Origin of the sequence: Flavobacterium nackdongense, from assembly GCF_004355225.1 — a bacterium.
GTDB lineage: Bacteria > Bacteroidota > Bacteroidia > Flavobacteriales > Flavobacteriaceae > Flavobacterium > Flavobacterium nackdongense.
The window spans coordinates 2,535,273-3,458,018 of sequence record NZ_CP037933.1 but is presented as its reverse complement, the minus strand read 5'-3'; the positions used below and the strand labels follow the sequence as shown (position 1 = coordinate 3,458,018).

Sequence of the window (922,746 nt, the reverse complement as noted above, 5' to 3'; positions counted from 1 at the left end):
CACATTCATCTTCCGGACAGCATCGAGAGTTATTACCAAGAAGCAGGTCGTGCTGGCAGAAACGAAGAAAAGGCTTTTGCTATTCTACTGAGCAGCAAGACGGATAAAATTCAAGCGCAAAGTCAGTTCATCAATGTGCTGCCAGATAAAACCATTCTTACTCAGATTTACATCAAATTGTGTACGTATTTCCGAATTGCATATGGCGAGGGCATCAACGAACAATTTTCGTTTAATTTGAATCATTTTTGTCAAAAATATGGATTTCCAAGCCTGAAAACTTTCAATGCAATTCAGTTTTTAGACCGCCAAGGTATTTTGAGTTTGTCTCAGGAATATTCTGAAAAAATTACGATGCAATTTTGTATCGAATCCAAGGAAGTCATTCGCTATATGAGTTTGAATCCTACTGAAGAACCTGTTATTTTAGCGCTGCTTCGAACCTATCCCGGCATATACGAATCACAAACGGCTATCAATTTATCCTTAATGGCCAAAAAATCGATTTGCGACGAAACCCTCATCTTGTCCATTTTAGAAAAATTAAAAAATCTGGAAATCATTGAGTACCATAAAAAAAACAATGACGCTACGATTATTTTCAACGAAGTTCGTGAAGATGAGAGGACCATCAATCGAGTTTCAAAATACTTAGAAACCCAAAACAAACAAAAAATAGCACAGTTCGAATCGGTTTTGAATTACATCAATGAGAAGAAAATTTGCAAAAGCAAATTGATTCTGGATTATTTTGGGGAAAAAGCAGAGACAGATTGTGGTATTTGTTCGTATTGCATTTCAAAAAAGCGAAAACCCACCAGCAATCCCTCTGTTTCCGAAAAAATCCTTGCTTTATTGAATATTCAAAACTTAAATTCGAGAGAAATCCAAAAATTGACCAAAATTAATGAAGACGATATTATCTTTGCCTTGCAAAATTTATTAGAAAACAATACAATCGAGATAAAGCCAAACAATAAATATTCACTTAAATAATGAGGAGTTTGCTTTGCTTCATTCATCGCAACTCTACGAAAAGTAAATGGAAAAATTAAGAATCGTATTTATGGGAACACCTGAATTTGCCGTTGGCATTTTAGAAACCATAATCAAACACAATTATAATGTAGTAGGAGTAATTACAGCGGCCGACAAACCCGCAGGTCGAGGTCAGAAGCTGAAATTTTCGGCAGTAAAAGAATATGCTTTGACCAACAATCTCAATTTGTTGCAACCGACCAACCTGAAAGACCCAAACTTTTTATCCGAATTAGAAGCATTGCAAGCCAATTTACAAATCGTCGTTGCTTTCAGAATGCTTCCAGAAGTAGTTTGGAAAATGCCAAAATTAGGCACATTCAATCTTCATGCTTCCTTGCTTCCTAATTATCGGGGAGCCGCCCCAATCAATTGGGCTATTATAAACGGCGATACAAAAACGGGAGTAACTACCTTCTTTATTGATGATAAAATAGATACGGGAGCTATGATTCTTAGTGCCGAAACCGAAATTGATCCAGCGGAAAATGCCGGACAACTGCACGATCGTTTAATGCTTTTGGGTAGCGACACTGTTTTAGACACCTTGGTTATAATCGAAAAAGGAACCGTGAGCACCACAATCCAAGAAGAAAATCAAGAAATAAAAACCGCATACAAACTAAATAAAGACAATTGCAAAATCGATTGGTCGAAATCGACTACTGAAATCTACAATTTGATACGGGGATTGAGTCCCTATCCTTCAGCTTGGTGTTTTTTTCAGGATAAAAATGAGGAGTGGAATGTGAAAATTCACGAAGCAAAAATGATTTTGGAAAATCACAATTATGCAGCGGGAAGTTTAATTTGCAGCAAAAAAGAAATGAAAATTGCGGTTAATGATGGGTATATCCAGCCAATTAGCCTTCAATTTCCAGGCAAAAAGAAGATGAATGTAGCTGAATTGCTGAACGGAATGACATTTTCAGAAGGCGCAATGGTAGTTTAGACCAACAAAAACGGGTGTTTTCGGCCGGTTTTAGAGGAATTTACATTGGTTTATGAACAAAAAAAATAAGTTATCAACAAAATAAGCTAAAAATAATCAAAACACTTGTAAGGGAAGTAATTCCTACTAATTTTGTTACTATTAACAAAGTTTTTTTAACCAACATTTAATAACTTAAAATTATGAACAAATCAGAATTAATCGACGCTATCGCTGCTGATGCAGGAATTACAAAAGCTGCTGCTAAACTAGCTTTAGAATCTTTTTTAGGAAACGTAGGTAGTACTTTGAAAAAAGGTGGAAGAGTATCTTTAGTAGGTTTCGGATCTTGGTCAGTTTCTTCAAGAGCTGCAAGAGATGGTAGAAATCCTCAAACAGGAAAAACAATAAAAATTGCTGCTAAAAATGTAGTGAAATTTAAAGCTGGAGCTGAATTAGAAGGCGCTGTAAACTAATTTAAGTTTTCAAAAATAATATTAAAACCTTCCTCTGGAAGGTTTTTTTTTGCCTTTTATCGAAATTATTTGGTTTCTTAAGTCAATTTATCTTAAATTTAATTAAAAATAAGACCTATGATTTCAGAAAAATTAAAAAAAGGGAAATTACTTATTGCAGAACCTTCCATTATTGGAGATTTGTCATTCAATAGGTCAGTAATATTATTAGCAGATCACGATAAAAAAGGATCGGTGGGTTTTATTATCAACAAACCCTTAAAATATACCATAAACGATTTGATTCCTGACATCAAAGCCAATTTAAAAATATACAATGGCGGACCAGTGGAGCAAGACAACCTCTATTTTATTCACAATGTTCCTGATTTAATCCCCAACAGCATCGAAATTTCGAATGGAATTTACTGGGGTGGAGAATACGAAAAAACCAAAGAACTCATCAATGCGGGCAAAATAGACAAGAATAATATTCGTTTTTTTCTGGGATATACAGGCTGGGACGAAGACCAATTGGAAACCGAAATGGCTGAAAGTTCGTGGATTATTGCTCAAAACAATTACCAAAATAAAATCATTGGAAAATCCTCTAGTCAATTTTGGAAAAAACAAATCATGGAATTAGGAGGCGACTATTTGATTTGGATTAACGCTCCTGAAAATCCAAACTACAACTAATTATAGCTCATATTTTTCATTTATTTTTCGCAAAATCTTCTTCGAAAATTCTATCGAAAACTTCTTTTTACGGTATTTCGAAATGGGTTGGATACCCTTAACTACATTTGTAAGAAACAATTCGTCTGCTTTTTGTAGATCGAATGGTGATATGACGGCTTCGATTACTTCTAAATTTTCAATTGTTTTTGCCAAATTCAAAATCTGTTTGCGCATAACTCCATTCAAACAACCCTCCGAAATTGGCGGTGTTATCAGCCTATTTTCTTTCAACATAAATAAATTTCCTTGAAGGGCTTCGACAACATTTTTACTATCATTCAATAGCAAACAATTATCCAGATCATTTTCGCTGGCATAAATACTAGCGGTAACATTCAGTATTTTATTTGTCGTTTTCAAGGAAGAAAGCAACTGTTTTGGAACGTAAAAATCGGTAAATAAATCGACAACATATTCGGAATCATCTATAAAATATGCTTTATTTTCTAATTTTTCGGCTTGGACCAAAAATGAAACGGTGTTATCTGAAGGCAAATAATATCCGCCATCATTACGGTAAACAGTAATTCTTGCACGAGAAGAATCCTGAATCTTATTGACTTTTACCAAGTCAACGACCTGTTCTTCGAAATATTCCATTGTAAAATTCATTGGAATCTCCATCCGAACAATTCGCATTGCAGACATCAATCTAAAATAATGATCTTCTAGAAAAAGAATCTTTGAATTAACTATTTTAACTGTTTCAAAAACAGCATCTCCATATAAAAATGCACGATTATTTTTCATTACTGTAGTGTCCTTCGACACAATTGCACCATTTAAATTTATCATATTGTTCCAAAAAAAAAGTCCCGCTTCAAACGGGACAAATATAAGGCATAAAAAAGAGAATTACTAAACCGAACCAATTACATGTTTCAAGTCAGAAATTTGATTTTCCCACAAAAGTTTAGCTTCCCCGATTTCATCTTTATCTGCAAAATCAATCACCATCAAAGAAACGTCCTTGGTGATTTCGTCTACCAAGATTCCTAATTCAAAATAAAATTCGGTGTCTTTATTGTTACCATCCACCCATTTGAACCGCACTTTCTCCCCTGATTTTTTCGAAGATAGTCTGGCTTTTTCTTCAGAATCATTCCAAATAAAAGTAAAAAACTCTCCCCTTGAATTGACATTATCCGCAAACCATTCGGACAAACCTGATGGCGTCGAAATATATTGATACAGTAATTGAGGAGATGAGTTTATAGGAAATTCTATTTCGTATCGTATTTTTGAATCCATTCTGTAGATTTAATTTTTTGGAAATTTATAGAATATAAAGCCAAAAAAAAAGCTTTTTTAAAAATATTTTTTTTTATTCAAGATATGCTTGTAACCTCTAATTAAATTTTTATATTTGCACCCGCAATCAGAGCTAAAATCTGTTTATCATTTGGCGAGGTAGCTCAGTCGGTTAGAGCGCAGGATTCATAACCCTGAGGTCGGGAGTTCAAATCTCCCTCTCGCTACAAAGTCCCAACAACGTTTAACGTATAGTTGGGACTTTTTTATTGGCAACAATAGTGTTGGATCTAGTCCAAAATCTGACAGAATATAAAAATGAAGTACAAAAAAGGTTCATTTAAACTAAAAATCCCTATAAATCTTTTGATTTATAGGGATTTTATCAAACCTTTTCGCTTCATTAAACTTGAATATTTTTGTTGTGTATCGCTCTGAACTTCATAAATACAAAGAACAAACCTACTAAGGCTAGCACCCAAACATAATCATCGATAGGTGCAGGAGGATCATTGCCTTCTAGTCCACCTCCAGCATCATTATCCCCTGGTTGGGCAAACAACACCATTGTAGAACAAAAGAAAACCGCTGCGATATAAAATTTTAATATGTTATTTTTCATTTTTTTGATTTTAAGAGTTATGATTTCGATACTTCCATTCGGCTAAGAATCTAGTTTTCTACTTTCTTGCTAATTTCTAGGTTATCTTCTGTGGTTACTTTTACGATTAGTATTTGATTGCTCGCTTTCAAATTCTGGATAGAACAGGTGTTTGATTTCATATTGTTGCGTTCTGCAACCAACCTTCCTTGTATGTCAAAAACTTTGATGTTGTTCATTGTTTTCGCTCCTGAGTTAACATAAATCCCGCCATTGTTTTTATACACTATCACGCTGTTATCTGCAATCGTTTGTGCGTTTACACTCAAAGTCTTTTGGAATTTCAAGGAGAATCTAGTATTATCCACTTCCGCTGCCGCAGTAAAATTGTATGCTCCGGCTTTCAAATTCGTTTCAGTTCCTGTTTTACTATCTACCAAATAAATGTCCTGATTACCTGAGAACAATCCGTCCACTTGATCAATGGCGATAGTATAGTCACCTGAAACATTTGTTTTAAAATTTAATGCTACAACATCTGATGCATCGAAATTAGGACGACCTTGAATGGTATATTCTTCGTTGTTGATGCTAGAAGTTAACGCAATTGGACTGTCATTAATGTATTTACCATCAATTCCATTATCGAATCCGTTTGTAGCTCCATCTAGATAACCTATCAAAGCTTGACTAAATGCTCCCGTGGCATTGGTCAAGTTCAACCAAATACGAGATTTGTCTTCTACTTTTTTGGTTTTAAAAAATAATGCGCTGTTACTTGAAGTTCGCATGGTATTTGTAAAATTCAATGCAGTTACTAATAAAGTATTTACAATAAATCCTTGACTAACTGCTATTGTCCCGTCAGGTGCTATATTATTTGGCGCAACGTTACTACCCGCAACACCTCCTACGGTGGTCCAAGTTGCATAAGAGGATGTTGTATTAGGTGTCCCATTTGTTTTTCTCCAGAAATACAAAGTACCATCTGCGTTTGGGTTTCCTGCCAAGAATGCAAGGGCACTGATGGTTGATGGATAAGGATTACCGACAGCATAGAACTCACCAGGAGTTAGAGGGTCTAAGGCGCCACCTATAGTAACTGATCCATTATTAGCAGTTCCTGTAAACACTCCAGGATAGACTAAAGTTTCGGTTCCAGCATTATAATTCGTTGAACCTTCATTTGGCATACGGATTAAATATCCTGTACCAGCAGTAAATGGCGTAGTTGATGGACTTGCCACTGCAGAATATAAGCCAGTACCAGTTCCGCTGGAAAGAGTATTGTCATAAGTATAAAACCTAGTCGCGAGTGTCGCAGGAGAGAAATTCAGCAGCGTTTGAGCTCCTGAAACCGGAGATGACCATAAAGTATAATCTTGACGGAATAAAGCATTGCTGTTGCGATTCACTATTGTGGTTCCTGAACCAGAGTTGGCGACATTGTTTACTTGAATCAAGTTGGCGTTGTTTTCAATAGTTAAGGTTCCGCTATTTACAATATCGTTTTGAACCGTCAGGTTGGTTCCAGAATTAATGGTAAACGATTTGTTAGCGTTTACTGTCAGTTTTTTGGCTGTGAATGTGCCGTTACCACCCTCAATGACCGGCTTTGTATTGTACGTTCCGTCGATGATGGCATCTACTGTAGCTATTGGAGCTCCATAAGACCAAGTAGTACCGTCCCAAGTTGTAGCGGTTGGAGCGTTTGCATATATACTAAAATCATCAACTGCTAAGCCATCATCTGCTCCTGTTGCATTAAAATCGTTGAATCTTAACCAAAAAGTTGCGCCAGAAGCAATTGACAAACCTGAGATTGTATTTGTAATGCTTGTTCTATTTGTTGCAGCATTTCCATCTTTTGCTCCTATCGATCCAGTTGTAACTGGAGCAGTAAAATCTAAATTATCTACATCTACCCAAGTACCTGTTGACAAACTTGTGGCATTTAAACTATATTGAAAATCTAATCTGTCAACTCTATTTGCTGTCCCAATTCTCCATTGTTCTCCTGTATAGGTAATAACCAATTCAGAAATAAAACTTCCAGAATTATTTGTGAATGAAACTCCTAGCGTTGGAACAACCGAACCAGACTGCAAGCCACCTAAGGCTCTATCTGTAGAACTTGTTGCGCCATAGCTATATGTGTTTCCACCATTATCCGAGCCAGTACTAGCAGCATAAGTCGCATTAGAACTAGTCCCTGTTTCTATAAAAGTCCAACCAACAGGTAGTGTAGTCACAGCATTTGCAATACCATTATTCACAAGTCCATCAAAATTTTGGTTATAGGTATTTCCACTCCCAAAACCTGTAATTGAAATCTGCCCCCAACTCAACTGACTATTCATTAATAATAAGGCAAACAAGACCAACCCTCCTTTGATTGTTGTTTTACTATTTGCCAGAAAAAAACCTAAAGTAAATTTGTTCATAATTATAGCTATTTAAAAATAATAATTGATTTGGAATGGTATTAAAAAAAATAAAAAAGATCTTTTTAAAAAAGCGCTTAAAAATAATAATTTCAAATTATTAACACAATTTTAGTAAATGAATTTTTGTGAAATTTTTCAGTTTTATTAAAACCATAATTTTTTCGTACAAAAAAAATAAAAATAAAATTTTACGCAGCGTTTTTAAGATTATGAAATGATTAAGAAAACCGAAATATGCCACAAAAAAAACTCCCGCCAAGGCGGGAGCGATTTCTCTCGATAAAATATTTTTAAACGGTGGCTATTTCAAAATTAACTGCTTTTTTCAAGAAAGCCTTGATTAACAATCTATTTGGCGCAGTACCCGAAGTCATAAATTCTTTTTTAGTGGTATCAGCAGAAGGAGAAACTTTCGCGTTTGGATCTTGTTTAGACCCCATAAACCACAATACAAAATTCATATTAGAGTTTGTTGCAGAATCCTCACGCTTTACTACACTATTTTCGCTACTAGTAGTAGCGATGGATAAATTAGAATCATTGTTATTTTCTGTTGCTGTCTGACCGAAAGCCGTTGACACTGCAAATAAAATAAAAGCAGCCACCACAACAGGAAGATTACTATTGTTTTTGTTCGCGCTTTGTTTTGAAAATAGATTCATAATTTTTGATTTAGGATAAATTGTTTCACTTATCTGAGGTCAAAACTAAATCAATACTATTCTACTAAAAAATATTTTCGATAAAGCGCCACAAAACTCGTTAAAAGCGCAAATTTAAGGTACGGAGTACAATAATTGTGGCACAGAGTGGCTTTAAACTGGCCCCGACCCACTTGCGAGTTCCGTGTTGCGAGTTCCGATTGTTTTGTTGGTATATTTGGTCAAGCAAGAAAAAAGTCTTCTAAACAGCTTGTATTTGAATTTAGCAAGCGGACTTTGATAGTTCTAGGAGGGGATTTTAACGAATTGCAAATTATTCAGCAACTGCTTAATAGAAAAGTAATATAAAAATAAAGGCTCCCGACGCGGCGGGAGCCTTTACTGTATTTATGCTTGTCCCGTAGGGCCAAAATTTAATGGAATGGGGAGTTGTTCCGTGTCTTTTATTTCGCCGTGTGCGACTTCAAAACGGTGAATGTTTTCTCCAATGGCATTCAACAACCTTTTGGCGTGTTGGGGTGTCAAGACTATTCTTGACTTGACTTTAGCTTTAGGAATACCAGGCATGATACTTACAAAGTCCAATACAAATTCCGATGATGAATGATTGATAATTGCCAAGTTGGAATAAATTCCTTCAGCTGTTTTTTCATCTAATTCAATATCTAACTGTCCTTGTTGCTGTTGATTGTTCATAAACCTATTATTAAATTTCTACTATTCCTATGCACCTCTCGAGTGAGTTAAGACTAATAAATATATTCTTCTTTACTCGCCATCATCTCGTGGTAATCTTCATTTGAACCCACAATCGTATTATCATATTCTCTCATACCCGTACCGGCTGGAATTCTATGACCCACAATTACGTTTTCCTTCAAACCTTCTAACAAATCGACTTTACCTGCTACAGCTGCTTCGTTCAATACTTTGGTTGTTTCTTGGAAAGAAGCCGCAGAGATGAATGATTTGGTTTGTAGCGATGCTCTGGTGATACCTTGTAAAACCGGAGTGGCAGTGGCAGTGATCACATCACGCGCCACAACAAGATTTTTATCAGTACGTTTCAATAGAGAGTTTTCGTCACGCAATTCACGAGGAGAAACAATCTGTCCTGGTTTCAATACTGCAGAATCTCCTGCGTCTTCCACTACTTTCATTCCATATAATTTATCATTTTCAACGATAAAATCTTTGGTATGAATTAATTGTTCTTCTAAGAATAAAGTATCACCTGGATCTTGAACTCTTACTTTACGCATCATTTGACGAATTACTACCTCAAAGTGTTTGTCGTTGATTTTTACCCCTTGCAAACGGTACACTTCTTGAATTTCGTTTACCAAATACTGTTGAACAGCAGCTGGACCTTGAATTCTCAAGATATCTTCCGGAGTGATAGCACCATCTGACAATGGCACTCCCGCTCTTACGAAGTCATTTTCTTGTACCAAGATTTGACTAGACAATTTTACCAAATATTTCTTAACCTCGCCAAATTTAGATTCGATGACAATCTCACGGTTTCCTCTTTTGATTTTTCCAAAAGTAACTACACCGTCGATTTCAGAAACTACTGCTGGGTTGGATGGGTTACGAGCTTCAAGCAACTCGGTAATTCTTGGTAAACCTCCTGTAATATCTCCAGATTTTGAAGAACGACGTGGGATTTTAACCAATACTTTACCTGCTTTAATTTTCTCACCATTGTCTACCATCAAGTGCGCACCCACCGGTAAGTTATACGAACGTATCAATTCACCATCTTTACCGTAAACCAATAAAGTTGGAATTAATTTTTTATTTCTAGATTCAGAAATTACTTTTTCTTGGAAACCAGTTTGTTCGTCAATTTCAACCATAAACGATTGACCTTGCTCTAAATCTTCGTAAGCAATTTTTCCAGTAAATTCAGAAACAATAACTCCATTATACGGATCCCATTTACAAATTGTGGTTCCTTTAGTAACAGATTCGCCGTCTGTAACAAAAATACTAGAACCGTAAGGAATGTTATTTGCACTTAATAAAATACCGGTTTTTTCATCGATTAACTTCAATTCAGTTGAACGAGATACTACAATATCAACAACATTGCCATCATTGTCTTCGCCTTTTACTGTTTTTAAATCTTCGATTTCGATTTTACCTGCGAATCTGGTAACAATTGCAGACTCTTCAGAAATACCTCCTGCAACCCCACCCACGTGGAATGTACGTAAGGTAAGCTGTGTTCCTGGCTCTCCAATAGATTGAGCAGCGATTACACCGACTGCCTCCCCTTTTTGAGTCATTTTTCCTGTTGCCAAGTTTCGACCGTAACATTTTGCACAAATACCTTTAGTAGCTTCACAAGTCAATGCAGAACGAACTTCCAACTTTTCAATTGGAGACGCTTCAATGGCTTTCATGTATACTTCGGTAATTTCCTCACCTGCTTCAACGATAAGTTCATTGGTCAAAGGATTGATAACATCTTGCAATGCCACACGTCCTAAGATTCTTTCTCCTAAAGTTTCTACGATTTCTTCGTTCTTTTTCAATGCTGAAACTTCAACACCTCTCAAAGTACCACAATCTACAGTATTCACGATAACATCTTGCGAAACGTCATGTAATCTTCTGGTCAAGTAACCCGCATCGGCCGTTTTCAAAGCCGTATCCGCAAGACCTTTACGAGCACCGTGAGTAGAGATAAAATACTCAAGAATCGAAAGTCCTTCTTTAAAGTTCGAAAGAATTGGGTTTTCGATAATTTCACCACCACCAGCAGTCGATTTTTTAGGCTTAGCCATCAAACCACGCATACCAGTTAACTGACGAATTTGTTCTTTGGAACCCCTCGCTCCCGAGTCAAGCATCATATACACCGAGTTGAAACCTTGTTGGTCTTCTCTAATGTTTTTCATCGCTGCTTCTGTAAGCTGAGCATTCGTAGAGGTCCATACGTCAATAACTTGGTTGTAACGTTCGTTATTGGTAATAAGACCCATATTATAATTAGCAGAAATACCTTCGACTTGCTCTCTAGCATCTGCAATTAATTTTGTTTTTTGTTCTGGGATTCTAATATCACCCAATGAGAAAGACAATCCACCTTTGAAGGCAAATTTGTATCCCATATCTTTCATACTATCCAAGAAAGCAGCCGTTGTAGGCACATTGGTCACGCTTAAAACGTGTCCGATGATATCTCTCAAGTTTTTCTTTGTCAACACCTCATTGATGTAACCTGCAGCTTCTGGCACTACCTCATTAAACAATACACGACCAGCGGTTGTTTGAATAATTTTGTAAACTAGATCTCCATTTTCATTATAATCTTTGGCACGAATTTTTACTCGCGCATTCAATTCTAATTTACCTTCATTCAAAGCAATATTTACTTCCTCTGCAGAATAAAAAGTCAAGCCTTCGCCTAAAATTTTAAGTTCTGGAGTAGACAAACGTTCTTTGGTCATATAATAAAGACCCAAAACCATGTCTTGAGAAGGTACAGTAATCGGAGCACCATTGGCAGGATTCAGAATATTGTGTGAAGCCAACAATAACAATTGTGCTTCCAAAATAGCTTCTGGTCCTAATGGCAAGTGAACCGCCATCTGATCCCCATCAAAATCCGCGTTGAACGCCGTACAAACTAAAGGGTGCAATTGGATTGCTTTTCCTTCAATTAATTTGGGTTGGAACGCTTGAATACCTAATCTGTGCAAAGTAGGAGCACGATTCAGCATTACTGGATGTCCTTTGATTACATTTTCAAGGATATCCCAAACTACTGGCTCTTTTTTGTCGATTATTTTCTTAGCCGATTTAACTGTTTTTACAATTCCTCTTTCTATCAATTTACGGATAACAAAAGGTTTGTACAGTTCAGCAGCCATATCTTTAGGGATACCGCATTCGAACAATTTCAATTCAGGTCCAACGATAATTACCGAACGAGCAGAATAATCCACACGTTTTCCAAGTAAATTTTGACGGAAACGACCTTGTTTTCCTTTAAGGGAATCCGAAAGTGATTTCAACGGACGGTTTGATTCTGTTTTTACAGCCGATGCTTTACGCGTATTATCGAAAAGTGAATCTACCGATTCTTGTAACATACGTTTTTCGTTTCTCAAGATGACTTCAGGAGCTTTAATCTCCATCAATCTTTTCAAACGATTATTACGTATAATTACACGACGGTATAAATCATTCAAATCAGAAGTAGCGAAACGACCACCGTCAAGTGGCACCAACGGACGCAATTCTGGTGGAATAACTGGAACCACTTTCATAATCATCCATTCTGGACGATTCTCGCGGTTCAAGTTAGACTCACGGAACGATTCTACAACTTGTAATCTTTTTAAAGCTTCGGTTTTACGTTGTTTAGACGTTTCGTTGTTCGCAGAGTGACGCAATTCATAAGACAATGCATCTAAGTCGATACGAGCCAATAAATCCATAATACACTCTGCTCCCATTTTGGCAACAAATTTATTAGGATCAAAATCGTCTAAATATTGATTTTCTGTAGGAAGGGTATCTAAAATATTCAAATATTCTTCTTCTGTTAAGAAATCTAATCTTTGAACTGACTCACCTTCTGGAGTTTTGGCAATACCGGGTTGGATAACAACGTATCTTTCATAATAGATGATCATATCCAATTTCTTAGATGGAAGACCTAAAATGTAGCCAATTTTATTTGGCAACGAACGGAAATACCAGATGTGAGCAATTGGCACAACTAGGTTGATGTGTCCTACTCTATCTCTACGTACTTTTTTCTCGGTAACTTCAACACCACAACGGTCACAAATGATTCCTTTGTAGCGAATTCTTTTGTATTTACCACAAGCACATTCGAAATCTTTTACAGGTCCAAAAATACGTTCGCAGAAAAGTCCGTCACGCTCTGGTTTGTGTGTTCTATAATTGATGGTTTCTGGTTTCAAAACTTCACCTCTTGATTCTTTCAAGATAGATTCAGGAGAAGCTAGTCCTATCGAAATTTTGTTGAATCTTTTTACAGGATTCTTATCTTTACTATTATTGTTTCTATTGTTCATCATAGTTTTTACTATTGATTTATTTGCAATTAAAAATTGATTTTGTACAGATGTTGCAGTGCAACGTCTCTATCCCACGGATTACTTCTCTAAACTTCAACAAATTTTGAAGTGCTAATTATACAGCTGTATAAAAAATCGGAACGGGTTACGGGTATAAATCCTGAAAACTAATTAAATATGCGTTTTTTGTAAAGACGTTGCAATGCAACGTCTCTACAAAAAAATTATTCTTCTAAACGAAGGTCAAGTCCAAGACCTTTCAATTCGTGCATCAACACATTGAAAGATTCCGGCAATCCTGGTTCAGGCATAGATTCTCCCTTAACGATAGCTTCGTAGGTTTTAGCTCTACCAATAACGTCATCGGATTTCACAGTCAAAATTTCACGAAGTGTACTTGATGCTCCATAAGCTTCAAGTGCCCAAACCTCCATCTCTCCAAAACGCTGACCACCAAATTGAGCTTTACCACCCAATGGTTGTTGTGTAATCAAAGAGTACGGTCCGATCGAACGTGCGTGCATTTTATCATCGACCATGTGACCTAATTTCAGCATATAAACAACTCCAACAGTTGCTTTCTGTGCAAAACGCTCACCAGTCCCACCATCGTATAGATAAGTGTGTCCGAATCTTGGCACTCCCGCTTCATCAGTCAACGCATTTATTTCGTCTAAAGAGGCACCATCAAAAATTGGAGTAGCAAATTTTCTACCCAAATTCTGTCCAGCCCAGCCTAAAACAGTTTCGTAAATCTGACCAATGTTCATACGCGAAGGTACCCCAAGTGGATTCAACACAATATCCACAGGTGTTCCATCTTCTAAGAAAGGCATATCCTCGTGACGAACAATACGAGCAACAATACCTTTGTTACCGTGACGTCCCGCCATTTTATCCCCAACTTTCAATTTACGTTTTTTGGCAACATATACTTTAGCCAATTTCAAAATCCCTGATGGCAATTCATCACCTACAGTAATCGTGAATTTCTCTCTACGCAATGAACCTTGTAAATCGTTCAACTTAATTTTATAGTTATGAATCAAATCATTCACCATTGTATTCGTTGTTTCATCGGCAACCCATTGACCTGTACTCAAGTGAGCAAAATCTTCGACAGCATAAAGCATTTTTTGAGTGTATTTTTTACCTTTTGGCAAAACTTCTTCACCCAAATCATTCATTACACCTTGAGAGGTTTTTCCGTTTACGATTAAGAACAATTTCTCAATTAATTTGTCTTTCAATTCAACAAATTTAGTTTCGAATTCCATTTCCAAAGCGCCTAAAGCATCTTTATCTTGGGTTCTCTTACGTTTATCTTTTACTGCTCTTGCAAACAATTTTTTGTCTAAAACCACACCGTGTAAAGATGGAGACGCTTTCAATGAAGCATCTTTCACATCACCAGCTTTATCCCCGAAGATGGCACGAAGCAATTTTTCTTCTGGAGTTGGATCAGATTCTCCTTTTGGTGTAATTTTTCCGATAAGAATATCGCCAGGTTTTACCTCAGCACCAATTCTAATCATACCGTTTTCATCTAAATCTTTGGTAGCTTCTTCAGAAACGTTTGGAATATCATTAGTTAATTCTTCGTTACCTAATTTAGTATCTCTCACTTCCAATGAATAATCATCGACGTGAATAGAGGTAAATATATCGTCACGAACTACTTTTTCAGAAATCACAATCGCATCCTCGAAGTTGTACCCTTTCCAAGGCATGAACGCTACTTTAAGGTTACGACCTAAAGCTAATTCACCATTTTGGGTGGCATATCCTTCTGATAATACTTGTCCTAGCACCACTCTGTCCCCTTTTCTTACGATAGGTTTCAAGTTGATACTTGTGCTTTGATTGGTTTTTCTAAATTTAATTAAATTGTATGTTTTTTCATCAGGCTCAAAACTTACCATTCTTTCTTCTTCAGAACGATCGTATTTGATGGTGATGATATTAGCATCGACATATTCCACAGTTCCAGGTCCTTCAGCATTGATTAAGACTCTAGAATCTGAAGCTACTTGACGCTCTAAACCAGTTCCAACAATAGGAGCTTCAGGACGCAATAATGGTACGGCCTGACGCATCATGTTCGATCCCATCAACGCTCTATTCGCATCATCGTGTTCCAAGAAAGGAATCAATGAAGCTGAAATCGAAGCAATTTGATTAGGAGCAACGTCAGCATAATCTACTTGTGATGGATCGATTACTGGGAAATCCCCTTCTTGACGGGCAATTACGTTGTCGGCAAGAATTTTTCCAACAGCATCCATTTCAATGTTTGCTTGTGAAATCATCATACCTTCTTCTTCCTCTGCGCTCAAGTAAACAGGAGTCGATTCTAAATCTACCACCCCTTTTGTTACTTTACGATACGGAGTTTCAATGAAACCCATTCCGTTAACTTTAGCATAAACACCAAGCGATGAAATCAAACCAATGTTTGGTCCCTCAGGAGTTTCAATTGGACATAAACGTCCGTAGTGCGTATAGTGAACGTCACGAACCTCAAATCCAGCTCTCTCTCTCGAAAGTCCACCTGGTCCAAGTGCAGATAACCTTCTTTTGTGTGTAATCTCGGCCAATGGATTCGTTTGATCCATAAACTGTGACAACTGGTTTGTTCCAAAGAAAGAGTTGATCACCGATGATAATGTTTTGGCATTAATCAAATCGATCGGTGTAAACACCTCGTTATCTCTAACGTTCATTCTCTCGCGAATGGTTCTTGCCATACGAGCCAAACCAACACCAAATTGTTGAGAAAGTTGTTCGCCAACTGTTCTAACACGACGGTTTGACAAGTGATCGATATCATCAATATCAGCTTTCGCATTTATTAATTCAATCAAATATTTCACTATGGTAATGATGTCTTCTTTGGTAAGCACTTGCTTTTCCATTGGAGTATCCAAACCAAGTTTTTTGTTAATTCTATAACGACCTACTTCACCTAAGTTATAACGTTGGTCAGAGAAGAATAATTTATCTATAATGCCACGAGCAGTTTCTTCATCAGGCGGTTCTGCGTTACGCAATTGTCTGTAGATGTGCTCAACGGCTTCTTTTTCAGAATTGGTTGGATCTTTTTGAAGCGTGTTGTGAATGATAGAATAATCAACTGCATTGCTATCTTCTTTGTGCAACAAAATAGATTTTACGTTAGAATCAATGATTTCTTCCACATTATCTTTGTCGATAATTGTGTCACGGTCAAGGATTATTTCGTTACGTTCGATAGAAACCACTTCGCCAGTGTCTTCATCCACGAAATCTTCGTGCCAAGTGTTCAAAACACGAGCAGCTAATCGTCTACCGATATATTTTTTAAGTCCCGTTTTAGATACTTTAATTTCTTCGGCTAGGTCGAAAATCTCAAGGATATCCTTATCTCTTTCGAAACCGATAGCCCGGAATAAAGTAGTTACAGGTAATTTTTTCTTTCTGTCGATATAAGCGTACATAACGCTATTGATATCGGTTGAAAATTCTATCCAAGATCCTTTGAAAGGAATTACTCTGGCAGAATATAGTTTTGTTCCATTGGCGTGGAATGATTGGCCAAAGAAAACCCCAGGCGAACGGTGCAATTGAGAAACAACAACACGCTCGGCACCATTGATTACAAAAGTACCTGAAGGAGTCATGTACGGTATTGTTCCTAGATAAACATCTTGAACAATAGTTTCAAAATCTTCGTGCTCTGGATCTGTACAATATAGTTTTAATCTTGCTTTTAAAGGCACACTATAGGTAAGCCCTCTTTCGATACATTCTTGAATTGTATAACGCGGTGGATCTACAAAGTAGTCAAGAAATTCTAATACAAAGTTATTCCTTGTATCTGTAATTGGGAAGTTTTCCATGAAGGTGTTGTATAACCCTTCGTCGCCTCTTTCGTCAGATTTGGTTTCCAATTGGAAGAAATCTTTAAACGATTTTACCTGAACATCCAGAAAATCTGGGTATTGAGGAATGTTTTTTGTGGAGGCAAAATTCAATCTTTCAGTCTGATTTGTTATCATCAATGGACAAAATTTTGATTAAAAAAAAGTAATTTTTTTGTGTAAATACACGGGGTAATCTCTACTTTCTTTTTACAATCAACACCTCTTAAAAATGAACCAAGTTCGCTCATTTCTGTCTTCGTATTGATAAAAAGTTTTTTTCGTATTATACTATTTAAGATAAATTTTAGAGTATAATTTTATTATACGAAAAATGGTTTAGGCCATTGGATTCGTATCCAAGACCTAAACCTAATTCTCTAAAGTGGAGTGAATTATTTTAATTCAACAACAGCTCCAGCTTCTTCTAAAGATTTTTTAAGACCTTCAGCTTCATCTTTAGAAACACCTTCTTTGATGTTTGATGGAGCAGAATCAACTAAATCTTTTGCTTCTTTAAGACCTAAACCTGTCAATTCTTTTACTGCTTTTACAACAGCTAATTTAGAAGCACCAGCTTCTTTCAATACTACTGTAAATTCAGTTTGAGCCTCTTCAGCAGCAGCTTCTCCGCCACCAGCGGCAACTACTACAGCTGCAGCAGCTGGTTCGATTCCGTACTCATCTTTTAATATTGTTGCTAATTCGTTAACTTCTTTTACTGTAAGATTAACTAATTGTTCTGCGAATTGTTTCAAATCTGCCATTTTTTCTATCGTTTTAAAATGATTTGTAAAATATTATTGTTTATTGTGCGCGTTTTAATGCACTTAATTTTTTTATTATTTAGAAATCTAAAATCAGAACTCTAAACTCTAAAATTGAATTAAGCAACCTCTTCTTCTTTTGCGAATTGGTTTTGAAGAGCAGAAATAACTCTTTGAGCTGGTGATTGAAGTAATCCAATGATTTCGCCGATAAGTTCTTCTTTCGATTTGATAGTTGCCAAGGCATCTAATTGATCGTCTCCAATGTAAACTTCTGCATTGATGTAAGCCCCTTTCAAAATTGGCTTAGCATTCTTTTTGCGGAAATCTTTGATTATTTTTCCAGGAGCGTTAGCTACATCAGCTATGAAAATAGCGCTATTACCTGTCAATACAGATGGTAAGTCACCATAATCATTATCCGAAGCTTCCATTGCTTTTGCAAGCAAAGTGTTTTTAACTACCTCGATTTTGATACCTGCTTTAAAGCAAGCTCTTCTTAAGTTTGAAGTTGTTTCTGCGTTTAGCCCGGAAATATCAGATACATAAATAATATTTGTACCAGCTAACTGTGCAGTTAAATCTTCAATCGCGATTGATTTTTCTTCTCTAGTCATACTAAAAATTTTTAACTACCAATTATACTGCTTTAGGGTCCAAAGCAATTGCTGGACTCATTGTGCTAGTAAGGTAAATACTTTTGATGTAAGTTCCTTTAGCCGCAGTTGGTTTAAGTTTGATTAATGTTTGAATAATTTCGTGAGCGTTATCTACAATTTTATCAGCTTCGAAAGAAATTCTTCCGATACCTGCATGTATGATACCTGTTTTGTCCACTTTAAAGTCGATTTTACCAGCTTTAACTTCAGCTACTGCTTTAGCAATTTCCATAGTTACAGTACCAGTTTTAGGGTTTGGCATTAAACCTCTAGGTCCTAAAATACGACCTAATGGACCTAATTTACCCATTACACTTGGCATGGTGATGATTACATCAACATCTGTCCAACCGTCTTTAATTTTTTGTAAATAATCATCAAGACCTACATAGTCTGCTCCAGCTTCTTTAGCTTCCGCTTCTTTATCTGGAGTAACCAATGCCAATACTTTTACATCTTTACCAGTTCCGTGAGGTAATGTTACAACACCTCTTACCATTTGATTCGCTTTTCTAGGATCAACACCTAAACGTACAGCGATATCAACAGACTCATCAAATTTTGCAGAAGCAACAACTTTAATTAATGCAGCAGCATCTTTCAAAGTGTATAATTTGTTCTTTTCAATTTTTGAAGCAGCCTCTTTTTGCTTTTTTGTCAATTTTGCCATGTCTTACGCTTGTTTTAGAGGAGAATCTCCAGTTACAGTTATACCCATAGATCTAGCCGTTCCTGCGATCATGCTCATAGCAGACTCGATTGTGAATGCATTTAAATCAACCATCTTGTCTTCCGCAATTGTTTTGATAACATCCCAAGTAACGCTAGCTACTTTCTTACGATTTGGTTCTCCTGAACCAGATTTAAGCTTTGCTGCATCCATTAACTGAACAGCAGCAGGTGGTGTTTTTACAACAAAATCGAAAGATTTGTCTTTATACACTGTAATTTGCACTGGGCAAACTTTACCTGGTTTATCTTGGGTTCTAGCATTAAATTGCTTACAGAACTCCATGATATTAACACCAGCAGCACCTAAAGCAGGTCCAACCGGTGGCGACGGGTTCGCAGCACCTCCCTTAACTTGTAGTTTAACTACTTTACTAATCTCTTTAGCCATTTTTTTTAAAATTTAACACATTAACAGTGGAAGCGAAAATGTGGTTTATTATAGATGTAACAAAAATTATACTTTTTCAACTTGCAAAAACCCTAATTCTAATGGTGTTTTTCTTCCGAAAATTTTCACCATCACTTCAAGTTTACGCTTTTCTTCATTGATTTTCTCAACCGTTCCATTGAAACCATTGAAAGGACCATCAATAACCTTTATTGTCTCACCCAAAGTGAATGGAACAGCACGAGTATCGGTATTTACAGCCAATTCATCTACTTTTCCTAACATTCTGTTGACCTCAGATAGTCGAAGAGGAACAGGTTCCCCTCCTTTAGTTTCCCCTAAAAATCCGATAACACTTGTTGTAGACTTAATAATATGAGGAATCTCTCCAACTAGGTTCGCTTCGATCATTACATAACCAGGAAAATACACTTTGTCTTTCACAAGTTTTTTTCCTTCTTTTACGGTCACTATTTTTTCAGTAGGAACTAGAACTTGCGAAACATAATCGGTCATCTCCAATCTTGCGATTTCGGTTTCGATATAGGCTTTCACTTTGTTCTCTTGTCCACTTACTGCTCGAACAACGTACCATTTTTTCAAATTATTATCTGCCATAACAAAAAAATTACGCTTTTAGCCAGGTGAAAAATTTATCCAAAATATTTGCAAACATTTCATCAACTCCCCAAGTTGCCAAAGCAAATAATACGGAGAAAAGAGCAACAACAATCGTTAGACGTTGTACTTCAGCCCAAACTGGCCAAGTCACATTTGATTTTAATTCTTCAAATGCTTCTGATATATAATTAACAACTTTTGTCATTATGATTTAATTTTTGCACGGGCGGAGGGATTCGAACCCCCATCAACGGTTTTGGAGACCGCTATTCTACCCTTGAACTACGCCCGTTCGTTAAAAGCCAGTTCCAATAAAAATCGGAACTGGCTTTATAAACATTATAAATATTACTATAGTATTTCAGTTACCTGACCAGCACCTACAGTTCTACCACCCTCACGGATAGCAAAACGTAAACCTACGTTCATAGCGATTGGGCTTAACAAAGAAACTTCAATAGTTAAGTTATCCCCTGGCATTACCATCTCTACTCCAGCTGGCAATGTAATAACTCCAGTTACGTCAGTTGTACGTACGTAGAACTGTGGACGGTAGTTATTATGGAATGGAGTGTGACGACCACCTTCTTCTTTTTTCAAGATATACACCTCAGCTTTGAAGTGGTTGTGTGGTTTTACAGATCCTGGTTTAATGATAACCATACCTCTTTTGATATCTGCTTTATCGATACCTCTTAAAAGTAATCCAACGTTATCTCCAGCTTCACCTCTATCAAGGATTTTACGGAACATTTCAACTCCTGTAATTGTAGAAGTCAATTTTTCAGCACCCATACCAATGATTTCAACTGGATCTCCTGTATTAGCAATACCTGTTTCGATACGACCTGTAGCAACAGTTCCACGACCAGTAATTGTAAATACGTCCTCAACCGGCATCAAGAATGGTTTTGCTGTATCACGAAGTGGCTCTTCAATCCAAGCATCAACAGCATCCATCAATTCGATAATTTTTGGTACCCAAGCTGGATCGTTATTCAATCCACCAAGTGCGGAACCTTGAATTACTGGACAGTTGTCTCCATCATATTCGTAGAAAGATAATAAATCTCTAATTTCCATTTCAACAAGCTCTAACAACTCCTCATCATCAACCATATCCACTTTGTTCATGAATACAACCATTCTAGGAATACCTACTTGACGACCTAATAGGATGTGCTCACGTGTTTGTGGCATTGGTCCGTCAGTTGCAGCAACCACAAGGATAGCACCGTCCATTTGAGCAGCACCAGTTACCATGTTTTTTACGTAATCCGCGTGACCTGGACAGTCAACGTGTGCGTAGTGACGGTTAGCAGTTTCATACTCAACGTGAGATGTATTAATTGTAATACCTCTTTCTTTTTCTTCTGGAGCATTATCAATTTGATCAAATGATTTTGCTTGACAGTAACCAGCATCAGATAACACTTTAGTTATTGCTGCAGTTAAAGTTGTTTTTCCGTGATCCACGTGCCCAATTGTTCCAATGTTTAAGTGGGGCTTACTACGGTTAAAGGTTTCTTTTGCCATTTTACTTAATTTTTAATCTTAGTTATTATTAGTGTTCAATTTTATACTACTTTGAGCCAACTACGGGAATTGAACCCGTGACCTCTTCCTTACCAAGGAAGCACTCTACCCCTGAGCTAAGTCGGCAGAATCCTTGATTTAAGAGTTTAGATTTTAAATTTTAGATTTTTTTAATCTACAATCTAAAATCCGAAATCTAAAATTCATTCTAGTGGGGAGAGCAGGATTCGAACCTGCGAAGTTCACACAGCAGATTTACAGTCTGCCCTCGTTGGCCGCTTGAGTATCTCCCCCTTTTTTTATGATTGCAGATTTATGATTGAGGATCAGTGATTTTTGATTTTCAAAGAATCTGAAATCTAAAATCGTTAATCTAAAATCTTACATCTATTGAGCCGGCGGAGGGACTCGAACCCACGACCTGCTGATTACAAATCAGCTGCTCTAGCCAACTGAGCTACGCTGGCAATTTCAATAAAAAAAGTCCGCTATTTCTAACGGACTGCAAATGTATATCTTTTTGTTTTTGAATCAAAACAATTTTATAAAAAATTTAGATTAAATATGTGTATTGATTTTTTCTTTTCTTTTTACAAGCAATCGTTCTACCGATTCTGCCGCAATATCTACTGCTTCTTCAAATGTTTTACACTGTTTTTTTACTAAAAAATCATCGCCTGGAACAATAATTTTCATCTCAACAATTTTATTTTCCTTGTCACTTGTCTTTTCTACTTTCAAATAAACGTCAGAAGATACTACTTTGTCGTAATATTTTTCTAATTTGACCATTCTTTCTTGAATAAAATCGACTAGCTTTCTGTCAACATTAAAGTTAACCGCGTGAACATCTACCTTCATAATCTAATTTTTTAGGTGGTTAAACATTTCTCGAATTATTTTTGATTTCTCGGATGTGCCTCTCCATACACTTTCTTGAGTTCTGATAAACTACTATGGGTATATATTTGTGTGGATGCCAAACTAGAATGTCCTAATAATTCTTTTACTGAATTTAAATCGGCTCCGTTATTTAAAAGATGGGTCGCAAATGAATGTCTTACAATATGAGGACTTCTTTTTACCTTGGCGGAGACTTGACTAAAGTAAGTATTTATTAATCGATAAACAAACGAATCACTCAACTTTAACCCTTTTTTTGTGAGAAAAAAAAAGTCCAGATCGCTAACTTTCTCTAAACCTGCTCTTTCATTTAAATATGAACTCAATTCTTCGCAAACAACTGGCAAAAGCGGAAGAATTCTTTCTTTGTTCCTTTTCCCCAATACCTTTATAGTGCGGTTTGCAGTATTTACATTTCCTATTTTTATATGAATTAATTCTGTTCTCCGAATCCCCGTGGTATAAAATAAGTCAATAATCAACTTATCTCGTATCGCTTCGAAGCCTACCGGATTAGCGAACTGCTTCAAAACTTCGACTACTTCATTTTCTGAAAATGGAATTTGAAGTATTTTGGGCGTTTTTAATGCCTTATGTTTAAGGAGTGGATTAACCTCTATTTGCTTGGTCTTTAATAGAAATTTATAATAGGATTTTAAGGATTGCATCTTCCTATTAATAGATACATTCGAAATGGCATCGTCAACCAGTGAAACAATCCAACTTCGTATTTGACTGTAGTTTGCCTGATCGATAGTATCTTGATCAAATTGATTCTTATTAAATGACTCAAAGAAGTTAATGTCATTCAAATACGCATTTACGGTATGAGGAGAATATTTTTTCTCCAATTGTAAGTAATCTCTAAATGCGTCCTTATTATTAACCATAAAAAAAACCGTTAGTATCAAAGGTATTAAACTTTAATGACTAACGGTACTTTATTACTGTAGAAAATAATTAACTATTACCCGTTGGGTGTAATTCAATTTAATTTTTTTAAACACATAGAATCATAGTTTTTTATTAATTTTATTAAGACGCTTCGCTTGATTTTAGTAAATCATAGCTATGTGAACCCAAGAACTGGGCTATCCAACTCTTTTTTCTATGATTCTATGCGTTTCAATTTTACTATTTCTAAAAATTTAATAATTTCACCCAACGAGTTAACTATTCTCTATTTGATCTCTCAAATTTTGGATGTAAGCCGCTTTTTGAATTTTGGCTCTGTTGGTAACTGATGGCTTAATAAAAGCAGTACGTGCTCTTAGTTGACGAACAGTTCCAGTTTTGTCAAATTTTCTTTTATAGCGCTTTAATGCTCTATCGATATTTTCTCCGTCTTTAATTGGTATAATTAACATAATTTTATCACCTCCTCTCGTTAAGGGCGCAAAAGTAATTATTTATTTTGAATTTCGAAATATAAATTATGAATTATTTTTAAGAAAGAAAAAAGGATGAAGAATAACGAGCATAGATTAAATCAAAAAAGCCAAGTTACAATCGCTTGCCTCTTGGCTCTTTTTTCTATATTCTATTTTCTTTTATCCTTTTAATATATTCCTCGAAATTAGCAGTTTCTGGATTATTCTAAAAACCAACACTATTTCTCTAAATTTTCCAAAATAGGCTTTGCCCAATCGTTTATTTCGGTATAAAATTTTTCTAATTTCCCGTCCTTTGTTCTGAATAATAATTTTGGAGAAACATAATCTTCCGAGTTATCATAAACATATAATCTATTGACAGATTTAGAAAGAAAACCACAATTTATAACTGATTTGTAATACCTGTTTACAATCTTTGTAATAGGAACGTCGTGACCGCCTTCTAAAACACGATGCGCAATTCTACCAGCATTTATTGAGGGATGATTTGTTCCAACAAAAAAGAGCCTTACAAAATAACCTAAATCCAGAGCTCGTTCTATAAAATCAATTTTATCAGTTGCAGAAAGTACTGTTTCAAAAATTAAACTTTTACCTTTCTCGAGACATTCTTCTCTAATTAATGCAGCTAATTTTGCTGCTTTTAGCACGGATTCTAAATTGTTCCAATCCCCAAACTCTTCCTGTGCAATATTATCTGGATTAATATAAACGCAATCCTCAATCCATTTGTGTTTTAAAATTTGAGAAGTCAAAGACGTTTTTCCAGAACCGTTTGGACCAGCAATTACAATAAGTTTGGGTTTCAAAATCATTGTTTTAGTTTTGCTAATTGATGCTTTTGCACATCTGCAAAATATTTTTTTTGAATTTCCTTAAATTTTAAATCAGCTTTTACTGCTCGTTTTTTAACATCTTTAATGACTTCTGTCATCAAATCTTCTAACTGTTTTTCAGTAGGTTCAAAATCAGAAGTGAATCTATAAGAAGTATCCATAATTTATTTTTTTACAATTCAAATGTACAAAAATTTAAAACAAGTTTAAAAAACAGCAACAAAAAAGCCAAGTCACAATCGCTTGCTTCTTGGCTCTATTTTCTATATTCTATTTTCTTTTATCCTTTTAATATATTCCTAGAAATCACTAACTTTTGAATTTCGGTTGTTCCTTCACCAATAGTACACAACTTAGAATCTCTAAAGAATTTTTCTACCGGATAATCTTTGGTATACCCATAACCACCGTGAATTTGAATAGCATCTGTTGATACTTTTACACAAACTTCGGATGAATACATTTTACTCATTGCGCCAAGTGTGGTCATATTTCGGCTTTTGTTTTTCAAGAAAGCTGCTTTGTGCAATAACAATTCCGAGGCTTCGATTTCAGTAGCCATATCAGCAAGTTTAAAAGCTATCGCTTGAAATTCACTAATCGCTTTACCAAACTGATGTCTTTCTTTCGAATATTGTAAGGAAGCTTCATAAGCACCTTTGGCAATTCCTAAGGACAATGCTCCAATTGAAATTCTTCCACCATCCAATATTTTCATCGATTGAATAAATCCTTCGCCTACATCACCGAGCCTATTGGCGTCAGGCACTCGGCAATTATCAAAAAATAATTCGGCAGTTTCGCTGGCGCGCATTCCTAATTTATTAGCTTTTTTTCCTGAAGTAAATCCCGGCATTCCTTTTTCGAAAACAAAAGCCGTCATTCCTCTTGAATCTCCTTTTTCTCCGGTACGAACTATAACTACCGCAATTTCACCAGAAATTCCGTGGGTAATAAAGTTTTTAGAACCGTTGACGATCCAATCATCCCCATCTTTTACGGCAGTTGTATTCATTCCGCCTGCATCAGAACCGGTACCGTGTTCGGTCAGTCCCCAAGCGCCAATATGTTCACCTGTAGCTAGTTTTGGAATCCATTTTTGCTTTTGTTCTTCGTTTCCAAAAGTCAAAATATGGTTCGTACACAAGGAATTATGCGCCGCAACCGACAACCCGATCGATGGATCTACTTTCGAAATCTCTTCGACAACCGCAATATATTCGTGATATCCTAAACCTGAACCTCCGTATTCTTCGGGAACTAAAACACCCATAAAACCCATTTTACCCATTTTTCTGAACAAAGGAGCCGGGAATTTCTGATGTTCATCCCACTCCATAATATGGGGTCTAATATATTTTTCTGCAAAATCTCTCGCGGATTCGGCTATCATTTTTTGCGTTTCGCTATAGTCAAAGTTCATTGTAGAAGGGTAAGAATTTTAAAAGTCCAAATATAAGGCTATAATTTTTGCCTTTTCAATAGACAAACCATTAATTTTTGTTAAATCTTCACTATTTTTTATATCGCCATTCATACTTCTGAAAGTCACTATATTTTTAGAAATAGGATATTTGAAATACGGAAATAAGGATAATTCTTTAATGGAAGCATTGTTGATATCTATTTTTTTAACTTTAGGATTGGCTGAAACCTTGAAGTGGGTATTCAAATTTTCGACAACCTCCGGCGACAATCCCCAAACATCGTTCATTTGCTCCATCGAAACAAAACCACCAAGGCTTTCTTTAAATTTCAAAATCCGGAGCGAAATAGCCTCCCCGATTCCATAAATCTTGATCAAATCTCCTTGCGTCGCTTGGTTGATGTCTATAATTACTAGTTTCTCTTTTTTGGCGAAAGCCGATTTGTCATATTTTTTATAGACTACAAATTCCTTTTTTTTATTGACCCAGTCCGGAAACTTGAAATAGGGCGCCATAACATTCAACAACGAATCCGAAACTTGGGTCACCGCCTGAAACTCTTGAGCCGAATTGACATATTTATTTTGCTTTCGAAAAGCGAACAGCCTGTCGATTTGCGCAACCGACATACCAAGTTTGTACCCTTTATAATCTGAAATAAAATTGGGATTGAACGGATAGACCTTCGGCACATAATCCAGCTTGGCTTGCTTCAAAGAATCGATTTGGGATTGCAGGGAAAGCCATTTTTCTTGCTCGCGAGAAGATTTAGAGATTGTAGTAAAATCGATAAAAAAATATAGCAGTTGTAGTCCGACAATCAGACTGAATAAAATAAAAAGTCCAGATCTTTGAGCTCTTGAAAACTTGAAAAGGGACGAAATGGATTCGAAAGCCATACAAACTAATTTGAAAAATTAAAAATATGAAATATTTTACATTCTTTCGGTTTCTGCTTCATTTAAAATCAAAAAAAAGCCTCTTTAAAAAAAATACATATTGTTATGTCCCCTTACCATAAAAAAAACAATATATTTGAAAACTAATAATATTAAACCAGAATATATGTCTATTTGGAAAAGAAAACCACTATCGCAGCTCTTAAACGAGGCTGCTGATTCTGAAAAAGGATTAAAGAAAACACTAACTGCACCCGGATTAGTTGCGCTCGGAATTGGAGCCATAATTGGTGCTGGATTATTTTCAATAACAGGTCTAGCGGCCTCTGCCAATGCTGGACCAGCCATTACGATTTCTTTCCTTGTAGCCGCTTTTGGATGTGTGTTCGCCGGTTTGTGCTATGCAGAATTTTCATCAATGATTCCTGTTGCAGGTAGCGCATACACGTATTCCTTTGCGACGATGGGAGAGTTTATTGCGTGGATTATTGGTTGGGACCTCGTTTTAGAATATGCGGTTGGGGCTGCAACAGTCTCTATAAGTTGGTCGCGGTATTTTGGCAAATTTTTAGCTGGCTACGGCATAAATATAAATGAAGCCTATATGCTTTCGCCTTTTGAGGGAGGAATCATAAATATTCCTGCCGTTTTGATTGTAATGATTATATCCTTAATCTTAATTCGTGGCACCAAAGAGTCTTCTTTTTTCAACGGAATAATTGTTCTGCTTAAAGTTTCGGTTGTTTTGGTCTTTATTGCAGTAGGATGGCAATACATTCGACCTGAAAATTTCACACCGTATATTCCCGAAAATACAGGGAAATTTGGCGAATTTGGTTTCTCTGGAATCATTAGAGCGGCTGCCATTGTATTCTTTGCCTATATTGGTTTTGATGCGGTTTCTACAGCAGCACAAGAAGCAAAAAACCCAAAAAGAGATATGCCAATTGGAATACTCTTGTCCTTAGGTATCTGTACAATTCTTTATATTCTTTTTGCTCACGTGATGACAGGGGTTGTAAATTACCAAGCTTTTGCGGGTAAAGACGGGATCGCTCCTGTAGCAGTGGCTGTTGAAGCAATGGGTACAGCGGGTCCTGACGGAATGATTACTCCAGCCTACCCTTGGCTAAACAATGCGATTCTATTAGCCATCTTAGGAGGCTACGCATCTGTTATACTAGTAATGCTGATGGGACAAAGCAGAGTGTTTTTCTCGATGAGTAAGGATGGTTTAATGCCAAAAATATTCTCTGAGGTGCATCCGAAATTTAGAACTCCAGCCAAAAATAATTTATTATTTATGGTCATTGTGAGTCTTTTTGCTGCCTTTATTCCAGCAAGAGTTGTCGGGGAAATGACAAGTATTGGAACCTTATTTGCCTTTATTTTAGTTTGTATTGGGGTATTAATTATGCGTAAAAAAATGCCTGAAGCACCAAGAGCTTTCAGAACTCCTCTCGTGCCATTTGTGCCAATTGCCGGAGTGGCTGTTTGCCTGTTTATGATGGTCTTTTTACCATTAGACACTTGGATTCGACTTATCGTTTGGATGATGATTGGTTTCGATTTGTATTTGTTCTACGGAATGAAACATAGTAAATTAAACAAAGGTCATTTTAGTCTTAGAAGTTACAAAACCGTGGCTAGTTCAGGTCTAGGAATGGTTCTGGCCCTAATTGTCATTGCATTTATTCATCATAGCGACGCAGCACTTGACGATCATTTCTTATTCTATTTTTCATTATTTTTTGCAGCGCTACATGCAGTAATATATGCCTTTAGCTATAAAAAAGTAAGAATACTTTAAAACCAAAAAGACTGTGCAGAGGGATTATAGAGTTTCAAAACTTTATAATCCCTTTTTTATTGCAAACTGATGCTTACAAATCAAAAACTGAAGAACGTTTACCACGAATTAAATCTTTCAACCGAATCCAGAACGCAAGCGTCAAATAGACCCCAAACCACAAACCAGCAGTCACGAAACTAATATAGATAAAAAACAATCTCACATCAGAAACACGCATTCCCAACTTATCAGCCAAACGTGATGACACATGAAAACCATGTTTTTCGAAAAAATATTTGAGTTGTAATACCGCTTTCACTTTGTTCAATTTCGTGTAAAATTAGGAATTATTCTTTAATAATTCCATTCCAATGGCGCATTCTAAACAACGGCTTTTATTGCAATATTCGTTTTTGAGTTGCAATAATGATTGCGATGCTAAGGCACTTTTTGATGGAATTCCAAAGGAACTAAACTTGTCTATAATCGCATTTTTCTCCGCATTAACTTCGTTTATCAATTGAATTATATCCTCTGAATTTTCCTTGCCTTGACTTTTGGCATACGCAAATTGAAGTGGAATTATTGTATTGATAATGATTAAATCAACAAAAGATTTGGAAATTTTCTTCTTCTTTTTCGGGCTTTCTTTGTCAAACTGATAATGATTTTGCCAATAATCGGAAGTCGAGACATCAAAAATTTCGTAAATTCTTTTAACCGAATTTGACGAATTGATTATAGAAAATAAATTTTGATGAATGTGGTATAAATTGGCCAATTGCGACAAGCGGATGGTTGGAAAATTATCAGGACGATGTTTGAAAAACTGAACGGGTTCGACGACCTTTTTCTCCATTTGGTATTTGTGCAACAAATAAAAATACCTGAATTTTAAATCCTTGAAATAATTATCTTCCTTTTCAGCATCTACTAAACCGGCATTTCCCAAGAGTAAAGCCTCTAAGTTTTCGACTTCGAAACTTTCTTTTCTTATAATGGAAAACGGAATGGATTGGGCAATTTTCAAAAAGATCTCACCATTGGTATTCAACCCAAAATTCTTGGCTAAAAGGCAAAATAAAACAGCTTCCCAGTCCGAATTGGTCTGTTGTAATAACTCAAAAATGGATTTTGATTTTCGTTCTAATCGTTCGAAAAACAAGCGTTCTTGCCAATTTTTCAACAAAAATTCGTCACAATTTTTAAGTTGCTTTTCGCAATAAATCCAAGATTTTGGCGCCATCAACGATTGATAATTTGAAAGTGCCGCTGCATCAACATATTTTTTGAGTTCCAAAACGGGAATTTCGGAATTGTTGCTTCTGAAAATTTCGGTATCGTGTTCCCAAACCACGTGAAGAATAACATTTTCATACGCTTCGTCTCTTTCGTGATGATGCACATACCAATCGGAGGATTTGAGATGAATTTCGACATTTCCTGCCCATTTCTGCTCGCCAATAATGAGTTGTGCATTGAAAAAATCAGGACCAGCCAATTCTAAATATTGTCCAACTTGGATTATGGTAATTTCTTCTCCATTGAACGTTTTCAAATTCAAAGTGTCGAACTTCTTAAATTTCCAGAGATAATGGAGAAAATCTTCTTTCATTTTTGGCCTGTAGATTAAATACTAAAGTAGTAAATTTATTTTTAAACCATTAACATTAATCTCACTGATTTTCATAACTTGCCTTCCAGTTTTCACTAAAATTAAATCTTATGAAATCAATTTTTCTTTCTTTATTATTATTTGGATTTTACCACATTGGAATCGCACAGGAAAACATCAATTTTCAAAAACCTTCGGCTGAAATTTTAGCCCTTGCAGATTTTCAAAGAGCTCCAGCAGTAAGTATGGACACCAAAAAGCAATACATGCTTTTGAGTTATCGAAATACCTACAAAACACTCGACGAATTAAATCAGGAAGAAATGCGTTTGGGAGGATTGCGAATCAATCCGATAACGAATATTTCTAGTTCTGTGAACTACGTCAATAATTTAAAAATCAGAAAAATCAGTGATAAAAATGAAATTCAAGTCAGTGGTTTGCCTGAAAACCCAAAAATCACCAATGTATCTTGGTCACCTGACGAGACAAAAATAGCCTTTACTAACACCACAAATTCTGGCGTTGAATTATGGGTTATTGATGTTGCTACTGCTTCAGCTAAAAAAATCACAAAAGACAATTTGAATGCTAATCTGGGAAGTCCATTCAATTGGATGAAAGACAACGAAACTTTATTGGTAAAAGTATTACCCGCCAACCGCCCTGCCTTGATTGACGCTAAAAAAGATTTGCCAAAAGGCCCAACAGTTTCTGTTTCTGATGGTTCAAAATCACAAAACAGAACCTATCCCGATTTATTAAAAAACAAACTTGACGAACAAAATTTTGAAACCATGGTCACTTCTGAATTGTATAAAATTTCGCTCTCAGGAAAATCAGAATTGTTCAAATCGGGTGCCATTTATACAGGAGAAAGTTTTTCGCCAGACGGCAATTATTTGATGCTAACCACAATTCAACGTCCCTATTCCTATATAGTTCCATTAAATCGTTTTCCACAAACTACGACAATTTATGATGCTTCAGGAAAAGAGGTAAAAGTGGTCAACGAAGTACCATTGACTGAAATTATGCCAAAGGGATTTTCCTCGGTTCGAAAAGGAAAACGAAATATGAGTTGGCGTGCAGACCAAGCTGCGACCCTAACCTTTGTTGTAGCACTCGATCAAGGAGACCAAGCTATTAAAGCGGAGTACAGGGACGAAGTTTTTCAATGGAATGCTCCATTTACGGCGGAACCAACTTCATTAGTCAAAACACAACAACGTTATGGAGGAATAATTTGGGGCAATGAAACCACCGCAATCATTACCGATAATTGGTATGACACGCGAAATACTAAAACGTATTTGATAAATCCATCCAATCCCAACCAAACTCCTAAAATTATCTTCGACAGAAATTCTCAAGATATCTATTCGGATCCCGGGAATTTCGAAATGAAAAAAAATAAATTCAACCGTTATGTTTTAGCGATCGAAAATGACAATGCTTATTTAATTGGCGAAGGAAATACCAAAGACGGACAGTTTCCTTTTATAGATGAATACAATCTAAAAACATTGCAATCCAAACGTCTTTACACTTCGAAAATAAAAGACAAAAAAGAAGATTTATTGTCGATTGAAGATTTCAAAAAAGGAGAAGTTTTAGTGCTCATTCAATCCAAAAACGATTATCCAAATTACTATTTCAGAAACATCAAATTAAAAGACAAGTTAACCCAAATTACTTCTTTTAAAAATCCTTTCGAAAGCATCAAAAATGTATATAAAGAGGTGATTAAATACAAACGTAAAGATGGCGTTGATTTATCGGGAACTTTGTATTTGCCTGTGGGTTATGACAGAGCCAAAAAAGAAAAACTACCCTTATTAATTTGGGCCTATCCAGCTGAATTTAAAGACAAAAGCTCAGCAGGGCAAAGCGATAAGAATCCAAATGAATTCACTTTTCCAAATTATGGTTCGTTTGTATATTGGGTTACCAAAGGCTATGCTGTATTAGACGATGCCTCTTTCCCAATTATCGGCGAAGGAACTACAGAACCTAATGATACCTTCATTACACAATTGATTGATGATGCTGCAGCTGCGATCAATGCAGTAGATAATTTAGGCTATATCAATCGCAAAAAAGTAGCTATTGGTGGTCATTCTTATGGCGCTTTTATGACTGCCAATTTATTGTCGCACTGCAATTTGTTTGCTTGCGGAATTGCAAGAAGTGGTGCCTATAACCGAACTTTAACTCCGTTTGGATTCCAAAGTGAGCAACGCAATTATTGGGACGTTCCTAATGTGTACAATGAAATGTCACCGTTTATGACTGCCGATAAAATGAAAACGCCGCTCTTATTGGTTCACGGAGATGCCGACAATAATCCAGGTACTTTTACTTTACAATCCGAACGCTATTACCAAGCTTTGAAAGGACTTGGAGCGCCAGTTCGATTGGTTTTATTACCAAAAGAAGCACACGGATATGCCGCAAAAGACAATATTTTGCATTTGCTTTGGGAACAAGATCAGTTTTTAGAAAAATACCTAAAAAACTAGATTTACTATTAGAAATCAATGTTGTCCGATTAAAATTGTAATGAAACTAAAATCTCCAACAAATATAGTCCCTACGGGACATTAGAGGGCGAATGACTTGTTTTTTGACTACCAACATTTTGCTCCTAACGGAGCATACCTTGTAGAGGTTAAATGTTGGTAGCGAAAGGATTACGAATAGTAAATTTGTCCCGTAGGGACTATACTTGCATTTCATCGGATAACAGTGATTAGAAATACTGGGTTGAACAAACCTGCTTTTTCTAAACAATCAGACCTATGAGGTTTTAAAAACCTCATAGGTCTTTTTTTTAAAAGAACTAATAGACAGTATTAGTAGTTTTCACCGCAACAAATACAATTTGGCGCAGGCTCGAGCATCGGATAAGGCTTCGTGATGATTGAGTTCTATCTGCATTGCACGGCAGCAATCGCTTAATTTTGTCGGCTTCAAACCTTTGGCTTTGTAGATTTTTACGGTGCATTGCCATCTCGAGCCAATATTCAAATCTTCATAATTCAAGCCATAAAGTGCCATCGATTTGGCCAAAACATTTCGGTCGAAACTTTCGTTATGCGCAACTACCACACGGTTTTGCAATCGCTTTTGAATCTCAGGAAAGACCTGCAAGAAGGTTTTAGCATTCGCAGTATCACGAGGATAAATTCCGTGAACCGCAATCGTAAAGGGATTGTATTCGTTTCGTGGCGGTTGTATTAAAGTCACAAATTCATCAACAATAATTCCGTTTTCGACCGTAACAATCCCCACCGAACAAGGATGATAGGCAGTTGCTGTTTCGAAATCTATAGCGGTGAAAGTCATTTTGATTGCAGATTGCAGATTTTAGATTTTAGATTTTTGAAGTGGTCACTTAAAAACTACTGGAAAAAATTCCAAACCAATCCAAAGCGAATGATGAAATCTCCAGTGGGATTATTAGGCGATGAATAATAATTGTATCCCGAAAGCGAAGAGTTGAAATGCTCCAAAGTAAAATAGATTCGAGTCCTTTGAATTCGCGCATTAAGGAAGAAATCTAAATTGGCATAATTTCCGATTTCTTTTTGGTTTTGAACAAAAAACTCGCCTATAACCGGATTGTATTCGTTGCCGAAATAATTTGTAAAATAGTTCAAGGTAATTCCGGTTTGAAAAAACAAGGCCTTGCGAAACAAATTTTGCGAGAAATAAAACGTGTTTCTGGTAACAAATTCCGGAACGTTCAGCACCAAATCCGATTGATCTACTTTTTGATAGAGCAGCGTATTTTCTAAGGCAAATTTTCCAAATCTGAACTCATTATTGGCTTTTACCGACAAATAATTAATCGTGTTGGCATATTGCGCAGGTGCAACAATTTGCTGTCGCTCCGCCATTTGAGCAGCAGTTGTTACATCTACAAAATACAAATGGTCATTTAGAGTCGAATATTGCACGGACACATTGACCCAAGGCGAATGAGCATTGGCAATGATAGAATTTATTTTTTCATTCTTGAAATCGTTCGACCAATTGTAATTCACATAACTACTTTGATACAAATTATAGTTGTCATTCGGCAACTTATTGATGTTTTGATATTGGAACGAAAGCAAAGTTTCATCATTCAATTCATATTGCATTTTCGCATCTAAATTGGAGAGCGATTGATTGGTCAGCGATCTTGATAACAGAAAATTTCCCGTCCATTTATTTTTTCTATATTCATACTGACCTCCATAACAATCAATTCTTCGGCTCAATGAGGCTGGCACTGTTTCCGAATCTAGTATCAATATTTGGTTGTAATAATAATTGCTGAAGAAATCATCCAGATAAAAATTGAACTTTCCTAAAGTGGTATTTTCATAAGTCAATCCCAGTTTATTATAAGTTTTATTATAATGCGTTTGGTCGTTGATATTGCTGGTTTTGTAAGATTCCCCAAAACGATACACCGCAGTTCCTCCCACACTCGATGCTACTGTTGGCTGATTGTATTCAAAAAATTTATTCTCGTAATTGAACTGATGGCTTACATACAAATTATTATTGCCTTCCGTTGGATTTATCCGAAAAACATGGTCTAAAAACACGCGTTTCCCTTTCAAAAACGACCTAGCATCGGTCAAAAATACCTCCAATCGATCTCTTTGTAAAAACGCAGTGTTACCACTTTCAAAATCTTCTGCCGTAGTGATTCCGCCGTTTTCCTCATTCATCAAATCTTGACCCGTGAAATGAGCATTGGCAAAATAGCGTTTGTTTTTGGTATTATAACTTGTGGTAAACCTAAAATTCCCCGTGCTAGTGAGCTGATTCACGTATTTCCCCTCGGAGCGTAATCCTTTGTATGCCAACGAAAAATTGAATCTTTTAGAGGTGTTTACAGCAAAAAAAGCGTCTACATTTTGCCCTTTTTTCATCACCGATTTAAAATACAATTCGGTCACCGGAGTCGCCACCGAATAATATCGAATTTGATTGGCTTCCAGAAAATTAAAATGCTTGGCTTTGAATCCAAACTCAGGAAGTGGCGAAAAAGAAGTCAAACTGTATTGCAAGGTATTGTAGGTTTGCCCCTCGTTAGGAAAAGGCAAAAGTCCAAAAAGATCTTTTCGCAAATAATTATGACTGTACTTTTTCTGAATCGTGAGCGAAGTATCGATATAAGTCGTGTCGCGCTCCAAAGTAATCGCTCGATACATATCAATAGTAGCCACGGGCGCTTTAGGATTGACGGAATCCTTACCAATTAAATTATCCAATAAGTTGGGTTTATTACTGTTTTTCTCTTGAGAAAAAAGCAAAGAAGAGCAACACAAAAAAACCAGCAGCAAAGAAATTCTCATCGAGAAAAGATATATTTATAAGGAACAGCTATTTTTTATCAGAGGCAAAGGTAAATGAAAAAACGCACAAACAAAAAAACACATCCAAATATAGAACTTTCCATAAAATCAATGCCCGCATTTACCAACAAAATCTTCTTTTGGGCGTGCCCCTTCGTGAAAAACTTCGGGTCGGGCTGTACGTTCCCGCTTTTTTATTTTTCAATTGCATAGCAATTGAAAAATAAAAAGAGCTCCACTGCCATCCCTCACGCGGTCTAACACCACAAGATTTGACAACTTTCAAAAAGTTGTTAAATCTAAACAACACCTTACCTATATTTAAATTTTTTAGGACAAAAAATTATAAACCAAACCAATGGCTCTTTGCATAATTTCTGTCGGAAAGACCTAGTTTGTAGCACCGAATTTCAATCCGTTGAAAAATAAAATCAGTTACGAAAGAGTTCCGCGGTAGCAGTGCATTGTTAAGATATATTTCATTGGAAGCGCAACGAATGCGGTAAAAAACATCCATCAAGTGAAAACGAAAACCGCATAGCAAGAATTACAGCACCCGATTCACCTGCACCAAATTCCTTTCGTAATACGATTCTTTGGTAGAAGATATCATCACACCTCCGTGAGTGGCAGAATGAATAAATTTAATTTCGCCATCGAGCACTTCGACAACCATTCCTACATGGTTTATTCGGCCACTTCCTCTGGTTTTAAAGAAAATCAAATCGCCTTTTTGCGCATTTTGAATGTCTATTTTTGAACCAAATTCAGCCATCTCCCCAGAAGACCTTGGCAATTTAACATCCGTATTGGCAAAAGTATAACACATTAATCCAGAGCAATCAAAACCTTCGGTAGTGGTGCCGCCAGAACGATATCGGGTGCCCATATTCTCTGAAGCTCGCGAAATCAACTGCTCGACAAAAACGGCGTCGTGCACCATACTCATTTCTTTATTTTCAAACTTTTCTTTGACAAATGCTCCCTCAAGCGCAATCGCCTTTTCAACCTCAAGGGTTTTCTCTACAACAACCGAGGTAAAAATTTTAAGCACCGAACCTACCAATAACTTTTTGACAACTGAAGGATTCTGTTTTTCCAATTCAGTAACTGAAAGACCATATTTTTTCGCAATTCCGTACTTGGTTTCCTTGGGCAAAACTTCATGTGTAATTACATTTTCAGTTGGAATAACGGTCTCTTCTTTGGGTTTTTCGACAACCACTGCAGTCGCTTTTATCTCTATATCCTCTTTCTTTTCGACCTCAGGCAAAACGACTTTATTTTTTGCTGGAATGGTAATTTTTTGTCCCGCTTTTAATGATTTAGTTCCTAATTCAGGATTCGCTTTTTGAATTTCTGCAACCGAAATCCCATATTTTCTGGATATGAAATACAAGGATTCCTTTGGCAAAACAATGTGAGTTGTTGTATTCGCCTCTTTGATATCTGCTGTCGCCTGAACAGGTTTTGGACTAACTACTTGAGGTTGCATAGACTCCTTTTTAGTAGAAACAGTTTCCTTATTTTGCTCCTTTTTCTCTTGAACAATCGCGCTAAGTTGTTTTGAATTGGTATTCAAATTGGCCGGAATATCAATCTTTTGCCCTAGCCTTAAAGATGATTTATCAATATTTGGATTGGCTTTTTGCAATGCAGCTACTGTGATTCCGTACTTTCTGGAAATAGAATACCAAGATTCTTTAGGCATAACTTCGTGTGTTGTTTCACTGTTTTGAACCTCGACTTTATCATCATCAATCGCATTGCTAGCCACTTTATCCTTTGAAATGTTCTTTTCTGACTCGTTCGACTGAATATTATCTGCGACTTTGGTGCTTGCTGAAGTAGCTGCTAATTTATCCTCAGCAGTTTGCGGAACTTTAATAGATTGACCTATCCTAAGTCCCTCCTTTTCTAAGTTAGGATTAATACTATACAATTGAGCAACACTGATATTTGCTTGCTTTGCTATTCCATAGACGGTTTCCTTTGGCAAAACTTCGTGGGTGGCAGTTGGCATTGCTGAAGACACCTCCGACCTATTATTTTTTGGTATTTTGACTTTAGAAATAGGAATCAACAAAACTGTTTTTGGCTTAATTCCATTAACAGCATCCGGGTTAAGTTCATAAATAACTGCAGTTGTAACCTTATATTTCTTTGCAATTTCGCTAACGGTTTCGCCTTTAGCAACTGCATGTTGAGTGTAGTTCTCTTGAGAAAAAACAGATACACTACTGATAAGAAATACGAATACAATCCATTTAAAACCCTTCATTTCAATCAATTAAATTACACCTAAAAGCTAACAATATCGCAAATTTTACAGCCGTTGAACCAATAATTACTAATTAATACCGCTATAAACTGCTCCTTTTTAAGGAATGCAAAGATATTACTTTTGTTAGCTTTGAGCGTTAAAGAGTATCTAAAAATGTATAAACCCCAGAATCAACATCCTAAACCAGTAGCTTTGCTATTTTTTCATCAAATAGGTATTGAACCAAGTCAAATAACGTTCAAAACGATCCTTTTGAAAACTCGGATTTGTAATGCCGTGAAACTGCCCCGGATAGATAATAAGTTCTGTTGGTATTCCGATAGATTTAAAGGCCTGATACATTTGCTCACTACCCACAGCAGGCACATTAAAATCACTTTCGCCGACCATGAACTGCGTAGGCGTTTTGATTTTGTTCGCTTTCAAAAAAGGATAGGAAAGCGCAATATATTTATCAAAATTCTTCCAAGGTTGTCCAATTTCATTATCATACTGCAGGATATACTGATCGACTCCATACATTGAGGAAACCATTGCCACTCCAGCTCCGCTTGCAGCCGCTTTAAAACGAGTATCCGTTGCTATGGTATAATCGGTCAAAATTCCGCCATAACTCCATCCTCCAATTCCTAATTTATCGGGATCTGCAATACCCTTTTGCACCAAATAATCTGCTGCACCCAAGATATCTAAGACTTCCTTGTTACCCCAATCACCAGAAATAACTTTACAAAAATCCAAACCGCGTCCGTTGGAACCTCTATAATTGACGCCTACGACAGCATAACCAGCCGCTGCCAACATTTGTCGAGTAAGATCAAAACTATATTCGTCTTGCCCCACAGGACCACCGTGAATATAGAAAATAGTGGGTAACTTTTTCCCAATTACAGCATTCGCAGGGCGATACAGCAGATTTGAAACCAACATCCCGTCTTTGCTTTTTGATGTAAAGCCTTCGACACTGGCCAGTTGTAATTTTTCTAAAAACGCGTCTTGATGTTTTGTCAAACGACGGACCGCACCTCCTTCGAGAGCATAAATTTCTGTCGGTGTTTGTGAATCGCTCATACTAACGAGAAAACTACCAGAAGGATGGCGTTCTAGGGTTGTAAAACTACGATTGCCACTTACGATTTTATTCATTTTAGCATCAGTAGCTGAAAATTCAGCAACATATCTCGTTCTATCGTCAGTCACCACAGCCATTACCGACGATCCGGTCTGTGTCCATCTTGGACTTCCGACTGGTCTGTCTAAAGTTTTTGACAATACTTTTGGTTCTCCGCCATTCGAAGAAACAACACACAAAACATTTTGATCGTACATTATATAATTATCCGGCGAAGTTGATCTTAAGTAGGCAATTTGCTTACCGTCAGGACTCCACTGCAGCGATGTATCCGATCCTGTCCAGGTTGTTATTTGTTTGATTGCGGCATCCTTCTTGGCATCAATCACCCAAATATCCGTATTTTCGTTTCTGTCTGGATCGGTGCTGCGATTACTTAAAAAAGCGATTTTTGACCCGTCAGGCGACCACTTCGGTTCCTTTTCGTCAAAATTCCCTTTGGTGAGCGTATCCATTTTTTTGGTTGCAATGTCATAAAGATATAGATGGGTTGGTTTTCGAGTAAGATAGCCTTCAATATCTTGTTTGAAATGATAACGATCGATCACAATTGGTTTTGGAGTTTTTACTTTTGCCGTATCCAATTGGGTTTTGATAGTCAAAGCTATTTTGGTTCCATCTGGAGACCATTCATAATCATCTAAGTCCCCTTTTTTGATATCAGTCAATTGTTTTGCCTCGCCTCCACGTCTATTCATAATCCATATTTGACTCCCTTTGAGCCCGTTTCTGGAAGATACAAATGACAAATATTTGCCGTCAGGGCTCCAATTGGGTTGAGATTCACTTTCTGGGCTATTGGTAAGTTGGATAGATTCTTTGCCATCCCAAGAAACCATCCAGATATCCGAATTTCTTTTGTTCTTTACAGAATCAACAGTCGAAAGTGTATAAGCCACCCAACTCCCATCTGGTGAAACACGAGGATCACTCAAGTTTTGCAAACGGTATACATCAGAAGGTTTCAGATTGCGTTTTACGTTGGTTTGCGCAAAAGTTTGTCCTGCAAAAAATAAAATTAAAAGTATCGCAATTGGTTTCATAATGGGTATAATTTTGAAAGGTGATAATTATATTGGTTTTGGTTCTAAATTTAAGTTTTATTTTAGCTAGTTGTACTTAGACTAACGTTAAAAATTATTTCTATAAAAAATGGGCTTATAATTCATTTTTAATGTTTTGAAAAACAATACCCTAGCCCAGATTGCTTCGCCAGTTCGCTACGCTCGTGTGCAGTGAAAATCCTTTATTGCCGGTGTTCGGCAATAAAGATTGTAACGGATAGCTGGATTAGCTCCTTCTAAAAATTGAAAAAAAATAAAAAAACTCCCAAGCTTCCTTGAGAGTTTTTAGTGTTTAAACTGATTATTTAGCTAAAAGTTTATGAGGTGGTGCAAACTTGGTTAGATTAATCCCTTTGACAGCAGCCACATATTCTTCGATAGACGGGGTTCTTCCGAGCACTGTGGATAAGACCACAACTGGTGTAGAGGAAAGTAAAGACTCACCTTTTTTACCCTCTTTATCTTCAACAACCCTTCCTTGAAAAAGGCGCGTAGACGTTGCCATCACCGTGTCACCTTTGGACGCTTTCTCCTGATTACCCATACAAAGATTACAACCTGGACGCTCTAAATAAAGCATTTTTTCGTATTCTGTACGTGCCACAGCTTTAGGATTATTGTCATCGAATTCGAAACCGGAGTATTTTTGTAAAACTGCCCAATCGCCTTCTGCCTTCAATTCATCAACAATGTTATACGTTGGTGGAGCAACAACAAGAGGTGCTTTGAATTCCACTTTACCATTTTGAGCTTCAATATTTTTAAGCATTTGGGCAAGAATTTTCATATCGCCTTTGTGCACCATACAAGAACCAATAAATCCAAGATCTACTGTTTTCGTACCGCCATAGAAAGATAGTGGTCTGATGGTATCGTGCGTATATCGCTTGGAAACATCCGCATTATTCACATCTGGATCTGCAATCATTGGCTCTGCAATTTGATCCAAATCGACTACAACTTCAGCGTAGTATTTTGCATTTGCGTCTGGCGTCAAAGCTGGTTTTTCACCCGATTTAATCTCTGCAATTCTTTTATTGGCAATAGCGACTAATCCTTTGAGAACGTGGATGTGATTGTCCATCCCTTTATCAATCATAATTTGAATTCTTGACTTAGAAATCTCCAATGATTCTATTAAAGTATCGTCTTCAGAAATACAAATAGAAGCTTTTGCTTTCATTTCGGCAGTCCAATCTGTAAAGGTAAACGCTTGGTCGGCAGTAAGCGTACCGAGATGTACCTCGATAATTTTCCCTTGAAATACGTTTTCGCCACCAAACTGTTTTAGCATTTGTGATTGAGTCGCGTGAACTACATCACGAAAATCCATATAGGTTTTCATTTCGCCTTTGAAAGTTACTTTTACTGATTCCGGAATAGGCATGGAAGCCTCACCCGTTGCTAATGCAAGAGCTACTGTTCCAGAGTCTGCACCAAAAGCAACCCCTTTTGACATTCTAGTATGCGAGTCACCACCAATAATGATAGACCACTCATCTACCGTAATATCATTCAAGACTTTATGAATCACATCGGTCATTGCGTGGTAAACTCCTTTCGGGTCACGAGCCGTGATTAATCCGAAATCGTTCATAAATTGCATCAATTTTGGAATATTGGCCTGCGCTTTTTTATCCCAAACCGAAGCGGTGTGACAACCGGATTGGTATGCACCGTCAACGATTGGCGAAATTATTGTCGCAGCCATTGACTCTAATTCTTGAGCTGTCATCAAACCTGTAGTATCTTGCGAACCTACGATATTTACAGTTACACGGACGTCGGAACCGGCGTGTAAAACTTTACCAGGCGTGGTACCAACTGCATTATTATTGAATATTTTCTCTACCGCTGTTAGGCCTTGTCCTTCATGAGAAATCTCTTTTGATGGAGCATACACAAGAGGTGCTTCGATGCCTAAAGTTTTAGCTGCAAATGTTTGTAATTTTTTACCAAATACAATCGCGTACGAACCACCAGCCTTGATGAATTCCATTTTCTGAGGCGTAAAAGCTTTCGAAATATCGATTAGTTCTTTGTCGCCATTATACAATTTCTTTTCTTTAATATTAATGGTCAACACAGTTCCAGTCGCCACAGAATAGGCTTCTTCAAGAATAGGATCGCCACTTTCGTTGCGAATTAGATTGCCATTTTCATCCAATTTTTTAACCCAGTTTTTAAGGTCAAGACCAATACCTCCTGTCACATCAACAGTGGTCAAGAAAATTGGAGAAATGCCATTGGTACCTGCTACAATTGGCGCAAAATTCACAAATGGTACGTAAGGACTTGCTTGCTTGCCTGTCCAAAGCGCCACGTTATTGACACCTGACATTCTGGATGAACCCACACCCATAGTTCCTTTTTCGGCGATTAACATCACACTTTTGTCGGGATGTTGTGCTTGCAATGCCTTAATTTCGTCTTGCGCTTTAGGCGAAATCATACATTTACCGTGAAGTTCACGATCTGATCTAGAGTGCGCTTGGTTTCCTGGGGACAACAAATCGGTTGAAATATCTCCTTCGCCTGCAATATAAGTCACTACTTTAATTTCATTTGGGACCGCTGGCAATTTTGTAAAAAATTCTGCTTTGGCATAACTTTCTAAAATTTCCTTAGCAACTTCGTTTCCACTTTCGAACGCTTGAACCAAACGCTCGGTATCTGCTTCGTAAAGATAAACTTGTGTTTTGAGTACTTTTGCAGCTTCATTTGCAATCGCAGCATCATTACCTAAAGCCAAGTCAAGCAGTACTTTGATCGAAGGACCGCCTTTCATGTGTGACAAAAGTTCAAATGCAAATGTTGGTGTAATTTCATTTACTACAGATTCACCAAGAATAATTTCCTTCAAAAACTTCGCTTTTTCTCCAGCAGCGCTTGTGGTTCCCGGAATGGTATTGTAAATAAAGAAATTCAGAGAATCCGCTCTATTTTCATTATGTACGTCTTTTATTTGCGCTATGATTTCGCTAAGCAATTCTGCTCCGTCAATTGGTTTTGGATGAAGACCTTGACTTTTTCTTTCTTCGATTTCCTGAATGTAATCGCTGTAAGTTTCCATGTGTGAACTATTTGTGGTGTTAAAGGCTAAATATCTTGATTACTTCAAAATCAAAAGCCTTGTAAAGTATTTATTTTATTGTAACAGGCAAATTTAATAATTAAAGATGAGAATTAAAAAGAATAGAATAAAAGACCTGTTTTCAAAAATTATTATTACTAAATATTCAAAATAGACTAATAAAATTAAAAAATAACCTAAAAAAAGACTAAAAATCAACAAATCTGCAAATTAATTCACTTGCAAATTTACCAAAACTACATCGATTGAATTTTAAGAAAAGAATCGAACAAATAAAACGAAAAATTTGCTCTAGTTGAGCTCTTTGCTACAACAGTTTATCAATAATCATTTCTTCGGTAATTCCCTCAGCATCGGCTTTGTAGTTCTTGATGATTCGGTGACGGAGAATTCCTGTGGCTACCGCTTTTACATCTTCGATATCGGGAGAAAACTTTCCGTTGAAAGCGGCATTGGCTTTGGCCGCCAAAATTAAATTTTGCGAAGCTCGTGGCCCTGCGCCCCAATCAAGATAATTTTTGACATATTCATTAGACAAAATATTATCCGGACGTGTTTTGCTCACTAAGGTTACCGCATATTCAATCACATTATCGGCAACCGGAATTCGGCGAATCAAATGTTGAAAATCGATAATTTCTTGAGCAGAAAACAATGAATTTACGGTCGAATTAGAATCAGATGTAGTACGTTTGACCACTTGAACTTCCTCTTCAAAGGATGGATAATCAAGTTTAATAGCAAACATAAAACGATCTAATTGCGCTTCGGGCAAAGGATAAGTTCCTTCCTGTTCAATTGGATTTTGGGTTGCCAACACAAAATAAGGCAAAGCTAATTTATAGTTTTGACCCGCAATAGTAACGGAACGCTCTTGCATCGCTTCAAGTAAAGCAGCTTGTGTTTTTGGTGGTGTTCTGTTGATTTCGTCAGCCAGAATAATATTCGAAAAAATAGGCCCTTTAATGAATTTGAATTGACGATTTTCATCCAATATTTCACTTCCTAAAATATCCGAAGGCATTAAATCAGGTGTGAATTGTATCCGTTTGAAATCCAAACCTAATGCTTGAGCCAAAGTATTAACCATTAATGTTTTTGCCAAACCTGGAACTCCAACTAAAAGTGCGTGACCGCCTGAAAATATACAAAGTAAAATTTGATCAACCACATCATCTTGACCCACAATAATCTTTGCGATTTCGGCCTTTAAATCGTTCCTTTTTTGAACCAGATTATGTATTGCTGCTACGTCGGACATTTTGATTTTAGATTTTAGATTGCAGATTACAGATTGCATATTTTAGAATGCTAAACTGCACTCACTGAACACTCAAAACTGAACACTGAACACTATTTCTTAAGCCAATTATTGGTAAAAGTACACTCTCTGTATTCGCCATTGATTTTGATATAAGTGTCTTTGATTTTATCATCAAACCATTTTCCTATAGCCTTGATTTGTTTTTCTTTCAAAGCCAACTCTTTGATTTTGATATAATCTTTAGCATAATCTGCCGTGTGCTCATTAATTCTATTGGTAACTGTGATCAACTTGTATTTTTTCTTACCCGACTGATCTTCATCCAACAAAGGCATTGAAATATCATTGTCTTTTAAATTGGATACCTGACTGTACAAGGTAGGATCCATTTTGGTCAATTCGAAACGAGTATCTTGCGTTTTCGGATTAATCAATGCTCCTCCATTAGTCCTAGTTTCTTTTTCGTCAGACATTGTTTTAGCCGCTTGGTCAAAAGTAATTTCTTTGTCTGTAATTCGTTTTCTGATTAAAGTGATTTTTTCTTTGGCTGCTTTTAAATCATCTGCAGTTACCGCTGGAATTAATAAAATATGGCGCAATTCTACATCTTGTCCTTTAATTTTTTCGACATAAATAATGTGATAGCCAAAATCTGTTTCAAAGGGCTCTGAAATTTCTCCTTGTTGAAGACTAAATGCTACTTCCTTGAATTCCTTGACAAATTGTGTTTTTCTATTCATTTTATAATACCCACCTGTTGCCCTTGAACCGGGATCCTGAGAATACAAAACCGCTTTGGTAGCGAAACTTGATTCTCCTGCTAACACTTCCTTTTTGAATTCTTTCAGTTTATCAATTACTTTCTGCTTTTCAACATCCGATACTTTTGGGGTTACAACAATTTGTGCCACTTCCATCTCGGCACCAAAAACAGGTAAATCCGCTGCAGGAATTCTTTTGAAAAAATTACGAACTTCTTCTGGGGTAATTTCAACTCCATCTATGATTTTCTTTTGCATTTCAGAAGTCAATTTTTGTTCTTTCAAAACATCAAAGAAATAGGTACGAAATTCTTCTTCAGAACTTTTTTTGTAGTACTTCACCACCTTGTCCATAGAACCAATTTGCTCTACCATATAGTTGAGTCTTTCGTCCATCATTTGTTTCACCTCGGAATCCGTAACCTTAACACTATCGATCACAGCTTGATGTGCATACAATTTGTCTTCCATTATTTTGCCTAAAATCTGGCAACGAGTGATATCCTTGATCGACCCGCCTTGACTAGAAATTTCCAAATAGGATTTGTCAATATCAGAATCCAAAATAATGTAATCGCCCACCTTTGCTATTACGCCATCGATTTTTTGTTTTTTAACAGCATTCTCTTTCTTGATGGTGTCAGCAGTATTTTCTTTGATAATCTCTTGAGCCATAGCCATTCCGCCAGAAAATAGAACAACAAAAAAAGTAAGGGCAATTGTATTATTAATGAATTTCATTGGTTTTTATTTGTAAGTATTATTCGAAATTATGTTGTAATTCATTTTTGAAACAGATGGAGAAAAGTGATCTATTACACTTAAAAATGTATCAAAAAAAAACGACTCAAATATACGCTTTAAGAATTAAGAAATGGATTTTTTTTAGCTTAAACAAAAATAAGAATTCCGTTATACAATACAAGTTAAGTCCGTACTATTAACAAAACTTTATAGAGATATTCTGATTTATTTCTGAATGATGTGAATACTTTTACAATCAACTAATTCCCAATAATGAAAGAAAAACTACTATTAACATTTTTCCTATTTTCTATCAGTGGTTGCTTTGCTCAAACCCAAAAACTAAAAAAAGGCAAAGTCCTAAATGAAAACTTCCCGCTTCAAGGCATTGAAGTCCTAAATTTAAATTCAAAAAAAACCACCAAAACCGATACAAATGGAGAGTTCAGCATTGCAATTGAAGCTAAAGACTCCCTGATGTTTATTTCAAAAAATTATCATTACAAAAAAATCTGCATAAACAAAGAAGATGTAAACAATAACAATCTAGTAATTAACCTGACACTGAAACCAGAAGAATTGGAGGAAGTAGTTGTGATTAAGAAAAAAGCTCTTCCGATGATCAAGTTTGATAAAAATATCGCAAACCAATTAACATTGGAAAAAGCAGCTCGAAACCCAAAACCATACGGCGTTTATGACGGAACAATAGAAAATGGCATAGGCGTAGCAATTCCCCTTGGAGGTAGCAGAAAAAAAATACATCAAATTGATTTTAAAGAACTGGTCAAAGAGAATACCGACGAAAAATATTATGCCGAAATACTGAAATTAAAACCCGAAGAAATTGGTCTTTTTATTGAATTTTGCGATGCCGACCCCAATTCAAAAGAAGTTTTAAAAAATACTAATCCATTGAAACTAATGAATTTTCTACTAGAAAAAAACCGCGAATTCAAAAAGTTACCATCACACTAAAACCAATAAAAAAAAGCTGCCCAAAAGGACAGCTTTCTACAATAATTCTATAAGTATAAATCTAGTTTTTTAAATTTTCCACAAATTGATCAAACAAATAAGAAGAATCGTGAGGACCTGGGCTGGCTTCTGGATGGTATTGAACTGAGAAACAATTTTTGTTTTTCATCCTCATTCCCGCAACAGTTCCATCATTGAGATGCAAATGTGTAATTTCCATATCTGGATGATTGTCTAATTCTTCTTTATTCACAGCAAAACCGTGGTTCTGCGAAGTGATTTCTCCTTTTCCGGTTAGGATGTTTTTTACAGGATGATTGATTCCTCGGTGGCCATTGAACATTTTATAGGTCGAAATTCCGTTGGCCAAAGCAATAACCTGATGCCCTAAACAAATTCCAAATAGCGGTTTGTCATTGGCTAAAATTTCTTTTGCGACCGCAATGGCGCTAAAAAGCGGATCTGGATCACCAGGTCCATTCGACAAGAAATAACCGTCTGGATTGAAAGAGGCCAAGTCTGAATATTTTGCATCATAAGGAAACACTTTGATGTAGCAATCTCTTTTGGCAAGGTTACGAAGAATATTGGTTTTGATACCTAAATCTAAGGCTGCAATTTTATAAGTTGCATTTTCCTCACCAAAAAAGTAAGGTTCTTTGGTTGAAACTTTAGAAGCCAATTCCAAACCTTTCATATCAGGAACATTTGCCAAAGCTGCTTTTAGTTCTTCGATGGGAGTGTCGTCAGTACAAATAACCGAGTTCATTGCTCCGTGGTCACGAATGTAACTTACCAAACCTCGGGTATCAACATCAGAAATGCAGATTAGGTTTTGTTTTTTGAAATACTCTTCCAAACTCCCTGTAGCATCATCACGAGAATAATTGAAACTGAAATTTTTGCAAACCAATCCGGCAATTTTAATGCTATCCGATTCAATTTCTTTATCGTTTACGCCATAGTTTCCGATGTGGGCATTGGTTGCCACCATTATTTGTCCAAAGTATGAAGGATCGGTGAAGATTTCTTGGTAGCCTGTCATTCCGGTATTAAAACAAACTTCGCCAAAAGTTGTCCCAGAAATTCCGATAGATTTTCCGTGAAAAATGGTTCCGTCACTTAATAATAGAATGGCGCTTTTTCGTGTTGTGTATTTCATTCGTCGTAGATATTGTTATTTGTTGGTCTCATGGAACTTCGCTTTGCTTCGTTTCATTCGTCGTAGTTATTGTTTTTCCTCACACCCAACCACTTTCCAAAGGAGGTGGCACGAGATTGAATATTTTTGTTTGCAAATTTAATTTTTTAAAACAGCCGATGCAACGTTTTTTGAAAATTAATGTTTTTTGACGTGGTTCTAATGAAAATAAAAAGTCATAATTAGCCCCGATTGCAGCGGAAATCCTTTTTCTTTTTCCTTTAAAAAGAAAAAGATTGCAACGAAAAGCGGGAAGAGTAGTTATTGAAAAACTCAAGATTTCTGCTCGAAAAAAACAAAAAAAAAGGACAAACTAATAAAAGTTTATCCTTGATTTTTATTGAATGATTATTTTCATAATTATTCGGCAGCCTCTTTTGGAGCTTCATCAGCAGCAGCCGGAGCTTCTGTTTCTGTAGCTGGAGCTTCTGCAACTGGAGCCACTGTCTCTGCAACAGCTTCATCTGCTTTCTTAGCTTTTCCACCACGACGGCTTTTTGCTTTTTTAACTTCTTTTTTACCTCCGTTGTAAAGTTCGTTGAAATCTACCAATTCGATCATTGCCATATCAGCATTATCTCCTAAACGATTTCCAACTTTAATGATACGAGTGTATCCACCTGGACGGTCACCTACTTTAGCAGCTACGTCTCTGAACAAGTCAGTTACGGCATATTTGCTACGCAAGTATCCGAAAACGATACGACGGTTATGAGTCGTGTCTGCTTTCGATTTTGTTATTAATGGCTCAACGAATTGTTTAAGCGCTTTGGCCTTAGCAACAGTAGTGTTAATACGTTTGTGCTCGATAAGAGAACAAGCCATATTAGCCAACATAGAACTTCTATGTGCAGTCTGTCTGCTTAAGTGATTGAATTTTTTTCCGTGTCTCATGACGTATTTTTTTTATCTTCATCTTGCTACAATCCGCCTTGGACAGCAAAATATGAAGTAATTTACTCTTTATCTAATTTGTATTTTGCTAAATCCATTCCGAAGTTTAAATTTTTAATTGCTACTAGTTCGTCTAGTTCAGTTAAAGATTTTTTACCGAAATTACGGAATTTCATTAGGTCATTTTTATTGAAAGATACTAAATCTCCAAGTGTATCAACTTCTGCCGCTTTTAAGCAATTTAATGCTCTTACAGAAAGGTCCATATCTACAAGCTTAGTTTTAAGCAATTGTCTCATATGTAATGACTCTTCGTCATAGGATTCTGTTTGTGCAATTTCGTCAGCCTCAAGTGTAATTCTTTCGTCAGAAAACAACATGAAATGGTGAATTAAAACTTTGGCAGCTTCAGTAAGGGCATCTTTTGGATTGATTGAACCATCAGTTTTGATTTCAAAAACTAATTTTTCGTAATCTGTTTTTTGCTCTACACGGAAGTTTTCGATAGCATACTTAACATTTTTTACCGGAGTAAAAATTGAGTCAGTAAAGATAGTTCCAATTGCAGCATTTTGTTTTTTGTTCTCTTCAGCAGGAACGTATCCTCTACCTTTTTCGATGGTTAAGTCGAAATGTAGTTTGATTTTTGGGTCTAAATTACAGATCACCAGTTCTGGGTTCAAAACTTGGAAACCTGAAATAAATTTCTGAAAATCACCAGCTGTTAATTGATCTTTTCCAGTTACAGAAATAGTCACTGACTCATTGTCAGTATCTTCAATCTGACGTTTGAAACGTACTTGTTTAAGATTTAGAATAATTTCGGTAACGTCTTCAACAACTCCTGAGATAGTAGAAAACTCATGATCTACACCTTCGATGCGAACCGAGGTGATTGCATAACCTTCTAATGCTGAAAGCAAAACTCTTCTAAGTGCGTTACCTACTGTCAATCCGTAACCAGGTTCTAAAGGTCTAAATTCGAATTTACCTTCAAAATCGGTTGAATCGATCATGATAACTTTATCGGGCTTCTGAAAATTAAATATTGCCATAAATTTCGACTAAGTCAATTATTATTTGTTGTACAACTCTACGATTAATTGTTCTTTAATGTTTTCTGGAATTTGAAGTCTAGCTGGTACAGAAACAAAAGTACCTTCTTTTAAATCGTTATTCCAAGTAATCCATTCATAAACGTGACTTGAATTTGATAATGAACGCTCGATAGCTTCTAATGATTTAGATTTTTCACGAACGGCAACTTTATCACCAGGTTTAAGGTGGTAAGAAGGAATATTAACTACTTCACCATTTACAGTAATGTGTCTGTGAGATACGATTTGACGTGCACCTCTTCTAGAAGGAGCGATCCCCATTCTGAAAACTACGTTGTCTAATCGTGCTTCACACAATTGTAATAAAACCTCACCAGTAACTCCTTTAGTAGCTGATGCTTTTTCGAATAAATTTCTGAATTGTTTTTCTAAAATTCCATAAGAATATTTAGCTTTTTGCTTTTCCATTAACTGAACAGCGTACTCAGATTTTTTTCCTCTTTTTTTTGCCATCCCGTGTTGTCCAGGAGGGTAATTTCTTTTTTCGAAAGCTTTATCGTCTCCGAAAATTGCTTCGCCGAATTTACGTGCGATTCTTGTACTTGGACCAGTATATCTTGCCATTTTAAATTGTTTAAGATAGAGATTATGAATTCAGGTCTTATCCTTCGATAATCGTTATTCTATCTAGTTATACTATAATTAAATTTTGAGTATTATACTCTACGTCTTTTAGGAGGACGACAACCGTTGTGCGGCATTGGAGTAACGTCGATGATCTCAGTAACTTCAATTCCACCGTTATGCAAAGAACGGATTGCAGACTCACGTCCGTTTCCTGGTCCTTTTACATACACTTTTACTTTTTTAAGTCCAGCTTCTAACGCTACTTTACTACAATCTTCTGCTGCCATTTGGGCTGCATACGGAGTGTTCTTTTTAGAACCTCTGAAACCCATTTTACCAGCTGACGACCAAGAAATAACTTCACCTTTTTTGTTTGTTAACGAAATGATGATGTTATTGAAGGTAGCAGAAATATGAGCTTCTCCCGTTGATTCAACGATAACTTTACGTTTTTTTGCAGTTGCTTTAGCCATATTACTTATTATTTAGTTGCTTTTTTCTTGTTGGCAACAGTTTTTCTTTTTCCTTTTCTTGTTCTAGAGTTGTTCTTAGTTCTTTGTCCTCTTAACGGAAGACCAGATCTATGACGAATTCCTCTATAACATCCAATATCCATTAAACGTTTGATGTTTAAGGAAACTTCTGAACGTAGTTCACCTTCAATTTTAAAGAATGACACCGCTTCACGAATTGCGTGAATCTCATCATCATTCCAATCTTGAACTTTTGTATCTTGGCTAACTTGAGCTTTTTCTAAAATCTCAGCTGCTCTACTTCTACCAATTCCGAAGATGTAGGTTAAAGCGATAACTCCTCTTTTGTTTTTTGGGATGTCTACCCCTGCTATTCTTGCCATAACTATCCTTGTCTTTGTTTAAATCTAGGATTCTTTTTGTTGATTACGTATAATCTGCCTTTTCTTCGTACAATTTTGCACTCGGCACTTCTCTTTTTAACTGATGCTCTTACTTTCATTTTGAATATCTTTAATATCTATAAGTAATTCTTGCTTTTGACAAATCGTAAGGACTCATTTCTAGTTTCACTTTATCACCAGGTAATAACTTGATGTAATGCATACGCATTTTTCCAGATATATGAGCAATTACTATATGTCCATTTTCTAACTCAACACGGAACATTGCATTTGACAACGCTTCGATGATTGATCCGTCTTGTTCTATTGCTGATTGTTTTGCCATAATATTAAGCTACTGCTTTTCTATTTTTGCCACTTTTCATTAAACCATCATAATGCTTATTCAACAAGTATGAATTAATTTGTTGAATTGTGTCGATGGCTACACCAACCATAATTATCAATGATGTTCCTCCAAAAAACATTGCCCAAGATTGTTGCACATCCATAAGACTTACAACAATTGCTGGGAACACAGCGATTAAGGCAAGAAATAATGAACCTGGGAAGGTAATTAAAGACATCACTTTGTCAAGAAAGTCAGACGTTTCTACTCCTGGTCTAACACCGGGAATAAAACCACCACTTCTTTTCAAATCGTCCGACATTTTATTGGTAGGAACAGTAATAGCAGTATAAAAGAATGTAAATACAACTATCAAAGTCACGAATACAAAATTATACCAAAAACCGAACATATTACTAAATGTACTGACAATAGATTGTGAAGCATCTGATTTTGACAAACCAGCAACTGCAGCAGGGATAAACATAATTGCCTGAGCAAAAATGATTGGCATCACACCGGCAGCATTCAATTTTAATGGAATCCATTGTCTGTTACCACCCATCATATCTTTTTCGAAATCACCTGATGTTGTACGACGAGCATACTGAACTGGGATTTTTCTGATTGCCATTACTAGCAAGATACAAGAAATGATTACTAATAACCAAACAATAATTTCAACCACCAATAGCATTGGACCACCGTTATTATTAGTAACTCTGGCAGCAAATTCTTGGATAAATGCTTGTGGCAATCTTGCCAAAATACCTACCATAATCAATAGCGATATTCCGTTTCCGATTCCTTTATCAGTGATTTTCTCACCTAACCACATTGCAAATATAGTTCCTGTTGTCAAAATAATTACTGAAGAAAACACAAATTCAATAGAATTAAATCCTAATAAAAATGCACTTTGAGGCAATTGTCTGTACAGATTGTAAATATAACTTGGACCTTGGATCAAAGATATACCGATTGTCAACCAACGCGTAATTTGATTAATTTTCTTTCTACCGCTTTCTCCATCACTTTGTAATTTTTGCAAATAAGGAATCGCAATTCCCATCAGCTGAACTACAATCGAAGCAGAAATATAAGGCATAATACCTAAGGCGAAAACAGAAGCTTTAGAAAAAGCACCACCAGAGAACATGTCAATGATAGATCCTAGACCACTTTTTGTTTGCCCAGCTAAACCTGTCAACTGCGTAGCATCAATACCTGGAAGTGTAACGTGAGCTCCAAAACGATAAACTAAAAGAATCCCTAATGTTAAAAGGATTCTGTTTTTTAGTTCCTCGATTTTCCAAATATTAACTAATGATTCAATAAATTTCTTCATTTTTATCGAAAAATTAAAGGGTTACAGCTTCTCCACCAGCAGCCTCGATAGCCGCTTTTGCAGTAGCAGTAAATTTGTGAGCAGTTACTGTCAGTTTTGCTTTCAATTCTCCTCTTCCTAAAATCTTCACACTTTCGTTTTTAGTTGCCAAACGGTTTGCTACAAAAACAGTCATATCAACTGTATCGGTTACAATACCATTATCTACTAATAATTGAAGTGTATCAAGATTCACACCTTCGTATTCTTTACGATTGATGTTTGTGAAACCAAACTTAGGTACACGTCTTTGAAGTGGCATCTGCCCACCTTCAAAACCAATCTTTTTAGAATAACCAGAACGAGATTTTGCTCCTTTGTGACCACGTGATGCAGTACCACCTTTTCCAGAACCTTCTCCTCTACCCAATCTTTTATTTTGATTGTGTGTTGACCCTTCAGCCGGTTGTAAGTTACTTAAATTCATAACGTATTTGTTATTAAGCTTCTGTTACAGAAACTAAGTGTTTAACTTTATTTATCATTCCAAGGATAGTTGGATTGGCATCGTGTTCTACAACTTGACCCATTTTACGAAGACCTAAAGCTTCTAATCCTCTTTTTTGAGTTAGAGGACAGTTGATTTTGCTTCTTACCTGTTTTACTAATAATTTAGCCATAATTTCCTTGAATTAACCTTTAAAAACTTTTTCTAAAGACACGCCTCTTTGTTTTGCAACAGTATACGCGCTTCTCATTTGTAATAAAGCATCAAAAGTTGCTTTTACCACGTTGTGAGGATTTGATGATCCTTGAGATTTAGATAATACATCGTGTATTCCAACTGACTCAAGTACTGAACGAACAGCACCACCAGCAATAACTCCGGTACCGTGAGAGGCAGGAATTAAAAATACACGTGCTCCACCAAATTTACCTTTTTGCTCGTGAGGAACAGATTGACCGTTCAAAGGAATTTTCACAAGATTTTTCTTTGCATCTTCTACTGCTTTCGCAATTGCTTCAGAAACGTCTTTTGATTTTCCTAATCCGTGACCTACTACTCCGTTTTCATCACCTACCACTACAATAGCAGAAAAACCGAAAGCTCTACCACCTTTTGTAACTTTAGTAACACGATTTACACTTACCAATCGGTCTTTCAATTCAAGACCACTTGGTTTTACTAGCTCTACATTCTTGTATTTACTATTAGACATACTATATTAGAATTTAAGTCCAGCCGCTCTCGCGCCTTCCGCTAATGATTTAATACGACCGTGATATAAATAACCTCCTCTGTCGAAAGTTACTGTTTCTATCCCAGCTTTTAACGCTTTCTCTGCAACTAGTTTTCCAACTGCTGTTGCCACTTCTACGTTAGTACCTTTTTCTATTTCTTTTTCTCTTGAAGAAGCAGCTAATAAAGTAACTCCGTTTACGTCATCAATAAGTTGAGCATAAATTTCTTTGTTACTTCTAAATACAGAAAGTCTTGGGTTAGTAGCTGTACCACTAACTGTTTTTCTAATTCTGAATCTGATTCTCTGTCTTCTTTCAGGTTTTGATAATGACATAATATTATTTTTTACGCTGATTTACCTGCTTTTCTTCTTAATACTTCACCTACGAATTTAACACCTTTTCCTTTGTATGGCTCTGGTTTGCGGAAACCTCTGATTTTCGCAGCAACCTGACCTAAAAGTTGTTTGTCAAATGATGTTAACTTCACAATTGGATTTTTACCTTTTTCAGATACAGTCTCCACTTTTACTTCTGGAGCTATTTCTAAAACAATATTGTGAGAAAATCCAAGAGCCAAATCTAATTTTTGTCCTTGGTTTGAAGCTCTATAACCTACTCCTACCAATTCCAACTCTTTAGTAAACCCATCTGTTACACCGATAATCATATTATTGATTAAAGATCTGTACAAACCGTGTTTTGCTCTTTGGTCTTTGTGATCAGATGATCTGTCCACTTGAACTTGATCTCCTTCAACTGTTACAGTCACATCTGAGTATTCCTGTGTAAGTTGACCATTTTTTCCTTTTACTGTAATAATACCATTAGCAACTTCAACAGTTACTCCGGCAGGGACTACAACGGGATTTTTACCTATTCTTGACATCTCTTATAAGTCTTTTAATTAGTATACGTAACAAATTACTTCACCACCTACATTCAATTGCTTGGCTTGTTTCCCAGTCATAAGACCTTTTGAAGTGGATACAATTGCAATTCCTAACCCGTTAAGGATTCTTGGGATGCTTGAAGAACCTGAATATTTACGTAAACCTGGTTTACTAATTCTTTGGATATCTTTGATTACTGACTCTTTAGTATCTTTATCATACTTCAAAGCGATTTTGATTGAACCCTGTACGGTGTTGTTCTCAAATTTGTAACTTAAGATATATCCTTGATCAAATAAGATCTTAGTTATTTCTTTTTTTAGATTAGATGCTGGAATTTCGACAACTTTGTGGTTTGCAGCCACAGCGTTTCTAACTCTCGTCAAATAATCTGCAATAGGATCTGTATACATATGTATTGATTTGCGGTAACGGTTTTCGAAAGAACTATTCTATCGAACCTGAAACCAGTTTATAAATGTTTGATTACCAAGAAGCCTTTTTAACTCCTGGAATTAATCCGTTGTTAGCCATTTCACGGAATGTTACACGTGAAATACCAAATTGACGAATATATCCTCTTGGTCTACCTGTCAATTTGCACCGATTGTGCAAACGTATTGGTGAAGCATTTTTTGGTAATTTTTGCAAACCTACTGAATCTCCAGCTTCTTTCAAAGCTTTTCTTTTCTCAGCATATTTTGCTACCGTTTTTTCTCTCTTCACCTCGCGGGCTTTCATTGATTCTTTAGCCATGTCTTAATTCTTTTTAAAAGGTAAACCTAATTCAGCCAATAACGATTTTGCTTCTTTGTCTGTAGCCGCAGAAGTTACAAAAGTAATGTCCATTCCAGATATTTTATTTACTTTGTCAATATCAATTTCAGGGAAAATGATTTGCTCTAAAACACCAAGATTGTAATTTCCTCTTCCGTCAAAACCAGTAGCTTTAATTCCACTGAAATCTCTAACACGTGGTAAAGCTGAAGTTACAAGTCTATCTAAAAACTCATACATTCTTTCTCCACGCAAAGTAACTTTTGCACCGATTGGCATCCCTTTTCTCAATTTGAATGACGCAACGTCTTTCTTTGAAATGGTAGATACTGCTTTCTGTCCAGTGATCTTTGTTAACTCATCGACTGCATAGTCAATTAGTTTTTTGTCAGATACAGCTGCACCAACTCCTTTACTCAAAACGATTTTTTCCAATTTTGGAACTTGCATTACGTTTGTGTATCCGAATTCCTCTTTAAGAGCAGAGATTACTCTGTTCTTATACTCTTCTTTTAGTCTAGGTATATATGCCATTACTATAGTACTTGATTAGATTTTTTTGAAAATCTCACTTTCTTATCTCCTTCTACTCTGATACCTACTCTTGTTGTTTCCTTAGTTTTAGGATCAATTAGAGCTATGTTAGATATTTGTATAGAAGCTTCTTTTTTTACAATACCACCTTGAGGGCTTTTTGCACTTGGTTTCGTATGTTTCGATACCATGTTTACACCTTCAACAATCGCTTTATTTTTCTCTTTGTACACACGTAATACTTTACCTTCTTCACCTTTATGGTCTCCAGCAATTACTCTTACGATGTCTCCTGATTTTATTTTTAGCTTTATCATCTTAAAATAATTAAAGCACTTCAGGTGCTAATGATACAATTTTCATGAATTGTTTTTCACGAAGTTCTCTTGCTACTGGACCAAAAACACGTGTTCCTCTCATTTCTCCTGCAGCGTTCAAAAGAACACAAGCATTGTCATCGAAACGGATATAAGAACCATCGGCTCTTCTCACTTCTTTTTTGGTACGTACTACAACTGCAGTCGAAACAGCTCCTTTTTTAACGTTTCCGTTTGGAGTCGCATCCTTAATAGATACTACAATCTTGTCACCAACAGAGGCATACCTTCTTTTGGTACCTCCTAAAACACGGATAGTTAAAACTTCTTTTGCTCCCGTATTATCTGCTACTTTTAGTCTTGATTCTTGTTGTACCATAATTATTTAGCTCTTTCAATGATTTCAACTAACCTCCAACATTTGGTTTTACTTAAAGGACGCGTTTCGCTAATTCTTACAGTATCTCCTATGTTACAGTCGTTATTTTCGTCGTGGGCATGAAACTTTTTAGTTTTCAACACGAACTTACCGTATAATGGGTGTTTTACTCTTGTTACTTGTGCAACAACAATGGATTTATCCATTTTATCTGAAGTAACAACCCCAATTCTCTCTTTTCTTAAATTTCTTTTTTCTTCCATCGTTAGAATTATTGTAATTCTCTTTTAGTAAGTTCTGTAGCTAATCTGGCCACTGTTCTTCTCACGCTACGAATTTGTAACGGATTTTCAATTGGAGAAATAGCGTGTGCCATTTTTAAGTCGGCATATACCTTCTTAGTTTGCTTCAATTTTTCTTGCAACTCTGCTGCAGAAAGATTTTTTATTTCTGATTGTTTCATAATAAATGATTAATTATGCTTCGAAATCTCTAGCAACGATGAATTTAGTTTTCACTGGAAGTTTTTGAGCTGCAAGACGCAAGGCCTCTTTTGCAACAGACAAAGGAACTCCACCAACTTCAAACATAATTCTTCCGGGTCTAACAACGGCCGCCCAATATTCGACTGCACCTTTACCTTTACCCATACGTACCTCAAGAGGTTTCTTTGTGATAGGTTTGTCTGGAAATATTTTAATCCATAATTGTCCTTCTCTTTTCATATATCGAGTAGCAGCGATACGTGCCGCTTCGATTTGACGTGAGGTTAAGAACATTCCATCTTCATGAACAGATTTAATACCAAACATTCCATTAGAAAGTTCGTGCCCTCTTTGAGAGTTTCCTTTCATTTTACCCTTTTGTACCTTACGGTATTTTGTTCTTTTAGGCTGTAACATTTTTCTTTAATTTAAAAATTTACTTTCTCTTACGAGCGTCTGGTTTTCCACCTTTATTAAAAGGTTTTCTGTCTCCTCTCGGAGAATCGCCACCTTTACCACCACCAGTTCCAGATTGTTTTTTATCCATTCCTGCAAGTGGAGAAAGATCTCTCTTTCCATAAACTTCACCTTTCATGATCCACACTTTGATCCCCATTCTACCATAAGTAGTATGAGCTTCAGCTAGAGCATAATCGATGTCGGCTCTGAAAGTTGATAGAGGAATTCTTCCTTCTTTGAAACCTTCTGAACGGGCCATCTCAGCACCATTCAAACGACCAGAAATCAAAACTTTGATACCTTCCGCGTTCATACGCATTGTAGCAGCAATAGCCATTTTGATTGCACGTCTGTAAGAAATACGGCTTTCGATTTGACGACAGATGCTTGTAGCAACTAGATACGCGTCAAGTTCAGGTCTTTTTATTTCAAAGATGTTGATTTGAACCTCTTTGTCAGTAACTTTCTTAAGTTCTTCTTTCAACTTGTCTACCTCTTGGCCACCTTTTCCGATAATAATACCAGGTCTAGCAGTAGTGATAGTAACGGTTACAAGTTTTAAAGTTCTCTCGATGATTACTTTTGATACACTAGCTTTTGATAAACGAGCATGGATATACTTTCTGATTTTATAATCTTCGGCCAATTTATCACCGTAGTCATTTCCACCATACCAGTTAGAGTCCCATCCTCTGATGATACCAAGTCTATTTCCAATTGGATTTGTCTTTTGTCCCATCTTTATTAAATTGCTTGTGTGTTATTATTAATTGCTCCCAACACGATTGTTACGTGGTTGGAACGTTTTCTTATTCTGTGTGCTCTTCCTTGTGGTGCTGGACGAAGTCTTTTTAACATCATTCCACCATCAACACGGATTTCTTTAACAAATAATCCAGCCTCTTCAAGATTAGCATCATTATTTTTTTGCTCCCAGTTATTGATTGCAGATAATAATAATTTTTCTAATTTTCTTGAAGCTTCTTTAGAACTGAATCTTAATATGTTAAGTGCTCTTTCTACCTTCTGACCTCTTACTAGATCTGCTACTAAGCGCATTTTTCTAGGTGAAGTAGGGCAGTTATTCAATTTTGCAAAAGCCAATGACTTGTTAGCCTCTTTTCTTGCATCTGCTGTTTCTCTTTTACGAACTCCCATTGCTTCTTATTTTTTACCTTTATTTTTTGCTCCAGCATGACCTCTAAAAGATCGAGTTGGTGAAAACTCTCCTAATTTGTGACCTACCATGTTTTCTGTTACGTAAACTGGTACAAATTGACGACCGTTATGAACTGCGATTGTTTGTCCAACAAAGTCAGGTGTAATCATAGAAGCTCTCGACCAAGTCTTTACCACTCCTTTATTTCCTTTTTCAATGTTTTCTTCAACCTTTTTCTCTAACTTATAATGAACGAAAGGTCCTTTTTTTAATGAACGTGCCATATCTTATTATTTCTTTCTACGTTCTACAATATACTTGTTACTCGGGTTTTTCTTAGAACGTGTTCTATAACCTTTAGCAGGCATACCGTTTCTAGATCTTGGATGTCCTCCAGAAGAACGTCCTTCACCACCACCCATTGGGTGATCGACAGGGTTCATTGCTACTGGTCTTGTTCTAGGTCTTCTTCCTAACCATCTTGTTCTACCTGCTTTACCAGATACAACTAATTGGTGGTCTGAATTAGAAACAGCACCAATGGTAGCCGAACAAGTCAACAAGATCAATCTTGTTTCTCCAGATGGCATTTTGATTGTTGCATATTTTCCGTCTCTCGCCATTAACTGTGCGAATGTACCGGCTGAACGAGCGATTACAGCTCCTTGCCCTGGTCTCAATTCGATACAAGAAATTACAGTTCCTAATGGAATTCTGCTTAATGGCAATGTATTACCTATTTCAGGTTGAGATTCTGGACCAGAAACTAATTTCTGACCTACTTTCAATCCGTTTTGAGCAATAATGTATGTTTTCTCACCATCAGCATAAGCTAATAATGCGATAAACGCAGTACGATTTGGATCATATTCGATTGATTTCACTGTCGCCGGAATTCCTTCTTTTGTACGTTTGAAATCAATAATACGATATCTCTGCTTGTGACCACCACCCGTATAACGCATGGTCATCTTTCCTTGACTATTTCTACCTCCAGAGTTTTTTATCGGCGCTATCAAAGAGCGTTCCGGCTTATCAGTTGTAATGGCGTCATAACCATTCACAACTCTAAATCGCTGACCTGGGGTAATAGGTTTTAATTTTCTTACTGACATTTTTCTATCTTAGATATTGTTGTAAAAATCAATTGTTTCTCCTTCTTGTACTTGTACAATTGCTTTTTTGATTGCATTTGTCTTTCCACTGATAAGACCACTTTTAGTGTATTTTGTAGTTCTATCCGGTCTTACGTTCATCGTGTTAACACTTACAATAGTTACTCCATAAGCAGCTTCAACAGCTTTCTTAATTTGAACTTTGTTTGCTTTTTTGTCAACAACGAATCCGAAGCGGTTTAAAACTTCACTTTCTTTGGTTACTTTTTCTGTTACTATAGGTTTAATTATGATGCTCATATCCTATTATTTACTTAAATTTTCTTCAATTCCCTCTAAAGAACCCTCTAAAAGAACTAAACTATTAGCGTTAAGAATATCGTAAGTACTTAATTCTGAACTAGTTATAACTTTAGACGCCTTTAAATTGCGTGACGACAAATATACATTTTTATTCGATTCGCCCAACACAAATAAAGATTTTTTATTATCCAACCCTAAAGCTTTCAAAACATTAGTGAAATTTTTAGTGTTTGGTGTTTCAAAATTGAAGTCTTCCAAAACAATTACGTTTGTTTCTTTCGCTTTAATTGAGAAAGCCGATTTTCTTGCCAAACGCTTCAAGTTTTTATTCAATTTGAATGAATAACTTCTTGGTCTAGGTCCGAAAACTGTTCCACCACCTTTAAACAATGGGTTCTTTGCACTACCCGCACGAGCAGTACCAGTTCCTTTTTGTTTTTTAATTTTACGAGTACTTCCTGCTACTTCAGCTCTTTCTTTAGCTTTGTGCGTTCCTTGACGTTGGTTAGCAAGATATTGCTTAACATCAAGATATACTGCGTGATTGTTTGGTTCTATACCGAATACTGAATCAGAAAGTTGCACTTTTCTCCCAGTATCTTTTCCGTTGAAATCTAATACTTTTGCTTCCATTACTTCTGAATGATTACATAAGAGTTGTTATGTCCAGGAATACATCCTTTTATAACAAGTAGGTTCTTATCAGCCACTACTTTTAAAACTCTAAGGTTTTGAACTTTTACATTGTCTCCTCCCATTCTTCCAGCCATACGCATTCCTTTGAATACTCTAGATGGATAAGAAGAAGCTCCTACAGAACCTGGCGCTCTTAAACGGTTGTGTTGACCGTGAGTTGCTTGTCCAACACCACCAAAACCGTGACGTTTCACAACCCCTTGAAAACCTTTACCTTTAGACACACCTTGTACATCTACAAATTCTCCTTCTTCAAAAATAGATACGTTGATCACGTCACCTAATTTTTGTTCTGTTGCAAAATCTTGGAATTCAACGACTTTTTTCTTAGCTACAGTTCCTGCTTTCGCAAAGTGACCAACGGCCGCTTTAGTGGAATGTTTCTCGTTTTTGTCATCGAAACCTAGTTGCAACGCTTCATACCCGTCAACACCTTTGGTTCTGACTTGGGTAACTACACATGGTCCAGCTTCAACAACAGTACAAGGAATGTTTTTCCCGTTCTCGTCAAAGATACTAGTCATGCCAATTTTTCTTCCGATTAACCCAGACATAAATACTAATTATTAATTATTAAATACAAATATAGAACGCAGCTTTTAAGCGAATCCTATTTTTTAAGTGGGTGCAAAAGTATAAAATATTTCTACACGAACCTAATACTATTTTTCGTTTAAAAACAGCGTTCTTTTTTTTACTAGAAAGCTATTAAACTTTGATCTCTACTTCAACACCGCTAGGCAATTCCAATTTCATCAAAGCATCGATAGTTTTTGATGACGAAGAATAAATGTCGATCAATCTCTTGTATGACATAACTTCAAATTGCTCTCTGGCTTTTTTGTTAACGTGTGGAGAACGTAGCACTGTAAAAAGTTTTTTGTGAGTTGGCAACGGGATTGGTCCTGTTACTACAGCTCCAGTGCTTTTTACTGTTTTTACAATTTTCTCGGCAGACTTGTCTACCAACATATAATCGTAAGATTTTAATTTTATTCTGATTTTTTGACTCATTTTCTTAAAGATTAAGCGTTTCCTTTTGCTTTTTTGATAACTGCCTCTGAAATATTAGAAGGCGTTTCTGCGTAGTGTGAAAATTCCATTGTAGATGTAGCTCTACCAGATGACAAGGTTCTCAATGTGGTAACATATCCGAACATTTCTGATAACGGCACATCTGCTTTGATGGTTTTAGCACCTGCTCTATCACCCATGTCATTTACTTGACCTCTACGACGGTTGATATCACCTACGATATCTCCCATGTTTTCTTCAGGTGTAATCACTTCCATTTTCATGATTGGCTCAAGAATAATTGCTCCAGCAGCTTTTGCCACTTCTTTGTACCCCATTCTTGCAGCAAGTTCAAATGAAAGTGCATCAGAATCGACAGGGTGGAAAGATCCATCTAACAAAGTAACTTTCAAACTATCGACTTGGTATCCTGCTAAAGGACCAGTTTTCATAGCTTCACGGAAACCTTTTTCAACGGATGGGATATATTCCTTAGGAACGTTACCTCCTTTTACTGAATTAATAAATTGCAATCCCACTGGAACTTTACCATCTACTTCATCAGCTGGCTCCAATAAAAATACAATATCCCCAAATTTACCACGTCCACCAGATTGTTTCTTGTATGTTTCTCTGTGTTGTGCTGATTTTGTGAAAGCTTCTTTGTATTCTACTTGAGGCTCACCTTGATTTACTTCAACTTTGAATTCACGACGCATTCTATCAACCAAGATATCTAAGTGAAGCTCACCCATACCTGAGATAATAGTTTGTCCTGAAGCTTCGTCAGTTCTAACAGTAAATGTAGGATCTTCTTCAGCTAATTTAGCCAAAGCCATACCCATTTTATCAACGTCAGCTTTAGTTTTAGGTTCAATGGCAATACCAATTACTGGCGCAGGGAATTTCATTGACTCCAAAATAATTGGGTGTTTTTCATCACACAATGTATCTCCTGTTTTGATATCCTTAAATCCAACAGCAGCTCCAATATCTCCAGCCTCAATATATTCGATTGGATTTTGTTTGTTAGCGTGCATTTGGTAGATACGAGAAATTCTTTCTTTGTTTCCTGAACGTGTATTCAAAACATAAGAACCAGCATCCAATCTTCCTGAATAAGCACGGAAGAAAGCCAAACGACCTACGAATGGGTCAGTAGCAATCTTAAATGCCAAAGCAGCGAAAGGCTCTTTTACATCTGGTTTACGTAAAATTTGAGTTTGATCTTCTTCAAGTAGTTCAGCATCATCTGGATGAATTCCTTTGATACCTTCTTTATCTAATGGTGAAGGCAAGTATTTACACACTGCATCCAACATAAATTGAACTCCTTTGTTTTTGAAAGAAGAACCAGCAATCATCGGAATGATAGCCATATCCATAACTGCAGCTCTTAAGGCATTGTTGATTTCTTCTTCTGTGATAGATTCTTCATCTTCCATGAATTTCTCCAACAGATTTTCATCATAATCAGCAACGGCTTCAATTAAAATTGAGCGGTATTCTTTTACTTCTGCAAGCATATCCTCTGGGATAGGCACAATATCATAAGTTGCTCCTAAACCAGCATCATGCCAAACAATAGCTTGATTTTTAACCAAATCAACCACTCCTTTGAAATCATTTTCCTCACCAATTGGCAAAGTAATCGCCACAGCGTTTGATTTCAACATATCTCTAACTTGTTGACAAACCATCAAAAAGTTAGAACCTTGACGGTCCATTTTGTTTACAAATCCAATTCTTGGCACTCTATATTGATCTGCAAGTCTCCAGTTCGTTTCTGATTGTGGCTCTACACCATCAACAGCACTAAACAAGAAAACCAAACCATCAAGTACACGCAAAGAACGGTTTACTTCAACAGTAAAGTCCACGTGACCTGGGGTATCGATAATATTAAAGTGATAAGGTTTAGATTCAGGTAAAATTTTACCTTGATCGGAAGGAAAATTCCATTCACAAGTTGTAGCAGCTGAAGTAATTGTAATACCTCTTTCTTGCTCTTGTGCCATCCAGTCCATCGTTGCAGCACCATCGTGCACTTCACCAATTTTATGTGATTTCCCTGTATAGAATAATATACGCTCTGTTGTTGTTGTTTTACCAGCATCAATGTGAGCAGCAATTCCTATGTTTCTTGTATATTTAAGATCTCTAGCCATTTCTTAAGAATTAAAATCTAAAGTGAGAGAAAGCTTTGTTAGCTTCTGCCATTTTGTGAGTATCCATTCTTTTCTTAACAGCTGCTCCTTCTTCTTTAGCCGCAGCTAAACATTCTGAAGCCAATCTTTGAGCCATAGATTTTTCGTTTCTTCTTCTTGAATAAAGAATTAACCATTTCATAGCCATAGAAATTTTTCTGTCTGGTCTAATTTGCATTGGGATTTGAAATGTAGCTCCACCCACTCTACGACTACGTACTTCTACGTGAGGCATAACGTTTGTCAAAGCATCTTTCCAAATTTCTAATGATGTTTTGTCATCATTTTGCTTTTTAGTTTCGATGATGTCAATTGCATCATAAAACACTTTAAAAGCTGTTGATTTCTTACCGTCCCACATTAAGTTGTTTACAAAACGCGTTACCAATTGGTCGTTAAACCTTGGATCTGGTAAAAGTGGTCTTTTTTTCGCCGCTCTTTTTCTCATTTCTTTTCTTTTTGAGTTTTAAAAATTACTTTTTCGCCTCTTTTGGACGTTTTGCACCATACTTAGATCTACGTTGCGTTCTTCCTGCTACACCTGAGGTATCAAGCGCACCACGAACGATGTGGTATCTAACTCCTGGTAAATCTTTTACTCTTCCGCCTCGCACTAATACTATCGAGTGCTCTTGTAGATTGTGTCCTTCACCTGGGATGTAGGCATTTACTTCATTTCCATTTGTCAAACGTACACGCGCTACTTTACGCATTGCAGAGTTTGGTTTTTTTGGAGTAGTAGTGTAAACACGCGTACAAACACCTCTTCTTTGAGGACAAGAATCTAAAGCAACCGATTTACTCTTCTTAGTGATTTGAGTTCTTCCTGTTCTTACTAATTGTTGAATAGTTGGCATAATTAAATACTAAAAATTACTTGTTTATAAAATTCCCGCTTTTTACGGGGTTGCAAATGTAGTAATAATTTTTTTCTAAACAAACCATAATTCATTAAATTTCCATATTAGTAATTATTTGTGAATTAATGAAATAGCGAATTGCCGATAAAATATCAATTCTACCGCATTTCCCTGCCTATTGAATCAAATCCAAGCTACCATTTAATTTCTCAATTTCTATTTATCCGAACCTATCCTCCTAACTTTAATGCGAAAAAGTCATTGAGACATACACTAAAAGCGCCAAAAAAGATAATTAAGTCTTTAAAAAATGTGCGAAAATCAACATTTCACCTGATATTGATGGTTTATTATCACAAACATTAGATATTTGCGTTACAATTATTAAACACTGATTGTTTTGAAAATTTTATCTTGTACAATCCTATTGTTATGTTTTTGGGCAAACAGCTTTGCGCAAAATTTCCAATTGAAAATAATTGGAAACTCCACAGCCGAAACGAAAGTAATTGATTCCATAAAATACAATTCGGCTCACGCCAATGCACAATCTATTGCCGACGAAACAAACAGCGTATCGGAAAGGCTCTCCAAAATAGGATATATTGAAAATCAAATCCTTGAAAACACAAAGAAAAACGACTCAACATACAGCGCAAAATTCAGTTTGGGACAGCAAATCAAATCGATACATATATATATAGGTAAAAAAATCTTCACAGCATCCCAATCCAAAGCAGATGGAATTGAAACCAAAACGGACAACAATATCATTATCAAAGATTGGATTGGCTTCGACAAAACAAAAGACACTTTAGTCCTTGCCTATACTGAAATAGAATCTTTTTTAAACAATTCTATACAAAAACTAGAACAAAATGGTTACGCCTTTGCCAAGTTAAAACTAATCAACATTCAAAAAAGAAAGAACATATTAATAGCAGAATTACAATTTGATTCTGGTCAAAAAAGGGAATTAGATGAAATTGTGGTGCAATTTGGCGAAAGCAGCAAAACAAATTGGTTTCCAGAAGGACATTTAAAACAAATCAACCGCAAATACCGAAATACAGTTTTGAATCAAGAAACGGTCCGCAAGGTTCAAAATGATTTCGAAAAATTTAGTTTCGTCAATCAGATTAAAAATCCTGAAATCCTATTTACTCAGGATACCACCAAAGTATATGTTTATCTCGAAAAAAGAAAATCCAATACTTTTGATGGGTTTATCGGTTTTGCCAATACTAACAATGGCAAACTAACCTTCAATGGGTACTTAGATTTAGCATTAGAAAACACCATTAAAGCGGGTGAACAATTCTCACTCTACTGGAAAAGTGACGGCAACAACCAAAGAACATTCAAAGCCAGCATCGATCTACCTTATATTTTCAGAACCCCAATCGGCCTGAAAGCCCAAATTAATATCTTCAAACAAGACAGTATCTTTCAGAACACCAAAACGGCCATCGACTTAGGTTACTTTATCGATTATAAAACCAGAATTTATTTAGGATACCAAGCTACAGAATCTAGCGATATACAAAACACCAACAACACAACAATCAGCGATTACACCAATTCTTTTCTTACTGGAAATTTAGACTATACCAAATTAGACAATAACCACAACACTTTCCCGAAAAAAACAACCCTCTCGATTATGATGGGACTCGGAAGCCGAGCCACTTCAGACTTAGACCAAACCGCAGGAACCAGCAAGCAGACCTACATTATCATCAATGCGATGCATAATTTCTACTTAAACCCTAAAAACTGCATAAACATAAATTATCAAAATTATTTTCTAAAAAGCGACACTTATATCATCAACGAATTGTATCGTTTTGGCGGAACAAAATCAATACGTGGGTTTGCCGAAAATAGTTTACAAGCCAATTTTATGACCGCCCTGATCAGCGAATATCGCTATATCATCTCCCCTGATCTGTACCTTCATTCTATTTTAGACTATGGCTATTATGAAGATCGATCTAGCAACTACACAGCCAATCTCCTAGGGTTCGGCGCAGGTGTGGGACTCCGAACAAAAAATGGAGTACTCAAATTGAATTTTTCTAATGGCAGCAACGATGGTCAGAAGATTTTATTCTCAAATACCATTGTCACTTTATGCTACAATATTGAATTCTAAAAAATCTAGCTAAAAGACATTTCTATCTAAAAAGCCGTCTCAAGACATATAATTTGAGGGGGCTTTTTTTATTATGCATAAAAAGTAATTATTTTATCCATAAACATTTTTTATGATAAACGTTAAATTTTGCATTAAAACATAAAAAAGGTTTATATATTTTTGGAATGTTAACAAATTATCAAGATGTTTGCCGAACTAATTCAAAAAAAATTAAAAATGAAACTAAAGTACAAATGGATTTTTACGCTGGTCATAGCGTTTTTTTTACAGTTTTCTTTTGCTCAAGAGAGAACAATCACCGGTGTAGTTTCGGATAACACTGGCCCTGTTCCGGGAGCGAATGTTATTGTAAAAGGGACAAAAAATGGTGTACAAACCGACATCGATGGCAAATATGCGATCAAAGCAAAAGTAGGTGATGTTTTAATTTTTTCCTTCGTAGGAATGGATGACAAAACAGCGAAAGTCAGTACGTCTAATTCCGTAAATATTCGGTTAGACTCGGAGTCAAAATCACTTGACGAAGTAGTTGTTGTAGCCTATGGAACCTCAAAAAAATCTTCTTACACAGGTTCAGCCACAAAAATTAAGGCAGAAGCTTTAGAAGACCGACCACTAACGAATGTTTTATCTGGTATCGAAGGAGCTGTTTCAGGAGTTCAAGTTGTGAGCAACACAGGTCAACCTGGTTCCGCTCCCGCTATTCGAATTAGAGGATTTAGCTCTATTAGCGGTTCTAACACTCCATTATACATTGTTGACGGCGTACCGTTTACGGGAGATATCAACACAATAAATACGGCTGACGTTGAAAGCCTTTCAGTGCTGAAGGATGCAGCCTCCACCTCATTATATGGTTCGAAAGCTGCCAATGGAGTAATTATTATTACCACAAAAAGAGGCAAGACTGAAAAAGATAAGTTTACATTGAATATCACGTCCGGACTTTCTACCCGCTCCATTCCAGAGTACGAAAGAGTTGACGCCTTTCAGTACTATCCATTAATTTGGGAAGCACTACGAAATAGTAGAGCTATGTCAACCCCTGCCGAATTAGCTGCTGCTAATGCCTATGCTTCTGCGCAGGTTCCTGTATTCTTAGTCAACAACCCGTTTAATGTACCCAACGGCACAATAGTAGGTTTAGATGGAAAATTAAATCCAAATGCACAGCTTTTATATGCAAATGACTTGGATTGGGAAAAACAAATAAGCAGAGCGGGAGTACTACGATCTGCTGATTTTTCTTATCAAGGTAGAACTGAAAAAACAGATTATTTCGCTTCATTAAGTCATCTTAATCAAGAAGGAAATATTATCGGATCTTCCTATACCAGGAGCACTGCAAGAGTAAATGTTAACACAAAACTTAATGACTGGTTCAAAACAGGTATTAATTTGACTGGAATTGTAACAGAGTCAAGCAATGCTGTCGATGGAGTTGATAATACCAATAGCTTCAACAATCCTTTTAGAACAATTCGATATATGGGGCCGATATATCCAGTTCTAAAACACGATGCCACTGGGGCCGTAATTTTAGACGGAGCTGGAAACCCAGTATACTCCGATATCCGAGCTGCATCAGCATCAAACGGAAGAAATGTCGTTTATGAAACTATAAACAATATAGATGACAATTCAGGAATGACTCTTGGAGCGAGAACCTATCTTGAATTTAAATTTTTAAAAGATTTTACTTTCAAAACCAACTTAGCAATAGATAGAGATCAAACCAACAATGTAACTTATTGGAATCCAGTTATTGGCGACGGCGCACCTGATGGATATTCTTCTAGAGATAATCTTATTCGAACTGGATTGACTTTCAATCAGATTTTAGAATATACAAAATCTATTAATAACCATAATTTTTCGGCATTATTGGGTCACGAAAGTTTTGATTATGAATTAAATTTTTTAAGTGGAGATAAAAGAAAACAGATAAGCGCTGGCAATACTGAGTTTATAAATTTTGTTACCACTAGTGATTTAACCTCGTACACAAGAAATTATGCTACGGAATCATACTTTTCTCGTTTAGGATACGATTATAAAGAGAAATACATCGTTTCTGGATCATACAGAAGAGATGGATCTTCAAAATTTGCAAAAGATTACCAGTGGGGAGATTTTTGGTCTGTAGGACTTGCTTGGAATGTCGCGAAAGAAAATTTCCTTGCTGACAGTTCGTGGCTTAATGATTTAAAAATCAGAGGATCAATGGGTGAAGTAGGAAATGATTCTCACACTAGTAATGCAGGGCTTAGTTTTTACGTAAGTAGCCCTACGTACACCTTAAACTCATCTAACGGCGGTGAAGGCGGCATACGTGCCAATGGACAAGGTGCACCTGAACTGCAATGGGAAAAAAACACTCAATCAGATATTGCTGTAGAATTTGGATTATTCAACAATAGACTTCGCGGAGTTGTTGAATATTACAAAAGAACCACTGACGGATTAATTTTTGATGTTCCAAACCCCCTTACTGCGGGACTAGATTCTAGAGTAGAAAATGTGGGCTCGATGTTTAATGACGGTATTGAAATTTCACTTGACGCAATGATATTAAAAAGTAAAGATTTTTCTTGGAATTTAAATATTAATGCGTCAACTATTCATAACGAGATAACTTCTTTGCCACAAAAAGAAATTATTACAGGCACTAAAAAATATACTGTGGGCAGCTCAATTTATGACTATTGGTTGAGAGATTGGTACGGTGTAGATCCAGCAGATGGATTTGCGCTCTATACACTTGACCCTAAATTCAAACCTGCTGCTGGAGTAGTTGATACTACAGTTAGAGTTGTTAATGGCACTGATGTTACAACAGATCAAAACAAAGCACTATTTCACTATGTGGATGATTCTTTACCAGATTTGTTTGGTAGTTTTACAAATACATTCAAATACAAAGGTTTTCAATTAGACGTCCTATTTACCTATCAGATCGGCGGTAAAATGTATGACAGTAATTATGCAGCCTTAATGCACACCGGGAATCAATATGGTTCCGCGTTAAGCACAGACATTTTAAATAGATGGCAAAAACCTGGGGACATTACTGATGTACCAAGGTTAGACGTAAACAGAAACGTACAGTCTTCTGCCGCTTCTGACAGATGGTTGTTAAATTCTGACTACTTATCATTTAGACAAGTAAATATGTCTTACAATTTACCAAGTGATTTCGTTTCAAAAATAGGCCTAGAAGCTGCGAGAGTTTTTGTGAATGGTGAAAATTTGGTCCTGTTCACTTCAAAAGTTGGAACCGATCCAACTCAAAATTTTAATGGAACAACCCAAAATAGATTTTCTCCAGCTAGAATTATTACAATGGGTGTTAATTTTAACTTTTAATATTTAATATCATGAAAATTATTAACAAAAAATACATAGTACTGATGATACTTTCGTTGGTATTAGGCGCTTGTTCTGAAGACTTTTTAGACAAAAAACCAACTGAGTTTGTTGGTCAATCAGACGCTACGGCAACTGCAGATAATTTATATACCCTATTGAACGGTATACACAGATCCTTATATATAAGATACGAACAGCAAAGTGAAACGGGTATTGCTGGTGTAATGCAAGCGGTGGATATAGCAGGAGAAGATATAGTATATCCTGTAACCAATGGTTGGTTTTTAGGGTTTTATAATTGGCAAAGTAATACCAATCAAAATGGTCAAGATGTAAGATTTCCTTATAGAACTTTCTACCAAATAAATAGAAATGCTAACACAATTATCAACTCAGTTGACGCAGCAACAGGTTCGCTTGCTACAAAAAAAATTGTTAAAGGACAGGCGCTTGTGTATCGTGCTTTTTGCCATTTTCAACTAGTGCAACTATACGGAAAACGATACGTAAACGGAACAACAAACTCTCAACTGGGCGTACCTATCGTTCTTACTGTAAACACAGAACTAATAAATAGATCAACTGTAGAAGAAGTTTATACTCAAATCAACAAAGATCTTGATGAGGCTATGGTATTGCTAACAGGTTATACCAAACCAAACAATTCACATTTAGATTTAAGAGTTGCCCAAGGTTTAAAAGCGCGTGTTGCATTAGTGCAAGGCAAATGGGCAGTTGCGGCAGATTTTGCTAGCAAAGCTAGAGCTGGTAAAAATCTAATGACTATTGCTGAATATGGATCGGGATTCAACAACTATGCAAACCAAGAATGGATGTGGGGAAGTTTTGTAAACGACTTACAAACTGAATCATTTGCAAATTTTGGAGCTTATATGTCTAGAAATTTTAGTTCTACGGTAATCCGAAGCTGTCCAAAAGCAATAAACAGCAAATTATATAATTTAATCCCTACCACAGACGTGCGCTCAACTATTTTTAGTAGAACAGGACAGCACCCTAATATCACACTTGTATCTACGGCGCAAAGATTCCCCTTTACCAGTCAAAAATTTCTCGCAGTGAGTACTGGTGATAGTAGATGTGATGTTCCCTACATGCGTGCAGCAGAAATGTTTTTAATCGAGGCAGAAGCAAAAGCAAATTTAGGCGCTGCAGATGCCGCCAAAGTTTTGTTTGATTTGGTTAGCAAAAGAGATCCTTCGTACGTCCTATCAACTAAAACCGGAGCTGCATTGCTAAGTGATATTTATATTCAAAGAAGAATTGAACTTTGGGGAGAAGGATTTAGATTTTTTGATTTAAAGAGAACCAACTCACCATTAGATAGAACAGGCGCTCAGCATAACACTACCATCACAGGAGGAGTTATGACAGTACCCGCCGATGATAAAAGATGGCAACTGTTACTGCCCATTTCGGAAATAAATTTGAATCCTGCGATTGAACAAAACCCGATTTAAAAATATACCAATAGGATAATAAAGCCGTCTCAAAAAATAATTTGAGGCGGCTTTTTAATTTAGCACTTGTCACCGCAAAATCCAAAAACAAAAAAATATAGATTCTAAAAATAAAACAAATGCTCCAATAAGAACTACAACTGCTTTTAATGCACAAAAATACTTTTGAAATTGTCCGATACTGATATGATATAAAAATAAATAAATAAAAACATAATTTATAACAATAGTCAAAATTATTGTTAAAACGTTAAAATTGATATGCAAGCATAAAAAAAGGTTAAATATGTTAGGAATGTTAACAAATTATTAAGAAGTTTGTCGCACTAATTCAAAATTTTAAAAAATGAAACTAAAGTTCAATGGAATCCTAGTGCTATTATTAGTACTTGTGGCGCAAATTACCTTTGCGCAAGAAAGAGTTGTTTCAGGTGTTGTTTCTGACAATACAGGAATGCCGTTACCAGGCGTGAGTGTATTAGTTAAAGGAACTAAGTCTGGAGCCCAAACCGATTTTGATGGAAAATACTCTATCAAAGCAACATCAAGTCAAACCTTGATATTTACTTTTGTTGGAATGAAAACCCAACAAGTAGCAGCTACTTCTGCTAAAATAAATATCAAAATGCAGGACGATTCACAAGTTCTTGAAGAAGTTGTGGTTTCGGGCGCTGTAGGTATTAAGAAAAAGAAAGCAGCAGTAACTTCTTCTTATGCCTCAATCAATAACCAAGAATTAACTGCAGCGTACAATCCAGATCCAGTTAGATCTTTACAAGGTAAAGTTTCTGGTTTAACGATAAACGCTACAACAAACGGCGTTAGTGGACAAAACTCTATTAGAGTTCGTTCTATGTTATCTTTTACCGGTAACACTGAGGCTCTTGTTGTTATTGACAACGTAATTTCGACAGCAGATGTACTTGCTACTCTACCAGCTGAAATCATCGAAAGTGTAACTGTATTGAAAGGTGCGCAAGGAGCCGCACTTTATGGTTCTCAAGGTAAACAAGGGGTTGTTTTGGTACAAACTAAAAAAGGTGCTAAAGCAGAACAAATGATTGTTACTTTCACTTCTGGTATCGACACCGAAAACATCAGTTTTATTCCTGAAAGACAAACAAAATACGGCCAAGGTTGGTACGGATCTCGTGATCCTCAAGAAAATGGTGGCTGGGGTGAATTATTAGATGGTGCACCATATACAGTTGGTATTCCAGGTAGCCCACAAGGAGATGTTGAGACTACATACTCTACAAAAGGAAGCGATAATATCAAAGATTTTTATCAACCAGGTACTATTTATCAAAATAACTTAAACATCAATGTTGGGGGTGCTGATTCATTTGTTAATTTTAATTTAGGCAATGTAACTCGCGAATTCGTTGTAGATGGAGATCACTTAAGCAGAAACAATTTCGTTTTAACTGCACAAAAAAAATTAAACAAATTGACTTTGGGTGGTAATATGACTTATACCAATCTAAACACCAAACAAGCGAACGTAAATGCACAATCTTCACGTGCTGACTACACCTTGTTAACCAACCTTTTACAAGCAGCATCAAGTATTCCAATTGGAGAATTTAAAAACAGAGGTCTATACGGATGGAACGGTTATTACCAAAATCCTTTCTGGGTAAAAGACAACAATAGACTTAATGAGACAAAAAATTTCATCAATTTTGGTATTAATGCCGCTTACGAAATCAATAAGCATATTAACTTATCCTACAATGGATCAGTTCAATTAAGAAACAATAATCAAATCGCTTATTCAAATGCAGGACAAGCTCCAGCAACAGCAGATTCCGATTTTTCGACTGGATCAGAATTTTACCAATCTGCCTTTTCAGGAACCTATTACTACGGTGATTTAATGGCCAATTTTAATTACGAATTATCAGAAAATATCGGATTGAAATTTAACATAGGACAAAATATGCAGTACAATGCATCTAAAAGAGTTTCGCAAGGTGGAACCAATTTAGATATCCCTGGATTGTATAACATTGCCAATGTGTTAAAACCAGCTAACCCTTCATCACTTCAAAACGGAACTTTTGACAGCAGGATAACAGCTACTTTTGGAAACGTCGATTTAAATTACAAAGATTATTTATTCTTAAACTTAACGGGTCGATATGAAGGAAATAGTGTGGCTGCAAAAGGCAATCAATACTACTTCTACCCATCAGCAGGTTTATCTTTCGTAGCTACAAAAGCATTTGATGGCCTTAGAGATCAAAAAACTTTAAGTAATCTAAAATTCTATGCCAATTACACTGTAGTCGGATCACTTGACCCTGTAAGTGCTTATGAAATTCTAAATACAGCAAACTACGCTACTGGGTTTCCAATGAATTCTGGTAACTCTTATAACAACCAAACTACGATTACTGATCCAAACATTAAACCTGAAACTTACACTACTTATGAAGGCGGTATTAATTTTGGTTTCTTTAACGATGCTTTAACTCTTGATGTTGCAGGTTATATGACCAAAACAACAGACTTGATTACCCAAGCTTCACTAAGTACAACTACTGGTTTAGTAGGTAAAAAAACCAACTCAGGAGAATTGGAAGGAAAAGGATATGAAATTGATTTAGGTTTCAGAGCCTTCAACACTCCTACTTTCAAATGGAACGGTCATATTGGTTTATCACATGCTGACACTAAAGTAATAGATGCCGGAGAATCTACAAAAGTAGTACTGACCGATGCAGGGAATTCTCAGATTGTAGCGGATATATCTGCAGTAGAAGGAAAATCATTCCCATACATTACAGGTACTGATTGGACTAGAGATGATAATGGCAATGTAATTGTTGACTCGCAAGGACGACCAACTCCATCAGCTACTTTTAAAAATTTAGGTAAAGTACAACCCGATTACGTATTAGGATTAACTAATAATTTTGAATACAAAGGATTTGGTTTATCATTCACTTTAGATTACAGAAGTGGAGGTTATTTTATATCTCAAACCAAATACAACCTTACTTGGAACGGGCATTTAGTGGAATCAGCTGATTTCGATAGAAATGTAGGTTTCCTTTATCCAGGTTCAGTAATAGACAATCCTGCAACTGCAACTGTAGGTGACTATATCCCTAACACAAGTGTACTTACAGGAGGTTTCAACACTTTAACAGGAGCAGCAAACAGAACTCAGGCTTATTTTGGACAAGCTTCAAATTTAGGTTCGTTCAACCTAATTGACGCAACCCAATTTAAAGTAAGAGAGATTTCCCTAAGTTATTCTTTGTCTAAAAAAGCGTTGGATAGAACCGGAATTGAATCATTGAAATTCAGTGTAAATGCAAGAAACCCATTTATTATTCTTGCTGATGGCAACCGAGGATATGCTGATTCAGAGGTTTCAAGTCAGTACAATAATTCAACATCATCTGCGGCTAAAAATCCCGCTGGAACTGTAGCCAATACTTCAAGAAATGGTATTGGATTTATCGGAGATGCACAATATCCATCAACGCGTACTTTTGGTTTTACCATCAACACTACTTTTTAATAATTAAAAATAAATTACATTATGAAAAAAATATTATACAGTAGCATTATGATGTTACTTTTATTTACATCTTGCGAAAAATACCTTGATGTAAATGAAAAACAGACAAATAGACCCGATTTTGATGCGCTTACACCAAATCAAATGCTATCAGGAGCACTTACTAATTACACTAGCTACCAAGTAACAACATTAGCAGCTTATGGAAACAGACTTGCTTATGTATGGGGTTTAAATAGTGGATTTACATCGACTGACCCAGCTTATACCTACAAATACGACAGTAGTAGTTATACAGCTTGTTTTGAAAGTGCTTATTTAATTGGGGATAATTTTCAAGATATTCTTGACAAAAAAGCTAGTTTCCCAACTTATACACTTCATTTTGGAGTTGCAAAAGTGATGAAAGTAATGTGTATGGATTATGTGACCGCTCTTTATGGAGACGCACCATATACAGAAGCATTTAACAATGAAATTATCGCTCCTAAATATGAGGATGACAAAAAAATCATTCCAGCCTTATTCAAAGAATTGGATGAAGCAAGAGCCTTTTTTGCTGCAAGTGGTGCTGCTCCGATGGGAGCTGAAGACTGCGTTTTTGGAGGTGATAAAGCAAAATGGCTTAAATTTGTAAACACAATTGAATTAAAACTACTGTTGCGTTTGTCTAAAACTACAGATGCTACACTAGTAGCTTTAAGAACTGCTCGTTTCACAAAATTAAATGCATCTCAAGATTTCGTAATTCAAGACGTTACAGTAAATCCAGGATACAACAATGGAACGCTCAACTCTAGAAACCCTGTATTTAGAGTAAACGGTCAAAACGAATCTTTTAGTGCTGCTACTTCGGCTAATGCAGCGAATGCCGCTGGCGATTTTGCTGGAAGACTAGTAAATGGCAGTATCAATGATGCAAATATTACCTCTGGAGTAGTTGACCCTAGAAGATCCAGAATGTTCACTCTTATAGGTGGAACGGTTGTTGGTAACGTACAAGGTGTTTTCCCGCTAACAGCAATTTCTAAATACGCGAGCTTTTATACCGGACGAACTGGAGCAAGTGTTGATATCGCAAACAAAAACGGGGGCGAGAGAAATGCATTTTTAATGCTAGCAGCAGAAAGTTATTTTCTACAAGCCGAAGCTATGCAAAGAGGATACTTGACCGGAACTGCTAAAACTGCATTTGAAAATGGTGTAAAAGCTTCTTTCAATTTCTACAGTACTGGATTTGGAACAATCGTGATTGCTACTCCACTTGATCCAGTAGCTTACTTAGCTGCCATCGATGCTAAAAACGGATTAGGATGGACTGGTTCTACTGATAAAATCAGCGCAATCATTACACAAAAATATCTTGCATTGGCACAATGGCACGGAATTGAACTTTACATTGACCATTTGAGAACAGGTTATCCAGTATTGCCATTACCATTTGGCGTAACTGAAACAAAAAGACCTAATAGATTGATATATCCAAGTTCTGAATATTCTTCTAATAGCAGTAACACTCCTGATGTTTCTAATGCTGATTTATTCAGTGTTAATACAAAAACTCCATATTATTTACAATAGATAATGTAAGGTTTTATATGCCACAAGAGGCTGTCTGATTTTAGACAGCCTCTTTTTTTTGCGGTAATGTGGTCAAAAATTATTGATGATTTTCCATTTCCAAAATAGATAAATCCTTTGGCCCCCCTACACATAAAATGATAAAAAGCTAAAAACTAATATGGCAAAGATCACGACAATTCATCTCTAGTAACATCGAAACTGCTAGCTTTGCTTTCTAACACATCTAAAAAAATGATTTCGCAACCTTACTGACCGAATGCCCAATACAGTAACAAAATCATTAAATTAGCAATAGAAATAATGTATAAAACACAATTAGCCAAAAAATTAAAACAAGTTTAGTATAAAGTAAAATATCCGAAACAACACCCGCATTAAATCAAGAACTTATTTCTTGAGTATAGCTAGAGTCTGGCTAAACCATTCAGAAGAAACATAAAAAAACCCGATAATTACTTATTATCGGGTTTTGAAAGAATTATCAAATACGTAAATATATCCTTATTTGATTAGAATTTTTTCTGCATAATCTACTGTTTCACCAGTTATTTTAAAAATATACATTCCTTTTTCCAAACTACTTAAGTTAATTAACCGGTCATCCGATTCAGAAGATTTACTTTCAAAATCACTTAATTTATATACAATTCTTCCATTCAAATCTACGACCTGAATATTATATTTGCCAACAACACCCTCGGTATGTAGATACACTTGCCCCTTTGGAGCTGGATTTGGATATAGACTAATTTTTGATTTATCAAAATTATCGACCGCTAATGGAGCGCAGAAAGCACCAGACGTAGGTAAATTAAAATCTGCTATTTGATCTTTAATATCTGCAACATTGGATTTATCACCACTATTCCCGCCTGAAGAAGCATTAATTCCCAGACCTCTTCTAGCGAAGACTCTCCAAATTAAACAAAAATCTTGACCAAAAGTAGTGGCTTGATCCGCCTGAATAATGGCGTCTCTTGCTTCAATAAAAGATGGATTGCAAGGTTGCAACTTCATCGCATCAATAACTAATTGCATTACTTTATTGTTTCCTCCTGTACCCGTATATATGTTAGAGTTAAACCCATATTTTCCTATATAAGCCCAGGTTAAATCCCAAAGAATTGCAGTCCAAACTTCACCAACATCGTGAGGTTCAACGATCTCAAATTGATAGGTAGCAGAATCTGGATTTGAATCTATAGTTGTTTTGCCATTGGTATCGGCAAAAGTCAAAGGATTTACAGCCATATTGGTAGAATAAGGATAATTTCTTAGTCCACGACCGGTGGTTAATTGGTTAAGAGCGTAAGTACCGACACCTTTAGGAGTCTCACCAACATCGCCTGCTTTTAGTTGCATCATCAAAGCCATCCAATCTGACCATCCCTCCCCCATTTGTTCTGGGGCTGTTAAACAATTTGAATTTAACCTTCCACCTGTTAATCTGTTCGAAATTCCGTGTCCGTACTCGTGCGCAATTATTCCGTTATCAAAATCCCCATCAGCATACAGGTATAAACCGGCTGGAATTTCTAATTTTACATTTACTGGACCGCTTGCCATCTGCTGCAAAAAAGAATCTCCAATTTCTTTGGTTACAAATACTGCGGGAATATTTATGCCAATTATACCTGTAGAACTCATCGACAAACGTGTTGGATTATTAGGAATACTATCCATAACAATTACCGCTTTTGCGCCAGCATCTTGAGCATTTTTTACTTTTAAATTAAAAAAACAACCTCCTCTTTTTATCAATGCTATTTTTCCATTCAATTCAGCTGCATTTAAAGGAATTTGACATCCCGAATTATATCCTGGAGGTGTTGGATTATTTTTATATAATACTAAATCTGAAGTGATTCCGTTAGGAGCACTAGGCACTGGAATACGATCCGTTCCTTCAAAAACATTACTTGTGGCTACTTTTGGACCAGCGATTCCGGATGGAGAATTAACTTTAATATATTCTGTCGGTGGAGCCCCAAGTGTCCATAAAAACATTTGTATTCTCGGACTAGTTCCGTCGACTGGTGTAGAAAAATTAGCGTTATTTAATGTTGCTGATGATTGAGAATAGCCATCTTGTGAATCGGCTAAAACAAAATCAGGGCTGGTACTTCCGCCCCTTCCATAGTTATTTTTTTGAAAATTACCAGCAGCTTCATTAAATCCGTACTGATACCACACATCATGCATTATATTAGTCATATAAAACAGATTGACAGTGGCTGCAGAAGTATAGTCTGTAGGTTGTGCAGTTTGCCCCGAATAGGGAAAATCAAAATTTAACAAAGCACCACCATCAGGACTAAATCCTGTACCGTTATCGCCAGTAGCATCTTCTTGTGCCCACACATTGTTCCCTTTTGTATAGGTATACTTCAGAGATGCTGTCGTTCCTGTTAAGGTATTAGCGTTATGCCAACCATTTGGGGAGGCTGTTGAATTGCTCGGCGAAGATATCAATTGAAAAGGACTATGATTCGGACTTTCATAATTATACGGAATTACTTTATAAGCACCCGCTGCGGCTTGAATAGCAAAGTCATTTGCCTTTGGATTAATGCTTTCTTTAAAATAAAAAGGATAGTTCGACGGATAATTACTCGCAGGTTTTGTTCCAAAATTACAGCTAACAACCAAGTCTTTTTTATCTAATAATTGTCCATTTGTCGCGTCTATGGCAATATTCCATAGATGTTTGCCATCTGGGGAATAAAACTGAAAGGACCAAGCTAAAATTAACTTAGCCTCTTTTATCTGTTGGAACCCTAACTTACCACTAATTAACTCTTCTTGAATTCCATCGTTTAATTTAAAAGTGTTTTCAGTTGGATTTTCCACAATTTTAAAGGACGTAAGCGCTTTTATACCTACATGCGAATACGCTTTAGAAACGGCCTCTAAAACTGAAAGACTAGGCCTACTTGTATTTACTTTTTTGTCAATATCCCTAACAAATTTATTGCCCACGTTAATTACCTTGCCTTCTTTCATCGAGATATTAGATTGAGCATCAAAAATCTCAATCCCATTATATCTTTGAACAATATAATAATTGGTGATTTTGGTGCTTTCAGAAGATGCTTCACTTTCAACAACCCAATCACTAATATCACTAGCAGATAGACCGAGTCTTGTCATTTCTGTACTTAGTCTTAACTGAATCTTTTGCCTATTTGTTGATTGAGAAAATACTAGCGACGAAATTAGCAAAGCGATGTAGAGTAGTTTTATTTTCATTTCTATTTAATTTTATTTGTTAGCAAGATCCTTCATTTAGTTACTTAATTTTGAACATTAGTATAAAACGAACTTCTAGTTTACTGCCAGGATATAGAAAGTTCTTGATTGACAATTTATAGCTTAGATGATATTCGAATAATATCATTTGCATTTTCAGCCCTTGATCGGCTATGCGCATTGCATAAATTGATATTTTTTAGTGATTGATGATCCTATTTAACGGTCAAATCGCTGACACCAAAATAAAGATCAATTCAATTGTCCGAGAATCAATTATCTATTGTGCAAACATAATTTAATATTAACAATAAATTTAAACCAAAACAACATATTTTAACAAAAAAAAACAATTACTGCTGCCAAAATTAAAAAAAAACGCAAAACAGCGCTTATTCATAGGCGTTTTATACCATAACTAAATCTAAAAACAATAGATTTTCACCCTAACTTGGGTTACCAAAAACAAAAAAACTATCTTTGCCAAATGGAAAAAGAACATTTAATATTCGGAATAAGGGCTATTATTGAAGCTATTCAATCCGGCAAGGAAGTCGATAAAGTATTTATACAAAAAGAAATATCCGGCGAATTGATGAAAGACCTAATGAAAGTGATGAAACGCGCCAACGTGAATTTCTCTTATGTGCCAGTCGAAAAACTGAATCGTTTAACTCCTAATAATCATCAAGGTGCCGTAGCTTCGATATCTCCGATTGGTTTTATTGACTTGGAACATTTAGTTGATGCTACTGTAGCGTCCGGAAAAGTGCCCTTATTTTTGATTTTAGATCAAATATCAGATGCTCGAAATTTTGGTGCCATTATCAGAACTGCTGAATGTACCGGTGTTAATGGAATAATTGTTCAAAAAGCAGGCTCAGCTCCCGTAAATGGAGATACTGTAAAAACCTCTGCGGGAGCAGTTTTTAATGTACCTATTTGCAAAGTAGAACATATCAAAGATGCCATTTTCTACCTTCAAGGGTCAGGCATAAAAACAGTAGCTGCCACTGAAAAAACAGACCAAAATATATATGACATTACGCTAAACGAACCTGTTGCGATCATTATGGGTTCTGAAGATCGCGGCATCAATCCTTCGGTCCTTAAAATTGTGGACGAAAAAGCAAAATTGCCAATGTTTGGAACTATAGGCTCGCTAAATGTATCTGTAGCTTGTGGTGCGTTCTTATACGAAGCCGTTAGACAAAGAACTTAGATTTTAGACCGCAGATTGCAGATTTTTAGAAATTTGATTGCAGAAATTTGGTTGCAAATTCAAAAAAAAAAAAAAATGAATTAAAGCTCAGGTTTTGATTCATTTTTTTTTGAGACTCATAAATGCCCAAGCGATAAGTATAAAAACAGTCTATTCTTTAAAAATATTTTTTACGCTAAATTTTAAACTTGGAAATGTGGGACTCTCCAATTTACCACTTTCAACAATTGGTTTCAAACCAATAAATTTATTTTCTTTGAGCACGTAAATCAGAATAGTTTTTTCAGATTGGTTTACAATCCAATATTCTTTCACTCCATTCTCTTCGTACAAATCAAACTTTATGGTCATTTCTCGATTTGAATTTCCTGGAGAAAGGATTTCAATAATCAAATCTGGAGCACCTACACACCCTTTTTCGTCTAGTTTATTTGTATCACAAACAACACATAAATCAGGTTGCACAACCGAAGTTATTTGATTATCATCTGTACTGTCTTTAAAATTTATCAACCGCACATCAAAAGGCGCTGAATACATTTTACATGATGTTTTATGGAATACTTTGTCTAATTGACGTGCCAAAACCCACGAAATTTCTTGATGCGATCTGCTTGGCGCCGGACTCATTTTAAAAATTTTTCCTTTAATTAATTCAACTCTATCCTTAAATTGCCATAACAAATAATCGGCGTAAGTATAACTCCCTTTTAAATCGAGTTGTTTGATATTCGTGATAATTGGCACCATTATTTAAATTTTTATACTACAAAACTACAAAATAATTCAATTCGATTCTTCGCAATCATTATTCCCATTTTCTTCTACAATTTCAAGATTTACAAAATTGCCGTCCTCATCAAAACGCTGCATAAACTTATCTTGCATTGGATCATAATCAGGATGTTCCCAATCGTACTTGATGATCTTCTTGTATTCAGGAGTTTTATAAATCAAAGAAAGAACGAAACCAGCTATCAATCCTGCCAAATGTCCTTCCCAAGAAATTTGCTCATCACCCATAGACTCAGGATGTGGGAAAACATACCAAACCAAACCACCATAAACCAGAACAACTGCTAATGATAAAGCCACTAATCGATAATATTTGGTTTGAATTCCTTTAAAAAAGATAAAACTAACCAATACATAAATCAAACTGCTGGCGCCAATATGGAAATTGGCCCTTCCGATTATCCAAGTAATCATACCGGAAAATAGTATTCCGTAAGCGATAACAGCAATAGTTTGCCTTGAATAAAAATACTGCAAAGCAGCCAACAAAATCAATAACGGAATGGAATTATTGTACAAATGCTCAAAATCGGAGTGAATGAATGGACTGAAAATAACACCTTGCAAACCTGAAATTGTTCTTGGATATATGCCGTTTTCGAAAAAATCGAAATCAAATTTGATCTGTAACCAATACACAAACCACAAAAACCACACAAAAAAAAGTGGAAGTCCAATAACTGAATTTGTATATTTGAAATGGTTGTCGTTCATAGGAAACGTTTGTGGTTCTGTGTTTATTGTTTATGGTTTTGTTCGCTGAATCTACTCAAAAATGTATCCAAAAGCAATTTAGTGCTATTTTGTCAGATTTTAATAAGAGAATAGAAAATGGAGCAAAGAAAAATGCACTGAATAACTTTGTAATAATATCTAAAGATTTCTAATTGCAAAATCATAAATTTGAATGTTCAAAATTCGATTAAACATTTAACCGATTAAACGAATAACCACAAATGGAAGCACCACTCGCAGAACGAATTCGCCCGCAGAAATTAGAAGAGTATATCAGTCAATTGCATTTGGTTGGACCAAACGGCTCGTTGACCCAGCAAATTGCGAAAGGAATCATTCCATCCTTGATTTTTTGGGGACCTCCCGGAACGGGGAAAACGACTTTAGCACAAATCATTGCCCAAGAATCGAAGAGACCTTTCTATATTTTGAGCGCCATCAATTCGGGAGTGAAGGATATTCGCGAGGTGATTGAAAAGGCCAAGCAAAGTGGTGGGCTTTTCACCGCAAAAAATCCCATCTTATTTATTGACGAAATTCATCGATTTAGCAAATCGCAACAGGATTCGTTATTGGCGGCTGTCGAAAAAGGCTGGATAACCCTAATTGGAGCCACAACCGAAAACCCAAGTTTCGAGGTAATTCCAGCTTTATTGTCGCGTTGTCAAGTGTATGTTTTGAATGCGTTTACCAAAGATGATTTGGAGACATTATTACATCGTGCCGTGAAAACAGACTCGTTTTTGGCAACCAAAAACATAAAATTAACGGAAACAGAAGCTCTATTGCGACTTTCTGGTGGCGATGGACGCAAACTATTGAATATTTTCGAATTGGTCGTAAACGCATCTGGTGAAGACGAAATTTCGATTACGAACGACCGAGTTTTTGAATTGGTGCAACAAAATACAGTGCTGTATGACAAAACTGGCGAACAACATTATGATATTGTTTCTGCTTTCATCAAATCAATTCGTGGGAGTGATCCCAACGGAGCCGTATATTGGCTCGCCAGAATGATCGAAGGAGGCGAAGATGTAAAATTCATTGCCAGACGAATGTTGATTTTATCCAGCGAAGATATTGGAAATGCTAACCCAACCGCTTTTATTATGGCCAATAACACATTCCAAGCCGTTACCACTATTGGTTATCCTGAAAGCAGAATAATATTGAGCCAATGTGCTATTTACTTGGCAACCTCGCCCAAAAGCAATGCTTCTTATTTGGCTATTGGAACTGCCCAACAATTGGTCAAACAAACGGGCGATTTGCCTGTGCCAATCCATTTGCGAAATGCTCCAACCAAGTTGATGAAAGAATTAGGTTATGGCGAAGAGTATAAATATGCACACGATTATGCCAATAATTTTGCCGAACAAGAATTTCTACCTGATGCAATTTCCGAAACACAATTGTACAATCCCGGAAACAATTCTAGAGAAAATTCGACTAGGGAATTTCTAAAAAATCGCTGGAAAGATAAATATGGATATTAGTGGAAAGTTAGAAGTTAAAAGGCGGCAGGTAGCAGATAGCAGATAGCAGATAGCAGATAGCAAAAAAACGAAAACGTCCATATAATCGGGCTGTTTACGTTTTTTTTTACAACGGCTGTTTAAAATTCTTATTCTGAAATCTGAAATCTGAAATCTGAAATCTGAAATCAGAACTAAAACTTAACGTCTATTTTTTCAGAAATCAATTGGTCATTTTGATAATATTCAAAAAACCACTGATTCTCTTTCGAAACCAAGGCACCTTGTACGTCTCCTTTTTTCGCCATATAACTATTGGCATTCGAGGTTTTATACACTTTCATCACTACTTTTGGCTCACTGTCGATGAGTTGATAACCGTAAGATGTAGGTTGGGCATAAAGCAAACCGCTTGATTGTTTTTCAACAGTTTTCGATTCCTTTGCGGTCACTGGAACAGCAGCTACAACAGGAACAGCGACTGCCGCTGCGGCTGGAGTCATCGTCACTACTGGAACGGCCGAAGTTGGAGCAGGAATTACAGGCGCAGCCATTACAGGAATTGTTTGCGCAGTCATCCCAGCTTTTGGACTAAAATCTGTATTCCCATTGTACGCATAATTCAAAGAATAAACACTGGCAAATGCTAAATTTAAAGCATCAACATAAGCCGCTTCAAACTCTTTTTCTCTGCTTTTTCCTATCGCTGATTTATAGATTTCGGTTCCATAACAATCTTTTAAGGTAATAAAAACTTTAGTCACTAAAAACGCATTGTCCTTTTGAACATCAAGATACAAAAGACTGCATCGATCTGTAATATCGCCTGGGATTGTTTCTGTGGCATAAAAAGCCTTAAATCCTGCTTTTTGCAAATTCATTTTTGTAATTGTTTGCAATCGGTATTGGTTATCGGTCTTTTGCAAATCATATTTCAGTGGAATAATCACCGCTTTATAATCATTAACCGATTGCGCAAAACTATAACTTACAACAAAAAGCAAAAGAATCAATATATTTTTTTTCATAATTAAAGGTGTTTTTTAAGTTCTAATAAATGGTTTACTTGTTTGATATTTATCGCAACTGGGACTTTATTTTCATTAAAAAAAACAGCATCTAAACCCGCATCTAAAGCTCCCTGAACATCGGCCTCAATGCAATCGCCAATCATAATACTATTTTCTTTTTTGGCCTCTGCCAAATTCAAAGCATATTCAAAAATCTTTTGATTGGGTTTCTTAACCCCTGCCATTTCTGAATTGGTAATGGTTTTAAAATAATGCGAAATATACGAATTATCTAATTTGTTTCCTTGAATTTCTGCAAATCCGTTGGTGATGATATGCAAATTGTATTTTGTTTTCAAATAATCCAAAATTTCAATAGTTCCATCAAACAAATGATTGAATTTTGGCAAATAATGGATGTACTCTGCAGACAATACTTCAATCATCTCGTCTGAAATAGGAAAGTTGATCAAATCAAACGCGTCTTTCAACCTGCCATATCGAAGTTGTTTTTGTGTAATTTCATCTTTTCGATATCTTTCCCAATATTCCCGGTTTATCGGCACGTAAAATTTCAGGAATTCGGTCACATTCACCTCCAAATCCTGCATTTTGAAAACCGTTTCAAAAGCCAATGCTGAATTCTTCTCGAAATCCCAAAGGGTGTGATCTAAATCAAAAAAGACATCGGTGATAGTTCTGTTCATTGTGTTCATTTCTTATAATATACTCTCATCTGCAAAACTAAAATAGCCATTCTCGGTAACAATAACGTGATCCAAAACCTGAATATCCAAGTTTTGTCCAGCCGATTTCAACTTTCGGGTAATTTGTTTATCGGCATCGCTGGCAATCAAAGTTCCCGAGGGATGATTGTGACATAAAATCAATGCCGTTGCGCCCAACTCGAGAGCCGTTTTAAAAACCAAACGCACATCGACCAGCGTTCCCGTGATTCCACCCTTGCCTTGTTGCGATTTCGAAAGCACTTTGTTTGAATTATTCAAATACAAAACCCAAAATTCTTCGTGTGGCAATTCGCCAATGATGGGTTGCATCAATTCGAAAATCATTTTGCTGGACGTTATTCTCTTCAATTCGACCGCCTCTTCTGCCCTTCTGCGTCTTCCCAATTCCATTGCGGCTACAATCGAAATGGCTTTGGCCTCACCTATTCCCTTGAAGTTCATCAATTGCTGAAGGGTCAACTTTCCCAGAGCGTTCAAATTGTTATCCACACTAGCCAAAATCCTTTTACTCAACCCCACCGCCGATTCGTTCCGGCTTCCGGAACCTATCAAAATGGCAATCAATTCGGCATCGCTCAAAGCACTTTTGCCTTTCAGCATCAGTTTTTCGCGTGGTTTGTCGTCTTCAGACCAATTCGTTATGGGAAAATTAGTTTGTTCCATTTTTAAGTTTGCAGTTTGCAGTTTGCAGTTTACAGATTTCAGGCAATTGTTAAACTGCCGTCTGAAATCTGCTACCTGATTACTAAATCTTTCACCTCATCAAAATTCAATCCTCCGTAATTTCCGGAACTCATCAACAACAAAGCGGAATTTTCAAGATTTCGATTGAATAAAAAGGTTTTAAATTCAGCTGGATTGGTATAAATAATCAAATCTTCTCTATTAAAAGCTTTGGCGATTTGCTCATAAGTCACTTCTTCGAGTTGTTTGATTTTTACTGCATCTGGCGAATAGAAAACCACGGCAACATCGGCATATTCTAATGCGCCTTCGTACTCTTTCAGGAATTCGGCATTCAGACTGCTGTAGGTGTGCAATTCCAAACAAGCTACTAAAGTACGATTTGGATATTGTTCTTTTACGGCTTTTGTAGTAGCGGCTACTTTGCTTGGCGAATGCGCGAAATCTTTGTAAGCCACTTTCCCTTTCCCTTCTGCAATTTTTTCCAAGCGTTTAGAAGCACCTTTGAAACTTGCAATCGCCTCATAAAAATCGGCTTCATCAACACCCATATTTTGGCAAATCCATTTGGCCCCTGCCAAGTTATTCAAGTTATGTGCTCCAAAAACCTCGATTGGCATTGCTCCTTCTGGCGTTTCCAAAAGTGTAATTCCGTCCTTTACTTCGTATTTTGGTGTTGTGTAAGGAATTTTACGAATTGGATTTAAAGCCGCTTCGGCAACACGTTTTACTTCTGGATCTTCTTCATTGTAAACCAAAATTCCGCCATTGGTAATTTTTGCAATGAAAGTTTCAAACTGTTCCACATAGAAATCATAAGTTGGAAATACATTAATATGATCCCAAGCGATTCCAGAAATCAGAGCAATATTCGGTTGATACAAATGGAATTTAGGTCTGCGGTCTATTGGCGAAGACAAATATTCGTCGCCTTCGAGAACGATAAAATCATTGGCTGAAGTAAGATGAACCATCGTGTCAAAACCCTCCAATTGTGCGCCCACCATATAATCCACCTCAATATTATGATAATGCATTACGTGCAAAATCATCGAAGTAATGGTTGTTTTTCCGTGTGAACCCCCAATAACCACTCGGGTTTTATTTTTGGATTGTTCATATAAAAACTCTGGATACGAATAAATTTTCAGTCCCAATTCTTGCGCTTTCAATAATTCTGGATTGTCGGCTTTGGCGTGCATTCCGAGAATTACGGCTTCGATAGCTGAAGTTATTTTTTCAGGAAACCAACCCAATTCTGCTGGCAAAATTCCCTTGTTAGCCAAACGCGTTTTCGAAGGTTCGAAAATGGCATCGTCACTTCCCGTAACTTGATATCCTTTGTTGTGTAATGCTAGCGCCAAATTGTGCATCGCGCTGCCACCGATGGCGATAAAATGAGTTCTCATACTAAATTCTAAATTTTAAATTGCTTCGCCAGTTCGCTGACGCTCGTGTTCAAATTCCTGTTCTTGGAATTTTAAAATTGTTTGTTTTTATCGAAATGCTGTTTCAATTCCTGAGCCTTTACAGGATCATTTAATTTATTCAAATATAGCCTATATAATGCTTGAAACGTGATTTTAGATTTTCCAATAGTATTGGCTTTTATGTAATTTTTTTCAGCAGCAGTATATCTTTTAAAATGTTCGTCGATTTGACCTTTGGACAAATAACCATCAACGGGGGACAATTTAAGCAATTCGTTCGAATATTTAATCGCTTTTGTTTCGCTTCCGCCCACAATTCCGGGCAATTGAATGTATAATATCACCAACGCCCAACGTGCTTCAATATGTTTTGGGTTCAACGAAATTGCTTTTTCGAAAGATTCTTTCACTTCGCCAATCATTCCGAGCGCCTTGAATTTATTGGATTCTTTGGCTTTCATCCCTAGAGCGCCGCCATATTTGAAATAATAATTGGCTTCGGACGGCCTTAATTGCTTCAGTTTTTTATAATAAACTATGGCTTTGTCCCAAGATTTTTGATGTCCCTCAAGGTCTCCCAAATATTCTATCGTTTTTAAATGGGAAGGATATTCTTTTAAATAGCTTTCGAAAACGGGTCTTGCCTGCTCGTATTTTCCGTCTTTGAATAATTTTTCAGCCTTGCTATAATCTGATTGGGACCAAAGCATCAGAGGGAATACTAAAAGGAACGATAAAATATTTTTCATTCTTCAAAAATAATAAAATTTATAAAAGAAAAGTGGCGTTTTTTCAAGGCATTCGCTTTTAAAAGTTTTTAGCCACGAATTGCCCTAATTTGCACTAATTCTAAAAGAATGAAAAAAAATAACACTAATTTCCTTTCTGTTTTTTACTAAATTTATGTAACTTATGTACGATAAAATTAGTGTTTATTCGTGAAATTTGTGTCTTCGTTTTTTGTTTTTTAAAAGCGAATGCCCTCGCGGATTTTTCACTATAAATCAACCAAATAATAACACTAAGGACACAATCACCTAACATTGCTCTTGTACTTTCGTAAAAACTCTTTATGAAGCAAAAAAGAAAAATATCCTTGGTGGTATTAAGCGATGTCCACCTTGGAACTTACGGCTGCCACGCCAAAGAATTACTTCAATATTTAAAATCAATTAATCCGCAAACCTTAGTTCTCAACGGCGATATCATCGATATGTGGAGCTTTAGCAAACGTTATTTCCCGGTTGCCCACATGGAAGTCTTACGCTACATCATAAAAATGTCGAATCAGGGAACTCGTGTGATTTACATTACTGGAAATCACGATGAAGCCTTGCGGAAATACTCCGATTTTATTTTAGGAAACTTAGAATTAGTCGACAAACTAATCTTGGACTTAGACGGCAAGAAAACTTGGATTTTTCACGGCGATGTATTCGATTCTTCTACCAAAGGATACGCCAAATTCTTGGCAAAATTGGGTGGGAAAGGTTATGATTTATTGATTTTGATTAATAGTATTGTCAACTGGATTCTAGTTTCATTGGGAAGAGAAAAGAGAAGTTTTTCAAAAACCATAAAAAATAGTGTCAAGAAAGCGGTTGCCTTTGTCTCTAATTTTGAAACTACTGCTGCCGAAATCGCCATCGAAAAAAAATACAGCTACGTGGTTTGTGGCCACATTCATATGCCGCAAAAAAAAATGGTTAAAACCAATCTGGGAAAAGTAATGTACTTGAACAGTGGCGATTGGGTAGAAAACCTCACAGCATTAGAATACAAAAAAGAAAAATGGAAGATCTATTATTATAAAAAATCAGATTTTTCGAGTGAGGAAAACAGGGAGGATAAAATCGTCAATGATATTGTTGCCAAAATACTTCAGGATTAAACTAAATGTTTACTGCAATTGCTATTAAAAATCAAAATCAATGAAAATATTTTACGCTATACAAGCCACAGGAAACGGACACATAAGCCGAGCGACTCAATTGTATCCTTATTTACAGAAATTTGGCGAAGTAGATTTCTTTTTGAGTGGTAACAACGCCAGTTTGAATTTTGACATTCCCGTAAAATTCAGAAGTGCGGGATGCAGCCTGCATTACAGCAAGTGTGGTGGTTTGAATTACTGGGATATTGCCAAAAATATTCAACCGCTTCAAATGTATAAAGATGCGAAATCCTTACCCTTAAAAAACTATGATGTTGTAATTAATGATTTTGATTCTATCACTTCATTGGCTTGCAAAATGCAAAAAGTACATTCGGTACAATTTGGTCATCAAGCCAGTTTTATTTCGGAAAACACACCAAGACCTGAAAAAAGAAGTGTTATGGGCGAAATGATTCTCAAACATTATGCGCCTTCTCCCAAACATATCGGATTGCATTTTGAAAACTACGATTCTTTTATTCGTCCTCCTATTATCAAAGATGAAATCGTAGAAGCGGCCCCTAAAGATTTAAAACATATCACGGTTTATTTGCCCTCTTTCCAAAAAGATTGTTTGGAAAAAGCGTTTCATTCTCTGCCAGACGTGCAATTTCATTGGTTTTTGAACGATGTTCAAACCAAACATAGGGTCGGAAACATTACTTATTTTCCGGTCAACCAAAAGCTTTTTAACGAAAGTTTGATTTATTGTCACGGCATCATAACCGGCGGCGGATTTGAAACTCCTGCAGAAGCATTATACCTTCGAAAAAAAGTATTAAGCATCCCTATTCGAGATCATTACGAGCAAGAGTGCAATGCCGCAGCCTTAAAAAAATTGGGAGTGCCTGTGGTTTATGAAGTAGGCGACAACTTTGATGAAATTATAAAAAATTGGCTTAACTCCATCGTAATTTATCCAAAAATGAAAGCCAATACTATTCCTGAGACTTTGCAATATTTATTTGATACCTATAACAAATAAAACAAAAAAGCGCTCTATTGCTAGAACGCCTCTGTAGTATAAAACAGCTATTTTTTAGTCATTCAACATTTTCCATAATTTGTCTTTCAACTCTTGCAAACCTTGTTGGGCAACAGAAGAAATAAATAGATATGGAATGCCTTTGAATTCTTTGTCCAATTGAATTTTCAATTCGGCTTTGAGTTCATCGTCTAGCATATCGCATTTAGAAATGACCAAAAGTCGTTCTTTATCCAACATTTCTGGATTGTATTTTGTCAATTCGTTGACTAAAATATCGTATTCCCCTTTGATGTTTGGCGTATCTACAGGAACTAAAAACAATAAAGTTGAATTTCTTTCGATATGTCTCAAGAAATAATGACCCAATCCTTTTCCTTCGGCTGCACCTTCAATAATTCCGGGAATATCGGCAATTACAAACGATTGAAAATCTCTGTAAGCCACGATTCCAAGATTTGGCTTTAAAGTTGTAAACGGATAATCGGCAATTTTGGGTTTTGCTGATGTTAAAACCGAAAGCAAAGTTGATTTTCCAGCATTAGGAAAACCTACTAAACCCACGTCGGCTAGAACTTTAAGCTCTAAAATTACATCCATTTCTAAACCGGGCAAGCCGGGTTGTGCATATCTTGGTGTTTGATTCGTTGAGGATCTAAAGTGCCAGTTTCCTAAACCACCTTTTCCACCCCGACAAAGAATTTGTTGTTCTCCATCTTCGGTAATTTCGAATAAGGTTTCACCAGTTTCTTTGTCTTTCACAACAGTTCCTAGTGGTACCTCAATGTATTTATCTTCCCCATCGGCGCCAGTACTTCTATCGCCTCCTCCATCGCCACCGTGACCCGCTTTGATATGACGAGCAAATTTCAAGTGAAACAAAGTCCAAAGTCCTTTGTTCCCGACCAAAACTACGTGTCCCCCACGACCACCATCACCACCATCTGGCCCACCGTATTGAATGAATTTTTCTCTATGCAAATGCGTAGAGCCCTTCCCTCCTTTTCCGGAAGAAACAAATATTTTTACGTAATCTACAAAATTTCCTTCTGTCATTTTTTTAGTTTAAAAGTTCAAAGTTTAAGGTTTAAGGTTAGTCGTACCGCAACCAACCTTAAACTTTAAACTCTAAACCAAATTTTAACCTTTCAAGGCTTTCACCAACACTTTATCAATCTTCACGCCATCCATATCAAGGACTTCTAACTGAAATCTTTGCCAAGTGAGGAGCTCACCTTCCTTAGGTATATGCGACAACTCAGTCATTATCAACCCGCTTACGGTCGTTACTTCATAATCATTGATTAATTCGTCTAATTCGAAATAGGTCAAGAAATCATGCAACGAATAATGTCCATCGACCAACCAGGTTCCGTCTTCTCTTTCGATCAATTTAAAATCATCTTTATAAAAATCGGAAGCATCGCCTACCAAGGCCTCTAAAATATCGTTCAAGGTGATAATCCCCTGAAAAACACCATATTCATCCGAAACCAAAGCATAATGAATTCCAGTATTTTTGAACTGTTCCAAGGCTTTGTATGCCGTAGTTTGCTCCATCATAAACGGCGCATCCGTCATAATCGCAGACAAATTGAAATTCTCATTTTCAAAATGCGCAAAAATATTTTTCAAATTGACAACGCCTAAAATGTCATCGTGATTTTCTCCATAAACCGGATAAATAGAATGTAATTCTTTGAGCATAAAATCCCTAACTTGCTCTTTATTAGAATGCAAAGGCAATATCACTACTGACTTTCGGTGGGTCATCAAAGAATTAATTTTTCGATCCCCAATATGAAAAACACGCTCCACAATGTCTTGCTCGATTTCTTGAACTTCACCGACTTCCGTCCCTTCTTTGATAATCGCTTTGATTTCTTCCTCAGTTACTTTACCGTCGGCTGTGGGTTTAATTTGCAAAACATTTAACAAAAACTCGGTAGAATGTGTCAGCAACCAAATAAATGGAGCTGTAATAATCGAAACAATTTTCATAGGTAAAGCTACTGCTTTCGCAATGGCTTCGGGATGATTCAATCCAATTCTTTTGGGCAACAATTCGCCTAAAACCAAGGAGAAAAAAGTCAGAATCACCACAACTATTCCAACGCCAATTGATTCTGCAAAAGGTTTTAAGAGCTCAAAACTCCCGACAAAGGCTTGTACATCGTGGGTAATTTTTTCACCTGAATAAATACCTGTTAGAATTCCAATGAGCGTAATCCCTATTTGGACTGTCGACAAGAACTTATTGGGAGAATTGGCTAAGTCTAATGCAATTTGCGCATTTTTACTTCCTTTTTTAGCGGCGGTTTCCAAACGATTTTTTCGAGCCGAAATCAATGCTATTTCAGACATAGAAAATATTCCGTTCAGAATGATTAAAAAAAGAATTATTAGAATTTCCATATTTTGTTTACCTGCCTGCCGCAGGCTGGTTGTTTACTCTTTATAGTTTGTTGTTGAATAGAAACCACCAACGATAAACCCTAAACCCTAAACTTGTTTTTATAAATTATCAATTACTTTGCTCAAACGCTCGGTAATTTCTGCTATTGATCCTATTCCATCTACAGGATAAAATTTATTTTGCTTTTTGTAAAACTCCATCAAAGGAGCTGTTTTTTCGTTGTATTCTTGGTAACGATGTCTAATTTTATCTTCATCCTGATCGTCTGATCTTCCGCTGGTTTTTCCTCTTTCGAGGATGCGTTGCACTAGGATATCATCATCCGCCTCAAGTCCTATTGTGGCGGTAATTTCCCAACTTTTAGAATCTAAAAAAGTGTCTAATTCAATGGCTTGAGCCAATGTTCTTGGAAAACCATCGAATAAAAATCCTGCAACATCAAGGTTCTTATCTACGGTATCTTCCAACATTTTTATAGTAACTTCATCAGGAACCAAATCGCCATTATCCATGTAGGTTTTGGCTAATTTTCCTAATTCTGTTTCGTTTTTGATATTAAATCTAAAAATATCCCCCGTGGAAAGATGCATCAAATTATATTTTTCTTTTAAAAACTCTGCCTGAGTTCCTTTTCCTGATCCTGGTTTCCCGAATAAAACTATGTTAATCATTTTTTAAATCTATCTAGTAAGTTATGTTCTTTTTTTCTTTTTCTACTATTACTCTTTTAGTTGGTATACTTCGGGTAAATTTCTTCCTAATCCATCGTAGTCTAGTCCGAATCCAACGATAAATTTATTTGGGATTCTAATTCCAACATAATCAATTTTGATGTCGTTTACTAAGGCTTCAGGCTTGAAAAAAAGCGTTGCAATCTTAAAGTGCTTCACATTTTGCTTTTTGAATAATTCTTTCAAAGCCACCAAAGTGTTACCTGTATCCACAATATCTTCGATTACAACCACCGTTTTTCCGGTCAAATCTCGATCTAAGCCTATCAATTGTTTCACTTCATTGGTCGAAGTCGTCCCTTCATAAGAAGCCATTTTGATAAAACTTACTTCACACGGAGCTTTGTAATGTTTCATAAAATCGGAAACCACCATAAAAGCGCCGTTCAAAACACCAATAAAAATAGGCGTTTCATCTGCAAAATCATCTTCAACCAAAGCGGCTATTTTTGCAATAGCAAAGTTTATTTCTTGAGCTGAAATAAACGGAACAAATTGTTTATCGTGTAGTTGTATCACTTTTTTCAATTTAAAAATAATTTGCAAAGATAGGGATTTCACAATTGACTATTGATAATTGATTTGTACTTTTAAATCAAATTTTAAAATGATGGAGGTTGAATTCGAAAAAAAATTAAATTCAGTAACCGGACATAGGGCAAACAGGCAACAGTTGGCCAATGAAGTGCTTGAAAATAAAGAAATTTTCCTTGTATTGACTCAATACTGTTTCCAATTTTCTAACAAAAGTGTTCCAAAAGCATTTTGGATTTTAGAACTGCTATGCTACCAAAAACTAGAATGGCTCGTTCCGCATTTGGATTTGTTTTGTTCCAAGATCAAAAATTTAACCCAGGATAGTGCTATTCGTCCTGCGGCAAAAATAGTTTTGTTGCTGACCATCTCCCATTTCAAGAAAAAAGAAATTTTACTAACCGAAAATCAGTTGCAACAAATCACCGAAACATGTTTTGATTGGCTGCTGACCGATACCAAAGTCGCTTCAAAATGCTATGCTATTCGTTCTTTATATTTAATAGGACATCATTTCGATTGGATTCATCCCGAACTAAAAATTATTTTAGAAAAAGAGTACACCTCCCATTCTGCGGCCTTCCAAGCAGTGGGCAGGGAAATTTTGAGGAAAATTAACAAACAGAAATAATAAATATCCGTACCTTTGTAAAAACTATACGTATATGAATACTAAACTCACTTTGTCTCTAGAAAAAACGGTTATTGAAGACGCAAAATCGTATGCAAAAAAAACAGGCAGAAGTTTATCTGAAATGGTTGAAAATTATTTTAAAAGCTTGGTCTCAAAATCCGCTGCGGATATTGATGAAAACGAAATTGATCAAAGTTTAAAAAAACTTGTGGGAATTATTGAATTACCGCCAGATTTTGACATTAAAAAAGCTAGAGACGAACACTATAAAGAGAAATATGGTTTATGAAAAATATTTTTATAGATATAAATATTTTAGTAGATATTTTTGCTAATAGAGAACCATTTGTGTTTAAATCACTTACAATATACAACCTAGCAATCAAAAATAAAATTCAACTTCATTGTTCTTCCAACACGATCACAACGTTACACTATATTCTGAAAAAATCAATATCAGAAGAAAAAACTAGATTAGCATTAGAACATGTTATAAAATATGTGACTGTTATTCCTGTTGATATTGCGATAATCAAAAAAAGCCTAAAATCCTCACATAAAGACTTTGAGGATGCTATTCAAATTATTTCAGCACAATCCATAAATACAATGGATTGCATCATAACCAGAGATTTAAAAGATTACAAAAATGCAGAAATCAACGTTTTCACTCCAGACGAATTTTTAAACACAATAACTAAATAACACGAGCGAAGCGACTGCATTTGACCAATAAAAAACAATAACTAAAACAAATGACACGAGCGAAGCGACTGTATTTGACCAATAAAAAACAATAACTAAAACAAATGAACTATTTCTCTTCCCATTTTAAATTAGGAATCCTCGGTGGCGGACAATTGGGCAAAATGCTGTTATTTGATACCAGAAAATTTGATATTCAGACTTATGTTTTGGACCCAAGTGACGAAGCCCCTTGCAAAATAGCTTGTAATAAATTCTTTCAAGGCAGTTTGACCGATTTCGATACTGTTTATAATTTTGGTAAGCAAGTCGATGTTTTAACCTTCGAAATTGAATTGGTCAATCTTGAAGCCTTAGAAAAATTAGAAAGTGAAGGATTAAAAGTATTTCCTTCGCCAAAAACCTTGAGACTCATACAAAACAAAGGAATTCAGAAAGAATTCTATGCCAAAAATAACATTCCAACAGCTCCTTTTGAAAAATTTTCCAATTTAGAAAATCTGCAATCTGCAATCTGTAATCTACAATCTGCAATCCAATTGCCTTTTGTATGGAAATGTACCGAATTTGGGTATGATGGTAATGGTGTAAAAATCATTAGAACAGTTGAAGATATTGATACATTGCCCAATGTGGAATGCATTGCAGAAGAAATGGTGCCTTTCAAAAATGAATTATCGGTGATTGTTTGCCGCAATCCGTCGGGCGAAATTAGAACCTATCCTGTCGTCGAAATGGAATTCCATCCCGAAGCCAACCAAGTCGAATATGTGATTTGCCCTGCCAGAATTGACGAAAAAGTAGCCGTAAAAGCCAGAGCAATTGCACTTGATGTTTCTGAAAAATTCAACCACGTGGGACTTTTGGCTGTAGAAATGTTCCAAACCCAAGACGATGAAATCTTGGTAAACGAAGTAGCCCCTAGACCACACAATTCCGGACATCATACGATCGAAGCGAGTTATACATCCCAATTTGAGAATCATTTGCGAGCCGTTTTAGATTTACCTTTAGGCAACACCGATAGCAAAGTGGCCGGCATTATGGTCAATTTAGTTGGAGCCGAAGGTTTCTCTGGAGATGTAGTTTACGAAAATATAGAAAAAATATTAGGATGGAATGGAGTTACTCCACATATTTACGGAAAGAAAGAAACAAGACCATTTCGAAAAATGGGACACGTAACTATCGTGAATGAAAATATGATTGAAGCTAGAAAAATTGCAGAGGATGTGAAGAATACGATTAGAGTGATAAGCCCCCCAACCCCCGAAGGGGGAGTTTAACTCATTGAAAATAAAAAATATTTAACTAAAAACCTACTGACCCCTAGTAGGAATTCCCCCTTTGGGGGTTAGGGGGCTAATATGAAAGTAGCCGTAATAATGGGCAGCATATCCGATATGCCCGTAATGCAAGAAGCGATCGACATCCTGAAAGGATTTGACATAGCAACCGAAGTCGATATTGTATCGGCACACCGAACACCCGAAAAATTGTTCGATTTCAGCAAAAACGCCCACACTCGTGGTATTTCGGTAATTATTGCCGGAGCTGGTGGAGCAGCACATTTACCCGGAATGGTCGCTTCGATGTCGCCACTTCCAGTAATTGGTGTTCCAGTAAAATCAAGCAATTCTATTGATGGTTGGGATTCTGTTTTGTCTATTTTGCAAATGCCAGGTGGAGTTCCTGTAGCAACTGTTGCATTAAATGGAGCAAAAAACGCTGGGATTTTGGCAGCACAAATCATAGGAACTTCTGATAAATGTGTTTTAGATAAAATAGTTCTTTACAAAGAAGGATTAAAAGACGCTGTACATAAATCATCAGAAGGTTTAAAAAAATAATAAATCCAAAAAAACCTGTTCTTTTTCAGGAGCTATTCCCGCTATTCGTTCTAATCTTTTCTTTTTTAAAGAAAAAAAGAAAAGGATTTCCACTGCTATCGGGGCTATGTCATCTGTAAAATCAGTCTCTTCCTGCAAGGTTTTTTTCGAACCTTGTAGGTCTCTTTTCAAAATCGCAAGTACACATAAACACCTACAAGGTTCGAAAAAAACCTTGCAGGTAAACAAACTAAAAATGAAAATACTTACCCAACATTTCAATACAAAACACAATACTGCACCCTTTTCGCAGATCAAACTTTCAGATTACCAACCGGCATTTATCGAAAACATCGCTGCTGCAAAAGCCGAAATTGATGCCATCATCAACAATTCTGATGCTCCAACTTTCGAAAATACGATTGAAACTTTGGATTTTTCTGGCAATGCATTGGACCGATTATCGTCTATTTTCTTTAATTTGAATTCGGCGGAAACTTGCGAAGAAATGCAAAAAATTGCCCAAGAAGTTTCGCCTTTATTGACTGAATTCAGCAACGATATTACTTTAAACGAAGATTTATTCAAAAGAATAAAAACGGTTTATGACCAAAAAGACACTCTTAACTTATCTCCAGAACAAGCCACATTATTAGATAAAAAATTCAAAGGTTTCTCCAGAAACGGAGCCTTACTTTCTGAAGATAAAAAATTAAAACTACGTGAAATTGATACGGAATTAGCCAAACTAAAACTAACTTATGGTGAAAACGTTTTGGCTGAAACCAACAACTACCAATTGCATATTACCAACGAAAGCGACCTGAAAGGACTTCCAGAAGGAACCATTGAGGCTGCGCGTTCATTGGCTAAATCAAAAGAATTAGAGGGTTGGATTTTCACTTTGGATTTCCCAAGTTATATTCCGTTTTTGACCTATGCCGACAATCGCGAATTGCGAAAAGAAATGGCAATTGCTGCTGGTAAAAAAGCATTTCAGAACAATGAATTCGACAATCAGGAAATCACGTTGAAGATTGCCAAATTGCGTTTCGAAAGAGCCAATGTATTGGGTTATGCAACTCATTCTCATTTTGTTTTGGAAGAAAGAATGGCACAAAATCCAGATAAAGTAAAATCCTTTTTGAATGATTTATTGGCCAAAGCCAAACCTGCTGCACAAAGAGAATTTGCAGAGTTAACCGCTTTCGCAAAAGAACTAGACGGAATCGATCATTTGGAGAAATGGGATGGCGCCTATTATTCCGAAAAATTAAAGCAAAAATTATTCAATTTAGATGATGAAAAACTGAAACCTTATTTTCAATTGGAGAAAGTTCTAGAAGGCGCATTTACCATTGCAAATAAATTATTCGGATTGACTTTTACCGAAATTTTCGATATTGATAAATACCACGAAGAAGTAACGACTTACGAAGTGAAAGATGAATTCGGCGAACTAGTTGCTATTTTCTACGCCGATTTCTTCCCTAGAAAAGGCAAACGAAATGGTGCGTGGATGACTTCTTTCAAATCGCAATCTATCAAAGATGGTGTAAACGAAAGACCTCATATTTCGAACGTATGCAACTTTACAAAACCTACAGAAACCAAACCTTCATTATTAACTTTCAATGAAGTAACGACCTTATTCCACGAATTCGGTCACGGATTGCACGGAATGTTGGCCAATACTACTTATCCAAGTTTGTCTGGAACATCCGTTTATTGGGATTTTGTTGAATTGCCAAGTCAAGTGATGGAAAACTGGTGTTACGAGCCCGAAGCTTTGGCTTTGTTTGCCAAACATTATGAAACAGGCGAAATTATTCCGCAAGAATATGTCGAAAAAATCAAAGAAAGTGCGAGCTTTCAGGAAGGAATGGCGACTTTGCGTCAATTGAGTTTTGGCATATTGGATATGGCGTTTCACAGCAACAATCCAACCGAAATTACGGATGTAAAAGCGTTTGAAAAAACTGCTTTTGAAGGCACTACTTTGTATCCTGACGTAGCTGAAAATTGCATGTCGGTTTCCTTTTCACATATTTTCCAAGGAGGTTATTCTTCGGGATATTACAGTTACAAATGGGCCGAAGTTCTCGATGCCGATGCGTTTGCTTACTTTCAAGAAAAAGGCATTTTCAATAAAGAAGTGGCAACAAAATTCAAAGAAAATGTCCTTTCTAAAGGCGGAACCGAGTTACCGATGGAATTGTACAAACGATTTAGAGGGCAAGAACCGAAGCCTGAAGCGCTTTTGAAAAGGGCTGGATTGATTTAAAAATATCCTAAAAACCGAAGTCTAATGCTTCGGTTTTTTTATTTCAAAAATTCCCTGAAATTCTCCTTGTTCACCACTAAAAAACTGGGTTGATAAGCTTCTTGAAATGACTTGGGTAATTTTACTTTTTTTGTCGAAGACCATTTGAATTCATAAGCGTTAACAGAATCCGCCTCAATTTCAATATAGTCTATTTCTTGCTGTTGCGTAGTGCGCCAAAAATAAGGCTTGGCTAAACTTTGAGTATAAGACAAGGCTTTCATTCGCTCGGAAATTATAAAATTTTCCCACAAAGCGCCTTTGTCTTGACGAAATTCCAAAGAATTAAAATTTCCAATAATCATATTTCGCACGCCATTGTCATAGAAGTAAATTTTCTTGTTGGCTTTAATCTCGTTGCGAAGGTTTTTACTAAAACTATTCAACTTGAAAATCACAAAACTTTTTTCGAGTAGATCAATGTAATTGTTAACCGTGTTTTTATCGACACCCACCAATTGCGCAATTTCGTTGTAACTCACTTCATTCCCAATTTGCATCGCCAATGCCTGAAGAATTTTTTCTAAAATATCCGATTTTCGAATGCCTGTCAAAGCCAAGATATCTTTATACAAATAACTAGAAACCAAATTTTTAAGAATTTCGTATTCATTGCCAAAATTATTGATAACATCGGGATACATACCGTACAACATACGCAATTCAAGTTGCTGCTGTGCTTTGATGTAGCCCACATTATTTTCGAATTCATTCCAAGAAATAGGAAACAATTGGTATTCAAATTTGCGACCAGTCAAAGGCTCCTGGGTAAGATTAATAATATCTAATGCAGAGGAACCGCTTACGATGACTTGAACATCCTTTATTTGATCTACAATAATTTTCAACTTTAATCCAATATTTGGAATCCGTTGCACTTCGTCAATAAAGACATATTTATAATTTCCTATAATACTTTTCAAGGTCTCAGTGTTTGCATTGGATAAAGTTTCGGACACGGTATTGTCGTCGCCATCAAGAAATAAAAAAGAAGTATTTGCTAATAGCGCATTTATCAAAGTCGTTTTGCCAACTTGACGCGGTCCGATAAGAACAATTACTTTTCCTTTGTGTAATTTATTCTTTAAATTGGATGTTAAATCTCTAGAAATCATCTTGTAAAATTTTCACAAATATAAAAAATTATTTTATATTCACCGATTTAATATAGTATTTGGTGAACATATTCACCAATTTAATATGTTATTTGGTGAACATATTCACCAATATTAGCTATTTTACAGTGAATATATTCTCCAATAGTCCTATTTTTTAAAGAAGTAAAAGCAAAATACACCACAAAATAGGAATACTTTCTACCCAAAAAGAAGTATAATATTTAGAGCGCGTTTCATTGGCGAAAGCCAAAAAAAGCAAAATCACAATTGCAATCACAATTGCAATGATCAATGACATAGAGAGAAAATTGCTGCTTTGAATGAAAATTTCCAAAGCACAAAAAATCAGCAATAAACCACAGCCCAGAATTTTTGTTCGCTTCAACCCTATTTGCTGGGGAACAGTTTGCAAATAAGGGTCGTCTTTGGCCAAATCGATGATTTCAAAAATCAGGATTAACACAAAAATCAGGATAAATCGCTGCGTACACTGCACGAAGAAATCAATTGCAACGGGGATTTTGGCATTCAAAGCAGGTAATACTAGCGTAACTCCAACCCAACACAACGAAACAATATAAATTTTCACACCCGCCCAGTTGCGAGCATTTTTTCTATTTGGAAAAAAAGGAAGTGTGTACAACAGAGTGAAAATCAAAAAAACAATAGCAATTATTTGAGTACTTTTTTGCAATTGAAAAAAACAAAATCCAACCCCTAAAAAAGATAAAATACTCAATGCCAGAATTCCTTTTAACTTCAATTGGATTTTAGTCTGTTTATCGCTAAACAAGGCAACAAATTTCACAAAATTATAGCCGACAATCGTGCCAAAAAAAGCAAAATACGCCATAACAAAATCTTTAGAAATGTTGAACTGGTACTGGCTTATTCTAACTAAACAAAAACAAGATAATGCCACGTGAATACTACCATCTAAATAAAAATCGAATATTTTTCTGAAAATCTTCATTCCACAAAAATAATAAAACTGTTAACAAGACCTGAATTTAGTTGAAAAATTCCTAAAAATCAATGGCTTGACAACCTGTTTTTTTGATAATTATCCATAAATTTGCGGCTCAAAAAAACAACACTATTTATTATTACATGAAAACAGATGCTTTTGCTTTAAGACACATTGGCCCTAGAGAAACCGACTTGCAACAGATGCTTAAAACCATTGGAGTTGACTCAATCGAACGACTTGTTTATGAAACACTTCCAGATGATATTCGCCTAAAAGCTCCTCTTGTTTTGAACCCCGCAATGACGGAATACGAATATGCCAATCATATTGCTGAATTGGGAAGCAAAAACAAAGTATTTCAATCCTACATCGGTTTAGGATACCATCAAGCGATTGTTCCTGCGGTAATTCAAAGAAATATTTTCGAAAATCCAGGTTGGTACACCGCTTACACACCCTACCAAGCAGAAATTGCTCAAGGTCGTTTAGAAGCTATTTTGAATTTCCAAACGATGGTAATCGAATTGACCGGAATGGAAATTGCCAACGCCTCTTTACTGGACGAAGGAACTGCAGCTGCCGAAGCCATGGCATTACTTTTTGACGTTCGTTCGCGTGACCAAAAGAAAAATAACGTCAATAAATTCTTTGTCTCAGAAGAACTATTCCCTCAAACCTTGTCCGTTTTAGAAACTCGTTCTGCACCAATTGGCGTTGAATTGGTTGTTGGAAATCACGAAACTTTTGATTTTTCTGCTGAGTTTTTCGGAGCTATTCTTCAATATCCCGGAAAATTTGGACAAGTTTACGATTACACCGCTTTTATTGCTAAAGCCAATGAGAGCGAAATAAAAGTAGCTGTAGCGGCTGATATTTTAAGCTTAGCAACACTAACTCCACCAGGCGAAATGGGTGCAGCAGTTGTTGTTGGAACTACGCAGCGATTTGGAATTCCTTTGGGTTATGGTGGGCCTCACGCGGCCTATTTTGCTACAAAAGAAGAATTCAAAAGAAGTATGCCCGGCAGAATTATTGGTGTTACTATAGATACTGATGGAAATCGTGCACTTCGAATGGCTTTGCAAACCAGAGAACAACACATCAAACGTGACAAAGCAACTTCTAATATATGTACTGCCCAAGTTTTATTGTCAGTTATGGCAGGAATGTACGCTGTATTTCACGGTCCAAAAGGGTTGAAATATATTGCCAATAAAGTTCATTCACTGGCAGCCACTTTATCAAATGAATTAGAAAAAATAGGCTACGATCAAATCAATACCGCTTTTTTCGACACTATCTCCGTAAAAGCCGATGCTAAAAAAGTAAAAGCAATTGCAGAGCAAAATCAAGTCAATTTTTATTACATCGACGAACACACAATTGCTATCTCTTTGAATGAGACCACAAGTATTGCCGACATCAATACTATTCTATCAATTTTTGCTTCGGCAAACGGAAAGCAAGCGTCCACTATTGAAATTTTATCAGAAGTCCATCATTTTCCAGAGGAATTAGCGAGAACGTCTACCTTTTTGCAGCACGATGTTTTCAACAAACATCATTCAGAAACGGATTTGATGCGTTATATCAAAAAATTGGAACGTAAGGATTTGTCCTTAAATCATTCGATGATTTCTTTGGGTTCTTGCACGATGAAATTGAATGCTGCAGCCGAAATGTTGCCTTTAAGTAATGCCAATTGGAATAACATTCACCCTTTTGCCCCTTTAGATCAAGCACAAGGATATCAGGAAATGTTGTCGAAATTAGAAGAACAATTGAACGTAATTACCGGTTTTGCGGGAACAACTTTGCAACCTAATTCTGGAGCGCAGGGCGAATACGCGGGACTTATGGTCATTCGTGCTTATCACCAATCACGTGGCGATCACCATAGAAATGTGGCTCTTATCCCTTCATCGGCTCACGGAACCAATCCCGCTTCGGCCGCTATGGCAGGTATGAAAGTTGTGGTTACCAAAACATTAGAAAATGGAAATATCGATGTGGATGATTTACGTGAAAAAGCCATCGAACACGCAGCCGATTTGTCTTGTTTGATGATTACTTACCCTTCTACCCACGGTGTTTTTGAAAGTGCCATCTGTGAAATTACACAAATTATTCACGACAACGGCGGACAGGTGTATATGGATGGTGCCAATATGAATGCACAAGTGGGATTGACCAATCCAGCAACTATTGGAGCTGATGTTTGTCATTTGAATTTACATAAAACCTTTGCCATTCCTCACGGTGGCGGTGGACCTGGTGTTGGGCCTATTTGTGTAGCGGAACATTTAGTACCATTCTTACCAACGAATCCAGTTATTCCAACAGGTGGCGAAAATGCGATCACTGCAATTTCTGCAGCTCCTTGGGGTTCTGCTTTGGTTTGTTTGATTTCCTACGGTTATATTTCAATGCTTGGCGCAGATGGTTTAAAAGAATCTACTGAGTACGCCATATTGAACGCCAATTATATCAAAGAAAAATTAAACGGCCATTACGAAACCTTGTATTCAGGAGAAATGGGCCGTGCAGCTCACGAAATGATTTTGGAATGTCGCCCTTTCAAACAAAAAGGAATCGAAGTGACCGATATTGCAAAACGTTTGATGGATTATGGTTTTCACGCACCAACGGTATCATTTCCGGTAGCTGGAACTTTGATGATCGAACCAACAGAAAGCGAAAATCTAGAAGAATTAGACCGTTTTTGCGATGCTATGATTGCTATTAGAAAAGAAATTGAAGCTTCAACTTTGGAAGACAAAAACAATGTTTTAAAAAATTCACCACATACTTTAGCGATGTTAACTGCTGATGTATGGAATTTCCCCTACACCAGAGAGCAAGCGGCTTTCCCACTGGAATATATTGCTGAAAATAAATTCTGGCCTACCGTTCGTAGAGCCGATGATGCTTATGGAGACCGAAACTTGGTTTGCAGTTGCGCACCAATTGAAGCCTATATGGAAAACTAAAATAACAAGTAAATGTCTCGAGAAATCGGGACATTTTTTTATATAAAATTATGAACGACATCCAATCCCGAGAAGATTTACACGTATTGATGACTGAATTCTACAAGAAATTACTTGCCGACAATAGAATAAATTATCTTTTTACCAACGTAGCCAAAATAGATTTGGAACCGCATTTATGGGAACTGGTCGATTTTTGGGAACAAATGCTTTTTGACAAGGGCAGCTATCGCAAAAATGTATTAAAACTACATACCGACCTCAACCAACAATCCAAACTTTCTGAAGAACATTTTACCATTTGGCTGAACTATTTCAATGCTAGCATAGATGAAAATTTTGCAGGTCAAACTGCCGAAAACATGAAAACGAGAGCCTTGTCCATCGCGACCGTAATGAAAATAAAAATGTGATTTTTTCACGCTTTTTAATGCTAAATAGTACGATATTTGTTAGAAACTCGCATTATTTCATAATTATATGCACGCATAGTATATTTTATCTGAATTTCTCATTTTTTATCTATAATTTAGCATCTTATTATTTATTTATTTCCAATGAAAATTAAAATATCAGGTGTTGGGAGTTATATTCCCGAACTTAAAGTTGCCAATGCTGATTTTGGCCAACACACATTTTTGAATGAAGACGGCAGTCCTTTTGGATATCCTAATGAAGTGGTGATCGGAAAATTTAAAGGTATTACAGGTATCGAACAACGGCGCTATGCCAATCCAGACCAATGCTCATCAGACTTAGCGGTTTTAGCTTCTGAAAAAGCTATTGCAAATGCTGGTATCGATCCCGAAACAATAGATTATATCATTTTTGCGCATAATTTCGGCGATGTAAAAGCAGGAACTATACAATCGGATATCATTCCAAGTTTGGCCACCCGAGTCAAACACAAATTGCAAATAAAGAATCCAAAATGCGTGGCTTACGACATTCTTTTTGGATGTCCGGGCTGGGTAGAAGGAGTTCTTCAAGCCAATGCTTTTATTCTTTCGGGTATGGCAAAACGTTGTTTGGTCATTGGTGCTGAAACCCTTTCGAGGGTGGTCGATGATCACGACAGAGATTCTATGATCTACTCAGACGGTGCCGGAGCGACAATTATAGAAGCCTCCGAAGACGAAGCAGGAATGTTGTCCTACGAAAGCGCCACCTTTGCAATTGACGAAGCAGGCTATTTATTTTTCGGAAAATCGTACAATCCCGATTTAGATCCTGATATTAAATACATCAAAATGTTTGGACGTAAAATATATGAATTCGCTTTGAGCAATGTCCCAGCCGCTATGAAAAGTTGTCTTGACAAAAGCGGTGTTTCGATTGATGAAGTGAAAAAAATCCTTATCCATCAAGCCAACGAAAAAATGGACGAAGCTATTATTCATCGTTTTTACAAATTATATGGCAAAACACCTCCAAAGGACATTATGCCAATGAGTATTCACGATTTAGGAAATAGTAGTGTTGCGACGGTTCCAACTCTTTATGATCTTATATTACAAGGCAAATTAGAAAATCACGAAATCAACAAAGGTGATATTGTTATTTTTGCATCGGTTGGCGCAGGAATGAATGTCAATGCCTTTGTTTATCGATATTAAAAAGTTAGCGGTTTGCCGTTTATAGTTTGTTGTTTAAATCGAACTATAAACCACAAACCACCAACAACAAACAAAAATTTATGTACGAAAAAACATTTCCTAATAAAAGATTCAAACACACTTTAGAATTTTTACAAAAACACATTTCCACTACTGAAACCATCTTCGATTTAGGGGTTCCAAATCCTTTTTCAAAAATAATGGTCGACAACGGATACTCTGTAAAAAACACTACAGGCGAAGACATTGATAACAATCAAACTGCATTACAAAACGAAAATTATACTGTTTTTACTGCTTTCGAGATCTTTGAACATTTATTGAATCCTTACACTGTCTTAGAAAACGTAAAATGCGATAAATTACTCATTTCAATTCCATTGCGTTTGTGGTTTTCCCCAGCCTATCGCAGCAAAACCGATATGTGGGACAGACATTATCACGAATTCGAAGATTGGCAATTGGATTGGCTTTTGGAAAAAACAGGCTGGAAAATCATCGACAGAGAGAAATTTACGCATCCTGTGAAAAAAATTGGTTTTCGTCCCCTATTGCGCTATTTCACGCCGAGATACTATATTGTTTACGCAATTAAAAATCCCAAAAAATAAATCCCAAATTCCAAAATTTCATTAGTATCAGTTGGAATTTGGACACGAGCGTCAGCGAACTGGCGTAGCAATTTTAAAAATTGGAATTTTAAAATGAAATACTATATCGTCATTCCATCTTATAACGAAGAAGCACTCATCCCGTTGACCTTGCAATCTTTGATTTCGCAAACAGTTTTGCCATCAAAAATTGTAGTAGTCAACGATAATTCTACAGATAAAACCGCCGAAGTAGTTTTGGAATTCGCCAAAGAAAATCCGTTTATTTCTTTAGTCAACAAAACATCTGAAAACATTCATCTACCGGGAAGTAAGGTTATTCAAGCGTTCCAAAAAGGATTTGAAACATTAGATGACAATTATGACATCATCGTAAAATTAGACGCCGATTTAATTTTTCCATCGAATTATTTCGAAACAGTCATCAAACATTTCCAATCGGATTCAAAAATTGGTATGGCAGGAGGCTTTTGTTACATCGAAAAAAATGGCGAGTGGATTCTAGAAAACCTAACCGACAAAGACCATATTCGAGGTGCTCTCAAAGCGTATCGAAAGGAATGTTTTGAACAAATTGGGGGATTAAAACCAGCTATGGGTTGGGACACTGTCGACGAATTACTTTGTAAATACTACAACTGGAAAGTGGTTACGGACGAAAGTTTGCACGTGAAACACCTGAAACCAACGGGTGCCAATTACAACAAAACGGCACGTTACAAACAAGGCGAAGCTTTTTACAGCCTTGGCTATGGATTTTGGATCACCTCAATTGCATCTGCAAAATTGGCGATGATGAAGAAAAAACCAGTGCTATTTTTGGACTACATTCAAGGTTTTTGGAAAGCGAAATGGGCCAAAAAACCAATGTTAGTCAACGCCGAACAAGCCAAATTTATTAGAAACTACCGTTTGAAAAAAATGAAGGCGAAACTGTTTTAATTAATTCGAGGATTGTAATTCTTTTCTAAATTTAAAAAAACCTTCTACCGATAAATCTTCTCCAAGAAATTCCCAATGTATCCAACTATTGTCAGACCATAATTCAAAACGTTCTAGCTGGTCTATAGTAGCATTTTTTAATCGCGGAAACCAATTTAGTGGCATTTTGCCTATTTTATTTTCAGTAGTTTCAACAAAAATAAATTCATCGTCAAACCATATTTTTTTCGCTTCCATTTATTTTCTTTTTATGAGTTATAAAAATCATTCCAATGGGTTATTATTAATTCTTTGTTCTCTTCAATTATACAGCCAATAACAAGTCTTTCTTTTTAACACCCTTATTTTCAATCAATTCAACCGGATCAATATTGAATTTTGCTGTACCATCCGCATTTTTTATATGTACGTGTATTGGTAAATGGTCATTGCTAAAATAGAAAAATCTTATTCCAAAAAAACGAAAAATCTCTGGCATCTTTTTTAGTTTATCGCACAAATATATAAAAATAAAAGTAATTGGAAATTTTAAAAAAGCAGACAACAGATAACTCATAACTCGTAACTTATAACTATTTTTGACAATATTTAAAAACTATGATGCTTCTTCGCTATTTATCACAAATTGGAAAATACTTCTTAATGTGGAAAGAAATTTTCAGCAAACAGACGAAATGGTCGGTTATGAAAGGACTTATCTTCAAAGAAATAGACGATTTAATCATTGGCTCCCTTGGCATCGTCGCATTCATTTCTTTCTTTGTTGGAGGTGTAGTCGCGATTCAAACGGCATTGAATTTGAATAACCCCCTGATTCCCAAAAACCTCATCGGTTATGCTACTAGAGAATCCGTAATTCTAGAATTTGCACCGACCTTTATTTCAGTTATTATGGCAGGTAAAATGGGTTCGTTCATTACATCGAGTATAGGTTCTATGCGAGTTACAGAACAAATTGACGCCTTAGAAGTGATGGGTGTAAACTCCTTAAATTACCTTGTCTTCCCGAAACTCATTGCCATTTTGTTGTATCCATTTGTCATAGGAATCAGCATGTTTTTAGGGGTTTTTGGAGGTTATGTGGCAGCAGTTTACGGCGGATTTGGCGATAGCACTGATTTTATTGATGGACTACAAATTAATTTCGAGCCCTTCCACGTAACCTATGCTTTTATCAAAACATTTATATTTGGCATATTGCTAGCCTCAATTCCTGCCTTTCACGGCTATTATATGAAAGGTGGCGCACTCGAAGTGGGTAAAGCGAGTACTGTGGCGTTTGTCTGGACATCGGTAATGATAATTTTGGTCAATTATATTCTAACACAATTACTTTTAGCCTAATGATAGCAATACAAAATATCGAAAAATCATTTGGTGATACCAAAATTCTGAAAGGAGTTTCAACGGTTTTCGAAGCTGGAAAAACAAATTTGATCATTGGCCAAAGTGGTTCCGGGAAAACCGTTTTATTAAAATCATTACTCGGAATTCACTCGCCTGAAGTGGGTACTATTTCTTTTGATGGCAGAATTTATTCTGACCTTGATTCTGATGAAAAACGTGAATTACGTACCGAAATTGGTATGCTTTTTCAAGGAAGTGCCCTATTTGATTCTATGACAGTGGCCGAAAATGTGGCTTTCCCATTGCGAATGTTTACCAATGACAATAAAAGTAAAATTCAAGATCGAGTAGATTTTGTTTTAAATAGGGTCGCACTAGTCAATGCGCATCATAAATTACCTTCTGAAATTTCGGGCGGAATGCAAAAGCGTGTTGCCATTGCGCGCGCCATTGTGAATAATCCGAAATATCTTTTTTGTGACGAGCCTAATTCGGGTTTAGATCCCAACACAGCAACTTTGATCGATAATCTTATCAAAGAAATCACCGAAGAATACAATATTACCACCGTAATCAACACCCACGATATGAACTCGGTGATGGAGATTGGCGAAAAAATTATCTTCCTCAAAAATGGTTTGAAAGAATGGGAAGGCACCAAAGAAGAAATTTTCAGAACGGACAATGAAGCTGTGGTCGATTTTGTTTATTCTTCCAATTTGTTCAAAAAAGTAAGAGAAGCCTACTTACAAAAGTAAAAAGGTTCTGCCTAAGGAATACATTCAGGCAAAACCTTTTTTGAAACATTTGTTTATGGATTATAAGAATAAACTAGATATCAATAGCACATTAGAGTTTATTGGCTAAAGCGGTTATTCTTTTTATATCTTGTTCTTTACTTTTCGGATAAATGAGCAAAACGCCTTCTTTGTCCACAATAATATAATCGTGCAAACCATCGACAACGATGAGCTTGTTGGCATCCGACCTGATGATGTTGCCGGAGGCATTTTCTAACACCACTTTCGCATTAATAACGCCATTTTCATTATCATCTTTATCTAGTTTTTCGTGAAGTTGTCCCCAGGTTCCCAGGTCATTCCAGTCGAAAGTAGCTGGAAGCACATAGACGTTTTTGGCATTTTCCATTACCGCATAATCAATCGAAACATTTTCTGCGAGAGCGTAATTTTCCTCAATAAATGATTTTTCGGCAGCGGTGTTGTAGCTTTCTACCCCTTTTAGAAACAAGTCATTCATTTGCGGTTGAAACTTTTCGAAAGCCTCGGTGATCGACTTGGCACTCCAAATAAAAATACCACCGTTCCACAAGAAATTACCGGCTTCTAAAAACGATTTAGCCGTTGCATAATCTGGTTTTTCACGAAATTGCGACACTTTTTTAACAGGATTTGAATCCGTTTTGTCGAATTCGATATAACCAAAACCTGTATTTGGATAAGTCGGTTGAATCCCAAGCGTCATCAAGGCATTTTCCTCGGTACAAAAATCAAAACATTGCTGCAAATTTTCTGCAAAAGTGGTTTCGTCTTCAATCCAATGGTCGCTCGGCGCCACTACCATAACGGCATCTGGATTTTGTTTCTGAATTTTTAACGAAGCATATAATATGCAAGGAGCTGTATTTCGCATCGCCGGTTCGAGCAAAACTTGCTCTTGTTTTACCATTGGCAATTGCTCTAAAACAATGTCATTGTAGCGCTCATTGGTTAGAATCAAAATATTTTCCACAGGAATTAATTTTGATAATCGGCTAAATGTTTTTTGGATTAAGGTATCTCCTGCACCCAACATATCGTGAAATTGCTTTGGAAATTCGGTAGTACTCACAGGCCAAAAGCGCGAACCCACTCCACCGGCCATCAATATTGCGTAATAATTTTTGTTCATTTTATGTTTTTATTTTATAATAAACTACTTGTATAGTTGCAAATGTATTTATTATAATCTAAAACAAAGCATCAAAATTACAAATGACTTCTATCTTTCGTTAAAACGACATTTTTTAACGTTCAACTAACATTAACCCGGAATTATTTCTACTTCAGCATTGGCATTGAACAAAAATAATCGACCCGTTTTCACTTCAAGGCATTCATATCGTTTGACACGAAGTCCTTGTTTTTTGAAAATTCTTCCGTTTTTAATGCGAAAAAAACTGCCATTAGGCACTTCGTGAATATAATGAATGTCTTGTTTTCGCTCGTCAAATTGCTTTAAAGCAAAAGCAAGTCTTGCATCCGAATCACTACTAGCGGTCGGGTTTCTAAAATGATTAGCAACTAATGGCAATACCGAATGTGGAAATATTTCGGGACGAATAAACGGAATCATCAATCGTTGAAAAGAATATTTCCACTCGTTTCCGTGAGGTTTTATCGCTCTTCCAAACTTTTCGAAAGCCACCAAATGCGAAATTTCATGAACCAGCGTTATCAAGAATCGGAATTTGTTCAGGTTGGCATTGACCGTAATTTCGTGTTTGCCACTCAAACCTTTTCTGTAATCGCCGTGTCGAGTTACGCGTTCGTTCACAATTTTGAGATGCACTTGATTGGCAACAATCAGTTCAAAAACTGGTTTTACAGCGTGTTCAGGGAGATATTTAGATAAGGTTTCGGACAATTGTACGCTTTAGGATTTGGAATTTGATTATTGGAATTTAAATTTAGGGATTCGTCGATGAAACTTGAAGCACTTTTCCGTTGTAATATTTATTTCCTGTAAGGGCAAAATCAAAAATATAATCGGACATTCCTTTTGCTGAAATTGGTGCTTCGTAACCCGGAAATGCTTCTTGCAACATTTCGGTTTGAACGGCTCCAAGGGCCAAAACATTGAACGAAATTCCTTTTTCTTTATACTCTTCTGCCAATAATTCGGATAAAGTAATTACCGCTCCTTTACTCGAACTGTAGGCTGCCAATCCAGCAAATTTAAGGCTTCCTTGAATTCCCCCCATCGAACTTATGGTCACCACGTGAGACCCTTTTTGCAAATAAGGAATACAGACACGAGTCAAATTGGCTACCCCAAAAACATTGACTTTATAAATATTCTCGAAATCTTCTTGAGAAGTTTCAGAAAAAGGTTTTAGCAATAAAGCGCCAGCATTATGGATTATGATATCTACACTTTTCCACGAATTAGAAAGAAAACTTTCAACCTTTTGCATTTCGTTTTCATCTGATAAATCAACGGAAAGGCAAGTGATTTTTGGATTTTCGATCAGTGCTTGAGGTGTTTTTCGGGAAATGGCTAATACATTATGACCAGCATTGGCAAACTGCAAAGCCAGTTCGTAGCCAATTCCTCGCGATGTTCCTGTGATGATGATGTTTTTCATAAGGCGAAAATAAGCAAAATCTTTAAAAAGAGTTTGTATTTATACCAATAAAAAAGACTATAGTCCGATAGTCTTTTTTAGTAAAGTTAGTGTTCAATTTTAATTGAAATTTTTAACTAATTATTTTTCCGTTTTAGCTTCATATTCAGCCATAAGGCCTTTGGCTTTCTTCTTATCACGTTTTACTCCATAACCACCTTCTTCATAAATTATTGCCATTTCTTTAATAGAATCAATATCGTTTTTTTCAGTTGCTTTTAAATACCATTCTAAAGCTTGTGAATAATCTTTTGTAACACCCTCTCCTTTTTGATACATTGAACCTATTTTACTTAAACAAAACGGATCTCCTTTTTCGCCTCCTTTTAAAAACCACTCCATAGCTTTGTTGTAATCTTTTATGACACCACCGTCTCCATAACAATAATTTATCCCAACACAATACATCCCAAAAGTATTTCCTTTGGCTGCTGATTTGAGGTACCATTCCATCGCTTTGGTAGAATCTTTTATAATTCCATTTCCTTTATCATATAATCGACCAATTTTACACATAGCATATCCATCATCCTTATCTACCAATTTTAAGTACCATTCCATTGCTTGAATATAATCTTTAGTAAATCCATTATTACCTAAATAATACGCATCTGCAATTTCTTTAATAGCTTCTTTATTTCCATTATTTGCAGATTTCAAATACCAATCCATTGCTTTGGTTAAATCTTTTGTAACGCCAATCCCGTTATAATATGCACTACCAACCTCATACATCGCACTACTATTCCCCTTAACTGCGGATTTTTGATACCACTCGGTTGATTTGACATAGTCTTTTGGAACACCATCTCCATAATAATATGCAGCTCCAATCTGATACATTGCTTTGCTATTACCTTTTGCTGCTGCTTGATTCCATAGTTTTATTGCTTCAGTATAATTTTTTTCTTTAAACGCATTATATCCTTCTGTATATTCGAGCATTTGTGTTTCTAATTTTTGTTTTTTAATTTGTTTAATATTTTCATCAATAGTATATACCACTTTGAATTTTTCCATTACAATACTTTCTTTATGCTTATTGCAAAAATCCATATATAGCTTTACTTCTTTCATTAATTTTTTAGAATTATCACTTTCTAGATTATCAAAATCAGCTATCTTATTTAGAGATTCGATTTTCATAAAACTAACTTTCGGAGTCCATTTTCCAATTAAACTTTCAGTATTTTCTAGATACCGTAAAGCTTCCGAGAAATTGTTTTCATTAAATTGTTTTTCAGCTTCTTCAAACTCGATACGAGCTTTTAAATCGTTTTGAGAAAATGCTAAACTTGATAATAGCAAAATCACTATTATGAGAATGTTTTGTATTGTTTTCATATTTTTAATTTTAAAGTAATTTACTTGCTTGTTTTATATTTTCTTTTACACCTTTTGTAATATTGTATGTTAGTGAAAGAAAAAATCCTGCTTGATATGATTTTGTACTTACATTCTCTAATGTAAAAGCATTAGGTACTATGTCACCTACCTTATAACTACTATTAAGTGTTGGTAAGCTTTTAAACGAGACTCCTGTAGTTACCGCCACTCTTTCATATTTTCCAATTATTATACTCGGACCAACAAAAAAATTATCAAAAGCTATGGTTCCTTCATCAGCACTAATTCCTAAGCCAACACTAAGCCCGTAAGTCCAATTTGATGCTGACCGCAAGCTAGTAGTAAATAAACCCACGAATGACGGGGTAAATCCTACAGTGTTTTTTTCTACGATTACATTTTCATTTTTTGAATTAACCTGCATATCATAAAAATTATCTTTGTTATGATAACTTCCAGCACATCCTAAACTCAAATCTAAACGCAAACCATATTTGGTAAATTCTTTATGAGAAAATTTACGTTCATTAAAAAATAAAGATTGGTCTTTGTCATTTTTTTTGATATCTACTTTAAATATAACAATATCCTGTGTTGGCTGAATAGGTTCAGAAACATATTCGAATAATTGTGTTTTATCTTGATTAAGAATCAAAAATCTATGTATTTGGATTATATCTTGTCTTACTTTTTCATACTTTAACAAATCTATTTGTTGTTTTAATGAATTCACCTCAATGTTTTGATTGTCAATTATACTGAAAAGTTTTATGCTCCCACCAAAATTAGTATTTCTTGCAATTTCAGGATTACTTTTTATTGAAGTATATAAATTTTGAAATCGTCTGTACAACATATCAAAATCACTAAAAATATTTTTATTTTTATTAAAATCAGTAAAAATAGAGTCTAAAAGTATTTGTTTATCATCAACCATTTGCTTGGTTAATAGGGGGTCATTAATCATTGCTCTGATTTTTAAATAATCGTTGCATAATGAAATCATTTTTTGATGTTTTTGTAAAATTTCCAGATAAATTTCTGTAAGATTTTTTTGTGCTTCAAAATGAAAGGGAAATTCTTCTTCTAGTTTTTTAGGTATTTTAATTTCATTCATTTTAGTATTTGAACTACTATTTGGGTCTTTGGCTATTTCTGATAATTTTTCATTTATCTCATTTGAGAGGTCTTTTTGAAAATTGTTCATTCCTTTAACAATATCCGAAGATTTACTTTTCTCAATAAAATCTTCTTTGTTTACAGGAACTACAGCTGCGGGAGAAGCCGTATTTTTCGCAATTATTGCAATTTCTTTTTTTGTGTTTTCAATATCTTGTTTTTTTAATAAGTCTTCTAAACCACTTAAGTCCGAATAACCAATAATTGAATCCGAAGCTTTTATATTGACACTATATGCTAATCTGTTTATGTTTGTGATTTTAAAAACAACTGGATTGCTCACTTTTATCTTTAAGTTGTTTTTCAGAAAAGTTCCAGTTTGAAAATCATACTCCACAACATAAGTATTTGTAAGTTTTGGGTCAACTTTACGATTTATATTATCTTGTGCGAAACTCTTTCCTACAAGAAAAAAGAGCATTAGTAGTATTTTTGTGTTTTTCATAATATTTAATTTTTTGTTAAGTATTTTTTCAAAATTCAGTAAGTTCTTTTGGGCTTATTTATAATAATTAAATGTTCTAATTTTCCTTTTAAAAAAGAGTCAATTAATTATTAGATCTATCGATTATTACTACATTTAATTCGCTTTATTCATATTTACATTGAACGATATTTGCATAAAACTCCATTTGTCAACTTGGGTTAATTGAATATGGATATAGTATGCAATTTCATTTGGATTAACTGCCGATTTGGGCACAGAAATGGTAAAATATGTATCTTTAAAAGTATAGTATTTACCATATTTCACAGCTTCACTTTTCATTTCTTCAAAATCTTTTTTCATTTCATCAGTCTTATTCTTCGCCGTTTTGAGGTTGTAAGTAATACTTGTAACAATACCAGATTCATTAATTACATAGTTGGCTGGACCATTAGGATAATAGCCACTAACCGATAGTGGTGTTCCAGTATGCCTAAGTACAACCATCATATTTTTATTTTCAATCCTATCCCATTTGTAGTTTTTTATTTCTGTATTATTAGAAAGAAATTCTTCTTCTGTTAAATTTGTTTTCCATTTATATTTTTCATATTTCGTTTGAATTTCTTCAATCATTGATTTAATTAAATTTTTATTATCTGTTTCGATCTGTTCTGCTTTACGTTGTTGTTCTTTCCAAATTTCAAAATCTTGGCTTGTTTGTGGATAATTTTTTAAAGCTTTATCAATTTTATAAACTTCTCTATACTTATCCTCGATGTTTGATAAATTTTGATATTGATTTAAATATTTTTTTGTTAAACTTCTAGTATTCACTATAACACTAAAGCTCTTTACAGTCTTTTTTTCAATCATATCAAATTGTGCAACAATTTTCAAGTATAATATTTTAGGATTTGTAGATTTTAATATCCTTTCAGCTTCATTTAACTTACTAATTGTAAGCTCGTAGTCCCCTACCGCGTAAGCTTCTTCTGCTTCACTAAACTTTAATTTAGCGATTGCATTTTGCCCCAATGTGAATTGTGATGTTACTATTAGTACGAATGTCAGTAATATTTTTTTCATTTTTTGTAGAATTTAATTGTTATTAATTATTCCAAAAATCATCAGTTTTTACTTTTACAGGTGTTGCCTTAACTTGTTTTGTTACTGATTTTTTATTAATTTTTTTTACTCCATGACTTGAATTTTCCCAAAAGTCATCCGTTTCATTTGTAGATTTTTTTGTTTTTTTACTGGTGTCATCATTCCAATTATCATCGGTAGATATAGATTCTTTGGCTTTCCCTTTATAAGTAAATGAAGTAATTGTGAATTCCAATTTTTCCAAAGCTTGTTTGAAGATTAAATAATCCGCATCGGCTTCACTTTTGCTTTTGTAATACCCATTTAAAACTACATCGGCAGATTTTAAAACTGTTGAAAGCTCTTTCTTTATATTTGCTGTGTAAGGCCAAGTGCCGTCATTGTATTTAGCAACCGGAAATACATCACATAAGCTTATTTTGGGCGTTGTTGTTTCCAAAGCTGATCTGTCTGCACTAAATGCAAAATAATAGATAATGTCCTCTTCAATATTGCTAGATGAAAGTGGTAGTTTTACATCTTTAATACTTGTAATATAATTGGTTTGCAGTTTAATTTTTTGCTCTTTTTGTTGACGAATTTGAGCTGCAATTTGATTCTGTTCTTCTCTTTTTTGTGCTTCATAGGCTTCTTTTCTTCTTCTTTCTTCTCCTAGTTCAGTCAATATTCCAGCAACTAAACCAACTCCTTGTGTAACCAACTGCGTTGTAAGTTCTGATTTAGAATAAGTAGGTGTGTTCGCAGGAATTCCTAGTTTAGCATATTGTGATTCTAAACTAGGAATACCAGAGGTAGTTTCAGTGCTTGAAGATTCATTTGTTGAAGAAGATCCTGAAGGTATTGTTAAGCCAAGTTCAGTTACTTTGTCATTTGAAGTTCTACCCTGAGATTTTCCAGCTGACATTCCTCCGCCAGTAATCTCTTTTTCAATTGTAGTCTGATAGTCACTATCCATCATATAACTGACATCAATTTCAACATTTTTAATGGATAAAGCTCCGTTGTTGAATAGTTTATACCCTTCGTCTCTTACAGCTTGTTTATATCCTTCGCCATTGGCTAAACCCTGTAGTTCTGCCCAGCCAATAGTAGTATTATCAGTCATTCTTTTAACAAAATTTCTATTAACATATAAATCAAAAGACACTCCGCTAAGCCTCATACTATTTTTTAATTTACCTAGAACATTTGCAGGAATTTGTGAAGCAGGTATTTCTCTTTGCCTAATTTTAATACTATTGACTTTTTTATCATAGGCTACAGATAAGAATGAAACTCCTCCTGCTGATGTAGATCCTTGTATTCCTAATTTGATATCGACATCAATGCCTTCCCAACTATTTTCAGGAGCAGTTCGATATGACAATGTACCTGAAAAACTCACTTGACCTAACATACTTATTTGTGCTAGCATTAAAAATAGGAGTAAAGTAATTTTTTTCATAATCTTATATTTTAAAAATTTTAACGAAATTAGAACAAACAAATCTCTAAAAAATACTTCTTTTGGAGTATTTTTTAATGAAAAAGCTTAAATAAGTCCCTGCAGAATGCAGTTTTTAATGAGTTGCGCGGTGTTTTTGGTATCGGATTTTGCAAGTATATTGCTTCGGTGTTTTTTTACAGTCAAGGCTCTAATGAAAAGTTTTTCGGCTATTTCGACATTACTCAATCCGTTGCTGAGGAGCTTTATGATGTCAATTTCTCTTTTAGAAAATTCGTGGTTTTCCTTATTTTGTTCATCACGGCTCAGATTCATAAAGGAAGGCACACCGTTTAGATCTATAAACGATATTTTGTAAGTGTTCAAATTACCCAAGTGATCAATGCGTGTGTGGATATTGAGCGATTTCCCCAATCCTCCGTTATCATCCAATGAAAGCATAAGTGACTGATTTTTGAATAAGGTATATTCTCCATTTTGCACTCGAAATCGAAAACTGTAGCTTGTCTTATCCCTTAACATTTTTTCATACTCCACTTTGTTATAAAAAAAATCAGTTGCAATCGCTTCTGCTTTTGCAACAAAATCAACATCATCGGGATGAATAGCCCCTAGTATATCATTAAAAGAAATCGTTTTAGAATCAAATCCATGAATTTCGGCTATTGATGGACTAATATGAGAAAGGGTCATATCAAAAAAATCCATAATATAAAAATAAAAGTAACCCGTGCTAATAATCGAATTAGTAAGTTCATCAGAAGAAATTTGATAAGAAATGCTATCCTTTGCTATTCTATTGGGATTCAAAACATTATATAAATTTTGCATTTATGGAAGCATAAGTTGCTGTTTGTTTAGCAAATTAACATAAAAAATGCGAAAACAACGTAAAAAAAACATCAATTCGCAAAAAAAATTGACAGGCAATCTAATCCAAACTTTAACACACTTAGTGCTCTACTGCCATGTTGTTTTGATGTATTTTATTGATATTCTATGCTAAATAGTAGCCAATTTTGTAGCACCATGCAAATGCAATCATCTTTATTGAGAACATTTTTCTAATCGTTCTAAAGCAGTTAAATGCGTGGCTCTTCTATATAAAATCCACTGCTTTTTGAAACTCTAAAAACACTTTCGATTTACCAAGGTCGCTTGTAATACACCATTGATTACTCTGGTTTGTTGAATGAAACTATAATAAAAAATTCCACTTTTCCATCTCTGTCAATTGTTTTACTTTCAGAGAAATAATATCGCTATTTATGTAGCTCTACTTTTCTCGAATGGTGCTAAAATTCACCAACTTTCAATTTATTAAACAACCAAGAGGTTTTTACTCCTGCTTGATTCTGGTAGGAACTAATTTTAAAATTATTTCTGATTCGGATTTAATATCGAATATTTTCATTGTTCAAAAACTCCAACCATTCGCTACCTATGAATCCCCTCGCGACTAATAAGCAATCAATATTTTATATTCCAAACCAATCAATATATTCCTTAATCAAATCAATTCGTTACTCTGTATCTGCTGTACCAAGTTTGTCTAACATTTGAACATCAACAGAAACTCTACATTTTTATAACTTACACCCAATAGTAATATACTGATGTCCTTATGCCAAATTTCCAATTTGTTCGGTTTAAAACCAGTACCAAATCCTCCTTGAATGGCAATAAGTTGAATTTCAGGACCAAAACTGTCTTCATCTGAAGATCAAAATTCTTTATAAAATCTCTGGACCCTCCTCTGAGAACTGTTTTCATCTGATTTTACGTCAGATCCAGAGGCAAGTCGATCATAATTAATTGCCGTTATTTGGCACAAAGCCGTTATGTATAAATAAATGTGTTTACCCTTGCTAAATTGAATCCTTCTTTAAAATGACTTTGTAATACTATTAATAACGATATATCATTACTTGCTGGACTATTATTCTTCATTAGAAAAATTATGTAGTAATAATTAATTAATACAATGAATTTCAACTTTTTATCCTAATTTAACACTGCTTATTTTACCGATTTCCAATCAAATATATTTTATTTCATCTACTATTAAAAAAAAGTCAAATCATAATTTTTTTGATTTATCGATTTTTTAGAATACAAACCTATATTTATCTAATTACCAATTTAGTACACAAATTGGCCTCTACTTTTACAGTATGCGATACTGTATATGTAGGTGGAGTTGGTCCCGACAAAGGCTTTAAAGGGTATACCTTACCCACCACTACATAAGTTCCTACTGCAACTTCCTTTGTGTAGCAATACGTAGCACCACAAGATGGTGCAGAGGTATAATGTCCTCCATATACAGTGCCAGTAGATCCATCGATATCAACATAAATGCCATTAAAATTATATTTAAAACCATATGCAGGTACATCGGACCATACCATAATGGTCCCTTTTCCGGATGTCGTCGATCCGCCGCCACCACAAGAATAATTTGATGCTGCGACATATTGGGTTGGATTATTTGTAGTGACAGCTTGATTTGGAACTCCTACAATCAAAAGTCCATTTGTAAATAATAACGGAAATTCAATTACATCGCTCCCAATAGTAAAAGTCATTGATGGTTTCGAAGAATTAAAAGTTCCAATTGTTTCTTTACCCCCAGAACACGCTTTAGCTGTAGCACCAGATAATGATAGATAGGCTTTTCCAATACCATCATTTCTACTCCAATAGTTGCCAGTTGGCTTACTACCATTATAAATACTAGTGCTTGTTCCAGTTCCAGTTGTTCCAGTTCCAGTTCCAGTTGTTCCAGTTCCAGTCGTTCCAGTTCCAGTCCCTGTAGTGCCAATTATATCTGTCTGGTCCCCCTCTAAGTCTTCTGCAAAATTGTCGCAAGAATGTATAGCGAATGCTAAAAACATAAAAAGTATTAATTTGATTTTTTTCATAATTTATAACATTAAAATTATTACCTACTCTATTACAGATTTTCGGTTATCTCTGTGGATTTTTTTATATTTTTTTTATTTGTTTCTTTTTACAACTTGCTAAAAAGAGTAAAAACCTTAAGCTAGAAAGAATTTATTTTTTCACAAACTTACTTGTAAATTTATCTTTTCCAGAAAACGCCTCAATTATATAAAGTCCTGCAGCAAGATTTTCCACATTTACTTGACTTACATTTTGATTTTGCTGCATCACCATTTTTCCATTACTATCGACAATAACAATTTTGTCAATTGTTAGGTCATTTGAAATTGCGAGATTTAGTTTTGAAGTAGTCGGATTTGGAAACACTAGAATAGTAGTTTTGGGTATTTCAAGCTGTTCATTAGATAAAACTATATTATTATTGTAATTATAGGTTGTTCTACTATTTGGTTTGAAACTACTTGATACAGTATCAAAATAATACTGAGTTGAAGACAGTAACTTATTTACATAAGGAAAACTTTCAAAAAGGTAATCTAATCCTGTTTTATCTTTAAAAGGATGTGCAAAACTTGCCATTAAACTTAAGTTATCATAATCATACTCCTCTTTGTAAGTAGTAGAACTATAGATACTAGTATTACGAATTCGGTTACCATTTGCATCAAATAAATAAGCAGTATTTACCCGTAAAGACCAAGCTCCGTCAATCCAATTTTCCCCCTGATAAGAAGTAATTTTGTTATTGTAATAGGAATAAGTACTTCTATAATCTTTTTGAAATGGAACACCAACACGTGTTTCGGTAATACTACTAGTTAGTTGATTACCGGAATAGAAAAAATATTCACGATCATCCAGTATCCATTGTGTACCATCCCACGAATGTCCTAAACCAGCATTTAATAAATTATTACTATCGTATCCAAATATAAATTTCCCATCATTAACCCATTGTGAATTTTCCCATTTTTGGAATAGTTTTTCAGTTATTTTCCCTCCTACATAATCGCTATAAGTATAAATTTCTTTTTGGGGTTTTTCAAATTGTTTTGTTACATTATTCCATTCCTGGTACAATACTTCTGTAACTTTATTATTAGCATCATAAGTATAGTTCGTTTTGTCTTCTATTACCCACTCAACATAGTTCCAAAATAAGAATGTTTCCGAAATTAAATTATTGTTACTGTCATATTCATAATTGTGACCTGCGTACTTTTGCCAACTACTTCCATTATAATTTTCGATAATGCTTGACAATAATTTGTTTTGTGCTTGTGATGTAATTGTAAAAACGATTAGTGATAATAAGGTAATTTTTTTCATATTGAATGTTTTAATTGGTTGTTATTTTTCTTTTCTACGATTGCGAATTGTTACTATAATTTTTTCCGTCTAAATAAGCTGCAACTACTACAATCCTTTTGCAAGGTTGGTATACTCATATAAAAACTACTTATTAAGTTAAGCTACATTTTTGAGATTAATTGGGTAATTAAATTTTTTAATAATTGCATAATTCATTTCTAATCCATCTTTTTTCTAAATTTCTTTTGTGACCAGAAAAGGCATTTTGTCTGAAATATATTCCAAACAATGTGGGTGTAATTTTTCATCAATAACATATCTTAAAAATTTTACAGATTCTGAATAAACGCTCTTGAGCTAATTATTATAACTGTTATAATTATGAATCTAGAAATAACTAAAGTAAAACTACATAAAATCCCCTCCCTCTTAAAAACAATTAAGGGAACGGTATAAAACAACTAGGGAGCGGTCGTATTTAGAAGTTTTTTAAGGTAAAATGGTTACTTTAATGGTAACTCTATGTCCTTTTCGATCTTGGTTTGGGAATACCGATTCTTGTATTATACAGAATACGTTTTCAGGATAGGATTGTTGCAGAATTTCAATTCTTTCTAAAATTATGTTTATCCCTTTAGAAATATGATTTTTTTTCCTAAGTATATAGTTATCAATCCCGAAACCATTATCTATTACTTCAATAGTCAGAAGTTGGTCTACAAGAAAAATATTGAGTGTAATTATTCCGTCCTGCTCCCTTAGATGAGAAATTCCGTGAAGTATGGCATTTTCTATAAATGGCTGTACTATCATATTAGGTATTTTTGTTGTGGAAATATCAATATTTTCATCTATATGAAATTGGAATTCAAAATTATTGAACCGAAGCTGTTCTAATTCTATATAAAGTTTTAATCTAATGATCTCTTCTTCCAAAGTTATAAACGAACTCGAAGCTTGCATCAGAAACAATCGAGCCAAACGAGCCAATTTGCCAAGATAATCACTACTTTTTTGAATTTGATTACTATTGATAAAATACTGAATCGAACTTAGGGAATTGAATAGGAAATGAGGATTCATTAATGCCGTCAAAGCATTTTGACGCAATTCGACTATCTTATTGTTTATTGCCATTTCTTGCTGTTGTTTCCTTTTAATTCTGGCAATTTGAAACTGATATATGCAATATAAAATTCCTAATAACACTACAATCATTATGCCTATAAACCACCATTTAAGATAAAAAGGAAATGCTCTGTTTATTGTAATGGTTTTTATGGTCCAATCGGAATTAACATCTTTTACCCGAATGGTAATACTATGATTTCCATAAGACTGTATAGGAAAACTAATACTGTTGCCATTAGCAATAGCCCACGAAGAATTATCTGTTTTGTACTGAACCAATTTGTTTTTTGCAGAATAAAAATTTTGAATTTCTAATAGTAAATCAACATTATCGTCATTGGTAGGAATCTTAATAGTACTAACTCTCCGTCCTTTAAAAACGACATTTAAAAAAGGAGACACAGCCTTTGCAGTTATAATTTCATTGTTTACTTTAGCTAAACCATCGTCTGTGGCTACAAATAAACTATTTTGAAACAAAGCCACATTATTGACATCATTACTTGGCAAAAAATTAAATTTGTTCAGAACTCGATTTCCGGCTTTGCTTATTTTGAATAAACCATTACTAGTACACAAATATTTGTCCTGACCAATTAGTTTGATTTTCTTAATATTTTGAAGTTCAACACCGTTAATTCGAGTAATACTATCTATTATTTTCTCATTGAAAGCCTTATAAATGACATTGTTGGCAGCAATCCACATCGTGTCACCTATGAAAGTAAAATCTTTAATAAATCCTTTAATTTTAAATTTTAATTCTCTTTTTGAATATATAAAATTATCGTCAAAAGTCCGTACATTTATTTTTTGCTTATTACTGAAATAGTATTCTTTTTTATAATAGATAACCTTATCTATCTTCTCTTTTACTCGAATTTTATTTTCTATATAGCGATCCTTATAAAGCAAATTCTTTTTTTGGCGAATTACAATTCCTGACATTCCAAATAACGAAAAATATTTTTCACCTTCTTTTTTAATAAATTGTTTACCTAATAGGCGTGGTAACGATTCCAAGTTTTTATCAGAAGTCAACATTTTATAATATGGAAAATAGTAAATAGGATTATTATCAATATTATCAATTTTAAAAGGAAGTTCAGTTTTCTCCAATAAACTAAGTTGTTGATTTTTGTATAAATACAAGCTAAAATTTGTTGCAACATATAACGCTTGTTTATCAAAAGCGGTTGCAAAACTGGTAAAATTATTTACCCTATTTTTAAAATAAATGGCTTCAATTAAACTGCTAGGAATACAAAACAATCCTTTTTGATTTGTCCCAATCCAAAGACGTCCCTTTGAATCACAGAACAAAAAGTTAATATTTTCATCCGTACTAAGCCCTAATGATTCTTGCTCACTTATCCATTGGTTATTTTTCAATACAAACAAACCTTTGCCTTGAATATTAAGCCAACAATTTTCCTGCTGATCCACTACAAAATCATATTTGTAAAATCGCTTTTCAGAAAGGGGCTGTGGCAATTTTACAGTATTTAAAATTGTTCCTTTAAAATCAACAATAAATAAATTAAATTCATCCAAAACACACACATTGTCTTTTCTGAAAATCACTTTATGCAGTAATTTCACTTTTTTTGAAAGCGGTATTTTGTGCTGTTTATAAAATATATAATTGTCTTTAAAGAGAATATCTTCGCCATTTTGAGCTAAGGCTGGAGCTGCCATTTTTTTTGTTTTTATAAGCGTATCGGCATTAATTTTCAGCCCTTTTTGCTTAAATAATTCAATATTAGTATATCCATTACTTTTATTTAATACTTGGGTTGTATATAGAAAAAGACTCCTTTTAGTGCTAAGGATTTGATTGTAGTAGTCACAAAAAATAGTAGTATTGACTATTTTGTTATTTTGCAGTTTCTGAAGCTTTCCTCCATAATTTATAAACCAAATTGTTCCATCAGCATCATTTGCAACAGCTACAATATATGAATTTATTAAACCGTCTTTTACATTCCAGGTTTTGAACTCATTTCCGTCAAAGAAAGTCAAACCATTGTCTGTTCCCAAAATAATATTTCCTGCTTTATCCTCTGTGATGCCATAAATGGTGTTGGACGGCAACCCATCATCTGTAGTAAAATGAAAGTTTTTGTAATGCTCCTGAGCGATTCCAAATGAAAACCAAAAAACAAAAATAGAAAGCAACAAGACCTTCTTCATAATGATTTGTTTTTTAGATAATCATTTAAATTTTTATAATTTCTTCTAGAAATAGGAAGCTGGGTTCTCTCTTTTAATGTGAGTACATAAGTCTCCTTTGACTCAATTTTATCTATAAATTTTAAATTCACAATATAGGATTTATGAATTCTGAAAAAACCTTCACCCAATAGTTCTTCAAAATATTTTAGTGTTTTTGAGACCGTAATTTTTTTATTTTTGGTCAGATATACCGTAGTAAGGTTGTCAAACCCTTTCAAATAAATAATTTGATCCAATTCAATAATTGATTTACCTCCTTCATAGTTTATAGTTAAGACCTTTTTTGCAGCATTCCTTTTTTGGGAAACAATGATATTTGAAACTTTATTGATGGCAATCTCTAATTCCTCCAAAATAATAGGCTTTAGAATATAATCAACAGCGCCTGCTTTTATAGCTTTTATAGCAAACTCTTCATGGGCTGTAATAAAAATTATTTGAAAATCTTGATTCGGAAAATATTTCAATAAATCAAAACCATCAGCAATAGGCATAGAAATGTCCAAAAAAAGTAAATCTATGTGGTTTTTTTCTAAAAAATATTTTGCATCGGCAACATTTTGAAATAAAGCTTTTATCTCAATTTTAGGAAAATTCTTTTTTAGGATTATTTCTAAATTTTTAAGATTTAAAATTTCATCATCCACAACTATTGCTTTTATTACCATAATTACTTTTTAAATAGTTAAAAGTCCTGCATAATAAAATTAATTTTAACCCCACGGGTATTAATATTAAAAATCATACCATGTTTATACCAAATATCCTAATGTGAGCCAGTGCAAAGAAAAATATATTAAAAATCGTTTATTTATAAATTTTTATTTGACCTTGTCATTTTCTATCCTATACGACAAAACCATATCGTATTTCAAATATGTTTCACAGAATATAACTTGCAAAAAAAATAAAATTTTTGAACTTTACTTACAAATCTAACATATTAAAATAAAAATAAAAATAATGGTGATAAATTATAAAGCCCTTGAACCAAATAGAATTCAATATATCACCAAAACATGAAGGACTAAATTATTACAAAAACAAACAAAAAACCCTTTCTAACAAAACATTAGAAAGGGTCATATAAATGGACGAGTTTGGACTAAGAAACCAATCCTCTGGAAATCACAATCCGTTGAATCTCTGAAGTTCCCTCATAAATTTGTGTGATTTTCGAATCGCGCATCATTCGTTCTACGTGGTATTCGGCCACATATCCGTTCCCACCGTGAATTTGAACGGCTTCATTTGCTACTTCTAAAGCAATTTCGGAAGCATATAATTTTGCCATCGCGCCCGAATGCGCAATGTCTTTGCCTTCGTCTTTTTCGCAAGCGGCTTTCATAATTAATAATTTGGCTGCAGTAATTTTGACAAACATATCGGCTAATTTGAAGGCTATGGCTTGATGTTTGAATATTTCTTTGCCAAAAGCTTTGCGCTCTTGAGAATATTTCAAAGCCAACTCATAAGCTCCAGTGGCAATGCCTAATGCTTGCGAGGCAATCCCTATTCGCCCCCCATTCAACACATTCATTGCAAAAGTAAAACCGAAACCGTCAGCGCCAATTCTATTTTCTTTGGGAACTTTCACATCATTAAATAATAAGGAATGAGTGTCCGAACCACGAATACCCATCTTTTTTTCTTTAGGACCAATATCAAAACCCGCCCAACCTTTTTCTACAATAAAAGCATTGATTCCTTTATGTCCTTTTTCAACATCGGTTTGAGCGATTACTAAATAAGTAGATGCAGTTCCTCCATTGGTTATCCAGTTTTTTGTTCCATTCAACAAATAATAATCTCCCATATCAATGGCAGTTGTTTTTTGAGAACTAGCATCACTTCCAGCTTCTGGCTCCGACAAACAAAAGGCGCCAATAACCTCTCCTTTGGCAAGTGGAACTAAATATTTCAGTTTTTGTTCTTCGTTGCAATATTTTTCCATTCCAGCACAAACCAGAGAATTATTAACCGACATAATTACTGCTGACGAAGCATCTATTTTAGCGATTTCAGTCATTGCCAAAACATAGGAAATACTATCCAATCCTGAACCGCCATATTTTGGGTCAACCATCATTCCCATAAACCCAAGTTCAGCCATCATTTTTACTTGCTCAGTAGGGAATTTTGAGTGTTCATCACGTTCGATTACACCCGGTAATAGTTCGTTTTGAGCAAAATCTTTGGCAGCTTGCTGAATCATTAAATGCTCTTCGGTAAGATTAAAATCCATAATAATAGTACATATAAAGTTATGATTTTTGTAAAAATTTCAACAAAGATAATTGATTAATTCTGTAAATTTGACCAATGAAAAAAAATAACTACAACGTTATCGGAATTATGTCCGGAACCTCGCTTGATGGGGTGGATTTGGCACATATTCAGTTCCAATTAGACAACACCAAATGGACTTTTGAAATCCTTGAAAGTGAAACCATTGGCTATAGCCAAAGTTGGATTAATCATCTAAAATCGGCGGTGGATTATACTGAAATAGAACTTAGGACATTAAACCGAGACTACACCAAACTGCTTGCTTCGATTATTTCAAATTTCATCGAAAAACATAAAATTGAAAATCTGGATGCAATTTGCTCCCACGGACACACTATTTTGCATCAGCCGCACAATGGTTTCACATTACAAATTGGCAATTTACCCGAGATTGCAACGCTCACGAATCAAACTGTGGTTTGTGATTTTAGAGTGCAGGATGTAAAGCTGGGTGGTCAAGGCGCTCCTTTGGTTCCTATTGGCGACCGCATATTGTTTTCGGATTATGATTATTGTATGAATTTAGGCGGTTTTTCGAATGTGTCTTTCGAACAAAACGGACAAAGAATTGCTTTCGATATTTCGCCAGTGAACACCGTTTTAAATTTTTATGCCAATCAATTGGGATTAAAATACGATGATAAAGGCGGGAATTCAAGAACTGGCATCGTCAATATCGATTTATTAAATGAATTAAACTCCTTGGAATATTACCAACTAAAATTCCCGAAATCATTGGGTTTTGAATTTGTTAAAGAAGTGGTATTGCCAATGATTGAACGCTTTACGATTGCAATTGAGGACAAAATGCGGACATTTACCGAACACCTGGCTTACCAAACTTCTTTGGCCTTACCCACCAAAAAAGGTAGCCTATTGATCACTGGAGGAGGCGCTTATAATGATTTTATTATTGAACGCATTCAATCCTATTTGCCTGAAATGGAAATTATAATTCCGTCAGCCAAAATATTGGAATTCAAAGAAGCCTTAATATTTGCATTACTTGGCGTTTTGAAATTACGAGGGGAAATCAATACTTTGAGCAGTGTTACGGGAGCAAAAATGGATCATAGTGCCGGAGAAATATACAATCCATAGATGCTATTGTTTTCTACTTCTAATAATTTTTAGTACTTTTCAACGTTTTACTTAAGCATCCAAAAATTAAATTTTAAATGAGTTCGACCTTATCTTCTGACCAAAAAAAATCAATAGCCATTTCTATCCTTTTGTACGGAACGCTGTTGCTAATTTTATTCTTCATTCGCTTTTGGCCACCCGCCAATTTAGAAGAATTGGTTGGTACTGGCGGAGGTGGCGGCGGCGTTACCGTGAATTTTGGCGATAGTGATTTTGGCTCAGGTGCCAATTATAACAGCGAGGTTTTGGATGTGAAAAACCAAGCCAAACAAACACCAACAGAAACCACTCCAGACGAATCTATTTTATCACAGGAAAATTCTACCGATGAAACTGTGGTAATTCCGCAGAAAGAAAAACCACTAAAACCAACTCCTGTTTTAAAAGAAGAACCGAAACCGATTGTAGTAAAGCCAAAAGTTTCTAGTACGACCAACGATGCTTTGTCTAGTATAATGAAAGGTTCGAATAAAGGTGGAGATGGCGATGACAAAACCGCGGGAAACAAAGGAAAAGCGAACGGAAGTTTAAGTTCTAATGGCTATTATGGAACCGGTGGCTCAGGAGGCGGAACGGGCGGTGGAAATGGAACTGGTAACGGAATTGGTACAGGAAGCGGTTATGGTGTTGGAAATGGCGGTGGTTATGGTGGCGGAACGGGTTATTCTTTAGGAAATAGAAAAGCGATTTCGAAACCTGCTCCAAAATACACCTGTAATGAAGAGGGGAAAGTTGTTGTTGAAGTTTCTGTCGACAGAAATGGAAGAACAATAAGCGCCATTGCCGGAATAAAAGGATCTACCAATACTGCAAAATGTTTACTAGATCAAGCTAGAATTGCTGCAATGAATACCCGATGGGATGCCAGCACCGATGCACCAGAAAAACAAGTGGGCAAGATTGTTTATAATTTCAATTTGAATTAAAAATTGGGCCACAGGTGGCACAGATTAAACAGATTGATACGGATTTAAAATAGAAAATGCCTCGATAATTTCGAGGCATTTTTGTTTTGTATTGTTTGTCATTTCGACCAATTGGAGACTCGAGCGATAGCGAACAGGCGAAGCAAATCACATTAGTCGCTCTCATTATGTGATTGCTTCGTTCCTCGCAATGACCTTACTTCGGACTCGTAGCAATCACAAACTTCAAATTATTTTTTACACCAATTTGCAACACATCAACTAAATCCTGAACTTGCAGATTAAATGGAATTCGAACAATAACTGTTTGGTCTTTTTCCTTGTTCATTTTTGACATCAAAGTCGTTTCTAATTCTTCAAAGGCGACTGCTTGCTTATCGATATAGAATTTCTTGTCTTCGGTAACAGACAAACTAATGTATTGTTTGTTGGTTTTCTCGTTAGATTTGGCCTTAGGCAAAGCCATTTTAATCACATTCGGATTGGCCAAAGTGGATATAATCAGGAAAAACAACAACAAGAAAAACATAATATCACTCAAAGATGATGTGGCGACTTCGGCGTGGAATCTTCGTTTTCGTTTTATGGACATCGCTATACTTTTTGAATAATATTTACAAATTCTAAAATTTGCTTTTGGATTTTTAGGGCAAAGTTATCCACCTTTCCGTTCAACAAATGGTAGCCACTGTACGCAATAATACCAACCAATAATCCCGCACCACTACTAATCATTTTTTCGTACAATCCTCCGGAGATATTACCAATACTGATATTCTCGGTAACCGAAATGCTGTAAAATATTTTGATAACTCCCGAAATAGTTCCAATGAATCCTAAAGTTGGCGCAATTCCCGCAATGAGGCCGAGTTGTCCCAAATGCTTTTCCATTTCACCAATTTCGATATCGGCAGCGCGATCCATATTCGATTCAATTTCAATAATTGGCCTCCCGATGATAAGAATCCCCTCTTTGATTACGTTTCCTGAGGCAGTATTACTACGTTCCGCAATGGTTCGCGCCATATCTAGCTTACCCGAACGAAGATTGTCTCGCACATCTCGCATCAAAAGTGCATCTATTTTTGATGCTTTTTGAATGTATAGATACCGCTCTATGATTAAATAAAAAGTATAAAGTAATAGTATTGAAATGGGAATCAAGAAGAACCCACCTTTAAAAATAAATTCTAAAACAGAGATTTCATTGGAGGTAGCCACTTTTTCTATGACCACATTGGATGCAGCATTTGCGATAGTATCGGCTTGTACTTGTATTAAACTAAACATATAATAGTATTTTATTCATTAATTCTAAAAAATATTTCAAATTTGCACTAAAGATACTTTTCGATCTAGTATTAAACTAAAAAAATCGAAAATTATTTCAAACAGCCCTTACTTTAATAGAAAAATGAACTATCAGGAAACCATAAACTGGATGTTTAATCAATTGCCAATGTATCAATTACAAGGGGCTTCTGCTTATAAAAAAGATTTGACTAATGCTTACTTATTATCGAATCATCTTGGTAATCCTGAGAACAAGATCAAATGCATTCACGTTGCCGGAACCAATGGCAAAGGTTCTACTTCTCATATGCTCACTTCGATTCTGCAAGAAGCAGGATATACGGTGGGACTTTATACCTCGCCTCATTTAAAAGATTTTCGAGAACGCATCAAGATTAATGGTCCCGAAGCCTCGGGAGAAATTTCCGAAGATTTTGTTTGCGATTTTATCAATGCAAACAAAGATTTTTTTGAAGCTAATGACTTGAGTTTCTTCGAAATGACGGTGGGTTTGGCTTTTGATTATTTTGCCAAAGAAAAAGTAGATATCGCCATTATTGAAGTCGGAATGGGAGGCCGATTGGACGCCACTAATATTATTACGCCCTTAGTGTCAGTTATTACAAATATAGGACTCGATCACACCCAATTTTTAGGCAATACGCTCGCAGCCATAGCTTTTGAAAAAGCTGGCATTATAAAACCCAACATTCCTGTCGTCATCGGGGAATACACTCCAGAAACGCAGCCTGTTTTTTTAGCAAAAGCAACCGAAAACAATGCCGAAATCTATTTCGCATCCGATCTAATTCAAGAAAATTATCCTTCAGATTTAATTGGAGACTACCAAATTCATAACAAAAAAACCGTCGTACAAACCATTGCCATCCTGAACAATCAAAAGGAATTTAAAATTTCTGAAAACCAAATCAAATCAGGACTTCTAAATGTGGTTCGAAATACAGGACTTTTGGGCAGATGGCAACAATTGGGCGAATCACCTAAAATTATCTGCGACACGGCACACAACAAAAATGGATTAGAAATCGTGATGAAACAAATCCAAAAAGAAAAATTCGACACTTTACATATCGTTTTAGGAGTGGTCAACGACAAAGATTTGGATGAAATCTTACCGCTTTTCCCAACGAATGCCATTTATTATTTCTGCAAACCAAATATTCCTCGCGGACTTGAGGTAAAAATGCTACAAGAAAAAGCACAAAAATTCAATCTAAACGGCGAAGTATATAATTCTGTTTCAGAATCTTATGCGCAAGCAGTGCGAAATGCCAAACCGTCTGACTTTATCTATATTGGAGGAAGTACCTTTGTAGTTGCAGAAATTTTATAGTTTTTTCTATATTTTAGTTGTGAATATTAAAAAGTGGTGTATATTTGCACTCGCAATAAGGGCGATTAGCTCAGCTGGTTCAGAGCACCTCGTTTACACCGAGGGGGTCGGGGGTTCGAACCCCTCATCGCCCACAAAACTCCCTAAGAAATTAGGGAGTTTTTTTATTCAAAAGGGTCATTAACTCAGTTGGTTCAGAGTGTCACGTCGACAACGTGGAAGTCGCTGGTTCGAATCCAGTATGACCCACTTCAATACTACCTCTGGCAGGTTTTTAAAATCAAATCCATAACCTGTCTAATTACATCATAGTATGCTAGCATCAAAAAAAATCATCCACTTTCGATGGATGATTTTTGCTTTTTATATACTGCTTACCGTTTTAATTTTCGCTAACACTGCCTCCTGAAGACTCCTCTTTTACCAGTGTTTTTGGGGCTTTATGGTAGTTTACTGAACTTCCGCTTGATGCTTTTGCATCGAGTTTTAAAATAGGACAAACTGAAGTGTTACTGCCGCTAGAAGTTTGTGAAATCACTTCATTAGCCATTAAATCTTTGGCGTTAATTTCGCTGCCGCTAGAGGCAGAAGTTTCCAGTTTCAGAGCTTTTCCACTGGCTTCTACACTGCTGCCACTACTGCTTTCTAAGGCAATTGCATCAGCTTCGACCTCAATGTAGATCTGGCTTCCGCTACTAGAGGACACGTCTAGTTTCTCCGTTTTTAGTATAGTAGCACTTCTAATATTGGAACCGCTACTGGCACTTAACCCATTGATAAAAGGCAATTTCACATGTACCACCGGCGATTTTGTTGCCTCGTAGTTTGTATCCGACTCAATTACTAAAACATTATTTTCGACTTTGGTAATAATGTGTTTCATCAGATTATCATCAGCTTCAACTGCTATTGATTTGTTGGGCGCTTGTTCAACAATTACTTTGATTCCATTACTCACCTTGATATTTTTGAAATCTTGGTTCACCGCTCTAGTTTCATTCGTTCTAGTGCCGCTGCCTTTGAGTCCGCTGCCAATATTATAGGAATTTCCGCAAGAAAAAAGCGACAATGCCATAAGAGCAGCAACAATAAATTTGGTTATTATGGTGATGATTTTTATCATGGCTAATTTGTTTTTATGATTACACCGTCTTTATCTACTGTCAACCCTTTTTTGCTAGCAGTTTCCTTAACTTTAACTACTTTACCATTTACCGTTACCGTTGTAGTAACAATGCTATCTGCAACTTCTTTTGTGTCGATAGTGATATTTTCATTTTCCTCATCGGGACAATTCTGGCATTTTATTTTATCACTTTCTACTTTAAAAAGCTCATTTTCATTAGGATGCCAATAAAAGTAATCGCTATTCGTTTCGTCATATCGTCTTACAGAGTCATCCATTTTCAATAAAGTCCCTAAAGGTAAGAATAATGTGATTTCAATTTCTTGATCACGGAACTTTTCTTTTAAATCGGATAATAAGTAATTGTCGAATACCAATTGGCTTCCAATAACTTTATAGCTATATTTTATTTTTTCGGCTCTTTGTTTGGCTTCGAATAGGGCTTTTCCTTTGGCTTCTTTTTCAATTTGAATATAAGCTGATTTGGTATCCGTTTGTGCAATTCTAAATCGTACATTATTCGAGTAGATGACATCATTTCCTGCAGAATCTATCGTGATTTTGAAATTGTCATTATCATCAATATTCTTGGCAAAATAATCATTATGTTTGAATTTAATCAAAAGCGTGTCTGTTGGATTCAAATTTAAATTTTCTTTCACCACTACTCTACCGTCAACTGCAAAGGCTGATGCTTGCTTTAATCCAATAGCGATGGCTAACGAAACAGCTATTAACCAGATGGCAAGTAGCGTGTATTTTGCAATGTTTCCGATAGATTTCAAGTTCGGAGACAATAATTTGAATCCCAACAATGCCAAGAAAAAGAACGGAATTCCAACAGCAAAAAACATAATCAATCCAAAGATCCAAACCGGATAATCAGTAAAATTGCCGGCTGCAATAAAACCTTGCCAAGGCACCTCGATTATCGATGAAGAACCTAGCGTGAAAACACCAATGAACAAAGCAGCAAGTATAAAAAGTCCAATCATAATCAATAGCACCCCTAAGAATTTGGAAAAAACTCTGAGGACAGCGATGATGAAATCGCCGAGTGAACTTCCCACTTTTTCGGCACCAGTTTTTACACGGTTACCCATTTCATCATAGTTGGCGTTTTTTAATTTTTCTGAAACATTTTCAAATTCTTCTCTTACCTTTTTTTCAATATTCGAAATGGTAACAGGCTCGCCGGTCATTTCTAATTTTTCAGCTGTTGTTTTTGCTTCTGGCATAACAATCCAAAGGATGATGTAAGCCAAAACTCCAGTTCCCCAAGCAAAAAATAGAATTAGGAAAAAGATACGCAACCATACTTTATCGATTCCAAAGTAATGTCCTAAGCCAGCCAGAACTCCGCCCAACATTCCATTGTCTTTATCACGATATAATTTGCGGTTTTGTGAATAGGCGTTTGAAGTGAAATTAGGAGTTGTTTTTCCTGTTTCTTCATCGTCTATTCTATAGTCTTCGGGCTGTCCCATTACGGCGATTACCTCGTCAACATCTTTGAGACCTACAACGTGCTTCTCGGTTTTTTGTTTTTCGGTCAATAATTCCGATACGCGCATTTCGATATCTTTGATGATCTCGTCTTGACCAGATGAGTACGATAAAGAACGTTTTATAGCATCAAAATATCGGGTCAGTTTTTGGTATGCATCTTCATCGATATGGAAGAACATTCCGCCTAAATTTATGTTTACAGTTTTGTTCATGGCTATAGTTTTTGTGTTGTGATTAGGTTTACGGCATCAGACAATTCCGTCCAAGTGCCATTCAATTCGTTTAAAAATGTTTGTCCAATTTCGGTCAAACCATAATACTTTCTCGGTGGACCTGATAGTGATTCTTCCCAACGATAGCTGAGTAATCCGTCGTTTTTCAATCGGGTAAGTAGCGGATAAACCGTTCCCTCCACAACCAATAATTTTGCGTTTTTCAAAGTGTCTAATATTTCCGAAGTATATGCTTCTTTGTCTTTTAGGACAGATAAGATGCAAAACTCAAGAACACCTTTGCGCATTTGGGCTTTTGTGTTTTCAATGTTCATAGCTCTCTTTTTTGTTTTTTTGATTTGATTGTACTGTTCATTTTTTGATTGATGATTTTAATTTTCTGCAATTGTTTTGGTAATCAATCTTATCGGGTCGACTCCACTAAATCGTACGATGTATTGTTCTCCCTCTTCGATAGTAAATGCAATTTTGTATTCGCCTTTTTTATATTTCTTTTTCAGAGGCACCTCGTTCATCCTTTTATCACATACAGAAACACTACAAACATCCTGGGATTCGAGATTAAATTTTAAATGGATATTCATGTCCGATTTTGCAGTAATTTCAAATTGATTATTTTCATTTTTTGTGATATCAATGATCGTATGATCTTGCGCTGATCCTTTGGTTGTGATTGCAACTAAAAGTACTGTGATTAAAAGTAGCTTTTTCATTTTCTGATTGATTAATTGATGATTGATTGATTGATTGATTTAATGTTTCATTTAAGAAATGGTATTGTTAGTGGGTAATTGTATTTTTCTCCGTTTGATGTTTTAACCGAAGCATAAATGATAAGAAAAAATTCGGCTACTTTCATGCCCACAAAAAGTAGAATGGCGATTATGGCTACAATAACAATTCCAGTGATGTTTTCAACACTTAAATGATTTTCCATAAAATCACCATCATTGATTACGGTTTCCAATGGAACATTATTAAAAATTGTAATTAGAATAATAGGAATAGCGATCATTGCCAATACTAATGAATATAGAAAAATACTCAACTGAAAATTCAGCGCCTGTTTTCCGTTATAATCTATAAATTCTGATTTGTCTCTATTGGTACTCCATATCAATAACGGAAAAATATAATTTCCAAAGGGGATGCAATACTGACTTAATGTACTCAAATGAGTAAAAGTGGCGAGGTTCTTATTGTTTGTTGTTTCCATAGTTTAAAAGTATATAGTAATTTCTTATGCAAATATATGTCTAAAAGACAGTATCTTGTATCGCATAGTACCATATATTAACAAAATATTAACATTTGTAATTCAGACCATAGCTTTTTGCAATTACGAAAAGTCAATAAAATCAATACTTACAGCTCGTTTGAGTAAATTAAAGGCGGAACCTGAGTTATGTGTTCGAATTTTGTTATTTTTACAAGAATAAAAAAAAATACATGAAAATAACGGTATCAAAACTCAATTCATTTTTGTTTTTCAAATTGCCATCGGCCTTTATTTGCGGTGTTCGAGTAAAGTTAATCGACGAATCAAAATGCATCGTCAGCGTGAAGCATCGTTGGATCAATCAAAATCCTTTCAACTCGATGTATTTTGCAGTGCAGGCAATGGCGGCTGAATTATCTACTGGAGCACTGGTTATGAAACATATTGAAAACAGTGGCAAAAAGATTTCGATGTTGGTCGCCAACAACAAATCGAATTTTTCTAAAAAAGCAACCGGAAGAATCAGTTTTGTATGTGCCGACGGAAATTTGGCCGCAAAATCAATTCAAGAAGCTGTCGAAACTGGTGAAGGGCGCACCTTTTGGATGAAAGCCATCGGAACTAACGAAAAAGGCGAACAAGTTTCAGAAATGGAATTTGAATGGAGCGTTAAAGCAAAACCAAATAATTAAAATAAAATGAGCCCGATAAAATATCGAGCTCATTAGTATCAAATATTCATTATAAAATTGTCAAAGCCTCCGAGTTCCTTTAAAAACGGGGCTTTTTTTGTCAAATGCAATTTATTATTCTAAAGCTGCCAAATATCTTTCGGCATCCAAAGCCGCCATACAGCCTGTTCCTGCAGCCGTAATCGCCTGACGATAGACGTGGTCCGCGGCATCACCTGCCACAAACACACCCGCCACATCCGTTTTTGAGGTTCCCGGAACATTCACAATATAACCAGTTTCATCGAGAGTCAGATAGTCTTTGAAAATATCGGTGTTTGGTTTGTGTCCAATAGCTGCAAAGAAACCAGTAGCCGGAATATCAAAAACATCGCCTGTGGTTTTATTTTTGGCTTTTACACCCGTAACCACTTGACCATCACCCAAAATCTCTACTGTATCGTGGTTCATCAAGATATTGATATTTTCGGTTTTGCGAACGCGAGCTTCCATAATTTTCGAAGCGCGGAACTTATCACTACGAACCAACATAGTCACTTTAGAACACATTTTAGACAAATAATGTGCTTCCTCGCAAGCAGAATCTCCCGCACCTACTATAACAACCTCTTGATTTCTGTAGAAAAACCCGTCACAAACGGCACAAGCCGAAACGCCACCTCCCATTTTAAGGTAATGTTGTTCAGACTCTAAACCTAAATATTTAGCCGATGCCCCTGTCGAAATAATGACTGTTTCGCAATGCAATTCGATCGTATCATTGATCCAAACTTTATGAACTCCACCACTAAAATCGACTTTTGTGGCCCAACCATCCCGAATATCGGCACCAAAACGTTGTGCCTGCGCTTGCAGCTGCACCATCATTTCAGGCCCTGTAACTCCATCTACATAACCTGGGAAATTTTCCACTTCATTGGTGGTAGTAAGTTGTCCACCAGGTTGCATTCCTTGGTACAAAACTGGATTCATACTAGCTCTAGCGGCATAAATAGCAGCGGTATAACCCGCTGGACCAGAACCTATAATAAGGCATTTTATTTTTTCGACTGTATCAGACATAATGAGTAAAATTAATAATTTCAATAGTTACAAATGTACGGTTTTTATTAAAAACAGAAACGATAAAGCAATTACTTTTAGCTATAGGAACATAATAATTTTTATTTTATTTCTATCCCTTGCAAAAGACCAAAATAAATTTTACATTTGCACTCGCTTTCGGGGTGTAGCGTAGCTCGGTTATCGCGCCTGCTTTGGGAGCAGGAGGCCGCAGGTTCGAATCCTGCCACCCCGACCAAAAGTCGAACAGCAATGTTCGGCTTTTTTTTGTACAAAAAATTTTGTGGTTATAGCGTCCCGCACTGGCGGGAAGGCCGCAGGTTCTCCCGATAGTTTTCGGGACTGCCACCCCGACCAAAAGTCGAACAGCAATGTTCGGCTTTTTTTGTACAAAAAATTTTGTGGTTATAGCGTCCCGCACTGGCGGGAAGGCCGCAGGTTCTCCCGATAGTTTTCGGGACTGCCACCCCGACCAAAAGTCGAACAGCAATGTTCGGCTTTTTTTGTACAAAAAATTTTGTGGTTATAGCGTCCCGCACTGGCGGGAAGGCCGCAGGTTCTCCCGATAGTTTTCGGGACTGCCACCCCGACCAAAAGTCGAACAGCAATGTTCGGCTTTTTTTTGTACAAAAAATTTTGTGGTTATAGCGTCCCGCACTGGCGGGAAGACCGCAGGTTCTCCCGATAGTTTTCGGGACTGCCACCCCGACCAAAAGTCGAACAGCAATGTTCGGCTTTTTTTGTTTAAATATTTCCCAAAAAAAATACAATACCCACGCCATTTTTTATAAAACGATTTGGACTAATCTCAAACTACTCGGGTCGCCTTTGCTAAATTTCTGATAATCGCTCAGTTTTATTCTCAAAAATTATGCTGCCTTGGAAAAAATATTTTGACTATCGCTAATGGATTAGCACTACAATCATTCCATTTTTATATAAAGAATTAATAAGGCAATTTTACTATCTTTATCTTTTCAAAAATAAAGTTGATTTTATATCCATTCACGATGACCTCTAAAGATAAGACTTTCCTAAAGCAATCAAAAACCAAACGCTATTTTAGTTCAATTCTCATTTTAATACTATTTTCTTCTGGTAATTTTCTTTGGAGCCAAAGCCCGATCGTCACAGTGCAAAACGTAACGACTACTCCAAAAGACACTATCATCAAACCCATTCCGATGAAAGTAGTGATCGAAAATCTTGTTGTTGACAGACTTAATAAAAGCCAACGCAATCTGGAAAACAACAATACGATTCGAAACCAAAACATTGTCTTTAATTTAATCAACAAAGAAATTCAAAAAGCAAACAATATTTTAGAACAAGGTATTGACTATAAAGGATTTACAAAAGAAATTAACTTCCTTTTTAAGTTGAAAGATTTTGCGGTAGATGGCATTACGAAAAATAAGAATAAAAGGCAGACCGTCAGAGACCTTACCACTACCTCCATACTATTGAATGAATTAGTAAGCAGAACCGACAATCAAATCGATAGGATCAAAAAAAATAATATTGCATTAAGCCTAATTCAAAAAAAATTAGATTCCCTATCAGCGGACAAAACCATCTATACCTTGCCGCAAGATTCGATTGCAAAAAATAACTACATTCAAAGTCTGCTCCTATTGTCGAAGGATATTGATGAAACCAATAAAAATTTAAAAAATGCTATCGACAGCATCCAAACACTAGAAATTAAAGCCAATGTTTTCAAAAACCGCTTGGATTCAGATATTGTCAAATTAGACCTTCTACGAAAAACGGAATCGGATAGTCTTTTTTCTCGTCGCGTCGATTTTTTTAGTGAAAAAGACATTTTTGAAAAATCATTTACCACAGAATTGTACCGGTCAATGAAGAAAGCATTTCTCGTTTTAACTTTTTATTTTGTAAATAATATTGCCATCATACAGATGCTCGCTTTGTGCCTTCTAGGCTTATATTTTTATTTAATTGTCGTAAAAAGGAAATATAAAAAAGCCCAAATCCATCAAAAATTCCAATATACAGTGGCTATATTCACCGCCCCTTTTGCAACCGCTGTTCTGATAACAATAACCATAGGACAAATTTTAATTCCACCACCGCCTATAGTTTTCTCGGCTATTTTATGGCTGATTGCGGCTATCACGTTAACCTATTTATTAGTTCGGATAAAGGGATTCTTACCCTTAAAAATCTGGTTGGTTTATATGGTATTAGTTTTCCTCATCCTCATTGACGATTTAATTTTGGCCCAAACCCTAGTTGAAACAGTCCTCCTAATCGCGATTGGCCTAGCCGCAACTACATTTGGATTTTACAGAATTTACAGCAAAAACAAAGTCGAAAGTTTACCCCACAAATGGATTGTAATTGCAATGATTGCATTCGAAATCTTTGGGGTTTTGGCAATGATTTTCGGGAATTATAATTTGAGTAAAATTTTAATTTCTATTGGACTTTTCACTGTATTTATTGGACTTCTATCCCTTTATACTTTCCAATTAACCTCGGATATTGTCCGTTTGTCAGACTATATCATCGAATCTGAAACCAAAACTCAAATAAATTTTAGCTTTCAAGAAAATCATAAATACACCAAATGGGGATATTTTTTATTTTTGATCAGTTGGGTTATCATCATAAACAGAAATTCGTATTCTTTTCAAAATCATATCCAACCGCTAGTCGATGCTTTTTCGAAAGAACAATCCCTTGGCTCCTTTACCTATTCCTACCAAAGTATTCTGATCTTCTTTTTTGTCATCATAGCCTCGGTGTACATTTCAAAAATAGTTTCCTTCTTAACATCGCAAACCAAAACGGATACCATTGACAACAACAAAAGTAAACCCCTAGGCAGTGCCATTTTATTAATCAGGATTGCCATAATTAGTATTGGAATTACCTTTGCCTTTGCTATTGCGGGCATTCCTACCGATCGATTAACGGTAATCATTGGAGCTTTAGGAGTAGGTATTGGTTTCGGATTGCAAACCTTGGTCAACAATCTGGTCAGCGGATTGATTATAGCCTTCGAAAAACCTGTAAATATTGATGACATTATTGAAATTAGCGGGCAAACAGGCACCATGAAATCCATTGGCATCCGAAGCAGCGTAGTCACTACTTGGGATGGCGCCGATATTATCATTCCAAATGGCGATATTCTAAGCCAACACATGACCAACTGGACGATGGGCAGTCCGAAAAGACGTTATGAAATCAAAGTGGGTGTAGCCTATGGTACCAATTTAAAACTAGCCCGAACTTTACTCCAAGAGATTTTAGACCAACATTCCTTAATTTTAAAAAAACCAGAACCCCTAATTTGGGTAACACAATTTGGTGACAGTTCTATCGATTTTGTCATTAAGTTTTGGGTGCCTCATTTCAATTATGGCAATGATGTAAAAAGCGATTTAATAATTGAAATCGATGAAATATTCAAACTCAATGATATCGTCATCCCTTTTCCACAGCAAGATGTTTACATTAAAACCAATACTTTAGCACTAAAAGAAGAACAGGAAGAGGCATAAAAAACATTTTTTAATTGATAGTATTATGCAATAATTTGCCATTTGAATATTCGTTTAAAAATTAAAAAATAGTAAGCCTATTCTTTAAAAAAGCAGTATATTTACAATTGGTAAATCACAAAAAAATGCTATGGAAGTTTTTATATTACTAGTAGTTGTTGCTTTTATTTTCTATTTCAAAATTGCTTTAGACTCCAAATTTGACCAAATTGAGAGCAATATTGAAGACAAAATCGATAGAAAATTCAAAGAGTTGTTTAAAAAAATTGACGATTTAAAGGAAACCGAAAAACTTCCGGATAAGGCAAAAATCGCTCCAGAACTAGCAAAACCTCAGGTTATTCCAGAAGAAGTCATACCGCCTGTAGTCTTTGAAAAAACAGATACTTTAGTCTTTCACCCGGTTGAAACAGACAATGAGACTAAAAAAAGGGTCGCTTCAATGGATCAGGAAAAGGTTTCAAAACACCAAGAACAGCCACCCGAGCCCAAAGTCTATGTGCCACAAGAACCAACTAAGACTTTTTGGGAAAACTTCAGGGACAACAATCCCGATTTAGAAAAATTTATTGGAGAAAATCTCATCAATAAAATTGGAATTTTGATTCTGGTTTTGGGAATTAGTTATTTCGTAAAATATGCCATAGACAAAGATTGGATCAACGAACCAGCTCGAGTAGGAATTGGAATGTTATCCGGCGCTTTGATTATGGGAATCGCCCACAAATTGCGTCAAAAATACGCAGCCTTCAGTTCGGTTTTTGTAGCGGGAGCCATTTCGGTTTTCTATTTTACTATTGGGATCGCTTTTCACAGTTATCATCTGTTCGGTCAGACCACTGCCTTTATCATTATGGTGTTGATTACCGTCTTTAGCTGTTTTATTTCACTTTCGTACAACCGAAAAGAACTCGCCGTTTTATCCCTGATTGGTGGTTTTGCGGTGCCGTTTATGGTCAGTACTGGGCAAGGAAATTATGTGGTGTTATTTACCTATATACTGATTCTCGATGTCGGAATTCTGGCATTGGCCTACTATAAAAAGTGGGGGATTATCAACATCTTATCTTACGTTTTTACAGTCATTTTGTATGGCGCTTGGTTGCTCAAAGACCTCGATGAAAAGTCACCACATCAACTTGGAGCACTAGTTTTCGGATTTGCTTTTTACTTGGTATTTATAGTCATTAATATCATCAATAATGTTCGAACCAAAGGTCTTTTCTCTCCAATAGAATTAAGTATTCTCGCCAGCAATACCTTCCTTTTTTATGGAGCCGGAATGCTCGTTTTAGAACAGTACCATCCCGAATTCAAAGGATTATTTACAGCTGCTTTAGGTTTGCTCAATTGTGGTTACGCTTGGTTTTTGTACAAAAAATTTGGTTTAGACAAAACTGCCGTTTATCTGTTGGTAGGATTAACACTGACCTTCATTACCCTAGCAATTCCAATACAATTTGAAGGGAATTTTATCACCTTATTCTGGGCAGCCGAAGCCGTTATGCTGATGTGGTTGGGCCAAAAATCAAAAATAACCTATTATCGATTTGCCTCAATTATTGTCCACGCGTTGATGATTGCGAGTTTATTTATGGATTGGGCAGCAATTTATCGCTCTGAATCCATTCTAAATATAGTATTTAACAAGATTTGCTTAACTGGGCTTTTTGCCGTGGCTTCGCTATTTGTCGTAAACTACTTATTGAAAAATGAAGAAGAAGCCTTAGAGCAATTTGGCTTTGTTTTCAATCCAGTAAAATATCGAAATGCCCTTAGATTGACAGGCATAGTGATCGGTTATTTTGTAGGGATTTACGAAGTTGGTTTCCAAGCCAATACGCATATCACTGGAGCCAATTCTGCCATAACATTGCCTATTGTTTACCATTTGATTTTTAGCGCAGCGGTCTTTTATGGCTTGTGCAAAAGCGAAAACAAAACCAATTCCCAATTGGCTTCACTTATTGCAGTGATTAATATTGTGCTCTTTGCCTTTTGGTTTTCGAATTATGCATTTTATGAGCAAGACCGCTATATCGCAACGGGGATTCAGCAACGAATTGGCTTCTATTTGCATTATATTTCGCTTTTGATAATCCTCTTCTTTGGTTATCAATTGTATCAAATCAATAAAGAAAATCCAGTTTTCGAATTCTTCCAAAAGAAAATCATCATCTGGATAGCTGCTTTTTTCATCATTTATATCGCAAGTACTGAATTGATGCTTCACGGATTGGTTTTTTCAGATTCGCCAACCTGGAAACAAGAAGTTTTTCCAAGCGATAACATTAAAGATACATCAACACAAATCATAAAAACAGGCTATCCCATTCTTTGGGGAATTCTCGCTTTTGTCTTCTTAATAATTGGCATCAAAAAACGCATCAAAAACCTGCGAATCATCGCTTTGTCTTTATTGGGAATTACCATTCTGAAATTATTTTTGTTCGACATCAGCAATGCTTCCGAAACCGGTAAAATCATCGCTTTTATCTTATTGGGAATTCTCATCCTGATTATTTCATTTGTGTACCAAAAAATTAAAATCTTGGTCCAAGACGACCACAAACCCGATGAAACTGAATAAACTCATAGTCATTCTTTTGGCAGCAAACGGTGTATTGGCCCAACACAAAACCACGGCTAAAATCGAAACCGTAAAAGAAAACGGTTTACATAAAATCGTATTGCCACCTGAAATTCGCTCTTTTTCCAAAGAAGAATTGGGCGATTTCCGGATAGTTGACGCCAAAGGAACCGAAATCCCCTATTATATCCTACAAGGAAATACCGAAGGCTATACTCGTAGTTTTTCAGAATGTAAGATCCTTTCGGAAACTAGGATTCCAAAAAGCAAAACAACCCTAATTTTCGAAAATCCAAAAGCTACTATCCACCAAATAGCGCTGTCTATTACCAATTCCGATCTAACAAAAACCTACAGCATCAGCGGCAGCGATGACCAAAAAGAATGGTTCGGACTAATCAATAATTCACTCTTAAAGGATCTCGAAAACAGCCAAGATACCCATGTTTTAAAACTAATCAACATACCGCTTAGCTCCTATCGTTACCTAAAAATAGATTTCAATGACAAGAAAATATTACCCATTAATGTCTTGAAAATTGGTTTTGTCTCCACCGATACCAATAGCGCGATTGTGGATGAAATAACGCCAAACAAAATCAAAATTCAACAAATTCCATCCGAAAAAAAGACCCGAATTAGCATTAATTTCAGGCCTGCCCAAATTGTGAATCAATTGCGTTTTGCAATAAAAAGCCCAAATTTATTCCAACGCCAGGCCAAGATTTATATTTATAAACAAAAGCAAACCAATCGGAAATCGGCTCCGTTTCCAGAGGAACTTTTTACTTTTGAATTAAATTCCAACGCCAAGACTATCGTTACCATTCCGCAACTTTTCGAAAAAGAATGGTTCATCGAAATAGAAAATCAAGACAATCCGCCTCTAACTATAGAAAAAATACAATTATTTCAAAATCAAATAGCCGTCGTCGCCGATTTGAAAGCCAACGAAAAATACAGCGTCACTACCCAAAACCCAAAATTACAAAGTCCAATATACGACCTAGAAAACTTCAAAAACAGCCTAGACCACAACCTACCCGCAGCCAAAATTTACGATATTAAACACCTCAATTCCCACAAAACCAGCCTCGACAATCCTTCAATTTGGCAAAAGCCGTGGTTTATGTGGCTCTGCATCTCTTTGGGCGGACTGACCATTTTGTATTTCACCAGCAGATTAGTAAAGGATATGAAGAATAATACACCAAACTAAATCAATAATTCCTTATTTTTGTTCTAACTAAAACATAACACCTTTATTTATGCTCATCATAGGAATTGCAGGAGGAACAGGCTCAGGAAAAACAACCGTAGTTCATCAAATAATGAATGAATTACCTCATACCGAAGTAGGAATAATCGCCCAAGATTCCTATTATAAAGCATCTACAGTAGAAAGCTACGAAGAGCGGTCCAAAACCAACTTCGATCACCCTCGTGCCATAGATTTCGATTTATTGGTTACCCATCTGAAAGAGCTCAAAGCCGGCAAAACCATCAATCAGCCTGTATATTCTTTTGCCATTCACAACCGAACCGACGACACCATCGTCACGCATCCCCGAAAAGTAATGATTGTCGAAGGCATTCTCATTCTTTCGAATCCTGAACTTCGCGATTTGTTCGACATCAAAATCTTTGTCCACGCCGATTCAGACGAGCGCTTAATTCGAAGACTAAAACGGGATATTGCGGAACGCGGTCGCGATATGGAAGAAGTCCTCAATCGGTACCAAACCACCTTAAAACCAATGCACCAACAATTTATCGAAAGCACGAAAGCTTTTGCCGACATCATCATCCCCAACGACAAATACAACACCGTCGCCATAGATGTAGTTCGAGCCGTAATAAATCAACGCATTCTATAATTTTTTTGTAACTTTATACAATGAATCATTTGGAGCTATTTCCTGCTGTCATTCCAAAACAAAGTTCACTGAACTCCGATGGAAATAAAAGCATAGTGAAGTAATCTCCCGAAGAAAAATCGGGAGGATTTTCCCTTCCATCAGGGCTAGGGAATTGGCAATCCAATAGAACTATCAGAAAAACAATTACAGCTGTTATGACAAACCCATACAAAGACAAACCTTGGTTCAAATTCTTAAGCAACAAATACGTTTGGGTATTGTTGTCGTTTGTGATTTGGATGGTATTTCTAGACAACTATTCGTATTACGGCCATCGTGTACTTGACAAGCAAATAGAAGAACTTGAAGACAACAAAGAGTATTACCAACAAGAAATAAACAAAGACAAGGAAAAAATCAAAAAATTGAACAATCCTGACGCAACCGAAAAATATGCCCGCGAAAAATATTATATGAAAAAAGACAGCGAAGACGTCTACATCATAGAATTTGAAGGCGACACCATCGAAAAAGACGTTAAAAAATAGATGGAAAGTAAATAGCAGCAAACGTCTCTTTGACTAATTCTGCTTTTCGCGGAATGGTATCGAGAAGTTGTCATTAATACATTTTTAGCGGAAACGACAGTAAAACCGAACCCAACAAATGAAAAATTTATTCGATGATTTCAATCCCGTTTCTTCCAAACAATGGAAACAACAAATCCAATTCGAACTCAAAGGCGCCGACTACAACGAAACTCTTGTTTGGAATTCACCCGAAGATATTCAAGTAAAACCTTTTTACCATAAAGACGAATTTGCTGGTGCTGCTGCTGTAAAAACGAAAGCAACCCATTTCAAAATTTGCCAAAACATCTTTGTCAAAGACGTCGAAAAATCAAATGGCAGAGCCATCGACAGCATCCATCGTGGTGCCGAAAGCCTCCGTTTTACCATCGAAGACGAAAAAATAGATCTCGCAAAACTATTGCAAAATCTACCTTTAGAACACATTACAATCTATTTCAATCTCTCCTTTCTTTCCATCGATTTTATAAAAAAAACAGCACTACTAGCCCAAGAAAAGAAAGCAAAAATATACTGCAACCTAGATCCAATAGGACAGTTAGCCAAAGATGGAAATTGGTTTTCAACCCCAGAAAAAACAAATTTTGATACCCTCAACGAAGTATTGCGAATGACCCCTTCGAACATCTGCGGGTTTATTAGCATTAATGCAAGCCTTTACCAAAATGCCGGGGCCAATATGGTGCAACAAATTGCCTATGCCTTGGCACACGCCAACGAATATTTCAACCGAGTATCAGAGCTGAATCAGCCACTCGTTTTTGAAGTTTCGGTAGGAACGAATTACTTTTTTGAAATGGCCAAACTACGTGCTTTGCGATTGCTATTCCATCGACTTGCCACAGAATACGACCACCATTTCGACTGCCACATTATGGTTTCGCCCACCAAACGCAACAAAACATTATACGATTACAATGTCAATATGTTGCGCACCACAACCGAATGTATGAGTGCCATTTTAGGCGGCGCCGATGTGATTTCCAATCTGCCTTATGATTCTCTATACCACAAAGACAACGAATTTGGCGACCGAATTGCCCGAAATCAATTATTGTTACTCAAACACGAAAGCCATTTTGACAAAGTCAATAATCCGGCCGATGGCAGTTACTATATCGACAGTCTCACCAACCAATTGGCCGAAAAAGCCTTGACGCTTTTCAAAGAGATTGAAGCCAATGGTGGTTTCCTCAAACAGCTCAACGACGGAATCGTCAAAAGAAAAATTCAGGAAAGCGCCGATAAAGAGCAAGAACTATTCGATGCTGGCAAGGAAATTCTACTAGGAACCAACAAATACCCCAACAAAAAAGACAGTATGAAAGACAATCTGGAATTGTATCCTTTCCTAAAAATAAAACCGAGAAAAACGCTAATTTCACCCATCATCGAAAAAAGATTGGCCGAAAAAGTAGAACAAGAACGACTCAAGGAAGAAAATTAACCCCAACCTACTCCATGAAAAATAGAATCTATTTAATATTATTATTCATTTCGTTCACAGTTTTCTCCCAACAGAGAACATTGGAACTAACCAACATCAAGACAGGAAAAGTAAAAGTTTTTGTAGAAAACCAACGCATCAAAATCAGAACTTTAGACCATAAAAAATGGATTGGAAATTTAAAAATAACGGATAGTGTAAGTTTTACAGTAAACAATCATAAGGTAGCGATGGAAAGTTTGCAAAGCATTAAAAACCAACCCAAAGTACTGGGAACAGTCAAAACCGTCGTTTTAATTTCAGGATTAGCCATTGTAGGCGCCTCCTTAATCGCAGCGAGTGGCGGTAGTGACTCCGCCTTTTTACTCTTTGTGGTTGGAGCGGGAACGACAATGAGCGCTGGAGTAATCGAAGGGCTTAATTCAAATTACACCAAAAGAAAATGGACGTATAAAATTGTGGAAAAATGACACGAAAAAACCTCCAACATATAAAATTAGAAAAGTCGGAAGCTCAAAGCTGGAAGCTGGAAGCTGGACGTGACCTATCAGATGACGCAAGCTTTCTTACCGCTGAGGGTATCTCAGTAAAATCAACCTATACCAAACAAGAACTCGAGAATCTAGAGCATCTCGATTTCGGAGCAGGCTTTGCGCCAAATTTACGCGGACCATACGCCACAATGTATGTGCGCCGACCTTGGACGATTCGTCAATATGCCGGATTTTCTACCGCCGAAGAAAGCAATGCGTTTTACCGCCGAAACTTGGCCGCTGGACAAAAAGGACTTTCGATAGCCTTCGATTTACCAACCCATCGCGGATATGATTCTGACCACGAACGTGTAGTAGGCGACGTAGGCAAAGCAGGTGTTGCCATCGATTCAGTCGAAGACATGAAAGTGTTGTTTGACCAAATTCCCTTGGGTGAAATGTCGGTTTCTATGACGATGAACGGAGCCGTTTTGCCCATTATGGCGTTCTATATTGTCGCAGCCGAAGAACAAGGGGTACCACCGATACAACTTTCAGGAACCATACAGAATGATATTCTGAAAGAATTTATGGTGCGCAATACCTACATTTATCCGCCAACGCCTTCGATGAAAATCATTGCCGATATATTTGAATTCACGAGCAAAAAAATGCCAAAATTCAACTCCATTTCCATCTCGGGCTATCATATGCAAGAAGCGGGCGCCACTGCCGATATCGAGTTGGCATACACGCTCGCCGATGGTTTGGAATACATCCGAACCGGACTGGCAACCGGAATGAGTATTGACGACTTCGCTCCTCGCCTCTCTTTTTTCTGGGCCATTGGAATGAATCACTTTATGGAGATTGCCAAAATGCGCGCGGGCCGAATGATATGGGCTAAACTAGTGAAACAATTCAACCCCAAAGACGATAAATCATTAGCTTTAAGAACCCATTGCCAAACCTCAGGCTGGAGTTTGACTATGCAGGATCCGTTCAACAATGTAGCTCGAACTACTATTGAGGCAGCCGCTGCCGCTTTCGGAGGAACCCAATCACTTCATACTAACGCCTTGGATGAAGCCATCGCTTTGCCTACAGATTTCTCCGCCAGAATTGCCAGAAACACCCAAATCTATTTGCAGGAAGAAACCAAAATCTGCAAAACAGTAGATCCTTGGGCAGGCAGTTTTTATGTCGAAAGCCTCACAAACGAAATAGCTCAAAACGCTTGGAAACTCATCGAAGAAGTCGAAGAACTCGGCGGAATGACCAAAGCCATCGAATCGGGAATACCAAAACTTAGAATCGAAGAAGCCGCCGCCCGAAAACAAGCCCGTATCGACAGCAGTCAGGACATCATTGTAGGCGTCAACAAATACCGATTGGAAAAAGAAGACCCCTTGCAAATTCTAGATGTCGATAACCAAATGGTGCGCCGACAACAAATCGAACAATTAGAACGAATAAAAGCAAGTCGAGAAACTGAAAAAGTACATCAATCCCTCAAAAAACTAACCCTTTGTGCCCAAACTGGCGAAGGCAATTTATTGGAAATTGCTGTAGATGCAGCGCGAAACCGAGCCACTTTAGGCGAAATTAGTGATGCCTTGGAAACCGTTTTCGGAAGATATAAAGCACAAATCAAATCCTTTAGTGGCGTGTATAGCAAAGAAATAAAAGACGACAAAAGCTTTGAAAAAGCCAAACAACTGGCCGACGAATTTGCCCTCAAAGAAGGCCGTCGCCCCAGAATTATGATTGCCAAAATGGGACAAGACGGACACGATCGAGGCGCGAAAGTGGTTGCTACCGGTTATGCCGATTTGGGTTTTGATGTCGATATAGGCCCCTTGTTTCAAACCCCAGCCGAAGCCGCCAAACAAGCGGTCGAAAACGACGTACACATACTAGGCGTTTCCTCACTTGCCGCTGGTCACAAAACATTGGTTCCACAAGTCATCGAAGAACTCAAAAAACACGGCCGAGAAGATATTATGGTGATTGTTGGCGGTGTAATTCCAGCACAAGATTACCAATTCTTATTTGATGCAGGAGCAGTAGCCGTCTTTGGCCCCGGAACCAAAATCAGCGAGGCAGCGACAAGCATCTTGGAGATCTTACTAACCTAAACCTGACAGGTTTTAAAAACCTGTCAGGTTTGTTAAGAACCGACAAATTATATGCAACCCATTCAACCCCTTGAAAACGAAAAGTACTACCACATATACAACCGAGGCATTAATAGTGATCTCCTTTTTAAAGAAAACAGCAACTACGAGTATTTTCTAAAATTATACGATTTGCATATCGAACCTATGGCTGAAACCTATGCTTGGTGCTTAATGAAAAACCACTTTCATTTCTTAATTAGAATCAAAGACAAGGAAGAAATAAAAACTGAAAATGTAATTCAACCTTCTCAATCTTTTTCTAATCTATTTAATGCTTATACAAAAGCCTTCAACAAAAAATACAATCGACACGGTGCTCTTTTTGAAAGACCATTCAAGAGAAAGGGCATTGAAAACGAAAATTATTTTCAAAACCTAATTGCCTACATCCATAATAATCCTGTTCATCATTCTATTTGTGAACATCCTTTACAATATCCTTGGAGTTCATATATCAGTTGTATTTCGAACAAACCAACGAAATTAAAACGCAAAGAAGTAATGAAACTATTTGGTGATATCGAAAACTTTAAATACGTCCATGAGCTAAAAAGTAATGACGTCTCAATAGACACCTTTTTTTAAACCATATATCTTAAACCTGACAGGTTTTAAAAACCTATCAGGTTTAATCCAAACAAAATATGTCCAAACTACCCCATATCGGCACGAGTATCTTTACCCTAATGTCTAAAATGGCAAGCGAATACAAGGCTATCAACCTTTCTCAGGGTTTTCCTAATTTCGCTATAGACCCGAGGCTCTCGGATAGTATCGCTCGTTTGGCTAAAGAAAATGTCCATCAATACCTCCCGATGTCGGGTTATCCTCCGTTACTGAATAAGATAGCGGCCTTGGTTTTGAAATCCTATCACAGAACCATTCAAGCGGAAACCGAAATTCTAGTCACAGCCGGAGCAACACAGGCCATATTCACTACAATCACAGCTTTGGTCAATTCAGGGGAGGAAGTCCTATTGCTCGACCCCAGTTATGACTGCTATGAATCCCCCATTTTGCTATGCAATGCCCAACCTGTTCGGGTAGCTTTGAATGAGGATTACACACCCAATTGGAACCGAATTGAAAAAGCCTTTTCGCCCAATACCAAAATGATCATCATCAACAATCCGCATAACCCCACCGGGAAAATCTGGACCCAAACCGATTTTGAGGCATTGGAAAACCTCTTAGAAAAATTTCCTAAAGCAATAGTGCTTTCCGACGAAGTCTATGAATACATCACCTTTGAACAAAACCATATTTCGGTTCATTCACGGGAGAAACTCAAAAATCGTGCGGTAGTAATTGCCTCTTTTGGCAAATCGTTTCACATCACAGGTTGGAAAATTGGTTATCTCGTAGCTCCTGACCACTTAATGACAGAGATCAAAAAAGTGCACCAGTTTTTGGTTTTTAGTGTGAACAGTATTTGCCAAGTCGCCATCAGCGAGTATTTGGATGTGGTTGATGTATCTGAACTGAGTAACTTCTATCAAGAAAAACGCGACTATTTTAGTACATTAATCCACAGCAGTCGCTTCCAACTACTTCCCTGCGAAGGAACCTATTTTCAGGTAGTTTCCTACGCTGCTATCAGTGATGAAAATGATGTAGATTTTTGCAAACGCTTGATTCTCGAACACGGTGTGGCGGCCATTCCTCTTTCTACTTTTTATGGGGATGCCGTGGACGAAAAACGAATTCGGTTTTGCTTTGCCAAAGACAACCCAACCTTGGAAGAAGCCGCGAAGAGATTGTGTAAGATTTAAAATCCTCACTTATGTCATTGCGAGCGTAACGGACTGAAGCGCGGCAATCTGTCGAACACACCTCAATCGTTCTCACGTCCCTTTGTGATTGCGAGCGTAACGGAGTGAAGCGCGGCAATCTGTTGTAGTTAAGGGCAAATTGGCATTACCATTGCTTATTTATCCGCCATCAGTTAACCAATTAACCATTTTAACCATTTTTCCCTATATTTACATCTCTAAAAAAAAACAACTATGGATTTCTCAGCAAAAATGCTTCGTGATGATGCCTTGCAAGGCAAAGTAATTGTGGTAACCGGTGGTGGAAGCGGCTTAGGCAAAGCTATGACCCGCTATTTTATGGAGCTTGGAGCTAAAGTGGCTATCAGTTCCCGAGATTTGGAGAAACTGCAAACCACTGCAGCAGCCCTAGAAACGGAAACGGGCGGCAGTTGTCTGGCGGTTCAATGCGATGTAAGGCAATACGACCAAGTCGAAAATATGCTGCAAGAAGTCCTAAAAGCCTATGGTAAAATTGATGTATTGCTCAACAATGCTGCGGGAAATTTTATCTCTCCCACCGAAAGATTATCAGCCAATGCGTTTGATACCGTCATAGATATTGTACTAAAAGGGTCAAAAAACTGCACACTAGCTTTTGGAAAACATTGGATAGACAGCAAGCAAACTTCAGCAACAATATTGAATATTGTGACTACTTATGCCTTTACCGGCTCGGCTTATGTCGTACCGAGTGCCGCTGCCAAAGCGGGAGTACTGGCTATGACCCGAAGCCTCGCAGTAGAATGGGCCAAATACGGCATCCGCTCTAACGCCATTGCTCCGGGACCTTTTCCTACCCAAGGCGCTTGGGATCGTTTATTGCCGGGCAACTTAGCCGAGAAATTTGATATGGCCAAAAAAGTCCCTTTAGGACGAGTTGGTAACCATCAGGAATTAGCCAATCTAGCGGCGTATTTGGTTTCTGATTTTTCTGCCTATATGAATGGTGAAGTGGTTGTACTAGATGGTGGCGAATGGCTAAAAGGTGCCGGAGAATTTAATATTCTCGAAGCGATTCCGGAGGAACTTTGGGATCAATTGGAAATGATGATTAAGGCGAAGAAAAGGGGGTAGCAGGTTGCAGATGATAGATGGCTGTTACTGAAACCTGCAACCTGCAATCTGTTTACTTCACATTCTTCTCAAAATAGACATTCAGCAGCGACAAGGAATACACAAAGGCTGGCGCGGCGGTTCGCATGGCAGCGTGATTGATGGTTAAAAACCAAAATACCAAAAAACAGAGCAAAAACATGTTGAATTTATTCTCGATATATAAAACTAAAGGGGTGAAAAACAGGATTAATAAACCTACAATCCCCAAGGAACCGTGCTCGGCCAACATGCGGGTGATTTCGTCATGAGATAAAGTCCCATCTCCAGTCTCGGCCAGACGTACCTCTACACCCTTGCCTACCCCCACGCCAAATATAGGGTTCTTTAAGAAAGCATTGATTTCGCCCAAGGCGACATCTTCTCTTCCGGTAAATTTAGACTCCTTCTCCCGTCCTGCCGCATCCTGATTCGCATAACGCTTATCGATGAGCCCACTTGTTTGATAAGAGGTGTAGGCCCAAGTAACTAGCATTGCCGCTCCAATAAAAACAATGACATAATTGAGTTTGACCCTGCCGGTAAAGTTGGATTTATAATAGAGGAACAACAACAACAATAGAATCATCAGAAAACCTGTAACCATGCCCCCTCGAGAGAAGGTTACCATTCCCCGATAACTCATATTGACCGCAACTAAGAGGTTAAGGCCAAGCATAAATTTTGTCCTCGACTCCAGAATAGTCCTCGAGAAAAATATAAACATACCTAGTCCTAAAATAGTAGCCACTTGGTTGGGGCCAAACCCCCCCGAAGTTGCGCTATTAGATTGAGTAGAGGTAATCACATCGCGAATGTCGGGGGTGAAAAAAGTCAAATACACCATACAACTCATAATAGGCAGTCCCATACTGAGCAAAATAGAATTCATCTCTTCCAAAGGAATCTTTCTTCTGTAGGTATAGATAGAAGCCACAGCCAAACAGACCGGACCTGAGATATTAAAGGCAATGGCATTTTTCATATTAGTTTCAAAATTGAGCACAAAGGTGGTCAGCACTAAACTTGGCACCAAAAGGAGCAGAAAAATCCAATAGGGAGTAGCACTTTTGGAGAACCCACTATAATACATGCCCATAAAAATAAAAACCATCACTCCGTATTTAGAAATTTCATACAGAGGGTTACCTCCGGTCATCCGCAAAAAAACTTCACTCCCCACGACATAAGCGGCTGCAATCAGGGCCTCGTTGTTCTTATTTTGCTTTTTCATGACATACAAAATACCTACAATAAAAATAGCATACCCATAAATTTTAGCCACAAAAGGAAGCAAATAGACCAAAAAACCCAAAACAGCATGGATAAGGATGATTTGGAAATAGGCAATATCTTCTTTTTTCATTTGCAAATATTTATTTAACTTCGGATTTTAGGCTTACTCCCGATTTTTATAAATTTAAAGTAAAATTCAATCCAATAACTAGATTTCAAAATGGTAAATTCCTATTTTCCGACACCTGAAAGTGGAAAAATAGGAACTGAAATTTTATCCATAATTTTTCTAATTAAAGGAATGCGATACAAGCCCGCTGCACTCATAATGTACAAGGCTACCTTAGCAGGGAAAATATAACGCGGCTCCATATAAACTATACTATGAAAAACCACTAATCCGATCCATATTCCCCAAAATATCCAATACTGAATCCATTTTCTTTCTTTTATAAAAAAAATGGAAACCCCAACGAGCACCAGTAAGTTGATCGAATTGATTAGCAAGATAAAGGACCAGAAAGCAACTGCACCCCGAAAAGGTCCCATTTTAAATTGTTGGGGTTGCACCTTGCTAATAATATTGATATGCCCATAAAAAGCTCGTACTACTATCTGTCTAGCCGTATATAAGGGATGTGCCACCATATCATTAAGGATAAAGTTTCTATAAACCTCGATAAAAGGAAGTGATGTAGTACTAATACTTTCATCCAATTCTCTTCCGCATCGAATCCAATTTTGATAATCTTTACTATCAGGGCGGTTATCACTTTCCCAAAAGCGTAAATCGGCGGGCTCTTCTCTAAACTGAAATCTACCTTGAAGGGCAACACTATAAAACAACGATTCTTGGCTATCATTAACCTTTGTTCCATTTATGGTATTCACTATTCGAAAAGTTCCAACACCTAGAATTAAAACACTAATAAAAGTGATTCCTAAATTTCTACCATATTTTTCATAAAATAATTTGTTTTTAAAAAACGAATAACCAATTACTAAAACTAGTACTCCAAGAATGAGAATAGTATTTGGACGGTTCAATATCAACAGCCATAGTCCAAATGTCAACAGGAACCACCCCACCTTTTTCTGAGGCTCGGTAAAGGCAATACACCAGCCATAAATACCTACAGTCAAGGAAAAAAATGCTGGTATCTCTGCCAAAATACCCAATGCATAATAACAATGTATGGGAAAACCAAAAAACAACAAAACAGTCAGAAGTCCCACTTCTTTAGAAAAAAAAATGGCCCCAATTCTAAAAATCAATAACAAACTAACAACTAAAATCATGACTGTACAAACCACTCCATATACCCATAACTGATCATCAGTAGCGTCTACCGGAGCCAATAAATAGGCTGGCGTATAAAACAATAATGGGCCGGGTGCCCTGGTGATTACAACCTTATCTGCAGCCACTTCACCTTTGATGAACAATGCTAAATTCCTTGATTCTTCGTGAAAAGTGATATCACCGAATCGATTGGCCTTGAAGGGTAGATTTACCACAAATACCATTAACATAGCAGAAATCAACACAATGGCCCAATCAATTCTTTTTGTAGAAAAATCTATTTTATTCATTTTCGTTTTGTTGTAATACCGTCAAAATTAAAATACCTTTTTAGCTAGGCTTATTCCACCACAAACTCCACCAGCCCATAGTCCTTCCCACTGCTTCTGTAAAAGCTTCTTTTCGTTTCTTGGTGGTAAATGTATTGGTAAATCGGATAACTGTCAAGAGAATCGTAATCGAATGCCATTTTATTTTAGCCTGGAGTGACGGATTGGGATTTTTGACTCTCCAAACATACCAACCATTGCGCACGACCATTTTACCGTATTGGTATTGGTTAGGTCTACCGGAATCAGCGTGATAATGGCATAATTTTGCGGCCGTGTTCACATACAACTTCCCAATTTTTGAAACTCTCAAAGTAAAATCAGCGTCTTCATATAAACCATAACCTTCAAAATATGTGGAAAATGTCAAGGTTTTAAACACTTCGCTTCTAAAAGAGGAAACCCCGCCCATCATCATTTCAACTTCGTATGTTTTTCCGCTCGGAGGAAGGAAACCTACACTTCTACCGTGTGAATACAAAGACGCATAACCTGGGGGACAATCGCTGTCCAAACCCAACTTTTTCCGAAGAATAAATCGGCTGCCCTCTTTTCGCGTCCAACCGTCAAAATAAAACTCATCGGTTTTGGGGTGATACGGTTCTCCAACAAATTCGCATTCGGATTCATTCATAATATAACCACCAACTCCAAGAGCCTCAGGATAACTTTGGTAGGTTTGGAGCAATTGCTGAAAATAATCTTTTTCTAAAACGATGTCATCATCCAGAAAACAAACGATTTCCATCGTTGTACCAATTCGTTCTATTCCATAATTTCGTTGCTTGGTCAAACCACGATGTTCGGGTGGTACAGCATAATAATGCAAATAGGGAAATTGATTTTCTTCAAGAATTTGAGCCGTCTCCTGATTCGTAGAACCATCAATAATCAAGATTTCGTCGGGATATAAAGTCTGCTCCTGAACCGATCGCAAGAGTTGCAAGACCGATTGAGGGCGCATATAGGTACAGATGATGAGGGAGAAGGATAGGGTCTTTAAAGGTTCTTGCATCATTTTAAATAAGTAAATCCCTAAAGTTTTTTTTATGAATTAGTTTTACATCTGTTTGATAAGCCTCCTTGAATTTTTCAAACTTTCTAATTTTTGCATTTTCATTAGTCTTTATTTCAAAAGCTGTAAGTTGCTCATTTTCAAGTTCTATATAATCAATTTCTTGCTGGCTGGTTGTTCGCCAAAAATAACTTTTTACAAATGGATTTTCATAGTTATTTTTCTTCAGTCGCTCTGAAATAATAAAATTTTCCCATAATTCCCCTTTGTCATTTCTCATTTCGATAGGATTAAAATTATTGATAATGGTGTTTCGAACTCCATTGTCCCAAAAATAGATTTTCTTGGCAAATTTCAGCTCATTTCTTAGGTTTTTACTATATCCAGAAAGTGTGAAAATGACATATCCTTTTTCTAAAATCTGAATATAATTGGCTACTGTATTTTTATCCACATTTAATAATTGCGCCAGCTCATTTAATGAAACTTCACTCCCCATCTGAAACGCCAATGCTTTTAACAATTTTTCTAATACATCGGGTTTTTTTATTGTAGAAAACGCTAACAAATCATTATACAAATAACTATCAACCAATTGTTTTAGTCGCTCTTTTTCTTCTGAAGGATGTGCAATAATTTCAGGGTACATGCCATATACCAATCGCAAATCAAGCTGTTGTAGACTTTTGACATAACCTACCGTGTCTTCCAATTCTTTCCAAGTAATCGGAAACATAGTAAATTCCCATTTTCGTCCTGTCAAGGATTCGCTAGTTTTATTTTTTATATCAAATGCAGAAGAGCCACTCAGTACTAACTGAACATCCTTGAATTGGTCCACAATTATTTTGGAAGTGATTCCTATGGTCTCTATTCTTTGCACTTCGTCAATAAAAACAATAGCATGATTTCCGATTATATTTCGTATTTCTTCGGTGGAAGGATTTTGCAACAACTCCCTGGTAATTCTATCGTCTCCATCCAGAAACAGCGTATTATCATAGACAGACAACAACTTATTTAGCAAGGTTGTTTTACCAATTTGTCTGGCACCAATTAGAATTATAGCTTTATTTTTGAAAAGCTTCTCTATAATCCTGTCTTTTAAAAATCGTTTAATTTCCATATAAAACTTTTCACAAAGATAACACTATTTAACATTCATTCACTATTTTCAATTCATTTTAGTGATTCACATTCACCAAAATACAACTAATTTAGTGAATTACATTCACCTAAATTGACTTATTTCGTTTTTTATAATAGTTATGGCACTTCGGAGTTTTGTGTGAGCATTATTTTTTTAAACCATTAAGGCTATTAAGAAAATTAAGAGCGATACAAATCTTAATTTTCTTACTATACAAGTACTTTAGAGGCTGAAATTACAATCTATTTTTTAAGATTTTACACGATTAAAAGAAAGATAAGGGCAGTACAAATCTTAATTTACTTAATGAACTCTTAATGGTTGCACTTTTTTGCTTTCACACAAAACCCAATACCACCATAGTTATAAATTAGTTATCTAAATTCAAAGGACTTCAATTTTATTATTGATTAAACGGATAAAAAATCAAGATTTCATCGGGATATAAAGTCTGCTCCTGAACCGATTGCAAGAGTTGCAAGACCGATTGAGGACGCATATAGGTACAGATAATCAAACTAAACTTCATTTTGCTGTTTTAATTGGTTAGCCCAAAACACAGAGCGATCCCATTGCTTTTTAAAATGACTATAATAGCGTATCGGATTTGTAATTGATTGAAGCCGATAATACTGCAAAAATAAAATCGTCTTATAGCTGTTGGTTTGTTCTGTTGTGCAATGCAACAATTGAAATAACATTATGGTTGGTGAAGGCTTCGGCTGAACTGCATCTTTTTGCCATTGCAAAACAGGCTTTGTTCTAAAACCGCCCATAGGAGCTTTCAAATGCAGTATTTCAGGTTCTGGCAAATACAAAACATCATTACCCTGATTTCGCAATTGCATGCCAAAATCGCTATCTTCACCATAACCAAATTCAAAGGCGTTGTTGAATCGCACCTTTTCTAAAAGTACTCTTTTAATAACACTATTGCCCGCGCCAAAAGTAGGCCATTGTATGAGGTTATTGTATTTTTTGATTTCATTTTTTTGAGGATAGGAAGTGGTTACCACCTGATTTCCAAATTGTTTTATCTTATCAAAAATAGCCGCTAGCAAAGTACTTTCAAACCGATTGTCGTCATCTGCCAAGAAAACCCATTCGCTTTTGGTTTCATTTAAAGCCAAATTACGCGCATTGCACGCACCCGCTTGATGGGTAAAAATATGTTGGATTTCAAACGGCCATTTTTCATTTTGGATATAATCTAATTCGGTTTTGCTGCCTGCTTCAGGATTTTGTTCTACAATAACTATCTTATTAGGTAACAAAGTTTGCTTCGAAAAATCTTTCAAGACATCATACAAATAAGTTTTTCGCCCAATCGTTGGAATAATAACATCAACTGTGGCTTTACCTATTACTTTTTTGGAGGATTGCACTATGATACCATCCAAATGAATAGCTATTTTGGTTCTATTTTTATAAAAAAGGGAAAAAAGAAAAGGCAAAATGGGCAACTTTCGTTCGTATAAAAACAAATTGAATACTAAAAGGAAAACCCAACGGGTTTTATAATGCTGTTTTACAAAACGAAAAAGCGTGTAAAGGCTTCCTTTGCTTGGAATACTTAGCGAATTCGGTTTTAAAAGCAAGGGTTCGGAATAACACAACAACCCTCTGGGCATAGCCAATTTAGCGAGCGAACACAAGAAATAATCAAAATTGTCCTTTAATGGAATGGCAGCATTCAAAGCCAACAAGACCTCTGCCGAAACACCTCCCACGACACTACTCATTTGCCAACTGGGAAAAGAAACCATTTTACTAATTGGTACGAAAAGCGAAGCATCGGCGTAGCCAATAGCCGAATCAATAAAAGGACTTTCTGATGGATTAAAGGATAGCAGCAATTTCTTATGATGAAACAAATCCTCTATTTCCGAAACGTTTAGGTGAGCTTGCAAACTTTGATGACACCAAAGTAATATTGAATCCGGAAATTGCTGCGCCAAGTTCACCAAAGCTGCAGCAATAGTCGCACTTTTATCAAAAGGCACTATTCCGTCTAGCTCTGAAACTACACTGACAACTCGATTGTTACTATGATAGAGAATAACCAAATCTAACCTATTATGGATTTATAAAACAAGACACTTTTTTGCGCCACGACTTGCATACTGAATTTTTCTACTACTTTTTTTCGGGCAGCGATTCCAAAACTTTCCTGCAATTGACTACTTCCGAGCAATTCCAAAATCCGTTCGGCATACTCTTGATGGGCTTTGGGATGTACCAAAAAACCTTCTACTCCATCCGCAATCACTTCTTTTGCCCAGCCAATATTAGTCGCCACAATGGGTTTTTGCAAGGCCATTGCCTCGAGCCAAGATACGGGTAAGGCTTCGGCAAATGTAGGAAAAACACAAACCGCTGCCTCTTTTATATGTTCTTTTATCTTTTGATACGGAACACTTCCCAAATAACTAACGTTTGACAAGGCCTCAGCGGTAAATAATTCTTGCATCATCGCCCAAGTCGAGGAATTGCCTGAAACGATATCAGGCACATCTTTACCCACCAAAACGAGATGGGCTTCTGGATTTTTTTGAATCACTTGATTGAAAATTAAGGGCAATTCTAACAATCCTTTTTTACGGATTAGACTTCCGAAATATAAAAGCCCCCTAACCCCCGAAGGGGGAACTCCAGCGTTGGTTTTGAAATTGCTATTGAAATTGAACAAATCCACATCAATCGAATTTGGAATGATGGTAAATTCCTTTTGCAATCCAAAAACTTCATTAGTCAAATCGGCAGTGAATTGACTAACCGAAATTAAGCCATCAGCTGTTTGCAGTGCTCTCTTCTCGTGAAATCGATTCTGCCATTTTACTGGACGGTGATCCAACTGACAAAAATAAGTGTCCGAGCCGTTCAGCCGGATAACAATCGGGCATTTTTTGGGCTGGATAAAAGAGGTTATGCCAGTCCAATCGGGGGCTTCGACTAAATCAATTGCCTTATCAGCATACAATTGATTGATGATGCGCTCTAATTTTTTACGAGTCAAAAACCAAGACAATCCTTTGAATTTGACATTTTGTATCTGTTGAATAGTAATACCATTGTCATCAAAAACACTTTCTGAATTTTGTCCATAAACTAACACTCGAACCGAGCAACCTTCGGCTAAAAGTCCGATAGCCAAATTCTTAATGCTCGTGCCAATTCCTCCGAAACTTCCAGTTTTGGAATGTGGATATTCGGGGGTTAGGAAGGCGATTTTAAGCCTCACCCACAACCCCTCTCCAAAGGAGAGGGGAGCCGAAGTCAGAACTGGATTTGTATTTGTTTTCAATGTAATAACTGTATGTGTTCGTTGACCATTTTCTCTAAATTAAACTCTTTTTCAATTGGCATGCTGACATCCTTTTCGATTTTTAAATTCCCCAAAACAATGTTTTTTAGGATTGCAGCAAGTTGATTGTAATTTCCTGCATTAAAAAGAAATCCATTATGGTCTTCCTTAATTACAGACAGCACATTTCCTGCTTCGACTGTTGTAATTACTGGAACATTGCAAGCTAAACTTTCAATAACAGAATAACAAAAAGTTTCGCCGTGTGAGGGTTGTATCAAATAGGCATAATCTGCATACAGTTCGTTTAGTTTAGAAGAACTTCCCTTGAAGTTTATAATGGTCGCGAGATCAAATTCTGCGGTCAACCTTCTCAGTTCGTCTTCATAAGGTCCTTCGCCATACATATCGATTTGAATTTGGCTTAAAATTGGTTTTTCTACAATAGATAACGCCCTCAATAAATCTTGAATCCCTTTTGATTCTCTCAAATGAGAAGTAAGTATAAATTTATTCCTATTTTCTTGTGTTCGTTTTACAAAAACCGAAGTATCAATTCCGTTATAAATCACGCTTATTTTTTTGTCCAGAAAAAAACCATAATCCTTGAGAATATGCTTTTTTGCATAATTAGAAACGCCTATAAACTGGTCGATATAGCTGGAATATAAAATTCCTTTGATTTTATTTTTGATGATTTTCGCAAGCGGAAACCCCTCTAGAGGTCTCGGATTGTGGTCTACTGCAATGATTTGTTGAATACCAGTCGCTTTTGCCTTTTTGAAAAAGGACGAACATAACCCCAAAAAATGAGTGACTAAAATATCGTATTTTAAGCTGTCTTGCTTTACTTTTTCTAAGAAAAAAGACTCCATATTGTCGCTATTGGCACTATATATCGTCAATTCAGAAAAGAATTCAAATGGGGTGTAGTCCGAAAAATACCAATCTATTTCATACCCTAATGCTTTGGCTTTCTGATCATAGGCCACCCAAAAGCGATCCATACCGCCAATGCGATTGGGGTTCAAGGCGTAATTGCAAACAACAGCTATTTTTTTTGGTTTAGTCATTAGTACTCTTCTTTCTTATTTTCCAAAACCCTCTTGTGCCCCCTATTCGTTCGATATACCCTTTTTCTTTTAAAATTTCAATATGTTTTAAAACAGCCGATTCATTAATATTTAATTTTTTGGCTAGAAGACGACGACTTATTTTACCATCTTGTTTTAAAATAGCTAATACTTCGTTTTGTCTTTGGGTTAACTCAAGAATTTGAACTCCAATTTCTATTGCACCACCTATTGCACCACCTATTGCACCACCCATTTGACCACCCATTTGACCACCTATTTGACCACCTATTTGACCACCTGCAGTAGTAATATCTTCTTGATCAATAGGTAAAGTCATCCGTAAGAAATGCTCCGAGAATTTGAAACAGTCTTTACTGTAATAGTCTAAAATTCTTGGCACTCCAGAACCCAATTGCTCCACCATATCCAAATCCTTGAAAATTCGCATCAACTCTTTATTTCGAGGAATAGAAACGCCCTCAAAAAACTCCTCTTGGTTTAAAGAATAAGGCAACCCTCCAGCCGAGGTAATTTCTATTCTATCGTCAAATAATTCAAATTTGGGCGGAACTTCATTGGTATAATCGTTGTGGATCATCGCATTGATTACGGCTTCTCTCAGAGCTATTGGATTCCATAATCGCTGATTTTCTCTTTCTTTATACGTTATTTTAGAACGCGTTTTGTTCTCTAATTCTAATTTATCCAATACTTGTTTAGTAGCTTTTACTAAAGAACAATACCCATATTCGTTATTTTCTACTAGATTCACTCTGTTGATTCCTTTGTATTTGGCCACTTTAATAGAGGTTGCGTTATGGTCTGCCAATAAATAAGCTACATAGTTCAAATACCCATCTTCGTTAAGCAATTCGAGGTTTTGTGCAAATTTATCATTGAGATTTCTATCTATGGCTTCATAATATATTTTGAGTTGCTCAAAACTCAAATCCTGACGATTCGATTTTATTTTGCTGATAGAATTTCGAATGCGTTTGGCAAAAAAATCGTCAATTATTTTTTGGGGCATCGGCTCAGATGCTGAACCAATTCGCATAAAACTACCTTTTTCGGTCATACCAAATTTTCGCAAAAAATAAGGCTTCTCTGAACCACTTGCTATTATTACTTTAATGACATCCAATCCGTCTTTTTCTTCGGTAACCACATCAAACAAACCCGTACAAGAGGGTGAAATATTGTGTTTCAAGCGATCCTTGATTTTAAGTTGGTCACCGTCAGAATCCGGAATTCCTACTGTTTTACCCTGCTTATCAATACCAATATAAATCAAGCCGCCCTCGCGGTAATTTAGAAAAGCGACTTCCTCTTTTTCTAAATTCTCCGTTAGCTCTTGTTTGAATTCTATTCGATTGGTCTCGGTCATTTATTAACTATTTTTTTTTAAAAATGCTATTTTTTTTGGTTTAGTCATTCAGTTGTGATAAAATTGACGCGATTCGCTTACTGGTGCCTTGCAGTGGTTTCCCTATTTCTAAAGCAACAAACTTTTTTTGTTCATTGATTTTAGCTAACGGATTTTTTAAAACTGCTTCAATCGCAATCAAATAGTCTGCTTGTTTTTTTACAATCGTTACCGCATTACTATCTTCGACTTGTTGTAAATGGGCGTAATCCAAAAACTTTAAAGCGTCGTCAAATCCTTTCTGCTGATTGCCAAAAACAGGACAGATAGAAGGTTTATCAAACAAGAATCCATCTAAAATTATAGTAGACAGCACATTGATTATCACATCAGAAAACTGCAATACTGATTTTAAATGGACCACATCATCAAATTCGGGTACACGCTGTGTCCAGGGCTCTGCGTGATTTTCTCGCGTTAATATCCAATCAGGAAAGTTCCACTTAATGAAAGGATATTTTTCCTGTAGATACAAAAACCGACTTGGTACATCGGCAGGTGACGTTCGCACTATTAAATTCGCTTGTATTTTATTGGAAGCTATATAATCGGCTAGTAATTCCAGGTAAAAAGGGTCATTCTTGCTGCTGGAATCATTGCAGGTAAATAAAATAACAGGTAATGCGGCATCTAGATTATACCTTTTGTAAAAATCGTCTTTGTTGGTTTTATAACGATCCAAAACATAGGGTTCAAACTGTGGAGTCCCAACAACATCAATTTGATGCGGTTTTACGGATTGATAAAAATGCAACAAATCGGATTGCATCAAATCACTCCATACCAAATAATGATCAAAATTACCCGCCATTCTTCCTTTAGAAGCGAGATTGTCCCAACTAAAAATAAAGGAAACCGTTTTAATTTTTAATTTTTCAGCCTGATAAATTAGCGGTGCGATAAAAGGTGGCCGTTGGTGCGTAAAAAAAAGAATGTCGATTTGATCTTCTTTCAACTGTTTGGAGAATATTTCGCCTATTGGATTATTTTGGAAAGTTAATTGTTGCAGCTTATTAAATCGCAATATCCAAGATTCCGAATGCAGCCAAGTGGTCAGGCTGTAAATAAATCGCGTAGCATACCCACGAGGATTTTTTGCTCTAGTCTTATTGGTATTAAAATTATCCTGTATGCCAAAATTGTTTTTTTTATGCAATTGCAAATGAGCGACTTCTTTGGCCTTCCTAAAAAACCAAGTGATGAATTTTTCATTAATCTGATCTAATTCAACTATTTTACAATTCAAATGATATTTTTGAAAAGCATTAGCTGGAATACAAGAATAGAGAACCACTGTATCAAAATTATTTTTGGCTTCGCTAATAAAATCACTCAAAATAAAATTTCGAAAACCTACACCATCCGTTATGACTACCCCTAAGTTTTTCATTTAAACCTTATTTATACTTCCTATTCTACCGTGGTCAGAATGTGATCTTTTAACTATCAATTCTTTATCTATAGGCTCTTCTGAAAGAAAACTAACGTCACAAAAACAATTTTCTTCGACTGGATTCAAACGCCAAGGAACTACACTTTTATAATCCAAAACCCATCCATTTTTTTCCAATTTTCTAGTTTTAGTATCGTTCCACGATGTTGTATAATCCATCCATAAAAAACCCAATCGCCAAGCTTCACTTTCTAATTCTCTGCTGTTTCCAATATCTAAAACACGGAGCCCGCCCACCTCTTCTTGACTGACAGCTCGGGAGCCGTCTTTGAAAAGAAGCCCTTTTATTGTAGGCTGTTGAAAATAATGAATGTCCTGTGCCAGATAATCCTGTACATTGACACTAGTGCTTTTGCAAACGTTTTCTATATTTACATCTGTAATAATCGGATTTATTTTTACGTACCTAACTAAGTTATGATAGCGAATCCATCGCATACTTTGGTACATATCTAATGCTGCCTTATTCGCAGCGGTCGTTACCAAAGGATAATATTGTCTCGCCAAATCATACAGTTTCGACGGAATACGTTTGCCTTCGTGTTCCTTGCTCACATAAAGATTCATAAGCCAAGCTAAATCATTTTCAAAACTCGCCCCAACGTGAGCCACTACTTGTTCAGTATCATCAAGACAAATAAACGAACGACCAAATTTTTCGTCCCCGTATTGCCATTTCCAAAACTCTTTGCAATGAAGCGGATGGTTAGGTCTATAAATGTTTTGAAAAAAAACTAGAAGTTTATCCCAATCCTTTATGGTTGCTTCTCTAATAATCATAATCTAATTTATTTATAATTTTTACCGCCAATCAAATCATTACAATCAAATCTATTGAGTAATAACGGATTATTAGACCCCTCATTTAATCCTGGATTTGTTGTAAACCCAATTTTATAACCTAGTTGTTTAGCAAGTCTTCCCACTTCTTCGGTTGCGGCTTCTTTGGTTCCATAAGGGTAAGCTACACAGTCTATTGCGACACCTCCTAAATTTTCTAAGTATTTTTTGGTAGTCTCCAGTTCGTAAAGTATAGTCTGTTCCTCATAAATTCCCAATGGCAAATGTGTATGAGTATGACTGCCTAGAAACCCTCTTTTGATTAGGTGCTGCATTTCATCTGTATTCATATACAGATTTTCCAGTATTTCCTTTTCGTTAAAATGTTTTGTAAAAATACCATTTATAAATTTTTCTTGGGTAGTAAAATCCAATAAAACATTCAAAAAATATTTTAATGCTGCACTTTGATGATCATCAAATCGATAAAACTGATGGGCCTGTTGAATTTCCTCTTGGTTTAATTTCCTATTCGTGTGATGAACCAAGTTTTCGTAAAGTGATGCTGTGGAAACCACCGACCGAACCAAATGAATTTGATGTACCAAACTCACTTTCTTCTCGATATGATTGATAGAATTTATAAAAAAAAGAGCCGGAATATGCAATTCATCCAGGATGGGCAAAGCGTTTTCAAACTGTTCTTTCAATCCGTCATCAAAAGTGATGAGAAAATGATGGTCCGCAGATTCCATTACATCTTTTAAATTTTCTACGAGATACTTGGGTTCTATAAAATCTCCTTCGTTTTTTAGCATCAATAATTGTTTTCTAAAGTCGCAAGGAGTTACACCAAATATACTGGGATAAGGTGTTGCAAAATTTTCGCGGATATAATGGTAATTAGAAACGGTTAACATAAAAATTTCATTAAATACTAAAACTGAAAACGACACATACTATCCCCAGCTTTTTCATTGATATCTATTGTTCACTTAAACTTATTGCTTAATTATACTAGAAAATTTTCGACTCAAATATTTTTTCCATTCCACATAAAAAGGATAATTTCGCTTACGAGTATGATACAAAAAGGGTTTATAATTCGAATCAGGATACAGCTCGCCAATTACGGTTCCGAATTGTGATGGATCACGATAGGCTTCAATTTCGTACTTTTTGGTCAAAAGGCTAAAAACAGACTGGTCGTATCTGTTTTGTGTAAAACCTTCGTAATTGTCTAAGCCACATTGATTGTCGATATCGGTCAAAATCCGTTCGTCTTGAGCATAATGCAACCACTCATCGACAAATTTACAGGAAAAATCAGATTTTCTAATCATTGTAAAACTGGCCAATCGCTGCTTCGTATTGTAATATCGTTCCTTATCGCAATCCATTAACACAAAAGCATCTCTTTTAGTCCAAACCCTTTCGTAATGGATCAATTCGAAGGGAAAAATATCTTGTTTCTTGGTGGTACAAAAGGACACAAATTCAGCTACCGAATCTATAAAATAAACACCTGAATCACAATAAAACAAATAATCACCATCCTCTAAAAGGTCTAAAGCTTTTTTAATAAAATAAGGTTTCCATAAAAAATAACCGTCCCCTTTTTCTTGTTTCAATATGGCGGCGTGTTTTCTGCGAAATGCCACATCTACATCTTTTGCAATATAGGAGATGACTTCCTTAAATCCTCCAATTGCGCGACCTGTTTTACTGTTTTTTATTTGACTTTTACGAAAAACAGCATTCGCATAATTGATCAAAAGTACTCTATGTTGCATTTAGTTTATAATTTAATATATCATCATTTTTCTCCTAGTTTAATGCTTTTCGTTATTTTTCATCAACACTTCCTCTGTAATAATCTCCGTAAATCGTTTTGCGCCATTATCATTCAAATGATTGCAATTTTGAAACATCCTATCATCAGCAATAACACCTGAAAAATCCCGAAAACCCGGAATTTTCTTTGCTAGTTCTGTTGTGAATTCCGTGTTCTGGTTATTCTTGCAAAATGGAGCACAATAAAAAAAGACTTCCATCTTGTTTTGTTTTATAAAAGACTGAATACTGTCTAGAATTGCATTTTTATTTAAAATTTCTTTTGGCAATGCCCCCTCTAATTTCAATGAATTTCCGTGCAAGGCGACATACCCTTTATGTGTTGCAACATTGTTTTTTTTGTGAATACTGTTTGCAAAAATCTCCCTGAATCCCAGTTTCAAATCATTGTTACAATACCTGTAAAAAGGGATATAATAATTGGCATCTGAATTTTCAACAAATCTATTCAAATATTCTCTAGTTATGTTATTTTCCCTTACAAATGGCATCATTTCATATTCAAAAATATTAGAATGTCCTTCTACCATATTATAAATATAATCCACTTGAATCAAGATTTTGTCATAATGGATGTTGTACTCTTTGATTAATTGCAGGACGGTATAAATATCCCCCAACTTGGCCGCTTGCCACCCAAGATTAGCAGCCGTTTTACCTGTTTTGTCTTGAATTATTGATGGCACAATCCCATTTTCAACCCTTGGAGAACCTATGAAAATATAATCGACTTTCTTGTTTTTTAAACTTCTAAAATACTGAAACTTACTTCTAGGATAAGATGTTTCGTAAATCTTGGTGTAAACAATATCCAACACTAACATAAGTAGTAGAATCGCTAAAAAACCACCAACGCAATATTTAATAAATTTTTTCATCTAAAACTGGAAATAAATAAAATCACTTGGACTAGAAAAAACACCTAAAATCAAAATTGCAGTCAGTATTACCAATGCTTTTAGTTTTGCCCATTTTCCATTGATGGGATGTTCCTGTTCTCTTGCATTCCATTCGACAATAATAAACAAGCCCAATAGCATCAGTAATTCAACTGAATAGCGTTCGAAATCTAAAAACTGAATGCCGCCTTCCAAATTAAATCGGAATATATTTTTGATATAGTCTATTGCCTCTGAAACTGTTTTAGCTCGAAAAAAGATCCAGGCAAAAGCCGTTAAACCAAAGGTAAGTAGCATTGCCATAAATTCTTGTATTGTTGGCCAAGATTTTCCTTTGGCTACAGATTCAATATTATTTCTATTATTTTGTGTAATCAAAAGCGGTAAGAAGAACATAGCGTGCAAAGCTCCCCAAACCAAAAATGTCCAATTTGCCCCGTGCCAAAAACCACTGACTAGGAAAATAATAAAGGTATTCCGAATTTTCATCATCATCCCGCCTTGACTTCCGCCAAGGGGAATATACAAATAATCCCGAAACCACGAGGACAATGAAATATGCCAACGGCGCCAAAACTCGGCAATATCTCGCGAAAAATAAGGGTAATTAAAATTACGCAATAAATCGATTCCGAACAATTTAGAGGTTCCTAAAGCGATATCTGAATAACCACTAAAATCACCATAAATCTGGAAAGCAAAATAAATAGCCCCTAAAATTAAGGACAAAGAATTCATCGACTGATAATGATCGAAAATGTCATTAGCATACAAGGCACAATTGTCGGCAATAACCACTTTCTTAAACAATCCCCACGTGATTTGATGCATCCCATCGACGGCTTTCGGATAATCAAAAAATCGTCTTTTCTTTATTTGCGGCAATAAGTGCGTCGCTCTTTCAATAGGCCCAGCCACCAACAAGGGAAAATATGCTACAAAAAGCGAATAGGTAATGATATTCCTTTCGGGCTGAATTCTTCCTTTGTATATATCAATAACATAGGACAGTCCGTGAAAGGTGTAAAAGGAAATCCCAACAGGCAATATCACTTGCAAGGTCCAAAAATTAGCTTGAAATCCCAATCCAAAAAGCGTTTCGGCAAAAGAATCGGCAAAGAAATTATAGTATTTAAAAACCCCTAGAAAACCAAGATTCACAATTATACTCAACCAAAACCAAACCTTTTTACGTCCTTGATTTTTGGCTTCCACCATTTGTATTCCAGTGAAATAATCCAAGGCTGTAGAAAAAAGCAATAGAAAAAGAAATCGCCAATCCCAACAAGCATAAAAGAAATAACTCGCCAATAACAATAAGAAATTTTGGAGCTGCAGACCTTTTTTATTCACCCACCAATAGAGTGCAAAAACAATGGGAAGAAACAGTAAAAAGGATAGGGAATTGAAAAGCATTATCGGTCTCTAAATTGTTTTTGGGGTTGGTTGGCCAAATCTGGTTTAATCAAGTATGGGGTCGTAACTTAGTATTTAAAATTTAATCTGCCTACGAAACTAATAATCACTTTAAATAACATAACCCTCTGCATTATAAATTGCTCGATTTTTTTGAATAAAATCGATAGTTTGTACTAACCCCTCTTTTAAACTGACTTTTGGTTCCCAATCGAGCAATGCTTTGGCTTTTTGATTGTCGCAAATTAGTTTAAAAACTTCGCTTTTTTCGGGTCGCACTCGTCCAACATCCTCTAGTACGGTTTTGTTAGTTCCAACGATTTCCTGCACCAAATCTACTATTTCACCAATAGTGGCGCCAGTTCCCGTTCCAACGCTAACGACTTCACCATTTGTATTGGCAGACAAACCTGCTTTGAGAAAGCCAGCGGCAGTATCTTTTACAAAAACCATATCCCGCACCGGAGATAAAGAACCCAATTTGATTTCAGTACCATCTTGCAGTGCTTGAACAATAATCGTAGGTATTACAGCTCGCATCGATTGTCTGGGACCAAAAGTATTGAAAGGTCTAAAAATACAAACAGGTAAACCGAACGACAACCAATAACTTTCGGCTAACTTATCGGCCCCGATTTTTGTGGCACTGTAAGGCGATTGCCCTTGTAAGGGATGTTTTTCGTCAATGGGAGCATATAGCGCCGTTCCGTATGTTTCTGAGGTAGAGGTAACTACTAGTTTACTAGTGTTGTTTTTTCGACAAGCTTCAAGTATATTCAAGGTTCCATTTATATTCGTTGCTACATAAGCCGCTGGTGCTATATACGAATAAGGAATGCCGATCAAGGCCGCCAGATGCAGGACGATATCTTGCCCACGGATTAAATACTCCATCTGAAAAGCATCGGTAACATCACCAAAAACGATGTTTACTTGCTGCAAAATTTCAATATCAAGATAGTTTAAATTGGCGATATTGGAATTCGAATTATAATGCACCAATGCGGTAACAATAGCACCATTATGTACTAATTCTTCGACTACATGACTCCCTATAAATCCAGCAGCGCCGGTAACGAATACTCTTTTCCCTTGGTAATGCTCTTTCATAAATTGAATAATTGATTATAATCTTCGTTAGCTTTTAAAAAATCATTGGGCAGTCCTATATCCAACCAATATTCTTCAATAGGAAAAGCCGATATCAGTTGCTGCTGCGCAATAATTATCTCCATCAAATCAGTAATGTCGAAGTAGCGATCACTGGGTATTAAATCCAAAAGTTGGTGATTCAGCACATAAATTCCGCCACTCACTCGATACGAATACGATGGTTTTTCCAAAATTCTCTTAACCCTTACACCATCGGTTTCTATAACTCCATAAGGCACATTCGAAGTGTAATTCGCACACCCTATGGTCATTACACTACCATTCGCTCTATGAAAATCCAAAATGTTTTTATAATTGAGTCCCGTAAGCAAATCTCCATTCATGACTAAAAAGGGCTCCTTCAGTTGTTGTTTTAGGTTTTTGACTGCCCCAATCGTGCCAAGCTTATTTTTTTCCTTGTAATAGGAAACATTCAAACCAAATTGAGTTCCGTCTCCACAAAAGTCTTCGATGGCTTCCGATAAATAGTTCGTACACAAGATGATGTTTCTAAACCCAAAATAGGCCAATCGTTCTAAAATGGTTTGCAAAATAGGTTTGCCGCCCACTTTTAACAATGTTTTTGGCATATCACGCGTTAGTTCGCCTAACCGCAGACCTTCACCGCCAACCATAAGCACGACATAATTAGAAACAGGTTCAAACCGATGTCCTTTGTCGGCGGTCTGAATCGCCATCAAAATATTGGCACCATTGACAATGGGCAATAGCGTAATTTTCTTTTCGATTAAAATTTCGAAGCTCAACGCATCTGCTTCGTGGTCTAATGATTTAATGGGGTTGGTATTATAACAACCGGTAATTGGGTCGTCTAGAGTTTTCCCGGCCAGTAATGCTCTTCGGATATCGCCATCACTCAAACTTCCGAGCAATAGCTGATTTTCATCAATAATAATCAAGCCCCCCTTTTTATTTTGTTCTATCCTTGCCATACAGCTTTTAATAGAATCGTTGGGACTCGCTACGAATAGTGAAAATTCTTCTTTATTTCTAATCATAACTGTTCATTGTATTGAAGTACGATTTTATATTCATTTTTGGCGAATAGTCGAAAAGACTCCTGATTTTAGTGTCGGACAGATTCAAAGCATTGTCATAAGGTGGTGCAATATCCAAATTAATTTTAAATTTCAGGTTTTTAATTTCTTCAAAAAGCTGAATTAATTCGAGTACCGAATACTTGTCTGGCCCAATGATGTTATAAACTCCCGACTCCTTTTGAAGGTGATTTTGTATGAACGCAACGAGTACCGCTGCACAATCGTTGACGTGAATAAAAAAACGAACTAAGGAACCATCATTATTAAAATCAAGCACTCGATCAGTGGAAGCGGCACGATTCAAATAAGCAAAAATACCTTTTAGTTGCGCTTCTCCATACAAATTGGAAAGTCTAAAAATAACTACATTAGCAGACGCTAATTGATTCTTAAGTAGCTTTTCGGCTTTACATTTTGCAACAGAGTATGGGGTTTCTGGATTGAGCTTGCTATTTTCATCGGCAAAACTACAAGTGCCATACACACCGACTGTGGAAATCTGCATTAGTTTACAATTCGGACTCTGCTGCACGATTTGAATCAGGTGTTCAATTCCCACTGAGTTGAGCAATAAACAATTTTCGATGGGTTTAGTAATTTGTCCGGTTAGATTAATAATCAAATCAAATTTAAAATCAATTAATTGCTGTACCAATGCTACATCCAACAAATCTCCTTGGATATGCTGTGCGCTTTCTAACGCTTCCCTCGAACACGTATATACATTTTTGAATGCACTGTTTTTGAACTCAGTTTGCAAACTCTGTCCAAGAAGTCCGGTACCGCCAAGTAATAAAATTTTGCTATCCTTCATAAAACACCTTTTGAATACTCACCTTTTCGAGGTCAATGGTCTTTAAAAGATGGACAATGGTTTCGGCCGAATTACCAGTACCATAAGGATTTTCAATACCTCTTACCAAACATCTAAAGTCCTCGTCAAAGAGCGCTTTTTCGATGGCTCGCTCAATCAGCAGTTGATCGTTCGGTACATCGATAACATTGGCGGCTCGCTCACGTCCCATTTGTCGGTTGCCAATATTGATAGCCGGAATTTTTAAACTGGGCGTTTCGTGAATCCCCGAAGATGAATTTCCGATTAACGCCCAAGCATTGCGGTACAAATTAACAAATTTAATGGTGGACAAAGAAGGAAGCCACTTCAATCCTGAATTTTTAATTTCATCGATTATTTTAGCGTGTCCGGCATCATTATTAGGAAGTAAAACAATCGCTTGTACCCCTTTGTTTTTGATGGCATTGATTGTTTCTTTAATCTGATCCAAAGAGGATTTGGCCTCCGTGGTAACGGGATGTTGAATCATCAGAAGTAAAGGTTTAGAAAAATCTACTTCAAACTCTTTTTCTAAATCTTCCTTTGCCATATAAGGTGTATTGACCAAAACATCGATCGAAGGACATCCTGTGACATAAATATCTTTCGGATTTTCCCCTAGCCGTATCAATCGGTTTTTGGCATCTTGAGTGGCAGGAAAATGAATGTGCGAAAATTTGCTCATCGCGTGTCGAATACTTTCATCGATGCTGCCAGTGACTTCGCCACCCTGTATGTGGGCTACTGGAATATTCATGTGCGCAGCGGCAATAGTCACAGCAAAATTGCCCCCAATATCAAATCCACTTAGTACCAAATCTGGCTTTGAAGCTTCTAATTCATTGGTTACCCCTACAAGCACTCGCGCCATAGAGCGAACCATTTCGGCACCATTATCGGGGTTTCCCTCTTCAAACATGGGTATTTTTGCGTTGATAACAAATCCATCACGCTCTATATAATTAATATCCTTACCGTGTACATCCAGCAAACAAATACCCGTAACAACTAAATGAATTTCGAAAAATGAATCTTCTTTCATTTTTGCTAAAATGGGCCGATATCTCGAATAGTCTGCTCTTCTTTCGATTAATACAAAAACTTTCATGCCGTACTCTTTTTTTTGTCAAAAATAGGTAAAACGAGGGAGTTTATAACATTGGTTTTGATGGTAAATATTGATCAATTGAAAACGTACTTGAGCTCTTGATCGCAAATAGGCTATTGCTGCTACTTTTTCATCCTTTTGGTGATGGTATCTGTTTGAAAATAGTCATTCCAATACATTCCAAATGACAGAACGAGCACAATTTTGTTGAAAATAATTTTTGTGCTTCATTTGTTCAGTTTCCTTTCTCAAATCTGTTTTCCATTACCATTTTTACACACCCCTACCCCCTCTCAAGAGGGGAATGCATCCCCCTAAACAGAAGTCTAGTAGGGCTTAGAAATATCTTTACTACATAATTCACAATGATTTCAACTCCTAGCACCCTTGTTGAGCGGGTTCCGATAGCTATCGGAAGGAGCTGTGTCAAGAAGTAACGTCGTCCCAGCGCAACTGTTCATCATTTTCAATATTTCTAGTCGCTTTTTTTCCTAATAAATCAGTAAAATGCTCCGCAAGTATCTCACCAGTACCCGGACGTTTGACCCAAATATTTTCTTTAGTAAACACGGCTCCTTTTTGGATTGGAGCAATCGTACAAACCGTGGCAAAAGCAAAATCTATAGTAGCTTGCTCTTCTTTGGCGGGTTCTTTTATACCACCCCGCATTTGCCAAATTTCATTGGAACCAACGATCAGTTCGCGACCAGTTTGTTCATCCATACTACACACAATATCGGGACCTGTGCGGTGTATCGTGTCAGTAAAATGCCGTTCCAAGATACTGGCTCCCAAGGCTACAGCCCCTAAACAAGCATTGTTATTCAAAGTATGATCTGACAAACCGAAAACTGTATCGGGAAAGGCCTGATGCATTTCTATCATCGCTCCCAAGCGCACCAAAGGAATCGGTGTTGGATATAAATTCGTAGTATGCAATAAAGCCAAGGGTACTTGATATTTATCAAATATTGCTACCGCTTTGCGGATACTTTCAATGGTATTCATTCCCGTACTCAATATGACCGGTTTTCCAAAAGTAGCGATATGTTCCAGCAAAGGATAATTATTACATTCACCAGAACCAATTTTATAGGCAGGGATATCAAATTTTTGCAACCGATCGGCAGCGGCCCTAGAAAATGGGGTAGAAATAAAAATCATCCCTTTGCTTTCGACATAGTTTTTTAGCGCTAATTCATCGGCTTCATCGAGGGAACAACGTTCCATAATTTCGTAAATCGACACATCAGTATGTCCGGGAATGACATTTTTGGCGGCACCACTCATTTCGTCTGCTACGATATGGGTTTGATGTTTGACTATTTCAACACCAGCACGATGCGCGGCATCGACCATTTCCTTTGCTGTTTTTAGAGAACCCTCGTGGTTAATACCGATTTCGGCTATGACTAAAGGTGGATAATCTAGTCCTATTTTTCGGCCGGCTATTTCTATATATGGGTTTTTCATTTTTTTCATTTTTTAAATTCAACTAACACACCCCTAACCCCTCTCGAGAGGGGAACTCGTAGCTTCAAACAGAAGACTCGCAGGATTTATTCAAGTTTTTTAATTATCATTCCTCAATTATTTGCATTCCTAAATCCCAGATTCAACAGTTCCACAATCAAATAACTCATCGAGTGAAAGGGGTTGGGATGCATTTCTCCTAGTGACATAATTTTTCAAATAAATACTCTGCATACTCAAAATCCGCTTGAGTATCGATATCGACATGGTCAAAAATAGAATTTACTTCGAATGGAAAAGCGTTTTCTGACATAATAATTTCTTGCAAAATCAATGACGCCTTAGCAATATACAATAACCCATTTTCAAAAAACAAGGGTTCCAAATCCTGACTGCGTTGTCCGAGTTCGTAATTAAAGGGAACAAATGTATTGTTGACTATTTTACCTAATTTTTGGTAGTTTTTAGATACCGTGAATAAACTATCATAGTTTCCTTTTTGATAGACTTCAAAAGCTGCTGCCAATACATTTTGAGGACGCAACGGGTTTGTGGCTTGCAACAAGACCACATTGTCCACATTTCCTTCTATCGATTCTAAAACGTGTTTCAAAGCCGAAACCGTGGGCTCTAAATCACCCGATAAATAATCGGGACGATCTATTACTATAGCGCCATACTCCAGCGCTATTTTTTTGATAGCATCATCATCTGTCGAAACGTAAATTTCGTCAATAAAGTTGCTATTTTTCTGAGCATACAAAATGCTGTGAGCGATTAAAGGAATTCCTCCTAATAGCAAAATATTCTTATTAGGTAATCTTTTTGAACCGCCTCGTGCAGGAATAATAGCTATGTTTTTCATATTAAAATTCGATATTTAAAAACTCCGATAATCCACAAACAGTTATATTGGGTCCAATTTCGTAAGAAACCGGAGCCGGAATTATCACAAAGGTCCTTTGTGGTTGTACCACTTCTAAAGCACGATAAAAACCTTTGGTCAGTTTGGGTGCTGTCGAAGCTTTGCATTCAATGGCAATGCGTTGATTTCCTTTTTCGAGAATTAAATCCATTTCGTCGCCTGTGGCGGTGCGATAAAAATAATAATTCCAATCGGGTTTGTTCACAATCACATTTTCGACTACTACGCCTTCCCAAGAAGAGCCAAATACCGGATGACTTAATAAGGAATTGAAATCTGAAATGGCCAACAGTTGGTGTAGTACTCCCGAATCCCGAACAAATACTTTAGGCGATTTGACCAATCGCTTCTTGACGTTTGCTTCAAACGGAAGTACCGTTCGCAATATAAAAGTTTGCTCCAACAAATCGATATACCTACGAATCGTGGGATGTGTTAAGCCTAAAGATTCTCCCAATTTAGAAAAATTAATGAGCTGCCCTTGATTGTGGGCGCACATCACCAGCAAACGTTTCAACTGCAAAGCAGGAATCTGAAAACCCAATTGCGGAATATCTCGCTCAATAAAAGTCTTGATGAAATTAGCGCGCCAAATTTCGCTAAAATCATTGCTGTCTGCCAAATAACTGTCCGGAAAACCTCCTCTTAACCAAAACGCATTCAAACTAAACCCTTCCAATTGATCCAATTCGTTCAGCGTAAAAGGCGACAAATACACCATTCCTATTCTACCTGCCAACGACTCGGAGGTTTGCTGAATCAAATCACGGGAAGCCGAACCCAAAAGAACAAATTTGCCATTGTGGCGATTTTTATCGACCACGCTTCTCAAAACCGAAAACAATTGAGGCACCAATTGAATTTCATCCAAACATATTATTTTGTTGGCATTGGATTCAAAGAAAAAACTAGGTTGATCTAATTTGGCCAAATCGCCATCAGACTGCAAATCAAGATACAATGAGTCGCCCCAGTGAGCAGCAAGGGTTTTCACCAAAGTAGATTTTCCGCACTGTCTCGGGCCTAAAACCGCTACAACCGGAAATATTTTAAGATACTGTTGGACAGTAGCTTCTATCTTTCTGTGAATAAAATCGTGCATATTGTAAATCAAGTTTTCAATTTGCAGTAAAATTACAAATAATAAATAGAAAAAGTATTATTATAGTCATTATTTATACCTAAAAATAAATTATACACAAAAAAATTAACTTAAAAAATAATTTTAACTAGTTCAACATAAGCTATTTAAACTATAAAAAATCGAAAACCGTGCAAATTGAAAATTTAATTCTCAATTTGCACGGTTTTTAAAATATAGGAACTAGTTTTCGGGCTGCCAATAAATTTTTGCCTCTGCTAGTTCATTGTATGTTTCATACTCCTTTTGCGTTAATCGGTTGCTGTTTTTTATGATTTTAGGTGCGTTCCAAACCAAATCCAACAAAGCTAAAACAATAGCCTGCAACGCTTTAAAATCGCCTTTGAACACTTTAAACTTGATCTGAATCCATAGCGAGTACGCCAATTTTTTAGGAATCGTTTGGATAGGGTAAAACAAGAAAAACAAATACCAACCCGAGCGCAAAGAGCGACGCAATCGAAGGGCATAATCGCCCTCATTTTTTCTGGCTTTCACATCGACACGATGATGCACCAAAACTTCCGGCAAATAATGGATTTCCCAATTTTTTTTATATAATTGAAAAGAAGCAAAATTCTCTTCGCCATAAAAAACAAACCATTCAGGATAATTCGGAAGGGTTCGCCAAGCTTCCATTCGCCATACGTGGGCACAGCCAACGAATCCTTGCACCTGTTCTGATTTTTCAGCCGTACTGCTCTTTTTCGGCTCTTCCAATCCCCAAAAAATACGCAAAGCAAGCAGGCCGCAATTGGGATTTTTTTTAAAATGATGGCAGATAATTTCCAAGGGATTCTCGGTCAGAAAATGAGCATCATCGTCTAAGGAAATCGCAAAGTCGGCCTTGGTTTCGTTCAACATTTTGTTCCGGCAAAAAATATAGCCTTTGGATACGGCATTTCGTTGGAGTTGAATAGCGGGGAAATTTTCTTTGACATACTCATAAGTCCCATCGGTAGATCCGTCATCAAAAACTACACAACTCACTTCATTCATCGCTAGGAGAGGCTTGATTTTACCCAAGGTAAAAGTCAAATCGTTAAGGCGATTTTTGGTGGTGATGAGAATCGAAAAATTGGGATCATTCATCGCTAATCAATTCTTGACTATAAAAAGTGAAAACATTTTTTTTAGAAGCAATTTCTTTAACACATACCACTTATTCTTTATTTTAGAATTAAATAGATCTGGAGATGGAGGCACTATTTTACCTAAATCCTCCTTCTTTTCAATAGTTTTACAATTAACTTCTTGGGTCTCCAACATCCAACTTTCCAATTTATTTCCCATATGAAAAGCATAATTATTGTAAGTGGACAATCTTAGTTTCCCTGATTTATCAATAGGAACATCGACATAATTATGCTCCGATAGATTACCAACCAATGTTAAGGATGGGTTTGAAGGTGTGGTCTTAAACAAGATGTCCCTATCGATTGTGAGCACTTGGTGTCCACTCCCAATTATAGCTCTAAGTCCACTTTTTTCAACAACAGGCCATTCATTATCATCTTTGTCTTCAGAACCCCAATTAATACTGTCTAAATACCTATTGTATCCTAAAAAGTTTTCTGGTATGGGAATAAACATACATTTGATTTTGCGTAATAATACATATTTCAACACAGAGCTTGTTCCTGCCAGCACTCCGCTACGAACAGGAATGGGAGAAACAGAACCCACATTCGGAAAAACTGTAAAAACTTCTTCCACTTTTTCCTGCCACCCTTTTACAAAAAGAATATCAGCATCTGTTAGCGTAATGTATTTTTCTCTAGCACCTCTTGCAGCACCAATCATCGCATCTATCTTTCCTATATTTAAATTATGAGAAATTAAGGTGTCTATTTTTTTTTTATCTAAATAAAAACGCAAAAGGTCGGACACTTTTTTATTCGACCCATTATTCACTATAGTTATGCCAGCTTTTAAATTTATAGTTGAAACCAAAGAATCTAAGCAAGCTTTAAACACTTCAAAGGAATCCTTGTAGAACCCTTCTTCATTGGGAATATAAACTACCATTACAATTCTGTGATGTGTGGTCAATGATAATTTTCTTTCCACCTTTTGGGGATTTGATCCTTGTCTCATTTTCTTTATACTAATTAATTTTATTATCCATCAAAAATAGATTTCCTAAGTTTCCATTAATTATAGACTTCGCTACCAATTTATAATCTACTGTTTCTAAATATTGTACAATTTCAGAATTAATGTCGTTTTGAATTGTTAAATCCGTCTCAACAAGAACCACTTTTGGTCTATATTTAACCCAATCATTTGATTTTAATACCTCTAAATCAAAACCTTCAACATCTATGTCAAAAAAATCTAATCTATCTCCTTCTAAAATATTCTTATCTAAAATATCTTTTAAATTATAAATGGGTACATTTACAATACACTTTATCTGATTCTCTAAATTATGCAATTTAATAAAATCATAATTTAAAGTATTCATGGTGCTGTAATTATCATTCAATTGATAATATGTCAAACTTTTTTCTTTGGGACCTATCGCACAATTAATAAAACTATCCTTTGGTCTGAATTTATCATATAATGTTTTCAATTCTGGATTTGGATCTATACAAATTCCTTTCCATCCTCTTAAATAAAAATAATACGTATTGGAGGCCTTAACGGGGTGCCAACATCCAATATCCACATAAACTCCTGGTCTTTCAGCTTTAATAAGTTTGGTGAGCTGAATATCATCCCCACCTCCCTGAGAAAAGCTGATGTTATATCTTTTATATATAAATTCTCGAATTTTATTTTTTGCTTTATTAATTATATTCTTCATTCTTTAATAGTAATAAATAATTTTAATCCAATAGTACTTTGTCTAATAATATTTTATAATTCTCATCTCCAAAATAATCCCCAAAAGGAGAAACAGGTTTAATAGAATTTAAACTATCTACAATTAGATTTTCTAGTTTGTTTTTAATCTCTTTTGGGTCGGAATAGCTAGCAATAAATTGATCTTCTTTGAGTATCGAACGAATTTCACTTCGCTCTGGCGCTAAAACAAATATGGATTTACCTGTAGAAGCCAAGAAAGGAGCTTTGCCCACCAAAGTATTACTGTAAATTGGACCATTCTCCAAGATAATATTAATGTCAGCTTCATGTGTTTGTTCAAAACAGGAATTAGAAAAACTGAGCATCCCAAAAACCTTTATATTGGGAATTGCACCATATTTTTCAGCCATTTTTATCAAATCAACCCCTTTTAATCGCAAGACAAACTCGGTGTTTTCTTTATAAAAAACATTGTTTTCAATTAAATCAATATAAACATCCAAAAGAATTTCTATGTTCCTGCCAAACATGATGGCACCGTGGTAGGAAATCAACACCTTTTTCTTTTTTTTCACGGCAGTACTCACATCCGATAAATCAAAAACGCTAGAGTCATATTGATGGGGCAAATGATGGATTTTTTTTCTCGAACCATACAAATACTGTAAATCTTCGGCCATTAATCGAGCCGAACTCATGCAGGTTTTAGCCTGGGAGACCACGGCATACATTTTTTTAAATTTGAAAAGTTCCAAATTGGTCAAGGCACTTTTTGTCCCTGCATACCAAAACAAGGGATAAGGATCGTGAAAATTGACGATGGCTTTTTCCAATAGAGGCAAATCTTTACATGCCAAAATTATTTCATGGTCAATACCCGCACTTCTTATAAAAATATGATCGTATTTCTGGTAATCTATCTTGGCAATAATAGCAGCATACACTTTATGGATGTGCTCAATTGCTAAAGATTGGTGAAACACTCTCCAATAGATTTTATTGAACCATTTCTTTAAAAATGGCGTTTTAAGATTCACGATATGGGTTTCGATTGTATTTACAGGCAATAAATCTAAGTCGTCATCACTCGGAGATTGTTTGATATAGACTACATCGATAACAGATTGAGAATAAGCCCCTCTTAATTTTGCCAAAAAAGAACGGGAAATAATGCCTTGACTTGTTCCCACAACTCTTAAATCCTGTTCTATTATTAAAAATTTCATGGTCTGATGGTTTGGATTGTTTCTTTAAGGACATATTTCAATGTGCCAAACTTTTTATTAAAGCTTTCTTCTTCCTATGGATGATTAACCTTAACGGTAAAACAGCATAAAAAAGTTGCCATTTTATTTTTTCAAATGTAGGTAAATCGAGCGTATTTAAAATCCTTTCGAATAAATTATATTCCTCAAAATCGATTGAAAAAGCAATCAAATACCTCTTTAAAGCATAGGTCAATAATTGCTTTTCTTTTAGGTTTTTTGCTACCAGCTCTATCGCATCGGCATAGGAAGCGCGTCGAATTGGATTCTTGCGATCGTATTCTCCTGTATTCGATTCAGGATGCTTTCGGCCATAAAACAAGGTCTTATTGATTGATATTCCCGAAAATCCACAGGAAACAATTCTCGAATATAATTCCCATTCCTCTGCAAAAAGTAAGGTTGCTACAAATCGATTTTTTTCAAAGCAGACCGCTCTCCACATCACAGCACAAGAATTAAACTGTAGCGAATGATTCAACATCTGGAGCAACTCTTTTTTGTCGATATAAAATGAACTATACACTTTGGAATAATCAAAATTATAATGAAAATCATTCACAAAAACCTCGCGGATGTAGCGGCAAAAGAAAATATTCGGGTCATTTAATTCCAACACACACAACTCCAAGTTTTGAGGATGTGCAATGTCGTCATCATCAAAAAAAATAATATACTCGCCTTTGGCCAAATCCAAGCCGTAATTACGACAACCCGGCAAACCTTTTAAATACTGGTTAGGCCGTATATGGTATTGAAATCGGCTGTCCTGCTCCAAAATCGGGGCAATGACTTCACTAGTAGTATCAGTCCCTCCGTCATCAACAATGATACATTCCCAATTGGTGAAGGTTTGGTTTCGTATAGCCGCAAGCGTCTCTGCTATAAAATGCGCCCGGTTGTAGGTCGCCATGATGATACTTACTTGTGGTTTCATTTCTATTTTTTTGCTTTTTGCGCTAGCATTAGACGTACTTTTTTAGGAATCCCGCAACAACCTCTATAGTAGCATTTTTCAAATAATGAGTCACTAAAAACAACCAGTCCTTGCTCTCTAATTTCTTAGTACATTGCAGGACATACTGGTATTGCCGAATAATTTTAACGTTGTCAAATTTAGTATAATGTTGGGACTTATGCTCAATTAAAAATTGATAAAACTGCACCAAAGACGCATTTTTTAAAACTGCATTATCTTTTTTCCCTGTGATGTTAATAGCGGATAGCCTCGAGCAAACCACCGCTTCATTGATACTGTAAATAGGCTGGTCCTCCGAAAAGTCCAACCAAGCCCTATCATCGCTATTCCAGGCCAAGGGATAATTATAAAAGCCGAATTTTTCATAGCTTTTTTTCGAAAAAACATACTCCGAAAGCGAGCTTCGGGTCAGGAATTTGAACTTTCTCAAATAGGCATCCGTGGCCGATTCCCATACCGGATGGTAGCAAATGGGGGCTTGGTGATTTTCTTCCTGAACTATGGTTCGCGAGGCAAAACGAACTACATTCGACTTCGATTGAAACTCCGGCCAATGGGCGTAAAACTCCTCGACGACCCGGTCGCCAATATAATCATCATCACCCAAAATCATAACCCATTCTTCGTCTCCCGAAAGCGCTATGCAGCGCTCCCATTGCTGCGGCAATGAAGTGCCTCCTAAATTGGACTCAAACCGATGGTACACAAAATCAAATTTCCCTTCATACTTTTCTAATAATTCAGTAGGTTTTTCTGGGCTCGCGTCATCACCAATATACACTTTGAAGCGTTTATCGGTTTGATGCGCTAGTGACGCCAAAGTCTCATCAAAGAAACTGAGTTTATAATATGGGATTACAATAGCCAGCATCTAAAGCAATTTAAATTTTACAAGCAATCGCTTCTTGTTTTTTCTATACAGTAATTTACAGTGATGCAAATACCGCCACCATTGTTGTGCAATAGGTTTTTTTGGATTTTCTATCATATTGCTGATGATGTCAAGCACCTGTTCCTTTTCCTGTTCGTGAGCTACTTTATCCACACTAAAAGTAGGCTGCATCAATATATCAATAGCCAATTCTTCATTTTGATCTATTTCCAGCAGTCTGGCGATTAATTCCTCTTCGTTTTGGAAGCTGTTATATTCCAAAAACCTCGCAGAATTAAAATCCTTGCTTACTAATGGGTTTCCCCAATAAATTGGAATACAATCCTCATAAATGGGTTCCATTATTTTCTCGGTGGTATAACCGTCATAGGAACTATTCTCAAAAGAAATCACAAACTTATAGTCCTTGATAAAAGCGGCCTTGTCGGGCACTTTTCCACCTACATTGTTCAGAACAGCGCCACCGGAAGCTACTCTTTTTACTTTAGACAAATTCCTAAAAAAATCGAGTCGTTTGGCACTATTCGGATTGGAGACCACCATACAACAAAACTCGGTTTTGCCGCGCCAAATGCTTCTGGCTTCGTCACGGGTGGGAATGCTTGTTAACTTAGGAAGCAAGCCCAGCAGTTCAACATAAAAGGAATACAATGGCAGCCTAAAATGATTTTGTCTGCTAGAATAATCAAAAGAAAAAGCGAAATCACAGGCTGTAAAATCAGGTCTGATATTTTCGGGGGTGTAGAAGATTCGAGTACAATTGTAGTTTAAATAGTCGTGATTGAAACAAGAATAAAACAAAATATCCGGCTGCTCATCGATAAGCACACGGTAGTTTTGAACCAACAAATTATAAAAATAATTATTGGTCTTATCAAACCCAGGCCAAAAATCGGTAAAATTGATCTTAATTTCCTTCATATTTCCTAATTTAGGCTTTGGTGCGACTTCAAAGAAACCTTTTGATTGCAAATGTTCCACTATTTAGCTTTAAATTGTAAAACGAGCGGAATAATACGTTTGAACAAACCCAAAACTCCCAAGGATTTTAAAACTTTCTTGACCATCAAACCGGTTTGGTAACTGTTCGAATTTTTGGTGGCGCTCAATCTGTATTTATAATCTTCATATAACTGGTAATATCTCGAAAATAATACGGTCGAAAAGTCAATGTATTCCTCAGTTGATAAATAATTTCGGAAATAGGCACACGCTTTAAGATGATCCTCACTCAAACCTTTGGTCGTCATTCTACTCGAAGGATTGATGCGATACAAAGCCAAAGCTTGGTCAATAAAAACAACTGTACACCCTTTCTTGAAAATTCTAACCCATACCACCCAATCCTCTTGTGCCGCTATATCTTCAGGAAATCTGATGCTTTCAAATAAGGAAGAGTGAAAAAAGCCACAATGAATAGGTATGGTAAAACCATTATTCCATTGATACAGCATGTTTTCAAAACTAAACATTTGGGCGTTCAAAGCGCAGTAGGGCTCCGAGCTCATTTCTGGATTATCCGTAAACATCCTAAAGTTAGTAATGACAAGATTGACATCACTATTCTTTTCTATCTGCTGCAAAGACAATGCTAATTTGTCCTTTACTAAAAAATCATCCGCATCCAAGAACTGAAGGTAAACGCCTTTCGCTTTTTCTATTCCCAAATTCCGAGCACTGCTTACACCTCCATTTTCTTTATAAATATAAACAAAGCGAGAGTCCTTTTCGACCCACTTTTGAGCCACTTCCGCTGTACGATCAGGACTACCATCATTGACGATAATACATTCCCAATCCGGATAGGTCTGGCCTAAAACCGATTGCAAAGCTTCATCCAAATAATGAGCTTGGTTGTAGCAGGGAACGATGATGGAGATCATAGGCATTATTAAAAAATTATTATTTCAAACCCGTTGGGTGTAATTATTTCAGTACGTCAGTTCGAGTGTTTTTTGTGTAGAGAAACGGAACAAAAAATGTATCGAGAACCGTTTTTAATGATAATTTTTCTGTTCTCGATACAATTTTCTTCCCGACGCTTCGGGAGAAAATCACTCGAAGTGACGAAAAATTATCACCAAAAACTAATTACACCCAACGGGCTATTTCAAAAATATAACGAGCAAATTTTACGCATTAAGCCGCTAATACAACATCCCAAACAGCCATAACGGAATGGTATTACCTACGCCAATAGCAATTTGATCTTGCACAAGATACGCATTATCTAAACCCACTAGTTGCGATTTCCCTTTGTTTTTTCCGCCTATTTCAAACCAATAGGTTTCGTTTACGGTGAAATCAACTTTTTCGCTATAACTCACTCGATGTTGCTGCTTGATTTGATTTAAGAAAAAGGTTTCTCGAATATTCCCTATATTCGGTTCAGTACTACTCAAAGCAAAGGCGAAATTAGTGTTTTCTAAGTATATTTTCTCTGGTTTTTGCAACAAGCTTACGCCAAAATTGTCCTTATAAATCATATTCAAAATGCCTGCCTCCTCCAAATACAACAAAGTATCAACCACTGTTTTTCGGGTCACTAGGATTTTGTTGGCCAAAGCTGAAATATTGGGTTTAAATGGCACCGACTGACTAATAATATAAAGCAACTGTTTGATTTTGAACAGCATACTTGCTTCGGTTTTGCGCAATAAGGGCAGTTCTATTTCCAAAATCATAGTGATCACTTCCTGTAATTGCTTGTAATAAAACAGCCTGTTACTATCGTAAAAAGGAAAATAACCTACTTTTAAATACTCCTCAAACAATGCCAATGGTTTATATTTCTCTTGAATATCTAGTGCTATTCGGGTATGATTTTCTAGTATTTCTTCTAGCGAGATGGGTGGTAAGTCGATTTGATGGCGAAACTTGAGAAACTCTCTAAAGGACAATCCTTGCATTTCAAAAACTAAGGCACGCCTGCTTAAATCGGCTCGAGCATTCACTATTTCGAGCAAGGACGAACCCGTGAAAGCCACTTTTAATTGGGGATAATTGTCATAAATATTTTTGAGTTCTACCGACCAATTGGGATATTTATGCACTTCGTCTACAAACAAATGCTCCCCTCCTTTGTTTACAAAATCTTCGACCAAATCGCTCAAAGTATGAGCCGAAAAATACAAATTATCTAAGGAAACATACAACGCTTGTGGCGAAATACCGTAGGTTTTCTTGATGTATTGCAAAAAAAGGGTGGTTTTGCCCACTCCTCTTGCCCCTTTTACACCCAATAATCGTTGCTCCCAAGGAAGTGAATGCAACAAATACCGCTCAAAACCCAAGTCGGTTTGACTGATGAGATTGACATGCCTTATTTGTATCATTTCCATATTTTGCATTATTTAAAATACAAATATATATAATTTTTGTATTTTACACAATACAAAATACACGTTTATTCACCCTGTATTGTTATTTCCAAAAATTAGTATCCATTCTTCGTCGCCCGAAATCGCTATGCGGCATACCCGATGGTATTCAATGAAGTACTTCCCAAATTAGATGCAAATGAAAGTATGCCAAAACAAATTCTCCTTGGTACTTTTGCTAGACTAGCTTGGCGTTTTCAGGACTACCATCATTGACAATGATACATTCCCAATCCGGATCGGTTTGATCTAAAACCGATTGCAAAGCTTCATCCAAATAATGAGCTTGGTTGTAGCAGGGAACGATGATGGAGACTTGCGGCACTCTCATATTAAAATTTGTGAATTAACCCCAGCTTGACTAGCCAGCCTATCTTTTTTGAATTTTTTAAATTGGATACTTTTGTTCTTAAAGCTAAGAGTTCATCAATATCCTCAACATAACCTTTGAAATTTGAATTCAAAACCTGCTGCCTTTCTTCGAACAGTACTTTCTGATTAGTGATTAGTGAACTAATTCCGTCTAAAAAATAGGTGCTGAGAATCGCATTTACTTTCAAGTACGTACAATTATGCTGGAATAATGCTTTTATAAAAAATTTCCAATCCGACGCAAACTTCAAGTGTTCATCATACAACCCTACTTTCTCAAAAAGTGTTCGTTTTATCAAAGTAGATTGATGGCACAAGGTATCCAAATAAAAAAATGAAAAATTCAAGGTCTCGGGATAAGCGATGGCATACGACCCTTTTGCATCGACATACACGATATCAAAATAAATTAAATCCTGATCCTTGATAGCACTATGATTCTCGGCAAGTACAGCAGCACTATACAAATGATCGCCACTATTCAAAAACAACAAATACTCACCTGTGGCTTTGGCAATACCTTTGTTCATAGCATTGTAAATCCCGTGATCAGGTTCGCTGACCCAATAATCGAGCTGCTCACGCTGACTGTGGATATACTCGGCACTACCATCGGTCGAACCACCATCAATTACGATATACTCAAACTCTTGCCAAGTCTGGCTCACTACGCTCTCCATAGTTCGCTTCAACCCTTCGAGGTTGTTGTAGTTGATGGTGATGATGGAGAGTTTTTTGGTCATTGTCAAAAATAATCCTAGTTATTATCTATTAGTGATTTCAAATTTAAAGCAAACTTCTCAATGTTCACAGAATAGTCCAGATCATATCTTAATCTGTTTGCCGGATTCTCAATAACTTCAACTATTTTAGATGCTAATTCAGCGTAATCGTCGGGAGCAAAAAAATACCCTTTATCTCCCAATTGTTCTTTATGAACTTCAATATTAGAAACAATCAATGTTTGATTCAATGCTTTTGCATCCTCTACAACCGTGCTCCATCCTTCAAATAACGAAGGCTGAATTACGGCTTGCGCATTGTTCATTAAAACAAGTTGGTCCACTCGATCAATAAAACCTAAAAACAGGATATTATTTTCTAATTGATAGTCAAGTACTTTTTGCTTCAAATTAGCAGTATAATCAGGATTTCTGTAATCGTGTTCTTTGCCAGTGAAAATAATTTTTACTACAATCCCTTGTTCTTTCAAAATTTTTGCTGCCTCAATTAGAGCAATTTGATTTTTATGTTGCCAAAATTGATTGGGAGAAAAAAAGTATTCCCCTGAAATACCGTACTTCAATTTTACCGCATCAATCTCATTGAATCTCAAATCTGGATGGACAACGGCAAATTGCAAAACCGACACGGGGTTTTTTGCGTCAGGAAAAAAAGTTTTAAAATCATTCAAAGCCGAGTTACTGCTAAAAACAATGGGATAGTTTAAAGCCACCATATTATGATAACTCGACTGCCGATTCTTGACCTCTTCCGGTGAAAAGAAAGCAGACAAATATTTTTCCTGAAAATCTGGTATCCAAAAAACCAATTCCTTGATATGCTGTAAGTCTTGCGGAATTGCGTAAAGTGGAAAAGCCCAGTCCAATTTAATCTTTTTTAAAATCAACTTCCTTCTAAAAAGCTTCAGGCTCACTTTATTGACAAAACGCTCTATCTTGTTGAATTGTGGTTGGTATTGAATAAATTTCAATTTTGGATAAGCGGTCGCTTTTTGCAATTCTTGAAAAAGTGCACGATCCTTGGCTAAAATATGCAATTGAATTTGCTCTGCTTTGGGAAGACAATTTAGAGAACGAATTAAATTTTGAATATAATAGGCGCCACCTATCCAATTTTCATTGTAGTTGTAAAAAATTCCTACTCGTTTTTGCGAAGCCATTCAGCATATTTTTTAAGACCCAAAGATAAATTATAATGCGGTTCAAAGCCATACTTTTTGAGTTTTTCCATATTGGCCAACCAATTATTAGGGTCGCCCACTTTAACTTCGCCTGTAAACACAATTTGCTTTTCGGGACCAAATTCATTTGTGAATAGTTGAGCTGCTTCGGCAATTGTAGTTTCCACCTGACTGGCAACGTTGTATATAGAACCCTGAAAAGGAGAATTCTCAATGACCAAAGCGATAATCTGCAATAAATCATCGATATAAATAAAATCTCGGGTTTCGTTTCCTGTTCCAAAAAGTGAAATAAAATGAGTTTTGAGCGCTTTTTGATACAAATCCCAAAATAATTGTTTTTTCAGTCGTGGTCCATAAGCCGAAAAAACACGCAAGCTACAAGTGTTCAAACCAAAAAATTTATGATATTCGGTGAGCAACAACTCGCTTTGCAATTTATGAAAACCATAAGGAGACAAGGGTTTACAAACACTATTTTCAGTAATGGGCAAAAATTGCGGATTGCCATAGACAGCGGCGCTCGAAAAATTGATAAACTTACAACTCGGATTAAAATCCCTGATGGCAACCAATATTTTTTGCACATTGACAACATTCAATTCAAAATCTTGGGAAGGCTTTTCGAAAGAGAAACCCACATGTGCTGAACCCGAAGCATTGATGCAAACATCAAATTGATGATCTTTGAAAGGAGCCGAAAAACTAGCGTTTTCAGCTTCAATTTTGTAATAGGATTTACTTGACGATGCTGTGACATCCGCTTGATAAACATCCCAACCCTTTGCCGTAAAATAAGCTACGCAATGACTACCGATGAATCCTTTGGAACCTATGATTAGAATTTTCATTTTTTTATACATAAATAAGAATACATTCTTCCAGGTACTTTTTTTTCGTCATATACGCTTTCCTTTGTCAAACCTATCTTTTTAAAATACATTTCTTGCAAAAATGGTATTTTAGACAAAACCCCTATTTTTTTATTTAAATGCAGAATTGCTTTGTATTTTGCCATCTGAAACATGTTCAAAACCTCATTTTTTGTAGAAGGAAAATAATTAATTACATTGTCAAAATACTTTATTTCCTTTTCAACTTTTAAACCTGCTTTTTGGATTGCGGCTTTATATTCTGTTGGGGTAAAGGCATTTTCTCCACCGTAATACTTTTGCAAAGGATGGTTTTCTAAAAACCACTCTCTGTCTTTTTTATCAAAAATAACGTGGTCACGAATAGTTATAAATAAGCCATTCTTCTTTATTACTCTGCTTGCTTCTGCAACAAACTTCTCCAAATCATAGGCATGATGCATACATTGTCGTGCATAAACAATATCAAAATTTTCGTCAGATAATTGAAGTTCTTCAGCAAAAGCTTCAAAAACTTCCAAATTAGGCAAATTATAATGTACTTTTAATTTTCTAATAGCTCCGGCACCGATAGTATCGCTCGAATCGGGTTCTATAGCTACAACATTATACCCTTCAAGAGCCAGCGCAACTGAACTTATCCCATTCCCACTACCAATGTCCAATATGTTTTTTGCATTGGGCTGATATTGTTTTAAAAATTGAAGCGTTTCTATAAACTCTTCACTGTGTTTAAATCGTTCAACATTTAATAGCAAATCTTCTTCGAAATAGGCTTTTTCAACCAAATCTTTAAATGCAGGTTGTGTCCGAATGTATTTTATGGTTTCTTCCCAAGTCATTTTATCTTTCATTCTCTGGGATTTCTCTAATAATTTTAGCAGGATTTCCTGCAACTATGGTCCAATCAGGAACGTCTTTTGTAACAACGCTTCCCGCTCCAACAATGGCTCCTTCTCCTATTGTAACACCTTTTAAGATAATGCTATTAAATCCAATCCAAGCTTTATCTTTGATTGTAATTTTTTTGGAATTTAAATCAAACGTTTTAGGCTCATAATTTTCTATTCCCAAAATTCTCTTGTAATCTTTAAAACGCATATCTGAATGCAATGGATGAGAAATATTATCGTGAATATTAACATTGTGCGAAATTAAAACTTGATTCCCTATTTCTATACTTAATGCAGACCAAATTTTAGTGTTTTCGCCAACGTAACAAAAATCACCAATATTTATTTTTCCATTTTGTTCAAAAACTTGAAGACCTCCTCTTATATGTGAATTTTTACCGATACAAATTTTTTCACAATTTTTTTGAAGATTTATTACCTCGGCTTGTTCATAAAATTTGGATTTTTCTCCAATTGTTACTTGTTCTATACATTTCTTGATTTTTAATTCATTGATTTTTGATTTAATAGCTCCAATATTCAAATAAGGATTATTTAAAACCAATTTTGAATTAAGAAGTTTGGCAATTGTTTTCTGTAAAAAAAGCATCATTTTAAAATTAGTTCTACTTAATTAAATTCCAACAACAATCTACAAAAACACAACCATAATCACTATTGCTATACATATGCAAATTGGAACCTGTTTCCACAATCTCAAAGAACAAACATTCCTCTTGATAATCAATCAATTCTACATTAGGTAAATGAAAACCAAAAGTAAGTTTGAATTTGTTGGGTACTAAAAACTGCTCTGGTAATTTTACTTTAAATTCATACAAACCAGCGTTGTCAATTTCTGTTACCAATTTCATTTCTGAGGTAAAAATAACTCTTTCATTTCTGTCGACCACTCTAAAACCCAAATGAGCATTCAAATGTTGTTCAGCCACTTTCGCTTTTATCTTAATAGCAATGGGTTCATCAAAACCAAATTCGGTTCTTACAGTGTCGTTTTTATCGACAAGAGCAAGACTTACAAATCCAGACTCTTCAACACCTTCATTTATATATTGCCCAATATAACCCTCGTATTGGTTAGTTTGCAAATAATACTCAATGCCCGCATTGGTATTTCCCTCAAAAACCACGGAACCATTTTCTAAAACAATAGCTTTCGTACACAACTGTTTTACTGCCGCCATATTATGACTAACAAACAACACCGTCCTGCCTCCTTGTCTGGAAATATCCTGCATCTTGCCAATGGCTTTTTTCTGGAATTCGGCATCGCCCACCGCGAGCACCTCATCGATAATCAAGATATCAGGTTCAAGGAAGGCCGCCACCGCAAAAGCCAACCGTACATACATTCCGCTGCTGTAGCGTTTTACAGGCGTATCGATATAGCGCTCACAACCCGAGAACTCTATAATTTCGTCGAGCTTCGAGGCGATTTCTTTTTTGGTCATTCCCAGAATCGCACCGTTTAAGAAAATGTTTTCGCGTCCGGTCATTTCGCCATTGAATCCCGTGCCTACTTCGAGCAAGGAAGCAATGCGCCCGTTGTACTTAATGCTGCCCGTAGTGGGTGCCGTGACCTTAGACAAAATCTTGAGCAAAGTCGATTTGCCCGCTCCATTCTTGCCAATAATGCCTAAGACTTCGCCGCGCTCTACTTCAAAATTGATGTCTTGCAGTGCCCAAACGTAATCACTTTCGGCTTTGGTAGAACGGTCGTTGGTATCACCAATCTTGAGATACGGATTCTCTTTGCCCCGTATTTCGTGCCACCAACGGTTCAGGTCATGACTGAGCGTGCCGGTGCCTACCAGCCCGAGGCGGTATTGTTTAGAGAGGTTTTCGGCTTTGAGGATGATGTCTTTCAAGGTTAGAAGTGGGAAGTTAGAGGTTGGAAGTTGTTTAAAGGTTTAAGGTTTGCAGGTTTGCCATTTAAATTGCTGTTTTTTTAACGCACACGAGTGACAACGAACTGACGAAGTAAAGGCGCTATGAGGCAAAGTTATTTTATTTTTTTTCTTAGGAAAACAAGTCTCGCCAATTTTTTTAAACCGATTAAAGGGTGAAAAAAAAGCCCATTTATAGGGCTTTAAATGAATTTTTCTTTCATCAGTTCAATTAAATAAATACTAGCTACTGGGCAATTATCCCTTTTGGTAATCCAACATTTTTAAGCATCTCATTTGCTTTTTCCAATTTGTCAGGAAATAACACTTTATCCTCGTATGGATTTAATGATTTATCAATACGAACTTTTGATTTATTAATTGTTTTTTCCACTTTTATATTTTTCATTTTTTGCCTATTATACGTTTAACTAAAAATGCATCGTAATTTGTGTCTTTTTCAAAAATATACCATTCTTGTTCTATTTGCCCGTAAATAATAAAATCAGCTTTTGCCTTTTCAATAAATTTTGTAATTCCAATTTGATACAATCGAGTTCTGGTTTTGGTACTTCCTGTGGCATAAATTAATGCATCAGGATTACTATCCGTGAATATATACAAACTCTCAACAACTGTGCCTAAAACTTTTTCACTATCTCCATTATTTGAAACTATTTTGTCGTCAATTTCACCAGTTATTACATCTTTGTCGCCAAAACCTAAATTGTAAACATTGTGATAGTTTGTAGTTGAAAACTGGATTATTTTATCAATTTTACCTTTAGTTCCATCACTTATGAACTCAAAAGTAGTTAAATTTTCACTCGAAATTAAATCATACTTTTCTATACTCACTTTCTGCCTTTTTCAACACAAATGTAATGTTTTTTGATTAATTGCATCTTGTTGCGCATAATTATTTCAATCCTTAAACAATAAACGCTTTTCTCTTTCCCGCTCCGTTCTTGCCTATGATGCTTTTCCAGATACGAGGGTAGAGGTTAGAGGTACGAGGTTAGAAGTTGTTTAAAAGTTTAAAGGTTTAAAGTTTCGGGTTGCGAGTTTAAGGTTTACAGTTTAAAGTTTACCATTGAAATTGCAATTTTCAGTTAACCGATTAAGCAGTTAACCGATTAAACCATTTTCACAATGAAATCGCCATTGCTATTTTCAATTAACCGATTAAACCATTTTCACAATGAAATCGCCATTGCTATTTTCAATTAACCGATTAAACTTTTTCACAATGAAATTGCTGTTTTCAGTTAACCGATTAAGCAGTTAACCGATTAAACCATTTTAAACTTTGCCAAATTGAAATTGCTATTGACAGTCTTAATCCATTATCGAGTAAACCAATTTTCAATTTTAATGTCGTCCAAATTTTGAAAATCCGATACATTATCAGTCACTAAAGTCAGTTTGTTTTCAATAGCCGTTACCCCAATAAGTAAATCAAATTCATCGTGCATCGGTTTTCCCAATCGACGAAGCCGTACTTTTTCTTTAGCATATTTTTTTATTGAACCAACAATTGGAATTATGGATAACCCATTTACAAATAAGTCAACAGCTTTATGAGATTTAGTTGGGTTCTCACTGTTTTCTGCACCATAACGAAGTTCAAAAAGGGTGATTTCGGAGATAAAACAGTTTTCTGTCCCTTTATCTCTAATTATTTTATCTAATTCAAGTCGGCCTCTCAAAAAGAAAACGCAAATGGAGGTATCCAATAAATATTGCATCAGAATTTAATTTCTTTACTTTTAAATTTTCTACTCAATTTTATAGCTGCAGTAATTTCCTCAGCGGTTTTTTCTGAAGCAAATGCCCCAAAAGATTTAAAAAAAGAACTTTCCTTTGCCACCTTATCTTTTTGAAGCGATTTACTTAACTTTTCAATCAATTCAATTTTACTCAACGAAGGTAATCCTTCCAATAATAAGGAATAGGCTTCCACTATATTTCTGTCAGTATAACTCATCTTGCTCTTATTTATACAAAGTTACAATTTTTTGCCACAAAGGCGAGAAGACAGGAAGTTTTTTTAAACCATTAAGACAATGAAGGTAAATTAAGGTGGGAAGTGGGAAGATGGAAGTTAGAAGTTGTTTACTAATTTCGGGTTTCGGGTTGCGAGTTTCAGGTTTTCTGTTAACATTGAAATTGCTGTTTTCGCCTAAGCGATTAAACCTTTTTCACATTAATATTGAAATTGCTATTGCTGTTTTCACTTCACCGATTAAGCAGTTAACCGATTAAACTTATTCACATTGAAATTCTGTTTTCAGTTAACCGATTAAGCAGTTAACCGATTAAACCTTTTTCACAATGAAATTGCTATTTCAATCAGTCAATAACTTTAACTTGAAATTATTGTAGGAGTTTCAAGAAAAACCATTTAATTTTTCGAAGTGGATTAAGAATGGCAGCGCCTAATTTATAATCTATGGTGTTTCTAAATTTGTTGATTTCGGCTTTTTCTAAATCAGATACTTTTAGGTTTACTGTAAAAAACAATGAATATGCAATATAAAATTTCAATGTACTTAGCAGCTATTGTGGTTTTATTACTTGAATTAAATCTTCATCTTCACTAACACCAAAATACCGTGAATCTATCTCGTTCAAAAATTCAGAATGTTTAATTCTATTAACAATAAATCCAACGTCTTTTAAACTCTTAAAAAAGGTGCTTTCGCCAAACACTCTCACATGATCTTCTTGCCCGTGAAAAATCAACCGTAGCTCGTTTGAATTAATTCCTCCATCTTCAAAATTATTGATTAAAAGTTTCGAATATGGAGTTTGGAGAATTGCTAATCCACCTGGTTTTAAAATCCTAAAAAACTCAATCAAAGCATTTTTATAATTTGGAATGTGTTCAAGTACGTGATTACAAATAACAATATCAAATGATGCCTCTTTAAAAGAAATCGCAGTTGCATCAATTTTTTGGATATCCAAATCATTGGAATACAAATCCGCTTTTACATAGCTAAATGGTCTATACTGTTCTATTTTTTTTCTCAAATTGGTCTCTGGCGCAAAATGGAGAATTTCACTTTGTCCCATCTTACTCCACAAATTTAATTTGTCAAAAAACATAAATAAATGTCTTTCTCGGTCCGTTGAATTGCAAAATGGACATCCAAAATTATCAAAATCACCACCAATAATTTCCAATTTGCGTAACCAAAGCGGTACAGCCCTCGTTCCACCTCGCCACTTACTAAAATGGTGGAATCTATTATTGCATATATAACATGCTCTTTTTTTACCCATTTTATTAAATCTTAATTCAATTTTCTCAATTGGCTTTTTAAGAAAAAAACGATAGAGCTTTTTTATAAATTTATTCATTTCTATATATTAAATTAATTCTGTTACTTTAGTATCACGTTTTTAAGATAATCCAATGCATTACCTAGCATTCATATTTTTAAATCTTGCCGGAAAATATTCAAGAAAAACCATTTTATCTTTCGCACTGGATGCAGGATAGCAGCGCCTAATTTATAATCAATGGTGTTTTTGAACTTGTTGATTTCTGCTTTTTCTAAATCAGATACTTTCAAGAATTGGTCAATCAAAGTTTCATACTGGGCACAATAAATATCCTTGTTTTTGAGGTAAAGGTATTTTTGGATCTCGTTATGTTTCTTGTTCATCTCTGCACTTCTTGAAGTATTGTTTTGCCTATAGCAAAACAATACTTCTTTTAGAATATGCACTTTCCATCCAAAAGCGCATACTCGTAGATAAAATTCCCAATCTTCATAACCGTTTTCTGGATTTTCGTCATATCCTCCTACTGCTTCCCAACATTCTTTCCTAAATAGTGAAGAACCCATGTTCAACCCATTAAAAAACAAAAAATCAGATACAGAATGCGCGGTAGATTTAAATATGTGCAACTGCTTCACATTGGTAAAATAACGTCCCCAACTGCTTACAATACCTATTTCAGGCTGACTTTCTAGCACTGCCAAGGCCTTTTCGAGAAAACTGGCCTCGTATTTGTCATCGGCATCAAGGGTGAGTATAAATTGCGATTTTGCTTGCCGTATCCCTACATTTCTGGCATGGCTTACACCACCATTTTCTTGAAACAGATAGATAAAACGCGGGTCCTTGGCTTCCCATTTTTTGGCTACTTCTTCGGTAGCATCTTGACTCCCATCGTTGATGATAAAACATTCCCAATCCGTATGGGTCTGATGTGCTACCGACTGTAAAGATTCATCTAAGTATTGGGCTTGGTTGTAGCAAGGAACAATAATGGAGACTTTAGGCGTTGTCATGGGCTTACTACTTATGAGATCTATTTTTAAAAGCATAAATCATCCCCGTAATCGCAGTCAAATGTCTGGAAAGGACACTGAAATTATGGGCAACTAATAAATCTTCTAGGATTGTCGCCCCTTTATCATGCCATTCAATCAATAGTATATCGACTTCGGCCAATAAAGTACCCTCGTTCATTTTTTGAAGAATCTCATATTCTGCTCCTTCACAATCAATTTTCAGGATTTTTTTCTCATTGGGATGTTGAGCAAACAAAGCAGGAAGTACCTCTTCGACATTTTTGATATTAATTTCAATTTCAGCAGCATTTTTGTCGTCTAATACTAAACTCAGATCTCGTCTTATGCCACAATTCCCTTTAGCCTGTGCATTGTACAGCACTTTTTCTACTCGGGTTGCTCCACCCAAACCACAATGGAAAGCTTCAATCTTAGCCGCATAACTTGGATTCAATGCCAAATTGTATTGGGCTTGATGGTAGGTGGTCGCGACAGGTTCGAAAGAATAAATTTTGTTGACATTTTTTTGGAGGGCAAAAAACAAGGAACTAATACCAATATTCATTCCGATATCAAAAACAACAAAGTTTTCCTGCGACAGTAAGTTATAATCCTTTTCGATAAAAACTTCTTTGAGAATGAAAAATTCCTCACTGCTTTCAAGGTATAATTTCAAAGTAGAAAAGCTAGCTAAGACACCCTCCTTGTGCGGTACAAGACTAAGTTCCGGAAAATGCTTTTTTATGACAAATAAATAGTCGGTTGAATTATAAACCAATTGATTTGCGTCTTTTCCAACTGCAAAACGCTGAACAAAACGCTGCTTTTCTGCTTCTTTTTTGGAAATATTCGAAATTTTGTAACCCAGTTGTTCTATTATTTTATGGATGGTCTTTTTCAAGAGAAGGGTATTTGATTAATCGGTTATTTGGTTACTAGTTTAAACTATTGTTGCCACTACTGTACAAAGTTAAATTTTTTTGTCACAAAGGCGCTAGGGCAGGAAGTTTTTTTAAACCATCGAGGCAATGAAGGTAAATTAAGGAGGGAAGTGGGAAGATGGAAGTTAGAAGTTGCCACTTCGACGAGCTCAGGGTGACAGTTTAAAGGTTTTAAAGTTTAAAGTTTAAGGTTTAAAGTTTAAGGTTTTCTGTTCATATTGAAATTGCTGTTTTCGGCTAAGCGATTAAACCTATAAACCTTTTCACATTGCTAATGAAATTAGTATTTTCAGTTAAATTTTTCCATCATATAAATCGGCTATTGGGAAAATCATATCATAATCATTCCAGTTGAGATTACCGTCTATAATTTTAAATGTACCAAAAAGAGTTTCGTTTAAATATTTTTTTATGGACTGGTGTTGTGATTTTGATAAAAAATCCGCGAAATCAACAAATTTTTCTACACCATTATTAAACTCAATTAAAATATGATAATTGCCAAGATTTTTAGCCTTAATTATTGATAAAGGTTTATCTAGATTATAATCTGTATTGCTAACCGTAATTTTCATCTGTATATAATATTTGTTTTTTATTGGAAGATGGAACGCCTATAACCATTTTTCTGTGTGTCAATGATGATTATCGTGGGCGTTTCATCTGATCATAGTTTTTTTGTTATTTTTTCAAATTCGATTTCCTTATGATATACAAAATAAGCAATCCATTTTTCGACTATTTTTTCTGAATAAACTGCTAAAAATGCTTCAAAATCCTTTAATTCTTTGTTTGCTAATGGCTTTCTTCCTTTAACGTTTATGATTTTGATTTCTGTTATTACTCCATTTTCTATGCAAAATGTTGCTTTACTTTCAAATTCCCCTTTTTTAGCATGTACATGAATTGGCACATGTTCGTTAGAATAAAAAAACAAAATTATTCCTAAATATTCGTACAGTTTCGGCATAGCTGAATCATTTATCTAGCAAAGATAATCACTATTATATTAAGTTGTTATTCAAAGCTTTGGGTTTTTCAGGTTACGAGATTGGAAGTTGTTTTAAAGGTTTAAGGTTTGCCATGGAAATTGCTGTTTTCAGTTAAGCGATTAACCGATTAAACTTTTAAGCCAATTTCAATGATTGTTATCCTCCATTTTTACGGCTACGGAATAGCTGATTGATTACAAACTCCGACTAAAGAGCACCTTCCCTTTTTAAATAATTAGTGAAATCGGAAACGGTTTTTTGAAAAAAAGGAGTCAATTGCACGGCTTCTTCATACAATTCCTGAAAGGCAACTGCCGAATATTCATGTACAGCTTGATTTCTAAAACTTTTTAACTCCATTAAGGCATCGGCGCTGTCGATCACACCTATTTTTTCTAACAAATTAAGTCTGTCAATAAAAAACAAATGATCCTCTCCTTTTAGCTTAAAATATCCTTTTACTATTTGTTGGAAGAAAACATCTGAATTTCTAGTTAATTTTATAATCAAGGCATCGTAGGCTTCGGTTTCTGCAAAATCATAATTTTCTTTGACACCTATGGCCTTACAATGTGCAAAAGACTTAGCCAACCCTTACATTGCAATGCTAAAAGATTCAAAAGATTCTCTAAAGGCTAATTGGAATAACTCCTTCATAACTTAATAATTTTGCGTAACTCAAAATATGTTTTTTAAACATGCTTTCATCCTTCTTGGTCATACTAACTACGTCCATTTTTTGTGGACCAAATTTAGAAAAAAATAACTGTTTCATTTTAAATAAGTCCTTATGAGGTATTTTTTTATCCGACAAAACCAATATATCAATATCTCCCCCTTTTTTTAAATCATCTGCTCTAGACCCAAATAAAAATACTTGACTAGAGGGCTCTTTTTCTTCCCAATACTCATAGATAAATTTTTTTTGTGCAGTCGCGATTCTCATGATTTTACTATTTTTCAAATTTATTTTTCACCTCAAAAAGAAAACACAAATAGAGGTATCCAAGATAATGCATCTTACTGCTATTCATACAAAGTTACAATTTTTTACAACAAAGCCGCGAACGCACCGTTTTTTTTAAACCATTAATTATGTTGCGAGTTTAGGGTTTCAGGTTTAAAGTTTCAGGTTTTCTGTAAACATTGAAATTCCGTTTTCAATTAACCGATTAAACAGTTAACCGATTAAACTTTTTCAAATTGAAATTGCCATTGGTATTGTCAATTAACCGATTAAGCAGTTAACCGATTAAACCATTTTCACATTGAAATTGCTGTTTTCGCCTAAGCGATTAAGCAATTAACCGATTAAACCATTTTCACATTGCCATTGTCATTGCTTTTTTCATTTAAGCGATTAAACTTTTAAACCCAGTCAATACAAAAAACCAAACAACCACAAGGGAATATTTAAATCGGTTCCTATCTCGATATCATCTTTTACCAGAAATGTGGCTTCCTTATTTAGTATTTGATGCGGTTTTTTATTCCTGCCGCCCAACTCAAACATGTAGCCTTCTTTCACTTTAAAATCAACTTGTTGTTCAGCATGTACGCTACTTACTTGCTGGAGCTGATTGAAAAAGAAGGTTTCCCTAATAGAGCCTATATCCGCTTCTTTTCCCAGATTATACATCAAATTAGAATTGTTTAAATAAATCTTTTCTGGTTTGCCCAAACTATTGATTCCTTTATCTTCGACATACAATAAATTGAGAAGTTGCGCCTCATTCAAAAGTTTTAAATAATTTTTCATGGTGTTAAGGCTAATACCCGTTCGCTCACTAATTGAATTCATATTAGGCTTAAAAGGAACAGCATTGCTTATCACAGCCAATAACTTCTTCAACATCACGATATTGGCCGTTTGAATAAGGGCATATTGTGGGATATCGATTTCCAAGACCGTAAGTATAACTTCGCTTAATTTTTGATGAAATGCTCTTTTGTTGTCCAGATAAAAAGGATAATATCCGTAATTCAAATAATTGGAAAAATGCTGCAAAGGCTTTACTTTTTGTGTGATTTCGATGCTTATGCCAACATGGTTTTCAACAATTTCGTGCAGCGAATAACAATTAAAATTGATGTTGGTTTCAAATTGCAAAAACTCCCTGAATGACAAGCCCGGCATATCATATACTACCACTCTCCTGCTTAAATCGGCTTTGGCTTGATGAATATGCAACAAGGAAGAACCCGTGAAAACAAGCTTTAAATTAGGCATGTTGTCATATATATTTTTAATTTCTAATGCCCAATTGGCATATTTATGCACTTCGTCAATAGCTATAAACTGTCCACCTTTTTTATAAAAATCATCTACCAAATCATAGAAATTGTTTTCAAGAAAATATAAATTATCCAAGCTGATGTACAAAACGCTTTTGTCAGGTTTAAAATTCAATCGGATGTATTGCAACAAAAGTGTCGTTTTTCCCACTCCTCTGCTGCCTTTAATACCAATAAATCGGTTGTCCCAATCAATGGTATTAATAAAATTCCTGACTTGGCTCGTCTGTACCAAGGCATACTTCTCATAAAATTGACTGTATAATCTTTGCATCTCCCGTTTTTTTTGGCAAAAATACTAAAAAACATCAATCGAATGACGTTTTTTTTAGTGTTTTTTATCAATACATTGACACTTTATTTAGTTTTATTTCATATGTGTAAAAGTTTATTTGTCATCGGTCATATATGTTATCGCTTTTTATTTATTAGTGTTTGCTTGCGCAAACTTTTTGTTAATGGCGATTTCATATGTGTAAATTTTGATTTTTCAGCGGTCACATATGGTATCGCCTTTTTTATTCATGGGTGTTTGCTTACGCAAACTTCTAGTTAATGGCGATTTCATAAAAACTATTAGGCACAGTATTTTTAACAAACTGGACGATAGCAAACTGAATATGTAAAGGGGGAAGTTAAAGGTTAGAAGTTGTTTAAAAGGTTTAAGGTTTAAGGTTTGCCATGGAAATTGCAATTTTCAATTAACCGATTAAACCATTAAGCGATTAAACCAATGAACAACTGATCACTCGAAACTGAACACTGATCACTAAAACTACACCGTATCAATAAAACTTTTCTCAGTCTTATTAAAAACCAATAAACCCGCAAAGAAAATAATAGCCGTAATACAAACGGTATAAACCAAACCCCAAACCGAAACGGTTCCAACTCCTAAGAGAATGTACCGAGTTGTTTCTATAATATAAGCCAAGGGGTTGTACTGCACCAACCAAGCGTAATCAGGCATTTTTTGTCCAATCAATGCCATAGGATACATCACCGCCGAAAGGTACATGAGCAATTGTACACCAAAACTAATCAAATAACTCAAATCCCTATATTTAGTAACCATAGAAGAAATCAGCATCCCTAAACCCAATCCGAGTATGCCCATCAAAACAACTAAAAATGGAAAAAACAAGACGAAAACATTCAAACTCAAAGCCGCTCCTTTGACATAAAAGTAAAGGTAAAAAGCAACGAAAATTAAAAATTGGATGCCCAATTTGATTAAATTGGAGATGACTACAGATAAAGGCGTGATGATTCTGGGAAAATACACTTTGCCAAAAATACTCGCATTTGCCTTGAATGTATCGGAAGTGCCACTTAAACAGGCCGTGAAATAATTCCAAACCATAATCCCGGCCAAATTGAATAAAAAAGGAGGAATAGTGCCTGTTTTTATTCCCGCCACGGTATTAAAAATAATCGTAAAAGTCACCGAGGTAAACAAAGGTTGAATTAAATACCAGAGCGGACCTAAAACCGTTTGCTTGTACACCGTCACTACATCTCTTTTGACGAATAGCATCAGCAAATCGCGGTATTGCCAAACTTCTTTGAGATTGAGCGAAAAGAATTTATTCTTGGGTGTAATTTCAAACAACCAATCATTGTCTGAGTTTTCTGTAGTGTTCATGGAAATAGTTAAATACGGTCTATCGAACGAACCTGAGAATCCTAGCCGGAACAAAACCTCCAAACCTTCTCAGCGTTCGAAAGCAAATATAATAATTTATTGACTAGAAGTTTGGAATTTCTATAGATTATGGCAGATGGCAGAAAACCGATTGTAAGCAACGGATAACCGATAAAAAACAAACCTCCACAATTAAACAGTTAACCGATTAACCAATTAACCGATCCAGATGGCGAACATCCCTTTTATTTAAAACTCAAAAGAAAGCTTCTCAAATCTATAGCCAAAATCCCTTCATTGGTATTGCCCTGAAAGGCATCAAGGGTTACAACCATTTTAGGAAAATTATCATTAATCTTTTTTAAATTACCAAATTCACGTTCCATCGTTTGGGATTCATTTGTAGATAATGCCACTTGCAGATATACTTTTTCGCCCGTACGCTGAGCAACAAAATCTATTTCTAAAGCACCTAAAGTGCCCACCTGAACCTGATAACCTCGGAATAACAAATGATTGTAAACTACATTTTCCATAATTTTACCCCGATCTTCCAGTCGATAACCCCACAAAGCATTTCGAATACCTAAATTCTCAAAATAATATTTTTCGCCCGTTTCAAAAATTCTTTTTCCTATTAAATCGTAACGACTGACCCTATGAACCAAAAAAGCATTGACCAAATAGTCACTGTAAGTTTGCACCTGATTGGAAGCCATATTGATACGCTGGGATTTCAAAAAATCACTGATTTTTTTAGCCGAAAAAAGGCTCCCAATGTTGCTTGCCAAAAACAAAACCAATTGTTCCAAAAACGAAACAGTCCGAATGGAAAACCGATTGATAATGTCCCGATACACAATGCTGTTGTATATGTTTTTTAAATATTCAAAAACAATAGCTTCCTCTAATACTAGATTTTTTAAATAGGGAAGCCCTCCGTATTTGATATACATTTCTAGTGTTTTGTCTCCATCTTGTAAAGAATGAAAAACCAAAAACTCGGGATATGATAAACTATAAACCACGATTTCGATTGCACGTCCGCTTAGATAGCCAGCAATATCTCCCGATAATAATTTAGCATTACTACCGGTAATATACAAATCTAAATCCTCTTGAAGCAACAAGGAACGCAATGCCGTTTCAAAATGCTCAATATCCTGAATTTCATCAATGAAAACATAAGTTTTGGTCGTATTAGATTTTTGCAACATAACATAATCGTGCAAATCCTGAGCCGTTTTTATTGCCGAGAAAGCAATATCTTCCTTGTTAATGTAAACTATTGCCACTTGACTATCTTGCTCCAATAAATAATTCATAATCTGAAACAACAAATAGCTTTTGCCCACACGGCGTTGACCCGTAAAAACCTTGATCAAATTCTTACCAATAAAAGGAAGTACCCTCTCGAGGTAGTCTTCTCTTTTTACAATAGAAAGAGGAATCGTATAGGACATTTGATATTATTACGTTTTAAAGTTATCACAAATATACACAAAATTTTAAACATAATTAAAATTTTAATACAATAAACAAAAAGTTTAAAGCATACTTTTAAACTTTTTGTTTCAAAGCACTATTCAAAAAGGGCGCTCTAAGAACAAATCTCAGAAAGCAGATTATAGAAACAGTACCGAAAGATTTCAGAAGTAAATTGCAAAAAACAAACTGAAGATTGCAGATTGCAAAAAACGGATTATAAAATGCAGAAGTCGGATTTAAATAACTGAAAACCGAAAACAGTCAACCGACAGGTCATTCGCTTTTAAAAAAAATTGACACAGATTTCACAAATTGACACAGATTTCGATCTGTTTTGATTACACGAATTCTTAAAATCAACTAAAATTCGTAGAATTTAATTTAAAATAGTAATACAATTTGTGCTAATTCGTGCAATTCGTGTGTGAAAATTTTAAACGCGAATGCCTTGGTCAACCGATAACCGTCAACATTTTTCGTATCTTTGCAGCATGTTATCACTATTCAAATCAAAACCGCTTTTAAAGGATTTAATTCCTCAGAATTACATTGACATTCATTCGCATCTTTTACCCGGAATCGACGATGGTGCCAAAACAATTCAGGACAGTATCAACTTAATCACAGCACTTCAGGGATTCGGAACTTCGCAATGCATCACTACGCCGCACGTAATGCACCATTTTTGGGAAAACACTTCGGAAATCATCCAAGAGACAGCAAGGAGCACCCGTATCGAATTGCAGCAAAACAGCATTTCGATTCCCTTTCGGGCCGCGGCAGAATATATGATGGACGATAATTTTGTCAAGCTCTTTCAATCGGAGCCCCTATTGACCCTCAAAGACAACTATGTCCTAGTAGAAATGTCCTACATCAACCCACCCATCCAATTGTATTCTATTCTATTTGATTTGCAGGTGGCAGGCTATATTCCCGTTTTAGCTCATCCGGAGCGATATGTGTTTTACCACAACAATATCGATGAGTACCAAAAATTGAGGAACGCGGGTTGTCTATTGCAACTGAACTTGCTATCGGTCGTGGGCTATTATGGTGAAGGCATCGCTAAAATTGCGGAAAAATTGCTACAAAACGGAATGTATACTTATGTGGGTTCAGATGTGCATCACCTAAAACATATTGCGGCTTTCAACCAAAAAATTAAATTAAAAGACCCTACGCCCCTACAAGAAACCATCGAAAACAATCAGTTTTTCAGACTATAAAAAAATTCCAAATCCCAAAGCACACTTTGAAATTTGGAATTTGGAATTTATTTTTGGAATTTGCTTTTTTTTGGAATTTCCTCCTCCATTCTTCTAGCTTCCAGCTCCCAACATCCTTCTATTTATCCAATACCTGAAAACTAGAATTCATACTGATAAACTCTGGCACTATCTTTTTCATTTTGGCGACGATATCATCATTGTCAAAGAAAGCAGCTATTCCGATAAGCTCTTGGATATTAGTATGCAAATCCAAGAATTCCTCTTGAATTTCCTGAGCTATCATGATTTTTTCGTGATACGTGGGCAAAGTTTTCGAAGTATCATTGAGCAATTCTTCGTATAATTTTTCGCCAGGTCGTAAACCGACAATCTTAATTTTGATATCGCGATCGGGAATATAACCAGCCAACTTAATCATCTTGCGAGCCAAATCAATAATTTTGACCGGCTTACCCATATCAAAAATATAAATCTCACCCCCATTGCCCATTGCACCCGCTTCCAAAACCAATTGACAAGCCTCAGGAATGGTCATAAAATAACGAATAATATCAGGATGGGTGATCGTTAAGGGGCCTCCTTCGGCAATTTGTTTCGAAAACAAAGGAACAACCGATCCGTTAGACCCTAATACATTCCCAAATCGGGTAGTTATAAATTTTGTGGAATAGATATCATGATCACTCTTATATTTCAGGTGAAGGGATTGCACATACTTTTCGGCTATGCGCTTACTCGCTCCCATTACGTTACTGGGGTTAACCGCTTTATCAGTCGAAATCATAACAAATTTATGCACCCCATATTCACAAGATAAATCCGCTAAATTTTTAGTACCATTGACGTTGGTCAAAATAGCTTGCGAGGGATTCTCTTCCATCAACGGCACATGTTTGTAAGCAGCAGCGTGATAAACCATGTTGGGTTTATATAATTTAAACACTCTTTCTAAAGCTGCTCTATCACGGATATCGGCAATAATAGAGTGAATATCCACACTCCCCTTGATGGTCTCCACCTCGAGCCCTACGTGATGCAGAGGGGTCTCAGCCTGATCCAAAATAATTACTTTTTTGGGCTCAAAGCCTAATATTTGCCGTACGATCTCGCTCCCAATAGATCCTGCAGCACCCGTAATCAGAACCGTTTTACCTTTCAATTGATCACAAATGGAAACAGTATCCAATACGATGGGTTCTCGTTCGAGTAAATCTTCAATTTGAATGTTTTTTACTTTTTGAGAAATCTCCTTCTGATCTTCCCAGTCTAAGATTGTTGGGACAGAAAACACCTTAAGATTGTATTCAATACATTGATCAATCAAAGCGACTTGTTCTTCTTTGGATAAACTTTTATCCGCAATTACAACCCCTTCGGCACCGACAGATCGCATCAATGAAGGAAGTTTTTTTCGTAAAACTAAAATAGGCAAATCCAACATACGCTTGGAAGCATTCTGATTATTTTTGTCTACGAAACCAATAATTTTAAACCGAGAGGGACTTTCAAATTTTAAGGCATTTGCAATGGATATTGCATTAGCATCCGTACCATAAATTATCGTCTTAATTAATTTAGTGTTATTTTTTTCAACAAAATAAAGTTCAAATGTTTGCTTAACTACTACCCTATACAAAAACAATCCACAAAACGAAAGAACGATATTGATAAAAAAGGCAGTATTTAAAAATGCTTTTTGCTGAAAGTACAACTCAAACAAAAAATTAAAAAACAAGAAAAAAACCAAGACTGCGGTCTGTGAAAATAAGAGTTTTACAGCGTCAATGTAGGATGAATGTCTGATAATCCCAGCATAGGTTCTGAATAACCAAAAGAAAAACAAATTGACTCCCATCAGAAAGCCGACAAACACACCATAACGCTTGGTCACAATATAATCGAGTCCCGTACCGTCAAAAATCAAATAAGTAAAAAAGAAGGAAAGAACCAAAACAGAAAAATCAATTAAGATGATAATCCATCTCGGCAAATAGCTTAAATTATGAATATTGAATCTTATATTGTCCCGCGAAAAATAACTCTTCGTACTATTTTTTCCCATCTTAAACAAAGTATTTAGTATTCATTTCTTGGTGTATTTTTAAAAATCTAGTGATAACCTTACAAAGTAAAATTAAAAACCAACGCTAAATAATTAATCCTTTAAATTATTATCAAACTTAACTTGCAAACAAAACAATATGTTAAAAAAAACAAAAATAGCAATAAAAAAGATAAGATATACGATAAAAAGATAAAAAGATAAAAACCCTGACAAACGACACGAACCAAGATCAATTGTGGTGCTTTTAGTACAAATAACAGCTCAAATTTCGCAGCAATAGTTTTTCACTTAATTTAGGCAGCAATAGAGACGCTTTAAAAAACAAAAAATCCCGCTGCTACGGGATTCAATTCTTATTTTTTATATTTTAAAAGCTGCAGCAAATAGTCGCCATAACCTGATTTAACTAAGGGTGCCGCCAATAATCGCAGCTGTTCGGAGCTAATAAAACCTTGCCGCCAAGCAATTTCTTCGATACATCCGATTTTTAAACCTTGACGCTCTTCTATAACCTGAACAAATTGCCCGGCCTGCATCAAACTATTGAAAGTTCCCGTATCCAACCAAGCGGTACCTCTATTCAGTATACCCACTTTCAAAGCGCCTTGCTCTAGATATACCTTGTTCACATCGGTGATTTCATATTCCCCTCTTGCACTAGGCTGAATGTTTTTGGCAATTTCCACTACCGAATTATCATAAAAATACAAGCCGGGAACGGCAAAATTCGATTTAGGTTCTAAAGGTTTTTCTTCAATAGACAGCGCCTTATTGTTTTCGTCAAATTCAACCACACCATAACGCTCAGGATCAGAAACATGGTAGGCAAAAACAACACCTCCGCTTGGATTGGTATTCGATTGCAACAATTCTCCCATATTGGCACCAAAGAAAATATTGTCTCCTAAAACCAAAGCGACACTATCGGAACCAATAAAATCGGCACCAATAACAAAAGCTTGCGCCAAACCATTGGGAATAGCCTGCTCAGCATAACTAAACTGACAACCGATAGCCGAACCATCGCCTAATAACTTTTCAAAATTAGGCAAATCGTGCGGGGTCGAAATAATTAATATTTCATGAATCCCCGCCATCATCAAAGTCGACAGGGGATAATAGATCATAGGTTTGTCATATACGGGCATCATCTGCTTGCTCATCGCCAAAGTCAAAGGATGCAAACGGGTACCGGATCCTCCGGCTAAAATAATTCCTTTCATAGTGTTATAGGTTTTCGGTTCTCAGTTTCGGTTTTCAGTTTTCAGTTTTCAGTTAACCAATTAACCGATTAAACATTTAAGCATTGTATCGTAATTGTTATTGCTATTGTAACTGCTATTGATTTTTCAACAACTTCCCCATCATAATCTGAAGACTAACTTTATAATCAATCGGTTCAATTCCGTAAACCGCTCTAATCTTCGATTTGTCCAATAACGAATAAGCGGGTCTTTCGGCTGGAGTCGGATAACTCGACGCGGGAATGCCTTTGATGTCACAAGTTTTACGTCCAATCTCCTTGATGTCTTGCGCAAATTGAAACCAACTGATTTCCCCTGCATTCGAATAATGGTAAATTCCGGTTTCCCACTTTGAGCTGTCCAAAATGGTCAAAATTACCTGAGCCAAATCGGCCGCATAAGTCGGTGAACCCACTTGGTCGTTGACTACTCCCAAACTATCTCGTTCGGTCATTAACCGCAACATCGTTTTGACAAAATTATTTCCAAATTCCGAATAAACCCAAGCAGTTCTGATTATTATACTCTCGGGACAATTTTTCAAACAAGCCATTTCTCCAGCTAATTTGGTAACCCCATAAACGCTTTTCGGGTTGGGTTGATCTTCTTCGGTATAAGCGATAGGAGAACTACCATCAAACACATAATCAGTTGAAATATGAACGAGTTTCGCTCCTGAATCTGCGCATAAACTGGCCAAAGTGGCAATAGCCAAATGATTAATGGTATCGGCAGTAATCGAATCGGTTTCCGCTTTATCTACGGCGGTATAAGCAGCACAATTGATTACAATATCAGGCTCAATTTGTTTGAAATTCGAAATGATTACCTCTTCTTGATCCAAAGGAAAATCTTCAATATCGGTAAAAACAAAATCGAAATTGGGATAAGCAATAGCCAAGACTTTGATTTCAGAACCCAATTGTCCATTGGCTCCCGTTACAAGTATTTTTTTCATCTGTTTATTTTATTGTTTTTTTAAAGGTCAGATGGAACACCCATAATCATATCCGATGGTGTCAAGAAGCATGGTCGGGGGTGTTTCATTAAAATTGGGAATTACAATTTTCAAAATGAGGCAAAATCAGGTCTTTCTCTGAAACAATAGCTGCCGCTAAATCCATTCCCCAATCGATATTTAATGTGGGATCGTCAAAACGAATACCGCCTTCGCTTTCCTTGTTGTAAAATTGGTCGCATTTATACAGCACCACAGCCGTTTCACTCAAAACCGAAAAGCCATGGGCAAAACCATGCGGAACCAAAAGCTGTTTTTTGTTCTCAGCCGACAGTACAATTCCGAATTGTTGTCCATAAGTCGGGGAATCCTTTCTCAAATCGACCGCTACATCCATAATTTCCCCTTGCAACACGCGAATCAATTTAGTCTGCGCATAAGGGGGATTTTGATAATGCAAGCCTCTCAAGGTGCCTCGTTTAGAAAAAGATTGATTGTCCTGCACAAAATCAATAGCAATACCTAAATCAAGAAATTTACTCTTGTTATACGCTTCAAAGAAATAGCCTCTTTCATCCTCAAAAACAGCTGGATTCAGGACAACTAAATCATTTATAAAGGTGGGTTCTAATTTCATTGTTTAAAAAACAAACTATTTTACTTAAAAATTTTCTTTACTACTTCACTGATTCGTGCTCTGTCTTCATCAGTCAGATTGGAACCCGAGGGCAAACACAAGCCGTTTTCAAACAAAGTAGCCGCCACAGTAGTACCATAAAAAGGGTATTTTTCAAAAATGGGTTGCAAATGCATAGGTTTCCAAATAGGACGACATTCTATATTTTCCACTTCAAAAACCAAGCGCACTGATTCTCGATCAATGCCTTTAGTCAATTGGGGATCGATCAAAACAGCACTCAACCAATAATTAGCAAAATAATCGTTATTGGGAGCTGTAAAAACAGTAACTCCTGCAACTTCTTTGAATAAATCAACATAGAAATCGTGCATCATCCTACGAGCCTGCACACGTGCATCCAGTACTTCCATCTGTCCTCTTCCTATTCCTGCACAAATATTACTCAAACGGTAATTATAGCCTATTTCACTGTGTTGATAATGCACTGCATTATCTCGGGATTGAGTGGCAAAAAATAAGGCTTTTTCTTTTACTTCTTTGGTCTTGGTAATAATAGCGCCTCCACCTGAGGTGGTTATCACCTTATTCCCATTAAAGGACAAAATACCAATTTCGCCAAAGGTCCCGCACTTTTGCCCCTTATAACTGCTACCAATCGCCTCTGCACTGTCTTCCAAAATTGGAATTTCATACCGATCCGCTACAGCTCTAATTTCTTCTATTTTATAAGGAACTCCATACAAATGAACCGCAACGATTACTTTTGGCTTTTTCCCTTTAGCAATCCTGTCCTGAATTGCTTTTTCTAAAGATTGTGGGCATATATTCCAAGTATCGTATTCACTATCCACAAATACGGGCGTGGCTCCAAGATAGAGAATTGGATTGGCCGAAGCCGAAAAAGTCAAACTTTGACAAATGACCTCATCACCTGCTTCAACTCCTAATAAAATAAGACCAAGATGAACCGCGGCGGTTCCCGAACTTAAGGCACCAACAAATTTATCTTCGCCTAGATAATTTTCCAAATCGTTTTCTAGCCCATTCACATTAGCGCCAAGTGGCGCAATCCAATTGGTATCAAATGCTTCTTGTATAAATTTTTGTTCACCTCCACCCATATGCGGCGAGGAAAGCCATATTTTTGGTTTATTCATTTTTGTTACTAAATTTTATAATTTTACCGGGCACACCCACCACTACGGCATAGTCTGGCACATTCTCTATAATTACCGCTCCAGCTCCAAGAACTGCCCATTTGCCAATTGTTATTCCCTGGATAACAGTTACTCCTATCCCCAAATGCGCCCCTTCCCCAATGGTTACATTTCCAGCCACTGAAACATTGGGCGAAACATGAACAAAATCTTCAATAATGCAATCGTGATCTATAATTGCTCCTGTATTGATAATACAGTGCTTCCCAACAATTGTATTCGCATTAATTATGGCTCCAGCCATTACTACTGTCCCTTCAGAAACCTTTGCAAATCTAGAAATAATTGCGGATGGATGTATCGCATTTACAAAAACAGCCTTTATAAGTTCAACTACTCTTTTACGTTTTTTGTTGTCACCAATCGAAACAATAAAATACTGACCATCATCATTCGTGAACTGATTAAAGTTCACGATAGGTATATCAAAAATACAATCGGATTTCGGATTATGATCTATAACACTTTCAATCTTATGAACTTTAGATGCTAGAATAATATCAATTACCACTTTGCAATGCCCACCAGCTCCAAATAAATACATATTAATTCCCTTTAAAAGCTTCTGTTGTCAATTTACTTAATTTTTTACTGTACAGAGTAACCTCCATCGACAACAAAATTTTGTCCTGTAATCCATTTTGAATCTGGAGAAAGTAGAAAAAGAATAATAGGAACAACATCTGTAACTTCTCCTAACCCCAATGGATGCATTTCTACAATTTGTTTTATTTTACTTTCCTCAATATTGGCAAACAATTTTTTAGTCATAGGTGTATTCACTACACCAGGTAAAACTGCATTAACTCTAATTTTTCTTTTTGCAAACTCCAATGCACTCGCCTTAACCATACCCAATACTGCAGCTTTTGTAGAACAATACCCTATTTTACCCGGCTGTCCTAAAACACCCATGACCGAAGATAAGAAAACGATACTGGCACCATCATTACTGTATTTCTTCTTGGTAAAAATACGCAGTAATTCAATACCGGCTAGAACATTTACATCATAAATTTGCTGCATTTTATCCGGAGTACATAAAGTCAATGGCATTGTTTCTTCGACTCCAGCACAATGAATTAAACCATCAAATTTTTCACTATTTAATTCAAAAGCCAAAAATAATCTTTCAATTTCCTTAACCTTATCAAAATCAAACACATATTCACGTATTTGATTTTTATTGTCCCGAATAAAGGAGCTTATTTTTGAGAAATCTCTCCCTATGGCAATGACATTATGCTTATTTTTAACTAACTGTTGTAAAGTTTCAAAACCAATTCCTGATGTGGCACCTGTTAAGATAAAATTCACTACCTATTTATTTTTAAAACCGTACTTAATCAAATTTTTCCAATCCAATTCTTTGCATCAAAGAGTCAACGGAAGTCATTTCTTTAAGATCATCTGGCTTAAGATTTACCTCAAATTCATTTGAAACAAATCCAATTAACACCATAGCACACATAGAATCCCAATCCTCCAAATCTTTCAAATTGGTACCTCCATCTAACGTTTCATCCAATTCTAACTCTTCTTGTAACCGCAACAAAAATTCTTGTTTTGTCATTTCTATTCAAATTTATAATTTACAATTTATTTTTATTAATCCTCCGGACCACGACAAACCTACTCCAAAACCAACGACTATTATTTTTTCAGATTCAGTTAAGGTTTGACTATATTTCTTTAAAGCAATGGGTATAGTACAAGAAACTGTATTCCCACCATCTTCAAGGTCAATGAAAAATTTTTCACTTGGGATATTTAACCTTTTACGGATAAAATTTAGCATAAACGCATTGGCTTGATGAAATACAAACTGATTGATGTCCTCAATCTGAACATTGTTTTTTAAAAGTATTTCTTTAGTAAAATCAGGGATAACTTCATTGGTAAAATTGAAAACATCAGGACCGTTCATATACAAATGATTATCGGTATAAATATTATCTGTACCATAACCAATTTCGGGAGCTTCCGAATCAAAAGGAAATCTGCTGCAACCGTTTTTAACAATCAGTTTATCATACCCTGACCCATCTGTGCCAAAATGAAATTGACCAACTCCATCAAATTCATCGCAAGAAATTAAGGAAGCTGTTGCAGCATCACCAAATATTGCACGATTTGACCGATCTTTGGGATGAAGGTATTTAGAATAGGTTTCGGCAGTAACTAACAAAACATTTTTAGCTTGTCCAGAATCAATCAATCCCTTTGCTAGACTAAGCCCATAGGTATATCCTGAACAACCCAAGTTAAAATCTAATGCTCCTATTTCTTTTTTTAGTCCGAGTGTGTTTTGCAAAATACAAGCGGTCGTTGGCAAGAAATATTCAGGACTTTGAGTACAATATAACACATAATCAATATCCGCTTTATCGCAAGACAAGAAAAGCCTTTTACAAGCTAGAATTGCTAGATCAAATGCTGTTTCTTTATGAACCCAATAGCGGCTTTTAACCCCTACTTTTTTCTCAAAACTTGAAAAATCATAATTCGCAAACAACTTTCCTAAGTCATTATTTGTGATTTTATTTTGAGGATAAACATATTCTATCGCCTTTATAACAACCCCCATAATTAATTCCCTTTAAAAGCTTTTGTTGTAATTTGTCCTATGCCATTAATTCCTTCACTCATAAATACTTTCTTAACGGTCAAAAGTACTATTTTTAAATCTAACAAAAAACTAATATTATCAACATACCAAACGTCATATTCAAATTTTTGTTGCCACGAAATGGCATTTCTTCCATTTACTTGTGCCCAACCCGTAATTCCGGGCTTTACCTCGTGCCGCCTTGCTTGCAATGAATCATATAAAGGCAAATATTCCGGCAATAATGGCCTTGGCCCTATGAGGCTCATATCTCCCTTGATTACATTCAATAGTTGAGGTACTTCATCTAAAGAGGTTTTGCGGACTAATTTACCAATTTTTGTCAATCGATGACCATCAGACAATAAATTCCCCATCGCATCCTTTTTATCATTCATAGTTTTGAATTTGATGATTTTAAATAATCTTCCGTTTTTACCCGGCCGAACCTGACAAAAAAAAGGAAGTCCATTATTGGCAAAATACAACAAAACCGTCACCAGAACTAACATTGGACTCAAAATGAATAGTCCTAATAGTGCCAAACAAAAATCAAATATTGGCTTAAATACAGATTTATACATACTGTTCTAGTTTTTGATATTCGGCTAATAAAGCCTTCCAAACCACTTCCTGCTCATATCGCTCCGTAATCATAGACCGGGCCTTTTTCTTTAATTCGACATACAAACCAGCATCCTCAAAGAGTATTCTCATCGCATTAGTGATAACTTCTGCATTTTTTGTTGGAATAATTAAACCGTTCTCTTTATCTTTTATGATTTCATTGCACCCATTAATATTCGAAACAATACAGGGTAATCCCATAGCTCCTGCTTGCATGACCACATTAGGGAATCCTTCTCGATAACTCGGAAATACCAACGCATCGGAGATAGCAAAATACGGACGCACATCATTTTGATGCCCGACCGCTATAATATTGGGATTCGAATTGATGTGTTGCATTGTTTCTGCCTGCAATGGATCTAAGTCAGATTCTTGGGAACCGACCAATAACAATTTAATACGTTCTAAATTAAGTTGTGTAAAAGACTTTACCAATTCATTAATCCCTTTATCTCCCACTAAGCGACCAACAAAAATAAACACAAAATCCTTGGGGCAAATGCCCAATTTTAATTTTAAATCTTCTTTGATTTCGGATGAAAAATGATCCGTGTCAAAATAATTCGTATTGATACCATTCGAACTTCCATTTCCGATAACGGTTAATTTTTGGGGTTTACAATAATTTTCTTGAATTATAATTTCTTTCAACCCACTTGAATTCGGATAAATATGTGTTGCTGCACCATAAGTGATTTTTTCAACCAAATCCAGTAACTTGCGCTTCATACCTGTCGCTTCCATGAGAGGAAGTCCCGCTATGGTGTGCAATCTATTAGGAACACCGGCTAATTTCGCAGCAATCATACCAACAGTACCTGCCTTTGGTGTATGGGTATGCACAATAAAAGGTTTTTCTTTTCTGAAATAGTTATACAACTTCCACACCGATTTAAGATCTTGGAGAGGTGTAATTTTCCTTGTCATTTCAACAGCATAAACAGACACTTTTTGTTGTTTTCCGATATATTCTAAACGTTCCTTATCAGAAGAAATGGCAGTGACATCATAATATTGACTCATAAAACGCAACTGATTTTCCAATAATTTTTCTAAAGAAATGGGAACTGTGGTAATTCTAACTAATTTTTTATTCAATTTGGAAGGCATTTTAATATTTGTCTACTTTAAAGATTACTCTTGTTGAGTTTCCTGTAAATAAAACAATTGATGGACGACGTAAAAAAATAAAGGCAAAAAAGACAATCGCATTCGGCTTGCTAATCCTAAGTTATAAATATAGCTAGCAATCATAAAAAAAAGCAGAGAACCTGTCAACAAAGCAAATTTAACATCCCCAGTAATCCTAATTTCTTTTCCTTTTAAAAATATATAAATTACTCCAAAAATAAAGAAAAGCAAAACAAAACTGTTTTCGATAGAAATCACATACTGATAGAATGTGACGGCATCATAGTATAGTGGTCTAAACATTAGTAACCATAGTCTATCGAGATAAGAGGATTCCATCAAATTGATGCCACTTGAGCTTTGAGTTGCATAGGCACTGAGCCCAATCCATTTTGCCTGTAGCGTGTTAGAACTAAAATTTGTAATATTTAAAAATTGCATTACTACTGCAACTAGAACACTAATAATTGCAAGTACTCCCAATAGGAGTTTAATTCTAATTTTTGAACCTATATTGTTTTCCGTAAAATAGTAAATAAAGCCCGCAATAAAAACTACAAAACAAAAATGTGGTCTAAGAAGTAGAAATACAAATAGCACTAAAATCTGCAAGAAATTTGGTTTAATTCTGTTCTTGATTTCAAATAGCAAATAAGTTAAAATAAAAAAAACTAAAGCATCTTTCCCCAGAAAACTTGACCAATAATGAAAAGAGGGCAATAAAAAAAAAAATTGCACTAAAGGAATTCCATAAATAGTGACTGTATTCGAGTAACAGGACGCCATTTGATTAAAATACCATAGGAAAGCTTGATAACTTATGCTTGCGAAAAGGAAAAACAAAACAAACAATGAAACTCCTGCCTTTATTAATGGATAAATCAAAAAAGCCATAAATGTGCTTCCCAATCCAAAAAGGGAAATCCATGATTCAGCAGTTAAGGCTGTTTTATAAAAAACAAGAGGGTCAACCAAAGGGCTATCGTAAGCCACATACATCGCACCAAAATGAACTAAAAAAAGCAAAGTAACTAAAATCTTTTGTGAGTTTTTATGTCTTTGATAGTAAGTTTTGGTAATTAAAAAATTATAAAGCGCTATTCCTGTAAACAGGAAAATATTAATTAGGTTGATTTTCATAAATAGAGTCCACTCATCGAAGAAGAAACAAATCCATATTTAGCGTTTAACTTTTGGTAATGGTTTAATATAATTTCTAAATAGAACATATTATCATCTAGAAAATATCCAAAATTATGAGGGTGCCACCACAAGTGATATGCTTTGTTGTGCTTTGCTGCAAAAGTCATTTCGTTTATAATTCTTTGAATTTTTAATCTTTGTATTAATTTTTCTTTTTCTCTATATGGCCGAAAAAACCTGCTTGCAGGCAATAATAAAAAATCATCATGGATTTGATGTGGAACACTAAAAACCAATTTTTTACTTATTTGTATAAGTGTATCTAATCCTCTAGCCAAACTCATTATATCTGCTGTGCTTTTCCAAAACCAAACATCTGGATTTGTACGAACAACTTTTATCCCATTCCTTTTGGCGACATCGATATAATCTGCGTTAAATTGATTTCGGGGAAATACTAATGATTTTAATTCTATATTAAAATTTTCCTTTGCTAAACATTGAGCCGCAATCAAATCAGCTTCGAACTGATGTTTATTTTGACCTTTTTCATTGCAATAATAATGAGAAAAAGTATGGGTTCCCACCTCCTGATTTGGTGTTTTTAAAATTAATGCAATCAATGATGGCGCGTAATGATAGGGGTCGTCTATTTCATTTTCACCTACTTCATCGTTTTCAATTAGGGAGTAATAGGATAATAATCCATTTTGATACGTAGGCCGAACTACTGGACAAAATTCTAGTAATTGTTTTTTGTTTTTTGCAAAAAGAAATCCAACCGTTGCCCAAGTTGCGTGAATATTGTACTTTTCAAATAACAATAATACTTTAGGAATACTTTCGCGAGTGGTGTCAAAATAACCCTTTTTGAGTTTTAAATCCCACTTTTCCGCTGCGCCCCAATGCAATTCAAAATCGAGTGAAATTATAAATTTTCCATTTTCCATTTTATACTGTATCAGAATCTGAATAACTTAAATACCAGTTTTCTCTGTTGCTAACAATTGACTTTATTTTGTCTGTAAAAGCTCTTACTCCAAAATGAAGTTCTATTGGTCTATATTTTTCTGGCAAATCAATAAAAAAAGACCTTTTGAAAACTGGATAATTAGGCGAATGCTCCAAGCACCAACTCAAAATGCAATCTGCCTTTTCTTTCTTTATGTTATAAATTGCATAGTCTAAAAGCGTCTTTCCTGCTGTAGGCTCTTCTAGATCATACATCAATTCCATTATGTACCCAATTCTCCCATTGTGCTTTTCTTTGACAGTGTAAACAATAAATCCTAAATATTTATTGTCTATACGATAGCAATGCGCAATTTTATAATTCTCGTTTGGCTTCTGAATATAACGCCAATCTAAATATTTTTTATCTCTTTCAACGGCAACTTTAATTTTATTTGAGAACTTTTTCCAAATAACATTCACCTCTTCTGAAAAAATATGTTTCTCGATAACACTAAATTTCTTATTCGATTTATAACTACTATATGATAAATTTACATTAGGAAAAAATTGTAATGCTTTAATTTTATTAGTGAAATATTTAGATTTTAAGGGCTTAATAAGAAATGGAACAGGATCCAAAATTTCCCAACCTAACCATTTTTTAAAACCTTTAATAGAATTCCCATTCGGGAAACCGTAAACTAAAGCAACCTTATCATTATCCGCTTTTTCATACACACTTTTTGCCATTGTAATAAATAAACCAAGCCCTCGATAATCAACATCAGTAATTGTATCCAAAGATTGGCTTCCCACCAAGGAATTTCCATCTATTTGCATCTTCACACTTGAAATAGCATAAATAGCAGCAACTTTGCTTTTATCTTCGTCAAAAGCGATTTCAACTAATGAATTTGATTTTGTGCTTTGCAAAAATTGCCATCTTATATTTTCTGTCTTTTTTGAGCTTCCATTTTCATCAAAACATTTTTTATACATCTCCAATGAACTTTCATTTATAGGATATATTTTAAAATTTTGCATACAATTTTGTTTTATGTTTATAAATGCACTAAAAGTTGTTTTTATACCATTTCTGAAAACAAAAATAAGTAAACACTCGTATTGTATTATCTATCTTTCCTTCAACGTGATTATTTACAAGCTTTGAAATTACTTCGTAATTAAAAATATTTTGTTCTTCAATAAAACTCTTTTCAGTATAAAATAACAATTCTAATTTAAGTACACCGCGCATCCAATCTCCTACTGGAGCACCAAATCCTTTTTTTGACTTATTCAAAAAATCTTTAGGGAAATATTGTTTAAATGATTCCTTAAGCATATGCTTTTTATCCCAATTATTTATCAAATAACTCTCCGGCAAACTACTTGTAAATTCCCATAAATCTCTATTGAGAAATGGCGCTCTACATTCTAAAGAAGCCAACATTGCAGCCCTATCTACTTTAACTAACAAATCTCCTTCAAGACTTAATAATCGATCGATGTTTCGAAAATCGGTCAGCGATTTATTATTGGCACCAATAATTTTTTTAAAATAAGAAAGCGGGTCTTCTAGGTAAGTATTTGAATTAAAAATTTCTTTTCTCTCACTTTCTAAAAATGCGAGTGAGACTATATCAAAATAAAAATCACCTTCATAATTTACAGCCTTCATAAAGCGTTTGGCTTTAAACAAAAGTCCCCTTTGATCTTCTTTTGAATGCCAAAGTGTATTTAAAATATGTTCAGAAAAGACATGAAAGGCCTGAGGTACATACTTGGTATAATTTCTATTCATTCTTCCCATATAGTATTTATTGTACCCTCCATAAACCTCATCTCCTCCATCACCTGTTAGGGCAACAGTAACAAATTGTTTGGTCTGGTTGGCTACTAAATAAGTTGGCAATGCTGATGAGTCTGCAAACGGTTCATCGAAATTTAGAAGAATAGCATCAATACTTTCGGCTAAGTCGTTTTCTGATAAAATAAACTCGTGGTGATTGCTGTTTATTATTTTTGCAACGGTACGGGATTTATCCGTTTCATCAAATGATTTCTTATCGAATCCAACCGAAAATGTTTCTATTTTTTTATCGGTTTGATGAGCTAAACATAACGAAACTATAGAAGAATCGACTCCTCCTGAAAGAAATGTTCCAATGGGAACATCCGAAACCGAGCGACTTTCTACGCTTTTATAAACTAATTCGCGATTTTTTTTGACAGCTTCTTCCTTATTTATATGAGAATAATTAGAAATACTATTTTCTTTAATTTCTTTAATTTCATAATTAGAACTTACGCAATCCAATTCTAAATAATGATTGGCTTCTAATTTGAAAATAGAATCATAAATTGTAAATGGAGCTGGAATATAATGCAACTGAAAATAAAGATTTATTCCTTGCTTAGAAATTTTGGGTTTAGTAGGAAAAATTTTTAATATCGATTTTAACTCCGAACACCAATAAAACCCGTCCAGATTAGAACAATAAAACAATGGCTTTTCACCAAAAAAATCGCGGGCAATAAATACTTTATTTAAAGTTTTATCATAAATACTAAAAGCAAACATCCCATCTAGTAAAGAAAATGAATCTACCCCATATTTTTCATATAAGGCAATAATCACTTCAGTGTCAGAATTGGTTTTAAAATTATATCCAACTAGATGCTCCTGCTTTAGTTTTTTGTAATTATAGATCTCGCCATTGAAAACAATTATCTTTTGATTATCCGAAGAAAATATTGGTTGCTTACCTGTGGTCAAATCTATTATAGACAATCGCCTCATGGCCATTCCTATCGAAAATTTTTGATTGTTTTCAGTAAAAAAACCGTCTTGATCAGGACCACGATGAATAATTTCATTATTCATTGTCTCCATAATACCATTAATGGTTTTAGTTTCTAAAGGACTTTGAGACACAAATCCGTTTATTCCGCACATATACTATTTATATTTTACTTCTTTAAAGATTTTGACATAGGTTTCACTATTGTTTTCGACTGTATAAAATTTTTCAAAATCATTAAAATTTTCTTTACCTATAGCTTTATAATAGTCTCTATTTTGATGTATTTCTTTAAAAGCATCAACCCAATCTTCCGTAGTTATAGCGTGAAGATTTTTACCGCTTCTATTAATTTTAACATTAGCCTCCAGCGGTGTGGCAATGGTAGGCAGAGAACATCCCATATATTGTATTAATTTAAACCCACACTTGCCTTGATTAAAAGGAGTATTTTCTAAGGGCATAATACCAACATCAAATTTTTTTATTTCTTGAATTTCTGTTTCAGCATTCCATTTTACAAAATTAACATTCAAATGACTCAACTGATGCGATAAACCTTCATCAAAACCTATCAAATTCAACTGAAACTTTATTTTTTTGCTCAACTCTTCAAATGCTGGAATAAGGTTCAGCAAATTGACACTTGTAGTTCTTGAACCTATCCAGCCTAAAGTAAAAATAGCATTCTTTTCCGAATCTGATATTGAAGTATATTTATTCCTACTTACAGATGTAGGAATTTCGACATAATTGGTATTCAACTTACTTACATATTCAGTTAAATAAGGACTACCTGTAATTACATAACTCGCATTTTTTATGACAGAATCAATTTTATTTGAAAGTAATACACGGATTAAATTATGTTTTGATTTGTTGTAATTATGAAAAATAGCATCATCATAATCAACAATGTATTTCCCATTTGTAACTCTTAACAACTTCTCAAAAACAGCTGGAAAATAGGGAAATAATTCATATTCTATATATACCAAGTCGTATTGAAAAACTCCTAATAATTTGAAAAATCTACGAAAATAATAATACAGGGTGTAGCAAATTTTTATTAGTTTATTATTGACAAAAAAGCGCGTCCCAAATAAAGGAGACACTGTTACTTCTAACCCTTCTCGTTTATAAAATTCTAAATATTGATAAATCCTATACCTACTACTCGGACCTTGCTGGTTGTACTTAGGCAAAAATAAAATTTTCATTTTGTGTCTATAAATAAGTGCCTTTCCAGATTCCCTTCAGTATCATCTTAATTTTTTTTGTTTTCAATTTTTCAAAACAGAGAATAATTAATATAGTTTTCATAAATGATAAAACATCTCTAAGTACATAAATGGGAAAAATAAAAAAATACTTTTTATAAATATAAATTTTATTTCTGGCATAATAAAATCTTCTTATAGGAGAATGATTTGTACCTACTATTTTGATTCCAAGAAAATTATAGATTTTACTCTTTCCTAGATGATGACACAATATGCTTTCGCTGCAGCGAAAAATTTTATACCCATTTTTCTGGAGCCGCAAACACAATTCAAAGTCTACATAGTCAATAAACATTTTGGAATCAAAACCACCGACCTCTATAAGCTTATCAACTTTACATAAACTACCTGATGTTATGGTGGTAAATATTTCTGTATATTCTTTAGTCAATGTCAAAAATTGATTACTGTTCATGTCTTTAATATTTGGACAAATTATGGCCGCATTTTTAATTTTGAAACCTAAAAGCAAATTGGAAAGCGTGGAGCTTTCAAAATAAGAATCTTGATCCATAGTCAACATATAATCAAAATGACTTTTTTGAGCATATAAAATAGCCTGATTTAAAGCAGCTGCAATACCAATATTTGATTTATTACTGATAACTCTTATTTTGCTGCTTTCTAAAAGAAGTAAACCTTCAATCTTCATTGAACCATTGTCAATAATGACAACTTCATTTACGGAATTAATAAAAGAATTGATGTTTTCCTTTAATAATTCTAAATTCGGGTTAAAGGTTATAACTACCCCTAATATACTTTTCATCTTATGGTTAAAAAATTTTTAAAAACCATAACAATAGAAATTAGATAAATCCAAGTTGGCAATAAGGACAAATATTGTTCTTGAAAGAAAGACATAAATAAGGGATACAGCATTATGGAATATAGAAACGTATTTATAAACTTGCGGTCGTTAATTGCTTTTAGATAAAAAAAGGTATGCAAAAGAGCCATACTAAAAATAACAATCATCATAAATAAAAGACCAAAATCTTGAAAATAGATTTTATAAATAGTATAAACATTAGTGTCAAAAGGGATTGAAGCATATTGATCTACAAGATCAATTGGTTTTTGTTCGACCACACCAATTTTATATAACATACTATAAATAAACCGAAAGGAATTTTGCCCATAAGTGTAGGTATAATTAGAATTAAGAAACGAGTCAAAAGCGCTTAAACTTCCAATAAAGTAGACCATAAAACTTTCTAATACACCTGATATGTTTTCTATTAAACTATTTTCAGTGGATCCACCTTTATTAAGTAAAATACCAATTGTTGCAAATAAGATGATGATGCTCAATATACCATAAATTAAATACTTCCTTTTTAATTTATTGAATACTATAAGTACCCCAAAAAATAAACAGATATAAAGAATAAAAAAAGTTCTACCTGTAGACAGAATACAATAAATCAACAATATAAAAGCAGAAAGAAAAACTTTAAATTTATTTTCTCTATTTCGAACATAACGATAGCTTTGCAAAAAAAAACTTACATAGGAAAAATTTATTCCATACTTTGAAAATCCGACATCCTGCTCTTGTACAGAAGAATTTCGCAGACCAGCAAATAAACTATCATAAATCATATACTCGATAGCTAGGCGGTAACTGCTCATTATAAAAAAAGGCAAAAATATTAACGAAATTAGAATTAAAACAACATCAATATTTTTTCTTACTAAAAATATCTCGCTTTCCGTAGAATCAACATATTCAAACTTACATTTCAATTTAATCGCCAAACCACCTAAAGTAAACAATACAACACCTAAAGTGTAAATGGCCAAGGCCTTAAAGGACAATTCAAATATGGTCACCAAATCAAAAGTGTGGCATAAGAAATGAAAAAAAATAACAATAAACCATACCAGACTAAACAAGAAAGGGGGATACCCAATAGTTTTGTTAATGGAATAATTAAACAATACATTGAGTCCAATAATAAATAAAAAAACTATGTACCACATAATTCCTTCTTATTTAAAAATCCAATAAAAAACACAGTGAGCAGCAAATAAACCAAAGCGCATAGTACAGTGGAATAGGATGCAAATACAATTCCATAAACAGGGATAAAAACAATATTCAAGACCAAATTAACCGCTAGAGCTACCGCACTAAATAAAAGCATTGTTTTCGTTTTCAATTCAAACTCGAGCGGTTTATGCACTAGCATGGCTAGTTGCCAAATGAATGCGCCACATACAATTGGTAATACCAAGTCAACTGACTGCTCCGTAGCCGCAATACCTACAATTTTTATAATAAAAAACGATTTCAAAAAATAAGCCGCTACGAGTAGGACAATGAAAATTATAGTTTCAAAAAAAATCAATTTTTTCAAAAACCGTAAAGCATCGCTTTTATTACCTGAATTATACTTTTGAGTCATAATAGGGAACCCAGCGACCAAAATTGGGGCATATAGAAGGGTTATGCCTTTATATAATAAATCATAAATCGCAGAATAAGTACCTAAATCCTTTTCTGTCAAATAATAACCTATAATATATCTATCCGAAACATTTAAAAGTGAGGAAATAGTAAACCATAAAGCTAAAGGCCAACCATACTGAAACAAATAATGATGCTGCTTAAAAAGTGAGGCAAAATAATCCCTATTGATTTTTTTTATAAATAAATCGATCGATATTTTAAAAAATCTAAAATCTATTCGAAGAAGAAAAAAAAAAGATAGTAAATAGCTAATAAAAAGGCTAAGAATTAGCCTTAACAAACTTGACAATTCACCTAATACAAAGTGAAAACTGAGTACCATTAGTACAAAAACCACTATTCTAACAAAATCAAAATAAAATGATTTTCGGGCATTAAATTTTGATTGGTAAAAAACAATTGATAACGCCACTAAACTGCCTAAAAACATTGTGACTGTGCCCATTGTCGCAATTAGAATTCCAACATCCATAAGAGTCAAAATCCCAAAACACAACAAACTTATTGGAAAAAAAGTAATAAAAAACAATTGAAAAATAGAAAACTTAAAATGTGTACTGTAATTATTAAACCTCAAAACACATTGATTAAGCCAACCTCCGCCAAATGAAATTAATACTAATATAACATTCTGAACTAATGAAAAACTCCCATAACCATCAACTCCGTAATATTTTACAATTAAAGGTATAGTAATAAAACTAATCAAACCACTCGAGAGTAATCCTAAAAAATAAATAGAAAAATTATTGATAAATAATTGATGTGATTTAAACATTATAAATGGGTATGTCTTCTTTAATAAAAGAAATTAAGCTAGAATAAGCTCATTTTTTAATGTCTGAACAACGATTCGTTTACTACTTATAGTGGCAAAGAGCAGACTTCAATTGTATATGTCGCTTTATAAAAACATTTTCTTGACCATCAATACAATGATCAATAGTAACTCAACTAAAAATCCTCCAACCATGATGCCTTTCGCCTTGCTTAGTCTCTCCTTTTGCAACGGATAAATGGGGCGGTCTAAAACCTGTATCAATGGCGTTTCCCTACGAACGGTAACTTTGGCCAACTCAGTTTGTTTTACTAATTCTGTAAGGATGGCGGCATTGGCCTGAACATCGACTTGCTTTTTTGACGATGGTACTCTTCTTATATTAAGTGCTGGATTTAAATTAAATGTATTGTCGTTCGCTGTTGCCACGCCAGTAATGGCATTATTCAACTCGCCACGTATAGAATCGGTTTGTCTGACCAAAATTTCCATATTAGCTCTTGCCTTTTTACTTTTAGTGGAAACATAGAACAAACCAACTTCTCGTGCTAAGGCTTCGCAAAAATCTTTTGCGAATTGTTCATTCCCAGAAGAAAACTCCATAGTAATAATATTTACCTTTTTATCTTTTTGAGCAACAGTCAAACAGTTTTTCGACAAATCACCATAAATTTGCCCCAAGATACTGTCATGTACTCTAGTAAAATATTTTCTCTTGGTATTTGGTGCAAATTCAATTTTGGCTAATTTCGGTTTCTTTATCCAGTTCTTTCTCCATTTTTTAATTTGAATATACATTTCTGCGTACGAAATGGTCTTTCCATTGTATACAACGGGCTTCATTAAGGTCTGTTCCACCATGGTACGCGACTTAAATAACTCATTCAAATTGGAACCTTCAAAAATACCTCCGCCACCGCCACCAATATCAAATCCAAAAGAACTAGCTAATCCCAATACTCCCCCTAGTCCTCCACTCGACTTTTCACTTTCTAATGCAAATGTCAATTTAGCCGTATACACAGGTTTTTTAATAAATGAATAGCCCAAACCGAGAACAGCTCCAATAAACCCAGCTATCACAATAATCTTCCATTGCGATAGAAAATAGTCATACCACTCCTTTCCCTTTTCTATAAGCTCTTTTAACGAAATTTCATCTTTGACTATCGGTTCTTTTGTTGTCATTCGATTATTCATTTTGTTTTTAGTTTTATTTTAACTCGAAATTTAGCTCCTGAAAGCTATTAGAACTGCCTGCTACAATCTCTTATTTAAAGGCAGTTACAATTAATAAAGCTAAACTCGTAATCACACTACCAATGCTAACCCATTCTCCTGTACTCATCTTTTTGGTCTCTGGTTTCTCAGGAACTACAATCTGTGAACCGGGTAAAACCTTTGGATACGAACGGATAAAAAAGAAAGAACTCGAAACGGCTGCCCTTCCATTTGGGTAAATAATATACGCTTTATTCTTCCAGCCTTTGGCATCAGTACCACCTACTGCTCCCAAATAATAACTAAATCCTTTTCCTCTGCTGTAAGGGATCTCAGAAGTCAAGAGCACACTACCCGATACTTTTACACTCTCATTGTAAATCGAAACTTCGATTTCATCACCGGGAAACAAGGTAACATTCGTTTTATCAGAAGGGTCTTTTACAATTTTTCGCCAATCAACAGGAATCGTAGCATACTTCAAATCCTCTTTCAACTTTTTAGTCAATTTGTTTTGAATGGAATCTTTCTTCCCTAAATTCAAATTCACGTTTTCCAATTCTTCTATTTGCTTAGCTTGAATGGGTCTCTTGATTTTTACTCCATCCACATTCGCTACCGAGGTCAAACCTCCAGCGCGCTGAATCACATCATATATTTTTTCCTTCTTATTGGCTAAAACATATTTCCCGGTATAATTTACTGCTCCGCTTACGGTTACCATTTCCGGCTTTTCATAGACGGCCATTCGGCGTATGTTCACAACATCAAAAGGTGCTAAAATAAAATTCTTGATTTGCTCATTATTTCCTGAGGCAATCTCCAAATTAAACAATTGCACTCGGCTCGGGTTGGCATCATTATTTTCGTCAGACTTGATCATGCGGGCAATCTCAACTCTTTTCGAAGCTGAACCGGTTAATCCGCCGGCTTGAACCAACAAATCGTTCAAGGTCAGATTGTCGTGAAACTCATAAACCCCCGGTTTTTTGATCTCGCCATCAATCGTTATTTTATAGTCTTCTTTGAAATCTAAAATTGAATAAACAGTCACCACATCCTCTTTACGCAAATAAATATCAGCCTCAACTTCGCCTGACAAGGCACGATCCAAATTGACATTGGTCACTTCGGTAGTCAAATCGGCTTTGGTGCGAACTATAGTCGCTCTACTTGTGTAAGCATCTTCCTTTAATCCATCCGCTTGATTGATCAAATCAGAAATACGCATTCCTTCATAAAAAGAATAGGTATTGGGCCTGAAAACAGCTCCATTGATGGAAATCCGATTCTCAAAACGATTTAAAATTTTCGAAACCCGAAAAACATCGCCCGAAAGTGGTTTGTAGCTGCCAAATTCTGAAGATTTGATGTCTTTTACTTTAAAATCTTTGGATGTTTTCTGCAATACATTCACAGAGGCGGTATAAGCAAACTCATTAAAACCAGAAGCAAACGCCAATAAATCTTTGAAAGTCTCACCCGATTTCATCTCGAAAATACCCGGACGTTTCACTTGCCCCTCTACAGTAACTCTTTGGGTATAAGCAGGAATCCGAATCACATCATTGTCTTTCAACCCCACATTATCCGCCTGATTGCCATTGACCAAAAAATTATAAATATCAATTTTCTTGTATAGCTTGTTATTTCTTAAAAGTTCAATATTCCTGTAACTCCCGTTTTTTCCAGGACCTCCACCCAAAAACAACGCATTATAAACGGTCGCCAATGACGAAATAGAATAATTTCCCGGCTGTTTACTACCTATAATCGTTACTTTGATGGTTCGAATGCGACTCAAACTAATACCCACCTGCGATTGACCCGAAGCCACAGTACTGTATACCCTGGATATAGCTCCTCTGATTTTTTGAGTCGCCGCCTCAATGGTCATTCCCGATACTGGAATTTGTCCCACATACTGAATGTTGACTTTCCCTTCAGTACTAACCGGAATAGTAGCACTGTATTCTTGAACACCATAAACACTGATTTGCAATTCATCACCTGGCCCTAAAACATAGTTAACTGGCGTAGCCAATTTCAAATTAGGTTCAAAATTCAAATCCGGAGTATCAAACAATTCCGAGCCAAAAACCAAGGAATTCATAGTGTCTTTCACCTTATTATTGACCACTCTTTCTTGTTGACGACCTTGTGCTCCCTTGATTTCATTTAAAACATTTCCATTCGACGCAGCCGTAGATGACACCATGCTCGTAGCACTCAATCGAACTTTTAATTTATCAAACTCTGCCGCCGACATCCCTTTGGCCAAGGCTAAAGGCTCTACTTGCTCAATAGTAGTATTATTGCTCTGCAATTGACTTTTTATTTTGGCAATATCACCATCGGACATATAATCGACTTTTAAAGTACTCAAATCGGTTCCCTTCAGCAAATCCTGAGCCCGCAAGGTACCCGTTTGAAAAAGAACAAAAACTAATATAAAGACAGTAACTATTTTTCTCATAATATTTATGGTAATAAATGGTAAATATAATATTTTATAAAAGGATTTTCATATCCTTACAATTTACACGATCAAATGACACCTTCGACTTAATTGTCATCTAGAAACTAACGAAGGTTAATTCCGAGCCTGCCGAAGGGAAGAACAACTTCCAACTTCTAACTTCGTACTTCAAACTTCGTACTTCCAACTTTCCATGGCTTCGCCGCTGCAACTCCCATAAAGAACTTGCCACAACTGAAACGCTTGCAAATTTATAGTAAATAAAAAAATAATGGGCGATTTAAGAAAGGAATTTGACCAATTGAAAATCCTAAAATAAAACGCTTTTTTCTACGCTATTTTATTATAAACAAACCAATTGCAAATAAACCTTGCTCCAAACACCCAATTTCTATTCATTAAATTTTAAAATAAAGAGATTAAATCTCTTTTTTATTCACTTTAAGCACGCAACCTAAAGATTCTAAAATCAAAACATAATGATTCTTTTTGACCTCTTGTATTACTGCCGACTGACTCGAAAAAGGACCTGATTCCAATACGATCTTATCCCCTTTTTTCCATTGTTCAGCAGCCACCTCATAAGTTTCAGGAACAGAAAGCCAAGACCTAATAGCCTCAATTTCTGAATCCTTTACAAGGGCAGGTTTTCCCAACCAAAACAGATAACGAACCGCACCGACCACTTCAAAAATGCGATTGCGCTCTTTCTCCTCAATCTGAACAAAAACATAAGAATTAAACAAAGGGACTTGAACCATTTTTTTCCGGTCCGACCATTGACTTTCTTTGGTAATCAGCGGACAATAAGCAACAACCCCAATGGCGTTCAACCGCTCCGCAACCTTCTTCTCCCATTTGGGTTTGGTGTACACTACATACCAATTCATAGTTGATTCTGTTCTATAGATAATCTTCCAGCTTCCCTCTTCTAACTTCTAACCTCTAACTTCTAACCTCAAATTCCCCCTTTGGGGGCTAGGGGGCTATACATCTTCTCATAATACTTCTCATAATCACCAGAAGTCACATTGTTCAGCCATTCCTGATGCGTCAAATACCAATCGATGGTAATCTCTAATCCTTGCTCAAAAGTAACCGAGGGTTCCCAACCCAATTCCTTATTAATTTTGTTAGCGTCAATAGCATAGCGCAAATCATGACCCGGTCTGTCTTTGACATAAGTAATCAATTTTTCCGATTCACCAGCAGTTCGTCCGAGTTTAGTATCCATAATTCGACACAAGACTTTGACCAAATCGATGTTCTTCCATTCGTTAAACCCACCAATATTGTAGGTTTCGTGATTTTTACCTTGGTGAAAAACCAAATCAATAGCCGCTGCGTGATCAATGACAAACAGCCAATCACGAGTATAATTACCATCGCCATACACCGGCAAAGGTTTATTATGAATGATATTATTAATAAATAACGGAATTAATTTTTCGGGAAAATGATTGGGGCCATAATTATTCGAACAATTGGTCAACACAAAAGGCAAGCAATAGGTTTCACCATAAGCTCGCACAAAATGATCCGAACTCGCTTTCGAAGCCGAATAAGGTGAATTTGGGTCATACGGAGTCGTTTCAGTAAACAAGCCCTCAGCACCCAACGAACCATAAACCTCATCGGTACTCACATGATAAAAACGCTTGCCCTCAGTGGCATTCGCCCATATTTTGCGTGCTGCATTAAGCAAATTGACGGTTCCAATTACATTAGTTTTTACAAAAGCCATAGGATCTTCAATCGAACGATCCACATGGGATTCGGCCGCCAAATGCACCACACCATCAAACTGATGCTCTTGAAACAATTGACCAATAAAAGCCTCGTCGGTGATATCCCCTTTTACAAAAGTGTAATTCGGCTCTTTTTCAATATCACTAATATTTTCTAAATTCCCTGCATACGTAAGCGCATCCAAATTAAAAATTTGGTAATCAGGATAGTTTTGCACAAAGCGACGCACCACATGCGACCCAATAAACCCTGCACCACCGGTAATCAATATTTTTTTCATTTTCTACTAAATTAATATTCAATTCAAATCTTCCCCAATTTTCTCAATAGTACAGCCGCGATTCATCGCATCTCTAGCCTCTTGACCTCACTCCTCCATCTTCCTGCTATCTGCTCTATTTTTCTTTTCTCTATTTTCTATTCTCTATTTTTAACAACTTCCCACCTCGTACCTCAAACCGCTACTTCCATCTTCTGGCTTCCCGCTTCCCTCCTTGTGCATCTAAGCTCGTACATCTAACTTCCCCCTTTGGGGGTTAGGGGGCTACAATTTCCCATCGGCCTGAGCTCCCAAAACGCCTTTCACATCGTAAACCACACTGTTTTTATTGCGTAAAGCAGCAAGGTTTAGCGTCAAAAACTCCTGATGTGCCACACCCAAAACCACAGCATCAAAAGTCGATTTTGGGGAATTAATAGCTGTAGTCAGTCCATATTCGTGCAAAACCTCGGCGGGATTAGCCCAAGGATCATAAATACTGACAGAGATACCGTAATCTTCCAATGCCTTGATCACATCTACAATTTTAGTGTTCCGAACATCAGGGCAATTCTCTTTAAAAGTAATTCCTAGCATCAACAAACTCGCGCCATTAATCGTAATCCCTTTCTTGATCATCAACTTCACTACCTGCGAAGCGACATAATCTCCCATACTGTCATTCAAACGGCGCCCTGCTAAAATTATTTCAGGATGATAGCCATTTTCCTGTGCTTTTTGTGCCAAATAATAGGGGTCAACACCGATGCAATGTCCGCCAACTAAGCCAGGTTTGAAAGGCAGAAAATTCCACTTAGTGCCTGCCGCTTCCAAAACAGCCTGAGTATCAATTTCTAGAATATTAAAGATTTTAGCCAACTCATTGACAAAAGCAATATTGATATCGCGTTGCGAATTTTCGATGACCTTAGCCGCTTCGGCCACTTTTATCGAGGGCGCCAAATGCGTTCCAGCCGTGATTACCGACTGGTACAATTGATTGACCTTCTGACCAATTTCTGGGGTAGAACCTGAAGTGACTTTCAGTATTTTATCCACTGTATGCTCTTTGTCTCCAGGATTGATGCGCTCCGGCGAATAGCCTGCAAAAAAATCAACATTAAAAGTTAAACCTGAAATTTTTTCTAAAACAGGCACACATTCCTCCTCAGTCACTCCCGGATAAACGGTCGATTCATAAATAACGATGTCACCTTTTTTCAGTACTTTACCAACCGTTTCGCTGGACTTGTACAAAGGGGTTAAATCAGGTCGGTTATTTTTGTCCACAGGGGTTGGAACCGTAACGATATAATAATTACAATCTGCAATTTCAGACAAAGTAGAAGTGCAATACAATCCATTATTGCTCGTAGCACTAGCTACAAGTACTTGCTTTAAACTATCGGAATCAATCTCGAGGGTATTGTCGACACCTTGCTGCAAGGCATCTATTCGCTCCTGATTAATATCAAATCCCACCACTGAATAGTGCGTAGCAAACAATCGTGCCAGTGGCAAACCTACATATCCCAAACCGATTACGGCTATTTTTATATCAGTATTCAATTTTTTATTGTTTTTGGGTTCCCAATTTCGAAAACCTTGTTTATTATTTCTTCTGAGGATAACTTCTATCTTCCTACTGTCTTAATACTTAATAACCAGTTGGGTGTAATTCAATTTAATTTTTTTTAAACACATAGAATCATAGTTTTTTATTAATTTTATTAAGACGCTTCGCTTGATTTTAGTAAATCATAGCTATGTGAACCCAAAAATTGGGCTATAACCTCTTTTTTCTATGATTCTATGCGTTTCAATTTTACTACATCTAAAAATTTTATAATTTCACCCAACGGGTTAATTTTATTAAGACGCTTCGCTTGATTTTAGTAAATCATAGCTATGTGAACCCAAGAACTGGGCTATCCAACTCTTTTTTCTATGATTCTATGCGTTTCAATTTTACTATTTCTAAAAATTTAATAATTTCACCCAACGAGTTACTTAATACTCAAATCTTAATACTAAAATCTTCAATTCCCCTTTGGTCGCTAGTGTGCTAAATTCTCCCAATACCAATCCACGGCCTCTTTCAATCCTGCTTGCAAAGAAAACTTCGGCTCATACCCTAATAAGGATTTCGCTTTGTCGATGCTCGCCAACGAATGAGGAATGTCTCCGGCACGATTAGGGCCATATTCAATAGCAACCTCCGCAATTTTCGGGTTGTAATGTGATAAATATTGTTTTAGATAATCAACCAAATTATTCAAGGTATTGCGGTCACCGTAAGCGGTATTGTAAACTGTATTCACCGCAGCAGGATTTTGGGTTTGCATCGCCAATTCATTCATCTGAATCACATTGTCGATATACGTAAAATCCCTTGAATAATTACCATCGCCATTAATTTTTGGACTTTCGAGTTGCATCAACTGCAGCACAAATTTGGGAATGACCGCAGCATAAGCCCCATTAGGGTCTTGCTTGCGCCCAAAAACATTAAAATACCGCAACCCGATGGTTTCCAAACCATAAGTCTTGCTGAATATTTCCGCATACAACTCGTTGACATATTTGGTTATAGCATAAGGCGACAGCGGTTTCCCGATGACTTCCTCTACTTTGGGCAAGCCAACTGAATCTCCGTAAGTGGAAGAACTAGCCGCATAAACAAAGCGCTTTACTTTCGCATCGCGAGCGGCCACGAGCATATTCAAAAAACCTGAAACATTGACCTCATTTGAGGTAATGGGATCGTTCAAGGAACGAGGAACCGAACCTAAAGCTGCCTGATGCAACACAAAATCAACGCCCTTTACCGCTTCTTGACAATCCTCTAAATTTCGGATATCGCCTTCTATCAATCGAAAGTTTTTATCATTGATAAAATCCTTCAAATTATGACGATGCCCCGTAGCAAAATTATCCAAACACACCACTTGATGCCCTTTGGATAAAAAATAATCACACAGATTGGAACCAATAAAGCCAGCTCCCCCTGTAATCAATAATTTACTTTTTGTTTCTAATTTCATTCAAATGGTTTAAAAGAATATTCAACTGAATTTTCTAAATTTCCGGATTGCTTTTTCTATAAAATTTCTAGGTTTATCATCCTCATTGTACCCATTAGAGTAGGTCGTATTGCCATAACCGTAGCCATAACCATAACCGTAACCAGCGCCATACTTAGCTTTATTTTGGAATCCGTTCAAGATAATGCTGGTATTTTTCAGCTCCCCACGTTTTACTCTGTTGTTGAGCAAGGTAATCATCTCTTTTTTGGTAAAATTTTGTCTCACAATATACAAGATAACATCACAATATTGAGCCAATTCCAGCGCATCCGAAACCAAACCTACCGGCGGGGTGTCTAGAATGATGTAATCGTATTTTTTCTTGAGTTCTTCAATCATATCGTGCATGCCATCACTCATAATCATCTCGGCGGGGTTGGGCGGAATGGGCCCCGAAAGAATAACATCCAGAAAGGGAATATGGGTAGGATTAATGATTTCGTCAACAGTCTTTTGCTTGATTAGGTAATTGACAACCCCGACTTCATTGGTCAAATTAAATTCTTCGAACAGCTTAGGTTTTCTCAAATCCAAACCAATAATGACCGTCCTTTTCTCGCTTAAAGCAAAAACAGTGGCAATATTCAAAGTGGTAAAAGTCTTGCCTTCGCCACTGACCGACGAGGTAATCATTAAAGTCTTCGCTCCGGTCAACGATTGCTGCTTGTACAAGTATTGCAGCGAGGAACGAATGGCTCTAAAAGACTCTGATAAGGCCGATTTGGGTTTCAAATAAACCGCCAAATCAGACGATTCCTTGCTCAAACCAATGACGCCAATCAACGGAATTTGAGTCAATCTGCTGATATCTTCTGTGTTTTGAATGGCATTGTTGATGAAGAAAATAGCAAAGACCATTAGCAACGGGAAAAGCAAACCTAGAAAAAAGGCCAAGACATAATTGACTCTGGTGTTGGGACCGACAAGCCCTCCTCCAATATCCTTAGCGGGATCAATAAAATGAATATCCGACAGATTCGCTGCTTTCACAATATCGGCCTCGCTTCTTTTTTGAAGGAAGGAACTATAAATATTATCGCTCAAATCGTATTTTCTCTTAATTTTGATCAGCTCCTGTTGATCTTCTGGCAATTGTTTAATGGTGCTTTCGGCTTCATTGATTTTGCTTTCGACCATGGCCAAATCATACTGCAGCGCCTCCTTGGCAGTAGCGATGTTCTCCATCAAAACCTTTTTTACGGCCTCCATCTGATTGTCAAAATCCCTGAAAATCTTTTCACTTTTGACGGCATAAGCCATTTCTGACCTTTGGGTCGAAAGCGAAATTAGTTTCGACACATTGACCACGATATTGGGATCTTCTATTCCAGCCACAGAGGGCGCCGGTAATTTTGCATAATCAACACTGCTTTTCAAATAGGCTTTTAACGAATTGTAATAGGTTATTTTGCGGTTGATCTCATCCTTTTTAACATCATATTCCAATACTTTATCCGAAAACTTCGAGCCATCGCCTTCGATATTGTAAATGTTTTTACCTTTCCGAAAGGATTTGAGCTCGTTAGTAGTTTCCTTGAGTTGCGACTCCATCGCAATGAGGGTGCTATCAATGAATCGAATCGTATTGGTAGCAAATTGATTTTTTCCATCCAATTGCCTTTTGATGAGCATCTGAACAGTAGCATTGAGATACTCTACCATTCGCGCCTTATTAGTGCCTTGCATACCCAGCGTTATGATCGATCCACCCTTATCATCCGACTTGATATTGATGCCTTTGTATGCAGAAACGGTACCGTCGAAGTCGTTAAATTGCACAAAATATTCGTTCCCCTTGTACAAACCAGGATTGTCTTTAATCTGCAATTTCCAGTTCAAAAAGGGCAATGAAACTTGCTCCCCAACCTTGTACTTTTTTACAAAATCACCCACGACGACCGAGGTAGTACTGTAGGTATTCGTTGCATAGGTGATCAAAGAAACCGAATTACTGCCAAAAGGGATACGTACTTCATATTCGTTTTCACTCAAAAATTTAATTCCGATAAGGCTTCCGCTCAGTTGCCCTTTTGTTTTATCGATGGCTACATAAAAGGGTGCTGCCCCGTAAGCGTCTACAAGATTGTATTTCCCTTGTGACAAATACCCGATGTAATATTGCAATTTTTCGACAACCAACTCATTATGAGAACGAGATTGCAAGGTCGTGGCGATAGTTTGCACTTGGTCAGACGTACCGCCCCAGTTGAAAACCAAACTGGTATTTGAAGTAAAAAGCGGATTCGTTTCCTCCTTGACCGAAATCAAGGTTTCCATTGCATAAATCTTTTCCTTTCGAATATTAACCTGATAGGCGATGGTAAAAGTGATGGCTAAGCTGAGTAAAAACCATTTCCAATAACTACCAATTTTGATTAAAAATCCTTTAAAATCAAATCCGTTTTGGGCTTCAAAAATCGAAAAATCCTTTATATCTAACATTTTTGAATAGTATTATAATTGTAAAAGCACTAAGGTAGTAGTCACTAATGAAATCAGTGTAATAATGGTAGACAACGATTCTATCCCAGTCTTCCCAGTTCCCCAAGTTTTTTGCTTGAGCGGCTTTACATAAACAAAATCATTGGGCTGCAAATTATAATAAGGAGATTTCATCACGTTGATATCGGTAAGATCAATATCGTGCATCTCGGTTCCGGTGGGAGTTTGCCGAATAATAGTCACGGCTTTTCGATCGCCAGTAATTGTAATATCGCCCGAATTGGCTATCGCTTCCATGATATTGACATGGTCTTGAAATAGAAATTTCGTCCCAGTGCTTCCTACCTCGCCATTAATGGTATATTTGAAACCCGCCAAGCGAACAATGACGAAAATATTAGCTTCTTTTTTGAAATAATCATCCAAAAGTTTTTGCTCAATTTTCAATCGTAACTCGTCGACCGTGTAACCAATAGCGGTAATCTCACCCAAAACCGGAATGCGAATCATGCCATGATCATCGACGGTGTATCCCGAAAAATACAAGGACGACCCCACGTTATCGGTCTCGCCTTTATTAGTAGGATTGAAAATAGAGACCAATTTCGGATCATCTGCCTTGATGGTAATACTCAGCACATCATTGACTTGCAGTCGATAAGGCTTCAACATGACCTCAGAAATAGTGGCCTCTGCCGCAGTTCCATTTTTATTCTGAAGGTATATAAGATCTTTGGTAGGAATACAAGAAGTAAAAAAAATACTAATTCCCAGCAATATATAGCATATGGATTTGTTCATTATCACATTTTAGGTAACAAATATAAGGTTTCATTTTTCAACAGCAAACTTCAAGCGCAATTTCAATAGCAAATTTATGAGCAAATTTCACAATCTTAGCCCTATACCCCCCTGAGCCTCATAAAGGGCCTCTTCCATCTCCCATCTCCCCACTTCCAACTCCCCGCTCCCCACTTTTAACTTCGTTCTTCGTGCTTCTAATTTCGTATATCATACTTCCTCCTGCAACCTGTCAGCCTGCAACCTGCAAACTTCGTACTTCTAATATCGTATATCGTACTTCCATCTCCCAACTCCCCACTTCCAACGCAAAAGATTCCTACTCACGTTTATCAACAACCTGAAACAACTTTAAACTCTAAACTTTAAACTCCTCCTGCAACCTGTCAGCCTGCAACCTGCAACCTGCAAACTTCGTACTTCTAATATCGTATATCGTACTTCCATCTCCCAACTCCCCACTTCCAACGCAAAAGATTCCTACTTACGTTTATCAACAACTTTAAACTTTAAACTCCTCCTGCAACCTGCAACCTGCAACCTGCAACCTGTAAACTTCGCACTTCTAATATCGTATATCGTACTTCCATCTCCCAACTCCCCACTTCCAACGCAAAAGATTCCTACTCACGTTTATCAACAACCTGAAACAACTTTAAACTCTAAACTCCTCCTGCAACCTGCAACCTGTAAACTGCAAACTTCGCACTTCTAATATCGTATATCGTACTTCCATCTCCCAACTCCCCACTTCCAACGCAAAGGACACCTACTCACGTTTATCGACAACCTGAAACAACTTTAAACTCTAAACTCCTCCTGCAACCTGTAAACTGCAACCTGCAAACTGCAAACTTCGTACTTCTAATATCGTATATCGTACTTCCCTCTTCTAACTTCCAACTTCCAACCTATCAATGGCAACCTAATTTCAAAAATAATGTTTCACTGCAAAATCAAATTGCTCGATAAAAATCTTTTTGAAAGGATATATATTGTTCTGTTCGTAAAAAACTAGCATTGCTTTTTTGTAAACTAAGGTATCTACTGTTCTAAAAGAAATAGGGCAATACTTTTTACTTAACAAAATAGCATTACTTACAATTCTCGCTGTACGCTTGTTCCCATCATTGAATGCTTGAATATACGATAACAAAACAAGTGTATACAAGGATTTTATAAAAACATTGGTTTCTGTATTTATAATGCCACACATCATTTCTAAAGCTTCTCGTATTTGAAATTCATTATCAATAGGCCGATAATTTGTTCCTGTAATACCCACTCTTCTTTTTCTGATGTTTTTATCTACATTCAAATCCTTGATCAACAAACTGTGAATATTTTCTAATTTCGAAACCGTTAGCGTTTCTAAATAATCAGGGTTTACTACAATAAAATCAATGGCTTCTTTGTGATTCAAAAGCATTATAGCTTCCTCTTTTGTTTTTCCAGAAGCGGTTTCTTTGTCTTTCAACAATCGCTCTGTTTCTAATAATGAATAGGTATTGCCTTCTATTTGTGAGGACTTCCAACTCAAGTCAATGGCCAGACGCTCTAACTCACTATGATATTCTAGGTCCGTTAAATGTTTCGTGTTTTTAGCAAATTGATCTTGAAGAACATTCAGTCTATCTAACTCTTCCTGTTCAAAAACAGTACAATTTTTGAAAAATTCAAACACCTGATAATTAAAAACAGTGTTGCTATTCCGTTCATCAATCTCTTTTTTGAAATAATCATCTATGTCAATTGGGTATAAAAACTGGAAATAGGAACCAATGCTGTAACGTGTATTTTTAGCTTTCCCTGCAACCTGCAAATAGCCTAACCCAACATTTTTTTGTAAAATTCGCTTGATAGTGGCAAGCCCCAAAGAAGTATTGGCTTTTTCAAAAATATCCATTGAAGAACAATTAGGATTATTTCTGATAAATTCTAAAACAGCACTATTGCTATCTACTTTCATCTTACAAAATATTTATTCGGCTCAAATATACAGATAATTCAGCTCAAAAATATGTTTTTTGAGCCAAATAACAAACAAAATCGAGCTGAATATCTTTTTAATCGCAAGCCTAATTGCCTCCAATCACATTCAAAATCGTATTCCGTTTTTGTCTTAACAACCCACTTCCATCTCCCAACTCCCCACTTCCAACGCAAAGGATACCTACTTACGTTTATCAACAACCTTAAACAACTTTAAACTTTAAACTCTAAACTCCTCCTGCAACCTGCAACCTGTAAACTGCAACCTGCAAACTTCGTACTTCTAATATCGTATATCGTACTTCCATCTCCCAACTCCCCACTTCCAACGCAAAGGATACCTACTTACGTTTATCAACAACCTTAAACAACTTTAAACTTTAAACTCTAAACTCCTCCTGCAACCTGCAACCTGTAAACTGCAAACTTCGTACTTCTAATATCGTATATCGTACTTCCATCTCCCAACTCCCCACTTCCAACGCAAAAGATTCCTACTCACGTTTATCAACAACCTGAAACAACTTTAAACTCTAAACTCCTCCTGCAACCTGCAACCTGCAACCTGCAAACTTCGTACTTCTAATATCGTATATCGTACTTCCATCTCCCAACTCCCCACTTCCAACGCAAAGGACACCTACTTACGTTTATCAACAACCTGAAACAACTTTAAACTCTAAACTCCTCCTGCAACCTGTAAACTGCAACCTGTAAACTGCAACCTGCAAACTTCGTACTTCTAATATCGTATATCGTACTTCCATCTCCCAACTCCCCACTTCCAACGCAAAAGATTCCTACTTACGTTTATCAACAACTTTAAACTTTAAACTCCTCCTGCAACCTGTCAACTGCAACCTGCAACCTGCAACCTGCAACCTGCAAACTTCGTACTTCTAATATCGTATATCGTACTCCCCACTTCCCACTTCTAACCTCGTAAACTCTTCTCAAAAGGCACCCTTTGCACAATACTTCTCCCCAAAGTGACCTCATCGGCATATTCCAATTCATCACCCACCGAGATGCCGCGTGCAATCGTTGAAGTAAGAATACCACTGTCGGCTATTTGCTTGTAGATGTAAAAATTGGTCGTATCACCTTCCATAGTGGAGCTTAGCGCAAAAATAATTTCTTCTACGCCACCCAATTTCACTTTTTCGACCAGCGAACTAATGTTCAACTGACTGGGACCTACCCCATCGATTGGCGATATCTTCCCTCCTAAAACGTGATATATCCCTCGAAATTGTCCTGTGTTTTCGATGGCCATCACGTCGCGAATGTCTTCGACAACACAAACAAGCTGATGCTCCCTTTTGGGATTCGCACAAATAGCACACAAGGCCGTATCGGATATATTATGACAACTACTACAATACTGCACCTCCTCACGCATCGTGGTCAAAGCTTGCGACAAAAAAGAAGTTCGTTCCTTGGGCTGTTTTAATAAATGCAGCACCAATCGCAAAGCGGTTCGCTTTCCGATTCCAGGCAATTGCGCCATTTCATTGACAGCTTTCTCTAAAAGTTTTGACGAAAATTCCATAGAGGCAAAGGTAGTAATTTGTTTAGAAAAGGGGAATCGGTGAATCGGTTAATTGGTTAGGAAAAAAGGGAATCGGGTTGAAAAAAAATTACTAAATAAAACCCATTGGGTGAAATGACCATAGCCGTCAGGAGTGCTTTTAAAAATTGGATACATTTTTAATTAATAGCAAAAGCCTAATGCTTTAAAAATTGTATCGAGAACCATACAAAGCACAATGCTTCTCGATACAATTTTAAATAGTCAAAACTGTGGCATTACTATAAAAAACAAAGAAGAGACGTGCTGGTTGAGGATATAGTCAATTGCACGTCTGTTCGAGTGTTTTTTGTGGAGAGTAACGGAACAAAAAATGTATCGAGAACCGCTTTTAATAAAATTTTCCTTGTTCTGTCATCCTGAACCTGTCGAAGGACACAACTTACAACCCAAAACACCTAACCAGTTAACCGATTAACCAATACCCCTACAACGCTGTCATCCTGAACCTGTCGAAGGACACAACTTACAACCCAAAACACCTAACCAGTTAACCGATTAACCAATACCCCTACAACGCTGTCATCCTGAGCCTGCCGAAGGACAAACTTCTAATCTCAAATCTCAAATATCGTATATCGTACCTCTAATATTGTAACTTGTACTTCTAATATCGTACTTCCACTTGTCATCCTGAGCCTGTCGAAGGACAACTTCTAATCTCCAATCTGAAATCTCAAATATCGTATATCGTACCTCTAATATTGTAACTTGTACTTCTAATATCGTACTTCCACTTGTCATCCTGAGCCTGTCGAAGGACAACTTCTAATCTCAAATCTCAAATATCGTATATCGTACCTCTAATATTGTAACTTGTACTTCTAATATCGTACTTCCACTTGTCATCCTGAGCCTGCCGAAGGACAACTTCTAATCTCCAATCTGAAATCTCAAATATCGTATATCGTACCTCTAATATTGTAACTTGTACTTCTAATATCGTACTTCCAATTGTCATCCTGAGCCTGCCGAAGGACAAACTTCTAATCTCAAATCTCAAATATCGTATATCGTACCTCTAATATTGTAACTTGTACTTCTAATATCGTACTTCCACTTGTCATCCTGAGCCTGCCGAAGGACACAACTCACAACCCACAACAGATAACTGCCAACCTCTCCATTCCAAGTTCCCCCTTTTGGGGGTTAGGGGGCACAAAAAAAGAGGCTTTCGCCTCTCTTTCCTATTTCTTAAAAATGGTCTTATACCAAGGTTTTTTCTTTTTTTCAACCCCGCCATAACCGTAACCGCCGTAACCGTAACCGCCGTAGCCATAGCCCTTACTAACAGCTGTGTCATTCAAAATAAAGGCCATATTGGGTAATTTATGCTCTCGATGCAAAATATCGGGCAGAGCCAACATGCGTTTATCCAAATAATTAGCTCGTACCACATACGCAAAGGTATCGGCATGTTTGGCAATAATCATAGTATCCGACACCAAACTTACTGGCGCAGTGTCAACAATGATATAATCGTATTCTTTCTTCAATTGGGCAAACAATTCATCCACTTTTCTACTCATCAGCAACTCCGTTGGATTGGGCGGAATAACCCCTCCCAACAGCACGTCAAAAGCTTCGTATCCTTGCATTTGATTGATATAATCTGCAATGACGACATTCTTGGCCGATAAATAATCGGTCAATCCTTTCGGATCAGTGATGCCAACATATTCATTTAGTTTAGGTTTTCGAATATCCATCCCTACTAACAGGACTTTTTTTCCTGCATGCGCAAAAATACTAGCCATATTAACCGATAAAAAGGTTTTTCCCTCGCCTGGAATGGTTGAAGTAACAAAAATACTTTTGGCTTGGCCGTCGGCTACCTGGGTCAACATATAGTCAAGGTTGGCTCGTACGATACGCAACGCTTCTGCCGTACTAGTTCGGCTGGTGGTATCGATAATTTCATTAGGAGTCGAGGATCTTGGAATATCACCCAAGAACGGAATACTAAACTTATCTGTAATATCAAAACGGCTTTTGACTTTGGTGTCCAACAGATCTTTTACATACAAAATACCAAAAGGAATTAGTATTCCCAACAAAAGAGCCGCCAAATAAATAATATTCTTCTTTGGTGAAACAGGACTAATAGCAGCTTTCGCCGCATCAATAACCCGAGCATTAGGCGCTGTAGCCGCCAATGAAATGGCCGTCTCCTCCCGTTTCTCCATCAAATACAGATACAATTCCTCTTTGACTTTCTGTTGGCGAGCAATGACCCGAAACTGACGTTCTTGAACAGGTATTTTACCTATTTTAGAATCCAATAGCCCTTCCTGATTTTTCAAATTCCTTTTCTGAATCGTCAAACTGGATTGCATTCGTCTCAAACTCTCCCCAACATTCGCTTTCAGCGACAAAATCTGTTGGTCTAAAGCCACCACCGTAGGATTGGCAACTGTAGCCGATTTCAGGATACGATTGCGTTCCAATACCAATTGATTGTAGGAACTGATTAATTCCGAAGCCTCCCCTTTCTCCGAAATAATATTGGCAGGCAACAAATCAGCAGTCGTACTTTTTTTCAAAAAGTCCAGCATCGAAGCCACCACATTCAGCTGAATTTCATTCTCTACACTTTTTTTATTGTACTCGTTCGAACCAGCAATAAACAATTCCGCTTCCGACTCGATATCGGTAAGACTGTTCGATTGTTTAAAGCTTTCGACATTTTGCTCAACGCCATCAAGCTCTTTGGTAATCAAAACCAATCGCTCCTTGATAAACTTTGAAGTGTTTTCAGAAATAAAATTCTTATCAGCCGCTGCCGCATCATTATAAATTTGAATCAATTTGTCTAAAAAAACCTCAGCACGCTTGACTATAGGGTCGGTAATCGAAATTTCAACCACACTACTCGTCTTACTGACCGGGTTCACTTTAAGCCGACTCAAATAACTCGCTACCACAGCATCAAGCGGGCTAACTCTGATATCTATAGATTGATAACGATCTTGCACAGCATTTTTGAGAAGAATTGGTTTGCTAACAACCAAATCCCCAATGGCAGTCGGAATAATTTCACCATACCCATATTCTTTTTTATCTTTTGGAAGTGTGGGAACCGCCTCCGAAGTTAATTTGCTTTCCAAACTAAAGCGATCCGAGCTGACCTCAATAAACTCCAAAAGCATTTTACTTTTGTAAAATTCGGGTTTAATAGTAATAAAATCGACATCAATAGGTCCATCCCTGAAGGTTTCTGCGCTGGCAATATTACCATGCTTAATCAGCACCACATTCAATTTCAAATTCTTAACCGTATTTTCAACCAAAGATCTCGATTTCAAAATTTCAATCTCATTATCCACATTGTTTTTCAAGGCATTGCCCAGTCCCATATCCGAGAAAGCAGACAATTCAGAAAGCATACCTCCCTTTTTCTCATCTTTAACCAAAATAGTGGTACTCGCTTGGTATTGCGGAGTGGAATAACGCAAATAAACATAGGATATAGCCAAACAAAGGAAAGCACCTAAGGCAAACCATTGCCAATGACTTAAATACTTTTCTAAAGTTTCTCGAATATTGAAATCTTCGTTTTGATCGTCTTCCGACATGAAATTGGTGTTCATAGAAAATGTTATTTTGCCGTAACAATTAAAGTAATTAAAGTAATGACTAGCGAAGTTACCGAAATAATAACCCCGGTATTCGAACCCACTGCGGCCCCATTGATTCGAACCTTATTGGGCTCCACATACACCACATCATTTTGAGCCAAATAATAAAAAGGAGAATTGATAAAATCAGCCTTGGTCAAATCGACCCGATTGTAGGATTTCACCCCATTGACTTCTCGTATAATCAAAATATTATCTCTTTTGCCGTAGATAGTCAAATCCTTTGCCATACTGATGGCTTCAATCAGCGTAACCCGATCCGAATTAATCGCAAAAGTACCGGGATTGGTCACCTCACCTTGGACCGAAACTTTAAAATTCGTCAAACGAATGTTAATAATAGGATTTTTGATGTATTTGGAAATTTTGGATTCTAACAATTGCATCAGTTCAGAGCGCGACAACCCTGCCACCTTCAATTGACCTAAAACTGGAAAATCGATAGTCCCCGCAGCATCGACCAAATAAGTCTGAAGAGATTCTTGACCTATCCTGGAATAAGCGTTTGAACCCATAGTCGTGGGAACACTAGCCGCAGTCAAGTTAAATGGCAAAGCCGATTCTGGATCCTCCGCCGAAACAATAATCATCAGCATATCATCGGGCTGAATTTTGATTTCATAGCTGTTCCTTTTATCTGAAGAAGCTAATCCATCAATGTTCTGGTAATAGACCAACTCCTCACGAGGCTTGCAGGAAAACACCAAAAGAACCAATAGAAATGGAATTAGTTTCTTGACCAACACAAAATTCTTCATAAAATTTAAACTTTAAAGTTTGCAAATATAGACATTAGCCTTTTGCTAACATCCATTTTTTATTATTTTTCAAATGCAATAAACCTGTACTTCCGGTCTTTCGTCGACTACTAACCCTACCAAGGGACAAATCCCAAATTTTAAACACCACCTTTTAAACCCCAAATTCCAAATTCCAATACCTCTTTCAATTCAACTCTTGTTTGGTTAATTGGTTAACTGATAACTTATAACTGAAAACCCAAATTCCAATCTGCCATCTGCTACCTGAAATTCGAAATCTGCTACCTCCAAGCTGCCATCTGCATATATTGTACTTCGTACCTCTACTATCGTACTTCCCACTTGTCATCCTGAGCCTGTCGAAGGACAACTTCGTACCTCCAACTTCTAACTTCCAACTTCTAACTTAATACAACAACCCAAACATCCATAAAGGTATCGTTTTCAGCATTGGAAATTCGATGTCATCTTTTACAACCCAAGCATTTTCTATACCACTAAGTTGCTTTTGCCCTTTTCCTTTACCTCCCACTTCAAAAGTATATTTGCTATTAACAAAAAAATCTCCTTGTTTGGGTAGCTGCACTTGATATAAAGGCTGCAACATCGAAAGAAAAAAAGTTTCGCGAACCGTTCCTGTATTGGATTGCTGTTCGGCAAGTGCGGCTAACAAAGTAGTGTTATTCAAGAATATTTTTTCAGGCTTTTGTAGCACTGCCGTACTATTGCCTACCGGAAACAACAAGGATATTATTTTAGCTTGCTCTAGATAATACAAATAATTATTCAAAGAATTTCTATGAATACCTATTTTAGCAGACAAACTGGATATATTGGGTTTAAATGGCACTTGCTGTGCAATCACGTAAACCAGTTGCAATAGTTTTTTGGCATTTCGGATATCAAAATCTTTTAGTTCGGCCATATCTACTTCTACGATGGTCCGTATCAATTGATTGATCCGCTGGTAAACCGAATAACTATCCGACAGGCCAAATGGGTAATACCCATAGTTCAAGTAATTTTTGAAATGTTCCAAAGGACGAAAACCTTGAGGAATATTCCTTTTAATCGCAATAGGATTAAAAAGCAAGTCGTCCAAGTCTATTACGGGAAGATGAATAATACCCCGCATGGACAAATACTCTCTGTAGGACAATCCCGGAAGCTCATACATCAAGGCTCTTCTGCTCAAATCACCTTCTTGCTTAGAAATATCAACAATGGAGGATCCTGTAAAAATAATTTTCAAATCCGGAAAGAAATCATACACATTTTTAATCTCCAGTGACCAATTTTTATACTTGTGTACCTCATCTAAGGCCAAAATGGAACCACCATTTTTATAAAACTGGGTAACGGTATCTTTGAGCGAATGCTCCGTAAAGTAGAGGTCATCCAATGAAAAATAAGCCGCTTTCTCCGTGGCAAGATTTTGTTCTTTTATCCATTGCAGCAAAAGCGTCGTTTTACCAGTTCCCCTAGCCCCTTTGATACCAATCAAGCGACTATCCCAATGAATAATATCATATAAATAACGCTTAAAATCAAGCGTGGTAAGTGCTATTAAGCGCTCTGATTGCTCTAATAATGTATTCATATTGCATAATATATTGTGCAAAAATACATAAAAAATTCACATCAAGATGTACAATTACATAGTTTATTTCAACTTATCAACTCACAATCAACTCAATAACCAAAATAACACTATACAGATAACCCACAACTAGCTAACCGATTAAACAACTTGAAACTTGAAACCCTAACCAATTAACCGATTAACCAATTAACCAATTTTACAACTTTAAACTCTTAAACCCTAAACAATTAACCGATTAACCGATAACCAATTAACCGATAACCGACAACCGATAACTGACAACCCACAACCCACAACCGATATGCCGACTCCCCCCTTTGGGGGCTGGGGAGCTAAAACGCATTCTTTTCTCCCCGAAAAACATTCAATACCGTCTTAACAATAATCCTGAGATCTAGCAGAAAACTCCAGTTTTCAATGTACCAAATATCGTGTTCGACACGCCCTTCCATATCAGCCAAAGCTTTAGTCTCTCCGCGATACCCATTGACCTGTGCCCAGCCGGTGATGCCCGGTTTAGCAAAATGACGCACCAGAAAATTATCAATTAAATTGGAATATTGCTCCGTATGCGACAACATATGCGGTCGTGGTCCTACTACCGACATATTCCCAACCAACACATTCAAAAATTGAGGCAACTCGTCTAAACTCGTTCGCCGCAAAAAAGCCCCAACCTTGGTAATCCGGGCATCATTCTTGGAAGCTTGTGCAACATTAGCCTCCGTATTGACATACATGGTTCTGAATTTATAACACGGAAACGACCGATTGTCTCTACCCGAGCGCATTTGAACAAAAAAAACAGGACCTTTCGAATTTAATTTGATACATAAGATGATGATGGGGAACAACCACGAAAAAATAAAAACAATGACGAATAGCGAAAAACAAAAATCAAAAATTTTCTTAATGATGCGATTGGCGGTGACTTCTAAAGGTTCTTTTCTTCGCATCAAAACCGGAATATTCCCATTGCCATAAAAGGCAACCTGAACCCTATTTGTTTTGGTATATTGCTGAAAATCAGGCACGTATCTAATCCGAACCAAATGCCGATCGCAGAGCATGGTCAACTTGTTGATGATTTCAATTTTATCAATATGCAAAGAAACGTACATCTCATCAATTTTCTGATGCTGCTCCCGATTTTCCAAATAGCCCGAAATAGCATCCAAATTTCCCAATAGCGGCGCCTTAAGCATTGTACCATCACTTTCATCATCAAAAAAACCCAAAACCTTATACCCGTAGGTCAGGTCTTTCGTCAAAATCCGATTCATCCGTTCTCCCATCGCGTTGGCACCGACAATGATGACCCTGCGAAAATTATACCCTTTGGCGCGAACAAATTTTAGCAATTTCATAAAGAAGATCCTAAAACACACCAGCAGCACAAAAAAACTAGCGTAGAAATACACCAATCTCAAACCAGAAACTTCAAAAATGTCTAGTACAAGAATTACCGTTGCAATAATAGCAATATGAAACAATAGGATTCTTGTCGTTCGATATAGAATCGACTCAATACGTTCGGTTCGCACCAATCGATAAGAGTCCTTGTAAAGCAACAGCATCACCCAAAAAACATTCGAAAGCAGCGAAATTTCCCTGTCCTCGCTAGAAAACGATAACGGAAAATAACCGTTTAGAAAAAAATAGGAGCAAAGTATTGCGGTATTCAATAAGATAATATCCCATACCAAAAACCCAATTTTGTAATAGCGTGAAAAACGATACGTAACAAGTAATTCAAAAATTGACATAACAATAAGTATTTGACGGATGAAAATTTGAAATAGAAATCGAATTATTATTTCTTTATGATACTACCTCCCAATCAGCTCTGAATTATAAACCCTAAACTATAAACTATAAACTATAAACGTAAAACTTTAAACCCCAAACCCCAAACCCCTCAATGCTTCACCCCTTTCGAATGCAACACCTTCAGAAAAGTAAGGGCAATGATTTTCAAATCAAACCAAAAGGATTGGCGTTCCAAATATTCTTTTTCGTACTGTACTTTCTCCTCCAAACCTATTTCGTCTCTACCATTAATTTGAGCCCAACCCGTAAGCCCTGGCACAAGCCGATCTACGCCAGCCGCCACTCGAAGTTGCATCAAATCATCTTGATTGTACAAAGCGGGTCTAGGTCCCACAAAAACCATTTCCCCTTTGATAATATTAATGAGATTAGGCAACTCGTCCAAACTGAGCTTTCGGATAATGCGACCTATCTTCAAAACATATTTTTCAGGATCTGCTAATAAATGCGTGGCCACATTGGGAGTGTCTTTTTTCATAGACCGAAACTTGTAGATATGAAAAAAAGAATAATCTACCCCCACCCTTTTCTGGGTAAAGAAAATCGGAAAACCATCCTCCAAGAATATGAAAAGGGCTACTACCAAAAAAAGAGGCGAAACAAGCAGCAGCACAAAAAAAGATACAACTCTATTAAACATATTAGTATATTAATTTATTACCCCATTAACCAATTAAACAATTAACCAATTAAACAATTAACCAATTAACCGATTAACCAATTAACCAATTAACCAATTAACCATTCTCACTGAAAATAACCCACCTCAAAACGATATTCATCATCCAATTCCCCCAGCGCGTAATTGGCCATAACGAGTAGTTTCGAACCCGCTTCTAGCGCCCGGATACTACTAACATAACCCGCTGGAATATGCAAAACATCTAGCGCAGTCGAATGGAGCTGAAACGACATCCGCTTTAAATTCGGAGAAGGCGCATCCCAATCATCAATGGCAATCAATTCGATAGCAAACGAACCAGCAATAGCCGAAAACCAGCGCGCTTCTATTTGATGCCCACGCCAAGCTCTAACAAATTCGGAACTAACATTCTCAATAACATAAATCCTTTTGATAGCCGTAGCATCAAAATCATTATTAAAACACAAAGACCCTCTAGCATCTTGGTGACAACCTCCGGATATAATTTTTGGAACCATATAATTGACAATCAACCTCGATTAATAAATAACAGATTGCAGATAACAGATTGCAGATAACTTCGTACCTCTAACCTCGTACCTCTAACCTCGTACTGCTAACTTCTAACCTTGTACTTCGTATATCGTACTTCGTACTTCCCCTTCACATACCTCAAAAAAACCGATCCATCAATAAAAAATCCGCAATATGAACATGTTTTATCCCTTCAACAGATTCCTTCCAAAATGTATCCATAGTGACCACGTACTTAGGATACTGATCTTTAACCGCCAAAAGGGAGGAAAACTCTCTTGCTACGGTGGCTTCACTTTCTAATTTGTAAGCCACTTGCACGTATAATTTCTCCCCTTGTTTTTCAGCAATGAAATCAATCTCTTTATCGTCCAATTTACCTACGTAGACTTGATGCCCTCTGCGTTTAAGTTCAAGAAACACTAGGTTTTCCAATAGTCCAGAAATCATCCGAGAACGGAAGCCCATAACAGCATAAAGAACAGACAAATCACTAACATAAAATTTTTCTTGGGTTTTCAGTATTTCTTTTCCCTTGACATCATATCGTGGCGTCCTAAAAAGAATGAAAGCACCCTCAAGCGCATGCAGGTAATTGTAAACGGTATTCACATCGATTTTGCGCTGCTGGCTTTTAAAATAATCCGCGACATTTTTTCCTGAAAAAGTGTTTCCAATATTGTCAAAAGCGTATTTTACTACGCGTTCTAACAACTCCACATCCCTTATTTTATAGCGCTGTACAGTATCGCGAAGAATAACGGAAGAATAAATATCATAAACCACCTTATAGGCATTTTCTTCGGAATAATTGGCGGTATGAATAACAGGAAAACCTCCAAAACTCAAATAAGTCTCAAAAGCCGCGCGAGTAGCTTGTTTTTTATCTGGAAAATAGTATTGCTGAAACTGCAAGTATTCGGCGAACGATAGCGTATAAATAGGAATTTCAACATAGCGTCCTGCCAAATAAGTAGCCAACTCAGAAGACAACAAATGCGAATTAGAACCCGTAAGATAAACATCGGCTTTGAAATCGACCAAAAAAGAATTCACAACTTTCTCCCAATCTGAGACCTCTTGTATTTCATCCAACAAAAAATAGTATCGAGTATCGGTCCTAACTTGCTGTTTAATGTAGGTGTACAAAGACTCGGCAGTGCGCAAGGCAATGTGCTCAAAACTTTCAAAATTAAGGTGAATAATCTGCGTTTCTTGCACCTGTCTCCTAAGCAATTCCTCTTTCAACAAAAGCAATACCGAAGATTTGCCACTCCTACGAATACCAGTAAGTATTTTAATTTGAGGCTTGTCTATAAACTGCCACAGTTGTTGCAAATAAATCGCTCTTGGTATCATTTAATATTTTTTATGGTTATAACCACAAACATAGCAATAAATAATTAGTTTTTATACTTATAAACTAAAAATACAAACAGACAACAGATAACAGATAACTTCCCACTTCTAACTTCCCACTTCAAACCTCGTACCTCGTATATTGTACTTCCCACTTCTAACTTCTAACTTCTCACTTCCAACTTCGTACTTCTCACTTCCAACTTTCCTGTCATCCTGAGCTCAGCCTGACCTGAGCCTGACGAAGGGTCGAAGGACCACTTCCCACTTCGTACTTCTAACTTCGTACTTCTAACTTCGTCTCTCTCACCTCTGAAACGACGTCAACGTCCCCAGCAGCCCATCCTTTGATGCTATGGGTAAAGGTTCGCCCAGCACTCCAACTAGTTTAGCATTATTCACTACATAACTCTCGCTGAGTTTTTGTAAGCTAATTCGTTTCCCTATTTATGGTTCACTTTCAAAATACCTCAAAACATTTTGTGGGTCCCAACCAAAAACATTTCTTGCTTTAGTATCATCAAAAGTCAAATCGGCAGTGACTTTTTTAATTTTCTTACTATTTATTGGAGCCTTATTACCCAATAAATCGCCTACATAGCCCATTGGTTTAGCAACAAAAAGCGATAAATTTTTAGGTTCAGTTTTTCCAAGTTTTATGGCTATTGCATAACTCAATTCCTTAAAAGAGGGATGTTGCCCATCCGTAAGATTATAAATACCGCCTATTGAAGCGACCTTTGGAATAAAGCGAGCGACATCCTCTGCTACTACCATGCTCTTTTTAGCGAGTCCTCCGCCAATATTAAAATAATAACCCTTTCCGATTGCTTTTATCATCGAACCCAAATTTCCAGGAGGATGCGCACCAACTAGTAAAGGCAACCGCAAAATTGTACAAACTACTTGTTTTTTTTGACACCAATCGGCTATCAATTTTTCAGCAGCAATTTTACTCAAACCATAAGCATCGGTAGCTCCCAAGATTGAATTTTCTGCTATTAACGTTCCTTCTTCCTTACCGTAAACAGACACCGAACTTATAAACACAAATTGCTTGGGAATTCCAGATTGTTCTAATCCTTTCAAAAGATTTGCGGTGCCAACTACATTTACATCATTGAATTGCTTTTTTTCGTGAGCTGTTTTTGGTACAACATGAGCTTTGCCCGCAGAATGGATAACTAAGTCAAATTTTTGATTAAAAAGAGGTATTTCTTTATCTAATGAAATTTTATAATCACCCCTTTTACGTGATAAACTAAAAATTTTAAAATTATCCTGCAAAGTTTTTGCAATTGTTCTGCCCAAAAAACCGTTTGCTCCAGTTAAAAGTATTTTATCCATCTTTCTTATTACAAATTGTAGCAATTTTATTATTTGAACTGCAATAGTTTAGGGATTGTCCGGTATAAGGGATAAAGTAATTTATTTACTTGGATCTGATTTACAGTAAACGCTTTTATACACTCGATATTTTGGTTATAAATATTTTTGAGGCTCTTATTAGTCTCTCCACCAAGACGCATTTTTACAAGCGGGTCTGCTAGATAGTATGCCGAAATATGATATCTTTCTAAAAAACGCAACATAATTTCGAAATCGGCAGCCAATTTGAAGTCAAGATTAAAGTATCCTCCACTATCGTAAACTTCCTTTTTAATATAAAACGTAGGGTGAGCTGGATGCCATCCATTTTTAAATGGCTTTTGCTTGCCCGTAACCCATCGCCGAACTATCTTATCTGTATCGGTTTGTGAGACATAATACAAATCTGCATATACAGAATCTAATGTAATGTCTGTACTAAAAATTTTCATAACCTTCTCGATTGCTAAAGTATCGCAAAACAAGTCATCAGAATTGATTAAACCAATCACTTCACCAGTCGCCATCTTTACCCCCTTATTCATTGCATCATACAGACCTGAATCTTTTTCACTTATCCATTTCAATCTGCCATTAAATTGTGGTTCAAATTCTTTAATAATATGTAAAGTAGTATCTGTCGAACATCCATCAACTATAATATATTCAATATCATTGTAAGTTTGAGATAAAACGGAGGCTATAGCAGAGGCTATATGTTGTTCACTATTATAGCAAACGGTGATGATTGAGATCTTCATATAATTAATAAAACTTTCTAAATTCTCGTGGCTGAATGCAAGCTAATAATAGCTATATCAAACAGTAAATATTTAAACAAAATGCTTTGTGCTAAACTAATATAGATTAATTTTAAGAATTTAATTATTTTTTGCAGTAAATTTAAGAAGCAAAGAATTAAATCGATACTGATCCAAATTTATCTCTAATAAGAATTCTTCTGTCCCTTGAATAAAAACATCTTCATCAAAGTTATCAATATATCTTAAAACTTGAGATTTAATGTTATCATTTTGTTCGACGATTACACCTAAATTAAATCTTTGTACATATTCAGCTTGGGTTGAATCAGCACTCACTATAACAGGTATTCTATTATTAATTGCTAAATAAAATCTATTCGACATCAGAGTTTTACTATTAATATCATTCGGCATAAAAATATTAATTAATGATACATTTTTCAAATATTTCACTTCATCTTTTTTATCGTACCATCCAGTAAAAAACACATTTTCAATATTATTAGTATTCACGTAGTTAACTAAAGGAACATAAGCAATGTCTTCACCAACAAATTTCATTGAAAAATAGCTATTATTTTTAAACGAATCTATTACTATGCGATTTGCCTCATAATCACGTAATGCACCTATTGTCAAAATTTCATTCTTTGCGTTTTTGCGCAAAGAGATTGACTTTACATTAGGCTCTTGATAAAAATTATTATTGTGACTAATTACATATTCATATTTAAACGGAAGCCACGTTGAAAAACCTGGTGAGGAAATTACTACACTAAAGGAATGTTTTATAATTAAATCAATAAAGAAATTAGGAATAAATCGCAAAACTATTGAATAATCTCTAATATCCAAAATGTACGCTTTTTTTAATACCATTTTTAAATATGGATATAACAGAATACCTATTGGAATCGTAAAAAGCACTATTCGATCATAATTGTTTTTTTTGAGTACATTCAATACAAAACAAATATATTCAAGATAAGATTTTATACGAACAATTCTGCTCTTTTTTCTGTCAGTATATTTATCAAAACTAAAAGCTACTTTCTCAGCGATATTATTTTTATTCCAACTAATAATATCAAATTCAATTCCTATTTGTTCAAATATCTTAATATAATTATAAATATATGGGGAATGACTAACATTTGTTGATAATACTAAAGCTATTTTCATAAACCAAAATTTTTATAAACGAGGTGCCCAATGAAGTTACTAATAATTGTCCCACCAAAATTTATATGGCAAAAAAGAAACTTTTTCTTGAATTCTATTTTCATAGGAATTTATATACATGTTTACATAAAAAAAAGATAATGCTATTAAAACAAAAACTAGCGATGACGACACTACGATTGAAATTTTTTTTGAAAATATTCTACCATAATATGGAAATAAAAAAATCCAAAATATTAGAAAAAACGCACTGATCCTTAAAGCACTTATTGGCTCAAAGATTAATAAATTAAAAACAACAACACCAAAATTAGAAATACTGATAAATAATTTATTCATTTCATTAAAAGAAACTAGTTTGTTATAAAACAATAAATTAAATACCGCAATTAAATAATATAAATACTGTAGTGACGAGGATCCCGAAGTTTGCGAAGCCTCTGAACCTACATAAACTTCTGTAAACCTTTCAAATATGGAAAACCCGTAAAAATAATCTTCTAAAAATTCCTTAGTGATAGAAGCAAATAAAAAAGATGATATTAATAATAGTATATTTATCTTCTTATCTATTTTGAGAATTACTAATGGAAGTATGAAAAGCCCAATAATTCCAGACGAATGAAAAGATGAAGCCAGAATTATGCAGATTATAAAATAAATAAACTTCTTTTCTTTAGCAAATGTAAAGGAATATAAAATCAATGCCGTTGCAGCAGATTGCCTTAAAGTTGATAGTGATGCAAAGAAAAATAAAGGTAATGAATAAAAAACCAACCAAGAAATTGTAGAATTATATGAATATTTGTCGATTGCATATTTAACAAATATTAATATTACAAATGAAAAAACAATAAAAGTAAATGGATAGAAGTTAGTAATTGCAGAAAAAATTAAAATAGCCTTACTAAGCGGTTCGAATCTACTAAGCTTTAATTCATTTATTCCCCCTTGAATTTCTTCCAAATACGACATATAATCCCAACCGATATCATATCTCAAAGCAGAAAATAAGAACAATGTAATAAATATTATTTTTGAATTATTTCCCTTCTTGTTATTAAAACAAAAAAGAAAAACCAAGCTAATTATAGCATACGGCCACAAGTCAAAAATAGAAAAATTATATCGCATTTATCGAAATATTAAATTGTTAAAAGCAGGAATTGTTTTATCAACTAAATATCGTGAATCAACTTTCATTTTAAAATTCTCAATATTATTAAAAAAATAATGCAAGCCCGAACTATCAATATCATCAAAAGTAAAACCCAACCTATTTCTTCGCACCAACTTTCCTAAAAGACCATTCTTTGGCGCTATGACTGGAATTTTAAATTGAGCCGCATAACCAATTACACCACTACTTTGTTCTGGATTTTTATATGGTATGAGTATAAAATCACTAGAATAACATAGAGAATTTATAAACTCATAATCGCAAAATTCATCAAAAACAATGATTTGAGATTTGCTTTGAGCTTCACCAACTAAGGAATAAAACGAGGTTTGTATATCGTCAAAAATCTTACCCGCAAAAACAAAACAACAGTTGCCAATTGACGATTTGTCAGCATTAATTATCGCTTTTAAAATATCTATTGTTCCCTTTCTTTTAGTTAAAGCTCCGAAATGCAAACAAACAACTATTTCATCTGAAACACCCCATTTAGTACGAAAATCCACATAATGATTTTTGGGGCTATGCATAAAAGGATCTGGCAAATAGCGAAAAACACTAGTTTTAAACTTTTTATTTAAATAAACAGGGGCAACAACATCATTCAATAAAAATATTTTTGAAAATATTTTTGATTTAGAAAAAATAAAATATTTAATTGAATCTAAAAATCGCGTTTTAATGTTTGAACTGCGCCATCGATACAAATAAATCAGATAAATAATACCAGAAACTTTAACTTTCTTATCAACAAAAAAAGGAAGAAATGGCATAAATCCCATTAAGGAGATTAAAAAGACATCTGAAACAATATTTTCTTCTATTGATTTTTTTAATAAATTGCACAAATTAAAAGATTTACGAATTCCATTTACATTTATCTTCTTAATATCATTAGCTGAAATATACTTAATTTCAACGTTACTGAATTTTGGCCACTGCAATTTGTCTGATAAAGTATTAAATGCTGGTGGCACCATAAACACAAAGTTTTCGTCTTTTATGTTGTCACAATTCATATACAAATGATGCATATATTCCAAATAATGACCATCAATACAATCAATATAAAAGAGCGTTTTTTTTTTCATAACAATCTAGTTAATAAAGCACTATTTCTTTAATAATTTTAAATACAAATTGGGGAAAAACATCTTTAAAGTTACCTTGGCATTGTACTTAAAAAACTCAACAAAAAAATTTGATTTTCTTATTAGAATGATAGTTGTCTTATAAGGAGAATTGAGCACTTTTGTTTCAATAATTGCCCCATTATTCCTGTACATTTCGGGAAAAATTCCAAATTGTGATGGGTCACGAAAAGGCTCAACTGAATACTTTTTACACAATAAGCTAAGAATAGATTGATCATACCTATGCTCTTTGAAATAAGAAGGATACTTATCATCAATAATTCCATTATCATTTAATAACTGAATATTTGAGCAAAGTTCTAACCATTCTTTAACAAAAGATTGAGTTTCTTTTGATTTCTTCACTATAAGAAAATTAGCAAGTATTTGATTGGAATTTAATATTTCTTCATTAGCATTAAAGTAACTTAACAACTTCGGGGACGTCCACTCCTTTTCAGTTAATGGTAGGGCGAAAGCCATTATATCTAAATTAGACTGCTCTAATAATTCAATTAAAGGTCGTACATTTCGAATAAAAAACGAAGATGAATCACAATGAAATAAGTAATCACCATATTCCAATTTTTCATTAAAAACTATATTAAAAAAATAAGGTTTCCAAAGCCATAAACCAGCACCTTTTTCAATTTTTAGTATGTTTCTATTTGAGAGCGCAAAATCCTTATCAATATCTTTCGGGTCAAAAGAAAATATTTTATCAAACTTGCCAAATATTTTTCCTGATACAGTATTTAATCTTTGCTTTACTTTATAGCCTTTTGTAGCATAGTTAACTAGGTATATTTTCATTTTATTTTCTAATCTTTTGTTTAATATAATTTACTGTAAACTTAAATTTATCATTGTTTAATAAAGGATAACCAATAATTAAAACTGGTATAAAAAAACTAATTAGAACAGTTGAAAATAGGCTAGTTGTATTAAGATTGTTGAAAATAAAATTAACAGTTAGATACAATATAACTAAAATCAGCAAGATAATGTCATATTTATTAATAACGCCTTTTAATGCAATTTTTTCGGATTTTAAGTAAGAGAAAAATAAGTACAGATTTGAAACAACTTGAGCCAACATCCAGCCAATTATTACGCCAATACCTGAATAATAATACCCAATAATAGATGAAAAAACAATATTTAACACTGCCATCACACCCGCAGAGTAATTATTAAATTTTAATTTACCAGTTCCTAAATTAAACATGAAAGGGGTTACCGCGAAAAGATTAAAAATCAAACCAAGATAAATAAAAGAAGAATAAACATTAACTTCAGAGTTCATATTAACTTTTACAAAACTCATAACTACTGGAAAAACAGCTAGCACAATAGTTAGAACAACTATTGAAGTTATAAACGTAATACTAAAGATGGTCTTAAACAAATTACCTAAGTTATCTTCCTTCTCTTCGTGTAGCGCAGCAACAGTTGGAACAAACGTACTAATAGCAACAACAATTATTTGCCTTGCGTGAAAAAGAAATTTGTAAATTAATTCAAAATACCCAACACTCGTTAGACCCCCGTGAGATTTTAATAGAAATTTAGTCAGCGGGTCGACTAACATTTGAAAAATCGAAATAATTTGAAATTGATAGCCGTAATGAAATATTTCAGTAAAAGTGTTTTTGTCAAATTTACAGAATAATACATTTACTCCTTTAACATTTGATTTTACAGCGATTGCACCTAGAGCTAGTACAATTAAATTTTGAACTAATAATGAAATTGCCAGTCCACGCAATCCATAACCATTAATAAAAAGATATACTAATAATAAAAAAAAAACTTTTGAAATAATACCTATTGCACTTCTAATATGAATTAAACGCAGCCCATCTAAAGAAGACAAAAATACACTTCCGGCAAAACCAAACACAAAACTAATTACCAGCGTTGGCAATATCTCAACGATTGCTAGTATTTCACTTGCTTCAAAAAAAGTAGATTTAAAAAAGTGAAATAATAACAAAATTAAACCTAACATTACAATAGTAAAAATCAAAACTGTAATTACTGTAGTTTCTATGATAGAAATAACCTTTCTCGGTTCATTTCGTGCAACATATTTCGAAACAAATTTCACGGCACTACTAGCAAATCCAGCCGTTCCTACTGACGTTAATGACATTATCGCAAGTAGAATAGACCATAACCCTAACTGCTCTAGTCCTAAATATTGAACTACAATTCTATAACTAATAAACATTGTTATTGCATTAACAAAATGCTCTAACACTGCCATAGTAATATTTATTTTATGAGAAATTTTAATCATTGGTAAATTATAGTAACTAAGCGGCGTATAAATTGAAATGTTTTAATTTTTATTTAAGAATATTTAACTTAAAAAGCCTTTAAGGCATTAATAAATTAGACCATTCACTCAAAGACTTATACTCATAATTTGAAATACATTCATTCAATTTTTTTGACGAAAAAATTGTATCCCCAGATTCCACCTTCAAAGCCATCTCAGGCCAATCAACAAAGTCAATCCCAACTTCATATTTATCAGCAATTTTTTTTGCAACATCCAACAAAGAAAATGTTTCCCCACCAATATTATAGATAGAATTTACAATTTCTGGGTTATTTGCAGCCTTAATCAAAATATCGCAGATGTCATATACATCCGTAAAGGTTCTCTTAAGGGAACCATCACCATAAAGAGTGATGTTTTTTCTATTCTTGGCTTTTTCAATAAAAAAACCAATCGTTCCATAGGAATAATCTAAATCGATTAAATTCCCATAAGGCACACATATTCTAAAAACACTATATTTTATATTAAACATCCTGTGATATAAATCAAGAGTATCTTCACATATTAATTTAGTCAAGGCATAAATAGTATTGGGAGACTTTACAGCATCTTCTTCAAGGGCTTTGTTTTCTAATCCTTTATAAACTAAACGAGTTGAAGGAAAAACAATTTTAGCCTTTAAATTATTCTCTTTCAAGTAATTCAAAAGATTGGTCAAACCGATTACGTTTACATTGTAGTAACTTTCATAAGATGCAAAACCGTCTACTGTCCCGGTAAGACCCGCCATAAAGTAGATAACATCGACATCGCTACCTATCCTACAAAAATCATCCTTAGAAGTCACATTTAACTTTGAATAGTTCATCCAAGGATAATCTGTACTTGCTTGAACATCATAATCAATGTTTTTTATTCCTCTTTGATATAAAAGAAATGAAAGATTACGACCAATATAGCCATTCGAACCAATGATAATGCTAGTAAATGTCTTTTGAGAATTCATAATTATAATTTGGAGGTAAAATTTCTAACTTGATCTAATAAAGAAGATTGCGAAATGATTTGATCGTATTGCATGCCAAAATTACTACAAACAATAGCGTCGTGAAAGAGATTTAAGATTTTAACAAAATGATTATCTGCAGGTAAAATATACTCGTGCTTTTCATTTTGGTTTTCTATAATTACTTTTGGTAAAAATCCTGGACCTGCGGTAAAAGCTCTATCGATAATTAGTTTCCCTTTAGTACCCCATAATTCTATATTGTTTTGATAAAAATTATCAAATCCAAATGCCAATTGCGAAACAATTTTGCTTTCACTTTCAAGAACAATTGTTCCGTGGAAATCAACTTCAAAACCGCTAAAATTAGTTGTCGCGCTGATAAGTTTTTGATTCGTTCCCAATAAAAATTGAGATGCCATTACCGTATAAGCGCCAGCATCCATAACCGCACCTCCGCCCAATGATTTTTTGTATCTTATATTATTTTCAATATCAAATTTTGGAAATCCAAAAGAACTACGCAACAACTGTATTTCCCCTATATTCCCCTCATTGATTTTTTTATTGACAAATTCAAACTGGGAGTGGTATGGAAACATGAAATTCTCAAAAACACACAAGTTGCTTCTCCTAGCTAGCTCAATTATTTCTTGCACTTCTTTAAATGTTGTAGCTATTGATTTTTCAGCAAAAACGTGCTTTCCTGCTTGTAATGATTTAGTAATCCATTCGTAATGCATACCTGTAGGCAATGGAATGTATACGGCATCAATATCGTTTCTATCTAATAAATTTTCATATCCTTCAATTGCTTCGCCACCAAAAAGACTAGAAAAATATAAAGCTTTTTTCTTATCTCTGCTGGCAAAGGCAATGATTTCGTACTTATTACTAGCAATGATATTAGGTACGACCAGCCTTCTTGCAATGTCTGCACAACCTAATATTCCAATTTTGATTTTTATCATATTTTAAATAAAAGATATTGTTGAAATAAGATTACGAGCCTGTATGTTGAGAAAGTTATTGAATTTTAAAAAAGTATACAGTTGATTCAATGTCATCCAAACATACTTTTCTGGCAACTCGACAGCAATCTCTTCACCGGCTATAACAATAATATTTCTATTTTGCTCTCTAAAAAAACGACCTCCTTCTTCAGACTGCATAGTATCAAAAACTATCTGCTCTGGTTTAGCATTTAAAACATAATCTAAAAATGGTAAATCGCCCTGTTTGGTCTTCCTATAATCTCCCGTTAAAGTTTGCACTGTAGGGGCGAATTCTATAATATCATGATTTCCACATTCAAGTTTTGTTTGTACAGCAAAATGAAGAATACCGTCAATTTCTTTACAAACAAAAGCACACAAGCCCTCCTGTGCGGGTTCAATCATTGGCTGACTCCATTGCACAACTTCACGGTTTCCAATTTCAACATCAACAGCTATAACCTTAAAAAATTTTCCTTCTTCATGAAAAATTTCTTTATCATCAATTATCCAATTTCTCATTTTACTTAATGGAGTTTGCTTAACATTAAGATCGAAAGTACTTTTTAAATGGGTAACTAAAGTAATAATATTTTCTATAGAATGAAGGCCTCCACCGTCAGTAAGCGCCGACTTCAAAAAACTGGAATGAATCGTGTTTGCATTGGTTTGAATAATATTAAAAAAATTAACTACTTCAGCTGGAAAACTCCCCAATGGTATGCCTGATATAACCGTTCGAGTGTCCATATTAACCAAATTATCTTTTTGCATCAATTTTTTTAATTGTCCCAAAGTCAACCAAACAAAATTATCGTGAATGGGAATATCTTCGTCAATTTTAATTATAATATTGCGATTCCGTTTACGAAGAAAACGTGCGCCTTGCTCCGACTGCAGTTGATCTAAAAGAATTTGATTTGGCGTAGCATTCTGGAAATACTCTAAATATAAAGGTTTTTTACCTTTGTGAACCTGTGAGTAATTGCTTCTGGTAGCTTGTAATGTGGGAGACAACTGAACATAATTTACATTTCCTGGTTCTATTTTAGCCTGAGTTAAAAAATGTAATATCCCATTAATTTCCTTCACAATAAAACCCAGATATCCAACCTCGGGTTGATTAATAATGGGTTGATCCCATTCGGGTATTAATCCCCAATTTGTTTTAACATTGATTCCTTCAATACTGAAAAACTTACCTGAATTGTGACTTAATTTATTTTCATCAAAACTCCAAGATTCCAAGCAATCAAAATTAATTTTATTAATTGTTACTTTTACTTTCTTATTTTGTTCTAAAAGCCAATGAATAACTTGTTCCGTTGACATATAGCACATGTCTGTGGCAAATGCACTTTTCAAGAAACGATTTGTAACATCACTATTTGCTTGTATATATCTCATATTTACTAATTAACTTTTTAATGATAGTAACCCCACTCGCTCTGTCTTTGTACTCGTTTAGCCAACAATTAATGCGCGCTCTAACACGACAATCTGGCTTAGGCTAGCCAACCACTTCACTTTTTTCGAAAAGGGTTAACTACTTAATCGCTTCACTGGTAACTGTTTATTGAGCGACTTCACTTCTTGTAACCTATAAAACCGTCACCCTGAGCTAGTTTATCCCGAGCTGAGCCTGTCCCGAGCTGAGCCTGTCCCGAGCCCGACGAAGGGTCAAAGGATTAAACTTATTAACCCTAACCACTTACCAATAACACAACGTTAAACTCCTAAACCTTAAACAATTAACCTTTTCTCTTATATCAAAAAATCCTCTAAATTATCTCGATGTATGACTTTAAATTCACTTTCAGGATAGGTTTCCAGAAAAAGTTTAGGTATTTTGTGTTTGGCATCAGGATTCCATTTGAACTCAAAAGCGGTCAATACGCCCGCTTGTTCTTCGATATAATCAATTTCTTTTTGTTCTTTGGTGCGCCAATACCACGAATTGCTCCAATTTTGAGCATACTGATTGTGTTTCATGCGCTCCGACACCATGAAGTTCTCCCATAAAGCGCCTACATCGGTCCGCAACTCTACTTGATTGAAATTGGCAATCAAAGCATTGCGTATTCCATTGTCGTAAAAATAGATTTTTCTGCTTTTTTTGAGTTCGGAACGAAGGTTTCTGCTAAAAGAGCCCAATCGAAATATAATAAAAGTCTGTTCTAAAACTGCAATATATTTTTCTACAGTTTTAGCATCAAGACCAGTGAGTTGGGACAATTCATTATACGAAACTTGGGAACCAACTTGATAGGCCAAGCCTTGCAGTAATTTGATAAGTCCTTCTGGTTTTTTGATTTGCTCTAACAGCAGCACGTCTTTATACAAATAACTAGTGGACAACTGCTTTAAAATTTCTTTTTCGATACCCACATTGCTAACCACATCCGGATAATACCCATAGACCATTCGGTGCGCCAAAAGTCGATTTTCTTCCAATAAACCGTGATGTGCTACCATTTCTGCAAAAGACAAGGGAAACATTTTGTATTCCCATTTACGTCCTGTTAAGGGCTCATTGAGTTTATTCGCCAGTTCAAAGGACGAACTTCCCGTAACAACCAATTGAACGTCTGGAATTTGATCGGTGATCAGTTTCATGCGCAAACCTATGTCTTGAATGCGCTGAGCCTCATCGATAATAATTATTTTCTTATTCCCAAAAATTGCTTTTAATCGCGTCGCGGAAATAGTTGCAAATAATGCTTGTACGTCCATTTCATCGCCATTCATCCACAACACCTCATCGGCAGTACCAAAAAGCATTTTCAACAAAGTGGTTTTTCCAACTTGGCGCGCACCCAACAAAACGATAGCTTTCCCCGTGTAGACTTTATTTTTAACTATCTTTTCTAGTATTCTTTCAATCATAACAGCAACAATAATGAACAAAAATACAACTTTTACGGATTCAAATCCTAAAAAGAGGCAACTTTTACGGATTCAAATCCATAAAATTTAAATTTTGTCCTCCCGAAGCAAAATTTTATTCTAAAAAAAGCAATGTTAATTTATATCTATTTTGTTACGCGGAGCACAGGCGAAGCCCTTAGATACTAAAACTTCATTAGTAGCGGTCATCCCGAAGCAAAATTGTATTCTAAAAAAATCAATATAAAATAACGTTTTCTGCATGATAGCACTATTAATTCTCCTGAAATAATGCCCCTCTTTTGGAGGAGTTGGGGCTAGGGCTGTATTCTATAAGCTCACGTTATCAACTACTTTAAACAACTTTAAACCTTAAACCTTAAACTTTTAAACCTTAACCGATAACCAGTTAAACAATTTTAAACAACCTTAAACTTTAAACTTTAAACTATTAACCGATTAAACAATTTTAAACCCTTAAAAAATTAAAAAATAACCCAATTAACACATAACAGATAACTGACAACCTCTTATCACCTAGCCGATAACCGATAACCATTAACTCAACCTCCAATTTTATACGAAACCATGACCCCTCCGCGATACAAATACCAGTCACCACTGACATTCCAATCGGTAGCACCATCTATTCGTTCGCCCGTTGCACCGTCGTAACCCTTATAAAAGCCCTCCTGCCAGCCACCTCCTATGAAAAAATCTAAATTCCATTTTTTAGCAATGGGAAGTTGGTAACCAACTGTAGCACCAATGAAGTAGCCAAAACCTTGTTGATAATAATCGGGAAGATAATCATAATTCCATTTCTGGCTATTATATTGAACATAGCCGACATGACCACCGGCATAAAATCCTTTGTACTGCTCTTTGAAATGGTACCGCACCTCAGGCACAAAAAAGATAAACTTCCTGGGTTTGCCGTTAATGTCCCAAGGCGAAGTTAGGATGTCAAACGAAAAGCTGGTCTTTTTCCCAATCGAGGTTTCTACCCCCAAATTGATAGCTCCAAAAATATTGGGCACCGGATTGTATTTTATATAAGTTTGCGCCTCCAATTGGACACAAAATAGAAGAGTAAAAAGGAGTATTATTTTTTTCATTTGAATTTTTAAGGGTGTAGTGTGCACTTGGTGAATTGTTTAGTTGGTGAATTGCTTAATTGTTTAATCGAATCTGACATTTTAAATAGGTTTAACTTTTTCCTCACCGCTTAACCTTTTAAACCTTCAAACAATTACTCCCAACTGGCTTGTTTGTCAAGTTCTCTGACTCGTCAGCGACGAGTACCTACTTATATCAATAACCACATCGAAGCGTTTGCAACACGGCTTATCTCAATCCGTAAAGACTCCCAACTTCATGCCTTTAAAGATTTGTAAACCTCTTACTTTTCGAAAACCACCAACGCTCAAGTCAAAAATTCAAAAAAAACCGTTTTCATCAGTGTTTCGCTTTAGCGAATCCGTTTAATCAGCGTCCCATTAAAAACAACCGACAACAGATAACAAATAACCGATAACCGCTTTACCTAGCCCTCTTCAATAGCTCCAAATCACTCGCCACCATTTCCTTAACCAAACCGGCCAAATCATATTGCGGTACCCAACCTAATTTTTTAGATTTAGTTGGATCACCAATCAACAAATCTACCTCGGTAGGGCGATAATATTGTGGATCCACGCGAACCACTACGGTTCCTATTGGCAATTGATATTCAGGATGCTTACAAGCTACAACGGTGGCAGTTTCATTTTCGTTTTCGCCTGCAAAAGCCAATTCGATACCGACTTCAGCAAAAGAATAACGCACAAAATCACGGATATAAGTAGTAACTCCGGTGGCAATCACATAGTCTTCGGCTACCTCTTGCTGCAAGATTCTCCACATCGCTTCGACGTAATCTTTGGCATGACCCCAGTCTCTTTGGGAGTTTAAGTTCCCCAAGTACAAACAATCTTGCTGTCCTAAAGCAATAGCAGCGGTGGCCATCGTAATTTTTCGAGTCACGAAGGTCTCCCCTCTTCTTGGCGATTCGTGATTAAACAATATCCCATTACAAGCATAAATATTATAGGCTTCACGGTAGTTTTTGGTAATCCAAAACCCGTAAATTTTCGCTACTCCATAAGGCGAACGAGGATAGAACGGAGAGTTTTCATCGTAAAAACCGGCTGCATTCTTATTTTCGGCCAAACCACCATACAACTCCGAAGTCGAGGCTTGATAGATTCTCGTTTTCTTTTCCATACCCAATATACGTACAGCTTCTAATATTCTTAGGGTACCAATTCCGTCCACATTGGCTACGTACTCCGGAGAGTCGAAGGACACTTTCACATGCGACATCGCTCCTAGATTATAAATTTCATCCGGTTGTACTTCTTGAATGATTCGGATGATATTAGTCGAATCGGTCAAATCCCCATAATGCAACTTAAAATCTACATGATTTTGGTGCTGATCCTGATAGATATGATCAATTCTTTGGGTGTTAAACGAAGAGGCTCTTCTTTTGACCCCATGGACCATATAGCCTTTTTCTAATAATAATTCGGCTAAATACGATCCATCTTGACCCGTAATACCAGTTATTAATGCAACTTTTTGTTTAGTAGTGCTCATGTTTTTATGTTGAAATTAATAATATGTTTATTTGATTAATTGCTTAATCGGTTAATTGTTTAATTGACTAATTGGTTAATTTTTATTTTTTTCCTAACCGATTAATCTTTTTCTAATCGATTAACCCTTTCCCCAACCGATTAACCTTTTTCTAACCGATTAACCCTTTTTCTTTAATGTTTCTTTATTATTGATTTGATATTTGTAAAGTGAATTTAGCTTATTTAAAATTGTATCTAATTTTATCCGAAGTGCTGTATATTTCATTTCATCAATATACCCCATATCTAATGCCGTATTCAAATGATCAATTGTTTCTAAACCGGTCGCATAGGACATATTTGTAAAATGAGCCTGATCAAAATTAGATGCCCTACCTGAACCCTCAGCTAAATTTGTTGAAATACTTCGTGAAGATCTATTAATTTGGCTAGTCAATTCAAATCTTTCCTCTTTAGGAAACGACCGACTCATTAATTTTATATCAATTTTATACTTTCTTGCCAATTGATAAACCTCTAATTTTTCAAAAGAATAAGTATGATAGTTCATTTTAAAAAAGGTTAACTGCTTAATCGGTTAACTGGTTAACTGTTTCTATGTGATTGAACTTTTGAGTAGTTTAACTGTTTAATTGGTTAACTGTTTCGTAAAAAATTAAATTTCTTCTAACCGATTAAACTTTTCCTAAACGACTAACCTTTTCCTAAACGATTAACCGATTAACCTTTTCCTAACCGATTAACCCTTTACCTACAAAGCCACCTTTTTCACCTGATCCACATGCTCCACAAACCAATCATAGGTCATTTGAATCCCTTGTTCCAAATCTACTTTGTGCTTCCAGCCTAATTCGTGCATTTTGGAGATATCCATTAATTTCCGGGGAGTCCCGTCAGGTTTCGAGGCATCCCAAATGATGTCTCCCTGATGCCCAGTAATTTTTTGGATAGTTTCGGCCAATTGTCTAATGGTCAAATCCACTCCGGTCCCCACATTATACAAATAATCTGGCAATTTATTTTCTAAGGCAAAAACCACTGCTTCGGCCATATCATCTACAAACAAAAATTCTCGTAGTGGCGTACCGCTGCCCCAAAGGGTCACTAGCGCATGATTATTTATTTTTGCTTCGTGAAATTTACGCATCATCGCAGGAAGCACATGCGAAGTGTTCAAGTCGAAATTGTCGTAGGTGCCATACAAATTGGTAGGCATCAGACTAACGTAGTCCTTGCCAAACTGTTTTCGGATCGCCTGACAGGCTTTGACCCCGGTAATCTTGGCAATGGCATACCATTCGTTGGTGGGTTCCAACTCACTAGTTAGCAAACAATCCTCTTTCAATGGCTGAGGAGCCAATCGCGGATAAATACAAGAACTACCCAAGAAAATAAACTTTTCAATCCCCGCTTGCAAAGCCGAATCAATCAAATTGTTTTGGATGAGCATATTTTCCATAATGAATTGGTAGGGATAATTATTGTTGGCCAAAATCCCTCCCACTCTGGCCGCAGCATCAATAACAACCTCGGGCTGCTCTTTAGCCATAAACTCTCGAACCGCCAATTGATTACGCAAATCCAATTCAGTGCTCGAAATACCAATCAGGTTGGTATAGCCTTTTGCGCTCAAGGTTCTCCAAATCGCAGAACCTACCATCCCACGATGCCCAGCGATATAAATTTTTGAGTTTAAATTCATAATCTTATTAATTTTATGTTAATTCAACTTGCTGAATAGTAATTTACTGACTGGTAAAATTAGCCAGCCCACCAACAAGCATTTATAGACCAAATCATCATCATAGCATCCGAAAAGCCTATGGCTTCGCCCTTCCAACTCACAGAATCGTTTGTTGTTGAGGCTGGTCAAATGAAATGCAAATATAAAAAACTAACCCACATTTATACTATCAAGAGGCTATTTAATAACAATAAAAATCCAAAAAGTTAAAAACAAATTATTACAAAAAAAATTGGCAAAAATTGATTAACCATTGCAATTTACTGACCATAAGTTTATTACAACAATTAATTATCGATTTCTCAAAAAAACCAGAAAAAAATAGCAAAATAGCAAACTTTTTTAAAATTATCATCACTAAGCCCGTAATTGTAGCATAATTAGGTATGAAAATAAAAATCACAATCAACTCCCTCATTCTAAAACCAACCACCTCCTAAAGAGCAAAGCAAATCCTTAGCCACCACATACAACACCCCCTTTTTATAATAAGCATAACAAAAAACAACTGCAACCCCTATCCCGAAACTCGTAACTCTCAACCTGAAACCTGAAACCCGCAACCTGAAACCTGCTATCTGCAATCTGTAATCTGCAACCTGCAATCTACAACCTGCAACCCGTAACTCGAAACCCGCAACCTGTAATCTGCAACCCGCAACCTGAAACCTGCAACCTGAAACCTGCAACCTACAATCTGCAACCTGAAACCTGAAACCTGAAACCCGCAACCTGAAACCTGCTATCTGCAATCTGTAATCTGCAACCTGCAATCTACAACCTGCAACCCGTAACTCGAAACCCGTAACTCGAAACCCGCAACCTGTAATCTGCAACCCGCAACCTGAAACCTGCAACCTACAATCTGCAACCTGCAACCTGAAACCTGAAACCTGCAATCTGCAACCTGCAATCTGCAACCCGCAACCTGCAATCTGCAACCCGCAACCTGCAATCTGCAACCTGCAATCTGCAACCCGCAATCTGCAACCTACAACCTGCAACCTCAACATTCACCAAAAATTTGTACATTGGCATACCAAAAAAACAACCCAAAAAAATGACACCAGCAACCATCCTACTCTTGATTACCGCCTATTTTGGCATTTTGTTTTACATTTCATTCCACACCAGTAAAAACAATAGCGGCAACGATGCTTTCTTCAAAGCCAATAAAAACTCAAAGTGGTACTTGGTGGCATTTGGAATGATCGGAACCGCCCTTTCAGGAGTGACTTTTATTTCGGTTCCGGGTGAAGTCGGCGCAGCAAGCGGCGAACAATTCAAATATTTTCAGTTTGTGATCGGAAACGCTCTCGGATTTATCATTGTTGCTACTGTTTTACTGCCTTTGTATTACCGAATGAACCTGACTTCAATCTATGGTTACATCGAAAAACGCCTCGGACATTATGCGTACAAAACTGCAGCAGCCATATTCTTGGCGAGTCGAACCATTGGCTCCTCCTTCCGATTGTATTTAGTGGTTATTGTGCTGCAACGATTTGTATTCGATTATTATGGAGTTCCGTTTGCCGTGACGGTTTTACTTTCGCTGGCACTCATCTTTTCTTATACCTACAAAAGCGGCCTAAAAACCATCATCATCACCGATGCGTTGCAGACTTTTTTCTTAGTCACTTCGGTATTTCTGACGATTTATTTCATTTGCGATAGCCTTAATTTAAGTGCAATAGGGGCATTTGAAGAAGTAAAAAACAGTAATTATTCCAAGATATTTTTCTTTGATGATTTCCTGACCAGTAAGTTCCACTTTGTCAAACAAATCCTTGGAGGGATGTTTGTCACCATCGCCATGGTCGGCCTAGACCAGGATTTAATGCAGAAGAATTTGAGTTGCGCTACCATTGGCGAAGCCCAGAAAAATATGTTCAGCTTTACGGGAATATTTGTTTTAATCAATATATTTTTCCTAAGTGTGGGAGCCCTGCTTTATATTTATGCGGAGAAAAATGGGATTAGTGTCCCAACAGATTTGGTCACCAGCAAACCACGAACCGATTTGCTTTTTCCGGAAATCGCTTTTCATCATTTAGCCATAGTACCCTCAGTAGTATTCCTTTTGGGATTAACAGCAGCAACTTTCGCCACGACCGATTCAGCCCTAACAGCGCTCACCACCTCTTTCTGTGTCGATTTTTTAGGTATGGACAAAGCGGAGAACCTTAACAAACCCAATATCGTCCGCACCCGACATATCGTGCACCTTAGCTTTTCCTTCTTAATGTTCTTAGTAATTATCTTTTTCAATGCCATCAACGACAGCTCAGTGGTGGGAATGATTTTCAAGGTAGCTTCGTACACTTACGGACCTTTGTTGGGCTTATATACGTTTGGCTTGTTGGTAAAATCGAAAAACGTCAGCGACAAATGGGTGCCCCTCATTTGCATTTTATCACCTATACTAACGCTAGTACTAAGTGAAAACTCCGCCAAAATATTCTTTGGATACGTCTTTGACAATGAGCTCATCATCATCAACACTCTAATCACTTTTATTGGTTTGTACCTCATCAGCAAACCGGCCGTTGAAGAAACAAGATTCTAATAAAAACAAACGGCAAAAGTTGCAACAACCTTTGCCGTTTCATTCCATACTGAGACGAAGTCTCGACTGATGTCCCACTGTGCAAAGCTACGTTTGAAATGAAACTATCTAAAACACTAGTCTATTTGTCAGTCCGTAGGAGTCTCAGCGCACTAGAGAAATCTGCTGCACAAGGACTCCCCGCCACCTAATCACTTTTATCGGTTAGTACCTGATCAGCAAACCGGCTGTTGAAGAAACCAGATTTTAATAAAAAACAAACGGCAAAAGTTTCAAAAACCTTTGCCGTTTCATTCCATACTGAGACGAAGTCTCGACTGATATCCCACTGTGCAATATCCAAGCTATCATAAAAAAATCCAAAACACAAGCCTCTTTGTCAGTCCGTAGGAGTCTCACGACACAATAGTAATCCGATGCACGAGCTCTCCCTACTTACAAAATCACTTTCATAGGCTTACACCACATCAGCATGCCGGCTGTAAAAGAAACGAGATTCTAATAAAAAACAAACGGCAAAAGTTTCAAAAACCTTTGCCGTTTCATTTATGAACCCCAATGCAAATTTGAAGATCAAAACCCAGTTCAATACTGATTAGTCGCCAACAAAACCAAGGTACAGGCTACCTCAACGTTGATGTTATTCAATTCTAATAACTGATAAAACTCGGGATTCTCCGTTCCAGGATTAAAAATCACGCGCTTGGGTTTCGACTCGACGATATAATTGTAATAATCCCGTTGACGAGCAGGATTCAAATACAAACTGATTGTATCGATATTTTTTAATGGAATCGCTTTAGTTTGAATTTTCACACCCGCAACTTCGCCTGCATTTTGACCGATAGCCAAAACAGCATGTCCTTTGGCTACCAGCATCGAAATGGCTTTATAAGCATATTTGTCTGGCTTAGCACTCGCCCCTAAAACCACAGTTTTTTTGTTTTTCATAGTCTATAATTGTATGCCACAAAGGTAGTCAAAAAAGAGGAAAGGGAAATCAATTTAAAATGATTGTCAGGGCATTCGCTTTTAAAATTTGCAAACACGAATTGCACGAATTAATAGTAATTCAACTAGAATAAAATTAAAATTACACCCTTGTTTAGGAGTTTGGATTCTTCTTCCGCCTTCCTCTTCCACCTTCCATCTTCCTACTTCCCACCTCGTATATCGTACCTCGTACTTCCTTATCACACCCAACGGGAGGATTGTACTATAAACTTATTAAATATAACTCGTTGGGTGAAATTATTAAATTTTTAGAAATAGTAAAATTGAAACGCATAGAATCATAGAAAAAAGAGTTGGATAGCCCAGTTCTTGGGTTCACATAGCTATGATTTACTAAAATCAAGCGAAGCGTCTTAATAAAATTAATAAAAAACTATGATTCTATGTGTTTAAAAAAATTAAATTGAATTACACCCAACGGGTTAAATATAATTACAAAAACACCACTGCAATCTGAAATCTGCCACCTGCAATCCCCCAACCCCGCTGCTCGAAGTCTCATTTGGCTTGAAACAATCCACAACACAAGTCCTATTTGTCAACCCATTAGAGTCTCACCAAACAAGAGCATTCCAAAACACAAGTCCTATTTGTCACCCTATAGGAGTCTCACCAAACAAGAGCATTCCAAAACACAAGTCTATTTGTCACTCCGTAGGAGTCTCATCACACAAGAGTAACCCAAAACACAAGGCTATTTGTCAGTCCGTAGGAGTCTCACCACACCTGAGTAATATACTGCTCGAGATCTGCCTACTCCCATCATCCATCACCCATCATCCATCATCCATCTACACAAAATAAAACAAAAATGAATAACAACCAAATCTCATAAAAGCCTACTTTTGTACCGACAAAACAACACCTATGGATTTATTCATCTATTTATTTGCTGCGCTATTTTCGGTCTTAAACCCTATCGGAACAGTGCCTATTTTCGTGGGTCTCACCCATTCCGACACCAAAAAAGAGCGCTCCCGTATTTCACTATGGACCGCGATAGATGTCTTTATCATTCTGATTGTTTCCTTTTTTATCGGACAATACGTGCTGAGCTTTTTTGGCATTAGCATTGAGGCACTGCGCATAGCGGGTGGAATCATCATTGTAAGCTCGGGTTTCTCCTTGCTTTCAGGCAAGTTCAACAAAAAACGAGGTATCAATAAAAAAGCCGAAACCGAAGCCCAACAGCGAAACGACATAGCATTAACCCCGCTTGCCATTCCCATGCTTGCTGGTCCGGGCTCCATATCCTTGCTCATTGCCTTTTATCAGGAACACCATGCTACAAACGAAATTATTATTTCCTGTTTGGCCATTTTTGCCATAGCCATTGCCATTTTCATCATCTTGAGAAGCGCCCATTATCTTGCGAAAATACTGGGAACATCGGGAATTGTAGCCATCTCGAGAATTGTCGGATTCATTGTCATTGCCATCGGAATTCAATACATTGTCAGCGCAATAATCACGATCATCAAAGGCAATTTGCTCTAACAATCTCGGCCTATTATTCTTTGGGTAAGAATATTTCGGCCATCATACAGCGGGCACTCCCTCCGCCGCAAGCCTCGATGGTATCCAAGCTCGAACTCAAGATAGTCACATGCTCTTCGATTTGGGCAATTTGCTTTTTGGTCAAACACTGATGCGCCGATTGGCTCATTACTAAATAGCGTCTGTCGTCAGCTCCTTTTACTTCGAGCATATTGCCTGCAAACGAATTGACTTGATCTTCTGTAATGAATATGATTTCTTTTTCGTCTCCTTTCAAACTATCCAAAACCATTTTTCGCTCTTTCTTGTCATCGATACAATCGGCACAAATCACCGCAAAGGTATCACCAATGCACATCATCACATTGGTATGATAAATCAATTTGCGTTCCCCATCAACCGTTTGAAAGGCTTCAAAAATTACGGGAGAATATTCGAAATCTTCGCAAAATTCGATGAATAATTCTTCGTCAGCTCGAGGCGATAAGGCGCAATAGGCTTTACCATTTTCTCGATCTAACAGAATACTTCCTGTTCCTTCGAGAAAAAAATGATCCTCTTCTGCCGAAGTATAATCCATAATTTCGTTGATCACAAAACCCTCCTCTTCCAGAACATCCAGAATATCTTCTCTGCGTTCTGCTCGTCGATTTTCGGCAAACATCGGATACAAAACCACATCGCCACTTTCGTGAAAGGAAATCCAATTATTGGGAAAAATACTGTCAGGCGTGTCAGGCTGAATAGTGTCATCGACGACGGTCACATCAACCCCAACCATTCGAAGTTTAGTGACAAAAGCATCAAATTCTTCCTGCGCCTTGGCATTTACCGTTTCTTTTGACAGTCCATCGAGGACTTTTTGGTAATAATTATTGACTGCCGTTTGTTCGTTCATTCGAAACGCCACGGGGCGAATCATTAAAATAGAATTGGTGGTTTGATTCATGTTTTTATATATTTAATTTGTAGAGACGTTGCATTGCAACGTCTCTACAACAACGTCTCTACAACAACGTCTCTACAACAACGTCTCTGTTACAACCTCTCTGCTACAACGTCTCTGCTACAACGTATCTGTTACAACCTCTCTGTTACAACGTCTCTGTTATAACCTCTCTGCTACAACGTCTCTGTTATAACCTCTCTGCTACAACGTCTCTACAAATAATTAATCTCTAATCAAAGGTAAGGTAGAACATCTTAACAACCCTTCTTGTTTGGCGATTTCAGCATAGGGAATTTCCTCAACCACAAAACCGTTTTTTCGCAACCATTTATTCAATCGTGTAAACTTGCGTTCTGAAACCACCACATTCGAATCGATAGAAAAAACATTCGAATTCATATGATACATTTCCTTTCTGCTAATGTGAAACAGATTCTCTTCACGAAATAAATCAAGCAAAAATAAATAATCGGCTTCTTCCCTGAAACCGCGTTTGTATATGATTGCTTTGTTATCGCCCACAGGCTGAAAACAACAATCCAAATGCAAGGCATTGTCCCTAGCCTCTATTTTTGATTTGATCAAATCGAATTCCTTGACTTTTTTATGGGGAAATAAATCTTTGATGTATTGCACCCCTTGCACATTGGTTCTGGCGGTTATATAATCCTTATAGTCACTGCCTTTGTAGGTACCGATGAAAATATAATCGTTCCACAACATCACATCTCCGCCTTCGATATGCACTTCTTCGGGTGGGCTAACTACTTTGGCAGGATTGATTTGGTCAATTACATACTGAATAGCTTCCACCTCCCGAGCTCTATCAGGTAAAATATTCGATTTTATAAAAACATCATCGATGACAAAGCCAATATCTCTGGTAAAAATCTGATTGTAATTTTCCCTAATCTCCGGGCGAAAAACGCGGACTCCATATTTTTCAAAAACCCGATGGAAAGCGTCCATTTCGCGAATCATATCGGCCTCTTTGGGATAAGTACCAGCTAAGATATGTTCCAATGATTTGGGGTCATAGGCTTCTTCGGCAGTTGGCGTTGGCCCATTGCTATTGGCAATGCCCAGAACAACAGCTCGCAATCTTGAAGTCTCATTTTTTATGTTTAATGCTAACATAGTAGGGATTTTGGTTTTGCCAAAGATAAAAAAGCCCCTCGAATAAGAGAAGCTTTGTTTATTCTATTTTTATAACCAACCGAAAATAGTTTTTCGTGCGATCAAATCCAGTTTTCTACACCAAAACTCAGGTATTTCAAAACAAATAAATTGCCCACAGCTTTCGCTTAACAAATGGATTACCTACAGCTTTAGCTTAAAATGAATTGCCTACGGTTTTAGCTGAATTGCCTACAGCTTTAGCTCAACTGATGAATTGCCTACAGCTTTAGCTGTAGGAAAACAAAACAATCCAAAATACAAGTCTATTTGTTACCCGCTATACGAATCGGAGCGATCTGGATAAAAAAGCGCCGTCACTTCGAGTGATTTTGAATAGTAATGCGACAGCTTTACTATTCAAAATTGTATCGAGAAGCCTTTTGAAAGCTAGGGTTCTCCATACAATTTTTAAAGCATTACGCTTTTGTTATAATCTTAATATTTATCTAGCTTTAAAAATCGAACTGACGTACTATTAACGTTATTCTTTACCCACACGTCACTTCGAGTGATTTTGAATAGTAATGCGACAGCTTTACTATTCAAAATTGTATCGAGAAGCCCGCTGAGCGAAGCCTCCCGACTTCGTACCCCGCTGCACAAATCCCTCCTTCTGCTACCTTATAAGCCACAATTAATACAAAAAAACCACTCCGAAGGAAGTGGCTCTAATGCTTATAAAATTGAAATTATCGTTTTTCCATAGCTACAAAAGATCGCAAAGGAGAGCCAGTGTAAATTTGTCTTGGTCTTCCTATGGGTTCTTTGTTCAATCTCATTTCTTTCCATTGCGCAATCCAACCTGGCAATCTACCAATAGCGAACATAACCGTAAACATATCAGTAGGAATGCCTAAGGCGCGGTAAATAATACCAGAATAGAAATCCACGTTAGGATATAATTTTCTGGAGATAAAATACTCGTCGGCCAAGGCCAATTGTTCTAATTTTTTGGCAATTTCCAAAATAGGATCATTCACACCCAAGGTACTCAAAACCTCATCGGCAGCTTTCTTGATAATTTTGGCTCTAGGATCAAAGTTTTTATAGACACGGTGTCCAAAGCCCATCAATCGGAAGGAGTCGTTTTTATCTTTGGCTTTGGCCATGTATTTTTCGGCATCACCGCCATTGGCATGAATTTCTTCCAACATTTCAAGCACGGCTTGGTTGGCTCCCCCGTGTAATGGTCCCCAAAGTGCAGAAATACCCGCAGAAACCGAAGCGAATAAACCAGCATGAGAAGAACCTACCATTCGCACTGTTGAGGTAGAACAGTTTTGCTCGTGATCGGCGTGCAGAATGAACAATTTATCTAGGGCTTCAACCACAACGGGATCGGCCTTGTAAGGTTCTGTTGGCAATTTAAACATCAATTGCATGAAATTTTCAACATAGCCAATAGTGTTATCGTAATAATTCAAAGGATAGCCTAAGCTTTTTCTATAGGTCCAAGAGGCAATTACTAGAAACTTGCCCAATAGCTTACAAACCGCTTCATACAATTCGTCTGGGTGTTCCGGATTGACAGCTTTCGGATTGAAAGCAATCAAAGCGCTGGTCAAAGCCGACAGTACTCCCATTGGGTGAGCGGTGGTCGGAAAACCATCGATGATGCTCTTCATCTCCTCATTGACCAAAGTATATCTTCTAATATGGGTCTCGAAATCTAGAACCTGAGCTGCAGTAGGCAATTCGCCGTAAATTAGCAAAAAGCAGACCTCAAGAAAATTGGACTTTTCAGCCAATTCTTCGATGGAATAGCCTCTGTAATGCAAAATACCTTCTTCTCCATCTAGGAAAGTAATTTCGCTGGTACACGCTCCCGAATTTTTATACCCTGGATCTAAGGTAATAGCTCCAGATATATCCCTTAATTTGCTAATATCGACAGAGAGTTCATTTTCCGTTCCAACATAAATTGGCAACTCGTAAACTTTTCCGTCAATTTCTAATTTCGCTGTTTTTGACATGGTCTTTGGTAATAAAACTTTAATAAATTATTTCTCCAAATTTAGGCAATTACAAACGAATTAAAAAATGAAATTCTCAAAGAAAATGTTAAAAACCAAAAAAAAAGCCATTCACTTGACGCAAATGGCTTTTTAATAAAAATAGTGCGATTATTTTATTTTAAACGCATTTTTACCAGGAAAATACGCGGTATTTCCTAATTCTTCTTCAATTCTTATCAACTGATTGTATTTTGCCATACGATCAGAACGCGAAGCCGAACCTGTTTTTATTTGTCCACAGTTCAAAGCCACCGCTAAGTCAGCAATCGTATTGTCTTCTGTTTCTCCCGAACGGTGCGACATTACTGAAGTATAACCCGCATTTTTAGCCATATTTACAGCTGCAATGGTTTCAGTTAAGGAACCAATTTGGTTTACTTTTACTAGGATAGAATTGGCAATGTTTTTCTCAATTCCAGTAGAAAGACGCTCTACATTAGTTACGAATAAATCGTCTCCAACCAATTGTACTTTGTCTCCAATTCTTTCAGTTAGCATTTTCCAACCGTCCCAGTCGTTTTCGTCCATACCATCTTCGATAGAGATAATTGGATATTTCGCAGCCAATTCAGCCATATAGTCTACTTGCTCTGCAGAAGTTCTGATTTTTCCTGTTGGCCCTTCGAATTTAGTATAATCGTATTTACCATCAGAATAAAATTCAGAAGAAGCACAGTCTAAAGCGATCATTACCTCGTCACCAAAAGTGTATCCAGCCAATTCAACTGCTTTTTTGATAGTATCCAAAGCATCTTCCGTTCCACCAGCCAAGTTGGGAGCAAATCCACCTTCGTCACCTACAGCAGTACTCAAACCTCTATCGTGCAACACTTTTTTAAGATTGTGGAAAATCTCAGTTCCCATTTGCAAAGCGTGAGTAAAAGAAGTTGCTTTTACCGGCATAATCATAAACTCTTGGAATGCGATAGGCGCATCAGAGTGAGAACCACCATTGATGATATTCATCATCGGAACTGGCAAGGTGTTAGCAGAAACGCCACCAACATATCTATACAAAGGCATACCCAACTCATTTGCTGCTGCTTTGGCAACGGCAAGTGAAACACCAAGAATGGCATTGGCACCCAATTTTGCTTTATTTGGAGTTCCGTCCAATTCGATCATCGTTTGGTCGATCAAGTTTTGTTCGAAAACAGAAGTTCCAACTAATTCCTCAGCAATTACTGTATTTACATTTTCAACCGCTTTAAGAACTCCTCTTCCTAGAAAGTTTTTCCCTCCGTCGCGTAATTCTACTGCTTCGAATTTACCTGTAGAAGCTCCAGATGGAACTGCTGCTCTTCCTAATACTCCGTTTTCTGTAACCACATCTACTTCTACTGTAGGATTTCCTCTTGAATCGAAAATTTGTCTCGCGTGAATTTTAACAATAATACTCATTTTTTTAAATTTAAATGTTGAAATATAATTTATTTAGTTACAAATATACAATATCCTTAATTAAGAGAAAATTAAAAAAGTGTAATCTTATTAACGAAAACGATATACTATTTTAAAAATAAAGCAGTTGGACAATTTTAAAACAACCCGTAGGATGAAATTCAATTTGTAAAGTTTTTTAACCACATAGATTTTGTGATTTTTAAAAGACGTTTCACTTTAGTAGAGAAAACATAGCTATGCGAACCCGGGGATTGGGCTATGCAACTCTTTTTTTCTATGTTCCAATAACTATCGGAACTATGTGGTTTCATTTTTTATTGAATCGATTAATTGAAAATTGATTAATTACACCCAATGGCTTAAACTATTTTGATCCCTAATGTGAATTTTTTACAAAACAATTCATTTTTACAAAAAAGGACAGCCAAAAAGAGTGGTGAAATCAACCCCATACCAAGGCCCCATCAAAGCCCTATCAAAGCCCTATATAGCGTATGGAATCGGTATTCTTATAGTAACTATATAGTAACTTTATAGTAACCTTATAGTAACCTTATAGTAACCTTATAGTAAGTATATAGTAACTATTATCCTACCTTCATTAACGATCCATTCATACTAAGTACATACCCTATTCATCTTCAACAGATATCCATTTTTACAGCATTCCACTTCGATGAGCTCCTCGCTGAACTTATTACTAACTTTTAACCATTAAAAAAAGTAGCCTTTCTATCCATAGAGAATACTTTTTTTTTCAATTCGCACATTTAAATAGTACTTTTGCAAACTATTGAAAAAAATATGAGCTTTTTAGAAGAAATACAACGTAGAAGAACTTTTGGAATTATTTCGCATCCCGATGCGGGTAAAACAACATTGACAGAAAAGCTACTCCTTTTTGGTGGCGCTATCCAAGAAGCGGGAGCCGTTAAAAGCAATAAAATCAAAAAAGGAGCCACGAGCGACTTTATGGAAATTGAACGCCAGAGAGGAATTTCGGTTTCGACTTCGGTTTTGGCATTCAATTACAAAGAGAAAAAAATAAACATTCTCGATACACCCGGACACAAGGATTTTGCTGAAGATACTTTTAGAACCCTAACCGCTGTCGATAGTGTGATTGTGGTGATTGACGTAGCCAAAGGGGTCGAAGAACAAACCGAGAAGCTAGTCGCTGTATGTCGTTTGCGAAACATCCCCATCATTGTGTTCATCAACAAATTGGACCGAGAAGGAAAAGATGCTTTCGACCTGATGGACGAAGTAGAACAAAAACTCGGATTGACGGTAACACCCTTGAGTTTCCCGATAGGTATGGGCTATGATTTTCAGGGAATTTATAATCTTTGGGAAGAAAACATCAACTTATTTAGCGGAGACAGTCGCAAGAATATTGAAGAAACCATTGCTTTTCAGGATGTAAAAAGTCCGGAATTGGAGAAAATTATTGGCGAAAAGCCCGCTTATAAACTTCGAGAAGAACTCGAACTGATCGATGAAGTCTATCCTAAATTTGACCGTCAGGACTATTTGGACGGAAAATTGCAACCCGTATTCTTTGGCTCAGCTTTGAATAATTTTGGTGTTCGCGAAATCTTGGATTGTTTTGTAGAAATTGCCCCATCACCAAGACCCAAAGATTCCGAAACGAGATTGGTAGACCCAAAAGAAGAAAAAATGAGCGGATTTGTCTTTAAAATCCACGCCAATATGGATCCCAAACACCGTGACCGTTTGGCCTTCATCAAAATTGTTTCGGGCACTTTCGAAAGAAACAAACCCTACTACCACGTTCGCCAGAAAAAGAATTTAAAATTCTCGAGTCCGAATGCCTTTTTCGCAGAGAAGAAAGAAATCGTTGACATCTCCTATCCCGGCGATATTGTAGGATTGCACGATACCGGGAATTTCAAAATTGGCGATACGCTGACCGAAGGCGAAGTGATGAGTTTCAAAGGAATTCCGAGTTTCTCACCGGAACATTTTAGATACATCAACAATGCCGACCCATTGAAAGCTAAACAATTGGACAAAGGGGTAGATCAATTGATGGACGAAGGTGTAGCACAGTTGTTTACACTCGAAATGAACAACAGAAAAATCATTGGAACCGTGGGAGCACTGCAATACGAGGTCATTCAATACCGATTGGAGCACGAATATGGAGCCAAATGTACTTACGAAACCTTTCCGGTGCACAAAGCATGTTGGGTAAAACCAAATGATCCTAAAAGCGAAGAATTCAAAGAATTCCGTAGAATTAAACAAAAATTCTTGGCACATGATAAATACGTTCAATTGGTTTTTCTGGCCGATTCCGATTTCACCATCCAAATGACACAAAGCAAATACCCCAATGTGAAGCTGTTCTTTACCTCGGAATTTGAATAGAAAAAGTTTTTTGACTCTTGTATTAGATTAAAAACAACAAGCCGACACCCTAATAAACACAAAACCCTGCTCCAAAACGGGAACAGGGTTTTTATATTTGGACAAGCTTCGTTCTTATCCTTGAATTTTCTTGCTGTGCATCGCTCTGAACTTCATAAAGACAAAGAACAAACCTACTAGAGCTAAAACCCATAGATAGTCATCGATAGGCGCTGGAGGATCTGAACTTTCTAAACCGCCGCCTGTATCATTATTACCTGGCTGAGCAAACGCAAAAAAGGTGGAACAGAAGAAAACGACAGCGATACAATATTTTAAAAGGATATTTTTCATCTTTGATTCTTTATAAAGGTTTTTAATTCGCTACTTTTTTGGTTACTTCAGAGTTGTCATCCCCGCGAATTTGAACGATCAAAACCTGATTTGACGCTTTCAAATTGCTTATTACCGCTGTATTAGACTTGACTTCTTTTTGTTCTGCCAGAAGTCTACCTTGAACATCATAGACTTTGATTGAGTAGATCGCTTTGGCGCCTGAGTTGACATACAAACTTCCTTTATTTTTGTATACCCATACAGAATTGTTATTTGTAGTTGACGCTGGGACTTTCAAAGTTTTCTGATATTTCAAAGTAAATCTAGTATTATCAACACCAGCAGTAGCAGCGAAAGCATAACTTGATGTTTTCAAATTAGTTTCAATGCCAGTTTTGTTGTCAAAAAGATAAATGTCTTGTGCTGTGGCAAACAAACCATCAACGTGGTCTATGGCAATAGTAAAATTACCATCACTAGCGGTTTTAAAGCCCAAAGGAACTACATCGGTTCCATCAAATGGTAGACTTCTTCCTTGTACAGCAAATTCTTCATTGCCTATTAAAGAGTTCAAAGCGGTTGGGCTATCATTGATGTAAGCACCATCAATTGCAGGATCTATTTCCATAGTTGCTCCAGTCATGTAGGCCAATAACATTTGGTTTATTGGAGTAGTATCAGCCAAAAGATTCAACCAGATTCTATTTTTTTCTATTTGTTTGGTTTTGAAAAACTGATTGGTAGTATTGGCAATACGCATGGCATTAGTAAACTTCAGCGTGGCCTTTGTGGCTTTAACAATAAACCCTTGTCCAACTGAAATAAAATCCGTATTCGCGTAGGGATGCCCGTTATTTAGGGTACATCCAGCGGTGGTACAAGTGGAGTACGACGTACTGTTGGTTGCGTCATTTCTTTTTCTCCAGAAATACAATGGCCCTGAAATATTACTGCTGTTCCCTAGAATAAAATTATCCATAATTAAAGCAGATGGGTAAGGATTTCCTACGGCATTATACTTATTTCCAGCGAGTGACATGGTATAAGTGATGTCCCCATTATTTGGAGTTCCAGAAAAAGTTCCTGTCCAAGATGCCGGAATAGAGGGCGGTGAGGCTACATAATCTACCCAACTGTTTGGCATACGAATTAAGTAGCCTTTGGCGAGACCAAAGCTAATTCCATTGGAAACTGAGTTGTATACATCTGAAGTTGTATTGTATTCATAAAATCGATTGCTTAAAGTCAAAGGCGAAAACCCAGCTAAAGTTTGAGTTCCGGCAACTGGTGACGACCAGAGTGTATAATCCAATCGAAATAAAGATGAACTAGTACGATTTACATTAATATTTCCTAAATTAATAGAACTTTTGTTGGTTTGAATCAGATTGGCATTGCTGCTTAAAGTAAAACTGCTTCCAGATGCTACAATTATTGGTGCGTTTAGTGTTACGTTATAACCTGATGGAATGGTAACAATCGCTCCACTAATTACGGCCAAAGTACAGGCATTAATATTGGCAGGTTGACTGTAATCACCTGAGATAATTGCCGCGTAAGTTCCGTTCGTAGGTGCTCCATTATCCCAAGAACTTCCGTTCCAAATAGTAATCAAACTACAATCACAATACGAATAAGTTGCAGCGGGGTCTTTAGTCCAGTATGTTGATGGACTTTGCAAGGGATCAATGGTTGAAGCTTTAAGAGTTGCAGCATCCACATTATCGACAAGAATACACGATAGTGAAGAATTTGCAGCACATTCGAAATTAACTAAATTAGTCAATCCTCTTACATCTAAACCTGTTAATACATTACCACTGCAGTAAAATTGATTCAAATTTGTTAATGCACTTACATCTAAGGAGGTAAAAGCATTATCGTCACAATCTAAATAGTCCATATTTGTATTGGTACTTAAATCCAAAGAGGTTAAGTTGTTTTTCCAAACGATCAAAGTTACTAAATCCGTCAAGCCCGTGATATTCAAACCTGTCAAATCATTGTCTTCTAAATCAATATATCTCAGATTAGGCAGCACACTAAGATTTAAGGAACCTGTAAGTAAATTACCAGAACAATATAGATCTTTTAAACTTGAAAAAGCTTCTATCCCAGTAAGATTTGAAATATTTTTGCCGCTAATATCTAAAGAGGTTAAACTGCTTATATTACCGGTAAAAACTTTATTATCAAGAGTACAATCTAAATTTAAATCAATCAATGCCTGTTCGAAATTTAGGTCAGGAATAGCAGTTGTTGGTCCACCAGAAATAACGGTATACGAATAATTAGGACCACTGTTGTTATTCAAATTGATGGTGTATAGATCAGCATTAGTCCCATTAGTTGCCACATTTGAATCGCCGGCTGTAAACAAATAATACGAAACATTTGCTCCTAAAGCATTTATAAAGGAAGGAATTGTTCCTGTAAATGTGGTTCCAGAACCCGTAAGTTTCACAACGGTTGAATTAATATAGCCATTAGTTGTATAGCGCAAATAAACCGCTTGCCCAACGGCTAAATCCCCATCTAAAGTGGCTGTAATTGTTGTAGAATGACATTCCGTTACACTACTAGCCAATGGTGATTGAGTTACAGCAGTTATACTTCGAACTGCGCCTTGAACTTCAAAAAAGACAAAAGTTCCAGTTGGATTTGTTCCCGCATTCAAGGTTTTGAAAACGTAATTGTAGGAAGCATTGGGTACATTGTATTTCATTGCGCCATTTGTTGTACAAGCAGTGTTTAAGGAGTAGGTTGCATTAGGAATTACATCTACATCACTACCGGGAGTAATGGTCAATTGAGATGTCGTTCCGCCCCATTCTACTCCAAATCTAAAATATTTCAATCCAGGGGAAACCGATTTTGTCAATCCATACGTTCCCGACGCACCTGAACCCGTAGTTAAACCCAAATAATTAAAACCAGCATTACTAGGATTGGGACAATTACCGCCCCAACCTGATGCAAAATCACTGCCAACAAGCGCATTTTGACCAAAAGTTGCAGCAAAAACAGAAAGAAATAAGTACAAGAAATAATTCCGATTTAGGATTTGATTACAATGTTTCATATAATTAATTAGATTTTGTAATAAAAAAAATTATTCGCTACTGTATTTTTTAAACTGAGAAACAAACAACTTTAGTTTGTTCAATAAAAATAATTATTTTATTTAAATTACCAAAATTCGAGTTGTTTTTTTTGTGCAAAAAAAACCCTGCTCCAAAACGGGAACAGGGTTTTTCTATATAAACCGATTACGCAAAGAGCAGTAGTCGAAATTCTCTAGCTATTTCCTTTTTTGAAATCCGCTAAGAAAGTAGCCAAACCAATATCGGTAAGTGGGTGTTTCAACAAGCCTTCGATGGCACTCAAAGGACCTGTAATTACATCCGCTCCAATTTTAGCACAATTGATAATGTGCATTACGTGACGAACTGAAGCGGCAAGAATTTCAGTTTCATAGCCATAATTGTCATAAATCAATCTGATTTCTTCAATCAAAGCCATTCCGTCTGTAGAAATATCATCCAATCGTCCGATGAACGGTGAAACATAAGTTGCTCCCGCTTTGGCAGCCAATAAAGCTTGACCAGCAGAGAAAACTAAAGTAACATTGGTTCTAATTCCTTTGCTTGCAAAATATTTACACGCTTTAACCCCGTCTTTAATCATCGGAAGTTTTACCACGATTTGTGGGTGCAAAGCGGCTAATTTTTCTCCTTCGGCAACCATACCTTCAAAATCTGTGGCAATTACTTCGGCAGAAACATCGCCATCCACCAATTCACAAATTTTTACGTAATGTGCTAGGATATTTTCAGCTCCAGTAATTCCTTCTTTCGCCATCAGCGAAGGGTTGGTTGTTACACCGTCTAAGATTCCTAAATCATTAGCTTCTTTGATGTCTTTTAAATTGGCAGTATCTATAAAAAATTTCATTGTCTTTATTTTTGATTAATTATTTACTTTCTTGAATGTAGCTCAGGATTTCTTTAGCAGCACTTTCTGGGTTGAAACCAAATTTTTGGTCCAAAACACCCGCTGGCGCAGAATACCCAAAATGACCTAATCCAACCACTTTTCCGCTATCGCCTATCAATCCTTCTAGATTTACAGGAAGTCCAGCAGTCAATCCGAAAACTAATTTTCCTTTAGGAATAACGCTTTCTTGGTAGTCTTTGGATTGTTGTTTGAACAAGCCTTCTGAAATGATGGAAGCCACATTTACTTTTAGATTATTCTCTTTTTCTAACAACTCAGCAGCACCTATAAGTGTTGCAACTTCAGAACCATTGGCAAACAAAGTAATATCAGGATTTGAAGTAGCTTTTACTAAATACCCTCCTTTTTTGGCTTCAGTCGCTTCTTGATATCTTGAAGTTCCAGTCGCTGGAATGTCTTTGATGTTTTGTCTTGAAAGTATCAAAGCCGTTGGGGTCGTGGTGTTGTTCAACGCCATATCCCAAGCTACCGAAGTTTCGATAGCATCGGCAGGCCGAAGGGCTAGCAAACTTTGGTGACCTGAATGATTTTTGATTTTTTCCATCAAACGCATTTGCGCTTCTTGCTCGATAGGCTGGTGCGTTGGTCCATCTTCCCCTACTCTAAAGGAATCGTGAGTCAAAACATATTTTACAGGCAATTCTTGAATAGCTGCCAATCTGATAGCAGGTTTCATATAATCAGAGAATACAAAGAAAGTAGCCACCACAGGAATTACACCACCGTGAAGAGCGATACCGTTGGCAATAGCTGTCATAGTTAATTCAGCAACACCCGCTTGCAAAAAGCCTCCTTTGAAATTATTTTTTTGTAAAACCGATGATTTTTTCAAGAAACCATCTGTTTTATCACTGTTGGATAAATCTGCCGATGAAACGATCATATTTTCCACATTTTCTGCTAAATATCCTAATACCGATGATGAAGCTTCTCTTGTGGCCACATTGGCTTTCTGAACCACTTGACTCAAATCTAAATCTGGCAATACTCCTGAAAGGAACATTTCCATTTTTTGAGCCAAAGCGGGATTCGCTGTTTTCCAGGCCGCAATAGTTGCTTTTTTAGCAGCAGCATTCGCCGTTTTGGTAGCGATTACTTGAGTGTAATAGTCTTGAACCTCTGGATAGGTATCAAATGAACTGTCTGGATTGGCTCCTAAATTGATTAAAGTTTGATTGAAATCGGCTTTGGTGTCTCCAATTGGTTTTCCGTGCAATTCACATTCGCCTTCATACATATCGCCATTGGCTAGAACGCAACCTTTACCCATAATCGTTTTACCGATAATCAAGGTAGGTTTTTCAGTTTCAGCATTGGCATCGTCTAAAGCTTTACGGATTTGTGCGTGATCGTGACCATCGATATTGATCACTTTCCATCCCCAAGCTTCGTATTTCATCGTAGTATCTTCAGAGGATACTTCGTCGGTCATAGAGGAAAGTTGTACATCATTGGAATCGTAAAACATAATAAAGTTACTCAAACCTAAATGTCCAGCAATTCGACCAACACCTTGAGAGATTTCTTCTTGAACTCCACCATCGGTGATAAATCCGTAGATTTTATGTGTAAATAAACTTTCGAATCTGGCATCAAGGAATTTGGCAGCAATTGCAGCTCCAACTCCCATTGCGTGTCCTTGTCCGAGTGGGCCGGAAGTATTTTCGATACCTCTGAGAACATCTACTTCAGGGTGTCCCGGCGTTACCGAACCCCATTGACGGAAGTTTTGCAAATCTTCTTTCGAATAATTTCCAAATAAACTATATTGAGCATACATCAAAGCGGATAAATGTCCCGCATCCATAAAGAAACGATCTCTAAATGGCCAATTCATTTCGGTTGGATCAAAATTCAAATATTCTGAATATAAAATGTGTAAGAAATCTGCGCCACCCATTGCGCCACCGGGATGACCCGAATTTGCCTTTTCTACCATTGATATCGCTAAAGCTCTAATGTTGTCAGCGGCTAAATTGTCGATTTTGTTGTTCATGTTGTATGTATAGTTAATTGTTTTATTCTAAATAATAGGCATTCTGAGGATTGTAAATAAAAAAAGTCAGTACATTATCTAGTCTTTTAACAATTCTAATTTATTAAAATTCAAAACGTTCTGAAAGAATTATATTTATTTTTTTTCGGTGCAAAAGTAAACAAATATAGGTTTCAAAAAAAGTTTAAAAACACAATTAATGATTATTTATGAGTTTTAACTCGGGCGAGGGCTGTACTAAAAAAAATGCCGAAAATAATTAATTAATCCGTAACTATCTTCGACATCCTCTTCAATCCGTACCCAATTTTAAATGTATTGGTTGATGATATTTTCAAACAATTCTTGTTTGCCACTTTGTAAAGTAAGCTCCCCATTTTCTTTGGCGATTTCATACAAAGCTTTCAAATCCAATTTTCCTTCTTCAAATTCTTTTCCTTTTCCAGCATCGAAAGAACTGTAACGCGCTGTTCTTAGTTTGTCATAAGCCGATGAAGTGATAATTTTATCCGCAGTCAATAAGGCTCTTGCAAAAGTATCCGCTCCGCCAATGTGTGCGTGGAAAACATCTTCCATATCGGTTGAATTTCTTCTGATTTTGGCATCAAAATTAACGCCGCCACCTTGTAATCCTCCTGCTTTTAAGAATACCAACATCGCTTCGGTAGTTTCTTGAATGTTGTTTGGGAATTGATCGGTATCCCATCCGTTTTGATAATCACCACGATTCGCATCCAAACTTCCTAACATTCCAGCTTTGGCAGCCACTTCCATTTCGTGTTGAAAAGTGTGTTGTGCCAAGGTGGCGTGATTGACTTCGATATTCATTTTGAAATCTTTCTCTAAACCATATTGGTGTAAAAATCCAATTGCGGTAGCACAATCAAAATCATATTGGTGTTTCATTGGCTCCATTGGTTTTGGTTCGATGAAGAAATTCCCTTTGAAACCTTGGGCTCTTGCATAATCTCTGGCTTTTGCCAAAAAAGTTCCCATATGATCCAATTCTCTTCCCATATCGGTGTTTAATAAAGACATATACCCTTCACGACCTCCCCAAAAAACATAATTTTCTCCGCCCAAAGCAATAGTGGCATCTAAAGCTAATTTTACTTGACCACCTGCTCTTGCCACTACATTAAAATCAGGATTGGTAGCAGCTCCATTCATATAACGAGGATTCGAAAATGCATTGGCAGTTCCCCAAAGCAATTTTACACCAGAAGCGGCTTGTTTTTCTTTTAAATAGTCAGTGATTGTAAGCAATCTTTGCTCCGATTCTCCAAAAGTAGCGCCTTCACGAACTAAATCGTAATCGTGGAAACAGTAGTAACCAAATCCCATTTTAGTAATGAATTCGAAAGCGGCATCTGCTTTGTCTTTCGCTGCTTGCAAAGCATCTGATGATTGATCCCAAGCAAAATTTTGTGTCCCTGGCCCAAACGGATCAGAACCCTGTCCGCAGAAGGTATGCCAATAGGCGATGGCAAATTTAAAATGCTCGCGCATCGTTTTGCCAGCCACAATTTGGTCTGGATTGTAATATTTGAATGCTAATGGATTATCTGATTCTTTGCCTTCAAATTTAATTTCGCTAATACCTTTAAAGTATTCTTTATTGCCTAAAGTTGCCATTTTTTATTTATTTAGTGATTATTAATTCTAATTCGTTTTTCCAAAGTTGATACGCTTCTAAATAGGGTTGTTTGTCTTTAAAAGGCATATAAGTCATCACGTGATCATTGTCGGTAATGTACTTTCCGAAAGTTTCAAAATCGCCTTCGTGAAGTCCTGAAGCTCTTGCTGCTCCAATGGCTCCAGTGGTATTGTAGATTTCTATTTCATGACCAATAAGTGTTGCTACAGTATTCGAAAATATCTCGGAACGGAATAAATTATCGTTTCCGGCTCGCATTACATTCACTTCGATACCGTCGGATTTCATAATTTCCATTCCATAGACAAATGAAAAAGCAATTCCTTCCAATGCAGCGCGACAAATATGAGCTTTGCCGTGATTGTTCAAATTGATGTTAACCAACCGGGTTCCAATATCTTTATTGTTCAACATTCTTTCCGCTCCGTTTCCAAAAGGAATCATACAAACCCCATCAGATCCAACGGGAATTTCAGAAGCTAGAGTATTCATTTCTTCATAAGAACTAACCGAAAGATTATTCAGCAACCATCGGTATTGAATTCCGGCACCATTGATGCAAAGCAATTTTCCAATTCTTGGTTCATTGCCTTTTTTATAATTAACGTGAGCAAAATTATTGACTCTTGAACTTTCTTTAACGGACAAACTATTGGTCATGGCATAAACCACACCCGATGTTCCGCCTGTTGCAGCCACTTCGCCCGGATTGAAAACATTCAACGAAAGGGCATTGTTGGGTTGATCACCTGCTCTGTAAAATATTGGCGTTCCCTCGGCAAGACCACTTTCTTCGGCTCCTTTTGCATCTACTTTAGATTGAACACCAAACGTATCCACAATATCGGGAACCAATTCAGTTGAAATGCCATAATGTTCGAACAAGAAATTGGCGAAGTTGTCCGTTTTGAAATCCCACATAATTCCTTCAGATAATCCTGAGATGGTGGTATTGATTACATTAGATAATCTATAAGCGATATAATCACCAGGCAACATAAATTTATATATTTTATTATAAATTTCCGGCTCGTTTTCTTTGACCCATTTCAATTTTGAAGCAGTAAAATTTCCCGGAGAATTCAGCAAGTGTTCATTGCATTTTTTTTCTCCAATAGTTGAAAAAGCCTCATTTCCGATTCCTACAGCTCTACTGTCGCACCAAATTATCGATTTCCGCAACGGCTGACCTGCTGCATCAACCAAAACCAATCCGTGCATTTGATACGAAATTCCTATGCCTTTGATTTGTGTTCTGGAAATGTTGTATTTCTTCTTCAATTTGGCCACAGCATTGCACGCATGTAGCCACCAGTCTTCTGGTTTCTGTTCTGCCCAACCATTTTTTAGGGCGAGCATACTCATTTCAGTCTCGGGTTCTTGGGCTACGCCAATACTTTTTCCGGTTGCTATTTCTACGATAGCCACTTTCACTGAGGAGCTACCTATATCAAATCCAATGTAATACATAAATTTTTTTGAGAATTGAATATTAATTTATAAGGTTAAAGTATTGAATGAATTCGCAGGCAAGCTGACCTCAAAATGCTTTGACCCCACTTTTACTTTTAAATTTTTTGTTCTGTAAGAGGAGTTCACCGTAACCAAAACCGTTTTACCTTCAGGAGTAACAAATGCAAGTGAGTCTTCAGTCAATCCTTTGATTTCTAATTTAGTGGAACCCGGTGTTACAAAATAACTCAGGTGCTTGAAAATATAAAACTCCGGTGTGTAGGTTACTTTTTTGGTCATTTTATTGATGACCACTTGTGCATTTTGTTTCCATCCCCAAGAGCTTTCGCCTGTTTGATCTAAAATCATATTCCAATACATATATGATTTTACGCCTTTATCTAAATACGATTTGATGGTTCCAAAGGTACTTTCGGCATCATTCCAACTAAAATTTCCATCGCCACAAGGCGTTTCGGTTTGCATCAAGTTAAGTTCTGGATATTTTGCGGCAATTTTATCAATTACATCAAGACCTTCATATTGTACACCAACACCAGAAATGTATTTTCTAACAGTAGGATTAGACAAAACCGTTTCGAAAACGTCTAAATCTCTACTATTGATAGTGCTAAACCAGATTTGTGCAGGGTTTTTATCCTTTGCAAACTTTGGTCCTAAATATCCAGAAACAAAATCGCGCATTGCGGGAGCTGTCCAACTGCAATTCGGCCATTGATTATAAGTATAAGGCTCGTTCTGAAAATGTACTGCAAAAATATTTACGCCTTCTTTTTGATAGGCTTGTACGAATTTAGAAAGGTAGAGCGCATAAGCACTTAAGTATTCCTTCTTTTGAATAAATTGATCGACTGATTTTACAGCTTTATCTTCGGTAAGGTCGTTGAATGTGTTCGGTTTATTAGCGTAATGCTTGTTGGTTTTCATCCAAGTTGGCGGACTCCAAGGCGAGGCCCAAATTTTCAAATCAGGTCGGTATTTCAAAGCCGCTTTGATGTAAGGAATCAAAATAGTTTTATCCCTTTCGATATTGAAGTTTTTCATGGCAAAATCGCCATCAGTTTCATTCAGAGAATACCAATTAAACGAGTAATCATTCGCCCCAATTGGCATGCGACAATAATTGTATTTTAGTCCTTCGTTGGGATCGAAAAATTCCTTGATAACTTTATCTCGTTCTTTAAACGGCAAAGTATTCAAAGCCTGCCAACCCAATTCGTTGAAACAGCCTCCCCAACCATCGATGGTTTGTTGTTTTTTGTCGGTTAGTATTTCAATATCTACTGGCGTTGATGCATAAAAGTCATTTAGTTTAATGGCTTCTTTGGTTTTCCACGGTTGCTTTTCGGTGCTGGAAATCCAATTCACGTTTTGAGAAAATCCATTTACGGTAGTTAAAACGATAACTATTAGATTTACTATTATTTTTTTGTTTTTCACTTTTCAGATTATTTAAAAACTCCTGTTATGATTCACTAACCTGAGTTGCATGTTATAAAATAATTTACAATGATTCTCTTAGTATTAATTTTGTCGACACATAATGCTGCATCGGTTCGTCTTTTGTAATAAATTCTGCGGCTTTCGTTCCTAATGCTTCAAAATCGGTTGAAACGACCGAAATTCCTTTGTAGATAAATTTCTTCATCGGCGTTTCGTTATAGGATAAAATCCCAACGTCTTTTCCGGGCTCCAAATCTTTTTCTCTGCATTGTTCTAGAAAAACGCCCAACATCCTGTCGCTTACACTGATGTAGGCCTTATTTTTCTTGACTTCGAAATTTTTATGATTTTTGATGATTTTATATTGAAAGTCAAAATCTTTACAAAATTTTTCAAAAAACAGCACTGATTCAACGGGATGATTGGTAAAACTTGGATAAATAAAATCTATTTCTTCATACTTTCGGAGCAAATTATCAGCCTCTTTTAACGCTTCATAAAAGGCATTTCCAAAATCTTGATACACATAATTATTCTTCGGTTTGCTGTGAATATTCCAATCAATCAGCAGGAGTTTTTCGTCAGCGATATTGACCGTGGCAGCAGCCACTTCTTTATGATCGAAATTCATAACCACATATTTATAGTACTTTCCGATACTATTATTGATTATGGTTTTGAAATTGTCAATGTTATAATGATGAAATTGCACATCGGTAATGATGTTTTCAGGCAGATTATTGATAAAGGAATGATACAAAACCTCTTTGTAGGCCTTGAAAGTATCCAAAACCAGAAGCACTTTCCGGGTTTCGCCCGCCACATAATAGCCTTTATTCGGTACTGAATCGATCATTCTTTGTTCTTTCAAAATCGAATAAGCTTTGAAAACAGTGTCTCTAGAAAGTTTGTGCTCTTTACAAATACTATTTACAGAGGGTAGCAAATCTCCCTTACTCAAAAGGTTTTTAGCAATCGCATGCTGAATAGAATCGACCAATTGCTGATACTTTGGAATATCACTTTCGTGATTCATATTAAAAGCAAAATTGGTTTCATTCATAACTTCTGTACTGTTCTGTTCCGGTAGGCTAAATTAGCAATTATTTTTAAATTAGAAAATGTTTAAGAAAAAAAATAAAATATATTTTTCTCTGCTTTTGATCTGTAGTTACAAATCCTAGTAGCAAAGGCTTCTCATACTAAATCCAACCAATTCTAGATGTAAAAAATTTCCATAAAAAAGCCCCAAACTCCATCAATATGGTTTTTGGGGCATGTAGGACTGAAAAATCAACGGAGGTTTCCGTATTGTTTTTTAATTTAAATAGCATTTAACTCAATAGCGAAACTCGTATTTTTTTTGAATAAAAATCTACATCACTTTAATTAGTAGTGGATTATTGATAATCTGCTCCTGCTTTTCTAATTTTGCATCCCATTCTTCCTTAGATTGAATTAGACCCGCTTTAGTCCAAGTTGAACCTACATAGTAAACCAATACATCATTTTTTGGCTCGGTAATTACCAATATCTGACTCTGATCAGGATGAGAAGAATGATGATTGACGGCTTCTACAATCTGTTTCGGCGCCATAATTATCCCCTCGCCTACGAAAGCATCATCAATAGGCTCCCAATAGCGGAAGATCCCTTTGGGAGCATTCAACTTTACTGAGCCTTTTTCAGTATGCAAGGTGATTCCCACTGTGTAATTTGGGATTTTACTATTGGCAGCAATTTTATTTTCAAATTTTGTAAAATTAGCACCTAAATCTAGTGAAATTCTTTTGGTTTCCTTCACCCCAAACTGACTCCAAGAATCATAATCCAATTCGAAAATTGCTCTTAAAGGACCTGTTGCAATTACTCTGTATTTGACAAAATTTTTAGAAACATGTAAAGAATCTTTTAGCCAAATTCCAGTTCCTCCTGCCCCTCTACTTTTTCCCACGTGATACGGATCATAACCTTCGCCGTGGTCAATGTGATAATAGCCTGGCGTCTTCAGATTATTGGAATACCATTTATCGATAATCGAATACTTCACTTTTTTTAACCATATATCGATTCCACTCGAAAGTGTTCCCCCTTTTTCTCCCGCTTCAATCAATCGCTGTGCTTCAGGGCCATAGGTTCGAAAAGCGACAATATCATTCTCCCATGTAAAATCATCTGTTCTTTCGGGAACAAATCGTGCAAAAGTCGAATAGGAACTTACTGGTTTCTTATTCTGAGCATCTTGGTCTACAAAAACCGTATAAGTCACGCTAGAATTGGCCGAAACAGTGGCTTGAAAAAGCAATTCATCTGCTTTGCCATCTAAATTTGTATCGACAATTTGAGTAACTAAGAGTTTGCCTTTTTCATCTTTAACTAGTAAATCTTGGTACGATTCCGTAAGTTTTTTTAATTGTTTCAATTGAATTGAAACAACTTCATCCACTCGATTCATTGCCAGAGCATTCTTGACAACTATTCCTAAGGAAGTTTGTTTTTTGGTTTCAAAACTAGAAAAGAGAACAAGAGTTCCTAGCAAAAACAGCGTGGGTTTAAGATTCAATTTCATCATTTGAATTATGTATTAAGTTATTTATATCTATTCTTTGGTTATAAAAAAAGAGGCTGATTAGCTCATTAGAAATCTAAAAAAAAAAAATCAAGACCTAAATTCTTGATTAGAAAATAGACCTTGATTTAATACTATTCCATTAATTAAAAGTAGATTACAAAAATCATTAACAACCGAAATTGAGAAAATATAATCCAAATTCATTAATCATACTCATCAAAACTAAAAATGTTACTATTTTCTAATCCTCATTCGAAGGTTTTCCGATTGTAGCTAAAATTCCACCATCAACATACAAAATATGACCGTTTACAAAATCACTCGCTTTTGATGATAAGAAAATAGCAGCTCCTTGCAAGTCTTCTGGATCTCCCCAACGCGCTGCAGGCGTTCTGCTGATGATAAATTCATTAAACGGATGTCCATCTACTCGAATTGGAGCTGTTTGGCTAGTTGCAAAATAACCGGGACCAATTCCGTTGGTTTGAATATTAAATTTAGCCCATTCGGTCGCCATATTTTTGGTAAGCATTTTCAAACCTCCTTTGGCAGCAGCATAAGCACTCACAGAATCTCTTCCCAGCTCACTCATCATCGAACAAATATTGATGATTTTTCCGCCGCCACGCTGAATCATTCCTTTTGCCACATTTTTCGATACGATAAAAGGACTTATTAAATCCACATTAATGACCGCAGCAAAATCTTCTACTTCCATTTCTATAATAGGGGTTCTTTTGATGATTCCAGCATTGTTGATCAAAATATCGATAGGTCCGACTTCAGCTTCTATTTGTTTTATACTAGCAATTACAGCCGCTTCATCGGTTACATCAAAAATATAGCCGTAAGCTTCAATCCCAACCGATTTGTATTCCGACACTGCTTTATCTACCGCTTCCCAAGAGGAACGATCATTGACAACAATTTTAGCCCCAGCTTGACCTAAGCCTTTTGCCATAGCCATTCCTAGACCGTGAACACCACCAGTAACAAGAGCCACTTTCCCGGTTAAATCAAATAAGTTTATTGACATAATTCTATTTTTTTAGGTTTGTTAATTAATTTATTTTAAGTCTGTTATTTTGGCAATATCCATATCGCCATAATCTAAATTCTCGCCTGCCATGCCCCAAATAAAGGTATAATTGGAAGTTCCAGCTCCTGAATGAATCGACCAAGGTGGTGAAATGACCGCCTGATGATTGTTCATCCAAATGTGACGAGTTTCTTGTGGCTGACCCATAAAGTGGCAAACGGCTTGATTTTCGGGAATATCTAAATAGTAGTACACTTCCATTCTGCGATCGTGAACGTGAGCTGGCATCGTGTTCCATACACTTCCTGTTTTCAATTCCGTCATTCCCATTTGAAGTTGACAAGTAGTAACCACACTTCCAATAATCATTTGATTGATAGTTCTATGATTGGCCGTTTCGACGGAACCCATTTCAATTTTATTGGCTTCGGCCAAACTCACTTTTTTTGTCGGATAATTGGTATGAGCGGGCGCTGAATTCAAATAAAATTTCGCTGGAGTATTGGCATCATCACTTTTGAAAATCACTTCCTTATTCCCCATTCCAATATATAAAGCATCTTTGTGTCCTAAAGCATATTCCACGCCTTCAACCGAAACACTTCCGCTTGCACCAACATTTATAATCCCCATTTCTCTTCGGTCCAAAAAGTTTGGCATCTTAAGCGTTTCCAAAGTTTCAAGCTTAATAGGAGTCACCGGAACAGCAGATCCTACAATATAACGGTCATAATGTGAATAGGTAAAGTTGATTTTTCCTGTTTGCATCAGGTCATCCACTAAAAATTCGGCTCTTAACTGAGCAGTATCGTACTGCTTTACCGCTTCTGGGCTCGAAGCATAACGCATGTTAAAATTATTTTCCATAACTATTTGTTTGTCTATAAATTAGCAAATACAGTTCTACTAAATTTTGAATTATTTTTTACAAAAGTACTACTATTTTTTAAAAATCCAATCGATTGTATTTTTAATTTTGTACTTTTGAAAAAATAAATTTCAACCTAAACGAGGTGATTCATGAAAAACGGTAAAGTAACAATTCACGATATTGCCAAAGAATTAAATATAGACAGTTCTACTGTATCAAGGGCCTTGAGTGATAATTCGAGAGTGACTCAGAAAACAAAAGATAGAATTCTGGAAAAGGCCAATGAGCTTGGCTACCAAAGAAATGTATTGGCCTCTAACTTACGCAAAAACGAAACTAAAACCATCGGCGTCATCGTCCCGAGAATTTCGCGGCATTTCTTTTCATCTGTCATTGCGGGGATAGAAGAAACAGCTTACGAGGCGGGATATAATGTTATCATTTGTCAAAGTTTAGAGCAACTAAGCCGCGAAAAAAAGATCATTGATACCCTATCTGCGAACCGAGTTGACGGCGTTTTGATTTCCATTTCCATGGAAACTAAAAACGATTCGAATTTGCAAGTATTTCATAAAACCAAAACACCAATCGTATTTTTTGACAGGCATTTCGATTCATCAAAAACCAGCAATGTTATTATAGATGATTTCAAATCGGGATTTGAAGCTACAGAACATCTGATTTTAAAGGGATGCAAAACGATAGCTCATTTTTCAGGCCCACAAGAATTATCGATTTACAAAAACCGACTCAATGGCTATAAAGCTGCTTTGGAGAAATACAAAATTAATTTTGAAGAAAACTTGGTTATCAACTCCAAATTAATGGAATCGGACGGAGTCGAAAGTGCCCAAAAAATTCTAGCATTCGACTCAGTCGATGGACTATTTTCTGCCAATGACAATGCCGCTATTGGCGCCATAAAACACTTCAAGTCGGCAGGAATCCAAATCCCTGAAGACATCGCTATTGTAGGTTTTAGTAACGAACCCATTTCGGCTGTCATTGAACCATCACTCACGACGATCGATCAACCAGGATTAGAAATGGGGAAAATTGCCACTTCCTTATTGCTGTCGCAAATCAATAAAAAAATGGAAGACCAGGCGCCACAAACCATAATCTTGGAATCTCGATTAATAGAACGCAGTTCTTCACAAAAAATCCAATATCAGTAGCAATAAAAAAACCTCTAAATTGCTTTAGAGGTTGTCTTAGTAGCGGGAACAGGACTCGAACCTGTGGATTTATTTGTTTGTAAATCAGAACGATACGTGATTTTATTTTTTTTATGTTACCGAATTGTATGCCTTTTTTATTAATTTATTTATGTCCTGTCCAATATATAGATTCAATACTTAGACAAATATTTGTTTCAAATTAATCTAAAAGTATTTAAAATAGTATTTCATTGTTTTCTATTTTAATCAGTAGAAAATAAAGTGATTAAAATATTAAAGTTGTAACTCTTATTTTTAGATAGTTTTTGTAAATATAGATATTAATCGATTTTAGAATCTGTATATTTGAATTTATAATTATTAAACTTTTTTCTGTTAATGGAGTTACAATTAGAAAGCCTTAAATATCAAGACCTCGCTATTCAATCGGTTGTGAAACTTTTTGAAGGTACTGAAAAAAACACATTTGATAATGCTTGTTTTGAAGGAATTCGTTCTAATTACAGCAAACTTACTATTGATGAAGTTGAAACCAATTTAAAAAACATCTTAGTTGAAAATGGAATCCTTGAAGATGTCGCAAGACTTTCACAGGATAAAGATATTTGTATTGAGATGGAAACAGGTACTGGTAAAACACTTGTTTACATAAAAACCATTTATGAATTATTCAAACATTATGGTTTTACTAAATTTATAATTTTAGTGCCATCAGTAGCTATTCGCCAAAATATTATCGGAACTTTTAAAGCATTCAATAAACAGTTGGAAGACATTTATGGGTTTATCCCAAATGCATTTGAGTATGATAGTAAGAAACTTCAAAAGGTAACGCAATTTATTGAAGACCAACATCCACAAGTGATGATAATGACTTTGGCTTCTTTTAATTCTGAGGACAAAATTCTTAATCAAGCACAGAGAGAGGATTTGTTCAATAATATTCCTTTTATAGAAGCAATTGGTAAATGCAATCCAATTATCATAATGGATGAGCCACAGGAAGGAATGGATACTGAAAATTCTATCAAACAAATTGCAAAGCTTAATCCATTGTTTAAAATCAGGTATTCTGCAACCCATAAAGTGGTAAAGAACTTGCTATATCGTTTAACACCATACGATAGCTATAAAGACGGTTTAGTAAAGAAAATAGAAGTATTGACCGTTACGGAAAAGAATGACGAAGCAACCCTGAAAATTGAGTTATCAGACATTCAATTTGGCAAAGGAGATCCTAAAGTAAAATTGAAAGCTTGGCATTTAAATAATTCCACCAATAAAATAGATTTTAAAGTTACGGGATGGCTTAGTCAAAATGATAATCTTGGGATAAAAACTAACAATCCCAGTTATTTGAATTATACTATTGCCAACATTAACAAGAGTTTAAAAACAGGTAAATGGACAGTGAAGTTTTCAAATGGAACTGAAATACTAGAAAAACAAATTGCTGGTAGTTTAGAAAACATTTGGGCATTACAAATAGAATGGTTGATTCACAGACATTTTACCAAATCTCAAAAATTAGAATCTAAAGGAATAAAATGCTTGTCTCTCGTTTTTATTGACAGAGTTTCCAATTATATGGGTGAAACTCCTATTATAAAAAATCTATTCGTTGACAAGTACAAAGCCATTTATCCAGAATACAATGGTGGTAAATTACCTCCTACTGAACATATTCAAAGTATTCAAGGATATTATTTTGCACAAAAAGCAAGTGGTGAATTTGCAGACAATGAAGGTGGTGTAAAAGAACAAAGCAAAATTTACGAATTGATTTTAAAAGGAAAAGAAGAACTGCTTACTTTATCCAATCCTGTACAATTTGTATTTTCTCATTCTGCTCTAGGTGTGGGTTGGGATAATCCAAATGTGTTTAATATCGCCACTTTGAACAATTCCTATTCAGAGATTAAAAAGCGTCAGGAAATAGGTCGTGGTTTGCGTATTTGTGTGAATCAAGACGGAAAGCGAGTTTATGATGCTTTAGACGTTTCAGATGATGACCGTATCAATCAGTTAACCGTTATTCCTAATGAAACCTATGAAACATTCGTAACACAATATCAGGAAGAAATAAAATCAATTTATGGAACAGAGAATGCAGGTGCAGGAATGACTCATACTCATAAAGGTGTTGCAGTTGACGAAGTTAAATTTAAAAGAAACCCTTCTGCTGAAATGGACAAAGCTTTCCGCAAATACTGGACAGCATTAGCAAGGAAAACAGAATACACCATTTCTTTTAAGGAAGAAGATTTAGTTACCCAAGCATCTGAATTAATTTCAAAAATTACAATTCCTGATTTTGTAATTGAAGCTTTTAGTTTCTTGATTAATGCGATAACAGAAGACGGAAAAGAAGATTCTTTTCAAGGCTCAGAAAATGTAAAACAAAAATCCTTTTTTACCCCTTTGGATTTAATTGAAGAGTTAAGCGAGAATACAGGAGTGAGTTACACCACTTTGTTTAAAATAATGCAACGGTTAACGAACTTGAATGAAATGGTGAAAAATCCACCTCGTTTTGTTCACGAAGCATCCGCTATAATTCGCAATGTGGAATTGGATGAAATGATTCGTGGTTTAGATTATCAAATTACTGGAGAAAGCTATCCTTTCAATTTTGATGATTTTGTAAAGAACATTTCCAGTAAAGGATATGTTGAAACCCCGAACAAGGGTGTTTTTGACAAAATGCTTGTTGACAGTGATGTGGAACGTAATTTTTCTTTAGATGCTGATACCGATGCTGAAGTAGTTTGCTTTTTAAAACTACCCAGCTTCTATAAAATAAGCACTCCAATAGGAAATTACGAACCCGATTTTGGATTAATTATGAAACGCAAGAATATTAGGAATGGTAATGAAAATGAATTCTATTTTGTGATAGAGACCAAAGGCACTAATGACATTAATGACAAAAAAGCATTGACAGAAAGCGAAGTTTACAAAATACGCTGTGCTATGAAACATTTTGAAAAACTAGGTTTAGAAGTACAATATAAAGCACCTGTTAAAGAATACAACTATTTCAAAACGGAAGCTAACAAAACGATTAATACAATTATATAATAGGTCATCGTCATCCTGACATAAGGAGAATGATAAAACATAAGAATTAATATGGAAACCATCAATGACTATATGCCATTAAGCAACGACTGGAACGATGAACGTTTGCAGACTTTAAAACAACTTTATCCTGATTGGTTTACCAGTGAGGGAAGCCTTAATATCGATGAAGTAAAGAAAGTAGTAAATCCAGAAAGTGTTGATGAAACAGAGCGTTATGAGTTCCGATGGTTTGGTAAAAGCCAAGCTAAACGAAATGCCTTTACACCAAGTAATGCTACACTGGTATATGACGAAGATAGAAGCGTAAATCCTGATTCCAGTGAGAACCTCATTATTGAAGGTGAAAACCTTGAAGTTTTAAAATTATTGAGTGGTAGTTATCGTGAAAAAGTAAAATGCATTTACATAGATCCACCATATAATACAGGCAAAGACTTTGTGTATAGCGATAATTTCACACAGGACAAAAAAGGTTATTGGGAAGATGCTGAAGTAATTGAAAACGGAGTAAAGATAGATACCAATACTGAAACAGATGGACGTTATCACAGCAATTGGCTAAATATGATGTATAGTCGATTGCTCATTGCTAGACAGCTACTAAAAGAAGATGGTGTAATATTTATTTCTATAGATGATAACGAGGTCCATCATTTAAGAAAGATATGTGATGAAGTTTTTGGAGAAGAGAATTTTTTAGTAAATATTATTTGGGAAAAAAGATTTACCAAAAGTAATAATTCAAAACTATTTGGTTCTATAACTGAACATCTTGTTTGCTATAGAAAAAGTGATAGTTTGAATTCGGTTAAAGAACCAAGAAATGAAAAATCTGACTCAATCTATACAAATCCTGATAAAGATGAAAGAGGAGTTTGGACAAGCGTGTCGTATGTAAATCCTGCAACAAAAGATGAAAGACCAAATTTAGTTTATAAAATACAAAATCCTATAACAAAAATTCAAACTGAACACCCAACAAATGCTTGGAAATATGAATATTCAACCTACCTTAAACACGTAGAAGACAATAAGTTATATTGGGGTGTTAATGGTGATAATTCATTTCCCAGATTAAAAAAGTTTCTTTTTGAAATGGATGGAGGAATGGTGCCTTCAAATTTATGGAATCATAAAGATACTGGGACTACAGACCAAGGAAGTAAAATATTAGAAGATCTTATGGGAAGAAGTTTATTTGATTTTCCGAAGCCACCATCATTGATTAAACGATTTCTCAAATTACATTTGAATAGTGAAGAAGATAAAGATTTTATAGCCCTCGATTTCTTCGGAGGTTCTGGAACAACTGGTCAAGCTGTAATGGAACTCAATAAAGAAGATGGAGGTAACAGAAAATTTATATTAGTTCAAATTCCAGAAGCCACAGATGAAAAGAGTGAAACATACAAAGCAGGTTACAAAAAAATCAGTGATGTTACTATTGAAAGAAACAAAAGAGTTATAGCTAAAATAGAAAAAGAGTTAGCCGAAAAAGAGAAGAAAAAAGAAGGAGAATTACCATTAGACAAGGCTAAAGAACCACAAATTAATCTTGGTTTTAAAGTTTTCAAACTGCAAAAATCAAATTTTCCTAGAGTTGATTTTGCACCAAACCCAGAGTTCAATGAAACTGAAAATTTGGATTTACTTAAAAAATACATTGCAGAAAAAGAAAGTCAGTTAGTAAATGTCTTCAACAAAGAAGAACTATTAACGGAGATATTATTGAAAAACAACTTTACTCTCAATTACACAACAATACAACAAGAGCAGTTTACAAAAAATGAAATTCTCTTTGTTACTGATGGAGAAAAGGAAACTTTAATTTGCCTTGATGTGAGCATTGCGCCCGAGACTGCGAGCCATTTTAAAGCCCATACAGACACAAAGTTTATCTGTTTGGAAAGAGCATTAGATACCACTACAAAATACAATTTGAAGCACTATTTAGGAGATAAATTTAATGCGTTTTAACTATGAATAGGACAGCAGATTATGCGATTCAAGGATTTAAAATCATTTCATTCATATTATAAAAAAATTTACAAAGTCATAGTAATGCTAAAACTACTATAATTGAAATTACTAAAGGATCATAATAATATCGAAACTTATGGATTTAAAAAATGACCAAAATACTATTGATTTTCTTGAAGAGAAAATCTTTCAAAATATGTATAATGAAAATACTATTCTTTTTTTAGGAGCAGGATTTTCTTATACAAACGAGAGAAATTATTTAGGCACAACATTAGTTAATTATTATCAAGAAACACTCGGAGTTGATTTAGAAACAAAAGATTTAGTTGAATTTACGGATAGAGCGTCAAGACTAGATACTTTCTCTAGACAAAAGTTTGACCAATATGTAAAAAGTCTTTTAGAAAAATTAAAACCCGAAGATGCCCATTTAAAAGTAGCTTCAATGGGTTGGCGTCAAATTGTAACTACAAATATGGATTTGCTTTTGGAGAATGCTTATTCCCAAATTCACGGAAAAACCGATGAATATAAAGAGATTCTGCCAATAAGAAGTGTAGCTGAATACCAAAAAATAATTTCTAATGACCAGATTAAGTATATCAAACTAAATGGGTGTTTATCTGACCTAGCTAAATATAAGTTTGTTTTCTCAACTCAAGATTTTACAGATAATAAAGCTTTTTACAATAAAGTATTATCTAATTTCTCTTCGCTAACTACTGATGTTAGTTTTCTGTCAATTGGGTACTCTTTTACTGACGGAATATCGAAAAGATTACTAACAGAATTAAACAAAAACAATCTTAAAAAGGAAATGAAAATTTTTAATGTTGACCCATTTCCAAACGAAGCTTTAATACCCTTTTTAGAAGAAAATAACGTTATTACTATTAGAATGACGGCATCAGAATTTTTTGGGCATTATGATAGTTGGGTAAAAGAGAAATATACCAGGCAAGAAAAAAAATTGCCAAAAGTTTATTTTAACCCTAATAACAATAATCCGATACAAATTAGTGCTAAATTAAATCTAAGATTAAGAAATGTTTTAAAACAACTACACATAAATAATAAGGAAAACTCAATACGTGCTGTCAACTATTACAGGGGAGAGGAGCCAAACTACTCAATAATTTTAGACAATCTTGATGTTCACAAAAAGAAGCTTAATAGAACCATTTTAGATGCAATTTTATCTAATAAAATTGAAAACAATTTAATCCCCGTCAATTTTATTGTTGGTGCTAGTGGGGTTGGTAAAACAACTTCTGCTTTACGTGCAATTAATCAATTACAATTGCAACATAATTATATAGCTTTTGAATTGACTGAAATTAATGGCATTAGAGCGCAAGACCTTGAAGAACTCTTTAATGCTAGTTCTATTGAAAATATTATTTTACTCGCAGATAATGTTGAAAGACATACATATTTTAAAGAGTTAATGGCTTTTAGGCTTGCATTAAGTGAACATCAATTTAATAAAAACATATCTATTCTAGCCCCTATAAGAGAAAACATATTAGAGAAACATTTAAGAAGTTATAATTATCAAAATACACACAAAATTGAGGCTAATCACAACTTAACAGATGAAGAAATAAATGATTTAATCTCAAAATTGAAAACTCACAGATTAATTATCGTAAGAGATAAGTATGAAGAAAGTAAAATCAGAGATAAAATTAGAGAAACTTACGATAGTGATCCTTATGTAACAATGTTGTCTTTAATTGAAAATAGCACCTTATTAAGGGCTATTACAGACAATTTAAATCAGTTAAGTCCTGAAGCTAGAACGGCTTTTGAATATACCTCATTATTATTTCAATACAAAATTCCAATGCCTGCGAGTATATTGAAAAAGATAATAAATATGGATTGGGATGAATTTAAAATCAATATATTGAGAATAGACTGTAAAGGGCTACTCTTACACGAAATAACACCTCCAAGAGACATAAAAGAAGATTTAGTATTTAGAACAAAACATAGAATAATATCAGCTAAATTCATTGAAAGTAAATATAAAAGTGAGGATAAATTGTTAAAAGGTTTTCTAAAAATAGTAAGAGCCTTAAATCCAAATGATGAGCACGCTAAAATTGTGATAGATTTATTTAAAGCAATCAAAAAAAACAGAACCTTTAGTCAAAAAGAAAAATTACATAAATTATATGATGAGGCTTCTATAATATTTACAACCCACCCACTATTTAATATTCATTACGCTAGGGATTTACAACTCAGGAGAGGCATAGTTGATTTAAAAAAGGCAGCTGAAAGACTTATGTTAATTGATTCAACAAGTGACAGGAAAAATTATTCCATTACACATACAAGAGGTGTAATAGAATTTGAAATTGCTAAACATTATCATAAAGAGGGAGATACTTACATAAGAGATGAATATATTGATAGTGCTGAGGAATTTTTTGAGATAAAAAGAATAATGGACCCGTTCTCATCTTATAGTTATTATGAATATTTAGCTCTAGAAATGTGGAAAGTTCAAAATTTAGATTTGACCGAAGAAGATGTACTAAGACAACACATTATTATTCAGGATTTATTTGTAAAAGCCTATGAATCAGTGGTGGAAAATACAGAATATATTGAAAGACTTAGAGCTAAGTACGTTAAAGAGATTACAATTAATCAGTTCTCAAAAGCTGAAATTTTAAAACACATAGATGAATTGTATGGTAATCCAGATACTAGGGTACTTGCTTTGATTTTTAAATTAAACTCGTTAGAATATGGCATTTTTGACTTTGGGAATAAATTCCTAGTCAACCACACGGCTGAAGATGTAATTGACGAGTTAAGTAATTATCATCACTTAGATACTGTTGAAAAAGCATTATTTGATTACCACAGTAAAAGGTTATATAATGTAGATTCTCGAATGGCTTTAAATAATTTTAATCCAGAAAAATTTGAAGAAAATAACTTCTTTAAATACCACTATTACTCATATATTAAAGAATGCTATAACAAACAATTCTCTTATGCAAATAAGCATCTGATTGCGTTAAAAAAAGAATTTAAGTATTTAAACCCATCATTACAGGAAATTTGGATTGATCAGGAAACTGAAAATGAAATGACTTTTGTAGGTTTAATTAAAGAAATCTCTAATTACAAAATTTATATAGCTTCACTAGGAAGTGATTTTTATAGATTTAAATCTGAAATTGAAATCATGAAAGGCCAATACTATTATTGTAAATTAGTCTTTACAGTAAGAGGAATACGTGTAGAAATTATTGGTAAGCAATAAAAAACATTGCTCTTTTTTGAATTGTTGACATTGAAATGATTATTTAATTTTAGAACATAGTAGCTATTATGCAATCCTACTTCGGACACATATTTCTACCCAATGATGATGACTTTCAAAAAATAGAAGGTGTTCGTCTATTTATGGACGGAGATGATTTCTGGATAGAAGCTTCAATAAACCTACTAGGTGTAGAAAAGTACAATTTAATAAAAGGAGCTTTTACAGGGTTAGGATATGTTTCGTTATTAGAGTGTAATGTTCGAGGGGCTTCAATTGGTATTGGCGGATCTGAGGGGAAATTGAATGTAAAATATATAATATGTGGCATTCAAATCGATAATGTAGAAGATTTATTTTTTTCAAGTTTATCTATAATAATGCCCACTCTAAGGACGTGGCTAAATAAAAGAATTTTCAACGAAGTAAATATTTTTGAAAATAATTTGTCCCTATTCAAGCACAACCCTATTGATTTAGGTAGTTTTGAAAAGTTTAATTTAGAAATTGGATTTTATCTTACTCAAAGTTTAGGAAGAGATACAGGATTAGCAGTAAATGATTTTGTTACTTTAAAAATAAAAGCCAACAGTAAATTATCACTTTGGGAATTTCTTGAAGTATATAAAAAATTCAAAAAGTTTTTAGCTTTCATAGGGGTTTATGATAAAAACCCTGATTTTTTTACTTTTTTTGACAAAGACATAAAGTATGAAAATTTAGATTCACTAATTTCGATGAAATTTTTTATGGAAACATATAATTTTAAAAACTCGGGAATAGATGCTGTTAAATTTCCAAAATTTGATGATTTAGCACTTGATATAAATATGATATTGCAGGCTTGGTTTAAAAATATTGATTTGTCTGATAGTATAGATTTATTATTAGACAGGTATTTTCAAACTAGAATAAGCAATCATATTGCTTTTTTAAACAGTTGTTTTTCAATAGAAATTTTTCACAGAAGATATAGACAAACTGGCAAGGAGCTTTATTTTCAACCTAGATTAAAAGAGTTAAAAGAGGAATTTCTATTAGTACTACCCGAAAGAATCGAATTTTACAAGTTTATTAAAAAAGTAGTTGATTCACGAAACTATATAGCGCATCGAACTCCAAAAGATGAAACCTTTTCTGGACTTGAATTGTATTACGCTTCCATTTATATTGAAACAGTAACCAAACTGTGTATTTTCAAAGAATTGGGTTTTAATCCATTGATTCTATCACAAATGTTTATAAATTCAGGACATACAATTGATAATATGTTTCAATTTAATAATCGTTTACAAACAGGTCTAAAAAAGTTGAATAAATAGAAATTATTTTCTGTCCTGTCCGTAATATATTCAATATATTTGGACAAAATTATAGTTTATGATTGATGCATTAAAATCAAACTTTAAAAGCGCATTAGAATTATACGATACAGAAACAGAAGCAATTCCAAAGCTGTTACATCCGTTTCTACAAAAAGTGGGTTTGGCATCCTTAGTTGGAACTTCAGATTCTGGCAAATCTACATTTCTCAGGCAATTCAGTTTAGCGATTGCATTAAAACAAGATACCTTTTTAGGTTTTAGAATTGAAGGCACAACAAATAAGGTGCTTTACATCAGTACTGAAGATGATCCTAGCTCAGTAAGTTATAACATAAGAAGACAAGTAAATCGTTTTCATTATGAAAATGATGCTCTAGATAAAAGTTTATTGAAGAATTTAGAATTTCTATTTGAAACAGAAAATTTACTAAATAATTTAAAATTAAAATTAGAAAAAGAACCTGTAGACCTAATAGTTATTGATGCCTTTACAGATGTGTTTACTAAAGAATTAAATTCTAATATTCAGGTGAGGCAATTTCTAAATGATTATGATAAATTAGCTAAAGCACATAATTGTTTGATTCTTTTTTTACATCATATCGGAAAAAGCACTATGAAGTATGCTCCTAGTAAAGATAGCATTATAGGTAGTCAAGCCTTTGAAGCAAAAATGAGAGCTGTACTTGAATTAAGACCTAATAAATACAATAATAAATTAAAAGATTTATGGGTATTAAAAGCCAACTTTCTGGAAAGTAAATTTAAAGAGAAGAGTATTGTATTGGAGATGGATGACGATAGGATTTTTAATAATACAGGTAAAAAATCAGATAAAAATCAAAATTCAAAAACAAATAATCCACCATTGGTCAGTGAGGTTTTAAGGTTGTCATCAGAAGGAAACACAGTTCGAAAAATAGCAGAACTCTTAAAGGAAACAGAATTTAACATTAGTAAATCTTCAATTTCCGAAATAATATTAAAAAATTCAAAAACTAAATAATTTTAAATTTATTTAATATTTTTAAACAAAAAAGACGGCTTTTAGACCGTCTTAATTTTTAGGAATATTTCCATAGAAATCCCCCTGCTTGTTTTCTTTCTCTACGACAACATTTAGCGATACTGGATTTTGAAATACCTGTTTCCCTTGATGCTTCTGCAACTGAAATGAATTGAGCAAACAAATTACCATTTAAGTTGTATTGAATAACCACTTTTTTTCTGTTATCGGACTCAGGAATAAATCTTTCCATTTGTTCATAAGACCATAAATAACCGCCCAAAGTATGATTTACGTTCCAACAGGCTTTGCTTATACCTTTTTTAGTTGTATTTATCGAAATTGCTGCTGAAGTTAAGTCTTCAAATGAATTAACTGGAGTACCATCTAAATTGTATTGATAAACAGTTTTCTTTATACCACCACCTTTATCAGAATTGTAACCGTTCTTAAGTGAATCATTTTCTAAAATATATTTAATTTCTTTTTGAGCGAGTTCATCTAAAGAAGTTGCTGAATCAATTTGAACCCAATTAAAGGAATCGTGTCCATATGTGCTAATGGCATTATAAAATTTACGATTAGTCCCTGTATTTGATTTTTGAATATGATCTTTTTTTCTATTCTCAATTGTTTGAGTTGTTGCGCCAATATAAACCTCGTTGGTTTCATTATTAATTACCTTATATATTATTCCTGCTTTATTTTCCATATTATAAAAATTTATTAAATAAGGGCAGGTAGGGTAAGCAATTTTACTGAAAAACATATTTTTAAAATTATAAAATATAATAGTGTATTATATGAAGTCTTGAAAAGTACCTACCCTCCTTACCTTCTTACCCTCCTATTATTGTTTTAATCTTACTATATACTTCCAGCTTCCTTTAATTTTTTTTCTTTCAAATCCTTTGGAAGTCATAATTTTACCAATATCGATTGGACTAATTTTTTGGTAAAAATTTTTCTTTTTTTTGATATATTCAATTATTTCACTAGCGCTATAGTATAAGATATTTGCATCGCTATTAGATACAATATCAAATAAATCCTCAATCCACTCTTCTTCTTCGCAAGATTGTTTGAACATTTTATTGTTTTCTTCTAATCTGGCAATGTCTTCTAAATCAAAAAAATATTTAAAATTTTCCTCCTTTAAAATGTGCATTACTTGACTATAAACTAAATCCATATTTAGTGTATGATCTAATTCGATTGTTTTTGCTTCAAAACAAAGGAATCTTCTATTTCCTGTAACATCCATTAATATTTCATTGTGATTAGAACTGCCAACAAAAGAAGCTCTTCTAATATAGTTTTCAGTATAATGGCCATAAGCTCTTCTTTCTGAGACTATGCCTTTTGTAATCATTTCTTTAAACAGTTCAATTTGTTTTTTATTAAAGGAAGCCAATTCATCAAGGTTAATTAGTAGGCGTTCAGAAAGCAATAAATTGTTATCTTTATTATTGGGTTGAATTGTGCCACTAAAGAAATAATCCTTTAATGTGTCAGGAACTAATTTGCCCATCCAAGTAGTTTTTCCAATACCTTGACCTCCAGTGAAAATTAAAATTGCTTGGTTTGTAATATCATCTTCGATAGCACAGGCAACCATTGCAACTAGCCATTTTTTAAATGCCCACGCAAAATCTTCTTGATTTGTTGTTTTAACGGTATCAATTAATTGTTGAATATAATCTGTTTTTCTATTCCATTTAGGAAGTTTTTCGAAGTAATCTACAAACGGATTGAATTTTGGTACGTAATCCGACTCTAAAAGGGATTTTATGTCCGATTGAGAACAAGGATATTTATTATTGTTTAATTCACGTTTTATAGAATTAATTTTATAACCATCTAGAAGTTTAAAATCCTTATCTTTTTTAGCTTTTATAAAAGTTCTATTGGTTAATACGTTATATTGAAACGTATATTTATTGTTGAGATATTTCTCTATTATTATCATTATTTTTAATATTATTCTTTTCTTAAAATCTCTCCTCTTTATCATAATCCGTCTTTCATTTGGTCGAGAGTTCTACCGTACTTTACTTATCAAACGTATTTGAAAAGCATTGAGCTTCAATTATTGATTTTTAGTCCAATTGAATGAAATTATTTGGTTAATTGCGCTATGTCATATGCATATGATTTTGAGTTAAACAAAAATTTAGATGCTGAATGATTCAACAAAAAGATAAAATTAGTTGGTGAAGTTTTAATAGAAACCCAGATCGGGTTACTGAAGAATTGAACATAAAGATAATATATATTTTTCTAAAAAGCAAATTTTTTCTTACGTATTTTCTAATATGTTTTGATTATATATTATAATATTTTTAGATGATAATAAAACAAAGTCCTATGGATACTATAAAATAAGAATTTAGCATCCACAGAAAATCGCTTTAATCTAGATTAACGTTTTCAGTAGTTTTTTTATGAAGGAGAAACGGTCTCAAAAGTAATTGCTACAAAATACAATATAAACTCCTGTTAGCTATTTTATATAAGAATATCAAAGTGATAGTAATAATAGGCGTTCATCTCTATTATGTATACTGTTTTAATCTCCCTTGTTACCCTAATTTCAGTAACTAAAACAATTTCTCCTTTCAGCAGTAAGCCAACATTAGTTATAACTTCAACTCTGAAAGGGCATTTTAACCGCAATAAACGGTTGTTCCAAGTGACAACATAGATTTCTTTTGGATTGCTATGTTTCAGCAATTCCGCCAATTCTTGGTCAGACATAATTAATAATTTAGGAATAACTAAGCGACTACATAAAGTACTTGTTAGCTATATTATTTAATGTAGAAACCAATTGTGAGATTGATTTTCGATGCTTTTGGCTAGGTGATTTACAAAAGCATACGCATTAACGTTCCGTTCTAAGTTGCTATCTATATAGGTGCTTTTATTGGCTTCTGTTAGCAAATTGTACAACTTCCAGAAATTGATTGTCTTATTTTCTGATTTGCTGAAATGTGGATCTACATTGTAATCTCTTAGCACTATGTTTAGTTGTGAATCATTTACTGCTAATGGGAATAAGTTTTGTTTTTCCTCTTTTTCCAGATGAGAATACAACTTCATCTTTCCAACTAAATGACAAAATTGAGCTTCTGTTAAGCACAATTCATTCATTTTTTCGAGATTATTTAGATGCTCCTTTTTCTTGTAGTTATTTATTAACTCGTACACTTTTGCCTTTAATTCTGAAACTGAACTAATCCTTACATCTTCTTTTAAGCCATCCGTTGAGATGCACAAATTTGTACAAACAGTATTCTGGAAACCTACAAACACTTTGAATTTCTCCATAGATTTTTTACTAAAAAGATTCTCTTGATTGTAACTCCTAACTCCGCCGATGGTTAAGTTTAGTTTGTTACCATTAATTATTTCACTGATTTCTGGAACTTCAATAACAAAGGCACAACGTTCATAATAGATAGTTTTTTCCTCATCTAGAAGTTCTTTTGCTGGCTTACCAATGGCTGTTGGAACTCTACCTTTGATAACGTGAGATACTCTAATATCGGGCTTTAAAACCCCTTTGTAATCCAAAATATCTTCTACAACTTCTTTGGTACTGTTGATAAATTCGTAGTGTGAAATAGTGCATTCATTATCCTTGGCAAACACTGGAATTGTACAATCATTTTTAAGGTGTTCCATATCCACGCAAATAGTATTGGCTTCAATGAAGTTTCGTTTTGGAAATACAATTACTTCCGTTTCATCAATAATTTGATGCTCTTGGTTATTTAATACTAAATTCATTTTCTTGCGGATTAGGTTGTTGAATAATTTGCTCGTTGGGGATTACTTGGCTTGATAAGTTGTCTAATTCTTCTTTTCGTGCCACAACTATTGGATAAAGTTCTTTACTCAAATGTGGGTATTGAGCATATATTAATTTTAAACTCTCCTCAGTTGTACAGGAATTGATTTCGTTTTTAATTTGCTCGATAGAAATTCCTTCATTACACCAATCTATTAACTTTTTACCTGTTGAAGAATTGATAATAAACTCAGGTTTTCCAGCAAATAGCCCTGTTCTGTCTTTGGAAGCTGATACGAGATGATTATCGTTCAAAAATTCAAAGTTTACTGTAAGTTCATACTCGAATCCTTCTCTAGTAATCTCTTTCATTCCGAGTTTACTCACTTTAGTTTTGCCATCGGAACCCTTGTCAATGCTATAATCTACCTTTCTTCTGCTTGTGGTAATGACGTGGCATTTTGAAAGAATGATAGCATCTAAAAAAGCATTGTGTCTTGGAGTTACTTTTGCCCAGTCCTGGAACCTGCCCCCCAATTGTTCGTGGATTTCAAGGCATCCGCCCTTGCTTTGCCATTCGTGGCTGATAGAATCTATAATAATTACAGACATATCAGCTTGTTCGCATAATTGAATAGCTTTAATGTAGCGTTCAGGAGTAAAAGGTTCATCTAATGATAACACATTGAAATTTCCTAAATGTGAGTATAGGCTTGCACTATTGTTTTCAGTGTCAATTAAGGCTATTTTCTTCCAGTCGTTGGTCATTCCATAGGCTAATAATAATGCGGAAAAACTTTTACCAAATCCACTCGGACCTGAAAGTCCAATTCGTAATTTTACTTGATGTCGTTTTGCTTGTTGTAGTTTCATAATTATGATGTATTTGATTTATATTTTTTTTAGATTAATTGGGATCATTTAAGTTCGTGGCATAAAAAAAGGGATTCCATTGATTTGGATTCCCTTTTTGTTTTTATGTGAATCTGCTTATGCCACCACTTCTTCTGGAATCAGATTTTTGTGGAGAATCTCTTCCTCATTAGTAATGTACTCGTAACGGTGTGAAAGCTGAATGATTTCACCAGTATCCTTAACTGTGTAATCGTAGGAGTCACACTCTACTTTCTTAACACTTCCATCAAGTGTAGTTCCGATTAAACTTTTGCAAGTTGTTTCGTTAAATGTTGTTGGTACTGTTGCAGTTTTTGCAGTAAAGTACATTTTTCCAGATTGAAGGCTTCTTGTTGCTTCAATACCACCTTGAACTACTAGTCCGTAGAAATTTTCACCATTGTCTTTAGTGAATGTTTTAAAATCGATAATTGTAACCATAGTTTTTAAAATTTAAAGATTATTATACATTTTTGAGAATTCCCACATTCAAACGATGCGGGGCTATTACCCAATTCTACAAAAGGGTGGGCTGTGTTTGTTAGCTTAAAGTACGTACACGATAATTTTTCAAAAAAATTTCAAAAAATTTCAAAAAATAAAAAAAGGCTCAACTTTAATTAAAAAGCTTAGCCTGTAAAGTGTAGTATTCTAATCTAAGATTTCGAAAACTAAGAATTGTTATATGAATTGGATTTTATATGTTTAGTTTTCATTTTTGCTAAATTTTTGAATTCACTTTTGAATTTCAATACCAATAAATCATCATCCCCTTTTACTTGGCTTATAAAATTAATATATCCATCAAGACGATTCAAAAAATAAGATACATCTACAACATTTGCATTTCTATCTAATTTTAAATGCTTTATTGCAGCAATTGTTATTCCATTATTTGAAGCATCATAAAGCATAGCTCTGACCATCTTAATTGTCTTGCGGTCAACATTTACTTTTTTGTTAACCACCAATCCCGTAACAGTTTGTTTTCTATTAGAAGATTTAAGACGGGTCTTTTTAGGGTTTATTGAAAATTGATTTTTTTTTATGATTTCTGATATGATATTGATGGTTTCATCAGTGATTTCATTATTGGATGAAAAGGTCAAATCATCAGCGTATCGACTAAAATTGATTTGATTTTTATTGCAGAAAGCAACTAAATCAGCGTCTAATTCCAAACAAATAAAATTAGAGAGTACTGGGGATGTTGGCGCTCCTATTGGCAATTTTCCTTCGTAGGTAGTCAGTAAAGCTAAAGCAGTTGCTACGCAGTCGCTAAATTTAAAATATTCCGATAAAAATAATTCTTTTACTCTGTATGCTTTTATGGAAGGAAAAAAATCTTTCAAATCAAGATTTAACACATATTTTTGATTGGTATGGACTTTTGCATTTTCTACAATGTTGCAAATTTTCTCTTTCTTATTGGGATTAATTACAAAGCCATATATTCCATCAGGTCGTATCCAATGGTAATACTGTTGCAAGTAAAAATTCAACTTCATCTGAATCTTCTTTAAATCGGATTCTGGCGATTGAATTAAACGATTACCACCGTTTTTTTTTGGAATTAAAAAACTGGTGTAGTTCGGTTCGTTAATCACTTTTTCAATATAACTTAAATGTACCTTAAATAGGATTTTTAAATCTGGAATGGTAACGATAGAAAGCAGTTTTGTAACAAAGAATTTCTGCTCAAAACGAAAGATAACATCGTTTTCAGAACTATAGAAGTATCTATTGTAATCTTCTATTCTGGAATGTATTTTATCTAATAATAATTTGTGTTTCATTTTTTTAAAGCCGTTGTATAATTATCTTTGACATAGCTGTTTACGCAGTAAACTGCTGTCTTTAGTACCTAGCAACAATTTTGATTGGATTGCGGAACACAATCTCTAAGTCATTCTTTTAATGCTTGACTTCATAACTTTTTCCAACGGCTTTTTTATATTTTAAAAAGGAGCATCATCATCTGAAAACTTCTCAAATGGTTTTTCTATTTCTCGTAGTCTTGAAGGAAGTAATTCAAAATCATTACTTGGTTCTTCAATGTTTTTAAATTCTGTAAAATTTATATTTCTTTTAAAATAACATTCCCCATTGATTCCATTCTTGTTTTTTGCAACAATAAGGGTCAATATACAATCAGAAGGAGTACCACAATCATCATCAAGTTCATCTATTAAATAATATTCGGGTCTGTAAAGCAACCAAACTTTATCTGCTAATTGCTCTATAGAGCCACTTTCTCTCAAATCAATAAGTTGTGGCTTTTTGCTACTGCCTCTCAGTTCAACGGATCTGCTTAACCCACTTAATAAGATTAAGGAGATATTGAGCTCTTTGGCACAGTTTTTCAAAACTTTACAAATATGCCCTATTTCAGCTTCCCTGCCAAAATTAATTTTAGATGAACCCATTAATTGCAGATAGTCTATAACAACTACTCTAACGCCATAGTTTGTTACATAACTATGTATTTCTGCCAAAATGTTTTCTATAACAATACTGCTTACGTCACTTATAAAAACAGAACTATTTTTAAAATCTTTCGTTACTGATTTAATTTTTTCAATTTCCTCGCCCATAAGCTGTCTGTTTATTATTTTATTGACCGGAATATTTGTTCTGCACGATACAAAACGAGCAGTCAAATCTTTAGGCAATAAGTCAAAAGAAAAATACAAAACGGGATTCTGCTGGCAGATATTTGAAACTAAATTTACCGCAAACTGGGTTTTTCCCATACTAGGTCTCCCACCAATTACGATTAATTCCCCTAATGATATTCCGCCAAATTTTTGATCCAAAAGCGAGAATAACGTTGGTATTATATTTTTATTTTCCTCTTTGGATTCAATATTTTGTATAAGATTTTCAAATAGTGAATTAATGGATGTTGATGGATTGTTTATTTTCATTTGAGGGATGCTATTATAGGTTATATTTAAGAAGTTATTCTAGATGGAAATTATATTTGTTTTTTGAAGAAATTTTGAAAATGAATTTGTTTTTCAATAGGCGTCATAAATTTATCAAATAATTGCTTTAGAATAAAAGATATCTTTTTAATATTTTGCAGTTTTTGTAGTTCATAATGCTTTGGCTATTATTGAAAGATGATTTATAAAATAGTTTTATTTTCTGGTTTATATTCAATACCATTAAAAACAACGAGGTAAACTATTATATAAATCTGTGAATTTATAAACTAAATAGAGTTCTTTCGATTCGTATATAATATTTCCTTCTTTAAATCTGTATGTTTCATCACAAAGATATTCTGCGCAGGTATTACCAGGGATTAATTCACAGTAAAATATGTATGCATATCTTTTAATCCATTCCAATTCATCTGTTGTACGGTATTCGTTTAAAGCCTCTTCTGCTAAAGTATATTTTTGAATTAATTCTTCCTCATAACAGGTAGCTTCCCAAAACTCAACAAACTCTTCAAAATATCTAATATTTTTAATAATTGATTCCTCATTAATTTCTTTATATAAACAACGGAAAACGCTAACCCAATTATGAATAAATTCTGTGGTTAGAATTCTCCCACTAAATAAATTAATAGCATTCTTACAATTATTTTGAAGTATAATAAAATCAGCACTTTTTACAAAACCAATTTTCTCATCTTTGTATATTCTAAAGTGGGATTTAGAATGTAAATTGTTTTTTCTCTTACTAACAAAGGAAATGATTGAACCTTTACTTTCTGTAACTAGCAATCTGTTTTCCCAATATGTATTATTCCAACAAACAAATTTTATACAATTTTGATTCTTTTTTGATTTTTTAACTGCAAGAGTTTTATTATTTAAAGAGGTATTATATTTAAAAATACCTGCTAATTTTTCCAAGAATATCTTTTTTGTAGTGCCACAATAGGAAATGTCTTCGGTTAGAATTTCATCTAACATTTCCAAATCCATTCGTTCTAAAAAATAGATAAAAGCATCAAGTTGGGTCATTGTCTTATTATAATTTTAGTTTTAAAAGCTTTCTGTCATTTAAATTTGGGGTGAGAGTGTTGTTTTTTGCTCTGAGTTCATAAACCTATTTTTTTTAAAACGGCATAGTTTCTAAGTAAATTTGATTTTCAGTTTCTTTAATTCTTAGGCTCAGACGTGAATATTTATGTACACTATCGTATAAATTATAATATTTTACATCTTCATCTTTCTCCCAATGCACCTTTTCAATTTTAAAACTCATTGGCTCTATAGAATTGTCTTTTTCCGATAAAAGCATTTTCTGGAAAAACCAATAAAATCTTTTTTTATCTGGTGTATCCGTAGTAACTATTTCAGATTGTAAATAGGGTTTAAAAATCTTGGCATCGAAATTTAAGCAAGATTCAATGAGTTTGTTTATGATGATTTCTTTGGTGTATTTTTCTGGAGGTGGTTTCAATTTTGAGTAAATAAAATTATTTTTTATTTTAAATTTAAAAAAGCAAACTCAATGTCATTAAAGGCAGTTCCCACGACTACTGAGTTTTTATCATAACTAAAAAAAGATTCGTTCCGTGATAAAATTAATTTTTCATTCAATATTTTACCATACCAACTAAAAAATTTGTCTTCATCTATTTCATTATTTCTATGATTCTGTTCAAAAAACTTCATTTTGATTGTGTCATTTTGGAAGGATTCATACTTAGCTATACCTTCGAAAGGTTCATAAATTTCAACTTTAGAAAGCTCTTTTTTTAATTCTCTCAACATATTCAAATTAATTTTTATGTTAATATTTTCTTCTGTATAATCGGTAAAAATAACAAGCCCATTTTCATTGAATTTAAAAATAGCTATATATGTATTTAGTTCTTGTGTAAATCTGTTAGTAAATCTTTGGCTTCCGATATATAATCCATCAAACCTTAATTTCTTGTTAGTTAATATTCGTTCAGTAATAACATTTTTACCAGAATCTAAGTCAATCGCATATTTCAACATTAGTTCACGTCTTTCTATATCTGTAAATTCGAGAAATTGTTTTTCACGTAAACTATTATTAATACTTGCATTTTGTGATTTTACTTTATTAGTTTTTTTATTTACTCTAACACCTTTGTTATTAAATCGAAACATTACAAAAAATATTAAACCAAAAAGCAGCATTAATCCAAATAGTTTATAGTTTTTATATTTATCTATGGCTTTGTCACTTCTATTATGAATTATAGAACCTTCTATGTCATCAGCAATGATCTCGGTTTCTAAATTTATATTTTTATCCTTTTCAGATTCACCAATAGAAGTGTTTTTTAAATATTGACCGCTTGAAATTTTTAATTTATTATAATTTGAGTCTTGTGTAATCTTTAATTTACCAGTATTTTGCAAAAAAGCTTTATGTCTTAACTCTTCTTTTTTAGCTTGTTTTAATGAGTCTAATCCTTTCGTTTGTGTTTTCAAAACACGTATGTTGCTTAATATTGAAAACTCTTTTATTAATACATCTCTATTTTCGGTTAGATTCAATGCAATAATTTCATCATTTAGATTAAAAGAAATCAATTTTGTCGGATTTGATTTAAGTTCGTTTATATCTCTTTCTGTTAAATAATACATAGATGCTGCAACTTCTCTTCCATTCATAGTAACTAATCTATTATAAATTGGTTCTAAAGAAATCCCATTTTTGCCAGTTGTTTGGATCAATAAATTTCCGTTCAATTCTTTAGCAACTGCATTTTTAAACACCACTGAAATTGCAACAAAGTAGGTGTTATTGTCTGGGTTTTTATACAAGGATAGTCCAGCATCCCAGTTATTAGCTCTGGCTACCGGAATAGGATTAAAATAGTTGAGGGTAATTCCGTCAGGTCTTTTTACGGTTTTAACTTTATATTGTGCTAAGACAGTAAAGCTTGAAATAATCAAGCATATTAATATTGATAGTTTTTTCATTATGTAGTTTTAGATGGTTTTAATAACGCATATACAGCCCAAGAAATTAAAGCTATTGCTATTAAATGACCGAATAAATCGGATGCTTCATAAGTATTGACTTCTTTGAAAAAACTTATAATTGATCCCAAAAGACCTATTAGTAATAATACTCCAAAAATAATTTTTAATGTTTTCATATTTATTTTTTAAAAAGTTCGTCTATTTCATTATTTACAGATTTTCCATTTATTAGGTTTTGAAAATTAATTAACATTTCCAAATCATTAATTCTTATAAAATCTATAAAATCATCATTGTTTTTTATTTCAAATTCAAATTCCCCTGACTCTAATCCTTTAAATGTCATTATTAATTCATCTGAAAATTCATTTATATATTTTTGATAAAATTTATAAATTTCTTTTTCCATAACACTGAAACGAGAAATTTCTTTATTAAATTCTCTATTATACTTTTGGTTAAGTTCCGCCCATTTAACCGCTGTTTTGATTCCGTCTTTTAAAACTTTAGCACTTGACGGACCTAATCTATAAGCTTTTTGTAGAGAATAACTATCGTCAAACTCATAGTGTTTATACGTTTCAATATAAATCTCATTATTCCCAACTGAAGCTGAAATTCGATCTTGTGATATAGATATTATTGGAAATAATATTATAAAAAGTTGTAGTTTTTTCATTTATGTATTTTTTAATATAAATCTTTCATTACAATTAATTTATGATTTTCAATTTTATCACTAACTTCTTGAATTAGAATATTTGCAACTTTAATTTCCTCAAATGAACTTAAATTTCTAATGTTTAGAAATGATCTATTATAAATCATTTCTTTTTGGTAGTATTTATATTTCCAAGTAATTTGTAAATTGCCATAGCTATACATAATTTCTACAAAGTGTTGACTACCGTTTGGATTGAAAATATTCAAACATCCATTTATAGAACCTTTGGTTACGATTGCTTCGCCGTTAAATGCCTCATCATTAATTTTGCTGATTAGGATACTAAATTTTTCTTCTAAGCTTGTTCCTGCCAGAGATACTTTATCTTTAAAATTATTAGAAACAATATTAAAGATAAAAACTACTGCTATTCCGAATATAATTGCCCAAATCATATTATTTATTTTTAAAATGGTAAATCGTTATAATTTTCATCAGCTGTTTTGTTAGCTTCATATTTTGAGTCGAATATTTCAGCTTTTTCCTTGTCTTGCATTGCTCCAATTATATCATTAAGTTTATCTTTAATTTCACTTCTAGTTTTATAAAAACAACATATTTGATAAAAATTATCAGGAAGGTTCTTTTGTATTGACTCTATTGCTTTGTTCATATTTTCTAGCGCAAGAGTATAATTTGAAAGCTTCTCAAAGCAATCAACTTTTAATGAGTAAAGAAAAGGTTCCGTGTAAGGGTCGTTAAATTCTAATCCTAAATCAATTATTCTAAAAGCTTCTTTAAAATCATCATCATTCCACCTAACCTTAATCGCTTTTAAACGGCATCTTTCAGCTGGCTCATCCGAATATGCAAGTTCATCCATTATTAAATCTAACACAAAAGGATTGTCATCTAAATACTTTTCTTCTAATTCTTTATTACCCAAAATAATGATTTTTCCATATTCGGGATATAATGCCACTATATCTTCTATAACTTCAAGCTTTGTTCTTTTTCGATATTGGTATTCTTTATTTTCAATATATTCATTAATCCATTCCTCCATAAATGCAGCTGGTGTATCTTCTGGTTTAATAGTTAAATTCCGTGATTGTAGGTGTTTATGCATTTCATAAACTCTTTCGTCTCTTTTTTTTATAACAAACTCCAGTTTAAAAGTTCTTAATTTCTTAAAAAAAACCTCTTTTGCGTCGGATGAGTGGCAATTAAAACTATTCGCAATTTGTTGTAAACTAATTTGTTTTACTTGATCTTTTGAAATATAATGGTAAATCATAAGATGAAATTTATACTTTGAAGGATCATTACATATATAATCACATCGATCTAATTTTATGTCTATAGGAATTGCACCATCATAACTGGATCGTTTTAAATCCCCTTGTTTATTATTGTTTTTATTATTAGTTTTAGCATTGGATATAAGGAAAATAAACAAAGTAATAATTATTATAAATATTAAAATTGTTGTCATTTTTTTATTTTCTGTTACAGTGTTCTTTTATTTTTTGATATGCAGTATCTTCGCCCAATTCTCCTGCTTTTGATAAATCTTGACAACCTTTAGTTTTTTCTCCTTTTTTAATATATGCCAATCCTCTAACCAAAAAAGAGTTTCCATTTGCTTTGATGCTTATTGCTTTTGTACAATCAGAAATACATTTGTCGAATTCCCCTAGATTCAAGAAAATTTCTGCTCTTGTATCCCAGATATACCATTCTGTCTGGTCTAATTGCAATGCTTTTTGAATAAAGGGCATCGCTGTATTATATTCTCCAAGACATACTAAACAATAGGCTTTATTGTTATAAACAGTAGAGAATTTATAACTTATAGGCGTAATTCTTCCCTCCATTGATATTATCTTATCGTAGTCATTTATTGCTCCGTATCTATCGTTCATTTCGCTTTTTGACAATGCTCTTAAAAAAAGTATGTCGGTGTTTTCTGGCTCTATTTCTAGGGCTTTTGAACAATAGAGTATAGCATTAGTAAAGTTTTTATTTTTATAAGATTCAAAACCCTTATTTCCATAATTTTCATCTTCACTTGTTTGTGGATTTTTACTTTCAGTTAAACCTTGAGTTGTTTGGATTTGAGAGCTTTGTTTAGAAATGAATAAATTATATTCTGTAATAATTTCTTGAATTCCAATTTCTCTCTGGTTTAATAATTTGGTAGCACGAGCTAAATCATCGTTTTCCATTGAAGTTAAAACACTATATTCCCCTTCTAATCTCCCCAAAAAGGGTTCTATCTTAATGGATGTTTTTAATTCAAGCACCCATTTTTTTAATTGATACAAATATTTTTGATTATTATCGTATTTGGCTTGTAATGCCAAAGGAACTGCCATTATTTCAGCTTGTGTTAATGGTTCCATTTTAGCTGTTGAATAATTCGAATATCTGTTTTGTGAGTACCCAGACATTGCTAATAATATCATAAAGAGTAGGATTATTCTTTTCATAATGTTTTGTTTTTATTGTTATTTATTAGGATAATAAACCCAATTACCTAAATAGTCTTTTTTATAGGTTCCAAGTACATTTCCGTACTTGTCTTTTTTGACAATATTTCCAAGATAATCTTCAGATAAAGTATAAATAATATTCCCGTATTGGTCTTTTACTACTTCATTTCCTAAATAATCTGTAGATTGTGTAGTTTGAACATTACCATAACTATCTTTTTTTACTGTATTTCCAGTGTAATCTTTTGATTCAGTATTTATTACATTTCCATATTTGTCTTTCCAAACAAAGTTTCCTAAGTAATCTGTTGATCCTGTAGCTAAAACATTTCCGTATTGATCTTTTGCGACAGTATTTCCTAAATAATCTTTAGAATAGGTAATATTTTGACCAAAATTTGCAATTGTCATCAGCAAAAATGCTAGTGTGAAAATTAATTTTTTCATTTTAAAATAGATTTTTTTTTGCTTACTCTATTCAGTTTTCAGCTTCTCTGCTTTTATGTTTTCTTAAATTTAAATTTTACATTATTCAAATTGGAGTACAAGTAACTCCCACAATCGTAATTCTATTTTGTGTTTGATTACTTCTATTATTGTAAATGCTCCTGACTGTTTTTTCAGGGAGTCCCATAGTTCCATTTCCTTTTGAAGTTCCGGTATTATTTTTCCAATTGTATTTTACCATATAATTTGTTGAAGTATTGTTTTTAGCCATATAAACGACATAATTTCCTATTGTGACCGATATAAAATCTACACAAAATTTTCCTTGATTAGCATAAGTAACGGATCCACGTACCATTTGATTTGCTATTTCAAATTCCTTAAAAGTTGGAAACATAGCACTTGCACAACCTCCAATACCTCCAATATAAGATTGTAAAGCATCAGCTTTAGTTTTTAGCTCTCTTAGTTGGCTAATTTCATAGGGGGTAAACTTATTTGTTTCCTTTAATTCTTCTTCAATTTCATCAAAAATAGAACCTGCATTGTTCATTAATTTTTTACACTTATATTCGTCCATTATATCTTCTCTGAAATCTTTAACAATGTAATTTAGCTCATTTTCAAAGTCCGATGGCGATTTTTTAATTTCGTTTAATGGTATAAATAGTAACAAAAGGAAGAATAATTTCATAATAATTTAGTTAAATGACTGATTAGATGTGTTTTTAATTTTGATATTCAATAGTATATTGTACCTTTTCAACATTAAAATATAAACCATTAATGTTTTTATCGTTTTTTTCTAACAAAACATACTCGTAAATTTTATCAATTGTCTCTGGATTTTTAGTGGCTTTTAGGTCCAATAAATTAATTAAGAACCACTCAAATTGTACATTATTAATGCAATATGCCGTTTCTTTTGTTAATCCATCACCAGAATTCCTGACCACATTATGCATTATATCTAATTGATTAAAACAAATATTAATCTCATTCTGTCTTTTTAGTAAATGCAGGCTGTTTATTTTCCCCCATATATGACTAACATCAAATGGACTTTTTTCTAATATTTGATTTCTAAAATCTAATTGTTTTAAAATATTTTTAGGGTCTAATTTATCTTCATTTTTTTCATACTTTGCAATGCTATCTGTCAAAGCCTTATACCTAAAATTTTTAAAATTATCTTGAAAAGCAAAACCATAATATAAGTGTTCACATTGTTTTAATGTCATTGATTTATCCCCTTTTCTATATCTTTCTAATAAGGAAGTGTAGTAATATTCAGGATTTTCATCTTTAATATTTTTTTCAATAAGTTCATAGTTGGGTTTCTGTTGAGAGAAAACAACTGTTGAAAAAAGAATAAAAAAAGCAAGTGCATATTTTTTTATCATATCGTTTTAAATATTTATTAAAAGCTCTTCAAATATAAGCAAATTTGCCTATATAGTAATTCCTTAATTAATCGAATTTTATCTTGTGGATAATCAAGATAAAAAAAGCATATTAATTACTTTTGGAGCTAATCTTCGTCAGCTTCGTTTAGCAAAAGGGTTCACTCAAGAACAATTGGCAAACGAACTCGGTGTAGAAATCTCTCAAATAAGTAGAATTGAAAGAGGTGTTATAAACACTTCTGTAACAACTCTATATGCTATTTCTAAAACTTTACAAATTGATGTTTCAGAGTTTTTTATTTTTGATAACTAACTTCAAAAATTTTACTTAACAAACCTAAATGGTTATTTTTTATTCTCTTTACGGTTTTCCGTAAAGCCAGCTTTTTTATTCTAATTTAGAATCATTATAGGTTTGTGTTTATAGTTTGTTAATTTTAATTTGGTATTTTTATCAACCATTGCAATACTATAAAACCTAAATGCAGTCTATCTGCAATTTTTTATTTATGCCAACAAATTTAAATGCCCTACTGCGCTACAAGATTATAGACGAGTGCCTGTCTAATCCTCAATTAATTTGCACCATTGAAGTTCTAATGGATAAGTGTGCTGAAAAACTCTCCGAGCATCAAGGAATAAACAGCATTTCCGAGAGAACAATCCGTAATGATATTCGAATTTTAAGGAGTGATGCTTTAGGTTTTAACTCCCCAATTGTAATTAATCAGGGAGTATATACCTATAGTGAATCGAGTTATTCACTTTTTGGAAGACCTATTAAAGAATTAGATTTGTTAAAGGATATTCAAAGTTTACAAGTAGCTGAATTTGATGCCATCCAGAATGAAAATTTGCCGTATTTATTGATCCAATTAGCACATCTTACAGCACAGAAAATCCCAAGACGCTGCGCTCCCGAGGGCTATGAAATTCTCGAATCTAAAAAATTAATGGCAAATGTAAAAGTAAATCACTACAAAAGCAATATGGAATCTTATGTTTACTCTTTATGGAAAACTAACAAGCCATACCGTTGGTTTGAAAAGCCATTCAAAAAGCCTAAAGAACATATTTATTTTAAATGGGAATATGTTTTTGAAGCTTTATAAATTTTAAATAACTTTCAGTTTTTGTGATAGTTTAGACATTTCTTGACTTACTTTCTTTTGAACTACTTTCGCATAATGTTCCTGAGTTGTAGAAATTTTGGAATGTCCCAATAATTCTGAAACAATTTCCATTGGCACATCATTGTAAAGTAAAACCGTAGTAGCAAAAGTTTTTCTTGCAATGTGGTGTGTGAGGTTTTTTTCAATACCAATGATTTCTGCAATCTCTTTGATATATGAATTGAATTTTTGATTGCTGATTAGCGGAAGTATATTTTTATTATTTTGGTACTTTTCCAGTATTGAAATTGCTTTTGGCAGTAACGGTATAGTAAGTTGCTTTTTCGTTTTCATCCTAAACATATCAATCCAAAGTTTATCGTCAAATTTTTTTATAATATTCTTTTTTGTTAGAGTCGCCATTTCTTGATATGGCAATCCAGTATAACAACAAAATATAAATAAGTCTCTAACTTGATCTAACCTAGGCTGTGAAAAATTGTAATTTTCCAAACCAAGTAACTCTTCCGTAGTTAAATAAATAACGTTGTTAAATACTTTTTTAGGTTTGTAAAGTAAAAATGGATCTGTAACAATAAATCCCTCTGCAATAGCTAATTTAATAATTTTTCTTACCCTCTGTATACTTTTATTAATAGTAATTTGTTTAAATCCTTTTTGAGTTTTAAGATAAAAATCAAAATCATCTAAGAATTTTAAATTTATATTTTCAAGTAAAACATTTTTCTTCTTATAGTGATAGAACAAAAAATCCTCAGTATGTTGTTTGGCTTCAATAAATTTGGAATAAGTGGATTTAGTGTATTCAATTCCAATAAGTAAATTCATTTTGGCATTATGAATTGTAAAAACTTCCATTAATGTTTTTGAAGGTTTAACATCTACTCCTTTGTATTTTAAGTAAATATCATCAACATCAAATTGCATTTTTTGAACTTTTAGAAATAAAAAAGCCTGATTAATTTCTTGCTTAATCAGGCTCAGTTGAGTATTTATGAGATTATTTTCATTACCAGGCGGTTTAGCAATTTGAAGACTACTATGCCAGTTACAAGGATTGATAAAAATTCCCGAAGCAAATGATCTTCTTTTACCTATATACGTAATTCTGCAAATTAAAGGAACTAATCCTTTTTTATTTATTCTTGTAGCAGAAATTAGAAACAATATTTTAATTGATTGATTTTTCATTTAATTTGAATTGGTAGTTAATGATTTGGTTTAAGACTATTAATTGTACAATTTGGTTTGTTTTTGCAACCCAATTTAAAAATGGATTGCAACCTATTTGTAAGCCTAATTTTTAATGATTTTGAAGTTATAGAAAATAAGGAAGAAGCAAACAACCCTTATTTTGTTGCATAAAAAAAGTCACTCCTTTCGGAATGACTTACATAGTAGCGGGAACAGGACTCGAACCTGTGACCTTCGGGTTATGAGCCCGACGAGCTGCCTACTGCTCTATCCCGCGTTGTTTCGGGTGCAAATATACGACGATTTTTAACAAATACAAGGCATTCTTGGAAAAAAGTTATTAATTTTTATATTCTGCTGAATGGAAAGCCTTTAACTACAGCACAATTTTGACAAAAAAAAGACATCCTGAGAAACAAAAAAAACCGTGATGCAATGCAACACGGTTTAAAAAATATCTAAATTGAAAAAAAATTAATCTTCAGATGCGATGGCAGTATTTTTATCAGAGGTCACTTTCAACGCCTGTGCTATTCCTCGATCATTAACCATCGTCATATTTAACATATCTAATTTAGCTAAGTCTTTAGTAACAAAACCACTAAATTGATTGTAAGAAATATTCATTTCTTTTAAATTACTTAATTTCGCAATATCAAAAGGAACGTTTCCAACCATTTTATTGTCGAACAAACTTAATTGTTCGAGGCTAGTCATGGTAGCAATAGCCGCGTCCAAAGTTCCTGAAAGTTTATTGCTGTTTAAATAAAGTGTTTTCAGCTTTTTCAATTCGTAAAGACTCACTGGAATCTGACCTTGGATGTCATTATTATACAAAGACAAAGTCTCTAAATTACTTAATTTTCCGATTTCGGTTGGGATGGTTCCTGAAAGAGTATTCATAAACATCGACAAACTTTTCAATGAACTCAACTCCCCAATTGAAGCGGGAATAGCACCTGACAGTTTATTAAATGATAAATTAAGCATTTCTAAGGATTTTAAATCACCAATCGAAGAAGGAATCGTTCCCACTAAATTGTTTTTTTGCAATTGAATAGCAATTACCTTATCCTCCTGCACTTTTACACCAAACCAAGAAGAAACGGGTGCTTTCAAATCCCATTTTGTTATCCAGTTAGCTCCATTTGTAGCTTTATACAATTGAATAAGGGCATTTTTTTCAGTAACTGAAACTTCAGCCTTCGTTACTAACGAAAATACACAAACTAATAAAAAGGTAAAAATACTTTTCATAAAGCACTATTTTATGGTGAATACTTAAGCTAAAGTAGTAGTCAAGTTGATAAAAAGCAAAAATAATCGACGAAATACACGGTTTAAGAAAAAATTACTAGTTATATCTTACAAAACAAAAAAATAAAAACACAGTTTTTGCACGACATCAAGAAAAAGCAACAACCAATTGTATAAAATAGTATATTTGAATTCATAACGCAAACTGTAAATATATGGAATTTAACTTTTTAGCTATTTTAATCGCTGCAATTTCTACTTTTTTAGTTGGTTTTGTATGGTACAATCCCAAGGTTTTTGGAACAATTTGGATGAAAGAAGCCGGTTTGACAGCCGAACAAATGAGGAAACCTAATATGCTTAAAATATTTGGCCTCACCTTCATCTACTCGTTGATGTTAGCTTTTATTATGCCTGTTTTAGTAATTCATCAAATGGGTCCCTTGGGAATGATTGGCGGTTTTGATTTTATTACTTCGGCTAAACCATCGTACACGGCTTTTATGACAGACTATGGCGACGCTTTCCGAACCTACAAACACGGCGCTCTTCACGGCTTTATTTCTGGTATTTTTATCGGCCTACCCATAATTTCGATCAATGGTTTGTTCGAACAAAAAAGTTGGAAATATATGGCAATACACGCAGGATACTGGCTCGTAATTATGACCATTATGGGTTCAATCATTTGCGGCTGGAAATAATTTTAACATTTAATTACCACTAAATCGCTCTACATTTGCGGGCGATTTTTTTTATTTGAAAACACCACTAGACATAACCATTTACCAATCTGTTGCCGAACTTCCTGCAAGCTGGAATGATTTGGCCCATGAAAATATTTTCCTCAGCAAAGAATACTTAGAAGTGCTGGAACTATCCGCTCCATCTAATATGCATTGCCATTTTATCGGATTGTTCAAAGCTGGAGCATTGGTAGGTATTGCTATTTCACAATTGTTAGATTTGAACCAATTGGCTTCTTTTGGAGAACGCGATCAATGTGTAAAAACCGCAGTTCGGAATGTTTTTTTCAATAAATTTTGTTCCCATATTCTAATCATTGGCAACAATATGCTTACAGGACAAAATGCGTTTGCTTTTTCGAATAAAATAGAGGCGTCTGAGCTCTTAGTAGGACTCAAATTGGCTGCCGAAAAATTAAAAAACCTATTCAAAACCAAAGGATTGAAGGTCCACATTACCACTTACAAAGACTTTCCCGAAAAAGATTTAACCGCATTTCAGCAGGCGGAATTCCAAGACAACTTTCAATATTCTACCCAACCCAATATGATTTTCGACATTCCCAATCACTGGCAATCGGAACAAGATTATATTGAGGCTTTGACCAAAAAATACCGTGATCAATACAAACGCGCTCGTAAAAAAGCGCAAGGTGTCGAAAAAAGGAAAATGCATTTAGACGATATCATTAAACACGAAGAAACCATCTATGATTTGTATTATCATGTAGCTGAAAATGCCCATTTCAATACCTTTTTCTTAGCGAAAAACCATTTCAGAACCTTCAAAGAACTACTCAAAGACAAGTTTCTTTTTTATGGCTATTTTCTGGATGGAAAATTAATTGGCTTTAATACGTTAATCAAAAACGGCGCGGTTATGGACACCTACTTTTTGGGATATGACGATAGCATTCAAAGAGATAAAATGCTCTATTTGAATATGCTATACGACATGGTCGCCTATTCTATCAACAAAGGCTTTGAAGAAATTATTTTTGCAAGAACTGCCCTAGAAATAAAGAGCTCCATCGGTGCAAAACCACAAAAAATGTATGGATTTGCCAAACACAGCAACGCTTTTGCAGACTTATTTTTCGAAAAAGTGTATGGCTATTTGGAGCCAGAAATAGTCTGGAAAGAGCGAAATCCCTTTAAATAAAAAAAGGCATTAGACCACTACAAAGCATCTATCTCTTCCTGAACGATTTCCCAATCGAGAAGTAATTGATCTAAATCTGCCTTTTTCTTATTATATGCGACAAAAAAAGCAGCATCTTCAATGTGTTTATCATAATTGGAAGCTAGCATTTTGTCGTCGTGCAAAAGGTCCTTTTCCAATTGTTGAATTTGACTTTCTATTTTACTCAGGCGGTTTTGCAAGGCTTTTCCTTTTTTCTGATCTTCGTATGAGGCTTTACTACTACCTTTTTGATCTTTCGATTGGCCTTGTGAAGACGATTTATCGGTATCTTTCTTTTCCACTTCACGCATATTTTCGAGGTTGCGTTGTTCTAAGAAATAATTGATATCCCCTAAATATTCCTTGATCTTTTGATCTTTGAATTCATACACAATATTCGACATTCCTTGTAGAAAATCCCTGTCGTGCGACACCAAAAGTAAAGTCCCTTCATATTTTTGCAAAGCCGCTTTCAAGACATTCTTAGATTTAATATCCAAGTGGTTTGTAGGCTCATCCATTACCAAAACATTGATGGGCTGCAAAAGCAATTTGCAAAGCGCCAAGCGATTTCGTTCGCCTCCCGAAAGTACTTTTACTTTCTTTTCGACATCATCACCACGAAACAAAAACGAACCTAACATATCTCGTACTTTCGAGCGATTAGTGTCGGTAGCCGCATCTTCCATTGTTCGCAATAAGGTAATCTCCCCATCTAAATATTCCGCTTGATTTTGTGCAAAATAACCCAATTGTACATTGTGCCCGAGTTTGATATTTCCTTGGAATTCGAACTCGTTGACAATCGCTTTCATAAAAGTCGATTTTCCTTGGCCATTTTGTCCCACAAAAGCAATCTTACTGCCGCGTTCTACCAAAAGTGAAATGTCTTTCAAGATGGTTTTGTCGCCATATTTTTTAGTTACATCTTCGGCTTCAATAACCACTTTTCCGGGTTCTTTCGAAACAGGGAAAGAAATATTCATCACCGAATTATCGTCTTCATCCACTTCGATGCGTTCGACTTTGTCTAATTTTTTGATTAGAGATTGTGCCATAGAAGCTTTCGAAGCTTTGGCGCGAAATTTTTCAATTAATTTTTCGGTTTCTTCAATTTTTTTAGCCTGATTTTTTTGTGTGGCCAATTGCTTTTCTCGAATTTCGTGTCGCAATTCCAAATATTCAGAATAGGGTTTGTTGAAATCATAGGCTTTCCCTAAAGATATCTCGATGGTTCTATTGGTTACATTATCCAAAAACATTTTATCGTGCGAAACAATCACAACAACTCCGGGGTAATTACGTAAAAATCCCTCTAACCAAATGATACTCTCGATGTCCAAGTGATTCGTCGGCTCATCCAGCAATAAAACATCATTGGCTTGCAATAATAATTTAGCCAATTCGATACGCATTCTCCAACCTCCCGAAAAGGTATCGGTTTGATCGTTGAAAACCTCTCTTTTGAAACCCAAACCCAACAGAATTTTCTCAGTATCGCCAACATAATTATATCCACCCAACAATTCGAATCGATGTGTATAATCGGATAAATCTTCAATGATTTGGCCGTATTCTTCACTTTCGTAGTCCGTTCGGGTTACAAGAAGGTGGTTGATTTCGGCTAATTTTTTTTCTACAATTTTAATATCGGTAAATGCTTCATAAGCCTCCTCGAGGACGGTTCTACCTTGTTCAAAATCAATATCTTGACGCAAGAAACCCATTCGAACCTCCTTTTCCTGAGAAATCACACCAGAATCTGGGGCAAAATCTTTGGCTAAGATTTTCAGCATAGTGGATTTTCCAGCTCCGTTTTTACCGACAAGACCAACTCGGTCGCCGGCACCCAATCGAAAGGTTACTTCTTCAAATAAATAAGTTCCTCCAAAAGAAACGGACAAATTGTGTATGTTAAGCATTATTATTTTTTTTTAAAGTATCAGGTTTAAAGTTGGCATCGCCCGTTCGAGCATCCTATACGGTAAAGTTCCTCAAAATAGAACCCTATTTTAACTTAAACCCAAAGCTATTAGTTGTAAATTTGTGTCATTAAAATTAATGAAATCAAATTTTTTGCAAATGTTAAAAAAAGGATCCAAACTAAATAGTATTTTAACAGGAAGTTGTCCAAGATGTCAGCATGAGAGTATGTATACGGACAAAAATCCATTGCATTTTTCGAAAATTCTGAAAATGAACGAAAATTGCAGCCATTGCGGTTTGAAATATCAAATCGAGCCTTCTTTCTTTTATGGAGCAATGTATGTGAGTTATGCGCTGAATGTCGCGTTAAGTGTGGCCGTTTTTTTTATCGCTTATTTATTTATTCATGCTAGTTTGAAAACCACTTTTATTGCAATAATTATTTCCAACATCGTCTTATTCCCATACGTATTGCGTTGGTCCAGGAATATTTACATCAATATGTTTGTGTCTTATGATAAGAAATTCAAAAAGTAAATTTCGTTCTAATTCCATAAAACCAATCGCCTTTTGTAATTTGTGAAATTTGCAGTATAAATAAAATTCTAATATGAAATAAAATTTGTAGCTTCGTATATTAAACTACTACTTTATGACTATAATAATTAAAAAGAAAGCCAGCAAGAAGGAAGTTGAAAAATTACTTTTGAAATTAGAAACTCCTGCGAAGAAAAAGAGTTTGAGAAATGTATTTGGAATATTTCCAATCGAAGGTGACGCAGTCGAAATTCAAAAAAAAATGCGCAATGAGTGGGATTGACTTTCTTGCAGATACCAATTTTTTGATTTTTACCTCTCAAAAAAATCCAATTGTCGAACCCTTTTTAGATTATAATATTGGTATCTCATTTATTTCAGAAATGGAATTATTAGGTGTATTTAGCATTTCAAAAAATCAAAAAAACAGCATGCAAAGCATTATAAACGAATGTTTTGTAATAGAAATGAGCGCAGAAATCAAGAAAAAAGCAATTCAAATCAAACAAAAACACAAATTAAAATTACCAGACTCCATTATTGCAGCAACGGCCATTCTATATAATTTACCTTTTATAACCTCCCATACAGATTTCAAAAACATCAAAGACCTTAACTTGATTTTCATCGAACAGTAAAACAAATTCTATTTGTCATCCTTTTTTGTCAAATCTTCGGATATCGATGGTTTTGTCTAAAGGCTTGTTGTACTCGATTTTTTCAAATAAAGCCTTTGCCATTGCGGGCCCAAGCATCACGCCACGAGTGCCTAATCCGTTAAGAATGTGTATTGAATTTTGCGCCGCGTGAGTCCCCACTAGTGGTTTTCTATCTTTCACTGTTGGACGAACGCCAGCAAAATGTGCGATTATTTCGAAATCGCATTGTAGTATTTCTTTGATTCTTTCGGTCAATTCGGCTTTCCCCTCTTCGGTGGGTCTATCCGTTTTATCAGCCCAATTATAAGTCGCACCCACTTTGAACAAACCTTTGCCCAAAGGCAAAATAAATACGCTTGTATTGACAATGACGTCTAAATCTAATGCTGTAGCTTTGATAATAAAAAGCTCGCCTTTAGTTCCATCTAAGGGCAAATTATTAAAGTAGGGATTGGCGTGCATCCCAAAACCTTCGGCAAAAATGAGGTGTTTTGCTTGAATATCTTTATATCGAATCGTATTGTTTTCTTCCTTTACCAGCGCATAATCGAACGATTCTTGACGCAATAATTTATTAACAATAAGATACTCTTTGTATTTATTCAACAACAAAGCCGTGTCTACATAACCTGTTTGCAACACTTCGCCATAGCCAAAAGGAGAATCAATAGCGGCATATTTTCTTGAAATCAACTGGGTAGACAAAAAAGGAGCGAGATTTACCTTATCTGAAGCAGCGAACCAATTGTTTTGTTCTTCGATTGAAAAAAACTTTCGCAAAATAGGCAATTTATAATCTACTTTACACTCGAGTTTTTGTTCTATATTGGCAAAGAATTCATTCATTATTTGCAAATGTTCTTTGGCTTGACCTACTTCTGTAAATCGCTTTAGAATTACAGGATTGTACAAACCACCGGCAATCTTGGATGAATTTTGGGAGTCATTATCCAATACAATAATAGATTTGTTGTTTTGCAAAGCCATTTCGGAGAACGAAATGCCCGCTAAGCCTGAACCTATTATTAAGTAGTCTATCATTTGAAGTGGGAAGTTAGAAGTGGGAAGTGCAATTTTACGTCAAAATGACTATAAACAAAAGAACTCTTACGTTTATAGCAAGAGTTCTGTATTGAATTTGAAATAAATTAATAGTTCCACATATCTTCTTCGAAGTCACGGATTTTAGTTTTTACGCGTTCGGCTTCTAACAACTGATTTTGGGCATTATCTTTCATATAACTCATTATTGCCCTATCACCGTACACATTTTCCTCTTGATAAATGACCGCATTGAACCGCCTAGAATTCAATATTTGGTCAAAAGAAATAGGCATTGCCGAATTTTTATCATTAAATGCTTTGGCCTCATGCAACACATCTCTGGCCGCTGGGAAAAAGACCCAAAACAACTCGATAAAATCTTTTTCCTCACTGTTCATTGTGTAAACATCGGGTGTTACAGGACAAATACCTAATAATCTGTATTTCAATTCGCTTTGACGTTTGTCAAAATACCAATACCCTTTGATTTTATATTGCGTAACATCTTGAGCTGTTAGATCTTGTTTGACAATGTATTCCGGTGAAATTTTTTGTCCGGCATTGATTTGTTCTCTACCGGCATCTGTGGTATCAATTCGCGTCAAAGAAGCTTTGATGTCCTTATACGATTTCTTAGTGTTGAAATAACTATCTGAATACACCTCAGTAATTTCGCCGTTCTTAATAGCCTTGGTCAAAACATCATACAATGAGCGTCGGTCAGAACCAATATTGGCCGTATCTATGGGAAAATACAAAGGAAAATTAATTCTTTCACTTAAATCAATAATTTCCCAAACGGTTTTCCCCATCAATACATCACGATCATCAACATAACCATATTCTAGTGGTTTGTCATTGTCTGAAATGAGTTGCGCTGCAGACTTAAGCCCGATTTCTTCTGGTATTTTTGCATTGAGCAAATTGGGTTGCGCATAAATTGCAACGCTTCCAAATAAAGAAATAACTGCTATTAAAAAATTTTTCATATTCATCATATTATCATTGTACGCTATTGAAAACTTCGGGAAATATATCCAAGTTTATTGTATTTCATAAATTACCGGCGCAGTTCTAGGCAACAAATAGCTTCCTGCTCCTACCAATTTAGTCTTGATTTCTGAGATGGTAACTTGATCTCCTCTTCCTACTTTGGAAAGTACTGATTTACATTGTGGGTTCAATTTATTACCAACAACCACAACGGTAGGCTGCCCGGTCACTTTAAAATTAAATCCAACAACATCTAAACCTACTTCGAAGTCAAAATCGACTAATTTGGCTCCCACAGTTGAAATCTCTAAACTTGATTTAGGCCCTTTTACCACGCCCATCTCACCTCTGATTGTTCCTGTTGGACCAGGAATTCCTTTAATTCTATAGGTTTTTTTGTCTGAAACAATAGAATTATCTGGTAGTGTACCAGTTACATTAATGACTACCTCAGTTCCTGCACCTGGACGCATACTGTATTGCCCCGGTGTTCCTGTCGGTGCTAATCCTGGCGCAGTAGCTTTTACTTTATCAGCAGAAATTCCAGCGAATGAAATGGTCATTGGGTTTACAACGCCACGATAAACTACGTTCATTTTATCGGCAGAAATAGTAGCAGATTTTGGTCTGGCTACAACCACGTATTTGTCTTTAATGGGTAAGCTAATCACTTTTCCGTTTTCGTCAAAGTTGAAAGAACCACTAATAGGATGTTCTCCAATATTTCCCGAGCCAAAAGAGAAATTTGCTTGACCTGCTTGGGCTTGAACGCTAGATCCATTTACCACAACAGATTTTGCAGTTAGTGAAGGATCAAATTTTCCTAAAATAATTTTGCCTTTGACGGCTTCACCTTGAAAGAAAACTGACTTTTCAAGTACCACAATCGGCTGATAGGCCGTTAGCGAGGCTGCCGCCACTAAATCTGATTGAAACATGCCAGTCATCACATCGCTTTCGGTCGTTTTGATATCAGCTTGCAATTGGGTCAACTTTGTAATTGTGGCAATTAGTGGAAAACCGTGATAGTTGTACTCCATCCAAGAAATTTTTGCTCCTGCTTTAGGTGAATAAATAGGACTCACGTCAAAACGTTTTTCTATTTTTTTCATTTCTATTTCGGCAATCGAACTCCCTCCAATTTTCTTAATTTCAGCGGGAAATTCTTGAATTTTTGTAAAAAATTCTTTTCCTTTCTTGGATAATTTTTCTTGGTCGAAAAACATTCTATCAATCAAATCACCTTTGTCCATTTCTTCAAATGGGTAATTTCCAGAAGCATCTTTGGGGTATTTTTTGGTTACTTCAACTTTGATACTCTCAATATAATCTGAAAATTCTTTAGAAATTTTTCTAATCTTTTCAACTTTTTCTTTTTTATCACCGTATTGCCCTGGTTGATCGGTTGCTTTTTGAGCCAATTGCAAAAAAGAAGATTCATTCCTACTGTCTGTAAGCGAATTCGACTCTACAATTTTATTATTTAAAATTCCAAACGCTGATAAAACTTCTTTGGACATATTTAATGCTAACATCGCGATAAAAACCAAGTACATTAGGTTAATCATCTTCTGTCTAGGACTTAACTTTCCTGCTGCCATATTTTCTAGTAATTAGTTATTGTTTTTATATCGTCAGAACTAATTATCCTCTATTATTCATTGCAGAAAGCATTCCTCCATACACAGTATTCAATGAAGACAAGTTGGATGTCAAAGATTGCATTTGCTCTTTTAATTTGATATTATTTTCAGCAACTTCTTGATTGATTTGTGCATTCCTTGAAGCGCTTTCTAATTGAATTTTGTACAAGCTATTTAAGGATTCCATTTGAGCAGCTGCTAAGCTTAATTCTTCGCTGTATTTTTTAGTGGAGGCCACTGAATCAACAGTTGGAGATATTGCTTTAGCTGCAGATTCGAAATTTTTGATACTATTTCCTAAACTTGACATCAATTCTCCGTCAATTTTAGCGTCTTTTAGCATTGCATCTAATTTTTTAGACAATAAGCCTTGTGCATCTTCTGTAGGCGCATCCACTTTAGCAACTTTTTTACGAGCTTCTCCGTTGGCCAATTCAGGGTAAACCAATGTCCAATCCAAGTCGTCATCTACAGGTTCAAATGCGGACAGGGCAAAAATCCCAGCTTCAACAACAAGACCAATGGTAAGCATCAAGTTCCCTGTGATCGGTCCCAATTCTAAGTGAGTAATTTTGAATAAAGCTCCAATAATTACTACTGCTGCTCCCATTCCGTATGCAAAATTCATCTTTTGTTTGCTTATTAATGCCATAATTTTTAGTTTTTAGGTTAATTTAATTTGATTTCGGTTCTTTTATTTTTTCTTTTTATTTTTTTCGGTTGATTGGGTTCCCATATAATCTTGAACAGTTCTGAATCCGATGAAACTTCTGGCTGAATCAGCATATTCAAAAGTTCTGGTACTTACTTGTAGGAAGTAAGCAACATCTTTCCACGAACCTCCACGAACTACTTTACGTTTGTTTGAAGTATCGGTATTGTTTGGATTCATTGAGGACAGATATTCATAGGCGTTCGGATCGTAGGACGACTCGGTCCATTCTGCTACATTTCCAGCCATGTTATACAAGTTGTACCCATTTGGCTCGTAGGATTTGGCCTCTACGGTATAGAGCGCCTCATCCGCAGCATAATCGCCGCGCATTGGTTTGAAATTGGCCATAAAACAGCCTCTATCATTTTTAGTGTAAGGCCCACCCCAAGGATAAGTAGCTGATTCTAGACCGCCTCTGGCCGCATATTCCCATTCGGCTTCGGTAGGCAATCTGAAATTATTGACAAGGTCTCGACCTTTCTTCTGCGATTTAACGTACGTATTTTTATTCAAAGTTCTCCAAGCACAAAATGCTTTTGCTTGCTTCCAATTCACACCGACTACAGGATAATCGCCGTAGGCTTTATGCCAAAAATAATCGTTGTGCATTGGCTCATTGTAAGAATAGGAGAAATCTTTGATCCAAGTGGTGGTATCTGGATATACTTTTACTTGTTCGGTTCTAATGAAATCTTTTCTTTTACCCACTTTTGCTTTGGCAGCGGCCTGAATATCCATCCAAGAATATCTGAATTTCAATTTATCTACATCAATCGTTCTCAAACCATTGTAAGAAGCTTCGAGAGGCAAGTACATTGAATCCATCACTTCAGTGTAATATTCGTCTGGATACAATTTAGTATCTTTAATCAATTTCACTTTTCGGTTCAATTTTCTACCGGCATAGGGATCATCATCAGTCCCGATGCTATAATAATTATCATACATATATTTATCATAAGCAGTCATTTTCGCTGGATCTTGATCATTAAAAGCAAAATCACCGATACTTCCTGAGCTTTTTCCTTTTCCTTTTCCGTTTGCTGCACCAGCACCTGGTTTAATACCCGATTCTTCAGCCAAAATAGCCAAACGCACTCTCATAGTAGAATCTTTAACCCATTCTACGAACTGACGGTATTCTCTATTGGTAATTTCCGTTTCGTCCATATAAAAGGAACGAACTGTAACCGTTTTTGTTGTTGCATCACCCACACTAGCCACATCCGCATCGGGTTTTCCCATGATAAAAGAACCACCTGGAACTAAAGTCATTCCATAAGGTTTTTCAGGATGCCATTTTGCACCTTTTACACCGACTAACTCTCCTTTGTCGGATATTTTACCACATCCAATTAGTAAGGTTAAAATTGCAGTAAAAGCAATAAACTTCTTCATATTAATAGGGTTAATTATTCATTATTATTCAGTCCGTAAACCTATTTATTATTATTTAATAAAACAATTATTTAGAGTACTATTTATTCTATAGCCCAAAACTAAATTAAATTCGTTAAGAAAAAAATAATTTATCGATAAAATGCTAAAAATTACGATAAAAAACACAAAATATAATTTTACATAAGAATTAACTCACTATCAAGTCTAAAACTTTTTTTTGTATTTAATCTCTTTTAACCAATTTTTAGGTGTGTAAGCGCCGTTTTACAAGATGTTTTTTCGCTGCGCTTTCCACCATCTTTCGGGAATTTCATGATTACAAGCTCCCAAATACTCTTCATAAGAGCAAGGTAATAACGTACTTTTCTTTAACTTATTATTAGCAGTGGAAAGAAATGGTATTTCGATCCACCACCTATCGGTTTTATTGCTTTTATAAAATACCAATTCTTCTTCGAGCGGAATAATGTATTTTATATAATTTTCTCTGCTGCCAAAAGGATATTCGTTCGAACGATAATGATAGCCTTCGATAAAATACCAAATGATTTGGGCTATTAAAACGGATTCTTGGGCTGTATTATTGTGATTAAAAATACCCAAAAGCGACACTTTATCACTGATACCAGCATATCGAGACAAGGCACAAATTTCTTTTCCGTTAAAACCATTGGGCTCAAAACTAGTGAAATTAGCCGAATCACTGGATTTGACTGCTGTCAAGTCGAGACTTACCATATCGGCATCTCTAAAAACAGGTTCCGCTAAGGCAATAGTATTCGAAATTTCTCCCAAACGATAGGCTTCAAAAAATAATTTGTCAATCAAATCGATTTCTTCTTGTGAGTTATAATAGGTTTGATACCCAACATTGGCAAAATTAAAAAGATTGTTAGGCTCGTCTATAATAATTTTGGTCAAATAAGAGGAGGCCGAAACCGCATCTGATTCTTTACCAAAATCGAATTTACTGTCTATAGAAACCAAATTGACCATCTGTTCCAAATCGTCATAGCCTCTGTACAGCGCATACGTTAAGTCCTGAGAGCCACCAATTACTATAGGAATAATCTTCTTTTTAATCAAACTTGAAACTACTTTTTTTAGCGCAAAATGGGTGTCAGAAAGCGAGTTTCCGGGCAGAATATTTCCTAAATCCGCTATCGAAGCATCCCAGTTTCCGGGAAACAAAGCATACAATTCCCTACGAATTGCGGCTAAATCGACTTCGGCCGTTGGATTAATTTCACCTCTATTGTCTAAAACACCAATAATGGCAATTTTGATTTTATCTAAATCTGGAAAATCTTGAGCAGTATGAAAAACCACTTTACTCCCCAACTGTTGCGAAGAACAATTCTTGATGAGCTGAAGGATTTCAGCCTCTAGTGGTTTGAGAAAATCGAATTCCATAGTTTATTTCTCTTTCCTCTCTCCAACCGTCTCAGAAAGAGAGGCCGGAGTAATGGGAATAGGTTAGTATTATTTCTTTTTGCTTAGCGCTTTCTTAGCCGCTGGTTTTTTAGTAGCTGTCGATTTTTTGGCAGGCGTTTTTTTAGCAGGCGTTTTCTTGGCAATCATTTCTTGCACCTGTTCCAAAGTCAATTTTGAAGCATCGATATCTTTGCTCAATTCAATTTTTATTTTCCCTTTGGTAATCACCGATCGTCCCCAACGGGCTTTTTCGACCAATATACCTTCGGCTGTCCAATGATGCAACACCTTATCGATGTTTTTTTGCAACTTATCTTCAATCAATTCTACGATATCCGTTTGCGATAAATTATCGAAATTGTATTTCTTACTTACATTGATAAAAATACCATTCCATTTAATAAAAGGACCAAAACGACCGCTACCTTTTTGAACTCCTTCGCCTTTATAAGTAGCGATAGGTGCGTCGGCTTGTGCTTTTTCGTCAATTAATTCTTTAGCCCTTTCGAAGTTAACATCCAAAGGATTTTCGCCTTTTGGCAAAGAAACAAAGGCGCTTCCGTGACGGACATAAGGACCAAATCGACCATTGCTCACCTCTACTTCTTCTCCTTTGTAGCTACCCAAATTTTTTGGCAATAAAAACAAATCTAAAACTTCTTCTAGCGTGATGTTTCCAATATTTTGGTCATTCATCAAACTTGCGAATTTTTTCTCGTCGTCCTCAGCATCACCGATTTGTGCCATTGGGCCAAATTTCCCTAATCGAACCGAAACCGGTTTTCCTGTTTTAGGATCTGTCCCCAAGATTCGCTCGCCGCTTTCACGATCGGCATTTGCTTCAACATCGGCCACAGTTGGATGGAATTTATCGTAGAATTCCTGCATCATTTTTGCCCATTCGATATTCCCTTCTGCAATTTCATCAAAATCCTGTTCGACTTTGGCGGTGAAATTATAATCCAGAATATTTTCGAAATTTTTGACCAAGAAATCCGTAACAATAGTTCCAATATCCGTAGGAACCAATTTTCCCTTATCGGAACCGGTATTTTCTTTCAGGATTTTTTCGTCCAGCTTTCCTGAAGCTAAAGTCAGTTGCGTATATTTTCGTTCCTGTCCTTCAAGCGTACCTTTTTCGACATAATTTCTATTGATAATGGTCGAAATTGTTGGCGCATAAGTCGATGGACGACCGATTCCCAATTCCTCCAATTTCTTAACCAAAGAGGCTTCAGTGTATCTGGAAGCGGGGCGCGAATATCTTTCGGTAGCTGTGATATAATTGTTTTGCAGTTTTTCGTTGACTTTCATTGCGGGAAGCATACCTTCTTGCTCATCGTCATCGTCATCATTGCCTTCTAAATATACTTTTAAGAATCCTTCAAAAAGCAATACTTCGCCAGAAGCTGTGAATAGTTCACTGTGATTATTAGCAGCAATTTTTAGGTTGGTTCGTTCTAATTCGGCATCACTCATTTGCGAAGCCAAGGTTCTTTTCCAAATTAAATCATACAATCTGGCTTGGTCTCTGTCAATCTTTACGGTATGTTGTGACATATCGGTTGGACGAATTGCCTCGTGCGCTTCTTGCGCTCCTTTACTTTTGTTGGTAAAGGTTCGTGGCTTCGAAAATTCCTTTCCGTAAGATTTAATAATTTCCGCCTGCGCAGCCTCCATTGCTTCTTTGGACAAGTTCACGCTATCCGTTCTCATATAAGTAATGAGTCCAGCTTCATACAAACGTTGCGCTAATTGCATCGTGATTCCAACAGGCAAATAGAGTTTTCTAGCGGCTTCTTGTTGCAAAGTCGACGTCGTAAACGGGGCTGTCGGTGATTTTTTGGTAGGTTTAGTTTCTAAATCCGAAACCTTGTAAGTAGAGCCGATATTCTTTTTCAAGAAATCTTCGGCTTCTTTTTTGGTGTTGAAATTCTTTGGCAGTTTCGCTTTGAATGATTTTCCGGCTTCGTTCGTAAATTCGGCAACGACCGAATAGGACGCTACTGGAGTGAAATTCTGAATTTCTCTTTCACGCTCGACAATCAAACGAACAGAAACCGATTGCACACGACCAGCCGAAAGTCCACCTTTGACTTTTCGCCAAAGAACAGGTGACAATTCATACCCTACCAAACGATCTAAAACTCGGCGCGCTTGCTGAGCATTGACCAAATTATAGTCGATTTCGCGCGGATTATCAATAGCTTTTAGGATGGCATTTTTAGTGATTTCGTGAAAAACAATACGTTTGGATTTACTCTTGTCTAATTTTAATTCTTCGGATAAGTGCCACGAAATAGCCTCTCCCTCGCGGTCCTCATCACTGGCTAACCAAACCATTTCGGCTTTTTTGGCAAGTCCTTTCAACTTAGTAACCAAAGCTTTTTTATCGGCAGATACTTCGTATTTGGGTTTGAATCCATTGGCTACGTCTACACCAATTTCCTTAGAAGGCAAGTCGGCAATGTGCCCAAAACTGGACTCGACTTGGTAATCGCTTCCTAAAAATTTCTCGATTGTTTTTGCCTTTGCTGGGGACTCTACGATAACTAAATTCTTTGCCATAGGTATGTTTTTCTCGGACAAAAGTAGAAGTTTTTTTTAAATATCGCACTTTTGAGAATTTTAAAAATGAATTTTGTTTATTCAGCTACTCCTTGAATTGTTTTGAATTCGGAAATTTTTATCAAAATAATTTGAAAAAAATAGGCAAATCAGTCCTAATTAATGTGGCACTAATAACAATTACGATTTCTTCACATTCAAGCATCCTATTCCAAAATCCTAGTCTTCACCTCTTTGCTGTAATTTCGTCCAATTGGGATGGTATAGGAAAGAATTTGAATTCTATTTCCTTCGATAAATTTAACTTTGTCGATGGCAATCGTGTAGGATTTATGGATTCTAAGAAATCGCTCTGACGGCAATTCTTCCGACAAAGAAGTCAACGATTTATGGGTGATGTAGGTTTTGTCTAAAGTGACTACTTTGATGTACTCTTTCATCCCTTCGATAAAAAGAATTTCGTCGATATGTATTTTCACCATTTTTTTATCGACTTTGATAAAAATATGAGAATCCATTCGGACCGGTTCGATTTTAAGATTGTTTTTAACACTAAACTCGGTGGTGATTTTATTGATGCATTTGATGAATCTTGGCAAAGGAATGGGTTTCACCAAATAATCTAAGACTTCCAGATCATAACTTTCGGCTGCAAATTCTCGGAAAGCAGTAGTAATGACCACTTTCGGCTTATTTTCCATCAAACTGATCAACTCAAAACCCGTCATCATTGGCATATTGATGTCTAAAAACAAGGTATCAACAGAGTTATTATTGACAAAATCCAACGCCTCAAGGGAGTTATTGAATGTCGCAACAACTTCAAATTCAGGAAAATTGGCAAAATAATTTTGCAAGACTTTTATCGCCAAGGGCTCATCGTCAACCAAAACACATTTAATCTTCATTATATATAGGTATTTGCAAGCGGATGATGTAATAATTGAATTTCACTTGATGTTCAAGCGTATAATTGTTTTTGAAAATCAATTTGAGTCTTTTTTTCGTATTAGTCAAACCAATGCCTTTTGAGTTCATAAAACTTGGTGAATGTACAAAATTATTTATGATTTCGAACCGCAAGTAGCTACCAATGACTTTGCAGTTTATTTTTATTTTCAATTTATTATTGTGCAAACCGCCATGTTTAAATGCATTTTCAATCAGCGAAATGAATAATAATGGCGGCACCTTGACCTCATCGATATTCGATTCTAGATTGACATGCACCTCAACATCTTCGAAACGAAGTTTTTCAATTTCGATATAATTTTGGATATAATCGATTTCTTTGATCAAGGGAACCGATTTACTGCCTTGAATATCATATAAGACGTATTCCATCAATTTGGACAGTTTGATAATTACATTGGGCACTTTATCAGAAGACTCCAGCGACAAGGCGTACAAATTATTCAGCGTGTTGAAGAAGAAATGAGGCTGAATTTGATTTTTTAGGTATTTCAATTTAATTTTAAATTGTTCTTCTCTCAAAGCACGGTTTCGATCACGTTCTTTTAGCCAAGTCAAGGTCAAATATATGGAGGACGCCATGGCTAGAACATACAACTCTCCGATGCAAACCGCTACAATATGATTGATTTCAAAAGGTTGGTAATCTCGATTGGCTTCGGGCCAAATATTTTCTGAAACAATATAATAGGTCATTGCGGTTTTCAGCAAATAAACTACCATCAAACTCATTACAAGTGACAAAGCATACTTAAAATACTTTGACTTCAATACAAATTGGGGAACTAAAACAAACAAATTGAAATAGACCAAAGGAATATGCAAAGCAAATTCTACTAGATTCGATTTGAAAGAATACTCATAATCATTGAAATAAGCTCCCCAACGCAGAAAGTTAAGTAAAAAGTACACTCCCCAAAACCAAAAATGATTTTGAAGTTTTATTTCGAATTTCATTTCTTTTATTTTACTCATTGGCTAGCATACTTGCACAGTTCGAACGAAGGTCTTTAAAACTTTTGCAACTTTAAACAATTTGACAGCAATAATTGCCATAATCCACTAATAATTTACAAAAATAAACGAAATCGCTTCAAAACAAAAGCAAGAAAACGTTTTCGCAAAACACATTATTGAATGATAAATGTCGTTGGTTGAAATTTTACGACAGTTGGGAGAATTTTTTTTTTTTAGAAAAACCATCCCGATACTTTTACGCCATAACTAACAAATATAAATAAAAATGAAAAAAATTATTTTAATCTTTATGATTCTTTTTACCACGCAAGTGACCCTTGCCCAGGTAAAAACTGTCAAAGGAACTGTAAACGATGCCAATGGTTTACCAATCCCTATGGCCAATGTAAATGTGCAAGGTGAAACCAAAGGAACCACCACAGATATGGATGGTAATTTTACCATTCCTGTCGAAAAAGGAAAAACCTTGATCATTTCCTTCGTTGGACTTGAGTCGCAAAAAGTAGTCGTAACTGACGAAAACACCATCAAGGTACAACTAAAAGAAGGTTCTACCAATGCACTTACAGAAGTTGTTGTCACTTCATTGGGTATTAAAAAATCAAAAAAATCGGTTACTTCGTCGGTTCAAGAATTGAAATCGGAAGAATTGGTTCGTGTAAAAGATGCCAACTTGATGAATACTGTAGCGGGTAAAATTGCCGGTGTAGCAGTAACCAAGAGTGCTTCGGGAGCAGGTGGATCTACAAAAGTTGTTATCCGTGGAAATTCTTCGCTTACCAACAATCAACCGCTTTATGTTATTGATGGTGTGCCGTTGATGAGTTCAAGTTCTTCTCAACCCAACGAAACATTTGGTAGTTTAGCCGGAGGAAATACCGATGGTGGTGATGTTATCTCACTTTTGAACCCGGAAGATTATGAAGGAATGACCGTGCTAAAAGGTGCTTCTGCATCTGCATTGTACGGAAGCTTAGGAGCCAATGGAGTTATCTTATTGACCTCTAAAAAAGCAAAAGCTCAAAAATCTAATGTGAAAATTTCGTCTGTATCTACTTTTGAACAAGCGGCTTATTTACCTCAATTTCAAAATCAATATGTAGCCTCTTCGGCAGCTGGAGCTTCCACAACTTGGGGTAAAAATCCAGATGGAACCTACACTAAAGGTTCTTTCGAAAATGAAGTGGATGACTTTTTCAAAACAGGTTCCACTCAAATTACCTCTGTTGGATACACTGCTGGAACAGACAGTTCTTTTACAACTGTTTCCTATGCCAATACTACGGCAGCAGGAATTATCGAAGGCAATAAATTAAGCAAAAATAATTTTGCTATCAACCAAGTGAACAACTTCCTTGATGATAAATTAGTGGTTACTGCCAATGCTAATTATGTAAGTCAAAATATCAATAACCGACCTGTAAACGGATTCTATTTCAACCCAATTACAGCGGTGTATTCTATGCCAAGAGGCGGTCAAACTTTAGACTATTACAAACAAAATTTTGAAGTTTTTGATCCATCTAGAAATTTAATGGCTCAAAATTGGATTACAACTCCAAATGAAGATTCTCAAAACCCATATTGGTTGATCAAAAGAAATGCTTCAGTAAACAATGATCATTTTTTCAAAGGAAAACTAAGCGTAGATTATAAAGTAAACGAATGGTTGGATTTATCTGCTCGTTATAGCTATGACCGTTTAGAATCAGGTTTCGAAAAAGAAATATATGCTACTTCGGCTACTTCACTTTCTCACATCAATGGAACTTATATTAATGTAAACACCATTGGTACTCAAAACTACGGAGATTTATTAGCCAAATTCAACACCAAATTCAATGAAGATCTAAGCTTCAATGCTATTCTTGGAACCAGCTTTACTAAAACAGCCAATAGTTCTACAATTTTGAACTCAGGACGAGGCAGCGGAGGTTTAGTTTACGCTAACTGGTTTACTTTAGGAAATTTTGTAAACAACTCCGAAAACCAACAAGTAGCCGGTGGAAACAAAGAAATTCAATCTGTTTTTGCTACGGCAACTTTAGGATACAAAAACTATTTGTATCTAGATGTAACGGGAAGAAATGACTGGTCATCGACCTTAGTAAATACGGACACTAACTCGTATTTCTATCCTTCTGTAGGGGTAACTGGAATCATTAGCGAAATGACTAAAATGCCAGAATGGGTTAGTTTTGGTAAAGTACGTGCAAACTTTGCTCAAGTTGGTAACGATGTTCCTTCTTATTTGACTACACCTTCGTCAACTATTGTTGGAGGAATCCTTGTTCCGCCAGCAGTGGGACCTAGACCAGGTTCATCTTTGAAACCTGAAATGCAATCGGCTTGGGAATTTGGTACTGAGTGGAGAATGTTCAACAACCGTCTTGGTTTTGAATTCACCTATTATGATGCTACAACTGACAACCAATTGATTACTGTAGCTGCTCCATCTACTGATCCAAACGGATATGTAAACTACGCTTATAATGGTGGAAGTGTTCAAAACAAAGGAATCGAGATTATCTTGAATGGTAAAATCATCCAAAAAGAAAAATTCTCTTGGGATGCTACATTAAACTACTCTCAAAATAAAAACAAAGTAACTGGAATTCCATCTGAATTAGGAGGACAAATCGTTTTGACTCCTTCAGGATCGAACAACTACCGTTATGTGTTGAATGAAGGAAGACCTTTTGGTATCATCGAAGGAAAGAACATTTTGAGAAATGCTCAAGGTAAAATTGTATTGGATGGAACCGGAAATGTACAGTTAACAGACTGGGAAGAAGTGGGTAACGCGAATCCTGATTTTATGTTAGGTTTCTCTAACACTTTCAAATACGGTGCTTTCAATTTGAATGTACTTCTTGACGGAAGATTTGGTGGAGAAGTAATGAGTTTGACCGAAGCCATCAACGACTATAATGGAGTTTCTAAAAGAACTGGTGATGCTAGAAACAATGGTGGTGTAGTAAAAATCGATGCAGTGGCTGCCGATGGAGTTACTCCTGTTACTTCAATGGATGCTTTCCAATACTACAACAATGTTGGAGGAAGAAACAAAGCTACCGGAGAATACGTGTACGATGCAACAAACATCAGCGTGAGAGAGATTTCATTAGGGTATAATTTCAATACCAAAAAATTACCATTCTTACAGTCTGCTAGTTTATCATTAATCGCAAGAAACTTATTCTTTATCTACAAAGATGCTCCTTTCGATCCTAATATTGCTTTGAGTTCAGGTGAAGGTTTGCAAGGTGTTGATGTATATGGAATGCCTTCTACAAAAAGTGTAGGTCTAAATTTAAATGTAACTTTCTAATAACAGAATCATGATATTAAATAAAATAAAAACAACCGCTATCTGTATGACGTTGCTTTCGGCAATAAGTTGTACAACCGATTTTGAGAGCATCAATACCAATCCAGAAGGAGCTACAAATGCCCAATTGGAACAAGATTATAACACGATTAAAGCTCCATTTTCGCCAATGTTTAGCAATGTAATTTTGCTTACTGCTTGGCCATACCAAATTTTTCAAAACTTGCAAGGTGATATCTGGTCAGGTTATATGGCCACTCCAACAGGTTTTGCTAACGGTAACAATCCGCAATACAAATTAAACAATGGTTGGAACAACCAAGCTTGGGAGTCTGTATACAGAGGAGTGATGTCGAATGTATTGAAAGTAAAACAACAAGCCGAAGGTAAATATGATGAGTTTTATTATATTTCTTTGATTATCAAAGTGCAGGCAATGCATAGAATTGCTGACATTCACGGTCCTTGTGTGTACTCCACTTATGGTACGCCAAACACAACCGTTTTCTTGTATGATTCTCAAGAAGATGTTTACAAACAAATGTTTGCTGAATTGGACAAAGCTATTGTAGGTTTGACCCCTATTGCAAAAGCAAATATCGCCGGAAACAAAACTTCATTGTTTGCTTCATCTGACGTTTCTTCGTACGGTGGAGATTATAAACAATGGGTTAAATATGCGAACTCTTTGCGTTTGAGATTGGCGATGCGTATTGTAAAAGTAAATCCAACAGAAGCCAAAAAACAAGCAGAATTGGCTGTTGCCCACGAGTTTGGTGTTTTGATGACTAAAGCAGATACTTTTACATTGCAACCCAAAAACTACAGCAATCCGATCTCTGACATCAGTCAAGGTTGGGGCGATATCAAAATGTCTGCCGATATGGAATCGATTATGGGCGGATATAATGACCCAAGGTTGTCAGCCTTTTTCTTGACATCGAAACAATTTCCTGGAGAATACAAAGGAATTCGTACTGGTATCCAAATTGCTAATAAATCAGACCGTCAGGATTTCTCCTCTGTAAATACTAAAACTACAGTATGGATGACTACTGCCGAAGTGTATTTCTTAAGAGCAGAAGGAAAATTAAGAGGTTGGAATATGGGTTCTGGTACTGCGCAAAGTCTTTACGAAGCGGGTGTAGTTTCTTCATTCGAACAACACGGTATTTCTGGAGCGGCTACTTATTTAGCTTCAACAAGTTTGCCTAAAAACTATGTAGATCCAGTGGCGGCAGGTAACAATGCCAATGCAGTCAATTTAGTTCCAGTAAAATACAATGCTGCTGCCACTAACAAAGTGCAGTTGCAACAAATTATTACCCAAAAATGGATTGCTAATTTCCCAGAAGGACAAGAAGCTTGGTCGGAATACAGAAGAACTGGTTTCCCTAAATTGTTCCCAGTTGTGGTCAATGCCAGCGCCGGAACCATTGATTCTAACCTAGGAATCCGTAGAGTGAATTTTGTGGATTCAGAAAAAGCTGGAAACCCTCAAGGTGTAGCATCAGGACTTGTTAAATTAGGAGGTGCAGACAATGGTGGAACCAGACTTTGGTGGGATAAAGATGTTGAAATTATTCAAAATTAAGAATAGAGGACTATCGCAATGAGAAATTCCGATACAAATATTGAATTAGTTAATTAGTTGAAATTAATGGTATAAGTAATTCATTTGCTTATACCATTTTTTTAAAAAAAACTCGCTTTAAAAAAGCACAAAAACAAACCCAATGAGAACTGCTTTAGAAAACACACCAGACATTAGCTACAAAAGTCCGGGAAAATTTGAAGAAACAAGATTCGAGAAAATTCACAACGAAATTTTCAAAAACTCCGCCGAAGCTTCGGTTATCGTAGCGCGAGAAATAGCCCAATTGATCCAAGCCAAACAAGCCAAAAACAAACCTTGTGTTTTGGGTTTAGCAACGGGCTCTTCGCCAATCAAAGTGTATGAGGAATTGGTTCGTATGCACAAAGAAGAAGGATTAAGCTTTAGCAATGTGGTTACTTTCAATTTGGATGAATACTATCCAATGTCGAAGGAAAACAACCAAAGCTATTTCTATTTTATGCATCAGCATCTTTTCAATCATATCGATATTGATCCTGAAAACGTGAACATTCCCGATGGAACCGTTCCTTTCGAAGATTTGAATCAATATTGCATTGATTATGAAATGAAAATAAAAAGTGCCGGTGGACTCGATTTTCAATTGCTTGGTATCGGTCGAACAGGACACGTAGGTTTCAACGAACCGGGTTCCCATATCAACTCAGGAACTAGAATTATCACCTTGGACCACATTACCAGAGTCGATGCTTCCTTCGATTTTAATGGAATAGATTTCGTACCCAAACGAGCCGTAACAATGGGAGTTTCGACCATACTTCGCTCTAAAAGAATCGTTTTGATGGCTTGGGGACAAAACAAAGCCGAGATCATCAAAAGAACTATTCAAGGCGAAATCAGTTCTGAAGTCCCTGCGACATTTTTGCAAAATCATACTAATGCTACTTTTGTTTTAGACCAATCTGCAGCTTCTGAATTGACCCGATACAAAACCCCTTGGCTTGTGGGAGAATGTCTATGGACACCGGAATTGAAAAGCAAAGCAATTGTTTGGCTGTGCCAAAAAACCAATCAGTCCATATTGAAACTCACCGACAGGGATTACAACAACAATGGTATGTCCGACCTTTTGGCCTCGGGTGGTTCGGCTTATGATTTGAACATCAATATGTTCAACGTATTGCAACACACCATCACCGGTTGGCCCGGAGGAAAACCCAATACTGACGACAGCAACCGTCCCGAAAGAGCGAATCCAGCCAAAAAAAGAGTCATTCTATTCAGCCCTCATCCCGATGATGATGTGATTTCGATGGGTGGAACTTTCTCCAAATTAATCAAACAAGGTCACGAGGTGCACGTGGTGTATCAAACTTCCGGAAACATAGCCGTTACAGACGATGAAGCTTTGAAATTCGCCGAAGTATGCAACGATTTTGTGGGCGAAGACGAGAGCAAAATCAATTTCCAAGCGGTTATCGATTTCTTGAAAAATAAATCGGAGGATCAAATAGATTCTGTCGAAGTGCGCAAACTAAAAGGACTCATCCGAAGAAGAGAATCGTATGCTGCCGTTCGTTACATTGGCTTGAAAGACGAAAACACCCATTTTCTAGATTTGCCTTTTTACGAAACAGGACAGGTTAAGAAAAACCCAATTGGCGAGGAAGACATTGCCATTGTAGCAGATATTATCGAAAAAATAAAACCACATCAAGTTTTTGCGGCAGGCGATCTTGCCGATCCACACGGAACCCACGAAGTATGTTTGAACGCTATTTTTGCTGCTTTGAAAAGGCTGAAATCAAAACCTTATATGCGTGATTGTTGGTTGTGGTTGTACCGTGGCGCTTGGCACGAATGGGATTTGCACGAAATCGATATGGCAGTGCCATTAAGCCCTGACGAAGTAATGCTCAAAAGACACGCTATTTTGTACCATCAGTCGCAAAAAGACCGAGTGATGTTTCAAGGCAACGATTCCAGAGAATTTTGGGTTAGAGCCGAAGATAGAAACAAACACACCGCAAAATTATATGATGAATTAGGTCTCGCGGAATATGAAGCCATCGAAGCTTTTAAACGTTTTGATTATTAAAAAACGACACAAAATGAAATACATTTTCATCTTATTGCTGTCAAGCATTTTAGTCAACGCCCAGATTAAAACTGAAGCGTTACACCTAATGCCTTGGCCTCAAAAAATCAATCTAACTGATGGTAATTTTGCTTTAACCAAAAACTTTAAAGTAAACATTACAGGCAATCCAAATCCTCGAATTTTTGCAAGAACAACACAGTTTTTGCGAAGATTAGACGGGAGAACAGGGCTATTTTTCGAACAAGGTTTTGTGACTAAAATCAATGAATTCCCAACAGCTCAATTGCAAATCAATTGTGTTCAAAACGGAAAGATTGGCATCAACCAGGATGAAAGCTATCAATTAGAAATTAAATCTGATAAAATAAACATCAACGCTAGTTCCGATTTAGGAGCGATTCATGCATTGGAAACCCTATTGCAGCTGCTTCAAAACAATAGTACTTCTTACTATTTCCCAACGGCTACGATTTCGGATTTTCCGAGATTTACTTGGCGTGGATTGATGATCGATGCGGCTCGCCATTTTCAACCTATTGATGTTATCAAAAGGAATTTGGATGCGATGGCTGCGATGAAAATGAATGTTTTTCATTGGCATTTGACCGATGATCAAGGCTGGAGAATCGAATTGAAAAACCATCCTAAGCTAACGCAATTGGCATCGGATGGACAATATTATACGCAAGAAGAAATCAAAAATATCGTGCACTATGCCGATGAAAGAGGGATTCTCGTGGTTCCTGAAATAGACGTTCCGGGTCACGCTTCGGCGATACTTTCAGTTTATCCAGAAGTGGGAAGCAGAATAAAATTTGATCAAAACACCTATGCTGTCGAAAGAAATTCGGGAATTTTTACGCCAACATTGGATCCTTCCAATCCCAAAACCTATCAATTATTGAGTGAAATATTCGACGAAGTTTGTCCCCTGTTTAGCGGAAACTATTTTCACATTGGCGGAGACGAAAACGAAGGAAAAGACTGGGATTCGAATCCAAAAATTCAGGAATTCAAGAAGAAAAACAAGTTGGAAACCAATCACGACTTGCAAACCTATTTTACGATGCAATTGATTCCGATGTTGAAAAAACACAACAAAACCTTGATGGGTTGGGAAGAAATTATGACCAAAAATATGTCTAAAGAAGCTATCATTCATTCTTGGAAAGGAATAAACGAAGGAGTTCCTGCAGGACAATCGCTGACCACTGCTGCCAAAAATGGCTACAAAACAGTTTTATCCAACGGCTTTTATATTGATTTGATGCTTGGAGTAGAAAGTCATTATTTGAATGATCCAATGCCTAAAAACAGTACCCTTTCCGCTGAAGAAAAAGCACAAATTTTGGGCGGAGAAGCCACAATGTGGAGCGAATTGGCAACGCCAACAACAATAGATTCTAGAATTTGGCCCCGAACTGCCGCCATAGCCGAACGATTATGGTCCGATGAAAATGTGAAGGATTTGAAAAGTTTGTTCCAAAGAATGAATACTATTTCATTTCAATTGGAAGGCCTTGGAATCACGCACATCAGTAATAAAGGCGTGCTTTTGAGAAACATTAGCAACTATCAAAATACAGCTGCTTTAGAGGATTTTTCAAAAATTTGTGAACCGCTAAAAGTGTATTCACGAAATGCTGGAGGTACGGAATACAAGACCTACTCCCCTTTCACCCTATTTGCAGACGTTTGTACACCTGATGCCGTTGATGCCTTAGGTTTTAATGAAGCAGTAAGTAATTATTTGAAAAACAAAAGCACCGAAAACCAGATTCTGGTTACTGATTATTTAAAAAAATGGATTGATATCCATAGCAAACTGATGGCATTAAGCGCCAATGCGCCGCTGATTCAACCGCTTTTGCCCCTATCTAAAAGCGTAAGCGATTTGTCGGAACAACTGCTGTTAAAAATTGAAAAAAAGCAAGCTGTGAATCCAAATATAATGAACGATTTAGTAGAAAAATGCAATGCTAAAAATCATGCCGACGTAGAATTGGCGGTTTACAACAGTCTAAAAAAATTAAATTCGGCTGAGTAAAAATGATAGTGAAAAAGTTTAGTTAATTGAGTATTGATTAGTTTTGTTTAGAGTGAAATATTGTTTTCCTGACTTAGAAAAAAGTTAGTATCCTAGAAAATAATATTATAAACCTGGTATTTTTTTGCCAGGTTTTTTTTTGACCAAAAATTTACTTGACCAAAAAAAACTGCCCTCTAAAAAACCTATTAAATTTTATTTTGCAAATCAGGATGTTGTTGTAATTATTATTATTTTTGATACCCACGAAATGATAACTTTTCCTTATGATCACAATTCTTCTTGAACCTCGCAAAGCACTCAACAAAGCTTTCCTAAAAATCAAACCGAGTCGTTCTCAAATCGAAACTTTTAAAACCCATTTAATTGGAGTTTTAGATGCTATCAACGAGAAAGAAACAGAAGAATTTCACAAAAATTTAGTTATAGATTTTTTGAAGAAAACCTATTACGACCCTAACTATTCTTTGAATACAAAAGGGAGAAACGACCTTGTAATTCACAATGGAAAAGACGCCAAATCCAACGTTGGTGTTATTATAGAAGCCAAAAGCCCTTCTAACAAAACCGAAATGATTACCGGTGACAACCTCAACGGAAAAGCCTTGCAAGAGTTGGTTTTGTATTATCTGCGGGAACGCATTACACACAAAAACACCGAATTAAAGCATCTTGTTGTTACTAATATTTATGAATGGTTTGTTTTTGACGCCCAACTTTTTAATAAGTTGTTTGCCGAAAAGAAATCCTTTGTAAAACAATTTACTGATTTTGAAGAAGGTCGATTGTCTGGAAAAACAACAGACTTTTTTTATAAAGAAATCGCAAAGCCCTTTATAGAAAATTTGCAAAACGAGATTGTGTTTGCCTATTTTGATATTCGAAAGTATGAAAAACCCTTGCGAAATATAAACAAAGAAGACGACAAACCTCTTATCGCCCTATACAAATTAATTTCGCCAGAACATCTATTGAAATTATCTTTTGCCAACGACAGCAATTCCCTGGACAAAAACTTTTATAACGAACTCTTGCACATTATTGGCTTAACCGAAGTGAAAGAAAACGGAAAAAAACTGATAGAACGTCATAAAAAAGACAACCGCCATTCGGGTTCCTTATTAGAAAATACAATTGAACAATTGGACAGTCTGGATAAAATTTCGCGTTTGCAAAGTGCCAAACAATACGGTGAAACGTACGAAGAACGCTTGTTTACAGTGGCATTGGAGCTTACAATTACGTGGGTCAATCGGATTTTGTTTTTGAAATTGTTGGAAGCCCAATTGATTGCATATCATAAAGGAGACAAAAGTTATTCCTTTTTGAATTCGGATTTGATAAAAGATTACGACAACCTGAATAGCTTGTTTTTTCAGGTTCTAGCGCGAAAACCCCAAGACCGCACCGACAGGGTACAAACTGATTTTGCCAAAGTGCCCTACTTGAATAGTTCCCTTTTTGAACCAACTGATTTAGAACACGAAACCCTTTTTGTGTCGGGTCTTGAAGACAATGCCCATTTGCCCCTATTGAGTTCCACCGTAATCAAGGACAACCAAGGCAAAAAAATTACCGGCTCTAAAAAGGCATTGGCCTATTTCTTTTCCTTCCTTGATGCTTATGATTTTGCTAGCGAAGGTAGCGAAGACATTCAGGAAGACAATAAAACCTTGATCAATGCCTCAGTTTTAGGACTGATTTTCGAAAAAATAAATGGTTATAAAGACGGCTCAATATTTACTCCAGGATTTATAACAATGTATATGTCTCGCAATACTATTCGCAGAGCTGTAGTCCAAAAATTCAATATAATAAAAGGTTGGAATTGTCAATCATTTGAAGAATTGAAAGAAGATATTCAACAAGAATTGAAGGCTGGCGACCGCAAAGAAGTAAGAAAAAAAGCCAATGAGATCATTAACAGCCTTAAAATATGTGACCCAGCAGTAGGTTCAGGTCATTTTTTAGTATCGGTTCTCAACGAATTAATTGCCATCAAAAGCGAGTTAAACATTCTTGTAGATAACAATTGGGAACCTTTGAATAAATATACCATCGAGGTAATCAATGATGAATTGATCGTGACCGATGAAGACGACATAGCATTTTCGTACAAACCAAAGAATAAGGAAAGTCAACGTGTACAAGAATCTTTATTTCACGAAAAGCAAACCCTAATTGAAAACTGTTTATTTGGGGTTGACATAAACCCCAATTCGGTAAAAATTTGCCGCTTACGTTTGTGGATTGAATTATTGAAAAACGCCTTCTATAAACCGAATACCAATGAACTCGAAACCTTGCCCAACATTGACATCAACATCAAATGTGGCAACTCGCTTATTTCGCGTTTTGGATTGGATGCCGATTTGAAAAAAGCCTTAAAGCAAAGTAAACTTTCTATTGATGTTTATAAAAATGCTGTTAAAACGTATCAAAATGCTGAAAGCAAAGAACAAAAAAAGGAAATGGAGGGACTTATTCTTTCAATTAAGCAAAGTTTTAGCACAGAAATAAGACTAAATGATCCTGTTAAAACTAGATTAGAAAAATTATCAAGTGAATTGTATCACCGATTTACAGGTACATTCCTTTTTGAATCCGAAACTCCTTATGGCAAAAGTGAAAAAGAATTAGAGAAAAAAAGAAAATTAGAGAAAGAAAAACTAGAAAAAGAAATAAAAAAACTAGAAGCCCATATTGAAGAAATAAAAAACAACAAGATTTATGAAAACGCATTTGAATGGCGTTTTGAATTTCCCGAAGTATTGAATGAGGATGGCGATTTTGTGGGATTTGACGTGGTGATTGGGAATCCGCCGTATATTGATGCCAAAAAACTCGCCGATATTAGTATTTTATTAAAAGAAAAATTCAAAGTATATTATAGTAGTTCTGATTTGAGTAGTTATTTTTTTGAATTAGGAATCAATGTTTTAAAGGACAATGGCTTTGTTTCCTTTATCAATACAAACAAATTTTTCAGAACTGAATATGGTAAACCATTACGGAAATTCATTTCTGATAATAAAATTCATTCGATTGTAAATTTTGAACAAGTTCCAATTTTTGATGAAGCTTTAGTTTCAAGTTTGATAATTATTTTTGAGAAAAATAAAATGAAATCAGAATTTTCATTTTGTGAATTTTCAAAAGAGCCGTCCCCTCTTTTAGATTTTAGTAATCAAATTTCTATAAGAAATTCAATTATTTTGCCCGATTCTGTCAGTGAATCATCTTGGGCTTTTAATGCTAATGTAACTTCTAGCCTAATTGAAAAATTATATTTAAATTCTAATAAACTTAAGAACATTAATACTATTGATATTAAACGTGGAGTCACTACAGGATTTGATCCAGCATTTATTATTTCGAATGAAGTTGCAAATCAAATTTCTAACAACACAGTCATTAAACCCCTTCTTAAAGGTGCCCATATTAAGAAATATAAAACGGTAAATTCGGAACTTAGCCTTATTTTCACAAGACGAGGTTACGATATTGAAGAAGATATGCTAATTAAAGAACACCTATTTGCTTTTTATGAAGATTTAAGACCAAGAAAAAAAGATGAAATTAGAGGACGAAAATCTGGCGAATATAAATGGTATGAAATTCAAGACAATATTGCGTATTATAAGAATTTTGATAAAGATAAAATCATTTGGCCATTAACCGCAGATAAATGGGGATTTGCCTTGGATACTGAAAAAAATTATCTGTCAAGCGGCGGTTTTATGTTAATTTCAGAAACTTTAGATTTGAAATATTTATTGAGTGTTTTAAACTCAAAATTAATGAATTTTTTATTCACACAAATTGGAGTTATGACAGCTGGCGGTGCATACACACTGAAAAAAGCAACAATTGAAGAATTTCCAATCAAAGAAATCTTAAAAGAAAACCAAAAACCCTTCATTGATAAAGTCAACGAAATTCTTTCCTTAAAATCCGACAACCCACAAGCCGATACGCAAACCTTAGAGCACGAAATAGATGCAATGATTTATGAATTGTATGGTTTGAACGAGGAAGATATAGCGATTGTAGAAGGTTCGTAAACTAAAGTAAATGACTAGATATCCATATAACATTCTTATAATTGAAAGGCTTTAATATGCTTTTGGGTTCTGATGAAATTAGTTCTAGTTTATCCAATCGCTAGCCCAGATTGCAGAGAAAAGCCCGGAGCAAAAAAAGTAAAAGTCTCCTGTTCTAAAAAAGCGACCTACGGAAGCTCTTTTTAGGACTTTGGAAACTTTACTTTTTTTGTGAGGACTTGTAACGTAAAGCTGGAAATAGCTTCTAATAAAATTCTGTTAATTCTTCATCTGACAACTTGTCAGATTCATTCAAATAATTGTAACTTTGCCTTCTTATTAAAAATACACTTTTGAAAGTGACTATGGAAAAGATTATTGATGAAACCAAACAAGGCGAAAGCTTAGTTTTAGAGTTCAAACCCGAAAATACCAAGAAACTATTTATAGAAAGTTACGGCTGCGCGATGAATTTTTCGGACAGCGAAATCGTGGCTTCCATCCTATCGTCTAATGGTTATAACACCACACAAATCCTTGAAGAAGCCGATTTGGTTTTGGTCAATACCTGTTCGATTCGGGACAAAGCGGAACAAACGATTCGCAAACGATTGGAAAAATACAATGCCGTAAAACGCGTCAATACAAAGATGAAAGTAGGTGTTTTGGGTTGTATGGCAGAACGTTTGAAAAGTCAATTTCTTGAAGAAGAAAAGATTGTTGACCTGGTCGTGGGGCCTGATGCTTACAAAGATTTACCCAATTTATTGGCCGAAGTCGAAGAAGGTCGAGATGCCATCAACGTGATTTTATCCAAAGAAGAAACCTATGGTGATATTTCGCCCGTTCGATTGAATTCGAATGGCGTTTCGGCTTTTGTTTCGATCACTCGAGGCTGCGATAATATGTGTACTTTCTGCGTGGTGCCTTTCACCCGAGGTCGCGAACGCAGCCGTGAACCACAAAGTATTATGAAAGAAATTCAGGATTTGTGGGACAAAGGTTTTAAGGAAATTACACTTTTGGGGCAAAATGTGGACAGCTATCTTTGGTATGGCGGCGGACTGAAAAAAGATTTCGTCAACTCTTCTGAAATGCAAAAAGCAACTGCAGTAGATTTTGATCAATTGTTGAAAATGGTAGCCCTTGGTTTTCCAAAAATGCGCATTCGCTTTTCAACTTCCAATCCGCAAGATATGCACGAAAGTGTGTTGCACGTGATTGCAAAACATTCGAACATTTGCAACCACATTCACTTACCAGTTCAATCGGGAAGCAACAGAATCCTTAAGGAAATGAACCGCTTACACAGTCGCGAACAGTATATGACTCTGATTGATAAAATCAATTCTATAATTCCAGATTGCTCGATAACCCAAGACTTGATTGCTGGTTTTCCAACCGAAACCGAAGAAGATCATCAAGATACTTTGAGTTTGATGGAATACGTGAAATACAGTTTTGGTTATATGTATGCCTACTCGGAACGTCCGGGAACTTTGGCGGAACGCAAAATGGAAGACGATGTCCCAGAACCAACAAAATTGAGAAGACTGCAAGAAATTGTTGATTTGCAACGTGAACACAGCGCGATGAGAACCCAAGAATTTGTTGGAAAAACGGTAGAAGTTCTGGTGGAAAAAGCATCCAAAAGATCAGAAAACGATTGGTCTGGAAGAAATTCGCAAAACATTGTGGTGGTTTTCCCAAAAGAAGATTATAAAATTGGTGATTTTGTCAATGTAAAAATTACCCGTTGCACCAGCGGAACCTTGATTGGCGAAGCGGTTGGTTTGAGTGAGATGAATTAAAAAAAGTTCGCCACGAATTACACGAATTAGCACTAATTTTTTAATTTTTTTTGAATTACACAAATTTTAAAAATATTGAATTATGGAATTATATAAGCAGGAGGAATATTATAAGATAATTGGTCTGTGTATGGAAGTTCACAGAATTCTTGGAGGTGGACTTTTGGAAGCTGTTTATAAAGAAGCTCTTGAAATTGAATTTGATTTTCATAATATCCCTTATGAAAGAGAAAAAGAATTTGTAATTGAATATAAAGGGCATCGATTAAAGAAAAAGTTTTATGCAGATTTTATAGTTTATGATGAAATCATTTTAGAAGTAAAAGCAGCAAAATTATTAGTAGATGAAAACATAACTCAAACTTTAAATTATATGTCTATCACAAAAAGTGGGCTAGGAATTCTTGCAAACTTTTCTCATAAATCCCTACAACATAAAAGAGTTGTAATTTAAAAATTCGTGACCCGAGCAACAGTGAACAGGCGAAGTAAATAATTATGTGAAATTAAAATTAGTGCCAATTTGTGAAATTCGTGGCTAAACATTATGGAAACAGTTCAATCAATAAAACAACGATTTGAGATTATCGGGAACGACCCGAAACTCAATCGCGCGATAGAAAAAGCCATTCAGGTCGCACCAACGGATATTTCGGTATTGGTAGTGGGTGAAAGTGGCGTTGGAAAAGAAAGTATTCCAAAAATCATACATTCGCTTTCGCACAGAAAACACGGTAAATATATTGCCGTAAACTGCGGTGCCATCCCCGAAGGAACCATCGACAGCGAGCTTTTTGGCCACGAAAAAGGCTCTTTTACAGGAGCAACTTCTACTCGTGAAGGCTATTTTGAGGTGGCTAGCGGCGGAACAATATTTCTGGATGAAGTAGGCGAATTGCCATTGACTACTCAAGTTCGTTTGCTTAGGATTTTAGAAAATGGTGAGTTTCTGAAAGTAGGTTCTTCACAAGTTCAAAAAACCGATGTGCGAATTGTGGCGGCTACCAATGTCAATTTATTCGACGCCATCGAAAAAGGGAAATTCCGTGAAGATTTGTACTACCGATTGAGTACCGTGGACATTACGTTGCCGCCATTGCGCGACCGAAAAGACGACATTCATTTATTATTCCGAAAATTTGCTGCCGATTTTGCTCATAAATATAAAATGCCTCCGATCAAACTCGATGATAATGCAGTACAATTATTGCAAAAATTCCGTTGGGGAGGAAATATACGTCAGTTGCGAAATGTAGCCGAGCAAATCTCCGTTTTAGAAACCAATCGCGACATTTCTGCAGCAACTTTGCAATCCTATTTGCCAGCCGAAGCCAGTAATTTGCCTTCTGTAATCAAAGACAAGAAAGCCGAAAATGATTTTTCGACCGAAAGAGATATTCTGTACAAAGTGCTTTTTGACATGAAAGCCGATTTGCACGATTTGAAAAAATTGACTTTGGAATTAATGAAAAATGGTTCTGCAAAAGTGCAAGACATCAATACCAATTTGATTCAAAAAATATACGGCTCCAAAGAATCTGAAAGTGAAATTTCGTTTGAAGAAGAACCAAACAATGCCGTATTTTCGCCCGAGTCCCGGAGTTTTGGAACAAATCCAACTGAAAAAATCAATTTTGTAGAAAACGAAGACGATTTTCAATTTGCCGAAACAGTCGAAGAAGAAGAAATTCTAAAATTGGAACAAAGAGAAATCGAAATGATTAAAAAATCATTAGAAAAAAACAAAGGTAAACGAAAAGCGGCCGCCGATGAATTGGGAATTTCCGAAAGAACTTTGTATCGAAAAATAAAACAATTTGACCTATAAAAACAATTGAAATTCCAAAAAATAAATTCCAAATTCCAAAAAAAATAGAAATTCCAAAACAGAAATTCCAAATTCCAAAATAGTATATTTGTAATCGAATTAAATCATCGTTTAAATGATTGGAATTTCAAAAGTTTGGAATTTTAAAAATGATTGGAATTTGGAATTTTATTTTTGGAATTTTAAAAATGATTGGAATTTGGAAATTTCTAAATTGGAATTTACTAAACATCTTATGAAAAAAACACATCCTCTTTTATTGCTAATCTTGTTGTTTACTATAAACAGTTGCAATGTTTACAACTTTACTGGAACGGGCAAAATTGACGCCAAAACTTTTCAGGTGAATTTTTTTCCAAATACGGCTGAATTGGTTCAACCCGGAATTGACCGAACGTTTACCTTGAATTTACAAGATCTTATCCAAAATCAAACCAATTTGAACTTGGTTAAAAACGGTGGAGATTTAACCTACGAAGGCGAAATTATAGACTATCGTGTGACGCCTATGATGGCAACTGCCGACATCCAAGCAGCGCAAAACCGATTGACCATCAGAGTTAAAGTCCAATTCACTAATAAAAATAAAGAAGCCGATAACTTCGACAAAACTTTTGAATTTTTCTACGATTATCCCGCAGCACAGCAGCTTAGTGGCCCTACTTTAGACAGCGCCATCAAAGTTATTTTCGAAAGAATTACTCAAGATGTTTTCAACGAATCCCTGGCAAAATGGTAGTGTAAGGTTAATCGGTTAATCGCTTATTTGCTTAATCGTTTAACCAATTAACCAAATAAACAATTAACCTTTCTATGAACGTAACCGATTATACTTATCTAATAAACAAACCCGACGCTATCAACGAGAAGCAAACGGACGCTTTGGGAAGAGTGCTGGATGAATTTCCGTATTTTCAAAGTGCAAGAGCGATGCGATTGAAGGGACTTTTCAATCAAAATAGTTTCCGATACAATTACGCTCTGAAAGTTACGGCTTCGCATACCACCGACAGAACCGTTTTGTTTGATTTCATCACTTCGGATACTTTTGTTGCTATTCAAAAAGGATTGTACGACAAGAAAATTCTCGAATTACTGGACATTAGCGTCACCGATTTTGAAGTTATTGCGCCTGAAATTCGACTAGAACCCAAAATAAACACCTTAGAACAATCCATCCTAACTACAATCAAAGGAGCGGCGACTGTAGAAGAGGATTCCGCTACAAAACTAGCTGAAGAGAATCTCGCCATTGGTACACCATTGGGCTTTTCTAAAAACGAGAAACATTCCTTCCAAGAATGGCTTCAACTGTCCCGGACGCAGCCAATTGTTAGAGAAAAAGAAACCACGGAACGAATAGAATCTTCTGCTGTAGAGGATGACAAAAAGAAAAAAGCAGCGCTAATTGATAAATTTATTGAAGCTAGCCCTAAAATTTCACCCATAAAACCCCAGTCGGAAGCTTCTGTTCAAATTGACATCAATAAAACAGATAATTCCTATTTAATGACAGAGACTTTAGCAAGAGTATATTTAGAACAAAAAAAATATCAACGTGCTATTCAAGCTTATGAGATATTAATTTTGAAATATCCAGAAAAAAGTAGTTTCTTTGCAGACCGAATTGCGGATATCAAGATTTTACAACAAAATAATAATTAAACAATGAGCACATTTTCAATTTTTTTAGTATTAATAACAATAGTTTGCTTCCTACTTGTAGTAGTAATAATGGTTCAAAATCCTAAAGGCGGCGGACTTTCTTCATCCTTAGGCGGATCAACTCAAATCGGTGGAGTACAAAAAACTACCGACTTTTTAGACAAAAGCACTTGGACATTAGGCGCCATTTTAATTGGACTTATTTTGCTTTCTAGCTTGAGTTTTGGTGGAGCTTTAGGAACACCAGATTCAAAAATTATCGACAAAACAGAAGCTCCTGCGCCAAAAGCAGCAACACCGGCTCCGGCAACTCCTGCTCCGGCGACTCCTGCGACAAAAAAATAGATTGTACATCAAAATATACTGAATGCCAGCCTGTCAAAGCTGGCATTTTTTTTAAGAAAAAATGTCAGTTTTTTGCCCTTGGCATAATTTCTGAAATTGGCATTGCATCAAATTAGTAACAACAAACAATATATCATTATGGCTTTAAACATTAAACCGCTTTCAGACCGCGTTCTTATTGAACCCGTAGCTGCTGAAACCAAGACCGCTTCCGGAATTTTCATTCCTGACACTGCAAAAGAAAAACCACAAAAAGGAACTGTAGTTGCTGTTGGTAATGGTACAAAAGACCACGAAATGACAGTAAAAATAGGCGATTCTGTCCTTTACGGAAAATACGCCGGAACAGAACTAAAATTAGAAGGAAAAGATTATTTGATTATGCGTGAGGACGATATTCTCGCAATTATCTAAATTTTGTTTCAGGTTTCAAGTTTCAAGTGCGAAACGCAACCTTAAACCTTACACTTTAAACAATTAAAAAACAAAAGAAATGGCAAAAGATATAAAATTTGATATTGAAGCACGTGACGGATTAAAACGTGGAGTTGATGCTTTGGCAAACGCTGTAAAAGTAACCCTTGGACCCAAAGGTCGTAATGTAATTATTGGAAAATCTTTTGGTGGACCAACCGTTACTAAAGATGGTGTTACTGTTGCAAAAGAAATCGAATTGAAAGACCCATTAGAAAATATGGGCGCTCAAATGGTCAAAGAAGTAGCTTCTAAAACCAATGATTTAGCAGGAGACGGAACTACAACCGCCACCGTATTGGCACAAGCCATCGTAAAAGAAGGTTTGAAAAACGTAGCCGCTGGTGCAAACCCAATGGATTTGAAAAGAGGAATCGACAAAGCGGTTGAGGCTATCGTTGCTGATTTATCTAAACAAGCCAAAGTAGTAGGCAGCGATTCGGAAAAAATCAAACAAATTGCAGCAATTTCGGCCAATAACGACGAAGTAATTGGCGAATTGATTGCTAACGCTTTCGCAAAAGTAGGAAAAGAAGGTGTAATCACTGTGGAAGAAGCCAAAGGAACTGACACTTATGTAGATGTTGTGGAAGGTATGCAATTTGACAGAGGTTATCTTTCGCCCTATTTTGTGACCAATGCCGAGAAAATGGAAGCGGAATTAGACAGCCCATACATTTTATTGTACGACAAAAAAGTATCTTCATTAAAAGAATTATTACCTGTTCTTGAACCGGTAGCACAATCAGGAAAACCCTTATTGATTATCGCTGAAGACGTTGATGGAGAAGCTTTATCAACCTTGGTTGTCAATAAATTGCGTGGTGCCTTGAAAATCGCCGCTGTAAAAGCGCCTGGTTTTGGCGACAGAAGAAAAGCAATGTTGGAAGATATCGCTATCTTAACTGGTGGAACTGTAATTTCTGAAGAAAGAGGTTATACTTTAGAAAATACTACCATCGAAATGTTGGGAACGGCTAAAAGAGTCACTATAGACAAAGACAACACTACAATCGTTAGTGGCGCTGGTGAGGCCGAAATGATTAAAAATCGTGTGAACCAAATCAAAGGTCAAATGGAAACTACTACCTCTGATTATGACAAAGAAAAATTGCAAGAACGTTTGGCTAAACTAGCTGGCGGTGTGGCTGTTCTTTATGTGGGTGCTGCTTCTGAAGTGGAAATGAAAGAGAAAAAAGATAGAGTTGATGATGCTCTTCACGCTACTCGTGCCGCAGTTGAAGAAGGCATCGTTGCTGGTGGTGGTGTTGCTTTATTGAGAGCTAAAAACGCCCTTGCTGAATTGAAAGCAGACAATGCCGATGAAGCTACAGGAATCAAAATTATTTCTCGCGCTGTTGAGGCTCCATTGAGAACTATTGTAGAAAACGCTGGATTAGAAGGTTCTGTTGTTGTTGCAAAAGTAGCTGAAGGTTCAGGAGATTTTGGTTACAATGCCAAAACAGACGAATATGTAGATATGCTAAAAGCTGGAATCATTGATCCTAAAAAAGTAACTCGTGTGGCTTTAGAAAACGCTGCTTCTGTAGCAGGAATGATCTTAACTACCGAATGTGCTTTGATTGATATTAAAGAAGAAAATCCTGCAGCACACGCCCACGGTGGCGGAATGCCCGGAATGATGTAATTCGCAATACGAAGTTTGAAATAGGAGCAACACTTTAGGAAGTTCCAAATTTATAAACCCACAAGAATCAAAGTAATTGAGTTTTTGTGGGTTTTGTTTTTAATGAGATTTTGCAACAATTACAAATGTTGTAATTATTTTAATCTTCTTCTTTTACGTACCAAGTATAGTATTTTTTATTTCCCCAAAAACCTAATATTCTTTCGGTTTGTAATTTTCCAACTTCATTTATGACAATAAGCTTCTTTTTTCTAATTAAAAAAACTGTGTTTGGTAAAATTTTATTTTGTCCGACAGAAGATAAAGTCTTAATTGCGTTTTCAACTTCTGTAACTCTTTTAGGAATCTCATCTTCAGCTAAAACCAAACTGTCTTTATAAACATTTTGATTTTTATTAAATACTTTTAAAGTGTCATAAACTTTAATTATTTTAAGCTTTAAGGTGTCATTATTAACTACCCATTTTCCAACTGTCCAAGATGCAGCTAAATCAAAATGCCAAGTATGTCTAAATTTATTGTTTTCAAGAAGTTCTATTTTATTTCCAAAAGCATCTTTATAAGTTCCTAAATTTTCATTTTGAGAAAAACATATTGAACAGATAAAAAGAGTAAAATATTTTAGTTTCATTTTGTTTTTTGTTTTTTTCGGCACAATTTTATCTGTTAAGTTTTGAATATCAATAAATATCCCCGTCAACAACAATTCCTAACTCGTAAACTTCAACGGCAAATGCACCACTTTCTTCGTCTCGAAAAACTCATCTTCAAAAAAACCTTCTAATTTTCTTAGAAATTAAGGTCTCTTTTTAGGATTTCTTTTATTGTGAAAACAAGAAAGAACACGGACGGTATTTTGATTTTCATCAATCGTGTAGTAAAGAGAATAAGGAAAATTTTTTAGGTTTAATGATCTTACATTTTTGTATTGAACTCTGAAAAAAGGATTTATGGCTAAAATTCTGTAGCCTTTTTGCAGTTGCAATATGAAATTATTTGGCGCATCAAAACTATGTAGCGCATAAAAATCTATTGCTTTAACAATTTCATTTTGGGCACGAGGAGAGACGATGATTTTATAAACCATATTTAGATTTTAGCATACTAATAGACTCTTCGGCAGAAATATAATCGCTTCCGTCTTCCTGTAGTCTTTCGTCTAAAATCGCTTTCATTTCTTCGGTAAGTTCAAAATCATCATCTTCCACAATTGTAATGGTAATAGGTTTCGATTTAAAAGCAATTTTAATTGCATCTAAAATATCAGGAGTAATGTCTTGGGCAGAATCTAAATGATAGGTTGTATACATAATCGATTGATATTAAATTATATTGCTTTTGTTTTTAATTGTGACTATATCTATTATAAAAACAAATTTACAAAAAAAATGTCAAAACTGGCTTTGTTTTAACTCGTAAACTTCAATGGCAAATGCACTACTTTTTTAGTCTCAAAAAACTCATCTTGAAAGAAATCTGCTAAATTATATTCGGTGGCTTTGGGGAAATACTTCAATTCTTCGGTTAAATCGCCGCCTTTTAGATAGAGAATTCCGTTTCTAAGTTCGTGTTTGTTTTTCTTTTTGATTTTGTCTTTTACCCAAGATACAAAATCAGGCATATTGGTCACGGCACGACTCACGATAAAATCAAAATCACCTTTGACCAATTCGGCTCTCTTTTGTTCGGCTTTTACATTTTTTAATTCCAAAGCATCGACAACTGCCTGCACCACTTTTATTTTTTTGGCAATCACATCAATCAAATAAAAACGGGTTTCCGGAAAAAGAATCGCTAATGGAATTCCCGGAAATCCTCCGCCAGTTCCCACATCGAGAACAAAAGTTCCGGGTTCGAATTGAATTATCTTAGCTATTCCTAACGAATGCAAAATATGTTTGGTGTACAATTCATCGATATCCTTGCGGGAAATAACGTTGATTTTGGCATTCCAATCGTGGTACAAAGCATCCAGTTTTGCGAATTGTTGTTTCTGAATATCAGTCAAATAAGGGAAATACTTTTGAATCTCGTCCATTGTTATAAATTTTAACAAAAGTACAGTTTTTAGTTTTGAATATTTAACTCAATTTTACAGATTGAAAATTATTAATAATTACCTTTGCACCATATTCAAAATTTATATGAACAACGTAGCCCCTACATTTGCAAAACAAGATAATCTAAAGTTTTTTAGAACACTTAATTCGCGGGTAAACAATTATTTTAAAGAAAACAACATCCAAAAAACAGGCAACTGGAAACTGTATCTAAAAACAATAATTATGTTTGCCGTTTTCCTCACTCCTTATTTTGTGATTTTGACCCTCGATATGCCTTTTTGGTTGCATTTGCTTTTGGCAATTGTCATAGGAATAGGAATGGCGGGGGTAGGAATGAATGTAATGCACGATGGCAATCACGGTTCGTATTCGAACATCAGTTGGGTCAACAAATTTATGGGTGGAACCATTTATATTCTGGCCGGAAATGTCTACAATTGGCAGGTGCAACACAATGTTTTACACCATACGTACACCAATATTGTTGGCCACGACGAAGATCTAGATGCCGGTCGAGTAATCCGATTTTCCAAAGATGCCAAATGGTATAGTTTTCATCGATTTCAACAATATTATTCGGTGTTTTTATACGGATTATTGACTTTCAACTGGGCAATTACTACTGATTTTAAGCAAATGAAAAGCTATCTCAAAAGAAAACTTTCTTATGGCGAGGCTAAAAACCCAAAAATTCTTTGGACCACTTTATTGATCACCAAAGCTATTTATTTCTCTATTTGGATCGTTTTGCCGATGATCATCGGAATCACTTGGTGGAAAGTGTTAGTCGCTTTTTTTGTAATGCACTATACCGCTGGCCTAATTTTGAGCATCGTTTTTCAATTGGCACACGTGGTCAAAGAAACCACCAATCCAGTTCCAAATGAAGATGGCGAAATTGAAAACACTTGGGCCATTCATCAATTATTTACAACGACCAATTTTGCTCCAAAAAATTGGATTATCAATTGGTACACCGGAGGACTGAACCATCAAATCGAGCATCATATTTTTCCGAATATTAGCCATATTCATTACGGCAAAATTGCAAAAATTGTCAAGGAAACCGCCCAAGAATGCAATCTCCCTTATTACGAATACAAAACCTTTAGAAGCGCGGTGATTGCCCATTTCCAACATTTGAAAGAACTAGGTGTAAAACCTGCTTTATAGTAATAAATCAACAACCAACTTTATAAATTAAAATTTACAATTAATGAACAATTTGCTTTCAGACAGAATCAACAATTTAGCTACCTCGCAAACATTGGCAATGGCAGCATTGGCCAGAGAATTAAAAGCACAAGGAAAAGATATTATCAGTTTGAGTTTAGGAGAACCTGATTTCAACACTCCGGAATTTATCAAAGAAGCCGCCAAAAAAGCCATAGATGACAACTACAGCACTTATTCGCCAGTAGATGGATACGGCGATTTGAAAGAAGCCATTTGCAGAAAATTCAAAAGAGACAACGGATTGGATTACAAACCATCTCAAATTGTAGTTTCAACTGGAGCAAAACAATCTTTATACAACATTGCACAAGTAATGTTAAACGACGGTGACGAAGTGATTTTACCAGCACCATATTGGGTTTCTTACTTCGAAATCGTGAAATTATCAGGCGGCGTTCCTGTAGAAGTTCCCACTTCGGTAGAAACAGATTTCAAAATCACACCAGAACAACTAGAAGCAGCCATCACACCAAAAACAAAAATGATGTGGTTCTCTTCTCCTTGTAATCCATCAGGATCGGTTTACAACAGAGAAGAATTGACGGCTATTGCTAAAGTATTAGAAAAATATCCAAACATCATCGTCGTTGCTGACGAAATCTACGAGCACATCAATTTCTCTGGAACTTTTTGCAGTATCGGGTCCATCCCAGGAATGTTAGAAAAAACAGTTACTGTAAATGGATTGGCTAAAGCTTTCGCGATGACTGGATATAGAATTGGTTACATCGGAGCGCCAGAATTTATTGCAAAAGCGTGTACAAAAATTCAAGGTCAAGTAACTTCTGGAGCCAATTCAGTAGCACAAATTGCTGCAATCACTGCTGTAGATGCAGATCCAAGCGTATTGAATCATATGGTTCAGGCGTTCCATTCTCGTAGAGATTTAGTGGTTGGATTATTGAAAGAAATTCCAGGAATCAAAATCAACATTCCGGAAGGCGCATTTTATGTATTTCCAGACGTATCTTCATTCTTTGGCAAGACCTTAAAAGGAACCGAAATCAAAGATGCCAACGACGTTTCAATGTACTTATTAGCTGAAGCTTGCGTAGCAACAGTGACAGGCGACGCTTTCGGAAACCCAAACTGTATTCGTTTTTCTTATGCCACCAGCGAAGAACAATTGATCGAAGCCTTAAAAAGAATCAAAAACGCTTTGGCCGGATAGTCAAAACCTGATTTATATCACAAGCCTCAAGGAAACTTGGGGCTTTTTTTTGGGCGTGTTCGCCGCGGCGAACGGGCTATTCGTTGCAAACGGAGTTCACTGAACACCACTGAAAATATAAAATTAGTGAAGTAATCTTTTCCTTTTTAAAGAAAAAAGGAAAAGGATTTCCACTGCTATCCCTCACGCGAAACAGTACACAAAACAACATTTTTCCAAAAAATCCATTCCCGAATTAGAAATCCCGAATTTTTTATAAGACCTTTGCAGACTTTTTGGGCGAAAACTTAAAAACCTAAAATTCTATCCATTATAAAAAATATCATCCTCACGATGAAGAAAAAAATAGAAATACTGGCTCCCGCCAAAGATCTTATTCACGGTATGGCCGCCATTAACGCTGGTGCCGATGCCGTTTATATTGGAGCCCCTTTATACGGCGCTCGTTCCAACGCCACCAACTCGATTGAAGATGTGGCGAAATTGGTAGAATACGCCCATTTATTCAATGCACAGGTTTTTGTGGTGGTCAACACCATTTTGTACGACAGCGAACTCGAAACCTGTCGCCAAATGATTTGGAAATTATACGACATTGGTGTCGATGCCCTGATTGTTCAAGATATGGCAATTATGGAAATGGACTTACCACCTATCGTTTTGCACGCCAGCACACAAGCCAACAACCGCGATGCCGATAAAATCAAATTCTTGAAAGATGCCGGTATGAAACGGGTGGTTTTAGCTCGGGAATTGAACTTGCACCAAATCAAAGAAATTAGTGAAGCGAGCGATGTGGAACTCGAATTTTTCGTGACCGGCGCTTTGTGCGTTTCGTTTAGCGGGAATTGTTATATGAGTGTTGCCAATGGCGAACGTTCTGCCAATCGTGGTTCGTGTGCCCAAAACTGCCGCTTGCCGTATAACTTAATCGACGGTCACGGCGAGACCTTAATCAAAAATAGTCACTTGCTTTCCATCAAAGATTTTGATGTTTCAGACCAACTTCCGAATTTGATTGAAGCTGGAATTTGCTCTTTCAAAATCGAAGGGCGATTGAAAGATATTGTTTATGTAAAAAATAATGTGTCGTATTTGCGTCAAAAATTAGATGCTTTTCTTGAAAATGAAGGAAGTGACAAATACACCAAAGCTTCTTCGGGAAAATGCAGCTATACTTTTGATTCGGCATTAGACAAAACCTTTAATCGCGGGTATACCGATTATTTTGTCAATGAAAGACACCAAGCCATCGGCTCTTGGAATAGCCCAAAATCAAAAGGCGAATATATTGGCAAACTCATCAAAATTGTGGGCAATGCTTACGAAATAGAAAACGGACATTTACTGAGCAATGGCGATGGTCTTTGCTACATCAACGAAAAAAATGAAGCCGATGGCATTTACATCAACAAAGTCGAAAACGGCTTGGCGTATCCTTTTGTACTAAAAGAGGTAAAAGCAGGTGCCTTTATTTACCGAAATAATGACACTGCTTTCATCAAAATTGTAGAAAGAGAAGACAGTGCCATTCGAAAAATCAGTACAAACTTACTATTGACCGAAAACGAAAACGGTTTTGAATTGACTGCCACCGACGAAGACGGAAATGTTAGCAGCGTCAATTTGGTTCATCCAAAAGAAAGAACCAAAAACAACGAATCTATTGAAGAAAATTTCAAAATCAATTTGGCAAAAACAGGTTTCACACCTTACACCGCCGATGAAATAACAATTATGTTCTCCGAAAATTGGTTCCTTCCTATTTCTAAAATCAACGAAATGCGAAGAACCGTTTTCGAACAATTGTCTGAAATTCGTTTGGCAAACTACAAACGTGAAGAACACCAATTGGTCAAAACATCGCATCCTTATCCAGAAACCAAACTGGATTTTATGTACAATGTTTCTAACAAATTAGCTCGGAAATTCTACGAGCGTCACGGCGTAACCGAAATCGAAAAAGCCTTCGAATTGCAATGGGATCCGGGAAAATCACGTGTGATGACTACCAAATACTGCATCAAATACGAATTGGAAAAATGCCCAAAATACCATCCTAATATGGATGGAAAACTCAAGGAACCTTTGATTTTGAAACAAGGCGAACTGGAATACAAACTCAAATTCAATTGCAAACCCTGCGAAATGGAAATTTGGGAAAAAGATGCCGAATTCGAAATCGAAGAAGACCATTTTCATTAAAATATTTAACCACAAAGCACACAAAGGTTTACACAAGGTTCGCAAAGATTTATTTCAAAATCTTTGCGAACTTTGAGGTTAAACAACTATTTTTGTTTTGTATTTCGAACCATCCTATTTCTTTACCACAAAATGAAAAAAGTCCTCACCTTTTGCATCGCATTAATAAGTTTTACAGTTTTCTCACAAGAAATAATAGAACAACCTAAAAAACAAATTGTAGAGGCTTCCTGCGGACAATGTCAATTTGGGATGGAAGGAAAATCCTGTGATTTGGCCGTTCGCATTGATGGAAAACCCTATTTTGTTGACGGAACGCATATTGACCAGCACGGCGATGCGCACGGCTCGGATGGATTTTGTGCAAAAGTTAGAAAAGCTGAAGTAGTAGGGGAAATAGTCGACAATCGTTTCAAAGCCACTTTTTTCAAATTGATTCCAGAGACAAAATAAATGGAGTTAATTCTTCAAAATATTGCTAAAATCGTTTCCTTAACACCCGAAGAAGAGCATTTATTTTTGTCTAAAACCGAAATACATCATTACAAAGCCAAAACCATTTTGCTCAACGCTGGCGAAATTTGCAAAACTTCCTATTTTGTAAATTCAGGAGTGCTTCGAAGTTTTAACATCAATGACAATATTATGGAGCACGTCTTGGGTTTCGCTTGTAGTGGTTGGTGGATTGGTGATATGTATAGTTTGCTATCGCAGCAACCAGGCAACTTGTTTATAGAAGTTCTCGAAGATGCAGAAGTACTGTTACTTTCCAAAGAAAACCAAGAAATTCTCTATCGTGAAATCCCCAAACTAGAACGGTTTTTCAGGATTCTAACCGAAAATTCATTGGTCGCTCATCAAGAACGTTTAATGGATAATTTGAGTTTATCTGCTGAACAACGTTTTGAAAAACTGTGCAAAAAATACCCTGATTTAATCCAGAAAGTACCTCAAAAACATTTGGCTTCCTACATTGGGGTAACTCCTGAGTTTTATAGTAAGATGAAAAGCAAGCTTTTGAGGAAATAGTCAACCATTATTAAATAAAAATTAATTATTACATTTGCATAAAAATGATTTCAAATGATACCAAACAAACTCTTAAAAATATCATTAGCGGAACTATCATTGAAGGCAAAAATGATACACTCACAACAACCCGAAATCAATTATGCTCAAGCTTTACAACAGATACAACAACTAAAAGAGATTTCGACAAACAATGCGAAATCAAAAAAGAGCAGGCAAAACATCTAGATGATTATATTACTAACCATAATCTGTGGATAACTGATATTGCTGCTCAAGAAAACTATCTTACCGAAGGAGGAGAAGCTAAAATTTACTTCGGCAAAGACAATAAAAGTGTAATTAAACTTAACGATGCTGTTTATTATTTCACTTGGCTGGATTTTTTCAATAGTATCCTTATCCATAATTTATTCTTTGAGGGAACAAAATATGAATTACTTGGCTTTAATCGATCCAACGAAATGCTTTATGCAGTTTTAAAACAAGCTTTCATCATTTCGGATAACCCCGTAAATTTAAAGGAAGTAAAACATCTATTGGAATATAATGGTTTTGAAAACATTCGAAGAAATGATTATTATAACGAAGAATTAGGATTAATTTTAGAAGACATCCACGATGAAAATGTAATCGTAAACTCCAATGTTCTATTCTTTATTGACACCGTTTTCTTCGTCAACGTAAAAGAATAATTTTGATGTTTTTCAAAAAACTAAAAAGCAACATTTTGAGGAAGTAATCAGTGCTTAGCACATAAGTACTTAATGGCAATAACAGTATATTTCAAAGTGAGCGGCTTTATATTTTCCTTAACGATTCGCTGAATACTAAAAATCGGAACAGCGAACACTTTTTTCTTAATCTACATTAAGTTCCTTTTGTTTTCATTGTCCATAAATTTGTAACAAATAATCCATAAACTTACATACAATGAAAAATACAGTTTTACATACAGCAGACACAAGAGGTCACGCCGATCACGGATGGTTAAATGCGCATCACAGTTTTAGTTTTGGCAGTTGGTATAATCCCGAAAGAGTTCAGTTTGGCGTTCTTCGGGTTTTAAATGACGACGCCATAGCCGCAGGAATGGGTTTTGGCGAACACGGACACGATAATATGGAAATCATTACCATTCCGCTAGAAGGCGATTTGGCACACAAAGACAGTATGGGAAATGCCGAAACTATCAAAACGGGCGATGTTCAAGTGATGAGTGCGGGCACCGGAATTAGACATAGCGAATTCAACCCGAATGCCGACCAACAAACTAAGTTATTCCAGATTTGGTTGTTTCCAAGAACAAAAAATGTGGAACCTCGCTACCAGCAAATTACACTGAATCCTGCGGAACAAAAAAACAATTTTGCCCAAATTCTTTCTCCAAATGCCGAGGATGCTGGTGTTTGGATTCATCAAGATGCTTGGTTTTATTTAGCTGATTTTGATAGTGAATTTTCGAAAAGTCTATCTTTAAAAAAAGAAGGAAACGGATTTTACATTATGAATATTGAGGGAGAAATTGAAGTAAATGGCGAAAAATTAGAAAAAAGAGATGCTATAGGCATTTGGGAAACGAACGACATTGAAATCAAAGCCACAACCGATGCTAAATTTTTAGTAATGGAAATTCCTATGAACTAATTTTAATTTAAAAAATGAAAAAAATACTCGCTTTTGGAGCTTCATCCAGCAAGACTTCCATCAACAAACAATTGGCTACTTATGCAGCCAATCAATTCGAAAATGCAACCGTTGAAATTTTAGATTTAAACGATTACGAAATGCCAATCTATTCTATGGACAAAGAATCAGCGACTGGAATTCCGCAATTAGCTCAGGATTTCTATGCTAAAATTGGAAATTCAGACCTCATCATTATTTCATTTGCCGAACATAATGGAGCCTATTCTACCGCTTTCAAAAACATTTTTGATTGGACTTCAAGAATAAATGGCAAAACATTTCAAGAAAAAGAAATGCTTTTATTGTCAACTTCCCCAGGTCCAAGAGGTGGCGCAACGGTTTTAGAAATTGCCAAAGGCCGTTTTCCTTTTCAAGGAGGAGTGGTGAAAGGGAGTTTTTCACTACCCAATTTTAGCGCTAATTTTGATTCCGAAAAAGGAATTACAAATCCAGAATTGCACCGTGAACTGATGAAAATCGTAATGCTATTTAAAAAAATGTCCCCTCTTAATTAGCAAGATGGGACGCTTTTTTACTTCGATTTCAAGCTAATATTCTCAAATGTAGACACATCAACAATTTCTTCACCGTCTAAATCGAATGAAATTTTCACCATATCCCCAACTGCGGTAATGGGTAATTGATTGGATATTTGGGACGAACCTACAAAAATATTCGCATAATCTTTTACTGTAAAATAATAAAAACTATTCCCGTTTTTGACATCATTCTGAATACGAACCACCACCGATTCAACTACTTTTCGTGCGGATTTTTCGCCTGCATTTATTTTATTTCCCGAAGAGTTAAAGGCTGTTTTATAAGCCGTTAAAGCCTCGCGCATCGTATTTCCCGTGCCAACAATGGTGTAATCTGCAATTGAAACCATAGCATACATTTTTACCAAGCCGCCTTTGTCTTTTAAGGTCATTACATAGGTGGGAATCGTATTGATGTTATACGGAATAGGCAATGAAGCGCTAAAACCTTTTTCTTGCACTTTTCCTTGTGCCGAGCTTTGCGCAGCAAATTCTGTAGCACCACTTTGCTTGTAAAAAGTAGTTTCTTTAGTTCTTGTATCTACTAAAACAAATCCTACCGCAGATTCATCTTTTCCTACAGAAGTAATTCCGGTGTACCAATAGGATTTATTATCTTTTCCGTAAACCAAGGTTAAATCCTCTGTAATTTGAAGTTTGTTTTCGTTAGAAAAATTCCAATAGCCTTTTACATATTCGCCCCAATCATTCAACTGATCTTTAATAAATGAAATGGGCTGAATTCTATCTACCCAAAGCGGCGTGTTTTTAATATTGTATTCTTTTATAGCCCCATTTTGCGCATTGACAACTACAACGCCAGTAGCATCGTTTCCAGAAAAGCCAACTTTTTTAGCATATTTAGTAACCACCCAATACGGCACGCCTTCGTCGTCAATTTCAAAACTAAAATCCGTCAAACCTACAGTGTTATAGCCATTAAAATATAAATATCGGTGCAAATTACTGCCAAAATAAGCTTCTCTTTGGTATTTTAAAAATAATGGTTTTCCGTTTACTTCTTGTACTAATTTTACATCACGTTCATTTGTTGCCGACACCATCACATAACCTGTTGTACCGCTTTTGTTATTCATCCATTTAAAAAAACCGGAATGTTCTAAAGGCGCAACCCAATATAATTTGCCCTTCACTTTCTGGATAAAAAATTCTTGTAATTGCGCTTGACTTCCTAATGCAGGTTGCGAACCTAATATTTTTTCGCCCAATAAATACGCTAAACTTTCATCGACAACACGAATTTCATTCATAGAAATTGGAGCGATATGATTGGTTAATTTTTCGCCGTTTTCCACCTTTCCAATTAAATTTCGAAAGTCTTGATTTCGAAAAACAGGATGCGATGTGAAAAAAGGAAGCACAAATGAATATATAATCGAAATACCTACTAATAATGCTGGAATTTTCCAGAATACTGTTATTGGTTTGTAGCTTTTTCCGTCCGAACTAATAGTAAATTTAGAAAACGAGAAAAACAATATTGCGGCGATAATTAAAAGTAAGACAGTAACGCCTACAAATCCATAATTTAAAACCGGTAGCGTACTATAAAAATAAAAAAACGTGATAATTAGGATGATTGCGATAGGGAAAATTTTTCTCATTTTACTTTCTATTTAGTTTTACACTTATTAGACATTTGTTTTTTTAGTTTGTTACAAAGTAAGTATTTTTGCTCGATAGAAATAAGTCAAATCGATGAAAATAATAATCTCAAAGTAGTTTTCTTTACTTTAGATAAAAAGTCGTAAGGTTTATTATTCAATTGAATGACAACTTTTACTAATAATCAGTACACAATGAAACTGCAATAAATTCAATAAAATTATGAAAGCATACGTATTTCCTGGTCAAGGCGCACAATTTATAGGAATGGGCAAAGACTTATATGAAAACTCCGAATTAGCCAAATCACTTTTCGAAAAAGCCAATGAAATTTTAGGTTTTCGTATTACAGACATTATGTTTGAAGGCACTGCCGAAGAATTGAAAGAAACCAAAGTTACCCAACCAGCCGTTTTCTTACATTCCGTGATTTTGGCTAAAACTTTAGAAGATTTCAAACCAGAAATGGTGGCAGGACATTCTTTGGGCGAATTTTCAGCCTTGGTTGCCAATGGCGTTTTGTCATTCGAAGACGGATTGAAATTAGTTTCACAACGCGCTTTGGCAATGCAAAAAGCTTGCGAAATAAAACCTTCGACAATGGCTGCCGTTCTTAATTTAGAGGACAAAATTGTGGAAGACATTTGCGCTTCTATCGATGGCGTAGTGGTGGCTGCCAATTACAACTGTCCCGGTCAATTGGTTATTTCAGGCGAATACAAAGCTGTAGAATTGGCTTGCGAAAAAATGAAAGAAGCTGGCGCAAAACGTGCCTTGATACTTCCTGTTGGCGGTGGTTTTCACTCCCCAATGATGGAACCTGCAAGAGAGGAATTGGCCGCAGCCATTGAAGCAACCACTTTCTCTACTCCTATTTGCCCAGTGTACCAAAACGTGACAGCAACGGCCGTTTCTGATGCCAACGAAATCAAGAAAAACCTAATCATCCAATTGACAGCTCCTGTAAAATGGACACAATCTGTAAAACAAATGATTGCCGATGGCGCCACATTGTTTACCGAAGTGGGTCCCGGAAAAGTCTTGGCTGGATTGATTGGAAAAATTGATAGAGAAGCTGCGACGGCAAACGCTTAAAATTTTAGATTGCAGATTTCAGAATTTAGATTTCAGTTTGTAAATAGAGAATCCTCATAAACTTATGTTTGTGGGGAATTTTTCTTTTAATGTCGTTAATGCATTGCAGGAAGTTGTATATATTTACAGAGTTAGCAACAAATGAAAGAAAACACGAATAATGAACTTTAATAGAAAAGATAAAATAGAAATAGCTGAAAATGCAATAAGTTGGATTGTAGTATTTGCTATGTTCGTTTACGGTGGAGCAAAAGTAATACAGTTTGATGGAGCCTCTGAAATTGACAAAACGGTTTCAGAAATGACAGGAATGGAATTGATGTGGGCTTTTTATGGTTATTCTAAATCATACGCAATGACCTTAGGGCTATTTGAAATAGTAGGCGGAACTTTGATTTTGATAAAAAGAAGCAGAATTATAGGATGCTTATTCACAGCAACTATACTAGTAAATGTGATTTTACAAGACATTTTTTTCAAAGTTCATGTTGGTGCTCTAAAAGCTGCAATCTTCTACCTATTACTAATTCTATGTATTTTATGGTTCAATAAAGATAAAGTTATTCAAAGCATCGAGGATTTGCTAATTTTCAGTATATCGGAAGAACCTAAATATAAATTTATAATCAAACTAGTTATAGCTTTTATTTGTTTTGTATTCTTGAGGATAATAGAATACTATTTAACAATGAAATGGTAAAGTTAGTTATTGACAGCTGCTACTATGCTTGTAGAGATTTTTTGTTACAACTCATTCGCTTGCTCACAGTGATTATTAATAATTCTTGTAATCAAATAATTACTATTCTTTTTTTCAAAGAAAATATACCAAGTTGTTCAATTATTGGATTTGTAAAAAATGTAGCTGGAACCGAAGTGTTTTAGGTTTTTAAGAGATACTTTATGAGTGCTTAATTTAATATTCTCTGGAACTGCATCATAAATTTTCAAGACATATTCTTCGGCGGTTTCTATAAAACCAAAATATTCTTTTTTGTATAAAAAACGAACTAAATCATCTAAAAATCTATTACGTGTGGTGTGAAAATAACTTTTATTTTCCCCACCATTCTCTAATTCTTCTAATTGATTCTGCTTTGGCTTCAGCGGGAGTTAATCCATTTTTAAATTCTTCATCAAAATCAAAAGTGGTTCTATCAATACTTTTGAAGTTAATTTTCGAAGTTTCATAAGCCGCAGAAGTTACTTCCGCTTTGCTGATTTTCAAATTTTCATTTTTAGGATTCATAACTTTTGTTTTACGTAACGAATTTACAACTAATCATTTAAAACTTAAATTTTCATTTACAACATTTGAAATTATTACAAAACAACTCAAAAACGAATTTTGCTCATTCTTTATTCTTTCTATTTGTCACGCTGGAAGCGTCTAAATTATGTGGCTCGTGCGCTGAGACGCTTCCAGCGTGACAATTGGAATAGTGTATTGGGCTTCATAAGTAAACAATCAGTATACATGCAAAAATCCTAAACTATCTACTGATAATTTAGGATTTTAATTTTCACTAAACACTAATCTCGAAGCCTCGGAACTGAACACTAATTACTAGCTCCTAACTTTCTGTTCCCATTTCCAGGCACTTGCCATCGCTTCGTCTAAAGTAGATTGTGCTTTCCAACCTAGAACATTGTTGGCTTTATCCGTATTGGCGTAAGCTGAAGTAATATCACCTTCTCTTCGAGCTACGATTTTATAAGGTAGTTTTTGTCCGCTTACTTTCTCGAAAGAATGAATCACTTCTAGAACCGAACTTCCTGTTCCCGTTCCTAGATTGAAGATTTCGACTTTGTCCAAATTCTTTTTATCCAATAAACGTTGCATCGCGATAACATGGGCTTTCGCCAAATCGACTACGTGAATATAATCGCGCACTGCTGTTCCATCCGGGGTGGGATAATCATCGCCGTAAACCGATAATTCTTTTCGTAATCCGAAACCCGTTTGGGTAATGAATGGTACTAAATTTTGAGGAACTCCAATTGGCAATTCACCAATTTCAGCCGACGGATGTGCTCCAATCGGGTTGAAATAACGCAACAAAATCGCATTGATATTGGTCACTTTGGCTGTGTCTGTAATGATCTCTTCTCCAATTTGCTTGGTGTTTCCGTAAGGCGACATTGCAAGTTGAATAGAAGCATCTTCGGTAATTGGCATTTTTTCGGCTTGACCGTAAACCGTGCAAGACGAACTAAAAATAAAGTTGGCTTCCGGCAGTTTTTGTAGTTCTTGAAGCAAATACACCAAAGTATTGATGTTGTTTTCGTAGTACAAAAGCGGATTTCCAACACTTTCGCCAACGGCTTTGGACGCTGCAAAATGGATTACGCCTGAAATATCTTGGTGCTTTTTGAAAAAATCCTGCACTTTGTTTTTCTCGCGCAAATCCAACTTTTCGAAAAGGGGCTTTTTATTGCTGATGGCCACAATTCCGTTTAAAACATTTTCGGATGAATTCGAAAGATCATCTACAATCACTACTTCAAAACCTTGATTTTGCAATTCAACTACAGTATGAGAACCAATAAATCCTAAACCGCCTGTTACTAGTATTTTCATCATTATATTTTTTCTGGTGCTGGCAATTTATAGGCCTGTCTGGCTATCATTAACCATTGTTTTTTTTGTTTTTGCCAAACTTGCATTACTCCTATTTTGGTTTCCTTCTCTACTCCACCATCTTTAGTATGGGATAAATAAATATGTCTCACAATAGCAGTGTTTCCCGCGAATGAAATGGTCTGATTTTGAAATTCTAAAGAAATAACATTGGATTTCTTTTTTACCACATTTTCGATAAACGCCGATTGATTTTCAATATTTCCCCCTGAATGCCCATAAGTTAGACCACTTGAAGTTACTGCAGCTAGTTTTGTTCCGTCGGCGGTCATTAATCCTTGTCGCAATAGTTCTACTTGCGAAGCTACAACTGCTTCTTCTTTATTAGTAGTCCTATCCTGAGCCCATCCCGAGCATTGAAACAAAAGTACAGCGACAATTATCTTACTATATTTCATGAATTACTTATTTTAGAAATTCTAAAACTGAATCAGTAATAAATTGGATTTGTTCATCGTCTAATTCGGTGTGCATTGGCAAGGAAATCACCTCTTTTACCAACTGATTGGTCACCGGAAAATCCTCTTCTTTGTAACGAGGATCAAGATATGCTTTTTGAGAATGCAACGGAATTGGATAATAAATGGCACATGGAATGCCTTTGTCTAGTAAATGTTGCATCAACCCATTTCTGTCGGCATCAATAATTCGTAGGGTGTATTGATGAAAAACGTGGCAATCACAAATATCGCAAATACTAGGTGCAATGATATTTTTATGCCCTTCAAAAGCAGCCGAGTATTTTCTAGCCGCATTTTGACGCGCAGCATTATAGGTATCCAATAAAGGCAATTTAGCATTTAAAACCGCTGCTTGAATACTGTCTAACCTCGAATTGACGCCCACAACATCGTGATGGTACCGTTCGTACATTCCGTGATTAACAATTCCGCGAATAGTATGTGCCAAAGCATCATCGTTGGTGAAAATAGCCCCACCATCGCCATAACAACCTAAATTTTTAGAAGGAAAAAACGAAGTCGCTCCAACGTGTCCAATCACTCCCGCTTTCTTTTTGGTTCCATCCGAAAACTTACAATTTGCACCAATCGCTTGGGCATTATCCTCGATAACATACAGATTGTGTTCGTTAGCAATCGCCATAATTGCTTCCATATTGGCGGCACGGCCAAATAAATGGACAGGAACAATCGCTTTGGTTTTTGGTGTGATCGCTTTTTTGATGGCTTCGATAGAAATATTCATATTCACCATATCAACATCAACCAAAACAGGTGTCAGCTGTAATAAAGCAATCACTTCGACTGTAGCAGCAAAAGTAAAATCGGCTGTTATCACCTCATCACCAGGTTTCAGACCTAATCCCATCATCGCAATTTGCAAAGCATCGGTACCGTTGGCACAAGGGATTACGTGTTTTACATCGAGATATTCTTCGAGATTTTTTTGAAATTGATGAACCTGTGGTCCGTTGATGTACGTATTGCTGTCAAGAACTTCTTGGATCGAAGTGTTTACGGTTTCTTTAATTTTATCATATTGACTTTTTAGGTCAACCATTTGCAATTTTTTCATTTAATCTTGTGTTTAGAGTTCATTCGAAACAAAATTTTACTTCGATTCCTTTCGCTGAGCCTGTTTTAAATTCACAACAAAAATAGGGATTTTAGAAGAATGATTTTATAGATAATTAAAAGAAAACGTATTTTTGCCCAAGAAAATTTTTGATATGCTTTTTATCTACAACTTAATAGTTCAAATTGCGAATTTTTTATTGAAAATCGTCGCTACTTTCAGCCCAAAAATGAAACTTTTTGTCGAAGGTCGCAAGCCTGTTTTTGAAATTTTAGCCTCAAAAATTAGAACCGAAGACAAAACCATTTGGTTCCACGCGGCTTCATTGGGCGAATACGAGCAAGGATTGCCTGTTATCGAAAAAATAAAAGGAAAATTTCCCCATCATAAAATCGTGATTTCATTTTTTTCGCCTTCAGGTTATGAAGTGAGGAAAAACAATACTGTTGCCGATGCCACGGTTTATTTGCCTTTGGATACTCAAAAAAATGCGAAACAATTTTTGAAATTGGTACATCCAGAAATGGTTTTCTTCATCAAATACGAATATTGGCCCAATTATTTGAATGAACTTCGAAAGCTGGAAACCCCAACCTATTTGATTTCGGGAATATTTAGAAAAAACCAAATGTTCTTTAAATGGTATGGCGGTTTTTACAGAAAAGCACTGGAGGCGTTTACTTACTTTTTTGTACAAAATGAAAGTTCCAAAAAATTATTATTGCAATTAGGTAAAACCAATGTGGCCGTTTCGGGCGATACTCGTTTTGACCGAGTGGCAACTATTTTGGAAAAAGACAACTCTTTAGATTTTATCGAAACCTTCAAAAATGATACTTTGACCGTTGTTATTGGAAGTTCTTGGCCAAAAGACGAAAGTTTATTGGTGGATTTCATCAATCAAACCGCTAAAAAAGTCAAGTTTATTATCGCTCCACACAACATCAACAGCGAGCAAATTCAAGAATTGAAAAATGCTATTTCTAAAAAAGCGGTGTTGTTTTCAGAAGTAAGGACCGGTCGCGACCTGTCCCTACAAGATTTCGATGTTTTTATCATCGATACCATCGGAATTCTCACCAAGATTTACAGCTATGCCGATATTGCCTATGTTGGTGGCGGCTTTGGAAATCCTGGTGTTCATAATATTTTGGAACCCGCTACTTTTGGAGTTCCCATAGTTATTGGCCCCAATTTCAGCCATTTTGCCGAAGCTACTGCTTTGGTAAATTTAGAAGGCTGCATTTCTATTGCTAATAAAAATGAACTTACTAAAGTCTTTTCTAATCTAATTTCCGACGAAACGCTCCGACACGAAAAAGGCCATATTTGCAGCACTTTTGTGCAAATGAACAAAGGAGCAACGAACATCATTTTGAATCAAATTTCTTAAAATCAGAATTCGTGCATACTTAAGGATGATTATGAATTTGATGTTCCTACTAAATTAATCGATTTATAACACTCCAAACACTGCGGCCCATTCTGCCGAAAAAGTAAAATGGCTGCTTGTTTAATTGCAAAAAATTACTCTATTGGATGCCAATCAGGAGGTTTTGTCATTGGTACCAAACATAATTTGATAGTCTTAAATTAGACCGAGGATGGGAAATCACCAGGAGTAACCTATGTAATAACTGAACTATCTGTAGAAATAATATGGCCGATGTGCGCTATGTTAGACATTATGGATGAATTTGCAGGAGTCCAAATTTAATCAATGCATTGAAATTGGTTCATCCCAAAAAGTAGAATTCAACAATAAGCAAAACTCACAATTTTTTGATTTTTAATTAAAGAAAACCAAGTATTGAATCCCTGATTTATTTTTATTTCAGACTTATCGCCAATCTGTTTGTAATTCTTCAATAGGCTTTGAAACAAAAATATTTTAAAAAAAATAATGAAAAAATATTTTAACTATTAAAAAATTTATATCTTTGCCCCGAATTAATAATTAACCTTTTATAATTAAGTAAGATGAAAAAAGTACTTTTAAGTTTAGCTGTTGTTGCTGTTTTGACTGTTGTATCATGTAAAAAAGCTGAAGAGGCTCCTGCTGCTGAAGCTGTAGATACTACTGCTGTTGCTGTTGATACTGCTGCTGTTGTAGCTGATACTGCTGCTGCTGCTGTTGATACTGCTGCTGCTGCTGCACCTGCTGCTGCACCTGCTGCTGCACCTGCTAAGTAATTCTAAATTACAGTAAAAAAATAAGCTATTCGCCTTGGCGAATGGCTTTTTTTTGGTCTTATTTGAATTAAATTTCTGCTGGATTCAGATGTGATAAAAACCTACTTATATAAAAAAAAGCCATTCACGACAAGTGTAATGGCTTTTTTGCGAATAGAGTCTATAGTTAAAAAACCTGACTCGCTATTTGATGAATATTATCTGATTTCCCCATCGAATAATAATGCACACAAGGCACACCAAATTCGATTAATTCTTTAGACTGTTGAACGGCAAACTCCACTCCTATTTGACGAACTGCAGCGTTATCTTTAGCTTGTTCGATATCATGAATCAAATCTTGAGGCATATCCAACCAAAAAACTTGTGGCAACAATTGCAAATGACGTTTTACCGCAACTGGCTTGATTCCAGGAATAATTGGAACGGTAATTCCTATAGCACGTGCCGCTTCGACAAATTTGAAATACTTTTGATTATCAAAAAACATTTGCGTTACAACGTAGTCTGCTCCTGCATCGACTTTATCTTTTAGTCTTTTCAAATCGGCTTCCAAACTTGGTGCTTCTATATGTTTTTCAGGATAGCCCGCCACACCAACACAAAAATCAGGCGCATTTTGCATTGGCAAAGTATCGTGCAAAAACTGACCTGCATTCATCGCTTTGATTTGTTTTACCAAATCCACCGCATACCCATTTCCACCTTTGGTAGGTTCGAAATATTTTTCGCCTTTCATTGGATCGCCACGAAGGGCGACCAAATTGTCAATTCCTAAATAATGACAATCGACCAATAAATACTCGGTTTCTTCTTTAGTAAAACCACCGCAAAGTACGTGTGGGATTGCGTCTACGCCATATTTATGTTGAATAGAAGCGCAAATCCCAACCGTTCCCGGCCGCATACGAGTGATTCGACGATCAAAAAGTCCGTCTTTTTCGATATATACATATTCCTCTCTGGAAGTGGTTACATCAATAAATGGCGGCTTAAACTCCATCAAGGGATCGATATTTTGATACAAATCTTTAATATTTGTTCCTTTTTGAGGCGGAACAATTTCGAAAGAAAACAATGGTTTCCCATTGGCGTTTCCAATATGTTGTGTTACTTTCATAGTCAAGCCCCCTAACCCCCGAAGGGGGAATTCCTGATAGAGGGGTCAGGTGTTAATTTCTGTTTTTTTAAGCAGCTCCCATTCCCCCTTCGGGGGTTAGGGGGCTCTAATCTGCTATATTAGGGCTCAACCATTTCATTGCTTTATCGGTCGAAATACTTCGACGTTTGGCGTAATCAACGACTTGGTCTTCTTTGATTTTTCCGAGTCCGAAATACTTGCTTTCTGGATTGCCAAAATAATATCCGGAGACCGATGAAGTGGGCCACATCGCCATACTATCGGTCAGAGTCACTCCGATTTCTTTTTCGACATTCAGCAATTTCCAAATGGTTGGTTTTTCTAAATGGTCGGGACAAGCCGGATAACCTGGCGCTGGACGAATACCACTATACCCTTCTTTGATTAAATCTTGGTTCGATAAATTTTCGTCAGCTGCGTATCCCCAAATTTCTTTTCTAATTTTTAAATGCAAATATTCGGCAAAAGCCTCTGCAAAACGATCGGCTAAAGCTTTGATTAAAATCGAATTATAATCGTCTAAATCTTTTTCGAATTCTGCTACTTTTTCATCCACTCCGAAACCAGTTGTAACGCAAAAACAACCCATAAAATCTTGAATTCCATCATTTTTTGGTGCAATAAAATCCGCCAAGGCAATATTTGGAGCTCCCGCCGTTTTTTGGGATTGTTGCCGCAGAGTTAGAAACTTTTCCAATTCATTTCCTTTATCATCATACACTTGTATATCGTCATCATTGACCTGATTCGCTGGAAAAATACCGTAGATCGCTTTGGCAGTCAACCATTTTTCGGACAAAAGTTGTTGAAGCATTTTCTTAGCGTCAGCAAAAACGATTGTTGCTTGTTCGCCAACAACCTCATCGGTTAAAATAGCTGGATATTTTCCGAACAGCTCCCAAGATTGAAAAAATGGTGTCCAATCGATAAACTCAATTAAATCATTCAAATCTACCTCAATAGATTGTATTCCAATAAAGTTGGGCTTAACGGGCTTGAAACTGTCCCAATCCAATTTTAATTTATTTTTTCGAGCCTCTTCGATAGACAAGAAATTTTTATCTCGACTTCTGCTTAAATAGCCTTCTCGAAGAGCATCATATTCCTCTTTAATACTTTTTTTGTACGCCTCGTTAGTGTCTGCTTGCATCAAATTACTGGCGCCGCCAACCGCTTTAGAAGCATCAGTCGTATGCAAAACAGTATAAGGATATTCGGGCGCAATCTTGACCGCAGTATGCGCTCTAGAAGTAGTCGCTCCACCAACCATCAACGGAATAGTCATTTTATGACGTTTCATTTCCTTGGCCATAAAAACCATTTCATCTAACGAAGGCGTTATCAAACCACTTAATGCGATAATATCGACATTGTGCTTTATGGCTTCCGCAATTATTTTTTCAGGTGGGACCATTACACCCAAATCTATCATTTCAAAATTGTTACAAGCCATTACTACCGAGACAATATTTTTACCAATATCGTGTACATCCCCTTTTACAGTGGCAATAAGTATTTTTCCAGCCGATGATGACCTTCCTACTTTTTCTGCCTCGATAAAAGGCAATAAATAAGCCACCGCTTTTTTCATTACTCGTGCCGATTTTACTACCTGTGGCAAAAACATTTTTCCAGAACCAAACAAATCGCCTACTTGCGACATTCCGGCCATCAAATGGATTTCGATCACATCAATAGCTTTTGCCGAATTAAGCCGCGCCTCTTCGACATCTTGGTCAATAAATTCGTCGGTTCCTTTTACAAGCGAGTAAATTAATCGTTCTTGAAATGTATTATTTCGCCACTCTTGTACTGCTTTATCATTAACTTTTGCATCTCCTTTGAAACTTTCAGCTAAATCTAACAAACGCTCAGTAGCATCATCACGTCGGTCCAAAATTACATCTTCTACGTGATCTAATAAATCTTTTGGAATTTCATCGTAAATAGACAACATCTCAGGATTTACGATGCCCATCGTCATTCCGTTCTTGATGGCGTGGTACAAGAAAACCGAGTGCATCGCTTCACGAACCGTATCATTTCCTCTAAACGAGAACGAAACATTGCTCACTCCACCACTGATGTGTGCGTGTGGCAAATTCTCGCGAACCCATTTGGTTCCCCTGAAGAAATCCAAAGCGTTCAAGCGATGTTCTTCCATTCCTGTTGCTACGGGGAATATGTTCAAATCGAAAATAATATCCTGAGGAGGAAAGTTTACTTTATTGACTAAAATATCATAAGAACGTTGGCAAATTTCAATTCGTCTTTCGTAATTATCGGCTTGACCCACTTCGTCAAAAGCCATAATAATAGCCGCAGCTCCGTAGCGTTTGATCAATTTGGCGTGATGGATAAAAGCTTCTTCGCCCTCTTTCAATGAAATCGAGTTGACCACACATTTTCCTTGCACAACTTTCAAACCGGCTTCAATGATGTCCCATTTCGAGCTGTCAATCATAATCGGCACACGAGAAATATCGGGTTCGGCAGCAATTAAATTCAGAAATTTAGTCATTGCATATTCGCCATCAAGCATTCCTTCATCCATATTGATATCGATGATTTGCGCTCCTCCCTCTACTTGCTCTTTGGCAATGCTCAATGCTTCGTCGTATTTCTCTTCCTTGATTAATCGAAGAAATTTTCTAGAACCGGTAACGTTCGTTCGTTCCCCAATGTTTACAAATACGCTGTCCGGCGTAATGATTAAGGGTTCTAATCCCGATAATACTAAATTTCTTCTTTTTTCTGCTACTGCCATTTTTTTTATTTTCTTTTATTTACAACAACGGATTAAAATCCGTTGCTACAAAATGTGTCGTTCCTACGGAACTTTTGCATTTATTTATAACAATCCTTTCAACGTTTCAGTATCTGGCAGAATATTTTTATAGGCTTCTGGCAAATCATTGTAGGTTTTATAGGTCACCACTCCCATTGGTTTTGAGGTGTCTCTAAATGCAAATTCCACTATTTTATTGTTTTTTTCTTTGCAAAGAATTATTCCAATAGATGGATTTTCATGCGGTTGTTTGACCATTTCGTCCAAAGCCGAAAGATACAAATTCATTTTTCCTACATATTCTGCTTTGAACTTTCCTTTCTTCAATTCGATAGCGACTAGACTTTGAATTTTCCGATTAAAAAACAACAAATCTATAAAATACTCTTCGTCTTCTATAATCAATCGGTGTTGATTTCCGATAAAACTAAATTCAGAACCCAAAGCCATTATGAATTTTTTGATGTTCTGCACAATCGCATTTTCCAAAATACGTTCGTTTGGCTCTTCATCGGCATCTTCAATATTGATGAAATCCAAAAGCATTTCGTCCTTAAATGCCATTAACGCTTTTTGTCTAAAACTATTTTCAGCTAAAGTCGTTTGAAAATTATGCGTTAATTTCCCTTGTCTTTGGTACAAATCTGACTTTAAATGGTGTTTTAAAGTCGTATTATTCCAAAATTCGGTTGCTGTTTTTTGTATATAAAAAACACGTTCTTCTATATTTTCAGTGTTGTTTATTATTGCAATATGATGCGTGAAACCGTTTTTTAAAAACATAGTAACAAACTCATTTTGTAATTCGTCAGTTGGCAACTGACGAATTACAAAACCATCATTCAAATCGTCAGTCAGCAACTGACGATTTGAGTTTTTCAATTCGGCAGACGGTATCTGCCGATTTAATTCCTCCTCCGAAAATTGAAAAAGAGGTTCTTTTTCGTCTATCAAAAAAGGTTGCAAAAATTCCCATCCTTCATAAAAAAGACGCATATTCTTTATATTCGTAGCCGAAAAACCTCTCAAACCGTGCAATTCTTGTTGCAACAAATTCGAAATACTGTCAATAGCTCCTTTTCCCCAATTTTTATTTCGGCTATGGAAGGATACATATTGACCAATTCCAAAATACAACTTGAGTAATTCTTTATTAGCACGCGCAGCAGCTTCGTAACGACTTCGTAAAATCGCTGTTTTTATTTGCTGTACCGCCTGTAAATAATTATTAGCTCCTTGTATTTCCATATTTTTTAATTTTCAACGGAATGAATTCCGTTGCAATTGAAACTCTCATTATTTACAACGGATTAAAATCCGTTACAATTGACATTTTTATTATTCACAACGGAATAAATTTCGTTGCAATTGACATCTTCATCCAACGGATTAAAATCCGTTGCTACAAAATGTGACGTTCCTACGGAACTCTTATGTTGCTTGCGCGAGCGTCACGCTCGTGCCTATTTTATTTTTCAACTATTTTTGTCTGCCTTTATTTGTTTGCACGAGCTAGAAGCTCGCGCTATCTGGGAGTGTCACGCTCGTTCGTATTTTATTTTTTTCAAAATATTTTCCCTGCCTCTGTTTGTGGTCACGAGCGGGACGCTCGCGCTAGCTGGGGAGCTAGGTTACAAATTTACCTTTACTTTCTTTTTATTATAAGCTTTTTTTGATTTCTCATAAAAATATTCCAGATAATCTTTATAAACTCTGTTAAAATCAGGATCTAAATCTTCTGTTTTCAATTTTTTCAAAAGATTTGATTTAAACTTTTTTATTTCTTTTAAAAAATCACCTTTGTTTAAACTTAACAAACTATGAAAATAAATCGGATTGGGATAATAAGGGTTCTGAGTTAAAAAATTATTTTCAGCCGCACCCTTTCCGGAAAAAACTAGCGAAGTATGTGAATCCGAATTCATTTTTAAAGCTAAATTAAAATCATTTTTAAAAAAAACATGAAAAAGAACCTTTCCATACCACATATTATAAATTCTTGGAGTAGTATTAATAGTATCTTTAAAAACGCCATCCTTCGAAATCATAATTTCTTTACCATTCTTGGTTTCAATAACTAGAATATCTTGCATATTATTTATTATTTCCCCCTCAAAGTTCATTACCCTTTTATTTTGAGCATAAAAAAATGCGCTTACGAAGAATGAGAATACAATTATTAATACTTTTTTCATAAAATTTCAATATTATATTATAGACAAAGTAAAGAAAGATTTACAACGTGTACGAATTTCATTATTATCTACATCACCGCCTCTGAAACTCTCGGCTTATAATCCGTCGCAATATCAGCAATCAATTTGATGTGCTCGGGGGTTGTTCCGCAACAACCGCCTATGATATTTACTAAATTATCTTCGAGATAGCTTCGTATTTGCGCTTGCATTTGCTCTGGTGTTTCATCGTATTCTCCAAAGGCGTTTGGCAATCCTGCATTAGGATGTGCAGACACATTGAATGAAGTGTTTTGTGACAAAGTTTGCAAATAAGGTTTCAACAAATCGGCACCCAAAGCGCAATTGAATCCTACGCTCAACAACGGAATATGTGACACGGAAATCAGGAACGCCTCTACCGTTTGTCCTGAAAGGGTTCTTCCTGAAGCATCGGTAATTGTTCCGGAAACCATAATTGGGATATCGATTTTGCGTTCTTCTTTCACTTGTTCGATAGCGAAAAGTGCGGCTTTAGCATTTAAAGTATCGAAAATAGTTTCTACCAAAAGTAAATCTACGCCACCATCAATTAAGGCTTCTACTTGTTGTTTATAGGCAATGCGCAAATCGTCAAAAGTTACGGCTCTGTAACCTGGATCGTTCACGTCTGGCGACATACTTGCCGTTCTATTTGTTGGTCCAATCGAACCGGCTACAAATCGTGGTTTTTCTGGATTTTTTGCCGTGAATTCGTCGGCTACTTCACGAGCTAATTTTGCTGATTCGTAGTTCAATTCATAAACATACTCTTCGAGATGATAATCTGCCATTCCGATAGTCGTTCCCGAGAACGTATTGGTTTCTACAATATCGGCTCCAGCTTCAAAATACAAAGCGTGCACTTCTTTTATCGCTTTGGGTTGGGTAATGGACAATAAATCGTTGTTCCCTTTGAGCGGATGTGGAAAATCCTTGAATTGTTCTCCTCGGAAATCTTCTTCCGAGAAATTATAGCGTTGCAACATCGTTCCCATTGCTCCATCGAGTACGAGAATTCGTTTTTTGATTTCTTCTTGAATGTTTGGCATAACTTATTTTTTATTTTTTCACCGCAAAGTCGCAAGGACGCAAAGGGTTATGTTTTTTTTTAACACATAGAAACATAGTTTTTAATTAAATAATTCCAAGCGTTTCACTTTATATAGCACACATAGCTTTGTGAACCCAAGAATTGGGCTATCCCATTCTTTTTTCTATGTGTCTATGCGTTTAATTTATTTATTTTTAAAAAACAAAACGCAAAGGTGCAAAAGCACATACGCTAATTTTTGATGTTAATCGTTATTGATTAGCCTAAAAATGAACCATTTCAGTGCCATTTAATGCTAAAAAATAATCGGTGCAAAGTAAAGACATAGCGCGATGAATCGCAAACATAAGGAGTGTTTATTGTTTGCCTTTCAAGGATTGGGTAATTTCATTCATTTTATCCACTTTTTCCTGAAAATCGCCTTTGAGGGTTTTGCGGTATTCGTTCAGGTTTTCGACCATTTTGTTGATATCGTCGGGAATAATTTCTTCGAAAAACTCGCGTAATCTTTTGGCAGTAGTTGGGGATTTTCCATTGGTGGAAATGGCGATTTTTACATTTCCTTTGGTCACTATTCCGCCCAAATAATAATCGCACAATGGCGGTGTATCGGCGATGTTGCAAATCAAATGTTTTTTTCGGCATAAATCGTACACTCGTTTGTTGACTTCTAAATTATCAGTGCAAGCAATAACCAAATGTCGTTTTTTGAGCATTTTTTTCTTGAACTTGGATTGGGTCAATTTCACCGAAGGATGTTTTTCGACTAAGGCTTCTAATTCGGGTAAAAATTGTATCGCCACCACCTCAACATTGGCATTGGGACTGGATTTGAGCATAAAGGACAATTTTTCTAAACCCACATTTCCTCCACCCACGATGAGTACATCGAGTTGGTGCAGTTTTAGAAAAATTGGGTATAGTTCGTTCCTCACCCCCAACCCCTCTCCAAAAGAGAGGGGAGACGAGTCTGGATTGTTGTGATGTGATTTTTTTTTGTCCATTATTTTTATAAAAAAGGTCTTTATTAGCTTGAAACCATTAAGATATTAAGGTTCATTAAGACTAAACTTAATTTTCTTACTATCTTAATGGTTTATAAAAATACTGCTTTTTGGGTTTGCTTAACAGAAAATCCAATTGTTCTATTCTCTGGCGCAAACTTTATTGGAAATAAATTCCTTGTAAAATCCTTTTAATTCATTGCGTTCATTCACCACTTCGCCAATAACAATGATGGCTGGTGAACTCAAATTGTTGTCTTTTACGACTTGTAAAATCGTATCGATGGTTCCAAAACCCACTTTTTCGTTTGGCATTGTTCCGTTTTGAATAATCGCAATGGGAGTTTCTCCTTTGGATTCGTTTTGAAAAAGTGCTACAATTTGTTCCAATTTGCTCATTCCCATCAAAATTACGACAGTTGCCGTAGATTGGGCTGCCAAAGATACATCTTTTGATAAATTTCTATCCGAAGTGGTGCCTGTGATTACCCAAAAACTTTCGGAAACACCTCTTTTAGTCAAAGAAATTCCTTGATTGGCAGGAACAGCAATCGATGAGGATATTCCGGGAACCACAAATGTAGGAATTCCGAAACTCTCCACATATTCGATCTCTTCGCTTCCACGACCAAAAATAAAAGGATCGCCACCTTTTAGTCGCACTAGATTTCCATAAGTGAGCGCATTATCCACAATCAATTGGTTGATTTGATCTTGCGAATAGGCGTGACAACCTTTTCTTTTTCCAACAAATATCTTGATGGATTTTTTGGGTGCATACGCCAATATTTCTTCGTTTGCCAAAGCATCATACAAAACCACATTAGCTTCAGCAAGAGCTTTCACGCCTTTGATAGTCAGCAAATCTGGATCACCAGGACCAGCGCCTACTAAGGTTACTTTAGCTCCACCCCGACCCTTCCCAAAAGGGAGGGAGTAAGAACTATTGAAAGTTGATTTCGAATTCATTTGTCAGTATTAGTCATTTTTTAAATCTTTGGCTCTATACGTTTCAATATTTTCAAAAAAAGCAATTCCTTCTAGAATGTATTTTTTGGCAAATTCCTCAGACGGTTCGTTTTTATTAATTTGATACACTAATTCTTTGAAAGACGAATTCAAGGCAATTTTCTTGGTTTCGACAAAAACGGTATCGAATAAATCGATGATTCCGGCGTGGTGATTTGTTTTTTGATTTTCGGCAAGCAATAAGGCTTTGGCACCATTAACAATTCCTGCATAGGCTAAATATATAGCATCTGACCATTTTCCATCTTCAAAAGCTTCGTTTGCGAACGTCAATTTATCTTTGGCTTCGAAAATTAAAGTAGCCACCAAATCGATTACAACTCCGGCACATTCGCCTACTCCAATTGCTTTTACATAATTATCTGCATTTCCCCAATCGACGAAATCAGCGTCGGTTAGGTTAGAAATATTAGCAAGCGGTGTCAATAAATCGAAAAAGTATTTTTCGCCCTTGGCATCGTAATAATCTAAAAAGGATAAACCATTAGCATTCGATTCAAAATCATTTAAAATAAAACGCAAAGCATCCGGGCCACGGCGACTCGGAATTTTGATTACTTTATCGGCAAATCTTCCATTTCCGTTTCCTAAATTTCCTCCTCCTAACAACACCTGAAGCGCCGGAGCGACCAATTTTCCTGAATTGATTGACATTCCTTGAAAACCGATCTGCGCCATATTATGTTGGCCACAAGCATTCATACAACCACTGATTTTTATGGTAATGTCAGCATTATTATTGTATTGCGGATATTCGGCAGCCAAAACTCTTTCCAGTTCGGTGGCAATTCCGGTACTACTTGCAATTCCAAGATTACAAGTATCAGTCCCCGGACAAGCGGTAATATCGGCAGTCGAATTGTATCCTAAAGTCACAAAACCAAGTTTTTCTAATTCTTGGTAAAAAAAGACCAAATTATCTTCTTTTATGTTACGAATAAGAATATTTTGGCGTAATGAAAAGCGCAACTCATTGGCACCATAATTTTTAACCAAATCGGCCAACAATCGGGCTTTGTCTGTATAAAAATCCCCTACTGGAACTTTGATTCCAATGGCAACATATCCGGCTTGTTTCTGTGCAAATACATTCGCTTTTTTCCAAGCTTCGAAAGCGGCAACATCTGCAATTTCAACTTTAGGAGCAACTAATAATGGTTCTGGAATTGCCCCTTCAAAAGCGGTAGTATCTATTTCGAAAGACTGGCAAGACAAGGCTTTTTTCTCTTCGTCGACCAATCGTAAAAATTCGTCTTTCCCCAAATCTTTCACTAAGAATTTCATACGGGCTTTCAAACGTTTGGCTCTTTCGCCGTGACGGTCAAATACTCTAAGAATTCCTTCGGTGGTTGGAATTATTTGGTTTGCGGGAACAAATTCCGATAACAATTCGGCGTGATGTGGCTGAGAACCTAATCCACCACCTAACATTACTTTGAAACCTCTTTCGCCATTTACAATTTTTGGAATAAATCCTAAATCGTGCAAATAGCTCAAAGCAGTATCCTTGTCCGATGATGAAAATGACATTTTAACTTTTCGTCCCATTTCCTGACAAACCGGATTTCTCAAAAGATATTGAAATAAAGCATAAGCATAAGGCGATACATCGAAAGGTTCTTCGGGGTCGATTCCTGCATTTTCGCTAGCGGTAATGTTTCGAACCGTGTTCCCACAAGCTTCACGAAGCGTGATATCGCTTTTTTCTAATTCTGCCCAAAGTTCCGGCGTTCTGTCTAAACTTACGTAGTGAATTTGGATATCTTGACGGGTTGTAATATGCAAACGACCTCTTGAATATTCATCTGAAACATCAGAAATTCGATGCAATTGCTCGCTCGTTACTTTTCCGAAAGGCAATTTGATACGAATCATTTGCACACCTTCCTGACGTTGACCATAAACACCACGCGCCAATCGAAGGCTACGAAAACGTTCCTCATCAATTTTCCCTTCACGGAATAAAGCAATTTTTCTTTCTAAATCGATGATGTCCTTTTGAACAATCGGATCTTCTATTTCGGTTCTAAAACTTTGCATATTTTCTGTTTGTGTTTGTTTTTTATAGTTAATGGTTTGTAGTTATGTCGAACTACAAACCATAAACTATTAACTTATTTTATAAATCCAACTCCTGCGGTAGTGTTCGTAGCTGTATCAATTAATATAAATGCGCCATTCGATTTGTTTTCGCTGTACGCATCGAAATATAATGGCTTGCTCAATTTTATCTGTACTTCTCCAATTTCGTTGATGGCTAATTGTGACGCTTCTTTTGTTCCTGAATAATCAGTGGAAATTGTGTTTTTTACTGCATCAATTTTTGCCAAAACGCGGTTCGTATTGTGCTGAACGATGTATTTTGTTCCTGCCACCAATTTTTTACTGTCCATCCAACAAACTGTGGTTTCAATATCTTTTTCGACTCTTGGCAATTCGCCTGATTTTACAATCATATCGCCGCGAGTCACGTTGATGTCATTTTCTAATTCTAAAACTATCGAAGAACCTGCAACGGCTTCGTCAAATTGTTGATCGAAAAAATGAATTTTCGAAACTTTAGATTCTGTCAAAGAAGGAAGCACCGTTACGGCATCGCCTACTTTGATAGTATTGCCGTATATTTTTCCAGCATATCCTCTAAAATCGTGGTAATCTTCAGTTTTTGGACGAATCACCGTTTGCACCGGGAAACGTACTTTACCTTTTTCATAAATATCTTTCGCTTCTAATCCTTCTAAATGTTGTAGGATAGTTTGCCCTTTGTACCAAGGCATTTTACCCAAGGTTTCGACTACATTATCTCCAGTCAATGCACTTAAAGGGATATAGTTTACATTTTGTTCTTTGTATGAACTTTTCGCATTCAAGGCTTGAAAATCAGCTTTGATTTTGTTGAAAACTTCTTCGGAATAGTCCACCAAGTCCATTTTGTTTACTGCCACAATCACATCTTTTACTCTCAATAAATTATTGATGAAAAAGTGACGATAGGTTTGCTCAATAACGCCTTTTCGGGCATCAATCAAAATAATAGAAACTTGCGAAGTCGAAGCTCCCGTAACCATATTTCGGGTATATTCAACGTGACCTGGTGTATCGGCAATGATGTAACTTTTCTTGGCTGTCGAAAAATAAATGTGTGCTACATCAATCGTAATTCCTTGTTCTCTTTCGGCAACCAAACCATCAGTAGCCAAAGAAAAATCGAGATAATCGTATCCTTTTTGTTTGCTGCTTCTTTCTATTGCTTCAATTTTATCCGTCGTCAACGATTGTGTGTCGTATAATAATCTTCCGATTAAGGTGCTCTTTCCGTCATCTACACTTCCTGCTGTTGCTATTTTTAAAACTTCCATTCTTGTTTTGTTTATTGTTTGTAGTTCATTGTTTGTGGTTTATAGCTCTAAACTATAAACGAAAAACCAAAAACGTTTAAAAGTATCCTTGTTGTTTTCTTTTTTCCATTGCGGCCTCAGAACGTTTGTCATCGATTCTGGCGCCTCTTTCGGATATGGTTGATGTTCTGATTTCCCCAACCACTTCGGCGATTGTAGCTGCATACGATTCGACTGCCGCGGTACAACTCATATCACCAACGGTTCTGAAGCGAACAATTCGTTCTTCGACTTGTTCGTCTTCTTCTTGATACACATAAGGAGAATGTGACCAAATTAAACCGTCCCTCAAAAAAACTTTACGTTTGTGTGAAAAGTAAATCGATGGAATTTCGATTTGCTCTTGTTCTATATAACTCCAAACATCTAATTCTGTCCAATTTGAAATTGGGAAAACACGAACGTTTTGCCCTATTTCTATTTTTCCGTTCAATAAATCGAATAATTCAGGGCGTTGATTTTTTTCGTCCCATTGACCAAAATCATCACGAACCGAGAATATACGTTCTTTTGCTCTTGCTTTTTCTTCGTCGCGTCGCGCTCCACCAATACAAGCATCGAATTTGAATTCTTCGATAGCATCTAAAAGAGTAGTTGTTTGCAACATATTACGACTCGAATAACGCCCCGTTTCTTCCACCACTTTTCCTTGGTCGATAGAATCCTGAACATTGCGAACGATTAATTCTAATCCTAATTCCGCTACTAATTTGTCTCTAAATTCGATAGTTTCAGGAAAATTATGACCTGTGTCAACGTGTAACAACGGAAAAGGAATCTTGGCTGGGAAGAACGCTTTTTGCGCTAATCGCACCAATGTAATGGAGTCTTTTCCTCCAGAAAAAAGCAAAACTGGCTTTTCGAATTGAGAAATTACTTCTCTAAATATGTAAATCGCTTCGCTTTCTAAAGCATTTGTTTTTAATATGGAACTCATTTTATTTTGATATTTTGCCACCCATTCACGAATTATTTTTATTAACTACTAATTCAACAAAGTTCATTCAATCCGTGAAATTCGTGGCCGTATTTATATTAACATTCTATTATTTTTGGTGCAAACCGCACTCTTTATGACTGGATTCCCACCACCATCTTCCGGCTCTTATGTCTTCGCCCTCAGAAATTGCTCTGGTACAAGGCGCGCAACCAATGCTTACAAAACCTTGTTTGTGAAGTGCATTTTGTGGTACATTATTATCGTCTATGTAGTTCTGAACGTCTTCTAGAGTCCATTTCAATAATGGATTGAATTTGATAATATCAAAATGTGCATCGTATTCAAACAAATCCAAACTATTTCTATTCTCCGATTGTTCGGCTCTTAAACCTGTAATCCAAATGGCATTTCCTTTCAAAGCTTTGGTCAATGGAGCTACTTTTCGAATAAAACAACATTCTTTTCGGTTCTCGACCGAATCGTAGAAACTGTTTGGACCTTTTTCTTCCAATAATTTTTCTACTGCAGCTGCTTCTGGAAAATACACTTTTATGTCTTTTTTGTACTTCTTCTGAGTTTTATGAAAAACATCGTAGGTTTCCTGAAACAAACGCCCTGTGTCTAATGTAAAAATGTTTATTGCCAAATCATTCTTGGCGATTAAAGCTGTAATCACTTGGTCTTCCTGTCCGAAAGAAGTCGAAAACACTACTTTTCCTTCATATTCACTAGCCAAAAAAGCCAAGGTTTCCTCCATAGAGAAACTAGCTGTTTTTTCTAATAAAGTATTTACTATCGATACACTCATTTCTTTTTTTTTAATTTTTAAATCTATTACCCTATCGGTTTAGTAGATTAGTTGGCAAAAATAATACTTTTTACTGAACTACAAAACTTTATTCAAAAAAAATGAGGATTAAAATGCAATATCGGCAAGAGAGTTGTTTTCCAATATCATCAAGGTATTGTCGCGAACTTCCATCATCAATTTGCGAACAGCACAAATGGATTCATCGGTACAATCGTCGCATTTTTCGTAGAAGTTGTGACTGGCACAAGGCAACAAAGCAATTGGTCCTTCGAGAATGCGATACACTTTGGCCATATTGATGTCTTTGGGCTCTTTGATGAGATAGTAACCTCCGCCTTTGCCTTTTTTGGCACCCAAAAAACCGGAATGACGCAGGAGCAACAAAATACTTTCTAAAAATTTTAGCGAAATGTGTTCCGCTTTGGCAATTTCAGCAATTTGCACTGGTGTATTGTCTTTCTGGCGAGCCAAGAAAGTAAGTGCTTTGATTCCGTATTTTGTTTTTTTGGAGAGCATTTATAAGGTTTATGAATAGTTGTTAAATTTACAACAATTTCTTTTTATCCTCTAAAAAAGTTTTTGCATTTAAGTTAGTAACTACTTTTTTACCTGTTTGTTGTTCTAATTCTTTACGCGCATTTCCTGCAATAGTTCCGCCTCGTTTTGCTACTGTTGCGCTTTCAGTAAAATTTTTCGGATTCACGGCTTGGGATATATCTTTAGTCGAAGCTTCCGCCAGCATATTCAAAATCAATTCGGTGTTGGTCATATTGTCCCGAAGATTTTCTTTTTTCAACCCTTTTAATGTTTTGTATTCTTTGGTTGTTTTTCCAGACCAAGTTTTGGTAATAATATCGGTCAAACTAGCAAATTGTTGCCCCTCTTTCAATCCTAATCTTTTCCACTCATCAGTCAACTCTTTGCGGATTTCAATACTTTTCAAGCGCTGATTGATCCAATTTTCGCTGTATCCAAGATTCAGATATTGTTCCAAAGCTCTATCAATAGTAAGCTCTGGATCTTGCATTTCGTTTAATCGCTCGTTGGCTACTTGTGCTAACCACAACTTAAAAGGCTCTGCTTTGGGCGAAGGAATAGATTGTATTAACCGGAAAACATCTTGAGTTTCAAGACAGTCTGTTGCATATCTTTTTCCATCAGAAGCCTTGAATTTCAGTTGTACGATTTTCTCGTACAACTGGCTACCTTCCTTAAGAAGTTTCTTTTTTAAATCTGACCAATATCTTTTGGGAATACTACTTTCCGTCAAGGATTCGATTATGTCTATTACCGAAAAATACCATTCTTCCTTATCTTCACTCCATAAAGTGCGGACTTTTTTTTCTTCAAATAATTTTATTTCATTTGGACTTTGCATTGTAATTTATTTTGTTTTTTAACAATCCTCACAATCTATTAATCTTCCTTTCTTGCCAAAAAAGTCAGTGCTTTGATTCCTTATTTTGTTTTTTTTGAGAGCATTTTTTGATGTTTGATTTACGATATTATATGTACGATATTTATTATGAAATCCAAGTTCCTTCAATTTTATCAATAATCCATTTGTTATTTACTTTCTTTATGTAAATTCTAGAACCTTGACCAAATTTGCTTCCACAACCAAATCCAGCGTCTAAAACTCCAAATTTTTTGTCTTTGTCAAATTGTATCCTTGAGAAATCCAAAACACCTGAAAAAACAAAATTGTATTTAGTATTCCAAATTTTCCCTCTTTCTTTCGGGAATTCTGAAAGATTTCTCAACTTAAATTTATTGTTTAATTTAATGTCTTTGAAGTCAAAATCATACTCCAAATCTTGATTTATTTTTGAATATGCAACTTTAATTCCGCTAAAATGTTTAACAAAATCATCTTTTAAACTATAGTGACTCCATTTCATTTTGGTTTCAAAAGCAATGATTATTTTTGAGGTATCATTTTTAATTTTGACTAATTCCTTTTCCCATTTTTCTCTCTCAGCCTTTATATTAGAAGTGTCTTGACCGATGTAATTATCATTTTTATCATAAATTGATTTTCCCAATGGCATCGGAAGAAATAAAATTCTACAATCAACACAAATTGAATCAACCAAACTTGGAAAAATTTCAGTCATAACACTTTTTTCAAATTCTAATTCTGTTTGTTTCTTTTCGCAACTTGAAACAAAAATGAGTAAAATTAAAAGCGATGTTATTTTTTGAAAATTCTTCATAAATATGTAAGATAAAAACCAAATTTACAAAATTCTACATTCAAAAACCTATTTATATTTTGATGAATTGATAATTTCTCAACTTTAAATAAACACAAAACCCACGATTAAAACCGTGGGCTATTTGTATGAATCAATAATTATAATTTTTTACGACAAAGCCTGCTCCAAATCTGCAATAACATCTTTTACAGTTTCCAAACCTACAGAAACTCGCACCAAACCATCGGTGATGCTTACTGCCAAACGTTCTTCGACAGATAATTTACTGTGGGTGGTTGAGGCTGGATGTGTCACAATCGTTCTGGTATCTCCTAAATTGGGTGACAATGAACACAATTTTATTTTATCTAAAAAAGCTCTTCCCGCTTCAAGACCTCCTTTGATTTCAAAAGCGACAATATTGCCTCCCAATTTCATTTGCTTTTTGGCAATTTCATATTGAGGGTGCGATTTCAGGAACGGATATTTCACCAAACTTACATTCGGATGTTGTTCTAAAAACTCGGCTACTTTTAAGGCATTTTCGCAATGTCTGTCTAAACGAATAGATAAAGTTTCTAAACTTTTAGACAATACCCAAGCATTAAAAGGCGATAAAGCAGGACCTGTTAAGCGTGAAAACAAATAGATTTTTTGAATCAATTCGGCATCACCAACGGTTATTCCACCCAAAACTCTACCTTGACCGTCCATTAATTTGGTCGCCGAATGGATAACCAAATCGGCTCCCCATTTTATAGGTTGTTGTAAATAAGGCGTAGCAAAACAGTTGTCGATGATCAAAATTAAATTGTGTTTTTTGGCAATTGTACCCAACAACTCCAAATCAATAATATCTACCGCTGGATTGGTAGGCGATTCGGCAAAAAGAATTTTGGTATTTGGCTGGATATAACTTTCAATAGTTTCGGGTTTATTGATATCAAAATAGGTAGTTTCGATTCCCCATTTTGGAAAATAATTGATAAACAAAGAGTGTGTTGCGCCAAATACACTGCCTGCCGAAACGATATGATCACCTGAATTCAATAAAGCCGCCAAGGTGGAATACACTGCCGCCATTCCCGATGCAAAAGCAAATCCAGCTGCTGCACCTTCCATTTGACACACTTTATCCACAAACTCATTGGTATTCGGATTGCTGTAACGGCTGTAAATATTTCTATCTTTTTCGTCGGCAAAGGAAGCACGCATATCTTCGGCATCTTCGAATACAAAACTGGAAGTTAAGTACAAAGGCACGGAATGTTCTAAATATTGAGTGCGCTCTAATTGATTGCGTATGGCATTGGTTTCAAAACCAAAATCTTGTTCGTTCATTGTAACGTTTATTGTTTGTTGTTTATAGTTTATGGTTGCTGAAATTAAATTTTTGCCAATTCCACCCCATTTAAAACTACTTTATAATGAATTGTTGCTGTTGGTTCTACAGTTTTGGCCACTGAGCAATATTTTTCAAAAGAAAGTTGCGCAGCGGTCAATGCTTTATTTTCTTTGATATTTCCTTCTAAATAAAATACCACAAAAATATCTTTGAATGGTTTTGCATCGCCAACTTCCTCTCTCACGCCTTCTACATCTGCTTTGAAAGATGAGATTTCCTGACGTTGTTTTTTCAAAATCGAAATCATATCGATTCCGCTGCAGCCTGCAACGCCCATTAAAACCAATTCCATTGGACTTGGCCCCATATCATTACCCCCAAAATCAGGACGCGCATCTACATTTACTATATGTCCACGTTCGTTTTTTAATTCGAAGTGGAAGTTTTCGTTTACTCTCTTTAATGTTACTTTCATTGTCTTATTTTTTGGACACGGATGAAACGGATTTTCAAACGCAGATTTTTTACTTTTTTTCTGAATACTCTTTATTATTTTATTTCAATTGGAGTTGTATACTTGTTTTCATCCAAAACAACTCCTTTTTCATCAAACAAATTAGTTATTCGTTTTACTTCAGAAACTATCATTTCATCAAATGAATTCCACTCAAATAATGAAGTAGCATCCCATCTATCACAATAATGAACTTTATTAGTTTGCTTGTCAATGTATAAATTTGAACCATCCCAATTGTAACCTCCAATAAAAAAATAATGATCTTTCGAGTTTTCTGGCCTTTCAAATGAGTTAGGCGTAAAAATAGAAAATGGTTGTCTACTTGCTTCTACTGAACGCCCTAAAACTTTTCTTAGACCATATAAACTGAATGTTGCAACAAAAATATTTAGACCATTACTAAAATTGATTAAAAAATTCTTATAATCTAGTGGCACTTCCGTCTTTAATTCATTTTCAATTAATAAAATATCATCTTCATTTAACACAGGATATATTTTATTAAGCCACGCCAATGGTGCTATATGCAAAGCTTTCCCTATTAGGATTGTACCGTTTTCAAATTTCTCTATTCCTAGATTTTCATACTTATATAACTCTTTCTTTACTTCTTCAAAACTATTCATAAATAAAAAATCTATTATTAATTTGCCAATATCCTTCCAAAAAACTAAATTCTAAAATCGCAAATCTGCAATCTAAAATCCCTAACCTTTTTCCGACAATCTCAATAAATCTCCGAAAACACCTCTCGCTGTCACAGCCGATCCTGCACCAGCGCCTTGAATTACGATTGGTCGGTCTCCGTAGGATTCGGTGTAAATTTCGAAGAACGAATCAGAACCTTTCAATCCGCCCAAAGCAGTATCCGAAGGTACGGAAACTAATTTTACTTCTAGATTTCCTTTGTCATTTTGTAAATCGCCCGACAATTCACCAATGTATCTCAACACATGATTCGGTTCTTGGTCTTCTTTTATTTTGGTATAAATTGGGTCGAATTCTTTCAATTTATTCAAGAAATCGGCAACACTTCCTTCACGCAAATGTTCTGGAATTAAGTTTTGAATGCTAATTTCTTCGAATTCGTTTTGCAAATCCAGTTCTCTCGCCAAAATTAGTAATTTTCTACCCACATCATTTCCGCATAAATCTTCTCTTGGATCGGGTTCGGTGTAACCGTTGTCGATGGCTTCCTTCAAAATTTCGCTAAACGGAACATCTTTGGCAGAGAAATTATTGAACAAATAACTCAATGTTCCAGAGAAAACACCTTTGATTTTGGTGATATTTTCACCCGAAAGATGCAATAATTTGATGGTGTCAATCAATGGTAAACCTGCACCAACATTGGTTTCGTACAAATAATTCTTCTGGTTTTCTGCCAATACTTTTCGCAAGTCTTTGTAAAATTTATAACTCAATGTATTTGCCACTTTATTCGAAGAAATTAAATCGAAACTATTTTCTGCCAATTTCACGTAATTCTCAACAAAAGTAGCGCTTGCCGTGTTGTCTATGGCAATCAAATTCTCCATATTATTTTCATTGGCGAAAGCAATAACATCATCGATCGTATACGAAAAACCGTTAGTTTGAATTTCGTTTTTCCAATTTGGAGAAACGCCGTTTTTGTTCAAAAGCAGATTTTTAGAATTGGCAATTGCAAAAACATTTAACTTAATATCCTTCCTTTTTTCGATGGATGGAGCTGATTCTAAAATTTGATTAATCAAAGTTCCACCTACCAATCCGTGACCGAAAATAGCAATATTAATTTTCTTAGAAACTCCAAAAATCTCCCCGTGAATCACGTTCAACGCCTTGTTCAACTCCGATTTCTTCACTACCAAACTCACGTTTTTACCCGTTACCGTATTGTTGAAAAGAATAGGTACAACCTTGTTTTTTATCAACGATGTGTACGGTTTATGGAAAGTACTCAAATCCTGACCAATAATCGAAATCACCGAAACATCATCAGTAATGGAGATTTTGTTTACGTCTTTCGAATAGAAATCATTCTCGAATTCTTTCTCCAATTCGATCATCGCTTTGGTCGCTTGATTGGAATTAACCACAAGCCCAATTCCTCTTTCTGACGAACCTTGCGAAATGATGCTTACGCTAATGTCATTGTCACCCATTACTTTAAAAATACGCGCATCGACACCTGTTTTTCCCAACAATCCTCTTCCTTCAAGGTTGACCAAAGCCACATTTTCTAGAACCGAAAGGGTTTTAATTCCTGCTGCATTCGATTTTGACGTGATTAAAGTCCCTTGATTTTCGTGATTGAAAGTATTCAGAATTCGCAACGGAATATTTTTTTCCAATAAAGGGATTATGGTTTTTGCGTGTAAAATGGTAGCTCCAAAATTGGCAATTTCGTTTGCTTCGTTAAACGACAAACGGTCAATTTTTTTGGCATCGGGAACTAATTCTGGGTTGGCGGTATAAATTCCGTCGACGTGGGTGTAGTTTTGCAATTCTTCGGCATCAAGATAATTAGCAATCAGTGAAGCCGAGTAATTACTGCCGTTTCGTCCTAAAGTCGTTGTGTCACCACTAGCGTTGGAACCAATAAAACCAGTAATTATATTGACTGTATCGTTATTTTCTTTGAAAAAATGGACGATATTTTTCTTTGAAATTTGCTCCAAGGGTTGCGCATCGCCAAAGTGAGAATCGGTTTTGATCAATTCTCTGGTATCTGCAAAACAGGATTTAATTCCTTTTTCGTTCAAAACAGCGGTAATCAATTTTGCCGAAAGCAATTCGCCTTGTGCCAATACTAAATCTTTGATTTTTTCGCTATAATCGCCAATCAAACTTACACCTTCGAAAAGTTTGTCTAAAACAGTAAATTCTTCAGACAAATCAACGGTATACCCGTCTTGCTGATAGCTTTTGAAACTTTCTAACAGAGGTTTGTAATTGCCGTTTTTGGCAGCAATGGTCAAAATATCTTCTAATTCATCTGTGGCTTTTCCTCTAGCCGAAACCACAACTGCAATGTTTTCGCCTTTGCTTTTTTTATCAATAATAATATCTAAAACTTTATTGATTCCTTCGCCGTTGGCCAATGATTTTCCGCCAAATTTTAATATTTTCATTTTATCCTTTTTGTTTTTAAAAACAACATCCAGTAAATTGTTTAATTGTTCGTATTCCATTAAAAAAGCGTCGTGTCCGTGTTGCGATTCGATTTCGCTATAAAAAACATTGTGCTTGAATTTTTTGATTTCGTGGTAAGTTTCGCGGTTTTCATTGGCTGTAAAAAACAAATCCGAATTGATTCCGATGATATAAATATTGGCATCGACTTCTGAAATTAGTTCTTCAAACGAGGTTCTTCCGCGAGTGATATCGATGGTTTTCAACAACTGATTCATCATTTTGTAAGCCGAAAGCTGAAAACGTTTTTGCAACTTTTCGCCGTGATGATTCAACCAACTTTCCACTTGAAAAGAATCGGTAGAATCCATAGAGGTTCTTTGAAATTTTTCCTTGAAAGATTCGGGTGTTCTGTAACACAACATCGCGTGAATACGCGCGTCTTCGATGGGTTTGGACGAATTACAAAGAATTTTTTCTTGCAAATAACAATTGGCAATCAACCAATCGGTCGATTTCCAATCGGAAGCAATCGGGAAAAAATTATGAGTTAATTTAGGCTCCAAAGCTATCATTTCCCAAGCAATTCCGCCCCCGACAGAGCCACCAATCAGGGCAAAGACATCTTTAACTTTCAGCAATCGAATGCCTTCCAGAAAAAGTCTGGCAATATCTCGAGCTGTAAAATCCAAATAATTTTCAATATAGGTTTTATCGAATCCATTTCCCGGAACGTTGAAAGCTAAAATGGTGTATTTATTGGTGTCGATGGTTTTATTGTCGCCAATAAGATTATTCCACCAGCCGTTTTCACCCACAACTTGCGAATTTCCGGTCAAGGCGTGATTGACCAAAACGATAGGAGCTGTATTCAAAACTTGTCCAAAAACCTGATAACTTAGGTTGATGGAAGAAATGAGTATGCCACTTTCGGTGGTGAAATTTTGTAATGTGATGGTTGTTGGTTTATTTTCCAATTTTCAAATCTTTTTAGATTTTTTTGATTTGTGTTTGGAAATATTAGAAAGAAAACTAGAAGTAGGCTAGTGAATTCTTGTTGTTATCTGTTCCCGATAAATCGGGATAGAATGTAGCACCTTCTTCGTTGGCAAAGGGTTGCTAAGCTTTCAATGGGTCTATTCCCTCGGGCTTTCTTTATAACATTTCAGTACGTTCGTGAACTTAATGGCACAAATTAACCACTATTTTTTCAAACAACCAAATTTTGTGTTGCTTGGTTTTCCCATCAGTAGATTTGACAACTTTCAAAAAGCTGTCAAATCGTGCTAATAGTAATTAAATTCTTATTATTAGATAAAAAGGATTTCATTTTCTTCGGAATACATTTGAGTCAACAAAGATTTTGCTGATTTTTTAGATTCTGGACCGTGGTTTAAATTGATTCCCAATTTTGGGTATGTAAATTCAAAGTGGTCTAGGTCTTCAGTTATTACTTTTGTTTTACTATTCAAACTTTTGAAAAACTGAACTGTTGCGTTTGTTATATATTTTAGAGTTTTCATACTGTCTTATTTTATATGTTATACTTTCTTTATTTTTAAACATATTGAATTCAGTTTTCCTTAGTTCAAATATGTTACTTTTTATACTTCTAAATTTTCGAATACGGCTTTTAAATCCGCCTTTAAATCTTCAATATCTTCGAGTCCAACCGAGAGTCTAATTAAATCCTTGGTAACTCCTGTGGCGACCTGCTCTGCATCTGTCAACTGCTGATGCGTGGTACTCGCTGGATGAATAATCAAAGATTTGGTGTCTCCAATGTTGGCCAAGAGCGAAAAAATCTTGGTTTCATCGGCTACTTTCTTGGCTGCTTCGAAGCCTCCTTTCAGGCCGAAAGTTAGCAATCCGTTTTGCCCTTTAGGTAAATACTGTGTTGCCAAATTGTGATATTTACTGGACTGTAAACCCGGATAATTGACCCAAGCGACTTGCTCTTGATTTTCTAACCATTTTGCTAATTCCAAGCCATTTTCACTGTGCTTCTTGACGCGAACTTCTAAGGTTTCTAATCCTTGAATAATCTGAAAAGCGTTGAATGGGCTCAAAGCTGCACCAAAATCCCGCAAACCTTCGATTCTGAATTTGGCAATAAAAGCGGCAGCTCCCAAAGCTTCGTGATAAATCAAACCGTGATAGCTTGGCGAGGATTCCGTAAATTCAGGAAATCTTCCGCTGCTCCAATCAAAGGTTCCCGCATCAATAACCACTCCTCCGAGTGAGGTTCCATTTCCTGAAATGTATTTGGTCAAGGAATGAATTACAATATTTGCACCGTGCTCGATTGGGTTTAACAAATAGGGTGTAGCCACTGTATTGTCCACAATAAATGGGACTTTAAATGCCTTGGCTTCGGCTGCAATCGCTTTCAAATCCAAAACATCTAATTTTGGATTTCCTAAACTTTCTGCGAAAAACACTTTAGTATTTTCATTGGCAGCTTTGGTAAAATTACTGGCATCGGATGGATCTACGAACGTTGTTGTGATTCCCAATCGCGGTAGCGTGGCACTCAATAAATTATACGTCCCGCCGTATAAACTATTGGACGCTACAATATGATCCCCTGTTTTCAACATTACCAATAACGAGGTGGCAATGGCAGCAGTTCCAGATGCGGTTACTACTGCAGCAATTCCGCCTTCGAGCGCGGCTAAACGTTGCTCCAAGATATCATTCGTCGGATTATTTAATCTGGTGTATATAAATCCCGCTTCGGCAAGTCCAAATAAATTGGCCGCGTGATCCGAATTATTAAATACATACGAACTAGTTTGATAAATAGGTACCGCTCTAGTTCCTGCTGTTTTAGTCGTGTCGTGCCCTGCGTGTAAAGCGTTTGTTGCGAATTTTTGTGTACTCATAATGTATTATTTTTGGTTTTAGATTTGTTTTGACTTTTATTGATACTTTTTGACTTAAAAAACAAAACCCTTTTAGAAAATATCCAAAAGGGTTTTAAGTTTTGTTATAACTTCTACTTTCGGATTCACCTGACACAAACAAACATCATCGATTTTGCACAAATCATCGATTTGACAGTGTATTTGTTCATTTGTTTTTGTTGTAATTTCTTCATTGTATTGATGCAATTGGCTGTAAATAAGTTTCAAAAAAAAACCTCCCGTTCTTGTGGGAGGCTTTTGTTATATCATTTTAATTTAAAATTTAGACAATAGGCGACCCACAGGATTTTTCCTGCATCGATTTATAAATATTGCAAACATTTAAATTCATTATTTTTGATTTTGTTTGACAAATGTCTTTATTTTTATTTAGAAATCCAAACAAATTTTAAAAAATTATGCTGAACTTAACAATTATTTAAACAATCAACAAATTTATCTTAAAACTAATTTTATTGTAAAACATCAAAAAATAAGTTAAGTTTAATTTGCAATTCAATTTGGTTTCATACATTTGCAGCCGAATATTAGAGGAAAAATTTGAACTGATTGCAACCTCGTTAAAAAAATGCTAAAGCAGCAACTCTCCTTTAGTATTTCCCTGCAATCGTTTTTTTCTTCCTCGCTTAATTTAAAAATATAGTATTATGGCTTATTTATTTACGTCAGAATCAGTGAGTGAAGGACATCCAGACAAAGTAGCTGATCAAATTTCGGACGCATTAATTGATAATTTCTTGGCATTTGACCCGGAGTCGAAAGTAGCTTGTGAAACTTTAGTTACCACTGGGCAAGTCATTCTTGCTGGTGAAGTAAAATCGAACACCTATTTAGACGTTCAAACTATTGCCAGAGATGTCATCAAAAAAATTGGATATACGAAAAGCGAATATATGTTTGAAGCCAATTCTTGTGGTGTTCTTTCAGCAATTCACGAACAATCTGCTGATATTAATCAAGGTGTAGACAGAGCCAATAAAGAAGACCAAGGCGCGGGTGACCAAGGAATGATGTTTGGTTACGCTACTAATGAAACTGAAAACTATATGCCATTGGCCTTAGATATTGCTCACGCTTTATTGATCGAATTGGCTAATGTACGAAGGGAAAATACGGAAATCACCTATTTGCGTCCTGATGCAAAATCACAAGTAACTTTGGAATACTCTGACGATAACAAACCGCAACGAATTGATGCGATTGTTATTTCGACTCAACACGATGATTTTGCGCCGGAAGCTGAAATGTTGGCCAAAATCAAAACGGATTTGGTTTCTGTTTTGATTCCAAGAATTAAACTAAAATACCCGCAGTACGCACACTTATTCAATGATAAAATCACCTACCATATTAACCCAACCGGGAAATTCGTAATTGGCGGACCTCACGGCGATACCGGATTGACAGGAAGAAAAATTATTGTGGATACCTATGGAGGAAAAGGCGCTCACGGTGGTGGTGCTTTCTCCGGAAAAGATCCAAGTAAAGTAGATAGAAGTGCTGCTTATGCTACGCGTCACATTGCTAAAAACCTTGTTGCAGCTGGTGTCGCCGACGAGATTTTGGTTCAAGTTTCATATGCTATTGGTGTGGCACAACCTATGGGTATTTTTGTTGAAACTTACGGAACATCGAAAGTGAATTTGACCAATGGTGAAATTGCTAAAAAAGTAGAAGCTATTTTTGATATGCGTCCTTATTTTATAGAGCAACGATTGAAATTGAGAAATCCTATTTACAGCGAAACCGCCGCTTACGGACATATGGGAAGAACACCAGAAACGGTAACCAAAACTTTTTCTGCTCCGGGTGGAGAAACAAAAACAGTTACTGTTGAATTGTTTACTTGGGAAAAATTAGATTTTGTTGATGAAGTGAAGGCTGCTTTTGGATTGTAAAACCAGCGCTAATTCTCCAAAAAAAAATTCGAATTAAATCAATTAAGCTTTCTTGTTGTAGTAACAAGAAGGCTTTTTTGTTGAATCACTTTAGTATTTTGACTTTATTTTTGTCTACTACTATTTTGTAATAAGCCTATAGCAAAAAAACTATCACGTACAACAATTGTTAATATAGCTGTAAAATAGTTAATTTTTAACTAATATAATCGTCACACTTGAAGATTTTTATAATTTTGTCATAATTCAACCATTTTGTACGACGCTGGGCGATAATTCGCTCTGCACTTTTTACAGGTATTAATAGAAAAATTTATGACGAAATATTTAAAATTACTAGCTGCTACTTTAGCACTTATTTTGTTAGCACCAACAATCGAAGCACAAGGCAACAAAAACAAAAAATATGGCTCTGCAAACACTGTTGGCAGATGGGTTAAAATCGGAACCCAAACGGTACAAAAATTGGGAGAAAAGGATGATTTTAGACCTTCGAACAGAAATAGTTTTACCGCTCTGAAGGTAACGGTTCGAAAAAACAGTGTAAACTTCCACAAAATGACTATTTATTTCGAAAATGGTCAGAGACAAGAAATTGAAATAAGAAATACCATCAAAGAAGGCGGAGAGTCAAGAGTAATCAATTTACTGCAGCGCAGAAGAATTGATAAAATTAGATTTGAGTACAGATCAAGAAATTTAATTGGAAGCCGCGCTGAAGTAGACGTTTGGGCCAAAACCTAATATTGCCGATTTGACACCATTACTGGTTGCCCATAATACACCTTATCTTCAAAAGATGCCTGTTTCTATACTATTGGAATAGGCATTTTTAGTACCCAATAATTACAAAATAATCGATACGATTGGGACAATCTCTCTTGGCAAAATATTTTTTGATTGTTACCGACAACTTCTACAGAATAAAATTGCACTTTATATAAAAAGTGAAAGATGCTTTTCATTGTAATCCTCACCCCCAACCCCTCTCCACGAGATAGGGGAGCGAAAATTTTTAAACACAAAACCCTGACAAAATAAAATTTGTCAGAGTTTTTTATTGTTGGTGTTTTTCAACGAAATTCAATTAAATACTAAATATTATACTTCAAAGAGAAAATCAAGTACCGTGGCTGCACCGTATACTGTGATGTTCTGGTAGAGAATTGCGAGAAACTATCGTCGTTGATGGACTTGGTGTTCAAGAGATTGGTTCCGCTAATTTTATATTCGAATTTGCTGTCTTTCTTCTGATAAATTAGACTTGCACTTAGGAAATCGTACTCGTTATTTACCGTTTTGTCGGTATTGTAATAGTGGTAAAACTCGTATTCGGTCACGAAAGAAAACGCGTTCAAAAAGTAATAATCCAATTTTGCAAAGGGTTTGTCAGTATAAAACACATTATCGGCGTAATTGTTGATGACAATATTGTACCCTAACTCTAAATTAGGCATATTTTTATAATTCGTCGACGCTCTCATCGTATAGCTCTGCGTAAAACTTTCATTGGCTATATTAATGCCGTTTTGTCTGTTATTAAACAAAGACCAATTGATATTTGCCGCTAATGAAGCCTTATAATTTTTTAAAAAAGAACGTCCATAGGTGCCGTTTCCGGAAATGGTTTCGTCTGCAAAATCAGAATTGAATGGTGCCGAAGTTTGATTGACGCCATCGAAAATGGCCGCTGTTTTTATCGCATCGATCCGTTTTGAATAATTCAAAAAAGCCGTTATGTTTTCTAAATTGAACATATTGTACTTGAAATAACGCAACGAATGTTGAATATTGGTTGCGTTTTCGAGAATTCTACTTCCTTTTCGTAAACTATTGTAATTGGAAAACACAAAACCTTCGGCCAACTGATTGATATCGGTAAAATTATTGGTGTACGAAAAATTATAGGTCAATGATTCGGCTTTCTTGATTTGATAAATGGCCAATAAATCAGGTAAAAACCTAGTAAAACTTTGATTATAATCACTGCCACGTTGCGTATCGGTCATATTAAAACTATGAAAGCTCACCCCTGGCGTAAAAGTAAACTTACCCGCTAAAATTTTATAATGCAAGCCTATAAAGGCATCGTTGAATTTGTAACTCACATCGTTGGTATTGGCTTGACTATCCAATTCATTGACGGTTTTATCATCGAGAATTTGATACATATTCGAGTTGAAATTCTGGTCAGAAAAAGTATTGCCTAGGGTAATATTGATATTGCTTTTGGCGGTAAGCATATAAAAATAGTCGATTTTCGCATCAATTTTACTGGTTTTTACAAAACGATTTTGACTAATGTCATTTCTGTTTTGATTTTCGTCATAGCCCACCAATTTAAATGGCTGGCTCTTAAGATTCGCATTGTAAAAAGGATCTTCTTCTTGATACAAATGCTGGGTTTCGACTGCGAAAATGTTTTTTTCATTCAAAGTATAGAACAAACTAAGGTTTTGATTGACCGAAACAGGATCCTGGTTTTTAGTCGTATTGATAAGTTCCGTTTCAGAAATACCTTTGACAATGGTTTCCCTTAGTAAAGGGGAGTCTTCCTCTTGTTTTGAAATTTTAGTCAAAATATCATAATCCAATTGAAAATTAGTAGAAGGCTTGTACAGCGAACTCAATTTGAACATTCCCAAATCGCTTTTTTGGTGCGCCGTTTCTTTACGGTTTTCTGTAGATTGAATTTCGGAGGAATTGGGTTTCAAAAAATTGGTTTGCGAAAGGGTTTCGACATCTGTAATAGAAGAGGACATTATTCCAAAACCGCTCAAATTCCAAGCTTTATTCACATTATACGAGAAGTTGGCTGCTCCAAATTTCGTTTCAATTTCTTTGGCTCGATTGTTTCTTAGCAATGAAATCCCCAAATCATTTGACGAAACATTAAAGACAGAACCTCCTTTGGCCATCATTCCTCTAAAACCACCGGTCAATTTGAAATAATCTTGAACTGTTAATGGTAACTCGCCAATATTATTGAAATTGGTAATGAGGTTAATACTGTATTTCGGACTGTAATAAAATAATTTTGGGTTGGCAACATAGCGAAAATCGGTATGACCGACGCCAATTCCGCCCGTAATATCTCCGAACCAGAAATTCTTTTTACCCGATTTCAGCTTAATGTTCATAGCAACATTTTCCTCGTTGTTTTCAACATTTTTTAATATGGAATTCTCGTTGAAATTCCGAAGGACTTGCACTTTATCTATGGCATCGGCAGGAATATTTTTGACTCCGAGTTTGGTATCACCATCAAAAAAGTCTTTGCCTTCGACCATCAATTTGGTCACTTTTTTCCCTTCCACTTCGATTTCGCCATCGGCGTTGACCTCGACTCCCGGTAATTTTTTCAGTACATCTTCTAGCTTTCGTTCGGTTCCTGTTTTGAATGAATCGGCATTGTAAACAATAGTATCGCCTTTGATAGAAACTGGCATTTCGCGAATAATTTCTACTCCATCGAGTTCGGTAGCACTTTCTTCTAAAGCAATATTTTTGCTGATGGCAATAGTTGTAGTCTGAATTTCGATCTCTTTGCTTTGCATTCCCAAAAAACTGATTTTAACCGTATAGGTCGTATTGGGCTTTAAGCTCAGGGAATATTTCCCTTTATCGTTGGTAATAGCGTAGGAATCCATCGCTTTTGTCGTTTGGTTTACAGCCATAACATTGACCATTTCCAACGCGATATTTTTAGTATCCGAAACGGTTCCTTCTAACTTAACGGTTTGGGCAAAAGAAAATAAACTTACAAAGACAAGAGCAAATAGGAGTAAATTTTTCATCAGATTGTTGGCGTGAATTTTTAGAATGGTTACAATACAATTAATTAGGTCCTCCCATTCGGATTTGCATCGTTCCATTGCCTCCGCGACCGCGATTCATTTCGCGCCATTCTTCCATTTTTTTGATCATAATTTCATCAAATTCTGCTTGAGTTACCACTTTGCCTTTGGTTGAAGCTTTGATATCGGCTTTTTCCTTGGGATTCAGCACGACTTTTGAACATAAAATAACCGTTTTACCATCGTTGATTTCAAGAATCAAACCGGGTAATCCCCAATAATTTTCAGGGCCTTGGTTTACCGGAACTTCGGGCGTGTACCAAGCTGTAACCACTTGTTCTTTAGGAAGATTCATTTCGTCCATAAAGTTGGTTTTCTTATTGGCGTCAGCCGGTTTCGCTAATGCATCGGCAGTTTTCTTGGCATCTTTATCTTCCGGTTTGGGTCTAAAATTTCTAAAATCGGTCTTACTAACGGGACGAATTGCCGTCGCTTTGAAACAATTATAGCCTCCAATAACGCGGGTTTCCCCTTCCATTTTCCATTTCAAATTGGGTAATGAATCTTTGATTAGAAACTCTTTGCCCATAAATTCTTTATCGACAGTATAGGCTTTTTCTTTGACGTTTTTGTAATACGTTCCGCCACCGCCTGCCATTGAGGCCATAAAACGCATTCCTCCACCTGAACCGCCTTGTGTTGGCGTATCTAGCTTTTCTTCTTCTTTATATATAGAGGCCGTTTTATTGAAATTAAGAATAAATGTTTTTTCGAACATTTTCTTCATACGCTCCTCGATTGTTTTTTGCATTTCGGGCGTGAGGTCTTTATTGCCGGACAAACGTGCTTTCATATCTTCGGTACTCGTTTTAGACTGGTATACCGCCATTCCTTGAAATTCTTGGGCTTGTAGTCCTAAATAAGTGGCTAGCCAAAGCACCACTGTGAAAATAATTTTGTTCATAAATTTTAGGTTTAAATTTTGAATATCAAATATGACAATTAAAAACTAATATTGTTACATTTAAAATGTTAAGAATATTATAATAAGACCGCTAGATTATAAATAGGTTTAACGTAAATTAGCTTAAAATTCAAAATCCTTTACTAGTTCCAATTTTTTGCAATAGAATTCAATGTATGTCGTATAAACTAGGCCTCTTTTTCGTACTGTTCCAACTCGCATCACTATTTGCACAGGAACAAAATATACCGGCAAAACAACTTGCATCGCAGCAAATGGATATCGATGTTTTCGTAGGTTTTGACACTACAGGTGACCTTTACTACATCAAGAACAATGTTTTTTACAGAAAAAATGATAAAGAATTATGGCAATATAAAAATGTTTCATTGGGAAAAATCACTAAAATTGATTTTCAAAATCAACTTAAAATTATGTTGTATTATGAAAATTTCAATACCATTATCCTTTTAGACAATCAATTGAATGAAACGCAGAAAATAAACTTTTCTGAAAATGAGTTTCCTATACTAGTCGCTGCTTCCGGCATTGCCTCTCAAAACAGGCTTTGGATCTACAACAGTTTAACACAACAAATAGGTTTATATGATTTTTTGAAAAACAGCTTTCAGTCGATAACACCATCTTTGGAAGGGAATGTAAAATATTATGAATCCGACTTTAATACCTTTCGATGGATTGACGATAAAATGAATGGGTACGCAGTAGACGTTTTTGGAAAAATTACTACAATAAACAAGGTCCGTGATTTTGACCAAATTCAACTGATTTCTAATCAGGATGTTGTTTTTTCTAAGGACGGCAACTTGTTTTTTCAAGATGCAAAAAAGAACCGTATTTACAGCATCGAGAATGTGGATAAATCATTCAAAAAATTCTATTACAAAGACCAAATTTTAGCTATTTTTACCGACCAAGGAATTACGAATTATAAAATCACAATACCATAATGCACATAGCAGTCGCAGGAAACATAGGAGCAGGAAAAACAACATTGACCCGTTTATTGGCGAAACATTTCAAATGGGAACCACATTTTGAAGACGTGGTAGACAATCCCTATTTGGACGATTTTTATCATCAAATGGAGCGTTGGTCTTTTAATTTGCAGATTTACTTTCTCAATAGCCGTTTTCGTCAAGTGATGCAAATTCGAGAAAGCGGTAAAAAAATCATTCAAGACCGCACCATTTATGAGGATGCGCATATATTTGCCCCTAATTTACATGCTATGGGCTTGATGACCCATCGTGATTTTCAAAACTATTCTTCCTTGTTTGAATTGATGGAATCTATGGTCGCAGCCCCCGATATGCTTATCTATTTGCGGAGCTCCATCCCAAATTTAGTCAACCAAATTCACAAGCGTGGTCGCGAATATGAGAACACCATTTCTATTGATTACCTGAACCGATTGAACGAACGCTACGAAGCTTGGATTCAAACCTACACCAAAGGAAAATTACTGATAATCGATGTAGACAACATCAATTTTGTCGATAACCCAGAAGATTTGGGGATGATTATTAATAAAATCGATGCGGAATTGAACGGGTTGTTTTAGAAAACAATTCATTTTATAAACTATTATAATAACGACAGAAGTAAGTCTAATTTAAACAAAATGAGCCCGATAAAATATCGAGCTCATTATTATCAAAATTAATTATAAATCTGTCCAAACTTTTGGGTTCAGTCCAATTTTTAAAGGCATTTTTATATTTTTGAAGGCTATTAGTGATGTAACACTTCTTCTCCTTCTTTCATTGGTACATTTTGTGGTACAAAATCCTCCTCGTGAGCAGGATTGCTGTAATCATAAGGCCAACGGTGTACTTCTGGAATTTCGCCTGGCCAGTTGCCGTGAATATGCTCTACAGGCGCTGTCCATTCTAAAGTATTCGACTTCCAAGGGTTTTGAACTGCTTTCTTACCGTAGAAAATACTAGAGAAGAAATTGTACAAGAAAACCAATTGGAACGCACCACCAATTAAAGCGAAAGTAGTAATCAACACATTTACGTTTTGTAAATCATCAAATAATGGAAAGTTAGTGTTCGTATAATAACGTCTTGGCAAACCTGCTAATCCGATGAAGTGCATCGGGAAAAATACTCCATAAGCACAAACTGCTGTTACCCAAAAGTGAACATATCCTAAATTCTTGTCCAACATTCGACCGAACATTTTTGGGAACCAGTGGTAAATTCCTGCGAACATTCCGTACAATGCCGATATACCCATTACCAAGTGAAAGTGAGCTACAACAAAATACGTATCGTGAACATTAATATCTAAGGTACTGTCACCAAGAATAATTCCTGTTAAACCACCAGTGATAAAGGTCGAAACCAAACCGATAGAAAACAACATAGCCGGATTTAATTGCAAGTTTCCTTTCCAAAGTGTCGTGATGTAGTTAAACGCTTTTACTGCCGATGGAATGGCAATCAACAAGGTTGTAAAGGTAAATACCGAACCTAAGAACGGATTCATCCCTGATATAAACATATGATGTCCCCAAACAATAGTCGATAAAAACGCAATGGCTAAAATAGACATAATCATCGCTCTGTAACCAAAGATTGGTTTACGAGAATTGGTTGCAATAATTTCAGAAGTAATACCCAAAGCAGGTAAGATGATAATATATACTTCAGGATGTCCTAGGAACCAAAATAAATGCTCAAACAATACAGGCGAACCTCCTTGATAATGCAATACTTCTCCAGCGATATAGATATCAGACAAGAAGAATGAAGTTCCAAAGCTTCTGTCAAAAATCAATAATAAGGCTGCCGACAATAAAACAGGAAACGAAATAACACCAATAATAGCTGTTACGAAGAAAGCCCAGATAGTAAGTGGCAATCTTGTCATCGACATTCCTTTGGTTCTTAAATTGATTACGGTCACGATATAGTTCAAAGAACCCATTAATGAAGCAGCGATAAACACTGCCATAGAAACCAACCACAGTGTCATACCAGCACCAGACCCTGAAATCGCTTGTGGAAGTGCACTCAATGGTGGATAGATCGTCCATCCCGCATTGGCCGGTCCCGACTCAACAAATAAGGAACAAACCATCAATACACTTGACAAGAAGAACAACCAATAGGAAATCATATTCAAAAATCCTGATGCCATATCTCTTGCTCCAATTTGCAATGGAATCAATAAATTACTAAACGTTCCACTTAACCCAGCTGTCAATACAAAGAACACCATTATGGTTCCGTGTATGGTCACCAAAGCCAAATAAATATCGTTGGCCATTACGCCATTTGGAGCCCATTTATCACCCAACAAAACATTGAAAATCTTGAAGGATTCTTCAGGATACGCCAATTGCAATCTGAAAAGCATAGACATTAATACTCCGATAACTCCCATAATAATACCGGTAATCAAGTATTGTTTGGCAATCATTTTATGATCTATACTAAAAATATATTTAGTAATAAAAGTGTCTTTATGGTGGTGTTCGTGTTCGTGTGAATGTTCGTGAACTTCTGCTGACATATCTGTATACTTTAAATTTTTTCTTTACTAATTATTTCATTGCTATTTTTACAATAGCTGCAGTATCCTTCGCTTTGGTAGTATCTGCACCGACACCAGGTTCTGCAGGTTTAGGAGCATTGGCAGTTTTTACCTCCTGCACTAAAGTAGGCTTATCGCTCAACCATTTTTTGAAATCTTCTGGGGTATCGACAATAACTTTCATCTGCATATTGTAATGAGAGGCTCCGCAAATTTTATTACAAAGCAAAAGGTAATCAAAAGTGTATGGATCCAAAGCAGTTTTACCTTCGGCTACTAATACCTTACTCTTGGCTTCACGCAATGCATTAATTTTTTTGACTTTTTCCACCATAAATGGTAAGGCTCTGTACTCATCTGACGTTAATGTTGGTACGAACGCAAACTCCGTTACCATCCCTGGAACACAGTTCATCTGCGCTCTGAAATGAGGAAAATATGCCGAGTGTAAAACGTCTTGGGAACGAATTTTGAAATGCACTTTCTTTCCTTTTGGTATATGCAATTCCGAAACTACGATATCATCTTGCGCATTCGGGTCTGATAAATCCACTCCAAGGGTATTCACCCCTTCGATTAATCTTACATTGGCTTTACCAAGAACATTATCAGTTCCTGCGTATCTAGCCGTCCATTTGAACTGTTGTGCATACAATTCAATTTCAATTGTATCCTCGTTTTCATCAACGAACATGATATTGGTCCAAGCATATAAACCATAAAGAATCAATCCTGCTAATACAATAGCTGGAATACCACTCCAAATTACTTCCAACTTGTTGTTATCCGCGAGATAAAGAGCTTTTTGTCCTTGTTTCCCTCTATATTTAAAAGAAAAATAATGCACTAATACTTGAGTTACCGCTTGTACAAAGAAAATAAGTACCCAAGTAATATTCATTAAATTATCAACAGTAGCACCGTGTGCTGAAGCTGGAGTATGCAGTACTAATGGTCCCCATTTTATCAAACCGTAGATTGTAAAAATATAAATGAATGCCAAGAAGCCAAACATCAAATAACCCTGAGTGTTATTGTCGCCGTCATTAGCTACCTGTGAATCATCTTTCTCGCCCACCTGAGTCAAATCGAATATCTTAGTCAACTGCCACAACGCTATAGATAACAGAACTAAAACTAAAATTACCAACAAAATCTCCATATATAAATTACTTTTTAATAATTAACACCCGAAAATAATAATGAAAAATCATCATTAAAAAAATGACAAAAGTCATATTTTCGCCAAAATTAGCAAAATTAAATACACTAGCAAAACAAATTGAAGTTATTGGTCAAAAATAAATTTGCTTTCCCTGCATTACCAAAAACACTAGTCAAACTATGGGCTCAGGCATTTTAACTAATTGGCATTTTATACCTTAAATTATACCCCTTAAATACAAATCATCAAAGGGAAACCAATTCTCTCTATTGATAAGAAAAAAGGCTGTTCCATACTATTTGAAACAGCCTTTTTTCTAATAATATGCTCGATTCTAGTAATGAAAATGTTTACTTTCTTCGATAAATGGATTTCTCTTTGGCAACAACGGTGCTTTGGTTAAAGCTGTGAATACAACATAAATAAATAAACCAAAGAAGAACAGCACTGAAGAAATTTCAGGAACACCAATAAACCACTGATCTCCTACTGTTCCAGGCATAATCATATTGAAGAAATCAATATAGTGTCCTAATAAAATCACTGTTCCAGCCATAATCAATACCCACGAAATTCTTTTGAAATCTGTATTGATCAATATGAGCAACGGGAAAACAAAATTCATAACTACCGCTCCGAAAAATGGCAAATTGTAGACTTGAATTCGAGTTACAAAATAAGTTACCTCCTCAGGAATATCAGCGTACCAAATTAACATAAACTGCGAAAACCATAAGTAAGTCCAGAATACACTAAAACCAAACATAAATTTAGCTAAATCGTGAATATGACTGGTGTTGACATGCTCTAAATACCCTCTCGATTTTAAATACAAGGACACTAAACAGATCGTTGTCACTGCACTTACAATAAAGCTAGCAAATACATACCATCCGAACAAGGTACTAAACCAGTGTGGATCGATAGACATAATCCAGTCCCAAGACATAATAGATTCGGTTACAATAAAGAAAACTAAAAACCCTGCCGACATTTTGAAATTCTTTTTGTAGTAACTATCGTCTGTAGCCTCATCTTGTGCCAAACAATTTTTGCGAGAGAAATAACGGTAAAGATTCCAACCTACTAAGAAAATAGCGGCTCTTATTATCCAAAAAGGAAAATTCAAGTAACCTGATTTATTGGCGATGATTTTATCATAATTCTCATGCCCAACAGTTGTAACTCCTTCACCCAACCAAACAAACAAATGATTGAAATGCAAGCCACTCAACACCAAAATGATAAAGAAAATCACCGAACCAACTGGCAAATAAGCCGTAATACCTTGCATCACTCTAAACAATACTGGAGACCAACCGGATTGCGCTACTTGCTGAATTGCATAAAACGCTAAGACACCAAGAGAAACCAACATAAAGAAAATACAAGCCACATACAAAGCAGACCAAGGTTTGTTTTGCAATTGATGTAAAACGTGATTTACATGCTCTTCGTGTTCGGCGTGAGCATCTACATTGTGCTCGCTAGTTGCAACTTGCGCTTCAGCAACAGCCTGAGCTGGTTCTACTGCAGCAGCGGCAACCGCTGTATCCTTAACAGCCGTTTCTTCAGCTGTTATTTCCTTTGCCACTTCAACTTTGGCAGTATCTTGGCTAACTGCTGTTGTAGCAGGGGCCTCCGCAGCTGGAGTCTCTACAGCTTGAGCATGTTCTTCGGTCGCTGCAGCAGCTCCGTGATGCTCTCCGTGAGAATCGGCAGCCAATAGTGCCTCTACATCTTGACTATTTTTGGGTGCAGATAAAAAACCATATCCTATTCCTAAAAGTCCTACAACCATTAAGACAAGAGAAAATGTTTTTAATTTACTTGAAAATGTATACATATCTATTACGATGAGTTTGTTCTACAATTATTATTTGCTTTTAAGTTCCATCACATAAGTTGCCACCATCCAACGCTCTTTTTTACTCAACTGATTGGCATGTGACCCCATGTTATTTAGACCATAAGTAACCACGTGAAAAATACTACCTTCGTTTATTTCTCTATCCTTATAACCTGGAACTCCCAAAAACTTACCTTGTGTTACTAATTTTCCTTGACCGTCACCTGCATTTCCGTGGCAAATAGCGCAATAAATTTCATACAAAGCTTTTGCTTTCTCTTTCTCTTTATCAGACAATGGACCAAGAGGAGACTTCAAATTGGCTGCTTTCACAGCAATCAAAGCGTCTGGAGTATCAGGGTATTCATATACTTCGAATCCTCTTTTGATACTTCCTTCAGCCGGAAGCTGACCTTCTTTCCCTCCTTTAAAAACAGCTGCTTGAGAGTAAGTACCATAACTTACCGGCTCGTACATATTTGGCATGTATTGATAATTTGGTTGTGCGTCATCTTTACAAGAGGAAACCAAAATAGTAATACCTACTAAAAATGCAATTTTATATATGCTTTTCATATCCACTTTTAATGCTTATCTATTACTTTAACTTCTACCGCTCCTGTGTTTTCGAAAAATGAAACCAACTCTTTTTCGTTATTGTGTACTGCAACTTCCATCAAAAAATGGTCATCGGTAGTACGAACATCAGGATTTTCTGCTTCTTTAAAAGGCCATAATCTACTTCTCATATAAAAAGTAATAACCATTAAGTGCGCTGCAAAAAACACTGTTTCTTCAAACATAATGGGCACAAAAGCCGGCATATTTTCAATATAACTGAAACTTGGTTTGCCTCCAATATCTTGCGGCCAATCTTGAATCATTATATAATTCATCATCCAAGTTCCAAATGAAATTCCGATGCATCCATAAATAAAAGCACAGATGGCTAATCTCGTTGGTGCTAATCCCATTGCTTTATCCAATCCGTGAACCGGAAATGGTGTAAAAACTTCCTCGATATGATGATGAGCTGCACGTGTTTTCTTTACGGCATCCATCAATATATCATCGTCATTATAAATGGCGTGTATTACTTTATTACTCATGGTGTGAATCTTTATTTACTGCTCTCGCTTTTATAAAATTATCTCCAGTTGCTTTCAAAATTGTTTTTACCTCTGCCTGAGCAATTACAGGGAATGTTCTGGCATACAATAAAAATAATACGAAAAAGAAACCTATTGTTCCGATGAAAATTCCAATATCAACAAATGTTGGCGAAAACATTGTCCAAGAAGATGGAAGGTAATCTCTGTGCAACGAAGTTACGATAATTACGAACCTTTCGAACCACATTCCAATATTTACTACAATTGAGATAATGAAAGAAAACATAATACTGGTCCTTAGTTTTTTGAACCACATAAATTGCGGCGAAAATACATTACAAGTCATCATCGACCAATACGCCCACCAGTAAGGTCCGGTAGCTCTGTTCAAGAAAGCATATTGCTCGTATTCAACACCTGAATACCAAGCTACAAATAATTCTGTGATATAAGCCACACCAACGATAGAACCTGTAATCATAATGATGATGTTCATCAATTCGATATGTTGGATGGTGATATACGCTTCAAGATTTGATACTTTTCTCATGATAATAAGCAAAGTATTTACCATTGCAAATCCCGAGAAAACCGCTCCAGCCACAAAGTAAGGAGGAAAAATGGTAGTATGCCATCCAGGAATTACCGAAGTAGCAAAGTCCATAGATACAATGGTGTGTACAGAAAGTACAAGTGGAGTTGCTAAACCTGCAAGAACCAAAGATACTTCTTCAAAACGTTGCCAGTCTTTTGCTCTTCCACTCCATCCAAAACTCAAAATAGAATAAATTCTTTTATTGAAAGGGGTAATTGCTCTGTCTCTAAGCATCGCAAAATCGGGTAATAATCCAGTCCACCAGAAAACTAGGGAAACCGAAAGATAAGTCGAGATTGCAAACACGTCCCAAAGTAAAGGGGAGTTAAAGTTTACCCAAAGTGAACCAAATTGATTCGGAATTGGAAGTACCCAATATGCCATCCAAGGACGACCCATGTGGATAATTGGAAATAAACCTGCTTGAATTACCGAGAAAATCGTCATTGCTTCTGCCGAACGGTTAATCGCCATTCTCCATCGCTGACGGAATAATAAAAGTACTGCCGAAATCAAGGTTCCCGCGTGACCAATACCAACCCACCAAACGAAGTTCGTAATATCCCAAGCCCAACCTACTGTTTTGTTTAATCCCCAGGTTCCGATACCTACAGAAATAGTGTAGACGATACAACCCAATCCCCAAAGGAAGGCTGTTAATGCGATTGAAAATACAATCCACCATTGCTTGTTGGCTTTCCCTTCAACAGGTGCAGCAACATCTACTGTTACATCGTGGTAAGTTTTATCACCTATGATTAAAGGTTTTCTAATGGGTGCGTCGTATATATGAGACATAATCCTTTAAATTGATTTTTAAATTATCTTAAGTATTTCTAACTTTTACGTGATAGAAAACGTTTGGTTTTGTACCTACGTGTTCCAACAAATGATACATTCTTTCGTCCTCTGCTAACTTGGCCACTTTACTTTCTTTGTCATTCACATCGCCAAAAATCATTGCACCAGTAGTACAAGCACTTGAACAAGCGGTTTGGAATTCGCCATCCACAATTGCTCTTCCCTCGTTTTTGGCAGCCAAAATAGTAGCTTGTGTTTTCTGAATACACATCGAACATTTTTCCATTACCCCACGAGAACGAACACTTACATCTGGATTCAATACCATACGACCTAAATCATCGTTCATATGGAAATCAAATTCGCTATTTTTACTGTATAAGAACCAGTTGAAACGACGTACTTTATACGGACAGTTGTTTGCACAATAACGAGTACCAACACATCTGTTGTATGCCATATGGTTTTGACCTTGACGGCTATGTGAGGTAGCTGCAACAGGACAAACTGTCTCACAAGGTGCGTGATTACAGTGCTGACACATTACAGGTTGGAAAGCTACTTGTGGATTATCAGAAGCATTCTCCATTTCATTGAATGTAGAAAGCGAACTCGATAAACCGGCTATATTTTCTTTTCTTTCGTTGTCTCCAGCGAAAGTTTCTTCCGATGAATAATATCTATCGATACGCAACCAGTGCATATCTCGACTTCTTCTTACCTCAGATTTTCCAACTACAGGAACGTTGTTTTCGGCGTGGCAAGCAATAACACAAGATCCGCAACCAGTACAGGCATTCAAATCTATAGACAAATTAAAATGATGTCCAACAGAACGATCAAATGAAGTCCATAAATCTACAGTAGTAGCTTTTACTTCTTTATGGTCTAAAGATACCATTGGTTGTTCGTTCCAATGTTCAGCATCTTTGGTATTGAATATTTCTAAAGTAGTTTCTTTGATAATATCACCACGTCCCATTAAGGTTTTTTGACCTTGAACACAAGCAAATTCGTGTTCTCCGTCAGCCTTCGTCAATGTCACAGCTTGTACATTATTAAACCCTTTATATAATGAGTAAGCATTTACACCTACTTGCATTTCTTCTTTTAGTCCTGCTTTTTTACCATAACCAAAAGCCAAACCTACTGTTCCAACAGCTTGTCCTGGCTGCACAATAACTGGCACCTTTTCTAAAGTAAGTCCGTCCACAGTTTTGATAGTAGCATAACTTCCGTTCAAACCACCATTCGCAACAATTTCGTTGGACAAACCTAATTGCTTCGCATCTGCCGCGGAAACAGTCACATAATTGTCCCAAGAAACTCTTGTGATTGGATCTGGAAATTCTTGCAACCAAGGATTGTTCGCTTGCTGACCATCACCTAAACCTGTTTTCGAATATAAAACCAATTCTAAGCCCACAGCCGCTTTAGATTGCGCTAAGGCCGATGCAGCTCCATTATAATCAGCGGTACCTCCAGCTGCTGCAGGAATTGCACCAACAAAGATTCCATCGTGAAGCACTTGATTCCAAGAAGAACCTGCAATGATAGACGCCGCACTAGCTTTTAAATAAGTATAATAAGTACCAGGAATACCATTCAATGACAATAACACATCTTGAAACTGTTTGGTATTGAATAAAGGACGAATCGTAGGTTGAGTCAAACTATAAGTTCCTTTTGTGATCACCACATCACCCCAAGACTCTAAATAATGAGGAGCAGCTGCTGCAATTGTAGTAACAGAAGCCGTTTCGTCTTCTTTCAACGAAAATGAAGCTGAAAGACTTACTTTTTTCAATCCGTCTGCAAATTCTTTAGCATTTGCTAAAGTGTACACTGGATTCACACCACTCATAATCAAGGTATGAACGCTTCCTGCATTCATATCCGAAATCAATTGAGCTACTTTTTGGTTAGATCCTTTTCTAATTTGTCGTGTCCCAACGGTTGTAAAAGCTTCACTTTTCAACACTTGATTGATGGCCAAAACCAACAATTGTGCATTTTTATCTTGAATACCAGAAACCAAAACACCTTTGCTTCCCGCCTTGCCCAATTCTTGAGCAATCTTGGTTACTTCAGCTTTTACTTTTGCATCCAATGTTACAGGAATTGAAGCTCCAGCAACTAAATTGTACAGTAAAACCAATGCTTGCTTTTGATTGGCAGTTGAGATAGCCAAACGCTTATCGGCAGCAGCACCAGACAACGTCATATTTGATTCCAATTGGAAATGACGCGATATTTTTTGGTTTCCTTTTGGCCCTTGAGGAATTCTTCCTTTGGCGTAACCTGAATCATAATTTCCACCTTGCCAATCCCCTAAGAAATCTGCACCAACAGAAACTATTACCGAAGCTTTTGAAAAATCATAATCCACCAAAGCTCTTTCACCATAAACCATTTCGAATGCATCTAAAGTTTCTGATTCAGAAACCGCATCGTAGATGACGTGTTTTGCATTTGGATTTTTACCAAGAAAATCAGCAATCAACTTCTCAGTCGATGGACTTGCCAAGGTATTGGTCAAAAGAACCACTTGTTTGCCTTTGGCTTTCGCCTCAGCTAAACTAGATTTTAATTTGGCATCCACATCCACCCAAGTTGCTGATTTTCCAGCAATTTTTGGTTCTTTCAAACGCATACTATCATACAATGACAATACTGAGGCGTGGATTCTGGCATTGGCAGCAAATTTTGCACCTGCCATAGTATTGTTATCCACTTTGATTGGACGCCCTTCTCGGGTTTTTACTAAAAGATTAGCAAAATCGTACCCATCAAAAACTGTAGTTGCATAATAATCTGCAATTCCAGGGATAATTTGTTCTGGCTGAACTACGTAAGGTATTGATAAGTGAACAGGACCTTCACAAGCTGCAAGTGTGGCGGCCGCTGTGGTAAATCCAACGTACTTTAAAAAGTCACGACGTGTTGTAGCTGTTGATGATAAAGCACCATCATTTCCTAAAAATTCATCAGTAGGAATTTCTTCAACAAATTCGTTATTTCTAAGCGCCTCAACAATAGAACTATTTCCGTCTAGTTCTTCAACACTTTTCCAGTATTTTTTGTTTGATGACATATTCTATAAATGTTGTTTATTGTTTGTTGTTTATTGTTTATTGTTTGATACTACCAACCATAAACCCTAAACTTGATTTATCTTATTAATAATGGCATTTTCCACATTCCAAACCACCCATTTGAGCGGCGGTCAGTTTATCGACACCATACTTTTTAGAAAGCTGTTCGTGAATTTTTTTGTAATAGTCGTTGCCTTCCATTTTAACTTCGGTTTTTCTATGGCATTCGATACACCATTTCATAGTTAATGGCGCAAATTGTTTTTGAATTTCATAGGTTTGAACTGGACCGTGGCAAGTTTGACATTCCACACCAGCAACGGTAACGTGTTGCGAGTGGTTGAAGTAGACAAAACTCTGTAAGTTGTGAATACGAACCCATTTTACAGGCTCCGTTACCCCAGTATATTTTTGGTTATCCTTATCCCAACCTACTGCTTTGTATAATTTGGCAATTTCTTTATCGTAGAAATCTTTAGAATAATCCGCAGTAGCGGTTGTGTCAGACACTTCAGAAATGTTTTTGTGACAGTTCATACACACATTCAAAGAAGGAATTCCAGAATGCTTACTAACCCGAGCTGACGAGTGGCAGTAGTTACAGTTTATACCGTTGCTACCCGCGTGAATTCTGTGTGAAAAATGAATAGGCTGTACTGGCGAATAATTTTGATCTACTCCCACTTGCATCAAATAGCCATAGACAAAATAAGCACCAGACAATAATAAAAAGATAGCTGAAACTAATACTAAGAATTGATTTCGAGCAAAGGCTTTCCACAATGACAGTCTTGGCTCTTTAGAAGCTACGTGAATTCCATTGGCTGCAGCCACTTTTCGCAACACATTGTTTACCAAGACAAGCATTACGATAAGGATGGCCATCACTAAAGACAAGGCACCAAGAATTACACTATTAGAAATTCCGCCTGCATTGGCATCTGCTGTTCCGGGAACTTTTTCTCCCGCTACTGGCGCTGGCGCCACAGCTTTAGGTTCCATAGTATAGGCTATCACATTGTCAATATCAGCTTCTGACAATTGCGGAAACGCAGTCATTGGTATTTTGTTGTTTTCTTCAAATACTTTCACAGCAGCAGCATCACCGGATTTTATCAAGTCAGAACTATTATGAATCCATTTGTAAAGCCACGCTTTTTCATATTTTGCACCAACACCTCTTAATGCTGGGCCGGTAGCTTTCGCATCAAGTTTATGACAAGCAGCACAATTGGCATTGAAAATATCTTTTCCTTTGGCGGCATCACCACCTGATGTTGCTGCAGGTGCAGCTGCTGGAGTCGCTGTTGCTGCGGGAGCTGCTGTTGCAGCCGGAGCTGCCATTGGAGTCGCAGCTTCTTGCGCATAAGAAGTTAACGATAAGCTCAACATTAAAGCTAAACCTAAATATAATTTCTTTGAAATCGAACTATGGTTACCCATTTTTTTCATATAGTATAGTAATTATCTACAATTTGAATAAGCTTTTTATCAAACAAAAAAAATGACAAAAATCAGTTTTTAAAAATATTAGGCAAAAATACACTTTATGTACTATTCTCAAAACCTTAAAATAGCCTTAAATATAATTTATATTGATTCTAAATAACAAGTTTTTCTGTGGTTTAGTGTATAAATACTATTTTTGTATAAAATTGAAAGCATGAAAACTTTAATCACAAGAAAAAGCATTAGTTATCTTATTTACTTAGGGCTTTTTACGTGTGGTCTACACGCACAACAGGAAAAAACTTCTGTAAGTCAAGACCCAAAATTTGAACAATTACTGAACGAAAAAAGAAAAATAAACGCTTCACTTACGGTAAATGACTCTTATAAAATTCAGATTTATACTGGCGGAAGTGAAATGGCAAAAAAAACTTTGACTGAATTCAGACAAGAATTCACATCGATTGACGCCACTATTGTTTTCAATACACCCAATTATAAAGTGTGGATTGGCAATTTTAAAACCCGCATCGAAGCCGAAAAAACTATGGCAGCAATTAATGGCCGCTACAAAAACATGCTTTTGATCAAGCCAAGTAGATAGATTGTTTTTTACATCTCACTAACGGCGGCCGTCTACTCTATTTTAGATATCTTTTATTTACTATTAGGCAACTATGATTTATTTAATAAATTTCTATAATTTCAGGGAATGAAAGTCCCAAAGCTCCATTTCCCGATTTTTCTGCTTTTAGCTGTAGTTCTCGTCTTGCAATCTTGCGAAAAAAAGCCTCAAAACACCAGTAGCCAACCGAGCAATTTGACCGAAATTGACCGCCTCATTGACCGTGGCGATCACTGTTTCGAGAAAGTACAGTATGATAGTGCTTACTACTATCACAACAAGGCCAAATCACTTTGCGATCCAAACAAAGACCAGACCCGAATTATTTATTCGGTGGAACGAATGGCTGCCATTCAACTGAGCCAAGGCGATTATGCGGGTAGTGAAACTACGGCTATTGAGGCACTTCCATTGTTACAGAAGACCATAGATCCCGCTTACGAATGCTCCATCTATAATGTACTGGGGATTATTTATATGAAACTTTATGATTATGAAAATGCTTTGCATTACTACCATAAGGGCTTGAATCTAAAAATAGATTCTAGCCGCAAATTGATGTTTACGCACAATATCGCTGTGGTTTATATGGCGAAAAACGATTTCCGCAGCGCCCTAAAAATTCTACTTCCGTTGCGAATGAAAAAGGAGGTGATTCAAGATACTTTAACCTATTCGAAGGTCGTTGACAATCTGGGTTTTTCGTACTTCAAACTAGGAAATCCGAAGGGTATTGCCTATTTGAATCAAGGATTAGCAATAAAAAAAAGAATCAAAGGCCAGTGGGGCATAGTGGCAAGTTACCTGAATCTGGCTCAATATTACAAAAAATCTAATCCCGTTTTAGCTCAAGATTATGCGCAATTGGGGTATGAAAAAGCGACCCAATTCAATAATATAGACGACCGTTTGGAAGCATTGTCTTTATTAATTCAAACCAGCGCTGGAAACGAGTCAAAAAAACATTCTGAACAATACATCTTCCTCAATGATAGCATTACCAAAGTACGGCAAAACGCCCGAAATCAATTTGCCAAAATAAAATACGACGCTAAGAAGGAAAAGGAAGAAAATCAATTTCTAAAAACACAAAAAGTCCTTACCGCACTTGAATTGGAACAACAAAAAAGCAGAAACTTGCTTTTGTATTTTCTGATGCTCATTGGCGCTTTGTCCACTGTTTTTTTATATTATTTCTTAAAAGCCATCAACAAAAAAGACAAAATCCAAACCTCCTACGATACAGAAACACGGATTGCCAAAAAGCTGCATGACGAATTGGCCAACGACGTCTATCACACAATGGCTTTCGCCGAAACGCAAGATTTATCTTTGAGTCAAAACAAAGAATTATTGTTGAGTAATCTTGATACCATATACTCCCGCACCAGGAACATCTCAAAAGAAAATAGCAACATCGACACTGGACTGGACTTTGTGTCAGGTCTTAAAGAAATGTTGTCGAGCTTCAATACCGATTCGGTCACTATATTGCTAACCGGTATGGATTCCATCAACTGGAAGGCTTTGGAAGCCCACAAAAAAATTATTGTCTATCGGGCGCTGCAGGAGTTGCTCGTGAACATGAAAAAACACGCCAATTGCAGTTTGGTGGTCATCGCTTGTAAAAAAAATGAAAAAACTTTACAACTAGATTACAGTGATAACGGGGGTGGAGCCGCTTTAGACAAAATAAATTCGAAAAATGGACTGCAAAATGTGGAAAACCGTATTCTAGCTGTAGACGGAACGATTACTTTTGATACCAAACCCGGAAAAGGGTTCAAATCAAGTTTCAACATTCCACTATAATACCACATTATGTTTAAAAAAGTTTTAGTAGCCGAAGATTTAGACAGTATTAGCATCGCCGTCGGACAAGCGTTGGCAGAACTTTCCGTTGTAGAAATTCACCACGCTAAATATTGTGACGACGCCCTTCTGAAAGTAAAAAAAGCACTATTAGATGAGGCACCCTTTGATTTATTAATTAGTGATTTGTCCTTCAAAGTGGATCATCGAGAGAATCATTTAACTTGTGGTGACGAATTGATTGCCGCAGTCAAAAAAATACAACCTACTCTAAAAACAGTAGTTTTTTCGATTGAAGACAAATCTTTCCGAATCAAATCCTTGTTTAATGATTTAGGTGTGAATGCTTTTGTTTCTAAAGGTCGAAACAGTATTCCGGAACTCCAAAAAGCCATTCAAAGCGTTTTTGACAACGAATCCAAAATTCTTTCTCAGGAATTGTCACACGCCTTAAAAGACAAATCCCTCATTGAAATTGAAATTTATGACATCACTCTGCTCAAGTCCCTGTCGAAAGGCTTCACTTTAGAAGAAATCGCCGTAGATTTCAAAACTACCGGAATAATCCCCAACGGGAGCAGCAGCATTGAAAAGCGCATCAACCGCCTCAAAATATTCTTCAAAGCCAATAATAACGTGCATCTGATTGCTATTGCTAAAGATTTGGGGTTAGTGTAAGTGGGAAGTCGGAAGTTGGAAGAGGGAAGTTGGAAGTTTGGCTTCAAATTTCCCTACTTAAGCCGATTCGATTTTCTTGAATTCTTTTCTGATTCTTTTGATTTTTTCCATTTTTTAGCTTCTTTCGATTTTTTTAGCTTCTTTCGATTTTTTATTTTTTTTTAATTTTTTTTCCCTCTTTACGGTTTTACGTAAGGATGCACTTTTTATTGCGATTACATTTGAAAAAAATATATAAAAAACAATGAATCGATACACGGTAAACGACTGCAATATTATCTCTGTGGGCTATGACGAGATAAGTAAAACCCTTGAAATAGAGTTCAAACTTCAAGTAATTCATCAGTATTTTGATGTTTCACTAGACGAATTTGTGGCGCTGATGAAAGCAACAGCGATCGAAACGCATTATTTTAACCACGTGTATTGTCGCTATTATTTTGATGTAGAATAATTTTTTTTACCTCTTTACGGTTTTACGTAAGGATACGATTTTAATTGAATTTATTTTTGGCTAATTTAAATTTCTTCCTATGGAAATGAACCCAAATACATCCGCACACCATACAATCCAACCGAAACGATGTCCAACAAAATTGCTTCGAAACAAATGGGACAAACGACTTGATGATTACGAAAACTATTTAAAAGAATACGTCAAGCACTACAAAAAATCCTTGAAAGGAAATCTTATTTCACTGGCGAAGTATGCTTATATGCAAGCCAAATCGGAAGACCTCTTCGAGCTACTAACTCAGGCTCAAAATAAAGGCTTGCTTACCGAAAATCAACTCAAACGAATCGAAAAAATTCAATTGAAAACACTCTATTCTAACTGCACCTAAATACAATTTTATCCCAAAATGAAAACACTTAACCTCACTACATTAATAATTCTTGGCTGCTTGTTCCTTTCTTGTTCTCCAAAAACAGAAAAAACACGTCCCATCCCAGAACCGCAGTATATCAATAATACTCAAAACTACAAACTCGATGATGATGAACTTCTTAGGAGAAAGAGAAAAAATAGCCTGATTAAAGCACAACCTCTGAAAACAAAACTTAAAAAATCAAGTGCTACAACAAATTAAGGATTGAATTTATACCTTATAGATTTTTAAAAACAGACCTGACCTATGAGGTTTTAAAAACCTTATGGGTCCCGAGTCACTGTAGTACCCCTCTTTAGTAATAACCCTTCATCCGCATTGGCATTAAAAAACCTGAAAGGCAGCTTATTGGAGAATTAGAATTGTAAAAAAATTGCAGATTGGCAACTAACTTTGCGACCTAAACTGTATCCTTTTTGGATTATGGATTTAGTATTGTAGTAACAAATTCCCTCACGTTGTCTTTGATTTTTTGTGCAAATATGTATTGGTAAAAATTGGGTAATAGAAATCATTTAGCAGAAACATAAACGACTTGATTTGCTGGCAATTTTCCGAGTACACTAATAATACTGAACAAAAAAAATCCCGATGGATAGGGATATCTGAGCATTATATCGAAATTTTATTTCAATTTCTTTTTAATCACTCGTTCGTGGAAGTACTTAAAAATACTTTTCAATTATTTTAAATATTTCTAATCATTGCGGTCCGATTAATTATTTAATACAGTGAAGAAAACTTCCAACAAATATAGTCCCCAAGGGACATTGTAACTAGGTTGCCTTATTTTTAGTCTACCAATATTTTACTCCTAACGGAGCTGACCTCCTAGAAGTTACATTTTGATAGTAAGGATGTTTTGCATCAAAAATTTATCCCGTAGGGACTATGTTTGTATTTTTTGGGACTAAAATGGATCAAAATATACAAAAATCAGTATTAATTTAAAAATAACAATTGATCAGGCCGATAGTACTGATGGTGTACACCAATATTAGCGTTAATACAAAATTCTTTGAGCAAACGTAACGCTTGGGCTAGCGCTAGCAACTTAGATTGGACTGCTTTTTTATTCAATTTAGGTTTTTAATCTTTGAATTTTGTGATTCTTTTTATTTGAATGGTATCAATTCTGGCGGTAACTTTTTTTAAATTGAATATTTTTCTAACTGTATCGGTAGTTATGAAAATTTCAGATTCAAACTGAAATCTAATTTTTTTACCTCGTTCTTCAGCAGGAGTCCACTTTTTTGATTGCTTCAAAACACGAATCAGCTCATCACCTGTTCCAAAACCAAGGTCTTTCATAATGACTACGTCATTTAAAGTGCCTTCCTTTTCAATTACAAAAGTAGCTTGGATTTTGCCATTTAATTTTCTAGCCTTTTCGGGAATTAAATAATTGTTTTTGATAAAAGCGTTGAATTTTAACATTCCTCCGACGTATTCTGGGTATACATCAATTCCCATTCCACCATAGATTGTATTATCTTCATAAATAATAGAAGTTTCACTATTTATTTTTGCTTCTTTATTAAGGACTACCTCACTACAAATTGTAGTTTTTGGCTTAGTAAATTTTATTTGATTGATTTTTGAGTTAGGCCTTTGATTTCTGCTATTTAACGAGTCTTTTGATGGCTGTATAATCCCAACTTTTGACTTCTTCTCTATTTTGTCTTGAACAACTTCTATTGTCTTAAATTTTTGTTTCTCTCCATTTTTATCGGCGCAACTGAACAGTGTTGTTCCCGTTGCGATAAACAAAGCCAATAAAAACATTTTATGGTATTGTGTTTGAGAATATAAAACTCGACTTGGAATTTGAATTGTAATAGAATCTAATTGTGATTTTTTTATTCTTCCGCAAACATTTTTATTCTGTTGGAAGTAGATTTGAATTTCCTCAGGAATCATATTGGTGAAATCAACTACGTTTTTGGAGCAACTCCCACAAAATCTACCAGTATCATTTGGTGTCATTTTATTCCAATCCTCCTGACAAGGTTCGGGAATCGTGATTCTATATTTTCTTTCCATACGATTTGTTTCTGATTATAAAACTAACTAAAATTATTTCAAAATCGTACTTTTGCTTTATGGAAAACCCTTTCACTGACGAGTATTTTATGAAGAAAGCCTTGCAAGAGGCTGAAATGGCTTTTGAGAAGGATGAAATTCCGGTTGGTGCCCTAATTGTAATCGACAATAAAGTCATAGCTCGAGGTCACAATCTTACCGAAATGCTCAATGATGTTACCGCTCACGCCGAAATGCAGGCTATTACTGCTGCGGCTAATTTTTTAGGCGGAAAATATTTAACCGGTTGTACACTTTACGTGACATTGGAACCTTGCCAAATGTGCGCAGGTGCTTTGTATTGGAGTCAAATTTCTAAAATTGTTTTTGGAGCCAGTGACGAACATCGGGGTTTCGAAAAAATGGGAACACAATTGCATCCTAAAACTACCGTGGTTCGTGGTGTTTTGGCGAATGAAGCGAGTGATTTGATGAAGCGGTTTTTTGCTAGGAAGAGAAAATAATTGGTGATAATATTAAGATATGAACTGGATAGAAAGTACATTCAAAAATAGATTAAAGGATAAATTAGCAAAATTGCCGATTGAAAGTCTTCTTGTTGAAATGACTAATAGCAATTATTTCTTTCCATATAATATTTGGAAAAAATATTTTGATAAAAATTCAATTGAAAGTGGAAAATGGATTTCTTGGGTTGCTACTAGACAAGCTGAAAAAATTGAAGATTTAAATTACTCGGACAGATTGAAAAAAATAATAGAGAATGAAAAAACTGAAAAAAATTTTAAAAGTAGAGCATATTTTTGTTTAGGTCATTTATCTAAAAATTTGAAAAATAAAGAAATTTTTGAATATCTAGTTAATCGACTTGAGATAGAAACTGAGGAAAATCAAGAAACTATATTAATTTCTATCACAAACGCTATTAAACCAATAGATTATAACTTAGAGCCAATTGTCAGTATTTTAAAAAACGGAAAGTTAGCAATGAAAACTAACGCTGCTATTTCATTAAAGCATTCTGAAAATCCAAAAATAGAAACAGAATTATTAAATTCTTTTGAGTATGAAAAAAATAAACATTTACAAGAAATGATTGCTGTAACTTTAAGAAATATAGGAACTGAAAAATCTTTGCCAATTCTGATTGAAAAATTAAAGGTTGCTAAAGGGACTGATTATAAATATTTCTTAAAAAGTGCAATAGAAGAAATAGAAAAGAGAGAAAAATGACCAACAAGCTTTTTTAGTAAAAATTCTGTTTAGTAAAAAAATCATCTGTAACCTAAAGAAATAGAACGTTTTCTTAACTCGAAATCCTCTAGCCCAGATAGCAGTGGAAATCCTTTTCTTTTTTTCTTTAAAAAAAGAAAAGATTGTAACGGATAGCTGGATTAGCTCCTAAAAAAGAAAAGAAAAGAAAGCGTTCCTAACAATGACAATTAGACACAAAAAAACCGCCAATCTCACGAAAGGCGGTTTTTGATTTACTCTATAATAACATTCTTCTTTTTGTCGTAGAAATGGTATTGCAAGTACGTGTAAGCGTCACGTGGTATGATTTTCACCCATTTTTTATGTTCAAAAAACCATTTTGAACGTATTGATGGAAAACCTTTGGTAAGGTATGCGGCCACAAAGGGATGTACGTTAAGCACAACTTCATTGTGTGTTTTTAATATACTTTCTAGATCAAGAGCGATTTTATCAATGATTTGAATTGGCGCTTCAATTTCGCCGTTTCCATTGTTAGGATCTTCTTCTCTAGTTTTGATGTTGACTTCCGGTCTTACTCTTTGTCGGGTGATTTGGACTAATCCAAATTTACTCGGCGGTAAGATTTTGTGTTTGGCTTTATCGTCGTCCATTTCTTCCCTGAGGAAGTCGAACAAGACTTTGCGATTTTCGGGATTGCCCATATCGATAAAATCGACTACTATGATTCCGCCCATATCACGAAGACGCAATTGTCTGGCGATTTCGGCGGCGGCTATCATATTGACTTCCATGGCAGTGTCTTCTTGATTGGATGCTTTATTAGAACGGTTTCCGCTATTGACGTCTATAACGTGCAAAGCTTCGGTATGTTCGATAATAAGATAGGCACCTTTACTCATGGAAACTGTTTTTCCAAAGGAGGTCTTGATTTGTCTCTCTATATTGTATTTCTCGAAAATTGGAGTGTCTTTGGATTGATAAAACTTAACAATCGATGTTTTCGAAGGGGCTATTTCTTGTAAATAATCCTTCGTTTGGTTGTACAACTCTTCATCATCTATTTGGATGCCACTAAAGGTATCGTTGAAGACGTCTCTCAGTATTGATGAAGCTCTATTGAGCTCTCCTAATACTTTGGACGGATGATGAGCGGTTGGTAATTTTTTACACATTGCAGTCCATCTCTCTATGAGGTTCTGCAAATCTTTTTCTAATTCGGCTGTATTTTTGCCTTCGGCTACTGTGCGAACAATAACACCAAATCCTTTTGGTTTGATGGATTGTACGAGTCGTTTTAAACGATCCTTTTCTTTTTTGTCTTCTATTTTTTGTGAAATAGAAACACGGTCAGAAAACGGAACCAAAACAATAAATCTTCCGGCAAGTGAAAGCTCTGCGCTTATTCTTGGACCTTTGGTAGATATTGGTTCTTTGACAACTTGTACTAAGATAGATTGATTCGAATTGATAATATCAGTGATCGAACCATCTTTGTCTATCTCTTTTTCAAACTGAAAGTTTTTTAGGGAGAAATCTTTTATTTTACCTGCGCTTACAAGTTTTATGAATTTCAGTTGGGAAGCAAGATTAGGACCCAAATCGTGATAATGTAAAAAGGCGTCTTTTTCGTAGCCTACATTTACAAAAGCGGCATTCAGTCCAGCAACGGGTTTCCTAATTTTGGCAATAAAAATATCGCCAACTTGGAAATTGCTTGTTTCTTGTTCTTTGTGTAATTCAATTAGTTTTCCATCTTTTAATAAGGCAAAATCTACGGCATCTGAACTAGAACGGATGATTAATTCTTTATTCACTCTGTAAATTTTTATCCTGACTTTAGGTTTGTTGTTTATTGTTTGTTGTTTATTGTTAGAAACCATAAACTATTAACTCTAAACCATAAACTTTTCGGTAAGGATGGATTAAACAATAATTTTAACAGGTATTGAACCCGGGGAGATTTTAGATTTCTGAATTTTGATTCTTGATTTCAGATTTCTTAAATCTGCAATCTTAAATCGGTAATCTACAATCTTAAATCTCAATTTCAATGAACGTTTAAAAAGAAAAAAGTAGTTATAAACTACTTTTTCTTTTTGTGACGGTTAGCTCTCGCTCTTTTCTTGCGTTTGTGCGTAGCTACCTTATGTCTCTTCCTTTTTTTACCACTTGGCATAATCTGGTGATTTTGTGATTAATAAATATTATTTTGCTTCGTTATTCGTTTTCACTCCTTCTACAAAAACTTTTGCGGGTTTGAAAGCTGGAATATTGTGAGCAGGGATTTTGATTGTAGTATTTTTAGAAATATTTCTTCCTGTTTTTTCAGCTCTTGTTTTTACAATGAAGCTACCAAAACCTCTTAAATAAACATTATCCCCAGTTTCTAATGAGGTTTTTACTTCTGTCATAAAGGTCTCAACTGTTGCCTGAACATCTCCCTTTTCTAGACCTAATCTCTCTGAGATTTTTGCTACGATATCTGCTTTTGTCATTTTAATTCGTAATTTATTATTGTGTACTAATTTTTTGAGGTTGCAAAGATAGGAATAAAAAAAACAATTATTCAAGCTAATTCATTAAAATTTAACAACATAAACTTTTACTTTTGCTAACTAAAATTTAACGATGATCTTTTCCAACGTATTGATAAGGTGGTATTTAGAAAATAAACGTGATTTACCCTGGCGAAAAACCGATAATCCGTACCTCATTTGGCTATCAGAAATTATGCTTCAACAGACGCGAGTAGCACAAGGAACACCCTATTTTTTATCTTTTACAAATGCTTTTCCAAGCGTTTTTGATTTGGCTGCAGCCCACGAAGAACAGGTCTTGAAACTGTGGCAAGGTTTGGGTTATTATTCCCGTGCTCGAAATTTACATAAAACAGCTCAGTTTATCGCTACAGAATTATCAGGGAAATTTCCAAACAACTACAATGACTTATTAAAATTAAAAGGCGTTGGCGAATATACCGCTGCTGCTATAGCCTCTTTTTCGTACAATGAAGCCGTTCCGGTTGTCGATGGAAATGTTTTTCGGGTTTTGTCGCGCTATTTTGATGTAGAAACCGATATTGCTTCGGCTACAGCCAAAAAAGAATTTGCCGCTTTGGCTTTCGAATTGATGCCAAAAGAAAACCCCGCTTTGTTCAACCAAGCCATAATGGAATTTGGCGCTTTGCAGTGCGTTCCTAAAAGTCCGAATTGCGAAATTTGCGTTTTCAACACGAGTTGTGCCGCTTTGCAAAAAAAGAAAGTCGATCAATTGCCTGTAAAATCAAAGAAGTTGAAAGTCAAAAATCGATACTTTAATTATATAGTAGTTTCTGATGATGATGAAAAGACCATCATTCAAAAAAGAACAGCCAAAGGAATTTGGCACAATCTCTATGAATTTCCATTGATTGAAACGGAGCAAGTAGAAGATTTTGCATTTATTTCCCAACAAATTAAGACCGACTTTTTCAAAGAAAATACTATCGAAAGCCTATCCGAAATGAACCCTGAGAGTATTATTCATAAATTATCGCATCAGCATTTGCATATCAAGTTTTGGAAAGTTAATTTAAAAGGAACTGTAGCAAACGGTATTGACGCCGCAACTTTAAAAACATTTCCATTCCCTATTGCCATTCATAATTTTATCGAAAAGGATTTTTAGAACTTATTCAAAAATCATTATATTTGAAAATAGAAAACAAATCAAATGAATTCGACTCTGAATAAAGTAATGCTGATTGGCCATTTAGGCGACGAGGTGAAGATGCACTATTTCAAAAGTGATTCTTGTATTGGGAAATTTCCTTTGGCAACAAACGAGACCTATATTAATAAAGAAACGGGTGAAAAAATCACTTCAACCGAGTGGCATAATATTGTGGTGCGCAACAAAGCAGCCGAATTGTGCGAAAAATATCTTTCGAAAGGAGATAAAATCTATGTCGAAGGCCGCATTAAATCGCGTCAATGGCAAGCCGAAGACGGAACTACAAAATACATTACCGAAATTCAAGCCATCGATTTTACTTTTTTAACCACCAAAAAAGGTTTTGAACAAAGCAAGGAAAATAAACCAACCGAACCCACAAAAAATACTAACTTTGGCGCAGAAAACAACGGTTTACCTATCAATGATTTGCCGTTTTGATTGTTTAACTAATTCCTTTTAATTTGGACCCAGAGCCCAGTTTTTTTCAACAATACACTTTAGACACCCCATTTTTATTGGGTCTTATCGCGATCTTTGCCCTACTGTTTTGTTCTGCACTAGTTTCAGGAGCCGAAGTTGCGCTGTTCTCTTTGTCACAAAAAGACATCGACGATACTTTGCAAGAACACCCATCAAAGGGAAAAATAATTTCAGAACTTTTAGAAAAACCCAAAAAATTACTTGCTACATTATTGGTGGCCAATAATTTTATCAATATTGGAGTCGTGATTTTGTTTTCATACGTTGGCCACGAAATTTTCTCTGGAATCGCATCTCCAATTCTAAAATTTATTGTTGAAGTGATTTTAGTCACTTTTTTAATCTTGTTATTCGGCGAGGTATTGCCAAAAGTGTATGCTAGTCGAAACAACATAAAATTTGCAAAATTAATTGCTTACCCTATTTCAGGACTTGACAAACTATTATCACCCATCAGTTTGCCAATGCGAAAAGCTACCATTTTCCTGCATAATAAATTAGGAAAACAAAAAACAAGCTTTTCTGTCGATCAATTATCGCAAGCGCTGGAACTCACCGATTCTGAAGAAACTTCTACCGAAGAGCAAAAAATATTGGAAGGCATTGTAACTTTTGGCAATACAGATACCAAACAAGTAATGAGTCCGAGAATGGATATTTTCGCATTGGAAATCGAAGAATCTTTTACTGCAATTTTTCCAAAAATTCTAGAAATGGGTTTCTCGCGAATTCCAGTATATCGAGACAATATAGATCATATCGTAGGCGTTCTGTTTGTAAAAGATCTTTTGCCCCACATCAACAAAAAAGATTTTGATTGGAAAACCTTGCTAAGAGAACCGTTTTTTGTTCCTGAAAACAAGAAAATAGACAATTTGCTCAAGGATTTCCAAAGTATGAAAAGCCATTTAGCGATTGTGGTTGACGAATATGGAGGCACTTCGGGCTTGGTATCGCTTGAAGATATTATCGAAGAAATTGTGGGCGATATCAGCGATGAATTTGATGATGACAACACAAATTATTCTAAAATTGATGATAAAAACTACCTTTTTGAAGGAAAAACAAATCTCAAGGATTTCTACAGAGTGATTGATGTAGAGGAAGAATCATTTGAATCGAAGAAAGGCGAAGCCGAAACCTTGGCGGGATTTATTCTCGAGATTTTGGGCAATTTTCCCAAAAAAGACCAGAAAATAACATTCGAAAACTGTACGTTTACCATCGAAACGGTCGATAAAAAACGTATTAAACAAATAAAAGTCACTATTGAATAATCCTCCCCTAACCCCTACATAGGAGGGGAATATTTCAAAGTTTTTAAATAAAAATGTCGTATATGCTGAACAAACAAATTGCAATTCCCTTACTTTTTATAATGCTAATTTCTGTCTTTAGCTGTAAAGACGAGGTTTTACCTAAACCTGCGGCTTATTTGCGATTGGATTATCCTGAGGCGGAATATGCTCAGTTTGAAAGCCAATGTCCGTTTGAATTCGAAATGAATTCGGATGCCACTATCAAAGGTGGAAAAGATTGCGGATTTACCATTACCTACCCAAAAATGAAAGCCACCATTTATTTGACCTACAAACCCGTGAATAATGACATTGATAAATTGTTGCGTGATGCTCAAAAGTTGACTTATGAACACGTAATCAAAGCCGATGATATTCTGGAACAACCCTATTTGAATCCTTCCAAAAAAGTATATGGAATGTTCTATCAAGTGGATGGCAATGCGGCTACCAATTCACAATTTTATGTGACGGACAGCATCAATCATTTTGTAAGCGGCTCCGTTTATTTCTACGCAAAACCCAATTTTGATTCTATTATGCCCGCTGCAAGTTATATCAAAAACGATATGCAACGTTTGATGGAGACTTTGAAGTGGAAATAAATCATTTTTTTCGCTGCTCCGCGAAGTCTCCGACTTTGAGGATGTGTTAGTCAGTCTGTGACTGTCATAAAAAATAAAGAAATCTAAAACAAAATCGGTTAAAAACCGAAAATCACTACCGCAAAGTCAGAGACTTTGCGGAGCTGGTTAGAAATTTTAAAACAAAAAAAATCCCAAATTGCTTTGGGATTTCCAATATAATAATCTTAAAAAAATTACACGTTTTTCAAATTGATAATTTCTTGTTCTGTAAGCAATCTCCAGTTTCCACGAGGCAAATTCTTTTTAGTCAACCCTGCAAAAGCAACTCTATCAATTCTTAAAACGTCATAGCTGAAATTTTCGAAAATAGAACGAACCACTTTAACATTGGCCGATCTTAATTTCAATCCAATTTCACTTTTAGCTTCACCTTCAATATAACTTACATCTTCAACAAAAATGCGGTGTCCGTCAATAACCAAACCTTTTTGTATTTTTTCTAAATCCTCGAATTTCAAGTTTTTATCCAAAGAAACTTGGTAGATTTTAGAAGATTTATTCGTTGGTAACGTAAACTTACGAATCATATCGGTATCGTTAGTGAACAACAACAAACCAGTAGTGTTTTTGTCCATTCTTCCAACAGGGGCAATTTTTGCTGTTGTCGAACCTTTTACCAATTCCAAAACGTTACGGTTTTCTTGACCTTCGTCAAGAGCTGTGGTAAAATTTTTGGGTTTGTTCAACAAGATATATACTTTTTTCTCAGGAGTTAAAACAGCTCCATCAAAATTGACAACATCACCTGGTTTTACCATATAACCCATTTCGGTTACCGGAATTCCGTTTACTTTTACATTTCCAGATTGAATGTAAATATCGGCATCCCGACGCGAACACACTCCAGAATTAGAAATGTATTTGTTCAAACGAATTTCGTCTTTTACTTTCGGTCGTTTCGGTGCTTGGTTCGGTTTTTTTGCGTTTTTAGCAGCCTCTTGCTCCGCTATTTTTACAGATGGCTTTACTTTTTTAGGCCCTTGAGCTCGCTTAGCCATTGCTGGCTTCGGCTTATTTGAATTGGGTCTTGAGCTATTGGCTCTACCTCCACTTTTATTATTATTGCCTTCCTTGTTATTCATATTTTTATTTTATTTATTTTTTATAGGTAATATGTAATTCGCCAAAGCTCATTTCATAACCTTTTAAAATTTTATGCAAAGATAGTTTTTTATTGCTTATTAGTTGATTGTTTTTGGATTAGGTCTGCCTAGCCCTGATGGAAACGGCATCCTTTGTTGCCGGGGTTCGGCAGCAAAGATACAGTGTACAGCAGGATTAAGCTCCTGATTACCTCTCCCGATAGCTATCAGGATCAGAATAACAATTAAATCGATTGCAATAATTTTTTGCCGTGCCACAACACGCTGGGATTGATGAGGATGATACTAAAAACGCCTGCTACGATTAGGAATTTCAGGACATTATGAAGCAAAACATATTGCTCTTTAGTGTTTGATTTCCATAAGGAAAGCTGGAAAAAAATCAGAATAATTAAGCAAGTATAAAAATAGATGTCCATATAACCCACATCGAAAACTTCGATTAAGATGTATACTGGAATGATGGTGGAAAGGGATAAAATGGTTATTATTTTCTTCGAAACTTCCTCGCCATACACAATGGGAATGGTTCTATAATCGTTAGCTAGATCACCTTTTATGTTTTCTAAATCTTTGACCAATTCCCGAATCAAAAGCAATAAAAACAAGAAAACAGCGTGCCCCAAAATGACTTCGTAGAGATTTTTGTAATATAAAAACACGGCGAAAAAAGGCAATACCGATAGAAATGCAGACATTAAATTCCCAAGAAATAGTTGCTTTTTTATTCGATGTGAATAATACCAAATCAAGAAAATATATACCGAAAAATATAAAAAAGCGCGCCAAGACACAAAAATAGCTAGAAAAACCACAATGAAATTAAGCGCAAAATATACGTTTAGTTTTGTTTTTTGGCTGACCAATCGATCGAGCATTGACTTGTTGGGACGATTGATTAAATCCTTTTTGGTATCATAGAAATTATTGATAATATATCCAGAAGCAATGGCCAATGAGGATGCCAAAACGATGATAAATAAATCGAAATCTAGAAGAATGAATAAGGCTCTTTTTTCGGGAGCGAGAATGAAAATGGCTGAAAGATATTGGGCTATTACGATTATCGGAATGTTGTAGCCTCTAACCACAGAAAACAAACTGATGAATTTCATCACGATAATTTTGTTCTTTCGGCTTAGCATGTATTAGAATTGATAAACTACTTCGAGCTTATAATCTTTAAGTGAAATTCTTGCTTTTTCTAGATCTTGCGTAAAACCGAGGATGTATCCACCGCCGCCCGAGCCGCACAATTTGAGATAATAATCGTTGGATTCAATTCCGTTTTGCCAAATGCCGTGAAATTGCTCTGGAATCATCGGTTTGAAGTTATTCAAAACCACTTTCGAAAGTTTTTTGGTGTTGGCAAACAAAGATTTCATATCGCCGCCCAAGAAATTTTCGACACAAGCGTCGGTATGTTTGATGAATTGGGATTTCAACATTTTTCTAAATCCTTGGTCTTTCAATTTTTCCATAAAAATATTGACCATCGGAGCGGTTTCGCCTACAATTCCTGAATCGATTAAAAATACGGCGCCATTGCCGTTCAAACTTTGAGTTGGAATGCCTGTTGCCTCGATATTGTCTTTGGAATTGATTAAAATCGGAATACTCAAATAACTGTTCAACGGATCTAAACCTGAACTTTTTCCGTGGAAAAAGGATTCCATTTGAGAAAAAATCGTTTTAAGTTCTAATAGTTTTTCACGAGTTAAATTTTCTAGAACGGTAATTTTATTTTGGGCATATTTGTCGTAAATAGCTGCTACCAAGGCGCCACTACTTCCCACTCCATACCCTTGTGGAATACTGGAATCAAAGAACATTCCGGTTTCGACATCATTTTTTAAAGTCGCTAAATCGAAAGTAACCAATTCCGGTTGTTCGCTTTGCAAAGTTTCTAAATAAGATACAAAACGTTTCAAATGTCCATTGGATTTTATGGCTTCTTCAGAAGGATTTTCCTCTCTTTTGAGCGCACCATTATAAAAATTGTAAGGAATAGACAATCCTTTCGAGTCACGAATAATTCCGTATTCTCCGAAGAGTAATATTTTTGAGTAAAATAAAGGTCCTTTCATATTTATTTAATATCCTTATCAATTTTGTTTCGCAAAGAAGACTTTCTCTTTTCAGATTTATTAAAAACATCTCGTATTTGCTTTAAAATTATTGGGTTATTGCAATCCGAAATTAATTTCATCAACTCTGATTTTTCTAATTCAATGTTCATTTTATTTGCTTTTTTCAATTCCTAACTGAAAACATAAGGATTCAATAACCTCATTTTGCTTCTCAATAACACTAATTGTTCCAAATCTATTGGACAAACGACTTTTATCTAGTGTTCTAATTTGATGGCATAAAATTATAGATTCATTTTCTAAACCAAATATATTTGCTTCAATAAGCGATTCATTTGGATAAATTTGTCTTCCCATTTTCCGGCTTGTTATTGGTAAAACATTGACAATATTCAAAAGCTCGTTGATATAATCTTCGCTAATAATCAAAACAGGTCTTGATTTTCCTTGTTCAGACCCAACAATGGGATCTAGATTTGCTCTGTAAATATCCCATTTTTTGAAACTCATACATTTTCTGCATCAATGTTTTTGAAATCAGCACTTAATTCTTGAATGTCAGATAAAAAAAGTGAATCGGTTGCTGCTTTTTTCATTAAAATAATCTTATCCAATTGGGCTTCTTCTATATCTTCAACTATAACCATAACTTGCTTTCTGCCACGAAAATTTTCCGGCAAACTAATTGTCAATTGATTGTTGTTTACTTTATAGACTTGTTTCAATGTCATTTTGAGCTCTATTACTATTGATTTTTTTCAGATCCAATCCCAATCTGGTCACAAATATAATGACCATTTTGACAATAGCCAACTAATTCAGTTTTAATTAATTGCAAAACACTTTCTTTCACCGATTCTGGATATAAAACGTGAACATTGGCACCGGCATCAAGAGTGAAACAAACCGGTATTTTCGTCTCGTTTCTGAACTTCCAAATTCGATTAATAATCTCCAATGTGTTCGGTTTCATCAAGATAAAATACGGAATCGAAGTCATCATCATCGAGTGTAAAGTCAATGCTTCGCTTTCGACGATGGTGATGAATTCCTCTAGATTTCCACTTTCGAAAACGCTAATTAATTGATCCAAATTTTCGTGAGCTTGCTCGAATCGCCTTTCGGCAAATGGATGATTGTGCATTAAATTATGACCAATAGAGCTCGAAACTTGCTTTTCGCCTTTGTCCACCAATAAAATGGTGTCTTGAAAATTCTTGAAATTCTCGTGAATGGCATTTGGAAATTCCACGCCAAACAAATCCGAGCTTCCTTTTATATTTTTATGTTCGCCCCAAACCACTACTTCTCCTTTTACACTTCGGCAAGCACTTCCGGAGCCCAAACGCGCTAAGAAAGAGGCTTTTTGATAAAAATAATCTTCGGTCATTTCGGGGTTTAATGCTTTTTCTAAGCTCATCAAGTTCATTGCTAAAGCCGCCATTCCTGAAGCCGATGAAGCAATTCCGGAACTATGCGGAAAGGTGTTTTGAGTATCAATCGTAAAATGATAGTCTTTCAAAAACGGTAAATACACCAAAACTCTTTCAAAAAATTGTTCGATTTTGGGTTTGAATTCTTCTTTGGGTTTTCCTTCAAAAAGCAAGTCAAAAGAGAAAGTGTCTTGACTTTGTTTTTTGGCGAAAGCCAATTTGGTAATCGTTTTACAATTATTCAAAGTAAAACTCACCGAAGGATTAGCCGGAATTTGCTGCCCTTTCCCTTCTTTTTTGCCCCAATATTTCACCAAAGCAATGTTGCTTGGCGAACTCCATTCGAATTTTCCAGTTTCGATAGATTGGGAATATTTATGCGGAATAAAATCGTTTTCTGAAAACATCAATGTGAAATTTGCGCAAAGATACTGATTTCTTTATTTGTTGATTCCTTCAAAGTTTTGATTAATTTTGGAAAAAAATTAAAGATGAATAAAATTTCCAAAATTTTAGTTGTGGTGGTCACCTGTTTGGTGGTAGGTTATTTTTCGGGAATGGTCACCCGTTCTGCAATAGCGACTTGGTATCCCACCTTGATAAAACCCAGTTTTAATCCGCCCAATTGGATTTTCGCACCCGTTTGGACAATGCTTTATACGATGATGGGCGTTGCGGCAGGGTTGGTTTGGAACCGAATAGAACAGGAAAAAGATGCCGTTACAAATGCCTTAGTTTTCTTTGCAATTCAACTGGGATTGAACGCCCTGTGGTCGTATTTGTTCTTTGGTTTGAAAAACCCAATGTTGGCTGGCATCGAAATCATTGTTTTATGGCTGATGATTTATGAAACGTATAACAAATTTGTAAAAATCAATAAGATAGCTGGTTATTTATTAATTCCATACCTGCTATGGGTGAGTTTTGCCACGGTTTTGAATGCCAGTATTTGGTGGTTGAATCGATAACTTTCAAATTTTTTTAAAACAATGAAGCTCACCAATTGGTGAGCTTCATTGTTTTTTAAAGCATTAGTATTTACTCAATTTGGCCAATCGCATAAATTCTTCCGCTTTTTCTACCATATTGTAACTTCCACAGAAGAAAGGGGCCCTTTCGTGTAATTCAGTAGGTTGAATTTCCATTATTCTATTAAAACCATCCGATGCTTTTCCGCCTGCTTGTTCCACAATAAATGCCATAGGATTGCATTCATAAAGCAACCGCAATTTACCTTTTGGTGATTTTGAACTCGTTGGATACAAATAAATCCCACCTTTGAGCATATTTCTATGAATGTCCGAAACCAAACTTCCGATATATCTTGAAGTATAAGGTCTTTCCTCCTCTTCGAGCTGACAATATTTGATATAATCTTTCACCCCTTGCGGAAAATGCACATAATTCCCTTCGTTGATAGAATAAATAATTCCGTCTTTTGGAAATTGAATATTAGGGTGCGAAAGGTAAAATGTTCCGATGGCTGGGTTGAGAGTAAATCCGTTTACACCGTGACCTGTGGTATAAACCAACATCGTCGAGGTGCTATAAATCACATAGCCCGCTGCCACTTGATTGATTCCAGGCTGCAAAAAATCCTCGATTGTAACCGGTGTCCCGATAGGCGAAATTCTACGATAAACCGAAAAAATGGTTCCAACAGAAACATTCACATCAATGTTCGATGACCCATCGAGCGGATCCATCAAGACTACGTATTTATTATTATGGCAATTGTCATTCCCCTCGACGGTGATGTATTCGTCGTTTTCTTCGGATGCAATACCGCAAACAATTTCGCGATTTACGAGCGTTTGAATAAAAACTTCGTTTGCATAAACATCTAATTTTTGTTGGTCTTCTCCTTGTATATTTTGAGCTCCAGCTGCCCCAATAATATCAACTAATCCCGCTTTGTTTACCTTATAATTGACTACCTTAGCAGCTAGCCGAATGGAATTGATAATTCGGGATAATTCACCCGACGAATATTGAAATGCTGATTGATTTTCGATAATAAATTCACCGAGAGTTTTGTTGCGTTCTTCCATAATGAAATCGTTGTAGTTGTTTTGAAGTCACAAATATCGGGTTTTTTGTGAAATCGGAAATATTTTATTCCTTTCCTTTAACAGAATTGTATATTTGCCATTTATTTTACTAAATTTTCTCTAATAACCATTTTTTAGGTAAAAAATTATGAATATCAGAAAAGGAAATCCCACAGATATGCAAGCCGTTTTGGGACTTATTCAAGAATTGGCCGTTTTCGAAAACGAACCTGATGCCGTGCTTATTACGGCGGAAGATTTAATTCGTGATGGTTTTTCTGAAACACCTTTATTTCACCTATTTGTTGCCGAAGTGGCATCAGAGGTTGTGGGCATTGCTTTGTATTATTACCGCTATTCTACTTGGAAAGGAAAAACAATTCACTTGGAAGATCTTGTGGTGAAAGAAAAAATGCGCGGTTCAGGAATAGGTTTTGCCTTGTATTCTGAAATTATCAAACAAGGCAAGAAAGATAAGGTACGAAGAATTGAATGGGCAGTATTAGACTGGAACACGCCTGCCATAGATTTTTATATAAAATCAGGTGCAAAAATACTCGACGATTGGAGAGTGGCTCAAATGGACGAAGCGGGAATTGACGCCTTTTTAGAAAATAATTAATTTAAAAAACTCCAAATTTGGAATTTGGAATTTAAAATATTGAAATTTTAAGAGTTTATGAGAGTATTCAAATTTGGTGGAGCATCAGTAAAAGATGCCGCAGGAATAAAAAACGTTTACGACGTTTTACAAAAAGTAGGTTACGAAGATGTGTTGTTGGTAGTCTCGGCAATGGGAAAAACAACAAACGCTCTGGAAGAAGTAATAAAAAACTATTTTGAAAAATCGGAAGAGTTAAACGCCTCCGTTCAAGAAGTAAAAAAATACCACAATCAAATTTTGTTGGATTTATTCGAGGATGAAAAAAATGAAGTTTTTGCTGGTGTAAATAAGCTGTTTTCTGAATTAGAATATTTTTTGGCTCACAACAAATCGCCGAATTACAATTTTGTTTATGACCAAATTGTAAGTTATGGTGAATTGATTTCGACCACAATTTTGAGTCATTTTATGAATTTTATGGGCATCAAAACCCAATGGCTTGATGTGCGCAATTTCATCAAAACCAATTCGAATTACAGAGATGCCGAAGTTGATTGGGAATTGACTCAGAAAAACATTGCCAAAAATGTAAAGAAAAAAATGCTCAACATTACGCAAGGATTTTTGGGTTCTGACGAAAACAATTTCACTACAACACTAGGTCGTGAAGGCTCCGATTATACTGCCGGAATATTTGCGTATTGCCTCAATGCCGAAAGTGTTACCATTTGGAAAGACGTTCCGGGAGTGATGAATGCCGACCCAAGATATTTTGAAAATGCGAGCTTACTAAACCATATCTCCTATCGTGAAGCAATTGAAATGGCATTCTACGGAGCGACGGTTATTCACCCAAAAACGTTGCAACCGCTACAGAAAAAGGAAATTCCTTTGTATGTAAAATCATTTATAAATCCTATGCTGGCGGGAACTTGTGTTTCAAAAGGCTCTGATTCGGAATGGCAAATCCCTAGTTTTATTGTCAAAAGAAACCAGCTTTTGATTTCGCTTTCATCGATCGATTTCTCTTTTATTATGGAAGAAAACATCAGCGAAATCTTTGCTTTGTTTCACCAATTCAAATTGAAAGTCAATTTAATTCAGAATTCCGCCATCAGTTTTTCGGTTTGTGTGGAAGATAAATTTGGCAATTTCAAAGATTTAAATCCAATTTTGGCCAAAAAATTCAAAGTAGATTTTGATGAAAATGTGACACTTTACACGATCAGACATTTTAATGAAAAAGCTGCTCAAACTGTAGAACAAAACAAAACGGTTTTGCTAAAACAAGTAAGCCGCGAAACGATGCAGATTGTGACAAAGGAAAATTAGAAATCCTCACCCCAGCCGTCTCCAAGGGAGAGGGAGCCTAAACTATTAAAACAATTTCAACCGCAAATTCTCAAATTTAAAATTTGTGAATTTGTGGTTTTTTTGTAGATTAAATATCCAATTTCCCGATTTGTTTTTTCCCAATTATAAATACTACTTTTGACACTTTGGAGTTAAAGTATTTATGTTGAAATATTTCTTGATTTTGATGGCAATTCTTTGTATTTCTGAGCTCCAAGCTCAGGAAGACAATTCGTTGTACAAAACCAAAAAAGTTCCGATTTCTCGAGACAGCATTCAGATCGAAAATGAAAGCCTCAATCCCAGTTTTTTCAAATTGCTTGACGCCAATGACAAAATCATCGACAGCACCGATTACAAAATAAATTTCGAAAAAGGAATCCTAGTTTTAAGCGAAAAAATCACTTCGAATACTGGATTTGTGACGGCTCAATATCTTAAATTACCCTCTTTTTTAACTAAAGAATATCAAATCTATGATTCCAGTAAAGTCATCAGCAATCAGGCAGCTGCCGGCGAATTATATGCGGTAGAAGGCAACGCTACAAAAAAAACCAAGCCGTTGGAGGGCTTGAATACTTCGGGTAGCATCTCGCGTGGCATTACCATTGGCAACAATCAAAATTCGGTCTTAAATTCGAATTTAGATTTGCAAATCACCGGAAAATTATCCGATAAAGTGAGTTTACGCGCTTCCTTACAAGACAATAATATTCCCTTGCAAGACGGTGGATATTCACAAAAACTAGATCAATTCGATAATGTTTTTATGGAACTTTTTAGCAATCAGTGGAACATTCGAGCAGGAGATCTCTTTCTAGAAAATCGCGCCACCCAATTTCTAAATTTCAACAAAAAAGCTCAAGGTCTTTCGAGTAGTTTCAATTTCGGAAATGAAGATAGTAAGACTAACATTTTTGCCTCAGCAGCTTTAGTGCGAGGTCAATATTCGAAAAGTAGTTTTGTAGGTCAAGAAGGCAATCAAGGACCCTACAAACTCATTGGACAAAATGGTGAACTGTATATTCTGGTTATTTCCGGTTCCGAGCGGGTTTTTGTCAATGGGATTCTTCTGACCCGAGGCGAAAACAAAGACTACACCATCGATTATAACGCAGGAGAAATCATATTTACCCCTTTATTTACCATTACTTCCGAAATGCGGATCACGGTTGAGTATCAATATTCTGAACAAAATTACACCCGATTAGTGACTTATGCAGGAGGAACTCACGAAAGTAAAAAATGGAGTTTTGGCGGCTATTTATATTCAGAAAATGACCTGAAAAATCAGCCATTGCAACAATCGCTTTCGGCAGAGCAAACCCAAATTTTGGCAGATGCTGGCGATAATACCAATTTGATGGTGGCACCATCGGCCTATTTGGATTCATATTCAGATAATAAAATTCTTTACAAAAAAACTGTCGAAAACGGAGTCGAATATTTCGAATATTCCAATAATCCTCAGGATGTTTTGTACAATGTTCGCTTCAGTCAAGTAGCTCAAAATAAAGGAAATTATGTGCTAAAAAGCAATGCGGCCATTGGTAAAATTTACGAATACGTTGCCCCCATAAATGCCATTCCGCAAGGAAATTATGCCGCCGTGGTACAGCTGGTGGCTCCACTAAAAATTCAGGTGGCCACCTTTTTGGGAAAATACAATCCGAACGAAAAAACGACCGTGGATTTTGAATTTGGATTAAGTAACAATGATAAAAACCTGTTTTCATCCTTAGACGACACGAATAATAAAGGTTTGGCGACGAAAATAAATGCGAAGCAACGGCTGTTTTCAAAAAAATGGAACGTCGATGCTTTTGCCAATTATCAGTTTGTGCAAAAGAATTTCAGTACGGTGGAGCGTCTTTATAATATCGAATTCAGTCGAGATTGGAACCTTGGCGCAACCACAACTGGCAATCAAAGCTATTTGATTTCGGGCTTATTGATGGCATTACCTCAAAAAGGAAATTTGACCTACCAATTTGAAAAACTCGATTTCTCGGAAAGTTTCGCCGGTAGTCGTCATATTCTCAACGCTTTTTTTAACTTAAAAGATTGGAACATCAAGAGTCGAGGCAGTTATTTGAATAGTGATGCGAGCACCTCCACCTCAAAATTCTTGAGAAACCAGACCCAAATCAAATATCATTTCAAGAAAAACTGGATGGGCACGAGTCTGAACTTAGAAGATAATCAAGAAAAAGATAAAACCACCAATCAGTTTTCGGCTTTGAGCCAACGATTTACAGAATATGGTTTTTTTGCCGGTCGTGGCGACAGCACCAAAGTTTTTGTCGAATTGGGTTATTTCAGAAGGATGAATGATAGTTTGCAAAACGGAATCATTCAACGTGTCAACAACTCTCAAACCATCGCTTTGAAATCAAAATTAATTCAAACCAGCAAAGCAGACTTAAGCCTTTTTGCCAATTATCGTGTTTTGGATTTTGTAGCTGCAGACAAAAAAAATGAGCCGTCGTTGAATTCGAGAATGGTGTATAACGACCGTTTTTTCAATCAACTCGTACAATGGACAACCGTATTTGAGACCAATTCGGGTTCCATTCCACAACAGGAATTTACCTACCTAGAAGTCCCAATCGGACAAGGAGTTTATACTTGGAACGATTATAACGGCAATGGAATACAGGAATTAGAGGAGTTCGAAGTGGCGCCTTTTGTGGATCAAGCGAAATACATTAGAATCTATTTACCCAACCGCATTTATATCAAAACACATCAAAATAAATTCTCCCAGTCGCTTACTTTAAATCCCAATCAGTGGCAAAATAAAGCCGGTTTCAAAAAAATACTTTCCTATTTTTACAATCAAACCTCCTATCTTATCGATCGTAAAATAGAAAATAAAGGCGATAATTTTGATTTAAATCCCTTCAGTAAATCTGATGAAAATGTCTTGGGATTGAATTCCAGCTTTAGAAATAGTTTATTTTACAATCGAGGCAAACAAAAGCATTCGGTGACCTATACTTATGTGCAGAACCAAAATAAAAATTTGCTTTCCATAGGGTCACAAAATGCCAAAAATAGTTCGAATCAACTGCAATACAATCATTTGTATCGAAAAAGCTGGTTGTTCGGGATGTTTGCCAAAACCATTGAAACTGCATTGAACTCTGAGAATTATCCAGAAAAGAATTTTGAAATCAAAGGGTATCAATTGGCTCCAAAAATCAGTTATTTGTTCACCAAAAGCACCAGTTGGGATTTGTTTTATGAATTGCAAAACAAGGAAAATCGAATTGGAAATCTGGAAACTTTATTACAAAACCGATTTGGCACCGCCTTTACCTACGCTGGAAAAAAGAATTTTACAATGAATGGAGAAGTCTCGTTTTACCAAAATAATTATGATGGCAATGAATTCTCATCGGTAGGATTTCAGATGCTCGAAGGATTGCAAACGGGGCAAAACCTGACTTGGCGATTGCTTTTTCAGAAAAACTTAACCAATTTTCTTGATATCAACTTGAATTACCAAGGCAGGAAAAGTGAAACCAGTCAAGCCATTCATACCGGAAGTGTGCAGTTAAGAGCGTATTTTTAATAAAAAAAATTAAAAATTTACCTTGTACTACATTTTTTATTAACTTTAGTGTTCAAACTTAAAAATCAAATCATTATGAAAAAATTATTTTTATTATGCTTACTTTTTCTTTTTTCAGGCACTTTTTATGCCCAAGATTCTAAGTCGAAAAAAGAGCCTGCCAAAAAAGAAACTACCAAAAAGAAATCAGGCTATGATTATGATAAAGATGTACCTGTAAAATCAACCAAAAAAGAGAGTACAAAAAAATCAAGTACTACAAAAGAAACGGCTAAAAAAGAGTCGGCTTCTAAAGCAAGTGCTACAAAAGAAACAGCAAAAAAAGAAACCAGCAAAAAGAAATCAGGCTATGATCATGACAAAGATATTCCGGCAAAATCGACAGCTAAAAAAGAAAGCAGTAAATCAAAATCTGGCTACGATTATGACAAAAAGTCGAACAAATCGGATGTCAATAAAATTGATGCTAAAATAAAAGACGAAAAGTACACCAAAGGAAATGCTACTAAAAAAGAACCTAAACTAAAAGAATCTAACGAAAAAGCACCAAAAACTCCAGACAAAGTAACTGGTGAATACAAAGGCAAAAAAGTATATACCGGCTCAAGAGGTGGTAAATATTATATCAACAAAAACGGCAATAAAACCTATATCCAAGACTAATTTTGAAGAAATATAGAAAACTGTCCAAATTTAATTTTTTTGGGCAGTTTTTTTATACCTTAAATTAACAGTATGGTAATACTTTGAAAATATGATTCACTATTGATTTCCTATCTTTCGGGTATCAAATTACTTTACAAAAATGAATTTCACTACTGCCAATAAAACTATTTTGATAGCTCCGTTAAACTGGGGATTAGGACATGCAACGCGTTGTATTCCAATTATAAAAGCATTACAAGAAAATAATTATATCCCAATTATCGCTTCGGATGGGGTTGCGCTCGAATTATTGAAAAAAGAATTTCCGTACGTACAAACGCTCAAATTACCTTCCTATCAAATTGAATATGCCAAGAACGGAAAAAATTTTAAATGGAAATTATTGAAAAACGTTCCGGAAATGGTCAAAGCCGTGTGGAAAGAGGAAAAAAAGGTTCGGAAATGGATTAAGAAATATGATATCGACGGCATTATCTCCGATAACAGATTGGGCGTATTCAGTAAAAAAATACCTTCGGTTTATCTTACACACCAATTGAATGTGATGACGGGGAATACGACTTGGTTTACTAGTATTTTGCATCAGCATATTATCAAAAAACATAATGAATGCTGGGTTCCGGATGTAGAAGGACCAAAAAATTTAACTGGCAAATTAGGCCACATCGAACATCCTAATTTCAATTTGAAATACATTGGCCCTTTGAGCCGAATGCACAAAAAAGAAGTACCAAAACTATACGATTTGATGATTATCCTTTCGGGGCCTGAACCTCAGCGCAGTCTATTGGAAGAAAAGCTGAAAGAGGAAATTGTAAAATACAAAGGAAACGCGATTTTCATTAAAGGCATAGTCGAAAAGGAGCAAAAAAAAGAGCAAATAGACAATGTAACCTATTATAACTTTATGAATAGCAGACAATTGGAACAAACTTTTAACGAAAGTGAAACCGTGCTCTGCAGATCGGGTTATACCACAATTATGGACTTGACACAGCTCGGCAAAAAAGCCTTTTTTATTCCAACTCCAGGACAATACGAGCAAGAATATTTGGCCAAAAAACTAAAAGAAGAAGGCCTTGTTCCTTATGCGAAACAAGACCTTTTCTGTATTGAAAATCTGAATGAAATAGACAATTATCAAGGATTGACTCAGTTTGAAAACAGGATCAATTGGACTGCATTATTTCAGGTTTTTGAAACCTAAAAAATGCTAAAAACCCTGTACTACAATTTCTTGGTTGATTCCCGCTCTCTGAGTTGCGTTTTGATTACAAAAGTTTCATAGGGCAAATTCTCGTCCTTCGATTCTAATCTTTTGATCATTCTTCGGGCGGCTTCTTCCCCTATTTCGACACCATATTGACTCAAGGTTGACAAACTTGGAGACAATCTTCGGGAAGCAAGAATGCCATCGGCAAAACCAATAATCGATAACTCTTCGGGAACTTTATACCCTTTTTTAAGTCCAATTCTCAAAGAGGCAACCGAATCGTTTTCGGCCAGAGCGAATATTCCATCGACAGTATTGTTATCGAGCACAGCTCCTATTTTACTTTTTAAATCATCTTCAGAATCGGTGCGAACAATCAAATTAGGATTTACCGGAATGTTGTTGTTTTTCAAAGCTTGCAGATACCCTTCGACTCTGAGTTTTCCAACACTTAAATTGTCGATTGAAGAAAACAACGCAATATTTTTACAACCTGTATTAATAAGGTGTTGGGTGGCATTCAAGGCCGAATCAAAATCATCAACAATCACTTTGTCACAAATAATATCTTCGGCAATACGGTCGAACATCAAAATTGGAGTTCCTTCGTTAATAATTTCCTGAAAATGACTGTACTCTTGTAATTTTTGAGCTTCTTCAGAAATCGACAAAATAAAACCATCTATGGTTCCATTGCTCAACATATTAAGGGTGTTTGCTTCTTTTTTAAGCGATTCGTTCGAGATGCACATAATAACATTATATCCCATTTGGTCTGCAATTTTTTCGATTCCGCTGAATACTTTTGCAAAAAATGAATCCAAAATATTAGGAATAATCACACCTATAGTTTTTGTCGATCTGTTTTTAAGATTCAGACCAATTACATTGGGTTTGTAATTTTTAAGCTTGGCGTATTCTTTGATGCGAGTTTTGGTTTGTTCACTAATTTCAGGACTATCATTTAATGCTTTGGAAACCGTTGAAACAGAAACATTAAGTTCTTTAGCGATTTGTTTTAAAGTGGCTTTAGCTTTCATAAGAAAATTAGTTTTAAAGTGCTAAGGTAATAAAAAAACCATTGAATTATTTTTCTGTCTGTTATTAAAATAAGATAAAAATAGATTTTTATAGAAAACTTGAGGCAAACGATATTTCCTACCCATTATCACCATTTATCTGCTGGCGAGAGCAATTGATTTTGATTGGAAAAGAGCAAGAGTTCATAAATTTTTGGAATTTGTTTCTCCAATCGAAGGCTAGTTTCCAGCGGAATATTGGCTTTAGAAAACGGAACCGTTTGGATAAATTCTTGATTAGAACCAGCGTTTCTTCCGTATTTATAATCATACGTAAATCGTTTACCATTATCCTCGGTCACCACCTGAATATTCCTCAAATTAGGAATGCTAATATAAAAATCTGCTTGCATTTTTTTATCCAATTCGCTTAGCAATTTTTCGCGACGCAGATAATTATAGACTTCTTGTGCGGTAAAAACGGACGGATCAATCAATTGTACATTTTTAGAAAGAAGTTTGCGATACCTATATTTACCATCAACTTTGACTTTCCGCAGTTCAACTAAAACTTTTTGAATTTCATTTGTCAAAAATGGATAATGTGTACAGCCTAAAATTAGTGTCTTCAGCGGAAGCGCATCGGGAGTGGCTTTCATTTTTTCGAGTAAAGAAACGAGGTGATATCGGACATAGTTTTCGGGCGAGTTAATTTGCATTATGGTACATTGGTCCGTATGCTTAGCGTCGCAGAGCATTTTAAAATCAGAAAAATCAAAACCGTAAATTTTCAAAAGTGTTTTATTGATACTCAAATTATTTTGTTCCAAACTTGGTCCTTTATATAGGTCTCTGGGCTGGGTTGCTTTTTTGTCGATATAATTCAGGTCTTCATCCACAGCTTCGGCAAGACCCACACCGCCTTGGGTGAAAAATTGAATTTTTCCCTGGTATTTTTCGGATTCGATTAATTTTTTCAATGCATTTGTATATCCATTCGAAGCTACAGTTCCGGCAGTTGCAAAAACGCCAATGCTTCCGCTTTCGGATTTTTTGAAGGTAGCCAATGCGCCTTTGACACCGGCATTTATTACACCAATAACTTTTACTTTGGTTTGCGTTTTGTCTAAAAATTGCTCCATATCGGTCAATCCGTAAGCGGTTGCCGTATTGCAAGCGACGACCAAAACCTTGATTTGTTTTTTATTGGTAAACAACTCATTATTGTTATAGTATTTGTTTCCCAATAAAAATTGAGCGTCCTTAATAATATGTTCCTTCAGCAAATCGGTTTTGTTCATTGCCGCATAATTACCGTAAGGCATATTGGCTTGGTCGGCCAGATAAATAAAATCTTCAGCAGCAAAATCAGGAATTCCATCGCCCCCTTTTTGATGCGATGTATTATTATAGCTGTCTAAAGTTACAATAGCATTCAAAACCGTCAGTCCACCAGTCCCCGAATCAAAAACTCCAATGGGCATATTAGGCTGCAAAGCCGGGTATTTTTTGAAATCAGTATAATAAAAGCTAGTCTCATCCGATAAAATAGTGGTAACGATGGGCGTATTTTGGGGAAAGCCAAAATGGATTCCTAAATAGGTAGCAAGCAAATGGCAAAAAAAGATTTTAGAAAATTTCATATCCGGCGGGGTTTGTACTGCTTCAAAAATAAAACAAAATAACAACTTTGTGTTAAATAAAGTGATTTTACTAGAAATGTTGTGAAGTTTTTTTTACCACGTAGTTTATATTATGGTTCGAATTTAGATTTTATTTTTAGAAAGCTTCGCTTTTGCATCATAAACATAGCACTATCTGCAAAAAGAATTTTCTATGTCAATCTTTTTTAACAATTTCGATTACTTTTCTATGTGATTTAAAATAATATCAAATTTATTCTCATACCCAACCAAGTAGAACCAATAAAGTAAATAGTTCAGGCCAGTAGAACAAAAATTGAAACAATAAAAAGGCTTGCGATTCTCGGAAAGTGACGAAAAAGGAAATGAAAACAAATCATTCCAAAAAACAAAGGCTTTAAGAACTGATAATCAATATTAAATAAAAATTACCGACTATTTGGTTTTCAAAAAAATAATTGTACTTTTGCACTCCCTTTATTGGGAATGGAATGTTTAATTAAAATAAATTATTGTGAACGCATTAAGCTACAAAACAGTATCGACAAGCAAAGCAACCGCATCTAAAGAATGGATCGTGGTAGACGCTGACGGTCATAACTTAGGTCGTCTTGCAACTAAGGTCGCTATGATTCTTAGAGGTAAGTACAAGCCAAGTTATACCCCACACGTGGACTGTGGAGATAACGTAATTGTTATCAACTCAGAAAAAATCAACCTTACAGGTAACAAACTAAGTGAAAAAACTTATGTTCGTCACACTGGTTACCCTGGAGGACAAAGAACTTTAACTGCTAAAGTATTACAGGCAAAAAATCCTGCATTGTTAGTAGAAAAAGCAGTAAAAGGAATGTTACCTAAAAACAAATTAGGAGCAGAACTTTTCAGAAATTTAAATGTTGTTGTAGGACCAGAGCACAAACAAGGCGCTCAAAAACCTAGAACTGTTAACCTAAACGATCTTAAGTAATGGGAGTAATTCATAAAATTGGTAGAAGAAAAACCGCTGTTGCACGTGTATACGTTACAGAGGGAACAGGTGTAATCACTGTAAACAAAAAACCATTCGAAACGTATTTCCCAACTGCAACTTTACAGTACAAAGTGTTACAACCAATGTCTATGACGGAAAACGTAAGCAACTTTGATGTAAAAGTGAACGTTTACGGAGGTGGTTCAACTGGTCAAGCAGAAGCTGTAAGAATGGCTTTGGCAAGAGTAATGTGTGAAGTTGGCGAAGGAAACAGAGCTATCTTGAAACCAGAAGGTTTATTAACAAGAGACCCGAGAATGGTGGAACGTAAAAAATTCGGTCAGAAGAAAGCTCGTAAGAGATTCCAATTCTCTAAACGTTAATATTGCCTGTCTTGTGCAATTTGCGCAAGATTTACTGATAATAAATTTAAAAACAATGTTGTTGTTGCTCGCTGAGGCGAGAATTAGTTTAGCATCTAAATGGGTTGCAGAAGTTAGAAGTGAGAAGTTAGAAGTTGGAAGTTTTAAAAAACTACCAACCACAAACTACAAACTAATAACCTTAAAAAACACATTGCTAATCAACAGAACGTAAACTAAACAAAAAATGTCAAACAAAGTAGAAGTAAAAGAATTACTAGAAGCAGGTGTTCATTTCGGACACATGACTAGAAAATGGGATCCAAATATGGCTCCATACATATATATGGAACGTAATGGAATTCACATTATCAATCTATATAAAACTGCTGCAAAAATCGAAGAAGCTAACGAAGCTTTGAAAAAAATTGCAGCATCTGGTAGAAAAATATTATTCGTAGCTACCAAAAAACAAGCTAAAGATATCGTTGCTGACAAAGCAGCAGCTTGTAACATGCCTTACATCACTGAAAGATGGCCAGGCGGAATGTTGACCAACTTCGTAACCATCCGTAAAGCTGTTAAAAAAATGGCTACTATTGATAAGATGAAGAAAGACGGAACATTTATGACGCTTTCTAAAAAAGAGCGTTTGCAAGTAGATCGTCTTCGTGCTAAATTAGAGAAAAACTTAGGCTCAATTGCTGATATGTCCAGACTTCCTGCTGCCTTGTTCGTAGTAGATATCAAAGCGGAACACATTGCTATAAAAGAAGCTCAAAAATTAAACATTCCAGTTTTTGCAATGGTGGATACTAATTCTGACCCAAGAGAGGTAGATTATGTTATCCCTGCCAATGATGATGCTTCTAAATCAATCGACAAAATTTTGTCTATTGTTACCGCTGCAGTTGTTGATGGACTATCGAATAGAGGTGCTGAAGCTGACGTTCAACCTGAAGCCAATGCTGAAGAAGTGGAAACTCCTGTAGCTGCAGTGGAAGAAACTGAGCCAACAGCTGAAGTTGAAGCTCCTGCAACTGAAGAATAAATCAATTTTTAAATTCCAAATTTTAAATTCCAAATTCCAAAAAAATTAGTAACGTTAAGTTGTTAATTTGCTAAAGTTGGAGTTTAGGATTTGAAAATTGGAATTTTTACTTTTATAACATTAAACACATTATATTATGGCAACAATTACTGCTGCAGACGTTAATAAATTAAGAACAATCACAGGTGCAGGTATGATGGACTGCAAAAAAGCACTTGTAGAATCAGACGGAGATTTCGATTTAGCTATCGAAAACTTACGTAAAAAAGGACAAAAAGTAGCCGCAAACCGCGCAGACAGAGAATCTACTGAAGGTGCTGTTATCGCTATTGTAAGTGCTGACAAAACTACTGGAGCTATCGTTTCTCTCAACTGCGAAACTGACTTCGTAGGTAAAAACGAATCATTCATTAAATTAGCTCAAGATTTTGCTGAATTAGCATTGAATTTTGACACTAAAGAAGCATTTTTAGCTGCTGATTTCAACGGAATTACTGTTGCTGAAAAATTAATCGAGCAAACTGGAGTTATTGGAGAAAAAATCGAAATCCGTTCATTCGAAAGATTAAATGGAACATTCATTGGTTCTTACATTCACGCTGGTAACAAAATCGCCACTTTGGTAGCCTTATCTGCAAACATTGCAGGTGCAGACGAAGCAGCAAGAAACGTAGCAATGCAAGCAGCAGCTATGTCTCCAATTGCTTTGAACGAAGCTGGTGTAGACGCTGACACAATTGCTAAAGAAATCGAAATTGCCAAAGACCTTTTGCGTCAAGAAGGAAAACCAGAAGCAATGTTAGACAATATTGCTAAAGGTAAATTGGCTCGTTTCTTTAAAGACAACACCTTAGTAAACCAAGATTATATCAAAGACAACAAAATGAGCGTTGCTGATTATGTAAAATCTTTAGACAAAGATCTTGTTGTTACAGGTTTCAAAAGAGCCGCATTGGGATAATTATAATTCATATTTCAATTCAAAAAGGGAGGTTTGTTCATTCAAACCTCCTTTTTTTTAACCAATTTGGCTTGCTTTGAAATTGGATTGGGTATAGCAATTTAAAGAACAATTTTTTTATCTTTGCTCATTATAATGCGAGCAATATTTGAATATAAAATTCATCAGCACATTCCAAAAATGAGAGACTACAAAAGAATACTTCTAGTGTTAATAATCACCCTCAGCATCATCAGCTGTGGCAGAAATAAAGAGGAAAACACCTCAAATCCTAGTCCAGAAAATGAGCAAAAAACAGAAAAAGAAACAACCGGAATTTCTAAAGATACGACGGTTGTAACCACTTCAACAGAGGAAAACGAGACAAAAGGCTCGGTTTTAAACAACGCTCGTTTTACTAAAAAACCAAAGCAAGCCACTGCCAACGAAAATACAAACACAAAACCTGGCGACGTACCCGAAGGCAATGAGGTAACTACTACCAGACCGAACAGCACGGTCGACACCAAAACAAAAAAAACTGCTACACCTTCAAAATATACTATCCAAAAAATATTAATTGGATGTAAAATAGGAGAAACACTCACACAGGATGAATTGTCTCAACATTTAGAAATACCAAAAGAAGCCATAAAATTAGTCAAAAGTATTACTAAAATTTCTGAAGATGAAATTGATATAAAATGGAATTCTACTTGGCTAGTGGAGAAAGTGTCCGATGCAAAATTCAAAGACGGAAGGCTTAAAGCTAGCATTATAAATAATACAGTATACATTTCTGGAGGAGCTATTGCCATTAAATATGACAGAAAAATTTACACGGACTTAGTTGTAAAAGGTAGAAAAGCTTACATTCCAACAGTAGAAGGATACTACTGGAAAATTGGCAACGGCAAAGACTAATGCAAGAACCTACACGATGCGGCTGGTGTTTATCCAGCGATTTGTACAAAGAATACCACGACAAAGAATGGGGTGTTCCAGTTTATGACGACCAAAAATTATTCGAATTCCTGATTCTCGAAACTTTTCAAGCGGGATTGAGTTGGATTACCATCTTAAATAAAAGAGAAAACTTTCAATCTGCTTTTGATGATTTCGATTATAAAAAAGTAGCTAATTATCCTGAAGAAAAAATTCAGGAATTAATACTTGATGCTGGAATTATCCGAAATCAATTGAAGATTCGAGCTGCCGTTTCGAATGCTCTTGCCTTTATGAAAGTGCAGGAAGAATTTGGCAGTTTCAGCAAATATATTTGGGGCTTTACAGACGGAAAACCAATCGACAACAAAAGACAATCCTTAAAAGAAGTTCCTGCTACTTCCCCACTCTCAGACGAAATTAGCAAAGATTTAAAAAAACGTGGATTCAAATTCGTAGGTTCAACCGTAGTATATGCTCATATGCAAGCCACAGGAATGGTCAACGATCACATCGAAGATTGCTGGAGAAAAAATTAAATCTCTTTAAAAAACCAAAGCATCGCCAACACTAATTTTACCTTCATTCAAACAGATAACATTCGTTCCAAAAAGAATTGAGTTGTCTCTTTTTCGATACGTACTCAAAGTATTTAAAGGTTCTTTTTTTACAATGGCATTCTTTGGATTCGTATTCACCATAATACATCGCCCGCAAGGTTTTGCATTTTTGAATTGCACAGTTCCAATTTGGAACTCGCCAAACGAGTCTTCTTCGTGAGCCACCGAACTACTAATGACAATATTGGGTCTAAATCTTGCCATCGTAATTTTTTCTTCCAGTTTTTCGTTTAAAAAATCTAAACTTTGGGTGCCAATTAGCATATACGGATAGCCATCGGCCAGGCTAACATTTATGGTGGTATTCAGCTTTGTGCACTCGTGTTTTCTGTCGCCGCTAGTGTTGATTTTAACCAATTTACAATCGAAACCAAGTGCTTCGCTAAACCATTTCGAAGTCGTTTTATTCACTTCGACGACTTGGGTTTCGTCATCCCAAACTTTTGAAAATAGAGGCTCATTTAAAGTTTCATTTATCAAAAATTCATGTTTTTTGTCGTGATGATTAATAGAAATTTTGCTTCCAATAACCATCGGATAAAACTGACTCAAAATCGGATGGTTTCTTTGCGTAATAAACTGATTGTGTTCGTCGATTAACATCCAACGTCGGTCATTTTCAAAACCCATTTCTTCAGCTTTCGCGCTTTCAACACGAATTCCAGCCAGACTTTTTATGGGGTAGATGTACAATTCTTTTACAGAGTACGTATTCATTTAGTATTCGTTTTATTGCAATTTAGGTTTTTAATATCTTTGTCAAAGTTTTGCATTTTGACGAGGATTAAATTTAATAATCATTTACTTTTTAGAAGTGCTATAAAATCATCTCTGGGTATTTCACGACAACCCAAACTTTCAAGATGTTCGTTGTACACTTGGCAATCCAAAAGGTTGTAGTTATCCTTTTTTAATTGATTTGCCAAAGCTATAAACGCAACTTTAGAAGCATTCGAAACTTTAGAAAACATACTTTCGCCACAAAAAACATGTCCCAAATCGATACCGTACAAACCACCGACCAACTCATCGTTTTGCCAAACCTCAACTGATTTGGCAATGCCCATTTCATTCAATTTGCAATAGGCTTCTACCATATCATTGGTAATCCAAGTCCCGTTTTGGCCTTCGCGTTTTATCTTTTGGCAATTGGAAATCACTTCTCTAAAACTCGTATTAAAAGTCAGCCTGAAAACATTTCGATTCAGAATGTTTCGCATACTTTTGGAAACGACCAATTCGTCAAAAAACAAAACCATTCTCGGATTAGGCGACCACCAATAAATGGGATCCCCTTCTTCAAACCAGGGAAAAATACCACTTTTGTAAGCCAAAAATAAACGTTCCGTTGATAAATCTCCACCAATGGCGAGAATTCCGTCCGGATAGGCCTGAGAAACGGGTGGGAAAAATAATTCTTCGGATAAAAAATACATAATAAAGGACAAAAGTATACATTTGGCAATGCAATTTACGTTTTAAAATTCAAACCTAAAATTTTTATAAATTCAATGAAAACCAAACTCACGACAGTTTTATTCTCTTTATCGGTTTTTATGGGAACTGCCCAATCCAAAGACACGATTAACACAATAAAAAATCGCGACAAACTCTCGTACAAGCAGTTTATAGTTCCTGCTGCACTGATCACAACTGGCGCTTTGATGGTGAACACGGCACTAAATGAGGATTTGCAAAAAAATGCCAACAACTTTTTCGGTAAAGATTTTAATACTAGTGCCGATGATTACCTTCAATTTGTACCTATTGCTCAAATCTATTTAGGAAAAACTTTTGGGTTTAAACCAAAGAACAATTTCAAACAGCAAACGATAAATATAATTGTAGCCAATACCATTACCGGAGCCGTCGTTTTTGCTACAAAAAACATTTGCAAAGAAGAAAGACCCGATCAATCGGACAATTTGAGTTTTCCATCAGGCCATACCGCATTAGCTTTTACAAATGCAGCTTTATTATATTATGAGTACAAAGATTCAAATGTATGGTATGCAAGTAGCGGGTTTTTATTTGCAACGGCCACAGGAATTCTACGAATAGCGAACAACAAACATTACACTTCCGATGTTCTTGCTGGTGCAGGAATCGGATTGGCATCGGGATTGATCGTTTCATATTGGAATCCATTTCAATCGATGACTTTTGGAAAAAAGAGCAAAACAACTGCTTTTGTATATCCACAAATTGGGAGTGAAATTGGCCTAGGAGCCTTAATTCAGCTGAATTGATTTCGGGAAAGCGCAAAAAAAATCCTTGAAAAATTTTCAAGGATTTTGACTCTTTATTTAGAAAGGCAAATCGTCTGGCTCTTCCTCGTTTAGACTATTGGCAGGCGGAAATGCAGCCGCTGCTGGCATCGGTGGAGTTTGAACTGGAGCCGCAGCCTCAGCCTGAACTTTTCCAATTCTCCATCCTTGAATAGTGTTGAAATAAACAGTTTCTCCTTGTGGATTTGTCCATTCACGACCTCTTAAATTGATATCTATTTTCACCGATTCACCTACTTGGAAATTGTTCAATAAATCGCATTTGTCTTGAACAAACTGAACCAAAATATGTTGTGGATATTGTTCGTCTGTTGTAACTACAACATCTCTTTTTTTGAAACCTGCTGATCCCACCTCTTTGGTTTGATCGATCATCTTAATTTTTCCTGTAACTTCCATCTTAAATTGTATTATTTGTGATACACAAATATAGTATTTTATCAATTAGTTTCAAATTAAAAACAGATTCAGAAAATAATTAATTCTTGTTTTTTTCAAAACTCATATAGTCAAGAATAAGTCTGTAAAAAATATAATCTTAAACCAATAATTTCGTTATATTTATGCCACAAAAATCAATTTATGCATTTTTCCAAAAGTCGAAACACCAGTCGTTGGATTATTATTTTTGCTTCTTTTGTCATTATTTCATTAATACTTTGGAATACCTATACCTTTTTTCAAATATTCAAACAGGAGGAACGTTTGAAAATGAATCTTTGGGCTAATGCACAAAAAACCCTTATCAATGCAGGCGAAAACACAGATTTAGAATTGCCTTTGCAAATATTTAAAAACAATACTTCTATTCCAATAATGCTTACTGAAAATGACAGTATTATCAATTACATAAATATTGATGAAGCCATTGCCAAAGACCCCAGAAGGTCCAGTCAGTTTTTGTCGGGTTTAAAGAGTGAAAATGACCCCATAGTTATTGAATATGTTCCGGGAAAATTTCAATACTTATACTATGGCGATTCGGCTTTGTTGAATAAACTTAAATACTATCCCGTGGCCTTATTGCTCATTATTTTTTTGTTTGCGGCCTTGGTTTATAATTTTTACAAGAGCACCAAGATGGCGACTCAAAACAAACTTTGGGCAGGAATGGCAAAGGAAACGGCACATCAAATTGGTACGCCGCTTACCTCATTAGTGGGATGGGTAGAAATCCTGAAATCTGAAAATGTCGATGAAGCCACCACCAAGGAAATCGAGAAAGACATTGAACGCTTGCAGACCATTACGGAACGATTTTCGAATATTGGGTCGGAACCCAAATTAGAAAACAAAGATATCATCGAAGAAACTCAGAAATCGTATGACTATTTACAATCCCGATTTTCGAAACAGATTGAATTTTCATTCAAAGGGCCGGAAGCAGCAGTTATCGTGTTATTCAATCCGACATTACACAGCTGGACGATTGAAAATTTAGTCAAAAATGCTATTGATGCGATGAAAGGACGAGGAAAACTAGCCCTTGAAGTATTGCATGAAGGTGGATTGGTCAAAATAAATATTTCGGATACCGGAAGCGGAATTCCTAAAAACCAATTCAAAAGTGTTTTTGAACCTGGATTTACTACCAAAAAACGCGGCTGGGGATTGGGATTGTCTCTAACCAAAAGAATTGTCGAAGAATACCATAAAGGAACCATAAAAGTTTTGCATTCCGAAATAGGCAAAGGCACCACGATGCAAGTAAGTTTTAAGGTAACCGAGTTAATTTAAGGGAACTCCCATCCAGGACACTTTCGAGAACATCGTTTTACGAACCAATTTAGACTTACTCAAATAGTTTTTCACAAACAAAGCGTGCTCTTCGGCCAATGCCAAGTTCGATTCTATCGATTTTTTTATCGCCGTTAAATTGGCTTTGTTGTCGGTACCTGTTGAACCAACGGTATAAATATCATTTTGACATTTGATTAGTTTTTCTCTAGGTTTTTGGATCATCCTATTGATTTCTTCGTCAGGAAAAGTGGGTTTGAACTTGTTGTTTCTATAAAAAATAAAATCATTTAATAACAAAACCGCTTCATTCATTTCGGCCACTACCTGATTTAGTTTTTCTATATTTAAGTTCTCTCGAAGTACCGTTGAATGCTTTTTTTGATTTTCATAAAATGCCACAATCATCGCGTTTTTCAAACCGTTTTTTTGCACACGTTCAGCCGATTCAAATAACTGATCGATTTCAGACAAAGCACTTTGTTTGGCTATTTCATTTTCGAAGTCGAAGTATTTCTTGGATGTATTGATTTGAGTTTTCCCTTGATAAAACTCGGTATTGGTAATGGGATAATTCAAAAACTGCCATAAATAATCAAAAGGCATATGAGAGGTAATCATCTTGCTAGGCTCCCCTTTGAAATAATAAGTGTTGATTTTCTTGACAAACTTACCATTCGTCAACGATCCTGAGCCCCATGTTGGGTCAAAAACATACCATTTATTATCAATTTTTGCCGCGCACCAAGCATGGGCTAAATCCGCTATTTTTCCGTTTTGCTTAGTATAACCTGAAATAACAACCGATTTTATGCCAACCAAATTGGCTATTTCATTAAAAATCGCTGCATAATCGCCACAAATCCCTTTTTTTGTTTTTAAGGTTTTTGTAATTCTATCTTGCGGGGTTTCTTCAAAATTAACGGCAAACATATTGGCCACATCATAACTTATGCTGGACGCGGTCCAATAAAAAACGGCTCGAATTTTTTCGTTATCGGTTTTGAAATTGGCAGCAATAAACTTAGCAATTTCCTGAGTTGAAGTAGTGGATTGCAGTGGAATCAAAGCCATTTTTTTATCTAGGAGTTCATACCCCAAATTGGCTTGAGCAAAACTAAATACAGAAAAAAATAAAGTGAAACTCACTACATATTTTTTCATTTTGGACTGCAAAAAATAGTTACAAATTGGCTTGAATTTCTTTGGCTAAGGATTCAAATTCTTCCTGGGTCAATGAAACTTTTTTCTGAAAACGCATTTCATCCATTTCGTTCAAAGGAATCAAATGAACGTGGGCGTGAGGCACTTCGAGACCTATGACAGCCATTCCGATTCTATTACAGGGAACTGTTTTTTCGAGTGCGGTGGCAATTTTTTTGGAAAACTGCATCAAACCTAGATATAGTTCATCTTGAATATCGAAAATTTTATCTATTTCTTGTTTTGGAACACATAAAGTATGGCCTTTGGCATTAGGATTTACATCCAAAAAAGCCAAAAAATTAGCGTCTTCTGCTATTTTGTAGCAGGGTATTTCTCCGTTGATGATTTTGGTAAAAATGCTCGACATTGTTGAAAAGGTTAATTGTTTATTTGGTTAATCGGTTAATCGAATAAACAATTAACTGATTAAATGTTTTAGTCTCTAGACACCTCGAGAATTTCAAATTTTAAAACACCGTTTGGTACTGAAATTTCAGCTACTTCTCCCACTTTTTTACCTAACAATCCTCTTCCAATTGGTGAGGTAACAGAAAGTTTTCCTGTTTTCAAATCGGCTTCGCTTTCAGCTACAAGGGTATATTTCATTTCCATCCCATTGGTTTGGTTTTTGATTTTTACATTCGACAAAACAAGCACTTTAGAAACATCCAATTGTGTTTCGTCGATAAGTCTCGCATTCGAATGAATTTCCTCTAGTTTGGCAATTCGCATTTCGAGCATCCCTTGTGCTTCTTTGGCGGCATCGTATTCGGCATTTTCGGATAAATCTCCTTTATCTCGGGCATCGGCAATGGCTTGTGACGCTTTGGGTCTTTCGATACTTTTTAATTGATCTAATTCGTCTCTCAATTTTTTTAATCCTTCGGCAGTGTAATAAGATACTTTAGTCATAACTTCGTCGTTTATATAAAATACAAAAAATCCCATCAGGACGGGATTTCTTTGCACAAAGATAGTATTATTTTTATTTAAACGATAAATATACGTTAAACATATCGATTCGATAGTTAAATAAATTAATTTTGTACGGCTAATTCTTATACTTTATTTGGATAATGAAAAAATATATTCTCCTTTTGATTGTCTTTCCTATTCTTTTTGGATGCAGTACCAACTCTCCTAACAACAATAATCCCTACCTACCCAGTTATCAGGTGAACACCGAAATCAATTTGAGTTTACCTCAATATTCGGATCTTAAATTTGTGAGTAATGGGGTTTACATTCCCAATGTAGGCGTTCGCGGTATTTTTGTTTTCAATACTTCTGGTACTTCTTACAACTCCTTTGACGCGGCTTGCCCAAATCAAGCTTTGAGTTCGTGCTCTACTATGACTTTTAAAAAACTAGATCCTTTAGACCCATTAAAGATTGATAAAACTCATGTAGTTTGTGCTTGTGACAATGCCGAATACAGTATGTTTTCAGGTCAAAGTGCGGGCAAACAATATCCTTTGAGACAATATCGAGTGGAAGTAAATGGAAATGTGTTACGGGTTTATAATTAAAAAGAATTTATAAATCACGGCATTTTTTGTGTTGTGCCTACAGTAATTTACAAAAATTTTATTTTTTTCGATCACCGGTTACTAATAATTGCGGATATGGATTTGAAGCTTCATCTATAAGCACCGTTGGAACCCCTGATTTTAAGTTGATTAACAATTTATTAAATGATGGATTTGCAGTAAAATAATTATTGACTAGCATTCCATTACTCATATTACTTGTGCTTCCGGCTATGTTTGAGTCGATTAGATATGCGGTATTTATTGATCCAAATACAGGAATTTCGTCTTGAAAATTACAACCCTCAATAGTTGCTACATCTCCATTAAGAATCGAATTTGTGCTATTGTTAGAGAAATCGCAAGAATAAATTCCTACGCCATACAATGCATTAATAACAATTTCTCCCGTACTATTTTTAAAATCGCAGTTGGCAATCAATGGAGCATTATGATTAAATAAATCTAAACTAGAATTCGTATTGCCATCAAAATTACAATTTATCCAAGCATTTAAATTATCAGGCCTTGCTGTCCTAAGTGAAAAACCTATTCCACAATTTACCGCTTGGCATTTGTAAAATACAGTTTTATCAATGTAGGTCATATGATTTGTTTCGAAGCCCCCATAGTTGGGGTCTGGGGTTTGCTTAAATCCAACCGGAATGTTAAAAAAATGTACTTGTTGGAACAAACAGTTATCCATTCCGTATAACTGTGCAACTTCTATTCCGTAGGTAGCCTGATTCCTAAAGACAACAAATTTAAAGTTTATAGCATTAGGCTGAAACCAAACGTCGAAACCGTCTGAGGTAATATGAACTCCTTTATCTCCACCCTGCAATGTTAAATAGTTAAGTGTAAAAGAACCTATTCCGGCTCCTCTTACATTAATTAAATTAAAATCATCTGTTAAACCAATAATTACGGTCTTCCCTGTTCCTGAGCCGATAATCCCTTCTTCTTTATTTACTAATAAGGGCGCATCAATATAGAAAATACCTTCAGGTAGATTTGCGATGCCGTTACTATCTATAAGTCCCTGAATATAGGCTCTACTACTTGGTTTTCCAACTCGTTCGGCTTGCCAATTTATTCCTGCGGGATTTGCAATTTCGGGAAAAACAGGTCGCAACCAAGGTTTTCTGCGCAGACCTAGTAAATGATTTTTAATATTTGATGCGACGAGAGGATCTGCAATTGTATTCGATTGCTCTATCCCATTGTAAGTTACGCGGTTATCATTAAAATACACCCTAGTATCGGGCTTATCTCCATTAACAGTATATGAACCATCTTGAGAACTAGCAGTTGAATTTACGGTAAGTGTATTGGCATTAGTGACACTCGCAGGTCCTATAGAAGTAAAAATTCTTTTGTCCAACATTGTTAGATATTCAGACTCAATATCAAAAACTGCGGGGGAATTAGAAGCATAACCGTTTCCAGACATCCCTACTAATCTAACATCGGTCATATTCCGCATATGTAACAATGCTTTTCCAGTACCTAAATTTTCATAATTCCAGGCCTCAGCATCTAATCCTACTATATGAATATTGCCAAAATTATCGATATCAGTTGCATCTCCATGTGCTGTTAAAAGATTCAACCAGACCCAAATGTTATTGTAACTTGGGGTAGCATCATTGCCTTTTAAAAATAATTGAGGATAAGAAGAAGTAACCCAGTGTTTTACAAAATAATTATTTCTAAAATAGCCACTAGCTGTATTATCAATATGGAGATTACTTCCAATAATATTAAAAAAAGTACAATTTTCGATAGAAGCATTCGTGGCTGAAATATCTCCTCCAGATATGTGGCTGATAACACATTTGGATATCGGACCACCACTTAAAAATTTAAGACCATACCAAACTTTGACACTGGAAAGAAGTACATTTTCAGAGCCCGCTGCAATGTTAATTTCTGGGACCACATTATAGGTATGGTGACCATATAGCTTCATGTTGCTTCTAAGCGTTATGCTCGGCACACCTCCTTCTCGGTAATCGCCCTCCTCGAGCCTTACCGAACCATAGGTGTCTAAAGCGGTTTGTAATTCAGCTTTTCTAGACAATGGAAGTAAATAAGAATTGAAATATAAAACTTCTTCAAACTGATTAAAGGAGGTCTTCTTATCTGAATTTGTGATGTTTTCTGACCCCGCAATATAGTAGTAATTTTGCGAAAAAACTACAGTTGAAAAGAGTAACGTATAAATTAGGTATTTCATTGTCCAGAAATTATATAGTCATTATCCCCCGATTTTCTCAAAATCCCAAACTTCACATTTTCAAGAACGCTAGTGAAAGTAGCAACACCGCTTCTTTTGTAATTAATTGTTGTGCCACCGTGCGTGAGGATAGTCAAAACTGCGCCATTATGTGCCTCCAAATTTATTATATCCCCTATTTTCATTGCTGCAAAATCAGCAGTTAATGTTAAACTAGCTGAATTTGTACATGCAATTGTATTGTTTATATCTGAAATTTGAATATCACGATCGGCAGTAAATGGAATTATTGTTGGTTGGTAGACAATGTTTCCATTTGATCCTGCTAATCTTTCAGCTGACTTAGCGTGCAATGCATAAGGTACGCTTAAGAGCTGGGTAGTTCCACTCATAGAATAAGTTGTCCCTCCAGCAACATCTGCCTGAACCTCAATAAAATAAGGTCCATTTTCCCAAGCAATAGTACTAAAATTTCCGGATTGGATCGTCCCTGTTCCAATTTCTAGACTAACTAGTCCATTAGCATTTGTTGTTGCAACATGGGATTCTTGGTATACACTTGTACCCGAAGCTGTTCCTTGGCGTATAATAATTTGCAGACCTATAGGAGAACTTTTTACCAATTTATTGTCTTGCGAGCGAATAACAGCTTGATAACTCATTTTTTCTGGAGCCTGCGCAAAAACTGTAATTGTAACAGTTAAAAGTAATAGAATAGTTTGTGTAATTTTCATCATTTTCTATTTTAAATATTTTTAAAACTTAATTGTTATTAATCATTCAAATAATTAATTCAGCTTTTAAAAACTCCAAATTAATTTAAATTTCCTCACTAATTTTATTTCAATCTCTATTTGTTCTCAGTTTATTACGAAAATACAATTTGGTATCCAAAATAAATTCAATAGCAACACCAAAACAATTTTTATATTTTGACTATAAAAGTTCAATTACCATACATTCCATAAATATATATAAACTTACAAATACGATAGGTCACACATTATGCGCCGGTGTGTATATTAATTTTTATTGACGCTTGATTGATTAATTACTTTTTTATTAATCAACTGATCATTGTCCAATCTAATTTTAACAATCAATACTTGCTCCGCAAATTTTAAGTCGTCGAAACTGATTTCTTTAGCATCTATTTTGTCTTTTTCGGCCAATAATCTACCTTTTAAATCATAAATTTTTACATTTGTAATGGTAGACAATTTGGATAAAACATTGATTTTTTCTTGGTTTAAGTAAACTAAAACATCTTTTTCATCCAGGTTCGGAATTTCAAGTCCCAAGGATTTTTGGTATTTCAGTGAGAACCTGGTATTGGTCATGCCAGCCGCGGCAATAAAATTGTATGAGCTCAATTTTAAATTAGTTTCTATGCCGTTGTCGTTGTCTTTAAGGATAATCTCTGGTAGGCTTGAAAAGAGGCCATCTAAGTGGTCAATTGCTATTGTGTATTGACCTGAGTTTGTTGTTTTAAAACTTAATGGAACGGCATCAGTGAAGTCAAATGGCATGGGCCTACCTTGAATTGCATAGTCCGTATCATTTAAAAATGAATTTAAAGCAATTGCTCCATCGTTAAAATATTTTCCATCTGACGCATCTACACCCAAAGTGGCGTTAGTGGTATAACTTACTGCCATTTGCGCAAAAGCACCCGCAGGGCTTGTTGCATTAAGCCAAATGGTACTTCGATTAGTAGATTTTGTTTTAAAGAATTGATTGGTGTTATTTGCTATTCTTTGTCCATTATTGAAAACAAGGGTGGTTGCCGATCCTAATGCTTCTACAAAAAATCCTTGACCAGTTTGAATAATTCCACCAGGATCTGTAGCTTCGGGTTCATTATTGCTAACAAATACTCCTCCAGCCCAGGTGCAATATGCTCCGCTACTTGAACCATTTGTTTTCCTCCAAAAATATAAAGTTGGAGTAATATTAGCACTATTATCAGCCATAAACTGGGCAATATTGATGGGAGATGGATAGGGATTTCCAACTAAATTAAAGCGTTCTCCATCGCCATTATTCACCAATGCAGTCGTAATAGTACCATTATTAGGGATTCCTGCAAAAACCCCTAGGTATTTAGATCTAACAGCCTGCGAAGCATCATTTGGCATTCGAACCAAATAACCTTGGGCTAATTCAAATGGCGTGAGCGCCGGATCGCTTATAACATTATAAAAATTTGTAAAGGTATTGTACTTATAAAATCTATTGGTGCTAGTTGCGGGGGAAAATGCCTGCAAAAAGAATGTTTCATTTTTTACTGGTGATGACCACAAGGTGTAATCAAGTCTCAATAAACTTGCGCTTTCGCGCTCCACATTAATACTTCCTAAGTTTATCCCTTCAGATGTTTGGATCAAATTGGAATTATTTTTAAGAGTAAAACTTCCTGAACTTATCTTTATAGTTTCATTTATATTTACATTGAATCCAGAGGGTATAACCGCCACGGCATCATTATCTACTGTAAGACTGCTAGCGATAATATTATCAGAAACATTATAACTACCACTAATAAAAGCATCAGTCGCTATTGTTGGTACTCCGTTATCCCAAGTAGAACCGTTCCAAACAGTTTGATCCGTATTATAATGTTGAGCTCCTTGGCTCACATTTTTTCCCGACTGTACAATATCAGTATAAAATACTTGACCAATTGAATACGAAATTGACCCAGAACTACCTGCTAAATTATTTCCAGTTGTATTAATAGTTTCCTGCAAACTGAAAGAGGGAGGTGAGCTAATTTGACTTGTAACTTTAACAGAAAAAATCAATGCGAGGACAATACTAATATTTTGACTATGTAAGATAAAATGTTTCACAATGACAGGGTTCTTTATATACATTTCTATTAAAATTTTTACTAAACTAGCAAAATCTCTGAATAAAACCAATTTTATTAACATAAATTTCAAATGCGACAATCAAACGCTTGGCTTTAACAAATATAAGTTTACGAACTTTATATGTTTTTTTAAATCAATCGATTAGCAACTTTTTTTACAAATCATAGTTATAGCGAAATCGAGGTCTTGACTACAATTACTTCTTGCATTATGAAGAAATTACCTTCGGAGAAATGAAGCGTTTATTGAGTTTTAAATCAAAATTAATGAGTAGAGAATTTTGAAGGATTTTTTAATAACAGAAAATGGTAAAATCAGATTTTAAAGCGTATCCCGACGCAAAAAAACTATGGGGCTTAAAGGCAAGTTCGTTCCAAATACCTCGATACTGAACAGGCATTTCAAAAAGAATAGTTAGACCTACCCAAAGTTTGATTTGATCATTATTACTTTGGTAAAAAATGATTTTTGAATTGCTCAATTCCAACCAATGATCTAATTAGTATCTAACCGATAAAAAGTTAAATAGAAAATTAACATTTTTTTATTAGTAAATACGCTTTTTTGTTGTAATTCAAGGCGTTAACTAAATAATATATTCTATTAAATTGGTGTCGATTATGTATTTTTTATCGTCATTGATTACGAAATAAAAATATAAATCTAAGGTATATTAAAGATTAAATAAAAAACGGAGTGGCACACAATTCTTGAGATAAAATATCGTTTATTTGCAAAAATAACGCATTTCATCGACAATATAAGATATTTCATCTATTTATTTTTAGTTTTAAAGTATTTTCTGATATATAATTATATTTTGTTTTTAAAACCTTATTCACAATATTTTTTTTAGTGTTTTTATAAGTTTAATTATGTTAAAAGTATTTGTTATATGTATTTCATCGGAATTATTGTAAATTTTGTCGATTTTATTTTGTTTTTGAATAATATTGCAATTGATATTATTGCATATTAATTAAAAGTTCAGAAATTGTGAAACATTTGTACCCCAAACTCATAAACCTATTCATTGTGATGATCTTGTTTTTTTCTTTGAAAGGGATTAGTCAAACTTCTCAGCCTATAACCAATGATACTATGGAAACCTTTATTTCATCGGGCGAAAATGCAGCAGGCACCGCAGGTTCAGTCACTTATTCAATAGGACAAGTATTCTACACCTACATTGGTGAGTCTGTATACAATGTAACGCAAGGTATTCAGCAAGAAGAAGCAATTACAACTTTATCTTCTGAAGAAAATAGCATTCAACCTAGAACTGAAATATTTATTTTTCCTAATCCAACAACAGATTATATCAACATAAATATGGATGGGTACGAACCACAAAGTACGCGGCAAGCTTATCAGCTGTACGATCTTCAAGGCAGGCTTATAAAACAAGAAACCATATCACAAAGTGAAACTCAAATTGATGTAACAAATCTGAGCTCCGCCATTTACCTCTTACAAGTATACAATGAGAATAAAATATTGAAAACATTTAAAATAGTTAAAAACTAAATTAGTAAAACATGAAACTACCTCTTACCCTACTTTTATTTATGACCGTTGCGCTTACGGTGTTTGCGCAGGCACCAGAAAAAATGAGTTACCAAGCTATTATTCGGACTAAAAACAATAACTTAGTGACTAATTCAAATATAAGTCTAAAAGTTGTAGTCCATCAAGGCACTCCAACTGGAACAATTACTTTTGAAGAAAATCATTTCGCTAAAACAAATAACAATGGCCTAGTTTCACTTGAAATTGGAACAGGAGCTATAACTACCGGAAATTTCAGCACTATTCCGTGGGAAAAAGGTCCTTATTTTATAGAAACACAAGTTGACCCGGCTGGGGGTACGAACTACAATATTATCGGTATTACGCAACTATTGAGCGTCCCATACGCTTTGCACGCTACTACAGCCGAAAGATTAGTCGGTACGAATGGATCCAATCCGTACAAATCACTCATCATCGCTTTTCCAGCATCGAGAAGTATCAGTAATGGAGATGTAAACAATACAATAGAATGTACAAAATCTGCTACGCTAACCCTAACAGCAGATTTTAGTTCGATGTTAGTAGGTGATATTATCAATTTAGAAGCTCACAATGGCGCCGTATTGACCATACAAGCGGTATCAGGCGTAACAATTAACTACAATATAAATGGCAATGCGCTATTTGAAAGTACCACAGGCAAGGTAAGCTTTGGACTAATGAGAAAAACTGGCGCAAATGCGTACATAATATCTGGACAATGAAACATTTAATTTACTTGTTATTTTTTTTCGCAGCTGGTGTTCACTCACAGAACTACAATTATGCTGTAAAAAAGAACCAAAAAAGCACGGTCGCAGTTTCCCTTGTCAGTAATAACCTGCCAGAAGAAATTGAATATTTCAATGCGTACTTATTGCCTTATTCGCAAAGAGCCAACCTTCAAGCTGCTTTAAACACCTATGGAGCTGTGCGGTTAGAAGCTGGGAATTATAGACTCGGTGGCCTTGCAAGAGTGACATTAAACAGCAATATGAAATTATTTGGACATCAGTCTTACAATGAAATGCCAGAAATTAATATTGCTGCTGGCGCAAAAAACGTTTTAGTCACTAGTGTAAAAGTATGGTATGGTCTTAATTTTATGAGTGGAGCTGCCATCACTAATTGCACTGTTTCGCACGTTTCAGGCGGTTATATTACTGCTACGAATGCACAAATCGAAAATTGTAAGTTTATTGATATTATAGGCAGTAAACTTAACATCAATAATGTGGTTAGTGGTTACTTTAGGAATAATAAAATAATAAAGCATTGGATAACGTCAGATTATCCACAATTGTCCTTAAAAGGCAATAATACAACACCAAGTTCAGGCAATACTTGGGCGTGGTTGAACTTGTTGACCTCTCACGGTGACGCTACAGATATTGATAATTTTGGGGATTTAAACTTGATTGGTTTAGATGCTGAAGCCTGGAATTTCAAAAGTTTGGGCACTGGAAAGGCTCTATTACATATGCGAAATATGAATGATGTTAAATTAGCAAGTATGGCGGGCTTGGGATATGCCGTGACCTCAACTCCAGTTTTTGATATTCAGGCAAACAATTTACTCCTACTAAACAAAGAGATTTCTACAAATGGTGGAGCAAGTACCACAACTGCCAAAACGCTGACCATAGACTCAAATGCTTCTCCATACGCCGTTAGTGGAGGAAATTACGATATTAGATCTTTTTTTGATGGTTCTAATGTAAGCTATAATGGAACAAATCAAACTTCGCCCATAGTAGGAACCAATGCCACTAATATTACCTCTTCCATTTTAGGCCCCCAAAAACAAAAATGGGATAGGCCCATATTTTCTGAATTAGCAGACCCTACTGGATCAAATTGGAGCGCAAACAGGACTGGGCAGGCCAGCAGCAGAGCATATATTCAAGGTTTAATAGATGCAAATGGTATTGCAAATTTACCAGAAGGTATATTTTATATTGACGGCCCCCTATTGATTAATAAAGACGAGGGTATTGTAGGTGCGGGTACTGGAAAAACAGTAATTGTAGGCTTGAAGGACGACTTTAATTTGATTAACGTTAGAGGAGCAGGTGTCGGCGCATTTACACTCAATTACATTACCTTGCAAGGAGGAAGCAAAGGACTGCATATAACGTCAGATGGATTAGATACCTGGTTTCAACCCAATGGAATTAATATGAAATATGTTGTATTTAGAGATCAATCGTTATACGGAATAGAAGTGGCGCAAATGTATGGAATGGACAATAATATGTTTGAGCAAGTTCATTTTTTTAACATTCCTACTGCTTTTAAGCAAACTCCTGACCCGGCATTCAGCGGAAATGAAACCAATCACATGACCTATATTGATAAAACGGTTTTTTACAACTGTCAAGTGATCAATTGTGGCACTGGATTTTCATTACGAACCACTAGAGTGGATAATTTGAACGCTTGGATAAATTGTAATTTTGAACGTAATGGAGTAGCAATAAACCTAAGTGCCCATAATGCACCTGTATTGATCAACTGCGATTTCAAAAACAATGCTGGAAAACATATTATTGAAGCTACCCCGTCATTGGGACTATATTCTTGTAATTTTTCTAACAATACAGCCTCGACGATAATCAAGGGAGAAACTGTGATTGTTGAAGGCTGTAATTTTCTAGATAATATTCCATTATTCGAAACCAGCATTAGCGGATATCTACTCAATTCGACAGTTACGGGCGGGCTTGGCAATATGCCTTCCGGAATGATTGTCAATAGCAAAATGATTTCAGAGGTTGGTTTGGATCATTTATTGGTCAAAAGAGTCAATAATATCAGTTCAGTATTATTGAATGCTATACCTACACCCTACCCCCAGCTTTTAGTAGGTCAATAAGAGAATTTTCGCCGTTTATAGCGATTTGCCATAATGCAAATTGGTTTTTTCAGTAAAATTCCTTTCAAAATTAAATAGGGTATTGTTTGTTTCAATGGTATATAATTGGAAATAAATTTTGCCCTATTTTTTACTTTAACCCAATTTAAGGCTATCGCACACTTTTCAATTCATCAAATCTGGGCTGAATTTAATAATCATAACCCGTTGGGTGTAATTAAATTGTTTGATTCTTAATATTATTTATTGGTCTATCAAAAATAAATTTATTGATGAATTGAACCAATGTTAATGCCGTTATTTTTGCTAAAATCCGTGTTTTAAATCCTTCAAAAGATTTAGCATAATTGTTTCTAATTTTGAACTGGTCACACAATTGTGAAAATAATGTTTCAATTCTTTTTCTTGATTTTCTAAAGACATAAGGTTGAGGCGTATAGTCTTTTTGATTTGTTCTTTTTGGCGTTTCCAATTTGATATTTACTGTTTGAAATAAATCTAACTGAATTGATTCAGATAAATATCCTCTATCGCCAAGAACCACACAATCAGACATTTGTTCTTTTATATTTTTTAAAAAATTGACATCGTGAACTTCAGCTTTTGTAATATCTAATGAATGAAAAACACCATTTATTGAACAAACACCGTGAAGTTTATAACCATAAAACCAATTGTTTTGTGAGGCACAAAATCCTTTAGACGGAGCAGTTTCAAAATCTTTTTTACAGATTTTAATTCTGTTATGACGAGCAAATTTGCATATCTCCAATGGCATACTATCAACAATAAAATAATTTTCAAATTCTAAAAAATGAGAAGCAAGTTTTACTCTAACTTCCTCTAAAAAGAAAAATAATTTTCTCCTTCTTTTATTGAACTGACTTCGGTCAATTAAGTTAGGAATTTGTTGTTTATTTATCTCTTTAAATAAAGAATTTTCACTGTCAATTGACATAAATTCCGCAGTTAAACTCAATGCAACTATCTCTAAATCAGACATTTTTTGTTTTCTTCCGACGCCAGACTTAAATTCTAATTCACAATTTAAAGAACTTATAACTTCTAAAACTCTTAAATATTTTTTTACTATATTTGACATAAATATTGGTTTGTTTGGCGACTTCAAGATACTGAATTTCAGTATCTTGACCAATATTTATTCAATTTATTTTACTTCAAATAATTACACCCAACGGGTTAAAATTAATAAAAAACTATGATTCTATGTGTTTAAAAAAAATTAAATTGAATTACACCCAACGGGTTAATCATAAATGATTATATCTTTGTTTATTAAAAATCGAAAATCTATTTCAACTTCAGCGTCAAAAGCGCTTTTATTCTTTTAGTTTATTAAACTTATATCATTCGCATTGTCGTGCTACTAAAAACTTTTGCTTTATGCAATTCTCTTCGCAAAAATGGCAAAAATTGATTTTTTTAAGTTTCCAAATGACTTTTTAGCTACCTTATTTATCCTACACAAGGAAACTTTTGGCGCATTTTACTAGCTTGTCTTGATTTTTAATCTCTACGGATATTGTGATTTCATAATTTAAATTTCAATAATTACATCCATTTTACATTAGTTCTAGAATCGAAATAGTTACAAAAAACACTTCTTATGTCCTTTATCGATTTTTAAAATCCTTTGAACAGATTTATTATTCTAGTTGTAAAATCATATCTATTTTTGAAATCGAAATTGTTGGAGAATTGTAATTCTAGTTGTTACTTTATTATCAAATGCAAGATTAGAGGAATAGACAAAACAATTAATATTTTTTTCTATTCTATTTTGAAGGCTATTTATGACCAAAAAAAACACTTGATAAACTTGACTACGATGCGATGTTTGTAGTTTTAGTCGAAGCTAATCGAAATTAATATCCAACCAATTTATAATTTTCTATACGCAATGAACTATAAATCAGCCCTTTTAAATTTTGTTGACTATAGGCACATTCCAAATAGGAATTTCAATTGCTTTTTTTTAAAAACAAAATTGTAGAATAGTAAGCACCAGATATACCTAAATAATTTAAAAACTAAAAAGATGAAAACAGGAATTACCTTCAGCGCCTTTGATCTATTGCATGCAGGGCACGTAAAAATGCTTGAAGAAGCAAAGCTACATTGTGATTATTTAATTGTTGGTTTGCAAACAGACCCAACTTTAGATCGTCCAACAAAAAATAAACCAACTCAAACTGTAGTCGAACGCTACATTCAGCTTAAGGCTTGTAAGTTTGTAGACGAAGTTGTTCCGTATGCTACTGAACAAGATTTGGAAGATATATTAAAATCATTTGCCATTGATGTTCGTATCGTCGGAGATGAATATAAAAACAGGGATTTTACCGGTAGAAGCTATTGTGAAGAAAAAGGAATTGAACTTTATTTCAACACTAGAGACCACCGTTTTTCAAGTTCAAGTCTAAGGCAGGAAGTTTATAAAAAAGAACTTTCAAATATTTACTAACCCCTTCTTGATAAAGCATTTGTAGTTTAAATCGATATAGAAATCTACTTCGATTCTTTTCTATGCGGGTCATAAAAATGACGAAAAATGCTTTATCTTTCCTCATTTTCGAGTATATTATTAAATATATAAATATATTTGAAGAAAAATTATTAGAATTAATGAAAATACAAAATATTTGTTGTCTCGGGGCCGGTTACGTTGGTGGCCCAACAATGTCAGTTATCGCTCTGAAATGCCCAGAAATTAAAGTTACGGTTGTGGATTTGAATCAAGCACGAATTGATGCTTGGAATGATGAAAACTTAGATAATTTACCTGTTTACGAACCTAGGCTAGCCGAGGTAGTTGCCGAAGCTAGGGGGCGAAATCTTTTTTTCTCTACAGACGTAGATGCCGCAATCGATGCCGCCGACATGATTTTTATAGCGGTAAATACCCCAACCAAAACTTATGGTGAAGGAAAAGGTATGGCTGCCGATTTAAAGTTTGTTGAATTATGTGCTAGGCAAATTGCCAGAATTGCTAAAAATGATAAAATTATCGTCGAAAAATCAACATTGCCAGTGCGTACTGCTGAAACCCTACAGACTATTTTAGAGAGCACTGGATGCGGTGTGCATTTTGAAGTATTATCCAATCCAGAATTTTTAGCAGAAGGTACAGCGATCGAAGATCTATTCAATGCAGATAGAGTACTTATAGGAGGAAAACAAACTCCAAAAGGTAAAGAAGCCATTCAAGCCTTGGTTGATGTTTATGCCCATTGGCTAACACCAAAACAAATTTTAACTACTAATGTTTGGTCTTCGGAATTATCTAAATTAACCGCAAATGCTTTCTTAGCGCAACGTATTTCGTCTATAAATGCCCTTTCGGCTTTGTGCGAAGCTACTGAGGCTAATGTCGATGAAGTTGCCAATGCCATTGGAACAGATAGCCGCATAGGCCCTAAATTTCTCAAAGCATCTGTAGGTTTTGGAGGTTCTTGTTTTCAAAAAGATATTTTAAATTTGGTTTATTTATGTCGTTATTTTAATTTACCAGAAGTAGCAGATTATTGGGAGCAAGTAATAATTCTAAACGATTATCAAAAATCCCGATTTGCGAAGAATATTATTAGTTCATTGTTTAACACCGTCAGTGACAAAAAAATCACTTTTTTAGGATGGGCTTTCAAAAAAGACACGAATGACACCCGTGAATCTGCAGCAATTTATGTTGCCGATTATTTGATAGAAGATGGGGCTCAAATACATGTATATGACCCTAAAGTTTCTGAGGCGAAAATTAAGGCGGATATGGCCTATTTATGGGAATTAAAAGGCCTAACTGAGCAAAAAATAACCTCAAAACTAAAACAAATTTTTGTTTACAACACCTCAATGGCAGCTCTACATCAAGCACATGCTGTCGCTGTGCTTACGGAATGGGAGGAATTTAAAACTTACGATTGGAAAACCATATATATCAATATGTTTAAACCTGCATTCGTCTTTGACGGTCGTAATATTTTAGATTCTGAACAACTAACAGCAATTGGTTTTCGGGTAAAAGGGATTGGAAAAGGCTAAGAAAAACGAGTATAAAAATCTATTTGTAACTAATTTATTTCCATTTCTTGAAAGATATTTTGATCAAACTCAAACAGCATCCTAAATACGATACCATCGTGAGTTGGGGCAGATTAATTTCGATCACTGGAAGTGCACAAATTATTGTGCAGGCGGTTGGCTTTGCTTCCGGAATTCTTATTATTCGTTTGTTGCCGGTTCAGGAATATGCTTTTTATACTTTAGCAAATACTATGCTGGGCACGATGACAGTACTTGCGGATGGTGGTATTACCACAGGTGTTATGGCACAAGGCGGAAAAGTTTGGCAGGATAAACAAAAACTGGGGATTATATTAGCGACAGGTTTAGATCTTCGAAAAAAATTTGCAATAGGAAGTTTGCTCGTATCTGTACCTATTTTATTTTATTTTTTATTGCACAATGGCGCTAGTTGGCTAACATCGCTATTGCTTGCTTTAGCGTTAATCCCAGCTTTTTATGCTGCTTTATCAGATTCCTTATTAGAAATTATACCCAAATTAAATCAAGCTATTTTGCCGCTGCAACGAAATCAAGTAGAAGTTGGAATCGGTAGATTAGTACTTTCTGGACTTGCAATGTTGGTGTTTCCTTGGGCATTTGTTGCTATTTTGGCAGCTGGAATACCTCGCATTTGGGGAAATTTTGGTTTGCGAAAAATTGTATATACATATGCCTCTAAGGAGGAACAACCTGATCCAAAAATTAAAAAAGAAATATTGGATTTAGTTAAACGTATTCTACCGACATCCATCTATTACTGCGTTTCGGGTCAAATTACAATTTGGTTAATCTCTATCTTTGGCAATACTACCTCCTTGGCTCAATTAGGAGCGTTGACTAGATTAAGTGTTATACTTAGTGTCTTTGTCACCATAATTACGACCCTAATTATACCGCGTTTTGCTAAATTGCAATTAGAAAAAAAAATATTATTGCAACGTTTTTTTCAAACTATGTTTTTTCTGATGCTAATTTTAAGTTTTATTGTTTTGATAGTTTATTTTTTTCCTGCACCAATACTTTGGATTCTTGGCAAAGATTATAACAATTTAGATTACGAATTATTGCTAAGCATAATTGGAAGTTGCGTTAGTTTATTGTCGGCAATATCATTTGCGTTATACAGTAGTAGAGGTTGGGCATTGTCACCTATTATTTTAATTTCAATAAATTTGTTGGCGATAATTATTTTTGCTAGTATATTAGACCTAAGTAATTTAGAGGGAGTTTTATTTTTTAATATTGGGCTTGGGTTAGTTGCTTTATTGCAAACAACTATCTTCAGTATATTTAAAATTCTACAAATTAAAAATGACAGCTATGAAACAACCCACTAAATTAGCCTTAGTCTTCAATAAAATTCAGAATTTTACAAATAAAATATCTGTTTTTTCTCTTAAAATAAGGGGATTACAATATGGAAAAGGTACTCGAATTGGCAAAGTTAGATGTGATTGGCCTAACAAAATAATTTTAGGAAGCAACTGCGAAATTCAAGACGACGTTGATTTTAGATTATGGCAACCATTCAACGATAATTCCTATATTAAATTAGGAGAAAAAGTATTTATCGGCCATGCTTGTGAGTTTGTTTGTAATTCAAAAATAATCATTGGCAATAATTGTTTAATTGCAAGTAAATGCACCATTAATGATACGGGACACGAGTTTAATCGCAATTCATATATTAATTCACAAGCAATTACAAGTAAGGAAATCAACATTGAAGATGACGTTTGGATTGGAACTTCTTGTGTTATTTTGCAAGGCGTAACTATTGGACAAGGATCTGTAATTGCAGCGGGATCACTAGTAAATAAATGTATTCCACCGTATGAAATTTGGGCTGGTGTACCCGCTCGTTTCATAAAAAAAAGAATGTAAATACATTTCACATTAAGTCTCGTATCGTTCACAATATCTGTTTAATTTATAAATATTAAAAATAAAAACTATGTTTCTTTCAGTAATAATACCCACTTACAATAGATATGATTTATTAAGAAAGTGTCTGGATAATTTAGAACCCGATTTTCAAACTATCGATGCTAAAAGCTATGAAATCATTGTAAGCGATGATAGTAAAATCAATGAAGAAACAGAAAAATTAAAAAAAGAATATCCCTTCGTTTCCTTTGTGGCAGGCCCTCAAAAAGGACCTGCATCTAACAGAAATAATGGTGCAAAATATGCCAAAGGGGATTGGCTTGTATTTATAGATGACGATTGTCTTCCAGACCAAGACCTACTATTATCCTATTTCAAAGAAATAAATAAAGGCATATACCAAGGCATCGAAGGATATATCAATGCCGATAGACTTCAAGAGAGATTTGATGAAATATCCCCTTTAAATTTGACAGGTGGCTGTTTTTGGTCTTGCAATATCGCTGTCGATAAAGAAGTATTTACTAAATTAAATGGATTTGACGAAGGTTTTCCGTTTGCAGCGCTAGAAGATACCGATTTTTATGAAAGACTGAAAACAGTAGCAAATACTACTTTTCTAGCTAGTGCAAAAGTGATACATCCGTGGAGAAAAGTCACTAATTGGGTTAGTTACAAAAAATGGGTAGGAAGTCATCAATATGCAATTAAAAAAGCAAATATCCCAAAGAATTTAAAATATCGCATTAAACGGTTAAATTTGTTCATAGGTTTAGTATTTAAACACGGGAAGGAATTGATAAAATATAGATTTAAAGGATTTTATTATTATCTCGAAGTTTTATACTATAACTTTTTAATGATTTTTTGTTAGACCTTTTCAAATAATATATGACAGATTTACTATAAATATAAGTAATGCTCAAATTGCATTTTTTCTTAAATTAAATTTTTTGAAAAAACTGTTTCGAAATTTAAATAATTTTCATCCACAAAGACTAAAACGTATTTTTTTATTTTGAATACAAAGAACAGTTCAATAAAGTGTAAATAGAGTAAAGGAAACTAATTATAGATCTTTAGCTTAAATTTGATTTTTAAAACAGTCCTCATCAGGTGCGGCAAATAACATTTTTACTAAATAAATTTAAATAGTTCTGGATTAATTTTTAACCAACATTTAAAAAAAATAAAATAAGTAGTATGCAATACAGTTATTTTCTTTTTGGATCAGGTAATTCACCAATCTTTATTAATCGCTTTAAGGAAAAACTTAAAGAGAAAGGTTTTGTTGAAAAGAAAAATCCTTTTTTTGCAAAATTAATTATTTGTAGAAACATTGAAATTGCGAAAAAAGCGGCTTTGCTCTTTCCTTTTAAAAAAATTATTGTTCATCAGTATGAGTTATTCATCGATACCACTAAAACAGAAATTTATAATTATTGTAAAATAAAGCCGATATACATAATTAATGGTTTTAATGGCGGAATATTTTTCAATAATTACCATTTTCTATCAAGTTATCTTTCAGATGATGATTGTGATTTGGGAATGAAAAAAGGTGAACTAATACCAGCATCAAGCATATTAAGCAAAAAAGAATTCGAGAATGCTAAACATATTATTTTTATTGGTCAAAAAAGAGATTTTAGTGAGATTAATAAAAGCAACGCAAAGAATGGCATTGATTTGAATGCAAAAAGGCAAGAAATTGCACAATGCGCCTATAATAAAGGAGTTGGAGTGGTAATAGGCAATGGATGGAATGAAATTTCAGGAATCAAAAATTCTGGTTTTGATTCAGGAAATACAAATTGGTGGGATTCAAAATTAGAATTACTAAAGGGGCATCGTTATAATATTGCACTTGAAAATACGCTTTGGAAGCACTATGTTTCAGAGAAAATTTGGCATTCTATTAAAGCGGGTTGTTTGCCTATTTATTGGGGCAAAGATTCATCTATTTACGAAACTTTTCCAAAAGATTCTTTTATAGACGCCTCCGAATTCGAAAATAGTGATGATTTGATCGACTTTACTATCAATCTAACTTATGAATTATGGCGTGATAGGTTGGAAAAATGTATAATTGTATATAATGAATCTATTATGAAAATGAATTATTCTAAGTTTGAAGAGGCTATTACTAAATTTTTAGAGCGAATTAATAAATGAAACTGCTTTTCATTTGTGGCTCAGTTGAAATTGGAAAAGATGGCGTAGGTGATTACACCCGCCGCTTGTCTGGTGAACTCCTGAGGATGGGTCATAATGTGCAAATTTTGTCATTATGCGATTTTCAAGTGGCCATATATGCGTTAGAGTTTCAGCAAACGGAAGGAACCGCAGTAAAGGTCTATCGAATTCCTAATGCAACCGCAAACAAACAGCGATTCATTTGGGCACAAAACATTATAAATGATTTCCGACCCGATTGGATTTCATTTCAGTTTGTACCGTACGGTTTCAACCTAAAAGGGTTGCCGTTTTGGTTGCCGGGATTCTTAAAGAAATTAACGGGCAATCATCGATGGCACATCATGTTTCACGAATTGTGGTTAGGAATTGACAAGGAGTCATCGCTGAGACACAAATGCATTGGTAAATTACAGCAATTAATAGTAAAAAAAATGATTCATAATTGGAAACCCTATTATAGCACTACACAAAATAAATTATACCAATTCTTCCTTCAATCACACGATATTAAGACCGATGTTTTGCCTATTTGCGGTAATATTCCAGTGGTAGCTATAAAAAGTAAAGTGAATGATTTTACACAGTTTGTTTTGTTTGGAACTATTCATCCCGGAGCTCCATTTAAGGACTTTGTTACTGATGTAATAGCCTGTAAAAATAGGTTTAAAAACCCAATAAAATTTGTTTTTATTGGCAAAAATGGTCCTGAAATAACTACTTATATATCAATACTTGAAAACCTGAATATGTATTATGAAGTTATGGGTATTCAATCGGAAGAGATTATATCGCAAGTGCTTATAAACAGTACTTTTGGGATATCGACTACACCATATTTTCAAACTGAAAAAAGCGGGGTCTATGCAGCTTACAGAGAGCATCAAATTAGCACAATTTGTGTTTCGCGCAATTGGACACCAACTCAAGGACAATATACTATTCCGCATATTACAAAATATGAAAAAAATAATTTGAATTTAAACCCTATGGGAGCTGAAGTGTTTGATTTACGCAGTATGGCAACACAATTTATTAATTCAATTTCCAAAATATGAAACTAATTGTATCTCATCCAACTTTAAATGCAAATTCAAAAAATTTGGTAATTGGATTGTTGAAAAACAAACAACTCTATAAATTATTTACTTCAATTGCGATATTTCAAGGTCAATTGTTATTTAAATTGGGTAACAATCCAAAATTGAAGGATTTAAAAAGAAGAAGTTTAGATACAACTTGGCAACCATTTACACGATCGAAATCTTTTTTTGAGTTTGGGCGTTTATTGGCTTCAAAATTTCATTTAGAGTATTTCATAAAACATGAAAACGGTTTTTTTTGTATTGATAAAGTGTATCAAAAAAACGATAGATGGGTAGCTAATAATTTAGCTAAAGCAAAAGAAGATGGAATTACGGGAGTATATGCTTATGAAGATGGTGCTTTAGCCACTTTTACGAAAGCAAAACAATTAGGTCTTCATTGTATTTATGATTTACCTATTGGTTATTGGAAAAGTGCTCGTTTATTAATGCAAAAAGAATTTGAAATCAATCCTGATTGGTCAATTACACTTACAGGTTTTAACGACTCGGTTAGCAAGCTGAATAATAAAGACAAAGAATTGGCCTTAGCCGATGTTATTTTTGTGGCTAGCAGTTTTACAAAAAAAACTTTAGAAGAGTATTCAGGAAATCTACCTGAAATAAAAGTAATCCCCTATGGTTTTCCCGAAGTGACGCAAAAAAAAGAATATAAAAAACTTGCCAATAGAAAACTAAAGGTTTTATTTATTGGAGGTCTGTCGCAAAGAAAAGGGCTTTCCTATTTGTTTGAAGCTGTTGAGGAACTGCACAATCAAGTAGAGTTAACCATTGTAGGGCATAAAGCAGTAGCGAATTGTGAAGCATTGAATCTAGCCTTAGAAAAACACGAATGGATTCCTTCCTTATCACACGATCAGGTATTGGCTTGCATGCGTGAACATGATATTTTCGTTTTTCCGTCGCTTTTTGAGGGTTTTGGCCTGGTAATTACGGAAGCAATGTCGCAAGGTTTACCAGTTATCACAACGGACCGTACAGCTGGACCAGACCTAATCAAGGATGGCGAGGACGGATGGATAGTACCAGCCGCTTCATCAATTGCTATTAAAAAAGTATTTACCAAAATACTTGAAGCTCCAGAATTATTGGAACATTATGGTCTTGCGGCGCAAAATAAAGCTCGAACTAGACCGTGGTCGGTTTATGGTCAAGAAATGGCTGATGCCCTTTCGACTTTGAAAATTTTATAATTAATTAGCCCTAATGAATACAATTACAGAACAAGAGGATAGTTCAAAATACAATTCAATAAAAATAGCCATTTGGTTGTATTTTTTACTTTGGGTTTTTGAAGGAGCTTTGCGCAAATGGGTTTTACCTAGTTTGGCTACGCCCCTATTGGTGGTGCGTGATCCAATTGCTATTTATATAATAATCAAAGCTTTTACGTCAAATGTAAAGTTTATGAATGGGTACATTGTTGCCAGTTTTATTATAACCCTATTAGCTTTTATCATCACTCTTACTTTTGGCCACGGAAATATATTTGTAGGCCTATATGGCGCTAGGATAATGTTGCTTCATTTCCCATTAATTTTTATTATTGGCGCTGTTTTTACAAAAGAAGACATCCTAAAAATAGGACGTGTGCTATTGGCAATCAATATTCTAGTTACATTAATTGTCTATTTACAATTTATTAGTCCACAGACAGCCTTTATCAATATCGGAATTGGTGGCGAGGGGAGTGCAGGTTTTAATGGATATAGGGGTTATTTTCGTCCCTCGGGTACTTTTTCATTCACGACCGGATTGTCAGCTTATTATATCTTAGTTTCTGTGTTTGTATTTTATTTCTGGCTATCAAAAGAGAAATGTTCTAAAATTTTACTTATATCAAGTAGCTTGGCATTGTTGATCGCATTGCCGATTACGGTTAGTAGAACTGCAGTAGGTGGAGTATTTCTTGTTGCTTTATTCGCTTTTGTTGGATCTACCACCAGTTTTAAATCAATATTTAAGATTTTATCAGTGGTAGTAGTAATAACCATTTTATTCATCGTTTTGCAGAAAACAACCTCAATTTTTAATCTCGGAACTGAGGTTTTTATGAGTAGAGTTGATGAAGCCGACCAGTTCGAGAAAAGTCAAAATAGTTCTTTCGTCGAAAGAGCATTAGAAGGTTTTACCCAACCGATCGTTAATTTATCTAAGTCGGATTTATTCATTGGAAATTTGGGCATGGGCACTAATGCAGGAGCGCAAATGTTAACTGGCAAGGTAGAATTCTTAATTTCAGAAGGTGAGTTAGGACGAGTGGCTGGTGAGCAAGGTCTAATTTTAGGCGGAGCTCTTATAGCATTAAGGTTGCTTTTAGCAATAAGTTATTTTTATAAATCAATAACCTTACCGGCAACATACAAATTACTGCCTTTAGCATTTTGTGGATCTGCTCTTTTTTTAATAACTCAAGGGCAATGGGCACAACCTAGTATGCTCGGTTGTTCCATTGTTGCCGCTGGTTTGCTAGATGCAAGTATAAATATAAGAAAGAAAGCTGAATAAATGAAAATTATACTTTTTGCCCATCCGTCTTTTTTAGCCCACCAAAGCATGCCACGTTTCGCCAAAATGATTGAGGAAGGAATGTTGCAGAAAGGCCACGAATTGACAGTATGGAGCCCTAAAGCTATCTTTTTTCAACTAGCTTTTAAAAAACCATTTCTCGAAAAGTGGCTGGGTTATATTGACCAGTATTTGGTTTTTCCAATTATTGTAAAATTGCGTTTATTCAGTTGTAGCAAAGATACTTTATTTGTTTTTGCAGACAATGCATTAGGACCTTGGGTACCTCTGGTTAGCGATAGAAATCACGTAGTGCATTGCCACGATTTTCTAGCACAACAATCAGCTTTTGGCTTATTACCTGAAAATAGGATTGGTACAACAGGGAAATATTATCAAAAATTTATCAGATGGGGCTATCGTAAAGCAGAAAATTTCATCAGTATTTCTATTAAAACTCAAACGGATTTACATTTTTTATTGACTAAACCACCAAAAATTTCAAAAGTGGTTTATAACGGTTTAAATCAAAATTTCGAACCTGTAAAAAATAAAACAGAGGTACGCGAGCTTCTTACAAATCAATTTAATATTAATTTATCCAAAGGCTATATTCTTCACGTTGGCGGTAATGCTTTTTACAAAAATAAGATAGGGGTCATTGAAATTTATGACCAATGGGCACAAGATTTTATAGCAAATATACCTTTAATTTTAATTGGGGAACCCCCGTCTGAAGCGCTGATTTCCTGCAGAGAAAACACTATAGTTTCACAATCTATTTATTTTATAACAAATATTAATGATTATCAATTAAAGCAATTTTATCAAGGAGCCTCTGTTCTTCTATTTCCCTCTTTGTATGAAGGTTTCGGCTGGCCAATAGTTGAAGCAATGGCCTCGGGAAGTTTGGTAATTACAACAAATGAAGATCCGATGAAAGAAGTAGCGGGAGATGCAGGATTTTATATCCCAAAAAAACCAAATGACATACAAAAAGTACTGGATTGGAAAATAATTGCTGCCAAGGAATTGGAAAAAGTAGTGCGTTTAGCACCACAGGAACTCGAGAATGCAACAGAAAAATCAATTTTACGCTCAAAAAAATTTTCGGATGAAGGTTTTGTCAATTCAATCGAAAAAGTATATCAACAAATTATACTAAACAAATGAAAGTAATCCATTTTATCGATACTATAGACAAAACTGCTGGTGGTACAACCGAATATATGCGTCTATTAGGTAACACCCTAAAATCAAAAGTTGACTTGGTCGTAGCAACCGGAAAGTCAGAATCACCAATAGCTTTAGAGGGAATTAAAATTCAGTTCTTTGATTGTAAAGTTTGGCGGTGGTTTAATCTTTTGAATGAATTTAGATTTTTTTTAAAAAAAGAAAATCCTGCCATTGTTCATATTAACGGTATCTGGACGCCGCAAAACTGGGGCTTTCAAAAAGTAGCGCAAGAATTAGGCATTAAAGTAGTTTTATCACCGCATGGTATGCTAGAACCTTGGATTTTGGCGCATAATCCTTGGAAAAAAAAATTAGGCCTTTTTTTATACCAAAACAAAGCAATAAAAAATGCCGAACACCTGCACGTTACGGCACCAATGGAAAAGGAAAGTGTTAGAAACTTAGGATACACAAACGAACTAACCATCATTCCTAACGGCATTGATTTAAGTGAAATTAAAAAGAAAAAAGAATTATACGGAACTAAAAAAGTGATATTTTTATCGCGCATTCATCCCAAAAAAGGAATTGAAATATTGTTAGAAGCTTGGCGCGCAACCAATACTCGAGGATGGACATTAGAAATTGCTGGAAATGGCGATGCCGATTATATACAAATTTTGACTCAAAGTGCCAAAGATATTCCCAATGCACATTTCGTAGGAGCAAAATATGGTGAAGAAAAATGGGATTTTTTGAAATCAGCTGACATAATGGTATTGCCCACTCACAGTGAGAATTTTGGTATTGTTGTGGCCGAAGCTTTAGCCGTTGGTGTACCAGTCATTACCACAAAAGGGACTCCTTGGGAGGATTTAAACATAAATCATTGCGGTTGGTGGATTGAATTGTCTGTCACAAGTTTAAGCAGCACTTTAAAGAATGTATTTTTAAAGAATACTCTTGAACTGAAGGAACTGGGAGAGAATGGGAGAAAATTGATTGAAGACAAATACGACATAAATAAAGTGGGAATAGATATTAAAAAATTATACGAAAAAATTTTAAATAATTAAAACTCTATGACGGTAGCACTTAAAACATTTAAAACAAATAATTACGACAAAGGCAGAGGTAAATTGATCCAATTGATTTGGGTTATTTTAAATGCGCTTTTTTTGAAAAATTCTTGGTTCATATTTATGAGCTTTAAGGTTTTTTTATTACGCTCTTTTGGCGCTACAATAGGACAAGGTATCGTAATAAAACCCAATGTAAATATTAAATTTCCCTGGAAGTTAGTTGTTGGTAATGATGTCTGGATTGGTGAAGGAGTTTGGATCGACAATTTAGATAAAGTAACCATTGGTAATGATGTGTGTTTATCACAAGGCGCATTGCTATTAACAGGGAATCACGATTATAAATCTACCTCTTTTGATTATAAAAACGAACCCATTTGTATTGGAAATGGGGTTTGGATCGGTGCTAAGTCTGTGGTTTGTCCTGGGGTAAATTGTGGAAATGAATCGATTTTGACTGTTGGATCAGTTGCAACTAAAAATTTAGAACCATTGGGTATCTACCAAGGTAATCCCGCCATATATATAAGACAAAGAAAATACTAAACTATCAAAAATGAAAAAAATATTAATAACCGGAGGAGCTGGATTTGTGGGTTCCCATTTGTGTAAAAGATTATTGAATGAGGGAAATGAAGTGATTTGTCTTGACAATTACTTTACAGGAGCCAAATCGAATATCATCGATATGTTGGATCATCCTTATTTTGAAATGGTTCGTCACGACATAACGGAACCTTATTATGCTGAGGTTGATGAAATCTACAATTTGGCTTGCCCGGCATCGCCAGTACATTACCAATACAATCCCATAAAAACAATTAAAACCTCCGTAATGGGAGCCATAAATGTTTTGGGACTGGCAAAAAGGGTTCAGGCTAAAGTGTTACAAGCCAGCACTAGTGAGGTTTATGGAGATCCGCTAGTGCACCCCCAACCAGAAAGTTATTGGGGACACGTAAATCCGATAGGAATTCGTTCTTGCTATGACGAAGGCAAACGTTGTGCCGAAACATTATTTATGGATTATCACAATCAGAATAATGTGGCCATCAAAATTATTAGGATTTTTAACACCTACGGCCCTAATATGAATCCGGCCGATGGGCGCGTGGTATCAAATTTTATAGTGCAAGCCCTACAAGGAAATGATATTACGATCTTTGGCGACGGTTTACAAACCCGCTCGTTTCAATATGTAGACGATTTGGTTGAAGGAATGATCAGGATGATGGCTTCTGGTCCCGATTTTTTGGGGCCCGTAAATTTGGGAAACCCTAATGAATTTACAATGCTAGAATTGGCACAAGCCATCATCGAATTGACAGGATCAAAATCGAAAATTATTCATCTTGATTTGCCTCAAGACGATCCAAAACAAAGACAACCCGATATCACTTTAGCGAAAGAGAAGCTGCAGGGTTGGGAACCGAAAATACAACTACGAGAAGGTTTGATTGCTACTATTAGTTATTTTGACAAACTTTTAATGAATATCTAATAGGTTAGATAAACCTTTTTACGAACTAACATGCTCGGCTCAATTTGAGCCGAGCATGTTAGTTTAAAGAGTAGCATTACTTGGCAGTTCATTAAAGATGTAGCTTTTTTTATTACAATAATAGGGCTCAAATTTTCAGGTTTTTGCCTTTCAGTGACACGGTTTTTGTGTTTTTAACGAGTATTGTGGTGTTTCATCGAGAACATTTTTTTGTAGCATCTCTTTCCTATAATTTTACCCTCAGTTAAGATGAATTATTCTTAGGGCTTTAAAAAATATTATTATGAGAGTTACTATAATCACGGTTTGTTACAATAGAAAAGCGACGATAGGGAAAGCCATTAAAAGTGTATTAGAACAAAATTATGATGATATTGAATACATCATTGTAGATGGTAATTCCACAGATGGAACAAAAGAAATTATTGAATCATATGGAAATCGTATTAGTCAATTCATTTCTGAGCCAGACAAAGGAATGTACGATGCTATCAACAAAGGTCTCAAATTGGCCACAGGCGACGTCATTGGTTTGATGCACTCTGACGACGAGTTTTATGATGTGAATGCAGTACGTAAAATTGTAGCTAGGTTCCAGTATGATTCTAGTTTAGAAGGCGTGTATGGTGATGGAGTTTATGTTTCAAACGATTCTAGTGAGCGCTTAATTCGAAATCGAATAGGAGGGATTTTTAGTCTTAAAAAAGTAAAAAAAGGCTGGTTGCCGTTGCACCCCACTGTATACCTAAAAAAATCGGTAATTGATAAATATGGTGTTTATAATCTTGATTTTAAAATAGCTTCGGACACTGAGTTTCTGCTACGCTATTTGTATAAATATAAAATTAAGATGAGCTACATCAATTCCTATATTGTCAAAATGAGAATGGGCGGAATGAGCACCAACTTAAAACAAGCCTTAGAAGTTTTATACGAAGACTATAAAATTTATAAATTTCACGGTTTGACTGCATTTCTAGTTGTTTTTCAGAAAAAAACTATGGCATTAAGACAATATATGGTTCAATTGTAAAAAGCAGCATCGAATACGTTACATTTCTAAACTCGGAATTATGCTATAAATAGTCTTGAAAATTTTTATTAATTGATTTTTTTAATTTTTATATAAACCCCAAATTTTATGAAAAAAAAATTCTTTACAATAGTTGCTTTACTTTTTTTATTATTACAGTCATGTACAACCAAGAAAAATATGTTGTATGTACAAGATTTAGATAAATTTTCTAATTCTACTTTAAATTACGCAGCTACAAAAATACAGCCCAACGATATCCTTAAGGTGGATATTAGCGACCTTAACCCATTAGTATCTGCACCGTTTAATCTGCCAACGGCAAGTAATACAAACAATTCGGTCGACATGATGAAATTATCCGGCTACTTAGTGACCCCGCAAGGAAATATCACTTTGCCCGTTTTAAACGAAGTCAATGTGGGCGGAATTACCCCTACAATGGCTGAGGCAAAAATAAAGGAACGCCTCATCAGCGAAGGATATTTGGTTAATCCTACTGTAATGGTAAGAGTTCTTAATAACAAGTTCACTATTTTAGGAGAGGTAAAATCTCCAGGAGTCATTCCTTTTACTGAAGAATCAATAAGCCTCTTAGATGCAATAGGCTTAGCTGGAGACCTTACTTATTCGGCAATTAGAAAAGATGTAAAACTGATTCGAGAGTCCAACGGAAAGCGGTTGATTTACCACATCGACTTAACTACAGCGTCCTGGATGTCTAATCCAGATTACCGTATCAGACAAAATGATGTAATATTAGTAACGCCCAATAAACTGAAAGTAAATAGTGGTGGACTAATTACCGATCCAATTCAAGTATTGGGTATTATTGCTTCCCTTACGGTCTTGATTTTACTTATTCAAAACAACTAACACGTTAAAATACCCTAATTATCAAGCCTTAGATCTGCTGTAAGTCTTGAATCACGGCTATTGTACACTTGACAATAGCATTCAATTAAATACTATATCATGGATTTTAAAAACGAATTTTTTAAATATTTCATACATTGGAAATGGTTTTTGCTTAGTTTGATTTTGTGTTTGGGAATAGCTTTTTATTTTATTAAAACAATTCCACCGACATACGAAACATCAGCATTACTTTTCATTGATAAAAAGCAAGATGAAAAAACAAAAATAATTTCGACCAGCGCCAATACTACCAACGAAAGTACTAAGGAAGAAAATTTAGAAGAGGAGGTACGACTAGTTAGCTCGAATGACTTTTTGATGAAAGTGGTCAGAAGTACCAATTTAAATATTAGTTATTTCGAAGAAGTATATAAAATACAAGGAAAATACGTAAATGAAGTTCCTTTTATTGTAATTCCAACAGTAGGCAACGATGTCTTGCCGCAAATTTCTTATAAGGTTAAAATAGACAAACAAGGATTTACCTTGACAGACATAGATTCTGAAAGAAAATTTGTTGTGAACGGATATTATGGAAGCCAAACAGCGGATGGTTTGCCCTTCAAAATTCAATTATCACCCAAAGCCTTGAAAAATCCCTCCTATTTTTTCGATACGGAGTACGAAGTAAGTTTAGAGCCAGATGAAGTTGCATTAAAAAAACTAAAGAAAGCGCTTGACGTAGTAACGGATGAAGACTCTAAGGGAACTTTAGAAATAAGTCACACCGGAACCAGTCCTTATCGTTCAAGAAAAATCTTAAGTGATATTATTGTTTTGTTAGATAAAAATATCATTATCAATAAGCAAAAATTATATGTTAATACAGTTTCTTATTTAAACCAAAGGATAAAAAGTTTTACTAAAGAAAAAGATTCTATTGAAAGTGTAAAAGAAAAGTTCTTGAAAAACAATGACATCCTAGTGATGGATAGTTATATTGTTGAAAAAACAGCAGATAGAAGTGTAAAGAATGAAAACTCTGCTATTAACGAAAGACAAATAGCTTTAACCAATTATGCCATTAATGACATTAGAGATTCCAATGGTTTAAGACCTTTGGGGACAGATTACAAATTAGAAGCACCCTCAGTAAACCAGATGCTTTTGAATTACAATACGAAGCTTATGGAAAGTGAGTTGATTTTGCAAAGAGCACAAAAAAACAATCCTGCCTATATAAGTTTAATGACACAGCTTAAATCTCAAAGACAAGAGATCTTGAATACATTAGAAAGTTATTTAAGCAGCTTAAAACAAACTAGCAGAGCCAATAGAGCAGAACAAAATATTGCTAATTCAAAAGCGAAAAACATACCGACAAATGATAAAATTTTAGGTAATATTAATAGTAATCTAAACACAAAAGAGGGCACTTACGTGGCATTATTACAAAAAAGAGAAGAGGCTATCTTGAATGGTGCTATTTTAGAGTCAAATTTAAAAACGCTTAATTCACCAGAAACAAATTATTCGCCTATTTTTCCGCAACCAAGATCATTTATGTTGGGCGCATTTTTGTTAGGGCTTCTCATCCCTTTTGGAATAATCTATGCCAATTTACAATTAGATTCTAAAATACATAATGAGGAAGATATTCATAAAATAAATCCTAATATGCCTTTTCTAGGTTATATTCCTAGAATAAGTTCTAAGGATAAGTTAGACAATACAGCAAATTCCCGTTCATTGATAGCCGAAGCTACTCGTACGTTAGTTTCTAATATAAATTATTTATTGCCAGGTAAAAACGACGATAAAGCTAAAATAATTTTGGTCACTTCGGCCATTCAAGGAGAAGGAAAGTCCTTTTGTGCTTTTCATAACGCGATAACCATTAGTAATCTGAATAAAAAAGTTTTGCTCATCGGTGTCGATTTGAGAAACCCTCAATTGCACGAATATTTTAATTTAAATAAAAATGAATTAGGCTTAGTAAACTATTTATTTGATAAAAAAGTTGACTGGAAAAGTTCATTACGAAAAGCGAATGATTTTTCTGCAAACCTGGACGTTTTAATAGCTGGAGAAATCCCCCCTAATCCAACACAATTACTAACTAATTCTAATTTTGAAACATTGATTGAAGAGGCAAAAGACCTTTACGACTATATCATTTTAGATACCGCACCTGTCCAAATGATATCCGACACACTCAATTTTAGCCATTTAGCCGATGTAACTGTTTACGTCACAAAATTTAATTATACCGATAAAAGTTCAGTGGCACAGTTCAATAAATTTAATAAAAAAAATCAACTCAAAAATGTTGGATTTATCATCAACGAAGTCAACATGAAAAGTGCTTACGGATATAAATATAATTATGGCTACCAATATGAAGAAGCGATTAAAAAGAAGCCATGGTACAAAAGGAGCCTTAGCTAATACTTGTTTGTTTTTTTTAATTGAAAATCTATTTCATGCTTTAAATGAAATATTTGTTAAGTCAAAACGAATTAAATGTTGAAAAAAATATTGTTAGGGCTTTTGCTATTAGTTATAATTGCTGTGTTTTATTTTTCGTGGTTGCCAGATCCAACTTTCAAGAACGAAACCTATTTACCAAAGTGGCTTGTGGACTGGGGTAATAATAACTACAATGTACGAACAGCTATCCCCTTTTTAGGTTTAGGCTTTCTATTAGAAGCGTATGCACAACCCAAAAGAATAAATAAAATCAATAGTAATAATTATTTGGGGTTACTAAAAAACATAGCTATAGCAGCCGTTATCGTTTGCATTGCAGAAGCAGGGCAATTTTTTATTCAAAAAAGAAATCAAGATTTAGCAGATGTGTTTTATGGAATAGTAGGAAGCTCGATAGGAGCCGCAGTTTACAATTTTTTAAGAAAAATAAGACATGAAAAATAGTTACAAATACACGTTTATAATTTTCTGTGCCATTGCAGATATGATTGCTATGGTATTGGGTACCATCCTGTTTTTCGAAATTGCCAACGCTGAGGGTATTGTTTGGAATACTTTGTATCTCAACAAAATGATTGTTATTACATTGGTAAGTTGGTTATTTGCCGTAATCCATTTTAAATTGTATGCTGTAGATGCCCTTTTTAGTTTAGAAGGATTTTACTCTAAGAGCTGGCGTGCCTTGGTAACACAACTATTATTATGGTATTGTTGCGTTTTTGTTTTGCAAGATAATTTGGTCTTCTTCCTAGGAAGTAATGCCAATTTGATTCAAATGAGTTTCTTAATGGGCTATTTTTTGTTTTCAAGAATTTTGTTTACCTTATTGCTCGAAAAAATCAAAAAACTAGTTGTCAATACTAATACGGTCGCTATTTGGGGATTTAATAAAACCAGTATCGAATTAGCTTCGCAATTAGAAACAAATTCCTATTTTACTGACTTTAGAGGAATCCTCAACGAAAATGCTTCAACTAATTATGCCACTAATGAAGACTTTGCGTTAGCACTTGCCGACGGCATTTACAATGCTTCTGAGCAGCATATCAACGAGTTATATATTGTAGCCAATCCTGATTTTATAACAGATTTGAATTATTTCTTTGGTCTTGGTGATAAGTATTGTATGTGCTTGAGATTTATCCCGGATTTCTCAATGATTTCAAAAAATCAGTTTAGTTCAAGCCATTTGAATAATTTTCATGTGATAAAACCTCGTTTTGAACCCTTGCAAAACTCCTATAACAGATTGATCAAAAGAGTATTTGACGTCATTTTTAGTAGCTTAGTAATTATTTTCGTTTTGTCTTGGCTTTATCCGATAGTAGCTATTATAATCAAGAAGCAAAGTAAAGGCCCTGTTTTATTTAAACAATTGCGGTCTGGCTTAAATAACGAACCTTTCTGGTGTTATAAATTCCGCAGTATGTATGTGAATATGGGCGACGAAAGTCAACAAGCTCAAAAAGGAGATGCCCGAATTACACCAATCGGGAAATTTCTTAGATGCTCTAGTTTGGATGAAATGCCGCAATTTTTTAATGTTCTAATCGGAAATATGAGTATCGTTGGTCCAAGACCTCATATGATTAAACATACCTTAGACTACAATGCACAGATTGATAATTTTATGGTGCGTCATTTTGTAAAACCAGGAATTACAGGTCTGGCTCAGGTTTCAGGACTCAGAGGCGAGACAAAAAGAATATCAGATATGATTCGTCGAGTGAATAAAGATATCGAATATGTGCAGCGTTGGAGTTTATTCACCGATATCAAAATTTGTTTTATGACTGTTATTGTTACTCTGAAAGGAGATGTAAATGCTTTTTAACTAAAAAAAATAGAACTTATGATTACTTATTACATTATTGGTTTGTTCACTGGAGTTTTCGTGACTGCTTTTTTTACAGGTAAAGAATTGTATAAATACTATACCAAATATAGTATTTTACAAAAAAAATTAGATCGAATTTTGAAATTAGATGACGATGTCAAAGAAATTAAAACCTTGAAATCGACGATAGTTCGAAGTATTAACGTAGGATAGCTTGATGCCTTATTAAGGATTGCTACTAGCAGTAACTTGTATTTTAATCACTTAACTTTTCATCAAAAAATAGATCTATCACACCATTTTGTGCCTAGGCAGTCCTATTTCGTGTTCCTGCGGATAAGGCGCACGTTGTGTTAAACTTTTGTCTTCGCGAAGTTGTTCTGTAGCTTTGAACTGTAATGTGCTTGCGTTTGAATAACGTGGATCGACAACAAAAGGCATCTTGGCCATTTTCAAAATGGTAATTGTTGGAAAATGATAATCGATAGCTACTGTACCCAATAATAAGTAACAACCACCGCCTTTGAACGGATATTGAACCACGCTTTTTGGAAAATGAGCCGTATCAAAATAATCGCCATCGCAATCGATCCAAGTACCGAAAAACATCATCCCAAGCTTGGTAGGCACTTGTTTTATAGAAACTAAATAAGCGATGAGTTTTACTTCTTTGTTTACAAAATGGTTTAAATTTTTGGCTACCACAGTACTGCGAAATTTGGTTTGCAATAAATCAAATGGTGAACAAGATACCGGAAAGCCTAGAATTTCTATTTCATCGAAAGCATCTTCAAAAAAAGAACGTTCCACAACAGGCAGTTTGAACTCTTTTATGGGTTCTTGAATTAGCATTGAATTTTTGTTTTCAATTTTGAAATTGACCAACAGCATTCGAGCTATAATGATCAATTGACTTTTTGTTTGGCCTGTAAACCGAAAAGCACCAATAAAAATTAAGGTTTGAATGCTTTCTAAACCTACTTGAATTCGGTTGATAAAATCTTCCAGTGATTGAAAATCTCCATTTGAACTGCGTTCTTTAATAATAGAATCAATCAAATCAGCATTCAAACTCTTAAGCTGCATTAAACCCAAATAGACATCGGTGCCATAAACCGTAGTTTGATAGCTGCTTTTATTAACGCACGGATTGTGAATGCTTGCTCCCGACATTTTGGCTTCGTGAATGTAAATTTCGGGTCTGTAAAATCCGCCTCCGTTATTGATAGCCGCCACCATAAACTCGATACCATAATAGGCTTTTAGGTATAAACTTTGGTAACTTTCTACCGCGTAAGAAGCCGAATGTGCTTTGCAAAACGAATAGCCTGCAAACGATTCGATTTGTCGGTACACTTCTTGGCTGAGTTTTACCTCATAGCCTTTGTTTTGACAAGATACAAAAAACTGGTCTTTTACTGATTGTAATTCTGCAAGCGATCTGCCTTTGCCGCTAATGGCTCGACGCAAAATATCGCCATAAGCAGCCGAAAGTCCGGCATAATGAAGCGCTATTTTGATCACATCTTCTTGATAGACCATTACCCCGTAAGTTTCGCCCAATTGTTCTTTGAAAACCTCGTGAAAGTATTCAAACTTATCGGGATGGTTGTGTCTGAAAATGTATTCGCGCATCATTCCACTTTGAGCAACTCCCGGACGAATAATGCTCGATGCCGCCACTAAGGTTTTGTAATTGTCACATTTGAGTCTTCGGAGTAAACCACGCATTGCAGGACTTTCGATGTAAAAACAGCCTAATGTTTTGCCAATACTTAGAAATTCGTTGCATTTGGGTTCATTTTTTGACAGCGAAATATCTGTAATGTCAATTTTAATACCTCGATTTTGCTCAATAATTTTCACGGCTTCGTCGATAGTACCTAAACCACGTTGGCTTAGAATATCGAATTTTTCAAAACCAATATCTTCGGCAACGTGCATATCAAATTGAACTATGGGAAAACCTTTTGGTGGTAGTTCCAAAGCAGTAAAATTGGTAATAGGCTCTTCAGAAATGATAATTCCGCAAGAATGCATACTGCGCTGATTGGGGTATTTTTCGAGCATCATACCATATTCTTCGACGTAATTTACGATAGAATTTTTATCGATTGTTTTTCCTTTTGATTTTGCCAAATGGTCTAATTCCTCTTTGGCTAAGCCAAAAACTTTGCCAACTTCTCTAAAAATAGAACGGTATTTGAACTGTACATTGGTACCGCAAAAAGCCACGTGATTGGGATCAAAACGTTTAAAAATATAATCGAGAATAAAATCACGTTCGCGCCAAGACCAATCAATGTCGAAATCGGGTGGACTTTTTCGGTTTTCATTCAGGAAGCGTTCAAAGTACAAATCCAATTCAATGGGGCAGATGTCTGTAATGCCAAGACAATAACTCACAATGCTATTGGCACCGCTACCCCGACCCACGTGCATAAATCCGCAACTTTTGCTGTATTGAATGATGTCCCAAGTGATGAGAAAATAACCGCTAAAGTTCAAATCGTTAATGACTTTGAGTTCTTTTAGGACTCGTGCATTGGCTTCGTTATTGTTGTTTCCATACCTTTTTGTGAGTCCGCTTTTGGCTAGATTTTCTAATAGTAAGCGGTCGCCTTCTTTGCTTTTGGTATAGAATTTTTTGTTTCTAGGCGTGTTGAATTCAAATTCGAAATGGCATTGCTCAATAATACATTCGGTGTTTTTGATGATTTCGGGATAGTCACTATATTTTGCGATTAAATCATCTATTGGTGTCATTATTTCTGATTTTGCACAAGTGTCGGCCTCGGTGAGTTTTGATAATAACGTATTGTTGTCGATGGCGCGGAGAATTCTATGCAAATTGTATTCTTTCTTGGTTCTGAAAGTAACGGATTGCAAGATGACAGCTTTCGAGATTTTATCTTTCCATTCTGTTTTGAATAATTTGATGATTTCCTCTGGGCGAATGCCTATGTATTCGAAATGCCGTAGTTGAGTTGGGATGTTTTCTGTGGGGTAAATAACGATTACATTTTCGAATTCTGGTGCGGCTTCAGGCAAGTTGGTTTTTTCGAGATTGTGTCGGGTCAAAAGTCGGCACATTTCGCCAATTCCTTTTTGATTTTTGGCTAAGCCAATGAAAAGGAGCTGGTTGTTTTGACGGAATTCTACTCCGACGATAGGTTTGATATTCGCTTCTTTGCATTGTTTTGTAAAGTCATAAATGCCCGTAACCGTATTGATATCGGTTAGTGCCAAAGATGGTAAACCACAAGATTTTGCTTGTTCGACGAGTTCGTTTAGCGGAATCGTGCCATAACGTAAACTATGATAGGAGTGGCAGTTGAGAGGCCCCACCCCAGCCCTCCCCGAAGGGGAGGGAGTTGAAATTGTTGTCGATTTTTGCTCACTCATTAATTGATTTGTTGATTGATAGTTGTCCACTATGCGACTAGTAACTTAATAATGGCACACGGATGGGGCGGATTTACACAGATTTTTTTTAAGTTTTATTCGTCAGAATGACAAAGCCGTCGATAAAATTCTTCCCTTTTTTGACATTAGTTTTTGCCCCGAGGCAGTTTTTTGAAATCTGTGATAATCTGTGCAATCTGTGGCTGAAAAGTCAGTATGCTAATTCGCCTATTTTTTTCTAAATGTTCCTTTTTGAATTTATAATTTTTTGTTGTTACCGCGATGCTCGCGTTAGGGATAGAGTGGAGCTCTTTTTAGGGTTGCTTTTTTTTGCCAATCCTAAAAAAGCGGGAACGGCAGCCCGACCCAAAGGGGAACGCCCCAATTATTTTTATTTTACTTTTTTTGTTTGATCCTAGCGCCTGAACAACGCGAAACGGCATCGGAGCCAAACCGATTTTTGATTCGATCAATGGCTTGATAGAGCGATACCATTTCGGTGGTGTCTTCGAACATATTGATTTGGTAGCTGCCGCGAACCAAGCCTGTAAAACGAATTCCTATCAGTCGCAAACGCATTCTTCGAGTGTATAATTTTTCGAAAAGTTCCATAGCTGTTTTGGTTAAAATATGGTCGAATGAGGTGTAGGGGATTTTGAGTTGTTTGGTTTCGGTGTCGAAATTATTGTATCGGATTTTGAAGACTACTGTGGAGGTCAAAAAACCTTCTGTTCGCAATTGATAGGATAGTTTTTCGACCATTCCTGTAATCAACGATTTGATGAGAAAAATATCGGTGGTGTCTGTTTCAAAAGTATGCTCGGTTGATATCGACTTTCGTTCGGTGTAGGGTTCTACGGGGTTGTTATCGATGCCATTGGCTTTTTTCCAAATTTCAACACCGTTTTTCCCGATCATTTGTTGTAAGACTTCGACAGGCATTTCGGATAATGTTTGGATGTTTCGAATGCCAATTCTTGATAATAACTGAAAAGTGACGTCGCCAAGCATCGGTATTTTTTGGATGGGTAATGGGTTTAGAAATGGTTTTACGTTTTTTTCTGTGATTTCAAATTTGCCTAGGGGTTTGGCTTCGCCAGTTCCTATTTTTGAAACGGTTTTGTTTACCGAAAGCGCAAAACTGATGGGCAAACCACTTTCTCGGATGATTTTTTCCGACAATTCCGAAGTCCATTTGTAGCAGCCAAAAAATTGATCCATTCCGGTTAGGTCTAAATAGAACTCGTCGATACTGGCTTTTTCTACTAGTGGCGCGGCCTCTTTTAGGATGGAGGTGACTTCGTGCGATTTGTTCGAATAGTATTCCATATCGCCTTTGATTATCGATGCTTGGGGACACAATCGGAGTGCATATTTTACGGGCATTGCGGAGCGTACGCCAAACTTTCTGGCTTCGTAGGAACAAGATGCCACCACGCCACGATCAGAACTACCGCCAATAATGAGCGGTAAGCCATTTAGCTTCGGGTTAATCAGTCGTTCGCAGGAAACGAAGAAAGTATCCAAGTCCATATGTACTATTGCTCGCCCCACCCCAGCCCTCCCCGAAGGGGAGGGAGCAGAAGTTGTTAAATTTATTTCCATAGATTTTTATTTTTTAGGTTTTTATTCCCCCTTTGGGGGTTAGGGGGCTGATCTTTTTTTTTACAAAATTAGAATCATATTACCAAAAAATAGTATATTTGTTGTGAATTAAATTCACATTAACATATGTCTATATTTTCAGATAATCTCAGATACCTTCGTGTTAAAAGCGGAATGACACAGCAAAAAATTGCTGATGAATTAAAAATACCTCGTGAACGTTATGCAAAATATGAAGGAACAACAGACCCGCCTCTTGATTGCTTACAGAGGATTTCTCGTTATTTTCACGTCAGTATTGATTTACTTTTATCTTTTGATATTCGACGTGTTCCTTATGAGAATTTATTGCAGCTAGAAGAAAACCGAATTTTACTCCCAATTACTGTTGATAGTGACGGCGAAAATAAAATTGAAATTGTTACAGCAAAAGCTAGAGCTGGATATTTGACAGGTTATGGGGATCCAGAATTTGTCGAAAATTTGCAACGCATTTCTTTACCATTTCTATCTAATGGAAAATATCGTGCTTTCCCAATCGAAGGCGATTCGATGCCGCCACACAACGATAAATCTTTTATAGTGGGCAAATACCTTGAAAAGTTAGCAGATATAAAAGACGGAAAAACCTATGTGGTTTTGAGCAGAAACGATGGCATCGTTTACAAAAGGCTTTTTCGGAAACCCAAAAGAGAAACTATTTTTTTATTTCATTCGGATAATAATATTTACAAGCCTTATGAAGTGAAAGCCAATGAAATTCTCGAGATTTGGGAGCACGTTTGCAGCTTTTGCACCCAAGAATTTCAACCCGACGATTTGGGTGTTATGAATGTAAAAGATATGTTTCAGCAATTGCGATTGGAAATTAGCGAATTGAAGAAAGGCTAAACGGATTTTAAAAAATTAGAGACACTGCAGATAAAGTCCTTTCACGAAATGATGTAAATTTAATTTACTTCAACAATTCTGACATTTTCGTTACTCACAACAACAAAATTATTTTCAAGTTTGTCTGAATAATTTTTCAAAAGTTTGGATAAAACTTCTATACGTTTAGCGAAATTATTTGGACTACAACGCAACAAAATTATACCGCTATGCACTTTTTGATTTCTAAAAACCATTTCACCAAAATCCTTATCCGAGCTAATAAGAATATAATTTTCTTGATGACACTTTTCTAAAATAGCATCATCAGAAGCACCGCGCCATTGTTCAAAGACCGAATAAACGTCGTGGTTTTCATTTTTAAGCCAATCGGCAACAGAAGTCCCTGTGCATTCATCAACTAAAAATCGCATTTAAGAAGCAATTTTATCTAAATCCAGCGTAGTTGTTTTTTCAAGAATTTTTTCAGCATATTGCAAACAAGCTAATACCTCTGGCTTGGTCAACCCTTTATATTCTTCCAATATTTCATCAATAGAAATTCCTTGAGCCAACATAGAAATAATTTGCTCAACAGTAATCCTGGTCCCTTTGATTACGGGTTTTCCAATCATTATTTTTGGATTAATTTCAATAAATTCCATATGAACTAACTTAAATTTATATCAAATATAGTAATTAAAAAAAATGAAATTATAACTTTTAAAAAAAATCCCAAATAGTTCTCTATTTTTACACCTCTAAATATATTTCAATGTCACAAAAACGCCTTTTCCTACTCGATGCTTACGCCTTAATCTTTCGTGGTTATTTTGCTTTTATCAAAAACCCAAGAATTAATTCTAAAGGAATGGACACTTCGGCCATTATGGGATTTATGAATGCCTTGATGGATGTTATCAAACGCGAAAAACCCGATCATTTGGCTGTAGCGTTCGACAAAGGTGGAAGTGATTATCGTTATGAAATGTACCAAGAATACAAAGCCCATCGTGATGAAACCCCAGAAGCCATAAAAATTGCTGTTCCTTATATTCAGGAATTATTAAAAGCAATGCACATTCCAATCATTGAAGTGGCCGGTTTTGAAGCCGATGACTTGATAGGAACTTTGGCCAAACAAGCTGAAAAAGAAAACTTCCAAGTATTTATGGTGACTCCCGATAAGGATTTTGCACAGCTAGTTTCTGAAAATATTTTTATGTACAAACCTGCTCGAATGGGGAACGACATCGAAATTTGGGGCATTCCTGAAGTTTTAGAAAAATTCGAAATCGAACGTCCAGAACAAGTAATTGATTTCCTTGGAATGATGGGCGACGCTGCCGATAATATTCCAGGATTACCGGGTGTTGGCGAAAAAACAGCCAAAAAATTCCTGAAAGAATACGGCTCAATGGAAAATCTTTTGGCCAACACGCATCAACTGAAAGGCGCTATAAAAGATAAAATCGAAGCCAATGCCGAATTGGGTTTATTGTCTAAAAAATTAGCCGCCATTCTGCTGGATTGTCCTGTGACTTTCAATGCCGAAGACTACGAACTATCAAAACCTGATGTTGAAAAAACAGACGAATTATTCCAGGAATTGGAATTCCGCCAGATGAAAGCGCAGTTTGATAAATATTTTGGAACCGGAAAAGAATACGACGAAATCGATACGAATGGAAGCCTCACCCCAACCCTCTCCAAAGGAGAGGGAGCAGAAATTGCGCAAGACAATGTTAAAAAAGTAATTGCCAAAAAATCGAATGAAGATCAATTTGATTTATTTGGGTTTTATGAAGATAGTGAAGCTTCTCCTTCCCCTTCGGGGAAGGTTGGGATGGGGCTTGCAACATTAGAAAACACGGAACATTTTTACCAAAGTATTCAAGGCGATTTTGCGGTAAAATTGCTCTTACAAAATTTAATGAATCAAACTTCGGTTTGTTTTGACACCGAAACCACAGGAATTGATGCCTTGAATGCCGAACTCGTTGGAATGTCGTTTTCTTTCGAAAAAGGGAAAGCTTTTTACGTTCCGTTTCCCGAAAATCAAGAAGAAGCGCAAGTTTTGGCAGATAAATTCAAACCTTTTTTCGAAAGTGAAAGCATCGAAAAAATTGGTCAAAACATCAAATACGACTTGAAAATTATGTCGCATTACGGCGTTCAAATCAAAGGAAAATTATTCGACACGATGATTGCGCATTATTTGATAAATCCCGATATGCGTCACAATATGGATGTTTTGAGTGAAACTTATTTGAAATATTCGCCGAAATCTATTGAAGATTTGATTGGCAAAAAAGGAAAGAATCAAAAATCGATGCGTGATGTAGCATTAGAAGAAATCAAAGAATACGCCGCCGAAGACGCTGATATTACCTATCAATTAAAACAAAATTTCAGCCCGATTCTCGACAAAGCCGAAACCAAAAAATTGTTTGACGAAATCGAAATTCCGTTGATTCCTGTTTTGGCAGCAATGGAATTGGAAGGAATTAATCTGGATGTTCCGTTCCTAAAAGAAATGTCGGTTGAAATGGCAAAAGAAAGTGCCGCTTTGGAGCAAAAAATCTATGAAACGGCGGGTGAGAAATTCAATTTAGCTTCGCCAAAACAACTCGGCGATATTTTATTCGACAAATTGAAAATTGGCGGAGCGAAACAAAAGAAAACCAAAACCGGTCAATATGCGACAGGTGAAGAAATTCTCTCGTATTTGGCAAACGACAACGAAATTGTACGCGACATTCTCGAATGGCGACAAATGGTGAAATTGCAAAGCACCTATATTGATGCTTTACCAAACCAAGTCGATAAAAAAACAGGTCGTGTTCATACCGATTATATGCAAACTGTTGCCGCAACGGGTCGATTGAGTTCCAATAATCCGAATTTGCAAAACATCCCCGTTCGAACCGACAGAGGCCGATTGATTCGAAAAGCCTTTATTCCTCGTGACGAAAACTACACCTTGGTTTCTGCGGATTATTCCCAAATAGAATTGCGAATTATTGCTGCACTATCAGGCGAAGAGAATATGATTAAAGCCTTCCAAAACAACGAAGACATTCACAGAAGTACAGCTGCCAAAGTATTCAACGTGCCATTGGAAGAAGTAACCAAGGAACAACGTAGCAATGCCAAAACGGTGAATTTCGGGATTATTTATGGCGTTTCTGCTTTTGGACTTTCCAATCAAACTTCACTTTCGCGAAAAGAAGCTGCTGAATTGATTGATGCTTACTACGCAACTTACCCAAAACTAAAATCATATATGTCCAATCAAGTCGATTTTGCAAGAGAACACGGTTATGTGCAAACCGTTTTAGGGCGAAGACGTTATTTGAAAGACATTAATTCTGCCAATATGATGGTCAAAAGTGGTGCCGAACGAAATGCGGTAAACGCCCCAATTCAAGGTTCCGCCGCCGATATTATCAAAATTGCGATGATCAATATCCACAAGAAATTAACTACGGAGAATTGGAAATCGAAAATGTTATTGCAAGTACACGATGAGTTGGTGTTTGACGTTCACAACTCGGAATTGGAAAAAATACAACCAATGATCAAACACGAAATGGAAAATGCCTTTAAAATGGATGTTCCGTTGGATGTTGAAATTGGAATGGGTAAAAATTGGCTGGAAGCACATTAAAAAATAGTGTTCAGTTGGCAGTTTTTAGTGTTCAGTTAGAGTTGGATTTTTAAATCTTTAATAAATGAAAAATAGAATAAAGCTACTTTTTGAAAACAAAATGTATTTGATTTCATTTTTACCTTTTTTATTTCTAATTCGATTTTCTTCTGACATTGAGAATTTCGGAATTAACAAAACAGTTGGTTGGGCTTATGATTTAACTAATTTTAGCTATTTCATTGTTTATATTTTATTAATGTTTTTTGTGTTATTTTCTTTTTTAGCAATAATAAAAGCAAAAACAAACTTCATTTTATCTCTAATTTTCTTTTTATTAATATCTTTTTGTTCCTTATTTCATAATGGCTACCAAAATGTTCTTTTGATAGATTATATTCTATTGTTTTCAATTTTTCTTTTTATTATAATTTTTTTTAATTCCATTTACATTAAAATTAAACAACGAGTTCAATGATTGACAATTTCAAACCTCCCATTAAATCTAGATCAACAGAAGAATTACTCGCAATTGCCGGTGCTCCAAAAAAATGGAATGAAAGAGCATTGAAGTTAGCTTTGGATGAACTTTACAACAGGAAAGTTGACACCAAACAAATTGACCACGCAAAATACCTTGAAAAAAGACAAGTTGAATTTGAATCTTTAAAAAATGCCAAACAACGATTTGATTTTTTTTGTATAAACCCTGCTCGATTATTTATTAATTGGTCAGAGGTTTTTATGTTTCTATTTTCTTGGGAATATAAAAAAGATGGATTTTTACATAAAGCTGAAATTCAAAGAAAGTATCGACCAATCATTTTAATGGTTATTCTAGTTCTACTAATTTACAGTTCTATTTGATATTGATATAAAAATGTGGGCAATAATCTTTCTATATTTGCCTAAACACAATTGGATGAACTCAATTTCACTCTCCGAAAAATCGATACTTACCATAAAATCAATAACCAATAGTACTTATTTGGATATTATTGGTTTAATCATTGTTGTTACGGCTTCCATTGTTTTAGAATATCATAAAACGGTTTTCAGTTTTACATTTCAACAGCAGAACTACGTTTTTTATTTAGGATATCTTTCTATTTTGAATACCAGCTTTTCGATGATGGGAAATCGATTGGTTACCAAGAAAAACAATATTGGAAATTTCATTACCACCTGCAATACTTTCTTAAGCGGTTCTATTGATTATTTACTGGGCAATGCCGGAGCAATTCTTACGTATCCCGTCTCATTTATCGGAAATTATCTCGTTTTCAAGGCTTGGAAGAAAAGCAAAATACTGCGTTCTATCGACTTTATCTTTTACAGAAATATCATTTTAGGTTTTTTCTTTTCTTTAGTTTTAAACTACATTGCCTTTCAATACTTATCTGAAAAACCAATAGATTGGAAATTATTTTTTGCTATCACAATACCGGCAGGATTGACTTTTGGTGGAACATTCAACACGGCAAGAATGTACCCTGACAATTGGTTTATGTGGCAATTTTACAATTTAACAAAAGCCATTCAGAACCTAATGCTAATGAACATTGCCAATGTTGCCAAATATACTTTCTATTTTTTCAATGCTATTTTGGGATACATCACGTGGAGAGACGACAAGAAAAAAGCAGCCTAAATAAATTGACTGCTTTTTCGAAGTTGAATCGGATTATCAACTTTATTCTATTGTATCAATATTCAAATCTTCGAATTTATCGTGCTTGATAATTTTGGCATTTACTACAAAATAAACATACTCCGCCACATTAGAACAGTGATCTGAAATTCGCTCGAGATGTTTCAATGCAATAACCAAATTAGTTCCTGAAACTACAACTTTCGAATGTGATTTCATCTCATCGATAATTTTATCGATAATTCTGTCTCCATTTGCTTTAATGTTTTTATTCAACAGCAAAATTTCCGCGATCATTTTTTCGTCACGCAATACAATACATTCATTGGTTTTCTGCGCAATCAATTCAATATCTTTGGCAAAACTTGCTATTTCAAACTTGGCAATCAAATCGTGTTTTTCCTTGATGTTCTTCGCTCTTTTTATGACACTCATGGCCAAATCACCTATTCTTTCAATCTCATTACTGATTTGAAGCGAAGACATAATAAAACGCAAATCCGAGGCTACGGGCTGTTGTAAAGCAAAGATGCTTTGACAAATTTCGTCGATTTTGACGTCTAATTTATCAATTTTCATTTCAATTTTCTTTACTTCTTTCCCTTCGATAGGCTCAAAAAGAAGCGCCTTAACCGATTCGCCTACTTGTCCCACGGCTAGGGTGCCAATTTTTATCAATACGCTTTGTAGTTTATCTAGCTCTATTTCAAAATGTGTCATTTTCTACTATTTAAAATTTTTAACAATGCAAATATACCGTCATTATCCGAAACGACCCGTGATATAATCTTCGGTTTGCTTTTTTTCTGGTTTGGTAAATATAGTATTTGTTTTGCCCATTTCTATCAATTCGCCCATATAAAAAAAGGCGGTATGATCACTGGTTCTAGCGGCTTGTTGCATATTATGAGTCACAATAATTATGGTGTATTGCTCTTTTAGTTGATGCACCAATTCTTCGATTTTCGAGGTTGAAATTGGATCTAATGCACTAGCTGGTTCGTCCATCAAAATAATATCTGGGCTTACCGCCAATGTACGAGCGATACACAAACGCTGCTGTTGTCCTCCTGATAATCCTAAAGCAGAATCGTCTAATCGGTCTTTGAATTCATCCCAAATGGCGGCTTGACGCAAAGAAGTTTCCACAATTTCATCCAATTGCGTTTTGTCGTTCAGACCATTAATTCTTGGTCCATACGCCACGTTTTCGTATATTGATTTTGGAAAAGGATTTGATTTTTGAAAAACCATTCCGATCTTCTTTCTAATATTGACAACATCCACATTTTTGTCGTAGATGTCGATTCCTTCTACAAGCATTTCTCCAGTGATTTTTACACTCGGAATCAAATCATTCATTCTGTTGATGCATCTCAGAAAAGTAGATTTTCCGCAACCAGAAGGGCCTATCAATGCCGTTACTTTATTGGCTGGAATTTGCATCGAAATTTCTTTCAACGCTTGTTTCTCGCCGTAGTATAATGACAAATCATTAACATGTATTTTTATATCTCTCATTTTATTATTATTTAGTCTAAAATATAACTTTTTGACTTAAATTATTTTGCTTTTCTTCTAATTCTTGATCTTATTACCACTGCAACTAAATTTAATGATAATGTTAGCATTAACAACACTAAGGTCGTTGCAAACTGAATAGGCATTGTTTTTTCAACATCCGAAGACTGCGTTGACATAATGTAAACGTGATACCCCAAATTCATAAATTGATCACTCAATGAACCCGGTAAAGTTGCCAAATAATAGGCAGCTCCAGTAAATAATATCGGTGCTACTTCGCCAGCGCCTCTACTCACGGCAAGTATTGTTCCTGTCATTATTCCCGAAATAGAACCCGGCAAAACTACTTTTCTTATGGTTTGCCATTTGGTTGCTCCCAATGCTAAACTAGCTTCTCTTAATTCCCTCGGGATGGTTTTCAAGGCTTCTTCAACCGAAACAATTATCACAGGAAGTGTCAATAAAGCCATGGTTAAGCTTGCCCAAAGAATATTGGGTTGCCCCCAACGCAATTCTCCACCATTGAAAGTGGAATCCATTCCCGTACCTATAAATTGAATAAAAAATCCGAGTCCGAAAAGCCCAAAAATAATCGAAGGCACCACCGCCAATGTTCGAATTGAAAACCGAACCGCAGCTGCAAATTTTGATTTTTCGTGCGCGTATTCAGTCAGATAAAGCGCTGTAATCGTTCCGAAAGGCACTGCTGCAATCGACATCACAATAACCAGTATAAAAGTACCTATCAAAGCTGGAAATATTCCACCTTTGGTCATCCCATCTGTGGGGAATGAACTGATAAATTCCCAAGAAAATTTCTCTCGCCCTTGATAAATGATAATTCCTAAAATAATAAATAGGATTGCAATAATTAAAATCACAGCCAATTGGGTCAAACCCACAACTGCTTTTTCTTTGATGCCATCTCCTTTTACTTTGGATTTAGAAAACGGATTTTCTGATAAAGTTTTTGATTTTTTCATATCTATTTACCTTGGAATTTTTTGATTAATTTTCCTTTGACATAAAATTCTGCTATTGCATTTAATATGAAAGAGAAAATGAAAAGTAAAGATCCTATAAAAAACAAAACACTATAATGAGTTTCTCCAAAAACAGTTTCAGCCATTTCAGATCCAATTGTTGCCGCAAAAGTTCTCACGCTTTCGAATGGATTCGCTGATAATAAAGCCGCATTTCCAGTTGCCATTAAAGCAATCATTGTTTCGCCAAAAACACGACCCACTCCCAAGAGCAAGGCGGCAAAAATACCTGGAGTAGCCGCTGGTAAAATAACTTTGAAAGCGGTTTGCGCTTTACTTGCTCCCAAGGCCAAACTGGCTTCGGTATACGTTTTAGGCACTGCCGACAGAGCATCTTCTGAAATAGTATAAATGATAGGGATTGCCGCCAATGCCATTGCTACGCCACCAATAAAAGCATTCAATCTGGAATCATAACCGAAAACATCTTGAAAAAAAGTAGCCAAAACCATCATTGCAAAAAATCCAATAACAACGGATGGAAAAGCGGCTAACATTTCGATAATGGGTTTTATGATTTCTTTTCGTCTATTGGATGCAAAACATGAAGTATAAACGGCTGCCAATATAGCTAATGGTCCTGCAATCAGGATTGCGATAATCGTAACTTTTAAAGTCCCTATTAAAAGAGCAATCAATCCAAAACGGGGATTATCAGAAACGGGGACCCATTCGGTTGAAAAAAAGGTACTCCAAGTATTGTCTGCTCCTTCTTTATTTTCGGAAACTGCGTCCATTGGTTCATCGGCTAAGGGAACGGATAAATCTTCTTTTTTGCTTTCTCCATAGGTTTCAGGTTTCAACTCTTCATTCGAGACGGGTTCTGAACCATAAATTTCAGGTTTTAATTCCTCGGTAGTAGTTGCTCCGTAGGTTTCAGGTTTTAATTCCTCGGTTGCTGCTCCGTAGGTTTCGGGTTTGTCAGTGTTCGATTGAATTTCAGTATTTGGTTTAGCTTTATTTCCAAAACTAAATAAGGGTAAGGATTCTTTGAAAACAAAAATAAAAATTAAAAAAATTATAGCAATCGATAAAAAGGCCACCGATGTTATAATTTTTTCAGAAAGAAACTCAGAAAGTCTGAATTGCTTTTTTAAACTTTCTTTAGTAAAAGTTTGTTTGATTGGTGATTGGGAATTCATCTACTGTTTTTAAGAATTCATATAGTTTAGATATAACTATCCCCCACTTTAAAAAAAGTAAGGGATAGTTTATATTTATTATTTCAACGGATAATACCCTACTTCTTCTATTAATTTTTGACCTTCAGCACTCAAAATCCAATCGATAAATGCCTTAGCTTCGCCTGTTGGTTTTGATTTTAAGTACATATACAAGTATCTTGAAATAGGATAAGTATGATTTTTGATAGTTGCTCCTGTTGGCAAAACTGCAGGACTTTTATCATCTTTCTTTACAGCACAATCTTTTACACCTTCAGCATATGCAGCTCCACCGTAACCAATTGAATATTTGTCTTTTTTAACGGCATTTACAATTGCAGCAGTTCCAGGCAAGGTTTGACAAGATGGAGAAAAATCGGTTCTAACTACATTATCTTTAAAGAAGGTAAAAGTACCTGAGCTACTTTCTCTACCGTACAATTTGATTGTAGCATCTGGACCGCCAACTTCTTTCCAATTGGTAATTTTTCCTGCGAAAATTAGTCCAATTTGTTTAATTGTTAGTGTTGTAACCGGATTAGCTTTATTTAAATATACAGATAAACCGTCTTTAGCACAAGGAATTTCAACACCCATAGAGTTGTATCTTGCCTTTAATTTTTCGATTTCAGCAGGTTTGATAGGACGACTTGAATTTGCAATATCTGTAGAGCCATTGATTAATGCTGCCAAGCCTACACCTGAGCCACCACCAGTAACTTGAATAGAAGCGCCTGGGTTTTTCTTCATATAAACTTCTGCCCATTTTTGAGACAGAATAACCATTGTGTCTGAACCTTTTACAGTTACTTTATTGCTAGTGGTAAAAGAGAAACCAATTCCCATAACCACCAATACAATTAATGCTACATTTAATTTAGTTGTTTTCATTTTATACTTTTTTTAGATTTTTTATTATTTATTAAAAACTAGCTTGGAACCTTATTGTCGCAACGTTGTTTTTCACATCATTTAGGAAAACGCCACCTATTTTTGCGCTTGTTTCGTTTATTGGCAATGTATAACCCAAACCGATTTTAGTATTATTGGTAAAGAAGTAATGCATAGCAAATCCCCAAGTATGCACTTTCAAATCGTGAGCATCTGTTACTTTATCAGTCGATAATTTAGTGTTGGGATCCCAAGAATCATATCGAATTCCTCCTTGAAATTTTGTTCCAAAGTTTTTCTCTAAAGTCACATAATACCCCACGAAATATCTTTCACCACTAAAATTGAATGACGGATTATTATTTAGTATGGCACTACCGGCAGTTCCCGAAATGATTCCTTTATTAAATTCAGACTTCAAGGCAAAACCTCCTAAAATATCGTAAAATATTTGCATTTCCGCGCCAAACCATTGTTTTCTTAGTTTATCTCCAACCGCTGCTTGAAATGGATTATTATTGACGTCGCTATAGGTTCCTGCAGCAAATACGGTGTTTTTACCATAGTAATAACTTCCTCCGAAATCTACTCCTAACCCAGCACTTGGAAACTGTAACGAATAAGTAGTTCTTACTACAAAATCTTTTTCGCTATCGACATCTGTAACTTGAGTAGCTATTGGACCTTCACCAAAATTACCATTAAATGCTGCTAAATCGATTTTCAATGGAATATTATACTGAGTACTGAAATTAGCACTAATCTTAGCTCCTAAATCTCTTTCTTGAGGATATAAAATACCGGACATTCTGCTTCTTTCCATCAGAATTCTGTCTCGCGAAGAGAATTCAACTTCATAATCGGGTCTGTTGAATTGTCCAATCCATAATTGAAAAGTATTGATCCAAGGATCGTTCAATTGAACATAGGCATCTTTGAGCGTTACAGCGCTAAAGGAAAAGTTAGGTTGTAATACAAATATAACTCCCTCAATAGGCTGATAAGTAAATTTTATCCTCGCTCTTCTTATTACAAAAGAATTGTCAACTGCAACAGCATTTGTATTCGCGGCTGTAAAAGGCGTATTAGTTTCTCCTGAGTTTGGTTTCAATTGATACCACGCAGTTCCGACTGGGACATCTTGATATTTATACATATCAAATTGAACTTGCATATACCCAGAAATTTTCAATTTTACCAATCTGTCTACATTTTCTTGTAAGGGAGATAACTGCTCCGTTAGGGCATCAAATTTTAATTGATGCTGATTTATAGCGCTTTGTAATGAATCAATATTTACTGGACTAATCGAATCTTTTTTAACATCTTGTGAGTGAACTACCCCGAAACTTAGTAGTAAAATTGAAACTATAATTTTTTTCATCTTTTTTTAACTTGTATTAATTTGCCGCAAAGGTGATGCTTCAATGTTAAGCTAACGTTAACTCAATGTTATTTAGATGATAATTTAATGTTAACAGGTTTTTCCTTCCACTAAATAATAGATGTACAATGAGACAAATTTAAATTATTTTGTAGATTATCAGATGGTTATATTCATTAAGAAACCATTAAGAAATGTTTCGTTTGACTTTTTGACAATAAAATCCAGCTTTTTTTACCAGTTCTGCTGTTAAAAAACCAGATGTTGTGTAATGAAGATTAGCTTTGCTTTCAATGCAAAACCATCCTTGAACCCATCGAATAGCTGCTTTTTTTAAGTTGAATAAAGGTGTTATTTAATTTTTTAAATACTGTAGTACTAAATCAATGCGAAAAATATCTAAAAATTAAACTGTACTTGTAATCGCAACAAATTTCCTTGTTGTCTATTATTCTTCAAAGCGCTGTCTTCAAATGTTCTGTCGGCTATAACCCACTCTGCCGTTAGCTCCAGAGCTTTAAATAGTTGCCATTCTACTCCCAATTCATAATCTCTTACAATATAACTTCTGGAGTCTTTTTCAAATTTTTTCCCACCATCGTAGTATTGAAACTTGGCAAAAGGATATAAAAAATGTTGCTTTGCTAAATTCAAATCCCATTTGTAGTTGAAAGTTAGGTAGCCTCCTTGTAAATCAGAAACCTCGACCGTATTGGTAAGCTTATCATAGCGGGGTCCTTTACCAAAATTATATTCTGTTTGGATTCCAAATGGTTTTGGATACCATACAAAAGTAGCTCCTACCCTTTGATCAAGTGTATTTATTTTATTTGGCGTTGTCACTCCCGTCGATAATTCATTGGTGAAAGCCCATTTTCCTGTATATGCTTGTAAACCTGGTTCTATTATTTGATTTCCAATTACAAAAGGATAGGTAACCCTTGTCACAATATGTAAATTTCTATTTCCTTCTGTTTTATTAGCCGTTTGCCCATTGTAGGCACCAAAAGCAAAAACGCCATAATCACCAGAACCTTTATAACCGTCTTTAACCAACATTGCAAACCGCTCTCTAATTTCAGCAGGTGCCCAATAAAAAAAAGCGCCTAAATCTCTTTCGTTGGCCACAGCACTATTTAAACCATCGTTACGATCTAGGGTTAATCGGTTCTGACTTGATTGCATATTCTCAAATCCATAAGGAACTTTACTTTGACCAATACGTACTCGAAATTCTCTTTTTTTGTCGAAAGAAACATCTGCATAGGCATCCCTGAGTTGAACAAAATGATTGACTCCTGAAGCTGGCGAACTGGCAAAATCGGGCTGAATATATACAAACACATTGGGATGAACTTGTCCAGAAAAAATAATACGAGCCCTCCGTATAAAAAAACCATTATTCGACTTGGCCTCTGGAGCAGTAGATGTTGTTCCCCAAGACCTGTCACATTGCTCACAAGATACTTTATCGTTTGTGGAGAGCAATCCATTATAACGAACTTGAACGTATCCCCTGATAGAAATTTTATTATACCACGCTTCTTTGTCGGCTTTCTCTTTTTCGGCTTTCTCTTTAAAAGCTATTTTATCTTTTTCTACTTGTTTTTCTTTGTTTACAGAATTGATAGAATCTAAAATACGCACTACTTCATTTTTGATTTCCTTTTTTTGGATATCTTGCGCACGGGTTACAATTGAGATCATCACTAGAATTGCAAATAAAATCTTTTTCATTAGTTGATTTTTTTTTGCAAATGTAGGTGGTAATCTTAAAATAACATTAGGTTGATGATAAATTAAAATATGTTTTAAGAAAAATAAATACAACCAAATTAATGTGATAGGCCGTTCCTGTTCCTATAAAAACACAATAAAAGCTTAACTAAACCGCTCCGCTTGTATTGAGATTTAGCTTAGCTTTATGTAAAGTAAAAGAAAATTCTGAACCAATACCGAATTCACTTTCAACATATATTTTTTCTTTGTGAGCCTCGATGATGTGTTTTACAATGGCAAGACCTAGTCCTGAACCCCCTTCTGATCGGGCACCACTTTTATCCACTCGGTAGAAACGTTCAAAAATTCTTGGAAGATTTTGTTGATCAATTCCTTCGCCGTTATCGGTGATTCTAACCAAGACTTTTCTTTTAGTTAAATTGATGATGCTCACTTCGGTAGTGCCTCCTTCTTTTCCGTATTTAATAGAGTTCACTATTAAATTCTCGACTAACTGCTGCAATTTGTCCTGATCGCCTTTGACAAAAATGGGCTGAATATGATAATTTTCAAAAGCCAATGTAATTTTCTTTTTATCGGCTTTCATTTCTAATAGGTCGAACACATTCTGAATTAGTTCAACGATATCAAATTCCGATATTTCAAGGTTCAAATCACCCGATTCCAATTTGGTAATCATATCTAAATCTTCGACTATATAAATCAATCGTTCGACTCCTTTTTCGGCTCGTTTCAAGTATTTTTTTCGAATGGTTTTATCTTCCATTGCGCCATCAAGTAGAGTCGAAAGATAGCCTTGGACGGTAAATAAAGGAGTTTTAAGCTCGTGCGAAACATTGCCCAAAAATTCTCTGCGGTATTTTTCTCGGACTTTAAGCATTTCGATTTCTACTTTTTTGTCTGTAGCAAACTTTCGCACCTCGCGAGTTAGCGCTTCCATATCAGTGGTGATGGGTTGATCTATAAAAGTACTCGATTCAAGTAAAGAGATATCATCATAAATCTTTTTGACTTTACGGTATATAAATTTTTCAACCCTGTATTGAAGTAGGAGAAAGGAAAAAATATAGCTAACTATAAAAACCAAAAAACCAAAAATAAGAAGGTTTTGAGATGGTTTGAATACAGCTTTTGTTAATAAAATCGTTGAAAAAGAAGCAAAAATACTAATGTAAAGTGCCGAAATTACAGCAAACTTATAGGTTTTCTGGAAACTGATTTTCATTTTTTTTGAAGTAGAAGTATTGCGCAAATTTAACACAAAAATTATACTTCAAATTTATATCCAACCCCTTTTATGGTTTTAAAGTAATCATCGCCAATCTTTTCGCGAAGTTTACGAATATGAACATCGATAGTACGCCCACCAACCACAACTTCATTGCCCCAAACTTTGTCCAGGATTTCGTCGCGTTTGAATACTTTTCCGGGTTTTGAAGCCAATAAATAAAACAATTCAAATTCTTTGCGAGGCAAGGCAATCACAAGTCCATCTTTTACAATTTGATATTCTTCGCGGTTGATTTCTATCCCACCAACATTAAGAGTTTCACTACTTTTTTCTTGCTCTTTCAATCTTCGTAACAAAGCTTTTACTTTACTGACAAGAACTTTTGGCTTAATAGGTTTAGTAATATAATCATCTGCTCCAGCATCGAAGCCGGCTACTTGGGAATAATCTTCGCTTCTTGCAGTCAAAAAAGTGATGATCACATTGTTCAATTCGGGTATTTTTCTAATCATTTCGCAAGCTTCCATCCCGTCCATTTCTGGCATCATCACATCCATAATAATAAGGTCTGGAATTTCTTTTTTGGCTTTGACAACAGCTTCTTTTCCATTCGAAGCTGTAAAAATCTGATAGCCTTCTTGACTCAGATTATACCCCACTATTTCGAGAATATCTGGTTCATCGTCGACCAATAAAATTTTAGTATTTCGTTTTTTCATAATAAAACTGTCCCTAATTAGGATTGTAAAGATAAAACAATTCTATCTTATGTATTAAATAGGTTTTATATGTTAACAATTTGGTAATATGCTACAAACAATTTAGTAACAATTATAGAATTACCCTATCTTTAGCACTACTCAATTTTTTAATTCGGGAAAAAAAACACGATCTCAAATTCGGTTTTCACTTAAAAAAAGGTGGATTAACGTATTTTTATACATTTTGGTATACAATTTGAAATGTTTTTTTATATCTTTACAATTCCAAATCGAGATGATGGCTAAAAATTACTTTTATATTACTCTTTTATTGGTTTTTTTCTTCAGTTTGAGTATTTCAGCTCAAGACAGTAAGCAACAATCCAAACTTCCAGAAACTACGGTTATCGAAGGATTGAACTTGTACCCTAATCCGGTGAGTAATGGCAAAGTATACATCAGTTCGAAAAACGACTTAGATAAAAACATTATTATCTTTGATGTTCTTGGAAAAAAAGTACTTCAAACTACTATATCTTCTAAAGAGTTGAACATTTCTAATTTGTCTCCTGGAGTTTACATTATCAAAATAGACGAGGAACAAGCTACTGCCACTAGAAAACTTATTGTTCGCTAACTATCTCTTCTTTTTTTTAAATTTTACGTTTTTTTTACATAGATTTTTCCTGTAAAAAAAAGATTTGTCGCTACATTTGTGAGACTAATTTTTAATTTTAAAAAAAATGAAAAAACTTTACACTTTATTATTTCTTTTATTGACTACTTTGTCTTTCGGACAGACAATTTATTCTGAAAATATGGGAACTCCTTCAGGAAATACATTGATACCCGCCTATTCAGCAGGTACTACTCCTGCAACATTTCAGAACTCTTCTCCCATAATATATAGCGGAAATGGAGACGTTAGGACATCTTCACCATCAAACTATCCTGGTGCGTCGGGCAGCGGTAACGTTTGGTTTTCAACATCGGCACCAATTCGTACGTTTCAAATTGAAGGAATTAACACCTCTTCCTATAACACTGCAGAATTACAATTGAAATTTGGCTATTTAACTAGTAATGTTAGTAATCACTTAATTGTGGAACAAAGTTCAGATGGAGCCACGTATACTCCTATATCTTATACTCAAAACACTACTACCAACTGGACATTAGTAACTGTAACTGGCGGTATTTTATCAACTCCTAATTTAAGACTTAGATTTACTCAATCTGCTCAAACAGTTTCGCATCGTTTAGATGATATTAGTTTAACGAAAATCTCCGCTTCTTGTACATTAGTAATCGGAACGGCAACAACCAATTGCAATGCTTCAACATTGGGGACCGATACATATACTGTTACTATTCCTTACACTGGAGGGGGCAACGCAACTTATACAATTACACCAAACTCGGGAGTGGTAAGTGGTGACAACCCAACTTCTGTAGCTGCCGGCAATATTACCATTACAGGAGTTTCAGAAGGAACTAATTTCTCAGCAACCATTACGGGTGGCACTTGTAGCTTGTTAAGTACGGCGCCATCCCCTGAATGCAAACCAATAAACGCATTGCCTTTTACCGAAAACTTTAATTATACTGTTGGAAATTCATTAGGCGCAGAACAAAAGTGGACTAATGTCAATACTGGCGATATTGTAGCTGTTACTTCAGGTAATTTAGCCTATACAGGTATAACTTCTTCTGGAAATTCAGTTTCATTTGTAGGCGCAGGAATGGATCCATTTACACCATTTACTGCAGCTACATCAGGCACAGTTTATTATTCATTCCTAATGAATATTACTGATTTGTCTAATGTTACTGTTGATTTAACAGAAACTTATTTTGTAGGCCTAACTGATGCGCAAAAAAATTATATGGGAAGATTATTTGTGAAAAAAAATGGGACACAATATAATTTAGGTTTTGATTCTGCTTCAACGACCACAAATTATGACGCAACTTTAAGAAATGCAGGTGAAGTTGTTTTAGTCATTATGGGTTATGATTTTGCTTCAAATAAACTTAGCGCTTGGTTCAATCCCGATTTGTCAACTTTTTCTGCTGCAACACCAGCTACACTAGTAAATACTCCTTCGACAGCAGTTGTAAATTTAGGAGGGCTTATTTTAAGGCAAGATTCAGACACTAAAACACCTGCAATTACTATAGACGAACTAAAGATTTCTACTAGCATCCCGCTATCAACAAAACAAAACACAATCTCGGGATTAAATGTATATCCAAACCCAGTAAAAGATGGCAATTTATACCTGACATCCAATAGCAATGAAGTCAAAACAGTAGCCTTTTATGATGTTTTAGGGAAAGAAGTTTTAAACACTAAAACTTCAAACAATGCGGTAAATGTTTCTAACCTTAAAAAGGGAGCATATATTCTAAAAATCACAGAAAACGGAAATACAGACACAAAAAAATTAATAATTGAATAGTCCTGGCAATGGATAAAAAAATTGTTTTGTACTATATAAAAGCTCCATCGCTAGCCTGATGGAGTTTTTTTTGATTTTCAATCAATACTTTATAGTTTTTTATTTACAATTAATCGACCAAAGGCAAATAAATCGGATGAAAAGCATTGTTTTTAATAAAAAAGTTTTGTTTTACGAAATTACTGACTATATTTGTTTGTATAATTATAAATGAAATTCCTATGAAAAAAATTTACACATTAACTTCTATTTTATTGGTTAGTCTGTCTTTTGGGCAAACCCCTATTTCACTTATTGGAGTAAACGTTCCTTATACCGAATCTTTTGATGGAATGGGATCAACTGAAACTTCTTATCTTCCCGGATGGACTGCCATTAACAGTGTCAACGGAACGACTTTAGCGATGCAATTATCCGACGGGAACACCAGCGCTGGAAATGTTTATAATATTGGCACAACGACTTCTAGTTCTGAAGATAGAGCTTTTGGCTCTTTGGCAGATGCAATGGTGATACCCGCTTTCGGAGCTGTTTTTCAAAATAACACCGGTAGTGTGGTTTCAAAAGTATCTATTCAAACTAGAATGGAACAGTGGAAACAATCAGGAAATGCAAGTGTTAATGAAACTGTCGCCTTTTATTACAGCACAGACGCCACAAGTTTGAGCACCGGAAACTGGACCGCAGTTAGCACTTTAAATCTTAATGAAAAATTAACTGCTGCAAACACAAATCTCGCAGTCAACGGAAATTTAGCCAGCAATTACACGAATATAACTACCATAATCTCAGGATTAAACTGGGCTGATGGAACAAATATGTGGATAAAATGGGTAGATACCAATGATGCAGGTGCCAATGGGATGTATGCTATAGAAAACTTCATCATAAGCGTCAATCAAGTCTTAGGGCTTAAAAAAAATGCTATTGAAGGTTTGAATATGTATCCAAATCCAGTTGCGAAAGGAACTTTGTACATCACTTCTAACAGCAGCGAAGCAAAATCCGTAACAATTTATGATGTTTTGGGCAAACAAGTTTTGAACGCCAAAACCGCCAATGGCGCAGTAAATGTTTCCAATCTGAAAGCAGGTTCTTACATTGCAAAAATTACCGAAGATGGAAAAACGGACACCAAAAAATTAATTATTCAATAATTGATCTCCATCCCTATTTTTAAAACTCCAATCGCAAGTTGGAGTTTTTTTATTTAATTATATTTGCAAAAAACACTACTTGAATACAATTCCAGACATATTCACGATTTCAAACCAAAAGCAATTTGAGAAAATAGCACTGAAAGTATTTCGCTTTCAGTACGAAAACAACATGGTGTATCGAGAATTTTGCGATTTTTTGAAAACTAATGTCCAAAAGGTAAAATCATTGGAGCAAATTCCGTTTTTGCCCATTCAATTTTTTAAAAGCCATAAAGTGGTTTCCAGTACCAATCTAACCGAAGAAACCTTTACCAGCAGTGGAACGACAGGAATCTCAACTAGCAAGCATTTCGTTACCGACATCTCATTATACGAAGAAAGTTATCGAAAAGGTTTCTCACAATTTTATGGCAACATCGAGGACTATGTAGTTTTGGCTTTGCTTCCATCCTATTTGGAGCGTGAAGGTTCATCCCTGATTTATATGGTCGAAGATTTGATTCAAATGACTCAAAATCCTGAAAGTGGTTTTTACCTTCACAATCACGGGGAACTGATCAAAAAATTGACAGGTATAGACCAATCGGGACAAAACGTAATTTTAATTGGTGTTACTTATGCTTTGCTCGATTTAATCGAAAACCACCCTTTTCAATTGCAAAACACCATTATTATGGAAACGGGTGGAATGAAAGGCCAACGCAAAGAAATGATTCGCGAAGAATTGCACGAACAATTGTGCCAAGGTTTTGGCGTCACGGCCATACATTCAGAATATGGCATGACCGAATTACTTTCGCAAGCCTATTCATTAGGAAACGGCGTGTTTGAATGCCCATCTTGGATGCAAATCCTCGTTCGTGACACCGAGGATGCTTTGGCTTATGTTACTGAAGAAAAAACCGGCGGAATCAACGTCATTGATTTGGCCAACATCAATTCCTGTTCGTTTATTGCTACTCAGGATTTAGGCAAAAGAAATCCTAATGGCACTTTCGAAGTTTTGGGACGCTTTGACAATAGTGATATTCGCGGTTGTAATTTGATGGTGATTTGACCGCAAAGAGCAAAGATACTAAGCACCCAAAAATGCCTTAAAAGAACTGATAGCGCGGAATTACTTCTACTCAATCCTTCACAAATCCGTTGATGTAATTTTGCCAAACAGTGTATCCAGCCTCCGTTAAATGCAATCCATCTGTAGTATAAGAAGGTATCATTAAATCATTTGCATCAGCAAAAACCGAATGTAAATCAATTATTTGAAGATACCTAGTTCGCGTTATCGCCTTCAAAATGGTATTTGTAGCTTCAATTCTTTCTTTCGAAGGATTATTATTGGCAGTGGGCAAAATCGTTTGAATATAAATTTTGGTTTCTGGCGAATATAAATGAACTTTTGCCACAATCGATTTGATATTGTTGGCGACATACTCCGGCGTTAATTCATTGTGAAACAAATCATTAATCCCAATTTTTAGGAATACTTTTTTCGGTTTATAATAATAAATTTCTGCCAATCGGTTTAAAACTCCTGCGGTAACATCGCCCGCAATACCTCTATTTTTAACTTTAGGATTATTAAATCGTTGCCCCCAATTCCCGCCTTTTTCAGTCAAACTATTGCCGATAAAAACAATATCCCCAAATTGGAGCGGCTGGGATTGAAATTCGGCAATTTTTTCGATATAATGTAACTTGGTCCACTCGGTATGGTAAGAAACTACTACACTAGGAGAAGGATATAGATTATGGCCGTCTAGTGCAGCATTATTACTGATTTGGTTTTGTGCGTATGAAGAAGATACACTCAAAAAAAATAAAAATAAGAAAAAAGATCTTCCCATCGGAAACTATTTTAGTGAAGGCTTGATTTCTACTGTTGCAGTTTGCAAATTCAAAGATGCAGCATTAATAGCAATCGCCTTTTTGAAATGAGGCGTTTTTAGTATAATTGTCGCGATTCCCGCCTCGGCTTTGACCGGATTTGCTCCAATTAATTCGGCTTTGCCATTCCATAATGAAAAAGTTACTTCATTGGTTGCCGTCGGAATTACCGTACCATTTTCGTCCGTGATTTTGGCATAAACAAAAATCATATCGGGAAAATCAGGATTTATTGGCTTAGAAGAAATATCATAAGCTAACTCAATTTTGGATGGTTTTTCGGGAGTTTTGACCAAATTAGAAACTACTTTTTTACCATTAATAAAACCTTCAGCTCGCAATGTTCCTGCAACAAATTTATCCATCTTGAAAACAAATGGAGGATGGTTCAATCTATCGCTGCTTTCATTAATCAAAGGCTTTTGTTTGCCAACCAAAACATCATTCAAATACAACTCGACCTCATCACAATTGCTGTAAACCGCAACGTTCAATGGGGAAGTTTCCGTCCAATTATTGGCAATGGTAAGCAATGGACCTGCAATTAAATTTGCATCCAAAACTACATTGGCATCCCGCTGGCTTTGATAAAAGGCATACGCAAACTTTGGAATTCTAAAAATGTCGCTAATTCCTGAACTTTCTAAATCAGGACTGTAACCTCGATTGTAATCAAACATTACCCAATTGGCTTCGCCTATCGTCTGCTGTCCTTTTCGATTTGAATTGGCAGCTTCCTGAAAATTATAGGCTTGTTGCAACAATCTTTTTTCGCCGTGAGCACGCAATTGTCGCGAAGTTCTTTCTTCTTCTTTTAAATTGGCAAATTCCGTTTGATTGAATCCGGCATTTTGAGCATAATATTCCCAATCACCATATTCTGCAATGAAAATTTTGCGATTTCCTTTGTTGTATTTTGTCCAATAATCGGGCGCCTTACCGTGTTGCCGGGCGGGAATAAACAAATCGTAATTGTCATTATCTATCCAACTGGCAGTACAATTATTACCTAAAGGCAATTCTTCTTTCAGTGCTTTCGAAGCCAATTTCATAAAATCGTCCGTCATTTGAGTTTCATTCAAAGAAGCTTCCCAAAAAATAACACTAGGATGATTGCGGTCTCTTCGCGCCATTTCGCGAATATCCTGAATGGCATTTTTTTGAAAGGTTTCGTTACCAAAAAATTGCCAGCCTGTTAAACTGTTCATCACCAAAATTCCCAATTCGTCACAAGCATCTAAAAAAGCTTCGGCGTGAGGATAATGAGACATCCGAACGAAATCGAAACCTGCATTTTTAATTTTAATCGCATCGCGATATTGGGCTTCGTCCGAAATAGCATAACCCAAGTAAGGGTATTCCTGATGTTGGTTCGTTCCTGTAATATATAATTTTTCATCATTAAGATAGTAGCCGTCTTCTTTTATTTCGGATTTACGAATCCCTATTTTTTCGGAATATACGTCTGCAACTTTATTATTTGAAATCAGTTGAACTTCTAGATTATACCTATTGGGATTATAAATCGACCATAATTTGGGGTTTTCAATCGCAATATTTTGTGTTATGGTTCTACCGGAATTGGCATTTACCCTGAATGCTTCCGACTTGAATTCGAGTTTTTTTCCTTGATTATCTGTTAAAATAAATGTCAAATTTGCGTTTTTTTCAACAGCAAATTCATTTTTCAAATGCACCTGAACTATTCCCGAAGCCTTACTTTTGTTGATGTCATTAAAATTGACATAGATTCCACCACTTGCTTTTGTATTGGCTTGAATCGGATTGGTAATGTATAATTTATCGGTGGTGATGAGATACACATTTCTATAAATACCACCGTAATAATTGAAATCTAAATCTTTCAATGGCTTTCCGGGAAGGAAGTCTGGATTGTCTTCGTTATTGACTTTAACCTTAATGGTATTGCCTTTCGATTTCAAAAAAGGAGTGACATCGACCATAAAAGGCAAATAACCGCCTTTGTGATTTGTCGCTTTTTGGTCGTTGATCCATACATCGGCTTCCTGCATCACACCTTCAAAATAAAGGAAGACTTTCTTATTTTTTGAATTGACAACATCAAACTTTTTTTGATACCAGCACGTCCCTTGAAATTGTTTTATGACCACTAAATTTTCAATTCTAGCTGTATGTGGAATGGTGATTTTCTCCCAATTGGAATTTGTTTCTTCACGTTTGAATTCCCAATCTAAACCAAAATTAACTTTGGTTCGGGATTGTGAATTTATGTCTTCAACAAAAAAAAGGAGTATTAAAAAAAGTACATTTCTTAAAATAAATTTCATTATTATCTTCAATTAATTTTTAAAAGCATCAAGTGCCGGTGATGGTTTACCGTTAGATTGCCAGGCATTCAATTGATACCCACTCCAACTTTTTTCGCCTTCGGGCTCCCAATAAATCACGCCAAGCCCTTTGTTATCAGGAACCGATTTTACTGCTTTGAGTACGGCAACCAACATGTCTTTGGTGTTTTGAACCAAGGTATAATCGCCTCCAACTTCTACCACCATTACTTCTTTCCCGTAGCTCGAAACCATATCTTTTAGATTATTTTCCAAATCAAGAATCGTTGCTGTGTAATCGCTCTTGATCCAATACGGGTAATACGAAAGTCCAATGACGTCATATTTAACACTATTGGCTTTGGCACTATCAAAAAACCATCTGAACTTTGCATTATTATTTCCTTCGTCAACGTGCACGATTACTTTTATATTTGAATTTACCGCTTTTGTTGCTTCATAGCCTTTATTTAATAGTTGTGCCAATTGACTAAAATTTGAGGATTTACCTTCTGGCCATAACATACCTCCCGGAATTTCATTACCCACCTGCACCCATTCCGGAGTTACTCCAGCAGTTTTCAATGCCGTCAAGACATCAAAAGTGTGTTTGTACACGTCGTTTTGCAACTCTGCAAAAGAGTGATTTGTCCAAGCAGCGGGTTTTGTTTGATGTGCCGGATCGGCCCAAGTATCGCTGTAATGAAAATCAATCATAATCCGCATTCCCATTTTTTGGGCGCGAACCGCCATCACGACTGTTTCGGCTGGACTGCAATGACCGCTAGCTTTATCGTTTGATGGATTTACAAATACCCTAAGACGAATGGTATTTATTCCTCTATCTTTCAGCAATTGCAAACAATCTTTTGCTGTGCCGTCGGTATCATAAAATTTATATCCGGTAGCTTCCATTTGGGGCAACCAACCCACATCTGCACCTTTAGAAAAAGCAAAACTTGCTGGCGGTGGTATTGGTTCGGGAGTTGGCTCCGTAGTTTGTGCTCCACTGCAAGCCATAAAGAGTAAAGTGACTATGGCCACCAAAACAAATCGGAATCGTACCGTAATTTTCATCATGTTTACAAAAGTATTTAAACCCAGACTCCCTTGCAGCATTGCAAAAAAGTCTGATTCTAAATTTATTACTTATTTTTTAAAAAGCGTTCCGAAATTTATTTTTTTTGAAATTTAAACTGCCTTGCCCCTTCTTCTGAACTTATTGACAAGACATAAAACCCTGAATTTAAGCCAGAAACATCAATGCCACTATTGCTTAAAGTCTTGGTTTGAACAACAGTCTTGCCTAAAATATCAATAATTCTAAATGAAGCGTTAGATAAATTATTGGCATTGGCAATTTTTAGAATATCGGGAGCTGGATTTGGATATACAGACAAAGCTTCAACTAAACTCTTTTTGCTAATACCCAATGGCGACGCAGTGAAATTTAACTGTGTTGCAGGATAATCACCGGCTATCCAAGCATAAGTTGGAAGAGATTTCAGCTCAATGGCTATTTTATAATTTTGTGGTGGCGTTAAATTAGCCGTTGGCGTCGTACCACTAGGTATAGTAATATTAAAAGAACCTGTAACATCGGTGCCTGCTACTGCTAGATCCAACCCTTGACCAGCAACGTAAGAAATATATGTCCAGTCATTTTGTAAATTGATGCCACAAAAAATATAACTATCCGCTGCAACGGTGTATTTGTAGTCTACTTTGAGTACAGTTCCAATAGCTATAGGAGTGGAAATGACTGATGTAATTGTAACAGATTGCGCCCATCCAGTCAACGAAATTGAAGCAAATAGTAGCCAGAAAAGTAAATGTTTTTTCATAATTGTTTGTTTTTAGTTGTTAGTAATTTTAATTGTTATTCTTAAATAAATCCGAAGGAATAAGGAGGTTCATTCCTGCCGAATTATTTTTTAGATTTTGCAACGAGCTTATTTCTGAATAATTTCATTCATCCAATTGACACCATCGTGGAGGTTGTAATTGAAATCCCAAAAGGCTTTGTTTTCCCAAGATGAACCCGCTCCGTATTGATCCGGAAAAATCAATGTTTTTGAACCAACCCATTCGCCACCCCAATAAATGATTCCGATACCACCTGCATTGTACAATTCTTGTCCAAAATCTTTCATATATTTTTTTTGAGTATTTGTCGTTGGTGGATTAACATAACCCGCAGGAATATTTTCGACACCCAAAATATCAACGTGTGCATCATTGCCACCCGTTCTAAATAATTGTGCGGTTTCCATAATTAGAAAATCCTTTTGGTAGGTCGTCTTCACAAATCCGATCACCTCTGTCCAACTCTTGAAATCTCCTAAAGAATGCCAAGCGTGATAATGAGAAATTGCCATAATATCGAAGTCCAATCCATTGCTTACGTGGGATTTTAACCAAAATTTTAAACTGGCGGCATCAAAAATATGGCAGGCAATCTTAATATTTAATCCATATTTTTTGTTTAAATCTCGAACTGCTTTCGTTCCAGCATTCAGCAATTTGACGGAGCGCACAACACTGTATGCCGGCAAATCACTTTCTTTCAGGTTCGGTTCCAAAAATCTTTCGTTGGTTTCGTTACCAATAGCCACAATTTCTGGAATTAGTCCCGCTTTGATATACTCTTCTAATACGGTGGTGGTGTGTACATAAACCGCTTCTTTTAACTTTTCAACATCAGTAGCGATACTTTGCCACGCTAATGGAGCGACATAACTGTTTAATCTTTGAGCATCTTCCAGAGCCATCGATTGATACCCAAAAGTTAATAAAGTTTTTAGACCTGCATTTTTAGCCCGTTGCATTTGTATTTTTACTTTTTCGGGCGATCCAAAATCCACATCTGCATACCCTTTGGTATAGCTACTTTTGTATGGTGGCATATCAATTCGAAGTCTGGCAATGTTTCCTCCGTGATCTGCTATACTTTTAAAAGCATCTTTTGGCACTCCATTTTCCTTGAAAACCACGCCACCATAGGTTTCCTGATGGGCTACATAAGCCATATACGTTCCCTTATAAAACACATTACTGGGTTTGGGTATATAGGTAGTTGGAGTTGGAATAGGGTTTTCCATTGAACAACCATATTGCGCCAGTAAAGTGAGCAGCACTATTACTTGTATTATGCGGGATTTTGCAAACATTTTATATCTGTGTTAAATTAATTATTTTTTAAGCCTAAACGGACTTCCTATCCTCTTTGAAATGAAAACCTTCTGTTGATCATTTCGTTTCTAGTAAATCTTCTATGGTTTTAAGGTTTTAGAACATAAGTTCCTGATTTAAAATTGACCGTGATGGTATAATTTCCGGGATTAGGAGCGGTTATACTAGTTCCTGCCCAGTTGGGAGCTTGATTCAAAGTTAAATTACCCCCCAACAGTGGTTCAGCATCTGTTTTGCCCAGATAAGCAGGAGTCGACCAGGTTGCATTCGCATTGAGAAAAGCATATTTACCCGCTTTGAGTGTTGTGGTAAGGGTAAAAGTGTGCGCATCTACTTTTGTAAATTTCTGGCCAGTTCCAGGAGCATTCCATCCATTGGTAGTAGCATCGCCTATAATGTATAGTTCGGCTGGTGAAGTCATTAAAACCGAAGGCGTTATGGAATAAGTTCCCGTGGTAAAGTCAAAAATAACTTGATAAACTCCAGTACTAGCAGGTGATTTTATAGGAGTACCACCCCAATTTGTTGATGAACCTCGAGGTTCAAAAGTACCACTAGTTTGCGGACTAGCATTGGCCTCCATTGTTACATACGCAGGGTCTGACCAAGTGGAAGCAGCAGAAATGGCAGCAAAACTTTTTCCGCCGGTTAATGCTACGATTAAGCCAAAACGATGGTCGTCTATTTGAGTCATTTTTTGTATATCGGTTACAGGAGTTCCCCAATTAGAAGGCACGGCATCACCTTGAAGATAAAGTTCCGTTGGCATTGGATATTTGAGAATAAGCGTACTGTAAGGTGTTATTGTTAATGTGCTTACGTTCGAATAAATGGGTACAGCACCATATCTCAAATTGGCTTTTAATCGCACTTTTATTTTTGACGCAACTTCTGGCTTCAATTCCAATGCAAATGCCTGAGCGTTCAAGTCGGCGTGTGTCAAGGATATATTATTGCCCGATGCAATAGCCATTTCCTGAGGGCTTACAAATACACCATCACTTTTGTCTATTTGCAGGGTATACGTCAATGGTGTATCGATGCCGTACCAAGATTTATTATCCCAGTTTAAAGTAACCGCAATGTTTTTGTCGGCATTCTTTTTGGCAAGTACAATTTCGCTGGTACTATTGGTCAATAAAAATTGACCTTCCGCGGGTGCTTCTGCCACTGATTGCAGGGTATCGTCGGCACAAGAATAACCCAATACCATAATCAGCACAATGGCGAATATTATTTTAAAAAACTTTTTCATAATTAAATATTTTATATTTTGGTTATCGACTTTTTTAGAAACCATCAATTTGTTTTAAATTAGGATTTACCAATAAATCGGATGTTGGAATGGGAAATAAATTGTATTTAGAATCCACCGCTGTTCCTGCTTTCACGCCCCCTTTCCAAGCCCATAAATACGTGCCTGTTGTTAGTTTATTATAGCGAACCAAATCGGTTCGACGATGGGTTTCCCAATACAACTCTCGAGCTCTTTCGTCTAATATAAAATCAAGTGTAAGTGCAGCAGCCGAAATATTGCCACTGGTACTTGATGGATTATTGGCGTAGGCACGACCTCTTATTTTATTTATGTAAGCAAGAGCCGTAGCATTACTGCCTCCAGCACCGCCTCGTAAAACCGCCTCGGCATAAGTCAAATAAATTTCGGCTAGACGAAATACGGGAAAATCAATATCGGATAAGTTACCAAAAGAATTATTTTGAGTAAGTGGTGTTCCGTCTCGTTTAACGTTTCTGTATTTGTAAGCAGAGTAACCATCTGTACTCGTGGTCACTTTATTGACTTCTAAAGTTTGTCCCGTGGTATAAAACAGGGCACGTTTGTCGATAGTTGGGCTTGCTGATGGGAATAATGCTGGGACTTGCTGTGTAAATCTAAAAGCACTCCAACTTCCCGACATTCCATTTATCGATGCTGGAACTCCTGCTGGTCCTAAAGCCAAAAAGTTTGTACTATACCAGGTTTTGTTGGTATTATCATAATTAATTGTGAAAATAAATTCGTTGGTATTCAAATGGTTATCCCCTAGCATTAACCAAGCATAATTTGATTCTAATGAGTATCCAGAATTTATAATTTTATTGCAATAGGTGATAGCATCGGTATTACGTTCCTCTCCGGTATATACTCGGGCATTCAAATACATTCTGGATAGTAATGCCCAAGCGGCTGCTTTATCGGGTCTTCCTAATTCGTTGGTTTTCGGTTCTACCAATAAAACATCTAGTTCTTTTAACTCGGATTCGATAAATTTAAACAAATCGGCACGCTTAATCTGCGGAGGATAGGATTTTGCCAATGTTTTTTCAGTAGGAAATGGAGGATTCCCGTAACAATCCATCAAAATCCAGAAGCAATAGGCTCTTAAATAACGTGCTTCGGCCTGGAATTTTTTTATCTCAGCAACATCAGCCCCAAAAAAGCCTCTTTTGGTTAGCAATTCGTCCGATGATTGATTGATAAAATCGTTGCACAATGTGATCATCGTAAGTGCAGAAGTATAAACATTTGCAATTGCTGGCGAATCAGCGCTCCAAGCCAGTTCGTGATAAATACCATCTCCGCCATCATTCCAAGTGCTTACTGCCATATCAGTAGAATATTCTTGCATACTCCAATAATACCTTAAGAATGTGCTGTACGCCATTCGAGAATAAGCACCCGCCAAACTTTGTTTGTAGGCAGTTACGCTGGTAAAGTGAACATCGGCAGTTGCCTCATTTAGAGGGACTTTCTCTAGATCGTCGGTGCAAGAATGTAAACTAAACGTAGCAATTGCAAGCACCATTACTAAAAGAATCCAATTTCTATTCAATTTTTTTAAAGTTGCCATATTATATTTTTTGATAATGAATTAAAAATTAAGGTTTAAGCCTATTGAAAAAATACGGGGAACAGGATACGCGTTTTCGGATCCGAAATTAGCTTCAGGATCAAGCCCTTGATAATTGGTAATGATGAACACATTTTGTACCGCAACATTAAGGTTCAATCCTACTCTAGAATTGGCCAATATTTTACCAAAATCATAACCAATACTGATATTATCCATTTTTAGAAAAGACGCATTTTGCAAATAGAAATCGCTGTATCCTTGTGCAGGATCATTATGACTAAAAAGAGTATCATAATACAAAGTACTGAGGTTTTGTGAAGTCTGCCATTCCGTAATAGAAATGGTGTTGTCATAGGGGTGAAAAAACAAATAATGGTCTAAATTGGCGTGAAAAGCAGTGCTTAGATTCCATTTTTTGTATTGAAAATTGGTGCTAAAACCCATAAGGTATTTGGGTGCAGCCGATTTATTTGTGATGTAGCGGTCACTGGCATTGAGCAAGCCATCATTATTTAGATCTAACATTTGACCCTCAATTGGCATACCGTTGGCGCCATAGACTTGGTGGTACAAATAAAAAGTGTTTCGTGGATAACCTACTGTATTGACCAAAATAGCATCGCTAAATAGTCCGATTCCTTCATCGGAAACATCATTCAGGTGTGTAATTTTATTTTCGTTGTAAGTGAAATTAAAATTGAGGTCCCAAGTCATATTGTCTGTTTGTATCGGAATTGCTTTCAAGGCAAACTCTACGCCTCTATTTTCCATTGTTCCGATGTTGAGCAGCAATTCACTGCCTTGATTAAAGCCTAGAGGAACTCGAGTATTATTCAACAAATCTTTCGTTTTTTTTAAGTATACATCAACACTTGCTGTCAGCCTATTTTTTAAAAATCCAAAATCTAGTCCAATATTCGACGATGCTGTCTCTTCCCATTTTAGGTTTAGGTTGTATGCTCCAGGATTAACGGTTAAATAGCTATTGTTTCCAAAAGTGTACTGCTGGTCTGTAAATCCCGAAAAATAACTTGGTCTATAATAATAATTCGCAATCCCATCTTGTTGCCCAGTAACACCATATCCCAATCGTAATTTCAAATCAGAGAAGGTGCTATTGTTTTTAAGAAAACTTTCCTCTTTAATTTTCCAGGCAAAAGCGGCAGAGGGGAACAAACCCCATCTGTTATCTTCTGAAAATCGAGAAGAACCATCTTGACGTAGCGTTGCTGTTACCAAATATTTTTCGTTAAACACATAATTAAGCCTACCATAAAAAGAAATGATGGAATGACTGGGCTTGTCAAAAGGAAAAACAGGATCACTATTGGGTTGTTTTACTCCATCAGGCCTAAAGGTCGGATAAGAATAGTTGGTGGTCAAGAAATCATTATAGGAATAACCCGCAGTAATATCAAACCTGCTTTTTATCGAAGCTATTTCTTTACTGTAAAACAAATACGATTCGAATAAGGTGTTTTGAACTTCACGAGAAGGATCTCCATAATAAATATAACCTTCTGAAAGATTTGCCGGAAAATAGCTCGCAGAAGCAGAGCTCAAGTATTTTCCTTTAGAAATATCGTAACCCGCATTGACATTAAGGTGTAAGTCCGGTAAAAAATGCATCGAATAATCCAATTGTAAATTCCCAACGCTTCTGATATTCTCATTTCGAGTATTAACTTGCTCTAACATACTTACTGGATTAATGATGGCCAATGCTGGATTGCTGGCGAACTGTGTATATTGAAAATAGCCTCCATAGGTTTGGTCTTCAACACGAACAGGTTGTGTAGGATCGAATGCTCGTGCATTCCACAGCGCACCTTCGTTGGCGATATGCTCATCCTCAAACGAACCCTTTAAATTTAAATTTACTTTCAAGTGGTTGTCAAAAAATTTTGGACTTAAATTAAGTAAGGCTGTGAATCTTTCATAATTACCCGTTCTTAAAACGCCATCCTGATTAAGATACCCAACGGAAACTCGGTACGGCAATGATTTTATGGAACCGCTCATACTCAAATTATTTTCAGTGGCCAATGCCACTTGATAAATTTCATCTTGCCAATTCGTGTTGGCTACACCTGGCGGGGTTTTGGGAGGAGTACCTTTAGTTTGAAGTGTATTCACAAGACTTCTGTACTCATCTGCAGACAATACGGGCGCTTGTTCCATAATGCTGGTCACTCTAGTTGTTGATGAAAAATCAACCTTGGTTTCTTTTAAATTTCCTTTTTTGGTAACGATAATAATAACCCCATTCGACGCTCTAGAGCCATAAATAGCCGCCGCCGAAGCATCTTTCAAGACGGTAAAACTTTCAATATCATTAGGATTCAACTGACTAAGAACACCAGGTCCACCATTGGATCCTTCAAGAGGAACTCCATCAATGACGTATAAAGGATCGTTACTCGCATTTAATGAAGAGCCGCCACGGATTATGATGGAACTACCTGCACCTGGTCTACCGCTTCTTGGTGTTATTTGTACTCCAGCCACTTTATTGGCAATGAGCCCTTCTACATTGGTAACAGGAGCTTTATGAAAATCCTTTGAATTTACTTGAGCCACTGAACCCGTAAGATCTTTTTTCTTACTGGATCCATATCCTATTACTACAACTTCATTTAGTGCTTTAGTAATTTCCTGAAGTGAAACATTCAAAATGTTTCCCGTAATCTTTTTCTCGACCGTTGCGTACCCAACAAATGAAAAAACGGCAATATCGCCATTAGCTGCTTTAATTTTGTAATTCCCATTGCTATCTGAAATAACGGCATTTGTACTGTTTTTTATTGTTACTGTAACGCCTGGGATAGTTGCCTTGGTAGCTTCATCAATAATGGTTCCTTTAACCTCCACTTTTTGTCCAAAAAACAGCAGCGGTATCAAGAAAATAATCAATGAACTAGATAACTTTTGTATTGTAAAAGTTCTTTTTCGTTTTAGTTTAGTATTCATATTTGGTTTTGATTGTAATAGTTTGATTTTTTGATTTCATTTAGGATTGGATACTTTTGATTGGTTTGTTCATAATTTAATTTTGGTTTAGTTGTTGGTCAGTATAGTTTATTTTTATTTTTTTTCAATTTAGACATTGGATAAAATCGCTTTAATTGAAATGTAAAATTATAATTGCTGTCACAAAAAAAAGGGGCACGAAATCGTTTTTTTAGGGGTACGAAATCGTTTTTTATTGCAGAATAACAGGCGTAAAACCTTGAAAAAAAAAGGAGGAAGAATAAGATTTAAAAGATTGGCTCTACTGAAAATGTTGTAAACATTCATTTTTTTTAACCATCAAGAAAAATAAGAAAGTTAAGAACACTGCAAATCTTAATTCTCTTATTTTTCTTAATGGTTTACATTGTTTTCAGTTTCACACCAATACTTTAGAAACTTTAAAATAAAAAGAAGGATTCTATTTTTCCTTCATATAAAAAGTGGGAGGATTACCAAAACGTTCTTTGAATAGCTTGCTAAAATATTTTCGGTCGGAGTAGCCTACTTGATAGCAAACTTCGTTTATGGAAAACTGTTTGGTTTTTAGCAATTGCTTGGCTTTCTTCAATCTATAATCTCGCATATATTCTACAAGCGATAAGCCAGTTATTATTTTCAATTTTTTGTAAAGCACAGAGTGACTCATCCCTAATTCTTTGGCCACAAGATTGGCACTTAGATTATCTGAATCAATATTTTTTTCGATAAACTGCCCTAAATTTTCAAGAAACTCTTGGTCTCTTTTGTTTTTCACCAATTCTCCAAAATTGGTACTGTCGTCTGAATGAAACTTTTCGTGTAATAAACTTCGGTTTTTAAGAATGTTTTTTATTCTAGCCCGAAGCAGCGACTCATTAAAAGGTTTGGTAACATAATCATCGGCACCGGTTTCAAAACCCTCCATTTTATTCATAAAAGAAGCTCTGGCCGTGAGGAGAATCACCGGAATGTGACTTGTAGCAACAGTTGTTTTCAAAGTATGGGTCAGCTCTATTCCATCCATAATTGGCATCATCACATCACTGATAATGAGCTCTGGCAGCTGTTTGATAGCTAATTCCAAACCTTGCTGACCATCATAAGCTTGCAAAATCGAAAACTCATCCGACAAAAGTTCTGCTATATAATTGCTTATATCTACATTATCTTCTACTATAAGTAGCGTTTGTTCCTTTACTATGGGCGTTTCCGTGCTTTGCGCAAGTACCTCAACCTTGTCTTGTTTAGTGGTGAAATAATTATCGATCAGTTCTTCATTGGCCTCGCTACTTCCAATTTCGGTTTCATCGAAAAATGAATTTCCTTTTTTCAGTATAATGGTAAACGTGCTGCCCGATCCTTTTTTACTTTTAACGGTAATTTCTCCTTGATGCAATTTTATAATTTCATTCGAAATAGTTAATCCTAATCCGAAACCTCTTCCATTTGCAGTATCAGAATTATTGGCTTGATAAAACCGATTGAAGATTTTGGAAAGATGTTTTTTTGAAATTCCAATTCCTTCGTCAGTCAATTCTAATTGCACTTCTGTTTCTGTTTCTGAAATAGAAATTTTTATGGAACCTCCTGTACTGGTGAATTTCAATGCATTGGAAAATAAGTTATACAGTACTTTTTCCATCTGGTTTTTGTCGAACCATAATTCCATCATTGGACTTGAAGTCTCAAATTCAAATTTGATGTCTTTTTGATAAGCAAATTCTTTAAAAGAAAGATATATTTCTTTGCAAAACATTACCCAATCTCCTTTGAAAAACTTAAGCTTGATTTGCTGATGCTCCAACTTCCTGAAATCAAGCAATTCATTGACTAAATTCAGTAAATATTCTCCATTTTTTTTGATGGTACCGAAAGGATTTTGTTGCCCAGTTTCAAAAAATTCACCATTTTTCAGGATTTTGTTTATCGAACTTAATATAAGAGTTACGGGAGTTCTTATTTCGTGTGAAATGTTGGTAAAGAAATCTTGTTTCAAATTATAAAGCTCTACATCTTTTTCGTGTGAAAATTTTTCAAAGCGCAAATCTGCTTTCATTTTCTCCCACGAAATGATGTACTTTATCAAAACATAGAAGGTTGCAATTGCCAAAAGGACATAAATCAAATACGCCCACCATTCTGCCCAAAAGGGTTTTTGTATTTTGATATTTATGAAACTGTATTCCTTAGCCCATTGGCTTCCTAACTGTCTGCTTCGGACCTTAAAGACATAGTTACCGGGCGAAAGATTGGTATAAGTCGCTGAGCCTTCTTTACCGATAGATCGCCAGTTTTTATCAAAATTATCCATTTGTATCTGGTACTCGCAATTGGCAGAAGACGGAAATAGCATTGCGGCAAATTCAAAAGTGATTACATCCTGATCGTGCTCTAAAGTAATTTTTTTTGAAAAAGAAATATCATTTTTTAATATTTCGTCTTCGCCAATAGCAACTTCTCTATTGAAAAGCTTAAAGCTGGTAAATCTTACTTGGGGTGTGACATTTTTTACTTTGATAGTTTCGGGATTAAACTTGACAACCCCTTTCGAACAGCCAAAATAGAGCATTCCGCTGTTGTCCTTGAAACAGGAATTTATATGATAATCTTCTTTTAGACTAGAAAAGCTTTTGAACGTTTTTGTGGTATAATCATAATTAAAAATCCCTTGCTTGGTGCTAAACCAAATCACTCCTTTATTGTCTTCTATAATCGCCGTTACAGTTTGATAACGGACATTTGCATCACCATCAAAACGATTTACTTTTTGCGTTTTGATATCCAGCCTATTGATTCCTTCACCTACGGTTCCCATCCAAATATTCCCCTTGGAGTCTCTGAGAATACTATACAAATAATCACTACTGATAGAATTTGGGTCACCGTCCGTACTTTTATAGACTTTAAATTGGTTGGTCTTGCAGTTCAAAAGATTCACGCCTCCGCCAAAAGTAGCCATCCAAATATGATGTCCGTCTTTTTGAAGTGATAACACATTGTCACTGCTGATGGTATTTTTAACTCCTTTTCTCTCCTTATAACTTGTGAATGCGTTTGTAATAGTATTATAATAATTTAGACCACCACCCCAAGTAGCAATCCAAATATTTTTTTTCTCGTCCTCGATTATGTAGCGAACATCATTAAAGCTTAGAGATTTTGAATCAGCTAAATTTTGTTTGAATTGCGTAAAACTTCCCGTTTTGTACTTAAAATTAACCAATCCGTTGACAAAAGTTCCTATCCAAAGCGTTCCATCTGCAGCTTCGTAGATATATTGAATATAATCGTCGCCAATTGTATTTTTATTTTTGCTATTATAATGCTTTGCCACTTTCGTTTTTTCGGGCAAAACAGTCAACCCTTTGCCATCCAAACCCATAAAAAAAGCTTCCTTGTTTTTGTAGATAGACAGTACCGAAATGGGAGATTCTCCCTTATTATTGCTCGGTATAAAGGAGTAATCTTTGTTGAGGCTTAGTACGTCAACTCCATTCCAAGCGGTCCCCAACCAAATATTGGAGTCCTCATCTTCCAGAAGATCATAAATGGCATTACTGGAAATCGTGTTGCCCAATTGGGAGTCATTGTTGTAATTTGTAACGGTTGGAATTGCAGTATTTATGTTTTCAATTTTAAATAGTCCCGTGCCATCGGTTCCAATCCAAATTACACCCTTTCGATCTCTTTTAATAAGGCGAACAATATTGATTGTTTTATCGATATTGTAGGACTTTTTCTGAAAACGCAAAGTATTCATATCAAATGTCAGTAATCCTTTTCCGCTGCTTCCTATCAAGATTTCGTTCTTGTTTATTCCGCATAAAGAATGAATATAATCGGGCGAAATAGCAGTTGACGACTTCATTCGGTAAAACTTGCCCGTCGTAGGATCGAGTTTATTCAATCCTCCTCCAAAAGTTCCTATCCACAACTTTTTATTGGCATCTTCATAAATGCTTCTTACATCATTATTACTGATTGAAAACCTATTTTTACTATCGAATTTAAAGCTCGTAAAAGTTTGCTCTTTTTCGTTAAAAAAACAAAGCCCATTTTTAGTTCCAAGCCAAATAACGCCTTTAGAATCCTCAAAAACGGCATTCAATTCATTGGAAGAAATAGATGAATTATCGGTTGGACGGTTCTTAAAAGCAACAAAAGTATCCTTCGAGGGATTGTACACGTTTAATCCACCTCCAAAAGTGCCAATCCAAATTTTACCTTTACGGTCTATTACTAAATCGGAAATATCGTTAGAGCTTAAGGCACTATTTTGTTTGTTATATATTTTAATTTTAGTGCCATCAAACCGATTTAATCCGTTGTCGGTACCGATCCAAATAAAACCATTTTTTTCTTTTACAATAGTTCGAACTCGATCAGTAGAAAGCCCATTTGCTTGATTTATTTTCGTAAACAACACTTGTGACTGTCCAAAACAAAGGGAGAAAGCACAAAATCGTAATAGAAAAAATACGGTTAAATAAGACTTTATTTGTTTAGTTTTCAAAGTTAAGTTCGAATTAAGAGGATTCCGATTCTAAATTGAGTCTTTCTTTTTAGTCCAGATAAGTCACTTTAAATTTTGCACTAAAAAGAACAAATATAAACAATAGAAATTTATTGGATTGTTTTTTTATCAATTGGTCATTTGGAATTTTTGTAAAAACTAAAAACGTCCCAACAACTCTTTCGAGGTATTGGGACGTTTTGATAAAAGTGATATTCGTGGGTGTAATTTGATGGTTATTTGACCCTAACTACAAAATAATTTTTCTTTCCGCTTTGCAATAATACAAATTGATTGTTGATTAAATCTTTGGTCGAAAGCACGAATTCTTCGGTTACTTTTTCGCGATTTACCGAAATTGAATTGGCGGTTAAGGCTCGTCTTGCTTCGCCATTCGATTTTAAAAATCCAGTTTTTTCGTTTAAAACGTCAACTATATTTATTCCATTTTCAATTTCAGATTGTGCGATTTCCGCTTGAGGAACTCCATCAAAAACTTCTAAGAAAGTAGCTTGGTCCAATTGTTTCAAATCTTCGGCTGTCGCATTTCCAAAAAGAATTCCCGACGCTTTAATCGCATTTTCTAAATCTTCTTTTGAATGCACCATAATTGTAATTTCTTCAGCCAAGCGTTTTTGCAACAAACGCAAATGTGGCGATTCACTATGTTTTTCAGTTAAATCTTCAATTTCTTCTTTGGATAAAAAAGTAAAAATCTTGATGTATTTTTCGGCATCCACATCGGAAGTGTTGAGCCAATATTGGTAAAATTTATAGGGTGAAGTTCGAGCAGCATCCAACCAAATATTTCCGCCTTCGGATTTACCAAACTTGGTCCCATCGGCTTTGGTGATTAATGGGCAAGTCAATGCGTAAGCTTTACCACTGGCAATTCGTCGCACTAATTCGGTTCCAGTAGTGATATTCCCCCATTGATCGCTTCCGCCCATTTGAAGTGTACATTTTTTATCTCTATACAAATGCAAAAAGTCGTAGCCTTGCACCAATTGATAGGTAAACTCGGTAAATGACATCCCCTCGGCAGCTTCGGACGACAAACGTTTCTTTACCGAATCTTTGGCCATCATATAATTAACCGTGATATGCTTTCCAACATCACGAATGAAGTCCAGAAAAGAAAAAGTCTTCATCCAGTCGTAATTGTTCACCAACTCGGCCGCGTTCGGCGCATCGGAAGTGAAATCTAAAAATCGGGCCAATTGCCCTTTTATGGCTTCTTGGTTGTGACGCAAAGTAGCTTCATCCAACAAATTTCTTTCGTTCGATTTTCCAGATGGATCTCCAATCATTCCTGTCGCCCCACCGACCAAAGCCAATGGTTTATGCCCTGATATTTGAAAATGTTTCAACAACATCACACCAACCAAATGTCCTATATGCAATGAATCGGCAGTTGGGTCAATCCCCACATACGCCACGCGTATTTCTTCCATCAAATGTTCTTCGGTGCCGGGCATTACATCGTGGAGCATTCCTCTCCAAGTCACTTCTTCAATAAAATTTTTCATCTTTTTTAATCAATTTACTTTCGTCATTTCAGCCATTGGGCTTCAGGTGCACAAAGATAAGAATTTCAATGGCAATGGCAATTTGAAAATTTCAATGACGATAGCAATTTCAATAAAATATCAAAAGTAATGGCAATTTCAATTTATAAAATAAAAATGATAGTTCATAGTTCCTTATTCGTAAATTCGCAAAATGGTTTTAGTCACAGGAGGAACAGGTTTAGTCGGCTCACATTTACTACTTCATTTAATTGAAAATGGAGAAAGTGTTTGTGCCATTTATCGAAAATTACCAACGATCCAAAAAACCAAAAAATTATTTTCATACTACAAAAAAGAAAATTTATTCGAAAAAATAAATTGGATTGAAGCTGACATCCTTGATGTTCCTTCTCTGGAAATTGCTTTCGAAAACGTAGATTACGTATACCACTGCGCTGCATTTATTTCATTCGACCCTAAAGATGAAGATGTAATACGAAAAACAAATATTGAAGGAACTGCCAATATCGTTAATTTTTGCCTTGCCAAAAACGTAAAAAAACTTTGTTTCATAAGTTCAATTGCCGCTCTTGGTGATTTGAAAGAAAACGAAAAAATCATCACCGAAGAAACCGAATGGAATCCCGAAAAATCGCATACTGACTACGCCATTTCGAAATTTGGTGCCGAAATGGAAATTTGGCGCGGGCAGCAGGAAGGCCTTAATAGCGTGATTGTAAATCCTGGAGTTATTCTTGGACCCCGGATTTGGGAAGAAGGAAGCGGCATTTTTTTTAAGAAAATACAAAATGGATTCCCGTTTTATTTCAAAGGAACTACCGGATTTGTTGCCGTAACCGATGTAGTGCAAATTATGACACAACTGATGAAAAGTGAAGTAAAAAACGAACGGTTTGCACTAGTAGCGAACACCATCAGCTTTCGAGAATTGTTTAATTCAATGGCCGATGCGCTAAAAGTAAAAAGACCTGCAGTGCATATTAGTTCATTCGCAACCAAAATTTTGTGGAGAATCGATTGGTTTTTTTCGACTTTTTTTAGAACAAAAAGAAAATTGGATAAAGAAACTGCTATCGCTTCGTATTCAAAAAGTTTATATTCGAACCAAAAAATCAAAGACACTTTGAAATTCGAATTTACCGATATCAATCGCTATATAAAGGAGAATTCAAAACCATCATAAAGCTGATTTATTTCGCAGTTTTCGTTTGCGAATCTTTTGCTTTTGAAGATTGGCTTGTTTTTGATTTTTTCAGAGAATCGACTTCTTTTTTTACTTTTAAGTCTTTTTTAGCCTTTTTAATGGAGTCGGCTTCTTTTTTTAATTGTAATTTTTTCTTGCGAACTGCTGCTAAACTATCTTTTTTGGCTTTTGCTTTTACAAGGGCTGTAATCTCCAATTTATTTTTATCAATTCTCGCCTTAACCTGATTATACATTTTTTCATACGCTTTATAATCGGCGGCATAATAGATATTACTCTGCGCAAATTGTACACTGTCGATTTTATATTTTTTGTAGAGGTATTGGTTCGTACTGATTTTTAAGGAGTCTACCAGAGTCGGATCCTGCACTTTCATTCCATCCAAAAGCGACAAATCATACATTATATCCACCATTTTCTCTTTCGGAATTAGGTTTTTTGGTTCTTTGACAAGCTCCTTTTCGCAGCCGATCAGAAGAATCAATAGGATAAAAAATGGTACGATTTTCTTCATTTGTATAAATTATCGATTAAATAATAATCGCTTTCCGGCACGAATATCTTTCACTTTGAAAGGAGAATAAACTAATTCTCCATTGACAAAAGTGTGGGTAATTCGAGATTTGAAAGTAAACCCTTCGAAAGGAGACCAACCACATTTTGCTAAAATATTCTCTTTCTTGACACTCCACGGCAAACCAGAATTTACAATAACCAAATCGGCATAATAGCCTTCTTTGATGAAACCACGTTTTTCGATTTTGAAAATCTTTGCCGGATTATGACACATTTTTTCTACAATTTTCTCAACGCTGATTTTTCCTTGATGATAGGCTTCAAACATGGCTACAACGGCATGTTGCACGAGCGGCCCGCCTGAAGGGGCTTTCAAATAAGATTGTTTTTTTTCCTCGAGGGTGTGTGGCGCGTGGTCTGTAGCGATTACATCAATCCTTCCATCATTCAAAGCTTCCCATAGCACTTTGCGGTCATTGGCGGTTTTTACAGCTGGATTCCATTTGATAAAATTGCCTTTGGTTGCGTAATCATCATTGGTGAACCACAAATGATGAATACAAACTTCGGCGGTAATTTTTTTCTCTTCCAAGGGGATTTTATTGGTAAAAAGCTCCATTTCTTTTGCCGTAGACAGGTGGAATACGTGCAATCTAGCACCTGTTTTTTTGGCCAAATCAATCGCTTTGGATGACGAAAGATAACAAGCTTCTTCGCTTCGAATGAGATGATGCGCTGTTACAGGAATATCGTCGCCAAACTCGGTTTTGAATTTTTCTAAATTGTTTTTTATCGTGGTTTCATCCTCACAATGCACCGCAATAAGCAAGGGGGTACTTGAAAAAATCTTTTCTAAAACCTCTTCATTATCAACCAACATATTTCCGGTTGACGAACCTAAAAATATCTTGATTCCGGCAACATTTCTTGGATTTGTTTTTAAAACTTCATCGAGATTATCATTGGTAGCACCCATCATAAACGAATAATTCGCATAGGATTTTGAGGCAGCAATTTGATATTTTTCCTCTAAAATTTCCTGGGTCACAGCATTCGGGACTGTGTTAGGCTGCTCGATAAAGGAGGTAATTCCGCCAGCGACAGCCGCTTTCGATTCGGATTCGATATCGCCTTTGTGTGTCAATCCGGGTTCTCTAAAATGTACTTGATCATCAATCGCGCCAGGAATGAGAAAATTTCCTTCGGCATCAATAATTTTGCAAGAGGAAGACTTTGCACTTATGGTCTCCGCAATTTCAACAATTAGATCATTTTCTATTAAAACATCTCCTTCAAAAATAGTTCCTTCGTTGACTATTTTTGCATTTTTGATTAAAACCTTATTCATCTTGATTCTCCTTTTATAAGGTGTTAAATAATTTTTTTATTCGCAAAGCAATTACTCCAAAAACAGCTTCTTTAAAAATTGCTGAGCTCATTTTGGATTGCCCCTTGGTCCTATCGGTAAAAATAATCGGAACTTCTGTAATATCAAATTTCTTGCAAAAAGTTCGGTATTTCATCTCGATTTGAAAAGCATAGCCCACAAATTTTATTTTATCTAAATTGATTCCCGCCAAAACTTCACTTTTATAACAAATGAATCCTGCCGTGGCATCGTGAATTTGCATCCCGGTTATAAACCGCACATAAACCGAAGCAAAATAGGACATCAAAACACGACTCAACGGCCAGTTTACCACATTGACTCCAGTGACATACCGCGAGCCTATGGCTAAATCTGCTCCGCCAAAATGACAAGCATCGTATAATTTTTCTAAATCATTAGGATTATGCGAAAAATCGGCGTCCATTTCGAAAATATAACTGTAATTGTGCTCTAAAGCCCATCTAAAACCGTGAACATAAGCTGTTCCTAAGCCCAATTTACCGACCCTTTTTTCTAAAAATAATCTACCTTCAAATTCAGATTGAAGCATACTAACTTTGTCGGCGGTGTGGTCTGGTGAGTTGTCATCGATTACAAGGATATGAAATGGTTTGTGTTGCGATAGCACAGCCCTAATTATACTTTCGATGTTTTCAATTTCGTTATAGGTAGGAATTATAACAATACAATCATTCATATTTCGAGAAATTTCACCGCAAAAGTAAACTTTTTATACCATTTGACTCCTATGTGCGGGTAATATTTCTAATTTTTCGCTGCGGCTGTGCACTATTGTTGGATCGCAATCTGTTTTTGTTTCCTTTCGAATTCAGAATAATTATTTAATAAAAAAATGAAATAAAAAATTAGTAATTTTGCAATGCTATGATTGATACTGTACTTCATTTTAGGGTTGTTGAAAACAAAGATTGGGCAACCATCTTGTTTGTCATTGCATTTGCCACCATTGCATTGACTAAATCAGCGTTTGAAAATCGATTTGCTGAATTTGCCAAATTGATTTATTCTGACAAATACACCAATGTGTACAAAGACGGAAGCCATCTTAATAGTGGATTTACCATCGCCTTATTTTTTGTCCAACTCATTTCTTTTTCCTTTTTTATTCAAATTTCTTTGGCCAACTTTGGTTACGGCTCTAAAACAGATTGGATTTTATTTATTCAAATAATTACGTTCCTCATCTATTTTGTTTTCTCAAAATTTTTAATCGAAAAAATCATCGCAACCGCCTTCAGCATTGAAGAAATTATAGAACAATTCAACCTTCAGAAAGTAACTTTCAGAACATACATAGGGATATTCTTATTGCCAATTAACATTATTCTGTTTTATTACGATGCGGTTTCAAGAGAATTTATGCTAGTATTAATATCTATACTCCTGATTTCAAGTGTTTTAACCTATTTGGTATCAATAAAAAATTATCAAAATATAATATTTAGTAAGTTGTTTTATTTTATTTTATATCTTTGCGCTCTCGAAATAGCACCGTATTATTTCATGTATTATTGGTTTACAAAAGGTATTGCTTAGAAAATGTCAAATATGAAAGTAAAAACAATTTTGGTGTCACAGCCTGAGCCCAAAGTAGAAAATTCCCCTTACTTTGAACTCCAAAATAAGCATAAAGTTAAAGTTGACTTCAGACCTTTTATCCACGTTGAAGGGGTCAGTGCCAAAGAAATTAGACTTCAAAAAATTGATCTTAATAATTTTACTGCGATCATCCTAACAAGCAAAAACTCTGTTGATCACTTTTTTAGAGTGGCTGACGAAATGCGTTACAAAGTGCCTGAAGGTCTGAAATATTTTTGTCAATCGGAAGCTATCGCATTTTACTTGCAAAAATATGTAGTGTATCGCAAGCGAAAAATTTACGTAGGTCCTAAAGATTTTGCCGATTTATCGCCGCTGATTAAAAAATATAAAGACGAAAAATTTTTATTGCCCGCTTCAGATCAACTCAACCCTGATGCGCCAATAACATTAAACAACCTTAAAGTAGATTGGACTCAAGCAACTTTTTACAAAACAGTTATTAGTGATTTGTCAGACTTGGCCGATGTTTATTACGATGTATTAGCCTTTTTTAGTCCAACCGGAATTAAATCATTGTTTACTAATTTTCCTGATTTCGAACAAAACAATACCCGAATAGCCGTTTTTGGAAGTACAACTCAGAAAGCAGCTTTAGAGAAAGGTCTACGAATTGACATTCTCGCTCCAACTCCCGACACTCCTTCGATGACGATGGCGTTAGAAAAATACATTTCAGAAGCTAATAAAGGGAAATAAATATTCTAGAATTTCCAATACTAAAAAATTCCAAATTCCAACTGATAAGCTTGGAATTTGGAATTTTTGTTTTAACTCCGCAAAAGAGATGGTAACTCCAAAATTAAAGGCATAAAAAAATCCAAACTCCAATGAACCGCAAAGTTTTTGGAATTTGGAATTTAAAATATTAGCATTTTCTTTTGAGTTGAAATTTGGAATTTTTCTATTCTCTTCTGCCTCCCATATAAATAGAAATGTAATACAACAAGGTTGCAATCGAGCCCAAAGCAGCCACGACATAGGTTCTAGCAGCCCATTTCAAAGCATCTTTTGCCCCAGCCTGTTCTTGTTGCGTCAACATTCTTTTGTTTTCCAACCAAGCCAACGCACGATTACTTGCATCATATTCTACCGGCAAAGTCACGATGGAAAACAAAGTCGTGGCAGCAAAAATCACGATTCCTATCAACAAAAGCGAAGGAAATGTTTTAATCATCAAGATTCCTGCTAGTAAAATCCATTGCATATAAGAGGAAGCCACATTCACAATGGGCACCAATTGCGAACGCATCGTTAGCCATTGATAACCCACAGCGTGCTGCACCGCATGTCCACATTCGTGAGCAGCAACAGCGGCGGCCGCAGCATTTCTTTGATTGTACACTGCCTCGCTTAAATTCACCGTTTTATCCACTGGATTGTAATGGTCGGTCAATTGCCCCGGAGTAGAAATTACTCTTACGTCTCGAATCCCATTATCGGCAAGCATTTTCTCGGCAATTTCGGCACCACTCATTCCGTTTTGCAAATGCAGTTTCGAATATTCCTCGAATTTGCTTTTTAATCTTGAGCTTACTAACCAACTGGCGAGCATTATCATACCCGCCAAAATCATATATCCCATTCCCATAATTTATTTTTTTAATGTTTAAATCTAATCCAACAAATTTTAAACCAAATTTATAAAATGCCAAATTGACATCTGTTAAAAAAATTCCAAATTTTGAAAATTTCAATATCCAATTACGAAAAACAGATTCCTACGGAATGGCAAACTACTGAACAAAAAAAATCCAAACTCCAATACGAATTGGAATTTGGATTTTTTAAAATTTGGAATTTCACTTTTTATCCCACCAAATTGATGATTTTCCCGGGAACGATTATTACTTTGTTTGGTGTTTTTCCGTCCAATTGTTTCAAAGTTCTTTCGTCTTTCATTACGATTTCCTCGATTTGTTCCTTGGTTAAATCCAAAGGCAAAGTCATTGTAAACCGCATTTTTCCGTTGAATGAAACTGGATATTCCTTCTCTGATTCTACCAAATGCTTTTCTTCAAAAACAGGGAATGCCACCGTTGAAATCGAACCTGTATTCCCTAATTGAGCCCATAATTCCTCGGCGATGTGTGGCGCATAAGGCGAAATCAAAATCGCTAAGGGTTCTAAAATGGCACGAGAATGACAATTTTGAGTTGACAATTCATTCACACAAATCATAAACTGTGAAACCGAAGTGTTGAAAGAGAACCCTTCGATATCTTCTGCCACTTTTTTGATGGTTTTGTGCAATGATTTTAAGTTGTCTTTTGTTGGCGTGTCGTTGGTTACAATTAAACCATTATCGTCAAAATACAAACGCCATAATTTTTTAAGAAAACCAAAAACTCCTGAAATTCCTGCTGTATTCCAAGGTTTCGCTTGTTCCAATGGCCCTAAAAACATTTCGTACAAACGCAAGGTATCGGCTCCGTACTCGTTACAAATATCATCAGGAGTTACCACATTGTATTTGGATTTCGACATTTTTTCGATTTCGCGACCTACAATATATTTGCCGTTTTCTTCACAAATGAATTTTGCATCTTTATATTCTTCTCGCCAATTTTTAAAAGCCTCAACATCTAGTTCATCTGAAGAATTTACAAATGAAACATCAGTATGTAATTTATCAAAAGAATTTTCATAAATTCTTATTGAATCTAAACTTGAGTTTGTTATTTTAAAAAACTCTTTACTTAAATTGTTAAGAACTTCATTATTAATCTTATATGGGTTATAATAAGCTCCATCAGGCTTAAAATCTATAAATACTTCATTTCCATAATCAACACTATCAAAAAACTTATTTAATTCTTTTATAGAAGAATGTGAAAAATAAATTCCTTTTAAATTATTAAATTCTGAGTTGTTTGAATGACCATCTGCTATTCCATATGAAAGCCTATAAACAAAAGCACTAGTTCCCAAAATCATTCCCTGATTAATCAGTTTTTTGAATGGTTCTTCGGTTGGTGCAAAACCTTTGTCTTTTAGGAATTTGTTCCAAAAACGGGAATACAATAAGTGACCGGTGGCGTGTTCGCTTCCGCCAATGTATAAATCCACGCTTTCCCAATATTTCAAGGCATCTTGACCGGCAAATTCTCCGTCGTTGTGCGCATCCATATAACGCATCCAATACCAAGAACTTCCTGCCCAACCTGGCATTGTGTTCAATTCTAAAGGAAATATTGTTTTATTGTCAATCAACTGCGTACTGACCACTGAACACTGAACACTATCCCAAGCCCAAACAGCAGCGTTCCCTAAAGGAGGCAATCCGTCTTCGGTTGGCAAATATTTCTCAACTTCCGGCAAAACGATTGGCAAATGTTTCGCCTCAATCATTTGTGGCAAACCATTCACATAATATACCGGAAACGGCTCTCCCCAATATCTTTGGCGAGAGAAAACGGCATCACGCAAACGGTAATTTATTTTTCCTTTTCCTTGACCTATTTTTTCTAATTCTTCGATTATTTTCTTAGTTCCTTCTTTGTATCCTAATCCATTTAAAAAATCAGAATCTATCAATTGAAAACCTTCTTTGGCTCCAAAAGCTGCTTCTGAAATGTCTTTATCAAAAATGTTTTTAATGGGTTGCATTCCTCCCGAAGCCTCGGGATTGCCTTTGAAGAAATTGGCAAAAGCATAATCTCTTTCGTCGCCGCAAGGAACCGCCATCACAGCGCCCGTTCCGTAACCTGCGAGAACGTAATCACCAATCCAAACCGGAATCGGTTCTTTGGTAAACGGATGCTCGGCATAGGCTCCCGTGAAAACACCCGAAATGGTTTTTACATCCGCCATACGCTCTCTTTCAGAACGTTTTGCGGTTTTTTCGACATAGGCTTCCACTTCCGCTTTTTGTTCAGGCGTGGTGATTTGAGCTACCAATTCGTGTTCCGGTGCTAGAGTCATAAACGTAACTCCAAAAATCGTGTCGGGTCTTGTAGTAAAAACTGAAATACTGCTTTCTGAATTCTGCAATCTGAAATCGACCATCGCTCCCACACTTTTTCCAATCCAGTTTCTCTGGCTTTCCTTGATGCTTTCGCTCCAATCTATTGTATCTAAACCTTGTAACAAACGTTCTGCATAAGCGGAAATTCGCATACTCCATTGGGTCATTTTCTTGCGAATAACCGGAAATCCACCACGTTCTGAAACGCCGTTTACAATTTCGTCATTCGCTAAAACCGTTCCTAGTCCGGGACACCAATTCACTTCGGTTTCGGCCAAATAGGTTAATCTATATTGTAATAGTATTTTTTGTTGGTCTTCAGGAGAAAATGCATTCCATTCGCTTGACGAAAAAACAGAAATATTGTCGTCGCAAACTGCATTTAATCCCGAAGTTTCGGGACTATTTCCTTCTGTTTCAAAAATGGAAATCAAAGTCGAAATATCCTCAGCTTTGTCGGTGTTTTTATTGTACCAAGAGTTGAATAATTGGATGAAAATCCACTGCGTGTGTTTGTAATAATCAGGATTTGAAGTACGCACTTCACGGCTCCAATCAAACGAAAATCCAATTTTATCCAATTGTTTGCGGTAACCGGCAATTTTGTTTCCTTCTTTGTCCACGCCACCATCAATATTTACTGAAGTGGTGTCTTCTGGGCGTTGACCCGTTTGAATTGCATATTGTTCGGCTGGCAATCCAAAACTGTCATAGCCCATTGGGTGCAAAACATTGAAACCACGATGTCTTTTGTATCTCGAATACACATCCGAAGCGATGTAACCCAGCGGATGCCCCACGTGCAATCCCGCTCCAGATGGATACGGAAACATATCCAAAACATAATATTTTGGCTTTTCGGAGTTGTTTTCAGCTGCAAAAGTTTGATTTTCTGCCCAATGTTTTTGCCATTTGGCTTCGATTTCGTTCGGATTGTATTTCATTTCAATGTTAGAAGTTAGAAGTTAGAAGTTAGAAGTTTTTGATGTTAAGTTGAAACAACCACCAGCAAAAAAAAGGCTATCTTTTAACTAATTTTTTGCGCAAATTTACATTTATTGTACGAAAGTTAAAAGTTTGAGCGTTATTAACTTTATATAAAGAAATTCTTTGCTATTTTTACCCCATAATTCCAATAAACTATGGCTTCTTCATTTGATAAATTTCAAAAACGCAGGTTAATTTCCTCTTATTTCTCAGTTGTACTAAGTGTATTCTTGGTTTTGTTTCTTTTAGGGATACTAGGTTTTTTTATTATTAATTCTCGAAAATTGGCTGACAATTTTAGAGAAGAAATTGCAATGACCGTTTTTTTTAAGAACGATGCCAATGACACGATCCTAAAAGCTTTTGCAAAAGAATTGAAAGTTGCTCCTTTTACCAAATCGTTTGTTTATGTTTCTAAAGAAGCAGCTGCAAAACAACATACTGATATAATTGGGGAAGATTTTATGACATTTTTGGGTACAAATCCTCTGCAAAATTCCTATGACATTCACCTAAAAGCCGATTATGTAGAAAAAGATAGTATTGCAAAAATTGAAGGTCAATTGCACAAAAATCCGATGGTTGCCGACATTGTTTATGACAAACAATTGGTGAATTTGGTAAATGACAACATCAAAAAAGTGAGCCTTTGGATTTTGATTATCAGCGGGTTTTTGACCGTAGTAGCGGTTTTATTGATCAATAGCTCCTTGCGACTATCTATATATTCTCATCGTTTTATTATCAAAACGATGCAGATGGTTGGTGCAACAAAAGCCTTTATCAGAAAACCTTTTGTGATGCGAAGTGTAAAATTAGGTATGATGGGGGCTGGATTAGCTATTCTTGCGTTAATTGGAGTTTTAATTTATCTCGAAACTAACTTTCCTAGTTTAGGCATATTCGATGACCCATTATTAGTTAGCATAGTTTTATTGTTAGTTTTTGGGCTTGGAATATTAATTACTTGGCTAAGCACCTATTTTGCTACGCAACGATTTTTAAATTTACGAACCGACGATTTATATTAGTGTTCCGTAAAAAACCAGATTTAAATGAAAAACGAAGAACAAAAACACGAATTTCTTTTTGAAAAAGTAAACTACAAAATTCTACTCATTGGCATTGCTGTAATCGCCCTAGGGTTCCTATTGATGTCTGGTGGCGCTAGTGATAATCCTAATGTCTTCAATGAAGAAATTTTCAATTTCAGAAGAATCCGATTGGCACCAACCACCGTTTTAATCGGTTTTGGAATCACCATTTATGCTATTCTTAAAAATCCTAAAAAAAAGTAAACAGTATTCAGTTCCGATAGCTATCGGAATTAGTGTTCGGATAGAAACACACTGAAAACTGAAAACCGAAAACTTTCCCCTAAATGAACACAATTCAAGCTATAATTATTGCCATAATTGAAGGCATAACAGAATTTTTGCCCGTTTCTTCTACTGGACATATGATTCTCGCTTCTTCCTATTTTGGCATAGAGCACGATGATTTTACAAAACTCTTCACCATTGTTATCCAATTGGGCGCCATACTTTCGGTGGTGGTTTTATATTTCAAACGCTTTTTTCAATCTTTCGATTTCTATTTTAAATTATTAGTAGCCTTTATTCCTGCGGTGGTTTTTGGATTGCTTTTCAGCAAAAAAATCGATGCTTTATTAGAAAGCCCTTTAACAGTAGCTGTTTCTCTTTTAATAGGCGGCCTAATTTTATTGAAAGTTGACGATTGGTTTGCAAATTCTGAAGAAGTACAATCCTCTAATGAAATCAGTTATCTTCAAGCTTTTAAAATCGGTTTATTTCAATGTTTGGCTATGGTTCCGGGAGTTTCCAGAAGTGGTGCCTCAATAGTTGGAGGAATGTCTCAAAAATTATCTCGCACCACAGCGGCAGAGTTTTCATTTTTTTTAGCAGTTCCTACGATGCTCGGTGCGACCGCTAAAAAATGTTATGATTATTACAAAGAGGGTTTAGTACTAACTGACGACCAAATCAATATATTGATCATCGGAAATATTGTTGCTTTTATTGTTGCCCTTATCGCTATTAAATCTTTTATCGGATTTTTGACCAAACACGGTTTCAAAGTATTTGGCTACTATAGAATTATTGCGGGAATTGTTTTACTAGCAATTCACTTTTTCATTCACCCTTTGACCGTAATTTAATGTCTACCGAAGAGTACTTAAATGGACAAATCATCCTTATTGACAAGCCCTTGCATTGGACTTCGTTTCAAGCGGTCAATAAAATGAAATATGCTTTAATTAACAAAAAAGGGCTTCCGAAAAAATTCAAAATTGGTCATGCAGGAACTTTAGATCCATTAGCAAGTGGTCTTTTACTAGTTTGCACAGGCAAGTTCACCAAAAGAATTTCAGAACTTCAGGGTCAAGCCAAAGAATATACTGGCACTTTCTACATTGGTGCGACAACTCCGTCTTATGATTTAGAAACCGAAATCAATGAAACTTTCGATACTTCACATATCGATGAAGCCTTGATTCAAAATACAGTGAAACACTTTTTGGGGGAAATCGACCAAAAACCACCTATTTTTTCGGCCATAAAAAAAGACGGAATCCGTCTTTATGAACACGCTCGTGCTGGAGATAGTGTGGAAATAGCCAGCCGAAAAACCAGCATTCACGAATTCGAAATCACTCGCATTGCACTTCCTGAAATCGATTTTAGAGTAGTGTGCAGCAAAGGCACCTACATTCGTTCTTTAGCTTATGATTTTGGCAAAAAAATGAACTCCGGCTCACACCTCACGGCGTTGCGGCGAACAAAAATCGGAGAATTTAATGTTGATAATGCAATTGACATCACTTTATTCGAACAAAGTTTGTCTATGTAAATAGCAAAACAAACAACGATACACAGTTGAGGTTCAAATGCGTTTTACGAAATCAAGGTAATTTTATACCATACTAATTGCTTTTTTATAACTATCAAAGTCGTTGATTAATAATGACTTGTGCGCTTTCCTCCGAACAAAACAGTGGAAACATAATTATAAAATTTTTCAAAAATAGTTTTCATTTGGCTGTTTTTTAATTGTGATACAATCAGTTAGCACCAATAAAAAGTAAATTGAAAACAGTAGATAAGGTTGGCGTTGCTAAATTACAATTTATTTTTAAATTAAAAAACTTTTGACTTATAAATAACATTGAAATTAATTCAGAAGTTATTTTTTTAAAAACGTTATTTAAAAAAAACAGAATATGCCTATATTTGCATAGCAAAAACACAACAAAAAGTATGGTACAATTTCCAACAACTATACTTGAAATTTTAAACAAACTAACAGAATGAAATATAAAAGAATTCTTTTGAAATTAAGTGGCGAAGCTTTAATGGGCGAAAGACAATACGGAATTGACCCAACTAGATTGGCAGAATATGCAGATGAGATAAAAAAAGTTCAGGAAAGAGGAGTTGAAATTGCCATCGTCATTGGTGGTGGAAATATTTTCAGAGGAGTTGCCGGAGCCAGTAACGGAATGGATCGCGTACAGGGTGATTACATGGGAATGCTAGCCACGGTCATAAACGGAATGGCTTTGCAAGGAGCATTAGAAGACAAAGGAATGAAAACCCGTTTGCAAACAGCTTTAAAAATGGAATCTATTGCTGAGCCCTACATCAAAAGAAGAGCCGATCGTCATCTTGAAAAAGGTAGAATCGTAATTTTTGGAGCAGGCACAGGAAACCCTTATTTCACAACAGATACTGCCGCAGTTTTGCGTGGAGTAGAAATCAATGCCGATGTGATTCTAAAAGGGACTCGTGTTGATGGCGTGTACACTGCCGACCCTGAAAAAGATCCTTCTGCAACAAAATTCAATTATATTTCATTTGAAGATGTTTTGAAAAAAGGATTGAATGTTATGGATACTACCGCTTTCACTTTGAGTCAAGAAAACAAATTGCCCATCGTTATTTTTGATATGAACAAGGAAGGTAATTTATTGAAAATTTGCGAAGGACAAAACGTAGGAACAGAGGTTAATATTTAAAGTTTACTGTTTAATGTTTGTTGTTTACAGTTAACAACAAACTATAAACAACAAACCATAAACAACAAAATTATGACTGAAGAAATTGAATTTATTTTAGACAGCACCCAAGAATCTATGGAGGGTTCGATTGCGCATTTAGAAAAAACATTCTTAAATATTCGTGCCGGAAAAGCTTCGCCCGCAATGTTAGGAAGCGTTTTTGTTGATTATTATGGTTCTGCTTCACCGCTTTCACAAGTATCCAAAATTAGCGTGCCTGATGCCAGAACTATTACGCTTCAACCTTTTGAAAAAAACATGTTGCACCCTATAGAAAAAGCGATTATGGTGGCCAACCTTGGTTTTAATCCAATGAATAATGGAGATGTAATTATCATCAGTGTTCCGCCATTGACGGAAGATCGCCGACGTGAATTGGCAAAACAAGCCAAATCTGAAGCTGAAGATGCCAAAATTGGAATTCGAAACGCTCGTAAAGAGGCTAATACCGAAATTAAAAAACTAGAAAAAGACGGTACTTCGGAAGATATTTGTAAAAACGCAGAAGAAGAAGTTCAAACGTTGACCAATAATTATATCAAAAAAATAGACGAGCATCTAGCGCTGAAAGAAGCCGAAATAATGAAAGTCTAATGGTAATAAAAGATTAAAAAATCCGCGTTTGCGGATTTTTTAATGCTTGAATATCAAAACCGAAGGCACTCGCCTCAGCCAAATGCTGTATTTATCCAAAAGGATTTTCCAACTGTCGACACTGATAATCATCAAATCTAACTTGGCTAAAAAATCCTTTCTAATAATTCTGTTATTGATTAAGGTAACGTTTTGAGGATATTTTTGCTCTAAAGAATTCAAGGCACTTTTGAGCACAAAATTGTTATTCAAATTTTCATTTACATCCAAAATCATGATTTGAGAACCGTTATTGTAAATCATTTTTTGAGCATAATCCAATAAGAAGGTGTCTTCAGCTCTAAAAATCGGAATAATAACTTGTTCCACTTTACGTAAGTCTTTATCAATCAAAATGCCTAATGGCTTTTTAGTTTTGGCAATAATCTGTCTGGTTCTTTCATCAAACGGGGAATTTTCAAAAAGTCCTTCTTTACCGGTAAATTTATCAATCAAACGGTCCGGATTCATAATTCGGGTTGTAAAACCCAATACCTTTCCGAGTAAAGAACCTTCAAAAATAGATTTCCCTAAACCAACCAAAAGCAGATCGTATTCGCCGTTATTAGCCACTTCGGCAATGTTAGATTCAATGTCGACAGTAGCTTGAAACAAAGTTGTTATTTCCTGTTTCAGACTTTTGGATTCTGCCAAAATAGGTAGAAATTTATCTTTTTCGTACTGTTCCAAATTATAAGCGTGCATCTCGTCACTCAGGGTGAGGTGCATTGCAGTAACCGATGTTTTATCTTTTTGTTTTTTTACTAAACTATTGGCCAATCTCAGCAGGGATTTCCCTTTTTCATTGTTACCAAATGATAGTAAGATTCTATATTTTCGATCGGTAGCCACTTCCTCAACTGGACTAACATCTTTAGTTTTGAAAATAAAATTGATGAAGTTTAAGGCCGGACCCGTCATCGAAGTGGTCACCAATGCCATAATTACCATCATCGTAAAAACTTCGGGCGAAAGCACTTTCAAATCCAAACCTATATTCAAAACTACCAATTCCATCAATCCTCGAGTATTCATCAAGGCCCCTATCGTCAGGCTATCTCTCCAATTTTGTCCCACAAACTTTGCCGCCAATGCGCTTCCTAAAAATTTACCTATGACCGCTACGAGAATAATCCATCCTGTGACTCTCCATAAAAAGGGATCATTTATCAATCCGATTTCGGTTCGCAAACCAGTGTAAACAAAAAACAAGGGAAGTAACAAAATCACCGATACATCTTCCACTTTTTCGATAAATAAATTTCTAAATTTGGTGATATCTGGCATGATAACTCCTGTCATAAAAGCACCAAAAAGAGCGTGAATACCAATAATTTCGGTGGTATAAGAAGAAATGATTAAGGTCAAAAAGAAAATTGCCACAATCGGTTTATTCAAAGCATCTTTTGTACCGTATAATTCACCGATTTTTTTCAAAAAGGGCTTTACCACAAAAATCATCGTAAGAACATAAAGGATTGCCAAGGCAATAACATAAAGCGAACTCACTACTGTACCCGCTTTTACAATAGCAATTACCGCTGCCAAAATGCACCAGGCTGTGATATCATCGGCTGCCGCACAAGTGATGACAATTGCTCCTAATTTCGTTTTGTGAATTCCGCGTTCTTGTACAATTCTAGCCAAAACCGGGAAGGCTGTAATACTCATTGAAATCCCCATAAAAAGTGCAAATGGCAGAAAGGCAACATCGACGGGAGCAAATCGGAAATAAACAAAATAAGCTAGACCAATTCCCAGTGCAAAGGGAAAAACAATACTAGCGTGACTTATGACAACAGCTTCTTTGGCACGGTTTTTCAGGACTTTCAAATCGAGTTCCATTCCAATCACAAACATAAAAAGAATCAGCCCTATTTGGCTTAAGAACTGTAGATTGCCTAGTGATTCAGCAGGAAACAAAACAAGGGAATACTCCGGAAAATAATACCCCAGCAAGGAAGGTCCCAAAACAATTCCAGCAATAATTTCGCCGATGACCGAAGGCTGCCCAATTTTCCTAAAAACCCAGCCACAAAAACGTGCCACCACAATTATGGTAATAATCTGAGCTAAAAGAATGGCCAAGGGATGATGCAAATTCAGGGATAAGGATTCGACAAAATCATTCCAATGCCCTTTTTCTATTACGGGTCGGATATAATTTTTGCCAATTTCTAAACTTTTTCCTTTTTGCAATATCCAATAAATCAAAGCTGTAAAACCGCCAGTAATAACAAAATAAAATATAGTATTTCTATTGTTTTTCATATTTAAAGCCTCGATAATTTCCTTACAAAGATGAGAATTCCAAATATATAAATAACATCTCATTAAATTATTTTATTGTAAAATAAAAATTTCAACAAATATCAGCTTAAAAACAAAAAGATTGTATCAAAATAAATGACTTAGGCCTGATTTAATTACCTTTGTCACATTTAAAAATTGATAATGATCAAGTGGTTTAGTTTAGGTTTTTGGGAATTAATAGCCCGAATCGTCCTTAGAAATAGAATTTTAATGTTGTCGATAGTCATAGCGATAACCGTTTTATTGGCAATGCAATGGAAAAACATTCATTTCACCCAAACCGAAGCCAATATGTTGCCCGACGACAATATCGTCAATATCGAATACAATGCCTTTTTGCACCAATTTGGCGAAGAAGGAAATTTAGTGGTAATTGGCGTCAAAGACCAAACTTTTTTTACTCCAAAAGCTTATGCTGCTTGGGGAAAATTGATGAACAGTCTCAAAGAAGACGAAGCGGTCGATTTAGTGCTCTCGATCAATGATTTAAAAAAACTACAAAAAAACGAAGCTCTCGAAAAATTTGAACTCGTTCCCTTTGTCGATCAAAATAAAACTACTGACAAGGTTTATTTAGAAAAAATAAAAAAAGAACTTTTCAACGATTTGCCTTTTTATGAAGGTTTACTTTTTAACAAAAAATCAGGCACCATACGTTCTGCTATTTATTTAGATAAGAAAATTGTAAACACTCCAGCCCGAAAAGATTTCATATTAAAAAAATTAGTTCCAGCTGTACAAGCATTCGAAGAGGAAACCAAAATTGATCTTCGCGTTTCGGGAATGCCCTACATTCGAACACTCAATGCCCAAACTATTATTGGAGAAATCGGTATTTTCATCGGTGCCTCCCTATTGGTAACTTCGCTACTTTTCTTTTTCTTTTTTCGAAGTTTTAGAGCTACCTTGATTTCGATCATCATTGTGATCATTGGAGTAATGTGGTCATTTGGCTTCCTAGGATTATTGAATTATGAAATCACGGTTTTAACCGCCTTGGTTCCTTCCTTAATCATCGTAATTGGAATTCCGAATTGTATTTTCCTCACCAACAAATACCATCAGGAATATAAAGTCCACCGGAACAAAGTCAAAGCCTTGCAAAGAGTAACAACCAAAGTAGGTATGGCGACTTTGCTCACCAACGTAACCACTGCCATCGGTTTTTTTACCTTTATTTCCTCCAACAACAAGTTACTAATTGAGTTTGGCAATGTGACATCCATCAATATATTGGCGCTTTTCTTTTTGTGCATCATCGTCATTCCTATTTTTCACTCCTACATTCCAGCGCCTAAAGATCGCCACATCGAGCATTTAGACCGTGGCTATGTAAAATCGTTTATGGATTGGATTTTACGCAATGTGAAATACAATCGTTTTTCGATTTACGTAGTGGCCATTTCGCTTCTTGTTATCAGTATTATTGGAATTTACAAAATGCGAATTTCAGGCAGTATCATTGAAGATATGCCCAAAAAAGAAGCTTTTTTTCAAGACATTATTTTCTTCGAAAAAGAATTTGATGGTGTTATGCCACTCGAAATTATGATTGACACCAAGCGCAAAAAAGGCGTGATGAAAATGTCAACACTCAAGCGAATGGAGGAACTAGAATCCGCCATCGATGAAATTCCAGAATTGTCAAAACCTATTTCGGTGGTCAATTTGGTCAAATATTCCAAGCAAGCCTATTATAACGGAAATCCCGATTATTACGCCTTACCCACTTCACAAGAGCAATCTTTTATTTTGTCGTATGCCAAAAATGCAACCAAAAATTCAAAAGCAAATCTGATGAAAAGCTATGTGGATTCGACAGGACAATTTGCCCGAATTACCACATTTATGCGTGACGAAAACGGCGATGCCATTCCAAGGATTGAAGCTGAAATTCGCAAAGAAGCCGATAAAATTTTTCCAAAAAATCAATACAAGGTTTCAATTACCGGCAAAGCTTTAGTTTTCCAGAAAGGAACGAGTTATTTGCTAGACAATTTACTTTCGTCTTTGATTTTTGCCTTTTTCCTAACCGCGCTATTAATCGGATTTATGTTTCGTTCGTTCAAAATGATTTTGGTTTCCATCATCCCAAACCTACTGCCCTTGTTGCTCACGGCGGGAATTATGGGCTTCTTTAACATCCCATTAAAGCCATCAACGATATTGGTTTTCGGAATTGCTTTTGGACTTTCGGTCGATGATACCGTTCGATTCCTAGCACAATACCGACAGGAATTAAAGAAAAACAACTGGAGAATACGCAAATCGGTTTATGCGACTTTCGATGATGCCGGATTGAGTATGTTTTATACTTCGATCGTTTTGTTCTTCGGTTTTTCGGTCTTTATGTTGTCTAGTTTTGGAGGAACCATAGCTCTTGGAGGATTGATTTCATTGACCTTATTATTTGGAATGTTATCCAATTTGATGCTACTACCCGCTTTGGTTTTGACCCTAAACAAAACTTTGGCCAACGAGCAAGAATTCATCGAACCTAAAATTGACATCATCGAACACAGCGATGAGGAAATAGATGCTTTGAAAAAAGGATAAGTTGTTGTATAATTTCTTCGAGAATCGGTTAGATTTGCCAACTTTTTGAAAGTTGTCAAATCTTAAAACCAACGCAAAATAGTTTCTTGAAAAAGCACCCAAAATCCAAATTAGTGGTTTTTGGGTGCTTTTTTTATCATTTTATGATTATATTTGCCTATGAAAAATAGCATTTAACTAGTTTTTTTGCCTATGAAAAATACTAAAAAATACTTCAATAGACTAATTGACAGTCATTTATTAAATTGGAAGAATGATGATTTCAAAAAACCACTAGTGTTGCGCGGCGCACGACAAGTTGGAAAGTCTTCATCGGTTCGGAATTTAGGGAAATCATTCTCCTATTTCATCGAAATAAACCTCGAAGAAAATAATGGGCTTCACACTTTATTCACCGAAACCAATGCTATAGAAAGCATTTGCGCTAAACTCGAAATTGCTTTCAATATTCCGATTATAGAAGGGAAAACCTTGTTGTTTCTGGATGAAATTCAATCGTGTCCAAGTGCTATTATGGTATTGCGTTATTTTTATGAGCAAAAACCCAATTTACACGTGATAGCGGCAGGTTCTTTATTAGAATTTGCATTAGAAACTTTGCCTTCTTTCGGAGTTGGACGCATTAGAACCTTGTTTATTTATCCCTTTTCGTTTGACGAATTTCTTATAGCAATGCAGGAAGAACGCTTATTAGAAATGAAAAAGAAAGCGACAACTGAGCATCCTTTAGATCTTATTTTTCATCAAAAACTAATCGAGTATTTCAAACAATTTCTCATTATCGGCGGAATGCCCGAAGTTATCGCGCGATTTGCCATTCATAAAAATTTCCTAGAAGCACAACAAGTTTTAGACGATTTGCTTATTTCATTAAAAAGTGATTTTGTAAAATACAAAAAGCGGGTTCCATCTAACAGAATCAATGAAGTATTTGAATCCGTTTCCAAACAAATGGGAGCAAAATTTATATACACAAAAATCGGCAACCACCTTTCCAATATTCAGATCAAAGAAGCTTTGCATTTGTTAATCCTTTCGGGATTGGTAATTCCGGTAACCCACACAGCAGCAAATGGAATTCCGCTGGGCGCTGAAATCGATATGAAAAAACGCAAAATGTTATTACTAGACACCGGTTTGTTTCAACGTATTTTAGGTTTGGATGTATCGAATATCGTAACGGAAAATAATTTTGAAATGATCAACAAGGGTGCCATAGCCGAATTATTTTTTGGACTGGAATGGTTAAAATACAGCAGTCCTTTTTCGCAAAATCAATTGTATTATTGGCATCGCGAAAACAAAACCGGAAATGCCGAAGTGGATTATATTGTTCAAAAAAACAGCACAATACTTCCAGTAGAAATTAAATCTTCAACCAGCGGAGCGATGCAAAGTTTACGGGTATTCTTGAGGGAAAAAAATAGTCAAAAAGGAGTTCGGTTTTCATTGGAGAATTTTTCAAGTATAGACGATATTGCTATTTATCCTTTGTATGCGGTAAGCTCGTTTTTTGAATCGAAGGATTTCTAATAATGCAATAGAACCATTGGAACAAAATCTGAGAAATAGCCCCAATTAGACCATTACTAACTTCCACTTTTCCGCAGAAATCAATTATATTTGTACTCTGATTGAAAAATCAGAAACCTACAATTTAATATCAATACTTATGAGAAGACATACCAGAGTTAAAGACCTGCTAAACAGCACCAATACGCTTCACGAAGTAAACGCAAAAGGCTGGGTTAGAACTTTTAGAAACAATCAATTTATTGCCCTGAATGACGGTTCGACCATTCATAACATACAATGTGTGGTCGATTTTGAGAACACTCCCGAAGAAACTTTAAAAAGAATTACCACGGGAGCTGCCGTTTCAGTCACCGGAGATTTGGTCGAAAGCAAAGGTGCTGGACAGAAATATGAAATTCAGGTTCGAAAGTTGGAAATTCTTGGCGACTCTGATGCGGAGAAATTCCCGATGCAACCAAAAAAACATTCCTTAGAATTCTTGCGTGAAAATGCGCATTTGCGAGTTCGTACCAATGCTTTTGGCGCGATTATGCGCGTGCGTTCGGTTTTGGCTTTTGCCGTTCACCACTACTTCCAACAAAAAGGTTTTGTATATGTCAACACGCCGATCATCACAGGTGCTGATGCCGAAGGTGCTGGCGAAATGTTTCAGGTAACCGCGTTGCCATTAGACAATTTACCTAAAAATGAAGAAGGCAATATCGATTACAAAAAAGATTTCTTCGGACAACATACCAACTTAACCGTTTCTGGGCAATTAGAAGGCGAAACATTCGCTATGGCTTTGGGTCAGATTTATACTTTTGGACCAACATTTAGAGCCGAAAATTCAAACACATCGCGTCACTTAGCCGAATTTTGGATGATTGAACCCGAAGTAGCTTTCAACAACTTGGATGACAATATGGATTTGGCCGAAGATTTTATCCAATACGTGATAAAATATGCGATGGATCACTGTGCTGATGATTTGAAATTCCTAGAAGGTCGATTATTAGAAGAAGAAAAATCCAAACCACAAGCCGAGAGAAGCGAAATGGCTTTATTGGAAAAATTAAACTTTGTGTTAGAAAATAATTTCAAACGCGTTTCATACACCGAAGCGATTGACATTTTACGAGATTGCACCCCAAATAAAAAGAAAAAATTCCAATACCTCATCAACGAATGGGGTGCTGATTTACAATCGGAGCACGAGCGTTATTTGGTCGAAAAACATTTTAAATCTCCCGTAATTTTATTTGATTATCCAGCCAATATCAAGGCATTTTATATGCGTTTGAACGAAGACGGAAAAACCGTTCGTGCGATGGACATCCTTTTCCCAGGCATTGGAGAAATCGTAGGAGGTTCACAAAGAGAAGAACGTTTTGATGTTTTGGTCGAAAAAATGAAAGCCCTAGGAATTGACGAAGAAGAACTATGGTGGTATTTAGACACACGTAAATTCGGAAGTGCAGTTCACTCCGGTTTCGGGCTTGGATTCGAAAGATTGGTACTTTTCGTAACGGGAATGACCAATATTCGCGACGTAATTGCTTTTCCGAGAACACCGCAAAATGCGGATTTCTAAGACACTAGGGATTTGCCACAAAGACGCTAAGGCACAAAGTTTTTTGTGTTTAAGAATACAGCATTTTTCATTAAATAAATGATTTATATTTTAATCTTTCATTGTAAAATAAGACAATAATAAATAATTGGATTTTAGTGTCTATGTATCTTGGTAATAAAAATTAATTAACCTTTGTGACTTAGTGCCTTTGCGGCAAGAAAAAAAATGATAAACGAAAGAACAGAAGAAATTGCCAAGATAATTGTAAATTCAGCTTTTAAAGTTCATAAAAATCTCGGACCAGGTTTACTGGAAAGAGTTTATGAAGTTTGTTTGGCTTATGAAATAGAAAAAGCAGGATTAAATGTTCAACGTCAAATTGATGTGCCAATTATTTATGATGGAGTAACTCTTAAAGAAAAATTAAGACTCGATATAATAGTTGAAAACACTGTGATTGTGGAGGTAAAAGCAGTCGAAACCGTAAATCCAGTTTGGCAAGCACAAATCATAAGTCATTTAAAACTAACAGATAACCAATTGGGATTTTTAATTAATTTTAATGTTCCATTAATAAAAAACGGAATAAAAAGATTCATAAACACTAGATGAAGTTGCGACAAAGACACAAAGATTAATTATTGAAAATTTAAACCTCAATATTAAAAACAAAAAAATTATTCCTTAGTGTCATTGTGGCAAAAAAGCATCGAAAATAAAAAAATATAAACATTTGCGCCTTAGCGTCTTTGTGGCAAATTACAGCGGCAATAAAATTAGTGTCTTATTATGTTAAAGCAATTTCTAAATCTTAAACTTTCTCAAAAATTATCTCCACAACAAATCCAGTTGATGAAGTTAATTCAATTGCCTACGCAAGCTTTCGAACAACGATTGTTGGAGGAAATGAATGAAAATCCGGCATTGGAAACAGGTACTGAAGAAGAAGAAATTTACCAAAAAGACGAATTCGACAATGATGACACCAATGACGAATTTGACGATTATGATGATCACGACAGCGAAGATACGAGCGACATCAACATTGACGAGTATTTAAGCAGCGACGAAACACCCGATTATAAAACCCAAGCCAACAATTACAGTGAGGACGACGAAGAACGCGAATCGCCACTGGTCGCTCCGATTAGCTTTCACCAGGACTTGATCAATCAGTTGAATACTTTTATATTGAATGATGACGAGCGAGAAATAGCCGAATTCTTGGTCGGAAGCATCGATGATATGGGTTATATCCGAAGAAGCATTCCCGATTTGGTTGACGATATGGCGTTTACGCAAGGTCTTTATACCGATGAAAAAACGGTGGAGAGAATGTTGCACATCATTCACGAACTCGAACCTTCGGGGGTTGGGGCTCGCGATTTGCAAGAATGTTTGTTATTGCAATTAAAACACAAAACACCCACGGAATACATAGCTTTGGCTAGCGATATTATCGAAAATCAGTTTGAGGCCTTTACCAAAAAACATTATGAGAAACTCCTACAAAAATATGCGGTTTCGAATGAACAACTCAAAACTGCCATTCACGAAATAGAAAAACTAAATCCAAAACCGGGTGGTTCTTTTACCGGCAGCAACAAAATTACGGAACACGTAGTGCCCGATTTTGCCATTAGAATTGTAGATGATGAATTGGTTTTGACTTTAAATGGGCGAAATGCGCCTTCCCTACACGTTTCCAAAGACTATCAGGAAATGATGCAGACCTACAAAAGTTCTCGCGATAAATCGAATGCGCAGAAAGATGCCGTGCAGTTCATCAAACAAAAATTGGATTCGGCCAAATGGTTTATCGATGCTATCAAACAGCGTCAGGAAACACTTTACGTAACGATGAATGCCATCATGCATTACCAAAATGAATACTTTTTGGAAGGCGATGAAACCAAACTGAAACCGATGATCTTGAAAGATATTGCCGATAAGGTTGGTTTGGATATTTCGACCATTTCGCGTGTGGCCAACAGCAAATATGTGGAAACGCCTTATGGAACCAAGTTGATCAAAGAATTTTTCTCCGAAGCGATGAAAAACGATCAAGGCGAAGATGTCTCGACCCTCGAAATCAAGAAAATTCTACAAAACACCATCGAAGAAGAAGACAAACACAAACCGCTACCCGACGATCAATTGGCCGAAATTTTAAAAGAAAAAGGCTATCCGATTGCGAGAAGAACCATTGCAAAGTATCGTGAACAGCTCGATATTCCTGTGGCGCGAATGAGAAAAAAGATTTAAATCCCCCTAACCCCTAAAAGGGGAATTTAAAAAATGAATTTAAAAAAACTACTTCCTTTTTTTTCTTATCTATTCCACCCGATATTCATACCGGTTTATGCCGCTTTGTTTTATTTTGTTTTTAACGATACCTATTATTCCCATCCGGAAAAATACTTCGCAATTTTTCAAATCGTCCTGCTCACTATTGTACTCCCATTGTGTATTTTTTTGATATTGCGTGTGACTGGACAATTGAACTCTATAATGATCGCCGATATTTCACAGCGCAAAATTCCATTAGTGCTTCAATGCTTTTTAACGATTTTCCTCATTCGGAAATGCATCACTTTAGAACATTTTCCTGAATTTCACTTTTTCTTTTTAGGAGGATTGTTCAGCACAATTATTGCCTTGATTTTATTGTTTTTTCGAACCAAAGCAAGTTTGCACATGATCGCGATTAGTGCGCTGACCATTTTTGTGATTGGCTTAAGCATTCACAATGAGAGTCGAAACATCAATTGGATTGTATTTTGGGTACTCATGAACGGATTTGTGGCTTCGTCAAGACTGGAAATGAACGCACATACTCCCAAAGAATTGGTCATTGGATTTTTATCCGGAATAATTCCGCAACTTATATTGTTGCCGATTTGGCTATAAAATATAAAACATAATGCCGACATTCAACGCATTCATATCGATAGTTTCCGTTGCAGTTTTAGCGTTTTGAAACAACGCATTCAGACCATAATACGCAAAAATATTGATCGAATTATAGCCCGCCGCAATATAGGTGCCGTACTGAAATTTGTTAAAATCTTCGTTATTATCTACTACAAATTTATCACTAGCATCCTTAAAAATCGATTTGTCATACAGCAAATAGCCCACTTTAAAACCCGCATAAACTCTCCAAAATTTATGACTTTCGTAGGTTGACGTCCTCCATCTAAACTCGATAGGCATTTCGACCAAGAGCTGCGAAAATCGGTTTCTGTCAAAATCCACCTCCGATTCGATGATCGAGTAAACGGAAATTTGATTCGATTCTGAAATTTTAAGATTTTGATTATAATTATTGTAAGCCAAACCTATTCCGGGTGCGATGGAAATTGTTCGATTTTTATTTATGGGAAAATCCCGAAGAAAGCCCGTTGAAAAACCCGCTGAAAATTTATCCTGACTAAGTCCTGCAGGTTTGTTTTGCAGTGTATTTAAGGCAAAACTAAAATAAAACTGATCTTCCCTATACAACGAATCGATTTTTATTTTCGGTGCATCCTCCAAATTGGTCTTCTCTTGCGAAAAAACGGGAAGAATTAGTATAAAAAGGAAAAAGCCAAGTGCTACTCTCATGGTTTGATTTTGTGGGCTAAAATTACAAAAAAAAGATTTGGGTGCACGACAAATTGCACTGTTTCAAAATTTGAGACACAGATTACACAAATTTTCACAGATTAATCTGTGAAAATCTTTGAAATTTACGTCAAACGAATTCAAAAAATCAATTCTTAAAATTAGTTGCACCTCATTTTTATAAAGAAATGCAATTTGTCGTGCACCTAAGAGATTTTCATTTTAAAATGGTTCTAATGAGTTTAGTGTGAGAATAAATTTAAAATTATTTTAAACCACATAGAAAAGTAGTCGAAATTGTAAAAAAAGATTGACATAGAAAATTCTTTTTTGCACATAGTGCTATGAATACTATGCAAAAGCAAAGCTTTCTAAAAATAAAATCTATAATCTGATAGCTATCGGAACTATAATAAAAACTATGTGGTAAAAAAAAACTTCACAACATTTCCAATAAAACCTTTAAAATTAATAAATCGAAGAGTTGGACTTTGCTAAAAACACCATTTATAAAGACTAAAGAAATCAATTAGTGAGTAAATAGTGTGTTTGCAAAATTCATTTTAGTAAAAAAACAATATAAAATAGACAAAATAGTATATAGAATTTTTTAATCCATTGGCTAATTTTGAAAATGTTAATTATATGTCATTTTTATTGATAAATTAACAAAAATCAGCAATTACAACTGCGAATTTATTACAAAGATTCTAAACAAACAACTGAATAACAGTGCTGTTAAAAATAATAAAATGAAATACGGACATTTTGATGATGATTCGAGAGAATATGTAATCACCAACCCAAAAACGCCTTACCCTTGGATTAATTACCTAGGAAATGAAGATTTTTTCTCACTAACCTCCAATACTGGCGGCGGATATACTTTTTATAAGGATGCCAAATTCCGACGATTAACTCGCTATCGCTACAACAATGTTCCGGTAGATGATGGAGGAAAGTATTTTTATATCAAGGACGGGGACACTCTTTGGTCTCCAGGCTGGAAACCAGTAAAAACCGAATTGGATAGCTACGAATGCCGTCACGGAATGAGTTACACTAAATTCAAAAGTTCTAAAAACGGAGTACAAGCCGAAGTTTTACAGTTTATCCCTTTAGGATTTTGGGGCGAAATTCAGAAATTGAGCCTTAGCAATTCCTCTACTGAAACTAAAACACTACAATTATTTTCTTTCATAGAATGGGCGCTTTGGAATGCAGAAGATGATATGACCAATTTTCAAAGGAATTTCAGCACCGGCGAAGTCGAAGTTGAAGATTCGGTCATTTACCACAAAACCGAATTCAAAGAACGCCGCAACCATTACGCCTTTTATTCGGTGAACGAGGCAATTAAAGGATTTGATACCGATAGAGAATCATTTATAGGTTTGTACAACGGATTCGATACTCCTGAGGTCGTTACCGGCGGTAAACCTAAAAATACCATTGCGCACGGTTGGTCGCCCATCGCTTCTCATTATATTGAAGTAGAATTGAAGCCTGGCGAAAGCAAAGATTATATTTTTATGCTGGGTTATGTTGAAGTGGATGCGGATAATAAATGGGAAAGCAAATCCGTCATCAACAAAAAACCGGCAAAATCGATGATTGACAAGTACAATACTGTCGAAAAAGTAGAAGCCGCTTTTGATGCATTAAAAGAATATTGGGACAACTTATTGGGCACAATAAATATAAAATCGGGTGATGACAGGCTAGATAGAATGGTCAACATCTGGAATCAATACCAATGTATGGTTACCTTTAATATGTCGCGTTCTGCTTCATTTTTCGAATCGGGAATTGGTCGCGGCATGGGCTTCAGAGATTCGAATCAAGATTTAATTGGTTTTGTGCATCAAATTCCCGAGAGAGCGAGAGAGCGAATCATTGACATTGCTTCGACACAATTTGAAGATGGTTCTTGCTATCACCAATACCAACCTTTAACCAAAAAAGGAAATGCCGCAATCGGGGGCGATTTCAATGATGATCCCCTTTGGTTAATCCTTTCCACAACTGAATACATAAAGGAAACAGGCGATTTTTCTTTGCTTGACGAATTAGTGCCTTTCGATAATGATGCTTCGAAAGCCAAAACTCATTTTGAACATTTGAAAATTTCGTTTTACCATGTTGTCAATAATTTAGGACCACATCAATTACCGTTGATAGGTCGAGCCGATTGGAACGATTGTTTGAACTTGAATTGTTTTTCGAATGATCCGAATGAATCTTTTCAAACCACAGGAAACAAAAAAGGCGAAACAGCCGAATCACTTATGATTGCTGGCTTGTTCGTAGTTTACGGAAAAGAGTTTGTGAAATTATGCCGTCAATTAGGAAAAGATAACGAAGCAGTAGAAGCCGAAAATCATGTGAATACTATGATTGAAGCCGTGAAAAATCACGGTTGGGATGGCGATTGGTATTTGAGAGCCTATGATTATTATGGCAAAAAAATTGGTTCCAACGAAAATGAAGAAGGAAAGATTTTTATTGAATCGCAAGGTTGGTGTTCGATGGCTGAAATTGGCAAAGAAGAAGGCTTGGTCGAAAAATCTTTAAATTCAGTTAAAGAACATTTGGATTGCGAATACGGAATCGTTTTGAATAGTCCTGCGTTTACAAAATACTATATCGAATATGGCGAAATATCAACTTATCCGGCGGGTTACAAAGAAAATGGCGGCATTTTTTGTCATAACAATCCTTGGATCATGATTGGCGAAACTATGATAGGACGTGGCGACGCAGCTTATGATTATTATACTAAAATAGCTCCAAGCTATTTGGAGGATATTTCAGAATTGCACAAAGTAGAACCTTATGTATATTGCCAGATGATTGCGGGAAAAGAAGCCTTTAAACCGGGAGAAGCCAAAAATTCGTGGCTTTCGGGAACTGCTTCTTGGAATTTTTATGCCATAACCCAATATATTTTAGGAGTAAAACCCGATTACAACGGTATTTCAATCAATCCTTGTATTCCAGCAAAATGGGACGGCTTCAAAATGACAAGAAAATTTAGAGGCGCCACGTATACAATTGAAGTACAAAACCCGAAACACATCAGCAAAGGGGTCGAAAAAATAGTAGTCAATGGCACTACTTTAAACGCTACGATAGTTCCTATTTTAGAGAAAAATAAGACCCATGAAATTGTAGTTATTATGGGATAAGACTTAGTTTTGTTTTGGTTAGTTACGAAAAACTCTCAATGTTATTACCTTGGGAGTTTTTTATAGGAGTTCTACATCACCCTTTTCAATCCAATATACTGTTTTTTGAATTCCTTTGGAGTGGTATTTTTAGCCTGCTTGAACAATCTATTGAAATTGGCGATATTATTAAACCCGCATTTAAAACTGATTTCACCTATACTCAACTCGGTTTCCAATAACCATCTTGCGGCAAAACTAATTCTGGTATCATTCAAATAATGAACAAACGTTTTTCCTGTTCGGTGTTTGATAAAACGGTTAAACGAAACGGGGCTCATATTGACCAATTTTGATATTTCGTCTAGGGTGATGGTTTTCGAAAAATTTTCTTGAATATAATCATACACTTTCTTAATCTTGTCGCTATTATGAAAATCTTCTTTTTCGTCTATCGAAACTGAAAGCTCTCTTTGCCCCTCTGAAATGGCCAATTCATTCAAGATCGAAATAAACTCTAAATAATATTGCAAACCCGTTATTCGTGCCAAAACCATAATTCGAGGCATTAGTGAATTAGTTGTTTCTCTCGAAAAAAGAATGCCGTGTTTGGCTCTTTTAAACATGTCACTAATGGGCTTGAATATTCTCCGAGACAACATTTTTTGATCTAACAAATCATTGTGAATATGAATCGTAATTTCGTAAATCTCTTTGCAGGTACAATTATGCAGTTCCCAACCGTGAACCACGTTAGGTCCAACTAACACCAATTCTATATCATCTATTTCTTCGGTATGATCTCCGATAATTCGTCGCACTCCTTTACCTCTATAAATAAAGTTGAGTTCGTATTCTGGATGAAAGTGTATAGGGAAATCGAAATCATCTTTTACTCGCTGCTCCACTAAGAAACTATCTTCGGGAATCAGTCGGGTAATTTCTCGGTAAGCATCACGAATCATATAAAAATTTGTTTATGATAATTATTTTAAAGAATAATTTCATGATTAGTAAAAAATCGATTAATAATTGACAAAATTTGATTACTATAAACTTAACAACTATTTTACATTTGTAAATATAAATACAATTGTGTGTATTTATTGCAAATTCTTGTTGTTTTTTTGACGTTCGTTGTTTACTATTTAACTTAACATTACCACAACATTTCTAGCATATCGATTTAATTTATTAAAATGAAAAATCACATCTTGTCTTGAATACAGTGATTTTTTCAATCGATTTCGCTAAATTGAAAATGTATAGTTTTTATGAATACAACTTTCAAAAAAAAATAATTAGATTTGATACACTTTAACACAAAATTAATAACTAACCAAAATTTTAGAAAAATGAAATTAACAAAATTACTTATTTTTTGTTTTTTATCCGTTCTATTTTCTGTTTATGGCCAAGCACAAGATGTTTCCATAAAAGGAAAAGTAGTAGACGAAAACGGATTACCCGTTCCTGGAGCTTCAATTTTAATTAAAGGAACAACAAAGGCCACATCTTCGGATATGGATGGAAACTATCAATTAAAAGCCGATGCTAACGGCACTTTAGTTTATAGTTTTGTAGGTTATGCGAACGTGCAGGAAGCCATTAAGGGTAGAAACACCATTAATGTAAAAATGAATCCTGAATCGCAATCGTTACAGGAAGTAGTAGTAGTGGGGTACGGAACTCAGAAAAAAGGTTTAATTACCGGGGCCTCTTCTAATTTTAAAGGAGAAGACCTTCAAAATTTAAACACCGTTTCTGCTATGGACGCCCTTCAAGGGATTGCTGCCGGGGTGAACATTACCAAAAATAATGGATCTCCAGGAGCAGGAACTAGAGTTACGATTCGTGGTATTGGTACTATTGGGAATTCAAACCCTTTGTACATAGTAGACGGCGTACCTGTTGGCAATATCGATTATTTGAACCCTTCTGATATTGAAGCCATCGACGTGTTGAAAGACGCCGCTTCTGCTGCGATCTACGGATCAAGAGCTGCTAATGGTGTTATCTTAGTAACAACCGTGCAAGGTCGAAAAGATCGTCCAGCTAAAATTAGTTATGATTTCTATTATGGAATCCAAAATATATACAAAAACTTGGATCCATTGAACGCCCAAGAATACATGTATATTATGGATGAAGGTAGAGTAAACGACGGTTTAGCACCGAACGATTGGAATGCCATTGTGCACAACAACGGCTGGTTGGAAGCCAATTATCCTGGTGCGGGAAAACAATTGGGTGACGAAGTTTGGGCAAATCTTCAAGCAGGCGGTCTAGGTACTAACTGGATTGACGCAATGACCAAAAAAGATGCTCCGATAGTCAACCACTCTTTAAATATTACTGGAGGAAGCCAAGACATCGTGTACTCAGCGGGTATTTCCTATTTTGACCAAGATGGTATATTAGGTGGTAACATCATCGATGCAGGATACAAAAGATTGACTGCTAGATTCAACACCAAAATGGTTTTGAAAAAAAATGACAAGCATAGCATCATTACTGTTGGCGAAAACTTTACCTATTCTAATACACAAAACAGAGCAGTAGCCACTGGAAATATCTACTATAATGATTTGCACAATGCTTTGGTTCAAAACCCATTGACTCCTGCGTACTGGCAAACTTCTATTGATAGAAACATCAGCGAATTTGGCTTTACCCCTACCTTAGACGGCTTGAATCCTAATCAAACCAATCCTTTAGCGGTAATGTATTATAGAAATAACTATAATTATGGTAAAGGCAATAACATCATTGGAAATGCCTTTGTAGAAATTGAACCTATGTTGAATTTAAAATTCAAATCAGTTTATGGTGTAGATTCTTGGTTCGGAAACGGAAGATCAATGAATCCAACTTATGGATTAGGCATTCTGTATAATGACGCTATTGATGGTGCTTCACAAAACTCTTATTTTGGTGCTAACACTACTTGGACCAACACCTTGGCCTACAATACCGCTTTTGGTGACCATAAAATTACTGCGGTTATTGGTACAGAATTACTTCGCAACCAAAGTAATATCAACGTATCTGGATATAGAAGTAATTTGTTATTCCCTGGGGATCCTAAATATGCTTATATCAATAACACCAAGAACCCTGCAACTATTAGCGACATCAACACTAGCGGTGCTGACTGGGCTGCCGGAGGCGGAGCTACTCAATCGTTTTTTGCCAGAGCCCAATACGATTATAAAGAAAAATATTTGCTTTCTGCTACAATGCGTGCCGATGGTTCATCCAATTTTGCTGAAAACAACCGATGGGGTTATTTCCCATCCGTGTCTGCGGGTTGGGTAATTAGCAAAGAAGACTTTATGTCCGAAACCTCTAGTATCCTTAACTATGCTAAATTAAGAGGAAGCTGGGGACAAAACGGAAATCAAGCTATTCCAAACTTCCAATATTCTTCACAAATTGCTTATGCTTTCCCTGGTTATTTCTTTGGGGATACCAAACCGGTTTCTGGCACAACTGCTTATCCTGCAACAGTTCCAAATCCTGATATTAAATGGGAAACTTCAGAGCAGTTAGACTTTGGACTTGACGCTAAACTATTCGATTCAAGATTAGGATTAACATTCGATTGGTATAAAAAAACAACCAAAGATTGGTTAGTACTTGCTCCTGTTTTAGGTACTGCCGGTGCTGGTGCTCCATTTATCAATGGTGGTACTGTAGAAAACTCCGGTATTGAATATTCTGTAAACTGGAACGACAAAGTAGGGGATTTCAAATACGGTATCACTGTAAGTGGTGCTCATAACAAAAATAATGTCACCGAAATTAACAACGGCGACGGTAGAATCCTTGGACCATCAAACATCTTATCTCAAGGAACTTCAGAGGTTTCTAGAGTGCAAGTAGGACAGCCAATAGGATATTTCTACGGTTATCAAACGGCTGGAATCCTTCAAAATCAACAAGAAGTAAATGCATATGTAACACCAACTGGCACTCCTTATTTTGCTGATCAACGTCCGGGAGATGTTCGTTTTGTAGATCAAAATCAAGACGGAGCTATAGATGAAAAAGACAAAGTATATTTAGGAAATCCAAATCCAGATTTCGAATTAGGTTTACAATTGAATTTCGAATACAAAGGAGTATATTTCAATACGACTTTGGCTGGAAAATTTGGTATGCAAGTAATGCAATCGTACCGTTCATTTGCTGATAATTTCAACCAAAATTACACTTCTGATATTTTCAATCGTTGGCATGGCGAAGGTACTTCTAATACAATGCCTAGGTTGACCGCAACATCAAACAGAAATACAAACTTTATTTCTGACATATTTATGCACGATGCTGATTATTTGAGAATCAACAATTTAACGGTTGGTTATAACTTCAATCAAGTGTTGTCAAACATTAAATTTATGTCAAATTTAAAAATGTATGTAGCGGTAAACAATTTATATACATTTACCGATTACAACGGAATGGACCCTGAGGTTCGTTTTGGAGACAGCGCAAGTTGGGCTTCAGGTGTAGATCTTGGGTTATACCCACAAGCGAGAACAGTAATGTTTGGATTAAGTGCAGATTTTTAATTTAAATACCAAAGACAATGAAAAAGATAATTTATTTTATAGCAACTGCAACCCTTTTCGTTGCTACTAGTTGCACAGACTATTTAGATTCTGAGAATCTTTATGGTAAAGGTTTAGAGACTTTCTACAAGACACCCACTGATATCGACGAAGCAATGTCAGGTATTTACAACGCAATTTACACGGGTGGTATTCACAGCGAGGAACAAATGGCGGCCAATCTCTTGGACAACGTAATGCTTGGCGGTGGTGGTCCTGATGATAAATCGGCCAAATGGGTAGATAATTTTGAAGACCCAAATGAAGATACCTATCGTGATATGTGGGTTCAATCGTATAATGGTATTTCAAGAGCCAATGCGGTTATTGAAAAAACAGCGAATACCGATTTTTCAGCTTATTTTAAAACTAAACTTGAAGCAGAAAATTTCAAAAAGCAAACCATTGGCGAAGCCTTGTTTATGAGAAGTTTCTTTTACTTCAGATTGGCTAAATTTTTTGGTGGGGTTCCACTAATTATCAAAACAGATGGTGACAGAAAAGTGGCAAGAGCCTCTTATTCTGATACATTTGCACAAATAGGTTCAGATTTGAAATTGGCTATTGAAACGATGCCCGCTGCTCCAATTGCAAGCATCCCAACTTCAAGATACGGCCATGCCAACAAATGGGTTGCTGAAGCTTATATGGCACGTGTATATTTGTTTTACACAGGCTACATGACCAATATAGAGCAAAAAGCAACTACTGATTTACCATTAGTAGGCGGTGGAAAATTAGGCGCTACTGAAGTAACTGCTTATTTAAATGATTTAATGACAAATAGTGGACATGGATTGGTTTCCGATTTCAGAAACTTATGGCCATACTCGTATGTGAACAAAAGTGCAGGCAAAACCGTGTTACCATGGGCAGCCACTAACAATCTGAATTGGGCTGGACAAGATGGATTAACACCTACTTTTGGAACAGGAAATAAAGAAACCATGTTTGTACAACGATTTTCTTTCGGAGATTGGGGTTGGAATGCAGGACAAAGTTATAATAACAGACTTGCTTTGTATACTTCAATCAGAGGAAATCAAATGGTTCCTTTTGCCGAAGGTTGGGGATGGTGTACCATTAATCCTAAAATGTGGAACGATTGGCCAGTCACTGACCCAAGAAGAGAAGGTTCAATTATTAAAGTAGGTGAATCTAGCCAAGGTACAGACGGGTATCAACCGAACAAAGGGGATCATGAAACGGGCTATTTCAATAAAAAATATACCCGATTGGAACATGATACTAAAGATGGTAAAAGAACGATGTTTATTCCAATGTACAACTGGACGGGTGACTCAAGCATGCAATTGACTAATGCACAAGACTTTATTTTTATGCGTTATGCCGATGTATTGTTGATGCACTCTGAAATCACTAAAACAGCAACAGGAATAAATGCAGTAAGAGCTAGAGCCGGAATGCCAGCAGTAGCCTATTCTTTAGATGCAGTTAAAGCCGAGCGTAACTACGAATTAGCATTCGAAGGCCTTCACTGGTTTGATTTAGTACGTTGGGGCGATGTGAAAACTGCCTTTAATGACTCATTCCCGGTAAAAAATTCAGGGTCAAATGCAACTTACAGTGTAAAATACAGACCTGAAACTAAAGGTTTAATGCCAATTCCAGAAACGGAAGTACGATTGTCAAATGGGGTTTATTCTCAAAACCCAGGTTGGTAAAATTTAATAACTATTAAAACATTAGAATTATGAAAAATACTAAAATTTTATATCTCCTACTAGCTTCGTTTATGCTGATTTTTTCGGCCTGCGATCCTATTGTAGATGAAGAGAACCTAAGCGATTCTACCAATGTAGACGGGGTTCAATTAGTGGCAACACAAACTCCGCCAGGCGGAAATAAAATTACACTTAAAATGACCACTCCTGGGATCACTGGGTATTGGAATTACAATTTAGGACAGGCACTTACTAATGAATATACTGTGGTATATCCTATTCCTGGAAAGTCTAAATTTACCTATGTAGGGACTTTGGGTTCTCAGTTTTTTACCAAAACTGTCGATGTTCAAATTGATAGATTAGACACTCCTTTAGATCCAATGTGGTATTCTTTAGTAAGTAAAAACACTGCCGCAGGTAAAACTTGGGTTTTTCAAGGCGCAGCCAATGATGACAAATTATGGTGGTATATGTCTCCCCCAGATAATCCTTCTGACGGGTACATGACTGCTTGGTGGAATGCTGGTGGTACTTGTTGTGCTCCTTCTGATACCGACGGAAAAATAACATTCGATTTGAATGGAGCTGCGAATTACAATTACTATGCAACCAAAACCGGAACTCCAAAAAAGGGTAGTTTTATATTGGATGTTGCCAATAAAAAACTAACAATTACTGGAGCTCCAATATTAGGACAAGACAGAGGAAACCCAGCTGGTGTTTATAATGTAGCTGTTTTAACAGATACAGAACTTATTTTGTACCTACCCAAAACTCCTCAAGGAGATAGCGGATGGTCATGGAGATTTAAACCCCTATAAGTTAGTTTGTTTGTTTGTGAAAAAAGGGAAGTATTTTGCTTCCCTTTTTTTGAATAACACCTTTTTTGTTTACTAAAAAGCGTGATAAAATTTTTCAAACTAGTAGAAACCAAATTAGTAGTATCTGTGTTTTTTGTTACCCATTGAAAGTTTCAACATTTCAAAAAAAATACTTCAGTGGATACCGCATAATTTGAATAATTGAAAAAAAACAAAGGCTTCAAAATAAAACTCAATCCAAAAATGAAAATTTTAAAGAAAATTCTAATACTACCCATTTTACTGTTAGGCTCCCTAATAGGCTGTAGCTCAGGTGACAGCAATGATGGAACTGCTCCCAATACCCCAACAATAAATGTGGTCATCAACACCGAAGTGGTGGGCACAACTACTGCAATGCCCAATGGTGACGGAAGCGGCTTAGTCAAATATACCGTTACACCTAGTAGCGGAGTATCCTATAAAGTAGATTTTGGTGATGGAGAAACAGCAGAGCCCGCTAGCGGCATCTTTTCGCATACTTATACCGAAAGTGGAACCAAATCATACGAAATAAAAGTTACCGTATTCAACGGACTAAAATACTATACTGCAACAAAACCCATAACTGTTTTTGTTGCTACAAAAGAAATATGGGGCGATGAATTCAACGTTGATGGCGCTCCCGATACTAACAAATGGGGATACGATCTTGGCGCAGGAGGTTGGGGAAATAACGAACCTCAGTATTATACCAATCGACCCGAAAATGTATACATACAAGGTGGTTATTTGAAAATTAAAACCATCAAAGAAAATTATTTGGGAAGCACCTACACTTCAGCAAGACTAAAAACGGCTGGCAAATATTCCTTCAAATACGGCAAAATAGAGTTTAGAGCTAAACTGCCTGCTGGTGCGGGAACCTGGCCAGCTTTATGGATGTTGGGCGACAATATTGGCACGGTGGGCTGGCCTGCTTGCGGCGAAATTGATGTCATGGAACATGTGGGAAATCAATTGAACAAAATTTTTGGAACACTCCATTATTCAGGTCGTTCTGGCGGAAACGGAGACTCATCAACAACAATAATTTCGAATGCTACCACGGAATTTCATACCTACACATTAGATTGGAGAGCAGACAGCATTAAATTTTATGTTGACAATCAGTTATTCAAAACCTTTACAAATTCGGCAAGTGTGCCGTTCAATCAGAATTTTTTCATCATTATGAATTGTGCTATTGGCGGTAATTTTGGTGGCGCAATCGATCCAAACTTTGTGTCCTCCATCTTCGAAATAGATTACGTACGAGTTTATAATTAGTAGTTTTTGGTTAGTTAGCTTTTCATTACTTGCTTCTGTTTTTTTCAGAAGCAAGGATGAAAACAATCCTTTTATTCCAAATCTCGATTTTGGCATTTCTACAATTTCAGAAGCGTCTTTTATATGAAATATGTTTTTACTTTCATCGCTAATTTGATTCTCGTTTTCGGGCAAGGGCAATCCTTGAAGTTAATGACCTATAACATTCGTTTGGATGTAGAAAGTGACGGATTGAATAATTGGTCCAACCGAAAAGCGTTTTTGACATCGCAACTGCATTTTTACGAACCGGATATTTTTGGCGTTCAAGAAGCAAAACCCAATCAAGTTGTAGATATCGCCTCTGCCCTACCTGCCTATAATTATGTCGGAATCGGAAGAGACGGCATAGGTCAAGGCGAATCTTCGAACATCTATTATAAAAAAGAGCGCTTCCAATTGGTAGAAAGCAATACTTTTTGGCTGTCCGACACCCCAGATCATATATCAAAAGGCTGGGATGCGGCTTTTAATCGAGTTTGTACGTATGCGGTTTTGAAAGATTCGAAAACCAAAACCACTTTCTGGGTGTTCAATACCCATTTAGACCATCAAGGTGAAGTGGCAAAAACCAAGGGTATCCAACTTATTCTTTCAAAAATAGAAGCACTAAACACCAAAAAATATCCCGTGTTTTTTATGGGTGATTTTAATTCGACACCAACTGAAAATAGAATTATTTCTCTAAAAAAAGAAATGTTAGACGCAAGAGAAATCTCTGAGGAAAAACCTTTTGGCCCCACCGGAACTTTCAATGATTTCAAACACAATGAACCCGTAACGACCTTGATTGATTATATTTTCATCTCCAAAAACAGCAGCTTCAGTGTCAGGAAGTACGCAGTTTTAAGTGATGCTAAGGATTTGCGGTATCCGTCGGACCACCTCCCGGTTTACATCGAATTAATTAAAAAATAAGGCAAACCAAACTTTAAAAATGAAATATATGTTGAAGCCCCTGTTTAAAAAAACACCATTTATCTTTATTTGTACCATGATGCTAGTTATAAGCGCTAAAGCCCAAGAAAAAAATAGTTCAGTCGCTATTGAAGCTAAAATAGAAAAAATTATGGCTACCTTGACTTTAGAGGAAAAAGTGGCTATGTGTCACGCCCAATCAAAATTTAGTTCGCCTGGACTCGAAAAACTAGGTATTCCTGAACTATGGATGTCTGATGGTCCTCACGGCGTTCGTGGCGAAATCAACTGGGACGATTGGGGTTATGCCAAATGGACCAACGATTCGATAACAGCATTTCCTGCCCTAACCTGCCTAGCATCGACCTTTAATCCAAAATTAGCCAAAGATTACGGTATAAGTATTGGAGAAGAAGCGCGTTACAGAAAAAAAGATGTTTTATTGGGTCCTGGAGTAAATATGTACCGAACACCATTAAACGGAAGAAATTTTGAATATATGGGCGAAGATCCCTTTTTGGCGTCCAAAATGGTGGTTCCCTATATTCAAGGAGTGCAACAAAATGGCGTCGCCGCTTGCGTAAAACATTATGCGCTGAACAATCAAGAATTATGGCGAGGACACATCAATGTTGAAGTAAGTGATAGGGCTTTGCACGAAATCTATTTACCCGCCTTCAAAGCCGCAGTCGAAGAGGGGAAAGTCTGGTCTTTGATGGGAGCCTACAATCAATTTAGAGGACAGCACACCACGCACAATCAAATCCTTATGAACAGCATCTTAAAAAAAGATTGGGCATTTGACGGGGTTGTGATTTCAGATTGGGGTTCCGCTCACGACACCAAACAAGCCGCCTTGAATGGATTGGATATCGAAATGGGAACAGGAACAGACGGTTTAACGACCTCAACCAAAAATGCTTATGATTCGTATTATTTGGCCAATCCTTTTCTAAAAATGCTCAAAAGTGGCGAAATCAAAGAAGAAGTTTTGAATGATAAAGTGAGACGGATTTTGCTTTTGATGTTTCGAACCAATATGAACCCGAATCGTCCGTTAGGCAGAATTAACAATCAAGAACACCTTGATGTAGCCCGAAAAATTGCTGGAGAAGGAATTGTGTTATTAAAAAATGAAGCCTCATTTTTCCCCATTAATCCAAATAAAAAAATGACCATCGCGGTGATTGGTGAAAATGCAACAAAATCAATGACCATTGGCGGCGGTTCCTCAGAGTTGAAAGCGCTTCACGAAATTTCTCCTCTTGAAGGTTTGAAAGAAAGATACCAAAACGCCACCCTAATCCACGCAATGGGATACGCCTCAGGACCATCGGCTTATGACAGAGTTATTCCATCAAAATTAGACGCTAATCAACTGAAAAAGGAAGCTATCGAAGCCGCATCAAAAGCAGATTTGGTTTTGTTTTTTGGTGGCTTAAATAAAAATCACCTGCAAGATTGCGAAGGAGTGGATCGAAAAGAATATCAATTACCTTTTGGACAAGATGAGCTTTTGACTGAACTTTTGAAAGTAAATTCCAACATTGGAGTGGTCCTTGTCAGTGGAAATGCGGTCGAAATGCCTTGGATAACCAATGTAAAAGCAGTCATGCAAACTTGGTATTTAGGCAGTGAAGCCGGCAACGCTATAGCCGATGTAATAAGTGGTGACGTCAATCCATCAGGAAAACTACCTTTTTCATTTCCTAAAAAATTAAGCGATAATGCAGCTCATTCTTTTGGAGAATTGAGTTATCCAGGTGATAAAGTCACCCAATATTACAAAGAAGATATTTTGGTAGGGTATCGCTGGCACGACACCAAAAAAATCAAACCGTTATTTGCTTTTGGCGAAGGGATGTCCTACACCACATTTGAACTTTCAAAATTAGATTCCGATAAGAAAGTGTATTCCAAAGACGAAGCGATAACAATCTCCGGAACGGTTTCAAACAAAGGAAATCTTGACGGTGCCGAAGTAGTTCAAGTGTACATCGGAAAACTGAATTCGAAAGTAAGTAGAGCCGAAAAAGAGTTGAAAAGTTTTCAGAAAGTGCCAGTTAAAAAAGGAGAAAACGGTACTTTCAAAATTTCGATTGACACGAATAGCTTGAGTTTTTATGATGAAACGATTTCCAATTGGAATCTAGAAAAAGGAGATTATATGATTTATATCGGAAATTCATCTTCCAATATTTCGAAAAAAATAAAAATAAGCATCCAATAAATTATGAAAGCAACAATTTCAGCACTGATTTTACTAGTTACATTTAGTGCGTTTTCACAGCAAAAAAGCAAAATGCAATCCAAACCTTTTACAGTAAATGGCAAAAGCGTTATGGTCTATACATCGGCAGACAGCACGAATCTCAGAATTACAAATACTGATAATTTGAAATTTTCAGTCTTAAAACAGCCTGTCGAAACTCAGACTTGTATATTCGTAGATCCCAACAAAACCTTTCAGACTTTTCTAGGAATTGGTGGCGCCATAACCGATGCAAGTGCTGAAGTTTTTGCGAAATTGTCCCAAGAAAATCAACAAGAATTTTTGAATGCCTATTTCAGCAAAGACAAAGGAATTGGGTATTCACTCATTCGAACCAACATTCACAGTTGCGATTTTAGCAGCGATATGTACACGTACGTCAATGAAGGAGATGCCGATTTAAAGACCTTTTCAATAAAACATGACCAAAAATTTAAAATCCCCTTAATCAAAAAAGCTACAGAAACGGCGGGAGGAAAACTAACTTTGTTTGCCAGTCCTTGGAGTCCGCCAGCCTTTATGAAAGACACTAAAAATATGCTGAAAGGCGGAAAATTATTGCCAGAATTCTATCAGTCTTGGGCCAATTATTATGTGAAATTCATCAACGCTTATCAAAAAGAAGGAATCCCTGTGTGGGGATTGACGGTTCAAAACGAGCCGATGGCAGTCCAAACTTGGGAATCCTGTATTTACACCGCCGAAGAAGAACGTGATTTTCTAAAAAATTACCTTGGACCCACCCTATCTAAAGCTGGACTTGGTGACAAAAAAATCACCGTTTGGGATCACAATCGGGACTTGATGACGCAAAGAGCGAGTACTATTCTCGACGATCCTCAAGCCAATAAATATGTTTGGGGAATAGGTTTTCACTGGTATGAATCCTGGAGTGGCGGCGAGCCAATGTTTGAAAATGTTGGTGCCGTTAATGAAATGTATCCCAACAAAAATTTACTTTTTACCGAAGGTTGCAACGAAAAATTCGATGCCAATAAATACCAACTTTGGAAAAACGGCGAGCGTTATGGCAAATCTATGATTCACGATTTCAATAATGGAACCGTAGGTTGGACCGATTGGAACATCCTTTTGGATGAAAAAGGTGGCCCCAATCATGTAGGCAATTTTTGCTTCGCTCCTATTCACGCTGACACCAAAACTGGCGAATTAATCTACACGCCATCCTATTATTTTATTGGCCATTTTTCTAAATTTATTGGTAAAGAAGCCCAAAGAATTAGTAGCGTATCTAGCCGCAGTCAACTCATAACGACTTCCTTCTTGAACCAAGATGGCAAGGTGATTACGGTGGTGATGAATCAAACCAACAAAAAAGTGACTTATAATTTGTGCATCGGAACAAATGCGACCGAGGTTACTATTTTGCCACACGCTATTCAGACATTAGTGTATTAATGATATAAAAATCCAGTTAGAAATAAAGTTGTACTACATAAAATTCGCTTTTTACAACTTCTATTTTACAAATAATTGAAATGAAAAAAATAATTCTGCCCTTTTTTATGTGCTTTGCTTTGGCTTCTTTTGGCCAAGGTTTTTTGCATAGAAACGGACAAAATATTGTGGATGGAAACGATAAAAATGTCGTTTTACGCGGTTTAGGATTAGGCGGTTGGATGATACAAGAAGGATATATGATTCAAAGCGGCGCTTTTGCAGGGCCACAATATAAAATCAAACAAAAAATAACCGATTTGATTGGTGCTGCCAATACGGAAGAATTTTATAAAGCCTATAAAGCAAACGGAATTACAAAAAGGGACATCGATTCTTTGGCGGCTTGGGGATTCAACTCCATTCGCTTGCCAATGCACTACAATTTATATACTCCTGCGATTGAAAACGAAAAAGACGGTCAAATAACTTGGTTAGAAGAAGGTTTTACCATGACCGATAATTTGTTAAACTGGTGTGCTGCCAATAAAATGTACTTGATTTTAGATTTACATGGAGCTCCGGGAGGACAAGGCCATGACGCCAATATTTCAGATTACGACCCTTCAAAACCCTCGCTTTGGGAAAGTGCTGCGAATCAGGATAAAATGATAGCGCTTTGGAAAAAATTAGCGCAACGCTATAAAAACAACCCTTGGATTGGTGGCTACGACATTATCAACGAACCCAATTGGAACTTTACGGGGGCAAATTTAAATGGTTGTGACGAAACTTCGAACGTGCCACTAAAAGCCTTGCTCACCAGCATTACGAAAGCCATTCGTGAAGTCGATTCCAATCATTTAATTTTTATAGAAGGAAATTGTTGGGGAAACAATTACAACGGCATGTTCCCTTTGTGGGATGAAAACATGGCTTTGAGTTTTCACAAATATTGGAACGGAAATAATCAAGCCTCAATTCAAACCATGCTAGATTATAGAACAAAGCATAATGTCCCCCTTTGGATGGGAGAAAGTGGCGAGAATTCAAACGTTTGGTTTAAAGAAGCGATTTCATTAGTCGAAAAAAATAATATTGGTTGGGCTTTTTGGCCAATGAAAAAAATTGAAAATATAGCCGGAGTTACTTCTGTTACAAAAACTCCAGAATACGAGGAAATTCTCACCTATTGGAAAAATGGAGGAACGAAACCTACAGAAGAATTTGCCAAAAAAGCATTGATGCAAATTGCCGATAATTATAAAATGGAGAACCTAACGGTCAAACCCGATGTCATTGATGCCATGTTCCGCCAAGTACAAACCAACGATACCAAACCCTATAAAAATCACAAAATACCGGGAACAATATTCGCAACAGAATATGATTTAGGCACAAATGGTTTTGCTTATTCAGACAAAGAGGTGGCCAATTATGAAGGAACAAAATTCACCCCTTGGAATAAAGGAAACCAAATGCGAAACGATGGCGTTGATATTGTAAAATGTTCCGATCAAATAACAAATGGTTACCAAGTTTCTTACATTGAAGATGGCGAATGGTTGCAGTTTACCGTTGAAGTAAAAAATGAAACTATTTTTGAAGTAGCTATACGATATTCAAATGAAAAAGCAGGTGGGAAATTATATTTAGAACAAGACGAAAAGAAAATTTCAGAAACAATAGCACTGCCAGTTTCGGGTGGAGAAACAATTTGGAAAACCGTTTTTTTGAAAAATGTCATTCTGAAAAAAGGCAGCAGTAAAATTCGAGTACATTTTGAACGAGGAAATTTCAATCTTAACTATCTAGAATTTAAAAAATCTAACTAATTGGCTCCTATTTTCCTTTTTTTTAGAACTTAGCCATAAATTAAATTACAACAAAAATGCGTATGCCAAAAAACAATAAAAACACAGTCTTCATCCTATTATTTTTTTTCCTATTTACTACTGGATTTACAGTTTTTGCTCAAAAATTTGAACGCATAGAAACTGCCGCCGGACTAGGGATAATGAAAGAAAATAATGGAACAGCTGTTGCCGATTATGACGGAGATGGTGATTTAGACCTTTTTATTGTTGCCAAAAATAAAGACGATTCCAAAGACGAAAAAACACACAGCCGATTGTTTCGAAATGACAATAACGGCGCTTTCACTGATGTAACCAATGCCGCTGGTCTCGCCAATTTATTTCCAAATGAAGATCCTACAGGGCCAAATCCCGCATTAGATGGGGTGAAATATGCGGTGTCGTGGGGTGATTATGACAATGACGGCTTTCCAGATTTGTTTTTTACGCATCTTTATAAAGTACAACTATTTCGCAACAATGGCAATGGTACTTTTACGGACAAAACCATTCAAGCCGGATTGGTAAAAACCAACAATTGCTGGAATACTGCTGCCACTTGGTTCGATTTCAATAAAGACGGATTTCTGGATATTTACATCGGAAATTGGGAACAATGCGATTACAACACTTTTTATATCAATAACGGAAATGGAACTTTTAGCAATGCCACCAACAAGGTCAACGGCACGGTTAAAAACAAAAGAACCTATATGGGTTTCCCATTTGATGTAAATGCAGATGGATGGATGGATTTGTATGTCACCAATGACAATAAGGTTCCGAACGATTTATACCTCAATATTGATGGCAACAGCAGTGTGGAAGACGCTAAAAAATACGGCCTTGATAATTCTGGTACCGATATGGGCATCGGAATTGGGGACTATAATAATGACGGTAATTTCGACTTTTTTATCAGCAATATCAATAATAATGTTTTCCTAAAAAACAATGGTAGCAACACCTTCAGCAATATTGCTATCGAAAAAAATATGTTCAATACCGGCTGGTCTTGGGATAATATATTTGCCGATTTCGACCTTGATGGAGATGAAGATTTATTTATTGTCAATGGTTTTAGTCTGACTGGGCCTCAAAAAAATAGGTATTTCAAAAACTTGTTCAACGAAGGAAAAGATAGTTTTATCGACGCTTCTGACGAAGTTGGTTTGGGAGATAGCACCATCGGAACCAGCGCCTGTGCCTTTGACTTTGACAACGATGGCGACCTCGATGTTTATGTCTCCAACAATGACAGAGCCTCTTATTTTTATACTAATCCCACCATTAAAACCAATCAAACCAATACAGCAAAATGGTTTAAAATTGCCTTGCAAGGAACAAAATCCAATCGAGATGCCATTGGAACAACCATCACGGTATCGACCGATGTTGGCAGTTTTCACAGGTATTATACAGGATTAGGCTTTTTGTCTCAAAGTCTAAAACCTGCTCATTTTGGTTTGGGAAAAGCTACGAAAATCAACGAGGTTACCATTAAATGGCCCTCCGGATTAGTAGAAAAATACCAAAATTTCGAAACCAATACTTTCATTAAGTTCACTGAAGCTTCAGGATTTAAAAAGGTCGATGTTCAACCTGTAAATTACATTTTTGGTTGCACGGATCCAAAATCTTGTACTTATAATCCAATGGCAACAAAAGACGATGGGAGTTGTGTTTATTTAACTGCTACTTCCATTGTCGGACCAACCACCTCCGGGTATAATAATGAAGACAATTATACTTATACGCTACCATTGAATCACCAAATTAGTTGGACAGTCGAAGGCGGTGAAATAATAGAAGGCAAAGGAACTTCATCGATAAAAATAAAATGGGGATTAGAATCGGCTGGAAAAATTACCGCCCTTGTATCGAATGGCAGTTGCAATAGCACGCTTTCCGAATTAAAGGTTCAACTTCAATTAAATAAGGTTTCTAAAAACATTTCTGTTGCCAGAATTTGGAATGAAGCCCTTTTAGAAGCCATCCGAAAAGATTTTGCAAGACCTACAGTTCATGCCCGGAATTTGTTCCATACAGCGGTGGCATTGTATGATAGTTGGGCAATTTATGATCCCAATGCCAAACCGTATTTAATAGGCAATACTCTCCATAATTTTGTAAGTGAATTAAAAGATTTCAAGCCTTTGGAAGACGCAAAACCTTCCAGCGAAAAGGCCATGAGTTATGCCGCCTATCGATTGTTGACGCATCGTTTTAAAAATTCGCCCGGAAGTGCAAAAAGTTTGGAAAGATTTAATTTGATCATGAGCCAATTGGGGTACGACATGAACTTTACAGCTACAAATTATGAATCAGGAGATGCTGCTGCTCTTGGCAATTACATTGGTCAAACCCTGATCGATTATGGCCTAGCTGATGGGTCAAATGAAGCAAATAAATACGTCAACACCTTTTATAAACCCATAAACCCTTCCTTAAATGTTAGAGTTACAGGAGGCAAAACAGGAATGGTGGACCCCAATCGTTGGCAACCTTTGTCCTTTGATACTTTTATCGATCAAAGTGGCAATATTATTCCCGGTTCGACACCTGAATTCTTAAGCCCGGAATGGGGTCGAGTGTTTCCTTTTGCATTAACGGATGACGTTAAATCTATTTTAGTAAGAGATAGCAATAAATTTGAAGTGTATCACAATCTACCGTCTCCGCCGCAATTAAGCCTATCTTCAAAAACAGCTTCAAGTGATCAATACAAATGGAACTTTTCATTAGTGTCTTATTGGAGTTCTCATTTAGACCCAAATGACGGCGTCATGTTGGATATTTCGCCCAAAAATCAAGGGAACACCGATTTGAAATTGATACCAAAAGATTTTTCAGATTATTCGAAATTTTATAAGGTTTTCGAGGGCGGCGATACTAGTAAAGGTCATACGCTAAACCCAGCGACAGGCAAACCTTACGAATCGCAAATAGTGCCAAGAGGGGATTATACCAGAGTTCTAGCCGAGTTTTGGGCAGATGGTCCAAACTCTGAAACACCGCCTGGACATTGGTTTACTATTTTGAATTATGTTCACGATCATCCGTTGTTTACCAAAAAATGGAACGGAAAAGGAAGTGAATTAACCCCCTTAGAATGGGATGTGAAATCCTATTTTGTTCTGGCTGGTGCTTTGCACGACGTGGCCATAACCGTTTGGTCAATCAAAGGATGGCATGATTACGTAAGACCCATTTCTGCCATTCGATATATGGCTGAACTTGGTCAAAGTACCGATGCAACATTACCCAATTATCATATTGGCGGAATCCCATTAGCGCCCGGATTTGTTGAAATTGTAAAAGCAGGTGATGCCTTGAGCGGCGCGAAAAATGAACATATTGGAAAGATAAAAGTATACGCTTGGCGTGGACACGATTACATTAAAAATGCCACCACCGATATGGCTGGTGTGGGCTGGATATTAGCCGAAAATTGGTGGCCTTATCAACGCCCTTCTTTCGTTACTCCGCCCTTTGCAGGATATATTTCAGGACATTCTACTTTTTCTCGTGCTGCGGCAGAAGTCCTGACATTATTGACTGGCGATGCCTTTTTCCCGGGCGGTATGGGAGAATTTAAAGCGCCAAAAAATGATTTCTTGGTTTTCGAAAAAGGACCTTCGGTCGATGTGACCTTGCAATGGGCTACGTATAGAGATGCCTCTGACCAGACCAGTTTATCCCGTATTTGGGGAGGAATCCATCCACCTGCCGATGATTTACCAGGCAGATTATTGGGCGAAAAAATAGGAATCGATGCGTATAATTTTGCGATGCCCTACTTTAGTTCAAATGCTGTTATAAATTCATCAAATGAAATTACAATTTATCCGAATCCAGCAATCCACAAAGAAGTGAATGTTTCAAATACAAAGGCTTCGGATGAATTCCTTCTGTTTGATTTAAGCGGAAAATCATTTTCACTAACCGAAAAAATATTTAATGAATCAACGGCTATTACTTTGCTAAAACTACCTCAAGCAATTACTTCAGGAATTTATGTTTTAAAGGTAAATGACCGTGCCAAACTCCTTTTTGTAAAATAGTAAAATCAAAGATGTACATAAAATAAAATCCTACTTAACAAACCAAAAAACCAAAATTGATTATGAATACCAAAATTGCATTAAAAGAAAAGATCGGGTACGCACTAGGAGATGGTGCGGCGAATATAGCTTGGAGAGGTGTGGCCACCTTTTTGTTTATTTATTATACCGATGTTTTAGGATTAAGTCCGGTAGTTGTGGGTGTTTTAATGCTGGTAGCTCGTTTTAGCGATGGAATTGCCGACGTTATTATGGGCATAATCGCGGACAGAACTTCCTCTAAATATGGCAAATTTCGCCCTTGGATTTTATGGTCCGCCATTCCTCTTGGAGTAATATTGGCATTGCTCTTTACAAATCCCGGTTTTGGGTCTACCGGCAAATTGGTGTATGCGTACATAACCTACATCTTTTTTACCTTGATTTATACTGTGAACAATATTCCTTATGGAGCCCTGATGGCAGTAATGACGGGCGACGACAAAGAAAGAACCAGTTTAGGTTCCTTTAGAATGGCGGGCGCATTTGGAGGCGGGATGATCGTACAAGGTGCTTTGCTTTTTTTGGTAGCCTATTTTGGTGATATCAATCCGTCGATTCGGGTCGAAAAACTAAGTAATGACAAATACATTGTCGAAGTTTCAACCTCTACGAGAGTGCAAAATGCGACCATCAAAACAACAAATGAAGTTGGGACTTTTGTCTATCAAGAACCCCCATTGTTTCCGGAAAAAAACACGCCAACGAATAGAAAAAGCTTCACAATGGAGGCTGATCAAAAATATGCTTTTGTTGTCAGTGGTGAACCTAATTTAACCGAAAACTCCATTTCTTTGGTGGACCAAAACCGAGGCTACAGTAACTCGATGTATTTGATGTCGATTTTTCTAAGCTTTTTTATGTTTATCACTTTTTACACCACCAAGGAGCGAATACAACCACCCAAAACGCAAGAAAACAACTTAAAACAAGATTTTAAAGAATTAATTTCAAATAAACCTTGGTTGATTTTGATGTTTGTGGGACTATTATTCAATGTTTATAATTCCATCAAACAAGGAATTGTGATTATTTACTTTACACATTTTTTAAACAATCAATTGTTATCCGCTTCTTTTTTAGTAGGACTGGCATTAATATCTGTTTTGGGTGCGCTATGTACGGCACCATTGGGGAAACGATTTGGAAAAAGAAACTTATTCATCTATTCCTTGCTGTTTTCAGGGGCGGTAAATGCACTACTTGTTTTTTGTGATGCAACGAATATTAAAGCCATTTTCGCCTTAGGAATAGCTTCTGAATTTGCCGCAGCTATGTTTCCTACCCTATTTTTTGTAATGCTGGGCGATGCAGCGGATTATTCTGAATTCAAAAACGGCCGAAGAGCCACTGGACTTATTTATTCGGCTGGATCTTTTGCTACTAAATTTGGAGGCGGAATTGCCGGAGCAGTAATCGGACTAATTTTAGGTGCCTTCCATTATGATGGACAAGATACCGCTGCTATAAGCGGTTCAATCCCAGGAATAATTATGTTAATGAGTTGGGTACCTGCAGTCATTACGATCATTGCAGCCGCATTTATGTTTTTATATCCCCTCAACCAAAAAAAGATGGATGAAATCACAATAGAATTAAACTCTAGAAGATTAAAAGAATAAACTAAGAAATCTTTTAAACGAAAAAATCGATGCATTAGCCGCGGTAGTTGGGACACGCTGCGATAAGCTGCTGCTATCTGTCCCGGTCGAATTAGTAAGTGGCACTGGACTAAATGTCGATACAGTGGCAACCCAATTCAATGCTGTCAAATGCGTTTTCACAAGGCCTAAAAACAAATTATTCTCTCATTGGGAGTATTATAAAGTGATAAAGAAAGTTTGAAGCAATAGGAGCACGTTTATTGCTTTACCATACAAGTTTTGTAAGTTTAGACCGGGTTGAAAACAATTTCTAAAAAACCCTGTCCAATTATGGAACAGGGTTTCTAAAAGCAATAAATACGAAATTTCTAGTTATTCAATCGTGTTTTTTGGTTTATGATTGGCTCTAACTTTGATAAGAACATAAGACAAACCTACCAAGGCCAAAATTCCAACATAATCATCGATTGGTGCTGCTGGCGCGTCTGGTGACTCTAACCCTCCTCCAGTATCATCAGTTCCAGGCTGTGCAAATAAGATAGAAGTGGAACAAAAGCAGAATGCAGCTATATAAAATTTTAATAATCTATTTTTCATTTTTGATGTTTTTTAAAGTTCTTAATTCAATACTTTTTTAGTCACTTCGCTGTTGTCCTCCCCAGTAACTTTAACAATCAACACTTGATTGTTTACTTTCAAATTACTGAAGGTTGCGGTATTGGCTTTCACATTTTTTTGCTCAGCAATAAGCCTTCCTTGCACATCATACACTCTTACGCTATTGATGGCTTTCGCACTAGAACTGACTTGGAGTCTTCCATTGTTTTTATAGACAGTAACATTGTTATCGTTGAATGCTGCTTCATTTACTTTCAATGTTTTTTGGTATTTCAAGGAGAATCTTGCATTATCTACTCCAGCTGCTGCTGTAAAAGTATAGGCTCCATCTTTCAATTTAGTTTCTGTTCCTGTTTTGCTGTCAACCAAATAAACCTCTTGTCCTGTGGCAAAAACACCTTCAGAATGATCAATTGCAATGGTATAATCACCCGCAAGATTGGTTTTGAAGTTTAGTGGCACCACATCACTTGCATCGAATACAGGGCGACCTTGGATTGTATACTCCCCATTGTTGATGCTAGAGGTCAAAGCAAAGGCGCTATCGTTAATGTATTTACTATCGTAATCATCTACTCCTGGAGTGGCACCATCTGCATAGTTCACAGCCATTTGAGAGAAAGCTCCCGCTGTAGTAGTTGCGTTCAACCATAGTCTGCTAGGTGCAGCCAATTGTTTAGTTTTAAAGAATTGATTGGCATTATTCGCAACTCTTTGACCGTTTTTAAAGGTTAGGGAAGTTGCTCCTGATTTGGCTTCTACAAAAAATCCTTGACCAATTTGAATCACTCCTGCAGGATCAACGGATTGTGCATTACCATTTGTGGTAAACATAGGGACTCCCGCCGTATTGTATGTACAATAAGCAGAACCTGCCCCATTTGTTTTTCTCCAGAAATACAAAGTGGTTTCAATATTGGCAGTATTATTTGTTACAAATGTTCCTATTGAAATAGGCGATGGATAAGGATTTCCTACTAAATTGTACCGCAATCCTGCTGCTGCTCCATCTACTAATGGTACAGGAACATCGCCATTATTGGGCAGACCGGTAAACTGCCCGTTGAATGTTTCAGCCGCGGGAGCCTCTACAGCCGTATTAGGCATACGGATTAAATAACCTGAACCAACTGAAAATGGAGTTAATGAAGGATCTGCAATAGCGCTAAATGCACCATTTACACTACCTACATTGTAAGTGGTGTTAAAATTATAAAATCGTGTGGTTGCTGTGGCAGGCGAAAAAGCCAATAAATTCTGATTGGCTACTGGCGAGGACCACAAGGTATAATCTAAACGAGATAGTGCGCTGCTGTTGCGTTTTACAACCACATTTCCTGAACCTGAGTTGGTATTCGTTGTAGCCGTTTGGATTAAGTTCGCATTATTTTCTAGCGTTAAAGTCCCACTATTTACAAGTGCATTAGTAATAGTTAAATTTTTGCCTGAAGGTACAGTTAAAGTTCCCGCTGTTATGGTTACAAAATTGGTCGTTAAATCTGCGCCCATAGTAACTCCCGATGGATTATTCACAGTAAAATTATTTACGGTTGCTGGAAGATCGCTTCCTGGAACCTGTGCAGCTGAACCCACATAGGAATAATTGGCGCCAGTATTAAAGTTACGTGTTGTTGTACGAATTGGCCCTGCAACTGGATCTAAACCTATAGCTGTACCAATGTTTATAACAGCTCCAGACAGAAGATTAAAAGCACCACTCCCTGTAACAGCTGCAGACAATGTTGCACTTGAGAAATCTGCAGTATTGCTTACGTTTATTACACCACTAGGACCAACAGTAATAGTCGGAGCAGATCCTCCAACTGAGCTTGTCGCATTTAATTTATCTACATTCAATGTGCCATTTACATTTAAAACACAGGTTTTACCTGAAGCAATTGGTAGCGATAAATTAGAACCGGTTGGCAATGTCAATGTACCATTTACATTTATGGTTGTACTAGCATTTCCATTTGTTGCAGAGCTACTGGCAGTATTTAAATTAGACAAACCAACAAACGATAATGTTTTACCAGAGTTTATAGTAATTGTAATATTATCATTACTGCTGCTATCTGTATAAATAGATGCACCACCTGTACCGGTAGAACCTTTATAAGTCATCTCCATATCAGCATCAATAGTTAATGTAGCATTTTGAGTGTTTGTATTTGGACGCAAGCGACCTGGGCGAATAATTCCGCTGCCAGAAATGGTCAGATTTCCATTAAAATACAAACCTAAAGCGCAGTCATAAGCTGCAGTATCGTCTTTATCTCCCAAAGTTCCATTAATAGTTGCTGAAGTTCCATTGACTGTAAGGTAATTCATACTTCCTCCTACAACATTGGCATTATTATAAAGTTTTCCAGTTGAATTTATAGTAAGATTGTAGCACGACGCTGCTGCCGCCAATTGTATTTTGTCTCCAGCAGCAATGGTCACATTATCAGTTGCGCCCGGGACAACACCGCCAACCCATGCAGATGCTGTTGCCCAAGTAACACCTGCTGAATTTAATCCAGTTGATACAATTTCACCTGGAGAAGTTATTTGATTTCCACTTGCAGGATTTGGTATTAAATAATTTTCTGAACCTGTTGTTCCATTGAAGGAATACACTTTGACATAATAGGTGGTTGCCTTTGAAAGTCCTGTTACACTAACTGAATTACCAGTACCACTATAAACAACATAATTCCCAGTACCCAATTGTGTACCACTACCAAAAACAGTATTTGCTGTGTACGTATTACCGTCACCTGGATCACTATTCACAGCACTTCCAGATTTAATAACTACTAAGTTATTTGTGCCATCTCCTGCAGTAAAATTAACAGTAAAACCTGTAGATGTAACTCCTGAAAAACTGGCACCTGATGCTTGAATAGTTGGTTCACTTGCATAATTTGGAGCAGTTGTAGTCGCATTTACAGTTATTGGTGCTGAATAATTAAATGCTTTATCTACTGAATATATTCTGTAATAATAAGTTGTTGATGGTGTAAGCCCAGTATCATTAAAAGAATTTGCGGCGCCTAAATAAACCACTTGTTCTCCTGCGGCAACGGTGTTTCCAACAGCGTAAATACCATTAACATTAGGTGGAGTAGTTGGGTCTACAATTCCACGAACTACCATATAGCCTCCACCATCAACTCCATTTCCTGCTCCAACAGCTGCAGCTGTCCATGTAACATTCATTTGAGTAGCAAGCGGTGTTGGTATGCTTGGTGCTGTGGGTGCATCTGGCACAGTTACATCTGTAGTCCCAGGATACATTACAAAGTCATCAATGTCAAGAGCTACTCCCATTGTTGGAGTATTACATCTAATAATTCCAATTCCTGCATTTCCATTTGGCGCAGTTGCAACAGTTACTTGTGCTGAATATTTAGTCCATCCTGGATTTGAAGATGCTAATATTGTATAAGGAGCCCCACTAGGAAAATATGTAGGAGAAGATGTGCCATTTGGCGAAGCTCCAATTTGCATACTTGCTGCGGTTGCAGTTGCAGTAGCAGTTCGATAATAATACTGCACTGTATATTGAACATTTGAAACTGCATTTGTAGCAGTTGTAGGAGACTGTAATCTCTTTGCTGTTGAAGTAGTATAAAAATTTACCGACTTTAATCCTGTTCTCACAAACGAACTTCCAACAATCCCATTTCCTGAGGTTGAAACACTCCAAGCTGTATTGCTCAAGGTAGTTCCTAATGTGCCTGTTTGCCCTTCAAAACCCCCATCCATTGACGGAAAAGAGCCAATAACTTGTTGCCCCCAACTCATTTGGGCGCCCATTAGCAATAAAACAAAAAGGGACAAGAATCCCATGATTGTTCTTTTACCTTTTGTTTGATAAAAATTCTGTGTAATTTTAGTCATAGAAATTAATTTTAATAATTAGTAAATAAGTTTAGGTACTTTTCAAAAAAGGTATAGACAGTTCGTTCCTTAGAACTATGAAAATGTGGAAGTTGTAAAATAGCTTCCAATAAATAATCAAAAAACAGCACTAAATGCAATCGATTACACAAATATAATAATTTTTTTTATATATCTAAATAAAAAATGTATATTGCAAAATAATGATGCTTTTTTTAATATTATTCCTATGGAAAGATAAAAAAACTTGCGTTAAAACGCTTAAAAATGCAATCAATAGCACTACGTTAGGAAAAGAGTAATCGGTTGTTTATAAGTAACTCCATTTTGGCAGGAATGAATTATTGACTTTATTTCACGGCAAAAAAGTTTTTCGCCACTAAATTCAGGTCCTCTGTTCAAGTTGTGATATCAAATCACAAAACTAGATTTTTAGCAACTTTTGAAACAATGATTCTTACAGAAGTAAATACTATTTTTTTATAAACTTCCAAGAAGTACTATTAGCACCAATGGAAAGGTGGCACAAATACAGTCCACTGGCGAGATTTGAAACATTCAGTGATAGTTTTTCGGCTGGTGTACTTGCTTTGGAATAACTCATCAGTTTTGCTCCCAAAGACGAAAAAATGGTTATCATAGCATGACCTGCCACATTATCGGACAGATTAATATGTAATGTACTGTCTACAACTGTTGGATACAATTTCCCTAATTGTACTTCTTGATATCCCAATCCTAAATTTGGACAGGCCGAGGAAATCTCACCCGTTGCATTAACATTTAATGTAGCACCGGCACCACAAGTGGCATTGGATACATAAGAAGCAACATTGTCCACAGGAAATACAGTATAGGTATAGGTTGGTTTTGTTGCCGTAAGTTTGTCCAATCCCGTTACAGGGGTTGGTGTTGTTCCTTTGGTACATCCATCAAATTTTACCGAAGTAGTGCCCGTACCTTCGGTAACAGGACTTGAAATAGTGGCAATTTGCTCAAAATTACAATTCTCGACATAGCAATTCGTACCGCTATTTCCCGCTCCCAATCCCACTGCCGAAGCTCCTGAAACATTGGTTTTGAAATAACAATTTAGCACATGCAATTCGGCATTTCTGGCTCTTGGCATCCTCGCTTTACAGCCTTCGGCCCAATAACAGTTTTTAAAGGTTACACTGTATCTGCCATCAGAAGATGGTAAATCATCTATGGCTGATCCAACTAAATTGGAAAAACGATGATCGGCAGAACCTCCGGAACCGCCTGCAATTGCGGGTTTCAAATAAGTGAATTTGCACCATGAAATAGTAGTATTGTCGCATTCGCCTTTATTATCAAAATTACCGTCCATTCCGTCTTGAAATTCGCAGTGATCCACCCAAATATTTCTACCTTCATTCGTTAGATTGTCCCGACCATCGACATCGTAAGCGCCAGGACCTTCAAAAATAAGATTTCGCACAATCACATTATTTGATCCCGCTTTTATGTACAGAATACCTGAATTCTGCGCCGAAGTAGTCGAGTTGCCAATGGTAATTTGATTGTTTCTAAGCCTTGCACCAGGCAATCCGACAATGGTTTTATTGGTTAATAATACGCTCGTATACACACAATCAATCGTTCCCGAAACCAAAATAACCGCTGTTGAGGCCGCTGTAGAAGTTAGCGCATTTTTGAATTGAGTATAAGTCGTCACGGTTACGGTATTCGAAACCGTAGGCGTTCCTCCACCCGTTGCAGCCTCGCCAAACCCCTCGGGAGTGGGCATATAATAATTTTGACCAAAAGCATGGCTAATTATAAACAAACTGATAAAAAGAAAAACTGATTTTTTCATTATGGAAAAGAGATTAATTTAATAAATTTAAAAGCCTACTGCAACTAGTACAAACGAACTGTCTAACACGTCAATACCCTAGTGTAATCGATTACAAAAATAGTTGTTTTTTATCATAAACAACAATCCTTCAATTAAAGGGATGATTTATGCGAAAAATGAGTTGATCTTGATGGGGTTAAAAAAGTCAATCCTTGATGTATTGTACCAAATCAAGTTTTGATTTCTTTAATTCTGCGATTGCAATTTTAGCAATTGCTGTAGCTCCTTCGACGCTGAGATGTGTGTTATCTTCCTTGCCTTCAGGAAAAAAAGGAATTTCGCCCGCTTTGCTATGCAAATGCAATTGCTTTGATTTTTCGGGTCCATACTTGATTTCTAATAACTCCGTGTAATACTCCATATCAACAAAAGGGACTTTATATTCCTGAGCAACCAATCGGGCTTCAAGCGTATAATCCGTGTGCGTGCTAATAAGAACGCCTTGTTCGTTGAAATTTCTACGCGTTATCGATGAAAAAATTATAGGCGTAGCACCCTTTTCTCTCGATTCAGTCACAAAGCGAATCAGATTGTGACGGTAGGCTGTATGAGGATTGGTGTAGCGTGTAGAGTCTGTAACTTTTCCGTCGTTATGCCCGAATTGTATAAAAACATAATCCCCTTTTTTTAGTGAATTGTATACAGCATCCCAAAGTTTCAAATCGATAAAACTCTTAGTACTTCGACCGTTTACGGCTCTGTTTTCGAAAACTACATTAGCTGTTAAAAATTGGGGTAGCATTTGTCCCCAACCGCGTTCAGGATTTTCATTTGCTAACGGCTTATTCGCCATTGTTGAATCGCCAATGCCGTAAATAGTTGGTTTTTGCGCCATAGCGCTTAATGAAATAAAGAGAAAAATCGCAACAATACATTTCATAATATTTTATTTAGGCTTGTTATTTAAAAAGGATTCTTTTATAGTTTTAGCAAAATTCAATCCCATACCATTTTCGACAGTATACTTTTTTGCTTCTGATTTTTTTAATTGATGCGACCACAAAACTCTCTTTTCGGGTTGAAAACCTTCGCCACTACATTTATATTCAGCATAAAAAGCTGTTTTTTCAGCTTCGGGTTTGGACCAATTGTGCCAACCTTCAGGTGTAATATGTTTGCCCATTTCACAATTTAAAAACACTGTTTTGGCATAGACACGCCAAGGTCTTCCGAGATACACTTCGGTTGCATTTTCACTGGCTGTGAGCTTACAGTTTTTAAAAACATATCCAAATTCCGTGTTTTGAGCTGTTGAAGCGGCTGTTATATAAGAATTGCTTTTACTGTGGATAGTACAATTTTCGAAAAATACGGTGGCATCCCCAAAGATAAAATCGGTTGTACCTTCGATATAACAATTATTAAAATAATTTTTTGTTCCTTCGCCAGAAGTGTATAATGTATCCTGATTCCCCAGCAACGAGCAGTTACTAATGATAACTCTGTTTGCATTTACATTCAGCGCAACGGCCTGTCCTACTGGTCCTGAGGTGTTTTGGATTGTCAGGTTTTTGGCCATAAAATCATTTCCTTCTACTAAAACTGTGTACGTATGGAAAGTGCTATTTCTGCCGATATTTATTTTGTTGAAATGGTCGTCATAGGAAATAATTGTATTTTCTCGGCTTTCGCCAATTAATGAAATGTAGGGATTCCAAGAATGTATTTTTACTTTTTCGTAGTACAATCCGTTTTTGATAAAAATGGTAATTCTTTCGGATGGATAGGCTTTTGCTGCGTTTATAGCTTCTTGAATTGTGGTGAAATCACCGCTTCCATTTTTGTCCACTACGATGTGGAACTCGTCTTTTGGAGCTAAATTAGTCTTAGAAACTGGCTTTTCACTTACAACTTCAGTTTTTTTTTCCAGGATGGGTATTTTTTTAATACCTCTTTCGGTTCGTTCGTGTACCAAGCGTATCCTGTTCTACGTTCTTGTCCAATCTCGGCTATCGAAGCTTTTTTGATGCCATCTCGATCGCAGAAAAAAGGTGTGTTGTCGGTAAGTTCCATAAACCGTGCCCACAATGGTTCTGCGTTTGGGTCATTGACCATCACTTTTTCGACAATATTGCTATTTGGAACTGGAACCCGTTCTTCTCTAAGATCTGTGATTTTTGTTTTTTCGAACCAAGTTACTGCGCTGTTTATAGCAGAAATAACTTCGGGTGAAGGATTTTCAATATTCATTAGAAGCAAAACGATTTTAGCCGATTCTTTTCCGCTTAATGAGGCTAATTCGTAAGCTCGAGCATTGGCTGGAAGCAAAGTTACTTCGTCGTGTTGCGCACACCAAGCAGTGAGAACTCCATTTTGTTTGTATTGTGATTTAAGTATGCAATCTATTCCTTTATCGAATGCTATTTTTGCTTTTTCAAGAGCAGCCTCAGAAGGTCTTATGGAATAATAATCGGTTTTATCGATGCACTGTTTTAATACATTTAGAATATGAACCATTGAATCGTCATTATACGTAATATGAGTGTAATATCCTTTTTTCAGCGGATAAAATTGTGGCCAACCGCCGTTCGCATATTGCGCTTTCAACAAATAATCAAAGCCAGCTAGGAAGGCATTTTTGTATCTTTCGTCTGGTGTTTGAGCGTACATTTTAGACAAAAACAACATTTCTTGGCAAGTTGCCCCATTGTCTGTGGTAACATCATTAGTATCTAGTTTTAGGGCAATAAGTTTTTGCTTTTCAACTTCGTTCAACGGGTTTTGCATTTGGATGTTTTTTGTCCAACCTCCTATATTACGTTGGTACAACAATACATTTTCGGCAACGGCTTTTGCTTCTGCAGTTGCAAACCAAGATGGCTCCGATTTGTTGATGATATCAGGCCATTTTTGTTTGCTGACTTGGGCATAAATGCTTGTATTTAATGCTAAAATTAGCGTAAAGATGATAGCTTTTTTAATCTTGTTCATTTTTTTAATGTGTTGATTTCGTTACTCTAAACCAGTCAATACGAACGCTTCCAGCATCGTTTATGTTTCCATTTCTCAGTGCCAAAAAGCCTACTTTTGCTCCAATCCATTTGCCTTCTCTTGCATTGAAATCAGTTCCGAGGGCAGTGAAATTTTTGCCGTCTTCACTGTAGAAAAAATTGCAAATTCCGCCTGCTTTTACTTTTACTTGAAGGTAAAAAGTAGTGTTTTTTAATGTAATGGATTCGGTTTCGGTTTCTTTTGCTTTTTTGTCCGCATTTTTACAGATTACTTGGGATATGGAGAGTTGTCCTGCCGTTTGTTTAATTTTCAAATAGCTGTAATCTAGTCCCATTATCACCAAACCGGTTTGCTCATCGTCGAAACGGGCTTTGAATGTCATTTTGGTGGTTGCGGTAAATTCGTCGGCTGGAAATTTTTGTAAAAGTAAATTTCCAACGTCGAATAAATTAGCAGCATCTTTTGGCATCGGGCGACAGTACATCGTGTAATACCCCATCGTGGATGGAAAACCCCAATACACTTGAGGATTGGCGTGCCATTGCCATTGCAAACCTAATTTGCGAGAATTAAATTCGTCCGAATCAGGAGGAGTAGAGATAGGATATGTTTTTCCAACATTAGGTTTTTTGAATGTTGATACCGGTTCGCCAGTTCCATCGCCATCTTTATCTGTTCCAATTACCGGCCAATCATTGATCCATTTTATTGGTTGCAAATGAACGACTCTACCATAAATTCCTTTGTCCTGAAAGTGGAAAAACCAATCTTCACCCGTTTGTGTTTGCACCCAAGCACCTTGGTGTGGGCCATTGACTTTTGTTTTTCCTTGATCCAGTACTTTTCTTTTTTCGTAAGGTCCCCAAATATTTTTGGAACGTAACACCGTTTGCCATCCCGTTGGAACACCACCTGCGGGAGCAAAAACATAATAATAAGCTTTACGTTTGTATAATTTTGGACCTTCTATAGTGGCTTCACCATCGTGACCGTCAATAATTATCACATCATCGTTATAGTCTGCCTTAGTTCCTTCAGGATTTAGGCTGCAAATGGCCAAAAGGCTTTTGATTCCTGCACGACTTCCAGCATAAGCGTAAGCCAAATAGGCTTTGCCATCTTCGTCCCAGAACGGACAAGGATCAATCAGCCCTTTTCCTTCTTTGACCATAACGGGTTCAGACCAATCGCCTTTTGGGTCTTTGGTTTTAATCCTATAAATTCCATAATCAGGGTCGGGATAATAAATATAAAATTCCTCATTGTGGTATCTTATGGACGGAGCCCAAACGCCGTTTCCGTGCCCTGGTTTGTCATAAACATCAAAAGGAGGTTGCTTTTTTAGCGCATAATTGACCAATTCCCAATTGACCATATCCTTGGAATGCAAAATAGGCAAACCCGGAATACAATTAAAAGAGGATGCCGTCATATAATAATCCTCACCAACTCGAATAGCATCCGGATCAGAATAATCAGCATTGATGATGGGATTTTTGTAGGTTCCATCACCATTGTCGGCCACCCAAACTTGGGATCGATTGGTTTCGTTTTTTTCTTGTGCAACCGCTGACAGAACAGCGATGCTGCATAAAAAAACGGAGATGATTTTTAAAAATTTCATCGGAAAAAATACTGTTATCGGTTTAATTCTAAAGCTGCCAAAATGAATGGGCCAGTTGCTTTAGGATCGTTATCTTGTTTTCTTTCATTTACGTAATATTCGTAGGATCCGTCTCTGTAAGGAGTTCCCCCAAGTCCAGCAACTGCGCAAACATCCGTAATGGTAATTGTTCCGTCGGGATCTACTTTCATCAATTGAGTGGTCAAACCATCAAATGCTTTGTTGGCCAATTTTTTGTATTTGGCTGGCAAATATCCTTTGTTGGCTCCTTTTGCAAAAGCATAAGCAAACATCGAGGAACCTGAACCTTCCAAATAATTTCCTTTTTCGCCCCCTTTATCCGTTACTTGGTACCATAAACCAGTTTTTGGGTCTTGAAATTTAGCTAAATTTGAGCAAACATTATTCAAATACCCCACTAATTCTTTTTGTTTTGGATGATCTTTAGGGAAATAATCCAAGGCATCTACAAGTGCCATTGCATACCAACCTAAAGCTCTTGACCAGAAATTGGGTGAATTACCCGTTTCTTTATTAGCCCAAGGCATCAGTTTTTTCTCGTCCCAACCGTGATACAACAAACCCGTTTTTGGATCCGTGGCGTGCAATTGAATTTCTTCAAATTGTTTGGCAACATCGTTCAAGTTTTTTCCGTTTTCGAACGTAACAGTGTATTGTGCATAGAATGGTTCTCCCATATACAAACCGTCCAACCACATTTGGTTGGTGTACATTTGTTTGTGCCAAAAACCACCAGAACTAGTTCTAGGTTGTCCTTCTAATTGTTTTTTTAGGGTTTGCATTGCCACTAAATAGCGATTGTCTTTTGTTTTTTCGTATTGGGTAAACAATAAACGCCCCGAAACAATCATATCAATATTGTATTTATCTAGCTCATAGGTTTTGATTGTACCATCTTTTTCAATCAAAATATCAGTATAGCCTTTGGCGTAAGCAGCATATCTAGGATCTGGATTTTTCTTGTATAATTCTTCGAATGCGAACAGAACCAAACCGTGTACATAGTCCCACTTTGGTGCTTTGGCATTGTCAATCATATAAGCTTCAGGATGACGTTTCATTAGCGTTAAAGCCATTTTATCAGACCATTTTGCCTCTTTTGAAATTTCAATTTTTTGAGATTCAACTGTTTTAGCAGGTTCTTGTGCCGTGGTTTTGCAGCTAAGAAAAGCCAACGAAACGAAAAGGGCTGCGGCTTTTAAAGTGTTTGTTTTTATGGATGACATAATTATTATTTTTATTCTTTGTGAGGTATGTTTTTTAAACAAATTAAAGTTTACTTTTTTTATTTAATATAGCTAATTTTTCATCTAAATATTTGATGAATTCTTCTTTGGTTTTGATGCCGTCTTTTTCTTGTTCCCAAGCGCCCAATAGGTAAAAAGAATTTGATTTAGTACTTGGTTTGAAAACCAATAAATGGTCAAACTCAGCCTCAACCGCAGCTTCTACAGTATTGATTTCATAAAAAATAGCCATTCCTAAATTGTCTGGAACCAAGGATTGCTTTCCATAAGTGGCAATGTATCCCCATTTTTTGTTGGCGCTTTCTTTTTTGAAGATTTCCGTGTTTTTTTGTTTTACAATTCCGGTACAAATTCCTTTGATTTCTTTCGAAGCTTGAATGGTATGTTTGGTGTAAATTTGATCCGGTTTGATGCTCAATTCAGAAGTAAAATCAATTTTATCATCGGCCGTTTTCCAACCGTAATAATTTATTTTTACTATTGATTCGTTTTTATTGTTTTGCACTTTGGCAATGGTGGAATCCACAACATAAAAGTGTAATCTTTCGTTGTTGAGGTAACGGTCAATTGAACCTATTCCTATTCCTTTTCCTGCTTTTAGAATATCAGATCCCCAATCTTGCATCAAGTGATAGGAATCGAAACCATCTTGTCCTACTTTAGGTAATATAATCGCTTCGGTTTTTTTTCCGAAAATATCAATGGCATTTCTCCAATCGAGATACAATCGGTAGGCTACTTTGTTGCTTTCCCAACCTGGTCCTTCGTAGCGAATATCGAACGAATGGTCAGTATGTTCTGGAGCTAATTTCACGCTTTGAACATTTTTGAAAGTTCCACCAATGTATTTACGACCTTCCCATTTGCCGCCTTCTTTGACCGAAATTTCGGCGTAAGTTTTTGAAGTTGGACTGCTAGTTACATTGTTTTGGGCTTGACAAGATGTTAAACTCAATACGATTAATGCTGCGGTAATTTTAAATATTTTCATTTTATACTTATTTGAATACTTTGTCTAGAAATTGACTGGTGTACTTGATAGTTTCATCAAACCAAGGATTGAAAAACCAAAAAGAATGCGGTGAATTTGGAATGGATTGAACTTCATAATATATTCCGTTTTGGTTTAAAATGGCAATCATATCGTCTCTTCCAGCGTGAAATCGGGGTATGCTACTGTTAATGAATAGAACAGGAGGCGTGTTTTTGTCGGTATTATTTAAGGGCGATGCTTGTTCCCAAATTCTTGGAATTTCTTCATAACTACCTCCCAACCAAAAACTCGCTGCTTTTCCTTCGGCAGATTCGGGATGTTTGAAAGCTAAAATACCGTCTATATTGATGATCGCATTTACTTTTGATGAATATTTATCATTGTTAGTGGTTTTTTCAAAAATGTTTTTGCCGTTTGTAGTTCCAACTAAAGATGCCATTTGCCCACCTGACGAACAGCCTAAAACAGCAATTTTGGTCGTATCAACATTAAATTCTTGTGCCTTTTCTTTGATGTATTGCACCGCCTTTTTTACATCAAAAATTGCAGCTGGATAAGGAGCTTCAGGAGATAATCGAAATTCAATATTGAAACAAGAAAATCCTTTAGAGGCCATTTCTATTGCGAAAGTTTCCATTTGCGATTTGTTTCCAGATTTCCAACCGCCACCGTGAAGGATAACTATTGCGGGATTTCGTTTTTTCTCTTTTAGAAAATAGGCATCAAGATGCAGCGCTCTATCCTCAATTTTTTTATAAACGATTTCTTTTTTTTCAATAACATTTTCATACTTCTGAGTGGGTACGTAACTAATGTATGGGTGGTCTTTTTTTATTTTATCATAAACGCTTTTTACTGTATATGAAGTATCAACGGGGAATTGGCTTTGTGCAAAAGCCAGAGTAGTCATTACAAAAAATACGAGTAAACCTTTCATCGTTTAGGATATAAAAATGGAGCTTGACAAACGATACAAGCTCCATTATAAACAAAATAAAACCAAATTATTCCTCTAAATTAAAACATTGAAGTTATTAATATCCCGGATTTTGCGGAAAATCTTTATTTTGATTTAAATCTAAAGCTTGTTGTGGAATGGGTCTTAAAATTTTCAATGCACCACCTACTCCAACAAAATTGCTTGCTTTGATTTTATAATGATAGGCTGAGGCTCTCGCCACTAAGGTACCGGTACGTTTCAAATCGAACCAACGGTGATATTCACCCAATAATTCTCTTCCTCTCTCATTTAGAATATAATCGATATTGAATTCGGCTAAAGTAGCATTGGCTACGCCAGCTCGTTTTCGAACCTCGTTCAAGCGATCGAGTCCTGTCGTGGGATTTCCAGCTTTCAAATAGGCTTCTGCAGCGACTAAATATGTTTCACTTAATCGAGAAACAATAATATCTCTTGTACTTACTGGGCCAGTACTGGAAGGAGTAGTCAACTCAGGATCATCAAATTTTTTGACCGGAATAGTGGTGTAATCAATATTTTTAGTTACTGTATATTCCGCTGAATACGTTCCCCAATTGTGATACCCATTCGCAACGGTAGAACCTGTTTGCCATCTGGTAGAAAGTTCAAGTTGCTTCGCCGTTCTATCGGCAGGGGTAAACCAACTTGGTTCATAAAAATGTTTGATTTTTAATGTTGCTAACTCCGTCGGTTTTCTAAAAAAGTCGTAATAGTTTTCATATACTGTAGTCATAAAAGTAGCGTCCCATCTTTTATCGCCAGCGGTATATAATCCTAAGGCAAATCCTGTTGGGCATAAATTATAACTTCTTAAAGGAGCTCCGCCTTTCGTTTCACTACCTCCCAAATAAGAACTAAAATAATAAAACTGATTATTTCCAAGTGTTGAAGGAGAAGTACTTGTTGAATTTTTGTCGTATTGAACAGAGAAAATGGTTTCTAAATTCAAATCATTTCCAGGTTTAAATATTTGATCAAAGGCAAGAGTCAGTTTTTGTCCTGCAATGGCAGCTTCGGCATAGGTGGCGGCTTTGGTAAAATCGGCTGCCGTACCAAATGTTTCATAGCCTCTTGTCAAATATACTTTGGCCAACAGATCGTTTACGGCTCTTTTATTTACTTTACCCGTTGAAGCATAAGTTGCAGTTCCTACACTAGCAAGCGCTGCATCTAAATCAGCAATAATTTGAGTATAGACTTCCTCAGCAGTATTTCTCGTAAAAGACAAGACTGGAGCGGTAACGTGTTCTTTAACAATAGGAACACCTCCATAGGTTTGAACCAATAAGAAGTATGCATTTGCGCGCAAAAATCTTGCTTCACCTATTTGACTACTCAAGCTTGTAGTTGGCTCTGTAACCGTTGCGTAATACAATGTTTTGTTGACAGACTGTATTTGTTGATAACACGAATTGTACTGTTGTTCTACCCCTGTTGCTGAAGGAATAAGTTGTGTATATTGGCTTAAACCAGCCGGTTCCGGAGTTCTTCCTTCTGCATACATATCGGTTCCAGCACAAAACAACCAAGGGTCTCCTCCGTAAATTGCTTTTAGCCTTGCGTAATCAGAATTGACTAATAACTGAAATCCTTTGGCCGTTTTATAAGTTTCATCCGCAGGAACAAATGAAAGACTTTCTTCTTCGATAAAACTGCTACAAGAACTAACTGTAGTAAGAATTATTCCTAAAATTATAAATATTTTTTTCATTTTATATCTTTATTAAAATTTAACACTTAATCCCAATTGGGTGGTAATGGAAGCTGGTCGATTGATTCCCAACGGCGAAGCGGCCCATTCTGGGTCATAACCATCGAAATCTGTAAATACAAATGGATCTAAAACATTGATGTATATTCTAAAATTACTCATTTTTAACTTGTTAAGTAAATCAGATTCTAGTGTATAACCAATAGAAATGTTTTTAATTTTCACATAAGACACCTCTTTGTAGAACGCGAAGTTAGATGCCCAAAAGGTTCCGGCTCCAGTAGCTACAGGTCCTGGGCGTGGATTAGCAGTCGAAGGATTCGCTTCAAGACCTGCACCATTGGTTGGAATGAAAAAATCCATAGCCACTTTTTGGCGACCTCTATCACTGACATCGGCAAAATTATCGTGGAAACTACTCAATACGGTTTGCCCTTGACTTGTTAAAATTGAAAAATTGAAATCGAATTGTTTGTACGTTAATCTAGAATACATACTTCCTTGCCATTCTGGGTTCGGATTTCCTATGGTTGTTCTGTCATTGGCGTCAAATTTTTTATCTCCGTTTAAATCTTTAGGTCGTGCCATCCCGGGTTTTTGTCCAAAAATAGCGGCATCTGTTGCTTCACTTTCTTGCCAAATGCCATCATAAATATAATTGTAGTTGGACTTAAGTGGCTCACCAATCAGCAAATTATTTCCAATATCACTTACTTGATCTTGACCATAAATAGAAACTAACTCATTGACGTTTTTGGTAAAAGTAAACGTAGTTTCCCAGCTTAGATTTTTACTATTAATGTTTTTGGTGGTTAATAATACTTCAATTCCTTTGTTACTTACCGAACCAACATTGGAAACCGTGTTTTTCCAACCCGTTTCTGGTGGTAGTTCTTGTCTGAATATCAAGTCGTCTGACAATCTATCATACACATCAACACTTCCTGAAATTATATTTTTAAAAAATCCAAAATCAAGACCGAAGTTTAATTCCCTTGTTTTTTCCCAAGTCAAATTTTGATTGGCTAATGTCGATGATTGCCATCCAGAAACTAAATTGGTACCATTGGCATAAAATGTTTGCTGATTCAACAAGGCTTGCGAGGTATAGGGTGAAACATTATCATTCCCTGTGTAACCAAGACTTGCTCTTAATTTCAAGTTAGAAATTGTTTGACTATCCGTTAAAAATGATTCTTTATTAATTCTCCAACCCAATGCAACGGATGGAAAACTAGCCCATTTGTTCCCTTCAGAAAGTACAGAAGAACCGTCCCATCTGCTGGATGCAGTCAATAAATATTTGTCTTTGTAGGTATAATTCAAACGAACGGCATAGGAACTCAAACTATTTTTTGAGTATCCTGAACTTACGTTATAACTTGTTTGAACACCTGAACCAATATTATAAATTCCGGTGTCAAAAGGTTGATTATTAGAATATAAATAAGATGTTTCTGTTTTGTTTGCATACAAACTTTGTAATAATAATGCACTGAAAGCGTGATCTTCATTAAAAGTATGTTTCAAATCAATTTGGTTATCCCAAGTATAATTAAAATTATCGCTATTACTAATAGAAGATGAATTCACATTATTCAATGCTACACCAGCATTAGACTGGGCTCCATAAGCAGTACCGAATTTGCTGTTTGTAACGCCAATAGCAAATGTAGTTTTGAAAGACAACCACTGTAGCGGTTGGTATTGAAAAAATGCATTTCCAATAGTTTGCCAAGTGTTTTCCGTTTGCGAAGAATTGGCAATTTCTACCAATGGATTAACGGAGCTCGTTTTATTTACTGCCCAGCTTCCATCAGGATATGTTAATTTCCCGGGTAAGAAAAAAAGCTGTCCAACCAATTCATTTCCTGACGCATCTACTGCCCAAGGAGACATCAGTGGACTTAATCTGAAGGCTTCCTGCATAGCCAAATCGCTGCCCAATTGAGCATCAGTATTGGTTATAGTTAGATTCACACCAGTTGAAAATTTGTCGTTGATTTTGTGATTTAAACCCAACTTGAAAGAATATTTATCGGTCGAATCATTTTCGATTAAACCTTCGTCACTTTGAATACCGAATGCTAAATTGTATCCCAAACCTGAATCCGAACGCCCTGAAATATTCAAATAATTATTTTGAGTCATCCCTGGCTGCAGCACCGCATCATACCAATCATAATTATAACCTGAATTGGCTCTTGAAACTAATAATGGGCTTTGATTACCGGCCAATGAAGCAAGATTTGCAGGTGTCTGAGTCAAAGGAGTCGCACTTAAATAAGCCGCTTGATGAAACAACCACCACTCTGATCCTGTCATCATTTTAGGCAATCTGGTAGCCGTTTTAGTACCATAAGAACTTTCAAATGAAACACTGATTGCTGATTTTGCAGTTGTACCGCTTTTTGTGGTCACAATAATAACACCACTAGAACCTCGAGATCCATAAATAGCTGCTGAAGATGCATCTTTCAAAACGTCCATTCGAGCTATATCCTGTGGATTCAAAAAGTCAATATTGTCTGTGGGCACTCCATCTACAACGTACAAAGGAGTAGTATCAGAAAGTAAGGAATTATTTCCTCTAATGACCACATTATAGCCATCGGCAGCACGCCCCGTACTCGAAGTGATCTGAACCCCGGGCATACTTCCCTGAATTGCTTCTAAAGGATTTATTACATTTCTTTCGGTTATTGCCGCGGAACTTATTGTGCTTACTGAGCCTGTTACGTCTGTCTTTTTTACACTTCCATAACCAATTACAACCACTTCTTTAAGGCTTTGTTCTTCAGGTTTCAAATTGATCGCCAATTGATTTTTCCCGGAAACCACAATAGATTGCGTCTGATAACTCACAAAACTTACGATCAAGATAGCGTTGGGAGTAGTTAACTTGATATTGAATTTACCGTCAAGATCAGTGCTGGCAGAATTTGATGTCCCTTTCTCGAGAATGTTTACTCCCGGCATGGGTAAGCCAACTTCGTCTTTGACGATTCCACTTACTGTGGTGCTTTTTTGGGCAGACATTTCATTGGCCAAGAAAAAGCTTAAAAAAAGGGTTATGACATAAAAATAGTTTATGCCATTTTGCAAAATGTTTTTCATTATAATTGGTTTTAGTTTGGTTGGTTAATACTTAGCTCGTTTTACATTCCAGTAGTATTGGCAAGTGCGCCATTGATATAGGTGTTTATAAATTTTAAATTTTCCACATTTTCTATCGAAAATGGAGTATTCACTTTTTCGATAAGCACATTATTCAATGTAATGTTTTTTATTTTGGAGTCTTTTCGTCCCAATGCGAGAATGCTGAATTTCCCGCCATATTTGACTTTTACATTTTCAAGAGAAATGTTTTCAATGCGGGGAATGAAACTACCCTCTTGGTTGCCGTGCACATTATAAAACATATCTACCTTGAGCACCGCTTCGTTTACTTCGCCTATTTCTATATTTCTAACATAAAAATTCTCGATCAATCCACCTCTTTTGGAGTTTGTTTTTAGCCGAATGGCTACGTCTAAATTGGGACTATTCATCACACAGTTTTCGACATAGACATTGCTAACTCCGGCAGACATTTCGCTACCAATCGTTACTCCACCGTGACCATCAAACATTTTGCAATTTTGAACAATGATATTCTCAGATTTGATCCCTACCCGCCTTCCATCGGCATCGCGACCTGCTTTTATGGCGATACAATCATCTCCCGTATTGAAGGTGCAATTTTTTATGTTGACATTTTTGGAATATTCAGGATCACAACCATCATTGTTGGGGCCGTGACTATTTATATTTACACCATCAACAATAACGTTGGTTGACTTCATAGGATGCAACACCCAAAATGGGGCGTTAATCACATTGATATCTTTGATGAGCACATTCGTACATTCAAAAAACTCCACAAAATTGGGCCTCAGATAGTGGTTATCACCAAAAATCCGATTCTTTACCTCAATCCCTTTTTCGGCCATCGACATCAAAATCTCGATGTCTTTTTGTTGTTTTGGCATTCCTTCCTTCCACCCATAGGTATCTTTTCCACACCACGACCACCAATTGTCATTGCTAGCCTGCCCGTTTATTGTCCCTTTTCCAGTAACCGCAACATTTGTTTTGTTATTGGCATAAATAAGTGGCGAATAGTTCATACACTCCGTTCCTTCAAAAGTGGTATGAACAAGTGGGAAATCTTTTGGATTGGCACTAAACAGAAGTTCTGCCCCATCCTCAAGATGCAGATTTACATTACTTTCCAAATGAATCGGGCGAGTGAAATAGGTTCCTTTTGGAATCAAAACGGTTCCTCCTCCATTCTTCGAACAGTCTTGAATCGCTTTTTTAATACTTAGGGTATTGTCGAAAGTACTGCTGGATTTTGCACCATAATTAATGATTGAATACGTTTTGTTGGGAAACACAGGGGTTTTCATTGATTTCAAAACGGCTTCCATTTTTTTCCATATTACACTAGTATCTTCATTTTGCTGCGCATTTGCAACCAATACATCCAATAGTATCAGGACGAGCGCCAAGGTTTTTAGCGCGTTTTTAGCTTGGAAAGAAAATAATTTATAAAGTTTCATGTATACAAAGTATGTAATTAATTTTAATTTAAAGCGCAATCGATTACGCAAACATACAAAATAGTTTTAAACAATTCATAATAATACTAAAAAAAATGAAATTTACACAACAATATCCCAATTTTTGATTGCTTATCAAGCATTAAAAGAAAATAATTTGGCATTATAAATTAAAAAATAAAATAAATGTAATCGATAACATCATAAATTGTTTTTTTTAACTTTTTTACTTTATATTTACAAAAAATTATTAGTTGTAGTACAATGACTCGAAGAACCACGATTTACGATATTGCTAAAGAGCTTGACATTACCGCTGCCTCTGTTTCGAGAGCATTGAATAACAATCCAAAAATTAGCGAAGCTACGCGAAAACTAGTGATGGAGACGGCTGCTAAAATGAATTACAAGCAAAATAAGTTGGCCTTAGCACTTCGAAGCGGTAAAAGTTTCAACGTTGGTGTCATTGTCCCCAGAATAGACAGTAATTTTTTCGCTTCGGTCATTCGCGGTATCGAGGAAGAATTGTATGCTCATCAATACCATGTTATCATTTGTCAAACCCACGAAGACGATAAACGAGAATACGAAAACATCAGCACCTTATTGAATGCTCAGGTGGATGGCATTTTGATGTCGGTTTCCAATATCAGCTCCGAAAATACGAGTTCAGAAAATGACAAAATCATAAAACGAGCTTTAGACAAAAATGTTCCGGTCATCTTCTTCGATAGAAAGAAAAATATTCCGGGAGTCAGCTCGGTGACCATCAATGATTTTGATGTTTCCTATTTGGCTACCAAGCATTTAATACAACAAGGCTGTAGCCGAATAGCCCATTTTAAAGGCAATCAAAATATAGAAATATTCAAACATCGTTTCAATGGTTACAAGCAAGCCCTAACGGACAACGGCATTGAATTTAACGAGAGTTATGTCATTCAAACCAAAAGTACTGTTGCCGAAGGAGCAGATGCCATTAAAACCCTGATGAAATTACCACAACCGCCTGATTCCCTTTTTTCCTCGGGTGATTTTGCAGCTTTGGGCGCTATCCAGCAACTTAAATCTATGGGGATGCGAATTCCAGAGGATTTCTGTGTAATTGGTTTTGGCAACGAACCCTTTACCGACTTTTTAGAACTTCCGATGTCAACTATCGATCAAGTTCCGCTTGAGATGGGCAAAATGACCGCCAAAGTATTTTTGGATCAAATCAATAATACAGGCATAAAAAACGCCAATCACGTGGTCCTCACCTCAGAACTGAATATTAGAAAATCCTCTTCTAGAAACATCAAATCAAAATAATTGTAGTATAGCACTTTAGGCGCGGTACACTTTTTACCACTCTATATTTTAGCGCTAGCACGATACGAGATGAAAATACTTTTTCGTTTCAATGAAGTATCGCTTCTAAATAAATGCTCTTATCTTCAATACGTTATAAGGTGCTGTATGAAAATCAAAATCGATTAGTCTTAGTATATTGCGTCTGGAAAATAAGTCTTGAAATAGCAGGATATTGACCCGATCGAAACAAACGCAATACCTTCTTGCTCGTAAATAAAAAGAATACAGGCACCATTTCCAGAAGTGCACTACAGAATTAGGGAAAATTTCTTTCTAAGTTTTGCATTTTATACTATTGAATCCATAATAAATTAAAGCCTTTTTTGAGATTTTCATTTTTTTTCGCAAATTAATTTTTATATACAGATTTAATTATATAATTTTGCGTAATCGATTACATCTATTGCATTATTTGTGTCTATTCTGAACGCTCCGTTTTAAAACGAATTTCCAGCGCGTTGCAGCCTCAATAATTACAACTGTATAAAATACTAAAATCAAACCACTAAAATTGCTAACCATGATTGTAAAAAAAGTATTAAACAAAGGCAAAAAATTAAGTTTTGTCTTTCTGCTTTTACTAGGACTATTTGCGCACAATACCATCACCGCCCAAAAAAAACCAACCACCATAAGCGGATGGGTTAAAGACGATGCAGGACTACCGATTCCGGGCGTAAACATTATAGAAAAAGGAACCAAAAATTCTAGCAGTTCCGATTTTGATGGTAAATTTACCCTACGTATTTCAGGCTCAAAAAGCGAATTGGTTTTTTCATTCATTGGATTTGAAACCTTAACCCAAAGCGTGGGCCAAAAGACCTCAATGAATGTGGTTTTGAAAAATGCAGCCTCTAAACTCGACGAAGTGGTGGTCATTGGATACGGAACTTCGCGTAAATCCGACTTAACGGGTTCTGTTGCTACTATTTCAGGTGCCGATTTGAAAAAAGTACCTATGTCTAATGTAGCCGAAACTTTAACAGGCCGCGTTGCCGGGGTGCAAGTGACTTCTTCCGAAGGTTCGCCGGATTCTGAAGTGAAAATTAGAGTTAGAGGTGGTGGATCACTGTCCCAAGACAGTTCACCATTAATCATCGTCGATGGATTTCCTGTAAACAGTATGAGCGATATTTCGCCCGCAGATGTTGAAAATATTACCATTTTGAAGGATGCTTCCTCGACAGCCATTTATGGTTCTAGAGGCGCTTATGGTGTAATCATTATTACTACTAAAAGCGGTAGTAAAACTGGTAAAATGTCGGTAAATTATAATGTGTTTTATGGTGCAAAAACAATTGCAAAAGATTTCGACGTGCTTAATCCGGAAGATTTTGCAAAATGGCAATACGAATACGCTATGCTATCAAGTTCGCCGAAAGGTTCTACGAAAGATTATGATAAATATTTTGCGCCGTGGCAATCTTATGCTGGCGTCGAAGGTACCGATTGGCAAGAAGAAATTTATGGTCGTACAGGAAAGGTTCAGAGTCACGATTTAGGAATTCGCGGTGGTTCCGATAAAATCAATTACAATTTTAACTATGCACTTTATGACGAATCCGCTATTATGGTTGGCTCGGATTTTAGAAGAAATAACTTGTCATTGAATTTAAAAAACAAAGCCAGTGACAAAGTAGATCTTTCGTTTACGATGCGTTACTCCAATACAGTTATTGGCGGTTCTGGTGCAAATGAACAAAAAGAGGTTTCTTCGGCAGATTCTAGATTAAAACACGTGGTGGGTTATTCTCCAATCGATTTGCCAGGCTTAACGACCGATGACACGGACGAAGCTGTCGCAAGTTATCTCGTGAATCCCTTTGTTGCCATAGCGGATAATGACCGCAAACAGATTCGAAATAATTTTAATATGCTGGGCAGTTTTTCTTGGAAAATCATCAATAATCTTCAGTTTAAATCGGACTTTGGATTGGATGTTTATGACAATTTAGATTATCGCTTCTATGGTCGTTCCACGTATTATGTAAACAATATTCCTGCCGCCACCAATCAAGGGAAACCATCGCTGATTATTAGCGACGAAAAAAACAAACGTTTCCGAAATGCCAATACCTTCAACTACGATTTTAAAGATATATTAGGTAAAAATCATAGTCTGAAACTACTTTTGGGAGAAGAGATTATCGATTATCAGAGTAATAAAATAACCAGCACCATTCAAGGCTATCCAAAATCTTTCACCTTTGAAGACGCCGTGAATCTTACCACTCAGGGGATTCCACAATCGGTGAATAACAATTACCTTCCGGACGATAAATTATTATCCTTTTTTGGACGGGTAAACTACGACATCAAAAATCGCTATCTGTTTACCGCCACTTATCGCGCCGACGGCTCCAGTAAGTTTTTAGGAGACAATCGTTGGGGCTATTTCCCATCGGCAGCAGCGGCTTGGAAAATAAATGAAGAAAGTTTTATGAAGGACGTTTCTTGGGTCAATTTACTTAAAATGAGATTGAGTTACGGTGAAGCTGGTAACAATAATATTCCCGTCGGACAAACGATTCGAACGTTTGAATCGACCGCTACGGCTTGGATCAATAATATTACCAATTTCTGGGCACCGTCCAAAACCATGCCAAATCCAGATTTGAAATGGGAAACCACCGTGACGCAGGATCTTGGAATTGATTTTGGATTTTTCAATAATCGCATCAGTGGGACTGTCGATGTGTATAAAAATATCACCAAAGATTTATTGATAAATTTCCCTGTTTCGGGAACTGGTTACGACACCCAATATAGAAATATGGGAGAAAATCAGAACGAAGGTCTTGAGGTTACTTTAAATTTAGTGGCGATACAAAAAGAAGATTATGATTTGAGTTTTAATTTCAATATTGGATTCAATAAAAACAATATCAATAGCCTCGGAATTATGGACGACTTTGGATATTCTAGTGGTTGGGCCTCTACTTCGATAGGAAATGATTATTTAGTAAATGTAAATCAACCGCTTGGCTTGATGAAAGGGTATCTCAATGATGGCCGATACGAAGTGTCTGACTTTGATTTTGCAGGAGGCGTTTACACTTTGAAAGCGGGTGTTGCTACTAATTCGACTATTGTTGGACCTGTCGTTCCGGGTTCGATGAAATTGAAAGACCTTACTGGTGATGGAAAAGTAGATGCAAATGATATTACCGTTATTGGCAATGCAAATCCAAAAAACACCGGAGGGCTAGTTATCAATGCGAACATCCATCAATTCGATTTTATGGCCGCTTTCAATTGGAGTTATGGCAATGATGCTTACAATGCAAATAAGATAGAATTTACCACTACTGCAGCATCACCAAACGGTCAGTATCGCAACCTTATTTCTGAAATGGAAGACGGAAAAAGATGGACCAACCTTGATCCTAACACGGGATTATTGGTTACCGACCCAGCCCAATTAACTGCATTGAATGCCACTACGACGATGTGGTCACCAAAAATGGATCGATTTGTTTTTTCGGATTGGGCAGTTGAAGATGCTTCCTTTTTCAGACTGAACACTTTTACAATAGGTTATACCGCTCCAGAAAAACTAGTTTCAAAACTGGGAATCACCAAACTACGATTCTATCAAACCATGAGTAATGTATTTACGGCTACCCACTATTCTGGGCCAGATCCTGAGGTTTCTACCCGAAGAAATACGCCCTACACCCCGGGAGTAGATTATTCAGCCTACCCTCGTAGCAGACAGGTTGTATTTGGTTTAAATCTTTCTTTTTAATTGAATAACTTATTTACTATGAAATGAGCATAACCGACAATTCGTCGCAAACACCAATGATGATATGCGAATTACATATGACCGTTAAAAAACAATAAATATCAACATATGAAAAAAATAATATTGATTTCAGGATTAATTCTATCAGGATTTTTGACATCTTGTCAAGATTCGATAGATGAATTTTTAGAAGCGCCAACAAAATCATCCTTAGATGAGTCCGTCATATTCTCTACCCCTGCACTGGCATCCGGTGCCGTAGATGGAATAAAAATTCCTTTCGCAGAAACTAATTCTTACAGAGGACGCTTTTTGCCATATTATGGTTTGAATACCGATATAGAATGGTTCAATGCCTCACAAACCGATGATAATAAATCACAACTCTGTACCTATAGTGCCACAGCAAACAATACAGAAATGAATACCGCCAATAATGCTTGGGCGATGATGTATTCTGGTATCGAACGAGCCAATATTTGTGTACAGGGACTGCGTAATTTTGGCAACCCAAAACCGGGAACAGAACTTGGACAGCTCTTAGGAGAAGCACTTACTTTAAGAGCGATTTATTATGCCGATTTAATAAAATCTTGGGGCGATGTGCCAATGCGTTTTGAACCCATAACTACCGAAACCATTTATTTGCCCAAAACAAGTCGCGACGAAATATACAAACAGCTTATCAAAGATCTTGGAGAAGCGTCCACTTTGGTAGCTTGGCCTAAAGGAAGTTCTGCTACTGCAACAGTTGAAAGAATAAATAAAGCTTTTGTCAAAGGCCTCCGTGCTCGTTTGGCCTTGGCTGCCAGCGGATACCAACAATATCCTGATGGAGTACGAAGAAGCAACGACCCAGAACTTGCTGTCGATAAAATGTACAAATTGGCGCTGACAGAATGCCGCGAAGTCATCACCAGCGGAACGGCTAGATTAGAACCTTCCTTTGAAACCTTATGGAAAAAATACAATCAGGAAGATATTAACGCCGGCGGCGAATCACTTTGGGAACTCCCATTTTCTGATGGTCGTGGTAGAATGCTTTTCTCCTTTGCAGTGCGACACACCACTAACGATCAATTTCACGCCAATGGAAGTAACAGAGGAGGAACTGCTGGCCCACTGCCATTCGTTTTTTATGATTATGATCAAGCCGACAGTCGAAGAGATGTAAGTTGTGTGCCTTATTTGTATGGAGCTGCTGTCTCTGGGATTGCAAAACAAGTGATCAATAAAGATAAATTAGATACTTGGTATTTTGGGAAATACCGCTACGAATGGATGAAACGATTTGTGACCTCAACCAATGACGATGGTGTAAATAAAATGTATATGCGTTATGCTGAAATAATCATGATGGCCGCTGAAACAGCCAACGAAATAGAAGGTCCAACTGCCGCAGCACCGTATTTGAAAGAAATTCGAAAAAGAGCTTTCCCTCTAGCACAACATGCTGTCAAAGTGGATGCTTATGTTAATGCTTTAACAACTAAACAGGCTATGTTCAATGCCATTGTAGAAGAACATAAGTTCGAATTTACAGGCGAAATGGAACGCAAACAAGCGCTTATTCGTTGGAATCTATTAAAAACAAATCTGGACCTTGCCAAAGATAAAATGGCTCGTTTGCAAGCTAGAACCGATGAATATGCCACCGTTCCGTCTACACTTTATTACAAATACAACACCGACAATGTTTCTCTTATAATTTATGGTTTAAATCGTGGCGAAACTACTGATCCTGGCACTGGATATACGGCAGTAAGCTGGACTTGGACTGGGGCGACCGCTGTAACCAAAGCGAATTCATTGTACAAAGCTGGCGTAAATCCTGATGCAAAACAGTTTTGGCCAATATGGCAAGTGTTTATTGAATCTAGTAACGGGAAATTAGTGAACGACTACGGTTACTAATACTGCAAATCGTTAGAAAAACATTTCAATTCCAACCAATAAATTTTACAAAAAGGGATGCTTTACCACTGGCTAACGTGTCCCTTTTTTACCTAAAAACGAATCAAATATGAAAACAAAATTACAATTGATTATTATCACGGTATTGCTTTCCATATCATTTGCACAAGCGCAAAAAACCGATGTTTGGGATTTTGGAGGCGCAACTTTAGACCCTAGTTTGTATAATAATTTACTAACGCCAACTATTATCAATAGTAACTTTTACGTTTACAGTGCTTTGGTTGTTCAAGGTACAGCAAGTACTAATAATGTATTAACAAATGCCAATACCAATCCTATCAATCTTACTGGTGGCTTAACTTTTAAACCCAACACAAACGACCGATTTTACACAAACGACCTTACTGTCACCCGATATGCCACTGGAAATTTGGGAGTCAGTGGTTTGCCTGAATATACTGCCCGTATTTTTTGTAATGGAAATGCGAGTGCCACTGTTCGATTCTTTTCTATGGATTTGAATGAAGATGATGAAGTCACTTTTGTTGCAAGAGTAGACAATGCGGCTGCAAATTTGAATATTGTCAATACGACCACCAATACTCAAACTGAAAACATACCGCTCACTACCAGTACATCAGCAGTTACCTTAGCCAAGTTTATGGCAAAAGCTGCAGGTTCGTTTAAAATTTCTTCTTTTGATAACTCAGCTGCCAGAGCAAGCTATTACAGAGTTTTAAGAAAACCGGCAACTTATTCGAACGTGACTGGCACAATGAATGAAACTGCTGCTCCAGGTTTACCTGCTGGTTATTCGGTTCGTTTTACGTATCCGAATGGCAAAACTAAAGACGCCGTTGTAACTGCCGGAACCTATTCCGTGTCATTGCCAATGGGGTATACCTACAAAATGAGTTTGGTGGGTGCGAATGGTTTTATCATCAGTAGCGGTGAAAATGCCGTTGTTTCGGCGCCTACTACAATCCAAAATATTGCTGTTTTAAAAGTTGATTTATTCACGGTTTCCGGTAACATTACCGGATTAAATGCATCCGATGTAACAAAAGTAGGTTTGAGCTACACTGCAACTGGCAAAATTTATATTCCAGTACCGGTAGTCAATACTACTACTGGCGCTTATACTGTAGATTTAGAAGCCAATACGCCTTACACAATAAGTGCAAGCGGCGTTAACGATTCGGAAATTTTGGCAAATAGCATTACAGTTACAGGCACTACTTCAGTAAATATAGCTTTCACAGCCAAACCTTTGTACACTGTTACAATCAACCCTACAGGATTAAACGCTATTCAAATTGGCTTATTAAGTCTTAAATTTACCAACATAAACGAGGCAGGCTATGTTTATAATTTTGCTCCAAACACTACTGTTTCATTACGTTCTGGAACATACAGCATCGATTATTCTGGATTAGACAACCAACAAGTAGAATTAGGTTTAACCTCAAATTTATTGATCGCTGGATTACCAACCTCAAAAACTTTGGCATTCAAACCTGCTACCGTTTGGTCTTTTGACGACAGGACAATTACCACTTCATCAACTGGATATAAAGGGATTTTGTTCAGCGGAACAGCAGCAGCATTTGCAGGCCGTTTGGCCAATGGAGATCTAACAGCCAAAACAGGTGGAATTATGCAAATACCAGTAAAAGTAGGTGATAAAATTACGGTTTCTCATTATTTTGCGGCCAATTTTTCGATAGACGGTGGAGCGGCCATTATCAATACTTCTGGAAGTACTGCTACAATCGTGAATACCGAATATACCTACCCTGGTGCTACTGATGGCTACGTAACCATTACCTTATTAGGAACTGCGTTGACCTCCTATTTTACGGAGATTAAAATTGGTGGCAGCATCGCTTACACCTCGCCAATCACAGTTGGTTTGGGTAAAAATTATGCGACCATAAATCAAGCCTTGGATGCCGCAGCAAAAATGGTTCGTACCGCAAGCGATAGGGTGGTTGTTCTAGTAGATCCAGGTAATTATCAAGAAATGATCGATATTACCATCCCAAATATTACCATCAAAAATAGTTCAGCTACCCCAAGTATAGCTTTGGCCAACAAAGGAGTTGATATCAGCCCTGAAGCGGTGCGAATTACTTCGTATTATGGTTTAGGATATAACTATTACAGTATGAAAAACAACCAGAAGTGGGATGCAGACATTTTAAGAGTCAATAAAGAGAATGGATCGCAACCCTATACCAACGTGAGCGGTACCACAAATAATTCCTACTGGAATGCGACGCTTATTGTAAGTGCCAATGGTTTTGAAGCACAAAATATTATTATTGAAAATTCTTTCAACCAATACATTTCGACAAAAGAAGCCGATGATGTACTTGTGGAATTAGTTGGTTTAACCAAAGGAACTCGACCAACTGCAGTTGGCAATACCAGCGTTCAAAACCGACCATTTGTAGAGAGAGCTGCAGCACTAGCAATCAAAAATGGTATCGATAAAACGGTTTTAAATAATTGTAGAGTTGTAGGTCGCCAGGATAGTTTTTTTGGTGGTACAACGGCTAGGGTGGCCGTATATAAAGGAGTGATGATGGGAGCCGTAGATTATATGTTTGGCGGAATGAATGCAACCTTTTACAAAACAGATTTGTCGATGAATGTAAGCGACACTTCTGGCGATGCTTCGTATCTGACAGCGCCGCAGCAAGCCATAGGCAGGGGCTATTTGTTTTATGAATGTAAAGTTACCTCTGCAATTCCTGGTATAGAAACCGCATCTGTGTACCGTGCCAAGCCGGGGTTTTTTGGTCGTCCTTGGGCTGCAAATACCTCTGAGGCGGTCTTTTATAATACAACTATAGAAACCTCCGATTACCCGGGGAATATAGGCGAATCATTGATAACACCAATTGCTTGGAACAGTTCATTATCTGGAACTTCTGCCAAAATGTATGAGTATGGTTCAATAGAAAATTCTGGTGTAAATAATTCAGCAAGTCGAGCATCTTGGGCAACTTTATTAACTGTGCCAACATTGACAGACGGAACATCAATTACAACATTTAATTTTACAAAAGGTTCAGACGGTTGGGATCCCTTTCCACAATTGATTGCCGAAGATCCTCTTGGAAACAAAAAATACGAGGCGGTAACTTCTGCAAATGCGTATGGGTACAAAAACACTATTGTAGTTTCTAATGTGAAATCCAACACCAAGGTTTTGGTATATAGTTTAAATGGTGCTTTGGTAAAATCATTCGAAACCGATACGGATACCAATTTCAAAGCCAACGCAGGCATTTGGATTGTAGTTTTAAAAGCTATTGATGGTCAAAAAACGATGAAGTTGATGACTTATTAAAATTTACATTTTTAGTACTATACCAATAACAGTTCACATAGGCTTTAGTACTAACAGTGTTTTACGGTGAAATTTGTACTATATACTTTATAAAGCATCAAAAATCAGTGGTTTAGCCATCATTTCGAAAAATAAGTGTTAATTTTTTTTGCTGGAATTGAATTAAATATTACATTTATGCAATCGATTACAATTTTTTATTAACCAAAAAAAAATATTATGAAAAAAACTTTACTTTATTTAATTCTTCCTATGTTGTTCGCCGCATCTTATGGCTATTCTCAAACCACAATTTGGGACTTTGGGAATAGTACATCAAGCATCAATGGTGCTGCTGCAGTGCCCTCTTGGCCGTTAACAGCTGGAATAGGATCTACTGAAATGGTTGTAGACAAATTAGGCTTATTTCCAATAACAACCAATACAAATTTTGGTGCTGTAACCGCCAGCGCGGCTTCATTCACTGATGGCTATACTGCTGTTAACCGCTTCCAACTGAATGGCGGAGGTGGTGGAACTGCCGGCAACTTATTGCCAACTCAACGATATGTTTATTTCACAGTCAACGGAGCTTGTACGGTTAAAGTTTGGTTTAAAACCGGATCCAATGGGTCAGCACGAACAGTGATGTGCACTAATGGCACAACCCTCCTAGGCTCTGGAACCTCAATTGGCGGAGCTACACCAGTAGATTTAGTAATATTTACAGCAAATATTTCTGCGGCTCAAGCTGCCGTAGGTAAAATATATATCTATGGCGATACGACCTCAAGCAACATCTACAAAATTGAAGTATCTGGTGCCACAGTAACAACTCCAACACTAGCAAACAAATCTTTTCAAAAAGAATTGGATATTACTGTTTATTCCAAACAGAACAAAATCTTCTTATCCAACATTAAATCAAAAACACAAGTCAATGTTTGCAATGTGCTAGGAGCTTTGGTTAAGTCTGCTCAACTGGATGCAGATTCTAGTTTAGACATCAATAGCGGTGTATATATCGTGAACGCAAAATCGGCTGAAGCTGAAAAATCTGTAAAGCTGATTGTGCAATAATAACAGTCTAATTTATACTGCCAAAAGAGGATATTCAGTTTTGAATATCCTCTTTTTTTGATAAAAATTAACTTGTCATTTGTCCAAAAAATAAATGGTTTTACTGGAAATGTTGTGAACTTTTTTTACCACATAGTTTTTATTATGGTTCCGATAGCTAAAGAATATAGCTTTTTTTTAGAAAGCTTTGCTTTTGCATAGTATTCATAGCACTATGTGCAAAAAGAATTTTCTATGTCAATCTTTTTAACAATTTCGACTTCTTTTCTATGTGGTTTAAATTAATTTTAAATTTATTCTCACACAAAACCCCGTAGAACCAAATAAATAGATTATTTTACAAACAAAAAGGCGAAGGAATTTCAATCCTCCGCCTTTTCAATAAAAACTAATCAAATAAAAACATTATGCTTACAATGACACGCCTCTTTTCCAAGGAATAAAATCATTTTGATTCAAAATGGCTGCTTTGGTTTTGATGGTTCCACTAGCCACATTGATAATAAATTCTAGCATTTCATCAGCCATTTCATCTATTGATTTTTCCCCAGTTATAATGCCTCCGGTGTCAATATCGATAATATCCGGCATTTTTTCAGCCAGTGGTGTATTCGAAGAAATTTTTACTACGGGAGCAATCGGATTTCCTGTTGGAGTTCCCAAACCAGTGGTAAACAAGACCATATTCGCTCCGGAACCGACCATCGCTGTGGTACATTCTACGTCATTTCCTGGAGTACACAACAAGGTGAAACCGGGTTTGTTGATGTATTCGCCATAATCGTAAACGCCGACAATTGGAGAGGTTCCGCCTTTTTTAGCGGCTCCAGCCGATTTCATCGCGTCCGTGATTAATCCGTCTTTTATATTTCCAGGAGATGGATTCATATCAAATCCTGAACCTGCATCTATAACGGTTTTTTCGTACCATTGCATTAATTCCAGAAACCGTTTTCCATCTTGATCCTCGACGCAACGGTTGACTAATTCTTGTTCGACTCCGCATAATTCTGGGAATTCCGAAAGAATTGTTGTTCCCCCTAAGGCTGCCAGCAAATCGGAAGTTACTCCCAAAGTTGGATTGGCCGAAATTCCCGAAAATCCATCAGAGCCGCCACATTCTAAACCAATTTTCAATTTAGATAATGGCGCAGGAGTTCTTTCGAGTTTATTGGCTTCTTTGATCGCAGCAAATGTATCTTTCACCACGCTGCTCAACATCGCCTCGATAGTTCCAATAGATTGTTGGTCGTAAATCAAAACGGGTTTTTTGCTATTGGGATTGATAGCATTTAAAGCATCTTTAAATATTTGAATTTGCAAGTTTTGGCAACCCAAACTCAAAACGGTAGCTCCAGCCACATTCGGATTGTTGACATATCCTGCCAACAATTTAGCTAAACTATGCGAATCTTGGCGAATCCCACCACAACCCCCTTGATGCGTGATGAATTTCACTTCTATATTTTTGAACAGATTATCTTCGGCTGATTTACCAGCAGTTTCAGCAGAGCCATTTTCAGAATTTACAAGCGAACGCAGCAATAACTGATAATCGTTTTCTTTGGGCTTCATCAATTCTTTTTCGAAAATATCCTTCAAGATTTCAATATTTCTATTTTCACAAAAAACCAAAGGAAAAAACAACCAAACATTCTCAGTCCCTACTTGTCCATCTTCGCGATGATAGCCTTGAAACGTTCTGTTCTTCCATTTATCCACATTAGGAACGGTCCAGCCGATAGATTCTGTTTTTGCGGTTACTTTGGCGCTTTCGTGTAGCACATTTGCGGTCGTAAGAACTCCTCCTTTGGCAATTGGAGCACTCGCCTTCCCTACCAAAACCCCATACATAATAATCTTGTCTCCTATTTCAAAAGGGGTCATTGCAATTTTATGCTTCATTTTCACATCCGACTCGATTGTGATTGCCGCACCTTCAAATTGGATTACTTCGCCAGCTACAAGATTGACTAAAGCTACAGCGACATTATCTGAAGGATTTATTTTTATTAATTTCTTTTGCATAATACTACGTACTGAGTGAAAATTCTTTAGCTGATTTTTCGAAATTTATGAAACCTTGTTCAATTCCGTTGGCATTAATTTCATTCAAAGCTAAAACTAATGCCGCTGATAAGCCTTTAACATTTGTTAAATCTTCACCCCAGAAGTCTGTATTAGCTAAAATTCTTATGGCAACCAAGTCTAAATTCCCCATTTGCCAAGCGCTTTTAAATGCTTCGACTATTTCCGGAGCATCTTTTACAGGAAGTACTTCATTATTCCAAATTCCTTTGTAGAATTGGATTAAACAAGCCAATGAAAAGGTTAAATTAATGGGTAATTTATGATTCGCAGTATAATAGCCTAACAAACTCGGCAACACTCGTACTTTGAATTTAGAGATGGAATTCAAGGCAATATCGGCCAATGCATGCTTGATATATGGATTTTTAAATCGGTCCATGACCTCTTCGGTATAGGCTAAAATTTCGGTTTTATCCATATCAAGAGTGCCACTAATTTCGCTGATCACACTATTGACAAACTGTCCTGTAAAACTTCCGTTTACGGTTTCCATCACCAATTTGTTGCCATATAAAAGCGAAAAAGGAACCATTGCGGTATGCGCACCGTTCAGGATTCGAACTTTTATCATTTTGAAAGGGCGAATATCATCAACAATCTTCACATTCAAATTCGTTTTATGAAATGGCAACTTTTGTTTTAATGCCTCGCCACCTTCGATAGCCCAGAGGAAAAAGGGTTCAGCGGCAACGATTAAATTGTCTTGATACTCCAATTTGTTGTTGTATTCTTCAATTTCAGCTCGTGGATAGCCGGGAACAATTCGGTCCACCAAAGTACTGTGATAGGTGCAAGCCTCTGATGCCCAAGTTTTGAATGCCTCTTCTAACTCCCATAAATCGCAGTATTGCAAAATATATTTTTTCAGCGTTTCTGAGTTATAATCAATCAATTCGCAAGGAATGATGGTCAAACCTTTAGAAGGATCTCCATTGAAATGTTGGAATCTTTCGTATAACAAAACCGTCAATTTTGCAGGAAACGAAACGGGTGGTTGCATATTTGGAGTATCGCTTTCGATAAATTCAATTCCTGCTTCGGTGGTATTTGAAACAATAAATTGAAGTTCCTCTTCTTGTGCTAAAGCTAGAAAATCTGCAAAATCAGAATATGGATTGATAGCTTTTACAATATTGGTAATCAATTCAATATCTTGAATTTTCTCTCCTTTTTTGATGCCATTCATAAACAGGGTGTAAAGCCCGTCTTGGTCGTTGATCCTATCCACCATGCCCTCTTTCAAGGGCTGAACTATGGCAATTCCCGCATTGAACTCCAGTTCTTTATTTAGTCTTTGAAAAGCGTAATCCACGAAAGCTCTCAGGAAATTGCCTTCCCCAAATTGAACCACTTTGATGGGGAATTTTTTTTCTAAGCCTAGACTTTTTCTGTTTAATTTTTCCATTATATTTTTTATATTTTAAAATAGTCTTTGGCATTAGTGTAGCTAATATCGGAAACCATTTTTCCAATCCATTCCATATCATTGGGTAATTCTCCTTTTTTGATTTCTTCACCCAGTAGATTGCAAAGAATTCGCCGGAAATATTCGTGTCGTGGAAAAGATAAAAAGCTTCTAGAATCAGTCAACATTCCAACAAAGCAGCTGATTAATCCCATATTGGAAAGAGCGTTCAGTTGTTTGGTCATTCCATCTTTTTGATCTAAAAACCACCATCCTGAACCCAATTGGACTTTACCTTTTACGCTACCGTCGTTGAAATTTCCGATCATCGTAGCCATCACTTCATTATCGGCAGGATTTAAATTGTAAATGATGGTTTTTGCCAATTTATCTTTACTGTCCAAGGCATTTAAGAAAGCCGAAAGTTTTTGTGCTTGAGGAAAATCACCAATAGAATCCCAACCCGTGTCTGGACCTAAAATTCTGTGCATGCGCGCATTATTGTTTCGTAAAGCGCCCAGATGCAGTTGTTGTACCCAACCAAATTCGTGATAGGTTTCGAATAAAAAGAACAATACCGCGCTTTGGAATTTCAACGCCTCCTCAGTAGTCAAGAGTCCATTTTCTCTTCTCTTTTTGAAGATGCGTTGTATTTCGTTTTCAGTATAATTTTCGAAATACACTTGATCCAAACCGTGATCGCATATTTTGCATCCGTTTTTATCAAAATAGTCGATTCTGTTGCGCAAAGCCGAGCACAAATCATCGTAAGAATTGATGTTGATATCTGCCGATTTCCCCAGCGCATCAACATATTCGTTGTAACCCTCGTTTGCAATCAGAATAGCTTTGTCAGGTCTAAAAGCAGTACCCACCTTGATTTCAAAATCACTTGTAGCCAGCTGCTGATGAAATTTTAATGCGTCTGTTGGATCCTCGGTCGTACAAACATAGGCTGTATTGACCTTGCGAAGCAAATTGCGAGTGCTGAATTCAGGAGAATTCATTTTATCCGAAGCTTCTTCGTAAATTCTTTCGGCCGATTTTTCGTTTAACAAATCATAAATATCAAAATAACGAGCCAACTCTAAATGCGTCCAATGGTACAAAGGGTTCCGCATTGTGTACGGAACCGTTTTGCCCCACTGCAAGAATTTCTCTTTATCCGAAGCATTTCCGGTAATAAATTGTTCATTGATTCCCAAGGTTCGCATCGCGCGCCATTTGTAATGATCTCCGTTGATCCAAACTTTGGTAACATTTTCAAAAATAACATCCTCGGCAATCGCTTGTGGAGATAAATGGTTGTGGTAATCAATAATGGGCTGCTGTTTAGAATAGTTATGATACAATTCTTCAGCATATTTATTTTCTAATAAAAAATTATCGTGTATGAATTTTGTACTCATTTTCTTTAATAATTAAAATAATTGTATCCTTTTGAGCCTTTCGAGATGGAAACCAGCAGCATTCTTAATTACAAATTGGCAGGTAGAAACCCAATCTATCATTGGAATTAGCATTTTCGTAAAACGAAATGCAATCGATTACGCAAATTTAGGTTTTATTTTAATATTTCCAACTATTTCAATAGATTTTTTTTGCAATTCTGGATACTCCTTTCGCAGGGAGCGCAACTACTGTTTTGAATTATTCACGAAATACTCATCAAAATAGACCGATTTCAGTCCTACATTTATGATTTTATTCTAAAATTTTATCGCTAAAAATCTGAGGCCAAATATCCCTTTGAAAAATAAAATTCTAAAATAAATTGCGCTATTCAAAAATAATAGTACTTTTACGTAATCGATTGCATTTATTTTGACTTTTACTACTTTCGATATTAACCGTTTCCTTAAAAATCGATTTTAGTATGTCAATTTCCAAACCTTTTTACCTTTCTGTCGCTATGAAAAAAATATTATTTTACCTTACCACCCTGCTATTTTCCGGAACTTTTTTTGCGCAAACCATTACTCAATCATCGGGCTGGCTAGAATCTGCTTATGTGGAATGGTCTCCGGTTATCGGCGCTGATAGTTATAATGTGTATTATACTGGCGGCGGACAAATCGATAAAAAAATTGACACCCAACTCATTCGAAGTTATGGAACCTATTTCAGAGCTGACGTGCTAGGCCTTGCTGCGGGCGACTACAGCATTTCTGTAAAACCTGTCACGGCTAGTATTGAAGGTTCGGGTACCACAACTGCGAGCTTAACCGTATTAGCTCACGACAGAACTGGATTTGCTTTTCAGGGAGACAGAGTGCCTGGAGGATATCAAGCGAATGGCGTTCCTAAAACCGGAGCGGTTATTTTTTATATTACTCAAAACACTAAAAACACCATTTCGGCTACCATAACTGGCGCTAGTACCAACCCTTGTGTCGGGTTCCAAAATATTTTATATGCCATTAAAAAAGGAAAAGATACTCGCCCTTTCATTTTTCGTTTAGTTGGAAACATTACCGACATGACAGTTATGGAAGGTGGCGACATTACCATTGAAAACGCCAATAACCCTGCAAGTTACTTGACCATTGAGGGAGTTGGCAACGACGCAGTGGTCAATGGCATGGGAATTCGTCTTAAATCAGCATCAAATATAGAGGTTCGAAATTTAGGTTTTATGAATTGCAACAGCACTGCAGGAGACAACGTTGGTATGCAACAAGACAACGACCACATTTGGGTACATCATTGCGATATGTTTTATGGTGATGCAGGCAGTGATGCGGATCAAATCAAAGGCGATGGAGCTTTAGATAATAAAACATCGACCTATTGTACCTTTTCTTATATTCATTTTTGGGATAACGGCAAAGCAAGTCTTTTAGGATTAAGCGAGGGCACTACTACTGGTTTGTATGTTACCTATCATCATAACTGGTTCGATCATTCCGATTCTAGACATCCTCGTGTTCGCTACTATTCAGCTCATATCTACAACAACTTTTTTGATGGTAATGCAAAATATGGCTCGGGTTCCACTTTAGGCTCTTCCTTATTTATAGAAGGCAACTATTTTCGGGATTGTAAAAATCCTATTTTAACATCAATGCAAGGTACCGATATATGGAATTCATCAACGCAAACTAATGATCCTGCTAATATGGGTACGTTCTCCGGGGAGGCTGGTGGTACAATCAAAGCATTTAATAATACTTTTGATGCATCTAATGGCGCCAATACGATGCGTTTTGTAGCCTATGCCGACCCAAAACCAGAATATAATATTGCAGGCAAAATCAATTCCACAACCGATTTTGATGCCTATGTACCATTAGCTAGAGACGAAATGGTTCCAAATACAGTAAAATCAAAATTAGGAGCCAACAGTTATAACAACTTTGATACCGACGCCGCATTATATGTAAAAAATTTAGCCATCGATGAACCCCTTGCTGCTAGAGATAAAACCATCCTATATTCAGGAAGAATAGCAGGTGGTGATTTAAAATTTACCTATAACAATGCTGTTGATGATGCCTCGTATTTGGTCAATACGGCTCAAAAAACTGCTTTGACAAATTATGCAACCAAAATGGTTTTTATACAAGGCGAAACCACCACTACTGTTAGTCCACAAACCTTAATAACCTCAACAGATAATAACCAAACCGTTTTGACCGGAGCAGCGATAACTGATATGATTTTCACTTGGGGAGGAACGGCAACAGATGCAACAGTGTCAGGATTACCAGCTTCTGGAATTACGTATATAAAAGATGCAATTTCTAAAACCATCACCATTTCGGGGACGCCTACTGCAAGTTTATCCTTCTCGATTACAACATCAGGAACTTCGGGAACTCCCGTTAATGGTACCGGTACAATCACTTTGACAACTCCAGGAAACCAAACACTTACGCTTACTTCGGCCTCAAACAACAACCAAACCGTAGCCACTGGATCTGCGATAAGTACTATAATTTATACTTGGGGAGGCGACGCAACCGGTGCGACCGTAACAGGACTACCAGCTTCTGGAATTTCTTTTGTAAAGGATGGTATTGCCAAAACTATCACAATCACAGGAACGCCAACAGCTGCTAGTACATACTTTTCTATCGCCACAACGGGAACTGGAGGTACGTCCGCCACTGGGGCCGGGACAATCACAGTCACAGGAATTGTAGCGAGTGACCAAATCCATAATTTTACCAGTTCTGGAAAAGTAAGCAGCTTTTATACCATTGCAGGCAATATGAATTCCACGGCTGGTTCCGCCAACTACGATGGTCAAAATTTGACGGCACGATTGAAAATTGAATCATTGCCCACAACGACTATTACATATACAACAACCGCTGTATCCACCCTTACTCTAGTTTTTGATCCCACATTTTCAGGAACGATTAAGCTTTCAGTGGGCACCACCTCCGGACCGACCACTTCCTACACTGCCGTTGGAGGCATCGTAACCGTGCCGGCACTAGCAGCGGCAACTTATGTCATCAATAAAGGAAGTGTGGCAAACTTGTACTATATTAAAACCTCCTACGCCACTTTAGGACTCCCTCAAGTTAAGGAAACTTCACAATTGAAATTGTATCCCAATCCGGTTTCAGAAAAATTATACCTTTCTTCCGATCAAAAAATAGAAAACGTACAGATTTACAACCTCAACGGTCTTTTGGTAAACAAAATATCGAATCCAACGGAAAGCATCGATATAAGCCATCTAACTTCGGGCAGTTATGTAGTTAAAGTAACCACAAATAAAGGTTCTAATTCACAAGTCATTATTAAAAAATAGTTGAGGGTATGAAAAACACTTATTTTTAAACGTATTTTTTTTGGTAAAAATCAAATTTTAAAATACTTGACACAAAAGGCCTCTTTAGAAGAGGTTTTTTTGTACTCTAATTTAAAGACAGAATACTATCTCCTAACAAATTGCTCGTTGAAAACCCCGTTTGCAATTCAAAAAAATTGCGAAAAATAAAAGAGCATTACTTTTATTGCCTGCAGAAATATCCTTGGCATCTACAGCAATAGAAAGCCTAATTTTTGTTTCGAATCTCGCGCTAGCCGGATTATAGGTCATTTCCCTCCTTTTTAAATTGACTTGGCGATTTACCGAAAAACTCTGAAAAACTACTTGAAAAATACGACTGCGAATTACTACCCACAGCATAAGCCACCTCCGAAATTTTAAGATCAGTCGTTGAAAGCAAATTGGCCGCATGATTCATTCGAATCGTTCGTATTAAATCGACAGGCGTTTGGTCTATAATTCCTTTCATTTTACGATGGAGTTGCGCACGACTTATTTTCAATTCATCGCTAAGCATTTCGACTCCTAGTGCTGGATTATCCATGTTTTTCTTGATAATTTCGAATGTTTTCTCCATCAAGCGATCATCGGCCGAGGTCAATACTCCGCTTTCTACTTCCCAGTGGATTGAATTGCTGAATTTTTCTTTTAGTTTTTGGCGTTGGTTCAGCAAATTTCTAATTTGTGTTTTTAGTAAATCCATGTTAAATGGCTTTGTGATATAGGCATCAGCGCCCAAATCGATACCCATAATTTGATCTTCCAATTCTGATTTTGCAGATAAAATAATAATTGGAATGTGACTCGATTCGATGTTGGATTTCAAGGCTTTACACAATTCGATTCCATTCATTTTTGGCATCATGATATCGGTTACTATTAAATCGGGGGATTTAGTATTTACCTTTTCAAAGGCTTTTACTCCATTTTCTGCCTCTATAATTTTGTAATTCGACATCAATTCGACTTTTAGAATTGTTCTCATGTCACTATTATCATCGACAATAAGCACAACAGGTTTGGATTTGTTGGAATCCGACTCCGTGCTGTTTTCTTCTTGTGGAGTTGTATTATTTTCGGTTTCAGCATACACATAAGAGTTTACTATGTGCTTATTTTCAGGAGCTAAAGTTTGAATCTCATTATTTTTATTTTCATCTCCTGCGGGAAGATAAATACTAAACGTGGAGCCTTCGTTTATTTCACTTTGAACGGTGATAGTTCCACTGTGCAGTTTCAAAATGGTTTTAACAAGATTTAAACCGATTCCGGTCCCGACATATTGTTTGTCCGTGGTATTGTATTGGTAATAGCGTTCGAAAATTTTATGAATTACCTCGGCAGACATACCAATTCCTGTGTCTGACACTCTGATGACCACATAGTCCCGCTCTTTGACCGTTTCAAAATCGGTTACGATGGCAATATATCCTTTTTCGGTAAATTTTACGGCATTGGAAATCACATTGTAAATGCATTTTTCGAGCATACTGGGGTCGAACCAAACAAAGGTGTTTGCAATCTTATTTTCGAAGGTTAAATCAATGTTTTTCTGGGTCGTGATATCCCGAAAACTCTCCAAAATATCTTTTACCACAGCCGCTACATTTACTGGCTTGGCATTAACTTTCATTTGACTCATATCTAATTTTCTTAAATCAAGAATCTGATTGATTAAATGAAGTAATCGTTCCGAATTTTTACGAATTATGGCAAGTAATTGTAATTTTTCTTCGTTGTTTTCATTTTGAATTAGTCGTTCTAAGGGCGAAGAAATTAGAGTCAGTGGGGTACGAAACTCGTGCGAGATATTTGTAAAAAACACGAGTTTAGACATGTACAATTCCTTTTCCTTCTTTATTTCAAGTTTCTTTATTTGTTTTTTATCCTTTCTATGATTTCTGATTTTGATGGATCGAAAGGCCATAAAGAAAGAAAAAGCGATGGCAATGGCATAGATCGAATACGCCCACCACGTCTTCCAGAATGGGGGATGAATAATAATCGTTAGTTTCTTTTCCTCTCCTTCGAGTTCATTGGTAGATTGACCCGTTTTGAGATGAAGTGTATATTTTCCGGGCGCCAAATTCGTGTAGGTTACAGACCTACTTCCAGCTGGAAGATTTTGCCATTTCGAATCAAATCCGTCCAAATAGGAGGAAACTATCAGTTTTTTTCCTGCAAAATATTCAGGAATAGAGAATTCAATGGTGATGCTTTTATCACTATGATTCAAGTTTATTTCATTTAAATACTGTAGGGATTCTGGTAAAATTACTCTGCCATTGGTTTCTCTATTGATAAGCACTTGTTCGTCATACAATCTCAATTGGGTAAATAGAATGGTATTTACAGGCCTTTTAGAGTTGATCATATTAGACTTGAAGGTGTTTATTCCTTTGGCGCCCCCAAAAAACACTTCGCCATCTGAACTCAAAAAATAGGATTTCGAGTTGAATTCATCGCTTTGCAATCCGTCTTGCATATTGTAGGACTTCACCAGAAAATTTTGTGTATTCAAACAGGAGATACCCTGATTGTCACTAATCCACAAGCTGTTTTCTCCCGTAAAGACAAGCCCTTTTATTCGGTTACTAATGAGGTTATTATCAGTGGTAAACACTTTAATTTTTGCAGTGGATGGGTTGAGGCAATTCAGGCCATTGTCCGTACCAAACCATATATTTCCTTCATTGTCTTCTGCGATAGAATGAATCATATTATCGCTCATATCGCTATTGGTCTGGGTACTATAATTGATGAATGTATTCTTTTTAATGATAAAGCAACTTAACCCATAGACCGTTCCTATCCACAACCGTCCTTTTTTGTCAAAATAGATTTTATTAACCCAATTGTTGATGACGCTATTTTTTTTGGCAGATTGACTGTAATTGGTGAATTTTTTTGTCTGTTTATCATAGCAGCTAATTCCACCTGAGTGGGTTCCTATCCAAATTTTCCCGTCTTTGGATTGGGTAATGGTTCGTATATTATTGCTTTTTAATCCACCATTTGTATTTTCGGTGTTATAATTGATAAAATGACCCGAAAGATGGTCCATGACACATAGTCCTCCGGTGTAAGTACCCACCCAAGTTTGCAATTCACTGTCTACAAAAACATCGAGAGCCGCATTATCGGTTAGTGAAAAGCGATCCGATTTGTTGTTGGTAAATTGCTTTTTGAAATTGGTATTTCTATTGAATACAATTAAGCCCCCACCATCTGAGGCCATGAGAATGTTTTTAAATTTATCGACAAAGATACTATTGATGCAATCATGGAATGGAATACCGTCAAAATTGCGATAGGTTTGAAATCCGGCATTGCTGTGCTTGATGAGGCAAATACCCAAGGTTGGAATACCAATCCAAATATTTTTTTTGCTGTCGGTGTAGAGACAATGCACTCGGCTTCGGCCCAATTCAAAGAAACGCTCTACAAATACAGGATGAGGGTAAACTGCACTGTTTTTGGGGTTGTACACGAGTAGTCCATCGCCGTCGGTTCCTAGTAGAATGTTGTTTTGTGCATCGATACCTAAACTAAAAATGATTTTCGATGGAATTTTGGAATTCACCTTGTCCAACACTTGAAAACTTGAATTTCTAGCATTAAACTCGACTAGCCCAATTTTAAGAATGCTCAGGTAAATCGTATGGTTCTTTGATTTTATTAATCGCAATACCTGATTTGAGGGCAATGCGCCATTTTCTTTATTGAAATGTCGGATGGTATTTTTCGAGACATTATATACAGAAATTCCTTTGTCTGAGGAGGTAAACCATATATTTCCCTCGGCGTCTTCGGCAATATCGGTGACAATATTACTACAAATAGAGAGCGGATTTTTGGGCTGATAATAAAAGTGTTTGCTTTTTTTTCCTTTACTATCTATCATAATTACCCCATTGATTGAAGTCGATAGCCAAATGTTGTTTTTACTATCTTCAAAGATTTTCTCAATTTTTATCGCTTTGTTTTTGATTTCTTTTAATTTAAAATCAATCGTACGAAACGCATTTAATTTGTCATTGTATACCTGACATCCATTGTAGGTTCCTACCCAAATTTGCCCTTTTTTATCACACAAAAGGCTCACGATGCTATTGTTTGTCAAGTTTGAAAAATCACTACCGTTGACTTTATAGGTATTAAAACTTAATCCATCGTATTTGCTCAATCCCTCCTCGGTTCCTATCCAAATAAATCCATTTTGATCTTGTGCAATTGCGGTAACCATGGAATTGCATAAGCCATCATTGGTTGTTTTTATAACCGAATTTGAAATTCGAATGACAGTATTGCTTTGTAACATTAGTGTCAAAAACAATAAAATAATAATTGATTTTTTCATCGGAATAATTATGGAATTATTAAAATAATACTCATTTACAAATGTAATCATAATCAAAAACCAATTTCTAAGAAAATTTTAAGATATGTATCATTCTTTTCGATTTTGTATCATCTTTAGAATATGAGACAAATTTTAAAAAAAGCCCTTCAAAAACGAACGAGTATTAGTATAGCCTTGCTCTAATTTTGTACCTCACTAAAATTTTTATGTACAACCAAAAAATACCTGCGTATGATCAAAAAAGAAAAATTACTCTTTAAATTATTTGAATAATAAACCATGAAATAAGGGCAGATAAAGTCACTTTTGAAGCCTTTGAAATTAAAACTTGAACAAATATTTAATTAACCAAAAAAAAAATTATGAGAAAAGCATTTTTATTGCTATTATTTATCGGATTTTATTCCTCGATTTACGCTCAAGTAAATGTGAAAGGAAAAGTCATCGATAAAATATCCAAAGAATCGCTGCCTGGCGCTACAATTCAGGTCGATGGCACCAGCCGTGGTGTGGTTACAAATGAAAAAGGTGAATTTGAAATTGTCGCTCCTAAAGGCAGTCAATCACTTGCCATTTCTTTTATGGGGTACAAATCTCAAAAAGTATCCGTTAAGCCAAATCTTACTATAGAACTCGAGTCTACCAACACCAGTCTGAACGAAGTGGTCGTTGTAGGATACGGAACAATGCGAAAAAGCGATGTTACGGGAAGCGTTGGCAAAGTAAATGTAAGCGATATTCAAAAGGTGACCTCGATCGATGCAGCAAGAGCACTTCAAGGTCGTGTAGCGGGTGTAAATGTAATTTCGAATTCAGGAAGTCCCGGTGCAGGAGTAAGAATTCGTATTCGTGGCATTGGTACTATCAATAATTCCGATCCTCTTTATGTAGTGGACGGTTTTCCAATGGGCGATATCAGCCACATCGCTCCGACCGACATTGAAAGTATGGAAGTGTTGAAAGATGCATCGGCAACAGCCATTTATGGTTCAAGAGGGGCAAATGGTGTGATCCTAGTGAAAACACGTACTGGTTCCAAAAGCAGCAAATTTGAAGTTTCTGGAACCGTATTGACAGGTGTTTCTGTTGCAAACAAAAAATTGGATCTTGCTGATGCTACCGAGTTTGCCAATGCAAGAAAATCGATAGGAATGACCGATGATATAATTAACTATGTGCTGGATCAACAAGCTGCAGGTAATTACTTGAAAGGTACCGACTGGCAAAAAGAAATTTACCGTCAGGCATTTAACACGCGATATAATGTGGCGATTTCTGGTAACACAGAGAAATACACCTACGATCACGGTATAACTGCCTCTACCGAAGAAGGAGTTGTTAAAGGAACAAAGCTTGATAAATTTATGTTTCATTCCAATAACAATTTAAAATTGACCGACAAAATCAAGTTTGGTATGATTTACAATTACATACACTATGAAAGACCGAGCGAAAGAAATGATTTTTATAGTGGAACTATTCCAGGTGCTTTACGCTCTGATCCTATTTCAGTCCCATTTGACAATTATACCAATTTTTTTGGTGAAATATACTACTCACAAGCCGCTACAAATCCCGCCTTGTCTATATATCTAGCCGAAAAACAAAAAAGCATTGGCAATCGATTTATGGGTAATTTTTACCTACAGTTTGATGATCTTTGGACCGAGGGTCTGTCCTTCCGTTCACAGTTTGGAACTATTATGGATTTTAACGAATACAAAGCTTATAGTCCAGAATATTTCATTACACCAACACAAAAAAATGATATTTCGTCACTGAATCAAAGTAGAGGTCAAGGATGGAATTGGGTATTTACCAACTATTTCTCCTATAATAAAAAATTTGACAAGCTAAACATCAACGCCACTTTAGGAACGGAAATGCAGGCAAACGAATATTCTGATATTTGGGCCACAGGTTATGATGTGCCAGAAAGTGCCTCTTTGCAATATTTAGGAGCACATAAAGACGCTGTTTTATTTGGTCTTGGTGGAGGAAAAAGTGAAAACCGTTTGCAATCAGCGTTTTTCCGTGGAAACTTCTCTTGGGAAAACAAATATGTATTGACCGCGACAGTTCGTTTAGACGGTAGTTCTAAGTTTTTGCCGGAACAACGTTGGGGCACGTTCCCCTCTTTTGCAGGTAGCTGGAACGTCAATAAAGAATCATTCATGTCGGGAATTGACAAGACCTTATCCACCTTAAAGCTTCGCGCTGGTTGGGGTTTAGTGGGTAACCAAGGTAGCGCTGGTAATTTTGATTATGTCTCAAGCGTGAATGGTGGTTATGTGTATTCGTTAAACGGCGTCCCTACGGAGGGTGCGGTTCAGCTACAGCTTGCGAATACCGAACTCACTTGGGAAAATTCAGAACAGTTTAATGTTGGTGTCGATTTTGGATTATTTGACAATTCACTTACAGGTACCGTAGATTATTTTATTCGAAACACCAACGATATGATTCTTTCAAAACCTATTCCTACCTATGCAGGTATGAAAAAACCAGCCGTCAATGCTGGTACCATGCAAAACAAAGGATGGGAGTTCACTTTGAATTATGCCAATAATAAAAATGCGTTCAAATACGACCTAGGTTTAAATTTTGCCTTAATCAAAAATGAAATAACTAGCTTGGCAGGCGGAGACCCTATCCGCAGTGGTGGTGCTGGTAGATTAGGCAATACAACTAAAACCGAAATAGGTAGAGAGATTTCTTATTTCTATGGTTACCAAACCGATGGACTTTTCAAAACACAAGAACAATTGGACGCCTATTCTTTGAACAATACTCCTATTCAGCCCAACGCAGGTCTTGGAGACGTAAAATTTGTGGATAGAAACGGCGATGGTAAAATTACCGAATTGGACATGACCTACTTGGGTAGTGCAAGTCCTGATATTACTGGTGGTTTCAATGTAAATCTTTCTTATAAAGGATTTGATATGGTGATGTTTTTCGTAGGCTCATACGGCAACGAAATTGTAAATTCTATGCGTCAGACGTTGTATAATTCAAAAATGTTTGAAACCAATATCAGTCGTGATATGGCCATAAACTCTTGGACGCCTAGTAATCCTAATTCAAATATACCACGTTTAAATGCGGCGGATTTGAATAAAAACACTGAAAACTTCTCGGATTTATATGTTGAAGACGGTTCGTATATCCGACTAAAAAACATTCAATTGGGATATACAATTCCATCAGCACAATCAAAAAAATTCGGGGTAAACAATTTTAGAGTCTATACCACAATCGATAACTTATTGACTTTTACAAAATACACGGGTCTTGATCCTGAATTGTTTGGTTTGTACGGAAATCCATTCTATTATGGAGTAGATATGGTCAATTATCCTCAACCTACAACTTATTCAGTGGGTATCAATATTAACTTTTAAAAAATAAAACAGATAGTTATGAAAAAAGCAAAATATATTATCCTGTTGGCCGTCTTGATACTCGGGTTTTCAAGCTGTTCAGATTTTCTGGACCTCGAACCTCAGGGTTCAGAAAATAGTGCCAACTTTTTTGACACTCAAGAAAATGGTGTTCGATCTATAATCGGTATTTATGATATGCTGCAACTCGATGAAGGTGCTGGACCAGACGGACAATGGATGGGACATCATCACGATTTTTTCTTGAGTGATATCCGCAGCGATGATTCAGAAAAAGGCAGTAACGACGGCGATTACGCTGCGATGTGGGAAATGTTAGATTTTACAATGACTCCTCAAATTGGTTTTGCAAGCGATTTCTGGATTCACGGATTTTGGGGTGTGTCACGCACAAATTATGCACTCGACAACCTACCAAATGTAACTTGGAGCCCTGCAGTTCGCGACCGATTAATCGGAGAAGCTTCATTTATGCGAGCCTATTTTTATTGGTATTTAGTTCGCGCTTATGGCGGGGTGCCGCTGTTTACAAGCTCTGTAAAACCTTCTGATTTTGGTAAAGTAAAAAGAGCCTCTTTGAACGAATGTTACAAATTAATTGCCTCCGATTTGACGAAAGCCATCGATTTGTTGCCAGAAAGGGGAACCATTCCAGTAGCCGAAACCGGTAGAGTGAGCAAAGGTGCCGCCAGAGCTTTATTAGCCCGTATTTATATGTATCAAATAGGTACCGATAAAGAAAGTAAAATTACTTGGCAGCAAGTTTACGATCAAACTAGTGCGGTAATCAATTCAAGTGAATATGCCTTGTTGCCTAATTATGCGAAACTTTGGGAAACTGAAAACAAAAACAACTCAGAGTCTGTATTTGAAATTCAGTTTGGCGTAGGAACCTCGGATTTAGCACCAGCTTCGATTGGAACCAATTTCTACAATTTCCAAGGCAACCGAAAAGACGACTCCGGTTGGGGATTCAATAATCCAACGCCCGATTTAGTCGAAGCCTACAACGTTACTGTTACGAATGATCCAAGATTGTCCTGTGTTGTTTATGGCGAAAGCTTCAATAACGGAATTTTATATGGTGCAAAAAAGAAATTTGACCGTAACGAACAAGGTTCTGATTGGTTGAATCGTAAGGCAGCACTTCCTGTAAAACCGACACAAGCCAAAGCTAGTGATCGCAACATAAAAATCATTCGTTATGCCGATGTACTATTGATGCACGCGGAAGCATGTTGGTATCTTAGTAAATTCGACGAAGCGAAATCAAAACTGAATATGGTTCGAAACAGAGCCCGTAACAGTACCTATTGTATGGGGTATGCCGAAGGAAAAATGGACTATAGTGCCGCACCTACATTTGTCAATCTTCCAGACATTACTTCGGTCGGAAATCAACTTTTACAGGATATCTGGAAAGAACGTCGCCTAGAATTGGCTATGGAACAAATTCGTTTCTATGATCTTGTAAGAACCGGTAGATATTTTGCAGTCATTGACAATGAAAAAAATATTCGTCGCGCACCAGGTCAAAACTACGGCTTAGGAGTGAAAGCCTACAAACAGTTTCCTAGTATAAAAGCAAATGGATTGGCAAAATCAATAGATGGACCAAATGGTAATAAAGTGCCTTTAATGCCAATTCCTCAAACAGAGGCAGAAGCTTGGGGATTAGAACAAAATCCAGGTTACTAATAATTAAATGAAAACAATGAAAATTAGCACGATAGCCACCCTTTGCGTGCCAAATGTCGGATTCCAAGTGGCTTCGTGCGGATTTCATTAAACAACTTAAAAAAAATTATTATATGAAAAAGTATTTAAGTAAAATAGTACTGATTGCCTTTATTTCAGCACTTTCCAATAGCTGTTCTGATACGGCTATTGATGAGGATTCCTATGTAAATCTGCCTGCATCTACCATTACAGAGATTTCGAACGAAACCCCTTTTGTAGGAACACAGATCGTCCTGAAAGGGACCAATATGCAATATGTTTCTTCGGTTACGGTTGGAACGAGTGCATTTAAAATTATCAAACAATCTAACGATAATATGACGGTTGAGGTGCCACGTCAGATTGAAACGGGCCCCATTACATTGACCAACAAGTACAAAAGAGTATTTGAATCTACTCAAGTGATCAAACCACAATATTACACTGCGAAAGTCACCACTTGGCCAGTAAATATTCAAAAAGGAAAGCCTTTCCTTCTAAAAGGGGAAAACTTAGATTTGATCAAAGAGGTTAAATTGAATGGGAAAGTAGTTTCTGTTTTTGGAGCTGCTGCTCAAGATAAAGTGTCGTATTCATCTGCTGGAGTTGAAATGGAAATTGGTGAATATGCCATCATCGAAATGACACCAAAAACGGGCGAAAAACAAACCTCGCCAAGTATTCTTGTTGTCAAACCAACAAATACCTATTTGCCAAAACAATCCTTAATGATTATTGATTTTGATGCTCCTTTTACCCCAGTAAATGGCGATGCTACAAGTCCGTTTACTTCCAATACCATGACCGGTCAATACGGAAAAGGATATGAAGTAAAAGCGGCTTCCGCCAATGGTTGGAATGGAATTTATGTAAAAATAGAGAACAATAACGGAGGCCAAGGATATGATTTGTCGTCCTACAACAAACCACACATTACCTTCTTAGTAAACACGGCCGGAGGCCAAGGATATGTACAACCTATTCTTACCGCCAACGGAAAAACCGAAGACCGTCACTTAACGGGTGCTTTCGGTTATGGCGATGATTATAAAATCAAAACTGCCAATTGGGAATGGCGTTCTTACGACCTCGAAAAAATGGGCTTCCCTGTTGTCAAAGGAAAACTGGATAAAATTGGTATTCAATTCCGTGGTGGGAACGTGAACGGAACTCCGTTCTACATCGCCGTAGATCAGGTAATGATCACCGACGGACCATTAACGCCAACAATAGGTTGGGATTGCGAAACTCCAGCGGGTTCTACTTGGAAAATTCTTCCTAATTCGGCAGGTTTATCAGGCTATAACCAAGGGGCAAATTATGCGAGTTTAACGGGAGTATCTCAAGGTTGGGATGCCAAATTAGGCCAAGCGTCTTGGAATGTAAAAGCGCTAGATCCTGTGGCTTACGCAAATGGTATTTGGATTAACTTCCTTTTGAATACTGGAAATAAAGAAGGGTACTTCCAATTTGATTTTGGTCAAGGTTGGATGCATTTTACCAAATCTCAAGGGTATGGCGATGATTATAAATTTGTCCCTACTCAGAATAAATGGGTGTGGAGATCCATCAAGATTGTCCCAGGAGAAGGTGATTTGAGCAAATTCGACCCTACAAAAGATTTTACAATGGGCATTCAACTCTATGGAGGAAATCTTGCAAAAGGAACTGCTATGGAAGTAAATGTGGACTCTTTTATATTCACGACGGTTCCATTAGATCCGAATTTAAAACCTGAGTAGTGCTTTGGTTAGTTAGTTTGTAGTGTCTTAGTTAGTTTCACACTACATTAGTTGCTTTGGTTTTTTAATAAGCCCTTCGGGTTCAACTCTGAAGGGCTTTAATTATCCCGTATGAAAAAAATTTTTATTTTATTTTTCTTCTTACTTTTATTTAAAGTATCCTTTTCTCAACTGCCCAGTAGTTACGCCGGAAAACCTTTTGCAGATGCAAAATATACGATTGGCGCACAAATCATCCCTGGCAGAGTCGAATTGGCCTATTACGATTTGGGTGGCGAGGGAGTGGCTTATCACGATTTGAGTGCAGAAAATGAAGGCTCTAAATTGAATCACGAAATCCATGACTATGGAAGTCATTGGCGACCAGGAATAGAAGGGTACACCGCATTTTTTAGAGAAAATGAAGGCGTAGACATCTCGTACACAAAAGATTGGGCTGATTTCAATCACCCGAACAAAGTCGACCCCAAAGTGAACCAACTTTATATAGGTTGGGAAGAGGACGGCGAATGGACCAATTATACCGTAAATGTAATAAAACCCGGAAAATATCGAATTATTACGGTTTATGGCAATAAAGACAATAAATCAGAATTATGGTTGAACGGAAACTTAGCCACTGTTTTAAAACTGCCTGAAGATACCGGTAGTTTTCACCATTGGACACAAGCCACTATCGGCGAAATTATTTTTCCGGTGGCGGGGACTAACCTACTTACTTTAAAATACAATAAAGGTGCAAACTTAGGATATCTCGATTTTTTATGGGTCGAGGAATGATGGTTTGCCCTCAATAAAGAGTTTTTTCTCTTTTAATGTTTACATATACAATGAATAAACCGAGTACAACCCTACTATTATTGCTGTGCCTTTTGGCACAATCGTTTTGCAACGCAACGACCTTAAAAATTTTTGCGCCTAAGAACGGAATGAGCATTACAAATAATACCCCGACACTAGCTTGGGAAAAAATAACATGCGATCGTTTCGAAATTAGCATAGACAACATAAAAATGGCTGAATTGCCATCGACAATCAATGCCTATGTAACTTTTCCGCTCTCGTTTGGTCAACACAATTGGGTTGTGACTGCATATATAGGAAAATCAAAAATTAGTTCTGAAACAAGCACTTTTACTGTACAAGATGCTCCACTAGCAGAGTTGCCAAAATCGGCTCAACTACTGCGCAATGGTTGGCAGGTAAAATCATCTGTTCAAACCAATTTGAATGGTGCAAATCTTTCGAAAATCGGTCAAAATACCCGTGGGTGGGCCAAAACTTCGCTGCCGGCTACAGTTCTCACCGCCCTAGTCCGCAATGGAATTTATCCCAATCCTTATGTGGGAATGAATAATATGAAAATCCCCGATAGCAACGATGAATACAATACAGACTATAATTTATTACAATTTAGTCATATAAAAGGTGTAAATCCTTGGAAAAACCCTTACTGGTTTCGGAATGAATTTCGATTAACCCAAAACAAACTAGGGAAAAGAATATGGCTCAACTTTAGCGAAATCAATTACAAAGCACAGATTTGGCTCAACGGCAAAATGATTGCTGATACTACCGAAATAAAAGGAATGGAGCGAAGTTTTAGACTTGACATTTCCAAAATAATTCAGAAAAACAATTTAAATTGTCTAGCCGTGGCAATTTTTCCTGTACATAATCCCGGAAAACCCGCTATAGAACCATTACTTCCCCTAGCTGATCCTGGCCAAAATATGGGCGACGGGAAAATAAGTACGAGTTACACCAAATGGGACACAATGGGTTGGGATTGGCAACCTGCGGTGCGTGACCGTGATATGGGGATCACAGAAGATGTTTATATAACCTCAACGGATGAAGTAGAATTTCAAAACCTTTATGTAACATCCAAAATTGATCTGCCCAAAACAACTACTGCTCAACTGACGGTTTCCGTAGATCTAAAAAATTATTCGGCTGTTTTACAAACTGGAATTGCCCATATTAAAATTTCTAACGGAAACGACACGATTCGTTTTGACAAAAATTACCAAATTCAACCCAATGCAGTAGAATCATTCGAATGGAATGCTGAAAATACATCTGAACTTAACTTGAAAAACCCCAAATTATGGTGGCCTGCTGGGTATGGCTCTCAGGATTTATACACAATTGAGATAGAGACAAAAACATCCGATGGTCAGGAGTCTGTAATAAACGATATGTTCGGAATTCGAAAGGTAGAAACTTATATCGGAAATAAGGAACGCGTGTACAAAATAAACGGAAAAGAAATATATCCCAAAGGCGGAAATTGGGTCATAGATATGATGCTCAATTGGACCTCTTCTCGGTATGAAAATGAAATTTTACTAACCAAGAATGCCAACCTAAATATTCTACGGGTTTGGGGACCTACAGGTGTTCCGCCAAAAGCTTTGTATCGTGCTGCCGATAAATACGGCATACTGATGTGGCAAGATTATTTGAATGACTTTTGGGGTACTTACAAAAATACCCCAGGCTATCAACCTGAAATCAGTCTTTTCGAAAAAGCCTCTATCAGCATTACTCAAAAATTAAGAAATCATCCTTCACTAATTATTTGGTGTGGAGGGAATGAGGGTGTAAATCCACGAGAAGATTTGTTAGTCAACTCGGTAATCAAGAAATACGATGGTCGCGACTCACGTCATTACCTAAAACAATCGGATGGCGACGGATTACACGGCGGTGGACCCTATCATACATTGGAACCAAAAGATTATTTTACGCACCCCAAATTACAAGGTTTCAGTAGCGAAATTGGACCAAGCGGTATTCCGGTACTGCAAAGTATGCAAAAATTTATGCCCGAAATGGGAAAAACCTGGATGCCAAATAAATTCCCATTGGATGGATATTGGGCGTACCACGATGCTAATGATTGGCCGGGTGATGATTCTCGCAAGTTTACATCCTACGACACTATGCTGCGCAATTATTACGGGGCTCCTAATTCTTTAAATAGCAACGGAATACAAGACTACATTTCAAAAGCGCAATTAGTAAATTATGATGTGTATCGTGCCTCAATAGAATCTATCAACCGTCAGCTTTGGAAAAATGCCAGTGGTATTTTATTGTGGAAATCCAACTCCAGTTGGCCCAGTATTACTTGGCAAGTCTACGATTGGTATATGCAGGCTCATGCTGGATATTATGGTGCAAAAAAAGCATCAGAATTAGTTCATGTGCAATTCAATAGAGATAATAATTCAGTTTCGTTCCTCAATCTTACAGGGGAAAATTTGGCAAACCACACTGTTTCAGCAACGCTTTACGATATCAATTCAAAAGCAGTATGGAACAAAAATGAAAAGCTAACTATAGAAGCCAATGCAGCCTTTCTAACGGATATTATTGTACCAGTTACTGACAAAACCCAATTTTTGAAACTCGAAGTAAAAAATGAGGCAGGGAGTAATGTTTCCGAAAATTTATACTGGGTAAATGCTTCCAATACATTCAATGACCTGAATCAACTACCCGAAACCAGCCTACAAGTGGAAGCTCATATTTCGGAAGGAGTTGAGGCAAATAAATACATTGTTAGTGTAAAAAATACAGGAGATGCGATTGCTTTTATGTTTAATGCACGCATTTCTGGCAAAGAATCCCATCAAGAGTTATTGCCTTCGCTTTGGACAGACAATTATTTCAGTTTATTGCCCGGCGAAAGCAAAACCATCAGTGCAGAGATAAAAAAAGAAAATTGTACTGAAACTCCAATTCTCGAATATTCTCTATTTGGAAAATCGGAACCTAACTATTTGACGCTGTCAAAATAAATAATAATTGAAATGTTATTTCTTAAACCATATCAATTCATAATGCTATTTATGGCTGTAGGGGCATTCGCGTCGAACGATATTAGCCTCAATGGGAATGACTGGCGCCTGCAGCAAGCTCAATTTGTTTATCAAAGTGGAGAGCAGCTATCACTTCCAACCTATAATGATTCGAATTGGTTACCAGCCAAAGTACCCGGCACAGTACTCGAACCTTATATCAATGCAGGCTTTTTTCCTGACCCGTTTTTTGCGGATAATATGAATGCGATTCCTGATGCTTTTTTTTCGGGCAATGACTTTTGGTATCGGAAAAACATAACAAGTATAACTTTTAAAAAAAACAAACGATATTTTATTGAATTTAAAGGAATCAATTGGAAGTCCGATATCTATTTCAACGGAAAATTAGTGGGTAGTATCGAAGGTGCTTTTCAACGTGCCAGTTTTGAAATTAGCGGACTTTTAAATCCCAATGGCCAGAACGCTTTGGCTGTGCTGGTGCATCATATTGAAAATTGGCAACCCGGAAAAGGAAAGCTAACCAAAAAATATTTAGGGGCACCAACAACCAATGGAGATGTTTCAGGACTTGACAGCCCCGCTTTTCTTGCCGCTTCAGGCTGGAATTGGCTTCCCATTGTGCGAGGCCGCAATACAGGAATTTGGAATGATGTCACTTTAACCGAATGCGAAAATGTGAGCGTAAAAGATCCTTGGATAAGCTCTGAACTGAATTTGCCGGACACAACAAAAGCGGCTTTGACAGTGAGAACATCTCTAAAAAATCATTCCGACAAAGTGGTAACAGGCACACTTAAAATCGAATTTGACAAAGTAAGTTTGGTTTATCCAATAACACTGAACCCCGGAGAATTAAAACCTATTGAACTGTTACCAACTAAGTTTAAAGAATTAACTATTCGAAATCCAAAGCTTTGGTGGCCCAACGGATATGGCGATCAAAACCTGTACAAAGCAAAAATTAGCTTTATTCAAAACAATACGGTATCCGACTTACAGGAGTTTAATTTCGGAATCCGTAAAATAACTTCCGAAGTAAAAAATAATATTCTGTTTTTGTATTGTAATGGGGTGCGAATTTTGGTCAGAGGAGGCAATTGGGGATTGCCCGAAGCCATGCTGCGCTGTGATTCTGAAGGGTACGATCTAAGAGTTCGTCTTCACAAGGAAGCCAATTTTAATATGATTCGAAATTGGGTGGGGCAAACAGGGCACGACCATTTTTACCAAGCTTGCGATAAATATGGAATACTGATCTGGGACGATTTCTGGCTTGCCAATCCTGTTGATGGCCCTACGCCGAAAGACACAACTATGTTTATGAATAATGTTCGTGATAAAATTAAATGGGTCCGAAAACATCCCTCTGTAGCACTCTACTGCGGCAGAAACGAAGGGCTTCCACCAGCCGAATTGGACGCTGCGATGAAAGAAGCAACTAAATTATTGGATGGCACAAGGTTATATCTTTCTGAATCGGCCGATGGTGTGGTTACTGGTTTAGGACCTTATGATCTGCGTCCTATTCCGTGGTATTTCGAAAATCGTGGGCAAACTTTTCATAGCGAATTGGGAATAATTGCCTTTCCAGAGGTAGAAAGTATGAAGAGAATGTTGCCGGAAAATAAACTCTGGCCTATCAACGATATGTGGGCGATACACGATTATCAGTGGGGACGTTCCGAAAAATTCACAAAAACCATCGAATCGCGTTTTGGTATTCCAACCGATGTCGCTGATTATTCCCGTAGAGCTCAGCTGCTCAATTACGAATCGGCAAAAGCGATGTTTGAATGTCTGCAAAGCAATCAAGGCAGTGGTGTTTTGTTATGGATGAGTCAGGCTGCTTGGCCATCAATGATTTGTCAGTTGTACGATCATTATTTTGAATATACAGCTTCCTATTTTGCGGTCAAAAAAGCATGTCGTCCAATTCACGTTCTATTCGACCCTCGAAACAATGAAATTCGGTTGGCTAACAATACCGCTGATGCATTAAAAAAGGTAAAAGTAAAAGCCATTTTATGTGATAAAAATGGAAACAAAATTTCTGAGCAAGAGGGAATTATCGCTTGTAACTCAGGCACAGCAAAAACTTGCTTTAAATTGATATCCTACGAGAACAAGGAAATTCATTTTCTGAAATTAGAAGCAAAAATAAACGATAAAGAAATCCTAGATAATTTCTATTGGCTCGAAAATAAAGAAAGTAATTGTTTGGATTTGAACACAATACCTGAAGCTGAAATAAGCATACAAAATGAAATTATAAGTGATGGGGAAACGGTGGTGGTCAATGTCAATTTGGAGAACAATACCCCTAATGTATCCTTATTGAATAAACTGAAAGTGAAAAACAATAAAGGGGAAAGTGTGTTGCCTGTTTTTTTTAGCGACAATTATATTTCGTTGTTACCGGGCGAAAAACGGAGTATTCGTTTGAATTTTGATAAGAAGAGTTCGGGCTCAGCCTATCTGCTTGTAGAGGGCTGGAATCATGATCCACGGCTACAAAAATTGTTTGACAATTAAATTTAAAAAAATGAATAAGATCATCTTTGCCTCCATAGCAGGTATTTTTTTAGGTATTGGAATTACTTACTTTACGCTAAATACGACCAAGAATACAAAAACTGAAGATCCATTAGAATCTAAGATTGTCTTTTCTACCCAACCCAACCAAACCGCTGGATACTACTTTCCAACTCACGACAATCTTTTGGTGATGGATCGATCCAATGCTGAGGTTTCAGAAGCATTTATTGTTCAAATTGCCCCAAATAAATATACACACCGGCATGTTCACGACGATACCGAACAACTTTTTTATATTATCTCAGGCAAAGGAAAATTAACCCTAGAACGCTTAGGCAAAAAAGAAGTTTTTGATTTGTTGCCTTCCAATTTTGTGCACATTCCGCGCAATTGCTACCACCAAACATTTAGCCAAGAAAATGATACTTTAAAATATTTAGCGATCGATTGTTTTCCAAAAGGGTGTAACCCAAATGAACCAAGTTGGGATTCGCATGCAAGGGCCGTCTGCAAAATGAACGATTGGAACTATGATGAAGCCCGAAAAAAGAAAATCTAAAAGAAGAATCAAAATGAAAGAAAATAGTATGAAACAATTATTGGAGACCATTGAATCCTTAATCCCACACTACTCCAGCAATCCACTTGATGCTTTTGCTAAGGGCAATGTAGCCCTTTGTGTCATTGACGAACAGGGCTGCGTACAAGGCAAAATTTGGGGCGATGATAAGTTAATGGGGCGCAATTTTTATAAAAATGCTTGGATCAAAGCCAGCCAAGTTTGGATTACAGGCATGAAAACTGGCGAATACGAGAAAAAACTCTATAACGATGAATTTGACGAAGAACGATTCGGAATAGGCAAACCCGATCTGATAGGTTGGGAAGGTGGACAGCCCATTACACTCAAAGACGGATCGAAACTATTCGTAGGTTTCAGTGGTTTTAGAGGCGAAAATGATTTAGATATCGTTACAAAAGCCATCAGTATAATAGAACATAATTGATATAAAATAAACAATATGGATACGCAAAAACACAAACTAAAATCAGTACTTGTAACGGCCCTATTGATACTTGGGACTTTAGCTGATTTTTCTCAGATCACTGCCCAAAATGCGGCTTGGCCCATTATTACCCGTAAGGGCGACAAACTATACGAAGGCACCAAAGTATTTCGATTTATGGGACTGGCAGCACCAAATATTCAGCAAAATGAATCACAAATACGCCTTGACCGCTCGAACCGATTTCCAGACGAATATGAAATTCGCGATTTACTCGATGGCATTCGTCGATTAGGAGGAAGAGCCACTCGAACATTTTCTCTTTCTATATATTCCCCCCTCGATAATGGAATGCCGGTTTACATCGAAGGACATCGCAAGTACAATGAAGAAGCTTTTCGTTGTTTAGACCGCATCATTGCACTAAGTCATGAATATGATGTCAGGTTGATTATACCGTTTATCGCTTCGCAAACCTTCGGTGGTATTCGTGGAGTAGATGAGTTTTCGGCCATTGCAGGCAAACCCAAAGGGGCATTCTGGACTGACGAAGAGCAAAAAGCCGATTTTCGACATTTTTTAGATTTTTTATTGAACCGTAAAAACACTGTCAACGGAATTATCTACAAAAATGACCCTGCTATCCTAGCTTGGCAATTAGGGAACGAATTTGGAAGTTATCCCGGAGATAGAGGTCTGAAATACGACGAATGGGCACCTAAAATCCTGGATTGGAGCCTTGAAATGGCAGCCTATATTAAAAAAGTAGATCCGAATCACTTAATAATGGAGGCTGGTGGTGCCGACCGCGAAAAACTTATTGCCGACGCCAATATTGATATTATTAGTGATCACTTGTATGAATATTGGAATCGTCTGGGCGGAAATCCATGGCAATTGGCACCAATTGCAAAAGAATCCTATGCAAAAACTAAAGGTCGAAAACCATTGATGATTGACGAATTTGGTTTAGGCTCAACCGAAAATATCCGAGAACTAATGGAAACGATTCGTCAAACCGAAATTGTAGGTGGATTGATGTGGAGCATTCGAAGTCATCGACGTGATGGAGGCTGGTATTATCACAACGAAGGCGGAACAACAGTCAATTCGTTCCACGTTCCAGGGTTTTCTGCTGGATTTGTTTACGATGAAGTTCGACTACTCGACTTACTTCGCAAAGAGTCGTACCTAATCAGAGGAATACCCACACCGGCGCTACAAAAACCAGCTCCAGCTCCAATATTATTTGTACAAAAGGACGGTTTTACTTGGCGTGGCGCTACGGGTGCAGGATATTATGTTATAGAACGAGCGGACACTACCAAAGGGCCCTGGAAATTGCTTGCTACGGGTTTAGAAGACTCGGTATTGGCCGATGTGGTCAAATTTGAACCTTCGCCCGGAGCTTCAGAACCATTGGTTTTGTATGTCGATGAAACTGCCGAAAAAGGCAAAACGTATTTTTATCGCATTAAAGGGGTTAATGTAACAGGGGAATCGGATTATTCACCCATTTTAAAAATAATAAAATAATATGTACCAAGCAAATTCAGATCGATACAACGAAATGCAATACCGCAGATGTGGAACGAGTGGGCTGAAATTATCGGCACTTTCCCTCGGATTGTGGCATAACTTTGGCGATGTAGATACTTTTGCCAACTATCAAAAAATAATTTGTAAAGCCTTCGATTTGGGAATAACTCATTTCGATTTAGCCAATAATTATGGCCCTCCACCTGGTTCAGCCGAATCTAATTTTGGAAAAATCCTGCAGCAAGATTTAAAATCCTACCGTGATGAATTGATTATTTCAACCAAAGCCGGATACGATATGTGGCCAGGTCCTTACGGAGATTGGGGCTCACGCAAATACGTATTGGCCAGTTTGGATCAAAGCTTGAAACGGATGCAATTGGATTATGTAGATATTTTTTATTCCCATCGTCCCGACCCTGAAACTCCGCTTGAAGAAACGATGGGCGCATTGGATTATGCCGTTCGTAGCGGAAAAGCATTGTACGCAGGCATTTCTAATTATCCAGCTGATCTAGCCGCTCGCGCTGCCGATATCCTAAAAAAAATGGGGACGCCATGCTTGATCCACCAGCCTAAATATTCGATGTTCGAACGTTGGGCAGAAAATGGATTACTGGACGTAGTGGAAGAAAAAGGAATGGGATGTATTGCCTTTTCGCCTTTGGCACAAGGTTTATTGACCAATAAATACCTCAAAGAAATACCAGAGAATTCCAGAGCGCATAAAGCTCATGGCGCATTGCAAACCGGACAAATAACACCCGAAATTATTAGTAAAATAAATGCCTTAAACGAAATGGCAAAAGAGCGAAATCAATCTTTGGCTCAAATGGCAATTGTTTGGTTGTTGAAAGACGAGCGCGTAACCTCCGTTTTGATTGGCGCTAGTAGTGCGGACCAATTGGTGGACAATGTTCGTTCACTTGGAAATATGAATTTTGATAGAATAGAGTTGGAACATATTGAAGCCATTTTGAATTAATACTTTTTAGATATTACTTATTTAAGAATTATTTCTAAACATCCTTATTAAATTATTTAATAAAACCATACCGATGAAAAACAAGCTTTTTATAATCACATTCTTAGTTTTTTCTGTGGTCGTGAAGGCGCAGATTCAGGAGGTAACTATACTCAATAAAGAAGTAATTCAATACCAAAAAACCGAATGGGACATTCGACTCCTCGCGACATTTGTGAATCCTTTCGATTTCAGTGAAATTAGTCTCGATATGATCTTGACTGCTCCAACGGGAGAAAAGTTGGTATTGCCTTGTTTTTTCGTTTCAGGAAAAAGTGGTAGTCCATCGCTTTGGAAAGCACGATTTACCCCACGCGAAAAAGGAAAGTACAGCTATCATTTCGAACTCAAGAAAGCTTCGGCTGAAGTATTCTCCTCGCAAATTAACACATTCAATGTAAAACCATCCAAAGCAAAGGGCTTCTTAAATACGAATAATTTATGGACATTTAAATATGACAATGGCACTTTGTTTCGCGGTATTGGCGAAAATATTTGCTGGGAGTCACGCGATGATGATGATTCAAAATACTTCAAGAAACTACACGAAGATAAGCGCTTCAATTACAACTTTATGTTGAAGAAATTGGCAGCAAACGGAGGTAATTTCTTTAGAACCTGGATGATTTACTGGAATTTACCCGTGGACTGGAAAAAAGTACAAAACAACAGTCGCTATCAGAATAGCGATTCCTATTTCAACGAGAGTGGTATGAAACGTATGGATGAGTTGGTGCAACTTTGCGATTCTCTAGGAATACATATGATGTTAGCTCTAGAAAGCCACGTTGGGCTTATGGGGTCAGGATGGGAAACAAGTAATTATAATATTGCCAACGGAGGATTTGCAAAAACACCTACAGAATTTTTTGCATTGCCTGCTGCTCGTGCGCAATACAAAAACAAACTGAGGTTAATGGTAGCGCGTTACGGTTACAGTCCATCTGTTGGTGCTTGGGAATTTTTCAACGAAGTCGACAATGCTATGTATAATGGTGGTCCCGACAATCAAATTCCGGCTGATGTGGTTACCAATTGGCATAACGAAATGAGTACGTTTTTAAAATCAATTGACCCTTATAAGCATATCGTAGCGACTAGCGTTTCCCATCGAGATATTCCGGGAATGAATGACTTGAAAAACATAGATATCAACCAACGCCATATGTATAAAAACACATCAGGAATTCCAGCTACAATTCTCGAATATACGGCTAAACACAACAAGCCCTACGTTATTGGCGAAGCAGGATTTGAGTGGGATTGGAGTAAGGATTTCAACGCCATAGCCCCCGAAATGGATGCTGATTTTCGTCGTGCGTTGTGGCTTGGTTTATTCAGCCCAACACCGGTATTACCTATGAGTTGGTGGTGGGAGTTTTTCGAAAACCGGGGTATGATGTCTTATTTTGAAATGGTCAAAAAAGTGAATGATCAGATGATTTCGGACGGAAAAGGAGAATTCGAAATCGTAAATATTAAATCATTAGAAAATGGTTTAGAAATATATGGAGTTCGTTGCGGAAAAACAACCTATGTTTATGTTTATAATTCCGCCTCAACCAAAAAACAGCTTCAATTCCAGAATATGAATTGGAACAAAATAAAAGGCAATTTGGAACTTCTAGATACGGATTTAAAGAAATACAGTAGCGAAAAATTTAGTGTTTCATCTGAAAAAGTATTTATGATAGACACTGTATTGATTGCTCCCAAACAAGAATTAGTAATACGAATCAAATGATAGCAAAAAAAAATATTTTTCTAATACTACTGATTTTTGGGACTTTATCAGCCTTTTCTCAAAAGCAAAAGTTGATGATTTCTAATTTCGAAAACAAACCTTCAACTACCAATTGGTGGCGCGATAACGAGAACGTAAAATTCATTTATGATGAAACTAAATCAAGTCAACATTCCAATAAATCTAAAGTATCGCTGCACGTACGTTGGGACGCTGTGCCTCAAAACAGACCTTTTGCTTGGTTTACAGATTTAAAAGCCGACACCTTAGCGGTAGAGGGAATGGAAAAAACGTGGATGAATTTCAAAGAGAAAACCTGGATGTCTTTTTGGTGTAAAGCGGGTGAAGGAGACACCATAATGCTGCACTATCTAGTATTGAGCAAAGGCCATAAATCCAAATGGGGAGCCACAAAAATGATTCCACTCACATCCAAAGAATGGCAGTTTGTAAAAATAAAGTTCAGTGACTTGACCTATGAGAATTGGGGCGTACTAAAAGCGGATTTCAATCTGACCGGCGATGAACCAAAGTGTTTTGAAGTAGGCCTAAGAATAGGTTCCACTTCTCCCAAGGGTTTTGTCGAAGCTTGGTTTGATGACATTCAGTTGACCAATTACGAGCCATTTGAAGAGTAGAATTGTTTAAACGTTCTCTGGAAAACATAAAATTTAACATGAAAAAATTACGATTAGGAATAGTAGGTACCGGATTTATAACGGATTATCATTATCAAGCCTTTCGAAAAAACAGAAATGCAGACATTAGGGGCATGTGCCATACCTATCAGAGAAATCATCCTCAATACAAGCAGAAACAGGAATCCCTCATTGAAAAATGCAAGGGTTTAGAAATGAGAGCTTATAGTGATTTTGATGAATTGGTTTCAGACCCCCATATCGATGCGCTCATTATCAGCAGTATCAATTCGCTGCATTTTGAACAGATTGTCGCTGCCATTAATAATAGAAAACATGTACTAGCGGATAAGCCTGTGGTTACCGATGTGAATCAACTTGAAGCCATTGAACAGCTCAGTGAGGAGAAAGGTATTACGATATTTCCAGCACATAATTTTGTGTATTCCAAAGCCATTCAAAAAGCGAAAGAGTGCATCGAGACTGGGAAAATAGGGCAAATTATACACGCCTCATTCATTTCTTCGCATACTATTTCTACTGAACATATTCAGGGATGGAGATCCGATAGCGAATTGAGCAAAGGCGGTGCCATGTTCGATAGTGGTCATCATTTACTGTATCAATGTTTGTATTTATTAGGCAAACCAACAAAGATCTCTAGTTTTAAATCGAGAACGGTTTTGAAAAATATGGATTGCGAAGACAGTATGCAACTCAGTGTGCAATTTGGCAATGGCGCTATGGCAGTACTGATGCAATCCTGGGCAACCGACCACGCAAAGATGATCAATGGCATCCGCATTTTAGGTACGTACGGGAGCATCGTTCTCACAGATGCCCTCTATTTTAATGATAAAAAAATATTGAAAAAAAATGACTATTTAGAATCTTTTATGAACCTATCAAAAGCGTTTACCGATACCATTTTGAAAAAAGCACCACCACTATCCGATTTAAATACTGTTCGAGAAATTTTAGAAATTACCAAAAAAGCATATCAAATTGCTGAGACTGAATCCGTAAGAATTATATAAATGATATCACTATGAAACCACTACACTATTTTAAAATTGCATTACTATTCGTTTTATTTGTAACCGTAACCATCGGATGCAGTAAATCCGAAGAAGTCGATAACTCCGACAAAACCGCGCCTAGTTTAGTTTCTAGTTCGCCTACAAATGCCGAAGCCAACGTTCCTATTGCTTCCAGTATTGTCATTGTTTTTTCAGAAAATATTATCTTGAAATCCAATGCAGTACTAACCTTAAATAATGTACCTGTTACCGCTTCGGTCAATCTGAGAAACCTCCAAATTTCAACCAAATTAGCCAATGCCACAGATTATACATTGTTAATACCGGCAAACGCCATAAGTGATGAAGCGGGTAATTTTACCAAAAGCATCACTTTAACCTTCAAAACTGCAGCCGCGGTGGTTCCGGTAGGTAAAATATTTGAAGCCGAGAATGCTCAACTGACCAATGGCGCTGCCATCGAAACAACAATTGCTAATTTTTCTGGAACGGGTTATGTAAATACCAACGCGGGCGATGTCACATTCAGTATTCAAATTGATGATGATGGATATTACGATGTGGATCTACGATTTGCAGCCACGTATAGCGACAAAGCCAACAGTATTTTTGTAGACAATCAAAAGTATGCCTCTATATTGTTTCCAATGCAATCCTTTTGGGGCTCGATTAGTGCCGGTAAATTTTATTTTAAAAAAGGATTGCACACCATTGCAATAATTAAAGATTGGGGCTATGTTCAAATCGATTATTTGAAAATTAATCGTGATGTAGTTGGTCCGGTTCCTTTTGCAATAGCTCCAGCCTTAGTAACACCAGCTCCCTCATCACAAGCGTCAAAAATGTATAATTTTCTAAAAGATAACTTTGGCACTAAAACTATTTCGGCAACAATGGCCAATCATAGTACCAATATAGACGAGGCCATTTGGGTCAATTCACAAACTGGAAAGTGGCCTGCCATGGTTGGATTCGATTTTATCGACCACACGGCGCCTACACAATCTTGGGTCAAATATGATGCTCCTTTTGAATTGAGTAAGGATTGGTGGAACAACAACGGTTTGGTTACTTTGATGTGGCATTGGCGCGATCCTCTCAATAAAACAGGCGGATTTTACACCAAAGATACCAACTTCGATGTTTCGAAAATTTCAGATAAAAGTTCGAATGAATACAAAGCTATGATTGCCGACATTGATGTAATAGCGGTGTATTTGAAACAATTTCAAGCTGCAAATATTCCTGTATTATGGCGCCCGTTGCACGAAGCTTCAGGAAGATGGTTTTGGTGGGGGGCCAAAGGGGCCAATCCCTGCAAAGAATTATGGATAACGATGTTCGATAGACTGGTAAACTACCATAAAATAAATAATTTGATTTGGGTTTGGACTTCCGATGCCGATGTCAGTGCGTCAAGTTGGTATCCTGGTGATAATTATGTCGATGTGATTGGTATGGATATTTACGCAGGAGAAAATCAACATTCATCACAATATGTTGCTTTCAATAAAGTGCGTGAGTTTTCAAACGGTAAAAAAATAATTGCGCTCAGTGAGTGCGGTTCTGTGCCTGATCCTGCATTAATGAAAGAGTACGGCGATATGTGGTCCTGGTTTATGCCTTGGAACGCCGATTTTACCAGAGCCGACAAATACAATGGCGCCACTTGGTGGAACAAATATTTCAGCTACGATTATGTGATAACACGCGACAAAATGCCATCACTCAAATAAAAATTCATAATCAAGTACGATGAACTATTTTAAAAAACAAATCCTTCAAATCACTTTTAGTTTTTTGTTAAGTATTAATTTCTTAGTTGCCCAAAAATCGGCAGAACAGCCATTAACTATGGTCGATCAAAAGGCTACAAAAGCTACAAAAGCAGTGTTCAGCAATATGTTTAGCGCATCCAAAAAAGGGATAATGCTGGGGCATCAAGACGATGCTGCCTATGGGCGGGAGTGGTACAACCTTCCCGGTCGTTCGGATGTGAAAGAAACAGCAGGCGACTATCCCGCTGTAGTAGGCTGGGAGTTAGCCGATGTCGAGTTGGGTGCACAACGCAATATTGATTCAGTGTATTTCAGCAACATGAAAAATTTAATTCGTCAGGTACACGAACGGGGTAGCATCAATACCATCAGTTGGCACGCCAACAATATTGTAACGGGAAAATCGGCTTGGGATTGCAAACAAGATTCAGTGGTCAGGAGCATACTCAAGGGCGGCTCAAATCACGAACGTTTTCTGAAATACCTCGATAAAGTAGCTGATTTTTTTCAAGATCTAAAGGACAAGAATGGCGAGCCTATCCCAGTTATTTTTCGAATGTTTCACGAACATACCGGAGCATGGTTTTGGTGGGGAGCCAAACAATGTACACCTGATGAATACATTGCTTTATATCAAATGACTGTTGGATATTTGCGTGATGTTAAGCAAGTACACAACCTGATTTATGCCTTTTCTCCAGCCGAAATTACTAGCGAAGCACAATTTTTAAGCCGTTTTCCGGGGAAAGAATGGGTAGATATCGTCGGTTTTGACACCTATTGTCCGGATTCAACGGCAAAAGTGGTCTGGTATAAAGAAACGGTGACAACGGGATTGAAGGTGATTACCAAATACGCTTCGGACAACCAAAAGATAGCCATTTTAGCCGAAACAGGACAAGAAGGAATTCAAGTAAAAAACTACTTCACCGAGATTTTGCTTCCCCTGATTAAAGATTACAATTTAAGTTATGTTTTGTTGTGGCGCAATGCTTTTAATATTAAAAAACATTATTACATACCCTATCCCAATCATCCTGAAGCTAGTGACTTTATCCGTTTTACCAAAGACAAACACATACTGTTGAGCCAAGAAGCGGCAAAATTAGAATTATATAAAAACCAATAAAACATACCCTATTACAATGAAAACATTTGATCAAAAAAAGAATTTACTTTCGGCAAAACACGAATCCTTAATCCAAAAAATAAATACTGCATCAACGGACGGAAATGGTGTATATGAGCGGTATTCGAATCCAATTATAACTCCAGAACATATTCCGCTGAATTGGCGATACGATTTTAATCCAGAAACCAATCCGTATTTACTCGAAAGAATAGGCGTTAATGCTACATTAAACGCTGGCGCGATGAAATGGCAAGATAAATACTTGGTCGTAGTACGCGTCGAAGGCAATGACAGGAAATCCTATTTTGCCATTGCGGAAAGCGAAACCGGTATTGATAATTTTCGTTTTTGGGACGAGCCAATAACTTTACCAGAAACCGAAGACCCCGACACCAATGTGTATGATATGCGTCTCACGGCACACGAAGATGGCTGGATTTACGGCATATTCTGTAGCGAACGCAAAGACCCTGCAGCTCCAGCTGGCGATTTATCTTCTGCAGTAGCAACAGCAGGTATCGTTCGTACCAAAGATTTGAAAAATTGGGAACGCTTACCCGACCTTAAAACAAAAAGTCAACAGCGCAATGTTGTCCTTCATCCTGAATTTGTCGATGGTAAATATGCGCTTTATACCCGCCCACAAGATGGATTTATCGATACAGGTAGCGGAGGTGGAATTGGTTGGGCTTTAACAAATGATATGACTTGTGCCGCAGTCGAAGAAGAAATAATTATCAACCATCGCTATTATCATACCATCAAAGAATTGAAAAATGGTGAAGGACCACATCCAATAAAAACCGCCAAGGGATGGTTACATTTAGCTCACGGAGTTCGAAACTGTGCAGCTGGACTTCGTTATGTTTTATACCTCTACCTGACTGATTTGAAAGATCCTTCAAAACTAATTGCTGAACCCGCTGGGTTTTTTATGGCTCCTCAAAATGAAGAGCGAGTTGGCGATGTGTCCAATGTGCTATTTAGTAATGGCTGGATTGCCGATGAAGATGGCAAAGTTTTTATTTATTATGCATCGTCGGATACACGCTTGCATGTCGCAACTTCTACTATTGATATTCTACTTGATTATGTACAAAATACACCAGCCGATGGATTTCGTAGTTATACCTCTGTTCAAGCCATCAAAAACCTCATTACAAGTAACAATGTCATTTGAATTTTAAAACCTTAAATCACAGAAAATGATACAATTAAAAGAGAAAATTGGGTATGGATTCGGAGATATGGCTTCGTCTATGTTTTGGAAACTATTTGGCATGTATTTACTTATTTTTTATACGGATGTTTACGGACTTCCGGCTGCTGTTGTGGGAACTATGTTTCTTATTACCAGAATATGGGATTCGCTTTTCGACCCGATTGTAGGGATAATAGCAGACCGAACACAAACCAAATGGGGGAAATTTAGACCCTACTTATTATTCACTGCTGTTCCTTTTGGACTTATTGGAGTACTTACATTTACCACTCCGGACCTAGATTATACGGGAAAAGTGGTTTATGCCTACATTATGTATTCATTGATGATGATGATTTATTCTATGATCAATGTTCCTTACGCCTCTCTATTGGGTGTAATGTCGGCAAAACCTTCGGAGCGAAATATACTGTCAACTTATCGGATGGCTTTTGCCTACATAGGCAGTTTTGTTGCCTTATTGCTGATTGAACCCTTAGTAGAAATTTTTAGCAAAATAGGAAATAAAGCAGAGCCCGATTTACAATTAGGCTGGCAATTGGCTGTTGCTGTTATTGCGGTGATTTGTGTTACACTTTTTCTGCTTAGTTTCTTATGGACAACAGAAAGGGTTCAGCCAATAAAAGAAGAAAAAACACCCCTTAAAACCGATTTGAAAGACTTATTAAAAAACAGACCTTGGTGGATTTTATTGGGGGCGGGTATTTCGGCGCTTATTTTCAACTCCATTCGAGATGGTGCGACGGTCTATTATTTCAAATACTTTATTCAGGATGTAGATGCCTTTAAAATTGGCGCTTTGGGAACCACCATTACACTTACTTCCTTGTATTTGGTTTTGGGTCAAGCTGCAAATATTGTGGGCGTTGTTTTGGCAGCTCCTGTATCCAATCGAATTGGGAAAAAAAACACCTATTTGGGCGCGATGGTTTTGGCGACTATTTTGAGTATCCTTTTTTTCTGGTTTGGAAGAACCAATTTGACAAGTATTTATGTTTTTCAATTCTTAATAAGTGTATGTGCAGGTAGTATCTTCCCTATTTTATGGTCGATGTATGCCGATTGTGCCGATTATTCAGAGCTTACAACTGGAAACCGCGCTACTGGATTGATTTTCTCTTCCTCCTCGATGTCTCAGAAATTTGGTTGGACAATAGGTGGAGCTTTAACAGGTTGGTTGTTGGGGTACTATGGATTTAAGGCCAATGTAGTCCAAACCGTCGAAGCACAAACGGGTATCCGTATGATGCTGAGTTTTTTACCAGCAATAGGTACAGTATTGTCGGTAGTATTTATTTCTTTTTACCCACTGAGTGAAAAGCGAATGAAAAGCATTACGGCCGAACTCGAACAAAAAAGAATCTCAAATAGTTCAAACGAATCAATTGCAAATAATGACAACTAATTTACAGCAACTTAAAGCCGAAGTTGAAAATGAATTAATTACCAATATTCTTCCCTTTTGGATGAATAGGATGCCTGATGATGTAAATGGAGGGTTTTATGGACAAGTAACTGCCGAAAATAAAGTGGTACGTAATGCTCCAAAAGGGGGTATTCTCAATAGTCGGATTCTATGGACATTTTCGGCTGCATATAGGCTTACAAGTAAGCCTGAATACAAAGAAATAGCAGACCGAGCCAAGGAGTATCTTATTACAAAATTTATTGACCAAACCTACGGTGGGGTTTACTGGCAATTAAATGCAGCCGGGATTCCCACCGATACCAAAAAACAGATGTATAATTTGGGCTTTGCTATTTATGGTTTGAGTGAATATTATAGAGCAACTCAAGATTCATCGGCATTGGAAGAAGCTATTAAATTATTTGAGCTGATTGAAAAATACAGTTTCGATACTTTAGATAATGGGTATTTTGAAGCATTTAAACGCGAATGGAATGAAATGGAAGACATGAGATTGAGCGAAAAAGATGCCAACGAAAAAAAAACGATGAACACGCATTTGCATATTTTGGAACCTTATACCAATTTATACCGCGTATGGAAATCGCCTGAATTGAAAGCAAAAATTGAGAATCTGATTCATATTTTTATCGAGAAAATACTGAATTCTGATAATCATCATCTTGGATTGTTTTTCGATGAAAAATGGAATCGCAAAGGCAATTCATTCAGTTACGGACACGATATTGAAGCGGCTTGGCTTATCCACGAGGCAGCTATTGAAATCGATAATAAACAATTACTTGAAAAAGTACGTGCTAAAGTACTGCCCATTGTAGATGCTGCTCTTGAGGGTTATCAATCTGACGGAAGTTTGGCTTATGAATTCGATGCCGAGATGCAGCATACCGATACCGAAAGCCATTGGTGGGTGCAAGCAGAAACTATGGTAGGCGCTTTCGATGCGTATCAATTAAGTGGCAATCAAAAATACCTGCAAGTTGTTTTTTCAACTTGGGAATATATAAAAGCCAATCTGGTTGATTGTGAAAATGGAGAATGGCATTGGAGCAGAATGCCAGATGGGAGTGTTCACCCAACACAAGACAAAGCGGGTTTCTGGAAATGCCCCTATCATAATGGGCGGATGTGTATGGAACTTATGATGCGGATTTAAATCAAATGCAGCGTTTACAATATGTCGATTGGTTCTTTCATCCGTAAAACCTTCTACTAAAAAATAAACTCCACGACGATTTCCTATGCATCCAAACTATTAATCAGGCAAAGATGATTTAGGCAAGACAAATTTAAATTTGTAGTAAAAAATATTTGTATTCGAACAAAAATCTGCTATCACTTATTTGTACTTAAATAATTTATCCAAACACAATGAATAGTGCGTTTTTATAAAGTATAATAACATATTCCAGTAGCCACTAAATCGGAAGTAAGTCTAATTTAAACAAAATGAGCCCGATTAAATATCGAGCTCATTATTATCAAAATTAATTATAAATTTGTCCAAACTTTTGGGTTCAGTCTAAAATTCTTTCAGGCATTTTTTATGGTTTTTTGCAGTTGTTATAATTTCACTGTCAATCCAATTCCCGGGGAAAACCCAGAAGCATTTCCTCCCGCGAGTTCTAAATAGACACCCCATTTGTCATTCCAAAAATAGCGTCCTCCAATCTGAAGCCCAAGATTAATATCGCTTTCATCTTTACCATTTTCGTCGCCGTTGTATATAGAATATCCCGCATTTAAACCTCCATATACATCCCAAGCATCGTCAGAAATGCCGAAAAGATTATCAAAATAATAATTTCCTTTCAATCCGAGATTAATCCAATCTAAATCCAAATTTGTCCCTGCGCCCAACGCAAGGGTGATATCCTTATGAACAGGAAATTCATAATTAGCTCCAATTAAACCGAAGTTTAACTCTTTTCGCGCTTGTCCAAAAACAGTTGCAAAATTCAGCAACAATGCAAAAACAAATAATAATGCAGTTTTTTTCATATGATTTTAAATTAAAAGGTTGTACACAAATATATTGATTTTTTTACAATTCAACTACTATAATTTATAAGGAAAACCAATTAAATTTCTTTTTAACTAATGCGGGTTAGAACTGAAGTTTTTCTTTTAAATATTAAAATTCAATCCCAAAACTACATTTCGTCCCATATTCGGAATACCATCCGTTTTGAATCGAGATAAATGGGCAATGTAAATTTTGTCAAGCAAATTATTGCCATTTACATTAATATCAAATGCGGTTTTTCCCAACCTGATTTTTCCGCCTAGACCAAGGTTTATAAGTGTATAACCATTCGATTTGGTCTCGAATCCGCTTACATTGTCTTGATTGAACGTGCTTGAAACATTCAAAGTCGCATAGCCATCTTCCAACCATTTTTTTATAGTAAACTCAGTTCTAATTGTGTTGTTCCAATTATTGGCAGGAATTAAAGGCAAATAATCACTCCCGAGACTTCGGGATTGTTTTTTGCCAGTAACGGTTTGAAAACTGGTTTCGTAATGCAACCAATCTAATGGATGCGGATGAAAATGCAATCCGATTTCGCCGCCAAATAGTTTCGCGTCATTTTGAATATATTCGAAAACGGCATTATTATCTATGATTTCTCCTGCCGGCGAAGTATAAATATAATTGTTAATGTGATTATAAAACCCATTTGCAAAAAATTCAAAATGACTGCTTTTGTATTCTAAATTCAGGTCGGTTTGCACATTTTGTTCCGTTTTCAAATCAGAATTTCCAACTTCATACCGATTGGTTCCTTCGTGAACACCGTTTGAAGTTAGTTCAGCCAAATTAGGTGCTCTAAATCCTGATGCTACGTTAAGCCGTAAAATAAAATCTTTAGTAATATTGGTTTTGTATCCCAAAGAGGCATTGAAACTATCAAATGACTTAGCGAGGGCTTCAAAAGACCCTTCCTCGCCCGAAATTCCGTGGGCTGTAGTTGAAATTTGTCTATTATCGAAACGCAATCCTGCTTGAATCACATTGGATTTCCATTCGTAATTTCCAGTTCCAAAAATTCCAAAATCATTGGTAGTTGCATCAGGAATCAAGTATTCTTCGCCAGAATTTTTATTGTTTTGACTCATTCCTTGTATTCCAATAATGGATTCAAACTTCCCAAATTTTGGTAAATAGTACTTTGCATCGTAATTGAAAGTTTTCAGATTCATTTGCAAAACTGCGACTTCACTGTCTTCGAATTCACTCCTATCATTGGCAATATAACCCAAATCAATATCTAGTTTTGATTTTTTGAAAAAGACAATAGTGTTCAAACTTAACAAATGATTGAAAACCCATTGTTTGGGATATTCCGTTGTTTTGCTCGTGGTTTGTTCAGCGATTCCTTCTTCAGGAATTCCTAAATCTAAATCATTATAATTGTACCGAAAAACACTTGAAAATTTAGAATTGCTGTAACCAATTCCAGTTTTGAAATCGGTTTCATTATAACGAGTATTGGTTACTCGATCTCCTTCTGCAATTTTATAATCGGAATGCGTGTTGTAGGTTCCACGTGCCAAAAATTTCCAGTTTTCGGTTGAAGTTTTCAGCCCTAAAGAGGAATTGCTTCCCAAAGTGTTGGTGAAAAATTTTTGACTAAAATCCGTTTTGAATGTGCCTGAATTTGCAAATTTTTCAGGGTTGAAATACAAAACACCACCCAAAGCATCTGATCCATAGAGCAAAGAGGCAGGGCCTTTGATGATCTCGACACTTTCGATTCCGGCATCGTTTAATCCCAATCCGTGCTCGTCACCAAATTGCTGATTTTCGATTCGAACTCCTTGCGAATAGACCAAAACACGGTTACCGCTCAAACCACGAATTACAGGTTTGCCGATTGAAGTTCCCGTAGAAACTTGCGAAACACCCGGAATTGTGGCTAAACTTTCAATTAAAGTAGCTGTTCCTTTTTTTTGTAATTCTTTAATTGTTGCATGTTCTACTTTAACTACATTTTGTGATTGAATTTTATTGAAAGCGGTCGAGACAATTATTTCATCTATCTGGAATTCAGTTTCTTCTAGTGAAATATCGAGTACCGTTTCTTTTTGTTGAACATTAATCGTTTTGTTTTGAGTTGCAAATCCAATGAATACAAAAGTTAGTTTTACAGTTCCAAGGGGTATGTTTGATAAGGTATATTTACCGTTCTCATTGGTCATTGTTCCTTTTTGCAGTTCGGGTGCATAAACAGAAACACCTATTATTGGTTGATTATTTGTGTCAGTTATTTTTCCTGAAACCGAATTTTGGCCGGAGACTATAGCCGTAAACCCCAGAATTAGGGCTATTATAATTTTTTTCATTTGAAATTATTTTATTGTTAAATACGAAATGCACAAAAACAAGTATGTCTTTGCACCAGAATAATTTATACAATAAAAGTTGGGGGAGCACGAAGCGCAAAAAGACTTCCTTTGAAGCGTTGGGTTATTTCTTTGGATTTGAAAAAAGAATATTCCGTGGCCAAAGTGGTTTTTTGGAATTGAAAATGCGGTGTTTCCGAAGCGACAAAGCTGCTTACAGAAAAATGGCATACAAAACAATAGTCAAATGCGTGGTGTTGATGCGTGATTTCTTGACTTGAGGTATATTTGTGGTGGCATTCTTTTTCGGAAAGTTGTTTCGCCAAATGTCCATAACTATGCACAAATTGAAACAGCATCGAGAACAATACCGCAACTGTTAAGAAAGCATTTGCTATGACAAATTGTTTTTTCATTTGCTGCAAATATAGAAATTGCAAATAAAAAATCCGATTCACTTTAACAATTTTAAAGTCAATCGGATTTTAAAAACAGTAAAAAGTATTACACCAAATTATGTGCTACCAAATATTGTGCAATTTGAATGGTGTTTGTTGCAGCTCCTTTTCTTAAGTTATCGGCTACAATCCACATATTTAATGTGTTGGCTTGACTTTCGTCACGACGAATTCTACCTACAAAAACATCATTTTTTCCTTCAGAATATCGTGGCATCGGATAGGTAAACGTATCTAAATTGTCCTGAACCACTATACCTTGGGTTTGACTCAAAATAGTTCTCACTTCATTCACATCAAAATCATTGCTGAACTGCACATTAACAGCTTCACTATGTCCGCCCACCACTGGTACACGAACAGCGGTTGCTGTTACTGCAACAGTAGTATCTCCCAATATTTTTTTGGTTTCATTCGAGAGTTTCATCTCTTCTTTGGTGTAACCATTGGCTTCAAAACTATCGCATTGTGGAATACAGTTGCGGTTGATTTTGTATTTGTACACCATATCACCTTCAATTCCTGCACATTCATTTTCGAATTGTTGTACCGCTTTTACACCCGTTCCAGTTATAGATTGGTAGGTTGAAACTACCACACGTTTGATGTTGTATTTTTTATGTAATGGAGCCAAAGCCAAAACCATTTGAATCGTAGAGCAATTCGGATTAGCAATGATTTTATCTTCCTTTGTTAGTTCGTTGGCATTGATTTCAGGCACGATTAGTTTTTTGGTTGGGTCCATTCTCCAAGCCGATGAATTGTCTATAACGGTTGTCCCGGCAGCAGCAAATTTTGGCGCCCAATCTAACGAAGTTTGACCTCCAGCCGAAAAAACGGCAATATCAGCTTTCATATCGACTGCAGTTTGTAAACCTACAACAGTGTGCTTTTGTCCTTTGAATTCGATTATTTTCCCAACTGATTTTTCTGAAGCAACAAGAATTAATTCGGTGTAAGGAAAATTTGTTTCTTCGATTACTTTTAACATTATTTCGCCAACCATTCCTGTGGCTCCTACAACTGCAAGTTTCATAGTATTGTGTTTAAATTTTATTTTATTTCGAGTGACAAAAGTAAGAAATAATAAAACACAAACAATCCCGCTCACAAAAAATAACAAATTGTTACATTTGTAACAAAAAAGAACCATTCGCCGCAGCGAATGGTTTAATTAGAATATATAATGTAGCGGAAATTTATTTTTTAAGCAAATCTCGAATTTGAGTCAATAATTCTTCTTGAGTAGGACCAGCAGGCGCTGCGGGAGCTTCTTCTTCTTTCTTTTTGGTTTTTTCATAAGCCTTTAAAACCATAAAAATACAAAAGCCAATAATCACAAAATCAAAAATGGTTTGAATAAAAGAACCATAATTTAGAGCTACTTCTGCCACAGCGGGCGCTTTTTCAACTCCATTTTCCATAACCGCCGGCACAGCATCTTGCAAAACGACTTTCAGATTTTTGAAATCGACTTTCCCCAAAAGCAGGCCAATAGGCGGCATCAACACATCATTCGTAAATGAGGTTACAATTTTCCCAAAAGCACCACCCACAATAACAGCTGTTGCCAAGTTTACTATTTCGCCTTTCATCAAGAAGGCTTTAAAATCGCTAACAAATCCCATAATTTTTTTTGTTTATTGGTTAATAACTAGTTACGAATATAAAACTTTTTTTTATTCTCTGAAAAAAATTCTTTTCACCCTTTGCGAAATACTAGTCAGAATTTCATACGGAATGGTTCGCAACTGTTCCGCGATCAGGGAAACACTAGGGCTTTCACCAAAAATAATGACAGAATCTCCTTCTTTGCAATTGATTTTTGTCACATCTACCATCAACATATCCATACAAATGCTGCCCACGATGGTTGCTTGTTGCTTATTAATCGTAACAAAACCAAGCCCATTGCCCCAATGTCTCGAAATTCCATCGGCATAACCAATAGGAATTGTGGCAATTTTTGTGGGTTTATCGGCAAGAAATCTTCTTCCGTAACCCACACTTTCACCCGCTTGAATCGTTCTGATTTGTGAAATAATCGATTTTAATGTTCCTACATTTTCCAAATATTTTTGTTCTTCAGCATCATTAGATATGCCATAAAGCCCAATCCCAAGGCGAACCATATCGTATTGCCCTTCTGGGAAATTACTAATCCCCGATGTGTTTAAGATATGGCGTATGGGTTTACTATTTAATGCGATCATCAATTTTGAGGATAACCTTTCGAATAAATCTATCTGCGAATGTGCAAATTCCTTATGTTCGATAGCATCACTTGTGGCCAAATGCGACAAAATACTTTTTACGCTCACGAAACTATTCCCTTTTAAAACGGTGATTAATTCCTCTAGATTTTCCTCTGAAAAACCCAATCGATGCATTCCCGTATCGAGTTTGATGTGAATGGGAAAATGTTTAAGTTTTCGTTTTTCGGCAATTTGCAAGAAAGCGTTCAAGCCTTTCAAGCTATAAATCTCAGGTTCTAAATTATATTGAATTATCGCTGAAAAGCTAGTGGTTTCAGGATTTAGCACCATTATCGGCAAAGTAATTCCAGCATTTTTCAAAGAAATTCCTTCATCGGCAAAAGCCACTCCTAAATAATCTACTTTGTGATGTTCCAGTAGTTTGGCTATTTCGAACCCACCGCTGCCATAACCAAAAGCTTTGACCATCGCCATCATTTTAGTCGTTGGTTTTAGTTTCGATTTGAAAAAACTCAAGTTGTGACTAATGGAATTTAGGTTGACTTCCAGCACCGTTTCGTGCGTTTTCTCCTCTAAGGCGGCAACGATTTCTTCAAATTGAAAATGTCTCGCTCCTTTGATTAGAATGGTTTCATTAGCAAAATTCAACTCCTTTAAATGCAGAAAGAAATCGGCGGTATTTCGATACGTGATGCAATTGGTAAATTGGCTTTTGAATTCCGAAATGGTTTCGCCTATACCAATTAGCCGGTGGATTTTGTTGGAGGTAATCAACTGCGAAACTTTGGCATACAATTCTTGATTGGACAACCCACTTTGAAAAATATCCGAAAGAATAACGGTTTTGGTTTGGTGTTGTTTTTGACTTTCCAAAAAGTCCAAGGCAATTTTGAGAGACTGAAAATCGCAACTATAACTATCGTCAATCAATGTAGTGTTGTTGATTCCGTTTTTGACTTTCAAACGCATTTCAACAGGATACAGCCATTCCATACGGTTTTGAATCGTTTTCTGGTCGTATTTAAAACTCAGCAAAACCATCAAACAAGTTACGGCATTTTCGATAGAAGCTTCGTCTTGAAATGGAATTTGGATTTCGAAATGATCTTTACCAGTACGAATTTGTAAAATAGTTTTGTCATCCATCGCTTTTTTGCTGACAAAAACATCGGCAGTTTCATCGGCAAAACTCCAAGAAAAAAGCACTCTGACCCCCAAAAGGGGAAATGACGATAGAATTAAATCAATATTTTTATTTTTTTGATAGATCAGCAGTTTGGAATGTTGGAAAAGTAGAAGTTTTTCCTTGATTTTTTTCTCCAAATCTTCAAATCCTTCATCGTGAGCCGAACCAATATTGGTCAGAATTCCAATGGTTGGCTGAATGATGGCCTCTAGTTTTTCCATTTCATTCATCTTCGAAATTCCAGCTTCAAAAAGGCCAAGATTGTGCATTTCGTTAATGGCTAGAACTGATAATGGAACGCCGACTTGCGAATTGTAACTTTTTGGGCTGCGGATAATGTTAAATTCCGGACTAAGAAGAAAATTCAACCATTCTTTGACGATGGTTTTTCCGTTGCTGCCCGTTAGTCCGATGACAGGAAATTTAAAAAGGCTTCGATGGTAGGCTGCATAGCGTTGCAAGGCATCCAAAGTATTTTCGACCACAAAAAAAGTGGCTTTATTGGCTAATTGTTCAGGAATATGGGAAACTACGAAGTTTTGAACGCCTTTGTCAATTAAGGCTTCAATATAAATGTGCGCGTCATTATTGGGACCAACAAGCGCAAAAAACAAGGTGTTTTTATTATTTTGCAACGAACGACTGTCGATGGAAATAGTTTCGATAGAGCCGTTATAGTCTCCAAACCTTTTGGCGTGAAGAATTTTTTCGATATTTGAGATAGATAAAGTCATTTTAAGAAAATTTAAAAATTGTCAAACACATTATTTTGTTCTTTTAACTTTTAAAGGTTCTTGGCGACAATCGAAAACATCCCAGATTTCTATTTGGTTTTTATCTAGATTTATCCAATATATAATTTTGTAATTACTGTAAATAAATGATCTGAATTCTCTTGAACTCCCTTTTAATTGTTGCTCAATATGTCCTAAATAGGGCTGATTAGTTAGCCGTTTTACTTCGTCGGTGATTTCTTGAGTGATTTTTTTTGCAACAGCTATTTTCGCGCTTCTTTTCAGAAAAACATAAATCGATTTAACCTCAATTTTAGCTATATCTGTCCAATAGATTTTTAATCCCATTTTTCAATTTCAGCTAAAAAATCATCCATTTCAGTAAGTCTTCCATTGATGGAATCTTGTTCAGATCGGTCAATCCTTCGATTTAAATCTTTAGTAGTCATCGTTTTGAAAGACTTTTCCTTAATTGAAATTTGTTCCTTTTTCAAATATTTTTCCAAGCGAGAAATAACCTCTTCGCTTTGAATAGAGAGAAATTCTTGAACAAATGCTGTTTTTCTGGTTTGTAAGTCCATAGTAATTTAGTTTACTTCAAAGTTATAAAAAATAGAATTGGAATGGAATTAATTTATAAAATTATATTGAAACATAGAATTTTATAAGAAAAAAATTGCTTTTTACTAACAATCCTCTTAAAAATATTCAAAATTGTAAAAGAAATTTTTTCAAACTATTTAGGAAATTGATTCTGCAAATCATTATATAATGTCCATAATTCAGAAATTGGGACAAGATTTTTGGTCACACTATTAATATCTTTACCTTCCTCTGTAAATAAGTATGGATAGAAACTATAGGATTTGTCAAAGTCGGTAATATTGAAGGATTTGTCAAATGTTTTCCATTTAAAACCCGAATAAAACTCATTTATGTCTTTTGAAAAACAGAAAACTAAAAAATCTGAATAATTTAAATCAAGATTTTCCCATTGTAGGGTGTCAGGCGCAAAATAAAATACTTTTCCTAAATATTCGGAAGAAAAAGAACCTCCGTTTATGGCAAAAAAACCGCCAAAAACGTCATCGGCAATTAATAGAAATTTAGGTTTTTCCTCTTGTGAAAAAGATTTATTTCTATTCCACTCCATTAAACCACGATTAAGTTTTACGTTTCCTGAACCTAATATTCGAATAATTCCGCTTTCTATAATAATGCCCCCAGTTTCAAATATTATAGCACCCATTGGAGATTGTGTTGTAACTTGAGCGGTTTCGATTTCAATATTCGCCCTGACAATGTCTTTCGGCAAAACAACAACTTTAACTTCAGCATTTTTTATCCAATTTTGAACAAGTTTCCAGGCTGATTCATTGGTGTTTGTTAATTCGAACAAAGTTTTTTTATTTTGTCCTAATGTGATTAAAGGGATAAAAATTAAAAAATATAGTAATTTAGTTTTCATAAATCTATTTCTCGTCGTCTTTCTTCATCGCATAAAAATAAGCAGCACGACTCAAAGGTTCGTATTCTTCAGTCTCGCCGAGCATTACGAGTTTGTCATTGTCGGTTTTTCTAAAACTGTAATTGGCCAAATTCCCTGTTCGAGTACAAACAGCGTGTACTTTGGTCACATATTCGGCGGTGGCCATTAAGGCAGGCATTGGCCCAAAAGGATTGCCCTTGAAATCCATATCCAATCCAGCCACAATAACACGAATACCTTGGTTGGCCAAATCATTACAAATTTTCACGATTTCGTCATCAAAAAACTGCGCTTCGTCAATGCCAACCACATCACAACCTTGCGCCAAAATAGCAATATTGGCGGCGGCCGGAACAGGCGTCGAGCGAATTTCATTGGCATCGTGCGACACCACCATCTCATCGTGATAACGCGTGTCTATTTCGGGTTTGAAAATTTCCACTTTTTGTTTGGCAAATTGCGCTCGCTTGAGTCTGCGAATGAGTTCTTCGGTCTTGCCCGAAAACATTGAACCGCAAATAACCTCGATCCAACCAAATTGTTCTTTATGATTTACTGTATTTTCGAGAAACATTTTGTATTTTTCTGCCTTTAAAAAGGATTTGTTTTTATTACTTTGTAACGAAACAAAAATATTAAAAAAGACAGACCGTATTCACTATAATTTCAAAAGTTATGAAGAAAAAATTGGAAGCCGACTTGATAAGCATTGCACACCGAGTTTTGCAAATGAAAAACAAATCTGACATCAATCAATTGTGCATTGAAACTAGAAAACTGTATGAAAAATTGACTGTTTTACAATTCGTCGAAGAGCATTTCGAAGGTGTAAAACCAACAATAGGTCAGGCAGAAGTCGTAGCAAAAATGAAACAATTTTTCGAAGAAAATCACCTAGCCGAGGTGAAGCCTGCGATGTCAAAACTAGAGGCTGTTGTCGAAAATGTCGTTGAAGTTGAAGCAGATCTAGAGGAAACCAACGACGATGAAATTCTGGAAGATGAAATAACACCATCTACTGAAGTTGAATTTAACGAACTTGAACCAGATGAAGAGGGTGAAGGTGAGGAACTAGCAGAGGAAGAAACAACTGCATCGAACGAAGTTAATTTTATTCCTGCTTTTGAATTAGATATAGAAGCCGAAGACGAAGTTCCTAGTCCTAAAAAAGAGGAAGCAGTGCAAATATCATTTGAAGATTTTTTAGGAGGCAATTTTGATGCTACGCATTTTGTCAAAGTAGATCCACTTGAGAACATTCCAACAGCCATTGTAATTGAAAGTCCATTGGAGTTGGAGCCAGAATTGAATTTTGAAAAACCCGCTATCAATAACGCCGATGCAACTGAGGCAAAAATAGTTTCATTGAATGAAAAACTATCCCAAGGAATTGCTATCGATTTAAATGACAGAATTGGTTTTGTGAAAAATTTATTTGGCAATAGCGAGGAAGATTACACCCGAGTTTTGAACCAATTGATCACCTATGATAACTTTTCTGAAGCTAAAGATTTTATCTTAGAAATGGTAAAACCTGATTATGAAGATTGGGTTGGGAAAGAAGAATACGAAGCGCGTTTTATGGAAATCATTGAGAAAAAATTCTCTAATGGGTAAATTATTTATTGTTCCAACGCCTATTGGCAACCTCGAAGATATGACTTTTCGAGCCATTCGGATTCTAAAAGAAGTCGATTTGATTCTGGCCGAAGACACTCGAACTAGTGGAAAATTGCTAAAACATTTCGAGATTGGCACGCATATGCACAGCCATCACATGCACAACGAGCACAAAACGGTCGAGCACTTAATCTCGCGTTTGAAAGCCGGAGAAACCATTGCGTTGATTTCTGATGCAGGTACACCAGCGATTTCCGATCCCGGATTTTTATTGACTCGTGCGTGCGTCGAAAACAAAATCGCGGTAGAATGTTTGCCTGGAGCAACGGCTTTTGTACCCGCTTTGGTCAATAGTGGTTTGCCGAATGATAAATTCGTTTTCGAAGGATTCTTACCAGAAAAGAAAGGAAGACAAACCCGATATTTAGCCCTTGCAGAAGAAACTCGCACGATGATTTTGTATGTTTCACCGCATAAATTGGTTAAAACTTTGGCGGAGTTCATCACTTATTTTGGCGAAGACCGTCAAATTTGTGTTTCGAGGGAATTATCAAAACTACACGAAGAAAATCTGCGAGGAACGGTTCGCGAAGTCTTAACCCATTTTGAAAATAAGCCACCAAAAGGAGAAATTGTGGTGGTGGTTGGAGGGAAAATTGTAACTAAAGATAATAAAAAAGAAAGAGAAGAATAGCAATGAGCATAGCATCCTTTTTAGAAAAATTAAAACAAACCCCAAACGCGATTACATTCCCCGAAACCATTGCTGTAATCGAAGAAAATTACGATTTTACCCCAACCACTTTCGCTAACGGAACACAACACAATGCAGCTGGAGAAAATTCAGGTTCTTGTAAATTATTTGCTTTTGCCAAATTGCAAAACTTGTCACAAACCGAAACCTTGGCTTGTTTTGGAGCCTTTTATTTTGAGGAAGTTCTAGAAAATCCAGAAGGAACCAACCATCAAAACATTCGCAATTTTATAAAAACAGGCTGGGACGGAATTCAATTTGAAGGAGAAGCTTTGAGTTTGAAAGCATAACAATCCATCGTTTCCACGCATCAGCAATAAGTCTCCTTAAACAGCTGAAGAGCAAATAAAATTGCTTTGTACCAAGGAATAACACTATCAAATAATTTAATAAAACTATAACGAAATAGAATTTCCTTTTCAAAGTTAATTGTTTAATTTTGAAGGAAAATTTTATAAACCAATAAACATCAATAATTATGGCTTTCGAATTACCACAATTACCTTATGCGTATGACGCACTAGAACCACATATCGATGCGCGCACGATGGAAATCCATCATACTAAACATCATAATGCTTATATTACCAATGTTAATGCTGCAATTGCAGGAACGGACTTGGAAGGTAAAAACATTGAAGATATCTTAAAAAACTTGGATATGAAAAATATGCCTGTTCGTAACAACGGCGGTGGACATTTCAATCACAGTTTGTTTTGGACCATTATGTCACCAAACGGTGGCGGTTTACCAACAGGAGATTTAGCTGCTGCCATTGATAGCGATTTGGGTTCTTTCGATGCTTTTAAAGCGGCTTTCGCCAAAGCGGGAGCAACTCAATTTGGTTCAGGATGGGCTTGGTTGTGCGTGAAAGACGGAAAACTAGAAGTTTGCGGAACGCCAAACCAAGACAATACTTTGATGCCAGGTGTAGGTTGTGGCGGAACTCCCATTTTAGGAATGGATGTTTGGGAACACGCTTACTACTTGAACTATCAAAACAGAAGACCAGATTATATTGAAGCTTTCTTTAATGTTATCAATTGGGATGAAGTAGCAAGAAGATACGCTGCTGCAAAATAAAGCCCTTAACCCCCGAAGGGGGAATTTAAAAAGGCAAGAAGAAAGAATGACTCTTTTCTCTTGCCTTTTATTATTTATTGTAGATTTTGTTTGAAAACCAAAAAATCCTAATGTTGCTGATGAAACGCTTTTTTGTTGAAAACAATTAAAATCCCTACGCCTATTGATATTGCCATATCGGCGACATTGAAAATAGCATTGAAGAATTTGAAATGGTTACCCCCAATAATCGGTAGCCAATCCGGCCAATTCCCTTCGAATAAAGGAAAGTAAAGCATATCTACCACTCGACCGTGAAACCAAGTCCCATAAGGTTTGTCTGTAAATAAAGTAGCTAAATGTCCGTAGCTATCATCAAAAATAACTCCGTAAAAAACTGAGTCAATGATATTGCCAAATGCACCAGCCAAAATCAACGAAATAGCAACTATCAAATAATTGGAACTGTGTTTTCTTTTGACCGAATCCCAGAGCCAATAGCCAATTCCTGTTACGGCCACTAAGCGAAAAACCGTAAGAAATAGTTTTCCGTATGCACCAGGGATTACGGTACCCCAAGCCATTCCTTCATTTTCTATAAGTAGGATTTTGAACCAATTGGTGACATCAATTTGCCCACTTTCGCCGTAAATGAAATTGGTTTTAATGTATATTTTAGACAACTGATCAACAAATAAGATGATAAAAACGATCAGATAAGCTTTTCGTAATGACATTTTGTAAATTTTAATGGCGCAAAAATAGGTAAATTCTAAAAATTAAATTACAAATCTTGAAGAAATCCCAAAAAAGAAATTCCAAATTCCAATGGGTTTGGTTTGGAATTTGGAATTTCTTTTTTGGAATTTGAAAAAATTATCGTTGCAAATTTTTTGCTTCGATACTCATTGTTGCGTGAGGAACAATCAGTAATCTTTCTTTGCTGATTAGTTTTCCTGTTACTTTACAGGTTCCATACGTTTTATTTTCTACACGGAAAAGCGCGTTTTTCAGGTCGCGAATAAATTTTTCTTGACGGATTGCCAATTGTGAATTTGCTTCTTTCGACATCGTTTCGCTTCCTTCTTCGAAAGCTTTGAAAGTAGGCGAAGTATCGTCGGTTCCGTTATTTAAATCGTTCATATAAGCACTTTTTATCAAATCCAAATCGGCTTGTGCTTTGTGTATTTTTTTTACGATAAGCTCTTTGAACTCTGCCAAATCGGCGTCTGAGTATCTTGCAATTTCATCTATCATTTTCTAATTATTTTGTAATGGTTATTTTAGTTTTTATATCGTCGAATTCTATTTCTGTTCCGTCTTCTACAATTTCTTCAAAAACCAAAGCTTGCGATAAGGTTTCTGATTTGATATAGGCTTCGTTTGTCTTAACCGCCCTTTCTAATTCTGCATTTTTTTGCAAATGAACTTTAATTTTATCTGTCACTTCAAAACCCGAATCTTTTCGGAGGTTTTGTATTCTGTTGACTAATTCCCGGGCAATACCTTCTTGTTTTAATTCGTCCGAAATGGTTATATCCAGCGCGACCGTAATTCCGTTGGAGTTAGCCACCAACCATCCTTCGATATCTTGTGACGAAATCTCCACTTCTTCTTGTGATAAAATTATACTATTTCCTGAAATAACAATACTTAAGCTCCCCTCCTTGTCTAATTGATTGATCTGAGCAGCTGATAAAGATTGTATCTCTTTGGCAATCAATCCCATATCTTTGCCAAATCGTGGGCCAAGTGCTTTGAAATTCGGTTTAATTTGTTTCACCAAAATCCCTGAAGCATCATCCAAAAGCACGATTTCTTTGACATTTACTTCGGCTTTTATGAGGTCGGAAACAGCTTCAACTTCGGCTCTAAAACCTTTGTCAAGTACCGGAATCATTACCTTTTGCAGTGGCTGACGTACCTTAATCATTTCCTTTTTTCGAAGTGATAAAACCAATGAGGAAATGGTCTGTGCCTTCTGCATTTTGCTCTCCAACGATTTATCAACAAAGTTTTCAACTGAAATAGGAAATGTAGACAAGTGTACCGAATCAAATTTTTCGTCCCGAAGCGTCGGGATCGTTGCCATAATCAAATCTCTATAGAGCTTGTCCATAAAGAACGGAGCTACAGGAGCGCCTAGTTTACTTACCGTCAATAAACAAGTATATAATGTTTGATATGCTGCAATTTTATCTTGTGCGTAATCGCCTTTCCAAAAACGACGACGACACAAACGCACGTACCAGTTGCTCAAATTTTCCTGTACAAATTCTGAAATGGCACGAGCCGCTTTGGTTGGTTCATAATCGGCATAAGCTTCGTCCACCACTTTTACCAATGTGTTTAACTCTGAAATAATCCAACGGTCGATTTCTGGTCTTTGGTTTAGTGGGACCTCTTCTTCTGCATAAGTGAAATTATCGATATTGGCATATAATGCAAAGAAAGAATAAGTGTTGTATAATGTTCCGAAGAATTTACGACGAACCTCAGCAATTCCTTCGATATCAAATTTCAAATTGTCCCAAGGATTTGCATTCGAAATCATATACCAGCGCGTGGCATCTGGACCGTATTCCTTTATTGTTTCGAATGGATCTGTCGCATTACCTAAACGTTTGGACATTTTTTGTCCGTTTTTGTCTAAAACTAAACCGTTTGAAACTACATTTTTATAGGATGGCTTGTCAAAAACCAAGGTTGCGATAGCGTGCAAGGTATAAAACCAACCTCGAGTTTGATCTACTCCTTCAGCTATGAAATCAGCTGGGAAGTCTTTATTTCCATCAATTTTGTCTTTATTTTCAAAAGGATAATGCCATTGTGCATAAGGCATTGAACCGGAATCGAACCAAACGTCAATCAAATCGGATTCGCGCTTCATTGGTTTTCCGGAAGCCGAAACCAAGGTGATTTCATCCACCACATTTTTGTGCAAATCAACTAAATCATAGTTCGCATCATCCATATTTCCAATTTCGAAACCTTTGAAAGGATTTTCCTTTTGGAAACCTGCAGCGATAGATTTTTCGATTTCATTGTATAATTCTTCAACAGAACCGATTAACATTTCTTCTGTACCTTCTTCGTTTCTCCATATTGGCAACGGAATTCCCCAAAAACGAGAACGCGACAAGTTCCAATCGTTGGCGTTTTTCAACCAATTCCCGAAACGTCCTTCTCCAGTTGCTTTGGGCTTCCAATTGATGGTTTCGTTCAATTCGAACATTCTGTCTCGAACTTCCGTGATTTTGATAAACCAAGAATCTAGTGGATAATATAAAATTGGCGTGTCGGTTCTCCAGCAATGTGGGTAACTGTGCACGTATTTCTCCACTTTGAACGCTTTATTTTCTTCTTTTAACTGAATGGCAATTTCCACATCGGCAGAACGTTCTGGAGCGTCGGCGTTTGAATAATATTCGTTTTTGACGTATTTGCCAGAATAATTTCCTAAACCATCGATGAATTTTCCTTGCAAATTTACTAATGGAACTGGGTTTCCGTTTTCATCTAAAACCAACATTGGTGGCACTTCGGGAATCGCTTCTTTGGCTACTTTGGCATCATCGGCACCAAATGTTGGCGCGGTGTGTACAATTCCTGTTCCATCTTCGGTAGTCACAAAATCTCCTGAAATTACTCGGAAAGCATTTTCTGCATTTTGGTATGGCAAAGCCAATTGCATCAATTGTTCGTAACGAATTCCAACTAAATCAGCGCCTTTACATTCGGCTAGGATTTGGTATGGAATTTTCTTGTCTCCTTCTTTGAAATTTTCAAAATCGGCAGCTTCATTACTAGGAAAAAATCCTTTTCCAAATTGCTTCCCAACCAAGTTTTTAGCCAAAATTACTTTAACAGGACGGAAAGTATATTGATTGAAAGTTTCAACTAAAGCATAATCGATTTTTGGACCAACGGTCAAAGCGGTGTTTGATGGCAAAGTCCAAGGAGTTGTCGTCCAAGCCAAAATATGAATATCACCAAATCCTTGAAGAAAACTCGGTAAAGTTTCGTTCAATGTTTTGAATTGGGCAACTATCGTAGTGTCCGTTACATCACGGTAACTTCCTGGTTGGTTCACTTCGTGAGATGACAAACCTGTTCCTGCTTTTGGCGAATACGGCTGAATCGTGTAGCCTTTGTACATCAAATCCTTGTTGTAGATTTGCTTCAAAATCCACCAAACGGTTTCCATATACTTGGATTTGTAAGTCACATACGGATCTTCCATATCCACCCAATAACCCATTTTTTCGGTCAAATCGTTCCACACATCGGTGTAACGCATCACGGTTTTTTTGCAAGCTTCGTTGTATTCAGCTACAGAAATAGTTTTTCCGATATCTTCTTTGGTAATGCCTAAAGTGGCTTCAGTACCCAATTCTACAGGTAATCCGTGTGTGTCCCAGCCTGCTTTACGCTTCACTTGGAAACCTTTTTGGGTTTTATAGCGACAAAAAATATCTTTGATGGCACGTGCCATCACGTGGTGAATTCCAGGCAATCCATTGGCCGAAGGAGGGCCTTCAAAAAATACAAATGGTAGGTTGCCTTCTCGAGTGGTGACACTCTTTTCAAATATGTTTTCTTTTTTCCAAAAATCAAGGACTTCTGAAGCCACAGTAGGCAAGTTAAGTCCTTTGTATTCAGTAAATTTTATGCTCATTTTATCCTTTTCTTTAATCGCGGTGCGAAAGTAAGGAATTTTGATTTATTGACCATAAATTTTAGGGTTTTTGTTTGCCACAAAAACAGGAAATCAATGAAATGAAATTAAAATTTTGATTGCAGATTTTTGATTAACGATTCTTGATTGCAGATTTCCGTGAACCTGATAAATAGAAGTTTTTTTACCAACAAAATCTACAATCAAGATTCGTTAATCTGCATTCAAGAATCATTTCAAGAAAAAATTTCTTTTAAAACCTCCAAAGATTTTGGTTTTCGGAAACCATCGAGATGGAAGGTGTAATAATCAATCAAGATTTTCAGAAGGATTTGTCTTTCGATCACGTGAAAGATTTTTTGGTCGTTGTCAAATTTTAAAACAATGAGTTTTTTGAAGAGATTGGTTTCGTGTTCTGTCAACGAACCAAGACCGTGAAATGGGGTGAAAACACCTTCATTGGCATCAAAAAAAGGGAATTCCATTTCGGAAATATCTGGATAAAAACCGAGATATTTGGTCGTTTCAAGCAGTAGAATCAGGTGAAAATTAGCCATTTCATCGTGATTGTCGAGCCAGATTAAAGCGGTTTCTAAAAAGGTAAAAAGAGGTTCATTTTTTTCTTCTTCGTGAATGGAATGGTGCAAAATTTCGGAAATAAACATCACAATCGTACTTTTGAAAATATTGGAATGTATGGATTGAAATGGTGTAGCAATTTTAATTTCCTTGAAGTTTTCTAATGTTCCTTTGTTTTTATGAACCGCTTCAATTTCGAGAATAGTCAACGGTTGGAAATAAGCTATTTTTTGGTTGGATTTTCTAGAGGAAAACGCGTCGCGAACAAAATATGTTTTCAAACCACTGGATTGCGTAAAACATTTTACAATCAAGCTTTTCTCTTGGTATTTAAGAGAAGAAAGGACGATGGCTTTGGTTTTGACTAGCAATTTGAGGTTTTTTGATTTGAAGTCTTCGATTTACATTGTATTCCTAAAATAGCAAAAACTATCAATATTCCCTGAAAAGGCATCATATATCTGGAACAATTTACAGGCCCAGAAACCAATATATAATAGCCAAATAATACTATGAAATAATAGATATTATAGATCAATTTATTGAAAAATACGTATTTTAAAAAATAAAACCATTTGATACAATTTGTCAAAAAAATTGGAATTAAAAACAAATAAACGAATACAAATTTATTTTTGAATGCAGCCCAAATAGGTTTGTCGTTGTTTAATATTTCCAAAAAGCCTTGACGTCCAGTTTCTCTTTCAAAAAAGGTCATTAAATCAAACCTTCCTGGATCAAAAACACCTCTGATTGCTGTATAAAAATGATAAAAAAAGTATTGAACAAAGTTTTTCTTTATTTCGTTAGTTGCGATTTGTTTGAGGTAACTATTTTGTTCTTTAAAACTTTTCCCCACATATTTTTTATCATTATAAACGGAGTTCAACCACAACTCGGCTTGTTCTTTGGATTGGGTTGAAGACTTAAAATAATACAAATTATAGTCTATTAAATTTGCGTTTTCAATTGAGGAGAAATGTCTATATCCTGTTGTGTTTTTATTAAAATTTAAATAGAATTGCAGACAAATTATTGGTAAAAACAGCCAAAAACTAAACACCTTATTTTTTATCATATAAACCAAAAAGAATATAAGGTTTATATAGATAAATGGATAAAAAATGGGCTTTGTAAAGGCTAATAAAACCGTGATTATTTGAATATAAGCAAAATTATTTTGGGTCCATTTTTGAGAAAGCAACCAAAAAAGCATTGTTAGAAATAACATTACTAACCATTCTGACATCAGCAGTTGGGCGTAGATAAAAATAGACGGAGTAAATAAAAAGAGAATCAACAGGTTATTAGTGAGTTGAATGTTAAACTGTTTTAATATTTTAAACAGTATAAAAGTATTGAAAAGACTCAAAATAGTTTGAAAAACAACTACAAACACAGGATTGAAATCAACGAAAAAAGACAAGAAAAAAGGGTACACAAAAGGTCTTCTTGTATATAATTCTGGATGATTTGAATGCTCAAAATAAGTAAAATTTCGAATTGCTTTTGCAACTTCAAAATATTCGTAAGAATCAGTCAAAAAATAAATATTAGAAACCATTCTTGCTATAAAAAAAACGAAATACAAAACACTAATTATTAGAAATAATTTTTTTTCGGATTTAGTAAAATCATTTTTTGAAAATAGCATTGTTTTTATTTTTGTTCGTGATATTCTTCTTCGGTATTTATTGACCAAATATTAGATTTATCCTTATGGTTATTTATTATGTTTTGAACGGCTTGCATCGCTGTGAGCATAGAATGATCTTGATTATTGTATTTATGCATTCCGTTTCTTCCTACCAAGTAAAGATTTTCAATAGAATCGGTAAAATTCCTTATTTCATTAAACTCAGAATAACTCCCAAAATAGGCAGGATAGGTTTTTGGAACTTTAATCACTTTGGCATCCAAAACATTTTCAACTGAATTAATAAAACCTAATTGTATCATTTCGTCGCTAGCAAATTGTATCATTTTGGATTCGGAAAAATGCCAAAGATCATCGATTTCATTGCAAAAATATTCTAAGCCCACCCAAATTTTAGTGCTGTCATTAACCATAAATGGACTCCAATTATTAAACACTTGAAGTCGTCCCACTTTCACATAAGATTCCTGAATATAAATCCAATTATCCTCTAGTTTAAAATTGATTTGGTTTAAAAGTAAGCCAACAGTAACAAAATCACGATATAGTAAGCCATTTGCTACTTCTTTTACTTTTAAGGGAACAGGGCAACTCAAACCTTTTATTAATTCTTGTATTGGCATAGTAGAGATGCAGTAATCACAGGCTATTGTTTCCTTTTCTTTGGTAAACCTGTTTTCTACAATCACACTAGTAACCTTATTTTTATCTATATTTATGGCTGTTATTTTGCTGTTTTGCTTTAAAATTGCACCTTCATTTTTTGCTTTTTCGGCGACAGTTTCCCACATTTGTCCTGGCCCATATTTAGGATACAAAAAATATTCTATTAAGGAAGTTTCGGTATGTTTTTGACTTAAATCACTTTTGCTGTTTCTAAAAATATTTTTGACCGCATTGGTTAGTGTTTTAGTAATAGACAATCCTTTTATCCGTTGTGCACCCCATTCAGAACTAATTTCAGAACAAGGAACTCCCCAAACTTTTTCGGTATAATCTTTAAAAAACGTTTTATATAATCTGTTACCAAACCGATTAATAAAAAAATGTTCAAGTGTAATTTGTTTTTTAATGGGAAAGAAAACCGCTTTAGCATAACTTAAACCTATTAAAAATGTATTAAAAAATCCAAGGTTTAAAATAGTTTGAAAGGACAAACTAATGGGGTAATCAAAAAATTTATTGTTGAAAAAAATTCTAGATTTTCTTTTTCTAACTAATAATATGTTGTCGTCTTTGTCAGAGATATTACTTTCTTCAATTTCAATTTGTTTTGATTTGTTTTGATACGAGATTTGAATTGAAGCGTTATCTGAATATATGGGCAGAATTTCTTGCCACCAATCCATAACAATCTCAGATTTTGAAAAAAAACGATGTCCCCCAATGTCTATTCGGTTTCCATTATGATTTTCGGTTCTAGAAATTCCTCCCCAAAACTCACTCATTTCTATAACGATAGGCAAAACATCTGAATGTTTTATGAGTTCATAAGCTGCTGTTAGTCCAGCGGGTCCACCGCCAATTATAACAGCTGTTTGTTTTACACTATTTGGCATTTATCTTATTATCATTATTTTTTTTACTTTAGTTTCAATACCATCTTGTGCCGAAATAAAAACCATATACACTCCAGAAGCCACTTTGTGTTTTCCAAAAGCAGTGGTATCCCATTCAATTGTTCCACCTTCGGAAGTGGTTTCATAAACTAAATTTCCTTCAATATCGGTTATTTTTACAGTAGCTTTATCTATTAATCCTGATATTTTTACTGTTCCCTCATATTCTGGTCGAACAGGATTGGGATATACAAATACACTATTTAAATCTTCATTGGCTCCTGTAGCTACTCCTTTGAAAGAAACCATTCCTTTTGATGTGGCAATAAAAACTTCGCCTGTTGTACTATTTATATCAATATCATTTATGGCATTACTTGGTAAAGGCGAATTGGTTTCTGTAAAATGATATTTGGTTTCCTGTCCGTTTGGCGAAACTAGAAATACCCCAGAATCAGCTGTGCCAATCCATTTATTATTGGCTCCATCTACAACTATATCAGTAATAAATTGTTCGTACATCAATTCTTGAGCTAAATTATCCTCAAGAATGATAATTGCTTTTGTTGTTAATTGATCCTCTGTCAAAAAACTATTTACATTAGACAAAACTCTTAATCCCTTTGTAGTTCCTATCCAAAGTTGATTGTTGTTATCTAGTGCAGCCACTCGAACATCAGTAGTTGGTAAATTTCCAGTGTCTGTGCCAATTGTAATTTTTTTAAAAACATTGTTTTTTTCGTTAAAACCAACTAGACCATCTTTATCTGTTGCTATCCATTTTGTGCCATTATTATCGATAGACAATCTATTATAATTAGTTCTTGAACTGTCCATTAAAATTTTATCTAAAGAAAAGCTTTGCCATTGACCTGAAGTAGTTAGTGTTTTAAGTCCATTTTTTATCAAACTATTGGTAATCCATAGATTACCAGATTTATCAAATGCTGTCCCATTTATTCTAATGTCAATATAACTTGGATTTGGCGGCACAAGTATAAGTGATTCCAACCCGCTATTGGTCTGATTGTATAAAATTTTTGGTTCATCATCAACAATTTTTAGTAAACCAGAGAAAAAAGAACTGACATATATTTCGTTCTCTTTTGCAGGATTCACAGCTACTCTTACCATTGATTTTGCTCCAAATACTTTTTCGTAAGGAATATTCAACCATCCATTTTCGCCGTATTTACTAATCCCGTAGCTGTCTAGTCTGTAAGGATTATAAAATAAATCATAATCACCATAAACTGCCCAAACTGAAGTTGTAGCCACTTGAAAAGCAAAAATATTATTCCTTGCAGGACCCGAAGGCTTTGTGTTTTTTAGTGCTGAGGACACTGAAATGGATGTGCTATAAATACCACTATCTGTAGTACCAACATAAATGATATCATCTATAGTTGTGGCACAGCTAAAACTCACTGTTGCATCAACGACTTGATTGCTATTAATCTGACGAACAAGAACCAATTGTTGGTTATAAACATAGACGCTAGTTGGGGTCGTAATAACTAAATATGAACCAGAATTTCGCATATCGACTGCCGCTTGTGGCAGTTGTAAATAGCTGATAAACGAATTGGATCCTGCATTGTATTTGTGAATATTTCCGGCACTATTTATCGCTATAAGTTCTGTAGTGAAAGCCTCTACACTCGACCAACTGCCAGTGGCAATCTGTGACCATTGATTAAAATCGATTAAATTTTTATTAGTAATATCGGCTCTTCTTATACCGTCTATCGTAGCTGCATACATAAAACCATTAAAAACTGTGGTTTGTGTAACTCGTATTTCGGACCCATTATTCCCAATAAAATAAGTATCTCCAAATAGCAATGTAGCTAAATTAAATTGCACGATTCCGAAATCGCAAGAAACATAGACAATCCCTTGGTATTCCATAAAATGATTGATACGTTTTAGGTTGGCTGGCAGTTGTTTGTTAATAATATCTACAATATTGAGCATACTCCCATCGGCTTGATTGATAACAATCAACAATCCATTTTCATAGCCGACTAGGGTTTTGTTGGACGTAGGACTGTAATACAAGGACGTAATGGTTTGTCCTGAAAGCCCGTCGATGGTGGTTGTGGTTTTAATTTGATTGGTGCTCAGCTGATTCGAAAACAAGGCATTTTCCGAGGCAGCCAATACAAAGGTTGACGATTGCGAAATATCTTTGATATCATTGTACGAGAAATAGCCTTGCCAAAGCAGCGTGTTTTGGGCGAAACCTATTTGCAAAAAGAGAAGCAGTATAAGATATCGAAATCTGTTTTTTGTCATTATGAATTCTATTTCGTTCACAAATATAATACAAACGAAAGTAATTGGATTTTGTTACATAAAAAAAGACCTTCATTTCTAATCTGAATTTTCAGAAAAAAATGAAGGCCTCCTATAATTTATAAGTTCAGTCTATACCACTCCTTGTGCCAGCATAGCGTCGGCTACTTTTACGAACCCTGCGATATTCGCTCCTTTTACATAATCAACATAACCCGCTGCATCTGTACCGTATTTTACGCAAGAGGCGTGAATAGCCAACATAATTCCTTTCAGTTTTTCGTCAACTTCTTCAGATGACCAGCTTAATCGTAGCGAATTTTGAGACATTTCAAGTCCTGAAGTTGCTACTCCGCCCGCATTTGATGCTTTTCCAGGTGCAAATAAAATTTTCGCTTTTTGAAAAACGTGCACGGCTTCTGGTGTTGTAGGCATATTGGCTCCTTCTGAAACGCAAATACAACCATTGGCCACTAGCATTTTTGCTTCTTCTTCATTCAATTCGTTTTGGGTAGCACAAGGTAATGCAATATCACATTTCACTTCCCAAGGTCGTTTTCCTGCAAAGTATTTTGCAGTAGGATATTTGCTTAGATAATCGCTGATTCGTCCTCTTAACTCATTTTTTATTTCCATGATGTAGGCTAATTTCGTAGCATCTATTCCATCGGCATCATAAATATACCCTGCAGAATCGGACATAGTAACCACTTTACCTCCAAGTTGAGTTGCTTTTTCTGCAGCATATTGAGCCACATTTCCCGAACCTGAAACAACCACTGTTTTTCCCTTAAAACTATCTCCTTTGGTTTGCAACATACTATTGGCAAAATACACATTGCCATATCCTGTTGCTTCAGGTCTAACCAAAGACCCTCCAAATGAAATTCCTTTTCCAGTTAAAACCCCTGTAAATTCATTTCTGAGTCTTTTGTATTGTCCAAACATAAAGCCCACCTCTCTACCTCCTACGCCAATATCTCCGGCAGGTACGTCTGTATTTGCACCAATATGTTTAGATAACTCCGTCATAAATGCTTGACAGAAACGCATCACTTCATTGTCTGATTTCCCTTTCGGGTCAAAATCTGCGCCACCTTTTCCGCCGCCCATTGGTAATGTTGTTAAACTGTTTTTGAATGTTTGCTCGAACGCAAGAAATTTCAAAATGCTTAAATTTACGGAAGGATGAAAACGAATTCCTCCTTTGTAGGGTCCGATGGCAGAGTTCATCTGGATTCGGTATCCTCTGTTTACCTGCGTTTCGCCTTTATCATCGGTCCAAACTATTCTAAACATGATTACACGCTCAGACTCGACCATTCGTTCCAAAAGCATTTTGTTTTGGTATTTTTTATTCTCTTCAATAAAAGGAATTACAGTTTCTGCAACTTCTTGTACTGCCTGCATGAATTCAGGTTCGTTAGCATTTCTTTTTGCAACCGATTCAATGAATGAAGTAATACTTTGTGACATATTTTTAAAATTATTAACGGTTAAGAAAACGTTTTCGTTAGTAGCGACAAATATACATTATATCGGAATATTTTAGCATTTATTTGTTATTTCTTAACACCTAGCAACGCTTTTTTATTGATGTTGGAACAAATTTATTTAATATCAAAACTATTGCTATCGAAAACCTTTAATCGGTATAATATCTTTATATAATTTTTATATTGGTTAACGTTTTATTATAATTCATCCCATAATCTAAAGATTGATTGATGTTTTTATATATTTGTAAAAAAGTAATTCATTAGAATGATCCCAAAATCTATTACATTTTTCTGCTTAATCCTTTTTTTTGGCCTTTCAAATACAGCTAAAGCTCAATTTGGATTTTCACACGAAATTGGTGTTATCGCTGGCCCTGTAGCCTTTCAGTCGGACTATGGCGAAAGGCATGATTTGTCAACCAATGCAGGAAATTCAGGATATGGAATTGGTATCATACATTATATGAACTTTTCCTATACTGCCGAATGTAATTGTTACACCCCAGAAACCTATTTTAACGACCACTTCAAGCTTAGAAGCGAATTGTCTTACAATAAAACAAAGTTAGATCATTTTGGCCAATGGGTTGAAGGCAAGCCCTCTCTAGGAAAAGAACAATTAAAAGCAATGGATGGCAGCACCGACGTAACCAATATTGGGATGCAGTTGGAGTTTTTCCCTTTAAGTATTCGTGAATTTACCGAAACTATTGGAAGTTGGGCCCCTTTTGTAAGTCTTGGAGCTCAATACAGTTTTTACAATGCCGAAGCCTATTCTACAATGGGACCGTTGGGAACACCTTTGACCACTTTTCCCAAATATTTAACCCCAACAGACGATCGTGCCTACGGATTTTCTACGGAATCGAGCTCTGTTTGGTCCGTAGTTTCCAGTTTAGGAACCCGATACAAACTATCCCCGCTATCGGATTTGATGGTCGACTTAAGATTGCAATATTATTTTTCAGATTGGGTAGACGGCTTAAACCCGAACCCTGAACTTTACAAGGAAAACAAAGCCAATGATTGGAATGTTTGGTTCAATGTGGGCTATATTTATTACATTCAATAACCCAACCTCATCTATTTAAAAACACGAAACCCAACTCAAAACATTTTTAAGTTGGGTTTTGCATTTAGTTTTGGTGTACTTAAACTAGCTTTCTTAAACTCATCATAATGCCAAGATGGAGCCCTTCGTGAAAGTTGTTGAACGCCATTGCTCCTTCAGCATTTTTTAAAACAAAGCCTGTCGAAGTTGGATATTCTTGGTATTCTTTGAAAACATTATTCTTCAAATCCTCATTTGTTTTTTCGATGGTTACAAATAACAACGATTTGATTTCCTCTACTTCAGTTTGCGTAATTTCTTGCTCAGGCTTGCTTCCTTTTTTGAATTTTTCGACCATGTCATCTGAAACCATCATTGGCAAACCGGACAATTTATAAACCAATAATTGTTGTGTAACTAGTATATGGCCAATATTCCAAATTAAATTATTACTAAAACCTTCGGGAATTTTGTTGAGCTGTTCTAAAGAATAATTTTCGAGAAATTTCAAAGCCATTTTCCTACTAGTTGTATTTACTTCGAGTGTGTGATGCATATCATACTAATTTATAGTTTTAAATTTTTGATAAAAATAATCATTTTCCGTTTCAAATGAATTTTCTTTGCACAAAGAAATTGCATTGACCAATATGAACAAAATATATTATCTCGCTTCCTGCGATACTTGTCGAAAAATAATCAAATCGTTACCGAAAGATCATAATTTAGTGTTTCACGACATTAAACAAGACCCTATTACAGAGAAAGAATTGGAGGAAATGTACCAACTATCGGGAAGTTACGAAGCGCTTTTTAGCAAAAAAGCACAACTCTATAAATCGATGGATTTTAAGAACAAATCATTGACCGAAGCGGATTTCAAAAAATACATTCTTGAGCATTACACTTTCTTGAGTCGCCCCGTTTTTATTATTGACAATAGCATATACATTGGCAACAGCCAACAGAACATACTCCAAGTGATGAAAGCTTTAGCCTAATGTCAAAACGAACTCTTGCCCTTATTACTGCTACTTTAGTTTCTATTTTTTATGGAATGACATTTACCATTGCCAAAGATGTGATGCCAAAACACATTGGCGCTTACGGTTTTTTAATTATTCGAGTGGGCGGCGCCACCCTTTTGTTTTGGTTGTCGTGGCTTTTTGCTCGAATTCCGGAGCAAGTACGTGCCGAAAAAATAGAACGAGCTGATTTTCCTCGAATAATTGCAGCAGCATTTTTCGGAATAACGCTGAATATGCTTTGTTTCTTCAAAGGGTTAAGCTTAACTTCTCCCATATCGGCATCTGTATTGATGGTTTCTACGCCTATGATTGTCTTGGTGCTTTCTGCGATAATAATGAAAGAACGCATTCAAAAACGAATGGTTTTTGGACTTGTTTTGGGCTTAATTGGAACCTCGGCGCTCATTCTTTACGGAAAAACCATCAAAAGCGAACCTCAAGCCAGTTTGGGAAATTTTCTGGTGTTTGCCAATGCAATCTCTTATGGTTTATACTTGGTTTTGGTTAAAAAACTGATGGCAAAATACAATGCTTTCAACTTTGTAAAATGGGTGTATCTCATCGGTTTTATAATGATTGTGCCCTTTGGCTGGAACGAGTTATCCATTGTAGATTGGTCGATAATGCCAACGGACATTTATTGGAAAATAGGTTTTGTTGTCGTTTTTTCGACCTTCTTGACCTACTTGCTCAATTTGCTTTCGATGAAAGAACTAAAACCAACTACAGTGGCGGTTTTCATCTACTTGCAGCCATTTTTTGCAACAATTTTTGCTATTGGTTTAGGCAAAGACGAACTCACATTAGTAAAAATCATTTCGGCAGTTTTGATATTTGCAGGAGTATATTTAGTAACGCAGAAAGCCCCCTAAACCCCAAAGCGGGAATGGATAAGTTGTTTAAATTCGCCCTTTGGAGGTTAAGGGGCTTTTTTTCTTATCTTTGAATTCTTTTAGAAAATAATATGATACAATCAATGACCGGATTTGGCAAAGCTACTTTGCAATTGCCAACCAAAAAAATTACCGTTGAAGTAAAATCCCTAAACAGTAAAGGTTTGGATTTAAGCGTGCGAATGCCTTCGTCCTACCGCGAAATGGAACTGGGTTTACGCAACCAAATTGCCTTGAAACTCGAAAGAGGGAAAGTAGATTTTTCGATTTTTATAGAAAGTACCGCCGAGCAAACCTCAACGAAAGTCAACGTGCCCATTGTAAAAGCCTACATCAGTCAATTGCGCGAAGTGTATCCGGCTGCCGATGAAACCGAATTGATGAAAATGGCTGTTCGAATGCCAGACACTCTCAAAACCGAACGAGAAGAAATCGACGAAAATGACTGGGTCGAAATTCAGAAAGTAATTGTCGAAGCCTTGGATTATATTGGAGATTTCCGCAAAGATGAAGGGGCTTCATTGGAGAAAGAATTCCAATTGCGCATAAGCAACATACGTCAATATATGAACGACGCTTTAGCTCTTGATCCAGAAAGGGTTCAAGCGATAAAATACCGTTTGCAAACCGCCATTGCAGAATTGAAAGTCAATGTCGATGAAAACCGTTTTGAACAGGAATTGATTTATTACCTAGAAAAATTGGACATTACCGAAGAAAAAGTGCGTTTGACCAATCACCTAGATTATTTCTTGGAAACCATCAACGGGACGGAAGCCAACGGTCGAAAACTAGGTTTCATCACCCAAGAAATGGGACGCGAAATCAACACAATGGGTTCGAAATCGAATCACGCCCAAATGCAAAAACTTGTTGTGATGATGAAGGATGAATTGGAAAAAATTAAGGAACAGGTTTTGAATGTGTTGTAAGCGATTTTAATCAATGATAAGATATTATTTCATCTCCTTGTTTTTAACTCTTTTCAATTGTTTTGGACAAGAAGTCTCTGAAATAAATAAAGTTTTAGAAATACCTGATACATTAGAATTTCAAAAAGAAATCCGAATTTATAAAGATTATTCTATTTCAAATACTGTAGAAATTTTCAGAATGTATGATGAAGGTAAAAACAATTGGAAAGTAACTATTTATTATTATTCAAAAAATTTAAAACAAGTAACAAAAATTAACCAAATTCAATTTCCAAAAGAAAATATTGGAAAACTAAAACCAAAAGACGCTAATTTAATATGGTTAAATTTATTGCTTTTGGATTTAGAATTTTTACCTGATTTAAAAGAAATCAATTACAAATTAAAATTGAGTTCAATCAAGTTCGAAGATGGTGAATATGTGACTATTAAGAATATAAAAACCGTAGTTGATGGAGATAGTTATGAAGTCTTTATAAAAAATGGGAGTATTGAGAATAGTTTTTCTTTTAACAATCCTGAAACCTATTTAAAATATTATCCAAATGTTGATGAACTGATTTCGTATAATCAACTATTATCAACAATTAAAAAAGAATTCAATCTTTGGAATGATTGATTACATATAAATTAAAGAATGAAAAAAGGAAAATTAATAGTGTTTTCGGCACCATCAGGTTCTGGGAAAACCACCATAGTTAGGCATTTATTAAAGCAAGAAGACTTGAATTTGGAGTTTTCTATTTCCGCAGCAACGCGGGAAGCTCGTGGCGAAGAAGTAAACGGTAAAGATTATTACTTTATGTCACTAAAAGATTTCAAAACCCACATCAAAAACGAAGATTTTGTAGAATGGGAAGAAGTGTATAGAGATAATTTTTATGGAACTTTGAAAAGCGAAGTCGAACGCATTTGGGCTCTAGGAAAAAACGTAATTTTCGACATTGATGTAGCTGGTGGATTGCGCATCAAACATAAATTTCCTGAGGAAACCTTAGCAGTTTTCGTAAAACCACCTAGTGTGGACGAACTCAAAAGGAGGCTCAAAGAACGCTCCACCGAAAGCGACGAAAAAATAAATATGCGAATTGCAAAAGCCCACGTCGAATTGGCGACAGCGCCACAATTTGATGTTGTTATTAAAAACTATGATTTGGCTATTGCTCTCGAAGAAGCGCATCATTTAGTGAAGGAATTTGTGAATGAAAAAATCTAAAAAAGAAAAAAATCCAAACAATCTAAAAAAATGATTGTGAACTTTTACTTTTTTTAGATTTTTCAATTTTTTGGATTTTTTAGATTAAAATAAAATGAAAATCGGACTCTATTTCGGAACATTCAATCCCATTCATATTGGACATTTGATAATTGCCAATCATATGGCCGAGAATTCTGATTTAGACCAAATCTGGATGGTCGTAACTCCTCACAATCCTTTAAAAAATAAAAAAACAATACTTGACGATTACCAACGTCTGCAACTCGTTTTTTTGGCCACCGAAGACTATCCAAAAATCAAACCTTCGGATATTGAATTCAAGTTAACCCAACCCAATTATACGGTAAATACCTTGGCTCATTTGCAGGATAAATATCCGCAGCACGAATTTGCGCTGATTATGGGTGAGGACAATCTAAAGTCGTTTCACAAGTGGAAAAATCACGAGGTTATTTTGCAAAATCACAGTATTTATGTGTATCCACGTATAGCAACTGAAACAGACGCAAAACAGGATTTAACTATAAAAAACAATCCCAACATTCACACTATCGATGCTCCGATTGTAGAAATTTCATCCACCTTTATTCGCGAGAACATCAAAAATAAGAAGAATGTTCGTCCGCTTATGCCTGAAAAAGTTTGGGAATATATAGACCACAATAATTTGTACAAGAAGTAATAAGGAACTTCAAAATTGGAAACAAAAAAAACATAAATTTCCTTGACTTTATTCCAATAAAAAAGGTGAAATTGCTTTCACCCTTTTTGCCCCAAATCTACCATAAACTTAACCTACTAATATTATGGTGAGTCAAAGATATGGTTACAATCGTTTTTCAACAAATTTATTAGATGAAATACTCAAATACTCGATGAAATGCTAAAATACTGTTTTATTAATATGCTCTGGCATTTTTACCTTCATAAAAATTCATAAATGCCTTATTTACAACACGATTTCCTCCGGGAGTTGGATAATCTCCAGTGAAATACCAATCCCCTAAATTTTTCGGACAAGCCTGATGTAAATTTTCAACGGTTTGGAAAATAATTTTAACCTCAGCTTCGATTTCAGGCGAACTCAAAAGTTCCGCTATTTTATTTGAAATTTCCTGAGGTGCAAAAGGTGCATAAATTTCATTGACAAAATTGACAACTTCAGTATCGTGATAATCCTCTTGTTTTTTGCATTTAGCATACACTTCATCAACAATATGGTATAAATTTCTCTCCTTTAGCAGCTCTAAGGCAGCCCGAAAAGCAACCAAGCCCTCTAATTTCGCCATATCGATACCGTAACAATCGGGATAACGAATTTGAGGTGCCGACGAAACTACAACTATACTTTTGGGTTTCAATCGATCCATCATTTTGATAATACTCATTTTGAGTGTCGTTCCTCTTACGATACTGTCATCAATAATTACTAAATTATCGGTTGGTTTTATGACGCCATAAGTTACATCATACACGTGAGCTACTAGATCATCACGACTGCTGTCTTCGGTAATGAAGGTGCGCAATTTGGCATCTTTTATGGCTACTTTTTCGGTTCTAATTTTTACCGAAAGGATTTCTTCTAGTTTCTCTTTGGTCAATTTTTTTCTGTTTTCCAGAATATAATTGTTTTTCCGTTGGTTCAGAAAATCCTGTGCCGCTTCGACCATTCCGTAAAAAGAAGTCTCCGCTGTATTGGGGATATAGGAGAAAACCGTGTTGTCGGTATCATTATCGATCGCTTCGAGAACAGCAGGCAGAATCAATTTTCCTAAATTTTTTCGTTCCTGATAAATTTCGGCATCACTACCGCGAGAAAAATAAATTCGTTCGAAAGAACACGCTTTTTTTACCGTTGGTGTCAGGATTTCTTCCTCGGTAACTTTTCCGTTTTTCTTGATGATTAAGGCATTTCCGGGTTGTAATTCCTGCACTTTTTCGAAAGGCACATTGAAAACTGTTTGAATAACCGGACGTTCGGATGCCACTACGACAATTTCGTCATCTTCATAAAAATAAGCGGGGCGAATTCCTGCGGGATCTCTAAATACAAAAGCGTCTCCGTGCCCCAAAAGTCCTGCCATCGCATAACCACCATCTAAATTTTTAGAAGCTCTTTTCAAAATTCGAGCAATATCTAATTTTTCGGCGATTACGGGTGAAGCCTCCCTTTTGTTCAAACCATTATTTTTGCACTCTTGATACAAATCAGTAACGGCATTGTCTAAGAAATGCCCAATTTTTTCCATTACTGTAACGGTATCCGCCATTTCTTTGGGATGTTGACCCAATTCTATCAAACTTTGAAAAAGCTCGGTCACATTGGTCATATTGAAATTTCCTGCCAAAATCAAATTTCGGTGCATCCAGTTGTTTTGACGTAAAAAGGGATGAACACTTTCGATACTATTTTTCCCAAAAGTACCATAACGCACGTGTCCTAGAAACAATTCGCCCAGATATGGAATTTTCCTTTTCTGTAAAGCAATATTATCGACATATTCTGGATTCGCAGCCAATTCGTCGTTGATGCGTTCATTTATTTGTGAAAAAACATCTTGAATGGGTTGCGCTGCATTCGATCGAACTCTACTGATGTATCGCTCTCCGGGTTCGACATCAAGCTTAATACTTGCAAAACCTGCACCATCCTGACCACGGTTGTGCTGCTTTTCCATCAAGAGATACATTTTTTTTATCCCGTAGAAAGCCGTTCCGTATTTTTCTTTGTAGAATTCTAACGGTTTTTTTAATCGTAAAAGGGCAATGCCACATTCGTGTTTAATTGCGTCGCTCATTATTGTTGCGGTTTAGTTGTGTTGGGTGTTTATTTTTTAGCCAATCTGTAATTTAATATTGGACTTGCTTTCAAATAAATTTGTGATTTGCATTTTTCTAAACAAAAAAAGCCCCGAAAATTCGAGGCAAACTCTGTTATATTTCTATATCAAATTGTGTCAAGGACTTAAACTGTTGTAATCGTGCGATGACTTCATCCTTTTCTAAATTGACCATACGCTCTGTGCCGAATTTTTCTACACAAAATGAAGCTAAATTGGAACCATATATAATGGCACTTTTCATGTTTTCGAATGATATGTTTTCACTTTGCGTGATAAACCCAGAAAATCCGCCGGCAAAAGTATCTCCAGCTCCAGTCGGATCAAAAACTTCTTCTAATGGTAAAGCGGGTGCAAAGAAAATTTTGTTGTCGTGAAACAATAGTGCGCCGTGCTCTCCTTTTTTGATGACCACATATTCTGGCCCCATAGTATGAATTTTTGCCGCAGCTTTAACCAAAGAATATTCCCCTGATAATTGCCTTGCTTCTTCGTCATTGATGGTAATTACATCAACTCGTTTGATCACATCTAACAATTCGGGTAGGGCACAATCCATCCAAAAATTCATAGTGTCAAGTACCACTAATTTGGGTTTTACATCCATTTGGTCTAAAACACTGCTTTGTACTAAGGGATGTAAGTTTCCTAACATCACCACATCGGCAGTTTTGAAATCTTGTGGTACTTTGGGTTGAAAATCTGCCAAAACGTTCAATTCCGTCGCAAGTGTGTCTCTGGAATTCAAATCATTATGATACAAACCACTCCAAAAGAAGGTTTTCCCCCCTTTGACTACTTCTATTCCTGAAATATCAATGTTTCTGGAGGTTAATAGATCTAGATATTCTTGTGGAAAATCGTCACCAACCACAGAAACGATAGCCGATTTCAAATTAAAATTAGAAGCCGAAAGTCCAATATAAGTGCCTGCTCCGCCTAAAATTTTGTCTGTTTTGCCAAAAGGCGTTTCGATAGCGTCGAACGCAACGGTTCCAACAATCAGTAATTTATTCATTCTGTGAGTTTCGAATTAAGCGGCAAAGATAGTTTATAAGTTTTAGAGTTGCAAAGGTTGCCTGTCTCAAAGTTTTCACAAAAGTTTCTCTATTAAATTTCTTTATCGTAAGTATTCACAACAAGTTTGCTCCAAAGGCAAAAACTGCCAAAATATTGCAAGGCCAGCAGTCAAAATCATTTTATGTTTTTTCCTATTTTAAAAATTGCCTTAATTTTTTTGATTTAAATTTAGAAATTTATGACTTAAAATAGTTTTATGTGCTAATTCAAAACATAAATATCAGGGATTACATTGATAAAAACCGTACTATTTTAGACTTAAATCGAAAAAAATATGGTATTTTTGCGATTATAATCCAATTTAATCTACTAAAAATGGTATCAATTCCAAGACAGCTAGCCCCAAAAATTCAAAAAGATTGTTTTAAAGGTAAAGTGATATTGCTTTTAGGAGCAAGACAAGTTGGCAAAAGCACACTCATAAAAATGCTTCCTTTCGATTCAGAAATTGAAGTATTATGGCTCGATGGCGAGAATGCCGATGTTCATTTACTACTTGAAAACGCAAATAGTGAACGTTTAAAACAAATAGCAGGAAACCATAAAGTTGTTGTAATTGACGAAGCACAAAAAATAAATACAATTGGCAGTGTCTTAAAACTTTTTTCGGATTATCACAAAGAAATTCAAGTAATTGCAAGTGGTTCAAGTGCTTTTGAACTTCGAAATTCTTTAAACGAACCTTTAACCGGAAGAAAATTCGAATTCAACTTATTTCCAATATCGTTTCAAGAAATGGTAAACCACTCGAATTTACTATTAGAAATCAGACAATTACCTAAACGCTTGTGCTATGGCTATTATCCCGAGATAGTAACCAACAGTGGAACTGAAGAGCGATTACTGAAATTTTTATCTGAAAGCTACCTTTATAAAGACATTTTTCTATTTAAAGGCATCAAAAAACCTGAAAAAATATTAGAATTACTGAAGTTACTTGCTTGGCAAATTGGCAGTGAAGTAAATTACAACGAACTCGCTAAAACATTAAAAATTGATAATCAAACTATCGAAAGTTACGTAAATATGTTAGAACAGGCTTTTGTAATTTACAAACTACCAGCATTCAACACTAACCAAAGAAAGGAACTGAAAAAGTCAAAAAAAATATATTTCAACGATTTGGGAATCAGAAATGCGCTCATCAATGATTTTCGACCTGTCGAAATTAGAAATGACAACGGCGCTCTCTTTGAAAATTTTATAATAAACGAATTTCGTAAACAAAATGAATACCAACAAGTCTTCGCAAACTTCTATTTTTGGAGAACAACAGATCAAAAAGAAATAGATTTAGTGATCAAAAAAAATGGACTTTTGCATCTCTTTGAAATCAAATGGAACCCGAACAAAAAAGCAGTCTTAACCAAAAGCTTCAGTAATATTTATACCAATTATACTTTTGATGTCATTAACACTACTAATTTTTTTGAATTTGTTTCGGCTGATTTCCTACATACACTTGTTACGAACAAGTAAGCGACAAGCAATCTAGCTTTAAAAAATAGGTCATAACAACTTCTCGTCTTCTTTCTCATAAAAGACATCCACAGCAAGTTGCTTTTGACTCGACGCAAAAACGGCCAATGCATCGCAACGCTCGTTTTGAGGATGATTGTTATGTCCTTTGATCCATTTAAAATCGACCTGATGTTTTCGATAAACTACTAGAAACCGTTTCCACAAATCGGGGTTTTTCTTGCCTATAAAACCTTTTTTCTCCCAGCCAAAAACCCATTTCTTTAGAACCGAATCTACAACATATTTAGAATCAGAAACAATTAAAACTGTCATATTGGGGTTTTTCAGTTTTTCGAGACCAACGATAACAGCCAATAATTCCATCCGATTATTGGTAGTATGACGAAAACCCTCGTAGAACTCTTTTTTGTGTGGTGTCCCGACTAGTTCCATCACAACACCATAACCTCCCGGGCCAGGATTGCCTTTGGCAGCGCCATCAGTGTAAATATGTACTTCGTGATTCAAAGTGGGAAGTTAGAGGTTAGAAGTAGGAAGTGGAATGGAAGTTAGAAGATCTTCTATTACTGATGGAAAATATTGTTGTTCTAATTCGTGGATTTTTTCAGCGACAACTTCGGGACTATCGCTCACCAAAACAGTTACTTTTTTCTGAAAAATAATATGACCTTCATCATAATTTTCGTTAACATAATGAATCGTAATACCAGTTTCTTTTTCTTTGTTTTCGACCACAGCTTGGTGTACATTCATTCCATACATGCCTTTGCCACCATATTTTGGCAACAATGCCGGATGAATATTTATAATTTTATCCGGAAATGCTTCGACGATGCTTTCAGGCATTTTGAGTAAAAATCCCGCAAGAACAATCAAATCCGGAGCTAAATCATTCATTTTTTGTAAGAATTCACCTTTATTCAATTGTTCTTTAGTAAAAATTACCGCTGGAATTTGAAAGTTTTTGGCTCTTTCAATCACTTTGGCATTTGAATTATTGGTAAAAACAGCCACGACATTCGCTATAGCCTTATTTTTAAAATATTTGATAATATTTTCGGCATTAGTCCCCGAACCAGAAGCAAAAATTACGATTTTCTTCATAACAAAAATGATTTCATTTGTGCAAAAAAAAGAATAAAAACTGATAATAAATAACTTTATGAGGCGTTTGTGAAATTTATTTTATAAATTAGCTGTCACATTTATTAACTAAATAGTGGTTTTAAAATAAAGTTTTTTATTTTTGCCAACAAATTAAATTTTAAAATTAAAGATTATGTCAGACATTGCATCAAGAGTAAAAGCGATTATCGTAGACAAATTAGGTGTTGACGAAAACGAAGTGGTAACAGAAGCAAGCTTCACTAATGATTTAGGAGCAGATTCATTGGACACAGTAGAACTTATCATGGAATTCGAAAAAGAATTTGATATCCAAATTCCAGACGACCAAGCCGAAAACATTGCTACTGTAGGTCAAGCGATTTCTTATATCGAAGAAGCTAAGAAATAATAAAAAACACCCAATTTTTAATAAATCCCAATTGATAAAAAACAAATTCCAATTATTGGGGTTTGTAATTTTAAAACGTGGAATTTCTAAAAGTTGGGTGTTATTATTTTAAAAAACTAAAATTCGATTGAATTTCAATCAAAAACATATTTAATATTTAAACACCCATGGCTCTTTTGTAATTTTAATGCAAAAAAAGAAGCGTGGGTTTTATTTGTTGAAAATAGATAAAAACCGTAGTTATGGTATTAAAGAGAGTTGTAGTAACAGGTTTAGGAGCGCTTACTCCTATTGGGAATAATATTCAAGAGTATTGGAACGGTCTGGTTAACGGTATCAGTGGAGCAGCAACGATAACTCATTATGATGCTTCTAAACATAAAACACAATTTGCTTGCGAAGTAAAAAACTTCACCGTTGAAGATTTCATTGATCGCAAAGAAGCCAGAAAAATGGACCGCTATGCACAATATGCTATTGTAACAGCAGAAGAAGCCGTAAATGATGCCGCTTTCAATTTGGACAAATTAGATAAAGACCGAGTAGGTGTTATTTGGGGATCTGGTATTGGTGGATTAGAAACTTTTCAAAATGAAGTTCTGGAGTATTCTAAAGGTGACGGAACGCCAAAATTCAATCCTTTCTTTATACCAAAAATGATTGCCGATATTGCTGGTGGTCATATTTCTATCAAATACGGATTTAGAGGCCCGAATTTCACAACCGTTTCGGCTTGTGCTTCCTCTACAAACGCAATTATCGATGCTTTCAATTACATTCGATTAGGGCATGCCGACGTTATTGTAACTGGTGGTTCTGAAGCCGCAGTTACTATCGCAGGAATGGGTGGTTTCAATGCCATGCACGCTCTTTCTACCAGAAATGACGACCCTAAAACTGCTTCAAGACCTATGGATGCAGACCGTGATGGTTTTGTGCTTGGCGAAGGTGCAGGAGCTTTGATTCTTGAAGAATACGAACATGCTGTAGCACGTGGCGCAAAAATTTATTGCGAAATAGGTGGTGGCGGAATGTCTGCCGATGCGCATCATATTACAGCACCTCATCCGGAAGGATTTGGAGCCAAAAATGTAATGCTAAACTGTTTGAGAGACGCTGGACTAAATCCGACTGACGTTGATGGTGTAAATATGCACGGAACATCGACCCCGCTAGGAGATATTGCAGAATCTAAAGCCATATTACACGTTTTCGGAGAACATGCCTATACCATGAATTTGAATTCTACTAAATCAATGACTGGTCATTTATTAGGTGCTGCTGGTGCGATTGAAACGATTTCATCAATACTTTCGATAAAACACGGTATCGTTCCTCCAACAATCAATCATTTTACTGATGATGAGAGCATTGACAATAAGCTAAACTTCACCTTCAATGTAGCGCAAAAAAGAGACGTAAAAGTTTTGATGAGCAACACTTTTGGATTTGGAGGTCATAATGCTTGTGTATTAGTTAAAAAACTAGACATCTAATTAGCAGAATGAGACTAATAAAAAAAATATTTTCTAAATCCCGTTCTCTTGAAGACGGGATTTTTTTTGATGCTATAAGCGAAATTTTAGGCTTTGTACCTATCGAACTCAACCATTTTAAGAAAGCTTTTACGCATCGTTCTTCCAATAAATTAGACGAAAAAGGAAATGCCATCAATTATGAACGATTAGAATTTCTTGGCGACGCGATGCTAAGTTCCGTTATTGCAGCTCATTTATTCAACAAAGTTCCCACTGGTGACGAAGGCTACTTGACAAAAATGCGTTCTAAAATTGTGAGCAGAGAACATCTAAACGAATTGGGTAAAGATTTGAATTTGGTTCGTTTTATAGAAAGCAAGGTTCCGGTGCAACATTTTGGCGAAAATATTCATGGTAACATTTTTGAATCCTTGGTTGGTGCCATTTATCTCGACAGAGGATATGAGTATTGCGAGAAGTTTATTCAAAAAAGAGTTATCATTCCGTATGTCGACATCGCTAGGCTCGAAGGCAAAGTGATTAGCTACAAAAGCCTTGTGATAGAATGGTGTCAAAAGGAAAAAAAACAGTTTCATTATGATATTTTTGATGACAACGGAATTGATGGCCAACGCTTTTTTGGGGTGAAACTTAGCATCGATGATAAGGTCATTGCCAAAGCAAGGGCAACTTCAAAGAAGAAAGCCGAAGAAAAAGCATCCCAAAGAGCTTATTTTGCATTTCAAAAAAAAATCGATATTAAATAGCGAAATTTCTTAAATCTATATCGTTTTCGCAGATAAAACCGTTAAAACTGATTTAATTTAAGCCCTACTCTACAATAGAAATGCTATCTTTACAACTTATTTTTTTCATAAAATGGCGCTTCATAAATTAGATTTTGAAGATTTTGATGAAATTGAGTATCATCTAGTTGCTATTCATACTTCATTAGAAGATTATAGATTAGCCTATTTTATAAATCAAAAATTGCCTATTAACTTGGGCAAAAACAAGGAGGAAATTCATATTAATATCAAAGAAGGAGAGACTAACTTTTCTAGATTTTCATATTATGATAAAGAAAATGAAATCACTTGGAATTTGATTCAAAATAAAAATGAAGTAATTCAACAAAAAAACGAAAACAGTCAAAATTTGTTTTCAAATCAAACGATAGAAGTTTCGACCAAGGTCTATTTGCTTCCAGAGTTTAAAAAAGTAGATTATTTTCTAAAAATAGAGAATACAACAGATGAAGTGATTCTTGCAAAAATTCAGCATCTGATCAATACCATCGAAAATGTTGCGACCGCCTATGCTGTCGATAAAAATAAAATAAAATCGAAAAATAATTTAATTTTTTAATATTAATGTCAACAAACAAAAAAACAAAAATTGTAGCCACTCTTGGACCTGCTTGTAGTACCAGAGAAATCATAAAAGACATGATTGATGCAGGTGTAAACGTGTTTAGAATCAATTTTTCGCATGCTGATTATAATGATGTAAAAGAGAGAGTACAAATAGTTAGAGATCTTAACGAAGAATTTGGTTATACCACTGCGCTTTTAGCCGATTTACAAGGGCCAAAACTTCGAGTAGGAGTAATGGAAGAAGGTGTAGTTGTCAATGACGGTGATCTGATCAACTTCACAACAGCCGAGGATATCATAGGAACTGCACAAAGAGTTTTTATGAAATACCAAAATTTCCCTAATGATGTAAATCCCGGAGAGCGCATATTGCTTGATGATGGTAAACTTATTTTTGAAATCGTATCAACAGACAAAAAGACCGAGGTTATCGCAAAAGTAATTCAAGGAGGAGAATTGAAATCTAAAAAAGGGGTTAATCTTCCGAATACTAAAATATCACTTCCCGCGCTTACTGAGAAAGATATTGCAGATGCTATTTTTGCCATCGAGCAAAAAGTAGATTGGATTGCGCTTTCCTTCGTAAAAACACCTCGTGACCTTCAAGACCTACAAGAATTAATTGCCAAACATTCAGATGAAAAAATTCCGATTGTTGCCAAAATTGAAATGCCAGAAGCTTTAGTCAATATTGACAAAATTGTGGCCTATTGTGATGCCCTGATGGTGGCTCGTGGGGACTTAGGGGTAGAACTTCCTGCTCACGAAGTGCCATTGGTACAAAAAGAATTGATTCTTAGAGCAAAAACCGCACGTATCCCTGTCATTGTTGCCACTCAAATGATGGAAACTATGATTAATAGCCTAACACCAACCCGTGCCGAAGTAAATGACGTGGCCAACTCGGTCATGGATGGCGCAGACGCCGTAATGCTTTCTGGAGAAACCGCAACGGGTTTATATCCTGTGCAGGTGATCGAAAAAATGACTCAAATATTAGAAGCCGTTGAAGATTCTCCGCTTATCAAAGTGCCTCAAAACACACCACAAGTCAGAACCAATCGTTTTATTACCAAAACAATTTGTCATCACGCCGCGCTTACCGCCAACATTATCGAAGCCAAAGCCATTTGTACTTTGACCAATAGTGGTTATACTGCTTTCCAAATCTCGGCTTGGAGACCATCGGCTCATATTCTGGTATTTACATCAAATAAAAGAATCCTGACCCAACTCAATTTATTATGGGGCGTAAAATCCTATTTTTATGATAAAATGAAAAGTACCGACGATACCATTTCAGATGTCAATGAAATCGCAAGAGAACACGGTTATGTAACCAAAGGAGATTTCCTTATCAACTTGGCGGCAATGCCTTTAAAAGATAAAGGAATGGTCAACACTTTGAGAGTTTCTGAAATTTCATAGAAAATCGACTATTTTTAAAACAATCCGCCTGTTTAGATCATAAACAAGGCGGATTTTTTTTGGATTGAATTTACAATTTAAGCTATCTTTGGTAAAAATAAAAATTATATACTATGGCATTCGAATCGAAAAATCCATTTTTTAACAATAAATCATTTACGGCTACTTCTGCTCCAAAAAATGATGAAGTGCATCAAGCTACGCTTATTGATTACAACCAAGACATGACTTTGTCCGGGACAATCAATAAAACAGTAATCCTCTTTTTATTACTTACCGCATCTGCCATAGTGGTTTGGTGGATGGCTTTCAACGGGATGAACCCTATGTTGCCTACTATTGGAGGAGCTATTGTGGGTTTGATTTTGGTATTAATTGCATCGTTTAAACCACAATATTCGCCTGTTTTGGCTCCCGGCTATGCTTTGTTCGAAGGTTTGTTTATAGGAGGTGTTTCTGCAATTTTTGAGGCACGACATCCCGGAATTGTCATCCAGGCAGTTGGAGCTACCTTTGTAACCTTTGCTGTTTGTTTGGGATTGTATAAATTCAAAATTGTAAAAGTAACCGAGCAATTCAAATCGGTGGTGGTTGCTGCAACACTTGCTATCGCAACCTATTATATCATTTCGTGGTTGTTTTCCATGTTTACAAGTTTTGAACCGGTACATTACGGAAATTCGATGATGAGCATAGGCATCAGCGTTTTTGTAATTGTTATCGCAGCTTTAAATTTATTTTTGGATTTTGACCGAATGGAAAAAGGGGTCGAACAAAAAATGCCCAAATTCATGGAATGGTTCGCCGCAATGGGCTTAATCATCACATTAGTATGGCTTTATATTGAGTTTTTAAGATTACTTTCTAAACTGAATCGAAAGTAAAAAAATATTTTTTCAAGTCACAAAACCATCTGCCCTAGCGGATGGTTTTTTTTGTTCAAAAAGCAAATTTCAATTGCACTACAACCGCCTTTTTTTCTTCGGTGTTGAGATTGCTCAAAGAAATACCAAGTAATCTAACGGAGTCTTTCATTCGCTCCTGAAACAATAATTCTTTTACCGTTTCGAGAATCAATCCTTTGTCAGAAATAAAATAAGGCAAGGTTTTGCTTCGAGTTTGTTGGGTGAAATCGCTGTACTTAATTTTTAAAGTAACCGTTTTACCAGCAATGTGATGTTTTTTGAGTCTTTTTTCTAATGATTGGGCAATGTTTTCCAATCGCTCCAGCATAAAAATTTCGGACGAAAGATTCACATGAAAAGTGTGTTCGGCTGCGACCGATTTTGTAATTCGATCTGATTTTACGGCACTATTGTGAATTCCTCGCACTACATTATAATAGAAACTTCCCGATTTTCCGAAATGTTTTTCCAGAAATTCTAAGGATTTGCTTTTGAGTTCCAATCCTGTAAAAATCCCCAATTGATACATTTTTTCGGTAGTGACCTTCCCTACACCGTAAAATTTTCGGATGGGCAGCACTTCCAAAAAAGGGATCACCTCATCAGGATTGACGGTTTTTTGACCATTGGGTTTGTTGTAATCGCTAGCAATTTTGGCCACAAATTTATTGATAGAAATCCCTGCCGATGCCGTCAATCCAACTTCATTAAGAATGCGAAACCGAATTTCCTGTGCCAACAAAGTCGCACTCGGATTTCCTTTTTTGTTTATGGTCACATCGAGGTAAGCTTCGTCCAGCGAAAGAGGTTCGACTAAATCGGTGTATTCGAAGAATATTTTTCGGATTTTGTTTGATATTTCTTTGTATCGGTCGAATCGCGGTCGAACAAAAATTAAATCTGGGCAATTTTTCTTGGCCAAAACACCACTGATGGCACTTCGAACACCAAATTTTCTCGCTTCATAACTCGCGGCGGCAACAACGCCTCGGTTTTCGGAACCGCCAACAGCGATAGGTTTTCCGCGCAAGGCAGGATTATCCATTTGCTCCACCGAAGCAAAAAAAGCATCCATGTCGATGTGTATGATTTTTCTATTTGGAACTATTTCGGACATAAAGCAAATTTATGTAAATTATTACACAGAGATACACAAAGACGCTTCAGAGATACACGAAGAATTTATATATTTGATGAAGAAAACATTAGAGAATTAAAAACTTGGAGCATCTCTCCAAAAGATTGCTTCGTGCCCCGAAATGACAAAATGATAGAAATAGAAAGAAAATTTTTGGTGACTTCCGAGGCTTTCAAAGAGGAAGCTTTTACCCAAAATCGAATTGCGCAGGGCTATTTGAGCTCTAATCCTGAAAGAACGGTTCGTGTGCGAATAAAAGGAGATAAGGGCTTCTTGACCATAAAAGGCGTCTCGAATGCGTCAGGGTTGTCGAGATTCGAATGGGAAAAAGAAATTGCTATGGATGAGGCTCTAGCTTTATTGCAATTATGCGAAGAGGGCAGCATTGACAAAACCCGATTTGAAGTCAAAGTGGGGAATCACATTTTTGAAATCGATGAGTTTTATGACGGAAATGAAGGATTGATTATGGCGGAAATTGAATTAAAATCAGAAACCGAAAACTTTGAAAAACCGGTCTGGCTCGGAGCTGAGGTGACCAATGACCATCGCTATTATAATTCCTATTTAAGTAAAAATCCTTATAAAAATTGGAAATAACTATTTTTGACGCACCTCCAATGTTACTTTCATATTTCCGGAGGATTTATTGCTCGCAATTTCCATAAATGCTTTTCTGGAAAGATCTATTTCTCTGGATCGAACAAATGGCCCTCTGTCGGTTACTTCGACAAGTACTGATTTTCCGTTGGCTTCATTGGTGACTTTTACGATGGTCCCGAAAGGCAATTTTTTATGTGCAGCAGAATATTTGTTTTTGTCGTATTTTTTTCCGCTAGCGGTCTTTTTACTATGAAATTTATCGTGATAATAGGACGCGTGGGCATTTTTTTTATACAATTTAAATTTTCCTGTTCCTAAAAACAAACTATCGATACCCACCTCCGGCTGATCGAATATAGGGTTGATTTTTTTCACTGTATCAACGGCGGTAATTGTTTTTTCACTTTTTGCAGCCACAACCTTTGTTTTGGCTACGGAATCTTTAGTTTTTGTTGTCTTACTTTTGACTTTATTTAGAGATTGACCATGGGCTACCACAAAAAAAGCAAGGGAAATAAAAACAAAAAAACTGCAGCTTACTAAACTGAAAAAAGGATTTTTTTGGTATTTCTGACGTTTTGAATTCATTTTGGTACTTGAAGTTAAACACGATTAAACAAAAACCATACCTAGCTAAAAAAAGCCCTTTAAAAAGGACTTTTGAGTTTATTTAAACCATAATCCCCAGGGGACTCTACTCAGTATAAGCAGTAATCCAATTCCATAAAAAATGGCAAGCGTCTTGAATTTAGATTCACTGCTAGTTAGTTTTTTATGTTTCACCCAACCGATAGTTATCAAAACAATCCCAATGATGTTTATCAACGGATGCTCCATAGAAGTTAGCCGTAAAGCGCTGTCCTTCATAGAAAAACCAGATAGTCCCAAAGGCGAAACAAAATATACGAGCAGACCTATAATAATTTGTGTATGTATAGCGCCTAAAGCATAAAGTCCTAGTTTTTTATCAGCGTTTTTGTATTCTTTTTTAGATACAAATCCAATGATTGAATTGATTACTGCGATACACAATAATACTATAGCGAGATAAGCCCACCAAGAGTGTAATTTTTGAATGATTTCGTACATAAAATAATTTTTGTTTTAACAAATATAAATAAAAAAAGGTTAAAAAATAGTAATCCTACTTGAAATGAACTAAAAACCTTAATCTATTGGCCACAAAAAAGTAATAAAAAAAGAACCTCCAAATATAATTGCATAAAAAAACCCAGAAAAAATTTCTGGGCTTTTTGAAAATCTATAATTTTATTAGTCAACCAAAATTACAATGATTGCAGCACCTTATCAACTATTTGGATAGATCCGTTTGCTCCTTGAATGTTTAATACTGTAGCATTTGCATTAACAGCAGGTGTTGATTTGTCAACAATTTTCAATGTTCCTCTTGTTATTACGAAAGTATAAGTAGGGAATAAAGTAGTAACTGTAATATCTGCTGTTGTAGAAAAAGCAGTCGCAGACGAAGTTACTCTATTGAATTTTTCTAAATGATAATTTAAAATTTTAGTGATATCAGCATCTGTTTTACCTACTAAATAACCTCCTGTTCCTAGCGCTTTTGTAAAAGCAGCGTTTGTTGGAGCATATACAGTAACCGGCGCAGCACCTGTTGCAGCAGTTAATGTAGCTAAAACTGAAGATTGAGCAGGACTTGTTACAACACCAACTAATGATGATAATGATGGATTCGCTACCGCGTGTTGCACAATCGTAGGTATAGCTAATACACCATCAATAACGTGAACTATACCATTACTAGCATCAATATCTGCTTTAGTTACTTTTGCACCACCATTAGAAACACCACCGTTTACCAAAACATCAGCTGCAGGTTTGCTAATATACATACTTATGTTTGCTCCTGAAGTTGATGTTGGAGTAGATCTGTAAAACCCAAAAGTTTTAAAATATCCGCCTGCTAATAAGTCAGAAGATCTTGTTCCAATTCCAAGAACGTGATTTAGCACTACTACTCTTAAATTAGCAATTGCTGTTGCGTCGGTCATTGCTGTAATATCGCCGCTTTTAATCCCAGCTTTGTTAAAAGCATCATTTGTAGGGGCAAAAACAGTATAAGAACCTGGATTACTCAAAGTTGTTGCTAAACCTGTTTTAACTACTGCCTCAACTAAAATACTAAAGTTCGGATCTGATTTTGCAATATCTACGATTGAAGGAAGTCTAGCTACGTCTTCTGAAGTTTCAGAACAAGAAAAAGTCAAGAATGTTACCGATAAAATGGCAACTAAATATAGAATTTGATTTTTAATTTTCATAATTTTTATTTTTAAGTTTAAATGTATTCGTTTTATTTTTTATTAATATTATTTACCAAAAGTATATCTTAACGTAAATTGAGCTTGCCAAACATCAAACACTGATGCGTTATTTACAAAAGTATCTCTAGTCAGGAATCTTTTCCCTTGATTGTCTGTTTGTAAAGACATTTGGTAACCAGGAATAAAATTATTTGCTGAGCTTGGAGCTTGAGAAACTGATAAAATATTAGGATTTGTAGCACGTTGCGATATTCCCCAATCTCTATTTAAAAAGTTAGTAAAGTTTAAGATATCGGCTCTAAATTGAAAACTGTTTTTCTTACCCGCAATTTTTACGTAGAAATCTTGTGTAACCGAAAGGTCTAGTCTGTGCAACATTGGCAAAACATTTGAGTTTCTTTCAACATACTGACCTCTTCTTTCTCTCAAATAGGAATCTTGCTCAATATATTTTTCAAAAGCTGCTTGTTGATCAGCTTCAGAATATAGCACTAACGTTGATCCTCCAAGGGTTTGTGTTATTGGTACGAACCTTAAATCTGTAGCCTTCATAGGCACAAAAAGTAAATCATTTCCATTTACTCTGTCTCCATTCAAATCTCCGTTGTAGGTATAACTGAAAGGATTTGCTTGCTCCCCGATGTATCCCAAGTTGATAGAAGTAGCTCCACCAAATTGTTTTCCGTATTCAATTTTATACCCTAATATACCCACTACTCTATTAGGAGTGTTATTATTAGAGATGCTCAAATCTAAATCATTATTTCCATTAACAGATCTTGCTCCAGTCCAAGAACCAGCGGCTATTGAACCTGCAGACATCAAATCATAAGCTCCAGAATGCGTATAGGCAATCGAACCCCATAATCCTTTTTTGTAAGGATATTCTAGTTTAACAGTAGTGGAATAAAAATACCCTTGATTAGAGTTTGAAAGCACTATTCCGTTAGAAACATTGTTGTTTACACGAACTCCATTGTCATTACCTGCATACAATGGTCTATTATCTGGACCTGCAATTGTTCCGACTGGATCAGCAAAATTAGCGTTGTAATAAAACACTTCGTTAATGTTTTTACTATAAATCCCTTCAAGGGTTCCAATAAACCCAAAAGGTAATTTTTGATCTACCCCAATAGTTGTTTTCCAAACTTGTGGAAATTTGTAGTTACTATCCGTAAAAGCCAAATCAAAAGTAGATGGTAATGTTGGGGTTGCAGGAGTAAAATATTGTGCTGGACTAGCAGTAAACCCATATCCTCCTGATGAAAGTGCTGAACCACTAGCATCAACAAATCCAGTGAGAACTCCATTGTTACCAATAGCGTTAGATAAGAATACAAAAGGAGGTCTTCCTGTAAATATTCCTGTACCACCTCGAACTTGTGTTTTTGCATCGCCACTTACATCTAAATTGAATCCTATTCTAGGTTCAAATAAATATTGAGTATCTGGAACGTCACCGGTGTTAAACTTTTCACCATCGGCGAAAGTCATTGCAGTTACTGCTGGATTTTCAAGCGCAGTATCTTTGAAAGAAACTGAGGTCGCGCGCAAACCAACCACAACTTTCAAATTGTCTGCTACTTTATATTCATCTTGAACATAAAGGTCAATTTTATCCGATTGCATAACTTGCAGCGGATCGCCACCACCTTCTAATGCAGAATATCTAAATTGTGTTCTAGTTGGTAAAGTAGCTATTGACGGAGTTCCATTTGCCGCTAAAGATTCATTTGCCGCGTTATAAAACTCATTTAAAGAGTTGAAAATAAACACTCCATTAGATCCTGGGAAAAATAAATTTTCTGATTTGAAACGTTCGTAATTAGCTCCAAATAACAAGGTGTGTTTTTCGTATGTTTTAGTTACGTTATCAGTAAAATGCAGTGTAGAATAGTTTAATTTATTACCCTGCGTAAATGGATCTAAACCAACAGAAATAAAGGTTGCATTCCCAGTAGTGAATCCACCAGTAGCAATTGGAGTTCCATTAAGTATGTCAATTGTAGGGAATAGTCCGCCTCCTTGAAGTCCTCTATCCTCTATTTGCTTATCGTAACCAGCAATAAAATTATTGGTCCAAGATTCTGATAATTTAGAGTCTAATTGTAATACAAAAGATCTTGTATTATCTTGTAGCGTATATCCACTGTTTTTAAATGCCATCGATTCTACACGTTGTGTTCTATTACCAAATCCTAATGAATTGGAATTGGAAACAGGAACGTCGGATGATGAATCGTGATGTACGTAGCGAATATTAAGTTTGTGATTGTCATTGATGTTCCAATCTATTCTACCAAGGAATTTTATAGATTCTCGTTTTGAATCAAAATTTTCCCAAGGTCCTGTACTATAATTGAATTTATCCTGCATAAAATTAGAAAGCGTTTGCATTTGATCGTATGTCGGATTAGATACCTGAGCACTTGGATTTGGCGAACCTGAAGAAGTCCAAGTAGTTGCAGGACTAGTGTTTTCAATTGTTTCAAAATTTCCAAAAAAGAACAATTTATTTTTAATGATCGGCAAACCAATTCTTGCTCCCCAAATCGCTTCATCGAATGGTGCTGGAACAATACGAACTTCTCCCGCCTTGGTACCAACAAAATTTTCCTTGTTACTTCTAGTTGAAGTATAGACAGATCCTTCAATCTCATTCGTTCCACTGCGGGTAACAGCGTTTATTCCTGAACCTGTAAATCCTGTTTGACGTACATCAAAAGGAGCAATGTTTACTTGTAATTGCTCAATAGCATCCAACGAGATGGCGGTAGAACCTGTTCTACCTCCTGCTTGAGAATCGCTACCAAGACCAAACCCATTGTTAAAAACAGAACCGTCAATAGTAAAGTTATTCAACCTTGAATCTTGACCCCCAAAACCACCACCACTTCCAGCATTTGGATTGTATTTGGTAATAGAGTTGATGGAACGAGCGCCAATAGTTGGTATCGCATTTACTTCTCTATTGGAGAATTGTTGCGAAGCTCCCGTTTTGTTTTTAGAAAAAACTCCGTTCGTGTTTGTTCTAGAAACAACCACTTCTTTCAGCTGATTTGTTTCGTCTGCTAGAACCGCATCTACAGTAGTAATACTACCCAAGGGCGCGACAACTTCTGTAGTTTCACTTGTAATTGAACCAACAAAAGAAACCTTAACCGTATATGGTCCCCCGGGTTTAATTGCTTGAACCGCATACCCTCCTGTGGCACTGGTTATTGTATTATACTTCGTTCCAGTAGGTACGTGAATAACCTGAACCGAAGCCCCCGGAATTCGTTCCCCAGATACAGATTTAACTGTTCCTGAAATCCCTGAAGTAGTTACTTGAGAGTACCCCATAAACGACAGGAATAAAATAAAAATAAAGACAATTTTTTTCATATTAATTTGTTTGTTTAGTTTGGCAAAATTCTAACATTTTATCGACTTAAATGTTAATGAAATGTTAATAAAATAATTTTTAATACTGTATTATTAACAAATATAACTTTCCACTGCGAATGTGTTAATTAAAAAAACATAAAAACCTGATTTATAAGGCTATAGATAATTTATGCCTCATGCCAATTGTTAATAAATAAATATCCTTTTTATCCTAAAAAATAATTCAAAACCTCTTGTATTATAACTACTTAACAAAAAAAACCTTGACTTTTAAAAAAGTCAAGGTTCCTGATAAATTTGCTTTCGCAAGAAAACTACAATTTTATTTATTCTTCAAAAAATGATGCAGTAAAAATTCCGTTGAGCTGTCGTGTGCTTTAACATTTTTTGAATTGATTTCATCCAAAATCGAGTTGGCTAATTGTTTTCCCAATTCAACTCCCCATTGATCATAGCTGAAGATATTCCAGATAATTCCCTGTACAAAAATCTTGTGCTCATACATAGCAACCAAAGAACCCAAGCTTTTTGGCGTTAGTTTTTGAATCAAAATAGTATTGGTGGGTTTATTGCCGCTAAAAACTTTAAATGGCAATAAAAATTTGGCTTTTTCTTCCGAAAGGCCTTGTTTATCAAATTCTGCCTGTACTTTTTCGGCTGATTTTCCGTGCAATAAAGCTTCGGTTTGTGCAAAAAAGTTAGACATCAATTTATCGTGGTGGTCTTCGTTGCCATACAATGGTTTTACAAATCCAATAAAATCAGTAGGAATCAACTTGGTTCCTTGATGTATCAACTGAAAGAAAGCGTGTTGCGAATTGGTTCCTGGTTCTCCCCAAATTATTGTTCCGGTTTGGTAATCTACAGGGTTTCCGTCGCGATCCACACTTTTTCCATTGCTTTCCATAAAACCTTGTTGCAAATAAGGCGCTAATTTTTGTAGGTATTGCGTATACGGAATCAATGCTTCACTTTCGGCACCAAAAAAGTTATTGTACCAAATGCTTAGCAAAGCTAAAATTACCGGAATGTTTTTATCGAAATCTTCACTTTTGAAATGCTCGTCCATTTCGTTAGCGCCCTCCAACAATGCATTATAATTATCAAAACCCACAGCCAAACTAATCGAAAGTCCTACGGCACTCCAAAGCGAAAATCGTCCGCCAACCCAATCCCACATCGGGAAAACATTGTCCGGATTGATACCAAATTCCGTTACGCGCTGCATATTGGTGGAAACAGCCACAAAATGTTTGGCCACATCTTCTTGCGAAGCCGATTTCAAAAACCAAGCTCTAATGGTTTCAGAATTGGTCAGTGTTTCTTGTGTGGTAAAGGTTTTCGAAACAATGACAAAAAGAGTAGTTTCAGGATTTAATTTCTTGATGATTTCATTTACGTGATCACCATCTACATTCGATACAAAATGAACATTTAGGTGATTTTTATAAAATCGCAATGCTTCGACCACCATTGCTGGTCCAAGGTCTGAGCCTCCAATTCCAATGTTTACCACATCAGTAAACGATTTGCCTGTATATCCTTTTCGATCACCGTTTACAATTTCATTAGTAAAATTCTTGATTTTGTTCTTTACTGCCACAACTTCGGGAATCACATTCTCGCAATCTACTTTAATGTTGGCAGTTGATGTCGCACGCAAAGCGGTATGCAAAACAGCACGGTTTTCGGTTTGATTGATAAGATCTCCGCCAAAATAGCTAGAAATTGCCGCCTTCAGTTGAGATTCTTTTGCCAATTCAAGCAAAATATTTACCGTTTCCTGATTGATGATATTCTTCGAATAATCAATCAAAAAATCATTCCACTGTATATTAAATTGAGACGTTCTAGTGTTGTCTTCGCTAAACATTGCCGACATAGAAGCATTTTGCATTTCTTGAAAATGATCCTGAAGTTTTTGCCAAGCGACTGTTTTTGTTGGATTTGTGTTATGTAATGCCATAATAGTTTAATTTTTTTGAAAGTGCAAATTTACAATTTTAGTTTTTAAAATAGGTGATACTGCCCACTTCTTTAAATTAAGAAATAGTCATTATTTCGATTTGAAGATTGTAAACACTCTATAACTCCAATTGTTGAAGAAAAAATATTGCGGTAAAATTATTCTGTAATTCGAAATTAAGTTTTATAATTCAAAATTATTTATACATTTGCCTTAAATTTCAAAGCAATGAGAATAGTTACTTTTACAAAAATTAAAGAATTTGCAGAAAAACATTCCAATTCGGACGTTGCTTTGAGGGATTGGTATTTTAAATCCAAAAGAAGTGAGTGGAACCATTTAACAGATATAAAACAAACATTCAGCACTGTTGATTATGTAGGAAATAACAGGTATGTGTTTAATATCAAAGGCAATGATTATAGACTTGTTGCCATTATCATTTTTGCTTCAAGCAAGGTTTACATTCGATTTATAGGCACCCACTCCGAATATAACAAAGTGGACTGTTCAAACATTTAGAAACTATGAGAACAATAAAAACAAAAAAAGAATACACCGCAATAACAAACCGTATTGAGGAATTGTTAACTCTTGTGGATAACAACACCCCAACCACTGATAAAAACTTTATCGAATTAGACTTGCTTTCGGATTTGGTGGCTGATTTTGAAGAAACTAACGAACCAATAAAAGCACCTACACTTGTAGAAGCTATGAAATTACGCATGTACGAACGAGGTTTAAATCAAAAACGCCTGTCTGAACTATTGGGTGTTAGTACCTCAAGAGTTAGTGAATACTTAAATGGCAAAAGCGAACCACCTCTAAAAACAGCTCGAGATATTAGCCAAAAGCTAGACATTGACCCAATGATTGTTTTAGGACTTTAACCATTAAAAAAAAGAGATTTAACGTATTGCGGTAGTCAAACTAGAGATTGGCAACACTATCCAATTCCCATTTCAAAGGTTCTATTTGCTGTTTAAATCTAGGGAGGTTTTTTTTCTCCATAGGTTGAGAATTAGGCAATTTCAGCCTAAGAGCATCGACTTGTACTCCATTTTTCCAAAAACGATAGCAAACGTGAGGCCCCGTTGCAAGACCGGTACTTCCTACCTTCCCGATAATACTTCCTTGGGTTACGCGCTGCCCTCTTCTAACCAAAATTCGCGACATATGAAGGTATTGGGTGGAATAGGTTCGGTCGTGCTTTACCTTTACAAAATTCCCATTTCCTGCGGTATATCCGGTTTGCTCTACAATCCCGGAGGCAGTGGTCATAATCGGGGTGCCGGTTGGCGCAGCGTAATCCGTTCCTTTATGTGCCTTCCATATCATTTGCACCGGATGAAATCGGCTTCGCGAGAAACGCGAGGTAATATTGGCATATTTCAGCGGAGATTTCAGGAAAAAATTCTTGAGTGCTTTTCCTTCTTCGTCATAATAGTCGAGTTTTCCCCCTTGATTTTGAGCAAAGGGAAAAGCATAAATCATTTTGCCCTTGTATTCAAAAAAAGCAGCCCGCAAACTATCGACTCCATCGTAAATGGTGTCATCAATATACCTCTCGGTAAAAATAACACCAAACTGGTCACCTTTTTTCAACTTGAAAAAATCGATGGACCAAGCATACACTTTGATTAATTTATTGGCCAAGGCCGGATCCACTTTTTGCCTGCGTAATTCTTCGGAAAAAGACCCCTTTAACTCTCCGGCAATGGTTCTTTTTTTAAAACTGACAGGCCTTGTAATTTTTGAAACACTAACCGAGTCTTTAAAATCTATGATGTAATAATTGCCTCTATCGGGTTGATAAATAGCGTATTGAAGGGCATGAAAACGGTCTTTCGAACGCAAAAAAGTATAGGCTTTGCCGATTCTCACCGTGCGAACATCAAAACTATCTTTTATTTTCTGAATGATATCATACACTTTCTTGTCGCCAAGATTTTGAGTTTCTAAAATACTTCCGAAAGTATCGCCCCTTTTGATGGTGTCTTGAAAAACATTGAAATCTTGGAAAATAAAACCAAATTGTTCCTTTTTTTGTGCTGAATCTACTTCCGGAAGTAGGTCCTCGGATTCTGCTTGTTTACAAGAAAAAATCGAAAACAAAACGAGGATATATAGAACTATTTTTTTCAAATTAAGGGTATTATATATTGTACAAAAATCGAATCGCAGACGACATTAATTCCTCAATTGGAATTTTTTTACTTGACTAAACTATCAATCACGTTTGTTTTTTTTGATTTTAAACGGATACTTTAATCCTTTGTAACTGTCTAAATCCGCTTTTATAGCGCCCACTAGGAGGCTAGCTTTTATCCGCAAAGGAATTCGGTTTTCATCGTCTGATATCCAAACGGTTAAACTTTCTTCTTCTTTGAAAACTCTTCCAGTTTGAACTGTTGGTCTAAAAATCATAGTCGAAACAACCCCAAATTTAGTTTTAATATCCTCACGCCCTATAAATTTTAACCTAAATTTTGTAGTTTTATCGTCGAAAAACATATCGATTGCTACAAATTCGCCCGGTTTCATTTTTTCGATATTGGGATAGTTTCGCAAATAATAAAAGGAAGATAAAATGTCTTGAGTGTTTTTTGGAACCGAAAAGCTTTTCTCGGTATTGCGTTTATAATCTTTGACTAGAATTTTATTTTCTGTTGGATTAAAAAACCCTTCCTGATTTTTGGTGTAGCCCCCTTCATAAATTTTTCTAACAAATTGATAGGGATTACCCGTAACCTTATCGATATAACTTTCGTAGGTATCGTCGACCTTAAAAAAAAGGCTAGAAACTCCGGTAGTAACACCCTTTCCTATGACGTGATATACAGTTTTGTTATTTATTGTGGCTTCTTTGATGTTTAGAGTTGCATATCCCGCATTGATTATCTGATAGTGAATTCGGAATACAAACTGTTCTCCAACTTCATAGGCAGATGGCTTTTGAGGACTAAATCCTACTGCAGTAATACAAATAAACAATAGCATTAATTTTTTCATCTTCTTACTAATCATCGATTTACTGCCTAACAAATTTTGTTCCAAATGTATTAAAACAAAAAAACTCAGTCAAATTAATGACTGAGAATTCATGCTATTAACTAACCAAAAAACTATAAATTATGAAATTTATATGAAATCCGGAAGGAAACCACCCCTTCCTTTTTTGCTTTTGCAAAGGTACATCCGTTTTTTAAAAAAAATAATGAAAAATAAAGTTTAACACATTGAATGCAAAGACAAAATCCAAAACAGCTTATTTTTTTACATCGTATAAAAAAAAGCAACTTTTTCTGTTTTCTTGATAATTTATTTGAAACAAATAATGCAATTAAAACCAGAATCCAATGCCAAACCAGGTAAATCCTTGACTTGTTTCGGGCGACCAAGAGTATTTTACTTCAATAGGGCCAATAATTGTTTCTAAACCATAGCCCAATGCATAGCCTGAATATTTTGGCAAGGATATCCAATCTAACGTATCAAAAAGATTGTTTTCGATATTGGCATAATTGGCAGAAAAATTCAAATGATTTTTTTTGAAAATTTCGTAGTCGACCGCAATTGAGGATTTCAAATAACTATCTCCTGCGAGACTCAAGAAATCATATCCGTAAAATGGCTTGAAATTATTGACAGGAATAAATCCGTATCCACCCAAAACAAAATCAAAATACGGAACGCTTTTATTACCGATAGAAAAACCGGCTTCTGTTTGAATTTTGAGGACCGTTTTAGAAATAATTTTAATGGCAATCCCAGCATCGGCTTTTGCGATAGAGTACGGATTAAACTTGTTCGTATAATCGGATGAAAGCAGATAATTATGGATTTCGCTACTGAGATACCATCCTTTTGTTGGGAAATATTGACTATTAAAAGAGTCGAATTTCATGTAGGCAAAAACACTTCCATAGTAGCTGCGATCGATTACAGGATTGGAAATCGTGAGTGTTTCGGAATTGATATTGAGGTATTTCAGTTCTAATCCTGCTCCGATAAGGAATTTTTGCGCAAAAATAGATTGAAAGTAGAGCTGATGCGTTAAATCCAGAAAATTAATGTTGATAAAATTCTGCGACGGATCAATAGACAATCTGCTTATTTCTCTAGTTACATTTTTATTAAACTGATTCAACTGCGAATTGAATCCTAAACTCAAATTGTAACCATTGTCTATATAATAATCTAAATTATACCGAACATTATCCCCGATAATCAAATCAAAGGAAGCGACATCGTTTTTGAAAAACGTGTTTTTGTTGGTGATATTGGCCAAAACGGCACTTTTATAGAGTCCATCGTAATGCAGGCCAAATTTCAAATAGGTCGAAATTGGGTTTTCGATCAAGTTCAAAATCAAATCATCTCCCGATCCGTTGGGCTCCAAAGAATAGGTTATCGTTCCGAAATTTCGGGTTGCGTCTAAATTGTTTATTCCTTTCTCTAAATCTTTATAACTAATTTTTGACCCCGGTTTGAACTTCAATTTTCCTTGAATATAGGGCTTTGAATAATGTTCCAGTAAAGTACAATCAATATTCACAATCTGCAGACTATCCGCTGGCAGGACTAATTTTGGCTTTTGATAAGGTGAGGTGGCATTGGCCAATTTATTAATATCTTCATAAACCGTAAAGGCTGCTTCCTCACCCCGTAGGATAATTTCTTTTGCCTTCTCGAACGATATTACACCAATATCCTTGATGTCAGGTTTGATATAAATGTCCGTTTCTTTGGCATTGACCTTCATTTTTTCGATCATTTCAAGATTCGTGATTTGGAATAAAATCTTAGTCGCATCCTGAAGTTGATCTTTATCCCTCAAACCGCTTTGCACATCGACACCTATGATAATATCCGCGCCTAATTTTTTGATTTCTTCGATCGGATAATTATTGGTCACACCTCCGTCTACTAATAGTTTTCCGTCGAGTATTACTGGCGAAAAAACCGACGGCAAAGCGGAACTGGCAAACAAAGCCTGAGCCAAAACACCGTGATCCAGAATCACTTCCTTGCCCAATTCAATATCCGTAGCTATGCACAAAAAAGGCGTTGGCAATTGATTGAAATCGCGAACGTGCCGGGCGTGCAAAGTAAGTCGGTTGAATAAATTGTAATTAAACATTCCTTTAGACAGTGACTGCGGCACTCCAATTCTGAATTTATTGAAAGGGAGCACAAAGGCGTAGAGCTCGTCGTTACGTTTTTCGTAAAAACTTTTGGAAGATCGCGGCACATAATCAATGAGCAAATTGTCGAAATTGGTTGCAGAAACAATCGAATCGAGTTGGGCTGCATTATAACCCGATGCATAAAGTCCGCCAATAACTGCGCCCATACTGGTTCCGCCGATATAATCTATTTTTACTCCCGCTTGCTCAAGCACTTTCAGGACACCAACGTGCGCCAAACCTTTGGCACCACCGCCGCTCAAAACCAAGCCAATTTTAGGTCTTTTGATAGTGTCTTGTGAAAAGGAGAAAAAAGAAAAAAGAAAAAAGATTATAGATAGGAGATGAGTTAAGCCCCCGATTGCAGTGGAAAGCCTCGAGGAAAAAAAAGCTATTTTTTCTTGAAAAAAAAGAGCGACCCAAGAAGCTCCTTTTTTTTTGATAGAAAAAAAGCTTTTTGACCGAGAGCTTGAAACGAAAAGCGGGATTAGGCTCATAAAAAAAGGCTAATTGGTTTTGTAAAAGTCGACAATTTTTTTGGCTTTTGAAACACCTATAACGTCCGAAATTTCTTTTTCTGTTGCTAATTTCAATCTTTTTACACTTTTGAAGTGCTGAATTAAGGCCAGCATCGTTTTTTCGCCAATTCCCGGAATGCTTTCTATTGAGGAATTCAAGGCCGATTTGCTTCGTTTGTCGCGGTGATGCGTAATCCCAAATCGGTGAGCTTCGTTTCGCAATTGTTGAATGACCTTGAGGGTTTCGGATTTTTTATCTAAATACAGGGGTATCGAATCGCCGGGATAAAATAGTTCTTCCAGCCTTTTGGCAATGCCGATGATGGTGATTTTTCCTCTCAACCCCAATTCGTCAATGCTTTTCAAAGCCGATGACAATTGTCCTTTTCCCCCATCGATGATGATGAGTTGCGGCAATGGTTCGTTTTCGTCCAATAATCGTTTGTATCTTCGGTAAACCACTTCGGTCATCGAAGCAAAATCATCGGGTCCCTCGACGGTTTTGATATTGAAATGTCGGTAGTCTTTTTTGCTGGGTTTCCCATCTTTAAAAACTACGCAAGCCGAAACAGGGTTGGTTCCTTGAATATTAGAATTGTCAAAACATTCGATGTGGCGCGGTTCTACTGGCAATCGCAAATCTTTTTGCATTTGCGCCATAATGCGGTTGGTGTGACGGTCTGGATCTACAATTTGCAGTTGTTTCAATTGTTCGATTCGGTAAAATTTAGCGTTGCGAATCGACAAATCTAAAATCTGTTTTTTGTCGCCCAATTGCGGAACCGTAACTTTTATTTTTTCGCCTAAATCAATCTCAAACGGAACTATAATCTCCTTAGATAACAACTGAAAACGCTCCCGAAGTTCGATAATCGCCAATTCTAATAATTCTTCGTCGGTTTCGTCCAATTTTTTTTTGATTTCCATCGTGTGCGAACGAATAATCGAACCGTGGGAAATTTGCAAAAAGTTGACAAAAGCAGCCGTTTCGTCAGAAACGATAGAAAACACATCGATATTAGTGATTTTTGGATTGATAATCGTAGAACGCGATTGGTAATTTTCGAGGATTTCGATTTTCTCCTTTATTTTTTGTGCTTCTTCAAAGTGCATATCCCGAGCCAAATCATTCATCACTTTCTTGAAATCTTTCATTGACTCTTTGAAATTTCCTTTCAGGATTTCGCGAATAGCATCGACTTGTTTTTGGTAATTTTCCAATGATTCATATCCCTCGCAAGGGCCTTTGCAATTGCCAATATGGTATTCTAAACAGACCTTGAACTTTCCGCTTTCAATATTCGATTTACTCAAATCATAATTGCAGGTTCGCAGCGGATAGAGTTCTTTTATTAATTCTAAAATGGTGCTCACTGTTTTGAAACTCGTATAAGGTCCAAAATATTCGGAGCCATCTTTAATCATTCTTCGGGTAGAAAATATTCGCGAAAACGGTTCTTTTTTGATGCAAATCCAAGGATAACTTTTGTCGTCCCGCAGCAAGACATTGTAGCGCGGTTGCAAGGTTTTTATGAGATTGTTTTCCAATAAAAGAGCATCGGTTTCAGTAGGAACAACGATGTGTTTTATGGTGACAATTTTCTTGACTAGCACATTGGTTTTTGCCGTGTCGTGAATTTTATTGAAATAGGATGAAACTCTTTTTTTTAAGTTTTTGGCTTTGCCTACATATAAAATCTTCCCTTCCTTATCATAATACTGATAGACTCCGGGACCGTCGGGCAAAGTTTGAATTTGAAGTTCGAGAGTTGACATTTTAGATTGCAGATTTTAGATTGCAGATTGCAATTGAGATTGAAAATTAGCCACAGATGAAACAGATTTAACGGGTTTTCACAGATTTTCACAGATTATTTGTTTTCTTTTTCGGCGATTTTTTGTTCTATGAATTCTTTGTGACGTTTTACTTCAGATTTTACTATTTTGTCGATTTCAGTTTTAGTTAAAATTGAATCATATAAAACTTCCCAAGTAGTTGTATCAGAAAAATTTTTTATTTTACATGAGTTGGCATCAAAAATAATAGAAATATAGTTCTCATATTTTACTTCTTCAAATCCCGTTTGCTTTAACATCGAAAAAATATAATAAATTTTTATTTTATTCAATACCAAATTGTCAATTTCGTCAGCTTTAAAGTTTTGTAAAAAATCTTCTTTAGTCAAATAATTAAAGTTGTCACCGAATATTTCAAATTCACAACTAGAATATAACTTTTCAAACTTTGACATCATTTCTGTGTAAGTCAGTATAAATGGCAATATTGAATTTTGAAATAATTCTGCTGAAGATTTATGAGATTTTAAAACTTTGGTGCTTTCAATAATTTTTAATTTCTGCTCCAACAACGCAATTTCCTTATCCAAATCATCGTCTTCCTCAATATTTTCCCCTTTTGCTCCTGCAATCATAATTTCAAGTGACCGCACCAAATTTTGCGCAATATAATTGATGAAAGTTTCTATATTTCCCGCATCTGCCATTTGCAAAGCGGCAAAATAATTAGCCTTGTCTTCCGTTTTAATAATTACTGGAGGAAACCCTAATTGCATTAATATAAAATTCATCAGGATTCGGGCTGTTCTGCCGTTTCCATCATCAAACGGATGAATTCGGATGAATTTGTAATGAAATTCAGCTGCCAGAAATATTGGATTTACATCCGTTTCTTTGATTTTTTGATTGAACCAATTCAGCAAATCATACATTTTTGCTGGAGTTTCTTCGGGTGTTGCAAAATAGAAGATTTCTCCCGTTTTGGTTTTTACATGATTGGCAGTGATTTTGTAACTTCCAACAGTAATTTTTTTTTTGGTTGGTTTTCCATCAGGAGTTATTGCATCAACTTCATACGATTCTTTTAATAAAAGAGTGTGCAATTCTCTAATGAAATTTTCCGTCAAAGGTCTTTCGCCTTTAATCATTACCAAAACCCAATTAATCGCTTCGTTATGTCCAGTGATTTCTAAAGTGTCTTTTAAAGGTTTACCTTGAGCCGTAATGCCAAACAAAATCAACGCTTTGGTTTCGCCATAAGTAAGAGTATTCCCTTCAAGATGGTTGGAGTGATAGTTCCAGTCTAAACGAAATTTTTGCATGATAATCGCTTCTTTTTCTTTGTCAATCGGACGCAAATTGTCCAATTCATTTTTAAGTTCCAATGCTTTTGCGATATCTTCCATAAGACAAGAATTTAATTCAAACAAATTTAACTTTAAAATTGGCATAAACCAAATTCATACAATTATCACCTCCATAAAAATTAATACATTTATCTTTGCAAAAATATTTTACCCATGATTTACTGGAAAAAACTTTCGCACGATGAAAGAAAGAACCGAATAGAAAAAGCATTAGAAGAAAACGTAAATTTCGCTACCGATGCTTCACTTGGCTATCCCGCCTCCAAACTCGATGGAAAAGTGTTTTATGATGATGCACCCTTTTTGCAAGATGCACCAACCCTGAAAACGTATGTTGCCAACCCAAATCATATTGGTTGTCACACTTTGGGAACCTCTGAAAATGCTTTCAAAGGAACTCAAGAAATGGAACGCGAAGTGTTGAATGTGATTGCGGTTGATATTTTTAAAGCACAACCCGAATCGATTGATGGTTATATTTCGCCGGGCGGAACGGAGGCCAATATCCAAGCAATGTGGATGTATCGCAATTTTTTTATGTATCAAAAAGGCGCCAAAATTGAAGAAATCGCTATCATAGCCTCAGAAGACACCCATTATTCGATCCCAAAAGGAGCCAATGTTTTGATGATCGATTTAATCAAAATTCCGGTGTCTTTCCAACAAAGAGAACTCGACAAACTAGCCTTAGAAAACGAAATTATCAAAGCGCAACAAAACGGGAAAAAATATTTTATCGCTATCGCCAATATGGGAACCACAATGTTTGGTTCTGTTGACAATCCTGATGATTATACTTCGCTTTTAGAAAAGCACGATGTCGAATACAAACTCCATATCGACGGAGCTTATGGTGGGTTTGTCTATCCGTTTAGCAATCAGAAATCGGTAATCAATTTTAGGAATCCAAAAATCAGCTCCATCACGATCGATGCGCATAAAATGCTACAATCTCCGTATGGAACGGGCGTTTTTGTGTGTAGAAAAGGACTCATCGAAAATGTTTTGACTAAAGAAGCCGAATATGTTGAAGGTATGGATTTGACCCTCTGCGGCAGTCGTTCCGGTTCGAATGCTGTGGCTGTTTGGATGATTTTGTTTACCTACGGCCCTTTTGGTTGGTTCGAAAAAGTGAGTATTTTACAAATGCGTACCCAGTTTTTGTGTCACGAATTGGACGAATTAAATGTCCACTATTTCCGGGAACCTTTTATGAATATTGTAACGATTGATGCGCAACATATTTCCGAGGATGTCGCAAAAAAATTCGATTTGGTCCCCCAACAGCATCATAAAGGAAACAAATGGTACAAAATTGTGCTTATGGACCATGTCGAAATTCAACATTTGACTACTTTTATCAACGAATTGAAAACGACGATTCATGCTTAAAAAGGAACTGAGGCAAAAATACAAAACGCTACGCAGCTCGCTTTCCGAAGATGATTTGGAAGAATTAAGTTTGGCTATAGCCAATAAAGTACTGTCCTTGCCCATTTGGGAGCAGACGTATTTTCATATTTTCCTGCCCATTTCGGAACAAAAAGAAGTCAATACAGAATTTATTTTGCATTTGTTATCCGGAAAAGACAAAGAAATAATTATTTCGAAAAGTGATTTCGAAACTAGGGAAATGACTCATTTCTTGTTGACAGACAATACCAAAATCAAGAAAAACCAATACAATATTCCCGAACCTGTTGATGGATTAGAAGTTCCAACAACTAAAATCGAAGTGGTTTTCGTGCCGCTTTTGGCTTTTGACAAAACAGGTCATCGAGCAGGTTATGGCAAAGGTATTTATGATAAATTTTTAAAGGAATGCAAACCTACAACCATCAAAATTGGTCTTTCTTTTTTTGAAGCCGAAGAAAAAATTGAGGATGTTTACGAAAACGATGTGAAATTGGATTATTGTGTGACACCGAACGAAGTGTATCGGTTCTAATGTGTCCCGAGTACAAATAAAAAGGCGCTCAAACTACCTCAATGAACGCCTTTTCAAATACTAAAACAAAACTAACTAATTCAATCCTTTTTTGATACAAAAAATAATTATCAATACACCATAACGTTCGGATAATAAGATTATTGTATTAAAATAAAAAATAATTTAAATTTTTATTTTTAGGTTTCAAAATTCCTTTCTCTAACTTACTTTTGCTTTACTACTGAATTTTTAAGTACTTTTGATTAAATTTAATAAAAAAATGGCCGAAAATTTAAAATTTGCCGTAATTGGTGGCGGAAGTTGGGCAACTGCTATTGCCAAAATGCTTTGCGTGAACCTCCCCGAAATCGCCTGGTATATGCGAAATGAAGATGCTATCGAGCATCTAAAAACGCATCATCACAACCCCAATTATCTAAGCTCTGTTGAATTCGATATAACAAAACTAAAATTAACCAGTGATCTCAACGAAGCAGTGGCCTATGCCGATTTTCTCATCTTTGCCATTCCATCGGCTTTCTTGAATGGTGAACTCGAAAAATTGACCGAAAGTTTGGAAGGAAAAGTCATTTTTTCAGCCATCAAAGGAATTGTTCCCGAAACCAGTTTGATTGTAGGCGAACATTTCAATAAAACCTACAACATCCCATTCGAAAATATCGGTGTAATTACGGGCCCTTGTCACGCCGAAGAAGTCGCTTTGGAACGTTTGTCCTATCTTACCATTGCCTGTGGCGATGCTAAAAAAGCCAAAATAGTAGCCAAAAATTTATCTGGCAATTACATCAAAACCAAAATCTCTGACGATATTATTGGAACCGAATATGCCGCAATGCTCAAAAACATTTACTCGATAGCCGCAGGAATCGCTCACGGATTGGGTTATGGCGATAATTTTCAATCGGTAATAATGAGCAACAGCATTCGAGAGATGAAAAAATTCATCAAGAAAGTCCACAAAATGAAGCGCAACATCAATGATTCAGCTTATTTGGGCGATTTATTGGTAACGGGGTATTCTATTTTTTCCAGAAACAGAATGTTCGGCAATATGATTGGAAAAGGCTATACCGTAAAATCCGCGATGATGGAAATGAGTATGGTTGCCGAAGGCTATTATGCTACCAAAAGTGCCTACAACCTCAACTTGGGTTACGGTGCTCAAACTCCAATTATCGATGCCGTTTACAGCATTTTATACGAAGGAAAATCAGCAAAAGCAGTGTTTAAAAAATTGACTGAGAAGTTGGATTGATAATTGTTTCTATTAACGAAGAATACTTGAGTGTTAGCAAATATTTTCCAACAATATTTTATGACCAATTTCTTAAAATATACCCTTTTTCTCTTCCCAATTATTACTTTTGGACAATATCCCTTTGAAAAATTTAAAAGTCCAAAAAGTACATCCTTGGAGTTTAAAATGATAGAAAAAGAAACCGATTTGAATTATTCTAAAGTTGTAAAATCATTTTTCAAAGATAATTCTGATTTAGAAGTTATCATAAAAGGTAATATCGATAACTTAAAAGAAAGCTATATAGAAGTAAAAACAAAAACGAATAGTAAAAAGTACTTTGAAGAAATTCCTGCTCAAGGAACAGATGGGTTTTACATTGCTGACTTCAATGGAGATGGGAAAAAAGATTTTAAAATTGTTTGTTATTATATGGGTTCAGGTCTTGCTTCATTGAATGTTAGAGTAATTTACTTTTTCCAAAAAGATGATAAAAAATTTACAAAAATATCTTTTGACGATAAAATTGGAAAAAATATAACGGAAAGAGATTTGAATGCCGACGGAAATTTTGAAATCATTACAATGACTCTTCAAAATCATAAAAATCATAATTATTGGCTTTTCAATCTTTATAATTTTGTAAATGAAAATTTGGTTTGTGTCAATAACTTAATGAATTATCCAATAATGGTTCAATACTTATTCGAAGAAAACTATAAAGTGACAAAAAAATTGACAATGAAAGAAATGAAAAAGTACGAACTCAAAAGACCTAAAGAATTTCTAATAGATAATTAATACTCCTTGTAACTGGCGTTTGGCCATATTGCAAATTTTCTATTAAATACCCGTTTACATTTCGCACGAAATTTTATCTTGAAAAGAAAATAATCGACCCCAAAGTCGCGACCTCACCAAGCACCAGAACGTTAAAGAAATTCATATTTGTTTCTCTATGTTCTTTTCTACCTCACAATCACCCCATCCACAAACAAAAGTGGCACTTCCTCGACATAATCGGGAGTGATCGAATTGGCTTTGAAAAAAAATTTTCGATCGTATAAGGTGTTGCCTATAAAGAAAGTAACCATAAACTCGTTGTTGAGCACCAAAACACTTTTTTCGACCATTTCTACTTTTACAAAAGTAACTGTTGGCACTTCCATAAAAGCGTGTCGCAAAAGTGATGTTTTCTTCATTTCGCCATCGATGGTTCCGAAAGCTTTGGAGACCACCATTACGCTATCGAGTTTGAAATCGCTGTCGTTTACTAGATAAATATACCAGACTTTTTCCATAAAGTCGTCGCTCCATTCCTGGACTGCGGCGAGGAAAACGTTTTCTACTTCGGGGATGATGATGTCTTTTTTCATAAAATTGAAACTTAACCACAAAGTTCACAATGAAGGCACAAAGCACACAAAGTTTTGAACTTAAATACTATCAAAGGTGATGGAAAATTATATTGATGCCTTAAATTGCTCTAAGAAACGAACGTCATTTTCGTAAAACATTCGAATATCGCCAATTTGGTATAATAACATCGCTATTCTTTCGATTCCCATTCCAAAGGCAAAACCTGTGTATTCGTCGGAGTTGATGTTGCAATTTTTCAAGACATTCGGATCCACCATTCCGCAACCGCCAATTTCTAACCAGCCGGTTCCTTTGGTAATTCTATAATCGGTTTCGGTTTTTAAACCCCAATAAATATCAATTTCGGCGCTGGGTTCTGTAAATGGAAAATAAGACGGACGAAGACGAATTTTCGATTTTCCAAACATTTCTTTGGTGAAATACAATAGCGTTTGTTTCAAATCGGCAAAGGAAACGTCTTTGTCAATATACAATCCTTCGACTTGGTGGAAAATACAGTGCGAACGTGACGAAACTGCTTCGTTGCGGAAAACTCTTCCCGGAGAAATCGTTCTGATAGGAGGTTTGTTGTTTTCCATATAACGCACTTGCACGGAGGAGGTGTGGGTACGCAACAAAATATCGGGATTGGTTTGGATGAAAAAAGTATCCTGCATATCTCGCGCCGGATGGTATTCTGGCAAGTTTAATGCAGTGAAATTATGCCAATCGTCCTCGATTTCTGGTCCTTCGGAAACATTGAAACCCACGTTAGAGAAAATATCGATAATTTGATTTTTGACTAACGAAATCGGGTGACGCGAACCAATGATAACCGGTTCGGCAGAGCGAGTCAAGTCGCCATAAAAGCCTTTAGTTTCTTCTTTACTTTCCAAAGATTCCTGAATAGCTTTTACTTTTTCTTCGGCAGAAGATTTTAGTAAATTAATCACTTGGCCGAACTCCTTTTTTTGCTCGTTTGGAACGTTTTTGAACTCAGCGAAAAAATCTTTCAAAAGTCCTTTGCTTCCTAAGAATTTGATTCGGAATGCTTCGAGTTCTTCTTTATTTTGTGTTGAAAAAGCTTGTGCTTCACCAATATATTCTTTTATCTTGTCTATCATTTTCATCCAATAATTGAGTGTGCAAAATTAAGAAATTTGTTTGAGGTTTAAAGTTTAAAGTTTAAAGTTTCCACGATAAATCTAAAATCTGCAATCGTTAGTCTGCAATCATTAATCGATTAGTTCTCTTTCGATAAAATAATTAACAATGGCTTCTTTCATCAAAACCGATTGCTCGCCTGCTTTTAGCGGTGGCAATTCTTCTTTTACTTTGTAATGTGGCCAACCATCTTCGTCATAAAATTCGAATTCATAGAAACCGTAAGGTTCCAATAACCGACAAATAGCGATGTGCATTAGGTTGAGTTTTTCGTCTTTTTCGTAGGTGCGATGCACTTTCCCGAGTTCTTGAACACCAATTAAATAAATGATGGCGTCCAAATCGAGGTCTTCGCCTTGCGAAAATTGATCGGAAAGTATATTGACTAGGTTTTCCCAGCGTTCTTTAAGTTGTATATCTCTAGACATTTGATTGTAGATTGCGGATTTTAGATTTTAGTCCCGACGCTTCGGGAGCCGATTTTTTTAATCTGAATTCTAAAATGGTAATTCTAAAATTAATTTGGGCAAAGATACCAACATAATTCGTTTATCTTTGTTCTTTATTCTATTCTCTTTTTTCAATTTTCTTTAATCTTTTGTATGAGTTTTTTAGATATTATTTTAGGTTGTTTGCTTGCGCTTGGCATTTTTAAAGGCATCCGCAACGGGCTTTTTGTCGAATTGGCTTCTTTGCTTTCGTTGATTTTAGGCATTTATTTGGCTATAAAATTTTCATTTTTAGCTAGAGTAATGCTGTCAGCAATTGTGCATTGGAATCCAAAAACGATTCAGATTTCGGCATTTATTATTACTTTTCTTGTGGTTGTAATTGGCATTTCCCTTTTAGCAAAATTCCTGACCAGCGTTGCCGATTTTGCACAATTGGGCGTAATCAATAAACTTGGTGGTGGTTTTTTTAGATTATTAAAAACAATCCTAATCCTGAGTATCTTTTTAAACCTTTTCGAAAAAATAAATTTCAACAATACCTTTTCCAAAAAAGAAACTTTAGACCAATCCCTGTTTTATCGTCCGATTCAAAAAAGTGCAGGATTTATTTATCCTTCGATTGAAAAATGGTATGAGGATTTGAAGAAGAAGTAATCAGGTGGCAGATTTCAGGTAGCAGTTTTTGTAATCTGAAATCTGCAACCTGCAATCTATTTCACTTCCTTAATAGCAGTTTTCTCAATCCAGCCTTCGGTCCCATCTGTCAATTGAATTTTTCTCCAATTGTCTAAGGTTTCTCGAACAAAAACTTTAGTGCCTTCGTGCAGGGTAAAAACGGTATTACTGGCTCTTTGAGGCTCGCTTTTTACCAAAACCATTTCGGCAAAAACAATAGCGGGTCTTTCATTTTCGTAATGATTTTTCTCAGAAATTGCAGCTGAAACACAAATCATCATCGTAAAAAGGAGGATAAACATTCCGATAAAGAAAATCCTTTTGGTAAAAGTAAATCTCGAAAAATAATAGCCCGCAAAACAAAATAAAAACAAGGTTGACAATCCTACAGCCAACCACGCCCAAGTATTGTAATGAAAAATAGCGGTGAAATCGTGAACCATTTTTGAAAAACCAACTTGTGGAATCACTTTTATCTCATCGATTTGCAGTTTTTGAGCAAATTTAAGATTGTTTAGAATTTCAGCATCTTCAGGATTCAGCACCAATGCTTTTTCATAATTATAAATCGCTGGAGCCACTTGGTTCAATTTATAATAGCAATTTCCAAGATTGAAATACAAGTCCGCTGAATGTTGTTTTGTCGCCAGAATCCGCTTATATTCTGTGATGGCTTGCTCGTATTTCCCTTTTTGGTACAAAGTATTCCCCTTTTCGAAGCCGGTTTGGGCAAAGAAAAATTGGGTTGTGAGTAGGAATATAAAAAGTATCTTTTTCATAAAAAAATTTAAACACAAAGGACGCAAAGAAGGCACAAAGTTCACTATTTAAAGTATTCCATTGACCACTCTTCTCACTCCTTCTTTTAGTAATTTGACATTAAAATTGATTAATAACCCTAATTTACAATCTGATAATCTTAAATAAGTTAGCAATTGTGCTAGATGAACATCGTTTAGAGCTTCAACAGATTTAATTTCTACAATAAATTTATCTTCAACAATAATATCGATTCTGTAACCAACATCCAACTTAACTTCCTCATAAACTAAAGGTAATGCTTTTTGTTTTTCAACTTTCAAATTAGATTTTTTAAGCTCATAAAACATACATTCCTCATAAGCACTTTCCAACAATCCTGGACCTAAAATCTTATGCACTTTCAAAGCACTTTCGAATACTAATTTTGATATTTCGTTTTCAGTCATTTTTTTTATAAAAATCTTTGTGCCCTTCGTGCCTTCTTTGTGTCCTTCGTGGTTAAGAGATTTGTTTTTCTAAATCTGATATTATTTCGACCGCTTTTTCAAAATCTTTTTGAATTTCTGCACTAGATGATGGGGCATAGCGCGCCAATTCACAATTTTCAGTCAAGGTAATAAAATCAATTATCGTTTGTGCATTTACAGTTCTTGATGCTAAAAGCTGCTGAATATTGGTTTTACTCATATCCGAAGTTTCAATATGCAATTTGGCTTTCAAGAAATTGTGCATTGCTTTTTCCAAAGCCACATAAAACGGCTCTTTGTTGTTGATTTGCTTTTTGGCTTCGGATAAATATTTCTTTGCCAAACGGTTGTTCATTTTTATTCTGTTTCCAAAAACATCGCTGTCGATAGCCTCTTTTTTCTTTTTGAATAGTACAATCAATGGCAGCATTAAAAAAGGGAAAAACAATAAGGTGTAAAACGTATTCGAACCAAAGAAATCATTTTCCTTCATTGCTATTAAATCGGTTTTCAATTTAATATATTTGAATTGTTCGCTACCCGAAATGATGTTTTTGGAATTTTGAGGCGTTGTGCTAGCCACTTGATCATTGGCCGAAGGACCGTCCATCACATTAATCATAATTTCTGGTGATGTTATGGTTTTATAGGTTCCTGAACCGAGATCAAAATACGTAAACTGCATCGGTTTGATGGGGTAATTCCCTTTAAACTGTGGAATTATCGTGTATTTGTCTGCAATTTTCCCTGACATTCCTGCCAAATTGGTATTTACTTTTTCCTCGTGAACAGGATCGTACATTTCGAGGGAATTGGGCACCACTGGTTTAGGCAAATTGAATAATTTCATATTCCCTTTTCCTGTGACACTTACCACTAAATCGAGACTTTCCCCGTTTTTCAGATTGGTTTTCGATGGAATTACTTTAAAATCAAACTTCCCAACCGCTCCAGAAAAATCGGCTGGTTTTCCCGCTTCAGGAAGTGCTTTTACCGCGATAGTTTTGGCTCCAGCCGAAACTCTTTTGTTGGCATTGGTTACCACAACGCGACCAAACATATCTCGACGATTCGTTGGCAATTGCACATCAATATCCAAGGATAAAGGTTCAATTACCAGTTTACCAGATTTTTGTGGATATAAAACTGTTTTCCGAAGTACTACAAAACGGTACTTTTCGCCCTTAAACATTCCTTCTTCCCCAACTAGTTCTTTGATGTCAATATTTTGACTCCAAAAATCATTGTATTTGGGTTTGTCTAATTCTCTCCAATTCGAAATTCCGATGTTGTAGCTAAAATACAATTTATAAACCACGGTAATGGGTTCGTTGATGTAGGGATTGGTTTTAGAAATATCCGCGACCAAATAAAGGTTGTTATCAGCTGATATTTGAGGCGCATCATTAGGGTCTCTAGCTTCTTGCACCGCATTGGTGACACTGATTTTAACTGGATTGGTCTTATAAATCTGGCCGTTGTATTCTATTGTGGCTTGCTTTATGATAATATTCCCTTTTTGCATTGGCAGCAGATAATAGGAATAGATTTTTTCGAAAGAACTCCTACCGTTTACCCACGATTGGCTCACTTGCTGGCTAGGTCCGGCAACCACTCTAAACCCATCGAATGAGGGCTGGCTAAAGTTGTCTCCATCCATATTCATTACAAAATCGATGCGCAGTCTTTCGTTGAGTCCAAGCGTAGTTTTACTCACTTTGGCTTCAAATTGAATTTGAGCAAGAAGTGATTGGGTAATTAAAAACAGTATTATTACAAATCTTTTCATTTTTTTCTCACCCCAGCCCTCTCCAAGGAGAGGGAGTCGAAACAGGGTATATTATTTTGTTATTTTTTCAAATTTATTATCTATTCCAAATTTCCCTTTCGGGAATTTGCTTCGCCAGTTCGCTACCGCTCGCGTGTGGGATTTACCAATCTTTCTCGGCCTGAACTGGTTTTCCTTTTACTTTTTGGGCATTTACTTTATCTTGAATCTTCTTTTCTTCGTTATTTACCGCGTCTAAAAGATTTTCGGTTCTTTGTTTATTAATTCCGCCCGGCATTGGCTTTGGTTGTCCTTGCTCACCGGGTTTGTCGTCTTTTTTATCCTGATCTCCTTTATTATCCTTTTTATCTTTATCGCCGTCCTTCTTATCGTCCTTTTTGTCTTTATCCTTATCTTTGTTTTTATCCTTGTTTTTATCGTCTTTTGGCGGCGGATTATCTTTCAACATTTTTTTGGCCAAAGCATAATTATATCGTGTTTCATCATCCGATGGTTTGTTTCTCAAAGCGTTTTTATAGGCTTCGACTGCATTCGTATAATCTTTTTCATTCATAAAAACATTTCCCAAGTTGTGAAATACTTTATGTCTTTGCACTCTTGATTTTGTGATATTCAATGCAGAAGCATAGGCATATTTGGCTTCGGCAGCTTGTTTTTGTTTGTAAATTGCATTCCCTAAATTGAAAGGAGCCACCGTTCTTCGTGGGAACTTTGAGCGTGAAATTCTATAATTGGCTTCCGCCTCAACAAAGTTCTTTTGGGTATATTCATCATTCGCCTTAGGCAATGTTTTGTCTTTCTCTTGAGCAAACAAGCCCCCTAGCCCCGCCAAGGCGGGGAATAAGAAAACCAATATGAAATATTTTTTAATCATTTGTAATTCTTTATTTTACAACTTTTAAATATAATGTTTAGCGCCACCTTCAGGGATCGGGGCTTACTCTTTTTCGTTAAATAAATTCAATTTTTGAACCCATTTTGTACGTCTTTCCAACAGAAAAACATCTAATGCTAAAAGCACAAATGCAAAACCTAAAAACCACTGAAATTGCGATTGAAAATTGGCCATTTGTGTCGATTCAAATTCAGTTTTTTGAATATTGTCGAGTGCGTTTTTGACATAATCCAATACTGCTTTTGTATTATTGCCGTCAACATAACCTCCCTTGGTAGCTTTGGCAATGGTGGTTAAGCCTTCTTTATTCAGTTTTGTGATAACCACTTCGTTATTGGCGTCTCTCTTAAAACTTTCAACAATTCCATTAACTCTGATTGGAATCGTGCTTCCTTTTTCGGTTCCTATACCGATGGTAATGATTTTCATTCCCAACTTATTGGCTTCCTCGGCGGCATCATCAGCTCCTTCAGAATGGTCTTCGCCGTCCGAAATCATAATCAATAATTTGCTGGTTTTGCTTTTCTCATCAAAATAAGTAGCCGATAATTTTATGGCTTCGTCGAGCGATGTTCCTTGCGAGGAAACAATATCGGTATTCATACTTTGCAGAAACATTTTGGCTACTCCATAATCGGTTGTGATAGGCAAAACGGGAAAAGCACTTGCAGCATAGGCCACAATTCCTATTCTGTCATTCCCTAATTGATTGATAATTTGAGAAACGATTTGTTTGCTTTTTTCCAATCGGTTGGGTGCAACATCTTCGGCGAGCATACTTTTGGAAACGTCCATTGCAAAAACGATGTCGATACCTTCTCGTTTTACAGTTTCCATTTTGGTTCCAATTTTTGGGTTTACCAAACCTAAAATAAGAGCAACAAGCGCCAAAAGCAACACTACCAATTTCAGAATTGGCTTGAAAACCGATTTTTCAGGACTTAGTTTTTTAATTAAATCCAGGTCACCAAATTCGCGCTGTTTTTTTCTCTTCCAATAGATATTGTATAGAAAAAGCAACACCAAAATGGGTACTATAAAAAGAAGGTATAAATATTTTGATTCGTCTAATTCCATTTTTGCTAAACCACAAAGGGCACTACGTTTTTTCTCTAAGTTCACAAAATTAATTGCAAACTGTATTTATAATGTTCCGTTAATTACTCTTTTAATACCGTTTTTTAATAAATCAACATTGAAATTAATTAACAATCCTAATTTACAATTTGATAATCTTAGGTAAGTTAACAATTGTGCCAGATGAACATCATTCAAGGATTCAACTGATTTAATCTCAACTATAAATTTATCTTCTACAATAATATCAATTCTAAATCCAGCATCTAGCTTCACTTCTTCATAAACCAGAGGCAACTGTTTTTGTTTTTCAACTTTTAAATTATACTTCTTCAACTCATAAAACATACACTCTTCATAAGCGCTTTCTAATAATCCTGGACCCAAAATTCTATGAATTTATAATGCACTTTCAAAAACAATCTTTGATATATCATTCTCACTCATTTTTACTTTAGCCTTTTATATCGTTTAATTTGTGCTCTTAGTGGAGTCCTTGTGTCCTTTGTGTTTAAGTTTAAATAAAACTCCTGTAAACCGTATTTCGTAATCCTAATTCCACTAGTATAAGACCGAGCGCAAACCAAACAAAAGGCCTGTATTTTTCATCATAATCATAGAATCGTAATTCTTTGATTTCGGTGGTTTCTAAGGCGTTGATTGATTCGTAAATTTCGGCCAATTTGCTATTACTGGTGGCTCTGAAATATTTTCCGCCAGTTTTTCTGGCAATACTTTTCATTAACTGTTCATCGATTTCTACTTTCATCATTTGAAATAAAATCTGCCCGTTGGGCGACAAAGCATAGGGAGATTCGGCCATTCCGTTTGTTCCAACACCTATGGTATACACTTTTATTCCGTATTGTTTGGCAATATCTGCCGCTGTTTCTGGCTCGATAAATCCCGCATTATTCACCCCGTCGGTCAATAGAATTATGACTTTGCTTTTGGCTTTACTTTCTTTCAATCGATTAACAGCCGTGGCCAATCCCATTCCTATTCCTGTTCCGTCTTGCAAAACTTGGTCGTATTTAATACCGCCGATAGCATCGAGGACCACTGCTTTATCGCTGGTTACCGGTGTTTTAGTATAGGCTTCTGAGGCATAAACCACCAGTCCAATTCTATCGTTTGGTCTTTCTTCGACAAAATCTGCCGCCACCTCTTTGATGGCTTCCATTCGGTTTGGCCTCAAATCTTTGGCGAGCATACTGCCCGAAACGTCCATTGCCAGCACAATATCAATCCCTCTTGTGGTTTTAGTTTGATTGCTAATATCCACTGTTCTGGGTCTTGCCATCGCAATAATCAATGAACTTAAAGCCAATAATCGCATCACATTCAACATCGGTTGGAATTTTACCAATAGCGAATTTGAATTTTTGAACCCTTGGGTTGAACTTATTTTCAAATTGGCGGTTTGTTGGTGTCTTTTCCAATACATCCATCCTCCAATTACTGGAATCAATAAGAATAGCCAAAAAAACTCTGGATTTAAAAAGCTTAATTTTCCCATTATTGTTTGCTGTTTTGAAGTTCAACCGAGCTCAAAATTCGTTCTGAAATTTGATTGGCATATGGATCGCCCTCTTCGTGAACGATAATAACTTGCTGCAATCCACCTTCCTGACTAAAAATCAGCACTTCATAATATAACTTGGTACTGCTTTGATTTTTACCATCAATTTGCGAAAAAGTACCGTATCCTTTGATGCCTTTGATGCCTTCTTTGGTTTCAAAATCTTCTTGTTTCACTATCATATTTTGGGCTCCTTGCGCTTCCAAAGTTTGCAAAGCGCCATCCAATGATTTGGCCAAATCGATTTGTGTCTCCTGCTTGAAATGCAAAGTCGAAACCATAATATAAAAATTATCGATTAGGCTTCCGTAAGCAAAAGACTGCATATCCTTTATCAAAGCCATTCCCTCTTTTGGCAAAGTTTTCTTCAAGTCAACCCTTTTGAGCACTTTAGGTGTTTCCACTCTCACAATTGGATTTCCGTATTCGCTTTTTATCCATTCGCCTTCCAATAATTCTTTCGATGGATGTCCAATGATATTGTCCTTTACATAAGTGAATCCTTTTGTAGCAATAAGGAAAGTCAAGGTTATAAAAAGGAGCAGAAATACCGAAACAGAGGCAATAATTATGCGTTTCTGTCTTTGTTTTTTCAATTCCCGCTTCAATTGTTCTTGACGTTGCATTTCGTTAAGCAACATTTCGTCATTGTTTTCGACAACTACAGGTATAGCTTTATCCAAAGTAACGATGGCTCTTTCAATTTTTTTGCGGTCTTCCGTAATTTCGAAATCCATCGGTTTTGATTTGGCAAATTTTACTAAATCGGCTTGTTTTAAAACCACGAATAAATTGTCGATCGTTTCTTTCGACAACTTCATTTTCTTCTTTTTGGAAGCCATTTGCAAACCTTCAATCAGTTCAGAAGTAGTGCTTTCCATTGCTGGAATTTCGATGGCTTCTTCGATATAATTACGAACAATATCTGTCAATTCACTATAATAAGCTTTGACTTCACCGTGTTGCCAAAGCTCTTTTTTCTCTAGTGAATTGAGTAAACTAGTCGCCTTTTCGATAGGCGTTTTATAAATTTCTTCTTCTATTACTTTCTTTTGGCGAAGTTTTACAAACCAATATATGAATGCGGCAATTCCCGCAATTAGTAGCACAAACAAAACATATTTCCACCAATCGCTCGATTCGTTTGCTGGGACAATATCCTTGATGTCATACATTTTTTGTTTTAATGTATCAACAACAACATTGGCAACTTCAACTTTGATTGAATCTGATAAAAACGGTTTGTTATTGATTAAAATTTTAATGCTAGGAATGGTGTATTTCCCTGAATCAAATTGGGTTAAACCATATCTTTTGACTAATTCATATCGGTCGTTTTTTAAGATGGTGTCAATGGGATACGAGTAAATGACTTCTAGTGCCCCGAAGTTTTTGGCGTTGGGAAAAACCACTTTCGACAAGGTATCTACATTGGTTTTCAACGTAAGTTTGAACTCCGCTCCGATTTTATTTTTGGTGGTATCAATACTGGTTGTCACTTGTTTTTGTTGGGCAAAAACAGCGGTGGTAAACAGAAAGTATAGTAGTATTTTTTTCATTCTTAATATTTAAACCTATAAGGTTTTTAAAACCTTATAGGTTTGTAGTTAATTTAACGGGATTTAAAATAGCCTAACAATTTGGTTACATAACTTTCGTCAACTCTTGTGTTTACCACTCCTGCACCCGATTTGCTAAAGGTTTCCTTGAAATATTTCAGCTTCTCTTGATAGTATTTTTCATAATTGATTCGCACTGATTTCGAACCTGTATTAATCAATTGTGTTTCGCCAGTTTCAGCATCCAACATAGAAACCATTCCTAAATTTGGCATTTTTTCTTCGCGAATATCATACACTCGAATGCCAGTAATATCGTGTTTTTTAGAAGCAATTTTCAAAGTATGCTCATAATCTTCGGAAATGAAATCGGAAATTACGAACACAATCGCTTTCTTTTTTTGAGTGCTAGACAAGAATTTCAAAGCTTGTGCAATATCCGTTTTGTGGCTTTTAGGTTCAAACTCTATCAATTCACGAATGATTCTCAAAACGTGTGAACGTCCTTTTTTGGGCGGAATGTACAATTCGATTTGATCCGAAAACAAAATCAAACCAATCTTGTCATTATTATTGGTAGCAGAAAACGCCATTGTCGCCGCTATTTCAGTAACAATATCTTTCTTAAATTGGTTTTTGGACCCAAAACTTTCAGAACCCGAAATATCGACCATCAACATCATCGTTAACTCACGCTCTTCCTCGAAAACTTTAACGTGAGCCTCATTGTAACGGGCCGTCACATTCCAGTCGATAGCACGAATATCATCGCCATATTGGTACGGACGCACTTCGCTAAAAGTCATCCCGCGACCCTTGAACGAGGTGTGGTATTCTCCCGAAAAGATATGATCGCTCAATCTTCGGGTTTTGATTTCTATTTTTCGTACTTTTTTTAAGAGGTCTTTTGTTTCCATTTGATTGGTGATTGTTGATTAACGATTGCTGATTTCAGATCTAAAATCTAAAATCAGCAATCTAAAATCTAAAATCTTTTTACGGTACTTCAATCTCGTTTACGATTTTGTTGATGATGTCAACCGAGGTGATGTTCTCGGCTTCGGCTTCGTAGGTAATTCCAATTCTGTGACGCAATACATCGTGAACCACGGCGCGAACATCTTCTGGAATCACATACCCACGACGTTTGATGAAAGCGTAACATTTTGCCGCATTTGCCAAATTGATACTTCCACGTGGCGAAGATCCAAAACTGATTAATGGTTTCAAATCGGCCAATTTGTATTTTTCAGGATAACGAGTAGCGAAAATAATATCAAGAATGTATTTTTCAATTTTTTCGTCCATATACACTTCGCGAACGGCTTCTTGTGCTCGTAAAATTTGTTCTACAGAAACAACCGCATTTACTTTTTCGTAGCTTCCTTTAAGGTTTTGACGCACCACCATTCTTTCGTCTTCCATTTTTGGATAATCGATCACGGTTTTCAACATAAAACGATCGACTTGTGCTTCTGGCAAAGGATAAGTTCCCTCTTGTTCGATTGGGTTTTGAGTGGCAAGAACCAAGAAAGGCTTATCTAATTTGAAAGTGGTGTCACCAATGGTCACTTGTTTTTCCTGCATCGCCTCTAATAATGCCGATTGTACTTTGGCAGGCGCACGATTGATCTCATCGGCAAGAACGAAATTGGCAAAAATCGGTCCTTTTTTGATTGAAAATTCATTCGATTTAATGTTGTAAATCATCGTTCCAATTACATCGGCAGGCAATAAATCGGGAGTAAACTGGATTCGACTAAAGGATCCTTGTACGGCTTGCGCCAAAGTGTTAATGGCTAATGTTTTTGCCAAACCGGGAACTCCTTCCAATAAAATATGCCCTTGTCCTAAAAGCCCGATTAATAATCGCTCGATCATGTGTTTTTGACCGACGATTACTTTATTCATTTCCATAGTTAGCAAATCGATGAAGGCACTTTCTCTTTCTATTTTTTCATTGATGGCTCTAATGTCCAAAGTCGTAGTATTATCTTCCATATTTGTATTTTAATTGTGCTAATTCGCGTTCGTTTTTTAAGACGGTGCAAATTGAATTTTTTTTTAGAAGTACGATGTTAAAAAATGGTTAAAACTTCTCACAAAACCCGAATTTTAAGGATGTTTTGTGATTGTATTTTCATAATTTTAAATTTTTAAAAGAAATTGACCAAAAATTGAGAAATCACTAGTATTTTTATGGCTTTTTATCATTGGCGAAATCCGCCTTTTCTAAAATTATTTTAGTACAAAATCTCAAAAAATAGTCCTTAAAATACACCCAAAAAACAATGAAAAAAACAGCTTTAGTCACGGGAGCAACGAGCGGAATTGGAAGAGCAACGGCTAGAATTTTGGCCCAAAATAATTATAAAATTATACTCTGCGGAAGAAGAAAAGACCGATTGAACGAACTCGAAAATGAACTTTCGGAATTCACAGAAATCCACACTTTGTGTTTTGATGTTCGCGATAAGAAAGCCGTTTTTGACAGCATCAATTCTTTACCAACTGATTTTTCTACCATTGATGTTTTGATCAATAATGCTGGAAATGCCCACGGTTTAGAACCCATTCAGGATGGAAATATAGACGATTGGGATGCGATGATTGACATCAATGTCAAAGGACTTTTGTATGTTTCGAAAGCTATAATTCCGAAAATGATCGAACAAAAATCGGGTCACATTATCAACATAGGTTCTACTGCAGGAAAAGAAGTGTATGCGAACGGGAATGTCTATTGTGCTTCAAAATTTGCCGTTGATGCGCTGAATAAAGCGATGCGAATTGATTTGAATCCATACGGAATTCGAGTGGGCGCCATTCATCCGGGAATGGTGGAAACGGAGTTTAGCGAAGTCCGTTTCAAAGGAGATTCAGATCGAGCTGCTAATACCTACAAGGGATTGACGCCTTTGAGCGCCGAAGATATTGCTGATATTATTCATTTTGTGGTGTCGAGACCCTATCACGTGAATATTGCTGATTTGATTGTTATGCCGACGGCGCAGGCATCGGCAACTATTGTTAAAAGGGAATCAATTAGTTAATTTTGTTTTAGATGGAAAAAATAAAATCAGTAACTTTGAATTAAATTCTATAAAAATGGAAATCGCAACACAAAAAAAAGAAATTATAGACTGGATTTTATCCATTGAAGATCAAGCGGTTTTAAATGAAATTGAAACCCTTAAAAAACAAATTAATTTTGATTTTGATGAAGAATTCAAGAAAGGAATTTCTGGAGAAGAATTAAAAAAACGAACCACGGAATTTTTAAAAACACTCCCTTGGAAGAAATAAATATTCTTTACAGACCCGAAGTAGAAGTGTATTTGAATGAATTAATTTTAGTTTTGTTTAAAGAAAAATATTTTAGTTATCTAGAAAATTCCATTTTATATAAAGATAAAATAATCGATTTTATAGAAAGTGATATTGCTGCTTTCCTACAAGAAAATAATTTTTTAACCACATAGTTTATTGAAAACATAGTAAATAAAGATTGTCATAGGCATTTTATTTATTCATAGCTATGACCCGAGCAAAGCGAACAGTCGAAGTAAATCTATGATAAGCAACGCGCATTTCTATTTTAATACATAATTTTTCTATGTGGTTTATATTTTTTAATGTTAATATTACCAAAATAATCAACAGCCATTGTGAAGAAATCAAATGGCTCTGATTGTAATTTCAAGAGCAAATTTAAACCTTGCTCTTTTTTTTATTTTTAAAAAATGATTAATAAACGACTGCTTATCAAAAACCTACTCGCTCACAATGATGAGAGCAGTTTTTATGACAAAAAACGGCAGTTGAATCTACATTCGCGTGAAGGAAAAGCTAAGTTTTTGAAACACATTTGCGCCTTATCCAATTCGAATCCCGCCAATAATTCCTATATCGTAGTGGGTGTCGAAGATCAGGAAAACGAAATTGTGGGTGATGATTTTTTTGACGACAGTCGAATTCAGAATTTGGTCAATGCCTATCTGGAAAATCCACCAAAAATTCAATATGAGAATGTACCTTTCCCTAATTTACCGAAAGACAAAGTGGTCGGATTGGTAACGATTAAAGCCAAAAGTAAAACTTCGCATTTCAAAAAAGGCATTCACACCATTCCCGTTAACAGCGTTTTTATTCGCCGCGGCAGCAACACCGTTCCCGTTGAAGAAGAAGTCGAAAAAAATTATCAAAACACAGAAACCGTCATTGGCATCGAAAATAATTCTAGAAACAGTATTGGTTACACGCTTGATGGCGTGATCGATTTTATGAATTTTCGACACAAAGATATGGCACCCAAATACAAGGTTTTCAAAGAATTATTTGTCATTTGTTGGGCTGGAGTTCCTAAAAAACACCGAGATACTACTTACCTTTCTCGAGTGGATATTGAACTCATCAACGAGCAAATCAAGCTGTTTTATTCTTCGCAAGATGTAGTTACGATTAGTTTCGATGAGGATTCTTTTACCATTTTGGAATATGTGCCTTTGGGTTTGAATGATAAAACCAGTTTTTATCCTTTAGAAAAACAAACCCTCTATTTTCACGATAATGGCTATTACAAAATTGATCGGGAATTCCTTTTTCAACCGCCGGAATTCAACCGCAAGATGTTGTATCACATTTACAATTCGAACATTTCATTGCTGGATAAAATCCAAAAGGGACGTTCTTTATCCGAACGAGAACAGAAAGATTTAGAAAATTTACCCTCGACATTTATGATATGTTACCTCAACGGATTTGAAGATGCCAAGCAAAAACTGATTGATGCCAAACTGCTTTTGAAACCGTTCACTTCAGTATATTTGTCGTTTAAAGAAGCGTTGCGGATTTTGAGAAAAATGAAGTATGATGTGCAGTAGAAATTCAACAGCAAATTACTTCGCCTATTCGCTATCGCTCGGGTCGCAAATTAAATAGTTGTGCAATAACAAGTTAATTAAAAATTTAAGCAATAAATCAAATGATAGACAAACTAAAATTAACAGAAAAAGAATTCAATATTTTTCCCGAAGATTTTGATATAAATATGAAAGTTTTAGAATATTATCAAAAAGTAGTTTTTGATAAAAAACAAGATAAGCTAAACAATGTTCAGAAGAATTTTTGTATGTTTTATTTTGTTGATGGAATGATAAATGGAAGTGGAATTTATTCCATTTTTATAGAAAGTTTTGGGGAATATAATGATGATTACCTTGAGATGTTAACAGCAACTGGAAATAATGCAGATTATAAAGACTTTAAAAAAGTGGTGAAAATATTTAATAAATTTAAATCTTCATTTTTAGAGCAAGAAATGCCTGAACAATTAGACGAAGATTCAGATCATTTTGATTTAAAACTAGCTGAATCTATAGATGATATAGAAAATAATTGGTACGATAATTCAGAAATAAGAGAAGAAAAGTTCATTAACTATATTAAAAAAAGTAAAGAAGAAATTATTACATTCTAAAAATTACTGTCTCTAATAACAAATTTTAATTAATGCTTTGTAATAAACAAACAAAATAGAATGAGAACACTCGTTATAGGCGACATTCACGGTGGTTTGCGGGCACTGCACCAAATTATGGAAAGAGCTAAGGTTACCCCAAAAGACACCTTGATTTTTCTGGGTGATTATGTGGATGGTTGGAGTCAATCGCCCCAAGTGATTGATTATTTGATTGAACTGAAAACGACGCACAATTGAATTTTCATCGCGGGCACCCAAATGCTCAGCGTTGGAAAGAATTTGTTATTGATAATTCAAATACATTTGTTGTTGCTTCGTGGAATTCTATTACAGTCAGTATCAACTATACAAATGGTAAAATTATACATAAAGAATTCACAAAATAAAAAAGAGTAAGAACACTATAGCCAAAAGGAAATCATATCACAAACTCTAAAAAATAATACAAACAACGATAGCCAATGGATAATTTTGATGAATATGTAAGACAGGGCGAACCAAACCAAGCCGAAAAAGCAAAGGTATGGAAAACGGCTATCGGTTTGCAACAAATTGACGGATTAAAGCCTTCTGATTATCTTATTGAAACTGCCAAGCAAAACATTGAGGGCGATATTACTATTGAAGAGGTAAAACAACGAATAGACAGTTACTACAAAATACACCCATCCCAAACAAACGACGACCGCACCGAAGAAGCTGATAAAGTTTCAGCACGTATTGCCGAGATGTTGGGCGAACAAACATTTACATTTTCACCAGTAGAATACTTAAATATTCATCGAAGATTGTTTCGGGGCATTTACAAATTTGCAGGTAAAATCCGTGATTATAATATTACTAAACAAGAATGGGTTTTAAATGGTGAAACCGTTTTGTACGGCAGTGCCGAGAGTTTAAAAGCTACTTTAGAATACGATTTCGAGCAAGAAAAACAGTTTGTCTACAAAGGGTTAAGCCAACAAGAAACGATAGAACACATAGCACAATTCATCACGTACTTATGGCAAATTCATGTTTTTGGAGAGGGTAATACACGAACTACTGCCTTATTTTTAATCAAATATTTGCGCACATTCGGCTTTACAGTAAATAATGAACTGTTCGAACAATATTCGTGGTATTTTCGCAATTCGTTGGTTAGAGCCAATTACAAAAATCACACAAAAGGTATTCATGCTACAAATGAATTTTTGCTTCTTTTTTTAGGGAACCTATTGCTTGCTGAAAAAAATACCTTACAAAATAGACAAATGCATGTTCAATACATTGAACCTAAAAACACACTAAATGACCCTGTAAACGAAATAAATGACCCTGTAAATAAAAAAAATGACCCTGTAAAAGTTAGTATTTTACAGCAATTACAGCAAAAATCAAATGCAAATTACGCTGAACTAGCAGCGAATGTAGGGTGTTCCGTAGCAACAATAAAACGACATATTCAAGAACTTAAAAAATTGGGTTTTATAGAACGCATAGGAAGCGATAAAACAGGATACTGGAAAATAGTATAAAAAGAATAAAACAACGCACAAGGATACTAAAACAATAGCAATAAATAGTTTAACTATTTTTGAGAATAAACGAAATAGAATGAGAACACTCGTTATAGGCGACATTCACGGTGGTTTGCGGGCGCTGCACCAAATTATGGAAAGAGCCAAGGTTTCCCCAAAAGACACCCTAATTTTTCTAGGCGATTATGTGGATGGCTGGAGTCAATCGCCGCAAGTCATTGATTATTTGATCGAACTGAAAACGACGCACAATTGCATTTTCATCCTTGGCAACCACGATGAATTATTGTTGGATTGGCTCACAAAGACCAAGGACAACCCGCTTTGGTACCAACACGGCGGCGAATCGACTGTTTTGGCTTATGCTACTGTAAGTGCCGAAACGAAAAAAAAACACATCCAATTCATTCAATCTTTAGCAAAATATTATCTCGATGAACACAATCGCCTTTTTATTCACGCTGGTTTTACCAATATGAATGGAGTGGATTATGAATATTTTCCGAGATTATTTTATTGGGATAGAACGCTGTGGGAAACGGCTCTAGCATTGGATAAAAAAATGAAAAAAGACGACTTATTCTATCCCAAACGACTGACTTTGTACCACGAAATCTACATTGGTCACACACCGGTTTCTAGAATTGGCAAAACCAGTCCGGCACAAATGGCCAATGTTTGGAATGTAGATACCGGCGCAGCATTCAAAGGTCCGTTGACAATTATGGATATTGACACTAAAGAATTCTGGCAAAGTGAACCTTTGCCTAGTTTATACCCGACTGAAAAAGGGAGAAATTAAAATCTTTATATTTGCAAAAAAAATAACTATTACCAAATGAAAAAAATTTTTACAATTGTATTATTCGGTGCATTCTGTATGGTAAATGCACAAGCTTTTAAAGGTAAAGGCGACACAAAACTCAACATCGGGATGACGGTTCAAAATGGAGGAACAGGAATTCTAGCTTCAACCGATTTTGGATTGGGCGAAAACTTTTCTCTTGGAGTTCAAGCTTCTTATTTATTGGGAGGTGCCCAAATTGACGAGGTGGATGCTGAATATCGTTTTGATGCCAAAGCGAGATTCAATGCCAATTTAGGAAGCGTTTTGAATATTTCTCCAAAATTGGATGTGTATCCAGGTTTGAATTTAGGTTTGAAAAACTTTGGCGGACATCTTGGTGTACGCTATTTCTTCTCGGATGGATTTGGAATCTTCACCGAATTTTCGGCTCCATTTGCCAAATACGATGCGGACGCTGCTTCTAAATACAATAACGGAACTTCGTTCAATTTTGGAGCTTCGTTCAATTTAGATTAAAATCAAACGCAAAACCTAGAACATATTTGCTTACCAACGAACATATATCTTTTGCGTTAGCGTAAAAAAACTACTTTTGCAAAAACGTACGATATCCTTCTGTCGCTCACAATAGAATACTATTTCGATACCCACCAATACCCATAAAAATGAATAGAATTTTACAATTGTTTTTTAGCAGCCTATTATTATTTTCGACTAGCCAGGTTTTTTCACAAGATGAAAAAGAAAAAATCAAACCAAAAAATGATAGCTTACAAACTCCGCTCAACAATTTAGATGAAATAGTTGTTGTAGGAAGTAGAACACCAAACAAAAGTAAACTTGAAACGGCTGTACCTATTGATGTGGTTAGTTTAGCTAAAATAAAAAATGTTAGTCCACAAACGAGTATCAATGACATTTTAACCTATTTGATACCGGCTTTCAATTCGAATCGGCAATCGGCTTCTGATGGAACGGAACATATAGATCCTGCTTCATTGAGAGGATTAGGTCCAGACCAAACTTTGGTTTTGATTAATGGAAAAAGAAGGCACACCACTTCCTTGGTAAACTACCAAAACACGGTTGGAAATGGTTCAGTTGGAACCGATTTAAGTGCAATTCCAGCATCAGCTATCAAACGAATTGAAGTTTTACGCGATGGAGCTGCTGCGCAATATGGTTCTGATGCTATTGCGGGTGTGATCAATTTAGTTTTAAAGGAAAACACGGGATTAGAAGTTAATGGCACTTATGGTCAAACCTCTAGAAATGATGGAGAAACTACTAATTTGAATATCAATTATGGTCATAAATTAGGAAACAAAGGAGGGTTTATCAATCTAACGGCTGAGTTTAACAACCGTGAAAAAACCAATCGTTCACAAAATCACAACCTGATTATTTTTGATCAATCGGCTTATGATAATTATTTCGCTTACGATTTTAGCAATCCAAATGCGCGTCAGATCGATGATGATATGCTTGCTGCTAAAGGTTTAACTCGTGATGATTTCAATTTTCAAGTAGGAGATGCCAAAATTCAAAACATTCAAGGTTTTGTAAATACGATGATTCCATTAGACGAAAATATAGAATTTTATGCTGCTGGTGGTTTCAACCTAAAAAATGGTACTGGTTTTGGATTTAGACGCTTGCCAAGCGAAACCGAAAATGTGGTTCCTGAATTATTCCCAAATGGTTTTCAACCGGAATTAAAGTCAAATATTTTGGATGCATCCTTAATTTCAGGTTTTAAATTCAAACTTTCCGATTGGAAATTAGATGTAAGCAATACTTTTGGCGCTAACAATTTCCAATATGATGTTGAGAATACCAATAATTTTTCATTAGGAGCAGCTAGCCCAACTAAATTTGATGCAGGAAGTCATTCCTTTACTCAAAACACAATAAACGCCGATGCTTCTCGCTCCTATGATTCTGTTTTTAGTGGGTTAAACTTAGCTTTTGGAACTGAATTTAGATATGAAAACTATCAAATCCTTGCCGGAGAAACCGCTTCTTATATAGACGGTGGAGCACAATCCTTTCCTGGTTTTTCTTATTTAAATGTAGTTAATAAATCCAGAACTAGTTTTGGTCTTTACGCCGATGCCGAATTAAACTTTACTGATAAATTTTTGGTTGATGCAGCGCTTCGTTTCGAAAACTATTCCGATTTTGGCAATACTACAAACGGAAAACTTTCGGCTAGATATAAAATTACCGATACATTTTTTGTGCGTGGTTCAGCCAGTACAGGATTTAGAGCGCCATCCTTGCAACAACAATATTTCAATAATATAGCCACCGATGTTGTAGATGGCAAATTATTGAATTCAGGTATTTTTAGAAACGATAGCGATGTTGCCCAACAACTTGGAATTCCAGAATTAACAGAAGAAACTTCTACAAATTACAGTTTTGGACTGGTGTATTCTCCATCAAAAAAATTACATTTTACCATTGATGCCTACCAAATCAACATCGACAATAGAATTATCCTTACCGGAAATTTAGGAAATGATGCTTATGGTGATCCTGTTCCAGAACTTCAAGCCATATTCGAAACGTATGGCGCACAAACAGGCCGTTTCTTTACCAATGCTATCAATACCACAACCAAAGGAATCGACTTTGTGGCCGATTATGATTTGAATTTAGGCGGTGGAAATTTAAATATTTCGTTGTTGTACAATTACAATAAAAATGTTGTTGATTCTGAATTAAATTCAATTCCAGCAGTATTTGTTGGTCAGGAAGACGTTTATTTTGGCCCACAAGAAAGAAGTTTGATAGAAACCAATACTCCATTACACAAAGGAACTTTAGCTTTAAATTACGGCGTTAATAAATTCAACTTTATGTTGAGAAACACGTATTTTGGCGAAGTTACTCGAAATGGTTACCCATTTGGAATCGAACAAAAACACAATGGAAAAGTAGTTACTGACTTGACTGTGGCTTTTAAAGTAACCCCTAAAATTCAATTTATAATTGGAGCAAATAACCTATTTGATGTTTTCCCAGACGAACAAGTGTATGAAAACAGTTATTTTGGAGTGTTCAAATATGCGCCAGTTCAAATGGGAACAACAGGCGCTTACTATTTTGGCAGAATAAGCTACCGTTTATAAATCATAATTTTAAAGTTAATTTTTATTACTTTGCCAAGGTTTTTGCCTTGGCAAATTTTTTTATAAATCATACATTTTTCAACTTTGAAAAAAATTACTTGGCTTACAGCCACAGCATTAGTAGTCTCGAATATGATTGGCACTGGGATATTTACTTCCTTGGGGTATCAGGTTGCCTATTTGACTAATACCTATTCCATAATATTACTATGGTTTATTGGAGGAATATTGGCAATGTTTGGTGCATTTTGCTATTCAGAATTAGGCAATTATTACAAAGAAACGGGTGGCGATTATATTTATTTGTCCCGAGGTTTTCATCCTTTTTTTGGATATCTAAGCAGTTGGATTTCACTAATTGTTGGCTTTTCAGCTCCTGTAGCCTTGGCAGCTTTGGCGATGAGTAAGTATTTACAAATTTTTGGCCTAGAATTAGGAAAAGAGTTTGCCATAGGAATTATTATTTTCACCGCTCTTTCGCAATCTTTTAGTTTAAGGGTAAGTAGTGATTTTCAAAACGGTTTTACTTTGTTAAAAGTTGTATTTGTTTTAGGGATAATAGGCCTCGGATTGTATTATGCTCCGCAAGTCCAAAACGGTTTAACTTTCGATAATGGCTGGGTAAAAGAAGTTCAAATGCCAGAATTTGCGAGTTCACTAGTGTTTGTTTCCTTTGCTTATACCGGTTGGAATTCTGCTTCTTATATTGTTGGAGAAATAAAAAATCCAACCAAAAACCTTCCAAAATCATTGATCCTTGGAACTCTATTTGTGACTTTGGTTTATGTTTTAATCAATTATGTTTTTCTAAAACACGCACCGATTGCGTCATTAGTCAACCAAGAAGATGTGGCTTCTATCGCAGCAGAGAAATTTTTGGGTTTGAATGGGGCGAAATGGGTTAGCTTTTTTATTGCAGCTCAATTAATTGCTACGATTAGCGGCTATTTATGGATTGGTTCCCGAGTAAGTTTTGCTACCGCAAAAGAGAATAAACTTTGGAGTTTTATGAACAAAACAAAAAACGGAATTCCTTATTTAGCTTTGTGGGTTCACGCTTTAATCTCCATTATTATCATTTTGACAGGAGAGTTTGAAGAAATTTTTATTTATGCCTCATTCTTGTTACAAATATTGGCAACACTTGCGGTGGCAACGGTTTTTACCATTCCATCCAACAAAAGATACATTTTCAAAGGCAAGTATTTCTGGATTTTTCCGGTCGTGTTTTTGGCTTTTGGGGTTTACATTTGCTATTTTACCTTTATTGCTCACCCAAAAGAAAGTCTAATAGGACTATCCACAATTTTAATAGGCTTGATTCTGTATTTATTTGATTCTAAACACAAAATCAAACCTTAATTATTCAAATTTGATTAAAGAGGATAAAAAAAGCCTCAACTACAAATCGAATTTTATTCCTTGTGCTAGGGGTAAACTCGTAGTATAATTAATCGTATTGGTTTGACGACGCATATAGATTTTCCAAGCATCGGAACCCGATTCGCGTCCGCCACCCGTTTCTTTTTCACCGCCAAAAGCACCGCCAATTTCGGCTCCCGAAGTTCCAATATTGACATTGGCAATCCCGCAATCGGAACCTGCAACCGATAAGAACAATTCGGCTTCACGCAGATTATTGGTCATAATGGCCGAGGAAAGTCCTTGAGCTACTCCGTTTTGAATTTCGATCGCATTTTCTACCGAACCCGAATATTTCAATAAATACAAAACAGGAGCAAAAGTTTCGTGTTGGACAATTTCGAAAGCATTATCAGCTTCGGCAATCGCTGGTTTTACATAGCAACCACTTTCGTAACCTTCGCCCGAAAGTACGCCGCCTTGAACGATAAGTGTTCCGCCTTCGGCGACAACTTTAGTCAAAGCATTAGTGTACATTGCGACAGCTTGCTTATCAATCAGTGGTCCTACGTGATTGTTTTCGTCCAATGGGTTTCCTATTTTCAATTGGCCGTAAGCCGAAACTATAGCTTCTTTTACTTTGTCATAAATACTTTCGTGAATGATTAAACGTCTGGTCGAAGTACAACGTTGTCCTGCAGTTCCAACAGCTCCAAAAACGGCACCGATGACCGTCATTTTGATATCGGCATCTGGGGTAACAATAATGGCGTTGTTTCCTCCTAATTCGAGTAGTGATTTTCCCAAACGACCCGCGACGGCTTGCGCCACGATTTTCCCCATTCGGGTGGAGCCTGTAGCTGAAATTAGTGGAATTCGTTTATCATTTGTCATTAATTCGCCTACTTTATAATCTCCGTTGATCAAACAAGAAATTCCTTCTGGCAAATTATTTTCCTTGATCACCTCGGCAATGATGTTCTGACAGGCGATGCCACACAGCGGTGTTTTTTCGGAGGGTTTCCAAACGCAAACATCGCCACAAATCCAAGCCAAAGCCGTGTTCCAAGCCCAAACCGCAACCGGGAAATTGAAAGCCGAAATGATTCCGACAATTCCCATTGGATGGTATTGTTCATACATACGGTGACCTGGACGTTCCGAGTGCATCGTTAATCCATGCAATTGACGCGAAAGTCCCACGGCAAAATCACAAATATCTATCATTTCCTGAACTTCGCCATAGCCTTCTTGCAATGATTTGCCCATTTCATAGGAAACGAGTTTGCCCAAAGCTTCTTTGTTTTTTCGCAATTTTTCTCCAAACTGTCTCACGATTTCACCACGTTGTGGTGCTGGCATTAATCGAAATGTTTTGAAGGCTTCGGAAGCTGTTTGCAATACCTTTTCGTAATCTGCCTCGGAGGTTGTTTTTACGGCTGCAATTAATTTTCCGTCAACGGGCGAGTAGCTTTCGAGGATTTCTCCGTTTGAAAAATGCTGAATTCCTGTTGAAGTTCCTTCATTTATAGCTTTTATACCCAATTGTACCAAGGCTTCTTTCATTCCGAATTGTTCTGCTGTTGTTATCATTGTAACTTTATGGGTTAGAATTGTTATATTATTTACAAATATATTGTATTAGTATGAGATTCTAAAGAAAAGGTAAATTTTATGAAAGAAAGGGCTTGTTGTTACTTTTTTAAGTACTGTTTTCGGAAGATGTATTTGAGTTTCTTAAGTCTATTGAAATTAAACATTCTAAAAAAATAATTTACAATATTCGTAATTCCGAAAATAAAAATGATCCTGAATTATTCAAAAAATTGGAAGATGATATTTGGGAATTCAGGACATTGTATCAAAAATTTCAATATAGATTATTGGCATTTTGGGACAAAACGAATTCAGAAAGTACTTTAGTAATTTCAACACACGGATTTGTGAAGAAACAAAGAAAAGTTCCCAAAAAAGAAATTGAAAGAGCGAAAAATTTGAGAACTAAATGTTTTGAAGAAAAAAACTTAAATAAATTATGAAAACATTCACTTTAGACCAAGTTACTGACGAGATTATTGGTAAAATGGGTACAAAAAACAGAGATAAATTTGAGTACGATTTACAAATGGATTTAATTGGAAATGCAATTAAAGAAACTAGAAAAGAACGTAAACTAACTCAAGAAGAGTTGGGAAAATTAATAGGAGTACAAAAAGCACAAATTTCGAGATTGGAAAATAATGCAAGCAATGCAAGTATTGATACTTTAATGCGTGTTTTTTCTGCATTAAAAGCAACGGTAAAATTGCAAATAGAATTACCTAATCTACAAATAAGCATCGGAAAATAAAAGACATCGCCTAAAGCCGCTATAAGAAATTGGGGTTTTAAAACTCTTAATATAAAGTTAGGCTTACATAATCCAAAAAACGTTACACAAAACAAACATCCCTTTTGAAATCAAATTTCAAAAGGGATGTTTGTTTAAAATGGGGATGTTTTAGAAACCGTAATTCACTCCTAAACCGAAGACTTGTCGGGTTTGAAATCCTCGATACGCATTGTCGTCGTATATGGTTTGAAAAGTAAAATTGGCCGACAAAGCCTTATTGATGGTCATCACCACATTGATTTGGTAATCGATATCAACGTTTTGAGGATCTTCTAAATAATTAGAATATAAATTCAAGAGGTTTTCTACCGATACGTTTTTCATCAAAGTGAATTTGTAATATCCTGAAGCATAAAAACCAAGTTCATAACGCATACTTTTATCAGCATCTACACCAAAATAGCTTCCGTCAACATAGCCAGGAATTGAAGTGTAATAATTATCTACAAAGGTGAATTTTGAGGTTAGCGGAGCAAAATTTAATTTGAAATTATCGCTTTTCTTATAATAAACACCCGGTCCAAAAGTAAGGTAGGCAGGAGAGAAAAATCCAGTGTTTTCAGTTCGTATTTCGGCACCATTACTATCTTTTCCATAAACATAACCCGTTGTAAATTGGGTTCTAAAGTTTAATATAAAGGAATAATACCAATTCCCTTTGGCCTTCTTTCCGTAGATGGAATTGAGTTCTAAACGGTCATCCGATTTCTTGCTAAATTCGGCATTATCGGTGCGGATTAGTCCATAATTCGCGAGAAGTCTGTTGTCCCAGGTGGTATTTTCAGACTTGTAATGCAATTCGTAGTTAAGGCCCAAAGTCCCTGAAAGGCTACTTTCGCCTCCAGCAATCCAGTTGTTGAAATTGGACTGATTGAACAAAAAGGTGATAGTTCCTTTTTTCGACCAACCATTTTTAGTAGTGTCGTTGATGACTTTAACGGCATCTTCCGATTTTTTGATTAAATCTTTTTCAGTTGATTGTGCCTGAATAGACACAGCCGAAGCTAAAAATGCTAGGCCTAGTAGTAGATGTTTCATTTTTTGAGTTTAGTGTTAGAAAAACAAATGTAATAAAACTCATGAAATCTTCAAAAAGCCAATCAATTAAAAACCAATACTTTATTTTTTTGGAGCTTTGTATAGAGGTACCGCCGAGCAAGCCTCGCCATACATAATGCTTCGCGCTTGCGATTGCAAATGATGCGCTGCCAAAATATAAGCACGCACAGGCACGGGTTTTTTCGAACAGCCTTTGATGATTACCGCTTTGTTTGCATAAGCCGAATAATCTATTGTAGAAAGGAGCTCTTCGTACAAAGCAGCGTCTAAATCTTCAATAGTTCCGTTAACAATTTTCTTGGCAAAGGGCGCCAATTGAACCGCAACCAAAATCGTTGCCCAAGCCGGGAAAATGGCATCGGTGCTGCAATAAATAGCCACATATTGATCTTGGTATTGCGACCAATCGTGTTCTTGCAACTGAGCTCGAAAGTCTTTTTCTTTCAACAAAAAACCTTCCAAAAACCATTGCGAAATATCAATTTGCACACGAATTCCCTTTGGATAATAATCTTCGAGATCGAAAACTTCCAGAGTGCTATTGGCTACTTTATTTACAATTTCTTCCATTTTTGAAAAGTTTGTGGTTTGAGGTTTATTGTTTATAGTTCAGAACAACAAACAATAAACCATAAACGATTTAACTGTTAGAGCATTCCCAGTTCTAATTTTGCTTCTTCGCTCATCAAATCTTTATTCCAAGGTGGATCGAAGGTGATTTCGACTTCAGCATCTTTGATATGCTCGATTGATTTTACCTTTTCTTCCACTTCACGAGGCAAACTTTCGGCCACAGGGCAGTTCGGTGAAGTGAGTGTCATCAAGATTTTTACTTCAAAATCAGTGCTGACCATTACGTCATAAATCAATCCTAATTCGTAGATGTCTACAGGGATTTCGGGATCGTAAATTGTTTTGAGTTTTGATACGATTTCTATTCCTAATTGTTCGGTGTCTATTTTTTGTTCCATAGTTTTTTATTTTTTAAACCATATAAGTCATATAAGGTTAAGTTTTATTTTTGTTTATAGTAAATGTGAGGCCTTTGAAGTTTTTCATTTATTTTACTTAAATGACTTATATTTTTAATAGTTAATCTTCTAACATTCGATAATATTTATTAACCATAGTTTTTTGACCTTCATAAAAAATGTTTTTCACATTAAAATTAATTAATAAACCCATTGGAGCTTTTAACAAATTCATATAAGTAAGCAATTGTGCTTCAAAAACAGGGTTTATTTCGGTTACTGATTTTAATTCTACCACAAGACAATTTTCTATCAATAAGTCACATCTCAATTTTGACTCTAATTCATATCCTTTATAATTTAAAGGAATTTGAAGTTCAGATGAAAAATTTATTTTTCTTAACTCTAATTCTTTTTTAAGACATTGATGATAAACGTTTTCTAAAAGTCCTGCTCCTATATTTTTATGAACTTCAATCGCTGCTCCGTTTACTTGGTAAACTAAATCTTTGAGAGAACTTCTGGTTATAATCATGTTTTAAAGAATTACTTATACCACTTCTTTTTTCTTAGCTTATTTTAAATAAAACTTATATGACTTATATGTTAAATCATTTTTTTGCATCGAATGCCAAGGCATACATTTTTATATTTTTGATCATCGAAACCAATCCGTTGGCTCGTGTAGGCGACAAATGTTCTTTCAGCCCAATCTCATCTATGAAATCCATATCGGCATTCAAAATATCCGAAGCTTTTTGGTTCGAAAACACCCGAATTAAAATCGCTATGATTCCTTTGGTTAAAATGGCATCGCTATCGGCAGTGAAAACGATTTTATCTTCGTTTTGCTCGCCTTTCAACCATACTTTCGATTGGCATCCTTTGATAATGTTGTCGTCAGTTTTGAATTCTTCTTCGATTAAGGGCAGGTTTTTCCCCAACTCGATAATGTATTCATAACGCTGCATCCAATCGTCAAACATCGAAAACTCGTCTATTATTTCGTCTTGTATTTTTTTAATGCTCATTATTCTTTTTTTGCAAAGGTATTTATTTTGTCCACTATTTTTTTGATGGATTCCGGTGGATTTCCGTGATCGAAAGCCTCTGTTTGAAAGCTTTTGTCCTGATAGGTTACTTTTAGATTGGCGATGGCGGCTCCGTCGTGGAATCGTTTTTCGGTTGGCGCTTTTAAAGTCGATAAACTTTCTAAATGTATCGCTTCAAAATAGCTTACCAATTCCTTCCAATCTTTGTCCGAAATTTTTGTTACAATGGGCTTTTCAGTCCCGCTTCTGTCTTTCGAAACAGAAACCATTTGATTTTCGATAGTAATCTTTTGATAAAAACCTCGAGTGCTCGCAGTATATTCCATCACGGCCAATTTCAAATCGTTTTTGGTTTGACCCGTGCAACTTTTGCTGACAAACAGACTTAAAAATAGCATCGTAAATAGTTTCATTTCTCTATAATTTTAAGACAACATCATTTGTGCTCTTTTCAAAGCGTCAATCATAACGTCAATTTCTTCTTTGGTATTGTAAAACGCAAAAGAGGCACGAATGGTCCCCGGAATTTTGAAAAAATCCATTATCGGTTGCGCACAATGATGACCGGTTCGAACCGCAATGCCTAATTTGTCCACGATGGTTCCAATATCGTATGGATGGATTTCGCCAATGTTAAACGAAACCACCGAAGTTTTTTCCTTGGCTGTGCCATATATTTTCAAACCTTCGATTTCTAATAATCGTGTGGTAGCATATTCTAATAATTCCAATTCCTGCTGTTGAATGTTGTCAAAACCAACAGAATTCATATAATCTACAGCGGTTCCTAAGACAATTCCTCCCGCAATATCAGGTGTTCCTGCTTCAAATTTGTGTGGTAAATCGGCATAAGTGGTTTTTTCGAAACTGACTTCTTTGATCATTTCGCCACCCCCTTGGTAAGGCGGTAATTTGTTGAGCCAAGCTTCTTTTCCGTATAAAATTCCAACACCAGTTGGTCCACAGATTTTATGTCCTGAAAAAACATAAAAATCACAGTCCAAAGCCTGAACATCGGGTTTCAAATGCGGAACAGCTTGCGCACCATCAATTAAAACTGCAGCGCCAAATTCGTGGGCTTTGTCGATCATATATTTTACGGGATTCACTGTTCCCAAAGCATTCGAGATGTGATTTACAGTTACAATTTTGGTTTTATCTGACAATAGTTTATCGTATTCCGCCATAATCAATTCGCCGTTTTCATTCATCGGAATGACTTTCAAAACCGCTCCTGTTTTCTCGCACAACATTTGCCAAGGCACAATATTGCTATGGTGTTCCAAGGCTGAAACCAAGACTTCGTCGCCCGGTTTTAGTATCGAAGCAAAACCATTGGCAACAGCATTAATTCCGTGCGTTGTTCCCGAAGTAAAAATCACTTCGTGAGCGAATTTGGCATTGATGTGATTTTGAATTTTACCACGCGAAATTTCGTAGGCATCCGTGGCCAATTGACTCAAAGTATGCACGCCACGATGAATGTTGGCATTGATTTCTTGATAGTATTTTGTAATCGCATCCATCACAATTTGTGGTTTTTGCGAAGTGGCGCCGTTGTCAAAATAGACTAATGGTTTTCCGTTGACCGTTCTGGAAAGTATCGGGAAATCGGCTCTAACTTTGTTGATATCTAACATTGTTTTATTTAGAAAAATTCTAAATACAAAAGTAATGAATCTAGATCTGTAAAGGGGTACGGATTGTACAAATTTTAACTGTTTAAATTTATTGTCAATATGTTTTATCTATACTGATTTTTGCTAAATTGCTACAAAAATTAGCTTATTATGAAAAAATTCTTCAAAATTCTTGGTATAGCGGCTGTATTGTTTTTACTTTATTTTGGTTATACAACCTATCCAAAACTTGATTTGATTTCAGGATTCTCAGCCAAAAGTATGGCATCAGGTCATTTTATAGACCATCGTACCCAAGAAATGATTGAAAACGGCGACAATGATATTCCTAAAATTGATTGGGCAAATAATAGTATAAATGAAGGCGAACAATTTGCCACAGCTTCGGTTTTTGGTTTGAAAAAGCGAAAAGCCATTTACCGTGAAGGCTTGGGCGCTACTTTAATCAATGACGATTTTGATGTTTCAAAGCCTTATGAAGTGCCAAAAAGAACAAAATTGGAGAATAATTTGCCTTTCCCTTACGGAAATGGGGAACCGAAAGACACTGTTTTTTCAACGATTAATTATGCCCAATTGGATGCGGCTGTTGCCAATGCTTTTGATAAAAAAGGAGTTAAAAATAAAAGAACACGTTCGATTTTGGTAATTTACAAAGACAAAATCATCGCAGAGAAATACGATACGGGCTTCAATAAGGATTCTAAAATTTTGGGTTGGTCGATGACCAAAAGCATCACAGCTACACTATTTGGTATTTTGCAAAAACAAGGGAAAATTGACATTTATAAACCTGCTCCAATTAGCGAATGGGCCAATGATGAACGAGCAAAAATCACCATCAACGACTTGCTTCATATGAACTCTGGCTTGGAATGGGAAGAGGATTATACTAAAATTTGTGATGCTACCCAAATGCTTTTTCAAGCAGAAGATATGACGCGTTCTCAACTACTAAAACCAGCACAATTCAAACCCAACACGCATTGGAATTATTCCTCAGGCACCTCCAATTTGCTCTCGGGGATTTTGCGAAAACAATTCAAGACTCATCAGGAATATCTCGATTTTTGGTATACGAATTTTATTGACAAAATCGGAATGAATTCGATGGTGGTCGAAACGGATATGGCTGGAAATTACGTAGGTTCCTCTTACAGTTGGGCTACGACTAGGGATTGGGCCAAATTTGGTTTGCTGTATCTGAACAAAGGCAATTGGAACGGAGAGCAATTATTCGACGAAACTTGGGCAAAATATGTAGCTACACCAACCAAGGGTTCAAACGAAAAATATGGGGCACACTTTTGGCTCAATGCGGGAGGACGTTATCCTGATGCACCGCGTGATTTGTATTCCGCCAACGGATATCAAGGCCAAAAAGTATTTATTATTCCTTCGAAGGATTTAGTTATCGTTCGAATGGGGCTGACCGAAGATGAAAAGTTTGATTTCAATGGGTTGCTGAAAGGAATTGTGGGAAGTTTGAAGCAGTAACTGAAAACAGCTTTCATTTCTCATTGTTTAAAAAACAGAAATGCTATCACTGATGAATTGAAGTTTCTAGCTCATCATTTAAAGCACTCGCTTACGGATTGCTTTCACCATTTCTGGTTTTACCACGGCTTTATTATTGCCCCAATTCGCATATAAATAAGTAAAAACATCGGCAATTTGTTGGTCGCTTAGCGCCAATTTAGGCATAGGAACTACGTATTTTTTTCCATTAATGGTTTTTGGGCCTTTTGAACCAACTAATACTTGTTTGATGGAATTGTTGAGATCGGTATTCAAATTTTCTGATTTTGCCAATGGAGGAAAAGCGCCCGGTATTCCTGCTCCATTTATCTGATGGCAAGCCACACAAGTCTTGTTGTACACCAATTTTCCGTTATTTATTTGTTGCATAACAGGATCTTCTGAAAGATTGGGTTTTGTAATAAAATAATCTTCAGTGTTTGGTTTTGAGGTAAAACTTTGCAAAACCAGTGCAAATAATGCTATGATGCCAACATACTTTTTCAAAATATATGATTTTGAATTCTAAGAAAGTGCAAATTTAAGGTTTAATACTGAAAAAAATGGGTTAAAAAAGCAGTAAAAAATCGACTAAACCGCTTATTTTGTTATAGATACAACATGAAAACGTTGTAGTAGTTTAAATATAGAAAAACCCACCAATTTTTTTATTTAAAGTATTTGTTCAAAAACAATCTCGGGATTACTCGAGCTGTAAATAGTGGAATAAAACCCAAAAAAACAGATTTAATATGTACTATGATTATTTATCCAATCGGACTAATCCGTTGGTCAGGCTGTAATTCGTGTCTGCTCTCGTGCGTCGCGACTCCTTCGAACTGACAAATAGCCTAGTGTTTTCCAGTATTTTATGTTTGTTTTTGGTATAAATTGCTATTATTTTGCAGAAATAAGAAAGTGGAAATTACGGGTTTTCGGGGCAATAGTGTAAATTTGAAAAAAAAATGTGCATATGAAACACGATAAAAACTTTTACTTATTGGCTTTACTTACTTTCGTTTCAATAGTGTCATTAATTGTTGGATTTGTTTCCAATTGGGTATTTAACGCTCAACTTTGGATAGGATTAAGTTTATTGATCAGTTGTTTTATAGCGTATTATAAATTTTTTCAAAGGTTCAAAACGTTACTGGGTATAATTTTAATCTTAGGAGTTTTGACTGGTATTCAATTTGTACCGTTTCAATTTTCTATTCAATTGGGATTTATCAAATTTGAAGTCGTTCCAACTATTTTTCTTGTACTTTTTCTTTTCTTAAATCGAGGTCGAGTTGTAGATATCTTGCAAGATTGGTTTAAAACACCAACGGAAGAAATCGAGAAAAGAAGTCTTTCGAAATACGAAAGTTTTAAAAAAGACTTTCAAAATCTTTCCGACCAAGAAATTGAGCATCGGTTAAATCAGCATTTAGTTCCCGAAGCCAGAAAAGCATTAATCGAAATCAAAGAAGTCCGAAATTCATAACGCTTATTTTTAGCCCCGACTGCAGTGGAAACCCTTGTGAACAGAAAGGCTAATTTTTCTTGCCCAAAAAGAGCGACCAGCGGAAGCTCCTTTTTGGGCTTAGAAAAATAGGCTTTATGAAACAAGGTTGTAACGGAAAGCGGGAATAGCTCCTGAAAAGCTAAAACATATTCTTTTTCTTGAATAAAAACACGCCTAAAACCGATATAGACACGGAAATGGATAGGACAATCCAAAATCCGAAGGGGTTTTCCTGAAAGTTATTGGGCACATTCATTCCGTATAAACTGGCGACTAAAGTCGGGATCATCAAGATGATGGATATGGAGGTCAGGCGCTTCATTATTACGTTCAAATTGTTCGAAATTACAGACGCATACGCATCCATCATTCCGGTTAAGATGTTGCTGTAAATGTTGGTGGTTTCTTCGGCTTGGCGCAATTCGATTTCGACATCTTCGAGTAATTCGGGGTCGTAGTTGTCTTTGTGCGCTTTCAAATTTTTGATTCGACGAAATAGAACATCGTTGCCTTTTAGAGAAGTCACGAAAAACACCAAACATTTTTCTATTTGCCACAGGGCTTGAAGTTCTTCGTTTTTGATGGATTCTTCGAGGTTGTCCTCGGCGAGTTTGATCCGCTGATTGATTTGTTTTAGGTATTTTAGAAACCAGATGCTAGAGGATAACAGTAATTTTAGCACTAAATCGAAGTGGTTTTCGATAGTGATTTTTTTGCGTTTGGTGTAGGAAACGAAGTCTTTTAGGATTTCGGTTTGGTGAAAGCTAAGGGAAAGAAATACATCGTCTTTGAACATTAATCCCAAGGGTGCTGTGTTGAACGGCAGTTTTGGATCATTGCTTTTGAAAGGGATTCTCAGGATAATAAGCGACCAGCCATTTTCAAATTCGATACGGGGACGTTCGTCGATATCCTCGATGTCATTATAAAAATCCTCGGGAATTTGGAGTTCTTTGAGTAGAAATTTGGTTTCTTCTTTGGTGGGACAAACTACATTAATCCAGCAGTTTTCTTCACGGTTTTCGGTTTGAGTTAAGCCGTTGTTGTTTTTGTAGTACGTAATCATAATGGCGTGCAATATTTTAGGAATATCGCGTACCAAAGGCAGAGGCTATTCCTGTTTGTAATGTGTGCTCTTCGAATAATAATCGTCCATAACGGAAGCTAAAATTTAATTTTTTGCAAAAGTAGTCTTTTAGTAAAGAATTTAGCCTTATTTTCTGCTAAATTTCAATGCATTTCGATCTTGAAATATTTTTGTAACAAAAAAGGCAGTAATTGGGTGTAAAAAGTCGAATAATCAATCTTTTTTTATCACAATGCTTGTTGGATTGTAAATTTGTGGAATTTGTTTGGGGTCGTTTTTATAGGTCGTAATTTTACCTTTGATGTAAATGTTTTTGTCTTGTAGCGCTTCGATTTTGAGGTTTAGTTTTTCGAGGTAAAAGTTAGAAATCACTACTGTAAAAATACTTTCGGGATAGGGTTTATCGATGTTGATGTAATTGGTATTTTTGCCTTCGGAAGCGAGTTTGTATGAAACTACTTTTCCGAGTACACAAACTTCTTTGTCCATATAATCTTTGACCTTGGTAGTGGTTATTGTGTCTTGCGAAAAGCAATGGATTGAAAACAGGACAAGAACTATTGTTACTATATTTTTCATGCTGTGAATTTTAAATTATTTTACTTCTTTGACCAAATAAATATAAACTGGGAAGTGGTCGCTATAGCCAATTTCGTTTTCGGAATGTCGCAAAGGGTAGCCTGCATATCTGCCGAATTTTTCGATCATAAAGGGCTTGTTGTAGATGCCAGCTTTCCAATATTGATAAGTTGAATGATCTTCTTGTATAAGGGTTTGAGAAACCATAATTTGGTCGAAAATATCGCCTGAATCCCTATAAAATAATGTGGCATTTCCGTCTTTATACATTTGTTCGAATGGATTGTACACTCCGAATTCTTGTACTTCGGATTTTTTTAATTTGGCTCCAAGTCCCACTTTTACACTTTTGTTATAAGATCCGTCGTTCAAATCACCCATCAGAATGATTTTGGCATTTGGCTTTACTTTATAAACGGAATCCATTACTTTTCTTGCCAATCGTCCTGCTGCTTCTCGAAATGGGCTACTTTTTTTCTCTCCTCCCGAACGCGAGGGCCAGTGATTGACTAGAACGTTGACCTCTTCGCCATCCAAAAAACCAGTGACTAAAAGGATGTCTCTGGTATACACTCGGTTGTCGGTTGCGATTTCTATTTTGTCTTTATCGGCTTTGTCCTCGTCGGTTTCTTTTTCCTTTTCATTACTGTTCCCTCGATAAATAATCAGTGGAATGTTGATGAAACTAGTAGGTTTGAAATATTTTTTTTGGTACAATAGCGCCACATCAATTCCTCGTTTGTCGGGCGAATCGAAATGGACGATTCCATAATCAAATGGAGCCATATTGGGATGTTTGACTAAATCTTCAAGAACGTGTCGGTTTTCTATTTCGGAACCTCCAATCAATGCTGGAGCGTCTTTTTGCATCTCATTGGTTCCGATTTGCATGATAACTTTGGAAAGGTTTTCTAGTTTTTGCTTGTATTTTTCTGAGGTCCATCGCTGCAGTCCCTTTGGCAGCCATTCTTCGTCAAAATTTGGATTATTGATGGTGTCAAATAAATTTTCGAAATTATAAAATGCTACGGTACGCAAAGCATACTTTTTTTGTTGCGCTTGGGTCTGATTCATAAAAAAGAATACAAACAAAACAATTATAAAATTTTTGATTTTCATGATTTTGGTATTATTATACTGTAAAATTTAACAAAAACTTGGGAACAAATGTATGTAATAAAAATTATAAATGTAGTTTTGTATTGGTTAAGAAATACTATTTCTTATCAATATGAATTAATTTAATATTTAACATGAAAAAAATTATTTTTAGTACATTATTTGTATTGCAAATAGTATTTGCTATTGCACAAACAACTAGTGGAGTTACAGGTAAAGTAGTCGATTCGAAAACACAAAAACCGATGCAAAGTGTAATCGTTTCGGTTCAAAACACCAATTTAATGCAGCTTTCAGACTCCAATGGAAAGTTTTCATTTGACAAATTAGACGTTGGAAGCCAAATCATTCGCATTAGAACCAACAGCTACAAAGAACAATTACTTCAAATTGAAATTAAACCAAACGAGCTTTTAGACATTGGCACCGTTAATTTAGAAGAAGACATTACAACGGAGCAACAATTAACGCTAATAACAATAACCGACAACGATTTGAGCGATGACAATAGCGGATCCGAAAGTACTGCAGGATTGTTGCAAGCCTCAAGAGATGTGTTTTTGCAGGCAGCGGCCTATAATTTTGGACAAGCTCGATTTAGCGTTCGCGGCATCGACAATGAATATTCGAATATTTTAATTAATGGAATTTCGATGAATCGGCTTTCAGATGGAAGACCGCAATACAGTAACTGGGGAGGCCTGAATGACGCCACCCGAAATCAAGAATTCACCAATGCTTCCGCGCCATCCGATTATACTTTTGGGGGAATTGCGGGAACCCAATATATTTCTACAAGAGCATCGGTGTACCGACCAGGAACTCGAATTTCGTTTTTGAGTACCAATACCAATTACAACTTTAGAGCGATGGCAACCCACGCCTCAGGTATGGATAAAAATGGCTGGGCTTATGTAATATCAGGAGGAAGACGTTGGGCTCAAGACGGTTATTTTGATGGTACGGATTATGCTGCCAACTCTTTGTTTGCCAGTATCGAAAAGAAAATAAACGACCATCATAGCCTTAACTTTACTTCTATTTATGCACAAAACCGTAGAGGTAAAAATTCGCCAAACACCCAAGAAGTTACCGATTTGAAAAACTTTAAATACAATTCCTATTGGGGGTATCAAGAAGGTGAAAAAAGAAATTCAAGAGTAAAAGATGTCGAAGAACCGATCTTTACCCTAAGCCATTATTGGAAATTTAATTCTAAAACAAGACTTCATACCAATCTTTCGTACCAATTTGGAGAAATAGGAAACAGCCGCATCGATTTTCAAAAAGCAGATAATCCTGATCCAAATTACTACAAAAAACTACCAAGTTATTACACCACATTGTATTCCTATGATCGTAATAATGTAGCAACTTACACGCCAGATTATGCTGCTGCAGAAGAAACTAAGGCCAATTTTCTAGCGCAACCCCAAATGGATTGGACCTCGATGTATCGCATCAATAATGACAACATAAGCAACGGTAGCCGTTATGTTTTGTACGAAGACAGAACCGACGATAAAACGATGGTTGCCAATACCATTCTTTCATCACAATTGGCCGATAACATCGTGATGAATGCCGGAGCCAGTTTTACCAAAACAACATCGTCCAATTTCAAAAACTTAATCGATCTTTTGGGAGGAACCTATTACAATGACATTAACACCTTTGGTACTTTGCCTGGCGAAGAACAATCGGATTTGAATAATCCCAACAGAACCGTTGGCGTAGGCGATAAATATGGCTATAATTATACTATCGATGCCACGAGATTAGAAGCCTTTACACAATTTAAATTCACCTATGATAAAATAGATTTCTACCTCGGACAATCATTTTCTAAAAGCAGTTACCAGAGAGAAGGTCTCTACAAAAACGGTTATTATCCAGACAACTCTTTTGGAAAAAGTACAAAAATGGACTTTGATAATTTTGGTTTCAAAGGAGGAGCAACCTATAAAATCACGGGGCAACATTATTTTGATGTCAACGCGGTTTATATGACCAAAGCCCCGAACCACAAAGATGTTTTTCCAAATGCTCGTTTGAATAATGATATAACAGACAACATCAAAAACGAAACCATCAATAGTGTTGACGCTAGTTATATTATTAGAATGCCCAAGCTAAAAGCGCGTTTCACAGCCTATTTCAATGAAACCGAAAATACTACCGATATTTCTTTTTATTATGCCGATAATATTAGCGTGGGAAATGGCGAATTTGTTTCGGAAGTGGTTTCTGGTCAAAATAAGAGAAACAAAGGAATCGAGGCTGGGATAGAATATCAATTTACCTCTACTTTGAAAGCCACTGCTATTGCCGCTTATGGCGATTACACCTACACCAACAACCCCAATTTAGTCATTCACGCCGATGGTGTAACCGAAGATATTTTCAATGGACCAACGAATATGCAGGGTTATAAACTCCCTGGTATGCCACAACAAGCGTATTCTGCAGGACTGGAATATCGGGATCCAAAATTCTGGTGGATTGGTGCCAATGTCAATTATTTGTCAAACAATTATCTCGATGTTGCGCCGCTGTTGAGAACCTCAAAATACATCACCGATTCTGATGAAGCCAATTTCCCTTATGATGCCGCATTGTCTGCCAGTTATTTGGCTCAGGAAAAATTCAATGCCTTCACCTTGGTCAATCTTGTAGGAGGAAAAACGTGGAGAATACAAGAAAAAACTTTAGGCTTGTTTGCCAATGTCAATAATGTATTCGACATTCAATACAAAACAGGTGGATTCGAACAAGCCAGAAACGCTTCGTATAGCGAATTATACAAAGACCATAGTGGCCCAACTCGCTCTTTTGGACCTAAATATTTCTACGGATACGGAAGAACATTTATGGTAAATATTTATTTAAACTTCTAATACAGCAATCGTTATGAAAAATAGATTAAAAAATAGTTTTATCATTTTAATGGCCATCTTCTTGTTTTCGGGTTGTGTAAATGATACTTACGATACCCCAGAATTTGGCAACTGTGTCGATCCAGGTTTGACCAAAACTAAATCCATAGCCGATATTTATGCTGTGGCCAAAAACCCTGTGACTGATCCTTCAACAGGAATTCCGAATACACCAACCTACACTGCCGACGATATTATCGAAGGTTATGTAGTTTCAAGCGACGAAGGCGGAAATTTTTATAAAAGTATGTATGTTCAGGCTGTAGATGGTTCTAAAGGATACAACCTGTCTATTGACGAGGGTAATCTGTATAGCAAAAATTTTCAACCTGGTAAAAAAGTGTTTCTGAAACTGAAAGGTTTGGCGTATGCCAATCCAACAAGTTTTGGAGTAGGTTTAATTTTCGGAGCAAAACCAACAGAGCAATACGCTGTAGACAGACTTCCAACTTTGGAATATCCTAAACACCTTATTGCTTCTTGTGATGCCGTAAGCGAAGATGCCATTGTTCGTAAAATAACATTGGCGCAAGTTGGAGATACTTATTTAAATACTTTGGTTGAAATTGATAATGTTCAGTTTACCGATGAAGCTGCGGGTGGAACTTACGATTCCAATAGAGAGGATGATTATGACTCTAGTATTTATGTCACAGACGGCGTAAAAACATTAACTATTAGAACTAGCCGATTTGCCAATTTTGCTGGTTATAAAGTTCCAACCGGAAAAGGAAAAATAAGAGGCGTACTGACCAAATACAATTCTACTTTTCAAATTATTATGAGAACCGAACGCGATGCCAATATGCCAAACCCAAGAGTAGATTATACTCCAGCGCTTGTCGGTTCAAATTCTGCAGTTTTCCCATCAACAGTAAACGAAACATTCGAAAGTTATATTTCATCACCATCGCAAACTAATTTTCCAAATTATATTAATGATGCAGCAGTTGGCTCAAGGTATTTTGAGGTGAAAACTTTTAGCTCTAATAAATACATTCAAATGACATCATTTGGCTCTGGTGGTGCGAATAATACGTATTTATTTGTCCCTGTAAATATGACCACAGCAAATAATTTATCGTTTAGAACCAATATGGGATTCTGGAATGGAGCTGTATTGAAAGTGTATTATGTTCTTGCGACTGATTATACTCCGGGAGGAAAAGTTGACATTTCAAAAATGGTCAATATTACTTCGAATTTTACCATTCCTACAACTCCAACTTCTGGTTATGGTACCACTTTTACCGCTAGCGGTGTATATGCGATTCCTCCATCGGTAACAGGTAATGGATATTTCGTATTTGAATATGCTGGAAATGCAAATGCTTTCCCAGCCGTAACTACTACATTACAATTAGATAATATCACTGTAAATTAATTATTATAAAAATGAATCTAGAAAGGCTTCTGAAGGGAAGCCTTTTTAGTTTCAGTAATTGCCTTCGAAGCGCATCAAAGATTAATGTTTAACTTTGCTATTCCAATCAATACAATCAATGAAAAATATATTTTTTGTTTGCGCTTTTCTGATGGTGTCGCTTTCGAATGCGCAAGTCGTTATCAACGAATTGGATTCGGATACGCCAAGCACTGACGATCGAGAATTTATCGAATTAAAATCGACAACGCCTCATTTTTCACTTGACGGCTATATTTTGGTTTTCTTCAACGGAAATCCAACTTCTTCAACCGCAAATCAAAGTTATTTTACCCTAGATTTAAACGAATTGACCACCGATGCCAACGGAATAATTCTCTTGGGAAACACCCTTGTTTCGCCAGCACCTGATAAAACTTTCCCCGATAATATCATTCAAAACGGAGAAGATGGTGTGGGACTTTATAAAGCAAGTGCGTCTGATTTTCCTGAGTTTACTTTGGCGACCAAAACTAACCTTATCGACGCATTGATGTACGACACCAACGATCCCGATGCTGCCACTTTAATGAATTTGTTGGGCGTTACGGTACAATATAACGAAGGTCAAAATAGTGCGCAGACCACGCAATCCGTTCAACGAAAAAGCGACGGCACTTTCGAAACCAAAAACCCGACTCCAGGAGCGAATAACGATGGTAGCGGAATTATTTTCAACGGAATTACAATATCAGCCAACACGGCTAATAAAAATGAGGGAGATAGTTTTCAAATTACCTTCACAACGCAGACCAATGTAAGTAGTGACTTGACCTTTAATTTTACTTTAAATAATTCTTCTTTCACAACTGCTGATTACACTGGAAATACGACTGTTTTCATTCCGGCGGGTTCCAAAACTTTTGCCACAACCATCACCCTGACCGACGATGTTCTAAATGAAGGAGATGAGGTTTTAAAAATTAAATTCGGCAGTATTCCACCCGAATTCAAGCGACTCAATGACAATATAGAAATCCGAGTTATCGACAATGATTTTACTGTTGCACCATTTGGAACACCGCTAAATCCAACTTATGGAACAGTCTCGAGCACGGCGCCGGTAGGCTATTACGATTCCCTCGAAGGCCTTTCGGGTTCGTCTTTAAAAAAAGCCATTCAAGATATTATTGCCAATCCAGCCGTGGTTCACGCGCATAATTATGGCGATATCATCGAAATTCTAAAAACAGCTGATCAAAGCCCTTTGAACAGCAACGAAGTTTGGTTGATGTATGTCGAAAAATCCCGATCCAAATTAGAATTTCAAGACACCGGAATCAATACCGGAAAATGGAATCGCGAGCACATTTATCCGCAATCGCGCGGCGGTTTTACAGATGGAACCGAAAGTATTGCCGACGGAATAGATATCTGGTTGCCCACCAATGCCGATGATATTCTTGCAGGTCATGCCGATGCCCATCACCTTCGTGCAGAAGACGGCGCAGAAAATAGTTTGCGCAGCAATAAAGATTATGGATTGACGGGCTACAACGGACCAAGCGGGACTTCGGGCTCGTGGAAAGGCGATGTAGCGCGTTCCGTTTTTTATATGGCGGTTCGTTACAATGCCTTGAACGTTGTCAATGGCGATATAGCCGACACAACTGTCGGGCAATTGGGTGATTTGGCTTCTTTGTTAACTTGGAATACTTTAGACGTAGCCGATGATTTTGAAATGAATAGAAACAATTACATTTATACTTGGCAGGTGAATAGAAATCCGTTTATTGATTATCCTGATTTGGCGAATTATATTTGGGGTGCAAAGGCAGGTCAAGCGTGGCATTTTAATTTATCTTCTAACGAAAATTTAAAATTGAAAGTAAACCTTTATCCCAATCCAGCCAAAAAAGCGATCCGCATTTCGGGTTTGAACGAATTGGCGACCATCGAAATTTACAATAGCATTGGAGCAAAAGTATTTGTTAAAAAGACGGTTGGCGAAACCAAAATAGACCTCGATTTTCCATCAGGAATGTATTATGCGAAAATTGATTCAGAAAATAAAACTGTGGTAAAAAAGTTTCTAATTGAATAATATATGCAGACGAATCGATTTTTATTTAGGAATAGAAAAGGCGTTTTTTATTCCCTCCTAATCCTTATTTTTGTTCTATCATTATTCAATAGTCAAGCACAAACACCTATGAAGATTCCACCTCATTTACAAAAAGGCGATACCATCGCCATTTTGGCAACAGCCCGAAAAAATATCGATGATAATCTGAAACCGGCTATAGATTTAATGCGCAGTTGGGGATTGGAAGTCGTTATTGGAAAAACTATCGGCTTAGACAACAACCAATTGGCGGGAACTGATGCAGAACGAGCCGCCGATTTTCAACATCAATTGGACAATCCCAATATCAAAGCGATTTGGTGTGTTAAAGGAGGTTATGGAACCGTTCGAATCATCGATTTAATAGATTTTACAAAATTCAAACAACATCCAAAATGGATTTTTGGTTTTAGCGATGTGACAATTCTTCACAGTTATATCAACCAAATGAAGATTGCTACAATTCACGGCGCAATGCCCATAACCGTTGCCAAAGCTACTCCCGAAACCATCGAAAGTTTGCGAAAAGCGCTTTTTGGTGAAAGCCTGAAATATGAAATTCCTTTTGATGCAGCCAACAAATTAGGGAATGCCAAAGGAGAAATCGTAGGCGGAAATTTGTCTATTTTATATAGTTTGATGGGTTCGAATGCCCAAATCGATTGCAAAGGAAAAATCCTTTTTATCGAAGATATTGACGAATATTTGTATCATATAGACCGAATGATGATGAGTCTGAAACGCTGCGGTTGCTTTGAGGGTCTGAACGGTTTGATTGTGGGCGGAATGACCAAAATGCGAGACAACGAAATCCCTTGGGGAAAAAATGCCAACCAAATTATCGAAGATGTGACCAAAGGCTATTCTTTTCCGATTTTGTATAATTTTCCGGCAGGCCATTTTCGCGATAACCGAGCCTTGATTTTTGGCAAACAAGTTTCATTAGAATTGAATGAGAAAAATTCAAAACTAACTTTCGAATAACCCCTAACTTTCAACTCCCAACTCCCAGCTCCCAGCTTCCATCTTCTAACCCCTAACTTCTAACTTTCAAAAATGGCTCAGCACAACGATTTAGGAAAACTTGGAGAAGAAATGGCGGTTGAATTTCTTCAAAAAAACGGCTATGAAATCCTAGCAACGAACTGGACTTTCCAGAAAGCCGAGATAGATATTATTGCTCAAAAAGAAAAAACGCTTGCTATTGTTGAGGTTAAAACGCGTTCTACTTTAGATTTTGGTCTGCCTCAAGACTTTGTAAAACCAAAAAAAATTCAACTTTTGGTCAAAGCAGTAAACGAATATGTTATTTCGAATGATTTAGATGTCGAAGTCCGTTTTGACATCATTGCGGTGCACAAAGAAGGCGAATCTTTTGTAATTGAACATCTTATTGATGCTTTTTATCATTTTTAAAAAAATTTATTATTGTTTAATTTGTAACAAATTGTTTTTTTATTTATTTTTGCGTATCATTTTGTTAGATTATCACAAATTGATATTTTTTTAATGTTACAAATAGTTATTAAATTAAAGTCATGAAAACCGTTTCCTCTATCGTAGAAAATTACATCAAAACCAAACCCTTTTTATTGAATGCTTTGTCTCTTGGCATCATCAATTTGACCTCTTTGTCTAGAAACATCATGGTAGAATTAGAGCCTGAATTTGGTAAGGAAGTCAAACAAGGCGCAGTGGTTATGGCGCTAAAAAGACTCACCGAAGAGTTGGATTTCAGACTGAATCACAAAATCAATAAAGTAATCAAAAACATTGGCGAAATCACGGTTCGCTCGTCGTTGACCGATTATACTTTTGCTGCTTCGGAAACTGTTTTGAACAAACAAGCCGATTTAATTACAGATATCAACACTTTTAATGATATATTTTACACTTCCTCCCGTGGGGTAAATGAAACCAATATTGTGGTGAGCAACAGCGTAAATCATTTGGTTGACAAACATTTTGCCAACGAAAAATTGATTCAAAAACTAGAAAACCTAGCTTCGATTACGGTGAAATTACCCAAAGAAAACATTGTGGTTCCAGGAATTTATTATTTCATTTTCCAACGTTTGGCTTGGGAAGGAATCATCATCAACGAAGTAATTTCAACTTCCAACGAATTTACCATTTTGGTAAGCGAAGACGAAGTAGATGTGGCGTTTAAAGTAATTAAGGATTTGAAGAATTAGTATTTCTCCAAAGCTTCCAGCCTTTAAAAGGCTGGAAGCTTTTAATAAAAACAACACGATATAATTATGAATCCAATTCCTCTTGAAAATGGTAAATATTATCATATTTACAACCGAGGAAACAATGGAATTGATTTGTTTTATGAAACTGAAAACTACAATCATTTTTTAAGACTTTACGAAAAGTATATCAACCCAATAGCAGAAACCTTTGCTTGGTGTTTAATGAAAAATCATTTTCACATTCTAGTTTATATCAAAGAAACAAATGAAATTGATACAACAAAACTGGAATATTCTTCAACCGATAAACCAAAAAACATAAGTGCTTCAAAACAGTTTTCAAATTTGTTCAATGCTTATACTCTGGCAATGAACAAACGTTACAACAGAACCGGAAGCTTATTCGAGAAAAACTTTAAAAGAAAAGTCGTTAGTTCCGAAAACTATTTCCAAAAACTGATTTTCTACATCCACAACAATCCTGTTCATCATAGATTCACAGAAAATATTGTCGAATATCCTTGGACTTCTTACGGAACAATCCTCTCGACAAAACAAACAAAAATACAACGGAATAGAGTTATACAAGCTTTTAATGATTTAGAAAATTTCAAATACTATCATTCTATAAATCAGGATTTAGGCGAAATAGAAGAATTAATTATCGAATAGTTACTTTCTCCAAAGCTTCCAGCCTTTGGAATTAATTATACGCTACAAAAGCTTCCAGCCTTTTAAAGGCTGGAAGCTTTAAAATACCTAAAAAAACCTATATTTAGGACTAATAAATAATTCAAAATGAAAAAATATATTTTATTGTTAACTATGATGTCAGCTTTTGGACAAGATATTAGTAACCTTAAAGTCTCTCAACAGAACATAAAAAACCTATTTATTTGGAATGATTTGTTAATTGTAGAAAAATACGAAGCGACAAGCGACAAATACTACGTTTGCGACACTGTACACGATAAACTTAACAAGCTACAAATCAACAATTACAAAGCTATTCTTCGTCTTACTGAAACGAAATCCAATCTATGTGCCATAACTATTGCAGATGGTTCCTACTGGATTATTACAAGAAATAAAAATCAAAAAAGCTGGACCAAAGTGAGACTTTTTTCTGAATTTAACAACATAAAGGAGTTTGAGTTTGTTGCAAATGATAGTTTACTCGTGATTATTACCTCTAAAAAAATATTCACTAAAAGGCTGAACTCAGCTTGGCAAGAGATTTCAATGTACTCTATACGTGACAATTCTTGGATGTTAGACAATGAAATGCCTCAGCACTGCCTTTTAACTAAAAACAGTTTGTATCTCGGTTTTGGTTGTGGAGAATGGGGAGGCTCTTTATGGCAAATACCCATTTCTATGAAAGATGAAATGGTCCTTTCTAAAGGGAAAGAAATTCTATCTGGTGGTAATATTAGGGCATTAAAGTATACCTCTGATGATGTGCTATGGATAGCTACTGGGCTCGCACATATGGGTTCTCGTGAATCAGGAATTTATAAATATATAGAAGGCAAAATCCAAAAAGTTTTGTGGTCAAAACCGTCTTTGTCTTTGAAAGAGGAGTCTGAGCTAAGAGCTTTTTGTCTAAATAGTACAGAAGAACCCTATTTCGTAGCATCCGAATGCGGGGTGTTTAGAATAATTAATGAAAAAGTGGAAGAGGTAATTGACAGAAAACAACGTTTCATACATAGTTTGATAGATTATGATATCGATAGCGTTGCACTGGCTATATATGTTGACAAAAATAACTCCATTTTTATTGCACAATATTCTTTAGGGATTTTTGTTTATAAAAAAACAAAAGATACTTATCAGTTTCGGCAAATAACTTTTGACGAATAATAAAATCAGTAGCTAAGCAAGGACTCCAATGATTAGGTTTTAAAAAAAATATATAAAAAGCTATTTCGCTATTTTTTACTTCCCCAACATCTCCATCAATTCCAAAGCCCTTCTTGTGGTTTTCACATTATCAAAAGTCAATAAAAGGCGTAATCCTGCTGGGGTTTGTTTCTCTTTCATTACGCAAATGTTGCTGTTTTTTTGCACAAACTGAATCACTTGATGAAAGCGTTTCGAGGTATAAAAATCCGATTGTTGGTCGGACACAAAATAACCAATCATCTTGCCTTTTTTTAGCACTAATTTCTCGATTCCAACTTTCGTAGCCACCCATTTGATGCGAATACTATTCATCAAAGCCAGGGCTCTTGGCGGCATCGGTCCAAAACGGTCAATTAGTTTATTTTGAAAAACGACCAATTCTTCTTCGTTTTTAACATTGCCCAATTCGTTGTACAAACTCAAACGCTCTGTCACATTATTGATGTATTCGTCTGAAAACAACAACTCAAAATCGGTGTCGATTTGCAGGTCTTTCACATATTCTTTTTCTAGTCCGCTGTCTTCGTTTTCATACAAATCCTTAAATTCGTTTTCCTTCAATTCATCGATGGCTTCGTTCATAATTTTCTGGTAAGTATCAAAACCTATTTCGTTGATGAAACCTGATTGTTCGCCTCCCAATAAATCTCCTGCTCCACGAATTTCCAAATCTTTCATTGCAATATTGAAACCGCTTCCCAATTCCGAAAATTGCTCCAATGCCTGAATTCGTTTTCGAGCATCATCCGTCATCGCTGAATAGGGTGGACAGATAAAATAACAAAAAGCTTTCTTATTGCTTCGACCCACACGACCCCGCATTTGATGCAAATCGGATAGTCCAAAATTATTCGCATTATTGATGAAAATGGTATTCGCATTGGGGACGTCTAATCCACTTTCGATAATGGTGGTTGCTACCAAAACATCGAATTCACCGTTCATAAAAGCCAACATCAATTCCTCGAGTTTTTTACCATCCATTTGGCCGTGACCAATGCCCACTCGCGCATCAGGAACCAAGCGTTGAATCATTCCCGCTACTTCCTTGATGTTTTCAATTCGGTTATTGATAAAGAAAACCTGTCCGTTACGTTGAATTTCATACGAAATCGCATCCCGAATCGTTTCTTCGCTAAAACCAACCACGTTCGTTTCAATAGGATAACGATTGGGCGGAGGTGTTGTAATTACGGATAAATCGCGCGCCGCCATCAACGAAAACTGCAAGGTTCTCGGGATGGGTGTCGCGGTTAAGGTCAGCGTATCGACATTGGCAGCGATGGTTTTGAGTTTGTCTTTGACGTTGACCCCAAATTTTTGTTCCTCGTCTACAATCAACAATCCCAAATCTTTGAAAACCACATTTTTGTTGACCAATTGATGTGTGCCAATAACAATGTCAAGCTTTCCTTCGGCTAATTGTTGTAGCGTTTCCGCTTTTTGTTTGGCAGATCTAAAACGGTTCAGATAACCCACAGAAACGGGCATATCTTTCAACCTTTCGGTAAAAGTTCTATAATGTTGGTACGCCAAAATCGTGGTTGGAACCAAAACGGCAACTTGTTTCGAATTGTCCACCGCTTTGAACGCGGCACGAATCGCAACTTCCGTTTTCCCAAAACCAACATCGCCACAAACTAGGCGATCCATTGGTCGGTCGCTTTCCATATCAGCCTTGACTTCAGCCGTCGATTTTACTTGATCGGGCGTGTCTTCGTAGATGAAGGAACTTTCCAATTCATTTTGCAAATAGCTATCAGGCGCAAAACGGAATCCTTTTTCCAATTTTCGTTTGGCGTACAACTGAATCAAGTTGAACGCAATATGTTTGACTCTTGCCTTGGTTTTTTGCTTCAGAATCTTCCAAGCATTCGAACCTACTTTATAAATTTTGGGCGGCGTTCCGTCTTTTCCGTTGTATTTTGCAATCTTGTAAAGTGAATGGATGCTCACATACACAATATCATTATCGGCATAAACGAGCTTGATGGCTTCTTGGGTTTTGCCTTCGACTTGTATTTTCTGCAAACCGCCAAATTTTCCAATTCCGTGATCGATATGGGTTACATAATCACCAACGGACAGCGTCGTGAGCTCTTTTAGCGTGATATTTTGCTTCTTCGAAACCGAACTTTTGATGCTAAATTTATGATACCGTTCAAAAATTTGGTGATCGGTATAAAAGGCAATTTGATTTTCGTCGTCGATAAATCCCTGATAAATAGGCAAAACAATCGTATTGTATTGCTTGCGGATGTTCTCGGAGTTTTCTTCGTCTAAAGATTCGAAAATATCGTGAAACCTTTTGGCTTGGGCATCATTGGAACAAAATAAATAATTTTTGTAGCCGTTGAAATGGTTGTCATTCAAATTATTCAACAACAAGTCGAATTGTTTATTGAATGACGGTTGTGGTTTGATGTGAAAATCGAAAACTTTTTTCGTTTTGTAAATGGGTTTTGAACTCAATTCGACAACCGAAAAATCCAAACTTTTCTTGATGAATTCGGTCTGGTTCAGGAACAATTGACTTGGTGCAACGTGGTTTACGGTTGCATTCAGGTTTTCGAAAATCTCGGTCGCTTTCGCAAAAAGTTTGTCCAGTTTTGAGAAAAGCAAATCGGTGTCTTGAATAAACAAAACCGTTTGATTATTGATGTATTCCAAGAAACTTTCGCGATGCTCCTGAAAGAATTTGTTCTCGACATTGGGAATAATCGTGATTTTTTTCTGCTTTTCGATAGACAATTGTGTTTCTACATCGAAGCTTCGAATGCTATCGACTTCATTGCCAAAAAACTCGATGCGATACGGATTATCATTCGAAAAAGAAAACACATCGACAATTCCGCCACGAACCGAAAATTCGCCGGGCTCTGTGATGAAATCGACTCTTTTGAACTCGTATTCAAACAAGACTTCGTTGATGAAATCTATCGAAATTTGGTCGCCAACCGCTACTTTCAAAGTGTTCTTGTCTAACTCCTTTCGAGTCACTACTTTTTCGAAAAGCGCTTCGGGATAAGTGACAATAATGGCTGGTTTTTTTCGAGAATTGATGCGATTTAATACTTCGGCACGAAGCAGTACATTGGCATTATCGGTATCCTCAATTTGGTAGGGACGGCGATACGAACCGGGATAAAACAGCACGTCTTCTTCGCCAATCATTTGTTCTAAATCATTCAAATAATAAGCCGCTTCTTCCTTGTCGTTTAAGATAATCAAAAACGGTTTAGCTGCGCTCTGTTTGGCTATGCCTCGGGTCTCCGCTTTTTTGAAAAGCGATTGTACTACAAACGAAAGCGACGAACCTATCAATCCATTCAATTGAATTTTTTGATTGTCTTCTTGCAAACTGCTGACAATTTGTTTGACCTTAGTCGAATTGTCATAAACCGAATATAGATTTTTATTATTCAACTCGAGGCGTATTTGGATCTAATGGTGACGAACTTGGAATGGCTCTTGCGGTATCGCGAATCATTTTCAATAATTCAGATTCACCGGTTTCCAGAGGAATTTTGCTTTTTTGATCAATCTTATCCATTTGGTTTTGCAAAGCCACTAATTGAATGTTGATTTCAGGCAATAAAGCTACTATTTTTTTTTCGGGCATGTCTTTCAAATGAAGGTATAAATCGAGCATTCGCACCTTGGTAATCAAGATGGCAATTCTACTTTTCATTTGAGGATTATTGTATTCGGCGGGCAAAAAAACATTCAAAGCCATGACTTTTTTAGAAAGTTCGGCTGATTTTTTCTGAAAAGCCCCGATGGTTTTCTTTGGTTTTTGCTCTAATTCTGCCAAAAAAGAGCGCCATTCTTTCCAGGAAACTGTTTGAGATTGCGAAGCTGAATTAATAGGCTTGGCATTAAATTTCCAATTTTTATCAATATTCAAAAAAATTAATTCTTTCTTTTTAATGTCTTTGATAGATTCTGCCTGACGTATTTCGTTCTCGTTTTTGCACGAAAACAAACTAAAAATTAGCAAAAAAACATATATATATTTGAATTTCATTTGTTGTTTTTTATTGTTTTTTACCGGTCAAATGTAATTCGCATACAAGTATGGGTGTTTACAAGCAATTTATCAGTTATGCTCATTTCATTCGGTATAAGTTAAGTCGCAAAGTTACGAACTAAATTTACAATTCTGAATTACAGATTTAGAACAATACTTCAAAAAAAATTAAACCACATAGAGCTTTATTTTTACTTCGAAATTAGTAAGCTTCGCTTTTACATAGTACCGTTGGTAATTGAATAAAGACTATATGAAAAAAGGATTTTTCTATGTATCACCTCTGTTTTTTTAATTCTATGTGGTTTAAAAAATTTTGTGTTCAGTTTGCAGCAACTTTAGAATAACAATCTAATAGATGAGCGGCAAATTTCTTGCAATTACAGAATGAAAATTAAGAGTTTATTCAAGATTAATACTACTGAAATTCTAAAATTGATCCTTTTTGTTGGAAATTTTACTATTTACAAAAACAGTATCTTTACATTTCAAATACTATTCTTATGAATCCTAAAATATTAATTATTGGCGCTTGTGGGCAAATTGGCACTGAATTAACGCATAAATTGAGAGCGATTTATGGCACCGAAAATGTCGTTGCTTCCGATATTCGAAAATTGAACAATGAGGTTGTCAATTCTGGAACTTTTGAAGTCATAAATGCGTTGGATTTCAACCAAATCGAACATTTAGTCGAAGTGCATCAAATTACCGATATTTATTTGATGGCAGCATTACTATCGGCTACAGCCGAAAAAAACCCTGCTTTTGCTTGGGATTTGAATATGAATTCCTTGTTTCACGTTTTGAATTTGGCCAAAGCCAAGAAAATAAAAAAAATATTCTGGCCCTCAAGTATTGCCGTTTTTGGACCAACAACGCCACGCGAAAATACGCCACAATATACCATTATGGAACCTTCGACGGTTTACGGAATTAGTAAACAAGCTGGCGAAAGATGGTGCGAATATTACCATACTCATTTTGGTGTTGATGTTCGAAGCGTGCGTTATCCAGGACTAATTAGCTGGTCAACGCCTCCGGGCGGAGGAACCACAGATTATGCTGTAGATATTTATCACAAAGCATTAAGCGACGGAAAATACGAGTGCTTTTTATCCTCAGAAACCAAAATGCCGATGATGTATATGGACGACGCGATTGCTGCTACGATTCAAATTATGCAAGCTCCCGCGGAGGAAATCAAGATTCGTTCTTCCTATAATTTGGCCGCAATGAGTTTTACTCCCACCGAAATTGCAGCCGAAATCGAGAAACATATTCCTGAATTTAGCATTTCATACCAACCCGATTTTCGTCAAACCATCGCCGATAGTTGGCCGGCAAGTATCGATGATTCTCGTGCCAGAGCAGATTGGAACTGGCATCACGAGTTTGATTTAGAAAGTATGACTGCGGAAATGTTGAAGAATCTGCGGTAAAGAAGTTACTTCAAAAAAGGAACCTGTTGTTTTAAATCCTACTTTTGATTTTAAATCTTGTCAAATGAAAATAAAAATGTCACTTATTCAAATTATTAATGCACAAATTTATAATCGATGAAAAAAATTATCCTCCTATTTTTTGTCTCCACTTTTGCTTTTATAAGCTGTAATAAAAGCGATAAGAATTCCGCTTCAGGCGATGCCGATTTTGTAAAACTATCCGAAGAATTCATTTATGGATATTTGGCTTGGCGTCCGCAAACAGGGGTTTATTTGGGGTATCACCAATATGATGGAAAAATTACGGATTACAGTAAAGCATCGATCGCAGCCGAAGTAGCTAGACTAAAGGAGTATGAAAAAAAACTTGCTGCAATAGACTCCACTACTTTGAGCACCAAAACTTTTTATGATTGGAAAATGTTGGGCTTCAATATCAAACGAGAGTTGCTCAACTTTGAAAATCTGGCAGTCTACACCAAAAATCCGATGACTTATGCTGGAGCCATTGATGTAAATATTTACATTAAAAGGAATTTTGCGCCTCTCGAACAACAAATTAAATCCATTATCGCTATTGAGAATGAAGCGCCAAAATTATACGAAGATGCGAAAGCAAATCTTCAAGATTCATTGGCTTTGCCACACATTCAATTGGCTATTGAGATTGCAAAAGGCTCCGCTTCTTTCTTGGGCTACGATCTTTTGGTAGCCTTGAAAGACGTTAAAAATGATTCTTTAATGAAGGTTTTCAATAGTGCCAATAAAAAAGCCATCGACGCCATAAACGATTATGTTTCCTTTTTAGAAAAAGAAAAACTTCCTAAAGCCAATAACGATTATGCCATTGGAAAAGAAAATTATCAAAAAATGCTCTTGTATAACGAAGGAATTACAATGTCAGCTGATGATATCTTAGCCATTGGAATTAAGGAATTACAAAAAGAACAAGCTTCTTTTGATGCCGCCGCAAAAATTATAAACCCAAACAAAAAGCCGATCGATGTTTACAATGATATGCAAAAAGAACATCCCACAGCAGCAAGTTTAATTCCAGATTCTAAGAAAAATCTAGAAGCAATTCGGCAGTTTTTGATTGATAAAAAAATTGTTACAATGCCTTCTGAAGTTCGTGTAAAACTGGAAGAGACTCCAGCATTTGCAAGAGCAACCAGCACAGCTTCGATGGATACTCCCGGTCCTTTTGAAACCAAAGCTACCGAAGCCTATTACTACATCACCCCAGTTGATTCGAAATGGACACCTAAACAGGCCGAAGATTGGCTGTCACAATTTAATTATTATTCTACCGATGTGGTTTCTGTTCACGAAGCGTATCCTGGTCATTATACTCAGTTTTTGCATTTGAATGCTTCCGATGCATCCAAAATTCAGAAGATTTTCGGAAGTTATGCCTTTATCGAAGGCTGGGCTCATTATACCGAAAAAATGATTTTGGATGCAGGATTTGGTAATTCTGGAGACCCAATTAAGGCGGCCAAATACCGTATGGCACAATCTGGTGAAGCCTTGTTGCGTCTTTGTCGTTTGTGTGTGTCGGTCAAAACACATTGCTATGGAATGAATGTGGATGATGCTACCAAATTCTTTATGAACAACTGGTATCAAGGCGAAAAATCTTCAAGTCAAGAAGCCTTGAGAGGTACTTATGACCCCGGATATTTATTCTATACTTTGGGAAAATTGCAAATCTTGAAATTGCAGGAAGATTACAAAAAACAAGAAGGTAATAAGTACAGTTTGCAAAAATTCAACGATGCGATGCTGGACAACGGAATGCCTCCTATTCAAATTATGCGCGAAATATTATTGAAAGACAAAACCATTTGGAATGATATTCTATAAATAGTAGAATTCTTTGTCTATAAAAGGGCTGGTTTCGGAATTGAAACTAGCCCTTTTTTTTATTTCCAAATTGAATTACAACACCCTAAAATTACTAAACCTCAAAAAGATTTTACCTTTTACTTTTCCCTCTTTGTCTTTGATGTTTTTGATACTCGATTTGCCCAAAAACTTCAACGGAATATTGAATTTATTGGTCAAAAAACTGATTTCTGTCGCGGTGGGAAAAGTAGCTTTTCCATAAGAATGTTTAATTAGAAAGACACCCGCTTCTTTGGTGGTCAAATTGATTTCGTCGATGCGGATATTGGCTTTCGAAATTTTTAAATCTGCCGTGACCCAATCACTTTTCGAGTCTAAAGAAACTAATTTGTAACGCAATACATCTCCTTTTTCATCCAAAAGAATCCAATGGGCTTCCACGTTCAATAATTCTGAAAATTGGTTCAAAAATCCTTTTTTGGGAAGCAATAAAATTCCTTTGCCTTTTATTTGTGGTTTTTTGCCTTTTTCATAAAAAACACTAATGTCTTTTGGCGGAATCGTCAGCCCTGGAACATCGATGCAAATATTGACCATCGTTTCGAAACCTCGATTAATCGTGTATTTTTTCTTGAGATTGTCGGCAAGTTCCGTTTGAGCTTTGACGCCAAAACAAATAAAAACAAGCACAATGGAAAGTGTAAAATGTTTCATTCGGTAATTTTTAAATGTTTAAATCTTATCAATGAAACCACAATGCAGAATACTGAAAAACAGACTAACCAAATTGCTGAATTCAACAAAGAAACCCAATCCATCTCCGAATAAAAAAACAATTGCCACTGCGCAAAATGATAGGTAATCAGGAAGAATTCCCAACCTAAAAATAGAGAGGAAGCCAAGGTTTGCAATAAAGTATTAATCACAATGATTCCCAAAGTGATGAGTATCGCCACCAATGATTTTCGGGTAAAAAAACTAATCCCCACCGAGAAAATGGCAAAAGTGCTCATTGCCAAAAAAGCATATCCAAAAGCAGCAAAAAAGCGCCAGAGCAAATCGGTTTCGGGTAGAATTTGCAGGCCGTTGAAAGCCACAATCAAATCGCCGCTACCAAACAGCAGCAAAGCAAGTCCTAATGCGACGATAGAAAAAATCAGCACAAAAAAGAACACATAAATCACAGCTGTTCCAAATTTGGCAAGTGCAACACGATTTCGGCTAAGCGGTCTGGTCATCAATAGTCGAACGGTTCCTGATTCTAGTTCGGAGCTAAATAAATCGCCGGTTACAATAACGATCAAAATAGGAATATGAATCCAAAGTGTATTTAATATTAAAAAACTAACCATATACCCATTGAGAATGGAACCTTGCATCAGAAAATTGTCGCCCAAAGATTGGAATAAATAGCCCAAAGCATTTTCGCCTTCGGCTTTTAATCCCCAAAAAATGAGTGCAACCAAAACCAACATCAAGCCAATACTTAAAAAAGTTCTTGGCCGGTGGAGCAATTTTATAACTTCAAATTTTAGCAATTGTCTCATTTGGCGATTTCCATATATTTGTCATACAAAATGCTAGAGCGCTCTATTTTATAAGGAATGTAGCCCAATTCTTGAAGTTTTTTGACCACTATTTTGGTTTCTTCAATACTTGCGCTGAGTCCTATTTTATGGTCTTTACTGAAAAAATCAAACTCAATTTCAAGGTCTTTTGGTACCGTTTCTTCAAAATGCAGCGTGACATTCTGCTTGTCGGTGCGGTAGCTTTCCATACTTCCTGAAAGATAGATTTCGCCTTGATTCAATAGTATAAAATCATCTGCAATGGCCTCAATATCTTCTAAAAGATGAGTAGAAACCAAAATGCCTTTGCCTTGCTTTTTCAAATCGACCAAAAGTCGAAGAATTTGTTCTTTGACTTCCGGGTCTAAACCGTTGAAAGGTTCATCCAAAATCAGAAATGAGGGATTATCAATAAGTACTTGTGCCAATCCCAAACGTTGTTTCATTCCACGAGAATATTGCTGCACTTTTTTATCGGCCGCTTGGCTGAGCCCTACTTTTTCTAATAAATCAATTGCGTTGGCTTTAGAATTCGTTAGACCTATAAAAAGTTCTAGGTTTTTTCTTCCACTAAGATAAGGGTAGAAATCGGCTGTTTCGAGCAAATAGCCACAGTGGTTTTTGAGGAGATTAAAATTTGCTAATTCTTTTTGGTCTAAAAATACTTTGCCGCTATCAGGTTGCACCAATCCTGCCAAAACTCTAAAAGCCGAACTTTTGCCCGCGCCATTGGGACCGATTAGGGCGGTAATTTTGCCTTGAGTTATTTCAAAATCAATTCCCTTTAAAATGCTGTGATTGCCATAGCTCAAAGCCATGTTTCGAATTGCTAGTTTTCTCACCAATAAAAGTATTTGCTTTTGTAATTAGATACAAAAAAAGTAGACAACCAATAGTTTTTGGTGAAGAAAATTTGGGGTTTCTTTAGGATAAGATGAGGCAAAATATGATACCATCGAAAACCCATACTGTAAAAATAGTCGTTGACTTCTTTCTTGAATCCCAAACAATTTCCGGCTTCGGCGGCGGCTTCTCTTTGGCATTTCGATTTAGAAAAAACTCGTATCAGCGGTTTTTTAAAACCATATTGATGCAGTAAATCTTTCGCCATTTTATAATTTTGATACCGGCTATAAGCGTCCAACTGCGTGGTGATTACCAAACTAGAAAAATAAATGAAAAGAAATAAATGAACCCAAAAGAAGTTGTCCTCTGAATCTTCTATTGCCTTAAAATTCAAATAACATAATAAAATACTCGCCAAGCAAAATGCCTGCAATGAAGCTGTAGCTTTTACATAGGACTCTGTCCTTTTTAGTAAAATATAAGGTTTAGAAAGTGGTTTATCGGCACAAACTTCTATCAGCATGCAGTTCGTTAGATTTAAATATTGAAAAAATGTAAGGCTCCTATTGCTCAAAAAGTAAAAGTAGCATTTTTTTTGAAATCATCTCATTATCAAACTAATTCTTCATTTTTTTATTTAATGACGCTATTCAAATAGAAAAAATATCCTTTTTGGATTGAGTCTTTTTTGGCTATTAAAAAACAATTTCCTTCAATTTTCTACGGATAGATGCTTTATAATCTTTTGGATAGGTTCTTTCTCCCATAAATACTTCGGTCATGGCATTGGCCAAAACCTGACCGTATTTTTTGAGGAAAAGATTGCGCAATGTTTTTTTCTCGTAGAAAAATTTAGCCAAAACTACTCCTGTTCTAATTTCGGGCAGGAGGCTGTTTTCCAGTTTTTCTTGATACAATTGGGCGGCTCGAACGGAGTCAAGATTACTTTCGGCGATGGATTGTGCCGCCAAAACACCACTCAAAATGGAGTTGGATATGCCTTCGGCAGTAATAGGATCGGCAAATCCTGCTGAATCCCCAATCAAAAAAACATTTTTTTGAACAAAGGTATCCGTTCTGGGTGAAACCGGAATCACAAAGCCGTGTGCTTCTTCACTAATGATTTCGTTGATGCCTAAGATTTTAAGATAGTCAGCATAAATTTTCTTGAGATCTATTTTTTGCTTCGATTTTACAAAAGCGCCCACCCCAATAGACAAATGATTTTTTTTAGGAAAACACCAACCGTAACCCAGCGGAATAACATCTACATCAAACCGAACATTTTTTGACAAACGCTCGAAATCGGCAGCAGAAACTTCAACTTCATATTCTAAAGCCGGAATTATAGTTCTCGTTTCTTGCCAACCCGCTATTTTAGATACCGGGCTCAATGCTCCGTCACCGGCAATAATGAATTTTGCTTGCACATCGCCTTCCGAGGTGTGAATCGTTTGGATGTCACCGAAACTAATGTCTAAGACTTTATGATTTTGCAAAAGTACAACTCCTTTTTCTTTCGCTTTTTCAACAATCAGATTGTCAAACGCGTCCCGCATAATCATGCTCACGATGGGTTGGTCTCTTTGAGTAGTAAATTTTAGAGGCGTATTGGCAAAATAAGTGTCTACTTCATAGAATTCTTTTTCCACCACCGATGAAACATCAAAGGGCATATTTTTTCGACCTCTAAAAACCAAGCCTCCGCCACAGGTTTTGTATCTAGGCAGAATTTCTTTTTCGATTATCACAGCAGAAATTCCGTTTTTGGCCAATTCAAACGCTGCCGAAGCTCCCGAAGGACCACTGCCAATTATAGCTACATCAAATGATTTCATCTGTTACTTATATTGTTTTTTTATAGGAAGATGGAACGCTACCACTTTTTTTTGTTAATCCAAAATATTTGGTTACCCGCGTTTCATCTGTTTTTTTTTCAAATCTAAATGATTAGCTGATAAAAACAAACTATTTTGTGCAATTTACTGCCTTTTTATTAAAGAACAGCATTATTTAATTTCAAAAGTATTGTCTGCTTGCTTGACATCTGCCATTAATTTACTAGGGTCTATTGTGATTTTTTTGATGGTGTTTTTGGTTTTCGAAATACTAAATTCATAAGTAGGATAAGCCCAAGCCCAATCGCTTAAAACGGTCCTTTTAATTTCAGTCCCGATGCTTCGGGATGGATTTTCTTTCTCAAAACTCATCATTCGCAACGGAATGTAAAAACGCTCTTGGGTGCCATCGGTATATTCGACTAAAATATCGATTGGCATTGGCATACGACCTATTCTTTCGAGGATAATTTTTGAAGAATTACCTGCTTCGTTTACCGCCTTAATGCCATAATCGATTGTGTTGGTAGTTTGTGTCCAATCGGTGAGATACCAATCGAGGTTGGCTCCTGAAATGCGTTCGGCAGTTCGCTTGATGTCATTGGGCGTTGGGTGTTTGAATTTGAAATCCTGAAAATATTTTTTTAAAGTTTTACCAACATTATCTTTTCCGATCAGATATTCTAATTGCGACAAGAAAATGGAGCCTTTGCTGTAGGAGGCAATGCTATACGCAAAATTTTCGTTATAGCGGTCTCCGTGCGTGGTTTGGGGATGTTCTTTGCCTGATTCTACTAATTTGTAATAGGCTTTATAAGACGCTTCAAAAGGATTTTCCCTTTTCTGCACGGCTATTTCATTGATTGCCAAATCTTCGATATAGGAGGTAAAACCTTCATCCATCCACGGATGTTTGCTTTCATTGGAAGCCAAAATATGCTGAAACCAAGAATGTCCCAATTCGTGTGTTGCTGTTCCTACGATTCCTTCAAATTTGCCCTCTCCCAGCATCAAAGTACACATAGCATATTCCATTCCGCCATCGCCACCTTGAATAAAGGAGTATTGTTTATACGGATAATCACCAACGGTTTTGTTATAAAAATCCATCACTTTGGCCATCAAAGGTTGCAAGTTTTTCCAGTTGTCAATGATTTTTGGATTGTTTTTGTACAGGAAATGCAAATCGACATTATTGGGACCTTTGACCAGATCGTGAAGGTAATTTTTATCGGCTGCCCATGTAAAGTCGTGCACCATTGGGGCATAAAAATGCCAAGTCAAGGTTTTGGTATTCTTTGGATGCACCACCGTAATTCCTGCATCCTGATAACCGTGACCTATTTCGTTTTTGTTTTGTAAATACCCTGAACCTCCCAAAACATAGGCTGCGTCGATGGTTATATTGACATCAAAATTTCCCCAAACGCCTTGAAATTCTCTAGCAATATAGGGATCGGCATGCCAACCTTCAAAATCGAATTCGGCTATTTTGGGATACCATTGCGCCATCGACAATTCGATTCCTTCCACATTATTTCTGCCTGATCGACGAATTTGCACTGGAACTTGTCCCTCAAAATCTAAAGTAAAAGTGGTTTTTGAATGCGGCAAAATGGGTTTTGCTAAAGTCACTTCGAGAATGGTTCCTACAGTTTTTGCATTGGCGATACGGCCGTCTTGTTTGAAATTCGAAACATTCAAATAGCCAATTTCATTCGGTTTTAGAGTCTTGATTCGGCTTTCTTTGATTTCGGCATCACCGACTTTTATTTTGTTGACCATTCTTGCATCGGGATCTTTGATGCTTTGAAGTCTGGCGTCCATTTCGCTGCCGGGTTGAAATGCATTATTGAATAAATGATAATAAACCCGTTTCAAAGTATCCGAAGAATTATTGGTGTAAACCAATTCCTGCTTGCCTTTGTATTGGTAATTTTTGACATTCATCACCACGTCCATTTTATAATCGACCTGTTGTTGCCAATAGGTGGTGCTCTGGGCGAAAAGAGTTCCGAAATTCAGTGAAATTGCGGCGAGTAAAAGAATTTTTTTCATATCGTGTTAAAATAGAAAATGGAAGGATTTTACACCTTCCATTTCATAAGTAGTATTAAAATTGTATTATTTTGACATTTTTTCAGCCATCAATAAAGCATTGTAGGCATTGACCATTTTGCCTGTTGCGGACAAATTAGTAAAAGGACGAACGTCTGCGGCTTTTCCTCCAACGATAACATCAAATGGAAGCGCTACACCAGAATCCATCAAAATATGTTTCACTTGTTTGGCGGATAATTTTGGATAATACGAACGAATTAAAGCGGCTACACCAGCTACATTTGGAGATGCCATTGAGGTTCCTTGCAATAGTTTGTAGGTATTATTTGGTGTCGAAGCATAAATTTTGACACCCGGAGCAAAAACATCGACATTGAGTTTTCCGATGTTAGAAAAACGAGCCACGACTTTGTTTCCATATTCATAATTCAAGGCTCCAATGGTGATTAAATTATCTGCGAATTCTGTTTTTTTATCGTCAGAATCATTGGGGAAATTATTTGCCAGATCGATGTCTTTGGCGTCATTGCCTGCCGCATGAACGATTAATACATCTTTCTTTTCGGCATATTTTATAGCGTCATAAACCCATTGTTTGTGTGGAGAAAATGCTTTTCCAAAACTTCCATTGATTACTTTCGCACCGTTATCTACCGCATAACGAATACCAAGTGCAATGTCTTTGTCATACTCGTCACCATCTGGCACCGCACGAACCGTAAGGATTTCGACATTCGTTGCTACTCCATCTCCGCCTAAACCGTTGTTTCTAATTTGGGCAACTATTCCTGCCACGTGCGTGCCGTGAAGAATATTTTCCTTTTTGGGATCTGGCCCCATAACCTGATTGTTGCCGTACTTGGTATCGGTAATATCATCTGGATTGTCTCCTACTACTTTTCTGTAATTGGTTTTAAGATTATCACCATTAATTACGGAATTGTAGCCGTCCAATTCTTTTTGTAAAGCAATTTTAAATTCCGGCACGGTCATTCCAAAGGAATTTATACGTTGCATCATCATTTTACTTTTAGAAATTTCTTCGTCTTTCGCGTCGATAGCGTTTACTTCTTCGATTGAATAGCCCGTTTTGCCAAAATGTTTTGTTAAAACTTCATCGGCTTTGGTCGCATCAGAAGACATGGTTTCTAATTGTTTTTTTCCGTTGGTTGAAGACATAATTTTTTTATCGTTCAATGCTTTTGCCTCTAAATAAGTGGCTTCATCCACAAGGTTTTTGTGGGCAATAATTCTTTCGTATTCTAAATTTTCTTTAGTAATATCGCCCAGAAAATTCCAACCGTGAATATCATCGATATAACCGTTTTTATCATCGTCAATTCCGTTTCCTGGAATCTCTTTTTTATTGGTCCAAACCACCGATTTCAGATCTTCGTGTTCGATATCAACCCCTGAATCAACAATTCCTACGATTACTTTTTTTCCTTTTTTGTCTTTGAGTAATTCTGCATAAGCCTTATCAACACTCATTCCTGGAATAGTGTCCTTTATAATATCTAAATGACTCCATCGATTTAATTCTGCCTCTTTAAGCGCAGCCTTTTTTTGAACGTTAACGGGTGCTTGAATCATCAACGAACTGATATTCGTAGTTGTTTTTGAAGTTCCACATCCTACTAATAGCGATAGCGCAACAGCAGACAATAGACTGGATTTGAATGTATTCATTGGTTGTTGTTTTTTAGGAATTAAAAATTTGATGTAAAAATATCAATTTTGTTACATTTCAAAACAAAATTAACATTATATAAAGATTTTATCACAACTGAATACTTCCTTCAACCGAACCCCTCTTTCTGTTTTTTCGACAGTAATAATTTCGTTGTGGGCATCGTGTTCCAAAAATAAATAGTAATTATTTTCGGCAGCGATATTCAGAAACTTTGATTTTTCGGGCATGGTCAAAAGTGGTCTGGTATCATAACCCATCACATAAGGCAAAGGCAAATGCCCCACAGTTGGGACTAAATCAGCCATAAAACAAATGGTTTTATCTCGGTATTTAATTTGAGGTATCATTTGTTTTTCGGTATGACCATCAGCAAAGAAAATGTCGAAATTTAATTCGGTGGAAAATCCAAAATCAGTTTCAGGTAATTTCAAAAAATGCAATTGACCGCTTTCTTGAATGGGCAGAATGTTTTCTGAAAGAAAAGATGCTTTTTCCCTTAAATTTGGTTTTGTCGCCCACTCCCAATGGTTTTCATTGGTCCAATATTTGGCGTTTTTAAACGCCACTTCATAGCCCGTTTTATCTTTGTTCCAATTGACGCTTCCGCCACAATGGTCAAAATGAAGATGAGTTAAAAACACATCAGTAATATCATCGCGATGAAAGCCGTATTTAGACAAGGAATTATCCAATGAATGGGAACCCCAAAGGTAGTAATAGCCAAAAAATTTATCGGACTGCTTGTTGCCCATTCCATTGTCTATCAGAATGAGGCGATTGCCGTCTTCGATGAGCAAACATCTGGCTGCCAAATCTATTAAATTGTTGGCATCTGCAGGGTTTGTTTTGTTCCAAATGGTTTTTGGCACCACGCCAAACATCGCGCCGCCGTCTAATTTAAAATTACCTGTTTCTATAGGATAGAGTTTCATTGCTTCAATTATTTTCAAGAAGAAACAAATTTAAGTAATACATTTGTGAATGATTTACTAAATAGACTTTTTCTATCTAATCATAGTTATAAAAATGCTATCTTGGTTGACTTAAAACCTAATTTGTAATACATTTGCCGTTTATTTAGACAAAATCAAAATAAGCTATGATACAAGTTTCTGATACAGCCAAAAAGAAAATCATCGATTTGATGCAAGACGATGGTTTTGATGCCTCAAAAGACTACGTTAGAGTCGGAGTAAAAAGCGGTGGATGCTCGGGTTTGTCCTATGATTTGAAGTTTGATAAAAATAAAGGAGACGATGATAAAATTTTTGTGGACAACGAAATAACCATTGCAGTAGAGAAAAAATCATTTCTGTATTTAGCAGGAACAATTTTAGAATATTCTGGAGGATTAAACGGAAAAGGATTTGTTTTTAATAATCCAAACGCGAGTAGAACTTGTGGTTGTGGAGAGAGTTTCTCTTTGTAGATTAATCTAAAACAGCAAAAAAATCTAAAAAATCTAAAAAAATGGCAAAATACAGTTCATTTGAAGATATGGAAGTTTATCAAAAAGCCTTGTCTTTTGGAGTTAAAGTGTATAAACTAACATTGTCAAATCAACAAATTAATAAAGATTTTGGATTAAAAGATCAATTACAAAGAGCTGCATTGTCCATTTCTAATAATATTGCCGAAGGTTTTGAAAGAGAAACGAAAAAAGAATTAATTAGGTTTTTATATTTTTCAAAAGGTTCGGCGGGCGAATGCCGAAATATGTTCAACTTTTTAAAATTGTTAGAATATATAAATGAAGAAAATTTCTACAGCCACAGAAATGATGTCTTAGAAATATCAAAACAATTAGGTAATTACATTAAATATTTAAAAAATCTTGAAAAACAAGACAAGAAGTCTTAATAACACTTCCTTTTGATTTTTTTGATTTTTTAGATTTTTTAGATTTAAAAATATGTCAAAATACACCGAAGATCATCTACGAGTTGAACTCGAAAGCAAAGAATACGAGTACGGATTTTACACTGATATAGAATCAGATACTTTTCCTATTGGACTAAATGAGGATATCGTTCGAGCCATTTCCCTTAGAAAAGAAGAACCCGAATGGATGACCGATTGGCGTCTTGAAGCGTTTCGTGCTTGGGAAAAAATGATCGAGCCTGAATGGGCCAATGTTCATTATGAAAAACCAGACTTTCAAGCTATTTCCTATTATTCAGCTCCTAAAAAAATCGATCCTAACAAAACCTTAGACGATGTGGATCCCGAACTTTTAGAAATGTACAAAAAGCTAGGAATCTCTGTCGATGAGCAAAAAATGATGAACAATGTGGCTATGGATATCGTGGTTGACTCGGTTTCGGTAGCAACTACATTCAAAAAGACTTTAGCTGAAAAAGGAATTATTTTTATGAGTATTTCCGAAGCCATTCGCGAATATCCTGAATTGGTTCGAAAATATCTTGGAACCGTTGTGCCACAGAAAGATAATTTTTATGCGGCATTAAATTCGGCTGTTTTCTCCGATGGAAGTTTCTGTTATATTCCAAAAGGCGTTCACTGTCCGATGGAATTATCAACTTACTTTAGAATCAATCAAGCCGGAACAGGACAATTCGAAAGAACCTTATTAATAGCCGACGAAGGGAGTTATGTGAGTTACCTTGAAGGTTGTACCGCTCCAAGTCGCGACGAAAATCAATTGCACGCTGCTGTTGTCGAGTTGATTGCTATGGATAATGCCGAAATCAAATATTCGACCGTTCAGAACTGGTATCCGGGAAATAAAGAGGGCAAAGGTGGCGTTTTCAACTTCGTGACGAAAAGAGGATTGTGCGAGAAAAACGCCAAAATTTCTTGGACACAAGTCGAAACAGGTTCTGCTGTAACCTGGAAATACCCTTCTTGCATCTTGAAAGGCGATAATTCAGTAGGCGAGTTTTATTCGATTGCTGTAACTACTAATTTTCAGCAAGCTGATACCGGAACCAAGATGATTCACTTGGGTAAAAACACCAAATCAACCATTATTTCTAAAGGAATTTCGGCTGGAAAATCACATAATAGTTATAGAGGATTAGTGAAAATTGGTCCAAATGCTGAAAATGCTCGAAATTTTTCGCAATGCGATTCGCTTTTGATGGGAAACAATTGCAGCGCCAATACTTTTCCGTACATCGAAAGTAAAAATCCGCTAGCCAAAATAGAACACGAAGCAACCACGAGTAAAATCGGCGAAGACCAAGTTTTCTATTGCAATCAGCGTGGCATTCCAACCGAGAAAGCCATCGCTTTAATCGTAAATGGTTTCAGCAAAGATGTATTGAATAAATTGCCAATGGAATTTGCTGTGGAAGCACAGAAATTGTTAGAGATTTCGTTAGAAGGTTCTGTTGGATAAATATTTGTAAATTTGAACAACCAATATATATTCCGATTGCTATGGAACTCATTTTAAAAAACGTTAAGAAAAAAGATTTACCAGTATTGAAAGCTTTGGCTAAATTATTAGGTTTTGAAATTGAAAAAGTGGAAAAGCCATACAATCCAGAGTTTGTAAAAGAAATTTTGGAAGCTGAACAAAGCATAAAAGACGGAAAAGGAGTTAAAATCAAATTAGAAGATTTGTGGAAGTAATTTTTTTTAAATCATTTTATACAAATAGTTACTGACGAAAACACCATTGAAATCTTAAATGTTTTGTCTTTAAAAGGGCATTACTAATAAACAAATAGTTGACAAATTTAAAAACTAAATTTATGGATACTAAAAAAAGAACAAGGCAAGACGAAATTATTGATTATTTGTTGAATAGTAAAAAGCAGCTTCAAGAAGAAATAAAAAATGATGTTCATACAAAAGAATTTCAGGATGCATTGAAAGAGTTGAGAGCAAGAAAAGAAAAGAGGAAAAATGCAGTATGATTTCATATTTCTTGGAGGTAAAAATAACAGCTATGTTTTTGAAACGATTCGAGGCATTGTTTATGAAATAAAATTTAAACCTTCTTCTTATATAAATCTTTTTGATGAAAATATTTCAGATTTTATATTTGAATTTGTTATAGAAGTTGCAATAAATGAAACTGGGAAAAATCCTCCTTTTGATGCCAAAGTATCTCGAACAATTGCCCAGATTTTCAAAGAATTTTTGCTCAAACACGATAACAATATTGCCATTTATATTTGTGATTCATCAGATGGAAAGCAAGAATTAAGAAAAAGAAAATTTGACGAATGGTATGATAAATATCAAGACAATACATTCGCAAAAATGAATGAAAAATTAAAAGATTCAAAAGGAAATTTTTATTTAATTTCAATGATTCTTCAATATAAAAACCCGAGAAGAGTACAAATAATAGATGCTTTTTTAAAATTAGCAGACGATAATAACACAGAAAAATAATAAAATGTTATCAATAAAAAATTTACACGCCTCCATTGGAGAAAAAGAAATTCTTAAAGGAATTAACCTTGAGGTAAAAGCGGGAGAAGTTCACGCGATTATGGGACCCAACGGTGCTGGAAAAAGTACACTATCAGCTATCATCGCTGGAAACGAAAATTACGAAGTATCAGAGGGAGAAATCTTTCTAGACAACGAAGATATTTCGGAACTAGCTCCAGAAGAAAGAGCCCACAAAGGCGTTTTCCTCTCGTTTCAATATCCTGTTGAAATCCCTGGAGTTTCGGTAACCAATTTTATGAGAACGGCCATCAACGAAACCCGAAAAGCAAATGGTCAGGAAGAAATGCCAGCCAACGAAATGCTGAAATTCATTCGTGAAAAATCGGAATTATTGGAAATAGATCGCAAGTTTTTGTCTCGTTCCCTAAACGAAGGTTTTTCAGGTGGAGAGAAAAAACGTAACGAGATTTTCCAAATGGCAATGTTGGAACCAAAACTAGCTATTCTAGACGAAACCGATTCTGGTTTAGATATTGACGCATTGAGAATTGTGGCCAATGGGGTTAACAAATTGAAAAGCGATAAAAATGCCATTGTAGTAATCACACACTACCAAAGATTGTTAGATTACATCGTTCCCGATTTTGTTCACGTGTTGTACAACGGAAAAATTGTGAAATCTGGCGGAGCAGCTTTGGCCAAAGAATTAGAGGAAAAAGGATACGATTGGATCAAACAAGAACAAGAAGCATAATATGTTTGTAGTTTATAGTTTGTTGTTCGTGGTCGAACAATAAACAAAAAACCATAAACCATAAACAGTTTAAAAATGGAACTAAAAGAAAAATTACTATCGTCTTTTATGGCTTTCGAAGAGCAAATCGATGTGCATTCTGAACTACACGATCTGCGAACTGAGGCAATAAAAAACTTTGAAAATAAAGGCTTCCCAACCAAAAAAGAGGAATCCTGGAAATATACCTCGCTGAATGCTATTCTAAAAAACGACTTCACTGTGTTTCCAAAACACGAAGCGATTATCGAATTCAAAGATGTAAAAAAATATTTCATCCACGAAATCGACACTTACAAAGTAGTTTTTATAGATGGTGTGTTCAGCTCGCATTTGTCTTCTACTACCCATCAGGGCATCGATGTTTGCTTGATGTCATCGGCATTGAACAAACCAAAATACAAGATGGTTATCGATACCTATTTCAACCAAATTGCCAATAAAGACGAGAGTTTAACCTCTTTGAATACGGCTTTCGCCAATGAAGGAGCCTATATCAACATCCCGAAAAGCAAGGTAGTCGACAAACCTATAGAGATTATGTATTTCTCGACTGGAAATGAAGCCGCACTTTTGGTTCAACCAAGAAACCTAGTAATTGTAGGCGAAAATTCACACGTGCAAATTATCGAGAGACACCAAAGCTTGAACGAAAATCCAGTTTTGACCAATTCGGTTACCGAAATTTTTGCACAAAAACGTGCCATTGTCGATTATTACAAAATTCAAAACGACAATCACCAAGCCAATCTCATCGACAATACTTATTTGTCGCAAAAACAAGAAAGTCACGTTTCAGTGCAGACTTTCTCCTTCGGAGGAAATTTGACCAGAAACAACCTGAATTTCTATCATTTTGGCGAAAGATTGACCAGCACGCTCAACGGAATCACGATTATTGGCGAAAAACAGCACGTAGATCATTATACTTTAGTGCATCACGCCATGCCAAATTGCGAAAGCTTCCAAGATTACAAAGGAATTTTTGCAGAGAATTCTACCGGAGTTTTCAATGGGAAAGTATATGTCGAAAAAGAAGCTCAAAAAACCAACGCTTTCCAGAAAAGCAATAACATTTTGTTAGGCGACAAATCTACGATAAACGCCAAACCACAGTTGGAGATTTTTGCCGACGACGTAAAATGTTCGCACGGTTGCACAGTAGGACAACTAGACGAAACCGCACTTTTCTATATGCAACAACGCGGAATTCCAAAGAAAGAAGCCAAAGCTTTATTGATGTACGCTTTCTCGAATGCGGTTATCGAAAACATCAAAATACCAGAATTAAAACAACGAATCACCAAAATTATTGCTGATAAACTAGGCGTGAAAATTGGATTTGATTTGTAAAAATGTACTAAAATAGATCCGATAGGTTGTTGAAACCTGTCGGTTTTTTTTAAGAGCGTAGTTCATTATGCCCAAAGGACCTGAAAAAAACACCAAAAATAAGGCATTGCACACCAAATTGCTCAATCGAAAAAAAGCTAAATTGCAAGAAGAGAAAAAAGAAAAAGCCTTACGACTGAAAGCTTTGGTTGCTAAAATGAATCAGCAAAAAAATACTGATCAATCGATAGAGCCTTAAGAAAGGTCTTAAATACATACATTTTGAGCTGAAAAATTATTTTCAATCTTTGACCTTATAAAAACAAAAAACAATATGAGCAAAACTAAACTTATTATCAATAAAAATGGATCCATAAAAATCGAAGGCGATTTTGAAATAATGGATCAAGATGGCGTTATTTATGGACTAGAAGGTAGAACTGCATTGGGATTGTGTCGTTGTGGGTTGTCAGCCAACAAACCTTTTTGCGATGGTTCACACCGCAATAATTTCGAAGCTGATTCGAAAGCATTTGATTTGCCACCAATGAAAACCAAATAAAGAAAAGGTTTTCAACATACAATTTCAAAGCTACATTTTAATTGATGTGGCTTTTTTATTTACTTGAATTTTTTAAAGCTTCCAGCCTTTAAAAGGCTGGAAGCTTTAATTAAAAATCCTAAAAAACTTTTGTCCCATTTCTACCAAACATTTCCTTAAATTTGCTGTCGTTATTATAAAAGTTAGCGTTTAAAAAAATCAGGATATGTTACAAATTGCATTTATTAGAGAGAATCAGGAAAAAGTAATCCAAGCTTTGGCAAAAAGAAATATGGATGCCACCGCTGTTGTTGAAGAAGTGGTAAAACTAGACGAAACCCGTCGTGCTACGCAAGTAGAATTAGATAATACTTTAGCCGAATCTAATAAATTGTCCAAAGACATTGGCGAATTGATGAAAGGTGGCGAAAAAGCAAAAGCCGCCATTCTCAAAGAAAAAACCGTTCTCTTAAAAGAAAAAAGCAAAGGATTAGCTGAAACAGCTGAAACTTTTGCTGCCGAGCTTTTAGAAAAACTATACACTTTACCCAATCTTCCCGCCGATATCGTTCCTGAAGGAAAATCTGCCGATGATAATTTGAATGTTTTTCAAGAAGGCGATATTCCAGTTTTGCACGAAGGTGCGCAACCGCATTGGGAATTGGTAAAAAAATATGACATCATCGATTTCGAATTAGGAAATAAAATTACGGGCGCAGGATTTCCGGTTTACAAAGGAAAAGGAGCCAAATTACAACGCGCCTTAATCAATTATTTCTTGGACAAGAATACGGCTTCGGGTTACAATGAAGTGCAAGTGCCACATATGGTCAACGAAGCTTCGGCATACGGAACAGGACAATTGCCAGACAAAGAAGGGCAAATGTACCACGACAAAACCGATGATTTGTACTTGATTCCAACGGCTGAGGTTCCAGTAACGAATTTGTTTCGGGATGTGATTTTGACCGAAAACGAATTGCCGATTTTAACTACAGCTTACACCCCTTGTTTCCGTCGTGAAGCTGGTTCTTATGGCGCTCACGTTCGTGGATTGAACCGTTTGCATCAATTTGACAAAGTCGAAATCGTGCGAGTGGAGCATCCTGATAAATCCTACGAAGCTCTAGAAGGAATGGTTGAACACGTAAAAAATATTTTGCAGGAATTGAAATTACCCTATAGAATTTTGCGTCTTTGTGGTGGCGATATGGGTTTCACCTCGGCTTTGACCTATGATTTTGAAGTGTATTCTACGGCGCAGGAACGTTGGTTGGAAATCAGTTCAGTTTCTAATTTCGAGACTTTTCAAGCCAATCGTTTGAAATTGCGTTTCAAGGACAAAGACGGCAAAAACCAATTGGCACACACCTTAAACGGGAGTTCATTGGCTTTGCCAAGAGTTCTAGCAGGAATTTTAGAAAATTACCAAACTGCGGAAGGTATTGTAATTCCTGAGGTTTTGCGTCCGTATTGCGGGTTTGATATTATTGATTAGTTATGACTAATTTTCGGATAAGTATTGTGCAAAAAACGCGTATAGAAAAATGAAGACAAAATTAACTTTTTTATTGTTTATTAGTTTTATTTCTTTAATGAAAGCACAAATCAATGAAGGTGAAATAACTTTATCTAAAAATGTCACTTTAGAATGGATTACAGAAAAATTCAATCCAGAAAAGCATAAAATAGAAACTTGTGAAACGGGATTTGGAGGTAAGTTTATTTGTAAAATTGATAACGAAATTTGGTTAGGTTCTGACACTGGAATGGAAAACCCAAGAAATCAATTAAAAAAACTTATTTTGACAATAAATTCTAAATCTGTAGAATTAGATATTAAAAATATGTTCAATCCAAGTTTTGATGGCGGACTTTCTATGAATCAGTTTCTATTAAAAAAAGAAGGAGTATTTTATAGACTTTATGGATTTTTCTCGGATGGCGCAGGGACTTATACAGTTCATTGGAGAATTTTAGGAAAAAGCTCAATAAGAGAAGTTATATCAAATGACGAAACTTATTTTAGTTGGCAAAATAAAAGAATTAAAAATAATTGACAACATCCGTTTAAAGTATTGCGATTGAAAAATTTGGATTTCAACTAAAAACAGACAATGAAAAAACTCTTTCTACATATCGCCCTGTTTTTTTCATTGGTTTGCTTTTCGCAAAACGAGCAATTGGCGCAGTATTATTACGACAAAGGCGATTTCGAGAAAGCCAAAATCAGTTTCGAAGAATTATTAAAAACCCAACCTTCAAACTACCAATATTTTCAGAAAACGATAGATTGTTACCAGCAGTTACAACAATTTGACATTGCCGAAAAAGCCATTCGAGAGCGATTGAATACCTACAAACAAGGCAGTCTTTTGGTCGAATTAGGTTATAATTTCCAGTTGCAAAAGAACGAGGCTTCCGCCAAAAAGTACTACGACGAGGCCATCGACCGAATCAAGAAAAATCCAAACGAGGTGTACGGAATTGCCAACTCTTTCGAAAAAAAAGTGTTGTTGGACTATGCTTTGAAATCCTATCAAACCGCAATAGCAACAGAACCAAAGTACAATTTCAATTATCAAATGGCCTTGCTTTACGGACAATTGGGCAATACCGAAATGATGATTCTCACCTTTTTAGACGAGGCTTATGCCAATCCGCAAAACTCGGTGATTATACAAAATCAGTTGGCTCGTTTTATGACCGAAGAAGGTGATGAAACCTTCAACGAAACCTTGCGAAAAGCTTTAATTACAAGGGCTCAAAAGAATCAGGATGTTTTTTGGAACGAATATTTGAGTTGGTTTTATGTGCAGCAAAAAGAGTTTGGCAAAGCCTTTATTCAGGAAAAAGCAGTTTATAGACGCAATCCGGAATCTTTATCGAGTATCATCAATTTAGCGCAACTCGCTATCGAGGAAGACGATGCCGAAGCAGCCAATGAAATATTGGTATTCGTCTTGGAAAACACCAAAGATTTGGAGTTGCTCATTCAGGCGCATTCCTATTTGATGGAAATGAAAATTGACAAGGCACAGGAAAAAGATTTTGCCGCCATCAATACCGAATTAACCGCATTGTTGACTCAGTATGAAATAAGTCCAATTAGCTTATCTTTGCAACTGATTCAGGCGCATTTCCTGGCTTTTAATTTGAAAAAATCGGAGCAAGGAAAAGCCATAATCAAGAAAGCGCTAGAATTGCAATTGAATGATTATGAAGCGGCTAAGGCCAAAATGGAGTTGGCCGATATTTTGCTTTACGAAGAAAAATTCAATCAGGCATTGATTTATTATTCGCAAATTGAAGAGAATTTAAAGAACGATGCCGTGGCGCACGAAGCAAGTTTGAAAGCTGCCAAAACCAGTTATTTTCAAGGAGATTTTGTGTGGGCTTCGAAACAGTTCAAGGAATTGAAATCGGCGAGCACGCAATTGATTGCCAATGATGCTTTAGAATATTTCCTTTTAATCAGTGACAATACTGTTGCCGATTCGACGCAAACCGCCTTGAAACAATTTGCCAAAGGCGATTATCTCTTGTATCAAAACAGGAATAAAGAAGCGACTGATCAGTTTCAAGCGATTTTAAAAAGCTTCAAAGGGAGCGAGATTGAAGCTGTAACTTTTTTGCGTTTGGGTAAAATTTACGAAAAACAAGGCGAATATAATTTGGCTTTAAGCCAATATCAGAATATAATAGCTCAGCATAGCGACGGAATTTACATAGACGAAGCCTTGTATTTTTCGGCAGAAATTGAGAATACTAAGTTGCAACAACCCGAAAAGGCAAAACCGCTTTACGAGAAAATAATTTTCAATCATCAGGACAGTATCTATTTTGTTGAAGCTCGAAAGAAATACCGACAATTAAGGGGAGATAAGAATCTTTAAAATTGCCATGTAAGTTCAGAATTCAATATCAAAAAGAATGTGGGAAAATAGATAGTTAAGTCTTTTAAACATTAATTTGTAATCAAATATCCAAATGACTTTTTCAGAAGAAAATTATTTAAAAGCGATTTACCATCTCACTAGTGCCACGGATGCTGAGGTGAGTACCAACGCTATTGCCGAAATGATGGAAACCAAAGCTTCATCGGTAACGGATATGCTGAGGAAATTAGCCGAAAAAGATTTGGTACATTATAAAAAATACCAAGGTGTTTCTTTGACCGATAAGGGAAAACTAGCCGCCAAAATGATCGTGCGCAAGCACCGTTTGTGGGAAGTTTTTTTAGTGGAAAAACTAGGTTTTGCTTGGGATGAGGTTCACGATATTGCCGAGCAGTTGGAGCACATCAAATCCGAACAACTTATTAATAAACTCGATGATTTTCTGGGCAATCCCACCGAAGATCCCCACGGTGACCCCATTCCAAATGCAAAAGGACAAATCTTGAATATCGAAAAACAATTGCTTTCGGATTTGTTAGAAAATCAAATTGGAGTTTGTGTTGGTGTTAAGGATTCTTCGGCAGATTTTTTGAAATATCTCGACAAACAAGCTATCGCTTTGGGGTCTAAAATAGAAATTCTCTCCAAAGAAAGTTTTGATTTATCGACGAAAATTAAAGTCAACGAAACAGCTGAAATGACAATTTCTAACAAGGTAGCTAATAATCTTTTTGTAAAAAGGGTTTAATGACAATTGCAGTCTTCACCGCAGTTTTTATTGGTTTTTTTCTTTTTGAAAAAGAATTTTTTAGCCAAAAAACTGATAGCAATTCCTAAAGTTATATAGGTCAAAATCTCTTGAAAATCCATTATTTTAAGTGTTTAGGAGGCAATTTTTTCTAAAGCAATATAATTTAAGAATGTACCCTTTTTATCAAACATGGGGTAAGCCTCGATTTCGCACCAATAAGAATCGCCGTTTTTTCTATAATTTAAAACCACTTCTTTGAAAGGTTTTAGCTCTTTTATTGCGGTTTTTATTTTTAGTTTGGTGGCTTCAGAAGTCTCCTCGCCTTGAAACATAGCAGGAGACTTTCCTAATATTTCTTTTTTGTGGTATCCGCTAATTCTAGAAATGGTTTTAGATACAAATACAATTTTAAAATTTTTATCGGTAACTATAAGTTCTCTATTTTCTTTTTCAGATTGCTTAAGAAAATCTTGTTTTGAACTCCAATTAGTTTGTAATTTTTCAAATAAAATGGCATCATAGAAAGCGTTTTTCCGGAATTCCCAGGTAGTCAAGGGAAGACATTTCAAGTTTAAACTACTGTGATAGGTAGCAGATGCAAGGTCATAGTTTCTCATAATATTTCAATTTTAATACAGAAAAGGCTTTTATTATTTTAAAACTTGATAAGCAATCAAGGCAACCAAGTATGCAAAAGTACTCATAAAAATTAATTGTCCTAATGGCCATTTCCAACTATTCGTTTCTTTTTTAGTAACGGCCAGTGTGCTAATACATTGCATGGCAAATGCATAAAAAAGCAATAACGATATTCCAGAAGCAAAATTAAATATTTTGACTCCTGTCTCGGGATTGACCTCCGCAGCCATTTTGCTTTTAATGGTAGCCTCATTTTCGCTATCGCCAACACTATAAATAGTGGCCAGAGTGCCTACAAAAACCTCTCTTGCAGCAAACGAACTGATGATGGCTACGCCAATTTTCCAATCATAGCCTAAAGGAGAAATCATTGGTTCAAGTGTTTTTCCCATCAGTCCAATATAGGAGTTTTCTAGTTTATAGGCAGCTACTTTATTTTCCATTTCTACTGATGAAAGCGTTTTATTTTCCTCATTTGAGGTGATAATCGTTTCGGCATTTCTAAATTGTTCAGTTGGCCCATTCGAGGCCAAAAACCATAAGATAATCGATATGGCCAAAATGATTTTTCCCGCTCCAAATACAAAAGCTTTGGTTTTTTCGACAACGGTTATCATCACGTTTTTGAACATTGGCAGCTTATAATTGGGCATTTCTACCACAAAGAAAGTTTTGCAATTGAGCTCTAGCACTTTATTGAGAATGTAAGCTGAAAGAATAGCCATCGAAAAACCGAGTAGGTACAAGAACATTAATGTCAATCCCTGCAAATTCAATATGCCTAAGAGGTATTCATCGGGAATGACCAATCCAATAATGATGGCATAAACAGGCAGTCGAGCCGAACAAGTAGTAAAGGGGGTTACCAAAATGGTGATCAATCGCTCTTTCCAGTTTTCGATATTTCGGGTGGCCATTATGGCAGGGATTGCACAGGCAGTTCCTGAAATTAATGGCACGACACTTTTGCCTGAAAGACCAAATCGACGCATAATTTTGTCCATCAAAAAAACCACACGACTCATATAACCACTTTCTTCCAGAATTGAAATAAACAAAAACAGAAAAGTAATTTGGGGAATAAACATCAAAATGCCGCCAATTCCAGGGATAATTCCTTGCGCGATCAAATTGGTAAAGGCTCCCGGAGGCAGATTTTCACTCGCTACGCTGCTTAATGTGGCAAAAGTCAAATCGATAAAATCCATTGGAATTTTAGACCAAACGAATATAGATTGAAAAATACCAAATAAAACCACAAAGAAAATCAGATAGCCCCAAACTTTATGTGTAAGCACTCGGTCGAGTTGACTTCTAAAATCTGTAGCAGTTGAGGTATCTACTTTATGACCAATTTTCAATATGCTATTGATAAACTGATAACGCTTGATGGTTTCTTTTTGTTGCAGTTTTTTTAATTCTGAAGCGGTTTTGGTAAACGAATGATTTTCAAATGTTTTTCTATTTAAATCGGCAAAATTAACATCCTGTGTAATTACCAACCAAAGTTTGTACAAGGACTGATTGGGAAATGTTTTTCGCAAGGAAGTAAAATACTCATCATCGATTGAGGAAGCATTCAAGCAAGGTGCAGTTGTAATGGTTTTGTAAGTAGTTATTAAGGCTTTCAGAGTTTCAATTCCAATGTTTTTTCGAGAACTAACCAATACAATTTTGGTCTTGAGTTGTTCTTCGAGAAAAGGAATGTCTAACGAAATGCCTTTGAGTTCCATTCGGTCGATCATATTGATGACAAGAATAGTAGGAATTTCTAAATCTTTTATTTGGGTAAAAAGCAATAAATTCCGTTTCAAATTCTCGACTTCCGAAACCACAACAATCACATCGGGGAAGAGTTTGTCCTTTTTGTTGAGCAAAAGTTCTATCACCACACTTTCGTCGGCTGAACTGGCATTCAAACTATAGGTTCCGGGCAAATCAATGACATTGGCATTGATATTTTGGGATAATTTGCAAAAACCAACTTTCTTTTCGACTGTAATTCCAGGATAATTGCCCACTTGTTGGTTCAAACCGGTAAGCTGGTTGAAAACCGAAGTTTTTCCCGTATTTGGATTCCCAATTAAAGCGACGTTGATATTTTGTTTGCTCATTTGGAGTTAATTTTTAATACATTCCACTTCAATTTCGCGAGCAGTTTCCATACGGATGGCAAGATGTGAACCGTTAATATCCAAATACAAAGGATCGCCAAAAGGAGCAATTTGAAGTAATTCGACGCTGTTGCCAGGCAAACAGCCCATTTCTAATAATTTTAGCGGAATAATATCGGCATCAAAATCTTTGATGATGGCTTTTTCTCCTTTTTTTAAACTGGCAATCGTAGTTTTCAATTTCTTATTTAGATTGATTTTAGATTACAAAAGTACAGTAAAAAAAAGAATATACACTGACAAATGTCAGGTTTGCTATTTCTCGTCTTCCACAAGCCAATTGATGTCTTCGATTAGCTTTTGAATTTCTTCTTTATTCGTTCCGTCATAAAAACCACGAACTCTTTTTTTGGAGTCAACCAACACAAAATTTTCGGTGTGAACCATATCGTATTGCTCTTCGGGTTTGCCTTGTTTTACAGCCAAATAGGATTTTCGCGCCATGGTATAAATCGCTTTTTTGTCGCCTGTAACTAAGTTCCATTTGCTATCAATTACGCCGTTTATTTTGGCATATTCTTTCAATACTGAAACGCTGTCAATGTCTGGCATTACGGTAAATGACAGCAGTTTTACCTTTGGATTGTCTAGAAAAGCCTTTTGCACATCGACCAAATTGGTGGTCATTTTGGGGCAGATGGATTTACAAGTCGTGAAGAAAAAATCAGCTACATATATTTTGCCTTCATAATCTTTCTGGGTAATGATTTTTCCGTTTTGATTTGTAAACGAAAAATCGGCAATCGTGTGGTATTTGCTAACGAATTGCACCGTAGAATCGACCAATTCTGGGTTTACATCTGAGGGATTAAATATAGGCAGGGTCTTTTGGGGTTTCAAAGCGCTGTAAAACAATGCTATAGTAATTGCAGAAAACACCAATAGTGCAGCAAAGAATTTCCGATAATTGTAGAAAAAGGAACCCATAAAAAATGATTTGCAGCAAAAATACAAAACGGAATTGCGTTCTTATAAAGTCGATAATTTATTTTAACAAATGTTTATTATAGAGTTATGAAATTATGAATAGTTTTACGCAACAATTAAATTTTAAGTAACTATGAAAATACATTTAAAAAAACAATTGATCTTTGTTTTTCCCGTACTTATCGGGTTTACGTCAATTAGCGCTCAAAAGACTGCGGTCAAACAAGAGCCGGGCATTAACACCTCTTATATGGATAAGAAAACAAGACCTAATGATGACTTTTTTAGATTTGTAAACGGTGCTTGGCTTGATAAAACCGCAATACCCGCAGACAAAACCACTTGGGGAAGTTTTAATGAGTTGCGTGAAAAAACAGATAAGGATGCGCTGGCAATTTTGGAAGAAGCCTCCAAAAATCCAAAATACAAATCCAATACCGACCAAGGCAAAGCCATAAATTTATACAAAACGATTATGGACACAGTGGGTCGAAATAAGCAAGGCATTTCGCCCTTGAAACCTTATTTGGCTAAAATAAATGCTGTAAAAAACACCAAGGATTTAGAAGCATTAATGATTGAAATGGATGCCATTGGTGGGATTGGTTTTTTCGGAGTGGGTATTGGCCCTGACGCAAAAAACAGTAACAGAAATGTCATCAATCTCGGGCCAGGAAGTGTAGGTTTGCCGGATCGTGATTATTACGTTTCGGAGGATAAGGATTCTAAAGAAAAGAGAGACAAATATGTGTTGCATGTAACAAAAATGCTTCAGTTGATGGGCGAGAATCCCGCTCAAGCAAAATCAGATGCCGATAAAATTTTGGCCTTAGAAATTGCGATGTCCAAACCAAGATTTGACAGAGTAGAAAGAAGAGATCGAAGAAAATCATACAATCCGATGACTGTTGCTGATTTGCAAAAATTGACACCTTCAATTGACTGGAAGAATTATATGACAAAAATAGGTTTGACCAAAGCAGATTCGCTAATTGTTTCGCAGCCTAAATATATGACTGCATTGGAAACCATTTTCAAAGAAAACAAAGTCGAAGATTGGAAAGCCTATATGCGTTGGACCTTGCTTAATAGATCGTCTAGTAGATTATCGACTTCAATTGAAACCGCCAATTGGGAGTTTTATGGTAAAACATTAACAGGTGCAGTGCAGCAACGACCACTAAAAGAGAATGCTTTACAAGTGATCAATGGGGCTACTGGTGAAGCACTAGGAAAATTATATGTGGAGAAAAAGTTTCCACCCGAAGCTAAAGTAAAAGCCGAGAAAATGATCAAGAATGTGATCCTTGCTTTTGAAAACCGCATCAATAATTTGCCTTGGATGTCGGCAGAAACTAGAGTAAGTGCCATCGCAAAATTACACAAATCGCAAATTAAAATTGGATATCCTGACAAGTGGAAAGATTTTTCGGCCTTAACTTTGAAAAGCCCTGAAGAAGGTGGAACTTATTTCGAAAATGCGATGCAAATTTCAAGATGGAGAAATAAACAAGATATCGACAAATTGTACCAACCAGTAGATAAAACAGAGTGGGGAATGTCACCACAAACGGTAAATGCCTATTACAATCCTTCGTATAATGAAATTGTTTTCCCTGCAGCAATCTTGCAACCTCCTTTTTATAATTACCAAGCCGATGAAGCTGTAAATTATGGAGGAATTGGTGCCGTGATTGGTCACGAAATCTCTCACGGATTCGATGATTCGGGGTCACGTTATGATGCCGACGGAAACCTAAAAGATTGGTGGACACCAGAAGATCAGAAACAATTTGCAGCTTTGACAGGAGCATTGGCTGATCAATACAGTGCTTTGCAGCCTTTGCCTGGGACTTTCGTTGATGGAAAATTTACTTTAGGCGAAAACATTGGAGATTTAGGAGGGATAAATGCTGCTTACGATGGTTTGCAAATTTATTTAAAAGAAAATGGCAACCCAGGATTGATAGACGGCTACACAGCTGAACAACGTTTCTTTATTTCTTGGGCCACTGTTTGGAGAACCAAAATGCGTGACGAAGCGATTAAGAATTTGGTTAAAACTGATCCACACTCTCCAGGAATGTATCGTGCCTACGTTCCTTTGCAGAACGTAGATTCCTTCTACAAAGCTTTCGACATTAAGGAAGGCGACGGAATGTACATCGCTTCAGAAAAACGAGTGAAAATCTGGTAAGTTATAAAACAAAAAAATTCCCAAGCTCACACTTGGGAATTTTTTTTAGAATTATTTCAACAAATATTCCTGCATAAATCGAATCACAGCCAATCGTTGATAATCGACATTGGCTTTTTTTCTAAAACCGTGACCTTCATCTTTTGCTTCTAGATACCAAACCACATTGCCATTAGCTTTTAGCTTGTCGCGCATTTGTGTGGCCTCGGTTACGGGAACTCTCGGGTCATTGGTTCCTTGGATAATAAACATTGGTTTTTTGATTTTGTCAATATTATTCAACGGGGCCATTTTTTCGAAAAAAGCTGCCATTTCTGGAATTCTCTCATCGCCATATTCTACTCTTCTCAAATCTCTGCGGTATTCCTCAGTATTTTTCAGGAAGGTATTAAAGTTGGAAATCCCTACAATATCAACTGAACATTTGATTCTATCGGCATAATGATAGGCTGTGGCCAAAGTCATATAACCGCCATAGCTGCCACCCATAATCATAATTTTGTCTTTGTCTAATTCAGGTTGTTGCGCAATCCAATCTAGCAAAGCACCTATATCTTTAACTGAATCTTCTCTTAAAAACCCATTGTCTTTGGCAATAAATGTTTTTCCAAAACCAGACGAGCCACGAACATTAGGATAAATTAGCGCTACGCCCATTTCATTAGTATAATAATTGCTGCTGCCTAAGAACGAAGCCATCGATTGTCCTTCAGGTCCGCCGTGAATATTGATAAGAACGGGTCTTTTTCCGGTAAATTTTGCCGCAGCGGGATAATAAAATCCGGATATTTTTAGATTATCAAAACTTTTCCATTCGATGAATTTCGGAAGCGCCATATCCGATTGTTGCATTTCGCCTAGTTCGCTTTCGGTCCAGCGTTCAATGACTCCTGTTTTAATGGTCAGCTTATAGATATCGGATGCGGTCTGTGCAGTCGATTGTGTGAAGAAAATGCTTTGATTGTCCTTACTGAAACTAACCCCGCCAATGAGTCCGATAGGAATATTTTTGACAGCAGCATACGATTTGTCTTTGGTGTTCATCAAATACATTTTGTTTACTCCGGCTTCATTGGTTACAAAAACAAACGATTTTTTATCTTCGGATAAATTGGCATTTTCTACATTCCAAGGGATTTTAGAAGTATGATAACTTACTTTTTTGGTGTCTAAATTCATTGTGGCGAGACGCTGAAACTCATTATCTCGATCGGTAACGAACCAAATTTCATCTTTTTGATCTGAAAACAAGGCACCCGCTTGGATAATTCCAGTTGATTTTCTATCGGTAACTTCGGATAATTTGCCAGATTCTGTATCTAAAAGCCAAATATGGGATTCATTGGCAGAAATATATTCGCTGATGAGTAGTTTTTTGCCATCATCTGAAATATCCGAGATTCCCCATCCACCACCTTTTACCTCTAGAACGAGTTTATTGGTTTTTGGGTCGTTTGGATTCATATAATAAACATCACGATCTCCACCATTTCTTTTGGTTGAGGAATAGTAGAATCCTAGACCGTCCTTCCGCCAAGTGATTCCGCCGTTTTGTGATCGACCACCATCGGTGAGTAAAGTTGATTGCAGTGTTTTGAGATCAAGTTTGTATAATTGACCAAATTCATTGCCGCCAACATCCTTAGAATATACCAGATAATCTCCTTTTACGGGCTCAAAAGAGGCGCCACTTACGGGCTCGTCAAAAAACGTGATTTGCGTTCGAGCACCCATAGGTTGAGTGATACGGTGCAATTGTGCAGTCGAACTAAAACGAGTATTGATGATAATTTCGTTTTTTGTGGGATGAACGTCGACCAAAGATGCCCCGCGAGCTTCCGCGTATTTTTTTACTTGAACGGCTAGGTCTTTTGGAATTTCCGCAATATTTTGCGTGATGAGGTTTTCATTTGGGACTACGCTATTTTTTTTGTCTTGAGCATAAATCGCCAAAAAGGAAAAAAGAGCTGGAATCAACACCATTTTTTTTACTGTCATAATTTTGAATTTAAGGGTTAAAAAGCAAACTGCTACTGTAATGGCAAGGGTAATTTGTAGTAAATATAACTTTTTTTTTAAAACGGTCATTACAAATGTAGAAAACCCTCTGACTAGTAATAAAATGAATCAGAGAAACAGTTTGAAAATAAAATCGATCTTGAGTTTTTATTATCAAATTCTTGTTTTCCGAATCGAATAATTCACCATATACAATCCGCATAAGGTGACGCCTCCGCCAATGGCAATTGCAATAGTTAGAGGTTCTTCGAAAATTATCGAACCCAACAAAACGGCTACAATGGGGTTGATATAAGCATAAACACTGCTAATATGAGCAGGTAAATGTTGCAGCGCATAAATGAAAGCGATAAAGGTCAAAACCGAGCCGATAATGGTCAAATAGCCAATCGCCCACCACGAATTAGCCGGAATCTCTGTGATATTTATTCCAGTCCCCGTTGCTCCAGTTATCGCTAGTAAGAGTATACTCGAAATCAGCATTTGCAAACCCAAACTGAAATAAGGATTAAAACTGGCCGCTTTTTTTCGGGTGTAGAGCGTACCAAAAGCCCAAGTAAAAGTGGAGAATAAAGACAGGAAAATACCAAATCTAAAATCAGGTTTTATAAAATCAGCGAGATGGTCGTAGAAAATAACGCAAACTCCTGCAAAACTCACCACAAGACCCAAAATCGATAATCGCGCAATTTTTTCGCCTTTAAAAACGGTAATTAAGACAATCCACAGCGGGAAAATAGCGCCGATAATGGCACCCAAACCACTGCTTATGTATTTCACGCCCCAAGTGCTCAAAGCATTGCTTAACACAAAATTTAAAATACTTAAAATGATAATACTTTTCCATTGTTTTCCCTTTGGCCAAGGGGCTTTTTTATACAAAAAGAAAGCCACGTACAAACATCCACCTATGAATTGCCTGATTGCAGCCAATTGTAAAGCCGGCATATATTTTACCCCTTCTTTTGTAGCAAGCCAAGTGGTTCCCCAAAAAAAACTGACCCAGCATAAAGCTAGGATGGGTAAACCAATGGAGTTCACCTTTGAAGTAAAAGCGTTTTTTATTTTAGTTTTCAACTTATAATTTGGGTTTTTTGAAAGTATATTCCAAAACAGTTTCGATCTTCGTGCTCAAAATTGTTTTGCCAAAAGTAGGGCTTTCACAATTAAATTCTGGCAAAGCCAATCCTAAATCGGTGGCTTTTTGGGTGTAATACTCTTTTCGGCTGGGATGGTGCGGTGCGACGGCATTGAAAGTTTCGTTCCAGTCCAATTTGTCATTATGAGCGTGTCGAAGAATCGCTAGAATAATTCCAATGCAATCCTCCAGATGAATCAGGTTGATAGGAGCATTTGGATTTTCGATGTTTTTTCGTCCCGCCAAGAATTTTATGGGATGTCGGTCTTCGCCAATGAGTCCACCGAAACGTAAAATCGTGGTTTTAAAATTCGGATTGCTTTGCAAAAGTTGCTCTGTTTGGACTAATTGTTTACCGCTTTCGGTATCTGGATTTAATTCTGTTTCTTCGGTTACGTCTAAATTATCCTCACCGTAAACCGATGTAGAACTGATGAAAAGCACGTTTTCGACAGTTGATTTTTCTACAAACGGAATTATGTTTTTAATCTTAGAAACGAATGTCATCCTGAGCGCAGTCGAAGGATCAGTTGATGCACTGCGAAGTTTTGGCGGAACATCGATGATTAAAATCTTGGAATTTTCTAGAAATCCGTTTAGATTTCCACTCGTTTTATCTTCTGAAAGTGCAATCAGATAAGGCTGGATCCCCAAGTTTTGCAAAGTTGAAAGTTTCTCAGGAGAAGTCGTCGAACCCTTTACTGAAAACCCATTTTCAAGCAAGGTTTTCGCCAAAGGCAAACCCAACCAACCGCAACCGAGAATACTAATTTGTGTCATTGTGAAAAAATTGAATGGTCAAAAGTAGGTTAAATAATGGAAAGAATTGCTTAGGGAATTTTTTGAAATGAGGAAATTTGAATTGTCAGCATATAAATTTAAGTTTTGCGTATCAATAGAATCAGTTTTAACAAACTTATTTGGCAATAGGGATAAAAAGCAAACCTATGCAGTCGTTAAAACGCTGCAATTTATCCACTGTGTAATCTTATTTTTTTATTTTTGCTAAATTATTTGCATATATACAAATTATTATACATATTTGCAATATATTAAAATTATGAATTATGTCATATTGGAATGACAAAGCCAAGCGTTTATTAAAGTCAGAATTGGTTCGCAGAGGAATTTCAAACGCAGACTTGGCAAATTTACTTGAACAAATCGGAATTGAAGAAACTAAATCTAGTATCGATAGTAAAATCTGTCGAGGTACATTTAGCGCATCGTTCTTTTTACAATGTTTAACTGTTATTGGTTGTGAAAAAATAGAAATTGTAGAATACGAAAATCAATTATCAATTGCTGCTGAACCACAAGCAGAATATAACCTAAAAAAATAATTATATGCCAAAAGTTAAATTTATAGATTTATTTGCTGGACTTGGAGGAATAAGATTAGGTTTTGAAAAGGCCTTTAAAGAATTAGGTTTTGAAACAGAATGTGTAATGACATCCGAGATTAAGCCATATGCAGTTGAAACTTTGATTAAAAATTTTAGCCACGATTATTTTGTAGGCGATATTTTTCAGGTTAAGAATGAACAAATTCCAGACTTTGATTTTTTATTGGGAGGATTTCCTTGTCAACCGTTTAGCGCTGGAGGAAAGCGTCAAGGTTTTGTAGATACAAGAGGGACATTGTTTTTTGAAATTGAAAGAATTATAAAGGAAAAAAGCCCATATGGTTTTATTCTTGAAAATGTTGAAGGACTTGTAAAGCACGATTTAGAAAATAAGTACGATAAAATTGGAAGGACTTTATCCACTGTTCTATATAAACTAGAAGTAGAATTAGGTTATAATGTTGTCTGGAAAGTTTTAGATTCTATTGATTTTGGTCTACCTCAATCTCGCAAAAGGATCTTTATTGTAGGTACAAAAGATGAAAAAGCAAACCTATCTTTTAATACTATAGGATTTAAACCGTTAAAGGTTATTTTACAAAACGGATTAGAAACGATAAAGTCAGATTTTACTAAAAAACTTTTTAGCCATTTTGCTATGGAAGATTTGTATGGAAAATCGATAAAAGATAAAAGAGGAGGGGATAATAACATTCATAGTTGGGATATTGGGATTAAAGGTGAGGTTACAGATGATCAAATTATTTTGTTGAATAAGCTTTTTAAAGAAAGACGTAAAAAACATTGGGCTGAAAAAATTGGTATAGATTGGATGGATGGAATGGCTTTAACTTTAAAACAAATATCTACTTTCCATGGTAATGATAATCTTAAATTCTTATTGGACGATTTAGTTAATAAGGGATATTTGAGATTTGAACACCCTAAAAAATTAGTTAGTGAAAAAACTGAAAAAGGCGAAAAAAAATATCGAATTTTTGATGAAAGTAAACCTAAAGGGTACAATATAGTTACAGGTAAGCTAAGTTTTGAAATAAATAAAATATTGGATCCAAATGATATTGCTCCAACACTAGTTGCTACTGATGTTTCTCGATTAGCGGTTCCAGATAATGGTGGCTTAAGAAGATTAACAATTCGAGAGGGGTTACGTTTATTTGGTTATCCGGAATGGTATGAAATTCTAGCGAAAGAAACTGAAGCCTTTGATTTACTAGGGAATACTGTTGCAGTTCCGGTTGTTGAGCATGTAGCGTCAAGTTTGGCTAAAATTTATCTAGCCAACGAAATGGAAAACTATGTTGAAAATGGAATGGAAGTGTTGAAATAAATCAAATTAAAACTTTACCGGTTGTTTTTTTGTACCCGCTAATTACTTTTTTTAGCCAAGTACTTGTTACGGCATCTCGTGATGTTCTTGCCCATTGTCTTTGAGTGTTATCAAATGCTTCAACAAATTCTTTTGCGTTATTAAAAGGTTTGAAGGTTGTTCTAGAATTATCATACCATTTTATGGGTCTGATATTTGTTGGTTCTCCTTGTTTAACATTACATCGTAAAGCCCATTGCTCACTTGGTCCGCATATTTCCCAAACTTTTTTTAACCAAACATCTTTTATAATAATGTCAGTTCCTTGCATAGAGTAACCTACTATTAAATAGTCAGAATCTAACCTAAATGGATATTCCAGTAGTGACCTTCTGTAGGCTAAAAACGCAGCAATATCAAAATTAGGAGAGGCATCATAATCAAAGCATTTTACTTCTAACAACCCTTTTTTAGGATCTGTTAAATCTAATTGAAAATCAGGGAAATCTTGTGTATTTGGCGGATCTCCAAAGTCTATATTTTCCTTTAGCATCCAAGCTTTAATCCATTCTTGAACTAAATTTCCAACCGTATCTTTAGTCTCAACTTCTAAAGTTATATTCATTAAATTAAAGGTAATTTTACCTTTTTGTCCGATTAAATTATTGTCAGTAACTAATTTTTTATATAACTGTCCCGCTGTTAATTTCATTTAATTCGATTTTATTGAATTTCCATAATGTACCAAAGATAGAAAATTTAACTTAAAATATTGGTTTTAGATTTTGAGAACTTCTTAAGACCAGCAATACAAAACCCAAAATTTACTAAATTTGTAGTGGCTTCGTGTTGTAAAATACTCAGCTTATTTCAGCTAATATAGTTATTAATTTGCTATTGCAAAATCTATAGCAGTAGGTTTGCCGTTTTGCCCATAGTAGTGGCTCAGCCAAAATAGGAATTGAAGACTTTTTCCGTTTCAATTTTCGGGTTTGCAATAGCATCGAGAGTGTTTTTCACGAAATAATTTTGAGCTACAGCGTACGGAATTGCATCTTGTATATTGGCTGTTTTTATTTCAGCAATTGGAGGTTTTTTATCTTCCATTTTTTTGGACTGACAGCCTGTAAAAAATAATGAAAAAACTATTGAAATTGTTATCCATTTTAGATTCATATCGCTACTATTTTAGAATAAAAATAAACTTTTGCACTAGAAATGAAAAGTCTGGACAAAATCAAATTTGCCCAGACTATTTTGTTTATTGATTTTTTATTGGAAATGCTTTGCCTTCAAAAACAGTTTCTAGAATTTTAATGTCTTTGATTTTTATTGGGTCTATTTTTAATGGGTTTTCGGCTAAGATTACAAAATCCGCTTTTTTGCCCACTTTTATACTTCCGGTTTCTTTTTCCAATCGCAACATATAAGCCGCATTACTGGTAATTCCTTGTAAAGCATTATAAACAGACACTTTTTCCTGAGGAGCCATTAATGTACCATCGGCAGTTACACGGTTTGCAGCTATCCAAGCCAAAAGTAAGGGTTGAATTGGAGCCATTGTAAAATCAGAATGAAGAGCAAAAGGGACTTTGTTTTTGACTAACGAACCTAAGCGAACCATTTCGGAACCTCTTTCTTTTCCAAGAACTTTATCACTGACATATTTATCTCCCATTGAATATAAATAATAGGGATTAGCCGAAACTACTGCTCCTAATCTTGCTATTTGCGCTGATTGTGCGGGTGACGACTGACCAAAATGTTCAATGGTTAATCTATGATCTTTTTTAGGTGATTCTTTTTGCAATATTTCGAGTTCGTCGAGTATTGAAGAAAGACCCAAACTTCCATTACAGTGGATATGAATGGGGTAGTCCTTGTCCCACCAAAATTTCATATCCCTATGTAATCTCTTAGGATCCATTATCCATTCTCCTGTATGACCATCTAGATATCCTGGAGGCAATACTTGGAATGCTTGTCCAAAAAAAGCGCCATCACTGTATAATTTTATGGCGTGATTAATTAAAATATGTTTAGAACCCTTTTTTTCAAAATCTTTTACAATTTCCAGGGTTTTTTCAAGATCTCCACCATTCATTAAGCTTAAAGTATTGACATCGGGTGTTAGCTGCATCCGAAATGGCGTTTCATCATTTTCTAAACCATCAACAATAAATTTATAATCCCCAAGAAGTTCACCCGAAGAACCTGTTCCCATATCTCCAAGAGTAGTAATTCCTCCCATATGCGCAACATCTCGAAGTTTTCCCATAGCAATTTTCATCACACTTTCATTTCTCATTGTTGGCACTAACTTGGGAACTACTACATTGAAAAATCCAGCTTCTACAAATCTGCCTTTGTCATAAAAAATCTGGGAGTTTCCTTTTGTTTGTGCTTCAGTTATCCCTAAAGATTGTAGTGCCGCAGTATTCATTATCATTTCGTGTGCTGAATATTGCCAAACCATAATCGGTCGTGTGGTAGAAATTCCATCCAATTCTTTCCGCGACATCTCCCCGTGAAAAGGTTCCATATAGCCCCAAACGATTAGTTGTTCAGTAGGATTTGAAATTTCATTGGCATATTCTTTTATTTTATCAATAAATGCCTTGTGACCTCGAACCGCATTCACTTTTCCCCAAGGAAAGCTCCAATCAAATGGAGTTGCGAATTTAGTATTCAAAATAAAACAACCAAGATTTGGGTGTAAATGAGGGTCTATAAATCCAGGCATCAAGGTTTTGCCCTCCAAATCTACCATTGCGTGTCCTTGTCCGGCTTGTTTCATCGCCTCGTCTTTACTTCCTAAAAAAGTAATTTTTCCGTCTTTTACCACTACCGCCTCGGCATAAGTGGCATTGTCTCCTTCCATAGTTAAAATATCACCGTTGTAATATACGGTGGCACTGTTGTCATTTTTTGCCGAAGGGCTTGCTTCGTTTTTTTTGCAGGATGCCATTACTAAAAGAAGGGCAAAAGCGAATAAAATGGATTTTTTCATAAGAATTGCTATTAAGTGGTTAGTAATTATTATCACAATTTTTTATTTCAGACTATCTTTCAATTTTGAAGGTTTTGCCGTTGTAGTGTCGATTATCATTGAGGCTTTGCTATTCGGTTTTATTTTCTGTTTTAGCACCACCGCATCATTCAAAACATAAGGCGTTGGCATCATCCAATAGGCTCGTTTTGCCATTTGAAATTGTGGATTAGTCATCAAATCGAAGGAACTTTCCATTAATTCCAAATCCAAAATACTATTGGCGGCAACATTAAATTCGATTTCTAATGGCAGTTGATCGACCACATAATAGCTCACCAATTTTCTGCCTTTTCGTTCGTATTTGGAACCTTTTTGTCCTAATAACGTCAAACCATTGGCTTTGAAATTTCGAATAGCTACATTTTCATTGGCAAAAACCTCATAGCGGTTGACTTTTCGAGTAGGTGTGATTCGGATTTTCAGATAACGATTACCGCCAATGATGCTGTCTGTCAGGAATTCAATATTGGGTCTCGAAAGCGTTTTTATTGGTGCATCAGCCACAAAAGTAAAGCCGGAATTGTATTTACTTGACAAAGGATTTCCACTTAATTCTTTGGCCTCTTTTGGGTTTTCGCCCAAATACCTTTTGGTCCATTCATCGAGATTGGTGTCGTAAGTCGCCCAAATGGCTTTGTTTTTATCGGCGTCCAAAATATAGACTAAACTATTCGATTTGGCTTTGCCTGATTCATATCCGGAGTAATAATGCGCTTTCGCAAAAAAGCCAATTGCCAACAAAAACAAAATAGACGAAACCATTCCCTTTCGTGTAAACGAACCAAAAACAGGCAACAGTAAAGCAAATAAAAGAGTTGTGAGAATGGCACTTCCGAACAGTATTTTCAAACCCAAACCTATGGGAAACATTTGGATAAATGGCGCAATCAGCAATAAGGCGGGAATGCTCAGAAAGAGGTTCAAGATCCATTTTGATTTTTGTGTCAATACAAAAGCAGTCAACATCAGCAAGCCGGCAAAAACCGGAAGTATCAAAAATCCTGCGCCCTTGAGAAAGAAAGCAATCAATCCGTTGAGGAGAATCCAAATGAATAGTGGCGCGACATAATGGTTCATCGTCACTTTTTTGAAGGAGAAAATCTGGTAAAAAGCAAAGCAAATTGCCAAACTCAAGAGCGTAAAAGCGGCTATGTAATCGTGACCATTATAAGTAAATCCGTTGAGCAAGTCGTTGTATTGCGGATACATCTGCAGTAATAATTTCCATCCTAAAAAGGTAACTAAACCTGAAACTAGCACCGAACCCAAAAACGGAACAAATCCTTTAGCCATTTCTGGAAAGAACAAAACTCGTTTGCCCAAGCCAATAAATATCAAGAACAACAAGAGTCCTAAAGCAATGATGACCATTGGCAAAACCCAACTAAATGGATAACTGATGAAGCTAAAAGGAATCGAAAAATAGACATTGTCTTCTGTGGTTTGCGTCGAATTCAAATCGACATTCGAAAAATAATCCAACAAAGGAACCAAGTATTTTCCTTGGTGCGCCAAGGTGTTTTTGTCTAAATGGTTGAAGTCATCTTGCGCTGTATGGTAATTGTAATGCCCGTCGATAAAAGCAAAATTATAACCTTGAATATTACCTTGTTCTCTGAAAACTGTCAAATCGGTATCGTTAGGCAGCATTTTGTAAACACTGTACATCAAGGAATTCGAAACAGGATATTTGGCATTGGCAGCCAAAAAATGGTTGACCAATCCAGCATTTCCGGCATTGGTTTCCATCAACATATAGCTTGGACCAGAACTTCCACGGGCTTCAAAATTCAAAACCAATCCGACTTCTTTTGCCCAATTATGTTGCGTAACAAAAAGCGCAGCACCATTCAAACCCAACTCTTCGGCATCGGTAAACAGCATAATGATGTCATTTTTGTGTTGTTTTTTGGCGCTGGTAAATGCCCGAACACTTTCGAGAATCGTTGCCACGCCCGAACCTGCATCGCTTGCGCCTTTGGAGTAGGAATGTGGGGCGCTGTCGTAATGCGATAGCAAAAGCAAGGCTTTGTTGCTATTGGTTCCCTTAATTCGAGCCAAGATATTTTTGCATTTGGTCAAAGTTCCCCCATCCGAAAAAGCAAAACCTTCTTGAACAGAAGTTTGCAAGCCCATATTTTTGAGTTCTTCCAGCAAATAATTGGCGACGACATCGTGATTTTCGGAACCTACAAAATGCGGTTTTTGCGAAATGTTTTTGACTTGTTCCAAAGCTCTTTTGGTCGAAAACTCAGCAAGTGGAGCATCCTCATCGGCGGTCCATTGGGGCATCATCGTGAAGAATGTAAATCCTAGGAAACCCAGAATGAACAAAACGGATAAAATGGAGGAATTACTTTTTTTCATAATAATAGTAGATTTGGGATCTAAATTTCTTTTTTGACTAGCATATAAAAATCACTTTCTAATACACGGTAGCCTTGGTCGTACACAAAATAATAGGTGTTTCCGGTATTTGTGGTCAAGATATTGGTGAAAAATTCAAAATCGAATCCTTTGCTCAATAGTTTTGACTTGGTCGTTTTTCCTTTTCCGTCGACATTCAAAGCCGAAAGAATTCGGTAGTTTTTGCGCAATTTGTTGTTGACGTTGCGCATAAAATTGGTGCTATCTTTGTTTATTTTGTTGTTGTAGGCGTTGCGGCAACCGTCGCTGCAAAACTTTTTGTCTTCGCGACCCACAATTTTTTCTCCACATTCGAGGCAGGTTTTAGTCATAGTATTTCGTTTTGTATCAAACCATTAAGAAAATTAAGGTTCATTAAGAAGAATGAAAAACTTAATTTGCTTAATACCTTAATGGTTTAAAAAGTTTTGAAATTTATTTTATTTAAAATGTAATTGTTTTTTATTTTTTAAAATTGCCCTTTGTATTTCAAGGCTTGTTCAATATGTGCCAAATGATGGTTGCAATGCCACGCATAAACACCAATTGTTTCGTCCAAACTCAGGATTTTGATATTGGCAGGATGAATAAATTGTCGTTTCAACTCATTTTCTTTTAAGCTTTTCAAAAGCAGAACCCAACGGGCGTGAACTCCTTCAATGATTTGTATCGAGGGCGAAATAGCATTCGAATTGCCATCCACAAGTTCAGCCCAAAGTTGTTCTTCATACGGTTTAATAGTAGGCACATCCTCAGTCAAAGCCAATTTGAATCGGATGAAACTATTGATATGACTATCGGCACAATGATGCACCACTTGCTTGATAGACCATCCATAAGGTCTGTAAATCCAATTCAATTCTTCGTCAGAAAGATTGGAAGTTAGGTTTTTTATTTTCGCCGGAAATTGCTCAATGGTCGCTATCCAAGTTGCCACATCATTGGGGGATGCATCATCTGTTTTTGGACATTTTCCAATGGGGAATTTTAGTTTTTCGAGGTCGAAATTAGTTTTCATCAGACTTTATTTATTCTTTTAATTTCATACAAATCGGTTCGGCGGTCTTTTAGGATTCGGGCGCTTCCGTGCTCGTGCAGTTCCTTCAATAAATTCAAATCGACATCCACGATTAGTGTCATTTCGGTATTGGGTGTCGCTTCGGCTTTTATTCCGGTACTTGGAAAAGCAAAATCCGACGGCGTAAATAGGGCAGTTTGCGCATATTGGATGTCCATATTGTTCACTTTCGGCAGATTTCCGACGCAGCCGGCGATGGCAACATAACATTCGTTTTCGATGGCTCGGGCCTGCGAACAGTGTTTTACTCGGGTGTAACCACTTTGGGTATCAGTCAAAAAAGGTACAAATAAAATATTCATTTCCTCATCGGCTAATAGCCTTGAGAGTTCAGGGAATTCCACATCATAGCAAATGATAATGCCTATTTTTCCACAATCGGTGTCGAAAGTTTTAATTTGCGAGCCGCCTTTCATTCCCCAATGCAAGACTTCATTCGGCGTGATGTGAATTTTATAATACATTTCGGAAGTTCCGTCCCGTTTGCACAGAAAACCCACATTGTATAAAGTGCCGTTTTCTAAATAAGGCATACTTCCTGAAATGATGTTGATGTTGTAGGAGATGGCAAATTCCTGAAATTTTTTGCGAATTGGGTCCGCATATTTAGCCAATTCCCGGATGGCATCTGGTTCCGACAGATGATTGTAATCGGCCATCAATGGGGCAATGAATAATTCAGGAAAAAGCGCGAAGTCACTTTTGTAGCCTGAAACGGCGTCAATAAAAAATTCGGCTTGTTCAAATAAAGCATCCAAATTAGCCAACGGACGCATTTGCCATTGTATTAATCCGAGTCGGATAACACTTTTTAGCGTGTTGATTAATTGGGGGCTTTCGTCATAATAAACGTTGTTCCATTCTAGTAAAACTGCAAATTCTTTCGAATCGACATCGCCTTCGAGATAGTTTTTCATAATTCGCATGACGTGAAAATCATTACTCAACTGGAAGGAAAGGACCGGGTCGTGCAGTTCTTTGCGTTTTACTTTGTCGATGTATTTTTTTGGAGTCAGTTTTTTGGAATGTTCGTTGTAATTTGGGATTCTACCCGCAAAAACGATGGATTTCAAATTCAGTTTTTCACAAAGTTCTTTTCGGGCGTCATACAATCGTCTTCCCAAACGCAATCCTCTATAATCAGGGTTGATGAATACATCGATTCCGTATAAAATCGCACCTTCTTGGTTGTGTGTAGAGAACGAATAATTCCCCGTTATTTTGGCGTAATTTGGATTCTTGTCCACCAATTTTTCTTCTAAAATTAAAGATAACGCGGCTCCTACAACTATGCCGTCGGCGATGATTACCAATTGCCCATCGGGAAAAATGTCGAGTAATTTTTCAATATCCTGCTCTCTCCAATAGGAGTTTTCCATATCAGGATACGCCATTATCATTGATTTTTTCAGCTCCTTGTAATCTTCAATTTGCAAATTACGTAATTCGACTTTCTTGATTTTTGTTTGCATAAGTTTTTTGAAATGTAGATTGATAAAACTTTTGTTTGCTGAGTCTGTACAGGACTAATAAATTAAGCGCTTTTTGATTTATTATTTTCTTGTTTGTAGATTTCAATTTCTTTTTTGGAGAGCCTTTTTTGCAGCCACAATTTTAATTTTAGTTTTGATTCATCGGATAAATTGGTTTTACTTCCATAAATCAAAACAGGTCGAACATAGGAACTATCGGCACTGACAGCAAAATTATGATTGGATATCGAAACGCTTTCGATTTCAGGGAAAATAATTTTCATTTCATCTAGCAAAGCTTGATTGTTGTATTTATTGGATTCAATTTCTTTTTTCAACTGATTGATCGTGATATCTTTTGAATCCAAATTCGATTTACCGGAATTGATTTGATCTAAAATGTATTTTTTAATATCAGTGGTATCCTGTTTTATGGTCAATTCGGTATTGTCAATTTGGTAGTCCGTTAATGTTTTATTAAACGATTTGATTTCTGCGGGATTGAAATTGTGCCTTAAAAAGGCGAGTTCAATGTTTTTTGGACTGGAGTTTAAATCAATTTTTTTATAAACAATGGTATGTCCCTTGCTTGTAAATTCATTTTCAATGAAAAGATCTACTTTTTGGCTGTATTTTTTTTCGTCGAAAAGTTTATAGGCGAAAAAAACACTTGGAATCATCATAACCAATGTCAGAGTTGTAATTCCATATCGGATTTGTTTTTGGCGTTTGGCATCGACTTGTTTTACAGCGGGGTATTTCAAATATTTCACAATTAGAAAGGTCGAAATGCAAATAAAAACACAGTTAATAGAATATAGAAATAAGGCGCCCAAAAAGAATCTCAGGTTGCCAATGGCCAATCCGTAACCTGCGGTACACAAGGGCGGCATCAATGCAGTAGCAATGGCAACACCTGGAATTGGATTTCCTTTTTCGACTCTGGTAATGGCAATAACGCCCACAAGTCCGCCAAAAAAAGCGATTAATAAATCATAAATGTTAGGCGAAGTTCGGGCCAATAATTCGGATTGGGTTTCTTTGAAAGGACTCAAATAAAAATAAGTTGTGGACACAACCAAACTTACAATGGTAGCGATAAATAGATTTTTTAAAGCTTTTTTTACTAGTTCGGAATCATACATTCCAAGTCCAAATCCTGCTCCAATAATGGGGCCCATTAACGGAGAAATAAGCATGGCACCAATAATTACTGCGGTCGAATTGACATTCAATCCGATGGAAGCCACTACTATTGCGCAAGCCAAAATCCATAGGTTGGACCCTCGAAAAGAAATATTGGATTTTACATTTTCCAACACTTTTTGCTTGTCTTCTTCGCCGGAATGGAGGTCGGTAAATTGTAGTATTTTGTAAATCATCCTTGTTGGTGGTATTTAATTGAAATTTCTTTACAGATTTTAAAATGGAGTAAATCTTTTAAAATCAATCAAATATACTAAATAATTTCCATTTACAAACGGTTACAAATAGTTACAACCGAAAGTAAGTAGTTATCAACCGATTAAATTTTTAAAGCTGTCGCATCTTTGCCCTGTTGATTTGAACGAACAATTCAACAAACTATATACTAACAATTTAAATTTTACACGCCATGAATGCAATGAAAAACAAAGTACAGTTAATCGGTCACGTAGGACAAGAGCCAGAAATCAAAAATTTTGATGGAGGAAAAAAATTAGCCAATTTAACCATCGCCACCAACGATAGTTACAAAAATGACAAAGGTGAAAAAGTAGAACAAACCGAATGGCACAAAGTTGTAGCTTGGGGAAAAACTGCTGAAATTATCGAAAAATTCGTAACCAAAGGAAAAGAAATTGCCATCGAAGGCAAACTAACTCACAGAAGTTATGATGATAAAAATGGAGAAAAACGATACATCACAGAGGTTGTTGTGAATGAATTGCTTCTTTTAGGTAAGTAGTTTAACTTTAAAAAGCCATTGTTATGAACATCAAAGTTTTTAATATCCGCCTCGATAAAACGAATTGTCAGGAAGATCAAAACCGGATGAATGCGTTTTTGGATTCTGTCGAAATCAAATTGACTTCCACTAATTTTGTAACAACTACTACCGTAGATTTTTGGTCCGCCGTTGTTTTTTATGAGCCCAAAAAGGAAAGTAAAGCCTCTCAGGAAGAAATGGAATTATCCGTTGAGGATAAGAAAATCTATTTTGCGCTAAAAAAGTGGAGAAGTGATAAATCGCAGCAATTACTATTGCCGCACTATATGATTTGTCATAATTCTGAATTAGTTGCTATTGCTATTAAAAAGCCACAAACTCTCGAGGATTTTAAATCTATAAAGGGCTTTGGAGAAAACAAAACAGCAAATTATGGAGACGATATTATTTCGCTTTTGAATGCTTTATAGCATAAATAAAGACTGAAGTCCTTAGTAAAATGTTATTTAAAAAAAATGCCCTCCGATAAAGAGGGCATTTGTATTTTATTTTAGGACACTTTTTTTAATAGGTCAAACATAGGGCAACTTCCACAGCGTTTTTTTTCACCTTTTTTGTATTTTTCACAGCATTTTGATTTGCATTGAGATGGTTTTTTCATGGTGTCAAGAATATTTTTAATCTTCTTTTTCTTTTTCTCTTTTTCCTTCTCTTTCTTGCACATCGTGTAAATGAATTAAATCAATACAAAGATATATTATTTTTATCTATTCTAAATAAACTTAATCATTTTTTTTCATAAAAAAAGCCTAAAGAAATTTAATTTCCTTTAGGCTAAGTTGATTACGGTAAAAGGTAGATTTATTTCGCAGCAGGTGCACTCGCAGCGATTGCAATTTGTTGAATATCTCTATCAAACAGATACAATCCTCCCTTATCGTCTCCAATCAAATTGATTTTATCTAAAATGTTTTTAGCAGTTGCTTCTTCTTCTATTTGTTCGGCAACATACCACTGTAGGAAGTTATGGGTAGCATAATCTTTTTCGTCAAAAGTGATGTGAACCAATTCATTAATAGAATTCGAAACAAAAAGCTCATGTTGGTACAATGCTTCAAACATTTCTTTAAATGTTTCGTACGAAGTTTTTGGCTCATTTAAGTCCGTAATTTTGGTATGTCCACCGCGTTCGTTTACGTATTTTATTAATTTAAGCATATGCTGACGTTCTTCGTCAGACTGTGCATACATAAAGTTTGCAATTCCTTCTAGTCCGTTGACTTCTGCCCAACAGGCCATTGACAAATAAGTTTGCGAAGACTCTGCTTCGATTCGTACTTGCTTGTTTAAAGCTATTTCTATATTTTTCGACAACATAATTATTTAGTTTTTAGCAAATTTAATTAAAATAATTCAAAGCAGTTGATGGTTTAAGAAAAGTTTTTGCTTTGTTGAATTACTTCAAAAATAGGCCATCTAGTAGAAGCAATGACTTCATTTTTAGGTTCTATTGGAAATGTTGTGAGCATCCTTTTTTTAAGCCATTAAGGACATTAAGTTAGCTTCGCTCGTGCGCGGTTATTAAGCCTACTTTAATCCTTAATTTTCTAGAGGCTCTTACTGGTTTAAAATAGTTGTACTTATATTTCAAAAGTTTTGATTTTCGCACAAAATCCAGCAGTGCCCATTTTTATATTGTACAAATTGAACTCGGATAATTTCCTCTAACCATTCATCAATTCTTGAAAACAATCCACAAATTGCCCCACATGATACCCATCCATCAAACCGTGATGTGCATGAATCGACATCGACATTGTTCTTTTGCCATCGGCTGCAATTGTCATTTTTCCAAAAGAAATTTTCGGACAACTATCCGGAAAAGTATAACTTCTGGCGTGAGAAAGTGAAGTAAAATTGACCCAAGGAACGGCCGAGAAATGTATTAAATTATCTAAAGGAAATTCTCTGGTGAAAAGTCCCGAACTGTTTTGTATTCTTTCGATTTCTGTAAATGCATTCGCAGCAAAAACAGCATAATCTGGAGAATATTGTATCAGCGAAAAACCAAATGAATTATCATTACGCATAATCGTCGCGGAAACATCGATGGCATCATAAATGTAAATCGAATCATCAATTATTCGATAACGGAAAGGCTCAATGGTATTGACGGCGACCATCGTTTTGTGCAAATAATACACAAAAAAGGAAGTTTTCAAATCTTTCGCCTTTGCATAAGCCGCTGTGCAATCTATTTGGACAGTCAACCCAAAAAAGGGCTCTTCCATTTGTTTGAAAAACAGAAAATGTTCTCTCCGATTCCAGTTTTCAAGGTCTAAAAGGGTTTTCATTATTGTAATCTTTTTAGAACATCAATCATTTTCTCGAGAGTGTTGAAGTTCTCGTGTTCCACTTTATAGTCAATTACTTCGTGCGCCCAAGTGGTGTGAAACGGAATATGGACGGCGTGTCCGCCAATGGCTAAAACCGGCAAAACATCCGATTTTAGAGAGTTGCCAATCATAAAAAATTCTTCTGGCTGAATCTCTAAACGCTTCAACAAATCCGAATAATCTTTTTCCTGTTTGTCCGACATCACTTCGATATGATGAAAATATTTGCCCAAACCCGAATTGTGTAATTTTCGTCTTTGGTCTAATAAATCGCCTTTGGTAGCGACCACCAATTTGTATTTACCGTGCAAAGCCTGCAAGGTTTCTTCCACACCATCCAATAATTCAATGGGTTTTTCGAGTAATTCTTTCCCGTATTCGATAATTTTTTCAATGACTTCAATAGGAATGGTATTGTTCGAAATTTTCATCGCCGCTTCAATCATCGAAAGAATATAAGCTTTAATTCCGTAACCGTAGATTTTTAAATTAGCAATCTCCACCTTAAAAAGTTCTTGTGAAATCTCGTGTTGCGATAGATAATCACTCATCAAGCCGCAGAATTTTTCCTCGGTTTCCAGGAAATAGGTTTCGTTTACAAATAAGGTGTCGTCGGCGTCGAAAGCAATTACTTTTAGGGTCATATTATTTATTTTTATTTATTCCGTAGAGACGTTGCACAGCAACGTCTCAATTTGATGATATTAATTGTAAAATTTATCGTCTTTCCAATTCGCCACATTGTTTTCTATATAATTTTGAATTTTTTCAAAAGATTCAGCATCACGAATAATATGATCGTGAAAACGTTCTTGCCATTCAAAATCAGCGTGGATATAATGGCTGTTTTTGGTTACTACCGATTTGTAGGAACGGATTATGGTAGAAATTGTCCCCGGTTTTGGAGAAATGTTTGCCATTTGTTCGTTTTTTATTTCGTTTTCCGCAGAGACGTTGCATTGCAACGTCTCTACAACAAGGTCATCAACATCATTATTTTTATCAATGATCAATATACCGTGAACGTGATTTGGCATCACCTGATAATTTCCTAATTCAACAAACGGAAAATGTTTTGGAATTTCCACCCAAAATTCATTTGCCAATAAACCAATTTCATTAAATTGCATTTCATTTTCACCATCAACAGTTGCGATTTCACCAAAAAAATGTTCCCGATTTCTGGTGCAAATGGTTATGAAATAAGCACCGTTTTCGCCATAATCCCAATTTTTCAAACGGCTAGATGTAATGCGGTATTTGTTTTTGAATTTGTTGGTCATCTATTATGTCGTTTTCCGTAGAGACGTTGCATTGCAACGTCTACCATTGCAACGTCTACCATTGCAACGCCCTAAAAATTTATTGATGTGACGAATATAATCAATTTTCACACCTCTACAAACGTAATATAGAGGGAATAGATTAAATGTAATGGGTTTTGGTCAAAACAGATAGAGACGTTGCACTGCAACGTCTCTACGTAATCGTAATATTTGAATTATTTAATTAATCGTCTCTCCATTTCCAACGCAATCCGCATCAGGATTTACAAAAACCAATTTTCCTTCGGCATTGTTGGTCATCAAAATCATTCCTTGACTTTCCACACCACGAAGGTTTCTTGGAGCTAAATTCACTAAAGCAGTCACGCGTTTTCCCACGATATCTTCTGGCGAAAAACTCTCGGCAATTCCTGAAACAATCGTGCGAACATCAATTCCAGTATCTACTTTTAGAATCAGTAATTTGTTGGCTTTCGGCATTTTTTCTGCTTCTAGAATGGTTCCCACACGTAAATCCATTTTGGCAAAATCATCAAACTGTATCAATTCTTTTTGTGGGAATGCAACGAACGAATCCGCCTCATTTGATTTTTTTGTAGCTTCCAATTTGTCTATTTGTTTTTGAATTTGTTCGTCGTCTATTTGTGCAAATAATATTTCTCCTTTGCCAATTTGGTGTCCCGACGGCAACAAATCCGAATTGGTAGCTACGTCATTCCAGGTTGTTTTCGTCGTAGAGACGTTGCATTGCAACGTCTCTGTACGCAACGTCTCTACCAATTTACCCGCCGTAAAAGGCAAGAACGGTTCACACAAAACCCGCAAAGCCGCAGCAATTTGCAGCGCCACGTACATTTGTGTTTGTACTCGAGCCGGATCGGTTTTTACCATTTTCCAAGGCTCTTCGTCGGCTAGATATTTATTTCCCAATCGGGCCACATTCATCATTTCGCCCAATGCTTCACGGAATCTATATCTTTCAATTGAACTCGAAATTACGGCTGGATAAGCTTTCAATTCGGTCAATGTTGCCTCGTCTACTTCAGAAAATTCGTTGGGACTTGGTACAATTCCATCGTAATATTTATGGGTCAAAACCACCACACGATTGATAAAATTTCCGAAAATAGCTGCTAATTCATTGTTGTTTCTCGCCTGAAAATCTTTCCAAGTAAAATCATTATCCTTAGTTTCTGGTGCATTCGAAGTCAAAGCGTAACGCAAAACATCCTGCTGATTCGGAAATTCTTCTAAATATTCGTGCAACCAAACCGCCCAGTTTTTAGAAGTTGATAATTTGTTTCCTTCTAAATTCAAGAACTCATTTGCAGGAACATTATCGGGCAAAATATAACTTCCTTCAGCTTTCAACATCGCCGGAAAAATGATGCAGTGAAAAACAATATTGTCTTTCCCTATAAAGTGAACCAGTTTAGTATCCTGATCTTTCCAGTACGGTTCCCAGTCTTTTCCTTCTCTCGCAGCCCATTCTTTCGATGAAGAAATGTAGCCAATCGGAGCATCAAACCAAACGTATAATTTTTTTCCTTCGGCACCTTCAAGCGGAACATCAATTCCCCAATCGAGGTCACGAGTTACCGCACGAGGTTCTAATCCGCCATCAATCCAGGATTTTACTTGTCCGTACACATTGGGTTTCCAGTCGTTTTTATGTCCAACGAGAATCCATTCTTTTAAGAAATCTTCATAACGATCCAACGGTAAAAACCAGTGTTTTGTCGATTTCAAAATAGGTGTTTCTCCGGTAATCGTCGATTTTGGATTGATCAAATCGGTTGCGTTCAGGGTAGAACCACATTTTTCGCACTGGTCGCCATACGCTTCTTCGTTGCCACATTTTGGGCAAGTTCCCACCACAAAACGGTCTGCCAAGAATTGATCTGCTTTTGCATCATACAATTGCTCGGTCACTTCCTCGATAAAGTCGCCTTTTTCATACAGCGTTTTGAAAAATTCCGAAGCCGTATCGTGATGAACTTTCGCTGAAGTTCTGGAATAATTATCAAACGAAATTCCAAAATCAGAGAACGATTTTCGGATAATTCCATCGTATTTATCGATGACTTCCTGAGGCGTAATCCCTTCTTTTTTGGCTTTCATCGAAATCGCCACACCGTGTTCGTCGCTTCCGCAAACAAACAAAACGTCTCTTCCTTGCAATCTTAAATATCTGGAATAAATATCCGAAGGCACATAAACACCCGCCAAATGCCCAATATGAATGGGTCCGTTGGTATATGGCAATGCCGCCGTAATGGTATATCTTTTAGCTCCGCTTAGTTCGGCGGTGCCTCGGGTTGGATTTTGTAACATAATTCAGTTTAATTTGCTGCAAAAATAAGGAATTATTTATTGTATTCCTGAGCGCAGTCGAAGGATTAGGAGCTGTTTACTACTATTTGCTACAATCCAATTTCAAAATCAATACATTTTCAAGTTATTAATAGGGAAGCTTTTGAGTCTGAGGTTGGATTTATCAATAAAAAACGACATCATTGCGTTTTTTTTATTTACCTTTATGTCAGTGTCTTATTGTCTAAATTGAGTCGTTATGAAACAGTGCTACTTTTGTTTTTGTTTTTCGATATTCTCAATGAGTTCTATTTTTTCACAAGATGCATTCCTTAAGGATAGCATTCCAAAACAGGCAACCCAGCCTTCAATTGGCTTTGTTGACCTCTTTGCTGGAGGCGCTTTGGGTTATGTCGATGGTTTTGCTGCAGGTGTAAGTATCAATGCATTGTATTCCAATGTTTTATTTAGTTTAGGATATGTTATGAATAATGAACAGGGCGGACTAGAGTATGTCGAAGAAGACATAGTACCCATAAATTATTATATGCACTATCGTATAGATAATTTTCCATTAATGGTAGGTTTTTATCATCCGTTTCGCGGTGCTTCGTTGAGTGCAAGTGCAGGTTGCTCTTTGCTGTTTTATACGGAATATGTAAATGTAAACACCTTCAGTATTTTTGATTCTAATCCCACTGAGGTGTATTCTACCACCAATTTGGGTTTTCCTTATGAGTTTAATGTGAAACTTTTTAATAAGAATGAAGGAGCTGTTCTTGCCTACGGTTTAAAATTGTTCGGAAACTTGGGCAAATACAATTATACAGGATTGGCGTTAGTATTAAGTTTTGGCAGCTTTAAATGATTTTAAAATAAAAAGTAGGCAAACGGAACATTACCCGACTAGTCTCAGATTTCCTTAAATTTAACGCCTTATTGAAAACAAATAAGCTTAACAATTTTAGTTATTTTACAATATTAATTTCCAATAATTTAAACCTAACAATAAAACGCCAACTTCTCTGCAATCATCCTGATGATTCCAAAGGTAATTGCTAGATTATACGGAATGAATGTGCCCACTAATTTTCAGGAAAAACCCTTCGGTTTTTGGATTGTCTTATCCCTCTTTTTATTCAAGAAAAAGAATAGGTTTTAGATTTTCAGGAGCTATTCCCGCTTTCCGTTACAACCTTGTTCCATAAAGCCTATTTTTCTAAGCCCAAAAAGGAGCTTCCTTCGGTCGCTCTTTTTGGGCAAGAAAAAATTAGCCTTTCTGTTCACAAGGGTTTCCACTGCAGTCGGGGCTAAAAATGTTTTTCCATTTATTTCAATTTAACCTTTACACATTTATAAAAGTTTCGTTAAATAGAAACTATTATTTTGTGTTATTTTTTTTCAAAGCATTACCTAAAGTTTTGCAGCTATGTGATGTAATACCAAACGAAAATATAACTTAGTCAGATGTGTATGTGGTATAATGCCGATATAGTTTGAAAAAAGGACAATTTATTGGACTATATTGACCCGAGCGATAGCGAATAGGCGAAGCAAAACATAATCGGTATAAGCTAATAAATTACCAAATCAATGTGGTGATGACCATCAATAAGGCTTTGTCGGCCAATTTTACTTTTCAAACCATATACGACGACAATGCGTATCGAGGATTTCAAACCCGACAAGTCTTCGGTTTAGGAGTGAATTACGGTTTTTAAAACATCCCCATTTTAAACAAACATCCCTGTTGAAATTATCCTTCAACAGGGATTTTTGTTTTGTTTGAGATTAAGAAACTGGGTAAGTTTATGCTTTTTGCCAGAAATAGTCAGCGTATTATTGATTACTGCCTAAGTAAAATATATACCCATTTAAAACCATATAAAAAAAAGCGGGCAATGATATCCACAAACTGTCTTTGAGCCTCATTCTAACCACTAGACCCAGAAACATAAGAAGCGCCAATCCGCCAGAGGATAGTAAGAGCAAAGGCTTGTAAAACCAAAACCCAACTAATAATCCAATCGCGCCCAGAATTTCTAACACAATCACAAGCAGTCCCAATTTTTCCAATTGAAAGCGCTTGAATTCATTTTTCATTTGGGTTCCTACAAAATAGGAAATGCCATAACCCAAAAACGACACGCCCGAAAAGAAAACACAAAAAGAGTAAATGCTCATCATTAGATTAGGTTAGCCGAGATTACAACGATAAAAACACAAAGTAATAATAAAAGTAAAGAAGGTAACCGTTGTTGAAAAGGATTGCCGGCTTTGAAATGAAAGTATTGCGCAGCCACCATAAACAATCCCATAAGAAGTGCCGGAATCATCACCAGCGACTCATACCAAATACCTACGATTAGTAAGGTGGCCAAAGCCGTTTTGGAAAAACCGACGAAACTGCGGGTGACATCGCTTAACCCAAATTGGTTAAATTCCTTGATGACGTTGTGAATTCTGAAAATCCAAACAAAAGCAACTGAGGCTGCTACAATAATCTGTGCTAAAACTAAGAAATTTGTCATTTTAATTTGTTTTAAAGAGTTAATTTTCGATGATTTTATTTATGAATTAGTGTGCCGTTTTTCTGGTCCGAAAGCCTCGTAAAACAGTAAAATCTGCCAGAAAAATCAAAACTAATTATTTGATATTCATTATTTATGAGTTTAAAGATACTTAATTGTTCTGAATTTATGCTATTTCCAACAAAAATCCCTTTTGAAAAACTCAAAAGGGATTGTTGGTTATTAAAATCTCAGAAAAATTATTCTTTCTGTTCTTTCTCCAAACTTTATATTAACTCCATAGTATTGCAGGACTTGTAATCGGTTCCGTTCGCTGTCGCTTGGGTGTTGGGCTTTAAGCAGTAACGAAACTCTAGCTTTTAGCTGTGGTACTATTAGTCGTAATGATGTCTACATTTGACAATTTGAATTTCATCATCGATAAACCTGTAAATTAATCTATGCTCATCATCAATTCTTCTTGACCAAAATCCAGCATATTTGTGTTTCAATGGTTCTGGCTTTCCTATTCCTTCAAAAGGATTTCTTGAAATATCTTTAAGTAAATCATTTATTTTTTTTAGTTTCTTCTTGTCCATTTTTTGCCAATACAAATAATCTTCCCAAGATTCATCTACAAATACATATTTCATATTATTCCTCAATTAAGTCTTTAGAAAAAGACTTATTACTCTTCAATTTTTCAATAGCAGAGTCTAACCTACTTTCGTTAGTTCTGTTTGATAATTCATAATTTGTTGCAATTAGTGAATTATATTCTTCAAGTGAAATAACAACAATGCCTGAATCTTTGCCACGATTTATAATTAGAGTTTCAAAGTTTAGTGTCACTCTATCAAAGTAAGATTTAATGTCTTTTCTGAAATCTGAAATATTTGCTACTACCATAATTATTATAATTTGTACAAATGTATGTACAATATTTTGATTTTAAGCAATGTTCGTCAAATTATTACCGCTAAGGTCAAACCGTGAATAACCCTCCACAACCTTTTAAACAAATACACCTAAATACTTGTAAGAAAAATAAAAATTTTGTTCGTTTAAAATGGCAACGCAATAACAAGCGATACGAAAGAATTCGTGTGGTGGTGGGGGGTTCATTGTTTGGCTTGCAGCTGCTAGGAAACCCTAGCTGTTAGCAGCAGTACTTCTTCTTTTCTTCCATTATGTTTGAAAAATAACTAGTCCAATAACATATAATATAATTAATGGGACTAATCCAATCAAAAGCTGATACCATTTGTCCGTTGACGTCGCGTTATCAGATTCCTCATCTTTCCAAATAGTGTTATATTGTTTATAGAAAAATATGTGACGATTATATTTTTTTAGAATTTTATCGTCAAAGAATTTATATAAAATTAGAAACAGAACTGGATAAAGAGTTACAGAAACACTTATTCTAGGGTTTTCAAATTTCCAAAATAGAGTTGTAAATGAAAGAATTGATAATAAAATCGAAAAATATAAAAAGAAATTATATGTTTTTTTATTTCGGAAAATTTTATGCCACGAAGGATTTATGATAAAAGCAAAAACGAATATTATCGAAATCACAAGACAAAATTTATTTAAAATATCAATCATTTTCTGCTTAAGATTAAGTGGCTGGTATTGCTGCTGACGTTCCGCGCTACAAGCAGTTTGGGATTAATTAAGCCTATTATTCGGATATGCCAAATCATTCTACAAAACTAACCTTCTTTAAAGCAAAAAATCAATTTTGTAATACTAGCTTTGGCAGTGACAACTTATCAATCTTGTAACTTAATTGTTGACAAATTGTATTTCCAAACCAAATTAATAGCATCGATTCGTTCGCTTTTCAATCCAACTAAAAAATTTTTATAATCGTTTCCATAAGCCCGTTTACTCAATGCAAATAATAGTACTGTTGGTTTTCCTTTTGTGTCCACAATCTTTTTATATCGGTACGCATTCCATTCCACAATATCTCCGGAACTCAGCAAGAAATCAATCATATATTCTCCTGTTTGTGAATTTGTCGTAATTTGATAATTACAAACTTGGTCTGTTTTTTTTCTTTCCTGTAACTCCGATTCTTTTAATCTAACAACATTTTCAATTGAAGCATCCACAGTTATTGCTTCTATCATTATCATAGTTTTAAAACTTTCCGATTTTTCGCCTGCAGGTAAATACTCTTGCTTATAATAAACATCGTTTGGATGCGAACTCCAAGCTAATTTATAAATTGTATTTGAAAATGAAACTTCTGAAACCGAAAAATAATTTTTTAAATTCTGAGCACTTAAGTTTAAACTTAGAATCAAAAAAATACCTGTTAAAAATCTAATTTGTTGTGCTTTTTTCATATTTATACTTTTGTTGCTAACACTCTTTTTTACAACTATCAAACATTCATTTATACACCAAAACAAATATAGATTACCGAAAGACTATTGCATTTATATTTTTCAAATATATTGTTTTTTTCTTACAAATAACATAAAAAGCGCTAGTGTTTTCTAACAAAAAAACCCTTTTGAAATTCGATTTCAAAAGGGTTTGACATACTTTATATTTTAGGAAAATTATTCTTTCTCTTCTTTCTCCACAGCATCCTTATAATCAGGATATAAAAACTTATTGTAGGGAAAACGTGTGATGTGAATTTGTCTCACCGCTTCGTACACTCGCTCTCTGAATTCTTCGAAATTCTCTTTATTGGCGGCCGAAATAAACAAGGCGTTTTCTTCGCCCACACGGTGCATCCAAGTCGTTTTCCATTCTTCGAGGGTGAAATGTCTGGGTGTTTTTTCGGTCATTAAATCATCTTCGTCGATGGTCAAATGTTTATAAGCATCGATTTTATTGAAAACCATCAGCACAGGCTTGTCTTTCGCCTTGATATCTGCCAAAGTTTGATTTACCGATTCGATATGATCTTCAAAATCCGGATGCGAAATATCGACCACGTGTAATAACAAATCGGCTTCGCGAACCTCATCGAGCGTACTTTTGAAGGAATCGACCAATTGAGTTGGCAATTTTCGAATAAATCCTACGGTATCCGAAAGCAAGAAAGGTAGGTTTTTAATCACCACTTTTCGAACGGTGGTGTCCAAAGTAGCAAAAAGTTTGTTCTCTACAAAAACATCGCTTTTGCCAATGGCATTCATCAAAGTTGATTTTCCCACATTGGTATAACCTACCAAAGCCACCCGAACCATAGCGCCCCGATTGCCTCGTTGGGTTCCCATTTGTTTGTCGATGGCTTTTATTTTTTCTTTCAATAACGAAATTCTGTCCCGAACGATACGTCTATCAGTTTCAATCTCCGTTTCTCCAGGTCCACGCATGCCTATTCCCCCTTTTTGACGTTCCAAGTGTGTCCATAGTCCGGATAATCTGGGTAACAAATAAATACATTGTGCCAGTTCGACCTGCGTTCTGGCATACGAAGTTTCGGCTCTTTGTGCAAAAATATCAAGGATAAGATTAGTTCTATCGAGGATTTTGCAATCGATGATTTTGGAAATATTTTTTTGCTGCGAAGGCGTCAATTCATCATCAAAAACCAAACTTGAGATGTCATTTTCCTTTACAAAAAGATTGATTTCGTCTATTTTTCCAGTTCCTAAAAAAGTTTTGGGATTGGGTTTGTCCATTTTTTGCCAAAAACGTTTCACCACTTCACCACCAGCGGTAAAAGTCAAAAACTCCAATTCGTCCAGATATTCGTTGAGTTTATCTTCGCTTTGATTTTGGGTAACGATACCAACAATGGCCGTTTTTTCAAAATTGATTATTTCTTTTTCTAACATATCTTTGAATAAGGGACAAATTTAATGATTTAGGAGGGACTTATAGACATTGCATTGAAATGATTCAAGAAGAAAGGCTTTAAAAATTTTAGCCAAGAATTTACTCCGTCCGTTCGCTGTTACTCGGGTCCCGAATTTACACGAAATAAAAGCTGCATAAATTTCACTAATCTGCCAGAGGCAGACAAATTTGTGTAATATTTAAAATTAATTATAACAATTTGTACAAATTCGTGCAATTCGTGTCAAAAAGTTGATCTTGCAATCTATTCGATTGCTTTGACTCTTTTGACCAAAAAAGCAATTAAAAATCCAAACAGCCCGATAAAACCGAATGAAAATTGCAAACCAAATTGTTCGGAAATATGACCGATCACAGGTGGTCCCATCAAAAAACCAAGAAAACTTACGCTGGAAACAGCTGTCAACGCTTCGCCAGTTGGAATTGTTGGATGTTTTCCCGCGATGCTATACAAAGTGGGAATAACCGTCGACACGCCCAAACCAACAATCATAAAAGCAATAGTACTCGGAATGATATAGGGGAAAAATACCGCCATAAATAAACCCGATGAAATCATCAAACCGCTGATTTGCATCACTGTTTTTCGACCAAATCTATCGATTAAATGACCTCCAAAAAATCGTCCGCTCGCCATCATAATCATAAAGGAAGTATAGCCCAAGACCACTAATGAATCGGGAGCTTTGACAATATCTTTGAAATAAACGCCACTCCAATCGAACATAATTCCTTCGCTCGCCATACTACAAAACCCAATAACGCCCAACAAAATCAAGGACATATCTGGTTTTCTGAATGTTTTTTTCTTTTCGGGACGGACTTTTTCTTTAGCTTTTATTAAATACTTGAAATTGATAGCCACTAACACTACTACTACTGCAGCCACGATAACAAAATGCATATAAGTCGTAATTTTTAGTGCCAACATTCCCAGTCCCACAAGGGCTCCGGTGAATCCTGCCAAACTCCACATGCCGTGAAAAGAAGACAAAATCGCTCTCCTGAAAAGACCTTCGGTATAAATGCCTTGGGTGTTTACGGATATATTAGTCAAATTGCCAAAAATCCCGAAAGAGATCAACCCCAGAGCCAATTGCCAAGCATTTTGCGCCAAACCAATATTAGTCAAACTAAAGGCATACATCAAAATAGCAAAGGGCAGAATGCGATCACTCCCAAAACGCGTTACTAATTTTCCCGAAAAAAACATCATCGTCAACTGTCCTACTGGCAATGCAAATAAAATGGTTCCCAGTTCTCCATCACTTAAATTCAGCGCCGACTTAATCGCAGGTATACGGCTTGCCCAAGTGGCAAATGACAAGCCCATTCCAAAATAGAACATCGCAACAGCCCATCGAATTCGGTTCAAATACGATTGCTTGGCGTCACGATAGGTTTTCTTGTATTTGCCTTTGGCTTTAATACTGCCTAAAAAATTGTAATCTTCCAAATGAGTTGCTTTTTAAATTTGAATCTGCAAAAGTACAAAATCAATACGTTTCTATTGGCTATTTCCTTTATAAACCGACTAGTACAACGTTATTGTTTATAAATTGAGTTTAATTACTAATTTTTAACCACATAGGAAATTATGGAAAAATACAATTTACAAAGATTTTCATAGGTATTTTATTTACTCCTAGCTATGACCCGAGCAAAGCGAACTGACTAAGTAAATCTATGATAAGCAAAGCGTCTTTCTATTAAAAAACAATAATTTTCCTATGTGGTTTTTAAATATTTATCGAGTTCATGTTTATAAATTAATGGCTCTTTTTTGCTCACTGCTTTGAAAAGCGGCTTCAACAATTCGCATGACATTAACGCCGTCTTGAGCAGTTACAGGCTCGGTTTTACCGTTGGCAATCGCCTGATAAACCCCATCAAAAAAGTCGTAATAATTGCCTTGAAGCGTGGGTACTTTTTCTCTGGTAATTTTACCGTCGATTTCGGTGTGCAAGAGTCCTTCTTGACCTTCTTTTTCGGTTCCCCAAGTGGTTAAATTGGGTTTTTTACCCAGTTTCAATTCGTCTTCCTGCACATCGCCACGCGTTTTTAGAAAAGATCCTTTCTTGCCGTGAACCACATACGAAGGATTGGGTTCCCGGACAAAAAACCCCGCTTTCAATCGCACTCTAAACTCCGAATAATACAGCAAAATATCCAAATAATCATCGACTAAAGAATGTGCTCTCGTGATTCGGATATCGGCAAAAACAGCCTTGGGAACGCCAAACAAATGCAGGGCTTGATCAATAATGTGTGGGCCCAAATCTTTCGCAATTCCAGAACCGGAATTCACGGTTTCCTTGTGCACTTTGGGACTCAAAATCGGATTGTAACGGTCAAAATGAAACTCGGCTTCGACAATTTCACCCAACAACTTGTCATCTAAAATTTTCTTCACGGTTTTGAATTCACTGTCCCATCTCCTATTTTGAAAAACGGAAAGTTTCAAGCCTTTCTCTTTGGCCAAAGCAGCCAATTCCATTGCTTCGGCGACAGTTGAAGTGAATGCTTTTTCGACAATGGCGTGTTTTCCGGCAAGTAATACTTTTTTGGCATACTCAAAATGCGTGTCTATTGGCGTGTTGACAATAACCAAATCGATGCTTTTGTCCTCCAAAATCGATTCTAAACTAGGATAGCTTTTCACTTCGGGATAATCTTCCTGAATTAGTTTTTTGCTTCGTTCCCAGGAACCCAAAAGTTCAAAACCGGGATGAAGTTCCAGAAACGGAGCGTGAAAAACTTTTCCCGACATTCCGTAGGATAAGAGTGCTGTTTTTATTTTTTGCATTTTGTTTGTTTTAAAAGTCTATAAAGATTGCAGATTTTTGATTAACGATTTTTGATTGCAGAAGTTTAAAAACTCGAAAACCAACAATCTCCTATTTATCAACGCTAAATCTCAAATCTGAAATCGTTAATTATCATTCAAAAATCATTTAATTTATTTTGCTCTTTCGTATTGTTTTGGCCAAGATACGTCAACTCCTAATTCTTTAGCAAAATCCAAGGCTAAATTCGGGTTTCTCAAAGATTCTCTAGCAAATAAAACCAAATCGGCTTTTCCTGTGGCGACGATTTCTTCTGCTTGAGCTGCTTCGGTAATTAAACCGACGGCGCCTGTTAAAATTCCCGTTTCTTTTTTGATGCTGCCGGCAAAAGGAACCTGATACCCTGGTCCCAACGGAATTTGCTGATGCGAAACTAATCCACCCGAAGAAACGTCAATTAAATCTACGCCTTTCTCTTTCAAAAGTTGAGAAAGTTGAACCGATTCCTCGATGTTCCATCCGCCATCCGCCCAATCTGTTGCGGAGATTCTGACAAATAAAGGCAAATCTGTTGGCCATTCGGATTGTACCGCTTCGAGCACTTCGAGCAGCAAACGAATCCTATTTTCGAAACTTCCTCCGTATTCATCAGTTCTCAGATTAGACAAAGGCGACATAAATTGATGTAACAAATAGCCGTGGGCTGCGTGGATTTCGACTAGCTGAAAATCGGCTTGCAACGCTCTTTTGGTTGCCGATTTGAAATCGGAAATCACTTTTTGGATTCCGATTTTATCTAAAGCTATTGGGGATTTTTCATTGGAATGATATCCAACAGCGCTTGCCGAAACGGTTTCCCAACCACCATTGGATTCGTCCAATTTTTTGTTGCCGTTCCAAGGTTCCGAAACACTCGCTTTCCTTCCGGCGTGTGCCAATTGAATTCCCGGAATCGAATTTTGAGAAAGTATAAACTGATTGATGGCTTTCAATTTGTCTATTTGCTCGTCTTTCCAAAGCCCTAAATCACTAGGCGAAATTCTTCCCTCGGGAGAAACTGCAGTGGCTTCCTGAATGAGTAAAGCTGCGCCGCCACTAGCTCTGCTTCCTAAATGGACCAGATGCCAATCATTGGCAAAACCATCAATTGCCGAATATTGGCACATTGGCGAAATAGCAATTCTGTTTTTGAACTGGAGACTTTTTATTTGAATTGGAGAAAATAATTGGACAGACATATTTATTAGTTTTTTATATGAAAAAAATCTTTTGATGACAGAGCTATTTGCAAACCTGATTCCGATTACTAATTTTTAACCACATAGCGATTGTAAAAAATAATTCATGAAGGTACTACTTCGTCAGTTCGCTTCGCTCGGGTCATAGGTGTTTTATTTACACATAGCTATGATAACTATGATAACTATGATAAGCAAAGCGCCTTTTTATAAACAAGTAATAATTTTTCTATGCGGTTTAAACTTTTCAATACTAATCGAGTTCAAGTTTGTAACAAAAAGTAAAGTTAAGGCACATACAGCAAAGGAAAAAGGGAAAATCGACAATTATTAACAAATTATTATCGTCTGACACAAAAGTAACCCTTTGGAAGTAAAATAGAAAACCTTACTTTTGTGCGCTATACAAATTAAATAATAAGAGGATGAGATTGCTTCCGCCACAGTGGACAGGTCTTTCCTCGCAATGACAAATAAATGGAAATAGTTATCAAGCTTTCACAATTTTTATTGAGCCTATCCTTATTAATTATACTTCACGAATTAGGACATTTTATTCCTGCCAAACTATTTAAAACCAGAGTAGAAAAGTTCTATTTGTTTTTTGATGTTAAATACTCATTATTCAAAAAGAAAATTGGTGAAACCGAATACGGAATTGGTTGGTTGCCTCTGGGTGGTTATGTGAAAATTTCTGGGATGATCGACGAAAGTATGGACAAAGAGCAAATGGCTTTGCCACCACAACCTTGGGAATTTCGTTCGAAACCAGCTTGGCAACGCCTGATTATTATGTTAGGCGGTGTTACGGTAAACTTCATTTTGGCCTTCGTCATTTACATCGGAATGGCGTTTGCTTACGGTGATAGTTTTATCGATAACAACTCTTTAAAAGATGGGATTTGGGTTACAAGTCCCGTTGTAGAGCAAGCGGGAATCAAAACAGGAGACCGAATTGTATCGATCGATGGTCAGAAGGTGGACCGATTTGTTCCAGCGGTAACGATGGATATATTAACCTCAAAGGAGGTGATTGTCGAAAGAAATGGCGCGCTAATTACAGTGAATATGCCCGTGAATTTTATTGGTAAAATATTGGATTCTGACAAAAAAGGGGTCATTACTTTACGATTGCCATTTGTTGTTGGGACGTTTACAGAAACTTCTAAAAACACATTAGCAGTAAAACCAAAAGATATTATCATTTCTCTTAACGGAACTACTGTAAAATATTTTGACCAAGCTGCAGAAGTATTAAAAGCCTATAAAGGCAAAAAAATACCAGCTGTTGTCTTAAGAAACCTCAAAGAAATTCCTGTCACTGTTGAAGTAGACAAAGAAGGCAAATTAGGAATTTTTCCAGGTTCTTTGGCAGAAGATAATCTTGAAAAATTAGGGTATTACAAATTCCGTGAGGAAAACTACAGCTTTTTCGAATCGATTCCGGTGGGTATCGAAAAAGGGAAAAACCAATTGGTGGGATACGGAAAACAGTTGAAAATGATTTTTAATCCCGATACAGGCGCCTACAAAGGGGTTGGTGGATTTGCAGCGATTTATAATGTTTTTCCGAGCAGTTGGAGTTGGGAAGTGTTTTGGAACATTACTGCTTTACTATCCATAATGCTTGGTGTAATGAATTTATTGCCGATTCCGGCACTTGATGGCGGTCATGTCATCTTTTTATTATACGAAATGGTTAGCGGCAGAAAACCGAGCGACAAGTTCCTAGAAAACGCCCAAATGGTTGGTTTCTTTCTACTTATCACTTTATTATTGTTTGCCAACGGAAATGATATTTACAAAGCAATCGTAGGGAAATAATTTTTTTTAAAAATTTATTTAATTTTGTTTGCGAAAATTAATTTTAGCACTATATTTGCAACCGCTTAAACAAACAAACATTGCTAGTTAAAGCGACAAAAAAACGTTCATTCAAAATAGAATAAAAAATACAGTTTCCTTCTTAGCTCAGTTGGTTAGAGCATCTGACTGTTAATCAGAGGGTCCTTGGTTCGAGCCCAAGAGAGGGAGCAAAAAGCTAGTCGCAAGACTAGCTTTTTTTGTTTATATTTGGCTGTAATCTTAGGCACGGGCAATATCGACACTTGATTGATTTCCTAAATCAACGCAGAATTACTCGAGAAATACTTTTAAATTATTATTTTAGTACTCAATTGCAGCCCCGTAGTTCAACGGATAGAATGGGAGTTTCCTAAACTTTTGATTCGGGTTCGATTCCCGACGGGGCTACAATACTAACGATATTATGATGCTGTTCTTCTCTCATTTTAAAGTTTAATCCCTTTTTTATATCAATTCTGATTTATTTTTGTGATTTAAGAAGTTGCCGTTAAAAAAAGGCGGTGCAATCGCTATATTTTTAGGTTTTTGCATTTACACCCCTACCAAAATAGGGGTCTTTGATAAAAATACGATACTTTTTTAATTAACGATTTGGAAATAAGGCGCGGAAAAAGAACAAAATTGTCAAAAATAAAAGTCAAAAAAAAGAATTTCACATAAATTATTAATTATTCAGCATAACAACAATTTCGATTAAAATAAAACAATAAATTTGTTGTAAATAATTTTTTTTTCAAACAATGATTTAAAAATTTGACTATTTAATAATATACGTTATGATGAAGTTGATTCCCAAATTGAACCCAAACGGATGGGACGAAATGTTTTCTAGCAAAGGCGTTCGGGATTCTTACCGCAACGTTTTGCAGACATTGCAAAATCTTAGTCCCCAAAATATTGAACAAAAACAAAGGCAAGCGTCAGATTTCTTTATGAACCAAGGAATAACTTTCACTGTGTACAGTGATGACAGTCAGGGAATTGAACGGATTTTTCCCTTTGACATTATCCCAAGAATAATTACCCGGAAGGATTGGAACGAGGTGGAAATGGGAATTGCACAACGACTGAAAGCGCTGAACTTGTTTCTAGAAGATGTTTACAACGAACAACTTATCATCAAAGACGGTATTATTCCAGCTTCATTAATTTCCTCCTGTCCTCATTATATTCAAGAAGTTCATGGTATAAAACTGCCTCACAATATTCACATTCATATTGCAGGTATTGACCTGATTCGCGGTGAAAAAGGAGAGTTTTATGTGCTCGAAGACAACCTCCGATGTCCGAGTGGCGTAAGCTATATGCTGGAAAACAGAGAGGTTACCAAGCGTATTTTCCCGGACATGTTCAATATGAATCGAGTGAGTATGGTGATTAATTACCCTATGGTTTTGCACAAGATATTAGTTTCAATGTCGCCAAGAAATATCTCGAAACCCAATGTGGTTTTGCTCACGCCCGGAATTTATAATTCGGCTTATTACGAACATACTTTTTTAGCTCGACAAATGGGTGTACCTCTTGTGGAAGGAAGAGATTTGGTCGTCAACAACAATCAGGTTTTTATGAAAACGACTGCAGGTCTTGAACAAATCGATGTGATTTACCGACGACTTGATGACGATTATCTGGATCCTTTAGTGTTTAGACCTGAAAGCACTTTGGGTGTTCCGGGCCTTATAAGCGCATACAAAATGGGCAATGTGGCCCTAGTCAATGCCGTGGGAAATGGCGTTGCCGACGACAAAGCCGTATATGCTTATGTGCCCGATATGATCAAATACTATCTCAACGAAGATCCAATTCTAAAAAATGTTCCCACTTATCAAATGGAAAATAAAGAGGAAAGAGAACACGTTTTTGCCAATATGGAAAATATGGTCATCAAAGAAACCAATCAAAGTGGGGGCTATGGGATGATTATGGGCAATAAAGCTTCACAACAAGAACTCGACAGAGGGAAAAAAGCAATTCTTGCCAATCCCAGAAATTTTATCGCTCAACCTATCATACAGCTTAGTACAGTGCCTTGTCTTATTGATGGCAAACTGCAATTGCGTCATGTAGATTTACGACCCTATGCCTTATTCGGTCCTGATGGCGTAAAAATTGTTCCTGGAGGACTTACTCGAGTGGCGCTGACCGAGGGCTCATTGGTCGTGAATTCTTCGCAAGGCGGTGGCAGCAAAGACACTTGGATTACAGAATAAAAAACGAATTAGTAATAAGGATGAAATTGGTTCGTCCGTCGTAATGATAATAGAATGGAAACAAATATGCTCAGCCGAGTGGCAGACAATATGTTTTGGCTCAACAGATATATGGAAAGAGCCGATGGCATGTTGCGCACATTAAACACCTTTTACATCTTGTCTTTTGACAAAGAAATGAACGATTCGCAAGGCTACAGACCTTTGTTGGAATATTATACCGATTTAGTAAAAGAGCACGTGATCCAATCGCAATACGATTCGAGTTTTGTGCTGAAATACATTATTTGTGCCAATCAAAACGTCGATTCTGTAAAAAACATTGTAAAAAAAGCACGAGAAAACGCTCGAGGATCACAAGACAAAATAACCAAGGAACTTTGGGAACACATCAACTCGATGTACCATTATACGAATTCGCCAGAATTGCCCAAAAAATTGGAAACCTACGAAGCTTTGGATGTCGTAACCAAGCTCAATAAAGATCTTTTGCTCTACAATGGCATCCTTCACGTGACGATGCCCCGGGGTTTAGGTTGGTGTTTTTCGAGCATTGGAAAAAACATAGAACGCTGTTTGCAAACCATCTACCTGACACAGGCGTATTACAAACCCATTCATTATAATCTGGATGGCAATCAAGATTTAATGTATTGGAGACGATTGTTGTTGTCTTTATCGGGTTATGAGCAATATTTAAAAAGCTACAGCAATATTTCGCACAATCGAAAAGTGGTACAGCATGTGATTTTCAACAAAGACTTTTCACATTCTGTAATGTTCACTTTAGATTTAATTGACAAATACTTGGCCACATTATGCATCGATAATACGTCAAGCGAAGCAAGAACGCTTCAAAATCAATTTGGAAGACTAAAAAGCTTGATTCAATATACGGATTATTACAACTTAACAGACCAACAATTGGAAGAGGTCTTAAACGATACTCAGGCACAATTGATTCAATTTTCAGCTGATTTTTCAAAAGTATTCTTCTCTTATTCATAAACCAATGGCTTTATTCAAAATAGTTCACATCACAAAATACGAATACAGTTGGCCCATCAAGGAAAGTATCAACGAGATTCGTTTGTTTCCTCACAATTTTGATAATCAAGAGGTGCTGCAACACCAGCTTTTGATTACTTCCAATCCTAAAGTCGAAATCTCTACAGATTTTTACGGCAATAGTGTGGGGAATTTTAACATTTTGGAACCTCATCAAGAAATGATTATCGAATCGCAAATACTGGTTCGTGTGAATCATTCGCTCAAAATACCAGCAATTGACACGACCACTTTGGCGGATTTAGACCGAGTGAAAGAAAAAAATAGCGCTTTGCAGCGACTCTGTATTCCAGACAAAATAGTAAACCAAAAGAAAATAGATTCCATTTTGAAAAAAAACAATTTCAAAGAGAAATCTATTATAGAAATTGGTCAAAAATGCAGTACCTATATTTATAAAAACTTTACGTATACCAAGGGCATTACCAATATAGAAACCACGGTCGACGAGATTCTGGATCATAAAAAAGGGGTTTGTCAGGATTTTGCGCACGTTCTGCTCCAATTGCTGCGCAGCGCCGGTATTCCATCGCGTTATGTAAGTGGTTATGTCTGTTCCAATAACAGTACTCTAAGAGGCGAAGGAGCCACTCACGCTTGGGTTGAATTTTACACCCCAACCCAAGGCTGGCTAGGCATTGACCCAACCAATAATGTTTGGACTATGGACAACCACGTAAAACTATCCGTGGGAAGAGATTTTAACGAATGTTCACCCGTAAAAGGTTCTTTCAAGGGAATTGCCAAACAAAACCTCTCCGTTAGCGTTGCGATCAGTTATGAAGACGGAAGATTATTCGAAGAAAAAAATGAGGTAAAACTTAAAAAAGTCTCTGATGAAGCCCAAAGACAAATCGATCTTTTAGAATACCAACTTCAGCTTCAAATGAGACAGCAGCAGCAGCAGTAGCGGATTTCATATAAATAAAAACAGCACCATTTTATCATTAAAAAATGGTGCTGTTTTCGTTTTTTGCTAATTTCATTACATATTAAACAACCAAGTCGCTGGATTATTGTAGGTTGTGTTTTGAGAAATTGTAAATTTTAGCACTGTACGTCCGGTTTCCCCATTAGTTCTTACTTTCCCAATACCTTGTTTGATGCTTACTTTATCTCCTTTACTAACATTGACTGCGCTTAAGTTTTGATAAACGGTGAAATAATCCCCGTGTTGAATCATCACCGCTTTGTTTACAGGTGACAAAACCATTACGCTAGTCACTTCGCCGCCAAAAACCGCTCTCGCTGTCGCCCCTTGATCGGTAGTGATTTCGACCCCACTATTATGTACCCTTAAAGACGGAAATTGAGGGTGAGGTTGATCACCATAAGGCAAAGACACGAATCCTTTTTCTACTGGCCAAGGCAGTTTTCCCCTGTTGGCCTTGAAATTATCAGAAAGTATTTTAGCCTCTGCTGTAAGTATAATTTTCGAGGACATTGCTGCTGGAGCAGCTGAAACTATTGCTCTGGCACGCGTTTTTATTTCTTCTTTAGACTCTCCGCCTTTGGCTTCGGCTTTCGCTTTTTCCATCGCTCGTTCCAATGCGGCTTTTCGGTTGGCTTCGGCAATGGCTTCACGAACAATACGATCTATTTGCCTGTCGATTGCTCTGGCTTCGGCTTGTCGTTTTTTGATTTCGGCAGCAATTTTATTTTTATCTTTTTTGATAGAATTGACCACCTTTTGTTGTTCTTGTTTGGCCTTGAGCAATGACAATCTTTCCTTTTCGTTTTCTTCAATCAATTTTTGCTTGGCCGATTTCTGAACACCCATTTTTTCATTATGCTCCACAAGCTGATTTGATTTCGATTTAATTTCATCACCCTGCATTTTTCTGAAATTTGTATATTGTTTCATATACTGTGCTCTCTTGTACGCCTGCAAAAAACTGTTCGAAGACAAAATAAACATAGCTCGGCTTTGCTCGGAACGACTTTTGTATGATTTAACAATCATTTCGGCATAATCTTCTTTAAGATCAGCCAATTCACGATTCAATTTATTGATTTGCAATTGATTGATGTAAATATCGTTGCTCAGCAATTTGGCTTGCCTTTCGGTGGTATTGATCAATTTTTCTTTCAGCTTGATTTTGTTGGCTTGAACGATTACCACGCTTACCGCTGATTTTTCTTTTTTCTTTACGGATTGCAGCAGCTTTTCATTATCTCTAATTTCTTGTTGAATTTGGGCTTTTCGTTTTTCTAATTTTTCTTGCTGGGTTTCCTGACTCCAGATCGCTGAAGTCATACAGATTAAAATTAGGCTTAGGAGAAATTTTGGCATGATATAATTCGTTTGTGCAAATTTACTTAATTATAATTCTTTTGTAATCATTTGGAACACTATAAGGAAAAGAAAGTTCTTCATTAAAATTGACCGTCGTATAAGTCATATTGATTTCGGCTTTCCCCTTTTTTTGATAGGAATTAATAGTAATCCCCAATGGCAAGGTCATTTCGCTGTACTCTTTTTTGTTGGAATAGATCACTTGAACCATGCGTTCTTCTTTGGTTTGGGTGATTTCCTGCTTATTCATAGTATAATTATTGGCATCAATATAGAAAGATTTCTTAGTATTGGCATCGGCTATTTCATCCAATCGATACACTTGATCGGCAAGCGAGTCCGCATATTTTCCCTCCTTCAAATTATCTATAGCTCTGCCTAAAATCATATTTTGAACTTTATTAAAGTCTAAATCCGTACCCAAAAACCGACTCAAACCACTAAAATCGCCTTCATAATACGTTCCGTTTAATTTTTCATAATAACTCACCTTGTCAGGAGTTATTGATGCTTTTGCCATCGTGATTCCTAAAAACCGAATACTGATTAAAATTTGTTCGTCTTTTTTGAGTTTAATTTCGGCTGTCACATTTTGGTTTTGGTTTTCAGTAGCGTATTTCGCACTCGCCTTTATATATAATGTAGAAAACTGATTTTTATTGTTGTAATAGTTTTCTATGATTTTATTGATGTTCTTTCTGCTCTCATTTTTGGAGGCATCGACCACGGCTGTTTTCGATTTGCACGAAACTAGTACCATCGAAACAATGCAGCTAACCCAAAAAAAGATTCGTATGTTTTTGAAAAAATTATTCATTTTATTTTTTGTTTTTAACTAATTGATTGGCTTTGGCAAAATACATTTCTTTTTTCTTGAAATCACCTAAACCGTTGTACGCCTCCCCCAATTGAAGATTAAAATTAGCTTCCAATACCAAGTCGCTCACGACATAATCCAAACCCATTTCCAAAAAAGTTATAGCGTTTTTATACTGCTTTTTTTGGTTATTGGCCAGACCTGCAAAGTAATAAAATTGAGGTTGTGTAGGATACTTTTCTACTAAAGATGCCGCTTTTTGTGCTACAATCTCAAATTGTTTGGTTTCGGCATAGGCCTGAAGCAAGAGCAAACTGGTTTCCACATCTTCGCCAGAACCTTTTTTTAATACCATTTCATAGTACGGAATCGATTTGTCCCATTGCTTTCTATTGGCATAAAACGTTCCTATTTCCTTAGACAGTTTTGCATCTAAATCTTTGTCTAAAGCAACTATCGCCTGCTCTAAATCGGGAGAATATTGCGGATTTTTTGCAACAAAAACCATAAAATCATTCAGTACTCGGTGTTTGATATTAGCATCTATTTGCGCACTTGCCAACACTAAATTCATCGCCTTAATCGCTTTTGGCGCTTCATTTTTATCTAAATAATATTTAAAAAGCCCTACTTGCGCCCATTCTGATTCTGGAACTGCGACTTCTAATTTTTTGATAATTGCCGTGGCTTTTTCCTTTTGATTATTCTCAGAATACAACTTAATTAAAGCAATATAATTCGATTCTTCTTTTGGATTTTTCTCTATTTGCATTAGCAAATTCTCCATTTCAGCGTTCTGATATTTCCCTTGGGACAGAATTTGTGCTTTATACATTTCACGTACATTGGTTTTTCCAACCTTATCATTCAACTCATTGATGAGCAGCAGCGCTTTATCAAATTGTTGGGTGTACATATAGAGCGAAACCAAATCTTCTTTATAAACGGGATCAAATTCAATCAATTTATTAATGTTGCTAATAGCTTGATTGTAATTCTTGGTCTGATAATTTACTTCATACATTCCTGCCCAATACCATTTGTTCTTGGGGTCAATTTGAGCAGCTTTTTCATAAAAAGCATAGCTTTGTTCAAAGTTTTTCAATCCAAAATAATTCTTCCCCATTTCAGCATAAATACTGGCATCATTGGGTTTAATTTTCAAACATTCTTCCAAGGCTACAATAGCTCGGTCATAATTCTCGATGCCTTTTTGCTTCAACGATTCATAAAAATAATCTTGAAATTTATCGGTTTCCGGCACAATAGATTCTGGTTCGGCTTGCGCCAATAGCGAAGCTGAATTGCAAAGCAAAACCCAGAATAAAAAGAAGGGAACCGTTTTTTTCATTATTGTTGTTTCAAATAGTACCAATCAACAGATTAAAAACCATTGCTTTTTTTAAACCATTAAGAAAATTAAGTTTTTAGTCTTAATATGCCTTAATTTCTTAATGGTTTAAAAGAAAATAGCTTAATTTTATTTTGTTCTCAATTGGAATTAATACCTCTTTATTACTCCAATACCGAATAATCTCCAATGCTGATGCTTGTGAAATTTCCATCAAAACTAGCGTGATTGCCTATCATCGCATTGTCTAAATTGGCGTTTTTGATATGCGAATGGGTTTGCACCAAACTGTTTTTTATGGAGCTATTGACAATGTGACATCCTTTTCCTAAAGACACATTTGGCCCAACAGTTGTATTAATCAAAACCACATCTTCTCCAATATAACAAGGCGGAATGATCGTTGAATTTTCTAATTTAATGTTTTTCGCCACCAAATCTTCTCCATCATTGTGTAAAAATCCCAACATTCTTGAATTGGTTTCTACCGTAACATCTTTGTTGCCGCAGTCCATCCACTCAGCGACTTCTCCCGGCACAAAAATCATACCTTTTGCCATCATTTGCTTGATTCCGTCATTGATCTGATATTCGCCACCGTTGATGATGTTGTTGTCCAAAACAAATTGCAATTCGTTTTTCAGAACGGCAACATCTTTAAAATAGTAAATTCCGATAACAGCAAGGTCTGAAACAAATTCCTTAGGTTTTTCGACCAATTCAATAATTTGATTGGCTTCGTTCAAGTTGACTACCCCAAAAGCTTCTGGTTGATCTACTTTTTTCACCCAAATCACGCTGTCAGCATTTTGATCTAAATCGAAATCGGCACGAATCAAAGTATCAGCATACGCAATCACGGCTGGTCCGCTCAGCGACTCTTTGGCACACATAATGGCGTGACCCGTTCCCAAAGCTTCATTTTGATAATAGATAGTTCCTTTTGAACCTAATTTTTCGGCAATGGCGATTAAATCTTCTTCTACTTTCTTGCCAAAACTTTCGTGAATGATAAAGGCTATTTCTTCAATATCCTGATTCAACACCCCAGCAATATCTTCGACCAAACGGTGTACGATTGGTTTTCCCGCAATTGGAATTAAAGGTTTCGGAATGGTTAATGTGTGTGGTCTTAATCTGGAACCTCGTCCAGCCATTGGTACTATTATTTTCATATCGGCCCCCTAACCCCCAAAGGGGGAACTGCTACTAGGGGTAAGTAGGTTTTACTGGCCCCTTAACCCCCAAAGGGGAAATTAAAGAGCAATTGTTGTTTGTTTATTTACTTTTTTTAATTTCTTATATTTAATATACTGTACTTAATTCCCCCTTCGGGGGTTAGGGGGCTTTACTTCACCCCAGTACTCCCAAAACCGCCTTCTCCTCTAGATGTTTCAGATAATTCCTGAACTTCAACCCATTCGGATCTTTCGTGTTTTGCGATGATGAGTTGGGCAATGCGTTCCCCGTTTTCGACAACGAAAACTTCATTTGATAAATTGACCAAAATCACCCCAATTTCTCCCCGATAATCCGCGTCGACAGTTCCGGGGGAATTGAGAACGGTGATTCCTTTTTTGGCTGCCAAGCCGCTTCTTGGTCGCACTTGTGCCTCGTAACCTATGGGTAATTCGATGAAAAGACCGGTTTTAACGATGGTTCTTTCCAATGGTTTCAGGGTTATTGATTCGGTAAGATTGGCTCTTAAATCCATTCCTGCCGAGGCAATGGTTTCGTAAGTAGGCAAATCATGTTGCGATTTATTGATGATTTTTATTTTCATTTTTTTATTTAATTCGTACGGAGAGGTCGCGACCTGTACGTACTGATAATTTTTATTTTTTCCTTTTTACAATTCCCAAAATAGTTTCTTTCTCGTTGTGATAGATGAAATACATAAACCCAATCAGTAACGGAATTCCAACGAAATAATTTTCCCTAAATCCATAAAATGAAATGATGGAAAATAGGATTGACAAGCCTAAATACCCACCAATTTTTTCCATATCGTAAGGGATAGGATAGTATTTATTTCCGAGCACATAGGATATCATCATCATACTTCCATAGGCAGCAATAGTAGCAATTGCTGAGCCGTAATAACTGTATTTTGGAATTAAAAGATAATTTAAAACCAAAGTCAATATCGCTCCTACAATCGAGATATAAGCTCCTATTTGAGTCTTGTCGGTTAGTTTGTACCAAACCGAAAGGTTGTTGTAAATACCTAAACAAAAATTGGCTAGAATGATTAGTGGTACGACTTTCATCGCCTCCCAGTAGGATTTATCATCAAGCAACAGAAACTTCAACACATCGGCAAAAACGATAACTCCCAAAAGAATGACCGATCCCATGATGACAAAATACTTAGTAATCACAGCATAGGTTTCGGGTGCTTTATCATTGGACGAATGGCTAAAAAAGAACGGCTCGATTCCCAAACGGAAAGCTGTGGCAAACAAAACCATAAACAAACCCAGTTTGTAACAAGCCGAATAAGCTCCTACTTCGGACTTGGCAATGTGTTCTGGAAGCAGATAATTTAATAAAATTTTATCGAAATGTTCATTGACCGCAAAAGCAATTCCCGCCACGAGGATTGGCAAGCCGTATTTCATCATTTTTTTCCAAAGCTCTTTGTCGAATTTTCGATTGAGGTTGAAATAATTCGGCGAAAGTACGACCAAGGTTAGCAAGCTTGCCAATAAATTGGAGACAAAAATATAACCAATTTCGAAATTTTCGATGTACAAATTAGCAATAAACGAATGCGGATTAGCTGTGGCCAAATCCGGTAAATACAACAAAAAGAAAATGTTGAGAAACAAGTTGACCATAACATTTCCTATTTTGATGGCAGCGTATTTCATAGGCTGCTGATTGGCTCTTAGTTTCGAAAATGGTACAATTACCAAAGCGTCTAAGGCTAAAATCCAAATAGCATAAGTTACATATTGTACATTTACATTGGCTAAAGCAGCTAAGGAATTTCTGAAAATAAGAGCGCCAAAAAGAAAGAAAATAGTGGACCAAAAAATGGAAATTGTGGTCGTGGCTACCACATTTTGCTTGTCTTTTTCGGAATTATAAAAACGGAAAAAGCCGGTCTCCATTCCGTAGGACAAAATCACATTGAAAAACACCATCCAAGACAATAGAATGGAGACTTCGCCATACTCGGCAGTGGGTAAAATGCCGGTATATACACGTACCAACAAGAAACTCAACATTCGCGGCAAAACCGTAGCGAGTCCGTAAATGGCCGTTTGTTTGAAAAGATTTTTATACAATCCCAAGGGTGTCTCTATTAATTTTATGACACAAAAATAACCAATTCTTTGGTTTATTTCTGAATTTATTAATTCAATCCAAACAAAGTCTATTTAAAAATTCAACCACAAATTACACAAATTCACACAAATTTTTAAAATTAGAGCAAATTCGTGACGTTTTAGTCTTTTTAATTTAAGAGTTTTAAGTCAATCCCTCCTCATTTAACGTTTTAATGAAATGAAAGCCTCTCGGATTATAGCCTTGATTATAATAAAATCGATGCGCTGTAAAATTTTGAGTATACGCATCGAGGACAATCATTGTACAATCCAAATCGGTTGCTTTTTGATTTACATAATCGGTGAGCATTTTCCCAATTCCTTTGGACCGATGATCGGGATGGACAATAAAATTGTCGATTTCTAGATATTTTCCAGACCAAAGTTTGATTCCATACCATAAACCCGTCAGGCCGACGCAGACTTCCTTTTCGAAAATTGCAATCTGGATATAATTGTGCGGGATCATTGATTTAAGATATGCTTTGTATTTTTCTTCAGAAATATTGGGGTACAAATGACGAATTATTCCGATTTGGGCAAACATTTCTTCGATTGTGGTGAGTTCTACAGTTTTCAAAATTATTGTGGTGTTGAAATTATGGCCTAAAGTTAAACAAAAAAAGTCCTGCAAATTTGCAGGACTTTCACACTAAAATAATGTGTAACTGTTTATTTTTTGATCACTCTAATTGTTTTATTGATATCCCCTTGTTTCAATGAGATCAAATAAACACCAGGAGCATAATCATTCCCTATTTGTTGATTATTGATAGCATCATAATCCACATTTAATGTTTCGATTGTTTTTCCAGTAATATCGTAGGCGGCAAGTTTTACCACTTCAATGTTTGAAGAACTATAATTGATTTTGAAGCTGTCCGAACTTGGATTTGGATATACTTTCAACGAAAATTCAGCATTTGCAACAAATTTTTCATTTGATAATGTTGTAAAATCAGCACCTGTCAAAGCGATAGATCCAACCGCTGGTCTGTAATCTAATCCAGTGTAGATGCTTCCGTCTGTTGTGTTGTAAGGCAATGTCAATAGACCTGCACTTGTCGTTTGGCTTGTATTGTTATTTGAAGTAAACCAAGTGGCTACATCGAAAGTGGTAGTTGGCGATTCCACTTTAACGGCCACTTTTGAGGCAACCGTTCCGGCGATGATATTACTTTTAAATTTCATAGTGTTGGCGGTTGCGTTTGCGGTTGTAGTATTTCCATCTACAACTACACCATCAAAAAAATCGATAAAAATAGAATTCCAAATTTGAAGTTGCGTGTTTCTTCTTAAGTGCGCTGCACGTCTATGGTTGCTGTTCAATGCTCCTCCGCTTGGCAAAGTGGTTCTATAAGTTGGTCCAACCAAAGTACAGTTTGAAAAAACTGCTCTTGTAAAACTGGTGCCAGAGGTACTTGTAGAATTGTTATCTGACTCGAAACCATTAGAACCTGAAGAATCTGCAATTGTAGGATTTCTGATTCCCAAACAGAATTGCACTTTACCACTGAAACCATTATCCGTGTCAAAATCATCATCAATACCATTGAAAGCTACAAGGTGAAAACAATCAACTGCTCCGCCAAACCACTCGTATGAATCATCATTAGCATAGGAAACCTGTACATAATCAATTTTGGTTCCTTTCCCTACTGCCCCAAATGTTAATCCATTAATCTCTGTATTACTCCCGGCAGCACCATAAGTAAAGCCTGCGTATTCTATTCTAACATATTTCAAAGAACCCGAATTGTCATTGTCGTCTGGAGTTGCTCCACCACCAAATTCTGTGTCTGCACTAGGTGCAATTCCTTCGATATTATTTATGCCTCCATTGATATTGTATGAGCCTTTACCCAATAAAATAATGCCTCCCCAGTCTCCCAGGTTTCTGTTTCCTACTGTATTTCCCGATGTAAATACAATTGGGCTACTAGCAGTTCCTTCGGCTATAAGTTTAGCTCCTTTGGTGATGAACAATCCTGCTCCTGGTGCATTGCTACGAATAATTACGCCTGGCTCAATGGTCAATGTAGCGTTGTTTTTTACATAAATTTGTCCCCCTAAAGCATAGGTATTACCTGCCGTCCAAATAGTATTTGTAGTTATATTGGCTGAAACCGTAACATTCGGTGTTGGATACGCTTTATCTTGGGGATTAAATTCTGTCCAAGTATCCGTCCACATTGCTGCTGGAGCAGGAGCAAATGCGCCTCGGTAAGTTGTAGTAGTAAATTGAGCAAACCCTGTAAAAGTTACGAGGGCCAAAATTGATAAGAAGTAAATTTTTTTCATTTTGTGTGTGTTTAATTTTTTTAGCAATATTAGGACTGAAATGTAAACAGTATGTAAACTAGGGGTTATGTTATAAATATCGTTGTGTTATCTAAACATTAAGAGCCTGTTTTAAAAACAAGCTCTTAAGTACAATTTTTATAGGTCATTAAAAATTATAGGTCATTGCGAAAGAAAAAACACGACCAAAATTATTTCTAATCACTTCATCGTCAACTTTAGAGTCAAATCCGTTCTTGTTTTGGGAATCACCTGTGAATACTTTGTTTACAAAGGCATCAAATCCTTTTATTTCTTTCGCTCCGGGTAAGTCATTGTTTTGGTAAAAGACTAAATCTTCTGCCAAAGCATTACGAACATTTAATTTTAATTCTATTTTGTTTTTCAAAAGATTTTTTGCTAGCTGAAAATCTAAAAATGTTCTTGACTTTTCCCAAAATGCAGGAGCGGTATTTCCGGTAGTTTGGTTTCCGTGAATTGTAATTCTATCGCCAACTCTGTTTGCATTGGCTGCAAATGACCAACCTAACTCTTTGTTGATGTATTGTAATCCGGCATTGAATACATAAGGCGACTGCCCTTGTAATGGCGTTTTAACTGCTGTGGGAGTAAGGTTTGAAATATCGACTTCAGAACGGATTACTGCCAAATTGGAGAAAATAGTTAAATCATCTAAAAACTTATTCTCCTTCGCTCCAAATAAGGTGCTTACTAAAAGTCTAAACTCTAATTCAATACCATAATTTGTTCCAGTAGAAGCATTTTGATATATATTGGAGTTATTGGCCAACGCTTGCAGCTCGATTGGGTTTTTAAAATTTTTATAGAAAGTAGATGCCGAAAGCATTTGTCCTTTGCCTAAGAAATACTCATAACGGATATCAGCATTATAAATATCTGTAATTTTTAAATCGGGATTTCCAGAAGTATTAAATCTAGTGTCAAAATCGTAGAACAAAAAGGGCGCTAGTTCCCTAAATTCCGGTCTGTTCAAAGTTTTAGAACCACTTAGTCTTAGGTTCTGCTTTTTATCTAAGCTATAAATAAGGTTGAAAGAAGGCAAAATGTCTAATTGGGTGTCATCGACAACAACAGGTGCATTCGCCTCAGATTTAGAATTGAGTTGCTGTGAGTAGTTTTCGATACGAGCGCCCCAAATTATTCTCCATTTATTGAATACATTGTCAATCATCAAATAACCAGCGTCTAAATTTGATTCTGCATCATAATAATCACTTCCTTTTGTTCCTTCAAAAAGAGTCAGACCACTTACTCGAGGTGAAGTTGACAAAATTCCCATATTGGCGGAATTGAAAATGGTTTCATTTGGCAAAGTTGGAATTGTGCTGGAAAAAGTATTATTTCCCCAATTTATTCCATTCACTCTTCCATTAAAAGGAATATATCCCAATTGTCTGGCTTGAAATTTTCTGTTACGAGATTGTATAATTCCACCTATTTTTATGTCAGCGGATAAATTGTCTGAAAATTCGATTTTTTTACTGATGTCAATCTTGGAACTGAAAATGCTTTCGCTATTGTCAGATGTAAAAATAGAGCCGGGATAATCGATACCCACTGAGTTTATAACAAAATTTGCTCTTGGCACGGATTGAGTTCCATCTGAATATTGAATGTAATCATACGTATTTCTTCTTTCTGAAGGCACTTCTCGTTGAACATTACTGTAAGAACCAACCCAACCCACTTTGATCTTGCTTTCTGGCAAGAAATGTTCTCCTATTAATTGTCCTGTATAAATTTTGTTTTCAGTAAATAATCTGTTGGTAGATATAGACATAATAGGTTCAACATCTTGTATGTTTTTTGTACCTAATCTGTCGGTATATCTGCTTTCAGAATTTATGCTGTATAAATTTTTGAAGCTAAACCTGTTATTGGTATTTAATTTCAAAGAAAGATTCACTATCGCACCAAGCAATTTTTGTTTCCTATAATTATTATTGTGGAAATCTTTATTTTGTACATTTGGCGTCTCGTACTCTTTTAGAGTTCCCTCTCCAAAAACATTGGTTACGTTATTGGTCGCCGAGGCTAATAAGCCTAAACTTTGATCTCCGTTAAATTTAAAAAACCGTCCTAAAGTGAATTGAAAATTAGTATTAGGATCAAATTTGCCCTCATCTACACTCCAATCGGTTTGGTAAGTTTTTGCCAAGTTCGCTATCTGCTGAATACTCGATTCCGTTTTCAGGTTTTGCAAGGCGATAAAATCGGCTGAATTTGGAAAATAAGATGGTAATCCTACTTTCACATCGTTGGCTTCAAATTTAGTTTTGTTTGTTGTGATGGTATTGTATCCCGCTCCTACTGTGATGGATTGAAAATCATTCTCAGGAGTTGATTTGGTGTTTATTTCAATGATTCCTCCTGCAAATTCACCTGGCAAATCCGGCGAAGCCGTTTTGTTAATCACTAAATTATCAAGCATATTCGCTGGAAAAATATCAAACGAAAATGCTTTTTTGTCAGGTTCGGTGCTCGGTAGCGGTGAACCGTTCAAATAAGTAGTGTTGTAACGGTCATTTAATCCGCGTACAATAACAAATTTATTGTCTTGAATACTTGTACCACTAATTCTTCGTAAAACGTCGGAAGTGGTTCTGTCTGGTGTTCTTTTGATACTTTCTGCCGAAATTCCGTCAGAAACTCTTATGCTGTTCTTTTGCATTGTCAAAAGCGATTGTACCGATTCAGTTTTTGCTTTAACTGTTTTGACGACAACTTCATCAAGCACGCCATTCATTTCTGCAAGAGAAACATTCAATATAGTCGCTTCTTTGTCAATCACTTCTACATCAGAGATGATTTTTGTAGAAAACGAAAACATAGAAAATTCTAATGCATATTTTCCCGCCGGCATTTTTCTGAAATAAAATTTCCCTTCGGCGTCGGTCTGTGTCGCCAATTTGGTCCCTTTTATAACTACAAGTACTCCCGGTAATGGTTTTCCGGTAGATTCTTCTATTACGGTTCCAGTAATAATAGATTTTTCATCTATAGTTGTTGTCGATGTTGTTTCTGCTAAAGAAGCATCTGCAATGTCTGTTCCTTTGTTATTTTGAGCAAAGACTGAAGTTACAACTGATAAAAATACGATAAGGTATGTTAATTTCATTTAAATACTTTTGATTAAAACTTGCTTAAATTTCACCGCAAAAGTACTTTGAATGTATATTTTGAATGTTAATGGTAGATTAACAAATTATCCCAAAACTACGGTAATGTTAAGTCAGTATTAGCTAATCAATAAGTATTTGTTGATTTCTCTACTACTTAAATTTTATGTAAATTTTTCTGTCAATAAAGCATAAAAAAAGTCCCGATAAAATCGGGACTGAACAAAATAAACCGTGTTACACTTTATAAAAAACGTCTTCCAAAGCAATATCCAATTCAGGAAACAAAGGGCTTTTAATTTTTTCTCCTTCGACTTGTGGTTTTAAACCAATAAAATTGTCATTAACTAAGGTATAAACCAACAGTATTTTATCGATTGGTTCTATAATCCAATACTCTTTTACTCCTGCTTCTTGGTATAAATTAAACTTGGTATGCACATCGTGTTTGCTATTGTTAGGCGAAATGATTTCGACCATTAAGTCCGGAGTCCCATTACAACCTCTTGCGTCGAGTTTGCTTTCATCACAAATAATACACAAATCGGGCTGCACTACTGTGGTGTCCTTTTTTGCAGATGGTATAGGCAACCGAACATCAAAAGGAGCTTGGAAAACTCTACAAGGTTTTTGCCTAAAATTAATATAAAAAATTCCAGTAAGATTATTAACAACCGTTTGATGAGCCATACTCGGCGCAGGACTCATTTTTAGAATAAATCCTTTTATCAATTCAACACGTTCCTGAAATTGCCACAACAAATAATCCGAATACGAATATTGTTTGGTTAAATCTAAATCAGAAAAATTAGTAACTTTTGCCATTTTTTGTACTTTAATAAAAACAAAATTAATCAATTTTAATTACAACCTTGAATAAAAATAGAAAGTCCCGCAAAAATCGCGGGACTTTACTTTCGATTCTATTTCCCCCTTTCGGGGTTTGGGGGGCTCTATCCCTTCAAAGCTTCCGCTCCACCAACAATCTCTAAGATTTCGTTAGTAATAGCAGCTTGATGTGCTTTGTTATAAGTTAATTTCAATTGATCTCTCAATTCGGTGGCGTTGTCTGTTGCTTTGCTTCGCCAGTTCGCTTCGCTCGGGTGTCCATTGCCGTCATACGCGCTCCGTGTTCTGATGCAAATGAATCACGAATACCTTTATATAATTGTGTTTTTAGGGCTTTTGGATTATTATTATAAAGCAAACATTAAAAAACCAAAATTAATCTAGTTTATCTTTTGTACTAGATATTTCCTGAACCGTTTGTAATGGCTCGGGAATGTCTTCCATTGTAAGCGTTTTTAGCGTTTTTTTGGAAAGTTTTTTTATTTTAATAATTCTGTTAGCTTGGTTTTGAACACACTTTTCAAATAAATTCCGAACCACTCGAGCATTACCAAAACTTTCATCTTTTTTGTCATAAAGCAATTCAAAAGTGTCGTTGAGTTTCTCTTTAGCATCATCAGTAATTACAAAATCAGATTTTGTGGCTATTGATTCGAAAATCTGCAATAATTCTGAAGGGGAAAAATGATTGAACTCGAAAAAACGATTGAATCGGGAACGCAAACCAGGATTAGATTCTACAAAAATCTTCATTGGTTCGGTGTAACCCGCAACAACCAAAGCCAAATCCTCGCGATGATCTTCCATTCGTTTTATTAAAGTATTCACCGCTTCTGCACCATAATCGCTTCCAAAAGAATTTTGAGTTAAGGCGTATGCTTCGTCAATAAACAAAACACCACCAAGGCTTTCGTCGACAACTTTGTCAACTTTTAGAGCCGTTTGACCAACAAATCCAGCAATCAAGCCTTCCCTATCGGTTTCGATAAGTTGGCCTTTCGAAAGAAATCCTAAGTGTTTGAAAATTCTACTTAACAATCTAGCCACCGAAGTTTTACCTGTTCCTGGTGGCCCACTAAATACAGTATGGAGCGTGATTTCAGTGTTTTTTAATCCTTCAGAAGTTCGTTTTTTTTGAATTTCTAACAGATTGATTAGTTCTGAGACGTCTTTTTTTATGTTATCTAAACCAATTAGTTCATTTAATTCTTCCAAAACTTTTTCTAAGGAATCGTCTGCGGGTAATTGCTCTTTATCAGAATTAGATTGAAAAAATTGTTTCACTATTTCATTTTTTTCAAATGAAGTATCAAACGAAAATTGCAAGAAATTATAAAAATGCTGAACTACTTTAACTAATTTTGGGTTTTGGTTTTCTTGTAAAATTTTAGTGAAGCTGCTCAAATTAGAATCAGAAATCGTATTTTCAACTTTTACCTTTTCGAGAAAATTTTTAAAATTCGGACTTACAGTTAGTTTGTCGAATTCGCTCAAATTTGCAGCAGCTGCAAAATGATTATTTCTTAAAACATCATAATAGTAGGCTAGTGTAAATTGCGATTTTTTCGTTTCTTTTTCGGAAAGTTTTCGATAAATAGAAATACAATCTGAAAGAAAAAAATGTTCTGATTTAAATAACAATCCTTTTGAAGCGTTGGATTTTACACCTTCATTTATTTTTTGAATAAACAAATTGTCATTATTTAATTCTTTACAAACAGCTACAACCGAAATTGTTTCTTGTTCAAGTTTTTTTAAGAAAGTCGCTGTGAATTCCATATACTTTTTTTGGAGCTGTTATTAATTAGAAACCCTACAAAGCCAAGAAAAGACCTTGTAGGATTATCAATTTCAAACTTAACTATGTTACGAATTCATCATTTGATGAACAATTTCTTTATACAATTTATCGTGTTTTTCATCATATTCTTTCCAAGCCAATCCCATTTCTCTTAAATCGTATTTTGCAACAACGGTTCCATAATCTTTTTTGTCACCATTTATTGTTGGATAACCAATCACATAGATGGATTGCGCTAGTTTCAAAGCCAAATCAATATCGTGGGTCGAAAAAATTATCGTGTTGTATTCGGATAAATTACATAACAAATCAAAAGATTCTTTAACTTCTTCAATATTTCCGACATCTAAACCCGAAAAAGGCTCGTCTAAAACCAAAAATTGATCCGATGAAAGAAGTTGTTCAATAATGGCTGTACGCTGTCTTTGACCTCCTGAAAGTTCATTTGGGTATTTGTCAACACAATTTTCTAAACCCCACTCTTTGACGTATTCTTTAATTTTTTTCTCTTTTTCTGTTTCAGATAATTTAGATCTTCTCAAAGCAAATTTAAGGGTTTGTGCTACTGTTTTATGTCGGAAAAGCGTATATTTTTGATTCACAAAACCGATGTTTCCTTCCTTGACTTCTTTGGCAGAATTGGCTTCTTTGCCTTCAAAATCTTTGATTAATATCTTTCCGGAATTCGGGCGAACTAATCCTGTCAACGCTTTGAAAAATGTTGATTTACCTCTACCGGAACGACCCACAACAGCAATTATTTGCCCTGTTGACGCTTTTCCGTTTCTTACCACATCTTTTTCCGTAATTGAGATGTCTTTTATTATTGTTGTTCCATCATAAGCAACGCTTAAATTTTCAACATATAATAATGTTTCTTTAAATTCAAATTCCATAAGTTATATTTTTGAATATCTAAAAAGTGCTTTTCTAAAAAAGTTGATTCCCCAATCGAGAATTAAACCTATTAATAGAATGATGATTTGAAGTGCAATAATTCTTCCGTGATTCATAAATTTATCGGAGTTTTTGATTAAAAAACCCAACCCCCCAGACGCTACAACAATAGATTCAACAGTTACAAGCATCATCCAAGTAATAGCTAAATTTTGACGGATTGCATCGATCACATAATCAATCCTTCCTAAAACAATTACTTGCCAAAGCACTTCCCAACGATTGCATTTCAATGTTTTTGCGTGATCAAATTCTTCTTCGGGAATGTCATTTATGACCGCAATTAATGAAGTAGTCAAGAAAGTAGTCAAGAAAATAACCATAATCCAAATTTGCATATCTCTTGCTTCGTGGATAATTAATGTGATATAATAGGAAAGCCCTGTGAATGGTAGAAAACGAAATTTGGTCACAAATTCTGCTACAGGTTTCAACATTGGAATTGGCCAAGTATAAGCAAAAAGCATAGCCAAAATAGTGGCCAAGAAAATCGACACGAAACAAAGCGATAAGGAATGGAAAATATGCACTACTAAACCTTCGGCATACAATCCTTTAAATCCTTCCAAAACTTGACTAGGCGATGGAAAAAGGTGCTTTGTCCCTGATGTGCCAACAAACCATAATAACAATACTAAAATAATCCAAACAACCAAAATAACGGTTTTATATGATTTGGATAATTTTTCAAACGGAGTAATAAGTTTTTTTAGCATAATGAAAATAAAAGCTGCCATTTCTGACAGCTTTATATAAAGTTATTATTTCAAGAAAGTAATTACCACTCTCCTGTTTTTTGCTTTTCCGGCTTCCGTTGCATTATCCGCAACTGGATCCATAGCCCCTTTTCCATCTACTAATTGGAAACGAGATTCTGGAATTCCTTTATTTTTCAAATAGGTTACAATGGCTTGCGCTCTGTTTTTAGACAATGGTACATTTGCAGCATCACCTCCAACGTTATCAGTATGACCAACTATTGTTAATTTAGAATTCTCCGCTTGGATTAATAAATTGTATATTTTTTCTAAATCTTTAGTTGAATTGCCTTGAACATTAGCGCTTCCAGAAGCAAAGTTAATTCGCCATTCGCCAGAAGCCATAACTTCAGTAGCTTGAGCTGAATAATCGGCTTTGTCGGCAGATGTTGATTCAATATCATTGATGTTTTTTAGGAAAAACAAGTTTACAGCTTCTTCATAAGGAACTACTTTACCAACATTTTCGTTAAATCCAAAAGGATTCAGTTCAGTTAAATAAGACCCCACTTGGTTGTAAACAGATTTGTAGCGATTTACACCATCTGACATTCCAAAATATTGCATTCCATCAGCATAATTAAACACTTTTGAACCGCCCATATTATACGTCAAACCGCCTTTCGTTCCTTGTTCACCTTTGAACATTTTGTACCAATATTCTGGAGTCTCCATTTTATAAGTATCTGCAACAGCTTCAGATGCTCTAACTTTCCAATCTTCATAATTTTTCATCTGATTGGAAGCGGTCAAAGCCGATTTCAAAATATTGGTAACAATTTCTGGGTTTTTGGTAGCCCATTCTTTCACACCAATTAATACTGCAGGCATTTGATTGTTAAACTCTTTTGTAGAAACAATGTCAACAAAACCAGATAATTTATCAAAAACCGTTTTGTCTCCTGGTGTCCAAGTAGCGCAACCGTCAATTTTATGATTTACCGTTTTTCCGGTTAATTTTCCATTGTTAACTTCCTTTAAAGTAACTGTCCATCCTGTAGTTTGTGACTTAATTAATTCTTCTGCCGATTTCATATAATCATCATTTTCAGACGGGTAAATATTTACCGCTTCAGGATCATAAGTGGATGGGTCTGGATTTACTTTTAATCCATTGGCAAAACAATAATTTACCGTAGTAACCCAGTCACCATCACCCAAAACAGCAGAAATAAGCGCTCCTTTCATTGACTTTGGATCTGATTTCCAATTTGGTGGCCCTATTAATTTATCTTCACCATAGCTCATACCAATAGCCCCCATAACTTGAAGGTGGTATTTGTCTTTCCCATATTTTTCGTCTAATGATTTTTGAGCAGAACTTATATAAAATGGTGCTCCATCACCCATAATTAAAATCCCAAAAGCACTTTTATCTGACGAAGGAATTGCTTCTCCTTTATCAAATTCATCAATAAATTTCATTTGCATATTACGAAGTTCTGTTAACCAGTCTTGACGAATGATTTCAAGATTTACTCCATTTTTTTCCATTAACGATCCTTGGGTTGTTTTTGGACCACCATTAGCTACAATTATTCCCGAAGTCGCATTCCAAGCATAACCTGCAATTCTAACTAGTGGTTTGCTGGCGACTTCTGTAGAAAGATCTTTGGTTGGTACCGCTATTTTTTCAGCGTTTGTAACATTGTTTACATCTGAACTATTTAATTCGATTCCGTTTAATTGTTTTGAAACCGCTGTTTTAATCCCAGGTGACAAGAAATAAATTCCACCTAAAATCCCACCAATCCCTATAACGACAATCAAAAATTCTGATAAAGTTGTTAACTTAGTTGTTCTTAAAATTTTTCCCATTTATATAAAAATTAATTTGTTTTTAATATTAAAAAATATCGCCAAATCCACCCGCATTTTGCTTGTCTTCTTTGGTCATTTTATAGTTTGAACTTGTGTATTTTGTTGAATCTGGAATGGTATTTTCACCTGTTTTAATTTCATCAGCTAGCGAATCTAAACGAGAATACAACTCATCATTATCTACAGAATATTTCGAGGTTAACGCATCTATATCAATCAAATTCTCAGAAGTTCTTGCAATATCTTGTGCAATGGTAGAAGTTACTACTTCTAACGCATAATCTAATTCCCAATCTTTGGTAAACATCATAGCACTTTTGGCGCTTTCAGTTGCTGCTTTGGCATTTTTGGCAAACTCATATTCTTTGCGCAACATCGTAATTGTTGTGTCAAAATCGGCAATTTTAATATCTATAGCAGTTCCTGCCAAAGTTAATTTTCTGTCCATCTTACCCAAAACATTAGCTCTAACTCCATATTTTTGAATAAAACTCTTGCTTTGCTCATATTGATTTGAAATTCGCTGTGAATCACTTAGTTTTTTAGCCAACTCACTTTGCAGTGCGACATATTCATCTGTGTCTTTTGCTCCAATACCATTAATTTTAACCATTTCGTCCATAGCTGATTTTAGCTTTTCCGATTGGCGTTGTAAACTCAAAACATCATCTTGAAATTGTTTTGCTTCTTTTTCAGATTTAGAAGCTTCTATTTCCATTTCATTTTTAAGCCCTTTTAGTTTTGCTTTGGTATTTTTGAAAATGTCTCGGTTTTTAATCATCTTTTCTTTTTGCTCTTCCAATTCATTGAATGGATTGCTCTGAATCAAAGCTTTATGAAGATTTTTTGTAGTAAAACGCAGCCCTTTCATAATGACTGGAAACATCATTACCAAAAATATTAAGAAAACTGCCGTTGCAGAGAGCGCAATAGCTTGTCCTAACATCGTAAAAAGTGGTGGAATAATATAAGTCCAAATTAAATAACCTCCAGCACCTAAAAGACCAAGAGCCAATAACCAAAAAATCGATTTTTCGCCTTTTTTAAGTGTATTGGTATTTAAAGCAATTTCGCCTTTTGACTCGTCAAAGTGTTTTAATATGGGTAATTCTAATAAAGTACTTCTTTCTTGTTCGTATCTGCTATCCATTTTACAAATATTGATTGATTCCTGTTATAACTATATTAATTGATTCCTGAATTTTTTGTTTCGCCAAATTATTTGCTTCAATCTTCAGTTGAAATTGAGAGAATTGAGCTGCATTATTAACATCAATTTTATTTAATTCATTTCTTTTTGATTCTAGTTCCTTTTGAAGTTTGGCGATTTGAGATTCTAGATCGGAAATACTATTAGAAAGATTTTTTTTCTCTTGGGTAATTTTTAAATTCAAATCTGATTTTTTAGCATTACCAGTATTGTTGAATTTATCATACACTTTTTCAATTTCTGTCAAATAAAATTTTCCTTTATCCAACAAACTTTCTTTAGTTAAAGCTGAATTAATGGTTTTACCCATTGTAAAAGCCATTTGATAACTCTGTGGATTGGTTACTCCCACCGCATTTACAGATTTATACATCTCAAAAAAATCGAATCCATCTTGATTTAGACTTTCAAATCCTTTTTGATAGACATCAAAAACCTCCCCTAAAAAAGGATTTGAGGAGTTGTTGCTTACATTCGAGTTAAGTTCAATGTCAGGAAATTTATTTGTTTGTGGTAACGAAGGCGCTTTAGTTTCTTCATTTTTAGGTTGATTACTGCCTTCTTCATTAATAAAAAGACTTTTCCAGTCAAAACTTTCTATACCCATTATTCTGTTTGTATTTGGTTTACTACAATTATACGAGTTAATTAATAAATAGTTACTATTAATGAATAAAAATATAAAATATATTTTACAAAATAGTGTTTTTAAAATAAAAAAAAGAGGCAACTTTCGTTGCCTCTTTTTTTATAAGAATTATTTATTTATCCCTTCAAAGCTTCCGCTCCACCAACAATCTCTAAGATTTCGTTAGTAATAGCAGCTTGACGTGCTTTGTTATATGTTAATTTCAATTGATCTCTCAATTCGGTGGCGTTGTCTGTTGCTTTGTGCATTGCCGTCATACGCGCTCCGTGCTCAGAGGCAAATGAATCACGAATTCCTTTGTATAATTGTGTTTTTAGCGCTTTTGGTATCAAAGTCAAAACAATTTCGTCTTTTGCAGGTTCGAAAATATAATCCCCTGAAGATACTGGAGCATCAGATTTAACCGCTGCCAAAGGCAAAAACTGTTCTACCTGAACGATTTGAGTTGCGGCATTTTTAAATTGATTGTACACCAATTCGATTTTGTCATACTCACCGGAAACAAATTTTTGAGTTAATGTCTCAGCAATTACAGTAACATTTTCGAAGGTTAAATGATCGAAAACTTGACTTTGATTGTCTACAACTGTTAAGGTTTTCGATAAAATATCATTTCCTTTTTTACCAATAGCAAAAACATCAACTTGCTTTCCAGCATAATAGTCAGCTCGGTTTTTGGCTTCTTTAATTACGTTGGTATTGAAAGCACCACATAATCCTCTGTTGGAAGTAATAGCAACAATTAATACTTTTTTTACTTCACGTTGTGTTGTGAATTCTCCTCCAACATCACCGTCAAGTGAAGCAGAAAGATTTTGTAATAATTCCGTTAATTTTTCGGCATAAGGGCGCATCGCTGTGATGGCATCTTGTGCCTTCTTCAACTTTGCTGCAGAAACCATTTTCATCGCAGCAGTAATCTGCATTGTTGATGAGATGGAAGTAATTCTATTACGGATTTCCTTTAAATTTGCCATTTTTTATAAATTGTATATTGTAAAAAATTGTAAAATGTATAATGTAAACAGTCTCTTTTGATACAATTTACATTATACAATATACATTTCTTAGTTGTATTTCGCTGAAATTTCTTTAGCTGCTGCTTCCAATACATCTGTAATTTCGTCAGTCAGTTTACCTGCTTTCAAAGCATCAAGTGTGTCTCTGTGCTTGTTGTTCAAGTATTCTAAATAATCTTTTTCGAATTCTTTTACTTTGTTTACAGGAACATTACGCAACAAGTTTTTAGAACCTGCATAGATAATGGCAGTTTGGTTTTCAACAGTATAAGGGTCGTTTAGATTTTGTTTCAAAATCTCTACGTTTCTTTTTCCTTTTTCGATTACGTTCAAAGTAACAGCATCCAAATCAGAACCAAATTTAGCAAACGCTTCCAATTCACGGAATTGTGCTTGGTCTAATTTTAAAGTACCAGCTACTTTTTTCATTGATTTTATCTGAGCGTTACCTCCAACACGTGATACCGAAATACCTACGTTGATCGCTGGACGAACCCCTGAGTTAAACAAATCTCCATCCAAGAAAATCTGACCATCAGTGATCGAAATTACGTTAGTTGGGATATAAGCAGAAACGTCACCAGCTTGAGTTTCGATAATTGGTAAAGCGGTCAATGAACCACCCCCTTTTACGATACCTTTTAATGAATCTGGTAAATCGTTCATATCTTTTGCGATACTGTCATCGGCAATTACTTTACAAGCTCTTTCCAATAAACGAGAGTGCAAGTAGAAAACGTCTCCAGGATAAGCCTCACGTCCCGGTGGTCTTCTCAACAAAAGAGAAACCTCACGGTAAGCCACGGCTTGTTTAGACAAATCGTCATAAACAATCAAAGCCGGACGACCTGAATCTCTAAAATATTCTCCAATTGCAGCACCTGCCATAGGAGCATATACTTGCATTGGCGCTGGGTCAGAAGCATTGGCAGCTACAATTACTGTATAAGCCATTGCACCTTTTTCTTCCAACATTTTTGCGATTCCTGCTACAGTTGACGCTTTTTGTCCAATTGCAACATAGATACAAAATACAGGTTTTCCTGCATCGTAAAATTCTTTTTGATTCAAGATAGTATCGATACAAACAGTTGATTTACCTGTTTGACGGTCACCAATAACTAGCTCACGTTGTCCACGACCTACCGGGATCATTGCATCTACTGCTTTGATACCTGTTTGCAATGGCTCGGTAACTGGCTGACGGAAGATAACTCCAGGCGCTTTTCTTTCTAACGGCATTTCGAATAATTCACCTGTAATTGGTCCTTTACCATCAATTGGTTGGCCCAAAGTGTTTACTACACGACCTACAATTCCTTCTCCTGTTTTAAGAGAGGCGATACGTTGTGTTCTTTTTACAGTTGAACCTTCTTTGATTCCTGTTGATGGTCCTAAAAGTACCACACCCACATTGTCTTCTTCCAAATTCAATACAATAGCTTCAAGACCATTGTCAAATTCTACAAGCTCACCGTATTGAACATTTGAAAGCCCATAAATAAGAGCAATACCGTCTCCAACTTGAAGCACTGTACCCACTTCTTCTAGTGTAGCACCAGATTCAAAACCTTCTACTTGCTTTCTTAATATTGCTGAAATTTCAGCAGGTTTAATTTCCGCCATAATTATTTATAAATAACTAGTTACTTAATTCTCTCTTTAATACTTGTAATCTCTCTGCGATGGAAGCATTGTATTGCTTGTCGCCTATTTTTAAAATAAATCCTCCAATAATAGCAGGATCTACACTATTTTCAATCGTAATTTTTTTGCTTGAAGAAATGGTGGCAATTTTAGCCAAAACCTTTGCTTCTAATGCAGCGTCCATAGCGATGGCTGTAGTAACTTTTGCTACTTCAACTCCATTCATTATATCGAACAATTTGTTGTATTCTAGTGCAACGGCATCTAGAATTTCAAATCTTTTGTTTTCTTTTACTAAACGGAAAAGACTTTTGGTTACCGCATTAGCATTGGCAAAAATTTCCAAAAGGGCGCTTTCTTTTTGATCTACATTGATCGTTGGGCTTTGAATAAAAGTATTCAATTCCGCATTGGTATGAATGGTAGATGAAATCAATGCCATATCGGCACTCACTTGAGAAGCTACTTTTTTGGAGTCTGCGATTTCCAGAATGGCTTTTGCGTAACGAATTGCTGCTCTTGTACCTGACATATTAGCTTAATTTTGAGTCGCCTAACATTTTTTCTACTAATTTTACTTGAGTAGCTTTGTTAGATAATTCTTCTTGTAATAATTTTTCAGCAATTTCTATAGATAAAGTCGAAACTTGCAGTTTCAATTCGGCCATAGCAGTGTTTTTTTCACTTTCGATAGCCGCTTTAGCTTGTTCGATCATTTTCTGACCTTGAACTTGTGCTTCGTTTTTAGCGTCGGCTACCATTTTTTCTTTGATTTCACGAGCATCTTTCAGCATAGCATCACGCTCTAATCTTGCTTCTTGCAAAATACGTTGGTTATCTGCTTGCAAATTTTGCATTTCTTTTCTAGCGTTATCAGCAGAAAGTAAAGCGTTTTTGATTCCCGCTTCTCTTTCGTTAACGGCGTCTAAAATTGGTTTCCAAGCAAATTTTTTCAATAGCAAAACCAAGCCTACAAATATTATTGTTTGCCAAATAAATAAACCAAACGAGAAATCATTTACTAATTTTTCCATAGTATGTCTTTAATTGTAATCTTTTAATTTAATTTTTGAAACAAAAGCTGCAACCAACCGTTACAGCTTTTTGTTTTTCAGCATTATACAGCGAATAAAGCTGCAAATCCAATACCTTCAATAAGCGCAGCTGCGATAAGCATAGCTGTTTGAATTTTTCCAGTAGCTTCTGGTTGACGAGCGATAGCATCCATTGCAGAACCACCGATTCTACCAATACCAATACCTGCTCCAATAACTACTAATCCTGCTCCAACGATTTTAGGAATTTCCATAAAAATATGTATTAAAAATTAAACATTCAAAATGATTTTAGATTGAAGAATAACGATTTTAGATTTCAGAAGGCGACATCTGCGCTCAAAAATCTTAAATCATAAATCTGCAATCTAGTGCGCTTCTTCGTGATGATGCTCCTCTACTGCTGAACCGAAGTACAAAGCAGAAAGCATGGTGAAAATATACGCTTGCAACAAGGCAACCAAAATTTCGATGATAGAAATAGCAAATGACAACATAAATGACAAGCTACTGCCTAACCAACTTTTGAAAATAAATATCAATCCTATCAAACTCATCAATACGACGTGACCTGCAAAAATGTTCGCGTACAAACGAATCATCAATGCAAATGGTTTGATGAACACACCCAATAATTCTATTGGTGCCAAAATAATTTTCATTGGAGTTGGTACACCTGGCATCCAGAAAATGTGTCCCCAATAATTTTTATTTGCTGTTAATGTAGTAATGATAAAAGTGATAATCGCCAATCCGAAAGTTGCTGCGATATTTCCTGTAACGTTGATTCCTAGCGGAGTCAAACCAAAGATATTCAAGAACCATACAAAGAAAAAGATGGTCAACAAATAACTCATATATTTTTTATAATGCTTTTCGCCAATGTTTGGAATCGCGATTTCGTCACGGATGTACAAAACGATAGGTTCGAAAAAACGCCCAGCTCCTGCAGAAATTCCACCATTTTTAGCAAATGATTTTGCCAAACTGGTAAATAGTAAAAACATAATCATCGCCACAACCATTATAGTCAACACTCCTTTTGTAATAGAAAGGTCTATCGGTTGTGCATTTGTTGGATGTCCGTGCTCTTCGGTTAAAGTTCCGGCTGCATCGGTTTTGTATATTTTTTCGTGGTGTAAAACGTAATAGTTTCCATTGCTTTCTGCTACAGCTTCACCGTGGTGAAATTTTGCAGAAGAAAAAATGTGAACGCCATTGTCCCAAAGAATGATTGGCAAAGGAAAACCATAATGTTCTCCGGTTGCTGCGTTTGCAGAAATCGAAAAGTCGTGACCGTCTAGAACGTGATGATCAATAACTTCTTTGATTTGTTTTTTAATTTCTGATGTTTCGCCTTCTGCTTCTGGTGCTGCTTCTTGAGCAACCACCGTTGTTTCAGTAGGTACTGGTTTGCCTTCAGCAGGATCATTGGCAAAACCAACTACGGGTAGACAGGCTATTAAAATCGCTATTATAAATTGAAGTGGTTTGTTTGAAATCACCATAACTGCTTATTAACTTAATTTTTAGTTTCCGAAATTGGGTGCAAAGGTACATTTTAAATTTACATGTTAAAAACATTAAATAAAAAAAATGACGCTTTTGTCTTTTTGATGGTATTTTAGCGCTTAGTATTTAACATTCTGATGGTTACCATCGTCTCTAGAGCCAGAAATACTGCGAAAATGATAAAAAAATTAATTTTTTCATACCTGAGGTTCTCATTTGCTGAATTCAAAATGGGCGATAAAAGAAGATACGAAAGTCCCATTTTTACGCAGGTCACCAATAGAAAGGTGTAGCCGACATTGTCAATGTTTTTTTCTTTTACCTTAATTAGAATCAACATTAAAATTAGGGCACAAGAAAAGAAAAACCCATAAATGACCTCTATTGGAAAACGAAAACCTTGTAGTTTTGGATTGTTTATGTTGAAGAAAAAAAAGAGTTTGTGTGCAAAAAAAACTAAAATAGCACTTAAAACTATTTCAAGAATTGGCCGATAACTTTTAAAACTCATTTGATTAAGAAGATTTATTAATTTCTTTCAATTGCCTATTGATGTTATAAAAAGCAATGGCAACACCCGCCAAGGTTAGGATTTTGACAAATATATTGTGGGGATTGGGATACTTTTCATCCAGTTTATTTCCAAAATAGGCAAACAAAAAAATGATTGCTCCCATTTGTATCGGAATATTGATAAGAGCCAACCATTTATTATTGGTTTGTTTCTTCTGGTTTTTGTTGTCCATCATTTGCAATGGTGTTTTTCGAATTGGTTTTCATCGTACAAGAAGCACTAAAATCGGCACCGGGTTCTACTGATAATTTTCCACAAATAACGTCACCGTAGATTTTGGCTTTGTTTTTTACATTCAAAATTTCTAACACTTGTATTTTGCCTTTAAACTTTCCTTCAATATCGGCATTTTTGCAAATTATATCACCGATAACACTGCCTGCTGGGCCAATAACTATTTTCCCTTTCGTCTGAAAATTCCCTTTCAATTCGCCATCCAATCTAAAATCGGCATTCGAAATAATATCGCCATTGATGATGGTGCCTTCAACAATTCTATTGGTTTTTCCCAATAGTTCTGTATACGATTTGGTCTTTTTTTCAAACATAACAATCTATTTTGGAGTTGAACTCGTCTTTGGAACATCATTTTCCCCCATTTTAGGAGTCGCTCCCGGCGGTTTGGTTCTAGCGGCTTTGCTTACCGGAGGAGCTGTAGGTTTGGGTTCATCATCTGGACTATTAATATCTACTGCTGTTTGCGGCACAACAGGCTGTGGTGCTACGGGCTGTGATGCTGCAGGTTGCGCCGGCACTGCCACTTGTTTTTTGGGGTTCAAATAAGCTTCTAAATTCTTTTTGATTTGAACTACTTTATAATTATCGTTCGAAATCACGATGCCGGGCTCTGTAATTTTATATTTTTTATCGTCTTTGAGCATAGAGGCCATACTGCTGGCGTACCCTTCTGATTGCATGCCTTGTATTGCAATAAAATTTTCTTTTTCTGTATAAACATCAAAATTGCTTGAAAGTCTGTTGTTTTTTTCATTCGCAATGAATTTTTTGATTTTTTCCTCTAATGCTTTGGTGTTTTTGTCTTCTCGTTTGCCCACTTTATACAGCAATTTCCAATTTTTAGTGTCATTAGTAGTGAAATTCATTTTTTCCAATAATGGAATTTGAGCGGTCAAAATTTCCTTTGCATTCTTACCTTCTTCGGTTGAGGGATAATTGTCGGTGACGAATTGCATTGCTTTTTTATATTGGTCTAATCCTCTGAGTTTTCCAATGGTATTTGCCTTTAATAATTCGTACTTGGGGATGATCTCATCGCCGTAATATTGAATGATCAGCCCGTCTATTTTCTCCAAAATCAATACAAATTGCTCTTGCTGATACAATTGATACCATTTCCCATATTCGGCTTCTGCCGTTTCCGATTCGGTGGCTGTACTTGGGTTTTTGTTGTTGATGATTTGGGCATATCTCGAATCTGGATACTGACTCGAAATGCGATTTTTCATTTCTTCGGCCTTGGCAGCATCGGTTATTTGATATATTTTATACAAATTATACATCGAAGGTAAAACCAATTTTTCTTCTGGATTTTGAATCAATAATTTTTCCAATTTATCACTGGCCAGCGCATATTCTTTGAATTTTTCTTTATAAATAACCCCAAGTTGATAATAGGCAAAATTCCGATCCTTAGCAATCTTTTCGATTTCTGCCGGAGCACTAGGCAACATGCCAATGTAAAACGCAGTGGTGTATTGAGGGGTTTCGACAGCAGCAACTTCTGGTTCTGTTTCGGTCGGATTCTCATCTGCAATTGCATCAGCAGCTCCATCAGTTCTGGTGGGAACTCTCCAGTTGCCTCCTACTACTCGATTTCCGAACTTTTTCTTGAATTCTATCTTGCCGTAAGCTACTGTTGCCGGATTGTAAAAATAAAACACATCGGAGGCGGTATTAGACGTAAGTCCTGTTGTTGCTGGCGGAGCTAACGCTTTTTTCTGTGGTGGCCTTCCTCCTTGTTGCGCTCCAGCGGGATCCGGATCATCATTTGAGGAAAGATTGTTACGGTCTATATTTTGCTGAATTTCTTTTTGTTTTTCGGCTAATAGTCTTTTTTCTTCATCAGATTTTTTTAATTTTCCGATATAATCTTCGTAATAAGCTACCCTATTAGCATCAGTCATCGCCACTACGTTCAGTATACTGTCATTGGTTTTTGCAATCAATTCCAAGCCGATAACCTCGTCTAAATCTTTTCGAACTTTGGTGATGTGAATGTGTTCTCTGGTTTTGACTTCTAATTTTACTAAGGTACTGTCATAATACTTTGCCGCTTTAGAATAATCAGTATTCTTGAAATACATATTGCCCAGGTTTCTGTAATTTGAAGCAATTAGATATTTATCTGGTGATTTCGATTTTAAAGAGGCATTGTAAAATTCTTTGGCCAATTCTTGATCGTTGTATTTGTCATAAAAAACACCCATTTCATAATACAAAACATCCTTAAAAGGTCTGTTTTCGCGGTCTGCAATGAGCTTGTTGTACCGTGCTACAAAAGCATCACCATCGCCATTATCAAAATCGAATAACTGCGCTCTTTTGGCGTAAGCCTGAATGATATATTCTCTTTCCACTTTTCGATTCAAATCAATAACCTCCTGATAATAACTCAAAGCGGTGTCTCGAATGCCCAATTCTTGGTACAATTGCCCTAGAATAAAGCGATAACGAGCTTTTTCAGCATTGACTTTAGTGTTTTTTTCAGCAATTTTCAATTTTGCAATAGCACTGTCTTTCTCCTCCAGATTCAAATAGGATTCCGCCAAAAGTGCATTGGCATCAGCCACAACTTGGGATTTCAGTTTTTTTTCTTTTAGGAGTTTTGAAATGTTTTTCAGCACCTGAGCATCGTTTCCTAAACGCATATTGGTTTTTTCGCGCCAGATTTTGGCAGAATTGATATTGCTGCTGGTAGGATATTTGTATAAAATGTAATTGAAGGCTTCGAGCGCAGGAAAAAAACGCTGGTCATAATAGCGCGCTTTTCCTAAAAGCAAATAGGCTTCATCGATTTGATAGTTTTTTTCTTGACCATCAATATTCATCGAATGTTTTTGAATGGCTTTGGTAGCTTTGGCTTCGGCCGCTTCGAAATCGGGATTTTTGGGCGTTCCTTCTGGCGAATTATCGTCTATAATTTGCATTCTTTCGATGGGCAAACGCTTCCAAAAATTGTCCTTGTTGCTGCTTTTGATGCTTACAACACCTTTGTCTAAAGCCATTTGTCCGTTGTACAAAATGTTGTCTCGGGTGCTCAAAGCGTGTGAATTTCGAGCTAAAAAAGTGTCTTTCTTGGTAGAACAAGCTACCAAAAAAAGTAAAAATAATATAAAAAAAGTACGTTTAAATATCTTGGTTTTCAATGGGAAACAGTTTATCATTTAACTTTTAAAAGTGCATTTTAGTATAATGACTGGTAAAAATACGTTTCTTTTTGAAATATCGAAATTTAAACCGCAAAAAACGCTTCTAATTCTTGCAGCGTCTCCGCCGAGGTTTGAATATCTTTCACAATTTCGCCTTTATTCAGCGCTACGATTCGGTCACAAACTTCGACTGTGTGTTGCAAATCGTGACTCGAAACCAAAACGGTAACATCGGGATTTTGTGCCAATTCCTTGATTATTTTTTTCAATCGGCTCACGGTGGTTGGATCCAAATTGGCAAAAGGTTCGTCGAGAATTACTACTGAAGGATTGCCAATGAGCGTGGCGATAATGCCCACTTTCTTCTGATTTCCTTTGGATAAATCGCGTAAATATTTTTTGTTTTTAAGGATTTCACCGTTAAAAAATTCTTCGTGTTTTGCCAATAATGCATCGACATCCGCCTTGTTTTGTCCGCGTAAATCGCCTATGAAATAAAAATATTCTTCGGGTGTGAGATAGCCTATTAGAAAGCTTTCGTCAAGAAAAGAAGCAGTAAACGGTTTCCAATTTTCGCTGGTATTGACCTGAACTTCGTTGTTGATAATATGTCCCGTTGAGGGCTGAATTAAATCCAATAACAAACTGAAAAAAGTGGTTTTTCCAGCGCCATTATTGCCCACAAGACCAAAACTTTGTCCTTTTGGAATTTCTAAATGGTCTATATTCAATACGGTGGTACCGTTGTAGGATTTCGAAAGATTTTGTACGTGTATCATTTTGATTTTTTTTTGATTTAATATGGTAGAGACGTTGCAATGCAACGTCTCTACGAAATATTATTTTTGTTTGTATGAATATATGGTATTGTATTTTTCGGTTTTGTACACCTTTTCAATTTTGGAAAAAACGGTGTCTCTAAAAGCAAAGCCTAAAACGCCTGAAACGCCTACAAATACAAGTCCTAAATTAGGATTCATAAGCGCCGATCCTGCCCAATAAAGCAAAATGGGCAACAATAATTTGGGTAACGAAAGCAGCATTGCGCTGGTATTAAACGCTTTTTTATCGCCAAACGCACCTTTAGTCGATTGTAAATCGATAGGTGTTTTAGTATAAGCACCACCGAGTAAAACCAAATGCGAATTGACGCCCATATTGTAAATCGCGCCTACAACAATAGTTAAGTAAACTTGCCAACCATAAAACAAATAAAAAGAAGATAACACTGTCGATACAAAGGTAGCAATGACTACAAGCCACCATTTTGAACTCAGATACCCTTTATAGGAAATGTTTTGCGTCATCATCAGCTGATAATACGAACTGTCCCAACTGGGGACAAATTGACCAAAAGTGAATAAAAACCCGCCCGACACAAAAATTCCTGCAAAAATGCGCATCACTTCAGGTTGGTGTGAATTTTCTCTGAAAAATAGAAATCCATAAAACAAAAACAAAATGCTCATTACCACCGTAGTCCGCGAGCGCTTATTGCGCTTGATGAGTTTGATGTCGTTCTTTAGAAAAGTACCCAGCGTGCCAAATTGGTTCAGCCAAGTCAAATCCTCGGTTGTGGCGATTTCGTGTTTGGTAGAAAGTCCGGCATCGAGATACAAATTGGCTTTCAGGTAGTTGAAAGTGTAATAATACAAGCCTAGCAGAGCCAAAACAGGAACTAAAAAAAGCCATTGGGTATGAAACAAACCCTCAAAAAACACCGAAGTATAATCGGTAATGTTGAAAAAGTGATAGTATTGAAAACCCGCTATAATCAAAACGAAACCAATGAAAATAGCAAAAACATTGTCTTTGTTAGTCAATATTATATTCAGGAAATTGTTGCTATACACCAAGGCTACCATCGCCAAATGCCACAAAATCACGCTCACCACATCGTAGCCTTCGACTAGTAAAACAATGGTAAAAGGCAGAAAGAAAAAAACGTGCAGAAAATTGAAAAAAGACAAGACTGTTTTACCTATCGAAAAATTAACAATGGTAGGTCTTGTAAAAGGTAAGGACAACAAAGGTCGAATGTTCATCACCGGGATTTTTTGCAACAATAATCGAATGCCCAAATCCAACAAAAAATAATAAATCAAATACTTATTTACTTGCTGCAACGGATCGAGATGCATTTGTTTTAATCCGTAAAATGCTCCAATTCCCGCCATTAGAAAAATAAAAGCATAAAGAACGGCTACAAAACCCAAAATAATTTTCAGTGCCAAATTCGTTCCGAACGAAGCCGAACGTATAAAAGACTTCCATTCGAGATAAAGGAATTTTAGAATCATAGTTTTAGAGTTAATTTTCTAATTAGTTGTTAAAAGTAGGAAAAAGTTACAAGGGCTAAACTTCTAAACGCTTAAACTTCGATATTTTTTTTGGTTTACTATCTTTGCAAAAAAATAATCTTATGCCTTTATTCAAAAAACTTGTCATAAAAGAAATCAAACGCGAGACTGCAGACGCGGTTTCCATCCTTTTTAATGTTCCCGAGGAATTCAAATCTCATTATACTTTTATTGCCGGTCAGTATGTCAATTTGAGACTAACGCTCGACGGTCAGGAAATTCGTCGCGCCTACTCTATTTGTGCTGAACCGACGAGTGGTGAATTACGAATTGCTGTCAAAGCGGTAAAAAATGGTACATTTTCTCTATTTGCCAACACCAAACTAAAAGTAGGCGATGTGCTAGAAGTAGGGAAACCGGAAGGAAAATTCACTTTAGAAACCGAAAGTCACCACCAAAAAAACTATGCCGCATTTGTAGCCGGAAGCGGAATTACACCTGCCATTTCTATTTTGAAATCGGTTTTGAAAAGCGAACCCCAAAGTTCTTTTGTCTTGGTTTACGGCAACAAATCGCCAGAAGAAACCATTTTTCATCAGGAATTACACGATTTGCAACTGAAATATACGGGACGATTGTTTGTGCATTATGTATTCAGTCAAGCCAAAGTCGACGGAGCGCTTTTTGGAAGAATCGATAAATCGGTCGTGAAATTTGTTTTAGACGACAAACACAAGGAATTAGAATTCGACAAGTTCTATTTGTGCGGCCCAGAAGAAATGATTAACACGGTTTCCAAAGTTTTGAAGGAACACAACATCAAAGATTCGGCTATTAAATTTGAATTGTTCTCCAGTTCTATTGTCGAAAATAAAGAAGCCAGTTCACACGAAGGTCATACCAAAATTTCCATCACGGTTGACGATGACGAAACGACTTTCGAAATGTCGCAAAAACAAACCATCCTCGACGCCGCTCTCAAACAAGGCATCGATGCTCCGTATTCTTGCCAAGGCGGCATTTGCAGCAGCTGTCTCGCCCGAGTAAAATCAGGCACTGCCGAGATGAAGAAAAACTCCATCCTTAGCGAGGACGAAATCGCCGAAGGTTTGATTCTTACTTGCCAAGCACATCCCACTTCGGCCGAGATTGTGGTGGATTTTGATGATGTGTAAAAATAGTGGTCAGTGGTCAGTTTTTAGTAATCAGTCCTGCAACAATTAAATTAATAAAGAAAACTTCTCTGAAAAGGGGAGTTTTTTTGTTTTAGGGAATTGTGGTTTTAATAGAATAGCCCATTGGATAATTTGTAAGAAAAAATTAATATATTTGATACAACTATAAAACGAAAGAAACCTTCGCCAATCTACCCTATTTTGGGTGTATATAAGAAGGTTTGTATCGCTTATATACAAGTTGGCAGTAATTATGAAAAAAAACAGGAAAACATACTTAATAATCATATTCACTTTAATAACACATTTTATTAAAGCTCAAGAAATATATTCCTACGAAAAACAAATTGATGGTATTGAAAACTACATATCTACTCAATTTGAAACAGAAAACAAAAATGACAATGTGATTTTAAGAGGAACATTAATTGAACCTAAAACAAATTATACAAAAGTGGTAATAATTGTACCAGGTTCAGGAAAAGACACTAGAAATTCACATTATAAACTTACAGAGAAATTACTTGAAAATAATATCGCTGTTTATCGATATGATGAAAGAGGATGTGGCTTTTCTACTGGAAATTTCAATACATATTTTTATAATATCAATGATATGATAAGTGATTTGAAGTCGGTTTATAAAGATTTAAAAAACAACAAATTACTTACCGATAAAAAATTAGGCTTACTAGGTCACAGCTTAGGAGGAATGGTGACAATTAGTTTGAATGATAGCAATTTAATTCCTGATTTTTTTATTCAATGGGCATCTCCTGTTCAAAACAAAGGTGCTTTTTTAAAATATCAACTTACAACAAATGTAAATAAATTTGAGAATGAACTTATTTATGATTCATTAACAGAAAAATTAAATGTAATGGATAAAATTAATAATGTAATTTTTGAAAATAGAAACGATGAAAATATAGAGTTAGTCAAAAAAATTAATAAAGTATCAAAAGAGATAGGTTACACAAAAAAGAGATATAAAAGATTTACATACGCAAATTTTTATTCAACTAAAGAGTTAATAAAAAAAGATTTAGAAAATACTTATAAAAAGTGTACAACAAATCTATTATATATTATTGGAGAAAATGATAAATATATTGATGCAAAAAATGAAACAGAACTTCTAAATAGTTTTAATAATAAGTATATCGAAATTGTGAAAATTAAAAGCTTAAATCACTATTTACAAAGTGGAACTGAAAATATTGAACATTTGTACGAAATAGAAGATGAAGCATCAACAAAAATCATAAATTGGATTAACAAGCAATAACTACTGCCAACAGCTAGGGTTTCGTTGCGGCTGCAAGCCGAACAATGAAACCCGTGTTGAACGGAACCGATTACATATCGTTCAACACTATGGAGTTATCGTAAAGTTTTGAGAGAGCCCCGAAGGGTCGGGATCAAGAGGCAAGTGCGCCTCTTTTTTTTTGGAGCGATTTCAAAATCGTTTTATAGTGTTTTCGGTCACTTTTGAGCATAAAATCCCTTACCCATTATTTAGTTTTTATAGGGAATAGAGCTTTGGCTACCGCCAAGATACCAAGCAGGCGGCCCACGCTGGTCAAAAACGGCTATTCGGTGTAAATTGCCAGTTTTACAGCAAGGACACTTGGGCAAAAAGAGCTTTTTTTCGCGTTTTTCTAGTACTTTTACTTCGAGTTTCTCCTGCAAAAGTTTGAGCTTTTCCCGTTTCCAAGTGCTACTCAAAAAACCATAATGACGAATCTTAACAAACCGTTTGGGCAAAATATGCAACGAAAATCGACGGATAAACTCCTGATGCGTGAGTGTCATTTGCTTTTTGACTCCCGCCACTCGATAATCCTTGTATTCAAAAGTCACATTTTCGTTGTCGATAGTTTTGATTCTTCGGTTGCTAATGGCTATTTTATGGGTGTATCTTCCCAAATATTCCACCACTGATTTGGGACTTCCAAAAGGTTTTTTGGCAAAAACAATCCAAGGTTTTTGCCACAACTCTTGCCGGATTTGCTCATACTTTATGGGTTCTTTTTCTTTGAGTTTTGCACAATATTTAGCCCTAAACACTTTTGACAAGGCTTTGACTGGAAACAAGAATTTGCCATCGGTTCGGCTATTTTGCCATTGTCCGTTTTTAGCTATTCCGCCGCCAGGAACAATGCAATGCAGGTGTGGATGTAAACTCAATTGTTGCCCCCAAGTGTGCAAAACCGCAATCATTCCCATTTGCATTTCCTTGGTTTTGCCAAAAGTTTGAATCGTTTCCCAAGTCGCTTCAAAGAGCGTGTCATAAACCAATTTTGGACTGTGAATCGCCAATGCATTAATGCTATCGGGTAAAGTAAAAACCAGGTGAAAATATGGCACTGGCAAGAGTTCCGTACTTCTAGCCTCTATCCAATCTTCTCGTTTGTTGCCCTGACACTTGGGACAATGACGGTTGCGGCAAGAGTTGTAACTAATAGTCAGATTTCCACATTGATCGCAAGCATCGATATGACCACCCAACTGGGCTGTTCGACATTTTTTGATAGCAGAAAGAGTGCGCAATTGCCAAGTATTGAGTCCATAACTCTCGATCTTCGAGCCTACCTTTCTCAGTACATCGGCTACTTCCGTCTGCATTTCTCGAAAAGCGTATCGAGTGGACTAAAAATGCGTTGGCTCGCGAGCTGGGCTATCTGCAAATACTCCATCGTAGTTTCGATATTTTGATGTCCCAAAAGGTCTTTCAGGGTCATAATATCCATACCATCTTCGAGCAAATGTGTGGCGTAAGAGTGCCGAAGCGTATGGGTATGAACTTCTTTTTTCACACCAGCAGCTTTGGCTACTTGTTTCACCGCCCATTGTACGCCTCTCTGGCTGTACCGACTGTCAAAATCGCCTCCGGCTCTCTCAATAGGCTGACCGTTGAAAAGATAATCCTTGGGTTTTTCGGCTTCGATGTACTTTTTTAATCCCCGAATCAAGTGTTCCGAAAGCGGCACGTAACGGTCTTTTTTGCCTTTGCCTTGCACTACTTTGAGTTGTAGTCTGTCGAAATCTAAATCCTGCAAACGTACACTTCTGGCTTCCATACAACGCAATCCGCAACCATAAAGCAAGCCAATAAGAATGCGGTGTTTGAGCAATTTGGCTTTTTGAAGCATTGCCCAGACTTCTTCTTTGCTCAAAACAACTGGAAGCGTTTTCTCGTGTTTTATCGACGGAAGTCGAAGGTATTCATACGGAAGTCCTTCTGATTTTAGCAAAAATCGTAGTCCGTAAACACAGTGTTTAAAGTACGTTTGCGATGGGGTTTTGGACTTTTTCTGTTGGTAAAACAAGTAGTCCTGAACTTGTTCGGAATCCAATTCCGTTGGAATTTTGCCAAAATACAACGAAATCGAAGCCACGTGCCGCGAATAATTGCTAAACGTGCTTTGGCTTCGTCCCAATACCGAAACCGTGCGCTCAAAACGAGCTAATAGTTCCTCAAAACCGGGAACTTCGCGCTTGGCTTGGTTGATAATTTTGTTTTCTCTTAATAAATCTGGATGCTTTTTTTTGTAGTCATAATTTCAAAGTTTTAATTATCTTTGAAAGGTACAAAATCAGCGCGAGTGCTACCGAAGGTTTAGTTCAACACAGGTTTTACGCTATTGCGGGTTTTGGGCTTAATTTAAAGTTTGTTTTGTATCTTTGAGGTCAGTACAAAACCGAAAGTTTCGGTTGCCTTAATCCGCAACAGACGTAAAGCCTGAGAACGTTAATTCAAAAAAATGGTTAATGGCTACTCGCCATTACTGGATTAATAAAACCTCCAAGTCAGCTAAAATGAAATCCATCCGAGAAATCTTCAAAACCAACCCTTCCCTACTCGACGAACCCGAAGTAGCGCAACTTTTGGCCTATTGCGAGCAATTGCAGGATGAAATTGTGGAGTTTAAATTTCAGAAAACCAATAACAAAGAATTGGCGATGCTCGATATGCTCAAAGAAGTCATCAAAGGCTGCAACGCCATCGAGAAAGAACAAATGGAACACGAGCGTTTTGGTTTTGAAGCACCTCATTACCAAGAAACTATTTCGAATTTGAAACGCTATATTTGGGGGCGTTGTCGGGACGAGAAGATTTATTTGTGATTTGGTTTTTACAGGAATTTAATTTTCAAAGTTTTAAACAAATTACACAAATTAACACAAATTAACACAAATTGTTTACTGCAAATTAATTACACAAAACAATTTTGTGCAATTTTTAATTCGTGCTAATTGGTGTAATTCGTGTCTGAATCTAAATTGAAGAATTGATTTTATAAACTACACTTTCAACTGAAATGGTTCGCATTGCGTCTTCATACCCTTCCACAATTTTATTCCCGTAAACTGAAGTGGGCAATTTTGGGTACAAATTTCTATCCGAAACCAAAGCGTTTTCCAGGGGTTGATTGAAAGGCGAAAATCCCGTAAACGGATGCGTTGCGCCCCAAAGCGTGATGACTTTTACGCCCAACATTGCTGCAATATGTGCATTTCCGGAGTCCATCGAAAGCATTAGATCAAGATTGGAAATGAGTTGCAATTCCTGCTGAAATTGGAGTTTTCCGGCAACAACCACAACATTTTCTTTGCCTTTTGAGAGTGAATCTAGGAGTTCGATTTCCTTTTTTCCACCACCGAAAAGCAAGATTTTATAATTTGAATTTTCAGCTAATTTGTTAATTACTTCCTGCATCAAATCCAAAGGATAGACCTTGGAATCATACTGTGCAAAAGGTGCAATCCCGATTTTAATTCCCGAGAAATCGGGAATCTTTTCATTTCCAACTAGCCTTTTCAAAATATCTTTTGATAAAACTGCTTTGTCAGGAAATATTGTCCCGACACTTCGGGAGTATAAATCTACTGTAAAACCCAATTCTTGAAACACTTTTGCGTGTCTTTCGAACATTGTAGTCAAGGGTTTGAAAATTTTGTTTTCGGCTCGTGTTAAAGCTGTTTTTTCGGCTCTTGCTTTATCAACAAAAGCTGTTTTTTTTCCACTCAAGGCGAAAAGTGTTCGAACGACTTTGGAACGTAAAACGTTGTGCAAATCGGCAAAAGCGTCAATGTGTAAGGCTTTCAAATCCTGGTACAATCGCAACAATCCAAAGAATCCTTTGTGGCGTTTTTTTTCGTCGAAAGCAAAGAAAGTAAGATTAGGAATTCCCTCAAAAAAAGGTTGGAAAAACGGACGAGAAACCACCGTGATTTTTATTTCAGTCCCGAAGCTTCGGGATTGGGACACAAAAGCCCTTAAAACAGGAACCGTCATCGCGACATCTCCCATTGCGGAAAGTCTCATAACGGCTATATGTTGGATTTTTTTGGACAATTACTTCATGAATAAAAACCATTAAGAGATTAAGGCTCATCAAGTTTTACTTAATTTTCTTAATCCCTTAATGGTTTAAAATAGTATTTCTTATTTTTTATTCTGATACAAAACCGGATTCAAATCATCGTCGTTGTACATCTTCATTTGTTTGTACACTTTCATGAATTTATCACCATTTTCAATATCCGTTAGCAAATCTTCAATTGCGGTAGACAAATCGGTTCTTTGCTCTAGCAAAACATTCAATTTGGCTTGACATTTATCTCTGTGGTCTTGCGAAGCTTCTTCACGAGTGGCTTCTTCCTGCATGTGATAAATTTTCAAGGCTAAAATTGACAATCTGTCGAATGCCCAAGCGGGACTCTCCGAATTAATTTTCGCCTCGTTTTTGACAGCCACCTGAGCGTATTTTTGAAGAAAATAACCATCAATATATTCTACCATATCGGTACGTTCTTGATTGGAAGCATCGATTCTTCTTTTTAAAGTCAATGCCGCCACTGGGTCGATATTGGGATCACGAATAATGTCTTCGAAATGCCACTGAACTGTGTCAATCCAGTTTTTTAAATATAATAAATGTTCTATTTTTTCTTTTGGAAAAGGATTATTGATTGGTTGGTCAACATTATCAAATTGATGATAATCGCGAATACTTTGTTCGAAAACGGAATAAGCTAATTTTGAAAACATATCTTTTATATTTTATAAATACAAAGATACTTTTTATACTTTTATAGTCTATAAAAAACACAAGAAGTTTGGAGTGTTTTTTGCGGAATTCCTAAATTTTAATTTACAAATCTTAAATTATCACGATGCAAACACATTATTTATCCGAAGACAATAGCATTCTGAATCATTTTTTAGGTCAAATACGAAACGTGAATGTGCAACACGACAGTATGCGTTTTCGCAGAAATATAGAGCGTATTGGCGAAGTTATGGCTTATGAATTGAGCAAAGATTTAAGGTATAGACCAATTGAAATTCAAACACCGCTAGGCATCAAAAAAACCGCCGAAATCGAAGACAAACTCGTTTTGTGTTCCATTCTCCGAGCCGGACTACCGCTTCATTTGGGGTTTTTGAATTATTTTGACAGTGCCGAAAATGGCTTCGTTTCAGCTTACAGACATCATCCCAATAACGATGAGTTTTTTGATATTTTAGTCGAATACCAAGCCGTTCCCAATATCGAAAACAAGACCTTACTTTTGATCGATCCTATGCTTGCCACCGGACAATCGATGGTGGCTGTTTTTAATAAATTGATGGAAAAAGGACTTCCAAACGAAATTCACATTGCTGTAATCATAGCTGCTCCCGAGGGAATTGCCTATCTTGAAAAGCATTTGCCCGATTCCTGTCATCTTTGGGTGGCCACTTTAGACGAAAAATTAAATGACAAAAAATACATCATTCCCGGCTTGGGCGACGCGGGTGATTTGGCCTACGGAAACAAATTATAATTGGGAGAAAAAAGCAAAAAAACTGCAAAGAATCAGTATGCCTAAAACCAATTCCTGCTTCAACTGAAGTTGTTTCACTTCGATATGGCTCGTTGCCATAATGGCCAGAGGGGCAATAGTATAAATCAATACATCGTTGCTTTTGTTGGGAGAAATTGCAAAAATTACTATTCCTATAAAAAAAGAGGCTATTATTTTTTTGAAAGACGAATTCAGTAACAACGGCTTGCTCGAAAGGGAAAGAAACATTGAAACCACAAAAAACAAAGCTACTGTCGCATAAATAGAAAAGGCAAGATTCTGATAATTGTTGGTAAAATAGTCTATTTTGAAATTAATAACGGCGTTATCTGTGACATATCCAAGAACATCTTTATTAAACAGTAATGCCACTCCTAAAGAGATAATTCCCACAGCAAAAAAAGCTATAAAAGGCAAAACCCAATTTCTATAATCTCTTGCTACGTGAAAAATGATCGAAATAAATACTAAAACCAGGTAAATAATACTCCAAAAATGAAATAAAGAAGCTACAAAAATCCATAAGGAAGCATCAAATATTTTTTCTTTCGAGGCTTTTAAAGATTGCAACGAAATCAATCGGCGAAGCGCGAGAAGGATGAAAAAGTTAGATAAAATTAAATTCATATTTCCCAATACCGAAGGAAAAAACAATAGAAACAAAAAATAGAACAAAATCGTGTAACTACTGTCTTTGCTCAATCCGTTTTTCTTCGCAATGAAATTGGCAACAAAAATGGAGCCGAGCAAAATAAAAAATAAACCTCCTTTTTTTACAATGGAAATCACTGAATTAGTCCAAGACAAATCTTGAAAAAGGGTAATAAAAAAGAAAACCAGCATTAAAATTACCACCAACATCAAATTTATTGGAGTAGATTTTTTAAAAACACTTGTTATCATACGGATATTTTATACTTTTGCGACTGTAAATATAATACTTGTACAAAGACGAAACGAGCTAACTAAATGTTTTTCACTAAAAATAAATTCCTTAGCGCGTTTAGATTGCATACAATTAACTAAAAAAATATTGAGATGAAAGCATTTTTTGAAGGAATTCAATGGTTATTTGAAAACATTTTATTCATACTGCACGATTTTTTAAGAGCTTTAGAACTTGATAGTTGGTTTGCTGCCAATATATTCAACTGGGGTTTTATGATAATCTGTGCGGTTGCTATCGTATATTGGTGTAAACAATTGATGATTTTCGACGAAAAAGGCGAAGAAAACCAAGATACAACGGCACACTCTTTCTTGAAATAAAGAACCATAACTCCCGAAGGAGGAATTAGAAGTCTTTACATTATTTAAGGTCGTTCCCGATATCTTTTCTAAAATACATCTTATCGAAATGTAGCTTGTCTATGTTTTGGTAAGATTTTTTTATGGCTTCTTCGAAATTATCACCAAAAGAAGTTACAGTCAAAACTCTTCCGCCGTTACTCACTACGTTGCCGTTATCAACTTTAGTTCCCGCGTGAAAAATAATTGAATCTTGAATGTTCTCTAATCCCGAAATGACTTTTCCTTTTTCGAAATCTTCTGGATATCCGCCCGAAACAACCACAATGGTCGTGGCACTTCTTTCATCAATTTCCAATTCAAATTCGTCTAGTTTTTCATTGGCTACAGCCAAAAACAATTCCACCAAATCCGATTTCATTCTCGGAATAACTACTTCGGTTTCCGGATCGCCCATTCTAACATTGTATTCAATTACGATGGGTTCGTTTTTCACGTTGATCAATCCAATAAACACAAAACCTTTATATTCAATTCCGTCTTTTTGGAAACCTTCGATTGTTGGTTTTACGATGCGTGTTTCTATTTTTTCCATCAAAACGGCATCAACATAAGGAACTGGAGAAACTGCGCCCATTCCTCCTGTATTCAATCCCGTATCGCCTTCGCCAATGCGTTTGTAATCTTTGGCAGTTGGTAATATTTTATAACTTTTTCCGTCGGTCAAAACGAAACAACTCAATTCAATTCCGTCCAAAAATTCTTCGATTACGACTTTCGAACTGGCTGCGCCAAATTTTTGACCCACCAACATATTTCTCAATTCGTCCTTGGCTTCCGCCAAATCGTGAAGGATCAAAACGCCTTTCCCTGCCGCCAATCCATCGGCTTTCAACACATAAGGCGGTTGCAAAGTTTCGAGAAAATCGCATCCTTTTTCCACCGTTTCAGCAGTGAAACTATCATAAGCTGCGGTTGGAATATTGTGTTTAATCAAAAATTCTTTGGCAAATTCTTTACTTCCTTCAAGTGTTGCACCTAATTTTGACGGTCCAATAACTGGAATATCTTTTAAATCATTGTCATTTTTGAAAAAATCGAAAATTCCTTTTACCAACGGATCTTCGGGACCAACAACCACCATTCCTACTTTTTCTTGAAGAACAAATGCTTTTACGGCATCAAAATCTGTTGGGCTGATATCCACATTATTGGCAATCGAAGCCGTTCCTGCATTTCCCGGAGCTACAAAAAGTGTGTCGCAAAGCGGACTTTGAATCATTTTCCAAGCAAAAGCGTGTTCTCTTCCTCCAGAACCTAAAAGTAAAATTGTCATTGTGTAGTTGTTAAGTTGTTTGGCAAAAATAGTCTGTTTTAACCTTAAATAATAATTTTTTTTACTTACCTTTGACGTTAGTAACGCAAAAGGTATGATAATTTCATTTGGATCCAAAGAAACCGAAAAAATCTGGAACGGGATTGTCGTAAAAAAACCAGCGATTGAAATACAACAATTGGGCAGAAGAAAGCTAAGAATGCTCCACAACTCCCAAGATTTGATTGATTTAAAAATTCCTCCTTCGAACCGATTAGAAAAATTAAGTGGAAATTTAAAGGATTATTACAGCATTAGAATCAACAACCAATGGCGTATTATTTTTATTTGGGAAAACGGAAATGCCACTAATGTCGAAATTGTTGATTATCATTAAAAACTAAAAATTATGGAAAAGCTAAAAAACATACATCCGGGAGAAATTTTACTAGAGGAATTTTTGGTTCCTTTGGAAATAAGCTCATACCGTTTGTGCAAGGACTTGAAAATTCCGCAAACCAGAATTTCTGAAATTATCAAAGGAAATAGAAGAATAACTGCGGATACCGCTTTGCGACTAAGTCAATATTTTGGAAATTCTGCCAAATTTTGGTTGGGTCTCCAAGATGATTTTGACATAGATTCAGCAACCGAAAATAAAAAACAAGAACTGGAATCCATCAAGAAATTTGATTTTCAAAAAGTAGCCTAACTGATTTCAATTATTTTACTTACTTTTGAGATATAATTATAGTTGAAATTTAAAGTCAATACTATGCAAGCCTCTTTAAAACAACCTTTTACAAATGTTCAATTAGAACTTTTAAAAACTTTTTCGCATCAATTGCCAGAAAGCGATTTAATTGATTTGAAGAATACTCTTGCTTTGTTTTTTGCCAAACGTCTTATTAATCAAGCAGATACCGTTTGGGAAGAAAAAGAGTGGAATGACAAACTTGTGGATGAAATGCTGCATACCAAAATGCGGAAATCAAAATAAAAAATCTTGAAAAAAGTAGTTTTAGACACCAATGTTTTATTGGTTTCCATCTCCAGTAAGTCGAAATTGCATTGGGTTTTTAAAAATCTCCTTGAGGCAAATTATATCTTGTGCATTACTACTGATATTTTATTGGAATATGCCGAAATAATAGAGCAAAAAATGGGGGTCTTAGCCAGCCAAAATATTCTTGGCGTTCTAGAAAATTTGAAAAATGTAGAACTCATTACCAATTACTACAAATTCAATTTATTGAAAGATGAAGACGACAACAAGTTTGTAGATTGTGCTATTGCATCCAATGCAGATTATATTATTACTCACGATTCAGACTTCAATCTGTTGAAAAAAATTGATTTTCCAAAAGTGGTATTATTAAATACTACAGAATTCAAAGATTTGCTGAGCTAATAAATCTATCCATTATAAATGTTCAAAATTTTCGATCTATCGCTCCAAATAAATGGTTTCCCGATGAAGGAAGCCAAAGCCGAATTGCAAAAAATCCAATCGATTCCCGAACAACAATTCGAAATTTTTATCGAAAACAAAAAACAAGAAATTGTTGACTATCATTTAAAGAATAATGCCTCTTATCAAAAAATCGTTGGCAAAACCACTTTCAATAATTGGAAAGATTTGCCCATAATGACCAAGAAAGATTTTCAAAAACCCCTAGGAGAAAGACTTTCAAGCGGTTTTACTCTAAAAAATGTTTACGTCAATAAAACGTCCGGTTCTAGTGGCGATCCGTTTATTTTTGCCAAAGATAAATTTTCGCACGCCTTAACTTGGGCAACCATTATCAATCGTTTTGGCTGGTATGGAATTGATTTCAACACGTCTTACCAAGCTCGTTTTTACGGAATTCCATTGGATTTTATAGGCTATAAAAAAGAACGCTTCAAGGATTTTTTGAGCAACCGTTATCGCTTTCCTATATTCGACTTGTCGGATAAAATTCTAGAAGGTTTTCTAAAAGATTTCCAAACTCGCAAATTCGATTACATCAACGGATACACGAGTTCCATTGTTTTGTTTGCCAAATTTTTACAGCAAAAAAACATTATTTTGGCAGCTATTTGCCCTAGTTTAAAGGTCTGCGTCGTCACTTCCGAAATGCTTTTTGAAGATGACAAAATTTTGCTTGAAAAACAATTTGGCATTCCGGTTGTCAATGAATACGGCGCTTCAGAACTGGATTTGATTGCTTTTCAATCCCGAAGCTTCGGGACTCACGGTGAATGGCAAGTAAATTCCGAAACCCTTTTTGTGGAAATTTTAGACGATGAAAACAATGTTTTGCCTTATGGAAATGAAGGTCGAGTTGTTATCACTTCTTTGTTTAATAAAGCTCATCCTTTTATTCGATACGATATTGGCGACATTGGAATTTTGGACTCGAAAAGCACAGCCAAAAAACCTGTTCTTCAACGATTAGTTGGTCGAACCAATGATATTGCTATTTTACCAAGTGGAAAAAAATCGCCTGGATTGACTTTTTATTACGTCACCAAAAGCATCATCGAAGACGATGGTAACGTAAAAGAATTTGTCATCAAGCAAACTAAAATCGATACTTTTGACATTGAATATGTGAGTAAAACCGAATTGAATTTGGAACAAATCCAGAAAATTGAAGCTGCAATTACCTTATATTTGGAAAAAGGATTGGTTTTTACATTCATCAGAAAAGAAAAACTGGAACGAAGCAAAAGTGGAAAATTGAAACAATTTGTTTCGTTATTGAAATAATTGGAGGCTGCAAATTGCAACTTCCAAATTAAATCTTGAAGTCACAAATTGTGACATCAAGACGTTTAAGGTCACAATTTGTGACCTTAAAGAAACTAAAAAGATAATATAAAATGAAAATCACCATAGTCGCAGGCGCAAGACCTAATTTTATCAAAATCGCACCCATCATCAAAGCGATTGAAAAAAAGCAAAACGAAGGAGCAGATGTTTCCTATCGTTTGGTGCATACGGGTCAGCATTATGACAAAAACCTCAGCGATACTTTTTTCGAAGAATTGAATATCCCAAAGCCAGACAATAATCTGGAAGTAAAAAGTGGTTCGCAAGCCGAACAAACCGGAGCGATTATGGTAGCTTTTGAAAAAGAATTACAGCAAAATCCTTGCGATTTGGTTTTGGTGGTTGGCGATGTCAATTCTACTATGGCTTGTGCAATTGTAGCTAAAAAGCAAAACCTAAAAGTAGCTCACGTCGAAGCCGGAATTCGCTCTGGCGATATGACGATGCCCGAGGAAATCAATAGAATAGTGACCGATAGCATCACCGACTATTTCTTTACAACCTCAACTTCAGCATCCGAAAACTTGCTGAAATATGGTGCTGATACAACTAATATTCATTTCGTGGGCAACGTGATGATCGATACTTTATATCAAAATTTGGGCAGGATTTTTGAACCCGTTTTCTGGAATGAATTCGAATTAGAAACTGGAAATTACATCATTCTTACCTTACACCGCCCATCAAATGTGGATGAAGAACAATCCTTAATTCAATTGCTTCAAGGTATTGATAAACTGGCTGGCGATAAAAAAGTGATTTTCCCGATTCATCCCAGAACAAAAGCAATACTTGGTGAAACGAATTTAGATTTGAAAAACATCCTTTTTGTAGAACCACAAGGCTATTTGAATTTTATGTACCTCATCAAAAATAGTTTTGCCGTGATTACCGATTCTGGTGGTATTTCGGAAGAAACTACTGTTATGGGAATTCCTTGTTTCACGATGCGAAACAACACCGAAAGACCCGAAACACAAAGCACTGGAACCAATACTTTGGTAGGAACTTCGATAGAAAATTTAGAAAAACTATTTGGAGAATTCCTTGAAAATGGAAAACGAAAAGCGGGAATTCCGGAACTTTGGGACGGAAAAGCTTCAGAAAGAATAATTGAAATATTACTAACAAAATCATAAAAAATTAAACACGAATTTCACGAATTGACACGAATTCAGTATGTATAATTATTTCACAAATTTGTGAAATTTAAAGCTATTAAATGTTTGTGTAAATTCGTGAAATTCGTGTCAAAAAAACGCTGTAATAAATTTAGTGCAATAATGAACGACATCCTCATCGTATCTAATTATTATCCGCCTGAAAAAGGGGCAGCTGCCAATAGAATCGAGCAGTTGGCCTTGAAATTGCATCAAAATAAATACAAAGTCACCGTGCTTTGTCCATTGGGAAATTACCCAAAAGGCGAATTGTTTCCGGAATACAAAGGCAAATTTTCGATTACAGAAAAACTACAAAATATTACTGTAAAACGACTTTGGATTTATCCCAGTGTCAGCAAAAATATCTTCAAAAGAACGCTGTCGGTTTTGTCGTTTGCCTCTGTGTTATTCTTTTGTTTATTGACCAAAAAAACACCTAATAAAGTTGTGGTCCAATCGCCACCTTTATTGTTATCGTTTGTTTCGGTTTTGGTGCTTTCGCTAATGGGCAAGAAGATAATTCTGAATGTTTCTGATTTGTGGCCTTTAGCAGCCATTGAATTGAAAGCCTTAAAAAAAGACAGCTTTTCGCATCACATTTCACTGTTCTTCGAACAATTTATTTATTCGCGAGCTAGTTTAATCTTTGGTCAATCAAACGAAATTATCACTCACATCCATTCGATTTTTCCAGAAAAAGAATGTCATTTGTATCGTAATTTTCCAGATCATCAAACAGCTGCAATAGATTTAAAAAGCAGTGAAAACGAACCCATAAAAGTATTTTACGCCGGGTTGTTGGGTGTTGCGCAAGGTGTTTTTGAATTATGCCAAAAAGTCGAATTGGAAAATTTAAACATTGAATTGCATATTTTTGGAGATGGCGCCGAGAAATCTCAAATCGAAGAACTAATCTATAATAATCCGCAAAATAAAATATTCTTCCACGGAATGTTGGAACGAAAAGCATTGCACGAAAAACTACACTCTTTTGATATTGCTATTATTCCATTAAGAACAAGAATTTATGGATCTGTACCATCGAAAATATTCGAATATGGTGCTTTGGGATTTCCAGTACTTTATTTTGGCGGAGGCGAAGGCGAAACCATTGTAAGAGAATTTAATTTGGGTTGGGTAGCAACTGTTGGCAATTTTGAAAGCTTGAATGCCTCTTTAATCGAAATCTCCAAAACAGGAAAAGAATCGATTCAAACGATGAAAAAACGAGTCTTTGATTCTGCCACTGATAATTTTAATCTTGATTTCCAAATTAAAAATTTAATCAACAAAGGGGTTTTTTAAAATGCTTTGTCGTCCCCTTTTATAATGTTATAAATCGTTTTGAAAATGATTTCTATATCCATTAAAATCGACCAATTTTCCATATAAAAAATGTCATATTTTACGCGATTGATGATATCCTGATCCGTTTCCACTTCACCTCGATAGCCCTTGGTTTGCGCTAGTCCGGTAATTCCTGGCTTAACAAAATGTCGAACCATAAATTTCTCCGACATTAGAGCATATTTATCATTATGACTTACCGGATGTGGCCTTGGCCCTACGACCGACATATCGCCCAATAAAACATTGAAAAATTGCGGTAATTCATCAATGCTTGTTTTCCGAATAAATTGACCCACTTTGGTTATTTCTATATCATTTTTCAATGCTAAATCGGCGTCTATTTGGTCGCTGTATTCCATCGATCTGAATTTGAAACAATCAAATTCTTTATAATTCAAACCATTCCTTTTTTGAATAAAAAACACAGGACCTTTTGAATTTAATTTTATAATAATTGCCATAAGTGGAATGAACCACGATAGGAGTCCAAGAATAATAATCAACGAGAATGTCAAATCAAATGCGCGTTTTATGATTTTGTTCATTGTTTCATCCTGAAGGATGTTTCTTGAAGAAATAACAGGAATATAATCGTAATATTCGAACTTGACATTTCCAGCAAGGATTTGTTTGTCGTCCGGAATGAACTTCAAAGTTTTTAAATTATTATCAGCAAAATTAATAATGTCTCTGATTTGTTTATCGGACAAGTCGGCAGTAGCGCAGTATATTTCATCTATCGGGTTTTCTAAAATAAACGAAAGACATTGTTCAACTCTCTCTTTTTTATGGTCTTCAAGAGTAAACGCTTTGATTAATTTATAACCGTAATCAAGGTTTTGGGTGAAAAATGCTTTTAAAGGATTAATGTTTTTGTTGTTGCCCAATAAAACCACATTTCTAAAATTTCTATTGAATAAAATTCTATATTTTTTGAGAAAATAATAGATAAAAAGCTTGAGTGTAAGAATTAAAAAAACGGCAGAAATGACAAATAATACAACCCTTTTTTCATAAAAATCAGAATAAAATAATTCTACTGCTAAACAAAACAAGGCAAAGAAAACAGCCTGTTTCAAGGCGGAATTTAAAATGGTAATTACTTTAGTATAGCGATATACTTCATAAAAATCGAAATAAATAGCTGTAGCAATCCAACCACTGCTAATGAGTAAAGCATAAAGAATTTCGTTTTCATGAAAAGGAAAAATATAATAAGCCAATACGTTGATGATACTTAAATCCATCAAGTAAGAGAAAGGGCGAATGTAACCTGAATATTTTTTCTCTTTAAAATTCACTATTTGATATACTTGGAAAAATCTTTGTGTTCTTCTTTTAATAATTCTTCTGTTGAAAGGGATTTAAAATAGTCGTACGTGATTTTCATCCCTTCGGCTCGATTTACTTTTGCTTCCCAACCCAGTAATTCTCGTGCTTTTGTGGTGTCTGGCTGACGTTGCAATGGGTCATTTATAGGCAGCGGATGATAGACCACTTTTTGATTGGTTCCCGTCAATTTTATGATTTCTTCGGCAAAGTCTTTTATCGTGATTTCGTCTGGATTTCCAATATTTACCGGATAGACATAATCCGAATGTAATAATCTGAAAATACCTTCTACTTGATCATCGACATAACAAAAAGAACGGGTTTGCATTCCATCTCCAAAAATGGTTAAATCTTCGCCACGTAGGGCTTGCCCGATAAAAGCTGGAATAACACGACCGTCATTGAGTCGCATTCTAGGCCCGTAGGTATTAAAAATTCGTACAATTCTGGTTTCTACACCGTGAAAAGTATGATACGCCATCGTGATGGATTCCTGGAAACGTTTGGCTTCGTCATAAACGCCTCTAGGTCCAATGGTGTTTACGTTGCCATAATATTCTTCGGTTTGGGGATGAATTAATGGATCTCCATATACTTCGGAAGTGGATGCGATAAGAATTCTGGCGTTTTTTACTCTTGCCAATCCCAAAAGATTATGTGTTCCCAAAGAACCTACTTTCAAGGTTTGAATGGGGATTTTCAGGTAATCTATCGGACTTGCGGGCGAGGCAAAATGAAGAATATAATCTAATTTCCCGGGAACGTGTACAAACTTGGTTATATCGTGATGATAAAATTCGAAATTTTCCAGTTTGAATAAATGTTCGATATTTTTTAGATCGCCAGTAATCAAGTTATCCATTCCAATAACAAAATAACCTTCTTTGATAAAACGATCACAAAGATGTGAACCCAAAAATCCTGCAGCCCCGGTAATTAATATTCTTTTCATATATTTTATTTGTCTAATAATCTTCGATGATAATTGATTTGTCCAAGATGGTAGGTTAAATGAGTAGTTAAGTGCACTAATAAAAATTCTAAGGTGGTTTTTTTATCGAAAACCAAAATTTCGTGTTCGTTAATGAGTTGTTCTTCTGTAATAGTATTTAAACTCATTTCAACTGTTAAAATTGTACTATCAATTTGATCTATAAGTTCTTTTTTTGATCTGTTTTTTAGTGAAAATTCAAGTTCTCGATTTCTGATATAATTTGTTTTTCCGAATGCTGCCCCAATATAAGTGTTTAAATTTCCGATGAGATGCAAGCACAAATTCCCTGCAGAATTTGCAATATTATCTTCTACAATCCAAAGGTTAGATTCGTCTTTGTATAAATTTATTTCTGATTTTAATCGAAGTAAATCTCTATTAAAAATCGATTTTAAAGTTTCTATCAACATTTATTTAACTTTAAATATTTGTTCCAATATTTTGATGGTAATCAGGTAGGTGGGTTTTACTCCTGTTGTTCCCAAACCTCCAGAAGCCAATGTGCTTCCGGTTTCTAAAGGATTATCCGAAGCATAATAAGCATATCTAACTTTCACATCCTGCGGGATGCTTTTTCTGATTTTGGATGCCGATTGAATGGCTTTTTGATAATAAGACCCTTCCATTTCGAGTCCAATTACACCCCAAGTCGATTCGTGGAAGAACTTTAATAAATCCTTGTTTTGAAGTGAAGTTCCTAAAACGGTAACCATCGGACCTTCAAATACGGGAATATCGTTATTTTCAAACATTTCGGCAGTTAATTCATTATCGAAAAAATAATTATCAGCCGTTCCTTCGTTAATGTGAGCTGTTGGAATCATAATATCCCCTTTTCCTCCCTGCAAAATTCCGGCTTTCCCCATAATCGAAACCGATTCTACATTCAATAAAGTGTCTTTTTTGTAAGGTTTCAGTAATTCGTCTATAGTTTCGTAGGCTTGTTCTCCAAAAGCGTAATCCATCACAATAAGCACGGGTTGTTCATCAGTAATCGTCGCCTTCGGAAAGGACGATTTGGACCAATCTATTTTGGCTGTATCAAAAATTTGGACATCAATATTGGTTCCCGAAGCTGCGTCTGGCAAGGAAATCATTCCGTGTAATTTGGCAAAATCTTCTACTTTGTCTCTTAGTTCGTGGGCTCCCGATTTGCTCAATTCTTCATAAATAAAGAAATCCGATTGGTTTTTGAACTGAGTTTTCAATACTGAGGTGGCAAAAATGGAATTCATCACGCTGTGCATATTGGCACTAATCACGTGAATGGGTCGGTCTAAAAGTTTATGCTTTTTCAGCACTTCTTTGATGTTGGTTGCCCAAATTTCGCCGTGAATATGATGTCCTAATCGTTCTCTAAGTATTGGACTGAAGGTAATGGTTCTTTTGTTATCATCCACCACCTCTTCGATGGCTAATTTTCCTAACCAATAAATCACGTGCAAAAAACGATCGGGTGCGGATTCTGAACCAAAAGCATCGTATATTTCTAAAACCTCAATAAAAGTTCTACCTAAAATGTTGGCTGCGTGCGAAACGGCTTTCTCTTTTTCGATTTGCGTCAATTTCTTTTTTTGTGAAACTGCTATTTCTAATTTTTGCCAATCGCGGGAAACTTCACCATCATCACCTAGTAATACTCTGTTTCTAATCTTGTGTGATTCGATGAAAATGAAGGTCAAATGCGTCAAAATATCATAAATATCGGAACGCCCTCGGGTAATTTCGACATTCATTTGTTCTTCGTCGATGCGGTAGCAATTGCGTTTTCTTTTAGGAGGAATTATAGCCTGAAAATGCGATTTCGAATAGCCTTCATCTGAGGTTAAATTGATGAATCGGCATTCTTCAATTCCTATCGGAAGGCGCTCTATAACGTATAAAAGGCCATTGAGTTCGACTTTTTCTTCGGCAATATTACCATAAATTTCAGGTCGCAATGCCAATAATGCTTCTCGTAAGGTGTCTCCAGAAACTCCCATTGGTTTATAAAATCCACGGTTGAACAAATGGCGCATTGTAATGTACATTTTTTCAATTGCCGCTGACGACTCTTGTGCTCTGGATCTCGATATGTTTTTTATTTCTTTCATCTTTAGAAAATAACTTTTTAATAAAGAAGAAATCTATTAATTTGGCGATTTCTTCATTTTCTACATTGTAACCTACAAATGTATGACTTTAATGGATTAGTTGGATAAAATTAATGTTATCACTGGTTCATTGATCATCATTTTACCTGAATCATTATTTTTATTTTGATTCCCTTGTCTATTCCATTTCCCTCCCGAGAAAGTATATAAAAAATCCCTTTCTACGTAGTTATACAGCACAAAAGGAAAATACGTTTTTTGCACTTGAGCTAGATTAGTATTCGAATCGGTAATTGTTTTTTCGACTTTGTTTTTTTCAATCATCAGTTTCTCGAATCCTACGAAAAGGCCGTTTTTTGGAAATTTTAAATTAAAGTCCGTTAGATCAAATCGGTTGATTCTTGTTCCATTTTTTACAGTAACAACAAAATCTTTGTCCAACAATTCTTGGCCAGGAAAACCATTGGAATCAACTTCATATAAATGAATTTTGATGTTGGCGTTTTCGATTCTGCTATCGGTATAAATAGTAACTTGTTTTAGGTATTTTGTCTTTTTATAGGACGCCAAATAAGGAAAAAATTTGGTGTCAATTTTAGGTCCGTTGTCGAAAGCTTGATACATTTCATTTTTGTATTTCCCAATTTCAACTGTTTTGGTGCCAATACTTTTTGAAATCACCACTTCATTCAAAGAATAGGAAGTTGTTTTTAATTTCACAATCGAAGCTTCGGATGCATAAATGATTTTCTTTTCGTATCCCAAAGTGGAGAAAATCAATTTCTTCCCTTTTTCAGTTGTATTAATTTGATAGGTTCCATTTTCTTCTGAAGTAGATCCAATATTCTCGTTCTCAACCCAAATATTTACAAAAGGAATAGGTTTTCCGGTAAGGCTGTCTTTTACAATTCCTTTAATTTGTGCCGAAACGGAGCAAGTAATAAAAACTAGCAACAAAAAAAGTCTTTTTTCTATCATCTTTACTCTATTCTCTTTGAAGCGAATCCACAATTTTTCTATCGTTGCTCAATCTCGGGATTTTGTTTTGTCCGCCCAATTTCCCTATAGATTTCATATAGTCCTGAAAGCCGTTTTTGACCACTTTGGTAATCACTACTTTTCGCAACACATTGCCCACAATCAAATCATCGTAGTAAATGTTTTGTTTGCGCATAGCTTGGTCTAAAGCTTCCGCAAAAGCATCGAGATTTTCGGGTTCTCCCGAGGCATCGGGATCAAATTCGATAAACCATTCGTGAAAGGGCAATCCTTCGTTTGGTGTTATCTGTGGCGCAACAGTAAATTCGTTGATGCGGATATTTGTGCCAACAATAGCTTCTTGCAAAGCGCTTTCGACTTCCTTGCCAATAACGTGTTCGCCAAAAGCTGAAATATAATGTTTAATTCTGCCCGAAACTATAACTCTGTAAGGTTTTAAACTTGTAAATTGGACTGTGTCGCCAATGTTGTAGCTCCAAAGTCCAGCATTGGTTGAAATTATCAAAACATAATTGACATTTAATTCAACCTCGCCAATGGTGTGTCTTTTTGGATTATTAGTAAAAAATTCGTCGCTTTTGATGAATTCGTAGAAAATTCCGGAGTTCAACAAAAGTAGCATTCCTTTTTCCTTTTGGGAATCTTGGTAAGCAAAAAACCCTTCCGAGGCGGGAAATAATTCGATACTATCTACTTTTCGACCAATCAAATTTTCGAATTTGGCGCGATACGGCTCATAATTGACGCCACCATAAATAAACAAATTGAAGTTTTTGAAAATTTCGCCCACAGGCTTCCTTCCTTTTTGGTGTAATTTTTCGAAATACATTTGCACCCAAGACGGAATCCCCGAAATCACGGTCATATTTTGATCGAAAGTTTCTTCGACGATGGCATTGACCTTGGTTTCCCAATCTTCAATACAATTCGTTTCCCAAGAAGGCAATCGGTTTTTTTGAAGGTATTTTGGAACATAATGCGCGACGATTCCAGACAATCTTCCTAGTTTTACACCGTTTTTTTCTTGGAGAATGGGACTTCCTTGCAGGAAAATCATTTTTCCATCGACAAAGTCGGCATTTCCGGTTTCGTGAATGTAATGCAGAATGGCATTTCGTGCCGCGTCGATATGAAAAGGCATCGATTCCTTGGTAAGCGGAATGTATTTGGCTCCCGAAGTCGTGCCTGAAGTTTTAGCAAAATAGAGTGGTTTTCCTTTCCAGAGAATGTTCTCCTCCCCTTTTACAACCTTATCTACATAGGATTTCAAGCCTTCGTAATCGCGAACAGGAACGTTCTTTGAAAAGTCTTCGAAAGTTTTTATTTGATCGAAATGATGGTCAACACCAAACTGTGTGTTCCTGGCTTGACGAATTAAATCCTCGAAAACTTGCTGCTGCGTTGCGACTGGATTAGTTGCCCAAAACTGGGTTTTACGATAAATGTTGCGGGCAAAAAGTTTAGCAAAAAAAGGTTTTAAAGACATTTATAAAAGTTTATTTTTTATTCGCTTTTGATGCGTTGATTTTTGGGTTTTTTTCTTCTTCGGCGACCTCTTTTCTCAATCTAAGTTCTTCCTCAGAAGGGGACATATCGAATTGTGATTGCGCTTCATTTGCGGTTGCCAAAATAGAGTCTTTGTTGAATTTGGCATATTCTAATTCACCTGTCAATACTTTTTGAATGGATTTGATATAGGCTTCATTCCGCTTCAAAGCTAAGGTTAATGAATCCGATTTTAAGGCGAGTTCCGTAGCATCTTTCTTCAATTTAGAAGAAGAATAACCCGGAATAAACTCTCGCAAAGGAGTAAATGCAATAATAAAAGTGGTGAGCGTAATCAAAATAATAGCACCAGAAGTAGCTGCCACAAAAACATTCATCAGATTCAATTTGAAGGAGAAAAGTTCTTCAAAAGTATCCTCATTCATAATAACCAATCGGTTTTTTGTGAATAATTTTTTCTTTAAAATTTGTCGTTTAAGTCTATTTTCAGACATATATTGAGATTATGATACAAATATAATAATTAAAAAACGGAATATTGTGGTCTATTTTTATTGTTGTGAGCAGCAATAAGCATTCAATTTACTGTTTATTCAGATGATTTACTAAATATTATCCTAAAATGATTTCGAGTACAGAATTTCTATATACCTTTGTCGTACGATTTATTACAAATTTGCTTCGGCGATAAATTAATTATAATTATGGGAAGATTAGGTGTAACGGAAATCCTGGTTATTTTAGCGGTTGTTTTATTACTTTTTGGCGGTAAAAAAATACCTGAATTAATGAAAGGATTGGGTAGCGGAATCAAAGAATTCAAAAACGCTGCTAAAGACGATAAACAACCAGCTGATAAAAAAGCAGACGAAACTAAAGAATAAGTTTTCTTAAAATTTCGACTTTAAAAAAAATCCAAACCCCAAGTGATTCATATCCTTGAGGTTTGGATTTTTTGTTTTACAAAACCATCGTCAACTGGATTCTCTTTCTGTCTTCATCTACTTCAGTGACTTTTACGGCAACGTGTTGGTGCAGTTTAACCACTTCATTCACATCGCTTACAAAACCCGCTTTGAGTTGCGAAATGTGAACCAAGCCGCTTTCTTTCAAACCAATATCTACAAAGCATCCAAAATTGGTAATATTGTTGACAATTCCGGGTAAAATCATTCCGTTTCTCAGGTCTTTAATGGTTTTTACATTTGGGTCAAATTCAAAAACTTTCGCTGATTTTCTGGGGTCTAATCCCGGTTTTTCGAGTTCTTTGATGATATCTTTTATTCCCAAAATTCCTATTTCGGATGTGATATAATTTTCGGCTTTAATCAGAGCTGTTTTTTCTTTGTTGGCAATTAAATCATTCACTGAAAGTTTCAAATCTTTTGCCATTTTTTCCACGATTCCATACGCTTCGGGATGAACCGCTGAATTATCTAATGGATTTTTAGCATTCGAAATTCGAATAAAAGCCACACCTTGTTGAAAGGCTTTTTCACCTAAGCGTGGCACTTTTTTCAATTGCTTTCTGTCTTCAAACGGACCATTTTCCGAACGGTATTGTACAATATTTTCGGCCAGCTTCTCTCCTATTCCACTCACATAACTCAACAAATGCTTGCTCGCTGTATTAATATTTATCCCAACGGAATTCACACAACGAATTACCGTATTGTCCAATTCTTCTTTGAGTTTGGTTTGATCTACATCGTGTTGGTACTGCCCCACTCCAATGGCTTTCGGGTCAATTTTTACCAATTCGGCCAAAGGATCCGACAATCGTCTTCCGATAGAAACCGAACCCCGAACGGTCACGTCATAATTGGGAAATTCCTCTCTCGCAATTTTCGAAGCTGAATAAACTGAAGCTCCCGCTTCTGAAACGATGAATACTTGAACCGGTTTGGCTACGCCCTGTTCGCCTTTGGCTCGGGTGTCGAAAGCAATTTTCTTGATGAAAAATTCAGTTTCTCTTGAAGCCGTTCCGTTTCCGATGGAAATGGCGTCAATTTTATACGAATTCACCATCGAACGAATTTTTTTCATTGCCATCGCTTCCTCATTTTGTGGCGCGTGCGGATATATGGTTTCGTTGTACAACAAATCCCCTTTTTCATCCAAACAAACCACTTTACAACCCGAACGAAATCCTGGATCAATCGCCAGAATTCGTTTTTCGCCCAAAGGTGGCGCCAATAATAATTGCCCTAAATTATTCGCAAAAACCTGAATCGAATTAGCATCGGCCTTTGCTTTGGCTTCTTGCAACGCTTCGTTTGAAATGGCTGGATTTAACAATCTTTTATAACTGTCTTCGATGGCTAATTGTACGTGTGGCGTGCTTGGACTTTGACCTTTTAAAACCAATTCATCAATAATATCATAAGCTTCGTCAATATCGACTTCGACTTTGAACTTGATGAAACCTTCATTTTCTGCTCGAAGCATCGCCAGCAATCGGTGAGAAGGAGCTTTTGTCAACGGCTCTGACCAATCGAAATATTGATTGAATTTTTGAGCGTCTTGTTCGTCTTTTTTGGTTTTTACGACTTTGGTCGTGATAGTGGCTTTTCGTTGAAAAAGTCTTCGCAACTGCTTACGAACATAAATATTTTCGTTGATCCATTCGGCGATAATGTCGCGTGCGCCTTGCAAAGCGGCATCTTCATTAATCACATTGTCGTTCAAATATTTGGTCGCCAAGAAATCGACATCGTCGATATTTTGCGCCATTATGATTTTGGCCAAGGGTTCCAATCCGTTTTCGCGAGCGACATCAGCCTTGGTTTTTTTCTTCTTTTTGAATGGCAAATAAAAATCTTCCAGTTCCTGTAAATCGAAACTTTGCTGGATTTTTTTATCCAATTCAGGTGTTAATGCGTTTTGTTCTTCAATAGATTTTAAAATGGCTTCTTTTCTCTTGACGATGACTTCATAATCCTTTTGAAGTTTAGCAATTTGCTCGATTTGAACTTCATCTAAATTTCCTGTTTTGTCTTTTCTGTATCGAGAAATAAATGGAATTGTGCAGTCTTCTTCTAATAATTGAACGGTATTTTGAATGTTTATGGGTGCTGTGTTGACAGTCTTAGCGATGAATTGGATGTTGGTCATTTTTTGATTTTTCTAAAAGCAAAGAAGCGAAGTTTTCGCAAAGTTCGCAAAGGTTTATGAGCTATTTTTTAACTTAATAAATTGGAGTTCTGTATTTCTTTTGCAATTTCTTTTAATAATATATCTGAAACTCCGATGCTTAATTGGTAAGTGTTTATTACTATTTTATCTTTACTTCTATGAATCCAAAAAGGTTGTGTCTGTTTATCTTTATTTGCATATTTTTTTTCTATAAAATTTACGTGGAAGATTTTTTCAATTTCATTATTCTCCTGTGAAGTATCAAAATATCCAACTCCTGAAATAATAACAATTGGAAAGCTCTGAAAAAAATCTGACGATAATAATTTTTCTTTTCTGAAGAAAATAGAATCTGTTTTTGCATTTATAGTTTCTCTACTTGGTGTTGAATTCACTTCTGTAATAAATGTGTTCTCGTGAAAATTGATGTATTGATTATCTGAATAATTAAAAATATAATTAATTAATTTTTGATAATTGAACCAAGTTTTACTTGTTCCAAAATTTATACCATTATTAATTTTAAGAATTTGTCCTTTGTAAGGATAAAGCGGAGAAAAATTATTGAACTCTCTTTCTTTTATATTTTCTGAATTAAAATCTTTAAGATTGCTCCAATCATTTAAATTATTTAATATTTCTCTATTATATTGTATTTCATCCTTTTCAATTATTATAGATGATTCTTTACCGATTATTAAAATATTAGATAAAGGATTTCCCGTTCCAATATATTTATATTCCTCGCAAATTTCTTGTTTGCTTTTCAATTCATCTAAAAGCTTTTTAAATAGACCTTCTTTGTTATTCATAATTATTATTTTTTGTTAAATATAAGTTTTTAAAATCCAATCAAACTCTTTTTTTCTTGAAAATCATTTTCATTTTGGTTGTAAATATCGGTAAGAATAGTTGGTGCGAGAATCTTTGTCTGAAATCCCAATTTATCCGAAAGTTGTTGCGCTTTGGGAACTTCCAAGGCTTTGAATTCGTATTTTGCTATCAATCGTCCTTTTCGCATTAATGCCGAATCTACTTTTGATAAATCAGTATTAAACGAACAAATAATTTGAATATTCAAGCAATCCGAAAGTAATCCGTCGGAAATATTCAACAAAGCTGAAACTGGAGACGAACCGTTTTGCTCTCTGTCAATTACAATGTTTTCGGCATCTTCGATAACAAATATTGAATTGGGATTTTGGATTAATATCGGAAGCAAATCTGGATTGGTTAAAGCATTTGCCATATTCGGCGGTAAAAAAATTACCTTTTTCTTGACGGATGAAATTAAATATCGGATATAAAATGTTTTTCCTGATCCTGGTTTTCCGTGCAACAAAATCAAGCCTTTATCATTATTTTTTGATAATCTTTTGAAGATGGTTTGATGTATTTGTTGAAAATCATCGTTGTAATTGTCTTCTATATTTAGCTTGGGTTTGGTGACTTTTAAAGACGTGGTTTCTATTCCTTGATTGGTGTTAATAAGTAATGAGATTTCTTGCGATTGCTTTTTTACTCGTTTTTTAAATCGAGTTAATTCGTCTATAATGGTTTGAATTTTATCGCTTTGTTTTTCAGTAAAAAGAAAACAGAGTCTCCTTTTTTCTAAAGAAAACACTATAATTATGTTGTCTAAAACACAATAATCTTCTTTTAATTTTGATTTAGTTTCGTTTTCAAATACTCCTTTTTGATAAAAATGTTCTTTGATTTCATTTCGATATTTCTCTAAGAAATAATCATTAGCATTTTCACAATCAATATTTTCTTCTATAACAGCATTTGGAATAGCGTTAAAATGAAGTAAAAACAAATCAAAAACATTAACATATTGATTGTGGCTTCTGAATGCAAATAAATTGCTGGTGTTTCGATTAGAAATTGATTCCGTTAAATTCATCCTTTTTTTGCAAATCAAAAAAAATAGATTTGATTTTGAAACTTGAAAGAACGATATTTTTAAAATTTCTATAGATTTATTTACAGAAAATTATAAATGAATGAATATCATAAACTTGGAAATAAATTTGTACAGTAGTAAAATACAAATTATACGATAAAATCCAAATAATTCTGTTTGTTAATTACCTCAAAACTAGCCTCGGGATAGGCTTTGGCGAAAGCCGTAGGAATTTTTGATTTTCGGTTTTCGTTCCATTTGAATTCGTAACCTCTTAAAATATCATTTTCTTCCTCTAACCAATCCAATTCTTGTTGGTCGTAAGTTCTCCAAAAATAATTATTGGTTCTTATTTTTTGGTAATGCTGTTTTTTTACCCTTTCAGAAGCCAAATAGTTTTCCCAAAGTGCACCAATGTCATTGCGGTTTTCAATTGTATTAAAATTGTTTATAATACCATTTCTAATGCCATTATCATAAAAATACCATCGAGACGATTTTACTATTTCTTTACGGAGATTGCGACTAAAACCTTCTACTTTAAACAAAATAAATACTTTAGAAAGTAGATCCAAATAGTTAGCAACTGTGTTTTTAGACATTTGTAATTGAGTGGCTAATTCTAGTAAAGAAACCTCCTTACCAATTTGAAAGGCAATTAAACGCAGTAAATCATACACTTTGTCAGAATGTTTTATACCATCAAAAATCAAAATATCTTTTAACAAATACGAGTTTATAATCTCGTTAATATAATCTTCTTTACTCTCCCAATCTTCGTATTGTTCCAATTCAGGATAACTTCCAAAAAGTAATCTTTGCTCCAAATTTTCGGTGGTTTTCTTGTAATTTTCTTGCTCCGAAAACTCTATTTGTGATAAGGGAAATAAATATAAAGTGTTTTTTCTCCCTACCAAAGGTTCTCCTAAATTATTAGACAAATCAAATACAGACGAACCAGTGGCAATTATTTTTATCCCATCAATAGAGTCCACAATCAATTTAAGAATCATTCCAATATCTGGAATGTGTTGTGCCTCGTCAATTACTAATAAAGGTGCGTTTGCTAAAAGTTTCTTATAATTACTTACAGATCGTTCTTTTAGCAACTTAATGTCTTTTATATCTTCGCCATTCAATTGCAAATAGGAATCTGCAGGAATGGTTTCTAGGTAATTTTTGATTAAAGCTGTTTTACCAACTCGTCGTGCGCCTAACAAAATCAGTACTTTATTTGGTAGTACTTTGCGGCTAAACTCAGTTAAAACCGCTCGTTTGTAATAATTTGACATTGTAAATTCTTTAGAATTATACTGCAAATATAAATAAAAAACGTTAATTCGGTCAGTGCATTGACTGAATTTACATTAATTCGGTCAGTCAATTGACCGAATTAACATTAATTCAGTCAATTGATAAGATCAATTTGTTTAACATACGGGAAATATTTGGGCAATTACGAGAGAAATCTCTCTTCGAAGGTTAGGTGTTTTAATCCTGAACAATAATATCTTTAGATTCTTCTTCTCTATTGTATTCGGGTTGAATATTGATGTGATTGATTTGGAATTTATTAAATAATACATGCTCTATTTGTTGTAAAATTGTATTGAATTCAGAAACCTTTAAATCTTCCTGACATTCTAAATGTGCCTCGAGATGCAATTCGTCATCGTTAAGATGCCAGACGTGTATATGATGTAATTTATTTACACCTGTAATCTTATGAACCTCGTTTATAATAGTATTGACATCGATATGAGTGGGAGTAAATAGCATTAGCATTTGAGTCGATTTTTTAAGTAAATCAAAACCCACAACAAGTAAATAAAGGGCAATAACCAAAGTCAATACACTATCGACCCAAAACCACTGCAAATATTTCATCAACAAACCTCCAACTAAAACGGCTACCGAAGCTAACATATCGGTAAACAAATGCAAATAAGCCGATTTCATATTCAGGTTATTGTCGGCATCATTTTTTAACATAAAAGCCGATAAACCATTAACAACAATTCCTAAAATAGAAAGCCAAATTACCAATTCAGATTCTATATGTTGTGGATTGAAAAACCGTTCGATGGCGCCATAAACTAAAAATAAAGCTACAATAATTAAGGTTATCGCATTGACGAAAGCTGCAATCAATTCGGCTCTTTTGTAACCAAAAGTTTGATTTACAGATGCTTTTTTCTTCGATAATTTATGGGCAAAAAAACTAAAAACTAAGGAAAGAACATCGGAAAAATTATGTAAAGCATCGGACAATAAAGCCAAACTTCCTGAAATAAGCCCACCTATGACTTGTGCAATTGTAATTACTAAATTTAAAACAATAGAAAATAGTAGATTTTTACCTTCTACTGTATGATGATTGTGGTTATGATGATTTCCCAAAATATTTTAACAACTAATTTTATCGACTCTGTTTTGATGTCTTCCGCCTTCGAATTCAGTAGTTAGAAAAGTTTCTACAATTTCTATAGCTTGTTGAATTGAGGTATAACGAGCAGGAATACTAAGCACATTGGCATTATTATGCAAACGGGTTAAATAAGCAATTTCTTTAGTCCAACACAATCCAGCTCTCACTTTTGGATGTTTATTCACCGTCATGGCAATTCCATTTCCAGAACCACAAATTACAATTCCATAATCGGCTTTTCCTTCTGATACATCGGTCGCTACGGGATGGCCAAAATCAGGATAATCTACAGACGCATCCGTATCTGTTCCGTAGTTGGTTACTTGATGTCCTTTGGATTCTAAATATTGAACAATAGCTTTTTTATATTCTGGTCCTGCGTGGTCGTTTCCGATGGAGATTTTCATAATAAATGGATTGGATTTTGTGCTGCAAATTTACTGAAACAATTACTTCTTTTTAAATTTAAACTATTAAATCTATAACTATCATAGTATGAATAGTATAGATTTTAAAATAAATGATATCTTCAAAAATGAGTTCGAAAAATTATTCTCAATGTAATTTAAATGTTAATTTTTTCTCTGTGTTAATAGTGTTTTGTAAATACTTGATAATCAGTTAACCTTAAATTAACATAAAATGTTTATAACTTTAGATAGAAAATTAGAACTATTTCTTGTTTGTATCAAATAAAAACGTAATCCAAAACTGAAATGAAATAACCAAATTTAGTTTGGTGAATTTTTAGAAAAGTTATCGATAAAGAAAACGATATTGTTAACAAAAAATCAATACAAACTTATTTACAAAAACAATCCATTTTTTATTATCAACGGTTGTTAATAGCTTTTAAAAATAAGCTAAAAATGAATATTTTAACCTCTTAAAACTATGTTAATAAATTGTTATAAAAACCAATAACTAATAAATAATACATTCAAAAATAAACTTATTGTAGTTATTAACACGCTATAATAACCATCAAAAAATTAATTTAAATTTCTTTTTCTTTTTGTTGTTTTTAATAGTTGTTGAAAACTTCAAACAATTTCAAGATTGTTATTCAGTTCATCTAGAATTTTTTGAACCCTTTCGAAATCATTGCGGTGAACTTTGAGATGAATGCCGCCATAGGCTATACTAGCGAATGGATCTACCGCAATTAAATTCTCGTTCTGAAACAAAAAGGGGATTCCTTCATTTTGTAAAATGGATTTCAGGACAATAATCTCGTGTGCAAAATTAAATACGGTAATCGTTTGAAAATCTTCCATTTTGTAAATTTTTATAAAGATACAAAAGTTATATTTTAGATAATTCTATTCTCCGTTTTCTGTTTTCTATTTTCTATTTTGTAATTTTAGACTCTTAAGAAAAGAACTATGGGTAAGAAACTGCGAAAACCAGTAAAAAAAGAGAAAGATTTCTCTGAAAAAATAATAAAAGTACTGTCACAAAATGCTAATAAAGGATTCAATTACAAACAAATAGCTGCTATTTTAGACAAAGATGATACCAAAAGCAGAAACGAAATCATCAGAGATTTAAAAATTCTTGCTTCCCAAAAGAAAATTATCGAGTCCGAACCTGGAAAATACCTTATCAAAGCCATTAGCCAAGATTACTACGAAGGAAAAATAGATATGACAGGTCGAAAAACCGCTTATTTTGTTTGTCCTGAATTAGAAGAAGATGTTTTTATTCCTACCAATAATTTGAACAGAGCTTTAGACAAAGACACGGTAAAAGTCTATGTTTATAACCGTAGAAAAGGCCGAAGACCTGAAGGTGAAGTGATTGAAGTGGTCGAAAGGGTAAAAACAGATTTTGTTGGTGTTATTGACATTCAAAAGAATTTTGCCTTTGTTTCGACTGCCAATCCTAAAATGTACACCGATATTTTTATTCCAAAAGATAAATTAGGCGAAGCAGAACAAGGCGACGTGGTTTTGGTTCATATAGAAGATTGGCCCAAAAGAGCCGATAGTCCATTTGGAAATGTTATAAAAGTACTGGGAAAACCTGGAGAACACGATACCGAAATTCACGCCATCTTAGCAGAATACGGTTTACCAGCTGAATTTCCTGTCGATGTAGAAGTCTATGCGCAAAAAATTGACACTTCGATTACCGAAGAAGAAATCAAAAATCGTCGGGATATGCGTGATACTTTGACATTTACGATTGATCCAAAGGATGCTAAAGATTTTGATGATGCCTTGTCTTTCAAAAAGTTAGAAAACGGTCATTACGAAATTGGAATTCATATTGCCGATGTATCGCATTATCTTCAAGAAGGAACGATTTTAGATGACGAAGCCTATCAACGAGCGACTTCTGTGTATTTAGTTGATAGAGTAGTTCCAATGTTACCTGAAGTGTTGTCTAATTTTGCTTGTTCGTTGCGTCCGCAAGAAGAGAAATATACCTTTTCTGCGATATTCGAAATTACCGAAACTGCTCAAGTGGTCAATCAATGGTTTGGAAGAACCGTGATTTTTTCGGATCAGCGATTTGCTTACGAAGAGGCACAATATATCATAGAAACAAAAAACAATACAATTCCGGCTGAAATTTCTATCACAGGAAGTTCGTATCAAGTTTCGGATGAAATTGTCGCAGCCACGCTAAAAATGCAAGATTTAGCAAAAGTACTACGTAGAAATAGAATGAATAATGGTGCCATTTCTTTTGATAAAGTCGAAGTAAAATTCAATTTAGACGAAGAAGGCGAACCAGAAGGTGTTTATTTCAAAATTTCGAAAGATGCCAATCATTTGATCGAAGAATTTATGCTTTTAGCCAATAGAAAAGTGGCGGAATATATTGGTAAACAAAAGAAAACTTTTATTTATCGTATTCACGACGAACCAAATGAAGATAAATTAATTGCGATGCAAACGGTGATTTCTAAATTTGGATACAAAATAGATTTCAGAAACAAAGGTGATATTTCAAAATCATTGAATGCTTTGTTGAATGATGTTGTGGGTAAAAAAGAGCAGAATCTTATTGATACACTGGCAATTAGAACAATGAGTAAAGCCAAATATTCGACGGATAATATAGGGCATTATGGATTGGCTTTTGATTATTACAGTCATTTTACTTCACCTATTCGTCGTTATCCTGATGTTATGGTGCATCGATTGTTGCAGTTTTATCTTGATGGAAGAAAATCAGTCGATGAAGAAAAATACGAAGTAAAATGTTTACATTCTTCTACAATGGAAGGTTTAGCCTCGAATGCTGAACGTGATTCTGTCAAATATATGCAAGTAAAATATATGCAAAATCATAACGATCAGGAATTTTTAGGTGTTATTTCTGGTGTAACCGAATGGGGAATTTTTGTTGAAATTATAGAAAATAAATGCGAAGGAATGATCCGAATTCGAGAAATAAAAGAGGATTATTACACCTTCGATGAAAAGCAATATGCTTTAGTTGGCGCAACCACAAAGGCTTTATTGCAATTAGGAGATGAGATTTACGTAAAAGTGAAGAACGCCGATTTAGTTAAAAAACAATTGGATTTTAATTTTATAAGAAGGAATGAATAAGTTTTTTATTTTAAAATAAAAATACTATTTGCAAATTCAAGTTTACAAATAGTATTACTATTTGCAAAGTGTACTTTACAAAAAGTAATACTATTTGTAATAGTACGACAATTTTTTTATTACATTTGTATCTTAAAAAATAAGGTAAAATGAATTTTAAAAGAAAGATTTTCAATTCGTTAGAAAAACATTTGACGGTAAAACAGGTTTCAGTAATTACTGGAATGCGAAGAACTGGCAAAACTACATTAGTAAAACAACTAATGGAAGCCTCAAATATCAAGCATAAGCTCTTTTTTGATTTAGAAAAATTAGAAGATAGAGATCGATTTAATATTAGAAATTATGATTTAATCATTACAAAATTAAGCGAAGAAGGAGTAGATTTTTCTAAAAAAGTAATGATTTGTATTGATGAAATTCAATTATTACCCAATATTCCTAGTGTTATCAAATATTTGTATGATCATTATGATATTAAATTTATTGTAACAGGTTCTAGTTCCTATTACATTAAAAATAAGTTTCAGGAATCGATGGCTGGACGAAAGAAAATTTTTGAAATTTATCCTTTAGATTTTGGAGAATATTTAACTTTTAATAATTTTAAATTCAAAGCATTAGAAAATTTGGAATCATTAGTAAATGATACTTTTATTAAGGAAGAAATACAAAAACATTATAATGATTATTGCACATACGGTGGATTTCCAGAAGTTGTTTTATCTAAAGATATTGTTGAAAAAAAAGATATTTTGCAAGATATTTTAAGTTCTTATATCAATATCGATTTAGTTCAAATTGCCGATATCAAAAAAATGCCAGAATTACGGAATATTATCAAACTTTTAGCAGCTCGAATTGGATCAAAATTAGATATTTCTAAAATTGCAAATACAGTTAATTTATCCCGTCAAACGGTTGATAATTATATTTATTTATTAGAAAACACTTATTTTATAAAAACCATTCCAGTGTATTCATTGAATGCTGATAGAGAAATTGTTAAAGCTCGAAAAGTTTATTTTTTGGATAATGGAATTGCTACACAATTTGCCGAATTAAGTAGTGGATCTAAGTTTGAAAATGCTATTTTTAATCAGTTGCATCATTTTGGAGAACTGAGTTATTATCAACTCAAAACAGGTCCAGAAATTGATTTCATTATTGATAAAAAAATAGCTTTTGAAGTCAAAGAAACAGCACAACCTATAGATTATAAAAAGCTAATGAATTTGGCTAAAAAAATTAATATCGAAAAAGGCTTTGTGTTGGGTAAAAATAACACAAACTTTGAATGGTTTGTATGGGGAGGAATGATTCGATAATTTTATAAATTCTTAAAGATTAAACACAATGAAAAAGATAATTTTTATCGCTTTTGTGATGATTTCACAATTAAATTATAGTCAAACTACCATCAAATTAGAAAATTTTGATGAAGTGAAAGTCTTTGATCAATTGAATGTAACTTTAGTTCAATCTAATGAAAACAAGGTGGTTGTAACAGGAAAAAACGAAACCGATTTTGAAGCAGTGAATAAAAATGGCGTTCTAAAACTAAGAATGTCAGTAACAAAAATCTTGTCTGGTGCCGATACAAAAGTGACGCTATACTTCAAAAATATTAAAAGTATCGATGCTAATGAAGGATGTATTGTAAGCAGCAAACACATTTTCAAACAAACTACAATGAATTTATCTTGTCAAGAAGGAGCCAAAATCGATGTGGAATTAGATGTAGATAACGTAAATTCAAAATTATATTCAGGCGGAATAATTAATTTATACGGTCAAGCGGTTACTCAAAAAACGAGTATCAATTCAGGTGGAATTTTCTATGGCAAAGATTTAGTAACATCACAAACAACAGTGAGTGTTTCGGCAGGCGGCAGTGCCGATGTAAACGCCTCAACTCTTGTAGATGCTAAAGTAAATGCGGGAGGAACTATTGCTATTTATGGTAAACCAAAAGAAATTAAACAACAAACTTTTGCTGGCGGAACGATTACCGAAAAATAATTTCATTACCGTTTTGTAGCTGCATTTCCTTTTTAACTAATAAATTATTAATTTTTTTTAATGATAAACGATATTTTATCCGGTATTCCTTGGGGGATATTTTTAAGTTTTATGATAGGCCCTGTTTTTTTTATATTATTGGAAACCAGTATTATAAAAGGATTTAGAGCTGCTTTAGTTTTCGATTTAGGAGTTGTTTTAGGCGATATTGTATTCATCACAATTGCTTATTTAGGAAGTTATCGATTGATAACAAGCATTAAAGATAATTCCGCACTTTTTATGTTTGGAGGAATCCTAATGCTGGCTTATGGAGTAATTTCCTTTATTGGTTTACATAAAGAAAGGAGAATTGATACCAAAAAAATTGATAACGAAATCATCAGAAAAGATTATCTAGGATTATTTATAAAAGGCTTTTTTCTGAATATTATCAACATTGGAGTTTTGGGTTTTTGGCTAGCTGTTATTATTTCGGTTGGACCAAAACTAGAAATGCAAACCTCAAGAATGCTCACCTTTTTCATTTCAGTAATTGTATCCTATGTATTGATTGATTGCATCAAAATACTATTAGCCAAGCAGTTAAAAAACAAAATGACACCAACCAACATTCTAAAAATCAAAAAAGGAATCAGTATTGTTTTGATGATTTTTGGAGTGGCTTTAATCATTCAAGGTTGGTTTCCAAAAGAAAAAGAACAATTGAAAGATGTTTTGGAAAGGATTGATGAGTAAGGTTTTATTAAGAGTAATATAAAAGTGGGTATATTTATGAGTTTTGGGAATTTTATTAAAATCAACACCTATAATAAATGAATTTTTGGAAAGATTTATTCAATAAAAAAAACATTAAGAAAAAACTTGAAGAAAGAGTTAGAATTACTCCTGAAAACATTTCAAATTGGTCTAAAATTAATGCAGTATTTCAAAGTGGACAAACAAAGTTTGATTCTCAAAACCGTTTGAGATATTTACACCGAGCTCCAGTTGGAGATTTGATACTTATTAGAGTAGCAAAAAACGGAGAACCTATTTATAAAGAATCGGCGGAAGAATGGTTTGATCCCGAAAGTCA

At 35.9% G+C, this 922,746-nt stretch carries 794 protein-coding genes, 11 tRNA genes, 4 pseudogenes and 1 riboswitch (2 of these 810 running past the window's edge); of the genes and pseudogenes, 298 read left to right on the top strand and 511 right to left on the bottom strand.

The features are described from left to right. The 4 genes from E1750_RS14870 to E1750_RS14855 form a co-directional block, all read left to right on the top strand. On the top strand, positions 1-996 hold the 3' portion of the coding sequence (locus tag E1750_RS14870; RefSeq protein WP_133277527.1) for a RecQ family ATP-dependent DNA helicase. The gene continues 897 nt to the left of window position 1, outside the view; only the last 996 of its 1,893 coding nucleotides appear in the window; the start codon falls outside the window, past its left edge; it ends in the stop codon at positions 994-996. Between the two features lie 46 nt (positions 997-1,042). Next, complete coding sequence (gene fmt / locus E1750_RS14865) at positions 1,043-1,990, top strand: methionyl-tRNA formyltransferase (RefSeq protein ID WP_133277526.1); 948 nt, start codon at positions 1,043-1,045, stop codon at positions 1,988-1,990. Positions 1,991-2,172: 182 nt separating this feature from the next. Next, positions 2,173-2,445: an HU family DNA-binding protein gene (locus E1750_RS14860; RefSeq protein WP_103804167.1), complete on the top strand. Its 273-nt coding sequence runs from the start codon at positions 2,173-2,175 to the stop codon at positions 2,443-2,445. Positions 2,446-2,562: 117 nt separating this feature from the next. Then, positions 2,563-3,123, top strand: a complete 561-nt coding sequence (locus E1750_RS14855; protein WP_133277525.1) for a YqgE/AlgH family protein — start codon at positions 2,563-2,565, stop codon at positions 3,121-3,123. Here the strand turns inward: E1750_RS14855 and E1750_RS14850 are convergent, their stop codons facing one another. After that, entirely contained in the window at positions 3,124-3,960 is an 837-nt protein-coding gene (locus E1750_RS14850) for an aminotransferase class IV (RefSeq protein WP_133277524.1), read from the bottom strand. Positions 3,961-4,023: 63 nt separating this feature from the next. Further along, the gene (locus E1750_RS14845) at positions 4,024-4,416 is read right to left on the bottom strand and encodes an START-like domain-containing protein (RefSeq protein WP_133277523.1); all 393 of its coding nucleotides are present in this window, start codon (positions 4,414-4,416) and stop codon (positions 4,024-4,026) included. A 153-nt stretch (positions 4,417-4,569) separates the two neighbouring features. Here E1750_RS14845 and E1750_RS14840 point away from each other — a divergent pair. Further along, positions 4,570-4,643 (top strand) — tRNA-Met (locus E1750_RS14840). 176 nt (positions 4,644-4,819) lie between these two features. Here the strand turns inward: E1750_RS14840 and E1750_RS14835 are convergent. The 24 genes from E1750_RS14835 to E1750_RS14715 all read right to left on the bottom strand — a co-directional run bounded on the left by E1750_RS14835 (position 4,820) and on the right by E1750_RS14715 (position 27,250). After that, the gene (locus tag E1750_RS14835; protein ID WP_133277522.1) at positions 4,820-5,038 is read right to left on the bottom strand and encodes a hypothetical protein; all 219 of its coding nucleotides are present in this window, start codon (positions 5,036-5,038) and stop codon (positions 4,820-4,822) included. 50 nt (positions 5,039-5,088) lie between these two features. Continuing rightward, positions 5,089-7,461: a T9SS sorting signal type C domain-containing protein gene (locus E1750_RS14830; protein WP_133277521.1), complete on the bottom strand. Its 2,373-nt coding sequence runs from the start codon at positions 7,459-7,461 to the stop codon at positions 5,089-5,091. Between the two features lie 293 nt (positions 7,462-7,754). After that, positions 7,755-8,126, bottom strand: coding sequence for a hypothetical protein (locus tag E1750_RS14825; RefSeq protein ID WP_133277520.1), 372 nt, complete (start codon positions 8,124-8,126; stop codon positions 7,755-7,757). A gap of 387 nt (positions 8,127-8,513) precedes the next feature. Next, positions 8,514-8,822, bottom strand: a complete 309-nt coding sequence (locus E1750_RS14815; RefSeq protein ID WP_133277519.1) for a DUF3467 domain-containing protein — start codon at positions 8,820-8,822, stop codon at positions 8,514-8,516. A gap of 53 nt (positions 8,823-8,875) precedes the next feature. After that, a complete protein-coding gene (rpoC, locus tag E1750_RS14810) occupies positions 8,876-13,189 on the bottom strand; it encodes a DNA-directed RNA polymerase subunit beta' (protein ID WP_133277518.1) in 4,314 nt (1,437 codons plus the stop codon). A 224-nt stretch (positions 13,190-13,413) separates the two neighbouring features. Next, positions 13,414-17,226, bottom strand: coding sequence for a DNA-directed RNA polymerase subunit beta (gene rpoB / locus E1750_RS14805; RefSeq protein WP_133277517.1), 3,813 nt, complete (start codon positions 17,224-17,226; stop codon positions 13,414-13,416). 257 nt (positions 17,227-17,483) lie between these two features. Then, positions 17,484-17,855 carry a 50S ribosomal protein L7/L12 gene (gene rplL / locus E1750_RS14800; RefSeq protein WP_103806575.1) on the bottom strand — a complete coding sequence of 124 codons (372 nt, stop codon included), beginning with the start codon at positions 17,853-17,855 and terminating at the stop codon, positions 17,484-17,486. A gap of 119 nt (positions 17,856-17,974) precedes the next feature. Beyond that, positions 17,975-18,472, bottom strand: a complete 498-nt coding sequence (gene rplJ, locus E1750_RS14795) for a 50S ribosomal protein L10 (protein ID WP_133277516.1) — start codon at positions 18,470-18,472, stop codon at positions 17,975-17,977. 22 nt (positions 18,473-18,494) lie between these two features. Further along, a complete protein-coding gene (rplA, locus tag E1750_RS14790; RefSeq protein WP_133277515.1) occupies positions 18,495-19,184 on the bottom strand; it encodes a 50S ribosomal protein L1 in 690 nt (229 codons plus the stop codon). Between the two features lie 3 nt (positions 19,185-19,187). After that, a complete protein-coding gene (rplK, locus tag E1750_RS14785) occupies positions 19,188-19,634 on the bottom strand; it encodes a 50S ribosomal protein L11 (RefSeq protein ID WP_073369722.1) in 447 nt (148 codons plus the stop codon). A gap of 66 nt (positions 19,635-19,700) precedes the next feature. After that, the gene (nusG, locus tag E1750_RS14780) at positions 19,701-20,252 is read right to left on the bottom strand and encodes a transcription termination/antitermination protein NusG (RefSeq protein WP_133277514.1); all 552 of its coding nucleotides are present in this window, start codon (positions 20,250-20,252) and stop codon (positions 19,701-19,703) included. Between the two features lie 10 nt (positions 20,253-20,262). Beyond that, positions 20,263-20,460, bottom strand: a complete 198-nt coding sequence (gene secE / locus E1750_RS14775) for a preprotein translocase subunit SecE (protein ID WP_133277513.1) — start codon at positions 20,458-20,460, stop codon at positions 20,263-20,265. A 16-nt stretch (positions 20,461-20,476) separates the two neighbouring features. Next, positions 20,477-20,547, bottom strand: a tRNA-Trp gene (locus E1750_RS14770). Between the two features lie 59 nt (positions 20,548-20,606). Further along, positions 20,607-21,791 carry an elongation factor Tu gene (tuf, locus tag E1750_RS14765; RefSeq protein WP_133277512.1) on the bottom strand — a complete coding sequence of 395 codons (1,185 nt, stop codon included), beginning with the start codon at positions 21,789-21,791 and terminating at the stop codon, positions 20,607-20,609. Between the two features lie 54 nt (positions 21,792-21,845). Further along, positions 21,846-21,917, bottom strand: a tRNA-Thr gene (locus E1750_RS14760). Between the two features lie 86 nt (positions 21,918-22,003). After that, positions 22,004-22,084: transfer RNA gene (locus E1750_RS14755), tRNA-Tyr, on the bottom strand. Positions 22,085-22,184: 100 nt separating this feature from the next. Continuing rightward, positions 22,185-22,258 (bottom strand) — tRNA-Thr (locus E1750_RS14750). A 91-nt stretch (positions 22,259-22,349) separates the two neighbouring features. Next, positions 22,350-22,652 carry a ribosome hibernation-promoting factor, HPF/YfiA family gene (gene hpf, locus E1750_RS14745; RefSeq protein ID WP_133277511.1) on the bottom strand — a complete coding sequence of 101 codons (303 nt, stop codon included), beginning with the start codon at positions 22,650-22,652 and terminating at the stop codon, positions 22,350-22,352. Positions 22,653-22,687: 35 nt separating this feature from the next. Continuing rightward, positions 22,688-23,584: a tyrosine-type recombinase/integrase gene (locus E1750_RS14740; RefSeq protein ID WP_133277510.1), complete on the bottom strand. Its 897-nt coding sequence runs from the start codon at positions 23,582-23,584 to the stop codon at positions 22,688-22,690. Positions 23,585-23,863: 279 nt separating this feature from the next. Then, the gene (gene rpsU, locus E1750_RS14735; RefSeq protein WP_133277509.1) at positions 23,864-24,061 is read right to left on the bottom strand and encodes a 30S ribosomal protein S21; all 198 of its coding nucleotides are present in this window, start codon (positions 24,059-24,061) and stop codon (positions 23,864-23,866) included. 242 nt (positions 24,062-24,303) lie between these two features. Next, positions 24,304-24,897: a zeta toxin family protein gene (locus tag E1750_RS14730; RefSeq protein WP_262709721.1), complete on the bottom strand. Its 594-nt coding sequence runs from the start codon at positions 24,895-24,897 to the stop codon at positions 24,304-24,306. A 2-nt stretch (positions 24,898-24,899) separates the two neighbouring features. Next, positions 24,900-25,085: a hypothetical protein gene (locus E1750_RS14725; RefSeq protein WP_133277507.1), complete on the bottom strand. Its 186-nt coding sequence runs from the start codon at positions 25,083-25,085 to the stop codon at positions 24,900-24,902. 119 nt (positions 25,086-25,204) lie between these two features. Next, on the bottom strand, positions 25,205-26,347 hold the full coding sequence (locus tag E1750_RS14720; RefSeq protein ID WP_133277506.1) for an acyl-CoA dehydrogenase family protein: 1,143 nt from the start codon (positions 26,345-26,347) through the stop codon (positions 25,205-25,207). Positions 26,348-26,365: 18 nt separating this feature from the next. Continuing rightward, positions 26,366-27,250: a ComEA family DNA-binding protein gene (locus tag E1750_RS14715; protein ID WP_133277505.1), complete on the bottom strand. Its 885-nt coding sequence runs from the start codon at positions 27,248-27,250 to the stop codon at positions 26,366-26,368. Between the two features lie 166 nt (positions 27,251-27,416). Between E1750_RS14715 and E1750_RS14710 the strand changes: the two genes are divergently transcribed. Beyond that, a complete protein-coding gene (locus E1750_RS14710) occupies positions 27,417-29,060 on the top strand; it encodes an amino acid permease (RefSeq protein ID WP_133278160.1) in 1,644 nt (547 codons plus the stop codon). Positions 29,061-29,133: 73 nt separating this feature from the next. Here the strand turns inward: E1750_RS14710 and E1750_RS14705 are convergent, their stop codons facing one another. Continuing rightward, complete coding sequence (locus E1750_RS14705; protein ID WP_133277504.1) at positions 29,134-29,361, bottom strand: PspC domain-containing protein; 228 nt, start codon at positions 29,359-29,361, stop codon at positions 29,134-29,136. A gap of 21 nt (positions 29,362-29,382) precedes the next feature. Further along, entirely contained in the window at positions 29,383-30,657 is a 1,275-nt protein-coding gene (locus tag E1750_RS14700) for a DUF2851 family protein (protein ID WP_133277503.1), read from the bottom strand. Positions 30,658-30,767: 110 nt separating this feature from the next. On the opposite strand from E1750_RS14700, the gene E1750_RS14695 reads away from it, so the two are divergent. Beyond that, positions 30,768-33,179, top strand: a complete 2,412-nt coding sequence (locus tag E1750_RS14695; protein ID WP_133277502.1) for a prolyl oligopeptidase family serine peptidase — start codon at positions 30,768-30,770, stop codon at positions 33,177-33,179. Between the two features lie 343 nt (positions 33,180-33,522). Here E1750_RS14695 and E1750_RS14690 read toward each other — a convergent pair whose 3' ends face one another. The 7 genes from E1750_RS14690 to E1750_RS14660 form a co-directional block, all read right to left on the bottom strand. After that, positions 33,523-34,005 carry a 3'-5' exonuclease gene (locus E1750_RS14690; protein WP_133277501.1) on the bottom strand — a complete coding sequence of 161 codons (483 nt, stop codon included), beginning with the start codon at positions 34,003-34,005 and terminating at the stop codon, positions 33,523-33,525. A 56-nt stretch (positions 34,006-34,061) separates the two neighbouring features. Continuing rightward, positions 34,062-36,014: a putative porin gene (locus E1750_RS14685; protein ID WP_133277500.1), complete on the bottom strand. Its 1,953-nt coding sequence runs from the start codon at positions 36,012-36,014 to the stop codon at positions 34,062-34,064. Between the two features lie 547 nt (positions 36,015-36,561). Then, positions 36,562-38,295 carry a C40 family peptidase gene (locus E1750_RS14680; protein ID WP_133277499.1) on the bottom strand — a complete coding sequence of 578 codons (1,734 nt, stop codon included), beginning with the start codon at positions 38,293-38,295 and terminating at the stop codon, positions 36,562-36,564. 198 nt (positions 38,296-38,493) lie between these two features. After that, positions 38,494-40,473: a S9 family peptidase gene (locus tag E1750_RS14675; RefSeq protein ID WP_133277498.1), complete on the bottom strand. Its 1,980-nt coding sequence runs from the start codon at positions 40,471-40,473 to the stop codon at positions 38,494-38,496. Between the two features lie 322 nt (positions 40,474-40,795). Next, entirely contained in the window at positions 40,796-43,567 is a 2,772-nt protein-coding gene (locus tag E1750_RS14670) for a bifunctional aconitate hydratase 2/2-methylisocitrate dehydratase (protein WP_133277497.1), read from the bottom strand. Positions 43,568-43,895: 328 nt separating this feature from the next. Beyond that, a complete protein-coding gene (locus E1750_RS14665) occupies positions 43,896-44,849 on the bottom strand; it encodes an AAA family ATPase (protein WP_133277496.1) in 954 nt (317 codons plus the stop codon). A 92-nt stretch (positions 44,850-44,941) separates the two neighbouring features. After that, a complete protein-coding gene (locus E1750_RS14660; RefSeq protein WP_133277495.1) occupies positions 44,942-46,354 on the bottom strand; it encodes a peptidylprolyl isomerase in 1,413 nt (470 codons plus the stop codon). A 276-nt stretch (positions 46,355-46,630) separates the two neighbouring features. Between E1750_RS14660 and E1750_RS14655 the strand changes: the two genes are divergently transcribed. Further along, positions 46,631-47,335, top strand: coding sequence for a carboxypeptidase-like regulatory domain-containing protein (locus E1750_RS14655; protein WP_133277494.1), 705 nt, complete (start codon positions 46,631-46,633; stop codon positions 47,333-47,335). 61 nt (positions 47,336-47,396) lie between these two features. Here the strand turns inward: E1750_RS14655 and carA are convergent, their stop codons facing one another. The 33 genes from carA to rpsL form a co-directional block, all read right to left on the bottom strand. Then, a complete protein-coding gene (carA, locus tag E1750_RS14650) occupies positions 47,397-48,497 on the bottom strand; it encodes a glutamine-hydrolyzing carbamoyl-phosphate synthase small subunit (RefSeq protein WP_133277493.1) in 1,101 nt (366 codons plus the stop codon). Between the two features lie 399 nt (positions 48,498-48,896). Next, on the bottom strand, positions 48,897-49,430 hold the full coding sequence (gene rplQ, locus E1750_RS14645; protein WP_133277492.1) for a 50S ribosomal protein L17: 534 nt from the start codon (positions 49,428-49,430) through the stop codon (positions 48,897-48,899). Between the two features lie 62 nt (positions 49,431-49,492). Further along, positions 49,493-50,485 carry a DNA-directed RNA polymerase subunit alpha gene (locus tag E1750_RS14640; RefSeq protein WP_133277491.1) on the bottom strand — a complete coding sequence of 331 codons (993 nt, stop codon included), beginning with the start codon at positions 50,483-50,485 and terminating at the stop codon, positions 49,493-49,495. A 21-nt stretch (positions 50,486-50,506) separates the two neighbouring features. Further along, entirely contained in the window at positions 50,507-51,112 is a 606-nt protein-coding gene (rpsD, locus tag E1750_RS14635; protein ID WP_024981528.1) for a 30S ribosomal protein S4, read from the bottom strand. A 92-nt stretch (positions 51,113-51,204) separates the two neighbouring features. Next, complete coding sequence (gene rpsK, locus E1750_RS14630; RefSeq protein WP_024981527.1) at positions 51,205-51,588, bottom strand: 30S ribosomal protein S11; 384 nt, start codon at positions 51,586-51,588, stop codon at positions 51,205-51,207. An 8-nt stretch (positions 51,589-51,596) separates the two neighbouring features. After that, positions 51,597-51,971, bottom strand: coding sequence for a 30S ribosomal protein S13 (gene rpsM / locus E1750_RS14625; protein WP_133277490.1), 375 nt, complete (start codon positions 51,969-51,971; stop codon positions 51,597-51,599). A 2-nt stretch (positions 51,972-51,973) separates the two neighbouring features. Then, positions 51,974-52,090, bottom strand: a complete 117-nt coding sequence (gene ykgO, locus E1750_RS14620; RefSeq protein WP_073370549.1) for a type B 50S ribosomal protein L36 — start codon at positions 52,088-52,090, stop codon at positions 51,974-51,976. A gap of 11 nt (positions 52,091-52,101) precedes the next feature. After that, positions 52,102-52,317, bottom strand: coding sequence for a translation initiation factor IF-1 (infA, locus tag E1750_RS14615; protein WP_007136545.1), 216 nt, complete (start codon positions 52,315-52,317; stop codon positions 52,102-52,104). 4 nt (positions 52,318-52,321) lie between these two features. Further along, on the bottom strand, positions 52,322-53,668 hold the full coding sequence (secY, locus tag E1750_RS14610; RefSeq protein ID WP_133277489.1) for a preprotein translocase subunit SecY: 1,347 nt from the start codon (positions 53,666-53,668) through the stop codon (positions 52,322-52,324). 13 nt (positions 53,669-53,681) lie between these two features. Next, entirely contained in the window at positions 53,682-54,134 is a 453-nt protein-coding gene (rplO, locus tag E1750_RS14605; protein WP_133277488.1) for a 50S ribosomal protein L15, read from the bottom strand. Between the two features lie 13 nt (positions 54,135-54,147). Then, positions 54,148-54,327, bottom strand: a complete 180-nt coding sequence (gene rpmD, locus E1750_RS14600; protein WP_133277487.1) for a 50S ribosomal protein L30 — start codon at positions 54,325-54,327, stop codon at positions 54,148-54,150. Between the two features lie 12 nt (positions 54,328-54,339). Beyond that, complete coding sequence (gene rpsE / locus E1750_RS14595) at positions 54,340-54,867, bottom strand: 30S ribosomal protein S5 (protein WP_035668102.1); 528 nt, start codon at positions 54,865-54,867, stop codon at positions 54,340-54,342. 6 nt (positions 54,868-54,873) lie between these two features. Then, positions 54,874-55,224, bottom strand: a complete 351-nt coding sequence (rplR, locus tag E1750_RS14590; protein ID WP_133277486.1) for a 50S ribosomal protein L18 — start codon at positions 55,222-55,224, stop codon at positions 54,874-54,876. A gap of 11 nt (positions 55,225-55,235) precedes the next feature. After that, positions 55,236-55,778, bottom strand: a complete 543-nt coding sequence (gene rplF / locus E1750_RS14585) for a 50S ribosomal protein L6 (RefSeq protein WP_133277485.1) — start codon at positions 55,776-55,778, stop codon at positions 55,236-55,238. An 18-nt stretch (positions 55,779-55,796) separates the two neighbouring features. After that, positions 55,797-56,195 (bottom strand): 30S ribosomal protein S8, encoded by a 399-nt coding sequence (gene rpsH, locus E1750_RS14580; protein ID WP_133277484.1) that lies wholly within the window; start codon positions 56,193-56,195, stop codon positions 55,797-55,799. Between the two features lie 73 nt (positions 56,196-56,268). Continuing rightward, positions 56,269-56,538 carry a 30S ribosomal protein S14 gene (gene rpsN, locus E1750_RS14575; RefSeq protein ID WP_133277483.1) on the bottom strand — a complete coding sequence of 90 codons (270 nt, stop codon included), beginning with the start codon at positions 56,536-56,538 and terminating at the stop codon, positions 56,269-56,271. 3 nt (positions 56,539-56,541) lie between these two features. Further along, entirely contained in the window at positions 56,542-57,093 is a 552-nt protein-coding gene (rplE, locus tag E1750_RS14570) for a 50S ribosomal protein L5 (RefSeq protein ID WP_133277482.1), read from the bottom strand. Between the two features lie 2 nt (positions 57,094-57,095). Continuing rightward, positions 57,096-57,410: a 50S ribosomal protein L24 gene (rplX, locus tag E1750_RS14565; protein ID WP_133277481.1), complete on the bottom strand. Its 315-nt coding sequence runs from the start codon at positions 57,408-57,410 to the stop codon at positions 57,096-57,098. 10 nt (positions 57,411-57,420) lie between these two features. Further along, the gene (gene rplN / locus E1750_RS14560) at positions 57,421-57,789 is read right to left on the bottom strand and encodes a 50S ribosomal protein L14 (protein ID WP_007803649.1); all 369 of its coding nucleotides are present in this window, start codon (positions 57,787-57,789) and stop codon (positions 57,421-57,423) included. A 2-nt stretch (positions 57,790-57,791) separates the two neighbouring features. After that, the gene (rpsQ, locus tag E1750_RS14555) at positions 57,792-58,052 is read right to left on the bottom strand and encodes a 30S ribosomal protein S17 (protein WP_133277480.1); all 261 of its coding nucleotides are present in this window, start codon (positions 58,050-58,052) and stop codon (positions 57,792-57,794) included. An 8-nt stretch (positions 58,053-58,060) separates the two neighbouring features. Further along, positions 58,061-58,252, bottom strand: a complete 192-nt coding sequence (gene rpmC, locus E1750_RS14550; RefSeq protein ID WP_133277479.1) for a 50S ribosomal protein L29 — start codon at positions 58,250-58,252, stop codon at positions 58,061-58,063. A gap of 13 nt (positions 58,253-58,265) precedes the next feature. Beyond that, the gene (gene rplP / locus E1750_RS14545; RefSeq protein WP_133277478.1) at positions 58,266-58,691 is read right to left on the bottom strand and encodes a 50S ribosomal protein L16; all 426 of its coding nucleotides are present in this window, start codon (positions 58,689-58,691) and stop codon (positions 58,266-58,268) included. Between the two features lie 19 nt (positions 58,692-58,710). Beyond that, positions 58,711-59,472 carry a 30S ribosomal protein S3 gene (rpsC, locus tag E1750_RS14540; protein ID WP_103804349.1) on the bottom strand — a complete coding sequence of 254 codons (762 nt, stop codon included), beginning with the start codon at positions 59,470-59,472 and terminating at the stop codon, positions 58,711-58,713. A gap of 5 nt (positions 59,473-59,477) precedes the next feature. Next, positions 59,478-59,891, bottom strand: a complete 414-nt coding sequence (gene rplV, locus E1750_RS14535; protein ID WP_133277477.1) for a 50S ribosomal protein L22 — start codon at positions 59,889-59,891, stop codon at positions 59,478-59,480. A gap of 6 nt (positions 59,892-59,897) precedes the next feature. Next, a complete protein-coding gene (rpsS, locus tag E1750_RS14530; protein ID WP_132006277.1) occupies positions 59,898-60,176 on the bottom strand; it encodes a 30S ribosomal protein S19 in 279 nt (92 codons plus the stop codon). 6 nt (positions 60,177-60,182) lie between these two features. After that, positions 60,183-61,007 carry a 50S ribosomal protein L2 gene (gene rplB / locus E1750_RS14525; protein ID WP_133277476.1) on the bottom strand — a complete coding sequence of 275 codons (825 nt, stop codon included), beginning with the start codon at positions 61,005-61,007 and terminating at the stop codon, positions 60,183-60,185. A 9-nt stretch (positions 61,008-61,016) separates the two neighbouring features. Continuing rightward, positions 61,017-61,307: a 50S ribosomal protein L23 gene (gene rplW, locus E1750_RS14520; RefSeq protein ID WP_133277475.1), complete on the bottom strand. Its 291-nt coding sequence runs from the start codon at positions 61,305-61,307 to the stop codon at positions 61,017-61,019. A 6-nt stretch (positions 61,308-61,313) separates the two neighbouring features. Further along, positions 61,314-61,943, bottom strand: a complete 630-nt coding sequence (gene rplD / locus E1750_RS14515; RefSeq protein ID WP_133277474.1) for a 50S ribosomal protein L4 — start codon at positions 61,941-61,943, stop codon at positions 61,314-61,316. Next, on the bottom strand, positions 61,943-62,560 hold the full coding sequence (gene rplC / locus E1750_RS14510; protein ID WP_133277473.1) for a 50S ribosomal protein L3: 618 nt from the start codon (positions 62,558-62,560) through the stop codon (positions 61,943-61,945). The genes rplD and rplC overlap by 1 nt, the downstream gene beginning before the upstream one ends. Positions 62,561-62,714: 154 nt before the next feature. After that, the gene (rpsJ, locus tag E1750_RS14505) at positions 62,715-63,020 is read right to left on the bottom strand and encodes a 30S ribosomal protein S10 (RefSeq protein WP_040473603.1); all 306 of its coding nucleotides are present in this window, start codon (positions 63,018-63,020) and stop codon (positions 62,715-62,717) included. A gap of 11 nt (positions 63,021-63,031) precedes the next feature. After that, on the bottom strand, positions 63,032-65,188 hold the full coding sequence (gene fusA, locus E1750_RS14500) for an elongation factor G (RefSeq protein ID WP_133277472.1): 2,157 nt from the start codon (positions 65,186-65,188) through the stop codon (positions 63,032-63,034). 10 nt (positions 65,189-65,198) lie between these two features. Continuing rightward, complete coding sequence (gene rpsG, locus E1750_RS14495) at positions 65,199-65,675, bottom strand: 30S ribosomal protein S7 (protein ID WP_133277471.1); 477 nt, start codon at positions 65,673-65,675, stop codon at positions 65,199-65,201. Between the two features lie 25 nt (positions 65,676-65,700). Then, positions 65,701-66,084, bottom strand: coding sequence for a 30S ribosomal protein S12 (gene rpsL, locus E1750_RS14490; RefSeq protein ID WP_007136570.1), 384 nt, complete (start codon positions 66,082-66,084; stop codon positions 65,701-65,703). Between the two features lie 472 nt (positions 66,085-66,556). Here rpsL and E1750_RS14485 point away from each other — a divergent pair, with 472 nt between their 5' ends. The 5 genes from E1750_RS14485 to E1750_RS14465 all read left to right on the top strand — a co-directional run bounded on the left by E1750_RS14485 (position 66,557) and on the right by E1750_RS14465 (position 78,211). Further along, positions 66,557-68,242: a BamA/TamA family outer membrane protein gene (locus E1750_RS14485; RefSeq protein WP_227873904.1), complete on the top strand. Its 1,686-nt coding sequence runs from the start codon at positions 66,557-66,559 to the stop codon at positions 68,240-68,242. Between the two features lie 219 nt (positions 68,243-68,461). Next, on the top strand, positions 68,462-71,611 hold the full coding sequence (locus E1750_RS14480) for a SusC/RagA family TonB-linked outer membrane protein (RefSeq protein WP_133277469.1): 3,150 nt from the start codon (positions 68,462-68,464) through the stop codon (positions 71,609-71,611). Between the two features lie 11 nt (positions 71,612-71,622). Further along, the gene (locus E1750_RS14475; protein WP_133277468.1) at positions 71,623-73,095 is read left to right on the top strand and encodes a RagB/SusD family nutrient uptake outer membrane protein; all 1,473 of its coding nucleotides are present in this window, start codon (positions 71,623-71,625) and stop codon (positions 73,093-73,095) included. Positions 73,096-73,441: 346 nt separating this feature from the next. Continuing rightward, positions 73,442-76,630 (top strand): SusC/RagA family TonB-linked outer membrane protein, encoded by a 3,189-nt coding sequence (locus E1750_RS14470; RefSeq protein ID WP_133277467.1) that lies wholly within the window; start codon positions 73,442-73,444, stop codon positions 76,628-76,630. Between the two features lie 21 nt (positions 76,631-76,651). Then, a complete protein-coding gene (locus tag E1750_RS14465; protein ID WP_133277466.1) occupies positions 76,652-78,211 on the top strand; it encodes a SusD/RagB family nutrient-binding outer membrane lipoprotein in 1,560 nt (519 codons plus the stop codon). A 504-nt stretch (positions 78,212-78,715) separates the two neighbouring features. Here the strand turns inward: E1750_RS14465 and E1750_RS14460 are convergent. Continuing rightward, complete coding sequence (locus E1750_RS14460) at positions 78,716-81,463, bottom strand: T9SS-dependent M36 family metallopeptidase (RefSeq protein WP_133277465.1); 2,748 nt, start codon at positions 81,461-81,463, stop codon at positions 78,716-78,718. Between the two features lie 487 nt (positions 81,464-81,950). Between E1750_RS14460 and rlmB the strand changes: the two genes are divergently transcribed. Further along, entirely contained in the window at positions 81,951-82,685 is a 735-nt protein-coding gene (gene rlmB, locus E1750_RS14455) for a 23S rRNA (guanosine(2251)-2'-O)-methyltransferase RlmB (protein WP_133277464.1), read from the top strand. Positions 82,686-82,835: 150 nt separating this feature from the next. Here rlmB and E1750_RS14450 read toward each other — a convergent pair whose 3' ends face one another. Both E1750_RS14450 and E1750_RS14445 read right to left on the bottom strand, forming a co-directional pair. After that, positions 82,836-83,435 carry a Uma2 family endonuclease gene (locus E1750_RS14450; protein ID WP_133277463.1) on the bottom strand — a complete coding sequence of 200 codons (600 nt, stop codon included), beginning with the start codon at positions 83,433-83,435 and terminating at the stop codon, positions 82,836-82,838. 36 nt (positions 83,436-83,471) lie between these two features. Next, positions 83,472-84,194 carry a rhomboid family intramembrane serine protease gene (locus E1750_RS14445; RefSeq protein ID WP_133277462.1) on the bottom strand — a complete coding sequence of 241 codons (723 nt, stop codon included), beginning with the start codon at positions 84,192-84,194 and terminating at the stop codon, positions 83,472-83,474. A 242-nt stretch (positions 84,195-84,436) separates the two neighbouring features. Between E1750_RS14445 and E1750_RS14440 the strand changes: the two genes are divergently transcribed. After that, positions 84,437-85,714 (top strand): replication-associated recombination protein A, encoded by a 1,278-nt coding sequence (locus E1750_RS14440; RefSeq protein ID WP_133277461.1) that lies wholly within the window; start codon positions 84,437-84,439, stop codon positions 85,712-85,714. 173 nt (positions 85,715-85,887) lie between these two features. Here the strand turns inward: E1750_RS14440 and E1750_RS14435 are convergent, their stop codons facing one another. The 5 genes from E1750_RS14435 to E1750_RS14415 all read right to left on the bottom strand — a co-directional run bounded on the left by E1750_RS14435 (position 85,888) and on the right by E1750_RS14415 (position 90,315). Further along, positions 85,888-86,721, bottom strand: a complete 834-nt coding sequence (locus E1750_RS14435) for a hypothetical protein (protein WP_133277460.1) — start codon at positions 86,719-86,721, stop codon at positions 85,888-85,890. 2 nt (positions 86,722-86,723) lie between these two features. After that, complete coding sequence (locus E1750_RS14430; protein WP_133277459.1) at positions 86,724-87,410, bottom strand: YjjG family noncanonical pyrimidine nucleotidase; 687 nt, start codon at positions 87,408-87,410, stop codon at positions 86,724-86,726. 12 nt (positions 87,411-87,422) lie between these two features. Beyond that, positions 87,423-88,115, bottom strand: coding sequence for a RadC family protein (gene radC / locus E1750_RS14425; protein WP_133277458.1), 693 nt, complete (start codon positions 88,113-88,115; stop codon positions 87,423-87,425). Positions 88,116-88,186: 71 nt separating this feature from the next. Beyond that, positions 88,187-89,545, bottom strand: coding sequence for a UDP-N-acetylmuramate--L-alanine ligase (locus tag E1750_RS14420; RefSeq protein WP_133277457.1), 1,359 nt, complete (start codon positions 89,543-89,545; stop codon positions 88,187-88,189). 71 nt (positions 89,546-89,616) lie between these two features. Then, a complete protein-coding gene (locus E1750_RS14415; RefSeq protein WP_133277456.1) occupies positions 89,617-90,315 on the bottom strand; it encodes a tetratricopeptide repeat protein in 699 nt (232 codons plus the stop codon). A 323-nt stretch (positions 90,316-90,638) separates the two neighbouring features. On the opposite strand from E1750_RS14415, the gene E1750_RS14410 reads away from it, so the two are divergent. After that, positions 90,639-91,457, top strand: a complete 819-nt coding sequence (locus E1750_RS14410) for a UDP-2,3-diacylglucosamine diphosphatase (protein ID WP_133277455.1) — start codon at positions 90,639-90,641, stop codon at positions 91,455-91,457. A gap of 40 nt (positions 91,458-91,497) precedes the next feature. Then, complete coding sequence (locus E1750_RS14405) at positions 91,498-92,487, top strand: glycosyltransferase family protein (protein ID WP_133277454.1); 990 nt, start codon at positions 91,498-91,500, stop codon at positions 92,485-92,487. A gap of 54 nt (positions 92,488-92,541) precedes the next feature. On the opposite strand, the gene obgE is transcribed toward E1750_RS14405, so the two are convergent. The 4 genes from obgE to hpt all read right to left on the bottom strand — a co-directional run bounded on the left by obgE (position 92,542) and on the right by hpt (position 96,153). Continuing rightward, positions 92,542-93,543, bottom strand: a complete 1,002-nt coding sequence (obgE, locus tag E1750_RS14400) for a GTPase ObgE (protein ID WP_133277453.1) — start codon at positions 93,541-93,543, stop codon at positions 92,542-92,544. Between the two features lie 84 nt (positions 93,544-93,627). Further along, positions 93,628-94,902 (bottom strand): hemolysin family protein, encoded by a 1,275-nt coding sequence (locus E1750_RS14395; RefSeq protein WP_133277452.1) that lies wholly within the window; start codon positions 94,900-94,902, stop codon positions 93,628-93,630. 99 nt (positions 94,903-95,001) lie between these two features. Continuing rightward, positions 95,002-95,574 carry an adenylate kinase gene (locus tag E1750_RS14390; protein WP_133277451.1) on the bottom strand — a complete coding sequence of 191 codons (573 nt, stop codon included), beginning with the start codon at positions 95,572-95,574 and terminating at the stop codon, positions 95,002-95,004. 48 nt (positions 95,575-95,622) lie between these two features. Then, positions 95,623-96,153, bottom strand: a complete 531-nt coding sequence (hpt, locus tag E1750_RS14385; RefSeq protein ID WP_133277450.1) for a hypoxanthine phosphoribosyltransferase — start codon at positions 96,151-96,153, stop codon at positions 95,623-95,625. Positions 96,154-96,241: 88 nt separating this feature from the next. Here hpt and E1750_RS14380 point away from each other — a divergent pair, with 88 nt between their 5' ends. The 6 genes from E1750_RS14380 to E1750_RS14355 all read left to right on the top strand — a co-directional run bounded on the left by E1750_RS14380 (position 96,242) and on the right by E1750_RS14355 (position 101,620). After that, the gene (locus E1750_RS14380) at positions 96,242-96,799 is read left to right on the top strand and encodes a hypothetical protein (RefSeq protein ID WP_227873903.1); all 558 of its coding nucleotides are present in this window, start codon (positions 96,242-96,244) and stop codon (positions 96,797-96,799) included. A gap of 34 nt (positions 96,800-96,833) precedes the next feature. After that, positions 96,834-97,091: a DUF6364 family protein gene (locus E1750_RS14375; RefSeq protein WP_133277449.1), complete on the top strand. Its 258-nt coding sequence runs from the start codon at positions 96,834-96,836 to the stop codon at positions 97,089-97,091. After that, positions 97,088-97,507 (top strand): type II toxin-antitoxin system VapC family toxin, encoded by a 420-nt coding sequence (locus tag E1750_RS14370; RefSeq protein WP_133277448.1) that lies wholly within the window; start codon positions 97,088-97,090, stop codon positions 97,505-97,507. The genes E1750_RS14375 and E1750_RS14370 overlap by 4 nt, the downstream gene beginning before the upstream one ends. Positions 97,508-97,611: 104 nt before the next feature. Beyond that, positions 97,612-98,793: a 5-(carboxyamino)imidazole ribonucleotide synthase gene (locus E1750_RS14365; protein ID WP_133277447.1), complete on the top strand. Its 1,182-nt coding sequence runs from the start codon at positions 97,612-97,614 to the stop codon at positions 98,791-98,793. Between the two features lie 81 nt (positions 98,794-98,874). After that, complete coding sequence (gene purE / locus E1750_RS14360) at positions 98,875-99,357, top strand: 5-(carboxyamino)imidazole ribonucleotide mutase (RefSeq protein WP_133277446.1); 483 nt, start codon at positions 98,875-98,877, stop codon at positions 99,355-99,357. A gap of 235 nt (positions 99,358-99,592) precedes the next feature. Beyond that, positions 99,593-101,620 carry a M3 family metallopeptidase gene (locus E1750_RS14355; protein ID WP_133277445.1) on the top strand — a complete coding sequence of 676 codons (2,028 nt, stop codon included), beginning with the start codon at positions 99,593-99,595 and terminating at the stop codon, positions 101,618-101,620. 38 nt (positions 101,621-101,658) lie between these two features. Here E1750_RS14355 and E1750_RS14350 read toward each other — a convergent pair whose 3' ends face one another. Together E1750_RS14350 and E1750_RS14345 are read right to left on the bottom strand one after the other, a co-directional pair. Beyond that, positions 101,659-102,774, bottom strand: coding sequence for an ATP-binding protein (locus E1750_RS14350; RefSeq protein ID WP_133277444.1), 1,116 nt, complete (start codon positions 102,772-102,774; stop codon positions 101,659-101,661). Positions 102,775-102,931: 157 nt separating this feature from the next. After that, on the bottom strand, positions 102,932-103,750 hold the full coding sequence (locus E1750_RS14345) for a UbiA prenyltransferase family protein (RefSeq protein ID WP_133277443.1): 819 nt from the start codon (positions 103,748-103,750) through the stop codon (positions 102,932-102,934). 137 nt (positions 103,751-103,887) lie between these two features. Here E1750_RS14345 and gcvP point away from each other — a divergent pair, with 137 nt between their 5' ends. From gcvP to E1750_RS14320, 5 genes are all read left to right on the top strand, one after another. After that, positions 103,888-106,737, top strand: a complete 2,850-nt coding sequence (gene gcvP, locus E1750_RS14340) for an aminomethyl-transferring glycine dehydrogenase (protein WP_133277442.1) — start codon at positions 103,888-103,890, stop codon at positions 106,735-106,737. Between the two features lie 50 nt (positions 106,738-106,787). Further along, a complete protein-coding gene (locus tag E1750_RS14335; RefSeq protein WP_133277441.1) occupies positions 106,788-107,150 on the top strand; it encodes a group III truncated hemoglobin in 363 nt (120 codons plus the stop codon). 144 nt (positions 107,151-107,294) lie between these two features. Then, positions 107,295-108,353, top strand: a complete 1,059-nt coding sequence (locus tag E1750_RS14330; protein WP_133277440.1) for a 3-oxoacyl-ACP synthase III family protein — start codon at positions 107,295-107,297, stop codon at positions 108,351-108,353. 80 nt (positions 108,354-108,433) lie between these two features. Then, entirely contained in the window at positions 108,434-108,964 is a 531-nt protein-coding gene (locus E1750_RS14325) for a methyltransferase (RefSeq protein WP_133277439.1), read from the top strand. A 93-nt stretch (positions 108,965-109,057) separates the two neighbouring features. After that, positions 109,058-109,906 carry a glycosyltransferase gene (locus E1750_RS14320; RefSeq protein ID WP_133277438.1) on the top strand — a complete coding sequence of 283 codons (849 nt, stop codon included), beginning with the start codon at positions 109,058-109,060 and terminating at the stop codon, positions 109,904-109,906. On the opposite strand, the gene E1750_RS14315 is transcribed toward E1750_RS14320, so the two are convergent. Further along, positions 109,907-110,143, bottom strand: coding sequence for a DUF2442 domain-containing protein (locus E1750_RS14315; protein ID WP_133277437.1), 237 nt, complete (start codon positions 110,141-110,143; stop codon positions 109,907-109,909). A 67-nt stretch (positions 110,144-110,210) separates the two neighbouring features. Then, complete coding sequence (locus E1750_RS14310; RefSeq protein ID WP_227873902.1) at positions 110,211-110,384, bottom strand: DUF4160 domain-containing protein; 174 nt, start codon at positions 110,382-110,384, stop codon at positions 110,211-110,213. 119 nt (positions 110,385-110,503) lie between these two features. On the opposite strand from E1750_RS14310, the gene E1750_RS14305 reads away from it, so the two are divergent. Next, a complete protein-coding gene (locus E1750_RS14305; RefSeq protein ID WP_133277436.1) occupies positions 110,504-111,250 on the top strand; it encodes an MlaE family ABC transporter permease in 747 nt (248 codons plus the stop codon). Continuing rightward, positions 111,250-112,011, top strand: a complete 762-nt coding sequence (locus tag E1750_RS14300; RefSeq protein WP_133277435.1) for an ABC transporter ATP-binding protein — start codon at positions 111,250-111,252, stop codon at positions 112,009-112,011. Before E1750_RS14305 ends, E1750_RS14300 begins: the two co-directional genes overlap by 1 nt. A gap of 91 nt (positions 112,012-112,102) precedes the next feature. Here E1750_RS14300 and E1750_RS14295 read toward each other — a convergent pair whose 3' ends face one another. From E1750_RS14295 to E1750_RS14235, 13 genes are all read right to left on the bottom strand, one after another. Next, positions 112,103-113,164 carry a mannose-1-phosphate guanylyltransferase gene (locus E1750_RS14295; protein ID WP_133277434.1) on the bottom strand — a complete coding sequence of 354 codons (1,062 nt, stop codon included), beginning with the start codon at positions 113,162-113,164 and terminating at the stop codon, positions 112,103-112,105. Positions 113,165-113,296: 132 nt separating this feature from the next. Then, on the bottom strand, positions 113,297-113,899 hold the full coding sequence (locus tag E1750_RS14290) for a SprT-like domain-containing protein (protein WP_133277433.1): 603 nt from the start codon (positions 113,897-113,899) through the stop codon (positions 113,297-113,299). 43 nt (positions 113,900-113,942) lie between these two features. Continuing rightward, positions 113,943-114,620 carry an SDR family NAD(P)-dependent oxidoreductase gene (locus tag E1750_RS14285; RefSeq protein WP_133277432.1) on the bottom strand — a complete coding sequence of 226 codons (678 nt, stop codon included), beginning with the start codon at positions 114,618-114,620 and terminating at the stop codon, positions 113,943-113,945. Between the two features lie 120 nt (positions 114,621-114,740). Next, a complete protein-coding gene (locus E1750_RS14280; protein ID WP_133277431.1) occupies positions 114,741-116,003 on the bottom strand; it encodes a tetratricopeptide repeat protein in 1,263 nt (420 codons plus the stop codon). 10 nt (positions 116,004-116,013) lie between these two features. Beyond that, positions 116,014-117,630 (bottom strand): hypothetical protein, encoded by a 1,617-nt coding sequence (locus E1750_RS14275; protein WP_133277430.1) that lies wholly within the window; start codon positions 117,628-117,630, stop codon positions 116,014-116,016. Between the two features lie 135 nt (positions 117,631-117,765). Further along, positions 117,766-118,701: a hypothetical protein gene (locus E1750_RS14270; RefSeq protein WP_133277429.1), complete on the bottom strand. Its 936-nt coding sequence runs from the start codon at positions 118,699-118,701 to the stop codon at positions 117,766-117,768. A gap of 22 nt (positions 118,702-118,723) precedes the next feature. Beyond that, a complete protein-coding gene (locus E1750_RS14265; RefSeq protein WP_133277428.1) occupies positions 118,724-120,166 on the bottom strand; it encodes a hypothetical protein in 1,443 nt (480 codons plus the stop codon). Positions 120,167-120,253: 87 nt separating this feature from the next. After that, positions 120,254-120,997 (bottom strand): LuxR C-terminal-related transcriptional regulator, encoded by a 744-nt coding sequence (locus E1750_RS14260; protein WP_227873901.1) that lies wholly within the window; start codon positions 120,995-120,997, stop codon positions 120,254-120,256. 1,295 nt (positions 120,998-122,292) lie between these two features. Next, positions 122,293-123,090, bottom strand: a complete 798-nt coding sequence (locus tag E1750_RS14255) for a hypothetical protein (RefSeq protein ID WP_133277427.1) — start codon at positions 123,088-123,090, stop codon at positions 122,293-122,295. Between the two features lie 133 nt (positions 123,091-123,223). Then, on the bottom strand, positions 123,224-124,402 hold the full coding sequence (locus E1750_RS14250) for a T9SS type A sorting domain-containing protein (RefSeq protein ID WP_133277426.1): 1,179 nt from the start codon (positions 124,400-124,402) through the stop codon (positions 123,224-123,226). A 471-nt stretch (positions 124,403-124,873) separates the two neighbouring features. Further along, a complete protein-coding gene (locus E1750_RS14245) occupies positions 124,874-127,708 on the bottom strand; it encodes a sensor histidine kinase (RefSeq protein ID WP_133277425.1) in 2,835 nt (944 codons plus the stop codon). Continuing rightward, the gene (locus E1750_RS14240; protein ID WP_133277424.1) at positions 127,705-128,418 is read right to left on the bottom strand and encodes a LytR/AlgR family response regulator transcription factor; all 714 of its coding nucleotides are present in this window, start codon (positions 128,416-128,418) and stop codon (positions 127,705-127,707) included. Before E1750_RS14240 ends, E1750_RS14245 begins: the two co-directional genes overlap by 4 nt. Positions 128,419-128,855: 437 nt before the next feature. Further along, on the bottom strand, positions 128,856-129,995 hold the full coding sequence (locus tag E1750_RS14235) for an acyl-CoA dehydrogenase family protein (protein ID WP_133277423.1): 1,140 nt from the start codon (positions 129,993-129,995) through the stop codon (positions 128,856-128,858). 77 nt (positions 129,996-130,072) lie between these two features. Here E1750_RS14235 and E1750_RS14230 point away from each other — a divergent pair, with 77 nt between their 5' ends. Together E1750_RS14230 and E1750_RS14225 are read left to right on the top strand one after the other, a co-directional pair. Then, complete coding sequence (locus E1750_RS14230; RefSeq protein ID WP_133277422.1) at positions 130,073-131,140, top strand: anhydro-N-acetylmuramic acid kinase; 1,068 nt, start codon at positions 130,073-130,075, stop codon at positions 131,138-131,140. 77 nt (positions 131,141-131,217) lie between these two features. Beyond that, entirely contained in the window at positions 131,218-132,108 is an 891-nt protein-coding gene (locus E1750_RS14225) for an energy transducer TonB (RefSeq protein WP_133277421.1), read from the top strand. Positions 132,109-132,304: 196 nt separating this feature from the next. Here E1750_RS14225 and E1750_RS14220 read toward each other — a convergent pair whose 3' ends face one another. Beyond that, a complete protein-coding gene (locus tag E1750_RS14220; RefSeq protein WP_133277420.1) occupies positions 132,305-132,700 on the bottom strand; it encodes an ExbD/TolR family protein in 396 nt (131 codons plus the stop codon). A 2-nt stretch (positions 132,701-132,702) separates the two neighbouring features. After that, positions 132,703-133,398: a MotA/TolQ/ExbB proton channel family protein gene (locus E1750_RS14215; protein WP_133277419.1), complete on the bottom strand. Its 696-nt coding sequence runs from the start codon at positions 133,396-133,398 to the stop codon at positions 132,703-132,705. Between the two features lie 124 nt (positions 133,399-133,522). Here E1750_RS14215 and E1750_RS14210 point away from each other — a divergent pair, with 124 nt between their 5' ends. From E1750_RS14210 to E1750_RS14200, 3 genes are all read left to right on the top strand, one after another. After that, positions 133,523-134,755: a bifunctional folylpolyglutamate synthase/dihydrofolate synthase gene (locus E1750_RS14210; protein ID WP_133277418.1), complete on the top strand. Its 1,233-nt coding sequence runs from the start codon at positions 133,523-133,525 to the stop codon at positions 134,753-134,755. Between the two features lie 59 nt (positions 134,756-134,814). Beyond that, positions 134,815-134,889 (top strand) — tRNA-Val (locus E1750_RS14205). A 40-nt stretch (positions 134,890-134,929) separates the two neighbouring features. Beyond that, positions 134,930-135,004: transfer RNA gene (locus tag E1750_RS14200), tRNA-Val, on the top strand. A 133-nt stretch (positions 135,005-135,137) separates the two neighbouring features. On the opposite strand, the gene E1750_RS14195 is transcribed toward E1750_RS14200, so the two are convergent. Genes E1750_RS14195 through E1750_RS14175 form a run of 5 tightly spaced genes read right to left on the bottom strand, consistent with a single transcriptional unit; the run spans position 135,138 to position 138,839 of the window. Continuing rightward, the gene (locus tag E1750_RS14195; protein ID WP_133277417.1) at positions 135,138-135,878 is read right to left on the bottom strand and encodes a head GIN domain-containing protein; all 741 of its coding nucleotides are present in this window, start codon (positions 135,876-135,878) and stop codon (positions 135,138-135,140) included. 2 nt (positions 135,879-135,880) lie between these two features. Then, on the bottom strand, positions 135,881-137,602 hold the full coding sequence (locus E1750_RS14190; protein ID WP_133277416.1) for a PspC domain-containing protein: 1,722 nt from the start codon (positions 137,600-137,602) through the stop codon (positions 135,881-135,883). Between the two features lie 2 nt (positions 137,603-137,604). Beyond that, positions 137,605-137,937 carry a PadR family transcriptional regulator gene (locus E1750_RS14185; RefSeq protein ID WP_133277415.1) on the bottom strand — a complete coding sequence of 111 codons (333 nt, stop codon included), beginning with the start codon at positions 137,935-137,937 and terminating at the stop codon, positions 137,605-137,607. Between the two features lie 57 nt (positions 137,938-137,994). After that, a complete protein-coding gene (locus E1750_RS14180) occupies positions 137,995-138,336 on the bottom strand; it encodes a hypothetical protein (protein ID WP_133277414.1) in 342 nt (113 codons plus the stop codon). Between the two features lie 47 nt (positions 138,337-138,383). Beyond that, positions 138,384-138,839, bottom strand: coding sequence for a DUF4870 domain-containing protein (locus tag E1750_RS14175; RefSeq protein WP_133277413.1), 456 nt, complete (start codon positions 138,837-138,839; stop codon positions 138,384-138,386). Positions 138,840-139,072: 233 nt separating this feature from the next. On the opposite strand from E1750_RS14175, the gene E1750_RS14170 reads away from it, so the two are divergent. Beyond that, positions 139,073-139,534 (top strand): DUF4442 domain-containing protein, encoded by a 462-nt coding sequence (locus E1750_RS14170; RefSeq protein ID WP_133277412.1) that lies wholly within the window; start codon positions 139,073-139,075, stop codon positions 139,532-139,534. Positions 139,535-139,648: 114 nt separating this feature from the next. On the opposite strand, the gene trxB is transcribed toward E1750_RS14170, so the two are convergent. Continuing rightward, on the bottom strand, positions 139,649-140,596 hold the full coding sequence (trxB, locus tag E1750_RS14165) for a thioredoxin-disulfide reductase (protein WP_133277411.1): 948 nt from the start codon (positions 140,594-140,596) through the stop codon (positions 139,649-139,651). A 160-nt stretch (positions 140,597-140,756) separates the two neighbouring features. On the opposite strand from trxB, the gene E1750_RS14160 reads away from it, so the two are divergent. The 12 genes from E1750_RS14160 to E1750_RS14105 all read left to right on the top strand — a co-directional run bounded on the left by E1750_RS14160 (position 140,757) and on the right by E1750_RS14105 (position 156,156). Beyond that, positions 140,757-140,834: transfer RNA gene (locus E1750_RS14160), tRNA-Pro, on the top strand. A gap of 772 nt (positions 140,835-141,606) precedes the next feature. Then, entirely contained in the window at positions 141,607-144,129 is a 2,523-nt protein-coding gene (locus E1750_RS14155; RefSeq protein WP_133277410.1) for a mechanosensitive ion channel domain-containing protein, read from the top strand. Positions 144,130-144,259: 130 nt separating this feature from the next. Then, positions 144,260-146,719 carry a DUF2339 domain-containing protein gene (locus tag E1750_RS14150; RefSeq protein ID WP_133277409.1) on the top strand — a complete coding sequence of 820 codons (2,460 nt, stop codon included), beginning with the start codon at positions 144,260-144,262 and terminating at the stop codon, positions 146,717-146,719. After that, positions 146,706-147,938: a hypothetical protein gene (locus tag E1750_RS14145; protein WP_133277408.1), complete on the top strand. Its 1,233-nt coding sequence runs from the start codon at positions 146,706-146,708 to the stop codon at positions 147,936-147,938. Before E1750_RS14150 ends, E1750_RS14145 begins: the two co-directional genes overlap by 14 nt. A 49-nt stretch (positions 147,939-147,987) precedes the next feature. After that, positions 147,988-148,596, top strand: coding sequence for a uridine kinase (gene udk / locus E1750_RS14140; protein WP_133277407.1), 609 nt, complete (start codon positions 147,988-147,990; stop codon positions 148,594-148,596). Positions 148,597-148,793: 197 nt separating this feature from the next. Then, positions 148,794-149,126 (top strand): FtsB family cell division protein, encoded by a 333-nt coding sequence (locus tag E1750_RS14135; protein WP_133277406.1) that lies wholly within the window; start codon positions 148,794-148,796, stop codon positions 149,124-149,126. A gap of 118 nt (positions 149,127-149,244) precedes the next feature. Continuing rightward, positions 149,245-150,615: a methylmalonyl-CoA mutase subunit beta gene (locus E1750_RS14130; protein ID WP_133277405.1), complete on the top strand. Its 1,371-nt coding sequence runs from the start codon at positions 149,245-149,247 to the stop codon at positions 150,613-150,615. Between the two features lie 14 nt (positions 150,616-150,629). Next, positions 150,630-151,085 carry a hypothetical protein gene (locus tag E1750_RS14125; protein ID WP_133277404.1) on the top strand — a complete coding sequence of 152 codons (456 nt, stop codon included), beginning with the start codon at positions 150,630-150,632 and terminating at the stop codon, positions 151,083-151,085. Beyond that, the gene (gene scpA / locus E1750_RS14120) at positions 151,082-153,226 is read left to right on the top strand and encodes a methylmalonyl-CoA mutase (RefSeq protein ID WP_133277403.1); all 2,145 of its coding nucleotides are present in this window, start codon (positions 151,082-151,084) and stop codon (positions 153,224-153,226) included. Before E1750_RS14125 ends, scpA begins: the two co-directional genes overlap by 4 nt. A 51-nt stretch (positions 153,227-153,277) precedes the next feature. After that, positions 153,278-153,853 carry a transposase gene (locus tag E1750_RS14115; RefSeq protein WP_133277402.1) on the top strand — a complete coding sequence of 192 codons (576 nt, stop codon included), beginning with the start codon at positions 153,278-153,280 and terminating at the stop codon, positions 153,851-153,853. Positions 153,854-153,912: 59 nt separating this feature from the next. After that, positions 153,913-155,040: a methionine aminotransferase gene (locus tag E1750_RS14110; RefSeq protein ID WP_133277401.1), complete on the top strand. Its 1,128-nt coding sequence runs from the start codon at positions 153,913-153,915 to the stop codon at positions 155,038-155,040. A 234-nt stretch (positions 155,041-155,274) separates the two neighbouring features. Continuing rightward, positions 155,275-156,156, top strand: a complete 882-nt coding sequence (locus tag E1750_RS14105; RefSeq protein WP_165698062.1) for an SDR family oxidoreductase — start codon at positions 155,275-155,277, stop codon at positions 156,154-156,156. Between the two features lie 52 nt (positions 156,157-156,208). Here E1750_RS14105 and E1750_RS14100 read toward each other — a convergent pair whose 3' ends face one another. The 53 genes and pseudogenes from E1750_RS14100 to E1750_RS13850 all read right to left on the bottom strand — a co-directional run bounded on the left by E1750_RS14100 (position 156,209) and on the right by E1750_RS13850 (position 208,054). Beyond that, complete coding sequence (locus tag E1750_RS14100) at positions 156,209-157,540, bottom strand: O-antigen ligase family protein (protein WP_133277400.1); 1,332 nt, start codon at positions 157,538-157,540, stop codon at positions 156,209-156,211. A 101-nt stretch (positions 157,541-157,641) separates the two neighbouring features. Continuing rightward, on the bottom strand, positions 157,642-159,003 hold the full coding sequence (locus tag E1750_RS14095) for a hypothetical protein (RefSeq protein WP_133277399.1): 1,362 nt from the start codon (positions 159,001-159,003) through the stop codon (positions 157,642-157,644). Between the two features lie 40 nt (positions 159,004-159,043). After that, complete coding sequence (locus E1750_RS14090; RefSeq protein ID WP_227873900.1) at positions 159,044-160,060, bottom strand: glycosyltransferase family 2 protein; 1,017 nt, start codon at positions 160,058-160,060, stop codon at positions 159,044-159,046. 1 nt (position 160,061) lies between these two features. Continuing rightward, a complete protein-coding gene (locus tag E1750_RS14085; protein ID WP_133277398.1) occupies positions 160,062-161,183 on the bottom strand; it encodes an ATP-binding protein in 1,122 nt (373 codons plus the stop codon). Between the two features lie 448 nt (positions 161,184-161,631). Then, positions 161,632-161,736, bottom strand: a pseudogene (locus tag E1750_RS14080) (glycosyltransferase family 2 protein); the annotation flags it as partial. Beyond that, complete coding sequence (locus tag E1750_RS14075) at positions 161,726-163,273, bottom strand: glycosyltransferase family 2 protein (RefSeq protein ID WP_133277397.1); 1,548 nt, start codon at positions 163,271-163,273, stop codon at positions 161,726-161,728. The pseudogene E1750_RS14080 and the gene E1750_RS14075, both read right to left, overlap by 11 nt. A 2-nt stretch (positions 163,274-163,275) precedes the next feature. Continuing rightward, positions 163,276-164,511: a glycosyltransferase family 4 protein gene (locus tag E1750_RS14070; protein WP_227873899.1), complete on the bottom strand. Its 1,236-nt coding sequence runs from the start codon at positions 164,509-164,511 to the stop codon at positions 163,276-163,278. Next, complete coding sequence (locus E1750_RS14065; protein ID WP_133277396.1) at positions 164,508-165,584, bottom strand: glycosyltransferase family 4 protein; 1,077 nt, start codon at positions 165,582-165,584, stop codon at positions 164,508-164,510. Before E1750_RS14065 ends, E1750_RS14070 begins: the two co-directional genes overlap by 4 nt. Next, complete coding sequence (locus E1750_RS14060; protein ID WP_133277395.1) at positions 165,577-166,974, bottom strand: RNA-binding domain-containing protein; 1,398 nt, start codon at positions 166,972-166,974, stop codon at positions 165,577-165,579. Before E1750_RS14060 ends, E1750_RS14065 begins: the two co-directional genes overlap by 8 nt. 40 nt (positions 166,975-167,014) lie before the next feature. Further along, a complete protein-coding gene (locus E1750_RS14055; RefSeq protein ID WP_133277394.1) occupies positions 167,015-168,403 on the bottom strand; it encodes a glycosyltransferase family protein in 1,389 nt (462 codons plus the stop codon). Continuing rightward, the gene (locus E1750_RS14050) at positions 168,404-169,246 is read right to left on the bottom strand and encodes a GNAT family N-acetyltransferase (protein WP_133277393.1); all 843 of its coding nucleotides are present in this window, start codon (positions 169,244-169,246) and stop codon (positions 168,404-168,406) included. Between the two features lie 8 nt (positions 169,247-169,254). Then, on the bottom strand, positions 169,255-170,166 hold the full coding sequence (locus tag E1750_RS14045; protein WP_133277392.1) for a polysaccharide deacetylase family protein: 912 nt from the start codon (positions 170,164-170,166) through the stop codon (positions 169,255-169,257). 81 nt (positions 170,167-170,247) lie between these two features. Continuing rightward, positions 170,248-171,039, bottom strand: coding sequence for a hypothetical protein (locus E1750_RS14040; protein ID WP_133277391.1), 792 nt, complete (start codon positions 171,037-171,039; stop codon positions 170,248-170,250). Between the two features lie 39 nt (positions 171,040-171,078). Then, positions 171,079-171,978 carry a hypothetical protein gene (locus E1750_RS14035; RefSeq protein WP_133277390.1) on the bottom strand — a complete coding sequence of 300 codons (900 nt, stop codon included), beginning with the start codon at positions 171,976-171,978 and terminating at the stop codon, positions 171,079-171,081. Next, complete coding sequence (locus E1750_RS14030; RefSeq protein WP_133277389.1) at positions 171,979-173,415, bottom strand: MBOAT family O-acyltransferase; 1,437 nt, start codon at positions 173,413-173,415, stop codon at positions 171,979-171,981. Positions 173,416-173,526: 111 nt separating this feature from the next. Continuing rightward, complete coding sequence (locus E1750_RS14025) at positions 173,527-174,525, bottom strand: GDP-mannose 4,6-dehydratase (RefSeq protein WP_133277388.1); 999 nt, start codon at positions 174,523-174,525, stop codon at positions 173,527-173,529. After that, the gene (locus tag E1750_RS14020; RefSeq protein ID WP_133277387.1) at positions 174,522-175,586 is read right to left on the bottom strand and encodes a nucleotidyltransferase family protein; all 1,065 of its coding nucleotides are present in this window, start codon (positions 175,584-175,586) and stop codon (positions 174,522-174,524) included. The genes E1750_RS14025 and E1750_RS14020 overlap by 4 nt, the downstream gene beginning before the upstream one ends. Continuing rightward, on the bottom strand, positions 175,579-176,442 hold the full coding sequence (locus tag E1750_RS14015) for an NAD-dependent epimerase/dehydratase family protein (RefSeq protein ID WP_133277386.1): 864 nt from the start codon (positions 176,440-176,442) through the stop codon (positions 175,579-175,581). The genes E1750_RS14020 and E1750_RS14015 overlap by 8 nt, the downstream gene beginning before the upstream one ends. Beyond that, the gene (gene neuC / locus E1750_RS14010; protein ID WP_133277385.1) at positions 176,432-177,571 is read right to left on the bottom strand and encodes a UDP-N-acetylglucosamine 2-epimerase; all 1,140 of its coding nucleotides are present in this window, start codon (positions 177,569-177,571) and stop codon (positions 176,432-176,434) included. Before neuC ends, E1750_RS14015 begins: the two co-directional genes overlap by 11 nt. Positions 177,572-177,997: 426 nt before the next feature. Next, positions 177,998-179,044 carry an N-acetylneuraminate synthase family protein gene (locus E1750_RS14005; protein ID WP_133277384.1) on the bottom strand — a complete coding sequence of 349 codons (1,047 nt, stop codon included), beginning with the start codon at positions 179,042-179,044 and terminating at the stop codon, positions 177,998-178,000. A 199-nt stretch (positions 179,045-179,243) separates the two neighbouring features. Beyond that, positions 179,244-179,909 (bottom strand): acylneuraminate cytidylyltransferase family protein, encoded by a 666-nt coding sequence (locus E1750_RS14000; RefSeq protein WP_133277383.1) that lies wholly within the window; start codon positions 179,907-179,909, stop codon positions 179,244-179,246. A 1-nt stretch (position 179,910) separates the two neighbouring features. Further along, positions 179,911-181,071 carry an ATP-binding protein gene (locus E1750_RS13995; protein WP_133277382.1) on the bottom strand — a complete coding sequence of 387 codons (1,161 nt, stop codon included), beginning with the start codon at positions 181,069-181,071 and terminating at the stop codon, positions 179,911-179,913. 222 nt (positions 181,072-181,293) lie between these two features. Next, positions 181,294-182,202: a glycosyltransferase family 2 protein gene (locus tag E1750_RS13990; RefSeq protein ID WP_133277381.1), complete on the bottom strand. Its 909-nt coding sequence runs from the start codon at positions 182,200-182,202 to the stop codon at positions 181,294-181,296. 6 nt (positions 182,203-182,208) lie between these two features. Then, positions 182,209-183,207: a glycosyltransferase family A protein gene (locus E1750_RS13985; RefSeq protein WP_133277380.1), complete on the bottom strand. Its 999-nt coding sequence runs from the start codon at positions 183,205-183,207 to the stop codon at positions 182,209-182,211. Positions 183,208-183,217: 10 nt separating this feature from the next. Beyond that, positions 183,218-183,922: an FkbM family methyltransferase gene (locus tag E1750_RS13980; protein ID WP_133277379.1), complete on the bottom strand. Its 705-nt coding sequence runs from the start codon at positions 183,920-183,922 to the stop codon at positions 183,218-183,220. Between the two features lie 22 nt (positions 183,923-183,944). Beyond that, on the bottom strand, positions 183,945-185,150 hold the full coding sequence (locus E1750_RS13975; protein WP_133277378.1) for a glycosyltransferase family protein: 1,206 nt from the start codon (positions 185,148-185,150) through the stop codon (positions 183,945-183,947). A gap of 37 nt (positions 185,151-185,187) precedes the next feature. Further along, on the bottom strand, positions 185,188-186,126 hold the full coding sequence (locus E1750_RS13970; protein WP_133277377.1) for a glycosyltransferase family 2 protein: 939 nt from the start codon (positions 186,124-186,126) through the stop codon (positions 185,188-185,190). A 28-nt stretch (positions 186,127-186,154) separates the two neighbouring features. Further along, on the bottom strand, positions 186,155-187,039 hold the full coding sequence (locus tag E1750_RS13965) for a glycosyltransferase family 2 protein (protein ID WP_133277376.1): 885 nt from the start codon (positions 187,037-187,039) through the stop codon (positions 186,155-186,157). Further along, positions 187,040-187,981, bottom strand: a complete 942-nt coding sequence (locus E1750_RS13960) for a glycosyltransferase family 10 domain-containing protein (RefSeq protein ID WP_133277375.1) — start codon at positions 187,979-187,981, stop codon at positions 187,040-187,042. 59 nt (positions 187,982-188,040) lie between these two features. Next, on the bottom strand, positions 188,041-188,949 hold the full coding sequence (locus tag E1750_RS13955; protein ID WP_133277374.1) for a glycosyltransferase family 2 protein: 909 nt from the start codon (positions 188,947-188,949) through the stop codon (positions 188,041-188,043). A 258-nt stretch (positions 188,950-189,207) separates the two neighbouring features. Then, positions 189,208-190,401 (bottom strand): ATP-binding protein, encoded by a 1,194-nt coding sequence (locus E1750_RS13950; protein WP_227873898.1) that lies wholly within the window; start codon positions 190,399-190,401, stop codon positions 189,208-189,210. Between the two features lie 217 nt (positions 190,402-190,618). Further along, on the bottom strand, positions 190,619-190,771 hold the full coding sequence (locus E1750_RS13945) for a glycosyltransferase family 2 protein (protein ID WP_133277372.1): 153 nt from the start codon (positions 190,769-190,771) through the stop codon (positions 190,619-190,621). Between the two features lies 1 nt (position 190,772). Next, on the bottom strand, positions 190,773-191,555 hold the full coding sequence (locus tag E1750_RS13940) for a glycosyltransferase family 2 protein (RefSeq protein WP_133277371.1): 783 nt from the start codon (positions 191,553-191,555) through the stop codon (positions 190,773-190,775). A 14-nt stretch (positions 191,556-191,569) separates the two neighbouring features. Beyond that, complete coding sequence (locus E1750_RS13935) at positions 191,570-192,715, bottom strand: glycosyltransferase family 4 protein (protein ID WP_133277370.1); 1,146 nt, start codon at positions 192,713-192,715, stop codon at positions 191,570-191,572. After that, positions 192,694-193,587 (bottom strand): NAD-dependent epimerase/dehydratase family protein, encoded by an 894-nt coding sequence (locus E1750_RS13930; RefSeq protein ID WP_165698061.1) that lies wholly within the window; start codon positions 193,585-193,587, stop codon positions 192,694-192,696. The genes E1750_RS13935 and E1750_RS13930 overlap by 22 nt, the downstream gene beginning before the upstream one ends. Beyond that, complete coding sequence (locus E1750_RS13925; RefSeq protein WP_133277368.1) at positions 193,584-194,462, bottom strand: class I SAM-dependent methyltransferase; 879 nt, start codon at positions 194,460-194,462, stop codon at positions 193,584-193,586. The genes E1750_RS13930 and E1750_RS13925 overlap by 4 nt, the downstream gene beginning before the upstream one ends. Continuing rightward, on the bottom strand, positions 194,452-195,114 hold the full coding sequence (locus E1750_RS17985; protein WP_317126128.1) for an acyltransferase: 663 nt from the start codon (positions 195,112-195,114) through the stop codon (positions 194,452-194,454). The genes E1750_RS13925 and E1750_RS17985 overlap by 11 nt, the downstream gene beginning before the upstream one ends. A 13-nt stretch (positions 195,115-195,127) precedes the next feature. Next, positions 195,128-196,390, bottom strand: a complete 1,263-nt coding sequence (locus tag E1750_RS13915; protein WP_133277367.1) for an ABC transporter ATP-binding protein — start codon at positions 196,388-196,390, stop codon at positions 195,128-195,130. Positions 196,391-196,655: 265 nt separating this feature from the next. Further along, on the bottom strand, positions 196,656-196,817 hold the full coding sequence (locus tag E1750_RS17790; protein WP_165698060.1) for a hypothetical protein: 162 nt from the start codon (positions 196,815-196,817) through the stop codon (positions 196,656-196,658). Then, positions 196,814-197,266 carry a DUF6934 family protein gene (locus E1750_RS13910; RefSeq protein WP_133277366.1) on the bottom strand — a complete coding sequence of 151 codons (453 nt, stop codon included), beginning with the start codon at positions 197,264-197,266 and terminating at the stop codon, positions 196,814-196,816. The genes E1750_RS17790 and E1750_RS13910 overlap by 4 nt, the downstream gene beginning before the upstream one ends. Before the next feature lie 488 nt (positions 197,267-197,754). Further along, positions 197,755-198,156, bottom strand: coding sequence for a PIN domain-containing protein (locus tag E1750_RS13905; protein WP_133277365.1), 402 nt, complete (start codon positions 198,154-198,156; stop codon positions 197,755-197,757). After that, a complete protein-coding gene (locus E1750_RS13900; RefSeq protein WP_133277364.1) occupies positions 198,156-198,395 on the bottom strand; it encodes a hypothetical protein in 240 nt (79 codons plus the stop codon). Before E1750_RS13900 ends, E1750_RS13905 begins: the two co-directional genes overlap by 1 nt. A 389-nt stretch (positions 198,396-198,784) precedes the next feature. Next, positions 198,785-198,955, bottom strand: a complete 171-nt coding sequence (locus tag E1750_RS17785; RefSeq protein WP_165698059.1) for a hypothetical protein — start codon at positions 198,953-198,955, stop codon at positions 198,785-198,787. A 12-nt stretch (positions 198,956-198,967) separates the two neighbouring features. Then, on the bottom strand, positions 198,968-199,774 hold the full coding sequence (locus E1750_RS13895) for a class I SAM-dependent methyltransferase (protein ID WP_133277363.1): 807 nt from the start codon (positions 199,772-199,774) through the stop codon (positions 198,968-198,970). A 71-nt stretch (positions 199,775-199,845) separates the two neighbouring features. Then, positions 199,846-200,715 carry a glycosyltransferase family 2 protein gene (locus tag E1750_RS13890; protein ID WP_165698058.1) on the bottom strand — a complete coding sequence of 290 codons (870 nt, stop codon included), beginning with the start codon at positions 200,713-200,715 and terminating at the stop codon, positions 199,846-199,848. 7 nt (positions 200,716-200,722) lie between these two features. Continuing rightward, a complete protein-coding gene (locus E1750_RS13885) occupies positions 200,723-201,619 on the bottom strand; it encodes an FkbM family methyltransferase (protein ID WP_133277361.1) in 897 nt (298 codons plus the stop codon). Between the two features lie 333 nt (positions 201,620-201,952). After that, positions 201,953-202,234, bottom strand: coding sequence for a DUF2442 domain-containing protein (locus tag E1750_RS13880; RefSeq protein ID WP_133277360.1), 282 nt, complete (start codon positions 202,232-202,234; stop codon positions 201,953-201,955). Between the two features lie 92 nt (positions 202,235-202,326). Then, complete coding sequence (locus E1750_RS13875; RefSeq protein ID WP_133277359.1) at positions 202,327-202,629, bottom strand: DUF4160 domain-containing protein; 303 nt, start codon at positions 202,627-202,629, stop codon at positions 202,327-202,329. A gap of 229 nt (positions 202,630-202,858) precedes the next feature. Next, positions 202,859-203,242 (bottom strand): hypothetical protein, encoded by a 384-nt coding sequence (locus E1750_RS13870; RefSeq protein WP_133277358.1) that lies wholly within the window; start codon positions 203,240-203,242, stop codon positions 202,859-202,861. A gap of 37 nt (positions 203,243-203,279) precedes the next feature. Continuing rightward, positions 203,280-203,615, bottom strand: a complete 336-nt coding sequence (locus tag E1750_RS13865; RefSeq protein ID WP_133277357.1) for a nucleotidyltransferase family protein — start codon at positions 203,613-203,615, stop codon at positions 203,280-203,282. Positions 203,616-204,029: 414 nt separating this feature from the next. Further along, the gene (locus E1750_RS13860) at positions 204,030-205,220 is read right to left on the bottom strand and encodes an ATP-binding protein (RefSeq protein ID WP_133277356.1); all 1,191 of its coding nucleotides are present in this window, start codon (positions 205,218-205,220) and stop codon (positions 204,030-204,032) included. 501 nt (positions 205,221-205,721) lie between these two features. Beyond that, a complete protein-coding gene (locus tag E1750_RS13855) occupies positions 205,722-206,591 on the bottom strand; it encodes an ABC transporter permease (protein ID WP_133277355.1) in 870 nt (289 codons plus the stop codon). Positions 206,592-206,836: 245 nt separating this feature from the next. Then, positions 206,837-208,054, bottom strand: coding sequence for an ATP-binding protein (locus E1750_RS13850; RefSeq protein WP_133277354.1), 1,218 nt, complete (start codon positions 208,052-208,054; stop codon positions 206,837-206,839). Positions 208,055-208,570: 516 nt separating this feature from the next. Between E1750_RS13850 and E1750_RS13845 the strand changes: the two genes are divergently transcribed. Next, positions 208,571-209,308 carry a tyrosine-protein phosphatase gene (locus E1750_RS13845; protein WP_133278154.1) on the top strand — a complete coding sequence of 246 codons (738 nt, stop codon included), beginning with the start codon at positions 208,571-208,573 and terminating at the stop codon, positions 209,306-209,308. A gap of 118 nt (positions 209,309-209,426) precedes the next feature. Here E1750_RS13845 and E1750_RS13840 read toward each other — a convergent pair whose 3' ends face one another. The 51 genes from E1750_RS13840 to E1750_RS13590 all read right to left on the bottom strand — a co-directional run bounded on the left by E1750_RS13840 (position 209,427) and on the right by E1750_RS13590 (position 272,378). Then, on the bottom strand, positions 209,427-211,373 hold the full coding sequence (locus E1750_RS13840) for a polysaccharide biosynthesis protein (protein WP_133277353.1): 1,947 nt from the start codon (positions 211,371-211,373) through the stop codon (positions 209,427-209,429). A 356-nt stretch (positions 211,374-211,729) separates the two neighbouring features. Continuing rightward, the gene (gene rfbA, locus E1750_RS13835; RefSeq protein WP_133277352.1) at positions 211,730-212,599 is read right to left on the bottom strand and encodes a glucose-1-phosphate thymidylyltransferase RfbA; all 870 of its coding nucleotides are present in this window, start codon (positions 212,597-212,599) and stop codon (positions 211,730-211,732) included. A gap of 115 nt (positions 212,600-212,714) precedes the next feature. Continuing rightward, complete coding sequence (gene rfbD / locus E1750_RS13830; RefSeq protein ID WP_133277351.1) at positions 212,715-213,578, bottom strand: dTDP-4-dehydrorhamnose reductase; 864 nt, start codon at positions 213,576-213,578, stop codon at positions 212,715-212,717. Between the two features lie 88 nt (positions 213,579-213,666). Beyond that, positions 213,667-214,215 (bottom strand): dTDP-4-dehydrorhamnose 3,5-epimerase, encoded by a 549-nt coding sequence (gene rfbC / locus E1750_RS13825; RefSeq protein ID WP_133277350.1) that lies wholly within the window; start codon positions 214,213-214,215, stop codon positions 213,667-213,669. Between the two features lie 20 nt (positions 214,216-214,235). After that, entirely contained in the window at positions 214,236-215,375 is a 1,140-nt protein-coding gene (locus E1750_RS13820) for a DegT/DnrJ/EryC1/StrS family aminotransferase (protein ID WP_133277349.1), read from the bottom strand. Continuing rightward, on the bottom strand, positions 215,368-215,979 hold the full coding sequence (locus tag E1750_RS13815; RefSeq protein ID WP_133277348.1) for an acetyltransferase: 612 nt from the start codon (positions 215,977-215,979) through the stop codon (positions 215,368-215,370). The genes E1750_RS13820 and E1750_RS13815 overlap by 8 nt, the downstream gene beginning before the upstream one ends. Positions 215,980-216,023: 44 nt before the next feature. Further along, entirely contained in the window at positions 216,024-216,752 is a 729-nt protein-coding gene (locus E1750_RS13810; protein WP_133277347.1) for an SDR family NAD(P)-dependent oxidoreductase, read from the bottom strand. A gap of 25 nt (positions 216,753-216,777) precedes the next feature. Beyond that, positions 216,778-217,008 (bottom strand): acyl carrier protein, encoded by a 231-nt coding sequence (locus E1750_RS13805; protein WP_133277346.1) that lies wholly within the window; start codon positions 217,006-217,008, stop codon positions 216,778-216,780. Positions 217,009-217,020: 12 nt separating this feature from the next. Beyond that, positions 217,021-218,022: a ketoacyl-ACP synthase III gene (locus tag E1750_RS13800; protein WP_133277345.1), complete on the bottom strand. Its 1,002-nt coding sequence runs from the start codon at positions 218,020-218,022 to the stop codon at positions 217,021-217,023. A gap of 2 nt (positions 218,023-218,024) precedes the next feature. Further along, complete coding sequence (locus E1750_RS13795; protein WP_133277344.1) at positions 218,025-218,627, bottom strand: sugar transferase; 603 nt, start codon at positions 218,625-218,627, stop codon at positions 218,025-218,027. Further along, positions 218,620-219,771: a glycosyltransferase family 4 protein gene (locus E1750_RS13790; protein WP_227873897.1), complete on the bottom strand. Its 1,152-nt coding sequence runs from the start codon at positions 219,769-219,771 to the stop codon at positions 218,620-218,622. The genes E1750_RS13795 and E1750_RS13790 overlap by 8 nt, the downstream gene beginning before the upstream one ends. 36 nt (positions 219,772-219,807) lie before the next feature. After that, complete coding sequence (locus E1750_RS13785) at positions 219,808-220,944, bottom strand: hypothetical protein (RefSeq protein WP_133277342.1); 1,137 nt, start codon at positions 220,942-220,944, stop codon at positions 219,808-219,810. Next, positions 220,941-221,897, bottom strand: a complete 957-nt coding sequence (locus E1750_RS13780; RefSeq protein ID WP_133277341.1) for a polysaccharide deacetylase family protein — start codon at positions 221,895-221,897, stop codon at positions 220,941-220,943. Before E1750_RS13780 ends, E1750_RS13785 begins: the two co-directional genes overlap by 4 nt. 1 nt (position 221,898) lies before the next feature. After that, positions 221,899-222,945, bottom strand: coding sequence for a GNAT family N-acetyltransferase (locus E1750_RS13775; RefSeq protein ID WP_133277340.1), 1,047 nt, complete (start codon positions 222,943-222,945; stop codon positions 221,899-221,901). A gap of 28 nt (positions 222,946-222,973) precedes the next feature. After that, on the bottom strand, positions 222,974-224,860 hold the full coding sequence (gene asnB, locus E1750_RS13770) for an asparagine synthase (glutamine-hydrolyzing) (RefSeq protein WP_133277339.1): 1,887 nt from the start codon (positions 224,858-224,860) through the stop codon (positions 222,974-222,976). Positions 224,861-224,863: 3 nt separating this feature from the next. Next, entirely contained in the window at positions 224,864-225,925 is a 1,062-nt protein-coding gene (locus tag E1750_RS13765; protein WP_133277338.1) for a glycosyltransferase, read from the bottom strand. 7 nt (positions 225,926-225,932) lie between these two features. Beyond that, a complete protein-coding gene (locus tag E1750_RS13760) occupies positions 225,933-226,757 on the bottom strand; it encodes a glycosyltransferase family 2 protein (protein WP_133277337.1) in 825 nt (274 codons plus the stop codon). After that, on the bottom strand, positions 226,754-227,974 hold the full coding sequence (locus tag E1750_RS13755) for an O-antigen polymerase (protein ID WP_133277336.1): 1,221 nt from the start codon (positions 227,972-227,974) through the stop codon (positions 226,754-226,756). Before E1750_RS13755 ends, E1750_RS13760 begins: the two co-directional genes overlap by 4 nt. Next, positions 227,962-229,242 carry an oligosaccharide flippase family protein gene (locus E1750_RS13750; RefSeq protein WP_133277335.1) on the bottom strand — a complete coding sequence of 427 codons (1,281 nt, stop codon included), beginning with the start codon at positions 229,240-229,242 and terminating at the stop codon, positions 227,962-227,964. The genes E1750_RS13755 and E1750_RS13750 overlap by 13 nt, the downstream gene beginning before the upstream one ends. A gap of 126 nt (positions 229,243-229,368) precedes the next feature. After that, positions 229,369-230,430 (bottom strand): Wzz/FepE/Etk N-terminal domain-containing protein, encoded by a 1,062-nt coding sequence (locus E1750_RS13745; protein ID WP_227873896.1) that lies wholly within the window; start codon positions 230,428-230,430, stop codon positions 229,369-229,371. 82 nt (positions 230,431-230,512) lie between these two features. Continuing rightward, positions 230,513-232,939 (bottom strand): SLBB domain-containing protein, encoded by a 2,427-nt coding sequence (locus E1750_RS13740; protein WP_133277333.1) that lies wholly within the window; start codon positions 232,937-232,939, stop codon positions 230,513-230,515. A 422-nt stretch (positions 232,940-233,361) separates the two neighbouring features. Continuing rightward, positions 233,362-233,832, bottom strand: coding sequence for a UpxY family transcription antiterminator (locus E1750_RS13735; RefSeq protein ID WP_133277332.1), 471 nt, complete (start codon positions 233,830-233,832; stop codon positions 233,362-233,364). Between the two features lie 68 nt (positions 233,833-233,900). Further along, complete coding sequence (gene rfbB, locus E1750_RS13730) at positions 233,901-234,971, bottom strand: dTDP-glucose 4,6-dehydratase (protein WP_133277331.1); 1,071 nt, start codon at positions 234,969-234,971, stop codon at positions 233,901-233,903. 264 nt (positions 234,972-235,235) lie between these two features. Then, on the bottom strand, positions 235,236-236,519 hold the full coding sequence (locus tag E1750_RS13725; RefSeq protein WP_165698056.1) for a nucleotide sugar dehydrogenase: 1,284 nt from the start codon (positions 236,517-236,519) through the stop codon (positions 235,236-235,238). A 488-nt stretch (positions 236,520-237,007) separates the two neighbouring features. Next, complete coding sequence (locus E1750_RS13720; RefSeq protein WP_133277330.1) at positions 237,008-237,994, bottom strand: SDR family oxidoreductase; 987 nt, start codon at positions 237,992-237,994, stop codon at positions 237,008-237,010. 21 nt (positions 237,995-238,015) lie between these two features. Beyond that, a complete protein-coding gene (locus tag E1750_RS13715; protein ID WP_133277329.1) occupies positions 238,016-240,478 on the bottom strand; it encodes a polysaccharide biosynthesis tyrosine autokinase in 2,463 nt (820 codons plus the stop codon). A 12-nt stretch (positions 240,479-240,490) separates the two neighbouring features. After that, positions 240,491-241,279, bottom strand: coding sequence for a polysaccharide biosynthesis/export family protein (locus E1750_RS13710; RefSeq protein ID WP_133277328.1), 789 nt, complete (start codon positions 241,277-241,279; stop codon positions 240,491-240,493). Positions 241,280-242,210: 931 nt separating this feature from the next. Beyond that, a complete protein-coding gene (locus tag E1750_RS13705) occupies positions 242,211-243,248 on the bottom strand; it encodes a Fic family protein (RefSeq protein WP_133277327.1) in 1,038 nt (345 codons plus the stop codon). 957 nt (positions 243,249-244,205) lie between these two features. Further along, positions 244,206-244,823: a recombination mediator RecR gene (recR, locus tag E1750_RS13700; protein ID WP_133277326.1), complete on the bottom strand. Its 618-nt coding sequence runs from the start codon at positions 244,821-244,823 to the stop codon at positions 244,206-244,208. Between the two features lie 1,226 nt (positions 244,824-246,049). Then, positions 246,050-248,452, bottom strand: a complete 2,403-nt coding sequence (locus E1750_RS13695; RefSeq protein ID WP_176582357.1) for a GumC family protein — start codon at positions 248,450-248,452, stop codon at positions 246,050-246,052. Positions 248,453-248,460: 8 nt separating this feature from the next. Continuing rightward, the gene (locus tag E1750_RS13690; protein ID WP_133277325.1) at positions 248,461-249,258 is read right to left on the bottom strand and encodes a polysaccharide biosynthesis/export family protein; all 798 of its coding nucleotides are present in this window, start codon (positions 249,256-249,258) and stop codon (positions 248,461-248,463) included. 409 nt (positions 249,259-249,667) lie between these two features. Next, on the bottom strand, positions 249,668-250,861 hold the full coding sequence (locus E1750_RS13685) for an ATP-binding protein (RefSeq protein ID WP_133277324.1): 1,194 nt from the start codon (positions 250,859-250,861) through the stop codon (positions 249,668-249,670). A 335-nt stretch (positions 250,862-251,196) separates the two neighbouring features. Further along, positions 251,197-252,630, bottom strand: coding sequence for an undecaprenyl-phosphate glucose phosphotransferase (locus E1750_RS13680; protein WP_133277323.1), 1,434 nt, complete (start codon positions 252,628-252,630; stop codon positions 251,197-251,199). A 152-nt stretch (positions 252,631-252,782) separates the two neighbouring features. Then, entirely contained in the window at positions 252,783-253,334 is a 552-nt protein-coding gene (locus E1750_RS13675; protein ID WP_133277322.1) for a sugar transferase, read from the bottom strand. A 107-nt stretch (positions 253,335-253,441) separates the two neighbouring features. Further along, positions 253,442-253,855 carry a WxcM-like domain-containing protein gene (locus E1750_RS13670; RefSeq protein WP_133277321.1) on the bottom strand — a complete coding sequence of 138 codons (414 nt, stop codon included), beginning with the start codon at positions 253,853-253,855 and terminating at the stop codon, positions 253,442-253,444. 154 nt (positions 253,856-254,009) lie between these two features. Continuing rightward, entirely contained in the window at positions 254,010-255,230 is a 1,221-nt protein-coding gene (locus tag E1750_RS13665) for an ATP-binding protein (protein WP_133277320.1), read from the bottom strand. 447 nt (positions 255,231-255,677) lie between these two features. Then, the gene (locus E1750_RS13660; protein WP_133277319.1) at positions 255,678-256,577 is read right to left on the bottom strand and encodes an NAD-dependent epimerase/dehydratase family protein; all 900 of its coding nucleotides are present in this window, start codon (positions 256,575-256,577) and stop codon (positions 255,678-255,680) included. Positions 256,578-256,606: 29 nt separating this feature from the next. Continuing rightward, positions 256,607-257,359 carry a glycosyltransferase family 2 protein gene (locus E1750_RS13655; protein WP_133277318.1) on the bottom strand — a complete coding sequence of 251 codons (753 nt, stop codon included), beginning with the start codon at positions 257,357-257,359 and terminating at the stop codon, positions 256,607-256,609. 120 nt (positions 257,360-257,479) lie between these two features. Further along, positions 257,480-258,544, bottom strand: coding sequence for a glycosyltransferase family protein (locus E1750_RS13650; protein ID WP_133277317.1), 1,065 nt, complete (start codon positions 258,542-258,544; stop codon positions 257,480-257,482). Between the two features lie 39 nt (positions 258,545-258,583). Then, positions 258,584-259,678 (bottom strand): EpsG family protein, encoded by a 1,095-nt coding sequence (locus E1750_RS13645; RefSeq protein WP_133277316.1) that lies wholly within the window; start codon positions 259,676-259,678, stop codon positions 258,584-258,586. Continuing rightward, on the bottom strand, positions 259,679-260,815 hold the full coding sequence (locus tag E1750_RS13640; protein WP_133277315.1) for a glycosyltransferase family protein: 1,137 nt from the start codon (positions 260,813-260,815) through the stop codon (positions 259,679-259,681). It abuts the gene before it with no gap. A gap of 21 nt (positions 260,816-260,836) precedes the next feature. Further along, positions 260,837-261,670: a hypothetical protein gene (locus E1750_RS13635; protein ID WP_133277314.1), complete on the bottom strand. Its 834-nt coding sequence runs from the start codon at positions 261,668-261,670 to the stop codon at positions 260,837-260,839. 1 nt (position 261,671) lies between these two features. Continuing rightward, a complete protein-coding gene (locus E1750_RS13630) occupies positions 261,672-263,126 on the bottom strand; it encodes an oligosaccharide flippase family protein (RefSeq protein ID WP_165698055.1) in 1,455 nt (484 codons plus the stop codon). Between the two features lie 112 nt (positions 263,127-263,238). Beyond that, complete coding sequence (locus tag E1750_RS13625) at positions 263,239-264,153, bottom strand: NAD-dependent epimerase/dehydratase family protein (protein ID WP_133277312.1); 915 nt, start codon at positions 264,151-264,153, stop codon at positions 263,239-263,241. A gap of 2 nt (positions 264,154-264,155) precedes the next feature. Continuing rightward, the gene (locus tag E1750_RS13620; protein ID WP_133277311.1) at positions 264,156-265,124 is read right to left on the bottom strand and encodes a Gfo/Idh/MocA family protein; all 969 of its coding nucleotides are present in this window, start codon (positions 265,122-265,124) and stop codon (positions 264,156-264,158) included. 3 nt (positions 265,125-265,127) lie between these two features. Continuing rightward, positions 265,128-266,555, bottom strand: coding sequence for an NDP-hexose 2,3-dehydratase family protein (locus E1750_RS13615; protein ID WP_133277310.1), 1,428 nt, complete (start codon positions 266,553-266,555; stop codon positions 265,128-265,130). A gap of 357 nt (positions 266,556-266,912) precedes the next feature. Further along, complete coding sequence (locus E1750_RS13610) at positions 266,913-268,034, bottom strand: ATP-binding protein (protein WP_133278151.1); 1,122 nt, start codon at positions 268,032-268,034, stop codon at positions 266,913-266,915. Between the two features lie 563 nt (positions 268,035-268,597). Beyond that, a complete protein-coding gene (locus E1750_RS13605; protein WP_133277309.1) occupies positions 268,598-269,152 on the bottom strand; it encodes a DUF3575 domain-containing protein in 555 nt (184 codons plus the stop codon). Between the two features lie 424 nt (positions 269,153-269,576). Next, positions 269,577-270,674 (bottom strand): GDP-mannose 4,6-dehydratase, encoded by a 1,098-nt coding sequence (gene gmd / locus E1750_RS13600; RefSeq protein WP_133277308.1) that lies wholly within the window; start codon positions 270,672-270,674, stop codon positions 269,577-269,579. A 159-nt stretch (positions 270,675-270,833) separates the two neighbouring features. Beyond that, entirely contained in the window at positions 270,834-271,226 is a 393-nt protein-coding gene (locus tag E1750_RS13595; protein ID WP_133277307.1) for a four helix bundle protein, read from the bottom strand. 201 nt (positions 271,227-271,427) lie between these two features. Further along, positions 271,428-272,378 (bottom strand): GDP-L-fucose synthase family protein, encoded by a 951-nt coding sequence (locus E1750_RS13590; RefSeq protein ID WP_133277306.1) that lies wholly within the window; start codon positions 272,376-272,378, stop codon positions 271,428-271,430. A gap of 1,102 nt (positions 272,379-273,480) precedes the next feature. Here E1750_RS13590 and E1750_RS13575 point away from each other — a divergent pair. Then, entirely contained in the window at positions 273,481-274,989 is a 1,509-nt protein-coding gene (locus E1750_RS13575) for a sodium:solute symporter (protein WP_133277305.1), read from the top strand. A gap of 585 nt (positions 274,990-275,574) precedes the next feature. On the opposite strand, the gene E1750_RS13570 is transcribed toward E1750_RS13575, so the two are convergent. Next, positions 275,575-275,940: a CoA-binding protein gene (locus E1750_RS13570; RefSeq protein WP_133277304.1), complete on the bottom strand. Its 366-nt coding sequence runs from the start codon at positions 275,938-275,940 to the stop codon at positions 275,575-275,577. 930 nt (positions 275,941-276,870) lie between these two features. Here E1750_RS13570 and E1750_RS13565 point away from each other — a divergent pair. After that, positions 276,871-277,500 (top strand): MarC family NAAT transporter, encoded by a 630-nt coding sequence (locus tag E1750_RS13565; RefSeq protein WP_133277303.1) that lies wholly within the window; start codon positions 276,871-276,873, stop codon positions 277,498-277,500. 13 nt (positions 277,501-277,513) lie between these two features. On the opposite strand, the gene ctlX is transcribed toward E1750_RS13565, so the two are convergent. The 4 genes from ctlX to eno all read right to left on the bottom strand — a co-directional run bounded on the left by ctlX (position 277,514) and on the right by eno (position 283,044). Beyond that, positions 277,514-278,449 (bottom strand): citrulline utilization hydrolase CtlX, encoded by a 936-nt coding sequence (gene ctlX / locus E1750_RS13560; protein ID WP_133277302.1) that lies wholly within the window; start codon positions 278,447-278,449, stop codon positions 277,514-277,516. A 222-nt stretch (positions 278,450-278,671) separates the two neighbouring features. Beyond that, the gene (locus E1750_RS13555; RefSeq protein ID WP_133277301.1) at positions 278,672-279,586 is read right to left on the bottom strand and encodes a dimethylarginine dimethylaminohydrolase family protein; all 915 of its coding nucleotides are present in this window, start codon (positions 279,584-279,586) and stop codon (positions 278,672-278,674) included. Between the two features lie 731 nt (positions 279,587-280,317). After that, positions 280,318-281,601, bottom strand: coding sequence for a citrate synthase (locus E1750_RS13550; protein WP_133277300.1), 1,284 nt, complete (start codon positions 281,599-281,601; stop codon positions 280,318-280,320). Positions 281,602-281,751: 150 nt separating this feature from the next. Continuing rightward, positions 281,752-283,044: a phosphopyruvate hydratase gene (gene eno / locus E1750_RS13545; RefSeq protein ID WP_133277299.1), complete on the bottom strand. Its 1,293-nt coding sequence runs from the start codon at positions 283,042-283,044 to the stop codon at positions 281,752-281,754. Positions 283,045-283,851: 807 nt separating this feature from the next. Here eno and E1750_RS13540 point away from each other — a divergent pair. Continuing rightward, on the top strand, positions 283,852-285,441 hold the full coding sequence (locus E1750_RS13540) for a peptide chain release factor 3 (RefSeq protein WP_133277298.1): 1,590 nt from the start codon (positions 283,852-283,854) through the stop codon (positions 285,439-285,441). 114 nt (positions 285,442-285,555) lie between these two features. Here E1750_RS13540 and E1750_RS13535 read toward each other — a convergent pair whose 3' ends face one another. The 11 genes from E1750_RS13535 to kduI form a co-directional block, all read right to left on the bottom strand. Beyond that, on the bottom strand, positions 285,556-285,774 hold the full coding sequence (locus E1750_RS13535) for a hypothetical protein (protein WP_133277297.1): 219 nt from the start codon (positions 285,772-285,774) through the stop codon (positions 285,556-285,558). A 22-nt stretch (positions 285,775-285,796) separates the two neighbouring features. Beyond that, the gene (locus tag E1750_RS13530; RefSeq protein WP_133277296.1) at positions 285,797-288,838 is read right to left on the bottom strand and encodes a T9SS sorting signal type C domain-containing protein; all 3,042 of its coding nucleotides are present in this window, start codon (positions 288,836-288,838) and stop codon (positions 285,797-285,799) included. Positions 288,839-289,053: 215 nt separating this feature from the next. Then, on the bottom strand, positions 289,054-289,710 hold the full coding sequence (fsa, locus tag E1750_RS13525) for a fructose-6-phosphate aldolase (protein WP_133277295.1): 657 nt from the start codon (positions 289,708-289,710) through the stop codon (positions 289,054-289,056). A gap of 19 nt (positions 289,711-289,729) precedes the next feature. Then, complete coding sequence (locus E1750_RS13520; RefSeq protein ID WP_133277294.1) at positions 289,730-291,769, bottom strand: transketolase family protein; 2,040 nt, start codon at positions 291,767-291,769, stop codon at positions 289,730-289,732. A 309-nt stretch (positions 291,770-292,078) separates the two neighbouring features. After that, entirely contained in the window at positions 292,079-293,404 is a 1,326-nt protein-coding gene (gene xylA / locus E1750_RS13515; protein WP_133277293.1) for a xylose isomerase, read from the bottom strand. A gap of 7 nt (positions 293,405-293,411) precedes the next feature. After that, on the bottom strand, positions 293,412-294,896 hold the full coding sequence (locus E1750_RS13510) for a xylulokinase (protein ID WP_133277292.1): 1,485 nt from the start codon (positions 294,894-294,896) through the stop codon (positions 293,412-293,414). A 27-nt stretch (positions 294,897-294,923) separates the two neighbouring features. After that, entirely contained in the window at positions 294,924-296,339 is a 1,416-nt protein-coding gene (locus tag E1750_RS13505) for a glycoside hydrolase family 30 protein (protein ID WP_133277291.1), read from the bottom strand. A gap of 64 nt (positions 296,340-296,403) precedes the next feature. Next, entirely contained in the window at positions 296,404-297,405 is a 1,002-nt protein-coding gene (locus E1750_RS13500) for a GntR family transcriptional regulator (protein WP_133277290.1), read from the bottom strand. A gap of 312 nt (positions 297,406-297,717) precedes the next feature. Next, a complete protein-coding gene (locus tag E1750_RS13495) occupies positions 297,718-298,914 on the bottom strand; it encodes a DUF4861 family protein (RefSeq protein WP_227873895.1) in 1,197 nt (398 codons plus the stop codon). Between the two features lie 241 nt (positions 298,915-299,155). Next, a complete protein-coding gene (locus E1750_RS13490; RefSeq protein ID WP_133277289.1) occupies positions 299,156-299,950 on the bottom strand; it encodes a gluconate 5-dehydrogenase in 795 nt (264 codons plus the stop codon). A 30-nt stretch (positions 299,951-299,980) separates the two neighbouring features. Then, entirely contained in the window at positions 299,981-300,820 is an 840-nt protein-coding gene (kduI, locus tag E1750_RS13485) for a 5-dehydro-4-deoxy-D-glucuronate isomerase (protein ID WP_133277288.1), read from the bottom strand. Between the two features lie 153 nt (positions 300,821-300,973). Between kduI and E1750_RS13480 the strand changes: the two genes are divergently transcribed. The 6 genes from E1750_RS13480 (at position 300,974) to E1750_RS13455 (ending at position 312,689) form a co-directional block, all read left to right on the top strand. Continuing rightward, on the top strand, positions 300,974-302,002 hold the full coding sequence (locus E1750_RS13480; RefSeq protein WP_133277287.1) for a LacI family DNA-binding transcriptional regulator: 1,029 nt from the start codon (positions 300,974-300,976) through the stop codon (positions 302,000-302,002). A gap of 381 nt (positions 302,003-302,383) precedes the next feature. After that, positions 302,384-305,086 carry a restriction endonuclease gene (locus E1750_RS13475; protein ID WP_133277286.1) on the top strand — a complete coding sequence of 901 codons (2,703 nt, stop codon included), beginning with the start codon at positions 302,384-302,386 and terminating at the stop codon, positions 305,084-305,086. Positions 305,087-305,137: 51 nt separating this feature from the next. After that, positions 305,138-307,066 (top strand): site-specific DNA-methyltransferase, encoded by a 1,929-nt coding sequence (locus E1750_RS13470; protein ID WP_133277285.1) that lies wholly within the window; start codon positions 305,138-305,140, stop codon positions 307,064-307,066. Between the two features lie 139 nt (positions 307,067-307,205). Next, positions 307,206-310,358, top strand: a complete 3,153-nt coding sequence (locus E1750_RS13465; RefSeq protein ID WP_133277284.1) for an SIR2 family protein — start codon at positions 307,206-307,208, stop codon at positions 310,356-310,358. Positions 310,359-310,426: 68 nt separating this feature from the next. Further along, the gene (locus E1750_RS13460) at positions 310,427-311,680 is read left to right on the top strand and encodes an ApeA N-terminal domain 1-containing protein (protein WP_133277283.1); all 1,254 of its coding nucleotides are present in this window, start codon (positions 310,427-310,429) and stop codon (positions 311,678-311,680) included. Between the two features lie 58 nt (positions 311,681-311,738). Next, complete coding sequence (locus E1750_RS13455; protein WP_133277282.1) at positions 311,739-312,689, top strand: AAA family ATPase; 951 nt, start codon at positions 311,739-311,741, stop codon at positions 312,687-312,689. A gap of 58 nt (positions 312,690-312,747) precedes the next feature. On the opposite strand, the gene E1750_RS13450 is transcribed toward E1750_RS13455, so the two are convergent. The 19 genes from E1750_RS13450 to E1750_RS13360 form a co-directional block, all read right to left on the bottom strand. After that, positions 312,748-313,401 (bottom strand): NUMOD1 domain-containing DNA-binding protein, encoded by a 654-nt coding sequence (locus tag E1750_RS13450; protein WP_165698054.1) that lies wholly within the window; start codon positions 313,399-313,401, stop codon positions 312,748-312,750. Positions 313,402-313,539: 138 nt separating this feature from the next. Further along, on the bottom strand, positions 313,540-314,703 hold the full coding sequence (locus E1750_RS13445) for a VapE domain-containing protein (RefSeq protein ID WP_133277280.1): 1,164 nt from the start codon (positions 314,701-314,703) through the stop codon (positions 313,540-313,542). A gap of 494 nt (positions 314,704-315,197) precedes the next feature. Then, positions 315,198-315,446 carry a hypothetical protein gene (locus E1750_RS13440; protein ID WP_176582356.1) on the bottom strand — a complete coding sequence of 83 codons (249 nt, stop codon included), beginning with the start codon at positions 315,444-315,446 and terminating at the stop codon, positions 315,198-315,200. 57 nt (positions 315,447-315,503) lie between these two features. After that, positions 315,504-316,481, bottom strand: coding sequence for a DUF3871 family protein (locus E1750_RS13435; RefSeq protein ID WP_133277279.1), 978 nt, complete (start codon positions 316,479-316,481; stop codon positions 315,504-315,506). After that, positions 316,462-317,355 carry an AAA family ATPase gene (locus E1750_RS13430; protein ID WP_133277278.1) on the bottom strand — a complete coding sequence of 298 codons (894 nt, stop codon included), beginning with the start codon at positions 317,353-317,355 and terminating at the stop codon, positions 316,462-316,464. The genes E1750_RS13435 and E1750_RS13430 overlap by 20 nt, the downstream gene beginning before the upstream one ends. 117 nt (positions 317,356-317,472) lie before the next feature. Then, positions 317,473-317,817, bottom strand: coding sequence for a hypothetical protein (locus E1750_RS13425; RefSeq protein WP_133277277.1), 345 nt, complete (start codon positions 317,815-317,817; stop codon positions 317,473-317,475). A gap of 230 nt (positions 317,818-318,047) precedes the next feature. Continuing rightward, complete coding sequence (locus tag E1750_RS13420) at positions 318,048-319,172, bottom strand: reverse transcriptase family protein (RefSeq protein ID WP_133277276.1); 1,125 nt, start codon at positions 319,170-319,172, stop codon at positions 318,048-318,050. Positions 319,173-319,334: 162 nt separating this feature from the next. Continuing rightward, positions 319,335-320,303 (bottom strand): replicative DNA helicase, encoded by a 969-nt coding sequence (locus E1750_RS13415; protein ID WP_133277275.1) that lies wholly within the window; start codon positions 320,301-320,303, stop codon positions 319,335-319,337. Between the two features lie 243 nt (positions 320,304-320,546). Continuing rightward, a complete protein-coding gene (locus E1750_RS13410; protein ID WP_133277274.1) occupies positions 320,547-321,359 on the bottom strand; it encodes a hypothetical protein in 813 nt (270 codons plus the stop codon). Between the two features lie 94 nt (positions 321,360-321,453). Then, on the bottom strand, positions 321,454-321,801 hold the full coding sequence (locus tag E1750_RS13405) for a hypothetical protein (RefSeq protein WP_133277273.1): 348 nt from the start codon (positions 321,799-321,801) through the stop codon (positions 321,454-321,456). A 23-nt stretch (positions 321,802-321,824) separates the two neighbouring features. Beyond that, positions 321,825-323,303 (bottom strand): hypothetical protein, encoded by a 1,479-nt coding sequence (locus E1750_RS13400; RefSeq protein WP_133277272.1) that lies wholly within the window; start codon positions 323,301-323,303, stop codon positions 321,825-321,827. Further along, on the bottom strand, positions 323,303-323,482 hold the full coding sequence (locus E1750_RS13395; protein WP_133277271.1) for a hypothetical protein: 180 nt from the start codon (positions 323,480-323,482) through the stop codon (positions 323,303-323,305). Before E1750_RS13395 ends, E1750_RS13400 begins: the two co-directional genes overlap by 1 nt. Before the next feature lie 2 nt (positions 323,483-323,484). After that, positions 323,485-323,985 carry a hypothetical protein gene (locus E1750_RS13390; protein WP_133277270.1) on the bottom strand — a complete coding sequence of 167 codons (501 nt, stop codon included), beginning with the start codon at positions 323,983-323,985 and terminating at the stop codon, positions 323,485-323,487. An 11-nt stretch (positions 323,986-323,996) separates the two neighbouring features. Next, positions 323,997-324,425 (bottom strand): hypothetical protein, encoded by a 429-nt coding sequence (locus tag E1750_RS13385; RefSeq protein ID WP_133277269.1) that lies wholly within the window; start codon positions 324,423-324,425, stop codon positions 323,997-323,999. Positions 324,426-324,436: 11 nt separating this feature from the next. Next, entirely contained in the window at positions 324,437-325,465 is a 1,029-nt protein-coding gene (locus tag E1750_RS13380) for a hypothetical protein (protein WP_133277268.1), read from the bottom strand. 4 nt (positions 325,466-325,469) lie between these two features. Continuing rightward, on the bottom strand, positions 325,470-326,462 hold the full coding sequence (locus tag E1750_RS13375; protein WP_133277267.1) for a tetratricopeptide repeat protein: 993 nt from the start codon (positions 326,460-326,462) through the stop codon (positions 325,470-325,472). 18 nt (positions 326,463-326,480) lie between these two features. Further along, a complete protein-coding gene (locus E1750_RS13370; RefSeq protein WP_133277266.1) occupies positions 326,481-326,876 on the bottom strand; it encodes a hypothetical protein in 396 nt (131 codons plus the stop codon). 121 nt (positions 326,877-326,997) lie between these two features. Beyond that, positions 326,998-327,606 carry a hypothetical protein gene (locus E1750_RS13365; RefSeq protein ID WP_133277265.1) on the bottom strand — a complete coding sequence of 203 codons (609 nt, stop codon included), beginning with the start codon at positions 327,604-327,606 and terminating at the stop codon, positions 326,998-327,000. A gap of 34 nt (positions 327,607-327,640) precedes the next feature. Further along, positions 327,641-328,315 (bottom strand): DUF4919 domain-containing protein, encoded by a 675-nt coding sequence (locus tag E1750_RS13360; RefSeq protein WP_133277264.1) that lies wholly within the window; start codon positions 328,313-328,315, stop codon positions 327,641-327,643. Positions 328,316-328,400: 85 nt separating this feature from the next. On the opposite strand from E1750_RS13360, the gene E1750_RS13355 reads away from it, so the two are divergent. Then, complete coding sequence (locus E1750_RS13355) at positions 328,401-328,631, top strand: helix-turn-helix domain-containing protein (protein ID WP_227873894.1); 231 nt, start codon at positions 328,401-328,403, stop codon at positions 328,629-328,631. A gap of 196 nt (positions 328,632-328,827) precedes the next feature. After that, a complete protein-coding gene (locus E1750_RS13350) occupies positions 328,828-329,430 on the top strand; it encodes a hypothetical protein (protein WP_133277262.1) in 603 nt (200 codons plus the stop codon). A 3-nt stretch (positions 329,431-329,433) separates the two neighbouring features. Here the strand turns inward: E1750_RS13350 and E1750_RS13345 are convergent, their stop codons facing one another. The 3 genes from E1750_RS13345 to E1750_RS13335 all read right to left on the bottom strand — a co-directional run bounded on the left by E1750_RS13345 (position 329,434) and on the right by E1750_RS13335 (position 331,902). Beyond that, positions 329,434-330,642 carry a site-specific integrase gene (locus E1750_RS13345; RefSeq protein ID WP_133277261.1) on the bottom strand — a complete coding sequence of 403 codons (1,209 nt, stop codon included), beginning with the start codon at positions 330,640-330,642 and terminating at the stop codon, positions 329,434-329,436. Positions 330,643-330,849: 207 nt separating this feature from the next. Further along, positions 330,850-330,922: transfer RNA gene (locus E1750_RS13340), tRNA-Met, on the bottom strand. 197 nt (positions 330,923-331,119) lie between these two features. Next, entirely contained in the window at positions 331,120-331,902 is a 783-nt protein-coding gene (locus tag E1750_RS13335) for a leucine-rich repeat domain-containing protein (protein ID WP_133277260.1), read from the bottom strand. 215 nt (positions 331,903-332,117) lie between these two features. Between E1750_RS13335 and E1750_RS13330 the strand changes: the two genes are divergently transcribed. After that, entirely contained in the window at positions 332,118-332,606 is a 489-nt protein-coding gene (locus E1750_RS13330; protein ID WP_133277259.1) for a DUF1761 domain-containing protein, read from the top strand. Positions 332,607-332,661: 55 nt separating this feature from the next. Further along, entirely contained in the window at positions 332,662-333,810 is a 1,149-nt protein-coding gene (locus E1750_RS13325) for a GNAT family N-acetyltransferase (RefSeq protein WP_133277258.1), read from the top strand. 17 nt (positions 333,811-333,827) lie between these two features. Here the strand turns inward: E1750_RS13325 and E1750_RS13320 are convergent, their stop codons facing one another. Further along, positions 333,828-335,753, bottom strand: coding sequence for an ABC-F family ATP-binding cassette domain-containing protein (locus tag E1750_RS13320; RefSeq protein ID WP_133277257.1), 1,926 nt, complete (start codon positions 335,751-335,753; stop codon positions 333,828-333,830). 160 nt (positions 335,754-335,913) lie between these two features. Between E1750_RS13320 and E1750_RS13315 the strand changes: the two genes are divergently transcribed. From E1750_RS13315 to E1750_RS13310, 3 genes are all read left to right on the top strand, one after another. Next, entirely contained in the window at positions 335,914-336,294 is a 381-nt protein-coding gene (locus E1750_RS13315) for a DUF983 domain-containing protein (protein ID WP_133277256.1), read from the top strand. Between the two features lie 115 nt (positions 336,295-336,409). Next, positions 336,410-336,577, top strand: coding sequence for a hypothetical protein (locus tag E1750_RS17780; protein WP_165698053.1), 168 nt, complete (start codon positions 336,410-336,412; stop codon positions 336,575-336,577). Then, a complete protein-coding gene (locus E1750_RS13310; protein ID WP_165698052.1) occupies positions 336,564-336,932 on the top strand; it encodes a PIN domain-containing protein in 369 nt (122 codons plus the stop codon). The genes E1750_RS17780 and E1750_RS13310 overlap by 14 nt, the downstream gene beginning before the upstream one ends. A gap of 15 nt (positions 336,933-336,947) precedes the next feature. Here the strand turns inward: E1750_RS13310 and E1750_RS13305 are convergent, their stop codons facing one another. The 9 genes from E1750_RS13305 to E1750_RS13265 form a co-directional block, all read right to left on the bottom strand. Further along, entirely contained in the window at positions 336,948-337,994 is a 1,047-nt protein-coding gene (locus tag E1750_RS13305) for an NAD(P)/FAD-dependent oxidoreductase (protein ID WP_133277254.1), read from the bottom strand. Positions 337,995-338,101: 107 nt separating this feature from the next. Next, the gene (gene porN / locus E1750_RS13300) at positions 338,102-338,992 is read right to left on the bottom strand and encodes a type IX secretion system ring subunit PorN/GldN (protein ID WP_133278148.1); all 891 of its coding nucleotides are present in this window, start codon (positions 338,990-338,992) and stop codon (positions 338,102-338,104) included. Positions 338,993-339,040: 48 nt separating this feature from the next. After that, complete coding sequence (gene porM, locus E1750_RS13295) at positions 339,041-340,591, bottom strand: type IX secretion system motor protein PorM/GldM (protein WP_133277253.1); 1,551 nt, start codon at positions 340,589-340,591, stop codon at positions 339,041-339,043. Between the two features lie 43 nt (positions 340,592-340,634). After that, entirely contained in the window at positions 340,635-341,285 is a 651-nt protein-coding gene (gene porL, locus E1750_RS13290; RefSeq protein ID WP_133277252.1) for a type IX secretion system motor protein PorL/GldL, read from the bottom strand. Positions 341,286-341,327: 42 nt separating this feature from the next. Continuing rightward, positions 341,328-342,746, bottom strand: a complete 1,419-nt coding sequence (gene porK / locus E1750_RS13285; RefSeq protein ID WP_133277251.1) for a T9SS ring complex lipoprotein PorK/GldK — start codon at positions 342,744-342,746, stop codon at positions 341,328-341,330. 267 nt (positions 342,747-343,013) lie between these two features. Further along, the gene (locus E1750_RS13280) at positions 343,014-344,162 is read right to left on the bottom strand and encodes a formimidoylglutamase (RefSeq protein WP_133277250.1); all 1,149 of its coding nucleotides are present in this window, start codon (positions 344,160-344,162) and stop codon (positions 343,014-343,016) included. A gap of 69 nt (positions 344,163-344,231) precedes the next feature. Further along, the gene (gene topA, locus E1750_RS13275) at positions 344,232-346,751 is read right to left on the bottom strand and encodes a type I DNA topoisomerase (protein WP_133277249.1); all 2,520 of its coding nucleotides are present in this window, start codon (positions 346,749-346,751) and stop codon (positions 344,232-344,234) included. A 206-nt stretch (positions 346,752-346,957) separates the two neighbouring features. Next, the gene (locus E1750_RS13270; RefSeq protein WP_133277248.1) at positions 346,958-347,659 is read right to left on the bottom strand and encodes a LytR/AlgR family response regulator transcription factor; all 702 of its coding nucleotides are present in this window, start codon (positions 347,657-347,659) and stop codon (positions 346,958-346,960) included. Then, positions 347,649-348,680, bottom strand: coding sequence for a sensor histidine kinase (locus E1750_RS13265; protein ID WP_394346300.1), 1,032 nt, complete (start codon positions 348,678-348,680; stop codon positions 347,649-347,651). Before E1750_RS13265 ends, E1750_RS13270 begins: the two co-directional genes overlap by 11 nt. A 286-nt stretch (positions 348,681-348,966) precedes the next feature. Here E1750_RS13265 and E1750_RS13260 point away from each other — a divergent pair, with 286 nt between their 5' ends. The 13 genes from E1750_RS13260 (at position 348,967) to groL (ending at position 369,570) form a co-directional block, all read left to right on the top strand. Then, positions 348,967-352,032: a SusC/RagA family TonB-linked outer membrane protein gene (locus tag E1750_RS13260; RefSeq protein ID WP_133277246.1), complete on the top strand. Its 3,066-nt coding sequence runs from the start codon at positions 348,967-348,969 to the stop codon at positions 352,030-352,032. 10 nt (positions 352,033-352,042) lie between these two features. Further along, positions 352,043-353,626 (top strand): RagB/SusD family nutrient uptake outer membrane protein, encoded by a 1,584-nt coding sequence (locus E1750_RS13255; protein WP_133277245.1) that lies wholly within the window; start codon positions 352,043-352,045, stop codon positions 353,624-353,626. 142 nt (positions 353,627-353,768) lie between these two features. Beyond that, on the top strand, positions 353,769-355,706 hold the full coding sequence (gene nagB / locus E1750_RS13250) for a glucosamine-6-phosphate deaminase (RefSeq protein ID WP_133277244.1): 1,938 nt from the start codon (positions 353,769-353,771) through the stop codon (positions 355,704-355,706). Positions 355,707-355,719: 13 nt separating this feature from the next. Next, complete coding sequence (locus tag E1750_RS13245) at positions 355,720-357,756, top strand: beta-N-acetylhexosaminidase (protein ID WP_133277243.1); 2,037 nt, start codon at positions 355,720-355,722, stop codon at positions 357,754-357,756. A 266-nt stretch (positions 357,757-358,022) separates the two neighbouring features. Continuing rightward, on the top strand, positions 358,023-361,820 hold the full coding sequence (locus tag E1750_RS13240) for a DUF7149 domain-containing protein (RefSeq protein ID WP_133277242.1): 3,798 nt from the start codon (positions 358,023-358,025) through the stop codon (positions 361,818-361,820). Between the two features lie 344 nt (positions 361,821-362,164). Then, positions 362,165-363,610, top strand: a complete 1,446-nt coding sequence (gene miaB, locus E1750_RS13235) for a tRNA (N6-isopentenyl adenosine(37)-C2)-methylthiotransferase MiaB (RefSeq protein ID WP_133277241.1) — start codon at positions 362,165-362,167, stop codon at positions 363,608-363,610. An 82-nt stretch (positions 363,611-363,692) separates the two neighbouring features. Continuing rightward, positions 363,693-364,064: a GxxExxY protein gene (locus E1750_RS13230; RefSeq protein WP_133277240.1), complete on the top strand. Its 372-nt coding sequence runs from the start codon at positions 363,693-363,695 to the stop codon at positions 364,062-364,064. A 93-nt stretch (positions 364,065-364,157) separates the two neighbouring features. Beyond that, a complete protein-coding gene (locus E1750_RS13225) occupies positions 364,158-365,438 on the top strand; it encodes a sigma 54-interacting transcriptional regulator (protein ID WP_133277239.1) in 1,281 nt (426 codons plus the stop codon). Positions 365,439-365,673: 235 nt separating this feature from the next. Further along, a complete protein-coding gene (locus E1750_RS13220) occupies positions 365,674-366,177 on the top strand; it encodes an LptE family protein (RefSeq protein ID WP_133278147.1) in 504 nt (167 codons plus the stop codon). A gap of 74 nt (positions 366,178-366,251) precedes the next feature. Next, the gene (locus tag E1750_RS13215) at positions 366,252-367,103 is read left to right on the top strand and encodes a tetratricopeptide repeat protein (RefSeq protein ID WP_133277238.1); all 852 of its coding nucleotides are present in this window, start codon (positions 366,252-366,254) and stop codon (positions 367,101-367,103) included. Between the two features lie 3 nt (positions 367,104-367,106). Then, the gene (secG, locus tag E1750_RS13210; protein ID WP_133277237.1) at positions 367,107-367,448 is read left to right on the top strand and encodes a preprotein translocase subunit SecG; all 342 of its coding nucleotides are present in this window, start codon (positions 367,107-367,109) and stop codon (positions 367,446-367,448) included. Between the two features lie 138 nt (positions 367,449-367,586). Beyond that, on the top strand, positions 367,587-367,862 hold the full coding sequence (locus E1750_RS13205) for a co-chaperone GroES (protein WP_133277236.1): 276 nt from the start codon (positions 367,587-367,589) through the stop codon (positions 367,860-367,862). Between the two features lie 79 nt (positions 367,863-367,941). Next, on the top strand, positions 367,942-369,570 hold the full coding sequence (gene groL, locus E1750_RS13200) for a chaperonin GroEL (protein ID WP_133277235.1): 1,629 nt from the start codon (positions 367,942-367,944) through the stop codon (positions 369,568-369,570). Between the two features lie 139 nt (positions 369,571-369,709). Here groL and E1750_RS13195 read toward each other — a convergent pair whose 3' ends face one another. The 4 genes from E1750_RS13195 to rsmG form a co-directional block, all read right to left on the bottom strand. Then, entirely contained in the window at positions 369,710-370,201 is a 492-nt protein-coding gene (locus E1750_RS13195; RefSeq protein WP_133277234.1) for a hypothetical protein, read from the bottom strand. Positions 370,202-370,366: 165 nt separating this feature from the next. Beyond that, positions 370,367-370,657 carry a type II toxin-antitoxin system RelE/ParE family toxin gene (locus tag E1750_RS13185; protein WP_133277233.1) on the bottom strand — a complete coding sequence of 97 codons (291 nt, stop codon included), beginning with the start codon at positions 370,655-370,657 and terminating at the stop codon, positions 370,367-370,369. Continuing rightward, positions 370,647-370,880, bottom strand: a complete 234-nt coding sequence (locus E1750_RS13180; protein WP_133277232.1) for a hypothetical protein — start codon at positions 370,878-370,880, stop codon at positions 370,647-370,649. The genes E1750_RS13185 and E1750_RS13180 overlap by 11 nt, the downstream gene beginning before the upstream one ends. Positions 370,881-370,978: 98 nt before the next feature. Then, complete coding sequence (rsmG, locus tag E1750_RS13175; RefSeq protein ID WP_133277231.1) at positions 370,979-371,608, bottom strand: 16S rRNA (guanine(527)-N(7))-methyltransferase RsmG; 630 nt, start codon at positions 371,606-371,608, stop codon at positions 370,979-370,981. Between the two features lie 106 nt (positions 371,609-371,714). Here rsmG and E1750_RS13170 point away from each other — a divergent pair, with 106 nt between their 5' ends. From E1750_RS13170 to E1750_RS13135, 8 genes are all read left to right on the top strand, one after another. Then, on the top strand, positions 371,715-372,806 hold the full coding sequence (locus tag E1750_RS13170) for a fatty acid desaturase family protein (protein WP_133277230.1): 1,092 nt from the start codon (positions 371,715-371,717) through the stop codon (positions 372,804-372,806). Between the two features lie 43 nt (positions 372,807-372,849). After that, the gene (locus E1750_RS13165) at positions 372,850-374,040 is read left to right on the top strand and encodes a pyridoxal phosphate-dependent aminotransferase (RefSeq protein WP_133277229.1); all 1,191 of its coding nucleotides are present in this window, start codon (positions 372,850-372,852) and stop codon (positions 374,038-374,040) included. 333 nt (positions 374,041-374,373) lie between these two features. Further along, positions 374,374-376,245: a peptidase U32 family protein gene (locus E1750_RS13160; protein WP_133277228.1), complete on the top strand. Its 1,872-nt coding sequence runs from the start codon at positions 374,374-374,376 to the stop codon at positions 376,243-376,245. A gap of 132 nt (positions 376,246-376,377) precedes the next feature. Beyond that, complete coding sequence (locus tag E1750_RS13155) at positions 376,378-376,698, top strand: DUF6370 family protein (RefSeq protein ID WP_133277227.1); 321 nt, start codon at positions 376,378-376,380, stop codon at positions 376,696-376,698. Beyond that, positions 376,699-377,274: a Crp/Fnr family transcriptional regulator gene (locus E1750_RS13150; RefSeq protein WP_133277226.1), complete on the top strand. Its 576-nt coding sequence runs from the start codon at positions 376,699-376,701 to the stop codon at positions 377,272-377,274. Between the two features lie 44 nt (positions 377,275-377,318). Then, positions 377,319-377,969 carry a putative polyvalent protein kinase domain-containing protein gene (locus tag E1750_RS13145; protein ID WP_133277225.1) on the top strand — a complete coding sequence of 217 codons (651 nt, stop codon included), beginning with the start codon at positions 377,319-377,321 and terminating at the stop codon, positions 377,967-377,969. 238 nt (positions 377,970-378,207) lie between these two features. After that, positions 378,208-378,921 carry a pirin family protein gene (locus E1750_RS13140; protein ID WP_133277224.1) on the top strand — a complete coding sequence of 238 codons (714 nt, stop codon included), beginning with the start codon at positions 378,208-378,210 and terminating at the stop codon, positions 378,919-378,921. A 14-nt stretch (positions 378,922-378,935) separates the two neighbouring features. Then, positions 378,936-379,478 carry an NADPH-dependent FMN reductase gene (locus E1750_RS13135; protein ID WP_133277223.1) on the top strand — a complete coding sequence of 181 codons (543 nt, stop codon included), beginning with the start codon at positions 378,936-378,938 and terminating at the stop codon, positions 379,476-379,478. Between the two features lie 17 nt (positions 379,479-379,495). On the opposite strand, the gene E1750_RS13130 is transcribed toward E1750_RS13135, so the two are convergent. Beyond that, positions 379,496-381,127 carry a hypothetical protein gene (locus tag E1750_RS13130; RefSeq protein WP_133277222.1) on the bottom strand — a complete coding sequence of 544 codons (1,632 nt, stop codon included), beginning with the start codon at positions 381,125-381,127 and terminating at the stop codon, positions 379,496-379,498. 223 nt (positions 381,128-381,350) lie between these two features. Between E1750_RS13130 and fabD the strand changes: the two genes are divergently transcribed. Continuing rightward, on the top strand, positions 381,351-382,223 hold the full coding sequence (fabD, locus tag E1750_RS13125) for an ACP S-malonyltransferase (protein ID WP_133277221.1): 873 nt from the start codon (positions 381,351-381,353) through the stop codon (positions 382,221-382,223). A gap of 160 nt (positions 382,224-382,383) precedes the next feature. Further along, positions 382,384-382,923, top strand: a complete 540-nt coding sequence (locus E1750_RS13120; RefSeq protein WP_133277220.1) for a hypothetical protein — start codon at positions 382,384-382,386, stop codon at positions 382,921-382,923. A gap of 354 nt (positions 382,924-383,277) precedes the next feature. Here the strand turns inward: E1750_RS13120 and E1750_RS13115 are convergent, their stop codons facing one another. The 4 genes from E1750_RS13115 to E1750_RS13100 form a co-directional block, all read right to left on the bottom strand. Then, positions 383,278-383,472 (bottom strand): hypothetical protein, encoded by a 195-nt coding sequence (locus E1750_RS13115; protein ID WP_133277219.1) that lies wholly within the window; start codon positions 383,470-383,472, stop codon positions 383,278-383,280. 318 nt (positions 383,473-383,790) lie between these two features. Next, entirely contained in the window at positions 383,791-384,804 is a 1,014-nt protein-coding gene (gene galE, locus E1750_RS13110; RefSeq protein WP_133278146.1) for a UDP-glucose 4-epimerase GalE, read from the bottom strand. 2 nt (positions 384,805-384,806) lie between these two features. Beyond that, on the bottom strand, positions 384,807-385,262 hold the full coding sequence (locus tag E1750_RS13105; protein WP_133277218.1) for a nuclear transport factor 2 family protein: 456 nt from the start codon (positions 385,260-385,262) through the stop codon (positions 384,807-384,809). A gap of 7 nt (positions 385,263-385,269) precedes the next feature. After that, complete coding sequence (locus tag E1750_RS13100; RefSeq protein ID WP_133277217.1) at positions 385,270-386,400, bottom strand: DegT/DnrJ/EryC1/StrS family aminotransferase; 1,131 nt, start codon at positions 386,398-386,400, stop codon at positions 385,270-385,272. 154 nt (positions 386,401-386,554) lie between these two features. Here E1750_RS13100 and E1750_RS13095 point away from each other — a divergent pair, with 154 nt between their 5' ends. Together E1750_RS13095 and E1750_RS13090 are read left to right on the top strand one after the other, a co-directional pair. Further along, positions 386,555-387,793 (top strand): 3-deoxy-D-manno-octulosonic acid transferase, encoded by a 1,239-nt coding sequence (locus E1750_RS13095; protein ID WP_133277216.1) that lies wholly within the window; start codon positions 386,555-386,557, stop codon positions 387,791-387,793. A gap of 587 nt (positions 387,794-388,380) precedes the next feature. Next, complete coding sequence (locus tag E1750_RS13090; RefSeq protein WP_133277215.1) at positions 388,381-388,593, top strand: hypothetical protein; 213 nt, start codon at positions 388,381-388,383, stop codon at positions 388,591-388,593. 166 nt (positions 388,594-388,759) lie between these two features. On the opposite strand, the gene metF is transcribed toward E1750_RS13090, so the two are convergent. The 20 genes from metF to E1750_RS12990 all read right to left on the bottom strand — a co-directional run bounded on the left by metF (position 388,760) and on the right by E1750_RS12990 (position 413,033). Beyond that, positions 388,760-389,713, bottom strand: a complete 954-nt coding sequence (metF, locus tag E1750_RS13085; RefSeq protein WP_133277214.1) for a methylenetetrahydrofolate reductase [NAD(P)H] — start codon at positions 389,711-389,713, stop codon at positions 388,760-388,762. Between the two features lie 106 nt (positions 389,714-389,819). After that, positions 389,820-392,501 carry a methionine synthase gene (gene metH, locus E1750_RS13080; protein ID WP_133277213.1) on the bottom strand — a complete coding sequence of 894 codons (2,682 nt, stop codon included), beginning with the start codon at positions 392,499-392,501 and terminating at the stop codon, positions 389,820-389,822. 84 nt (positions 392,502-392,585) lie between these two features. Further along, a complete protein-coding gene (locus E1750_RS13075) occupies positions 392,586-393,770 on the bottom strand; it encodes a PDDEXK nuclease domain-containing protein (RefSeq protein WP_133277212.1) in 1,185 nt (394 codons plus the stop codon). 383 nt (positions 393,771-394,153) lie between these two features. Then, the gene (locus E1750_RS13070) at positions 394,154-394,717 is read right to left on the bottom strand and encodes a hypothetical protein (RefSeq protein WP_133277211.1); all 564 of its coding nucleotides are present in this window, start codon (positions 394,715-394,717) and stop codon (positions 394,154-394,156) included. Between the two features lie 68 nt (positions 394,718-394,785). Beyond that, positions 394,786-395,787, bottom strand: coding sequence for a homocysteine S-methyltransferase family protein (locus E1750_RS13065; RefSeq protein ID WP_133277210.1), 1,002 nt, complete (start codon positions 395,785-395,787; stop codon positions 394,786-394,788). A 358-nt stretch (positions 395,788-396,145) separates the two neighbouring features. Next, positions 396,146-396,730, bottom strand: a complete 585-nt coding sequence (locus E1750_RS13060; RefSeq protein ID WP_227873990.1) for a precorrin-2 dehydrogenase/sirohydrochlorin ferrochelatase family protein — start codon at positions 396,728-396,730, stop codon at positions 396,146-396,148. Between the two features lie 204 nt (positions 396,731-396,934). After that, entirely contained in the window at positions 396,935-397,762 is an 828-nt protein-coding gene (gene cobA, locus E1750_RS13055; RefSeq protein WP_133277208.1) for a uroporphyrinogen-III C-methyltransferase, read from the bottom strand. Positions 397,763-397,771: 9 nt separating this feature from the next. Then, positions 397,772-399,862, bottom strand: coding sequence for a HEPN domain-containing protein (locus E1750_RS13050; protein ID WP_133277207.1), 2,091 nt, complete (start codon positions 399,860-399,862; stop codon positions 397,772-397,774). Positions 399,863-399,936: 74 nt separating this feature from the next. After that, a complete protein-coding gene (locus E1750_RS13045; protein WP_133277206.1) occupies positions 399,937-401,181 on the bottom strand; it encodes a sulfate adenylyltransferase subunit 1 in 1,245 nt (414 codons plus the stop codon). Between the two features lie 76 nt (positions 401,182-401,257). Next, positions 401,258-402,157, bottom strand: coding sequence for a sulfate adenylyltransferase subunit CysD (gene cysD, locus E1750_RS13040; protein ID WP_133277205.1), 900 nt, complete (start codon positions 402,155-402,157; stop codon positions 401,258-401,260). Between the two features lie 109 nt (positions 402,158-402,266). Continuing rightward, positions 402,267-402,968, bottom strand: coding sequence for a phosphoadenylyl-sulfate reductase (locus E1750_RS13035; protein WP_133277204.1), 702 nt, complete (start codon positions 402,966-402,968; stop codon positions 402,267-402,269). Between the two features lie 108 nt (positions 402,969-403,076). After that, positions 403,077-403,487 carry an RrF2 family transcriptional regulator gene (locus E1750_RS13030; RefSeq protein ID WP_133277203.1) on the bottom strand — a complete coding sequence of 137 codons (411 nt, stop codon included), beginning with the start codon at positions 403,485-403,487 and terminating at the stop codon, positions 403,077-403,079. A gap of 28 nt (positions 403,488-403,515) precedes the next feature. Next, complete coding sequence (locus tag E1750_RS13025; protein ID WP_133277202.1) at positions 403,516-404,349, bottom strand: BRO-N domain-containing protein; 834 nt, start codon at positions 404,347-404,349, stop codon at positions 403,516-403,518. A gap of 145 nt (positions 404,350-404,494) precedes the next feature. After that, a complete protein-coding gene (locus E1750_RS13020) occupies positions 404,495-405,088 on the bottom strand; it encodes a hypothetical protein (protein ID WP_133277201.1) in 594 nt (197 codons plus the stop codon). Positions 405,089-405,337: 249 nt separating this feature from the next. Next, complete coding sequence (locus tag E1750_RS13015) at positions 405,338-406,510, bottom strand: trans-sulfuration enzyme family protein (RefSeq protein WP_133277200.1); 1,173 nt, start codon at positions 406,508-406,510, stop codon at positions 405,338-405,340. A gap of 44 nt (positions 406,511-406,554) precedes the next feature. Then, positions 406,555-406,989 (bottom strand): OsmC family protein, encoded by a 435-nt coding sequence (locus E1750_RS13010; RefSeq protein ID WP_133277199.1) that lies wholly within the window; start codon positions 406,987-406,989, stop codon positions 406,555-406,557. A 74-nt stretch (positions 406,990-407,063) separates the two neighbouring features. After that, positions 407,064-407,657 (bottom strand): SMI1/KNR4 family protein, encoded by a 594-nt coding sequence (locus E1750_RS13005; protein ID WP_133277198.1) that lies wholly within the window; start codon positions 407,655-407,657, stop codon positions 407,064-407,066. An 81-nt stretch (positions 407,658-407,738) separates the two neighbouring features. Next, positions 407,739-411,125 (bottom strand): bifunctional aspartate kinase/homoserine dehydrogenase I, encoded by a 3,387-nt coding sequence (gene thrA, locus E1750_RS13000; RefSeq protein ID WP_133277197.1) that lies wholly within the window; start codon positions 411,123-411,125, stop codon positions 407,739-407,741. Positions 411,126-411,205: 80 nt separating this feature from the next. After that, positions 411,206-411,312: riboswitch (SAM riboswitch) on the bottom strand. A 146-nt stretch (positions 411,313-411,458) separates the two neighbouring features. Then, positions 411,459-411,671, bottom strand: coding sequence for a hypothetical protein (locus E1750_RS12995; protein ID WP_133277196.1), 213 nt, complete (start codon positions 411,669-411,671; stop codon positions 411,459-411,461). An 81-nt stretch (positions 411,672-411,752) separates the two neighbouring features. Next, positions 411,753-413,033, bottom strand: coding sequence for an O-acetylhomoserine aminocarboxypropyltransferase/cysteine synthase family protein (locus tag E1750_RS12990; protein WP_133277195.1), 1,281 nt, complete (start codon positions 413,031-413,033; stop codon positions 411,753-411,755). A 689-nt stretch (positions 413,034-413,722) separates the two neighbouring features. Here E1750_RS12990 and metK point away from each other — a divergent pair. Together metK and E1750_RS12980 are read left to right on the top strand one after the other, a co-directional pair. Then, positions 413,723-414,973, top strand: coding sequence for a methionine adenosyltransferase (gene metK / locus E1750_RS12985; protein WP_133277194.1), 1,251 nt, complete (start codon positions 413,723-413,725; stop codon positions 414,971-414,973). Positions 414,974-415,288: 315 nt separating this feature from the next. Next, positions 415,289-415,717: a DUF2541 family protein gene (locus tag E1750_RS12980; RefSeq protein WP_133277193.1), complete on the top strand. Its 429-nt coding sequence runs from the start codon at positions 415,289-415,291 to the stop codon at positions 415,715-415,717. Between the two features lie 350 nt (positions 415,718-416,067). Here the strand turns inward: E1750_RS12980 and E1750_RS12975 are convergent, their stop codons facing one another. Beyond that, positions 416,068-418,770 carry a carboxypeptidase-like regulatory domain-containing protein gene (locus E1750_RS12975; protein WP_133277192.1) on the bottom strand — a complete coding sequence of 901 codons (2,703 nt, stop codon included), beginning with the start codon at positions 418,768-418,770 and terminating at the stop codon, positions 416,068-416,070. A 40-nt stretch (positions 418,771-418,810) separates the two neighbouring features. After that, positions 418,811-419,734 (bottom strand): GLPGLI family protein, encoded by a 924-nt coding sequence (locus E1750_RS12970; protein WP_133277191.1) that lies wholly within the window; start codon positions 419,732-419,734, stop codon positions 418,811-418,813. A 176-nt stretch (positions 419,735-419,910) separates the two neighbouring features. Here E1750_RS12970 and E1750_RS12965 point away from each other — a divergent pair, with 176 nt between their 5' ends. The 3 genes from E1750_RS12965 to E1750_RS18020 are packed head-to-tail and all read left to right on the top strand — an operon-like array spanning position 419,911 to position 421,421. Further along, positions 419,911-420,705 (top strand): hypothetical protein, encoded by a 795-nt coding sequence (locus E1750_RS12965; protein WP_133277190.1) that lies wholly within the window; start codon positions 419,911-419,913, stop codon positions 420,703-420,705. After that, positions 420,705-421,319 (top strand): deoxynucleoside kinase, encoded by a 615-nt coding sequence (locus tag E1750_RS12960; RefSeq protein WP_133277189.1) that lies wholly within the window; start codon positions 420,705-420,707, stop codon positions 421,317-421,319. The genes E1750_RS12965 and E1750_RS12960 overlap by 1 nt, the downstream gene beginning before the upstream one ends. A 6-nt stretch (positions 421,320-421,325) precedes the next feature. Then, positions 421,326-421,421 carry an IS3 family transposase gene (locus E1750_RS18020; protein WP_133278145.1) on the top strand — a complete coding sequence of 32 codons (96 nt, stop codon included), beginning with the start codon at positions 421,326-421,328 and terminating at the stop codon, positions 421,419-421,421. A 68-nt stretch (positions 421,422-421,489) separates the two neighbouring features. Here E1750_RS18020 and E1750_RS12950 read toward each other — a convergent pair whose 3' ends face one another. The 8 genes from E1750_RS12950 to E1750_RS12915 form a co-directional block, all read right to left on the bottom strand. Further along, positions 421,490-423,280 (bottom strand): cytochrome c oxidase subunit I, encoded by a 1,791-nt coding sequence (locus E1750_RS12950; protein WP_133277188.1) that lies wholly within the window; start codon positions 423,278-423,280, stop codon positions 421,490-421,492. Positions 423,281-423,311: 31 nt separating this feature from the next. After that, positions 423,312-424,463 (bottom strand): cytochrome c oxidase subunit II, encoded by a 1,152-nt coding sequence (locus E1750_RS12945; protein ID WP_133277187.1) that lies wholly within the window; start codon positions 424,461-424,463, stop codon positions 423,312-423,314. Positions 424,464-424,800: 337 nt separating this feature from the next. Continuing rightward, positions 424,801-426,312, bottom strand: coding sequence for a quinol:cytochrome C oxidoreductase (locus E1750_RS12940; protein WP_133277186.1), 1,512 nt, complete (start codon positions 426,310-426,312; stop codon positions 424,801-424,803). Between the two features lie 30 nt (positions 426,313-426,342). Beyond that, entirely contained in the window at positions 426,343-426,891 is a 549-nt protein-coding gene (locus E1750_RS12935; protein ID WP_133277185.1) for a c-type cytochrome, read from the bottom strand. 8 nt (positions 426,892-426,899) lie between these two features. Next, the gene (locus tag E1750_RS12930) at positions 426,900-427,424 is read right to left on the bottom strand and encodes a DUF3341 domain-containing protein (protein WP_133277184.1); all 525 of its coding nucleotides are present in this window, start codon (positions 427,422-427,424) and stop codon (positions 426,900-426,902) included. Then, positions 427,417-428,820 (bottom strand): NrfD/PsrC family molybdoenzyme membrane anchor subunit, encoded by a 1,404-nt coding sequence (gene nrfD / locus E1750_RS12925; RefSeq protein ID WP_133277183.1) that lies wholly within the window; start codon positions 428,818-428,820, stop codon positions 427,417-427,419. Before nrfD ends, E1750_RS12930 begins: the two co-directional genes overlap by 8 nt. A 28-nt stretch (positions 428,821-428,848) precedes the next feature. Continuing rightward, complete coding sequence (locus E1750_RS12920) at positions 428,849-431,917, bottom strand: TAT-variant-translocated molybdopterin oxidoreductase (protein ID WP_133277182.1); 3,069 nt, start codon at positions 431,915-431,917, stop codon at positions 428,849-428,851. A gap of 85 nt (positions 431,918-432,002) precedes the next feature. Next, a complete protein-coding gene (locus E1750_RS12915; protein ID WP_133277181.1) occupies positions 432,003-433,370 on the bottom strand; it encodes a c-type cytochrome in 1,368 nt (455 codons plus the stop codon). Positions 433,371-433,581: 211 nt separating this feature from the next. Here E1750_RS12915 and E1750_RS12910 point away from each other — a divergent pair, with 211 nt between their 5' ends. The 6 genes from E1750_RS12910 to E1750_RS12885 all read left to right on the top strand — a co-directional run bounded on the left by E1750_RS12910 (position 433,582) and on the right by E1750_RS12885 (position 437,573). Next, the gene (locus E1750_RS12910; protein ID WP_133277180.1) at positions 433,582-433,971 is read left to right on the top strand and encodes an SPOR domain-containing protein; all 390 of its coding nucleotides are present in this window, start codon (positions 433,582-433,584) and stop codon (positions 433,969-433,971) included. A gap of 108 nt (positions 433,972-434,079) precedes the next feature. Beyond that, positions 434,080-435,804, top strand: a complete 1,725-nt coding sequence (locus tag E1750_RS12905) for a tetratricopeptide repeat-containing sensor histidine kinase (protein ID WP_133277179.1) — start codon at positions 434,080-434,082, stop codon at positions 435,802-435,804. Between the two features lie 9 nt (positions 435,805-435,813). Beyond that, the gene (locus tag E1750_RS12900) at positions 435,814-436,482 is read left to right on the top strand and encodes a DNA-binding transcriptional response regulator (protein ID WP_133277178.1); all 669 of its coding nucleotides are present in this window, start codon (positions 435,814-435,816) and stop codon (positions 436,480-436,482) included. Positions 436,483-436,726: 244 nt separating this feature from the next. After that, positions 436,727-436,936, top strand: coding sequence for a KTSC domain-containing protein (locus E1750_RS12895; RefSeq protein ID WP_133277177.1), 210 nt, complete (start codon positions 436,727-436,729; stop codon positions 436,934-436,936). A gap of 79 nt (positions 436,937-437,015) precedes the next feature. After that, positions 437,016-437,327, top strand: a complete 312-nt coding sequence (locus E1750_RS12890; protein ID WP_133277176.1) for a hypothetical protein — start codon at positions 437,016-437,018, stop codon at positions 437,325-437,327. Between the two features lie 18 nt (positions 437,328-437,345). Further along, entirely contained in the window at positions 437,346-437,573 is a 228-nt protein-coding gene (locus E1750_RS12885; RefSeq protein ID WP_133277175.1) for a hypothetical protein, read from the top strand. A gap of 888 nt (positions 437,574-438,461) precedes the next feature. Here the strand turns inward: E1750_RS12885 and E1750_RS12880 are convergent. Further along, on the bottom strand, positions 438,462-439,415 hold the full coding sequence (locus tag E1750_RS12880) for an energy transducer TonB (RefSeq protein WP_133277174.1): 954 nt from the start codon (positions 439,413-439,415) through the stop codon (positions 438,462-438,464). A gap of 59 nt (positions 439,416-439,474) precedes the next feature. Between E1750_RS12880 and E1750_RS12875 the strand changes: the two genes are divergently transcribed. Together E1750_RS12875 and E1750_RS12870 are read left to right on the top strand one after the other, a co-directional pair. Then, positions 439,475-439,918, top strand: coding sequence for a nucleoside deaminase (locus tag E1750_RS12875; RefSeq protein WP_133277173.1), 444 nt, complete (start codon positions 439,475-439,477; stop codon positions 439,916-439,918). 19 nt (positions 439,919-439,937) lie between these two features. After that, positions 439,938-440,648, top strand: a complete 711-nt coding sequence (locus E1750_RS12870; protein WP_133277172.1) for a hypothetical protein — start codon at positions 439,938-439,940, stop codon at positions 440,646-440,648. A gap of 254 nt (positions 440,649-440,902) precedes the next feature. On the opposite strand, the gene E1750_RS12865 is transcribed toward E1750_RS12870, so the two are convergent. Together E1750_RS12865 and E1750_RS12860 are read right to left on the bottom strand one after the other, a co-directional pair. After that, entirely contained in the window at positions 440,903-442,447 is a 1,545-nt protein-coding gene (locus tag E1750_RS12865; RefSeq protein WP_133277171.1) for an Rne/Rng family ribonuclease, read from the bottom strand. A 390-nt stretch (positions 442,448-442,837) separates the two neighbouring features. After that, complete coding sequence (locus E1750_RS12860) at positions 442,838-443,134, bottom strand: HU family DNA-binding protein (protein ID WP_262709732.1); 297 nt, start codon at positions 443,132-443,134, stop codon at positions 442,838-442,840. A 127-nt stretch (positions 443,135-443,261) separates the two neighbouring features. Between E1750_RS12860 and mutY the strand changes: the two genes are divergently transcribed. The 4 genes from mutY to gldD all read left to right on the top strand — a co-directional run bounded on the left by mutY (position 443,262) and on the right by gldD (position 446,730). Continuing rightward, the gene (gene mutY, locus E1750_RS12855) at positions 443,262-444,299 is read left to right on the top strand and encodes an A/G-specific adenine glycosylase (protein ID WP_133277169.1); all 1,038 of its coding nucleotides are present in this window, start codon (positions 443,262-443,264) and stop codon (positions 444,297-444,299) included. A gap of 45 nt (positions 444,300-444,344) precedes the next feature. Further along, complete coding sequence (locus E1750_RS12850; RefSeq protein ID WP_133277168.1) at positions 444,345-444,785, top strand: single-stranded DNA-binding protein; 441 nt, start codon at positions 444,345-444,347, stop codon at positions 444,783-444,785. A 23-nt stretch (positions 444,786-444,808) separates the two neighbouring features. Beyond that, positions 444,809-446,104: a gliding motility-associated protein GldE gene (locus E1750_RS12845; protein ID WP_133277167.1), complete on the top strand. Its 1,296-nt coding sequence runs from the start codon at positions 444,809-444,811 to the stop codon at positions 446,102-446,104. 62 nt (positions 446,105-446,166) lie between these two features. Then, positions 446,167-446,730, top strand: coding sequence for a gliding motility lipoprotein GldD (gldD, locus tag E1750_RS12840; RefSeq protein WP_133277166.1), 564 nt, complete (start codon positions 446,167-446,169; stop codon positions 446,728-446,730). Positions 446,731-446,945: 215 nt separating this feature from the next. Here gldD and E1750_RS12835 read toward each other — a convergent pair whose 3' ends face one another. From E1750_RS12835 to E1750_RS12810, 6 genes are all read right to left on the bottom strand, one after another. Further along, entirely contained in the window at positions 446,946-447,854 is a 909-nt protein-coding gene (locus E1750_RS12835) for a pseudouridine synthase (protein WP_133277165.1), read from the bottom strand. A 245-nt stretch (positions 447,855-448,099) separates the two neighbouring features. Continuing rightward, entirely contained in the window at positions 448,100-449,020 is a 921-nt protein-coding gene (locus E1750_RS12830; protein ID WP_133277164.1) for a geranylgeranylglycerol-phosphate geranylgeranyltransferase, read from the bottom strand. Between the two features lie 3 nt (positions 449,021-449,023). Further along, complete coding sequence (locus E1750_RS12825) at positions 449,024-449,962, bottom strand: mevalonate kinase family protein (RefSeq protein WP_133277163.1); 939 nt, start codon at positions 449,960-449,962, stop codon at positions 449,024-449,026. Positions 449,963-450,115: 153 nt separating this feature from the next. Beyond that, the gene (locus E1750_RS12820) at positions 450,116-450,475 is read right to left on the bottom strand and encodes a type II toxin-antitoxin system PemK/MazF family toxin (protein ID WP_133277162.1); all 360 of its coding nucleotides are present in this window, start codon (positions 450,473-450,475) and stop codon (positions 450,116-450,118) included. Then, positions 450,472-450,696 carry a hypothetical protein gene (locus E1750_RS12815; protein WP_133277161.1) on the bottom strand — a complete coding sequence of 75 codons (225 nt, stop codon included), beginning with the start codon at positions 450,694-450,696 and terminating at the stop codon, positions 450,472-450,474. The genes E1750_RS12820 and E1750_RS12815 overlap by 4 nt, the downstream gene beginning before the upstream one ends. Before the next feature lie 14 nt (positions 450,697-450,710). After that, positions 450,711-451,805: a diphosphomevalonate/mevalonate 3,5-bisphosphate decarboxylase family protein gene (locus E1750_RS12810; protein WP_133277160.1), complete on the bottom strand. Its 1,095-nt coding sequence runs from the start codon at positions 451,803-451,805 to the stop codon at positions 450,711-450,713. A gap of 84 nt (positions 451,806-451,889) precedes the next feature. Here E1750_RS12810 and E1750_RS12805 point away from each other — a divergent pair, with 84 nt between their 5' ends. Next, positions 451,890-452,366, top strand: coding sequence for a TspO/MBR family protein (locus E1750_RS12805; protein WP_133277159.1), 477 nt, complete (start codon positions 451,890-451,892; stop codon positions 452,364-452,366). A 63-nt stretch (positions 452,367-452,429) separates the two neighbouring features. Here the strand turns inward: E1750_RS12805 and fbp are convergent, their stop codons facing one another. Beyond that, a complete protein-coding gene (gene fbp, locus E1750_RS12800) occupies positions 452,430-453,449 on the bottom strand; it encodes a class 1 fructose-bisphosphatase (protein WP_133277158.1) in 1,020 nt (339 codons plus the stop codon). 148 nt (positions 453,450-453,597) lie between these two features. Between fbp and E1750_RS12795 the strand changes: the two genes are divergently transcribed. From E1750_RS12795 to E1750_RS12775, 5 genes are all read left to right on the top strand, one after another. Next, positions 453,598-454,071, top strand: coding sequence for a GNAT family N-acetyltransferase (locus E1750_RS12795; protein WP_133277157.1), 474 nt, complete (start codon positions 453,598-453,600; stop codon positions 454,069-454,071). Positions 454,072-454,128: 57 nt separating this feature from the next. Continuing rightward, positions 454,129-455,385 (top strand): aspartate kinase, encoded by a 1,257-nt coding sequence (locus tag E1750_RS12790; protein ID WP_133277156.1) that lies wholly within the window; start codon positions 454,129-454,131, stop codon positions 455,383-455,385. Between the two features lie 184 nt (positions 455,386-455,569). Beyond that, positions 455,570-458,983 carry a hypothetical protein gene (locus tag E1750_RS12785; RefSeq protein ID WP_133277155.1) on the top strand — a complete coding sequence of 1,138 codons (3,414 nt, stop codon included), beginning with the start codon at positions 455,570-455,572 and terminating at the stop codon, positions 458,981-458,983. Between the two features lie 75 nt (positions 458,984-459,058). Then, the gene (locus E1750_RS12780) at positions 459,059-459,646 is read left to right on the top strand and encodes a hypothetical protein (RefSeq protein WP_133277154.1); all 588 of its coding nucleotides are present in this window, start codon (positions 459,059-459,061) and stop codon (positions 459,644-459,646) included. Between the two features lie 142 nt (positions 459,647-459,788). Next, the gene (locus tag E1750_RS12775; protein WP_133277153.1) at positions 459,789-460,856 is read left to right on the top strand and encodes a glycosyltransferase; all 1,068 of its coding nucleotides are present in this window, start codon (positions 459,789-459,791) and stop codon (positions 460,854-460,856) included. A gap of 20 nt (positions 460,857-460,876) precedes the next feature. On the opposite strand, the gene E1750_RS12770 is transcribed toward E1750_RS12775, so the two are convergent. Both E1750_RS12770 and E1750_RS12765 read right to left on the bottom strand, forming a co-directional pair. Continuing rightward, complete coding sequence (locus E1750_RS12770; RefSeq protein ID WP_133277152.1) at positions 460,877-461,902, bottom strand: LacI family DNA-binding transcriptional regulator; 1,026 nt, start codon at positions 461,900-461,902, stop codon at positions 460,877-460,879. Between the two features lie 128 nt (positions 461,903-462,030). Continuing rightward, on the bottom strand, positions 462,031-463,524 hold the full coding sequence (locus E1750_RS12765; RefSeq protein WP_133277151.1) for a glutamate racemase: 1,494 nt from the start codon (positions 463,522-463,524) through the stop codon (positions 462,031-462,033). A 514-nt stretch (positions 463,525-464,038) separates the two neighbouring features. Between E1750_RS12765 and rplM the strand changes: the two genes are divergently transcribed. The 6 genes from rplM (at position 464,039) to E1750_RS12735 (ending at position 468,334) form a co-directional block, all read left to right on the top strand. Continuing rightward, positions 464,039-464,494: a 50S ribosomal protein L13 gene (gene rplM, locus E1750_RS12760; RefSeq protein ID WP_133277150.1), complete on the top strand. Its 456-nt coding sequence runs from the start codon at positions 464,039-464,041 to the stop codon at positions 464,492-464,494. Further along, the gene (gene rpsI / locus E1750_RS12755) at positions 464,494-464,880 is read left to right on the top strand and encodes a 30S ribosomal protein S9 (RefSeq protein ID WP_133277149.1); all 387 of its coding nucleotides are present in this window, start codon (positions 464,494-464,496) and stop codon (positions 464,878-464,880) included. The genes rplM and rpsI overlap by 1 nt, the downstream gene beginning before the upstream one ends. Positions 464,881-465,106: 226 nt before the next feature. Further along, the gene (gene rpsB, locus E1750_RS12750) at positions 465,107-465,910 is read left to right on the top strand and encodes a 30S ribosomal protein S2 (RefSeq protein ID WP_133277148.1); all 804 of its coding nucleotides are present in this window, start codon (positions 465,107-465,109) and stop codon (positions 465,908-465,910) included. 136 nt (positions 465,911-466,046) lie between these two features. Then, a complete protein-coding gene (tsf, locus tag E1750_RS12745; RefSeq protein ID WP_133277147.1) occupies positions 466,047-466,871 on the top strand; it encodes a translation elongation factor Ts in 825 nt (274 codons plus the stop codon). 180 nt (positions 466,872-467,051) lie between these two features. Further along, positions 467,052-467,774, top strand: a complete 723-nt coding sequence (locus E1750_RS12740; protein WP_133277146.1) for a hypothetical protein — start codon at positions 467,052-467,054, stop codon at positions 467,772-467,774. Further along, positions 467,774-468,334 carry a DNA-3-methyladenine glycosylase I gene (locus E1750_RS12735; RefSeq protein WP_133277145.1) on the top strand — a complete coding sequence of 187 codons (561 nt, stop codon included), beginning with the start codon at positions 467,774-467,776 and terminating at the stop codon, positions 468,332-468,334. Before E1750_RS12740 ends, E1750_RS12735 begins: the two co-directional genes overlap by 1 nt. A gap of 6 nt (positions 468,335-468,340) precedes the next feature. Here E1750_RS12735 and E1750_RS12730 read toward each other — a convergent pair whose 3' ends face one another. Both E1750_RS12730 and aat read right to left on the bottom strand, forming a co-directional pair. After that, the gene (locus E1750_RS12730) at positions 468,341-469,132 is read right to left on the bottom strand and encodes an MOSC domain-containing protein (RefSeq protein ID WP_133277144.1); all 792 of its coding nucleotides are present in this window, start codon (positions 469,130-469,132) and stop codon (positions 468,341-468,343) included. 80 nt (positions 469,133-469,212) lie between these two features. Continuing rightward, positions 469,213-469,851, bottom strand: a complete 639-nt coding sequence (gene aat / locus E1750_RS12725; RefSeq protein WP_133277143.1) for a leucyl/phenylalanyl-tRNA--protein transferase — start codon at positions 469,849-469,851, stop codon at positions 469,213-469,215. 75 nt (positions 469,852-469,926) lie between these two features. Here aat and E1750_RS12720 point away from each other — a divergent pair, with 75 nt between their 5' ends. Further along, on the top strand, positions 469,927-470,664 hold the full coding sequence (locus E1750_RS12720; RefSeq protein ID WP_133277142.1) for a phosphatase PAP2 family protein: 738 nt from the start codon (positions 469,927-469,929) through the stop codon (positions 470,662-470,664). A 57-nt stretch (positions 470,665-470,721) separates the two neighbouring features. Here the strand turns inward: E1750_RS12720 and E1750_RS12715 are convergent, their stop codons facing one another. Beyond that, on the bottom strand, positions 470,722-471,102 hold the full coding sequence (locus E1750_RS12715; protein ID WP_133277141.1) for a DUF3127 domain-containing protein: 381 nt from the start codon (positions 471,100-471,102) through the stop codon (positions 470,722-470,724). 183 nt (positions 471,103-471,285) lie between these two features. On the opposite strand from E1750_RS12715, the gene E1750_RS12710 reads away from it, so the two are divergent. Continuing rightward, positions 471,286-472,440: a sensor histidine kinase gene (locus E1750_RS12710; RefSeq protein WP_133277140.1), complete on the top strand. Its 1,155-nt coding sequence runs from the start codon at positions 471,286-471,288 to the stop codon at positions 472,438-472,440. Here E1750_RS12710 and E1750_RS12705 read toward each other — a convergent pair. The 3 genes from E1750_RS12705 to greA form a co-directional block, all read right to left on the bottom strand. Next, positions 472,432-473,604, bottom strand: coding sequence for a transglutaminase domain-containing protein (locus tag E1750_RS12705; RefSeq protein ID WP_133277139.1), 1,173 nt, complete (start codon positions 473,602-473,604; stop codon positions 472,432-472,434). The genes E1750_RS12710 and E1750_RS12705 overlap by 9 nt on opposite strands. Positions 473,605-473,623: 19 nt before the next feature. Continuing rightward, the gene (locus E1750_RS12700; protein WP_133277138.1) at positions 473,624-474,013 is read right to left on the bottom strand and encodes an HIT family protein; all 390 of its coding nucleotides are present in this window, start codon (positions 474,011-474,013) and stop codon (positions 473,624-473,626) included. 68 nt (positions 474,014-474,081) lie between these two features. Then, entirely contained in the window at positions 474,082-474,558 is a 477-nt protein-coding gene (gene greA, locus E1750_RS12695) for a transcription elongation factor GreA (protein ID WP_133277137.1), read from the bottom strand. Between the two features lie 164 nt (positions 474,559-474,722). On the opposite strand from greA, the gene E1750_RS12690 reads away from it, so the two are divergent. Beyond that, the gene (locus E1750_RS12690) at positions 474,723-475,175 is read left to right on the top strand and encodes a Rieske (2Fe-2S) protein (RefSeq protein ID WP_133277136.1); all 453 of its coding nucleotides are present in this window, start codon (positions 474,723-474,725) and stop codon (positions 475,173-475,175) included. Between the two features lie 58 nt (positions 475,176-475,233). Here E1750_RS12690 and E1750_RS12685 read toward each other — a convergent pair whose 3' ends face one another. The 3 genes from E1750_RS12685 to E1750_RS12675 all read right to left on the bottom strand — a co-directional run bounded on the left by E1750_RS12685 (position 475,234) and on the right by E1750_RS12675 (position 480,290). Next, positions 475,234-477,414 (bottom strand): hypothetical protein, encoded by a 2,181-nt coding sequence (locus tag E1750_RS12685; protein ID WP_133277135.1) that lies wholly within the window; start codon positions 477,412-477,414, stop codon positions 475,234-475,236. Continuing rightward, entirely contained in the window at positions 477,411-478,151 is a 741-nt protein-coding gene (locus tag E1750_RS12680; protein ID WP_133277134.1) for a hypothetical protein, read from the bottom strand. Before E1750_RS12680 ends, E1750_RS12685 begins: the two co-directional genes overlap by 4 nt. A gap of 285 nt (positions 478,152-478,436) precedes the next feature. Further along, entirely contained in the window at positions 478,437-480,290 is a 1,854-nt protein-coding gene (locus tag E1750_RS12675) for a hypothetical protein (RefSeq protein WP_133277133.1), read from the bottom strand. Positions 480,291-481,286: 996 nt separating this feature from the next. Here E1750_RS12675 and E1750_RS12670 point away from each other — a divergent pair. The 3 genes from E1750_RS12670 to E1750_RS12660 are packed head-to-tail and all read left to right on the top strand — an operon-like array spanning position 481,287 to position 484,716. After that, complete coding sequence (locus tag E1750_RS12670) at positions 481,287-481,817, top strand: T9SS type A sorting domain-containing protein (protein WP_133277132.1); 531 nt, start codon at positions 481,287-481,289, stop codon at positions 481,815-481,817. Positions 481,818-481,828: 11 nt separating this feature from the next. Next, positions 481,829-482,566, top strand: a complete 738-nt coding sequence (locus E1750_RS12665) for a hypothetical protein (RefSeq protein ID WP_133277131.1) — start codon at positions 481,829-481,831, stop codon at positions 482,564-482,566. Then, positions 482,563-484,716 (top strand): hypothetical protein, encoded by a 2,154-nt coding sequence (locus E1750_RS12660; RefSeq protein ID WP_133277130.1) that lies wholly within the window; start codon positions 482,563-482,565, stop codon positions 484,714-484,716. Before E1750_RS12665 ends, E1750_RS12660 begins: the two co-directional genes overlap by 4 nt. A 217-nt stretch (positions 484,717-484,933) precedes the next feature. On the opposite strand, the gene E1750_RS12655 is transcribed toward E1750_RS12660, so the two are convergent. Continuing rightward, positions 484,934-485,818 carry an IS982 family transposase gene (locus E1750_RS12655; protein WP_133274873.1) on the bottom strand — a complete coding sequence of 295 codons (885 nt, stop codon included), beginning with the start codon at positions 485,816-485,818 and terminating at the stop codon, positions 484,934-484,936. A gap of 957 nt (positions 485,819-486,775) precedes the next feature. Here E1750_RS12655 and E1750_RS12650 point away from each other — a divergent pair. The 19 genes from E1750_RS12650 to E1750_RS12560 all read left to right on the top strand — a co-directional run bounded on the left by E1750_RS12650 (position 486,776) and on the right by E1750_RS12560 (position 506,686). After that, positions 486,776-487,201, top strand: coding sequence for an adenylyltransferase/cytidyltransferase family protein (locus E1750_RS12650; RefSeq protein WP_133277129.1), 426 nt, complete (start codon positions 486,776-486,778; stop codon positions 487,199-487,201). Positions 487,202-487,362: 161 nt separating this feature from the next. Continuing rightward, positions 487,363-488,775 (top strand): nucleotide sugar dehydrogenase, encoded by a 1,413-nt coding sequence (locus E1750_RS12645; protein WP_133277128.1) that lies wholly within the window; start codon positions 487,363-487,365, stop codon positions 488,773-488,775. A 245-nt stretch (positions 488,776-489,020) separates the two neighbouring features. After that, positions 489,021-490,136, top strand: a complete 1,116-nt coding sequence (locus tag E1750_RS12640; protein WP_227873893.1) for an MATE family efflux transporter — start codon at positions 489,021-489,023, stop codon at positions 490,134-490,136. Next, positions 490,111-490,683 carry an acyltransferase gene (locus tag E1750_RS12635; RefSeq protein WP_133277126.1) on the top strand — a complete coding sequence of 191 codons (573 nt, stop codon included), beginning with the start codon at positions 490,111-490,113 and terminating at the stop codon, positions 490,681-490,683. The genes E1750_RS12640 and E1750_RS12635 overlap by 26 nt, the downstream gene beginning before the upstream one ends. Positions 490,684-490,753: 70 nt before the next feature. Then, the gene (locus tag E1750_RS12630) at positions 490,754-491,560 is read left to right on the top strand and encodes a glycosyltransferase family 2 protein (RefSeq protein WP_133277125.1); all 807 of its coding nucleotides are present in this window, start codon (positions 490,754-490,756) and stop codon (positions 491,558-491,560) included. Positions 491,561-491,889: 329 nt separating this feature from the next. Next, positions 491,890-492,861: a glycosyltransferase family 10 domain-containing protein gene (locus tag E1750_RS12625; RefSeq protein ID WP_133277124.1), complete on the top strand. Its 972-nt coding sequence runs from the start codon at positions 491,890-491,892 to the stop codon at positions 492,859-492,861. Then, positions 492,858-493,940, top strand: a complete 1,083-nt coding sequence (locus E1750_RS12620) for a glycosyltransferase family protein (RefSeq protein WP_133277123.1) — start codon at positions 492,858-492,860, stop codon at positions 493,938-493,940. Before E1750_RS12625 ends, E1750_RS12620 begins: the two co-directional genes overlap by 4 nt. Then, positions 493,937-495,181 carry a glycosyltransferase family 4 protein gene (locus E1750_RS12615; RefSeq protein WP_133277122.1) on the top strand — a complete coding sequence of 415 codons (1,245 nt, stop codon included), beginning with the start codon at positions 493,937-493,939 and terminating at the stop codon, positions 495,179-495,181. The genes E1750_RS12620 and E1750_RS12615 overlap by 4 nt, the downstream gene beginning before the upstream one ends. A gap of 13 nt (positions 495,182-495,194) precedes the next feature. Then, entirely contained in the window at positions 495,195-496,496 is a 1,302-nt protein-coding gene (locus tag E1750_RS12610) for a hypothetical protein (protein ID WP_133277121.1), read from the top strand. After that, positions 496,497-497,669, top strand: a complete 1,173-nt coding sequence (locus E1750_RS12605; protein ID WP_133277120.1) for a glycosyltransferase — start codon at positions 496,497-496,499, stop codon at positions 497,667-497,669. Continuing rightward, a complete protein-coding gene (locus E1750_RS12600) occupies positions 497,666-498,748 on the top strand; it encodes a glycosyltransferase (RefSeq protein ID WP_133277119.1) in 1,083 nt (360 codons plus the stop codon). The genes E1750_RS12605 and E1750_RS12600 overlap by 4 nt, the downstream gene beginning before the upstream one ends. Before the next feature lie 6 nt (positions 498,749-498,754). Next, complete coding sequence (locus tag E1750_RS12595; RefSeq protein ID WP_133277118.1) at positions 498,755-499,300, top strand: WcaF family extracellular polysaccharide biosynthesis acetyltransferase; 546 nt, start codon at positions 498,755-498,757, stop codon at positions 499,298-499,300. Positions 499,301-499,310: 10 nt separating this feature from the next. Next, positions 499,311-500,255, top strand: a complete 945-nt coding sequence (locus tag E1750_RS12590; RefSeq protein ID WP_133277117.1) for a UDP-glucuronic acid decarboxylase family protein — start codon at positions 499,311-499,313, stop codon at positions 500,253-500,255. Positions 500,256-500,538: 283 nt separating this feature from the next. Then, a complete protein-coding gene (locus E1750_RS12585; protein WP_133277116.1) occupies positions 500,539-501,288 on the top strand; it encodes a glycosyltransferase family 2 protein in 750 nt (249 codons plus the stop codon). 108 nt (positions 501,289-501,396) lie between these two features. Next, positions 501,397-502,164 (top strand): polysaccharide biosynthesis/export family protein, encoded by a 768-nt coding sequence (locus tag E1750_RS12580; protein WP_133277115.1) that lies wholly within the window; start codon positions 501,397-501,399, stop codon positions 502,162-502,164. Between the two features lie 99 nt (positions 502,165-502,263). After that, entirely contained in the window at positions 502,264-504,594 is a 2,331-nt protein-coding gene (locus E1750_RS12575) for a GumC family protein (protein WP_133277114.1), read from the top strand. 75 nt (positions 504,595-504,669) lie between these two features. After that, positions 504,670-505,080 carry a VanZ family protein gene (locus tag E1750_RS12570; protein WP_133277113.1) on the top strand — a complete coding sequence of 137 codons (411 nt, stop codon included), beginning with the start codon at positions 504,670-504,672 and terminating at the stop codon, positions 505,078-505,080. Beyond that, entirely contained in the window at positions 505,070-506,470 is a 1,401-nt protein-coding gene (locus tag E1750_RS12565; RefSeq protein ID WP_133277112.1) for an exopolysaccharide biosynthesis polyprenyl glycosylphosphotransferase, read from the top strand. The genes E1750_RS12570 and E1750_RS12565 overlap by 11 nt, the downstream gene beginning before the upstream one ends. 18 nt (positions 506,471-506,488) lie before the next feature. Next, complete coding sequence (locus tag E1750_RS12560; protein ID WP_133277111.1) at positions 506,489-506,686, top strand: hypothetical protein; 198 nt, start codon at positions 506,489-506,491, stop codon at positions 506,684-506,686. A 78-nt stretch (positions 506,687-506,764) separates the two neighbouring features. Here the strand turns inward: E1750_RS12560 and E1750_RS12555 are convergent, their stop codons facing one another. Next, entirely contained in the window at positions 506,765-509,878 is a 3,114-nt protein-coding gene (locus E1750_RS12555; RefSeq protein WP_133277110.1) for a DNA polymerase III subunit alpha, read from the bottom strand. A gap of 396 nt (positions 509,879-510,274) precedes the next feature. Beyond that, entirely contained in the window at positions 510,275-511,432 is a 1,158-nt protein-coding gene (gene dinB, locus E1750_RS12550) for a DNA polymerase IV (protein WP_133278144.1), read from the bottom strand. 177 nt (positions 511,433-511,609) lie between these two features. Between dinB (E1750_RS12550) and E1750_RS12545 the strand changes: the two genes are divergently transcribed. Continuing rightward, entirely contained in the window at positions 511,610-512,374 is a 765-nt protein-coding gene (locus E1750_RS12545; protein WP_133277109.1) for an XRE family transcriptional regulator, read from the top strand. Between the two features lie 59 nt (positions 512,375-512,433). On the opposite strand, the gene E1750_RS12540 is transcribed toward E1750_RS12545, so the two are convergent. Both E1750_RS12540 and E1750_RS12535 read right to left on the bottom strand, forming a co-directional pair. Beyond that, positions 512,434-512,787, bottom strand: coding sequence for a DUF5615 family PIN-like protein (locus E1750_RS12540; RefSeq protein WP_133277108.1), 354 nt, complete (start codon positions 512,785-512,787; stop codon positions 512,434-512,436). Then, positions 512,788-513,018, bottom strand: a complete 231-nt coding sequence (locus tag E1750_RS12535; protein ID WP_133277107.1) for a DUF433 domain-containing protein — start codon at positions 513,016-513,018, stop codon at positions 512,788-512,790. A gap of 110 nt (positions 513,019-513,128) precedes the next feature. On the opposite strand from E1750_RS12535, the gene polA reads away from it, so the two are divergent. The 3 genes from polA (at position 513,129) to E1750_RS12520 (ending at position 517,653) form a co-directional block, all read left to right on the top strand. Further along, positions 513,129-516,023, top strand: a complete 2,895-nt coding sequence (polA, locus tag E1750_RS12530) for a DNA polymerase I (RefSeq protein ID WP_133277106.1) — start codon at positions 513,129-513,131, stop codon at positions 516,021-516,023. A gap of 453 nt (positions 516,024-516,476) precedes the next feature. After that, positions 516,477-516,869, top strand: a complete 393-nt coding sequence (locus E1750_RS12525; RefSeq protein ID WP_133277105.1) for a hypothetical protein — start codon at positions 516,477-516,479, stop codon at positions 516,867-516,869. A gap of 55 nt (positions 516,870-516,924) precedes the next feature. After that, positions 516,925-517,653: a nicotinamide mononucleotide transporter family protein gene (locus tag E1750_RS12520; protein ID WP_165698051.1), complete on the top strand. Its 729-nt coding sequence runs from the start codon at positions 516,925-516,927 to the stop codon at positions 517,651-517,653. A gap of 42 nt (positions 517,654-517,695) precedes the next feature. On the opposite strand, the gene phoU is transcribed toward E1750_RS12520, so the two are convergent. From phoU to E1750_RS12475, 9 genes are all read right to left on the bottom strand, one after another. Then, a complete protein-coding gene (gene phoU / locus E1750_RS12515) occupies positions 517,696-518,373 on the bottom strand; it encodes a phosphate signaling complex protein PhoU (protein WP_133277103.1) in 678 nt (225 codons plus the stop codon). Positions 518,374-518,415: 42 nt separating this feature from the next. Further along, on the bottom strand, positions 518,416-519,174 hold the full coding sequence (pstB, locus tag E1750_RS12510; RefSeq protein WP_133277102.1) for a phosphate ABC transporter ATP-binding protein PstB: 759 nt from the start codon (positions 519,172-519,174) through the stop codon (positions 518,416-518,418). Between the two features lie 41 nt (positions 519,175-519,215). Next, positions 519,216-520,160: a phosphate ABC transporter permease PstA gene (gene pstA, locus E1750_RS12505; protein ID WP_133277101.1), complete on the bottom strand. Its 945-nt coding sequence runs from the start codon at positions 520,158-520,160 to the stop codon at positions 519,216-519,218. Between the two features lie 2 nt (positions 520,161-520,162). Then, positions 520,163-521,362, bottom strand: coding sequence for a phosphate ABC transporter permease subunit PstC (gene pstC / locus E1750_RS12500; RefSeq protein WP_133277100.1), 1,200 nt, complete (start codon positions 521,360-521,362; stop codon positions 520,163-520,165). Between the two features lie 78 nt (positions 521,363-521,440). Continuing rightward, positions 521,441-522,274, bottom strand: coding sequence for a phosphate ABC transporter substrate-binding protein (locus tag E1750_RS12495; protein WP_133277099.1), 834 nt, complete (start codon positions 522,272-522,274; stop codon positions 521,441-521,443). Between the two features lie 31 nt (positions 522,275-522,305). Beyond that, positions 522,306-523,658 (bottom strand): porin family protein, encoded by a 1,353-nt coding sequence (locus E1750_RS12490; protein WP_133277098.1) that lies wholly within the window; start codon positions 523,656-523,658, stop codon positions 522,306-522,308. A gap of 399 nt (positions 523,659-524,057) precedes the next feature. Next, positions 524,058-525,395: a porin gene (locus E1750_RS12485; protein ID WP_133277097.1), complete on the bottom strand. Its 1,338-nt coding sequence runs from the start codon at positions 525,393-525,395 to the stop codon at positions 524,058-524,060. Positions 525,396-525,543: 148 nt separating this feature from the next. Continuing rightward, positions 525,544-526,623 carry a sensor histidine kinase gene (locus E1750_RS12480; RefSeq protein ID WP_133277096.1) on the bottom strand — a complete coding sequence of 360 codons (1,080 nt, stop codon included), beginning with the start codon at positions 526,621-526,623 and terminating at the stop codon, positions 525,544-525,546. A gap of 41 nt (positions 526,624-526,664) precedes the next feature. Further along, positions 526,665-527,348 carry a response regulator transcription factor gene (locus tag E1750_RS12475; RefSeq protein WP_133277095.1) on the bottom strand — a complete coding sequence of 228 codons (684 nt, stop codon included), beginning with the start codon at positions 527,346-527,348 and terminating at the stop codon, positions 526,665-526,667. Positions 527,349-527,628: 280 nt separating this feature from the next. Here E1750_RS12475 and E1750_RS12470 point away from each other — a divergent pair, with 280 nt between their 5' ends. From E1750_RS12470 to E1750_RS12455, 4 genes are all read left to right on the top strand, one after another. Then, positions 527,629-527,967 carry a T9SS type A sorting domain-containing protein gene (locus E1750_RS12470; protein ID WP_133277094.1) on the top strand — a complete coding sequence of 113 codons (339 nt, stop codon included), beginning with the start codon at positions 527,629-527,631 and terminating at the stop codon, positions 527,965-527,967. Between the two features lie 106 nt (positions 527,968-528,073). Beyond that, positions 528,074-529,792: a T9SS type A sorting domain-containing protein gene (locus tag E1750_RS12465; RefSeq protein WP_133277093.1), complete on the top strand. Its 1,719-nt coding sequence runs from the start codon at positions 528,074-528,076 to the stop codon at positions 529,790-529,792. Positions 529,793-530,013: 221 nt separating this feature from the next. Then, positions 530,014-530,949 (top strand): T9SS type A sorting domain-containing protein, encoded by a 936-nt coding sequence (locus tag E1750_RS12460; RefSeq protein ID WP_133277092.1) that lies wholly within the window; start codon positions 530,014-530,016, stop codon positions 530,947-530,949. Between the two features lie 79 nt (positions 530,950-531,028). Continuing rightward, the gene (locus tag E1750_RS12455; protein WP_133277091.1) at positions 531,029-532,009 is read left to right on the top strand and encodes a LuxE/PaaK family acyltransferase; all 981 of its coding nucleotides are present in this window, start codon (positions 531,029-531,031) and stop codon (positions 532,007-532,009) included. Positions 532,010-532,079: 70 nt separating this feature from the next. On the opposite strand, the gene E1750_RS12450 is transcribed toward E1750_RS12455, so the two are convergent. The 10 genes from E1750_RS12450 to tyrS all read right to left on the bottom strand — a co-directional run bounded on the left by E1750_RS12450 (position 532,080) and on the right by tyrS (position 550,228). Continuing rightward, on the bottom strand, positions 532,080-532,799 hold the full coding sequence (locus tag E1750_RS12450; RefSeq protein WP_133277090.1) for a GDSL-type esterase/lipase family protein: 720 nt from the start codon (positions 532,797-532,799) through the stop codon (positions 532,080-532,082). A gap of 6 nt (positions 532,800-532,805) precedes the next feature. Further along, positions 532,806-535,148: a glycoside hydrolase family 2 TIM barrel-domain containing protein gene (locus tag E1750_RS12445; protein WP_133277089.1), complete on the bottom strand. Its 2,343-nt coding sequence runs from the start codon at positions 535,146-535,148 to the stop codon at positions 532,806-532,808. Between the two features lie 12 nt (positions 535,149-535,160). Continuing rightward, positions 535,161-536,228 carry a glycoside hydrolase family 53 protein gene (locus tag E1750_RS12440; protein ID WP_227873892.1) on the bottom strand — a complete coding sequence of 356 codons (1,068 nt, stop codon included), beginning with the start codon at positions 536,226-536,228 and terminating at the stop codon, positions 535,161-535,163. 95 nt (positions 536,229-536,323) lie between these two features. Next, positions 536,324-536,992 (bottom strand): T9SS type A sorting domain-containing protein, encoded by a 669-nt coding sequence (locus E1750_RS12435; protein ID WP_133277088.1) that lies wholly within the window; start codon positions 536,990-536,992, stop codon positions 536,324-536,326. 108 nt (positions 536,993-537,100) lie between these two features. After that, positions 537,101-538,318: a glycosyl hydrolase 53 family protein gene (locus E1750_RS12430; RefSeq protein WP_133277087.1), complete on the bottom strand. Its 1,218-nt coding sequence runs from the start codon at positions 538,316-538,318 to the stop codon at positions 537,101-537,103. Positions 538,319-538,428: 110 nt separating this feature from the next. Then, positions 538,429-539,595, bottom strand: coding sequence for a SusE domain-containing protein (locus E1750_RS12425; RefSeq protein ID WP_165698050.1), 1,167 nt, complete (start codon positions 539,593-539,595; stop codon positions 538,429-538,431). A 34-nt stretch (positions 539,596-539,629) separates the two neighbouring features. Then, positions 539,630-541,192 carry a RagB/SusD family nutrient uptake outer membrane protein gene (locus tag E1750_RS12420; RefSeq protein WP_227873891.1) on the bottom strand — a complete coding sequence of 521 codons (1,563 nt, stop codon included), beginning with the start codon at positions 541,190-541,192 and terminating at the stop codon, positions 539,630-539,632. A 21-nt stretch (positions 541,193-541,213) separates the two neighbouring features. Then, positions 541,214-544,165 (bottom strand): SusC/RagA family TonB-linked outer membrane protein, encoded by a 2,952-nt coding sequence (locus tag E1750_RS12415; protein WP_133277085.1) that lies wholly within the window; start codon positions 544,163-544,165, stop codon positions 541,214-541,216. Between the two features lie 460 nt (positions 544,166-544,625). Continuing rightward, complete coding sequence (locus tag E1750_RS12410; RefSeq protein WP_165698049.1) at positions 544,626-548,609, bottom strand: hybrid sensor histidine kinase/response regulator transcription factor; 3,984 nt, start codon at positions 548,607-548,609, stop codon at positions 544,626-544,628. Positions 548,610-548,935: 326 nt separating this feature from the next. After that, complete coding sequence (gene tyrS / locus E1750_RS12405) at positions 548,936-550,228, bottom strand: tyrosine--tRNA ligase (RefSeq protein WP_133277083.1); 1,293 nt, start codon at positions 550,226-550,228, stop codon at positions 548,936-548,938. Between the two features lie 193 nt (positions 550,229-550,421). Here tyrS and E1750_RS12400 point away from each other — a divergent pair, with 193 nt between their 5' ends. Beyond that, positions 550,422-551,414, top strand: coding sequence for an NAD-dependent epimerase/dehydratase family protein (locus E1750_RS12400; protein WP_133277082.1), 993 nt, complete (start codon positions 550,422-550,424; stop codon positions 551,412-551,414). A 7-nt stretch (positions 551,415-551,421) separates the two neighbouring features. Here E1750_RS12400 and E1750_RS12395 read toward each other — a convergent pair whose 3' ends face one another. The 3 genes from E1750_RS12395 to E1750_RS12385 are packed head-to-tail and all read right to left on the bottom strand — an operon-like array spanning position 551,422 to position 554,038. Then, the gene (locus E1750_RS12395; RefSeq protein WP_133277081.1) at positions 551,422-551,949 is read right to left on the bottom strand and encodes a DUF4296 domain-containing protein; all 528 of its coding nucleotides are present in this window, start codon (positions 551,947-551,949) and stop codon (positions 551,422-551,424) included. A 9-nt stretch (positions 551,950-551,958) separates the two neighbouring features. After that, positions 551,959-553,299 (bottom strand): dihydroorotase, encoded by a 1,341-nt coding sequence (locus E1750_RS12390; RefSeq protein WP_133277080.1) that lies wholly within the window; start codon positions 553,297-553,299, stop codon positions 551,959-551,961. Positions 553,300-553,312: 13 nt separating this feature from the next. Beyond that, the gene (locus E1750_RS12385) at positions 553,313-554,038 is read right to left on the bottom strand and encodes a polyprenol monophosphomannose synthase (RefSeq protein WP_133277079.1); all 726 of its coding nucleotides are present in this window, start codon (positions 554,036-554,038) and stop codon (positions 553,313-553,315) included. A 188-nt stretch (positions 554,039-554,226) separates the two neighbouring features. Between E1750_RS12385 and E1750_RS12380 the strand changes: the two genes are divergently transcribed. Next, entirely contained in the window at positions 554,227-554,898 is a 672-nt protein-coding gene (locus tag E1750_RS12380) for a DUF4271 domain-containing protein (protein ID WP_133277078.1), read from the top strand. A gap of 12 nt (positions 554,899-554,910) precedes the next feature. Further along, the gene (locus E1750_RS12375) at positions 554,911-555,660 is read left to right on the top strand and encodes a uroporphyrinogen-III synthase (protein WP_133277077.1); all 750 of its coding nucleotides are present in this window, start codon (positions 554,911-554,913) and stop codon (positions 555,658-555,660) included. 205 nt (positions 555,661-555,865) lie between these two features. Here the strand turns inward: E1750_RS12375 and E1750_RS12370 are convergent, their stop codons facing one another. Together E1750_RS12370 and E1750_RS12365 are read right to left on the bottom strand one after the other, a co-directional pair. Continuing rightward, positions 555,866-556,552, bottom strand: a complete 687-nt coding sequence (locus E1750_RS12370; protein WP_133277076.1) for a zinc metallopeptidase — start codon at positions 556,550-556,552, stop codon at positions 555,866-555,868. A 218-nt stretch (positions 556,553-556,770) separates the two neighbouring features. Continuing rightward, entirely contained in the window at positions 556,771-559,872 is a 3,102-nt protein-coding gene (locus E1750_RS12365) for a leucine--tRNA ligase (protein ID WP_133277075.1), read from the bottom strand. A gap of 198 nt (positions 559,873-560,070) precedes the next feature. Between E1750_RS12365 and E1750_RS12360 the strand changes: the two genes are divergently transcribed. From E1750_RS12360 to frr, 6 genes are all read left to right on the top strand, one after another. Then, positions 560,071-560,946 (top strand): cell division protein FtsX, encoded by an 876-nt coding sequence (locus E1750_RS12360; protein WP_133277074.1) that lies wholly within the window; start codon positions 560,071-560,073, stop codon positions 560,944-560,946. Between the two features lie 24 nt (positions 560,947-560,970). After that, the gene (locus E1750_RS12355; RefSeq protein ID WP_133277073.1) at positions 560,971-561,213 is read left to right on the top strand and encodes a DUF3098 domain-containing protein; all 243 of its coding nucleotides are present in this window, start codon (positions 560,971-560,973) and stop codon (positions 561,211-561,213) included. A gap of 83 nt (positions 561,214-561,296) precedes the next feature. Further along, positions 561,297-562,094 carry an undecaprenyl-diphosphate phosphatase gene (locus E1750_RS12350; protein WP_133277072.1) on the top strand — a complete coding sequence of 266 codons (798 nt, stop codon included), beginning with the start codon at positions 561,297-561,299 and terminating at the stop codon, positions 562,092-562,094. After that, positions 562,094-562,786 carry a tRNA pseudouridine(55) synthase TruB gene (truB, locus tag E1750_RS12345; protein WP_133277071.1) on the top strand — a complete coding sequence of 231 codons (693 nt, stop codon included), beginning with the start codon at positions 562,094-562,096 and terminating at the stop codon, positions 562,784-562,786. Before E1750_RS12350 ends, truB begins: the two co-directional genes overlap by 1 nt. 457 nt (positions 562,787-563,243) lie before the next feature. Next, positions 563,244-563,951, top strand: a complete 708-nt coding sequence (gene pyrH / locus E1750_RS12340; RefSeq protein ID WP_133277070.1) for a UMP kinase — start codon at positions 563,244-563,246, stop codon at positions 563,949-563,951. A 72-nt stretch (positions 563,952-564,023) separates the two neighbouring features. Next, a complete protein-coding gene (frr, locus tag E1750_RS12335; protein ID WP_133277069.1) occupies positions 564,024-564,587 on the top strand; it encodes a ribosome recycling factor in 564 nt (187 codons plus the stop codon). Positions 564,588-564,626: 39 nt separating this feature from the next. Here the strand turns inward: frr and E1750_RS12330 are convergent, their stop codons facing one another. Beyond that, positions 564,627-566,897 (bottom strand): cation:proton antiporter, encoded by a 2,271-nt coding sequence (locus E1750_RS12330; protein WP_133277068.1) that lies wholly within the window; start codon positions 566,895-566,897, stop codon positions 564,627-564,629. Positions 566,898-567,080: 183 nt separating this feature from the next. Here E1750_RS12330 and E1750_RS12325 point away from each other — a divergent pair, with 183 nt between their 5' ends. The 6 genes from E1750_RS12325 (at position 567,081) to E1750_RS12300 (ending at position 575,496) form a co-directional block, all read left to right on the top strand. Then, entirely contained in the window at positions 567,081-569,495 is a 2,415-nt protein-coding gene (locus E1750_RS12325; RefSeq protein WP_133277067.1) for an efflux RND transporter permease subunit, read from the top strand. Positions 569,496-569,687: 192 nt separating this feature from the next. Beyond that, positions 569,688-571,028 carry an ATP-binding protein gene (locus E1750_RS12320; protein ID WP_133277066.1) on the top strand — a complete coding sequence of 447 codons (1,341 nt, stop codon included), beginning with the start codon at positions 569,688-569,690 and terminating at the stop codon, positions 571,026-571,028. A 139-nt stretch (positions 571,029-571,167) separates the two neighbouring features. Further along, positions 571,168-572,604 carry an asparagine--tRNA ligase gene (asnS, locus tag E1750_RS12315; protein WP_133277065.1) on the top strand — a complete coding sequence of 479 codons (1,437 nt, stop codon included), beginning with the start codon at positions 571,168-571,170 and terminating at the stop codon, positions 572,602-572,604. A 207-nt stretch (positions 572,605-572,811) separates the two neighbouring features. Continuing rightward, positions 572,812-573,198, top strand: coding sequence for a GxxExxY protein (locus E1750_RS12310; RefSeq protein ID WP_133277064.1), 387 nt, complete (start codon positions 572,812-572,814; stop codon positions 573,196-573,198). A 177-nt stretch (positions 573,199-573,375) separates the two neighbouring features. Then, the gene (gene rpoN, locus E1750_RS12305) at positions 573,376-574,851 is read left to right on the top strand and encodes an RNA polymerase factor sigma-54 (RefSeq protein WP_133277063.1); all 1,476 of its coding nucleotides are present in this window, start codon (positions 573,376-573,378) and stop codon (positions 574,849-574,851) included. 33 nt (positions 574,852-574,884) lie between these two features. Next, a complete protein-coding gene (locus E1750_RS12300; RefSeq protein WP_165698048.1) occupies positions 574,885-575,496 on the top strand; it encodes a hypothetical protein in 612 nt (203 codons plus the stop codon). Here the strand turns inward: E1750_RS12300 and E1750_RS12295 are convergent. After that, on the bottom strand, positions 575,491-576,192 hold the full coding sequence (locus tag E1750_RS12295; protein WP_133277062.1) for a porin family protein: 702 nt from the start codon (positions 576,190-576,192) through the stop codon (positions 575,491-575,493). The genes E1750_RS12300 and E1750_RS12295 overlap by 6 nt on opposite strands. 752 nt (positions 576,193-576,944) lie before the next feature. On the opposite strand from E1750_RS12295, the gene E1750_RS12290 reads away from it, so the two are divergent. Continuing rightward, entirely contained in the window at positions 576,945-579,380 is a 2,436-nt protein-coding gene (locus E1750_RS12290) for a GH36-type glycosyl hydrolase domain-containing protein (protein WP_133277061.1), read from the top strand. Positions 579,381-579,451: 71 nt separating this feature from the next. Here E1750_RS12290 and E1750_RS12285 read toward each other — a convergent pair whose 3' ends face one another. Continuing rightward, positions 579,452-580,324, bottom strand: a complete 873-nt coding sequence (locus E1750_RS12285; protein WP_133277060.1) for a helix-turn-helix domain-containing protein — start codon at positions 580,322-580,324, stop codon at positions 579,452-579,454. Between the two features lie 390 nt (positions 580,325-580,714). Between E1750_RS12285 and E1750_RS12280 the strand changes: the two genes are divergently transcribed. The 10 genes from E1750_RS12280 to E1750_RS12235 all read left to right on the top strand — a co-directional run bounded on the left by E1750_RS12280 (position 580,715) and on the right by E1750_RS12235 (position 599,997). After that, positions 580,715-583,933: a SusC/RagA family TonB-linked outer membrane protein gene (locus E1750_RS12280; protein WP_133277059.1), complete on the top strand. Its 3,219-nt coding sequence runs from the start codon at positions 580,715-580,717 to the stop codon at positions 583,931-583,933. A 17-nt stretch (positions 583,934-583,950) separates the two neighbouring features. Then, on the top strand, positions 583,951-585,657 hold the full coding sequence (locus E1750_RS12275) for a RagB/SusD family nutrient uptake outer membrane protein (RefSeq protein ID WP_133277058.1): 1,707 nt from the start codon (positions 583,951-583,953) through the stop codon (positions 585,655-585,657). 29 nt (positions 585,658-585,686) lie between these two features. Beyond that, a complete protein-coding gene (locus tag E1750_RS12270; protein ID WP_133277057.1) occupies positions 585,687-586,481 on the top strand; it encodes a hypothetical protein in 795 nt (264 codons plus the stop codon). Positions 586,482-586,724: 243 nt separating this feature from the next. Continuing rightward, positions 586,725-587,789, top strand: coding sequence for a family 16 glycosylhydrolase (locus tag E1750_RS12265; RefSeq protein ID WP_133277056.1), 1,065 nt, complete (start codon positions 586,725-586,727; stop codon positions 587,787-587,789). A 123-nt stretch (positions 587,790-587,912) separates the two neighbouring features. Then, entirely contained in the window at positions 587,913-588,746 is an 834-nt protein-coding gene (locus E1750_RS12260; protein WP_133277055.1) for an endonuclease/exonuclease/phosphatase family protein, read from the top strand. A 76-nt stretch (positions 588,747-588,822) separates the two neighbouring features. Then, positions 588,823-590,976 carry a beta-glucosidase gene (locus E1750_RS12255; RefSeq protein WP_227873890.1) on the top strand — a complete coding sequence of 718 codons (2,154 nt, stop codon included), beginning with the start codon at positions 588,823-588,825 and terminating at the stop codon, positions 590,974-590,976. A gap of 3 nt (positions 590,977-590,979) precedes the next feature. Continuing rightward, positions 590,980-592,437, top strand: coding sequence for a glycoside hydrolase family 30 protein (locus E1750_RS12250; RefSeq protein ID WP_133277053.1), 1,458 nt, complete (start codon positions 590,980-590,982; stop codon positions 592,435-592,437). Between the two features lie 80 nt (positions 592,438-592,517). Continuing rightward, positions 592,518-594,251 carry a cellulase family glycosylhydrolase gene (locus E1750_RS12245; RefSeq protein WP_133277052.1) on the top strand — a complete coding sequence of 578 codons (1,734 nt, stop codon included), beginning with the start codon at positions 592,518-592,520 and terminating at the stop codon, positions 594,249-594,251. 62 nt (positions 594,252-594,313) lie between these two features. After that, positions 594,314-598,336, top strand: coding sequence for an FG-GAP-like repeat-containing protein (locus E1750_RS12240; protein ID WP_165698047.1), 4,023 nt, complete (start codon positions 594,314-594,316; stop codon positions 598,334-598,336). 62 nt (positions 598,337-598,398) lie between these two features. Then, positions 598,399-599,997: an MFS transporter gene (locus E1750_RS12235; protein ID WP_133277050.1), complete on the top strand. Its 1,599-nt coding sequence runs from the start codon at positions 598,399-598,401 to the stop codon at positions 599,995-599,997. A gap of 354 nt (positions 599,998-600,351) precedes the next feature. Here E1750_RS12235 and E1750_RS12230 read toward each other — a convergent pair whose 3' ends face one another. The 13 genes from E1750_RS12230 to E1750_RS12170 all read right to left on the bottom strand — a co-directional run bounded on the left by E1750_RS12230 (position 600,352) and on the right by E1750_RS12170 (position 620,502). After that, a complete protein-coding gene (locus E1750_RS12230; RefSeq protein ID WP_133277049.1) occupies positions 600,352-600,576 on the bottom strand; it encodes a hypothetical protein in 225 nt (74 codons plus the stop codon). A 21-nt stretch (positions 600,577-600,597) separates the two neighbouring features. After that, positions 600,598-604,485, bottom strand: coding sequence for a T9SS sorting signal type C domain-containing protein (locus E1750_RS12225; protein ID WP_133277048.1), 3,888 nt, complete (start codon positions 604,483-604,485; stop codon positions 600,598-600,600). Between the two features lie 472 nt (positions 604,486-604,957). Beyond that, on the bottom strand, positions 604,958-606,325 hold the full coding sequence (locus E1750_RS12220; RefSeq protein WP_133277047.1) for a T9SS type A sorting domain-containing protein: 1,368 nt from the start codon (positions 606,323-606,325) through the stop codon (positions 604,958-604,960). Positions 606,326-606,512: 187 nt separating this feature from the next. Beyond that, entirely contained in the window at positions 606,513-607,247 is a 735-nt protein-coding gene (locus E1750_RS12215; RefSeq protein WP_165698046.1) for a rhamnogalacturonan acetylesterase, read from the bottom strand. Positions 607,248-607,253: 6 nt separating this feature from the next. Further along, positions 607,254-608,282: a pectinesterase family protein gene (locus E1750_RS12210; RefSeq protein WP_227873889.1), complete on the bottom strand. Its 1,029-nt coding sequence runs from the start codon at positions 608,280-608,282 to the stop codon at positions 607,254-607,256. Then, entirely contained in the window at positions 608,213-609,298 is a 1,086-nt protein-coding gene (gene pelA, locus E1750_RS12205; protein ID WP_227873888.1) for a pectate lyase, read from the bottom strand. Before pelA ends, E1750_RS12210 begins: the two co-directional genes overlap by 70 nt. 4 nt (positions 609,299-609,302) lie before the next feature. Next, complete coding sequence (locus E1750_RS12200; protein WP_133277046.1) at positions 609,303-610,943, bottom strand: glycoside hydrolase family 43 protein; 1,641 nt, start codon at positions 610,941-610,943, stop codon at positions 609,303-609,305. Between the two features lie 14 nt (positions 610,944-610,957). After that, complete coding sequence (locus E1750_RS12195; protein ID WP_133277045.1) at positions 610,958-612,190, bottom strand: glycoside hydrolase family 88/105 protein; 1,233 nt, start codon at positions 612,188-612,190, stop codon at positions 610,958-610,960. 43 nt (positions 612,191-612,233) lie between these two features. Beyond that, positions 612,234-613,202 (bottom strand): DUF4861 family protein, encoded by a 969-nt coding sequence (locus tag E1750_RS12190; RefSeq protein WP_133277044.1) that lies wholly within the window; start codon positions 613,200-613,202, stop codon positions 612,234-612,236. A 7-nt stretch (positions 613,203-613,209) separates the two neighbouring features. Beyond that, a complete protein-coding gene (locus tag E1750_RS12185; protein WP_133277043.1) occupies positions 613,210-614,142 on the bottom strand; it encodes an alpha/beta hydrolase in 933 nt (310 codons plus the stop codon). Between the two features lie 97 nt (positions 614,143-614,239). Next, positions 614,240-615,898: a RagB/SusD family nutrient uptake outer membrane protein gene (locus E1750_RS12180; RefSeq protein WP_133277042.1), complete on the bottom strand. Its 1,659-nt coding sequence runs from the start codon at positions 615,896-615,898 to the stop codon at positions 614,240-614,242. 12 nt (positions 615,899-615,910) lie between these two features. Beyond that, a complete protein-coding gene (locus E1750_RS12175) occupies positions 615,911-619,015 on the bottom strand; it encodes a SusC/RagA family TonB-linked outer membrane protein (protein ID WP_133277041.1) in 3,105 nt (1,034 codons plus the stop codon). Positions 619,016-619,056: 41 nt separating this feature from the next. Further along, positions 619,057-620,502, bottom strand: a complete 1,446-nt coding sequence (locus E1750_RS12170; RefSeq protein WP_133277040.1) for a glycoside hydrolase family 28 protein — start codon at positions 620,500-620,502, stop codon at positions 619,057-619,059. 264 nt (positions 620,503-620,766) lie between these two features. On the opposite strand from E1750_RS12170, the gene E1750_RS12165 reads away from it, so the two are divergent. The 5 genes from E1750_RS12165 (at position 620,767) to E1750_RS12145 (ending at position 631,937) form a co-directional block, all read left to right on the top strand. Continuing rightward, a complete protein-coding gene (locus tag E1750_RS12165; RefSeq protein WP_133277039.1) occupies positions 620,767-621,813 on the top strand; it encodes a LacI family DNA-binding transcriptional regulator in 1,047 nt (348 codons plus the stop codon). A gap of 562 nt (positions 621,814-622,375) precedes the next feature. Continuing rightward, on the top strand, positions 622,376-625,603 hold the full coding sequence (locus tag E1750_RS12160; protein WP_133277038.1) for a SusC/RagA family TonB-linked outer membrane protein: 3,228 nt from the start codon (positions 622,376-622,378) through the stop codon (positions 625,601-625,603). Positions 625,604-625,711: 108 nt separating this feature from the next. Then, complete coding sequence (locus E1750_RS12155; protein WP_133277037.1) at positions 625,712-627,517, top strand: RagB/SusD family nutrient uptake outer membrane protein; 1,806 nt, start codon at positions 625,712-625,714, stop codon at positions 627,515-627,517. 109 nt (positions 627,518-627,626) lie between these two features. Beyond that, positions 627,627-630,878 carry a pectinesterase family protein gene (locus tag E1750_RS12150; RefSeq protein ID WP_133277036.1) on the top strand — a complete coding sequence of 1,084 codons (3,252 nt, stop codon included), beginning with the start codon at positions 627,627-627,629 and terminating at the stop codon, positions 630,876-630,878. A gap of 219 nt (positions 630,879-631,097) precedes the next feature. Continuing rightward, on the top strand, positions 631,098-631,937 hold the full coding sequence (locus E1750_RS12145) for a T9SS type A sorting domain-containing protein (RefSeq protein ID WP_133277035.1): 840 nt from the start codon (positions 631,098-631,100) through the stop codon (positions 631,935-631,937). 411 nt (positions 631,938-632,348) lie between these two features. Here the strand turns inward: E1750_RS12145 and E1750_RS12140 are convergent, their stop codons facing one another. From E1750_RS12140 to uxaC, 3 genes are read right to left on the bottom strand one after another with little or no spacing between them, the layout of a single operon-like run. Beyond that, a complete protein-coding gene (locus E1750_RS12140; protein WP_133277034.1) occupies positions 632,349-633,965 on the bottom strand; it encodes a UxaA family hydrolase in 1,617 nt (538 codons plus the stop codon). A 4-nt stretch (positions 633,966-633,969) separates the two neighbouring features. Beyond that, complete coding sequence (locus tag E1750_RS12135) at positions 633,970-635,433, bottom strand: tagaturonate reductase (protein ID WP_133277033.1); 1,464 nt, start codon at positions 635,431-635,433, stop codon at positions 633,970-633,972. An 8-nt stretch (positions 635,434-635,441) separates the two neighbouring features. Continuing rightward, complete coding sequence (uxaC, locus tag E1750_RS12130; protein ID WP_133277032.1) at positions 635,442-636,842, bottom strand: glucuronate isomerase; 1,401 nt, start codon at positions 636,840-636,842, stop codon at positions 635,442-635,444. Between the two features lie 467 nt (positions 636,843-637,309). Here uxaC and E1750_RS12125 point away from each other — a divergent pair, with 467 nt between their 5' ends. Beyond that, entirely contained in the window at positions 637,310-640,198 is a 2,889-nt protein-coding gene (locus E1750_RS12125) for a pectate lyase family protein (RefSeq protein ID WP_227873887.1), read from the top strand. Between the two features lie 280 nt (positions 640,199-640,478). Here E1750_RS12125 and E1750_RS12120 read toward each other — a convergent pair whose 3' ends face one another. Continuing rightward, complete coding sequence (locus tag E1750_RS12120) at positions 640,479-644,579, bottom strand: hybrid sensor histidine kinase/response regulator transcription factor (protein WP_165698045.1); 4,101 nt, start codon at positions 644,577-644,579, stop codon at positions 640,479-640,481. Positions 644,580-644,944: 365 nt separating this feature from the next. Between E1750_RS12120 and E1750_RS12115 the strand changes: the two genes are divergently transcribed. From E1750_RS12115 to E1750_RS12030, 18 genes are all read left to right on the top strand, one after another. Next, entirely contained in the window at positions 644,945-647,986 is a 3,042-nt protein-coding gene (locus tag E1750_RS12115; RefSeq protein WP_133277030.1) for a SusC/RagA family TonB-linked outer membrane protein, read from the top strand. 18 nt (positions 647,987-648,004) lie between these two features. Next, positions 648,005-649,684, top strand: coding sequence for a RagB/SusD family nutrient uptake outer membrane protein (locus E1750_RS12110; RefSeq protein ID WP_133277029.1), 1,680 nt, complete (start codon positions 648,005-648,007; stop codon positions 649,682-649,684). A 113-nt stretch (positions 649,685-649,797) separates the two neighbouring features. Then, positions 649,798-651,447, top strand: a complete 1,650-nt coding sequence (locus tag E1750_RS12105) for an IPT/TIG domain-containing protein (protein ID WP_165698044.1) — start codon at positions 649,798-649,800, stop codon at positions 651,445-651,447. Between the two features lie 111 nt (positions 651,448-651,558). Continuing rightward, on the top strand, positions 651,559-652,227 hold the full coding sequence (locus tag E1750_RS12100; protein WP_133277027.1) for a carbohydrate-binding protein: 669 nt from the start codon (positions 651,559-651,561) through the stop codon (positions 652,225-652,227). Positions 652,228-652,277: 50 nt separating this feature from the next. After that, the gene (locus tag E1750_RS12095) at positions 652,278-655,256 is read left to right on the top strand and encodes a glycoside hydrolase family 2 protein (protein WP_165698043.1); all 2,979 of its coding nucleotides are present in this window, start codon (positions 652,278-652,280) and stop codon (positions 655,254-655,256) included. 12 nt (positions 655,257-655,268) lie between these two features. Then, complete coding sequence (locus tag E1750_RS12090) at positions 655,269-657,812, top strand: glycoside hydrolase family 2 protein (RefSeq protein WP_133277025.1); 2,544 nt, start codon at positions 655,269-655,271, stop codon at positions 657,810-657,812. A gap of 10 nt (positions 657,813-657,822) precedes the next feature. Then, a complete protein-coding gene (locus tag E1750_RS12085) occupies positions 657,823-658,374 on the top strand; it encodes a cupin domain-containing protein (protein ID WP_165698042.1) in 552 nt (183 codons plus the stop codon). 13 nt (positions 658,375-658,387) lie between these two features. Beyond that, positions 658,388-658,822 carry a hypothetical protein gene (locus tag E1750_RS12080; protein WP_133277023.1) on the top strand — a complete coding sequence of 145 codons (435 nt, stop codon included), beginning with the start codon at positions 658,388-658,390 and terminating at the stop codon, positions 658,820-658,822. Between the two features lie 15 nt (positions 658,823-658,837). Next, on the top strand, positions 658,838-660,358 hold the full coding sequence (locus E1750_RS12075) for a glycoside hydrolase 5 family protein (RefSeq protein ID WP_133277022.1): 1,521 nt from the start codon (positions 658,838-658,840) through the stop codon (positions 660,356-660,358). A 1-nt stretch (position 660,359) separates the two neighbouring features. Next, the gene (gene mgrA / locus E1750_RS12070; protein ID WP_133277021.1) at positions 660,360-661,346 is read left to right on the top strand and encodes an L-glyceraldehyde 3-phosphate reductase; all 987 of its coding nucleotides are present in this window, start codon (positions 660,360-660,362) and stop codon (positions 661,344-661,346) included. Positions 661,347-661,419: 73 nt separating this feature from the next. Next, the gene (locus E1750_RS12065) at positions 661,420-663,129 is read left to right on the top strand and encodes a cellulase family glycosylhydrolase (protein WP_133277020.1); all 1,710 of its coding nucleotides are present in this window, start codon (positions 661,420-661,422) and stop codon (positions 663,127-663,129) included. Further along, positions 663,126-663,767, top strand: coding sequence for a hypothetical protein (locus E1750_RS12060; RefSeq protein WP_133277019.1), 642 nt, complete (start codon positions 663,126-663,128; stop codon positions 663,765-663,767). Before E1750_RS12065 ends, E1750_RS12060 begins: the two co-directional genes overlap by 4 nt. 38 nt (positions 663,768-663,805) lie before the next feature. After that, entirely contained in the window at positions 663,806-664,804 is a 999-nt protein-coding gene (locus E1750_RS12055) for a Gfo/Idh/MocA family protein (protein ID WP_133277018.1), read from the top strand. An 11-nt stretch (positions 664,805-664,815) separates the two neighbouring features. Beyond that, positions 664,816-666,543 (top strand): glycosyl hydrolase, encoded by a 1,728-nt coding sequence (locus tag E1750_RS12050; protein ID WP_133277017.1) that lies wholly within the window; start codon positions 664,816-664,818, stop codon positions 666,541-666,543. A gap of 19 nt (positions 666,544-666,562) precedes the next feature. Then, the gene (locus E1750_RS12045; protein WP_133277016.1) at positions 666,563-667,714 is read left to right on the top strand and encodes a glycoside hydrolase family 26 protein; all 1,152 of its coding nucleotides are present in this window, start codon (positions 666,563-666,565) and stop codon (positions 667,712-667,714) included. Positions 667,715-667,730: 16 nt separating this feature from the next. Continuing rightward, positions 667,731-668,897: a glycoside hydrolase family 130 protein gene (locus E1750_RS12040; protein ID WP_133277015.1), complete on the top strand. Its 1,167-nt coding sequence runs from the start codon at positions 667,731-667,733 to the stop codon at positions 668,895-668,897. Positions 668,898-668,922: 25 nt separating this feature from the next. Further along, the gene (locus E1750_RS12035; RefSeq protein WP_133277014.1) at positions 668,923-670,344 is read left to right on the top strand and encodes an MFS transporter; all 1,422 of its coding nucleotides are present in this window, start codon (positions 668,923-668,925) and stop codon (positions 670,342-670,344) included. Then, a complete protein-coding gene (locus tag E1750_RS12030) occupies positions 670,334-671,524 on the top strand; it encodes an AGE family epimerase/isomerase (RefSeq protein ID WP_133277013.1) in 1,191 nt (396 codons plus the stop codon). Before E1750_RS12035 ends, E1750_RS12030 begins: the two co-directional genes overlap by 11 nt. A 407-nt stretch (positions 671,525-671,931) precedes the next feature. On the opposite strand, the gene E1750_RS12025 is transcribed toward E1750_RS12030, so the two are convergent. The 10 genes from E1750_RS12025 to E1750_RS11980 all read right to left on the bottom strand — a co-directional run bounded on the left by E1750_RS12025 (position 671,932) and on the right by E1750_RS11980 (position 681,372). Beyond that, positions 671,932-672,369, bottom strand: coding sequence for a hypothetical protein (locus E1750_RS12025; RefSeq protein ID WP_133277012.1), 438 nt, complete (start codon positions 672,367-672,369; stop codon positions 671,932-671,934). A gap of 126 nt (positions 672,370-672,495) precedes the next feature. Beyond that, complete coding sequence (locus E1750_RS12020; RefSeq protein ID WP_133277011.1) at positions 672,496-674,715, bottom strand: TonB-dependent receptor; 2,220 nt, start codon at positions 674,713-674,715, stop codon at positions 672,496-672,498. 65 nt (positions 674,716-674,780) lie between these two features. Further along, positions 674,781-675,131, bottom strand: coding sequence for a hypothetical protein (locus tag E1750_RS12015; RefSeq protein ID WP_133277010.1), 351 nt, complete (start codon positions 675,129-675,131; stop codon positions 674,781-674,783). A gap of 88 nt (positions 675,132-675,219) precedes the next feature. Next, positions 675,220-676,209 (bottom strand): aspartate-semialdehyde dehydrogenase, encoded by a 990-nt coding sequence (locus tag E1750_RS12010; protein ID WP_133277009.1) that lies wholly within the window; start codon positions 676,207-676,209, stop codon positions 675,220-675,222. 163 nt (positions 676,210-676,372) lie between these two features. Further along, the gene (gene mscL / locus E1750_RS12005) at positions 676,373-676,801 is read right to left on the bottom strand and encodes a large-conductance mechanosensitive channel protein MscL (RefSeq protein ID WP_133277008.1); all 429 of its coding nucleotides are present in this window, start codon (positions 676,799-676,801) and stop codon (positions 676,373-676,375) included. A gap of 51 nt (positions 676,802-676,852) precedes the next feature. Continuing rightward, positions 676,853-679,309 (bottom strand): bifunctional UDP-N-acetylmuramoyl-tripeptide:D-alanyl-D-alanine ligase/alanine racemase, encoded by a 2,457-nt coding sequence (locus tag E1750_RS12000; protein WP_133277007.1) that lies wholly within the window; start codon positions 679,307-679,309, stop codon positions 676,853-676,855. Between the two features lie 30 nt (positions 679,310-679,339). After that, a complete protein-coding gene (locus E1750_RS11995) occupies positions 679,340-679,657 on the bottom strand; it encodes a type II toxin-antitoxin system RelE/ParE family toxin (RefSeq protein WP_133277006.1) in 318 nt (105 codons plus the stop codon). Beyond that, positions 679,648-679,890 (bottom strand): hypothetical protein, encoded by a 243-nt coding sequence (locus tag E1750_RS11990; protein ID WP_133277005.1) that lies wholly within the window; start codon positions 679,888-679,890, stop codon positions 679,648-679,650. The genes E1750_RS11995 and E1750_RS11990 overlap by 10 nt, the downstream gene beginning before the upstream one ends. 155 nt (positions 679,891-680,045) lie before the next feature. Further along, complete coding sequence (locus E1750_RS11985; RefSeq protein WP_133277004.1) at positions 680,046-680,777, bottom strand: DUF2625 family protein; 732 nt, start codon at positions 680,775-680,777, stop codon at positions 680,046-680,048. A 4-nt stretch (positions 680,778-680,781) separates the two neighbouring features. Then, positions 680,782-681,372, bottom strand: a complete 591-nt coding sequence (locus E1750_RS11980; RefSeq protein ID WP_133277003.1) for a thymidine kinase — start codon at positions 681,370-681,372, stop codon at positions 680,782-680,784. 101 nt (positions 681,373-681,473) lie between these two features. On the opposite strand from E1750_RS11980, the gene E1750_RS11975 reads away from it, so the two are divergent. The 4 genes from E1750_RS11975 to E1750_RS11960 all read left to right on the top strand — a co-directional run bounded on the left by E1750_RS11975 (position 681,474) and on the right by E1750_RS11960 (position 684,256). Beyond that, positions 681,474-682,415, top strand: coding sequence for a hypothetical protein (locus E1750_RS11975; RefSeq protein ID WP_133277002.1), 942 nt, complete (start codon positions 681,474-681,476; stop codon positions 682,413-682,415). Beyond that, entirely contained in the window at positions 682,408-683,112 is a 705-nt protein-coding gene (rsmI, locus tag E1750_RS11970; protein ID WP_133277001.1) for a 16S rRNA (cytidine(1402)-2'-O)-methyltransferase, read from the top strand. Before E1750_RS11975 ends, rsmI begins: the two co-directional genes overlap by 8 nt. Positions 683,113-683,114: 2 nt before the next feature. After that, positions 683,115-683,462: a HopJ type III effector protein gene (locus tag E1750_RS11965; RefSeq protein ID WP_133277000.1), complete on the top strand. Its 348-nt coding sequence runs from the start codon at positions 683,115-683,117 to the stop codon at positions 683,460-683,462. Between the two features lie 188 nt (positions 683,463-683,650). Beyond that, the gene (locus E1750_RS11960; protein ID WP_133276999.1) at positions 683,651-684,256 is read left to right on the top strand and encodes a superoxide dismutase; all 606 of its coding nucleotides are present in this window, start codon (positions 683,651-683,653) and stop codon (positions 684,254-684,256) included. A gap of 107 nt (positions 684,257-684,363) precedes the next feature. Here the strand turns inward: E1750_RS11960 and E1750_RS11955 are convergent, their stop codons facing one another. From E1750_RS11955 to gdhA, 7 genes are all read right to left on the bottom strand, one after another. Continuing rightward, on the bottom strand, positions 684,364-684,972 hold the full coding sequence (locus tag E1750_RS11955; RefSeq protein ID WP_133276998.1) for a lipoprotein signal peptidase: 609 nt from the start codon (positions 684,970-684,972) through the stop codon (positions 684,364-684,366). A 139-nt stretch (positions 684,973-685,111) separates the two neighbouring features. Further along, on the bottom strand, positions 685,112-685,492 hold the full coding sequence (locus tag E1750_RS11950) for a TraR/DksA family transcriptional regulator (protein WP_133276997.1): 381 nt from the start codon (positions 685,490-685,492) through the stop codon (positions 685,112-685,114). Between the two features lie 7 nt (positions 685,493-685,499). Continuing rightward, entirely contained in the window at positions 685,500-688,913 is a 3,414-nt protein-coding gene (gene ileS, locus E1750_RS11945) for an isoleucine--tRNA ligase (protein ID WP_133276996.1), read from the bottom strand. A 236-nt stretch (positions 688,914-689,149) separates the two neighbouring features. Next, a complete protein-coding gene (recO, locus tag E1750_RS11940) occupies positions 689,150-689,863 on the bottom strand; it encodes a DNA repair protein RecO (RefSeq protein WP_133276995.1) in 714 nt (237 codons plus the stop codon). A gap of 1,288 nt (positions 689,864-691,151) precedes the next feature. After that, the gene (locus E1750_RS11935) at positions 691,152-692,708 is read right to left on the bottom strand and encodes an NAD(P)/FAD-dependent oxidoreductase (protein WP_133276994.1); all 1,557 of its coding nucleotides are present in this window, start codon (positions 692,706-692,708) and stop codon (positions 691,152-691,154) included. Then, positions 692,709-695,006 carry a type IX secretion system anionic LPS delivery protein PorZ gene (gene porZ, locus E1750_RS11930; RefSeq protein ID WP_133276993.1) on the bottom strand — a complete coding sequence of 766 codons (2,298 nt, stop codon included), beginning with the start codon at positions 695,004-695,006 and terminating at the stop codon, positions 692,709-692,711. It lies immediately after the preceding gene. A gap of 132 nt (positions 695,007-695,138) precedes the next feature. Then, on the bottom strand, positions 695,139-696,482 hold the full coding sequence (gene gdhA / locus E1750_RS11925) for an NADP-specific glutamate dehydrogenase (protein ID WP_133276992.1): 1,344 nt from the start codon (positions 696,480-696,482) through the stop codon (positions 695,139-695,141). A 288-nt stretch (positions 696,483-696,770) separates the two neighbouring features. Here gdhA and E1750_RS11920 point away from each other — a divergent pair, with 288 nt between their 5' ends. Next, positions 696,771-697,577 (top strand): THC0290_0291 family protein, encoded by an 807-nt coding sequence (locus E1750_RS11920; protein ID WP_133276991.1) that lies wholly within the window; start codon positions 696,771-696,773, stop codon positions 697,575-697,577. Between the two features lie 79 nt (positions 697,578-697,656). Here the strand turns inward: E1750_RS11920 and E1750_RS11915 are convergent, their stop codons facing one another. Beyond that, positions 697,657-698,112: a DinB family protein gene (locus E1750_RS11915; protein WP_133276990.1), complete on the bottom strand. Its 456-nt coding sequence runs from the start codon at positions 698,110-698,112 to the stop codon at positions 697,657-697,659. Between the two features lie 94 nt (positions 698,113-698,206). Here E1750_RS11915 and E1750_RS11910 point away from each other — a divergent pair, with 94 nt between their 5' ends. The 6 genes from E1750_RS11910 to nadD all read left to right on the top strand — a co-directional run bounded on the left by E1750_RS11910 (position 698,207) and on the right by nadD (position 702,313). After that, positions 698,207-698,557 carry an arsenate reductase family protein gene (locus E1750_RS11910; protein WP_133278136.1) on the top strand — a complete coding sequence of 117 codons (351 nt, stop codon included), beginning with the start codon at positions 698,207-698,209 and terminating at the stop codon, positions 698,555-698,557. After that, positions 698,557-699,456: a DMT family transporter gene (locus E1750_RS11905; protein ID WP_133276989.1), complete on the top strand. Its 900-nt coding sequence runs from the start codon at positions 698,557-698,559 to the stop codon at positions 699,454-699,456. The genes E1750_RS11910 and E1750_RS11905 overlap by 1 nt, the downstream gene beginning before the upstream one ends. 92 nt (positions 699,457-699,548) lie before the next feature. Continuing rightward, the gene (locus E1750_RS11900; RefSeq protein ID WP_133276988.1) at positions 699,549-700,409 is read left to right on the top strand and encodes a YicC/YloC family endoribonuclease; all 861 of its coding nucleotides are present in this window, start codon (positions 699,549-699,551) and stop codon (positions 700,407-700,409) included. Between the two features lie 13 nt (positions 700,410-700,422). Continuing rightward, positions 700,423-701,031 (top strand): hypothetical protein, encoded by a 609-nt coding sequence (locus tag E1750_RS11895; RefSeq protein WP_133276987.1) that lies wholly within the window; start codon positions 700,423-700,425, stop codon positions 701,029-701,031. An 18-nt stretch (positions 701,032-701,049) separates the two neighbouring features. Continuing rightward, a complete protein-coding gene (gmk, locus tag E1750_RS11890) occupies positions 701,050-701,628 on the top strand; it encodes a guanylate kinase (protein ID WP_133276986.1) in 579 nt (192 codons plus the stop codon). A 94-nt stretch (positions 701,629-701,722) separates the two neighbouring features. Continuing rightward, on the top strand, positions 701,723-702,313 hold the full coding sequence (gene nadD, locus E1750_RS11885; protein ID WP_133276985.1) for a nicotinate (nicotinamide) nucleotide adenylyltransferase: 591 nt from the start codon (positions 701,723-701,725) through the stop codon (positions 702,311-702,313). Between the two features lie 217 nt (positions 702,314-702,530). Here the strand turns inward: nadD and E1750_RS11880 are convergent, their stop codons facing one another. Together E1750_RS11880 and E1750_RS11875 are read right to left on the bottom strand one after the other, a co-directional pair. Next, entirely contained in the window at positions 702,531-704,429 is a 1,899-nt protein-coding gene (locus E1750_RS11880; protein WP_133276984.1) for an amidophosphoribosyltransferase, read from the bottom strand. Positions 704,430-704,565: 136 nt separating this feature from the next. Then, positions 704,566-705,489 carry a PfkB family carbohydrate kinase gene (locus E1750_RS11875; protein WP_133276983.1) on the bottom strand — a complete coding sequence of 308 codons (924 nt, stop codon included), beginning with the start codon at positions 705,487-705,489 and terminating at the stop codon, positions 704,566-704,568. Between the two features lie 377 nt (positions 705,490-705,866). On the opposite strand from E1750_RS11875, the gene E1750_RS11870 reads away from it, so the two are divergent. Further along, the gene (locus tag E1750_RS11870; protein ID WP_133276982.1) at positions 705,867-707,030 is read left to right on the top strand and encodes an ATP-binding protein; all 1,164 of its coding nucleotides are present in this window, start codon (positions 705,867-705,869) and stop codon (positions 707,028-707,030) included. A gap of 30 nt (positions 707,031-707,060) precedes the next feature. Here the strand turns inward: E1750_RS11870 and rnhA are convergent, their stop codons facing one another. Both rnhA and purN read right to left on the bottom strand, forming a co-directional pair. Beyond that, on the bottom strand, positions 707,061-707,540 hold the full coding sequence (gene rnhA, locus E1750_RS11865) for a ribonuclease HI (protein ID WP_133276981.1): 480 nt from the start codon (positions 707,538-707,540) through the stop codon (positions 707,061-707,063). A 9-nt stretch (positions 707,541-707,549) separates the two neighbouring features. Beyond that, a complete protein-coding gene (gene purN, locus E1750_RS11860) occupies positions 707,550-708,137 on the bottom strand; it encodes a phosphoribosylglycinamide formyltransferase (RefSeq protein WP_133276980.1) in 588 nt (195 codons plus the stop codon). Positions 708,138-708,312: 175 nt separating this feature from the next. On the opposite strand from purN, the gene E1750_RS11855 reads away from it, so the two are divergent. From E1750_RS11855 to E1750_RS11830, 6 genes are all read left to right on the top strand, one after another. Then, positions 708,313-708,549: an acyl carrier protein gene (locus E1750_RS11855; RefSeq protein WP_007137004.1), complete on the top strand. Its 237-nt coding sequence runs from the start codon at positions 708,313-708,315 to the stop codon at positions 708,547-708,549. A gap of 242 nt (positions 708,550-708,791) precedes the next feature. Continuing rightward, complete coding sequence (gene fabF, locus E1750_RS11850) at positions 708,792-710,045, top strand: beta-ketoacyl-ACP synthase II (protein ID WP_133276979.1); 1,254 nt, start codon at positions 708,792-708,794, stop codon at positions 710,043-710,045. A gap of 8 nt (positions 710,046-710,053) precedes the next feature. Beyond that, positions 710,054-710,794: a ribonuclease III gene (gene rnc, locus E1750_RS11845; RefSeq protein ID WP_133276978.1), complete on the top strand. Its 741-nt coding sequence runs from the start codon at positions 710,054-710,056 to the stop codon at positions 710,792-710,794. A 112-nt stretch (positions 710,795-710,906) separates the two neighbouring features. Further along, positions 710,907-711,395, top strand: a complete 489-nt coding sequence (locus tag E1750_RS11840; RefSeq protein WP_133276977.1) for an IPExxxVDY family protein — start codon at positions 710,907-710,909, stop codon at positions 711,393-711,395. A gap of 5 nt (positions 711,396-711,400) precedes the next feature. Beyond that, on the top strand, positions 711,401-712,831 hold the full coding sequence (pyk, locus tag E1750_RS11835) for a pyruvate kinase (RefSeq protein ID WP_133276976.1): 1,431 nt from the start codon (positions 711,401-711,403) through the stop codon (positions 712,829-712,831). A 113-nt stretch (positions 712,832-712,944) separates the two neighbouring features. Beyond that, entirely contained in the window at positions 712,945-713,715 is a 771-nt protein-coding gene (locus E1750_RS11830) for a Bax inhibitor-1/YccA family protein (RefSeq protein WP_133276975.1), read from the top strand. A 55-nt stretch (positions 713,716-713,770) separates the two neighbouring features. Here the strand turns inward: E1750_RS11830 and dinB (E1750_RS11825) are convergent, their stop codons facing one another. After that, complete coding sequence (dinB, locus tag E1750_RS11825) at positions 713,771-714,853, bottom strand: DNA polymerase IV (RefSeq protein WP_133276974.1); 1,083 nt, start codon at positions 714,851-714,853, stop codon at positions 713,771-713,773. Positions 714,854-715,003: 150 nt separating this feature from the next. On the opposite strand from dinB (E1750_RS11825), the gene E1750_RS11820 reads away from it, so the two are divergent. After that, the gene (locus tag E1750_RS11820) at positions 715,004-715,474 is read left to right on the top strand and encodes a CYTH domain-containing protein (protein WP_133276973.1); all 471 of its coding nucleotides are present in this window, start codon (positions 715,004-715,006) and stop codon (positions 715,472-715,474) included. On the opposite strand, the gene E1750_RS11815 is transcribed toward E1750_RS11820, so the two are convergent. The 5 genes from E1750_RS11815 to pgi form a co-directional block, all read right to left on the bottom strand. Next, positions 715,475-716,065 (bottom strand): septal ring lytic transglycosylase RlpA family protein, encoded by a 591-nt coding sequence (locus E1750_RS11815; RefSeq protein WP_133276972.1) that lies wholly within the window; start codon positions 716,063-716,065, stop codon positions 715,475-715,477. A gap of 78 nt (positions 716,066-716,143) precedes the next feature. Beyond that, positions 716,144-716,566, bottom strand: a complete 423-nt coding sequence (locus E1750_RS11810) for a hypothetical protein (RefSeq protein ID WP_133276971.1) — start codon at positions 716,564-716,566, stop codon at positions 716,144-716,146. A 197-nt stretch (positions 716,567-716,763) separates the two neighbouring features. After that, positions 716,764-717,777: a fasciclin domain-containing protein gene (locus tag E1750_RS11805; RefSeq protein ID WP_133276970.1), complete on the bottom strand. Its 1,014-nt coding sequence runs from the start codon at positions 717,775-717,777 to the stop codon at positions 716,764-716,766. A gap of 48 nt (positions 717,778-717,825) precedes the next feature. Next, positions 717,826-721,170, bottom strand: coding sequence for a TonB-dependent receptor (locus E1750_RS11800; protein WP_133276969.1), 3,345 nt, complete (start codon positions 721,168-721,170; stop codon positions 717,826-717,828). A gap of 325 nt (positions 721,171-721,495) precedes the next feature. Then, a complete protein-coding gene (gene pgi / locus E1750_RS11795) occupies positions 721,496-723,139 on the bottom strand; it encodes a glucose-6-phosphate isomerase (protein WP_133276968.1) in 1,644 nt (547 codons plus the stop codon). A 228-nt stretch (positions 723,140-723,367) separates the two neighbouring features. Here pgi and E1750_RS11790 point away from each other — a divergent pair, with 228 nt between their 5' ends. Continuing rightward, a complete protein-coding gene (locus E1750_RS11790; protein ID WP_133276967.1) occupies positions 723,368-723,661 on the top strand; it encodes a type II toxin-antitoxin system HigB family toxin in 294 nt (97 codons plus the stop codon). Positions 723,662-723,666: 5 nt separating this feature from the next. Continuing rightward, complete coding sequence (locus E1750_RS11785; RefSeq protein WP_133276966.1) at positions 723,667-724,032, top strand: helix-turn-helix domain-containing protein; 366 nt, start codon at positions 723,667-723,669, stop codon at positions 724,030-724,032. A gap of 40 nt (positions 724,033-724,072) precedes the next feature. On the opposite strand, the gene E1750_RS11780 is transcribed toward E1750_RS11785, so the two are convergent. The 5 genes from E1750_RS11780 to E1750_RS11760 form a co-directional block, all read right to left on the bottom strand. Then, on the bottom strand, positions 724,073-725,287 hold the full coding sequence (locus E1750_RS11780) for a M23 family metallopeptidase (protein ID WP_133276965.1): 1,215 nt from the start codon (positions 725,285-725,287) through the stop codon (positions 724,073-724,075). Positions 725,288-725,371: 84 nt separating this feature from the next. Continuing rightward, entirely contained in the window at positions 725,372-726,154 is a 783-nt protein-coding gene (locus E1750_RS11775; RefSeq protein ID WP_133276964.1) for a DUF3108 domain-containing protein, read from the bottom strand. Positions 726,155-726,485: 331 nt separating this feature from the next. Next, positions 726,486-728,600: a patatin-like phospholipase family protein gene (locus E1750_RS11770; protein ID WP_227873886.1), complete on the bottom strand. Its 2,115-nt coding sequence runs from the start codon at positions 728,598-728,600 to the stop codon at positions 726,486-726,488. Positions 728,601-728,837: 237 nt separating this feature from the next. Then, complete coding sequence (gene uvrC / locus E1750_RS11765; RefSeq protein WP_133276962.1) at positions 728,838-730,625, bottom strand: excinuclease ABC subunit UvrC; 1,788 nt, start codon at positions 730,623-730,625, stop codon at positions 728,838-728,840. A gap of 95 nt (positions 730,626-730,720) precedes the next feature. Further along, positions 730,721-732,052, bottom strand: a complete 1,332-nt coding sequence (locus E1750_RS11760; protein ID WP_133276961.1) for a Fic family protein — start codon at positions 732,050-732,052, stop codon at positions 730,721-730,723. 114 nt (positions 732,053-732,166) lie between these two features. Here E1750_RS11760 and E1750_RS11755 point away from each other — a divergent pair, with 114 nt between their 5' ends. The 4 genes from E1750_RS11755 (at position 732,167) to E1750_RS11740 (ending at position 736,002) form a co-directional block, all read left to right on the top strand. Continuing rightward, a complete protein-coding gene (locus E1750_RS11755) occupies positions 732,167-733,405 on the top strand; it encodes a pyridoxal-dependent decarboxylase (RefSeq protein ID WP_133276960.1) in 1,239 nt (412 codons plus the stop codon). Then, positions 733,398-733,961: a 5-formyltetrahydrofolate cyclo-ligase gene (locus E1750_RS11750; protein WP_133276959.1), complete on the top strand. Its 564-nt coding sequence runs from the start codon at positions 733,398-733,400 to the stop codon at positions 733,959-733,961. The genes E1750_RS11755 and E1750_RS11750 overlap by 8 nt, the downstream gene beginning before the upstream one ends. Positions 733,962-734,223: 262 nt before the next feature. Further along, positions 734,224-735,219 carry an NAD(P)H-dependent glycerol-3-phosphate dehydrogenase gene (locus tag E1750_RS11745; RefSeq protein ID WP_133276958.1) on the top strand — a complete coding sequence of 332 codons (996 nt, stop codon included), beginning with the start codon at positions 734,224-734,226 and terminating at the stop codon, positions 735,217-735,219. Positions 735,220-735,387: 168 nt separating this feature from the next. Beyond that, positions 735,388-736,002, top strand: coding sequence for a hypothetical protein (locus tag E1750_RS11740; protein ID WP_133276957.1), 615 nt, complete (start codon positions 735,388-735,390; stop codon positions 736,000-736,002). 167 nt (positions 736,003-736,169) lie between these two features. Here the strand turns inward: E1750_RS11740 and E1750_RS11735 are convergent, their stop codons facing one another. The 3 genes from E1750_RS11735 to E1750_RS11725 form a co-directional block, all read right to left on the bottom strand. After that, positions 736,170-736,577 carry a hypothetical protein gene (locus tag E1750_RS11735; protein WP_133276956.1) on the bottom strand — a complete coding sequence of 136 codons (408 nt, stop codon included), beginning with the start codon at positions 736,575-736,577 and terminating at the stop codon, positions 736,170-736,172. A gap of 87 nt (positions 736,578-736,664) precedes the next feature. Further along, positions 736,665-737,684 carry a phenylalanine--tRNA ligase subunit alpha gene (pheS, locus tag E1750_RS11730; protein ID WP_133276955.1) on the bottom strand — a complete coding sequence of 340 codons (1,020 nt, stop codon included), beginning with the start codon at positions 737,682-737,684 and terminating at the stop codon, positions 736,665-736,667. Positions 737,685-737,795: 111 nt separating this feature from the next. Beyond that, complete coding sequence (locus tag E1750_RS11725) at positions 737,796-738,152, bottom strand: hypothetical protein (RefSeq protein WP_133276954.1); 357 nt, start codon at positions 738,150-738,152, stop codon at positions 737,796-737,798. Between the two features lie 174 nt (positions 738,153-738,326). Here E1750_RS11725 and E1750_RS11720 point away from each other — a divergent pair, with 174 nt between their 5' ends. Beyond that, positions 738,327-738,830 carry a CvpA family protein gene (locus tag E1750_RS11720; RefSeq protein WP_133276953.1) on the top strand — a complete coding sequence of 168 codons (504 nt, stop codon included), beginning with the start codon at positions 738,327-738,329 and terminating at the stop codon, positions 738,828-738,830. Between the two features lie 56 nt (positions 738,831-738,886). Here the strand turns inward: E1750_RS11720 and E1750_RS11715 are convergent, their stop codons facing one another. The 10 genes from E1750_RS11715 to E1750_RS11670 all read right to left on the bottom strand — a co-directional run bounded on the left by E1750_RS11715 (position 738,887) and on the right by E1750_RS11670 (position 748,983). Further along, positions 738,887-739,630 (bottom strand): tetratricopeptide repeat protein, encoded by a 744-nt coding sequence (locus tag E1750_RS11715; RefSeq protein WP_133276952.1) that lies wholly within the window; start codon positions 739,628-739,630, stop codon positions 738,887-738,889. A gap of 48 nt (positions 739,631-739,678) precedes the next feature. Next, positions 739,679-740,059 (bottom strand): GxxExxY protein, encoded by a 381-nt coding sequence (locus tag E1750_RS11710; RefSeq protein ID WP_133276951.1) that lies wholly within the window; start codon positions 740,057-740,059, stop codon positions 739,679-739,681. A gap of 52 nt (positions 740,060-740,111) precedes the next feature. After that, on the bottom strand, positions 740,112-741,869 hold the full coding sequence (locus E1750_RS11705; RefSeq protein WP_133276950.1) for a BatD family protein: 1,758 nt from the start codon (positions 741,867-741,869) through the stop codon (positions 740,112-740,114). Between the two features lie 142 nt (positions 741,870-742,011). Next, entirely contained in the window at positions 742,012-742,743 is a 732-nt protein-coding gene (locus E1750_RS11700; RefSeq protein WP_133276949.1) for a tetratricopeptide repeat protein, read from the bottom strand. A 63-nt stretch (positions 742,744-742,806) separates the two neighbouring features. After that, positions 742,807-743,841, bottom strand: a complete 1,035-nt coding sequence (locus tag E1750_RS11695) for a VWA domain-containing protein (protein WP_133276948.1) — start codon at positions 743,839-743,841, stop codon at positions 742,807-742,809. A gap of 66 nt (positions 743,842-743,907) precedes the next feature. Continuing rightward, positions 743,908-744,228 (bottom strand): GxxExxY protein, encoded by a 321-nt coding sequence (locus E1750_RS11690; protein ID WP_317126127.1) that lies wholly within the window; start codon positions 744,226-744,228, stop codon positions 743,908-743,910. 130 nt (positions 744,229-744,358) lie between these two features. Then, entirely contained in the window at positions 744,359-745,360 is a 1,002-nt protein-coding gene (locus tag E1750_RS11685; RefSeq protein ID WP_133276947.1) for a vWA domain-containing protein, read from the bottom strand. Further along, complete coding sequence (locus tag E1750_RS11680; protein WP_133276946.1) at positions 745,360-746,982, bottom strand: BatD family protein; 1,623 nt, start codon at positions 746,980-746,982, stop codon at positions 745,360-745,362. Before E1750_RS11680 ends, E1750_RS11685 begins: the two co-directional genes overlap by 1 nt. 53 nt (positions 746,983-747,035) lie before the next feature. After that, the gene (locus E1750_RS11675; protein WP_133276945.1) at positions 747,036-747,899 is read right to left on the bottom strand and encodes a DUF58 domain-containing protein; all 864 of its coding nucleotides are present in this window, start codon (positions 747,897-747,899) and stop codon (positions 747,036-747,038) included. A gap of 79 nt (positions 747,900-747,978) precedes the next feature. After that, positions 747,979-748,983: an AAA family ATPase gene (locus E1750_RS11670; protein ID WP_133276944.1), complete on the bottom strand. Its 1,005-nt coding sequence runs from the start codon at positions 748,981-748,983 to the stop codon at positions 747,979-747,981. Positions 748,984-749,273: 290 nt separating this feature from the next. On the opposite strand from E1750_RS11670, the gene E1750_RS11665 reads away from it, so the two are divergent. The 11 genes and pseudogenes from E1750_RS11665 (at position 749,274) to E1750_RS11615 (ending at position 759,291) form a co-directional block, all read left to right on the top strand. Beyond that, a complete protein-coding gene (locus E1750_RS11665) occupies positions 749,274-750,035 on the top strand; it encodes an SDR family NAD(P)-dependent oxidoreductase (RefSeq protein WP_133276943.1) in 762 nt (253 codons plus the stop codon). Further along, the gene (locus tag E1750_RS11660) at positions 750,010-750,288 is read left to right on the top strand and encodes a hypothetical protein (RefSeq protein ID WP_133276942.1); all 279 of its coding nucleotides are present in this window, start codon (positions 750,010-750,012) and stop codon (positions 750,286-750,288) included. The genes E1750_RS11665 and E1750_RS11660 overlap by 26 nt, the downstream gene beginning before the upstream one ends. Next, the gene (locus E1750_RS11655; protein WP_133276941.1) at positions 750,276-750,464 is read left to right on the top strand and encodes a hypothetical protein; all 189 of its coding nucleotides are present in this window, start codon (positions 750,276-750,278) and stop codon (positions 750,462-750,464) included. Before E1750_RS11660 ends, E1750_RS11655 begins: the two co-directional genes overlap by 13 nt. 261 nt (positions 750,465-750,725) lie before the next feature. Then, positions 750,726-751,865 (top strand): ATP-binding protein, encoded by a 1,140-nt coding sequence (locus E1750_RS11650; RefSeq protein ID WP_133276940.1) that lies wholly within the window; start codon positions 750,726-750,728, stop codon positions 751,863-751,865. A gap of 101 nt (positions 751,866-751,966) precedes the next feature. Then, on the top strand, positions 751,967-752,461 hold the full coding sequence (locus tag E1750_RS11645) for a DMP19 family protein (protein ID WP_133276939.1): 495 nt from the start codon (positions 751,967-751,969) through the stop codon (positions 752,459-752,461). Positions 752,462-752,521: 60 nt separating this feature from the next. Further along, positions 752,522-752,698: pseudogene (locus tag E1750_RS11640) on the top strand (metallophosphoesterase); the annotation flags it as partial. A 227-nt stretch (positions 752,699-752,925) separates the two neighbouring features. After that, positions 752,926-753,981, top strand: coding sequence for a Fic family protein (locus E1750_RS11635; protein ID WP_133276938.1), 1,056 nt, complete (start codon positions 752,926-752,928; stop codon positions 753,979-753,981). A gap of 79 nt (positions 753,982-754,060) precedes the next feature. Continuing rightward, positions 754,061-754,786, top strand: a complete 726-nt coding sequence (locus E1750_RS11630; protein WP_133276937.1) for a metallophosphoesterase family protein — start codon at positions 754,061-754,063, stop codon at positions 754,784-754,786. A 36-nt stretch (positions 754,787-754,822) separates the two neighbouring features. Continuing rightward, a complete protein-coding gene (locus tag E1750_RS11625) occupies positions 754,823-755,308 on the top strand; it encodes a DUF6646 family protein (RefSeq protein ID WP_133276936.1) in 486 nt (161 codons plus the stop codon). Positions 755,309-755,457: 149 nt separating this feature from the next. Beyond that, complete coding sequence (locus tag E1750_RS11620; protein ID WP_133276935.1) at positions 755,458-757,929, top strand: TonB-dependent receptor plug domain-containing protein; 2,472 nt, start codon at positions 755,458-755,460, stop codon at positions 757,927-757,929. An 84-nt stretch (positions 757,930-758,013) separates the two neighbouring features. Further along, positions 758,014-759,291 (top strand): APC family permease, encoded by a 1,278-nt coding sequence (locus E1750_RS11615; protein ID WP_227873885.1) that lies wholly within the window; start codon positions 758,014-758,016, stop codon positions 759,289-759,291. Between the two features lie 39 nt (positions 759,292-759,330). Here the strand turns inward: E1750_RS11615 and amaB are convergent, their stop codons facing one another. Then, a complete protein-coding gene (amaB, locus tag E1750_RS11610; protein WP_133276934.1) occupies positions 759,331-760,884 on the bottom strand; it encodes an L-piperidine-6-carboxylate dehydrogenase in 1,554 nt (517 codons plus the stop codon). A gap of 116 nt (positions 760,885-761,000) precedes the next feature. On the opposite strand from amaB, the gene E1750_RS11605 reads away from it, so the two are divergent. Next, complete coding sequence (locus E1750_RS11605; protein WP_133278134.1) at positions 761,001-761,330, top strand: type II toxin-antitoxin system RelE/ParE family toxin; 330 nt, start codon at positions 761,001-761,003, stop codon at positions 761,328-761,330. Beyond that, positions 761,327-761,641, top strand: coding sequence for a helix-turn-helix transcriptional regulator (locus tag E1750_RS11600; RefSeq protein WP_133276933.1), 315 nt, complete (start codon positions 761,327-761,329; stop codon positions 761,639-761,641). Before E1750_RS11605 ends, E1750_RS11600 begins: the two co-directional genes overlap by 4 nt. 150 nt (positions 761,642-761,791) lie before the next feature. Here the strand turns inward: E1750_RS11600 and E1750_RS11595 are convergent, their stop codons facing one another. From E1750_RS11595 to E1750_RS11565, 7 genes are all read right to left on the bottom strand, one after another. Next, positions 761,792-762,721 (bottom strand): DUF3078 domain-containing protein, encoded by a 930-nt coding sequence (locus E1750_RS11595; protein ID WP_133276932.1) that lies wholly within the window; start codon positions 762,719-762,721, stop codon positions 761,792-761,794. 81 nt (positions 762,722-762,802) lie between these two features. Then, positions 762,803-763,312 carry a DUF2480 family protein gene (locus E1750_RS11590; protein ID WP_133276931.1) on the bottom strand — a complete coding sequence of 170 codons (510 nt, stop codon included), beginning with the start codon at positions 763,310-763,312 and terminating at the stop codon, positions 762,803-762,805. Positions 763,313-763,389: 77 nt separating this feature from the next. Continuing rightward, positions 763,390-763,713 (bottom strand): DUF59 domain-containing protein, encoded by a 324-nt coding sequence (locus tag E1750_RS11585; RefSeq protein ID WP_133276930.1) that lies wholly within the window; start codon positions 763,711-763,713, stop codon positions 763,390-763,392. A 121-nt stretch (positions 763,714-763,834) separates the two neighbouring features. Then, complete coding sequence (locus E1750_RS11580; RefSeq protein ID WP_133276929.1) at positions 763,835-764,248, bottom strand: GxxExxY protein; 414 nt, start codon at positions 764,246-764,248, stop codon at positions 763,835-763,837. Between the two features lie 76 nt (positions 764,249-764,324). After that, complete coding sequence (locus E1750_RS11575; RefSeq protein WP_133276928.1) at positions 764,325-764,744, bottom strand: SufE family protein; 420 nt, start codon at positions 764,742-764,744, stop codon at positions 764,325-764,327. Then, the gene (locus tag E1750_RS11570; RefSeq protein ID WP_133276927.1) at positions 764,744-765,178 is read right to left on the bottom strand and encodes a hypothetical protein; all 435 of its coding nucleotides are present in this window, start codon (positions 765,176-765,178) and stop codon (positions 764,744-764,746) included. The genes E1750_RS11575 and E1750_RS11570 overlap by 1 nt, the downstream gene beginning before the upstream one ends. 12 nt (positions 765,179-765,190) lie before the next feature. Further along, a complete protein-coding gene (locus E1750_RS11565) occupies positions 765,191-766,405 on the bottom strand; it encodes an aminotransferase class V-fold PLP-dependent enzyme (RefSeq protein WP_133276926.1) in 1,215 nt (404 codons plus the stop codon). Positions 766,406-766,555: 150 nt separating this feature from the next. Between E1750_RS11565 and E1750_RS11560 the strand changes: the two genes are divergently transcribed. Beyond that, entirely contained in the window at positions 766,556-767,902 is a 1,347-nt protein-coding gene (locus tag E1750_RS11560; RefSeq protein WP_133276925.1) for a serine hydrolase domain-containing protein, read from the top strand. A 78-nt stretch (positions 767,903-767,980) separates the two neighbouring features. On the opposite strand, the gene E1750_RS11555 is transcribed toward E1750_RS11560, so the two are convergent. Beyond that, complete coding sequence (locus E1750_RS11555; RefSeq protein ID WP_133276924.1) at positions 767,981-768,430, bottom strand: c-type cytochrome; 450 nt, start codon at positions 768,428-768,430, stop codon at positions 767,981-767,983. A 466-nt stretch (positions 768,431-768,896) separates the two neighbouring features. Here E1750_RS11555 and E1750_RS11550 point away from each other — a divergent pair, with 466 nt between their 5' ends. Beyond that, complete coding sequence (locus tag E1750_RS11550) at positions 768,897-769,409, top strand: hypothetical protein (RefSeq protein WP_133276923.1); 513 nt, start codon at positions 768,897-768,899, stop codon at positions 769,407-769,409. Between the two features lie 160 nt (positions 769,410-769,569). On the opposite strand, the gene E1750_RS11545 is transcribed toward E1750_RS11550, so the two are convergent. The 3 genes from E1750_RS11545 to E1750_RS11535 all read right to left on the bottom strand — a co-directional run bounded on the left by E1750_RS11545 (position 769,570) and on the right by E1750_RS11535 (position 772,215). Further along, positions 769,570-770,496 carry a magnesium transporter CorA family protein gene (locus tag E1750_RS11545; protein WP_133276922.1) on the bottom strand — a complete coding sequence of 309 codons (927 nt, stop codon included), beginning with the start codon at positions 770,494-770,496 and terminating at the stop codon, positions 769,570-769,572. Positions 770,497-770,730: 234 nt separating this feature from the next. After that, the gene (locus E1750_RS11540) at positions 770,731-771,096 is read right to left on the bottom strand and encodes a hypothetical protein (protein WP_133276921.1); all 366 of its coding nucleotides are present in this window, start codon (positions 771,094-771,096) and stop codon (positions 770,731-770,733) included. 15 nt (positions 771,097-771,111) lie between these two features. Next, the gene (locus E1750_RS11535) at positions 771,112-772,215 is read right to left on the bottom strand and encodes an endonuclease/exonuclease/phosphatase family protein (protein WP_133276920.1); all 1,104 of its coding nucleotides are present in this window, start codon (positions 772,213-772,215) and stop codon (positions 771,112-771,114) included. 134 nt (positions 772,216-772,349) lie between these two features. On the opposite strand from E1750_RS11535, the gene E1750_RS11530 reads away from it, so the two are divergent. The 8 genes from E1750_RS11530 to E1750_RS11495 all read left to right on the top strand — a co-directional run bounded on the left by E1750_RS11530 (position 772,350) and on the right by E1750_RS11495 (position 782,703). Beyond that, positions 772,350-775,112 carry a carboxypeptidase-like regulatory domain-containing protein gene (locus E1750_RS11530; protein WP_133276919.1) on the top strand — a complete coding sequence of 921 codons (2,763 nt, stop codon included), beginning with the start codon at positions 772,350-772,352 and terminating at the stop codon, positions 775,110-775,112. A gap of 13 nt (positions 775,113-775,125) precedes the next feature. Next, complete coding sequence (locus tag E1750_RS11525; protein ID WP_133276918.1) at positions 775,126-776,535, top strand: DUF5689 domain-containing protein; 1,410 nt, start codon at positions 775,126-775,128, stop codon at positions 776,533-776,535. 118 nt (positions 776,536-776,653) lie between these two features. Next, positions 776,654-778,618, top strand: a complete 1,965-nt coding sequence (locus E1750_RS11520; RefSeq protein WP_133276917.1) for an endonuclease — start codon at positions 776,654-776,656, stop codon at positions 778,616-778,618. A gap of 108 nt (positions 778,619-778,726) precedes the next feature. Then, positions 778,727-779,623: a S66 peptidase family protein gene (locus E1750_RS11515; protein WP_133276916.1), complete on the top strand. Its 897-nt coding sequence runs from the start codon at positions 778,727-778,729 to the stop codon at positions 779,621-779,623. A gap of 72 nt (positions 779,624-779,695) precedes the next feature. Beyond that, positions 779,696-780,055 (top strand): YraN family protein, encoded by a 360-nt coding sequence (locus E1750_RS11510; protein WP_133276915.1) that lies wholly within the window; start codon positions 779,696-779,698, stop codon positions 780,053-780,055. A 122-nt stretch (positions 780,056-780,177) separates the two neighbouring features. Beyond that, positions 780,178-780,834, top strand: coding sequence for an aspartate kinase (locus E1750_RS11505; protein ID WP_133276914.1), 657 nt, complete (start codon positions 780,178-780,180; stop codon positions 780,832-780,834). Positions 780,835-780,900: 66 nt separating this feature from the next. Further along, positions 780,901-781,509, top strand: a complete 609-nt coding sequence (locus E1750_RS11500; RefSeq protein ID WP_133276913.1) for a hypothetical protein — start codon at positions 780,901-780,903, stop codon at positions 781,507-781,509. Positions 781,510-781,635: 126 nt separating this feature from the next. Then, a complete protein-coding gene (locus E1750_RS11495) occupies positions 781,636-782,703 on the top strand; it encodes a hypothetical protein (RefSeq protein WP_133276912.1) in 1,068 nt (355 codons plus the stop codon). A 75-nt stretch (positions 782,704-782,778) separates the two neighbouring features. On the opposite strand, the gene mfd is transcribed toward E1750_RS11495, so the two are convergent. Then, positions 782,779-786,171, bottom strand: a complete 3,393-nt coding sequence (gene mfd / locus E1750_RS11490) for a transcription-repair coupling factor (RefSeq protein ID WP_133276911.1) — start codon at positions 786,169-786,171, stop codon at positions 782,779-782,781. After that, positions 786,164-786,772 carry a hypothetical protein gene (locus E1750_RS11485; RefSeq protein WP_133276910.1) on the bottom strand — a complete coding sequence of 203 codons (609 nt, stop codon included), beginning with the start codon at positions 786,770-786,772 and terminating at the stop codon, positions 786,164-786,166. Before E1750_RS11485 ends, mfd begins: the two co-directional genes overlap by 8 nt. Before the next feature lie 506 nt (positions 786,773-787,278). On the opposite strand from E1750_RS11485, the gene E1750_RS11480 reads away from it, so the two are divergent. Together E1750_RS11480 and E1750_RS11475 are read left to right on the top strand one after the other, a co-directional pair. After that, entirely contained in the window at positions 787,279-788,217 is a 939-nt protein-coding gene (locus E1750_RS11480; protein WP_133276909.1) for an L-threonine 3-dehydrogenase, read from the top strand. A gap of 117 nt (positions 788,218-788,334) precedes the next feature. Then, positions 788,335-790,086, top strand: coding sequence for a DUF885 domain-containing protein (locus tag E1750_RS11475; RefSeq protein WP_133276908.1), 1,752 nt, complete (start codon positions 788,335-788,337; stop codon positions 790,084-790,086). Positions 790,087-790,161: 75 nt separating this feature from the next. Here E1750_RS11475 and E1750_RS11470 read toward each other — a convergent pair whose 3' ends face one another. The 8 genes from E1750_RS11470 to E1750_RS11435 form a co-directional block, all read right to left on the bottom strand. Then, entirely contained in the window at positions 790,162-790,782 is a 621-nt protein-coding gene (locus E1750_RS11470; RefSeq protein WP_133276907.1) for a hypothetical protein, read from the bottom strand. Beyond that, a complete protein-coding gene (locus tag E1750_RS11465; RefSeq protein WP_133276906.1) occupies positions 790,779-791,615 on the bottom strand; it encodes an ABC transporter permease in 837 nt (278 codons plus the stop codon). Before E1750_RS11465 ends, E1750_RS11470 begins: the two co-directional genes overlap by 4 nt. Further along, a complete protein-coding gene (locus E1750_RS11460; protein ID WP_133276905.1) occupies positions 791,612-792,478 on the bottom strand; it encodes an ABC transporter ATP-binding protein in 867 nt (288 codons plus the stop codon). Before E1750_RS11460 ends, E1750_RS11465 begins: the two co-directional genes overlap by 4 nt. Continuing rightward, entirely contained in the window at positions 792,475-793,005 is a 531-nt protein-coding gene (locus tag E1750_RS11455; protein WP_133276904.1) for a hypothetical protein, read from the bottom strand. Before E1750_RS11455 ends, E1750_RS11460 begins: the two co-directional genes overlap by 4 nt. Positions 793,006-793,177: 172 nt before the next feature. Beyond that, positions 793,178-794,320 (bottom strand): geranylgeranyl reductase family protein, encoded by a 1,143-nt coding sequence (locus tag E1750_RS11450; RefSeq protein WP_133276903.1) that lies wholly within the window; start codon positions 794,318-794,320, stop codon positions 793,178-793,180. Positions 794,321-794,491: 171 nt separating this feature from the next. Then, positions 794,492-796,378: a M1 family metallopeptidase gene (locus E1750_RS11445; protein WP_133276902.1), complete on the bottom strand. Its 1,887-nt coding sequence runs from the start codon at positions 796,376-796,378 to the stop codon at positions 794,492-794,494. 66 nt (positions 796,379-796,444) lie between these two features. Next, complete coding sequence (locus tag E1750_RS11440) at positions 796,445-798,070, bottom strand: S8 family peptidase (protein ID WP_133276901.1); 1,626 nt, start codon at positions 798,068-798,070, stop codon at positions 796,445-796,447. A gap of 75 nt (positions 798,071-798,145) precedes the next feature. After that, the gene (locus E1750_RS11435; protein ID WP_133276900.1) at positions 798,146-799,006 is read right to left on the bottom strand and encodes an MBL fold metallo-hydrolase; all 861 of its coding nucleotides are present in this window, start codon (positions 799,004-799,006) and stop codon (positions 798,146-798,148) included. Positions 799,007-799,173: 167 nt separating this feature from the next. On the opposite strand from E1750_RS11435, the gene E1750_RS11430 reads away from it, so the two are divergent. The 14 genes from E1750_RS11430 (at position 799,174) to E1750_RS11375 (ending at position 809,758) form a co-directional block, all read left to right on the top strand. After that, the gene (locus E1750_RS11430) at positions 799,174-799,503 is read left to right on the top strand and encodes a HesB/IscA family protein (protein WP_133276899.1); all 330 of its coding nucleotides are present in this window, start codon (positions 799,174-799,176) and stop codon (positions 799,501-799,503) included. A gap of 41 nt (positions 799,504-799,544) precedes the next feature. Further along, complete coding sequence (locus E1750_RS11425) at positions 799,545-799,934, top strand: four helix bundle protein (RefSeq protein ID WP_133276898.1); 390 nt, start codon at positions 799,545-799,547, stop codon at positions 799,932-799,934. A 52-nt stretch (positions 799,935-799,986) separates the two neighbouring features. Continuing rightward, positions 799,987-801,435: a Fe-S cluster assembly protein SufB gene (gene sufB, locus E1750_RS11420; RefSeq protein ID WP_133276897.1), complete on the top strand. Its 1,449-nt coding sequence runs from the start codon at positions 799,987-799,989 to the stop codon at positions 801,433-801,435. A gap of 41 nt (positions 801,436-801,476) precedes the next feature. Next, a complete protein-coding gene (locus tag E1750_RS11415; protein ID WP_133276896.1) occupies positions 801,477-801,671 on the top strand; it encodes a DUF2683 family protein in 195 nt (64 codons plus the stop codon). Between the two features lie 122 nt (positions 801,672-801,793). Continuing rightward, positions 801,794-801,958, top strand: a complete 165-nt coding sequence (locus E1750_RS17775; protein WP_165698041.1) for a hypothetical protein — start codon at positions 801,794-801,796, stop codon at positions 801,956-801,958. After that, positions 801,948-802,442, top strand: coding sequence for a DUF6169 family protein (locus E1750_RS11410; RefSeq protein ID WP_133276895.1), 495 nt, complete (start codon positions 801,948-801,950; stop codon positions 802,440-802,442). Before E1750_RS17775 ends, E1750_RS11410 begins: the two co-directional genes overlap by 11 nt. 4 nt (positions 802,443-802,446) lie before the next feature. After that, positions 802,447-803,199 (top strand): Fe-S cluster assembly ATPase SufC, encoded by a 753-nt coding sequence (gene sufC, locus E1750_RS11405; RefSeq protein ID WP_133276894.1) that lies wholly within the window; start codon positions 802,447-802,449, stop codon positions 803,197-803,199. Positions 803,200-803,274: 75 nt separating this feature from the next. Beyond that, positions 803,275-804,591 carry a Fe-S cluster assembly protein SufD gene (sufD, locus tag E1750_RS11400; protein WP_133276893.1) on the top strand — a complete coding sequence of 439 codons (1,317 nt, stop codon included), beginning with the start codon at positions 803,275-803,277 and terminating at the stop codon, positions 804,589-804,591. A gap of 67 nt (positions 804,592-804,658) precedes the next feature. Next, positions 804,659-804,829 (top strand): hypothetical protein, encoded by a 171-nt coding sequence (locus E1750_RS17770; RefSeq protein ID WP_165698040.1) that lies wholly within the window; start codon positions 804,659-804,661, stop codon positions 804,827-804,829. A gap of 75 nt (positions 804,830-804,904) precedes the next feature. After that, complete coding sequence (locus tag E1750_RS11395; protein WP_133276892.1) at positions 804,905-805,132, top strand: CDGSH iron-sulfur domain-containing protein; 228 nt, start codon at positions 804,905-804,907, stop codon at positions 805,130-805,132. A gap of 205 nt (positions 805,133-805,337) precedes the next feature. After that, positions 805,338-806,609 (top strand): serine--tRNA ligase, encoded by a 1,272-nt coding sequence (serS, locus tag E1750_RS11390; RefSeq protein ID WP_133276891.1) that lies wholly within the window; start codon positions 805,338-805,340, stop codon positions 806,607-806,609. A 49-nt stretch (positions 806,610-806,658) separates the two neighbouring features. Continuing rightward, positions 806,659-807,171, top strand: coding sequence for a hypothetical protein (locus E1750_RS11385; protein WP_133276890.1), 513 nt, complete (start codon positions 806,659-806,661; stop codon positions 807,169-807,171). Positions 807,172-807,228: 57 nt separating this feature from the next. Further along, positions 807,229-809,007, top strand: coding sequence for a tetratricopeptide repeat protein (locus tag E1750_RS11380; RefSeq protein ID WP_133276889.1), 1,779 nt, complete (start codon positions 807,229-807,231; stop codon positions 809,005-809,007). 94 nt (positions 809,008-809,101) lie between these two features. Continuing rightward, positions 809,102-809,758: a metal-dependent transcriptional regulator gene (locus E1750_RS11375; protein WP_133276888.1), complete on the top strand. Its 657-nt coding sequence runs from the start codon at positions 809,102-809,104 to the stop codon at positions 809,756-809,758. A gap of 134 nt (positions 809,759-809,892) precedes the next feature. On the opposite strand, the gene E1750_RS11365 is transcribed toward E1750_RS11375, so the two are convergent. The 4 genes from E1750_RS11365 to E1750_RS11350 all read right to left on the bottom strand — a co-directional run bounded on the left by E1750_RS11365 (position 809,893) and on the right by E1750_RS11350 (position 813,501). Further along, complete coding sequence (locus E1750_RS11365) at positions 809,893-810,378, bottom strand: PAS domain-containing protein (RefSeq protein WP_165698039.1); 486 nt, start codon at positions 810,376-810,378, stop codon at positions 809,893-809,895. A gap of 33 nt (positions 810,379-810,411) precedes the next feature. Further along, positions 810,412-812,514 (bottom strand): ferrous iron transport protein B, encoded by a 2,103-nt coding sequence (feoB, locus tag E1750_RS11360; RefSeq protein ID WP_133276885.1) that lies wholly within the window; start codon positions 812,512-812,514, stop codon positions 810,412-810,414. Between the two features lie 6 nt (positions 812,515-812,520). After that, complete coding sequence (locus E1750_RS11355; protein ID WP_133276884.1) at positions 812,521-812,754, bottom strand: FeoA family protein; 234 nt, start codon at positions 812,752-812,754, stop codon at positions 812,521-812,523. Between the two features lie 75 nt (positions 812,755-812,829). Next, entirely contained in the window at positions 812,830-813,501 is a 672-nt protein-coding gene (locus tag E1750_RS11350; RefSeq protein WP_133276883.1) for an SCO family protein, read from the bottom strand. Between the two features lie 133 nt (positions 813,502-813,634). Here E1750_RS11350 and E1750_RS11345 point away from each other — a divergent pair, with 133 nt between their 5' ends. After that, entirely contained in the window at positions 813,635-815,698 is a 2,064-nt protein-coding gene (locus tag E1750_RS11345) for a M13 family metallopeptidase (RefSeq protein WP_133276882.1), read from the top strand. Positions 815,699-815,749: 51 nt separating this feature from the next. On the opposite strand, the gene E1750_RS11340 is transcribed toward E1750_RS11345, so the two are convergent. The 3 genes from E1750_RS11340 to E1750_RS11330 all read right to left on the bottom strand — a co-directional run bounded on the left by E1750_RS11340 (position 815,750) and on the right by E1750_RS11330 (position 819,635). Next, complete coding sequence (locus E1750_RS11340; RefSeq protein WP_133276881.1) at positions 815,750-817,696, bottom strand: S9 family peptidase; 1,947 nt, start codon at positions 817,694-817,696, stop codon at positions 815,750-815,752. A gap of 174 nt (positions 817,697-817,870) precedes the next feature. Beyond that, positions 817,871-818,794, bottom strand: coding sequence for a DMT family transporter (locus E1750_RS11335; RefSeq protein WP_133276880.1), 924 nt, complete (start codon positions 818,792-818,794; stop codon positions 817,871-817,873). A 1-nt stretch (position 818,795) separates the two neighbouring features. Further along, entirely contained in the window at positions 818,796-819,635 is an 840-nt protein-coding gene (locus E1750_RS11330; protein ID WP_133276879.1) for an SDR family oxidoreductase, read from the bottom strand. Positions 819,636-819,922: 287 nt separating this feature from the next. On the opposite strand from E1750_RS11330, the gene E1750_RS11325 reads away from it, so the two are divergent. Together E1750_RS11325 and dcm are read left to right on the top strand one after the other, a co-directional pair. Continuing rightward, entirely contained in the window at positions 819,923-820,198 is a 276-nt protein-coding gene (locus E1750_RS11325) for a DUF6471 domain-containing protein (protein ID WP_133276878.1), read from the top strand. A 4-nt stretch (positions 820,199-820,202) separates the two neighbouring features. Continuing rightward, positions 820,203-821,552 carry a DNA (cytosine-5-)-methyltransferase gene (dcm, locus tag E1750_RS11320; protein WP_133276877.1) on the top strand — a complete coding sequence of 450 codons (1,350 nt, stop codon included), beginning with the start codon at positions 820,203-820,205 and terminating at the stop codon, positions 821,550-821,552. Between the two features lies 1 nt (position 821,553). Here dcm and E1750_RS11315 read toward each other — a convergent pair whose 3' ends face one another. From E1750_RS11315 to E1750_RS11285, 8 genes are all read right to left on the bottom strand, one after another. After that, complete coding sequence (locus E1750_RS11315) at positions 821,554-822,243, bottom strand: NgoBV family restriction endonuclease (RefSeq protein WP_133276876.1); 690 nt, start codon at positions 822,241-822,243, stop codon at positions 821,554-821,556. Between the two features lie 233 nt (positions 822,244-822,476). Then, the gene (locus tag E1750_RS17765) at positions 822,477-822,638 is read right to left on the bottom strand and encodes a hypothetical protein (RefSeq protein ID WP_165698038.1); all 162 of its coding nucleotides are present in this window, start codon (positions 822,636-822,638) and stop codon (positions 822,477-822,479) included. 154 nt (positions 822,639-822,792) lie between these two features. Next, positions 822,793-824,541, bottom strand: coding sequence for an amidohydrolase (locus E1750_RS11310; protein WP_133276875.1), 1,749 nt, complete (start codon positions 824,539-824,541; stop codon positions 822,793-822,795). A 42-nt stretch (positions 824,542-824,583) separates the two neighbouring features. After that, positions 824,584-826,950, bottom strand: a complete 2,367-nt coding sequence (locus tag E1750_RS11305) for a M28 family peptidase (protein WP_227873884.1) — start codon at positions 826,948-826,950, stop codon at positions 824,584-824,586. Positions 826,951-826,970: 20 nt separating this feature from the next. Continuing rightward, positions 826,971-827,321, bottom strand: coding sequence for a hypothetical protein (locus tag E1750_RS11300; RefSeq protein WP_133276874.1), 351 nt, complete (start codon positions 827,319-827,321; stop codon positions 826,971-826,973). A 137-nt stretch (positions 827,322-827,458) separates the two neighbouring features. Beyond that, complete coding sequence (locus E1750_RS11295; protein WP_133276873.1) at positions 827,459-828,007, bottom strand: YfiT family bacillithiol transferase; 549 nt, start codon at positions 828,005-828,007, stop codon at positions 827,459-827,461. Beyond that, positions 828,007-829,539 carry a carbon-nitrogen hydrolase family protein gene (locus E1750_RS11290; RefSeq protein ID WP_133276872.1) on the bottom strand — a complete coding sequence of 511 codons (1,533 nt, stop codon included), beginning with the start codon at positions 829,537-829,539 and terminating at the stop codon, positions 828,007-828,009. Before E1750_RS11290 ends, E1750_RS11295 begins: the two co-directional genes overlap by 1 nt. Before the next feature lie 62 nt (positions 829,540-829,601). After that, positions 829,602-830,921 (bottom strand): TIGR00341 family protein, encoded by a 1,320-nt coding sequence (locus tag E1750_RS11285; protein WP_165698037.1) that lies wholly within the window; start codon positions 830,919-830,921, stop codon positions 829,602-829,604. Positions 830,922-831,154: 233 nt separating this feature from the next. On the opposite strand from E1750_RS11285, the gene E1750_RS11280 reads away from it, so the two are divergent. Both E1750_RS11280 and E1750_RS11275 read left to right on the top strand, forming a co-directional pair. Continuing rightward, a complete protein-coding gene (locus tag E1750_RS11280) occupies positions 831,155-831,487 on the top strand; it encodes a single-stranded DNA-binding protein (protein ID WP_133276871.1) in 333 nt (110 codons plus the stop codon). A gap of 23 nt (positions 831,488-831,510) precedes the next feature. After that, complete coding sequence (locus tag E1750_RS11275; RefSeq protein WP_133276870.1) at positions 831,511-831,939, top strand: HRDC domain-containing protein; 429 nt, start codon at positions 831,511-831,513, stop codon at positions 831,937-831,939. 391 nt (positions 831,940-832,330) lie between these two features. Here the strand turns inward: E1750_RS11275 and E1750_RS11270 are convergent, their stop codons facing one another. The 5 genes from E1750_RS11270 to metG all read right to left on the bottom strand — a co-directional run bounded on the left by E1750_RS11270 (position 832,331) and on the right by metG (position 837,485). Next, positions 832,331-832,846 carry a ferritin gene (locus tag E1750_RS11270; protein WP_133276869.1) on the bottom strand — a complete coding sequence of 172 codons (516 nt, stop codon included), beginning with the start codon at positions 832,844-832,846 and terminating at the stop codon, positions 832,331-832,333. Positions 832,847-833,193: 347 nt separating this feature from the next. Beyond that, a complete protein-coding gene (locus E1750_RS11265; protein ID WP_133276868.1) occupies positions 833,194-833,823 on the bottom strand; it encodes a chloramphenicol acetyltransferase in 630 nt (209 codons plus the stop codon). After that, entirely contained in the window at positions 833,823-834,509 is a 687-nt protein-coding gene (locus E1750_RS11260) for an HAD family hydrolase (RefSeq protein WP_133276867.1), read from the bottom strand. Before E1750_RS11260 ends, E1750_RS11265 begins: the two co-directional genes overlap by 1 nt. 60 nt (positions 834,510-834,569) lie before the next feature. Continuing rightward, positions 834,570-835,148 (bottom strand): transposase, encoded by a 579-nt coding sequence (locus E1750_RS11255; protein ID WP_133276866.1) that lies wholly within the window; start codon positions 835,146-835,148, stop codon positions 834,570-834,572. Between the two features lie 222 nt (positions 835,149-835,370). Next, positions 835,371-837,485 carry a methionine--tRNA ligase gene (metG, locus tag E1750_RS11250; RefSeq protein ID WP_133276865.1) on the bottom strand — a complete coding sequence of 705 codons (2,115 nt, stop codon included), beginning with the start codon at positions 837,483-837,485 and terminating at the stop codon, positions 835,371-835,373. Between the two features lie 280 nt (positions 837,486-837,765). On the opposite strand from metG, the gene E1750_RS11245 reads away from it, so the two are divergent. Continuing rightward, positions 837,766-838,332 (top strand): hypothetical protein, encoded by a 567-nt coding sequence (locus tag E1750_RS11245; protein ID WP_133276864.1) that lies wholly within the window; start codon positions 837,766-837,768, stop codon positions 838,330-838,332. 709 nt (positions 838,333-839,041) lie between these two features. Continuing rightward, positions 839,042-839,185 (top strand): annotated as a pseudogene (locus E1750_RS18030) (DUF3078 domain-containing protein); the annotation flags it as partial. A 118-nt stretch (positions 839,186-839,303) separates the two neighbouring features. On the opposite strand, the gene E1750_RS11240 reads toward E1750_RS18030, so the two are convergent. The 9 genes from E1750_RS11240 to E1750_RS11200 form a co-directional block, all read right to left on the bottom strand. Further along, a complete protein-coding gene (locus tag E1750_RS11240) occupies positions 839,304-839,651 on the bottom strand; it encodes a DoxX family protein (protein WP_227873883.1) in 348 nt (115 codons plus the stop codon). Next, positions 839,651-839,995, bottom strand: coding sequence for a DoxX family protein (locus E1750_RS11235; RefSeq protein WP_133276863.1), 345 nt, complete (start codon positions 839,993-839,995; stop codon positions 839,651-839,653). The genes E1750_RS11240 and E1750_RS11235 overlap by 1 nt, the downstream gene beginning before the upstream one ends. A gap of 374 nt (positions 839,996-840,369) precedes the next feature. Next, a complete protein-coding gene (locus E1750_RS11230) occupies positions 840,370-840,627 on the bottom strand; it encodes a Txe/YoeB family addiction module toxin (RefSeq protein ID WP_133276862.1) in 258 nt (85 codons plus the stop codon). A 1-nt stretch (position 840,628) separates the two neighbouring features. After that, positions 840,629-840,883, bottom strand: coding sequence for a type II toxin-antitoxin system Phd/YefM family antitoxin (locus tag E1750_RS11225; protein WP_133276861.1), 255 nt, complete (start codon positions 840,881-840,883; stop codon positions 840,629-840,631). Between the two features lie 869 nt (positions 840,884-841,752). Further along, positions 841,753-842,334, bottom strand: coding sequence for a hypothetical protein (locus tag E1750_RS11220; RefSeq protein WP_133276860.1), 582 nt, complete (start codon positions 842,332-842,334; stop codon positions 841,753-841,755). A gap of 219 nt (positions 842,335-842,553) precedes the next feature. Further along, entirely contained in the window at positions 842,554-843,786 is a 1,233-nt protein-coding gene (gene hflX / locus E1750_RS11215; protein WP_133276859.1) for a GTPase HflX, read from the bottom strand. A gap of 266 nt (positions 843,787-844,052) precedes the next feature. Then, complete coding sequence (locus E1750_RS11210; protein WP_176582355.1) at positions 844,053-845,264, bottom strand: MFS transporter; 1,212 nt, start codon at positions 845,262-845,264, stop codon at positions 844,053-844,055. 306 nt (positions 845,265-845,570) lie between these two features. Then, a complete protein-coding gene (locus tag E1750_RS11205) occupies positions 845,571-846,614 on the bottom strand; it encodes a Gfo/Idh/MocA family oxidoreductase (RefSeq protein WP_133276858.1) in 1,044 nt (347 codons plus the stop codon). A 153-nt stretch (positions 846,615-846,767) separates the two neighbouring features. Beyond that, on the bottom strand, positions 846,768-847,832 hold the full coding sequence (locus E1750_RS11200; protein ID WP_133276857.1) for an NADH:flavin oxidoreductase/NADH oxidase: 1,065 nt from the start codon (positions 847,830-847,832) through the stop codon (positions 846,768-846,770). Between the two features lie 477 nt (positions 847,833-848,309). Here E1750_RS11200 and rseP point away from each other — a divergent pair, with 477 nt between their 5' ends. The 6 genes from rseP to E1750_RS11170 all read left to right on the top strand — a co-directional run bounded on the left by rseP (position 848,310) and on the right by E1750_RS11170 (position 853,889). Beyond that, positions 848,310-849,656 carry an RIP metalloprotease RseP gene (rseP, locus tag E1750_RS11195; RefSeq protein ID WP_133276856.1) on the top strand — a complete coding sequence of 449 codons (1,347 nt, stop codon included), beginning with the start codon at positions 848,310-848,312 and terminating at the stop codon, positions 849,654-849,656. Positions 849,657-849,792: 136 nt separating this feature from the next. Next, positions 849,793-849,866, top strand: a tRNA-Asn gene (locus tag E1750_RS11190). Between the two features lie 147 nt (positions 849,867-850,013). Beyond that, positions 850,014-850,085, top strand: a tRNA-Arg gene (locus tag E1750_RS11185). A 389-nt stretch (positions 850,086-850,474) separates the two neighbouring features. Then, positions 850,475-851,911 carry a circularly permuted type 2 ATP-grasp protein gene (locus E1750_RS11180; protein ID WP_133276855.1) on the top strand — a complete coding sequence of 479 codons (1,437 nt, stop codon included), beginning with the start codon at positions 850,475-850,477 and terminating at the stop codon, positions 851,909-851,911. Positions 851,912-851,965: 54 nt separating this feature from the next. Beyond that, positions 851,966-852,919 (top strand): alpha-E domain-containing protein, encoded by a 954-nt coding sequence (locus E1750_RS11175; protein WP_133276854.1) that lies wholly within the window; start codon positions 851,966-851,968, stop codon positions 852,917-852,919. Positions 852,920-852,923: 4 nt separating this feature from the next. Then, positions 852,924-853,889, top strand: a complete 966-nt coding sequence (locus E1750_RS11170; protein ID WP_133276853.1) for a transglutaminase family protein — start codon at positions 852,924-852,926, stop codon at positions 853,887-853,889. 75 nt (positions 853,890-853,964) lie between these two features. Here E1750_RS11170 and E1750_RS11165 read toward each other — a convergent pair whose 3' ends face one another. The 28 genes and pseudogenes from E1750_RS11165 to E1750_RS11030 all read right to left on the bottom strand — a co-directional run bounded on the left by E1750_RS11165 (position 853,965) and on the right by E1750_RS11030 (position 885,760). Further along, complete coding sequence (locus E1750_RS11165) at positions 853,965-855,236, bottom strand: murein hydrolase activator EnvC family protein (protein ID WP_227873882.1); 1,272 nt, start codon at positions 855,234-855,236, stop codon at positions 853,965-853,967. A gap of 58 nt (positions 855,237-855,294) precedes the next feature. Next, complete coding sequence (locus tag E1750_RS11160; protein ID WP_133276851.1) at positions 855,295-856,092, bottom strand: DUF4292 domain-containing protein; 798 nt, start codon at positions 856,090-856,092, stop codon at positions 855,295-855,297. 1 nt (position 856,093) lies between these two features. After that, positions 856,094-857,443: a tetratricopeptide repeat protein gene (locus E1750_RS11155; protein ID WP_133276850.1), complete on the bottom strand. Its 1,350-nt coding sequence runs from the start codon at positions 857,441-857,443 to the stop codon at positions 856,094-856,096. A gap of 164 nt (positions 857,444-857,607) precedes the next feature. Next, a complete protein-coding gene (locus tag E1750_RS11150; protein WP_133276849.1) occupies positions 857,608-858,618 on the bottom strand; it encodes a sugar phosphate nucleotidyltransferase in 1,011 nt (336 codons plus the stop codon). A 173-nt stretch (positions 858,619-858,791) separates the two neighbouring features. Further along, positions 858,792-859,226, bottom strand: a complete 435-nt coding sequence (dut, locus tag E1750_RS11145) for a dUTP diphosphatase (protein WP_133276848.1) — start codon at positions 859,224-859,226, stop codon at positions 858,792-858,794. A gap of 52 nt (positions 859,227-859,278) precedes the next feature. Next, entirely contained in the window at positions 859,279-860,742 is a 1,464-nt protein-coding gene (locus E1750_RS11140) for a lipopolysaccharide biosynthesis protein (RefSeq protein ID WP_133276847.1), read from the bottom strand. A 178-nt stretch (positions 860,743-860,920) separates the two neighbouring features. Next, complete coding sequence (locus E1750_RS11135) at positions 860,921-861,364, bottom strand: GNAT family N-acetyltransferase (RefSeq protein ID WP_133278129.1); 444 nt, start codon at positions 861,362-861,364, stop codon at positions 860,921-860,923. Positions 861,365-861,450: 86 nt separating this feature from the next. Further along, the gene (locus E1750_RS11130) at positions 861,451-863,079 is read right to left on the bottom strand and encodes a T9SS type A sorting domain-containing protein (protein ID WP_133276846.1); all 1,629 of its coding nucleotides are present in this window, start codon (positions 863,077-863,079) and stop codon (positions 861,451-861,453) included. Between the two features lie 148 nt (positions 863,080-863,227). Next, complete coding sequence (locus E1750_RS11125; RefSeq protein WP_133276845.1) at positions 863,228-866,218, bottom strand: TonB-dependent receptor; 2,991 nt, start codon at positions 866,216-866,218, stop codon at positions 863,228-863,230. 238 nt (positions 866,219-866,456) lie between these two features. Further along, entirely contained in the window at positions 866,457-867,044 is a 588-nt protein-coding gene (locus E1750_RS11120; protein ID WP_133276844.1) for a Uma2 family endonuclease, read from the bottom strand. Between the two features lie 128 nt (positions 867,045-867,172). Continuing rightward, positions 867,173-867,408, bottom strand: a pseudogene (locus tag E1750_RS11115) (F0F1 ATP synthase subunit gamma); the annotation flags it as partial. A 35-nt stretch (positions 867,409-867,443) separates the two neighbouring features. Continuing rightward, positions 867,444-868,847: an AAA family ATPase gene (locus tag E1750_RS11110; RefSeq protein WP_133276843.1), complete on the bottom strand. Its 1,404-nt coding sequence runs from the start codon at positions 868,845-868,847 to the stop codon at positions 867,444-867,446. Between the two features lie 87 nt (positions 868,848-868,934). Further along, the gene (locus E1750_RS11105) at positions 868,935-869,765 is read right to left on the bottom strand and encodes an ATP-binding cassette domain-containing protein (RefSeq protein WP_133276842.1); all 831 of its coding nucleotides are present in this window, start codon (positions 869,763-869,765) and stop codon (positions 868,935-868,937) included. Between the two features lie 3 nt (positions 869,766-869,768). Continuing rightward, positions 869,769-870,563, bottom strand: coding sequence for an ABC transporter permease (locus E1750_RS11100; RefSeq protein WP_133276841.1), 795 nt, complete (start codon positions 870,561-870,563; stop codon positions 869,769-869,771). Positions 870,564-870,587: 24 nt separating this feature from the next. Further along, a complete protein-coding gene (locus E1750_RS17935) occupies positions 870,588-872,402 on the bottom strand; it encodes an OmpA family protein (protein ID WP_227873881.1) in 1,815 nt (604 codons plus the stop codon). 28 nt (positions 872,403-872,430) lie between these two features. Further along, positions 872,431-873,555: a hypothetical protein gene (locus E1750_RS11090; RefSeq protein WP_133276840.1), complete on the bottom strand. Its 1,125-nt coding sequence runs from the start codon at positions 873,553-873,555 to the stop codon at positions 872,431-872,433. A gap of 1 nt (position 873,556) precedes the next feature. After that, complete coding sequence (locus E1750_RS11085) at positions 873,557-874,222, bottom strand: hypothetical protein (RefSeq protein ID WP_133276839.1); 666 nt, start codon at positions 874,220-874,222, stop codon at positions 873,557-873,559. Between the two features lie 158 nt (positions 874,223-874,380). Beyond that, positions 874,381-875,241, bottom strand: a complete 861-nt coding sequence (gene atpG, locus E1750_RS11080) for an ATP synthase F1 subunit gamma (RefSeq protein WP_133276838.1) — start codon at positions 875,239-875,241, stop codon at positions 874,381-874,383. 90 nt (positions 875,242-875,331) lie between these two features. Further along, a complete protein-coding gene (gene atpA / locus E1750_RS11075; protein ID WP_133276837.1) occupies positions 875,332-876,909 on the bottom strand; it encodes a F0F1 ATP synthase subunit alpha in 1,578 nt (525 codons plus the stop codon). Positions 876,910-876,925: 16 nt separating this feature from the next. Further along, positions 876,926-877,462 (bottom strand): ATP synthase F1 subunit delta, encoded by a 537-nt coding sequence (gene atpH, locus E1750_RS11070; RefSeq protein ID WP_133276836.1) that lies wholly within the window; start codon positions 877,460-877,462, stop codon positions 876,926-876,928. A 1-nt stretch (position 877,463) separates the two neighbouring features. Further along, complete coding sequence (locus E1750_RS11065; protein ID WP_133276835.1) at positions 877,464-877,964, bottom strand: F0F1 ATP synthase subunit B; 501 nt, start codon at positions 877,962-877,964, stop codon at positions 877,464-877,466. A gap of 83 nt (positions 877,965-878,047) precedes the next feature. Then, positions 878,048-878,239, bottom strand: coding sequence for an ATP synthase F0 subunit C (atpE, locus tag E1750_RS11060; protein WP_073367797.1), 192 nt, complete (start codon positions 878,237-878,239; stop codon positions 878,048-878,050). A 114-nt stretch (positions 878,240-878,353) separates the two neighbouring features. Then, positions 878,354-879,493 (bottom strand): F0F1 ATP synthase subunit A, encoded by a 1,140-nt coding sequence (atpB, locus tag E1750_RS11055; protein ID WP_133276834.1) that lies wholly within the window; start codon positions 879,491-879,493, stop codon positions 878,354-878,356. Positions 879,494-880,012: 519 nt separating this feature from the next. After that, complete coding sequence (locus tag E1750_RS11050; protein ID WP_133276833.1) at positions 880,013-880,246, bottom strand: AtpZ/AtpI family protein; 234 nt, start codon at positions 880,244-880,246, stop codon at positions 880,013-880,015. Next, entirely contained in the window at positions 880,209-880,619 is a 411-nt protein-coding gene (locus tag E1750_RS11045) for a bactofilin family protein (RefSeq protein WP_133276832.1), read from the bottom strand. Before E1750_RS11045 ends, E1750_RS11050 begins: the two co-directional genes overlap by 38 nt. A gap of 6 nt (positions 880,620-880,625) precedes the next feature. Next, positions 880,626-883,457, bottom strand: a complete 2,832-nt coding sequence (porW, locus tag E1750_RS11040) for a type IX secretion system periplasmic lipoprotein PorW/SprE (protein WP_227873880.1) — start codon at positions 883,455-883,457, stop codon at positions 880,626-880,628. Between the two features lie 86 nt (positions 883,458-883,543). Continuing rightward, a complete protein-coding gene (locus E1750_RS11035; RefSeq protein ID WP_133276831.1) occupies positions 883,544-884,239 on the bottom strand; it encodes an ABC transporter ATP-binding protein in 696 nt (231 codons plus the stop codon). A gap of 60 nt (positions 884,240-884,299) precedes the next feature. Further along, positions 884,300-885,760, bottom strand: a complete 1,461-nt coding sequence (locus tag E1750_RS11030) for a DUF5687 family protein (protein WP_133276830.1) — start codon at positions 885,758-885,760, stop codon at positions 884,300-884,302. Positions 885,761-885,882: 122 nt separating this feature from the next. Here E1750_RS11030 and E1750_RS11025 point away from each other — a divergent pair, with 122 nt between their 5' ends. Beyond that, positions 885,883-886,935 carry a ferredoxin--NADP reductase gene (locus E1750_RS11025; RefSeq protein WP_133276829.1) on the top strand — a complete coding sequence of 351 codons (1,053 nt, stop codon included), beginning with the start codon at positions 885,883-885,885 and terminating at the stop codon, positions 886,933-886,935. A gap of 253 nt (positions 886,936-887,188) precedes the next feature. After that, entirely contained in the window at positions 887,189-888,223 is a 1,035-nt protein-coding gene (locus tag E1750_RS11020) for an alpha/beta hydrolase (protein ID WP_133276828.1), read from the top strand. Between the two features lie 230 nt (positions 888,224-888,453). On the opposite strand, the gene E1750_RS11015 is transcribed toward E1750_RS11020, so the two are convergent. Both E1750_RS11015 and E1750_RS11010 read right to left on the bottom strand, forming a co-directional pair. Further along, entirely contained in the window at positions 888,454-889,563 is a 1,110-nt protein-coding gene (locus tag E1750_RS11015) for an IS91 family transposase (RefSeq protein ID WP_133276827.1), read from the bottom strand. Continuing rightward, positions 889,548-890,378, bottom strand: coding sequence for a tyrosine-type recombinase/integrase (locus E1750_RS11010; protein ID WP_227873879.1), 831 nt, complete (start codon positions 890,376-890,378; stop codon positions 889,548-889,550). Before E1750_RS11010 ends, E1750_RS11015 begins: the two co-directional genes overlap by 16 nt. A gap of 331 nt (positions 890,379-890,709) precedes the next feature. On the opposite strand from E1750_RS11010, the gene E1750_RS11005 reads away from it, so the two are divergent. After that, complete coding sequence (locus E1750_RS11005) at positions 890,710-891,066, top strand: hypothetical protein (RefSeq protein WP_227873878.1); 357 nt, start codon at positions 890,710-890,712, stop codon at positions 891,064-891,066. Positions 891,067-891,217: 151 nt separating this feature from the next. Here the strand turns inward: E1750_RS11005 and E1750_RS11000 are convergent, their stop codons facing one another. Both E1750_RS11000 and E1750_RS10995 read right to left on the bottom strand, forming a co-directional pair. Further along, a complete protein-coding gene (locus tag E1750_RS11000; protein WP_133276826.1) occupies positions 891,218-892,267 on the bottom strand; it encodes a glycosyltransferase family 9 protein in 1,050 nt (349 codons plus the stop codon). Between the two features lie 120 nt (positions 892,268-892,387). Beyond that, positions 892,388-892,993 (bottom strand): DUF4254 domain-containing protein, encoded by a 606-nt coding sequence (locus E1750_RS10995; protein WP_133276825.1) that lies wholly within the window; start codon positions 892,991-892,993, stop codon positions 892,388-892,390. Positions 892,994-893,118: 125 nt separating this feature from the next. On the opposite strand from E1750_RS10995, the gene upp reads away from it, so the two are divergent. Next, positions 893,119-893,772, top strand: a complete 654-nt coding sequence (gene upp / locus E1750_RS10990) for a uracil phosphoribosyltransferase (protein ID WP_133276824.1) — start codon at positions 893,119-893,121, stop codon at positions 893,770-893,772. On the opposite strand, the gene E1750_RS10985 is transcribed toward upp, so the two are convergent. Next, a complete protein-coding gene (locus tag E1750_RS10985; protein ID WP_133276823.1) occupies positions 893,767-894,696 on the bottom strand; it encodes a DUF6427 family protein in 930 nt (309 codons plus the stop codon). The genes upp and E1750_RS10985 overlap by 6 nt on opposite strands. Before the next feature lie 135 nt (positions 894,697-894,831). Here E1750_RS10985 and E1750_RS10980 point away from each other — a divergent pair, with 135 nt between their 5' ends. Beyond that, positions 894,832-895,062, top strand: a complete 231-nt coding sequence (locus E1750_RS10980) for a DUF6341 family protein (protein WP_133276822.1) — start codon at positions 894,832-894,834, stop codon at positions 895,060-895,062. A 40-nt stretch (positions 895,063-895,102) separates the two neighbouring features. On the opposite strand, the gene purD is transcribed toward E1750_RS10980, so the two are convergent. Continuing rightward, the gene (gene purD, locus E1750_RS10975; protein WP_133276821.1) at positions 895,103-896,377 is read right to left on the bottom strand and encodes a phosphoribosylamine--glycine ligase; all 1,275 of its coding nucleotides are present in this window, start codon (positions 896,375-896,377) and stop codon (positions 895,103-895,105) included. 94 nt (positions 896,378-896,471) lie between these two features. Between purD and E1750_RS10970 the strand changes: the two genes are divergently transcribed. The 7 genes from E1750_RS10970 to E1750_RS10940 all read left to right on the top strand — a co-directional run bounded on the left by E1750_RS10970 (position 896,472) and on the right by E1750_RS10940 (position 901,642). Then, the gene (locus tag E1750_RS10970; RefSeq protein ID WP_133276820.1) at positions 896,472-896,753 is read left to right on the top strand and encodes a type II toxin-antitoxin system RelE/ParE family toxin; all 282 of its coding nucleotides are present in this window, start codon (positions 896,472-896,474) and stop codon (positions 896,751-896,753) included. A gap of 12 nt (positions 896,754-896,765) precedes the next feature. Next, positions 896,766-897,068: a HigA family addiction module antitoxin gene (locus tag E1750_RS10965; RefSeq protein WP_133276819.1), complete on the top strand. Its 303-nt coding sequence runs from the start codon at positions 896,766-896,768 to the stop codon at positions 897,066-897,068. Between the two features lie 63 nt (positions 897,069-897,131). Next, entirely contained in the window at positions 897,132-897,356 is a 225-nt protein-coding gene (locus E1750_RS10960; RefSeq protein ID WP_133276818.1) for a hypothetical protein, read from the top strand. A gap of 6 nt (positions 897,357-897,362) precedes the next feature. Continuing rightward, entirely contained in the window at positions 897,363-897,767 is a 405-nt protein-coding gene (locus E1750_RS10955) for a putative toxin-antitoxin system toxin component, PIN family (RefSeq protein ID WP_133276817.1), read from the top strand. 18 nt (positions 897,768-897,785) lie between these two features. Then, positions 897,786-899,111: a phenylacetate--CoA ligase family protein gene (locus tag E1750_RS10950; RefSeq protein ID WP_133276816.1), complete on the top strand. Its 1,326-nt coding sequence runs from the start codon at positions 897,786-897,788 to the stop codon at positions 899,109-899,111. 113 nt (positions 899,112-899,224) lie between these two features. After that, the gene (gene wecB, locus E1750_RS10945) at positions 899,225-900,313 is read left to right on the top strand and encodes a non-hydrolyzing UDP-N-acetylglucosamine 2-epimerase (RefSeq protein ID WP_133276815.1); all 1,089 of its coding nucleotides are present in this window, start codon (positions 899,225-899,227) and stop codon (positions 900,311-900,313) included. Positions 900,314-900,457: 144 nt separating this feature from the next. Next, positions 900,458-901,642, top strand: a complete 1,185-nt coding sequence (locus E1750_RS10940) for a glycosyltransferase family 4 protein (RefSeq protein ID WP_133276814.1) — start codon at positions 900,458-900,460, stop codon at positions 901,640-901,642. Here E1750_RS10940 and E1750_RS10935 read toward each other — a convergent pair. The 7 genes from E1750_RS10935 to E1750_RS10905 all read right to left on the bottom strand — a co-directional run bounded on the left by E1750_RS10935 (position 901,639) and on the right by E1750_RS10905 (position 909,105). Next, entirely contained in the window at positions 901,639-902,988 is a 1,350-nt protein-coding gene (locus E1750_RS10935) for an exopolysaccharide biosynthesis polyprenyl glycosylphosphotransferase (RefSeq protein ID WP_227873877.1), read from the bottom strand. The two genes, E1750_RS10940 and E1750_RS10935, sit on opposite strands and share 4 nt — an antisense overlap. Beyond that, positions 902,988-903,971 carry a UDP-glucuronic acid decarboxylase family protein gene (locus E1750_RS10930; protein ID WP_133276813.1) on the bottom strand — a complete coding sequence of 328 codons (984 nt, stop codon included), beginning with the start codon at positions 903,969-903,971 and terminating at the stop codon, positions 902,988-902,990. Before E1750_RS10930 ends, E1750_RS10935 begins: the two co-directional genes overlap by 1 nt. Before the next feature lie 5 nt (positions 903,972-903,976). Continuing rightward, positions 903,977-904,423: a DUF1572 family protein gene (locus E1750_RS10925; RefSeq protein WP_133276812.1), complete on the bottom strand. Its 447-nt coding sequence runs from the start codon at positions 904,421-904,423 to the stop codon at positions 903,977-903,979. Then, positions 904,424-906,106: a DUF6909 family protein gene (locus E1750_RS10920; RefSeq protein ID WP_133276811.1), complete on the bottom strand. Its 1,683-nt coding sequence runs from the start codon at positions 906,104-906,106 to the stop codon at positions 904,424-904,426. 96 nt (positions 906,107-906,202) lie between these two features. After that, positions 906,203-907,084, bottom strand: coding sequence for a carboxypeptidase-like regulatory domain-containing protein (locus E1750_RS10915; RefSeq protein WP_227873876.1), 882 nt, complete (start codon positions 907,082-907,084; stop codon positions 906,203-906,205). 7 nt (positions 907,085-907,091) lie between these two features. Further along, positions 907,092-908,591 (bottom strand): GH3 family domain-containing protein, encoded by a 1,500-nt coding sequence (locus E1750_RS10910; RefSeq protein ID WP_133276810.1) that lies wholly within the window; start codon positions 908,589-908,591, stop codon positions 907,092-907,094. Between the two features lie 10 nt (positions 908,592-908,601). Continuing rightward, positions 908,602-909,105 carry a peptidase gene (locus E1750_RS10905; RefSeq protein ID WP_133276809.1) on the bottom strand — a complete coding sequence of 168 codons (504 nt, stop codon included), beginning with the start codon at positions 909,103-909,105 and terminating at the stop codon, positions 908,602-908,604. Positions 909,106-909,315: 210 nt separating this feature from the next. On the opposite strand from E1750_RS10905, the gene tatA reads away from it, so the two are divergent. Further along, positions 909,316-909,495, top strand: a complete 180-nt coding sequence (gene tatA / locus E1750_RS10900; protein ID WP_133276808.1) for a twin-arginine translocase TatA/TatE family subunit — start codon at positions 909,316-909,318, stop codon at positions 909,493-909,495. Between the two features lie 76 nt (positions 909,496-909,571). Here the strand turns inward: tatA and E1750_RS10895 are convergent, their stop codons facing one another. From E1750_RS10895 to E1750_RS10865, 7 genes are all read right to left on the bottom strand, one after another. After that, entirely contained in the window at positions 909,572-911,725 is a 2,154-nt protein-coding gene (locus E1750_RS10895) for a Tex family protein (RefSeq protein ID WP_133276807.1), read from the bottom strand. Between the two features lie 68 nt (positions 911,726-911,793). After that, positions 911,794-912,558: a hypothetical protein gene (locus E1750_RS10890; protein WP_133276806.1), complete on the bottom strand. Its 765-nt coding sequence runs from the start codon at positions 912,556-912,558 to the stop codon at positions 911,794-911,796. A gap of 29 nt (positions 912,559-912,587) precedes the next feature. Then, positions 912,588-913,652 carry an AAA family ATPase gene (locus tag E1750_RS10885; protein ID WP_133276805.1) on the bottom strand — a complete coding sequence of 355 codons (1,065 nt, stop codon included), beginning with the start codon at positions 913,650-913,652 and terminating at the stop codon, positions 912,588-912,590. A gap of 149 nt (positions 913,653-913,801) precedes the next feature. Next, on the bottom strand, positions 913,802-914,944 hold the full coding sequence (locus tag E1750_RS10880) for an ATP-binding protein (protein ID WP_133276804.1): 1,143 nt from the start codon (positions 914,942-914,944) through the stop codon (positions 913,802-913,804). A gap of 199 nt (positions 914,945-915,143) precedes the next feature. After that, a complete protein-coding gene (locus tag E1750_RS10875) occupies positions 915,144-916,052 on the bottom strand; it encodes a cation diffusion facilitator family transporter (RefSeq protein ID WP_133276803.1) in 909 nt (302 codons plus the stop codon). A gap of 6 nt (positions 916,053-916,058) precedes the next feature. Beyond that, entirely contained in the window at positions 916,059-916,487 is a 429-nt protein-coding gene (gene rpiB, locus E1750_RS10870; protein WP_133276802.1) for a ribose 5-phosphate isomerase B, read from the bottom strand. Between the two features lie 636 nt (positions 916,488-917,123). Continuing rightward, positions 917,124-917,357 (bottom strand): putative signal transducing protein, encoded by a 234-nt coding sequence (locus tag E1750_RS10865; RefSeq protein WP_133276801.1) that lies wholly within the window; start codon positions 917,355-917,357, stop codon positions 917,124-917,126. 108 nt (positions 917,358-917,465) lie between these two features. On the opposite strand from E1750_RS10865, the gene rnr reads away from it, so the two are divergent. The 5 genes from rnr to E1750_RS10840 form a co-directional block, all read left to right on the top strand. Further along, on the top strand, positions 917,466-919,646 hold the full coding sequence (rnr, locus tag E1750_RS10860) for a ribonuclease R (protein ID WP_133276800.1): 2,181 nt from the start codon (positions 917,466-917,468) through the stop codon (positions 919,644-919,646). A 149-nt stretch (positions 919,647-919,795) separates the two neighbouring features. After that, a complete protein-coding gene (locus E1750_RS10855; RefSeq protein ID WP_133276799.1) occupies positions 919,796-920,974 on the top strand; it encodes an ATP-binding protein in 1,179 nt (392 codons plus the stop codon). A gap of 28 nt (positions 920,975-921,002) precedes the next feature. After that, complete coding sequence (locus tag E1750_RS10850; RefSeq protein ID WP_133276798.1) at positions 921,003-921,668, top strand: head GIN domain-containing protein; 666 nt, start codon at positions 921,003-921,005, stop codon at positions 921,666-921,668. 60 nt (positions 921,669-921,728) lie between these two features. Beyond that, positions 921,729-922,406, top strand: a complete 678-nt coding sequence (locus tag E1750_RS10845; RefSeq protein ID WP_133276797.1) for a LysE family translocator — start codon at positions 921,729-921,731, stop codon at positions 922,404-922,406. Positions 922,407-922,483: 77 nt separating this feature from the next. Continuing rightward, positions 922,484-922,746 carry the 5' portion of a hypothetical protein gene (locus E1750_RS10840; RefSeq protein WP_133276796.1) on the top strand. 28 nt of this gene lie beyond the right edge of the window, so the window shows 263 of its 291 coding nt (coding positions 1-263); the start codon lies at positions 922,484-922,486; the stop codon falls past the right edge of the window.

Bases quoted from the DNA above. Each gene is read 5' to 3' on its own strand.
- E1750_RS12465 (WP_133277093.1), top strand. From the start codon at position 528,074: ATGAAAAAACTTTACACTTTATTATTTCTTTTATTGACTACTTTGTCT.
- E1750_RS17935 (WP_227873881.1), bottom strand. From the start codon at position 872,402: ATGGGAAAAATTTTAAGAACAACTAAGTTAACAACTTTATCAGAATTT.
- atpG (WP_133276838.1), bottom strand. From the start codon at position 875,241: ATGGCAAATTTAAAGGAAATCCGTAATAGAATTACTTCCATCTCATCA.
- E1750_RS12740 (WP_133277146.1), top strand. From the start codon at position 467,052: ATGAGAGACTACAAAAGAATACTTCTAGTGTTAATAATCACCCTCAGC.
- E1750_RS13430 (WP_133277278.1), bottom strand. From the start codon at position 317,355: ATGAAACTACAACAAGCAAAACGACATCAAGTAAAATTACGAATTGGA.
- E1750_RS13850 (WP_133277354.1), bottom strand. From the start codon at position 208,054: ATGTCCTATACGATTCCTCTTTCTATTGTAAAAAGAGAAGACTACCTC.
- E1750_RS13245 (WP_133277243.1), top strand. From the start codon at position 355,720: ATGAAATACATTTTCATCTTATTGCTGTCAAGCATTTTAGTCAACGCC.
- E1750_RS11955 (WP_133276998.1), bottom strand. From the start codon at position 684,972: ATGTCATTACGAAAAGCTTATCTGATCGTTTTTATCATCTTATTTGTT.
- pstB (WP_133277102.1), bottom strand. From the start codon at position 519,174: ATGAGAGATATAAAAATACATGTTAATGATTTGTCATTATACTACGGC.
- E1750_RS11245 (WP_133276864.1), top strand. From the start codon at position 837,766: ATGAGTTCTATTTTTTCACAAGATGCATTCCTTAAGGATAGCATTCCA.
- E1750_RS12665 (WP_133277131.1), top strand. From the start codon at position 481,829: ATGAAACTACCTCTTACCCTACTTTTATTTATGACCGTTGCGCTTACG.
- E1750_RS12535 (WP_133277107.1), bottom strand. From the start codon at position 513,018: ATGGAATTTATTGAAATTAATCCAAAAATAATGATTGGAAAACCCGTA.
- metK (WP_133277194.1), top strand. From the start codon at position 413,723: ATGGCTTATTTATTTACGTCAGAATCAGTGAGTGAAGGACATCCAGAC.
- E1750_RS13795 (WP_133277344.1), bottom strand. From the start codon at position 218,627: ATGTATAAATCTGTATTTAAGCCAATATTTGATTTTTGTTTGGCACTA.
- E1750_RS13815 (WP_133277348.1), bottom strand. From the start codon at position 215,979: ATGTATTTATTTGGAGCTGGTGGGCATTGCAAAGTGGTAATTGATATT.
- rplX (WP_133277481.1), bottom strand. From the start codon at position 57,410: ATGATAAAGCTAAAAATAAAATCAGGAGACATCGTAAGAGTAATTGCT.
- E1750_RS13625 (WP_133277312.1), bottom strand. From the start codon at position 264,153: ATGAATTCTCAAAAGACATTTACTAGCATTATCATTGGTTCGAATGGC.
- E1750_RS12545 (WP_133277109.1), top strand. From the start codon at position 511,610: ATGTCTATATTTTCAGATAATCTCAGATACCTTCGTGTTAAAAGCGGA.
- E1750_RS12495 (WP_133277099.1), bottom strand. From the start codon at position 522,274: ATGAAAACAACTAAATTAAATGTAGCATTAATTGTATTGGTGGTTATG.
- E1750_RS12350 (WP_133277072.1), top strand. From the start codon at position 561,297: ATGAACACAATTCAAGCTATAATTATTGCCATAATTGAAGGCATAACA.
- E1750_RS14380 (WP_227873903.1), top strand. From the start codon at position 96,242: ATGATGGAGGTTGAATTCGAAAAAAAATTAAATTCAGTAACCGGACAT.
- E1750_RS14415 (WP_133277456.1), bottom strand. From the start codon at position 90,315: ATGAAAAATATTTTATCGTTCCTTTTAGTATTCCCTCTGATGCTTTGG.
- E1750_RS13010 (WP_133277199.1), bottom strand. From the start codon at position 406,989: ATGAAAGTAACATTAAAGAGAGTAAACGAAAACTTCCACTTCGAATTA.
- E1750_RS12690 (WP_133277136.1), top strand. From the start codon at position 474,723: ATGAAAAAATATATTCTCCTTTTGATTGTCTTTCCTATTCTTTTTGGA.
- E1750_RS13840 (WP_133277353.1), bottom strand. From the start codon at position 211,373: ATGGGAAAAAATAGTACGAAGAGTTATTTTTCGCGGGACAATATAAGA.
- E1750_RS13265 (WP_394346300.1), bottom strand. From the start codon at position 348,680: ATGAAATTCGAAATAAAACTTCAAAATCATTTTTGGTTTTGGGGAGTG.
- rpmC (WP_133277479.1), bottom strand. From the start codon at position 58,252: ATGAAACAATCAGAAATAAAAAATCTTTCTGCAGCAGAGTTGCAAGAA.
- E1750_RS11435 (WP_133276900.1), bottom strand. From the start codon at position 799,006: ATGAAACTCTATCCTATAGAAACAGGTAATTTTAAATTAGACGGCGGC.
- E1750_RS11270 (WP_133276869.1), bottom strand. From the start codon at position 832,846: ATGTTGTCGAAAAATATAGAAATAGCTTTAAACAAGCAAGTACGAATC.
- E1750_RS12575 (WP_133277114.1), top strand. From the start codon at position 502,264: ATGGATTTTAAAAACGAATTTTTTAAATATTTCATACATTGGAAATGG.
- E1750_RS12540 (WP_133277108.1), bottom strand. From the start codon at position 512,787: ATGCGATTTTTAGTTGATGAATGCACAGGGACTTCTGTTGCCGATTGG.
- E1750_RS13680 (WP_133277323.1), bottom strand. From the start codon at position 252,630: ATGTCAATTTTTGAATTACTTGTTACGTATCGTTTTTCACGCTATTAC.
- E1750_RS13410 (WP_133277274.1), bottom strand. From the start codon at position 321,359: ATGACCCAACTTGATGCTTTTATCTATTTTTTAGAACGAATGGATTTG.
- pgi (WP_133276968.1), bottom strand. From the start codon at position 723,139: ATGGCATTACATAACACAAATCCAACAAAAACAGTCGCTTGGCAAAAA.
- E1750_RS13675 (WP_133277322.1), bottom strand. From the start codon at position 253,334: ATGTTTAATAGAGTTGTATCTTTTTTTGTGCTGCTGCTTGTTTCGCCT.
- E1750_RS12220 (WP_133277047.1), bottom strand. From the start codon at position 606,325: ATGAAAAAATCAGTTTTTCTTTTTATCAGTTTGTTTATAATTAGCCAT.
- E1750_RS12135 (WP_133277033.1), bottom strand. From the start codon at position 635,433: ATGGAAAAATTAAACAGAAAAAGTCTAGGCTTAGAAAAAAAATTCCCC.
- pstA (WP_133277101.1), bottom strand. From the start codon at position 520,160: ATGAAAAAATCAAAAACTTTATCAGAAAATCCGTTTTCTAAATCCAAA.
- E1750_RS14235 (WP_133277423.1), bottom strand. From the start codon at position 129,995: ATGGATTTTAATCTTACCGAAGAGCATTTAATGATTCAGCAAGCTGCC.
- E1750_RS12915 (WP_133277181.1), bottom strand. From the start codon at position 433,370: ATGAAAAAAATGGGTAACCATAGTTCGATTTCAAAGAAATTATATTTA.
- E1750_RS13365 (WP_133277265.1), bottom strand. From the start codon at position 327,606: ATGAAATTATTCTTCCTTTTGTTACTATTTATACCATTAAACGAAATT.
- E1750_RS12660 (WP_133277130.1), top strand. From the start codon at position 482,563: ATGAAACATTTAATTTACTTGTTATTTTTTTTCGCAGCTGGTGTTCAC.
- E1750_RS12945 (WP_133277187.1), bottom strand. From the start codon at position 424,463: ATGGAGATTTTGTTGGTAATTTTAGTTTTAGTTCTGTTATCTATAGCG.
- E1750_RS14335 (WP_133277441.1), top strand. From the start codon at position 106,788: ATGAACGACATCCAATCCCGAGAAGATTTACACGTATTGATGACTGAA.
- E1750_RS14030 (WP_133277389.1), bottom strand. From the start codon at position 173,415: ATGCTTTTCAATTCCCTATCCTTTTTACTGTTTCTTCCCATTGTTTTT.
- E1750_RS14690 (WP_133277501.1), bottom strand. From the start codon at position 34,005: ATGACTTTCACCGCTATAGATTTCGAAACAGCAACTGCCTATCATCCT.
- E1750_RS14685 (WP_133277500.1), bottom strand. From the start codon at position 36,014: ATGAGAATTTCTTTGCTGCTGGTTTTTTTGTGTTGCTCTTCTTTGCTT.
- E1750_RS11920 (WP_133276991.1), top strand. From the start codon at position 696,771: ATGATCCCAAAATCTATTACATTTTTCTGCTTAATCCTTTTTTTTGGC.
- fusA (WP_133277472.1), bottom strand. From the start codon at position 65,188: ATGGCTAGAGATCTTAAATATACAAGAAACATAGGAATTGCTGCTCAC.
- E1750_RS11545 (WP_133276922.1), bottom strand. From the start codon at position 770,496: ATGATTACGTACTACAAAAACAACAACGGCTTAACTCAAACCGAAAAC.
- E1750_RS13120 (WP_133277220.1), top strand. From the start codon at position 382,384: ATGAACTTTAATAGAAAAGATAAAATAGAAATAGCTGAAAATGCAATA.
- E1750_RS11375 (WP_133276888.1), top strand. From the start codon at position 809,102: ATGACTTTTTCAGAAGAAAATTATTTAAAAGCGATTTACCATCTCACT.
- pstC (WP_133277100.1), bottom strand. From the start codon at position 521,362: ATGAATTCCCAATCACCAATCAAACAAACTTTTACTAAAGAAAGTTTA.
- E1750_RS11575 (WP_133276928.1), bottom strand. From the start codon at position 764,744: ATGAGCATTAAAAAAATACAAGACGAAATAATAGACGAGTTTTCGATG.
- E1750_RS13750 (WP_133277335.1), bottom strand. From the start codon at position 229,242: ATGTTTAAATCACATCAATTATTTATCAATAATTTTTCTATTTATTTT.
- E1750_RS11485 (WP_133276910.1), bottom strand. From the start codon at position 786,772: ATGAAATTCAAATATATATATGTTTTTTTGCTAATTTTTAGTTTGTTT.
- E1750_RS12485 (WP_133277097.1), bottom strand. From the start codon at position 525,395: ATGAAAAAGATTTTATTTGCAATTCTAGTGATGATCTCAATTGTAACC.
- E1750_RS12095 (WP_165698043.1), top strand. From the start codon at position 652,278: ATGAATAAACCGAGTACAACCCTACTATTATTGCTGTGCCTTTTGGCA.
- E1750_RS12285 (WP_133277060.1), bottom strand. From the start codon at position 580,324: ATGATTCGTGATGCTTACCGAGAAATTACCCGACTGATTCCCGAAGAT.
- E1750_RS14230 (WP_133277422.1), top strand. From the start codon at position 130,073: ATGAAAAAAAATAACTACAACGTTATCGGAATTATGTCCGGAACCTCG.
- E1750_RS13105 (WP_133277218.1), bottom strand. From the start codon at position 385,262: ATGAAATATAGTAAGATAATTGTCGCTGTACTTTTGTTTCAATGCTCG.
- E1750_RS12040 (WP_133277015.1), top strand. From the start codon at position 667,731: ATGAAAACATTTGATCAAAAAAAGAATTTACTTTCGGCAAAACACGAA.
- E1750_RS14680 (WP_133277499.1), bottom strand. From the start codon at position 38,295: ATGAAGGGTTTTAAATGGATTGTATTCGTATTTCTTATCAGTAGTGTA.
- E1750_RS10850 (WP_133276798.1), top strand. From the start codon at position 921,003: ATGAAAAAGATAATTTTTATCGCTTTTGTGATGATTTCACAATTAAAT.
- rpsN (WP_133277483.1), bottom strand. From the start codon at position 56,538: ATGGCTAAAGAATCAATGAAAGCCCGCGAGGTGAAGAGAGAAAAAACG.
- E1750_RS11050 (WP_133276833.1), bottom strand. From the start codon at position 880,246: ATGATGGACAACAAAAACCAGAAGAAACAAACCAATAATAAATGGTTG.
- E1750_RS12065 (WP_133277020.1), top strand. From the start codon at position 661,420: ATGAAAAACAAGCTTTTTATAATCACATTCTTAGTTTTTTCTGTGGTC.
- E1750_RS11155 (WP_133276850.1), bottom strand. From the start codon at position 857,443: ATGAAAAAAACGGTTCCCTTCTTTTTATTCTGGGTTTTGCTTTGCAAT.
- fabF (WP_133276979.1), top strand. From the start codon at position 708,792: ATGGTATTAAAGAGAGTTGTAGTAACAGGTTTAGGAGCGCTTACTCCT.
- E1750_RS14640 (WP_133277491.1), bottom strand. From the start codon at position 50,485: ATGGCAATATTTAATTTTCAGAAGCCCGATAAAGTTATCATGATCGAT.
- rpsK (WP_024981527.1), bottom strand. From the start codon at position 51,588: ATGGCTAAAGCAACTGCAAAAAAACGTAAAGTTATCGTTGAATCAACG.
- E1750_RS12375 (WP_133277077.1), top strand. From the start codon at position 554,911: ATGAAAGTAAAAACAATTTTGGTGTCACAGCCTGAGCCCAAAGTAGAA.
- secE (WP_133277513.1), bottom strand. From the start codon at position 20,460: ATGACAAAAGTTGTTAATTATATATCAGAAGCATTTGAAGAATTAAAA.
- E1750_RS12995 (WP_133277196.1), bottom strand. From the start codon at position 411,671: ATGAAAACTCTAAAATATATAACAAACGCAACAGTTCAGTTTTTCAAA.
- E1750_RS11755 (WP_133276960.1), top strand. From the start codon at position 732,167: ATGATTTACTGGAAAAAACTTTCGCACGATGAAAGAAAGAACCGAATA.
- mutY (WP_133277169.1), top strand. From the start codon at position 443,262: ATGATCTTTTCCAACGTATTGATAAGGTGGTATTTAGAAAATAAACGT.
- ctlX (WP_133277302.1), bottom strand. From the start codon at position 278,449: ATGAATCAAACCACCAATTCTATTTTAATGATTCGCCCCGTGGCGTTT.
- E1750_RS13755 (WP_133277336.1), bottom strand. From the start codon at position 227,974: ATGTGGTACATAGTTTTTTTATTTATTATTGGACTCAATGTATTGTTT.
- tsf (WP_133277147.1), top strand. From the start codon at position 466,047: ATGGCAACAATTACTGCTGCAGACGTTAATAAATTAAGAACAATCACA.
- E1750_RS12600 (WP_133277119.1), top strand. From the start codon at position 497,666: ATGAAAGTAATCCATTTTATCGATACTATAGACAAAACTGCTGGTGGT.
- E1750_RS13645 (WP_133277316.1), bottom strand. From the start codon at position 259,678: ATGCGATATAATTTTTCTATTTTTGACTTGTGGCCGTATGCTATAATT.
- E1750_RS12215 (WP_165698046.1), bottom strand. From the start codon at position 607,247: ATGAAATGTATTGTTGCGATTTTTCTCTTTATTTCATTAAGCGCTATG.
- E1750_RS13610 (WP_133278151.1), bottom strand. From the start codon at position 268,034: ATGATTGAAAGAATACTAGAAAAGATAGTTAAAAATAAAGTCTACACG.
- E1750_RS13195 (WP_133277234.1), bottom strand. From the start codon at position 370,201: ATGAAACTAAAATATTTTACTCTTTTTATCTGTTCAATATGTTTTTCT.
- rfbD (WP_133277351.1), bottom strand. From the start codon at position 213,578: ATGAAAAAAATACTTGTAACGGGAGCCAATGGACAATTGGGTTCTGAA.
- E1750_RS13530 (WP_133277296.1), bottom strand. From the start codon at position 288,838: ATGAAACATTGTAATCAAATCCTAAATCGGAATTATTTCTTGTACTTA.
- E1750_RS14020 (WP_133277387.1), bottom strand. From the start codon at position 175,586: ATGATTAGAAATAAAGAAGAATTTTCACTATTCGTAGCGAGTCCCAAC.
- E1750_RS12595 (WP_133277118.1), top strand. From the start codon at position 498,755: ATGACGGTAGCACTTAAAACATTTAAAACAAATAATTACGACAAAGGC.
- E1750_RS13440 (WP_176582356.1), bottom strand. From the start codon at position 315,446: ATGTCTGACCAAGAATTGGCGGAATTGCTGAAACATAGCAATCCAAAA.
- cobA (WP_133277208.1), bottom strand. From the start codon at position 397,762: ATGAATTCGAAATCAACTTTCAATAGTTCTTACTCCCTCCCTTTTGGG.
- E1750_RS12085 (WP_165698042.1), top strand. From the start codon at position 657,823: ATGAATAAGATCATCTTTGCCTCCATAGCAGGTATTTTTTTAGGTATT.
- E1750_RS10940 (WP_133276814.1), top strand. From the start codon at position 900,458: ATGAACGACATCCTCATCGTATCTAATTATTATCCGCCTGAAAAAGGG.
- E1750_RS14185 (WP_133277415.1), bottom strand. From the start codon at position 137,937: ATGAACATTGAAAACACAAAAGCCCAAATGCGCAAAGGTGTTCTTGAG.
- tatA (WP_133276808.1), top strand. From the start codon at position 909,316: ATGGGAAGATTAGGTGTAACGGAAATCCTGGTTATTTTAGCGGTTGTT.
- E1750_RS11240 (WP_227873883.1), bottom strand. From the start codon at position 839,651: ATGATGAGCATTTACTCTTTTTGTGTTTTCTTTTCGGGCGTGTCGTTT.
- E1750_RS14050 (WP_133277393.1), bottom strand. From the start codon at position 169,246: ATGATTATTAGAGAAGCAACCATAAAGGATTGGGATAAACTTCTAGTT.
- E1750_RS11510 (WP_133276915.1), top strand. From the start codon at position 779,696: ATGGCTCAGCACAACGATTTAGGAAAACTTGGAGAAGAAATGGCGGTT.
- E1750_RS14260 (WP_227873901.1), bottom strand. From the start codon at position 120,997: ATGCAAAATTTATATAATGTTTTGAATCCCAATAGAATAGCAAAGGAT.
- E1750_RS13270 (WP_133277248.1), bottom strand. From the start codon at position 347,659: ATGAAGATTAAATGTGTTTTGGTTGACGATGAGCCCTTGGCGATAAAA.
- E1750_RS13415 (WP_133277275.1), bottom strand. From the start codon at position 320,303: ATGAAAATAAACAATCCATCAACATCCATTAATTCACTATTTGAAAAT.
- E1750_RS12885 (WP_133277175.1), top strand. From the start codon at position 437,346: ATGAAAACACTTAACCTCACTACATTAATAATTCTTGGCTGCTTGTTC.
- E1750_RS13255 (WP_133277245.1), top strand. From the start codon at position 352,043: ATGATATTAAATAAAATAAAAACAACCGCTATCTGTATGACGTTGCTT.
- E1750_RS13760 (WP_133277337.1), bottom strand. From the start codon at position 226,757: ATGAAAAGTATATTAGGGGTAGTTATAACCTTTAACCCGAATTTAGAA.
- E1750_RS12235 (WP_133277050.1), top strand. From the start codon at position 598,399: ATGAATACCAAAATTGCATTAAAAGAAAAGATCGGGTACGCACTAGGA.
- E1750_RS14300 (WP_133277435.1), top strand. From the start codon at position 111,250: ATGATAGCAATACAAAATATCGAAAAATCATTTGGTGATACCAAAATT.
- E1750_RS13370 (WP_133277266.1), bottom strand. From the start codon at position 326,876: ATGACAATTGCAAATTTTGGTCAAAATATTACCTATTCTAAAGATTAT.
- E1750_RS12795 (WP_133277157.1), top strand. From the start codon at position 453,598: ATGAATATCAGAAAAGGAAATCCCACAGATATGCAAGCCGTTTTGGGA.
- rpsM (WP_133277490.1), bottom strand. From the start codon at position 51,971: ATGGCAAGAATAGCAGGGGTAGACATCCCAAAAAACAAAAGAGGAGTT.
- E1750_RS11695 (WP_133276948.1), bottom strand. From the start codon at position 743,841: ATGGAATTAGACGAATCAAAATATTTATACCTTCTTTTTATAGTACCC.
- E1750_RS11935 (WP_133276994.1), bottom strand. From the start codon at position 692,708: ATGCCAAATAGTGTAAAACAAACAGCTGTTATAATTGGCGGTGGACCC.
- E1750_RS12870 (WP_133277172.1), top strand. From the start codon at position 439,938: ATGAACTGGATAGAAAGTACATTCAAAAATAGATTAAAGGATAAATTA.
- E1750_RS13095 (WP_133277216.1), top strand. From the start codon at position 386,555: ATGCTTTTTATCTACAACTTAATAGTTCAAATTGCGAATTTTTTATTG.
- E1750_RS10905 (WP_133276809.1), bottom strand. From the start codon at position 909,105: ATGTCTGAAAATAGACTTAAACGACAAATTTTAAAGAAAAAATTATTC.
- E1750_RS13960 (WP_133277375.1), bottom strand. From the start codon at position 187,981: ATGAAGGAAATTAAGATCAATTTTACCGATTTTTGGCCTGGGTTTGAT.
- E1750_RS12605 (WP_133277120.1), top strand. From the start codon at position 496,497: ATGAAAATTATACTTTTTGCCCATCCGTCTTTTTTAGCCCACCAAAGC.
- E1750_RS11975 (WP_133277002.1), top strand. From the start codon at position 681,474: ATGAAGAAAAAATTGGAAGCCGACTTGATAAGCATTGCACACCGAGTT.
- E1750_RS12710 (WP_133277140.1), top strand. From the start codon at position 471,286: ATGCATTTTTCCAAAAGTCGAAACACCAGTCGTTGGATTATTATTTTT.
- metG (WP_133276865.1), bottom strand. From the start codon at position 837,485: ATGTTACAAAATCCAACCCGAGGCACCGCCGAACTAAGCGGAGCTAAA.
- E1750_RS13905 (WP_133277365.1), bottom strand. From the start codon at position 198,156: ATGCAATATTTATTGGATACCTCCATTTGCGTTTTCTTTTTGAGAGGC.
- rplJ (WP_133277516.1), bottom strand. From the start codon at position 18,472: ATGACTAGAGAAGAAAAATCAATCGCGATTGAAGATTTAACTGCACAG.
- nagB (WP_133277244.1), top strand. From the start codon at position 353,769: ATGAGAACTGCTTTAGAAAACACACCAGACATTAGCTACAAAAGTCCG.
- E1750_RS14025 (WP_133277388.1), bottom strand. From the start codon at position 174,525: ATGAAAGAGCATTACCAAGGGAAAAGAGTATTCGTTACCGGCGCTGCT.
- obgE (WP_133277453.1), bottom strand. From the start codon at position 93,543: ATGACAGAAGGAAATTTTGTAGATTACGTAAAAATATTTGTTTCTTCC.
- E1750_RS14460 (WP_133277465.1), bottom strand. From the start codon at position 81,463: ATGAAAATAAAACTACTCTACATCGCTTTGCTAATTTCGTCGCTAGTA.
- ykgO (WP_073370549.1), bottom strand. From the start codon at position 52,090: ATGAAAGTAAGAGCATCAGTTAAAAAGAGAAGTGCCGAGTGCAAAATT.
- E1750_RS13070 (WP_133277211.1), bottom strand. From the start codon at position 394,717: ATGAAAAAAGTATTAATAATTGTATTCTCATTCTTCGTAAGCGCATTT.
- fsa (WP_133277295.1), bottom strand. From the start codon at position 289,710: ATGAAATTTTTTATAGATACTGCCAATTTAAAAGACATCAAAGAAGCT.
- E1750_RS14125 (WP_133277404.1), top strand. From the start codon at position 150,630: ATGAAAAATAGAATCTATTTAATATTATTATTCATTTCGTTCACAGTT.
- E1750_RS11880 (WP_133276984.1), bottom strand. From the start codon at position 704,429: ATGAGCGACGCAATTAAACACGAATGTGGCATTGCCCTTTTACGATTA.
- E1750_RS12940 (WP_133277186.1), bottom strand. From the start codon at position 426,312: ATGTATACATTTTCAAGTAAATTAAAAACATTTTCTCTTGTCTTAATG.
- E1750_RS14740 (WP_133277510.1), bottom strand. From the start codon at position 23,584: ATGGTTAATAATAAGGACGCATTTAGAGATTACTTACAATTGGAGAAA.
- E1750_RS14710 (WP_133278160.1), top strand. From the start codon at position 27,417: ATGTCTATTTGGAAAAGAAAACCACTATCGCAGCTCTTAAACGAGGCT.
- amaB (WP_133276934.1), bottom strand. From the start codon at position 760,884: ATGATAACAACAGCAGAACAATTCGGAATGAAAGAAGCCTTGGTACAA.
- E1750_RS11950 (WP_133276997.1), bottom strand. From the start codon at position 685,492: ATGATAGATGAAATTGCAAGATACTCAGACGCCGATTTGGCAGAGTTC.
- E1750_RS12165 (WP_133277039.1), top strand. From the start codon at position 620,767: ATGACTCGAAGAACCACGATTTACGATATTGCTAAAGAGCTTGACATT.
- E1750_RS14245 (WP_133277425.1), bottom strand. From the start codon at position 127,708: ATGAAGAAGGTCTTGTTGCTTTCTATTTTTGTTTTTTGGTTTTCATTT.
- E1750_RS11685 (WP_133276947.1), bottom strand. From the start codon at position 745,360: ATGGGAAAATTAAGCTTTTTAAATCCAGAGTTTTTTTGGCTATTCTTA.
- xylA (WP_133277293.1), bottom strand. From the start codon at position 293,404: ATGGCAACTTTAGGCAATAAAGAATACTTTAAAGGTATTAGCGAAATT.
- E1750_RS12385 (WP_133277079.1), bottom strand. From the start codon at position 554,038: ATGAATGATTGTATTGTTATAATTCCTACCTATAACGAAATTGAAAAC.
- E1750_RS11760 (WP_133276961.1), bottom strand. From the start codon at position 732,052: ATGGAAGATATCGCAAAAGCATTGGAACTTAAAAATGAATTGGACAAT.
- E1750_RS11790 (WP_133276967.1), top strand. From the start codon at position 723,368: ATGAGAATAGTTACTTTTACAAAAATTAAAGAATTTGCAGAAAAACAT.
- E1750_RS12090 (WP_133277025.1), top strand. From the start codon at position 655,269: ATGTTATTTCTTAAACCATATCAATTCATAATGCTATTTATGGCTGTA.
- E1750_RS12140 (WP_133277034.1), bottom strand. From the start codon at position 633,965: ATGCAAAAGAAATTAATAAAAATAAATCCTTCAGATAATGTCGCTGTA.
- E1750_RS13310 (WP_165698052.1), top strand. From the start codon at position 336,564: ATGAGTGGGATTGACTTTCTTGCAGATACCAATTTTTTGATTTTTACC.
- E1750_RS14305 (WP_133277436.1), top strand. From the start codon at position 110,504: ATGATGCTTCTTCGCTATTTATCACAAATTGGAAAATACTTCTTAATG.
- E1750_RS12900 (WP_133277178.1), top strand. From the start codon at position 435,814: ATGTTTAAAAAAGTTTTAGTAGCCGAAGATTTAGACAGTATTAGCATC.
- E1750_RS13375 (WP_133277267.1), bottom strand. From the start codon at position 326,462: ATGAAAAGAATAATCCTACTCTTTATGATATTATTAGCAATGTCTGGG.
- E1750_RS11570 (WP_133276927.1), bottom strand. From the start codon at position 765,178: ATGAAACTATTTACGATGCTATTTTTAAGTCTGTTTGTCAGCAAAAGT.
- E1750_RS12910 (WP_133277180.1), top strand. From the start codon at position 433,582: ATGAAAACTTTAATCACAAGAAAAAGCATTAGTTATCTTATTTACTTA.
- rnc (WP_133276978.1), top strand. From the start codon at position 710,054: ATGAGACTAATAAAAAAAATATTTTCTAAATCCCGTTCTCTTGAAGAC.
- E1750_RS14370 (WP_133277448.1), top strand. From the start codon at position 97,088: ATGAAAAATATTTTTATAGATATAAATATTTTAGTAGATATTTTTGCT.
- E1750_RS12830 (WP_133277164.1), bottom strand. From the start codon at position 449,020: ATGCTAAGCCGAAAGAACAAAATTATCGTGATGAAATTCATCAGTTTG.
- E1750_RS13715 (WP_133277329.1), bottom strand. From the start codon at position 240,478: ATGTTAGATATAAAGGATTTTTCGATTTTTGAAGCCCAAAACGGATTT.
- E1750_RS10910 (WP_133276810.1), bottom strand. From the start codon at position 908,591: ATGTCTTTAAAACCTTTTTTTGCTAAACTTTTTGCCCGCAACATTTAT.
- rpmD (WP_133277487.1), bottom strand. From the start codon at position 54,327: ATGGCTAAATTATTAGTAAAACAGGTAAGAAGCAAAATCAACTGTCCT.
- E1750_RS13980 (WP_133277379.1), bottom strand. From the start codon at position 183,922: ATGAAGAATATAATTAATAAAGCAAAAAATAAAATTCGAGAATTTATA.
- E1750_RS12425 (WP_165698050.1), bottom strand. From the start codon at position 539,595: ATGAAAAAGTTTTTTAAAATAATATTCGCCATTGTGCTGATTATGGTA.
- E1750_RS12520 (WP_165698051.1), top strand. From the start codon at position 516,925: ATGAACTCAATTTCACTCTCCGAAAAATCGATACTTACCATAAAATCA.
- E1750_RS12565 (WP_133277112.1), top strand. From the start codon at position 505,070: ATGAAAAATAGTTACAAATACACGTTTATAATTTTCTGTGCCATTGCA.
- E1750_RS12475 (WP_133277095.1), bottom strand. From the start codon at position 527,348: ATGAAAAAACGAAATACTAAAATTTTATTGGTCGACGATGAACCAGAT.
- E1750_RS12245 (WP_133277052.1), top strand. From the start codon at position 592,518: ATGAAAAAAATAATTCTGCCCTTTTTTATGTGCTTTGCTTTGGCTTCT.
- E1750_RS14035 (WP_133277390.1), bottom strand. From the start codon at position 171,978: ATGAAAAAATTTATTAAATATTGCGTTGGTGGTTTTTTAGCGATTCTA.
- E1750_RS11560 (WP_133276925.1), top strand. From the start codon at position 766,556: ATGAAAAAATTCTTCAAAATTCTTGGTATAGCGGCTGTATTGTTTTTA.
- kduI (WP_133277288.1), bottom strand. From the start codon at position 300,820: ATGGAAAATAATTTTAACATGCGTTATGCTTCGAGCCCAGAAGCGGTA.
- cysD (WP_133277205.1), bottom strand. From the start codon at position 402,157: ATGAGTTCCATATTAAAAACAAATGCTTTAGAAAGCGAAGCGATTTAC.
- E1750_RS14100 (WP_133277400.1), bottom strand. From the start codon at position 157,540: ATGAAAAAAGAAGATATTGCCTATTTCCAAATCATCCTTATCCATGCT.
- E1750_RS11680 (WP_133276946.1), bottom strand. From the start codon at position 746,982: ATGAAAAAAATACTACTATACTTTCTGTTTACCACCGCTGTTTTTGCC.
- E1750_RS13780 (WP_133277341.1), bottom strand. From the start codon at position 221,897: ATGGAAAATGGAAAATTTATAATTTCACTCGATTTTGAATTGCATTGG.
- E1750_RS10965 (WP_133276819.1), top strand. From the start codon at position 896,766: ATGGAAAAGCTAAAAAACATACATCCGGGAGAAATTTTACTAGAGGAA.
- E1750_RS13575 (WP_133277305.1), top strand. From the start codon at position 273,481: ATGACACCAGCAACCATCCTACTCTTGATTACCGCCTATTTTGGCATT.
- E1750_RS12265 (WP_133277056.1), top strand. From the start codon at position 586,725: ATGAAAATTTTAAAGAAAATTCTAATACTACCCATTTTACTGTTAGGC.
- E1750_RS14445 (WP_133277462.1), bottom strand. From the start codon at position 84,194: ATGAACGACAACCATTTCAAATATACAAATTCAGTTATTGGACTTCCA.
- E1750_RS13030 (WP_133277203.1), bottom strand. From the start codon at position 403,487: ATGCTCTCCAAAAAAACAAAATACGGAATCAAAGCACTTACTTTCTTG.
- pheS (WP_133276955.1), bottom strand. From the start codon at position 737,684: ATGATAGACAAGATAAAAGAATATATTGGTGAAGCACAAGCTTTTTCA.
- E1750_RS11305 (WP_227873884.1), bottom strand. From the start codon at position 826,950: ATGAAAAAAAGTAATTCCTCCATTTTATCCGTTTTGTTCATTCTGGGT.
- E1750_RS12390 (WP_133277080.1), bottom strand. From the start codon at position 553,299: ATGAATAAGGTTTTAATCAAAAATGCAAAAATAGTCAACGAAGGAACT.
- E1750_RS12420 (WP_227873891.1), bottom strand. From the start codon at position 541,192: ATGGCAACTTTAAAAAAATTGAATAGAAATTGGATTCTTTTAGTAATG.
- E1750_RS11840 (WP_133276977.1), top strand. From the start codon at position 710,907: ATGGCGCTTCATAAATTAGATTTTGAAGATTTTGATGAAATTGAGTAT.
- E1750_RS13475 (WP_133277286.1), top strand. From the start codon at position 302,384: ATGGAGTTACAATTAGAAAGCCTTAAATATCAAGACCTCGCTATTCAA.
- E1750_RS11715 (WP_133276952.1), bottom strand. From the start codon at position 739,630: ATGAAAAAGATACTTTTTATATTCCTACTCACAACCCAATTTTTCTTT.
- E1750_RS12190 (WP_133277044.1), bottom strand. From the start codon at position 613,202: ATGAAAATATTTAAAATTACCGCAGCATTAATCGTATTGAGTTTAACA.
- E1750_RS13570 (WP_133277304.1), bottom strand. From the start codon at position 275,940: ATGAAAAACAAAAAAACTGTGGTTTTAGGGGCGAGTGCTAAGCCAGAC.
- E1750_RS12035 (WP_133277014.1), top strand. From the start codon at position 668,923: ATGATACAATTAAAAGAGAAAATTGGGTATGGATTCGGAGATATGGCT.
- rplB (WP_133277476.1), bottom strand. From the start codon at position 61,007: ATGTCAGTAAGAAAATTAAAACCTATTACCCCAGGTCAGCGATTTAGA.
- E1750_RS12525 (WP_133277105.1), top strand. From the start codon at position 516,477: ATGATTGACAATTTCAAACCTCCCATTAAATCTAGATCAACAGAAGAA.
- E1750_RS13230 (WP_133277240.1), top strand. From the start codon at position 363,693: ATGGAATTATATAAGCAGGAGGAATATTATAAGATAATTGGTCTGTGT.
- rpsS (WP_132006277.1), bottom strand. From the start codon at position 60,176: ATGGCACGTTCATTAAAAAAAGGACCTTTCGTTCATTATAAGTTAGAG.
- E1750_RS14250 (WP_133277426.1), bottom strand. From the start codon at position 124,402: ATGAAAAAAATTACCTTATTATCACTAATCGTTTTTACAATTACATCA.
- E1750_RS12615 (WP_133277122.1), top strand. From the start codon at position 493,937: ATGAAACTAATTGTATCTCATCCAACTTTAAATGCAAATTCAAAAAAT.
- E1750_RS12850 (WP_133277168.1), top strand. From the start codon at position 444,345: ATGAATTCGACTCTGAATAAAGTAATGCTGATTGGCCATTTAGGCGAC.
- atpB (WP_133276834.1), bottom strand. From the start codon at position 879,493: ATGGTGATTTCAAACAAACCACTTCAATTTATAATAGCGATTTTAATA.
- E1750_RS12990 (WP_133277195.1), bottom strand. From the start codon at position 413,033: ATGAGTACACAAAAATTCGCAACAAACGCTTTACACGCAGGGCACGAC.
- E1750_RS14720 (WP_133277506.1), bottom strand. From the start codon at position 26,347: ATGAACTTTGACTATAGCGAAACGCAAAAAATGATAGCCGAATCCGCG.
- rpsG (WP_133277471.1), bottom strand. From the start codon at position 65,675: ATGAGAAAAAGAGCGGCGAAAAAAAGACCACTTTTACCAGATCCAAGG.
- E1750_RS11005 (WP_227873878.1), top strand. From the start codon at position 890,710: ATGGCTACTCGCCATTACTGGATTAATAAAACCTCCAAGTCAGCTAAA.
- ileS (WP_133276996.1), bottom strand. From the start codon at position 688,913: ATGAGCATAAAATTTACTGAATACAAAGGACTTAACTTGCCTACTGTG.
- porZ (WP_133276993.1), bottom strand. From the start codon at position 695,006: ATGACAAAAAACAGATTTCGATATCTTATACTGCTTCTCTTTTTGCAA.
- E1750_RS14105 (WP_165698062.1), top strand. From the start codon at position 155,275: ATGGATTTCTCAGCAAAAATGCTTCGTGATGATGCCTTGCAAGGCAAA.
- E1750_RS10845 (WP_133276797.1), top strand. From the start codon at position 921,729: ATGATAAACGATATTTTATCCGGTATTCCTTGGGGGATATTTTTAAGT.
- E1750_RS14085 (WP_133277398.1), bottom strand. From the start codon at position 161,183: ATGGAAATTAAACGATTTTTAAAAGACAGGATTATAGAGAAGCTTTTC.
- E1750_RS12560 (WP_133277111.1), top strand. From the start codon at position 506,489: ATGATTACTTATTACATTATTGGTTTGTTCACTGGAGTTTTCGTGACT.
- gcvP (WP_133277442.1), top strand. From the start codon at position 103,888: ATGAAAACAGATGCTTTTGCTTTAAGACACATTGGCCCTAGAGAAACC.
- E1750_RS14320 (WP_133277438.1), top strand. From the start codon at position 109,058: ATGAAATACTATATCGTCATTCCATCTTATAACGAAGAAGCACTCATC.
- E1750_RS12415 (WP_133277085.1), bottom strand. From the start codon at position 544,165: ATGAATACTAAACTAAAACGAAAAAGAACTTTTACAATACAAAAGTTA.
- E1750_RS14135 (WP_133277406.1), top strand. From the start codon at position 148,794: ATGACAAACCCATACAAAGACAAACCTTGGTTCAAATTCTTAAGCAAC.
- E1750_RS11635 (WP_133276938.1), top strand. From the start codon at position 752,926: ATGGATAATTTTGATGAATATGTAAGACAGGGCGAACCAAACCAAGCC.
- E1750_RS13855 (WP_133277355.1), bottom strand. From the start codon at position 206,591: ATGAACACTACAGAAAACTCAGACAATGATTGGTTGTTTGAAATTACA.
- E1750_RS12000 (WP_133277007.1), bottom strand. From the start codon at position 679,309: ATGACTTTATCTATCTCAAATATCGAAAAAATTCTTCACGCCAAAAGG.
- E1750_RS14180 (WP_133277414.1), bottom strand. From the start codon at position 138,336: ATGAAAAAGCTACTTTTAATCACAGTACTTTTAGTTGCAATCACAACC.
- E1750_RS11990 (WP_133277005.1), bottom strand. From the start codon at position 679,890: ATGGACTTACAAACCAGAAAAACAGCATTTGTTCAAGAATTTCTCTCT.
- E1750_RS13705 (WP_133277327.1), bottom strand. From the start codon at position 243,248: ATGAAAGTAGATAGCAATAGTGCTGTTTTAGAATTTATCAGAAATAAT.
- E1750_RS11015 (WP_133276827.1), bottom strand. From the start codon at position 889,563: ATGCAGACGGAAGTAGCCGATGTACTGAGAAAGGTAGGCTCGAAGATC.
- E1750_RS13735 (WP_133277332.1), bottom strand. From the start codon at position 233,832: ATGAATTGGTATGTAGTGTACACCAAACCCAAATGGGAGAAGAAGGTT.
- E1750_RS10970 (WP_133276820.1), top strand. From the start codon at position 896,472: ATGATAATTTCATTTGGATCCAAAGAAACCGAAAAAATCTGGAACGGG.
- E1750_RS12050 (WP_133277017.1), top strand. From the start codon at position 664,816: ATGAAACCACTACACTATTTTAAAATTGCATTACTATTCGTTTTATTT.
- E1750_RS12290 (WP_133277061.1), top strand. From the start codon at position 576,945: ATGAAATACGGACATTTTGATGATGATTCGAGAGAATATGTAATCACC.
- E1750_RS13100 (WP_133277217.1), bottom strand. From the start codon at position 386,400: ATGAAAAAATTGCAAATGGTTGACCTAAAAAGTCAATATGATAAAATT.
- E1750_RS12445 (WP_133277089.1), bottom strand. From the start codon at position 535,148: ATGAAATTTATTTTAAGAAATGTACTTTTTTTAATACTCCTTTTTTTT.
- E1750_RS13615 (WP_133277310.1), bottom strand. From the start codon at position 266,555: ATGAGATATATACAAGCAAATAGTGATGTTACAAATCGTTTCTTGAAA.
- asnS (WP_133277065.1), top strand. From the start codon at position 571,168: ATGAGAAGACATACCAGAGTTAAAGACCTGCTAAACAGCACCAATACG.
- E1750_RS13745 (WP_227873896.1), bottom strand. From the start codon at position 230,430: ATGACAACAAAAGAACCGATAGTCAAAGATGAAATTTCGTTAAAAGAG.
- E1750_RS12930 (WP_133277184.1), bottom strand. From the start codon at position 427,424: ATGAGTAATAAAGTAATACACGCCATTTATAATGACGATGATATATTG.
- E1750_RS11740 (WP_133276957.1), top strand. From the start codon at position 735,388: ATGATAGAAAAAGAAACCGATTTGAATTATTCTAAAGTTGTAAAATCA.
- E1750_RS14055 (WP_133277394.1), bottom strand. From the start codon at position 168,403: ATGAAAAACTTAGGGGTAGTCATAACGGATGGTGTAGGTTTTCGAAAT.
- E1750_RS11900 (WP_133276988.1), top strand. From the start codon at position 699,549: ATGATACAATCAATGACCGGATTTGGCAAAGCTACTTTGCAATTGCCA.
- E1750_RS13970 (WP_133277377.1), bottom strand. From the start codon at position 186,126: ATGAAACCACAAGTAAGTATCATCATGGCGACCTACAACCGGGCGCAT.
- E1750_RS13225 (WP_133277239.1), top strand. From the start codon at position 364,158: ATGGAAACAGTTCAATCAATAAAACAACGATTTGAGATTATCGGGAAC.
- E1750_RS13775 (WP_133277340.1), bottom strand. From the start codon at position 222,945: ATGCAAAATTTTAAAATATATCCTATAAATGAAAGTTCATTGGAGATG.
- E1750_RS12790 (WP_133277156.1), top strand. From the start codon at position 454,129: ATGAGAGTATTCAAATTTGGTGGAGCATCAGTAAAAGATGCCGCAGGA.
- carA (WP_133277493.1), bottom strand. From the start codon at position 48,497: ATGAAATACACAACACGAAAAAGCGCCATTCTATTATTAAGTGACGGA.
- E1750_RS12150 (WP_133277036.1), top strand. From the start codon at position 627,627: ATGAAAACAAAATTACAATTGATTATTATCACGGTATTGCTTTCCATA.
- E1750_RS12580 (WP_133277115.1), top strand. From the start codon at position 501,397: ATGAAAAAAAAATTCTTTACAATAGTTGCTTTACTTTTTTTATTATTA.
- E1750_RS14045 (WP_133277392.1), bottom strand. From the start codon at position 170,166: ATGTTAACCGTTTCTAATTACCATTATATCCGCGAAAATTTTGCAACA.
- E1750_RS17790 (WP_165698060.1), bottom strand. From the start codon at position 196,817: ATGAAAAATATAAAAGTGGAAAAAACAATTAATAAATCAAAAGTTCGT.
- E1750_RS14660 (WP_133277495.1), bottom strand. From the start codon at position 46,354: ATGAAATTCATTAATAATACAATTGCCCTTACTTTTTTTGTTGTTCTA.
- E1750_RS14670 (WP_133277497.1), bottom strand. From the start codon at position 43,567: ATGGAAACTTACAGCGATTACATTCAGGAAATCGAAGAAAGAAAAAGT.
- E1750_RS11710 (WP_133276951.1), bottom strand. From the start codon at position 740,059: ATGACTGAAAACGAAATATCAAAATTAGTATTCGAAAGTGCTTTGAAA.
- E1750_RS12250 (WP_133277053.1), top strand. From the start codon at position 590,980: ATGAAAGCAACAATTTCAGCACTGATTTTACTAGTTACATTTAGTGCG.
- E1750_RS11260 (WP_133276867.1), bottom strand. From the start codon at position 834,509: ATGACCCTAAAAGTAATTGCTTTCGACGCCGACGACACCTTATTTGTA.
- E1750_RS11205 (WP_133276858.1), bottom strand. From the start codon at position 846,614: ATGCAAAAAATAAAAACAGCACTCTTATCCTACGGAATGTCGGGAAAA.
- serS (WP_133276891.1), top strand. From the start codon at position 805,338: ATGTTACAAATTGCATTTATTAGAGAGAATCAGGAAAAAGTAATCCAA.
- E1750_RS11150 (WP_133276849.1), bottom strand. From the start codon at position 858,618: ATGAAAATAATAGTACCAATGGCTGGACGAGGTTCCAGATTAAGACCA.
- E1750_RS12785 (WP_133277155.1), top strand. From the start codon at position 455,570: ATGTTGAAATATTTCTTGATTTTGATGGCAATTCTTTGTATTTCTGAG.
- E1750_RS12380 (WP_133277078.1), top strand. From the start codon at position 554,227: ATGATTGATACTGTACTTCATTTTAGGGTTGTTGAAAACAAAGATTGG.
- E1750_RS14090 (WP_227873900.1), bottom strand. From the start codon at position 160,060: ATGATGCAAGAACCTTTAAAGACCCTATCCTTCTCCCTCATCATCTGT.
- rplL (WP_103806575.1), bottom strand. From the start codon at position 17,855: ATGGCAGATTTGAAACAATTCGCAGAACAATTAGTTAATCTTACAGTA.
- E1750_RS13345 (WP_133277261.1), bottom strand. From the start codon at position 330,642: ATGAAAAATCAATCAATTAAAATATTGTTTCTAATTTCTGCTACAAGA.
- E1750_RS11385 (WP_133276890.1), top strand. From the start codon at position 806,659: ATGAAGACAAAATTAACTTTTTTATTGTTTATTAGTTTTATTTCTTTA.
- rnr (WP_133276800.1), top strand. From the start codon at position 917,466: ATGGGTAAGAAACTGCGAAAACCAGTAAAAAAAGAGAAAGATTTCTCT.
- E1750_RS11235 (WP_133276863.1), bottom strand. From the start codon at position 839,995: ATGACAAATTTCTTAGTTTTAGCACAGATTATTGTAGCAGCCTCAGTT.
- E1750_RS12175 (WP_133277041.1), bottom strand. From the start codon at position 619,015: ATGAAAAACATTTTGCAAAATGGCATAAACTATTTTTATGTCATAACC.
- E1750_RS11500 (WP_133276913.1), top strand. From the start codon at position 780,901: ATGAATCCAATTCCTCTTGAAAATGGTAAATATTATCATATTTACAAC.
- E1750_RS12180 (WP_133277042.1), bottom strand. From the start codon at position 615,898: ATGAAAAAAATATTTATAATTTTAGGAATAATTCTTACTACAGTTAGT.
- secY (WP_133277489.1), bottom strand. From the start codon at position 53,668: ATGAAGAAATTTATTGAATCATTAGTTAATATTTGGAAAATCGAGGAA.
- rsmI (WP_133277001.1), top strand. From the start codon at position 682,408: ATGGGTAAATTATTTATTGTTCCAACGCCTATTGGCAACCTCGAAGAT.
- E1750_RS13150 (WP_133277226.1), top strand. From the start codon at position 376,699: ATGGAGTTAATTCTTCAAAATATTGCTAAAATCGTTTCCTTAACACCC.
- rpsJ (WP_040473603.1), bottom strand. From the start codon at position 63,020: ATGAGTCAAAAAATCAGAATAAAATTAAAATCTTACGATTATATGTTG.
- E1750_RS11815 (WP_133276972.1), bottom strand. From the start codon at position 716,065: ATGAATTCAAAACGTCAGAAATACCAAAAAAATCCTTTTTTCAGTTTA.
- E1750_RS11430 (WP_133276899.1), top strand. From the start codon at position 799,174: ATGATACAAGTTTCTGATACAGCCAAAAAGAAAATCATCGATTTGATG.
- E1750_RS11800 (WP_133276969.1), bottom strand. From the start codon at position 721,170: ATGAAAAAAATTGTCTTTATTTTTATTTTATTCCTGTCGTTTATGGGG.
- E1750_RS11365 (WP_165698039.1), bottom strand. From the start codon at position 810,378: ATGAGAAACTATGACCTTGCATCTGCTACCTATCACAGTAGTTTAAAC.
- E1750_RS14410 (WP_133277455.1), top strand. From the start codon at position 90,639: ATGAAGCAAAAAAGAAAAATATCCTTGGTGGTATTAAGCGATGTCCAC.
- E1750_RS12360 (WP_133277074.1), top strand. From the start codon at position 560,071: ATGGCTTCTTCATTTGATAAATTTCAAAAACGCAGGTTAATTTCCTCT.
- E1750_RS11395 (WP_133276892.1), top strand. From the start codon at position 804,905: ATGAGCAAAACTAAACTTATTATCAATAAAAATGGATCCATAAAAATC.
- E1750_RS13445 (WP_133277280.1), bottom strand. From the start codon at position 314,703: ATGATAAAGAGGAGAGATTTTAAGAAAAGAATAATATTAAAAATAATG.
- pelA (WP_227873888.1), bottom strand. From the start codon at position 609,298: ATGAACAAGATTAAAAAAGCTATCATCTTTACGCTAATTTTAGCATTA.
- E1750_RS13930 (WP_165698061.1), bottom strand. From the start codon at position 193,587: ATGAAAATTCTAATCATAGGTTCCAAAGGATTCATCGGTAGTCATTGC.
- E1750_RS14830 (WP_133277521.1), bottom strand. From the start codon at position 7,461: ATGAACAAATTTACTTTAGGTTTTTTTCTGGCAAATAGTAAAACAACA.
- atpE (WP_073367797.1), bottom strand. From the start codon at position 878,239: ATGGAAATTCCTAAAATCGTTGGAGCAGGATTAGTAGTTATTGGAGCA.
- E1750_RS12370 (WP_133277076.1), bottom strand. From the start codon at position 556,552: ATGGGAATGGGATATATGATTTTGGCGGGTATGATAATGCTCGCCAGT.
- greA (WP_133277137.1), bottom strand. From the start codon at position 474,558: ATGACTAAAGTATCTTATTACACTGCCGAAGGATTAAAAAAATTGAGA.
- E1750_RS13075 (WP_133277212.1), bottom strand. From the start codon at position 393,770: ATGGAAATACAAGGAGCTAATAATTATTTACAGGCGGTACAGCAAATA.
- E1750_RS10930 (WP_133276813.1), bottom strand. From the start codon at position 903,971: ATGAAAAGAATATTAATTACCGGGGCTGCAGGATTTTTGGGTTCACAT.
- E1750_RS14665 (WP_133277496.1), bottom strand. From the start codon at position 44,849: ATGTCCGACGTAGCAGCAATACATAATCTGGTTCAAAAAAGGAACGAT.
- E1750_RS12080 (WP_133277023.1), top strand. From the start codon at position 658,388: ATGAAAGAAAATAGTATGAAACAATTATTGGAGACCATTGAATCCTTA.
- E1750_RS12720 (WP_133277142.1), top strand. From the start codon at position 469,927: ATGAAAACCAAACTCACGACAGTTTTATTCTCTTTATCGGTTTTTATG.
- E1750_RS12640 (WP_227873893.1), top strand. From the start codon at position 489,021: ATGACAGTACTTGCGGATGGTGGTATTACCACAGGTGTTATGGCACAA.
- E1750_RS11565 (WP_133276926.1), bottom strand. From the start codon at position 766,405: ATGTTAGATATCAACAAAGTTAGAGCCGATTTCCCGATACTTTCCAGA.
- E1750_RS13620 (WP_133277311.1), bottom strand. From the start codon at position 265,124: ATGATAAAAATCAAAATTGGAATATTAGGTTGTGCAGACATTGCAAGA.
- E1750_RS11350 (WP_133276883.1), bottom strand. From the start codon at position 813,501: ATGGGTTCCTTTTTCTACAATTATCGGAAATTCTTTGCTGCACTATTG.
- E1750_RS12470 (WP_133277094.1), top strand. From the start codon at position 527,629: ATGGCTAAAAATTACTTTTATATTACTCTTTTATTGGTTTTTTTCTTC.
- E1750_RS11000 (WP_133276826.1), bottom strand. From the start codon at position 892,267: ATGAGACTTTCCGCAATGGGAGATGTCGCGATGACGGTTCCTGTTTTA.
- E1750_RS13800 (WP_133277345.1), bottom strand. From the start codon at position 218,022: ATGGGGGTTGTTATAAAGGCGATAGAATATGTTTATCCTCAAAATAAA.
- E1750_RS14255 (WP_133277427.1), bottom strand. From the start codon at position 123,090: ATGAAAAAAATCAAATTAATACTTTTTATGTTTTTAGCATTCGCTATA.
- trxB (WP_133277411.1), bottom strand. From the start codon at position 140,596: ATGTCTGATACAGTCGAAAAAATAAAATGCCTTATTATAGGTTCTGGT.
- E1750_RS13115 (WP_133277219.1), bottom strand. From the start codon at position 383,472: ATGAATCCTAAAAATGAAAATTTGAAAATCAGCAAAGCGGAAGTAACT.
- E1750_RS13695 (WP_176582357.1), bottom strand. From the start codon at position 248,452: ATGAACACCAATTTCATGTCGGAAGACGATCAAAACGAAGATTTCAAT.
- E1750_RS12055 (WP_133277018.1), top strand. From the start codon at position 663,806: ATGAAAAAATTACGATTAGGAATAGTAGGTACCGGATTTATAACGGAT.
- eno (WP_133277299.1), bottom strand. From the start codon at position 283,044: ATGAGTATTATTGTTAAAATTCACGCGAGACAAATTTTCGATTCAAGA.
- E1750_RS11220 (WP_133276860.1), bottom strand. From the start codon at position 842,334: ATGAAAAAAGCACAACAAATTAGATTTTTAACAGGTATTTTTTTGATT.
- E1750_RS14390 (WP_133277451.1), bottom strand. From the start codon at position 95,574: ATGATTAACATAGTTTTATTCGGGAAACCAGGATCAGGAAAAGGAACT.
- E1750_RS14480 (WP_133277469.1), top strand. From the start codon at position 68,462: ATGAAACTAAAGTACAAATGGATTTTTACGCTGGTCATAGCGTTTTTT.
- E1750_RS13155 (WP_133277227.1), top strand. From the start codon at position 376,378: ATGAAAAAAGTCCTCACCTTTTGCATCGCATTAATAAGTTTTACAGTT.
- E1750_RS13950 (WP_227873898.1), bottom strand. From the start codon at position 190,401: ATGGAAATGATACAAATAAGGCATGTCAATCTCATCAGTCAAACCGAC.
- E1750_RS11875 (WP_133276983.1), bottom strand. From the start codon at position 705,489: ATGAATAAATTACTGATTGTTGGAACCGTTGCGTTCGACGCTATCGAA.
- E1750_RS11550 (WP_133276923.1), top strand. From the start codon at position 768,897: ATGAAACACGATAAAAACTTTTACTTATTGGCTTTACTTACTTTCGTT.
- E1750_RS13510 (WP_133277292.1), bottom strand. From the start codon at position 294,896: ATGTATTACATTGGATTTGATATAGGTAGCTCCTCAGTGAAAGTGGCT.
- secG (WP_133277237.1), top strand. From the start codon at position 367,107: ATGAGCACATTTTCAATTTTTTTAGTATTAATAACAATAGTTTGCTTC.
- E1750_RS13395 (WP_133277271.1), bottom strand. From the start codon at position 323,482: ATGAAAACATTAAAAATTATTTTTGGAGTATTATTACTAATAGGTCTT.
- E1750_RS11600 (WP_133276933.1), top strand. From the start codon at position 761,327: ATGAAAACATTCACTTTAGACCAAGTTACTGACGAGATTATTGGTAAA.
- rplN (WP_007803649.1), bottom strand. From the start codon at position 57,789: ATGGTACAACAAGAATCAAGACTAAAAGTAGCAGATAATACGGGAGCA.
- polA (WP_133277106.1), top strand. From the start codon at position 513,129: ATGTCACAAAAACGCCTTTTCCTACTCGATGCTTACGCCTTAATCTTT.
- E1750_RS11230 (WP_133276862.1), bottom strand. From the start codon at position 840,627: ATGAAATATGTATTTGTAGATGAATCTTGGGAAGATTATTTGTATTGG.
- dinB (WP_133276974.1), bottom strand. From the start codon at position 714,853: ATGTCCGAAATAGTTCCAAATAGAAAAATCATACACATCGACATGGAT.
- E1750_RS13160 (WP_133277228.1), top strand. From the start codon at position 374,374: ATGAAGAAAAAAATAGAAATACTGGCTCCCGCCAAAGATCTTATTCAC.
- E1750_RS12875 (WP_133277173.1), top strand. From the start codon at position 439,475: ATGGAAAACCCTTTCACTGACGAGTATTTTATGAAGAAAGCCTTGCAA.
- E1750_RS11985 (WP_133277004.1), bottom strand. From the start codon at position 680,777: ATGAAAACTAAATTACTATATTTTTTAATTTTTATCCCTTTAATCACA.
- E1750_RS14405 (WP_133277454.1), top strand. From the start codon at position 91,498: ATGAAAATATTTTACGCTATACAAGCCACAGGAAACGGACACATAAGC.
- E1750_RS11895 (WP_133276987.1), top strand. From the start codon at position 700,423: ATGATAAGATATTATTTCATCTCCTTGTTTTTAACTCTTTTCAATTGT.
- E1750_RS10950 (WP_133276816.1), top strand. From the start codon at position 897,786: ATGTTCAAAATTTTCGATCTATCGCTCCAAATAAATGGTTTCCCGATG.
- E1750_RS12030 (WP_133277013.1), top strand. From the start codon at position 670,334: ATGACAACTAATTTACAGCAACTTAAAGCCGAAGTTGAAAATGAATTA.
- E1750_RS10865 (WP_133276801.1), bottom strand. From the start codon at position 917,357: ATGGAAGATTTTCAAACGATTACCGTATTTAATTTTGCACACGAGATT.
- aat (WP_133277143.1), bottom strand. From the start codon at position 469,851: ATGTATTTTTTATCCGAAGAATTATTTTTCCCACCCGTTTCTCAGGCC.
- groL (WP_133277235.1), top strand. From the start codon at position 367,942: ATGGCAAAAGATATAAAATTTGATATTGAAGCACGTGACGGATTAAAA.
- E1750_RS13710 (WP_133277328.1), bottom strand. From the start codon at position 241,279: ATGAACAAATCCATATGCTATATATTGCTGGGAATTAGTATTTTTTTT.
- E1750_RS14315 (WP_133277437.1), bottom strand. From the start codon at position 110,143: ATGGAAGCGAAAAAAATATGGTTTGACGATGAATTTATTTTTGTTGAA.
- E1750_RS14440 (WP_133277461.1), top strand. From the start codon at position 84,437: ATGGAAGCACCACTCGCAGAACGAATTCGCCCGCAGAAATTAGAAGAG.
- E1750_RS13135 (WP_133277223.1), top strand. From the start codon at position 378,936: ATGAAAAAAATACTCGCTTTTGGAGCTTCATCCAGCAAGACTTCCATC.
- rplQ (WP_133277492.1), bottom strand. From the start codon at position 49,430: ATGAGACACGGAAAAAAATTCAATCACTTAAGCAGACAGACTGCACAT.
- E1750_RS14465 (WP_133277466.1), top strand. From the start codon at position 76,652: ATGAAAAAAATATTATACAGTAGCATTATGATGTTACTTTTATTTACA.
- E1750_RS12325 (WP_133277067.1), top strand. From the start codon at position 567,081: ATGATCAAGTGGTTTAGTTTAGGTTTTTGGGAATTAATAGCCCGAATC.
- E1750_RS10920 (WP_133276811.1), bottom strand. From the start codon at position 906,106: ATGAAAGAAATAAAAAACATATCGAGATCCAGAGCACAAGAGTCGTCA.
- E1750_RS14285 (WP_133277432.1), bottom strand. From the start codon at position 114,620: ATGAAAAACATCATCATCACAGGAACATCGCGAGGAATTGGCTACGAA.
- E1750_RS13945 (WP_133277372.1), bottom strand. From the start codon at position 190,771: ATGAGAGTGCCGCAAGTCTCCATCATCGTTCCCTGCTACAACCAAGCT.
- E1750_RS11085 (WP_133276839.1), bottom strand. From the start codon at position 874,222: ATGGGTATAGAAAGTTTTGACTGGAAAAGTCTTTTTATTAATGAAGAA.
- E1750_RS11440 (WP_133276901.1), bottom strand. From the start codon at position 798,070: ATGAATACATTCAAATCCAGTCTATTGTCTGCTGTTGCGCTATCGCTA.
- E1750_RS12060 (WP_133277019.1), top strand. From the start codon at position 663,126: ATGATAGCAAAAAAAAATATTTTTCTAATACTACTGATTTTTGGGACT.
- E1750_RS12620 (WP_133277123.1), top strand. From the start codon at position 492,858: ATGAAACTGCTTTTCATTTGTGGCTCAGTTGAAATTGGAAAAGATGGC.
- E1750_RS11130 (WP_133276846.1), bottom strand. From the start codon at position 863,079: ATGAAAAAAATTTACTTCTTATCAATTTTGGCCCTCGTAACTTTTACA.
- E1750_RS14855 (WP_133277525.1), top strand. From the start codon at position 2,563: ATGATTTCAGAAAAATTAAAAAAAGGGAAATTACTTATTGCAGAACCT.
- E1750_RS13740 (WP_133277333.1), bottom strand. From the start codon at position 232,939: ATGAGAAAAATAGTTACTGTCTTTATATTAGTTTTTGTTCTTTTTCAA.
- mscL (WP_133277008.1), bottom strand. From the start codon at position 676,801: ATGGGATTTGTTAGCGATTTTAAAGCCTTCTTGATGAAAGGCGAAATA.
- E1750_RS12255 (WP_227873890.1), top strand. From the start codon at position 588,823: ATGATGCTAGTTATAAGCGCTAAAGCCCAAGAAAAAAATAGTTCAGTC.
- E1750_RS13420 (WP_133277276.1), bottom strand. From the start codon at position 319,172: ATGAAACACAAATTATTATTAGATAAAATACATTCCAGAATAGAAGAT.
- E1750_RS11125 (WP_133276845.1), bottom strand. From the start codon at position 866,218: ATGAAATTAACATACCTTATCGTATTTTTATCAGTTGTAACTTCAGTC.
- rpsC (WP_103804349.1), bottom strand. From the start codon at position 59,472: ATGGGACAAAAGACAAATCCAATTGGAAATAGACTTGGTATCATCAGA.
- E1750_RS11870 (WP_133276982.1), top strand. From the start codon at position 705,867: ATGGTATCAATTCCAAGACAGCTAGCCCCAAAAATTCAAAAAGATTGT.
- E1750_RS12895 (WP_133277177.1), top strand. From the start codon at position 436,727: ATGAATCGATACACGGTAAACGACTGCAATATTATCTCTGTGGGCTAT.
- galE (WP_133278146.1), bottom strand. From the start codon at position 384,804: ATGAAAATACTAGTAACAGGCGGTTTAGGATTTATTGGTTCTCATACT.
- E1750_RS13955 (WP_133277374.1), bottom strand. From the start codon at position 188,949: ATGCCTATGATCTCCATCATCGTTCCCTGCTACAACCAAGCTCATTAT.
- E1750_RS13465 (WP_133277284.1), top strand. From the start codon at position 307,206: ATGGATTTAAAAAATGACCAAAATACTATTGATTTTCTTGAAGAGAAA.
- E1750_RS13640 (WP_133277315.1), bottom strand. From the start codon at position 260,815: ATGAAAAAAAAAACGCTCTTTTATATTGATTGTATTGATGGTCATTAT.
- E1750_RS12645 (WP_133277128.1), top strand. From the start codon at position 487,363: ATGAAAATACAAAATATTTGTTGTCTCGGGGCCGGTTACGTTGGTGGC.
- E1750_RS10880 (WP_133276804.1), bottom strand. From the start codon at position 914,944: ATGTCAAATTATTACAAACGAGCGGTTTTAACTGAGTTTAGCCGCAAA.
- E1750_RS12570 (WP_133277113.1), top strand. From the start codon at position 504,670: ATGTTGAAAAAAATATTGTTAGGGCTTTTGCTATTAGTTATAATTGCT.
- rfbC (WP_133277350.1), bottom strand. From the start codon at position 214,215: ATGAAATTAGAACCCACCTTTATAAATGATTTAGTTGTCCTGAATCCA.
- E1750_RS12435 (WP_133277088.1), bottom strand. From the start codon at position 536,992: ATGAAAAAACATTTACTTTTCTGGCTACTATTTGCTTCAATTTCGTTG.
- E1750_RS11540 (WP_133276921.1), bottom strand. From the start codon at position 771,096: ATGAAAAATATAGTAACAATAGTTCTTGTCCTGTTTTCAATCCATTGC.
- E1750_RS13965 (WP_133277376.1), bottom strand. From the start codon at position 187,039: ATGCTGGCTATTGTAATCCCATATTATAAACTCAGTTTCTTTGATGAG.
- E1750_RS14040 (WP_133277391.1), bottom strand. From the start codon at position 171,039: ATGCAACATAGAGTACTTTTGATCAATTATGCGAATGCTGTTTTTCGT.
- E1750_RS12960 (WP_133277189.1), top strand. From the start codon at position 420,705: ATGCACATAGCAGTCGCAGGAAACATAGGAGCAGGAAAAACAACATTG.
- E1750_RS12970 (WP_133277191.1), bottom strand. From the start codon at position 419,734: ATGAACAAAATTATTTTCACAGTGGTGCTTTGGCTAGCCACTTATTTA.
- E1750_RS13500 (WP_133277290.1), bottom strand. From the start codon at position 297,405: ATGAATGAAACCAATTTTGCTTTTAATATGAATCACGAAAGTGATATT.
- E1750_RS11595 (WP_133276932.1), bottom strand. From the start codon at position 762,721: ATGAAACATCTACTACTAGGCCTAGCATTTTTAGCTTCGGCTGTGTCT.
- rpsH (WP_133277484.1), bottom strand. From the start codon at position 56,195: ATGTATACAGATCCTATTGCAGATTATTTGACGAGAGTTAGAAACGCT.
- E1750_RS11905 (WP_133276989.1), top strand. From the start codon at position 698,557: ATGTCAAAACGAACTCTTGCCCTTATTACTGCTACTTTAGTTTCTATT.
- E1750_RS12950 (WP_133277188.1), bottom strand. From the start codon at position 423,280: ATGTCAGCAGAAGTTCACGAACATTCACACGAACACGAACACCACCAT.
- E1750_RS14860 (WP_103804167.1), top strand. From the start codon at position 2,173: ATGAACAAATCAGAATTAATCGACGCTATCGCTGCTGATGCAGGAATT.
- E1750_RS11465 (WP_133276906.1), bottom strand. From the start codon at position 791,615: ATGAGACAATTGCTAAAATTTGAAGTTATAAAATTGCTCCACCGGCCA.
- E1750_RS12045 (WP_133277016.1), top strand. From the start codon at position 666,563: ATGAACTATTTTAAAAAACAAATCCTTCAAATCACTTTTAGTTTTTTG.
- E1750_RS11630 (WP_133276937.1), top strand. From the start codon at position 754,061: ATGAGAACACTCGTTATAGGCGACATTCACGGTGGTTTGCGGGCGCTG.
- E1750_RS11625 (WP_133276936.1), top strand. From the start codon at position 754,823: ATGAAAAAAATTTTTACAATTGTATTATTCGGTGCATTCTGTATGGTA.
- E1750_RS14475 (WP_133277468.1), top strand. From the start codon at position 71,623: ATGAAAATTATTAACAAAAAATACATAGTACTGATGATACTTTCGTTG.
- E1750_RS14395 (WP_133277452.1), bottom strand. From the start codon at position 94,902: ATGGAAATTCTAATAATTCTTTTTTTAATCATTCTGAACGGAATATTT.
- rpsL (WP_007136570.1), bottom strand. From the start codon at position 66,084: ATGCCAACTATTCAACAATTAGTAAGAACAGGAAGAACTCAAATCACT.
- E1750_RS13205 (WP_133277236.1), top strand. From the start codon at position 367,587: ATGGCTTTAAACATTAAACCGCTTTCAGACCGCGTTCTTATTGAACCC.
- E1750_RS12835 (WP_133277165.1), bottom strand. From the start codon at position 447,854: ATGAATAACAAGGAAGGCAATAATAATAAAAGTGGAGGTAGAGCCAAT.
- mgrA (WP_133277021.1), top strand. From the start codon at position 660,360: ATGTACCAAGCAAATTCAGATCGATACAACGAAATGCAATACCGCAGA.
- E1750_RS10985 (WP_133276823.1), bottom strand. From the start codon at position 894,696: ATGATAACAAGTGTTTTTAAAAAATCTACTCCAATAAATTTGATGTTG.
- truB (WP_133277071.1), top strand. From the start codon at position 562,094: ATGTCTACCGAAGAGTACTTAAATGGACAAATCATCCTTATTGACAAG.
- E1750_RS13900 (WP_133277364.1), bottom strand. From the start codon at position 198,395: ATGAGTTATACTGACAGAAATATAGTGGAAGCCTATTCCTTATTATTG.
- E1750_RS12170 (WP_133277040.1), bottom strand. From the start codon at position 620,502: ATGAAACTTTATAAATTATTTTCTTTCCAAGCTAAAAACGCGCTAAAA.
- E1750_RS11590 (WP_133276931.1), bottom strand. From the start codon at position 763,312: ATGGAAGAAATTGTAAATAAAGTAGCCAATAGCACTCTGGAAGTTTTC.
- E1750_RS14435 (WP_133277460.1), bottom strand. From the start codon at position 86,721: ATGAAAAAAAATATATTGATTCTTTTGCTTTTTGTTGTAAGTTATAGT.
- E1750_RS11855 (WP_007137004.1), top strand. From the start codon at position 708,313: ATGTCAGACATTGCATCAAGAGTAAAAGCGATTATCGTAGACAAATTA.
- E1750_RS13470 (WP_133277285.1), top strand. From the start codon at position 305,138: ATGGAAACCATCAATGACTATATGCCATTAAGCAACGACTGGAACGAT.
- E1750_RS14845 (WP_133277523.1), bottom strand. From the start codon at position 4,416: ATGGATTCAAAAATACGATACGAAATAGAATTTCCTATAAACTCATCT.
- E1750_RS14420 (WP_133277457.1), bottom strand. From the start codon at position 89,545: ATGAGAACTCATTTTATCGCCATCGGTGGCAGCGCGATGCACAATTTG.
- E1750_RS13975 (WP_133277378.1), bottom strand. From the start codon at position 185,150: ATGAAATTTTTAATAATAGAACAGGATTTAAGAGTTGTGGGAACAAGT.
- E1750_RS14815 (WP_133277519.1), bottom strand. From the start codon at position 8,822: ATGAACAATCAACAGCAACAAGGACAGTTAGATATTGAATTAGATGAA.
- E1750_RS14145 (WP_133277408.1), top strand. From the start codon at position 146,706: ATGAAACTGAATAAACTCATAGTCATTCTTTTGGCAGCAAACGGTGTA.
- E1750_RS13335 (WP_133277260.1), bottom strand. From the start codon at position 331,902: ATGAAAAGTATTTTTACCTTTTTATTAGTTTGTGTATTTTCGTTAGTA.
- E1750_RS12025 (WP_133277012.1), bottom strand. From the start codon at position 672,369: ATGAAAAAAACTGCATTATTATTTGTTTTTGCATTGTTGCTGAATTTT.
- rpsQ (WP_133277480.1), bottom strand. From the start codon at position 58,052: ATGGAAGAAAAAAGAAATTTAAGAAAAGAGAGAATTGGGGTTGTTACT.
- E1750_RS13540 (WP_133277298.1), top strand. From the start codon at position 283,852: ATGAGCTTTTTAGAAGAAATACAACGTAGAAGAACTTTTGGAATTATT.
- E1750_RS13605 (WP_133277309.1), bottom strand. From the start codon at position 269,152: ATGAAAAAAATAATACTCCTTTTTACTCTTCTATTTTGTGTCCAATTG.
- E1750_RS11090 (WP_133276840.1), bottom strand. From the start codon at position 873,555: ATGGATAGCAGATACGAACAAGAAAGAAGTACTTTATTAGAATTACCC.
- E1750_RS13280 (WP_133277250.1), bottom strand. From the start codon at position 344,162: ATGGAATTCGATTTTCTCAAACCACTAGAGGCTGAAATCCTTCAGCTC.
- hflX (WP_133276859.1), bottom strand. From the start codon at position 843,786: ATGTTAGAAAAAGAAATAATCAATTTTGAAAAAACGGCCATTGTTGGT.
- E1750_RS13360 (WP_133277264.1), bottom strand. From the start codon at position 328,315: ATGATAAAAAAATATGCACTTGCTTTTTTTATTCTTTTTTCAACAGTT.
- porK (WP_133277251.1), bottom strand. From the start codon at position 342,746: ATGAAGAAGTTTATTGCTTTTACTGCAATTTTAACCTTACTAATTGGA.
- gdhA (WP_133276992.1), bottom strand. From the start codon at position 696,482: ATGTCACAAAGTATTACTTCATTCATTGAATCGGTTGCAAAAAGAAAT.
- E1750_RS11025 (WP_133276829.1), top strand. From the start codon at position 885,883: ATGCCTTTATTCAAAAAACTTGTCATAAAAGAAATCAAACGCGAGACT.
- E1750_RS17775 (WP_165698041.1), top strand. From the start codon at position 801,794: ATGGATACTAAAAAAAGAACAAGGCAAGACGAAATTATTGATTATTTG.
- E1750_RS11475 (WP_133276908.1), top strand. From the start codon at position 788,335: ATGAAAAAAATTATCCTCCTATTTTTTGTCTCCACTTTTGCTTTTATA.
- E1750_RS11295 (WP_133276873.1), bottom strand. From the start codon at position 828,007: ATGAAAACTAATTTCGACCTCGAAAAACTAAAATTCCCCATTGGAAAA.
- E1750_RS11290 (WP_133276872.1), bottom strand. From the start codon at position 829,539: ATGCAAACAAAAATCAAGAAAGTCGAATTACGTAATTTGCAAATTGAA.
- sufD (WP_133276893.1), top strand. From the start codon at position 803,275: ATGGAACTAAAAGAAAAATTACTATCGTCTTTTATGGCTTTCGAAGAG.
- E1750_RS13260 (WP_133277246.1), top strand. From the start codon at position 348,967: ATGAAAAAAATTATTTTAATCTTTATGATTCTTTTTACCACGCAAGTG.
- E1750_RS11960 (WP_133276999.1), top strand. From the start codon at position 683,651: ATGGCTTTCGAATTACCACAATTACCTTATGCGTATGACGCACTAGAA.
- E1750_RS13170 (WP_133277230.1), top strand. From the start codon at position 371,715: ATGAACAACGTAGCCCCTACATTTGCAAAACAAGATAATCTAAAGTTT.
- recR (WP_133277326.1), bottom strand. From the start codon at position 244,823: ATGGAATTTTCGTCAAAACTTTTAGAGAAAGCTGTCAATGAAATGGCG.
- E1750_RS11720 (WP_133276953.1), top strand. From the start codon at position 738,327: ATGAGTTTTTTAGATATTATTTTAGGTTGTTTGCTTGCGCTTGGCATT.
- E1750_RS11380 (WP_133276889.1), top strand. From the start codon at position 807,229: ATGAAAAAACTCTTTCTACATATCGCCCTGTTTTTTTCATTGGTTTGC.
- topA (WP_133277249.1), bottom strand. From the start codon at position 346,751: ATGGCAAAGAATTTAGTTATCGTAGAGTCCCCAGCAAAGGCAAAAACA.
- E1750_RS13590 (WP_133277306.1), bottom strand. From the start codon at position 272,378: ATGAATTTAAACTCAAAAATTTATATCGCTGGGCATCGTGGGATGGTA.
- purN (WP_133276980.1), bottom strand. From the start codon at position 708,137: ATGAAGAAAATCGTAATTTTTGCTTCTGGTTCGGGGACTAATGCCGAA.
- radC (WP_133277458.1), bottom strand. From the start codon at position 88,115: ATGGAACAAACTAATTTTCCCATAACGAATTGGTCTGAAGACGACAAA.
- gldD (WP_133277166.1), top strand. From the start codon at position 446,167: ATGCTGAACAAACAAATTGCAATTCCCTTACTTTTTATAATGCTAATT.
- E1750_RS11065 (WP_133276835.1), bottom strand. From the start codon at position 877,964: ATGGAAAAATTAGTAAATGATTTCTCGTTTGGTTTATTTATTTGGCAA.
- E1750_RS14095 (WP_133277399.1), bottom strand. From the start codon at position 159,003: ATGAATAAAATAGATTTTTCTACAAAAAGAATTGATTGGGCCATTGTG.
- rpiB (WP_133276802.1), bottom strand. From the start codon at position 916,487: ATGAAAATCTCCATCGGAAACGACCACGCAGGACCAGAATATAAAAAA.
- atpA (WP_133276837.1), bottom strand. From the start codon at position 876,909: ATGGCGGAAATTAAACCTGCTGAAATTTCAGCAATATTAAGAAAGCAA.
- E1750_RS12880 (WP_133277174.1), bottom strand. From the start codon at position 439,415: ATGGAAAGAAAATATAGAATCACGATTCCCGAACCTTGTCAGGAGGAT.
- E1750_RS11345 (WP_133276882.1), top strand. From the start codon at position 813,635: ATGAAAATACATTTAAAAAAACAATTGATCTTTGTTTTTCCCGTACTT.
- rplE (WP_133277482.1), bottom strand. From the start codon at position 57,093: ATGGCATATATACCTAGACTAAAAGAAGAGTATAAGAACAGAGTAATC.
- uvrC (WP_133276962.1), bottom strand. From the start codon at position 730,625: ATGTCAACTCTCGAACTTCAAATTCAAACTTTGCCCGACGGTCCCGGA.
- E1750_RS13995 (WP_133277382.1), bottom strand. From the start codon at position 181,071: ATGCACGATTTTATTCACAGAAAGATAGAAGCTACTGTCCAACAGTAT.
- E1750_RS11120 (WP_133276844.1), bottom strand. From the start codon at position 867,044: ATGGCAAAAGTTACTAATTTTTCTGATTTAGATTTAACCAAACAATAT.
- E1750_RS14225 (WP_133277421.1), top strand. From the start codon at position 131,218: ATGAGTTCGACCTTATCTTCTGACCAAAAAAAATCAATAGCCATTTCT.
- E1750_RS14450 (WP_133277463.1), bottom strand. From the start codon at position 83,435: ATGGTGCCAATTATCACGAATATCAAACAACTCGATTTAAAAGGGAGT.
- E1750_RS13820 (WP_133277349.1), bottom strand. From the start codon at position 215,375: ATGAATAAACCAAAAATATGGCTTTCCTCGCCGCATATGGGTGGAGGT.
- E1750_RS13020 (WP_133277201.1), bottom strand. From the start codon at position 405,088: ATGACTGAAATTTTTCCAAGTTTGGTTGATTCAATTTGTGTTGATTGT.
- feoB (WP_133276885.1), bottom strand. From the start codon at position 812,514: ATGAGCAAACAAAATATCAACGTCGCTTTAATTGGGAATCCAAATACG.
- E1750_RS11980 (WP_133277003.1), bottom strand. From the start codon at position 681,372: ATGTTTCTCGAAAATACAGTAAATCATAAAGAACAATTTGGTTGGATC.
- E1750_RS13180 (WP_133277232.1), bottom strand. From the start codon at position 370,880: ATGTATACAACCTATCATTTAGATTCTGCCCAAGACATTACTCCTGAT.
- E1750_RS12155 (WP_133277037.1), top strand. From the start codon at position 625,712: ATGAAAAAAATAATATTGATTTCAGGATTAATTCTATCAGGATTTTTG.
- E1750_RS12820 (WP_133277162.1), bottom strand. From the start codon at position 450,475: ATGAGTTTCAAAAAATGGGATATTTACAGAGCAAATCTAGATCCCATT.
- E1750_RS13935 (WP_133277370.1), bottom strand. From the start codon at position 192,715: ATGGCTTCGCAAAAACGAGTAGGAATTTTTTACAACTACAATGAAAAT.
- rlmB (WP_133277464.1), top strand. From the start codon at position 81,951: ATGGAAAAAGAACATTTAATATTCGGAATAAGGGCTATTATTGAAGCT.
- E1750_RS13025 (WP_133277202.1), bottom strand. From the start codon at position 404,349: ATGCAAAGTCCAAATGAAATAAAATTATTTGAAGAAAAAAAAGTCCGC.
- E1750_RS12635 (WP_133277126.1), top strand. From the start codon at position 490,111: ATGACAGCTATGAAACAACCCACTAAATTAGCCTTAGTCTTCAATAAA.
- E1750_RS13595 (WP_133277307.1), bottom strand. From the start codon at position 271,226: ATGAACTATCATACTTATTCTTTTGAAAAATTAGAGGTTTATCAATTG.
- E1750_RS11410 (WP_133276895.1), top strand. From the start codon at position 801,948: ATGCAGTATGATTTCATATTTCTTGGAGGTAAAAATAACAGCTATGTT.
- E1750_RS14060 (WP_133277395.1), bottom strand. From the start codon at position 166,974: ATGACCGAGACCAATCGAATAGAATTCAAACAAGAGCTAACGGAGAAT.
- E1750_RS12625 (WP_133277124.1), top strand. From the start codon at position 491,890: ATGCAATACAGTTATTTTCTTTTTGGATCAGGTAATTCACCAATCTTT.
- E1750_RS11585 (WP_133276930.1), bottom strand. From the start codon at position 763,713: ATGGAACAAAAAATAGACACCGAACAATTAGGAATAGAAATCGTATCA.
- E1750_RS14115 (WP_133277402.1), top strand. From the start codon at position 153,278: ATGCAACCCATTCAACCCCTTGAAAACGAAAAGTACTACCACATATAC.
- nadD (WP_133276985.1), top strand. From the start codon at position 701,723: ATGAAAATCGGACTCTATTTCGGAACATTCAATCCCATTCATATTGGA.
- E1750_RS11455 (WP_133276904.1), bottom strand. From the start codon at position 793,005: ATGCTGATAGAAGTTTGTGCCGATAAACCACTTTCTAAACCTTATATT.
- E1750_RS12585 (WP_133277116.1), top strand. From the start codon at position 500,539: ATGAGAGTTACTATAATCACGGTTTGTTACAATAGAAAAGCGACGATA.
- E1750_RS13690 (WP_133277325.1), bottom strand. From the start codon at position 249,258: ATGAAGAATTTTGTGTTGGTCAAGAAACTAATTCCATTTCTATTGGTT.
- E1750_RS12920 (WP_133277182.1), bottom strand. From the start codon at position 431,917: ATGTCATCAAACAAAAAATACTGGAAAAGTGTTGAAGAACTAGACGGA.
- E1750_RS12355 (WP_133277073.1), top strand. From the start codon at position 560,971: ATGAAAAACGAAGAACAAAAACACGAATTTCTTTTTGAAAAAGTAAAC.
- E1750_RS12260 (WP_133277055.1), top strand. From the start codon at position 587,913: ATGAAATATGTTTTTACTTTCATCGCTAATTTGATTCTCGTTTTCGGG.
- E1750_RS11225 (WP_133276861.1), bottom strand. From the start codon at position 840,883: ATGGTAGTAGCAAATATTTCAGATTTCAGAAAAGACATTAAATCTTAC.
- purD (WP_133276821.1), bottom strand. From the start codon at position 896,377: ATGACAATTTTACTTTTAGGTTCTGGAGGAAGAGAACACGCTTTTGCT.
- E1750_RS13455 (WP_133277282.1), top strand. From the start codon at position 311,739: ATGATTGATGCATTAAAATCAAACTTTAAAAGCGCATTAGAATTATAC.
- E1750_RS12145 (WP_133277035.1), top strand. From the start codon at position 631,098: ATGAAAAAAACTTTACTTTATTTAATTCTTCCTATGTTGTTCGCCGCA.
- E1750_RS13685 (WP_133277324.1), bottom strand. From the start codon at position 250,861: ATGAATACATTATTAGAGCAATCAGAGCGCTTAATAGCACTTACCACG.
- E1750_RS11645 (WP_133276939.1), top strand. From the start codon at position 751,967: ATGATAGACAAACTAAAATTAACAGAAAAAGAATTCAATATTTTTCCC.
- rplP (WP_133277478.1), bottom strand. From the start codon at position 58,691: ATGTTACAGCCTAAAAGAACAAAATACCGTAAGGTACAAAAGGGTAAA.
- E1750_RS13015 (WP_133277200.1), bottom strand. From the start codon at position 406,510: ATGAACGAACAAGATTTTGGTTTTGAAACCAATGCCATACGCAATCAA.
- E1750_RS12775 (WP_133277153.1), top strand. From the start codon at position 459,789: ATGAATTTCACTACTGCCAATAAAACTATTTTGATAGCTCCGTTAAAC.
- rplW (WP_133277475.1), bottom strand. From the start codon at position 61,307: ATGAGCATCATAATTAAACCTATAGTAACAGAAAAAGTAACCAAAGAA.
- E1750_RS12700 (WP_133277138.1), bottom strand. From the start codon at position 474,013: ATGTCGAGCATTTTTACCAAAATCATCAACGGAGAAATACCCTGCTAC.
- asnB (WP_133277339.1), bottom strand. From the start codon at position 224,860: ATGTGCGGAATAAACGGATTTGTGTCTCAAAGTCCTTTAGAAACTAAA.
- E1750_RS12200 (WP_133277046.1), bottom strand. From the start codon at position 610,943: ATGAAATTTTTAAAAATCATCTCCGTTTTTTTATGCAGCATCGCTGTT.
- E1750_RS11170 (WP_133276853.1), top strand. From the start codon at position 852,924: ATGGCTTTATTCAAAATAGTTCACATCACAAAATACGAATACAGTTGG.
- E1750_RS14715 (WP_133277505.1), bottom strand. From the start codon at position 27,250: ATGGCTTTCGAATCCATTTCGTCCCTTTTCAAGTTTTCAAGAGCTCAA.
- E1750_RS11805 (WP_133276970.1), bottom strand. From the start codon at position 717,777: ATGAAAATTAAAAATCAAATTCTATATTTAGTTGCCATTTTATCGGTA.
- E1750_RS14695 (WP_133277502.1), top strand. From the start codon at position 30,768: ATGAAATCAATTTTTCTTTCTTTATTATTATTTGGATTTTACCACATT.
- E1750_RS11275 (WP_133276870.1), top strand. From the start codon at position 831,511: ATGAACATCAAAGTTTTTAATATCCGCCTCGATAAAACGAATTGTCAG.
- sufC (WP_133276894.1), top strand. From the start codon at position 802,447: ATGTTATCAATAAAAAATTTACACGCCTCCATTGGAGAAAAAGAAATT.
- E1750_RS14325 (WP_133277439.1), top strand. From the start codon at position 108,434: ATGTACGAAAAAACATTTCCTAATAAAAGATTCAAACACACTTTAGAA.
- E1750_RS12330 (WP_133277068.1), bottom strand. From the start codon at position 566,897: ATGAAAAACAATAGAAATACTATATTTTATTTTGTTATTACTGGCGGT.
- E1750_RS11995 (WP_133277006.1), bottom strand. From the start codon at position 679,657: ATGGGATTAAAAATCTATTGGACAGATATAGCTAAAATTGAGGTTAAA.
- phoU (WP_133277103.1), bottom strand. From the start codon at position 518,373: ATGACACATTTTGAAATAGAGCTAGATAAACTACAAAGCGTATTGATA.
- E1750_RS14365 (WP_133277447.1), top strand. From the start codon at position 97,612: ATGAACTATTTCTCTTCCCATTTTAAATTAGGAATCCTCGGTGGCGGA.
- E1750_RS10890 (WP_133276806.1), bottom strand. From the start codon at position 912,558: ATGAATAACAAAGAAGGTCTATTTAAAAAGCTTTTAGATGAATTGAAA.
- E1750_RS14005 (WP_133277384.1), bottom strand. From the start codon at position 179,044: ATGAAAAACCCATATATAGAAATAGCCGGCCGAAAAATAGGACTAGAT.
- rplC (WP_133277473.1), bottom strand. From the start codon at position 62,560: ATGTCTGGGTTAATCGGAAGAAAAATTGGCATGACTAGTATCTTTGAC.
- E1750_RS14470 (WP_133277467.1), top strand. From the start codon at position 73,442: ATGAAACTAAAGTTCAATGGAATCCTAGTGCTATTATTAGTACTTGTG.
- E1750_RS13035 (WP_133277204.1), bottom strand. From the start codon at position 402,968: ATGAGTGTATCGATAGTAAATACTTTATTAGAAAAAACAGCTAGTTTC.
- E1750_RS13050 (WP_133277207.1), bottom strand. From the start codon at position 399,862: ATGCAAAGTTTTAGAACCGAAATAGAAGATCCGATTGTTCAAAAGGAC.
- E1750_RS11515 (WP_133276916.1), top strand. From the start codon at position 778,727: ATGAAGATTCCACCTCATTTACAAAAAGGCGATACCATCGCCATTTTG.
- E1750_RS11650 (WP_133276940.1), top strand. From the start codon at position 750,726: ATGATTAATAAACGACTGCTTATCAAAAACCTACTCGCTCACAATGAT.
- E1750_RS13630 (WP_165698055.1), bottom strand. From the start codon at position 263,126: ATGGCAGTGTTAGAGCATTTTGTTAATGCAATAACAATGTTTATTAGT.
- porM (WP_133277253.1), bottom strand. From the start codon at position 340,591: ATGGCAGCAGGAAAGTTAAGTCCTAGACAGAAGATGATTAACCTAATG.
- uxaC (WP_133277032.1), bottom strand. From the start codon at position 636,842: ATGAGTACAAAATTCATACACGATAATTTTTTATTAGAAAATAAATAT.
- E1750_RS14725 (WP_133277507.1), bottom strand. From the start codon at position 25,085: ATGGATACTTCTTATAGATTCACTTCTGATTTTGAACCTACTGAAAAA.
- E1750_RS13165 (WP_133277229.1), top strand. From the start codon at position 372,850: ATGAACAATTTGCTTTCAGACAGAATCAACAATTTAGCTACCTCGCAA.
- E1750_RS17770 (WP_165698040.1), top strand. From the start codon at position 804,659: ATGCCCAAAGGACCTGAAAAAAACACCAAAAATAAGGCATTGCACACC.
- E1750_RS11300 (WP_133276874.1), bottom strand. From the start codon at position 827,321: ATGACTAAAACCTGCCTCGAATGTGGAGAAAAAATTGTGGGTCGCGAA.
- rplK (WP_073369722.1), bottom strand. From the start codon at position 19,634: ATGGCTAAAGAGATTAGTAAAGTAGTTAAACTACAAGTTAAGGGAGGT.
- E1750_RS12980 (WP_133277193.1), top strand. From the start codon at position 415,289: ATGACGAAATATTTAAAATTACTAGCTGCTACTTTAGCACTTATTTTG.
- rsmG (WP_133277231.1), bottom strand. From the start codon at position 371,608: ATGGACGAGATTCAAAAGTATTTCCCTTATTTGACTGATATTCAGAAA.
- E1750_RS12765 (WP_133277151.1), bottom strand. From the start codon at position 463,524: ATGAAATTTTCTAAAATCTTTTTTTGCCATTTGCTTGCTACCTATTTA.
- E1750_RS13315 (WP_133277256.1), top strand. From the start codon at position 335,914: ATGTTAAAAAAAGGATCCAAACTAAATAGTATTTTAACAGGAAGTTGT.
- E1750_RS13650 (WP_133277317.1), bottom strand. From the start codon at position 258,544: ATGAAAATAGCTTTAGTATTATCAACAAATGTTAGTCATTCCCCATAT.
- E1750_RS12965 (WP_133277190.1), top strand. From the start codon at position 419,911: ATGTCGTATAAACTAGGCCTCTTTTTCGTACTGTTCCAACTCGCATCA.
- E1750_RS11110 (WP_133276843.1), bottom strand. From the start codon at position 868,847: ATGGAATTCACAGCGACTTTCTTAAAAAAACTTGAACAAGAAACAATT.
- E1750_RS13895 (WP_133277363.1), bottom strand. From the start codon at position 199,774: ATGAATAAATTTATAAAAAAGCTCTATCGTTTTTTTCTTAAAAAGCCA.
- E1750_RS12280 (WP_133277059.1), top strand. From the start codon at position 580,715: ATGAAATTAACAAAATTACTTATTTTTTGTTTTTTATCCGTTCTATTT.
- E1750_RS12590 (WP_133277117.1), top strand. From the start codon at position 499,311: ATGAAAAAAATATTAATAACCGGAGGAGCTGGATTTGTGGGTTCCCAT.
- E1750_RS12110 (WP_133277029.1), top strand. From the start codon at position 648,005: ATGAAAAAAGCAAAATATATTATCCTGTTGGCCGTCTTGATACTCGGG.
- E1750_RS12975 (WP_133277192.1), bottom strand. From the start codon at position 418,770: ATGAAAAATTTACTCCTATTTGCTCTTGTCTTTGTAAGTTTATTTTCT.
- E1750_RS11415 (WP_133276896.1), top strand. From the start codon at position 801,477: ATGGAACTCATTTTAAAAAACGTTAAGAAAAAAGATTTACCAGTATTG.
- E1750_RS14065 (WP_133277396.1), bottom strand. From the start codon at position 165,584: ATGACTAAACCAAAAAAAATAGCTGTTGTTTGCAATTACGCCTTGAAC.
- E1750_RS12120 (WP_165698045.1), bottom strand. From the start codon at position 644,579: ATGAAAAAATCAATTATTATTTTATTGTTTTTGACACTAATGTTACAA.
- E1750_RS10980 (WP_133276822.1), top strand. From the start codon at position 894,832: ATGAAAGCATTTTTTGAAGGAATTCAATGGTTATTTGAAAACATTTTA.
- E1750_RS12075 (WP_133277022.1), top strand. From the start codon at position 658,838: ATGGATACGCAAAAACACAAACTAAAATCAGTACTTGTAACGGCCCTA.
- E1750_RS11045 (WP_133276832.1), bottom strand. From the start codon at position 880,619: ATGTTTGAAAAAAAGACCAAATCGTATACAGAACTATTGGGAAAAACC.
- E1750_RS14655 (WP_133277494.1), top strand. From the start codon at position 46,631: ATGAAAGAAAAACTACTATTAACATTTTTCCTATTTTCTATCAGTGGT.
- E1750_RS13090 (WP_133277215.1), top strand. From the start codon at position 388,381: ATGAAAAAAGTACTTTTAAGTTTAGCTGTTGTTGCTGTTTTGACTGTT.
- E1750_RS11340 (WP_133276881.1), bottom strand. From the start codon at position 817,696: ATGACAGTAAAAAAAATGGTGTTGATTCCAGCTCTTTTTTCCTTTTTG.
- E1750_RS12400 (WP_133277082.1), top strand. From the start codon at position 550,422: ATGGTTTTAGTCACAGGAGGAACAGGTTTAGTCGGCTCACATTTACTA.
- E1750_RS11965 (WP_133277000.1), top strand. From the start codon at position 683,115: ATGAGCATAGCATCCTTTTTAGAAAAATTAAAACAAACCCCAAACGCG.
- E1750_RS14190 (WP_133277416.1), bottom strand. From the start codon at position 137,602: ATGAACAAAACTGTAAACATAAATTTAGGCGGAATGTTCTTCCATATC.
- E1750_RS12480 (WP_133277096.1), bottom strand. From the start codon at position 526,623: ATGAAAATCAGTTTCCAGAAAACCTATAAGTTTGCTGTAATTTCGGCA.
- E1750_RS12450 (WP_133277090.1), bottom strand. From the start codon at position 532,799: ATGGGAAGATCTTTTTTCTTATTTTTATTTTTTTTGAGTGTATCTTCT.
- E1750_RS11785 (WP_133276966.1), top strand. From the start codon at position 723,667: ATGAGAACAATAAAAACAAAAAAAGAATACACCGCAATAACAAACCGT.
- E1750_RS14345 (WP_133277443.1), bottom strand. From the start codon at position 103,750: ATGAAGATTTTCAGAAAAATATTCGATTTTTATTTAGATGGTAGTATT.
- E1750_RS11670 (WP_133276944.1), bottom strand. From the start codon at position 748,983: ATGGAAGATAATACTACGACTTTGGACATTAGAGCCATCAATGAAAAA.
- rfbB (WP_133277331.1), bottom strand. From the start codon at position 234,971: ATGAAAAAAATATTGATTACCGGTGGTGCAGGGTTTATTGGGTCGCAT.
- E1750_RS11325 (WP_133276878.1), top strand. From the start codon at position 819,923: ATGTCATATTGGAATGACAAAGCCAAGCGTTTATTAAAGTCAGAATTG.
- E1750_RS11450 (WP_133276903.1), bottom strand. From the start codon at position 794,320: ATGAAATCATTTGATGTAGCTATAATTGGCAGTGGTCCTTCGGGAGCT.
- E1750_RS13425 (WP_133277277.1), bottom strand. From the start codon at position 317,817: ATGGTTACAATTATCGATTTTAAAACATTCACTAAAGACAATGGTGAA.
- E1750_RS13925 (WP_133277368.1), bottom strand. From the start codon at position 194,462: ATGAAAGATAAAATGACTTGGGAAGAAACCATAAAATACATTCGGACA.
- E1750_RS14350 (WP_133277444.1), bottom strand. From the start codon at position 102,774: ATGATTTCTAGAGATTTAACATCCAATTTAAAGAATAAATTACACAAA.
- E1750_RS14850 (WP_133277524.1), bottom strand. From the start codon at position 3,960: ATGATAAATTTAAATGGTGCAATTGTGTCGAAGGACACTACAGTAATG.
- E1750_RS14220 (WP_133277420.1), bottom strand. From the start codon at position 132,700: ATGTCCATAAAACGAAAACGAAGATTCCACGCCGAAGTCGCCACATCA.
- E1750_RS12105 (WP_165698044.1), top strand. From the start codon at position 649,798: ATGAAAAAGTATTTAAGTAAAATAGTACTGATTGCCTTTATTTCAGCA.
- E1750_RS11525 (WP_133276918.1), top strand. From the start codon at position 775,126: ATGAAAAATAGATTAAAAAATAGTTTTATCATTTTAATGGCCATCTTC.
- E1750_RS12905 (WP_133277179.1), top strand. From the start codon at position 434,080: ATGAAAGTCCCAAAGCTCCATTTCCCGATTTTTCTGCTTTTAGCTGTA.
- E1750_RS12815 (WP_133277161.1), bottom strand. From the start codon at position 450,696: ATGACATTGAAACAAGTCTATAAAGTAAACAACAATCAATTGACAATT.
- E1750_RS12320 (WP_133277066.1), top strand. From the start codon at position 569,688: ATGAAAAATACTAAAAAATACTTCAATAGACTAATTGACAGTCATTTA.
- E1750_RS14270 (WP_133277429.1), bottom strand. From the start codon at position 118,701: ATGAAAAAAATATTACTGACATTCGTACTAATAGTAACATCACAATTC.
- E1750_RS13490 (WP_133277289.1), bottom strand. From the start codon at position 299,950: ATGTCAATAAACTTATTTGATTTAACCGGGAAAGTGGCTCTTGTTACT.
- E1750_RS11330 (WP_133276879.1), bottom strand. From the start codon at position 819,635: ATGACACAAATTAGTATTCTCGGTTGCGGTTGGTTGGGTTTGCCTTTG.
- E1750_RS13520 (WP_133277294.1), bottom strand. From the start codon at position 291,769: ATGAACAACAAAATCGACAATTTAGCCGCTGACAACATTAGAGCTTTA.
- E1750_RS11535 (WP_133276920.1), bottom strand. From the start codon at position 772,215: ATGAAAATCAAAAATTTTATAATTGTTTTGTTTGTATTCTTTTTTATG.
- E1750_RS14310 (WP_227873902.1), bottom strand. From the start codon at position 110,384: ATGCCAGAGATTTTTCGTTTTTTTGGAATAAGATTTTTCTATTTTAGC.
- E1750_RS12270 (WP_133277057.1), top strand. From the start codon at position 585,687: ATGAAAAATACTAAAATTTTATATCTCCTACTAGCTTCGTTTATGCTG.
- E1750_RS13480 (WP_133277287.1), top strand. From the start codon at position 300,974: ATGAAAAACGGTAAAGTAACAATTCACGATATTGCCAAAGAATTAAAT.
- E1750_RS13385 (WP_133277269.1), bottom strand. From the start codon at position 324,425: ATGATTTGGGCAATTATATTCGGAATAGCAGTAGTTTTTATCTTTAAT.
- E1750_RS11175 (WP_133276854.1), top strand. From the start codon at position 851,966: ATGGAAACAAATATGCTCAGCCGAGTGGCAGACAATATGTTTTGGCTC.
- metH (WP_133277213.1), bottom strand. From the start codon at position 392,501: ATGGCAGTAGCAGAAAAAAGAAGAAATTTAGTATTATCGGGATTAGAA.
- E1750_RS14700 (WP_133277503.1), bottom strand. From the start codon at position 30,657: ATGAAAGAAGATTTTCTCCATTATCTCTGGAAATTTAAGAAGTTCGAC.
- E1750_RS11775 (WP_133276964.1), bottom strand. From the start codon at position 726,154: ATGAAAAAATTAATGCTATTGTTTATTTGTATTACTGCAGTAGGATTT.
- E1750_RS12240 (WP_165698047.1), top strand. From the start codon at position 594,314: ATGCCAAAAAACAATAAAAACACAGTCTTCATCCTATTATTTTTTTTC.
- rpsI (WP_133277149.1), top strand. From the start codon at position 464,494: ATGGGAGTAATTCATAAAATTGGTAGAAGAAAAACCGCTGTTGCACGT.
- E1750_RS13535 (WP_133277297.1), bottom strand. From the start codon at position 285,774: ATGAAAAATATCCTTTTAAAATATTGTATCGCTGTCGTTTTCTTCTGT.
- E1750_RS14240 (WP_133277424.1), bottom strand. From the start codon at position 128,418: ATGGTAATAAAAGCAATAGTTGTGGATGATGAAATTTTAAATCTTAAA.
- E1750_RS13495 (WP_227873895.1), bottom strand. From the start codon at position 298,914: ATGATGAAATTGAATCTTAAACCCACGCTGTTTTTGCTAGGAACTCTT.
- rplO (WP_133277488.1), bottom strand. From the start codon at position 54,134: ATGAATTTAAGTAACTTACAACCGGCTGAAGGGTCAACACACAATCAA.
- E1750_RS11505 (WP_133276914.1), top strand. From the start codon at position 780,178: ATGAAAACCGTTTCCTCTATCGTAGAAAATTACATCAAAACCAAACCC.
- rplD (WP_133277474.1), bottom strand. From the start codon at position 61,943: ATGGAAGCAAAAGTATTAGATTTCAACGGAAAAGATACTGGGAGAAAA.
- wecB (WP_133276815.1), top strand. From the start codon at position 899,225: ATGAAAATCACCATAGTCGCAGGCGCAAGACCTAATTTTATCAAAATC.
- E1750_RS12780 (WP_133277154.1), top strand. From the start codon at position 459,059: ATGAAAAAATTATTTTTATTATGCTTACTTTTTCTTTTTTCAGGCACT.
- E1750_RS12810 (WP_133277160.1), bottom strand. From the start codon at position 451,805: ATGTTTTCAGAAAACGATTTTATTCCGCATAAATATTCCCAATCTATC.
- E1750_RS10855 (WP_133276799.1), top strand. From the start codon at position 919,796: ATGAATTTTAAAAGAAAGATTTTCAATTCGTTAGAAAAACATTTGACG.
- E1750_RS13785 (WP_133277342.1), bottom strand. From the start codon at position 220,944: ATGAAAATCAACCTAATTAATATTTTCCTGTTTACAGGAATAGCGCTT.
- E1750_RS14195 (WP_133277417.1), bottom strand. From the start codon at position 135,878: ATGATAAAAATCATCACCATAATAACCAAATTTATTGTTGCTGCTCTT.
- E1750_RS11620 (WP_133276935.1), top strand. From the start codon at position 755,458: ATGAATAGAATTTTACAATTGTTTTTTAGCAGCCTATTATTATTTTCG.
- metF (WP_133277214.1), bottom strand. From the start codon at position 389,713: ATGAAAGTAACACAACATATTGGAAACGCCAATGGGAAACCATTGTTT.
- E1750_RS11160 (WP_133276851.1), bottom strand. From the start codon at position 856,092: ATGAATAATTTTTTCAAAAACATACGAATCTTTTTTTGGGTTAGCTGC.
- E1750_RS13350 (WP_133277262.1), top strand. From the start codon at position 328,828: ATGCCAACAAATTTAAATGCCCTACTGCGCTACAAGATTATAGACGAG.
- E1750_RS17985 (WP_317126128.1), bottom strand. From the start codon at position 195,114: ATGATGCTTTTTTTACAGAAAACAATTGCCAAACTTCTTAATTCAAAA.
- E1750_RS11810 (WP_133276971.1), bottom strand. From the start codon at position 716,566: ATGTACGAAATCATTCAAAAATTACACTCTTGGTGGGCTTATCTCGCT.
- rpsE (WP_035668102.1), bottom strand. From the start codon at position 54,867: ATGTCTAATAGTAAATACAAGAATGTAGAGCTAGTAAAACCAAGTGGT.
- E1750_RS11105 (WP_133276842.1), bottom strand. From the start codon at position 869,765: ATGGAATTTGAATTTAAAGAAACATTATTATATGTTGAAAATTTAAGC.
- E1750_RS14375 (WP_133277449.1), top strand. From the start codon at position 96,834: ATGAATACTAAACTCACTTTGTCTCTAGAAAAAACGGTTATTGAAGAC.
- E1750_RS13145 (WP_133277225.1), top strand. From the start codon at position 377,319: ATGATTTCAAATGATACCAAACAAACTCTTAAAAATATCATTAGCGGA.
- E1750_RS12825 (WP_133277163.1), bottom strand. From the start codon at position 449,962: ATGAAAGGACCTTTATTTTACTCAAAAATATTACTCTTCGGAGAATAC.
- E1750_RS12195 (WP_133277045.1), bottom strand. From the start codon at position 612,190: ATGTCATCCATAAAAACAAACACTTTAAAAGCCGCAGCCCTTTTCGTT.
- rpsD (WP_024981528.1), bottom strand. From the start codon at position 51,112: ATGGCAAGATATACTGGTCCAAGTACAAGAATCGCACGTAAATTCGGC.
- E1750_RS12705 (WP_133277139.1), bottom strand. From the start codon at position 473,604: ATGAAAAAATATGTAGTGAGTTTCACTTTATTTTTTTCTGTATTTAGT.
- E1750_RS14130 (WP_133277405.1), top strand. From the start codon at position 149,245: ATGAAAAATTTATTCGATGATTTCAATCCCGTTTCTTCCAAACAATGG.
- E1750_RS12100 (WP_133277027.1), top strand. From the start codon at position 651,559: ATGAAAAAAATTTTTATTTTATTTTTCTTCTTACTTTTATTTAAAGTA.
- E1750_RS14150 (WP_133277409.1), top strand. From the start codon at position 144,260: ATGGAAGTTTTTATATTACTAGTAGTTGTTGCTTTTATTTTCTATTTC.
- E1750_RS14000 (WP_133277383.1), bottom strand. From the start codon at position 179,909: ATGAAAAACATAGCTATTATTCCTGCACGAGGCGGTTCAAAAAGATTA.
- E1750_RS12730 (WP_133277144.1), bottom strand. From the start codon at position 469,132: ATGAATACGTACTCTGTAAAAGAATTGTACATCTACCCCATAAAAAGT.
- E1750_RS14210 (WP_133277418.1), top strand. From the start codon at position 133,523: ATGAACTATCAGGAAACCATAAACTGGATGTTTAATCAATTGCCAATG.
- frr (WP_133277069.1), top strand. From the start codon at position 564,024: ATGACTGAAGAAATTGAATTTATTTTAGACAGCACCCAAGAATCTATG.
- E1750_RS11820 (WP_133276973.1), top strand. From the start codon at position 715,004: ATGATAGAAATAGAAAGAAAATTTTTGGTGACTTCCGAGGCTTTCAAA.
- E1750_RS12230 (WP_133277049.1), bottom strand. From the start codon at position 600,576: ATGAAAAATAGATTATTAAAATTTTATATAGCTGCATTCTGCTTTTGT.
- scpA (WP_133277403.1), top strand. From the start codon at position 151,082: ATGACACGAAAAAACCTCCAACATATAAAATTAGAAAAGTCGGAAGCT.
- E1750_RS12650 (WP_133277129.1), top strand. From the start codon at position 486,776: ATGAAAACAGGAATTACCTTCAGCGCCTTTGATCTATTGCATGCAGGG.
- E1750_RS14330 (WP_133277440.1), top strand. From the start codon at position 107,295: ATGAAAATTAAAATATCAGGTGTTGGGAGTTATATTCCCGAACTTAAA.
- purE (WP_133277446.1), top strand. From the start codon at position 98,875: ATGAAAGTAGCCGTAATAATGGGCAGCATATCCGATATGCCCGTAATG.
- E1750_RS13220 (WP_133278147.1), top strand. From the start codon at position 365,674: ATGAAAAAAACACATCCTCTTTTATTGCTAATCTTGTTGTTTACTATA.
- rplV (WP_133277477.1), bottom strand. From the start codon at position 59,891: ATGGGAGTTCGTAAAAGAGAAACAGCAGATGCAAGAAAAGAGGCTAAC.
- E1750_RS11705 (WP_133276950.1), bottom strand. From the start codon at position 741,869: ATGAAAAGATTTGTAATAATACTGTTTTTAATTACCCAATCACTTCTT.
- E1750_RS11830 (WP_133276975.1), top strand. From the start codon at position 712,945: ATGGCATTCGAATCGAAAAATCCATTTTTTAACAATAAATCATTTACG.
- E1750_RS12460 (WP_133277092.1), top strand. From the start codon at position 530,014: ATGAAAAAAATTTACACATTAACTTCTATTTTATTGGTTAGTCTGTCT.
- E1750_RS13460 (WP_133277283.1), top strand. From the start codon at position 310,427: ATGCAATCCTACTTCGGACACATATTTCTACCCAATGATGATGACTTT.
- E1750_RS11310 (WP_133276875.1), bottom strand. From the start codon at position 824,541: ATGAAAAAATCCATTTTATTCGCTTTTGCCCTTCTTTTAGTAATGGCA.
- E1750_RS11495 (WP_133276912.1), top strand. From the start codon at position 781,636: ATGAAAAAATATATTTTATTGTTAACTATGATGTCAGCTTTTGGACAA.
- pyrH (WP_133277070.1), top strand. From the start codon at position 563,244: ATGAAATATAAAAGAATTCTTTTGAAATTAAGTGGCGAAGCTTTAATG.
- E1750_RS13320 (WP_133277257.1), bottom strand. From the start codon at position 335,753: ATGCTTAACATACACAATTTGTCCGTTTCTTTTGGAGGAACTTATTTA.
- E1750_RS11165 (WP_227873882.1), bottom strand. From the start codon at position 855,236: ATGACTTCAGCGATCTGGAGTCAGGAAACCCAGCAAGAAAAATTAGAA.
- E1750_RS13985 (WP_133277380.1), bottom strand. From the start codon at position 183,207: ATGAGACAAGGATCAAATCCCCAAAAGGTGGAAAGAAAATTATCATTG.
- E1750_RS13655 (WP_133277318.1), bottom strand. From the start codon at position 257,359: ATGAAGATCTCAATCATCACCGTTTGCTATAATAGTGAACAACATATA.
- E1750_RS12555 (WP_133277110.1), bottom strand. From the start codon at position 509,878: ATGAGTGAGCAAAAATCGACAACAATTTCAACTCCCTCCCCTTCGGGG.
- E1750_RS13990 (WP_133277381.1), bottom strand. From the start codon at position 182,202: ATGAATGATCCCAATTTTTCGATTCTCATCACCACCAAAAATCGCCTT.
- E1750_RS12440 (WP_227873892.1), bottom strand. From the start codon at position 536,228: ATGATGAAAATTACGGTACGATTCCGATTTGTTTTGGTGGCCATAGTC.
- E1750_RS12715 (WP_133277141.1), bottom strand. From the start codon at position 471,102: ATGGAAGTTACAGGAAAAATTAAGATGATCGATCAAACCAAAGAGGTG.
- hpf (WP_133277511.1), bottom strand. From the start codon at position 22,652: ATGAAGGTAGATGTTCACGCGGTTAACTTTAATGTTGACAGAAAGCTA.
- rfbA (WP_133277352.1), bottom strand. From the start codon at position 212,599: ATGAAAGGAATTATTTTAGCCGGAGGATCCGGTACCCGTTTGCATCCT.
- E1750_RS12935 (WP_133277185.1), bottom strand. From the start codon at position 426,891: ATGAAAAGCATATATAAAATTGCATTTTTAGTAGGTATTACTATTTTG.
- E1750_RS11530 (WP_133276919.1), top strand. From the start codon at position 772,350: ATGAAAAAAATTATTTTTAGTACATTATTTGTATTGCAAATAGTATTT.
- E1750_RS14825 (WP_133277520.1), bottom strand. From the start codon at position 8,126: ATGAATCTATTTTCAAAACAAAGCGCGAACAAAAACAATAGTAATCTT.
- E1750_RS11445 (WP_133276902.1), bottom strand. From the start codon at position 796,378: ATGAAAAAAATTCTTTTACTCGCCGCAATTTCACTGAATTTCGGAACT.
- E1750_RS11675 (WP_133276945.1), bottom strand. From the start codon at position 747,899: ATGGAAACAAAAGACCTCTTAAAAAAAGTACGAAAAATAGAAATCAAA.
- infA (WP_007136545.1), bottom strand. From the start codon at position 52,317: ATGGCAAAACAATCAGCAATAGAACAAGACGGATCAATCATCGAAGCG.
- E1750_RS11100 (WP_133276841.1), bottom strand. From the start codon at position 870,563: ATGGCAGCTTTTATTTTCATTATGCTAAAAAAACTTATTACTCCGTTT.
- E1750_RS12685 (WP_133277135.1), bottom strand. From the start codon at position 477,414: ATGAAATACCTAATTTATACGTTACTCTTTTCAACTGTAGTTTTTTCG.
- E1750_RS11255 (WP_133276866.1), bottom strand. From the start codon at position 835,148: ATGACCAACAAATTCAAAAACAAATACCGCATTACATCTAGCCGTTTG.
- E1750_RS13555 (WP_133277301.1), bottom strand. From the start codon at position 279,586: ATGTTAGCATTAAACATAAAAAATGAGACTTCAAGATTGCGAGCTGTT.
- E1750_RS11915 (WP_133276990.1), bottom strand. From the start codon at position 698,112: ATGCATCACACACTCGAAGTAAATACAACTAGTAGGAAAATGGCTTTG.
- fabD (WP_133277221.1), top strand. From the start codon at position 381,351: ATGAAAGCATACGTATTTCCTGGTCAAGGCGCACAATTTATAGGAATG.
- E1750_RS12735 (WP_133277145.1), top strand. From the start codon at position 467,774: ATGCAAGAACCTACACGATGCGGCTGGTGTTTATCCAGCGATTTGTAC.
- rplA (WP_133277515.1), bottom strand. From the start codon at position 19,184: ATGGCAAAATTGACAAAAAAGCAAAAAGAGGCTGCTTCAAAAATTGAA.
- E1750_RS13940 (WP_133277371.1), bottom strand. From the start codon at position 191,555: ATGACCAAAAAACTCTCCATCATCACCATCAACTACAACAACCTCGAA.
- E1750_RS11480 (WP_133276909.1), top strand. From the start codon at position 787,279: ATGAATCCTAAAATATTAATTATTGGCGCTTGTGGGCAAATTGGCACT.
- upp (WP_133276824.1), top strand. From the start codon at position 893,119: ATGCAAACACATTATTTATCCGAAGACAATAGCATTCTGAATCATTTT.
- E1750_RS12630 (WP_133277125.1), top strand. From the start codon at position 490,754: ATGTTTCTTTCAGTAATAATACCCACTTACAATAGATATGATTTATTA.
- E1750_RS12300 (WP_165698048.1), top strand. From the start codon at position 574,885: ATGAATTTAAAAAAACTACTTCCTTTTTTTTCTTATCTATTCCACCCG.
- gmk (WP_133276986.1), top strand. From the start codon at position 701,050: ATGAAAAAAGGAAAATTAATAGTGTTTTCGGCACCATCAGGTTCTGGG.
- E1750_RS14280 (WP_133277431.1), bottom strand. From the start codon at position 116,003: ATGAAAACAATACAAAACATTCTCATAATAGTGATTTTGCTATTATCA.
- porN (WP_133278148.1), bottom strand. From the start codon at position 338,992: ATGAATATGAAAAATTTTTTAATAGCAGTTATTTCTTTATTTGGAAGC.
- E1750_RS13720 (WP_133277330.1), bottom strand. From the start codon at position 237,994: ATGAAATTAGAAACAAAAAGTAAATTATTGATTACAGGGGGAGCTGGC.
- E1750_RS11425 (WP_133276898.1), top strand. From the start codon at position 799,545: ATGGCAAAATACAGTTCATTTGAAGATATGGAAGTTTATCAAAAAGCC.
- E1750_RS14175 (WP_133277413.1), bottom strand. From the start codon at position 138,839: ATGGAAACAACAAACAATAAGAACCTCGCCACTTTTACTCATTTGAGT.
- E1750_RS11750 (WP_133276959.1), top strand. From the start codon at position 733,398: ATGCTTAAAAAGGAACTGAGGCAAAAATACAAAACGCTACGCAGCTCG.
- udk (WP_133277407.1), top strand. From the start codon at position 147,988: ATGCTCATCATAGGAATTGCAGGAGGAACAGGCTCAGGAAAAACAACC.
- E1750_RS12680 (WP_133277134.1), bottom strand. From the start codon at position 478,151: ATGATGAAAATTACACAAACTATTCTATTACTTTTAACTGTTACAATT.
- E1750_RS14110 (WP_133277401.1), top strand. From the start codon at position 153,913: ATGTCCAAACTACCCCATATCGGCACGAGTATCTTTACCCTAATGTCT.
- E1750_RS12655 (WP_133274873.1), bottom strand. From the start codon at position 485,818: ATGTCAAATATAGTAAAAAAATATTTAAGAGTTTTAGAAGTTATAAGT.
- E1750_RS13390 (WP_133277270.1), bottom strand. From the start codon at position 323,985: ATGAAAAAACTACAACTTTTTATAATATTATTTCCAATAATATCTATA.
- E1750_RS14275 (WP_133277430.1), bottom strand. From the start codon at position 117,630: ATGAAAAACACAAAAATACTACTAATGCTCTTTTTTCTTGTAGGAAAG.
- E1750_RS13330 (WP_133277259.1), top strand. From the start codon at position 332,118: ATGGAATTTAACTTTTTAGCTATTTTAATCGCTGCAATTTCTACTTTT.
- porL (WP_133277252.1), bottom strand. From the start codon at position 341,285: ATGGCATTAATAAGCAAACAAAAGATGAATTTTGCATACGGAATGGGA.
- E1750_RS13130 (WP_133277222.1), bottom strand. From the start codon at position 381,127: ATGAGAAAAATTTTCCCTATCGCAATCATCCTAATTATCACGTTTTTT.
- gmd (WP_133277308.1), bottom strand. From the start codon at position 270,674: ATGAGCACTACTAAACAAAAAGTTGCATTAATAACTGGTATTACGGGT.
- E1750_RS14835 (WP_133277522.1), bottom strand. From the start codon at position 5,038: ATGAAAAATAACATATTAAAATTTTATATCGCAGCGGTTTTCTTTTGT.
- E1750_RS12225 (WP_133277048.1), bottom strand. From the start codon at position 604,485: ATGACTAAAATTACACAGAATTTTTATCAAACAAAAGGTAAAAGAACA.
- rplR (WP_133277486.1), bottom strand. From the start codon at position 55,224: ATGTCATTATCAAAACCTGAAAGAAGACAGAGAATCAGATTCAGAATT.
- E1750_RS13185 (WP_133277233.1), bottom strand. From the start codon at position 370,657: ATGGTTTATAAAATCATCGTCTCTCCTCGTGCCCAAAATGAAATTGTT.
- rpoC (WP_133277518.1), bottom strand. From the start codon at position 13,189: ATGATGAACAATAGAAACAATAATAGTAAAGATAAGAATCCTGTAAAA.
- dcm (WP_133276877.1), top strand. From the start codon at position 820,203: ATGCCAAAAGTTAAATTTATAGATTTATTTGCTGGACTTGGAGGAATA.
- E1750_RS11700 (WP_133276949.1), bottom strand. From the start codon at position 742,743: ATGATTAAAAAATATTTCATATTGGTTTTCTTATTCCCCGCCTTGGCG.
- pyk (WP_133276976.1), top strand. From the start codon at position 711,401: ATGTCAACAAACAAAAAAACAAAAATTGTAGCCACTCTTGGACCTGCT.
- rpsU (WP_133277509.1), bottom strand. From the start codon at position 24,061: ATGTTAATTATACCAATTAAAGACGGAGAAAATATCGATAGAGCATTA.
- E1750_RS12295 (WP_133277062.1), bottom strand. From the start codon at position 576,192: ATGAGAGTAGCACTTGGCTTTTTCCTTTTTATACTAATTCTTCCCGTT.
- E1750_RS12770 (WP_133277152.1), bottom strand. From the start codon at position 461,902: ATGAAAGCTAAAGCCACTTTAAAACAAATCGCTAAAGAACTTAATGTT.
- E1750_RS11030 (WP_133276830.1), bottom strand. From the start codon at position 885,760: ATGATTCTAAAATTCCTTTATCTCGAATGGAAGTCTTTTATACGTTCG.
- E1750_RS10895 (WP_133276807.1), bottom strand. From the start codon at position 911,725: ATGACCAACATCCAATTCATCGCTAAGACTGTCAACACAGCACCCATA.
- E1750_RS14295 (WP_133277434.1), bottom strand. From the start codon at position 113,164: ATGAACAAAAATTATTACGCAATATTGATGGCCGGTGGAGTGGGTTCG.
- tyrS (WP_133277083.1), bottom strand. From the start codon at position 550,228: ATGAAAAATTTTATTGAAGAAGTGACTTGGAGAGGAATGCTCCACGAT.
- E1750_RS13400 (WP_133277272.1), bottom strand. From the start codon at position 323,303: ATGAAAAAACTATCAATATTAATATGCTTGATTATTTCAAGCTTTACT.
- E1750_RS12675 (WP_133277133.1), bottom strand. From the start codon at position 480,290: ATGTATATAAAGAACCCTGTCATTGTGAAACATTTTATCTTACATAGT.
- E1750_RS13860 (WP_133277356.1), bottom strand. From the start codon at position 205,220: ATGCAAAGATTATACAGTCAATTTTATGAGAAGTATGCCTTGGTACAG.
- E1750_RS11665 (WP_133276943.1), top strand. From the start codon at position 749,274: ATGAAAAAAACAGCTTTAGTCACGGGAGCAACGAGCGGAATTGGAAGA.
- E1750_RS13765 (WP_133277338.1), bottom strand. From the start codon at position 225,925: ATGAAAATTTTATTTTTGCCTAAGTACAACCAGCAAGGTCCGAGTAGT.
- E1750_RS11020 (WP_133276828.1), top strand. From the start codon at position 887,189: ATGAAAAAAAACAGGAAAACATACTTAATAATCATATTCACTTTAATA.
- rpsB (WP_133277148.1), top strand. From the start codon at position 465,107: ATGTCAAACAAAGTAGAAGTAAAAGAATTACTAGAAGCAGGTGTTCAT.
- E1750_RS13845 (WP_133278154.1), top strand. From the start codon at position 208,571: ATGTTATCACTATTCAAATCAAAACCGCTTTTAAAGGATTTAATTCCT.
- E1750_RS10995 (WP_133276825.1), bottom strand. From the start codon at position 892,993: ATGTTTTCAAAATTAGCTTATTCCGTTTTCGAACAAAGTATTCGCGAT.
- E1750_RS14675 (WP_133277498.1), bottom strand. From the start codon at position 40,473: ATGAAACCAATTGCGATACTTTTAATTTTATTTTTTGCAGGACAAACT.
- E1750_RS12020 (WP_133277011.1), bottom strand. From the start codon at position 674,715: ATGAAAAAAATTATAATAGCCCTAATTCTGGGGTTTACGGCTATAGTC.
- miaB (WP_133277241.1), top strand. From the start codon at position 362,165: ATGGAAAAGATTATTGATGAAACCAAACAAGGCGAAAGCTTAGTTTTA.
- rplF (WP_133277485.1), bottom strand. From the start codon at position 55,778: ATGTCAAGAATAGGTAAAAATCCCGTTGTAGTCCCTGCCGGAGTAACT.
- E1750_RS13670 (WP_133277321.1), bottom strand. From the start codon at position 253,855: ATGGTTCCAAAAATTATATCCGGAGGTTGTCACCAAGATGCTAGAGGG.
- E1750_RS12125 (WP_227873887.1), top strand. From the start codon at position 637,310: ATGTCAATTTCCAAACCTTTTTACCTTTCTGTCGCTATGAAAAAAATA.
- sufB (WP_133276897.1), top strand. From the start codon at position 799,987: ATGTCAAAATACACCGAAGATCATCTACGAGTTGAACTCGAAAGCAAA.
- dut (WP_133276848.1), bottom strand. From the start codon at position 859,226: ATGAAAATAAAAATCATCAATAAATCGCAACATGATTTGCCTACTTAC.
- E1750_RS14265 (WP_133277428.1), bottom strand. From the start codon at position 120,166: ATGAAAAAAATTACTTTACTCCTATTTTTAATGCTAGCACAAATAAGT.
- fmt (WP_133277526.1), top strand. From the start codon at position 1,043: ATGGAAAAATTAAGAATCGTATTTATGGGAACACCTGAATTTGCCGTT.
- E1750_RS12115 (WP_133277030.1), top strand. From the start codon at position 644,945: ATGAGAAAAGCATTTTTATTGCTATTATTTATCGGATTTTATTCCTCG.
- E1750_RS13240 (WP_133277242.1), top strand. From the start codon at position 358,023: ATGATCACAATTCTTCTTGAACCTCGCAAAGCACTCAACAAAGCTTTC.
- E1750_RS11580 (WP_133276929.1), bottom strand. From the start codon at position 764,248: ATGATTATAACCAGAAGTTCTCTCAAAGATTTAGTTTACCAAGTAAAC.
- E1750_RS13665 (WP_133277320.1), bottom strand. From the start codon at position 255,230: ATGATACCAAGAGCGATTTATTTGCAACAACTGTGGCAGTTTATAGAC.
- E1750_RS11470 (WP_133276907.1), bottom strand. From the start codon at position 790,782: ATGAAACATTTTACACTTTCCATTGTGCTTGTTTTTATTTGTTTTGGC.
- E1750_RS12310 (WP_133277064.1), top strand. From the start codon at position 572,812: ATGATAAACGAAAGAACAGAAGAAATTGCCAAGATAATTGTAAATTCA.
- nrfD (WP_133277183.1), bottom strand. From the start codon at position 428,820: ATGTCTCATATATACGACGCACCCATTAGAAAACCTTTAATCATAGGT.
- E1750_RS14170 (WP_133277412.1), top strand. From the start codon at position 139,073: ATGAAAATAACGGTATCAAAACTCAATTCATTTTTGTTTTTCAAATTG.
- E1750_RS12275 (WP_133277058.1), top strand. From the start codon at position 583,951: ATGAAAAAGATAATTTATTTTATAGCAACTGCAACCCTTTTCGTTGCT.
- E1750_RS13450 (WP_165698054.1), bottom strand. From the start codon at position 313,401: ATGGAAAATAAAGCAGGAATAATATATAAGGTAATTAATAATGAAACC.
- E1750_RS11520 (WP_133276917.1), top strand. From the start codon at position 776,654: ATGAAAAATATATTTTTTGTTTGCGCTTTTCTGATGGTGTCGCTTTCG.
- E1750_RS11280 (WP_133276871.1), top strand. From the start codon at position 831,155: ATGAATGCAATGAAAAACAAAGTACAGTTAATCGGTCACGTAGGACAA.
- E1750_RS17780 (WP_165698053.1), top strand. From the start codon at position 336,410: ATGACTATAATAATTAAAAAGAAAGCCAGCAAGAAGGAAGTTGAAAAA.
- E1750_RS10885 (WP_133276805.1), bottom strand. From the start codon at position 913,652: ATGAATTTAACGGAATCAATTTCTAATCGAAACACCAGCAATTTATTT.
- nusG (WP_133277514.1), bottom strand. From the start codon at position 20,252: ATGGCAGATAATAATTTGAAAAAATGGTACGTTGTTCGAGCAGTAAGT.
- E1750_RS13435 (WP_133277279.1), bottom strand. From the start codon at position 316,481: ATGAATTTAGTATTAAATAACCAAGAGCATCAAATTATTGATGAAACG.
- E1750_RS10915 (WP_227873876.1), bottom strand. From the start codon at position 907,084: ATGATAGAAAAAAGACTTTTTTTGTTGCTAGTTTTTATTACTTGCTCC.
- E1750_RS13880 (WP_133277360.1), bottom strand. From the start codon at position 202,234: ATGAAAATTACGGTTAGCAATACAGATTATAATCTAGATAAACCTTTA.
- E1750_RS13005 (WP_133277198.1), bottom strand. From the start codon at position 407,657: ATGAATAGTTTTGAAGAAGTAAAGAAAGAGTTATATAAGTATGAAAAT.
- E1750_RS13890 (WP_165698058.1), bottom strand. From the start codon at position 200,715: ATGACAACGCCTAAAGTCTCCATTATTGTTCCTTGCTACAACCAAGCC.
- E1750_RS12185 (WP_133277043.1), bottom strand. From the start codon at position 614,142: ATGAAAGGTTTACTCGTATTTTTTGTAATGACTACTCTGGCTTTTGCA.
- E1750_RS11285 (WP_165698037.1), bottom strand. From the start codon at position 830,921: ATGATTTACAAAATACTACAATTTACCGACCTCCATTCCGGCGAAGAA.
- E1750_RS17765 (WP_165698038.1), bottom strand. From the start codon at position 822,638: ATGGAAGATAAAAAACCTCCAATTGCTGAAATAAAAACAGCCAATATA.
- rpoB (WP_133277517.1), bottom strand. From the start codon at position 17,226: ATGATAACAAATCAGACTGAAAGATTGAATTTTGCCTCCACAAAAAAC.
- E1750_RS14155 (WP_133277410.1), top strand. From the start codon at position 141,607: ATGACCTCTAAAGATAAGACTTTCCTAAAGCAATCAAAAACCAAACGC.
- E1750_RS14015 (WP_133277386.1), bottom strand. From the start codon at position 176,442: ATGAAGGATAGCAAAATTTTATTACTTGGCGGTACCGGACTTCTTGGA.
- E1750_RS10960 (WP_133276818.1), top strand. From the start codon at position 897,132: ATGCAAGCCTCTTTAAAACAACCTTTTACAAATGTTCAATTAGAACTT.
- E1750_RS11745 (WP_133276958.1), top strand. From the start codon at position 734,224: ATGGCCGAAAATTTAAAATTTGCCGTAATTGGTGGCGGAAGTTGGGCA.
- E1750_RS12890 (WP_133277176.1), top strand. From the start codon at position 437,016: ATGGAAATGAACCCAAATACATCCGCACACCATACAATCCAACCGAAA.
- E1750_RS14215 (WP_133277419.1), bottom strand. From the start codon at position 133,398: ATGTTTAGTTTAATACAAGTACAAGCCGATACTATCGCAAATGCTGCA.
- E1750_RS14430 (WP_133277459.1), bottom strand. From the start codon at position 87,410: ATGAACAGAACTATCACCGATGTCTTTTTTGATTTAGATCACACCCTT.
- E1750_RS11315 (WP_133276876.1), bottom strand. From the start codon at position 822,243: ATGAAATTAACAGCGGGACAGTTATATAAAAAATTAGTTACTGACAAT.
- tuf (WP_133277512.1), bottom strand. From the start codon at position 21,791: ATGGCAAAAGAAACCTTTAACCGTAGTAAGCCCCACTTAAACATTGGA.
- E1750_RS13805 (WP_133277346.1), bottom strand. From the start codon at position 217,008: ATGACAAAACAAGAATTTTTGTTGCGGTTACAAGAAGAGTTAGAATTG.
- E1750_RS10925 (WP_133276812.1), bottom strand. From the start codon at position 904,423: ATGTTGATAGAAACTTTAAAATCGATTTTTAATAGAGATTTACTTCGA.
- E1750_RS11180 (WP_133276855.1), top strand. From the start codon at position 850,475: ATGATGAAGTTGATTCCCAAATTGAACCCAAACGGATGGGACGAAATG.
- E1750_RS12430 (WP_133277087.1), bottom strand. From the start codon at position 538,318: ATGTTTGCAAAATCCCGCATAATACAAGTAATAGTGCTGCTCACTTTA.
- E1750_RS12365 (WP_133277075.1), bottom strand. From the start codon at position 559,872: ATGAAATACAATCCGAACGAAATCGAAGCCAAATGGCAAAAACATTGG.
- E1750_RS12160 (WP_133277038.1), top strand. From the start codon at position 622,376: ATGATTGTAAAAAAAGTATTAAACAAAGGCAAAAAATTAAGTTTTGTC.
- E1750_RS13875 (WP_133277359.1), bottom strand. From the start codon at position 202,629: ATGCCGAAACTGTACGAATATTTAGGAATAATTTTGTTTTTTTATTCT.
- atpH (WP_133276836.1), bottom strand. From the start codon at position 877,462: ATGTCAGGTACAAGAGCAGCAATTCGTTACGCAAAAGCCATTCTGGAA.
- E1750_RS13215 (WP_133277238.1), top strand. From the start codon at position 366,252: ATGAACGTAACCGATTATACTTATCTAATAAACAAACCCGACGCTATC.
- E1750_RS14355 (WP_133277445.1), top strand. From the start codon at position 99,593: ATGAAAATACTTACCCAACATTTCAATACAAAACACAATACTGCACCC.
- rseP (WP_133276856.1), top strand. From the start codon at position 848,310: ATGGAAATAGTTATCAAGCTTTCACAATTTTTATTGAGCCTATCCTTA.
- E1750_RS12010 (WP_133277009.1), bottom strand. From the start codon at position 676,209: ATGAAACTTGCAGTTGTAGGAGCCACAGGAATGGTTGGCGAAATAATG.
- E1750_RS12015 (WP_133277010.1), bottom strand. From the start codon at position 675,131: ATGAAAAAACAATTTGTCATAGCAAATGCTTTCTTAACAGTTGCGGTA.
- E1750_RS12610 (WP_133277121.1), top strand. From the start codon at position 495,195: ATGAATACAATTACAGAACAAGAGGATAGTTCAAAATACAATTCAATA.
- E1750_RS11035 (WP_133276831.1), bottom strand. From the start codon at position 884,239: ATGATACACGTACAAAATCTTTCGAAATCCTACAACGGTACCACCGTA.
- fbp (WP_133277158.1), bottom strand. From the start codon at position 453,449: ATGGAAGAACGCAACAAAACTCTCGGTGAATTTATTATCGAAAATCAA.
- neuC (WP_133277385.1), bottom strand. From the start codon at position 177,571: ATGAAAGTTTTTGTATTAATCGAAAGAAGAGCAGACTATTCGAGATAT.
- E1750_RS13305 (WP_133277254.1), bottom strand. From the start codon at position 337,994: ATGATAGACTACTTAATAATAGGTTCAGGCTTAGCGGGCATTTCGTTC.
- E1750_RS13140 (WP_133277224.1), top strand. From the start codon at position 378,208: ATGAAAAATACAGTTTTACATACAGCAGACACAAGAGGTCACGCCGAT.
- E1750_RS11200 (WP_133276857.1), bottom strand. From the start codon at position 847,832: ATGTCTGTCCAATTATTTTCTCCAATTCAAATAAAAAGTCTCCAGTTC.
- E1750_RS11735 (WP_133276956.1), bottom strand. From the start codon at position 736,577: ATGAAAAAAGACATCATCATCCCCGAAGTAGAAAACGTTTTCCTCGCC.
- E1750_RS13565 (WP_133277303.1), top strand. From the start codon at position 276,871: ATGGATTTATTCATCTATTTATTTGCTGCGCTATTTTCGGTCTTAAAC.
- E1750_RS12805 (WP_133277159.1), top strand. From the start codon at position 451,890: ATGAATAAAATTTCCAAAATTTTAGTTGTGGTGGTCACCTGTTTGGTG.
- E1750_RS13550 (WP_133277300.1), bottom strand. From the start codon at position 281,601: ATGTCAAAAACAGCGAAATTAGAAATTGACGGAAAAGTTTACGAGTTG.
- E1750_RS13045 (WP_133277206.1), bottom strand. From the start codon at position 401,181: ATGGAAGTTTTAAAAATAGCAACAGCAGGAAGTGTAGATGACGGAAAG.
- E1750_RS11910 (WP_133278136.1), top strand. From the start codon at position 698,207: ATGAACAAAATATATTATCTCGCTTCCTGCGATACTTGTCGAAAAATA.
- E1750_RS11265 (WP_133276868.1), bottom strand. From the start codon at position 833,823: ATGAAAACCCTTTTAGACCTTGAAAACTGGAATCGGAGAGAACATTTT.
- E1750_RS13380 (WP_133277268.1), bottom strand. From the start codon at position 325,465: ATGACAACAATTTTAATATTTATAATAATTATTACTTTGTTTATTTTC.
- E1750_RS13660 (WP_133277319.1), bottom strand. From the start codon at position 256,577: ATGGATAAAATACTTTTAACTGGAGCAAACGGTTTTTTGGGCAGAACA.
- rpoN (WP_133277063.1), top strand. From the start codon at position 573,376: ATGTTAAAGCAATTTCTAAATCTTAAACTTTCTCAAAAATTATCTCCA.
- E1750_RS12395 (WP_133277081.1), bottom strand. From the start codon at position 551,949: ATGAAGAAAATCGTACCATTTTTTATCCTATTGATTCTTCTGATCGGC.
- E1750_RS13635 (WP_133277314.1), bottom strand. From the start codon at position 261,670: ATGAAAATATACCTAGTTAACTATGCTACAAAAGGCTATAAAGTAAAG.
- E1750_RS13065 (WP_133277210.1), bottom strand. From the start codon at position 395,787: ATGCCAAACATTCAAGAAGAAATCAAAAAACGAATTCTCGTACTCGAT.
- E1750_RS11725 (WP_133276954.1), bottom strand. From the start codon at position 738,152: ATGTCTAGAGATATACAACTTAAAGAACGCTGGGAAAACCTAGTCAAT.
- E1750_RS12490 (WP_133277098.1), bottom strand. From the start codon at position 523,658: ATGAAAAAAATTATAGTTTCAATTTTACTACTAAGTTTCGGGGTAGTT.